Genomic DNA, 904,626 nt, shown 5'->3' on the forward strand with positions numbered 1-904,626 from the left:
GAATACCATGACAACACCACAGCAATTCCAAAGCTCGGACAGGCGTATCGATCTGGACTGGGTGCGGATTTTAGCCTTCGGGCTCCTGATCTTCTACCACGTCGGCATGCTCTATGTGTCCTGGGGATTTCACATCAAGAGCGTGCACCGGCTCACCTGGCTGGAACCGGTGATGCTGTTCCTCAACCCATGGCGGCTGTCGCTGCTGTTCCTGGTATCAGGGGTTGCCACCCGCTTCATGCTCGGCAAGTCCAGCCTCGCCTCGCTTGCCGGTGCGCGATCGGCGCGGCTCCTGATCCCACTGGTTTTCGGCATGCTCGTGATCGTGCCGCCGCAGGCCTATCTCCAGATCGTCGAAAGCCTCGGCTATCCCGCCGGCTTCTTCGATTTCTACACCAGGCACTACTTTGCCTTCGGCGCGCAGTTCTGTCCGAAGCCTTGCATCGTATTGCCGACGTGGAACCATCTCTGGTTCGTGGTCTATCTGTGGATCTACACGATGGCGCTGATCGGCGTGCTCGCGCTGTGGCCGGCCGGCACCGACCGGCTTGGCCGGAAGCTGGCTGACATGCTTGCCGGGCCCCGGCTCCTGATCGTGCCCTGCCTGCTGTATGCGGCCTGGCGCCTGGTGCTGTTCCCGGCTTTCCCCTCGACGCACGCGCTGTTCGGCGACTGGTACAACCACGCGGACCACGCGACGGCCTTCCTGATCGGTTTTCTCCTGGCGAAGCAGGAGGGGATCTGGCGCGATGTCGAGCGCCAGCGCTGGTTGGCCCTGCTGGCGGCAGCCGCCTGCTTCTTTGCCTTCATCCTGGTTCGCGCCGGCCTGTTCACGCCGTCGCCCGCGCTGAAGTGGGCCGCAGCCTCAGCCTATGGCTGTTACCAATGGCTCGCGATCGCCGCCGTGCTGGGCTTTGCGCGACGCAGCTTCACGGCCGACGGCCCCGCGCGGCGCTATCTGACTGACGCGATCTTCCCGTACTACATCGTGCACCAGACTGCGATCATCGTGATCGCGCATCAATTACATGGCAGCGGTCTGTCGGCCGGGATCGAAGCGTCCATTGTCATCGTTGGGACCGCGCTCACATGTGTGGCGACCTATGAGATCGTCCGGCGCGTTGCCTGGGTGCGGCCGCTGTTCGGATTGCGGGCGGCGCCGCGAACCCTGCGAAGGGTGGAGCAGCAGCCGGCCTGACGAGCGCACGCCCTCCGATTGGCCGGCCGACAAAAGGTGCTAAGAGGGCCCCTATGCCGAACCGTGTCTATCTCGATTGGAACGCGACCACGCCGCTGCGCCCCGAGGCGCGGACGGCGATTGTCGCGGCCTATGACCGCGTCGGCAATCCGTCATCGGTCCATGCCGAGGGGCGGGAGGCGCGACGGCTGGTCGAGGAGGCCCGCGCCACGCTGGCAGCTGCGGTCGGCGCGCAGCCGCGTAACGTCGTCTTCACCTCCGCTGGAACCGAGGCCAATGCGCTGGCGCTCTCGCCGGGTTTGCGGGGGCCGTCCGGCGGCCCTGTCGAGCGGCTGCTGGTCTCCGCGGTCGAGCATGCTTCGGTGCTGGCTGGCGGCCGGTTCCCGGCAGACAGGATCGGCCTGATCCAGGTCACGCGCTCCGGCGCGGTCGACCTTGAGGACCTGAAGGTTCGGCTCAAGGACGGCCGGTCAGCCCTGGTATCGATCATGGCTGCCAACAACGAGACCGGCGCGCTCCAGCCCGTCGCCGAGGCCGCAAGCGTCGTCCACGAAGCCGGCGGCCTCCTACATGTCGACGCGATCCAGGCGCTTGGTAAAATCCCTTTTGACATCAGGAGGGTAGGCGCCGACCTTGCCACCTTTTCTGCACATAAGATCGGCGGCCCCAAGGGGGTCGGCGCACTGGTGATGACGGAGGGGATAACCGGTCTGGAGCCGGTGCTGCGCGGCGGCGGGCAGGAGCTCAACCGTCGGGCCGGAACCGAGAACGTCGCTGGGATCGCCGGCTTCGGGGCCGCGGTGAAGGCCGCGCTTCAGGCTCTGCCGGAGGATGTGAAGCGCATGGCAACTCTGAGAGATCGTTTGGAAAATGGCCTTCGCGGCGTTGCCAGGGCGACGGTCTTCTCGGACGACGTGGAACGCCTGCCGAACACCGTGCTCTTCACCGCGCCAGGCCTGAAGGCCGAAACCGCCGTGATCGGCTTCGATCTGGAGGGCATCGCGGTCTCCTCCGGCTCCGCCTGTTCCTCGGGAAAGGTCCAGCCGTCCCACGTCCTGTCGGCGATGGGGTACGATCCGGTCGTGGCCCAGGGAGCGGTGCGCCTCAGTCTGGGCTGGTCCACGGGACCAGAGGACATCAATAGGGCGTTAGAGGCTTGGCGAAAGCTTGGTAATACCCTACTTAAGAGCTAAGCGATGAAACACGGCTCGAACGGTTCTAAGCCCGTGCTTTCCGCAGAGAAATATCGTAATACTCGACCGAGTTTGATCCACCGCGGTCCTTGAAACCGCGAGCGGAGGATGGAATGCCAGCCGTACAAGAGACGGTCGAGCGCGTGAAGCGCATCGACGTCGACCAGTATCGTTATGGGTTTGAGACCCTGATCGAGTCCGACAAGGCCCCCAAAGGTCTGTCGGAAGAAACCGTCAAGTTTATCTCCGAGAAGAAGAACGAGCCCGCCTGGATGCTCCAGTGGCGGCTCGAGGCCTATCGGCGCTGGCTGACCATGACGGAGCCGACCTGGGCCCGGGTCGATTATCCCAAGATCGACTTCCAGGACCTCTATTATTACGCGGCGCCGAAGCCGAAGAAGACGGTGTCCTCGCTCGACGAGATCGATCCGGAGATCCTGAAGACCTACGAGAAGCTCGGCATCCCCTTGCGGGAGGTCGCGATGCTCGAAGGCGTCGAGCCCAAGGTCGGCGAGGAAGATCCGGCGCGCCGCAAGATCGCGGTCGATGCCGTCTTCGATTCGGTCTCGGTCGCGACCACCTTCAAGGCGGAGTTGAAGAAGGCCGGCGTGATCTTCATGCCGATCTCGGAGGCGATCCGCGAGCATCCCGAGCTGGTGCAGAAATATCTGGGATCGGTGGTTCCGACCTCGGACAATTTCTACGCGACCTTGAACTCGGCGGTGTTTTCCGACGGCTCGTTCGTCTACGTGCCGCCCGGCGTGCGCTGCCCGATGGAGCTGTCGACCTATTTCCGCATCAACGAGCGCAACACCGGCCAGTTCGAGCGCACGCTGATCATCGCCGACAAGGGCTCCTACGTTTCCTATCTCGAAGGCTGCACCGCGCCGCAGCGCGACGAGAACCAGCTGCACGCCGCCGTGGTCGAGCTCGTCGCGCTCGACGACGCCGAGATCAAGTATTCGACGGTGCAGAACTGGTATCCCGGCAATTCGGAAGGCAAGGGCGGCATCTACAATTTCGTCACCAAGCGTGGTGACTGCCGCGGCGCCAATTCCAAGATCTCCTGGACCCAGGTCGAGACGGGATCGGCGATCACCTGGAAATATCCGAGCTGCATCCTGCGCGGCGACAATTCCCGCGGCGAGTTCTACTCGATCGCGATCTCGAACGGCTTCCAGCAGGTCGATAGCGGCACCAAGATGATCCATCTCGGCAAGAACACGTCGAGCCGGATCATCTCCAAGGGCATTGCCGCCGGCAAGTCGCAGAACACCTATCGCGGCCTCGTCACCGCGCACCGCAAGGCGACCGGGGCGCGCAACTTCACGGCCTGCGACTCCCTGCTGATCGGCGACAAATGCGGCGCGCACACCGTGCCGTATATCGAAGCCAAGAACTCCTCGGCAACGTTCGAGCACGAGGCAACGACGTCGAAGATCTCCGAAGACGTGCTGTTCTACTGCATCCAGCGCGGGCTCAGCCAGGAAGAGGCGGTCGGCCTCGTCGTCAACGGCTTCGTCAAGGACGTGCTGCAGCAGCTGCCGATGGAATTCGCAGTCGAAGCGCAGAAGCTGATCTCGATTTCGCTCGAAGGGTCGGTCGGCTGACCGCCGACCCTCGAGGCGCGCACCTCGCGCTCCAACATCAATTGAATAGACTGGATACCAAGATGGCTTTGCTTGAAGTGAAAGACCTCAAGGTTCGTGTCGAGGAGCGTGAGATCCTCCATGGGCTGACGCTGACCGTGAACGAGGGCGAGGTGCACGCGATCATGGGGCCGAACGGCTCCGGCAAGTCGACGCTCTCGCACGTCATCGCCGGCAAGCCCGGCTACGAGGTCACCGACGGTCAGATATTGTTCAAGGGCGAGGATCTCCTGGAGATGGAGCCGGACGAGCGCGCCGCGAAGGGCGTGTTCCTGGCGTTCCAGTATCCGGTCGAGATTCCCGGCGTTGCCACCATGAACTTCCTGCGCACCGCGCTCAACGCGCAGCGCAAGGCGCGCGGCGAGAGCGAATATTCGACGCCTGACTTCCTCAAGAAGGTCCGCGAAGTCTCGAAGTCGCTGAACATTCCGCAGGACATGCTCAAGCGAGGCGTCAATGTCGGATTCTCCGGCGGCGAGAAGAAGCGCAACGAGGTGCTGCAGATGGCGCTGTTCGAGCCGAGCCTGTGCATCCTCGACGAGATGGATTCCGGCCTCGACATCGACGCGCTGCGCATCGCGGCCGACGGCGTCAACGCGCTGCGTTCGCCCAAGCGTGCGATGGTCGTCATCACCCATTATCAGCGGCTGCTGAACTACATCGTGCCCGACGTCGTGCACGTGATGTCGAGAGGCCGCGTCGTGAAGAGCGGTGGCAAGGAGCTGGCGCTGGAGCTGGAAGCGTCCGGCTACGCCCAGTTCGAGGCCGCGTAAGGATTGGTTGCAATGAACGTTGCTGTGGCAAAGACCGGAAGCGGCCGCGCGGTGAGCGATCTCTTCGCCAGCGCAGAAGGCCGTTTGCCGGGATCGCCCGATGTGATCGCGGCGCGCCGCGAGGCGTTCGAGAGCTATGAGCGTCTCGGCCTGCCGCATCGCCGGATCGAGGAATGGAAATATACCGACCTGCGTGCGCTCGTGGGCGAAGTGCTGCCGCTGGCAGCCGCCCCCGATGCCGCCGCGTCGAAGCGCGCGGCGGAGGCGGTGAAGGCGCATGCGATCGCGGGCGCCTGCAAGCTGGTGCTGGTCGACGGCGTGTTCGCGGCCGACCTGTCCGACGTGAAGGCGCTGGTCGCCGAGGCAAGCTTCAAGACGCTGCGTGAGACGCTGGAGAAAGATGCCGGTCTGCTGAAGACCGCGAGCACCGATGCGGTGATCGCGCTGAACGCCGCCCTGGCGACCGACGGCGTCGTGCTGTCGATTGCGGATGGCGCGCAACTGTCCGCGCCGATTCAGATCATCCACGTCGCGACCGCCGCGTCGACCTCGGCGTACACCCGTTCGCAGGTTGTGGTCGGGAAGGGCGCTCGCGTCAACATCGTCGAGACTTTTGTCGCGGCGGAAGCCGAGGCCTACCAGGTCAACGACGCCGTCATCGTCTCGGTCGGCGACAACGCCGATGTTGCGCATGTCCGCCTGATGGATGACGCGCCCGACGCAGTGAACATCACCTCGCAGTTCGTCACCATCGGCGCCAACGTGAAGTTCAACTTCTTCAACATGACCACGGGCGCCGCGGTGAGCCGCCTGCAAGGCTTCATCACGCTGGCGGGCGAGGGCAGCGAGCTCTCGGTCAACGGCGTGAACCTCCTCAAGAAGACCGAGCATGGCGACACCACGCTGGTGGTCGACCATGCCGTGCCGAACTGCGTCAGCCGCGAGATCTTCCGCGCCGTGATCGACGACCGCGCTCATTCGGTGTTTCAGGGCCGCATCATCGTCCGTCCCGACGCGCAGAAGACCGACGGCAAGATGATGACCCGCGCGCTGCTGCTCTCGGACGAGGCCGAGGCGGACAACAAGCCCGAGCTCGAGATCTTTGCCGACGACGTCTCCTGCGGCCACGGCGCCACCGCCGGCGCGCTGGACGACAGCCTGCTGTTCTATCTCAAGGCGCGCGGCCTGCCGGAAAAGCAGGCCCAGGCACTGCTGATCCAGGCCTTCGTGGGCGAGGCGATCGAGCAGATCGCCGACGACAGTTTGCGCGAGCATGTGATCGGCATCGCCGAGCGCTGGCTGGAGCGGCGGTCATGAGCACGCATCCAGCAGTCAAGAACGGCGCCTATGACGTCGCGCGCGTGCGCCAGGATTTCCCGGCGCTCGCGATGCAGGTCTACGGCAAGAAGCTGGTCTATCTCGACAACGCCGCGTCCGCGCAGAAGCCGCAGTCGGTGCTCGACCGCATGACGCAGGCCTATACATCCGAATACGCCAACGTGCATCGCGGCCTGCACTACCTCGCCAATGCGGCGACCGAAGCCTACGAGGGCGGCCGCACCAAGGTCGCGCAGTTCATCAACGCTGGGCGACCTGAAGAAGTGATCTTCACCCGCAACGCGACCGAGGCGATCAACCTGGTCGCGTCGTCCTGGGGTGGTCCGAACATCAAAGAAGGCGACGAGATCGTCCTCTCGATCATGGAGCACCACTCCAACATCGTGCCGTGGCACTTCCTCAGGGAACGCCAGGGTGCCGTGATCAAATGGGCGCCGGTCGACGACGAGGGCAATTTCCTCGTCGACGAGTTCGAGAAGCTGCTGACGGCCAAGACCAAGCTGGTCGCGATCACGCAGATGTCGAACGCGCTCGGCACCATCGTGCCGGTCAAGGAGGTCGTGAGGATCGCGCATGCGCGCGGCATTCCGGTGCTGGTCGACGGCAGCCAGGGCGCGGTGCATCTGCCGGTCGACGTCCAGGATCTCGGCTGCGACTTCTACGTCTTCACCGGCCACAAGGTCTATGGCCCCACCGGCATCGGCGTGCTCTGGGCCAAGTACGACCACCTCGTCGCGATGCGCCCCTACAACGGCGGCGGCGAGATGATCCGTGAAGTTTCGCGCGACATCGTCACCTACGGCGACCCGCCGCACAAGTTCGAGGCGGGCACCCCACCCATCGTCGAGGCCGTCGGCCTTGGTGCCGCGATCGACTATGTCAATTCGATCGGCAAGGAGCGCATCGCCGCGCACGAGCACGATCTCACCACCTATGCGCAGGAACGTCTGCGCGAGATCAACTCGCTGCGGCTGATCGGCACGGCGCGGGGCAAGGGCCCGGTGATCTCCTTCGAGCTCAAGGGCGCGCACGCCCATGACGTCGCCACCGTGATCGACCGCCAGGGCATCGCGGTGCGCGCCGGCACCCATTGCGTCATGCCTCTTTTAGAGCGGTTCAACGTCACGGCCACCTGCCGCGCCTCGTTCGGCATGTATAATACGCGGGAAGAAGTCGATCATCTGGCACAGGCGCTGCTGAAGGCGCGGGATTTGTTCGCATGAGTGACACGGCCGAAATCAAAACCAATCCGATGGAGACCCATTCGGCATTGCCGCCGGAGGAGACCGAGCGGCTGACCCGCGAGATCATCGCTGGGCTCAAGACCGTGTTCGACCCGGAAATCCCGGCCGACATCTACGAGCTCGGCCTGATCTACAAGGTCGAGATCAAGGACGATCGCTCCGTGGACGTGCAGATGACGCTGACGACGCCGAACTGTCCGGCCGCCGGCGAGCTGCCGACCATGGTCGAGAACGCGGTCGCCAGCGTGCCAGGCGTCGGCGTCGTCGACGTCAAGGTCGTCTGGGAGCCGCCGTGGTCGCCGGAACGCATGAGCGACGAGGCGCGTCTCGTGCTCAACATGTGGTGACGCTACCATCGGCATTGAATTCGCTCCGCAACGGACCACATAAATAACATGACCCATGCGATACCAGCATCCTCCACTCCGAAGCCGCGGCGGCCGCGCCCGCAGGTGATGCGGCTGACGGATGCCGCTGCCCAGCGTATCACCGAGCTGACCCAGCGCGCCGATTCGGAGATCGTGGGCCTGCGCGTCGGTGTGAAGAACGGCGGCTGCGCCGGCCAGTCCTACACGGTTGAATACGCCCACGAGATCCGGCCGACCGACGAGGTGGTCGAGGACAAGGGCGTCAAGATCCTGGTCGATCCCAAGGCCGTGCTGTTCCTGCTCGGTACCGAGATGGACTACAAGGCCGACAAGATGCAGGCCCAGTTCGTCTTCAACAATCCCAACCAGATCTCCGCCTGCGGCTGCGGCGAATCGGTCGAGCTGCGGCCGGCCAAGATCGACGGGTAATTTCGGCCTACGCCCTCATGTCCCGGACGCGCTGCAGCGCGTTTGCGCTGCTGCGCAGAGCAGGGACCCACGCTATAGTCACCGGTGCAAGACGGCTGGGCCCCGGCTCTGCGGCGCACCGCTACGCGCTTCGCTGCGTCCGGGGCACGAGAGAGCGTGTGCATGGACCGCGAATTCCTGATCGATCTGTTCGCCGATTTCGGCCCCGTCACCATCCGCAAGATGTTCTCGGGCTACGGCATCTCCGCCGACGGCGTCAATTTTGCGCTCTCCTTGCGCGCAGGTTTGTTCTTCCGCGCCGACGAGACGACGATCCCGGACTTCGAAGCGGAAGGCTCAAGGCCGTTCCAGTACCAGACGCGCGCCAAGACCGTGATGGTCAACTCCTACTGGGAGCTTCCCGCGCGCCTGTTCGACGATTCCACGGAGCTTGCACAATGGGCGAGGGCCGCGCTCGCCGCCGCCCAGCGCGCCAAGGTGAAGAAGCGGCCGAAGGCGAAGAAGGCGGCGGCGAAGAAGACGAAGCCGGAGAAGCCCGTTGCGAAGAAGCGACCGGCCAGGAAGACCGCCAAGAAGGCGTTTGGCGCGGTGGGCAAAGCAAAGCGTGCCCGCCGTTCAAGATAGAGATGGTGGGCACGGCACTTTGCCCGCCCTACAAAGAGCCGGTGAAAACCTACGCCACCCGGCTGTGCGTCTCGACCGCGTATTCCGGATCGGCTTCGCAGATGACGCGGTTGCGACCGTTGCGCTTGGCGGCGTAGAGGCAGGCATCCGCACGCTCGATCAGCGAGTCGGTGTCGTCGCCCTCCTTGAGCATGGAGACGCCGACGGAGATGGTGACGCGGCCGAGGATCTCGCCGGTCGATTTCTTCTTCAATTCCTTCGCCATCACGGCGCGGCGGATGTGGTCGGCTACCGTGAGAGCCTGGCGCAGCGCGGTGTTGGGCAGTACGACCGCGAATTCCTCCCCGCCATAGCGGGCGGTGATATCCTGGCCCTTGATGGTCTGCTTCATCGAAAGGCCGACGAGCCGCAGCACCTGGTCGCCGGTGAGATGGCCGTAGGAATCGTTGAACGACTTGAAATGATCGATGTCGAACAGCAGCAGCGACAACGGCTCGCCCGAGGCGAGGGCGCTCTGCACGGCCATGCCGATCATGCGGTCGAAATATTTGCGGTTGCCGAGGCCGGTGAGCGGATCGGTCAGGCTCTCGGCGCGGATCGCTTCCAGGCTCTGCTGGAGATTGCTGATCTCGTTCTTGGACAGCGTGAGCCGGTCTTCCAGCGCCTTGTTGGTCTCGCGCATCTCGCTGGTCGAGCGCAGCAGGGCTTCGACTATCGCCTTGATCTGGTCGCGGTCCTTGGCCGACGACAGTTGCTCGGTCGCGCCCGACAGGCTGGCATCGTAGGCGCTGGTCATGCCGAGCGCGTCGCCCAAGACGTTCATCACGTCGTCGATCTCGCCGATGACGCGCGCGCCAACCTTGTCGATGCGGTCGGTGGTCTTGATGTGGGAGAGATAGGTCTCGTAGATCTGCTCGAGATCGGCTTCAGTCAGCTTGCCGCTGCGCGCCAGCGTCTCGTTGATGATCTTGTTGAGCGGTGCGTTGTAGCCGGTGGCGTAGACGTACCAGATCTCGTAATTGCGGGGAATGGCCGTCTGTCTGAGCGATCGGATCTGACCGAGCGCCACCTCGGCGAACGCCAGCGTGCGTTCGTGTTCGTCGAGTACCTTGATCACTGAACATCCCCACAACGGCCGACGCGCCATCGACCGCAGCAATCCTTAAATTATGTTCGTAGGCTAACGGACGATCGTGAACGCCCCGTAAATATACGTTCATGGGGGGGCATCCAAAAAATTGCAGATCGAGGGTTTTCAACCGAAATCTGGAGCGCCGGCGCGCTTCAGGCCCCGGCGGGGGAGCGCACCGGCCGCAGCAGAAACGCCGGCAGATGCGAGTGATCGCCCGGCTCGCTGTCGATCTCGCGCTGGCGGCGCGGCTCGGGACGGCCGATCGAGGGCACATGCGACGAATTCGCTTGCGGGCGCGCACCATGGCGCGGCTCGGATGATTGCCTGGCTTCGCGCGGAGGCCGTGCCTCGCGGGCGGGCCTTGCCTCGGGAGCCGGCCGCGCCTCGCGCGGCTCGTGGCCACGTTCCCGGTCATGACCGCGCCGCTCGCCGCGCTGCGGCTTGCCGCGTCCTCCGCGTGAACGTTCACGGCCGCGCTGCTCGCGCGGACGCTCGCTCGCATCGATAGCCTCGGCCGAGACTTCGAAATCGCCTTCGGCGCGCGGAATGCTCTGGCCGATCAGCTTTTCGATCGCTGCCATCGACTTCTGGTCGAGTGGTGTCACGATCGAGATCGCGGTCCCGGTGCGGCCGGCGCGGCCGGTGCGGCCGATACGATGAACGTAGTCGTCGGCGTGATGGGGAACGTCGAAATTGAAGACGTGGCTGACCTCGGGGATATCAAGGCCGCGGGCGGCGACGTCGGAGGCGACGAGCAGCGGCAGCTCACCCTTGCGGAACTGTTCGAGCGCCGCCGTGCGGGCCGACTGGTCCATGTCGCCGTGCAGCGCACCGACGCTGAAGCCGTGCTTCTGAAGCGACTTGTGAACGATGGCGACCTCGCGCTTGCGATTGCAGAAGATGATCGCGTTCTTGAGGTCCTTGGCCTCGCGCAGCAGGCGGCGAAGCAGCTCGCGCTTCTCGTGCGCCTCGCGTCCGGCAGGCACCTGGGCTTGCGTGACGGTGACCGCGGTGGTGGCGGGCCTGGAGACCTCGACCTTCTGCGGATTGTGCAGGAAGGCTTCGGTGATGCGCCGGATTTCCGGCGGCATGGTCGCGGTGAAGAACAGGGTTTGCCGCGTGAACGGGACGAGCTTGCAGATGCGCTCGATGTCGGGAATGAAGCCCATATCCAGCATGCGGTCGGCTTCGTCGATGACGAGCAATTCGACACCGGTGAGCAGCAGGCCGCCGCGCTCGGTGTGGTCGAGCAGGCGACCGGGGGTTGCGATCAGCACGTCGACGCCGCGCATCAGCTTGGCATCCTGGTCGCCGAAGGAGACGCCGCCGATCAGCAGGGCGACGTTCAGCTTCTGGCCGGCGCCGTAGCGGTCGAAGTTTTCCTTCACCTGGGCCGCGAGCTCTCTGGTCGGCTCGAGGATCAGCGTGCGCGGCATGCGCGCCCGGGCTCTGCCCTTCTCGAGGATGGTGAGCATCGGCAGCACGAAGGCTGCCGTCTTGCCGGTGCCGGTCTGGGCGATGCCGAGCACGTCCTTGCGTGCGAGGACGTGAGGGATCGCCTGTTCCTGGATGGGGGTGGGGTTGGTGTAACCGGTAGCCGCCACTGCGGCGAGGACTTTTTCGGACAGTCCGAGATTTGAAAAGGACATTGAGCCTCTGGTCGAAACCGCCGTTCGGAATCGAGGGTAATAAGGCTGTCGCGTTCCACCCCGAAACGGCGCGCTCTCGAAGAAGCTGGGGGTGCTGACTCACGCGAACAAAGCGCAAGGCTCAGGAATCGCTCGTCGATCTGAGCCGCGTCGCCTCGGAACATAGGGGGGAATTGGCCAAAGTCAATGGAGCGGGCGCGGGAAGGCCCTAAAAAACCAGAGCTTTTTGCCCAAATCGCGGGCGTGACTCGGATTTTTCGCCCAGCCCGTCAGCACGGCCGGATCCGCCAATAGGTCGGCTAACGCCCATCCACCCCCTTGGCCCGGAAGTCGCCCGGCGCCATCCCATAAGCCGCGTTGAAGACCCGGTAATAGGTCGCAAGGCTCTCGAAACCGCAGGAGGTCGCGATGTCGGCGATCAGCAGATCCGGCGCTTCGCGCATCAGGCGGCGGCTCCGTTTCAGCCGCTCGTCCGTCACGGTCTGCGAGAAGCTCCTCTCTGCCGTCTCAAACAGCATGTGCAGGTGACGCACGGACACGCCGAGCAGGTCGGCCACCATGGTCGGCGCCAGATCGGGGTTTTGCAGGTGGCGGGCGATCAGGCGGCGGGCCTGCGAAAGGCGGGCGGTTCGCAGCGCGGCCTGGCCGCGCCGGCTGCCGCGCTCGATCAGCGCCAGATGGGCCAAAGCTTGAACCAAGGAGGTCTGGACGACAGGGGGTGAATCGGCGGCATCATCCGCGGCGGCCTCGCCGAGATCGGCAAAGCAGGCAGCGAGCAGGGGCGCCAGGGCCGGATCGTCGAACGTCCGGGGCGCAAGCTCGCGCACGCGTCTGTCCTGCGTCGGGATGTTGCTCACGGGAATCTTCAGGATCCGCAGATGGAAGCCCCCGGCGCCCAGCGGTGCGGTGCGGTAAGGCAGGTCGGTATGGCTGGTGGCGAAGCTGCCATTGGCAATCGAGAAGTCGCTTGCGCGCATGCCGCCGAACCAGCCACCGCCGCCGAGCTGCTGATAGACGCAGATTGCGTCACCCGGGGCGTCGGCGATGTCGGACGTGCTGCGCTCGACCGCGTAGGCCGAGGCCCTCAGCTCGACGAGGCCAGCGCCGCCAAGCTGGCGCAGCGAGAATTCGCCGAAGAAGTCCGTTCGGCGCTCGCGCTCGAGCTCGGCAGTAACGCCGAACAATCCCTTGGCGCGCACTTCGCGCCAATACTCGAAGCGGTCGTGTGGCTCCACCTCGTCCGTACACCAGCGAAACACGGCCGCCCCTCGTTTCCGGCGAAATCGTTCAAGAAGAAGCAGATTCCAATGCAATCTGCCATAGCCCAGATCGTGGATTCGGAGCCCCTTGAACCGTCGTTGCCGCTGGGCCGACTATCACACAGCGGCGGGGGATCCCATGAACTGCTAGGAACCGGCGTAGGGCCGTTCTGCAACGGGATATTTTGCGATGAGGCGTCGGCTTTTCGGAATTCTGGCGGCCCTTGGCCTCGCGGCGAGCCTGAGCGGCTTCGCAGCGCCCGCCCAGGCCGAGAAGCGCGTCGCGCTCGTCGTCGGCAATAACGATTACAGGAACGTCCCGAAACTGCTCAAGGCGGTCAACGACGCTCGCACCATGGGGGACACGCTCAAGCAGCTCGGCTTCTCTGTCATGGTTGCCGAGAACCAGAGCCGGCAGCAATTCTCCGAGACGCTGCTCGCCTTCGACAAGGCGATCGAGCCCGGCGACACCGCGTTTTTCTTCTATGCCGGCCACGGTTTCGAGATCGCAGGTCAGAACTATCTGCTGCCGACCGACGTGCCGGCCGCGACGGAAGGCCAGGAAGAGCTGGTGCGTGACGCCTCGATTCTCGCCGACCGCATCGTCGAGCGCCTGCAGAACAAGAAGGCGCGCACCTCGATCCTGGTGTTCGACGCTTGCCGCAACAATCCGTTCGAGCGCAAGGGCACGCGCGCAGTCGCCGGGGGCGGCGGGCTCGCGCCGATGACGCAGCTGCCCGAAGGCGTGTTCTCGGTGTTCTCGGCGGGGCCCCGGCAGACCGCGCTCGATCGCCTGTCTAACGACGATAGCAATCCCAATTCGGTGTTCACGCGCACCTTCGCCAAGGAGCTGCTCAAGCCCGGCGAGAACCTCGTGCAGGTGGCGCAGCGCACCCGCCGTGCCGTCAGCGAGCTGGCTGACACCGTGAAGCACAGGCAGGTCCCGGTTTACTTCGACCAGATGGTGGACGACGTCTTCCTCAGCGGCCTCGCCAAGGATGCCGTCGCGCGTTCCGACGACCCGCCGCCGCAGAAGCTCGCGGCGCTGCCGCCGGTCGCAGTGCCGCAGATCCCCAAGGAGGAGACCCTCAACGCGCCGATCGCAAGCTTCTCGCGGCACAATGGCGGCTGGAGCGTGACGTTCTCTTTCGCCGACCCGACGCTCGGCATTTCCTGGCGCGTGGCCGGCAAGAGCGATTTCCGCGAGACCGGATTCATCGACACGCTCGATCCGCGCACGCGCAAGCGGATGCCGAACCCGTCGATCGAGCTGCCGCCTGACGCGCAGGCCGGCACCATCGAGGTCCGCTATGTCGATCAGTCCGGCGAGATGCAGGGGCCGTTCCCGATCAGGTTCGATCCCGAGGCCGCGCTGATCCGCGACCAGCGCAAGATCCTCGACATGACCGCGACGAGTTGGCTGTCGTTTCGCGAGTTCAACGGGCTGCTGGTCTATTACACGCATCTCGTGTCCTACCGCTGCGCCATCCGCGAGGTGCGCATCGGCATCGACACCGCCGTGCCGAACCAGGTGCTGAAGATGCCACCTTGCGACATGCGCGACCCCAGCGCGATCACCGCCGGCATGCCGCTCTATATGAAGCTCGCGCCCAGCACGCAGTCCGTCTCGGTGGAACTGACCTATCGCGACGGCAGCGTCTCGGAGATCAAGAGTTTTCGCAGCGCGAACCGCAGCGATCATTGATGCGCCGTTCAGCCGCCGGATCGACGGGATCGGCTGACGGAGCAGACGGCTTAAATCGGGACAGGCAAAGGTGGAAGTGCTAGAGCCGGGGATGACAAAATTCATCATCGTCGTGCTCCTTACGACGCTTCCGGTTCTGGCCCAAACGACGCCTGTTCCCACGGCGCCGCCACTCACTGACCGCGAACGCGTCCAGGCGGACCGCGCGAGGGCCGCCGAGGACGAGAAGGTCGCTCCGATCTCGCGCCCCTGGGATCGCGACGCCGACGGCAAGCGCCCATGGGAACGGAAATCGTCGAAGCCCTGAGGCAAGCGAACGTCGATTCCCGCGCAAGGAACAACCTGTTGGTCACCTGGATTGTCTGTCAAACCAGGGAGACGATCCATGATCCGCAAGTCCATTATCGTAACGATCGCTTGTGCTGCACTGTCGACGGCCGGCTTTGCGCAAGGGGGAGGTGGTGGTGGAGGCGGCGGTGGTTCGGGTGGCGGTGCCGGCGGCGCCAGCGCGGGATCTGCGGCCAGCTCGGGCGCTGGAACGGGCACGTCATCCAGCAGCGCCAATTCGGGACCGTCGGCTCCCTCCGGAATGGGGACGCATGGCACCACGACGGGAGCGAACGTCAATACCAACAACCGCCTGAACAATCCGAACGTTCAGCCTCCGACCGCGAACGGTAAGACCCCCGCGGCGGCGCAAGCCGAGCGAAACTCGGGCGTCGGTCATGCGCCCAATGGGTTGCCGATCGGCAGTCCGGGCACCGGGACCAGCAACGAGGACCAGAAATAGTCATCCCTTTTTCGGGCAAAGGCCCGCGCTCTGCGGGCCTTCTGGTCGGGGATTTGGCGCTGCTGCGAACCAGCCGCGGCGGCTATGGCTGCAAATTGAACTGCGTTCGGCCTGAATCGCGCTAGTATCGTCAGGGATATGTTGATCGATACTCGCATCGCGGATCGCAGCGGCAATGACATCCGACAAACAGCCAAACCAGACCATGAAGGTCCGCTGCTGCATCGTCGGCGGCGGGCCGGCGGGCATGATGCTCGGCTATCTGCTGGGGCGGGCCGGCCTTGACGTGGTCGTGCTGGAGAAGCATGCGGATTTCTTCCGCGACTTCCGCGGCGACACCGTGCATCCCTCGACGCTTCAGGTGATGGACGAGCTCGGCCTGATCGATGGCTTCCTGAAGCTGCCGCATCAGCGCCTGCAGAAGATGGACGGGCTGTTCGGCGGCACACCGGTGCGCATTGCCGATCTCAGCCGGCTCCACACCAAATACCCCTTCATCGCCTTCATGCCGCAATGGGACTTCCTGAATTTCCTGCGCGTGGCCGGCCGGCGCTTCACCTCGCTCAAGGTGATGATGAGCACGGAGGCGGTTGATCTGATCCGCCGCGGCGAGACGGTCGCCGGGGTGCGGGCGAAGACGCCTGACGGCATCATCGACATCGAGGCCGATCTCACCATTGCCTGCGACGGCCGGCATTCGACGGTGCGCGAGCGCGCCGGACTCGAGGTCGAGGAGATCGGCGCGCCGATGGACGTGCTCTGGTTCCGCGCCGGCCGCAGACCCGACGAGACCGAGAACGTGTTCGCGCGGGTCGAGCCCGGCAAGATGATGATCACCTTCGACCGCGGCGACTATTGGCAGTGCGCCTATGTCATCGCCAAGGGACAGCACGAAGCGGTGAAGGCGAGGGGATTGCAGGCGTTGCTTGACGACGTCACGCGCATGGCGCCGATCCTTAGATCCGGCATCACTGATGTGAAGAGCTTTGACGATATCAAGCTGCTCACGGTCGCGATCAACCGGCTCGAGCGCTGGACGCAGCCGGGCCTGCTGTGCATCGGCGACGCCGCGCATGCGATGTCGCCGGTCGGCGGCGTCGGCGTCAATCTCGCCGTGCAGGACGCAGTCGCGACCGCCAATCTGTTGACGGACAAGCTTCAGCGCGGCTGCCCGTCCGAGAACGAGCTCGATGCTGTCAGGCGCCGACGCGAGTTTCCGGTGAAGATGACGCAAGCAATGCAGGTGATCGTGCAGAACAACATCATCAGCGGCGCCTTGCAGGGCGGCGATCGGCCGCTCAAAGTGCCGCTGGTCGTGCGTCTCGTCACCGCGCTGCCGTGGCTTCAGGGCATTCCGGCGCGCCTGCTTGCGCTCGGCGTGCGGCCCGAGCACGTGCATTCGAGGGCCGCACCGGGATACTAGCGTAGGACTTGGTAGGGATAAGACCGTGCTGAATCGCGCGCGGCGCGTTGCACGTCTGCAACAGCGCCGACGCATTCTCGTGCCGATGCGAGCAGGTCCGCCACGTTAACCGTGTTGATTTCATTTTTAGTAAGAGCCGTCTGTGACCGTGCGTCCATCAAAGGACACGGGGTGTACCATGCGTAACAAATTGATTGCCGCCTTCGCCTGCACGACAGCTCTGGTTTCGACCGGCGCGGCTTCCGCCGCCGATCTCGGTGCGCGCTACACGAAGGCGCCCGCCTATGTCGAGCCGCTGTTCAACTGGACCGGCTTCTATGTTGGTGGTCACATCGGCGGCGCATGGACCAACGAGCAGTTCACCAACAACGGGACCGGCGCAGCGTTCGGCGATCTTTCGCCGGGCGATAGCTTCCGTCAGAGCAACTCGGGCGTCATGGGCGGCGCGCAGATCGGCTACAACTGGCAGGCCAACAACTACGTGTTCGGCATTGAAGGGACGATCTCCGGCCTCGACAACAAGGGCACGGTCGTCAACAACGTGTTTGGCGCCGCCGACGACGTGTTCTCCTGGCGCGCCAACGTGCTCGCGACCGTCGTCGGTCGCGCCGGCTTCGCCGTGCAGAACAACCTGTTCTACTTCAAGGGCGGCTATGCCGGCGTGAACAACCGTCTCTCGGTGACCGACACCGCCGGTGTGGCGACGGGTTCGGGCGAACAGACACACTGGGCCAACGGCTGGACCGTCGGCGCCGGCTGGGAATACGGCGTCACCCGCAACTGGATCGTCGGCCTCGAATACAACTATGCGGCCTTCGGCAGCCAGACCTATCAGCTCGGCGGCACCTCGGGTAACTACACCTTCGATGCCAAGCCGCGCGACATCCAATGGGCCGTCGTGCGCGCGAGCTACAAGTTCGACGCGCCGACCATCGGCCGCTACTGAGCACGTCGACGCAACGCGACCAACGATCAAGAAAAGCACTGCAAATTTCAAAAGCCCCGGCATGGTCCGGGGCTTCTTTTTTGCGTCGTTTGATTGCGGGCGCGCGCGGCTTCAGGCCATCACCGAGAAGCCGCCGTCGACGGGGATCGCGGTGCCCGTGACGAAGTTCGACGCGGGCGAAGCGAGGAACACGGCGATGCCGGCGAAGTCGTCGATGTCGCCCCAACGCCCTGCAGGCGTGCGCGCAAGCACGCGCTCGTGCAGCCCCGAGACCTGCTGCCGGGCGCCGCGGGTGAGATCGGTGTCGATCCAGCCCGGCAGGATGGCGTTGACCTGGATGTTGTCGGGCGCCCAAGCGTTGGCGCAGGCGCGGGTGTACTGCACGATGCCGCCCTTGCTCGCCGCATAGGCCGTCGCGAAGCTCGCGCCGAAGATCGACATCATCGAGCCGATATTGATCACCTTGCCATTGCCGGACGCCTTCAGCGCCGGATAGGCCAGCTTCGAGCACACGAAGGCGCTGGTGAGGTTGGTGTCGATCACCTTGTTCCACTCGTCGAGCTCGAGCTCGTGCGGCGGCTTGCGGATGCTCATGCCGGCATTGTTGATGAGCACGTCGATGCGGCCGAGTTCTCCGACGACGCGCTCGACCATTGCCGCAACCGCCGCTTTGTCGGTCACGTCGGTTGTGACGGCGATCGCTTTCACGCCGCGCTGTTTGAGATCGGCGACGGCTGCGGCGGACTTGGTCTCGTTGCGTCCGACCACGGCGATGTCGGCGCCGGCGTCGGCAAGGCCGCGCGCCATGCCGAGGCCGATGCCGCCATTGCCTCCCGTGACGATCGCCACCTTGCCGCGAAGATCGAACCGGCTGGATGTCATGCTGTCATTCCCTGGTTTCTTTTATTGGTTGCTCTGCCAGATCAGCACCAGCCCGAATCCGGCCATGGCTGCGCCATAGCCGGCCCATTGCAACTGGTTGACCATGAAGCTCGATCGCGGCCACGGAACGCTGCCCGTGCCCTGTCCGATCCAGAGCAGCCCGATGGCAGTCGCAAGCAGGCCTGCGGCCAGCAGAAATCTGCGCATGGATTCCTCCCATCGGTCCGCTTCTGTCAGCGGCGCGGCGACGAAGGATCGCCGCCGCCGCGAAAGCTTGAGCGCACACTAACCGTAGCTTCGGTTCGGATACAATGGCGGCACCGGCGCAAGCTGCCGGCGGGGAGGGAGCGTGTTCCCTGAAAAGGCAACGCGCCGCCGGGCGATCGGCAGTTCCGATGATCGGCGGCGGAGCCCGGCTCGCCGTACAGGTCATTCCTGGCGAGTGTCGGTCGTCTGGCCCAAAACGAAAAAGCCCCGGCGATGCCGGGGCTTTGACGTTTGATCGTGAGATCGGATCAGTACTTCGCGACGACCGGACCGGTCCAATTGAAGCGATAGACCAGCGAGGTCGAGATCGTCTGGTTCCAGCTGTTGGCGCGGATGCTGTTGCCGACCGGAAGGTTGGTGCCGTCGAACAATTCGTCCTGAGTCTTGGCATTGTAGAAAGCCGAACGATACTCGGTCTTCATGAACCAGCCGGGCGAGGTGATGCCGAAGATGTTCAGGCTGTTCTCCACGCCGCCACCCACGAACCAGCCATGCCGATCATAGCTGCTGAGATGGACACCCACGGGCGTGCCGCCCAGCGTCGTGAAGTTGGTCTGGCCGAAATGAGCGCCGGAGTAACCACCGTTGACGTAGGACAAAACGTTCGGAGCGACCAGCCAACCGAGGCGAACACCCGCGGCCCAGGAGGTTTCCAGCTTCTGGTTGCCGGTGATGCCGAGGGTCGGATCCTGGATGGTGGCGCGGATGCTGCCGAACTGACCGTCGGCGAACACACCAGCGACCCAAGTGCCGCTGAACTGCCAGTCGTAGCCGGCGCCGACGGTGCCGAACCAGCCCGAGCCGCCCTGGCGCTGGGTGATCGTCAGCGGGGTGCCCGTGGCGGTGTCGACAACGCTCTGGTCGGCATTCGAGAGGCCGCCGCCGCCACCGCCGAACACGTAGAAGCCGGTCCAGTTGGCAACGGGCGCCGGCATCGGGGCCTTCACGTAGGGACGGGCGCCAAGGTCTGCCGCCGAGGCCGAACCGGTCATTGCCGCAACCGCGGTCAGAGCGAGCAAAGTCTTCTTCATGTTAAAATCCCCAACCTTGGTCTGTCGTACCAGGCGCGAGCGCGCTGAAGTTCGTGTCATCTGATGGTCGGACTATAGACGGTTCTGACCGAAAAGCTGTTGCCGGGCAGGCACAGTCGCCGGAAAACGCCGGTGTCGGAGTATTTCAGGTTGCATCACTCGCATCTAAAATAAACCAGAAGATTCAATAAGTTGATGCGAATTTCAGAGCTTCGATTTCGGGTAATGTGTCGTTAGCAAAGTCAGCTTTGTCCGAAATGGAGGCCATCCTGCCTCGGCTTTGCGCCTGCGAGTCGCCAGGCGAATCGCCATGCGACGATTTCGGGAATCAACGGAAACACGGGGTTCTTCCCGGCAACGCTGCCGGACAATGCGGTCGTCCCTCAAACGAGACAGCCCCGGCCTTGGCCGGGGCTGTCTCGGAATACGGGCGACGCGTTTGAGGCCTCAGACGTCCAGCAGCTCTTCGCTGGCAAATTCGGCCTTGTCCGAGATGAAGGCGAAGCGCGCCTCGGCCTTGGTGCCCATCAGCCGCTCCACCGAATCCGCGGTGGTGTCGCGGTCGTCGGCGAGCAGGACCACTTTGAGCAGCGTCCGCTTGCTCGGATCCATGGTGGTTTCCTTGAGCTGCGCCGGCATCATCTCTCCGAGGCCTTTGAAGCGGTTCACCTCGACCTTGGCGTTGGCGTTGAACGCGGTCTTGATCAACTCGTCCTTGTGCTTGTCGTCGCGGGCGTAGACCGATTTGGTGCCGTGCGTGAGCTTATAGAGCGGCGGCACCGCGAGGAAGAGGTGACCCTCGTCGATCAGCCGCGGCATCTGCCGATAGAAGAAGGTGATCAGGAGCGAAGCGATGTGCGCGCCGTCGACGTCGGCGTCGGTCATGATGATGATGCGCTGGTAGCGCAGATCCTCCTCGCGATACTGCGCCAGCGTTCCGCATCCGATCGCCTGCACGAGGTCGGAGAGCTGGGCGTTCGCCGTCAGCTTGTCCTTGCCGGCGGAGGCGACGTTGAGGATCTTGCCGCGCAGCGGCAGCACGGCCTGGGTCTTGCGGTCGCGCGCCTGCTTGGCGCTGCCGCCGGCCGAGTCGCCCTCGACGATGAACAGCTCCGAGCCATCGGTGCCGGCGTCGGTGCAGTCGGCGAGCTTGCCGGGCAGGCGCAGCTTCTTGCCCGCGGTTTTTCGCGCGGTCTCTTTCTCTTGCCTCCGCCGCAGCCGTTCCTCGGCGCGGTCGATCACGAAGTCGAGCAGCCGATTGGCCATGTTCGGATTGCCCGACAGCCAATGGTCGAACGGATCCTTCATCGCCTGCTCGACGATGCGCTGCGCTTCCGCGGTGGCGAGACGGTCCTTGGTCTGGCCCTGGAATTCCGGCTCGCGCACGAACACCGACAGCATCACGGCGGCGCCGACCATCACGTCTTCGGAGGTGACGGAGGCTGCACGCTTGCCCTGACCGACGCGCTCGGCGTGATCCTTCAGGCCGCGCAGCAGTGCGCTGCGCAGGCCGGATTCGTGCGTGCCGCCATCCGGCGTCGGCACGGTGTTGGTGTAGGAGGAGAGGAAGCCGTCGGCATCCGCGGTCCAGGCCACGGCCCATTCACAGGCGCCATGCGCGCCGTTGCGGCCCGACTTGCCGGAGAAGATGTCGGGATGCACCAGCGTATCGGCGTGGATCGCCGCGGCGAGATAATCCTTGAGGCCGCCGGGGAAGTGGAACGTCGCTTCGGCCGGCACGTCCTCGATGCCCTTGAGCAGCTCGGGCGCGCAGTTCCAGCGGATCTCGACGCCGCCGAACAGATAGGCTTTCGAGCGCGTCATCTTGAACAGGCGCTGCGGCTTGAACGCGGCCTTGGCGCCGAAGATATCGGTGTCGGGCTTGAAGCGCACGCGCGTGCCGCGGCGGTTGTTGACCTTGCCGAGGTCCTCGAGCTTGCCCTTCGGGTGGCCGCGCTCGAACGTCATGCGGTAGAGTTTCTGGCTGCGCGCGACCTCGACCTCGAGACGCGAGGAGAGGGCGTTCACCACGGAGATGCCGACGCCGTGCAGGCCGCCCGAGGTCTCATAGACCTTGCTGTCGAACTTTCCGCCCGAATGCAGCGTGCACATGATGACTTCGAGTGCCGACTTCTTCGGGAATTTCGGGTGAGGATCGATCGGGATGCCGCGGCCGTTGTCGGTCACGGTCAGGAACCCGTCAGCGCTCAACTCGACTTCGATGAAGGTCGCGTGCCCGGCCAGCGCCTCGTCCATCGAGTTGTCGATGACTTCGGCGAACAGGTGATGCAGCGCCTTCTCGTCGGTGCCGCCGATATACATGCCGGGCCGGCGCCGCACCGGCTCCAGGCCTTCGAGCACCTCGATGTCGGCCGCCGTGTAGTCGGCTTCCCCGCCGCTTCCGCGCAGCGCCGCCCTGGCGGCGCGGGGTTTCGGCTCGTCGCCGCCGAAAAAGTCGTCTTTTGCTTTGGGCTTCAACTGCTTGGACATATATCTTGATGTGTTTTGAGGGCCGCATAAGCGGCGAATCGGTTAGGCCGACTATGCCACTTCTGCCTTGGAAAGGTTACCGCAGACGGGGCTGGCGGTGTGGGTTGGGAGCCAAACCCGGCGATTTTACGCCGCAGGACCACAAGTTCCCGGCAATTTGACGGTTCGCTCGCGTGATGTCGGGTTTTGTGACTTGATGTCACACAAGTCCTTGGCTTACCAGTCCTTTTCATCGAGCAGCACCTTGAGACGGGGCGGGAAGGCTATTTTTGATGGAGCAATTTGCGCACGCCCTGGCTGATTTCGTGCGCGTTCACCAGGCTTGGGCGGCACCGATCGTGTTTCTGCTCGCCTTCGGGGAGTCGCTTGCGTTCATCTCGTTGCTGGTTCCGGCCTGGGGCGCGCTGGTGGCTATCGGCGCGCTGATCGGGGTCAGCGGCATCAGTTTCTTTCCGGTCTGGATTGCCGGCGGCCTCGGCGCGGCGCTGGGCGACTGGGTCTCCTACTGGTTCGGCTACCGCTACAAGGAGAGGGTTGCCCAGATGTGGCCGCTCTCGCGTTATCCGGACCTGCTGCCGAGAGGCGAGGCTTTCGTGCGCAGCTGGGGCATACCCAGCATCTTCATCGGGCGCTTCTTCGGCCCCTTGCGCGCCTCCGTGCCGCTCGCGGCCGGCATCTTCGAGATGCCCTATTGGAGCTTCCAGGCCGCCAATTTCGTCTCGGCCCTGATCTGGTCGGCCGTGCTCCTGCTGTTCGGCGACGTGCTTGCCAAGCTCATGGAATGGATCTGGCGCGTGATCTGACCGGGCAACCGGGCCGCCCGGTCAGGTGTCAGGCGAAGCCTACAGCGACGCGTTCCAGATCGCGGGGATCCAGCGATAGCCGGAGCCGTCCTTTTCCTTCTCGACCCGGACGAGACCGGGGAAGGCGGCGTGGAAGGCCTGGATCGGCATCTTCTCGGCAATCGCCATGTCGTAGAGCTTGCGGCGCGTCTGCTGGGCCAGCGGTTTGTCGACGTCGGATGCGATGTTCCATTCGGGATGCTTCACGAACAGGAACGCCGCGCCCGCGGTGATGTCCACCTGCACCAGCACCTTCTCGGCGCCGGAGGCGACTATGAAGGAATTGTGGCCCGGCGTGTGGCCGGGGCTCGCCACCGAGGTGATACCGGGCGCGACTTCCTTGCCGGCCTCGTATTGCGTGACCTTGCGGCCCAGGGCATCGAACACGCGGCGGATGTTCTTGAAATTGTTCTCGAGGATCGGGTTGCCCATCCCCTTGCTCATCTCGCCGTCGTCCATCCAGAACTTCCATTCCACCGCCGGCACCATGATCTCGGCATTGGGAAAGGCGGGCTTGTTCTCGGCCGCCAGCAGGCCGTTGATGTGGTCGCCATGGAAGTGGGACATGATGACGGTATCGACCGCCGCGCGGTCGATACCGGCGGCGGCGAGATTGTTTTGGAATTGGCCGACCTTGCCCTTCGTCTGCGTGAACTGGTCGGGACCGAGACCGGTATCGATGACGACGAGCTTCGGTCCGGTGTTGACCACGACCGGGTTGAATGTGTGGGTGACCTTGTCGGCCGGCAGGTGGTGCTCGGCGAACACTTTGTTGATGTCATCCTTGCTGGCGCCGGCGGCGTAATTGTCCGTCAGATTGACGGTCGCAACGCCGTCGCAGACCACCGTGACCTGGTGGGTGCCGACGTTGTAGCGATAGAAGCTCGCATTCTGCTTGTCGGCCAGCGGCGCGGCTGCGCTCGCGGGCGAAATCTTCACGAAAGGCAGGAGCGCCGATGCGGCGGCGCCGGCTAGCGTTGCGCGACGAGTAATCTCGGTCATGGTGATGTCCTGAGGCTGGGTGCGAACGGCTCGGGGCCGGCGAAGAGATTGTGTCCCGCCGGTCGTTCTCGAAAACCCCTATTGCTGGTCGAAATTCCACGGCGGCCCGATGACATCTGTGCGCATCCTGCCGTCGCGCGTGCGGCATCCTGCCGTCCCACTGAACCGATTTGCTCTTGACCATGGAACCTGCTGGCATTATAGGCGCGCGCCATGATCAACGCCGCGACCATTCTGTTCGCCCGTCGCCGCCGCCGCAGCTTAGCGGTTTGGGCGGTCGATCGCGTTTGAGATCATCGTCTTTGCCGCTGGACCCGATCCGCGGCATTCTCTCTCCTGTCAGCGCGATCTGATCCGGCGGCTCCCCCAGGGAGGCCCAGCAGGAGACCACGATGTACACACCGCCCTTTTTCAAGCAGGACCGCGCCGCGAGCCTGAAGTTTGCCGACAAGCGCGGCTTCGGCACGATGTGCGCCTTCGATGGCAAGCGGCCGATCGCCTCGCCGTTGCCGTTCTATTTGACCTATGCCGCGGACGGCACGCCGCAGGCTGCCTTTCATCTCGCCCGTCACAATCCGCTGCTAAAGCTGGCGGGCGGCGAGGCGTCGTGGCTGCTCGCGGTCAACGGCCCGGATGCCTATGTATCGCCGGACTGGTACGTCTCGCCGGATCAGGTTCCGACCTGGCTCTACCAGTCGGTGCATCTGAGCGGGCCGGTTCGGCTGTTGTCGGATGACGAACTGGCGGTGCAGCTCGACACGCTCAGCGCCAAGTTCGAGAGCTGGCTGTTGCCGAAGCAGCCATGGACCTCGGGCAAGATGACCGCCGGGCGGTTCGAGGCGATGAAGAAGGCGATCGTGGGTCTGGTGATGACGGTTGAAGAGGTCGAGGGCAGCTTCAAGCTGAACCAGCACAAGTCGGATGCCGACTATGCGGCGATCGCCAATACACTCGGCGCGCAAACGGATGCGGACTCGCGCACGATCGCAGCCCTGATGCGCGAAGCAAGATCGTTGGCCTTCGCAACAGACACGGTACAAGCGCAGCAAGCGATGACGCCTGAAGGGGGCGTGTGATGAGCAGGAAGAAGATCGGCATTCTTGGTGCGTCCGGCTACACCGGAGCCGACGCGGTGCGCCTTCTGACGCGGCATCCGAACGCCGAGATCACGGCACTCACCGCCAACACCCATGCAGGCAAGGCCATGAGCGAGGTGTTTCCGCACTTCTTCATGCTCGACCTGCCGGAACTCGTGGAGTGGGAAAAGGTCGACTGGACCAAGCTCGACGCGGTGCTGTGCGGGCTGCCGCACGGCACCACGCAGGAGATCATCGCGGCCGTGCTCAAGGTCAATCCCAAGATCAAGATCCTCGACATGTCCGCGGATTTCCGGCTGCGCAACAAGGACACCTATGCGCAGTGGTACGGCCATGAGCATCGCGCGCTCGAACTGCAAGGCGAGGCTGTCTATGGGTTGACCGAACTCTACCGGGAGAAGATCACTTCCGCCCGGCTGGTCGCCTGTCCCGGTTGCTATCCGACCGCGGTCTTGCTGGCGCTAGTGCCGCTGGCGAAGGCCAAGCTGATCGACGTGAACGACATCATCATCGACGCGAAATCGGGCCTCACCGGCGCCGGCCGGGGGCTGAAGCAGAACACGCTGTTCAGCGAAGCGGGCGAGGGGCTGTCGCCCTATTCGGTCGGCACTCACCGGCACGCGCCCGAGATCGAGCAGGAAATCAGCCTCGCGGCTGGCGCCGCGGTGACGGTGAATTTCACGCCGCATCTGATTCCGATGGCGCGAGGCGAATTCTGCACCTCCTACGTCAAACTCAACGGTGCAACGCCCGACGATCTGCGGGCGGCGCTGCAGACTGCCTACGCCAACGAGCCGTTCGTGCATGTCGCCAAGAAGGGCGTGCTGCCGCAGACGCAGAACGTGCGCGGCTCCAACCATGTTCAGATCGGCGTCGTCGCCGACCGCATCAAGGATCGAGCGATCGTGCTTTCGACGCTCGACAATCTGGTGAAGGGCTCGGCTGGTCAGGCGATCCAGAACATGAACCTGATGTTTGGATTTCCTGAGACCGCCGGCCTGGAGCAGATCGCGCTGTTTCCATAAGGCGAGGCGCCACGACACGAACAAGCTCGAAAGGAGCGTATCATGAGCCTAACGGACACCGCCAAAGCCCCATCGACCGGCGCTGCCAAGAAGCCCGCGACCGTCTTCGTCGACGGCGGTTCCGGCACCACCGGCCTCGGCATCAACGAGCGGCTGAAGCACCAGAACGACGTCGTCGTGAAGACGCTTCCCGACGACAAGCGCAAGGACCCCGCGGCCAAGAAGGCGCTGATGGAGGAGGTGGACCTCGTCATCCTCTGCCTGCCCGACGATGCCGCCAAGGAAACCGTTGCGCTGGTCGACAGCATGGGCACGTCGGCGCCGAAGGTGCTGGACGCTTCGACGGCGTACCGGGTCGCGCCGGACTGGGCCTACGGCTTTCCCGAGTTGACCCCGGACCAGGCCGGCAAGATCAAGGCGGCGAAGAAGGTCTCCAATCCCGGCTGCTATCCGACCGGCGCGATCGCGCTGCTGCGGCCGATCGTCGATGCCGGCCTGCTGCCGCCTGACTATCCCGTCACCGTCAACGCGGTGAGCGGCTATTCCGGCGGTGGCAAGTCCATGATCGCAAGCTTCGAGGATGGCAGTGCGCCGTCCTTCGAGCTCTACGGCCTCGGCTTCGAGCACAAGCATCTACCCGAGATGCAGCTCTATTCGAACCTGACGCGGCGGCCGATCTTCATTCCCTCGGTCGGCAACTACCGGCAAGGCATGCTGGTCTCGGTGCCGCTGCAGCTCGACGCGCTGCCGGGCAAGCCTGGCGGGGCCGACCTGCAGGCGGCGATGGCAAAGCGCTACGCCGGGTCGAAATACGTCAAGGTGATGCCGCTCCAGAACGAGGCGACCAAGGCCGGCCGGCTCGAGCCGGAGGCGCTCAACGAGACCAACATGCTCGAGCTCTACGTCTTCGCCAGCGACAAGTACCATCAGGCACTACTGGTTGCCCGGCTCGACAACCTCGGCAAGGGCGCCTCCGGCGCAGCCGTGCAGAACATGCGGCTGATGCTGGGACTGCCGGAGGAGTAGGGTTCACTCCGGTGTGCCCCGGACGCAGCGCGGCACCTCTTCGGTGATGCGCTGCAGAGCCGGGGCCCATGCGTCCCGCTTGGTTTGCGGCTTTCTGGGTCGCGGCTCGCGCTTCGCGCGTCCGGGACACGAGACCTCAATGCTTCGCGATGACCGGACCGCCGAAGCGATCCTGGCCGTGACCAGGTCGACATCCTGGCCGATGCGCGAGAACGTGCCGACCGGCGCCAGCTATGCAGCGACCCATTCCAGCAGGGCGTTTTGCGCGTGGAGCAGGAAAGCCTTCGCGGCCGTGCTCTGACATGCAGGGTGGGTCATCGCGGTGGCGTTAACCTCCTTGCCTCTGGTCACGGGCGGGCAGGGCAGGAAAATGACGTCTCGACGGCAGCTGTCGAGGAGGGGCGCCGATATCTGGTATCGAAGGAATTGATCCGCCCGTCCGCCATCGGGCCAGCAATCCGTGATGATCACATCCGCATCGAGCAAGCTGTCCAGACTGGTGCTCGTGACGAAATTCGGACACGTGACATCCTTGATGTGCCAGTCTTCCGGATAGATCTGCGTCACCTGGACCGGCAGTGAGATCGAGGCTTCGACCCAAGACCGCAGAATGTTGGCGTCTGGAGCGACACCGACAACCTTCAGGCCCTCCAGCGATCCGCGCTTGTCGTTGACATAGGCGAGATCGCCGAGCGTCTCGCAGGGGTGATTGGATCGCGTTCTGGCGTTGATCACCGGGGCGGTGGCGTGCGCTGCAAGCTCGTGCAAGGTCGACAATTCCCGGGTGCGCACGATCAGGATGTCGAACCAGTTGTCCAGATACTTGGCGAGATCAGCTGTAGTCTCATGGACATTGAACCGGAGCGGAGGCTGTACCGAGATGCCTCCCATGGCTCTGACGCCGAGATCGAATGCGGTCGTATTGCGCCAGCCGCCGTCGTCGACGATGACGGCAACGCGTTTGCCGGCGAGGCTCTGCGGCATGGCGCGGTCCATCCACGCTGCCGCTAGCACCTGTGCGCGCGCAACAATCGACAGGATCGTATCAGCATCGAGATCCTGAAACCGGAGAAAGTCCCGGCTGGATTCCCTAGGCATGAACCCGCATCGGAGCGACTTCAAACCAATCCGAAGATCGCCAGCGCCAGCACGGCCTGGGCGAGGAAGCCGACCGTGAAGGCCAGCGTGCGGAATACCGGGATTCCCATCGCGTAGACAATGATGTGCGCAACGCGCGACCAGAAATAAACGGCGCAGGCGAGCACGGTCCATTTCGTGGAATAGTCGATCGCGTTCAGGATCAGCACCAGCGGCGCGAAGATCACGAGGTTCTCGACCGCGTTGTCATGCGCGAACATCAGCCGGTTCGCCCACTCCGCCTGCGGCTTGTCGCCGCGCGACGGGTTGGCCATGGCACCGTTAAGCCCGCGAACCTGGCAGCGATTGATGATGTAGGGAATCCAGAGGATCCCGGTCAGGATCACCGTCAGTGTCAGCCAGAACAATTCGCGCGTCATAGTCCGGTTCCCTCAGTCGTCACGGTGCTGCAAGCGAGCTTATACAAGCGCGGGGGATTCCGCTACGCGCGAACCCTGACATAGCTGCCGGGTGCGTCCTCGATCGGTGGAAATGCTTTGCTGCCGACTGCGCGCGCCGGGACCTCCTCGGGATCGAGCTCGCCCAGCCATTGGCGCCAGTCCGGCCACCACGAGCCCTTGTGCTCCACGGCGCCCTTCATCCACTGCGCGACGTTGAGGTCCTTGATGTTGTCGTTGGTCCAGTACTGGTACTTGTTCGAGGCGGGCGGATTGACGACGCCGGCGATGTGGCCGGAGCCGGACAGGACGTACTTCACCGGGCCGCCGAAGAATTGCGAGCCGTACAGCACCGATTCAGCTGGTGCGATGTGGTCCTCGCGGGTGGCGAGATTGTAGACGGGCACCTTCACCTTGGAGAGATCGAGCAGGGTGTTGTCGAGCACCAGCGTGCCGGTGGAGAGCCGGTTCTCCAGATAGCAATTGCGCAAGTAATAGGAATGGTTGGCCGCAGTCATCCGCGTCGCGTCAGAGTTCCAGTGCAGCAGGTCGAACGCGCTCGGCTGCTGGCCCTTCAGATAGTTGCTGACGACGTAAGACCAGATCAGGTCGTTGGAGCGCAGCATGTTGAAGGCCATCGCCATCTTCGAGCCTTCGAGCACGCCGGCGGCCCTCATGTCCTGCTCGAGCGCCGAGATCTGCTCCTCGTCGACGAACACGAGGAGATCGCCCGCATGGGTGAAGTCGATCTGGGCGGCGAAGAACGTCGCGGACGACACGCGCTGACGGCGCTTCTCGGCGAGCCAGGCCAGCGTGGTCGCGAGCATGGTGCCGCCGACGCAGTAGCCGGCGGTGTGCACCTTCATCTCGCCGGTGACCTTCTCGATCACGTCCATCGCCGTGAGCGGGCCCTCCTTCATGTAGTCTTCCCAGCTCTTGTTGCCGAGCCGCTTGTCGGGATTGACCCATGAGATCACGAACACCGTGATGCCCTGATCGACGCACCACTTGATGTAGGATTTATCCGGCTTGAGATCGAGGATGTAGAATTTGTTGATCCAGGGCGGCACGATCAGGAGCGGGGTGCGCAGCACCGTCTCCGTGGTCGGAGCGTACTGGATCAGCTGCATGATCTCGTTCTGGTAGATCACCTTGCCAGGCGTCGTTGCCATGTTGACGCCGACGACGAGATTGTCCGGATCGGACTGCCGGATCTTCAGCATGCCCTTGCCGGCCGCGATATCCTCCGCCAGCATCTTCAGGCCGCGGGCGAGGTTCTCGCCGCTGCTGGCCACCGTCTCGCGCAGCACCTCCGGATTGGTCAGCACGAAATTGGACGGCGACAATGCGTTGATGACCTGCTGGACGTAGAACTCGGCCTTGCGGCGGGTCTGCGGATCGAGCCCTTCGGCATCGCGCACCAGCTCCTGCGCCCATTTGGTCGTGAGCAGATAGAGCTGCATGACGAAGTCGAAGAACTGGTTCGACTTCCATTCCGGATCGGCAAAGCGCTTGTCGCGCGGCGAGGGCGCGATCGCGGGCTGGGCGTCCTGGCCGGCCATGCGGCGCACCGCCGAGCCCCAGAGGTCGAGATAGTCCTTGGCGAGCTTGGTCTGGAGATCGGAGGAGCGGGAGGTGTCCGACAGCCAGTATTCGGCGACCGACGTGAAGGTCCTGACGACCTCGGCAAGCTCGGCCGGCGGGCGATCCTGCACCTCGCCGCTCTCGCGCGGCTTGAGATAAGCGGCGAGCGCCTTGCCGCCGCTCTCCATCGCCCGCGCGACATTCATCGCGAAGGCTTCCGCGTCGAACTTCGTCCCGGGTTTCGGCGTGTCGGTCGTGGCCATGCTCATGAGCAGAACAGTAACGATTCATTCCGTATTCGTCACCGCGAAGCTCGCATGTTTGACGTTAAACACTCTCGAAGATGTGTTGCACTGCGACAAATTTTCTTGGTTCCGTCACAATCGGGCCGCACCGCTCGTCTTGTTGGGCAAGGGCTATTTTCTCGCTCGCTCCATTTGGGCAGCAATGGTTTGAGCTTGGGCGCGGTCTTGGGTAAGGTTGTCCGGGGGCCGTGCGTTGGGAGTAGGGGATTTCCCAAGTGTTGGCGTTATGGGACCTGCAAAAGACGCGGCCGATCTATGGCGCGCTGCTGATCACGGCGTTTGCCCTCGGCGGATGCTCGAGCCAGCTCGCGGATTTGACGCCGGCGGATGCGCAGTCGCATGTCAGGGAGCCCGGCACTTATCTGCCGGTGCACGACCTGCCGCCGGATCGCGATGAGGCGATCATCCCGCCGGAGCAGCGCGCCAAGATAGAGGCCGAGCTCGCTGCTGCACGCGAGCGCCAGGCGGTGGCTGCCAAGGACGCCAAATAAGGCGCTGCAAGGTAATCGCTGGCGCCTCCGCCTTGCCGTGCTAAAAGATCTCGGTTCAGCCAAGAGTCAGGGCGAACGACTTCAGTCCTGGTCGCCGATGATTGCTCTAAGCATTTGATTTTGAGCGATTTTCGCGAAGAAATAAGCGCCTTTTGGAATGGGCCCTCGTGGCCTGTCGATTCTATCCCGACCGGTTGCCCGGAGCCCTAGAGAGCCATGGAAGAATTTTACCGCATCCGCCGCCTGCCGCCCTACGTGTTCGAACAGGTCAACCGGGCCAAGGCGGCCGCGCGGAATGCCGGCGCCGACATCATCGACCTCGGCATGGGCAATCCGGATCTGCCGGCGCCACCGCACGTGCTGGAGAAGCTGAAGGAGACGCTGGGCAAGCCGCGCACCGACCGCTACTCGGCCTCACGCGGAATCCCCGGGCTGCGCCGGGCCCAGGCCGCCTATTACGCCCGCCGCTTCGGCGTGAAGCTGAATCCCGACACGCAGGTGGTGGCGACGCTCGGCTCGAAGGAAGGTTTTGCCAACGTGGCGCAGGCGATCACCGCGCCCGGCGACGTCATCCTTTGTCCGAACCCGAGCTACCCGATTCATGCCTTCGGCTTCTTGATGGCGGGCGGCGTGATCCGCTCGGTGCCATCGGAGCCGACGCCGCAATTCTTCGAGGCGGCGGAGCGGGCGATCGTGCATTCGATCCCCAAGCCGCTCGCGCTCGTCGTCTGCTATCCCTCGAACCCGACCGCCTATGTCGCGAGCCTCGATTTCTACAAGGACCTCGTCGCCTTCGCGAAGAAGCACGAGATCCTGATCCTGTCGGATCTCGCTTATGCCGAGGTCTATTTCGACGAGAACAACCCGCCGCCCTCGGTGCTCCAGGTGCCCGGCGCGATGGATGTCACCGTCGAATTCACCTCGATGTCGAAGACGTATTCGATGGCCGGCTGGCGCATGGGCTTTGCGGTCGGCAATGAGCGCGTGATCGCGGCGCTCGCCCGCGTCAAATCATACCTCGACTACGGCGCCTTCACGCCGGTCCAGGTCGCGGCGACCGCTGCGCTGAACGGGCCGGACGATTGCATCAAGGAGATGCGCGACACCTACCGCAAGCGCCGCGACGCGCTGGTGGAATCGTTCGGGCGCGCCGGCTGGGAGATCCCGGCGCCGGAGGCCTCGATGTTCGCCTGGGTGCCGCTGCCGGAAGCCTTTCGCAGCGTCGGCAGCATGCAGTTCGCGACCCTGTTGGTGGAGAAATCGGGCGTTGCGGTCTCGCCCGGCGTCGGCTTCGGCGAGCATGGTGAAGGATATGTCCGCATCGCCATGGTGGAAAACGAGCAACGGATCAGGCAGGCCGCGCGCGGCGTGCGCCGCTTCCTTGAAACCGGCATCGAAACGTTGCACAACGTCGTTCCGCTCGCCAATCGGCGTTGAGTTCTCTTCGGCAGGTTTTCTAAGACATCATGGTTGCACCCCTGAAAGTGGGCATAGCGGGGCTCGGCACCGTGGGCGCCGACGTTATCCGTTTGATCGAAACGCAGGCGCGCGTGCTCGCGGGCCGCAGCGGCCGCGGCATTCGCGTCGTCGCCGTCACTGCGCGCTCGAAGACGAAGAAGCGCGGCATCGACCTGCGCGGCGTCGAATGGGCCAGGGATCCGATGGCGCTGGCCACCCATCCCGACGTTGACTGTTTCGTCGAGTTGATAGGCGGCGCCGGCGATCCGGCGCTGTCGGCGGTGGAAGCCGCGCTGAGCGCCGGCAAGTCGGTGGTCACCGCCAACAAGGCGTTGCTGGCAAGGCACGGCCTCAAGCTCGCCAAGGCGGCTGAAAAGCACGGCGGCGCGCTGAATTTCGAGGCAGCGGTCGGCGCGGCGATTCCTGTCATCAAGACGTTACGCGAGGGGCTCGCCGGAACCGGCATCAACCGCGTCTACGGCATCCTCAACGGTACCTGCAACTACATCCTGACCCGGATGGAGCAGGAGGGCTTGTCTTTCGCCGAATGCCTCAAGGATGCGCAGCGGCTCGGCTATGCCGAGGCCGATCCGTCCTTCGACGTCGACGGCCACGACACCGCACAGAAGCTTGCCATTCTCGCCAGCCTCGCCTTCGGCACGAAAGTTGCTCAAAGCGCCGTGTATGTCGAAGGCATCTCGTCCATCGCGCCCGAAGATCTGCGGGCGGCCGCCGATCTCGGCTACCGCGTCAAGCTGCTCGGCGTTGCGGTCCGCACCGCCAAGGGTATCGAGCAGCGCGTGCATCCGACCATGGTGCCGAAATCATCCTCGATCGCACAGGTGATGGGCGTCACCAATGCGGTCACGATCGACGGCGACGGCATTCCGCCCATCACGCTGGTCGGCCCCGGCGCCGGGGGCGCAGCCACTGCGTCCGCCGTGGTCGCCGACATCGCCGACGTTGCGCGCGGCATCCGCGCCAATCCGTTCGGCCGGCCGATCGCGCAGCTCCGCGACACCAAGAAGGCGCCGATGGAGCGGCACGAGGGCGGCTACTACATCCGCCTTCTGGCGCGTGACTTCCCCGGTACTGCGGCCGCGATCGCGACGCGACTGGCCGAGCAGAAGATTTCGATCGAGTCGATCGTGCAGCGTCATCCCAATGGAGGCGCTGCGCCGGTCGACGGAAAGGCGGTCCCCGTGCCCGTCATCCTGATCACATATGCCACGCATGAGGACGCCGTGCGCCGCGCGCTCGCCGCCGTGCAGAAGGACAAGGTGATCAGCGGACGGCCGCAGGTGATCCGGATCGAGAAGAACTGAGGCGGTTCGTTCGAACGAACCGTGGGCGTTGCGAGTTAAAGCGGACGGAGATTTCCGTCCCAAACTGTTTCGAAGGAGTTAGCCGATGTCGACCCATATTTCAGTCCCGCCGCAAGCGCTGCTCGAGCGCATCCTCACGCTGGAGATCGTGCGCGTGACGGAGCGGGCGGCGGTGTCGTCGGCGCGCTTGCGCGGGCACGGTAACGAGAAGGCGGCCGATCAGGCCGCGGTGGATGCCATGCGCCGCGAGCTCAACAAGCTCCCGATCGAGGGTACCATCGTGATCGGCGAGGGCGAGCGCGACGAGGCGCCGATGCTCTTCATCGGCGAGAAAGTCGGCCTGAACGCAGGCCCGCAGGTCGACATCGCGGTCGATCCGCTCGAAGGCACCACACTGTGCGCCAAGAACATGCCGGGCTCGATTGCCACGATGGCGATGGCCGACGGCGGCACGCTGCTGCACGCCCCCGACGTCTACATGCAGAAGCTCGCGATCGGCCCCGGTTACGACAAGGGCGTCGTCGATCTCGATGCAACGCCGGCCGACAATGTCCGCCGCCTCGCCAAGGCCAAGGGTGTCCAGCCGGATGGTATCACCGTTCTGGTGCTCGATCGTCCGCGCCATGCCAGCATCATCGAGAGCGTGCGCTCGACCGGCGCCGCGGTGCGCCTGATCACCGACGGCGACGTCGCCGGCGTGATCCACTGCGCCGACCCTGATAACACCGGCGTCGACATGTATCTCGGCACGGGCGGTGCGCCGGAAGGCGTGCTCGCGGCCGTGGCGCTGCGCTGCATCGGCGGCCAGATGCAGTGCCGCCTCATTCTCGATTCCGACGAGAAGCGCGAGCGCGCCGCCAAGATGGGCGTCGACGATCCCAAGATGATCTACGGCATCGAGGACATGGCGCGCGGCGATTGCCTGTTCGCGGCCACCGGCGTCACCACGGGCTCGCTGCTCTCGGGCGTTAAGTTCCGCAAGGACGGCGTGATCGAGACCGAGACGGTGGTGATGCGCTCCGTCACCGGCACCGTGCGCTACATCAAGGCCGAGCACCGTGAGCTGGCCAAGTTCCATCTGGACTGATCCAGGCAACCCCAACTGCCGTCATTCCGGGGCGACGGGATCGCGCGAAACGCGCGGCCCGGAGAGCGCGGAATCCATAGCCACGATCGGGAGTATGGATTCCGGGCCTGCGCCTTATGGCGCATCCCGGAATGACCAAGAACAAGTAATATAGAGGAAAGCGCACATGTCCGATCTCTCCACTGTCAAAGCCCTGGTCTTCGACGTGTTCGGCACCGTGGTCGACTGGCGCACCAGCCTGATCGCCGACTTCATGTGGTGGAGCAAGCAGCGAGGCATCAGCGCCGACTGGACCGCGCTGGTCGATGGCTGGCGCGGCATGTACATGGCCTCGATGGACGAGGTGCGCCAGCATCCCGAGCGCGGCTATGTGATGCTGGATGATCTGCATCGCCGTTCGCTGGAGAAGCTGGTCAAGAAGTTCGCGATTCCGGGCCTCACGGACGCCGATCTCGATTACCTCACCAAGGGCTGGCATCGCCTGCATGCCTGGCCCGACAGTGTCGGGAGTCTGACGCGGCTCAAGACGAAATTCGTGATCGCGCCACTCTCGAACGGCAATGTCGCGCTGCTCACCAACATGGCGAAGTTCGCCGGGCTGCCGTGGGACCTCATCCTGTCGGCGGAGCTGTTCGAGCACTACAAGCCCGATCCGGAAACCTATCTCGGCGCCGCGCGCCTGCTTTGCCTCAAGCCGGAGGAAGTGATGATGGTCGCTGCCCACAACGGCGATCTCGCCGCCGCGCAGAAGAACGGATTGAGGACCGCGTTCGTGGCGCGGCCGACCGAATATGGGCCGTTGCAGAAGGTCGACTTCGAGGCGACCGGCAACTGGGACATCGTCGCGAAGGATTTTGGCGGGATCGCCGACAGGCTGGGGTGCTAGGCAGCGCTTCGTCACAATGCGCTGTGGCCTGGGCGGCGAGGCGACTGAAAGCCTGGAAGACCATGAGCAAGCCGGTCCCCGAGCGGTATCGACACCTCCGGACATTTGCATTCGGGGACAATTCGGCGCTGGCGGACCAATTGGTCGAACTCGTCGTCAAGGGCATCAAGACCGCGACATGCAGTACCGAAGACGAGCCGAGCACCTCCACACCCGGTGAGCGCTGGGTGGTGCTCGACGGGCGAGCGGAGCCGCGCTGCGTCATCGAAACCATCGACGTGACGTATCGGCGCTTCAACGAGGTCGACGCAGCCTTTGCGCATGAGGAGGGAGAAGGTGACCGGAGCCTGGCCTTTTGGCGCCGCGCCCATCAAGACTATTTCGGCAGGCTCGGACGATACAGCGACGACATGATGCTGATGTGCGAGCGCTTTCGCCTGGTCGAGGTCCTCTGCGATGACCAGCTGGATCGGTAGCTACGAAGCTGCGATCGGCAGTTCGGAATTGCTCGGGGAGCTGAGTGGATTCGATCCGCGTGTGGTTGGGACGCTGCCCTTGGGAATTTCGACGCCGACAAGCGACATCGATGTCGTGTGTCAGGTAAGCGACGCGGCCGCCTTCGCGGAGCTCGTGTGGCGACGGTACGGCGCCTGTGACGGATTTGCTCTCTACCAGTGGCGCTCCAGCCGGCGGCCGGTGATTGCCCGCTTCGAATGGGGCGGCTGGCCCTTCGAGCTGTTCGGAGATCCGAGACCGGTCGATCAGCAGGAGGGATGGCAGCACTTCGAGATCGAGCGGAGATTGCTGGCTCTCGACGATGGACGCCTGCGGAAGGCGGTGGTGGGGCACAGGGGGCGCGGAATGAAGACGGAGCCTGCGTTTGCTGCCGTGCTCGGCATAGCAGGAAATCCCTATTCTGGATTGCTTGCATTGGGCCGTGAGAGTGACGCCCAGCTGCGATCGCGCCTCGACCGCTTATAAAAATTGCTTCGCCCTGCGAGGGGGCGGTCCGGACGGTGAGCGCCGTCCGGACCTGATCTGACGAGAGTTACAACGTCATCTTCATCGGCTCAGGATAGTAGTGGAAGCCTTCGCCCGCCTTGGCGACGTGGCCATAGCCCGGCCAGGCGAAGTGATACGACATCACCGGGGTCTTGTTGGCTGCCAGCATGGTCAGCAGCTTGACGCGCGATTCGGCTGCCTGCTTGGGATCGGTGTCGTATGAGAATTCCATCCGCGGCCGCTCCAGCAGCAGCACCGAATGGTGCGAGAGGTCGCCGAGGAAGGCGAAGGATTTCCCCGCCGAGGTGACCATGAAGATGGTGTGGCCGACGGTGTGGCCGGGCGCCGCGATCGCCTGCACGCCGGGCAGGAATTCCTGGCCGTCCTTGAAGAACACGATGCGGTCGCGCACCGGCAGCAGGTTCTTGCGGGCGTGAACGACGAAGTCCTTGGCCGCGCTGCCGAGCTTGCCCTCGTCCGTCCAGAAGTCGAAATCGCTCTGGGCAATGTAGATCTGCGCGTTCGGAAACAGCGGCTTGCCGCCTTCGTCGACGATGCCGCCGATATGGTCGATATGGGCATGCGAGCACACGACGGCGTCGATGTCGCCCGGCTTGATGCCGGCCTCGGTCATGCTCTTCTGCTGCCGGCCGGTGCTGGCGCCGAACATCTTCGATGAGCCCATGCCGGTATCGAACAGGATGAGCTTGTCGCCGGTGTTCACGATCGGCGAATTCTGCTCCAGTACGACATTGTCCGGCGACAGGAAGTTGTCGGCGAGCATCTTCTTGACCTCTTCCTTGGGAACGCCGGTGAAGGTCCCCGAGGGATCGCCGAGCGGCAGCGGCCCGTCGGAGACGACCGTGACCTCGGCGTCGCCAAGAACGAAGCGGTGCCAGTAGGGCGTCTGTGTGCCGAGCTTGGGAGCCCGCGCCAGCGCGCTGCTGCCGAGCATGGCGCTGGCACCGAGGCCCGCCCCGAGCGCGAGCAGGGACCGACGAGAGACATCGATTGTCATGCGTTTCCTCCGCTTTTGTCTTTTGTATTACGTATCTTGCGCAATTGTTCGCGCGTTGCGACCGGCCTGATCAGCCATGCGGCCGGAGGTCGGCAGAAGCCATGCTGCGCCGGTTACGACAAGCTAGCAAGTAGAATTGGTCCGCGGATGCATGTGACCGCCGAATTGCGCGTTACGCAATTTTCAGCGTGAGGTCATGGCCTTCCGTCTCGGCAAAGCCCGCCTGCAGAACCTCTTCGCGCTTGTGACGAAGATGCGCCCGCAGGATGTGGGCGAGGCCGACGCCATCGCGCCGCTGGAGCGCGTTGAGGATGGCCTCGTGCTCCTTGACGGCGAGCGCCCAGCGTTGCGGCGTCATCGGCGTGACATAGCGCGCCCGGCGGATGCGCGCGGTCACCGAGGTGTAGAGCCCCGCCAGCACGGGGTTTCCGGCCGCGGCGACGATAGCTTCGTGAATGGCGCGGTTGCCACGGTAGTACTGGATCAGGTCGCGCTCGCGATAATGCTGCACCATCTCCGCATGCGCGGCGGCAATCTCGTCGATCTCGGCGTCCGTGATGCGCTCGCAGGCGAGCTCGCCGGCGAGTGCCTCCAGCCCCTGGCAGACCTCGAACAGGTCGCGCATGTCCTTGTCCGTCAGCTTCGCCGCGCGTGAGCCGCGATGGGGCAGCAACTGCACCAGGCCTTCGGCGGCGAGCACCTTGAGCGCCTCGCGCAGCGGCGTGCGCGAGATCTCCAGCCGCTCGCACAACTCGCGTTCGGGAATCCGCGCGCCCGGCGGGATTTCACCGTCGAGCAGGATGGCGCGGATGCGGCCAACGACTTCTTCGTGAAGCATGGGTCTGAGCTCGATTTGAATGCAAAAATCAGCTTACAGGCAGATATTTCCAAGTTCCAGCTTGAAAATCCAAAATTTTGCATTCAAAAATGCGCAAAACAGAAAGGTATGAGGAAATGGACCGGCAGGTGGAGGCAGAAGACCTCGTCTTCGAGCGTGAGGACGGCATCGGGCGGATCACCTTCAACCGCCCGCAGGCCCGCAATGCCTTCACGTTCGCCATGTACGAGCGGCTTGCCGCGATCTGCGAGGAGGCCAACCGCGACCATGCGGTCAAGGTGCTGGTGCTGCGCGGGGCCGGCGACAAGGCCTTTGCATCGGGCACCGACATCAACCAGTTCCGCGAATTCAAAACGCCCCAGGACGCGATCGACTACGAGAACCGCATCGATCGAGTGCTGACCACGCTGGAGCAGTGCCGGGTGCCGACGCTCGCGGCGATCAACGGGTTCTGCACCGGGGGCGGGGCTGGCATTGCCGCGGCCTGCGATCTCCGCATCGGCACGAAGAGCACCAAAATTGGATTTCCGATCGCCCGCACGCTCGGCAATTGCCTGTCGATGTCCAATGTCGGCCGTCTCATCGCGCTTATCGGCGCCGCGCGCGTCAAGGACATCATCTTCACCGCGCGCCTCGTCGACGCCACAGAGGCCGCGAGTGTCGGGCTGCTCGGCGAGGTCGTCGATGACATCGCAGCTCTCGACCGGCGCGCCGACGAGGTGGCCCGCCTCGTCGCCAGCCATGCGCCGCTGACGCTGAATGCGACCAAGCAGGCCGTGGCTCGCCTGCAAAAGCGGCTGACGCGGGACGAGGGCGAAGACCTCATCCTGATGTGCTACACGAGCCGGGATTTTCGCGAAGGGCTCGATGCTTTCCTCAACAAGCGCGCGCCGCAATGGCGCGGCGAATAGGGCGCCCCGATGCATAGCGATCGATCGCAATCCGCCTCCCGCCGCTCGGGACCGCTGGCCGGCCTCAAGGTCGTCGACCTCACCCATGTCATGGCGGGACCGACTTGCACCCTGATGCTGGCCGACATGGGGGCCGACGTCATCAAGATCGAGAAATGGCCGAACGGCGATGACACCCGTCATTCGGTGCCGCCGAAGATCGGGGACGAGGCGGCCTCCTTCCTGATGATGAACCGCAACAAGCGCGGCATCGTGCTGGACCTGAAGACCGACGGCGGCAAGCAGGTGCTGCGGCGGCTGATCGCCAGCGCCGACGTGCTGGTCGAGAACTTTGCACCGGGCGCGATGGAGCGCCTCGGCTTCGGCTACGAGGCGCTGCACGCGGAATTCCCGGCGCTGATCTATTGCTCGCTGTCGGGCTTCGGCCGCACCGGCCCGTACAAGCACCGCAGGGGTTTCGATCTCGTCGCACAAGCCATGAGCGGCATCATGAGCTTCACCGGCGAGCGGCCCGACGGTCCTCCGGTCAAGTGCGGACCGCCGCTGTCCGACATCACCGCCGGCCTGCTCGCGAGCATGGGCATCCTGGCCGCCTACACGCATCGCCTCAAGACGGGCGAAGGGCAGTGGGTCGAGACCTCGCTCTATGAGGCCGCGCTGGTGCAGACCTATTGGCAGTCGACGATCGCGCTTGCCGCGGGCACTGCGCCGCGCGCCATGGGCTCGGCGCACCCGCTCAACGCGCCGTATCAGGCGTTCGAAGCCTCGGACGGCTGGCTCGTCGTCGGCGGCGCCAACAAGAAGCATTGGCTCTTGATGCTGGAAGCGCTCGGCGCGAGCGAGCTTGCCTCCGATCCGCGCTTCGTCAACGGAGCCGACCGCATGGCCAATCTGAAGGAGCTCGAAGCCGTCCTGAGCGAGCGGTTCCGCACAAAGTCCCGGGCACACTGGCTCGCAGTGCTGGAGGAGAAGGGCGTTCCATGCGGACCCGTGCACGACATGCTGGAGGCTCTGAGCGATCCGCAGACGCTGGCGCGCGAGATGGTCGTCGAGGTCGAGCACTCCACGCTCGGCCCCGTCAAGACGATTGGGCTTCCCATCAAGTTTTCGGAGACCCCAGGCAAAGTGCGATCAGGCGCACCTGTTTATGGTGAGCACACGAGCGAGGTGCTGACCGAGCACGGGTTCGACCAGAAGCAGATCGAAGCGCTCGAAACAGAAGGCGCGATCGTGCTGGCATCAGGAAGACGCGAGGAACGCATCGCCTGAGCGGACGTCGAGACGACAAGAGCAAGAAGACAAGATCAGCTGGAGGAAATCATGGGTCGGACGTCAACATTTCTGCTCTCCGCGGCCATGCTCGCCGGCACGATGCCGGCGAGTGCCGCCTGGCAACCGCAGAAGCCGATCGAGTTCGTGGCTACCGCCGGGCCCGGCGGCGGGACCGACAATCTCGCGCGCGCGGTGCAGAACATCATCACCAAGCACAAGCTGACGGAGCAGCCGATCATCGTTGTCAACAAGGGCGGCGGCAGCGGTGCGGAGGGTTACGTCTACGCCAAGGCTTCCGCCGGCGATCCCTACAAGGTGATCTTCGGCACCTCGAACGCCTGGCAGCAGCCGCTCGTCTCCAAGGTCGCCTTCAACTACACCGATCTCACCCCGGTCGCGGCGATGGCGCAGGACGAGTTCCTGCTCTGGGTCAAGCAGGACTCACCTTACAAGTCGGCGGGCGATTATCTGAAGGCCGCCGCATCGGGCGAATTCAAGATGGGCGGCGCGCAGTCGAAGGACACCGACGAGGTGCTGACGCGCATGATCGAGAAGGCCGGCAAGGTCAAGCTGACCTATATCCCCTTCAAGAGCGGCGCCGAGACCGCCGTGCAGCTCGCCGGCGGACATCTCGACTCCCACGTCAACAACCCCAGCGAAAGTCTCGGCCAATGGCGGGGCGGCACGCAGCGGCCACTTTGCGTGTTCAGCCCGAAGCGTCTGCCGCAGGGACCCAAGGTCACCGCGAGCGAGGGCTGGAGCGATGTTCCGACCTGCGTCGAGCAGGGCCTCGACATCAAGCAGTATGAGCAGCCGCGCACTGTGTGGCTGCCCGGCAAGGTCACGCCGGAGCAGGCCGCGTTCTATGTCGACCTCATGAAGAAGGTGCAGGCGACGCCCGAGTGGAAGGACTACATCGAGAAGACCTCCCAGGTCGACACCTTCCTGACCGGTGCCGAGTTCGACAAATTCATCAAGGAGGACCTCGAGCACGTCAGGCAGGTCGCGGGCGAGCAGGGCTGGCTCGTCAAGTGAGGCGGGGCTGTTGCACCAGCTTCGATGTGAGCAGGCTTTTTCGCGACGTCTTGACCATCGTGCCACCAGCTCCGCTGTCGTCCCTGCGAATGCAGGGACCCATACCGCGTGATCTATCGAGGAGCGTTGGTGGTATCAACTTCCAGTTTTCGTCAAACTCCTGCCCGGGGTTATGGGTCCCTGCGTTCGCAGGGACGACACCGAACGTTGGGGCAAGATACGTGCCCTGCACCACCACCGTACGTGGCCTGATCGGAGCCTCCCATGATCTCCCGCCGCGCGCTTGAACTTGCGACCGCCGTCCTCACCGGAAGCTTCGGCGTGGCCGTCGTCGTCTCCAGCCTCGACAACGGCATCGGCTGGTCGAGCGCGGGCGTCGATGCGGGCACGTTTCCGTTCCTGACCGGGATCGTCATCGTGGTCGGGAGCCTCGTCAATCTGGTCCGGGGTGTGTTGCCGGCCGTGACGCTCGCAAGCGTTCCCACGGCCATCACGTCCATCGAGCTGCGCCGGCTCGCCGGCCTGTTGGTGCCGGCTGCGATCTTCGTTGCCGCGATCCCGCTCGCCGGGATGTACGTCGCCTCGGCCCTGTATGTCCTCGCAGTGCTGGCGATCCCGAGGCACCAATCGGTGCCGCGCGCGCTCGTCATGGCCGGAGCAACGGCGCTCGCGCTCTATGTCGTGTTCGAGCGCATGTTCCAGGTGAGCCTGCCGCACGGCGCGCTCGCCGCCGCCTTGGGCTTCTGACGGAGCGGCCGATGGATAATCTCGCAGACCTCCTGCATGGCTTCTCCATCGCGGTCACCATGCCGCATCTGGCCCTGATGTCGGTCGGAGTGCTGCTCGGCATTCTCGTCGGCGTGCTGCCGGGCCTCGGTGCGCCGAACGGCGTGTCGCTGCTCTTGCCGCTGACCTTCGGCATGCAGCCGGTGTCGGCGATCATCCTGCTCTCCAGCATGTATTGGGGCGCGCTGTTCGGCGGCTCCGTGACCTCGATCCTGTTCAACATTCCCGGTGAGCCGTCGTCGGTCGCGACCACCTTCGACGGCTATCCGATGGCACGCGACGGCCGGCCGACAACGGCACTTGCCACCGCCTTCGGCTCGGCGGCGTTCGGTGCGCTGATCGGCGTCATCCTGATCACCTTCCTGGCGTCCTGGGTTGCCCAGGTCGCGCTCGCCTTCGGACCGCCGGAGTATTTCGCGGTCTATTTCCTCGCCTTTGCAAGCTTCGTCGGCATGGGTGGGGCGGCACCGATCAAGACGGTCGTGGCGTTGGCGATCGGCTTTGCCATCGCCGCCATCGGTATCGACACGGTCTCCGGCAGCGTGCGCCTCACCATGGGCGTGGATGAGCTGGTCAAAGGCGTGAGCTTCGTCGTTGCGGTGATGGGCCTGTTCGGCATCGGCGAGCTGCTGGTCGCCGTCGAGGAGGAATTTCACGCCCGCGCGGTTTCCTCGAAGATCGACTGGCGTGAGGTGTTCCGCGCCGTCGGCCGCTTGCCGCGGCATGGCGTTGCCCTGCTGCGCAGCGCCGCCATCGGATGCTGGATGGGGATCACGCCGGGCGGACCGACCGCGGCCTCCTTCATGAGCTACGGCATCGCCCGCCGCTTCTCGCGCCGCGGCCGCCTTTTCGGCACCGGCGAGATCGAAGGCATCATATCGCCGGAGACAGCCGATCATGCCGCCGGGACAAGTGCGCTGCTGCCGATGCTCTCGCTCGGCATTCCCGGCTCGGCAACCGCAGCCGTCATGATGGGCGGGCTGATGATCTGGGGCCTCAATCCCGGACCCATGCTGTTCGTCGACCAGAAGGATTTCGTCTGGGGCCTGATCGCCTCGATGTATGTCGGCAACATCGTCGCCGTCGCGCTGGTGCTGTTGACCGTTCCCGTCTTCGCGGCCTTGATGCGGATTCCCTTCGTGGTAATCGCGCCGCTGATCGTGATCATCTGCGTCGTCGGCGCCTATTCGGTGTCGAACTCCTATCTCGACGTAGTGATGATGCTCGGCTTCGGTGTCGTAGGCTATCTCTTCAAGAAGCTGTTCTATCCGCTGGCGCCGCTCGTGCTCGCGATCGTCATCGGCGACAAGGCCGAGGATGCGTTCCGACAGTCGATGCTGCTGTCCAAGGGATCACTGGGCATCTTCTTCGCCAACAAGCTGGTGACGTGCCTGATCGTGGGCGGGATCGCGCTGCTCTTGCTGCCGCTGGTGTTGCAGCTTGCGCGGCTCTGGCGCAAACCCGCGTCGCCCGCGATCGACACGCCAGCCCAGGAGAAGGTGATCATATGACCGCAAAGCCGCTGATCGCACTGGCAATGGGAGATCCCGCCGGCATCAGCCCGGAGCTGACGGCGAATCTCGTGGCGCAGGACGAGATCCGCGCCCGCTGCCGGCTCGTCGTCATCGGCGACCGCCGCATCTTCGACCAGGGCGCGCGCATTGCCGGGGTCGAGCCGGAACTGAGGGCGGTGGAGCAGGGGGCCGACCTTCGCGCGGCAAGAGGCGATGCATTGCTTGTCGATCTCCGCCACCTTGATCCCAGAGAGGTCGAGCCGAAGACTGCGACGCTTGCCGGCGGCAGATTCGCGCTGGCCAATTACAGGCATGCGCTCGAACTCGGCCGCGACGGCCATGTCGACGCGGTCTGTTTCACCCCCTTCAACAAGCAGGCGATGCGCCTTGCCCATGCCGGGTACGACGACGAGATCGCGTTCTCGGCCGAGGTCGTCGGTCTGAAGACGCCGGCAAGCGAATTCAACGTGCTGGACCGGCTCTGGAACGCACGGGTCACCTCTCATATTCCGCTCAAGGATGTTGCTGCAAAGCTGTCCAGCGAACGCATCCACCGTGCACTCAGGCTGACCGATTCCTGCATGCGCAATGCCGGCTTCGCGCGACCGCGAATCGCAGTCGCAGGCCTCAATCCCCATGCCGGCGACGGCGGTAATTTCGGCCGCGAGGAGATCGACCTGATTGCGCCGGTGGTCGTGGCCGGCCAGCGCGAGGGCATTGCCGCCGAGGGGCCGTTTCCCGCCGACACCGTGTTTCTGCGCGCCAAGGCGGGCGCCTTCGACGCGGTTCTGACGATGTATCACGACCAGGGCCAGATCGCGATGAAGCTGATGGGCTTCGATCGCGGCGTGACTTTGCTCGGCGGCTTTCCGTTCCCGATCTGCACGCCGGCCCACGGCACTGCCTACGACATCGCGGGGCAAGGCATCGCATCGGTTGGCGCTAGCCGCACTGCTCTGCTGCTCGCGGCGGAGATGGCGGCGCGTCGCCCCATCTGATTTTGCACGCAGCAAGGGAGCGAGCGCTGACTGCGCTCGCTTCGCGCGCAGGCCTTGATTGCTCGGGAAAAATTGGAAACTTCCGTCGTCGCGACGAGTTGGCGTCCCATTCGCATCTCCACATTGGGAGCTGGAACATGGTCGACGACGGCCCGCTACGAGCAGCGGTGGACATCGCTTGGTGCGTGTACCGTACCCGGCATCGCGACATCGATGCTGCGGATGGTCGTCGCTGCCTGCTCGAGCGTCATCTGCAAGGGAGGCGGGAAGCGCGCGAGAGTAACGGTGACGCCCAGGAACTCGCAGCATTCGGGCTCGCCTATCTCGAGCGGCTTTCCGATGACGAATGCTGAGGCTCATCGAAAGCCTCGCATGTCGCCTGGCGAGCGCAAGCGCGAGGCCGGATTGGACCCTGCTCGCCATTTCGAACCTTCTATCCGGAGCTATCGTGCTGATCGTGCGGTCGGCGATATAGCGAGTTCCGGGCGCGGTGCTCGGGGTGTTCCTGCGACGTCGCGATATTGCCCGCGGTCGTGGAGAGGGGCGGGATAGCGCCAGTCCTCCGCGATAGCGTGGCGCCGCCTGTTGGCCCCGTGCTACTTCGCGATCGGCGTCGTCAACTCCTTGTCGGTCGTGTTGACCACGAACACGGCCAGCAGCTTCGCAGGCTCGGTATCGCTGGCATTGGCGCTGACGGAGTGGCGGTCGCCGGGCCTTTCAAAGAAGTTCTCCCCCTTGTGAAAGACTTTTGCGGGACCGTCATTGAGCTGGCTGCGGATCGCGCCTTCGAGGACCGTGGCATAGATGAAGGCGGAGGGCGCGTGGATGTGGGCCGGTGAGGAGCCTCCGGGACCGTACTCCACCAGCACGCCCTTCATGCTCTTGCCCGGGACGTTCGGCAGCGCCTGGTCGAAGACGACCGTGACCCTGGTCAAGGGGGCTGCGGTCTCGGCTGCGTGGGCCGCCAGGCAAGATGCGGCATAGACCGCGGTTGCGATTAGCAATCTGCGCATGGGATTCCCCTTCTTTGCCATTTCCATCGTGGTTGATTCTACCGGAGCCTCAGAGGCTCGCGAGCCATGTTGCGAGCGGCGTTGTCCCGAGCCGCGCCTCGCCGAGCGGGTTCAGCGACGTGTCGTTGATGGGGGCGCCGAAATACAGCGCCTTCGGATCTCCGATCACGGGACGTGTGTCGCCGGACGCCTTCAGGCGCCGCGCGATGAATTCGTTGAAGGGGGCCATCTCGGGGCCTGCGATATCGATCGTGCCGTTGAGCGGCTTGCCTGTTGCGACCTCCGCGAGGCGAGCGACGACGTCGTCGGCGGCGATCGGCTGAAACTGGGCGGTGGGAACGACGATCTTGCCGTCGATCACGCCTGTTTCGGCGATGGCTCCGAGGAATTCGAAGAACTGGGTGGCGCGCACGATCGAGTAGGGGACCGAGGCGGACTTGACGATGGTTTCCTGCGCCAGCTTGGCACGGAAATAGGCGTTGTCGGGCGAGCGGTCGGTGCCGACGATCGAGAGCGCAACGTGATGCTTCACGTTTGCTGCGGCCTCTGCCGCGCCGAGATTCTGGCTCGAACGCTGGAAGAACTCGAGCACCGCGGCGGGCTCCCAGGACGGCGCGTTGGCGACATCGACGACCACATCCGTACCCGCCAGCGCCGCAGCAAGGCCTTCGCCGGTCACCGCGTTCACGCCTGATTTCGGCGAGGCCGCCACCGCCTCGTGGCCCTGCTGTTTGAGCTTCGCGACGAGCCTTGATCCGATCAAGCCGGTTCCGCCGATCACGACGATCTTCATGGCGTGTCTCCTCGTTATTTCCGAGCGCGAGACGAACCAAGGAGCTCGCGCTGTCACGTCGATCAACGTGATGCGAAGCGACTCTATCCGAGCCGCGGCGCAGGCTCTTGCCTGTAACGGGCGAGCCTTGCCGGAAAACGCTTCAGAAGCCGGGCTGTGGTGTCAGAAGATCGGATCGCAAGGGATCATTCCCTCATGCCGTGAACGCAACCTGCGATGATCACAGATTGCCAGTGTTTTGCCCGACGTGTCAAAGCGCTTCGACGGATGCAAGTCGGCAGGGAAGCCCTTGAAAAACACCAATGAAAACAACCGTCCGGCTACTGTGCATGGGGTTGTTTTCCAGGGTTCGGATCGGGCAGGCGATAACGATCCGGTCTCGCGAGGCGGCCGCTGCTCGCCTCACGCTCCGCAGACGATCACGCCATACCAGCCGAGGCCCCGATAGGTCTCGTAGCCGGGCGTGGCGTGGAAGGCGACCATCGTCCCTGAGCGGTCCTGATAGAAGCCGGACCGCTGGCCGTCCAGCGACAGCGAGATGCGCTCGCTGAGGATGCCCTGGCCATCGGAGGCAGCGATCACGCGAAAATTCGAATCGACCAGCAGCACGCGGGCCTTGTCGCTGTCGCCGACACGGACTCCTTGCACGATAGCGCGGGCCTGCGGTTCCCAGTCGAAATGGATGGCGAGCACGCCGATCGGCGAGCCACTGGCCTGACCGCCGTCGCGGACGCTGGCGCAATAGGTCGCGACCTGCGCGTTGCCGAGCAGCGGCTGGTTCTCGACGTCGCCGGCGACATAGTCGTCGCCGGAGCGCAACGACCGCGCCTCGCGAAACCATCTGGTGTGGGCGACGTTCTGGCCGACGACGCGAAAGCGGTCGGCGCGGCCGTTGGCGATGACGTTGCCGTCGAGATCGCAGAGCCAGAGGTCGAGATAGACGGTGTAGGCCCCGAGGATCACGCCCAGGCGCTGCGAGGCATGGGAGACGGCGGCGGTGCTCGGCGAAGCCGCGCAATCGACCACGGCGGAATCGGTCGCCCACCAGCGCACGTCGCAGGTCCGTTCGTAGAGATTGCGGTCGATCAGCTCGATCGCGTTGAGGGACAGGTCGGTCATGCGCTCGCCTCGGGAGCGCTGGCTCATGCGCTCGATCGAGGAGACGAGGTCGCCGGTGCGTTTCGTCAATTGGGTCTCGAGCTCGCGGGCGATGGTCTCGACCTGCTGGCCGACGCCGCGCACCTCCTGCGCCACCACCGCAAAGCCGGCACCTTGCGCGCCTGCGCGCGAGCTCTCGATCAGCGCGTTGAGCGCCAGCATCTTCATCTGATTGGTGATCTGCTGGATCGACTTGGTCTTGTCGATCGCGATCTGGTTGACCTCGGCAGTGAGGCGGTTGATCAGCGCGGAGATGTCGGAATCATCGTCCGTAGCTTCGGCGGCAATCGGCTTGGCTTTCAGACCCAGCGCAGCAGACATCGGGGAGCTTCCCTTGGCAATGAGGCCTGATCTGCAATGAACGGGGAACAACGACTTACAGATCGAATACGATTCTTTTTCGAAGATTCCGCCTAACGCCTGCTTAATTTGCTGTTTGACGGAATGCCTAAATGGTAGTCAGCCCGTCCGGCCGAGCGGCCATCCACCGGTTTGTGTGGTGGAGCCGTTGCAAATCCCGCCCGATTGCCGGCCAATCCTCCCGAAAGCCAATGACCGTGCGTCCGCCTGATCGCCTGGACCTTCCAGTTCCCTATAACCTGCCTCCCGTCATGACGCTGCCCGCCACCGCCTTGCCCGTCGAAGCGCCCCAGGCTTTCCTGGGCGTGGCGCGCTCGCTCACCGACAAGCTCTGGCGCGACCGGCTGGACGCCCGCGGGGCGGCGCAGGCGCTCGCCATCGTGCAGAGGCACCAATTGCCCGAACTGCTCGCGCGGGTGCTGGCCGGCCGCGGGGTCGACATAGACGCCGTGCCCGACTTTCTCGATCCGACCATCCGAAAGCTGCTGCCGGACCCGTTCACCGTGACGGAGATGGAAGCCGCTGCGAAGCGAATCGCCGATGCGGCGGCGAGGGGCGAGAAGGTTGCGATCTTCGGCGACTACGACGTCGACGGCGCCACCTCGGCGGGGCTGCTCGCCTGGCACCTGCGTCATTGCGGGCTCGATCCCCTGATCCATATTCCCGACCGGATATTCGAAGGCTACGGCCCAAATACCGAGGCGGTGCGGGCGCTCGCCGCGAGGGGCGCGACGCTGCTCGTGACCGTCGATTGCGGCACCACCAGCATCGAGCCGCTCGCTGAAGCAAAACGTCTCGGCATGTCCGTGGTCGTGATCGACCACCATCAATGCGGACTCGATCTTCCCGAAGTCGATGCGCTGGTCAATCCGAACCGCCCTGACGATCTCTCCGGCCTCGGTCATCTCGCCGCCGTCGGCCTCGTGCTGGTGACGCTGGTCGCCGTCAACCGCGAGCTGCGCCAGCGCGGCTTCTGGACCTCCGGGATGCCGGAGCCGGATCTGCTCGGCATGCTGCATCACGTCGCGCTCGGCACGGTCGCCGACGTGGCGCCGCTGATCGGCCTGAACCGCGCCTTCGTGGCCAAGGGCCTGATCGCGATGCGACGTCGCGACCATGTCGGGCATACCGCGCTGATGGACGTGGCCCGCCTCAACGGCCCGCCGGAGGCCTGGCATCTCGGCTTCATGCTGGGGCCGCGCGTCAATGCCGGCGGCCGCATCGGCCGCGCCGATCTCGGCGTGCGGCTGCTGCTGGAGGGCGACAGCGTCGAGGCTGCGCGGATCGCCGCGGAGCTCGACCGGCTCAACAGCGAGCGCCGCGTCATCGAGCAGGCCGCGGAAGCGCAGGCTGAAGCCGAGGCGCTGGCCTCGATCGGGCTGGAGGACAAGCTCGCCGTGATCGTCACGGCCTCGGAAGGCTGGCATCCCGGCGTGGTCGGCCTCGTCGCCTCCCGCCTGAAGGAGAAGTTCTCGCGGCCTGCTTTTGCCATTGCGCTGGAGCCTGGCGGCATCGGCACCGGCTCGGGTCGTTCGATCGCCGGCGTCGATCTCGGCAAGGCGGTGCGGCAGGCGGTTGCCGACGGTATCTTGCTCAAGGGTGGCGGCCATGCGATGGCCGCCGGCGTCACGCTGCGAAAAGAGAAGCTGGCCGAATTCCGCGCCTATCTCGAAAACGCGCTGGCCCGGGACGTCGCGGAGGCGCGCCACGTCAACGAGCTCTATATCGACGGCGCGGTCTCCGCACGTGCGGTGACGCCGGAGCTGGCGACGACGCTCAACCGCGCTGGTCCCTTCGGCAGCGGAAATCCGGAGCCCGTGTTGGCACTGCCGGCGCACCAACTCGTGTTTGCCGACGAGGTCGGGCAGGCGCATCTGCGCCTGCGCTTCAAGTCGGGCGACGGCGCCATGGTCAACGGCATCGCGTTCCGTTCGGTTGGCCAGAAGCTCGGCAATGCGCTGCTCGCCAACCGCGGCCAGCAGCTGCATGTCGCGGGCTCGCTCTCGGTCGATCGCTACCAGGGCGCCGAGCGCGTGCAATTCCGCGTCGTCGACGTCGCGCTACCGGACCAGGGGCCATCCGTGATTAGATAGCTCATGATCCGGAAAAGTGCGAAGCGGTTTTCCGACAAAGATCATGCGCCAAATATAACGGCCTCGAACAACAAAAAAAGAAAGGGAGTGAATATGGCAGGGCAGGTTGAGGGCAAGGTCGCGCTGGTGACGGGCGGCGCCTCGGGTATTGGCGAGGCCATCGTCGAGCTGTTCGTGCGCGAAGGCGCCACGGTCATCGCAACCGACATCGATGAGCTGAGAGGCCTCGAGCTTGCCAGGCGCATCACCAAGGCCGGCGGCAAGGCGGTCTTCCTGGAGCAGGATGTCACTAGCGAGGAGCGCTGGATCGAGGTCGTCGCTGAGGTCGGCAAGCGCTACGACCGGCTCGACGTGCTCGTCTCCAACGCCGGCATCGGCATCTCCGTGCCCTCGATCGTCGACATGACGCTCGCTGACTGGCGCAAGCAGAATGCGATCAATCTCGATGGTGTTTTTCTTTCGGTCAAGCATTGCCTGCCGTTGATGCGCAAGACCGGCGGCGGCTCGATTGTCATGATGTCATCGCTGGCGGGCTTGCGCGGCTCGCCCGGGCTGTCGGCCTATTCGGCGACCAAGGGCGGCGTCCGGCTGTTCGCCAAATCCATCGCGATGGAGTGCGCGGCCGCGGGCGATGGCATCCGCGTCAACTCGGTTCACCCCGGCATCATCGATACCCCGATCTGGGGCAAGATCCCGACCGGGGCGACCGGCGCCGGTCAGAACGCACCGATCGATCCGGAGGAGCGCGCCAAGGTCGTCACGCCCCTCGGCCGTGCCGGCCATGCCGCGGAGATCGCCTCCGGCGTGCTGTATCTGGCGTCCGATGCCTCGCGCTATGTTACCGGCAGCGAGCTCGTCATCGACGGCGGCATGAATGCCGGAGGCGTGCCGCGGCGCGCATAGGCCACGCAGGGCAGGGCGGCGCGCGCAAGGGGCTGACGTGCAAGCGCCAGCCCTGTACAAGGCGGGGAGCTTACCGACAGAGGTGTCCTTCGCCATGGCGCACAGCCTTCACGCTTCCTCGCCCGCGCCCGCTCCATTCCGCTCCAACCGGCCGGACCTCGCGACCGACGCGATCCGCACCGCGCGCGAGGATTTGGCCGCCTGCTTCCGCATGGCGGCGCGCAACGGCTTCGAGGAGGGCATCTGCAATCATTTCTCGGCCGTCGTGCCCGGCCATGACGATCTGTTCCTCGTCAATCCCTATGGATACGCCTTCCGCGAGCTGACTGCGTCGAAGCTCCTGATCTGCGATTTCCACGGCAACGTGCTCGACGGCGAGGGTGTGCCGGAGGCGACCGCCTTCTACATCCATGCCGAGATGCACAAGCGCCTGCCGCGCGCAAAGGTCGCCTTCCACACCCACATGCCCTATGCCACGGCGCTGTCGATGACCGAGGGCGATCCCCTGATCTGGGCCGGCCAGACCGCGCTGAAGTTCTACGGCCGCACGGCGGTCGACCGCGACTACAACGGCCTTGCGCTCGACAATCGTGAAGGGGCACGCATAGCCTCCGCCGTGGGCGATGCCGACATCGTCTTCATGAAGCATCACGGCGTGATGGTGCTGGCGCCGACCATCGCGGAGGCCTGGGACGATCTCTACTACCTCGAACGCGCTGCCGAGGTGCAGGTGCTGGCGATGTCGACGGGACGAAAGGTGTTGCCGGTCGATCCCGCGATTGCGGACGCGACCTACAAGCAGATGCGCGAGGGCGATACCGAATCCGCGCGGCTGCATCTTGCCGCCATCCGCCGCCAGCTCGACGCAGAAGAGCCGCAGTACCGGCATTGATCACGGTGTCATTCCGGGGCGAGGCGAAGCGCGAGCCCGGAATCCAGAGGCCGTGGTGCGACATATCGGGTTCTCGCTACGCGAGCCCCGGAATGACGGGGTACACTACGACCCCTGCCGCAGCTTCGCCAGCACCTTCAGTCCGCCATAGCCGTCCGCCGGCGTGATGCCGGCGCGCTGCTGAAAATCCTTCACCGCCTTCATCGTGTCGTTGCCGACGCGCCCGTCGGTGCCGCCGGTATCGAAGCCGGCCTTGGTCAGGCGCGTCTGCATCTCCTGCACCTCGGCCAGCGTCAGCGCCCGCTCGGAGCCGGGGAAGGGCTGGATGAAGGGCGGCGCTCCCAGGCAGCGGTCGCCGAGATGGCAGATTGCGAGCGCATAGTTCATGGAAGGGTTGTAGCTCTTCACCGAATAGAAATTCGGTCCCAGCAGGAACGTCGGCCCGCCCGCAACCGGCGTCCACATCTGCGCGGATGCGTTGGGCTGCGGGAAGGCCTGGCCGTCGGCGCGGGTGACGCCGGCCGCCTGCCACGCCGCATAGCTGCGGCTGCCGCTCATATTGCCTGCCGCGCGCACCTCGTAGCCCCAATGCTCGCCGCGATGCCATTTGCCGCGGTTGACGAGGTATTTCGCGGTCGAGCCCAGCGCGTCGTCGGGCTTGCCGAATGGCGAGACCTTGCCGTCGCCGTCATAGTCGATGCCGACATTGAGCCAGACTTCCGGCATCCATTGCGAGTGCCCCATCGCGCCGGCCCAGGATCCCCGCATTTCTTCCGGGGTGCTCCAGCCCTTGTCGACGATCCGCAGCGCGTTGATCAACTCGGTCTCCCAATAGGCCTTGCGGCGCGGCTCGTTCCAGGCGAGCGCGGCAAGCGAGGGAAACACCGGCCTCATGTGGTTCTGCTGCACCAGAGGATCGCCATAGGCGGACTCGACGCCCCACAGCGCCAGCAGCGTGCCTCGCTCGACGCCGAAATCGCGCTCGATGCGGGCGAGCAACGCCTCGTTGTTCTTCAGCGCGATCTTGCCGTTGATGATGCGCCAGTCCGAGACGCGGCGGTTGATGTATTGCCAGACCTGCTCGTGGAATTCGGGCTGGTTGCGCATCTGCTTGAACACGCTCATGTCCGGCTCGACCCGTCCCATCGCGCGCTGCCATGTCGCGGCGGAAATACCTTTCGCCATCGCGCGTGCGCGAAAGCTCTCGCGCCATTCGTCGAAGCCGGCAGGCGCGGCGAGAGCGCGTGTCGGGCCGGCGAGCAAGGCGGCTGCACCGAACGCCGATTGGAGCAGGGCGCGGCGGGTTGGATGAGGCGAGGAATCAGCGTGCGTCATGGGCGCATTCTAGCCGGAAACATGGCACGTGTGAGTCGGTTCCTGGAACGGCAGCGATGGGTGAATTCTGCCTGATCGCGTCGGCTGTTCCCACCGGAACAAGTGTCGCGCTCCCGCATTCCCTCCACACACCGGGAAGGAGGAGAAGATGAGAAAATATCTGCTTGCCGCAGCCATGGTTACGACCGTTGCGGCGCCTGTGCTCGCCGATGAGGTCGGCGTTCACGTCGGCCCAGTCGGTGCAGGCGTAACGGTCGGACAGTCCCACGAATATCGTGAGCGCGACCGCGATCACGACCGCACCACGGTCATTAGGGAACGCGAGCCCGCCGACCGCACCACGGTGATCAAGAAGGAAGATGAATTCGGCAACCGCAGCAAGACCGAAATTCATCACGACAACGACTGACGGAGCAGGGTCCCGGTTCGACGCCGGGGCCTTCCTTCGCACGATCGGCAGATCGAATCGGGGTGGAATGAAGATACGCACGCATGCGGAAAGCCATGTCGTCGAGCTCGACGACGGATCGCAATGGCAGATCTTTCCCGGCGACCTCGCGACCACGCTGAGCTGGAAGCCCGAAACCGATTTGCGTCTCGAGCAGAGCGGCGACCGGATGAGTTCGCACGTGCTGGTGAATGCCGCCGACCAAAGCCGCGTGCGGGTGATCGCGGCGGGCGAGACCTGGCCCGACGGCGAGGTCAAGAAGGTGTTGAAAGGCGGCTAACCGCGCTGCCGCCGCTGCAGAGGCGGCAATCAGCGACTGCGAATGTCGGTCGCCCTTAGTCCTCCTGCAGATCAGCCGCGATGCCGGCAAGCCAGCGCCGTATCGTGGTTTCCGCTTTCGAATCCAAATCCCGAGCGAGGCGCTTCTCCAGTTCGAGCACACGCTGCCGGCACGCCTTCAACAGCGTCGCGCCGCGCGGCGTCAGCGTCCATTGTTGGATGCGGCCATGGACGGGATGAGGTGTCATCACGATCGCGCCGTCGCGTTCGAGGTTGCGGACGATGACGCCGACGGTCTGAGGCGTGAGGAAGGTGAGGCGGGCGACATCGGCCCCCGACAAGCCCGGATAGGCGTTGAGCATCGTCAACACCGCGAATTGCGGCGACGTCACGCCGAGATCGGCGAGAGTCCGTTCCATCGTGAGGCGAACCGCGGCATGGGCCTGACGCAGGAGATAGCCGAGATAGCCTTGCTCACCGCGCTTGCCTTCGCCGGGAGCGGGCACGCGCACGTCGCCGGCAGGCGCGGGTGCCTTGCGCACCGTTTTCGGTCTTGTGATGGCAGCAGTCTTGTGTAGCATATCAGAGCTCTTATAAGTTATAAGTGCACTTATAACAAGATGAGGTGAACAGCAATGTCACACGCCCGCAGCGAATATGAGGATTTCAAGAGGATCGCGCCGGACGCGTATGATGTGGTGCTTGCGCTCGGCCAGCTTGCGGCCAAGGCCGGTCTCGACAAGCAGCTGCTCGAGCTCGTCAAGTTGCGCGCCTCGCAGATCAATGGCTGCGCCTTCTGCCTGCAGCACCACGTCCTTCTGTCGGAACGGCTCGGAGTTCCCGCCGACAAGCTGCATCTGGTCGCGGTCTGGCGCGAGGCGCCAATCTTCTCTGCGCGCGAGCGCGCGGCGCTGGCTTGGGCGGAGGCCTTGACGCTGCTGCCCGGCGGGGTCAGCGAGGAGGTCTATTCGGAGGCAACGCGCGAGTTCTCCGAAACCGAGCTGACCTATCTGACCTCGGCGGTCGCTTCGATCAACGTTTGGAATCGGTTTGGTGCAGCGTATCGCTGGACACCGGCCAAGCGGCCGGTCAGGGCGAACGCTGCGGCGTCATGATTGCAGGACTGGGAGATCGGCATGACAGCAATGAGTTTGGCCGCCGCGCAGCGCCTGATGCCGTCGCGTTCGATGGCGATCGCCGTCATTGGCGGCCTCGCCTGCGCGCTTGTGATCGGCAAGGTGCTGCCGGTGACGATCGACAGTGTATCGGGAGCGTTGGCGCCGCTCTGCGCCACCGCGGCCGAGAGCTCGCCGCTCGACAAGGTCGAGCCGATCGGCTCCTACGCGCTTCCGAACGTCCCGGGCAAGCGCGTCACCATCGTGCGTGTGTCCTACGGTCCAGGCGGGTTTTCGCGGCCGCATCGTCACGCGGGTTCGGTGACGGCCTACATCACCAAGGGCGAGATCCGCTCGCAGCTCGGCGGTGGCCCCGTCGAGACATTCGGCGTCGGCCAGTCCTTTTTCGAGCCGCCCGGCTCGACGCATCTGGTCTCGGCCAATGCCAGCATGACGGAGCCGGCAGAGTTGATCGCGGTGTTCGTCGCGGATGAGGGCGCGCAGCTGACGACGTTCTTGGAATAACCGCCATTCGTCGGCCCCGACTGCGTATTCAAGCCGGCTATGATCGCCTCAACAGCTTCCATGCCGGTGAGAGGCCGTATTCGACAACCGGAATAGCAATCGCGCCGACAAGCAGTCCAACGACGCCCGAGATAGCCGCCTCGACCGACCATTCGATGATGCCGGCGACGGAGGGAAGAAGGTGTGCGGCAGCCTCGGTTGCAGCATGGACCGTGTGACCAACCGCGGGCGGACCGTATTTCTCGATGCCGTGCAGGATGATGCCGCCGCCGACCCAGATCATGGCGGCGGTGCCGATCGTGCTCAGCACCGCCAGGAAGGTGGGCATGCCGCGGACGAGCGCGCGTCCAAGCAAGCGGATTCCGCCGCCGATGATCGAAGCGCTGTCATAGCCGGCAAGAGCGACGCCGACATCGTCCGCCTTCACGATCAGAGCCACCACGCCGTAGACTCCGACGGTGATGCAGAAGCCGACCAGCGCCAGCACCAGCGCCTGCGTCCAGATGCCGCCCGCCGGGAGGGCCGCCAGCGTGATCGCCATGATCTCCGCCGACAGGATGAAATCCGTCTTGATGGCGCTCGCGACCTTCTCGTCCTCGACCGAGCGGGCATTCAACGCAATCGGCTGGAGCTGAGCTTCGTGGTGGTGCGCATGATGCGGCAGCACGGCTTCGAGCACCTTTTCGGCGCCCTCGTAGCAGAGAAAGGCTCCGCCCAGCATGAGCAGCGGCGTGACCGCGGCGGGAAGGAAATAGCCAAGCAGCAGGGCAATGGGGAGCAGAATCAGCAACTTGTTGCGCAGCGATCCGACCGCAATCTTGCCGACGATCGGCAGTTCGCGCTTCGAGGCAAAGCCGATGACGTAGTTCGGCGTGACGGCCGCGTCATCGATGACCACGCCTGCCGCCTTCGTGCCCGCTTTGGCGGCCTGGCTCGCTACATCGTCGAGCGAGGCTGCTGCCAGCTTTGCGATCGCCGCGACATCGTCGAGAAGACCGATCAGTCCGACACTCATGAACCGTGTTCCTTCTTCGTTCGAGCCTGCGGGTGCGCGCGACGACACGCTCTTGCACCGCGCGGCATCGGAACGGGCAAAACCGTCAATTGTCGTCGCCGCCCGATCCCTCGCGCAGGTCCGGCTTGATCACGTCCTCCGGCAGCGCATGGGCGACCGGCTGCGCCGTGTTTGCGATCTCCGGGCCGACTTCGCGGCCGCGGGCGCGGATCAGGCGTTCGTATGCCGAGACCAACGTGATGTAGGGGCTGACCCAGATCCAGCCGTCGCGGGTGAACACCTGCACGTCGAAATGCAGGTGCATCGACGTGCCGGCGGGATGGTCGAGATAGTTCGAGATCACGCCGATCTTCTCGCCTTCGGTGACGATGCGGCCATTGAGCACGCCATCGGCGTTCAACGCGTGCGGGTTCATATGCATGTAGCGGAAACGGATGTGCTCGGTGCGACTATTGACTTGAAGCGTCGCGGCCTGGTCCCTGGCTCCACGGATGACGATCGCGTCACGTACGGCGACGACGGCGCGCTGCTTGGGATCGCAGGGCTCCCGGCCTTCGCCGGACGGCGGGCAGGCGGCGGCGCGGATGTCCTCGCCCTGGTGGCCGTAGCCTCCGGCACATTGCCACACCTCGAAACTGCGCGACTCGCAGAAATTGTCGCGCCAGGGATAGGCGGTCGGACCTTCGCTCTTGTCGCGCTTGCCGTAGGATTGGGAGCGTACGAAGGCGGGCGCCTTATCGAGCGGAAAGCGGATCTGGGCATAGGCCATCATGTCGGGATGGCCGCTTTGCTTGCGGTAGCCGGTGTTCGGGATGATGTCGCCGCTCGGCCGGTAGCTGAAGTCCGGTGAACGCTCCGCCGGACGCTCGAGCACGTTGGAGGCAATGTCCATCAACGGCCGCGTGCGCTGGCCGCCGGCGACACGCAGAGCCTTCAAGAAGCGCTCGGCGACCGGATAAGCTTCCTTACAGGCGAGCCGCCGCGGCTTGGCGGCGCTGTCGAGGCACTGGATCGACACCACATAGGCGACACCGAAGCGGGTGAAGGCGTAGCGCACATAGCCTTCCCGGATGAGTTTGCGCAGGTCCGGGTAGGTTGCCGCGAGCGGCTTGACTGGCTCGCCCTTGCCGCCGGCTGGATCGGCGATGTCGTAGACGAGCGCCGAGCCCGTGATCTGCACCTCGACCGGCCTTGCGAACACCCGGCTCGGCATACCCTCGCCGGCGCCGGGCTCGAACGAGAAGGTTGCGCTGTAGCCGGCGGGACCGGCATCGAACATGTCGACGGGATTGAAATCGGCCTGGTAGCGCGACAGCGTGAGCGGCGCGCCGCTGTGCTGCGCCTCGAGGTACGCGGCAGCGTCGAACGGCAGCAGCACGGGCACGGGACTGCGGGTAATGCCGGTGAAGAAGCGCGAGGAGATCGCGTTGAGCTGCACCAGCGCGGGCACCGCGCGCGGATCGTAGCGCGGCACCGAACGTCGGGGTGCGAAGATGAAGTCGCCCGCAATCTGCGGGTGGCCCTTGATCTCGACACGGAGCTGGTCGAGCGCTGCGCGCCAATCGACGCGCAGGGCCGTGAGTGAGGGGCCGCGGAATTCATCCGCAGCGATTGGCGCAGCGAGGAGGAGCGACATCAACGCCAGGAGAAACGAGACGAAGCGGAAACTGTTCCTGCCCACTGCCTCGCCCCCCGGCGGTACCTGTTCCGATCCTCGATTGGTCGCTTAGTCCTTGGCGCGCTCGGCGTAGGAGCCGTCTTCGGTCATCACCACCACGCGGGTTCCGACCGTGATGTGCGGCGGCACGGTGGTGCGCACGCCGTTGGAGAGAACCGCGGGCTTATAGGAGGACGAGGCGGTCTGCCCCTTGGTCACCGGCTCGGTCTCAACCACCTCCAGCGTTACGCGCTGCGGCAAGGCGATCGACACCGGGTTGGTGTCGTGCATGGACAGCTTGACCGTCATGCTCTCCTGGAGATACGCGGCGGCGGAGCCGACGACGTCCTTGGAGACCTGAACCTGGTCGTAGGTCTCGGGGTTCATGAAGTGATAGCCGTCGCCATCCTCATAGAGATAGGTGTAGTTGCGTTCTTCGATCGTGGCCTTTTCGACCTGGTCGGTGGTCTTGTAGCGTTCGGAGATCTTTACCCCGTCCGAGATTCGGCGCATTTCGATCTGGCTGACCGGCGTGCCCTTGCCGGGATGGATGTTCTCGGCGCTCACGACGACATAAAGCTTGCCGTCTTGTTCGATCACGTTGCCCTTGCGAATAGAACTGGCGATGACTCTCAAAGCTGTATTTCCTGCTTGCTTGGCCCGGCTGGGGCCAGGACGTGGTCAAATTGATGGGGGACTTGGGGCCTCAAATCGGACCTCGGCGCCCGTTTCGGGCCGCAACATACTGATTTTGCCGTTGGATGCCAGCACTTTGCTGCTGGCTGGAGCGGTCGGTTGATGGCTGGGGACAAGCCGATGTCGCCGTTCTGGTCGCCCGGCAGGCACCTCGACCGGCGGCCGTTCCTCCAGGCCAGGGGCGAGGTGATCGGAGCTTTACGGGGCTTTTTTGCCGAACAGGGCTTCATGGAGGTCGAAACCACGGTCCTTCAGGTCTCCCCGGGCAACGAGACGCATCTGCACGCCCCCCGGACCGAGATCATGCGGCCCGACGGCAGCCGGGCACGCCGATACCTGCGGACCTCGCCCGAATTCGCCTGCAAGAAGCTGCTGGCGGCGGGCGAGACTCGGATTTTCGAGTTCGCCCGGGTGTTCCGGGACCGCGAGCGCGGTGACCTGCATCTGCCCGAATTCACCATGCTTGAGTGGTACCGGGCGGGCGCCCCCTATGACGCCATCATGGCCGATTGCGTCGTTGTCATCGCCCGTGCGGCGCAGGCGACGGGCATCGGGACCTTCTCCTTCCGCGGCCGGACCGCCGATCCCTTCGCCGAGCCGGAACTCCTGACCGTTGCGGGCGCCTTTAAGCGCTTCGCCGGCATCGACCTGCTGTCGACAATCTCGGGCGGCGAGGGTAACCGCGCCGCGCTCGCCGCGGCGGCCCGCGGCAAGGTCCGTGTGGCCGAGGACGACACATGGTCCGACATCTTCAGCAAGGTCCTGGTCGAGCATGTCGAGCCGCATCTCGGGCAGGGGCGTTTGACCATCCTGTTTGAATACCCATCTCCAGAGGCGGCGCTGGCGCGGGTGAAGGCGGACGACCCAAGGGTCGCCGAGCGATTCGAGGTCTATGCGTGCGGCGTCGAGCTCGCCAACGGCTTTGGCGAATTGACCGATGCCGACGAGCAGCGAAAACGCTTCACGGAATCGATGACGGAGAAGCAGCGCCGCTACGGCGAAGCCTATCCGCTCGACGAGGACTTTCTGGCTGCAGTCGCGGTAATGCCGGAGGCGAGCGGCGTCGCACTCGGCTTCGACCGGCTCGTCATGCTGGCGAGCGGCGCAACACGAATTGATCAGGTGGTGTGGACACCGCCCGCGGATGAGAGATGACGAAGACGAATCTTGCGCGCACTCTGCGCGAACCTGCCGAGCTCGTTGCCGAGGGTTTGGCCCCCGCAGCGGCGCTGCCGGCGCTCGAACGCGTTGCCGCGCGCTATGCCGTGGCGATCACGCCGGCGCTGGTCGATCTGATCGACACAACCGATCCCGACGATCCCATCGCGCGACAATTCGTTCCCAGCGCAGCCGAGCTGGACCTGAAGCCGGGCGAGAACGCCGATCCGATCGGCGATCACGCGCATTCGCCAACTCCCGGGATCGTGCACCGCTATCCCGACCGCGTGTTGTTCAAGCTCGTTCACGTCTGCGCAGTCTATTGCCGCTTCTGCTTCCGTCGCGAGATGGTCGGGCCCGGCAAGGAGAATGCTCTGTCGGACAGCGCTTATCGCGCGGCGATCGACTACATCCGAGCACACGACGAGATCTGGGAAGTGATTCTGACCGGCGGCGATCCCCTGATGCTGTCGCCGCGGCGCATGAGCGAGATCATGGCCGATCTGGCCGCAATCGATCACGTCAAGATCATCCGTCTTCACACCCGCGTACCGGTGGCCGAACCCGCGCGCGTCAGCGAGGAGATGGTTGCGGCATTGAAGGTCGCAGGCGCGACCACCTGGCTGGCGGTGCACGCCAACCACGCGCGCGAACTGGCAGGGCCCGCGCGCGCCGCCTGCGCGCGTCTCGTCGACGCCGGCATTCCCTTGGTGAGCCAGTCCGTGCTGTTGCGCGGCGTCAATGACAACATCGCCGCTCTGTCGGATTTGATGCGAGCTTTCGTCGAATGCCGGATCAAGCCCTATTACCTGCATCACGGTGATCTCGCGCCCGGTACCGTGCATTTGCGAACGACGCTGGCCGAGGGGCAGGATTTGATGCGGCAGTTGCGCGGGCGGGTGTCGGGGCTGTGTCAGCCTGACTACGTCATCGACATTCCAGGCGGCGCCGGCAAATCGCCCGTGGGGCCAGGTTACGTGTTGGCGCCGCAAAATACCGCACCCGATGCGGATGATGCGGGAGCCGAAACGCGCTATCGTATCTTGGATTATTGCGGCGACGTTCATCTTTACCCGCCCGAAATCTGAGCGGGTTAGAGAGGGCGCCGTTTTGAGAATGGAGCACTGAAAATGAAGAAGATCATGGTGGCAGCATCGCTCGTGGTCTTGCTTGGTGGCGGGGCGGTTGCGCAGCCCAACGGCTCGAAGGGATCGACCTCCGGCGGCGCAAGCCGTGGAACGGCGTGGCCGGCGCCTGTTGGTCACCGCCAGCCGCGTGCGGCTGACGTGCCGAGTGAGAAGAATCTGAGCGATCCGAACACCCCCGCGAACAGGGAAGATGCGGAGCTCGATCGCAAGATCAAGAGCATCTGCCGCGGCTGCTGATTGCTTCACCTCTCCCGAAGGGAGAGGTCGGATCGCATCAATGATGCGATTCGGGTGAGGGTTACACTCTCACCCAACGATGCGGCTGCTCACCCCGATTGCTGCACAATCCGACCTCTCCCGTCCGGGAGAGGTGAGAAGCGAGCCAACCCAGCGGAGTCATTTCTCAGGCCGACCGTTCGTGCCGTCCTGCCCGCAGGGTGTTGCGGCGGATCTCGACGGCGTCGGCGAGCTGCTCGAGCGCGCTCACCGTGGTCGGCCAGTCAATGCAGCCGTCGGTGATGCTCTGGCCGTAGGTGAGCGGCTTGCCCGGCACCACGTCCTGGCGACCGGCGACGATGTTGCTCTCGATCATTGCGCCCATGATGCGGCTCTCGCCGCCCGAGATCTGACTGGCGATGTCGGCCATCACCAGCGGCTGGTTCTCAGGCTTCTTGCTCGAATTGGCGTGGCTTGCATCGACCATCACGAGCGGCGCGACGCCGGATCTGGTCAATTCGTTGCAGGCGGCCGCAACGCTTGCTGCGTCGTAGTTGGGCTTGCTGCCGCCGCGCAGGATGATGTGGCAGTCCTCGTTGCCCGCGGTCGAAGCGATCGCCGACCGGCCGAGCTTCGTCACCGCCATGAAATGATGCGGATGCGAGGCCGACTTCACCGCGTCCGCCGCGATCCGCACATTGCCGTCGGTGCCATTCTTGAAGCCGACCGGACACGACAGGCCCGAGGCCAGCTCGCGATGGATCTGGCTCTCGGTCGTGCGTGCGCCGATTGCGGCCCAGGAGACGAGGTCGGCGATGTATTGCGGCGTCGTCATGTCCAGGAATTCGGTGCCGGCGGGCAGGCCGAGATTGTTCACGGCGGACAGCACGTTACGCGCCAGCCGCAGGCCCCTGTTGATGGCGAAGCTGCCGTCGAGATTGGGGTCGTTGATGAGGCCCTTCCAGCCGACGGTGGTCCGCGGCTTCTCGAAATAGACCCGCATCACGATCTCGAGCTGATCGGCAAGGTCCTCGCGCAAGCGTGCAAGGCGCTCGGCGTAGTCGAGCGCGGCCTCGGGATCATGCACAGAGCAGGGGCCGACCACGACCAGCAGGCGGTCGTCCTGGCCGCCCAGAATGGCGTGGATGGCGTTACGGGCGGCCATCACCACGCGCGTCGCAGTGAGCGTGCGCGGGACCTCCCGCATCACCTCTTCCGGCGTGCTCAGTTCTTTCAGTTCGCGGATACGAAGATCGTCGGTCGTGCTCAGCACGGCGGGCTCCTGTCTGTTTTAGAACCTGCCGGCCAACAAAAAAGCCGCCAGGTCTGGCGGCTTGTTCGGACGTTTGCTGCAATGTGTCAGATTGAGCGCGATCCTCCCGCCGCCAGCGAGCTGTCGTAGCTAAAGTACCAAAAATAGCTGGTGGCGACGGTGATCATGGCAGGCCATATAGCGTGCCGCTGGCGGGTTGTCACCCCCCCAATCGGCGCGTACGCGGAGCCTCAGGTCTTGCTGTTGCGCGCCGCCATTGCCATGCCGATCAAGGTGGCGCCGCCGAACAGCAGGTTGATACCGACGAGGACGCCGATCGCCCAGTCCGCCGAGCTCGGCAGTCCCGTGATCACCATGAATGAGATCGCGATGTCGACGAGGCCGGAGACGAGGAGCCACGACCAGCGGCCGCTCAGCTCGCGCCGGTGCTCCAGCGCGTACATAATGGTGGCGACGCCCTCGGCGAGGAAATAGGCGCCGAGCACGATGGTCAGCGTCAGCACCGCCTGCATCGGCCGGGCGAGCAGCAGCATACCGGTGAGCACGGCCAATGCGGCCGAGATCAGCGACCACCAGAAGCCCGGCGTGCTGCGCGCCCAATAGGTCGCGATCAGTCCGCCGATACCGCTGATCAGGAGCATCCAGCCGAGGAAGATCGCGGTCGCAAGACTCGCGAGCGGCGGAAGGACCAATGCGGCAATGCCGAGAACCACAAGCAGGATGCCCTCGAACAGGAAGGCCTTCCAATGTGCCTTGACCGCCTGGTTCATTGCGGATTGCAGCCGTGAAAATTCCTCAGGCGATGTCATGAAGTCCTCGATCTCGTCAGCAGCCCATGCAGCTCAATCTACTATGTGTGCACCGCGCTTGCCATCGCGCGCCTCAGCCGCCGCCGGGCGCCGAGGAAAAACCGTCCGCGCTGGTGCGCATGCGGTTGCGGCCGAGAACGTAGATCGCCGTCGTGACAATCAAAAGCGCCAGGCCGAGCAGGATCGAGACGAAACCAATCGGGATCAGTGCCAGCGTCAGGTTGCGCTCGGGGTCGATCAGCCAGTGATGGATCGAGGTCAGCACGAAGGCGAGCCCCAGAAACCCGAGGCCGCCGCCGGCCAGCAGCAGAGCCCACATCCGGCGGAGCTGGCTGAGACGCTCGCGCGCGACATCGGTCCGCGGCGCATGGTGGCGCGCGACGCGCCGGACCAGGCGGATGGCGAAAGCAATCGAGCCGAAGCCGACCAGGAGGCTCGCGGCGCCCAGCCACATCCGGAGCGTCGGATCGAGATCGGGCATGCGCTGGAGCGCCAGCAGCGGGAAGTCGAAGGCCGAATGCAGCGCGAGCGGGGCGGCGAAGATCAGTAGCCGGCTGGAGAGGCGGGCCCAGTCGCGATGGCGGCGGTTCGCGCCCAGTGCCGTGCCTGCACGTGCGATCGTCAGGTAGGCGCCCGCGATGATGCCGAGCGCGCCGTGGAAGGGCACGGTCAGCACGCTGCGCAGGGCGGCCAGCGAGCGCCACATCTCCGCGTGCTGGACCAGATAGGCGAGGTTCTCGTAGGCGGCGAAGCCGAGGCCGACCGCGGCGCCATAGACCACGGTGTCCATCGGATTGGAGAAGGTCCGCCGCTTGGTGGACGAAATCAGCACGATGGCGATCACCTTGACGGCCTCCTCAGGCAGCGCGACGCCGAAGATCGAATGCATGGCCAGCGCCGCCCAGGGGTCGTCGGGGGCCGCGACCATCTTGGCGAAGGGAGCGCGGGCAAGGCCTAGCAGCGAGATGCTGGCCGCGCCGAGCAGGAAGGCAGTCCAGACCTGGGCCGGCGGGCCGGGGCGCTCTTCGGCGGCGATGACAAGCCACAGCATCAGCAGCGCCGGGGCGATGGCGGCAGTTCCAATGACAGTGGGGAGCGCTTCAATCAGGTACATCGGCGCCGAAAATAGGTTCCCGTGATCCGCTTATCTACGTCAGCCGATGCGACCATGTGTCATGTGCCTGCTGTCGGTTCGCTTAACGAGCGCGACAGCTGCCGTTCATCCCCCGTCGCTTGCGAAGACGTAGAATACATTCGCAATCAATTGCATGACAAAAAATGCTCGTCATCCATGGCAACAACCGCGCATTCGATGTCGCGTCGAGATTGGCGAGCCGGATCAAGGTAATGCGCAGGTTTCTTCAATTCACCGCGCACCTGTCCCGGCCGCGGATTCGCAGGCGGGATGGCCTCTTTCTACGGGGCAGGCGCGACGGTTGGCGGCTTGGTCCCGCTCTTGTACGCCCGCGGGGCGGGACTGCGACCCGGCGTAACCGGAACGCCGCTTGCGCAGCAGCGGCTCGGCGGCCCCCGAATCCGTTCTCAATGCGTTGGGAGCGGGGACGGCGCGGCGGGAGCGACATCAAAGGCGCCGAGATGGAATTCTTCGCCGATCGATGCGTCCGGATCGGCCGGTTGCGCCAGCAGGGTGAACGCAGCCTGGGGGTATCGCTTCCAGATCTCGATATCGCCGGCGGTGATGGTGAGCCAGCCGAACGTATACATGTAGCGTCCGGGCTCGGTGACCCGGCCGACCCTGTCCCAAGTGATCTTATCGACGGTAATTTTATCAGCTGTGATCTTGTCGACTGTCATTCGGTCCCCCGAGCGCAAGTCTGCACATGATGTCCGGCCCGAGGCACAGACCTGCATAAGCTGATATCGCATTGGGGCCGCGATAGGGCAGCGATGCCGTGGATCAGGCCGGCTGCGATGAACGCACGATCAGGCGGACGAGATCGTCACGGGGCTGCTTCTCGGCGAATTTGACCGCAAAGCCGTGCGCGAATTTGCGGATCACCCGTCCGACGCAGGCGCCGACCGCGAGCGGGGTTCCGACCGGCGGATCGTACTCGGAGGACACCGCGACGCCGGCCGTCGAGACGTCGATAATGAAGCACGAATGGATGCTGCCGTCCGCGAGGGTCAGGACGGTGTGCGAGACCTGTGGAACAAAGCGCGCATCTCGCCGCAGGTCGAGAACGCTGCCATCCTTCTGCTTCTTCTCGAGCCAGGTCAGCTTCTCCGACATCCAGGCGCGCCGCGCCCGCGTCATGTCGAGCTCCATCAGGAAGCCCGCCTTCAGTGTCGCGCTGATGGTGCACTGGAATTCGCCGAAATCCTGGAAGTAGGAGGTCACGCGCTCGCCGACCTTGCCGACGACAGGGACGTCCACGATCATGCGGAAGGGTGAGACGCGCTTGGTCCGGCAGGCGAAGCTGCGGAGCTTGCCCTCGCAATCGTACCAGCGGGGCAGCGAGTAGCTGCCGCTCACGGCGACGTCCACCGCTCGCTGTCTGAGGAACTCTGCGACGGACATGAGCGCCGATCTGTTTTGGATGATTCCCGTAGTTCCACGCGTAGCGGGCAAACTCTAAGCAATTGACACCGGCGCTCATGAGCAGGGGTAAATTTCCGGTAAATGCAGGGGCGGGCATCGCGCGATCGTTCGCGGCGTAAGGTCACAGCGTTGCCCTCGCGCGATCCGGGCGGTGCCGTTCAGGCCAGCCCGGCCAGCGCCAATGCGCCGGCGAGAAGACGAACTTGATCGTCGTCCAGGTCAGGCTGTCCGGCCCGACCGCCAATCCGAGCCACGGGCCCGCGCGCCGGATCGTCAACGCTGCGAGTGCATCGAAAGCAGCGAGCATGCGGCGGGCTGGATTTGTCGCCTTTGGCGGGCCAGGCGCAGCTGGCGCTCCCTAGCGGAATCGAACCGCTCTCTCCACCGTGAAAGGGTGGCGTCCTAACCGATAGACGAAGGGAGCAAACGCAGGGCCCCGCCGCTTTCCGCGGCACGGCCGCTGGCCGGCCGAACAGGGCCCGGCGGCTTGCAGCGGGCGAACGTATAGTGGCCTTTGCGCTCCCGGGCAAGCCGTTCGGGAACGGACTTTTGGCAGCCGTGGACAGCGCCGGCCCCGGGATTGTCAGGAGGCGGTTTCAACGGTTTCTTAGGGTTCCCGGGGTAGCGCTGGAGCGGGAGATTTTCCAATGCCGCCGCCAAAAAAGCGCGCAGCCCGCAAGCTGCTGTCGCAGCACGCCTGGATCACGCTCGACGGCGGATTCGCCGCGCGGCATTGCCTGGTCCAGGACATTTCGGACTCGGGCGCGAAGATCACGATGGACGAGGACGCGAGTCAGCTTCCGGGCGTGATCCGGATGGCGTTCGCACGCGATGCGCGCACCGGGCGGAGCTGTCAGGTGGTCTGGCGCCGCGGCAAGTCGGCCGGCGTCAAGTTCATCTGATCGCGGACGCGGCGATGGCGCGCGGCACCTGTCCGGGTTAGAACGCCGCCATGCGCACGCCGCTCCTCCTGATCCTGATCGCGTTCGCGGCAACATCTGTTGCCGCCGCGGACGCCGTTCGCCTGCCGCCCGCCGAGCGGCCGCAAGCGGGCAGGGAGACCGTCAGGGCACTGCCGCTGAAGGGCGCCGCCGGCAAGACCAGTGCGGGCTCCTGCGCCTCCTATGGCCCGCGCTTCGTCATGGTCGAGGGCACCGGGACCTGCGTGAAGATCGGCGGCTCGATCAGCATCGACACCACCGTCAGGCGCTGAGACCCATGCCGGCGGATCTGGTGCGGCTCGACCTCATCGTTCCCGTGCTGATGTATTGCGCGCTGCTGTGGTGGGTCGGCCGCGGCCTGAGCTGGACGGCCCGGCTGGCGACCGCGGTGGTGACGCTGGTGTTGATCATCTGCGTGCTGCTGGTCGAGCGCGGCTGGCGCTAGGGCCACGACAAAAACTGCGAAAACAACCCCATGCACAGTAGCCGTCAAGTGCTGCCGCGCCGCCGGACGGTTGCGCCGGCGCAGCGATTCCTCGCGCGCTCACCGCAGCTTATCCGGCGCCACCGGCTCACGACATCGGCGGTGCGACGAATTGTGCAAATCCGGGCCGTTTGCCGAGCTCGGCAAGCCAGCGGGTGAGGTGCGGCTGCGCGGGCCGGCTGATGCCTTCGACCCCGAGCCAGCGCCGCGCATAGGACCCGATCGCGATGTCGGCCAGCGTGAACGCATCACCCTCGATGAAGCGGCGCGATGAGAGCAGGCGATCGGCGATGGCCCAAACCTCAGCGGCGGCATCGGCATCACGCTGCACCTGGATCATGTCGCGCTCGGCGGGCGCCGTGCGCACGATGCCCCAGAACACCGGGCGGTCGACCGGCTGCACGGTCGACAGCGTCCAGTCGAGCCAGCGGTCGACCGACGCGCGCTGCTTCGGCGCCTCCGGGTAGATCGGCGTGCCGCGTCCATGCGCGAGGCAGAGATAGCGCATGATCGAATTGGACTCCCACAGCACGAAGTCGCCCTCGACCAGAGTCGGGATCCGCGCATTGGGGTTCATCGCGAGATAGTCGGCCTCGCGCGTCCTGCCGTAACTCATGCCGGCATCGATGCGCTCGTAAGCCAGGCCGAGCTCGGTGCAGCACCACAGCACCTTCTGCACGTTGACCGAATTGGCGCGGCCCCAGATCGTCAGCTTGGTATCAGGCATGATGCGTCTCCCCGCAGCGTTGTTCGGTGTCGTAGCCCGGATGGAGCGAAGCGCAATCCGGGGTGCTTCGATTGTGGCAGTCCCGGATTACGCTTGCGCTCCATCCGGGCTACAAATCCAGCTTGCTGCGGGTGATAGCGGAATTCGCCGCGTCGAGCGATGCGCGATTGCGGCGCGCCCTCATGCAAAAAGCTCCGCACGCGGCGGAGCTTTCGTTGCAAAGTTCAACCTGACGGTCAGCGGCCGAAGAACAGCCACAACAGAATGATCACGGGGATCGGCACGCCGATCATCCACAGCAACAGCCCTCTCGCCATCGCATCCTCCTCCAATTGCATCACTGGAGGGTGAACGCGGGCCGTGCCCGCTTGTTCCCGCGCGCAGACCTACCAGTGGCCGGTGTTGGGCATCGAGGCCCAGGGCTCCTGCGGCGGCTTCGGGTCGCCCTTCTGCAACAGCTCGATGGAGTGCAGGTCCGGCGAGCGGACGAAGGCCATGTTGCCGTCGCGCGGGGGACGGTTGATGGTGACGCCGGCCTTCATCAGCTTCTCGCAGGTGGCGTAGATGTCGTCGACCTCGTAGGCGAGATGGCCGAAGAAGCGATCCTCGCCGTACTTTTCTTCGTCCCAATTCCAGGTGAGCTCGACCAGCGGCGCCCCGCGCGTCGGCGGCTGCTTCTTCAGCGCCTCGAGATCGTCTGCCGAGCACAGGAAGACCAGCGTGAAACGCCCCTTGTCGTTCTCGATCCGCCGCACCTCCTTCAGCCCGAAAGCATCAACATAGAATTTCAGCGCGACATCGAGATTGCGCACGCGCAGCATGGTGTGGAGGTATCGCATGGTTGTTGCTCCCTGGAACGGACGGAGGGTTTTGTCTGGGGCCGGGACGGCGAGGTAGGAAATAGCAGGAAAAGGAGAGGAGGGGCAGGGGGCCGAGGCACATGTGCGTGAAGGGTGCCGGTTCGACTCGGACTGCATCACGTTCGAAGCAGTGCCGCCATCTCCTTCCAATGATAGATTCGCACCTTCTCCGTTTGATGCCGCGCGGCCTTGGCGATGGCGTGCGCGATGTCGTTCCCGGCGAGCCCGCGATAGCGGTCGACCGGGCCAACGAGCAGCGGATTGAGCACACCCCATATCGCGATGATGAGGCGTTCACCCGGGCGGTCCTCGTCGCGCGCGCCGAGGATCATCGACGGGCGGAAAATATGCGTGTGCTCGAAGTCGAGCGAGAGAATGTCCCGCTCCACCTCGCCCTTGGTCCTGAGATAGAACACACCGGAGCCGGCGTGGGCGCCAACGGCCGTAACCAGAAACACCGATTGCGCGCCGTTCGCCTTCGCGATCTCGGCCGCCAACACCGGATAATCATGATCGATCTTGTAGTACTCGGCCTCGTCAGGGGTGTGCTTGCGCGTCGTCCCGAGTGCGATGAATATCTCGTCCGCAACCAGTTGCGGCTTGAGTGCGGGCAGGGAAGGGAGATCGCCGATCAGCACCGTGAGCTTCGGATCGCTCACCGCCAGCGGCTTGCGGGCCACCGCCACAACCCGCGTATAGTCGGGACTGTCCAAGAGGTCGCGCAGCAAATGCGAGCCGATGAAGCCGGTTGCGCCGAAGACAAGTGCGGTTTTCATTCAAGCCACCGTTTTGCGTTGATTACATGATCGCTTGTTGAAAGTCAGGGGAGGTGGTGCCCGAGAGTCGTGCAGGCTGCGCAATATCCGGATCGGGGTTTCCGTTACAGTGCAGCCCGCGACATGGCGTGCCGACAGTGCACTCAACTGGCAGTGTCTGCGGCCCGCCCGAATCCGGACAACACCTTTGGGCGCTAGTGCACTGTTAGCGCAATCACAGCGGCTCAAAATTATCAATGGAGAGTTGTGCCATGTCCGACCATAAACTCGAGATCAGCTTTTGGGGTATCAAGATCAGCGCTCCAGGTCTGGCCGGCATCAGTGCCGCCGTCCTCGCCGTGTGTCTTTTGCTGTACCGATACTGAAAGCGAAAAATTTCAGGCTAGGAGCCTTCTGGACCGTCTCGTGCACCGATATGGATGACTGACGGCGGTAAAGATTCCCGCATAACGCATCGGAATTCGCCTGTCAGATCAATCACTAACTCACATAGCGAGCCACGGCGCTTTAAATACATGTGCGATGTTGCAGTCTAACTATCTGGAATCGCTCGATTACCACTTTATCTGTGCCAGCCTTTTTGCGCAGATTTGGCGGGATGTGCCTAAGTAGAAGAGTCCCCTGAACGATTCGCTCTTCAAGTTTTTCAAATGGAGAGCTGCGTCATGTCGGACAAACTTCTGGTCAATCTATGGGGCGCGAGCATCAGCGCTGACGGCGTCTGGGCGATCGGGGCCGCTGTTCTGATCGTGGTGGTCATCGCCGTAGCGAGGCGAGCTTGACTAGGAGATGAGCCACGGCACCCTCCATGAAAAGCAGGCGAGGCTTTTCCACCCGCCATCCACCGTTTCGTGTTTTGGGTGGAGGGCTGAGCGGCAACTGGCAGAAGACTCTTGCCAACGCTGCAAATCAGGGCGCAACAGATTATACCCCCAGAAAGAAAATGATTCGGGTCTCACGATCTCAATGGAGACCTGTGTCATGTCCGATCATCAGCTACGCTTCAAAGGCCCTTTCTTCGAATTTGATGCGAAGGGCTGGATGGCGATCCTCGCTGCCATCGTCATTGTTTCCCTTGTTCTATGGCTGGCACGGTAGCTCCACGGGCTTAGCTTACGGTGACAGTGCACTAAGTCTAGCAGTGCGGGGCGGCGAACACTGCCGATTTAGTGCACTGTCACCGAAAGAAGACCCAGGAGCCGTTTCCCAGACGATGACTGACCATCATTCCTCACCGCGGGCCTGCTGGAGTGCTAGTCTAGCTGTCGCGCGCGGTCGGAAATAACTTGTCTGTCGGGTAGAGTACTGATGTGCTTTCGGACAAAGCGGACCGCGCTGTCGTCGAGCGCCCATACGTATTGGCGGGCCTGAGACACAACCTGCTTGTTAATCTGCAAGACCATCTTTGTGTGATCGCCCCGGGCCAGTGCCTGCAAAGCGGAGGGGTTCTCAGCGGCCGTAAAGGCGATATGGGGCGAGATGGGCAGAACGACCGCGACAGAAGTGTTCTGGAAATGCATGGGAAGGCACTGCGGCCGGTCGGAGGTTAGCAGGGCATGACGCGATCTCCATAGGTGCAGTCGCCCCCATGACATCCGTGCTAGCCGGTTCGCGATGCCTTCAAGGTTCATCAATTGTTGGAGAAAGTTCGAAGCGGCAATAGCGCCAGCATTTGGGTCGGTCTGCGCGTCGAATTCCTCAAGAGTGGGCGGGAAATCGGGCGGCCTAAGTTCGTCATAGTTTTCACGAAGCCTTTGAACGCTCTCCCTATAGAGCGTGAGTACCTGGCCTGTGATCTCTGCGACCGCTTCAGGATTTCGGAAAAGCAACGAGAGCAAGAACCTGATCCAGGCATCCCGATCCGTTACTGGGAGGTCTATATTCCCGCCAATGAAGCTTCGCATGGCCTTGGCGGCACCAGAGTCGACCATGTGCATGAACACGCGTTCGAAGTGCTGGGTAAATTCCGGCGCGACACCCTCGACCTTATACAAATCCTTCTTCCAGCCGGTGCCGTCGGGAGATTTCGAGTGCACGACGATCTTCCCCCGGATATTCCGCATCTCACACAGAAAGCCGTTCGTCGCCCACTGCCGCAGATAAAACGCCGGGATGTAATGATGTCTGCTCGGATCACTCATGGCCAACAAAAAGCCCCTGAGGGGCTTTGAGGGGCGCCGAGGGGGGTAGGCGCCGACCCTCAGTATATCGCAAACGTTCGCCTTCCAAGCACCTCAACACGCGACAATCTTTTGGGATTACGGTGACAGTGCACTTAATTGACGCCGGCAGCTTTCACGGCCATGATGCAGGATGGCTCGTCTCGCTCGCGTCGTCATCCCCGGTCACCCCCACCATGTCACCCAGCGCGGCAATGGCCGGGGGCGCACGTTCTTCGAGGACGGCGATTATGCGCTGTATCGCGACCTGCTTGCGGCGAATTGCAGGGACGCTGGGGTCGAGGTGTGGGCCTGGTGCCTGATGCCGAACCACGTCCACTTGATCCTGGTGCCGTCCGATCCCGACGGGCTGCGGCGTGCGCTCTCGCGCGTGCACCGCAGCTACGCCGGGATCATCCATGCGCGACGTAAGCGCACCGGGCATTTCTGGCAGGGCCGGTTCGGCGCTGTTGCCATGGACGAAGAACATCTCGCGGTGGCGCTGCGCTACGTGTCGCTCAATCCGGTGCGGGCGCGCCTGGTGCCGCGGGCACAGGACTGGCGCTGGTCGAGCACGCGCGCGCATTTGCGCGGCAGGGACGATGGCGTGACCGCGCTGGCGCCGATCCGCGAGCGTTTTCCGGAGTTCGCCGATCTGCTGGCGACCGAACCGGAAGACGATCGGTTCGACGCCCTGCGTTCATCCGAGAGCATCGGCCGGCCGCTCGGAGACAACCGCTTTCTCAGCCGTCTCGAACGTCAGACCGGGCGTGTCCTCAAGCCTGCCAAGCGCGGGCCGAAGCCGTCGGTGGAGGAGGGTATTTAGTGCACTGTCACCGTAATAACGATGTGGGTGAAGATGCCGTCGCGGTCCGACAGCGCGAAGTCGGACCAGACGAGCTTCACGACTCTAGTTCGTCCGCCCTGCGCCGGGCCGCCGCGCGCCGCTCTGCGAAATGCGCTTCAGCCTGTTCGTCGGAGACATCAGGCCGGGCATCGTTCAACGCCTCCAGAACCTTCGCGCGGAACCAAGCATCATGAGCCTTGCTGTTCGTGAGGAGTTCGAGCGGTAGCGCGCCTTCATTGGCGGTCCGGGTCAGCAGGATGCGTACCGCGTCCGATACCGTTAGCCCCATCTCCTCAAGTACGGCGGAGGCGCGATCACGGATATCGGCGTCGATGCGGGTCTGGACAAGGGCATTTGCGGCCATGTTCGCCATCCTCGGATGCGATGTGATATGTAATTCAATTGAATGACGATCGCAAGGGCGGCCGGTGACCACGGCGCCATTCGGTACCGATCCCGACCCCGATTACGCAATTCTGGAGAAGCCGAGCCGCCGAAACCGCTGCCAAAGGCCCCTCTGCGGAAGAGTATCGTCGTAGATCTTACGCGCCCATCGAAAGGGATAAGCGGAATTGGCCATCCAATGCGTCGCGAAGGAAAGGGCGGTTGGCCATCTCGGTCATCCTCGGCATACACGCGCCAATCCTTCACGCCGCCTTCTCGCCCCCCTTCGCGATGATCTCGACTTCGAAATAGCCCATGTCGCGGAGCTCGGCGGCCTTCTTCTCGGCCGCTTCCCTGGTGTCTCGCTTCAAAATGATCCGGCCCGCACCGTCGCGGGCACAAACGAAATAAGGCATTTTGGATTCCCAATTTCGTTTGCATACACACGGCGCCGGATTCCCGCAATTCTACGGGTCACTCCTCCAGCCCGGCCTTTTGCCGCATCCTGTCGATCAGCTCCGAGGCCTCGGCCTTGGTCAGCTCTTCCGCGGGCGGGTCCTGATGCGCCTGCTCGGCGAGGGTCTTGAGGTAGGATTCCTGGGCTCCCGTCATCGGGTCGTCGCCGGAAACCCAGTCCTTCGGTTCCTTCCGGGTGTTGTCGGCCATCGCAAATCTCCTTTTCCGTCCAACGTCGGACTCGACTCTTCGTTCCTTTTTTGTTCTCTTTGGCCATATTCAAAATCGCGAGGCTGGACATGCCGGACCTGGACTTTGTCAGGCGGGAGATCGAACGGATGCGCATCCAAATCGGCAAGCAGAGGAAGGAGATCCTGCAGCTGCAGCGGGCGGGCGTCGGCACCGCCTCGGCCGAAGCGCTGCTGTCTCGGATGGAGGCGAAGGTTGAAAGTCTCTGTGCCCAGCGTGACGCGCTGAGGAGCGCAGAGCCGCATCACAACAAGGGCAGGGTGCTCGGCGGGAGGACATGGTGAGCAGGCGCTGGTTCGACGACGAGAGAGAGCTGTCGCCCTTCCTGACCGCGCTCGAGGACGTTCGCCGAAAGGCAACGCGGGAAGGATGGTGCTATGCCCACGTCCAGGCCATCATCGTGGCCATCGACCAGTACGCGGAGGCTGCGACGGGCAACCGCGAATATTTCCTGAACAAGCCGGTTTCAATCGGCGACAACCGCAAGGCCGCGGATATTCCGTGAGGGGCTGTGCGCTCGTGTCGTTGCTCGTGCATCGCATCGGGGCACGTCGCTGGTGTCAACACGCGCGGTCGAGAAGCGACGTGTCCGTCCATTCGTACGGTTCGAAATTGCAGTGACGGCGCTCCCAATTGCAGCTGTGCGCCAAACGCGGCCGCCAGCCGGAAAGATGGCGATGGCCGCCGGCGCGCAGGCCTGCCGTCATTGCACCGTCTCCTGCGCTCCCGTTAGGAAAGGCAACAAGGCGAAGACGTGCGCGCTCGTCGTTGCGCCGATCAGCGTGATGAGACCGAGGAGGAGGGCGCTGACCTGGTCCGACCGGGCGAAGCAACCTTCCTCGGCGGAGAAGTCCGTCGCATTTTACCGGACTTCGGACGCGCTTCGGGGGTGATCCCGTTCTGCTCGTCGAATTGCTTCAGCCAGGCCTGGATATATCTGGGATCATCGGGACAAAGCCGTTCCAGCAAACGAAGGTTCTTCGCTCTGAATTCCACAAGGGTTTTCGGCATAACTCCTCCTCAAAAGCCTGCCCGCCGAAAAGGTGCTTCGGGAGGGCAGCCGGGTCAACGGCAAAAGAGGCTTGAAATTCCGGACGAGCCGATGCAGCGCGCAAAAGCGAAAACCCCGCCTGGGGGAAGCGGGGTTCTCTGTCGGGGGTGAAGCTTAGGGACGCTTCAACTGTAAGACGCGCGAGCCGGTCGAAAGTTCAAAAGAAAATCTACGGCGCCGGACTTGCCGAGAATGGCCGAGGGTGAACCTCGGCGAGATCGGCCGTGACCAACTGGCATGCTTCAGGGCCAGCTCAGCGCGATCGTGGAAACGCTCCTCAGCGTCGTACGGGACGCGATCATCAAATTCTTCCGCGTGGAGAATGCGGTCGAATTCGCCACCGCCATTGTCGGTCTCTCCTGCATCGTGATCGGCTCGGCGGCCATTCTGCTGGATCACTGAAGCGGAAACGTCGGAAAATGTTCTCTGCTCGCGGCTCGGCCGAACGCAGAGGTGAACCGATGCGCATAGCGCCGGGCGATGACAGATCCCTCCGTTCAGTTGAAAGGCAGCTGTCGGGAGCGGGATGAGTTCTGATTCAAGCGATGTGCGCAAAGAGTTTGATTCACCCGTCGGGGAGAGGTGAACACGCGCCGCTCTGTTGCGGAGCGGCGCGGCCGAACAGCAAGCCTCGCAGGTAACTGTGTTACTTCATGTTGCTGCGCGTTCTGGTGCCGCCCTGGTCGCTGCCCGCGCCCGAACCGCCCTGACCGGATGCGTCCGGCCTCACCATTCCGCCCTTGCTCATGCCGTCATTGCTCATCCCGGTCGTGCTGTGATTCATCGAGCCCTTGTCCGTGCTGTTCATGCCGGGCTTCTGCATGTTGTTGGACTGCGGGGCCGGGCCAGTCTGGTTCTGCGCAAAGGCGGAACCGCACATGAGACCGAGGGCGGCGGCGGCGATCATGATCGTCTTCATCGCAAACTCCTGGTTGGTTGCCTGCAGCCAACGGGAGTGCGGAATTCATGTTCCTAAGAACTGGATGGAAAAGAAATCCTGCGACGTGGGAGCGCCGCGGCCCGCGCTTCGTTCGAGCAAACGCGGGTTCTTGCATGCGGCAAGCTGCGTCGCGGCAGGCACATTCGCATCAGCGACTCAAGCGCGAGCGATGAGGATGAATCGTCATCGCGCTTTAGGTCGTTGTTCAAGCATGATCTTTTCGGAAAACCGCTGCGCACTTTTCCGGATCATGCTTTAGGCTGCGATCCGTTGATCGACAGGTGTCGTCAGGAACTTGAGCGCTTCTGCATGTGCGAGGTCGGGAACCGCGATCGCCGTGTGGCTGTACATCGCATGTGTCCGCGACTTTGCGATCCCGTCCAGGATCTCGCGGCCCTTGATGACGTGGAGGCCCATGCCCTCTTCAGTGGGGAAGATCGCCAGCACCACGTCGTAAGCGGCGATGACGGCCCTGAGCGCTTCGGCCTTGTCTTCGGCGACGTCGACGAAAATACGAACATCAGCCGCGAGTTCACGCAGCTCGTTAAAATCCAGCACTGTGGGGATACTCCAACGCAACGAACCTGATGGGAGCTTGGCCGCGTTAGGTTACTGAAGCGTCAACAATGCGGGCCGAGCCACAGGTTTCACGTGGAGGTGACATGGCGGTCGCGATCAACAGGAGCCACAACAGCGAAAACCCTGCCCTGAGGAGGCGGGGCGCTCTGGTGGGGTGAGGCTTGGGAATCTCAATCATAGGACGCGTCGGCCGCCGAATGGTTCAAAAGAAGGGTGGGTATCGTTCACAGGAGTCAGGGAGCGCCTGAGAACCCATGCTTGCGTTTTCGGCCTCGATGGGTTCTAAGCCCGATGACTTCTGGCATGAACCAGCAGCGCGCCCCCGCGGTCCGGCCGCGTCCTCTCCGGGAATTGCTCGCGCCCCCCATTCAAAGGAATTCAGACATGGCGAAGATGACGAAGACCCAATTGATCGATGCAATTGCCGAGGGCACGCAGCTTTCGAAGAACGATGTGAAGTCGGTGATCGAGTACATGGCGACGGTCGGCTACAAGGAGCTCAACGAGTCCGGCGAGTTCGTCATTCCCGGCTTCGTGAAGATGTCGGTCGTGAACAAGCCGGCGACCGAAGCCCGCATGGGCGTCAATCCCTTCACCAAGGAGCCGATGCAGTTTGCGGCAAAGCCCGCAAGCAAATCGGTCAAGGCCTCGCCGCTGAAAGTCGCCAAGGATGCCGTCTGAGGCGCCGGAGATGTCGTTGCGGCGGGTCCTTTCGTAAGGCGATTTCGTTCCCGCAGAACTCGCAGATCATCGGCGCCTCGATGACGAAGCTCGCGATGCTGGCTTCCGAGGCCCGCGCGGCTGGGCCGCGCCGTCGCCGGCCCGCTGAATTTCGGCCGGTCGATGCGCAAGAGCGAGGCATCGTTTCGATAGCGTGCAATCCGCGCGCCTCGCCAAGTCACCAGCTTCGAAGAAAAACCCCGCGCTTTCGCGCGGGGCTCTCTTGGCTGACGGCGTTGGGATTTCAGCGCCTGGCCGCCAACCGTGTCCCAAACTTAAAGTTGAAAATTTAAAAAGCAACAGCGCCGCGGTGACGGAATATGTTCGTCAGGCGGCGCTGCCGTGTGACTGGGCGCTGAAATCCCCAGCTTTCGTGAGTCTTTGCCGCTCCGAAAAGGTTCAACGCGACAGCCTGGAAATTTGTCCTGAGGGCTGGACTTTTTGTTCTCATTTTGTTCTAGTGTGGGCCGCCTTGGAAGACTTTTAGAGGTGACTCATGACTGTCGAAAAACAGCGCGAAGTGATCAGGCTCTGGAACGAGCTCAGAAAGCTCGAGGGACCTGCTGCAGAAGAGCTCCGCATCCAGATCCTCGAATGCTTCTCGAGAGAGAAGGCCAAGCGGGCGGCTTGATCAGTATCGGCGACACGCGGCAACCTGCGAGCGCGATCGCGTTCTGCCCCCTTCGCGCTCGATCGGTCGCCGATGAGTTTGCCGGCAAAGCCTCCCCGCGGCCGAATGTGTAAGGGCGCGCGCTTTCATCGATCGATCGCTCCGCACTGATTTTCGGGATTCCGATTCGTTCTTCGAGAACGAAATGGAGTCGGATGCAGAACGGGTTGCGCCCGGCGGCGGCAATGGCGACCGTGCGTATCGCAACGAGGAGGCATGATACTTGGTACAGTCCCGCCCGTGTCTCTCCAGAACCAGTGAAGCGGGCTGGTTTGATCGCGTCGCAAAAGTGTTTGTTAAGAACTGCGTCGTGCGGAATTCTGCGATTCCGATTCGTTCTTCGAGAGCGAAATAGAGTCGAAGCCGGAACAAACTCGGTCGGTCCTTCGCCAGCGGCAGAGGCGCCTTCCCTGAGGCTCCTAACGATAGCTTGCGCGGATGCCGATAACGCTATTCGGTTAGGTTAAAAGCTCAATCGCGTTGCGCTTGCGGCGGGGTGGGGTAGGTGTCTGGCAAGAAGCAAGAAGCGACTTTGCCAAGAAGCGATTTTGTCATGACACCTTTTTCAGAGCCCTCCTTTTACCAAGGCGATCGGCAGACCCGCCGGCGCGTCGCCGTCGTCGGTACGCTCTTCTGTCTCGCTTTCGTAGTGATCAGCTTCTCGCTGCGGCCGCAGGCCGAGGACACGCGCGTGGCGGTCAAGGCCGACCGGCTGGTCCGCACGGCGGGCCAAGCCTCGCACGCCAATTAGCGTTCGTCGCCGCAGATGCGATCGTCGGCCGGCGCCTGCGGGCAGGCGGCGCCGCGCGAGGCGAGCGCCACGAAGCCGGCATAGCCGGACAGGTTGAGTAGGACTTCGAGCCACGCGGGCATGTCGGGCCTCTTTCTCCTTCCGCTCAGCGTGAGGAAGAATTCAACGTCCGCGCGCAATCCTCGTTCCCTGCTCCCGAAAAGAAACTCAAAACCCGTGAGGTGGGGTCGAGCCGGCGGCCGAGGGCCGCGACGGATTCGCTCGACGGCCGCTCCTTCAGGAACTCGGCGATCGCCCGCGCCAGTTCGCCGTCGGTCATCGGCGTCGGCGGCGGGCGCAGCGTGCCGACACCGAAGCTGCGGACGATTTCGTCGTAATGCTGATCGTCGGATCTGGGAACCAATTTGCGGATGCGGGCCAGCAAAGCGGATAATGGCAAATCTTCCTCCTCGATCGTCCGCCTCGCTGGCAGCAATTGTGGTCTGCTGCCATTGGCTCCCGCTAAACTGAAAAACCCCGCCAGCATCGCGGAGATGCTGACGGGGTCTTCGTGCTGTTGCCTCAACCCGGATGGCGGAGGCTCCCGCACTTAGGAGGTCAATCGGCGCCCGGCGATTTCGTTCCCGCTGCATCGACATTTTTTGATCGCGCCGGAGTTCCGTGGATCGCGCAACCATCGCAGGCGGCCGCGGTTATCGTCCATGACGCCAAGCGGTATCTTCACGACGCGAAGGAGAAGAGCATGAAGAAGACATTGGCAGTTCTGGCCACCGTCGCGGCCGTCGGCGTGACCGCCGTCGCGGCGCCCGCGCCGGCCGAGGCGCGCGGTCGCGGCATCGGCCCGGGCCTTGCGTTCGGCCTTGCCGCCGGCGCCATCACCGCGGGTGCGGTCGCAGCCTCGCGGCCGTATGATTATTACGGACCCGGCTACGGCTATTATGGCGGCCCGAGCTATTATTACGGACCGGGTCCTTACGCCTATTACGGCGGCGGGCCCTACTACCGCCATCACCACTGGCGCCATTGGTAGTCGCCAATAGCGAAAAGCCCGGAGCGTCGCTCCGGGCTTTTTTCATTCGCCTGTCGCCGCGTTTGCCTGCGCGACATCCTAGGGCCAGAGCGATGGCCGCTCGACCTTGCGAGCGTTCTCCAGCGTCGACACGAAAAATTCTTCGCGCTCGCGCTTGAACTTCTCTTGCGTAGCACGGAAGGCGGCGACACGGGCGGCGATCTCATCGCGCTCACGCGCTTTGCGTTCTTCGTCTTCGGTCATGTCAAATCCCCTCTACACCTGAGTACGTGCGCATCTGAACTCAAGCGCTGCCGCCGCAATCACGTTGAGTCGCGTCAACACATCCATTGGCGCTCCTGAATGGGGCGTCAATGGGGAGGAGGCATTGCAGGAATGTGATAAGCGAAAGGCCGGAAGAAATTGCCGAGCGAACGGCGTTCGCGCTTGATAAGTACGTCAACGATGTTGTCGCTTGTGCATGCTGCTGTCAGGCAGAACGAGTCGGGAGGCGCAATTGATCGCATCGGATCTTCAGAGCGGGGTCGAACTGCTCGGCGACATGATCGCCGAGGCCAAGGTCATCGTGCCGTTCACCGGAGCTGGCATCTCGACCGAATGCGGCATCCCCGACTTCCGCTCGCCGGGCGGAATTTGGACGCGTAACAGTCCGATTCCGTTCGACGAATTCGTCGCGAGCCGGGAGGCGCGCAACGAGGCCTGGCGCCGCCGCTTCGCGATGGAGGAGGTGTTTGCCGCGGCGAAGCCCGGTCGCGGCCATCGCGCGCTGGCCGCGCTCTATCGCGCCGGCAAGGTTCCCGCCGTCATCACCCAGAACATCGACAATCTGCACCAGGCCTCGGGCTTTGCCACCGAACATGTGGTTGAACTTCATGGAAATACTACTTTCGCGCGATGCGTCGGATGTGGGCAGGTCTATCCGCTGGACTGGGTGAGGCGCCGTTTCGACGGCGATGGCGCGGCGCCAAACTGCACGGCGTGCGACGAGCCGGTGAAGACCGCCACGATCTCCTTCGGTCAGATGATGCCGGATGACGAAATGCAGCGCGCAACCGCGCTGTCGCAATCCTGCGACCTCTTCATCGCGATCGGTTCCTCGCTGGTGGTCTGGCCGGCCGCGGGCTTTCCGATCATGGCCAAGCGCGCCGGTGCACGTCTGGTCATCATCAACCGCGAGCCGACCGAGCAGGACGATATTGCCGACCTCGTCATCCATCAGGATATCGGCGAAACGCTCGGTCCCTTCGTCGGCAATTGAGACGAATCGATTTGATTCGCCGCAATGCAAGCTGTTCATAGGTTCCGGCGAATCTCTTTTTTGTCTATGCCTCGCAACCGGGAGTGTTATCTTTTGAGTCGAAAGATTCGCGTCGCGTCGAGTTGAGAAGTTTTTCATAAGACGCGTGATTCGAGCGCCGCCAATGTGGCGGGCCGCAATGGCAGTGTGGGGTCCGGGGTTATGGGGTCGTCGGACGGATTTGAGTCCAAGAAGCTCGGAGTTCCCGGGCAGGGAGTATCGCCCGGGCGGATGACGCCGGGCGAACATGGCGGTGTCGGTCGCGATAGCGCACTCAGTCCCTTCAGCGGACTCGGTGAGACCAGCGCCAATCTCGTCGAGGTCCATGGCGTCATCAAATGGTTCGACGCCTCCAAGGGCTATGGCTTCATCGTTCCTGACAATGGCTGGCCCGACGTGCTCCTGCACGTGACCGTGCTCAGGCGCGACGGCTTCCAGACCGCTTATGAGGGCGCCCGCATCGTCGTCGAGTGCATTCAGCGCGCCAAGGGTTACCAGGCCTTCCGCGTGGTTTCGATGGACGAGTCGACCGCGATCCATCCGGCGCAGATGTTGCCGCCGCGCACCCATGTCACGGTCACTCCGACCAGCGGGCTGGAGCGGGCCCAGGTCAAATGGTTCAACCGGCTGCGCGGCTTCGGATTCCTGACCTGCGGCGAGGGCACGCCCGACATTTTCGTGCACATGGAGACACTGCGCCGGTTCGGCATGACTGAACTCAGGCCGGGCCAGTATGTCCTGGTTCGCTTCGGGCCGGGCTCCAAGGGCATGATGGCGGCGGAGATCCATCCCGAGACCGGATCGCCGGGATTGCAGTCGCACTAAAGAGCACCAATTCTCGCAATCGTGAGCAGAGGCGTGCCGGCTGGCCGGCGCGCCTCTTCCTTTTCCGCTGGCCGCCGCGTAGGACTGACCCAGTCCCCACGCCTCGAGAGCCCCATGAATTTTGATCGAAAGGCCGTCTGGTCCGTTGCAAAGGGCTGGCTTGCCGCCATCCTCCTCATCATTGGCTGTGTCGTCGCCAGCGCGCCCGCGGGCGCCGCCAGCTTCCAGCCGCTCGAGATCGTCACCAAGAATGGTGTGCAGGTGTTCTCGGTGGAAATGGCAACGACCGAGGAAGAGAAGCAGACCGGCCTGATGTATCGCAAGGAACTGCCTGACGGCAAAGGCATGCTGTTCGACTTCAATCCCGAGCAGGAAGTGTCGATGTGGATGAAGAACACCTATGTCTCGCTCGACATGATCTTCATCCGCGCCGACGGCCGCATCCTGCGTATCGCCGAGAACACCGAGCCGCTGTCGACCAAGATCATCTCGTCCCGGGGGCCGGCCAGGGCCGTGTTGGAGGTGGTGGCGGGAACGGCACAGAAGTACGGCATCCGCCCCGGCGACCGCGTCGGCCATCCCCTGTTCGGCAGCAAATAGGGCGGGAAAGTCCGGCGATTGCCGGCCGCGCTGCTGGCTTTGGAGCTTTGTTGGCAGCTTGCTGACGTCTCGGGAAGCGTGTATCGACGGGGCTCGCTGGACAGTCGGGGTATAGCGCAGCCTGGTAGCGCGGCAGTTTTGGGTACTGCAGGTCGTTGGTTCGAATCCAGCTGCCCCGACCAGTCCCGAGAAGGCTCGCAGCGTCGTGGGATCGCAGAGCTGCGACCCCAACTCCGCTCAGAACAGCAGCCAGTCAACAAGCCGCCAGGCGCCCCAGGCGAGGGCGCAGATCCAGCCCAGCCTTGCAATCCCGGCCACGCCAAGTCCGCAGAGCGGCAGCAGCGAGCTTCCGGTCTCCGGGACGTCGGATAGTTTCTCGGTCGTATCGATCTGGCTCACTGCTCCCCCTCGGCCATGCGGCCTGCTCCTCATTGGTCTCCGCTCGCTCACGGAAATTCACCGGCCGCGCTGCTGCTCACACGGACGTGAGACGAGATGACTGTGCGTCCATGGCGGGGGCGCGCGCTGATCGTTGACATTCACGGACGCCTCGCGATCGCTGGGAAAAACCTGCAACGCACGGCGCTGCGTTTGGTTGCCCGGCCGAGCTCGTAAAATGCTTTCCGGGCTTCCAGCCCCAGCGCCACGTCCCAGTCGGCTTGGTGGCCGAAGCAGGGCAGGCGGCATATTGCGGGTGAGCCGTTTGCGCGAGGTCTGTCCCAGCCCTTTGAAGCCTTGGCGCTCATAGCCTGCGCCACACGACTTCTGCGCGATTTTTCAAGGCGTTGATGAAGGCCCGCGTGGCGCAGAATTGCCAAAGATTCATCGAACCTTTGGCTGTTGCCACAGACATATGTGTGTTGGGGATTTCAGCGCCCAATGCCTAACGGACGCCGCCAAGCGATGATATTCCGCTTGCGCGGCGTTGCGCTTTTTCGGCCCGGGCTGGTTAGTTCTGGAAAAGTGCCCAAGACGGCATTCGTTCTCAATCATGGGCCTTCCGGAAAACCCGGCCGCGGCTTTCAAACGATCGTGCCGCTCCATCCCAAGTAAGGTTGATCGGTTAGGTTAAAGGCGAGCGGTTGTTGCGGCCGCTTGGGTGGCTGTGATCAGGTCGGTCCCGGCTCGCGATGGGCTGCCTTCAATTCCGAGCGCCACAGGTCACGGTTCGTCGCGGCGTGCCTACCAGTTGAGTTCTGCGCCAGCGAGTTCTGCCACATGTCTTTTGATCGCAACCTCAAGACCGTTGTTCCGCAGTCGAGCTGGACGCACATCTGGCACCTCTGGACAGTGATCGTGCCGCGCCGCTCCATCAATGGGCAGTTCGTGGTCGGCAAGGTCTGGCGCCGCTACGACGGTCGGAACTGGATCTACAAGAAATTCACCGAGTTCGACGGCGAAGAGGCGGCCTGAAGCGCGGTGAGATCGTGATGAACCATCATCGCACCATCATCGCGCCTTGCGTTATCGTCGAGGTCGTACGGTCCTAACCCGAGTGCCGCTCGCCTATTGCTGATCCCGGCGTTTGCACGCGCGGCAGCGGCATCTTGAAGTGGCGCTTCGCGTAGGCGACGATCTCGGCGTCCGAGGGATGATCGGCCGCCTCCACCGCGACAATCCGCGTGGCCAGATCAGGGGCGCTCGCGTGAATGTGGCCGGCAAGCTCCGTCTTCGCGCTCGCCGGACCGATGATGAGGATCTCGCCGGCATCGGCGATGGCTTTGGTCACCTCGGTGTAAAATGCCTTGTCGGGGGCAGCATGGCCGCTGCCGATCACATTGGCCTTGTGATGAAGATGACGAGTCGGCAGTTGCGGATGCAGCGTGACTTCGTCCGAGCCGCTCAGGCCGAGATGGAAGATCCGGGCCTGTGAATGGTCGATCCATACCACGGCGTGGAAATGAGAGGGCATGTGTTTGGGCCTTGTGCCAGAGGAGGGTTGCTGACGACGGAGCGGCGGCTCAGGTCGTGGCAACACTATGCGGGCCGGCGCCGCCGCCTCTGTTGACTCATGTCAATGCGATCTTCGGCTCGGAAAGCGGCAAGCGGACGTCGCGCTCCGAAGGGCGTCTCCGGCTCAGGCCGCCGCTGCCGCCGGCTTGGGCGGTGGCGGCTTCAGCGGCTTGTCCTGCTTCTTCGACCACGAGATGTAGTAGGCGACCGTCGTCATGATCGCGATGCCGGCGACACTGACGAAGATCTGCGCAAGCAGCGAGCCCGAGCTCATCGACAGTTCGAAATGGCCGACGAAGGACAGGAACACGCCGACGCAGAACACGGCGAGCGACTGCTGGCCGCAGACGATCAGGGGATCGAACACCCTCCACTCCAGCCCAGGCCACTCCTTCGGCACGAAGCGGATCACCAGGATCACGATCACCACGAAATGGAGGAAGCGGTACGGCGCAAGGTTGGTCTTGTCATTGGGGTTGAAGGCCGAGAACAGCCATTCCGGGAACATGCCGCCGAAGGTGGGGAAGCGGCCGGCCATGGTCATAACCAGCGCGAACAGGAGATATCCGAGGCATACCCACAGGGTGATCGGCGAATTGATCAGCGTCATCGAGCGCCGAGCCCCGCCCATCGCGCACCAGGCGCCGAACACGAACAGCACCTGCCAGCAATACGGATTGAAGTACCACTGGCCGGCCGGATAGGCCGTCAGGTTCAGGCCGTAATGGCGCGCGGCGAGCCACAGCACGATCGACAGCGCCATCGTCAAATCGGGCTTGCGCAACATGAACCACAGCACCGGCGGAAACAGGCCCATCAGCACGATGTACAGCGGCAGCACGTCGAGATTGAGCGGCTTGAAGCGCAGGAACAGGCCCTGGCGCAGCGTCTCGGTCGCGTTGTCGACGAGGCCGGCGACGTTGAACTCGTTGATCATCTCGGAATCGCCGAAGCGCAGCGCCAGATAGCTGATCGAGGCGATGTAGATCACGAACAGGATGATGTGGGCGACATACAGCTGCCAGACCCGCTTGGTCAGCCGCGTGGCGCCGACGATGAAACCGCGCTCCAGCATCATCCGCGCATAGACGAAGGAGGCGGTATAGCCGGAGATGAAGACGAACAGGTCGGCCGCGTCGGAAAAGCCGTAATTGCGGGTCGTGATCCAGTTCACGACGTTGTCGGGGATATGGTCGAGAAAGATCGCCCAGTTCGCGACACCGCGAAACAGGTCGAGCCGGAGATCGCGGCCCTTGTCGGGAAGCGTTGCACTGATGTTCAGGAAGGCCATGCGACGGGAGCTCTCGAAGAGATCGGATAGGCTGATGCGGCAGTGCCGCCGGGCGGGATCCCGGCGCGGAAGGCGGGTACGGAATTGTCACGGTGCAGCATAATGACTATACCGTTGGCGAGGGGGCCGGGGGCCGGAATCACCGATCAAGTCCCGATCGGTTTCTCTATACTATCCCCGAGGTTTCCACCAACTGCCACCGTGACGCATCGAAATCGAACGAAAAGACGAAGAGGCCCGGACCAGCCATGACCGCACGCATTTTCAAGCCTGCCAAGAACGCGATGCAATCCGGCCGGTCCAAGACCAAGGAATGGCAGCTCGACTACGAGCCGGAGCAGCCGCGCTCGGTCGAGCCGCTGATGGGCTGGACCTCCTCCGGCGACATGAAGCAGCAGATCACGCTGCATTTCCACAGCAAGGAAGAGGCGGTCGCCTATTGCGAGCGCAAGGGCATCGCCTACCAGGTCATCGAGCCGCAGGAATCGATTCGCCGGCCGGTCGCCTATGCGGATAATTTCTCGTTCCGCCGCGGCGAGCCCTGGACGCATTGAGTCTCGGCAAGCTCTATCGGCACGTCGTGCCCGGACTTGTCCCGGGCATCCACGTTTTCGCCGCATGAGCTCGGCCTGCATGGCTCGAGACGCCCGCCTTGGCGGGCTCCTCACCATGAGGTCTGATATCGTGCCGCGAAGCGTTACCTCATCCTGAGGGCCCGCCGGAGGCGGGCGTCTCGAAGGATGGGCCGCAGGCAAGCTTCGCGCCACGCTTTTCCAGCCTGGGGGACGGTTAAGGTGGTTGGCACCAATTCCGCCACATGCTTCGCTGCCTCGCATGATGGGCTCATGGCGAGGTGGGGTATGGCGGGGCGTGACCAGCTCGACGGCGTTGATCTGAAGATACTGTCCGAGCTGCAGCAGGACGGGCGGGTGCGCAACAACGAGCTGGCGCTGCGCGTCGGCGTGTCCGCGCCCAACTGCCTGCGGCGGCTGAAATCGCTGTTCAGCCGCGGCGTGATCCGGGCGGTGCGCGCCGTCATCGACGAGCGGCGGCTCGGCTTTGAAGTGGTGTCGTTCGTCTCGATCCAGCTCGGCAGCCAGGCCCAGCCGGTGCTGGAGGCGTTCGAGAGCTCGATATCAGCGATTCCGCGCATCCAGCAGTGCTGGCGGATTTCGGGCGACACCGACTATTTGCTGAAATGCGTGGCGCCGAGCGTCGAGAGCATGCGCCAGCAGCTCCTGCATTTCGCGGCGATGCCTGATGTGAAGAACGTCCGCAGCTTCCCCGTGCTCGGTGTCGCCAAGGATGTCCCGCTGCCGTTGCAGGAGGTCTCCGTGGTGGCGCCGGCAGGATAGGATCGGAACTGCTCCCGTGCAGCCAAGTAAGAATTTCACGCAGTCCGAATTAAATACATGAGTCACTCACCTAACTATGACATGTGATTTGCGAAGCCCTGCAATGCACTGAGCCGTGATTGCCGGTTCCGCGGCGCCGCCTAAATGCGAAGTGCGAACCCTCAGCGTGTTGGCATGCCGAGGCCTCTTTTGTGAGACTCTGAAGCAGGAAAAGACACCATGACATCGAATTCGAAGACGTTCGTCGCATCCGCTGCGACGCTGTTTGCATCCGCGTTTCTCATGATGACCGCACCGGCTGCCAAGGCCGATGACTTCTGCATCACCAACGGCGCGCAGGCCGCTCACGGCTGCGGCTATCCGACGATGGAGGCCTGCCGCCAGGCCGCCGGCGGCATCGGCGGCACCTGCTCGCAGAGCGGCGGTGCGAAGACCTCGAATGACGCGTTCGCCCAGCAGCCGAAGCAGACTCACTCGCGCAAGCTCCGGCCGGGTGGCCAGACCAACTCGAACTGACGCTGCAATCGAGACCGGTTCAGAGATGTTACGGCCTCCGAGATCCATCTCGGGGGCCGCAATTCATGATGACCACGCAGCGGACGCGCTCGCTCACCGGTACCGGCCGCGAAACTCGCGCGGGGAGGCCCCTGTCCAGCTGCGGAAGGCGCGCGAAAAGCTCTTCTCGTTGCGGAAGCCGGCGATCTCCGCGATGCGCTTGATCGGGGTGCGGCCGCGCATCAGCTCCTGCTTGGCGAGCTCGAATTTTGCCTCTTCCTTGAGATCGCGTAGCGAGGTGGCCTCCTCGCGCAGGCGGCGGTGCATGGTGCGGGTGGACAGCGCCAACTCGCTCGCGACGTCCTCGGCGCCGAGAAGGCGGCCGCGCGCATTGCGGAGCACGCGGCGCACGCGCTCGACCAGCAGCCGGTCGCGCCGGTACGGCAGCACGGTCAGCCGCAACGCGCCCTCGAGCATGTTGTCGAGATCGGCCGCGCTGCGCGTGAGCGGCAGCGAGAGATAGTGCTTGTCGAAGACGATGCCGGCGCGGTCCGCATCGAAGCGGACGGCCCGGCAGAAGATGGTCGGATAGACCGAAACATGTTCGGGCTGCGGGTAGGGGAATTCAGCTGCACGGAGCGCGATCCGGGAATCGACGGCCCAACACGAGAAGCCGAGCACGTAGCGGAACAAGGTGACCAGGCAGAACTCGCGGCAGGGCCCGAGGTCGCGTCGCTCATTGATCGACACGACGGCGGTCTCTTCGCCAACCTCGAGATCGAGCAGCACATCCTCGGTGACCAGACGGTGGTGCCGGCACCAGCGCTTGAGCGCGACCTCCAGCGTCGGCGCGGTGATCGAGGCGCGGCACAGCATGCCATAGGTGCCCCAGGGCAGTCGCCGCGAGAACCAGCCGAGCGCCTCGTCGTCGAGCTCGCGCATGGCATGGCCCGCCAGCGCCTCGAATTGGGCGGCAGTGACCCGCCCATCCGGAGCGTTCAGAAGCTCCGGCGCGACCTGGCCGCGGCTCAAGGCCTCGGCGGGATCCCGGCCGTACCGCTCATAAGCGGCCACCACGCCGCGGACGAAGGCGGCGGGCGTGACGGCGCGGCGCGGAAGGGCCGTGGCGGCTTGAAAAGGCATCGGATCTCCTCAGGAAATCCTCGCGAAGTTTGGCGGAAAATGCAACCTTTTCGACTGCAAGAAGGCCGGGACCGGGCTAGGTTCGGAGCCCAAAATAGGGAGGAATCGCCGTGAACATCCCGAGTATCGATTTCGATCTGGGCGAAGACATCGGCATGCTGCGCGACACGCTTCGCGCCTTCGTCGAGGCAGAGATCACCCCGCGTGCGGCCGATATCGAGGAGGCCAATCTGTTCCCGGCGGACCTGTGGAAGCGCTTCGGCGATCTCGGCCTGCTCGGCATGACCGCGCCGGAGCAATATGGCGGCTCCAACATGGGCTATCTCGCCCACATCGTCGCGATGGAAGAGATTTCGCGCGGCTCCGCGGCCGTGGGGCTGTCCTATGGCGCCCATTCCAACCTCTGCGTCAACCAGATCCGCCGCAACGGCAACGACGCGCAGCGGCAGCGCTATCTGCCAAAGCTGATTTCCGGCGAGCATGTCGGCGCGCTCGCGATGTCCGAGCCCGGCGCCGGATCCGACGTCGTCTCGATGAAGCTGCGCGCCGACAAGCGCGGCGACCGTTACGTGCTCAACGGCTCCAAGATGTGGATCACCAATGGCGGCGATGCCGATGTGCTGGTCGTCTACGCCAAGACCGATCCGGACGCCGGCCCGCGCGGCATGACGGCCTTCCTGATCGAGAAGGGTTTCAAGGGCTTCACCCACGGCCAGCATCTCGACAAGCTGGGCATGCGCGGCTCCAACACCTATCCCTTGTTCTTCGACGAGTGCGAGGTGCCGGAGGAGAACGTGCTCGGCAAGGTGGGCGAGGGCGTCAAGGTGCTGATGTCCGGCCTCGATTATGAGCGCGCGGTGCTCTCGGGCGGTCCGCTCGGGATCATGGCGGCCTGCATGGACGCCGTCGTGCCCTACATGCACGAGCGCAAGCAGTTCGGGCAGCCGATCGGCGATTTCCAGCTGATGCAGGGCAAGCTCGCCGACATGTATTCGACCTGGCAGGCCACGCGTGCCTATGTCTATGCGGTGGGGCGCGCCTGTGATCGCGCCGATCATGCGCGCAGCTTACGCAAGGACGCCGCCGCGGCGATCCTTTATTCCGCGGAGAAGGCGACGTGGATGGCGGGCGAGGCGATCCAGGCGCTGGGCGGGGTCGGCTACACGTCCGAATTCCCGGTCGGGCGCCTGTGGCGTGATGCAAAGCTCTACGAGATCGGGGCCGGCACCTCGGAGGTTCGACGCATGCTGATCGGCCGCGAGCTGATGGCCGAGACGGCTTAAACGTTCACCTCATTGGAATCATCATGCCGCTCCATTCCAGCATCGATCCGTCTTCATCCGACTTTGCGCGCAATTCCGAGGCCATGCGCGGCCTCGTCGCGGACTTGCGCGAAAAGCTCAGCCAGGTCGCCGGCGGCGGCGGCGAGGTATCGCGCAACCGCCACACCGCGCGCGGCAAGATGCTGGCGCGCCAGCGCGTCGATCTGCTGGTCGATCCCGGCACCTCGTTCCTGGAGCTGTCGCCGCTGGCAGCCTATGGCCTCTATGGCGGCGACGTGCACTCGGCGAGCGTCATCACGGGGGTCGGGCGCATTTCAGGGCGCGAATGCGTGATCGTCGCCAATGACGCCACCATCAAGGGCGGCACCTATTATCCGATGACTGTGAAGAAGCATCTGCGGGCGCAGGACGTCGCGCGGCAGAACAATCTGCCTTGTGTCTACATGGTCGATTCCGGAGGCGCCTTCCTGCCGCTGCAGGACGAGATCTTTCCGGACGAGCGGCATTTCGGCCGCATCTTCTTCAACCAGGCGCAGATGTCCTCACAAGGAATCCCGCAGATTGCGATCGTGATGGGTTCCTGCACCGCCGGCGGCGCCTATGTGCCGGCGATGTCGGACGAGAGCATCATCGTGCGCAATCAGGGCACCATCTTCCTCGGCGGTCCGCCGCTGGTGAAGGCCGCGACCGGCGAGGTGGTGAGCGCGGAGGAACTCGGCGGCGCCGACGTGCACTCGCGCCAGTCCGGCGTGACCGATCACTACGCCCAGAACGATGCGCATGCGATCGGCATCGCCCGGCGTATCGTCGGCACGCTGAAGCCGTCGGCGCGGCCGCACCTGAACATGCATCCGCCGCGCGAGCCGCTGTTTGCGGCGGAGGAGATTTATGGCGTGGTGCCTGTCGACGGCCGCAAGCCGTTCGACGTGCGCGACATCATCGCGCGCATCGTCGACGGCTCGGAATTCGACGAGTTCAAGAAACTCTACGGCACGACGCTGGTGTGCGGCTTCGCCCATATCTGGGGCTATCCGGTCGGCATCATCGCCAACAACGGCATCCTGTTCAGCGAGAGCTCGCTGAAGGGCGCGCATTTCATCGAGCTGTGCTGCCAGCGCGGCATTCCCCTGGTGTTCCTGCAGAACATCACCGGCTTCATGGTCGGCAAGAAATACGAGGCCGGCGGCATCGCGCGCGACGGCGCCAAGTTGGTGACGGCGGTCGCGACCGCCTCGGTGCCGAAGTTCACCGTTGTGATCGGCGGCTCCTACGGCGCCGGCAATTACGGCATGTGCGGCCGCGCCTACTCGCCGCGTTTCCTCTGGATGTGGCCGAACGCGCGCATCTCGGTGATGGGCGGCGAGCAGGCCTCGATGGTGCTGAGCCAGGTGCGCCGCGACAATATCGAGGCCAAGGGCGACAGCTGGTCCAGGGAAGAGGAAGACAAGTTCCGCGAGCCCATTCGCGCGCAATATGAGAGCCAGGGGCACCCCTATTACGCGACCGCGCGGCTCTGGGACGACGGGGTGATCGACCCCGCCGACACGCGGCTCGTGCTCGGGCTCGGGCTCTCGGCGGCGTCGAATGCGCCGATCGAGCCGACGAAATTCGGCCTGTTCAGGATGTGATGCGATGGACCGCTCAAAGCTCTACCGCCGTTTTCGCACCCTCCTGATCGCCAACCGCGGCGAGATCGCCTGCCGTGTCATCCGCACCGCCCGCGCCATGGGCTTGCGCACGGTCGCCGTCTATTCCGAGGCCGACCGCGACGCGATGCATGTCGCGCTCGCCGATGAAGCCGTGCTGCTCGGGCCGGCGCGGGCCCGCGACAGCTATCTCAATGTCGAGCGGCTGATCGAGGCCGCACGGAAGACGGGGGCGGAGGCCGTGCATCCCGGCTACGGCTTCCTGTCGGAAAATGCCGAGTTTGCGCGGGCCTGCTTCGACGCCGGGCTGGTGTTCGTCGGCCCGACTGCCGGGATGATGACGGCGATGGGCTCGAAATCCGGCTCGAAAGAGTTGATGGAGAAGGCCGGCGTGCCGCTGGTGCCCGGCTATCACGGCGAGGCCCAGGACGAGACGACGCTTGCGAAGGCGGCGGACAAGATCGGATTCCCCATCCTGGTGAAAGCGTCAGCCGGCGGCGGTGGCCGCGGCATGCGCATCGTGCGTTCGGCGGCCGAGCTTGGGCCCGCCATCGTCAGCGCCAAGCGCGAAGCTCTGGCGGCGTTCGGCGATGATCGCATGCTGATCGAAAAATATGTCGACAATCCCCGGCACATCGAGGTGCAGGTGATCGGCGACAGCCACGGCAATCTGCTCTCGCTGTTCGAGCGCGAATGCACGCTGCAGCGCCGGCACCAGAAGGTGATCGAGGAGGCGCCGTCGCCGACCCTCAATGCCGCGCAGCGCGAGACGGTCTGCGCCGCCGCGCGAAAGGCCGCCGGAGCGGTGAACTATGTCGGGGCCGGCACGATCGAATTCGTCTCCGACGGCAAGGACGTGTTCTTCATCGAGATGAACACGCGTCTCCAGGTCGAGCATCCCGTGACCGAGCTGATATCGGGCATCGACCTCGTCGAGTGGCAGCTGCGCGTCGCCTTCGGCGAGGCGTTGCCGCTGAAGCAGGACGAGATCCGGCTCAACGGCCATGCCGTCGAGGCGCGCGTCTATGCGGAGAATCCCACCAAGAACTTCATGCCGTCGGTGGGCCGGATCTCCACCTGGCGGTTGCCGGCAGAAGCCGGAGGCTTACGCATCGACGCCGGATATCGCGAGGGCGACAGCGTGTCGCCGTACTACGACGCCATGCTGGCCAAGATGATCGCCTGGGCGCCGACGCGGGACGTCGCGATCGAGCGGCTCAATCGGGGACTGGAAGAGTCCGACGTCCGCGGCATCGTGACGAACATCCCATTCCTGTCGGCGCTGATGACGCATCCCAAGGTGCGCACGAATGCGATCGACACCGGCTTCATCGAGCGCGAGCTGGCGGTCCTCACACAGGCTGCACCGGCACCCGGGGAGCTCGAGCTTTGTGCCGCGGTGGCCGCGATCCTCGATGACGAGCAAAAGGCCGCCCGTGTGCAGGCGGGTTCGCCCTGGCAGACGTTCGGCTGGCAACCGGTCAGCCGCCGCCAGCGCAGCTTTGTCTTCCGCGTCGGGCACGGGCCGGAGCAGAAGATCACGCTGAACTACGGGAGTGGCCCCGCGACGCTGGTGATCGGCGACCGCGAGCTGGCGTTCACGACCGCGGCGAAGGAAGGCGGCTTCGACTTGACGCTCGACGGCGTCAAATCGGCAGTCGCGGCCGTGATCGATGGCCATGAGCTCTACTTGCGCACGCGCAATGGCCGCTTCGACCTGCACTGGGTCGATCCGTTCGGCGGCGAAAGCGAGGAGCAGGCCGGCGAGGACAAGATCGCGGCGCCCCTGCCGGGCACCGTCGTCGCCGTGCTCGCCGAGGAGGGGGCGAAGCTCGAGAAGGGCGCGCCGATCCTGACCCTGGAAGTGATGAAGATGGAGCAGACGCTGCGCGCGCCCTTTGCCGGCGTGCTGCAGTCGATCAAGTGCAAGGTCGGCGACATCGTCCAGGAGGGCGTCGAGCTCGCCGTGGTCGAGCCTTCCGGAGAGTGACATGAGCGATCCCGTCCGCATCATCGAAATGGGGCCGCGCGACGGTCTCCAGAACGAGAAGACGCCCGTCAGCGTCGAGGCCCGCATTGCCTTCGTCGAGGCGCTGGTCGCTGCCGGCCTCAAGACGGTCGAGGTCGGCGCCTTCGTGTCGCCCAAGGCGATCCCGCAGATGGCGAGTTCGGATGCCGTTTTGCGAGGCGTCGCTCATGTGAAGGGCGCCGAATTCCACGTGCTGGTGCCGAACGAGAAAGGCTACGACGCCGCGCGTGCCGCGGGCGCCAAAGTGGTCTCGGTGTTTGCGGCGGCTTCCGAAGGTTTTTCGCGGGCGAACATCAACTGCACGGTCGCGGAGTCCATCGAGCGGTTCAAGCCGGTGCTGGCGCGCGCGAAGGCCGACGGTGTGCCCGTGCGCGGCTATATCTCCTGCGTGCTCGGTTGCCCCTTCGACGGCGAGATCAAGCCGAAGGCGGTGGCTGATCTTGCGCGCACGCTGTTCGAGCTCGGCTGCTACGAGATATCGCTCGGCGACACCATCGGAGTCGGCACGCCCGACAAGGCGAAGGAGATGTTGCGCGCGGTCAGTGCGAACGTCCCGCCCGCCAGACTCGCGATGCATTTCCATGACACCTATGGCCAGGCGCTGGCCAACCTCTATGCGGGGATGGAGCAGGGCGTCCGCGTCATTGACGCCGCCGCGGGCGGCCTCGGCGGCTGTCCTTACGCGCCGGGCGCGACTGGGAACGTCGCGACCGAGGATGTCGTCTACATGCTCGAAGGCATGGGCGTGAAGACGGGCGTGGATATGGAGAAGCTGCTCGCGGCCACCAACGCGATGAGCGGCGTGCTTGGCAAGCCGCCCGTCAGCCGCGTGGCGTCCGCGCTGAACGCGAAGAAGAAGCGAGTCGTTTCCTAATTTTCCGTCATTGCGAGCGAAGCGAAGCAATCCAGAGTCCCTCCGTTGAGACGGTCTGGATTTGCTTCGTCGAAGGCTCCTCGCAATGACGACTGAGAGAGTCTTCAAGCCGCCTTCAGGCCGACATCAGGCAGGCGCGGCCGGTTCTTCAGCGCCTTGGCCATCATGGCTTCGACCTCGGCCTTTTCCTGCGGCAGCAGCGCAAGGCGCGGCGGGCGGGTCAGGGCGGTGCCGCGGCCCATGATGTGCTCGCACAGCTTGATGCACTGAACGAGGTCCGGGCGTGCATCGAGGTGCAACAGCGGCATGAACCATTCGTAGAGCGGCATCGCCTCGGCGAAGCGTCCAGCCTTGGCGAGGCGAAACAGCGTCTCGCCCTCGCGCGGGAAGGCGTTCGACATGCCGGAGACCCAGCCCACGGCGCCCATGGCAACGCTCTCGACGATGACGTCGTCGAGCCCTGCGAACAGGACGAAGCGGTCGCCGACCATGTTCCTGGTGTCGATGAAGCGGCGGGTGTCGCCGGAGGAATCCTTGAAGCAGACGACGGTCTCGACATCGGCGAGCGAGACCAGAATGTCCGGCGTGACGTCGTTCTTGTAGATCGGCGGATTGTTGTAGAGCATCACGGGCAGGTCGGTGGCGCTGGCGACGGCGCGGAAATGCGCGGCGGTCTCGTGCGGCTTGGAGGAATAGACCAGCGCCGGCATCACCATCACGCCGTCGATGCCGATGCGCGCGGCTTCCCTGGCGGTCTCGACCGCAAAGGCCGTGGTGAATTCGGCGATGCCGCACAGCACTGGCACGCGGCCGGCCGCGACCGACTTCGCGGCCTCCATGATCGCGACCTTTTCCTTGCGCTCGAGCGACGTGTTCTCGCCGACCGAGCCGCAGACGATCAGGCCGGAAACGCCGTCGCGGATCAACCCGTCCATGACCTTGGCGGTCGCGTCGATATTGAGCGACAGGTCGTCGTTGAATTGCGTGGTGACGGCCGGGAAGACGCCTTCCCAGGAGATGCGTGGGGTCATTGTTTGGCTCCGATTGGAATTGTGCCGGCGGATCGTTCGATCCGCCGGGCGTTGACGTGACGGCGATGGGTGGGATCAGAGGGTCGCGCCGACCTTGCGCAACTCGGCGAGGACGGGGGCTTTCGGCAGCCAGACCTTGTCGAACTCCGCGATGACGGCCTCGGTGTCCTTGGCGTCGACCTGGCGGATCGGGATCGGGGCGTTCTTGAAGTTCTCGATCAGCGCGGGCTCGTTGCCGGCGAGCTCGTCGATCTGCGCGTCCAGCGTCGTCTTGATCGTCTTGGTGATCAGCTCGCGATCGGCTGCGGAGAGAGATTGCCAGACCCGGCCGGAGACGACCGCCGCCATCGGCATGAAGACGGCGTTCATCTGCAGGATGACCTTGGACACCTTGTCGAAGCGCTGGTTCCATGAGAATTCGAGGTCGGCTTCGAGCCCGTCGACCTGGCCGTTGGCCATGGCGTCGAACACCTGCGGCGTCGGGATCGGCGTCGGTGCCGCGCCCAGCGAGGAATAGAAATCGCGATAGACCGGGGTCGGGTTGATGCGCAGCTTCATGCCCTTGATGTCGGCGAGCGAGTGCAGATCCTTGGACGAGAACACGGCGCGCATCCCGGTGATGCCCCAGCCGAGTCCGATCGTTCCGGTTTCCTGCGGCAGCACGTCGAACAGTTTCACCGCCGCTGGATGACGCACGAATTTCGCCACCGAAGGCGTCGAGCCGACGATGTAGGGCGCGTTGATCGCGGCGATGTGCGGCACGCGTGAGCCGAGCTCGGCGGCCTGGATGAAGCCCATGTCGAGCGCGCCGGACTGCAATTGCTGCATCATCGCGGTCTCGTTGCCGAGCTGGCCGGAATGGAACACGGTCAATGTCAGGCGGCCGTTGGTCGCGGATTTGAGATCCTCGCCGAATTTGAGCGCGGCCTTGTTCCAGGAATGGCCATTAGGCGTGATCAGGCCGAGGCGGAATTCCTTGGCCTGGGCGAGCGCCAGCGCCGGTGCGAACACCGAGGCGGCGGCGCTGGCGGCGAGAAAGCGGCGGCGTGTAAGCGACATGATCGGGCTCCTATTGGATGGCCTATTTGACGAGGATCAGCGAGAGCGAGGGATAGAGCGAGAGCAGCACCAGGAGGACGCAGGAGATGACGAAGAAGGGCAGCGTCACCATGAACATCTTGCCGGGCTTGGCGCCGGTGACGGCGGCCGCGACGAAGAAGCAGAGTCCGACCGGCGGCGACAAAAGGCCAAGCACGAGGTTGATCACCACCACGACGCCGAACTGCCGGGGGTCGATGTGATAGATTTCGGTTGCCACCGGCAGCAGGATCGGCACGGTCATGATCAGGCCGGGAATGCCGTCGATCACCGTGCCGATCACCAGCAGGATCGCGTTGCAGATCAGCATGAAGCTGACGGGATCCTTGGCGACGGTCTGGATCCAGGCGGCGGTCTCCTGCGGCACCTTTCCGAAGATCAGGACCCAGGAGAACACGGCGGCGGCTGCGACCAGGAACAGCACGATCGCCGAGTAGATCGCGCTGCGCAGCATCATCTGCGGCAGCTGGGAGAACTTGAACTCCCTGGTCCAGTATTTTCCGACCAATGCCGCAGCGACCGCGCCGACCGCCGCCGATTCCGTGGCCTTGGCGAGCCCGCCGAGAATGGTGCCGACGATGACGATCGGGATCAGCAGCGTCGGCGAGGTCCGCAGGATCGTCATGATGCGCTGGCGCGGCGTCTGGTACTCCGCGCGGGGATAGTTGTAGACGTATCCCATCAGCGCGATGACGAGGCAGAACATCACGGTGAGAATGACGCCCGGCACGATGCCGGCGATCAGCATGTCGCTGACCGACACCTGAGCGAGCACGCTGTAGACCACGAACATCACGGAAGGAGGGATGATCGGGCCAAGCATGCCGCCATAGGCGGTGAGGCCTGCGGCGAAGGTCTTGTCGTAGCCCTTCTTCTCCATCTCCGGGACCATGATCTGGGCCATTATCGCGACCTGCGCGGTCGCGGATCCCAGGATGGAGGAGATGAACATATTGGCGAGGATGTTGACGTAGGCGAGCCCACCCTTGAGCGAGCCGACGAAGGCCATCGCCATGTCGACGATGCGCCGCGTGATGCCGCCGCCATTCATGATCTCGCCAATCAAGATGAAGAGCGGGATGGCGATCAGGCCGTAGCTGTCGACGCCGCCGAACAGCTGGAGCGGATAGGACTGGAACAGCACCGGATTGCCGGATGCCGCGATGTAGACGAGGCCGGCGAGGCACAGGCAGAGGCCGATCGGCACGCCGACCAGCATGAACGCCATGAAGGCTGCCGATGTGATCATCAGTTGACCCCGTCCAGCTCGGAGAGCTGAAAGCCTTTCGGTGCGGTGCGCGGAACCAGCTCGAGATCTTCGAGCAGATTGGCGAGACCGTGAATGGTCATCGTCACCGCGAAGATCGGCAGCGTCAGATAGAGCACCCAGGTTGGCCAGTTCAGCGTCTGGGTGCGCTCGGTGTAGAGGAAATTGAATGTCTCGGCGGCGAGCTTGCGCCCGTCGAAGCCGGCGCGGGCGAGACCAACCGGGTCCATCCAGAGCACACAGGTGACGATCAGGGCGACACCGAACATGACGACGAGGCCGGTCGAGATCACTTTTGCACATTTCTGGTGCTGAGCGGAAAGTCGCTCCGTCAGCATGGTCACCGCGAAGTCGAGCCGCAGCCGCGTCATCGCGGACGCCCCGATGAAGGTCAGCCAGACCACGCAATAAACGGCGGATTCATCGATCCAGTAGATCGGGAAGTGCGAGTAGCGGGTGACGACGTTCACCAGGATCAGGCCGGTAAGCAGGTACATCAGCCCCATCAGCGCGAGCCGCTCGCAGGCGAGCAGGGCGCTCGACATCCGGACGATCATGCGTCGGAGGCTGAGCGCGCGCGTGGCCGGCATGGTCTGCTCGATCATGAAAGAGGCCCCAACTCCCGAAGAATTGTCGTGCGATTACCAAATGTATAATTTATACATTTTGGGAGTCAAACGAAGTTTGCGGTCATTTCTGCGGCAGGGCGCGCCTTTGCTGGGCACTTTGCTTTGGAGCGCCCGGCTTTTGCCGGGCACCTCGACATGCAAGACAGGGACCGCGTCGGCCGAACGAGTCGGGAAGGACAACAGAAGGTCAGATGAAACAGCCTCTGAAGCATCGCACCCTTTCGGCTGCGATCGTCGACCAGCTCCGCCAGGCGATCCTCGACGGCACGTATCCGGCCGGATCGCAACTGCGCCAGGACGCGCTCGGAGATGCTTACGGCGTCAGCCGCATCCCGGTGCGCGAGGCGCTGTTTCAGCTCGAGGCCGAAGGCCTGGTGCGGATCGTGCCGCAGAAAGGCGCCATCGTCTCCGAGCTGTCACTGGATGAGATCAACGACGTCTTCGACCTGCGCCGCATCCTGGAGCCGCGATTGCTGGCGCAGTCGGCGCCTCGCTTCACGCCAGACGATTTCGACGGGCTCGACGACATCCACCGGAGCTTCGAGAAGGCGATCAAGGCGAGGAACGTCAGTGAATGGGGCCAGCTCAACGCCGACTTCCATATGGCGCTCTACGTGCACGCGCCGCAGCCGCGCACCCGCGCGATCGTGCTGTCGCTGCTCCAGACCAGCGACCGCTATACGCGTCTGCAGCTCTCTAACACCAAGGCGATGGGCATTGCGGAGAAGGAACACGCCCATCTGATCGCACTCTGCCGCGCGCAGAAGGTGGAGGAGGCCTGCCGCTTCCTGGAGCGGCACATCGAAGCCGTGCGCAAGGATCTGCTGCAGGTCGTGGCGAACGCGCCGAAGGGGCGTCGGAAGGACAATTCGTAGCTCGTAGGTGGGTTAGCCGAAAGCGTAACCCACCGCTGTTTGTCTCCGCAGCGGCAGAAGAGGTGGATTACGCCTTCGGCTAATCCACCCTACAGCACCGGTGACAGCTTCTACCTGCTCCCGTCCGGCCCCATCACGAGGTCCGGCAGCCAGGTCGAGATCCCCGGCACGAAGCACAGCAGCAGCACCGCGAGCATCATCAGCAGCACGAACGGCAGGGTGCCCCAGATCACCTCGCGCAAGGGAATATCCGGCGCGACGTTGCGGATGACGAAGATGTTGAGGCCGACGGGCGGATGGATCAGCCCCATCTCCATCACGATGGTCATGACCACGCCGAACCAGATGATGTCGAAATTCGCGGCGCGCAGGGGCGGCAGGATGATCGGCGCGGTCATGAGAATGATCGACACCGGCGGCAGGAAGAAGCCGAGCACGACCACCATGACGAGGATCGCGAACAGCAGCTCCCAGCGCGGCAGGTGCATCGCGACGATGGATTCGGCGACCGATTGCGAGATGTGCAGATAGCTCATCACATAGGAATAGAGCAGCGACATGCCGATGATCATCATCAGCATGGTCGATTCCCGGATCGTCGATTTCATGATGGGGGCAAGGTCGCTCGGCCGCCACACGCTGTAGATCACGGCGATCAGCGCCAGCGCGAGGAGGCCGCCGAGGCCCGCCGTCTCCGACGGCGTGGCGTAGCCGCCATAGAGGGCGATCATGACGCCGGTGAGCAGCAGCACGAACGGGATCACCCGCGGCAGCACGCTGAAGCGCTCGGCCAGCGTGTACTCGTCGCGGGTCAGGATCGCGGCCTCGGGGCCACCATTCTTGTAGACCGCCTCGGCCGCGGCATATTCCTGCCGGAAGCGGATCACGGCGTAGGCGCCGAACAGCGTGACCAGCAGCAGGCCAGGCCCGATGCCGGCCAGGAACAGCCGCCCCAACGACTTTTCGGCGGCGACCGCGAACAGGATCATGGTGATCGACGGCGGCAGCAGGATGCCGAGCGTGCCGCCGGCGGCAATGATCCCTGCGGCAAAGCCGCCGGAATAGCCGCGCTTGCGCATCTCGGGGATGCCGGCCGAGCCGATCGCCGAGCAGGTCGCGGGCGAGGAGCCCGCCATTGCCGCAAACAGCGCGCAGGCGAACACGTTGGCGACGCCGAGGCCGCCGGGCACCCGATGCAGCCAGGCGTGCAGCGCCGAATAGAGATCCTGGCCGGCGCGCGACTTGCCGATCGCCGCGCCCTTCAGGATGAAGAGGGGGATCGACAACAGCGTGATCGAGGCCATTTCCTCGTAGACGTTCTGCGTGACCGTATCGAGCGAGGCCGAGGGCATGTAGATGCCCATGAACACGACCGCGACCGCGCCGAGCGCGAACGCGATCGGCATCCCTGAGAACATCACCAGCAGCGTCGCGATGCCGTAGGCGAGGCCAATGCCGAAAACGCTCATGGCCGCTTGGCTCCGGTAAAGGGCAGCAGCGCAAGCTGCACGAGGATCTGGAGGCAGAGCAGGCTCATCCCGAGCGCCATCAGCGAGTAGGGGATGGCGAGCGGCGGCGACCACATCGAATTGGAGACCTGGCCGTCGACATAGGCCTCATGGGCCAGTGTCCAGGATTTCCAGGTGAAGAAGGCGCAGAACAGGAAGGTAGCTGCGTCGACCAGCCAGAGCCTGATCCGGTTCGCCAGCGGTGACAGCAGGCCGACGAAGGCTTCGATGCCGATGTGACCGCGGTTCTGCTGAACATAGGCGGCCGTCATGAAGGTCGCGCCAACCAGCAGGAACACGGCCGCCTCGTCCTGCCAGTAATTGGCAGCCTTGTACAGCGCGCGGCTGAGCACGCTGTAACTCAGGATGGCGCAGGCCGCGACCAGTGCGATCGCGGCGAACACGACGATGATGCTGTTGAGGATGGCAAGACCGCGATCGATCGCCGCCGCAGGGCCTGTGCCTGCGGCAGCGATTGCATGGTCGTCACGATCCGGAAGCGGACCGTGGCTCATGCTGCGACGTCGATGGCGAGCTTGAGCAGGTTTGCGGCGGTCGCGGTCTTGGCGCTGTAGTCCTTCCAAGCGGTGTCACGGGCGATGTCGCGCCACTTGCCGACCGTGGCGGCATCGAGCACCGAGACCTTGGCGCCGGCCTTCTCGTAGACCTTGGCGACCTCGACGTCGTCATCCTGTGCGCCCTTGCGTCCGAAGGCTTCGAGCTCGGTGCCGACCGCGAGCAGGATATCCTGATGGTTCTTCGGCAGCTTGTCGAAGATCGCCTTCGACATCATCAGCGGCTCGAGCATGAACCAGTAGGAGGCGCCCGCGCCCGAGGTCAGCGACTTCGCGACCTCTTCCAGGCGGAACGAGATCAGGCTCGTCGAGGAGGTGATGCCGGCATCGCAGGCGCCGGTCTGCATCGCCGCGTAGATTTCGTTGGAGGGGACCGACAGCACCGAGGCCCCGGCGGTCTGAAGCACCATGTCCATCTCGCGCGAGCCGCCGCGCACCTTCATGCCCTTGGCATCTTCAGGCGCGACGATTGGCTTGGAGCGGCTGGCAACGCCGCCGGCCTGCCAGACCCAGGTGAGCAGGATGATGCCCTTGTCGGCGAGGAAATCGGTCAGCGCCTTGCCGACCGGCTCCTTCTTCCAGCGCAGGCCCTGGTCGTAGGTGGTCACGAGGCCCGGCATCAGGCCGATATTGGTTTCCGGCACCTCGCCGCCGGCATAGGGCATCGGATAGAGGCTGATGTCGAGCGCGCCCTTGCGCATCGCGGAGAACTGCGCGTTGGTCTTGATCAGCGAGGAGTTTGGATAGATCTCGGCGGCGATGTCGCCATTGCTGCGCTTACTGACTTCGGCGGCGAACATGCGGCAGAGCCGGTCGCGGAAATCGCCCTTGTCGATGGTGCCGCCCGGGAACTGGTGCGAGATCTTCAGCGTGGTGGCGGCCTGCGCCGTACCGGTGCCGAAGCGGAGGATGGCGGGCGCGGCGACGGCGGTCGCGAGCAGATGGCGGCGCGTGAGCATGGTTATGGTTTCCTTGGACGATTCTTGTTTGTGCGATTTGGACTTAGTCCTTGAGACCGGCACGTGGGCCCATCCTAGCCGGTCTTTCACCCGATATTCTTTCATCTGATAGTTCGAGACCGAATGTCCGGGCAAGTGCCGGCCGTGCTGCGCTGCACACTCCCATCCCTGTTGCGAGCGGGACCACGCCGAACGCCGGATAGCACCAGGCTCGTCAAAATTTACCGGCGGGGGCGTAACAACGCCGGCTGGCGATCCGTCGAGATTGGATAGCGGCGTCCGTCGCTGACAAACACCATCTCGAAGGGAAGTTGAACCATGACCATTCGCACCCGCATCGTGCTCGGCGTCTCGGCTGCCGCTCTCTCGCTTGGCCTCGCGTTTGCCCCGGCCGCCTTCGCTCAGGACAAGATGGGCAAGGATGACGGCATGATGAAGAAAGACACGATGTCCAAGGACGGCATGATGAAGAAGGACACCATGTCCAAGGACGGAATGATGAAGAAGGATCACATGTCGAAGGACGGCATGAAGAAAGACGACGGGATGATGAAGAAGAATTGATCACCGGCGTCATCGCGCAGCGCCTGCCTTGGGCGGGCAGCGCACTCTCGAATCTCGGAGGCGGCATTTGGGACCGCCTCCGGAACTATGCTTTAGTTCAGGTTCAATAGGACGTTACGAGCGCACCTTACTTGCGCTTCGCCTTGCGGGCGGCGTAGCGCGCGTCGCGCTTGGCCTTTTGCTCGGCTTCGAGCGCAGCCTTTCTCTCGGTGGCTTCCTGAGCCTCGCGCGCGATCCGTGCGGCTTCGGCAGCCTTGGCTTCTTCCTCGAGGCGCTTCTGCTCGGCCTTCTCCGCCTCGCGCGCAGCCTTCGCCTCGGCGCGCTTGGCCGCGAGTGCCTCGCGTTCAGCACGGCGCGCCAGCACCGCCGGATCGTCGGGTCCCGGTTGCGACTTGAATTTGTTCAAAAGATTTTTGCGGGCTTCCTGCGCCGCCCTTTGCCGGTCTGTGAAGCCGGGTTCCCTGAATCCACTCATCTACGAGCCTTGTCTTCCTCGCTTTCGATCCTACATCGGTGCCTGTTGGTACGTCGGCTGGGCATAGCAGGCGCCACGCGACGCTGTAGCGTGTACATCGGCGCGCGTCGCGAAGCCACCCATAATCGCAGCCGATCAGGTCAACGAAAAATCGCCTCCCCGACGATCTCTCGTAGCCCGGAAAAACTGCTGAATTGTGATGTCCCTCATAAGGGAGCACGAGCGCGACGCCTAGCGTCCGCCCGGAACGAGACGGAGCACGGGCATGATGACCTTCCGACCGAGCCTGAAGGCGCTCGCAATCGCCTTCGTCCTGGCAAGCGTGGCCGGTGCCGCCGTGCTCGTCGCGCGCCCGCAGCCGGTCGACAGTGCCGTGCTGGGCGCGGGCTGGGAATGCAGCCAGACCGCATTCGTGCTAACGACCTGCGCACCGCGGGTCCAGCGGGCGATCCCGGCGGTCGAAACCTCGCGCAAGGACGCGACAGCGCCGCCCCGAGGCTGAATGGGGCAGGCTGATCGGGATGTGACGCGACGCCGCAGAGGTGATAAAGCCGGTTTGCCAGCGCGATCAGGCGGCCATGTCCAAGCCCAAATCCGAACCCGGCGAGAATCCTAGTCCGCGACGAGACCGTAGATCCGAGCGCCAGCCCGGTGACGACCGTCGCGGCGCCATCGCTGGATTGATCATCGCGATCGTGATTCTTGGCGTCGGCTGGTGGCTTGCCCGGGATCTCACCGCAGCCAGCAAGATGCAGGATTGCCTGATGTCCGGGCGAAGCAATTGCAACGTGATCGAGCCGGCTCGCTAGAGGCGCTTCAACGTGGCCCGCCGGAAGCCGTTGCGGCCAAAAATTGCCGTGATCTTAATCATTTGTAACGGGACTTAGCCGATCAAGCAGGTCAGTTATGTCGGCCGGTATCAACCCGGTGCGCGGCGAATCGTCTATCGCGCCGGGCACGACGGCCATCGAGAGAGTAGGGGGCGAGCACGCATGAGTGCGTCCAAACGCATGAAGATCGTTATTCCGCTGGTTTCGGCCATGTCGTTGCTGGCGGTTTCGGCGCAAGCTCAGGACGCAAGGCCGTCGAGGGATGCCGCTCCGCCGCCAGGCCGCCAGGGCGTGGGCGCGCCACCCCCGCCCAATCAGAACATGCGCCAAAGTCCTCCGCAGCAGGCGGCCCGGCCCGCTGACCAGCCCCATGCGGGTCCCGGTCGGCACAATGCCGGCGGGCCGCCGCCGGGACGTCACATCGCTCGCGGGCCCGCTCCGGAACGTGACTGGGGCGGACACACCTATCGCGGCAATCGCGCCTGGGAAGGCGGCCGCTGGCGTCATGAGGTCCGCAACGGCCGTTCCGGCTGGTGGTGGGACGTTGGTGGCGTCTGGTATTATTATCCGCAACGGGTGGCTGGCCCGCCTGCCTACATCTCCGAGGACTATATCGATGACGTGCCGGTGGCCTATGCCCCGCCCCCCGTCGCCTACGCGCCGCCACCTCCGCCTCCGCCTCCGGCTGATCCCGGTGCCAGCGCGCTTGGCGGCGCGATCGTCGGCGGCGTGCTGGGCGGCCTGATCTCGGGCAACGCAACGGGGGCCGCCGCGGGCGCGGTTCTCGGCGGTGCGACGGGCGCAATCGCCGGTGCCACCGCTGCATCCCAGCCCGGATACTATTGGGCGCAGGGCACCTGCTACTATCGCTATCCGAACGGCCAATACGTGCAGGCTGATCCCCGCGCGTGCTACTGAGTTTTCCAAGCGGATTTGGAGCGCGGAGGCGGGCCCAGGCCCGCCTCTTTTTTTGGGCGCAGGCTCAAATGAGTGCTGGCGCCGGTGGCGGCCCCGCGCAAATTTCAAAAGAAAAATGTCGGATGATTCGGGGGATGTGGGACATGCTGGATGCCATCCAGATCAGCGTGGCGCTCTGGGCCATGATCGTTTGCGGCGGGATCAAACTCTCTCAGGCGCTGCCTTGCCTGTTCTAAAGCGCAATGAGCTCAGGATGAAACAGACGCTTTAGGTTATTGTTTGAGCATGATCTCCGCGCAAACGCGTTCCGCGCGTCGCGAGGGAAAACCGCTGCACAATTGTCCGGATCGTGTCGTAGCACGCAACCGGCGTCCGCAACCTTTATGGGCGAAAGCGATAGTCAATCGCCTCGGACATCAGGACACGAGCCAGCCGAAGAATGCGATCGTGGCCCAGACCAGGCTGCCGATCCAGGCCAGCATGACGACGCCGATGGTGCCGAGATACGCGATGCCGAGCAGGTTCGAGCCATGTCGCTGCCTCTGGACGATGACTTCCGTGGCTGCTTTGCGTGTCATGACCCGACCTCACCCAAGAAGCGTCCAGGCAACGTTTAGCGGAGATGCCGGCAACAGGCTGTGACGTAGTTCACAGATCTGTCCATGAGGCCCGAAGACACCACCCCGCAATCATACGGACGAAACGGTCACGCGCTCGTCCAGATGGCCGGCTAGGGTCGGCCCCATGTACACCGGGTATGATCCACAGCACGAAGCCGAGGCCGCGATGAAGCGGGCCGCGGAGGCCGAAGGCGCCGACCGGCAACGGCTTATCCGGCTGGCCCTGGCGTGGCATCAACTCGCCCGCGATCCGCAGGATGAGCATTCTTCAGCCGGGCGCATCTCTCGGATTGGATAGGCGGCCGACATGAGAAAAACCCCGTGCTCGGGGGACAAGCACGGGGTTCTTCAAAGCCGACCGGGGTTGGCAGGTCGGCACCACTCAAGTCGGTCGTTCAACGCTCTGATCACGTGTTCGTTCCGCGTCGATCCGCGGGCGTTGAACTCCTGTACGGCTCGCGCGCTTGGCGCGCAGGAACATTCGTTCCGCGGCAGCGTTGTGCGGCTATGACCGATCCCGAGTTACGCGCACAGTCCTTCGAGATCGCCTGGCGATATCTCGACCAGTCCGGCCTGCTCACGGGCGAGACCAAGGATTCCGCCCGCTTCATCTTGAACCGGATCGACCGCATGATGTTGCGTGGAGAGCGACGCAGGCTGCTGCTGTCGAATGCCGCCATCGATGCTTATCGGTTGCGGCCTATGTTAGTGAGTGCAGGATCGATCTGATTGAACCAGTCGTTAACGAATCCTCGGCTCCGCAAAATGTGATCGCGATTCGTGCTTTGCGAACGAAGGGGAGTCGGATCGTGAACAAACAAAAAGCCCCCGAAGGGGCTCAGTGTTTCAGGCGGCTTCCGTCTTCGGTACGGCGTCGGCATTCACCGACAGTTTGACGATATCGCCTTCGACGGCACCGACATATTTCCTGTCGATGTAGTGATGATGATCCTTGTGACCTTCCGGGCTGTCCCTGCGCGTCAGCTTGATGCGATTGCCCTCGACGCGATCGACGGTGCCGACATGTGCGCCGTCCTTGCCGATGATCTTCATGTGCTCTCTGATGTCGGTCATGCTGTTCTCCTTTGCATGGATTCAACTGCAAAGACGCGTGTTCGTTGCAGCGGGCGCGTTGGACCCAGGGCGTTTTCCAGACGTTGACGCCCCATCGGATCTGTCAAGAAGCTCATGGAGACCGTTCGAGCCTATCTGGAGCGAAAGCACGAGGAACTCGGGCTGTTGAATGACTGCCTGAGAAGCCGGCTCGATTTGGCGTGTCCGCGTTCCGTCGACGAGGTGGTCAGGTCCAAATTCCAGATCGCTGCGGCGCTGAGGGCGGAGCACGAATTGCATGAATGGAAGGCGACGGAGACAGCCTGGTCGCATACGGCCGCTCCCGCCAGCGGGCCGTTCGAGTTCAGTTACGACTACCAGCGGGCCGATCTTACGGTGCGCGGTCCTTCGTTCTATGAGTTCGACTGCGGCTGCAGGAGCACTGCGATCTATACCGCCTCAGGCATGGCCGCGATCTCCGCCGTGCTGCTCGCCTCCGCGCAAATCGTCGAGAAGGCTGATGTTCTGGTGCTTCCAGGCTCCTATGGAGAGACGCTGGAGCTGATCCGGGGCTTCGTCCCGCATATGCGGCTCGAAGCCTTGAAGCTGCCCCTGGGCGATGCGTTTGCTCCGGCGAACGCGCCGCGGATACTTCTGTTGGATTCCTGCTCCTTCGCCGGCGCTTTCGAGGCGGCGCTGCGCTGTGACGGCTCGGGTCTCGATCTCCTGGTTTTCGACACGACATGCTTCGCCGGCAGGTCAGGCCGTATCAGGCGTGTCCTGAGATGGGCCCGGCGATACGGAGTTCCGCTGGTGCTGGTGCGAAGCCACAACAAGCTCGATTCGCTCGGAGCGGAATATGGCCGCCTCGGCTCAGCCGTTTTCGAGCAAGGGAGCGAGCATCAGCAGCGGGCAGGGGGCGTCGAATGGGCACGCCTTGCGTCCGAAACGCGAAGCGCGGTGCGGCTGCTCGGCGGCGCGGCGTTGCCGGCGCATTTCCCGCCCTTTGCAGGCAGTGCGGCGTACTGGGCCCTCACGAAGAGGCGTGTCGCGGCGATCTTGCGCAACGGCCGCAGCACGGCTCGATATTTCGCCGCGAAGCTCCCGGCGCTCTCGGCCGAGCTTCATTTCACCCACGGTCTGTACGTGACCCTCCGGGGAAAGCGCGTGCTCGACGAGGCGGCAGCGCGGCAGGCGGCCGAAAAGATGAGCAGCGAATTGCGCGGGGAGGGGTTCCCCATTCGCCACGCCGGCAGCTTCGGCTTCGATTTCGCGGCGACCGAATGGTTTCACGATGCGACCACGGACCAGTATAGCGTCCGGGTGGCGGTCCCCGATCTTCCGACGGAGCTTTGGAATGATCTGGCCACCGCAATTGCGCGGTGGTGGCTGGCGCATCAGGCGTGAGGTGAGGGATGAATGGCGTGGCCACGTCAAGAGCCGCGCGAGGGCGCGCCTCGTATCAATCGATCGCCAGGCACTGCTCCAGCGCCGGCTTCTCGTGGCTGCGACGCGCCCACTCTTGAACCGCGAAGGCCAGGTGATGCTGCCCCACCGCGGCGCCGACGATCGATGCCTGCGCCATCTCGATGGGCTTCTTGACCACGTTGAGACTCACGACGCCTGCGTCAATGGCCAAATACGACATCGCGACGATCGCCACCGCGGATGCGATCGCCATTCTCGTCCACTCCGATTGACGCATCGGGATCCTTTTCGGGTGCAGTTCGCCCGGCCGATAGATAGGGCTGATGTGCTCGGTTCAAAGGCCGGAGCGGAGTTACCCACGCATTCGTGAAGAACTGGACGGCGTCAGCAGGAAGCTGCGGGTTCGGAATTACGCCCGACGCATGCGGCGTTTGGCGTCCGCCAAGAAGCCATCGATCTCGGATTTCACTATCCGTCATTTCCTGAAGCACCAGCCTGGCCGAGTTGCAGTCACCGCTAATGGCGACAGGAAAAGAACGGCCGGCGCGCAGAGGCGCCGGCATGTGGTCAGAAACGACTCATTGGCGCGCGATGACGATGCCGTCGGACGAGCAGAACCAGCACGGCGGCGAGGATGCCGCATGCCCCTGCCATGAACGGAGTCACGTAATAGGCGTATCGATTGAAACCATAGACCAGAAACGCTGGAAACGCTGCATTGATGAAAGCCAGCATGAGCATCAATATGCCAGCTGCGGCCAGATTGCGTGTCAGCCGCGCGTTCCGTTCCGGTCGATCAAAAATCCTGCATGCAAGCAGCAGTGCGGCAAGCAGCAAGGTGCCCGCCGACAACCAGCGAATAGGCCCCGGCAGAAAATCGTATTCGCTGGAGATCGATAATCCGCAACAGAGCGGTGCCCGATCGTAGCGAGGTGCATAGCCGAGGCTGAACAGCTTGTGCAGGAACGCCTGCAGCCCATCGGCCGACGGCAGTAGCCGCGACAATACCGCAGGCGGGTCATAGTGGTCACGAATCAGAGTTCCGCTCTTCAGCCCGGTAGGGCTGTGGAAGATCTCAAACACATCGCGTTTGACGAAGTACTCGTAATCGTCGGGCCTAGAGGCCCGACTCGCCGGATAATTGCCGTCGAACAGGAGGAAGAACATTTCGCGCGTGAAATGTTGGCTGACGTGTCTCCACAGGGTCGAGGGCGTGGTCACCGTTTCAACGAAGATGTCCCGCACGATACGTTCAAAATCAGCCTTGCTGTCGCCAGGCCGGCGCATGCGCTCGATCGCATAGAGCGGCCATTGATACTGCTCGATGTCAGCCCAGCCTTGCGGACCGTCAGCGCCGCGCATCGCGGTGACAAACTGCCTCGCCTGCGCCTTGCGCTCCAGATGGACTCCGTGGTCGAAATCGCCGGAATAACCGATCACAAAAGCCATCACGCTTACGACGTCAGTTGCCGGCCGCTTTTCGACAATCGCGTTGATGGCGATGGGAATTGCATACACGGCCAGGCCGAAGCCGGTCGCGACGGCCAACACGGCGAGCCGGCGAACCAGACGCATGTCGAGCGCCAATAATAGCCACAGCAGGATCGCGAATCCCGCGCCCACGGCGGCGGACCGGCAAAGCATCACGGCCCCGATGCTGAGTCCGATTCCCGCTGCGGCGCGAAACGGCGACCAGTTCCGGAACACTATGCCAGCCGCCATGAACGCAGCCAGACTCATTAGGAAGACCGACGTAGTCTCGGCGCCGATCGTATTGTCGTAGTGGATTGTTCGCGCATAGAGCGTCGCCAGCAGGAAGGCGAGCAGCGAAAATGTTCGGGGCGCTCCTGCGAAGCGGACGATCGCTGCGATCAGTAACCCCGTCGCAACCGACATTACATGCTGGGCTGCCACGAAGAGGCGGATATCTGGCGCGAAAAGCTTGGATAGCATGAAAAAGAAGAAAGCCAGCCCGTAGGGGCGGCCGTTCATGTCCTCCGCGTAATGGCCCGTCAGAATGGCGCGGGTCTCGTCAAGATATGCCGCGCTGTCTTCGTGAATGAAGTTGTCGGGCCATGCCACGAAGAAAGCAAGATGAACCAGCGCCGCCAGAGCAACGGCCGCTAACCAGATGGCGGGCCAAAAGATATGATCTGCAAGCCACGAAATCCGCGAGGTTTTTACGCGTGAGCCGGTCTGCGAGCCCGTTTGCTCCTGGCCATTCCTCATTTCGTCCCGCACACGGTCCAGGAATAGCCGTGCCGATGATGCAGCCTTACGTTCTTGAAGCCCGCATCCCGCAGCAACGCTTCAGCCTCCTCGCGCTTGTAGAATTTTGCCCAGCGGGGATTGATCTGGTCGACGATGACGAGCCGCCGCTCGGCCGGCGGGAAACGCATGAAGACATTTGCCAGATAGTTCGACAACGGCAGTCCGGGCCAGCGGCCGGCGAGTGCCGCATAAGCGAGAACAACGGGATAGAGTAGCCAGGCGAGCGTTTCGTTCACGACGACGGGCAGGTTCCTGGTGACGAAGCGGATCGGCACGAAGATGCTCTGGTAAGTGCGGCTGCCCTCATGGCCGTAAAGCCAGACCAGCATCTTTCCGCCCGGACGAAGCGCTTCGTACGCTGCTTTCACCACAGGCCGCGGCTCCGGAATATGATGAAGCACGCCGATTGACAGGATAAGGTCGAAATCATCCTTGGGAAGTGCTTCTCCCGTCACATTGAGGCTGCGCACGCGGTCAGCGGCTTTTGCCGTGTTGCGCACGAGAACGTCGTAGGCCCGGCTGGGCTCGACGGCAGTCACCGACGCGGCGCCGGCCGCGAGCATCATCAGGACGATCCGCCCGGTGCCCGACCCGATGTCGGCGCATCTGCGGTCTTTGATATCTTCGAGTGTCAGAAACGGCGCGATGATGTCGGCGAACAGTTCAACGCTGCCGTAATAGTCCGGGTTCTCCGTGTGGCGCGTCCATTGCTCTCCGAAGTCGTGGATGGTCTGATCGCGATCGCTGTTTCTTGCCGCCCGATCGTGCTGCATTATACTGGTACGTCCCTTTTCGTCGTCACGTCCCGAAGTCGAGCATCTTCAGATCAGCGGAGGCCGCCGGGGTGGACACCACACTGCGCGACAATGTTCTGGAGATCCCGAAATGCAGAATCGGCCAAATCGCATAGGAATGATCGCGTCGATGCTCGGCATGTTCCCGCCAAAGCAGCCGCGCCTCGTCCGCTACGATGAAGGGGGCGAGGGCGTCGGCTTCGCGTTCAAAAATTCGCTCGGCGGTCGACCGCAGCTCGTGGCGCAGCAGGCCGGCCAGTGGCGCATTGAAGCCATGCTTGGCTCCCTCGGTGACTGCGCTGGGAGCTTTCAGCCGGCGGGCGAGGCGCCGCAACAGGGCCTTCTTTTCGCCCTGCCGTGAAAGCAGCAGATCGGCATGGCAGCGCCCTGCGAAGTCCATGATCCGCCGGTCGAGAAACGGGACCCTCAGCTCGAGCGAGTGAGCCATGCTCATGGCGTCAGACTTCAGCAGAAGTCCAGCCGGCAGGTGCCAGCGCTGATCGGCAACCAGACAACGATCGATGAGATCGCCTTCCGCGTTTGCAATCTCCGCCTTGTAGCCGCGGAACGGATCCTCCCCGAGGAGAGGGCGCAACGCGCTGCCGTAAAGTTTGGAAAGCATGAATTGCGGGACGTAGCGGCGCCAGCAGGCATGCGCTTCGTTCGGACCAGCGGCCATGCCGAAGGCAAAGCGGAATGCGATGGCTGACAATGGAAGCCGTTTTTGTCCTGCCCCTCCGAACCCGTAGAAGAACTGGCCAATCTGGTTCCAGGCGCCTGACGGTAAAAGCGGGCCGAGACGGGCCGCCCATTTCGATGCGGTGTATGTTGGATAGCCGGCAAAAAACTCATCGCCGCCGTCACCCGTGAGCGCCACTGTCACGTTCTTTCTCACTTCCTGCGAAAGCAGGAGCAGCGCCAGCGAAGCCTCGTCGCAGGACTGGCCATCATAGTGATGGACAACCGTCGCCAAAAGGTCGTCGAGGTCGGTGCGCATCTCGACCTGGACGGAGCGAAGCTTTGCCCCGATCGTATCGGCCACCATTCGAGCGAGCGGCGTCTCGTCGAAATCCTGGTTGGCGAAGCTCGCTGTGAACATCGGCAGCCTGCCGTCGGATCGGTCGGCGCCCAAAGCAACAAGCGTACTGTCGATGCCGCCGCTGAGCAGCACGCCGACGGGGACATCACTCACCAGCTGGTCGGAAACGACCTTGCTCCACAACTGTTCAAGCTCGACTGTCGCGTCGTCGATGCTGGTGATCTCAGCAGTTCTGGTCGGTCGCCAAAATCGCCGTTCGGTCCGCTTGCCCTCACAGTAGGTGACAACGGTTCCCGGCGCGATCTGGTGCACCCCTTCGAATGTGGTGTCCTGCGGTCCGACGTAACCCATCGCGAAGAAAGCATGAAGCCCCGCCGCCGAGGCCTGGCGGGGCTGAGCTGGATCAGCAAAGATGCCCTTAATTTCGCTCGCGAAGCGAACGACGCCGCGGTCTTCTGCGTAATAGAGCGGCTTAATGCCGATGCCGTCCCGCGCCAGGATCAGACGCCGCTCATCCCGATCCCAGAGCGCGACGGCGAACATGCCCTCCAATCGATCGAATATCCGATCGCCCCATGCGAGGTAGCCCAGCGGAATGATCTCGGTGTCGCAACTGGTTCGAAACGTGAATCCGAAGTCGCGCGCCAATTCAGTCCGGATTTCCCGGTCGTTGTAGATCTCGCCGTTGTAGCTGACGATTATCCGACCGGAGGGATCGGTGAAAGGCTGCCGCCCATCGATGCTGAGATCGCGGATCGCCAGCCTCGCATGGCCGAGTGCTACTCCCGGAGCGATCAAGATGCTGCTGTCGTCCGGGCCGCGATGGTGTAGAGCGGCGACCATGGCGCGCACCGATCCCTCGCAGGCGAGCCTGCGATCGCTGGAATAGATGCCCGCAATGCCGCACATGATTGCCTCAGACGCGCGTCATGCGGTTCTCGCGAAGCGGTGGCGCTTCGTCGTGGGCGACGGGCTCGTAATTCTCCCGCTCGATTCGCGATGACTTGACCATAATCTGGCGGAGCAACACCGCCAGTAATCCGAGCGAGAAGATGATGACAGACGAAATGATGCCGCCGACGCCGACGAAGAAGAATACGTTGAGCTTCGCGATCAGCGCGAGAGCAAAGCTGACAAAGGAGGATACCAGCACGATGCACGCCATCAGCGCGAACATTTTCAGCGGATTGTAGTAGATCGCCGCTTCCACGATGTACTGAAGTGTCTTCATCGAGTCGCGTAACAGCCTGACCTTCGATTTTCCCACCCGCTTGTGATATTCGATCGGGATATACGCCACGAACTTCCCGGTCATCATGTACGCCAGCGTCATCGACGTGGTGAAACTAAAGGTGTCGCAGAGATGGTCGAAGTACTCCAGCGCGCTCGATCGCTGGAACACGCGAAGACCGGAGTTTATGTCCGGGATGGAGCGTCCCGCGGTGAATTCGACGAGGAAGCGCAGCACCCGCCGCAACGGCATTTTGATCAGCGATTCGCGGTAGTGCTTGCCACTGCGCGCGCCCACGACCATGTCGTAGCCTTGGCCGTACCGCTCAAGCAGATCCGGAATGGCTTCGACCGGGTAGGTCCCATCGGCATCGTTGATGATGATCGTGTCGTAGCGGGCGGCCCGAATCCCGTCCTTCAGCGATCGGCCATAGCCGACGTTGTGAGGATGACGCAGCACCCGCGCTCCGGCAGCCTCGGCCCGAGCCGCAGTCTCGTCGCAAGAGCCGTCATCGACCACCACGATTTCGTAAGCGCCGATTGCACCCTTGGACAGTACCTGTCGCAGGCGGGCGATGGTCCTGCCGATCTCATCCTGTTCGTTGAGGGCAGGTATGACGATCGAGATCATCGCTTGCGGCCCACCGCAATGACCGACTGTCCAAAGACCTTCCTCGTTGCGGGGTCGGCGAGGCGTGAGAGCGGAACCAGCCATTTGTCGAACAGGCGTATCTGCGAATTGACTGCCTTGTCATTCAGCGAGCCGTGGCGAAGCGCGCGATTGGCGAGCCAGCCAAGTCCGCCTATCGAATTGAAGTAGTCGCAGCGAACGATCTCGAGCCCCGCATCGGTAAGCCGCGATCGCATTTCGGCGCGGCTATAGCGGCGGTGATGGCCCGCCATGCGGTCCAGATCGTTGAAAAGGAGTTCCAGAGCCGGAACGATCACGAGGAGATGGCCGCCGGGCTGAAGGGCCCGGGCGAGATTGGTGACCGCCTTGCCATCGTCCTCGATGTGCTCGATCACGTTCAGGCACACAATCGTTTTCACCTTGCGCTCATTGGCAAGCGCCACAAATTCAGGACGCGTGATGTCTGAAACGCGCAGATCGAGACCGGGAAACCGCTGGCGTCCTTCCTCCACCGAAGCAGGATCGATATCGATACCGATATAGTCGCCGTAGTCGCGCAGCACACTGGCATAGCTACCGTGTCCAACGCCGATTTCGAGCACCGGTGCGGCAAGGTATTCCGAGAACGAGGCGAGAATCCACGAGATATAGTTCTTCGCGTCAGCCATCGCGGACGAATATGTCTCCGCACCCTTAAGGGCAGGTACGGACGCTAGCCGGGCCTCACTCATTCTCGCATCCTGGACGTGTGGTGATTTTCTAACGCATACTATATGGGGCCAAGCCCGTCGAGCCTGGCCGCTGACCTTAGGTCAGACGCATAAACCTCACCCTTCACAAGGAGGCAACCCGGCCGCCCGGCTTCAACTGCCTGCAGCAGCAGGATCGCTTCGACAGCTCACGAGTTCAATCAAAAAAGTGGCTGGCGATCCCGGCAGGACTCGAACCTGCAACCCGCGGAGTAGAAATCCGCTACTCTATCCAGTTGAGCTACGGGACCGTCTTGAGCGGGCCGGTCTGGGCGGCCGGCCGTTCATCTAACATGCCAATATGAAAAATCTCGTGTTTCGCCAAGCCTGAACCGAACCGTTTTCCTCAATGCGGCGACAAAGCGGAACGGTGAGGTGTCAGGGTGCCGGGTTGGGCGGCAGCGGACTGGACGATGGATCACATCGCCGGGACCGCTGAAGAGCTTCCGTGACACGGCCGCCGGTCGACCGGCTGGGTGTTGCCGCGCCATCAGGGCGGCGTGCGGGGCGATGCTTGTCGGTCTGTTTGGGCTTGTCATGGCGCAATGCTGGTTTTTGCACTTCTGGTTCCATGGCCTTGAGTCCGTCACCTTTCCGCGCATTTCATCTGACCGCGGCGTTCGCTGCGATATCCGGGAGTCTATCATGATCGGTCTGGTTCGCGCCGTCACACTCTGCGCCACGCTGGCGTTCGGCCTTGCCGCCGCGCAGGCTGCGGACAAGGCGTTCAAACGCGACGATCTCGCCGATTCCGCCATCAAGCTCGAGGCCCAGATCAAGAGCGAGGCGGGGCCGGTCGCCAAGAGCGGCGCGACGCTGCGCACGGACGCCGACGCCGCCTTCCGGCGCAACGATGTCCGCACCGGCCTCTCGGTGCTCGGCCAGATCGCGGCCACCGCGCCGGACGACGCCGGCAACTGGCTGCGGCTTGCCAAGGTCATCTTCCAGATCTCGCCGAAGAGCTCGAGCGAGCAGACCTTCCTGCTCGAGCGCGCCTCGACCGCCGCCTATATCGCCTATCAGCGCGCCGGAAACCCGGGCGAGGAGGCCGACGCGCTCGCCGTGCTCGGCAAGTCGCTGGCCGAACGAAAACTGTGGCGGCCGGCGCTGGATGCATTGCGGCTGTCGCTCGACATGCGTGAGGTCGCCGACGTCCGCGGCCAGTATGAGAAGATGCGCGACGAGCACGGCTTCCGGCTGCTCGACTATACCGTGGACTCGGATTCGGCCAGCCCGCGCGCCTGCTTCCAGTTCTCGGAAGAGCTTGCCAAACGGACCGACTTCGCGCCGTTCCTGGCGCTGGCGGGGCAGGACAAGCCGGCGCTGTCGGCAGAAGGCAAGCAGCTCTGCGTCGACGGGCTGAAGCACGGCGAGCGCTACAACATCAATCTGCGCGCCGGCCTGCCGTCCACGGTGAAGGAGGGCCTGCCGAAATCGGCCGAGTTCAACGTCTATGTCCGCGACCGCAAACCCTTCGTGCGCTTCACCAGCCGCGCCTATGTGCTGCCGCGGACCGGCCAGCGCGGCATTCCCGTGGTCAGCGTCAACACGCCCGCAGTCAACATCAACGTCTTCCGGATCGGCGACCGCAATCTGATCAACACGGTGGTCGACAGCGACTTCCAGAGGACGCTATCGACATACCAGCTCTCCGAGCTCGGCGACCAGCGCGGCGTCAAGGTCTGGTCCGGCGAGCTCGCGACCGCGATGACGCTGAACCAGGATGTCACCACCGCATTCCCGGTGGACCAGGCGCTCGGCGAGCTCCAGCCCGGCGTCTACGTAATGACGGCCGCGGCCAAGGGCCCCGGCTCGGACGACGAGTACCAGCTCGCGACGCAATGGTTCATCGTCTCCGACCTCGGCGTCTCCGCTTATTCAGGCAATGACGGCATCCATGTCTTCGTCAACTCGCTGGCCTCGACCGATCCGGTCGGCAAGGCCGAGGTGCGGCTGGTCGCCCGCAACAACGAGATTTTGGCCACCCGCAGGACCGACGACAGCGGCCACGTGCTGTTCGAGGCCGGCCTCGCGCGCGGCGAGGGTGGGCTGTCGCCGGCAATGCTCACCGTCACCGGCGAGAAGGCCGACTATGCCTTCCTCAACCTCAAATCCTCCGCCTTCGATCTGTCCGACCGTGGCGTTTCGGGTCGTGCGGTGCCGGCCGGCGCCGACGCGTTCGTTTATGCCGAGCGCGGCGTCTACCGCTCCAGCGAGACCGTCTATCTGACCGCACTGTTGCGCGACGGCCAGGGCAATGCCGTCACCGGCGGGCCGATGACGCTGGTGATCGAGCGTCCTGACGGCGTCGAATTCCGCCGCGCCGTGCTGGCCGACCAGGGCGCCGGCGGCCGAACGCTGGCCGTACCCCTCAACTCGGCCGTCCCCACCGGTACGTGGCGGGTTCGCGCCTTCACCGATCCGAAGGGATCGTCCGTCGGCGAGACCACCTTCATGGTCGAGGATTACGTCCCCGACCGGATCGAATTTGACTTGTCTGCCAATGACAAGCTGATCAAAGCTAATGCTCCAGTGGAGCTCAAGGCGAACGGCCATTTTCTCTATGGCGCGCCGGCCTCCGGCCTCCAGCTCGAAGGCGACATGCTGGTGGCGCCTGCGAGCGAACGCCCCGGCTTCGCCGGCTATCAGTTCGGCGTCAATGACGAGGAGACCACCTCGAACGAGCGCACGCCGCTGGAGAACCTGCCCGAGGCCGATGCCAATGGCGTCGCGACCTTCCCGGTGACGCTGGACAAGCAGCCGGCCTCGACGCGGCCGCAGGAGGCGCAGATCTTCGTCCGCATGGTCGAGACCGGCGGCCGCGCCGTCGAACGCAAGATCGTGCTGCCGGTCGCGCCCGCGGCGGCGCAAATCGGCATCAAGCCCCTGTTCGGTGACAAGAACGTCGCCGAGGGCGACAAGGCCGAGTTCGAAATCGTGTTCGTCTCCCCCGAGGGCAAGACGCTGCCCCGCGACGGCCTGCGCTACGAACTCCTGAAGATGGAGTCGCGCTACCAGTGGTACCGCCAGAACAATTATTGGGAGTACGAGCCGGTCAAGTCGACCTCGCGCATCGCCGACGGTGACGTCACGATCGCGGCCGACAAGCCGTCGCGCATCTCGCTCAGCCCCCAGCCCGGCCGTTACAGGCTCGACGTCAAGTCCAACGACGCCGACGGCCCGGCGACCTCGGTGCAGTTCGACGTCGGCTGGTATTCCGACGGCAGCGCGGACACGCCGGACCTGTTGGAGACCTCGATCGACAAGCCGCAATACGCCTCCGGTGACACCATGACGGTGTCGGTCAACGTCCGTAGCGCGGGCAAGCTGACCATCAACGTGCTCGGTGACCGCCTGCTGACGACCCAGACGATCGACGTCAAGGAAGGCACCGCGCAGGTGAAGCTCCCGGTCGGCAAGGACTGGGGCACCGGCGCCTATGTGGTGGCGACGCTGCGCCGTCCGCTCGATGCAGCTGCCCAGCGCATGCCGGGACGGGCGATCGGGCTGAAATGGTTCGGCATCGACAAGCAGGCCCGCACGCTGCAAGTGAAGCTGACGCCGCCGGCGCTGATCCGACCGAATTCGTCGCTGAAGATTCCGGTCAAGCTCGACGGGCTCAATCCGGGCGAGGACGCCAAGGTCGTCATCGCTGCGGTGGATGTCGGCATTCTCAACCTCACCAATTACAAGCCGCCGGCACCGGACGATTATTATCTCGGTCAGCGGCGCCTGAGCGCAGAGATCCGCGACCTTTACGGCCAGCTGATCGACGGCATGTCGGGCACGCGTGGCCAGATCAAGTCCGGCGGCGACGCCGGTGCAGGTGAGCTCCAGGGCTCGCCGCCCACGCAAAAGCCGCTGGCCCTGTATTCGAGCATCGTCACGGTCGCCGCTGACGGCACGGCCGAAGTGAGCTTCGACATCCCGGAGTTCGCCGGCACCGCGCGCGTGATGGCCGTGGCGTGGACCGCCACGAAGCTCGGCCGCGCCAACACCGACGTCGTGATCCGCGATCCCGTGGTGCTGACCACGACCCTGCCGAGGTTCCTGCTCAATGGCGACCACGGCACGGTCAATCTCGAGATCGACAATGTCGAGGGCGAGGCTGGCGACTACGTCATCAACGTGAAGACGGACGGCCCGGTGAAGATGACCGGCAATCCCGCGACCACCGTGAAGCTCGCCGCCAAGCAGCGCAACGCGTTCTCGCTCGCGCTCGATGCGACTGCGGCGGGGCAGGCGACCCTCGACGTCGACATCAAGGGGCCGAATGGCCTCGCGCTGGCGCGCCACTACGCCTTCGGCGTCAAGCCGGCGACGCAGGTGCTGGCACGGCGCTCGATCCGTACGCTAGCGAAAGGCGAGAGCCTGACGCTGACCTCGGACATGTTCTCCGATCTCGTGCCGGGCACCGGCAGCGTCTCGGTCTCGGCCAGCCTGTCCACTGCGCTCGATGCTGCGACGATCCTCAAAGCGCTCGATCGCTATCCCTATGGCTGCTCGGAGCAGATCACGAGCCGGGCCATGCCGCTGCTCTATGTCAACGATCTCGCCGCCGGCGCGCATCTCGCGATGGACACCGAGGTCGACCAGCGCATCCGCGACGCGATCGAGCGGTTGCTGGCCCGCCAGGGCTCGAACGGCTCGTTCGGCCTGTGGTCGGCGGGCGGCGACGATGCCTGGCTCGATGCTTACGTGACGGACTTCCTCACCCGCGCCCGCGAAAAGGGCTTTGTGGTGCCGGACGTGCTGTTCAAGAACGCGCTTGATCGCATCCGCAACTCCGTGGTCAATGCCAACGAGCCCGAGAAGGACGGCGGCCGCGATCTCGCCTATGGCCTCTACGTGCTCGCACGCAATGGCGCGGCGCCGATCGGTGACCTCCGTTATCTCGCCGACACCAAGCTGAACAACCTCGCGACACCGATTGCGAAGTCGCAGCTTGCGGCAGCGCTGGCGCTGGTCGGCGACCGCAACCGCGCCGAGCGGGTGTATGGTGCCGCGCTCGACAGCCTCGCGCCCAAGCCGGTGTTGGAGTTCGGCCGCACCGATTACGGCTCGCAGCTCCGCGATGCCGCAGCGCTGGTCTCGCTCGCCAGCGAAGGCAACGCGCCGAAGGCGACGTTGACGCAGGCAGTGTCGCGGGTCGAGACCGCGCGCGGCCTGACGCCCTACACCTCCACGCAGGAGAACGCGTGGCTGGTGCTGGCGGCGCGGGCGCTCGCCAAGGAGAACCTCTCGATCGAGGTGGACGGCCAGCCGGTCAAGACCGCGCTCTATCGCAGCTACGAGGCTGCGACGCTGGACGGCAAGCCGCTGAAGATCACGAACACCGGCGATGCGCCGATACAGGCGGTGGTCTCGGTGTCGGGCTCGCCGGTAACGCCGGAGCCGGCGGCGTCCAACGGCTTCAAGATCGAGCGCGGTTACTACACGCTCGACGGCAAGCCCGCCGATATCAGCAAGGTCAAGCAGAACCAGCGCTTTGCGGTGGTGCTGAAGATCACCGAGGCCAAGCCTGAGTACGGCCACATCATGGTGTCGGACTATCTGCCGGCCGGTCTCGAGATCGACAATCCAAAGCTGGTCTCGTCGGGCGACAGCGGCACGCTGGACTGGATCGAGGATGGCGAGGAGCCGGAGGATACCGAGTTCCGTGACGACCGGTTCACCGCGGCGATCGACCGCGCTTCGGATTCCAAATCGGTCTTCACCGTCGCCTATGTCGTGCGTGCGGTCTCGCCCGGCAAATATGTGCTGCCGCAAGCCTATGTCGAGGATATGTATAATCCCTCGCGCTATGGGCGGACCGGCACGGGAAGCGTCGAGGTGCGGACGGCGAAGTGAGGTGGTGGGTTCGAACGTAAGCGGGATTGTATGAGCGACGTGGCGTCACATTCTCAGTCGTCAGACCCGGGCTTGTCCCGGGCATCCATGGACTTGGGCGCCGCTGGCAAAAACGCGGTTGGCCGGGACAAGCCCGGCCATGACGGAGTGCGGGGCAGGGGCCTTCGTGCCCTCTCAGCCGTCGCACTCGCCTTCATCCTCGCCGTCATCGGTTTCGTCGGCTGGGTCTACTCGCTCGGTCCTCTCCCGCTCGACGAGGCTCGGCAAATCTCCACGACCATCGTCGACCGCAACGGCAAGCTGCTGCGCGCCTATGCCATGGCGGACGGACGCTGGCGGCTGCCGATCGAGACAAAGGCAAATGTCGATCCGACTTATCTGAAACTGCTGTTCGCCTACGAGGACCAGCGCTTCTACGCCCACAATGGCCTCGACCCGCTGGCGCTGGGGCGCGCCGCGTTGCAGCTCGGAACGCGCGGCCACATCGTCTCGGGCGGCTCGACCATCACCATGCAGCTCGCGCGGCTGATGGAGCCGCGGCGGCAGCGCTCGCTTCATGCGAAGCTGCGGCAGATCGTGCGCGCGATCGAGCTGGAGCGGACGCTGAGCAAGGAGGAGATCCTCGATCTCTATCTCTCGCTCGCCCCTTACGGCGGCAATCTCGAAGGCATCCGTGCGGCCTCCATCGCCTATCTCGGCAAGGAGCCGAAGCGGCTGTCGCTGGCGGAGGCCGCGCTGCTGGTCGCGTTGCCGCAATCGCCCGAAACCCGCCGGCTCGACCGCTATCCGGACGCGGCGCGCAAGGCGCGCGACCGCGTGCTCGACCGCATGGTCGAGGAGCACGTGGTCAGCGCTGAGGACGCAACCCAGGCCAAGGCCGTGCCGGTACCGAAGCTGCGCAAGCCGATGCCGATCCTGGCCCCGCATGCCTCCGATAGCGCGCTTTCGACGGTCAAGAACACGCCGGTCATCAAGCTGACGCTCGATGCGAGCTTGCAGAAGGTGCTGGAGCCGCTGGCGCGCGACCGCGCCATCGCGCTCGGGCCGAACATCTCGGTCGGGATTATCGTCGTCGACAACGAAAGCGGCGACGTGCTCGCGCGCGTCGGCTCGGCGGATTATTTCGACGAGAGCCGGGCAGGGCAGGTCGATATGACCCACGCGATCCGGTCGCCGGGCTCGACACTCAAGCCGTTCATCTACGGGCTCGCCTTCGAGGACGGCTTTGTCCATCCCGACAGCCTGATCGACGACCGGCCGGTCCGCTTCGGCTCCTATGCGCCGGAGAATTTCGACATGACCTTCCAGGGCACGGTACCGGTGAGGAAGGCGCTGCAATTGTCGCTGAACGTGCCGGCCATCGCGCTGCTCGACCGCGTCGGCTCCAGTCGGTTGGCGTCGCGGCTGCGTCAGGCAGGCGGCAACCTGATTCTGCCCAGGGACGAGGCGCCAGGACTCGCCATGGGGCTCGGCGGGGTCGGCGTGACACTCCAGGATCTCGCCCAGCTCTATGCGGGCTTCGCCCGCCTCGGCACCACCAAGCCACTGCGCGAGGTCGTGACTGATCGGGACGATCGCGAGCCGCTTCGGCTGCTCGATCAGGTCGCGGCCTGGCAGGTCGGCAACGTGCTGCTGGGAACGCCGCCGCCGGAAAACGCTGCCCACAACCGGATCGCGTTCAAGACCGGGACGTCCTACGGCTATCGCGACGCCTGGTCGGTCGGCTTCGATGGCCGCATGACCATCGGCGTCTGGGTCGGCCGGCCCGACGGCGCCCCGGTTCCCGGGCTGATCGGGCGCGTCGCTGCCGCGCCGATATTGTTCGACGCCTTTGCCAGGACCGGCAAGACGCTCGCCCCGTTGCCGAAGGCGCCCAGGGGAACCCTGGTGGCAGGCAACACCAAGCTGCCGGTGCCCCTGAAGCGGTTCCGCCCGGTCGGGGAACTGGTGCGGACCGGCAGCGATCAGGCGCTGCACATTCAGTTTCCGCTGAACGGCTCGCGGATCGATGTCGATCGATCAGGCAGCCGGGAGAACGCAGCCGTGCCGGTCAAGGTCGCCGGCGGCGTACTGCCCATGACCGTCATGGTTAACGGCACCGCGCTAGGCGAGATCGACGGCCGCCGTCAGCGGCTGATCGATCCGCCCGGACCGGGCTTCGCCCGGGTCACCGTGATCGACGCCACTGGCGCGGCGGACACAGTCGTCATTCGAATTCAATGACCCTGCCTCAAGCGGTTGTGGCGATGGCGGTTTCAGCGTAAGCGGAACCAATGGCCGAGACCTACCCAAGCCCCCGTTTTGGAGCACCCCGCGAGTCGAAATCACCCGCAAATCCGGGCAGTGGACTCGTGCGCATGCTCGACATCGTCACGGCCAGCCATGCGCGCGCGGTCGGCTTCCTGGTGCTGTGCGCGCTGCTGCTGTTTCTGCCGGGATTCTTCACCATCCCGCCGATCGATCGCGACGAAGCGCGGTTCGCCCAGGCCACCAAGCAGATGGTCGAGAGCGGCGACTACGTCGATATCCGCTTCCAGGAGGACGTCCGCTACAAGAAGCCGGTCGGCATCTACTGGTTGCAATCGGCGACCGTCGAAGCCGCGTCGATGCTCAAGCTGCCGAAGGCCGAATTGCGCATCTGGGTCTACCGGCTGCCGTCGCTGATGGGCGCGATCGGGGCCGTCCTCATGACCTATTGGGCCGCGCTCGGCTTCGTCACGCGGCGCGCCGCGGTGCTGGCGGCGCTGATGATGTGCGCCTCCGTGCTGCTCGGCGTCGAGGCGCGGCTGGCAAAGACCGATGCCATGCTGCTGTTCTGCGTCGTCGCCGCGATGGGCGCGATGGCGCGGGCCTATCTGTCCTGGCAGCGCGCCGAGGACGAGACGCGTCCGCCCTGGAGCTGGCCCGCGATCTTCTGGACCGCGCTCGCTGTCGGCATCCTGATCAAGGGCCCGCTGATCCTGATGTTCGCAGGCCTCACCATCGTCGTGCTTGCGATCCAGGATCGCGATGCCTCCTGGCTGTGGAAGCTGCGGCCGCTCTGGGGGCTGATGTGGATGCTGGTGTTGGTGCTGCCCTGGTTCGTCGCGATCTTCTGGCGAGCGGGCGATACCTTCTTCGCCGATTCCGTCGGCGGCGACATGCTGAGCAAGTTGGGGGCCCAGGAATCCCATGGCGCGCCGCCCGGACTGTACCTCGCGTTGTTCTGGATCACGTTCTGGCCCGGCGCGCCGCTTGCGGCGATGGCGGCGCCCGCGGTGTGGCGGGCGCGGCGTGAGCCCGGCGCGCAGTTCCTGCTCGCCTGGCTGATTCCGTCCTGGATCGTGTTCGAGGCGGTGCTGACCAAGCTGCCGCATTACGTGCTGCCGCTCTATCCGGCGATCGCGATCCTCACCGCAGGCGCGGTGGAGCGGCGTGTGCTGTCGCGTTCCTGGTTGATGCGCGGTTCGGCCTGGTGGTTCGCGATCCCCGCAGCCGCCTCGATCACCGCAGTCGTCGGCGCGGTGATGCTGACGCGGCAGCCGGCCTTCGTGGCCTGGCCGTTCATCGCGGCCTCGCTGATCTTCGGCCTGTTCGCCTGGTGGCTCTACGACAACAATCGCGCCGAGCGCTCGCTGCTCAACGCGCTGGTCGCAGCCCTCATGCTGGCGGTGACGGTCTACGGCATCGTGCTGCCGTCGCTGACGCCGCTGTTTCCCAGCATCGAGATCGCACGCGCGCTTCGCAACGTCACCTGCGTCGGACCGAAGGCGGCTGCGGCCGGCTATCACGAGCCGAGCCTCGTCTTCCTGGTCGGCACCAAGACCTTGCTCACCGACGGCTCCGGTGCAGCGGATTTCCTGCGGCAGGGGAGTTGCCGCTTCGCGCTGATCGAGCAGCGCTCGGAGCGCAGCTTCGTGCAGCGCGCCGAGGCGATCGGGCTGCGCTACAAGGTGGGTACGCGCATCGACGGCTACAACTTCTCGCAAGGGCGCGCGATCTCGATCTCGATCTTCCGCTCGGAAGGCACCGAATAGGATGCGGGCGCCGACCGACATTGCGCCGCGTGCCGGCTATCCCGCGCAATTGCTCGCCGTGTCCCGGGGCGCGCTGGCGCAACTCGTGCGGTCGCCCTCGCATTCGCGCCGGGCCGAGGCGGCCCGAAAGCTGGCGCGGCACTCGCTCTGGCTCAGCATAGCGGGCGCAGCGCTGGTCATCGTGCTGATGGTCGGGTTCGATCAGGCCGAGATCGAGTTGATGCCGCCGCGCGGCACACCAAGCCTGTGGCCGATCCGCATCCTCACCGACTTCGGCAAGGACGAGTACCTGCTGATCGTGCTAGGGGCTGCGCTGGTGGCCGTGGCGTTCGTTGCGGCAGGGTTGCACGGGACTCGCCGCGCACTGCTGCTCGGCTTCGGCACGCGGCTTCAATACATATTTCTGTCCGTTGCCGTGTCGGCGTTCGTTGCCGAGATCCTGAAATATCTCATCGGCCGCGGACGTCCGTTCGTCGGCGGCAAGGCCAATCCGTTCAACTTCATACCGTTCGAGGGGACCGGGGCCCATGCCAGCCTGCCGTCGGGACATGCAGTGGCAGCGTTCGCCCTGGCGTTTGCCGTGTCGGCATTGTGGCCGCGCCTGCGCGTGTTCATGTTCACTTACGCGATCGTGATCCTGCTGACACGGCTGGTGCTGCTCGCCCATCACCCGAGCGACGTGGTGGCCGGCGCCCTGGTCGGGATGGTCGGCGCCATGGCGGTCCGCTACTGGTTCGCGGCCCGACGGCTCGGCTTTGCGGTCCGCGCCGACGGCACCATCGTGCCTCTTCCGGGAGCGGCCTGGGGCCGCCTCAAAAGGGTTGCCCACGGGGCATCCGCCCCATAAAAGCGGCTGCCTGCCGGGACCGCCGGTTCCCCAAGGCGCAGGCCAAATCCAACCACGAGCCTCCTTTGTCGACGTCCCAACCTTCGGTTTCCATCGTCGTTCCCGTGCGCAACGAAGCCGATAATATTGCGCCGCTGATCGCGGAGATCGGTGCGGCGCTCGATGGACGCTGGGCCTATGAGATCATCTACGTCAATGACGGCTCCACCGATGCGACCGGCGAGCGGCTTGCCGCCATCATGAAGCAGCGGAGCAATCTGCGTCAGCTCCGCCATGCGCGGTCGGGAGGCCAATCGGCGGCCGTGCGCAGTGGTGTGCGTGCGGCGCGCGCGGACATCGTGGCGACGCTCGACGGCGACGGCCAGAACAATCCCGCCTTCCTGCCGGACCTGATCGCGGCGGTCGAGAAAAGCCCGCGCGTCGGGCTCGCCGCCGGCCAGCGGGTCGGACGCAAGGACACCGGCTTCAAGAAGTTCCAGTCGCGCGTGGCGAACGGCGTTCGCAACGCCATCCTGAAGGACGGCACGCGCGACACCGGCTGCGGACTGAAGGCGTTTCGGCGTGACGTCTTCCTGATGCTGCCTTATTTCGACGGGCTGCATCGCTTCCTGCCGGCGCTGGTGCGCCGAGAGGGCTACGAGATCGCCTATGTCGACGTGATCGACCGACCGCGCCACTCCGGAGTTTCGAACTACGGCTTTTTCGACCGGCTATGGATCGGGATCATGGATCTCGCCGGCGTGTGGTGGCTGATCCGCCGCAAGAAGCCGACACCAGACGTGACTGAGGTGAAGGCATGATCATTCAATACGGCCAGGCGGTCAGCAACTATTTCTACGACGTCTTCGTCGCCAAGTTCGACTTCTGGCTCGCATTCGGCCTGGTCGCGCAACTCTTCTTCACGGCCCGATTCCTGGTGCAGTGGATCGCGAGCGAGCGGGCCGGCAACAGCGTGGTGCCGATGGCATTCTGGTTCTGCTCGATGGGCGGCGGCGTGATGACCCTGATCTACGGCATCGTGAAGCGGGAGCCCATCATCATCCTGGGCCAGATGTTCGCGACCATCATCTATCTTCGCAACATCATGCTGATCTGGAAGAATCACGGCACCGCGTCGAAGACGCTGGATCGCTGATCCCCAAACCGGACTCCGAATTCCCCCTGAAAATCGCGTGAATGTGACCCAATCGACTCTTGCCATTTCAAGACCGATCGGTTCATATATTTCCATGCGTCGCCCCGCCCCAGTCCAGCTGCCCCGTGGCCGCCCCCGGAGTTTCGACACGGAAGCCGCCGTCGAACGCGCGATGAACGTATTCTGGTCGCGCGGCTATCACGCCACGGCGCTGCCGGACCTGCTTCGTGCGACGAAGCTCTCGCGTGGCAGCCTTTACGCTGCTTTTGGTGACAAGCACTCGCTGTTCTTGCGCGCGCTCGATCGCTACATTGCTATTGCCTTGACGCGGATGGATACCGAACTCGACCACCGCAGCGAGCCGGTCGACGGCCTGAGGGCCTATCTTGCCGGCTACGTTGAGCGCAACAGCGGTGCCAATGGTCGGCGTGGATGCCTGCTGGTCGCCACAGCCATGGAACTGGCCGGACGTGACGTCGAGGTCGATCGTCGCATCGGGAACTTCTTCAAAGCCATGGAGGCTCGGGTGGCTGAAGCATTTTCCCGTGCGAAGGCAGCGGGCCAACTCGCCGATGGCGTCGAGCCTTCGAGCGCCGCCCGAATTCTCGTCTGTTTTGTCGAAGGACTGCGGGTGGTCGGTAAGACGGCGCCGACCCGGATCATTTCGCAAGCCACCGTCGACGCTCTTCTCGACCGCTTCATCAGGTAGACGAACCATGGACCCTTCCGCCGTTCGCAGGCCAATATCTGGACCGAATGGTCTTGAAAAGAGCGATGCCATGTCCGCCATCCAGGTTGTCTGCGCGGTGGTCGTTCCCTTGCTCTGGGGTTATCAATTCGTGGTCATCAAAGTGGGCGTGGGGGAGTTTCCGCCTCTCTTCTTCCTCGCACTTCGCTTCCTGGCCATCGCGCTGCTGCTCGTTCCGTTCGTCGAAAGGCCGAAGCGTCGGCAACTCGGGCCTGTCGCAGCCATTTCGCTTTTCCTTGGTGGATTGAACTTCGGCCTGTTCTACGTTGGTCTCGGCCTCGGCTCGGGAAGCATGTCTGCCGTCGCCTATCAACTTGCCCCGCCCTTCACCGTTCTGTTGGCATGGCCGCTGCTCGCGGAGAGGCCGTCTCTAACCACGTCCGCCGGCGTGGGACTAGCGTTCGTCGGCGTGATCGTGCTGGCGGCGGGGCCTGGCCTGTCGGCAAACGCGTTTCCGCTGCTGCTTGTAGTCGGGGCAGCTTTCGCATTTGCTGTGTCCAACGTCTTGACGAAACGCTACGGCCCTTTTGATCCCCTGATGTTGATGGGCTGGTCGTCGCTGTTCACGGTGCCGCAGGTCATGCTGATGTCGTTGCTGCTCGAATCCGGACAAATGGCGAGCCTTGTCACGGCAGACGAGCGTGGCTGGCTGGCGCTCGCCTATACGATCTTCATCGGCGGAATTGTCGGGTTTGGCCTTTGGTTCTGGCTGATCGCCCGTTGCTCGATGGTGCGCGTCGCGCCTTTCGGCCTGCTGCTTCCGGTGTTCGCATTGACTTGCAGCGTTGTCTTCCTCGGCGAACGCATAAGCCCAAAGTTGATCCTCGGCGGGCTGCTCGCGATCTCAGGCGTCGCCATAACGCAGATGCGCCCACGCGTCCAACCAGCCTGATCGTCGAGCCTCGAGTCGTGCAGACGTCAGTCGGCGCAGGGCCGCCTATCGCGGCAGCGCCGACGCCGCGCCTGACGCGGGCAGGGCGGCCGTATCCGCCTCGGTTCTACGGTAGGGCTCGCCGGCTGCGTCGAGCACGGGATAGGCGACCGAGCAGATATGCGAGTGGATGCGGCGCAGGTCGCGTAGCACGTCCAGATGCAGCGACGTCGTTTCGATGGTTTCGGGGCGGCCCTCGCGGAGGCGGTCGAGATGCCGCTCGACCGCGGCAAGCTCGGTGTTGCGCAGCGCAGTTTTCTCCACCAGCAGCTTGCGCGCCTCGTTGGCGTCGCCCGACATGAAGACGCCGAACGCGATACGCAGCGAGTCCATCGTGCGCTTGTGGAAGGCCGCGAGCTCGTCGGCCCCTTCCGCCGAGAACTGAAAACGCCGCTTGATCTTCTTGGTGGCGAGCTCGCTCAGACTCTTGTCGATGATGTCGCCGATATGTTCGAGGTTGATGGCGAAGGAGATGATCTCCATCGCGCGGCGTCCTTCGCTCTCGTCGAGGCTTCCCCGCATGAGCTTGGTCACGTAGAGCTTGATGGCCTCGTCGAGACCGTCGACGAGATTGTCCATCTTGGAGACCTGGTCGACCAGCGCCCGGTCGCCGGTCATCATGGCGGCCATCACCTTGCGCAGCATCACCTCGACGAGATCGCCCATGCGCAGCGTCTCGCGGGCGGCGTCGGCGAGCGCCAGGGACGGTGTCTCCAGCGCGGTCTCGTCGAGATAGCGCGGCCGGGCCGGGTCGGCCTCCTGCACGCGATCCGGCAGAAGGCGGGTGAGCAGGCGCGACATGGTGTCGAGCAGGCCGATGAAGACGATGGCCGTGCCGACGTTGAAGGCGATGTGGAAAGCCGCCGTCATCTTGGCGAGGTCGGGCTGCCAGGCGTGCATGTGCTCGGCGATCACGCTCAAGAAGGGCAGGACGAGGGCGATCCCGACCACGCGGTTGACGAGATTGCCGACCGGCAGGCGATAGCTCGCCGGATCGTCACGCCTGGCCCCCTCGAACACGGGATTGATGGCGCTGCCGAGATTGGCCCCCAGCACCAGCGCCAGCGCCGCATCGGGCGAGATGAACTGCGAATAGGCCAGCGACATGATCAACAGCACGCTGGCGACGCTCGAATGCACCGCCCAGGTGACGAGGGCGGCGACGACGATGCACAAAATGGGATCGCTCGTGATGGCCGACATCACGACGCGGACCCCGGGGGCGTTCTCCGCCGGCGCCAGCGTGTCGAGGAGGATGTGCAGCGAGAGCAGCATCAGGCCAAGGCCGATGCAGACGCGGCCGATGTCCTTGATCCGTGAGCGCGGGCCTGAGCGGAAGGCGACGAGCCCGAGCACGAACAGGACCGGCGCGACGGCTGCGATGTTGAACGACAGCACCTGCACGATCAGCGTCGTGCCGACATTGGCTCCCAACATGATGGCGAGCGCAGCCGCGAGGCTGACGAGGCCCTCGGCGGCGAACGAAGAGGTGATCAGCGCCGTCGCCGTGCTGCTCTGGAGCAGCGCGGTGAGTCCGAGACCGGCGGCGAAGGCGCTTGCGCGGTTGCTCAGCGCCTTGCCGAGCAGGCGCCGCAGGTCGGGACCGAAGGCACGTAAAATGCCGCTGTGGACCATGTGCAGGCCCCACAACAACAGTGCAACGCCGCCCATGAGATCGAGCAGAACCAACGTTCCCATGCTCCGTATCCGGATTGGAGTCGATTGGTGAGGCTAGCGCCAAACGGCAGCCGATCAAACCCTTTGTCGGCGCATCGGCGTTAACGTTTACGGCAGCGGCGCGTTCCAACGGCGCGCGATTGCGCGGCCGCCGGAGCGCGATTGCCGTGTCCCGAGGCACGCTGCCTTGCGAGCAGGCTCACATTGCCGCTTCCAGGGCAGCGAAGCCCCGATCGAGATCGGCCTTGAGGTCGTCGACGCTCTCCAGCCCGATGTGCAGACGCAGCGTCGGGCCGCCGGGCGCCCATTTGGTCGCGGTGCGATAGGCATCGCAATCGAAGGGAATCACGAGGCTCTCGAAGCCGCCCCAGGAGAAGCCCATGCCGAACAGCTTCAGCGTATCGAGCATGGTGTCGACCGCCTTCTGCGGTGCCGGCTTCAGCACGATGCTGAACAGGCCTGACGCACCGGTGAAGTCGCGCTTCCAGATCGCATGGCCGGGATCGGTTTCGAGCCCCGGATGCAGCACGCGCGCGACCTCGGGCCTGGCAGCGAGCCAGCGCGCCATGTCGAGCCCGGAGCGATGATGCTGCGCCAATCGCACCGACAGCGTACGCAGTCCGCGCAGCGCCAGGAAGACGTCGTCGGGGCCGGCGCAGACGCCGAGCAGGCGGATGCCCTCGTTGATCTGTGGCCAAGCCTTGGCATTGGCAGAGATCGTGCCGAACATGATGTCGGAATGGCCGCCGATATATTTGGTGGCTGCCTGCATGCTGATGTCGACACCCTGCTCGAGTGAGCGGTGATAGAGCGGGGTCGCCCAGGTGTTGTCGTCGATGACGAGCGCGCCGCGGGCATGGGCGACCTCGGCGATGGCGCGGATGTCTGGCATCTCGAACGACTGCGAGCCCGGCGCCTCGACCAGCACCGCACGCGTGTTGGGCCTGAACAGCTTGTCGATGCCCGCGCCGATCAGCGGATCGAAATAGGTGGTCTCGACGCCATAGCGGGCGAGCATGCCATTGCAGAAATTGCGTGAAGGCCGATAGACGTTGTCGACGACCAGAATATGGTCGCCGGTCTTCAGCACCGAGAGGAGGGCGGTGGAGATCGCCGAAAGTCCGGACGGCACGATGCCGACGCCGGCGCATTGCGGCCCCTCCAGCGCCATCAGCGTGTCCTGGAACGCTCTGGTCGTCGGGGTGCCGTGGCGGCCATAGGTGAACTCGCCGCGATGGGCGTGCAGGTCCTCGGCGGTCGGATAGAGCACGGTCGAGCCGTGGAACACCGGCGGATTGACGAACCCCTTCTGCGCCTTGGTGTCGCGGCCGGAGGTGACCAGCCGGGTCTCGGCGTGCTGCTCTTGGGGGGGCGAGGAATCCATGCGCCTGCTTTCAAAATCGCGTTTCCACCGGGCGCGCTGCGCCCGGGGGCTAGCCGAAAGGCCGTCGTCGTTAATAACAGAACACAGAAGAGTCTCGTCAACCCCTTGACCCGGCAGGCCAGTCGTTCTGTGATGCGCAGGTGCTATTCAGTCGCCGCATGTTGGGGGCCTGCCGCGACCTTCGATCCAATGTCCGACCGGACCCTTGCGCCGCAGCTGCAATGGCGGGCGCCTGCGATGGGGATTAAGGTATGGCCTCTCGGGATCGGCGGGTGTTCGGCAGGGTTTTCCAGCATGACTCTTGCAGGGCTAGCCTTGCTACGATTAGCCCTGGCAGAGATGACCCCAAAGACAACATTCCTGACCTTGAGACGACCTTGAAAGGCCCAAAGCCCATGAAACGCGTAACCCTGGCTCTCACCCTTGCTCTCGCCGCCGGCCTCTCTGCCGAAGCTGCCGATGCGCAAACGCTCAAGACCGTCAAGGACCGGGGCATGCTGTCCTGCGGCGTCAGTCAGGGCTTGCCCGGCTTCTCCTCGCCCGATGACAAGGGCAACTGGACCGGCATCGACGTCGACGTCTGCCGCGCCATTGCCGGCGCGATCTTCAACGATCCGACCAAGGTCAAGTACGTGCCGCTGTCCGCCAAGGACCGGTTCACGGCGCTGCAATCCGGCGAGATCGACGTGCTCTCGCGCAACACCACCTGGACCATCTCGCGCGACACCTCGCTCGGCGCCAACTTCACCGGCGTGACCTATTATGACGGGCAGGGCTTCATGGTGAAGAAGTCGCTGAAGGTGAATTCGGCGCTCGAGCTCAACAGCGCGTCGGTCTGCGTGCAGACCGGCACCACCACCGAGCAGAATCTCGCCGACTACTTCAAGGCCAACAACATGAAGTACGAGGTGATCGCGTTCGCCACCAACGACGAAACCGTCAAGGCTTATGAAGCCGGCCGCTGCGACGTCTTCACCACCGACCAGTCGGGCCTGTACGCCAATCGTCTGAAGCTTGCCAAGCCCAACGACCACATGGTGCTGCCCGAGATCATCTCGAAGGAGCCGCTCGGTCCGATGGTGCGCCACGGCGACGACCAGTGGTTCGACATCGTGAAATGGACGCTGTTTGCGATGATCACCGCTGAAGAGCTCGGCGTGACCTCGAAGAACGTCGACGAGAAGGCGAAGCTGGAAAATCCTGAGCTGAAGCGCGTGCTCGGCAGCGACGGCAATTTCGGCGAACAGCTCGGCCTGACCAAGGATTGGGTGGTGCGGATCGTGAAGGCAGTCGGCAATTACGGCGAGGTGTTCGATCGCAACGTCGGCGCGAGCTCGCCGCTCGCCATCAATCGCGGACTCAACAATCTCTGGAACAAGGGCGGTCTTCAGTACGCGCCGCCGATCCGCTGATCGCCCCGGCCGGCAACGGCATGAGCACCGAGGCCCGAAAACCGCCGCCCCAGATCGCGCTGAAGATCCGGCGCATTCTGGGCGGCAAGGCAGGCTGGAACGGCGTTGCCGTCCAGTTTGCCTTCGCGGCGATCCTGGGCTGGATGGGCTATGAGATCGTCTCCAATGCTCGCGCCAACCTCGAGAACCAGCACATCGCCGCCGGCTTCGGCTTCCTCAGGAACAATGCCGGTTTCGACGTCAACCAGACCCTGATTCCCTATACCGGCTCGGACACGTTCCTGCGCGTGTTCGTGGTCGGCTTGCTGAACACGCTCGTGGTCTCCGTGGTGGGCATCGTCTTCGCCACCGTGATCGGCTTCATCGTCGCGCTGTGCCGGCTGTCGCCCAATTGGCTGTTGTCGCGCGTCGGCGAGATCTATGTCGAGGTCATCCGCAACCTTCCGCTCCTGTTCCAGATCCTGTTCTGGTACCTTGCGGTGCTCGCGGCCCTGCCCAATCCGCGGCAGAGCATTTCGCTGCTCGGCATCACCTTCATCAGCAATCGCGGTCTGGTGATTCCGCGGCCGGTCGGCGAGAGCGGCCTCGAGCCTTTCCTGGCGATGCTGGCGCTCGGCATCGTGGCGTCACTGGCTCTGCGCTTCTATGCGCGGCGCGCGCTGTTTCGGCAGGGGCGGATGGTCCGGATCTGGCCTTATGTCCTGGGCCTGCTGTTCGGACTGCCGCTCGTCACCATGCTGGTATCGGGTCTGCCGCTGAGCTTCGAGATGCCACAGCTCAAGGGATTCAACTTTGCCGGTGGCTCGCGCATCATCCCGGAGTTCGTGGCGCTGACGGTCGCGCTGTCGACCTACACCGCCGCCTTCATCGCCGAGATCGTGCGCGCCGGCATCCTGTCCGTTCACAAGGGGCAGATGGAGGCGGGATCCTCGCTCGGTCTCAGCCGCGGCGCCACCCTCCGCCTGATCGTCGTGCCGCAGGCCATGCGCGTCATCGTGCCGCCGCTGACCAACCAGTACCTCAATCTCACCAAGAACTCGTCGCTGGCGGTCGCGATCGGCTATCCTGACCTGGTGTCCGTGTTCGCCGGCACGTCGCTGAGCCAGACCGGGCAGGCGATCGAGATCATCGCGATGACGATGGGCATCTATCTCCTGATCTCGCTCCTCACCAGCGCCCTCATGAGCGTCTACGGTTGGCGCGTCAGCCGGAGTCTCGGCGCATGACCGACATCACCTCAAGCAGCTTCGTCCGCCAGGACCTGCTCGCCGAGCGTCCCGCGCCGGTCAAGACCACGGGCTTCATCGGCCTGATGCGCACGCGCCTGTTCAACTCGCCGACCAATATCCTGCTCACGATCCTGGGCGCCCTGCTGCTCTGGTTCACCATCGTTCCTTCCGTCAAGTTCCTGATGGTCGATGCGGTCTGGAGCGGCCAGGACCGCACCGCCTGCCTGACCGAAAACGCCGGCTTTGCGGTCGGCGCCTGCTGGCCCTACATCCAGGCGAAACTCCCGCAACTGATCTACGGCTTCTACCCCGAGGCCGAGCGCTGGCGCGTGAATCTGACATTTTTGCTCGCGCTCGTCCTGCTGTTGCCGCTGCTCACGCCGCGGCTGCCGGCGAAGGGCCTGAACGCCAGCCTGTTCTTCGTCGCCTTTCCGGTGGTCGCATTCTTCCTGCTGCACGGCGGCGGCATCAAGGGCTTCGGCCTGAGCTGGATTGCCGGCCTGCTGCAATTGTTCGAGGAGAGCATCATCGGTGCCGGGCAGGCGCTGCTCAATCTCAGCAAGACGTCCGCCGTCGCACCGTTGCTGTGGGTTGTCGGCAGCCTCATCGTGCTGATCGGCACGGCGATCTCCTGGCTGATCTTTCCGCTCACCTGGCTGCGCGATTACGTCCAGACGATGGGCCAGCCGGTCTGGGCCGATTTCGCCATCACCGCCGCGATTGTCTGTCTCATCGCCTTTGTGCTTGGCGGCGGCGTTCGTACCGGCGGGCGGGCTCTGGCAGCCAGCATCGCCACGTTCATTGCCGTCGCGATCGTCATCCAGCTGATGGGGCTCGACCGTGGGGGATTGCCGGTCGTAACGACGAATCTGTGGGGCGGCCTTTTGGTGACGCTGGTAGTCTCCGTCACCGGCATCGTCACCTCGCTGCCGATCGGGATCGCGCTGGCGCTGGGCCGCCGCTCCACCATTCCCTTGATCCGGATCTTCTCGATCGCCTTCATCGAGTTCTGGCGCGGCGTGCCGCTGATCACGGTGCTGTTCTTCGCCACCTACATGCTGCCCCTGTTCCTGCCCGGCAATTTCACCGTCGACGGCCTGGTCCGGGCGCTGATTGGCATCGCGCTGTTCACCGGCGCCTATCAGGCCGAGAACGTCCGCGGCGGGCTCGCCGCGATCCCGCGCGGGCAGGGCGAGGCCGCCGCGGCTCTCGGCCTGTCCTGGTGGAAAACGACCTCGCTGATCGTGCTGCCGCAGGCGCTCCGTCACGTCATTCCGAACCTCGTCAACAGCTTCATCTCGCTGTTCAAGGATACCTCGCTGGTCTCGATCGTGGCACTGTTCGACCTCCTGGGCTCGCTTCGCGCCTCGTTCTCGGATCCGAAATGGTCGACGCCGTCGACCGCGTTCACCGGCTTCGCCTTCGCCGGGATCATCTACTTCATCTTCTGCTTTGGCATGTCGCGCTACTCGCTGTTCGTCGAGCACCGCCTCAACGCCCACCGGCGCAACTGATCGAGGTCACCATGTCCGGCCCCATCGTCAAGATCTCCGGCCTGAACAAATGGTACGGCGAATTCCACGTGCTGCGTGACATCGATCTGGCGGTCAATAAGGGTGAGCGCATCGTGATCTGCGGGCCCTCGGGCTCGGGCAAGTCGACCTTGATCCGCTGCATCAATGCGCTGGAGGAGTTCCAGGAGGGCGAGATCGTCGTCGACGGCATCGAGCTCGGTCCCAACCTCAAGCACGTGGACGCCGTGCGCCGCGAAGTCGGCATGGTGTTCCAGAGCTTCAATCTGTTTCCGCATCTGACCGTGCTCGACAATTGCACGCTGGCGCCGATCTGGGTCCGCAACATCCCAAAGAAGGATGCCGAGGCGGCCGCGATGAAATTCCTCGAGCGGGTCAAGATCCCGCACCAAGCCAACAAGTTTCCGGGGCAGATGTCCGGCGGCCAGCAGCAGCGCGTCGCGATCGCCCGTGCGCTGACCATGAACCCGAAGGTGATGCTGTTCGACGAGCCGACCTCGGCGCTCGACCCCGAGATGGTCAAGGAGGTCCTCGACACCATGGTCGACCTCGCCGAGGAGGGCATGACCATGCTGGTCGTCACTCACGAGATGGGATTTGCCCGCGAGGTCGCCAACCGCGTGGTGTTCATGGACGCCGGCCAGATCATCGAGGCGAACACGCCGAGGGAGTTCTTCGCCGCCCCGCAGCATGCCCGCACGAAACTGTTCCTCAGCCAGATCCTGCGGTGAGCACACGCAATCCGGTGGCCTCGCCGGTCTGACTGCCCGCGCAAGCTTGGCACCATGCGAATCAGCTCGTCTCTTTCCGAACCATCCTCCGGAGAGAAACTTTGCAGAGCAGTCTCGGCGCGCGCGCATACCAGAACGCGCGATTGCAGAAGAAGTTGAGGAAGCAGGCGGACGCCGTCATGTCCTTCGCGATCGAGGCACTCGGGCAGGGCCGACTTGCCGAGGCCGAGGAACTCTGCCGCGAGATTTTGAAGGAGGTTCCGGATCATTTCCACGCCACGCACCTGCTCGGCTTGCGCGCGTTCGACGGCGGCCGGCTCGATGAGGCGGAATTTCTGCTCGAACGTGCGGTTGCGCTAGAGCCGCGTTCGCCCGATGCCCATGGCAATCTCGGGGCCGTGTATTTCGCGGTCGAGAAATTTCAGGACGCCCGCGCATGCCAGGAGAAAGCCATTGCGCTGAAGCCGAATTGTCCCATCACCCTGACCAATCTCGGCAATACGCTGCTGCACATCGGCCTTGGCGAAGACGCGATCGGGCTGCACGAACGCGCACTCAGGCTGAAGCCGGACTATGCCGACGCATTTTGCAACCGCGGCATGGCGGAGCTAATGACCGGCAAGTTCGAACGCGCCAAAGAGAGCTTCGATCGCGCCCTGTCGTTACAGCCGCGTCATGCCGAGGCAATCGCCGGCAAGGGCATGGTGAGCCTCGAACTCAGGCACTTCGAGGAGGCGGCCGCCGCCTTCGACGCAGCGCTAGCGATCAAGCCGGGGTCATCGAGGATTCTGCTGCAGCGCGGACGGCTCAATTTAAGCCGGTCTCGGCTGGAGCAGGCGGCCGCGGACCTCGATGCCGCGCTGGCACAATCGCCACGTCTCGAGCTCGCGCTGTGCTGGAGGGCGCAAATCGACATCCTGGTGGGGAACACGGCGCGGGCGATGGTGGGCGTCAAGACGCTGCTGGAGGTCAATCCGCGATCCGAGATGGGATTGGCGCTCCTTGCGGCTTGCCATGTGAACCAGGGAGACATCGCGACTGCGCTCGAGCATCTCGATGCGGCGCTGGAGATCGCGCCGGACTTTCCGGAGGCGATCGGATACAAGATCTTCGTGCTGGATTATCTGCCGCAGGCCGACTTCGTAGCCCAGCAGGCGGCGCGACGATACTGGTGGGATGCGATCGGCGCCAAGCTTCCGCGAAGGACGCCGGCGCTGCGCAATCTCGATCCGGACCGGCGGATCGTGATCGGCTATGTCGCGTCCGAATTCAGGCGCCACTCGGCAGCGTACTCCCTGTTGCCGGTGCTGCGCCATCACGATCACGCCAGGTTCAAGATCGTCTGCTATTCCTGCTGGCCGTCGCAGGACGAGATGACCGAACGGTTCAAGCCTTTGGCGGACGTCTGGGTCGATGCCGCGCAGCTTTCGGACGACGAACTGGCCGATCGCATCCAGGCCGATGGCATCGATATTCTGATCGACGTGTCGGGGCATACGACCGGCAGCAGGCTCCACGTCTTTGCCCGCAAGCCTGCGCCCATCCAGGTCACGGGTTTCGGGCATGCCACCGGGACCGGCCTTCGGACCATGGACTACGTGCTCGCGGATCCGATCTTCATTCCGCCATCCGCGCGCCATCTGCTGGCTGAGAAGGTTCACGATCTGCCGTGCCTGATCACGATCGATCCCATCCTGGATGCGCAGCCTTCGGAGCTCCCCATGCTCCGCAACGGCCACGTGACCTTCGGCGTATTCAACCGCATCTTCAAGATCTCGGACGAGGCCATCGGTGTGTGGTCGAAGGTGATGCGCACGGTGACCGGATCGAAGATCATCATCAAGAACGGACTGCTGGACGATCCCATGCTGCGCGACCGCCTGATTGCGCGGTTCGTCGAACAGGGTATCGCCGAAGACAACGTCGTCTGCATGGGCTCGACCCCGCGCGAGGAGCATCTGCGGGCTTTTGCTGATGTCGACATTTCGCTGGATACCTTCCCGCAAAACGGCGGCATCAGCACCTGGGAATCGCTCTATGCCGGCGTTCCCGTCGTCGCCAAGCTCGGGAGCGGCGCCTCGTCGCGCGCCGGCGGGTCGATCCTTTCTGCCGTGGGTCTTGGCGACTGGGTCGCCGAGGATGACGACGGCTATGCCGCACTCGCCTGCAAATATGCGGCGCAGCCCGCCCATCTGGCGAAGCTGCGCGCAGAATTGCCGGCCCGGATCGCAGCCTCGCCTGCCGGCAATGTCGAGACCTACACGCGCAAGGTCGAGGCGGGGTATCGCCAGTTCTGGCGGGACTATTGCGTCGCGGCCCCGGAAGGCGGGGACGTAGCGTAGGCCGGGGCGAGTCTTGCCCCGAGCACCGGGAAACCCCGGGGCTTCGCTGCTCCAGCCGACCGGGCGGCCTTCGCGGCGAATCAGCTAGACTCTCCATGCGGCCATCCTTCGGAGAGCAACCTTGCAGAGCAGCGGCGCCGGCGCCCGCGCATTCCAGAACGCGCGATTGCAGAAGAAACTGGTTAAGCAGGCGGATGCCGTCATCTCCGCCGCGGCGAGCGCCTATGGCCAGGGCCGATATGCGGAGACCGAGGCGCTTTGCCGCGGGATCCTGAAGGCGCTTCCGGATCATTTCGATGCCACGCATTTGCTCGGCCTGTGCGCCCATGACGGCCGTCGCCTGGCCGAGGCGCAGCAGCTGCTCGAGCGTGCGATTGCGCTCGATCCGCGTTCGCACGAAGCCCACAGCAACCTCGCGACCGTGTACTTCGACCTGAAGAGATTCGAGGATGCGCGCAGGTGCCAGGAGAGGGCGATCGCGCTGAAGCCGAACTTTCCGCTCGCGCTGACCAATCTCGGCAATACCCTGCTGCACATGAAGCTCGCCGAGCAGGCCATCGAACTGCACGATCGCGCCATCAAGCTGAAGCCGGACTATGCCGATGCGTTCTGCAATCGGGGCATGGCCGAACTGATGATGGGCCAGTTCGACCGCGCCAGGGAGAGTTTCGACCGCGCCCTGTTGTTTCAGCCGCGTCATGGCGAAGCGATCGCCGGCAAGGGGATGCTGAGCGTCGAGCTCCGGCACTTCGACGAGGCCGAAGCCGCGCTCGCGGCGGGACTGGCGATCAAGCCCAATTCGGCGAGGATGCTGGCCCAGCGCGGACGGCTCAACTTCGATCTGTCGCGGCTGCCGCAGGCCGCCGCGGACTTCGATGCCGCGCTGGCGCAATCGCCCACGCTCGAGCTGGCGCTGCGCGGGAAGGCGCAAGTCAACATTCTCCTGGGGAATACGGCGAAGGCGATTTCGGCCGTGAAGACCTTGCTCGAGGAAAATCCGCGCTCCGAGATCGGCATGGCACTGCTGGCGTCGTGTCATGCGAGCCAGGGAGACATCGCGACGGCGCTCGAGCATCTCGACAAGGCGCTGGAGCTCAGGCCGGACTATGCGGACGCCATCGAGCGCAAGATTTTCCTGCTGGACTACCTTTCGGAGGCCGGTTTCGCGGTCCAGCAGGCGGCGCGAAAATCCTGGTGGGATGCGGTCGGCGCCAATTTGCCGCGAAGGACGCTCGCGCCGCGGGAGCTCGATCCGGACAAGCGGATCGTGGTCGGATATGTCGCGTCTGAATTCAGGAACCACTCGGCCGCGCTCACCTTGTTGCCGGTGCTGCGCCATCATGATCACGCCAGATTCGAGATCATCTGCTATTCCTGCTTTCCGTTGCCGGATGAGATGACCGAACGCTTCAAGCCTTTGGCGGACGTCTGGGTCGACGCCGGACAGCTCTCGGACGACGAGCTGGCCGATCGTATTCAGGCCGACAAGGTCGATGTGCTGATCGACGTATCAGGCCACACGACCGGCAACAGGCTCCATGTGTTTGCCCGGAAGCCCGCGCCCATCCAGGTCACGGGTTTCGGACATGCGACGGGAACCGGCCTTCAGACCATGGACTACGTGCTCGCCGATCCGGTCTTCATTCCGCATTCGGCGCGCTATCTGCTGGCCGAGAAGGTTCACGATCTGCCATGCCTGATCACGATCGAGCCCGTGCTGGACGTGCCGATGTCGGAACTGCCCATGCTCCGCAACGGCCATGTGACCTTCGGCGTGTTCAACCGCATCTACAAGATCTCGGACGAGGCCATCCTTGTGTGGTCGAAGGTGATGCGCGAGGTGCCCGGATCGAAGATCATCATCAAGCACGGACTGCTTGACGATCCCTTGCTGCGCGACAGCCTGGTCGCGCGGTTCGTGGCGCACGGCATCGCCGCAGAGAATATCACCTGCATGGGCTCGACCTCGCGCCACGAGCATCTGCTGGCCTTCGCGCAGGTCGACATCTCGCTCGATACCTTCCCGCAGAACGGCGGCATCAGCACGTGGGAATCGCTCTATGCGGGCGTTCCGGTCGTCGCCAAGCTCGGCCATGGCGCATCCTCGCGCGCCGGCGGCTCCATCGTGGCGGCCGTGGGTCTCGAGGACTGGGTCGCCGAGGACGACGAGGGTTACGCCGCGATCGCGTGCAGATATGCGGCGCAGCCGGTTCATCTGGCGAAGCTGCGGGCGGAACTGCCGGCTAGAATCGCGGCCTCGGCCGCCGGCAATGTCGAGATCTACACGCGCAAGGTCGAGGCGGGCTATCGGCAGTTCTGGCGCGACTATTGTGCCGCGGCCTCGGAACGCGGCGAAGTCGCATAAGCGTACCGAGCTGGGGATGCCTTGCGGCGCGCCTCGCCGACGTAGGATTGCTGCGATGATTAGACGAAGGGCGGCTTGATGTTGCTGCGCTTCTCCAACCACTCAGGCACCGGCAGGTTCTTGGCCCGCATGAAGTCCGCGTTGAACAGCTTCGACAGGTAGCGGCTGCCGGAATCGCACAGCACGGTGACGATCGTCTTGCCAGGCCCGAGCTGCTTGGCAAGGCGCATCGCGCCGACGACGTTGATGCCGGTCGAGCCGCCGAGGCACAAGCCTTCATGCTGCAGCAGCTCGTAGATCGCGCTGACGGCTTCGGCATCGGGAATGAGATGAGTATCGTCGACCTTGGCTGTCTCGACGATCGCCGTGGCGCGGTTGAGGCCGATGCCCTCGGTGATCGAGCCGCCGGGCGTCGCCTTGGCCTCACCGGTCCTGAAATATTCGTACATGCCGGCGCCGTGCGGATCGGCGCAGGCGATGCGGATGTTCTTGTTCTTCTCTTTCAGATAGCGGCTGACGCCGGCCAGCGTGCCGCCGCTACCGACCGAGCAGACGAAGCCGTCGACCTTGCCGCCGGTCTGCTCCCAGATCTCGGGGCCGGTGGATTCGTAATGCGCCTTGGCATTGTCCAGATTGTTCCACTGATCGGCAAACAGTACGCCGTTCGGCTCGGTCTTGCGCAGCTCGTCGGCGAGCCGCCGGCCGACATGCTGGTAGTTGTTGGGATTGGCATAGGGCAGGGCCGGCACCTCGATCAGCTCGGCGCCGCACAGCTTCAGAAAGTCCTTCTTTTCCTGGCTCTGCGTCTCCGGGATCACGATCAGGGTGCGGTAGCCGCGCGCGCTCGCCACGACCGCGAGCCCGATGCCGGTATTGCCGGCGGTCGCTTCCACCACGAGACCGCCGGGCTGGAGCTCGCCGCGCTTCTCCGCCTCCAGGATCATCCATTTGCCGGCGCGGTCCTTGACCGACTGGCCCGGATTCATGAACTCGGCCTTGCCGAGAATGGTGCATCCGGTCAGTTCCGAGGCGCGCTTCAGCTTGATCAGTGGGGTGTTGCCGATGGCTTCGACAACGTCATTTCGAATGGTCATGTCAGGGGAAATCACTACAAGGGGTTGATCAGCTTTGGCCAGAACCTAGTGCCTGGGAGCCCAAAGGGGAAGGCTTTTGCGCTGCGGCGAACCGGACCGAAACGCCCGCCCAGACGGTGATATTCCGAGAGGCGAGTCCGGCGATGATGCGCTCGGGCACGAGGCCGGATATCGATAGGAGGAAATGACCGAACTCCGTCAGAGCACGAAACGATGACGCTCGTCATGAGCGGTCTTGCGAGCAATTTTTGCCGTGGGCGAGACGGGTCGAGTTCGCAGCATGGGCAGCGTGTGGAAAGCCGACGAAATATCGGCACGATGGACGGCTTGGCTTTCCGCAAATTGACGATCTTGTGAGGTGACCAGAGGACGCGACCGGGCCGAAGCCGCGTGGTGCAGTCGGATTGAGGGGCTCAGCACCGGGGTGTGGCAGCAATATCACATGAAATCTTGGTAAGCTTGATCAGGCTTCCCGACGTTTCGTATTGAGAAAAATCACTGCGAGACAAGCACATTTTGTACCCTTGTTAGTTCGCTGCCCGCTCATTGGCACGGGCATCTCGCAACTGCGGCACTGTCCCCCTGTTCCGCGTCCGGCTAGTATGAAGCTCAAGGTTCCGCAGAAAGCATCGCCTGTGAACGAGTTGCCAAAAGCCCCCCGACCGTCCTGCCGCGAATCGGCTAATCCGGCTGCGCGGTGGCGGCTCGATCTGCCCGGCGGGGGGTGGATGTGACACAGCATGTTCCGGCGATCGCCGTACGGCGGTCTCTAGGGTCTGCATTTCGGGCGCGTTGGCTTGCGGTACTGTGCCTCACCATCGGCTCGGGTGGTTGTGTGCTGACCCAGGATCTTCCCGATCCCGCGCTCGACGTTCCCACGCAGTACAAATATGCGGGCAAGCGTGATGCGCCGCCGTCGCTGGATTGGTGGCGGGGCTTCCGTTCAACCGAGCTGACGCAGCTGATGGAAGAGGCGCAGACCGTCAACCTCGACATCGCCGCCGCCGTTTCGCGCATCGTCCAAGCCGATGCCCAGGCGCGGCAGGCGGGCGCGGCGCTGCTGCCGAGCCTGTCCACAGCCGGCTCGGAAACCTATTCGCGCACCTCGGGTTCGAGCGCTTCCGGTCTGTCCATCGGCGGGCGCGAGGTCGTCAATTATTCGGCCTCGCTCAGCGCGAGCTATCAGCTCGACTTCTGGGGTCAGAACCGCGACGCGCTGCAGACGGCGGAGGAGACCGCGAATGCCAACCGCTTCGATCGCGACACTGTCGCACTGACGACGCTCGCAGCGGTCGCCAACGCCTATTTCCAGGTGCTGGCCTCGCAGGATCGCATCAGGACCTCACAGCGCAACATCGCGAGCGCGCAGCGCATTCTCGATGCGGTCAGGGAGCGCCGCAAGGCCGGTACCGGCACTGATCTCGATGTCGCCCAGCAAGAGAGCGTGCTTGCGAACCAGAAGGCCCTGGTGCCGCCACTGCGCCAGACGCTCGACCAGAACATCAACGCGCTCGCGGTGCTGGTCTCGCGCCCGCCGGAGAGCGTGCGCGTGCTCGGCGGCTCGCTGGACCGGATCGCGATCCCACGCGTGACGCCCGGCCTGCCGTCCGAGCTGCTGACGCAGCGCCCCGACATTCGCCGGCAGGAGGCCCAGCTCGCCTCGGCCACCGCGAATATCGGCAATGCCCGCGCGCAGTTCTTTCCGACCATCCAGCTCACCGGTAATGGCGGCTATCAGAGCTCGGCGCTTGTCTCGCTGTTCCAGCCGCACGCGGCCTTCTTCCAGCTCGTCGGCAGCGCCACGCAGCCGATCTTCGACGGCGGCAGGATCCTCGGCAATTTCGAATTTGCCAAGGCGCGGCAGGACGAGCTGCTCCAGACCTACCGCAAGACCATCGTCCAGGCCTTTGCCGACGTCGACAATGCGCTTTTCTCGATCAAGCAGACCACGATCCGGCTGCAATTGCAGCGCGATGTCGTTGCGGCCTCGCGCCGCGCCTTCGACCTGTCGGAGCAGCAATTGCGCGCCGGCACTGCCGACATCGTGACCGTGCTCAACACCCAACTGACCCTGTTCCAGGCGGAAGACGTGCTGTCGCAGGCCCAACTCGCACGGCTTCTCGCCATCGTCAGCCTGTACCAGGCGCTCGGCGGCGGTTGGGAGCCGCGAATGGAGAAACCGGTCAATGCTCTTTAAGCCGGATACGAAGCAGGGCGCGGAAGAGGGGACGGCGAACAAATCGCGCGGCCGCGGCTTCGTCATGACCCTGATCACGCTCGCGATCCTGGGCGGCCTTGGCTATCTCGGCTGGATCGTCACGCATCAGCAGCAAGCCAACAACCGCAATCAGCGCCCCGATCTGCCGGTGCCCGTGCTGGCCGCAACGCCGCGCATCCAGGACGTGCCGGTCTATCTCGACGGCGTCGGAGCGATCCGCGCGCTCAACACCGTGACCGTGCGCTCGCAGGTCGACGGCAAGCTGATCGCGGTCAACTTCAAGGAGGGCCAGGACGTCAAGAAGGGTGACGTGCTCGGCGAGATCGATCCGGCTATCTATCAGGCGCAGTACGACCAGGCGGTGGCCAAGAAGGCGCAGGACCAGGCCCAGCTTGCCAATCAGCGCATCGATCTCGCCCGCTACGAGCAGCTCGCCGCCTCCAATGCCGGCTCCAAGCAGCAGGCCGATACCCAGCGCGCGCTGGTGGCGCAGACCGAGGCGCTGGTGAAAGCCGACCAGGCCGCGATCGACAACGCGGCCGCGACGCTGAGCTACACCAAGATCGTGGCGCCGATCTCGGGCCGGGTCGGCCTGCGCCAGGTCGACCAGGGCAACATCGTCCACGCCTCCGACACCACCGGCCTCGTGGTGATCACGCAATTGCAGCCGATCGCGGTGTGGTTCAGCCTGCCGCAGCAGCAGATCATGCGCGTCAACGCGGCTGCCGCAAAGGGCCCGCTCGCGGTCGACGTGTTCGGCAATGACGGCATCGCCGTGATCGACACCGGCAAGCTCACCGGCATCGACAACCAGGTCGACCAGACTACCGGCACGCTCAAGCTCAAGGCCGAATTTCCCAACGCCAATTACCAGCTCTGGCCGGGCCAGTTCGTCAATGTCCGCCTCAAGGTCGAGACCTTGACGCAGGCGTTGGTGGTGCCGACCTCTGCGGTGCAGCGCGGTCCGATCGGGACCTTCAGCTACGTCATCGGCGAGGACAACATCGTCTCGGCCAAGCCCGTGACGGTGACCCAGCAGAACGAGCATGACGCCGTGGTCGCCAGCGGCCTGTCGGCGAGCGACAAGGTCGTGACCACGGGCTTTGCCAATCTGTCCGATGGATCCAAGGTGATGGTGGGCCGCGACGACCAGACCCCCTCGGCGGATCTCGCTCCGCGCAAGCGCTCGCGCGGGCCTGACGCCCAGAAGAAGGATGGTGCCAAAGAAGGCCAGAAGGATTCGCAAGGCAAGGACGGCGAGTTCCGTGCCAAGCGGAAGAGCAGCGAAGGCGACCAGAAGGGACAGACCGGGCCGGCACCGCGGCCGGGGGCATCGGGAAGCGGAGCCAAGCAGCCATGATCCCGACAACAGCCGCTTGAAGCGGCAGGCAGATCCCATGGGTGTCTCCGAACCCTTCATCCGACGGCCGATCGCGACCTCGCTGCTCGGCATTGCGCTCATGATCGGTGGGCTGCTGGGCTATTTCGCGCTGCCGGTCTCGGCGCTGCCCCAGGTCGATTTCCCGACCGTGCAGGTGACGACGCAGCTTCCGGGCGCCAGCCCCGACGTCATCGCCTCACTGATCACCGCGCCGCTGGAGCGGCAGCTCGGCCAGATCCCGTCGCTGTCGGCGATGAACTCGACCAGCTCGTTCGGCGTCAGCCAGATCTCGCTCCAGTTCGACCTCAACCGCGATATCGACGGCGCGACCCAGGACGTGCAGGCCGCGATCAACGCGGCGGCCGGCGTGCTGCCCAAGACGCTGCCCTATCCGCCGACCTACGCCAAGGTGAACCCGGCGGATGCGCCGGTGATGACGCTGGCGCTGCGCTCCGACACGATCTCGTCGCGCGTGATGAGCGACATCGCCGACACCATTCTGGCGCAACGCTTGAGCCAGATATCCGGCGTCGGGCGCGTGTCGGTGCTCGGCGGGCTGAAGCCGGCCGTACGCATCCAGGCGGATCTCGCGCGCCTTGCCGCCTACGGCATCGCCATGGAGGATCTGCGCACAGCGATCGCCAATGCCAACGTATCAGGGCCGAAGGGCTCGCTCGACGGCGCGCAGCAATCCTATATCATCGCCGCCAACGACCAGATCGCCGCCGCAGACGCTTACAAGCCGGTGATCATTGCCTATCGCAACGGCTCGCCCGTCACCATTGGCGACGTCGCCCAGATCGTCGACGGCCTCGAGAACGACCGCACCGGCGGCTGGTACCAGGGCACGCCGGCCGTCATCATCGACATCCAGCGCCAGCCCGGCGCCAACGTCATCGACGTCGTCAGCCAGATCCGCGCGGAAATCCCGAAAGTGCAGCGCGCGATTCCGGCCGGCGTGAACCTCACGATCGTCTCCGACCGCACCGTCACCATCCGCGCCTCGGTGCGCGACGTGCAGTTCACGCTGGTGCTTGCCGTCGTGCTGGTGACGCTGGTGGTGCTGCTGTTCCTGCGCTCGCTGCGCGCCACGCTCATTGCAGGCGTCGCGCTGCCGCTGTCGCTGATCACGAGCTTCGGCATCATGTATTTTGCCGGCTTCAGCCTCGACAATCTCTCGCTGATGGCGCTCACGATCGGCACCGGATTCGTCGTCGACGACGCCATCGTCATGATCGAGAACATCGTCCGCCACATGGAGAACGGCGACAGCGCGATGGAGGCCTCGCTGAAAGGCGCCAGCGAGATCGGCTTCACCGTGATCTCGCTGACGGTGTCGCTGATCGCGGTGTTCATTCCGCTCTTGTTCATGTCGGGTCTCGTCGGGCGCATGTTCCGCGAATTCGCGCTGACCTTGACCATCGCGGTCGTGACGTCGGCGGTGGTCTCGCTGACGCTGACGCCGATGATGTGCTCCCGTTTACTCAAGCATGCCCATCAGGAGCTGGCGGTGCCGGGATTGGCGGCGATCAGCCGTTTCATCGACCGCACGGTCGACGCCTATCACAGATCGCTTTTGTGGGTCCTGGAGCGCCAGCGCGCCACGCTCGTCGTGACCTTCGCCACGCTAATCGCCACCCTGGTGCTCTATGTCGTCGCGCCGAAGGGGTTCCTCCCGCTGCAGGATACCGCCTCGATCACGGCGGTGACGGAGGCCGGACCCGACGTCTCGTTTGCGGAGATGAAGAAACGACAGGCCGAGGCGGCCGACGCCATCAGGGCCGACCCTGATGTGGTCGGCGTGGTCTCGGTGATCGGCGCGGGCTCGGTCAACCCGACCACCAATGTCGGCCGGCTCGTCATGAGCTTGAGGCCGCGCGGCGAGCGGCGCGAGGACGTCACAGGCGTCGTCGCCCGGCTGAAGGAGCGGGTATCAGCCATCCCCGGCATGACCGTCTATTTCCAGCCGGTGCAGGACGTGCAGATCTCGACCCAGTCGAGCCGTTCGCAATACCAGTACACGCTGACCGGCACCGATGCGACGCTGGTCTCGGAATGGGCGCGCAAGCTGGTTGCGGAGATGCGGCGCGATCCCTTGTTCCGGGACGTCTCCTCCGAGGCGCAGGAAGGGGGCTTGCGGGCCCAGCTCGATGTCGACCGCACCCGCGCCGGTCAGCTCGGCGTCAGCCTCCAGGCCATCACCGACACGCTGAACGACGCCTTCGCGCAGCGACAAATCTCGACCATTTACGGGCAGGCCAACCAGTACCGCGTGGTGCTGGAGGCGTTGCCGATGTACCAGCGTGATCCCTCGATCCTGTCAAAACTCTATCTGCCGGGGGCCGCCAGCAGCACCGTCGGCGCGCCCAGTGCCCAGGTGCCGCTCTCGGCCGTGGCGACGCTGAAGCGGACCACGGCGCCGCTGGCGATCTCGCATCAGGCGCAGTTCCCGTCCGTGTCGCTCAGCTTCAACCTCGCACCGGGCGCGGCGCTCGGCGACGCCGTCGAGGCGGTCAAGGCCATCGAGACCCGGATCGGCATGCCCAACAGTATCGTCGGCGTCTATGCCGGCGATGCCGCCGAGTTCGCCAGGGCGCTTGCCGGACAGCCCTGGCTGCTGCTCGCCGCCGTCATCACCATCTACATCGTGCTGGGTGTGCTCTATGAGAGCTACATCCATCCGATCACGATCCTTTCGACGCTGCCCTCGGCCGGCGTCGGTGCGATCCTGGCGCTGATGCTGTTCGGTCAGGACCTCTCGGTGATCGGCCTGATCGGCATCATCCTCTTGATGGGCATCGTCAAGAAGAACGCGATCATGATGATCGACTTCGCGCTGGAGGCCGAGCGCGGGCAGGGGATGTCACCCAACGAGGCGATCGTGCAGGCCTGCCTGCTGCGCTTCCGTCCCATCATGATGACGACGCTGGCGGCGCTGTTCGGCGCGCTGCCGCTCGCGATCGAGAGCGGCACCGGCGCCGAGCTGCGCTTTCCGCTCGGCATCTCCATCATCGGCGGCCTGCTACTGAGCCAGCTGCTGACGCTCTACACCACGCCGGTGATCTACCTCGCGCTCGACCGCATCAACCGCCGCCTCGAGCAGGCGCTGCCGCCGGCCGAATCCGGGGGACCGCCGGTCGCAGGCGCGACCGAGGGGATGCAGTGATGGCATCGATCTCGGAGCCCTTCATCCGCCGGCCGGTCGCGACCACGCTGCTGTCGATCGGGCTGTTCCTGCTGGGTGTCGTCGCCTACCATTTCTTGCCCGTCGCCTCGGTCCCGAACGTCGATTTCCCCGCCATCTTCGTCTCGGCCAGCCGGCCCGGCGCCGACCCGTCGGTGATGGCGGCCACGGTGGCTTCGCCACTCGAGCGGCGGCTAGGCGAGATCGCCGGGATCAACCAGATCACCTCGACCTCGACCCTCGGCACGACCAGCATCCAGCTCCAGTTCGACATCGGCCGCAACATCGACAAGGCCGCACGCGACGTCCAGGCGGCGATCAACGCCGCGATGGTCGACCTGCCAAGCGACCTGCCGACGTTGCCGCGCTTCCGCAAGGCGAATACGGCCGGCGCGCCGGTTTTCGTGCTGGCGCTGACCTCGAAGACGCTGTCGGCGAGCGCGATCTACGACGTCGCCGACACCGTGCTGGCGCAGCGCATCTCGCAAGTGCCGGGCGTCGGTGACGTCACCGTGTCCGGCGCCGACCAGCCGGCCGTGCGGGTGCAGCTCAACCCCGTGGCGCTGTCGAACGCCGGGATCGCCACCGACGACGTCCGGACCGCGATCATCAACGCCAACCCGCTCGGTCCCGTCGGCATTTTCGAAGGCGAGCGTCAGAGCGAGACGCTGGCGCTCAATCGGCAGATGCGCACCGCGAAGGAGTTCCGCGACATCCTCATCAAGAGCTCCAACGGCAATTTCGTGCGGCTCTCGGACGTCGCCGACATCGAGGATTCCGTCCGCAACGCCCGCTCGATCGCCTGGTTCAACAAGCAGCCGGCAGTCCTGATCCAGATCACCAAGCAGGGTGATGCCAACGTCATCGACACCGTCGACAGGGTGAAGGCGCTGATCCCCGCGCTGAAGCAGTGGATCCCGGCCGGCGTCGAGATCTCCACTTTGGTCGACCGCACCGGCACGATTCGCGCCAGCGTGCTGGACATGCAGTGGACCCTGCTTGCGACCGCGTTCCTGGTGATGGCCGTGGTGTTCGTGTTCCTGCGGCGGCTGACCCCGACGATCGCGGCCGGCATCTCGGTGCCGCTGGCGCTGGCCGGCACCTGCGCCGGCATGTGGGTCGCGGGCTTCTCGATCGACAATCTGTCGCTGATGGCGCTGGCGATTTCCGTCGGCTTCGTGGTCGACGATGCCATCGTCATGATCGAGAACATGTATCGCAATCTCGAGCAGGGCATGCGGCCGTTCCGGGCGGCGCAGGAGGGCGCGAAGCAGATCGGATTCACGGTGGTCTCGATCAGCCTATCGCTGATCGCCGCCTTCACGCCGTTGATCTTCATGGACGGCATCGTCGGCCGCCTGCTGCGCGAGTTCTCGCTGACGCTGACCTTCGCGATCCTGGTCTCGACGCTCGTGTCGCTCACGGTCACGCCGATGATCTGCGCCCACTACATCCGGCAGACCACGTCCAGCACCGCGACCCTGTTCGACCGCCTCATCGAGGGGTCGCTGACGCGCATCGTCGCCTTTTACGCCAAAACCCTGCGCGCCGTGCTGGACTACCCGCTGGCGACGCTGCTGGTGTTCTTCGCCACCATCGGCCTCACCGTGACGCTCTACATCAAGGTCCCCAAAGGCTATTTCCCGACCGACGATTCCGGCTTCGTCATCGGGGCGACGCGGGCCTCGGCCGACATCTCGTTCCAGTCGATGCTGGGCCTCCAGCAGCGGCTCGCCGACATCGTGATGAAGGATCCCGCCGTGGCCGGCATCGGCTCGACCGTCGGCGCCGGCGGTGGGCCGGGGGGAGCGACATCGAACCGCGGCATCATGTATATCAGCCTCAAGCCGCCGGAGGAGCGCGACCACGTCTCGACGGAGGTTGTGATCGACCGTCTGAGACGCGCGCTGTATCCTGTGCCCGGCATCCGCCTCTTCATGTTCGCCGCCCAGGACGTCCGTGCCGGCGGCCGGCAGAGTGATTCCAACTACCAGTACACTCTGACCAGCACCGACCTTGGTCTGCTGCAGAAGTGGGCGCCGATCGTCGCCAAGCGCATGGAGAGCGTCGAGGGCATCACCGACATCTCCAGCGACCGCGATCCCGGCGGGCTTCAGTTGACCCTGAGCATCGATCGACAAAAGGCCTCGGCGCTCGGCGTCAGGGTGCAGGACATCGACAACGCGCTGAACAACGCCTTCTCGCAGCGGCAGATCTCGATCATCTATACCCAGCGCAACCAGTACATGACCGTGCTCGAGATCGATCCGAAATTCCAGGTCGACCCATCCAACCTCGATCGTATCTATGTCGCGGGCGCCGGCGACGCGCAGGTGCCGCTGTCGGCCGTGGTGCACGCGAGCCGCGGGCTCGCCGCGCTCGCGGTCTATCACTCGCAGTCGTTCCCCTCGACCACGGTGTCGTTCAATCTGCTGCCGAGCGTGCAGCTGCAAGCGGCGACCCAGAACATCCAGCGTGCGGTGGAAGAGTTGCATATGCCCGAAGGCATTCGCGGCAGTTTTGACGGCAATGCCGGGGATTTTGCCAAGACCAGCGGCCGGCAGCCGCTTCTGATCCTCGGTGCGTTGGTGGCGATGTACATCGTGCTGGGGGTGCTCTATGAGAGCCTCGCCCATCCGCTCACAATCATCTCGACGCTGCCCTCGGCGGGGCTCGGCGCGCTGCTCGCGCTTCAGCTCACCAATACGCCGCTGACCGTGATCGCCTTCGTCGGCATCATCTTGTTGATCGGCATCGTCAAGAAGAACGGCATCATGATGGTGGATTTCGCGCTTGACGCCGAACGCCAGCGCGGCCTGTCCTCGGCGGAGGCGATCTTCGAGGCCTGCCAGACGCGCTTCCGGCCGATCCTGATGACGACCATGGCGGCGCTGTTCGCCGGCATTCCGCTCGTGGTCGCGACCGGCCCCGGCACGGAGCTGCGCCGCCCGCTCGGCATCACCATCATCGGCGGCCTGTTCGTCTCTCAGATCCTGACGCTCTACACCACGCCCGTGATCTACCTGTTGATCGACCGCCTGCGGCGGCGGTCCGAGCCGCGTCCGCTGGCGGCACCGGCGGAATAGGTTGTTCAAGCGCCGCACGAAGCGTATAGCGCGCCCATGTCGAACCCAGCAGATACGGCCGCTGCCGATCCCATTCCCGAATGCCCGCACTGCCAGAAGCCGATGCCGCTCTGCATCTGCGACAGCGTCACACCGATCGAAAACCGGCTGTCGCTCCTGATCCTCCAGCATCCGCAGGAGCAGGACAGGGCGCTCGGCACCGCGCGGCTGCTTGCCAGGCATTTCGCCGATGCCACAGTGCGGGTCGGCCTGTCCTGGCCGAGCCTGTCCAAGGCGCTGGGGCGGCCGGTCGAGAACGCCTCGCACTGGGCCGTACTCTATCTCGGCTCGGCGCGCGCGGCAGATCTCGAGGCCAAAGGCGAGATCGTCGCGCTCAACCGCAAGGGTGAGGTCGCGGAGAACCAGCGCGCAATCCTCGGCAAGCTCGAAGGCGTGGTGCTGCTCGACGGTACCTGGAGCCAGGCCAAGGCGCTATGGTGGCGCAATCCGTGGATGCTCAAGTGTCAGCGCGTGATCCTCAACCCGGCGCACCCCTCGCGCTATGGGCCTCTGCGCAAGGAGCCGCGCAGCGACGGGCTCTCGACCATTGAGGCCGCGGCGACGATCCTTGCCGGACTAGAGCGGCGTCCTGACATCGCCGACACGCTGCATGCGAGTTTTGACCGGCTGTTGACACGATATCGCGAGGTCCAGGCCGAGATGCCGGAATTGGCGCCCAAACCGGCCCCGAAGGGCCGCCGGCGCGACTTCCGGCGTCGCAAACGCGCCTGACTTCGATCCACATCGGAAACAGCCGCGTCGCCGCCAGAGTCGGACGAAGGCGGTTGCCTAAACGCTTCATCCCCTATATTGCTCCGCCCTTACGGGGCCACGTGGCGGAGTGGTTACGCAACGGTCTGCAAAACCGTGTACACCAGTTCAATTCTGGTCGTGGCCTCCATCATAAAAACTTGAATTTACTTGCTAAATCTCCTCCTTGTCTGTTCGGCCAATTCCGGCCTGCTAGCGGATTGCTAGGCCTTCGCCTCCCGAGGTTGCTCACGTGGCCGTGCCTTGCAAGGGAACCGGAACTCATCCATGATTGTTCCGAAATTAGTCCGAGTTGCGTTAAGTGAAGCACATTGCACCCGACGAGCTTCAGCGTCGTCCCGTTTTCGTCAAGTTTGACAAGATCGCGCTCGCAATCGTCGGGGCTGTGGCCGCGTTAGCGGTCTTCTGGGGGGCGACGAATCGAGGGCCCGAGGCGGCAAAGGGCGCGCCTGCGAAGGCGGATCCGCCCGCATGCTATTCGATCGGCACGTCGGTATCCTCCGGGTGTGCCGAAAGAGCCAAGTGACCCGACGAAACAGCCCGTGGCATTTGCCTTCCGCCAGTTCGACACAGGACGGGCTATGATAGCCGTCGGGATTGCCGGGTGGATATTCTGGCGATCGTCATCATCATTCCTCTGAGCGCGAGCAAGAGCCCGCCAGCGTAAGCCCGCAAGGTGCAGGCGGGGCCACACCGGATTTGTCCGGCCCCCCGCGCCAACCGCCGATTCAGGCCCGCTGGCATGGAGTTCGCATCGATCGGGCGAAATATCCGATCAATCGAGCGCTGGAGAAGCCGTGGGCGAGATCGTCCGATTTGTCCCGAAATCCGAGCTGGAGCGGGCTCGCCTCATTCGCGAGGCGCGCGCGATCTATGACAGCATCTTTCCACCGGCCGCACCCGACCGGGCGCCGCAGGACAGCGAGGAACGCGTCAAGAATTGATAGTTGCGCGGAGACCTGGTCGCCAAACCGCCCGTCAGGCGGGCGCATCCGTTCACGATGAAGCCAGCCTCAGCTGGCCGCGTACCAGCCGTCGGGAAAGGGCAGGAGGGGCCAGGCGCCCTCGTTGTCATTGGCGGCCTTTGGAGTCGTCCTGGGCGTCGCGTCGAGGCTCCACGAGCGGGACACGAATTCCTCCTCCGGCGCGGGAGCCCGGTCCTCGAGGACCATGACGTCCCGGACGGCATCCAGCAGCAAGTTGAATTCGGCTTCGCTCATCACACCCTCCGGAACGCGGATGACGCAATGTCGCAAAGCCGGTTTGTGTTCGGATTGACCCGATCGCTCGCATTTTAACGATCCGGCGATCGCGACCCGATTGGTTAACGACCCCTGAAGAATTCCGGGCAACCTTACGTGCCTCCACGGCTTCGCGGAGTGAGAGAGATCACATTCCCAGCGACTTATTTCTCCTAGCTAGGTCTTCGCACCAAATTGGCCGGCGCCGGCCGGGCAGATCGGGAGACCTGGTCATGAAGGCAAGGTTCTTGCGGTTTGCGGGCGTGAAGAGCCAGGCGCGCGGCGCCTCGACGGTCGGACTGTTCCTGGCGCTGTTCGCCTCCACCGCTCATGCCCATGGCACAGCGCAACCGGTCCAGCCTGAGCGAGGGCTGTCGCGCGGTGTTCGATCAGGCTGCGGCTGAGCCACGCGGCCTGTGGATTTGTGCGCAGCAAGTATCTCGCACGGGCTGGCGAATTCGGCGTGGTGAGCCTGTGGATATGCTGCGGACAGGCTGTGGAGGGCCGGTTGATTTGCTGCGGATGGGCCGCATCTTCATCGGCAAACGTCATATCTCTGTCAAATCGCTTCACCGAATGATTCTCCGGTCGGACAGATTGCCGCGTCAGCCGAGATCATTTGGTTCTGCCGAATTCGAAAATCCAGCACCCACTCCGCTTCGTGGTCTGCGAACAGTTTTTATGCAGCCGTTTGCCCAAATGCCGGGCGCACTCCATCCAATTTTTTGTACGCCCGCGGACAAGCTTTTCGCGGCGCACTCCCGCAGGCTTCCGCCCCGATCACTGGACCATGGCAGGCGCCATGGCATTTCGGAGGAGCTGGCGAGATGGAGAAATCGGTTTGGCCCCAGGCGCGGGGGGAGATGGCGCGCGCATCATTGCCACGGCGCAAGCTCATGCTCGGCGCCGCCATTGCTTTCGGTCTCGTCGTCGCCGCACCGATCAGCGCGCAGGCTGCAGCTCCCGCCGCCTGCGCCGCGCTCCAGGAGAAATACCCGGACTGGAAGGGCAAGACGCTCGTCAACGCCATCAACCCGCACACGCCGGGCTATGAGACCATCGATCCCAAGGATCCCAGCAAGTACATCGGTTTCGATATCGATCTCGGCGAAGCCATCGGCGAATGTCTGGGCTTCAAGCTGACCTACAAGCCGGTGACGTTCGCAGCGCTCCTGACCACGCTGGCCGCGGGGCAGGCCGACATCGTGATCTCCGACATCTACGCCACCAAGGAGCGCGCCAAGGCTGCCGATTTCATCACCTACTCGAAGGTGTTCGACGGCGTGCTGGTCGCCAAAGGTAATCCGAAGGGCATCAACGGCATCAACATGTCACTGTGCGGTGCCGCTGCCGCCGAGAACACCGGCTATGTCGAGGTGCCCCTGATTCAGGCGTTGATCCCGGAGTGCAAGAAGGCCGGCAAGCCCGAACCGACCATCCAGCTCTACGACAACAACGCCAACTGCATTCAGGCGATCCTCGCCGGCCGTGCCGACACCTACATCAACGACGTCAACACCGTCGACAGCGCCGTAAAGGCCTATCCGGACAAGCTGGAGAAGGCGATCGCGGTGACGATCCCGTATTCCGTCGGCATCGCCGTGCCCAAGAACAAGCCCAAATTCCGCGACGCCGTGCTCGCTGCGCTGATCGAGGTGCAGAAGGCCGGCACGCACATGGAGCTTCTGAAGAAGCACGGGCTCGATGTGAACAACTTCATGGAGCCGGAAATTCTCACGGCCGACTGATGTCGCTGTTCCTTCACTACCTGAGCATGCCGTATCTGCTCGCGGGCATCGAGCTCACCCTCGAGGTGACCGCCCTCGGGCTCGGCGGCGGGTTGATCCTCGGATTGATCCTCGCCGGCATGCAGCTCTCCCGCTTCTGGCCCCTGGCGGCAATCGCCAGGGCCTATACCGTGATCTTCCGCGGCACGCCGCTGATCCTGCAGATGGTGTTCGCATACGACGCGCTGCCGCATATCGGCATCAAGCTGCCGGCCGTGCTGGCTGCCGGTCTCGCACTCGCCTGCAACGAGGCGCCGTTCATCGCGGAGATGCTGCGTGCCGGGGTGCTCGGCGTCGACCGCGGGCAGCTGACGGCCGGCCAGGCGCTGGGCATGACACCGTCAGTGCTGATGCGCAGGATCATCGCGCCGCAAGCCATCCGCACGATGATCCCGGCCTTCGGCAACGAGGCGGTGAGCGCGCTGAAGAATTCCTCGCTCGCCTCCGTCGTCGCGGTGCAGGAGCTGACCTTGCGCTCGACGCAGCTCGCGTCCTCGACCTTCGACTTCTTTTCGATCTTCTTCGCCTCGGGTCTGCTCTATCTCGTGCTGACCGCGACCATCAGCGCGATCCAGCTCTTCGTCGAATGGTGGCTCGATCTCGACCGCACCACGCGCCGCGAGCGCAAGCTCGCCGATTATCTGCCCTGGCGCCGGGTCGATCTGGTCTCCAAAGTCGAACTCGCAGCTGCGACCGTCGCCGATCCCGAGCCCGCACCAGCAGAGCTCGCGGCCACCCCGTCGCCGAGCCTGACGCGCGAGGAGCGCGCCCGCCGCGCCGCGACGATTGCGCGCAACAATATCGCGGTCGAAGTGAAGGATCTCGCCAAGAGCTACGGCCCGCAGAAGGTGCTCGGCGGCCTCGACCTCACGGTGCGCGTCGGCGAGGTGGTCGCGCTGCTCGGGCCCAGCGGCTCCGGCAAGAGCACATTGCTTCGCTGCATCAACCACCTTGAGAATTGGGATGCCGGCACCGTGCGCGTCGGCGGCCGGCGCCTCGGCTTTGGCGAGAATGGCAGGCCGCTGCCGCCGCGGGCGATTGCCAATGAGCGCGCCAGTGTCGGCGTCGGCATGGTGTTCCAGCAGTTCAATCTGTTCGCGCATCTGTCGGCGAAGGAGAACATCGCCGGTCCCCTGCGCTGGGTACACGGCATGACCCGGATCGACGCCGATCGCCGCGCCGCCGAGCTGCTCGACCGCGTCGGGCTCGCGCATCGCGCCCATGCGCTGCCGCGGCATCTCTCCGGTGGCCAGCAGCAGCGCGTCGCCATTGCCCGCGCGCTGGCGCCGAACCCGAGCGTGCTGCTGCTGGACGAACCGACCTCCGCGCTGGATCCCGAATTGGTCAGCGAGGTGCTGGAGGTGATCCGCCGTCTCGCCATCGATGATGGCCTCACCATGATCATCTCGACACATCAGATCCGCTTCGCCGACGAAGTCGCGGACCGCGTCGCCTTCCTGAGCGGCGGCGCGATCATCGAGGAGGGGCCCGCGCACGAGGTGCTCTCCAATCCCCGCAATCCGCTGACCGCGCGATTCCTCAGTGTCATGGAAGCCGACAAGGCTCCGGAGGCCGTGCGATGAGCGGCGCATCCGCAAGGTTCGAGACTCCCGAAGAGGCCATCTGATGAAGCATGTCACGCTGCCGGTTTCGCCGAAAACCGTCCACTGGGGCTATTTCTCCAAGACAGTCACGCCGGCCCTGACGCTGCGCTCCGGGGATCGCGCCACGATCGAGACACTGACCCATCACGCCAACGACGATTACGAGCGCATGATTCAGGGCGATCCGGGCGCCGAGAGCGTGTTTCAGTGGACGCGCGAGCACAAGGCGGTCGCGCGTCGCGGCTCTGGCCCGACAGAGGGCCCGTTCATCCGCGGCGCAGGCGAGGGGATCGGCGTTCATCTCCTCACCGGACCGGTCGCGATCGAGGGCGCCGAGCCCGGCGATATCCTGGAGGTGCGCATCCTCGACGTCCGGCCGCGGCCGAGCTGCAGTGCCTGTCATGCCGGCCGCTGCTTCGGCTCCAATGTCGCGGCGAACTGGGGTTTCCACTATCACGACCTGATCGAGGAGCCGAAGCCGCGCGAGGTCGTCACCATCTTCGAGCTCGACATCTCCGGCGAGCCCTATGCGAAGGCGGTCTACAACTATGTCTGGACGCCGCAGACCGACCCCGACGGCATCGTGCATCCGACCATCGACTATCCCGGCGTCCGCGTCGATCACGCCACCATCAGGAAGCGCGAGAACATCCTCTCCAGCGTGAAGGTGCCGGCGCGGCTGCATTTCGGCACCATGGGCCTTGCCCCATCGGAAGCCGATTTCGTCAGCTCGATCCCGCCGAGCTATACCGGGGGCAACATCGACGACTGGCGCATCGGCAAGGGCGCGCGGATGTTCTATCCGGTCGCGGTCCCCGGCGCCTATTTCTCGGTCGGCGATCCCCACGCCGCGCAGGGCGACAGCGAGCTCGGCGGCACCGCGATCGAGACCTCGCTGACCGGAGATTTCGAGTTCATCCTGCACAAGAAGGCCGACCTCGCCGGCACCAGCCTCGAGGGCCTCGACCATCCCATGCTCGAGACCGACCACGCCTGGTCATTCTACGGCTTCACCTATCCGAACTATCTGGCCACGCTCGGCGCCGGTGCACAAACCGAGATTGCCAATCACTCCAGTCTCGACCGTGCGATGCGCGATGCGTTCAGAAAACTCCGCCGTTTCCTGATGACCGTACATCGCCTCAGCGAGGACGAGGCGATCTCGCTGATGTCGGTCGGGGCCGATTTCGGTGTCACCCAGGTCGTCGACGCCAATTGGGGCGTCCACGGCACGATCCGCAAGAACATCTTCCGGTGCGAGTGAATCTCTCCACGTCGTCATGCCCTAACGCTTTGAAGGGCAGCCCATTTTTCAGGATGGGATGGTGACCGACGAACCTCATCTTCGGCCCGTCGCGGCGACGGACGACCGTGTGCGTCTGGCACAGAGGTTGCTTCGATCGACTGCAACCTGGGTCGATCCGATGAGCTTCCGCCCGTTCACGAGCGAGTCCTACGCGCAAGACGACCGCCCCGAAGCCTGGCGGGACGTGCTGGCTGCGGTCGGCCTGCAACCGGCGGGTGGTCACAGCATATTCGACGGACACGCGACCGCATCGCACCGGAACGCCGCAGGCGTCGCGCTGACGCGCATGGCTGCGGGCGCGCAGAGCGTCGGCCCGCTCTCACGAGCAAGCGAAGACCTTCCCATCGCGCTGATGCCTGTCGAGGACGGCATGGTGCTGAAGAGCGCCGGCAGTCATCGTATCGTTCCCGTCGGTCATCTCGTGCTGCTGCCGCGCAGCGGCGACTGGAGCATCGTGTTCCAGCGCGATATGCGCGCCATCGTGCTGTCGGTGACATCGGAGGCGCTGCACGGGCGCCTCTCGGGCAAGCCGCGCCTTGGCGGGCCCCGCGTCGTTCCACCCAGCGGCTTTGCCGACGTATTCTCCCGCCTGCTCGATGCCACTGCACGGACCCTCGACACCCTGAGCGATCCCGAATGGAATTCGATCGTGCAATCCCTCGTCGATCTGCTGCTGACGCTCGCGCATCAGCTGGCGGCATCGAACTCCGATGCTGGATCGAGCGCGACGCAGGCTGCGCTGCTGCACCGGATCTGCCAGACCATCGAGCGCCGTCTCGACGATCCCGATCTGGTGCCGGCGCGCGTCGCGCAGGCCGAGGGGATCTCCGAACGCTACCTGCAAAAGCTGTTCGAGGCCGTCGGGGACAATTTCACCCACTATGTTCGCGAGCGCCGCCTCCAGCGCGCCTGGGCGGATCTCTCCAACCCAACCGAGGCTCATCGCTCGATCTCGGAGATCGCCTACGCCTATGGTTTTGGCGACTCCGCGCATTTCAGCCGCGCCTTCCGACATCGCTTCGGCCTGTCACCGCGCGAGTTTCGCCAGCAGGAGGCGGAGCGCGCGACTGCACAGCACGGCGTCGCCGGCCAGCGCGGCTGGCCGCAGGTGGCACTGGCGCAGCTTCGCGCCCATCAGAACGTAGAGACGCGCAGCAGTGTCGCCTGTGCCGGCGCCGCGGCGCGGACGACGGCCGAACGCCGTCATCACCATCTCCCGGTCGAGGCCAGCCGCGTCCATTGGGGCTATTTCAGCCGTTCGCTGCCGCCGCAGATCGAGATTTCCTCGGGCGACACCATCACCATCGAGACGCTGACCCAGCATGCCTCCGACGATCCGGAGTTGATGATCGCCGGCGATGCCGCCGCCGAAAGCGTGTTCGGCTGGACGCGCGACAAGAAGAACGTCGACCGCCGCGGCGCAGGGCCCATGGATGCCAGTGTGTTCGGCCGCGGTGCCGGCGAGGGGTTTGGCGTGCACATCTGCACCGGGCCCGTCGCGGTGAAGGACGCCCAGCCCGGCGATGTGCTGGAGGTGCGCATCCTCGACATCGTGCCGCGAGCGAGCCGCGATCCGAACCATGCGGGCCGTGTGTTCGGCTCCTCGGTCGCAGCGTGGTGGGGTTATCACTACAGCGAGTTTCTCGGCGGTCCCAAGCCGCGCGAAGCGGTTACCATCTATGAAATCTTCGACGACGCCGAGGTGCCGCATGCCCGCGCCCTCTATTCCTACCGCTGGGAGCCGCAGACCGATCCGTTTGGCGTCGTGCACACCACCTACGACTACCCCGGCGTTCCCGTCGCACCTGCCACGATCAAGCGCCGCCATGGCGTACTCGACGGCATCAGGATTCCCCTGCGTCCGCATTTCGGCGTGATCGCGGTGGCGCCGCGCGAGGTCGATTTCGTCGACTCCGTGCCGCCGTCCTATTTCGGCGGCAATCTCGACAATTGGCGGCTGGGGAAGGGGGCGACCGTGTATCTTCCGGTCTCGGTTCCCGGTGCGCTGCTGTCGGTCGGCGATCCCCATGCCGCGCAGGGCGACGGCGAACTCAGCGGCACCGCAATCGAGTGCTCGATGACCGGCACCTTCGAGGTGATCCTGCACAAGAAGGCCGATCTCGCCGGCCAGCCCTTCGCCGATCTCTCTTACCCCCTGATCGAGACCGCGACCGATTGGGTGCTGACCGGCTTCAGCCACCCGAACTATCTCGCGGAGTTCGGCGCCCAAGGGCAGAGCGAGGTCTACGCCAAGTCCTCGCTCGACCTCGCGATGAAGGATGCGTTCCGCAAGATGCGGCGCTTCCTGATGAACGTCAAAGGCCTCAGCGAGGACGAGGCGATCGCGCTGATGTCCGCCGCCGTCGATTTCGGCGTCACGCAGGTCGTCGACGGCAATTGGGGCGTGCACGCCATCCTCAGCAAGCGCCTGTTTCAGGACGCATCTTAACAAGGACACTCAAGTGAAATTCCATATGATCAGCGGCGGACCGAAACCGGTCGCGCCTTTCAGCCATGCGGTGGAAACCGACGGATTTGTCTTCGTCACGGGCCAGATGCCGGACACGCCGCAGGCGCCGGGCGTGCTGCCCAAGGGCATCGTCGCGCAGACCCGCGCCGTGATGGAGAACCTGAAGGTGGTGCTCGCCGGCCTCGATCTCGGCCTCGAGCATGTCGTGATGACGCGCGTGTATCTCACCCGCTTCAAGGAGGACTATGCCGCGATGAACGAGACCTACCGCACATTCTTCGCGCCGGATCGCCTGCCGGCCCGCACCTGTGTCGGCGTCACCGGGCTTGCCTACGATGCGTTGATCGAGATCGATCTGGTGTGCCGGCGGCCGTGATCGTTCGCAGCCTGGATGGAGCCAACAGGGCTACAAGACCTTGCGCTGCCTGTCGGGCAAAACACCCGGCCGGCAGGTCAATCCGCGCCCGCGAAAATATTCCATTTTACCGAAATTCGGCTTTCGCGTATTCCTGCGCCACCTCATCCCGGTCAGAGGGCGTATCGCGATCGTCACGACACGCGGGGTGAGCTGCGGTGGACGCTAGTCACATCGGCGCGAGAGACATCGCAGGGCGGGCAACCGTGAGCGACAGGTCTTCGCGCACACGACCGGTGTGATCTGCGTACGGCAAAACCGTGTCGTCCTGGCGCCCGGGTCTGTGCGCCAAGTCTTGCGGTGATGTGGCGGCCCGACCGGGCGCGCGCATCAGCCATCCGCAAGGCGACGGGGGCAATAGTGCATCGCTCCCCGGGGAGAACTCGGCATCAAACCACTGCGCAGGGAAGGCCGGATGTTTGGCTTCACCTGTATGCCGCTGTGCAGCTTCTCGTAGCGCAACCTTCGCACAGTGGACCGTGGGTGCCCGGCCGGCACCCGGTCTTCCCTGCGCCCCCTGACAAAGGGGGTGTCGAGATGGAGCAAAGCTCGGGCGAGACAAGCCGCGAGGATGTGCACGTGTGTCTGCGACAGAGATTTGCGTCGGTGGGGAGGCGTTCCGCCCAGCTTCCGTCATTGCAGGTTTGGCCCCGGCCGATGGCGGCCTTGCCCTTGAAGGCCAGGCCCTCCTCGGGACGCCTTGCGGATGATGACGAATTCGTCCTTTGCAAGCGCAAGCGGCTTTGTTATACGCAGCCGCGCGCGAACGAACGGTTCGCCTTTTCCTCGGTAGCTCAGCGGTAGAGCATCCGACTGTTAATCGGATGGTCGCTGGTTCGAATCCAGCCCGGGGAGCCATTGGCCTTCACATGAGGCCATTTTGGCTCACTTTCAGTAACTCCCAGACACAAATAAACCCTTTGTGATCAGCAACTTAGTGTGCCTGAGAGATGCGCTGGGTGCGGCCATGTCGCGCCGTGTCGCTGGCGCCAAATTTGTCCCAAACCTGCCCTTGGCCCTACAGTTCGGATCTGGCCCCCAGCCGGCAAGCCGGGGGCCAGAAACTGCAGGTTTTTCCACCAACAGTGCGGAACTGGTCCCCGGAGCCTAACCAGCGACCATCCGCGAGAGGGACACTACCATGAATATCGAGCTGCTCGACCCCGCCAAGCTGCACACCCTCGCCAAGGGCAAGGAGCACAATGACGGCGGCGGGCTCTACCTGTCGGTCAACGCCAACGGTTCCGCGAGCTGGAAATTCCGCAAGGATTTCCGGGGCGAGCCGCTCCGCATGGGGCTGGGCTCCCTGACCGTCCGCAGCATCGACGAGGCCCGGGATCTGGCGGCCAAGTACCGCCGCATGATTCGCGACGACATCGACCCCCGGCTGGAGGAGGTCACCGAGGGCAAGGGGGCCGGCGGCCGGAAGACCTCGCCGCTGTTCGAGGATCTCTACAAGGCCACCATGGCCACCGCGATGGAGCGCGGCACCGAGGGCAAGCAGGCGCACGAGAAGGCTGTGGAAAAGTGGCAGCGCGACATCGACACCTATTCGAAGCCGCTGCACGGCAAGCAGGTCCACACCATCACCGTGGACGACGCCATCGGCGTGCTGAAGCCACTGTGGCTGACCATCCCGACCACCGCCACCGAGTTCAGGGGCCGGCTGGAGCGCGTGTTCAAGCGCTGGATCGCCGCCGAGCGCGCCAAGGGCAACACCGCCGTCATCATCAACCCGGCCGCCAAGGATCTGGTGCTGCCGTTCCTACCGACCCAGACCAACACCACCAGGCGCCGGCCCTCGCTGCCCTACAAGCTGCTGCCGGCCTTCTTCGCCGAGCTGGTCCAGATCAACACGGTCGCCGCCAAGTGCCTGCAGGCGGTGATCCTGACCTGCGCCCGCACCAACGAGGGTTTCCAGATGTGCGACGGCCAGCTCGTGCCGGCCGAGGACGGCGGCATGAAGTGGGTGATCCCGGGCAAGGTGATGAAGAACGGCGTGCAGGCCGACGTGCCGCTGACCGACACCGTGATCAAGTTGATCGAGGAGGTGCGCGACGAGCGCGCCAGCGGCGAGACGCTCTGCTTCCCCGGCAACAGCGGCGAGGACGGCACGCTGTCGGAGAACACGCTGCTCGCCGTCGTGCAGAAGCAGCTCGGCTACAACGGCACCAAGGGCAAGCCGCGCGCCTCGACCCACGGCTTCCGCTCGACCTTCCGCTCGTGGGGCATGAACGAGACGGGCCACCAGCGCGAGACGCTGGAGTTCTGCCTGCACCACATCGAGGGCTCGGACGCCGAGCTGGCCTACGCGCAGGGCGACATGTTCGAGAAGCGCCGCAAGGCGCTGGAGGACTGGGAGGCCTTCGTGACCAGCCTCGGAAAAAAATCTCGCCTCAGGCTGGTGGCGTAATCGCCCCCAAGTAGCCTCGGCTGCTCTGGAGTTAGACCCGGCCAAAGTGGCCGGGTTTACTTTTGGTGGCGCCTGGAGGAGTCCCACCCACAAACATCGGCATTGGACCTTGGTCGTTATCCAATCCTTGATACTTCTTTTGGATAAGACAGAGCGTTATCCAAAAATAGCAAACAGAATCCTTGACCGACTGGATAGGAACGCATAAGAGAGGGTGCCGAGACGCCGCCAAGCAGGCTTCGGCCTTTCTCCAAACCGGATTGGAGCCGTTAGATGTCGGGTGACAACGTGACCAAGGTTGCGGAAGCTGTGCAGGATGAGGGCGATGGACGCCAGCGATCGAGCATTGGCTTTCCCTATAATAATCTGGGCGATGCCGTCGAAGTGGCGCAGGCCATCCACGACCATGTGGGGACCGGCGATTGCGATGACTCCCAGCTGTCTGCCTGGATGAATGTGAGTCCCAAAAGCAGTGGCTATCGCATCCAGATTTCGGCCGCTCGCATGTTTTGCCTCGTCGAAACTACCAGCGGAAACCACAAGCTCACGCCGCTGGGGCGAGCAATTGTAGATCCGCAACAGGAGCGCGCTGCGCGCGCCAATGCCTTCTTGAGTGTGCCGCTCTACAAGGCGATCTTCGACAAATACAAAGGTGGCGTTCTGCCGCCACCCGCAGCACTGGAGCGCGATATCGTCGGACTGGGTGTTGCGGAAAAACAGACTGGCCGCGCACGCCAAGTGTTCGAGCGCTCGGCAGAGCAAGCTAATTTTTTCGAGCATGGCAAGACCCGACTCGTAATGCCTGCTGTGGCTGTGCGTGAAGTCCCGCCTGAAATTCTTGAGGACAGAAACAAGAATGGTGGTGGCGGTGGCGGTGGCGACGTCGGCCTAACTGAGCTGGGGCTCGACCCGCTACTGATCGCGCTGTTGAAAAAGATACCAACGTCGGGGGAGTGGCCCGCCGCCCAGCGTGTCCGCTGGTTCCGGACGTTCGCGATGAACGTGTCTCAGATCTACGATCTGGATGACGAGCCGGTGGAGATGAAAATCGAGTTGGATAAGGCAGGCAATTAAGTCGGCCTTACTCCCTAACGAAACGTTAACGCATTAAGTCGATCTTTACCTTTCAGTAGTGCAATAGGCAGAAGTCAACCTGAGCGAGTCCGCACCGTGGAATGGAAGCCCAAAAAGATTGCGGGCACGCTTTATGATCTGAGCCACCTCCATCCGTTTAGATTGGAGGTGACGCCCAAAGGGCAAGACACGCCGACCTACGTCGTTCGCGTGACGTTTGGACTGCATTGTTTCACTCGCGACCTCAAGGAGGAAGACACCCCCGATCTGCACATTGTCCATGATGGTGAGAGGCGCTGTTTCTGCTTTGATCGCTATGATCTCTCGAAGGAATTAGTGGATGCCATCAAGTATGCTGCCGGCGGTCGCGCCTATTTCACTCAGCGAGCGAACTTCCTGATTCTCGAAAGTCTGTCTCAGCACAATGCGCCGTACGCAATTTTTTTCGATGTCGAGAAGGCCAAGAAGGCTGACGGGTATGACGCCGCAATGTTCGTAACGAGCGCTCACCTTCGGCCTGACTTGCCGGAAAAACTTCCGCCTGTGACATTCGCTACGATCGTGGACTATCGAGTCCAGGGGAAGAAGCTGAAGCGGCCCGAGCCGCGTCGTATCATCGTCCAAAAAAGAAAATAGCCCCCGCAGGGGCTACTTCCGAGGGAGGGAAATTCGTTTGCTAAAAGTCCCTCTGTGCGAAGACTCACCTTGCGTCTACGATCCGTAGAGCCCTTTTTAGGGGGCGGAGTTGCTGTCTTTCATCGCGATCAGCAAGGGCATAACTAGCACCCATCGGTGAAGGTTTCAATAAGATCGTTGGAGGGGGAACCTTCAGCCCTCGAAAATTATCCTTCTTTTTCAATAGTATACGAGATGTCCATACGTGCCATTACATAAAGGTAAAGGGAATTTTTCCCCCAAAGTGACTTTTTTACACTCCCAGACGCCCGTTCCGGAACGGCCCAGATTTGCAGGTTCCTGCAATGAAACTGGCTGCTATTCGAGCGTCCGGGCATAGGCGGGGTGCTTGCGGTTCTTCACCTTGACCCAATGCGGGCAGCGGCCGGCCCGATAGGGACGCTCGCGATGCTTCGACACCAGCCCCTCCAGCCCCATGCGGCAGGCGGCCTCGAATAGGTCGGGGCCGATCTCACCTTGCTCGAATGGCGCGACGAAGATGCCCTCGGGGCGGCCCCGCAGCAGCCGGGCCAGGTTGGTCTTACGCAAGCCGAGCGGCAGCCTACGCATATCCTCGCCGTCGCCCGCCAGCATGTCGAAGGCGTAGAGCTGGACCTCGTCATTGTGCCGGCCCGAATGCAGCGCGTCGAAGTCGGCGCTGCCATCGAGGTTGAGCACCACGGCTTCGCCGTCCAGGACGAAATGCTCCTGCCGGACCTTCAGCGCGGTCTCGACGATCCACGGGTAGCGCTTGGTGTAGTCGTGGCCTCCCTTGGTCTTCAGGCGCACGACCTTGCCCTGCCGGATGACCTGCAGGCGGTAGCCGTCCAACTTGATCTCGTGGAACCAGTCGCGCCCGGCGGGCACGACCTTGGCCATAACTGGCAGCGCTAACTCAAACATCGACGGTGATCTAAGCATCAAATCGCCGGGCTCAAGCCGGCCGGATAGGTCCGCATCCCCGAGGAGCACAAAGAAAAACCCGGCGCTAGGGCCGGGGCTCGATGAACATGGTGGGGTCGGTCAGGAGCCTGATCAGCTCGCCGTGGGCAAGTTCGAGATTGTCGAGCGCCTCCTTGATCGCCCTGACCTTGGTCTCCAGCTTCACCTCGCGCAGGTGACGCATCGCCTCCAGCCGCTCGGTGTCGCGTTCCAGCACGGGGGCGAGCAGCGCGACGGCATCGGCAATCAGGCCCTGCGCCTGCTCGACGGGATTGGGTTCGGGCGGCTTGGTCATTTCTTCTTCCGATCTGGCACGCCGTGCCGTTCGTACATGTCGAGCAGCAGCTCGACCACCTTGGGCACCTCGCTCTCGCCCGAGGCGTACTTGAAGCAGGAGCTGCGGCCGACGCCGAGCAGCTCGTGCGCGTTGTGCGGGGTGTAGCCGAGCTTCTTCAGTTTGCGGACGAACGCTTCAGGGGTCATCGCTCGTCCATCTTGATGCCGTGGTTGTAGCCGGCGGGGCTGCGGTAGGCAGCGTCGGCGGCTCGCAGCGCTTGCTGCAGGCGCCGTGCTTCGGCCTCGTCACGGGCTTTCGCCTCGCGCCGAACCCGTTCTTGCGGGTCGGTTCCGAAGCTGAAGAGCCAGCCCACCAAGTCAAGGCCGGCGCCGATGATGACGAGCGAAACCACGACCCAGAGAACGATCCAGAACACCGATGAAAAATCTGCCATTGCTTGTCCTCCCTCACTGCACTTTCATAGTCTCGATCTGGACTAGTCTCAATAGAGACTAGAGTGCGGGTTTTACGGGTTCTTGACGGCGGCGGGGAGGAGGCCGATGTTCACGGCGTTGGTGGATCTACCGAGTGGATCTGTTCAACACCCCATAACGGCACGCATTGCCCCCGGCGCCGCCCCCAGGCCCGGGGGCTTTCTTTTGCTTAGCGAAGTTCGAAATTTGAAAAAATTTTGGGGCGACCTACCAGCCGCCCATGTTGCCACCGCCGAAGAAGTCGAAGCCGGAGAAGCCGGTGTCGAAGCTGCCGCCCCAGCCGCGGCCCGTGTCGAAGCCGGCCTGCGGACCCCAACCCCAGCCGCCCATCCAGTCCCACGGGATCGGCGACAGATTGCCCTGGCCGAAGGGCTGCGTGTTGAGCCCGAGCTGCGACTGCTGGAGTTGCGGCGGCGGCTCCCAGCTCGTCTGTACCTGCGGCACTGCGCTGAGCTGCGGCGGGATCTGTCCGGTGGTCGCGGCGTCGATGAACTGCTGCGGCGCGTTGCCCTGCGGCAGCGTCGGTTGCGCCTGTGCCGCCTGGGGCGTCTCATCAGCGCCTTGCGCCAGCACAGGCGGGGCCGGTGCAGTGGCTGGAGCCGGGAGGTCGGGCTTCAGCGCAGGCACCGGCAACCGGTCGGTGCGCGTCGCGCTCCACAGCGCGCTGCGCAAGCTGTCGCTGCGCTTCGGCGCGCTCGGCTGCGTCGCGCTGATCGCGGCCTGACCGATCTGCGGCGTCATCTGCGGCGCCTGCGCCGGCTGCTGCGGCGACGGCGCGGCCTCGGCGGCTTTCTCGTCCAGCCGGTTCAGCCCGTGCGTCAGCAGCGCTTCTTTCGACAGCGGTTGATCGACCGAGCCGATATTGCCGGGCGGCAGACCCTTCTCGGTGGCGTAGTTCGAGACGGTGTCCTTGAGCCATTGCGGCGGCCCGCCAGAGGCCTGCGCGGCCGGCGGCGTCTCTGCAGCGGCCGGAGCCGGCGGACTCACGGGCGGCTGCGCGGCGGCTTGGGTGCCCGGCTTTGGCGCGGCTGCAGGCTCGGGCTTCTCATCCACCATCGCCGACGATGTGTTGGCGTGCCAATCTTGGGTCTGGCGCACCGCGAGCGGGCCGTGGACGTCGGGCCGCACATCCTTGCGAAACCAGCGCTCGCCGTTGGCGGTGGTGTGGGTGTGGGTCTGGTTCGTCATCGAGTTGGCGGCGACTTGGCCGGAGGCGTTGTCGGTCGCCAGCTTGGAGACGTTGCTGCCGCCGGTCGCGCGGGCGAGATCCGCCGCGACCTCGGCGCGCAGCCTCGGGTCGGTCCTGATCCGCTGCAGCGCCTTCTCGTAATTGCCCGAGCCATCGTGCATCGGCTGGTAGTAGCGGGGATCGAGCACCTGATCGATTGAGTTGATGTTGCGCGAGGCGCCGCGATTGTAGGCGCTCTCGGCGAGCGCCGTGCGGGCGTCGCGGTCGCCGCCTTCCTCGGCGAGCATCAGCGCCATCATTTTCTCTTTCACCGCCGGGTTGGCGTCCATCTGCGCGGCGTAGGGTGCGCGCTGCCGGGCGAGGATGCCCGACTGCCCCGGCGACGGCTCGGCCGAGACTGCGGCCGGCGACGGCGTCTGCCGGGTCGAGGAGGCGTCGCCGGGCTGCGGTGGACGGCGGCCGACGACAGCATCGCGCGTGGTGGCTGGCTTGCCGGGCGTGCCTGCGGTGCGCGGCGATGGCAGATCATGGCCCCGCACGACGTTCGGCGTCGGCACCGCGCGCTGATCGCGCATCGCCTGCATGCGTGCCAGCATCTGCTGCAGACCGCCACCGGAGCCAATGCCGCCGAGCGCAGCAGCGAGGCTGTTGTCCTGCGGCGGCGTATACTGGGTGACCTGCGGGCCGCCACCCTGCGGCATCTGCACCTGCAGCGGCGGCGTCTCGGTCTGCCGGATCTTGCCGGGCCTGCCGCCCACAGCGCTCGCCAGATCGGCGACGGGTTCGAGGCCCTGCAGCATGCGCTGCTGGTTGATCGAGCGCAGCAGCGCCTGTTCGCCGAGATAGCCCATGCGGCGCTGCTGAACCATCCGTTCGAGGTCAGGGTCGAGCTGCTGCGTCAGCGCCATGGCTCACTCCGAGGGCAGCATGTTGAGCGATGCGCGCGGCACGCCGAAGCCGCCCGCGTTGATGCTATCGACCAGCCACGGCGGGAGGCCGTTCTGCAGCACGTAGGGCCGCACCACGCGGTCGTTGAGCATCTTGGCGCCGGCCGCGAGGTACGGCACGGCAGCGACGGCGCCTTGCACCAGCGGCCCGCCGCCGAGCTGCGAGGCGAGATAGGCCGAGCCGGCCGCTGCCGGCGTGGCGCCGACGCCATAGCGCTTCATCTCCTGCGCGATGGTTCGCGCCGAGCCGGCATGCGCCATGCTGTCCACGGCGCCGACCCGGCCGGCGACGGTCTGCAGGTCGTTGACCTGCGCGGCGAGCTGCGTGCCCGGCGGGAACAGCAGGTCACGGGTGGCTTGCGGCAGGTCGGCCAGACGCCGCGCCACACCGCTCGGCACGCCGCCGGCATCGTTCTGGATCTTGGCGAGCACGCCGGCCCCGAGCTGGCGACGATCACCGGGCGACAGGTTCTGCAGAATGAGGTCGAGCTGGTTGAGCCGGGTGCCGCCGCCGGACAGCGTCGCTGCGTTGTGTGCGAGGTTGACGAGCTGCTCGGGCTGGCGATTGCGGATCGCGCCCGCGATGGTGTCGCGGAGCTGCGCCAGCTCAGCCTGCTGCGCGGTGCCTTGCTCGAACATCGCTCGGCCCTGCGGACCTGCGGCGGCCTCGACGATGTTGGGGCGGTCGGTGCCCTGCACGGCGGCGTAGAGCCGCGCCTGATCGGCGCGCGGCAGCTCGCGCGGCACAATGTCGGGCCTGCCGATGTCCTGCCCCAGCTCGGTGGTGTAGCGCGACAGACCGCGCCACGTCGGGCCGCTGGGCTCGGTGGCGATGCTCATGGTCTGGCCCATGCCGGCCTCGGGATTGAGGTGGCCAGCAGCGCCGCGCTCGCCGATGATGTCGGTCATGGTCTGGCGCAGTTGCGGCGTGTCGGCGCGGTGACCAGGCGGCAGCAGGTTCTCGATGTCGCGCGACACCTGCGCGATGCGCTGGTTGGCGCCCTCGACCGCGTTCTCCATGCCGCCTTGCACAGCCTGGCCGACCGTGTAGGGCGCGGTCTCGCGCGGCGCGCCGGTCACGTTGCGCACGATGTTGGAGCCGGCTTCGTCGGTGCCTTCGCGTGCGGCGATCCATGCGGTGGCGAGATTGGAGCCGGGCCGCTCCTGCGCGGTCTGCCGCCCCATCGCCTGCACCTTCGGGTTCTCGGATCTGGCGAAGTAGGGCAGGGGCACGTTGAGATTGCTGGCGGCCTGATCGACCTCGGGCGTGACGTTGGCGCGGCTCCAGCGGCTGGTGTAGGCATTGGCGAGCGCGCCGAGCACGGCGCTGCTGACGCCGCCGATGCCGGCACCCCATGCGGCATCGCTCGTCCGGCTCTCCGGCGTGGTGCCTTCGCCGGCTCCCTGCACGCCGCCAATCACGGTGCCAATGGCGGTGTTCGCGAGCCACGGCAAGGCGGTCGCGCCGCGCACGATGGTCATCGGCGCCGACAGCACGCCACCCGCCACGTTGCCTGCCACGTTGGTCCACGGGTTGCGGCTGGCCCAGTCGCGGTCGCGCGCCCGCTGATAGGCGAGCACCTCGTCGGGGTTCGAGCTGGTCGCCGCCGTCAGCTCGTCGAGCCACGTGCCGCCGGGAATGCCGCGCGCCACTGAGCGCACCACGTTGTCGGCGGTGCGGCCCCAGCCGGCGTCCTTGTTCTCGCGCGCGACGTAGGCGTCGGCCCACGCGTTCATCGCCCGCGTGCGCTGCTGCTCGTCGGGAATCGCGGCGATCTGGCTGCGCACCTGCTCGTCGGGCTGGTTGAAGTCGATGCCGAAATTCGGCGTCACGCTCGGTGGCGTCATGTCGATGCCGGAGATCGGCGGCGCCGGCTGCGGCTGCGCGCTCATCTGGCGGTAGGCGTTCGACATAGTGACGTAGTCGGGCGAGCCGGCCTTGTCCTGATTGTTGAGCAGCCACTGGCCGATCTGGTCGAGGTTCGGGTCTGCCATCACTGCATCCCCAGCAATTGCCGCACGCGGTTATGATCGACACCCGATGGCGCGGGTGCGGCACCCTGCGCCGGATCGGTGACCGGATTGTTGAGTGTGCCGCGCTCGGTGGCGATAGTGCGGATGCGTTCGATGGTCGCCATGGTGCGCGGGTCGCCGCTCTGCTGCGCCGCGCGCTGCATCATGGCGAGGGCCTCGTTGGCGGTCGAGGCGTTGCCGGTCGCGGTTTCCCATTGCCGCATCGACAGCAGCTTCTGCGAGATCACCTGCGGCGGGTCGCCGACCTCTGGCACGAACATGCGGAAGTAGCTGCCATACTCCTCGGGCCTGATCGCGGCGCCCGAGGCGATGCGCAGCACCGGCTCGATCCAGCGCTGCGCGGAGGCGAAGTACTGCTCGGCGACCGGGTCGAGCTTCTTGATGGCGTAGCGGCCGAGCACGCTCTCGTTGGCGCCCTGATTGAGCATCGACGGAGCGAGGCCCGGCACGTAAGGCGCGGTGCGCTGCTGCCCGGTGGCGGGATCTTTCAGGATGATCTCTTCGAGCTGCTGGCGCGCCTGCGAGGCCTGCGCGACGCGCGTCGCCATCTGCTGCTGGCTCTGCGTGCTTGGTGCCTGGGTCTGGAAGCCCGGCGGCGTTCCGGTCTGCGCCACTGCGCCCGGCGGCACGAGGGGAGGCGCCGCTGCAGCAGGTTGAGCAGGAGGGACTGCTGCTGCAGCGGGCCCCGACGGGCCTGCGAAAGGCACAGGCGCCGTCGTCGGTGCGCCCATGCTGGCGGACGGATAGAGCTGCTGGTTGAGCTGGTTCACCAGCGGCTGCAGCACGGGCGGGATCAGCTTGCCGTCGAACGCGCCGGGGAAATGATTGCCGGCGGCATCGGTAATGACCTTCTGCGACTGCGGATATTCGAGACCGATGGCGAGCGCGACGTCGCGCGGGTTCGCAATCGGCTTGCCGGTGGCCTGATCGTTCACCGCCTGACTGATGGTATTGAGTCGCGCCTTCTGATCGCCAACCGGGCCGGCGGCCTCGGCGGTGATCGGCGAGCCGATCTGCAGGGTCTGGCCGGGCTGCACGAGATCGCGCACGGGCCGGCTGGTCTGCACGTCGTTGATCCCGGCCATCGTGCCCTGACCGACGATCTTGCCGGTGGCGTCCTTGATGTACCAGTTCTGCAGATGCGGCTTGCCCTCGTCGGGGAATTTGTCGGTGGTCGCGAACTGCAGCGCCTCGCGCTGCGCCTGATCGGCCGGCACGCCGTTCATCAGCACGTTGCTCTGCGCCATCAGCGCCGGCATCTTGGCGATGTCGCCCGTGGTCTTGCCGACCAGCGCACCTTGCCGGAAGAGCTGCAGCGCGAGGTCGCGCTTGTTCGTGAACTGCTGCGCGCCGGCCGGGTCGGTCCACGTCTGCGGGATCTCGAACGACTGCGGCGCGGTTGACCACTGGCCGCTGTCATCGACGCTCGGCAGCGCCGTCGTCAGCTCGGTGGTCGGGCCGTACTGCGGCAGCGTCTTCTCGTAGGCGGCGGTGAGGTCGCGCATGCCGCGCAGCCGCGCGTTCTGCTCCTCCAGAGCCTGCTCCTCGGCCGCACGCTTGGCACGCAGCAGCTTGACCTGCTCGGCGGCTAGCACCGCCTTCGGGCTGGTGCCGCCGGAGAAGTCGAGGTTTGACGCGTTGATCGCGTCGGCGAGCCAGTAGTCGTTCTGGAATGTGATCCCGGCCATCTGTCACCACCTAAACGCTGAACATGCCTGCAGCCATCTGCGAGCCAAGGCCGCCGCCGACCTTGCCGGCGAGGGCGCCTGCGGCGCCGCCCCACGGGCTCGGCGTCATCTGGTACGTGATCGGCTGCACCGCCTTCTCGACGCCGTAGGCCGCGAGCGAGCCCTGCCGCTCGTCGCCGGCCAGACGGATGTCCTGGCCCGACGCGTTGAAGATGGCGTTAGCGCGGTTGGTCAGGCCGAATTGCGAGCCGCCATAGGACTGCACGGCGGCGAGGGCGTTGATCCGCTTGCGCGCCTCCTGCGCGGCGCTGGCGATGCTGCCGGCGATGTTGCCCTTGACGTCGGCCGCCATGGTCTGCTGGCCGGAGAGCAGCTTGTCGTTGATCGATTGCGTCTTGCCGGCGGCGAGGTTGGCGAGATCCTCCGGCGTCAGCACCTGCTCCAGCCGGGCCTGCTCGTTCTCCTGCGCCTTGGTCTGCTTCTCCGGCGTCAGCTCGGAGAGCGAACCCTGCCGCGCCGCCTCGGCGTTCCGGCGCAGCTCCTCCTGCCGCATCGTCTCGGCGTTGGACTGCCGGCGCTGGTAGGCGACCCATGCATCATTGGCGGCCTGCTGCTTCGCTGCCATCTCCTGCTGCGCGCTGTACTGCATCGCCGCCATGCCGATGGAGAGGCCGATACCAATGATGCTCATCGGGTCGCACATAACGCGTCACCTCACGACGTGAACTGATAGTTGCCCGAGCCGGTCGGCGATTTGGAGTTGAGGTTCTTGTAGAAGCCGCCGGTGTCGATGGCGCTGTTGACGCCGCTCACGGCACCAATCACCAGCGGCTTGAACAGGTCTCCGAGCGGCGAGATGTTCGGCTGCTGGATCGAGGCATTCGCCACCATTTGCGTCGCAGTGTTGGCGGCGACATCAGGGTCTTCGGTGGCGTAGAGCTGATTGTAGGCCTGCTGCTGCTGGCTGGCTATGGACTGCCGCAGGCTGGCGGTGTCGGTGTCGGCCTTGGCGCGCAGCGCCGCCTCATTCACCGCGTTCTCGTTCTCCAGATAGCCCTGCGCCTCGCCGGCAGCGGTCGAGCGCAGCGTGCCGGCCCGCGCGAGGTCGTAGGTCATGTCGCGCTTGGCCTTCTCATACTGCGTCTGGAGCTGCGGCAGCGAGTAGTCGAGCGAGGCCTTGTTGTACTTGTTGTAGAAGGCATCGCCGAAATTATCGGCGCCGAAAAGCTTATCGATGGCCGTCTTGCCGACGTTGAGACGCGCCTGACGGTCGGCTTCCTTCTGCCGCGCCTCCTGCGCCTGCTCCATCTCGAACTGCACCATCTGGCTGTTCGACGGCGATGATTTGCCACCCATCACACACTCCCGCCGGTCTTGGTCGTCTTCATGCTGCCGCTCTTCTTCGGGATCGGCTTCGGTCCCAACGTCGAGATCGGCTGGTTGAACCAGTAGCTTGGCGCCGCCAGCGTCTGCGCGGCGACGCTGCCGGTGTCGGTCTTGGTGCCGGTGCCATTCGGATCTCCAACCGGCGGCGGCGACGAGCCGTCACCGCCCGGGGTCTTGGCATCGTCACCCATGGTCGGCCTGTCGGTCGGCGGCTCCAGCGGCGGCACGACCACCTCCGGCGGGATGTCGGCCGTCGAGGTCGGCTGATCAACGCCGGGCGTCATCCGGCCGATCACCGGGCCGCTATTCGCTGCAGCGTTCGAGACCACGCTGTCTCCACCTTTACCGCCCATCACACGCTCCCGGGGTTGTCGTTGATCGTCATGCTGCCGCCCTTCTTGGAGAGCGGCCTTGCCTGCAGCGTCGAGACCGGCCGGTTGAACCAGTAGGTCGGCGGCGCCAGCACGGTGTTGGCCATGGTGTCGCCGGGTGTCTTCGCATCGTCGCCCTGCGTCGGCGTGTCGGTCGGCGGCTGCGGATCTTTGGCGGTGGCGTCGGCCGCCGCCTTCTTGGCGTTGATGTATTCCTGCTTCGCGGTGAGATCGATGGGATCGGCGTGGCCGACCACCTCCTGCTGCTGCTGATACATCATCGGTGCGCTGTCGCCGCCGCCCTTGCCACCCATCACAGCACCTTTCTCAGTAGGAGCCCCATCGGCTCGCAGCCGAAGCGCTTCACCAGCATGTTGATCAGCGAGCGCTGCTCGTACATTCCCGAGGCGACCGGGAAGTTCATCACCTTGCAGCCTTCGCCCTTGGCGAGATGCAGCGCGAGGTGAACGAGTCGCGCGCCGAGATCGGAGCGGCGCAGCTCCGCCAGCACATAGGTCTCGTCCATCACGCCGACCGGATCGGTGAAGACGTTGTAGAGGTGATAGCTGCACAGACCAACGAGCCGCCCGCCATCGAGCGCGAGAATGTAGACCGCGTAGCCCGACGGGATCGCGCGCTCCAGATAACTCGCGGCGCGCTCGGAATGAAAGGCCAGGTTCTCGGCCCAGCGTGAGCGCGCGAAGAACAGCGCTAGGAACGGCACGATCTGCGCGATGTCGTCCTTCGTTGCCAGCCGCAGCTCAATGTGCGGCGTGCTGCTCTTCAGCGTGCGTGCTGCGATGTTCATCTGCAAGCCACCTGTACGAAATGAAGTCTTCACCGTGGACGCCGTAGCCGCGCAGCACCGCCTCGGGCTGCGCGCCGATCAGCGTCATGAAACGCGCCACGTCATTGCGATGTGCCATCGCCAGTGCCTCGACGCGGTGGAAGCCGTTCTCCAAGAGATACGGGATCACGAAGTGCCGGATGTTGCGGACGATCACCGAGGAGGCGCGGCCCCAGTGCTCGGTGCCGAAGGCGAAGCCGGCGCCGACGTTGGTGCGCCGCTGCAGCATACCCCAGATCGTGACCGGGCCGTCGTTGAAGTCGTAGGCGCAGAACGCGAATACTCGAGCCCGCATGATCTGGTCGGGGAGGCGTGCGAAGTCGGCATCGCAAGCCGACAGCTCGGCGACGTCGGCCGCGCGGAGATGGTCGATCACGAAGCGGATCATGCCGCGATCTGCAGGAGCGACATCGATCATCCGGTCTCTCCCAGCGCGTAATGCACGATCATATTCGAAAGGTTCGCCGGCCCATCGGAAAAGCACCTCAGACGCAGCGACATGTGCGTCGAGTGCCCGACCATCGGGAAGCGACCCTGCAGGAACGTCGGGCCGTCGATCAGGCCGAGATAGTCCTCGGCGTCCTCGTCGGCCGGATTGTAGGCGGCCGAGACCTCCCACTGGCCGGTCGCCGCCGCGTCGATGCCGCTGAACGTCTTGAACGTCGCCGGCTGATCGCCCGCGTGAAAAGGGAAGACGATCTCCACCGGGCAGTCGTCGTAGGTCAGGCCGTCGGTGCCGCCATAGGCGTAGATGTTGTTGGCGTCGTCGCGGACGACGACCTTATGCTGGTAGACCGTGGCGGCGGTGATGTTGAAGCCGGGCTCGTACTGCGACCACGCCGTGATCTTCGGCCCTGGGAAGGCCGACAGGATGTAGATACGGTCGGGCAGGATCACCCAGAACCGCCCGGTGACCGGCTGCAGCAGGCTGATGGTGCCGCTCATCCAGTCCTCGCCGAGCGAGCGGAAGAGCTGCTGGATGATCGGATCGAGCGGTGAGCCGATGTCCGACACGGCGGCTGCGAGCGAAGCGTTGCGGGCACGCAGGGAGCGGATGCCGGAGGGCGCGAGATACATGACGTCGCCGGAGCCGTATTGCAGCACGCTGCGCCACGCCACGGTGCCGGCATCGCGCAGCGTCTGCACATACTGGTTCTTTAGCGGGTCGGGATCGATTTGCCAGAGCTGCGTCGCCGTCTTCGACAGCACCGCGAGCTTGTCGTAGTAGACCTCCAGCGCCGTACAGTCGGTCATGTCGCTGTCCTCCAGCGACAGGTCAATCGAGCCCGAGCCGGTGCCGGTCCAGTCCGCCGGATTGCCGATGGCCGAGAAGTACAGCACCGAGCCGCCAACCGAGTACATCTTGGTCTTGTAGGTGCGGACATAGAAGCCGTTGGCGGCCGGCACGTCGGCGCCGTCGTAGAAGCGCTTGGTGTTGCCGACGGCGTCGGTCCACGCCACGGTGAACACTTTGTTGTCGAACAGGTCGTAATCGATGATCTCGAACAGCGTCGGCGTCTGCAGTTTCAGCGTGCCGACATCCCACGTGTCGGTCGGCTCGATCTTGCCAGGGCCGCCGGGACCAAAGACGTAGAGCTTCTGGTTGACCGAGACGAGGCCCTTGGTGCTCGGATCAACCGTCTTGATCTTCTGGAACGCCATGCGCTTCTCGATCTCGCCGCCGGGAGTGATGTGCGCATTGCGCAACGAGCGCAGCGTGCCCGCCGGCGCCGTCAGCGAAGCGCGCCGGAGATCGAGGCCTGCAGCGAAGTCGGTGATCGTGAAGTATGGCACGGCCGCACCTCACGGGATGTAGTCGAGGTAGGGGACGTAGCGGCGGCTCTTGTCGGGATCGATGCCGAAGCGCTGCGAGCCACCCATGTTGAAATTGAAGCGCTTGTCGGCGCCCTGATCCTGCAGCAGCCGGCGCAGATGGTTCTGTGCCTTCTGCAACTTCATCGCTGCGGCCTCGCTCTTCTGGGCAGCGAGCAGCTCGGCGGCGGCGAACAGCACGATAACCTTGCTGTCGATGACGCACTTGTCGGTGTCGGCGGTGAGGGGGCGCAGCGGCGCCTGACCCTCGATGCGCATGATCATGCCGGCCGCGCTCGGCGTCGGCGTGATCGCGAGCTTGCCGACCGGATCGGTGAGCGGCGTCGCGCCCGAGGTATCGACGGTGACCTGATTGGCCCACCGGGTTGGCGTGCCCTTGTTCGGGCCCAGCGGGCCGATCATGTCGGCCTTGATGCCGTAGTCGAGCCGCTGCCATTTCGATGACGAGTTGGTCGCGACGTAGATGTTCAGGATCTGGTCGAACGGCATCGCCGCCGGGTAGGCGTAGATGTACTGGTTCTGCGACAGCGGCACATCGACGTAGAACCGCAGGTGCGGCCAATTGTAGGCGTCCCACAGCTCGCGCTGCTGCCGGTCGAGGACGAGGTCGAGCGACTGCTGCGCCTGCACGCCCTGCGCCGGGTTGAGCGAGGTGCCCGTCTCGGCGCGCAGGTCACGTCGCAGATCACTGAGCTGCACGCCGACCGGCATCAGGCCTCCTTCGCCGCCTCATGCTTGCGGCTGCGACCGGGTGAGAAGGCGGCCGGCTGCGCGGCGAGCACAGCGACCTCGGCGTCACTGACCTGGTCGCGCGCCTCCTCGACATGCGGCAGCGCGTCGTCGTCGGTCATCATGAGCTGCATGCGGAAGGCGCGGCCGGGATAGCATTGCTCGACGATGCGGGCGCCGTACTTGGCGGCCAACCGCTCCTTCTCGGCGGACGGCGAGACGTCATCGATCATCACCGGCATCACGTTCATAACGTTCTCTTCGCCGTGCAGCGCCATCAGCACCTGCACCTCGGGCCACGTCAGCGTGTTGAACTGGTCGAAATGCACGATGTGCAGGTTCTGTCCCGACAGGTTGATGCGGCAGGTGCAGTGGTGGATCTTGGCCATGGTGACTCCTCTCGCGTTGGGGTCGCCGGGACGGAACGCGAGCACCGCCCCGGCGTGTCTCCGATCAGGTGATGTCGATCACGACAGCGCTGTTGAGGCGCCGCGCGCACAACTGCCCGGTCGAAGTGAGGCCCCGGTAGAGGACGTACTTATCCGGCGGCCTCTCGGGGGAATGCTGGTGCCGCCACTCGTCCTGCATCGCGACGAGATAGATGTCGCGACTGTCGTACCAGTAGCAGCGCTTGTTCTTGCCCAGCGCATCGAGCGTCGGGTCGTATTCGAAGTCGGTGCCCATGTAGGAGATCTTGCCGACCGACACGTCCTTGCCGCCGGCAAAGCCCTGCATGGAGTAGTTGCCGTTGGCGCGCAGCTCGTTCTCCAGAGCACCGAGCCAATCGGAGCCGCAGAACGCCGTGTTCGGCTTGCCGCCGTAGCGCGTGAGCTGCCGGTACTCCTTCTGCAGCAGCGTGATCAGCGTGCCGCCGCCGGTCGGGTTCGACGCAATCGGCGCGCCGCCCCATGCCGCGAGCGCGGGCGTGCCGGTGACGGCGGTGCCCATCGCGGTCGTGTAGGCGCGATTGCGCCACCACGTCTTGGTCGCACGGTCGATGCCGGCCACCGTGCCCGTCGTCGGGTTGTCGGTGATCAGCGCGGCCATGCCGGCCAGTGCCTTCGGATCGGCCGTGCCGTTCGTCCACAGCAGGTTGTTCATGCCGCGTGCGTACTGCTCGGAGAGATCCTCCAGTGCGTCGTTGAGGATGCCGACGAGCACCGTGTCGTCACGACCGGAATGCTCGCTGGTCTCGCTCGACGAGGAACTATCGACCACGCTGATGCCGTCGGATTTCAGCTCCGAATGCGTCAGCATCAGACCGATGTGATGCTCCTTCCACGGATAGACCGCCTGCTTCAGGTTGGCAGGCGTGTAGTAGGTCACGGCGTCGTCGAGTTGGTAGCCGACGAGCTGGTCGCTGGTGCCGGGAGCTGCGGTGTTGCCGTAGTCGCCCTTGACCGAGATGATGATGTTGCCCTTGCCACCGGGAAAAGTTTTCTTCTTGCCCTCCATCGCGGCGAGCAGGGGCTTCTCCTGAATGGCCTGCTTGAACGCTGTGCCCTTGTTCATCCACCAGTCGAGCGCAGCGGTAGTGATGTGGTCCAGCAACGGCTGGGTATAGGTTGGCATTGAACGCCCCTAAAAGGATCAGAGGCGCGCCGTCTCGCGTGCGACCTTGACTGCATCGGCCAAGGTCTTCGGCTCCGGCGTCGCACCTGTGGTTCTTCCGGTGCTGCTCGGGGCTCTCGATGTCGGGCGGCGCTGGGGCGCCCAAGAGCGGTAACGCTCGTTCACACGCCGCAAGGCCTCCTCGGCGATCTTGACGGCATGATCAGCCGACTGCGGCACGCCTCGTTCGCGCACCACAGCCCACATCGTGTCCTGCACAGCGGCTCGCTTCGCCGCGTAATCAGGATCGGACTGCATGACCTTCGCTTCCCACGCGTTGACGGTGTCACGCACTTGGTTGGCGAGGATCGTGCGCTGCGTCTGCTGCTGCTGGGCCGTGAACTGCTCGGTGCTCTGCCGATGCTGTTGCTGCGTGCGCATGTAGTTGTTCTGCGCCATCGCACGGTCCATCCGCTCACGCGAGAACTGGTGAGCGGCTTGGGTCGTCATGTGACCCTGTCGGACCTGTTCCTGCAGATCCGGCGGCAGCGACACGCCGAGATACTCTTCCGCCAGCTTCACGTAGGGCTGGACGCCCGCATAGAAGGTTCGGAAGTCACCTCGACGCATGGCAGCGGCCAGCTCCAGCGTCAGCAGGAAATCTTCGCGGCTGATGTCGTTGTCGCGGAGATACTTGGTGACGCTGTCGGCGGCCTGCGCGGACGGTTCGAGCCCCTTCAGCCGCGCGTTCTCGGCGCGCAGGTCGCGCCTCTGATCAAGCAGCTTGGTGACGCGCTTGTTCGCGCTCTGCGAATATCTCGCCAGCTCCTCGGGCGTTGGATCGTCGGGGAGGTCGGCGTCTTGCGTTGATGCTGATTGCGCAACTTGAGCTGGCGAGGCTCCAGACCCGCGATCATCCTGTGACTGTGAGGTGCGCAGCTCGGGGACTGCCTGCTGCACAGCTTCGAGGAGTGCTTCGTGGGTTTCGCCGGAAGGTTGGTCGGCCGCGCTGGACGAGAGCGCAGATGCGTCCGGTGCATCTGGCGAGGATGCGGTCTGATCGCCGGGGATCTGTGACGTCGCTTCGTCAGGCGACAACGTGGGTTCGTCAGCCATCGGCTAACTCCCAGCGTCACATCCCTTCGGGCGCGATTTGTAGACCTGATCAGGTCACGTTGTAAATTTCACTTTAAGTTAGCGATTATTATGCGCCAGGGCGCGCTATAACCGAGCCCGATGATCGCGGACGACGGCGCTTCGAATTGGGCCATTCATCCCACGTGCGGCCATCGAGCGCGCGCCCGGCTTTTTTCTTATTCTTTCCACCCCACTGTTTGAAATGGAATGCGACGTCAGCGGCGACGCACTGGTCGCGTATAGAACGCACCCATTCCTTGGGCATTGGCCGCGCGCCAGGACCGCTTTCGCCCCCGGCAATCGCCCAGTCGATGCCTCTCAGGTCCATTTTCTCCAGAGGCCCCAGGAGCGGCTCTAGGCTCAAGAACTTCGTCTTCGCCTTCGTCCGCCGAAGATGACCGATCCTGTATAAGTAGTCGGCGCTCTCGATTGATACGCCCATCCAAACATTGTCTGGCCAACGGAGCTTTGTCGATAGCTCCTCAAGACGTTCCGCGCGCTTCGTCAGCACCTGATAGGTGTGCTGGGGCGTCTCCTCCATGACTTTGAAGACCTTCTGGATGAAAGCCAAAGGCACGCCGTCGTGGAATAGATCAGACATCGAATTGACGAAAATCAACCGACCTCGCTTCCACCTGCGCGGTATATCCAGAGACGACGGGTCTATCTTCACGACGCCGTTCCACTTCGCCCGGCCGCCGGACTGCCGCGTCGTGCCGGCGTACTTTTCTTGGCCCATCACGGCTAGGCGCGCTGCGAGCCGCATCGCGTAGCAATTGGTGCAGCCAGGAGAAAGGATGGTGCATCCCGCGACCGGGTTCCATGTCGCCTCGGTCCATTCGATCTTCGAATTCGTGGCCATTACTTCTTTTCCTTCCGTGGGAACGTCACCACGATGTCGTCGGCGAACGTGCCTTTGGATCGGCCCGGTCTGTTAGTCACAATCTTGTTCGCGGCATCAAGCATGTTCAGCGCGTCTTTGTAGTTCTTCTTGATGAACGGATTTATACCAATGGCCTTCTGATGTTCCCGGTGAATCGCCTCCATCGTCAGTGTCCTACCGGCAAAGAACTCAAGGAGTTCGTCGCAGAGGTCGTCGAGAGGCCGGTTCAGGAGGCTGAGCAGGGGTGTCTTGTCAGCTTGCGAGCGCACATACCCGAAGCGCGCAATTCCCTGGTTCTTGTCTGCGCTGGCCTTGTACATGATGTCTTTCATGATGTTGTAGCCCAGCGGGTGCTTGGTCACAAAAATTAGATAGTGCGACGTGCGATCTCGCTGCTCGTATTCGAACACGTAGGGGATGATGTATGTATAGCCGCGCTCCCGGAGCGCCTCGGCGAACTCTTCGATGATGAGCGCTTCGCGGTTTTCCGGATGCATGCCCGAGGTCAGCTCGCGGAGCCGATCAGCTCGTTCCTTACCAAACAACCCGTCCACATGCTTGGTCACCTTTGGATTGGTCAGAGCCGCGTTGATACGGTCGAACGGGAAGAACAGGACCATGTCCGAGCCCCAGCCCTTCATCAGCGCCTCAAGTAGCTCAAGGGTGACGCCCTTGTAGCCGAACGGGTCGATGAAGCTGAACGCCGGCACCATGTTGATGCTGGCGAACTCGTGCACGAGCCCGTCATCAACCTCCCCGGTACGAATCATGGGCGAATGCTTCAATGTCGCGACGCCTGGAAGCGCCCGAACATTGTCGCTGAGTTCCGCCGTCCGTTCCTTTTCGGCGTCGTTGAAGACTGCAATCACCTTGTCGCGCAGCTCTGGCGAGGCGATGACGTGCTCCAGGATCAAGAGGGGGGTCGAGACCGCCCCATCCTCATACTTTCCCGGTCCGCAGAAGAGGTCGATATAGGCCAAACGTGGGTCCGCCTCGCCCTGCACTACGCCGGCCATTATCTTCGCCCACGCTTTGAAGTATTTGACAACTATGGTGGATTTGACCCGCGACTGGGCCTTTTGATCCTCAAAAAACTCCGGCTTGTTGGCCACGAATGTCCTCCCCAAGGGCGCACAACCGAATCAAATGCAACCCACAGTAGGCCGGAGGGCTGGGAAAGTCATCGTTCTCTTTTTGTTCGTTGTGCGGCTTAACCAGGCATCGGCGGCCCGGCTGGCGACGGATGCGGACGCGGCGGCGCGGTGCCGGTGAGCTGGCCGGTCTGATCGGGCGGCCCGCCGGGCGCTGGACCTGCGGGCGTCGCAGCGTTCATCGCGCCCTGCGGCCCGGCACTAGCTCCCGGGCCCATGCCGGCGCCCGGCGCAGTCGGCCGGGACGCTGCGCCGTTCATCGCGACAATCGACGGCATCGACGACTTGAACGCCTCGGTGAGATCGAGGCGGTCGTCCAGACGCCGCAAGAGATCCTTCGCGAGGAACTCCGGGTCGATGCCCGGGAGCTGGATCAGCAGCGGATAGATGCGCTGGGCGTTCGCCACCTCCTGCGCGGCGTTGGGGCGGCCCATCGAGCCGGCCTCGATCTCCAGCAGCACCTCGTTGGCAATGTCCTGCGCGGCGCCGTTGGACGGCCACACCGCGCCGACGCCGACGATCTTCTTGACGCGGTCCTGGCTCATCTCGCGCAACAGGATCTGCCCGCCGTTGCGCGCCAGCTCGGTGAGCAGGTCGTTGAGGTCGTCGATGTTCGAACCCATCGAGGTCATGCGCGAGCCTTCGGCGATCTGCGCCTGCGTTGCGGTCGCATTCGAGGTGCCGCCGAGATTGGCTTCCTGAATGCCGGTGGTGCGCAGGATGTCCTCGTAGACCGGATTGACCTCGTACAGGTTCGGGTCGATGCCGGGGCCGGCGTAGGCCTGCAGCAGGTTCTTGATGTCCTGATTGGGCTGCAGCGCGTTCAGCTCGACCACGTCGTTGGCGGCCCGCTCGGTCAGCTTCGTCAGGTCTTCTTCGTCGAGGCTGCCGCTGACCACGGCGGTGAACGGCCGCGCGGCGATGCGCTGCTCCTTCAGGCCCTCGCGGCAGCGATTGTATTCGAGCTGCATGTCGCGCATCAGCCGCACGTCGGACGGCGGGAACAGCTCGCGCTCGTCGTCGCACTCGTTGAACACCAGCGCGTACCACGGATAGAACCGCTCGTTGAAGATCTCGGGGCCAGCCGGCTCGCGCAGGAAATCGACGAAGCCGTCGCACACCACGTAGACCAGGCCATCGCGCCGGCAGTAGATCTCCCACACCACCGCGCGCTTCTCCTTTTGGTCGAGCGAGTTGCCGTCGCGCGCATCGCCGGCCGACCACGACCGCGCCAGCGCCACCGGGTCGGGGCCGTTGAGGTCGCTGTGGTTGTACTCCTGACAATGGCCGCGCACATCGACGCCGTAGATCTCCTCGATCTCGTCGCACGACAGCAGAAACTCCTCGGCGACCCAGTCGGCGGCGGTCCAGTGCTTCAGCTCGATGCACTTGGTGTCGGGGATGATGTTGAACGACAGCGGGTAGTCGTAGGTCAGGCCCTCGCGCACGAAGATGTTCTTCTGCTGCATCAGATCCTGCAGCAGCAGCCGGAGCTGCTCGGCCTCGGCGTCGTCCTCGTCGGTCAGCTCGTCGGCCTGATCGGCCGACAGCCGCTCCAGCGTCGCCAGCCGCTCGGAGGTGTCGGCGATGCCTTTCTCCAGATCGGGCCGCTCCTCCATCACGCGCTCGAACCCGAGCTTGACGTAGCCGACGCCGGTCGTGATGGCGCGCCGCACCGTCATCTTCATCATCGCCTTGAACGGGTGCGGCTGGTTGTCGACCTCGTAGCCGTAGAGGAGCTGCAGCGTGCGCGCCAGCTTGTCGATCATGATGTTCTCGTTCTTGACGCGCGCGGCGTCCATCATGATGTCGATGCCGCTGCCGACCGCCTGCGCCATCAGCGGATTGACTCCGGGGAGCTGCCCGGCGACCGCGCCGCCCATCGCCGCACCCATCTGATCGCCGAGACCGCCGCTGCCCATGCTGCCGGGGATCGGGCCGGCGCCCATGCCGGGCATGGTGACGCCGCCCATCTGCGCGCCGATGGCGCCGGAGATCTCGTTGATCGATGCCGGGCTGCTGCCGGCGAACAGCGTGTCGATGTTCGGCGCCGGGCCGCCAGCGGGCATGCCGCCGGTTGCCATCGGCATCATGCCGCTCATCGCGCCCTGCGCCATCTGCAGCATGCCGCCCTGATCCATCGGCGGTGCGCCCGGCATCATCTGCTGCGCCTGCACCTGTTGCATCATCATCGCAGCCGACTGCATGAGCTGGTTCAGCGTGCCTTGGCTCTCGTCCCAGCTCGTCGCGATCATGCGCTCGCGCTTCTTCGCCACCGCCTTGGGGTTCTTGGCGTACAGGAAGGCGGTCTTCTGCGCGACGAGGCGCAGCGTCAAATTGGCGACGTAGCGGCTGTCCTGCTGCTTCGACCACTGCTTGCCGAAGGCGAACTCCTGATCCTCCTTCATGCGGTCGAAGGCCGGCTTCCAGTGCGACTTCGCGCTCTTGACGCGCTCGACCCATGCCGTGACCAGCCGCTTGCGCCGCTCCTCGATCTCGGGCTCGTCGCGCGGGATCACATCCTTGCGCTCGCCGTTGGTCGTAAGCTGATCGACAGGCGGCAGGCCTGTGCCCGGGTCCATCGTGCCGGTGATGTCTACAGCCATCCTTGCAAGCTCCTCTTGACGCGCTCCTTTCCTTCCTTCCGGCGAGTGTTTGCCCACATCTCACGAAACGTGCCGCTGACCACCTCGGGCTCCGGCGCCTTGATGCGCGTGCGACCGTGCATCTTCGCGAGGCCCTGACCGATCAGGCTCATGGTATCGACGAGGTCGTCATTCGAGCCGTGCGGAAATTTGAGGATCTGATCCTGGCCCTCGGCCCACCAGCGCGCGAACACCGGGAAATGCACCATGCGCATCGCGCAGCGCGCTTGCATCGGTTGCGCGCGTTGCTGCTTGTCCACGGCCGGCGTGATCGGATCGAGCGCGCAGAACGCCTGCTTCTCGACCATGCGCTTGCGCAGGAACGGGCCGATGCTCTTCTCGATCGCGCCGCGCTCGGCCCACCAGAACAGCGGCTTGTACTTCTTCATCAGCACGACCATGCTCTCGACCGCCTGCGCGGTGTCGAGACGCGTCCACACGAGATCGGGCATGATCCAGATGTGATCCCGCTCATCGACGCCGACTACCATCAGGCAGGTTTTGTCGGCCTTCTGGTCGACCGCGACAGCGTGGTCGCTCGCAGCGTAGAAGCGCAGCTTGTGAAATGCCGGCACGTCGTCCATGCGGGTGTAGGGCACGAGATCGACGGCCTTGTAGAACGCGCCTTCCTTCGGCGCGGGGCGGCCCTGATAGAGCGCATTGAAGCCACGGGGATCGGCGTTGCGGATCTGCTCCAGATACTCCTTGGAGAAGCGCTCGGGCCACAGCGGCTCGCCCTCGGCACGGCCAAGCACGTCGCCTTCCTCGGCCAGCGCCGGGAAATCGATCTTACGCCAGAGCTTGGCCTCGTCCTCGTTGTAGTAGGCGTTGAGCGGATCGATCAGCCGGCCGACGAGGTCGTCCTCGGTCCAGCGCGTCTGGATCAGCGCGATGGTGCCGGTGTCGTCCATCAGACGAGACTTCAGCACTTGGTTCCACCACGTCCACAGCTTCTCGCGCACGGTCGGGCTGTCGGCCTCGGTGCGGTCCTTGATCGGATCGTCGAGCAGGATGCAGTGGCCACCACGGCCGGTGATCGAGGAGCCGCGACCGACCGCGAACACCACGCCGCCAAGCGTGGTCTCGATGCGGTTGACGGCGCAGGCGCCGATCTTGATGCGCACCTCGGGGAAGACCTGCGCATATTGCGGCGTCACCATGATGTCGCGCACGCGCCGGCCAAGATCCCACGAATAGTGCTCGTTGTAGGTCGCGATGATGATCGAGCGGTCGGGATGCCGGCCGATGTACCACGCCGGAAACATCGCGCTCGCCAGCGTGGTCTTACCGAAGCGCGGCCCGACGTTCATGATCAGGCGCGGATACTCGCCGCGCTCGACTTCTTCCAGTGCCGCCGCGATCACGCGATGGAAGCGCTGCGGGTCATAGAGAGAGAACACCGGATCTTCATCGTGCTTCGGGTCCGGCATCATCAGGCGCGTGAACGTGATCAGATCGGTGCGCGCCTGCATGATGGCGCGCTTCCGCCGCAACAGCGTCAGATACCGATCTGAGCTCACGTCATGCATCGTTGCGGTTCTTCGGCCTTCCCACCGGGTTGGGGTGCTTGGTCACGTGCGCCGGCACATCGGGCATGGTCTTGATGCGAGCGCGCGGCGCCGACGTCTCCGGGTTCATCTCGGGAGGGCCAGGTTGAGGACCTGACACTGGCGAGGTGTGGTGCGTGTAGTTGTCCTGCGTGCGCGAGACAGGCGGCGCCTTACTGCCGCTCGGCATCTTCACGCCGCGCAGGGGCGGGGCTTTCGAGGCCATCAGGTGCCTCCTTCATTTTGCGTGCTGAGCAGGTACGGGACAGCGGCAGCGCCGCCGACGGACAGCAGCGGTGCCTTGCCCCTGATCATTTGCGAGAGCGCCTCGGCCGGCGTGATGCCGCGCGCCTGCGCGGTCTTCACCGCGCGGTCTTCGACGAAATCGACGAAGGCCTTGCTGCTGTCGGATGCGAGCCCGGTGACGGGACCACCACCAACCCACGCGGCGGCCTGCGTCTGCGCAGGCGTCATGCCGAGGTCGGCGCCGAGCGATTTGTAGTACTGCTCCAGCGCCGCATATTCGTTTTCCTTGGGCTGACTCTGCCAGAAGGCGGGCGTCTCTAGCGCGTCGGCGAGCGAGGTCTGGCCGCCCTTCAGCTCGGCCTGAATGTTGCGCGGTGTCGCGCCTTTTCCGGTGATGTAGCGGGTCTCAAGGAAGCGCGGGTCTTCCGCGAGCATCGCCGGCAGACGGAAGGCGTGGGTGTCCACCGTGACCGGCATCTGGTTGCCGGCGAGGTTCTCGACGAAGGAGGCGGGCTTCGGGTTCTGCAGTGGGTTCCAGCCGGCGCCGACGACATTGCCGGCGTTCTGCTGGTGCAGCCGCTGCGCCATGTGGCCGTAGGGCTGCGGGTTCGGCGTGCCGATGGCCGGTATCGGCTGACCCTGTCGCGCCAGCGTGTAATAGTAGGACGCGTTGCGCACGTTGGTGCCGACGTCGGAGCGGGGCGACGTCGCGGCGACCATGTCCATGTACTGGCGGAAGGCTTCGTCGCCGCCTTTGCCCAGCTCGGCGTTGAAGGCCTCGCGCAACGGCTCGGCGTTGTACCATTTGGCGCCGCCCATCTCCTGACCGCGCTTGATGGTGTCGAGCATCTTGGCGCGCACATCGGCGTTCTCGATCAGCTCCTGCGTGCGCGCCGGCACGCCGCGCGCCGGCTGATAGCGCGGCAGGTCGAACTGCTTGACGTTGGGCACCTCCGACAGGCGCGAGGTGTCGAACAGGCGCGAGGCCTCGGCGGCGACATCGCCAGCGGTGCGGGCGCCGGCCTTCGCGGCCTTGGACGCGACCTTGCCGGCGCCGGGGATGGCGCCGACGGCTGCGATGGCCGCGTTCGCATTGTCGCCTGTGTCCCTGTAGTGGGCGTAGTCGGCAGCGCTGAGCGGCACGCCGAGCGGCGAGATCTGCACGATGTTTGTTAGGATGTCGGCGAGCTTGCCGGCATTGTAGGGATTGGCGCCGATCCCAATCAGCGCGTCCTGCGCGGCGCTGCGCACCCGCTCGCTCGGCGATGGATGATAGGCGCGCAGCTCGGCCGTCGGCTGAGCATCCGGCGGCAGCACGCTGGTGCGAACGAGCGGGACGGCTCGCGCTAGGTCATCAGCAATCTCAGCCATGTGGCGTCTCCAAGACGAAGACGCGACGGGCCATCACCGATCAGAGAAAGCAGAAGCAGGACAACAATCAAAACACCAACCACAATGATCGCGACGCGCGCGACGCGGTGGAAAGGTTCGGGGATCGGGATCTGATCGATCAACCAGAGCAGCAGGCCGACGATCAGGCCGAGCACCACGATGTAGAGCACGAGATAGACAAGCGACTGGATCATGTCATCCTCCATTCTCCTTCCTCGGGGCCAGCAGGCACCGATCTGCGAGCTGCGTGAGCAGGGCGTCCTTGCGCTCGACCGCCTGCACGATCTCGCGCAGGCCGTAGAGGCCGGCGAGCAGGAACAGCGCGTTGATGATGACCAGCGACAGCGCCAGCGGCTCCTCGCGTAGTGCCTCGACCAGTGTGCGGGAGAGCTGCCTGACCATCACACCCTCGCATCGAACAGCATGACGCCGTTGCCGTTGAACGCCCACGCGAAGCCGCCTTGCCCGGCGGTGTACGGCGCGGTGGTGTCGGTGAAGCGCCCGTGCGAGACCAGCGGGCCGGGATTGTCGAGCGACGGCGCCGTGTTGATCGGGTTATTGGCGCCGACGCGATAGACGCCGAAGTCGGAGGTCGCGCCCTTGACGATCAGGCCGGGCGTGGTGCGTTTCGGCACTCGGTGATGGTAGAGCCAGAAGAAGACCTGGGCGTTGTAGAAATAGCCTTCGGCAATCGCGCCCGGCGCCTGCGTTGCCTCCAGATAGCGCATGCAGGTCACCAGCTCCGCATCGTAAGTACGCTGCACGAACGGTGAGCGCGCCTGCGACGGCAGCTCAAGGCCCGGCAGCATGATGAGACCGGTGATCTGGAATGTGTCGGTGGCGGCCTGCGCGCCGTTGATCGTGCCGGTTGGGCCGATCACGTTGCCGGCGAACCACGCATTGGCCGGCGCCTGCAAGGTCGCGCCGTTCGCCATCACGAACCACAGGGTCATCGAGGCGGCGTTGCCCGTGATCCACGTGCCAGTGGTGTCCCCGGGGATGGTGATGGTCTTGTACTCCCACGTGTCGGCGACATTGACCGCGAACGAGAACGGATAGCTGCGGTTCTGCGCTGCATTTTGCAGCGCGCCGCCATAGGTACCGGGCCGGTGCGACTTCGCCCAAAACGCAAACGAAATCGGCTGCGCAGTCGCGGTGCCAAACTGGCAGCGCGCGACGCGCAGCCCCTCGATGGTCTGCCGGAGGTAGACGTAGTCCGACGGCGCGGGCGAGGCGTTGCCGGCGGTGATGGTGGCTTTGATCGAATAGGTGAAGCCGGGTGGCCCATCGACGACCTGCTGGCCGTTGAGCGTCCAGGTGCCATTGCGACCGATCACCCACTGGTCGGCAATATAGTGGCCTGTGGTGATGACCGTGGCGGCGCCGTTGCTGACTTGATCGATGGCGCAGCCGCCGTTGACTTGCATGCCGTAATAGCCGAGCGCATCGAACGGCGCGGCGTAGATGTTCTGACGGCCCTGTTGCTGCTGCGTCGCGGTCAGTGAGGATTGCGCGCTGTCGTAGCGCACGCTGCCGGCCGGCGGCGCGATGCCATCGACGTAGCTCTTCGCCGCCGCATCGTTCGCCGCGACCGGCGGCGCGATCAGCTTGAGCTGCGCGCTCATCGGGATCGAGCCGTCGTCGTAGATCGGCTGCTTCGACACGAGCGATTGCAGCGACCACTTCTCGCCGTCCCAGCGATAGACCGGCACGCCGGCAATGGCAGGCTGCGGACACAGCGTGCCGACCGACGGCGAGGTCGGGAAGTTGAGACCCATGTCAGCCTCCCTTCATCATTTTGCGAAAGCCGCCGATGTCGATGGGCGGCCGACCTTCCAGCTCGCGGATGCGGTTCTCGTGGTTGAACAGCACGACATCCTCGGCGGGCGGCGGCGCCGGCTCCGGCGGAACGTAGGGATCGGGCACGCCACCATCGGCAAGCCACGCCTGATATTCCCGCCAGTCGCGATTGCCCGGGTCGGCGGGGATGCTGGCGCTGTCGGCCGTGCGCAGCACCGGGCCTTCGGGATCGGGACTGTGGAGCTGATAATCGGCCATCGTCACATCCTCGCGTCGGCAACGAAGTGGTAGAGGATCGGCTGCGTCGCGATGCCGAAGCTGTTGATGACCGAGAACCCGCTCTCGCCGATGTTCGATGCTGCCATTGGTCGGTCAATGTTGTCGGCGCCATTCCCGGTCGCACCGGTTGCGGGCGAATAGATCGTGACGGTCGGTGCGACCCGTTTGCGCACCATCCAGCCGGGGCTGTAGGACGATGGCCCTTGGTTTTGCAGCGAGCCCCTGGCGCCGACATTGGTGATCGATCCCGGCGGCGAGCTGTAGGGATAGCTCTTCTCCCAATAACGCATGCACAGCGCCAGCTCCTGATCGAACGGGCGCTGCACGAACGGCAGGCGCAGCGAACTCGGCCCATCGTTACCGGGGACAATGTGCAGGCCCGTCATGAAGATGGTGTTGCCGGCGGCGGCGAAGAAAGTCTGCGAGGTGTTCGCCGTCGCCATAGCGCTGCTCGCGTTCCAGCCTTCGACGCCGGTCCAATTCGAGCCGGCGCCGAAGCAAAGCTGGAAGACCAGACCGGCACTGGTGTCGGTGGCCCACGTGCCGGTGGTGTCGCCGGGGACGGTGAACTGGTAGAAGGTCCAGCCGAGAGCGCTGCTGACCGCGAGGTCTTTGAGGTACGAGCGGGTCGCGGCGCTGTTGCGGAGCTGCGCCGTGAAGGTGCCGCTGACATTCTGCGACCAGAGCCAGAAGCTGACCACAATCGGCTGCGCACTCGCGGTGCCCCAGCCCAACCGCCGGCACCGCGTGCCCTCGATGCGCTGCTGCATCAGCACGTAGTTCGATGCGGCAAACCCTGCCGGCAAAGCGGTCGCCGCTTGCAGCGCCAACGAATAAGGGATGCCGGGAACACCGACGGCATATTGCGCGCCGTTCATGGTGCTGCCGACCCGCTCAAAGCCGACCAGCCACTGGTCGGTGAGATAGGTGCCGCCGCCGAGCGCGACCCAGTTGCCCACGTTCTGCTGGCTGACATCCATCGCGCCGTTGATCTGTAGGCCATTGAACGCCATCGCATCGAACGCGGCGGCGTTGACGTTCTGCCGCGCCTGCAATTGCTGCGCGGCGGTGAGGCCCTGCGCGGCGTCGTAGCGCACCGCGCGAGCGTTGATCAGGTTGCCGGCAGATGTGAGCGTCGCAGCGTCGCCCGCATCGACATACTGCTTCGGCGCGGCATGCAGCACCGCCGTGGGATCGCCGGACAGCACGAGCGGCCCCGTCATGGTGTCGCCGGCCTTTTGAACGAACTGCGAGACGTCAGGCATCGGCATCGCCAGCACCCACTGCGTGCTGTCGCCGTCGTTGTAGCGCACGAACAGCAAGCCGGTGTCGCTCTCCCACCAAAGGGAATTATCGGGCACGCCGGGCGGCGGTGTGTCGCTGATGAAGACGGCGGCTTTCGCCGCGACTGCGGCATCGACGTAGCTCTTGGTCGCAGCCATCGCGGGCGCCGAAGGATCACCCGCCAGCGTGAGGTTGCCGGTCATGGTGCCGCCGGCCTTCGCCAGCTTGGTGTCGCTGTACTGCTTCGTCACCGCGTGCATCGCTGCCGTCGGATCTCCCGACAGTGTCAGCAGGCCGGTCATGGTGTCGCCGGCCTTCTGCACGTAATTCGGATTGATGGTGCCGCTGATCGCTTCCCACTGCGCTGGCGTGAAGGTGCCGGGCGCGACATCGACCAGCGCGCGGTAGATGATGCCGGAGCGCACCATCAGCTCGCCGGTCGCATATTGAGCGCGCGTGTCGTACAGGCGGATGCCAAGCAGAATGATCGGCTGGCCAATCGTTGCGCCGTTGGCGTCGCCGACCGCGAGCTGCCGGTTGGAAGTGTTGACCGCGATCTCGCCCGGCTCGAGCCCCGGGAAGGCCTGTGCCGGATCAGAGGTGCGGCGGTGCCGATATTGCGAACCCATGCTCAATCATCCATCAGCCAGTCTGTCTTCGCCGTCGTCATCGAGTCCTGTCGTGATGATCGTCGGCGCGGGCGCCGGGATCTCGTCGTAGGCTTGCTTGGTTTTGGACGCCTCGACCGCGCCCTGCGCGGCGCCCTGCAGCGCGATCAGCACATTGAGCGGCCCGTCGAACGGCTGCTTCGGCGAGGCGAGCTGTGCGCCGCCAAGGTTGGTGCGCAGCGGCGGCTTCGGCGGATCGACGACAGGCCATCTCGACATCAGCTTGCCCTCGGCGGTTTGTAGTCGGGGTGATCTTCCGGCAGGCGCTCGCCAGTCGGTGTCGTGTTGGAATCACCGGTCTGATCGCCGCCGGGCGCTGATGGCGGGTTCGGCAGCGTCGAATGCTCCGGTGTCGCCATCGGGTCTTCGGTCGGTGCCTGCTCGAACGGCCGGTTCTCCGGGCCAGGATTTGCCATCGTGGTCTGGCTCGGCTGCGTCGAGCCGATCTCACCCTCGCGATAGGCGCCTTCGCCCTTGGTATCGCGTTTCTCGTGCGCCTTGCCGACGCGGTCGTCGTCGTCGTGCTTCTTCCCCGTCATCCTCGTCTTTCCTTTCTTCTTCGGCTTGCTGGTCTTCCTCTCGGTGCGCTTTGCTGCCGAGCGGCGAGCCGCCTGTGCGGCCTTGCGCGGCTTGCTGCTCGACGGCTTGGCGACCGCCTTGCCACCCGAGCCGGGCTTCGATGCGCCTTTGCTCTGCTGCGCGCGGGCGGGTCTCGCGTTCTTTCTCGGCATGGTCACCTCCTTGATGTTGCGCCCCCAGAAGCCGTGAAGCTGAATGTCTGATCGGCCGAGTAGAGCGGCCCGTTGCGCACGCTCACCGGCACGTCGATGGCCGCGCTCACCAGCGACGGCTTCACCGTGGTCTTGATCTCGGTGTCGCTGAGGAAGTCAGTCGCCTCGTCGCCGCCGTTGAAGACGATCTTGCTATCAGGCGTGAAGCCGCTTCCGGTGCAGACCATCTCGACATCGACGTCACCAACCACGGCAGTGCTTGGCGTGATGCTGTTGAGCACGGGTGTATCCGGCTGCTCGCCGCGCGCCGAGATCACCGGCTCCTCGTAGCTGGCGCCGACGGTGACGGTGGCCGGGCCATTGAGCGCGAACACCTGACCAGCAGGCACGGAATAGGTGATAGCCATCAGAACGTCCCTCCATCGATGATCGGTGGCATGAAGCCGGAGTCGAGCAGCCCATTGCTGTCGGTCTTCACAAGGCGGTTGCTGTCATTGGCCGGCGTGCCGGAGCGCACGGCGATGGCGACGGGATCGGCGAACGAGGCGTCGGGAATTGCGAACAGGCGCGTCAGCTCGATGCGGTAGGTCGAGGGCGACACCGCCTTCAGCGTCTCGGTGCCGGCTTCCATGTCGGCGTCATCCGCCCATGACACGCCGCCGCCAGATCCCGGGATCTCAAACTTGGTTGCCAGCACGTCGTTGGGGCCGGGCGGCGAGGTGGTGACGATGCCTTCGCCGACACTGTCGGGGACGATGGTTGGCACCCAGCGGGCGACGCGCGCGTTCTGGCTCATGGCGTCACCGCCGGTCGATGCCAGACTGCCCACAGCTTCGCGTCGCTGCGCGGCGCGGTGATGAGGTGAAGGTTGGAGCCGCTCGCGGTGAAGTCGGGGCCGGGCTCCTGCGTGATGCCGTCGAGCACGACGACGAGCTGCGCGTTGTCGGTGACGTCGGCGAGCGCCGGGATGCCGCTCAGCGGGTCGGTGTACTGCAGCTCGAAATCGCGCGTGCTGCCGTCAGGCGTCAGCGGGTGGATCTTGAACGAGAACACCGCGCCCGGCGCCAGCTTCTCGCCCGGGATCAGCACGTCCCACTGCACCATCGAGCCGGCCGCGACCGCATCGGTCAGCGTCAGCACATTGCCGCTGATGGTGAAGTCATCGTTCGGGATCTGGCGCACGCCATTGACGTGAACGTCGCTGGGCGATGTTCCTATGTCGGGGACGGCACCGTTGTCGTCGGCGCCGGAGAACAACGTCTGGCCGGCTGTGGCGGTGTAGACGAGCTGCTGCACGAAGCCCGGCGCCAGCGCCATCGGTGTCGTCCACGTCGAGCCGTTCCAGACGTAGAGCTGGTTCTCGTCGAGATCGTAGTAGGTCGAGCCCGGCGCAATCGGGTTCGGCACCTTGATGCCGGTGTTCGGGTTGGTCTCACCCGGCATCGGCGCATCGTGCCAGCCGCCGAGGTAGTAGTAGCCCCACGGGCCGACGAGCTGCGCGGCGTAGATCGCCCACCACTTCGCGCTCCACAGCCCGCCCATCCCGCCGTAGCCCTCAACCGGCTGGTAGTAGAGCCCGTGCGGGAATGGCGAGGCCTCGATGTAAGCCGGCGCATCGTCGGCATTGACGACAGGACCGGCAAGATATTCGGCCCACTGCAGCGCCTCGTCCTTGGCCTTGATCGCGTTGTCGGCCTGCGCCTTGGCGTAGTCGGCCCAATTCTCGGTCTCGACCGCATCGACATCGACAGAGGTGGCCAACTTGGCCACTCTGTCTTCCGATTGCTCGACGAGCTGGTGCGCGGTGTTGACCGCCGACAAAAACTGACTGGCGGAAATGGCCGCTGCTTCGGCATCGCGCGCGTAGAGCGACAGATTTCTTTCGGCCACTTTGGCCACATCGGCGGAGTGCTGCGCTTTCGCCACATTCAGCGCAGTGCGTCGCACGACCGCAGCGCCGAGCGCGTCGGCCAGCGATGGCTCCAAAGTCTCGGCAAAAACGCTGGCGTTATGCAAACGCCCGTCATCGCGACGGATCTCGGCGAGCGCCTGCTGTGTCGAAAAGATGGCATCGATCAGCACATCGATCTGCGCGTCGAGCCGATCACCCGGCGGCGGCTCGCGCGTATGCAGTTTGTGCCAATCGGTGAAGCTGAAGAGTCGGCGTGGCCGCTCGATGCTCGTCACAGCGTGCTGCGATGCGCTTCGATTTCTGGCCAGAAGCTAGGCCGGGCCTGCCGGGGCCGTTACGAGCGGTGCGATTTATTGCACTTCGGGAGAAAATGGAAAAGAGGCTGGATTTTTTTCAGCAGGTTGCTTTAGGTTAGCTCCGGGGAAGAAAAGGCGCAGGCCCGCGACCACAACGGGAGACAACAAACGTTATGGGAAAACAACAACCCGAAACGGTCGAGTACTTCAACGTGCTAGTGCGGCGGATACCGAAGGAGATGCTCGGCGATGTGCTGGGCGATCTCGCAAAGCGTGGGCTCACAGAAGTGTTGCCGGAGCTGGTGACGGACGTGCTCGCTTACAAGAACCGTCAGCAGCACGACACCAAGGCGACGGACTTCCTCGCCGAGTGGGTCAAGGACAACGCGACGTTCTCATTGAAGGACGTCACCGCTCACTTCAAGGTCAACGGTCGCACCAGTGCAGCGGCCTATTACGCGATCAAGCAGCTCAACGAAGCGCGGGTGATCAAGAAGCTGGACGACAACGGCAACTACACGCGCGCTGACGTCAAACAGATCGAGGCGCCGGCAAAGGGCAAGGCGGCGAAGCCGAAGAAGGCGAAGCGCGTCGTCCACGACGTCGATCACCGCGAGTTCATCCTTCGCTACGCACGCGCGCACAACGGCCGGTGTTCAGCCACGAAGCTGAAGGCCTACTTCGAACAGCACGACCGCAATCCTAACTCCGTCGGCGGCGCGCTCAATTATCTTGTCGAGAACAAGATGCTGAAGCTGCTCGGTGATGGCGAGTATCAGTTGCTCGCGAAAGGCGGCGCCAGGAAGCCGACCGCAACAGCGAAGCCGCCGAAGCTGAACGGCGCGGCTGCGCACGTTGAGGTGCCTGCGGAGGTGACCGCAAATGGCTAAGGGCAGCAACGGACATTCGTGGCTCACCCGCTCGTACAACTTCCTCGACAAAGATCCGGAGTGCGACACTTTCCGCACGATGTATCAGAAGCAGCGCATCAGGGAGAGCGACCTCGCTGTGCTCGCGGGTCTGTCGGTGAGCACCGTCAAGAAACTTTTTGGCGGTGACACCCGTCAGCCGCGCCACAGCACATTCGCAAAAATGGCCGGCGCGATGGGCTGCGAGTACGGGCTGAAGCAGATCGAAACACCCGATTACGAGAAGGAGATCCCGAAGGCGCGCGAGGAGTTCAAGGCCCACAAGGAGGCCCTCCGCAAGAAGCGCGAACGGGAAGCCCGTCGCAGCAGATAGGCCTTACGCAGTATCGTGCGGATCTGCGTGAGCGGAGCCGCGTCGCGTCGTCCTTGGAAGGGTCGCGCGGCGCGGCCCGTGCCTGCGCGCCATTTTGGAGAGAACAATGACCGAGAACGACGGGATGCCCGCGCTCGGCGCGGCTGAACAAATCATCCATCACCTGCGTATGGACCGCTGTCCTGCGTGCCAGCAGCACACGCTGAGACCTGGCCCTCGGGGCGGGGCCTCGCAGAACCTGATCTGCGATTGCGGAGCGAAGTGGAATGTCGCGCCGCCGCGCTACATCCTGTTTGCCCAGCGGGTCGGATGACGTGGGCCGGCCGACATTGCACGACTGGCCGATCTGGTTACTGATCGGCGCAGTGGTCGTGCTCGACATGGTGCTGTTCGCGACCATCGTGATAGGGATGTGGTGATGAGCATCACCGAGATCCTCGCCCAGATCCGCGCGCCCGACTTCACCGCCGGCATCGTCCTGTTCGACGACGTCGTAGTCGAGACCGCACCCATCGTCCGCTACATGCGGCGCTGGTCGCGCGAGAGGGTGCGCGAGGAGTGCCGCAAGCGCGGCTGGTCCGTCACCGTGGTCTGGCAAATGGAGCGCGAGGACGTCACGGCGCCGCAGATCAAGTCAGGGATCACCCAGCACGAGGAGAGTTTCGAGGCGGTGCGCCCGACCGGCGAGACCGAATTTTTCTACTTCGATGAGAACGCGAACCGGCGCGCCATCAATGGTCGACTGAGCAAGGAGCGCGCGTTCGAGCTGGCACAGGCCTTCCTCACTCGCAAGGCATAGGGTTCCATATTGACTCGTCCCGGTCGTGCCAGCTTGGATGCGCCGTCAGTCGTGGAGTTGCGTATGCGTCACGCGCCGTCCATCGTCCCCGGTACCGAGCAGGACATCTACCTCGTTCTCGACCAGTTCGGCCGGCATGGCCGGGCGTGGGTCGAGACCGACGAGGAGCGAACCGACCGCGACACGCTGCTGCGCGACCTAATCGAGGGGCAGTATCGCGACCCGCAGCGCATCGTCGCCTTCAACACCAGCGAGGGCTGGTCGCGCGACGTCAGCGAGGAGATCGCCGAGGCGCTGTCGCAGCTCTGCGCCGACCGCGACGAAGTGCCCCCATCGCTGGAAGACTTTCTGCAGCGGCACGGGCATAATCCCGAGCTGCAGCTCTCGCTGCTCTAGCCCGACAGCTTGATCCGGGGCTCGACCTTGTCGAGGTAGGCCTGCACGATCCGCCGCACCATCTCCGAGCGCGTGACGTTGTTGAGGCGCGCCAGCAGCGCAATCTGGTCGTAGTCGTGCTGGCTGTAGGCAGTGTTGATCGATGGCATCAGCTCTGGCCGTTTTCGTCCGTCACGCGGAGCTGCTCGGGCGCATAGATGTGCAGCGCGCCCTCGACGCCGCGCGCAGTGCATTCGACCACTATGCGCTCCTCGCCAGCGATGTTGTGGAAGACCGCGACCACGACACCGGGCCAGCGATAGCCGTGCTTCTTCTCGACGGGTTCACCGAGCTGCATCGTCTCCTCCATCAGGTCAGCATCACGATGAGAATGCCAATCAGCACCAGCACCACAGCCATGAAGCAGAGCGCGATTTTCAGTTCATGGCTCATGTTTAAATCCGAAAAATTTTGGCGGGGGGTATTGCGAACTTTTTGGCTGGGGCGATTGGGGGCGGGCAGGGGGCGGGCCGGCGGGCAGCGAGCGAGGAGGGGCGCCCACAACGCGCGCGTGCAGATCTGGACTAGTCCAGAGCTGGACTGCTGCCCTCGATCTGTCCTCGTCGCGCGAGCTGGTCCGATAACGGACTGATGCTCCTGCGCTTTCAGCGCCAGTTCGGATCTTGGGATAGGAGCTGCGGCGCCGCCGGCCAGCGTGAAGGAAGGATGAGACGCTGCGCTGATGTGGGCATGCAGCTTTGCCGGCCAGCGGCGGGCGCACAATGCGCTGATCATTTTGCCCTCGTCAATCGCGCGATCTCCGCGTCCAGCTCATCAGCGGTCATTTCTGAGGCTCTGCGACCGCTTCCTGCGCTGTCCTCGTCGTCGAAGTATTCCATCAGGGTGCGGGCCGCACTCGCTTTCGCGGCGGCCGAGGCAGACGGTGATGCGAGCACCGCTCGCAGCGCTTCACGCACCTCGTCCCGCAGAGCTACCTTTTGTCCGTCGCTTTCTTTTGATGAGCCCATACTTCGCTTCCCTGTTGCGCTGGATCACCTGCAAGCCTCGGCCACCGTGCTTGATGCAGACCGACACTCCCCGCATCGCCACGTTCCCGCACTGCTGCCCGGTACACTTCGCGGTCGCCTGACACTTCCGCAACCCGACCCTGCCTGGCTTGAACTGGTGCGCCACCATGGCCGCTCGCCATGCCGCGTTCCCAGCTCCCGTTGGCCTCCTGCCTTCCATCGCTCCTACCTCTGCTGTTCGTTGGAATTTGCACGGTGCATCCCAACCCCCTTACAGGGGGGGTTGGAACACACACCAAGCCACCCAGTTGATGGAAGCCCGTTGGAAGCGCGTTGGAAGGGCGTTGGAAGCATCATCTCAGCACCAGCCTCGAACGCTGCCTTGATGGCGGTCCGGTGACCTCGATGCGCACCCGGCCGCTCTCCATCAGACGGTCCATCGCCGCCTTCAGCCGCACGCCGTTCACGTGCGCGGCCTTCGCTTCCTTCTCGCCAGCGAATTGCGATGGCGCGTAGCTGCGCCCGGGATTGGCGCTCACAGCTCTATTTTGTGAAACGAACCGTGCCAGCACCGTGGCGAACACCTCGTCGTCCCGCTGGTCCTGCGCAGCCTGCTGCATGGCGCTGCGCTTGCGCTCGGGCAGGAACAGCCCATCCTGCCAACGCAGCGTCAGCCGCTCGGCGCGCGGGCCGTAGTTGTTTTTCATGAACTCGATCTCGCGCAGGTCGTTGTCAGGCTCGGCGCCGTCGGCCTCGTTCTGCTTCTTGACCCCGTGCAGGAAAAAGCGCGCCCGCACTGCGTTGTGCCACGCGGTCGAGCCGCTCACGCCTGTGCCGGTCTGGATGCCCGCGTTCGAGGGATGCGACACCAGCACCAGACTGCCATTGGCGACGATGGCGAGGCGCGTGCAGAGCCCGATGAACTGCTGCACCTCGCTGCGGTCGTTCTCGTTGCCGGCGAAGACATTGGCCGCCGATGCGAGCCCGATCATGACCGGCTTCACGTCGCCCACGAACGTCAGCAGCTCGTGGTAGAGCGGCGTCGGCTCGATCCTGCCCGACTTGCCGGTTGACTGCGCCAGCACACAATCCTCACCGACCATGGCCAGCAGCGACAGCCCGGCCGCGAGATCCGCGAACGTCACGCCGTAGTGCTTCACGATGGCCGCGAGGCGGCGATGCATCACGTCCTGATCGTCCTCCGCGTCGAGGAAGATCGCAGGGCCGGGCTCGGGCAGGGTGTGCAGCCAGTCCTTGCCGAGCACATGCGCGGCGCAGAGCTGCAGCAGCAGCGTGCTCTTGCCCATCGCGCCTTCGCCCGAGAACAGGCACGTCTGGCGCCGTGGGATGCGGTTGAACACCGTCCAGTCGGGCTCCGGCACCGCGACATGGTCCCAGCGCGCGACGCTGATCGGCCGCAGCCGCGCCGGCTTGGCGGGCTCGACCACGTCACGCAGTGGGATCACCTTGCGTTCGGCCCGGTCGAACATCTCGCGCAGTCCATCGCTCCCGGCTGACCGCAGCACATCGTTGGCGTCCATGTCATCCGGGGGCTCGCTCATCACCAGCTCCCGCGCGACGCAACAGCCTCCGCATCGACACCACGCTCACGCAGCCGCTCGACCAGCATCGAGGAGCCGCGCAGGCCCGCCTTCTTGGCATCAGCCACATCGGTGAGCACAGTACAGCAATCACAATAGGCCGGCACGCTGTCGCCCTGTGCGCCCATCAGCGACGCGCTCCCGGCCACCCACACGCCGCAGCCCGTGCTCTCGAACATCGACAGGCCTTCCTCGATGCCCTCGGTGACGATGAGTCCGAGCAGGTCGTTCATGGGGGCCAGGATTATCGGCACGCCACGCGGTGAGCCGACGATGATCTTCTCGATCTTCTGCCCATCGCGCGTCAGCTTGGTGAGATGTACGGCGACGACATCGCGCGGCCTCACCATGATCACGCCGGGCTCGATCTCCTCGACCAGCGCGAAGGCCGCGATCATCGCGCGCGGATGATCGCCACGCGGCGGCAGGTAGGCGAGGCTTGGCGGCAGCGCGCAACTGAGGCCGCGCACCTCGCGCAAATAGCGCTCGACCACGGTGCCCTCGACCGGCTCGCGCTGCGACCACAGCCAGCGCGCGATCTCGGCGCGGTCGCGCTCGGGTTTGTTACGAGGTGGCGGCAGCAGGCCGTTGTAGTCACCCACTGACCAAATCCCGCGCACCTGTAATGCCGCGATGAGATCGCGCTGGTCACAGCCGGCAAGGCAACGCACCTGCACGTTCTGGCGTCCGTCGAAGATGATCATGCTGGGCTCGCGGTCCTCGTGGGCCACGCACTTGCACTTCCACTGCCGACCAGAGCGGACGCCATCCAGTGCGCGTGCGAGCTCCTCGGCGTTCATGCGCGCTGCCCTCGCGCGTGCGTTTCACGTGAAGCTTTTTGTAACCTGAAGTCACACCGCGCACTCTGGAGCAACACGGCATCAGGCTTTGTCGCGTGTCGAGATGCATCGTGAGGCATCACAGGGCAATCACACTTCTGCCGGTATTTCCCGTGCACAAGTGAACAAAAGAAACTTCGGCTGACTCGGTGTTTGGGGTACGTGCTGCGATGTCTATCGAACCTGCGGAGCTGCTGCGCCGCAAGCAGGGCGCAATCATCTCGCGGCTCACGCTGATCATCGTTCATGCTCTGCAGGGTGCCTATGAGCGCAACGGAGGCGGCCTGTCGCCCCCGCTGGTGACCTCGCTGGCGATCCGCATCATCAATTTGCGTCGCAACACGCCGGCCTCGATTGCCCAGATCATGCAGTTTACCGGCTTCGCGCGCACCACCGTCCGCAATCACATCGCAAGACTGGTTGCGATCGGCATGGTCATCGAGGAAGCACCAAGCCGCGAGCGCTACAGCATCAACCCCGACTATCCTGGCGCGAAGATCGGCGCCCCTCACGTTCGCTACATCCTCCGCGCCATCCGCGCGGCAGCGAATATGCTGGAGCAGGACGATGAATGACGTGCGTGCCGTGTGGCCAGTTTGGCCATGGCCAATTTGGCCATTGTAATTCGGGACAATGTGGCAATAACGGAAAGGGGCGTTCCGTTTGCGCATCATCACTGCACCTCGAATGTCGAGCGTAGAATGCCGCGCGCCTTCAGCTCGGCGATGGCATCATCGACGCTGGTGGTGACGAGCAGTGAGAACCCGCACGCGACAAGATGCCCGAGCACCACCGCCTGATCGTCGTGAATGCGACCGCGACCGCGCCGCTTCAACTCCAGCCAGAACACGCGCTGACCGGGCCCGACGAAGATGAAATCGGGCCAGCCGGCATTCACGCCCATGCGCTGCAGTCGCGCGGCGGTCGCCTTGTTGCGGTGCTCACCAAAGGGAAGATGCGTGAAGCGCCATTGCGGCATGATCCAGCGACGGATCACGTCTGCGAGGAAGCAGTGGCTCTCAAATTCGAGCGGCGGTGGCGGGCTCGGGCCCCGCTGTCGTTTGCCTTTGAACAGACTGAGCTGCCGCATCGGCCACCTGTGCAGTTTGTGCCATTAGGCGGCGACCTGATGGAGGCCAACTTGGCCCCACAGCGCACAGGGCGCAGAGAAGCCACGGGCGGCCAGCTCGTCACGCATCGCAACGTAGTACTTGGAGGGAAAGCGCTGCCGCTTGGCGCGCCAGTTGCAGACCGCGCTTGCAGGATTGCCTGTCATGCGACCAACTGCAGCAGGTCCACCGAGTGCAGCAACCACCTCGTCAAAGGTCCAGAGCGGCTTGAGTTGCGGGTTCACTTCCATGGCTGCGCAACGATGCACAGTCGGGTAATTTAGGCAAATGTCGCTCCAGATCATTTAGGATCGACAGAGATTGATCGGTGATGCCAGACGTTGCTTGATGGAAGAAATGCTCGCGTCAAAAATTCGCAAAAAAACTTCTTGTCAAAACGCAACTCGGAAATCATCATCCGAATTAACTTAAGCTACCTTCTAGACGACGCGAGGCCGCTGGTTGTGGCAGCTCCCCTCGCAGGCAAGGGCGAAGTGACTGGCCAAAATGGCCAATCAACCACAGCTCCGAGACGAAGACGGCTGAAGAAACATAGCGCGCAGGTCACGCGGCGGCGAAGATCTGTCACCGGAGGATGAGACGATGGCTCTGCTATCGGCAGCGCACGCCGCCCATCGGCGTGACCGCATCACCGCGTCTGACGCACGCGAGATTATGAACGCCGCGACCGACGCCGAGCTGCTGCGTTGGTACCAGATCAAGGTCTGCGAGATCGAGCCCGACCCCGAGAATTATGCGATGCGCGCCGGCACCGCGATGGAGCCGGTGATCATCAACGAGCGCGAGCTGGAGACGCACGAGATCATCACGCGCCGGCAGGAGGTCGTCGATCATCCCACGCACAAGGGCTTCTGCTGCACGCTTGATGGCTGGGAGCGCAGCCGGCGGGCCGTGGTCGAGGTGAAGTTCGTCTCGGCGTTTATGTCGCGTGACGATATCTTTCGCCTGTACTATCCGCAGGTCGCGTTCCAGATGAGCTGCACCGATGCGGCCGAGGGCGTGCTGCTGGTCGGTCAGGGCACCAACCTGCCCATCGAGATCGAGTGTGTGCGCGACGCCCATTATGAGGGCGAGCTGCTGTCGCGTTGTGCAGCAGCCCTGATGTGCATCAAGACGCTGACGCCGCCTTGCGCGCTGCCGGTGGTCGTGCCGCCGGAGAAGTGGCGCACCATCGACCTCGACACCGACAAACCAAACTGGGGCGAAGAGCTGGTGGCCATTCTGGCCACCTACGAAAGTCTCAAGCCCTACGCCGAGCAGTGCGAGGCCGCGAGCAAGGAAGCGCGCGCGCTGATCCCCGACGATGTCGGAAAAGTGATCACGCCCGGCTTCATGATCAACCGCAACAAGCGCGGCACCCTTTCGATCTTGAGGAGAGCAGCATGAACAACCTGCCAGCCACGCAGGGCTATCAGTCGGTGATCGAGCGCGCCGCGCTCGACCCCAACTTCGACGTCGATAAGCTGGAGCGGCTCGTCGCCATGCAGGAGGCGCAGGAGCAGCGCGCTGGCGACGCACACTTCAACGAGATGTTGGCGAAGGCGCAGGCCGAAATGCTGCCGATTTCTGCCAACGCGATCAACCCGCAGGCCCGGAGCCGCTACGCCACGCACGCGAAGCTGGATAGCGAGGCCCGCCCGATCTACACCAAGTACGGGTTTGGCGTCAGCTTCAACACCGAGCCGCTCAGCGACCCCAACTGGGTGCGCGTGGTCGCCTATCTGTCGAACGGCGTGATCGTGCGCCGCTACGAGTATGACGCTGCTATCGAGACGACCGGCGCCAAGGGCACGCAGTACACGACGCGGCAATGGGCCAAGTCGGGCGCGGTGACCTACGCCAAGCGTCAGCTCCTGGCGATGATCTTCAACCTGTCGGTTGATCCTGACACCGACGGCGCGGCAGCGCGCCGGCCGCCGCCGGTCAATCAGGCGCGGAACACGCAGGCGCAGACGCAAGCGCAGCCGTTCGAGCTGACTGACCCCGAGACGGGCGAGGTCATCGACAAGCCGGCAGCGGTCGCGTTCACGGCCCAGGACGACTATGGCACGTGGGGGCAGAGGTTCCTTGGCGCGGTGCGCAACCTGTCAGCAACCATCGACGACATCGACCGTTGGGTTGAGCTGAACCACGACACGCTCTCCAAGATGGAGAAGGACAAGCCGGCCCACTTCGACGTCCTGCGCAGCAGGATCAACGAGATCAAGGAAGGGCTCGGCGATGCGGTACGTGCGTAATCGCAACGATCTGTCGCCGTTCGATGCCGAGGCGCGCCGCTTCGTCGATGCGTTGGTGTCGGGCGAGCCGGTGACGCTGGAGGTCGTCTACGAGCGCGACATGATCGAGCACCGCAGGATCATGGCGCAGATCGCGGAGATCGCGAAGGCGGTTCACGCCGACCCGCAGTGGCTGCGCACGCAGTTGCTGTACGAGACCGGCAACTTCGTCCACCTCGGCGAGCTGTACGGCAAGACCGTGGTCGCGGTGAACAGCATGTCGCGTCATCACATGAAGGACTACGAGCTGCACGCGTTCTGGGATGACGCCGTCGAGGTGCTCCGCAAGAAGGTGCTGCCACAGATCACCAACGCCGCCGAGCGCGAACGCTTGGCCGCGACGCTATCGCAGCAGGGCGCTCCTCAAGGGGTGTGAACTGCGCGCGGTCCAAAGCCCCGCCATGAGGGCCACAACCCCCATGGTGCGGGCGGCGGACGCCAATCGCTGCAGTCTCACTGCTGCAGTGGTCCGTAGCCCGGTGGGGCCTGCGCCCCCCAGCCCCCAAAAGGTCACACCGGGCAGGACGGATTTTTGAAGGGAGGATGCGATGCAAGAGATGAAGTCCATGCTGAACGGACACGACGAAGAAGCCGAGCTGGCCGCGCGTGACGCTGCGCGCATCGCTGCACGCGAGCCCGAGGTGCCGCCCGCCACGGCGGATCTGGTCGGCGTCAGTCCCGAGAGCCTCGACCACGCCGAGGCCGCATTCAACCAGCAGCAGCACGACGCCATCCTGTCGGGCCTCGACAGCTACGCCCAGTCCTACGACCACAAGGTCGAGGAGATGAACAGCAGCAACCGCCGGCTCGCCAACGACATGCTGAAGCAGGTCGCCAAGGTGAAGGGCGAGATCACCACCATGTGGCTGCTCGGCGCCGCCATCGACAGCAAGGTGAGATCCGACGCCGCCTTCGTCGAGAAGTCGGAGCGCGAACTCGAAAAGCTGGAGCATCACGCGTGACGCAGGGTGTGCATCAGGAGCCGGTGTCGTACATCGCCGAGTTCAGGCAGCTCGCGCACGAGAACGATCTCAACAAGCACCGCATCGAGATCTACATGACCGACGGCAACCGCCACTGGGTCAAGATGATCTCGGAGGAGTGGGAGGACGCCATCAGGATCGTGGCCGAGAACGACACCAAGCCGGTGATCCTGATGAAGCACACCATCCAGCAGATGGGGTTGGTGCTGCGGCCGGTGGAGCGCAAGCGCGATGGGTGAACCGAGATTGACATGCCGGCCGATGACCGATGACGAGCAGGCACTGGTGAAGTTTGCCCAGCAATGCCTCGACGGCCAGCCGCTGGCGATGGTGCTCAGCATGCTGACGCACCTGTTGGCCGACGCCTTGCTGAACATCAGCGAGGACGACGCCCAGTTCGACGCGAACCTTGACCGCGCCGTCGAGGCGATCAAGGGCAACAAGATGTTCATTCAGGCTGCGGGGGCAACGAAGCAATGAGTGAATGCCATGTCAGTCATCACCTCCGAGGCTGTGCTGCGCCTGCCCGTTCGGTACCGGCTGATCATCAACCTGTTCTGGATCGTCGGCAGGTTCTTTGGCCGCGATGAGCGGCTAACCGCATTCGTCACATTGCTCCGGCACGAGATCAACGGCGTCGCCAGCGACGACGAGAGCTATGACGCGTTCGTCGATACCATCGCCGACGCGGTGAAGATGGAGAGACGTTTCCACGGCGCAGAGTAGGGAGGTTCAGTATGGCTCGCCGTTCACGGTCGAAGGACACAATCGCGATCTACAAGGAATTGGAGAAGGTCGTCAGTAAGCAGCCCGACGGCATGTGTGTCTACAACGGCGGCGCCGACGACCGCACGGTCGCCGAGAAGCTGCAGGTCTCGCCCAACAGTGTGGCGCGCATCCGTCAGGACAACTTCGGCAAGCTGCGGCAGCAGCACGAGCCCGATCACCGGCTCGACGATCTGACGCGGCGTGTCGATGAGATGGGCGGTGCCCTGGCCCAGCTTCTCAGTGACAATGCCGACCTGCATCGGGTCAACCGCAACCTGATCACCAGCTACGACGAGCTGAAGAACAAGCACGACCGGCTGTGCGACACGCTGCAGATCAACAAGGTCGCCGACGTCCGACATCTCAAGGTGGTCACGCAGACCCACCTTCAGGCCCACACCAACGCGCAGGGCCGCGCGTAACCGACAGGTGCTTCAGTGCGTGAATTGAATGAGCGTATCAAGGTCTTCGATCTGCCCGATAAGATGCGGCGCCTGCCCATCGATGATCGCGGCTTCCCGATCCCGAAGTTCGTGCCCTATGTCAACGGCAAGCCCGAGTTCAGGGGCATGGACGGCGAGCACCTGCGCACCTGCGTGCGGTTGAAGCGCTGCTGGCTGTGCGGGGCGCCGCTCGGCGTCAACATGACCTTCGTCATCGGCCCGATGTGCATGGTCAACCGCAACTCGGCCGAGCCGCCGTGTCATCGCGCCACCTACGCCGCGCAGGCCTGTCCGTTCCTGTCGCAGCCGCGCATGCGCCGCAACGAGAAGGATCTGCCCGAGGACACGACCGTCGCTGGCATCGCCATCAAGCGCAACCCCGGCGTCACGCTGCTGTGGACCACCAAGAGCTACCGCGTGATCAACACCAAGACCGGGCCGCTGTTCACCATTGGCGAGCCGGTCGAGGTGCAGTTCTTCTGCGAGAGCCGGAAGGCGACGCGAGACGAGATCATGCTCTCCATCGAGACCGGCCTGCCGATCCTGCGCGAGATGGCGAGGAAGGACGGGCCCGAGGCCCAGGCCGAGCTAGAGGACATGATCAAGCGCGCCATGGTGCATGTGCCAGCGGAGTGAAGCCATGCTCGCAAATCTGGTCACGATGCGCCTGAAGGACATGGTCCGCGTTCACCCGCAGCAGATCACCTCGCACTGCTCGGAGTGCGGCGAGGAGGTCGGGATCTATCCGTCGGGGCAGCGCGTGCTGCGCGAGATGCCTGACATCAAGGTGGTCTGTCAGGTCTGCATGAAGCCGGCCGACGTCACGGTGCTGGCGCCGGGCGCCGAGCTGGAGCCGCTCCAGTCGCACAAGCGCGGTGAGGAGCCATGAAGGTGGAGCTGGAGCGGATCACGAGGGACGGCACCCGCTCTGTGCGGCTGGTCGCCGACGAGTATGCGCAGAATCCGGCGACGCTGCTGCAATGGATCAAGATGCTGCGGCTGGCCGAGCGCTGGCTGCGCGACGGCAAGAAGGCAAAACCGACATGAACAAAGCCGACACCCGAGCCCAAGCCGCGCTCGACAAGCTGCTGCCGCCCGAGGCGCAGAACGAGCTGAAGGATCTCACGCTGCTGGCGCTGGACCGCACTCGCGCAGCGGTGATGTCGGTCGGCCAGTTAGTCGAGAGCGACGTCCTGCGCGCGGCGATGATGACCACCATTGCGGTCGATCTCATACGCGGCGCCGGGCTGCTAATGGCGGAAGGCTTGGGCAGGACCGAGGCCGAGACGCTGCCGATCATCATGGAAGGGATCAACATCAAGCTGGGTGTGAAAAAATGAGCGCGCTCAAGGTCTACAACGTCGTCACCAGAGAGACGGCGGCGATCATGCACTCCAACGAGCGGCACCTCGCCGACAAGCTGGTCGAGACCCTGCGCCGCAATGGCAAGCAGGCCGGCGAGCACGGTGCGTTCGGCTGGACCGTGGTCGAGGTCAGCAACGACAACATGAAGGCCGAGGCGCCTGACAACGACAACGAGGAGCCTTGAGATCCGAGGCGCCCGGCCGGGCGGACCCGGGCGCTGAGGCAAACGCGAGAGCCGCCCATGGAGACGACCATGAAGCACGTCGAAGTAGCTGAGCTGGTGAGTGCCGTTCCGGTCAAGATGACCCGCGAGCAGAAGCTGATGCGCTGGGCGGATCTGATCCGCCGGCACCCGGGTCCGCTCGCCCTGTTCCACGGCATCGAATATATGAACCGGCGCGATCTGGAGGCGGTCACCATCACGTCCGCGCACCCGTTTGCGCTCAGCGTCGCGCAAGCTGACCCGGTGCTTCAGGCCGAGGGGCTGCAATCGCCGACGAGCCTCGGTGATGCGCTGCGGTTCTTCGAGATCAGCCAGCACGAGGCGCACGCCTTCTCCTGCGACTGCGGCGGCGCGATCTCCAACACCGATCAGGCGCAGCGGATCGAGCGGCTGGCCTATCGCCGCTGACCGACCATGCCGGCGGCGCTCCGGCGCCGTCGGCTCCACGAGGGATGACGATGAAGAGACCGACGACAGCCCGGTACCGCGCACTGCAGTGGTTCGCTGACCACGAACGCGACCCGCTGTCGGTGCTGATGACGGAGAGGCCTTCGACCAAGATGCGGCGCCTGATGGCTCGGGAGGGGCAGGTCTTCAGGGCTCCAATCGGACAGTTCAACTATGAGCGCTGGCTGCTCTCCGATGCCGGACGAGCGGCGCTGGCGGCAAAGAGAGGACGACATGTCAAAGCAGCCCGTGGTCGAGATCCCGATCCCGCCGCCCACCCAGCCGATCCTGACCGTCAATGAGGCCGCCGCCGTCGCGCGGCTTCACCGCAATACAATCCGCAAGCTGATCAGGACCAAGGAGCTGCCGGCGAAGCGCTCCGGCCGGCGCATTCTGATCCGTCGCATCGACCTCGATGCCTACCTCGAACCGGACGGAGAGGGCTCTTAAGAGCGCTAAGTACTGCTTTAGACGAGGCGATGCCTGTGCATTGGAAAGAAACGTCAGCTTTCTGTCAGCTTGTCTAACTATGGGCATCGTTGCGATGAGAACCAATTACTCCAATGCCTATGGGCAAAGTGTGGACCAGCAGCGCGATGCGTTGGCCGGCACTTCTGGCGCAGATACGACTGCTTTTACGGCCGCATTAGCTGCTGAAGGACCAGTCTCTTTCGGTGTTGACAAGAGGACAGGTGGGTCAGTCAGGCTGCACAGAGTAAGTAGCGATATTGGCAACGCCACCAGTATTTCCTTGTTTTCTGATGCCGGTCAACGCAACAAGGTGGGCGCTATGACCGTGGCGCCGGGGCGCGACAGTTTGCGAATTCTCACCATAGAGAATGTCGGCCGGTCGAGGTACAAGGGGATCGGGACGGCTATGATCGAAGTCGCCGATCACATTAGGGGGTCCGCGGGACTTTCCACGCTATCCCTTCTCTCTCAAGATGAGGGAGCTTCAGAATTTTTCTACAAAAAGGGATTTCGGTTTACGGACGGGAACAAGAATGTGGAAATGCGGCATCTCGTTTCCAATCCAGGCTACGTTTCGGATGAAATCCTTATGGGTGAGATGAAGCGCTAGCATACCCTGAGAGACCATCGTTAGTTAAGGCTTGTGCCGGCCGTCATGGATTGGACGGCCGGCCAAGCGCTGGCCTATACTTCAGCAAACGCGCCGATAAAGGGCGCAACGTCATCGAGCGCTGTTTCTGCCGCCTCCGGCGTGTCGCAACTCACTACGACAAGCTCGCCAGGAGCTTCTTGGCTGCCGTCCACCTCGCCGCCATCGTTGCCCATTGGATCAATTGAGTAGTTTGAGTCCATCGAGGGGAGCCACGATTTCCCTCGATCTGTCCTCGCCCGCAGATCGCGCAGCACTTTATATATAGTTTCAAGTACTTACAGATGTAGTGTGGCTCCAGCCCGGGGAGCCAAATTTCGTCGACAATTCAATAATTTGCGCTCGTGCTCTCATGCGGAGCATGACCTTCTTTGCCTGACTTTGGAAGACGATCTCCACGATTCAGCGCGCAATCGCGCTCGAACAGATGCGCGCGCGGGCGCTGTCGCGCCATGCAGGCGGCGCCAAATCGACTCAATTCGAATCGAGCATCGACCAGCCGGACAATTTACGGAGCTGATTCCCATGCCAGACATCCAGGTCGACCGTTCGCTCATGGCCCCCTCGATTCTGCCGGCCGACGTTCCCGAGCTCAGCGACGATGAATGCATCGCCTTTCTGGCGCGCGCGGTCGAGACCCCGGATCCGGCACGGCTGGACGAGGTCGCCGCCCTGATCGGCCGCCTCGCGGTGGCGATCGAGTAAGGCTAGTCGGCCCCTCGATCGGGGGAGTTGCGGAAGCCCTGTCCCTCGAGGCGAACGGCCATGTTGCGTTTTGACCGGGCATGCTCCAAAGATGCCGCGAATTTCCTCCGCGGCATCGTCCGCATTGCAGGGTCCGCAAATGTCCGGTTTTTCGACCGCGCGCCAGAAAATGGTCGATGGCCAGGTGCGCACCAGTGACGTCACTGATCGCCGTATTCTCGATGCGATGCTCACGGTTCCGCGCGAGGCCTTCGTGCCGGCCGACCGGCAGGCGCTGGCTTACCTCGATCTCGACCTCGACGTGAGCGAAGGCGCCGCCAAGCGGTTCCTGATCAAGCCGGCGCTGACCGGCAAGCTGCTTCAGGCCGCCGAAATCGGCGAGGATGATGCTGTGCTGGTCGTCGGGTGCGCCACGGGCTACCTCGCCGCGCTGACCGCCAAGCTCGCGCGGCAGGTCGCTGCGACCGAGTGCGATTCGGCCTTGGCCGCTAAGGCCAAGGACGCCTTCACCGCCCTGGGGCTTGCCAATGTCACCTGCCGGGCGGCGGCGTGCTCCGAGGGGGAACCTTCTACCGCTCCCTATGACGTCATCGTCCTCAACGGAGCGGCCGAGGTGATGCCGGAGGCCCTGCTCGGGCAGCTGAAGGAAGGGGGGCGTCTGGTGGGCGTTTCGGCCGAATCGAGGCCGCCGCGCGCCATGATCATGACCCGTACCCATGGTGAATTCGGCCATCGGGCCCTGTTCGATGCCGCAGCCCCGGTCCTTCCCGGGCTGGAACGGGCCGCCGCCTTCGTCTTCTGACGGCCTAAAACCCGCTTAAATTCCGTTCTGAATCAGAAGTGTGGCCGGGATGCTGCACGTGAAGAGTTTCCACTGAGAACCACCCTCGGGTAGTTCCGTTGCGCTTGACCGCGTCCTATGTTGCGGCGGGGCAACGACTCCACTCGTAGACGGTAACCCAGCTCGCGGGCACGAGGTGGGCGTTAGAATGAACGGAATTTCAGGGATGCATGGGGTGAAGCTCTTCACCGGAGCTGCGGTTTCGGTCCTGCTGCTGGCGCTTGCCGGGCCGACGCCTGCCTTGGCGGAGACGATGGAAGGCGCGCTTGTGCGTGCCTATCAGGACAATCCGCAGCTCAACGCGCAGCGCGCCCAGGTGCGTGTGACCGATGAAAACGTGCCTCAGGCGCTGTCCGGATATCGCCCGAGAGTTTCGCTGACTGCGAGCGCCGGCTATCAATATCAGGACACGCTGACCGCGCCCGGATCGGTCCCAATCAACGGGACCACCGTCCCCCGCAGTTCCGCCCTTACCATTCAGCAGTCTCTGTACAACGGCAATCAAACCGCCAACCGGGTTCGGGGCGCAGAGCATCAGGTCTCCGGCGCACGCGAGGGGCTGCGCAATCTCGAGCAAAGTGTTCTGTTCTTGGCGGCGCAGACGTACATGGATTATCTGCGCGATTCGGCGACGGTCGAAGTCAACAAGAGCAACGTCCGGGTGCTCGAGCAGACGTTGAAGCAGACCCGCGACCGCTTCAACGTCGGCGAAGTCACTCGCACCGACGTGGCGCAATCGGAAGCGCAGTTGGCGGCAGGGCGAACGCTGGAGCAGCAGTCCGAGGCCACGCTGACGGCGACGCGCGCGACGTATCGCCGTGTGATCGGCAACGACCCTGTCAACCTTGCGCCCGGCTCGCCGGTGGATCGTTTGCTGCCGCCGTCGCTGGCAAAAGCGGTCGAGCTTGCACTTATTGAGAACCCGACAGTCACGGCAGCGATGTTCGGCATCGATGTCGCTTATATGAACGTGAAGATCAATGAAGGCGCGCTGCTGCCGACGGTCACCTTGCAGGCGACCGCCCAGCAGCTCAACGAACAGTCCTTGATTCAAAACAGGGCGTTCAGCGCCTCCGCCGTCGCGCAAGCTTCGTGGCAGCTCTATGCGGGCGGCTCCGAATATTCCCTGATCCGGCAGTCCAAGGAGTCGCTGGCCCAGCAGCGTCTCACGCTTGATCAGACTCGTGACCAGGCCCGCGCTGACACGGCGTCTGCCTGGGGCCTGCTCCAGGCATCCAAGGCGCAGGTGACATCCGCACAGGCCCAGGTGACAGCATCCGAGATCGCGCTGAACGGTGTGCGCGAGGAGGCAAAGGCCGGGCAGCGCACCACGCTCGACGTTCTCAATGCGCAACAGGCGCTGGTCAACGCCCGCATCAATCTCGTGAACGCGCAGCATGATCGCGTTGTGAATTCCTACAGGGTCCTCAATACCATCGGTCGCCTGTCGCCGCAGGTCCTTGGTCTGCGGACCACAACCTACGACCCCAGCGTTCACTATCATCAGGTCCGCGACAGCTGGGCCGGTGTGCGCACCCCCGACGGGCGCTGATTCTCGCAGCCATCCGGTCGACCTCGCGAACAGCCGGGGTCGACCGGTGCTTTGCTTGCAATCGTCGAAATCCCTGACATAGCCTTGCCAAGAAGATGCGGGTCGATTCGCCCCGCGTTGATGTCGTGTGCGTAACGTTTGAGTGCCGGGGGCAGGGGCGCACCGCTGCACGTTGAGCCGTGATCTGGGGACAAGTCGGGCTGCCGCGACGAAAATGAGGGGCCTCCCGTCCGGAACCGGCCAATCCTGTCGTGCTTGGTGTAAAACAACGCATGCGAGGGCGTTGATGATGTGGAGTCGGAGATGACGCAGCCTGCAAAGGTCACAGAACCCTCGATGGAGGAGATTCTGGCCTCGATCCGGCGCATCATTGCCGACGATGAGGCAAAGCCCCCCGCCGGCTGATGCCGCCAAGCCCGAGAAGACTGCGGCGCCCGCAGCGACGCCGAAGCCGCAGGCAATGAACGATATTCCGCCATCCAAGGTCGCTCCCGCAAAGCCTGCGGCCGAGAAGCCCGCGCCGTCAGCTGCGAAGCCCACTCCGGCGCCGCCACCTCCAGCTCCCGCGGCCGATGCAGCCAACAGCCAGGACGATATCGACGCGCTGCTGGCGGGACTCGATGCGGCCACGCCGGCGCCCGAGGTCCGCGCTCCCGAACCTGAGCCGGAGCCAGAACCCGACGTGCTCGAACTGACTGACGAGATGGCAGTGGACCCGACACCGCCACCGCCGCCGCCGAGCTTCCGCAAGGTCGAGCCGCGCGACGATCTCGAATTCGCGGAGCCGCCGCAGGTGCGCTCCGCGCCGCCGTCGCCGTCTTATGCCCCGGTGGACTTCGACGCGCCGCCCCTGCCGCCGCAGCAGCCGATCCTTGCGCAATCGACGGTCTCCGCGGTCGAATCCGCCTTCAATTCCCTGGCGCATACGGTGCTCAGCAGCAATGCACGGACGCTGGAGGATTTGGTCAAGGAGATGCTGCGGCCGATGCTGAAGTCCTGGCTGGACGACAACCTGCCGGGCCTCGTTGAACGCATCGTGAAGGCCGAAATCGAGCGAGTCTCCCGCGGCGGCCGCTGAGAAGGGCCGTTCGGCCCCGATATAGCCGCGCTCGTACGCCATATTGGGCCGTCGATCGGACAGGAAAGCCCGTCTGCGCTGACCTTTTCGTTGACTTGGCCCCCTCGCGCGGCTTTCTAGCAGCCCCATGATCGAGAAAAATTACCAACCCGCCGATATCGAAGCCCGCATGTCCGTCGTGTGGGAGGACAGCCTTGCCTTCAAGGCTGGCCGGCCCGACCGCCGTGATGCCGTGCCCTTCACCATCGTGATCCCGCCGCCGAACGTCACGGGCTCGCTGCACATGGGCCACGCCCTCAACAATACGCTGCAGGACATCCTGTGCCGGTTCGAGCGCATGCGCGGTCGCGACGTGCTGTGGCAGCCCGGCACCGACCATGCCGGCATCGCCACACAGATGGTGGTCGAGCGGCAGTTGATGGAGCGTCAGCAGCCCAGCCGCCGCGAGATGGGCCGCGAGAAGTTTCTCGAACGGGTCTGGCAGTGGAAGGCCGAGAGTGGCGACACCATCATCAACCAGCTCAAGCGCCTCGGTGCGTCCTGCGACTGGTCGCGCGAGCGCTTCACCATGGACGAGGGCCTGTCGAAAGCCGTCGTCAAGGTGTTCGTCGAGCTGCACCGCGAGGGGCTGATCTACAAGGACAAGCGGCTGGTGAACTGGGACACCAAGCTGCTCACCGCGATTTCCGATCTCGAAGTGCAGCAGATCGAGGTCAAGGGTCACCTCTGGTATCTGCGCTACCCGATCGAGGGCAAGACGTTCAGCCCAGAGGATCCCTCGAGCTTCATCGTCGTCGCCACCACGCGCCCCGAGACCATGCTCGGCGATACCGGCGTTGCCGTCCATCCCGAGGATGAGCGCTATCAGAAGCTGATCGGTAAGAACGTCATCCTGCCGCTGGTCGGCCGCAAGATCGCGATCGTCGCCGACGAGTACTCCGATCCGGAGAAAGGCTCCGGCGCAGTGAAGGTGACGCCGGCGCACGACTTCAACGATTTCGAGGTCGGCAATCGGCACGGCCTGCGCCGGATCAGCGTGATCGACCGGGAAGGGTGTCTCGACCTCGTCGACAACGAGGACTATCTGCGCGACCTGCCCGAAGGCGCCACGCAATTCGCCGAGGAGTTCCACAAGGTCGACCGCTTCGCCGCGCGCAAGCGCATCGTCGAGCGACTGGAATCGTTCGGCTTCGTCGAACGGATCGAGCCGCACACCCACATGGTGCCGCACGGCGACCGCTCGAACAGCGTGATCGAGCCCTACCTGACCGACCAGTGGTATGTCGACGCCAAGACGCTGGCCAGGCCCGCGATCGCTGCGGTGCGCTCCGGCGAAACCACTTTCGTGCCGAAGAACTGGGAAAAGACCTATTTCGACTGGATGGAGAACATCCAGCCCTGGTGCATCTCGCGTCAGCTCTGGTGGGGTCACCAGATCCCGGCCTGGTACGGCCCCGATGGCAAGGTGTTCGTCGCCGAGACCGAGGAGGAGGCCGTCAGCCACGCGCTCGGCTACTATGTCGAGCAGGAAGTCATCACGCCGGAGCAGGGGCGCGAGATGGCGCTCGACCGCAACAGGCGCGAAGGCTTCATCACCCGTGACGAGGACGTTCTCGACACCTGGTTCTCCTCGGCGCTGTGGCCGTTCTCGACGCTCGGCTGGCCCGACGATACACCCGAGGTGCAGCGCTACTACCCGACCAATGCGCTGGTGACCGGCTTCGACATCATCTTCTTCTGGGTCGCCCGCATGATGATGATGGGCCTGCACTTCATGAAGGAGGTGCCGTTCTCGACCATCTACATCCACGCCCTCGTCCGCGACGAGAAGGGCGCCAAGATGTCGAAGTCGAAGGGCAACGTCATCGATCCCCTGCACCTGATCGACGAATACGGCGCCGACGCGCTGCGCTTCACGCTGGCCGCGATGGCGGCGCAGGGGCGCGACATCAAGCTGGCCACCAGCCGCGTCGAGGGCTATCGCAATTTCGCGACGAAGCTTTGGAACGCCTGCCGTTTCGCCGAGATGAACCATTGCGCCGTGCCTGAAGGCTTCGAGCCGGCGAAGGCGAAGGAGACGCTGAACCGCTGGATCGCGCATGAGACCGCGCACACCACGCGCGAGGTGACCGAGGCGATCGAGGCCTATCGCTTCAATGATGCCGCGGGCAGCATCTATCGCTTCGTCTGGAACGTCTATTGCGACTGGTATGTCGAGCTCGCAAAGCCCGTGCTGCTCGGCCCGGACAATCCCGCCAAGGACGAAACCCGCGCCATGGTTGCCTGGGCGCGCGACGAGATCCTCAAGCTGCTGCACCCGTTCATGCCCTTCATCACCGAAGAGCTGTGGGAGGTGACCGCCAGGCGCGACGGTCTGCTCGCGCTGGCGCCGTGGCCGCTCAAACCGGTCGAGCCGACGCCGGAGCAACTCGCGATGCTCGCGGCGACGACGGGGCCGATCGATCCGCTCGTCTCGCCGGCCTGGGTGCTGCCGATCTTCGATCATGCCGACTTCACCGATCCTGAGGCCGAGGCCGAGATTGGGTGGGTGATCGATCTCGTCACCCAGATCCGCTCGGTGCGCGCAGAGATGAACATCCCGCCGGCGACACTGACGGCGCTGGTGCTTGCGGGCGCCTCGGCCGAGACCAGGGAGCGCACGCCGCGCTGGACCGACGTCATCAAGCGCATGGCGCGGCTGTCCGACATCTCCTTCGCCGACCGCGCGCCTGATGGGGCCGTACAGCTGCTCGTGCGTGGCGAGGTCGCAGCGCTGCCGCTGAAGGGCGTGATCGACGTCGCTGCCGAGCGCACGCGCCTCGACAAGGAAATCGCCAAGGCCGACGCCGACATCAAGCGTGCCGAGTCCAAGCTGGCGAACGAGAAATTCGTTGCCAACGCGGCCGAGGAGGTCGTCGAGGAGGAGCGCGAAAAGCGCGAGGCCGCGCTGGCGCGCAAGGCCAAGCTGATCGAGGCGCTGGAGCGGCTGAAGCAGGCGTCGTGAGGTCGCGTCATTCCGGGGCGGCTCGAGGAGCCGAACCCGGAATCTCGAGATTCCCCGGGGCGCAATTGCGCATCTGGTCTGGTCCTTCGGACCATCCCGGGATGACTGTCATTTCGGAAACGGCTTGCTCAAGAACTTCGAGCCCCTGACGCCATAGCGCCAGGGCAGCTCGACCGCCTTGGTGATGCCGATCCGGATGCCCGTTGCGACCTCCACATCCTCCGTCCGCGCATGCAGCGCGATGGGCGGGCGGTCCAGCGGCAGCGCGTTGTGCGCCATGGTGATGCCGAGCGCTTCGGTCAGCTTGCCGGGGCCCGAGCAGAGCGCATGCACGTCCTGCAGATGCCGGCGTCGGCGCATCGCAGCCAAGCCATGCGTCGGCTCCAGCGCGCGGATCAGCACGGCGCTTGCCGAGCCTTCCTCCTCGCAGACGAAGTTGACGCACCAGTGGATGCCGTAGGAGCGGTAGACATAGGAAAAGCCGGGCGGCCCGAACATCACCTGGTTCCGCAGCGTCGGCCCGCGATAAGAGTGCGCGGCTGGGTCGGTATGGTGATAGGCCTCGACCTCGACGATGATTCCGCCGACGCCGTCGACGAGCATGGTAGCGCCGATCAAGTCGGGCGCGACCTCGTGGACGCTGCGGTCGAAAAAGGCGCGCTTCAAGGCTTTGCCGAGCCGGGGCGTCGAAGTCTTCGGAATTGGAGCCATTCGAGGTGAGAATCGCCAGAGAACAGAGAAGGATATTGCCCATATCTGCCATGTTCCCTGAAGTAGGGCGAGCCGGGTTGCGGCAGGCAGCCAGACCGACTAGGTAGGACCTGAACAGACCGGACACCCCATGGTCGTTATTGTCGATACCATCTCGAACCCGCTGCGCCCGCGCCACCCCGAAAAGGTGAACCGGCCCGATTCCGCTTCGCCGCCGAAGCCGGACTGGATTCGCGTGCGTGCGCCCAACACCCGCGGCTATGCAGACACCCGCAACATCGTGCGGGCGAACGGCCTGCACACGGTGTGCGAGGAGGCGGGCTGCCCGAATATCGGCGAGTGCTGGGACAAAAAGCACGCGACCTTCATGATCATGGGTGACACCTGCACCCGGGCCTGTGCCTTCTGCAACGTCAAGACCGGCCTGCCGAATGCACTGGATGGGGCCGAGCCGCAAAACGTCGCCGAGGCCACCGCCAAGCTGGGCCTTTCCCACGTCGTCATCACCTCCGTCGACCGCGACGATCTCGCGGATGGCGGCGCCCAGCATTTCGCAGAGACCATTCGCGAGATTCGAGCCGCGTGTCCTTCGACCACGATCGAGATCCTGACACCAGACTTCCTGCGCAAGGAGGGGGCACTCGAAATCGTCGTTGCGGCGAAGCCCGACGTGTTCAACCACAATCTCGAGACGGTACCGTCGTGCTATCTCACGGTGCGGCCCGGCGCGCGCTACTTCCACTCGATCCGGCTGTTGCAGCGGGTCAAGGAACTCGATCCCACCATCTTCACCAAGTCCGGCATCATGGTGGGCCTTGGTGAGGAGCGCCACGAGGTGCTCCAGGTGATGGATGATCTGCGCTCGGCCGAGGTCGATTTCCTGACCATCGGGCAATATCTCCAGCCGACCCGCAAGCACCACGCCGTGATGCGCTATGTGCCGCCGGACGAGTTTTCGTCTTACGAGAAGGTCGCCTACACCAAGGGCTTCCTGATGGTGTCGGCGAGCCCGCTGACCCGCTCCTCGCATCATGCCGGCGATGACTTCGCGAGACTGAAGGCAGCGCGGGCCGCTACTGCCCGCTGAACCGATATGCCCCGTTTTTCGAGCAAGCGCCGTGTCAATCACAGCGCATCCGAGATGTTCGATCTGGTCGCCGACGTCGAGCGCTACCCGGAATTCGTGCCGCTGTGCAGCGCGCTGAAGGTTCGTCAGCGCATGGCAAAGCCCGACGGCACAGAGGTGCTGGTTGCCGACATGACGGTGTCGTTCAAGCTGGTCAGGGAGTCCTTCACCAGCCGGGTGACGCTCGACCGCGCCAATCTGAAGATCCTGGTCGAATACCTGCAAGGTCCTTTCAGCAACCTCGAAAACCGCTGGACCTTCGAGCCCAAGGGCCAAGAGGGGGATGAAGGCGTCTGCGACGTCGCCTTCTTCCTCTCCTACGAGTTCAGGAGCCGCATGCTTGCGATGCTGATGGGCTCGATGTTCGACGCCGCGTTCGCGCGGTTCTCCACCGCTTTCGAGAAGCGGGCCGACGCGATCTACGGCCGGCCGAAGCTGGCATCGACGTAGGCTGGTAGCGCTCGTGTTCCGACGCGCAGCAATGCGAAGCATTGCTGCGCAGAGCCGGCCCAAGCCGAATTCGGTAAAGTGCGATATTTTCGCGCGCGCCCGTGTGGCGAATGTGACACCTGTCGTCCCGCCAAACGTCGAGCAACGGAACCCCCTTGCCGCGACCGGTACACATGTAAGGGGTGTATTTCATGATATGTTCAACTACAATCCGAGTCGGGCGCGGGGGCTTGGAGCTGGACTGGACAGATGGCGCGCTGGAAGCAATCGTGGACCGAGGAGGACCTCAACCGGCTCAGGGAGCTTGCAGGCACCAAGCCGATTGCGACGATCGCGAAAGAGCTCGGACGGACCACGGGGACGGTTCTCGCGAAGGCGATCGAGCAAAAGCTCCCCATCATCTATCGTATCGGGCGAGCGGCCCAATAACGGGACTCGCGGCGCACCTGGAATATTCCAGCCGGTCAGCGCCCGGGTTTCATGTCGCTTCCACCTATGCGATCCCGCGGCAAGCCCTTGACGATTGGCAAGCCCCCAAACCGGATCATTTTCCGCGACGGCGAGTTCTCAACCGATTGCCCGACGGGAGCCGTCATGACCATTAATTTCGACACGCTGAAAGCTTCGCTCGTTCTCTATGGGCTGAACGCGATCTATGCGATCCTGCTGCTCGCGGTCGGCTGGTATCTGTCCGGCGCGATGCAGCGTTTCGTCACGCGCGTCCTCAGCGTCACGCACCGCGTCGATCCGCTGGTGACGTTGTTCGTGGGTAGCCTCGCGCGCTATGGCGTGCTCGCGGTGGTCGGCATCGCCGTGCTGCAGCTCTTTGGCATCCAGACCGCAAGCCTCGTCGCCGTGCTGGGCGCGACATCTCTCGCCATTGGCCTGGCACTACAGGGCACGCTCTCCAACCTCGCCGCCGGCGTGATGCTGCTGTTGTTCCGGCCCTTTCGCATCGGCGACGACGTCGAGGTCGCCGGCAAGGCGGGCAAGGTGAGATCGCTGTCGCTGTTCATGACCGAGCTCGTCGCGGCCGACAACACGCAGATCCTGCTGCCGAACGGGCAGGTGTGGGGTGCAGCGATCGTCAACCACAGCGCCTATCCCGGCACGGGAGAGGTCAAGGTGGCGTTTCCGGTCCCGGCCGGTGCCGCTGCGGCGCTGGCCGATCGCATGCTGGAGGAGCTGCGCAATGACTCCCGCATGGACGATCAGGCTGCGCCTGCCGTCAACATCTCCAGAGTGGTCGATGTCGCCAATCCGGCGTCGCCGATCCTGGAATTGACGGTTAGTGCGAAGGCCAAGCCGTCACAGGCGGACACGGTCAGGCAGTGCGTGCTCGACCACGCCAGCGCGTTGCTCGCGGCGGCGTAGGCGTTTCGGCGGCGCTGTCGTTCAGCCTCGCGGCGCCCGCGGCGGCCTGCGCTTCACCGCATGCCGGCGCGGTGAGCGGGTCACGCGCGGTCGCAGGCGGCTGGCGGCGGTGCGCTGCGGCTTGGCCGCGACTTGCGGCCCGCGGGCGAGCTCCATCAGCATGCGCAGCGCCTCGACCACCGAGCGGGCGCGCACTGCGCTGCGGCCAATGGCGCCGAAGCGGTGCTCGCGATGGATGATGCGACCGTCGCGCGCGGCGGCGGCGAAGTGCACGAGACCGACCGGCTTGCCGGGCGTGGCGCCGCCGGGGCCGGCGATGCCGGTGATGGCGACGGCGAGATCGACATCGGCACGCTCCAGTGCGCCGATCGCCATCGCGGTCGCGGTCTCCTTGCTGACTGCGCCGAAATTCGTCAACGTGCTCGCTTCGACGCCAAGCATCGCGCGCTTGGCGTCGTTGGAATAGGTGACGAAGCCGCGGTCAATGACGTCAGACGAGCCGGGGACGTCAGTCAGTGCGCCGGCAACCAACCCGCCGGTGCAGGATTCCGCAGTCGCGATCGTCAGCTTGCGCATCCGGCATAGATCGAGCAGCGAGCGGGAGAGGGCGCGTGCATCGCTGCCGCCCATGGCCTAGACGCTCCAGGTCTTTTCGCTAAACGGAAGGCGGATGGTGGCGCTCGCGGTGGCCGCGATGCCCTCCTCACGCCCGGTGAAGCCGAGGCGCTCGCTGGTCGTTGCCTTCACCGCGACGCGCGAGATATCGACGCCGGAGATCTCGGCGATGCGCGCGCGCATGGCGTCGCGCAAGGGGCCGATCTTCGGCCGCTCGCAGATCAGCGTCACCTCGAGATTGGCGACGCGGCCGCCGCGCTGGGCGACGCGCTCGATGGCGTATTTCAGGAACTGGTCGGAGGAGGCACCCTTCCATTTCGCATCGCTTGGCGGGAAGTGCGAGCCGATGTCGCCGTCGGCGAGCGCGCCGAGAATGGCGTCGACCAGCGCATGCAGGCCAACATCGCCGTCGGAATGGGCCAGGAACCCCTTGGTGTGCGGCACGCGCACGCCGCAGATCATGACATGGTCGCCTTCACCGAAGGCGTGCACGTCATAGCCGGTGCCAGTCCTGATGTCGCCGAGCAGGGCGGCCAGGCGCGCTTCCTCGCGCACGAAATCCTCGGGAGTGGTGAGCTTCATGTTGGCAACATCGCCTTCAAAGGTTGCGACCGTCAATCCCGCCCATTCGGCAATCGCGGCATCGTCGGTGAAATCAGAGCGCCCGTCCTTCGCCGCGCGACGATGCGCCTCGAGGATGACGTCGAAACGAAAAGATTGCGGCGTCTGCGCGATTCTGAGGCGCGCCCGCTCCGGCGTGTCCTCGACATTGCCGTCCTCGCCGGTGAGCTTGATGGTGTCAGTGACGGGAACGACCGGGATCGCAGCGCCAGTGCGGCCCGCCGCTTCGATCGCGCGCGAGATTACGCCTGCCGAGACGAAGGGGCGGGCGGCATCGTGGATCAGCACGATGTCCGGCTTGTGCTTCGCCAGCGCTTCGAGGCCGGCGAGCACTGAGGCCTGACGCGTGGCGCCGCCATTGGTCGGCGGCTCGTGCCTCAGCCCTGTGACCGCTGCGGTGAACATGACGCTGTCGTCGGGGTTCACCACCGGCTGCACCGCTGATACCTCCGGGTGGCGGCTGAATGCCTCCATGGCGCGATAGATCACCGGCACGCCGCCGATCTCGCGGTATTGCTTCGGCCCGCCGGCGCCTGCACGCAATCCACGCCCGGCTGCGACGAGGACGACTGCGGTGCGCTGTGATTTCGCCATAGGACTCAATTACTCAGTTGCTCATCAAGGAGTCGGGGAGGGGATTGCCGGCATGCCTCTAGCACGGCAGGCCCGCAAAAAAAGGGGGTTTCCCCTGATTGTGGGAAACAGCATTTTGCTGCACTGCACTTGAAAGATTTGCAGAACTGTCTAAACTGTAGGCATGACGCTTGACTGCACAAGAATTGTGCGCAAGATAGATCATGGCAGGCGCGATGAGGCCCTGCCCAGTCAACGAGACTCCTGTGACCGGCTCGGCAGTATCCGGCTCTAAGCCGTTGAAAATAGGCGATATTGATATCGCCACCCCGGTCTTCCTGGCGCCGATGTCGGGTGTGACTGACTCGCCCGTCCGCCGGCTCGCAGCCGAGCTTGGAGCCGGTCTGGTCGTGTCCGAAATGACCGCGAGCGATGAACTCGCCAATGGCCACCGGATGTCCCGGTTGCGTTGCGAAGCCACCGGCATCGGTCCGCATGTGGTCCAGCTCGCAGGGTGCGAGACGCACTGGATGGCCGAAGGCGCCCGGATCGCCGAAGCGGAAGGCGCCGATATCATCGACATCAACATGGGCTGTCCGGCCCGCCACGTCACCGGGGGCCAGTCCGGTTCGGCCTTGATGCGCGACCTCGACCATGCCCTCAAACTGATCGATGCGACCATCGCAGCGGTGAAGGTGCCGGTGACGCTGAAGATGCGGCTCGGCTGGGACGATCGCACGCGCAACGCGCCGGAGCTGGCGCGGCGCGCGGAAGCCGCAGGCGTCAAGCTCGTCACGGTCCATGGTCGCACCCGCTGCCAGTTCTACAAGGGCGAGGCCGATTGGGACGCGATCCGCGCCGTGCGCGAGGCCATCTCGATCCCGCTCGTCGTCAATGGCGACATCACGTCCTACGAGAAGGCGCTCGCAGCATTGCAAGCCTCAGGCGCCGATGCCGTGATGATCGGCCGCGGCGCGCAGGGCCAGCCCTGGCTGCCCGGTCAGATCGGCCGCCGCTTGCAGGGCGGGGCCGAGGAAGCGATGCCCTCGCTCGAAACACAGCTGCATTATGTCCGCACGCTGTATGATGGCGTCTGCGCGCTTTATGGCCTGCGCGTCGGACTGAGGCATGCCCGCAAGCATCTGAGCTGGGCACTCGATGTCGCGGCGCAGGTGAGCCGTGCGCCGTCGGAGAAATTGAAATCCTGGCGACAGAAGATCCTGGTCTCGGAGGATCCGCGCCTCGTTCACAATTCACTGCAAGACGCCTTCGACGACTTCGCATGGAGCGCTGCTGCATGAGCTCAGCCGCTGAACATCGTCGGCCGCTTCAGTCCGACAGCGACGCAATCCTGGACGCCTTGCCCAACCCCGTGCTCATGATCGGGCCGGACGGCAAGATCGTCGCCGCCAATATCGCGACCGAAGCCTTCTTCGAGATCTCGACGCAGTTCCTGAAGCGGCAGTCGTTGAAGGAGCTGGTGCCGTTCGGCAGCCCCTTGCTGGCGCTGATCGACCAGGTGCGCTCGTCGAACTCGCCGGTCAACGAATACAAGGTCGATCTTGGCACGCCGCGCATGGGCGGCGACCGCCAGGTCGATCTGCACGTGGCCCCTCTCACGGAGCGGCCCGGCCACATCGTGGTGATGCTCCAGGAGCGCAGCATTGCCGACAAGATGGACCGCCAGCTCACCCATCGCAGCGCCGCTCGCTCGGTGATCGCGCTCGCAGCGATGCTGGCGCACGAGATCAAGAACCCGCTGTCCGGCATCCGCGGCGCTGCGCAGCTTCTGGAGCAGCAGGCCTCGTCCGAGGACCGCATGCTGACGCGGCTGATCTGCGACGAGGCCGACCGCATCGTGACGCTGGTCGACCGCATGGAGGTGTTCGGAGACGAGCGTCCCGTGGTGCGCGGCCCCGTCAACATCCATTCGGTGCTCGACCACGTGAAGCGGCTGGCGCAGTCCGGCTTTGCCCGCAACATCCGCTTCGTCGAGGACTACGATCCCTCGCTGCCGCCGGTGCTGGCGAACCAGGATCAGCTAATTCAGGTGTTCCTCAACCTCGTGAAGAACGCCGCCGAAGCCCTGATCGACGTGCCGGACGCCGAGATCCAGCTCACCACCGCGTTTCGCCCCGGCGTGCGCCTGTCAGTCCCCGGTCAAAAATCCAGGGTATCCCTGCCGCTGGAATTCTGCGTGAAGGACAACGGACCAGGCGTGCCGGACGATCTTCTGCCCAACCTGTTCGATCCCTTCGTGACCACCAAGCAGACCGGCTCGGGTCTCGGCCTGGCGCTGGTCGCCAAGATCGTCGGCGATCACGGGGGCATCATCGAATGCGAATCTCAGCCGCGCAAGACCACCTTCCGCGTACTGATGCCGATGTATTCCACATCGGTGAAACATGCCGATCAAAGCAGTCGCGCCGACTCTGCCGGGAAGTCGTCGCCTGCGTCACAGGGGGCAAAATGAGGATCAACGATGCCCGCAGGTAGCATTCTCGTAGCCGATGACGATACCGCCATCCGCACCGTTCTCAATCAGGCACTGTCCCGCGCCGGTTACGAAGTGCGGCTGACCGGCAATGCCGCAACGCTGTGGCGCTGGGTGAGCCAGGGCGAGGGCGATCTCGTCATCACCGACGTGGTGATGCCGGATGAAAACGCCTTCGATCTGTTGCCGCGGATCAAGAAGATGCGGCCGAATCTGCCCGTCATCGTGATGAGCGCGCAGAACACCTTTATGACGGCGATCCGCGCCTCCGAGCGCGGCGCTTACGAATATCTGCCAAAGCCCTTCGACCTGAAGGAGCTGATCGCCATCGTCGGCCGCGCGCTCGCCGAGCCGAAGGAGCGGACCTCGACGCCGGACGAAGATGCCGAGATGGAGGCGATTCCGCTGGTCGGCCGCTCGCCGGCGATGCAGGAAATCTACCGCGTGCTGGCGCGCCTGATGCAGACCGACCTCACCGTGATGATCACGGGCGAGTCCGGCACCGGCAAGGAACTGGTGGCGCGGGCGCTGCACGATTATGGCAAGCGCCGCAACGGCCCGTTCGTCGCGGTCAACATGGCGGCGATTCCGCGCGATCTCATCGAATCCGAGCTGTTCGGCCATGAGCGCGGTGCCTTCACCGGCGCCAACACCCGCGCCTCCGGGCGGTTCGAGCAGGCCGAGGGCGGCACGCTGTTCCTGGATGAGATCGGCGACATGCCGATGGAGGCGCAGACCCGCCTGCTGCGCGTGTTGCAGCAGGGCGAATACACGACGGTCGGCGGCCGCACCCCGATCAAGACCGACGTACGCATCGTCGCGGCCTCCAACAAGGATTTGCGTGTCCTGATCCAGCAGGGCCTGTTCCGGGAAGATCTGTTCTTCCGCCTCAACGTGGTTCCGCTGCGGCTGCCGCCCTTGCGCGAGCGCATCGAGGACCTGCCGGATCTCGTGCGGCACTTCTTCACACTGGCCGAGAAGGACGGGCTGCCGCCGAAGAAGCTCGACACGCTGGCGCTGGAGCGGCTGAAGCAGCACCGCTGGCCCGGCAACGTGCGCGAGCTGGAAAATCTGGCCCGGCGCCTTGCCGCGCTCTATCCGCAGGACGTGATCACGGCCTCCGTCATCGACGGCGAGCTCGCGCCGCCCTCGGTCAGCCCGGGCGCCGCGGTCCAGCAGGGCGTCGACAATCTCGGCGGCGCGGTGGAGGCATATCTGTCCTCGCACTTTCAGGGCTTTCCGAACGGCGTGCCGCCGCCCGGCCTCTATCACCGCATCCTCAAGGAGATCGAGGTGCCGCTGCTCACGGCCGCGCTGGCTGCCACCCGCGGCAACCAGATCCGCGCCGCCGACCTGCTCGGCCTCAACCGCAACACGTTGCGCAAGAAGATCCGGGATCTCGACATCCAGGTTTATCGGAGCGGGGGTTAGTCTTTCGAAGCGGACGGTGGCTCAGCTCCGCCTACCAAGGCAGAGCTGAGCCTGTCCGGATCGCGCTGGCCGTTGTGGCTGACGCGATGAGCAGAAGTCCTGACGGGACTCTGATGTTCCGCCGGCACATTCAAATTAGTCATTCGGGCTGCAACGCGGCCGTCACATCTATCTGACCAGTTCGCCGGAGGCTGGCACCACGCTCGCGACATTAAGGGGCGGCTGCTGAAGGCCGAGGCCGTTGACTAGGAGGTCGGCGGCTACGATCAGCAGCAGAACGGCGGAAACCATCGTCGCGAGGAAGATCCTATCCATGCGGATCAAGCCGGAATGGTGGGAATCCGTTCCGCCTCGGCGGCATCTGCCTGTGGATTGCACCTGCCGGCCGCGAGGTTAACGCCGCGGAATTGTCGCAATTCGGCAACAATGTGGTACGAATACATCAGTATCCGCGCGTCCGCGGACCCGTCTTCAGCATCATTGCCGGAATGACCAGCGCAGATACCTCGGCCGCACATTTTGACACGGCCCCAGCCGAAGAGCCCCGGCGTTGGTCGGTGCGGCGCTGGCTCGCACCCTTTGCCGTGGCGCTGGCGCTGCTGTCGGCCCTCCTGACCTTCCTGGTCCTGACCGGACTTACCAGGATCGAGCCGACGCCCGAGGTCGTCCGCTCGTTCTACCTGATCAACGCTGCGACGATCCTGCTCCTGGTGGGGATCATCGTCAGGGAACTCTGGCAGCTGATCCTGGCGCGGCGGCGGGGCAGAGCGGCGGCGCGCCTCCATGTCCAGATCGTCAGCCTGTTCTCGATCGTCGCGGTGCTGCCGGCAGTGCTGGTCGCCGTCGTCGCCAACGTTACCATCGAGCGCGGCCTCGACCGGCTGTTCTCCGGCCCGACCAAGGAGGTGATCCAGAATTCGCTGACGATCGCGCGGGCCTATATGCAGGACCACGCGCAGCTGATCCGCGGCGACATTCTCGGCATGGCCAACGACATCGCCCATGCGAGGCCGCTCTACGATCAGGACCGCCGCTCGTTCCGGGAGATGCTGACGGCCAGTGCCGGCTCTCGCAATTTGCCCGGCGCGATGATCATCGACAAGAACACCAACATCCTGGAGTCCGCCGACACCGGCATGCGGCTCGCCTATTCGCCACCGGCGCCGGACTTCCTCAGCAATGTCAACGAGAACGAGCCCGAGATCGCAGTGCTCCCCGACGCGAGCTTCGTTGCCGCGGTGATCCGGTTGCGTGCCTTCAACGATACCTTCCTCTATGTCGCCCGTCCGCTCGATCCGAATGTCGTCAATCAGCTCAAGCAGACCGAAGTGAGCGTCGCCGAATACGCCCAGATCGAGTCACGCCGCCTCGGCATTCAGGTCGCCTTCGCGCTGATGTTCGCAGTGATCGCGCTGACCATTTTGATGGCCTCGGTGCTGATCGGGCTCAACTTCGCCAACTCGCTGGTCTCGCCGATCCGGCGGCTGATGAACGCGGCGCAAACGGTCTCAACCGGCGACCTCCATGTCCAGGTGCCCGTGCATCAGTCGGAAGGCGATCTCGCCCAGCTGGGCGAGACCTTCAACAAGATGACGCAGGAATTGCGCAGCCAGCGCGACGAGCTCGTCAATGCCAGCGACCTGATCGACAGCCGCCGCCGCTTCATCGAGGCCGTGCTGTCCTCGGCGAGCGCCGGCATCATCGGCGTCGATACTTCCGGCAGCGTCGGCATCCTCAACCGCTCGGCCGAGAAGCTGATCGGCCACTCCGAAGCGGAGACGCTCGGCCATCCGCTCTCGGACGTGCTGCCCGAGCTCGACGACATGATGAAGACGGCGCGGGAGGGGACCCAGCGTCTGGTGCAGGGTCAGATCACGATCAACCGGGACGGTGCCGAACGCAATCTATCGGTCCGCGTCAGCGCCGAGAAGAACCAGCCGCACGACAGCTACATCATCACCCTCGACGACATCACCGAGCTGGTCTCGGCCCAGCGCACCTCGGCCTGGGGCGACGTGGCGCGCCGCATCGCTCACGAGATCAAGAACCCGCTGACGCCGATCCAGCTCTCCGCCGAGCGCATCCGCCGCAAGTTCGGCAAGTCCATCACCGAGGTCAAGGACAAGCAGATCTTCGACCAGTGCACCGACACCATCGTGCGCCAGGTCGACGACATCAGGCGCATGGTCGACGAGTTCTCACGTTTTGCGCGGATGCCTAAACCGGTGATGGAGGGCGAGGACGTCGCCGATACCGTGCGGCAGGCGGTGTTCCTGATGAAGGTCGCCCATCCCGAGATCGACATCGAAGCCGAGTTCAAGGAGGATCCGCTCCGCGCCCAGTTCGACCGGCGGCTGATCTCCCAGGCGGTCACCAACATCGTCAAGAACGCCACCGAGGCGATCGAGCAGGTCCCCCCCGAGGAGCTCGGCAAGGGCCGCATCGACGTCGTGGTGTCGCGCGAGGGCGACGACGTGCTGATCGACGTCATCGACAACGGCATCGGCCTGCCCAAGGTCGCGCGCTCGCGCCTGCTCGAGCCCTATGTCACGACGCGCGCCAAGGGCACGGGCCTGGGGCTGGCCATCGTCGGCCGCGTGCTGGAAGACCATGGCGGGCGGATCGAGCTGAAGGACGCCTCCGACTTCCGCGAAGGCCAGCGCGGCGCCTGGATGCGGATGCGCTTTGCGGTCTCGGGCCAACCTGCGAAAGCTGGGGGCGCCGAGCCAGCGCCCGCGGCCAACGAAGCAACCAAGCCGGACAACAAGGCGGCGGTCACGGAATCCGTCGAGAAATCCAGCAACGAGCTGGAAACAAAAGAGCCGGCCGCCGGAACCAAAGAGCCGGCTGAAAAGACCAATGATTCAACGAAAATCGAAGCCTCAACAGGCAGCTGACAACACAGGCGCGATCCATGGCAAGTGAAATTCTGATTGTCGATGATGAGGCCGATATTCGGGATCTCGTTGCGGGCATTCTCGAAGACGAGGGGTTCGTGACCCGGACCGCGCGCGACAGCGATACGGCACTGGCCGAGATCGCCAACCGGCGGCCGCATCTGGTGTTTCTCGACATCTGGCTGCAAGGCTCCAAGCTCGACGGCTTGCAGCTGCTGGAGCAGGTCAAGAAGGATAATGCCGATCTGCCCGTCGTGATGATCTCCGGCCACGGCAACATCGAGACCGCGGTCGCCGCGATCAAGCGCGGCGCCTACGACTTCATCGAGAAGCCGTTCAAGGCCGACCGGCTGATCCTGGTCGCGACCAGAGCGCTCGAGAACTCGCGACTCAAGCGCGAGGTCAAGGAGCTGAAGCAGCTCGCGCCGAGCGCCAGTCAGCTCGTCGGTCGTTCGCCGAGCATGAACCAGCTGCGCCAGACCATCGAGCGTGCGGCGAAGGCCAACAGCCGCATCCTGATCGTCGGCCCCGCCGGCGCCGGCAAGGAGTTGACCGCACGCACGCTGCATACGGCCTCGGGCCGTGCCGACGGTCCCTTCGTGGTGATCAACGCAGCGGCGATCACGCCCGAGCGCATGGAGCACGAGCTGTTCGGCATCGAGCAGTCCAATGGCGAGCAGCCGCGAAAGCCCGGTGCGCTCGAGGAAGCCCATGGCGGCACGCTGTTCATCGACGAAATCGCCGACATGCCGCGCGAGACCCAGAACAAGATCTTGCGCGTGCTGGTGGAGCAGTCGTTCCAGCGCGTCGGCGGTACCGCCAGGGTGCAGGTCGACGTGCGCATCATCTCCTCGACCGCGCGCAACCTGGAAGAGGAGATCGCGGCCGGCCGTTTCCGCGAGGACCTCTATCACCGGCTCTCGGTGGTGCCGATCCGCGTGCCCGCGCTGTCGGAGCGGCGCGAGGACATTCCGGAATTGATCGACTATTTCATGGAGCAGATTTCCGCCGGCAGCGGCCTCCCCAAGCGCCAGATCGGGCAGGACGCGATGGCGGTGCTGCAATCCCATGTTTGGCCCGGCAATGTGCGTCAGCTCCGCAACAACGTCGAGAGGGTCATGATTCTCGCGGCAGGCGGGCCAGAGGTCATCATCACGGCCGACATGTTGCCGCAGGACGTCGGCTCCATGGTGCCGGCGATGCCGACCAGCAACAATGGCGAGCACATCATGGGCTTGCCGCTGCGTGAGGCGCGCGAAGTGTTCGAGCGCGACTATTTAATTGCGCAGATCAGCCGTTTCTCAGGAAATATTTCCCGTACGGCAGAGTTCGTTGGCATGGAACGCTCGGCGCTGCATCGGAAGCTGAAAGCGCTCGGTGTCGGCTAGCGCGGTTTCGAGCGGAGTGGAGACCGGTTCGAGTCAAGAAAGCGCGTCAAAACAACAATCTAGCCCGCGACCTTGCGGCCAGGCGTCAGGAGTAAGCGAGTAAGATCATCGATTTCCGTAGTTTTCCGGGACAATCGGGCGTGGCCTGCCGCGTGAAGCGGCTTGCCTAATATCCCGACCTGTCCTCTAATCGAACCGCTGTTCCTTCCGAGGGGGATCTCATGAGGGACAGCAACCGGGAGAGGCCCCGAACGTCACAAGAGGGCCGCAACCGGCGCAATAAAAAGAAACTCAAAGCGAGAAAAAAACAATGGCGGCAGACCGCGCACAAAACCTACAGGACACATTCCTTAATCACGTTCGCAAAACCAAGACGCCACTGACGATCTTTCTGGTCAACGGAGTGAAGCTCCAGGGCATCGTGACCTGGTTCGACAATTTCTGTTTGCTGCTGCGGCGCGACGGTCACTCGCAGCTGGTCTACAAGCATGCGATCTCGACCATCATGCCGGGCGCACCGATCCAGTTGTTCGAAGGCGGCGAGGATCAGCCGGCTTGAGAGTGATCTGATTGGAACCCCGGAGTTTCGGCGGGGATGCCGACCGTCCGCGGTCGGCAGGGGCCAATACGGGGCGGGTGCTGGTGATCGGCCCCTATTTGCGAGTGCGTGCGGGCAGTGCCGACGCGCAATCGGAAGGTCATGTCCAACGCGACGCCGAGGCCCGGCTTGATGAAGCCACGGGCCTCGCGCGTGCGATCGATCTCGTTGTTGCCGACGCCATCATCACGCCGATCAGCCAGATCCGGCCGGCGACCTATATCGGCAAGGGTAAGGTCGAGGAGATCGCCGGGCTGGTCAAGAGCCTTGATGTCGAGCTCGTGGTGATGGATTGCGCGCTGGCGCCGATCCAGCAGCGCAATCTCGAAAAGGAGCTGCACGCCAAGGTGCTCGACCGCACCGGGCTCATTCTGGAAATCTTCGGCCGCCGTGCCAAGACCAGAGAAGGCTCGCTCCAGGTCGAGCTTGCGCACCTCAACTATCAGCGCTCGCGCCTGGTGCGCTCCTGGACCCATCTCGAACGCCAGCGCGGCGGCTTCGGCTTTATGGGCGGTCCGGGCGAGACGCAGATCGAGGCCGACCGCCGCCTGATCCAGGAGCGCATCTCCAAGCTGGAGAGCGAACTGAAGAAGGTGCAGGCGACGCGACGTCTGCATCGCGCCGGCCGCCAACGCGTGCCGTACCGCGTCGTCGCGCTGGTCGGCTACACCAATGCCGGCAAGTCGACGCTGTTCAACCGCCTGACCCGCGCGGACGTGCAGGCGGCCGACATGCTGTTTGCGACGCTCGATCCCACCTTGCGCGCGCTCAACCTGCCGCATGGCGGCAAGGCGATGCTGTCGGACACTGTCGGCTTCATCTCCAATCTGCCGACCCAGCTCGTCGCCGCCTTCCGCGCCACGCTGGAGGAGGTGCTGGAGGCCGACGTCATCCTGCATGTCCGCGACATCTCGCATGAAGACGCCGAGGCGCAGCAGAGCGACGTCGATGCCGTTCTACGTCAGCTCGGCATCAACCCCGATGACAGTGGCCGCATTATCGAAGTCTGGAACAAGATCGATCGGTACGATGCCGAGCAACGCGAAGAGCTCCTGAACATCGCCGCGCGCAGGCCGGAGGATCATCCGGCGATGCTGGTTTCAGCCGTGACAGGCGAGGGGGTCGACGCACTGCTCGCCGCGATCGAGGAACGCCTCGCCGCCAAACGCACCACGCTCGATCTCTCCATCGACGCCTCGGACGGTGCCGGCATCAGCTGGCTGCACCGCAATGCCGAGGTCCTGTCGAAGGAGCTGCACGACGGCCGCTTCGACATGACCGTACGGGTGGACGAGACCAAGCGGGACATCGTGGTGTCCAGGTTCGACGCCGTGCCGCACCACGCTACATAGCCGCTGTCGTCCCGGCGAACGCCGGGACGGCAGCGGAGCTAGCGGCGCACGTCCTTGCCTCCCTCTGAGGCCAGCTTCTCCTTACCCTTCGCCGCATTCCACAGCGCGTCCATCTCCGCCAGCGACGCCTGCTCAAGCGTCCGACCCTGCGCCTCCAGCGTCCGCTCGATATAGGCGAAGCGCCGCTCGAATTTCGCATTGGTCACGCGTAGTGCGCTTTCCGGATCGGCGCCGACATGGCGGGCGAGGTTAACGAGGGCGAACATCAGGTCGCCGGTCTCTTCCGCAATCTCCCGCTTGTCGTTGCGGTCCAATGCCGCTTCGATCTCATCGGCCTCCTCGCGGATCTTTTGCAACACTGCGCGTGGGTCGTTCCAGTCGAAGCCGACGGTGGAGGCCTTCCGCTGCAGCTCCATGGCCCGGATGAGCGCGGGCTGGCCGGCCTTCACGCCTGACAGCAGGGATTTGTGCGTCGGCGAGTCCTCCGGCGGCCGGCGCGCGGCGCGCTCGGCCTTCTCCTCGGCCTTGATGCGGTCCCAGACCTCCTTGACATGGGAGGAGGCGAGATTGCCGTCCTTATCGGCGAAGACATGGGGATGGCGGCGGATCATCTTGCGGGTGATGGCTTCGACGACGTCACCAAAATCGAACGCGTTCTGCTCCGAGGCCATCTGGGCGTGATACACGACCTGGAGCAGGAGATCGCCGAGCTCCTCGCGCAGATCGTCGAGATCGCCGCGGGCGATGGCGTCCACCACCTCATAGGCTTCCTCGACCGTATAGGGCGCGATCGTCGCAAAATCCTGCTCGAGGTCCCAAGGGCAGCCGGTCACCGGCGTGCGCAACGCCGCCATGATCTCGATCAGGCGGGAAATGTCGCGGGAAGGGGTCATTGCGGGGCGGTCTCCTAGGTCCAGAGCCTTATGCCAAAGGCGGGCCGCCGATCCCAGTGCAAGCAGGCGGAACAGGCCGATTTCCACCGATTGGCGGGCACCTCACGCAATGCTAAAGCGCGGGGTATGAGTGACGCATTTTCCTCCGAAACCGCGCTGGTGCTGTTCTCCGGCGGCCAGGATTCCACCACCTGCCTCGCCTGGGCCTTGAGCCGCTTCGCCCGCGTCGAGACACTGGGGTTCGAATACGGCCAGCGCCACGCCATCGAGCTCGCCTGCCGCGACCGCCTGCTCGACGGCATCAAGGGCCTGCGCGCGGAATGGGCCGCAAAGATTGGCGAGAGCCACACGCTATCGATCCCGACGCTTGCGGCCGTCTCCGAGACGGCGCTGACGCGCGACGTCGCGATCGCGATGGGGGCCGATGGCCTGCCCAACACTTTCGTGCCGGGCCGCAACCTCGTCTTCCTGACCTTCGCCGCGGCGCTGGCCTATCGACGCGGGATCAGCCACATTGTCGGCGGCATGTGCGAGACCGACTATTCCGGCTATCCGGATTGCCGCGACGAGACCATCCGCGCCACGCAGGCCGCGCTCTCGCTCGGCATGGCGCGCAAGTTCGAGCTGCATACGCCCTTGATGTGGATCGACAAGGCCGCGACCTGGAAGCTCGCGCGTGATCTTGGCGGCGACGGCCTCGTCGATCTCATCCGCGAGCACTCCCACACGTGCTATCTCGGCGAACGCGGCGCGCAGCACGATTGGGGCTATGGCTGCGGCGAGTGCCCGGCGTGCAGCCTGCGCGCAAAGGGATGGGCGGAGTATGTGGCAGGGCGCAAATAGCGCTCAGATCTTCGCTGTCATTCCCCGCGAAGGCGGGGAATCCAGTACGCCGCAGGTTCTCCGTATCTCACAGACGTCTCTGGAATATCACCCGCCTTCGCGGGTGATGACAGCTGTGTTTGGGGAAACGGAGCACGCACCACGCACGGAAGATTACCCCGCAAAATCCTCCGGCCGCAGCTCGATCGGCTTGCCGTGTGGCGTGCGATCGGCGGCGTGGTCCCAGGCATCGCGGTAGCGGTGCAGGGTTGCCATGGATGCGACGCCCTTGCGCGCAACCAATCCTTCGAGCGTGGCGAGCCAGTGCAGGTAGTAGGTCTCACCCGTGTCGGGATCGCCGGCTGCTTGCGCGCGCTTGATCTCGTCGGCGAGCGCGGCGGCCCATTCGGGCCAGGTGAACACGCCGCGCTCGTGCAAGGTCAGCGCCATGGCAAAGGCATGCGCCTCCCATGGCGCCCGGAACACCGGGCCATCGTCATCGCGGGGGATGCTCGGGATGGCCGCGGTGGCGGCCGCAGCAAGCGTCGTGCTCATCACGCCGGGTCCAGATAGGGCTCGAACGCGTCGATCGAGACTTTTGTGGTCGGATCGCCATCGGGACCCCAGAGTTCGCTGCCCTCGAACACCACGGTGTAGAGCCATTGTGGATGTTCGCCGAGCTCCATCGCCGCCGTGTCAGGAAACACGTGGCAGCCATGGTTCAGCTCGACGACACCGACATGGCCGCGCACATAGCGCGGCAGCCTGGTGTGTGTAGCCGGATGGATGTTCTTGGCGCGCACACGTTCGCCGATCTCGAACTTCGCAGGCTGCGGGGCAGGGCGGTCGAACTTGCCGCGCACCATCACGCGCTCGACGTTGGCAAGGTCGAACTTGCCGTGCTTGAGCGCCTTGGCCGGCTGGATCGCGCGCCCGGCGGCGACCTCCTCCCGGGTGAGGTAGCCCTTCTCGATCAGCATCTCCTCGAGCCCGAGGAACCACTTTTTGTAATAGGAGCTCGACAGATAGACGTGCGGCGGCAGGGTCTCGCGGTAGAAGCGCGACGTGTCGATGTTGAAAGCGCCGGCCGCGCCCATCGCGCGCACCATGGCAAGGACACGCGCTTCCCAATCCGCGTGGAACATCGGTTCATTGGCTTCGGGCTCGACCTTGCCGAACCCGTCCATGCCGCCCATGTCGTGCACGCCGTTCATGCCGGCTCTCCCGGCTTCCGCGGAAATCCGGTGCCGATCATGGAATCGCGGGTGACGAGCTCGGCGAGCTGCTCCTCGCTCCAGCCCTCTGTGCCCTCGGGCCGCATCGGCAGCACCAGGAAGCGCGTCTCGGCGGTCGAATCCCACACCCGGATTTCCGTGTCCTTGGGCAATGCGACGTCGAAATCGGCGAGCACGCCGCGCGGGTCCTTTACGGCGCGGGAGCGGTAGGGCGCAGCCTTGTACCAGACCGGCGGCAGTCCCAGCATTTCCCAAGGGTAGCAGGAGCACAGAGTGCACACCACCATGTTGTGCCGCTCCTTGGTGTTCTCGACCACGACGAGATGGTCGCCGACGCGGCTCACATGGCCGAGCGTGCCGATCGCCTTGCTGCCGTCCTCCAGCAGCGCCTTCTTGAACGCCGGATCAGTCCAGGCCTTGGCAACGACGCGCGCGCCGTTGTGAGGGCCGATCCTTGTCTCGTACGCCTGGATAATGGCATCGAGCGCGGCCGGCTCGACATAGCCCTTTTCGGTCAGGATCGTCTCGAGCGCGCGCACGCGCAGCTCGGTCTCCGACAGCTCGGAATGATCGTGGTGATGGTCGTGATCGTGGCTCATGGCCGTAAAGATATCCGCAATGGCCCGGACCTGTCGAGTATTCCCTGCATCGTGATCGGGTCCCGTATTCGTGACGACATTTGTGCGCTAACATCGCCGAAAGCAGCCTGGAGATGATGGTGACGGACTACGTGAAGATCGAAAAGGGCCTTGGGCCTGAGGGCCGGATTGCTGTGGTCCGCTTCGACCGCGGCGACGGCATCAACGCGCTCTCGCCGGAGGCAATGCGGCAGCTGACCGCAGCGGCGCGCAGTTTCGAGGATGACGCCGCGACGTCGGTCGTGGTCTTGACCGGCAGCTCGGGCGCGTTCAGCGCCGGCTTCGACCTCAAGGATGCGGAGGGAGGTTCGCGCAAGGAGATGGATCTCGGCACGCTCCGGCGGCATCTCAAGCTCGGGCCGCGCCTGACGCGCGCCTGGCAGGAGATGGAGCAAATCACGATCGCGGCGATCGAGGGCTTTTGCGTCGGCGGCGGCGTGGCCCTCGCCGTCGCGCTCGACTTCCGCATCATGGGCCGCAACGCGCATTTGCGCGTACCGGAAATCGGGCTCGGCATGAACATGAGCTGGCAGAGCATCCCGCGCATGCTGCATCTGATCGGGCCGGCACGCACCAAGCAGGCGGTCATCTTGGCTGACCAGCGCATCAGCGCGGACGAGGCCTATGAATGGGGCTTGGTGGAGCAGGTGACCGACCCAGGCCATGCGTTCGATGCAGCCATGGAGCTTGCCCGGAAGGTCGCCGCGCAGCCGCCGCTCTCGGTGGCCATGACAAAGCTGACCGTCAACCGGCTTGCGTACGCGCTGGATGATCTCGCGAGCCACATGGATGTCGATCAGTTCGCGCTTGCAAGCCTGACCGAGGACCATAAGGAGGGCGTCGAGGCCTTCCTGGCCCGCCGCAAGCCACGCTTCAGGGGGCGGTAGATCAGGCGCGGCAGGAGGATGATCCCGTTGGGAGATGAATCTTCTTCGCACGTGACGGATTGGGAAAACTTCGTCCAACTCCTCGCAAATATCTGAAATTGCAAGAAAGACTGGAAACAGCGATTGTGCATGCTGCGGCGCAGTGCGCTTCACCCGGCCGGCATCGCAATTTCACCTCCGTCGCTCCATGCGACCTGATTCCCGTACGCCCGCGAGCGGCGCGGGCCAGCGAACCATTGTGCATGAAGGTCGTCTCCATGAACGCCCACCAATCGCTCGCGATCGGACAGCCGATCGAAACGTTTGACGCGATTTCACCTCCTGTGACTGAGCCGGACGCGATGGTCCGTTTCGAAGGCATCTCGAAAACCTATCCGGCCTATCGCGGCAAGCCCGGCGTCAACGCGCTGCACAATATCGACTTTGCAATTCCGCGCGGTTCCGTTGCCGGCGTGATCGGCCGCTCCGGCGCGGGCAAGTCCAGCCTGGTTCGGCTGATCAACGGGCTGGAGAAACCGACCACGGGCCGCGTGATTGTCGACGGCCGCGACATCTCGGCGCTGACTGGCCGAGCGCTGCGGTTGGCGCAGCGCTCGATCGGCATGATCTTCCAGCACTTCAACCTGTTGTCGTCGCGCACCGCTGCCGACAACATCGCGCTGCCGCTCGAGATCGCGGGCTGGGCCAAGGCCGACATCAAGGCCCGCGTCACTGAGCTGCTCGCGCTCGTCGGCATCGCGGACAAGCACGACCGCTATCCTTCGGAACTCTCCGGCGGCCAGAAACAGCGCGTCGGAATTGCCCGCGCGCTGGCGACGCGGCCGAGCGTGCTGCTGTCGGACGAGGCGACCTCCGCGCTCGACCCGCAGACCACGCGTGCGATCCTCGATCTGCTCGCGAACATCAACCGCGAGCTCGGCGTGACCATCGTGCTGATCACCCACGAAATGTCCGTGGTGCGCCAACTCGCCAAGGAGGTCGTCGTGCTCGACGCCGGACACGTGGTCGAGAGCGGCCATGTCGCCGACATCTTCACCCACCCGAAGCATCCCATCACACAGTCGTTCCTGGCGGAGGTCATCGGCGACAGCCTGCCAGTGTCGCTGGCGAGCCGGATCGTGCCTGGGCCATCGGCCGGCGGCCACGCCGTGATCCGCATCGAGGTGCGTGGGGCAGGGGCCGGCGAGACGCTGGTGGCGCGGCTCGCGCGCGAACTCGGCCGCGACGTGTCGCTGCTGTCGGCGCGCATCGACGAGATCGGCGGCCAGCATGTCGGCTCGCTCGTTCTCGGCATTCCTCTCGGTGTTTCCAGCGCCGCGGACGCGGTGACGCGGACGCTGGCCTTTCTCTCTCAACATCAATTCTCGGCGGAGCATCTCGGCTATGTCGCCTGAACTCGTCAACCTGATCATCCAGGCGACCTTCGAGAGTCTGTACATGGTCGGAATCGCCGCGCTGCTCGGCACCGCCTTCGGCCTGCCGCTCGGCGTCTTCCTCGCGACCAGCCGCAAAGGCGAGTTGTTCGCGGCCCCCATCGTCAATCGCGTGCTCGGCATCGTCGTCAACGCGACGCGTTCCACGCCGTTCATCATCCTCGTCGTCGCCATCATCCCGTTCACGCGCCTGATTGCCGGCACCTCGATTGGATCGACCGCAGCGATCGTGCCACTGACGATTGCATCGACGCCGTTCATCGCGCGCCTGGTCGAAGCTGCGATCCGCGAGGTCGATGGCGGTCTGATCGAGACCGCATCCTCGTTCGGCGCTTCGCCGCTTCAGATCGTGCTCAAGGTGCTGATCCCCGAGGCGCTGCCTGGCCTGTTGCTGGCGCTGACGCTCGCCGTCGTGAGCTTGCTCGGTTACTCGGCCATGGTCGGCGCGGTCGGCGGCGGAGGGCTTGGCGATCTCGGCATCCGCTACGGCTACCAGCGCTTCATGCCGGAGATGATGCTCGCCGTCGTGGTCGTGCTGATCGCGCTGGTGCAGCTCGTCCAGAGCGCCGGGGATTTTCTGGCGCGCCGGGTCAACCGCCGCCTGCGGCATCGCTGAACCGGATCACGCGGCACGCCTCGCCCGCCGCAGCGTCTCCGAGGGCAGCTCGGCGAAGTGGCGCTTGTAGTCGAGCGAGAACTGGCTGAAGTGCCAGAATCCGTGCTGCACGGCGACGTCGTAAATGGATGTGCCAGCGCCGCCGGCGCGTTTCAGATCGCGCCGTACCCGGTTCAGCCGCATCGCCCGCCAATAGTGCATCGGGCTCGTGCCCAAAACAGCCTGGAAGCAATAGCCGAGCTTGCGCGGACTGGCGCCGGCCGCCTTGCAGACCTCCAGCAGCGACAGCGAATGGTCACCGTTGCCGTGCATCAGCTCGCGGGCGCGATCGACGGTACGCTTGCGCGCGTCCGCGCTGCGGCCGGCATCGATGGGGCGTGCGGTCGGCAGCATGTCCATGATCTCGACGAGGAGGGCGTCTTCGAGCGCCTGCCGGAGGGCCGGGTCTTCGAACCGTTCGGGCGCGGTCGCGATGGCCTCGTGAATGGCCTCAAGATGGGCTCGCAATCGTGCGACCGGCGCCTGCGCCATCTCGATCACCCGCAATTGGTGCCAGACCGTGCGCGGCAGATCGATCTCGAGCCGGGCGGCGAGATCCCGGATCAGCGCTGCACTGGCGACGACACCGCGCAGCTCGAATGACTTCGGCGTGCACATATCGACCTCGGCGTCGACGCAGGCAATGACCCGGGCGCCTGCAACGCTGGCGCCGTTGCAATTGACCTCGCTGTCACCGCGCCAGGGGAGACCGATGCCAAAGCTGTCGGCGCCAAGCTGACCGTATTGGCGGACCTGCTGGCTGGTGATTTCGCGGAACACCTCGACACGGGGCAGAGAGAGCTGGGTGAAGCTGCCTCGAAACGCGCCGGCGCTGATCTGGTCGTAACGCAGCCGCCAGCGGCCGAGCGCGGCACAGTGCTCGTCAACGTCCGTACTGCTCGCCTCAAGCAGGCCGGCAACCGAGTCCTGTACTGGAGGAGTTGCGCTCAAGACCATGATAATGCGTCGGAATTGTTTCGCCAAAGCAAGCAATAAGTGCGCCAAGCCTGGCACGGCCCACGACGGAGTCCAGCAAAATATTGCCGGATCTCGATAACGGCCGATAGCGCCGCGGTGCAGGCTTGCTTCCAGCCGTTCCGGCATCGCAGTCGGGATGGCCCTTGCGGAGGATCGAGTGCGACCGACCGACGTCATGCGCGGCAGTCCACCCGCGCCCGAGGCCCAGGTGACGCGCGCCAATTGGCGCAGCTATCCCGCGATACGCTGGGGCTTTACCCACACCCGGGAAGTGCTGCCGACCGCAGAGGTCCGCCGCTCGGCGCATCCGACGCCGATGCAAAAGGCGCCGCGCGAATTGTCTCAGCTCGGCTTCAAGGGGCCGGACGGCCAGCCGACGACGATCTCGGCCACGCTGCGTGAGACCTTTGGCGATGCACTGCTGGTCATGCATCGGGGCACGCTGATCCACGAATGGTATGGCGACGGCATGAGCGCGACAACGCCGCATCTGATCTGCTCGATCAGCAAGTCGATTGCCGGCACGCTCGGCGGCGTGCTGTCCGCGCGCGGGCTGCTCGATCCGGAGGCGAGGGTGGTGCGTTACGTGCCGGAGTTGGAGAATTCCGTCTACGGCAGCTGCACGGTCCGCAACGTGCTCGACATGGCCGTCGCCATCAAGTTCGATGAAGATTACGAGGACCCTGCCGGCGACGTCGCGCGCTACCGCTTCTCCTCGGGCTGGGATGTGCCGCCCCCAGGCGTCGAGCCGAGCCATCAGCGCGCCTATCTCGCCACGCTGCGCGGCACCGGCAAGCCGCACGGCAAGGTGTTCCACTATGTCTCGACCAACACGGAAGTTCTCGGCTGGGTGTATGAGCGCGCCTGTGGCATGCCTTACCCACGCATCCTCTCCGAATATCTCTGGCAGCCGATGGGCGCGGAGGAGGACGGTTCCCTGACGCTCGACAGCCACGGCATGGGCCGCATCGCTGGCGGTCTGTCCGTCACTGCCTGCGATCTCATCCGCTTCGGCGAGATGATCCGCTGCCGCGGCGTGGTCGAGGGACGGCAGGTGGTGCCGGGCTGGTGGATCGACGACATCCACGAGAATGGCGATGCCAAGGCCTGGGCCGAGGGCGACCTCGCCGATATCTTCCCGGGCGCGCGCTACCGCAGCAAATGGTACACGATCGATCCCTCGCGGTACGATCTCGCCGCAATCGGCATCCACGGCCAGTGGCTCTACATCGACGCGGCTTCCGACACCGTGATCGTCAAGCTCGCGACGCAGCCGAAGGCGATGGACGTTCCGCTTGACCATCGCTGGCTCGCCGCCTTCCGCGCCATCACCGCACATCTCGCCCCGCACTGACTTCTGGACATCATCATGCTCGACCACGCCAAAGCCCGATCGCCCGCCCAGGCCGCCAACGCGCATGCGCTCGATCCTCTGACGACTGAAGAGATCACGGCGGCCAGCACGCTGGTACGTGCGGCCGCAACCTCGCCGGAGAACTGCCGCTTCCCGACGGTACGGCTGGAAGAGCCGACCAAGCAGGAGCTGGCCGCGGGCGGAGCAGGGCGCCGTGCCTTCGTGCTGACACTTGACATCACCACCGGCGAGGCCATCGAGCACGTCGTCGATCTTGGCCGCGCCGAGATCGTCGATCGGAAGCTTCTCCCCAACCGCGACATGCCTTATGGGCAGCCGCCGGTGATGCTGGAAGAGTTCTTCAAGTGCGAGGCGGTGGTGAAGGCCGATCCCGGCTGGCGCGCTGCGATGCATCGGCGCGGGCTTACCGACAAGGACATAGAGCTGGTCCAGGTCGATCCGTTCTCCTCGGGCTTCTTCGACATGGAATTCGAACGCGGCGCGCGCATCGTACGGGCCGTCAGCTTTTTCCGCGAGCATCTGCAGGACAACGGTTATGCGCACCCGATCGAGGGCGTCGTCGCCGTCGTCGATCTGATCGGCGGCAAGGTCATCGATCTCACGGATGCAGATCCGATCGTACCGATCCCGCGCAAGAAGCGAAATTACGGCGCTCACGAGGTCACCAACCCGCGCACCGACATCAAGCCGCTGCATATCGAGCAGCCGGAGGGCGCGAGCTTCAAGGTCGATGGCTGGAAGGTCGACTGGCAGAAATGGAGCTTTCGCGTCGGCTTTACGCCGCGCGAGGGTCTGGTGCTGCATCAACTCGCCTACCAGGATGGCGCGCGCAAACGCTCGCTGATCCACCGCGCCAGCGTCACTGAGATGGTCGTGCCTTACGCCGATCCGACCGAAAACCATTTCTGGAAATCGGCGTTCGATGCCGGCGAATATGGCCTCGGCATGCTCGCGAACGCACTCGAACTTGGTTGCGACTGCCTCGGCAACATCCATTATTTTGACGTGCCGGCGGCCGACAACAAGGGCGAGCCCTTCGTCATGCAGAACGCCATCTGCATGCATGAAGAAGATTACGGAATCGCCTGGAAACACTATGAATTTCGCAACGGCCTGTTCGAGGTCCGCCGCTCGCGGCGCCTCGTGATCTCGTTCTTCGCGACGGTCGGCAATTACGACTACGGCTTCTATTGGTATCTCTACCAGGACGGTACGATCCAGCTAGAGACCAAGCTCACGGGCATCATCCAGACCGCTGCCGTGCCCTCAGGCGAAACCTACAAATGGGGTGGCATGGTCGACGACAATCTGGGCGGGCCGACGCACCAGCACTTCTTCAATGTGCGCCTGCACATGGATCTCGATGGCGGTGGCAACACCGTCACCGAGCACGAGTTCGTGCCGCGGCCATGGGGGCACGACAATCCCCATGGCAACGCTTTCACCACCACGACGCGCGTGCTGTCACGCGAGCGCGACGCGGCGGCGATCGCCAATGGCGAGACCGGCCGGTTCTGGAAGATCAGCAATCCGAATGAATCCAATTCGGTCGGTAGCGCGCCGGCCTACAAGCTCGTGGTCAATCCAAGCCCGCTGATGCTGGCGCAGGAGGGGAGCTATGTGCGCAAGCGCGGCGGCTTTGCCACCAGGCATGTCTGGGTGACTGCGTTCGATGCCGACGAGAAATACGCCAGCGGCGACTATCCCAACGTTCACGCCGGCGGCGACGGCCTGCCGCGCTACGTCGCGCAGAACCGCAACATCGAGAATGCCGACATCGTGGTCTGGCACTCCTTCGGCCATACCCATATCTGCAAACCTGAGGACTTTCCGATCATGCCGGTCGAATATGCTGGCTTCATGCTCAAGCCGACCGGATTCTTCGCGGCCAATGCCGCCGGAGATATTCCACCGGACCGCAACAGCCGCAGCGTGCTGGCGGGCGAGAAGAGCGCCGCCGCAACCTGTTGTCATGCGGACCCGGGATAACGTTCGGCGGCTTATGCCTTCGGCTTCGGCTCGCCGCGCTGATCGCGCGATGCAGCCATCGCATGAGTCGCATTCCGAGCGGAGCGCCGAGTTCAGTCTAGAAATATTCCAATTCTAAAGAAGCGACGTTGGGCGCATTGGTCGCAGAGTCTATTCCCCAGTCTCGATAAATTCTAACAGCGCATCGCTCGCACTCCGGACCGGCCTGCGTTAGGGCGGGACATCAAAAATGATACCGGCGGAGCCGGCGGTGCGTGGGGTCTCAAGAGACGTGACTGACTTCCAACTCTCATCGCGTGACAACACGCGTCGTCTGCAGATTAAGTTGTTTTTCCTCGGGGCAGTCAGCACATTGTCCCTCGTCGTTCCCTTCGGTTCCGTGGAGGCGCAGACGCAAATTCCCGCAGTCACCGTGGAAGCGCCGGCGGAACGCGCCCGTCCGGCCGCGATTGCTTCGTCGCGAAGGGCGGCGGCAACTCGCACCGCACGCGCCAATCGTCGCACTCCCGCGCAGCAGGCCACCCCGACTCAGTCGGCATCGTCGAACGGCGCCACGGGCGAACGCGCCAATGGACCCGTGCGCGGTTTCGTCGCGACAAGGAGCGGCACCGCCACCAAGACCGATACGCCCTTGATCGAGACGCCACAGTCGGTATCCGTCATCACGACCGATCAGATCAGGAACCAGGGCGCAGTCTCGATCGGCGAGGCCCTGCGCTACACCGCCGGCGTGAGCGGCGACGTCAATGGGGGCTCGGACACCCGCTTCGGCGGACTTCCAGATCCGCGGCTTCGACATGACCATGCCGGGCCTCTACATCGACGGCTTGCGGATTCCCTCCAGCAACTACGTCCATTTCAACGGCCTCGATCCCTATGGCGCCGAGCGCATCGAGGTGCTCAAGGGACCGTCCTCCGCGATGTATGGCGGCAGCGGCACCGGCGGCATCCTCAACTACGTGACCAAGCTGCCGACCGCACAGCAGTTCGGCGAGGTCTCGATTTCCGGCGGCAGTTTCAACCGCTATCAGGGCCAGTTCGACATGGGCGGCCCCGCCAACAAGGAAGGCACCGTGCTGTGGCGTCTCACCGGCGTGGTTCGCGACGGCGAGACGCAGGTCGACTTCAGCAAGGATAATCGCGTCTTCATCGCGCCCGCCGTCACCTTCAAGCCGAACGAGGACACCACCATCACCTTGCTCGCCAACTACCAGCGCGATCGAGCAGGGTGGGGTCTCCAGTTCCTGCCGGCCTCGGGTACGGTGTGGCCGAACAACGGCCGCACCATTCCGGTCTCGTTCTTCGCGGGCGTGCCGAGCTTCGATGCCTTCAACACCGAGATCGCGACCGCCGGCTACCAGCTGGCGCACAATTTCACCGACAACATCACATTCCGCCAGAACCTGCGCTACGCCTATCAGCACAACGAGGAGAAAGTGTTTTACGGCGGTGGCTATACCAACGAGGCCGCGGGACAGCTCGCACGTTATGGCAGCTACAGCAACTCCTACATCAACTCCTTCGCGGTGGACAATCAGCTCCAGGGCAAGTTCACCACGGGCTTTCTCGGCCACACCACTCTGGTCGGGATCGACTACCGCAACACCACGTTCCGCGATACCGCGTATAGCGTCACGACGTCAGCCCCCGAGATCAACGTCTTCAATCCGGTCTACAGCTACGACTGGACCATCGGCGCCATGAGCGACAACACCGGGGTCAAGCAGTCGCAGGTCGGGCTTTACGCGCAGGATCAGATCAAGCTCGGCCGGCTCTCGTTCCAGCTTGGCGGCCGCCAGGATTTCGTGACGACGCAAGTCGATAACGGTCTCTCCAACACCTCGGTCGCGAAGGACGCGTCGGCCTTCACCGGCCGGGCCGCCGTGATGTACAATTTCGACAACGGCATCGCGCCCTATTTCAGCTATTCGGAATCCTTCCTGCCGTTGCTCGCGACCGGATTCGGCGGACGAATGCTCAATCCCGAGACCGGCGTCCAGTACGAGGTCGGCGTCAAGTACCAGCCGATCGGCTGGAACGCGCTGTTCACCTTCGCCGCCTTCGACCTGACGCGCGACAACCTTGCGGTGTACGTGCCTGCAGCCACCTTTTACGAACAAATCGGACAGGTGAAATCACGCGGCATTGAGCTCGAAGGCACGATGTCGCTTGCCGACGGCTGGAACCTGCGCGCGGCCTATGCCTATGTCGACGCCATGGTCACGCAGGATCCCGTGAACGTCGGCAAGGCGCCGGTCACCGTGCCGCTCAACCGCGCCTCGCTGTGGAGCGACTATACGCTCCAGAACGGCCCACTGGCGGGCTTGCAGTTCGGCGGCGGCATCCGTTATGTCGGCGCAACCTGGGGCGACGACGCCAACACGTTCAAGGTGGGAGCCTCGACCGTGCTGGATGCGTTGCTCGCTTACACCAAGGACAATTGGCGCCTGTCGCTGAACGTCACCAATCTGGCCGACACGCGCTATGTCGCTGCGTGCTACAGCCTGTCGGGCTGCTTCTATGCGGAAGGGCGCAAGGCCATCGGCAAGCTGACCTACCGTTGGTGAATTCGAACGCGAGACGGTCCGGCTCCGAGGCCGGACCGCTGGATGAGAGTGGAAGGCGATGAGAGCGGTATTCGGCAGGTTGCATCGTTGGGCGGGACTGCTCACGGCTGGGTTCCTGTTCTTCTCCGGCATTACCGGCGCGATCATCTCGTGGGATCACGAGCTCGACGACGTCCTGAACAGCCATCTGTTCGACGTCAGCAGCAAGGGCCCGGCCATTCCATCGATCGAACTGGCCAAGATGATCGAACAGCGCGATCCCCGTGCACGCGTCGTTTACCTCTTCATGACACCGGAAGAGGACCACTCGCTGTGGTTCTTCGTCATGCCGCGGATCGACCCCGCGACCGGCAAGCGTTACCCGCTCGACTATAACCAGGTCTTCCTCGATCCCAACACCGGTGCCGAGCTTGGCCGCCGCTATTGGGGCGCGGTCTGGCCTGTCACGCGTGAGAACTTCGTCTCGTTCCTCTACAAGCTGCACTACACGATGCACATCCCGGAGTTCTGGGGCAGCGACCGCTGGGGCATGCGCGTGCTCGGCGTGATCGCCATCATCTGGACCATCGATTGCTTCGTCGGTTTCTACCTGACGCTGCCCTCACGCCGGCGCGCCAAGGCGGCGCGGGCGCCTGAGGTCGCGCGACAGCTCGAGCGCGGCTTCTGGGCGCGCTGGGCGCCGGCCTGGACCATCAAGACCTCGGGCAGCGCCTACCGGATCAATTTCGACATCCATCGTGCCTTCAGCCTGTGGACCTGGGGCGTGCTCTTTGTCATCGCCTTCACTGCGTTTTCGCTGAATCTCTATTTCGAGGTATTCTCGCCGCTGATGAAGATGGTGTCGAACTATACGCCGACGCCATATGAGCAACGGCCCTATCGCGATCTCGACAATCCCATCGAGCCCAAAGTCACCTTCGCCGATATCGCTGCGCGCGCGGCGGCGGACGGTAAGGCGCGCGGCTGGACGATCCCGGTCGGCTCGATCAATTACGGTCCGGCCCATGGCGTCTATGCCGCCGCCTTCTTCCATCCCGGGGACGACCACGGCGCCGGCGGCGTCGGCCCGGCGCAGCTCTATTACGACAGCGAGGACGGCCGCCCCATCGGCGAGCGGCTGCCCTGGGTCGGCACTGCCGCCGACATCTTCGTGCAGGCGCAGTTTCCGCTGCATTCGGGCCGTATCGTCGGGCTGTTCGGCCGTATTCTGATCTCGGTCATGGGGCTGGTGGTGGCGGCGCTCTCGGTGACCGGCGTCGTGATCTGGTGGCGCAAGCGCCGCGCCCGTGTTCGCGTGCGCGAGACCGCTGCGATGCGCCTGACCCGGCAGCAACTCACGCCGGCAGAGTAGGACTTCCGCATTCCACCGAGGGATGAACCTTCCCGCCCGGCATCGGCACAAAGATGGGAGATCGCTCTCCAGTCTTTCCGGAACTGCAATGAGATTGCTCGCCTTGCTCTGCCTGCTCGTCCTGGCCACGCCTGCCCGTGCTGCCGCGCCGGAGCAGAACTATCTCGGTCTGCGCGATCGCTACATCGCAAAGTTCTCGAAAGCCAGGGAGAGCGACGAGATCTACAAGCAGCACGATGCGGCCCTGAAGGAGCTGGCCGGCGTGCTGCGCGGCCTGGTCGGTCCGGTCGCGATCAAGGGGCTCCGGGCCGAGGGCAGGTCGAACGTCGATACGTTGTTCAAGAGCGACATTGGCTTCGGCCATCTCGACGGGCTCGCTTTCGCGTCCGAAGACGGCAAGACGCGGGCCGTGGTGACGACCACGGCCTTGCTCAAGCACTGGCTGCGCGAGCACCGCGATGACGGCGTGCCGCAGGAGAGCGGCGCGGCGATCAAGGCGGACCGCTTTTACTACCATGCGATCGAGGACGCCGCCTTCGCCAAATATGCCGAGCTGCCGGTCACAAAACCCGCACCCGCCGGCGCGGCAGCCGCCGTGCTCGGCCTGCGCGGCAATGGCGATCTCAAGGGCCCGCCGGACGAGATCGACGTCGTCGCCATAAAGGACGACAAGGTCTATTTCATCGTCACATCTGACGCCGTGAAGACGGCCGAGATCCCGGCCTGCCAGAAGGTCTGGAAGCAGATGATGGCCAGGAAGACCCCGCAGGACGCCATGGCCCGTGAAGATCAGGCGATGGACGCCTACACGAAGTGCTTCGCCAAGGAAGCACCAAGCCAGAGCTGGTACACGGCCGCCGTCAAGAAGGCGCAGAGCCAGCTGGATCTGCTGCCATTGCGCTAGGCGCCGCAGCCCGAGCGTCTGGCGAATCCTCCGCCTGGACCTTCACAGGCAAGGCGGCCGGCTCAGCCGCTGTGGGCGAGCCGGGCTGGCCCGGAACAATAGCTCGATGCTGCGCATCGCCCCGAAATGACTGTTGAGGGCCTCACACCTCGCCTTTGAACTTTCCCGACCGCTCGCGTCACTACTAGTCATAGCCGTGGTGGGAACCGAGGCTCCCTCCAGTGCTCGGCTTTGCGCAGGACACGCCAGTAACGGGAGAAATGGCCATGGGACGCGCGCCGCAACCACTGCCGCAATACACGCCGCCGGGCCCGGTGGAACAGATGCCGAATATGGCGATGCAACCGCAGTGCTCGCCGCTTGCCAAGGTTCACAGCGCCGCCGTCTTTCCCTACGTGGCCAATGAAGTCGCAACGTCCCGCACCGAGGTCGGCCATCTCGGTGTGGACGTCAGTCTGGTCCCGCCGACCGGCATCTGCCAGTATCTCATCATCTGGGATTTCGGCGTCGACTGGCGGCATCTCAAGAACATTGCCAAGCGCGATGCGCTGTTGGCAGCGCAGCTCGTCCGCTTCGAGACCGACAAGTCGTTGCAGTTTCAGATCATCGGATACAGCGACAGCGCCGGGGGCGAACGGAACAACGTCTTCCTGCGCACGGGCCGGGCCAGGAACGTCTTTCACCTGTTCGGCCCAAGCGCCCGCTCGCGCGTCTTCTCCGTCAAGCCCGCTTCACACTACGAGTATCTGAAGGACAACACGACCGTGATGAACAGGGCCGCCAATCGCGCCGTGGTCGTCGAAATCTTCGCCGGCGGCGGGACGATCTAGCCACTTCCTACAGGACGGAGGCTCTCATTTTCGGGCTCGAGTTTCCCGTTGTCGGACCGGACGAGGACAGGAGAACTAGACATGGCCGCCTTTCAAGAGGTCTTCCGCCGCTCCGGCGTCGATGAGCGCCGCAGCCCGCCGGGCATGGTTGTGCCGTTCGGAGGCTCCAACATCGTGGCGCTGATCGACCCCGGAAGAAAGCTCAAAGTCGATCCCAATCCCCATGCCCTCGGGATCAAGGAGATCGATGGCGCCGATACCCTTAGACGCATAGTGCAAGCCAGAGACACCTTCTCCGGACCCGATATCGATCCGCAGCTCAGGGCGGCGTCACTTCCTGCCACCTTCAACGGCGATGCACGGTTCTTCGAAATCAATGGCCGGATCAAGCCGATTGGCTTTCCCGGCCTGGAGGTGGTGGCTCGGTCGGCTGGCCGGAAGATCGAAGCCAGGCTCCATGTGGCCGTGCTGCCGGAAATCAAGATCAAGGTGGCGTTCCGCAACGTCATGGTTCCGGGGATCGGCGCTCCGGCGTTTCACGCCAAGAAGCCCTGCAACGAGCAAGATGAATTGCAGACGATGAACAGTATATGGAGGCCACAGGCCAACATCCGTTTCGAGCGAGTGCCAAGCGACTGGCTGGTCATCGACGACTCGCAGGCTGCCGTCAAACGGGAGCTCGCCAATGCCACTGGCATGAAGGATGCGAGCCTGGCAGCTTTTCCCGATGTGATCGAGGTCGAGAAACTGAAGAGCTTCTTCGTCCAACACAAAGTAAAGGGCGCCCATCTAACCATTTTCTGCGTCGATAAGCTTCGATCCAATGGCTCGTTCCCCAATGGATCGTTTGCTCGATCGTTAGACCTTGCCTTCATCAGCTCACAACGCGGGCCCAACACGTCTGCCCATGAAGCCGGGCATTTTCTCGGCTACTACTCGAAGAGCGCGAGCAAACCTTGGGACAGCCAAGGCCACACGTTGGAGACCGATCCGAAAACCAGAAAAGAAAACAGGGCGGAAGACATCAAGATGCTGATGCGCGCGGGAGGCGCCGGCTGGAAAATTCCGTTCAATCTCGTCAAGGAGTTCCGCGACTTCCCCGGCTAACACTCGGAAGATCGCATGGAAGCTGCAGGGTCCTCTCGCGATTGCAGACGGTACCGAACGGCTTCGCTACGACATCGCGATGAAGCCAGCGCCGCGTACGCTCATTCCGCTCAAAACCACGGAGTGTCCTATGGCTTCGCCTTCACCTACCTCGACGGCGTCGATGGCACCTCCAAGTACCCGACGGGATATCTGAGGGCGACGATGAACCGCCAAAACGTCCGGAGCGACCCATTAATTGATAGGCGGATCTTTCAATCTGAGTTCTACCCGTTCGCAGTCGGTCTCTCCGTTGGGAGATAAACAACATGGCATCACCCGGGAAAATCCAGGAGTACGGATCTCAGGCATCGGATACGATTGCGGCGAAGTTGTTCAACTTTGACGTCGGCAAGTTCGCCATAAAGCCGGAACATTCCAATTGGCTGAATAATGTCGTCGCTCCGAAATTAAGGGACGGAGGAAGCCTTACAATCATAGGACTTGCAAGTCGTACCGGTAGCGACGAGTTCAACATGCTATTGTCGCATAACAGGTTACGGGCCGTAGTTGATTTGCTTCGCAAGCAAGTGCCCAACAATTTCAAAGTCGCGTTCGAGGTGGCGAAAGGGGAACGCGCGGCCATGTATGCAGGTGAAATGGATGGGGTGGAAAACGAGACCTGGCGTGGTGTCATCATCTCAGTTTGGAATAAGCCAAACCCACCGCCGCCACCGCCGCCACCGCCGCCTCAAACGAGACCTCAATACTATCCGGCGGAACGCAAATTCTTCAAGCGTTGGCTCGGCTTCGGCGTCAAGTCTGGTGGGCAGTTGTTGATCGGCGGCGTCGAGAGCACGACCGCGTACGTCGTGAACTTGGGAGATCTGGAGACCTTTGATCTCCAGATTGTTAGCAGTCGGTGGGGACTGGGTCTTGGAGGCAGCGGAGGGGCCGTTGCTGTCATCGGCTTTGGGTTCAGGGTTCCATATGAGTTGGACCATGAATCCTTGAATGACTGGGGCGTCAATGTCGCATTTACCGAAAAGCTGATCTCGAAATCGGCACTGCAATCCATCCATCACAGCAAGTACTTCATCGATGGCTTGAAGAACGGTAAATACGTCGCGCCCACGCTAAATGCGCGAAACGCCTTTACGGCTGTTGGAATACTTCAGAACGTGAGAAATGCACTTCACACGCTGTACGGAGGACTCGAGGCAGCCAAGGGCTCGGGCGTCATTGTGCTTGACTTGCCGCTTTTGGGTGTTGGACTTGAATTGTCCGCTTTCGTGACGCGAGGAAAGATGTACGTCTCGAATCCTTCCCATTGGACTGGACCGAGTTGAAGGCTCGGGCAGCATGCGATGCTGTTCATGTCGCAGGTTTGGTCAGAGGCGGGAAAGGTACGGTAGAATGGGAAGTCGTCGCGATCGCCGCCGTATCCTTTGAACCTCATAAGCCCCGATGAGACCCATCGGAAAACGCGGAGATCATCGGACGGAGCGGACCATGGTGATCAACCTGAAACCCGTCAACTTGGTCGGCTTCTCCATCGCGGAATCCGTTGGCTTGAAGGGTTCGAACCAGCCGGACGATATCTTCGTGATCAAGACGCTGTTGAACGGCATCGCGCCCCAGGATGGCGGGGCCGACGGAACGCTCGATATCAACGATCTGACCAACACGCCGGACGCCATGGAGCCGGTGATCGACGCGATACTCGTGTTTCAGAATGCCCAAACGGGCCTGCTGCACGACGGTCGCGTCGACCCTGAAAAGAATACGATCAAGCGCATGCGTCTGATGTTCAACCGTCGCAAGGGCGGCGGGCTCGACGTGAACGTGACGATCACGCCGGACGGTCCGATATTCGGACCATGCGATGCGCGCGGCTTCAGCGCCGCAAGGCTCAGACTGGTCGGCGGCGAATGGTCGGCATTCGACGGCCTTGCGCCGGTTCGCCAGATGGTTCCGATCGGCAAGACGCGGAAGCTGAAGTTGAAAGGGACAAATGGCGCCGCGGTGGGATTTGCCCTCGAGAGTCCTAAGGTGGAAATCCTCGAACGAACGAGCGACACCGTCACGGTCATCGGACGTCTGGAGGGTGATGCCGACTTGAGCGTCATCGTCGAAGGCCAGAGGGGTCCGATCCCGGTTCGCCTCCAGGTGCGCAAGGCGTCTTCGATTCCGATCGACGTGGTCCATCTCGGTCGGGCGACGCTCGCCAACGGTCTCATGATCGCTACGCAGCGCGCCGTTACCGCCGTCGTCAGTCGGATCTACGACAATCAGGCAAACCTGACGTTCACATCTGGCACAAGCCGAATCGTCGATGCCGTGACCGCCGAAGGCCGGGTAGTGCCGATCGATCCGAACAAGAAGCTCAGCATCCGTTCCGGCTTCGGCCCACTGACCACGGCACAGGATTTCCGATTTGACGATCTCAAGTCGCTCGTCACTAATCGTGCGGCGATCACCATGTTCATCTCAACACAAATCATCGATGACGAGGACTCGAACGTTGCCGGGCGCGGCGATCCCGGCAATCGGATGCTATGGTTCAATCCCGCAACTCCCGGAAGCGTGAACACCAATATTGTGCCCGCGCACGAGATCGGGCATGCCCTCGGTCTGGGCCACATCACGACAAAGAACAACACGGGCTTCCTGATGAACCCGACCGTGCAGTTGAACAACATAATCATCCCATGCGAGACGCTGGTCCAGCTCCCGTCGTGACAACGCACGCCTACCTTTGATGTAGCAATAGCAAAATTCCAAGCTCGGAAGGTCAGGCGCGTATCTCGTCGTCCCCGGCGGTGGTCTGGCGCCGTCGTCTTGAGTTGGATCGCTATCGCATCACGCGACCAGCAAGCCCAGCTTGCCAACCATCGCGAGCGAGCGTTCGACGCTCTCTCGGGTTGACAGCAACAGCGGTTCGGCCGGATTTCCGTCCTTGTCCTTTTGTTCGACCCGGACGGTCGACCCGAATGCTGCGGCCATTTCGGCCGTGATCTGGTCGATGGTACGAGCGCCATCGAGCAGTTGCAGGAAATGCCGCGTACGGTCGTCCTCCAGCTGTACCGTTTGATGGAGCAGGTTGGTGACCAGCGGACCTGTCTGCGACTGCTTGCGGGCCAGCAAGCTCGCCTGCGGGCGGTCGGTAACCTCCTTCAAGAGGAAGGGCGGCGAGACCAGGAAGGAGACCTCGCCGCTGCAGGCCAGGATGTACATCGCATCCGTCAGTACCCGTTCGTCATCATCGGCTCGGCGGCCGTCCAGCAGCGCGCGCGCACCATCCAGCAACTCGCTGAATGACAGCGCCCGCGGCCAGGCCCGTCCGAGGCACAAATGCGCGGCCTTCAGAATCGGATTGGTCACCGTAATCCTGCTGCCATCGTGGTTCTCGAACTCCATCGGGGAATCGTCGGTCAGGCACGCCTGGGGATCGAGCGGGCTGGTCGTGCTCAGGAGGTGATATCGCTTGACGAAATCCACGTCGATCTGCCGGTTGAGGGAAACGTCGTCGTGGCAGAACAAGGTACGACGGAAGCCGTTGCCGTCGACAAAGTCCTGATACTGGTCGCGCGCCATGAACTCGCTCTCCGGGAAGCGCTGCAGCGTGGCGCGGACCTCCTCGGAATGGCCGGCGAGATAGCGGCGCGCGAAATGGGAATCGCCGAGATACTGCAGGCCGTGGCGGGCGGCATCCTCGGCGACCTCGTGCAGCAGGAAGGCGGTTGCGTCGTCGTCGAGGTCGTCGTGAAACAACAATTCGTCCGGAGCCTTGAGGACACGATTGTACTGGTCCCGCATGATCGCACCATGCACCGTGTCGGCCTTGGAGCCCTCGCTCAGGAACTTCAGGATCGCGCGGGCCTGTCCGACCTTCTCCTTCATGCCGGTGAGGCGGCGGGTGTGATACCGCATCATGTCGCGGACCATGTCGCGAAGATGGGAGAATGGGTGCGCATTGTAGCTGACATAGCAGACCCCGCGCGGCGCCAGATTCTGCTTGAAGATCGCCATGATCTTCTCGCGCACGTGGGGCGGTACCCAGGAGTAAACGCCGTGCGCAATGATGTAGTCGAACTTCCCGAAGCTTGCGTCGACATTCATGATGTCGCAGTGCAGAAGCTTGATGTTGTTCAGACCCAAGGTCGCGATATTCTGCTGGCCGCGCTCGATCGTCACGCCGCTCAGGTCGACGCCGACGAATTCACTGTCCGGGTATTGAAAGGCCATCGGCAACAGGTTGCCGCCAACGCCGCAGCCGAGCTCCAGTACCCGACAATGCTCGACCGGAGCAGGCTGCATGCCGTAAACGGTGGCGATCGTTGCGAGATGATTGGGGTGGGTGAGCCCGTAGACGTGGCCCGGGTAGTAGACCTCATCATACGGTGTGGGGCCGGTAACCGGATGGCGATGCTGCGACTGAATGTTCATCGCGCTCAGCTCCACGAATATGCGAACTTGTCGTCCGCGATCGAGACGCGTGTCTGCCTGATCTCTTCCTTGGCAAGCGATTTGCTGAGAAATTCGCGCGACAGCTCCGGCAGCAGGGTATTGGTGATGATGTTGTCGATCATGCGTCCGCCGGAGTCCGGATCGTTGCAGCGTGACACGATGTGCTCCACGACTGCATCGTCGTAGCTGAAGGCCGCGTTGTGATTGTCGCGCAGTCGCCGTCCGATGCGGTCGAGCTGCAGCCGGGCGATGCCGGCGAGCATCTCGTCCGAGAGTGGGAAGTAGGGGATCGAAACGATGCGCCCGAGCAGTGCGGCAGGAAATACCTTGAGCAATTCCGGCCTCAGCATCCTGGCGAGTTCTTCCGGCTCACTACGATACTTCGGATCGCGCGAAAGCCCCATGATCAGATCGGTGCCGACGTTGGTGGTCAGGATGATCAAGGTGTTCTTGAAGTCGATCCGTCGCCCGTTGCCGTCCTCCATGACTCCTTTGTCGAACACCTGGAAGAAGATCTCGTGGACGTCGGGATGGGCCTTCTCCACTTCGTCGAGCAGGATGACACTGTAGGGCTTGCGCCGGACAGCCTCCGTGAGGCGACCGCCTTCGCCATACCCGACATAGCCGGGAGGCGCTCCCTTGAGGGTCGAGACCGTATGCGCCTCCTGGAACTCCGACATGTTGATCGTAATCATGTTCTGCTCGCCGCCGTAGAGGGTTTCGGCGAGCGCCAGGGCGGTTTCGGTTTTGCCAACCCCGGACGGTCCGGCCAGCATGAACACGCCGATCGGTTTCGACGGGTTGTCCAGCTTGGCACGGCTGGTCTCAACTCGCTTGGCGATCATCGTCAAGCCGTGGGACTGGCCGACCACGCGGCGGTTGAGGATCTCCGGCAGCTTCAGCACGGTTTCGATCTCGTCCCGCATCATCCGGCCGACCGGGATGCCGGTCCAGTCGGACACCACGGACGCCACCGACTGCTGGTCCACATGGGCGTAGACCATCCGTTTTTCCGGATTGATGCCCTCCAGCGTCTCGAACTTGCCGCGCAGCTCAGCGCGCTTGGCGGCCGGATCCTGATCTTCCTTGGGTTCGGACAGGATGTCACGAATGCTGCGGATGTCCTTGACTAGCTCCTGCTCCTTGGCCCAGTCGGCCTCGAGATTCGTCAACTTGTCCTTCAGTGCTGCGATATCGCTGTCGATCGCGGCAGCGCGCTCGTTGTCCTCGATGCCCAGGTCGCTGTCGTTGACCAGCGCCGATTTCTCAGCTTCGCGAGCGGTGATCGCGACGCGCGTATCCTCGATCAAGGCCGGTGTCGCGCTCTGGCTGATCGCCACGCGGGCCGAAGCGGTGTCGAGCAGGCTGACGGCCTTGTCCGGTAGCTGTCTCGAGGGAATGTAGCGGTGCGAGAGGTTGACGGCTGCAACGATTGCAGCATCGGAAATGCGAACACCGTGGTGCTTTTCCATCGGGCCGAGAAGACCCCGTAGCATCACGCAGCAGGTCTCGACGTCAGGTTCGTCGATCTGGATCGGCTGGAAGCGCCGCGTGAGCGCGGGATCCTTCTCGATGTACTGGCGATACTCAGCCCACGTGGTGGCGGCGATCGTGCGCAGCGTGCCACGGGCGAGGGGAGGCTTCAGGAGGTTGGCTGCATCACCGGTGCCGGCCGCGCCGCCGGCGCCGATCAGTGTGTGAGCTTCATCGATGAACAGGATGATAGGGGTCGGTGAACTCTGCACCTCATCGATCACCGAACGCAGCCGCTGCTCGAATTCGCCCTTCATCGAGGCGCCGGCCTGCATCAGGCCGATGTCGAGCGCGCAGAGCCTGACACCGCGTAGCGGTGGCGGCACGTCGCCGGCGGCAATTCGTTGGGCGAATCCCTCGACCACGGCCGTCTTGCCGACGCCGGCTTCGCCCGTGAGGATCGGATTGTTCTGCCGCCGCCGCATCAGAACGTCGATCAGCTGGCGGATCTCTTCGTCCCGACCCAGGATCGGGTCCATCTCGCCCGACTTGGCCTTGGCTGTGAGATCCTGCGAGAACCGGTCGAGCGGCGTCGTGCCCTTGGGGCTTGCCTGATCCGCACCCTCCGCGCCGGCGCCGACCAGCCCCGAGCCGTCCATCGGACGCATGGATTCCTCGTCGGAGCCGGCCCAGATGGCGCGGCGCTCCGCGGCCAATGCGTCGACGTTCACCTTTGCAAATTCCTGGGAGAGGTTGTTCAGCGTGCGACGGATGTCATTCGACTTGAGCCCGGCCACCAGCAGATGGCCGGTGCGGATCTGGGTTTCGCCGAAGAAGAGCGTGGCGTAGTGCCAGCCGCGATCGAGAAGATCGATGACCGGATTGGCGACGCCCGGCATATCGGTTTCGTTCTTGCGGAAGCCGTTGATCACGCCAGCAAGGTCCGACAGCAACCGTGACCGGTCGAGCTTGTAGTGGTCGACCGAGAGGCTGAGGTCGGTGCGGTCTTGCTGCAGGATATGAAAGAGCCAGTGCGCAAGCTCGACGTTGCGGTTGCCAGCGCTCTTGGCGTGGCGGAGGGCCTGTATGAAGGCGTCATAGCCAGCCCGGTTCAGCTTGCCGGTTACCGCTTCAAGGCTGATGTCGGTCACGGCGGCCCTCCTGCTCAATTGCTCCGCGGATGCCTCGCACCTGGCGGAATTGCCTCGAATCCCATGATGTTAGGACAACAGGTGCGGCCGATAGGTTCAAATCGCCGCTGCATCCGCTGCGCTGCTCCGACGGGCTCTCAAGCGCTCGCCAAGCTGAAAGCGGGCATCGCGGCGATATTCTTCCGTGGACGTCCAGTTCGGCGAGACCCAGGTGGTCCATCCAAGTCGTCCGCTCTGGCCGAGTCTGACCGGGACGACCTCTCCCGCTGGAATGGCGAGTTCAACCTCCCATTCCAGTTCGTCGCCGATATAAAAGAAGACGGCGTCCGCCAGCGGCTCCGACAAGTTGCGGCTTTCGGTCGGCAGGAACTGCTCGTATTGAGCAAAATTCTTGACGAAGACCCGAACCCTGATCTTGTCCTCGACGCTGAACACCCGTGAGCCGAGAAGAGCGTCTCGACCGAGGCTGGCATGGGCCTGTCCGATCCGGCTGCAGTGACTTGGGTCGAACGCGAGCCAGGTCCCGACAAACTCGTCGATCTCGACTTTGACATCGAACAGCCCCTGCAGGAACCGCGTCAGCCGTGACGCGCATTTCGCCCTTGGGGCGATAAGCCCGGCGAAGCCGAGCTTCGCCATGTCCGGTACCGTGTCCCGATTGGCGAAGACGTCGGAGCCTAGGCCCGCGAAGGAGCCGACATAGGCGATGAAGCGATCCTCTGCCGGCCGATCGTGCTGCGCGATCGGCCGCGCATCGGCCCAGGCGCGAAAGAACAGCTGCAGGAACCGCCCGTTGAGCAGGTCGAGAAATCGCGGGAAAGCATCATCCCGCATCAGCCACCAGCTGAGACTTTCATCGGTGCTGGCAAGCGGCAGCGCACCCTGCGGCCCGAGCAGACCCAGAAACTTGACGAGTATCCTGAGCCGGCCGTTCTGGTCGTCGACCACTGCAAGATTGGAGGCGGGGAACTCCAGATAGGGGACTTGACCGAGGTCGACATACTCCTCGCGGCGAGCGGCGCTGTCACCGATCCGCGGTCGATCCCGGTTGGCTCGCTCCAGCTGGCGCAGCGTATTGAAGAAATCGAACCGCCAGGGTTCGGACTTCATCTGGTCGATCAGCGTCACAACGGTCTCCGCGTGCCCATGCGCGGTTGCCACCGCATGATCTCGCCGCGCTCCGGCGTTGAGATGACTGTCTGGGTGAACGTGTTGAAGCCCGAATAATCGGCGAAGAAACGCTCCAGTACCGCTCCGAGCAAGAACACGCCGCTCCCCTCGAAAGCCTTCTCGTCCAGTACGACGCTGATCTCCAGCCCGCGCGCTGCGCCGCTCCCCGTGCGCTCTCGCACCCGCCGCACCACCGGCCGGCTTTCGATCGTGCGCACGCCGCGGATCTTACGTTCCGTGGCGTCGTCGTACTGGTCGGCGAACAAAGACAGCATTTCGCGCAGCGCTCCGGCGTTCTTGCCGCCACCACGCTCGACAAGGCCGAGGTAGTTCAGGCTCAGCATGTTGATCAGCCGCCAACTGACAACTCCGCTATTGGCGATCTCGCTGCGGCTGCGCAACTGAGCCACCACCGGCTCCCGTGGACGTGTGGGACCGGCGACGCACACCAGATCGAGGGACGTATCATCCAGCAGGCGGAAGTCGGCGCCGCCGTGGCCAACCGGCAGGTGCTCCGTGAGGTGCCGATTGGAGCACAGCGCCCGGACGCTGAGTTCGGCAACCGGGTTTTCTCCTTTCAGCTCACCGGGCTCGAGCAGTGACAGGAACATGTCGGTCCCGGTGTAGTCGGACGATGAGCCATACGTCTTCTCCTCCATCGTGCGGCGTCGAGGCAGGCGGCGGACGGTGAAATAGAGACCCTCGACCGATCCGCTGGCCGGGTTGACGGCAGCCGAATACAGCGGGCGCACCAGCCGCTTGTCCTTCTCCGCCGGAAGGTGCGCGTAGACTTCGATCACCTGGTGCGGTTCGTATTCGAGATAGCGACTACGATCGGCCACCACGTGGTATTCGTGGGTATTCGATTTGACGGGGATGCGATCGCTCGTCTTCTCGAACAGATTGATCGCCGGCGCAGTATAGAGCTTGAAGCTGTCGGGACGCACCGCGGCGGCAAGCCGCGAATTGTGTTCATCGAAAGCGAAGACGATGTCGATCGACTTGCTGCGCAGCCGCGGCATCACGCTCCGAAGTCCGGTGAGGTTCACCCCAAGGAACTTGCGTGGAAATACGAAATATTCCCGCAGCAGCTCCGAGCCTCGGAAGATCCGATTGTCGTTGGGAAACAGCGACTCGTTCTCATCGAAGCCGATCTGCTGAACGCAGTCGGGCGGCGCACGCGTCACCACGGGATCGCCGAAGTCGTCGAGATGGCGGAAGTAGACACCCCTGCAATTCGAGATCAATTGCTCGTAAAGCGCGATGGAATCTGACTCCGCGCCGGTGAGGTAGATCGGGAGCTCGCCCACGCGGCAGCCTGCAAACCAGGTTTCCGGTTTGGTCCGGGCTTCGGTGTCGGGCGGTTCCTCATCGAGCCGGGCCGCGGTACGGTGGGTCAACGACAGTCTCAGTCCCGCTATGACATCGCCGCCGACCGGTATCCCGAGTGCCTGCAGTGCGCCGGCTGTCGAAAAGTATTCGGCACCGCCGAGGTCGAACGGCCAAAGCACGATGTCGCGGCAAAGTCGAAATCGGCAGGCGAGGCTTCGTTCTCTCTCGCGGTACGTGGCGTCGAAATACGCGCCGCGCGCGATCTTCTTGCCGTCGCGCAGCGCCGGATCCGCATAGGGGGGCTGCGCCGCGACCAGCATGGCCGACGGAGTCGGGGCAAGATAGTTAGGAACCAGCTGTTCGAGCAGGTTTGTAGTGAATTCCGGAAATTCGTGCTTGAGCTTCAGCTGGACGCGGGCGGCGAGAAACGCGGCGCCCTCCAGCAGGCCGGTGATCATCGGATCCGAGCGATCCCGGATCAGGCCGCCGAGGCGTTCCGCGATTCCGGGGAATTCTTCGGCGAAGTCTCCCGCCTGCTCGTATAGCAGCGACAGTTCACGATTGTAGAAGTCCAGGAATTCGCGGTTCATGCTAAAGTCGGTTGATCTGAATATCGCCGCTGTCGAGCTCGACGTCGGCGACGAATTCCACGGGAACGTTGAGCGGTTCGGCTTTCATGTCGGCGTGAACGATGAAGCGCAGCTTGAGCTGCTCGGGGCCGACCGAGCCGTCGCGGCGGACGCGGATTGTCTTGCGATCGAGCCTCGGCTCGAAAGTCGTCAGGGTCTCGCGCAGCGCGTCGCTGAGTTCATCGTCCGTGACCTCGTCGATCGAGCGATGGGCAATATCGGGGAAGCCGTAGTTCAGGATCGACTTTCGCACGCAATCCCGGCCGGTCATGTCCAGCGTCGATTCCAGAGCGATCGTATTCAGGAGCGTTTCGAGGTCATGGGAGACCTCGCGCCTCAGCAATGTTTCCGAGATCGGATGGCGTCCCGTGCTGCGCCGGCCTGCGATGATCCGTTCACCGGACTGGTCGCGCAGATTGAGCTCCTTGCGCGCATCACGTGCCTCGTGAGCCGCGCGAAAGGCCAGCATGAGCGGTGGAGAAAGCCGATCTTTTTTGGGCGTAAGCGTCATTTCGGTCCCCATGTCGGCCAGCGCTTATGCAGCTTCGGGGGCGGCAATTGGCGTCCGGCGTGACCTGCCGTGATCAAGCGTCCAGCCCGAAAGCCGGGATAGCCCTAAAGGTGCGGGCGGGATCGCGTCGTATGGCACCGGTTTCCGCTATCGGTAACCGGCGCCAGACGATGACCCGTAGATCAAGCCCATTCCTTGTTGGCAGGAACGTCCCAGCCGAATGTCGGCGACGCGCCGGCGGCGCCCTTCTCCGTCTGGGTCTTGTAGGTCATCTTGACCTTCGCAAAGTTCAGACTCACGTTCTCGGTGAGACGATCTTCGCCGTGCGACCCGCCGGTCGACACGCTGGTGACCAGAACCTGCTTCATCTCGATCTTGAGATATTCCAGCGGGTTCTCGCCGGCCTTGCGAACGGTGAGGATCGCGGTGTCAATGTGCTTGCCATTCGCGCAGACCTTGAACAGTTCCGGCGTGGCCTTGTCGACGAAGTGCGTGAAGTGGAGATCCTGGACGCTGACCTTGCCGGCGCCGCCGCCGGATCCGCTGTGGAATGTACCGGTCTGGCTTTCGCCGAAAGACCAGCTCAAGACATCGATTTCGTCGGGGTGTTTGTCGTCCTTCGATTCGCCCTTGATCGGATCGAGTTTCAAGAAAATATCGACAGCCATAGCATAGTCCTCTCAAAAATCTTGATATTGAAGGTCGTGATGGCGTGACGTCAGGAGCTCGGGCCCGGCAGGCGCGAGACGAGGCTGAGGCCGACGTCCATCGCTTCAAGTTGAAAGTGGGGACGGAGAAAGAAGCGTGCGTTGTAGTATCCCGGGTTCTCCTCGTTTGCTATGACCTCAACCTTCGCAGCGGCCAGCGGCTTGCGCGCTTTCTGAGCTTCTGACGAGAGGGCTGGATTGGCATCAACGTATTCGTTGATCCAGGTCTGCAGCCAGACCGTCAGCTCATCCTTCTCCTTCATGGATCCGATCTTGTCGCGAACCATGCACTTCAGATAGTGCGCAAAGCGAGACACTGCGAACATGTAGGGCAGACGTGACGATAGGTTGTCGGACGCGGTTGCATCCACGCCTTTCTCGCCGAAATACTTTTTCGGCTTGTAGAGCGACTGCGCACCGATGAAGGCCGCCTTGTCGGTGTTCTTGCGATGGATCAGCGGGATGAGGCCCGCCTTTGCAAGTTCGTGCTCGCGACGATCGCTAATGGCGATCTCGGTCGGGCATTTCAGGTCGACGCCGCCGTCGTCGGTCGGGAACGTGTGCGTCGGCAGGTTGATGACCTCGCCGCCGGACTGCACACCGCGGATGCGCGTACACCAGCCGAACTCCTTGAAGGCGCGGTTGATATTGACTGCCATCGCGTAGGCGGCGTTGATCCAGCCGTATTTGTCGCCGGTATGCCCGTCGGTTTCTTCCTCGAAGGCGAACTCCTCCACAGGCTCAGACTTGGCGCCGTAGGGGAGGCGACCCAGTACCCGCGGCATGCAGAGACCGAGATAGCGTGAGTCATCCTGGTCGCGCAGACCCTTCCATGCCGCATATTCCGGCGTGTCAAACACCTTGCCGATATCGCGCGGATTGGACAGTTCGGTCCACGAATCCATTCCCATCAGCGTGGGTTCGGCCCCGGCGAAGAAGGGGGCGTGGGCCGCGCCGGCAATCTTGCTGAGATCGCGCATCAACTGCACGTCGGTGGGCAGATGGCTGAAGTAGTAGTCTCCGATGAGGCAGCCGAACGGCTCGCCACCGAGCTGGCCGAACTCGTACTCGTAGACCTGCTTGAACAGCGGGCTCTGATCCCAGCGGGCGTCCGGGTAAAGCCGGAGGTTGCGATAGAGCTCACTCTTGGAGACGTTCATCACGCGAATCTTGAGATTGGCGTCCGTCTCGGAATTGAAGACGAGGTAATGCAGACCGCGCCAGGCGCTTTCGATCGCCTGGAACTCCGGTGCGTGGAGGATCTCATTCATCTGCGCGGTGAGCTTCTGGTCGATCCGCGCGATCATCTCCTCGATCGTGTCGAGGACGTCGGATTTGATGACGCTGGTGTCCTTCAACGCCTCCTGGACGAGCGTTGATACCGCGTTCTCGACTTCGGTCGCCGCGCGTTCAGTGCGAGGCTTGAAGCTTTGCTTCAGCAGGGTCGCGAACTCGTCAGCCTCGACGGTCCCGAGCTGAGTAACGGTTGCTTTCTGAGCTTCTTTTGCCATGGTCCCCAGTCCTTCCCTTATTTCTCAACGTCGGGTTCGGTCGGCTGGCTGGCTGCGCGCTCCTGCAGCGCGGCCATCAGTTGCGGATCGCTGAGAAGCTTCTTCAACTGATCCTCGGCGGCCACCTTGCCGTCCATGTAGCGCAGCAGGTTGGCGAGCTGTTCGCGTGCCTCCAGCAGCTTGGCCGTGGCTGGAACTTGCCGAGCGATTGCCACCGGTGAGAAGTCGGCCATCTTGTTGAAGCGCAGGGCAACGGAAATCTTCTCGTCGGGCGCATCGCCCAGACGATTAGCCACGCGTGTCGTCACGCCGGGCTGAATTGCCGCCATGCGGTTGTCGAAATTGTCCATGTCGAACTCGAGGAATTTGCGCTCCTCGACCTTGGACTTCTCGACGCCGGCGTTGTTGCCGGAAAGGTCGGAGAGGACGCCCATGACAAACGGCAGCTCGATCAGCCGCTCGGCGTCGTAGGGATCTTCGTAGGTGATGTGCACGCGCGGTGCGCGGTTTCGCCGAATGAATTTTTGACCGCTGTCCGTAGCCATTGGCTGCCCTCTCTACAAAATCGCTTTGGAAACCGACTTGCGCGACGCAGGCTGATAAGGCGGCTCAACTCGCGGTCGACAAGCTTCCTTATGTCCTGTTAGTGCCGTCGAGCGAAAAGCGGGTTCAATGCGATTTGTCGATTGTCTTGAGCGCCCCCTCGGGCAGGACGTCATTCAAGAGGCTGAGGAAGTCTCGCTGCGCGAGATCGCGCGCGCGATCGACCAAAAAAGGGATCGGGCTGGACGGCTCTGCGGCTCGGAAAAATGCCGCCACCTTTGCCAGCAGGCCCAGAGCTTGAGTTCTGTTTTCTACACAAAAAACAATATCTTGAGATGCGTTCTCGACCGTGGATGAGGGTGTTATGGCGAGCTCCGCCATCCGCTCGATCGGCAGGTCGAAAACCTTGTCGCGTCCGATGTTGATCGCAGCGCTCTCCACGTGGCTGGGCACCAGCATCCGCATCACCTCGATGAATGACTTGCCGACCATTTCCTGCGCCTGGCGCACCAGCAACAGCGCCGGGTTGGACGGTTCCATTCGGGAGAAATAGTCCGCCGCGGCCGCAAGTGCTGCGGTGGCCTGCGCTGACGAAGCCAGCGCGCCGGTCGTTTCCAGTGGCGCTTGCGCGTCGGCCGGTGCGGCATCGTCCGATAGCGCGGCCACTGCGGCCGGATCACGCTCCGTGACAAGACCCGCAAGCCACGCGGCCATACCGTTTACGACTCCGGAGACTCGATCGAGGCTGATGGATTGACCCGTGTTCAACTTTTCGTGCCAGATCGCCTTGAGGCTCGAAATTTCAGCCGCGACCGCCGAGCACCGGGCACTCACGGCCTTGAGGGTGTCGAGATCGGTATCGCCGATGATGCGCTCGATGGTCGCTAGATCGGGGCCGCCCGCGTCGGCATCGCCGGGGGCAACTTCGCCTTTGGCGACCTGATAGGCCCGGTAATTGAGGCTGCCATGCCTGCGGTTCTCGATCAGCGGAAGGAATTGGAGGGGATTGATCACGGTTGGAAACACATCGATCGCCTCGACCGTGACGGCCCGAAGCGCATAGTCGCCGTCTTGGGCCCTGGGATGCACCGCTTCCCACTGATCCCTGAGCAGCGTGGTGGTCGCCTTCAGGCAATTCAGAAAGCCGTCGAGATCCCGGTTGAGGATGGAGAACTTGGCCAGCAGCATGTTCAGGCGCAGATCGCGGGTGCGCGCCAGAAGGGGCCGTACGGCCTCAAACTGGCCCGCGATATCGACGGCCTTCGGATCGAAGCGTCCGCGCTCTCCGTTGGCGTTGACGACCTCGAAATACGACATCGGCAGCAGGGATTCCGCACCTGCGAAAAAATTGAGGTACTGGATGTCGCCGGCGGCGTCGAGGTCCGGCCCGCAGGGATCATCGGCCGCTATGGCCTGGGTGAGGGATGCGACGTCGAGCATGCGAGGATCGTCCGTCTCCTAAGCCATCCGCCCCTCTGCCGAAGCCCGTGTCGTCCAGCGGATCGGGCAGGGGAGGATCATGATCTGATTGCCTTGGTAGGTCAGATCCATGATGGCGCTGGTTCATTCCCCAAACGATCATGACAGTTTCGCGTGAACCGGCAAGCTCTTGGAGGCGACTATACTTGAGGGGCGAGGTGGTTCTTTGGACGGCTGCCGTGGCGCGTCAGAAGGCCCACCCACCCTCTGGGCGGACTTGCCGGCCCTGTCAGCGGCAGAAGGGATTTCCGTGGTTCTTGCATGACGCCTGATCCGCACTTCTGCCGATCACGCGGACGAAGAGGGAGTTAACGCCCACATGGGCCAGCTTACCCAGGATACCCGCCTCTGCGAACTCAAGACGCCTCTCGGCAAAGACGTTCTGGTTTTCGTCGGGTACGAGGCTTCGGAAGGACTTAGCGAACTCTTCGAATATCGCATCGAGTGTCTCAGCGAGGATGCCGATCTCGACTTCGACCGCGCGATCGGTCAGCAATGTACGCTGACCATCAAGCTGCACGAAAAGGAACGCGAGTTCAGCGGCATTCTCACGGAAGCCCAATGGCTGGGGGTGAAGAACGACTACTTCAGTTATCGGATCGTACTGAGGCCTTGGCTATGGCTGTTGTCGCGAACCACCGATTGCCGGATCTGGCAGGACAAGAAGGCGCCCGACATCATCAAGGAGGTCTTCAACGATCGCGGCTTCACCGATTATGAATCCAAGCTGACCGAAGAGGGCTCCTGTCCGAAGCTCGAATATTGTGTTCAGTACCGGGAGACCGATCTGAATTTCGTTTGCCGGCTGATGGAACAGCACGGCATCTACTACTATTTCAAGCATGAGGGCGGCAAGCACACGCTGGTGTTGGCGGACTCCAAATCGTCGCACAGCCCGATCAACGGTCTTGCCACGATACCCTATATTCCGCTGACGGGAGCCGATCGGCGCGGCGAGCAACACATCTACGAATGGGTCTCGGAGCGTCGGTTTCGGACCGGCAAGGTCGAGCTCAACGACTACAACTACCAGAAGCCCAACGCGCAGATGATCAGCGACGCCAAGGGTAACGAGCACTACACGCGGTCAGAGATGGAATTCTACGACTATCCAGGCAAGTTCAAGGAGAAATCCGACGGCGAGCGTTACGCGAAGATACAGCTCCAGTCCGAACAGGCCATGGACCGGCGGCGGCGGGGCAACGGCGACGCGGTCAGCCTGTTCCCCGGCGGACTGACCAAGCTCGAAAAGCACCACAAGGACTCGCAGAACATCGAATATCTCGTGGTGCGAGCCACCCATTCGTTCTCGATCGAATCCTATCGCACTGGCGGCCCGAGCGATGCCGGCCAGCACGTTTATTTCGGCAGCTACGAGTTTCTGCCGAGCGATCGGCCGTTCCGCGCGCCGATGCTGACGCCGAAGCCGAGGATCAACGGTGTCCAGACCGCCAAGGTGGTGACCAAGGACGACAATTCAAGCGAGGAAATCGACGTCGAAAATCTCGGCGAAATCTATGTCCGTTTCTTCTGGGACCGGAAGAAAAAGCGGTCATGCCGGTTGCGCGTCGCCCAGGTCTGGTCCGGCAAGAAATGGGGCGGTCAGATCATTCCGCGCGTAGGGCAGGAGGTGGTCGTGGAATTCCTGGAAGGAGATCCGGACCGGCCGCTGGTGATCGGGACGGTGTATAACGACGAATACAAGCTGCCCTACGATCTGCCGTCCAAGAAGACCATCGCGGGATTGAAATCGGACTCCACCAAGGGGGGCGGCGGCTACAACGAGTGGCACTTCGAGGACAAGAAGGGCTCCGAGAAGATCACGGTGCACGCCGAGAAGGACCACGACGTGACGGTCCGCGACACCGAGACGCGGACCATCGGCGAAGCCGCGCTCGGTGGCGACACCCGCAAGACCACCCTCGTCAACGGCAATGACAAGCTCGACATCGCGCTGGGAGGTCAACATGTCACCATGACGATGGATCAGTCCGTCACCGCGGGCCTGACCATCACGCTCATGGCGAACGTCAACATCACCCTGCAGGTTGGCCCCAGCCAGATCATCCTGACCCCTGCGGGTATCGTCATCAACGCGCCGACTATCGCGATGACCGCGCAGGGCGCCATGGCACTAGCAGCCGGGGGACCGCTGGGCGCCCACGGCCTTCCAACTCTTGTCGGCTGACCACTATGAGCCAGGCTCGGTTTGCTACGGTGCAGGATCTGTTTCAGGCCTATCCCATGGCGCGCCACGACGTCGGAAAGGCCGAGGTCGACAAGCCTTCGCTGGACTTCCTTCAGGACGCCACCGATGCGCGCAATTGGCACGGAGCCGTATCTTTCTGCGCCTATCTGCTGCCCAGGCGCGTGGCGGTTGCCTGGGGATGCCGCTCGCTGCGACGGATGTTCGACCAGTTCGATGCCAACGACAGCAGGTCGCTGAATTTCGTGGAGACCTGGGTCCGGCAGCCGGACGAGCAATCCCGGAACAAGGCGCTCGCGGTCGGCAATGCCAACGATCCCGAGCAGCCGGCGACGTGGCTGGCGCTGGCGGCCGGATGGTCCGGCGGAAGCGTGGTTCCGGCAGAATTTGCGCCGGTCGAGGCCAAGCCCGACCAAGCCGCGCGCGCGGTGCGGGCGGCCTTGCTGATCGCCCTTTGCCGACTGCCCCGCGAGTCCAGGGACCGGATAATGACGGCATGCCTGGAGGATGGTATTCAATTGGCACGCGGCGAACCGCGCCCTCCGCGCTGACGAGACGATGAGATGGTGCTTCGCTTCAATATCGAGAACGAACCGAATCTTCCGGACGGCGGCCCTGTATCGTTTTCGGTCACGGGCAGGCGGTCGGTCGATATTGGCCGGGACCGTCACCTCGACTGGACGTTGCCCGATCCGACGCGGATGATTTCCGGAAAGCATTGCGAGGTGCATTTTCGCGACGGCGCGTATTGGCTGCATGACGTCTCGACCAATGGCACTTTTCTCAATGGCGCCGACCAGCGCATCCGGGGGCCACACCGGTTGCGCGATGGCGATCGACTTACCATTGGCCACTACATCATCGGCGTTTCACTGGAGGACGAGGCGGGCGGGCGCGCCCCGGACCGCGAGGCGCAACCGCGCGCTTCTCCCGTCCAGCAGCATGCCGGGTACCAGGAGCTTTGGGCGGCCGACCGCGACGTGCCGCCGCCGATCGATCCACAGCAGCTGAAGAACCCACGCGAGGCGGCGCGGCCGATCAATCCGGAGTTTCTGGATTGGGCCGCGAGCGTCCCGGCGCCGGGAGTGGATCCGTTTCGACGTCCATCGCCGACGCCTGCGCACCAGCCCGATGCGCAGGACGACATGAGCTGGGCCGCCGGCCCGGTCGCGACGCCGAGAGCACTGGTCGAGGCAACACCCGCCATGCCGACACCGCGCCGGCCATCGGTGTGGACCGATGATGAAACAGCGCCCGTCCAGCCGCCGCCATCGCCGGCCCGGCCACCCGTTGAGCAGTCCCGCCCGGCACAAGTGGTGGGCGAAGGGCCAGCCGCGGCCAAGCCGGTCGGCGATACCGAGTTCGCGCGGCTGGTGGCACGTGCTGCGGGGTTGCCGGACAATTTCTTTGCCAACAAGACCGACGCGGAGCTCGCCGAACAGCTCGGCACGATCTTGCGCATGACCGTAGACAATCTGATGGCGCTGCTGCAGGCGCGAACTCAGGCCAAGCAGCTGACCCGCAGCACCAGCCAGACGACTGTCCAGGCCGTGGAGAACAACCCGCTGAAATTCTCGCCGACGTCGGAAGAGGCCATGCGCATATTGTTCGGGCCGCGGACGCGCAGCTATCTCGACGCGCAACGAGCCTTCGCGCAGGGCTTCGGCGACCTCAAATCGCATCAGTTGAAGACGTACATGGCGATGCAGCACGCCGTCCACGAGCTCATCGCCGGCATCGATCCGACTCTCATGGCGCGCGAGCTCGAGCTTCAGCGCGGCGCAAACTCCTGGTTCGGCTCGAACAAGGGCAAACTCTGGGACGAATTCCTGACGCGTTGGAAGGCGCATCTCGGCCGCGACAATAGCGCGCCGATCGATACTTTCATGTTGCATTTTTCGGACTATTACGACCGCGCCGACAAGGGCGGCTCAAAGTGACTATCGGCGACCACGCGGTCGCCAAACGCTGCTGAGTGGATGTAGGAATGTCTTGGTACAGCAAGGTTTTCTGGTCAGAAGGACTGTTTCTGCGGCCGCACCATCTGCAGCAGAACGATCGCTATCTCGAACATTTGCTGGAAAAGCGCGTTCGCTACACAACGCCATACCCCTGGGGATTTGCCCAGCTCGAAATCGACAAGGACCTCACCGAACAGAGCAAGTTCGCGGTACGCAACGCGTCCGGCGTCATGCCGGACGGAACGCCGTTCGACATCCCCGCGGACAGCCCGATTCCGGAAGCGATCGAGGTGCCGGATTCTGCCGCCGGCCAGATCGTCTGGCTGATGATGCCGATCGCCGCGCCAAACACCCGCGAGGTTGATGAGGATCGCACCGACAGCGCCAGTCGCTATGTTCGTACGTCCGAGACCTTCATCGATTCGACCTCGGCGCTGCGCATCGAGGAAGAGATCGACATCGCTTATCCGCGGTTGTCGTTCGAACTGCGCAAGACCAGCAAGCCGGGATACATGGGACTCGGCATCGCGCGCATTCTGGAAGTGCGCGACAAGAACATCCTATTCGACGACAAGTTCGTGCCGCCGATGCTGGTCTGCGCCGCACATCCCATCATCGACGGCTGGCTCAATCGCATCATCGGCTGGGTCGAGACCAAGCTCGACGAGCTGGCACGTTACGCGGTCGATCCGTCGTCCGGGGGCGGGTTGCAGAGCGTCGACTATCTGGTGCTGCAGGTGCTGAACCGGACCATTCCCGTGCTGACCCATTTCCAGCGTTCGGGCAGCGTTCATCCGGAGCGACTGTACGAGGAGCTGCTGAGGTTTGCCGGCGAGCTTGCGACGTTTGCCACACCAGAACGCCGTGCTCGCAACTATCCGGCGTACGATCACGACGATCTCGAGAATATCTTCACACCCCTGGTGAGCGACATCCAGGACTTCCTGAGCGCGCGGCTGGGCCGGCGGGCGATCCGCCTGGAGATCATCGAGCGTGCCCAGAATGCGTTCGTGTCGCCGATCCGTGATCGGGCGCTGTTCCGGAATGCGACCCTTGTGCTGGAGGTCGCCGCACGGCGGCCGCTCGTGGAGATCCAGAACGACTTCCCGCATTTGTTCAAGGTCGGCCCGAACACCAAGATGAACGAGATCGTGCACGCCAACTTGCCAGGGTTGACGCTGGTGCACCTGCCGACCCCGCCGCCGCACATCCGGGCCATCACCGATCACGTCTATTTCTATCTCGATCGCAAGTCGCCGCTATGGCCGGAGTTCAGCACGGCGGCCTCGATCGGGATGCATTTCTCCGGCGACTGGCCGGAGCTCGAGCTGTACCTTTGGGCCATCCTGGAAGACAGGCCATGAGCGACAGGGACAAGCCGGTCAATCCTTTCGGTCGGGGCGAGCGGACGATCATTCGTCCCAATCCCGGCGGGAGGTTGCCGCCGGCGCCCGCGGCTCAGCCTCCCGCGGGCGAGGGACCCGCAGCCCGTCCAAGCTATTCGCCGTCACCTGTGCCGTCTCCCGGCGCGCCCGCGCCTTCCTCGCCGTCATCCTCTTCTCCCATTCCGCAGCGCCCGAACTACGCCTCTGCGCCGACCAGCCAGCCGTCCGAGGAATGGATATCGACACCCGCGCAGGCACCGGTGCAGCAGGGGATGCTGCCGCCCGGACCGCCGTTGCGAGTCGACGATTTGGTGGCGCCAAACGCCAATCCGGTGATGCGCGCGGCCGGCCCTTTGCTGCAACTGCTTGGCCGGTTGCGCGTGGCGCTCATGCGTGCCTCATTCGCAAGTCTGATGGAGCAGGTCGCCGACGCGATCAAATTCTTCGAGAAGGATATCCGTTCGGCGGGCATCTCCGAGCATCAGGCCAACACGGCGAAATACATCCTATGCGCCACCGCCGACGATATCGTGCAGCACATCCCGACCGATGAGCGCCACGTCTGGACGCAATATTCCATGCTGAGCCGATTCTTCGGCGAGCGTGTGGGCGGTGTCCGTTTCTTCGAGATCCTCGACCATTTGAAGGTTGATCCGCTGATCAACTATCCAGTGCTCGAACTGCAGCATGCCTGTCTCGCGCTCGGCTTCCAGGGCATCCACCGTACGTCGGCAGGCGGGCTTGCGAACCTGCAGGTGATCCAGCGCAACCTCTACGAATTGTTGCGCCGGGTCCGTCCCAAGACGGTGAGTGACCTGTCGCCCAACTGGAGGGGGCAGGCGCTGGCCGGTCGCCGGCAGCGTCTCCGCGTTCCGGTCTGGCTGGTGGCAGCCGTGGCCGCCGCGCTATTGACCGGGTCCTATTTCGTCCTGCGGACGCTGCTGGCCGGCCGGGCGGAGAACGCTGCCGAAGTCGCTCTGGCGCTGCATCCCAGCGATCCGATCGAGCTCAAGCGCAAGGTCATTGCACCGCCGCCTCCGCCACCTCCGCCGCCACCGCCGGACCGTATCACCCAGCTGCAGCGCATCCGCAATGCGCTCGCCAAGGAGAACACCGCCTGTGCCATGACCGCGGACCAGACCGCGAGCTTTATCGTGATCAGGGTCTGTGACCTCGCGTTGTTCTCGTCAGGCCAGGCCACCATCCTCGACGGCTTCAAGCCGGTTGCGGCCCGCGTCGCAGCAACCCTCGACAAGGAGCCGGGACGAATCCGGGTCGTCGGTCACACCGATAGCTCGCCGATCCGCACAGTGCGCTTCCCTTCGAACTTCGAGCTGTCGGTCGAGCGCGCCAAGGCGGTTGCCGCCGCGCTGAAGCCCGGCCTGACCGATGGTTCGCGCGTGGACGTCGAAGGCAAGGGAGCGGACGCGCCGATCGCACCCAATTCGACGCCTGACGGACGCGCCAAGAACCGGCGTGTCGAGATCTTCATCGAACGCAGTGAATAAGCAGGCTCCACGGCTCACGCGGTTTGCGACAGGTACCGATCAATGCTTGCCAAGGATATCATCCGCATCATTCTCTACGGAGTTGGGCTCAGCTCGCTCGGCGCCGTGATCTATTTCGCAGGTCCCTTCATTGCATTCGGCGACTGGCATCCGCTCGAGAACCACATCATCCGCCAGATCGCGATTCTGCTGCTGATCACGGCCGTGGCGGGCGTCGCCGGCTTCAGTTTCTTCAAGCGGCGCAAGAATGCCAAGGAGATCGCCGACGGGATCAGTGCGGCCGATCAGCCCGTCAGCGACGAGCCGGTTCTCAAGGAGCGCATGAAGGATGCGCTCGCCACGCTGAAGACCGCCAGCGGCAACAAATCGAGCTATCTCTACGATCTACCCTGGTACGTCATCATCGGTCCGCCCGGCGCCGGCAAGACCACTGCGCTGGTCAATTCCGGGCTCAAATTTCCGCTCGCGCGCGGGGCGACGCCGGCTGCGGTCGCGGGCGTCGGCGGTACCCGCTATTGCGATTGGTGGTTTACCGAGGAGGCCGTGCTGATCGATACGGCCGGCCGCTATACCACTCAGGATTCCAACGCCAAGGCCGACAAGGAAAGCTGGCTGGCTTTCCTCGACATCCTCAAGAAGAGCCGGTCGCGCCAGCCGATCAACGGCGTCCTGGTCGCCATCAGCATCGAGGACGTGCTGACGCTGCCGAAGCAGGAGCTCGCGCTTCACGCCGATGCCATCAGAATGCGCCTGCTCGAGCTGCATCAGAAGCTCAAGGTCAGCTTCCCCGTCTACGCGCTTTTTACCAAGGCCGATCTCGTTGCCGGCTTCACCGAATATTTCGCCTATCTTGGCGAGGCCGGCCGTCGCCAGGTCTGGGGTGCGACGTTCCAAACCGCTGACAAGACCCAGAATCTGGTGGGACAGATACCGGTCGAATTCGACCGTCTGCTGGAGCGCCTGAGCGAGGAAACACTCGACCGCCTGCAGGACGAGCCGACGCCGCAGCACCGCGTGCAACTGTTCGGCTTCCCGGCACAGATGGCGCGGCTCAAGCCCCAGATCCACGACTTCCTCAATCAGATCTTCGAGCCAACGCGCTACCACGTGAACGCGAACCTGCGCGGATTCTACTTCACCTCGGGTACGCAGCAAGGGACGCCCATCGACCAACTGATCGGGTCGCTGGCGCGCACGTTCGGCGCGGAGGAGGTCGGTTCCGGATCCTATTCAGGGACGGGCAAGAGCTATTTCCTCGCCGATCTCATTTCCAAGGTCATCATCGGAGAGGCCGACTGGGTTTCGACCGACCGTGCGGCGGTGCGCCGCGCACTGATTCTGAAAACCGCAGCGTTTTCCTTGATCGGTCTGGTCTCGATCGGGCTGATCGCAGGATGGCTGACCAGCTACAAGCGCAATTCCGACTTGATCGCGCAGAGTGTGCAGGCGGACAACGAATATGCAGCCGCCGGAGCGCCTCTCATCAAGCAGACGCTGATCGACGATCATGACCTCGACAAGGTGTTGCCACTGCTCTATCGGCTGCGCAATGCCCCGGCGGGCTACGGATCGCGCAACGAATCGGTGCCCCTGTCGGCCCGTTACGGGCTCAGCCAGCACGCCCGGCTGATGTCGCCCTCCAAGGCGGCCTATCATGCGGCGCTCGAGCGCATGTTCAGGCCACGCCTGCTGTATCGTTTGGAGGAGCAGCTCAACGCGCGCATCAACGAACCTGCTTTCGTTTACGAGGCGCTGAAGGTCTATCTGATGCTCGGCGGCCTGCAGTCGCCGGACCGCGAACTGATCCGCTCCTGGATGCAGCGCGACTGGCAGGACAACCTCTATCCCGGCGCAACCAACGCAGAAGGACGGCGCCTGCTCGATGATAACCTCACGGCGATGTTCGACCTCGAGACGGAGCAGCCCCCGCTTGTCGAGCTGGACGGCCGGCTGATCAAGCAGGCGCAGAATTCGCTCGCGCGCCTGAGCGTGTCGCAGCGCGCCTACGAATTCCTGAAATCCGAGGCTCGCTCATCGACCGCAGGTGACTGGATCGCCGCCCGCCGCGGCGGTCCTGACATGGCGGTCGTGTTCGAAACCACGACGGGGCAGCCCCTGGACGCTGTGCGGGTGCCCCAGTTCTTCACGTATAACGGCTTCCAGCAGAACTTCGTCGCCCGGCTGCCGGGTTTGTCGGAGCGCATGAAGAAGGAACGCTGGGTTCTGGGCGATGCCGGCCAGCAGTCGGCCATCGACCAGCAGTACGACAACCTCGCCGGCGACCTCTTGAACATCTATTCCAACGAGTTTGTCACGACTTGGCGAACCGCGCTGGGCAGCTTGCGTCTGAAGAAACTGCTCGCCGACAAGCCGAAATACGAGGTGCTAAGGGCGGTTTCCGCGCCGACCTCACCGATGCGGCAAATCCTGGAATCGGTGCGCGACGAGACGACGCTGACCAAGGAACGGCCGAAGCCGGCGAATGCTGCCACGAACCCGGCCACGCCTGCTGCGGCCGCGCCGCCACTGTTCACCAACGCCCAGGATGGACCGCCCGGGACGACGATCGAAGCGCAGTTCAAACCATATCATGCGGTGCTGGAAGGCGACAGCACCCGCCGGCCGATCGACTCGACCATCGCCAACTTGAACGACATCGCGCAGAATCTGACGCTGATCATCGAGAACCCGCAACTGACCGCGCAGGCGACCGCTTCGCTTCAGAGCCAGGTTGCGGCCCTGCGCAACAATGCCTCGCGCATGCCGCCGCCGTTCTCCGACATGCTGCGCGCGGCCGCCGCGGAGTTCGAGGGCAGCATTGCCGCCTCGACTGCCGGACAGATCCTGCAGGCGCTGCGCGATCAGGTCACGCCGGTTTGCCAGCAGACGGTGGCCAACCGGTATCCGTTCGTCCGCGGCAGCAATCAGGAGGTGCCACTCGCCGACTTCGCCAAGCTTTTCAGTCCGAACGGCGTCATGGACAAATTCTTCACCCAGTTCCTGGCATCCTACGCCGACACTTCGCGATCAGATTGGACGTGGCGGAAGGAGAGTCCCGTCGGCCGATCGTTTTCGCCCGACACGCTGAAGCAGTTCCAGAATGCGGCCTACGTCCGCGACGCCTTCTTCCAGACCGGCGGTGGCGTGCCCGCGGTGTCGTTCGCGATCCGGCCGCCCGGGGCATCCGGGCCGGGCGTGACGGTCAAGACCGAGATTGGCGGTACGACGATCACCAGCCCGGTCACGCCGGGCCCGCCAACGGCTTCGTCCATGTTCGGCGGGCCGCAACCTCCGCCACCACCGCCGCAGCCTCAGAGCAACGCACCGACCACCGTTCTCTGGCCGGGTCCGTCGCCGCGGACGGCAATTTCGGTCAGCAACGATATCGGGCCGCCATCCGTGCTCGAGCGCATCGGTCCCTGGTCGTTGTTCCGGATGCTGGAGGCTGGATCCTTGGTGGTGAAGGCGGAAACCGCCAGCGCGACTTTCATCGTCGCCGGGCGCGAGCTCAACTATCAGATTTCGACCGGGTCGTTGCGCAATCCTCTCAACCTGTCGGTGCTCCGCGAGTTTCGTTGCCCGACCGGAATATGACCATGCGTTGTGGGCTATTCGGCAAGATCGGCGCTAAGCGTGATTTCATCGCGATCGCCACCCCGCGCAGCTTCCTGGAAGCCTGGGAGCCATGGGTGCAGTCTGCGCTGTCGGCCAGTCGTCATCAGCTTGGCCCGGGCTGGCAGCAGGCGTTCCTGACCGCACCGGTCTGGCGATTCTGGCTTGGCGCCGCCATCTGCGGCACGACGGTGGCGGGGGCAATGATGCCGTCGCTCGACGGGGTAGGGCGGTATTACCCATTGACGCTGCATGCGGTGTCGGACGAAAGCGCCTTACTGCCGCCGCCGAGCGTCGATCCTCAGGATGAATGGTACGGGCAGGCGGAGGCGTTCCTGCTTTCGACCCTGGATCAAACTTCAACCTTTGAGCAGATATCGGATGCCCTGGATCGCCTCGCGGTGCCGCGACCGCAGGCGCCGATCGCCGACGAATCACAAATGATCGCACTGGGCGCAACAACCGTCGGGGCGGTTTCCGCGGATGGCGCATTCACCCAGACCTTTGCCGCGCTTTCCGCTGCCAGTCCGCAGATCTATGCTGCGGCAAGTTTCTGGTGGACCGCGGGTGGCGAAGGCTTTCCATCAATCGCGCTCGCTTGCCGCGGATTGCCGGATCCATTTCACTATTCCACACTGCTGACCGGCGATCTCGGCCGTACAGCATCCGGGACGGGGTGACGCGCGATGGTGCATGTCCCTTCCTTGTTCGATGTCGGTAGCGTCACTCATGCCGGACGGGTGCGGACGCGAAACGAAGATTCGTGCCTAGTCCGGACCGATGTCGGCCTGTGGGCCGTCGCCGACGGTATGGGCGGTCACGAGGCCGGCGATCTCGCCAGCCGCATCGTGGTGCAGTCGCTTAACACGATCGGCTTGCCGGACTCGGCCGCCGACTTGCTGGCGCAGTGCGAGGAGCGGTTGTTCCACGCGAACCGGCAGATCCTGTCGCTCAGCAAGGAGCGGCAGGGTGCCACCGTCGGCACCACGGCGGCGGTTCTGCTCGTGCGCGACGGCTATTATGCCTGCATATGGGCGGGCGACAGCCGGGTCTACCTGGTCAACCGGGGCAGCATCAATCAGGTATCGCATGATCACAGCGAGCTGGAGGAACTGATTGCCGGCGGCGCGGTGTCGCGCGAGGACGTCAAGGACTGGCCGAGCAATGCCATTACCCGGGCCGTTGGCGTCGCCGACGATCCGGAGTTCGAGGTCGTGACAGGACCTGCCGAGCCGGAAGACGTCTTCGTGATCTGCAGCGACGGCTTGACCAAGCATGTGCGAGACGACGAGATCCTGCGGCACGCGATCACGCGGCACTCCCAGGCGGCTTGCGATGACATGCTCGCTTTGGCCCTTGATCGGGGAGGGCTCGACAACGTGACGATCGTGGTTGTGCGGCTGCTGGTGCCGCGATCCTCAGAACCGACAAGATCGCCGCTGGATCGGGAGCCGCAACCATGACCGTCAACGATCCATTCCCGTCGGGCTACCGCGGTGTGCCGCCCGGCACCCGCCTCAACGGCATCTACGAGATCGAAGCGGTGATCGGCGCGGGCGGCATGGGTGAGGTCTACAAGTGCCGTGAGATCCAAACCGGATCGCCGGTTGCGGTGAAAATGCTGCTGCCGGACATGGTCGACAACGAGGCCGCGCTCGCGCTGTTCCGGCGGGAGGCAGCGGCGCTTCACAATCTCCCGCACGACGCGATTGTTCGCTACTTCCTGTTCACCGTGGAGCCCGTGCTGCAGCGACCGTATCTCGCGATGGAGTTCGTGAACGGCCGTTCGCTCTCGAACATGCTCGACGAAGGGCCGTTGACATTCGAGGCGCTGGTCAGGCTGATGCAGCGCGTTGCATCGGGACTGGAGGCCGCCCACGAGCACGGCATCATCCATCGCGACGTTTCCCCGGACAACATCATCGTGCCGCTCGACGATGTGAGACGCGCCAAGATCATCGATTTCGGTATCGCCCGATCGACCCAGATGGGCGACAAGACCATCATCGGTTCGGGCTTCGCCGGCAAGGACAACTACGCGTCTCCGGAGCAGGTCGGCCTGTACGGCAACGAGATCACGGCGAAGTCCGACGTCTACAGCTTCGGCCTCGTGCTGTTCCATGCGCTGACCGGACAGAAGCTCGACATGGGCGGAAGCCAGTTTCAACTGGTGGAGAAGCGCCGCCGTGTGCCCGATCTCGGTGCGGTAGACATGCGCATCAGGCCTTTGCTGGAGCGCATGCTGCAGCCCGATCCGGCGTTGCGTGCGACCATGGCAGAGGTCGCCAGATGGACGCCGACAGGTCCGCCTCAGACATCCACCGCGCCGCTGTCCGGCTTCGATCCGCTGGCACCGCCGGAAAGCGCGGCGCCGGCCTGGCAGGGCAGGGCGCCCTCAACCGCGCAGAAGAGGCCGCGCGGTCTCTGGCTCTATGCGAGCGCAGCCGCGGTGCTGCTCATGTTGGGCGGGGGTGGATATGCCTTCTACAAGCTGGTCTGGTCGGCGCCTGGCGTGGCGGGCTTGCCGCCGCCTCCGAAACTCGCGGGGACAATGTCGCCGCCGAAAGTCGAGCCCTCTGCACCACAGCCCGGGCGTCGGGAGCCGGTGAAGCTCTCACCACCGCCGACGGTAACGCCCACTCCGCCAGCCGACGGGCAGGGACGAGCCGAGCGCATCCGCAAATATGTAACTCAATATTCCGGCGGCGATTGCTTCTTCATCTTGCCGGTCGCAGTCAGTCAAACCGCCGCCGTGATCGAAGGCTTCGGCGCCTCGACGGCCCCGTTCGATACGTTCGACAAGGCGTTTCGGCGGGACCAGGGATTTGAGGCTTCGGTCGGCGTCAGGCAGGTGACCCAGGCCCAGTGCCCGGCCGTCAAGTTCTTGAGCCAGGTGGGAAGCGATCAGGTGCGAGTGCCGCGCGTCACCCTGTCAGCGACGGAACTGAAGGCTGGCGAAACCCTCAACGGCACCATCGAGAACTTCGCCAATCGGGTGGTGGAATTGCTCGTGGTATCGGATCGCGGTGAGGTGCAAAGCCTGTCTTACCTTCTGAAGCCGGGTATTGACTCGCTGTCGTTTTCGCTCCCGGTGCCGCGCGCGAGCGGTCCGCAACTGATCTTGGCCGTAGCGACTCCGCAGGTTCTGGACTCGTTGCGCCAGCCGCGACCGACCGCTGCCGACACGTTCTTCCTGCAAGCGCTGAGTGACGCCCAGCGCAACCACGTGACGATCACCGCGGCCGCGCGCTACGTCATGCTTACGAACTGATCGGCGCTCAGAATTTTCCAATCATCAGGATCTTCAGGTCGGCATCCGGCTTGAAATCACTTGCCGTATATTCAAGCGTGATTCCGGTCGGGGACGCCTTGAGCCGGCCCTGGCAGAAGCTGACCAAGCGGTCGCTGCCACCGGGGTCGATGGTCAGCTTGAACGCCCGGATCGGCCCGGCCCAATTCGCGCCGGTCTTGAGCACATATGAAATGCGCCGCTCCTGCAGCTTAGCAGTGTTGGCCGTGCCGTCGCCGGCGCGCTTGTCGAGCTCGGCAAGGAACTCGTCCGTGACGCAATAATCCTTCCGGTAACGCGCAACTTCCGGGCCGAGTGCGTTGCTGCGGCGCAGGCCCGGGCGCAGTATCGTGTCAGCACTGGAGCCGACGCTCGGCCGATACTGGTGTTCGACGACAACGGCGCGCGAGGGCGGAAACACCTGCTGGCGCACGGCAGACGTCCTGGTGACCCAGCCTGGAGCATATTGCTGACGGCCGTTGTCGCTCATTCCGGCAGGCATCAATAGCCCTTCGTCCACAAGCCGGGTTCGGGTTGCCGCCGGGAGGTCGGCCACGCGGATCTCGCGGCTGCCGATGGGCAACAGCGGCAGCTTGAGCTGGCGGAGCAGTGCGCTGACATCCTTGTCGCCAATCATGGCGCGCTGATCAATCGTCAGCGGCGCTGGGCTGCCGTCGATCCGGGTCTCGAAGTCTACGAAGTTCACCGGGTCGTTCGACGGCAGCGCAATGTTATCGGCCTCCGACAGGTCGATGTCGGGCAGCGGAAAGGCCACAGTCAGCGTCACCGGCTTGTTGGTGACGTTGGCGAACTGATAGCGAACGATGATCCTGTCGAGTGCGATACGCAGATCCTCGCTCTCCATGGCCACTTCGCGGGTGCGAACGAACTGGAGCCCTCCGATCGACAATTCGGCGGCCGAGTCGTTGGCCCGTGCCGGCCAGCTGGTCGCAACCAACAACGCGACCATCATGGCTCGGACCCGCAACGGCGCGCGGGGCAGCGGTCCGTTCAGCATGCTCGTCTCCATACGGCGTCGCAACATGTGCCGGTCTGCCCGGCCATGAGTCAGTCGAGGGCGTGGTAAAGATCGCCCCATTCGGGCTTCCAGACGCCGTCCGGATCGCACACCACGATCGCGAGCTTCACGTCATTGGCCAGCCGGATCGCGCCGCGAAAGGCGTCCTGGGCCGGCAAGGGGGCGCTGACCTGGTCATTGGACAGCCGTCCGCCGCTGCTGGCAGCCGGCATCACGACCGATCCGGTGGCGCCGTCAATGTCGCGTTTCAGGATCAGCGTAATGGCGTCGGGCTGGATCTCGTTGACCTGCTCAAATCTATTCTTGGCCATGGTTTTTGCACCGCAAGCTGAAGACATTCGGACTATCACCGTCCGGTGATAGAATTGAACGCGATTGAGATTGCTCACCACTAATTGACGCGCCGCATCAACGGCATCTCGGATTAGTCGATCTGGCGCGACAATCGGTTCGGGCACATTGAGGCGAACATGTTTCGTCCAACGAGTTGGATCTGGGTCTTCATCGTCGGTGCGAGCATTTTCGCCACCGGGACGCATGCCGAGGACACCGTCGTGCGGAGCTTTTCGGGCGGCTCGGCTGCCTCCATGGTCGGCATCGTCCCGGCCGGCGAGGACGTGGAACTGGCTGGTCCCCAGGCGCTCAGTGCCGACGGGCAGGGCAACCTGTTCGTACTCGATCAGGTCAACGGACGCATTCTCCAGTTCGATCCCAAGCGACCGGATTCCGATCCTGACGTCCTCAAGATGCCGAGGGATGTACAGCCGACCGATCTCGTCGTTCATAACGGCGACATCATGGTTTGGGACGGCGGCGTCCGCACATTGAAGGCGGCGCCAGACCAGTCCACGCGCGGGCTCGGTGGCGACGAAATCCAACTTGAGGAAGTCTCGAGCCGCGCCACGGACGACCAGGTCGCCATCTCCGCCTTCGCCCAGATGGGATCGCAGCCACCCGGCAGCGCGACCGAGCTGCTCGACCAGAACACCCGCGCGGCCGTCGTCAAAACGGGCCGGCAGCCCGACCGGCAGTACGTCGCGTCCCGCAGCAAGGGCTCGGTCATTGCCGATATCATCCCGGACAAGGGCAATTCCAGCGTGCGGATCGAGATCCAGACCATGGTTACCAATGAGACCATTGGCGCGCTCGGCCTGCGCGTGCGTGACCAGCTCGGTACGGTCGAGTTCCTCGATATCGACAATAGCGATCGCTTCTATGTGTTGGCCGAAGACATTCCGCCGTCGGGAAAGAACGCATCCACTTTCGTCGTACGCTATGCCGCCAACGGCCGGATCGAGGGAATCTACGAGTTGCCTCTGGAAAACACCCCGCTGACGAGGCGGTTCGTCACGATCTCGGGTGACGGCGACGTCTACTTCCTGCGAACCAAGCCAACCGGTGTCGATGTGGTTGGCGTCGGCTTCCGCCCCCTGCGCAACGCGTCGGTGATCGACGCGCGGCCGTCGCGGACGGCAACCGCGCAGCCTTCCAACAATGGCAAGTTCAATGCGACAGCGGCGGTGCGGCCGTCAAATCGCCAGCAGGCGATCGAGACCGCGTTTGCGTTCGAGGGCGTGCAGTGGAAGCTAACGCCGGCGAACTATGGCAACGATCCGGACAGCCAGTGCAGCGGATTCAATCGCATTCGCCGCCCATGGTATCTTCAGGGCAAGGTAAACCAGGAGGTGCGCGGCGTACCTTATTGCTGGGGCTGTCACGGCTCGCTGGCAAACTTCCGGCAGCGCATCGAGAGCGGCACGTTGGCCGGAAATGTCTGCACCCGCAACGCGCCGCGGCCGGATGTGGCGGGCGTCGACTGCTCGGCGTTCGTCAGCGCCACGTGGGGACTCTCGGTCCACTACACGACCGCCGCCATTCCCGCGATCGCTGCGCCCGTGACGAACCCCTGGGAGTTGAAGCCCGGCGATGCACTCAACAAACCCGGCTCCCATGTGATGTTGTTCCTGCGGTTCACGCCGGATCGCAAGGCGGAGGTGATGGAGTCCTCGACCGGCGGCTGCAACGGACGCGTTTGCCGCAACATCTATCCGTTGGCGAGCCTGCTTGCGCGTGGCTACACTCCGGTTCGCTTCCGTGCCTTCGCCGATGACCAGACAACCGTTTCGGCTGACGCCTACCAGGACTCCGATGCGCCGACGGGCCGCAAATCGGCGGCTACGAAAACCGCGACCAAGAGGCGCTGAACCATGTGTGTCACTGGCGCTACAGATGGATAGCGAATGCTGTTCGCAGGCTGAATCCGGGACGCTCGGGCGAGGTGTCGCCGCCACGTCCGACCGGCCCGGTTCGGGAACCGGCTTGCATGACATCGAGGTGCATCACGATGCGAAGGCCCAGAGGATTTGAGTACGGGATCTGCTGCGCTGCCGCCATTGCGCTTGCTGCGGTGATCGGTCTGCCGCTGCAGCGCGCCCAGGCAGCGGAAGCACTGGCGATCAGCAATCCGGATGGGGCGGCCGTGCGCGCGCTCGTGATCGGAATCGACGATTACCAGCACGTCCGCAAACTGAAGGGCGCAGTCGCTGACGCTGGAGATCTCGTGTCCAGCCTGAAGACGATGGGGGTCAGCGATGTCGTCGAGTTGACCAATGCCCAAGCGGACAGGGCGAGCGTCTTGCGTGAAATCAGTGCATTGGTGACGCGCACAAAGACCAACGACCTCGTCTTCCTGTCGATCGCCGGCCACGGCACGCAAGAGCCTGAGCGCGTCAAGGGCTCGGAGCCCGATGGGATGGAGAACGTGTTCCTGCTGCCCGGCTTCGAAACCACGCCGAAGGGGTCCGTCGAGCGCATTCTGGGGAGCGAGTTCAACCACTTCATCCGGCAGTTCGAGCTGCGCGGCGCGAAGGTGATCTTCGTGGCGGATACCTGCCATGGCGGCGGAATGGTGCGCGATATCGACCCGCGGGCTGCGGAGATGAGCTTCCGGCAGGTGCCGCGCTACACGTTGCTTGTCGATGAATTGAAACCGGTATCGGACAGCAACGGTCCGAAGTCCGAGCTCGATCTCGACCACACGGCTTTCCTCGCCGCTGTTGATCGCTACACCAAGGCGCCCGAAGTACGGATTCCCGGGATCGATGGGCTGCGCGGGGCTCTCAGCTACGCGGTGGCGCGGGCAGTGGAGGGCAGCGCGGACATCAATCGCGATGGCAAGGTGACGCTCAAGGAGCTCTTCGCCAATGTCCGGCAGGTGGTCTATCAGCTCTCGGACCAGCGCCAGAACATCGTGACGATATCGTCACCGGCGCAGGCGCCGGAGACGGCCGTCGCCTTCGAGCTGACGCGCGGCGTGGTGCTGATTCAGGGGCCGGCCGCGAGGACGGCCTCCAGTCAGGCTGCTGATGGACAGGCGGCTGCCCCGCCGGCTGCGACGACCAAGGCTCCGGCGCTGCCGACGCTGGCCGCTGGACCCAATACGGTTGCGCCCGTCGCCGCTCCGACTGCTGCAGCCCCGACCGTCGCTGCACCGGCGCCCCTCCGTCTCACGGCACCGATCCGTCTGGCGGCGCTCGACGGCAAAATGAACTATTTCACCGGCGTGACGCCGAAGGACGCCACCGTGCAGGCCGTTCAGCCGACGGACAATCCCGACCTGATCTGGGACCCGGTCTCTCATGACGTGATCGCCTGGGGCGATGTCGTCGCCTATGGGATGGACGTAGCCAATTTGCCGACGGTCGTGGATCGCACTGCAGCAATGCGCGAGCTCAAGCGCATGGCGACCCGATCGCCGCAGATCATGCGTATTTGGCCGGATGATCGACAGCAGCGCGCTGGTCAGACCGTCGAAGTCGAACTGTCCGACGTGGCCTCAAGGGCATTGCTGCTGTTCAATGTATCCGGCGATGGTACCATCCAGATGTTGTACCCGGTGGGTACAGATGCGGCGGTGGCCAAATCGTCGAACTTGCGGCTGCCACTCCGGGTGGGTGAGCCGTTCGGTGCCGAGCAGATCGTTGCTGTAACCTCGCAGCGGCGCATGGTCGATCTCGAGACTGTCCTGATTCAGCTCAATCGGCGACGCGCCTCAGGGCAGTTAATCAAGAACCTCGAGCGCTACCTGCCTGCGGACGCGCGGATCGCCTCGATCGGCTTCTTCAGCGCTCCCTGACATCTGTTTGGGGGAGCCATGTGGCGATCGGAGCTGATCCGCCGTAAACGAGTATGCTTCGCATTCGCCCTGCTGCTGGCGGGAAGCGGGGCCGCGCCCGCGGCGCCGCTGCGGCCGGAATCTCTCCATGCGAGCCTGGCGAGCGCACCATGGTTTTGGCGCATCCAGGCGACGCGCGGACAGTCCAGCGCCGCACAGAGCAATGCTGCAAGTGTGTCCCTTGAGATCCTGCCCAGCCTGACCGTCAACGTTGGCGGCAAGGTGTCATTCGGCGTGACTGCGAAGAAGGCAGGCTATCTCATTCTGGTGGATGTCGATGCGGACGGACGGATGTCCCAGATCTTTCCGACTCCCGAATTGTTGGAGCAGTCGGACGGCCGCGACATCAATCTCGTCAAGCCCGGCGTGCAATTTGTTGTGCCGACCCCGGCAGGACGGCAACGTGGCTTTGAATATGTCGTCGCACCGCCGACCGGCTCGGCAATCATGGTTGCGATCCTGAGTGAACGGCGCGTGCAATTGCTCGATTTGCCGGACCTCCCGCGCAAACTACAGGATCAGGCCGATACGTTGAGCTATTTGTCGGCGTGGACCAGGGAGCTGCGTGTGCCGGACGGCGGCAGCGGAAAACTGGTGCCGAGCAATTGGTCGTTCGACGTCAAATCCTATTCCATCAAGTGAGCCGTGGCTGTCGGCTGTCTCAGAATTTGAACCCGAGCGTGAGCGTGCCGGCTGCTTCCATCTTGCCGTCGGCCGAGCAGCTCCCGTTGAGCGCAATCTTGACTCGCCCGAACTTCGCGATGTCGACGCTGACTCCAACGCGGGAAAAGTCGTTTGGCGAGCTCGGGATGATGAAGTTGACGTTGTCGAGCGCCCAGAAGGGTAGTTTGCCCTGCAGGTTGGTCTTCCAGAGCAATTCGACGAAGATGTGCCGCAGCGCGTCAGGGTCGACGATGATGGTGCCTTTGCTGTCCGTGACCACGAAGCCCATCTCGTCGATATGGACGTTGCAGATCCGCTTCGACACGGCACAGTGCACCGACGTGAGATCCGGCAGGTTCGGTGAATCGCCGAACCGCCCCGAAGCCTTGGGATCCATCGCCGGTCCGGTACGCGGATCTGGTGTTGCGATCGGTCTTTCCTCCGGAAATGTTTGCCAGATTTGCCGAAAACCGATGCCGTCGGTGGCCAGGAATGAGGCCATGCCAAAGAAATGACCGCGGCCGGATCTCTCTCCGCGAAAAAAGACATTGTTGCCGGCGGGATATTTCAGGTTCGTTAGCGCATCGAGAAGACGGTTGTGATCCTTGGCCACGAAATTGATGCCATCGAGCACGAGCCGCCCCGCCTCCAGGTGCGAGCCGATGTGATCGTCGAGATCGATGCCGAGACCCTCCACCCGCCGGTGGATCTTCCTGAATACGTCGGTATCTCTCGCGGTGACCACCCGGGCCCGTCGCAGGGCGTCGAGACGTCGCTCCTCGTCTTTCTCCAGGATGTAAATCCGACAGAGCCCGGGCCGATCGATCGCAATGTCGAGATGCACGTGCGGAGCCTTGCCGGTCTGCGTGAAGCCGACGCTCTTGACGCCCGCCTGCAGCCACGGATCGTAGCCCGGCATGTTGATCTGGTCGGAGCCTAGCCGCGGTGCCTTGCCGGCGGCATCGAGCAGTTGCCGCCAGTTGTCGCACATGAAATCGAAGCCAAGCGGATTCCAGTACGGCACGAGGTCGTGAATCTTGTAGAATCCGTAAAGCTGAATGCCGGCTTCGCGCAGCTTCAGCGCGACCTTGTTCATGTCCGCCCGCATGGCGGCGCGGTCCTGAGCCGAGTTGCCGGCTCTCGGCGCGGTGTTCGGATCGAAGGGTGGTTCCGTCATGTCCTGCGTGTCTCCTTGCATCGTTACAGTCAAGGTTAAGCAGCGAGCCGGTGACTGGCGTATTCGTGCCCGCCGGAGGGGCCTTTGCGACGCTACAGCCTACTCAGGCGGCTGTAGAAACCGCCGCGGGCAATCATGTAGTGAATGTCCTTCGGAAAGGGGAAAGCGCCGCGAACGTTGGCAATCGCCTGTTTGAGGAATTCTCCATTGCGTGACGCCGGCTTCTGGCCCAGTGGAGGTTTGTCGGCGACCTGCGGAATCATGAAGCGGTCGACGAAGGCCGGATCCAGATCATTGACCCTGACCATCTGCCCAAAGGCCGGAAATGCATCATAGTGACCCACGCTCACAGTGAGGTTCTTGAGAGCAGGGCGCTGTGACGGAGGGCGATTGCCGTCGAGCGTTGCGAGTCCGCGTCCGACCAGGTCCAGCTTCACCGATTGCGAAAGGGTGGTCGGGCCATAGACAATTTCGAGCGCGCAGGTGCTCTGGCCCGACAGCCATTGGTACCAGAACGTGGCGTCGTCCGGTTGCGCTTTGACGCCGTAGAGGCAATCAAATCCCCAGCAGGCCGACAGGTTCGGCTGATACTTTCCCAGGCTTCCGACCAGGTTGCGCATGCCGCTTCCGCCGCCGGAATGGCAGGCGATGATGAGCTTGCCGACCTGGAGCTGGGGTATGCTCCGGGTGCCGTTGACGGTGCTGGTAACAGGCGCCACGAACTTGGCAAGAGCCCCGAGGATCTCGTCCAGATAGCGTTCGCCCCATTTGGCAGAAGCCAGATCCTTCACGCTGTAGTTCCCGGCAAAGGTGTCACCGACAGCATATTCGTAGCCCAGGAATGGCGCGACAAGCACGACATCCTTCCCCGAGTCCCGGACCTGTTCGCGCAGACGCGCAGGATCGTTCCGGAACAGGTATTCATGATCCCTGACATAGAAACCGTGTAGCCAGATTACGACATCGAACTGGGTGGCGGCGGTTGCGTGCTTCGGTGGAAGATAGACCGCCGTCGGCCTCATGCCGGGCGCCTGCCGTTTCGTGAAGAGCGTCACACCCGGAAAGGTGCCGACATCTTTCTGCTCCAGCTCGCAGGTTGTCACTCAGGTCACTCCTTCGGACACCTCTTTTTTGCTTGGCGCTAGTTGCAGACCTCGACATTTCCAGTGTTGCCGCCGGGACCTCCACCGCCGCGGTATTCGAGGCGGCAGCCACGATTGACCTGACGGCAAAGATGCTGATCACAATAGATGCTGCCACTGCTTCCCTTGGCGGTCGCCTGTCGCCGTGGCGCGGGGGCCTCCGCAGCCGGCGCGAACCTCTCGCGGGCCGGGCGATCCGCGCGCTCGCCCGTATTGCGGTTTGCAACAGGCTTCTTGCCGCGCCGCTTCTCGCATTCGTTGTCGTCATTGAGGAACGAGCCCTCGGCGCAGGTGATCTTGCTGCACTGGTCGCCATTAGCCCTGTAGCCGCGTTCACAGACCAGCGGACAGACCCGCGACGATTTGAGCTTGATTGCGTCAAGTGCATCGAGACTCGCAAGCTTCGCGTCGAACTTGGTTCCCGCGTGGCGGTTGAAGAGCGAGAGCGAGCGCTGCGAAGCGGCATTCCATTCGCCATTGACGGTACTGGTGAAGCATCCGACGCGGCTCAATTCGCCCTGTACCAGCCTGGCGAGATCGGCCTGAGGGATATCGGCCCTGGCCGGATCGGCCTGCTGCGGCCCGGCGCTCAGAGCGGCGACCTTCGTGTCTGTGTCACTCTGAGCGGCCACAGCGGCTGGAGGCGGACTCACCGTGGTGGAATTCTCGACGGCGGCCTTGTTCCGAGTGAGCGCGGCGCTGAGCGATCCCTCGGATGTGGTCCGATTCCGCTCGGCATCGGCCGCTTGCTGTTGCGCCGCTAGGTTTGTTCTTTCGGCCGCAATACGGGCGTCCTCCGCAGCGTTCAGATCAGCGGCCGCCTTTTCCTGCTCTGCGCGCAGGGCGCCTTCGGAGGCAAGCCGGGCTTGCTGCTGTTGGGCTTGGCGCGCCTTTTCGGTCGCCGCAACCCGAGCCTCCTCCGCCTCGATCTGGTTGAGCTGAAGCTTGGCGAGGCTTGCGTAATATCCGTCTGGATGCTGGCTCAGGAATACGCCCAGAGCGGCTTTATTGTTGAGCTGCAGCGCCAGTTCGTAGTCACGGCGAACCTCCGACTGGGGGTTGGCCGCCGCGGGCGCGGGCTCCACGGCCTTTGGAGCAGGCACGAGCGCAACGTCCTCGCCGCCCAACGAGCCGTAGACGTAAGGCTCCTGCCGATTGCCCGTGGCTTGCAAGACGTCGTCGCGGACGAACCCAAAGGCCCTGCGCAGGTCGAGGCCCGGCTTTGCGATATACTTGACCAGTGCGGCCGCGTACGGGCTGTTCTGGCTGTTGCCGTCGAGCGCCGTCAACCCGGCCTTCGCGGCGAAGGCGATCAACGTATTGGAGACCGTTGGCTCGACCCTGGCGAGCCCGCGGCTGATCGATCGCGAGGCGACCGTTCGCTTCATCGTGTCGGCAAAAGGATTGTTGCGGCACGCGTCGACGATCACGACCCGTAGCTGCCTTGCAGGCTCGATCGCCAACAAGACACGGTCGAGCGAGAACGCCTCGTCGTAGATGTCCGTATCACGTTCAAGCCTGGCGTCGGTTGGGATCAGATAGTTCGTGCCATCGATCTCGATGCCGTGGCCTGCGTAGTAGACGAGTGCGATGTCGGCGTCGCGCGCCTGATCTGCAAAATCCCTCAGGGCTCGCTTCATGTCCGTCGCTGCGAGGTTGAGCCTCGAGTCGACCACGTCAAACCCCGCGGCTCTCAACGTCGCAGCGATGGCGCCGGCGTCGTTGGCCGGATTGGGAAGCAGGGGAGCGTTTTGATATGTGGAATTGCCAAGCACCAGGGCCACGCGCTTTGTCGCGAAAGCCGGCTGAGCAGTCAGGAACAGCGAGACAGCGAGTAGAAGAGCGTACAACTTGATCTGCGTGTAATTGCTCATGGCGCGACGTCCAACATCAGCCGAAGAATGGTAGCGTCAACGAAGTTGGCATGGCCGCGCAGAATGCTGACTAAACTCATAGCTCCTGGCGACCGCCTGGCTCGTGCAAGGAACAGTCTCGAGCCCGATCCATTCCTGATGTTGGTCGCGTATTCCAGTGAACGCGTTCAAGGGCCTCGGACGATTGTTGGGGCCGGCGAGCGGTCCCGCCGGCGCTCTTCGCACTCCGGTTCCTTGAGGTAAATTGTTGATATGTCTACTTTTACTGATCGGCTGGATCGTTTGCCTGAAGCGCTGAAGAAGGCCGAAAGTCGGTTCGGATCGAACTCCGCCGGTTACAGATCGAGCGGATGTGAAGCTGGTGTCAGACGTGCGGATCGATCGCCTTGGCCGGTGCCTGGCCCCGGCCTATCGTCCGGCACGTGGGGATCAGGAAAGGAGTTGTCGTGCGGTAGGCGGCATATTCGGGAAATGCCCGCCTCAGGATCCGCTCTTCGTTGATCATCCGCCGGCATTGGATCATCACAATCACGATGGCGACGAGGACGGCAAGCGGTGAAAGGACCTGGAGTGTCACGCCGACCAGGGCAATCCCCTCGCAGAGATAGAGAGGATGCCGGACGATCCGATAGGGCCCTTCCGTCACAAGACGCCTGGCCTCCGCTTGAATGCTGAAGGATCTGCCGAGCCAGCGGAGCACCACGATGCAGAGCGAGGTACCCACCAAGACCAACGTCGAGGACACAGCCGACCAGACGAGCCCGAGCTCTGCCTTCGGAAGAAATGCCAGGACGATGCTCAAAAAAGTACCCAGCAAGGCTGAGACCCGCGTCTCGATGCCCTGCGATTTCATGATCGGCACCAGCCGGGTGATGGTTGTCAGCGCGACGAGGCCGAGGAACAGGATGTTTGCAATTCTGGCCGCAAGCGCAAGCCCGTCGCGGAGATTGTCCGGCGGAAGCAGGTGAGGGACGCTGGCGGCGCCCATCAGAGCAGACCCGCCATAGATGATCACGACAACTGCCCTGGCGCTCCAATCCAACAAGGCATTACCCCCGCGCCCGGCAATCTCCTTCCGCGCTGTTCCCGCCTGATCGAGCTTCGCGCCAGTCACGGGAGTGATCTCGCCTGTTCGAAACCTGCCTCATTAGACGGCAGGCTTGCGGTGAGGTCAATTGGACCGGCCAGCCAGCGCGGTCATGCCATCCCCTGAGGGTTCCACAGCCGGATCATGAGATCGCATTGAACCGGCTTCTGTCGTGACGACACAAATGATGGAAGAAGATCAAAAAGTAGTACTGCCATGCATTTGCACCGATCTGTGGCATTGCGCCGTACCCTGTTTCTTCTCGCTGCGCTGATCGTCTGTCAGCCGGCATGGGCTGCGAACCGTGTCGCGCTCGTTATCGGCAACTCGGCCTATAAGAACGCCGCAGCGCTTGCCAACCCAGCCAATGATGCTGCGATCGTTGAGGAGACGCTGAAGAGAGCGGGATTCAGCGTCGTCCAGACCCGCACGGATCTCCAGGCATCTGAGATGCGGCGTGCCCTGCGTGATTTTGCCGATGTGGCGCGCGACTCGGATGTCGCCGTCGTCTACTACGCGGGCCACGGAATCGAGCTCGAAGGTACGAACTACCTGATCCCCACGGATGCGACGCTTGAGCGCGATACGGATGTGTACGACGAGGCCTTTTCGCTCGAGCGAGTGCTGCTGGCGATCGAGCCGGCCCGGCAGCTGCGGCTCGTGATTCTCGATGCTTGCCGCAACAATCCTTTCGCCGACAAGATGAAGCGGACGGTCGGCTCGCGAGCTGTCAGCCGGGGCCTCGCCAGGATCGAGCCGGCGACCTCGAATACGCTGGTTGCTTTCGCTGCCAAGGCTGGCTCGACGGCGTCCGACGGTGGCAGCAGGAACAGTCCCTATGCCTCGGCACTGGTGAAATACATCGCTACTCCGGGCATGGACCTGCGCAGGGTGTTCGGCTTCGTCCGTGACGACGTCATGAAGGCGACCGGCAACAAGCAGGAGCCCTATGTGTACGGTACGCTCGGTGGCGATGATGTGCCGCTCGTGCCGGCACCGGCCAAGGAAGCGGTCGCCACAGCGCCTCAACCGGCACCGCCGCCGCTGCCTGCAACTCCACCGGGCTCGGCGCGTGCAGAAATCCGGCACGATTACGAGCTCGCGCTGCAGATCGGCAACAAGGATGCGCTGAACTACTTCCTTGCCCAGTATCCGGACGGCTACTACGCAAATCTGGCCAAGCTGCAGCTCGCCAAGATCGATGCGGAAGATAGGCGCGCGGCCGCAGCGGAAAAGGCGCGCCAGGCCGAGCAGGAGCAAGCGCGGCTCGTCAACCAGGGGGCCCAGCAGACACAACTGGCCAAAGCCGCCTCGGACTTGAAAGCAGCGCAGGACGCTCGTGCCGAGGCCGAGAAGGCCAGAGAAACCGCGCAGCAATTGGCCGCGCAGGCCGAGCAGCGTCGCCGGGAAGCTGAAATAGCCGTCGCGAGAATTGGCGCTCAGGCTGGGTCCGACCCGCAAGAGGCCCCCCCGAACTCGGATGCGAAAGTAGCCGCGCTGCCGCCTCCACAGACGTCCGCGCCGGCACCGCCATCCAAGGCCGAGCTTGCAAAATCGGTGCAAGCCGAGTTGCGCCGGGTCGGTTGCTTTAGCGGACCGGCCGATGGCGACTGGGATGCGGCCTCACGGCGTTCGCTCGAGTTGTACAACAAGAATGCCGGCACCACGTTCGATGCCAAGGCTGCGAGCCCTGAGGCGCTCGACGCGATCAAGCTCAAATCGGCGCGGGTTTGCCCGATAATTTGCGGATCCGGCCAGAAACGCGATGGAGATCGATGTGTCAAGATCACCTGCGCCGCGGGCTACTTCCTGAACAATGACGATGAGTGCGAGAAGCGCAGGGCCCGTCCGACACCATCCGCAAAGCTCGAGCGCAGGAACAGGGATCCCGAAGAAGCTCCGGCACGGCCTGCAAGGCAGCCGAAGCCCGAGGCTAACGCGGGCGGAGGCGGAGGAGGCGGCGGCGGCGGAATCGGCTTCATACCGTTCTTCCTGCCCTAAGACTGCTCGGTAGCACGGCGCATGTCCATTCCGCTTAGACTTTATGTCACCCCATTCGCCAACAGGGGCGTCCTCGAACCTGCGCAATGGGACTGCGACACAGCGAAGAAGGCGCTCGATGTCGTCAATACGATCTGGTCGAAGGCGAAGATCGCCTTCGTGATCAGCGATTGCATAATGGACAAGCCGCTCGACATGGCCCCGAGCAGGCGCAGCAGCGATGAGGTCCTGCTGGGCGTTCTCGCTTCCCGGCACGCCGCGGACAATGCGGTCCACATCTTCCTGGTCAATTCGATCGCAAGTCTGAACGCCGGCGGAGGTTCATACCCGAATGGCTCTCCCGAGCCCGCGAGCTTCGTCCAGTGGTATGGCAATGACCACGCCAATGGACGCGCCTGGGCGCACGAACTCGGCCATCTCATGGAGCTCGATCACGTCGAGATCGACTATTCCAACGAGAAGCAGGCGGCGCAGCGCGTCAAGAACCTCATGGTGAAGGGATTGAGCGCGGGAAGCGACTTGACCAGCCAGCAGATCAGCACGGCCAAGGGCTCAAAGCTCGTCAAGAGATTTGGCGGTTAGGCGCCATCGGATTTGACCATCCTTGCTGCGAGCCATGATGTTCCCAAAGGGCAGGAGCGCTCGATCCCACGCAAGTGACTCTTCGACAACTCGGAGAAGGGCGATTCCCGCCCTTTACCCTCAGAGCACTCGCCGTACGAATTCGTCGTAAGGGCGCCGTTCTCCATTTTCATGTAAAGGCAGCCGCTTAGGGCAGGGCAGTGATTGGCCTCCGCCGCGAGGGCCAGGATCACGTGCACTGCCGGTCGTGCGCATTTGTTAGACGGCCGGATCTTCTCGCTGGCGGATACGCGAGCGACCCGTTACGCAGCGCCTGCTTCGGGGCGCCATCAACGCTCACGCTCAAGGTTCGCTCGACCAGTCATGGTTGGTATCGATAGCGCGCCATCAGGATGCCGTGCTCGGCTCGCAGTAGCTCGACGCAGTCGGCTCTACGCCAAGGAAGCCCTCGAGCCGGAGCTGGTTCGCGGCGGCCATGAAGAAAGCGCAGAGCCAGCTCGATCTGCTGCCGCTACGTTGAATTGGAGCGCGGGAGGTGGGCAGCCTAAGCGACCAACTCGACCGACGTGCCGGCGTCGTCGATCAGATGCACGCGATCGATGTCAACACGCGGCAGCAACGATCGAATCTCGTCTTCCGACATCAGGCTGAATGCCGTGGACAATGCATCCGCCGCGGTCGCGCTGCGGGACACGGTCGTCACGCTGCGATAGCGCAGCGCGCAGCCGCCCGACCGCGGATCGAACAGATGGTTGAAGCGCGCCTGGCGATCGAACCGGCAGCCATAGCCGCCCGAGGTGGATACGGCGCGGTCGATGATCGGCAGCACCGTCCTGGTCCGGCCGACGATGTCGGGATCGGCGATGCCAATATCCCAGGGCTTTCCGTCCGGACGTGAGCCGATCGCGCGGGCTTCGCCCATGTCGACCAGGCTGTGCGCGACGCCATGCGCCCGCAGCAGGTCGACCAACTTGTCCGTGATGTAGCCTTGCGCGATCCCGTTCAGCGTCACGGTCATGCCCTTCGGCATCACGATCCGGTCTCGGCTGATCGACAGCCGGCTGCTGCCGATGCGCGCCAGCGCGGCCTCGATCGCAGCCGGCGAGGGACCGGCGGGATCGGCATCATCTCGCGCGAAATGACCGGCATAAAGCTCCCACAGCGGCTGCACCGTGACATCGAACACACCGCCCGTCAGCGCAGCATAGCGCTGCGAGGCCGACAACAGCTCGACCATCTCGGCGGCGGGATCGATCAGAACCCCCGTCCGGTTCAGCGCGACCAGGGCAGAGGCGTCGAGATAGAGGCTGAACAGCCGTTCGAGCCGGCGCGCCTCGGCGCAGGCGAGCGCGATCAGCCGCTCGGCCCGGCGGCGGTCTTCGTCGTGGATCTCCAGCGTCGCGACCGCGCCCAGCATCGTGCCGCGCCAGGTGACCGGCGCGACCTCGGCACGAACGTGACGTGCGACGGACAGCGCGCCGAGCCCCGCGGCAGCGGCGCTGATGCGGATGAATCGTCGGCGGGACAGCATTGACGTCATGGCGTCCTCCTTGATCGGTCGCCCGGCGGGCCTTCGGTCGCTTCGTTGGACGCAGCCCCGGCAGCGACATTCCCCGACGCCAGGACATAGTCACGGGGCACCTCGTCGAAGCCGACGATTCTGCCTCCGTTTTCACCCGCGAACTTCTCCGCCGCCGCGCGATCCGAGAACGGAACGGCCTCGTCTCCGCCCATGCCGCTCTTGACCCGGCTCTCGATCACGAACAACGCCTTGCGCGCTTCGACCCAATTGTCGGCGCCAGGCTGGTCCCAGTTCGGGGCCTTGCCCATGTCTGACACGTAGATCGCCTGGATGTCCTTGGGCTCGTCCGGCAGCACGGTGAAGGCGAGGGTGTCGCGCACCGACGAGAACCAGACGGGCTGGATCAGGCTCGCGGCGAAGATGTGACCCTTGGGTCCGGGATGCTCGAGCAGGTTCATGCCGCAGTAGTGACCGATGTCCTCCGCGGTCATCCGATGCGGCGGCGGAATCTTGGCAGCCTGCTTGTCGTTGCAGCCCGCGAGCGCGAGCGGCAGCAGCAGGGCGAGCAGCAGCGTTCGGACTGTCATAGCTCCCTCCGCGAGAAGGCGAGCGCGGCCAGTCCCAGCGGCAGCAGCGTCCAGCAGAGCAGGGCGGTGAGAAGGACCGGTACCGTCAGGGAGATGTTTTGAGCAAGGCCGGCCATGCCGGCGAAGGTGCTGACATTGGCGAACCCGGTCAGGTTGATCAGCCGGTAGGCGTCGGTGGGGTTCGACAGGAGCAGGGCGTTGAGCACGGTCGCTGAGATGCTGCGTCCCTGGTCGAGCGCAAGCACGCCCAGCAGCGCCATGTCGTAGATCAGCACCAGCAGCAGCCACAGCCCGATGCAGATGCCGGCCGCCGTTCCGCGATCGCGCACCAGCGCGCTGACCAGATAGCCAATGGCGACGAACGCAGCGCCGAGCAGCACCGAGGAGCCCACCATCGCGGCAAATGCCAGGAGACTATCGCTGTCGATGTCACTGCCCGTCGCCGCCAGCGCTCCGGCGGCCGCGCCGTAACCGAGGCAGGTCGCAAAGCCGAGTACGGCGAGGTGGCCCAGGAATTTGCCGAGCAGCACCTGCCATCGCGCGACTGGATAGCTCAGCAGCAACAGCATCGTCCCTCGTTCCATTTCGCCGACGACGGCGTCATGGGATATCAGAAGCGCAATCAGCGGAACGAGAAAGATCGTTAGGCTCGACAGGCTGACGATGACCACGTCGAGGGCCCGGACGCCCACGTTCCCGGTCGGCGCGCTGCCGAGAAAGGTCAGCGAGAGGGCAAGCCCGGCGAGCAGGAGCGTCGCCGCGAGCACCCAGCGATTGCGGATGGCCTGGTGGATTTCCTTGGCGGCGATGATCAAGACGTTCATGGTGCCTGCTCCGATTGCCGGAGAAAGTGAGCGTAGAGCTCGTCGAGGGTCGGCGGGACCACGTCGACGTCCTCGACGGAATTTCCGGCGGCCGTCGCGCGATGCAGAAGCTCGATCTTCCGCTCCGGCGCAGCGTCGATCTCGACGATGTGGCCGTTCAAGCGCCGGCAGGTCGCGTCCTTGGGGGCCCAGCCCGGCAGCTCGCTCGGAGCGAGGCCCGCCACCCTCAGGCGAATCCTGGTGGGCAGCCGGGCGAGGCGACGCAGCTCCTCGATCGATCCGTCCGCAACCTTGATGCCGCGGTTCATGATGATGACCCGGCCGGCGCGCTCCTCCAGCTCGGTGAGCGCATGCGACGACAGGAGCACGGTCGCGCCGCCAGCTGCAAGCCGCGCGATGATGTCGTAGAAGGTCTGCCGCAGCTCGGGATCGAGGCCGGTGGTCGGCTCATCCAGCAACAGCACGCGCGGATGCCCTAGCAGCGCCTGCGCAAGGCCGAGCCGCTGGCGCATGCCTTTCGAGTAGGTGTTCACCCTGCGGCGGCTGGCTGCGCCCAGGCCCACGGCATCGAGCAGCTCCAGGGCTTTTGCAACCGGCTCCCGCTTCAGCCTGGCGTAGAAGGCCTGCGTCTCGCGGCCGGTCAGGGCAGGGTCGAAGGAGACGTTTTCGGGCAAATAGCCGAGCTGCCGTCGGCCCGCGAATTCACCGGCGGCGGGATTGTCTCCGAGCACCTCGATGGAGCCGCTTGTCGGCCGGATCAGCCCGAGCATGAGCTTCATGAGCGTGGTCTTGCCGGCGCCGTTGTGACCGATCAAGGCGACCAGCTCGCCTTGGCCAAGCGTGAACGAGGCTTCGCGCACGGCCGTGACCCGGCCGTACGTCTTGGTGACCTCGCTGACGCGTACCGTGCCGGTCATCGCGTTTCCTTCGGTGTGTTCGACGGCGATACCAGCGGATGGCTGTCGACGACGCCACCCGGCAGCAGCGCCGGAAACTGTGCCTGCGCCCAGCGGATCACCTGGACGGCGGGGCTGTTGATGAGGACCTTGGCAGCGGGCGCAGTCCACAGCACGCGGTCGATCAGATCGTTCGGCCGGTACGCCGTGTCCGCGATTCCATCGCCGTTCAGGTCGAATGCCGGGTTGTCGCTCCAATAATTGCCGCGCCCGCCGATCGACCAGTCGAGATGCCGGGTGCCGACATATTTCACCTGGTTGGCATTGCTGACGAAGGCATTGCCGGTGATTTCATTGCCTTCGGAGCCGGCCGTGAAGTGCACGCCGATGGCGCAGCGCTCGAACCAGTTGTTGCGGAACTTGTTGCGATTGGTGTTGTAGATGAAAACGCATTTCTCCGGGCCGGTCCTGAGAGAGCTCTCCCGTTTCGGCTGCGGAAGCATGCCTCGCTCCTCGTCCGGAGCATCCTCAGTCTTCTGCATGACCGAATTCAGCGGGCCGCCGGTGACACGATTGTTCTCGATCTGCGCATAGTTCGCGTAATTGAAAAGTAGCCCATAGTCGCGATCGCGATCGGAGGAATTGCCGCGGATCACCAGGCGGTTCGAATACATGATGGCGTAACCGACATGGTTGCCGATCGAAACGTTGCCGCTGACTTCGCTGTCGTTGGTGTACATGTAGTGGACCGCGAAGCGAACCTGCTCGAAGCGGTTGTCGATGAAGCGGTCCCTGCTGCTGGAGATCGAGAAGATGCCGTCGCGGCCGTAGCGGAACGTGTTGTTCGCGATGGTGACGTCGGGTGCATTCCACAGCGAGACCCCGTTGCCCGCCTCGCTGAGGCGCCCGCCGCGCAGCCCCTCGATCTCGTTGCGAACGACGCGGGAGCCCTTGGCGCCATGCACGTAGACGCCAAACAGGTTTCCGACCAGGCGGTTGTCCTCGATCTCCGCGCGCTCGGCCGTCTTCTTCAGGAAGATCCCGGAATCCATCGCCTGCAGGTCGCGGCCGGACCCGCGAATGGTTACGCCACGGACGATGACGTCGGGCGCGCTGACGGTGATCACATTGCCCGAGCCATCGCCGTCCAGCACCACGCCTTCCGTCCCAACCAGCTCCAGGGGATGATCGATCCGGATCGAGCCGTGATAGTCCCCCGGGGCAAGCTTGACGACGTCGCCTGCGCGCGCGCGATCCAGCACCGCTTGCAGCGGCTGGCCGGGCGCAGCCGTCAAGGTCTCCGCTTCAGCGAAGCTCGACATTCCGGCGGCGACCAGCACCGCCGGAAACATGCGTGACAGGAGACGCACCAGGTCGCTCCGATCAGACCGACTTCGGTTCGACGAACATCCGGCCCTTCATCTCCATATGCATGGCATGGCAGAACCAGGAGCAGTAGTACCAATAGACGCCTGGCTTATCGGCTGTGAAGGTCACCGACGAGGTGGCCATCGGCCCGATCTCCATGTTGATGCCGTAGTTGACGATGCAGAAGCCGTGCGTCAGGTCTTCGACCGCATCGATATTGGTGATGAAGACGGTGACCTCGTCGCCCTGCCTGACCTGGAACTGATCGAGGCCATAGGCCGGCGCGGTCGACGTCATGTAGACCCGCACCTTGTTGCCGTCGCGAATGACCTTCGAATCCGCCTCGAGGTTGATGCCGTCGGCCTTGGCCTGCTTCACCGCATCCGCGAACATGGGATCCGCACGATCCCAGATCGAGATCGGATTGATCTTGGAACGATGGACGATGGTCGCGTCGTGCGGCTCGGCGAAGCTTGGGCCGTCATGCACCAGCTTCATCTGATCGTCTGAGATGTCAATCAGCTGATCGTTCTCCGGCTTGAGCGGCCCGACGTTCAGGAAGCGATCCTTCGAGAACTTGTTCAGCGAGATGAGCCATTTTCCATCGGCCTCCTTGGTCTGGCCCATCGAGGTATGGTTGTGGCCGGGCTGATAGTGCACGTCGAGCTTCTGGAGGATGGGATTGACCTTCTCACCCTTGAAAGCCCGCTTGGCGAGGTCGATGTTCCATTTGCAGACCTGGCTGTCGAGGAACAGGGTCGTGTAGGCATTGCCCTTGCCGTCGTAGGCAGTGTGTAGCGGCCCGAGGCCAAGCTCGGGTTCCGCGACGACCACGTCGCGCGGCTTGATCTTGTCGTCGAACAGCTGGTCGAACAGGCGCACATCCATCACGGTCACGGTGGGCGAGAGCTTTCCGGCTGCGACGACATGGATGCCGTCGGGAGCCGTGTTCATGCCGTGCGGGTTGTTCGAGACCGGGACGTAACGCGTGTAGGCCGATCCCTTGCGGCCATCGATGACGGGCACGCCGTTCATTTCCTTGAAGTCGCCCTTCTTCACGGCCTCCTCGATCCGCTTGATGTTAAAGATGACGACCCAGTCCTGCTCGGCGGCAGTCATCTCCGCCAGAGTGACGCCTTCTTCGCCGTTGTAGCAGGTCGCGAAGCAATATTTGCCCTGATAGTCGGCATCGACATTGTCGAGGTTGCCGCTGACGATCACCTGCCAGGCGACCTTCATCGTGTCGCCGTCGATCGCACTGAAGATGGAACGATACTGTTTGGGATCGTCGAGGATCTTGCCGTCGTTGGGCAGGGGCACCCCATCCTCACCATTGGCGAACACGTAGCCGGTGCGCGGATATTTCTGCAAGCGCAGGCCGTGGACCGTGTGCTGGTTCGGAAGTTCGATGATCTTGTCGCACTTCATGACGTCGAGCCGCACGCGCGCGACGCGGCTATTGGCCTTGTCGTTCATGAAGGCATAGCGCCCGTCATAGGTGCCGTCGGTAAAGGAGATGTGCGGGTGGTGGAGGTCGCCGTTCAGGTAGGTGCCGCCGCGGCTCTTGAGGAATTCGCGCGTTGCCGGCTGCATACCTTCTGTCAGGACCTTGATGCTCTCGTTGGTTTGCCCCCAGCCGGTCGCGCTGCAGCGATTGAAAACCGGAACACGCATCAGTTCGCGCATCGACGGAAGGCCGACGACCCGCATCTCGCCGGACTGGCCGCTCGAGAAGAACACGTAGTATTCGTCGAGCTCACCGGGCGCCACTTCGGCCTTCTGCACCGCCGGTCGCGCGGCCGGCGCCTTTGGTGCCGTTGTCTTGGTCTGAGCATCGGCGGACGAGACAAAGCCGCTGCCGCCGTTGATCGCCACTCCGCCGGCCAGGCCTACGCCCGCTGCGGCCGCCGTCGCTCCCAGCACGGCTCGTCGGCTGACGCCTTTGGTCTTTTCGTTCTCGCTCATGATTGCCTCCTGGGCTTCCGGTTCAGTTTGGTGGTGGAGAGATGACGGCTGAAGCGCCGACGGGCTTGCCGCCGGCGGTGATGACGGTCGCCGGACCCTTGCCGCCCGAGCGCATCGAGGGCGAGGACATGGCCGCGAACTTCTCACGCTTGAGCCGCACCTGGATCATGTGCGGACAGCGATGGTCGTCGTAATAGAGTTCCTGGCAATGCATGCAGTAGATGCACTCATTGACGTTGATGTGACCCTCGGGATGGATCGACTGCACCGGGCATTCCTTGGCACAGCGCTGACAGGGCGAGCCGCATTCCTGCCAGCGGCGCAACCACTCGAACGTCCGCATGCGCCCGGGGATCGCGAGCGCGGCGCCCAGCGGGCAAAGATAGCGGCAGAAGAAGCGCTCGATGAAGAGGCCGATGACCAGCAGGGCGACTGCATAGGCGACGAACGGCCAGCTTCGTGAGAACTTCAGGATAATCGCAGTCTTGAAGGGTTCGACCTCGGCAAATCGCTCGGCCATGTCGACGGAGTAAAGAGATAGCCCGAACAGTCCGAGAAAGATGATGTACTTGATCGGCCATAGCCGTTCATGCAGTCCCCACGGCACCGTTATTTGCGGCACCTTCAACCATTTCGCAGCCGTGTTGGTCAGCTCCTGCAGTGCGCCGAAGGGACAGAGCCAGCCGCAGAACGGCCCGCGTCCCCAGAACAGGAGCCCGCCGGCCGTCGCGGCCCACAGGATGAAGATCAGCGGAGCGGCCAGGAAGAATTCCCAGCGGAAGCCGGTCACCAGCGCATTGGTGAAGGTGACGACGTTGACGACGGAGAGCTGCGCGTTCGCGTACCAGCCGAGCCAGACCAGAACGAAGGCGAGATAGCCTCGCCGAACCCAGTTGTACAACACAGGCCGGCGCACAAGCAGATTCTGGAAGAAGAAGATTCCGGTGAGGCCGGCCAGCATGAACGCAGTAATGGCAATCGACACCGTGCTCGATCGCCAGATCCGCATCCACAGCGGCTCGTCTGCCTCTGGGGGCAGTGCGGTCGCGGCGGTCGCTTGCGAGGGCGGAGGCGCCGCGGTCTCCGGCACCGTCACCGTACGCTGCTCGCGGCGTATGTAGGCATCGGGCAGGGTGTAGCCCAGGTCAAAGGTCAGAAACGCCTTGTCGCGGCCGCCGAGGCTGCGCTGCACCAGCAGCTGAAGCTGCCACGGCTGCGTCGGATCCAGGGTGAATTCGGGAGGCGTGACGAACAGGCCGATTTCCCTGAACTCGGGCGCACCGACTGCATCCACTGCGCCGAGGCGGGTATGGTTGCGATCGCGGAAGCGGGTGCTGTTACCTTCCTGCAGGATCTCGATGCGATCGAAGATGCCGCCGCGGACATAGGCCGAGCCCTTGAACGAGTAAGGGCCGTTTCCTAAGACGACGATCGCCTGCTGCCCGGGCTTCAGATTGTCCTTCAACCGTCGATAGCCGTCTTCGCCGAGCAGGCTGCGGCCGATCGTGGGCGCGCTCGCGAGCGCGACGTAGAGGTCGATGAAGGTGTCGCTGGCCTCACCTGGTTCGGGATACTGGGCGGCCGCCGCGCTGCCGGACTTTGCAAAGGCTTCGTTGATGTCACCGATGCCGAGGTGAAGCCGGCGGATCGAACCGTCGCCGACGAGGCTTTCCCAATCGCGCACCTCGCTGCGCTCGAGATCGAGCGTCTTGATGACGGGGGGCAGGGCTGCCGAAGCCGCCGCGCCGTCGCCGCCGGCAACGCGACCGCTTCGAATGAGCTTGGACGCCGCGCGGACGACACTGTCGCCCATCACCAGCACGGTGACGGTTGCGCCGCTCACGATGTCGACCTGCGGCGGCTTCTCGGCACCACTTGCGACAGGCTTCATGTCCTTCCCGATCAGGGAATTCACGGCGGCGATGATGCGCGCTTCCGGAATGCCGACCAGCACGATCGGCTCCTTGTGATCGACGAGTTTGATGCCGGTGATGACACCCTTCGGGTCGATCCCAGCCAGCAAGTGAATCGGTTTGCCGGAGTAGCCGACAGAATTTGCGAAATCGGAGTTGAGGAAGACAAACCCCTGCAGCTGGTCGCCGCGGTAGACTGGTACGACAGGCGGATCGCCTTGGGACGGGCCGAAACGATCCGCGCCGGGGAAGAAGTCCGCAGGCGTGATCTTCGGCAGGTAGGTCGGCAAATCACCGGCGGCGCATGCGGGTGAAATGGAAATATATGTCAGACTCAACAGCAGCAAGCCGGCGAGCGCTAACGCTGCACGCCTTGCAAGGGCGATATCGTCAACCGGTCGCTTCGACATGTCGATCCAAATGCCATCTGCGCGACCAACCGGACCGCGCATGCTTTGTGATTCTTCTTCGATGATTTGTCGCCGCTGACGTGCAACACTCATCGCGCACGTCGATATCTGTCAAGCTGAACCAAAACATTTGTACTCTCGCGGAACCAAATCACACATCTGCATCGGGAACTTTCGCCATGCCGCTCTTGCGCACGTCATTGCTTGTTGCTGAGCCCGCCGGTGTATTGGAGTCGCTCGACGAACTCTTTGCGCTAGCGCATGCAATGGAGCAGGAAGCGGCCAACAAGTACGATTCTCTTGCCGAAGAGATGCGCGGGCAGGGCAAGGATGACCTGGCGGAGGTGTTCACGCGGCTTGCCGCCGCCGAGCGCGAGCACGTAGACAGTGTGTCGCAGTGGTCGCAGTCGCGCCGCGGCAAACGCCCGGATCCCGCCATGGTGCGCTGGGAGGCGCCGGCAGCACTTCCTCCGGACGCGGCCGCCGAGGTGAAGACATCTCGTCTGATGACGCCGTACCGTGCGCTCGCGATGGCGGTCCGCAACGAGGAGCGCGCCTTCGCCTTCTGGTCCTATCTGGCGGCCTACTCGCACGATTCCGAGGTCAAGAAGGCCTCCGAGGCGATGGCCAAGGAGGAGCTCGGCCATGTCGCCACGCTGCGGAAGGAGAGGCGGCGCGCTTATCATCACGAACACGAACGGAGCAGTGCCGAGACGTCGGCGGTGCCTCGACCGCCGCAAATCGACGCGCAGCGACTCGAGCTCCGCCTAGCTGCCCAACTTGCCGATATGGAACAACGCTTGAGCGGGCCAGCTGCGGTCCGGATAAGGGACATTCGCCAACAGGCGATCGAGATGGCCGACGCCGCCGTGGGCCTCGGCAGCTTTCCGGCGCCCATGGAACGCAAAGGCCCATTGGAGATCGCCGAAGCACTCGTCGACGGTTACCTCGATGGCGCCGAGCGATCGAGCGACGCAGCCCACCTCGAACGCCTGCAGCAGCTCGCCGAACGCGCGATCTCGCGACTGGCCTGGCTGCGATCGCTCTCCACAGCCTGACACGCTTGCAGAAACCTTTAGAACTGCCGAGCCGGCATGTCGCGCGGCGGCTCTGCTGGGGTGCGACCGGCCGACAGCGGAGCAGACCCAAGGAGTGCGCCAGCGGCTCAGTCCTGGCAAGATCAATTGGCAGGTCCCAGCCGACACGGCCTAATCCATAATTCGCATAAGGTATATTATGGAATATTTTTATATACAATCGGATCAAATCTTTAGCCGAAATTCCTGATGCAGCACCTTCGCTTGACCGGCCGTTCTCTCTGGCGTCTCAATCGGCGCCTCAGCTCTTGACGGCTACTGTGCATGGGGTTGTTTTTCAGATTTTGAAATCGGCCCCGTGTCCCGAAAGCGGATATTGCCGTGACCTTGTCCGGCTGCAATAAGCGAGGCCTCGCGAGATCGCAGATGACCTTAAGGCCGACCGTCCGTATAGGTTTGCATCTCAGAACAACAACAAACCTTCCGAGGAAGCAGACCGATGAGTTTTTCCCGACGCACGCTTCTCAAGGCCTCCGCCGCGACCGCGGTCCTGGGCGGCCTCGGTGCGCCCCATGTGGCCCACGCGCAGAGCGCCGAGTTCACCTACAAATATGCCAATAATCTGCCCGACACCCATCCGATGAACGTGCGCGCCAAGGAGATGGCGGCGGCGATCAAGAGCGAGACCGGCGGCAAGTTCGACCTCCAGATCTTCCCGAACAACCAGCTCGGGTCCGACACCGACATGCTGAGCCAGATCCGCTCCGGCGGCGTCGAGTTCTTCACGCTGTCGGGACTGATCCTGTCGACCCTTGTTCCGGCGGCTTCCATCAACGGCATCGGTTTCGCGTTCCCGGACTACGCCACGGTCTGGAAAGCCATGGACGGCGATCTCGGCGCCCATGTCCGCGGCGAGATCAAGAAGGCCGGCCTCGAGGTCATGGACAACATCTGGGACAACGGCTTCCGCCAGACCACGTCGTCGACCAAGCCGATCACCGGTCCTGACGACCTCAAGGGCTTCAAGATCCGCGTGCCGGTGTCGCCGCTGTGGACCTCGATGTTCAAGGCGTTCGATGCGGCGCCCGCCTCGATCAATTTCAGCGAGGTCTATTCGGCGCTCCAGACCAAGATCGTCGAGGGCCAGGAGAACCCGCTGGCGATCATCTCGACCGCAAAACTCTACGAGGTGCAGAAGTACTGCTCTCTGACCAACCACATGTGGGACGGCTTCTGGTTCCTGGCCAACCGCAGAGCTTGGGAAAAGCTGCCGCAGGACGTGCGCACCGTCGTCGCCAAGAACATCAATGCCGCGGCCGTGAAGGAGCGCGAGGATACAGCCAAGCTCAATGCCAACCTCCAGCAGGAACTCGCGACCAAGGGCCTGACCTTCAACCAGCCGGCCGTGGCGCCATTCCGCGAAAAGCTGCGGACTGCCGGCTTCTATGCCGAGTGGAAAGGCAAGTACGGCGATCAGGCCTGGGACCTCCTGGAGAAGGCCGTCGGCAAGCTGTCGTAACGCGTCGGGGCCGTCATGGCTCATATCGAGATTGAGGTGACCGAAGTAACGGGCGAGGTGGCTGTGCAGTCCCCTCGCCGACCTTCGTTGCTGGGCTCAATGGAACGCGTGCTCGGCCTCCTCGTCGAGGTCCCGGCGGCGATTCTCGTCGTCGCCGAAATCGTGATCCTGTTCGCCGGGGTGGTCGCGCGCTACGGCCTGCACCGGCCGCTGATCTGGTCCGACGAGCTCGCCTCGATCCTGTTCCTGTGGCTGGCCATGCTGGGCGCGGCGGTCGCATTCCGCCGCTCCGAGCACATGCGCATGACCGCGATCGTCGCGAGCGCCAAGCCTGCGATGCGGGCCTATCTCGATTTGGTCGCGACCTGCGCGGCGCTCGCGTTTCTGGCGCTGATCGTCTGGCCGTCCTGCGACTATGCCTATGAAGAGAGCTACATCACCACTCCGGCGCTCCAGATCTCGAATATGTGGCGCGCCGCTGCGCTACCGGTCGGGACCGGCCTGATGGCGGCCTTTGCCTTGCTGCGGCTGCTGCGCGCGGCCGACTACCGAATGGTCGCAGCCGCCGTGCTGTCGGTTGCGGTCGTGATCGGCCTGTTCTGGCTGGCCGAGCCGCTCCTGCGGCCGCTAGGCAATCTCAACCTCATCGTCTTCTTCGTCGGCGTTGCCGGCTTTTGCGTCTTTGCCGGGGTTCCCATTGCCTTCGGCTTTGGCCTGGCGATCTTCGGTTATCTCGCGCTGACCACGCGGACGCCCGTCATGGTCCTGGTCGGGCGGATGGACGAGGGCATGAGCCACCTCATCCTGCTCTCCGTGCCCTTGTTCGTATTCCTGGGGCTCCTGATCGAGATGACCGGCATGGCGCGGGCCATGGTGGCGTTCCTGGCAAGCCTGCTCGGCCATATCAGGGGCGGCCTGCACTACGTGCTTGTCGGCGCCATGTACCTGGTCTCCGGCATTTCCGGGGCGAAGGCCGCCGACATGGCCGCAGTTGCGCCCGTGCTGTTTCCCGAGATGAAAGAGCGGGGGGCCAAGCCTGGGGACCTCGTCGCGCTTCTTGCGGCGACGGGCGCCCAGACCGAGACCATTCCGCCCAGTCTCGTGCTGATCACGATCGGCTCGGTCACCGGCGTCTCCATCGCGGCGCTGTTCACTGGCGGCCTCTTGCCCGGCGTCGTGCTCGCGGTAACGCTCTGCATGTTGGTGTGGTGGCGCTACCGCCACGAGGACATGAGCCATGTCCGCCGTGCCACGGCATCCGAGATCGGCAGGACCTTCATCATCGCCCTGCCCGCACTCGCGCTGCCGTTCGTGATCCGCTACGCCGTCGTCGAGGGCATCGCGACCGCGACCGAGGTCTCCACCATCGGCATCGTCTATGGCGCCCTCGTCGGCCTCCTCGTCTACCGCCGCTTCGACTGGCGGCGGCTGTTTCCGATGCTGGTCGAAACCGCAGCACTGTCGGGCGCGATTCTCTTGATTATCGGCACGGCGACCGGCATGGCCTGGGGCCTGACCCAATCCGGATTCTCGCGCTCGCTGGCCGCCGCCATGACGGGATTGCCGGGCGGGGCCGCGACCTTCATTGCCGTGTCGATCCTGGCCTTCACCATCCTCGGCAGTGTACTGGAGGGTATTCCGGCCATCGTGCTGTTCGGGCCGCTGCTGTTTCCGATCGCCCGCGCCGTCGGCGTCCACGAGGTGCACTATGCCATGGTGATCATTCTCGCCATGGGTATCGGGCTATTCGCCCCGCCATTCGGCGTCGGCTATTATGCCGCCTGCGCCATCGGACGCGTCGATCCGGCTGAAGGCATCAGGCCGATCTGGGGCTATCTTTTGGCGCTGCTGGTGGGATTGATCATCGTCGCGATCTTCCCCTGGATCTCGATCGGATTTCTTTGACGCGATTTAAGGAGTGTGTCGATGAGTGAGCGGCAGAACCCGTACAATATCGGCCTCGAAAAGACTCCCGCCAACTACGTGCCGCTGAGCCCGCTGAGCTTCCTCGCGCGCAGCGCCACAGTCTATCCCGATCACGTCAGCACCGTTTATGAGGGCCGCAGCTTCACCTGGGCGCAGACCTATGAGCGCTGCCGCCGCTTTGCCTCTTATCTCGCGGGCAAGGGCATCGGCGTCGGCGACACCGTTGCGGCCATGCTGCCGAACATTCCGGCGATGAACGAAGCGCATTTCGCCGTGCCCATGACCGGCGCCGTGCTCAACGCTCTCAACATCCGTCTCGATGCGCCCTCGATCGCGTTCCAGCTCGAACATGGCGGCGCCAAGATCATCCTGGTCGATCCCGAGTTTTCGGGCGTCATCAGCGAGGCACTCGCGCGGATGGCAGGGCCCAAGCCGCTGGTGATCGACGTCGACGACGCCGCGTTCAAGGGCGGCATGCGCATCGGCGAGATCGAATATGAGGCGGCGGTCGCGCACGGCGATCCCGCATTCACCGCCGTCCTGCCGCAGGATGAGTGGGATGCCATCGCGCTGAGCTACACCTCGGGCACGACGGGCAATCCCAAGGGCGTCGTCACCCATCATCGCGGCGCGTACCTGAACGCCGTCAGCAACATCCTTGCCGGCAATCTCGGCCAGCATCCGGTCTATCTCTGGACGCTGCCGATGTTCCACTGCAACGGCTGGTGCTTCCCGTGGACAATTGCGGCCGCCACCGGCATCAATGTCTGCCTGCGCAAGGTCGAGCCGACCAGGATCTTCCAGCTGATCAAGCAGCACGGCGTCACCCACATGTGCGGCGCGCCGATCGTCTACAACACGCTGATCAACGCCCCCGATGCGCCCAAGGAAACGTCAACCGGCAATGCTGCCCGCCGCGTCGTCGGCCTGATCGCAGGCGCTGCGCCGCCGGTCGCGGTGCTGGAAGGCGCCGAAAGCATCGGCATCAAGCTGACGCATGTGTACGGCCTGACCGAGGTCTACGGCCCCGCCTCGGTCTGCGCCGAGCAGCCCGGCTGGGACGACCTTCCGCCTGCGGAACGCGCGCGCATGAAGCGCCGGCAGGGCGTGCCGTACCCGCTCCAGGAAAGAGTCACTGTGATCAATCCGCAGACCATGCAGGAAGTCCCGCGCGACGGCGAGACCATTGGCGAGGTCATGTTCCGCGGCAACATCGTGATGAAGGGCTATCTCAAGAACGAGAAAGCAACCAAGGAAGCCTTCGAGGGTGGCTGGTTTCACACCGGCGATCTCGGCGTGCTCGACGAGCACGGCTACGTCATCATCAAGGACCGCTCCAAGGACATCATCATTTCCGGCGGCGAGAACATCTCCTCCGTCGAGGTCGAGGACATCCTCTACAAGCATCCGGCCATACTGTTCGCAGCCGTGGTCGCCAAGCCTGATCCGAAATGGGGTGAAGTGCCCTGCGCCTTCGTCGAGCTGAAGGACGGCGCCAGCGCCAGCGAGGCCGACATCATCGCTTTCTGCCGTTCGCACATGAGCGGCTTCAAGACACCGAAGGCGGTCGTGTTCGGACCGATCCCGAAGACCTCGACCGGCAAGATCCAGAAATTCCTGCTGCGAAACGAAGTCGGCTCAGTGAAGGCGATCTCTGCCTGAACAGCGTCTGGAGAGCCTTCCGCCCGCCCGAACACGGCGAGCGGAAGCTCTCTCCGTCCTCACATCTTCTTGTAGGCGTCGACCACCGCCTGGCCGTCGGCGCCGGCCTTCTTGAGCCAGTCGGCCGTGAGCTGTTCACCGATCTTCTGGAAGCCGGCCTTGAGTGCCGGGCTCGGCGGCTCGACCGTCATGCCTTTCGCCTTGAGCTGGTCGATATACCAGGTGCTCTTGTCCTGCCAGGCCTTCCAGCCGCGGGTTTCCGCGGTCGCGGCGGCCTTGAGGATGGCCTCCTGGGTCGGCTTGTCGAGCGCCTCGAACGCGGCCTTGTTGACGAAGGTGTAGTCCTTCGGAATCCAGGCCTGCACGTCATAGAAATATTTGAGCGACTCCCAGGCCTTGGCGTCGTAGCCGGTGCCACCCGACGACATGAAGGAGTTCACCACGCCCGTCGCCAGTGCCTGCGGCAGTTCCGCCGCCTGGATCGTGACCGACTGGGCGCCGACCAGTTCGCCGATGCGCGCGGTCCCGACATTGTAGGCCCGCCACTTCAAGCCCTTCATGTCTTCGATCGAGGCCAGCGGCTTGTTGACATAGACGCCCTGCGGCGCCCACGGCACCACGAACAGCAGCTTGAGCCCCTGCGCATCGAGTTTCTTCACGATCGCAGGCTTGGAGGCTTGATACAGCTTCATCGCGTCCGGGAAGCTGGTGGCCAGGAACGGCACGACGTCGACGCCGAACAGCGGATCCTCGTTCTCGTGGATCGAGAGCAGCACCTCGCCCATCTGCGCCTGCCCGGTCACCACCGCGCGCTTGATGTCGGGTGCCTTGAACAGCGAGGCGCCCGGATGAACCGTGATCTGGAGCTTGCCGGAGGTGGCGGCTTCGACGTCCTTGGCGAAAGCGACCAGGTTTTCGGAGTGCGGATTGTCCGCAGGATACGCTGCCGGCAGATTCCATTTGGTCTGGGCCAACGCCGGTGTCGCAGCCATCACGGCTCCGGCGATCAAGGATGCGCGGACTAAACGAGACATCATTGGACTTCTCCTCACAGTAAACTTGAAAACCGGATGCGGTCAGTCTGGGAAGGCGAGCTTGGGCAGAAACATCACGATCTGCGGATACTCCGTGATGATGAACACGGAAGCGAGCAGCAGGACGAAGAACGGAAACGCTGCCCGCGCAACGGTGAACGTATCACGACCGCTCATGTTCTGGAGCACGAACAGATTGAATCCAACCGGCGGCGTGATCTGCGCCATTTCCACATGAATGATGAGATAGACGCCGAACCAGACCAGGTCGAACCCGGCCTGCCTGACCATCGGCAGCACGATAACGGCCGTCAGAACGATCATCGAGATGCCGTCGATCAGGCATCCCAGGATGATGTACATGATGCTCAGATACAGCGCGAGCATGCTCGGCGTGAGCTGCTGCCCCTGGACCCAGGTGGCGAGCGCGGCCGGAATGCCCGTATAGGCCATCGCAGCCGTGGTGTAGGCCGCACCTGCCAGGATCAGCATGATCATGCAGGTTAGGCGCGTCGCGCTCATGATGCTCTCGAGGAAATTCTTCCGCGTCAGCGTGCCGCTCCACCACGCCAGCAGCAGCGCGCCCGTAACGCCCCATGCAGCGCATTCCGTGGCGGTCGCGAAGCCCAACACGAGTGAGAGAAACACGGCCAGAATCAGAAGCAGGCAGGGTGCGAGCTTCGCCGACTCCCGCAGCTTCTGCCGGAACGGCATCGGCGGGTCGCGCGGCGGAACCTTCTTGGGATTGAGCAGCGACCAGATGATGATGTAGCCCGAATAGAGCACCATCACGAGCACGCCCGGCAAGAACCCGCCGAGAAACACCTGAAGCACGGAGACGTTCGCCGTGACCGCGTAGACCACCATCGGGATCGAGGGCGGAATCAGGAGGCCGAGCGTGCCCGCGCCTGCGAGCGATCCGAGACTCAGGCTCTTGTCGTAGCCGCGCTTGTCGAGCTCAGGCAGCGCGATTTTTCCGATCGTCGCGCAGGTCGCCGCCGAGGAGCCCGACACCGCCGCAAAGATGCCGCAGCCGATCACGTTGACATGGGTCAGGCGACCCGGCAGCCACTGAACCCAGGGCGACAGCCCCCGAAACATCTCTTCCGACAATTTGGTGCGGAAGAGGATCTCGCCCATCCAGATGAACAGGGGCAGGGCCGCCAGCGTCCATGAGGAGCTGGCGCTCCAGGTGGTGGTGGCGAGCACGGCGCCGAGCGGCAGGCTCGTTGTCAGCGCCATCGCCACGAAGCCGACAAGTCCAAGCGAGACCGCAATCCACACGCCGCTTCCCAGCAGCAGGATCATGACGCCGAGCAGGACGAACGACAGCTCGATCATGCCGAGATTGGCCATGGTCAACCTCCGCCGCCCTGCGAGATGCGCTCGATGAACTCGTCCGGCGTCTCATCCGGCGAGCCCCGCTCGTAGCTCGGCCGGTTGCCGCCGACGACGCTGACCATTTCATCGACGAGCGCGATCGACAGGATCGCAAGACCCCCGGCAAAGCCGAGCTGCGGAATCCAGAGCGGTAGCGCGACGACGCCCTGCGCCACATCGTTGAAGCGCCAGGAATCGTAGGTCATCTGCACGGCATAGCGGGTGAAATAGAGAATGAAGGCGGTGGCAATACCGAGCGCCGTGATCTCGGCGATCTGCTTGGTCCGCCCGTGCAGACGCTCCAGCAGCAGGCCGACGCGGATCATCTCTCCGCGCTTGAAGGTGTGTGCGAGACCGAGGAAAGCCATCGCGGCCATGCACCAGGACGCGAAATCGTCGCCGGCGGGAATGTTGATCGCAAACTGGCGCCCGACCGACATGACCATCATGATTGCGAAGATCGCGACCAGGAAGACGCCCGCGGCGTAGCCCGCGCCGAGATAAAGCAGGTCCAGAGCGCGTCGCACTGGTCCCCGAGCCGCTACATCGTCCCCTGCCAAGGCAATCCCCATCCTCGCACAAGGCGATCCAATCGACCTGTGCGGTCGTGCCTGAATTTCGCCCTGTCCAACGCCTGTCTTTCAGACGTTAGATCAACATGATGGGGCCGGCGCAAGCAAGGAGTATGCCGGCTGACGCCGGAATTTCTACCCCAGGTTCAGTGCGTCTCCAGCCGCAGCCCGTCATAGGCCGGCACCACGCCTGCCGGCAGCGACTGACGGATGACCTCGTAGTCGACGTCGGCGGTCATATTGGTGATGACCGCGCGCTTCGGCTTGAACCGCTCGATCCAGGACAGGGCGTCGTTGATGCTGAAATGGCTGACATGGCTGGTGTAGCGCAGGCCGTCGACGATCCAGAGGTCCAGATTTTCCAGTGCGCCCCAGCTCTCGCGCGGGATGTCGTTGAGGTCGGGCGTGTAGGCGGCATCCCCGATCCGATAGCCGAGCGCGGGAATGTTGCCGTGCTGCACCAGGAAGGCTGTCATCGTCACGGCGCCGCCCTTCCCCAGAACGGTTTGGCTTTCGCCCGCCTCGATCGAATGCCGAGTCAGGATCGGCGGGTAGTCGCTGCCCTCGGGCGAGATGAAGCAATAGGAGAACCGCGACAGGATGTCCTTGGCGGTCGACTGATTGAAGTAGGTCGGGATACGACGACGCATGTGCATGACGACCGAGCGTAGATCGTCCATGCCGTGGGTCTGGTCGGCGTGCTCGTGCGTCAGGAACACTGCGTCGATGTGGTCGACATTGGTCGAGAGCAGCTGCTCGCGTAGATCCGGCGAGGTGTCGATCACAATGCGTGTCGTGCCGTGCTCGGACGTCCGTTCGACCAGCAGCGAGCAGCGGCGACGGCGGTTCTTGGGATTGTTGGGATCGCAGGCGCCCCAGCCGAGCGCCGGGCGCGGCACGCCGGCGGAGGAGCCGCAACCCAGGATCGTCAGCGTCAGCGTCATGCGGCTCCAGTCCTAAGCTTTCACCTTGGAGAACAGGCGGAAGAAGTTTTCGGTGGTCTGGCGTGAGATTTCGTCAAGCGACACGCCGCGCGTCTGAGCGAGCACTTTTGCGACCTCGACCACATAGGCGGGCTCGTTGCGTTTGCCCCGGAACTTGCCCGGCGCAAGATAGGGCGAGTCCGTTTCAACCAGGATACGGTCGGAGGGCAATTCGGCGGCGAGTTCGCGCAAGGCTTCCGATTTCTTGAAGGTCAGGATTCCCGTGAAGCCGATATGGAGCCCGAGCGATACTGCCTTCAGGGCCAGCTCGCGCCCGCCCGTGTAACAATGCAGCACGGCGCGAAACGATCCCTTTGCCGCCTCGTCTTCCAGAATGCGTGCGCAGTCCTCGTCGGCTTCCCGGGTGTGGATCACCAGCGGCAGGCCGGTGGCGCGGGCGGCGGCGATGTGGGCGCGAAAGCCCCTCGCCTGCGCCTCCGGCGAGCCGTTGTCGTAGAAATAGTCGAGCCCGGCCTCGCCGAGCGCGACGACCTTGGGGTGCTGCGTCAGGACAACGAGCTCGTCCGGCGCGATGCCGTCCTCTTCGTCCGCGTTGTGCGGATGAGTGCCGACCGAGCAATAGACGTCGTCGTAACGTTCGGCGATGGCCAGAAGCTGATTCAGCTTTCGCACCCGTGTAGAGATAGTGATCATGCGGCCAATACCGGCCGCTCGCGCCCGCGATACGATCCCGTCGAGATCATCCGCAAAGTCCGGAAAATCCAGATGGCAGTGGCTGTCGACCAGCATCGCTCGGCGCCCCTAGGCCGCAGGCTCGATGTAGCGCGGGAACGCCGGCGTCGGCGCCGGCAACGTCGAGCCGGGCGCGATGCGCCTGGCGGCGCCGAGCATGGCGAAGTTGCGCTCGGTATCGGGGATGCCGAGGCTGTCGAGCAACTTCCCTGAGGCCGTCGGCATCGCGGGCTGAGCCAGGATCGCGATCTGGCGCACGACATCGGCGGTGACGTACAGCACCGTTTTCTGTCTGGCAGGATCGGTCTTGGCGAGCGCCCATGGCGCCTCCCCGGCGAAATAGCGGTTGGCTTCCGCGACCACGGCCCAGACCGTGTTGAGCCATTGATGGATCTGCTGCGTCGCCATGGCCTCGCGTGACGCTGCGACCATGCCATCGGCCATCGCCAAAATCGCCTTGTCGTTGTCGCTGAACTCGCCGGGCTCGGGCAGCACGCCGCCGAACTGCTTGGCGATCATCGACAGCGAACGTTGCGCGAGGTTGCCGAGATCGTTGGCGAGATCGGCGTTGATGCGCGCCACGATGGCCTCGTGATTGTAATTGCCGTCCTGGCCGAACGGCACTTCGCGCAGGAAGAAATAGCGCATCTGGTCGACGCCGTACTGGTCGGCGAGATTGAAGGGATCGACGACGTTGCCGACCGATTTCGACATCTTCTCGCCCCTGTTGAACAGGAAGCCGTGGGCATAGACCCGCTTCGGCAGCGAGATGCCCGCTGACAGAAGGAAGGCCGGCCAATACACGGCATGGAAACGGATGATGTCCTTGCCGATGATGTGCACGTCGGCCGGCCAGTAGCGCCAGTTCCTGTCGCTCTCATCGGGAAAGCCGACGCCGGTGATGTAGTTGGTCAGTGCATCGACCCAGACATACATCACGTGCTCTTCGTCGCCAGGCACCTTCACGCCCCAATCGAAAGTGGTACGCGAGATCGAGAGATCGCGCAGGCCGCCCTTGACGAAGCTGACCACTTCGTTCTTGCGGGAGTCCGGTCCGATGAAATCAGGGTGATCCGCGTAGAGCTTGAGCAGCTTGTCCTGATACGCCGACAGGCGGAAGAAATAGCTCTTCTCCTCGACCCATTCGACCGGCGTACCCTGTGGCCCCAAGCGCACGCCGTCGTCGTTCAGGCGCGTCTCGTCCTCGGCGTAATAGGCCTCGTCGCGGACCGAGTACCAGCCCGAATAGCTGTCAGCATAGATGTCGCCGTTCGCTTCCATGCGCCGCCAGATCTCCTGGCTGGAGCGGTGATGCTGCTCCTCGGTGGTGCGGATGAAGCGGTCGAACGACACGTTCAGACGCTCGTCCATCTCCTTGAAGCGGCCGGCATTGCGGGTCGCGAGCGCGGCGGCGGACATGCCTTCCCCGGCCGCGGTCTGAACCATTTTCTGACCGTGCTCGTCGGTGCCGGTCAGGAAGAACACGTCCTTGCCGTCGAGCCGCGCAAAGCGCGCCAGCGCGTCGGTCGCGATTGCCTCATAGGCGTGACCGATATGCGGGCTGCCATTGGGATAGGCGATCGCGGTCGTGATGTAGAAGACGTTGTCGCGCGCCGGGGCGGCAACGGGCGCGGCAGCCTTTGATGCAGCGACCGGCTTCGGCGCACGCGAGGTCTTGGGTTTCGACACCTTGGGTTTTGATACCTTGGGCGTCACGGCCTTCGGCGACATGACGACAGGAGCCGGCGCGGCGATCACGGCAGACGCAACCCCCTTCTTCGCGACCTTCTTCGCCGGAGTTTTGGCCGGCTTTTTGGCAGTTGCATTCGTCGAAGCCTTCCCGGCGACGACCCGCCCTTTCGCGGCCTTCTTTGTCGTCCTCGCAGCGCTCTTCGTCACGCCCTTCTTGGCCGCAGCCTTCTTGGTCCTCTTGACGGCTTTGGTCGCGCGCGCCTTCACGGCCTTCCCGGCGGCTTTCTTCACGGCCTTCTTGGCAGCCTTCTTGCTGCGCTTGCCTTTGACGGTCTTCTTAGCTCGCGTTGCCACCACGAATTCCTTTTACCGGCTTGTCCGAAATTTGGAAACGAACCTGCGTTAGGTTGTTGTTTTGCGCATGATCTTTTCGGAAAACCGCTCCGCACTTTTCCGGATCATGCTCTAGCGCGTTGCGTCCGCCAGCCAGCCGAACACCGAGAAGACCAAGGGCTTGCGCTCCAGATTGTAGGTTTCGGTGTCGCGCGCGGCGCGGACGATCTTTTCCCATACCTCAGCTAGGCGCGCAAGGCGCGGCAGGTTCTGGTTGGCATTGGCCTCATCCGCATGCAGGCGCTCCGCGATCCAGCGGTCAATGCCGTCGATGAAGGCGGCAAGCGCGACACGGTCGCTGGTGCCGAGCGAATCGCCGAGCGTGTGCAATTCGCGCGGATCGACCCGCGGCAGGCGCGCAAGCAGCGCCGCCGTGCGCTGCTGAAGTTTCAGGGCGTCGCCGCCGAGCAGCGTCAGCGCCCGTGCGACGCTTCCCTCGGAGGCCTCGGCCGCTTCGCGCAGCGCGGGATCGTTCGGCTCGAGCCCGGCCGCCGAAGCTGCGGCCGCGATAACGTCATCCGTGGCGAGCGGCCGCAGGCGCAGCTTGCGGCAGCGTGACTGGATCGTGGCGAGCACGCGCGCGGGCGCGTGGCTCACCAGAAGGAATAGCGACTGCTGAGGTGGCTCCTCGAGGATCTTCAGAAGCGCATTGGCCGCGTTTGGATTGAGCTCGTCGACGGTGTCGACGATGCAGACGCGCCATCCTTCGGCTGCCGCGGTCGAGCCAAAGAACGCTATTGTCTCGCGCGTCTCGTCTACGGTGATCACGGTGCGCATCACGCCACGATCATTGGCGGTTCGCTCCAGCGCCAGCAGGCCGCCGTGCGAGCCGGCTGCCACCTGCCGCGCGACGGCGTCGTCAGGATCGATCGCAAGATCTTCGGCGCGCTGCACGGCGGGTGCCAGCGGCTGAGAATGAGCGAGCACGAAGCGCGCCATGCGGTAGGCCAGCGTCGCCTTGCCGATTCCTTGCGGCCCGCCGATCAGCCAGGCATGAGGAATGCGCCCGCTGCGATAGGCCGCCAGCAGCGCGGCCTCGGCCTCTCGATGGCCGAACAGCCGCGACGTCTCACGCGGATGGGGAACGGCGGTTTCACGCTCGGCCTGACGTGGGCTCATGCCGAAATCACCGAAGCCGGTGTGGGAAGAAGACGATCGCGCAGCGCCGTCCAGACTCGGGCCGCGACCGTGTCAGGATCGGAATTGGCATCGATCAGCACACAGCGCGCGGGCTCGTCGGCGGCGATCTTGCGATAGGCTTCGCGGAGGCCCTCGTGGAAGCTGAGCTTCTCGGACTCGAACCTGTCAGGCGTACTGCTGCCGCGGCGCGCGGCGGCGCGTTGCAGGCCAATCTCGACGGGCAAATCGAGGATGATGGTGAGATCCGGCTTGAGATCGCCGATCGTGACCCTCTGCATCGCATTGATCAGTCCCTCGGGAACGCGGCCGAGGCTGCCCTGATAGGCCCGCGTCGAGTCGGCGAAGCGGTCGCACAGCACCCAGGTGCCCTGGTTGAGCGCAGGCAGGATCACGGTGCGGACATGGTCATCGCGCGCGGCGGCAAAAAGCAGCGTCTCCGCCTCGGGGCCGAGCAGCTTGCCCATGCCTGACAGCACAAGGTGACGCATGATCTCGGCGCCCGGCGAGCCGCCCGGCTCCCGCGTCACCCGGATGCGCAGCTTCGCCGCCTTGAGGCGGTCGGCGAGCTTCTTGATCTGGGTCGACTTGCCCGCGCCCTCGCCCCCTTCAAAGGTGATGAAGCGTCCGCGTCCGGACGGCCGCTGTGCCGCGCTCTCACTCATGATCAGAGCTTCTCGGCGCCTGCGCGGAACATGCCGATCACGAGCTCGCTGGCGCCGTCGATCGCGCGGCGCATGGTCGAGCCGGTGCTGATCGCTTCGGCCGCATAGACCGGCGTCTCGACCGCGATGTTGCCGCTGCGCCAGACTCTGACCACGCCAACCCGCTGGCCGGCCTCGATCGGCGCGCGCACCGGGCCGCTATAGACGAGGCGCGCAATCAGCTTGTCGCTGCCGTTCTTGTGCACCATCACCTTCACTGGCGTCTTCGCGACGAGCTTGACCGAGCGGCTCTCGCCGCCGAACACCTTGGCGTAACCGACGGGCTGCTCGGCCGCGAACAGGATGCGGGTCTCGAAATTGCGGAAGCCCCATTCCAGCATCTTCTTGGCTTCCGTGGCGCGATCCTCGGGGTCTTCGAGTCCATTGACGACGACGATCAGCCGCGTGCCGTTCTGCACGGCCGAGCCCACCATGCCGTAGCCGCCTTCCTTGGTGTAGCCGGTCTTGAGACCGTCAGCGCCTTCCATCGAATTGAGCAGCGGATTGCGGTTGAACTGGCGGATCTTGTTCCAGGTGAACTCCTTCTCGCCGAACAGTTTGTAGAAGTCGGGAAAGTCGAGAATGATATGCCGGGCGAGCGTGCCGAGCTCGCGGACCGTCATCTTGTTGCCGGGGTCGGGCAAGCCGTTGGAATTGGCGAAAGTCGATTTGGTGAGACCGAGTTCGCGCGCGCGCTTGGTCATGAAATCGGCCGCAAAGATCCGCTCATTGCCCGCCATGGCTTCGGCAAGCGCGATGCAGGCGTCGTTGCCGCTCTGGATGATCGCGCCGTGGAGGAGATCGTCGACCGAGACCTTGCTGTTGATGGCCGCGAACATGGTCGAGCCGCCCGAGGGCGCGCCGCCCCGGCGCCAGGCATTCTCGCTGATCCGGTACTCGTCCGTCAGCTTGATGTCGCCCTTCTTGATCGCATTGAAGACCACCTCCGCGGTCATCAGCTTCATCATGCTCGAGGGCGCGCGCAGTTCGTCGGCGTTCTTCTCGAACAGCACGCTGCCGCTGGAGGCTTCGATCAGGATCGCAGTCGGGGCATCGCCATCGAAGCCGGCCTCTTCTGCTTTCTTGGCGCCCTGGACGCTCTGGTTGGCGGCATAGAGCGTCCCGCCCCAGCCGATCCCCGCCACCAGAACCGCAGCGATCAGCCCGCGCGCCAGCGTTCCGGCGATGAGCCGGTTGCAACGAAGCGAAGGAAGACGAAATGCCATGGCGAAGCCCTGAGACAGGCGTTCTAACAGTTGGAACAGATGCGAACAACACGCGGTTGGACGCTTGCCCTGAGATTGCACGATTCTCCTCGCGCCCCTATCGTGGCATCTCATATTTCCCGACCAAACCCCTGAAACAAGGCGGAAAAGCGAATGTCCTCAAGCCGCACGATCAAGGCCAACGGGGTCGAGCTGTTCGTCCGCGAAGCCGGCCAGGGTCCGCTGGTGGTTCTATGCCATGGGTGGCCGGAACTGTCCTACTCCTGGCGCCACCAGATCCCCGCGCTCGCCGAAGCCGGGTTTCGCGTCGTCGCGCCCGATATGCGCGGCTACGGCAGAAGCGCAGCGCCGCCTGACGTTGCGGCCTACTCGATCTTCGATACGGTCGGTGACGTGGTCGGCCTCGTCCAGGCGCTCGGCGAGACCAAGGCGATGGTGGTCGGCCACGATTGGGGCGCGCCCGTCGCCTGGCACGCGGCGCTGTTCCGGCCCGACATCTTCACGGCCGTCGCGGGCCTGAGCGTGCCGCCGCCGTTCCGCGGCCGCGGCAAGCCGCTCGAGCTGTTGCGTCAGGGCGGTATCACCAATTTCTACTGGCAGTATTTCCAGACGCCCGGCGTCGCCGAGGCTGAACTCGAGCGAGACGTTGGCCGCACCATGCGCATCGTGCTCGGCGGACGCGGCCTCGCCGATCCCACCGCGGCCATGTTCGTGCAGGAGGGCAAGGGCTTTCTCGGCCATGCGGGCGCCGAGGAGGCGCTGCCCGCCTGGCTCAGCGAGGCCGATCTGGCCTATTTCACCGAAGCTTTCCGCAAGTCCGGCTTCCGCGGCGGACTGAACTGGTACCGCAACATCGACCGCAACTGGGAGCTGACCGCGCCCTGGCAGGACGCCCAGATCCACCAGCCTTCCCTCTTCATCGCAGGCTCAAAAGACGCTGTGATCACCGGCCTGATCGGGGCCAAGCGCGTCAACGAGCTCGAGCGAGTGCTGCCCAATCTCAAGGGCAAGCTGATCCTCGAGGGCGCCGGCCATTGGGTGCAGCAGGAGCGGCCCGACGAGGTGAACGCGGCGCTGGTGAAATTCCTGACGGCGAGCGCGGCTCAGTAGAGCCCGCGTCCGCTCAGGATGTTGCGAGCCTCGGCGGCGCCGTCCGATGAGGGCGCGCTCTCGGCGAGGTAGCGGCGGTCCTCATCATAGGACACGGCGCGGGCGTTCTGGAGCGCCCGGCCCCGGCTGCGGCTCGAGGCCGACATTTCCGAGGTCGCATTGAGCGATGCCATGTCGGCGGAGGTATTGCCGAGACTATAGGGGCGCCCTTCCGGCATCGGGATCTCACCGCGAACGGCGCCGCGGCCCGAGGACGGCAGCTCCGGCACAAACGGCTTTGCCGAGGCGACACGAACCATCGAGGGCGACGGCGCCGGAACGCCGGTGCGCAAGGTGGCCATCAGCTGGCGGTCGTCGGAGCCCTCAAGCGGCGCCCGGCCGACATATTCGACGCGGACCTTGGCGACACCATTGCCTTTGAATTCAAGGAGTTCGGCGGCCTTGTTCGAGACGTCGATGAGGCGGTTGCCGTGATAGGGCCCACGATCGTTGACACGGACGATCAGCGACTTGCCGTTCGAGACGTTGGTGACCCGCGCGTAGGACGGCATCGGCAGGGTCGGATGCGCCGCGGTGAGCGAGGTCATGTCGAACACTTCGCCATTGGCGGTCAGGCGGCCGTGGAAATCATCACCGTACCAGGACGCCATGCCCTCGGCGCGGTAATTGACGTCCTCCTCCGGCACGTAGGTCTTGCCCGCCACGACATAGGGCTTGCCGACGCGGTAGGTGCCGCCGCCCTTCGGGACCGGTTCGCCCCACGCCACCACCCGGGGGCTCGAGGACACGCCGTATTTCGGATCGACGCGGCTGGCGAACTTGTTGGAGGAGGCGCAATTGGCGAGCACAACGCAGGTCGCGACCGCCGCAACACCGCGCGCGGCCCGCAAAACCGAATCTGACCGTCGGATCCCCATGCGCCCCAAATACCACTTTGCCGGAGGCGTACCCTACCCGCTTTGGCTACGGGGAGCGCTGTCCGGTCGTTCTGATTCCGAGACGGCCCACCACCGCGTCGGAAGTGGTAAGGATAACGCAACCCGAACACGGCGGAAATGGGGAGCCCGCAGCGATCACGCCGGCATGGTAAACGAGAGGTTCGCTTCCTCCCGTTGATCTACGGAGCCTGGGCGCCCTGCTCTGTGCCACGGCAGGACAAGCTGTTGCGCCAAATCCTCACTCCACCCCCATTGTCGCGGCGCTCACCGAAATTCTTTTGACTGTGCAAGGCCGCGCGCGTTTTCTCGGCTCGCAGGGGCGGATTGGAATTTAACGATGATCGAGACGGTTTCGGCACTGATGGGCCTGGTAAGCGCGGGGATCTTCCTGGCCCATGCCTTCGAAGGTTACCGCACGAGGGCCTAAAGGCACTCGCGCGGGCGGCAAGCATCACCTCTTTCAAGGCATCGCGGTCGGACAATTTGATGGATCCGATCGCGCATCGAAAACGAGAGCGGCAGGTGTCCCATGCGCAACCATGACCTCGTATCCGATGGTTTCCTGGCATTGACTGCGGGCGGCTTGGTGCTGCTCTGTTCGAGCCTCGTGGCCTTGGCATTTGCCTGAGGCCCCTGCTCCCCATCTCCCAACATAGCTCCATCGCGGCGCAGCAAGCGCGACTGTCCTGCTCCCATTCAGTTGATTGAATTTCTGCGTTCGGCACCTCGACCAATTGCGAGAGGCCATCACCAACGAGGGTGACGCAGATGCTTGCCGAGAAATTCTTCCTGGTCCTGGGATCCCTGATCCGCGGCGACCTCACCTATCCGGATGGAAGTCCCCGGGTCGTCAGCACATCCCCGCACGTGTCGGTCAAGCTGTCGGCGCAGAAATAGCCGGCGCGTTCGGACAATTTTGATGAATCCGATCCAGCATCGGAGACGAGAGCAGCTGGTGTCCCATGCGCAACCATGACTTCGTATCCGATGGCTTCCTGGCATTGACCGCGAGCGGCTTGGTGCTGCTCTGCTCGAGCCTCGTGGCCCTGGCATTTGCCTGAGGCCCCTCTCAAGATAGCTCCATCGCGGCGCAGCAAGAGCCGGCGCGTTCGCAAGTCCGGACCCCGTGCCGCTCAGCGCAGACCCAACAGTGAACGGCGGTAGAAATTGCCACGGGCCTCGCTCAGGCAGACGAAGCTGCCGTCAAATCCCTCGCCATACCGCTTCTGACCTTTGCGGTAATAGAGGCCCTTCCTGAAGTCGAGCCAGACCACCCTGTCATGCGGGCAATGACGCTGCGCCTGCGCCTCGTAGCGATACGGCGTCAGCGGTGTCGCCCGGACTTCGTCGCCGCCTACACCGACCAGCATGGCGCCAGCGCATGCGATTGCGCCGGACCACTTGCCAAGGCCGCTCCGAGACACTCCCCACCTCCGGCTTGCGGCCGCGCGCGACGGCCGGTCGGCACCGTAGCATGAAACGGCGCTGCCCATGGAATGCGGCGAGCGCGTCGCGTCTTCCGCCGGCCATCTTGTCGCGGTACATGACGGCGAGATCGACCCGATGCGAGGATGCAGCCTGAATGTCGGTTGAGCCTGCCCCCGGAACTGGCCCCCGTCCGCCTTCGCCGCAGCTCGGCCTGCTGCCGATGATCATCTTCGGCTCGCGCTGGCTGCAACTGCCGCTCTATCTCGGGCTGATCGTGGCGCAATGCGTCTACATCGCGCTGTTCCTCAAGGAGCTCTGGCACCTCTTCGCCATGGCTATCATCGGCATCTCCTCGATCGCGCTGCTCCGCACCTTCATCGAGGCCGGCAATCTCGGGTCCGACCGCGCCGGCTTCACCGAAACCGCAGTGATGTGGCAGGTGCTGATCCACCTCACCTTCGTCGTGTCGGCGATCGGCATTGCCTATGTCGACAAGCTCAGCGAGTCCGGGATGCGCAAGCACGCCGAATGAAGCGCTGCGGCCGGTCTCATTGCTTGTCCGCTTCGAGCTGCGCCAGCGCCTGGTGCAGACACTCCTGAAGCTTCTGCGCGACCTGCTCGCGCGGGACGCCTTTGTCTGCGAGATCGCCTGCCACCTTGCCGACGACATCGTCCATCGTCCGGCTCGCCAGGTGGTCCGTCACCAGTGCGGTCGCGTAGCTTGCCCCGGCATCGCCGCTGAGCCCGAGCTGGCTTGCGGCCCAGAGCCCGAGCAGCTTGTTCGACCGGGCGGTGGCCTTGAACATGAATTCCTCGTCATGGGCGAATTTGGCTTCAAAGCCCTGCTCGCGCTTGTCGAACGTGGTCATGGTCAGCTCCATTCTCGTTTCACTGATGAGGATCGGACTTGCTGGGAGCGAACGTCTCCGTGCTTCACGTCAGTTGAGGATGGTTTGAAGCTTCCTCCCGGAAGCCGAAGGCCGTCAAGCCTGACCGTTCGCCGGCCGGCGACATATGGCATTCGTCATGCAGGCCCGGCGCCGCGTGACGCCGGGCATCGAGAGCTGACGCATGAACGGAGAGTTGCGGGAGAACGGGGCCGCCTGAGTGGCCGCCCTCTCTGCGAGACTGGCCTTGAATGTAAACGGGATCGACAAGTGGCAACCGGCCACGGCCGGGAGAAGCGATTTTAGCGATTGGGCAGCGAGCGCGTTCGCTCAGCCCTTCGGCGCCGCCGCTTCACGCGCCAGCCGCTCGGCCCTTAGCCGTTCCTTGTTGGCGTAAAACGCCTTCTGCGCTGCTTCATGATCGCGCATGGCCTTCTCGGCCTCGATCCGGCGCGCCGCATCGCGCGCCTGGCGTTGTTCGGGGGTCAGGGGTTTGCGTCGGAAGGAAAGGTCTTCAGTCATGCCAAGTCAACGCTGCTTCGAGGAAAGAGTTCCGCATGGTCGCGTTGAGGGGCATGGACCCGGCGACGAGGAGTTGCGAAAACAACCCATGCACAGTAGCTAAGCCCCTCTGCCACAACACTTTTCTCGAGGCGCAAGAGCAGGTCACCCGTCCGGGCAAGACATCGGCATTCGGCGAGCTTCGGAAGCTCGTCTGATCGGGCGCCTCCGTCTCAAAGCGTTACGGCGAGAGGTGAGTGAGGTGATCCCGCCGGGCAAGTATCAGATCTCGATGTCCGCAATCACGGGCAAATGGTCCGAATACGCCCTTGCCTCTTCGTCGGTCCAGACTTTCCCGAACCGGCTATCGCGCGTTGCATAGATCCGGTCGAGCCGCAGCAAGGGTAAACGCGCCGGGAAGGTTCGAAGCCGCGTTCGGTTTGGGCAGACCTGCGCGAGCACGCGCCGCACCGATTTCACCCAGAACCAATCGTTGAAGTCGCCGAGAACGACGGTCCTTCCAGGCTTCACCAGGCTCACAAGGGCCTGAGCCTGCGCATACCGCTCGTGGATACTCAGGCCGAGATGAGTGGCGACCACGCGGACGTCGCCGGAGGGCGTCAGCAATCCGGTGGCAATCGCTCTGCGCGGCTCCCGCTCCCGGTACGACACGTCGACGATCTCGGGCACGCCGGAGAACGGAAATCTGCTCAGGAGCATCTGACCGAAATCACCGTCCTCCGTGACGATCGATTTGGCGTGAACGCGGTGATCGCCGACGAGACTCGCCAGCTTCGCAAACGGGTCGTCTGACCGCGACCGGGAATCCACCTCTTGAAGCGCGACGACATCCGGCGACCATTTGCGAATGATGGAGCAAACACCTTCCAGATCGAATTTCGGATTGAGATTGAACGTGCCGTGCACATTCCACGTCATGAAGCGCATCGGCGCCATCAGCGCCTCCCGGCGAGCCACGTCGCAAGGAATTGCGCGCCCGCGCAGAACCCGAGCCAGCCCAGAAACGCCAGTGCGAGCAGTAACACGTTGCTCCAGGACGCATTCCTGGCCAGATCCGCGATCTGAGCTCCCAGAACGGCCATGGCGAGAATCCCGGGTGTAATGCCCAGCACCGTTCCAACCATGAAGTCACGAAGCGGCAGCGTGCTCGCACCAGCCACGACATTCACCACCGAGTACGGTGCGACGGGAATCATCCTGATGACGACGACGGCCAGAATGCCCTTGCCTACAATGCGTTCCTGGATGCGCGCTGCGCGTCGTCCAAGCAGACGCTGGAGGCGTTCTCGACCGAGTACCCGTCCGATCGAAAAAAGGACAAGGGCGCTGAGCAAGGCGCCAGCCATTGCAGTGAAGAAACCCAGCCATGGCCCGAGTGCAGCAGCAGTTGCCGCAATGAGGACGAGAATCGGAAACACGACCAGCCCGCCGACGACAAAAGCTGCGATCGCGAAGAATGGCCCCCAGATGGATTGCGAATAGACAGACAGGAACGTCGAAATGCGGCCTGCGTCGGCGAAATCGCTCAAGGATGTGTAGGACCAGACCAGCGCCAGCCCAAGAAGCGCCACGGCGATCGATACGATCCCGATTATCGTCTTCGTGCTCCACATCCGAGATGCCGCCCGCTCCAAATGAAGAGGCCTCTCAGGGTCCGCCACCGGCTGAACCATCGTGGCCAGGGTACTGGTCAAACCCGAGGACTCTACTTTCCGCAGCGTCTTCGTCCCATCACCTCTCGACACGTCGTCGAGGAGAGCAAAAAGACGATCCTCATTTTGCGCGAGGGTCTGTTCTTCGAGACCGCAGAAATGGGCGATCAAGCGTTGGCGAACCGAGGCGATGAAATCCCGATGCTCCTCGGACGCGGCCTCAAAAACGAGGTCACATTCACTATCGGCGCCCATCGACCGATTGTTAAGGTTAGCCGAGCCGATTCTCAATATCCGATCGTCGACGATCATGAGCTTGCTGTGCACCATCACGGCAGCTTCCATGTCTCCGCTGCGCGAGACCGGATAGAGGAAGCGAATACGATCTGCGACCCCAGCCGCACTGAAGCAGTCGATGAAGGCGCCGCGGCCGTTCTGCATGGCCTGGGATTCCAGCCACGAGGAATGCAGTTTTGGAGCGACGACCAGAACCCGAAGCGACGGCACCCGGAGCATCTGCTCCACCAATTCACGCGCGATCTTGATGGCGCTGGTGAACTGATTTTCGATGTAGATGAAGCTCGTCGCGGACCGGATCGCGGCAATCAAGGAATGCTCGACCTCCCTGATGGTCGAGCCCGCAGGACAGACCACCTCGGTCCTGGCGATACCGACCGGCAAGTGCTCAGCCTCGACCGGCACATTGGCTGGCCACCGAACGCTCTTCGGCGTGCGCCGATCATGACGCTGTTGGCCTGCCGCACGCCAGCGCTCGTCCGCAAGCTCGAACAGCCATGCCGCAGCATCCCCGTCGACCATGCACTGAACGTCATGAAACGGCGGGTATGGCTTCCCCTGGGGGTCGCAGCGCGATGGGTGATCGGCGCGATGATCACTCGTGTCCCAGCGCCTGATCGTCAGATCGAGCCCGCCGACGAACGCCAGTGAACCGTCGACGCAGACGATCTTCTGGTGTTGGGCCGAGCCAAACGGAAGCGTGGAATCCAGTTGAAACCGGACGCGGCCGTCTGTCTCAGCGGTGAACTTCGTCGCGGAATTCCACTCCCTTTCAGAGGCATAAAGCGAGACGAAGTCCCAGACGAGAATGTTGATCCGCAAGGCGGGCCGGCGTTGAACCAGCGCGCGCAGGAGCGGACCAAGCTGCTCCGGCAGGCCATCATCGGCGCGTCCGGACGTTCCGACCAGCCGGGTTTCACTATGGATGTCCCATCCAATGATGTAGACGAGGTCTTGCGCCTGCAGCAGCGCTTCCCGAAGGGCTGCGAAATAAGCCGCAGCATCGTTCAGAACCGCCACACGCCGCGCTTCGCACCGCCGCCAGACGGTGTCGCCGGGAATCAGGGGCGATGAACTCTGAAGCAGGTGGACCTCGCAATTCGCATTCGCGTCTAAACGCGTTGGATGCTCAAGGGGTTCCCGCGAGCCCCGCCCGGACCGCAGATGCCGCTATTTGGGTGCGAACAGTCTTTGCGCCGGCGCTCCTCAACGCATCTGCAATCTTCTCAGGCGCATCGCCGTGGAAATCCACGGAAACTTCGATCAGACCTTCCAGCCTCTGCCGTCCCCCCGGCGCGGGCGCAGCCTTGGCATCGGCACCAGCCGGATGTGTCCCCACCGTGTTCGCATCGCCGGCGGGCTGGACGAAGACGTCGCTTCGCGACACACCGCATTCCTGCACGACATGCTCAACCGCGAGCTCAGCACCGCGACGCGTGTCGAATTCTCCGATGATGGTACTTTCCAAGGCTGCTCTCCGTGTGGCGAGAGTGCGAACAACTGTCCAGCCGGGGCCAGGTTCCTCAAGCTGAGCGAACGACATCTCAAAGGCGGAGATGCTGGATTGGGACCTGCGCGGTGAAGATCAAAACCGAAGTATCCCGAACAGGAAGAGCAGCGCGACAGTGATCAAGCCGGAGATCAGCAGCGAGCCGAGACACCCCAGCCGGTTCGAGAAAAAGAAGAACATGCGTTGTCCGCCGTGAAGCTTCCTGTCGCGCTCTAATCTCTCGAATTCGATAGCGTTCCTGACGCACTTTTTTCCCTTTGCGGCCTGAAGAGGCACATCACCGTTCGCCAACGCTTCAGACCGCAAGGTCATTGAGACAGGTCAATACGAGCAAGCCCGAACTCTGGAATTCTGATCTTGGCAAGCAAACGGAGGCGGCCATGTCACAGCAGAGCAGCATGCATTTTTACCTCAACTGGGCCAAGGAGCGGATCGACGAAATGGATGCCGCATTGGCCTCCTTCGAGGTCAAGGCCGGCCAGGCCAAGGCTGAGTCCAAGGTCAAGATTGATCAATTCCTGTCCGACCTGAAGAAGCGTCGTGATGAGTTTCAGGCCCAGCTCAAGACCCAGGCCGAGGCGGGCGAAACCGCTTGGGCTAGCGCCAAGATAGACCTCGACAAGCAATGGGCTGGATTCGAAGCCCAAATGAAGACCTTCTTCGAAGACGCCGGCAAACAGCTCGAGCAGCAGCAGGCCACGTTCAAGGACGTTGCGGCGGCACAGGCCAAGGCCTGGCGCGAAGCGGCGGACAAATTCCGCGAGGCAGCGGGCAAAGTGACTACGGCGCGCACCGCCGACGTCGATGCCGCGCTCAAGCAGATGAAATCCGATGCGTCGGAAGCGGAAGCACGTCTGCAGAAGCTGAAGCAGGCCGGCAGCGAATCCTGGTCAGTCCTGAGCGCCGCGCTTGCCGAATCCCGGAAGGCGTTCGATCAAGCAAACCAGGCCGCGTGGAATGCGCTGAAGCGCGCCGATACGAAGAGCTGAAGTCGAGCCCCGCCAGTTCACCGCTGGTGCGGCTTCTCAATAATAATAGCGGCGTCTGGGGCGGCGTTCATAGTCGTCGTAGCCGTAGTACCCCTGTCGACCCTGCTGAAACTGCGGCGGGACCGTACCGTTGGGGTAGCATTGACCGTCTCGAACATCGACGTCTGCGCCGTGACCACAGGGAACACGATACCTGCCGTAACCTCCACCGCCGCGATAGTAGTACTGCCGCGCAGCCTGTTCCTGAGGAGGAAGGTACCCGTTTGGATAGCACATGCCGTCACGGGCGCTCACATCCCAACCGTGGCCGCACGGAGGCGGCCTCACGGGGACATGGTATTGGACAGTCTGAATCTCGGGTGAAATGTCCTGTGCCACCGAGGTCCCGAGGTGAAGGGCGAGCGCAGCCGCGGCAACGCTAATGATCATGATCCGTCTCCTTCGCACAACGTATGACGGAGGCGCTGAATACCCGATGAACGGCATCTTGCGCGTCTCGAGACGCGCATGCTGGTCGGTGGTCACCTTGATGGTGGGCCATGAAGCGGGCTCGTTTGCCAGCACCACCACCGGCAGAAGCCATCCGACGAAACCGACCGCTGTTACGGCCTTACCGAAACGATTGTACGTTCGGTTGTGCTCCGCAGGTAGAGCTCAGCTCAAATACCTGATCTTATTGATCTTTTTGCGGAAGAGGTGTCTTGTCAACTCTATTGATTGGACACGCTTTTCTGCGCAGGTGCGAATAAATACTACGGTGTTTGCAACGGTCGAGTCAGCACTACCGAAACCGTAGTTTTCGTCGCAGCAGGTGGGCCCCCTTCCCTGGCCAAAACGGGTGAGGTGCAATTTTGCTGTCTCTACGGCAAAGTGCGTAAGGGGGCGGACTGCTCAGCCTTGCGAGCCCTCTCAAGTGCCGCCGGTTCACGCGGCGGGCGTGCTGCACGCGACTGTGATGACTGTTGAAAAACGCCGTGTGAAGTAATTCACAAGAGGGAGGTATCTCTGCGCATAGCATGCGCACTTCCACTGGAGGGAAACGCAATGAAGTGGAACTTGGCAACCTATCGAACGCTCGCGCTGACCATCGCTGTTCTAGTGGCAGCTGGTACTACTATGGCCATCGGTACCCCTCGTGGAGTCGATCAACCAATGTTGGGATCCGATTGGCAATGCAGCCGGACCATGCTGCTCGTGACCACATGCGCACTGAAGCATTGAGCAGAATAGCCACAGCCGCGCGCTCGGTAAAGCTAAGCGGGCGCTCGTTCACACATTTCGGCGCTAATAAATGTGGGCCTAACAATCGGTTACAGGAGAACTTATAGCATGTTCCGCCGTTGACCTGCATCCCGTCACCGCATGACGGGTTGGTCCAGGACGGGGCCGATACCATGGCGGACCTCAGGGAAAGACTGGACAAACTCCGTGCCGACGCCGCGGATTTGGCCCTTATGAGCAGGCGAACGAGCGACCCGCAAAAGCGCGCCCTTTTCGAACGCTTGGCAGATGAGCTCGCCATAGAGGCTCTCGAACTCGAGCAGGTGGTGAAGCTGCAAAGCCCGCGCTCAGGTCACAGCGACGTGGACAAAGTCGTGCCCCTCCAGGCGCGTCCAGATCGTCGCTGACACAGCCCCCCTCAACTCCCGGCCTTTCGTTCACAGCCGGCGAGCCTTCATGTGCAACGGCTGACGGTCTCTGAGCTGGTCTACAAACTCCTCCGGCTCCCAGGCCGGCGGGTTTTTCAATGGATTAGTCGTCCTGACAGGTGATGCCGAGGCTGTCGCAGGTGAGTGCAAATAGCTCTTTTGATTTAGAATCTTCAAAGCAAAATCTGGTGCCGATCTCCGCTCGGTCGGTCCACCAGCCGGCATTAGCTCCCTTGGCGATGCGGGCAGCTTCGCCTCGCAACAGGTCCAGTCGTTTCCCGGCGGCACGAACAATCAGGCAATTCTCCTTGGGCATAAACGTCCTCCAACGGCAATTTGGACTCCGCAAATTGTCGGTACAGCAAACGCAGAACTTGCGGGAGGGAACAAAGCTTGTTGGTGATTAAAAGCAGCCGGTCTGCACGAAGGCCGCAGCGAAGTTCTCGCTGCGATCCGTGCATGGTCGAGAGACACCGGGTGAAAAGATCTAAGTGAATATGCAACCAGCCCCGGTGGAATGATCCTATTGCGACATTTCCGGCTCGCAATATGATCCATTTCACAAACGGCCGCACTATGCATCAAGGGCCACCGCAAATGGTTTGCTAGGGCGCGCTACTCAAGAATTCGCCTTGCAATTGTGCCCGTCCACTGTCGTAATGCTGTGATTGTTGAGATCAGTCCAGTTGTGTTGAGGTCGTCATGAATATTTTCAATCGAACTTTCGACGCCGCTTTTGCTCTGCACCGACGTATCGTATTTATCGAACGTCAAATGGCTGAATTAGGTGTCCTGCGAGACCGATTAGCGAAAGCTCAGTTGCGCCGTTCGCGGTCAAGGTCGAGCCGTTCAGCTTCCAAGAAACTAGGTCGGCGCTGTAAGTGTGGGTAACGGCTATGGGCAATTCATGAATCGGGAGGGATTCGTGAACGGCAGCCGTTTGAGAGCAAGTCTCTCGAACGAAATTCGCGAGTCGGTTCTGCAAACTCACACGCAGGTGACGGTGTGCTGACGTTCAACCCGCCGGCCGCCGGTCCCAGTTCGTAACGGTGATGGTGCACCTATTTCGTGGGTTCGAACCCACGAAAGCCGCCAAGGATCATTGAGTGCACTTGCCGGCGGCGTCGCGTCCCTCGAACACGAGAATGACGCGTAGCCCCTTCAGCTTGACCCAGTCCTGCAGATAGCAGAGTTCGACCTGAAGTTTGTGCAGCGCCTTCTCGTAGTCCTTCCGTTTCATCTTGACGGGCTCATCGACCTTGCTGCCCTTCTCTGCCATCAACATCCTCCCCGAACGAATGCCCAGTCCAGTCACCTCCACACCGCTCGTCTCTCGCCTGACCGCTTCTCAAAGCCCATTCAACTTCCGAAGATGACCCGCCGGAAGCGGCTCAAGGCGAAGGCGAAATAGACACTCCCGATCACGAACATCGCCAGCAGCGGCTGCCAGACGAGCGAAATATCGGCGCCGCGAAACAGCACTGCCTGTGCGAAGGAGACGAAATGCGGCGTGGGGCTGACCGTCTGAATGACGTACTGCAGCCAGACCGGCATGCTTTCCATCGGCGTGCTGCTGCCGGACAGGAGTTGCGTCACCATCAGGACCGGCATCGCGAGCAGACCGAACTGACCCATAGTGGTCGCGAGCGTGCCGAGCAGGATGCCGAGCGCGGCGACGACCAGGGCGTACTCCGCCGCGCCGAGCAGAAACAAAAGCCGCGACCCCGCGATCGGCGAACCGATCCACCAGTGGACGACGAACTGCAGTGACAGCATTGCCGCGATCAGGATGACGAGCCCATTGGCAAACATCTTGGCGAGCATAATCTCGGCGGGCTGCACCGGCATCACGAGCAGATGCTCTACCGTACCCTGTTCACGTTCGCGAATGAGCGCGGCTCCGGTCAGAATGACCGTGAGGAGCGTGATCTGATTGATCACCTGCGTCATGGCCGAGAACCACGCGGTGACGAGATTAGGATTGAATTCGGCGCGTACGACCAGATTGATCGGGGCCACTTTGGGGTCGGTGCCCCCGCTGAGAAAGCTCTGGATCTCGTTGCTGATCGCCGTTTTCAGGTAGTTGGCTCCGTTGCCGGCCTGAGCGACCACTGTTGCGTCGATGTTGATCTGCAGCGATGTCTTGCGCTGCGCGCGGAGGTCAGCCTCGAAATTCGGAGGGATCTCCACAACGAACAGGAGCTCCCCGCGATCCATCTTAGCGTCGATTTCGCTGGCGCGGATCTGGACCGCCGGCTGAAACGTCGGGGGCAACAGTGCCTCCGCGATCTGGCGCGACAGCGAAGAGCCGTCCTCGTCGACGATGCCGACGGACAGGTTCGTGGCATCCGTCACAGCGCCGGTCGCGACAGTGTTCACGGATATGCTGAACGCATAGACCACGAGCACGAGCATGGTCGGATCGGCGCGAATGCTCCTCAGCTCTTTAACGACCAGCTTGATGGTGTTGACGATGTGATCCAGCAGTGTGAGCGGTTTGGCCTTGACGAGGGGCGATACAATCCTGTCGGGAGCCGGGGCCATGTCTCACGCCTCCTGCTTGCGAAGAAACAGCAGCGAAAGCAGCAGGAACGCTGCCGCTGTCGCGGTAATCGCAGCGATATCGGGCCACAGAACGGCTATCCCGAGATCCTTGGCGAAGACGCCGACCGCGACCGGCTGGTACCATGCGGACGGGAATGTCAGGGCCATCACCTTCGCCGTTCCCGACAGGGACGACACCGGAGCGAGAAGGCCAGACAGGTTGATGGCCGGTACCATCGACAGGATCGCCGTCGCGAAGACGGCTGCGACTTGGGTCTGCGTGAATGAGGACACCAGCTGCCCGAACCCGGTGGTCGCGATGACGTAAATGACCGTGCTGAGCAGCAGGATGACGAACGGGCCTTTGGGAGGCACCCGAAAGACGAAAACGGCCAGCAGCATCAACGTTGCGAAGCTCACCAGCGAAATGGCCGCGTAAGGGAGCTGCTTACCCAGCAGGAACTCGAGCCTGGTGATGGGTGTCGAGCGGAAGTTCGCGATCGATCCGGTCTCTTTTTCGCGCACCACAGCGATCGCCGACATGATGGCGGGGATCAGACAGAGCAACAGCATCAGGACGCCCGGCACCATCGCATTGACGCTGAGGAATGCCTGATTGTAGCGGAAGCGCAATTCGATGTTGTCAGCGCTCCAGGCCATGCTCGCGGCGGTGCGCCTCGAGGTGAGCTCGTCACCTTCCTTCCGGATAACGCCATTGACGTAGTTGATCGCCGTTTGGCCGCGAAACGTCATCGCACCGTCGATGCGGGCATCGACCTCGGGCCGGTTGCCGGCCAATAGATCGCGTCCGAAGCCTGCGGGCACCTCGATCACGATCTGGGTGTTGCCGCTGCGCAGCCTCTGGTCGGATTCCTGGGCGGACCGCACCGGCGGTTGAACCGAGAAGTAGCGGGAGCCGCTGAACCCATCGAGGAGCTGGTGGCTCTGCGCCGTGTCATCCTGATCGAACGCCGCCATCTGCAGGTTCTCAATGTCGAACGAGATGCCATAGCCGAATGCTAGCATGAGAAGGATAGGTCCCAGCACTGCGAACGCCAGCCGGATCGGATCCCGCAGCAGTTCGAGTGTCTCGCGGCGCGCATAGGCCCAGAGCCGGGCGGGATTGAAGGCACGCGTTGTCGCGGCCGGCTTGGCTTCGGCGACTGTAGCGGCCTGCGCCGGGGGCGGCACCCTCTTGGAGCGGTCGATGCCCGCCGCGTCGGCCAGGTAGCCGACAAACGCGTCCTCGATCGAACTGCTGCCGCGGGCTTCGACCAGCTCCTTTGGGGTGCCAACCGCCAACACCTTGCCCGCATGCATGAGCGAGATGCGGTCGCAGCGCTCCGCCTCGTTCGCGAAATGCGTCGACAGGAAAATGGTCACGCCCTCGTCGCGCGACAGGTCGATGAGCGTGCGCCAGAAGGCGTCGCGCGCGATCGGATCGACGCCCGAGGTCGGCTCGTCGAGGATGAGGAGTGGCGGCGCGTGCAGCACGGCGACCGCGAGCTGCAGCCGCTGCTTGATGCCGAGGGGCAGGCTGTCGGGCCGATTGTGGGTAACGCCGCGAAGATCGTAGCGATCCAGCAACTGCTCGATCCGCGCTGCGCCCTTCTCCGGCGGCAAGTGATAGAGTTGCGCGTGCAGTTCGAGATTTTGCCGGACGGTGAGTTCGCCATAGAGCGAGAATGCCTGCGACATGTAGCCGACATTGCGTCGCATCTCCACGTCGCCGGCGCTCATCGGGCTGCCGAACAAGGTGGCGTGGCCTTCCGACGCCGGCAACAGGCCGGTCAGCATCTTCATTGTGGTTGACTTGCCACATCCGTTCGAGCCCAGAAACCCAAAGATCTCGCCGCGGCCAATGCGGAAGTCGACGTGATCGACCGCGACGAACTTGCCAAACCGCCGTGTCAGTCCTTTGGCCTCGATCGCGGGTGTCTCGTCCAGCGGCGCAATGCGCGGGCGCACGATGACCTTCTGGTGCCCGATGCGCTTGGCTTCCGGCAGCAGATGGATGAAGGCCTCATCGAGGTTGGTCTCGCCGGTTTTGGCGAGCAACTGCTTGGGTGTACCCTCCGCAATGATCCTGCCACCGTCCATCGCGATCAGCCAATCGAAGCCCTGGGCCTCGTCCATGTAGGCGGTAGCCACGATGACGCTCATCTGCGGTCGGCGCGCGCGGATGCTGTTGATGAGATCCCAGAACTGTCCGCGCGACAGCGGATCGACGCCTGTGGTCGGCTCGTCGAGAATGAGGAGGTCGGGATCGTTGACGAGGGCGCAGCAGAGGCTGAGCTTCTGCTTCATCCCGCCGGACAGCTTGCCAGCGGGGCGGTCCTCGAACGGGCTCATGCCGGTGGCGCCGAGCAGCTCGGTGATGCGCGCCCGTCGCTCTGAGGTCCCCTGTCCAAACAGGCGTGCGAAGAAATCGATGTTCTCGAAGACGCTGAGCGTAGGATACAGATTGCGGCCGAGCCCTTGCGGCATGTAGGCGATACGTTGCCGCACGCCCCTGAGATGCCGCGGGTCGGCCATGTCATCGTCGAACACCGACACCTTTCCCGCCTGAATCGTGCGTACGCCTGCGATCAGTGCGAGCAGCGTTGATTTGCCGACGCCGTCGGGACCGATCAGCCCGACCATCGTTTGCCTGGGAATCTCGACGGTGACGTCATTGACAACCACCAAGGCACCGTATCGGTGCGAGACACTGCCGAGTCTGGCGATTGCCTCGGTCATTTGGGCAGCGTGACCTGAAGGTCTTCCGGCCAGGGCGTCTCGGCTTTGGTGCGCACGATCCCCATGCCGCGCACGCCCGTCTTGACCTTGCTGAAATGCTCCAGCAACAACTTCTGGTCGATCTTCAGCTTGACGCGGAACATGAGTTTTTCCCGCTGGTCCTTGGTCTCGACTGTTTTGGGGGTGAACTGCGCGTCGGCGGCAACGAAGCTCACCGTCGCGGGGATGACATACTGCGGAGCAGCGTCCAGGATGATGCGGGCTTCGCTGCCAATGTCGAGTTTGGCCACGTCCGCGGCCGGCAGGAAGATCGTCATATAGACGTCCGTCAGATCGAGCACGGTCAGAACCGGTGCTCCGGCAGCAGCCATTTCGCCGCTATGCAGCAGCAGGTACTGAACCCGTCCGGTTCGCGGCGAGACGAGCACCAGATCCTGCAGGATCGACTGGATGCGCTCGACCTCGGCCTGCGCCTTGCTGATGGAAGATTGGGCCTGGTCCCGCTGGGCGGTCATCGCCTTGAGTGCCGCATCGGAGGATTCGTAGTTGCGGCGGCGCTGATCCTGATCCTTCTGAGTGATGGCGCCGGTCTTGATCAACTCAGAACCGCGCTCGAACTCGGACTTGGCAAACGCGAGTTCACTCTGGCGCGAGGCGATTTCGGCTTCGGCCTGGGTCAATGTCTGCTTTGTCCGATCCACGTCGGATTGCGCCGCCTTCAGCTCGGCTTCATATTCCGGCGAGCTGACGCGCCCGACGACTTGTCCCACCTTCACGGTAGAGCCTTCCTCGACGGAAACGTCCGCCAGTCGCCCCGCATATTTGGCCGAAACGTCGACTTGGGTCGCCTCGATACGGCCGTTGGTCTTGACGATGCCGGCGGGCATCTTCTTGGCTCGTAGCCGTGCGATCATGTCGCGCACGGGCTGAGCATGCGCGGCACCGGGAGCGAGCCAGCTTTCACTCGAGCAACAGTTGCCGGATTGGCCAAGCGTCAGGATAGAGGCGCTCAGGAGAGCGGCCAAGAATACTGTACTGCACAAACGAGAACGCATGTGGGCCCCTCGAAATGCTAATGGGCGCGGAACAATGAAATTGGATTATCGAAGCTATTGACCCCGGCGTCTTGCGCTGGATCAAAGCCCAGGCCGGCTCGCGTTTCGACATGGTCGGCTTCGCGATAAGGTGCGCGATCGGTGCGGAATTGACGTTGGGATGCTGGTCGACGTTGATGGCGGTTGACGAGGCGCTATTTGGTTTTTTGTGCGAGAAAGCCGCAGAGTTTACTACACCAGCGGAGTGCCTTAGCCAAAGCAGGTGTGGAGCTGTAGGTTGCGGACTGCAGAGGTGAGAACGAGCGACGAAACGAAGCGCTTCGAATGCGGTGACCTCGCAGCGGGCGATTCAAAATCCAAGAACAAACCCATTGTTAGCGCCCCCGAATGCAAAAATCGCGCTGCGCTGGTCCGGCGAAGCACGGGCGCTCAGTCCGCGATATTTCGCGAAGTACGAATGCATAGCGCCGAGGTTCTCGGTAACGGTCGACCCGTCATAGTCGATGCGATGCATGTCGAGCCAGATGATCGGCTTCGCCAGATGGTGATTGCCCCGCCTGATGTTCCGCAGAAGCACGCAGTGGTCGGCCGGCTGCGAAGTCGCGGAAATCAGCTTCTTGAAAGAACAAGAGGTCCCGCCCTTGCGCGCCATCGCGCCCCCTAGCGCTTGTAATCAAGCTGTCGATCAATGTCGGAAAGAGTGGAACTCCCTTCCACGAAGCCGTGATGCGCGAAAACCGCCGAAAACAAGGATTCTCGAAAAGCCCGTCTGAATTTGTGACCACCGCCGTGTGTACCACCGATAAGGCCTGCCGGGCCGTCAATCTCGACCTATTTCGAGGTGTTTGGGCTAACACCAGGCGGTGCGTGTTCGGCTGCGCCGCGCCGGCTTCGCACCGACCGAAACTCGGAATCTTTCGGCAATCCGGCAAGGATTCGCGGATCTAGTGTCGCGATCTGGCAGCGCCCGGTCCAGCTTTCAGCTATGATCCCGCGACCGCACGCAGGATGCCGCCGAGCGCGCTGGTCGCAAACACTATCAACGGCGGCGCGTACCAGGAGAACCGGTGCTAAGAGTCTTAGTCCTGGGCTGTTGAATCCCGAGAAGCTCGTTCTGCTCCCGCAACATCGCAAAGATCTGCTCGTTCTGCCCCTTGTAGTTTCGGCAAGCGGCGGCGCACTTTCGGGAAGGCTCGCCATCACCGCCCCATGTGACCGATCATTTTCCCGCTCGTCCAGTCTCCGACGGCGGGCTCATGCGATCGTTTACCACGGCTTCAGTTCAGCCAACACGAAATCGGCTTCTTCTGAGCAAGCCTGCACTGTCAACAGATCGGCTGTTCGTTTTGGCCCAACAACCCTTTGACAAGGCTGCATTGGATATCCTTTGACGATCAAATCCGAGCCGGGGGACGGTCCGTGCCGCTCCGTCCGAGAGCGGTGAGTGGTCCCGTTCATTCTCACGGCGTGAGCGGTTCGCGCGGAAGAGCAACTGCCTTGGCGTACGCAGTTATCGCGACGCATACATGAGAGACTTGAGGACGAACATGCCATTCGGCCTGCAATATTGACCGCTAAGCCGGGGGATCGGCGTCCAAAATTGACCCTGAGCCGTCCAATCGCGCAACAATTCGAGCGGCGGCTGTCTCAGATAGACACCGGAAGTGGCAATGCACGGACACGAGAGCAGAGTTTGACCCGAAGCCGGCATGGCGTTTTGCGGCAGCGATAAGGCCGGCTACGATCCTGTATGGCCTGGATCCGGTCGAGGTGAGGTGAACCTTTACCGGCCCACCGGTGCGGCTCTGATTCGCAGAGCAGTTCGGTTCAAAGCGCTAGGAATTACTTGGGCAAGTGGCGTCCGTTGTGAAGGTTGCCGGCGCATCAGTCCTGGAGCTCCGATCTGATGGGATATTTGGATGAGTTCCCTTTGCTCCTGGTTTTTGGAGCCAGCTTCGTTGCCGTGCTGTTCGCCAGCGAGATTGGGCGATGGCTTGGCGCGCTCGCGAGGGGGCGGGGCGAAGAAGGTGTTGCGAGCCTGGAAGGCGCGATGTTCGGACTGCTGGCACTGATGCTGGGTTTCACCTTCGCGATGGCACTATCTCGCTTCGAAGAGCGGCGCCACGCGGTTCTGGATGAAGCCAACGCAAGCAGCACAACGGAATTGAATGCGCGCCTCCTGCCCTCTCCGCACAACACAGAAGCGTTGAAATTGCTGCACGAGTACGCACAACTGCGATTTACGGTGTCCCAGCATGTCTCCACTTTGAAGGAGATCGACATGACCGTTTCCAGGTCAAATGAACTTCAGGAGCAGCTTTGGCAGAATGCCTTGGTCGGGGTTCCGAAGGCAGACGCATCGGTACCGGCGTGGCTTGTCTTCGAATCCCTGAACCGGATGTTCGATGCTCAGCGAAAACGGGTAGCAATGCTCGGCAACCAAGTGCCAAACGAGGTCCTTCTAGTACTCTATTGCATTACCGCACTGGCAATCGCGTTTGCTGGCTGTGCACAAGGTCTCAGAAAGCAACCCTCGCGCATTCCGGTCTACCTCATGGGATTTCTGGCTTGTACCGTGATAATCCTCATCGAGGACATCGAAACCCCATACACCGGGTTCATTTCAGTGAGCGAGCAGCCGTTGATTGATGCTTCCGCAAGACTGGACGATCATTAGCTGAGAAATAATAGGCGGTTGCTCCTTCCGTCCGCCGCGTACCGCGTCGAGTGCAGCCCCTCGCAAGTGCGTGCTGTGTCCGCTAAAGTCCAACAGCGGCGCAAAAGCTGACATTTCACAACTGCCGCTTCGGGCCATGAGCCGAAGTAGCTTATCTCTCAATCACCTGGTAGCCTGTGCTTTTTTGATGGGGTTGGCTATGGCCGATAGCAATCCGAACGGACCTCCGCCACACATCCAATTAATTCAAATGGGTCGGGCCACGTCATCGCTAGCACTGTCTATGCGGCAGCCGTGCTAGGGGTGTCTTGTCAACTCTATTGATTGGACACACTTTTCTGCGCAGGTGCGAATAAATATTACGTACCGTTGTTTTTGTAGCAGGAGGTGGGCCCCTTGCTCTCCCTGCTCAATCCTGGCTCCGAGCAGTCTTGTCTTCTCGGGTGAGAAAGCCAAGCCGCCGCTCGAGTTCTTTCTTCTTGGCTATGAGCCTCACTGCAAGAACGTCGTTCAGGAGCGCGTGGAGTTGCCAAAGCTCTTCAATCGACATGCTATCAAACGAACTTCGTTCCATGAATCCCCCCGACTCACGAGATTCTTTAGCATGGGGTTACAAGGGGAATCTGGCAACTAATGGTCGGTTGAGCGCGGTAGCTTATCCACTCTGCCGGCGTGTGCTCGTGTTTGCGCAAGTTCGGCGACTCGGCGTTGACCGCTGACGGCGCAACTCTGCTTGCGCCAATCAAGTTCGCAAGACGCCCAATTCTGCGATTTGACACTCTGGAAATGCGATACGTTGATGCAAAGTTTGAAGAATCTGGTGTCTCCATTGGATAAGTCGAATCTAAGTCCGATACGGCTGCTGCATTTTGTGGCTCTTGCAATTGTGGCACCGCGATTCATTCCTCAGAATTGGGGAGCGCTATCAACGCCCGCGCTGAGCTGCGCAAGGTGGTGTGACGAGAATTCGCTGCTGTTTTATTGTCTCGGCGTCCTTCTAGCGCTCGCTAGCCACCTTACGCTGCTCGGCCTCTCCGAGGGGCTTGCGATGCAGATCGTGGTCAGTTTTGCTGGAGCCCTGATGATAATCGTCATCGCGCGGCTACTGAACGCTATCAGCCTTAAGCGCGACCGGAAGTCAGCGTGGACGCAGTCGATCGAGAAAGTTCCGCCGGTTCGCTAAGCTGTAGGCCAGACTAGTAGATTGGCGGCGAGCAGCTCTTGGCCCATTTGAGACCCTCCACAGCACGCCATTGTAGCGCTCGTCGGCCTTGGTGCTAATCAGAGTGACGACGCGATCTATCCGTTCAACGTCGCCGATGCGGATGGCACAAACCGGTCCTTAGCGGAAAGCTCACGATGACCGGCCGCATCGAAGGCGTTCAGCCGAGTATTGTCATTTGACGCATTGCGAAGTGCCCTGCTCTTTGGGCGCGGTGGTCGCGGCAGCCGGAAAATTCGTAACTTCTCACCGTGGCTACTCACGCGAATCTTAGGCCGCCTGCCGAAAAACTGCAGACTAGCCAACGCCTTCGCCGCTCCCGTTTGGGGGAGTGGATATCCTCGCCGCGGCGAGAACCAGGGACCAGTAGCTCGCCCCCTTCCGCGAAAGCGCTCTGCGTTTTTTCCGCGCGGAGCTTGCCACTTCTACGGTTCGAGCCACGTTGAGACATTAGATCGCTGGAGCCGCTAGGCTCAGTCGCGCTTGACCGAAGTGAGGTGTGGGCCTCCCGGCTGCGGCTAGCCTCACAAGCCACCTGCGGAATCCTCCGCGAAAAGTGTGGAGAGGTAGTCTTGAGCGGCCGGATTGTGGGCGCGATGATCCATGCGCAAGGAGTCCGCGAGAGCGCACAAGAGGCCGATCGAGAAGCGGACCGGGCGGAGGCGGAAGCCTGGTCCGTCCGCATCGAATGCTACGGGCCCTGCGCAGCCCTGCCCGACGATCGATCAATGCTTAGGTGGTGGACTCGCCTGACTGGAGGTTGAGTGCGCCCGCTGCAAGACACGCGAGCGCGCTCGGCTTCGACCCTGTCGGACCCGGTTCGGATCGAGGCTCGTCACATGGTTCATGTCGAATTTTCCGTCGCTTCAATTTCGAAAACCCGAACCACACCAGCCTGAGCGACGAGCCTCATGCCGGTTGGATCCGGCTGCAGGCCGAAAGCCGTCAAACGGTGAAACCCCTGTCTTGGAGGCCGGCCTCCCCGGCTCTGCGATGGAGGCGTCGTCACGCGCGGCCGCGATTGCGAAAGGGCGCCCTGATCCGATGTTGACGGCGACCGTAGCGGACAAGGAATTTCCGGCTTTCACCCTGCCCGACGACTGGGACGTCGTAGTACAAGACGGTGGCGCGATAATGCGGACCGATCTCGTCATGAGACTGATGCGCTCACGCGCTGGCGAGCGCGTGATTCCGGAACGCGCGAGCTTTTGCGCGCCGAACCGGGCGAGCGCTACGCCCGGACCCGCCTTTCGATTTCACCGCGCTCGATCGTCAGCGTCACGTCGGCGAAGGTCTCGAGCAGCTTCGGGTTCGACTCCGTGATCAGAAGGGTAATGTCCGGGTCCTGCGAACGAAGCCGACGCAGCGCCTCGGCGTACCTCTGCGCCAGCACGGGGGCGAGGCCCTGGAACGGCTCGTCCAGAATGACGAGTCGGATGCCCAGCATCAGGGCGCGCCCGAGCGCGACCATCTTGCCTTGGCCGCCCGAGACGGAGCCCGCCGGGCGACTCGCCAGTTCCTTGAGCTCCGGCAGGACGGAGTAGGCTCGCTCCAGCCGCCGGCGCGTCTCGTCCGCGCCAAGTTTCGCGACGCGACCGGGCAACAGAATGTTTTCTTCCACCGTAAAGGCCGAGAAGAGACGACGGTCCTCGGGGGCGTAGCCGATGCCCAGGAAGGGCCGGCGGTGCGGAGGCACATGTGTGAGGTCCTGACCGCCCAGGCGCACGGTGCCGCTCGCCTTCGTGAAGCCCATGATGGTCCGTACCGTCGTGGTCTTGCCGGCGCCGTTTCGCCCGATGAGCGCGGCGGTCGCGCCCGGCGGCAGCGAGAAGCTGACGCTGCGCAGCACCGGCGCATCGGCGATCGCGACGTTGACGTTCTCGAAGTCCAGCATCGCCGTCATATGCCGATCACCTGTTCGCGGACCTTGGGATCGGCCAGAACCTCCGCCGGCGTGCCGACCTTTTGGATCTTCCCAACGTTCCACACCGCGACCCGGTGGGCATAACGCTCCACCATGTCCATGTCGTGCTCGACGAAGACCGAAGTCACCTTCTCCTTGGCGAGCGCGGACGTCAGGATGTCCATGATCTCCAGCTTTTCGGCGGAGGCGACGCCCGAGGTGGGCTCGTCCATCAGCAGCAGTCTGGGCTTCAGCGCGAGCGCCAGGGCGATATCGACCAGCTTGCGTTGTCCCTCGGGAAGCTCCCTCGCCTTGCGAGACGCGTACGCCTTGACGCCGACGAGATCAAGCAGGCGCTCCATTTCAGGCAGTTCGGGCAGGGTGGAAAGGGCCGCAAAGCCGGAAGGGCTTCCCAGCCGCGAGGCCGCGGCGATCAGCATGTTCTCCATCACGGTCTGATCAAGAAAAAGCTGCGGTATCTGAAAGGCCCGCGCGATGCCGAGCTTGGTGATCGTGCGGGGGAGCTGCGCCGTGATTTCCTGGCCCAGGAAGGTGATGCTTCCGGCCTGCGGCCGCAGATAACCCGTCGAGATGTTGAGGAAGGTGGTCTTTCCGGCGCCGTTCGGTCCGATGATCGCGAGGTTCTCGCCTTCGAGCACGTCCAGGTCGATACCGTCGGCGGCGACGACGCCGCCGAACCGGATCTTGATGCCCTTCGCGGACAGGAGGACGTTGGCCATCAATGTCCTCCCTGCTTCGCCTGACCGTAGCGCTGCCTGAGACCTATCAGTCCGTTGGGCGCATAGAGAATGATGACGATCAAGACCACGCCGAGGATCAGCTGCCAGGTGTCGGCCAAGTGGGCCGCCGCATAGAAGCGCACGCACTCGAACATCGCCGCGCCGGCGAACGCTCCGAAGGCGTGGGCGCTGCCGCCGAGGATCGCGATAAAGACGAACTCGCCCGACTTCGTCCAGAACCCGAACTCGGGCGTGGCGATCTGCTGGATGATCGCCACCAGCGTGCCGCCGATGCCGCCGAGAAAAGCCGAGATCACGTAGCCTATCAGCAGCACGCGCCGCGCGGACGTCCCGAGGTACTCGAGCCGGGTCTCGTTCGACTTGATGGCACGCAGCATGTGTCCGAGCGGGCTATCGAGATAGCGTTGCACGCCGTAGAAGGCGACGACCGCGGCCAAGAGGCTCACGTAAAGAATGACGTACTGGAAGGTTTCGGGCGTAAACGACAGCCCCAACAGCGCCGGACGAGGGACCCGGATGCCGTCGGCGCCGTTGGTGTAACGAAACATCTTCTCCAGCAGCGACCACAACACCATCGAAAACGCCAGATTCAGCATTCCGAAAAAGATCTCCCGGTAGCGCACGACGAAGAGCCCGACGACGAGGCCGAAGACGGCGGAGGTTATGCCGCCCAGCGCGATGAAGAGCACGATGTCGCCGCCACCGACGTACTTGCCCCAGAACGCCGCGGTATACGCCCCGGTCGCGAAGAACATTGCATGTCCGAACGACACCTGCCCCGCCTGCAGCAGAAGAATGATACCGAGAACGACGATGCCCTTCGCGAGGATCAACGCGAACAGGGTTGCCCAGCTCGACACGAAAAGGGGCGCGACGGCGCTGACCAGAAAGAAGATGATCGCGACCGTGGTGACGGGCTTGATGCGACCGCTCATCATATTTTCCTTACCTGCACGGCGCCGAACAGGCCGAACGGACGCACCAGAAGCACCAGCACCATCAGCAGATAGGGAACGAGAACTTCGAATTCCGGCTGGAGATAGATCACGAAGGCACGTGTCAGGCCGATCATCAGCGCGGTGAGCGCGGTGCCCTCGATCTGGCCGAGACCCGCGGTCGCAGCGACGGCAAAGGAAAGCACGATCATATCGGCGCCCATACCGGGGACCAGCGAGGTGGTCGGCGAGGCCAGCGCGCCTCCCAACGCGGCCAGACTCGCGCCGATGACGAAGGTGACGAAATATACGCGCTTTGCGTCGACCCCGATGGCCGTCGAAGCTTCGCGGTCCTCCGTGACCGCCAGGATCACCGCTCCCGACAGCGTCCTGCGCAGGAAGTAGCGGAGCCCGAACAGCGTCGCCAAGGCGACGCCGGGCAGGAGAATGACCTGGTACGACGTGTAGCTGACGCCGAACGCGGTGACGTTGGGAAGTAGTCTCAACGGCTCCGCGGCGAAGATGGGCTGTACGCCCCAGATCAGACGCTGCAGGTTGTCCATGATCATGAAGGCGGCAAAAGTGATCAGAAGCTGGAGGACGTCTTCCTGTCCGGAGAGCGGTCGCAGCAGAAACCGTTCGATGAAACCGCCGCATACGACGCCGATCACGATGGAGGCGGCCAACAGCGCGGGATAGGTGAGCCAAGGCGATATCGGCGCGACTGCAAGGCTGAACGTCGCAGCCAGGTAGGCGCCGAACGCGTACAGCGACCCGTGCGCGACGTTGACCACGCGCAGCACGCCGAAAATCAGGCTGAGCCCGACCGAGACCAAGAACACCAGTGCGGCGTAGCTGATCCCGTCGAGGATAGCCAGGATAGCGAGTGTCGAGTTCATGATGGCCTTTGGAAAAGGTCCGTCCTCCGGGACGAGGCTCGGAGGACGGGGATCAAACGTCGAGTGTGCCGTTACTGAGCTTTGAAGCTCGGCACGTCCATCTTGACGAAGTCCGGCTTGAGCGTCTTGAGCCACTCGACCGACCGTACGCCCGCGGGATTGGTGATCGTCTTCGGATCGAAGATCATCATGTTGTCGAGCAGCTTGAAATCGTACCCCGGAACGGACTTGGTGACGCCGACCAGCTGAGCCTCGAGGCCCTGGTTGTCCTCGGGCCGCAGCGTAATCGGACGGCCGAAGCCGGTGGCGAACTCGATGCCCGCCGTCGCGTCGACGACCTGCTCGCGCGTGGGCCAGTTGCCGCCGTTGGACTTGATCGCCTTGTCATAGGCCGTCTGCAGGGCCTTGAACGCCTGCGCCATGTGATAGACCGGGTAGATCGGCCATGCACCGGTCTTCGCCTTGAAGGCTTCATTGAACGCCTTGAAGGCCGCGTCGTCCTTTTTCTCGGGATGCAGGAACCAGTGGTCTCCGCGCGCGCCGACGATCAGGCCTTCGGGCAAGTCCTTGCCCAGCCGCTGGATCGATGATTCGCCGATTCCGAGCACGAAGGTCGACTGCTGCAACAGCCCGCGCTGACCGGCCTGGCGGACCAGCGTGTCGAGATCTCCGCCCCAGGACGTGGTCAGAACCACTTCCGGCCGCAGCGCCAACAGACGGGAGATTTCAGTGGAGTAGTCCGGCGCGCCGAACTTCGGGAAGAGCTCCGCGACGACTTGCACGTCCGGCTTCATCGCCTTGAGCGCGGTCGAAAAGATTTCCCAGCTCTCCCGACCCCATGCATAATCCTGATTGACCACTGCGATCGTCTTAAAGTCGGGTTTGGTCTTGAGCAGGTAAAGGAGCACGGCCAGCATTTCCGGCGTGCCGTTCGCCTGAGTCCGGAAATTGTAGCGGTACTTCTTGGTTTCGAGGATGGAGGCCGCACCGCAGTCCCACATGAAATTCATGACTTTGAGGTCTTCGGCGACCGGCACCAACTGGGTGCAGCTGCCCGAGGAGATCGAAGCAAACGTGGCATCAACCTTTTCGTCCTGCACCACGCGTCGGTAGTTCGAGACGAGCGCTTCGCCTCCCGCGCCTTCGTCGATGAAGGAGAGCTTGACCGGCACGCCGCCAATGCCACCCTTCTTGTTGAGATCCTCCGCGATCATCTCCGCCGCGGCTTTCGCCGGCACACCGAAGACTGACGCAGGGCCCGACAGGAACGTCGTGATGCCAATTTTGAGCTCCGACGGCTTGCTCTGCGCAAGCGAGGTGCCTGGAAAGGCCGCAACTACAAGCCCGGCCACAACCGCAGCCTTGAGAAATCGCATCGAAAGTCCTCCCTTTTTTATGAGTCGCGCCCGGCTTCAGCCGCCGTGCTTCTTATTGCAACAACGCTACTATAATTGGCACGTGTTGCCAGCCCTCTTCGCCGCTATCCGCGAGCCGACGAAAGCCGGTTCGACGCCGCCGCCCATTTTGTCGGCTGCGAATGGATTAGAACGGACAAGGTCCCCGGAATGATCGATGCCTCCAATCCCACGACGGGATAAAAGCTCCGGCCAGAGCCCTTGCGCGCCATTCGTGCCTGCTCTTCCGCATCATCTCCGCCTGGACCTTCTGCGCTTCCGCAAGCTTCGCACGGTTGGTGGCGAGCATCTGCTGCATCCGCAAGTTGGCGGTCGCGCTGGCCGAGGTCGTCGGCGAGCGCAAGACGTGCCTTTCCTAGCGGTGGTTTCGGCGGGCGGTCCGCAACTTGGGAGCACTTTTTGCGCGTGCGAAGTGACGTCCCTGTAGATTGGCTAACGGATGGGACGCTTCGCAGCACCGTCGGGTGAACCGGGACACTGTCCAGAATTATTGACAGGTCTAGTGCGGCGTGTTGAACTTAAGTGCATCCTGCCGGCGCCTCTGCGGCTTTGCACAGGAGCGAAACATAACAAAATTCGCGACGAGGGAGGCAAAGAATGACCCGCAAATATTTAACGGCAGTGGTCGCTCTTCTCGGGAGCGTATTGTCGAGCACGGCACTAAGCGCCCAAGACCTTAAGCTCTACGCATTCAGTTCCGGCGCGTTGACTCTCGGCAAAGGGTTTTTGGTGAACGGCGCACCTATGGAGCCGGCGATCCAGGTTCCCGTCGGTTTTTACGTGATCAAACATCCGAAAGGGAATGTTCTCTTCGATACGGGTAACAACGACAAGATTATCACCGACCCAAGCTACTGGGGTGCCGCGTTCACCGGATTGAAGCCGGTCAATACGCCAGAGGTCGCGATCGATACGCAGCTGAAGAAAATCGATCTCACGCCCGACGATATCACCTACGTCGTGGTGAGCCACCTTCACCTAGACCACGGCGGCAACGTCGCCAAATTCCCGAAGTCGACGCTGGTCGTGCAAAAGAGTGAGCTTCAGAACTTCTTCTGGCCGGAGCCCGGCACTGGCTCAAATTACGTTCTCGGCGACGTCCTGCCGCTGCGCGGCAACATGACACCAAGCGCAAACGCGGTGAAGATGTTGCAGCTCGAAGGCGATCAGGACCTGTTTGGAGATGGCACGCTCGTCGTGAAGCGCTGGGTTGCCCACACGCCGGGCAGCCAGATGATGACGGTACGGCTGAAGAACACCGGCCTCATCATCCTCACCGGGGACAACGTCTATTTCCGCGAGAACGTCGAGCAGAATATACCGCCGAGCACCCCGTTGGTCTATTCGACATCGGGATTCTACTCGGCCTTCGAGTGGATCAGGCGGGAGATGGCGACGCAGAAGGCAAATTTCTTCACTGCCCACGACCCGGACGCGTTCAAGGCGATGAAGAAGGCGCCGGAATTCTACGATTGACCGGCCCGACGCCGCCACTGGACCTGCGCCTGACCGATCAACCGCGCCGAGTCCCGGCGGGGCTCGGCATCGCGCCGGCTGAAAGCTCGCGGCACGGCATCGCCGTCGCCTCTGTCGAACGGCTGGGCAAACGTTATGGCCTCCGCCAGGCAGTGGACGGCGTCTCGTTCGAGGTGAACGAGCGAGAAGTAGTGGGCCTGCTTGGTCCCAACGGCTCGGGTAAGACCACCATCTTGCGCGTCATCACCGGTTATCTGCGGCCGAGCGAAGGGACCGTCCGCATCGACGGCTTCGACGTGGTCCGCGACGGACACCAGGCGCGCGCGCGGATCGGCTACGTGCCGGAGAACGCCCCGCTCTACGGCCATATGCGGGTGGACGAATTTCTCCACTTCATGGGCCGGTTGCGGGGCTTGCAGGGAGGTGCGTTGCGCCGAGGCATCGAGTCCGCCCGTGCGCGGCTCGCGCTCGAGCCGGTCGGCGACGCCGTGATTGGCCGGCTGTCGCGCGGCTATCGGCAGCGCGTCTCAATCGCCCAGGCCGTGCTGAACGAACCCAAGTTGTTGGTGCTCGACGAGCCGACCAACGGCCTTGACCCGCGTCAGGTCATCGAGCTGCGCGGCCTGCTGCGGACGCTGGCTCGCGACAGCGCGGTCCTTGTAACCTCGCACGTCCTAGCCGAGATGGAACGCGTCGCCGATCGGGTTGCTATTCTGCTCGACGGGCGGCTGCTCACCGTTCACCACCTGGCCGGCGCCAGGCGCGGCGCCTCGCTCCGGGTCCGCGCCCGGCCGGACCGGGCGGACGAGGTCGCGGCGGCCTTGTCGGGTCTGGCGGGGATCGTCAGCGTGACCCGCGAGCAGCAGCCTGATAGGGACTTGGCCGGCTGGCGGGTGGAGGTGTCGGAGCCCGGGGCAGCGCCGCACGTCGCCGCGACCCTTTGCCTCGCCGGCATCGCGAGCGTCGAGACGGTCGAGACGGCTTCAGACCTGGAGGAGCTATTCCTCCGGCTAACGGCGAGCCGAGCGCTCCAATGACGGCATTTCTCGCCCTGGTTGCCAAGGAGTTGCGCGCGCTGTTCGTCTCCCCGATCGCTTACGCCGTCATCGCCGTCTTCCTTGTGCTCAACGGCTACGGCTTCGCCGTCACGCTCATCGCCACCAAACAGGCGACTCTGGTGAACGTCTTCTTTCAGGCGGCCGTGCAGCTCGTCTTGTTCGTGCCGCTCGTTACCATGCGGCAGTTCGCCGAGGAACGCCGGGGCGGCACCCTCGAGCTGCTGCTCACGGCACCGGTGCGCGAGGGCGACATCGTACTCGCCAAGTTCGCGGCCTCAATGGGCATGCTGCTCGCGATGGTCGCGCTCACTTTGGTGTATTCAGGGATATTGGCGCGGTTCAGCACTCCCGATTGGGGCCCGATCTACAGCGGCTACCTCGGCCTCACCCTGCTCGCTGGCGCCCTGGTCTCCATCGGTCTTGCCGTTTCCGCGCTCACCGCCAACCAGGTCGTGGCCGCGGTCGTTTCGCTCGGCGTGTTCGGGATGCTGTGGGCGATTGACGCCTGGGCCGCGTTGCTGCCGCCGCCGATCGACAATTGGGTGCTCGGGCTGTCGCTGCTGGCGCGCTTCCAGCCTTTTGCCCTCGGCGCCATGTACGCCTCGGATTTCGGCTTCTTCCTCGCGGTGACCCTGCTCGGGTTGTTCCTTGCCGTACGCGGGCTGGCGCGGCGCTAACGCCATGGAGCACTCCGAGCTCGACTGGAACGCGTTGCTCTGGGCTGGTGGCTGGCTCGGCGCCGTCCTGGTGCTGTTCGCGACCGGGCTGAGACTACCGCTGCAGACCACCCTCGCTGGCTGGCGGGGACGTGCCTATTCGGCCGGCGTAATCGTGATCGCGGCCGGCGCCGCGGTGCTGGCCAATGTCGCGCTGCATCTGCATGACGTGCATTTCGATCTGACTCGCGAGAAGGTCTATACGCCCTCGGGCGCGGCCATGCGGGCGATTGACGAGGTCTCCCGCGAGGTAAGCGTCACCTACTTTTATCGCTCGCAGGATCCCGCGGCGCGGCGCGCGCGGGACCTCCTTGCAATCATGGCCCGGCGCAACCCGCTGCTCAACGTCGTCGCGGTCGATCCCGACCGGGACCCGAGACTCGCGCGCGAGAAGGCAATCCAGATCTACAATGCCGCGGTCGTGGAGGCGGAGGGACGCCGGGTGCTGGTGCAAGGCACGGACGAGACGGAGATCGCGATAGGTATCCAGCGCGTATTGCGCGGGCGCGCGGTTACCGCCTGCTTCCTCGAGGGCCATGGCGAGCTGCCGATGGACAATTTCGAGTACCACACGCACCTGGAAAGCGGCGCGGGCCACAGCCACGACGACGCCAGCTCGCAGGTGGTCGAGATGCCGGGCCACGGCGCGGGGAGGTTGCGGCGCGCGCTCGAAGCGCAGGGGTATGAGGCGCGGAAGCTCGTCCTCGCCACCGAGGGCGACGTGCCTGCCGCGTGCACGCTCCTCATCGCGGCCAATCCGCGGACCACGTTCCTGCCGGCTGAGAGCGCGGCCTTGCGCGCCTATCTCAGGCGCGGCGGGTCGGCCCTTCTCCTGCTGGACCTGGGTTTCGTCCTCGAACCCGGGCTCGCCCGGCTCGTCGCCGAGCTCGGCGTCCGTCCGGAGCAGGAGGTCGTCGTCGATCCCTTGAGCCACTACTCGACCAACCCCGAGATCGTGGCGGTCACGGGCTACGACCCCCATCCGGTTACGCGTTCGATCTCGCTCACCTTCTACCCCGGCGTCCGTCCGATCACGCTGTTGCCGCCGGCGGGCGACCTCCGCGTCACCCCGCTGCTGCTCAGCAGCCGGGACAGCTACACGCGCCCGGTCAAACCGGTGGGGTCACACGCGTTCGAGCCTGACGCGACGGGTGAGAAGGACGCGGCGGCGCCCCCGGTCCCCGGCCCGCGCGTGTTGGGCGTCGCCGTGGAAGGGCGCCTCGACGGCAACTCCGAACCCATGCGCGCCATCGTCGTCGGCGACAGCGATTTCGCCAGCAACTCGTTCTTTCCTTATATGGCAAATAGCGACCTTCTGCTCTCGGTAGCCCGCTGGCTGGCACGTGAGGAGCGCACGACGGCCGTCGCTGCGCGTGTCCCCGTGCCTCCGCTGATCGCGTTGACCGGGCGGCAGTCGAACGCGGTGTTCTTCATGGTCGTGGTCGCAATGCCGCTGCTGGTGATCGCGCTCGGCTGCATTGTTTGGTGGCGGCGGCGATGAGGCGGCATGTCCTGCATCCCGTCCTCGCGGCGCTCGCGCTGCTCTACCTCGCGGCGATGGTGGTGAGCGGCGCTATGCCGGTGCAGCGCCAGCTCGTGCGGTTCGAAGCCAAGGGCGTGCTCAAGCGCGCGCCGGAAGAGATCACGCGGGTTGAGTTGAGCCGCGGCACGCGGCTCGTTACCCTGGTCCGTGCGGGCGAGACGGCGTGGGCGACGCCTGACGGCGTCAACATCGGCACCGCCGGGCTCCGGGTCAGCAAGGCCGTCCAGATCATGCACAATTCCGGGCCTGTCCGCGAGATCGAGGCGGCAGAGCTCGTGGGGAGCGATCCAGCGCCGTTCGGCCTCGACCCGCCGCGGCTCTCCGTGAAGCTCTACGGAGGGGACGGCGAGCCGGTGCTCAGCGCCCGCTTCGGCGAGTTCAACCCTGAGGGGTACCTCCAGTACATGCGCATCGATGGCAATCCGCGGCTCTACCTGATGTCCCGTTTCGTCGGCGGCGAATGGGCCGAGGTAATGACTGAAGTGGCCGCGCGATGATGCCTCCTGCCTGTCTCCGCCGCGCGGCGCCGTGGGCGGCTCTCACGCTGCTGCTACTGCTCGGACCAGCGCAAGGGCACATCGCAGGCTCGATGGGCTATGCCACCGTGACCCTGCACGGCGGAACTGTCCGGTACAGCCTCACCCTCGGCCCAGATGCGCTCGCGGCGGCCGGGGGCGCGATTGACGGGGTACGGCTGGCGCCCCGTGGCGACGACGGCACGCTGGCCGATTTGGTCGCGCGCAAAGTCGGCATTTCCGCGAATGGGGTGCGATGCGAGCCGGTGCCCGGAACGGTCACGCCGCCCACGCCCGACCGCGCCAATGCCGTAGTGATCATTGACTACGCCTGTCCTGGTACGCCGCGCGAACTTGTGCTGCGCGACGACCTGTCTGACGTCCTCGGCAACGACTACCACGCGCTTGTCCGCGTCGAAGCCCTGGGGAGCGTGCAGCAATACACCCTCGAACGCGACCAGCGCGAGGCTCGCCTCGCCGTCGCGGCACCGAGCGGGAGCCCGGCGCCCGAGGTTACCGCCGGGAGCGGCGTCTTCGCCTTTTTTCGGCTGGGCATCGAGCACATCCTGACGGGAGTTGACCACCTCCTGTTCGTGCTGGCTCTCGTCCTGGGCGGCGGAGGAATCGGATCCTTGTTCGCCGTCATCACCGCCTTCACGGTGGCGCACAGCATCACCTTGGCCGTGGCGGTACTGGGCGCGGCGTCGCCGCCCAGTTGGATCGTCGAGCCGGTGATCGCGCTGTCGATCGTCTACGTCGCGGCCGAAAACATTTTCCTGAGACGCACGGCGTCGTGGCGCTGGGCCGTGGGCTTTGCGTTTGGCCTCGTGCATGGCTTCGGGTTTGCCGGCGCGTTGCTCGATCTCGATCTGCCCCCGGCCGCCCTGGCCGGCGCGCTCGTGTCGTTCAACCTCGGCGTTGAATCCGCCCAGGCAGCGGTGATCGCCGCTTTCCTGCCGGTCCTCCTTTGGTTTCGGCGCGCCGCGTTGGAGCGGCGGGCGGTGACGACGCTCTCCGCGCTCGTATTGGTCGCTGGGCTCGCCTTCCTCGTCGATCGCGTTCTGGTCGCCGCGAACTGGTGAGATTCCGCCAAGTCGGGCGATGCCTCGGTATGTTGACCTCCTCAACTGGTGCGGCTGGTCATCTTCAAGTCGGAGGGCTTTCGCTGAGCGATAGTAAAAATTGGCTTGCCGATATTCGTACATCGCTTGTCTGTTTGATTGCTATTGCGCTCCTTCCCGCTCACCATGGCGATATACAGCACCAGGGCCAACAGGATGGCAACCAGCGCGTTCGACACCCAGTACAACGGCGAGCGTCCAGTTCCAGTTGCAGCAAGTTCAGCCGCTCGTTCCCGTGCTTTGGCTGCGCGACACCAACAAAAGCCGAAGAATGCAAAAGCAGCGATCCAGATCATTCCAATCCGTTCGCATAGAAACCTGCAAGCACTCTCAAATAACTCGAATTATCAGCATCCCGCGCTTTGACAAAGGATCCCCACTTCACCTTCTGACCCGTGGTTGACCTTAGCCTGAAGCGCAAGTGTGTCCGCTTCCGACAGGTGACCCGACCAAGTTCATGCTGGCCAACGAGGGCTGCCTTTGGACCCATAGCGGAAGTAAGTGGGGGCATTTCGCTGCCACTCGCCATGCTGTGGGCGAGCGCCCTGCTTGGATGATATTTCGTGACTGCCGTCACATACGGACGAGAAGGTTGATCGGTCAAATGACCCCGCCCAAATGTTCAACAGATTTTGCAGCAATTGGCCGGGCAGCAGTAAGCGCACCGCGTGCAGGGCAACCCGGGGGCAGATACTTGGGGGGCAGTGATGCTTGCGAGGCCCGTGGCTGAGCTCAGCCTAGGGGGCGGGGATGTCCGCTTCTGCTGAGGCCGGACGAAGGTCATGCTGTGTACCGAGGCCAGCCCTTGACCCTCACCTGACATGGCCCTAGCCCAAGCCCAATGCCCGTGCTTTGATAGCTGGAACGGAATCTACCCATCTCGGGAGGCCGTTTTGACCGACAATCGCGTGGAACGGCGGCTTGCGGCAATTCTGGCAGCGGATGTTGCCGGATACAGCCGCCTGATGGGTGCGGACGAAGAAGCGACCCTGCGTACCCTGGGCGCTTACCGTCGTACCATATCCGATCTCATATCCGAACATGCAGGACGCATTTTTGGATCTGCCGGAGACAGCGTGATTGCGGAATTCAGCAGCGCCGTGCAGGCCGTGCGCGCTGTAGTTGCGATCCAGCGCGCGCTCGCTCGCCATAATGCCGATCTTCCCGGCGATCGGAGGATGGAATACCGGATCGGAGTCAATCTCGGCGACGTGATGGTGGAGAGCGACAATCTGTTCGGCGACGGCGTAAACGTTGCTGCGCGGCTGGAAGGCGTTGCGGAGCCGGGCGGAATTTGTATCTCCGGTGCTGTCCGCGATCAGATCGAAGGCAAGCTAAACTTTCCGCTTATTCCGATTGGACAACGATCGCTTAGGAATATCAGTCGTCCGATTTTGATCTACTCCGTGAATTGGCGACCTGAGCATCCGTTAGCTACAGGTGTGTTGGGCGGTGAACTCTCGCTGCCGGACAAACCGTCGATTGCGGTGCTCCCTTTCTCTAACATGAGCGGCGATCCCGAGCAGGAGTATTTCGCAGATGGCATCACAGAAGACATCACCACCGCCTTATCTCATCACCGATGGTTTTTCGTCATCGCGCGAAATTCGACGTTTGTCTACAAGGGACGAGCCGTCGATGTTAAGCAGGTCGCTCGCGAACTCGGCGTGCGATACATCCTCGAAGGAAGCGTAAGAAGGGCCGGTCAGCGGGTGCGGATCACAGGCCAGCTGATCGAGGCGGAAACCGGCAATCACTTATGGGCCGAGCGGTTCGACCGCGATATGGCCGACATTTTTGCCATCCAGGACGAGATCACCCAGAGCGTGGTCGGGGCGATCGAGCCCGAAATGCTGCTCATCGAAGGAAGACGGGCCTTTCGCAAAAGCATCGGCAACCTGGGCGCTTTCGATTGCTGCATGCGTGCCATGTGGCTTTTTGCACAAATGACTCCCGAGAATCAGGATCAGGCAGTCGCTCTGCTGCGGCATGCGATCAGTCTTGATTCGACTCTCGCCCAGGCACACATGTGCCTTGCACGCACGCTGAATAGCCGGATCTGGCACGGCTGGACTAGCGAAATCGCCAGCGACGCGTCCGAAGCTCACGCGGCTGCGGTGCGCTCGGTTGCGATCGATGATCGCGACCCCTACTGCCACTACGCGTTGTCTTGGACGAGCTTAGTTATGCGAATGCATGCGCAGGCGCTTGCCGAGGCGCAGCGTTCGATCGACCTCAACCCGAACTTTGCGCTCGGGTTTGTCGCCCTTGGCCTGGTCCGGATCTATATCGGACACTTTAGAGAGGGTCTCGACGCTCTGCTGAGTTGTCTTCGCCTCAACCCTAACGATCCTCAAGCCGGCGCTTTTCTCAGTTTCATCGCGCTCGCCCACTATCATCAGGAGAACTACGAGGAGGCGGTCCATTATGGTCAGCTTGCGATCCGCACGCACCGTATGCACGTGGGGCTTAGGATCCTGCTCGCGAGTTTTGGTCAACTCGGACGCGTTGAGGAAGCCCGACCATTACTCCATGATTTCATCTGTCGGCCTGCGGATCCGCAGCAGCTGTTCGATATCACGACCCCCTATCTTGACGTGAAGTACCGGGAGCACCTCGCAGACGGCCTGTGTCGTGCAGGCGTAACCAACCTGCGCGGTTAGGCATTTAGTAAAACGCGGAGCTTCTTGAGGCAATGGCTCTCTGCCACAGGGCAAAGCAGACGTTCCGAAAACTTAACTTTGCCTCATGGCCGGTACTTGGCGTGTCCGCTTTTGGCCCCTAGCTGACCATTTGCGAAGCGCTTTGCTAGGTCGGCTTCTTGGTGCTGACCGGACGCCTTACGCTGTTCTCCGGTCAACCAATTGGGCCACGCTGGCGCCGCTCAGGAATGCGGCCCAATCTTTCATTAGCGCCCGACGCTTCTCCAATTTCTGGCCACGCTGATAGGCTGCGGTGGTCTCACTTTTGTACTTGTGAGCCAGTGCGGCCTCGCGCACACCATCCGGGTAGTCGGTGCATTCCTCAGCCCAGGTCGCGAACGTCGACCGAAATCCGTGTACCGTTACGTGTCCATAGCCGAGCCGATGAAGGACCGCGAGCATCGCGTTTTCGGAGAATGCCCCGCCATCGGGGTTGGTGAAGATCAATTCGCCTTGGCGACCATCGCGCATCTCGTCGAGGATCGCCAGCGCGGGATCCGTCAACGGAACGGTCCTGGTCCATCTTCATTCGCTCGCCGGGGATTTTCCAGGTCGAGCCCGGCCGGTCGATCTCAGACCAATGCCCTTCGACCGCCTCGTTTGTGCGACAAGCCGTGAGGATTAGGAAGCGAAGCATCGCGGCGGCAGTTCCGGGCGCGCCCGCAAGGAGGTTCATGAAGGCCGGCGCTTCGGAATAAGGCAACGCCGGATGATGTCGAACCACCCGCTTGGCTCGTTTTGGCAGCTTCTCGCGCAACTGCCTTGTGAGCTCGGCCGGATTACGGAAGTCGGGATCGTCGATGTCGACGTTCTTCGCAATGATCGTTTCGATCCGGCCGCGGACGCGGTTCGCAGTCTCACGCTTCTCCACCCAGATCGGCTGCAACAGATCGTGGATGTGGCTTGGCTTGATCTCGGGGATCGTCAGCTTGCCGATAATGGGATAGGCGTAACGCTTGAGAGAGGCTGGCCACTGATCGCGATGCTTCTCGCTCCACATCGACCAGTTCGTCCGAATGTAGGCTTCCGCACATTCCTCGAACGTCGACAATACCATTTTAGCTTCGGCGACTTTCGTCTCCTCCCGCTCCTTTCGCCTCTCCTGAACAATGTCAACGCCGGCCGTGCTGCGGTCGCCTTTCACGCGCAGCCGGGCTGCGTCGCGAGCGAGCCGCGCATCCTTTAGCGATACATCCTTGAAAGAGCCGAGCCCGTGCCGGCGCTCCTTGCCGTCTTTCCAATATCGGTAGGACCAGCTCTTCGATGTCGGTCCTTGGACGATCAAGTAGAGACCTTCGCCGTCCGCATATTTGCCGGGCTTGTTTTGGCGCTCTACGTCAAATGGTTTCAACCTTCCAGCCATTGTTCCTCCGAGAAAACCGTCCTCCGAACCCACGGTCTAAAGCTACGGTCAGCATCCCAATTAGGGAGAACACCGACGAACTGCGAAGTACAGGTCCTCGGCGCAAGTTACTGATTTTACTGTGGACTTCGAACGACTGCGAACAGTGGAGAACAATATACTGGCGGAAGGGGTGGGATTCGAACCCACGGTACCCTTGCGGGCACGCCGGTTTTCAAGACCGGTGCCTTAAACCACTCGGCCACCCTTCCCTCTCAGCGGGCTCCAGCACTTAGCCAATGGTGGCGTTGAACGCAAGGCGAACGAACAATCTGGTTCCGAACTGCGCACGCCGGTCCGACTTGTTTGCGGAAACCGATGATGCCGATCCAATGTGCACCGCATGAGCGGTCCCTCGTCGTCTTCGCGGCTGTGCAAGGCGCTGAAGTCGGAGAGTCCGTCCACGCCCAGCACGACAGCTCCTCTTGCGCATTTAGGGCGAAGACGAGCGAAACGATGCACAAAGATTCCCGATGTGAGGCCGAGACCTGCCACCGGACGGCAGCCGCAACTGACGAGGTCGGCAGGGAGGCACTGCGGCGCCTCGGAGCCGATTGGATCAGTTGCCGAGCAAGCCGAGGCGAGGCAATCCCGTTCTTGAACACGTCGTCTCAGCATTGAAGGTAGATCAACATCCGTCCGTCGCCGGCGGCCGAGGGAAACAGTGCCTAGATCCCCCAAATACGGGAGCTCCCACGAACAACCGTCAATTCGCAGCGGGTTGGCGGCTCGATGGCTGTCCCAGGCTGGCACATGAATCTTGGCACGCGCCATGCAGAACTATCTTCAACCGGGGATTTTGCATTTCCCTCCCTGGGGCTGGAGCAACGCCGCCTGCCATCATTTCAAGCAGGCGGCGTTGCTGTTTCCGCAGCCCGCAGATCGGCCCCCGGTATCAGCGATCATGAATCCTGTTGCGCTGGCGATGACGGAAGTTCTGCCTGTTCGCGCTCCGAAATAGCACCGGAAAAGAAAGCGGCGCCCCCCGAGGGGAGCGCCGCGTGATGCTCTTCCGTGTCGGCTCAGTAGCCGCAGGACGCGCAGCCCATCTGAACCGGGGCATAGTAGGAATAGCCGGGCGAGACCATCTCGACGCGCTGGCGCGTGGCGTATTGCGGGGGAATGCGCTCGTACTGGACGCCCGGGGGAGCGACCATCACGGTCTGCGGCACCATCACGGTACGGTACTGCGCGGGTGTGCGGTGCGCGACCACGGCGCCCGGCGACACCATCACGGTCTCGTCGACGGTGCGGTACTGCGGCGGCGCGTATTGCTGCTGATAGCAGGTCGTGCACGGCGGCGGCGCGTAGCAATTGTAGCAGCCGGCGGAGGCCGCGCCCGTCATGGAAATCGCCGCAACGGCCGTTGAGAAAACGACAGCAAGAGTACGAGACATTGTGGTGGCGCCCCAGTTGCCCGACATGGATTTGCGAAGGTGCCGCAGTATACGCCGCAAAATTCTCGGCTGCCGAACTTCGTCGAGGCATCCTTAATGCGAACGGCCGGCTTTCGCCGGCCGTTCAGAACTCGTTGACCATCTGCGTACCGCGCAAACGCGGCGTGCGCTCAGTTCGAGCGGCGCTTGACCTCGCGCACCGCGCCGCGCGCGGCGCTGGTGGTGAGCGCGGCGTAAGCCTGCAGCGCGGTCGAGACGTTGCGCTTGCGGTTGGTCGGCAGCCAGGCGGCATCGCCCTTCGCTTCTTCCGCCGCGCGGCGCTCGGCAAGCTCCTCGTCGGAGACCTCGAGGCTGATGCTGCGGTTCGGGATGTCGATCGCGATGCGGTCGCCGTCACGCACGAGGCCGATGTTGCCGCCTTCGGCGGCTTCCGGCGAGAGGTGCCCGATCGACAGGCCCGAGGAGCCGCCGGAGAAACGGCCGTCGGTGACGAGCGCGCAGGCTTTGCCGAGGCCCATCGATTTCAGATAGCTCGTCGGATAGAGCATCTCCTGCATGCCGGGGCCGCCGCGCGGGCCTTCATAGCGCACGACGACGACTTCGCCGGCCACGACCTTGCCGCCGAGAATGCCCTCGACCGCGGCGTCCTGGCTTTCGAACACGCGCGCGGGGCCGGAGAATTTCAGGATCGAGGCATCGACGCCGGCGGTCTTCACGATGCAGCCGTCCTGCGCGAGGTTGCCGTAGAGCACGGCGAGACCGCCATCCTTGCTGAAGGCGTGTTCGAGATCGCGCACCACCCCCTTCTCGCGGTCGGCATCGAGCTCGTCGTAACGGCGCTCCTGGCTGAAGGCGACCTGGGTCGGGATGCCGCCGGGCGAGGCGCGATAGAAGGTGCGCACGGTCTCGCTCTTGGTGCGCTTGATGTCCCACCGCTCCAGCGCATCGTTCATGGTCGGTGCGTGCACGGTCGAGACCGAAGTGTCGATCAGCCCGGCACGGTCGAGCTCGCCCAGGATGCCCATGATGCCGCCGGCGCGGTGCACGTCCTCGACATGCACGTCGGCAACCGACGGCGCGACCTTGCAGAGCACGGGTACGCGGCGCGAGAGGCGGTCGATGTCGCGCATGGTGAACTCCACCTGCCCTTCGTGCGCGGCGGCAAGCAGATGCAGCACGGTGTTGGTCGAGCCGCCCATCGCGATGTCGAGCGTCATCGCGTTCTCGAACGCCTTGAAGTTCGCGATGTTGCGCGGAAGGACCGAGGCGTCGTCCTGCTCGTAATAGCGGCGGACGAGATCGACGATGGTGTGTCCGGCCTCGACGAACAGGCGCTTGCGGTCGGCATGGGTCGCGACCACCGAGCCGTTGCCGGGCAGCGCGAGGCCCAGCGCCTCGGTCAGGCAGTTCATGGAGTTGGCGGTGAACATGCCGGAGCACGAGCCGCAGGTCGGGCACGCCGAGCGCTCGATCACCTTGACGTCGTCGTCGCTGACCTTGGAGTCAGCCGCGGCGACCATGGCGTCGATGAGATCGACGGCCTTGGTCTTGCCCTGCAGCTTGACCTTGCCGGCCTCCATCGGGCCGCCCGAGACAAATACGGCGGGGATGTTGAGGCGCAGCGCCGCCATCAGCATGCCGGGCGTGATCTTGTCGCAATTGGAGATGCAGACGAGGCCGTCGGCACAGTGGGCGTTGGCCATGTATTCAACGCTGTCGGCGATCAGCTCGCGCGACGGCAGGCTGTAGAGCATGCCGTCATGGCCCATGGCGATGCCGTCGTCGACGGCGATGGTGTTGAACTCCTTGGCGACGCCGCCGGCCTGCTCGATCTCGCGGGCCACCAGCTGGCCGAGGTCCTTGAGGTGGACGTGACCGGGCACGAACTGGGTGAAGGAGTTGACCACCGCAATGATCGGCTTGCCGAAATCGGCGTCCTTCATGCCCGTCGCACGCCAGAGGCCGCGGGCGCCCGCCATGTTGCGGCCGTGGGTGGTGGTGCGGGAGCGATAGGCTGGCATGGCGGTTTCCGTCCTCGGGTTTGGGGACCGGGCGGGAAAATGTGGAGCCGCCTCAGGCCTTTCCGGCCGGATAGCGCACGGACCGGCGAGGCGCAACGGGAACTTGGTCCGGACAGGGCTCCCCTGCTCCCGGCGCGGGGGCTCTCACGTGCCCGGACGCAGCGCAGCGTGAAACGGTGCGCTGCAGAACCAGGGTCCAGACTTGGGGCGACATGGGTCCCTGTGTCTGGGAAGTCTGGCATGATGATGGTGGGCGGGAAGCCGTTGGGTCCTTGGCGCTTGACGCCGTGAGCCGGCTCGGTCTCCCGCCCGTTCCATCTATCAACCTGAACAGTTGCACGAGGCTGCGTCAACAGACCTCGCATCACAGGGACAGGCACCGTGATCATATCCTCTCGTTGCGTCGGGATCGACATCTCCAAACATCACCTTGATATTTTCGATGAGGCCATCGGCGTAGCGGAACGCATCGCCAACGCGCCACAGGCCATCACACAGCTGGTGGCGCGTTGGCGATGTGATGCGCTGATCGTCTTCGAGGCTACGGGGGTCTATGACCTCGAGCTTCGGGAGGCCCTGCATCGGGCCGGCATCCGCTTTGCCCGGATCAATCCGGCCCGTGCCCGCGACTTTGCCCGCGCCAGCGGCCAGCTCGCCAAGACCGATCCGATCGATGCGCGGATGCTGGCGGCCTTTGCCCGCGCCATGAAGCCCGCCACCGAGCAGGCCGCGACGCCTGCTCGCAACACTTTGGCAAGGCTTGCAAAACGGCGGGACCAACTGGTTGCCATGAGGGCCCAGGAAAAGAACCGCCGCAGCGAAGCCGAGGACCGCGCCATGGTGGAACGCATCGCTCGCCTCATCGAGGTCCTCAATGATGAGATCGCCGAAATCGACACTGAGATTCATGCGCTCGTCAAAGCCGAACCGGAGCTTGCCAATGATGCACAGTTGATGCGCTCGGTGCCCGGCGTGGGACCCGTCGCTTGCATGCAACTCCTCACCCAGATGCCCGAACTTGGGCGTCTCGGGCCAAAGGAGGTGGCCGCTCTTGCCGGCCTGGCTCCCTTCAATGTCGATAGCGGGGCTTATCGTGGCAAGCGCAAGATCGGCGGCGGACGAAAGCGCGTCCGCGACGCCCTCTACATGGCTGCTCTCAACGCCGTTCGTCGCGCCGATCACTTCAAAATCTTCTATGACCGGCTCCGTCTGGCCGGCAAACCAGCAAAGCTCGCCCTCATTGCTGTCGCAAGGAAGCTGCTGACCATCCTCAACGCAATGCTGCGCGACCGAAAACCCTATAAAATCGCACCATCAACATAACAGTTGCCGGCTCGCGCTTTGCGCGTCCGGGACACGAGACCCCTACCCTTATTGCAGCGTCGGATCCAGCCGGTCGCGCAGCCAGTCGCCGATCACGGAGACGGCCAGCGTGGTGACGACGATCGTGGCGGCCGGCGCCAGCATGATCCATGGTGCCCGCGTCAGGTATTCCCGGCCGTAGCCGACCATGTTGCCGAGGCTGGTCATCGGCGGTTGCACGCCGAGGCCAAGGAAGGACAGGCCGGATTCCATCAGGATCACCTCGGGGAAGACCAGCGTGGTCGAGACGATCAGGGTCGAGGCGATGTTGGGCAGGATATGACGGAGGTAAATCCGTGACGGCGTCGCCCCCAACTGGCGGACGGCCGCCGCATAGCCTTGTGCATTGGCGGAGATGGCAAGGCCCCGCGCGATGCGAGCATAGCGCTCCCAGCCGAACAGGCCCATCAGGCCAGTCAGCAACGGCAGCGAATTGCCGAAGAAGGCGAGCACGGCCAGCGCCATGATCAGGAAGGGCATGCTGGCCTGGAAGTCGGTCAGCATCAGCACGAGTTGCTCCACGGCGCCGCGGAAATGCGCGGCGAGGAAGCCCAGCGTGGTGCCGACGATCGCCGAGATCGCGGTGGCGCCGAACGCGATCAGCAGCGAGATGCGGATGGAGACGAGAAGCCGCGACAGCACGTCCCGGCCAAGCTCATCGGTGCCCAGCCAGTGCGCGGCATTGCCGGGCGCCGCGAGGCGGTTGCGCAGGTCGAGCTGGGTGAAGCCGTAAGGCGCGATGTTCTCCGCGAATGCCGCGATCAGCAGCATCGCGACGATCCAACTGATCGCCAGCGCGACCGAGACCGGAATTGCCGGCAGGCTGATGCGGCGGCGGATAGAGGTATCCTTCAGCGTCGCGTCGGTCATGCGTGGGCTCCTTTCGCGCGCAGGCGCGGGTCGAGGAAGCCGTAGAGGAAGTCGACGATCAGGTTGGACGTCACCATGGTCATCGCGACCAGCAACAGGATGCACTGCACGACCGCGAGATCGCGATTGGCGACGGCGACGACGAGGAGCCGCCCTACCCCTGGCCAGGCGAACACGCTTTCCACCACGACCGCGCCCGCGATCAGGGTGCCGACCATGAAGCCCAAAATGGTGACGGTCGGGATCGCCGCGTTCGGCAGCGCGTGCGACGTCACCAACTTGCGCCACGGCACCCCCTTGGCCGAGGCGGTTCGGATATAGGGCTGCCCGAGCACCTCCAGCATCGCGCTGCGGGTGAAGCGCGCCAGCACCGCAGCGCCGCCGAGGCTGAGGGTTGCGATCGGCAGGATGGCGTGGCGCCAGCTGTCCTGTCCGCCAGACGGCAGCCAGCCGAGCTGCACGGCAAAGACGAGCACCAGCAGCAGCGCCAGCACGAAGCTTGGCACCGTGAATCCGGCCACCGCCGTCATCATCACGGCGCGGTCGATCGCGGAGCCGCGATGCAGCGCGGCGTAGATGCCGGCGGGAATGCCGAGCGCGACCTTGAAGGCGAAGGCCGGCAGCGTCAGCGCCAGCGTCGCCCGGATGCGCTCCAGCACGAGCTCGATCGCGGGTCGTCCGTCGCGCATCGAACGGCCAAGCTCGCCCTTGGCGATGGCGCCGAAATAATCGAAATATTGAGCCCAGATCGGATCATCGAGACCCCACGCCTTCCGGAATGCGGCGAGCACCTCCGGCGGCGCCTCCGGTCCCAGGATCATCAGCGCGGGATCGCCCGACAGCCGCAGCACGATGAAGGCGAAGGTGACGACGAGCACAATCGTCAGGGCCGCGCGCCCGATCCGAATGGCGAAATAGCGTCCCATCAGGCTGCGTCCCGTGTCGCGGCGCCCGTGACGAGATGACAGGCGACCTGCCGATTGCCGCCGACGGCCGCGAGCGTCGGCACCTCGCTCGCACAGCGCGCGATCGCGCGCGGACAGCGCGGGTGGAAGGCGCAGCCGTTCGGCCGTGCCGCCGGGTTCGGCGGATCGCCTGATAGCACGATGCGGCCGGCGCTGCGGCGGCCGGGCGCGGGCGATGCAGAGACCAGCGCCTGGGTGTAGGGATGCTCGGACCGCGCGAACAGGTCGTCGGCGCTGCCGATCTCGACGATGCGGCCGAGATACATCACGGCCACGACATTGCTGATCTGCCTGACGACGCGCAGATCGTGGCTGATGAACAGCAGCGTCAGCGACAGCCGGGCCTGAAGATCGGCGAGCAGGTTCACCACCTGCGCCTGGATCGAGACGTCGAGCGCGCTGACCGGCTCGTCGCAGACCAGGAAATCAGGCTTGGTGGCGAGCGCGCGCGCCAGCACGATGCGTTGGCGCTGGCCGCCGGACAGTGCGCCCGGGTAGCGCCCGCCATGCGCCGGCGTCAGCTCGACGGCGCGAAACAACTCGCGAACGCGCTCCTCGCGCTCCGCGGGCGTGCCGAGGCCGTGGATGTCCAGCGGCTCGCGGATTTGTGTCGCCACCGGCAGGCGCCGGTCCAGCGCGCCGAGCGGATCCTGGAAGATCATCTGCATGCGCGCACGCTGCGCGCGCCAGGCGGCCGTCCCGGCAGCAGCCATCGGCTTGCCCTGGAAGCGCACTTCGCCTCTATCGGGCGGCTCGAGGCCGAGCACGATGCGCCCCGTGGTCGACTTGCCCGAGCCGGACTCGCCGACGAGACCCAGCGTTTCGCCCTTGGCAATCGCGAGCGACACGCCATCGACGGCATGAACGGCCGCGCTGCGGCCGAACGTTCCGGAACGCATGGCGTAGCTGCGCGAGATCGCGGACACCTCGACGAGCGGTGGACTCATTCGGCCGCGATCCCAAGCAGCGCGCGGCGCGAGGCCTCGGCGCGGATGCAGGCGACGCTGCGGTCATCCGCGATCGGCGCCAGGCTCGGAGCGGCAAGGCCGCACGGTTCGGCCGCCAGCGTGCAGCGCGGCGCGAAGGCGCAGCCGCTTGGCATGTGCGCCGGATCAGGCACCGTCCCGGGAATAGCGGTGAGACGCCGGCGCGGACCGTCGAGCGGCGGCAGCGCACCGATCAGCCCTTGCGCATAGGGATGCACGGGATCGGCGAACAGCTGGTTGCTGGGCGCCTGCTCGACGATGCGTCCGGCATACATCACCGCGACGCGTTCGCAGATCTCGGCGACGACGCCGAGATCGTGGCTGATCAGCACCATCGCCATGCCGAGCTCGCGGCGGACCGTGGAGAGCAGCTCCAGGATCTGGGCCTGGATGGTGGCATCTAACGCCGTGGTCGGCTCATCCGCGATCAGGAGATCGGGATTTCCGGCCAGCGCCATCGCGATCATGATGCGCTGGACTTGGCCGCCGGAGAATTCGTGCGGATAGGCCTCTAACCGCCGCGCCGCGTCGGGAATGCCGACGAGATCGAGCAGCCGTCGCGCTTCCGCCTTCACGGCGTTGCCTTGGAGATCACGATGCAGGGCCAGTGCTTCGCAGAGTTGCTTGCGGATGGTCAGCACCGGGTTGAGCGCGCTCGCCGGATCCTGGAAGATCATGGCAATCCGTCCGCCCCGCACGCGATCAAGCGCAGTGGCGGGCGCGCCGAAGATCTCGCGTCCCTCGAGCCGCACCGAGCCGGAGACCTGCGCATGGCGCGGCAAGAGGCCCAGCGCGGCGAGCCATGTGACCGACTTGCCCGACCCGGACTCGCCGACGAGGCCAAGGGCCTCGCCCTTCTGCAAGGCAAGATCGACGCCGCGCAGGACCGGCACGCCGCTGAAGGCGACGCTCAGGCCTGCAATGCTGACCAACGGCACCACGTCAGGCCTCGAAATTGCCGGCACGGAAATCCATCGCGAAGGCGGGGGATGCCTTCCACTTGATCGATTTCGGCTTGGCCGTGAAGGTCGCGTTCTGGTGCAGCACCGTGTAGGCGGGGTCTTCGCGCTCGGCGATCTCCAGCATCCGGCGGAACGCCTTCTTGCGGGCGGCGCGGTCGGTCGAGGTTTCCAGGAACTCCGACAGCTTGTTCAGCTCGACATTGGTCCATTCGCCAATCTGCTGCTGCTGGCCGTTCGGCCCGTGCTGGGCGACCAGCGAGGACACGGGATCGTTGAACGCGGCCGAGTTCGACCAGTCGCGCACAGCGCGCGCGGGCCCCCGCTCCATGACCTGCGACCAGTTCTCCTTGGTCTCGATCTGCACGTTGAGGCCGACCGACTTCCACATCTCGACCAGGATCTGCGCCGTCGCGACCTGGTTGGTGTAATAGTTGTTGAGCAGGCGATAGGGAATCGGATCGCCCTTGTAATTGGCCTGCTTGAGCAGATCCTGCGCAAGCTTCGGATCATACGCGGGCACGCTCCAGTCGGCGTTGAACATGTCGCCGTAGAATTCCCACTGCAGGCCTTTCGGCACGCGGGTGCGGCCGGCCCACAGGCTATCGACGATGGCCTGGCGGTCGATCGCATGAGTGAACGCGCGCCTCACCAGCGGATTGGCGAGCTGGGCGTGGTTCTTGTCGAACACCGTCAGGCGATGATTGAGGATGGTGCCGCCCTGCACTTCGAACGCGGCGTTCTTCTCGATGCCGGCGATCTGGTCCGGCGGGATGTCGCAGGCGAACTGGTATTCGCCCGACAACAGACCGTTGATGCGGCTCGCGACTTCAGGCACTTCGAGGAAGCGGATGCGCTTGAGCGGCGGACGGCCACCCCAATATTCGTCGTGGGCTTCGAGCGCGAGCGAGACGTCGGGCTTGAGCTCGACGACCTTGTAGGGGCCGGTGGTGATCGGCTTGCGTGCCCAGTCGAGATAGCTCGCGGACTCATCCCAGGCGCGGCGGTTCATGATGTCGGAGCCGTAGCGCGACAGCCGACCCTCGATGGTGACGTCCGGCGTCGCGTTGTAGAAGCGCACGGTGTACTTGTCGACGGCATCGACGCGCACGAGGTCCGGCCAGATGCGGCGGGCGACGGCCGGCACATCCGGCGGCAGCTCCTTGCCCGGCCGCGGCGTCGGGATCTTCTCGAACGCCTTGATGGTGGAGCGGTTCTTGGCCTCGGTCTCGCCGAACATGCGTTCACGGCTGAAGGTGAAGACGACGTCGTCCGCCGTCAGCTCGTCGCCATTGTGGAACTTGACGCCCTGGCGCAGCTTCACCTCGACGGTCTGATCGTCGATGCGGCGCCATTCGGTGGCAAGGCCAGGCACGGCTTCGAGATTGCCACGCCAGTTCTTGGAGATCAGGCCTTCCCAGATCGAGGAGAAGAATACACGCTCGCCGACGTTGGACTGCTCGCGCAGCACGTCGAGCACGTTCGAATTGGTGACCTTCTGCACGGCGATCGTGACCGACGGACGGTTGTCGTCTTGCGCGATCGCAAAACGCGGGAGCAGCAGCGTGCTCGCGGCAATGCCGCCGGATTTCAGGATGGTGCGACGGGTGAGCTTGCTCATGATGATGACCCTGCCCTTTATGATGACGGTTATTCGGCGAGGCCGAGCGCGGCGAGATGGGCGGCGCCGGCGCGGACATCATCGTGGTTGCGGAGCTCGAGGATCAGCCGCGGATTTGAAGTCAGCCGGCCAAGGGCGCGGAATACGGCGACCCACGGGATATTGCCTTCGCCCGGCGCCCAGTGCCGGTCGGCGAAGCCGTCGGTGTCCTGAAGGTGCACATGCGTCAGCATGTCGCCGGCGGTCTCGACATAGTAGTCGACCGGCGGCGCTCCGGTGGAGACATGCGCGTAGTTGGCGTGCCCGGTGTCGAGCGAGACGCGGACCTTGCTGCTCTCGAGCGCCTTGGCGAGGCGCACGCGGTCGCGCGGATCCTTGTCCTCGATGTTCTCGATGACGATCTCGCAGCCGATGGTTTCAGCGCGCGCGATCACCTCGGCGAGCGTCGCCTTGACGCGTTCGACGATATTGCCGCGGTTATCCGGATAGAGATCGAGATTGTTGTGGTCCCAGGTCGTGAACGGCGAGTGAATCACCATCTGCGTCGCGCCGAGGAACTCGGCGGCATCCAGCCCCTGAAGCAGACGCTTGGTCACCGCCTGACGGATCATCGGATCGTGGCTGTCGATCTTGAACCCCCAGAACGGGCCGTGGATGCCGAGCCGGCCGCTATGGCCGGAAAGCATCTGCTTGGTCTCGCTTGCCGTGCTCCGCCAATCGCTGTCGAGCAGATCGGCGCGGAAAAAATCCTGGATCTCGAGATCGCGCTGCCGTTCGAGAAGCCAGTCGCGATGCGCGGGAATCGATTTGATGGACAATGCGGCGCCCAGCACCGGCTTCGACATAGCTTGCTCCTTCACCGTCAGCGATGACGGGAGCAGCGCTAGACCAGTTCAATGACAGGCCCGTGAATGTGTCTTCGCCGGCGCCGACGAGATGTGGACATCCTGCGCATTGCAAGCAACATGTTGAGCAGCGGTGCTGCCGTCAATGCAGGCATCTGCAGATTCCCGCAGCAGGAAGTTCAATCGTGTCCGTAGTGATCCGGATTTGAATCCTATTCAGATCTCGCGTAAATCGCGCGACATCGATCGGCGGCACTTCAAGAGGCATCACCTTCTGATCGCGCACCACGGGGCTGGGGGCAACCACATGGGGCGGGGGATCTAAGGCTGGGGCAAGGTGACGAGGTCCGGACTCCTAGGCACTCCGGACCTCGAAACTTTCGACATCGAACGCAATCGCGCCGCCCGGCTGGTTTCTGCCGGGCGGCGCGTTGTCGTTTCAGCGTCGTTGCAGTCAGCGCCTCTGCGGCTCGATCGTCACCGTGCAGTCGCCCTGCCCTTGCGTTGCGACCACGATGTTGCCCGCGGGAGCACCGAGCGCGATCGGCGCGGACGAGCCGCCGTCGGGCATCTGGACCGTCACGCTCAAGGAATCGGTGCGTGCAGTCGAGCCAACGGTTGAGGGTTCCGCTTGGGCGACATTGCCCGAGGCGTCACGCCGCATGATCTGGCAGTTCACATTGCTCCCGCCGGCCGCCGCCATGCTCGACGTGGCGCTGCCGCCCATTTGAGCACGGGCCCGCGACGGATCGCGGGGCACCTGGCTGACGATGCGATGCGTCCGCGGCTCGACAATAACGACCTCGTCCTCCGTCGCGAAATATTCGTAGTCTCGATATGCGGGCTCGATCGAGACGATCTCGGGCGGAAGCCTATGGAGACGCACGCGCGAGGGAATTGTCTCGCCGACCCGGATCGAGATGTTCAGATTGCGCTCCGGCTGCGCCAGCCGCGCGCGGCTCACCGTTTCGGAGATCCGCACCTGCTTCTCCGACGTCACCTGGGCCTGCTGATTGACCTGCGTGTTTGTCTGCGTGGTCTGATTGGCTTGGTTGGTCTGCGTGGCCGAGGTGCCGGGTGCGCTCTGCGCATTGCTGGCCGGAGCCGTCCGGTTCGTATCGCTCGCGGTGGCCGGCCGGTTGGTCTGTTGCGCCGGCTGCTGTTGCTCGGCCGCATTGCGCGGCGGCTGGGCCTGGTTGCGCTCGTTCTGGTTGGCCGCAGCTCCCGTGCGCTCGTTCTGCTGGCCAGTTGGGGCGGTCCTGGACTTCTCGGACTCGGCCGTTGATTTCTGCGGCGCAGACTTGTCCTGCTTCGTCTCCGCGCTGCTCTTGCCGCTGTCGCGTCCCGGCTTCGCGCTCTCAGCCTCGCGGTTGCGATCGCGCGAAGGCTCTCGGGATTCTTGTATCTGATCCCTCGTCTTCGGTTGGTTGCGCTCGGCAGAACTGGCTGGCTGCCGCTTGTCGTCGTTCGCCTCCTGCTTGGCAGCACCGCCCTTCTGTTCGCGGCCCGCACCCTGCAGCCGCTCCTGAGCGCCCTGCGCGCGCTCTTGAACGCGCTCTTGAGCCGGACCGCCGCGCTGTGGCGCAGCGCCTTTTGCCGGTTCCTCCGTTCGTTTCGGCTCGTCCCTTCGCTCACCGGGCGCCTGAGCGTAGGCGAAGCCGGATGCGAGCATGAGTCCGATGGCCGCAGTCGATAACATCAGGTGTTTACGCATGGTCCCTCTCCTCGAAAATTCTCAACGACAGACGCGAACGTTCTGTCCTTGCGAAGGTTCCTGAGCGGGAACGTAACGGTCAGTGAGCGGATCGGGTCACGTTCACATCGCATCCTTGAGCGTTAGTCGCGCCATGAACGTCACGCTGGTCTTGCCGACCAGCGCCATGCCTTCGACCTCCGCACCGCCGGAAGAATAGTCGCCGGAGAAGCCGCAGGTGACCTCCCTGCCGCCGAATGCAAGCGTCCTGCCGATCGACTCGGTGTGCTGGTTGACGACCAAGTCGCCACGCCACTTGCCGTTCCGGAAGGTGTAGCTGCCGGTGTAGTAGAAATAGCTGTCGCCCCCCATGATGCGGCCGTCGCAGAGCACGACCACGCCTCTCGCCTGCCCGCGCTTGCCGTCGCGCATCTCGATATCGAAGATGTAGAGGCCGTTTACGACCTTGCTTTCCCCACCTGCCTCTGACGCGCCGGCATCCGACATCAGATCCTCTCCCGATACTCCCGATTGGCGACGCCGATCAGTTCGGCACGTTCCTTTCCAGATCCTCGAGCCAGGCGGCCGCGCTCGAATCCGACGGCGCGCGCCAGTCACCGCGCGGCGACAGGGAGCCGCCGGCCGAGACCTTCGGCCCATTCGGCATGGCCGAGCGCTTGAACTGGCTGAAGGCGAAGAAGCGGCGCAGGAACACTTCCAGCCAGCGGCGGATCTCCGGCAGATCATAGGCCCTGCGCCGATCGTTCGGGAATGCTGGCGGCCACTCGCCCTTGGCGACCTCCTTCCACGCGTGGAAAGCCATGAAGGCGATCTTGGAGGGCCGCATGCCGAACCGCAGCGTGTAGAACAGGTTGAAATCCTGCAGCTCGTAAGGCCCGACGGACGCTTCCGTGCTCTGCGGTTTGTCGCCGGGCTGCACCGGCACCAGTTCGGGCGAGATTTCAGCGGCCAGAATCGCGCCAAGCGTCCGGTTGACGTCGTCGCTGAACTGCCTGGATGAGATCACCCATCGGATCAGGTGCTGGATCAGCGTCTTCGGCACGCCTGCATTGACGTTGTAATGCGCCATCTGGTCGCCGACACCATAGGTGCACCAGCCCAGCGCGAGCTCGGAGAGATCGCCGGTTCCAATGACGATGCCGCCGTGATGGTTGGCGAGCCGAAACAGATAATCCGTGCGAAGGCCCGCCTGCACGTTCTCGAAGGTGACGTCGTAGACCTTCTCGCCCTTGCCGAAGGGATGGCCGATGTCCTTCAGCATCTGGGTTGCAGTGGTGCGGATGTCGAGCTCCTGCCAGCTTGTCCGCAACGCCTGCATCAGCGCCAGCGCATGGGACTTGCTCTCGCTGCCGGTGGCAAAGCCCGGCATGGTGTAGGCCAGGATGTTTTCGCGCGGCAGACCGAGCAGGTCGACCGCCTTGGCGGCGACGATCAATGCATGGGTGGAATCGAGGCCACCGGACACGCCGATCACGACGCGCTTGGTGCCGGTCGCGCGCATGCGCTGCACGAGCCCGGCGACCTGGATGTTGTAGGCCTCGTAGCAATCCTGCTCGAGCAGGCTCTCGTCGCTCGGCACGAACGGAAAGCGCTCGACCTTGCGCAGGAAACCGATGTCAGCGGCCGGCGGCTTCAGCGCGAATGTCACTTTGCGGTAAAAGGCCTCGCGCTGCCGCCGGTTGTCGTCGAACGTTCCCATCAGCGCGCGTTCCTGCCTGAGCAGGTCGAGGTCGACATCGGCCAGCGTGATCTGGCCGCCCTGGCGAAACCGCTCGCCCTCGGCCAGCAGCACCCCGTCCTCGTAGATCGAGGTCTGGCCGTCCCAGGCGAGATCGGTGGTCGATTCCCCTGCGCCGGCGGCCGCATAGACGTAAGCCGCAAGACAGCGCGCCGACGTCGATTGGCACAGCAGCGCGCGCGAGCGTGCCCGGCCGATCGTGATCGGGCTCCCCGAAAGATTGATCAGAACACTCGCACCCGCGAGCGCGAGCTCCGAAGCCGGCGTCACCGGAATCCACATGTCCTCGCAGATCTCGACGCCGATGGTGAGGCCCGGAACGTCCTCGGCGGCGAACAGGAGATCCATGCCGAACGGCGCGTGCAGGCCGCCGAAGGCGATCGTCTCGCCGACGATGCCGGCGCCGGAGGCGAAATGGCGTCCCTCATAGAACTCGCGATAGGTCGGCAGATAGGATTTCGGCACCACGCCGAGGACGTTGCCGCGATGAATGACGACGGCGCAGTTGTAGATGCGATGACCAAAGCGCAGCGGCGCCCCGACGATCAGGACCGTCATCAGCCCCGCGGAGGCCTCGACGATCGCGGCCAGCCCGCGCTCGACTGCATCGAGCAGCGGATCCTGCTTAACCAAGTCTTCGATCGCATAGCCGGACAGGCACAGCTCGGGAAAGACGGCGACCGCCGCCGACTGCTCGTGGCAGGCCTCGGCCGCCGCCAGGACAGCCTTCACGTTGGCCGTGGGATCGGCGACATGAGAGGTAGTGACACAGGCCGCCACCCGCGCAAATCCGTGAGCGTAAATCGAGTGGAAAGTCATCGAGCGCAGTACCCTTAAGTCTCTTCCCGGCGGACACCGACCGTCGGGTCAGATTCATATGTAACCCATCGGTCTGGCCCCGTGCAGGCCATCCGCCGTCATGCATAACGGATTTGCGCCCCGGCCGGTCCAGAGCCGGCGACCTCAGGCGCTGCGGGCCAGCACGCCGGGCAGATCGCCGCGCAGCCACTCGGCAACCCGCGGCCAGGCATGCGCGTGGGTGCGCGCCCCCATGAACAGGCCGAGATGATTGCTGGGCTCGGATGCCGCCGCAATGAAGGCTGGCGGCGTGCCGACGAGATTGGCCGTGGCGAGCGCTTGCGTTGCCGGCACCACGCCGTCGTCGAGCCCGGCCAGCAGGAAGATCGGCGCCTTGACGTCCTTCAGATCGATCGGCCGGCCGAGCGCGACGAAGCTGCCCCCGGCAATCCGGTTCTCCCGGAAAATCCCGTTGACGATCTCGAGATAATAGGCGCCCGGCAGATTGAGCGTCTCGGCGTTCCATCGGTCGAAGCGCGCGAGCAGCGCCGTGCCCTGCTCGTCCGAGAGATCCCGCTGCAACGCCGCAACGATATCGTCGCGGTTCGGCGCTCGGGACCACAAGCGCAGCATCTCCTCGCCGCTGACATTGCCGCCGCCGCGCGCGACGGGCTGCTCATAGACCAGCTCGGGCGCGTTGCGGGCGAGCCTGGATAGCGAGGAATCAATCGACAAGTCCACGGGAGCACCGACCAGGACCAGCCGCCGCACCTTGGCCGGAAAGCGCGCCGCGTAGAGCAGCGACAGCCATCCGCCCTGGCAAAGGCCGACGAGATCGACCGGCGCGCCAATCTCGTCGATGGCGACGTTCAGATCACCGAGATAGCTGTCGATCGAGAGATAGCGCATGCCGGGGGTGGCCGACCGCCAGTCGGTGACATAGACCCGGTCGACACCGCCCTCTTGCAGTGACTGTACCACGCTATGGCCCGGCGCGAAATCGGCGATCAGGGCCCGATGCAGCGCATAGGGGGCGCAGACCAGCGCCGGCTGGCCGGACCGGGTCCGCGAGCAATCGCGCAGCTGCATCGTTGCGAGCTCCAGGGCAACGCGGTTGGGCGTCGTCCATGCCAGGCTGCTCTCTCCCTGCTTCGCGGGTCCGCGCTCCAGCCACCAGAAGCAGGCATCCATGGCGAGCTGCGCCGCCGCAAACGGCCACAGCCGTGGATCGTCAGGAGCAAGCCCTGGTCCACGTGGCTGTCTGGGGGCCTTCTCCACCATGGCTACCTCGATATCCTCACAGGAACGCCTCGAGGCTGACGACAGCGATGCCGCGGTCCCTGAAACTTTGATGGGTGGCGGCCACCGAGCCGTCGAGATCGATGCCACGGCAGGCATCCTCGATGACGGCCACCTCCAGCCCCGCCTGACGCGCGTCCTCCGCCGAGAAGCGGACGCAGAAGTCCAGCGCCAGACCGGCGACGAAGACGGTCTTCAGTTCGCGTTCGCGCAGATAGCCAAGCAGTCCTGTCGGCGTCCGATGGTCGTTTTCGAACAGCGCCGAATAGGAATCGATGCCACGGCGAAAGCCCTTGCGCACCACGAGGCTCGCCCGCGTCATGTCGAGATCGCGATGAAATTCAGCGCCCGCCGTGCCTTGCACGCAATGCACCGGCCATAGCACCTGCGTGCCGTAGTCGAGCTCGATGGCCTGGAACGGCTCCTTGCCCGCATGGTTCGACGCGAACGAGACGTGATCGCTCGGATGCCAGTCCTGGGTCAGCACCACATTGTCAAATTTTTGGGCGATCCGGTTGATGGCGGGGACGACCTTCTCGCCACTGGGAACGGCGAGCGCCCCGCCGGTGCAGAAGTCGTTCTGTACGTCGATCACCAGCAGCACGTCGCGGTCGGAAATCTTCATATCAGGCCCCAATCCATCCGCCCGGCGTCAGGCGCCGGATGCTTCCTCCCAATGTCGATCTTCCGGCGCCGCTTAGCAACCACCGACCGCGTGCGGCGATACCGCGCTGACGGCTAGGATTTGTCCAGAATGCAACGGTTCGACCCTATCCGTGTTGACTAGGAACAACCAAGCGAGGATTCTCAGACCGTCCGCGCTTGCGGATCGATCAGGAACGGAGGCAAAGGTTCCCGAGGGCCGGCAAGGCCGCGGAAGCCGCAGGGCCATGGGCATCGGCAAGACAGGAACAATTCTTCTCGCCGATATCGGCGGCACCAATGCGCGCTTCGCGCTGAGCCGGAATGGTCAGACCGGACCGATCGATTACGTGAAGGTCGCCGACTTCCCGACCATACGGGAAGCCATCGCGGATGTGCTGGCGCGCCGGTCAGGCGGCGAGCAGCTCCAAAGAGCGGTGCTTGCCGTGGCGGGTCCTGTCACCAACAACCGCTGCGTCATGACCAACAGCCCCTGGGTCATCGACGGCAACGAGCTGCAGCCCGCGCTTTGCTTCGACAGCGTCCATGTGCTGAACGACTTCGAGGTGGTGGCCTGGTCCCTGCCCGCCTTGCAGCCTGCCGATCTGATCCCGCTCGGCGGCGGCGATGGCTTGCCCGGAGAGCCGTTGCTGGTCGTCGGGCCCGGAACTGGTTTTGGTGTCTCCTGTCTGATCGAACGCCATGGTTCGCGGCTGGCCGTCGTCACCGAGGCCGGACACGCGACCCTGCCAGCGGAGAACGAGCGCGAGGAACGCGTGATTGCCTGCTTGCGCCGGCGCCTCGGCCATGTCTCCATCGAGCGCGGCGCACTCTCGGGTTCCGGACTGCAGAACCTCTATGAAGCGTTGGCCGAGATCGACGGCGTACAGGTGCCGCACCGCGATGCCGCCGCCATCACCAAGGCTGCGCTGGACGGCAGCTGTCCTGTCAGCCGCGCGACGCTGGAGATGTTTTGCGCCACCCTCGGCTCGGTTGCCGGCAATCTCGCGGTGACCTTCGGCGCCCGGGGCGGCGTCTATATCGCCGGCGGAATCGTGCCGCGCTTTCGCGAGTTCCTAGCGGCCTCGGCGTTCCGCGCACGCTTTGAAGCGAAGGGACGCTTCCAGGACTATCTTCGCAACATCCCGACCAGGCTCGTGATCAAGCCCGATGCGAGCTTCGTCGGCCTGAAGATGTTTGCCGACCACACTGCGGACTGAGGATGAGTGTTCTCCGCCGCCCGCGGTTCAGTAATTCACAGATGATTCAGCACCCGCCCGGTTCCAGGGGGAACGTGCTTGCGTGCATGTTTCAGATAAGAAACAATTCAAGCATGCGCGGCGTAGTTGCGGGGGCGTGGCATGCGTAAGCAGGATTTGGGTTTCGACTATCACCGCTATCACCGTCTGCTGAGCGAAGCGGACAACGAAGACAAGCGTTTGGCCCTGATCGAGCTCCTGATCGAGGAAAAGGCGCGTGACCGGCTGGCTGCCCAGCGCGCGTCGGACCGCGCAGCCATGACAGCCCACACCATTGCCAGGGTTTTGAGGAATGGTCGCAACTGAGCCGACTGGATCGCTCTCTGGCGCGCGCCTTGGGCGTGATCGGTCAGCCCGGAATTTTGGCTGACGGCTCGGGAAACATCGAATCGATCATCGCCTTGAGCTGATCCATTGCGATCGGCTTGCGCAGGATCGGCCTGCGCCGAAGCAAGGACGGCAGCAGTTCCGGCCCGTAGCCTGTGGCGAAGAAAAACGGTTTTCCGCGACGTTCGATCAGGTCGGCGACGGGATCGACGTAGACGCCCATGAGGTTGATATCGAGGATGGCCATATCGTACTGCGCGGTCATAGCAAACGCGCTGGCGTCGCGCACATTGTCCGCTTCCGCGACGACGTGGTGGCCGAGTTCCTCCACCATGTCGGCGATCATCATCCGGATCAACGCCTCGTCTTCGACCAGGAAAACGGAGAGTCCGTCCGCCATATCACCCCCGCAGTCAGCCTTACGAAGCTAACCATACCCGAATTGCGGAGAGGATTCACGAATTCGTGGCGGACGCCGTTAATTCAGACGCGAGCGAGCCGATTCAACTTGATCAATCCAATCCGCGCTCGTGGCTGAGGCGCACCATCTCCTGAATGAAGACCTGCTTCTGCTTGTCGTCGAGGCTCGAATAGAGCGGTTCGGCGGCGTCGGCCACGTTGCGCTGGTCGGCGGCGCGATCGATCAGGAACTGGGCCTCGTTTCGCATCTGCTCGATGATGTCGTCGGGCGGATCCCGCTTGGCGCGCGCAACCCGGAGGTTGAGCCGCTCTGCACCATTATGCCCGAGATAGTGCATCGCGCTCGAGAAGCCGTACCAGTGCTTCTCCTGATCCGGCGTGAGATTCAGCTGACTCTTGATTCGCTCGATGTAGGAATCGCTGTTGGCGACGATCTGCTCGGCGGTGAGCTGCGGGGCGCCGGTCTGGGTGAGGACCGTGACATCCTTATTGTCTTTGGTGCCCTTGTTGTCCTGCGGCGCGTTCTTCGCCTCCTTGCTCGCCTTGGCACCCTTGCCCGCCTTGGTGCTCTTGGCATCCTTGTCCTTGGCCGCGCCCTGCTGCTTGGCGTCCCTGGCGACTTCCTTGGCGGCTGGCGGCTGATTGCCGCCGTTGTTGCTGCCGACACCGAGCACGCCGGTGAAGACGCCGACCACGCCGCCGATCGCGCCGCCGAGCACGCCACCGACCGGACCGGCCGCCTTGTTCCCGGCCGCCGCGCCTTCCTGAACGCCCTTGACCAAACCTTGAGCATTCGCCGCCGCGGCGGCACCGAGCAACAGCACGAGCACGGATCCCAGCGCTAACCATCGCTGCACGCAAAGCCGCGCTGGCTGTGCCGGATTGATCATCCTCGTCTCCATCGTCGATCTGCCTAGCCTATCGTGCGGAAGCCCGCCGGCTTCAACTCTATCGTTTTCGCCGCTTCGAGGTCCAGACGCAGCCGATTGCTGTCCACGCCGGAAAAGTCTTTCACGCGAAGCGGTTATGCAGGCTTATTCGAAACTGCGGCGTAAATGCGTAACCGACCGTTCCAGACGGCTTGCCGCGAAGTGTGCATCGCAAAAACGACGAGCCCTGCGCCTGCGACGCGTCGCCTCGACATGCGTCACGACGTTTTCCGGACACAACGTTAGTTTTAGACTCGGAGCCGTTCGGCTTCCTCGACAGATGCGATCAATCATGCTCTGATCGCGCTACCAACTTGCTGCGGCTTGCGTGAATTGCTCACGCGGCCGACGGCACCAACAAGAAAAGCCAACAGCAAGAAACTCAATAAAGAAGTCTGTCTGAGGAAACTCCAACAACAACACCCAAGCGAGGAAACGAGATGTCACGCAAGACACTGACGCGACGTCAATTTGTGGCTGCCACTGCAATGTCCTCCGCGGCGCTGATCACCGCGCCCTATGTCCGGGGCGCTTACGCCGCCGGAAAGCTCTCGATCGGCTTCTGGGACCATTGGGTGCCGGGCGCCAACAAGGCCTCGACGGACCTGGTCAACGAATGGGCCGCGAAGGAGAAGGTCGAAGTCTCCATCGACTATATCACCAGCAACAACAAGAAGCTCGAACTGACGGTCGCCGCCGAAGCGCAGGCGAAATCCGGTCACGATATTCTCCAGATGCCGACCTGGTGGCCGCACGCCTATGCCGACCAGCTCGAGCCGGTCAATGACATCATGGAGCCGATCATCAAGCAGAACGGCGACGTCAACGGCACCGTCAAATATCTGGGCCAGGCCGGCGGCAAATGGCTCGCCGTGCCCGCGACCGTCGGCAGCCAGATCAAGGGGCCCTGCTCCCGCATTGACTTGATGAAGCAGCATGCGGGTATCGACGTGCAGGAGATGTATCCGGCCGGCGCCGCGCCCAAGGCGGACAACTGGACCATGGAGACCTTCCTGAAGGCGGCGGAGGCCTGTCAGAAGGCCGGCTTTGCGTTCGGGATCGGTCTCGGCGAGACCACCGACAGCGTCGATACAGCCGGCGCGATCTTCCAGTCGTTCGGCGCCGAGCTCGTCAATGCCAAGGGCGATGTCACGGTGAAGACGGACGCGGTCCGACAGGCGCTCGAGTTCTACAAGAAGTTGATCGCCGTCCTGCCGCCCGACGCAGCATCCTGGGACGATGCGTCCAACAACAAATGGCTGATCTCGGGCCGTGGTGCGCTCATCCTGAATCCGCCGAGCGCCTGGGCGGTGGCCAAGCGCGATGCCCCGCAGGTTGCCGAGCAATGCTGGACCCACAGCATGCCGGCCGGTCCGAAGGGCCGCTTCGCACCCTTCCTGCCGTACTTCTGGGGCGTCTGGGCGTTCGGCAAGAACAAGCAAGCCGCCAAGAGCCTGCTCGCCCACCTTTCGCAGCCGTCTTCGATTGAGAAATTCGTCGCTGCGAGCGGCGGCTATGACCTTCCCTCTTTCGCGAACCTGACGAAGCTGAAGACCTGGGCCGAGGAAGGCCCGCCGAAGGGCACGCTCTATCACTATCCGGATCCGCACCACAGCCAGACAATGTCGATTGCGGCATCGCCGGCGCCGCCGAAGATCGCGCAGCAGATCTACTCCCAGGCGACGTTGACCAAATTGGCGCTGCGTTATGCGAGGGGCGAGACGATGGAGCAGGCGCTCGCCTGGGCCGAGGGCGAGTGCGAAGGCTTCATGCGGAGCTGACGCCGGGTGCTCATGGCGGTTCACGCGTTCACGGGTGAGCCGCCGACGATTCCGCCCGTCCCCTTGTCGGGGGAAGCCGACCGATGCGGCCGGCTTCCCCGTTAAACCTTCCGTAAGAAAGTTTGACCATGGCCGATGTCGTCGTTGAGCAGGGTCGCTCCGTCCGCGCCGCGAGCCCGCGCAAACGCACCAGCTTACACAACGCGCTCAGGCGGAAGTCGACGGTGGCGTTCTTCCTGACGCTACCGCTGATTCTCCTGATCGCGCTGCTCGTGCTCTATCCAGCCTTCTACTCCGCGCATCTCGCGATGCTGAACAAGTCGATGCAGAAGTTCGTCGGCCTGAGCAACTTCACTTTCCTGTTCAAGCGCGACACGTTCTGGATGGTCGTGAGGCAGTCCTGCATTTTCGCCATCACAGCGGTGTTCTTCAAGGCGTTGCTGGGCTTCATCGTCGCTCATTTCGTCCACAACCTGCCGGCCAAGGGCCAGCGCAAATGGCGCGGCATGCTGCTGGTGCCGTGGGTGATCCCGCCCGCCATGAGCACGCTGGCCTGGCTGTGGCTGTTCGACCCCTCCTATAGCGCCTTCAACTACACGCTGTCCTTCTTCGGCATCGGCCCGATCCCCTGGCTTGGCGACACCTTCTGGGCGCGTTTCTCCGTGATCCTCGTCAACGTCTGGTACGGCGCACCGTTCTTCATGATCATGTATCTGGCGGCGCTGAAATCGGTGCCGGACCAGCTCTACGAGGCAGCCGCCATCGACGGCGCCAATTGGTGGCAGCGGATCTGGTACGTGACGCTGCCGATGATGCGCAACATCATCGCCATCACGACGCTGTTCTCGTTGATCGTGACCTTCGCCAATTTCGATATCGTGCGCATCCTGACCTCGGGCGGCCCGTTGGATTCCACGCATATATTCGCCACCTGGGCATTCCAGGTCGGAATCCAGAGCAGCGACATTCCGCTCGGCGCCTGCGTCTCGCTGTTCATGGTGCCGATCCTCGCAGTCGCGGCGATCTTCATTCTGCGCGATGTCAGCAAACGTGGGAACGAAGCCTGATGAGCACGCTCGCAATCGACAAAGGCGGTCCCACGCGCAAGGTCAAATACCGGAGCATGAGCCGGGATCGTACCTGGGCTCTGGGCTGGTCCTACTTCTTCCTGGTGCTGTTCGCGATATTCTCGCTCACTCCGCCGATCTACATGCTGATCACCTCGCTCAAAAGCAGCGCGGAGATTTCGGCGGCGACCAATCCCTGGTGGGTGTTTCATCCCACCCTGTCGAACTACGTCGAGCTTCTGACCTCGAACCAGTTCCTGCGCTTCTTCTGGAATTCCGCTATCGTCTCCATCGTGGTCGTGATGGTCACCATGCTGATCAGCATTCCCGCGGCGTTTGCGCTGGCGAGGATGAAGTTCTGGGGCTCGACGACGCTCGCGACCGGGGTGTTTCTCACCTATCTGATCCCCGACAGCCTGCTGTTCATTCCGCTGTTCAAGATGCTCGCGGTGGTCCAGGACCTGACCGGCATCACGCTGCTGAACCGATGGTATGTGCTGCTGTTCATCTATCCGACGCTGACCGTGCCGTTCTGCACCTGGATCATGATCGGTTATTTCGCCTCCATCCCGAAGGAACTCGACGAGGCCGCCCTCATCGACGGCGCCTCCTGGCTGCAGACCCTGACGCGGATCTTCATCCCCGTCGCGCTGCCCGGGCTGATCGCCGCGACCATTTTCGCCTTCACGGTGTCCTGGGCGCAGTTCCTCTATCCGCTGGTGTTCACGACGTCGGTGGACCAGCTCGTGCTGCCGGTCGGCATCACCACCACGCTGATCAAGGGCGACGTGTTCAACTGGGGGCAGATAATGACCGGCGCGCTGCTCGGCGCCGCGCCGCCGCTGATCATCTACGCATTCCTGATGGACTACTACATTGCCGGCCTGACCGCCGGCGCGACAAAGGGTTGATGACGAGGAGCAGAAGTTCGATGGCTGACGTTGCTTTGCGGAAGGTAGTCAAGCGTTACGACGATGTCGAAGCCGTGCGCGGCATCGACCTCGACATCGCCGACCACGAGTTCATCGTGCTGGTCGGCCCCTCCGGCTGCGGCAAGTCGACGACGCTGCGCATGATCGCAGGCCTCGAGGACATCAGCGACGGCGACATCATGATCGGCGGCGACGTCGTCAACGACGTGCCGCCAAAGGACCGCGACATCGCGATGGTGTTCCAGAACTACGCGCTCTATCCGCACATGACTGTCGCCGAGAACATGTCGTTCGGGCTGCGCCTGAAGCACTACCCCAAGGCCGAGATCAAGGCCCGGGTGACGGAGGCCGCCCGCCTCCTCGACATCACGGACCTGATCGACCGCAAGCCGAAGCAGCTCTCCGGCGGTCAGCGCCAGCGCGTCGCCATGGGCCGCGCCATCGTGCGCAATCCCAAGGTCTTCCTGTTCGACGAACCACTGTCCAACCTCGACGCCAAGCTTCGCGTGCAGATGCGGATAGAGATCAAGAAGGTGCACCAGAAGGTGCGCACCACCACCGTCTACGTCACCCATGACCAGGTCGAGGCGATGACGCTGGCCGACCGTGTCGTGGTCATGAACAAGGGCCGGATCGAGCAGATCGGCACACCGAACGAGCTCTATCACAAGCCGGCGACGCGCTTCGTCGCAGGCTTCATCGGCTCGCCGGCGATGAACTTCATCCCGTGCCGGCTCGAGGATGTCGGCGGCACGCTCCAGCTCCGCCTCACCGACCGCATCGCCTTCCCGCTGCCGCCGGCCCGCGCGGCGCGTTACAACGCGCTGCCGCGCACGGACAAGCTGCTGCTCGGCATCCGGCCTGAGCATCTCACCGAGTCGCACGCGCATCTGGAGCCTGGCGTCGAGACCTTCGACACCGTGCTCGACGTCACCGAACCGATGGGGATGGAGACGCTGGTCTATTTCGGGCTCGACGGCACGCCGATCTGCGGCCGCGTCAATCCCAATGCCGGCGCCAAGGACGGGGCACCCATGCGTTTGGCGATGGACCTCAACAATATGCACCTGCTAAACGAGGCGACCGGCGTCGTATTGTGACGGCCGGACAAGAAACTCGCGCAGGCAGGGGACGATGGCGACCAACAAGAAGAAGATTTTCGTTACACAAACTTTGTCGCAAGGGGCACGCGCCCTCCTCACCCAGCGGGACGATATCGAGCTCGTCGAGTTTGCGAACCTGATCTCGGCGAAGGATTTCGAGGCCTTGTTGAAGAGCCATGCCCCCGTCCACGGTGTGGCGCTCGGCGCCACCGCCTTCGGCGAGACCGAGCTCGAAGCAGCCAGGGACATGAAGGTGGTGACCCGGATCGGCGTCGGCTACGACGCCGTCGACGTGGCCGCCCTCTCCCGCCGCAAGGTGCCGCTGATGGTCGCCGGCAGCGCGAACTCGCCCTCGGTCGCGGAAGCGGCGCTGTTCATGATGCTGACGCTGGCCAAGCGCGCGCAGGAGATGCACACCTGTGTCAGGGACGGCAAATGGGCCGACCGGCTCGGCATGCTGCCTTTCGATCTCTACGGCAAGACTGTGCTGATCGTCGGCTTCGGCCGCATCGGCAGTCGCACCGCCAAGCGCTGCCTGGCGATGGAAATGAAGGTGCAGGTCTACGATCCCTTCAAGGCAGCCGCCGAGATCAAGGCCGCCGGCTGCGAACCCGTCACCGACCTCGACGCCGCGCTGCCCAACGCCGATTTCGTCACGATCCATTGCCCGAAGACGCCGGAGACGGTCGGCCTGTTCGACGCTGACCGGATCGGGCGGATGAAGCCAAAATCCTACCTCATCAACACCGCGCGCGGCGGCATCGTGAAGGAAGCAGCGCTCTACGACGCCCTGGTCTCCGGCAAGCTCGCCGGCGCCGGCATCGACGTCTTCGAGGTGGAGCCGCCGCCGGTCAGCAACGCGCTGTTCGCGCTCCCCAACGTCATCGTCGCCCCGCATGTCGCCGGGGTTACGGTCGAAGCCGTCCAACGCATGAGCGAGCAGACCGCGCGCAACATCCTGAGTGTGCTGGACGGCGATCCCATCCGGCAGAACGTCATCAATCATGAGATCCTAGACCCATAGCGGCGATCTCGAATTGCCGTTCAGCTCCAACTATTTGCTGGCATTTCGAGCAATTTTCCCTTACATTTCAAGCGATTGACGAAGGGCGGCTGATGCCACATCTGCGGGCATCGGAACGGCATCCGCGGGCACGTTAGGCCCGCACCACTTTGCGTATGCTTAATTGCATGCAGCCCCTGCATGATGCTGCGGCCGTCCTCTGAGCCGAGTGGCGGCCTCGGCCGCAAGTGATACGAGCGAACCGGCCCGCGTGCTCACTAGCGCACATTCATCGCCCTTGGATAATCTACAGTCGGCTTGCTCGCCCAAGAATTTCATAGGGATCAAGCAAAACTCACCAGCCCTGGCAGGAGCCCGGCTGCTAGAGCGTTAGCCGATCAGGTTGCAAATAGCCGGCGGCGGCGAAGTAGTTTTTGGATTCAGTGGGCGTGTAGGTGTCGACGATGCGCCCGATCGCGTCCCAAAGGCCGCCGACGGTACGTTCGGCGGCCTTTCGCAAGTGCGCCTTGAGCTTGGCGAAGGCGTTCTCGATGGGATTGAGGTCGGGGCTGTACGGCGGGAGATAGAGGAGCGTGGCGCCGGCCGCCTCGATCATCTCGCGTATGCGTGGCCCTTTGTGGCTGGACAGATTGTCCATGATGACGATGGCGTGCTCGGGCAGCTCGGGGACGAGCACTTTTTCGACATAGGTCTCAAAGGCGTCGCGGTTGATGGGACCGTCGAGCACCCAGGGAGCGATGATGCCGTGCGTGGTGAGAGCAGCTACGCAGGTTGTCGTTTTCCAATGGCCGTGCGGAATGGCGGCGCGCAGGCGTTCGCCGCGCCGGCAGCGGCCATGTGTCCGCGCCATGTTGGTCGATGCCCAGGTCTCGTCAATGAAGACGAGGCGATCCCGGTCGAGCTTGTCCTGACGCTCGCGCCAAGCCTCGCGCCCCTTCAAGACATCCGGACGGTCCTGCTCTGCGGCATGGGCAGTCTTTTTTTGCGCGTGATCTTGTGACGCGCGAAGAAGCGGCGGATCGTGCCATAGCCGAAGGATAGGCCTTGTTTGCTCAAGCTATGCCGCAATTCCTCGATGGTAATATCGGGCGAAGCCTCGAGCAGAGCCATGATCGTCGCCTGATGGGCATCAATGCGGTGAGACTTGCGATCGCCCCCTTGAGCCCTCGGCAGGGCATCGCCTTGCTTGCGCTCACGCGTTCGCCAGCGGCTTACGCTCGCCGGACTGACGCCAAATCGCTCGGCAGCCTGCCGGCCTGAAACGCCCCCTTCAATACAGCCGAGAACGCGTTCACGAAGATCCATCGACAACGGTTTCGCCATGCCCGCCGGCCTCCAGTCCCCGGCAGACAGTTTGAATCATTAAACCGCTGATTTGGGAATCCCAAACGATTCAGTCAGGTAGGCTACCGCTCTAGTAAAAACAACTTTCATTATGCCTTCCTCGGAAAATGGAGGACATAAGAATGCGATTCGACGGGGAGCTCTAGACCTTCTTTGTTTGATACGCGTCAGCGGCGGAGAAAAGGCCGCAGCAGGTGACTGCTGCGGCTCCGCGCATAATAAAAATAAACCAGTAAAACGCATTTTAAGACAATTAATGAGCCGGGCGCCGGAACAAATATTCAATGCATTTATTATTGTCTGCGACGCAGCTTCTTGTCGCAGGCGAAGTGCCTCACGTCATTAACCCGGATTAACATATGCATGTGCGGGAACCGCCCCGCATGGTATTTAATTAACGGAATTCAATACTCTAATTAACTGGCTTTGCTTCAGCAGGGGTACACAGGAGGCATCGGTGAAGTTCACTTCAGGCGTTCTCAGCGCAGCAGCATTTGCGTTTTCGCTGGCGATAACCGTGCCAGCTGCGTTGGCTTGCAACGGCAAAGGTAATTGCGAGAATGCGCCGGGGCAGAATAAGCCGGGCCAGGTCAGTGGAGCCCCCGGACCGATTGCAGGTGCCGGCCTTCCTATTCTCGCGATCGGATACGGCGTGTACTGGCTGATGAGACGCCGGCGTACTCGATAGCTGCGCGCAGGTATCCGCGCTCGCTGATCGCCAGTGTTTTCTCCCGTCTGCCTGCAGCCGCCAGTGGAGCCCATCTACGGCGTCGGCTGACACAATGCCAGCTGGGGCTGTTGTCCAAAAGTCCGCCGCAAGCCGACTTCAGGCCTCTCGGAGGCACGTTTTGAGGGGCGTGCTGCGCCGGAATCGAACGTACTGCGGGCTCTGATTCTCCGCAATCACCCTGCGCCGGGCTGAAGATCGGCACTGGGATCAAGGTTGCCGGAAAGGGCGTCCCGGTGTGCGAAGCCGAGCGGAGTTAGCTTTGCGGCCGGGTCCTAATTTATCATCAATTTTGAATCGCGTTTTGCGGAGCTCGGGAATGATAGCAACCCGACACGATCAAACAAGATCTTTCTTTAGTTCAATCGAAGGACTGCGCGGCTGGCTCGCTGTTCTCGTGATGATCAACCACATTGGTTATGCTTCGAATCTTCGGCCATCGACCTTGGGCTACTTGACGTCGCTTGGTGGCGCCAATGCTGTCCGCGTCTTCATGATCATTTCGGGCTTTGTCATCTTTCATCTACTGATCGAAAAGCCAGAACCGTATCCGGCTTATCTGATCCGCCGATTCATGCGTTTGTTTCCACTATTTGCGATCAGCTGCATCGGAGGATATTTCGCCAACCTTGCAACGGTTCCAGCCCATGTGATTGGAGCCGACACGCCATTCTATGTTGAAGCACGCGACATCGCAGGGGCGACCGAACAATGGTTAGAGGCGCACGTTCTCGCGCACGCCACGATGCTGCATGGGATTATTAGCCACGATTTCCTGCCGTGGTCGGAATACGCCTTTAACGTGCCGGGGTGGAGCATCTCGTTAGAGTGGCAGTTCTACCTTGTCGCTCCACTGATGCTGCTCGCCTTACGTTCCCCATCGGTGGCCATCCCACTGATCATAGGCATCATCGTCGCTCATCACGCAACCCAACAGGTCTGGGTCTATCATCAGCAATCAATGCTTCTTGATCCGATCATTTATTTCAGTGTCGGCATCGTCAGCCGGTTGATTTATCCGTGGCTGAAAAATGGTGTGCGACAAACTACTGTCCCGCTCACCGCGATCGGACTTGCCGCGATATTTATACGAGGGCCATTTGTTGTTTGGGGTCTGCTCTATCTTGGTTTGATCATCCATCGTGACATCAGCAATGGATTCACGAAGCTCTACCGTTTGTTGCTTGAAAGTCGCTTGGCCGGTTATCTCGGCTCGCGATCCTATTCGGTCTATCTTTGCCACTATCCTATCATGTTGAGCTACTCCGCATTGTGGGCGAGTTGGACTAATCAGATCGGCACCTTAACGATGATGGCATTTGCGGTAATCCCTTCGACGTTGATAGTCGCGGAAGTGCTTTATCGCGGCATTGAACTTCCTGCTATCAGGCTCGGAGGACATCTTGCGCGAATGTTTTCGCCCACTCGAATGACACTGACAAAAAGTGTCGCATCTTGATGACCCGGCACCGGACTCATCCGGCGGGGGTTAGAGTCTCAGGGTTTTGTAGGCAAGTGGAGCAACGGACGCTCGGCGGAATTGGTCAGTTGAGTTCGAGCGCAAGGTGGGACTAGTTCAACCGGATGTCCATCAAAACCGGCAGCAGCTCAATCGCCTTCTTGCTGATGCTGCCAAGCTTGTCCTTGCCTCAGCGGAGACACCCGATCCGGTGCACAGGAATTCGCCCGCGCGCTGATCAGCCCTTTCATGACTGATTATCGTGGACTCTCAAATAATATTCCGGCTCGGCCTTGGTAAAGAAAAGAGGCCCCAGCTCGCGGGCTTATTTGGTGATATTGAGCTGGGGCCATTCGGGTCACCCTTGGGGAATGGAATCGGGAAAACTTGGCAATCACGGGAATGTTCCTGTCCTAATTTTGAATGTCCAATGTCCTAAGTCAGCCGACTCCAGCCCACTACAATCCAATGGGACGTCACGTCCTCTCTCAGAAAATGACACCTTCGACCGGTTTGTTGTCTTGAAGTACCTGCCGCGCCTGCTCAGTGACCTCGTGCAACGTGAACCTTGGCTTGTTTCTTCATTCCATTTGAAGCTCGGAGAATGCGGTACAGCGGGTTCGGGCCACTAGCCATCACACGATCCCTCGATCATCCGGTCGGCCTGTGCAAGCCGCCATAGCTCGTCGGTGCGGTTCACGACGGTGTCCTCAGGCGCTCTTCGCCTCTTGCTAATTCAACCTGCTTTGCGAAGGCGCAGGCCGAAATGGCACTCGCGGACGGGAGGGAGCGGTTTCGGCGGTGATCGGTGCGCTCCGCTCCGCCTCAAGCACGCGGGCGCGAAGACTTTCCAATTCAGACAATTGAGACGTAAGCTGTTCTAGACGCTCATGCAGCAGCACAGCGGCGTCAACCGCTAGACCATGATATTCACGCATGACGTGTAACCCCAACCAAGCTCTCGAACAGACTTGGACCACGGCCCGGCGTTGACCAATCGGGAAAATGATGCAATCGCAACTGAAATTCGCCGACGTTGTTCCAGCATCTACATATGTGAATCGTATATTGCTTTAGTCGAAAGTTAATTCGGCAGAGAGTGCACCAGACGCAGCGAAGCCTGCGGCCGAAGTGTCTGGGATGAACGCCGCCCCGGCGGCGAGGCGCAGTTCGCAGAGACGTCACTCTTGCCTAGACCGGGTTATAAGGGGCACTAAGTTGTCCGGCCCAATAGAGTCTGAATCCGCGCTCTGCCGCTTGATCACTAGTTCAAGCTCAAGAGTCTCAATTGCGAGTTCCTCTGCCAAGCGTCCGAACGATTCTCGCTTTCCCGAGTCACTCGTTCGTCTTCTCATGAGGGCGAGCTCCGCAGCATCGGCGCGGAGCTTCTGAGGTCCTTCATGGCGTTTGGCCTTCAGGTTCCTTCCCCACCTCCCCGGCGGTTAGCCAGAACAACGACAAGAATGCCCACAGGCTCATCGTTCATCGTCACTCTGACGGCCCATGCCGAGATGAATCACACGAGCGGGCGGGCCTAAGTAGAGGCCAACGTTGGTCAGGAGCTGCCTGACGTCGCTATAGAAAAGTCCGTCTACAGGCCTATAATGGCAGGCGACGGATGCGCCCGCCTCCGGGACGCCAGAAAGCGTCCCATTTTGGTGCAGATCGAGCCCCAACTCAGCCTTAATCAACCGCGTGTAATAAGCTCGGCCGCGGCGGCAGTGGGACAGACTGGCCGGCCGCATCGAGCTGGAGGATGAACCCTTGTCAGAGATCGACCCGACCGACCACGCGCTGGCGACCATCGCCAGCATCTTGGAGCACCCCGAGCCCGTCCTCGTCATTCGCGAGACCGAGACCATCCGGGAGACCGAGATGGTGGTCGTCGGTGAGGAGCCGTCCGCCGAAGAACATCATGCGGTCGACGAGCATCCAATGGTCGATGAGCAGCCGCTGGTGCCGGAGCACACCGATGCGGATGGCTACAGCAAGGTTGGCCCCGGCCCGATGGTCGCGATCCGCCTCAAATGGACGGTCCATCGCGGCGATGATGGCCAGTTCTACGTCCACGAGACCATCGGCGAGCAATCCGCCCCTGTGGTCAGCGGCCCGATGACGAGCGAGGCCGCCGTGCGCTTCGTTGACGAGCGGGAGGACGAGTCACATCGTCGCTTCGAAGAGCTGCGCAGCGAGATCGCCGGCCGAAGCTCGCTCGCCGACTACGAGCGCAAGGGCGAAGCGTAAAGCAGCACCGGAGGTCGCCGTGCACCTCTCCCGTAGGGAGAGGTGTACACCGAGCCCGCCAACTACTTCCTCCCGAGATAATCCTTCTTCACCAGCTCGACGCCGGCGTGCCGCAACAGGTCGTAGGCCGTGGTCACGTGAAAGAAGAACTGCGGGACGCTAAACGTCAGCAGCAGCGTCCGTCCGGTGAAGGGCAGCTCGGTCCCGTTCTTCAACCTGAAGACAACATTCCGTTCCGCAGCCGCATCGATCTCCATGCCCGACAGGCTTTCGACGAACTCGATGGACGTTGCGATGCGCGCCTGAAGACCGGCCATGTCGTGTTCCAGTGCCGGCAGCGCCACTGGCTCGCACTGCGCCAGCAAGGCCGGCGCAACCGTGGCATGGCGGCAGGCTTCGCCGACCTGCTGCGCCAGATCGTACATGTTCGGCGCAAGGCGCATGCCGAGCAGAACCGTCGGATTGAACTTACGGGCCTCCGCATGGGCGACGCCCTTGTCGAGCAGCGCTGACAGGTTACGCAAATAAGGCACGAAGAGGCCGACTGAGGCCTCGTACATCGAGATCGTCACCTCTGGATCCCCTTCAATTCTGCCTCGCCACCGACGGGCATCTGGTCTAAATCGACCGCTCAAGGGCTGCACAATGACAGCTCGGGCATGGGTGGAAAAGAGATGATCGTTCGGTTGTGGACGGCTTTGGCCGTGGCGTTGCTGGTGAATGTCCCGGCGCTGGCGCAGCAGGCCGCGCCCTCGCGTCTCGACGAGATCGTCAAGCGCGGCAGCTTGCGCGTCGGCATGACCGGCGACTACAGGCCCTTCACCTATCTGGACAAGATCACGCAGCAGTTCAGCGGCTTCGATGTCGACATGGCGCAGGCCCTCGGCAAGGCGCTCGGCGTCAAGGTCGAGTTCGTGCCGACGGCGTGGCCCAAGCTGATGAAGGATTTCGAGGCCGACCAGTTCGACATCGCCATGGGCGGGGTCTCGGTGACGCTCGACCGGCAGAAGAAAGGCTTCTTCTCCACACCGATCATGCGCGAGGGCAAGACGCCGATCGCGCGCTGCGCCGATGTCGGCAAATACCAGACGCTTCCGGACATCGACAAGAAGGGCACCCGAATCATCGTCAATCCCGGCGGCACCAACGAGCGCTTCGCCCGTGCCAACATCAGGGATGCCGAGATCACCGTCTTCGCAGACAACACCGTGATCTTCGATGAAATAGCCAAGGGCAACGCCGACCTGATGATGACCGACGCGTCCGAAACCCGCTACCAGCAGAAGCAGCATGCCGGCGTGCTCTGCGCGGTGCATCCCGAAAAGCCGTTCGACTTCTCCGAGAAGGCCTATTGGCTCCAGCGCGACATGGCGCTGAAAGCCTTCGTCGACCAATGGCTGCACATTTCCATGGAGGATGGCAGCTACAAGAAGATCTACGCCGCCTGGTTCGACTAGCTAGCTGATGCCCTCGCGACGTGCGCCCGTCGCTACTCCAGGTGCGCGCGGAAAAAGGCGATGGCCGCGGCATTGAACTCGTTGTGAAATGCGGTGCGATCGAATCCTGGCGGATCGGTACACAGGATCGGCGCCATCTCTGCGAGTTTAGGCGAACATGGAGTAATGAAGGAGAAGTGTGCGGAGTTCGGCACGGTCCGATAGTCGGGCCGTACGGGTAGCAGCGGTACCAGCAAATCGACTGCTTCGGGCGCGACGCCGTCGCCACCGAGCGCGGAACGCCACAGCAGCAGTGGGATCGTCACGGTGGTAAGGCGCTCGCGACTGAAGAGGCCCTCAAAGAGGGGCGGATCCGCCAATATCGCGGCTCTCACGCGAGGATCGTGGACCGCCGCCGCGGTCGGCAGGCGGCCCTCGCGAATGTCCCGACATTTCGGTGTTGTAGCCCCCTCGCAGAGCGCAGCCAGAGCGCCGAAATCGGGATTGCCGCCGATTACCACGAGACCCGTATAGGCACCGCGTGAAAATCCAAACAGGCCGACCTGCTGCGGGTCCAGTACCGCAGCTTGCTTCCAGGCACCGAGCATGAAATTCGTGAGGCGCTTCATGTCGGCCGGGCGTTCGACCAACACAGAGAATTCATCAGTCCGGCTACTGTCCCTAGCGGTGTCGCCCGGATGGTTGACGGTGGCAACTACGAAGCCGGCGTCGGCCAACGCAGCCGCGGTGTCACTATGCGACAAAAACGAGCCTCGCCGCCCGTGCGAGATGACAATCAGCGGCAGCCATTGCCCGAAACCGGACAATCCCTGACGCCTGGAACCACGACCCCGCCCCCCAGCGCGACCTCAGCCGGCGGCGCCGCGCACGGTGTCCACACCATCCCCGTGAGCGCCGGCCCACGGGCATCGGCCGGCACTTCGAGGAAGCTCAACCCAGCCGCTTGCGCCAGCGTCGCGACGAGGCAGCAGACTGCGGCCAAAACTCCTCTGCCAAGCCTCGGTGGTGACATCAACGTGTGCTTCTATAATTGCTCAACCATAACGGTTATACTCGTCTATTCCCCGCCCCGTCTAGGGGTGACGCCGCGGGCGTCCAATTCTGGGCTGACTTTGCTGTCATTGAACCCGGAACTATCGGGGAACGACTTACACCAACGACAGTGATCTAGATCACTTTTTGCGAGCGAACCGGCGCGTAAGCGTCGGTCCGGGGACCACCTGTTCAGGAGACGGAAATGAGGAAGCTGTTGGCCACGGCCGCATTCCTTTTGGCGAGCACCGCCGCACAGGCGCAGTACACTTTCGAGTATGGCGGGCGCACCATCCGCATCGATCCGGACCGCGGCACGGTGCAGATCCCCGGCGTCTATGACAACACCGGCCAGAGCAAGCCCAAGAAGGCCAAGAAGAACGAGACGGCCCCGAGCCAGCAAGCGCCGCAGCAGGCCACGGTCGAGCCGCAAACGCCGGCCGCTCCCGCCCCCGCTCCGGTCGCCCCACCGCCCGCGGCGGCGCAAGCGCCTGTGCCTGCTGCACCCGCTGCCGCAACAGCACCGCCTGCTCCACCTCCGGCGGCAACCGCCAGCAACACGCCGGCCGAGACTGCCGTGCTGCCGCCGCCCGCGCCGCCTTCGGCGCCTGCACCGGCCACGCAGCAGGCAGCTCCCGCCGTGACACCCCCACTGGTCCAGGCCGTGACTGCGGCTCCTCCGGCGCCGCCCGCTCCGCCCCCGGCAACCGCGCCAGTTCAGGCGGCTGCCGTCGCGCCGCCTGCTCCTGCAGCGGCGCCCACGCGCGATCTCAATTCGCCGCTCGGCATCTGGCTTACCGAGGAGAAGGAAGGCAAGGTCCGCATCGAGCAATGCGGCAGCAATCTCTGCGGCTATTCGGTCGACAGCAAGTCGAACCAGAACGGCGAGCAGGTTCTGATCAACATGAAGCCCGGCAAGGACCAGAAATGGTCCGGCCGGATCCTCGATCCGAACTCCGGCTCGACCTACGATTCCACGATCGCGATGAAAGGCACCGACCGGCTGCGCGTGCAGGGCTGCGCCTTCGGCGGCATGTTCTGCGGCGGCCAGACCTGGACGCGCGTGAATTGAGCCTCTCGAACTTTTCTGTACCGAGTCATTCCGGGGCACGCGAAGCGTGAACCCGGAATGACGGCGAAAAACGCGTGCGACGCATCGCCTTGGGCGATGCGTCTTGTCCGGGACACGAGAACGTCAGCCGATAGCGGCACCGTACTCCGCGTCGGTGACCGGCTCCAGCCAGGTCGAGTAGACGCCGTCGAGCGCTTCCTGCATGGCGATGTGGCACATGGCGTTGGTCGGCGATGCGCCGTGCCAGTGCACTTCACCTGGCGGAATCCAGACGGTGTCGCCGGGACGGATTTCCTGGACCGGGCCGCCCTTGGTCTGAACGCGGCCGACGCCCGAGATCACGTAGAGCGTCTGCCCGAGCGGATGGTGGTGCCAGTTGGTGCGTGCGCCCGGCTCGAATGCGACGCGCGAGACGTTCAGCCGCGCAGGCGCAGGGGCCATGTTGATGGGGTCCTGCCATACGGTGCCGGTGAAATGTTCCTTCGGCGCGCGGCGGGTCGGCCGCGTGCCGGCGAGCGTGATGTCCATGAGGTACCTCGTTCCTTTTCCGTTACTTCTTGCTGGCGGCGTAGCGCGCCTTGGTTTCGGCGTTCATGGGGTAGAGGCCGGGCAGCACAGCGCCATTGTTCACCTCGTTGACGATCCAGGCTTCCATCCGCTCCTGCTCGACACCCTCGGCCAGCACGTGGTCGAGCATCGCCTGCGGGATCAAGACGCAGCCGTCCTGATCGGCGACCACGATGTCGTTCGGGAATACCGCAACGCCGCCGCAGCCGATCGGTTCGCCCCAGCCGACGAAGGTCAGGCCCGCAACGGAAGGCGGCGCGGCATAGCCGTCGCACCACACCGGCAGGTTGGTGCCGAGCACGCCTTCGACGTCACGCACGACGCCGTCGGTGACCAGCGCGGTGACGCCGCGCTTGACCATGCGCGCGCACAGGATGTCGCCGAAGATGCCGGCATCGGTGATGCCCATGGCATCGACCACGGCGATGCAGCCTTCCGGCATCGCCTCGATCGCGGTGCGGGTCGAGATCGGCGACGACCAGGATTCGGGCGTCGCCAGATCCTCACGCGCCGGCACGAAGCGCAGGGTGAAGGCCGGACCCACCAGGCGCGGCAGGCCCGGGCGGAGCGGACGGGCGCCGCGCATCCACACATTGCGCAGCCCCTTCTTCAGCAGGACCGTGGTGATCGTGGCGGTGGTGATGCCGGCGAGGGTCTTGCGGGCTTCGGGGGACAGCGACATGGACGAGAACGAGCTCCGGATAGGCGGGACAGAACGCGCGCATCTTGCGAGCCGCAGCCCTTGCGTCAAGGGCCAAGAGGGTCCCAATTACGCAGGGCCGCTGAGCTGTTATGCGACGCGATAACAAGGCTTTATCGGCTCCCCTTGCATTAATTTATTGGACTTGCGGGCCCATTTACGCGAAGCAGTGTGACGCGGAACTCAACGTCGAGCCCGCGCACTTCCAAAAGTCCGATTTCGACAGCTCTTCGACAGCTCAATGGCCGCGACGCTCCCCCCGCCCCGCCTTCTGCCCAGTGGCGACAGCGCCGTCACGGTCGAGTTCAGCCGCACCATCGACGACGACGCCAACCAGCGCGTGCTGGCGCTGGACAAGGCGCTCGCAGCGAGCCCCATCGACGGCATCACCGAGACGGTGCCGACCTATCGCTCGCTGCTGGTGCACTACGACCCCGAAAAGATCGGTTTCGACGCGCTCGGCGAGAAGATCCTCCCGATCGCCACCCGGCCGCTGCCGCCGGTCACCAAGGCGCGCCGCTGGCGCATTCCCGTCGCCTATGGCGGCGAGCATGGCATCGACCTCGAGGATGTCGCGAAGGCGCTCAACACCACGCCCGACGACATCGTCGCCCGGCATGCGGGCGGCGACTACAAGGTCGCCATGATCGGTTTCACGCCGGGCTGGTCGTATCTCAGCGGCCTCGACAAATCCCTGCACATGTCGCGGCGGCAGTCGCCGCGGTTGCTGACGCCGGCCGGCACGATCTCGATCGGCGGCATCCAGGCCGGGATCCAGTGCCTGGCCGCGCCGAGCGGCTGGCACCTTTTGGGTCGCACCCCGGTCAGAACCTATCAGCTCCATCGCAATCCGACCTTCCTCACCGAACCCGGTGATCGCGTGACGTTCTTCGCCATCGACCACAAGTCGTTCGCGGAACTGGACCGCGCGGCGGAAGCCGGAGAGCTCATCGCCGAGCAGGTGGCCGCATGAGCCGGCTCGTCGTCGCCAGCATCGGGCCTGCGAGCTCGGTCCAGGATGGCGGCCGCCTCGGCGCACAGCGCTATGGCTTGACGGTCAGCGGAGCGATGGATCGCCTGTCGCTCGCGGCGGCGAACACGCTGGTCGGCAACGACCCTTTTGCGGCCGCTGTCGAGATCGGCCCGTTCGGCGCCTCCTTCACCGCCCGCGACGGCGCGGTCCGCATCGCGATATCTGGCGCGCCGCGCAACGCGGACATTGCAGGCAACCCGGTCGCGATGGACACATCGGTGACGCTGAAGGACGGCGAGACGCTGACGCTGGGCTTTGCCCGCGGCGGCGCCTTCACCTATCTCGCGATCGAGGGGGCCATCAAAGGCGAGCCGATGTTCGGCAGCCTCGCGGTCAATGCCCGCGCCGGCCTCGGCAGCCCCTACCCGCGCCCGCTTCAGGCCGGCGACGAGTTCACCGTCGATGCTGCGAGCGGTGCGCCGGAGCTGCGCATCGAATTGCCCAAGCCTGCGACAGGTCCGATCCGGGTCCTGCTGGGTCCGCAGGATGACGAGTTCGACGAGGCCAACAAGGGGCTGTTCCTGGACAGCGAGTGGAAGATCTCGGCAACCTCCGACCGCATGGGCTACCGGCTCGAAGGTCCCGCCATCAAGCATCTGCACGGCCACAACATCGTCTCCGACGGCACCGTCAACGGCAGCATCCAGGTGCCCGGCAACGGCGCGCCGATCGCGCTGATGATGGATCGCGGCACTTCCGGCGGCTATCCGAAGATCGCGACCGTGATTACGGCCGATGTCGGCCGCCTCGCCCAGACCTCCGCGGGAACCGCGTTCCGCTTCAAGGCGGTCAGCATGGCCGAAGCGCAGGACGAGGCGCGCAAGTTCGCACAGTTGATCCGCAGCCTGCCCGATCGCCTGCGCTCCTCCGACACCGTCGCGCTCAACATCGCGGCGCTCAGCGATGCTAACGTGGCGGGCTATGCGGTCAGCGCGGTCGATGCCGGGACCTGGCAGGTCACGGCCGAGCCGGAAGCGACAACAAGACCAGAGGCGGAGAGCACCCCATGAAGACAGTCGATCTCAATTGCGACCTCGGCGAGGGTTTTGGCGCGTGGGAGATGGGCAACGACGCCGCGATGATCGAGCTCGCAAGCTCGGTCAACGTCGCCTGCGGCTTCCACGCCGGCGACCCCGACATCATGCGCCGGACGGTGGAGCTGGCGAAGGCGCGCGGCGTCTCGGTCGGCGCGCATCCCGGCTATCGCGATCTGCACGGCTTCGGCCGGCACCCGATCGCAGGGCTGAAGGCCTCCGAGATCGAGAATCTCGTCGCCTACCAGATCGGCGCGCTGCAGGCGATCGCAACCGCCGCCGGCCACAAGGTGACGCATGTGAAGGCGCATGGCGCGCTCTCCAATGTCGCCTGCGAGGACGACATGACCGCGAAGGCGATCGCCTCCGGCATCAAGGCGGTCGATCCCAGCCTGATCTTCGTCGTGCTCGCCAATTCGAAGCTGGTGAAAGCGGGGGAAGCAGCCAATCTGCCGATGGTGCACGAGGTGTTCGCCGACCGCGCCTATGAGGACGACGGCAACCTCGTCTCGCGCAAGAAGCCCGGCGCGGTGCTGCACGATGCCAAGGCGATCGCCGACCGCGTGGTGCGCATGGTGCAGGACGGCGCGGTGGTGTCAGTGACCGGTAAGGTGATCAAGATGCGCACGGATACCGTCTGCATTCACGGCGACACGCCGGGCGCGGTGGAGATTGCGCGCGGTGTGCGCGAGGCGTTGAAGGTTGCAGGGATCGAGGTGGCACCTTTCAAGCGCGAGTGAGGCCTTCCGTCATTCCAGGATGATGCGAAGCATCAGACTATGGTGCGCAATTGCGCACCTGATAATCTCGAGGTTCCGGGTTCGACTTCGCCGCCCCGGAACGACGATTCAGAACGGATGCACCGAGAGCGTTCCGAACACGATCGCCGCGATGACCGCAAACGCGCTGTAGAGCGCCAGATGATGGGCGTTTGCCCGGGTCTGCCGCGAGAGCGAGCGCGCGTAGAAGTGCAGCCTGGCTTCCGCCGAAAGTTCGCGCATGGTCGATCTCCAACGCCCCATTTGCGGGAGTATGAGGGATCAAACCGGGCGGGAGGCAAGATGGCGGCGGAAATAGCGATGCGCCTCCTGCGAGGCGGCCGTCTCGCAGACGTAAATTCTCTTAGGGCCGAGGTTCCGAGAATCTTATTCGTTCAAATCCGAGCCAGTCGGAACCGGCTCGGATAATGGTGAGCGGTGGCGGTCAGTACACATCCGCCTGGAAGCGGCCGGTCTTCTTGAGCTCGGCGACGAACCTGACGGCCTCATCCGTCGAGCGTGCCCCGAACTGGGCGACGATGTCGACCAGCGCGCGCTCGACGTCCTTGGCCATGCGCTTGGCATCGCCGCAGATGTACAGATGCGCGCCTTCGGCGAGCCAGGTCCACAATTCGCGGCCGACTTCGCGCATGCGGTCTTGCACGTAGAACTTCTTCTCGCCGTCGCGCGACCAGGCCAGCGACAGGCGCGTCAAGAGCCCCGAGGTCTTCATCGCGTTGAGCTCGTCCTGGTAGAAGAAGTCGCAATCGCTGCGCTGATGGCCGAAGAACAGCCAGTTCTTGCCGGGCGCACCGGTGGCCTTGCGGTCGAGCAGGAAGGCGCGGAACGGCGCGATGCCGGTGCCGGGACCGATCATGATGATGGGCGTCTTCGGATCCTGCGGCAGGCCGAACCCGTGCGCTTTCTGCACGTAGACCCTGAGCTTGTCGCCCTCATTGATGCGCTCGCCAAGGAAGGTCGAGGCGACGCCGAGCCGCCTACGCTTGCCGATGACGTAGCGTACGGAGTCCACCGTCAGCGACAGCCTTCCAGGCGTCGCATTGTGCGAGGACGAGATCGAATAGAGCCGGGGCTGGAGCGGCTCCAGCGCCTCGACGAAGGCCTCTGGATGCGGCCGCGTGCCGGAAAACTTCTGCAGCCCCGCCATCACGTCGAGGGTGGCGGCATCGCCATCGGGATCCTCGCCCTGCGCCAGTGCCCGCGCCTTCTCGCGGGTCGCGCCGCCGGTGATGAAGGAGATCAGCTCGAACAGCGAGTCGGGTGCCGGCGACAGCGAGACGTCGTCGATCAGCACCTCGCGCAGCGTCTTGCCATTGACTTTCGTGGTGTGGGAGGCGCCGAGCAGCGCGATGATCTGGTCGACGAGTCCGACATCGTTGCGTGCGAACACGCCGAAGGAATCGCCGACGACGTAGTCGAGCTTGCTCTCGGAGAGATCGAACTCGACGTGATAGGTTTCCTTCTCCGACTTCCCCTTGTTGAGAAGGCGGCGCGACAGGAAGGTTGCGGTGACGGGGTTGTCGCGCGAGCGGCCTGGCTCTGCGATCGTCACAGTGACGGCCGGCGCCGCCGGCTCCGGCTTGTCGGCTGGTTTGGCCACCGGGGCCTTGTCGAGCTCCTCGTACAGCGACTTCAGCATCCGCGCGGTTTCCTTGCCGCCGGGGACACAGAGATTGAGTCGTGCTTCGCTGCGGCTCGCGATCGCCTCCGAATAATCGTGGCAATTGTAGCCGCACTGGCCGCAGTCCTGCTGCGCCATCGCCGCCATCATCTTGCGGCGCAGGGGCCGTCCCTCGGCGAGCTTCATCCGCTCGGCGATCGGCATGGTCTGATCGTGCCACGGCGCTTCGCCGTCGTCGCCGTCACCGGCGGCGCCCTGCATGACGGCCGCGCCCTGCTCCGCCGACAGCGGCGCGGCGACGTCGGGCGACAGCAGCCCGGCGAAGAAGCCGTTCAGCCAGGAGCGCTGCGCATCCGAGAACGGTGCGCTGGCGGGAATGATATCGAGCTTGGGCGGAGGGGTGAACTGGTTCATGCGGACACCTGTGCGTCGGCCAGCTTGCGCAGCGTCTCGCCGTCATGGCGGCGCGCAAAAGACAGGAACGTTTCTTCGGGAGACGAGCGATGGACGATGTAGGCCTTGAGCAATGCTTCGACCGTCTTCGGCGCGTCCTCGGCCTTGAGGTCGTGATAGACCTCCTGCCCGACATCGGCATCGGGACCGAATCCGCCGCCGATGAAGAGGTGATAGCCCTCGACGGTGTCCTCCTCATTGATCGGCACGCGCGCGCCGATCAGGCCGATGTCGCTGATGTAGTGCTGCGCGCAGGAATGGTGGCAGCCGGTGACATGGATGTTGACTGGCTTGTCCATCGCAACGCGCGGCTCGCACCAGTCGCCGATCTCTTCGGCATGGCGCTTGGTGTTCGCCGCTGCGAAGCGGCAGCCGGCATTGCCGGTGCAGGCGATCAGGCCGGCGCGGATGTGCGAGGCCTCGACCGCGAGCCCAATCTGCTTGATCGCGGCAGTGGCGAGCTCGACATTCTCCTCGCGCACGCCCGAGATCAAAAGGTTCTGCCAGACGGTCAGGCGGATCTCGCCGTCACCGAGGTCGCGAGCGACCTTGGCGAGGCCCCACATCTGATCGGAGGTGAGCTTGCCGAGCGTCAGCGATACGCCGATCCAGTTGAGGCCATCCTGCTTCTGCTTGTGCACGCCGATATGCGCCATGCGGTCCGCCGCAGGGCGCGGGAGAAACGCCTCTTCCGGCACGCGCGTGAACGGCGTCTTCAACCGCTCCTCGACCAGCTTGAGGAAGCCGTCATGGCCCATGGAGTCGAGCACGTATTTCAGCCGCGCCTTGTTGCGGTTGGTGCGATCGCCATGCTCGATGAACACGCGCACGATGGCGTCGGCGACGCCGGTGGCCTGCTCCGGCTTGATGATGATGCCGGAATATTTCGCGAAATCCTTGTGGCCGGTGATGCCGCCGAGGCCGAGGCGGAACCAGACGCCGGGCTCGACGCCGAACCCGTCCTTCACCTCGTATGCGGTGAACGCGATGTCGTTGGTCTCCTCGAGCACCGCGATCCTGCCGGCACCGTCGAAGGCGACGTTGAATTTGCGCGGCAGGCCGTAGAGCGAGCGGTCGTTGAGGATGTGGTAGTGCCACTCGCGCGCATAGGGCCGCGTGTCGATCAACTCCTGCGGATCGATGCCGGCCGTCGGCGTTCCCGTCACGTTGCGGATGTTGTCGGCGCCGGAGCCGCGCGAGCACAGGCCGAGGTCCTGGATGCCCTCGATCAGCTTCACGGCATTCTTCGGCGGAATCTCGCGAAGCTGGAGGTTGGCGCGCGTCGTGACGTGGCTGTACGGCCCGCAGAGTTCGTCGGCGAGATCGGCAAGGCCCGACAGCTGCCAGTGCTTCATGATGCCGTTCGGAATGCGCAGGCGGCACATGTAGGAATCCTGCGTCGGCGCGACGTAGAAGATGCCGTAATAGCGCCAGCGGAAATTGTCCGCCGGGCTTGGCGGGGTGTTGTCGAGCGCCTGCTGGCGCAACCGCGGATACGCATCGAACGGATGCTCGTCGCGCTTGATCTTCTCCTGGTCGGCGAGCTTCTTGCCCGACGCGACCACCTTGTCCTGCGCCTTGATGTGCACGGCATCGGGGCCAACAGGCTCGGCATTCGCCTTGCCGGCACCCGCGCCGAGACCGCGGCCGACCCGGCTGATCTGCAAGCCGGTCGTGAAGCCTTCGAGATAGCGTTTCTGCTCGTCGGTGAAATCGACTGAGAGCGTTTCGATTTTCATGGTCGGTAACGAAGCTCCTGCGGCCACCAAAGTGGCGTCGACGGAAATTGTGCGACCCGCGGGGAACTCGGCCGGCTCAAGAGCCCGCTTCGCAGCCCGACGGTCCATTCAGCTTCGTTGCTGTGGGACTTGGCTCAGCAGGCACCTATGACAAGCTGGCCGCACTGCAACATTCAAGTTGCGTGCCAGCTTGATCGAAATAAAAAGCTTCGTAATATCAGGTGATTAGGAAACGCCCCCGGGGAATGCCGGGCTGAGAACGCTCCCGAAATTCGAGCAATCAGCCCAAACATTAGCCAACGAACTTACGTGCTCGAAAACGAAGCAGATCCGAATCAGGCCTTCCAGCGTCCGACCTCGAAAGCCTCGAGATGCCCACGGATGTTGCCGGAATCGAAGGCAGGCCCGGCGAAGGCGCCGAACGCTGCTGGAGCTTCAAGAGGCGCCGTGCTGCCCAGGGCTGCGTCGTAAAGGTCGGGCCTGAACACCGCCATCGCCGTCTTGACGCCATCAGGGGTCAGGGCCGTTTGCCCCCAGCGCACCATCTGGGCATAGAGCCAGGCGGCCTGGACCGGGTCGGGGCGCCCTGCCCCTTCGCGCCCAACGAGGAGGTAGCGGCCGCTTTCGCGGAAGATGCCATCCGGCGAGATCTTGAGGCGTCCGGTGAGGGTGCGCTGGATGACCTCGGCATCGACGCCGATCCGCTCCGGCTGGGCCAGGATCTGCGCCGCCTCGATGCGGTTCTCGGGATGCTCGATGAACTCGGCGGCTTTCACGGCCGCACGCACCAGTGCTGCGACCACGTCCGGATTCTTGTCGGCCCAGGCCTGGCGGACGGCCAGCACCTTCTCGGCCGCACGGACCAGGATGTCGGAGACGAAATGCAGGATGTGACCGATGCCGAGATCGACCGCGATCGAATTCCAGGGCGCGCCGACGCAGAACGCATCGACATGGCCGTTCTTGAGGCTGTCGACCATGAAGGGCGGCGGCAGCACCACGAGGCGCACGTCCTCGTCGGGATCGACGCCTGCCGCGGCCATCCAGAACCGCAATTGATAATTGTGGGTGGAGAACGGGAAGGTCATGCCGAAGGTCAGCGGCTCGGCCCCTGTCTTGCGCCTGATGGCAACCACCTTCGCCAGCGCCTTCGCGGTCGCCATCGGGTCGAACCGATCGCCATCGATCTCCTCCATCAGTGCGGCATGGAGCGCCGGCGACACCGTGATGGCATTGCCGTTGATGCCGAGATTGAAGGGCGCGGCGATCGGCACCTTGACGTGGCCGAGACCCAGCGAGGACGCGATCGCCACGGGCGCCAAAAGATGCGCGGCGTCGAACAGGCCGATGTTCAGCTTGTCGCGGACGTTGGACCAGGACACCTCGCGCACCAGCTCGACGTCGAGCCCTTCGGCTGCGGCAAATCCCTTGTCGACGGCGACGATCAGCGCCGCAGCATCGACCAGCGGAATGAACCCGATGCGGAGGGGAACGGTCATTTCAGCATCTCCGACGCGGTGATGATCGACTGTGCGATCTCGCCGATTTTCTTCTTCTCGCGCATCGCGGTGGAGCGCAGCAGCACATAGGCCTCGTCCTCGGTCAGGCCCTTCACCTTCATCAGGATGCCCTTGGCGCGTTCGATGATCTTGCGGTCCTCGAGCTGCGACTTGGTCCGCTCCAGTTCCTCCTGGAGCTTGGCGAAGGCGTTGAAGCGGGACACGCAGAGGTCGAGGATAGGCTTGATACGCTCCTTCTTCAGGCCGTCCACGATATAGGCGGACACCCCCGCCTCGACCGAGGCCTGGATCGAGGCTGAATCGCTCTGGTCCACGAACATGGCGATCGGCCGCTTCACGGCGCGGCTGACCTGGAACATCGCTTCCAGCACGTCGCGGCTGGGGTTCTCCAGGTCGATCAGGATGATGTCGGGATCGACCGCATAAATACGGGCGAGCAGGCTCTGCATCTCGCTGATATGGACCACCTGCGTGAATCCGGCCTCGCGCAATCCCTCCTCCAGGATCGCAGCCCGGATCGGGCTTTCGTCGACGATCACGATTTTGGGTGACTGTTCGGCGCTCATGGCTCACTCGCGGCGGGTGATTCATCCATAGCACGCCGGTACGCCCTGCAAAGGGTTGTAATTATGGGCAATTGGGACTAGCTCAGGCCGGTCAATCAGGCAGTTCAGATATGGATCAGACGGCTGCGCCCAAGGTCAGCTTCGTGTCGCTCGGGTGTCCCAAGGCATTGGTGGATTCCGAGCGCATCATCACGCGCCTGCGGGCGGAGGGTTACGAGCTCGCCCGCAAGCATGACGGGGCCGACATCGTCATCGTCAACACCTGCGGCTTCCTCGACAGCGCCAAGCAGGAATCGCTCTCGGCGATCGGCGAGGCCATGGCCGAGAACGGCAAGGTGATCGTGACCGGCTGCATGGGCGCGGAACCGGAAGCGATCGAGCAGGCCTATCCGGGCGTGCTCTCGATCACCGGCCCGCAGCAATATGAGAGCGTGCTCGATGCCGTGCATCGCGCGCTGCCGCCGGCGCACAATCCGCATGTCGATCTGGTGCCCCCGCAGGGCATCAAGCTGACGCCGCGGCATTACGCCTATTTGAAGATCTCCGAGGGCTGCAACAACCGCTGCACCTTCTGCATCATCCCGAAGCTGCGCGGCGACCTCGTCTCGCGTCCGGCCAATGACGTGCTGCGCGAGGCCGAGCGGCTGGTCGGCGCCGGCGTCAAGGAACTGTTGGTGATCTCGCAAGACACCTCGGCCTATGGCGTCGATCTGAAATATGCCGAGAGCCCGTGGAAGGACCGCCAGGTCCGCGCCAAATTCCTCGATCTCGCGCGCGAGCTCGGCGAGTTCGGCGCCTGGGTCCGGCTGCAATATGTCTACCCCTACCCGCATGTCGACGAGGTCATCGCGTTGATGAACGAGGGCAAGGTGCTGCCCTATCTCGACATCCCGTTCCAGCATGCGAGCCCCGAGGTGCTGAAGGCGATGAAGCGGCCGGCGGCGCAGGACAAGACGCTGGCGCGGATCAAGCGCTGGCGCGAGGAATGTCCCGATCTCGCCCTGCGCTCGACCTTCATCGTCGGCTTCCCCGGCGAGACCGATGCCGATTTCGCCTATCTGCTCGACTGGCTGGATGAAGCCGAGATCGATCGCGTCGGCTGCTTCAAATACGAGCCGGTCGCCGGCGCCACGTCGAACACGATCGAGAATCCGGTGCCGGAAGAGGTCAAGCAGGAGCGCTACAACGCACTGATGGCCCGCCAGCAGAAGATCTCGGCACGCCGGCTGAAGCGCAAGGTCGGCACGCGCCAGCAGGTCATCATCGACGAGGTCGGCCCGACCGTCGCCAAGGGCCGCTCCAAGGCCGATGCGCCGGAGATCGACGGCGCGGTGTACCTGTCGAGCCGCCGCCCCCTGCGTGTCGGCGAGATCGTCACGGCGAAGATCGAGCGCGCCGACGCATACGATCTGTACGGCAGCGTCGCGGGGTTCTGACGGCGTTTCGCGCGCACTGACCGCGTCATGGCCGGGCTCGTCCCGGCCATCCACGCCTTGACGCGCGATACGAACGCATGACGACCTTGTATTAATGGCCGTATGCGATAGCGCAGTCGCTAACGTCGCTGGACCCTCATGCCGCTTCTCCCGACGCCTGTCGTACGTGATGCGCGGCGAACACCTCCTTGGCTGCGAACAGCCCGTTCAGCGCGGCCGGGAAGCCCGCATAGACAGCCATCTGCATGATGATCTCCACGATCTCGTCGCGAGACAGCCCGACGTTCAGACCCGCCTCGAGATGCACCTTGAGCTGAGGCGCGGCATTTCCGAGCGCCGTCAGCGCGGCGATCGTCGCGATCTCCCGATCGCGGAGGCCGAGGCCCGGGCGGCAGTAGATGTCACCGAAGGGAAACTCGATCACGTATCGCGCGAAATCCGGAGCTATGTCGGCGAGTGAAGCGACGACCTTTTCGCCGGCACTGCCGTCAATGCGTGACAGGGCCCGCTGGCCGCGATCGAAGCGGCTTTCGGCTTGTGTTTGGGCGTGCGTCATTTTCCTTCGTCCTCTGTTGGTCGCCGGCATAGCCGGCGATCTTGGTATCAAGGACGAGCAGGCATTCCTGGAGTTCGGCAATCTGCGTGCGAACCTGCTCCCGGTGGATTTCCAGCATCTGCCGCCGGGCGGGCCCGGTGGCGTCGCCTTCGTCACGAAGCGCCGCGTAACGCAACATGTCCCGGATCGGCATTCCGGTGGTCTTGAGTCGACCAAGGAATGCGATCCATGTGAGGATCGATGCGTCAAAATCACGCCGGCCGGAGCGATCCCGGTCAGCGTATGGCAGCAGCCCGATGCGCTCATAGTAGCGGAGCGTGTGGGTCGACAAGCCGGTTCGTTTTGCGAGGTCGCCGATCTTCATGTGTGCCCGTTCTCGTACTGACGCACGTACAGATACCCCTTCGAGCGCGCTCTAAGTCAAGGGGGATCGAAGGTGCCAGTCCTGTGACGTCAAGATGGCACGACAGCAGAAGATTTTGGCGCGCCGACTGGACGGCAGCATCGCGGGATTCCGAGCTTCAGGATGCCGCCAGCCATTTCGGCACCCAGCGCTCCGGCCTTGGCGCGCGAGCGAGATCGGCCTGGGCCTCGGACAATTCTGCCGGTTCGCCGTCGATGGTTGGGCGCACATCGTACTCGAAGCTCGGCATGATGCGGCCGTCGGCATAGAGGCCGAACTTCATCACGTACCACAGCCCAAGCTCTGGCTGCGCGCGGCGCATCTCCTCGCGCAGATCGCGCAGCAGGGACTCGATCGCGCCTGCTTCCTCGAACGGCTGCGGCCCGCGCGAAAGCACGCGCGCCTCATACTGCCTGCCGACGATCGCGACCTCGAAGCGCGTCTGGTCCCAGGGGTTCTTGCCCTTCGGCAGATGCGCAGCGAGCCGCCAGCCGAGCTCGGCCATCAGGCGGTGATTAGCCCAGTAGTCCTCGCGATCCCGGCTCCATTTTTCCACGAAGCCGCGGAAGTCGGGCAGCTCCGGCGCACCTTCTTCAGATGTCGACTTGTCGCCAGCCGCCTGCCCGGCGAGCCACTGCGCAAGCTCGACCGTCTGACACGGGACATCCTCGTGCGGCCGCAGATCGCTCCAGGCGCTGTCGAACTGCCGCGACGTCAGCCTGGCGAGCAAAGCATCGAGGCTTGGCGCCAGCAATTCGTAATCGCCCTCCGACCCCAGTCCCACGATCGGCGGATTGTCGCGGTCGAGACCGGCGCCATACCAGCCGCCGACGGCAGAGCCGTCCGGCAATCGCATGAACAGCGAGAACCTGTCGCGCAACGGACTGCCGTCGACGATCGGCGCATGATCTGCGAACTGGCCTTGCAGAGCGAAGCAGCCGACGCTGCCCCAGGGACGTCCCTCGAGCCAGCCGGCAAAGTCGACCAGCAGCCGCGGCGCGTCGATGCCCGGTGGAAATGCGCCGCGAATGCTGTCGAGGTCGATCGGATAAGGCGTGTCGGACAAGGCTGCAAACTGTCTGTTGGTCCCGCCCTCTTGGTCCGAGCCGCCGTGCGTCCGGTTCGAACCAAGTCGCGTATCTCGATCACAAACGCGCCAGCGATGCGATGGTTTCTGCGGGGCGGACAATGAAATGGCGAGCGGTCGCCGGTATCGGGATCGGACGATGCGCGCGCCGGTGACCGCATCGCTTCGCCCGCACGCTTCGTCGTCTCGACTGCCGCAGCGCCATGCGGGAGACTGTCTGCGGAACCTATTGTGACACTATAGTGCATTCACGCAGAGGTCACGGACTCGGCCTAACTCTGCCCGCGCTTTTCAACGCGAGCGAGGAACGAGGATGAGCCTCTCGGGTATGCTGCGCACACAGCGCTTCGACGATTACCGCTTCTACCACCAGAGCACCGTCAACCAGACGCTGCATCTCTTCAGCGCCGTGATCTTCCTGTTCTGCTACGCGCTGCTGTTCATAGACCCGGCGCTCGCCGGCATCGTCGGCTGGCTTGCGATGCTGACGCGGCAGACCGGGCATTTCTTCTTCGAGCCGAACGGCTATGACGCCGTCAACGGCGTCAGCAACGAGTACAAGGAAGCGGTCAAGGTCGGCTACAACCAGACCCGCAAGACCATCTTGCTCTTCGTCTGGGGCAGCGCCCCGATCGCGCTGTATTTCCATCCGACGCTGTTCGGGCTTTTCGATGCGCCGGCCGGGCGTCTCGACTTCATCCGGCATGTCGGCACGCTCTGGCTCGCGATCGGCATCGGCGGCGGACTTGCGCGCATGCTCCAGCTCTTCGTCACGCGCGACCTCACGACCGGCCTGGTATGGGCGTTCAAGGTGCTGACGGACCCGTTCCACAACATTGCGCTGTACTGGAATTCGCCGCTCAAGCTGATGCGCGGCGAACTGATCGACACTGCGATTGCGGACGCGGATTGGGGCGACGAAGACGCCGAGGAAGCCGCCCACCTGACCTGACCGATGCACGCCAAGCGGGTGCTCGGCTGAACGCCCGCTTGACAAGCCCCGGCATTCGCATGTATTGCCCCGCCCCATGATCAACCGGACCAACCAGCGCACCGCAATGCTCCGTCGTCGCTCCCGCGACGATGAGAGGGTGCGCCATGTCCGACGACGCCGCTGAACCACTAGAATTCAGCCAGGTTTTCGAGAAGGCCGCACCCGCAAGGTGCGGCCTTTCTGCTTTTTGCGCCCTTTTTCCACCCGCCTCCAGAGGAGTTCGACATGACGACGCATCCGTATGACGCGCTGATGGACATCACCGCACGGCCCAAGGCCGTGTTCGTCCGCGGCGCCGGCTCCTACCTCTGGGACGACAGCCGCAAGCGCTATCTCGATTTCGTGCAGGGCTGGGCCGTGAACTGCCTCGGCCACTCCCCGCCCGCGGTCGCCGACGCGCTTGGCGCGCAAGCCAGGCGGCTGCTGACGCCGAGCCCGGCGTTCTACAACGAGCCGACTCTCAAACTCGCGCAGACACTCGTCGAGAACAGTGCTTTCGATCAGGTGTTCTTCGCCAATTCCGGCGCGGAGGCCAATGAAGGCGCGATCAAGCTCGCGCGGAAATATGGCAGCGTGCACAAGGGCGGCGCGTTCGAGATCATCAGCTTCGAAGGCGGCTTCCATGGCCGGACGCTCGCGACGATGTCGGCTTCGGGCAAGAAGGCATTCGAGCCGCTGTTCGAGCCGAAGGTCGCGGGCTTCAAGAAGGCAAAGCTCAACGACATCGCCTCGGTGGAGAAGCTGATCAACGACAATACCGTCGCCGTGATGCTCGAGCCGATCCAGGGTGAATCCGGCGTGTGGCCCGCGACCGACCAGTTCCTGCAGCAGTTGCGCGCACTCACCGAGGCGCACGGCCTGCTGCTCATTTTCGACGAGATCCAGACCGGCATGGGTCGGACCGGCAAGCTCTTCCACTATGAGCACACCGGGATTGCGCCCGACATCATGACGCTCGGCAAGGGCATCGGCGGCGGCGTGCCGCTCGCCGCGCTGCTGGCGACCGAGCGCGCGTCCTGCTTCGAGCACGGCGACCAGGGCGGCACGTTCAACGGCAACCCGATCATGTGCGCGGCGGGGCTTGCGGTGCTCGAGGAAGTCGGCAAGCCGGACTTCCTGAAGGTGGTCAGCGAGACAGGCCTCTTGCTCGAAAGCGAGTTGCAGAAAGTCTCGGCCCGGCACGGGCTCGGCGGCGTACGCGGACGTGGGCTGTTGCTCGCGCTCGATCTCAAGCTGCCGATCGCGCCGGGCATCGTCGCGCAGGCGTTCGAAGCCGGCGTGCTCCTCAACGCGCCGCAGGTCGACACGCTGCGCTTCATGCCGGCACTGAACGTCACGAAGGCAGAGATCGCCGAGATGATCGATTGTCTCGACGGGATTCTGACCAAGGCCGGCGCTGCACGGCGCGTGGCGTAGACGTGGTGGTCTCGTGCCCCGGACGCAGCGCAGCGCCTCTTCGGCGGTGCGCTGCAGAGCCGGCGCCCATCTCTCCGCAGTGCGTGTTGCATCTGGGTCCCGGCTTGCGCCGCTCCGCGCGTTGCAGCTTGTCCGGGACACGAGAGTGGATCTCACGGAAAGACTACGGCTTCAGGATCGAGGCGCCCGTGGTCTTGCGGCTTTCGAGATCGATGTGCGCCTTGGCGGCGTCCTTGAGCGCATAGGCGTGGTTGATCGGCACGTGCAGCTTGCCATTGATGACGGCGGCGAACAGCGTGTCGGCACCCTCCAGCAGCTCCTTGCGTGTGCCGACATAGTCATTGAGCTTCGGCCGGGTCGCGAACAGCGAGCCGTGATTGTTGAGCTCGGCGATCGCGAACGGCGGCACCGGACCTGAGGCATTGCCGAAGGAGACGAACATGCCGCGCGGCTTCAGGCAGGACAGCGAGCCCGGGAAGGTCGCCTTGCCGACACCGTCATAGACGACGTCGCAGCCCTCGTTGCGGCTGATCTGCTTCACGCGGGCGACGAAATCCTCCTCGTTGTAGAGGATGACGTGATCGCAGCCATTGGCTTCCGCAAGCTCGGCCTTCTCGCGCGAGCCGACCGTGCCGATGACATGCGCGCCGAGTGCCCTCGCCCATTGGCAGGCAAGCAAGCCGATGCCGCCGGCGGCGGCATGAATCAGCACGCGGTGATGCGGCTCGACCTTGAACGTCTTGTGCAGGAGGTACCAGACGGTCAGCCCCTTCAGCATCAGCACGGCACCCTGCTCGTAGGTGATGTGGTCGGGCAGCTTAACCAGCTTCTCCCAGGGGATGTTGCGCTCGCCGGTATAGGCGCCGAGATTGTGATAATAGGCGACGCGATCGCCGGGATGAAAATTCGTGACGCCAGGCCCGACCGCGACAACTTCGCCCGCAGCCTCGTTGCCCGCGATGAAGGGCAGCCCCGGCGCCTTGTAGAGGCCGGTGCGGTAATAGACGTCGATGAAGTTGAGGCCGACCGCATGCTGGCGGATACGCACCTCGCCCGGCCCGGGCGCCGGCACGTCGACGCTCTCATAGACCAGGGCCTCGGGGCCTCCGACCTTGTGCACGCGGATGGCTTTGGTCATCATTTGACCTCCTCTTCTCGCGACTGAGCGAAAGCCATCGCGCCAGCCTTGTCAACTCGGGGCCGGCCGCGACGATCAAGCAGACGACTTGCCGGCTTTCCTGCGGTTGCGCCTGGCCAGCACGTTGAAGAATTCCACCGCCGCCGAAAACGCAATCGCGAAATAGATGTAGCCGCGTGGAATGTGAAACGCCAATCCGTCCGCGACCAGCGCGACGCCGATCAGCACCAGGAAGGCCAGCGCCAGCATCTTCGTAGTCGGATGCTCCGCGACGAATCGCGACACCGGGCCTGACGAAATGTACATGATCAGGCACGCGATCACGACGGCAGCCACCATGATCTCTATGTCCTGCGCCATGCCGATCGCGGTGATGATCGAATCCAGCGAGAACACGATATCGATGACGATGATCTGGACGATCACCCAGAAGAAGGCGCTCCCGCCGGACCTGCGGTCGCCCTCGCCCTGATCGGCCTCGACCTCGGCGTGAATTTCGTGCGTCGCCTTGGCGATCAGGAACAAGCCGCCGCCGATCAGGATGAGGTCGCGCCAGGAGAAGTCGTAACCTGCAAAAGAGAACACCGGCGCGGTCAGGCCGATCAGCCAGACCAGCACGCTGAGCAGGATGATGCGGAACACCAGCGCCAGCGCAAGCCCGATCTGGCGCGCGCGATGCGCCTGCTGCTCCGGGATGCGGGAGACGATCACCGAGATGAAGATGACGTTGTCGATGCCGAGCACGATCTCGAGCGCCGTCAAGGTCAGCAGCGCCGCCCAGGCTTCGGGGCTGGCAAGGAGCTCCATCATGCGAATGATTTCCCGAGCCGGATCAAGGCGTCGCTGAGGCTGATCCAGAGCGCGATGGCGCAGAGCACGAGCGTCACGCCGGTTCCGACGCGGAAATCCATCGCCAGCACGTAGAGGGCGAGCACGGCCCAGATCGCCATCAGCGACATGGTCAGCCAGCGCAGCCGTACGACGCGGACCGGATGCAGCACATGGAACGGCACGAAGGTCAGCACGACGAGTGCGGCCACCAGCAGCGTCGACCAAAGCGGCGGCCAGTGCAGCAGGAACAGATAGAACGCCGCCGCATTCCACAGCGCGGGGAAGCCGCGAAAATGATTGTCGTCGGCCTTCATGCGAAGGTCGGCGAAATATAACGCGCTGGTGACGATGATGGCGATGCCGAGCAAGGGCGCTGCGACCGGCAGCAGCAGGCCGCTGGCCACGATCGCATAGGCGGGGACGAAGACATAGGTGACGAAATCGACCACCAAATCGAGCACGTCACCCGACCAGTTCGGCTGCACGTTCTTGACGTCGAGCCGGCGCGCGATCGGTCCGTCGATCGCATCGATGACGAGGGCAATGCCGAGCCATTGAAACATCGCCGCCCAATGCTCGCGGACGGCCTCCAGCATGGCCAAGAGCGCGATCGCCGCACCGAACGCGGTGAAGATGTGCACCGAGAGTGCCGCGGCACGGACCACGGCGGTCGGCTTCAGGGAATCCTCTTGGCTGTCCATGGCTTCTGCTATCAGAATGGGGCCGATTTGCACATCCGCCATTGCGGCGCGCCGTCGCACAAGTCCCCGCCGCTCCGGAAAAATAGGTGGGCTTGAATTTGCCGTGGGTCGTGTCAAATGTCGTTCCATGGCAGACGCATCGACACTCCACGACGCGGCCGTGATCGGCGGCGGACCAGCGGGACTTGCAGCGGCGATCGCATTGGCGCAGTCCGGTGCCCGGACCGCGCTGGTGGCTCGGCGCGTGCCCTATGCCGACAATCGCACCACCGCGCTGCTCGGAGCCTCCGTCGATCTCCTGGAAGGCCTCGACGTCTGGCCGCGCTGCAAGGACAAGGCGGCCGCGCTGGAGATCATGCGCCTCGTCGACGACACCGGCCGGCTGTTCCGCGCGCCGGAGGTGCGGTTCTCCTGTCACGAAATCAGCCTCGATGCGTTCGGCTACAACATCGACAACCGTTCGCTGATGCTGGCGCTGGAACAGCGCGCGGCCGAGCTGGCCAACCTCGTCCGCTTCGATGACGAGGCCGAAAGCGTCGTCATCGAAGCCGACGACGTCGCGCTGCGCACAGCCTCCGGTCAGTTTCTCTCGGCCCGCCTTGTGGTCGGTGCCGACGGCCGGCACTCGCTGTGCCGCGAGGCCGCCGGCATCGAGGTGACGCGGCGCGAGCTGAACCAGACCGCGCTGACCTTCAACGTCGGCCACGCACGGCCGCATCGCAATGTCTCGACCGAGTTCCACACGCCGCATGGGCCTTGCGTGTTCGTGCCCCTGCCCGGCGATCGCTCCAGCATCGTCTGGGTTTCGGCGCCCGCGGAAGCCGAGCGGCTTCGCGGCTTGAGCGACGAGGAGCTGTCCGCCGCGATCGAGAAGCAGTCGCATTCGATCCTGGGACGCATGACGGTGGAGCCCGGGCGCAACCTGTTCCCGCTCGCGATCGAACGTCCAAAGTCCTTCGGCCGCGACCGCATCGCGCTGGTCGGCGAAGCCGCCCATGTGGTTCCGCCGATCGGTGCCCAGGGCCTCAATCTCGGCCTGCGCGACGCCGCCGACATTGCGCGGCTCGCGAACGACGCCATCGCCTCGGGGCAGGACCCCGGCGCGGACGAGATCCTCAGGCGCTACGACCGCGCGCGGAGGCCTGATATTTTGAGCCGCACCTTTGCGATCGACATCGCCAACCGCTCTTTGCTCAACGATTTCCTGCCGCTCCAGCCGGTCCGCGCCGTCGGCATGCACCTGCTCGGCGCCATCGGCCCGCTCCGGCGCTTTGCGATGCGCGAAGGGTTGACGCCGACCTGGCGGCGGTGACGGCAAGCTGGCCCGGCCGGCCCTTACGGGAACGCCAGCCGTCCGGTCTGGAGCAGCCACATCACACTGGTCAGCGTGACCACCGAGGCGAAGGTGCCGAGCAGCACTGCCACGGAGGCGGATTCGATCCAGGCGTCATTTTGCCGGGCGATCACGAACACGTTCAGCGCCGGCGGCAGCGAGGCCATCAGCACGGCGGTGGCCGCCCAGGGCTGTGCGAACGGACCGAACGCCAGCATCAGCCCGAACGCTGCGAGCGGATGAATCAGGAGCTTGACCGCGATCACGCCCGGCACCTCCCACGGCACCCGATCGAACGGGCGCAGCGCCACGGTCACACCGAGCACGAACAGCGCGGTCGGAGCGGCTGCGTTCTGGAGGAAGATGATGGTGCGGTCGAGCGCGACCGGCAGCTCGATATGGAGGGCGGCGACCGCGGCGCCGAAGCAGGCGGACATGATCAGCGGATTGAGCACGATCTGCTTCAGCACGACGCCGAAGGCGTGGACGAGCGAGGGATGGTCGCGGTCGGAAAGCTCGATCAAGAGCGGCACGATCGTGAACAGGAAGATGCTGTCGCAGCAGAAGATCAGCGCCGTCGGCGCCGACGCCTTCGGCCCCAGCACCGCGAGCGCCAGACCCGGCCCCATGTAGCCGATATTGCCGTAGCCGCCGGACAGACCCGCGAGCGTCGCCTCGCGCAGCGTCAGCCGGCCCAAGACCTTGCCAACGACCAGCGCCAGCGTGAACGCGGCAACCGTCGACAGCGTCGTCGCCACCAGGAATGGCGGGTTGTTCAATTCCGAAAACGGCGTCTTCGACATGATCGCGAACAGCAGCGCCGGCAGCGATACGTAGAGCAGGAAGAAGTTCATCCAGGCGAGGCCCGATTCCGGGAGGGATTTGACCTTGCCGCAGGCGAAGCCGACGAAGATCAAGCCAAAATAAGGCAACGCCAGATTGAGGATATCGACCATTGATGAAGTGTTTTCTGAAGGCTTGGGCGCTATCCGCCCCGGAAACGAAGGTTAATTCCAGACGAGGGCACTAGCATCGGCCACAATCCTGGTCTATCGACGGGGAATGATTAAAACGCGGACCGCGAAATTCCAGATCGGACAGGTCGTTCGCCACCGGATCTTCTCGTTCCGGGGGGTGATCTTCGACATCGATCCGGAATTCAACAACACCGAGGAGTGGTGGCTGTCGATCCCCGAGGAGGTGCGGCCCAACAAGGACCAGCCGTTCTATCACCTGCTCGCGGAGAACGCGGAATCGGAATATGTCGCCTACGTCTCCGAGCAGAACCTCTTGCCCGACGATTCCGGCGAGCCGGTCCGGCATTCCCAGGTCGCCGAGATCTTCATCAAGGACAAGGCCGGTGGCTATCGCCCGCGCAACTCGTCACTGAACTGATCGTCGCCGGAGGGCGGCAAGCAAAAAAGGCGCTCGAAACGAGCGCCTTTTTCATATCGGAATCTGGCCTGATTACTTCTGCGCGGTCGGAGGTGACCCGGGCGCGCCACCCTGCTGCTCGAGCTTCTTGCGCTGCTCGTCGGCCTTCTTCTGAAGCTCTTCCTGGAGCTTCTTCTGGGTTTCCTCGAACACCTTCGGGTCGGTCGGCGGACCATCATAGGCCTTCTGGAATTCGCCGGCGAGTGGCAGCGGCAGGGTCAGCGGCGCGCCGTTGGCGTTGATCGCCTGGACAATGAGATTCTGCCCCTTCTTCATGTTGTTGATGAGCTCGGGCGTGGCCTCGTAATCCGACATGCAGCCGTTCTGGAAGCAGATCACGTAGGGCTGCTGCAGCGGCGGGTTGTTGTCCACGATGATGCGGGTGCCGTGCACGAGCTGCATGCCGAGCGGCAGCGTCACGCGCAGGATCTTCTTGGGCTCTCCTTCCGGCTCGATGATGACGGCCGCGATGACCGGTTGTCCCGATTCGATGCGGCCATCCTTGCCGGTGAAGCAGACCTGCTTGGCGTTGGCATCCTGGCCCTTGAGACAGAACTTGGTCCAGGGGGCGTAGATCAGCTGGATCTGCTGGTCGGCGGGCTGGGCCGCGCCCTGCTGCCCGGGAGCGCCCTGGGCGGGAGCCTGCTGGGCTTGCGGAGACGCTGCCGGTGCCGGAGCCTTGGGGGCAGCCTTGGGAGCCGCTTTCGGGGCCGGGGCCGCTTTGGGTGCGCCCGGGGCTGGCGCAGGGGTCTGGGCCTCGGCGGCAAACGGAATGGCCAACGCCGTCGCCGTCAACAGGGCGAGAAGTCGCCCGCGCGGCCGGACGGACGCGGCCAAATAACGGAAATTCATTGCGGAAAACCCTTTCTGAACGGGAAGTGCCCGAACCGCTCCGAAGCGCCGAACCTGGCCGCCTTGGGCGCGGCTCTCTCCCCGTCAATTGAGGCGGATAGGTGACGGGCTCGACGCTCTTGCGCGATTGCCCGCCTTTTAACGTGGCCGACGAAAAGATCAATGCCGACAACCGCCTTTGGCCGGCTTGGCGCCAACGCCCCACCAAATTCCCTGTGATAGGATTCAGGCCCGCCGGTCGTCGAATCACCGTGTGCCGATGTTCATGTTCCAGTGCCTTCTCGAAGGCTGCGGCGTCCGCCTCTGCGTCCTCGCCCTCGCTGTGGTCACCGGACTTTCGGCACGCGCCGCCCGGGCGGAGGAGGCTCACGCCATCGCCATGCACGGCAAGCCGGCAATGCCGGTCGACTTCACCCACATGCCCTACGCCAACCCCGATGCCCCCAAGGGCGGCCGCTTGACCTGGGGTGTTCTCGGAACCTTCGACAGCCTCAATCCCTTCATCGTGAGAGGGTTGCCCGTACAGCAGATGCGGGGCTACGTGGTCGAGAGCCTGCTGGCACGCGGCAATGACGAGCCGTTCACGCTCTACGGCCTGCTCGCCAGGACGGTCGAAACCGACGACGAGCGGAGCTTCGTCACCTTCCGCCTCGATCCGCGCGCCCGCTTCTCCGACGGCAGGCAGGTCGCGGCCGAGGACGTGCTGTTCTCCTGGCAGCTGCTGCGCGACCACGGCCGCCCCAACCTCCGGCAGTATTACGCCAAAGTTGTCAAGGCCGCGGCGCTCGATCCCCTCACCGTCCGCTTCGATCTCGCAGGTGCCAACGACCGCGAGCTGCCGTTGATTCTCGGCCTGATGCCGATCCTGCCGAAGCACGGAATCGACGTCGCGACCTTCGAGGAGACCACGCTGACGGCGCCGGTCGGCTCGGGCCCTTATCGGGTCACGGCCGTGAAGCCCGGAGCCAGCGTGACGCTCACCCGCAATCCCGACTATTGGGGCCGCGACCTCGCCATCAACCGAGGGCTCTACAATTTCGACGAGATCCGGCTCGATTATTTTCGCGAGGCCAACGGCCAGTTCGAAGCGTTCAAACGCGGCCTCTACGATTTCCGCATCGAGCACGAGCCGCTGCGCTGGCACGACGGCTACGATTTTCCAGCCGCGCGAAGCGGCGAAGTGATCCGCGACACCGTCAAGCCCGGGGTGCCGCAACCTTCCGAATTCCTGGTGTTCAACACCCGCCGTCCGATCTTCGCCGACATCCGGGTGCGCCAGGCCCTGACGCTGCTGTTCGATTTCGAGCTGGTCAACCGCAACTACTTCTTTGGCCTCTACTCGCGCGTCGCCGGCTATTTCGCCGGCTCGGACCTGTCGGCCTATGGCCGCCCGGCGGATGCACGCGAACGCGAGCTGCTCAAGCCGTTCGCCGCACGGATTCCGCCCGATATCATGGATGGCAGTTATCGCCTGCCGGTCACCGACGGGTCGGGCCGCGACCGCACCACGCTGCGCGCCGCGCTAAAGCTGTTGTCGGAGGCCGGCTACGAGCTCAACGGCAACGTGCTGCGCAACCGCGCGACCAAGGCGCCCTTCACCTTCGAGATCATGGTCACGACCCGCGATCAGGAGCGCATCGCGCTCGCCTTCCAGCGTGACCTCAAGCGCGCCGGCATCGAGCCGACCGTTCGCTCGGTCGATCCCGTGCAGTTCGACCAGCGCCGGCTCGCTTACGAGTTCGACATGATCCAGAACCGCTGGGACCAGTCGCTCTCGCCCGGCAACGAGCAATATTTCTATTGGGGCAGTGCTGCCGCGGACAATCCCGGCACCCGCAATTACATGGGCGCCAGGGATCCCGCGGTGGATGCCATGATCGCCGCCCTGCTGGAGGCCCGTGAACGTACGGATTTCGTCCCGGCGGTGCGGGCGCTCGACCGCGCTCTGATCGCGCGCTTCTACACAATCCCGCTGTTTAACGTCTCCGAGCAATGGATCGCGCGCTGGAATCGGATAGAACGGCCCAAGGTCACCTCGCTCTCGGGCTATTTGCCGGAGACCTGGTGGTCGAAGAGGCAGCCGCAAGCTCATCAAGCAAAGTGACGCCGTGAATCAGCCAGCAATTTCGCCGACGCTCGACACACTATTTCAGCGCACGCTGATGCGGCAGCCGCACGCGCTTGCTCTGCTCGATCCCCTCAACAAGGCGCGCGTGACCGGGCACCAGCCGCGGCGGATGACCTATGCCGAGGCCGATACGGCCATCGAGGCGCTGTCGGCGCATTTCGTCGAATCGGGCCTGCCGGCCAATTCCGTGATCGCGATCCAGCTGCCGAATACGATCGAGTTCGTGCTCACCGTGCTCGCCGCCCATCGCGCCGGCCTCGTCGTCGCGGTGCTGCCGCTGCTCTGGCGACACGCGGAACTGACCGCCGCGCTGAACCGCACCGCGGCGCGCGCCATCGTCACCATGAGCACGGTCGACGGCGTCAGCTATGCCGACCTCGCGATGCATGCCGCAGCCGAAGCCTTCTCCATCCGTCACGTTTGCGGCTTCGGCGCCGATCTCCCGGAAGGCATGGCGTCGCTCGACGATGTCCTCGCCCGCCCGCCCGGCCTCACGCGCGCCGTGATTCAGGACGGCCGCAAGGCGGCGATGATCTCCTTCGACGTCACCGCCGAAGGCTTCCGTCCCGTGCCGCGGCCGCATTTCAGCATGATCGCCGGGGGACTCGCCATGTCGCTGGAAGCCGACATCAGGCAGGGTGCGACCGTGATGGCGGCATTCGCCCCGATGTCGTTCGCGGGCCTCGCCTCCTCGCTCGCGGTATGGCTGCTCTCGGGCGGCACGCTGGCGCTGCATCACCCGTTCGAGAACGAGGTGCTGGAGCAGCAGGTCAACGAGCACGAATGCGAGGTGCTGATCGCGCCGGGGCAGCTCGCGTTGCGGCTCGGTGCTGCCGACCTCGCGGCACGGATGCCCTCGTTGCGCAACGTCATCGGCCTGTGGCGCGCGCCCGAGCAGGTTGCGGCGAGCGATGCCTGGATCGCGCCGCATGCGCCGCTGACCGACGTCTATCTGTTCGGCGAGGCCGGACTGTTCGGAGCCCGCCGCGGCGAGGACGGCATGCCGGTACCGGTCATGCCGGGGCCGCACGGCGCCCCGCGCGAGCAGTCGGGCTCCTCCATTGCCGGCGAAATCCTGCTGACACCCAAGGGCACGCTCGGCCTGCGCGGCGCGATGGTGCCGATCGCGGCCTACGCCCCGCCGCAGCCGGTCGGCGAGACGCTGACCGCGCAGCCGCCGCGCGACTATGTCGACACCGGCTACGCCGCGCGGCTCGACCGTCCGAGCGGCGCGATCTGCATCACTGCGCCGCCCTCCGGCATCATGGCCGTCGGCGGCTACCGCTTCCTCTCCAACGATCTCCAGGAATGGGCGCGCCGGCTCGGCCAGGGCGCCCTGCTCACGGCGCTGCCCGACCGCCTCTCGGGTCACCGGCTGGCCGGACGCGCCCAGGACAATGCCCGCGCCCGCGAGGCGCTCAACGAGCTCGGGCTTAACCCCCTGATGGTCGAGGCCTTTCGCGACCGCTCCGGGCCGGTCTAGGCATAGTTTTGCGCGTTCCGTTGACGCTGCATTAAGGCGGCCAAACTAGATTGCGCGACATCTGTTGCTTGATCAGAGTTTGTGGATGTCTCAGGCGGGCCCGATCCTGTTTGTGTCCGATACCGAGCGCCCCGCCTTCGCGGCAGCGCTGGACGAAGCCCGGCTCTTTCCCGTCGTCGACACCGATTGGACGAGTGCGGCGCGCGCGGTCGATGAGGTGCAGCCGGCCGCGGTTCTCGCTGCGCTGCATGCCGGACACGAGCCGCATGTGGCCGCGCTCGCAAAGAAGATCGCCGACCAATCGCCTTACGTTCCCTTCGTGACGCTGGATGTGGCGGGCACGCTGCCGCACAACGCCCTGCCCTTCTCCTCGCGCGGCGGCAATCCCGAGCGCCTGATCGCGCGGCTCCGTGCCGCGCTACGCGTGCGCACACTGCATGCAACGGTTCTGCGCCGGCTGCCGGAAGCGAAGGTCGCGCTGCCGGACGGCGATCCCGCACGCGATGCCACCGTGCTCCTGATCGGTCGTGGCGCGGCCTATCCCGCGCTCTCCGTCGCGCTCGGCGAGCGCGTCGGCGTGGTCGGCGCGCTCTCGATCGAAGCCGCCGCCAAACACCTCAACACCCGCGACCTCGACGGCGTCGTGCTCGCCGAAGGTTTTACCCCGCGCGTGACCGATGCCTTCCTCACGGTGCTCGCGGAGGACACCCGCTTCCGCAGCCTGCCGGTGGTCCTCACCGCTCATCAGCTGACGCAGACTTATGATTTGCCCAATCTCGAGCTGATTGCGGGCGAGCCGGCGAAGGTCGCCGCCAATGCGCTGCCCTTGATCCGCCAGCACGCGATGGAAGCACAGCTGAGCCGCACGCTGCGCTCGATCGATGCCGGCGGCTGGCTCGATCCGCGCAGCGGCCTGCTCACGGTCGAGGCCTTTGCCCGCGATTTCGCCAAGGCGGTCGAGCAGGCGCTCGCCCGCGGCGGCGGCCTCTCGGTCGCCCGCTTCGCTTTCGATCCCGGCAATTCCCGGGCCCAGCTCGATGCCGCGCGCATCCTCAGCCGCCTGATGCGGCAGATGGATTTTGGCGCGGCGCAGAAGGACGGTTCGGTGATTGTCGCGTTCGCGGAGACCGACTTCCGCACGGCGCACATGATCGCCCGCCGTCTGTCGGCGGTGATGCGGCACACCTCGAACGGCAAGCACGAGATGCGCAGCGATCCCGTGGTCAGCGTGGATTCGCTGTCCCCGTCGGATACAGCGCGGTCGCTGCTGGCGCGGTTGTCCGCCGACGCGTCGCGGGCGGCATCCTAGCCGTTTGAAGCATCTCCTGACTTGACGGGTTCGTTGACGCCTGCCGCTACGTCTGCGCTAGACTAAACGCCACCATTCGCCGTCGATTTCGCGTGGACCGGCTGGGCGGGAGTGACCAGGAGAAAGCTAACGGAGTCGCTCAGGAGTTCGTGGGCGCGATCGACAATGTCCTCCAGAGAGATCGTCTTCGCGAACATGCGCTGCGCTTCGGCCAGCAGCTGGTCGCGAGTCGGCACGCTGGGCAAACGCAAGTCGGCACGCTGCTGCAACAGAAGGAGCGCGTCCCGCAGCGACAATTCGGTTTCATGAATCGATGTCTTGATCGCCGACGCGATGTGTTCGGGATTGAAGCGGCCGGCAAGCTGCTCGGCCGCTTGCCTTATCGCGCGCGATCCCAGCCGATGCTCGTTGCGCAGAACCTGCACGGGTGGCGTCTTCAGATCCCAGACAATTCCGAGCCAGGACATCACCACCAGAACATAATAGGTCAGATCGATTTCATACCAGTAGAAGCCCTGCCGGGCGCTGGCCTGATAGGCGTGGTGGTTGTTGTGCCACCCCTCCCCCATCGTCAGCAATGCGAGCAGCCAGTTGTTTCGAGAGTCATCGCCCGTCACATACCGTTTGCGTCCATGAACATGTGCGAGCGAGTTGATGCAGAACGTAGCGTGATACAGAACCACGGTGCTCCAGAGGAATCCGACCACGAGTCCCGACCACCCGCCGATGAGGAAGCAGAGCCCCGCGAGCACGACCGCCGGCAAAAGCTCCAGTCTGTGCAGCCACATCAACTCGGGATACGACGCCAGATCCGACACTTTCACCAGGTCGGTCCCGTCGTGCTGCCGATAGAATATCCAACCGACATGGCTGTACAAGAAGCCCTTGTGCCGGGGTGAATGCACATCCTGCGCCGTATCCGAGTGCAGGTGATGATGGCGATGCTTGGCAGCCCACCACAGAACGCTTTTCTGAGCGCTGCTCTGGGCAAGGAAGGCAAGGACGAATTGAAACACCCGGCTCGTCGCGTAGGCCCGATGCGAAAAGTACCGGTGATATCCGGCCGTGATCGCAAACATGCGCAGCCAATACAGAACGATGCAGATTGCGACGGCTTGCCACGAAATGCCGGACCAGACCGCCGCGGCGCATCCTGCGTGGATCAACAGAAATGGCAGCACCTGCGGATACATGACATCATCATGTTCGCGGCCTTGCTCGATATTCACGGACACGCTCGAACCTCAGCTGTTTCGGTGGGCAGACCACCGCGCATGCGGTGCAAAAAACCCGCGGCCGGTAAACCAGTCGCGGGTCGCAAGAACCTGAAGCTCTGCCAATACATCCATGGTCAAAGCGACAAGCGCCGGCTGCGGCAGCTTATGCGGCGCGCAGATTGTCCGCAGCAGACTTGCCGGTCCGGCGGTCTGCAACGACGTCGAAGGAAACCTTCTGACCCTCGTCGAGGGAGCTCATGCCCGCACGTTCAACCGCGCTGATATGAACGAAAACGTCCTGGCCTCCTTGGTCCGGCTGAATGAAACCGAAGCCCTTTTGGCTGTTGAACCACTTCACAGTTCCCGTCGTCATGGGGAGTGTCCTTTAGATAGATAAGTCTTTAGAGCCGCACAGGAGTGCGGTCAGTGAATTCGAGATCTGGAGGGAGGGTCATCAGTCAGGCGCGCAAATAGCGGCGAGGCCAAGTCGTTCGGCCGAAACTCGAAGATCCGAACATGGCTATTTATTAGTCATTCCGCAAGTGACGATATGTCGCCCCCTTCGGGCCCAAGTGCGGTGCGCTGTTCGCGCTGTCCACACTTGGCTGAAGTAGCCGCTTACGCCGCCTTCTTGCTCTCGGCGAGCTGCGCCAGCTGCCGCATGATCTCCGTGGTGCCGGCAAGACGCTCTTCCGGGGTCTCCCAGTCCTGCAGGAACACAACCTTCATGTCGGGCCGCACCTTGGCGGCCTGGCCGTGGCTGCGGATGAAGGTCACGAGGCGGTCGGGATAGGCGAAGGAATTGTCGCGGAAGGCGATGACGGCGCCCTTTGGACCGGCATCGATCTTCTCGACATTGGCTCTGCGGCAGAACGCCTTGATCGCGGCGACCTTGAAGAGATAACGCACCTCGTCCGGCAGCACGCCGAACCGGTCGCGCATCTCCGCGCCGAAATTCTCGATCTCCTCCTCGGTATCGAGATCGGCAAGGCGCCGGTACAGCGACAGCCGCACCGAGAGATCGCTGACATAGTCTTCGGGAATCAGCACGGGCATGCCGATGGTGATCTGCGGCGACCAGCGGTCGGCTGCAGGCTCGGAGACGCCGGCCTTGAGGTTGACGATCGCCTCCTCCAGCATCGATTGATAGAGCTCGAAGCCGACCTCCTTGATGTGGCCGGACTGCTCCTCGCCCAGGAGATTGCCTGCGCCGCGAATGTCGAGATCGTGGGAAGCGAGCTGGAAGCCTGCGCCCAGCGTCTCCAGCGATTGCAGCACCGTGAGGCGGCGTTCGGCCTGCGCCGTGATCTTCTGCTGCGCCGGGAGCGTGAACAGCGCATAGGCCCGCAGCTTGGAGCGGCCGACGCGGCCGCGCAGCTGATAGAGCTGGGCCAGGCCGAACATGTCGGCGCGGTGCACGATCAGCGTGTTGGCGTTGGGGATGTCGAGGCCGGACTCGACGATCGTGGTCGACAGCAGAATGTCGAACTTGCCGTCGTAGAACGCGGTCATGATGTCCTCGATCACGGCGGGCGGCATCTGGCCGTGCGCGACCGCGACCTTCATCTCCGGCACGTTCTTGTCGATGAAGTCCTTGACCTCGGCGAGATCGTCGATGCGCGGCACCACGTAGAACGCCTGACCGCCGCGATAGCGCTCGCGCAAGAGCGCTTCGCGGATCATCAGGGGATCATGCGGGGCGACGAAGGTACGCACTGCCAAGCGATCCACCGGAGGCGAGGCGATGATCGAGAGCTCGCGCACGCCGGTGAGCGCCAGCTGCAGCGTCCGCGGGATCGGCGTCGCCGACAGCGTCAGCACGTGCACCTCGGCACGGAGCGCCTTCAGCCGCTCCTTGTGGCTGACGCCGAAATGCTGCTCCTCGTCGACGATGAGCAGGCCAAGGTCGCGGAACTTGATCGCCTTGCCGAGCAGCGCATGGGTGCCGACGACGATGTCGACGGAGCCGTCGGCGAGGCCCTTCTTGACCTGGTTCAGCTCCTTGGTCGGGATCAGCCGCGAGGCCTGGGCGACGTTCACCGGAAAGCCCTTGAAGCGCTCGGTGAAGGTCCTGTGGTGCTGGCGGGCGAGCAGCGTGGTCGGCACCACCACCGCGACCTGCTTGCCGTCGAGCGCGACCGCAAAGGCGGCGCGCAGCGCGACTTCCGTCTTGCCGAAGCCGACGTCGCCGCAGATCAGCCGGTCCATGGGCCGGCCCTTTTCGAGGTCCTTCAGCGTGGACTCGATGGCGCCGAGCTGGTCCTCGGTCTCGTCATAGGGGAAGCGCGCGCAGAACTCGTCATAGAGGCCCTGCTGCACGGGCAATTTGGGCGCCTCGTGCAGCATGCGCTCGGCGGCGATCTTGATCAGCTCGCCCGCGATCTCGCGGATGCGATTTTTCAGCTTCGCCTTGCGGGTCTGCCATCCCGAGCCACCGAGGCGGTCGAGCTCGACCGTGGTCTGGTCGGAGCCGTAACGGGACAGCAGCTCGATGTTCTCGACCGGGAGAAACAGCTTGGTCTCGGCGGCATAGTGCAGCTCGAGGCAGTCATGCGGCGCGCCGGCGACATCCAGGGTTTGCAGGCCGATGAAGCGGCCGATGCCGTGCTCGACGTGGACGACGATGTCGCCGGCAGCAAGGCTCGTTACCTCCGAGATGAAATTGTCGAGCTTGCGGCTGGCCTTGCGCGGCCGCACTAGGCGGTCGCCGAGAATGTCCTGCTCGCTGATGAGGGCGATCTCGTCGGTCTCGAAACCGCTTTCGAGGCCGAGCACGGCGAGCATGGTCTCGTTGCGCGGCGTCGCCTGCACCGTCCGCCAGCTGTTGACGCTGGTGGTGTGGGCGAGCTTGTGATCGCGCAACATCGACGTCATGCGATCGCGCGAGCCTTCGGTCCAGAGCGCGATCACGACCTTCTTGCGCTGAGCTTGCAAGGCCATCACGTGCGCGACGACGGATTCGAACACGTTGACGGCGGTGTCGTTGCGCTCCGGGGCGAAGTCGCGGCCCTTGCGCGCGCCGGCATCGACGACACTCGTTCCGTCAGTCGGCACGGAGAACGGCGTCAGCCGCGCCAACGGGATATCGCCGAGGCGCTTGCCCCATTCCTCGTCGGTCAGGTAGAGCCGATCGGGCGGCAGCGGCTTGTAGATCGCGCCGCCGCCGGGATGCTCCATCGCCTCGCGCCGGGCCTGGTAGTAGTCGAGGATCTGCTTGAAGCGCTCGCGGACGGCATCCTCGGCCTGCGGCTCGATCGCAACAGTCGCGCCCTGCAGATAGTCGAACAGCGTGTCCATCCGGTCCTGGAACAGCGGCAGCCAGTGCTCCATGCCGGGATGGCGGCGGCCTTCGCTGACCGCTTCATACAGCGCATCGTCGCGCTCGGGCGCGCCGAACTCGGCGACATAGCCCATGCGGAAACGGCGGATGGTATCGGTGACGAGCTGGAATTCCGAGACCGGCACGAGGTCGAGCGAGCGCATGTCGAGCAGCGTGCGCTGGGTCTCGGCGTCGAAGCTGCGGATCGATTCCAGGCTGTCGCCGAAGAAGTCGAAACGGACCGGCTGTTCGAGGCCGGCCGGAAACAGATCGAGGATGCCGCCGCGCACGGCGTATTCGCCGGGCTCGCGCACGGTCGAGGAACGGTTGTAGCCGTTGTGCTCGAGCCAGGCGACGACGTTGTCCATCGGCACCACATTGCCCGGCGCGACCGACAGCGCCTGCGCCGCGACGAGTTCGCGCGCGGGCACGCGCTGCACCACCGCGTTCACCGTGGTCAGCACGATCAGCGGCTTGTCGCTGCCGGTGAGCGAGGCGAGTCGCGCCAGCGTGGTCAGGCGCTGCGCCAGGATGCCGCCATGCGGCGAGACGCGGTCATAGGGCTGGCAGTCCCAGGCCGGAAAGGTCAGCACCGGCAGATCCGGCGCGAAGAATCTCAGCGCGCGTTCGAGCTGCTGCATGCGCCCGCCGTCGCGGCACACGACCGCAAGGCTGACGGCCGGCTTCTTCGGCCGCGCCGCGATGGCGCGGGCGAGATCGGAGACGACGAGACCTTCGGCGCCCTCGGCGACATTGGCAAGCGTCAGCGCGCGGCCGGGCGTGAGCAGCTCAGCCGGCGACTTCATCCCCTGCTTCATAGATTGCCGTCCGTGATCGGAAACGCCTTGATGCGGGCGAACAGCGCACCGGTGACATCGGCCGGCAGCACCTTGTCGCCGGTGATGGCGGCATAGAGATCGGGATCGTTGACCTCGAGCAAGGTCTCGAGCTGGCTCAGCTCGTCATCGGACAAGTTGCCGATCTCGGCATCCGCGAAACGGCCGAGGATCAGGTCCATCTCACGCGTGCCGCGGTGCCAGCAGCGGAACAGAAGCCGCTTGCGGCGGTCGTCCAGCCCGTCGCTCGATCGTGTCGTTCCCGTCATGTCTCAAATCCAGCCAAACGCAGAAAGCCCGGACGTGCCGGGCCGGGGTGATATAGCCACTCGAGGCGGCCGTGTCAGCCCTTTGTTGTTGCAATTGTTTACGGTCGTCATTGCCGGGCTTGCCGTCTTCGCAAAGCTTCGCCGGCCTGCTATCGGGAGCCCGGCGAAGCCCCTTGCGGAGCCGGGACCCGGCAATCCATCCTCGTGAATAGATGGATGCGCGGGTCGAGCCCGCGCATGACGATTGTTGCACGAATGCGCCCCAGCCTGCTCAATCCGCTGTTTGCTCCCGTGACCAGCCTGCCCGGCGTCGGTCCGAAGCAGGACAAGCTGTTGCAGTACCTGCTCAGCCGCAGCGAGACGCCCCGGCTGGTCGACCTGCTGCTGCATCTGCCGAGCCAGGTCATCGACCGTCGGGCCCGGCCGAAGATCCGCGACGCAGCCGTTGGAACCATGGTGACGCTGGAAGTTACCGTTGATCGCCACCGCCCGCCCCCGCCGCGCAATGCGCGCGCGCCGTATCTCGTCTACGCCAGCGACGACACCGGCGATGTCGTGCTCACGTTCTTCCGCGCCAAGCCGGGCTATGTCGAAAAACTGCTGCCGGTCGGCGAGAAGCGCTACGTCTCCGGCACGCTGCAGATGTACGACGGCATCCCGCAGATCGTCCATCCGGACCGCGTGCTCGACGAGGAGGCGATCTCGAAACTGTCGGGCATCGATCCGGTCTATCCGCTGACCGAAGGCCTCGCGCTCGGCTCGCTCCGCCGCGCGATCGCGCAGGCGCTGCTGAAGCTTCCTGCCTTGCCGGAGTGGATCAGCCCCGAGGTGCTGCGACGCTGCCACTTCCCGCCGGTCGCGGAAGCGCTCACCCGCGTGCACCAGCCGGTCGAGCTGACCGACATATTGCCGGACCAGCCGTTCTGGTCGCGCCTCGCCTTCGACGAGCTCCTGGCCGGCCAGCTCGCGCTGGCCCTGATCCGCGCACAGCTGCGCCGCCCCGCCGGCGTCCGCAATGCCGGCGACGGGCACCTGCGCAACAAGATCATCGACGCCCTTCCTTACGCGCTCACCCCCTCCCAGCGCAGCGCTGCGGCCGCCATCGCCGAGGATCTGAAGCAGCCCGTCCGCATGCTGCGGCTGCTCCAGGGCGACGTCGGGTCCGGCAAGACCGTGGTGGCGCTGCTCGCAGCCGCCGCCGTCGCCGAAGTCGGCAAGCAGGCCGCGCTGATGGCGCCGACGGAAATTCTGGCGCGTCAGCACATCAAGACCATCGCCCCGCTCGCCGAGCGGGCCGGAATGCGTGTCGCCATCCTCACCGGCCGCGAGAAAGGCAAGGAACGGCGTGAGATCATCGCCCGGCTCGCCGCAGGCGAGATCGATCTCCTCGTCGGCACCCATGCGCTGATCCAGGACGATGTGATCTTCCATGATCTCGCGCTCGCCGTCGTCGACGAGCAGCATCGGTTCGGCGTGCGCGAACGGCTTGCGCTGACGTCCAAGGGCGAGGCGGTCGACGTGCTGGTGCTGAGCGCGACGCCGATTCCGCGTACGCTGGTGCTGACCTATTTCGGCGACATGGACATCTCCGAGCTGCGCGAAAAGCCCGCCGGCCGCCAGCCGATCGACACCCGCGCGGTGCCGATGAGCCGGATCAGCGAGGTCATGGAGGGGGTCGGCCGCGCGCTCGAAGCCGGCAAGCTGGTCTACTGGATCTGTCCGCTGGTCGAAGAACCCGAGGCCGAAGGCACCGAGCATCTCACCAACGCGACCAAGCGTTTCGAGACCCTGCAAAAACGTTTCGGCGACCGTGTCGGCCTCGTCCACGGCCAGATGAAAGGCACCGAGAAGGATCGCGTCATGGGCCAGTTCGCCGCCCATGAGATCGGGCTCCTTGTCGCGACCACCGTTGTCGAGGTCGGCGTCGACGTGCCCGCCGCGACCATCATGGTGATCGAGAACGCCGAGCGTTTCGGCCTTGCCCAGCTGCACCAGCTCCGCGGCCGCATCGGACGCGGCTCCGAAGCCTCGACCTGCATTCTGCTCTATGGCGAGCCACTCGGCGAGATGTCGAAGGCGCGGCTGAAAGTGATCCGCGAGACCACCGACGGCTTCCGCATCGCCGAGGAGGACCTGAAGCTACGCGGCGAAGGCGACGTGCTGGGCGTGCGCCAGAGCGGCCTGCCCGGCTATCGCATCGCGCGCCCGGAGGTGCACGGCCAGCTGATCGCCCAGGCGAGAGACGAGGCGCTGCGGATCCTTGAAGAGGATCCGAAGCTGAAAGGCGAGCGCGGCGAGGCGCTGCGCTGCCTGCTGTATCTGTACGAGCGGGACGAGGCGATCCCGCTGATCGGGGCGGGTTAGCCGGCCGCTCTTCGTCGCCCAACCTCGTAGGCCGCCACATGCGCGCGGGCGAGATCCAGCAGCGGCGTGTCGATGCCGAGCGCACGGGCGCGATTGGCCATATCGCCCAGGATGTGCTCTGCCTCGGTGATCGAGCCGCGCTCGATGTCGCGCAGCATCGAGGCCTTGAGCGGCGAGTCCAGGGTCGTAAACAGCTTTCGGTCGAACTCGATGAACGGATCGCGCGGCGCAAAACCGGAGGCCGTCGCAATGGCGCAGCATTCGGCGAACAGGCGGAAGATGGACTGCTCCCCGTTGGGGACGGCCAGGATGTCTCCGATGCTCGCGCGCATCAGGCAGGTGATGGCGGCGAGCGTCGAGAGCTGAACGAACTTCTCCCACATGTCCTGCATGATCGCTTCGCTGGCGCGCACGTCGATCCCGGGGATCTGGAGCAGCTTTTCCAGGGCGAGCGCACGTTCGCTCAGTGCGCCCGCGATCTCGCCGAAGACGATGGTCTGATTGGCCATGAAGTGAACGACCCGGCCCTCCGCATCGAGCCCGGCGCTGACATTCGCGAGCCCGCCGAGGACACGAGCCGCGCCGAACCTGGCGGTGAGAGTGTCGAGATGTTTTAACCCGTTCAGGATCGGCAGGATCATCGTGTCAGGACCGACGGCGGGCGCAAACTGGCTCATCGCGTCATCCAGCGAATAGGCCTTCACGCCGACGAGCATGACGTCGAACGGCTCCTTGAGTTCACCGGCCGCAAGAAGCTTCGGTTGCACCGCGAAGTCGCCGTGCGGGCTCACGACCTGCAATCCATTCCGCCGCAATTGCTCGGCCCGCTTCTCGCGCACCAGGAAGGTCACGTCGCGGCCTGCCCGGACGAGGCAAGCGCCGTAATACCCGCCAAGCGCGCCCGCGCCGATCACCAGCACTCTCATTCGAACTCCGATGCGCCTGCTTCCGCAGAATAGTAACAGATGGGCCTGGCGCCGTCTCCTCCCCGTCATTGCGAGCGAAGCGAGCAATCCAGAGTCCCTCCGCGGAAAGATTCTGGATTGCCTCGCTTCGCTCGCAATGGCGATGTGGGTGGAGTTCGGCACACGTTTTACGCTTGAAACGCGACCGGGACGTCCAAGGCTTTCTGGAGTCGTTTTCGGCAGTCCCTGACGACTAGGTCTTCTTCTGCGCGATGCTCGCAGCGAATGCCTTCATCAGCTCCGCATCCACCGCCTCACCTGTCGCATCCGCCGCGAGATGCTCGAACCAGCGCGCAAAGCCCTCGTAGATCTGGCCAGCCGGATGGTCGGGACCAAGGAAGCCGGAAATCTCCCGCATCTCCGCGACCCAGCGATAGGCTTTCGGAATCATGTCGGGCAGCGCCACTTTGAGCCGCGCCAGGATCGCCGGCTGGCTGAGCGCGAGTTCGTCGCGCAGCGCATCGGCCGCGCCGGCCTTCGTGGCCGCGATCACCATGGCCGAGCCGATGCCGGCGAGGCCCTTGACGATGCCGGCATAGGACATTTTCAGAGCGGATGCCGCGCCCACCGGGCCTTCGACGATTCGCACGTCGAGGCCGAGGTCCTTCAGCACGGCGACCTCGCTGGCGAACTCGCCGGACATGTAGAAGGCCGGGCTCTTGCCGCCCGGCTGCGGCGGGAAGCCGATGATACCGGCATCGACGAATGGGGCCTGGGCCGAGCCGATGATCTCCTCGATCCGTTGCACTGTGTCGACGTTGACCGCGTTGCAATCGACCACGACTGGCTTCTTCTCGCGCCTGACGATCAGCGCGGCCAGCCGCTCAGCCAGCTTGACGGCTTCGCCTGGCGGCACGATCGAGAGGATGATGTCGGCCTCGGCGATCGCCTCGTCCTCGGCGCCGACCATGCCGGCGTCCGCCGCGCGTTTCAGCGTCGCCTCGCTGCGTCCCCTCAAGGAGGTCAGCACGCGCGCGCCATGTACGGCGCTGCCCATGGCACCGGGCGCGAGGATCGCAATGGTCTTGGACATCGTGCACTCCAAATCCTTCCGAGCGAGGCGCCCGGTCAATCGGAGAGTAGCAGATGACGAAAACGCCTGCGTGAACGCGGCCATCCCGCGGGGGAATGGCCCTACTCCGCCTTCGCAGGCTCGGGCTGGAGCTTGGAGGCATTGGCGATGCGCGCGGCATTGGCCACTCCGGCAAGCGCCGCCGCCTTCTTCGGATCGGGGGCCGAGCCCGGCTGCACCACGCCGGCCGACATGATCAGCGTCGCGGCATCCTCGGCGGTGAGATCGACCTCGATGATCTTGCTCTTCGGGACATAGAAGAAGAAGCCGGTCGTCGGGTTCGGCGAGCACGGCAGGAACACCGAGACGTGCTCCTCCTGGCCCGGCAGGTTGCGCGCGATGTCCTCGTTCGGCGATTGCGAGATCAGCACGATCGACCACATGCCCGGCGAGGGAAACTCGACCAAGCCCACTTTCCGGAAGCTCGAGCCCTTGCCCGAGAACAGCGTCTCGAACACCTGCTTCAGGCCGCGATAGATGGCACGCACGGCCGGGATCCGGCCGAGGAAGGTCTCGCCGACGTCGACCAGCGTCCGGCCGATCAGATTGGCCGCCAGGAAGCCGACCAGCGTCAGCGTGAAGAATGCGACGACCAGTCCCCAGCCGGGAATGACGTAAGGCAGATAGGTTTCGGGTCGGTAGGCCAGCGGCACAAATGGCCGCACCACGCCGTCGACCCAGGTGACGAACCACCAGACTAGATAGAGGGTGATCGCGATCGGTCCCGTCACTACGAGGCCGGTCAGGAAATAATTGCGGAAACGGCCCATCAGGCCGGTATGCGGTTCCGGAACAGGCTCAAGAGGCGCAGGCGCGTCGTCGCGGGGGGTCATACGGGTTCCAGGTCGGTCGCTGCAAACAAGCTAGGGTCTTCTAGCAGGTTTTGGAAGACCACGACCGACCGATATCCCGTCCGGCTATTCCACGGTCACCGACTTGGCGAGGTTGCGAGGCTGGTCGACGTCGGTACCCATGACGACAGCCGTGTGATAGGCGAGCAGCTGCACGGGGACGGCATAGACCATCGGCGTGAAGGCCGCCGCCATGTCGGGCATGACGATGGTGACGAGGGACTCGACGGTCGCCTCCGCGGCGCCCTTGGCATCCGTCATCAGGATGATGTTGCCGCCGCGCGCGGCGACCTCCTGCATATTGGAGACAGTCTTTTCGAACACCCGGTCATGGGGCGCGATGACGACGACCGGCATGGTCTCGTCAATCAGCGCGATCGGCCCGTGCTTCAGCTCGCCGGCGGCATAGCCTTCGGCGTGGATGTAGGAGATCTCCTTCAGCTTCAGCGCGCCTTCGAGCGCCAGCGGGAAGCTGGTGCCGCGGCCGAGATAGAGCACGTCGCGCGACTTGGCGATCCTGTGCGCGAGCTTTTCGATCTGGGGCTCGCTGGTGAGCGCATCCGCCATCAGGCGCGGGACCTCGACGAGGCCATGGACCAGCCTGGTCTCGTCCTCGTCGGACAATTCGCCTCTCGCCTTGCCGGCCGCGATCGCAAGGTTTGCCAGCACCATGAGCTGGCAGGTGAAAGCCTTGGTCGAGGCGACGCCGATCTCCGGTCCCGCGAGCGTTTGCAGCACGGTCTCGCTCTCGCGCGCGATCGTGGAGGTCGGCACGTTGACGACGGAGACCGTGTGCACGCCTTGCGCCTTGGCGTAGCGCAGCGCGGCCAGGGTGTCGGCGGTCTCGCCGGACTGCGAGATGAAGATGGCGAGATCGCCCTTGCGCAAGGGAGCCTCGCGGTAGCGGAATTCGGAGGCGACATCGACCTCGACCGGCACGCGCGCAAAGCGCTCGAACCAGTACTTCGCGACGAAGCCGGCATAGCTCGCGGTACCGCACGCCGTGATGTTGATGCGCTGGATGGTCTTGAAGTCGAACGGGAGCTTGACCGGCAGCGCGACGCGCTCGGTCGCCATGTCGACGTAGCGCGCCAGCGTGTGGCCGACCACTTCCGGCTGCTCGTGGATCTCCTTCGCCATGAAGTGGCGGTAATTGGCCTTGTCGACCAGCGAGGTCGAGGCGGCGTGCCTGATCTTGTCGCGCTGGACGGTGTAGCCGTCCTTGTCGAAGATCGTCGCGCTCTTGCGGGTCAGCACGACCCAGTCGCCGTCTTCGAGATAGCTGATCGTGTCGGTGAACGGGCCGAGCGCGATGGCGTCGGAGCCGAGATACATCTCACCGTCGCCGTAGCCGATCGCCAGCGGCGGTCCGTTGCGAGCCCCGATCATGAGGTCGTTGTCGCCGGAGAAGATGAAACCGAGCGCGAAGGCGCCGCGCAGCCGCGCCAGCGTCAGCTTGACGGCTTCGACCGGCTTGTTGCCGCGCGCGAGCAAATCGTCGACGAGATGCAGCACGATCTCGGTGTCGGTCTCGGTGTGGAACACCGTGCCGTTCTTCTCGAGCTCCTCGCGCAGCTCGCGGAAATTCTCGATGATGCCGTTGTGAACGACAGCGACGCGCTCGGTCGCGTGCGGATGAGCATTGTTGACCGTCGGCTTGCCGTGAGTGGCCCAGCGCGTGTGGCCGATCCCGGTCGTGCCCTTCAGAGGCTCGGCCTCGAGCCGCTTCTCCAGATTCTTCAGCTTGCCCTCGGCGCGGCGGCGCTCGAGGTGCGCACCTTCGAGCGTGGCGACGCCCGCGGAATCATAGCCGCGATATTCAAGACGTTTGAGCGAATCCACCAATTGCTCTGCAACCGGCTCGCGCCCGAGAATGCCGACAATCCCGCACATGCGGATCACTATCCCCCAAATCGTCGAAAAATCGCCTAAACGACGCGCTCAGTTTTTAGCGAAAATCGCAGGGAACCAGATACTCAATAATTATTGCTGATTGTCATACCCGCGCACCGATCGGCCTTCGGCCAACAATCTTCCACTTCCAATGGCATGGGCAGCCGGTATCCTTAGATAGCAGAAAGCCTCTCCAAAAACATACCCAAACTCGTATTTGTACCATTTAGCGCCGACAACCTCTTGCGCTTAATCTTGCCTGCGATGCGCTTGTAGTGGGCTGCCTCCTTAACCAGCGGCGACTTATTTTGCCTAGTCAATTCTCGATTAAGGCGTGAGAGGCTGTTTTTCGGCTCGTTGCGATCTAGAAAATACAGGAGTAACCAACTCTCCATTGTGTGGACCGAAATTGCAAATAGCAGACGGTCCACGTGGGCGGCGTATACCTGTCCACCAACGCGCGCTGCAATAATCTTTATCGCGTCAGCGACTAGCTCGTCATATGGTCGGTCGCCCCCCTGACATATCAAGTGTAGCCCAAAATTTGGATGATCCCCCTGATCCGTGTCCAAATGAATTACGACATAGTCATTCGCCGACAGGGCATCCATTACGCGCTCTTCACAGAATTCAAGCACAAGTTCCCACCCCCCGTGAGGAGCCGCGATGGCCGTATCGGTTGCATCACGCAGTGGCTGAAGAGGATTGATATCCAGATCGTTATCGAAGCGATCCGCGAGGAACTGATGGATTATCTGCTCCAAAATGATCTGGTCGGTGATCCCCTCGGAAACAAGCGCAAATGTCGGCATCAAAACCCCTTGGGAAGTCCGCCAAGAACGCCGCTCAAGAAGAGCTCGGACAGCCGCCTAGGTTTCGCACTCGACGGTTTAGTCTCAAAGAATCGAACGCGAGTTTGCCCGTTTGGGCTGCGAGACACAATAAAAAGGCGCTGCTCTCGATCACCAAGATTGAGACCATCAAGCAATGCAGGATTGTGAGTTGTCAAAATAACTTGCTTCTCGTGCTCTTTCGCAAGCTCAACTAAGCGGCGCATCAATGCTTCGCAAAGCTTTGGATTAAGAGAAGCATCGACGTTATCTACCGCAAAGAAACTCGGCGTGAGCTTGCTTGTGAACAGTGCGAGATAGAACGTTAGAAAGAGAAATCCTTCGTTAGCGCTCCTTTGGTCGAAACTAGACAGCTTAGCATCTAGGAAGCGATCTCGGACTCATGTTCTCAGGAACTTCGACCTTGAGGGTTATCCTTCCATTTGCATCTGGCTCGGCTTTGGAGAACAAGTTTTTGGCAAGCGTCTTGCGAGCCTCGTCGTCAGGAAGAGCAGCAAAGACTTGCGCTATCCAGTTTCCGATTGGCTCGATATTTCCTCGTGGGGTATGACCTACGGCAACGTGCCAAGCGGAATACGGTTTGTTGTCATTACTCAATTCATAGCTAAACTCGGCTCCAGTCTCCAAGACGACCGATATTTTAATCGGTTCACTCGTACTGCGTGCCTTGAAAGCTGATCGCATTAACTGCGGCGCGGTGACGCGAATGCCACGAGACGCCAGAAACTCATTATCGAGCTTGTCAGCTTGCGCAGCCCCAGCAAGCGCAATGGCTTCCAAGATATTGCTCTTTCCCGCACCATTCTCGCCGATGAAAATGTTGATCCTCCCAAGAAGCAGACTCAGCTTCTCGATGGACTTGTAGTTTTGGACTTCGATTGTTCTAAGCACGTGAATAGCCTATCCGCGCGGATCCCGCTGACGCTCCCTACCATCGCTTGTGGTCGTCAAACAAGCGCTGTAGAGATTTCGAGAGCAAATTCAATTACTAAGTAGATCAACGTTTGCAGTTTTCCGCCTCCCTCGCGCGCGAGCCTAACCGCTTCGGATTGGACTTTCAGACTGTTCTGCTCAGATTTGGGGGAGACTTTTCACGTCCCCATCAAGAACCGTTGCTCGGCCTGCGTCGAATTGGCCGGCCTTAAACCGCGCACGTTAACTCATTGTCAATACATTTGACCAACGATTCCGGCCAGGAGAACAAGGCCATGAAAGGCTCATCCGACCGCAAGGGTCTGTCGTCGATGTATCTGCGCGCCAACGAGACCACGGGCACGCACCTTGCGCATTGGCCGCCGCCCATGCGCGGCAAGGAAAGCAAGCCCGTCTTCGTCAAGCATGCCGAAGGCGAGCCGGTGAAGCGCGCCAAGCCGCGCGGCTGGCGCCTGACCCGCGCCATCTTCTCCGAATTCGCTGACGACGAATAGCGCCGCTTACTTCTCCGGCTTCTTGCCGCCCCTCTTCATCTCGCGATGTCGCGCCGCGCCGCCTTCCCTGATGACCTGGTGGGTGCGCTCCAGCGCCATCGCATCGTCGGGTACATCCTTCGTGATCACCGAGCCGGAGCCGATATAGGCGCCCTTTCCGATTGTCACCGGGGCGACCAGCGAAGAGTTGGTGCCGACAAACGCGCCCTGCCCGATTACCGTTCTGTGCTTCTTGAAGCCGTCGTAGTTGCAGCTGATGGTGCCGGCGCCGATGTTGGAGTTGGCGCCGACCGTGGCATCGCCGATATAGGAGAGATGATTGACCTTGACGCCGGCCTCGAGCGTCGCCGCCTTGGTCTCGACGAAATTGCCGATGCGCGCGCCGTCGCCGAGCGAGGTGCCGGGACGAAGCCGCGCATAGGGACCGATCGAGACGTTCTTGCCGAGCGTGGTCTCGACGATGTGCGAGAATGAATGGATCACGGTGCCGTCCGCGATCGACACACCGGGGCCGATCACCACGAACGGCTCGATGGTCACGTCCTTGCCGAACACGGTGTCCGCGGAGAGATAAACTGTCTCCGGCGCGATCAGAGTGACGCCGGCCTCCATCGCCGCCTTGCGCAAGCGCGCCTGTATCACGCCTTCCGCTTCGGCGAGCTGCGCCTTGGTGTTGATGCCGCGCACCTCGTCCTCGCTGGTCTCGATCACCACGGACTCCCATCCCTTTTCGCGGACGATCTCGACTGCGTCCGTCAGATAATATTCGCCCTTGGAATTCGCATTGCCGATTTGCCCAAGGATGTCGAGTGCGCGGCGGCCGTCGATCGCCATCACGCCGGCGTTGCACAGATCGATCTTGCGCTCGTCCGCATTGGCGTCGGCTTGTTCGCGGATCGCGACCAGGCGGTCGCCCTCGACGATGAAGCGGCCGTAGCCGGTCGGATCGGCGGCGCGAAAGCCGAGCGCGGCAATCGCTGCGCCGCTGGCGAGCGGCGCGCGCAGCCGCGCAAAGGTCTCGGCCGAGATCAGCGGCGTGTCGCCGAATGCGATGAGGAGATCATCCGCACCGCGCGCGATCGCCTCGCGCGCCGCCAAGACTGCGTGCGCGGTGCCGAGGCGTTCGCTCTGCACGAAGGTGAGCGTGTCGGGGCGGATGCGCTTCGCCTCATCCGCGACCGCCTGGTGGTCGGGGCCGATCACCACCGCCAGCGAGGTGCCGGCTCCCTTGGGTGCGGCGGCGAGCACATGCGCGAGCAGCGTCTGGGACGCCACTTGATGCAGCACTTTCGGCAGGCTCGATCGCATGCGCGTACCTTCGCCGGCGGCGAGCACGATCGTGAGGCTGGAACGGGCGGTCATCGAAATCCTGGCGGACATAGCCGAATCAATTGGCGTGACGGGCAGCGAGCCCCCTCGGAAGCTATGGCCTTGCTACCCCCGCAAACGCCCGGAATTCAAGTGCGAGGCGCTTTTCCTGTTAATGTTCCCTGATTGATTCGGGGAAGCCCGGACCGGGGCTGGGCACTAAACGTACATGGCAAAGGATTCCGACCGACTGGCGAATGCCTTCGGCACCAAGGAGACCGGCGGGCTGTTCTCCGGACTTTTGGCGGAGGAAAGCGCGTTCGACCGGCGCATGATGTGGCGGCTGGGCTCGTGGGCCGTAGCGGCCGTGGGCGCAGTGGTCGTCGCGGTGATGGCCAACCAGGCCCAGCTCGGCTGGCGGCGCGACCAGGCTGCCGCCGCCGATCTCGCGCGCCAGGCCGACCGGCTCCAGATGCTGACCAAGGAGAGCCAGAACGAGGCCCGCCGGCTCGCCGCCGCCATCGAGACGCTGAACTCGGACCGCGACCGGCTCTATTCGCGCGTCACCGTGCTGGAGCAAGGGCTCGATTCCGTCACCGGTGCCATTGCAAAGCAAACCGCCACGCCGCAGCAGGGCGCGAAGCCGCAGGACCCGGCACCCGCAGCTCCCAGCGTCGCGCCGGTCGCCTCTAGTCCAACTCCGCCAAGCGAGAAGCCGCGCACCGAGGCCGCCAGGGATTCTCAGAAGGATATTCCGAAGGAATCGCTGAAGGAGGCCCCGAGCCCACCGCCGCAGACCGCAGCCGCCGCCTCGCTCGTGCAGCAGACTCCGGCAATGAATTCGGCGCTGCCGGCCATTCCGCTGGTGCCGTCGAAGTCGCTCATGGCGCCGCCGGATTCATCCGCACCGAAACTGGCTCAACCGGAGGCCGCTGAGAAGGCTGCCGAGAAGAAGGCCGAGCCGGCGCCCGCCGCCGCCGAGGTCGTCGCGGCAGCAACCAAGCCCCCCGAAGCAGCCGAGAACGAATCCCCAGCGATCGCGGTTCAGCAGACGCGTTTTGCGATCGATCTCGGCGGCGCCAACTCGATCGACGGCCTGCGCGCGCTCTGGCGCGGCCTGACCAAGTCCCATCCGGAGATCGCGGCGCTGCGGCCGATCATCATGATCAAGGAAGGCACCACCGGCCTCGGCATGCAGCTTCGCTTAGGAGCCGGCCCACTGCTGAACGCCGCCGTCGCCGCAAAATTCTGCGCGAGCCTCGCCGAGAACGACCGTCACTGCGAGACCACCGTATTCGATGGTCAGCGCCTATCGATGCGTGGCGGCCAGGAGAAGGGGCAGGAGAAGGGCCAAGAAAAGAGCCAGGAAAAAGCGCAAGAGAAAACTCAAGACAGAGTTCAAGAGAAGAGCTCGGAGAAGAATCAGGACGCGGCGCCGCAAGCCGAAACTGCGCCGAGCGCAAAGCCCGAGAAGCCGCAGCGCCGCCGCAACTACTCATCGAAACGATCGAAGCGCGAGGAGCCTGCGCCCGCTCCCGCGGCGCAGCCCGCGCCGGCGCCGGCGAAACCGGAGGCAGCATCTCCGTCTGCGGGATCGACGCTGTCGTCGTTCTTCAGACGCTAGCGAGCACGATCCGGAAAAGTGCGCAGCGGCTTTCCCTCGCGACAAGCGCGGAACGCGTTTGCGCGGAGATCATGCTGAAACATCAACCTAAAGGGCGATGACGAGTCGTCCTGATCGCATCTCGCCTTAGGGAATGGACTCCGCTTCACCTGAACGCGCGGTGAATGACGGCATCTCATCGCGCACGCAGCCGGACTCATTTTTCAGCCCGTCTTCGAAACCAGCCGCCCGCTGCCAAGTTATCCCGGTCACGAACCGGAGCGGCCGACAGGCAGAAGCACTCGTGCCCGCCTCCATGACCAAGGGAGACACAGGTGAAGACACTCATCATCGCAACGGCCGCTGTTCTCGCCGCATCCTCGGCGCTTGCGCAAACGACAAAATCGCCGGGCGCTTCGAGCAACGCACCGGGCCAACAGATGCAGAACACGACGAAGAAATCGACAGGTCCCGGCGCCTCCGAATACGCGCCGGGCCATCAGACCAACACCACCGCTGGGCCGGGCCACTCGGAAAGTGCACCCGGGCAGAAGATGCAGAGCACCACGGGTTCGAGCACCAAGAGGAAGTGACGACGTAAGGCAAGTCGTCAACTCCGCCAGACGGCGCCGACCTTCCCGGCCGGCGCCGTCGCGCTGTCAGAGCTCGCCGCACCGCACGATCCCGATGATCGCTCGACCGTGCATGCGACCAACGGACGCTTGGACCTGAGCCGCTCTTTCGCAGCAAGCTTGCAGTCGTTTCCGGCGCAATCCAAATGTCGCTCTTTTTCCGAACTCGTGGGTTTTTATGAACGAGCTGGATGATGTCCTCAGGCTTCTCGTCGCGGCCGGAACGGGGCTGCTGATCGGCATCGATCGCGACATGAACGACAAGCCGGTGGGAATGCGAACCCTGGCACTGGTGGCTCTCGGCTCCGCGCTGGTCTCGATCTCCGTGATCGAGTTCCAGAACCTGCGCGACCATCCGGATGCGATCTCCCGGGTCATTCAGGGCGTCGTTGCCGGCGTGTTGACCGGCGTCGGCTTCATCGGGGCCGGCGTCATCCTGCACGACGCCAAGGCGAAGACGGTTCACGGCCTCACCACGGCCGCAACGGTCTGGATCGCGGCCGGCCTCGGCATCGCCTGCGCATTGGGAGCCTGGCTGCTCGTCGGAGCAGCCATCGCGGTGACGTTGCTCGTGCTGTTCGTGCTGGGCTGGGTCGAGCGCCGGCTGGGGTTGAAATGACCTTGGCGTCGGGCACCAGGGAGCAGGGTCAGCTCTGATGGCTTCTCGCGCGAACCTACTCCATGCGCGCCTTTTCCTTCAGATCCCGTATGCGCATCTCCGCTTCGTCCTTTGACTGGACGATTTCCGACCAATCGTCGACCCGCGCCTCCTTGCTCAGCCTCTTGAGTTCGCTCAGCTGCTTCTGCGTTGGCTTGTCCATGCTCACTCCTCGACCGCAACATGCGTTGGGTGTCACATTGTTCAGAACCAGCTCGATCCTTGCATGTTCCTGGACGTCGCCCGGGCGAGCCGGATCAGCGGAAACATCGCCTGCCCTGTTGCCTGTCCGCCCCATCCCGACCATATTGCGCCCATGACAAAAAAGCCCTTCCGCCTCACGCCCTACCAGGTGCAGTTCCTGATCGTCGTCGGCTTCCTCTCCGTCGGCTATGCCAGTTACCTGCGGTATCTCGGCATCGAGCTCTCGACAGTCGCACTTGCCTGCGACGCCGGCCTGCAGACTGCGATCTGCAAGGCGCGTTCGGTGGCGACCGTCCTGTTCAAGAATTCGGTGTTCGGCATCGTCGCGCTGGTGGTGGCAACGCTGAACCTGATGCGGCCGTCGATCGTGCTGCTCACCGTCGGCATCGTCGCCGCCGGCCTCGGCATCGTGCTCTACAATGTCGTGCTGTCGGGCCTTGCGATCGGCCTGTTCATTCTCGGATTTGCTCGGCCCGCGCCCGCCACAGCGTGAGGGCGAACAGGAGATAAATCGCGCAGGTCCACAGCGACTGCCAGTTGTCGCGGCCTTCGTTGACCAGCACATAGGCGGCCGACAGCGCCAGCACGCCCGCGAACACCGCTTCCGCGATCGGACGCTGGCCGATCTGCGGCCGGTTCAGCGTCAGCAGCGCGAACGGCACCACCGCCATCGTCAGCGCGGCGTAGGGAAAATCCTTGTAGCGCGGGTCGAACACGAAGCCGAGCGCAGTCGCGGCCGCGATCACCGCGGTCACCGCGAGCGTCAGGCCGAGCACGGCGGTCAGCTTCGACCATTTCCGGCCCTCGCGCGGGCCGAGCAGATCGAGGAAGGTCGGCAGGCTGCGGCCGATCACCATCGCCTGGGCGCAGAAGATCGGCGACAGGATGCCGGCGAGCAGCAGCGCGCCCCACAGCAGCCAGCCACCGATGCCGTAGCTCTCATAGTACATCTTGTCGATGCCGATTCCGAGCAGGATACCCGCCGTCGTCGCCGAGATGCCGACGCCGAGCCAGGCCGGGAAGCGCGGCGTCCAGGGCCGCCGGCGCAGCGTGATCAGCGCGACCGCGAACACCAGCACGCTGAGGCCCATGCCCGCGCCCATGTACCATTTCCAGTACGGGAAATTGCTGATCGGCTCGCCCGGCGGATATTTCAGGCTCCGGCGCACCGAGTCATACAGGCCCCAATAGCCGCCGACGGTGCCTTCCAGCTTGCGCTTCCACGGCTGGTCGTAGGACTCGATCAGATTGACGCGAAACTTGTGCGCCTTCGCAAGGCTCAGGATTTCCGAGACGACCCGCGCCTGGTTGGTGCGCGACGGCAGCGCGCCGTCGCGCATGCGGCCCTCGCTCGGCCAGCCGGTTTCGCCGATCAGGATCTCCTTGCCGGGAAACGCCACCGCCATGCGCTCGCGGATCTGTTCGACATGGGCGGAGGCGAATTTCGCCCTCACGGGAAAATCCTCCCAATACGGCAGGATGTGGATCGTGACGAAGTCGACGGCGTCATAGACCTCGCGGTTCTTCAGCCAGTACTCCCAGACATCGGCATAGGTGACGGGCACGCTGACCTGCGCCTTCACCGAGCGGATGATCGAGATGAGGTCCGCCGTCGTCATCTCGCCGCGCAGCAGCACCTCGTTGCCGACGATCACCGTGGAGATGACGTCGGGGAATTCCTTGGTGAGGCGCACGGCGAGCGTGGCCTGCTCGAAGTTCTTGGCGCGGTTGCTGGAGAGCCAGATGCCCTGCAGCACTTTCAGCCCGCCGACCTTGGCGGCGATCGCCGGCACCTGGTCGAGCCCGTTCTCCATCGAATAGGTGCGGACGCAGTCGGTGATTTGCTTGAGCTGGCGCAGGTCCTGCTCGATCTGGTCGGCCTCGATATGGGTCCATGCGTCCAGCGGCGACTGCTCGCCGCGGAACGGTGCGTAGGAGACGCACTGGACCTTGTCGGCGGGATCGATCGGGGCGCGCGCGAGCGTGATCGGTGTGGCAAGCCACCACCACACGGCGGCGATCGCACCCAGTGAAACGAGCAGAAGCGCCAGTGGCGTACGAAGAGAAATCGGTTCCGTCCTCCGCGAAGGGTCCGTCGATTACCTGCTCACACGCCTTCTGCCAAGGGGTAACAGGCGACCGACCCGCTCCCCACCCTGCCGAATTTCGCTGCGGCCGTTCGGCCGTGGTCTAGGATCGTGACTTTGCTGGACAAAATTCGAAATACAGGTCATGGGATTCGACGGGAATTTTCCGCCGCATTGGAGACCCATTTGGACGCCATCAGCTAGCGCGTCCGCGAGGTCTCGGCGCGGACGGTCAGCGGATATATTGGGGAATTCATGCGGCAACGGGTGTTCGAGTTACGAAATGCGGTCCTGCGGCAGTTCGCCGCCACCTTGGCCGTCTCCTCCTTGCTCGTTCTGATCGGTGTCGGCGGAGCCACCGCCCAGAGCGGCACACCGGCCCCTGACCAGGGCAAGGCCGCCACCCAGCCGGCCGACGCTGCCGCCAAGGATGCCGCCCAGAACCAGCGCCGTACCGACGAATTCGCGGAAGCTGCCCAGGTCATCAACGGTCCGGCCGGCAACCCCGAATGCGTCTGGCTCGGCCGGCGTGTGGTGCGGCTGATGTGGCGCGACGACCTCGACACTGCGTTCCGCCATCTCGACCTCTACGACCGCTTCGGCTGTCCCGGCGGCCACATCCAGGCCGCCTTCCGCTGCCTGACCCGGTTCGGCGCCCAGATTGATCCCAAGGTGGCCGAGACCCTGGACAGCCGTGTGCACGCATGCTGGATCAACCCGGCCGCCCAGCCGCAGCAGGCGGCTGCCGCGGCCCCTCAGCCGGCTGCACCGGCGGCGGCTAATTCGCCGGCGCCGCAGCCGGCCGCGAGCCCCTCGCCTGCGGCAAGCCCGTCCCCGGCGCCCCCGAAATAGCCGCGATCGTTTCAGCTGTCGTTCAGGAACGATCGGCCATAGACGCGGTTGGCACCGCCGCGCGTCGTTCGAAAAAGGCCATGCCCTCATAAGGACATGAGGCCATGACAGTTGTGAAACCGCGCGGCGGAGATATGCTCCCTTTGCCGCGGACTCGGTCGGATCTCGGGGTCGGATCCGCTTCCCTGCCACCTCAGCCCCTTTTGGTTTAGCCGCGATGCGCGTTGTCGCCGCCGTTCTGTTGCTCGTGTCTGCACTCCACGCAGGGCTATGGGGGGTCTTGCGCGACAAGGAACCCGCGCCTGATTTCAAGGGCCTCCTGCCCAGCGTCTCCTACGCGCCGTTCGAAGGCTCGGCGCACCCCGACATCGACAACATCCCGACCGTCGAGAAAATCCGCGCCGACCTGAAGACGCTGTCGACCATGACGCGCGCGATCCGTCTCTATTCGTCCACGGGCGGCGTGGAACTGGTGCCGCCGATCGCCGCCGAGTTCGGCCTCAAGGTCACCGTCGGCGCCTGGATCGACAAGGACAAGGATCGCAACGAGCGCGAGATCAAGGCCGCCATCGACCTCGCCCGCAAGAACAGCAATGTCGTCGGCGTCGTCGTCGGCAACGAGGTGATCTACCGCGGCGAGCAGAAGGTCGAAGACCTCATCGACATGATCAAGAAAGTGAAGGGCGCGGTCCGCGTGCCCGTCACCACCGGCGAGATCTGGAACATCTGGCGCGACAATCCCGACCTTGCCTCCAGCGTCGATTTCATCGCCGCCCACGTGCTGCCCTACTGGGAAAACTTCCGCTCCGACCAGGCGGTCGACCAGGCCGTCGACCGCTACAACCTGCTGCGCAACCTGTTCCCCGGCAAGCGCATCGTGATCGCCGAGTTCGGCTGGCCGAGCCAGGGCTACAACCTGCGCAATGCCGATCCCGGCCCGTTCCAGCAGGCGCTGATCCTGCGCGACTTCGTCACCCGCGCTGAAGCACTCGGCATGGACTACAACATCGTCGAAGCGATCGATCAGCCCTGGAAATTCTTCGAAGGCGGCGTCGGTCCCTACTGGGGCATCCTCAACGCCAGCCGCGAGCCGAAATTCGCCTGGACCGGCCCGGTGGAGAACCCCGACTATTGGAAGCTGATGGGCATCGCGCTGCTGGTCGGCGTCCTGCTGTCGCTGCCGATTCTGCGGATCCAGAAAGCCACCGCGAAGCAGGCCTTCCTGCTGTCAGCGACCGCCAACGGCGTCGGCGCCTGGGCCGCGACCGTGTTCGCGTTCTGGAACAGCCACTACTTCATCTTCGGCTCGGCCTTCGCGCTGACGCTCGGCATGATCCTTCTTGTTCCCCTCGTTCTCATTGCGATGGCGCGCATCGACGAGATCGCCGCGGTCGCGTTTGGCCGGCCGCCGCAGCGGCTGCTCAGCAAGGGCAAGCCGGTCGCGAACGTGCCCGAGAACTACTATCCGAAGGTCTCGATCCACATCCCCGCTTATTTCGAGCCGGTCGACATGCTCAAGCAGACGCTGGATGCGCTGTCGATGCTGAACTATCCGAACTACGAATGCGTGGTCATCATCAACAACACGCCGGATCCCGCCTTCTGGCAGCCGATCCAGGACCATTGCCGCGCCCTCGGTGAACGCTTCAAATTCATCAACGCCGAGAAAGTGCAGGGCTTCAAGGCCGGCGCGCTGCGCATTGCCATGGACCGCACCGCCGCCGATGCCGAGATCATCGGCATCCTCGATGCCGACTATGTCGTCGAGCCCGACTGGCTGAAGGACCTCGTGCCTGCTTTCGCCGACCCGCGCGTCGGCCTCGTGCAGGCGCCGCAGGAGCATCGCGACGGCGATCTGTCGATCATGCACTACATCATGAACGGCGAATATGCCGGCTTCTTCGACATCGGCATGGTCCAGCGCAACGAGGCCAACGCCATCATCGTGCACGGCACGATGTGCCTGATCCGCCGCGCCGCGATGGACATGGCCGGCGGCTGGTCGAGCGACACGATCTGCGAGGACTCGGATCTCGGCCTTGCGATCCAGGAGCTCGGCTGGGTCACGCATTACACCAACACCCGATACGGCGCGGGCCTGTTGCCCGACACCTACGAGGCCTTCAAGAAGCAGCGGCACCGCTGGGCCTATGGCGGCCTCCAGATCGTCAAGAAGCACTGGCGCCGCTTCCTGCCGGGTGCGAGCCGGCTGACGCCCGACCAGAAGCGCGAATACGGCCTCGGCTGGCTGAACTGGCTCGGCGCCGAAAGCCTCGGCGTGGTCGTGGCGCTGCTCAACCTCGTCTGGGTGCCGATCGTCGCCTTCGCCGACATTGCCATTCCCGACAAGATCCTGACGCTGCCGATCATCGGCGCCTTCGTCGTCTCGCTGGCGCACTTCCTGTCGATGTACCGCGCCCGCGTCGCGATCAAGCCGGGCCAGATGCTGGGCGCGATGATCGCGGCGATGAGCGTGCAGTGGACGGTGTCGCGCGCGGTCGCGCAGGGCCTGATCACCGAGCACATCGCCTTCGCCCGCACCTCCAAGGGCGGTCTCAGCCGGATGTCGATCGAGTTCCAGGCGTTCTGGGAAGCCGTGATCGGCTCCCTGCTCTTGATCGGCGCCGGCGTGCTGGTCGCCTCCAACAGCTTCCGGCAGATCACCGAGATCTACATCTTCGCCGGCGTGCTGGTGCTGCAGAGCCTGCCGTTCCTGGCCGCGGTCGCCATCGCCATCCTCGAGCTCAGCCGCATCAACTCGTTCCAGTTCTGGCGCGACAGCGCGATCCGCACCGCCGAGCTGATCGGCCTCCGCCCGGTCGCCCTGCCCCCCGTCGGCGCGCCGCAAACTGTGCCGAGCGAGGTGCGGCGGGAGACGAACTGACGGGCAGGAGGCCATCCTCGCTGTTGGGCGTGGATGGCGGCCGGCCAATCAGGTTGAGATTCCCGGCCTAACCAGCGGAAGCAGCGAGCGAATCCCCGCTCCTGCCATGAACTTCGGCAACCACCCGCACTATTGACCTCCGCAGCCACTCCCCCTACACAGCGCGGGCCGAGAGTATGATCCGGAAACGGCCGGTTTTTCCCCGCGACGCAAGCATAAGAAGCGCAGCGGCAAGACATGCTTCTCGAATGTCCGACCACGATGGCGATCTCATTCGAAGCCATCAGCGGCCATGGGAGCGCGTAGCTCAGCCGGTAGAGCACGTGACTTTTAATCACGGGGTCCTGGGTTCGAGCCCCAGCGCGCTCACCAAATTAGCTAACAAATTCAAACAGATACCGAATCACTCCGATCTGCTACTCGATTGCTACACAACTCTTGTAGCACCTGTGTAGCAGTGGCCGTCACCCGATCACCCGATAGCTCTTGGCCCGCTTCCGCCTCGCCCCCCGGCGCGGCCTTGCCCCGGTTCAGCGCCCGCATGATCCCGATGCGTGCGAACAAGATCGGCCAGTTCGGGCCGAGGTTCTTAAACTATCTTTGCGCTGGCGCAAAAAGTCAGCTGATACGATCAGGCAAGGTGCCCCAGGGCAAAATCCTTCTTTGGAAGGCCTCGATGCCGGGCTACCGACTTTATATTCTGGATGAGAGCGGGCACATCGTGGACCGTCTCGATCTGAGCTGTCCAAACGACGAGGCGGCGAAGTTTCGCGGCGGGCAGCTGGCGAAATGTCAAAGCGCTGAGCTTTGGCTGCTTGGTAGACGGGTGGCAAGCTTCAAGGTTCGCTGCCAACCGTATCAGGGCGACGGCGTAGGGCCGTGAGGAAACGGCTGGCATTGCTGCTGGCGTGTGTCCGCTGTGGGACACCGTAGTTCTCCTAAGTCAGAACAGGCCTCGAACAAAACGAGTATCTACCGCCTCGGACGACCCTCCCTCGGCTCTCCAACCCTCCCGACGATGGGGCGATCAATGAAGGACATGCGGACCCAAGCGGAGAAGCTACGCACCGATGCGGCCGAATGCGCTCTGATCCGCGATCTCGCGACGGACACAAAGAAGCGCGACCTGTTCACGCGGTTGGCCGACCATCTCAACGCATTGGCGGCGGAGGTTGAACGGGCAATAGAACAGTCGGAAGGTAGAGACCCTGCCACGCAATGATCCAGCGCCGGGTTAAGGATCGGCGCCGGATCAGAGCTTGCCAGTAAGGGTTATCCGGGTGTGCGAGGCCGGACATTACATCTTTAGTTAAGGCCTCTTAAGCAAGCTTTACCCAATCTCCGCACGGCCGCGAGCCGCACTGGGAAATTTCCCAATAGGAAGGGGACGGCGCCGTCGGCTTTGATCCGTCACTTCTTTTGTTAAGCTCTTGGAAAACGACATGCTCCGCCTTCGCGCGCTCGACCCTGACGATTACATCGTGTTTGAAGACGGTCAGATGATCGGCCGCATCCGGCTTGCTCGCGAGCGGTCACCAGAGCTCTGGCTGTGGACCGTGGTCGTTTCCGTGCCGGGTGCACGGTCTGGCAATGCCGAGAATATGGAGCAAGCCAAGTCGAAGTTTGAGACCGCCTGGGAAGCGCTCAAGAGCGAGCACGGATCGGAGCAGATCGCAAGGGCGTTCGAGCAGATGAATGTGGTCAACCGGATGGGACGGTTTGAGCGATGATCAGCGCGGCGCGGAGGTGCGGCCGGATTTTTCGAACACGCCAAGGTCATCCGACATGATCGAAACTTCGACCCACGTTGCATTGGGATGCTTAATCGTCGTGACCTTGTATGGACCTCAAGCCTAGCTCTTATCCGTCCCGCTCACCGCCGCTCATCTCTTTCGTTGGGCAACTCCGGAACGTCATCAAACATTGCTACGGTGCGCTCCATTTCCGCAATGCAGGTTGCGAGCGCAACGCGATAAGGCTCAAGGCTCCTGCTATCCTTGACCCAATCGGCTGCCTGCAATTGCTTCAGAGTTCTGATCGGATCGATCAAGGTTTCATGGACGGCTTCGCCATAGGTGGCGGCATCGGCCCAACGCCCTGAGATTGGCCATGCAAGTGCTGGCGGGAATGCTGGCAGCGATGGCAGCGTTGATGCTCTATCTCAATTGGAAGACGCCCAGCAGAGAAGTGCGTCGCCCTCTTGTATTCGGGTTTGGATTTTCTTTCTGCTAGTGGCTTCTTTCATGTATGGCGTGGACGAAGCCCGATCTGTAATTGCCGGACCAATCGTCAATGTCTACAAGCTTCAGCTGAAGAGCGGTGAAACAAGACAGGCTGCGATCTTTCGGACTTTCGAAAAGGCGTCTTGATTTGGAGGAGCGATATCAAAACTGCTGAGCTACTCCGCTGGGAGCAGTTAGATTCAATGAGCCGCGTTGTGGCTTTTGATCGCGTGCCACTGATTTGTCGGCACCTCCAGCTATTCTGCGAGCAGCGCACCGACCCCTAACAAGCGGCTTTGCTTCCCTCTTACTCTTCATCAAGGTGCATTGCTGCCCACGGCAGACCGCCGTCACCGCGAACAACAGCCATGGTTTTGAATCCGGAAAGCGTTCGGCCGTGGTGAACGCCCCCGACGCCCAGAAGTCCATCAGCTCGTCGCTGTGGGCTTCCCAGTCCTCCAATGGGAAAAGCCGCAGCGTGGTTCCAGCCCCCACTGCGGCCATTCCCGACAAAAATAGAATCTGGTACTTAAATCGCGCCGGTGTTCTCTTCATAGAACACCCCGTTCCGAAAATGGATTCCGTATAACTACCGGAGTGCGATGTTCTACGCATTGCCGCCCGGATGCGAATGTGGCACGGCTCGGCTTCCAGCCCCCAAATGCTCCCGGCTGCCGATTCAATTGCGGATCAGAGCGCCGGGAGTGCCGGGACGGGCGAGATGAGGTGGCGGTCTAGAGTCCCGTCTCGCAAAAAAGAGAAATCTGCCGACGCTGCAAGTCAACGGGTCCGTTGTCGCCGCTCAAGTCGCGTGCGCGCCAGGCTGCGCGCGCCTACTTTCGCGCAACGCCAGCGATGCACAAGGCGCCATCAGCTGAAGCCGCGCTGACAATCCGGCAGAAACGCGGCTCGCGTGTCATCGGAATTCGATTCTGACTCTCAGCGCTTCGGCTGGCTTACCGCCATCGCCTCGCATCTGCGGCTGTTCCAACGGTCCTCCCCCAAAAGCCAGGAGACAACCCGCCGGAAACGTGTAGCATTCAGGAAAACCGGAGGGACATCATGTTTGAAATCAACGGTTTCGACACGGCGGGCGTCGTCAGTCTCAAGCGGCTGTCACTCGCCGCCGCCCTCAAGAAGGCCAAGGAGCTTGTTCAGGACGGCTGCCGGGACGTTCGGGTCGTTGATCCCAGCGGCCGCGTCTATACTTCGTTCGACGAGCAGGCCGCCTAAAGCGCGATGCGATCAGGATGAATCGTCATCGCGCTTTAGGTTGTCGTTTAAGCACGATCTCCGCGCAAACGGGTTCCGCGTTTGTCGCGAAGGAAAACCGCTGCGCACTTTTCCGGATCATGCTTTAGTTCCGAGCGATCGCCGGCGCCTGTCGCCGCTATCCGCCTCGGCCGACGTTCGACGAGGCATTGTCGAGCCAGCGCCGTGTTGCTTCGTCACTCCAGCCCGGGACCGCGAAGCGCGCCGGCGGTGTCGTATTCGTGCGTGGCCGGTCCACCGCAAGTGGGCGTGCGCGCGGGCGATGCACTGTTGCTGCGTCTGCGGCGGTGCACAGCACCAGCAACAGAGCCACGAGACCCAAGGCAAAAAGAGAGCGCATCGCGTCAGCTCCCATCGTGCAAGCGTTCCGTCATGTGTTGCACCTGTCGGTTCACCACAATCGACCGCGCCTTCACAAGCAGGCGAGACGAGCGCGGGGGGCTCTTGCGGCGGCGCCGGCAATCGTCAACGCGCGCACGCGATGCCATTGCCAGTCTGTTCGTTTGGGCGCAGGCTCTTTCCAGGCGCTTCAGACGCCGCACGGGAGAGACACATGAAGGAACCGGGCCTGGATGGTCGCCATCGCGACAAGGACGGTCAGATCAGCAAGAAGCACGGCAACGCGCTGGTCGGCACATTGCGCAAGATCTACGGAAAGGGTTTTGCGGCCGGCTATCCCGATGCGGCGCAGCTCAGCGAGGTCCTGGCCCACCTGAACGAGACATCGCTGAGCCAGCTGCGTCGCGATCACGACACCGGGCATCTGGGGCACAAGATCGATCACGCCTTGAAGTGAGGCCTCGCGGTCAGAGCAGCCCTCGAAGGCGCGCATCCAGCACCAGTTACTGGCGTTCCTCGTACTTGTTGCAGCGGCCATCGCCCTGTTGGACCCGGCTGAGCTCCTGAAACGGCGGATCACAACGCAGGAGCGTGTACACCCTGTAAGAGGGCGGCGGGACGCGCCAGCAGAGATTCTGACCCGCTGGGATCTTGTACGTGTCCCCGTTCGCCAGCGTATAGCTGCACGAGGCGTCCGGGCCGCTCACCTTCCCCTCGGCGTGGGCCTGGGTCAGCGAAGCCAACGCGAGGAACATCACCAACACTCTGCGCATCTTGTCCTCCGCACTTCTGATCGCACACCAGTCGAACTGGGATGCGGACATCGCTTGAGCAAGACACAGATTCCTGAAAAGCACGTCGGGCAGTCAAGCCTCACCCAGCACGCTTTAAATCAGGAAACCAGGCCGGGCGCGGAGATGAACGATCTTCCGATCTTCAGCTTTCCGGCGCTGAAACCGTCGCCGGCACACTCAGCGGCGCCCCTCCCACCGAAACCGGCCCCAGGGGCTTCGACGGCCGCACCAGCCGTTTGCGCATCGCTGCAGATAGTCCGTAGCGGGCATTCGCGCGCCGGATGGAGGAGGTGACGTCCGACATCATCACATTCTGCAGCGAGTCGACCTTCGCGATCAGCGTGGACAGCTGCGAAGATATCTTCTTCACATCGACCCGTTCGTCCGTGATGCTCTGCCGCAGCGACAGCAGCACCAGCGAGTCCTGCTGCAGCAGGGCTGCATTTTGCTGCAAGGCGTGGTTGTTCGCCTGCAGCGAATCCGTGTGTTGCTGCTGGGCGGATTGAATGTCCTTCAAGGCAGCGACGACCGGATCCGGTTCTGGCGCAGGCGCTTCCCGGCGCGGGAGCAGCTCAGCCAGGCTGCCGACATTCAGCGACGGCAAACCGGACGACGACGTATAGACGGCCGCCGCGCCGTTGATGGCGAGGGCACACACCGCCAGCAGCAGGAGCGGTTTCCGGCCGGACCGCTTGATCGGCACCGGAGCTTCCGGGGCTGCGGGGTCGTGCGCGGCTGCGGCTGCAAGCGCGACCGCGTCGAGTTCTTCGGCGAAGCTTGGCGTTTCCAAGGACGTGGTCATCTGCATTGACCCCAATGAGCGAGCAACAGGACGCCGTCGCCGGAACGTCCTCGTGACGGCTCCTGTACGCAGCACCCATCTCCAACTGTCTAAAATTGTGGGCTTTTTGGATTAATTCCACGTTAGCGGCCTGGCCTGCTGACGGGCCCCGACATCCCCGACAGATTGCGGAGTCTGCGCTACGCAGTCACTCCGGACCGCCGAACAGGCGGGTCCGCAGCAGGAGCTTCCCTCTCGCGGATTTTCCGAAGTTGGCATCATGCCACTGTTTTGCCCGACAGGTCAAACGGGCTTTTTGCGCCTGATTGCAGAAGACATTGCGGCAGAAGCACTTAGCTACTGTGCATGGGGTTGTTTTCGCGTTTCTTGCAGCTCACCCCTCATCCAGCACCTCGAACAGCTCCTCCACCCGCTCGAACGGCGCGGCGCGCATCGGACTGTGATGGACCACCCGATCGCCGTCGCGTTGCAGCGACTTGCCTCTCGATTTCCGCAATCGGCCCGGCAGGAATGTCGCTGCCACCGCCTCGGGACCGACGTCGAGGCGGATGATGCCTCTGCGCTTGCACTCGATCCTGAGCTTCGCTGCGGCGAAGAAATCGCGCGCCACCTTCGGCAGGGGTCCGAAGCGGCGGGAGGTCTCCTCCTCGAGGTCGTCGAGATCGTCCTCGCTGCTGCATCGTGCGGCGCGCGCATAGAGTTCGAGCCGCACCGGCTCGGATTGCACGTAGGTCTCGGGGAGCATGTCTCCGACCGGGAGGTTGAGGTCGGGCACCCACACCGCGGCGCGCTCGTCGGCCTTCTCCGAGGCCATCTTCAGGAGATGGCTGTAGAGCACCGGCCCGAACACCTGGACGTGACCGGACTGCTGCTCCGAGAACAAATCGCCCGCGCCCCTGAGATCGAGATCGCGCTCGCTGATGGCAAAACCTGCGCCGGGCCGGCTGAACTCCTCGAGCGCCGCCAGCCGCTTGGCGGACTGCCCGGATTCCGTCTCGGTCAACAGATGGGCGAAGGCGCGGATGCCGCTGCGGCCGACGCGTCCGCGCAGCTGATGCAGTTGGGCAAGGCCGAACTTTTCCGGCCAGCACACCACGATGGTGTTGGCGCGGGGAATGTCGAGGCCGCTCTCGACGATGTTGGTCGCGAGCAGGACGTCGGCCCCGCCCTCGACGAAGCTCATCATGCGGTCGTCGATCTCGTCGGCAGGCAGTTTGCCGTGCAGACAGACGATGCGCAGATCCGGCGCCACCGCCTGCACCCGCGCCAGCATCGGATCGAGATCATGGATGCGCGGACAGATCAAAAAACTCTGCCCATGGCGACGCTGCTCGCGCAGCAGCGCGGAGGCGATGGCGGCATCCGACAGCGGCGCGATCCTGGTCGCGACCGGAAGCCGGTGCACCGGCGGCGAGGCGATCACGCTGAGGTCGCGGAAGCCGGCAAGCCCGGCGGCCAGCGTCCGCGGGATCGGTGTCGCGCTCATCATCAGCACGTGGACGTTCTTGGCGAGGCCGGCGAGCTTGGCCTTCTCGGCCGCGCCAAAATGCTGCTCCTCGTCGATGATGACGAGGCCGAGATCGTCGAACTTGACGTCCTTGCCCGTGAGCGCCTGGGTGCCGACCACGACCTTGATCCGGCCGCTGCGCAGGCCCTCCCTGGTCTCTCGCAGCTCCGCGCCGGCCGTGGCCCGCGACAGGTTTCCCACCTCGATGTCGAACGGCGCAAAGCGCTTCTGGAACGTTGCCACGTGCTGCCGGGCCAGCACCGTCGTCGGCACCGCGATCGCCACCTGCTTGCCTGACAGCACCACTGCCGCGGCTGCCCGCAGCGCAACCTCGGTCTTGCCGAAGCCGACATCGCCGCAAATCACCCGGTCCATCGGATGACCGGATGCAAGATCATCCAGCACGTCGCTGATCGCCTGGGCCTGGCCGATCGTCGTGAAGTAGGGGAAACGCGCGACGAACTTCTCGTAGGCCGATCCCGGCGGCACCAGCTTTTCGGCGCGCCGCCGCCGGCGCTGGCTGATGTGCTTGGCGAGCACCTTGCCGGCAAGCTGGATCTCGCGCTCGGCCTCGCCGCGGCGGGCCCACCATGTGCTGCCGTCCGCCTTGTCGAGCGCGAGCTTGCCGAGCTCGGCTGCATAGGGCCACATCAAGGCGAGATCGGGCGGCGGCACCAGAACCGCATTGTCGCCCGCGAACTTGAGGCGGATCATCTCGCGCATGGCGCCGCCGCCGGTGTTGACGGTCTGCAGGCCGTCGAGCACGGCAAGGCCGCGCTGGAGGTGGACGACCACCGTGCCCTGCTCGGGCACATCGGCATGCTCGAAGGCCGCGCTCCAGGCGCGCGCCATCGGCTGCGGATGATGCGCGCGGCTGCCGAGCACGTCGGACGCCGTCACCACGACCAGGGGCTTCTTCCCCGGCACGACGAAGCCGGCATCGAGATCGGCCAGCAGCGCCGCCTCGCCGCCCCGCCCGCGCACCGCCTCCTCCCAGTCGTCGCAGCGCTCCGTCTTGACGCCGCTCATCCGCTCCATCACGCGCAGATCGTCCTCGTGCGCGGCGACGAGGATTAGTCGCGATCCGCCGCGGCGTGTCTCCTCGACAAAGCCACGCAGCGCCTTCCTGGAGGACGTCAGCTTCGAAAACTCCGGGATGTGCGGGAAGGGCGCCGTCCGCGGCAGCACCTTCATGCCCTTGGAGAGCTGCTTCCAGTCGCGCCGTGCGAGATATTCACGCTCCCGCTCCGCCCGGCCAGCGGCCTCCTCGATCGTGTCCAGCCAGGCGTCGGCATGCAACGGGACGCCGGCATCCGCGATCCATTTGGCGCCCCCGCAATAGTCGAACAGGCTCGCGCGCTTGCCGCGTTTGCCGGCAAGGCCGAGCCGCTCCGACATGGGATCGACGAGCAGCTCGTTGGTCTCGAAGATGATCCTGTGCTCGTTCGGATCGAACGCCACGATCCGTTTGATCGCATGGTCCGAATGCTCGATCCGGAACGGCCCCAGCGCGCCTGCGGGAAATATCTCGAAGGTCTGCCCGTGGAATAGCGCCCCGCCCGGAAAGTCCGGCTCGTCGTCGAGATCGTATCCCAGGGCTTGAAGGAGGCTCTCGAGGTCCCGCTCGGAGAACGTGCCGCCCACCTTCAAGCTCAGGCTCAGGCGCGACAGGCTCGCTGGCGGCGGCAGGCGCTCCATCACCGCTTCCGCGGTCGAGACGAGAAACGGCGGCTTCTTGGATTTTGCAAGGCGCCTCAGCACCGAGGCTCTGCGCCCTGCGAGCTCGTGCGACGGCTCGAGCTGATCGAACGGCAAGGTGTTCAATCGCGGAAACACCAGCACCTCGCAGGACGGGTCGAACGCGTGAATGACGCTGCCCAGCCGCTCCGCCCTGTTCTCGCTCTCGGCGAGAAAGACGATCCCACTGCGCCCGGACTGCTTCCATTGTGCAAGCAGATGAAGAGCCATCATGCCGACAGGCGACGAAGACGAGATCGTGGCGCGCTGCGATCCTTTGCTCTTCTTCGACGCCTTCTTGGCGACCCTCGCCTTCTTGGAAAGCCTCACTTGAACCCGCTTCTGGTCTTAGACTGTAGCCAACTGAATGCGAGCCGCCCTCATGTCGAATCGGCAACTCGCCGCCATGCATATGGGATTTGCCCTGCGAACGCACCCCTCATGGCAACGTTCAAGGCGGCGCCGCGATCCCGATAATCTTGCTGTTGGTCGGCCTGCAGCGCGGAACTCATGCGGCCCGAGATCAGCATCGCTCGATGCAAGCGTTGCGGCGATTGAAGACGTCGTGCGCGCATGGAGCCACGAAAAAGCCCCAGCGCTTGGAGCCACACTGGGGCGTTTCGTTCGACATGAATAGGTTAAGCAATGACGCCTTCATAGCAGCGGTTTCGCCGCGCGCTTGTGAACTGGTTCACACACTAGCAAACGACCTCAGCGCGAGAGGCCCTGAGGTCGCCAACCTTTGTGGGTAAGGTTTTCTCGCGGCCCGAGGGCTTTGGGGCTTGGGGATGGGCCGTGAGCCAGGATTCGACGCGCGCCGTGCAGAGTCGTTCCAAAGCCGGCCGATCGGAGGACCAATGTACGGCGGCGCTCCAACCAGGCCGGAACGGGGTACCTCATCGCCGGGTTTGAGCGCGCACGCGCCGCGCGTTAGGATGCCCGCTTTGACGGAGGCTCATTTGAAGTCATTCATTTTCATCGGCGCCATCGCACTGCTTGCGACGGCCGCCCACGCACAGACGCTGGTCGATCCCAACAAGGTTGCTCCCGAATACCGCGAGGCAGCCGAGAAGCGCCGCGCCGAGCAGTTGCGCCAGCGTGAATGCGCGCTGAAGGCCGATCTCGAGAAGGTGCTGCCCAGGGATCGCACCGCTTTTCTCAACCATTGCTTGGAGACGATGGCGGCCAAGCAGTAACGGCAGCCGGCGTCTTGGCGCGATGCGCGCAAGGTCCGCGGTCATTTGCCGGGCATGCGATCAGCGGGACGAGAAGACTGGCTCAGCTGCGCCGCCGCTTCCTTGGAAACAGGCGGTCGCGGATGTAGCGCGAGGTCGGCGTCAGGCGGATGCCGCGGGGCTTCTGCCAGGCAGCGCGGTCGATCTCCTTCTTGTCGCCGATCGCCAGCCTGCCCTTAGCGGACTTGGCAATGAAGATCGCATCGCTCATCTTGCGGCCGGAGCGCTTGTTCCTGGCCTTCACTTCCTTCCAGAGGCTGATCCTGCCGAGCTTGAGCTTGGGCAGCTCCTCCTTGATCTCCCGCCGCAGGCAGTCCTTCTCCGACTCGCGCGCACGTTTGCGGCCGCCCGGGAACATCCAGAGGCCATCTGACCGGCGTCTGACCAACAATACCTTGCCGCGCCTAGCGGCAACCAGCTTGGAAGACTTCGCCATTGCTGCCGTAATCGAAAAACAGAATCGGGCCGATCGTAACTTGTCTAGTCGAACAGACAAGTTCGCCGCGCGTTTTGATCACAGGCCGCGAGCCATCGAGTCCTGCCGCGGCACGGCCGGCAGAGATCAGCCCTTGCCCGCCTCCGCGCGGTCCTCGGTCTTGATCCAGGCCACCATCATTTCCCAGGCTACCGACAGGATGATCGGCCCGATGAATAGACCGACGATGCCGTGGGCCAGCGTGCCGCCGATCACGCCGACGAAGATCACGATGGTCGGGGTGGTCAGGCCCCGCCCCATGACGAGCGGCTTCAACATGGTGTCGATGAAGCCGACGAGGACGAAAAACACGGTGAGCAGCAACGCCGTGGTGACGTCCTTGGCGGTCCATATCCAGATGATCACCGGCAGCAGCACGAGGAAGGCACCGATCTGCACGATCGAGAGCAGCAGCACGATGAAGGCGAGAAGGCCCGCGCTCGGCACCGAAGCGAGCTTGAAGCCGATGCCGGCGAGCAGCGCCTGCACGATCGCGACGCCGATCACCCCCTGCGCCACGGCGCGGATGGTCGCGCCCGCAAGCCCCAGGAAATGCTCGCTCTGCTCCGGCACGACGCGAAACAGGAAGCCGCGGCCGGCCGCAACCAGCCTCGGCCCGTGCGGAAACAGGAAGCCGGCCACGAACACGGAGACGAGAAATTGGAGCGTGCCGACACCGGCATCTCCGGCAAGCGAGAGCAGCGGGCCCGCCAGCGGCTGGAGATACGGAGCCACCTCGCGTACCACCGCCCGGACGTTGTTGTAGGCCTGGTCCCATAGCTCGAAGAGCCAGGGGCCGACGAGCGGCCACGATTTGAGCTGCTCCGGCGCCGACTGGAGCACGAGGTCGCCGGTGCCGAGCTGGTGCGCCAGTTCGCGCACGCCATCCACCGCGCTGATGCCGAGCCAGGTCGCCGGGCCGATGACGATACCCAGCGTGATCAGGGTCAGGATTACTGCTGCGGTTTTGGGCCGGCCGCCCAGAATCTTGGCGACCCAGCTGAACGCCGGATAGAACGCGACCGCCAGCACGCCGCTCCAGGCCAGGATCGGCACGAACGGACGAATGATCAGGAAAGTCCAGATGATCAGCAGGCCAAGCAGGCCGAGCCGGATCACGAGCTGGATGATGTCCTCTCCCGTCAGCAACTGACGGAGGCTTTTCACGGGCACAGCTTTCCTTGCGGCATGAACGCAACTTCCGGCGCTTGCACGGCCCGGCCGTTATTGCCAGCAACGCATCCGGCGTCAAGACGACTGGAACTGACCACGCCCGCGCTCAGGAACCTTCGGGCCATTGCTCGTTCCGAGACGATGACGCCCCGTCCTGGCCTGCGCCCCAGCCCGGCTTTGCTAACGCCCGTTAACCGGATTTTCCAGCGCCGGTTTACGCAGCTGCAAACGGTGGTGACTACCGTGGCTCGAGGTCACCGAAACACCTTCTGTGCAATGGCCAACAGCATCTGGACGATCGAAGAGTTCACCTGTGCGGGTTGCGCATGAACTACACCGCGACCAGAGAGGAGCACAGCGAGGCACACACCGGCAGTTTCAAATGCGGCATCTGCAGCGGTGTCGTGCACGCCTGGTCGGGCAAGCATCATTTCTTCGGCTGGCAAGCCGTGAAGACGAGGCCGCCGGTGTTCGGGAAGCGCTGGTCGGGCGTCGAGTGGTAGGCCGCCCGCGGCATCGCAGGATCGGCCGAATTGCACCGGCGCCGTTTGCACTCCGTTCACCGGTCGCCGCTAGATCAGGTTGGATTCTCCGCGCCGAACCCCAATTATGGCCGACCTCAACGCTGTCCTGACCAGGCTCAACGACCGTCTGCTCCGCCTCGAGGGCGAGCTGTTCGTGCTGCGCTCGCTGGCGCGCGCGACGCTGACGGCCGGCGACGACCATGCGGCCCGCATGCGCAAGCTGGTCGAGGCTGCGAAGGTCGCGCTCGACGACGAGGCCAAGCGCCCTCTCGACAAGCCGACGCGCAAATATGTCGATGCGGCAACCGCACTGGTGGAGGAGCTGCTGGTCGAGCCGACCCCTGCGCGGCCGCTGTTCACGGTCATCGACGGCGGCCGTCGCGACTGAGCGACAGGCGCGCTCCCCCGGCGAACGGTCAGCGCCCATACATGCCGCGACCATGCGCGACGCAGACCTCTAGATCGCCCTGGAATTCTCGGCCTTGAGCCGGCTGAGCCCCGCCTCGATGATCGCGATCTCCTCGTTGATCTGACCGATCGGCAGGCTGAAATCATAGCCGGCCCTGCTCTTCAGATCGACCGCGAGCCGCTGCCTGTGCATCATCAGCTCGTCGAGTCCGCGGCGGTTTTTCAGACGCACATAGGCGTCGACAATCTGCTCGATTGCGCTCGGCATGAAATCTGTCCCGTCGAAAAGGCCCGGCTGCGCGCCCATGCCGGCAGACGTTTTCAGTGTCGCGGTACGCAATACAAATCCGCGACGGATTCGTCGATACGCCAAGCTGGTTGAGATCGTGTTACCGCCGGACGATTTCGTGATGCGTGGCCTGAAAAGGCCGCCGGCGATCACGCCGACGGCCTAGGCCGGGTTCGAAAATGGATGCGGGTTGAAATGTAGCCAGCCCCGGTCGGGGCACATTATCAGCCGACCGAGGATATCTTTGTTAAAATCGAAACACAGGAACCGCTTGTCGGCCACTTATCGTCCGACCGTGGCGGCGCGGCAACGCTAGTCCGTGACGCAAAAATGAGTGCGCCGACGGCTCGCGCCCGGCGCATTGTTGATAACCCACGCAAACGCGGCGCGGGTGGTGACAGGGCGTGCGGACGTGTTATCGGGGGATAACGCAGTTGCGAAACGGATCGGACACCCATGCGCATTACCCTCGTCGGCTCCCGCCATTTCGGCGTGACCACCCTGAACATGCTCCGGGAGCACAGCGTCTCGGTCGTCCGGGTGGTGGTCGCCGATGCCGAGGATCGCCTCGCCGCGACCGCCAGGGCCGCCGGCATCGAGGTCGTGGTCCAGGCCAATCCGAAGCTGGTGGTGGCGTCCGAGATTGCCCCCGACACCGATCTGATCATCACCGCGCACAGCCACGCCCGGATCGGCAGGGACGCGCTCGCCGCCGCCAAGCTCGGCGGGATCGGTTATCACCCCTCGTTGCTGCCGCGCCATCGCGGCAAGGCCGCCGTGGAATGGACCATCAAGGAAGGCGATCCGATCGCCGGCGGCACGATCTATCATCTCGCCGATCGCATGGACGCTGGCGCCATCGCCGCCCAGGATTGGTGCTTCGTGAAGAAGGGCGAAACCGCACGGGAGCTTTGGGAGCGCGCGCTGGCGCCGCTCGGGCTCAAGCTGCTGGCCGATGTGATCGACTACGCCAAGGTTCACAAGGCGCTGCCCGCCAAAGCGCAGGACGAGCAGTTCGCGACCTCCGCGCCGAGTCTCTCCTGACGTTTACCCTTAACGTGAACCCGCGTTGATTCTGCTTCGAAAACCGGAGTCGGAATCCCAAATAAACCATTGTGCCAACAGGAACAATTTTCGATTTGGCAACGCAACAAATTTCCGTCACATTTCGCCCGAATAAGCGTCAGCATATCAGACAAATTCAAGGACGGAATTTATGCGTTTCGGTCGCATCGCGGTGTTCTGTGCCGCTTCAGTTTTCGCTGGTACCCTCGCCGCCCCTGCCTTTGCCCAGAGCCCCTATGACGGCAATTGGCAGGTCACCATCGTGACCAAGAGCGGCTCGTGCGAGCCGACCGCGAGTTCCATGCTGACGGTTGCCGACGGCAAGATCACTGCGCCCGGCGCTAACGTTTCCGGCACCATCGGCCGCGAGGGACTTGTGAAAGTTTCGATCAATGGTGCATATGCCAACGGTCAACTCAACGGCAACGCCGGATCGGGGAAGTGGAATGGAGCATCAGCAGGCATACCGTGCAGCGGGCGCTGGGAAGCATCGCGCCTTTAAACCAACGCAGGTTCGTGCCCGGAACCGGCGGCTGCTGATCGCAGCCGCCGTATTGTTTGCGGCCGCAGTCGCCAATTCCGAAAGCAATGCGCAGTCCGGGCCGTTTGCTCCGATGGCGGGAAGCTGGAGCGGCGGCGGCACCGTCAGCCTCGAGGACGGATCGACAGAACGCATCCGCTGCCGGGCCAAATACGCTCCGGTCGGCCCCACAATGGAAATGACGCTGACCTGCGCCAGCGATGCCTACAAGTTCATCCTCTCCGCCAACGTTCAGTCGGCGGGTGGTGCCATTTCGGGAAGCTGGAGCGAGGCCAGCCGCAACATCTCTGGCTCGCTCCAGGGCCGCGGTGGCGGCGGAAACTTCGAGGTGGTCGCCTCTGCCGCCGGCTTCAACGCCAACATCGCGCTGAGGACGCACGGCAACAAGCAGACCGTCACGATGCGCGCGGACAGCCAGTTCCGCGGCGCCAACATCTCGATGTCGCGCTAAGGCGGACCACAATTATCACAATCGGCCCGGCGGACTCGCCGGGTCTTTTTTTATGCGCTCGGCACGAACGCCGTGACCTCGATCTCGACCTTGGCCCGGTCGTCCACGAGGCCGCCGATATACAGCAACGTCGAGGGCGGGAAATTGCGTCCGAGCGTTTCCTTCCAGGCCGCACCGATGCCGGCACCGGCCGCTTCATATTCGCTGCGGCTGGTCAGGTACCAGGTCAGGCGGACGATGTGCTCGGGGCCGGCGCCGGCCTCGCCCAGGAGCTTGACGATCCGCTTCAGCGCCGTCGCGACCTGCGTTGCCATGTCGGGCGCGTAATTGCCGGCCTCGTCGCCGCCGGTCTGGCCGGCCAGAACCACCCAGCGTCCGGGACCGTCGACCACGACGCCATGGGAAAAGCCGCGCGGTTTTTTCCACTCGGCCGGCTGCAAGATATGCATGAGCGACACTCTCCCTATCTTCTCGTTGCTTGAGATGCCTAGCACGACCCCCTGCATCGCTGCATCCGCAGATTTGGCCGTTGCAAACGCCGGCGATGTCGCCGATACCGACCGTCCTTCCGGTTTCCATCCCCAGCATCCTGCCCCGATGAGCACGACACCGTCCAAAACGATGGCTGCACTGTGGATGGCCGGCTGGCTATCGCTGATGCTGGTCATGGCGGTTGCCGGGCGCGAGACCACGCGCGAGCTGAACGTCTTTCAAATCATGGAAGTGAGATCGCTGGTCGGCTTCTTATTGCTCTCGCCGATCATCTACCGCGCCGGTGGCTTGAAGGTGTTCAAGACATCGCGCCTGCCGCAGCATGTCGGCCGCAACCTGGTGCACTATGTCGCCCAGCTCGGCTGGTTCTTCGCGCTGACGCTGATTCCGATCGGCCAAGTGGTGGCAATCGAGTTCACAATGCCGATCTGGACGGCAATCCTCGCGGCCAGCTTCCTGTCCGAGCGGATGACGCCATGGAAGATCGCCGCCATCGCGCTCGGACTCGTCGGGGTGATCGTCATCGTCCGACCGGCGACGGGGGAGATCAATCCGGGCCAGCTCATCGCGCTCGGGGCCGCCATGGGATTTGGCGTCTCGATGGCACTGGTCAAATCGCTGACCCGCACTGAAAGCGCGCTCTCGATCCTGTTCTGGATGCTGGTGGTGCAATCCGCCGCAGGCTTCATTCCGACGCTGTTCGTCTGGACCTGGCCGTCGGTCTATGTCTGGGCCTGGGTCGGCGTGATCGCTGTCTGCGGCACATTTTCACATTATTGCCTCGCCAGCGCGATGCGCTACGCCGACGCGACGATCGTGGTCCCGATGGACTTCCTGCGGGTTCCACTGACCGCGGCCGCCGGCTGGCTACTGTATTCCGAGCGGCTCGACGCCTGGACCGTGCTCGGCGCGGCGCTGATCCTGGTCGGCAATCTCCTGAATCTGAAGCCCGCCTCGCCCGTTGCCGCTCGCGCGCAGTGAACCTCTCGCCGCCTCGCGCGACAAAACGAAGTAGCCGTGTGATCTGGATCACGTTGGAGGGGCTCTCCATCGTGCACATTCGGCCACACAGCAGCGGGTTGAACGCAACGGACTGCCCTTTTGGTGGCACGAAGTCGGGCACTTCGTGTAGGTTCTTTGCCAATTTGTTGCTGCCTGCAATTCGATTCTGGGGATTTCAGAATGCGCTATCTCACCCTCCTCGCTTCGCTGATGTGCATGGCGCTGTCGGTCAGTGCCGCCAAGGCTGACCGCCGCGTCGCCTTCGTCGTCGGCAACGGCTCCTACAAGAACGTCGCGCAATTGCCGAACCCGCCGATCGACGCCAAGGCGATGGCAGCCACGCTGCGCAATGTCGGCTTCGAGGTCATCGAGGGCTCCAATCTCAGCCGCGACCAGATGACCGAGAAGCTGCTCGATTTCGGCCGCAAGGCGCAGGGCTCCGACATCGCGCTGTTCTATTATGCGGGCCACGGCATCGCCGTCGGCGGTACCAACTACCTGCTGCCCGTCGATGCCGACATCAAGACGGAGATGGACGTCAAGCTGGGCGCGGCCATCAACATCGACCTGACGCTCGAACAGACCATGGGTGATGCCAAGGTCAAGCTCGTCTTCCTGGATGCCTGCCGCGACAATCCGTTCGCCGCCAAGATCAAGTCGAACTCGGCGACCCGCAGCGTCAACGTGCAGAGCGGCCTTGCAGAGATGAAGTCCGGTGAAGGCACGCTGATCGCCTTCGCCACCGGTCCCGGCCAGACCGCGCTCGACGGCCAGGAGGGCAACAACAGCCCATTCACCCGTGCGCTGATCGACAACATCACGAGGCCCGGCGTCGAGATCCAACAGGCGATGACGTCCGTGCGCGCCCAGGTGAATGAAGAGACCCACAAGGGCCAGCTGCCCTGGGGCCATACCAACCTGATCGGCGCCGTTTATCTTAACCAGGCTCCGACGACCCAGGTCGCCAATGCGGCGCCGACCGCGTCCGGCATCGTGCCGGCGGCGGCCGGGGATGGTGTCGAGCTCGAATACTGGCGCTCGGTCAAGGAGTCCAACAAGCCCGAGGAGCTCAACGCCTACCTCACCGCCTACCCGAACGGCCAGTTCAAAGCGCTGGCGCTGGCGCGCCTCGCGGCGATCAAGAGCGGCGCCTCGACCGCGACCCGCACGCTCAACGCGGGCGTCGATCCCGCAACCTTCACGGATGAGGCCAGCCAAGTCACCGAGGACCAGATCGGCCTCGACAAGACCAAGCGCCGCGACGTGCAGCGTCGACTGACGGCGCTAGGGTTCGACACCAAGCAGACCGGCGTATTCAACGACGAGACGCGGTCCGTGCTCAAGCGCTGGCAGACCGCGCGGGGCTATCCCTCGTCGGGTTATCTCAACAAGAACCAGCACAAGGCCCTGCTCGCGGAGATGGTCGCTGCCCCGGCGACCGCGACCGACGCCAGCCAGAAGCCGGCCCGCCGCGCCAGCGCTCCGCCTCCCAGCAGCGCGCCGGCGCCGCAACAACGCAGCAGCCCCGGCGACGCCGCCGGCGCGGCCTTCGTCGGCGGTGTCGTCGGCGGAATGATGGGCGGCATGTTCCGCCGCTGAGGCAAAGCCATCGGCAACGCAAAAGCCCGGCTCACGCCGGGCTTTTCTATTTGCGACGGCGCTGCCGCGCACTCGTCATTGCGCTCGCCATGACGGAGCTGCCTACTTCCCCGCAGCTTTCCGTAGCGCCTCGTTGATGCGGTCCTGCCAGCCGGGACCGCCCTCCTGGAAGAACTCCAGCACGTCCTGATCGATGCGCAGGGTGACCTGCTCCTTGATGCCGGGAACGGCGTTCGGTTTGGGCGGCACCGGGGCGACCTTCGCCGTCACCTTCTTGAACGCCGCCTCGGCTTCCGTCCTGGCATCGCCCAGCGTACGCGGCCGTCTCGGTTGATCCGCCATGGCCTAGATTCCCTCGAACAACGCCGTGGAAAGATACCGCTCGGAGAACGACGGTACGATCGCCAGGATGGTTTTGCCGGCAGCTTCCGGCCGCCTGCCGATCTCGAGCGCGGCCGCAATCGCCGCGCCCGAGGAGATGCCGCCCGGAATGCCTTCATGCCGGGCCAGCGCGCGCGAGGTCTCAATCGCCGTCGTCGAGCTGACCTTCACGATCTCGTCGATCACGGCACGGTCGAGGATGTCAGGGATGAAGCCGGCACCGATGCCCTGGATCTTGTGCGGGGTATGCTGCCCCCCCGACAGCACCGGGCTCTCTTCCGGTTCGACCGCAACCACACGCAGCGAGGTCTTGCGTGGCTTGAGCACTTGGCCGACGCCGGTGATGGTGCCGCCGGTGCCGACGCCGGCCACGAAGAAATCAATGTTGCCGCCAGTGTCGTTCCAGATCTCCTCTGCGGTGGTACGGCGGTGCACCTCGGGATTGGCGAGGTTCTTGAACTGCTGTGGCATCACCGCGTTCGGGGTCGTCTTCACCAGTTCCTCGGCGGCGGCGATCGCGCCCTTCATGCCTTGCGCCGCTGGCGTCAGCACCAGTTCGGCGCCGAGAAAAGCCAGCATCTTGCGTCGTTCGATCGACATCGACTCCGGCATCACCAGCTTGAGCCGGTAGCCGCGGGAAGCCGCGACGAAGGCGAGCGCAATACCGGTATTGCCGGAGGTCGGCTCGATCAGCACGGTGTCGGGCTTGACGATGCCCGCCTTCTCCATCGCGATGATCATGGCCGCGCCGATGCGGTCCTTCACGCTCGCTGCAGGATTGAAATATTCCAGTTTTGCCAAAATGGTCGCATTTGCGCCGTGCATGCCGGGCAGCCGGCGCAAGCGCACGATGGGCGTGTTGCCGAAGGCGTCGACGATCGAGTCATAGATCCGGCCCCGGCCGGCTTGGTGCGCTGCACCCGTGGTGGACGATGCGTCCATGATGAACTCCCTGCGGCGACGATCTGCAGTTCTGTCGCGATCATTGCGCAGTTACAGACAGCTTGCGGCGACACGCAAGCGACAATGCGACACATGTTAAATACGCTGCATCGCAAAATCGCGTGAGCGGAAAAAAACAGAAAACCTACGCATTTGTGTTGCGACCTCGTCAACCGCTTCTGCTTATGTTAGGCTTAAGTCTCAAGCAGAGAGGTCACCACGATGTCAGCAATTGCTGAAGTGTTGTCGACCGTCGCGCCGAACCGCGATCCTCGTTGCAGCGAGCTGCCGACCTGTCCTGTCTGCGCCGACTCCATGGTCGCCGCCGAAGCATCCGCCTACATCTCGGATCACGTGATCAGCTATCTCTGGACCTGCGACAATTGCGGCTATGGCTTCGTAACCAAGCACGCCCTGAAGCAACGCTTCACCTGCAACTGATCTAGATTTGCAACTGATCTAGCGCGGGGCGATGTCGCCCCTCGCCCAGTCCTCGCGCGTGCGCTGATAGAACTCATCGAATTTTCCCTGCGCGATCGCACCTCTGATGCCCTGCATCAGGAACTGGTAGTAAGCGATATTGATCTCGGACAGCAGCATCGCGCCGAGCGTCTCGCCCGCCTTGACGAGATGGTGCAGATAGGCGCGCGCGTAGTTGCGCGCCGCAGGCCATGAGCTCCCTTCGTCGAGCGGACGCGGATCGTCGGCATGGCGCGCATTGCGCAAATTCACCTGGCCGAAGCGCGTGAAAGCCACGCCGTGCCGGCCATTGCGCGTCGGCATCACGCAATCAAACATGTCGATGCCGCGCTTCACGGCTTCGAGAATGTCGTCAGGCGTGCCGACGCCCATCAGGTAGCGCGGGCGCTCTCGCGGCAGCAATGGTGCGGTCTCGTCGATCATCGCCAGCATCACCGCCTGCGGTTCGCCAACCGCAAGACCGCCGATCGCATAGCCATGGAAGCCGATCGCAACGAGACCTTCGGCGCTCGCATGACGCAGTTGGGGAATGTCGCCGCCCTGCACGATACCGAACAGCATGTAGCCGTCGGGGGCGCTCTCGAAGGCGCGCTTGCTTCTCTCGGCCCAGCGCAGCGACAATTGCATCGCGCGCTCGATGTCGGCGCGCTCGGCCGGTAGCCGCACGCATTCGTCCATCTGCATGGCAATGTCCGAGCCGAGCAAACGCTGCACCTCGATCGAGCGCTCCGGCGACAGCTCAACCTTGGCACCATCGATATGCGAGCGGAAGGTGACGGCGTTCTCGCTGACCTTGCGTAAATCCGCCAGCGACATCACCTGGAAGCCGCCGGAATCCGTCAGCATCGGTCCGTTCCAGCCGGTGAACCGCTGCAAGCCGCCGAGCGCGGCGATCCGCTCGGCGCTCGGACGCAGCATCAGATGATAGGTGTTGCCGAGCACGATGTCGGCACCGGCATCGCGCACCTCGCGCCAGTGCATCCCCTTCATGGCACCGGCGGTGCCGACCGGCATGAAGGCCGGCGTCCGCACCACGCCATGCGGCGTATTCAGCCGCCCGGTTCGCGCGGCGCCATCGGCGGCGAGCACTTCAAAGTGATTGGGAAGATCATTGTCGGGATTCATGGCCGTGCTTATTGCGTGTCGGAGCAGGCCGATCAACCCGCCAGGCCGGGCTCCGGCCGACTTCTGCTCCAGACTGCGACACCAACCAGTCCGAGGATAGGTGGCGCCCATCCTTGCCAAATAAAACGATACAGTGTAGTTTTATCCTTAGGGCTGGACGAGACGCCGCGGCGAATTTGCCGGCGGCAGTAAATGCATGATCGCCAGCCACCGACAATGCCCACCCCTTCATATTCGACCGACGCATCCGTCTCCTCGTGTGACCGGATCGGGCAGACAATCGTCCGCCTGATCGGATCGCTGGTCCTGATGTGCAGCCTGGCGCTCGGCGCCTGCACCTCCCTGCCGCGTACGCCCTATACGGCCTCCGAAGCCGGCACATCGCGCGTGCTCGATATCGAGGGCCTCCGGCGCTACGCGGACGATCCCGTCACGAAATTCAGCTTCGAGAAGGACAGCAGCATCGCGACCAAGACCTATCTGGCGCTATCCGGCGGCGGTGCTGACGGCGCCTACGGCGTCGGCGTGCTCAACGGCTGGACCGCGGCCAGAAACCGCCCCACCTTCTCGGTCGTCTCGGGTGTGAGCACCGGCGGCCTGATCGCGCCCTTCGCCTTCCTCGGCTCGCAATATGACGGCACGCTGAAGGAGGTCTACACCAGTGGCATCGCCGAGAGCCTCTTGAACGATCCCAGCATCGTGCGCGTGCTGTTCGGATCCGGCCTGTTCGGCAACACCCGCCTGCGCGAGCTGGTCGCGCGCTATGTCGGACCCGAGATCATGGCCCAGGTCGCGCGCGAACATGCCAAGGGCCGGACCTTGCTGGTTGTGACGACCGACCTCGATACCCAGCGCACCGTGATCTGGGACATGGGCAAGATCGCCGCGGTCGGAACGCCCGAAGCCCTGAAGCTGTTTCGCGACGTGATGGCGGCCTCGGCCAGCATTCCCCTGGTGTTTCCGCCGATCATGATCGACGCCGAAGGCCAGGGCCGCAAATTTCAGGAGATGCATGTCGACGGCGGCGTGACGGCCCCGGTGCTGACATTGCCGGAGGCCCTGCTGTTCCAGAGCGGACGCCTGCCCGGCAGTGCGAAGATGGACATCTACATCCTCGTCAACAAGAAGATCGAACGCAACTTCGAGCTCGTCTCCAATGGCACCATCGACGTTGCCTCACGCAGCCTGTCGGCGATCACCCAGTCGCAGACGCGCTCGATCATCCTCTCGACTTACGATTTCGCCAAGCGCAACCGACTGGGCTTCCATCTCTCCTACATCGCGCGCGATTACCCCGCCCCGCCCTCGGAAAGGTTCGATACCACCTATATGCGGGCGCTGTATCAGTACGGATACGAGAAGGCCGCATCCGGCCAGGCCTGGACCTCGACACTTCCGTGAACCGGCGCGAAGGAACGAGGCCGGATCGAGACCGTTGACGATGCGGCCATTTCGGCCAGATTCGCGATGACGCCCCGGCTGCTGCGCGTTATAGAGCTAAAGACGACTGTCAGAAACGCGCAGGAATCATTGGGCATGGGATTGACTGCGACCAGGACAAGACCGGCAGCGCCACGGCACGAGATGCCTAAATCCCGCGGCGGCCGGCCGACGAAAACTGCTGCGATCGAGCGCGACCAGCGGCTGATCGAGGTCGCCACCCGGCTTTTCCTGGATCGGGGTTTCGAGGCGACTTCGCTCGACGCGGTCGCGGAAGCGGCCCGGGTGAGCAAGCCCACGGTCTATTCGCGCTATGGCGACAAGCGCGGGCTATTCGCGGCCGTGCTGAGGCGGGAAATCGCGCGCTGGCTCGCGCCGCTGTCGGCCGCGGCAGAGACCCAGCTGAGCAGCGCCGCGGACATCCCGGTCGAGCAGCAACTGGTCGAGATCGGACGCGAGATGCTGACCTTCACCTGCGGCCCCGATGCCGTCGCCTTCAGCCGCATGATGACGGCACAGGCCATCAACTTCCCCGACGTCGCCAAGCTCGGCAAGGAGGAAGGCTGGCTCAAGGCCGTCGCCACCACGGCGCGCTTCTTCGATCTTCTGGTGGCGCAAGGTGCGCTCGATGTCGAAGACACCACCATCGCAGCCGAGGTGTTCCTCGACGTCGTCGTCGGTCACACCCACCGCATGGCGACGTTCGGAACGGCGCTGGAGCTGAAGGCCGCGGAAAAGCGCATGCGCGCGGCGATCAGGCTGTTCCTGGCGGGCGCTCTGGGGCCTGCCGACCGCGTCCAGAACGCCGCCAAAGTCGCGCCGCGGCGCCGCTCCTCCCGCTGACAATTCCGTGAGATTGCGATCTTTCCCCAAGAGGGCCGGCGCAGAGTCATTGACCAAAATAAAACGATACGGTATGGTTTAATTGTAAGTTGGTACGGCCGCTTTTTCACCAGCCCCAAAGAGGTCCGGACCGCTTCGATCGTCACGGCAGGTGCAGCCCGCCGCGGCGCTCCGCGGCCGGCCTTTGCCCAAGGCCGGCCGCGAATTCTTTACGATCATCCGGCACACTCGCAGGCCGAAGGTTTCGAGCATGACGGCAGCCAGACGATGGACCTTACAACTGCTTGCGATCGCCTTGCCTGCGCTGCTCCTCGCCGCACCGGCGCAGGCGGTCGTGAGCGCGGACACGCCGACCGCGCTCCACAACGACACAGATGGTGATGCCGAAGCAGACCGCCAGGCAGTCGGCCGCGAAATCGAACGCTTCCGCAGCTCATCGATCACGATCAGTCAGGCCATGGCGATCGCCGAAGCCCGCCATGCCGGCGCCACCACCGCCGATGTGAGTTTCGACGGCGCTTCGGACGTGCCGGTCTACCGGGTGAAGACCCTGCACAACGACCGGATCTGGCGCCACACCATCAATGCCGCGACCGGCGAGCTCGTCGGTGGCGAGGCCGCCCTGCCCCTCAGCGAGCTCGACCACGAGGACCGCAGCAACCTCGCAGCGCTCGGTGCGATCAGGCACCGCCTTGCCGATGCCGTGCGCGTCGCCGAGCGCGCAGCCTCGGGCAAGGCCATCAGCGGTGGCCTCGTGCGCGAACGTGGCCGGCTCAATTTTGCGATCGTCGTGATCAGCGGCGACGACCTCACGGAGGTCATCCTGGAGCCGCCGGGCGCTCGAGCCAGATAGTGGCAGGTTCTCCCCCGGTGCCGACCGGGGCGAAAAGCCATTGACGGCCGCAAGACTCTCCCCCATAAGTCGCCGCCATGTTCACGACCACCAAACGCACGACCAAAACCACCACGGCCTCAGGGGCCCGGGGAGGCGTGCGCGCGTAGTCGTCGACGAAAACGCATCAGCTCTACCGAAGCCCCGCCCTCGATGGTCGGGGCTTTTTTGTTGTCTGGATTTCAAAAGCAATGGAGGACAAAGTGAGTAACGATCCCGTCGTCGCGATTGTCGGCGTCACCGGTGCGGTGGGCGCCGAATTCATCGCCACCATGGACAAGCGCGGCTTTCGCATCAGTAAGCTCAAGGCGCTCGCCAGCGCGCGCTCGGCCGGCAAGACGGTGTCATTCCGCGGCCAGAACGTCGTCATCGAGGAACTGACCGAGCGCGCCTTCGAGGGCGTCGACATTGCCCTGTTCTCCGCCGGCGGCAGCATCTCCAGGAAGTTCGCGCCGATCGCGGTCAAGGCCGGAGCGGTCGTGGTCGACAACTCCTCCGCCTTCCGCATGGACCCGAACGTGCCGCTGGTGATTCCCGAGATCAACGCCAGCCGCATCCGCGACCACAAGGGCATCATCGCCAATCCCAACTGCGCGGCGATCACCGCGCTGGTGCCGCTGTGGCCGATCCACCAGAAGAACCGCATCAAGCGCGTCATCATCTCGACCTATCAAGCCGCGTCCGGCGCCGGCGCAGCGGCGATGGAGGAGCTGGTCGAATCCACCCGCGCCAATCTCAACGGGCAGGTCTATACGCCCAGGGTGATGCCGCATCCCTACGCCTTCAACCTCTTCAACCACAACACGGCGATCGACCCCGACACCGGCTACAACGACGAGGAGACCAAGGTCATCAAGGAAACCCGCAAGATCTTCGAGGACGACAGCATCGCGGTCGGCGTCACCTGCGTCCGCGTGCCGGTGCTCCGCGCCCATTGCGAGGCCATCACCTTCGAGTGCGAGAGGCCGATTACCGAGGACCAAGTCCGCGCCATCATGGCGCAGGCACCGGGCGTGAAGGTCGTGGACGATCGCGCCAGGAACTACTTCCCGATGCCGATCGACGCCTCGGGCCAGGACGACGTGCTGGTCGGCCGCATCCGCAAGGACCTCAGCGATCCCTCGGGTCATTCGATCTCGATGTTCGTCGCGGCCGATCAACTGCTCAAGGGCGCGGCGCTGAACGCGGTGCAGATCGCGGAGCTCCTGCCGCAGCGGGTGATGGCATAACGCGCAAAATCTCGACCCGTCATCCCCGCGCAATGGCGAAGCCATTGTCGCTGGAGGTGCGAGCCGTGCAGCGCAAGGCGCTGCACGGGAGCCTTCGAAGGATGCACGGCCGAGATGTCGCAGCGGGGCGTCGCTCTTCGAGGCTCGCCGAAGAGGCGAGCACCTCAGGGTGACCGTGATAGATTTGCTCTACGCCCGAAACAGCAGGCATGCATCGCCGTACGAATAGAACCGGTATCCGCTCGCGATCGCATGCGCGTAGGCCTGCTTCATCGTCTCGAGCCCCGCGAAGGCCGAGACCAGCATGAACAGCGTCGACTTCGGTAGATGAAAATTGGTCATCAGGACATCGACCGCGCGGAAGCGATAGCCGGGCGTGATGAAGATCGAGGTTTCCGCTGCGAAGGGCCGGATCGTGCCGTCCTCGCTCGCTGCGCTCTCCAGCAGCCGCAATGACGTCGTGCCGACCGCAACGATGCGGCCGCCGTTCTTTCGCGCCGCGTTGAGCCGCTCCGCCGTTTCGGACGAGATCGTGCCCCACTCAGCGTGCATCTTGTGGCCTTCGGTGTCGTCGACCTTGACCGGCAGGAACGTCCCTGCCCCCACATGCAGCGTGATGCGGTTGAGGCCGACTTCGCGCGCGCGCAGCGCCTGCTCCAGCGCGGGCGTGAAATGCAGGCCTGCGGTCGGGGCCGCGACCGCACCTTCGGTCGCCGCGAACATGGTCTGGTAGTCCGCAAAATCCTGATCGTCGGGCTTGCGCTTCGCGGCGATGTAGGGCGGCAGCGGCGGGCTGCCGAGGTCGGCGATCGCCTGGTCGAGCGCCGGGCCGTGGAACGAGAACGACAGCGTCACCTCGCCCTCGCTGCCTTTGGCCTCGACCTCGGCATCGAGATGGCCGAGCAGGCAGACCTTGCCCTCATTGCCAAAGCGGATGCGGTCACCGGCCGTGAGCTTCTTCGCCGGCTTCACCAGCGCCTGCCAGCGCGAGCCGTCGAGCCGCTTGATCAGCGTCGCCTCGATCTTCGGCTCGGTCTCGCGGCCGATGCGGCGACCCTTCAGTTGCGCCGCGATCACCTTGGTATCGTTGACGACGAGCTGGTCGCCGGGCTTCAGCCATTGCGGCAGGTCGGAAATGACCTGATCGCGCAGCGCGCCGTTCTCGACGACCAGCATCTTCGCGGAGTCGCGCGGGCTCGCCGGACGCAACGCGATGCGCTCGGGCGGCAGGTCGAAATCGAAGAGATCGGTGCGCATGTTTCACTAGCACCGTCATTCCGGACGCCGCGCCTCAAGCGCGGCGATCCGGAATCCCGAGATTGTGCCACGAAATTCCGGGTTCGCGCCCAGGCGCGCCCCGGAATGACAGGTGACTATTCCTTGTCGGCCGCCATGCGCGCCTTGACGATCTTGTCCGGATTCATCACGGGCTCGCCGCGCTTGATCTTGTCGACGTTCTCCATGCCCTCGGTAACTTTGCCCCAGACCGTATACTGGTTGTCGAGGAAGCGGGCGTCGTCGAAGCAGATGAAGAACTGGCTGTCGCCGGAATCGGGGTTGGCGGCGCGGGCCATCGAGGCGGTGCCGCGCACATGCGGCTCCTTGTTGAACTCGGCCTTCAGCTTCTTGCCGGAGCCGCCGGTGCCGGTGCCGTGCGGGCAGCCGGTCTGCGCCATGAAGCCCTCGATCACGCGGTGGAACACGATGCCGTCATAGAAGCCCTCGCGCACGAGCTCCTTGATGCGCGCGACGTGGCCGGGCGCGAGATCTGGCCGCATCTCGATGGTGACGGGGCCCTGCGTGGTCTCGAGGATCAGGGTGTTTTCGGTGACGCTCATGCTCGTCTCTCTTGTGTTGGGGGTGAAGTCTTCCGGTTGCGGAACTGGATCGCGAATGGACGTCCCGCGGCGGCGCCGGCCATTGCATCGGTAAATGGCATCGGCGTGCAACGTTGCAACGCCTCCATCACCGCGATCCGGTATTGCAGCCGGTCGTTGTCGGAAGCCTCCGCGGATTCATAGGTAATCCTCGGATGGCCCAGGATGTTTCCAGCCCGGTTAAAGCTCACCACGACGGTGATGTCGAGGGGGCGAGCCTTGGCCGGCGACGGCGGTCTCCAGCAGGTGCTCAGGTGCCGGAAGATGTCCTGGATGGTGTTGACCTGCGCGTCCTGCGCGGCCGTGCTGGAGACGCCGAGCAGCAGCATCGCAGCAACCAGCAGGAGCTTGCCACCGCGGCGCGCCATGGCCGCTGCTATTTGATGTCGGAGGCGACCTGAACCTTAACCATCTTGTCGGGATCGGTGACGCTGCCGCCGGGCGAGCCCGCGGGCGCCTTCTTCAGCTTGTCGACGACGTCCATGCCCTGCACCACCTCGCCGATCACGGTGTACTGGCCATCGAGGCTGCCGCCATCGGCGAACATGATGAAGAACTGCGAGTTGGCGCTATCGACGCTGTCGCCGCGCCGGGCCATGCCGACGATGCCGCGGGCAAAATGCACCTTGGAGAATTCCTGCTTCAGGTTCGGGTATTTCGAGCCGCCGGTGCCGTTGAAGTTCTGGCCGTCGCCCGTCTGCGCCATGAAGCCGTCCATCACGCGGTGGAACGGCACGTTGTTGTAGAAGCCCTCGCGCGCGAGCTGCTTGATGCGCTCGGCATGTTGCGGCGCGATGTCGGTCCTGAGCTTGATGACGATGCGGCCCTTGGTGCTGTCGATGACGATGGCGTTGGCCTTGTCGAGATTTGCCGGCAATTGCTGCGCCACCGCCGGCACCGCGAACAGAAGCGCGGCAAGAACTGCGAGAATTCGGATCATGACAACTCCGGTCAGGATGAGAAAGGAAGCGGGCCGTTATCCGGCGAATTTGGCCTTGAGCTGTGCCGCGACCTGCGGCGGGACAAAGGCCGAGACATCCCCGCCCATGCCCGCGATCTGGCGCACCAAAGTGGCGGTGATCGGGCGGACCATGGGAGAGGCGGGCAGGAAGACGGTATGCACCTCCGGCGCCATCGCCTCGTTCATGCCGGCGAGCTGCATCTCGTAATCGAGGTCGGTGCCGTCGCGCAGGCCCCGGATCATGATCGTCGCGCCGTGCTTGCGCGCCGAGGTGACCGACAGATCGTCGAAGGTCACGGCCTCGAGCACACAGCCGGCCTGGGCTGCCACGGGCCCGCAAACGTCATGGAGCATCTTCAGCCGCTCCTCGGTGGAGAACAGCGGCTTCTTGCCCGGGTGCACCCCGATCGCGACCACGAGCCTGTCGCACAGCGAAGCGCCGTGCCGGACCACGTCCAGGTGGCCGTTGGTGATGGGATCGAAGGAACCGGGATAGAAGGCAATGCGCGGCATGGCTTCCTCCTACCGCGCCCGGCCCGGCCCGGCAAGCCGGACGGGTTCCTTGCCCGCTTCCTGGTACGTCACCCGGAAATGTCTCGCCGGACGTGTCGGTCATGGCTGGTTTGTTTCGTCCCCGGGCAGCCACGAAACAAAACGGAGCGAGAACGAAACCATTTCCCGCATCGGCGAAGACGTCCGGAAACTGGCCATGGTTACTCATCCGGTCAACGAATGACGGGCCGCACACCGCGCGTGAGCGGCCGCATCACAGGGGACCGTCAATGATCAAGACCCTTTCAGCGATCGCACTCTCTGCATGTGTTGCCGCAGCCCTCACTCTCCTGCCCGGCTTTGCCCCCACCGTCGAAGCCAGCGTGCCGCAGCCGTTGGCCAAGAGCGACCGGCTCGACATCCGCAACATCGGAAAGGACTGCTCGCAGCAGGCTTGGCCGAACTTCGAGGCCTCCTGCCTGCGCACCGCCGGCACGAAGACCAATGTCCGTGAGGCGCGCCTCGTCACCGCCGACCGCACCCCGTAGCCGCGGCCTGACGATTTCGTGCCAGCTAGGCGGTTCGTAGCCCGGATCGAGCGCTGCGCATTCGGCGCTACGTGCCTGAACGTTACTCCCCGTTCGTCCCGTTGCCGCTCTCGGCCTCTTCCGTGATGTGCTCGACCGACACCACGTGCTCGTCCTCGGCGGTGTCGAACACGATCACGCCTTGCGTCGAGCGGCCGGCAATGCGGATGCCCTCGACGGGGCAGCGGATCAGCTGGCCCTTGTCGGTCACCAGCATGATCTGGTCGGCGTCCTCTACCGGGAACGACGCCACGAGGTTGCCGTTGCGGTTATTGACGCTCATGGCGACGATGCCTTTGCCGCCGCGGCCCGTCGTCCGGTACTCGTAGGACGAGGTCCGCTTGCCGTAACCGTTGACGGAGACGGTCAGCACGACCTGCTCCTGCGCCGACATCTCGGCATAGCGCTCCTGCGACAGCTGGAAGCTCCCGGAGGTCTCCTCGGCCTCGGCATCGGCCGGAGCCTCTTCCGCCGCGGCTTCGCCGGCCACCGCTCGGCGCATCTTCAGGTACGCCGAGCGCTCGTCGGACGCGGTCTCGACATGGCGCAGGATCGCCAGCGAGATCACCTTGTCGCCCTCGGCAAGCGCGATGCCACGCACGCCCATCGAGGTGCGTCCGGTGAACACGCGCACGTCGGTGACGGGGAAGCGGATGCACTGGCCGCCGGCAGCCGTCAGCAGCACGTCGTCGCGCTCGGTGCAGATCTGCACGTCGACGATTGCTTCGGTGTCGTCGAGCTTCATCGCGATGATGCCGGAGCGGCGGACATCGACGAAGTCGGACAGCTTGTTGCGCCGGACGTTGCCGCCGGTGGTGGCGAACATCACGTCGAGCTCGCCCCAGGTCGATTCGTCCTCCGGCAGCGGCATGATGGTGGTGATGCGCTCGCCCTGCTCGAGAGGGAGGATGTTGATCAGCGCCTTGCCGCGCGCGTTCGGCGCGGCCATCGGCAGCCGCCAGACCTTCTCCTTGTAGACCTGGCCGCGCGAGGAGAAGAACAGCACCGGAGTATGGGTCGAGGCGACAAAGAGCCGGCTGACGAAATCCTCGTCGCGGGTCTGCATGCCGGAGCGGCCCTTGCCGCCGCGGCGCTGCGCCCGGTAGGCCGACAGCGGCACGCGCTTGACGTAACCGGCGTGCGAAACGGTGACGACCATGTCCTCGCGCTGGATCAGGTCCTCGTCCTCGACCTCGCCTTCCTGCTCCATGATCACGGTGCGGCGCGGTGTGGCGAACTCCGCCTTCACCTCGGCAAGCTCGGTCTTGATGATATCAAGCACGCGCTCGCGCGAGCGCAGGATGTCGAGATAATCGGCGATCTCACCGGCGAGCTTGTCGAGTTCGTCGCGGATTTCGTCACGGCCGAGTGCGGTCAGGCGCTGAAGACGCAGATCGAGAATAGCCCTCGCTTGTTCCATCGACAGCCGGATCGTGCCACCCTCACTCATGCGGTGACGCGGATCGTCGATCAGCGTCAGCATGTCCTCGACGTCCCGGGCCGGCCAGTCGCGCGACATCAGAGTGTCGCGGGCGGTGGTCGGGTCGGGCGAGCTCCGGATGACGCGGATCATCTCGTCGATATTGGCGACCGCGATCGCGAGACCGACCAGGATATGCGCCCGATCCCGCGCCTTGGCGAGCAGGTACTTGGTGCGCCGCGTGACGACTCGCTCACGGAAGTCGACGAAGATCGTCAGCAGCTCCTTCAGATGCATGATCCGCGGACGGCCGCTGTCGAGCGCCACCATGTTGACGCCGAAGCTCGTCTGCAGCGGCGTGAATCTGTACAGCTGGTTCAGCACCACATCCGGCACAGCGTCGCGCTTCAACTCGACGACGACGCGGTAGCCTTCGCGGTCGGATTCATCGCGCAGATCGGCGATGCCCTCGATCTTCTTTTCCTTCACCAGTTCGGCGATGCGCTCGACCATCGTCGCCTTGTTCACCTGGTACGGAATCTCGGTGATGATGAGTGCCTCGCGCTCCTTGCGGATGGTCTCGATCGCGACCTTGCCGCGCATGACGACCGAGCCGCGGCCGAGGTGATAGGCGGCGCGGATGCCCGCGCGGCCGAGAATGACGCCGCCGGTCGGGAAGTCAGGTCCCGGCACGATGTTGATGAGTTCGTCGATGGTGAGCGCAGGGTTGTCGATCAGAGCGACGCAGGCGTCGACGACCTCGCCGAGGTTGTGCGGCGGGATGTTGGTCGCCATGCCGACCGCGATGCCGCCCGCGCCGTTGACCAGAAGGTTCGGGAACTTTGCCGGCAAGACCGACGGCTCGGTCTCGTTGTTGTCGTAGTTCGGCTGGAAGTCGACGGTGTCCTTGTCGATGTCGGCCAGCAGAGCCAACGCCGCCTTCGTCAGGCGCGCTTCGGTGTAACGATAGGCGGCCGCCGGATCGCCGTCGACCGAGCCGAAATTGCCCTGGCCGTCGATCAGCGGCACGCGCATCGAGAAGTCCTGCGCCATGCGAACCATGGCGTCGTAGATCGATTGGTCGCCGTGCGGGTGATATTTACCGATGACGTCGCCGACCACGCGAGCGGACTTGACGTACTTCTTGTCGGGTGTGTGCCCCTGCTCGTTCATCGAGTACAGGATGCGGCGGTGCACCGGCTTCAGACCGTCGCGCGCATCGGGCAGCGCCCGCGCCACGATCACGCTCATGGCATAATCGAGATAGGACTTCTTCATCTCCTCGAAGATGGAGACGGGGCGAATGTCCGTGGGATGCGCCGGCTGGTCGCCGGGCTTGTTGTCGTCGTCAGCCAAGGGGAAATCCGGTGAGGTTTATCTAGGAATCATATAGCGTATCGAGGCTCGGATAACCACCCTCGCGGGGTGTCGATAAGCGCTTTTTCCGCTTATTCTTCCAGATACTTACGGCTCCGGGCAGGGCATCTCCGATACCCCTGGCAATGGCTTCGTGGAACCACGTCGAGCACTTCGAAAACCGCGCTGCCCGGCGCGCCCACCAGCCCGTTCGCAGCGGTCAAGAGCTGCGGTGCGCCATCGCCTCAATGCCGGACGAGTCTAAATTCAAGCCGAACATGAAGCGGGCCCGGAAAACCCGAGCCCGTCCCTAGGCAGAATTGCTGACATGACACGCCAAGCTCCGTTCGCTCGGCGCGTCTCCGTAGCGCGATCCGCGTCCTCAGAAGTGTAGAATCCCGAACGGAATGTAACTGTGTGTGTTAGTCGTTGATTCGGCTGCGAAAGTCGGTTTGCCGGGCAACAGTTTGTCAACAAACACGTCACGTTTCGAACCTAGCTCCCATCAAGTATCCGAGAAAGAGCGGTCTGGCGGTTCTCCACATGAGACTCGCGTTCCAGCACTTGACGCAACATTTTCCCGTCCCCGATCAGAACAGCCGAATCCTTGGCGCGCGTGATCGCGGTGTAGACCAGGGACCGGTCCAGCAGCCGGGTTTTCTGGATCGGGATGACGACGTTCCGGAAGCTCGACCCCTGGGCCTTGTGGACCGTGATGGCGTAGGCCAGCGCGAGATCATCGAGCCCGTAGCCGCTCAGTTCGACCTCGGTGCCGTCGAAGTCGGCGGTCACCTTGCTGTCCTCGATGGCGGTGATGCGGCCGAGACTGCCGTTGCGCAGGCCCGCCTGGTAGTCGTTCTTGAGGAACATGACCGGCTCGCCCACGGCGAGGCGCCTGGTCGGATGCCGGCGCCTGCCGACCGCGAAGATGTCGTGGAAGCGCGCGTTGAGCGCCTCGGTGCCGGCCGGCCCCGCCTTCACGGCGCAGACGATCCGAAGGTCCTCGGAGAAGCCGCCGAGGTCGGCGACCACGTCAACGATCTGGTCGGTGGTGACCTCGGCCGCCGCGATCAGGGCGACCCCGCCGCTGGTGGCGTCGACGTTGCTCGGCAGGTCGGGTAGCCGCCCGGACCGGATGGCGCCCGCGACCGCGGGAATGCCGGTCGCCTCCGTCTGACGGTAGACGCGGGTGAGCTCGACGGAGCGGATCTCGGGCCTCTCGACCAGCGCGTGCAGCACCAGGCCGAACTGGATGGGTGGAAGCTGGGCGGGGTCGCCGACCAGCAGCAGCCGGCAGCCGTCCGGCAAGGCGCGCAGGATCCGGTACATGGTCGGCAGGTCCAGCATCGAGTCCTCGTCGACCACGACCAGCGACTCAGGGCCGAGCGCGATCTGCCTCGCCTCGACGCCCTTCAAGAAGGCGGCGATGGTCGAGGCCGGGAAGCCGGTAGTCTCGCCGATCCGGACGGCGGCACGGCCCGCCAAGGCCATCATGTGGGTGGAGCGGCCGAAGGCGGCGCAGGCCCGGGCGACGGCCTTCAGGACCGTGGTCTTGCCGACGCCGGCGCCGCCGCGGACGATGCCGAACCGCTCCCGGATCGCGACCCGGACCGCGGCCCGCTGCTCGTCGTCGAGCGCGACGCCCAGGTCCTGCCGTTCGAGCCAGGCGGCGAGCTCCTCGTCGGAGACCTCGCGGGCGATCAGGTCGCCCATGGCCGGCTCGGACAGCATCTCGCGGATCCGATCGGCGACGTAGCGCTCCATCATATGGGCGCCGGCGGCCTGAAAGCCGCCCGCGATCGGGATCGCCGCCCGTTGCGCCACGGCGGCCGAGATCGCCTCCCCGGACTGCGCGGGCGCGCACTTCAGGAGCTTGCCGACCGCTGCGACGAGCTCGGGGTGGCCGATCCATGTGTGGTGCTGATCTAGTCGGGTGTAGAGCACGGCTTCGACCGCGGCGACGAGGCGCCTGGGATCGTCGGCGACGATTCCCATCCGGCCGCCGGCGGCGTCGACCACCGGCCAGTCGGCGAGCGCCATCATCGCGTAGGGCTGCTCGCGCAGCTTGGCTGCGGCGTCCGCGCCCCAAAGGCGGACGATCTTCTTGGCCAGCCGGGCATCGAAGCCGTGCTCGTCGAGCCAGACCACGACGTCGCCCTCGGCGAGCTTCTCCTTCCACGCCAGCACCAGCCGCTCGGCGCGGTCCTCGCTCAGGACGTCCCTCAGGCGTCCTACGTCGCCGTTGCCGAGCAGCGCGTAGAGCTCGGCGCCGAAGGCCTTCCACAGCTTCGCCGCGGTGGCGTAGCCGATGCCCTCGAACGCGGGATCCTCGGCGAGGTGGCGCACGATGGTGTCGCCGGACTTGGCGCGGCGGCCGAGATGCTCAAGCATGACGCCTCGCTTCCGCCTGCGAAACAGCGTACCGCCGTGCTCGCTCCGGCAAGGGGCAGCCCGCGCCAAGAGCCCGCTGCGCGGGCCCGTGTCGCCCCTTGCCCTCCGCTGCGACGCGGCGGTCCTGCTGATCGCAGGTCGGCTCCGAGGGACGGTCGAAGGCTTCCGGTCTCTCCGAGGGACGGGGCGTCAGAGTCACGATACCCTGCGCCCGGTGGTGATCATGATGTCCTCGACCTGCTCCAGGCGGCGCAGTTTTTCGCGCAGGCCGGCGTTCTCCGCTCGGAGAGCCGCGTTCTGCTGCTCGAGCGACAGGATGCGCCGGTCGCGCCGATCGGACTTCGTCTCCGGCTTGGCCTCCTCCTCGCCGGCGGCGGCGGCCGGCAGCTTCGCTCTTGCCGCGGCCAGTAACGCTGCGGCAGCCGGATTCTTGTAGAGCACCTGGCGGTTGAACCCGCAGGCGAGCGCGATCGCCGAAACATTGGGCTCGCCGGCGTGCATGGGCAGCGGCCGGCCTTCCCGTTCAAGGGCCTCGAGGTAGTTCTTCAGGATCTCGGCGTTCTCGGCGCCGAGCACGCTCCCCGACTTTGATTCCGTCACCTGGTCCTCCCGCTTGCCGGTCGGAGGTTCAACGTTTTCGATCCTTGTCAGTCTGTCCGCGATCGGGCTTTTCGGGCTTTTCATCGAGCTTCTTGATCGACCATCCGTTCAGATAGGCGTTCGTCTTCCACCGGACGTACCTTTCCTCGTGCTTCGCGACGAGCGCGCGGAGCCTCTGGTTGTCTTCGCGAAGGTCCTGCATCTGCCTCCGCAGAACCTCGAAGGTGCCGTCGCCCTCTCTCCTCTTCCGCTTCGCCTTCCCCGGATCGGCTTGCAGGGCCGCCTCGCGCAGCTCCTTCTTCTTGAGGGTGTAGGCCTTCTGAATCTTCGGGTGCTTGGCGAGCGCGACGCGCGTCCAAGTGCCCTTGAACTCGACATTCACGACCTGGACGAGGGCCTCCCACGTGATGGTCGGCTCCGGCCATTTCTCGATGATCTCCAGGATGCGCTTCTCGGTTCCCCTCTCCTTGTCCTTGACGAACAGGCGCTTCTTGCCCGCCGGGGCCGAGCGCCAGCCGTTGCGGACCGGCCGATTCCGGCCGCGCGGTTCGATCTTGTCCCAGCCCTTCGGCGCCTTCGTCATCGTGTCCTCGGATGAAGGACTCGATGAGTAGGCCGATTCTACCGGAGCAGGGAAATACGCCCCAAGAACACTCGACACACGCGACCCCTACGACACACGAAAAGACTTCGGCCCTGCGGCCCAACAGCAGTAAAAAACGCGGAATCCTACATCCTCGGCGGCGGCAGAAACTCCTCTCCCTCGAGGGCGTCGCCGAGCGGCCCGAAGCCGTAGATCTGCTCCTCCGCGAACGGCTCAGGCCAGCGGTCGTGGATCATCCTGGCGGTCGCCGAAACGAGCTCGGTCGAAGTCTCGCGGCGTCCCGCCGACATCTCTTCCATGTCGAGCAGGACGCAGCGCAGGATCGCCCAAGCCCGCGGCTCCAGCACGGAGATCGAGGCCGCCCGTCCGGAGCGGTCGATCACCACCGAGCGGATCGGGGGCTGCTCCGAAGCCCAGCGCCGCGCGTGGGCGGCCGCATCGCTTTCGTAGTCGTCGACCAGGCGCTCGATCGAGGAGGACGTGAGCAGCCGTATCTTCAGGTTGTCGTCGGTCCGCAGCTCGGCGACGTCGCCCTTGGCGCGCTTGCGTGTCACAGGGATCTTGGCCCGGCGCAGCACGGCAACGAGTTCGTCGAGGAGGTCGGCGGACGCGAGATCGGCAACGAGAAGGTCGAGACCGTCGTCCGGCAGCACGTCGCGCGGCAGAAACGAGGTCATCTCGTTTTCGTAGGCGTAGACGGATGCCTCCCCGACCAGCGTCACGCGATCGAGCAGATCCGAGGTCCCGATTGCCCGGAGAACGCCACCAACCTCGCTGGGCGCCCGGGACAGCCTCAGCGCCTTGGCCATACGGGCCTGCTCGGCCATCGCCGGCCTCAGTTCGGCTATGCGGGCGTCGAGTTCGCCGCGCTCCTTCATGAACGCGTCGTAGATCTTCTCGGTCTCGGGGGTGCGCCGGCCGAGCGAACCCGCCTTCTTGTCGCCGGTGAGGGGGTCCTGGCGGTACCGCGTCAGATACTGGTTGCCCTTCGCAGTGAGCCATTGCATGCCGCCGGCGTACGCATCGCGAGCCCGCAGCACGTCGCCATAGTCGGCGACCGTCGAGCGCATGATCTCGACCAGGCGGCGCTGTTCTTGGCTCATCGGCGTGGTCAATGGTTTTACCGCCATTCAATTATCTACTCTGATAGTATAAACCACTCCACCGCGATTGCAAGAAGATTCTCCTTTTGTTCTTTCGAGGGGCGGGCGCGCCAGGGACTTGCCGACGCCGCCGATAATGAAGGGAATGGAGCCTCTCGAGCCGCTAGGCCGCACCGCGAGAGGCTAAAAGCACGCTCAATCAGGCTGAACTATAGTCCCGTCGGCGATGGCGGGGTCCTGATGGACGGCAAGTGCCTTTCTCAGGCCTGCGACCATCCTCTCGTTGTGCTCGACCCAGGGCCCCGCCCCCAACGCCCCTTCGGCAGCCGCCTGGCGGGCCTGCTCGAGCATGGCTTCGTGCTCGGTCAGAAGCTGCTGGGCCCGCTGCAGGTGCTTCGGGTTGCCCTTGACGAGCATGTGGTCGCCGCAGCCGGCCGCGCACGCCCCGTGAGACGCGCAGGGAGCCAAACTCCAATCCGAGACGCACATGCCGATATCGGTGGTGTGGGAGGTCGCGAACCGAGCCTTGAGGAAGTCCTCCCTGTCGGCCGGCCTGATCTTTCGCACGGTCGCAGCGATCCGTCCCTGTACGGACTTCGACTTGACCATACCGCGTATCACTCGGCCGAGCGGGGCCCCGCCGGTGTAGTCGTAGGCCGAGTTCTGGGAAATTTCCTTGCGACCCGACCATCGCGCGATGTCGAGCTCGGAGACGAGCCCCTCGTTGGCGAGGTTGTTCAGGTAGCGGCGCGGCCCGTGCGACGGCAGCTTGAAAGGCTGACCTTTCGAGTCGAGTATCTTCAACCGCCTGAAGATCGAGCCGGCACTGATGCTTTCGTCCTTTTCGGCGTCGTCACCGACCAAAAAATCGCGCATCTGAGCCTGACTCAAGAACGTCGGGACCGACGGGATGATCGCCCTGCTCCGGTGAAAATAGTTGGCCGGGAAGAGGAAGAGGTACTCGGACAGCAGGCGGCCCTTCGGAACGTCTTTCATGACCTTCGCGACGTCCGACAGGATCGCCGCCTCGAGATCACCCTGCCGGAACGTCATTTGATGCTTCAGCACCCGTCCGGCGTACCCGTGCGTTTTCATCCAAAGCGTCGCAGCGCCTCGATGGGAGAAACCCATTGTCTCTGCGACGTCGGTCGCGGTGACGAGGGTATTCTGGTCGCGCAGACGCCACGGTTCCGGCAGCCAAGCGCGGCCGGGATGCGCCTCCATCCAGCGGGCGACCTCGCGGGAGGTTTCCGTGAGCCGCAGCAGATCCTTCACGGCGCGTTCCGCGATCGGCTTCATCTTGGTCGGAATCCATTTGACGTCGTCGGGCGCCTCCTTGGAGCCTTCGTAGACTATCCCGAACCTGACCGCCCCGTCGGGACGCTCGTCCCAACGCTCGCAGTCGGCGCGCAGGTTGAGCAACTCGTTGATCCTCCACGGCGCACTCAGGAGAATTTCGAGAACGGACATGCGGGCCAGATCGGGATCGGCCCCGCCATTTCGGACCTGGATGCTCGCTTCGATGACGGCTGCGATGCTCTGGTCGGTCGGGAGCTTCTTCGCCCTCGCTTCCTTCGCCTCGTCGTCCACCCGGTACGCATTGTCGTCGACCCGCTCGATCGGATTGACGAACCTGATGGGCACCTTACAGAGCTGGTGCTTGTCGACGAATCTGCCTATGCGTTCCAGCTCCTCCCCACAGCTGTACGTGCTGCTTCCCGTGTAGACCTTTCGGATGGCCGCCACGGCCTCCATGAAATCCTTCGGACGCGCATCGACGATGTCGTGACCGCACTTGGCCAGTGCCTCGTACAGCAGGCGGCCTACCATGAGGCTGCGCTGGTGGACGCCGAAGGACGTCGGAGAGGCGAACTGCCTCATGACGATCATCGCCTTCAGGAACGAGGCGAACGGATCGGTCAGGTCGGTGCGCCCCTCGATCTTGCGGGACGGCTTTTCCTGACGGGCCGTGAAGTACAGGACGGCGCTGGAGAAGGCTTTCCCGGGCTTGCGTTCGAAGCAGTGCGAGAGATCCCACACCGACGCGTCAAAATCGACGCTCGGGCCGAACACCTGCAGAGAGCGGGCCTTGGCCACCATGGCAGCCAGGTTCTCCCGGGCGCCGATCGCGAGGCGGTCGGGAAACGCGATGACGTTCATTCGGCGCCCCCTTCGCATGCGGCGACGACCTCGCCGATCGCCAGGATCGTCGCGTCGTGCAGTCCGACGATCTGAGGGTCAAGACCGGCGGCCTTCTTGCGTTCGCGCTCGTCGCATAGTTGCTCCAAAAACTCGCGATGAGGCCCGTCCCGCCACGGCTGGAATTTCCGGCACGTGTAGCAACTGATAGGCGCGAACTGCGCGCAGGCTCCCGCTCCGCAGGTACCCAGGTTGCCGGCCCGCTCGGGCTGCTGGCCGGCAGCGCGACGGAAGAACGGGATGCGCTTGGTGGGGTCGGCGCCGTTGGCGGCTTCCGTCTCGTCGGCCACCACTTTGCCCATGAAGGCGTCCGCCAACGGCCCCAGCTTGACGGCCAAGGCCGCGTCCAGCCGATCAACGATGCTGGAGGTGGTTTCGTAGTAAACCTTGAGGTTCTGCAGATCGCTGTGATCCACCATCACGGCGAGCTCGGCCGGCGGCACGTTCTCCTCGACGGCCCGCGTCACGAACGTGCGACGAAAGCGCATCGCGGTCACGTTGATCGGCAGCCCCGTCCGGTGCGAGATCACGTTCAGCTTCTCGACCGCCGCCTTCAGGGCCGCGGTGATCTCCTTGGTGCTGCAGTGCATGGCGTATTCGGGCATCGGGCCGTCGAGCACCCTTGCCCGCGGCTCGGCGCGGCGAAACAGCGGAAAGGCGCATCCTTCGGGCCACCCGCACCTTCGGCGGAATTCGATGTTTTCCTCGATCAGCGCGGCGATCTGCTCACCGATCAGACCGTCCGGCCGCTTGGTGTGGAAGTCCTTTCGCAAGGACGCGCTGCGCTTCTTGATGCGCGGGATCTTCAGAACGTGGTGGACCACATTGCTTCCGTCCTCCCGCACTATCCGATAGTCCTCTTCGCGCAGAAGCGAGAACGCCTTCGGATTGGAGCCGAATGCGAGCGCGAGCCACACCAGGGTCCTCTCGAACGCGGTCAGCAGGATCGGTCCGAGCTCCCTAAGCTTGGTGACGATCGCGATGGTCTCGAGCTGGTCGAACGCGCCCTGCTCCGGATCCCGCGTCCGCACGGCGACGCCCTTGGGATTTCCGCCGATCCTGATATCCGCCATCTCGGCGGCCACCTCGCCGGCGAACTGCGGAAAATTCCGCTTCGCGCACCACTGGTACCACGCGCGGACGTAGCAGAGCCGCCAGGCGGCGAAGTTCTCAACGAGACGAAGCTGCGCAATCAACCGCAGATCGATGCGACCGCCGGTGGCGGCGCACGTCCGGAAGTGCTCGACAGACTGCAGGAAACGAAGCGCATCGAAGGTGTTGCGCACGTCATCGACCGACCTGGTGGTCACCCGGTCCGCGATGTATTTGACGACGGCCAGCAAGAGGTCGGGAGAGTCGATTTCCAGCTTTCGGAAGTCCAGCCGCGTTGCGGACACGTCGTTGAGCGTCCAGACCCATCCGGTGGCGTCGACGGGAAGCTTGGCGCGGTCGTAGATCGTGCCCTGTCCGGGAAAACCGGCCGGCAAAGCGATTTCGTGGAGAGCCTTCATCGTGCGTCCTTCCCCCGGATCAACCTCTCCTGCATGCCCGCCTGCATCTCGGCGGCGCGCTTGCGGATGCCCCGGCGGCCGTACCTGACGCCCTGCTCCGAAGTCCGCGTCCATCCCATGGCAAGGTTGCGAGCCTGCTTCTCGACCTCCGGCGGAACGCCCTGCTCCTCCGCCGCCTCGCTGATCTTGTCGTTCCAGGTCCGGCGATTGACGTGCGTCGAGAAGTCCTCGGGCAGTCCCGGGACCTTCCGGAGCTCGAGGCACATGGCGTCGACGGCGCCAATGGACAGCGGCTTGCCCTGCTGGGAGAGGAAGAGGAAGGGCGAGGTCTTCGCGTTCTTGTAGGTCCGCCTGGCACCGACGATGTAGCTATCCATCGCATCGTGGAGCCGATCGGTGAATTCAACCGGATGCGACTTGGTCTTGACGGACGGCGGCTGGGCGCGCGTCTCGTCCGGGTCGTCCGCGTTGCGGTGGACGGTCAGACCAGGGTCGTCGCCGCCCAGCCGCACGTGCCTGGTCTTGATGCCGAGCGGTTCGGATCGTCGCAGGCCGGCGTCGATGTACAGGAGCCAGAGCACCATGTTGCGGAACTGGTGCCTCGGCTCGAAGGGGTTGCTCGGATCGCCCGCCGTGATCGCCCGCACCAGGATTTCGCGCTGTTCCTCGGTCAGTCCTTCCAACAGGTCGTTCTCGTAGACCTTGATGTCGCCGACGACCAGGTCGTGTATCTGTTCCAGCACGAGGCGGGCTTCGACCCGCCGCGGGTCTGCGGTCTTCAAGCGGAAGACGATATCCAAGATGCGCCAATAGAGGTAGTCCGCACACGCTTGAAGGCGGTTGCGCCAATGACCGTTCTCGACGACGTCCTTGAGCTTCTTGCTCTTATCGCCGTTCGCGCGCTTGCGGGCCGTGCGGAGATCGACCCGCATCGCCCTCCTCAGTCCCTCGATCTCCGACAGCGAAAGGAAGTCGAGCGACTCGATCCGCTCGTCCAGTGCGATGCCGTGCTTCGAAGACCAATTGAGCAGAAGGCAGATGGCGTCCATCTCCTTCCGCATCGTCGAGAGCATCAGGCCGCGGTTACGCAACTCCACCGCCGCGTACACGACCGGCCAATCGACCGGCATGTCGTCGCTATCGACCGCCATGACGAAGCGCTCGCCTGACTCGAAGCAAGTGGTTTTCGTCCTGAACGGTGCCTTACCGAGATCCAATCTACAGCCCCCTGCAAAATCCGAGGCCGTGAGATGGTCAGAAAAGTTTCATGTCAGGAGTGACACAAGCTGGCGGGCGGCGATCCGCCTAAACGGTTGATTGTCAAAGAGATTATCCGCTGAAGTTACAAAACGGGGAAACAGTACGCGATTTCTAATAGCTGGTTACAAAGAACAAAACGGAATCTGCGCCAAGTCATTGTTCTAGCTACAGATTCCGCTTTTCAGTTACACTTCGGGAAAACCCAATTCTAGAACGGGATATCGTCGTCCATGTCGCTGTTGCGGCCGCCGCCGGCGGCAACGGGACGGCGCGGCGCACTGCTGACGGGACCGGAGGAGCCGAAATCGCCGCCCGGCTCGTCGCCGAAGCTGCCGCCTCCCCCGCCGCCGCCGCGGCCGTCGAGCATTGTCAGCGTCGAGTTGAAGCCCTGGAGCACGACCTCGGTCGAGTACTTCTCGACGCCGCTCTGGTCGGTCCATTTGCGGGTCTGCAGGGCGCCCTCAATGTAAACCTTCGCGCCCTTCTTCAGGTACTGTTCGGCAACCTTGCAGAGCCCTTCATTGAAGATCACGACACGATGCCACTCGGTCTTTTCCTTGCGCTCGCCGGTCGCCTTGTCACGCCATGTCTCCGAGGTGGCGATGCTCAAATTCGCGATTGGTCGCCCGTCCTGGGTGCGGCGGATTTCAGGATCCTTGCCGAGATTTCCAACCAGAATGACCTTGTTGACGCTTCCCGCCATCGCCGCTCTCCACTCCGAATGCACTAGATTTCAAAAGGGCGAATCCCGCTGCCCGCGTTCCTCCGCGCCCTGTTGAGGCGACCCTATACGCTTGCGGGCACCGATCAGCCCGCCGCCCCCCAGGTTATCCCCACATATAGCATTCCGCTCGGCTCCGTTCCAGATTTGTTCTTCGCGCCGAAACCACAGGGACGGCAGCTGGGCCACACGGCGGCTGAAAAGGGAACCTGGATGGAACTTTTTCGGGTTCCCGGGAAGGGCGAAAACCGCTTAACGTTCATTAAGTTGCAGCCAATTCAATCGGTCGGCGACTGTGGCATTTCGGAGACGGATTTTGCCCGTTTCTTTGGCTATGATTGCCTTGGAATTAGTTCATATGGGCGTCGCGCCTGATCTGCCCGCTTCGGGGACTTCGAGAAGCGGGCGAAACTGGGGAGACTGCAATGAATAAGATTCATTTTACTGCAATCAGTGCAATGGCGTTGGGGCTGGCGGCTCCCGCAAGCGCGGCGGATCTTGCCGCCCGTCCGTACACCAAGGCTCCGGCGCCTATTGCCGCCATTTACGACTGGAGCGGCTTCTATATCGGCATTAACGGCGGTGGTGGCACAAGCCGCAAGTGCTGGGATTTCGTGACCCCGGCGACCGGCGTTCTGGTCGGCGAGGGCTGTCACAATGCGACCGGCGGCACCGTCGGTGGCCAGGTCGGCTACCGCTGGCAGTCGACGAACTGGGTGTTCGGCTTCGAAGGCCAAGGCAACTGGGCCGACTTTACCGGCGACAACATCAGCGCGGTGTCCGGCCTTCGCAACCAGTCCAGGATCGACTCTTTCGGTCTGATCACCGGGCAGATCGGTTACGCCTGGAACAACGTGTTGCTCTATGTGAAGGGCGGCGCCGCCGTCGTCGGTGATCGCTATCGGACCTACGATGTGGCGACCGGCCTCGAGTTTGACCGGGCCAACGAGACCCGTTGGGGCGGCACGGTGGGCGTGGGCGTCGAGTTCGGATTCGCGCCGAACTGGTCGGTCGGCTTCGAGTACGATCACATCTTCCTCGGCCACCGCACAATCGACTTCACCGGATCCGGCAATTTCGCCGGGGCTCCGCTCGGTGCTTTCACTGCCTCCAATCGCATCGGCCAGGACGTCGATATCGGTCTCATCCGGGTGAACTATCGCTGGGGTGGCCCGTTGATCGCAAGGTACTGATATCTCGCGATATTGTTGGAGATCAAAGGCCGGCCTCGCGCCGGCCTTTCTGTTTTTGGGCGCGAACTGGTCGCCGGGAAACGAGTCAGTAACCATTACGTTTTGCGCCGTTGTGGCTTTTCGGAGACACAACTTGCGGCTTTGTTGGTGTAAGCACAGCCTCAGTTGGGCCGTTGAGTCCGCTGCCTTCCGGTCACGGAAGGCAACAACAGAAACTGGGACTGGGATTTATTAAAGATGAAGAAGGTTTTGTTGGCTTCGGCCTGTTTGTTCGCTCTCGCCGCTCCGGCCTCGGCCGCCGATCTTGCGGCCCGCCCTTACACCAAGGCTCCGATCGCTCCGGCCGCTGTTTACAACTGGACCGGCTTCTATCTCGGTGTCGTCGGCGGCGGCGCTTGGGAAGAATCCTCGACCGATCCGAAGATGCAGGGCGGCTTCGTCGGCGGTACCGCTGGCTACAACTGGCAGACCGGCAACGTCGTGTTCGGCCTCGAGGCCGACGGCGCCTGGGCTGACGTCAGCGCTTCGGTTACCGGCGCGACCGTTGTCCCCGGCTTCGGCGTTGCCACCGCGACGCTGAGTTCGAAGACCGACGCCATGGGCACCGTGCGCGGCCGCATCGGCTGGGCCGTCAACAACGTCTTGCTGTACGGCACCGGTGGTTACGCCTGGATCGACAACAAGGTCACCGTCAGCGCGCTGGGCGTGAGCGTCTCCGACAGCAAGTGGCACTCCGGCTGGACCGTCGGCGCCGGCGTCGAAGCGTTCTTCGCGCCGCAGTGGTCGGTCAAGGGCGAGTACCTCTATCGCAGCTTCGGCAGCGAGAACTACTTCTCCAACCTCGGCGTTCCGCTGGCGTCTGGCACGATCAACTTCCACACCGTCCAGGTCGGCGTGAACTATCATTTCGGCGCCCCGGTCGTTGCCAAGTACTGATCTGAAGTACTGATCGCGACCGACGTCACATCGTCACGAAAGGCCGGCGCCCACGCCGGCCTTTTTGTTTGACGGCTCGCTCTGCGCAGTTCCGCCCGCTCCCTCTGCTGCCAGATGCCGCCAGTGCGCCAACAATCCGTTGACGATTCGCAAGTCCCACTGGAAATCCGCCGCCGTTCTTCCTACGTTCGCTGCCATACCCATCGGCGCCGATCCCGGTTCCGGGCGAAGCGCGCCTTCAACATTGGCGCGATCGCGCGTCTTTGGATTCCTTGAGGACCAGCGGGATGGACGAAGTGATCAAGGCGAAACGCCAACAACAGAACGCGGGCTCCAGCCTGCGCGCAATTACGATCCGTGGCGCGCGCGAGCACAACCTCAAGAACATCGACGTCGAGATTCCCCGCGACAAGCTCGTGGTGTTCACGGGCCTATCCGGCTCCGGCAAATCCTCGCTCGCCTTCGACACCATTTACGCCGAAGGCCAGCGTCGCTACGTCGAATCGCTGTCGGCCTATGCCCGCCAATTCCTGGAGATGATGCAAAAGCCCGACGTCGACCAGATCGACGGGCTGTCGCCGGCGATCTCGATCGAGCAAAAGACGACCTCGAAGAACCCGCGCTCTACCGTGGGCACCGTCACCGAGATCTACGACTATATGCGCCTGCTCTGGGCCCGCGTCGGCGTGCCCTATTCGCCGGCCACGGGCCTGCCGATCGAGAGCCAGACCGTCTCGCAGATGGTCGACCGCGTGCTGGCGCTGCCCGAAGGCACCCGTCTCTATCTGCTCGCGCCGGTCGTGCGCGGCCGCAAGGGCGAGTATCGGAAGGAGCTCGCCGAATGGCTCAAGAAGGGCTTTCAGCGCGTCAAGATCGACGGCACCTTCCATGAACTCAGCGAGGCGCCGACGCTCGACAAGAAATTCCCGCACGACATCGACGTCGTGGTCGACCGCATCGTGGTGCGCGCCGATATCGGCCAGCGCCTCGCCGAGAGCTTCGAGACCGCGCTGAAGCTCGCCGAGGGCCTCGCCGTCGTCGAGTTCGCCGACGCGCCGGCGGGCGCGCCTGCGGAAGAGAAAGAGAAAAAGAAGACCGCGAAAATCCACGACAAGAGCGGCCCCGAGCGCATCCTGTTCTCGGAAAAGTTCGCCTGCCCGGTCTCTGGCTTTACCATCCCCGAGATCGAGCCGCGCCTGTTCTCCTTCAACAATCCCTATGGCGCCTGCCCCGCCTGCGGCGGCCTCGGCGTCGAGCAGCATGTCGACGAGGATCTCGTCATCCCCGAGAAGGATCTGACGCTGCGCAAGGGCGCGATCGCGCCCTGGGCCAAGTCGTCATCGCCCTATTACGTGCAGACGCTGACCGCGCTCGGCAAGCACTATAAGTTCACGCTCGACACCAAGTGGAAGGATCTGCCGAAGAAGACGCGAGACGCGATCCTCTACGGGTCCGGCGACGATGAGATCAAGTTCTCCTACGAGGACGGGGTCCGCTCCTACGACACCAAGAAACCGTTCGAGGGCGTCATCACCAACATCAACCGCCGCTATCGCGAGACCGAGAGCGAGTGGGCCCGCGAGGAGCTGGCGAAATATTTCCACGACGTGCCCTGCGAGGGCTGCAAGGGGTTTCGGCTCAAGCCCGAGGCGCTCTGCGTCAAGGTCGGCGGCAAGCATATCGGCGAGATCTCGGAGCTGTCGGTCAGAAAGGCCGGCGAATGGTTCGCGGGCGTGCCTGAGACGCTGAATACGCAGCAGAACGAGATCGCCGGCCGCATCCTGAAAGAGATCCGCGAGCGCCTGACCTTCCTGCTCGACGTCGGCCTCAACTATCTCACGCTGTCCCGCTCCTCCGGCACGCTGTCCGGCGGCGAGAGCCAGCGCATCCGCCTCGCCTCGCAGATCGGCTCGGGCCTGACGGGCGTGCTCTACGTGCTGGACGAGCCCTCGATCGGCCTGCACCAGCGCGACAATGCCCGCCTGCTCGACACGCTCAAGCGGCTTCGCGACCTCGGGAACACCGTGGTCGTGGTCGAGCATGACGAGGATGCCATCCGCCTCGCCGACTACGTCCTCGACATCGGCCCCGGCGCCGGCATGCATGGCGGTCACATCGTCGCCGAAGGCACGCCCGCCGAGATCATGCGCAACCCGAAATCGCTGACCGGCAAGTACCTCACCGGCGAGCTCGAGGTCGAGGTGCCGGAACGGCGTCCGCCGAACCATCGCCGCACCATCAAGGTTGTCAACGCGCGCGGCAATAACCTCAAGAACGTCACGGCGGAGATTCCGCTCGGCCTGTTCACCTGCGTCACCGGCGTCTCCGGCGGCGGCAAGTCGACGCTCTTGATCGACACGCTCTACCGCGCCATCGCGCGCAAGCTGAACAATGCCAGCGAGGGCGCCGCCCCGCACGACCGCATCGAGGGCCTCGAGCACATCGACAAGATCATCGACATCGACCAGTCGCCGATCGGCCGCACCCCGCGCTCCAATCCGGCGACCTATACCGGCGCCTTCACGCCGATCCGCGAATGGTTTGCGGGCCTGCCCGAGGCGAAGGCGCGCGGCTACGAGCCGGGCCGCTTCTCCTTCAACGTCAAGGGCGGCCGCTGCGAGGCGTGCCAGGGCGACGGCGTCATCAAGATCGAGATGCACTTCCTGCCCGACGTCTACGTCACCTGCGACGTCTGCAAGGGCAAGCGCTACAACCGCGAGACGCTCGAAGTCCTGTTCAAGGGCAAGAGCATCGCCGACGTGCTCGACATGACCGTCGAGGAGGCCGCCGAATTCTTCAAGGCGGTGCCGCGCGTGCGCGAGACCTTCCAGACCCTGCACCGCGTCGGGCTCGACTACATCCATGTCGGCCAGCAGGCGACGACGCTCTCGGGCGGCGAAGCCCAGCGCGTCAAGCTCGCCAAGGAGCTGTCGAAGCGCGCCACCGGCCGCACGCTTTACATCCTGGACGAGCCCACCACCGGCCTGCACTTCCACGACGTCAAGAAGCTCCTGGAGGTGCTGCACGAGCTGGTCGCGCAGGGCAACACGGTCGTCGTGATCGAGCACAATCTCGAAGTCATCAAGACCGCCGACTGGGTCATCGATCTAGGCCCCGAAGGCGGCGACGGCGGCGGCGAGATCGTGGCGTGGGGACCGCCCGAGGACATCGCGAAGGCGCCGCGGAGCTTTACGGGCAAGTTCCTGGCTCCGGTGCTGGAGAAGGCGCGAAAGCCGAAGCGGAGGCGGACGGCGAGCGAGGCGGCGGAGTAGATTGCGCTGCATCGAAGCCACAGCGCTGCAGGGCGGATTAGCGGAGCGTAATCGGCCACGATTCGATCGGGAAAGAACCGACATGTCCGCTGGACTCGTCCAAACCTACCGCGCCTTCGCCCACAACAACGCTTGGGCGAACCATCGCCTGCTCGCCGCCTGCGCTGCGCTATCCCAGTCTGAATTCGAAGCCCACCGCACCGGCTTCTTTCCAAGCCTGCAGCGTACGCTGAACCACATCTACATCATCGACTTCTTCTACATCGATGCGCTTGAAGGGGGCTGGCTCGGACCGGCAGCCTGGAAGAACGAGGTGCCGTACCCCTCGTTAGCCCAGCTCAAAGCTGCCCAGGCCGCAATGGACAACCGCCTGATTGCGATCTGCGATGCGCTGACAATTGAACGGCTCGACGCCTTCGTCCGGATCAACCGCGATACGAGCGTTCAAACCGAGCGCTGCGACCGGCTGCTCATGCATCTGTTTCAGCACCAGATCCATCATCGCGGGCAGGCGCATGCCATGCTGTCCGAAACAAGGGTCGTACCGCCACAGCTTGACGAGTTCTTCGCGGAAGGCGAAGCGCCGCTGCGAGCCGCCGAATTCGCCGAACTCGGCTGGACCGAGGAGACCGTTTGGAAATCCTAACGGAGTAACGTCTTCGACCTCGACGAGACCTGCATATTTCGACGCGCGCAATCCTCAGCCGACTCGATCTGGTCTAGGCGCGTCACGCCGCATGCTCACACCTGGACCAGCCGACGATCGGCCGCGCTTTCACGACGTCAAAAAGCGCCCAGAGGTGCTGCATGAGTTGGTCGCTCAGGGCAACTGCGGTCGTGAGCACAATCTCGAAGGCATGAAGACCGCCGACTAAGTCATCGACCTCGGCCTCGAAGCGGAGGACATCGCGAAATGGCCGCCAAGCGGGCAAATTTGGAAGCGGTGCTGAAGAAGGCAGGAAACCGAAGCGGGCGAGCACGACTCAGGCGGCGGAGTGACGCGCGGGACCAGCGGCCACCTCATGAGTATTGCCAATCGGGGGGTATGATGGCATGATGGTGTAGCGTCGGCCAGGAGCAACCCATGAGCGCCAGAACGCAAGTCACGCTGGATCCCGAAACTCGGCGGCGAGCACAAGCCAAGGCCGCTGAGCAAAAGATATCGTTCGCCGAATATGTGAGGCGGCTTGTAATCAACGATCTCGGCGAAGCGGAAAGGAAGCTGGATATCTCTACGGTTTTCGATCTTGCAGACGACGGTGAAGAAACGGACATAGCAAGTCGTAAAGACGAAATGATCGCAGAAGCGATATTAGATACGCATTCGTCTGGACGAGGGCGAAAGACCACAAAGCTCAAACTCAAGTCTCGACGGCGTTGAGTGTCTTTGTCGACACTTCTGTTTGGTTTGCAGCCGTCGCGAAGCGCGATCGTAATAACGCTGTAGCCAAGGCAATCCTCCAAAGCTTTCCCGATCCGGTGATGACCGATCATGTTCTCGCCGAGACTTGGCTTTTGCTTAGGAGCCGATTTGACCGAAATGTTGCCGAGACGTTCTGGGATCGTATTCGCAACAGCGCCGTGCGCCTAGAGCCGGTCATTAGCGCCGATTTGGAGGCGGCTTGGGCCATCGGAGTTTCGTTCCGAGATCAGGATTTTTCACTAGTAGACCGAACAAGCTTCGCTGTGATGGAGCGACTTGGGATTACACGAGCAGCGAGCTTCGACGAAGATTTCTCCATCTACCGTTACGGCCGGGCCCGTGACAGGGCCTTCGAGATCGTTCGATCGAGCCACAGCGCAGCCTACGAGACGCTCGCGCAAGCGATATTGAGGCGCCTGCCCGTTTCTCTGAACTACAATGGCGTTCGTCGCGAGGTGTGTCCTCACATCCTCGGGCATACCAATGGACAGGAAAGGGCACTGGTCTTTCAGTTTGGCGGCGCAAGCCGATCTAAGTTGCCGGCCGGCGGTGAATGGCGCTGCCTGACGGTGGCGCAGGTTAGCGATGTTGTAGTTCGCGAAGGAGAATGGCGCGGCGGGAGCTATCATCGTGCCGTACAGCGCTGCGTCGACAACGTCTATCTGGACGTCAATGAGGCCGTGCCAAATCAACCCGGCCGTCGAATGAACTATGACTAGGTGTAGGCGCGTAGCACATCCTGCTCCAGTCGGCTCGAGAGCCCTACCCTACGCCCTCGTCATCTTCGATCTGGACGGCACGCTGGCCGACAGCTTTCCCTGGTTCCTGCGCACCATCAACGATGTCGCCGACCGCTTTGATTTTCGTCGCGTCGCGGATGGGGAGATTGAAGAGCTGCGGCACGCCTCGAGCCGCGAGATCCTCGCCCGGCTCGAGGTGCCTTTGTGGAAGCTGCCGGTGATAACGCGGCATGCACGGCGGTTGAAGGCGGAGGCGGCAGCCGAGATTCCGCTGTTCGCGGGCGTCGAGACGATGCTGCGGACGATGGCCGAGAACGGCGTCCAGCTGGCGCTGGTGACCTCCGACAGCGAGGCCAATGCGCGCGAGAAGCTTGGGCCTTCCGCGGCGTTGTTCGCGCATTTCGATTGCTCTGCGTCGCTGTTCGGCAAGGCCGCGAAATTCCGCCGAGTCATCTGGCGCGCGGGTCTCGAGCCCGGCAAGGTCATTTCGATCGGCGACGAGGTCCGCGACATCGAGGCGGCGCGGGCTGTTGGAATCGCCTGCGGCGCGGTGTGCTGGGGCTATGCGGCGCCGGCGGCACTGCGTGCGCTGGGGCCCGATCATGTGTTCGAGAGGATGGACGAGATTGCGTCGATGTTTTCGCCGGTGCCATAGCCCGGATGGAGCGCCAGCGTAATCCGGGAAAGCATCCCCGCTACGGCCCTACTCCCCCCTGCGCAAGAACGCCCCGAACGCGCGCGGGCCATCGCCGGTCTTGATCTCGCCAATCACTTTGAGCTCGGCCGCGTCGATGATACCGAGCGTGTTGCTCTCCCAGCAGGCGACGATGACGCGCTTGCCGTCGGCGGTCGCCGCGATACCCTCGGGATAATCGCCGACATGGATGCGCTTGATCGGCTTCAGGCTCGCCAGGTCGAACACGCTGACGGTGCCAGCATATTGGTCCGTAACAAAGCCGCGCCCTTGCGTCAGCGCCACGGCATAGGGGCGCATGCCGACCGGCACGCGGCCGATCTCGCGGCCGTCTGCAATATCGATCACCGAGACGTCGTCGGACCCGACATTGGCGGTGTAGGCGCGTTTGCCATCGGCATCGATGGTGACGCCGAACGGTCGCGTGCCGACCTTGATGATCGCCCTGCGCTGGCGCGTCGCGGTGTCCACTACCGAGACACTGTCGTCGTCGCGGTCGGCCGAGAGCAGCAGCTTGCCGTCGGGCGTCACCGCAAGACCCGATGGCGAGGCGCCGACCGCGATGCTGGCGACAACGCTGCGCAAGGCCGGATCGATCACCCGCACCGCGGCGGCGTACCAGTCGGCGACAAAGACCGTCTTGCCGTCCGGCGTCACGGCAATGCCGAGCGGCCCGCCGCCGACCTCGACACGGCCGGCGACCTGCCGCGTGGCTGCGTCCACCACGGTCACCGCCTTGGCATCGGGGCTCGTGACATAGGCAAAGCGCCCGTCGGCGCTGACGGCGATGCCGGCCGGCTTACCGCCGATCGGGATGGTCGCAACGCTGCGCGCGCCAGCGAGGTCCACCACCGTCAGATCGTCGCTGAGCTGGTTGGTGACGAACGCCTCCTCGCCGGCTGCGCTGCCGAGGCTCGCATGACAAAGGCTGGCGGCGAGCGCCGCCAGGACCAGCGCCCGCACGATCAGCTACCGCTCTCGATCTTCTTCTTGAGCGCCTCGAGCCCGGCCTTGTACAGCCCGCTCACCGCAGTCCTGGCGGCCTCGTCGCTCAGTTCCGGCGGCGGATCGTTATTGGGATAGCCGCGATAGAACGCGCCGGCCCATTCCAGCTTCGCCTTGCCGTCCGGCGCGGGCGACACCGTCAACGTCGAGGAATAATTGGTAACCGGCAGCACCTTCACGTCGACCTTGGTGATCCGGTACGAATAGCTCTGCATGTCGGGCTCGTATTTGTAGAGCTCCTCCTCGACCGTCGCGCCGCCCGTCAGGGTCAGCGTCCGCGTCGCGCCGATCTCGTTGCCCTTATCGCCCGTGGTCTTGGTGACGGGTGGAAGCCAGCTCATGTCCTGGAAATTGCCGATCGCCGCCCATACTTTGGCCGGCGCAGCGTTGATCTCGATGGATTCCCGCACTTTCTGCCGCGTCGGCCCGTGAGCCCAGACCGGCTCAAAGGCGGCCGTCAGAGCCATCCCCGCCATCGCCAGCGCTGCCACCCCGGCGATCGCCCGTCCCATCGTCATCCTCATGTCGTTTCCTCAGTTGATCCTGCGCGACTTGAAGCGCGCTGGGAGCATCGTAGCGCATTTTTGGACGGTGGGGAGACCGGTTCGTGGCGCGGCTGTGGCGGCGCGCTCCCCACCTTCACACCATCTGTTGCGCTGCCCGACGAGGCTGAGCAAGAATTGGTTCGTTGGCGGTCCTAGGCCGTAGCGGATGGGGTGATTGCCAGCGGGGACTGAAATATTCGCCAGAAGGTCGCTAGAGCAACCTTTATGCCCTGCAGGAGGGCTGCGAGGGTGCATCGGCAAGGAGCAAGCGTCTTTGCGAGTGCGGCCAGAAACGTGTCGAACCCAAGGATGTTGAGCACGCGAGTGAAGTTGTAGCAAAGCGCCATCAGGCTCCACTCGCCGCGGACCTTGTCGAAGCCGCGGACCAGGAAATGACGATAGCCGGCACGGCATTTGAGCGTGCCAAACGGATGCTCGACGATGCCAGAGCGACGGCGCATCAGTTCGCCTGCGCCTTGCATCCGCGCGCGATGGCGTTCAAGAACGTCTTCATGCTCCCAGCGACCGATCGTCCGGTAGGCTGCGTTTGAGCCGAGGCAGCGGACCTTGAGCGGGCAGGTCCTGCAGATCACTCCACGCGCCGCGTAGCGGATCTCGATGCGGCCACTGGTGTTCTTTTGCCTGCTCTTCATCGGATGTAGCAGTTGGCCGGCGGGACAACGGTAGGTGTCGGATGCACCGTCATAGTCGAAATCCTTGAGGGCAAAGCGGCCTTCCTTCTCGAGCCGAGCGTTGCCCTCCGGCACCGGCACATAGGCCGTGATGCCATCGTCCTCGCAGGCCTTCAGCTCGAGACTGCTGTAATACCCCTCATCAGCCAGCGCCTGGAGGGACTTGACCTCAAGGGCCTTTTTTGCCGCGATGGCCATCGCATGCAGCTGGCCGACATCGCTGCTGTCGTTGACCACCTCGCTGGCGACAATGAGCTTGTGCTTGTCGTCGACGGCGGTCTGCACATTGTAGCCTGCGACCCCCTGGCCGCTCTTGACCAGAAGCCGGGCATCCGGATCGGTCAGGCACAGCTGCGTCTGGCCGCTCTCTTCCAGTCGAGCAAGATCAGCTTGTGCGCGCGAGCGCTTGGCCATCAGCGCCGCGACCTTCGCGCCGATGTCGCCGCTATCTCCGCCGCCGCCGTCGGGCCCATCCTTGCCCGGCTTCCTGGCTTCTGCGGCATCATTGTCCTCAAGGGACTTGCCGTAAGCCTCGATCTCCTGGTCAAGCTTTGCGATCTGATCGGCAAGCCTCTTGCGTGTAAAGACGCTGGCCTTGCTGGCGTCGCCATGGAAAAACGAGCCGTCAATCGCAACAACGCTGCCGCCGACGAGACCGAGTTCGCGCATCAGCAGCACGAAGCTGCGGTTGGCCTCCTTCAGAGCCGCCCAGTTCTCCTTGCGGAAGTTGGCGATCGTTCGATAACCCGGCTTCAATCCCTTCAGCAGCCAGATCAGTTCCAGATTGCGGCCAGCTTCCCGTTCCAACCGACGCGACGACCGGATTTGGTTGATGTAGCCGTAAAGGTACAGCTTCAGCAGATCGGCCGGATCGTACGGCGGCTGGCCGACCCCTTCGGCCTTGCGATCAGCGTGGCGAAAGCCGAGCTTGGCAAGGTCGAGGACGCCAACGAAGCTCTCGATCGCCCGGACCGGGTTGTCCGCCCCGACATAGTCCTCAACCCGCGCAGGAAGCAGACTGAGTTGTTCTCGGCTCTCGCCCGTCTTGAATGTGCGATTCGTCATGAACAGAATCGTACATCAACTCCCCAAAATGCCGAGTTCTTGCTCAGACTCGACGAGCAAAACACGCCAGACCACGGTCAAGCCCTGCTGGCGAAAATAATTCGCTTTACTGGAATTCGGAATTAGCGCATGTTCAGGCCATCCCGACCCGGGCCGAGGGGCGGATCGCGATCGTCACGAACGCGGGATGGGAATGTGGTGGACGCGGGCGGCATCGCGCGCAGGCGGTTTGCAGGGCGGGTCACTCCGTGAGCGAACGCCCACGCGCACACGACGGGTGCAGCTTGCGTACGGCAAAATCGTGTGGTCCTGGCGCCTGGGGTCTGTGCGCCAAGCCTTGCGATGACGTTGCGGCCCGACCGGGTTCGCATCGTCAGTCATCCGCAAGGCGACGGGGGCAATAGTGCATCGCTCCCCGGGGAGAGCGCGACATAAGCCGTAAACCCACTGCGCAGGGAAGGCCGGATGTTTGGCTTCACCTGTATGCCGCTGTGCATCACTTCCCAGCGCATTACGCGCACAGCGGACCGCGGGTGCCAGCCGGCACCCGGCCTTCCCTGCGCCCTCGGCACTTTTGAGGGCGGGCAATCGAAGCAAAGCTCGGGCACGGTGTGCCGCGAGAATGCGAGGCCGCGCCTATGATGCGGGTAGCAACGCTAGACGAATTCGGGCTCTCGTGCCCCCAACGCAGCGCAGCGCCCCTTCGGCGGTGCGCTGCTGAGCCGGGGCCCATGCAGCAGCCGACGCGCGGACTCCTGGGGTTCCGGCTCTACGCCGCAACGCTCACGCGTCGCAGCTTGTCCGGGACACTGGAGTTGGCGCACTGCTGCTCCACACTCCGTCATTGCCCATAGCGAGAGAGCTAGTGTTAGGGGATCCCCTCACCTACTCCGCCAGCGTCGCCTCCACGAACCCGCGTGGATCAGCACAAAACTCCCGCATCACCCGGTAATGATCGGTCTGCTCCACCGTCGTCGGCTCCAGCCCGTATTTCCCGAGCCGCAGCAGCCGCGCGTCTGGATAGGCCATCAGCACCGGCGAATGCGTTGCCATGATCACCTGGCAGATGCGGGACTCTTCCATGCGGCGCAGCAGCTTCAGGAATTCGATCTGGCGCGCCGGCGACAGCGCCGATTCCGGCTCGTCGAAGATGAAGATGCCCTGGCGTTGGCAGCGTTCTTCGAAGAAGCGCAGGAAGCCTTCACCGTGGGAGTGCGAGAGGAAATCGGGACCGGAGTGGCCGGCGTCCCGTGCGGCCTTGTCCAGATATCGCGCGACCGAGAAAAAACTCTCCGCACGGAAGAACCAGCCATTGGTGATCTTCGGCAGCCAGCTTGCGCGCAACGCCTTGGAGAGCTGGCCGCCCATCTTCTCGCGCGCTTCGGAATGATCGACCGGCATGTAGCCCTTGCCGCCACCGGCATCGTCATAGCCGGCGAGCGCTGCGATGCCCTCGAGGATCGTCGACTTCCCGGTGCCGTTCTCTCCAACGATGATCGTGATGGCCGCGTCGAAACTGAGCTCGAAATCATCGGGGAAGATGGGCAGACAGAACGGATAGGCCTCGCGATCGTGAACTTGCGACGGATCGAGCCAGACCCGCTTCAGGTAAGGCGCCGGCAGGTTGATCGTTCGACCGCTTCTTCGGCTCATGCTCGCTCCCAACCCCATTCCTATCCATCTTTCGATCCGAACATACCGGGAACACCATCTTCGCGTAAGCTGTATTTGAGAAACGTATGGAAACAAATGGCCCGTCAAACACGGGATGCGTTATCTTCATCAGAAATGAAATCTTAGATTGCGGTGCAAAGCCGACCTAAGACGCAGCTGTGAGACCGCCGCTGGCATGAGGCCAGCCCCCACCTCGCGACCCCGCAATGATTGACGGACGTCCGGGACCGTAAGAGCCGCGAGGAATGCGCGATGGTATCAACGTATTTCAGTTACAATTACATTTCGCGCCATCTCAAGCAGTCCCTGACCCGGGTCGAACAGCAGACCGACGTCGCGCGAGAGGCCGCCTATTACAAGGCCAACATCGGCAAGGTGAAGACCATTGACGATCTCATGAATGATTATCGCCTCTATCATTATGCGATGAAGGCATATGGCCTGGAAGACATGGCGTATGCCAAAGCTTTCATGAAAAAGGTGCTGGAGAGCGACCTCTCCGATGCAAAGAGCTTCGTCAACAAGCTGGTCGACAAGCGTTACCGGGAGTTTGCCGCTGCATTCTCCTTCACGGGCGGTACAAAGCCCGTTGCGCAATCGGAGGACCAGATCGACGAGATGATCGGTCTGTACACAGCGACCAAGAAGAGTCAGGTCGATGCACTTGCGGACGATACGAAATACTACAACGCCCAGATCGGCAGCATCAGCAGTGCAGACCAGCTGCTGAACAACGATCGTCTCCGCAACTACGTCTATTCGGCATTCGGGATCGACCAGAACAAGTGGCCGCGCGACACGATAAGTCAGGTCCTGCGCAGCGACCCATCCGATCCAAACAGCTACGTCAACACGACCCTCGCGTCTCAGTTGACCGGCCTCAACGCCCAGCTCGCTCAAGCCAAATCGGACGTGAGCGCCACCAACACGAAGATCGCCGACTACACGGCCCAACTCTTGCAACCTGGCGCCGACGTGAACCAGTTGAAGGTCCAGATCCTGGTCGAAAAATATCACCTGGAATCATACACGAAGAGCGTAGCCAGCCTCAGCGACCAGATCGCGACGATAGGTGACCTGGTAGATCTGGCTGGCGCGTTCGAGTTTTCGCCTGACGGGTCACTTCCGCCAGGAGTGTCCGCGCAGACTGCTGCGAACGTCACTCTCACGGCAAAGCGGTTCGACGATAGCAAGTCCGCCGTCTATGCGGCGGCAAGCCCGCTGAACGAAGTTCTGGCAATCAGGCAGTTCAGAAACGCCATCCTCAACATCAAGTCAGTCCAGGCGTTGGTATCGACTCCAGCCGTATATGATTTTGCGCTGGGCGCCGTCGGCCTCGATCCCCAAGCGGTCTCGCCGGACACTGTCAAGGCTGTCCTCGAAAGCGATCTCAGCAATCCCAAGAGCTTCGTCTATACGCTCAAGGACAATCGGTACGTCGAGCTCGCACGCGCCTTCAACTTCGACGCCAAAGGCAATCTGACGACCCCCTTAGTGGCTCAGGACCCAGCAAAAGTCCTCCAGATCGCAAAAAACTACGTCATTGCAGTGCTGAAAGAGACAAGCCCTGAGCAGCAGAAAGCAGTTCGGGAACAGGCCCAGAAAGACGCGACGTCCTATAAGGAAGCCATCGCAGGCATAGACAGCGTTTCCGGCCTGCTTGCAAACCGGAAGACGGTCGATTTCATTCTCGTCGCCAAGGGTTTGGACCCCAATAAGGTCAGCACCGACTATCTGAAGAAGATCTTCGCGTCCGATCTGAACAATCCCAAGAGCTTCGCCAACACCGAGAGCGATCCGCGCTTTGCCGAAATCGTGGAGTCGTTCAATTTCGACAGCAAGGGCAATGTCGCGCGCCTTGCGATGATTGGTTCTCAGAAGCAAGATCAATTGCGGGAAGTACAGGCGAACTATCTCCAGCAGAGCCTGGAGCAGCAGCAGGGAGATACGAATCCCGGCGTGCGCCTGGCGCTCTATTTCCAGCGAAAGGCGGGGGAAATCACGTCCGCATACGATATCCTTGCCGACAAGGCTCTTTCGGAGGTGTTCAGGACCACCTTCAATTTGCCTGACTCGATGGCGGCGATGCCGATCGATCAGCAGGCTAAGTTCGTGGACAAATTCATGAAGATCAAGGATCTCTCGGATCCCGCGAAGGTTGAAAAGCTGCTGGGCCGTTTCTCCGCCATATATGACGTCAAGAACAGCCAGAGCATCGGTCAGGGACAATCCCCCTTGCTCAGCCTCTTTCAGGGATCCAGCTCAGGGGTCAGTGAATCCACATTCCTGGCCATTGCCAAGCTACGTTCTCGCCCCTGACGATCGCTCGCCGCTACTAGCCCAATACCTCGAGCACCAACTCCATCGTCATCAGAACGGGGTTGTCGCCACGGACCATTCGTCCCTCCGCGATGCCACCGGTGTAGTCGACCAGCGCAACGTCAAGCGCCGCTTCGAGTGCGCCCGAAGAGCCAGCCGCAATTGTCCCGGCCGTGATCGCCAGCTCGGTGGCAAACGGTTCGGTGGCGCCGCCATGGGTGAAACGCGCGCCGATGGTCGAGCCGACGCCGCCGTGAATTTTCGCACGCGCAATGCCGTGTGCACGGCAGAAGTCCTCGATACCGCCGGCAAAATCCTGATTGGGCCGCAGCCGCAATGCGAAGCTGCGGCTCGTCGTGCGCGCGCCGGTGCTCGCGGAGGCCACCGGCCCGAACAGCTTGAAATTGGTCTCCGGATCGGGCTCGGCGGTGAACATCGCGCCATCAATACCGAACGCCTCGACCTCGAAAGGCTCGGCAACGACGGTCTCGTCCGGCAGCATGTGGCCGCCGCTGGCCTTGCCGTCCGCCTCCGTCCACAGCCCGTGGCAATGAAAGAACGGCGCGCCATCGCGCATGCCGAGCGTCATGCTGCCAAGCTTCGTGCGCGTGACGCCTTCGGGCCGGTGCGTGTCGCTGTAGAACGCGGCGTTCTCGCCGGTCTTCGACAGCGCCGGCATGACATAGGCGAACGGCCCGAGCGCGCCGCGCCGGAAACTCAGCACGCCGCCGCCAAATCCCTCTGCCGCAAATCCGCGACGTGCAGCTTCCAGCAGCGGCAGACCTGCCAGAAGCGTGAAGGAAAAGGCGCGCCCCCTCCCCTCCACCCATTGGATGCGTTCTGCGACTGGCGCGCCCGGCTGCTTGATACTTCGCATCACTCGCGCTCAGCCTGCCTTGGTCTTGTCGAGATCGAGCAGCCCGCGCGCCTCGAGCTCGTCACGCACCATCCGCTTCGGCACCTTGCCGTAGCCCGATTTGGGCAGCGCCTCCCAGAAGAAGAACCGCTTCGGCATCTTGTAGCGCGGCACCTTCGGGCCGAGAAACGCGGCCATCTCGGCCTCGCTCACGGCCTTCGCACCTTCGCGCGCGACGCAGACGGCAACGCCGACCTCGCCCCAGGTCGCATCGGGCACGCCGAGCACGGCGACCTCGCCGATCGCGGGATGGGTCAAAATCTTCTCTTCGATCTCGCGCGGATAGATGTTGGAGCCGCCGGAGATGTACATGTCGGAAGCGCGGCCCGTGATGTAGACGAAGCCCTCCTCATCCATGTGGCCGAGGTCACCGGTGCGGAACCAGCCGTTGCGGAATGCCTTAGCGTTAGCTTCGGGGTTGTCGTAATAGCCGGCGAGCACGGCCGGCCCGATCACGCAGATCTCGCCGCTCTGGTTGGCCGCGAGCTCGCGCCCCTCGTCGTCCTGGATCGAGACCTGCATGCCGGTGCGCTCGAAGCCGCAGGTGCCGATCTTCGCATGCGGGCTGTCCTCTGGATCGTGCAGCGCCGCTGGAAGCACGGTGATGTTGCCGGTGACCTCGCCGAGGCCAAAATATTGCACGATGACCTTGCCGAGCTTCCTCAGCGCAGTCTTCTGATCCTCACGATACATCGGCGCGCCCGCATAGATCACGTGCCGCAGCGAGGAGTGATCGTATTTGTCGACGGCGGGGTGCTCGACCATCATCTTGAGGATCGTCGGCACGGTGAAGAGATTGGCGACCTGATGCTTTTCGATCAGGCGGAACGCCTCGTTGATGTCGAATTTTTCAGTCGGCAGCAAGACGGTGCACACGCCGCGCGCTGTCTGCACCAGTTGATGCACGCCGGCGCCATGCGACAGCGGGGCCACCACCAGCGAGGCGTCGTTCTCCGTGACGCCAGGCGTCAGATCGGCGAGATGGTTGGTGACGACAAAGCCCATCTGGCCATGGGTCAGCACCGCGGCCTTGGAGCGTCCGGTGGTTCCCGACGTGAAGAAGAACCAGCAGGGATCGTCGTGCTCGACGGCCGCATTCTCGACCACCGCTCCGGCGCGCGAGGCGATGGCCTCCGCAACCGAGGTCTCGCCGAACGCGCCTCTGCCGTCGACGCTCCAGGTGAACTCCAGCGCGCCGCCCTTCACGGCCGCCGCGTGCTCGAGGAAATCGACGTGACACAGAAACGCCTTCGCGCCGGAAGCTTGTGCGAGATAGGTCACCTCATCCGGCATCAGGCGAAAATTGGTGGGGACCCAGACCGCGCCAAGCCGGAAGGCGGCGAACATCGAGAAGAACATCTCGTCGCCATTCTTGGAATGGACCAGGATGCGGTCGCCCTTGGCGATGCCGCGCGCGGCGAGCGCGGCCGCCAGCGCCGAGACCTGCGCATCGATCTCACGCCAGGTCCAGGATTTGTCACCCCAGACGAAGCCGGGGCGCGATCCATGCCGCCGCGCATTCTGGGTGAGCATGTAGGCGAGATTCATGACGCGGCGGGACATGCGCAGGGGCTGCATCGGGCTTCCTCTTCGACGACGGACAGCGCGCAAGCTGCCCGCTCATTGCCGCCCATTTATCGCCATCGCCGGCGCCCCTGCAAGGCCGGCTGCCGCGGACCTGCCCTACGGCAGCCTAAACGCAAACGCAGTCGCCGCAATGGCCTTCGCCCGCCAGCAGGCCTGCACCCCGAAGCCGCAGCAGCTGCTGCCGTGCAGATCGAAACGGATGGCACGCGCGCTGGTTACGAGCGAGGTGAGCAGGAGGATCAGAGATCGCATCAGCGTTGATCGCAGTCACAACCGCAATTGTTCAGTGAATTTTAAACATGATCGGCGCACCCTTAATCCGTCTTCGCGTACAGAGTGCATTGCATGATCAAAGCGTCCGCCGTCCTCCTGCTCACGCTGGCGCTCGCCGGATGTGCCGTTGCGCCGCAGGCGCATCTGGCTTCCGATCCCGCCTTCAAGCCTGCGCGTTATGCCTGGGATGGCGCTGGCGAGGATCCCAACCGGCCGCGCGCTGCTTCACAATCAACGCGCACCGCTGCCCACTCCGAGCGCAACACGTCGCAAGCCGGCGTTCAGCCCTATTCGAAGGAATGGTGGCAGGCGCAGGACGGCGTCGAGGCCGAGCAGGACGCCAAGGTCAACCGCTCACTGGTCATCTGCCAGGGTTGCCTCCGCCCGCCGCAGCCCGAAGATTCCAGGCTGGCCAGAGCGACCGATTGAACAGAACGACCTCAACATTGAAAAATCGGCCGACCCGACCGCGCGTAGCGGCATGGTGCGCGAGGCTGGTAGCTGGAAGGGACGACATGGGCGACGTCATCAACAACAAGGCCCAACACCGCTACGAGCTCGCGGTGGAAGGCCATCTTGCGACCGAGCATTACAAGCTCGATGGCAACGTGATCACGTTCGAGCATACCGACGTGCCGAAGGCGCTCGGGGGCAAGGGGGTCGGATCGAAGCTGGTACAAGGCGCGCTCGACCAGGTCCGCGCCGCCGGATTGAAGCTGATCCCACAATGCCCGTTCGTGAGGGCGTGGATCGACAAGCACCCGGACTATGCAGATCTCGTGACAAGATGAGTGCACAGGCCCGCCGCCCGTGGCCGGCGGGCCTGCCGACATCTACGGCTATTGCCCATGCTTGAGCATGTCCTGGTCAGTCTGATCCCAGTCCTGCCACAGCTGGAGTATGCCGAGCAGCACCACCACCGCACCGAGTGCCGTGTGATAGATGCGGAGGAAGCCGTCAGCGGAGTAGCCGATCACGTAAGGCGAGGCGATGAGCCACAGTCCAACTAGGATCGTGGTCACCTCTTGCCACCGCTGCAAGGCGACGTATTCGAGCTGGCTGAGGCCAAACACGATCAGACCGATCGCGACGGTATTGAGGATGGCCGTCTGGTGCCCGGTGATCCCCTGATCCTGGACGGGAAACCACGGCGAAGCCACGATCGCCGCGCCAAGCAGCATCCCGCACCAGTCTTCCCATGTTCGATGAGTGTTCAAGAAACCAGAATCCGACATCGTACCCTCCTGCAAAAGAGGCATACGTCTGCGGCTGGCGATCACGACACGCCGAATGTCTGGCGACCTGCCGGCCGCATTCGGGCGTATGTCCTCTCCAGGACGTGGGAACCGAAGTTCGGCCTGCAAGAGCCGTATCGAGGATTATTTGCGGTCGCTGCATCATGCTCGCAGAGCACGATTTCCATACTGCACTGCGGTCACGGCGGCACCCATTTGCGGATATCTCCTCTGCGCCAATCTGCATTGGCTGCATCTTGGCAGGGGCGGAGCAAGCCTCCTAGATCAGGAGGCATCTGCATTTCGGAAGGATACCTCATGGCGGCATTGGTACGCGACAACAAGGACAGGAGCCGCTTCGAGCTCGATGTCGGCAGCGACATCGCCTTCGCCAATTACCGGCTGACGCCGTCCGCGGTCATCATCACCCATACCGAGACGCCGCGCGCGCTGCGCGGCCGCGGCATTGGCTCCGAGCTGGTCAAGGGCGCGCTGGACTTGATCCGGCGCGACGGCAGGAAGGTGATCGCCGGCTGCAGCTTCGTCGTCGACTATCTCGACAGGCATCCGGAGGATGCGGATCTGGTCGCCTGAAGGCAAAAGGGCCCGCGAGATCGCGGGCCCTTGCGGCACGGCCCGGGCGGGTCAGTGCTTGATCTCCGGCGGCAGCTTGCCGCCGTTGGCGGCGAGCTTGGACATCACCTGCTTGTGCAGCCAGACGTTCATGCTAGCCGAGTCGTTCATGTCGCCGCTGTAGCCCAGCTCCTTGGCGAGATCCTTGCGTGCAGCGAGGCTGGAATCGATGTCGAGCGCCTTCATGAGGTCGACGATCGAGGTGCGCCATTCCAGCTTCTCGCCCTTGTGTGCGGCCGCCGCCTTGTCGACGATCGCCGCTACGTCAACGGCAGCCATGGGCGCGGCGGTCGGCGCCGAAGCGCCTGGCGCCCCTGCGGGCGCGCCGGGCGAAGCTGCGCCACCGGCGGGCGCGGCGGAGGCCGGCTGGCTGCCGAAGATCGCGCTCATGATTTTCCCGAAAATGCTCATGTCTGCTCCCCGAAAAGGAATCCGTTGGAAGGGCCTTGAGTGGCACTTATAGACGAAGTTACCGCGCTGCGCCCGCGAAGTTCCGCAAGCTACCAGCAGCATCAGCTTATCTGCGGCGAAATGACGACAGAATGACGTCGTTGTGGTTGCGCCGCGCCATCGAATTTCACCCAAGCGTGAGGGACAGGACTCGGACTTGGGAGTATGGTTGGCGTTCAGCTCGCGATGCCAGCCGGAATTCGCGTGTGGTCGGGATCGCGAGATTTCAGAGAATGGCGGCCGCTTGCGCCGTTTGCCGGCGCTGGGTTCGGCCGCCTGGCAAGGGAGCTAGCGACCATGGCCACACTCTACCAGGGCAATGTTCCTACGATGGCCCAGCCCGAGGATGCGGCTGGACCGGTGATCCGAACCATCCGACTGTCCGATCTGCAGGACGCGCTCAGGCGCGGCTGGGAAGACTTCAAAGCCGTTCCGAGCCACGCCATCATCCTGTGCGTGATCTATCCTGTGCTCGGCCTCGTGCTCGCCCGCGTGGTGATGGGGTATTCGGTGCTGCCGCTGCTGTTTCCGCTGGCTGCCGGATTCGCATTGATCGGGCCCTTCGCCGCGCTGGGACTCTACGAGCTCTCCAGCCGGCGCGAGCGTTATGAACCGGCGAGCGCCTGGGATGCCATGGAAGTGCTGCGCTCGCCTTCGTTCGGTGCGATGCTCGGCCTCGGGACGTTGCTGCTCGCCCTGTTCGTCACTTGGGTTGCGACCGCGCAGGCGATCTATGTCGCAGCCTTCGGCTACCAGGGCGTGACCGGACTCTCGGACTTCATGACGCGCGTGCTGACGACGCAGCAAGGCTGGTGGCTGATTGCGGTTGGCTGCGGCACCGGCTTCCTGTTCGCGCTCGCCGCGCTCTGCATCAGCGTCGTGTCGTTCCCCTTGATGCTCGACCGTCATGCCGGCGCGCTCGAGTCGATGGTAACTTCGCTGCGTGTCGTCGCAAGAAACCCGGTACCGATGGCGGCGTGGGGCTTGATTGTGGCGGTGCTGCTCGCGCTCGGCACAATACCGGCCTTCCTCGGGCTCGCCGTGGTGATCCCGCTGCTCGGCCATGCCACGTGGCACCTCTACCGCAAAGTGATCATTTCGGAGCCCGGAGCACATCCGGTGCCGCCCCCCCCGCATCGTCCGCGTAAGCCGGCCGCCGACTTCCCGGCCAACCTCTTCCCCTGGCGGAATCGGACGGACGCCTGACGACATCGTGACATGCGATCCTGCCCCGGCTCGGGCAGGATCGCACCCTGTTGTGCGCCTTGCTTTGGCCGCGGTTCCGACCGAGATTGCGCCCACTGGTCAGATCGCTTCACGGAATTCATTTACTCGAATGACCCCGACGATTTCTCGTCTCGCTCTCGCAGCCCTGGTCCTCTCCGCGTCAATTTCAGCAGTCCAGCCAGCGCTTGCCGCTGTTGCCTGCGGCTCGGGCAATTTCGACGCCTGGCTTGCGGATGTCAAAACCGATGCCGCAGCGAAAGGCATCTCGCAGCAGGCCATCAACGCCGGGCTCGCCGGCGTGACGCTCGATCAGAGCGTGCTCAACCGCGACCGCTCGCAAAAAGTCTTCAGCCAGACGTTCGAGGAGTTTTCCGGCCGCATGGTGCCGCCACGCATGCAGCGCGGCTCCAACATGATGAAGCAATACGGCTCGGTGCTGTCGCGCATCGAGCAGGCCTATGGCGTGCCCGGCGAGATCCTGGTTGCGATCTGGGGTCTGGAGACCGATTTCGGCGTCAACACCGGCAAGTTCGCAACGATCCGCTCGCTGGCAACGCTTGCCTACGACTGCCGCCGCTCCGAGCAGTTTCGCGCCGAGTTGATGGACGCGCTGCGCATCGTCCAGCGCGGCGATCTCGCCCCAGCCGACATGAAAGGCGCCTGGGCCGGTGAGCTCGGCCAGACCCAGTTCATGCCGTCATCCTGGATGAAATATGCCGTCGATTTCGACGGCAATGGCAAGCGCGATCTCCTGCACAATGCGCCCGACGTGCTCGCCTCCACCGCCAATTACCTCGCCGGCTATGGCTGGCAACGAGGCAAGGATTGGCAGCCGGGTAGTCCCAACTTCGCTGTGCTCCAGCAATGGAACAAGAGCGAGGTCTATTCCAAGACCGTCGCCTATTTCGCCACCCAGCTGGCGCGCGCTCCTTGAGCCCTCGCATAAGCAAGTGAGAGCCGATCGCTCGGCGATCGGCCCTCTCCCTAGAGCGCGGACTTCTATTTGGCCATGGTCGCCTGCATCGCCTTGTTCAGATGCGCACCGCACACACCCATCTTGCCGTTGAGCAGCGCGTCCTGCGCAGCCGCGATCTCCTTCTGCGCGGCGAACTTGCTGTCGCCGTCGGCCATGTTCTCGATCGCGGTCTCCGTTTTCTCCAGATTGGCCCCGCTGCAGCCGCCCGCTGCGTGCTTGGCGGCCTCAGCCGGCGCGCCGGCGAACGCAACGGCAGCGATTGCGATTACCCCGAGTAACTTCGACATGACGTTACCTTCCTTCTTGTCCTTGCACAGACCAGCGACATTGCCGGATTCTGCGGCACGACTTTCCTTCGGGCGCGTCAACTTGCCGCAATAAATTCTTCGCGAGAATTGCGTGATGCTGCGCATCACGCAGAGCGGCATGCAGAAATACTGCTTTTTATAAACGCAGGCGACCCAGCCGAAGTTGTGAGTGAATATAAATTCATATCTTGTCTTCGGAACACATGCGAATCGCGCATGTGCGACTTGGGTTTAGTAGCTGGTTCGAGCCCTTGGCGGACCCGGGAAACCTAACATATCCGCTTGACGCATCCGGGTCACGCAAGTGCGATAAGTCCGTGAATTCACGGGCATTTATTGCTCTCTTTGTGACGCCCCGCCCGTTGCTGGGGCGAGAGCGCCGCTAGGTTAATCGTCCGTTAGCGGCGCTATGCAATCAACGCTTAGCTGCATCGCAACATAGGAACTTTCGCACTGCACTACGCTCATCTATATTCACTTCAACGATGAAGCCCGGGCAAGGGCTGAATCAAACTACAGGAGACTACCAATGCTGCTCTCGCTCATCCGCATGATCCAGGCCTTCCGGGACTATCAGCGCAATGTTGCCGAGCTGTCCCAGCTCAGTGATCGCGAACTGGCCGATATCGGTCTCGATCGCTCGGACATTCCGCGCGTTGCCGCCGGTCAGTATCAGGGCTGATAATTTCAGCCCCTAACCGGACGACCCGATAGCGCCCGCCTTGTGCGGGCGTTGTCGTCTCTGGTTGCAGAAAACTCGATCTCGGCGATTCCACTCTTCGCCGAAAAGCGCTACCTGTCCGCCCCATGACAGGATCCCAATCCAACATCGTTCACGTGATCGGCGCCGGTCTCGCTGGTTCCGAGGCTGCCTGGCAAGTGGCGAAATCCGGCGTCCCCGTGGTGCTGCACGAAATGCGGCCGGCTCGCATGACCGAGGCGCACCGCACCGATGGGCTCGCCGAGCTCGTCTGCTCTAACTCGTTCCGCTCAGACGACCCCGCCAACAACGCCGTCGGCCTCTTGCACGCGGAGATGCGCCGGCTCGACTCGCTGATCATGCGCGCGGCCGATGCCAACCAGGTGCCCGCCGGCGGCGCACTCGCGGTCGACCGCGACGGTTTCTCGGCGGCGGTCACCAAGGCGCTGAACGATCATCCCCTGATTGAGATCGCCCGTGGCGAGGTGGCAGGCCTGCCGCCGGCCGACTGGAGCAACGTCATCGTCGCCACCGGCCCCCTCACCTCTGCGCCGCTGGCCGACGCCATCCGCGACCTGACCGACGAGAACGCGCTCGCTTTCTTCGACGCCATCGCGCCCATCGTGCACCGCGAGTCCATCAACATGTCGGTGGCCTGGTTCCAGTCGCGCTACGACAAGGTCGGCCCCGGCGGCAACGGCGCCGACTACATCAACTGCCCGATGACCAAGGAGCAGTATGACGGCTTCGTCGCCGCGCTGATCGCCGGCGAGAAGACCGAATTCAAGGAATGGGAGACCAACACGCCCTATTTCGATGGCTGCCTACCGATCGAAGTGATGGCGGAGCGCGGTCCCGAGACGCTGCGCCACGGTCCCATGAAGCCCGTCGGCCTCACCAATCCGCACGATCCCGCCACGAAAGCTTATGCGATCGTGCAGCTCCGTCAGGACAACAAGCTCGGCACGCTCTACAACATCGTCGGCTTCCAGACGAAATTGAAGTACGGCGAGCAGCAGCGCATCTTCCGCACCATTCCCGGGCTGGAGAAGGCCGAGTTCGCCCGACTCGGCGGCCTGCATCGCAACACCTTCCTGAATTCGCCAAAGCTGCTCGACGGCCGGTTGCGGCTGCGCGCACAGCCGCGGCTGCGCTTTGCCGGCCAGATGACAGGCTGCGAGGGCTATGTGGAATCCGCCAGCGTCGGCTTGATCGCCGGCCTTTATGCAGCAGCGGACGCGCGCGGCGAGACACTTGTCGGTCCGCCGGGCACGACCGCGCTCGGTTCGCTACTCGGCCACATCACCGGCGGCCATATCGAGACCATCGAACCGGGCACACGGTCGTTCCAGCCGATGAACATCAATTTCGGCCTGTTCCCGCCGCTTGCGACGGCGCCGACCAAAAAGGCTGACGGCACGCGGCTGCGCGGCAACGAGAAGACGGTGGCCAAGAAGCAGGCGCTGAGTGCACGGGCGCTCGCTGATCTCGATCGCTGGATCGCCGATCACCTGCGCATTGCCGCCGCCGCGTGAGCTTTCGATGAGCCTCCCCAAAGACGACGCCGCAGAGCTGTCGGTGCGCTGGACCGAAGGCGTGTTGCTCAAGCGCGACGTGTTCTCGACCGTCGAGCGCGGCCGCTTCCGCACCGAGAACGGCGAGTCCGACGCGGTGCTGCGCCGGCTCGACCAGGTGCCATGGTGGTCGTTTCTGCTGGCACGCCATCTGTTCGCCCGCGAGAAGCACGCGTTGGTGCGCGCCAAAGGCCTCGAGGTCGGTCCCGAGCTGCTATGGGCCGGACGCCGCGCGCTGGTGCGCGGCTTCGTTGACGGTGTCGCGCTGCATCTGGCAAAGCCGCATGGCGATCTCGCCTACTTCCGCTCGGCCAAGGCCGCGCTTCGCCGGCTGCGCCGCGCCGGTATCTGCCACAACGATCTCGCCAAGGAACAGAACTGGCTGGTCGGCCGCGACGGTCGCGCCTATGTGACCGACTTCCAGCTTGCGGCTTGCTTTGCGCGGCGCGGCCGGCTCTATCGCATCCTCGCCTATGAAGACCTGCGGCATCTGCTGAAGCACAAACGCTCCTACGCGCCGGAGGCGCTGACGCCACGGGAGCGGAAGATCCTGGCAAAGAAGTCGTTCGCCGCGAGCCTGTGGCTCGCCACCGGCAAGAAGATCTATCGCGCCATCACCCGCGGCCTGTTCAACTTTACCGACCGCGAGGGCGGCGGCCGGCGGCTCGTCAATGACGCGCCGGTGCTGGCTGAGCTGATCCGCCGGAATCCCGCCGTACGCGACGCCGCCATCGTCGCCTTTGCCGACCGCCGCTCCGGCGTCGGGCTCTATGCCTTCGTCGAAGCCGACCAGACAGCGCTCGAAGGCGAGCTCCGCAGCGAGCTCGCAGCGGCAAAGGGACCGAAGCCGCCCGAGCACATCCAGATCGTGCACGCCTTGCCGCGCAACACCAGTGGCAAGCCGCGCACCGAGGTCCTGCAGCTGGTCGCAATGAACCAGCTCGACCTGATCGAGCCCATGATGAAGAACGAGCAGGACCGTGCCTTTCTCAAGGACATCCTGGAGCAGCGCAAGAACCTGCGCGACCGCTTCAATTTCGAGGCGAACCTACCGGCGAGTTGACATTGCGGCGTGCCTTGAAGCGTCCACATTGGCGATAGAGAAACTGTCGACTAACGCGGGGCCGGCAAGGATTATGGGCGCTCGGGGGACGATGATGCAACGTGTGGCTGGCGGGATGATCGCAGGCCTTCTGCTGCTGGCGGCCACGCCCGCGGTGGCCGACTCACCGGCCGAGCTGATCTCGGGCTTCCGTCTCAAGCATGGGGAGGCACGCGTCGTCCGCGATGCCACCCTCGATCGCATCGCCATGGATCAGGCCCGCGCGATGGCGGCGAAGGACGACCTCAGTCACGACGCGCTCGGGCCCTTCAACCGCCGCGTCGCGCCGGCGGGCGCGGGCCGCGCCGCCGAGAACATCGCCTACGGTTACGACAATTTCGAGAAGACGCTGGGCCAGTGGATCGACTCCTCCGGGCATCGCAAGAACCTCCTGCTGCACAACGCCTCCCGCGTCGGCATTGCCAGCGCCAGGAATGCCAGCGGCAAGCGAACCTATTGGGCCATGGTCATCGCCGGCGATTACGAGCCGAAGAGCAAGGGTAAGGGCAAGAAGGACAAGGAGCCGCTGGTTGCCGTGAAGCGCGAGGCTGCTCCGGCAAGCAAGCCCAAATCCAGCAACTGCCACATCAAGCTACTCAGCCTCTGCATCTGAGACGAGCTCCGCGCTCTCGTGCCATCTTGATAGCCGACATTCCGGCAGGCCTGCCCAGCAGTCCGCCGGAAGGCGTGCAGAGCCTGTCGGCGCAACTTGCAATAGGGCTGGTCGAACGCGTTCCGAAGTGAAATAATCCAGTCGAAACTGCCGCATATTTTGGCCCGATGCTGCAACGCATCCGGCGATATGGATTTGGTTTCCGATGCCCGCGCTCTCCCCGGACGTGGTGGCAGATCTGAAGCAGGAGAACGCTCGGCTCTTGGCCGAGTTGCGCGCCGCGCACGATCGGGAGAACGCGACTGCCGACGTCCTGAAAGTGATCGCGACCTCGTCCTCCGACGTGCAGCCGGTGTTCGACGCAATCGCTACCAGCGCCAACCGGTTGATCGGGGGCTTTTCCACCACAGTATTCCGTTTCGTCGGCGGAATTGCGCACCTTGCCGCGTTCACCCGCACCAATGCTGTCGCAGATGCGCATCTCACGCAGATGTTTCCGCGGCCCATTGCGGACTTTCCAAGCTTTCAACTCGCCTCGTTCGGAAAGGTCGTCCCCGTCCCCGATACCGAGGCCACCTCCGAACTGCAGATCCGAGACGTCGCCCGGTTACGCGGCTTCCGCGCGATGCTGTTCGCACCGATCATGAAGGGCGGAACTGCAATCGGCATGATCAGCGTCACGCGTCCCCAGCCGGGCAACTTTGCCGAGCACGACAAGCAGCTGCTGCGGACCTTTGCGGAGCAGGCCGTCATCGCCATAGATAATGCGAAGCTGTTCGGCGATGTACAGCAGCGTACAAACGACTTGACTGAATCGCTTCAGCAGCAAACCGCGGTCGGAGACGTTCTCAAAACGATCAGCCGCTCGACCTTCGATCTGCAGCCGGTGCTCGATACGCTCGTTCAGACCGCAGCGCGCCTGTGCAACGCCGAGATGGCTTTCATCATGCGGCGCGAAGGCGATCTCTACCGCGCCGGAGCAGCGGTCGGTTACACCGCAGAGTACATCGAGTTCATCAAGAACCACCCCATCGCCCCGGGACGCGGCACGATCACGGGGCGGGCGGTGACGGAAAAGCGTCCGGTCCAGATCTTCGATGTCGCCTCCGACCCAGAATACACGCTGCAGGAGGCGACGACCCTCGGCGGCCAGCATACAGCGCTTTGTGTACCGCTGCTGCGTCAGAACGAACCAATCGGGACGATTGTGCTCGCGCGCCAACGCACGGAGCCCTTCACCGAGAAGCAAGTCGAGCTCGTCACCACCTTCGCCGACCAGGCCGTCATCGCGATCGAAAATGTGCGCCTGTTTGATGAGCTTCGGCAACGGACCAATGACCTGAGCGAGTCATTGCAGCAGCAGACGGCGACTGCAGACGTGCTGAAAGTCATCAGCCGTTCCGCCTTCGACCTTCAGAAGGTGCTTGATACGCTGACGGAATCCGCAGCGCGCCTATGCAATGCGGATATGGCCGCCATTGCGCGCAAGGACGAGCGCGGTTTCTATCATGCCACCGGCTATAATTTTCGCGTGGATTGGGTCAAGGTCGCCGACGTCCACCGGCTTCAGGCCGGCAGAGGCAGCTTGATCGGGCGGGTTCTGCTCGAACAGCGGTCCGTTCAAATCCTCGATGTGCTGGCTGATCCCGAATATGCCTACCCGGACATGCAGAAGGCCGCAGGCTATCGCACGCTGCTCGGCGTGCCGATGATGCGCGAAGGCGAGCCGATCGGAGTGTTATTTCTGGGCCGCACAACCGTTCAATCCTTTTCCGAGAAACAGGTCGAGCTGGTTTCGACGTTTGCCGATCAGGCGGTCATTGCCATCGAGAACGTGCGTCTCTTCGAGGAAGTGCAAGCCACGAGCCGTGACCTGCAGGACGCACTGACATACCAAACCGGCAGCGCCAGTATTTTGAAAGTCATAGCGTCGTCGCCGACCGAGATCGATCCGGTCTTGAATGCGATTGTCGAAAGCGCCTGTGAGCTCTGCGAAAGCTCAGATGCGGTACTTCGCCTGAGAAGGGACAATCATCTTCAGCTGGTTGCACATCACGGCCCGATAGTGCCCTCCCGCGCAACGTGGCCCATCAATCGCAAATGGACAGCCGGCCGCTCAATTCTCGACCGGTCTCCAGTCCAAGTGGGGGACATCACCTCGCCGGAAGGCGATGAATTTCCCGATGGAAGAGAACTCAGGCGCGATGACGGCGTGCGGACCATCCTCAGTGTACCGCTCTTGCGCGAAGGGGAAGGAATTGGCGCCATCACCCTTCGACGCACCGAGGTCAATCCGTTCAACGCCAAGCAGATTGCTCTACTTCAGACCTTCGCCGATCAGGCCGTGATCGCGATCGGCAATGTCCGGCTGTTCGAAGAGGTACGGGAGCGCACGCGCGAACTTACGGAATCCCTCGAGCAGCAGATCGCGACTGCGGAAGTCTTGGCGACGATCAGCTCGTCCGCCGGCGAGTTGGAGCCGGTCTTCGACAAGATGCTTGAGAAAGCGACCCGCGTCTGCGGGGCTCGATTTGGCACCATGAACCTCTATGAGGAAGGCGGCTTCCGCACGGTTGCACTCTACAACGCGCCGCAGGCCTATGTAGCTACCCGCCTGTACCAGAGCATTCGCCCGCATCCCGGCAGCGGTCTCGGCACCGTGGAGAAGACACATCAGCCCGTCCACATCGAGGACATCCGGAGCCAGCCGCCTTACATTGAAGGAAATCCCAACGTCCGCGCGCTCGCCAACCTTGCCGGAGCAAGAACCCTCGTCATCGTGCCCATGCTTAGGGAAGACGAGCTTATCGGGACGATCACGATTTTCCGCCAGGAGGTGAAGCCATTCACTTCGAAGCAAATCGCGTTGGTTGCCAATTTCGCGAATCAGGCCGTCATCGCGATCGAGAACGCTCGTCTGTTGAATGAACTGCGCAAACGCACAAAGGAGCTCTCGCAGTCTCTCGAAGAGCTGCGCGCGACACAGGATCGTCTGATCCAGACTGAAAAGCTCGCCTCACTTGGCCAGCTAACCGCAGGCATCGCGCATGAGATCAAGAACCCGCTCAATTTCGTCAACAACTTCTCATCGCTCTCGTCGGAATTGATCGGCGAGCTGAACGAGAAGCTGCGCGCGACCGAGCTGGACGAGGCGGTCAGGCAGGAGATCGACGAACTCACGCAGGTGCTTCAGGCCAACCTCGCAAGAATCGTGCAGCACGGCGCACGCGCCGATTCCATCGTGAAGAACATGCTGCTGCATTCGCGACAGGGTTCTGGCGAGCGCCGCGCCGCCGACATCAACGGAATCGTCGAGGAAGGCCTCAATCTGGCCTATCACGGCGCGCGCGCGGAAAGGCCGGATTTTCACATTACGCTCGAGCGAAAGCTCGATCCCTCTGCGGGGATTGTCGGCGTGTACCCGCAGGAAATCACGCGGGTCTTCCTCAATCTGATCTCAAACGGCTTCTATGCCGCCATGAAACGCAAGGAAATCGCCGGCGATGGGTTCGAGCCCGTTCTTAGCGCGACAACAAAGGGTCTCGACCGTGCCGTGGAAATCCGCATTCGCGACAATGGCACCGGAATTCCTGCCGAGGTGAGGGAGAAGATATTCAGTCCGTTCTTCACAACCAAGCCGGTCGGCGAAGGAACCGGGCTCGGCCTGTCGATATGTCACGACATTATCGTGAAACAACATGGCGGCAGCATCGATTTCGAGACCGAGCCAGGCGCCTTTACGGAGTTCATCATCACGCTGCCACGCACCGCGGCCAGCCCTATGCAGTCCGGAGACAAGGGGTGAGCGTGTACATTTTGGTGGTTGACGACGAGCCGGACGTCGAAGTGCTGTTTCGCCAGCAATTCCGACGCGATCTGCGCGCCGGCCGCTTTCTGATGGAATTTGCATCGTCGGCGCCGATGGCGCTACAGCGCGCCATGGAGTTCCGCGATGCAACACTCATTCTAATCCTTTCAGACATCAATATGCCCGGCATGAGCGGGCTCGAGATGTTGCCGATTGTACGTGCGGCCCGGCCCGAGGTCCCCGTGATCATGATTACGGCTTACGGTGATACCGAAACCAAACGCAAAGCGCTGGACAGCGGCGCGACTGATCTGTTGACCAAACCAATTGACTTTGCGGCGCTGCGCCGGGAGATCGAGGCGAGGCTCGGTCGCACCGCATGATCGTCATGCGGGCGCAGCTCTGTGCGCCTGCAGGCCCACGTCAGCTCTTGCCCGCTATTGCTCGCATGCGTCATTGTGTCTAACTCTGGGAACCCGATGGCAGAGGTTCTCACGTGATCGACATCGACCAAATACGAGCCGACACACCGGCCGCCGCCCGGCTCGCCTACCTCCATAACGCCGGCGCAGCTCTCATGCCAACGGCCGTTGCCGCGGCGATGAAACAGCATATCGACCTCGAAAGCGAAATTGGCGGCTATGCCGCTGCCGATCGCGAGTCCGATCGGCTCGATGCGGTGTATGGCTCTGTGGCGCGCCTGCTCAATGCGGCACCTGACGAGATCGCCCTGGTTGAGAACGCGACGGTTGCCTGGCAGATGGCGTTCTACGCGCTGCCGTTCCACAAAGGGGACCGTATCCTGACAGCCGAGGCGGAATACGCTGCCAATTACGTCGCCTTTCTTCAGATCGCGAAACGAACCGGCGCGACGATCGATGTCGTGCCGAGCGATGCCCGCGGCGAGCTCGACGTGCACGCGCTCGAGCGCATGGTCGATGAGCGCACAAGGCTCATCGCCATCACCTGGGTTCCCACCAATGGCGGGCTGGTCAATCCCGCCGCGGCGGTCGGCAAGATCGCGCGGGCGCACGGCATTCCCTACCTGCTGGACGCGTGCCAAGCGGTCGGGCAGATGGCGGTCGACGTCGAAGCGATCGGCTGTGACATGCTGTCCGCCACGGGTCGCAAATTCCTGCGCGGCCCGCGCGGCACCGGTTTTCTCTACGTCCGCCGCGCGCTGCTGCAACAGCTCGAGCCGCCGATGATCGACCATTTCGCAGCGCCCTGGGTCGCACGCGATGAATATCGGCTCCGCGACGATGCGCGCCGTTTCGAGACCTGGGAGAACAATTATGCGGCCCGGCTGGGGCTCGGCGCTGCCGTCGATTATGCGCTCGACATCGGCATGGACCTGATCGAGCAGCGCTGTCGCCTGCTCGCGGGCCGCCTTCGTGATGGTCTCGGCTCCATCCGCGGCATCACCATTCGCGACCTCGGACGCGCGCCGGGCGCCATCGTCAGCTTCACGATGGACGGGTATGAGGCGGACGCCATTGTGAGGAGCGCCGCGGCCGCCGGCATCACGATCGGCGCGTCAGATCCGTCGAGCACTCGCATCGATGCCGAACTCCGCTCGCTGCCGCCGCTCGTGCGGGCCTCCCCGCATTACTACAACACCGAAGCCGAGATCGATCGGCTGATCGGTCACCTCGCGGCTCTGGCGTCGCGATAGCGGCATCGCCGCGCACCGCTCAGGTGCAGCGCGCGCTCAGTCCGGATGCGCTGAGCCTTGCTATCACCTCGTCGAGATGCGCGCTGTCACGGGTCTCGATGACCAGCTGCAGCAGCGTCGCCTTGGCCGGAAGGTCGGAGAAGGTCCGCTGGTGCGAGACCTCGATGATGTTGGCGCCGGCTTCGGCCAGAAGCGCGGCCACGGCGGCCAGCTGCCCGGGCCGATCGGGAATATCGAGGGACAGTTGCGTCAGCCGCCCCTCGCGGGCCAGCTCGCGGGTGAGGACGGAGGCGATCAGCCGCGTGTCGATATTGCCTCCGCTCAGTACGAGGCCAACCTTCTGGCCGGCGAAGCGGGACGGATCGGACATCAGGGCGGCGAGGCCGGCGGCGCCGGCGCCCTCGACCACCGTCTTCTCGATCGAGATCAGGGTTGCGACCGCACGCTCGAGCTCGGCTTCATTGACCAAGGCGATGTCATCAACGAGACGACGGACGATTTCCGTGGTGATCTTGCCCGGCGATTTCACCGCGATGCCTTCGGCCAGCGTGTCGCCCCGCGCCGGCAGGTTGCCGTCATGGATCGCATTGTACATCGACGGGTAGAGCCAGGCCTCGACGCCCAATATCCGCAGCGACGGCTTGATCGATTTCGCGGCGATGGCGATACCGCTGATCAACCCGCCGCCACCTATCGGAACGACCAGCGTGTCGAGATCCGGTACCGCCTTGAGCATTTCCAGCCCGATCGTGCCCTGCCCCGCGATGACAAGCGGATCGTCATAGGGGTGGACGAAGATCATGCCGCGCGCCTCACCATGGCTGCGCGCAAAGGCGGCCGCCTCCTCCAGCGTCGCGCCCGTGACCACCACCGCGGCGCCGTGATGCCTTGTGTTCTCGATCTTCACCATGGGCGTGCCGATCGGCATGACGATGGTGGCGGGAATGCCGAGCCGCTTGGCGTGGTAGGCAACGCCTTGGGCGTGGTTGCCCGCGGACATTGCAATCACGCCCCGCGCACGCTCTTCCGGCGTCAGCGCAGTGAGCCGGTTGAGCGCGCCGCGCTCCTTGAACGAGGAGGTGAACTGGAGGTTCTCGAATTTCAGCCAGATGTCGCAGCCGCAGATACTGCTCAGTGTCCGGCTATGGCTGCAGGGCGTCTCGACCACGGCGCCACGGATGGTCTCGGCGGCGGCAAGAATGTCGCTGGGTGCGACCGGAAAGCCGCTGAGATCGGACGCGCTTCGGGACAAGTCAGCCATAGGACAACATAGAGCATTTGCCCGGCTCAGGGACAAGCCAGGGGCTATTTGGTAAATTCACGCGATCGCGAGGCGCGCCACAGCGTCCAGAGCGTGCGCAGCCGCGACGACGGCTGCAGCGTAAACGGGTTGCGTTCCGGACGCGACAGGCGCTTGAGATCGGCCTGCGCCTGGCTCAACGGCAGAAACGCCGGCCGCATGGACGGTGCCACCTGTGCCAGCAGCGACGAAGCCGTCGTCAGATGCTGCCGGGCTTCACCCGCAAGCTGCTCCAGCACCGCATGCAGATTGGGTGTCTCCTTGCCGGCGAAGACATCCTCGATGCTGCAATTGTGCTTCTCCATCAGCTGCTGCGGCAGGAACAATTGCCGGTGCGCGGCGTCGCGCGGCAAATTGGCGATGACCTGCACGATGCCCTGCGCCAGCCCGGCATGGCGGGCGAGATGCTCGACCGCCTCCGACGGCGGTCCCAAGACCTGCGCCGCCAGACCGAACAGCGCCGACGAGGTCGCGGCCAGATAGCCCTCCAGCGCGGCCATGGTCGGCATCGGCTCGTTGTAGAGATCGAACTGGTGCTCGTCGGCCAGCTGCGACAGCGGCTCGACCGGCAGGTTGAAATCACGGATCGCGCTGAGCAGCTCGGCTGCCACGGGATTGCCCTCGGCGCCGCCGTGGACATGGCCCGACAGCATGTCTGTCCACCATTGCAGGCGGATCTCGCCGGGCAAAGGCTGGCTCACCTGGTCACGGACGCGGACGATCTCGACGTTGAAGGCATACAGGGCCAGCAACGCACGGCGCTCGGCGACCGGCGCGAACAGGGTCGCGGCGTAACGCGGAAAGTCATGGCTTCGCACCAGATCGGCGCAGAAGGCAACGGAGTCGGGCGGCGGCGCAGGGCTGCTCATGGCACGGCGATCAGCGCAGCAGCAACGCGCCGCCGTTCGCCAATCATGATGTTGTAGGTGCGCACGGCGGGTCCGGTCTGCATTGTGTCCAGCACCACCCTCACCGCCTTAAGGGCCTGACGCAGCTCCGGCGGCGGCAGCCACAGCCCGGTTCCGGTGCCGACCAGGAGCGTGTCGATGCTGTTGGCGGCCGTGAAGATCCGATCCAGCGAATAGCGATCGATCTTCGCGGGGTCCGTCACGTCCCAGGCCCAGATCGCGTCCGGCAGGCAGAGCAGCGACCCCCGATGCGACATGCCGGCAAAGGCGAAGCCGCCCTTGCCATAGGCATCGATTGGCGCCGAGCGCGGGAAATGCGGAGCATTGGGATCGCCGGCCATGAGCTTCGTCCGAATGGGGCTTACTGCTCTCGCAAACTCCTGCGAGGGCATGAGGTTCGGATCATGCCTTGCTTTTCTTTGCCGGCGCAGCCGTATCGGGCGCATCTTCGCGATGCTCGCCGACGCCGAGGTAGATCAGGATCGGGGCCGCAATGAAGATGGAGGTATAGGTGCCGACCAGCACCACGCCGAACATCATCACTGCGGTAAAGCTGTGGATCGCGTGCCCGCCGAACAACAGCAGCGCGAGCAGCGCCAGCGTCACCGTGAAGTGAGTGATGATCGAACGCGAGAGTGTCGAGTTGATGGACTCGTTGAGAAGCTGCGGCATTGGCATCTTCTTGTAGCGCCGCAGCATTTCACGGATACGATCGTAGATGACGACGGTATCGTTGAGCGAATAGCCCAAGATCGTCAGCAGTGCTGCGATGCTGGTCAGGTCGAAATCGACCTGGCTGATCGACATGAAGCCGATGGTCAGCACGATGTCGTGCACGTTCGCGATCATGGCGCCGAGCGCGAACTGCCATTCGAAGCGGAACCAGAGATAGACCAAGATGCCGACGATCGCGAGCATCAGGCCGAGCATGCCGTAAGCCAGCAATTCGCCTGAGACGCGCGGGCCGACCACCTCGACGCGGCGATATTCGACAGAGTCGCCGAGCGCGGCGCGAACCTTCTGCACGGCCTCCTGCTGGGCGGCATCGCCGCCCGGCTGCTCCGCGACGCGGATCAAGACGTTCTCGGGTCCGCCAAACTGCTGGAGCTGGACCTCGCCGAGACGCAGAGCATCCAATGTCGTGCGCATCGCCGCGATGTCGGCGGCGCCCGACTTCGCCTTGACCTCCAGCAGCGTGCCGCCGCGGAAGTCGATGCCGAAATTCAGGCCATGGGTGAAGAACAACACGATCGCGAGGATCGACAGCGCGGCCGAGATCGGGAAGCTAATGCGGCGGAAGCGTGTGAAGTCGAAATGCGTATCGTCAGGGACGATGCGGAGCGACGGCAGCCAGCCGAACACCGAGACCACGGTGAGAATGGCAATGAGGACGCCGAGCCCGATGAGAACGGTGTGAGTCAAGATCAGGCTCCTAGATCGGCACGCTCTGCGGCCGCTTCCACCGCACCCACCAGGCGACGATCAGCCGGGTCATGGTGAAGGCGGTGAACACCGTGGTGATGATGCCGATGCCGAGCGTCACGGCAAAGCCGCGCACGGGGCCGGTGCCGATGTAGAACAGCACCGCGGCAGCAATGAAGGTGGTGATGTTGGAATCGAGGATGGTCGCAAGCGCCCGCTTGAAGCCGGCGTCGATGGCCGAGATCGCGTTGCGACCGCCGCGCAGCTCCTCGCGGATACGCTCGTAGATCAGCACGTTGGAGTCCACCGCGATACCGACGGTGAGCACGATGCCGGCGATGCCGGGCAACGTCAGCGTCGCATTGAGCAGCGACAGCAGCCCGAAGATCATCGCGACGTTGATGGCCACTGCGATGTTGGCGAACACCCCGAACAGACGGTACGTCAGCAGCATGAAGACGATGACGAGGATCGAGCCGACATAGGCCGCCAACTCGCCCTTCTCGATCGAATCCTGACCGAGGCCCGGACCGACGGTGCGTTCCTCGACCACCGTGAGCGGTGCCGGCAGCGCGCCGGCACGCAGCAGGATCGCGAGATCGTTGGCCGATTGCACCGTGAAATTGCCGGAGATCTGACCCTGACCGCCGGTGATCGGCTCGCGGATCACGGGCGCCGAGATCACCTTGTTGTCGAGCACGATCGCAAAGGGCAGTCCGACGTTCTCCGTCGTGGCCTGCGAGAACTTGCGCGCGCCCGAGGTGTTGAACTTGAAGCTGACGACCGGCTCGCCCGTACGCTGGTCGAAGCTCGCCTGGGCGTCGGTCAGGTCGCCGCCCGCGACCAGCACCTGCTTCTTGACCACGTAGGGCGTGGGCGGCGGCGATGCGCTCATCAACAGCTCGGATTCCGGCGGCAACCGCCCCTGCTGCGCCTGATCCGGCGGCACGGAGGTGTCGACCATGCGGAATTCCATCTTCGCGGTCTTGCCCAGCAGTTCCTTCAGGCGCGTCGGGTCCTGAAGACCCGGGACCTGCACCAGGATGCGGTCATTGCCCTGGCGCTGGATCACGGGCTCGACGGTGCCGAGCTCGTTGACGCGGCGTTCGACGATTTGGATCGACTGCTCGATGGTCTTGCGCATGCGGTCGAGCATGGCAGCCTGCGGGATGCTCAGGCGGATTACACCACCGCCGGCATCTGCCACCTCAAGGTCGCGCTGACCGCTGGATCCCATGAGGCCGCCCAACGGCTGGGACAGCTCCCGCAGCTTGACGAGTGCGGCCGGCGCATCGGATTCCTTGGTGACACGAACCTCGACCGCGTCGTTACGCACGGTAACGCCACCCGTGAAGCCGATCTTGGCATCGCGCAGCGTCCGGCGAACGTCGTCGCGGACCTGGTCGAGCCGCTCCTTCTTCACGTAGTTGGAATCGACCTCGAGCAGCAGGTAGGAGCCGCCCTGGAGGTCGAGGCCGAGCACGAGCCGCCGCTGCGCCCAGGCGGGCCAAGTCTTGACCTGCGCCTCGGGGAAGAAGTTGGGGACCGCGCAGAGGCACACGATCAGCGCCGTCAGGATAATCCCCAGCGCCCTCCACCGCGTGAAATACAACATCGACTGGACCTGTCAGATCAGGAGACTTGAGCGACTCGCGCGGGCGCTCACTTTGCCGCTGTGTCGTCCTTGGCGCTTTCCTTAGAGCTTTCCTTGGCCGGCTCGCCCTTGGCTCGCACGCCCGAGATCATCTGGCGCATCTGCCGCACGCGCACGCCATCGGAAATCTCGAACTCGATCTGGTCGTCGTCGACGACCTTGGTGACCTTGCCGACGAGGCCTCCCGAGGTCACGATGGTGTCGCCGCGGCGGATGTTCTTCACGAGCTCGGCGTGGTCGCGGACCTTCTTTTGCTGCGGACGCAGAATCAGGAAGTACATGATCACGAAGATCAGCGCGAACGGCAGCAGCGACATCAACATGCTGTTGGTGTCGCCGGCGCCCGCGGCCTGGGCATACGCAGGGGTAATCAGCATTCGGACGATCCTCGTGAGAACGGGGGAAAGCCGGTCAGGCCCTCAAAGGCGACCGGTTCGGTCAAATTCGCGCGGACTATAGCGGTCATTGCCCCAATTGCAACGCTGCCAGACTGCCCTTTTGGGCCACCTTGCGGCGCGCCGTCAGGCCCGATATGGCTGCGTTCTCAGGAACTTCGGACATGCCCAAAAAACCAAACAAAAGCCCGGCCGGCAAAGCCCCCCTCACCCCTGCCAGGAAGCCCGCCCACGTCGCGGCAAAACGCCCCACGGCAGCCTCCAAAGCCATCGCCACAGCCCCAGACCTCTCCCAGGAGCGCATCGTCCGCGCGCTGGAGACGATCGCGGCGCACCTCTCCGCCCAGAGCAAGCCAGCCGTCGAGCGCGAATCGTTCGAACGGGCGGATGCCTATGTCTGGCATCCGGACGGGCGCCTTGCGGCCGTGCTGCGGGTCAGCCGCGTCGAGCTGTTCCTGCTGAAGGGTGTCGACCGGATGCGCGACATCCTGATGGAGAACACCGAGCGCTTCGCCAACGGCCTGCCGGCCAATAACGCCCTGCTTTGGGGCGCACGCGGCATGGGCAAGTCGTCGCTGGTGAAGGCGGCGCATGCCAGCATCAACGCGGAACGCAAACCGGCCGACAAGCTGAAGCTGATCGAGATCCATCGCGAGGACATCGAGAGCCTGCCCGCGCTGATGGAGCAGCTGCGGGCCTCGTCCTTCCGCTTCATCGTGTTCTGCGATGACCTCTCCTTCGACGGCAATGATGCCTCCTACAAATCGCTCAAGGCCGTGCTCGAAGGCGGCATCGAAGGCCGGCCCGAGAACGTCATCCTCTACGCCACCTCCAACCGCCGCCATCTGCTGGCGCGCGAGATGATTGAGAACGAGCGCTCGACCGCGATCAATCCGGGCGAAGCGGTCGAGGAGAAGGTGTCACTGTCGGATCGCTTCGGCCTCTGGCTCGGCTTTCACCGCTGCAGCCAGGACGAATATCTCGCCATGGTACGCGGCTATTGTAGCCATTTCGCCATCAAGATCGGCGACGAGGCGCTGGAGCGCGAGGCGCTGGAATGGTCCACGACACGCGGCTCGCGCTCGGGCCGCGTCGCGTGGCAGTTCGTGCAGGAGCTGGCGGGACGGCTCGGCGTGAAGCTGACGGCGAAGTAAGGCTCGCCGTCACCTCACTCACGACTGTCATCGTCCGCCTTGTGCGCAAGTGCGCACAAGGCGGACGATGACAGCGTGTTTTTGGCGAGGGTGTGCCCGACCGAAGGTGCGCCTCACGCCCCATTCAGGAATTGAAGCGGGTCAACCGGGCTTGATCCCTTGCGGATCTCGAAGTGGAGCTGCGGCGACGCCACCTCCCCGGATTGACCCGACTTGGCAATGACCTGACCGCGCTTGATGGTATCGCCGCGCTTCACCAACAGCTCACTCGCATGGGCATATGCGGTGACGTAGCCGTTGGAGTGCCGAATCAGGACCAGATTGCCGTACCCTTTCAGCTCGTTGCCGGAATAGGCGACGACGCCGTCTTCGGCCGCCTTGACCGGCGTCCCCTCGGGCACTGCGAGATTGATTCCATCATTGGCCTTGCCATTGGTCTTGGCGCCGTAGCTCGTGACCACCTTGCCGCGGACCGGCCAGCGGAAGGTCGGCAGCGCACCGGTGGCCTCCGCGGCCTTCGCCGGGGTCTCGGCGGGCTTCTCTTCGACATTGGCCGTCGCCTGAGCGAGGCGCGCACTCTGCACCGGCGCGGCAGCAGCGGCCATCTTGGTGGCGGGCGCCGGAGCAGCCGCTACGGGCTGGAGCGTCCCGGCCACCGGAGCAGCCCCGACCGGCGCCGCAGCAACCGGTGCCGCGACGGCCGCGGTCTTCGCGCCGGGCACGGTCAGCTTGGCGCCGAGCTTGAGTTTGGCAGACGGATCGAGGCCGTTTGCACGGGCGAGTTCAGCCGCCGAGATACGATTCTTCCGCGCAATGCTGGCGAGCGTATCGCCGCGATTGACGAAATGGGTGCTCGACGGCGCAGCCATGGCCGCAACCGGCTTGGCAGCGGGCGCCGCCGCAACGGGCGCCACCGCAGGCGCCGGCGCAGCGGCGGTCGCCGGATGCGGGATGATAAGCTGCTGCCCCGGCGAGAGCGCGCGCGGGCCCTTGTAGCCGTTGGCGGCAAGGATAGCCTGCGGCGTGACGCGATAGCGCTTGGCGAGCACGTCGAGCGTATCGCTGGTGCCGACGATGATCTTGGTCCCGCCGGCCGGCTGGGCGGCCGCGACCGAGCGCGGCGGCACGGTGGCCGTGGTCTCGAGATGCGGCTGCGCCGGAGGCGCGTAGGAGCTGACGCCGCGCCCTCCCCCGGAGACTCCCCCACCGGACGCAGCGGGGTAGGATTGCGGCGCGGACACGGCCGGCGGCGGCAAGGGCTGCGACTGATAATGACCGGGCTGCGTCTGCGGCCGCGCATATTGCGGCAGCTCACGCTGCGGCGGGGGTGCCTGCTGCACCGACCCCGTGGCTTCCGAGGCGAAGGGGTTGGAGAAATTCGTCTGGGACAGCCGCGACGACATGTCGGCGCTGCACCCTGCGAAGCTGAAGGAGATCAGCGCCAGCACCGCGACCTGCGGCACGCGGCGCGAGTAAAGCAACTCGGCGACAGCGAACATGGTTACTCACTCGTACGCAACAGAACTGGTGTTTTAAGTAAACACGCGTCGAGTAAATAACGCCTTAACCCTCCCAATAAGGTGTTGGCGGCGCAGCCGATCCGGGATTCTACAGCTCCCGCGCTACGCCGGGCAGTGCCGGCACGAAGCGGACCTCGACGAGTTCCCTGCGGTCGATCCCGGTTTCGCTGCGGGTCAAGCGGGTCAGCGTCTGTACGCCCTGATGCGGGCCGACGGGAGCGATCAGGATGCCTCCGACCTCCAGCCGCTCGACCAGGTTCGCCGGAATCTGCTCCATCGCGGCGGTGACGATGATGCGGTCGAACGGACCGATATTGGGAGGCAGATTGAGACCGTCGCCGAGCATCACCTCGACATTGTGACAATCGAGCTTTTCGAGCCGGGCGCGTGCCGTGTCGGCGAGCTTGCGATAGCGCTCGACTGTCAGCACCTGGCCAGAAAGGCGCGACAATACGGCCGCCTGATAGCCAGAGCCGGTGCCGATTTCGAGGACCCGGTGCTGCTTCTGGAGCTGGAGCTGCTCGGTCATGTAGGCGACCACAAAGGGCTGGCTGATGGTCTGCCCGCAGGCGATCGGCAGTGCGCTGTCGAGATAGGCGCCGTCGCGATCGGACTCGTCGACGAAAAGCTCGCGCGGCACCGCCTCCATGGTCCTAAGCACGGCCTGATCGCTAATGCCCCGACGCCTCAGCGTCAGCTGAAACATCATCTTTTCCGGCGGGTGCTGATCGGACGTCATAGCTGCTGTTGCTCATCTCGTCTGGTGGATCGCGTACTGCACCGCAAGAACCCGAGACGAGAATCTTGTTCCGGCTCAGGAACTCATGGTAGCCTTTCGGCGCAGCATTGGACCACAATCGGGCTTTCAATCGCTAAGCCATTTGCGGGTTTGCGCTCGCCGAAACGCGCATTGCGTCCCCTATCGTTATCTGCGAACGTTTACGAGAATGGGCAAGGACTCACCTATGACTGCGACAGGGCTTTCGGGCCGCTCTGTTTTCCTCGTCGAGGACGAGGTCATGATCAGAATGATGGTCGCGGATATGCTGGAGGAGCTCGGCTACAAGGTTGCCGCCGAAGCGGGCGACATCACCGAGGCCATGCGGCTTGCGCAATCAACCGAGTTCGACCTGGCCATTCTGGACGTCAACGTCAATGGCAAGGTCATCTCGCCGGTGGCCGATGTCATCATGGCGAAGGGCTGCCCGTTCATCTTCGCCACCGGTTACGGCTCTTCCGGCCTGCCCGAACAATACCGCGACCGGCCGGCACTCCAGAAGCCGTTTCAGCTCGATGCACTCGGCAAGACCATCGAAGCCGCGCTTCGCGGCGGCTAGCCCTATTTCAGCGTCCGGCTCAGCTCTTCCGAAAACGCTTCATTGGTGCGATCGAGCCTGAGCGGCGTGACGGAAACGTAGCGCTCGCGCAGCGCCGCGAGATCGGTACCGGCCGCGGGCGTATCCATCATCGCGGTGCGCTCGAAGCCGATCCAGAAATAGGGATTGCCGCGGCCATCGCTGCGCTCGTCGATCTTGAGGAAGCCGAGATTGCGCTTGCCTTGGCGCGTCACGCGGACGCCCAGCACATCCTCCGGCGCACAGGACGGAAAGTTGACGTTGATGACGGTGTCTTTGGGAACGCCGGCAGCGATCACCTTGCGCAGGATGTCGGGCCCGAATTTGCGCGCGGTGTCCCACGGCGGCCGTTCGCGGGTCTCGACGCTGAACTCCTGCGACAGCGCGAATGACGGCAACCCTAAGATGGTGCCCTCCAACGCGCCGGCGATGGTGCCGGAATAGACCACGTCCTCGGCGACATTGCGGCCCTTGTTGACGCCGGACAGCACGACATCAGGCAGCTTCGCCCCCAGGATATGACGGGCCCCCATGATGACGCAGTCCGTCGGCGTGCCGCGCACCGCAAAGTGCCGCGGGCCGACCTCGCGCAGGCGCAAGGGATCGTTCAACGACAGCGAATGCGACACGCCGGACTGGTCGAGTTCGGGCGCCACCACCCAGACGTCGTCCGACAAGGCGCGCGCGATCTCCTCCACGACCTTGAGGCCGGGAGCGTGGATGCCGTCGTCATTGGTGCAGAGAATGCGCATGCGCGAGTTCGATTCCGAAAAGCCGTTTGACCTGTCATATCCGGCCGCGGCCCATCAGGCAAACCGGCTGATCAGGGCCCCGGCACCAGGTTCCCGGCCTGGTCCCGCTAGCGGCGAATGCGCCATTGCGGCAGGAAGCGCGCGAGCCGGCCCTCCGCACGCAATTGCATCGCCGGTACAACGGGATTCACGACGGGAGCCTCGGTCACCCCGAGCTCCTTCAGATGCGCGACGAACGGGTCAGGTGTCGGCGCCTGCGGAAACCGTTCGCGTGCTACCGTCAGCGCCTTGTCGAAATCCGCAGCATTGACTCCGGGCTTGGCGCGTCGGCTCTGCACGAGATCCTCGTCCCAGAGCCGCGCGATCGCGATGTCCAGGACGCCGCGGAGGCGCTGATCGACGGCCTGAATGCCGGAACCTGTCACCGCCCATTGTCTGCCGATCCAGAAGATGTCGCGGTGCAAGGGCATGAACGGTGGGGTCGCGTTGAGGGGCCGGCAGGATAGCCGGCCGCCCGATCTTCGCAACGCGATTCTCGTCATGCCGCGTTTTCGGACGCGAACCGGTGCCCACTTCGCGGGAAAACGCTTTAGTCGCGCGCGATCACCTTCAGCCCGCCCATATAGGGCTGGAGCACGCTGGGGACCGCGATCGAGCCGTCTTCCTGCTGGTAAGTCTCCATCACCGCGATCAGCGCGCGGCCGACCGCGGTGCCGGAGCCGTTCAGCGTGTGCACGAAGCGCGGCTTGCCATCCGGTCCGCGCGAGCGCGCATCCATGCGGCGTGCCTGGAAGTCGCCGCAGACCGAGCAGCTCGATATCTCGCGGAACATGCCGCCGTCACCCTGCCCGGGCATCCAGACCTCGATGTCATAGGTTTTTTGCGACGAAAAACCCATATCTCCCGCGCACAGCGTCATGACACGATAATGCAGGTCGAGCTTCTGCAACACCTGCTCGGCGCAGGACAGCATCCGCTCCAACTCGTCCTTGCTGGCCTCGGGCGTCGTGATCGAGACCAGCTCGACCTTGGTGAACTGGTGCTGGCGGATCATGCCGCGCGTGTCGCGCCCTGCCGCGCCCGCCTCGGCACGGAAGCACGGCGTCAGCGCGGTGAGCCGCATCGGCAATTGCTTCTCGTCGAGAATGGACTCGCGCGCGAGATTGGTGAGCGACACCTCGGCGGTGGGGATCAGGCCGAGGCGCTCGGTCTTCAATCGCTCATGGTCAGGCGAGGCGAGCAGCTCGCCCTTGATCGCCCAGAACTGGTCGTCCTCGAATTTCGGCAGTTGCCCGGTGCCGAACATCACCTCGTTGCGCACCAAGAGCGGCGGATTGATCTCGGTATAGCCGTGCTCGGTCGTATGAAGATCGAGCATGAACTGGCCGATGGCGCGTTCGAGCCGCGCCAGCCCCTTCTTCAGCACGACGAAGCGCGCGCCGGAGAGTTTGGCCGCCACCTCGAAATCCATATAGCCGAGCGCGGTGCCGAGATCGTCATGCAGTTTTGGCGCGAAGCCATAGTTGCGCTTGCTGCCGAACACGTGGTGCTGGACATTGCCGTGCTCGTCGACGCCATCAGGCACTTCGTCGAACGGAATGTTCGGGATCGCCGACAGCTCGTTCGTCAGTTCCTCGTCGGCAGCCTTGGCGGCAGCTTCGAGCTGCGGCATCGTGGTCTTGAGCTCGGCGACCTCGGCCATCAGCTTGGCGGCGCGCGCCTCGTCCTTGGCCTTCTTGGCATCGCCGATCTCCTTCGAAGCCGCATTGCGCCGCGCCTGCGCCTGCTCGGAGGCGAGGATCGCCGTGCGCCGTCTCTCGTCGATCGCCAGCAGCGAGGCCGACATCGGCTTCAAACCGCGCCGTGCGAGGCCGGCGTCGAAGGCTTGCGGATTGTCGCGGATCGATTTGATGTCGTGCATGGCTGTTTTCCCGTCATGGCCGGGTTCATCCCGGCCATCCACGTGTCTGCCGCCTTAGATCAAGTCGTGGATGCCCGGGTCAAGCCCGGGCATGACGAATCATGGGCTGAGCAGTGCGATGATAAAGCGAAAGTGGCCTACTCCGCCGGATTGGCCGGCGTCGACACGTCGTTACTGGTCGTGGCCTGCGCGGCCGCCACCCTCTTCTCCACCATCGCCACCGCGATGATCGAGCCCTCATAGAGCGCCATCAAGGGAATCGCGAGCGAACACTGGCTCAGCACGTCCGGCGGCGTCAGCACGGCCGCGATGACGAAGGCAATCACGATGAAATAGCGACGCTTCTCGCGCAGCATTTTGGAGGTCACGATGCCGATGCGGCCGAGCAGCGTCAGGATCACCGGAAGCTGAAAGGCGATGCCGAAGGCGAAGATCAGCGACATCATCAGCGAGAGATATTCGCCGACCTTGGGCAGCAATTGGATCTGCGCGGTCTCGTCGCTGCCGGCCTGCTGCATGCCGAGCGAGAAGCGGACCAGCATCGGCAGCACGACGAAATAGACCAGCGCCGCGCCGAGCACGAAGAAGAACGGAAAGGAGTGGCGACCAGATACGGCAAGAAGGCCTGCTTCTCGTGCTTGTAGAGCCCGGGCGCGACGAACTTGTAGATCTGCGTCGCAACGATCGGGAACGAGATGAAGCCGGCGCCGAACAGTGCGAGCTTCAGCTGTGTGATGAAATATTCCAGCAGCGCCGTGTAGATGAATTTGGAGTTCTCGGGCCCTGCGACCCACACGAACGGCCAGACCAGCACGTTGTAGATCTGCTTGGCGAAGAAGAAGCAGAAGATGAAGGCCACGCCAAAGCCGAGCAGCGCCTTGATCAGCCGCGAGCGCAGCTCGATCAAATGGTCCATCAGCGGGGCTTTGCTGGCCTCGATATCGGCGTCCGTCATGACGCTTTGGCGTCCTTGATCGCCTCGGATGGCGCGGTGTCCTGCGCAACCGCTGGGGGTTCGACCTCACGGGTGATCGCGAGCGGCTCGTTCGCAGCCGCATGCGCCTCGGCTTCCGCGAAGGTCTCCGGCGTCGGGGCTGCCGGGGTGGTCGGAGTGGCCGGCGGTTCAACAGACGTGGCGCTCGACGTCTCTGCCGGCTTGTCCAGCGCATCGACGCGCAGCGCGTCGCTGACATCCTTCTGCAGCGAGGTCAGCGGATTGTTGCTGGCAAAGCCGGTGGCGGCTTCCTTGACCTCGTCAAAGCTCTTCTTGAGGTCGGCCATCTCGGCCTCGCGCATCGCTTCCTGAAACTGGCCCTGGAACTCCGCGGCCATCTTGCGGGCCTTGCCCATCCATTGCCCGACCATGCGCAGCACGCCCGGAAGCTCTTTCGGGCCGATGGCTATCAGGGCGACGACCCCGATCAGGACCAGTTCACTCCACCCGATATCGAACATGAGGTCTTCCGTTCACGCCAGCCGGAGCCGGCCCAATCCTCGCGCGCAGGATCGGGGCCGCTGCCCGTGTCTCGCGTGCTCTCTGGCTCAGACGGCCTTGCTGCCGACGTCGGACCGTGCGGCGGTCGGAGCACCGTTGTGCTCGATCGACTTGGCCGGCTCGGGCTTCTCGGCGGGCTTGTCGTCGTCCTGCATGCCCTTCTTGAACGCCTTGATGCCCTGCGCCACGTCGCCCATCAGATCCGAAATCTTGCCGCGGCCGAACAGCAGCAGGACCACTGCGATCACCAAGATCCAGTGCCAAATGCTGAGTGAACCCATCCTGCAACCCTCCAACGCGCATGGCCGGGACCCGGCCGATCTTCACCGAAACCTAGGCGTGGCGGGTCTCAAAAACAAGGACCAAGGCGGCGCCAATTCGCTGTCGGCACTACGCAATCTTGCTAGTGTTAACCGGTCGCAGGGCCCGTAAATGGACGGGCGTCACTCCTCGGTGCCGCCTTCGCTGCCGCCCTCATTGCCGCCTTCCGGCATCTCGGCCTCGACCGCAGGCGCCAGCGCAAGATCGAGGTCCTCGCCCGGTTCCAGCGGATCCTCGTCCTCGCGCAGAGCCGGGTCATCGGATGGAGTCGGTACGCTAAATCCGGTTGGCAGCCGCGAATCCAGCAGGCCCGTTCCCTTCAGCTCTTCGAGACCCGGCAGGTCACCCAGTTGTTCCAGGGTGAACTGCGACAGGAATTCCTCGGTGGTTCCGAAGGTCAAGGGACGGCCGGGCGTCTTGCGGCGACCACGCGGCTTGATCCAGCCGGTCTCCAGCAGCACGTCGAGCGTGCCCTTTGAGGTCACGACACCGCGGATCTCCTCGATCTCGGCACGTGTCACAGGCTGGTGATAGGCGATGATCGCCAGCACCTCGATCGCCGCACGCGACAGACGGCGAGTCTCGGTGCTCTCCCGCGTCATCAGCCAGGCGAGATCGCCTGCGGTGCGGAAGGTCCATTTGTTGGCGACGCGGACGAGGTTGACGCCGCGCGAGGCATAATCGGCCTGAAGCTGCTGAAGCGCGGCCTTCACGTCCACGCCCTCGGGCATGCGCTTGGCCAGCGTTGCGGTATCCAGCGGTTCACTCGATGCGAACAGCAGCGCTTCCAGCAGCCGCAATTCCTCGGGTCGTGCCTGGGATTCGTTGTCCATCGGCTCGGCCTCTTCTACCCGCACTTCAGCCAGGCTTGCCATGGGAGATTCTCCTTCTTGCACTTAAGCGACCGGCGCATCAGGCGCAGGAGCTGCGTCCGGGACCGGCTTTGGACGCCCCTTCCGGAAATAGATCGGCGCGAACGCCTCTTTCTGGTTCAATTCGAGCTGACCTTCGCGCACCAATTCGAGCGCGGCGGCAAAGCTCGAGGCGAACACCGTTGTCCGCTGCGTCGGATCGGCGACATGCCGGATCAGAAAATCGTCGAGCACGCCCCAGTCATCCTGTTCGTTGAGGCTGCCGACCAGTCGCTCCAGCGTGGCGCGCGCTTCCGCAAGCGACCACACCGTGCGCTTGGCCAGATGCACGCTCGCGAGCACGCGCGACTGGCGCTGCGCGGCGTAGGCCGTGAGCAGATCGTACAGCGTCGCGGTGTATTTCGGATGCTTGATCTCGGCGATCTGCTCCGGCTCCCCGCGGGGGAAGATGTCGCGCTGCAATTGCGGCCTGTTCATCAGCCGATTGGCGGCTTCGCGAATGGCTTCCAGCCGGCGCAGGCGATTGGCCAGCGCCGTCGCCATCTGCTCCGCGCTCGGGCCTTCCGCACTCGGCGGCTCCGGAAGCAGCAGGCGTGACTTCAGGAAGGCGAGCCACGCAGCCATGACCAGGTAGTCGGCGGCAAGCTCGAGCCGGATCTTCCGCGCGGCCTCGATGAAGTGGAGGTACTGGTCGGCCAGCGCCAGGATTGAAATCTTGGCGAGATCGACCTTCTGCTGCCGCGCCAATGCGAGCAGGAGGTCGAGCGGGCCCTCGTAGCCCTCGACGTCCACCACCAACGCCGGCTCACCCTCGGCGAGCTCTGCGGGCCGCCCGGTTTCGAACGATAGGATTTCTGCGGTCATGCCGATGCCGTGTTTGCCCGTGCGATCAATGCGTCAAGTTCCGCGCGCGCGGCCGTCCGATCGAATGGCTGCGGCGGCTTGCGTGCGGCGAGCGCGGCTTTCGCCCGCTCCAATCCCCTGCCCGACAATTCAGGTGTCTGGCCGGCGACGTCGCGCATCTCCTCGATGTTGCCGTTACAATGCAGGGCCACGTCGCAGCCGGCGGCGAAGATGGCGCGGGTCCGCTCGGCGATATTCCCCGACAGCGCGTTCATCGACACGTCATCACTCATTAACAAACCCTGGAACCCGATTGCGCCGCGAATCACGTCAGCAATCATTGTCGCAGATGTCGTCGCCGGATGGGCGGGGTCGACGGCGCTAAACACAACATGTGCAGTCATGGCCATCGGCAGATCCGCGAGTGACTTGAACGCGGCGAAATCGGTCCGTTCCAGCTCGTCCCGGGGTGTGTCGACCGTCGGCAGCCTGAAATGGGTGTCGGCAGTGGCCCGGCCATGACCGGGAATGTGCTTGAGAACCGGCAGGACGCCGCCCTGCTCCAGGCCCTCGGTGACCGCTCGGGCGATCGTCGCGACCTTGCCCGGCTCAGTGCCATAGGCCCGGTTCCCGATGACGGCATCGGCGCCCGGCACGGGCACATCGGCCAGCGGCAGGCAATCGACGGTGATGCCGAGATCAGCGAGATCGGCTGCGATCAGGCGGGCGCTGAGGCGCGCCGCGGTGAGCCCGAGCGCCGAATCAGTGTCGTATAAGGTCGCGAACACAGCGCCCGGCGGATAGACCGGCCAGTGCGGCGGGCCTAGCCGCTGCACCCGTCCGCCCTCCTGATCGATCAGGACCGGAGCATCGGGAGCATTGGCCACCGCCCGCAATTCCGCAACTAATGCAGTAACTTGTGGTGGAGTCGCGACGTTGCGCTTGAAGAGGATGAAGCCCCATGGGCGTTCGGCACGGATAAACTCCCGCTCGGCGGCGGTCAGTTCCGTTCCGGATACGCCGGTAATGAAGGCCCGCGTGCTCATAACGGCCGATTAACCCTGCCCCGCGAGGGGGTCAAGGAAACGGCCGTTAATTCCTCTGGACGAAGCAGGCTGACAGGCCTGCGGACTTCAGGCTGTTGCAAGCCTGCGTCGCCTCCTCGGCCGAAGCGTAGGGACCCGCGAAGGCGCGGTAGACGATTCCCTTGCCCTTGTCGGTCAGATCGACCCGCTTGATCACCGGCGAACGGCCGCCGAGCACGCTGCCGTACTTGCTCTGAAGCACTCGGTAGGACGCGGCGGCGCTGTCCTCGCTCTGCTGCGAGGACACCTGCACGATGTAGCCGCCGCCGCTGCTGGTTGGCGCGAGTTGCGTCGGATTGGTCGCGGCCATCCGCTGCGGCGGCTCGGCCGACGATCCCGGCTGCGGCGCAAGCGACAGCGGCTGATTGGCGCTGGCATGTGCCGAGGTCGGCGGATTGCGCGGCGCGGCGGGCGCAGCAACGGGCTTCGGCACGGCTACAGCCGATTGCGGCGTGGTGCTATCGGTCTGGTCGCCCTTCACGGTGACGGTCCGGATCGGACGCGGCGAATTGCTCGACAACGTCCCGTTGCTCGGGATCGGGCCAGTGCTCGGCGACGGAACCGCCGATGGCGAGACGCTCGCTACCGACGGAGGATTTGCATTCTGGTTCAGCGGCGGGAACACGACCCGGGGACCGCCCACCTTGGCGTTGACGTCGACCGGCGCCTCCTCGCGCGGCACGATCTTTTCAGTGCCATCACTGACCATGCGATCCGGCACCTTGGCCGAGGAGTCCGTCGTCGCCGGCACGATCTTGGTCGGCGTGTTGTCGGCCTTGATGACCGGCGGCTCGCCGCTGCGGGGCGAGCCGATATAGGTCTTGTAGGCGAAGGCCGCACCGGTGCCGACCACGGCTAGCGCCAGGATCACCGCGACCGTCATCATGCCGCCGCGTTGCTTCTTCGGCTCTTCCAGTTCGGCGTCGTCGGGGTAGTCGTTTTGGAAGGCGTAAGGGTCGTCCGGATAGGCGGGATCGCGCTGATAGTCCTGCTCGCCTGTCTCCAGCCGGCCGTAGAGCGCATCGTCGTAGCGCGACGCATCGGGCTGCGCGTACGGCTCCTGATAGGCCTGATCCTGGTAAGCCTGGCCGTGCTGCTGGTCGGCCTGATCTTGATATGCTTGAGCCTGATAAGAGCGATCCTGATAGGCCTGCGGCTGATGAGGATCAGGCTCGGGCACGGCGGGCTTGGCCGGATAGCGATGCAACGGATGAACCGGGCTGACGGAGACGGGATAGTCAGGCTCCGGCGCGGGTGCCGGCTGCACGTTGGCGCGACGCATCCATGAGGGCGGCCCGGGTGGCGGCGGGGCCTGCTCGGCGTGATCCTGCTGATCATCGTGCTGTCGATAATCGTCTTCATGATAGCTCTGGGCAGGCGCTGCCGGCGGTCGCACGGTCGGCCGTCCCTGCGCTGCAAACGGATCGGTTTGTCCGATCAGACGGGCGAGCTCGGCCAAGGGATCATTTTCCGGCTTCTCATGCTGATCGCCACCGCGAGCATAGCCACCGGAAGGAAACTGTCTGTCCTGATATCGTTCGGCCATCGTGATGATGCGTCCCTTCGGGAAAGCCGCGCGCCCCTCGACCAAGGCGCGGCTTTCCCCACAAGGCTGTCAACCAAGTCTAAGCGATCCGGCTTCTGCCGGTTACCCCCGAATTCCCCTTAGGTAGCTCGCCCCAAACTACCGCATCTCGTCCGGGGCATGGACGCCGAGGATGGCGAGGCCCGATGCCAGGACCGAGACGACGCCCTGGACCATGGCCAGTCGCGCCTTTGTAAGATCTGCATCATTATTGATAATGAAGCGTAAATAGGGCAAATCGCGCCCTTTCGTCCAAAGTGCGTGAAATTCGCTGGCTAAATCATAGAGATAAAAGGCAATTCGGTGCGGCTCGTGGGCCGCGGCGGCGGCCTCGAGCATGCGCGGAAATATTGCAAGGCGCTTGAGGAGATCGAGTTCGACGGGGGCCGACAGTCGCTCGACGGCCGACTCACTGAGCCAGGCGATCCGCTTGCCGGTATCCTCCGGCAGTTCAGGGAACACCTCGGCCCGCGCGTTGCGGAAAATCGAGTGGCCGCGGGCGTGACCGTACTGGACGTAGAACACCGGATTATCGCGCGACTGTTCCATGACCTTGGCGAGATCGAAATCGAGCACCGCGTCGTTCTTCCGGTAGAGCATCATGAAGCGGACAGCGTCCTGGCCGACCTCATCCACTACCTCACGCAAGGTGACGAAGTCCCCGCTCCGCTTCGACATTTTGACCGGCTCGCCGTTGCGCAGGAGCTTCACGAGCTGGACGATCTTGACATCGAGCGCACCCTTGCCGGAGGTGGTCGCCTTCACCGCCGCCTGCATGCGCTTGATATAGCCGCCATGATCGGCACCCCAGACGTCGATCATCTCGGCGAAGCCGCGGTCGAACTTGTTCTTGTGGTAGGCGATGTCGGAGGCAAAGTAGGTGTAGGAATTGTCCGACTTGATCAGCGGACGATCGACGTCGTCGCCGTAAGCGGTCGCCTTGAACAGCAGCTGCTCGCGATCTTCCCAATCCTCGACCGGTGCGCCCTTCGGCGGCGGCAGGCGACCTTCGTAGATGTCGCCCTTGGCTCGCAGGAAGTCGATGGTCTCGGCGACCTTGTTGTTGCCCTCCTCGATCAGCGAGCGCTCGGAGAAGAACACGTCGTGACGGATGTTGAGGGCGGCGAGATCGTCCTTGATCTCGTCCATCATCATCGCGATCGCCTTGGCGCGCACGGTCGGCAGCCATGCGGCCTCGCTCATCGAGAGTAGCTTGTCGCCGTGCTCCTTCGCCAGCGCCTCGCCGACCGGCTTCAGGTAGTCGCCGGGATAGAGTCCTTCGGGAATGGCACCGATGTCCTCGCCGAGCGCTTCGCGATACCTCAGGAACGCGGAACGTGCGAGCACGTCGACCTGAGCGCCGGCATCGTTGATGTAGTACTCGCGCGTAACGTCGTGGCCGGCGAACTGGAGCAAGCTCGCCAATGCGTCGCCGAACACGGCACCACGGCAATGGCCGACATGCATCGGCCCGGTCGGATTGGCCGAGACGTATTCGACATTGACCTTGGAGCCGCCGAGGATGCGGCCGTAATCGGCGCCTTCGCGCAGCACGGTCCGCAGCGCCTCGGCCCAGGCGGCCGGCTTCAGTGTCAGGTTGATGAAGCCGGGGCCGGCGACATCGACCTTGGCGATCAGCGCGTCCGCACGGAGCCGCTCGGCGATCTGCTCGGCGAGGTCGCGCGGCTTTGCCTTTGCCTCTTTCGCAAGCACCATGGCAGCGTTGGTCGCCATGTCGCCATGGGAGGCATCGCGCGGCGGCTCGACCACCACGCGCGAGAAATCGATGCCCTCCGGCCAGCTGGCGTCAGCCGCGAGCGCGCGGCAGGCAGCGTGCACGCGCGCGAGCACGTCGGCGAACAGATGCAGGGATGAGGATGTCTCGGGCATGGCCGCCGCCTAACGCAAATCCGGGGTCGAGTCAAAGAGCCGCTGGTGCTCGGTCAGTGCGAAACGATCCGTCATTCCGGCAATGAAATTGCCGATCCGCCGGGCCCGGTCGCCCTCGTCGTCCGCCTCCGCCCCCAGCAGCCATTCCGGCGGCAGCTCGCCGGGGGATTTCAGGTATTTTGCGAACAGGTCGAACAGGATCTGCTCCGCCTCACCCATCACCCGCATCACCCGCTTGTGGCGGTACATGTGCTGGTACAGGAAGGCCTTGATGGCAGCCTCTTCCTCCGCGACCTCGGCGGGGAAAGCGATCAGCGCCCGGCCCAGCCGGCGCACGTCCTGGGCCGATTGCGGGTTGGTGGAGGCGAGGTTCTTCTGCGCCTCCGCAAACACCGCCCCGATCAGGTGCGAGATCAGCTCGCGCACCAGCTCGGCGCCGCGCCGGACGTCCTCGAGATCGAGATAATGACCGGCGATCCCGGCGATGATCTCCGCGGTGAGCGGCATCACCTTGAGATCGTCGAGGTGAAACAGGCCGGCGCGCAGGCCGTCGTCGATGTCGTGGGCGTCATAGGCGATGTCGTCGGCGATCGCGGCGACCTGCGCCTCCAGCGAGGCGAAGCTCCACAATTCGAGGTCGTAGGTCTTGATGTAGTCGGCGATGCCGACGGGAATGCCGTGCTCGCGATACCGCCCGACCGGGGCGCCGCTGCGGTCGGTCAGCGGCCCGTTGTGCTTGACGATGCCCTCCAGCGATTCCCAGGTCAGGTTGAGGCCGTCGAACTCGGGATAGCGATGCTCGAGCGATGCGACCACGCGGAGCGTCTGGGCGTTGTGGTCGAAGCCGCCAAATTCCTTCAGGCAGGCGTCCAGGGCCCGCTCGCCGGCATGCCCGAACGGCGGATGACCGAGATCGTGCGCCAGCGCGAGGGTTTCGGTGAGGTCTTCGTCCAGCCCGAGCTGCCGGGCCAGCGCCCGGGCGATCTGCGCCACCTCCAGCGAATGGGTCAGCCGGGTGCGGTAGTGGTCACCCTCATGGAACACGAACACCTGGGTCTTGTACTTCAACCGGCGGAACGCGGTGGAATGGATCACCCGGTCGCAATCCCGCCGGAACGGGCTTCGGGTCCGGCTCGGGGGTTCGGCGACCAGCCGGCCGCGGCTGCGATCGGGATCGCAGGCATAGGGCGCGCGAGGGGCTGCCATTCCGACGGACACGGCGAATTTAGTCCCTATCCATTTGATTCTGCGTATGGTGGCACTTAACTATGTCGGGCGCGGGATACCAAATGAATTGGGCAAGATCCTTTTGTGACTGCGGGACTATCGGAGACGAACGATGACGACTGCCGTGACCATCAGCGACCGGGCCGCACGCCGGATTGGGGAGATCCTCAAGGGCGAAGGTTCCGGCGCGATGCTGCGCATCTCCGTCGAGGGCGGCGGCTGCTCCGGCTTCCAGTACAAGTTCGATATCGACCGTGCCCGCACCGACGACGATCTCGTGATCGAGCGGGACAATGCGGTGGTGCTGGTCGATTCCGCCTCCCAGCCGTTCCTGGCAGGCTCGCAGGTCGATTTCGTCGACGACCTGATCGGCGCCTCGTTCCGCGTCAACAACCCCAACGCGACCGCGTCCTGCGGCTGCGGGACGAGCTTCTCGGTCTGACCGGCTACGCGCCCGTCATCTGCCTTTCCTCCTCCGTCCACTCCACCTCGACCGGCGTCAGCCCCGGCTGCAGCGGCGCGTCCTCTGACATGACGTGGCCGTCCAGCGCGCGCAGGAGTGCCGCGACCAGCGCCGGCTTGCGCAGCGGCTTGGCCAGGAAGTCCGACATGCCCGCCTCACGGCAAATCTTGATGTCCTCTGGGAAGGCGTTGGCGGTGAGCGCGATGATCGGCAAGGCTTCGAGGCGCCCGCCTTGCGCGCGGATCGCGCGGGTGGCGGCAAGCCCGTCCATGTCGGGCATGCGCACGTCCATCAGCACGACGTCGTAATTGCCCTCGGATGCCGCCGCGACGGCTTCGGCGCCATCGGCAACGACGCGCAGCTCGACGTCGAAGGATCCCAGCATCTTGCTCACGACCATGCGGTTGACCGCATCGTCCTCCGCGACCAGCACCTTCAGCGGCCGGTCGAGGCCGGCGATCCGGGCCTTGAGCTCGTCGGCTTCGTCGCGGCCGTCTGCCTGATCGGACGCCGGCGCCTGGCTCCAGGGCAGCACCAGCGTGAAGCGGAAGGTCGAGCCCTCGCCCGGCGTCGAGGTGACGCCGATGGTGCCGCCCATCTGCTCGATGATGCGCCGGGAGATCGCAAGGCCGAGGCCGGTGCCGCCGAAGCGACGGCTGATCGAGGCATCCGCTTGCGCGAAGTCGCTGAAGAGCTGGCCGAGCTTTTCGGGGGCGATGCCGATGCCGCTGTCGGTCACCGTCCATTCGACGGTCGCCAGCAGGTCGCGTCGCGCCTGGCAGGTGACCGAAATCGTCACCTCGCCTTGGTCGGTGAACTTCACCGCATTGGACGCGAGGTTGAGCAGCACCTGGCGGATGCGCGCGACGTCGCCGCGCAGGGTCGGCGGCAGGTTCGGATCGAGTTCGACCTTGACCGTCAGCCCCCTGTTCTTGGCGCTCGCGCGAATGACAGTCGCGACAGCCTCGACCAATGCCTGCGGGGCGAAGTCGATCACCTCGAAGGTGAAGCGCCCGGCCTCGAGCTTGGACAAGTCCAGAATGTCGTTGAGGATGCGCTGGAGATTGTCGCCGGAGTCGCGGATCGTGGCGACGGCTTCGCGCTGCTCCGGATCGAGCTTGGTTTCGAGCAGCATGCTGGCGAGCCCGAGCACACCGTTCATCGGCGTACGGATCTCGTGGCTCATCACCGCGAGGAAGTCCGACTTGGCGCGGCTCTCGGCCTCGGCCTTTTCCGCGCGCCAACGCTCGGTCACGTCGCGCCCGAAGCCGCGATAGCCGAGGAAATGTCCCTCGCGGTCATAGGCGGGCTTTGCCGTCAGCGACCACAGGCGCGCCTCGCCGCCGGCAACGACCTTGAGGTTCATCTCGTGCAACGGCTCGTTCTGCTCCATCAGGCCGACAACGTTGTAGGCTGCGCTCTTGTCCTCCGGGCAGAGCATGTCAAGCACGTCGGCGAAATGCGATCCCTTCAGTAGCGGAAGCGGCAGCTGCGCGACGTCCGCGAAGCGTTGGGGCACGTCGATCAGATGCCCGTCGGCGTCGGTCTGCCACAACCAGTCGCTGGCGTTCTCCTGAAAATCCTTCAGCAGCAGCGAGATGATCTCGGTCTGGCGCTCGAGCTCGAGCTGGGCCTTGAGATTGCCGAGGAACAGATTGCCCTGCGAGACGATGTTGCGCGCCATGAAGAATGCGAACAGCAGCAGGAACACCGAGGTCACGAGATAGGGCCCGGTGCCGCACAGCAGCAGAGCGCCGGCGCAGGCGATGGTCATGGTGGCGAGATAGACGAGGCCCGCGCGCGGGAAGGTCGAGAGCGTGAAGGCGCCGCCCGACATCATGCCGACCATCAGGCAGGCCAGGATGAGCTGGCTGGTCGGCTCGACGCGGCCGAACAACGCGAGCGGCAGCGTGCTCCAGATTGCGGCGAGGAAGAATGCCTGCCGCAGCATCCGCCGCGCCGCGCGGGGCGAGGCCTCTTGCGGCAGGTTCTGATGCGACCGCGGCCACGAGCGCACCGCGAGCGAGGCGGTAGCGGCGAGCGTCAGGCCCCAGATCGCGAGAAAGTCGTTCCAGCCCCTGCCCCAGAACAGGATCAGCACGACGGCGACGTTCAGCATCGTCACCGCCATCGTCACCGGGATCAGCCGCCTCACGGCATCGATCTGCTTGGCGCGAATGCGGCGGATCTCGCGCTCGCTGAGATCGGCCGTCAGGCCGTCCTCGATCTCGAAGCCGCCGAGCCAATACAGGAATGCGCCGATCAGGCCGTCACGCGGTTCAGTTCGCTTCATCGACTTTGTCCGGCCAACCCATCCGCGGCACCTTTTGACGATCAATGGCCCACCGCCTGCTTAGGCCGGGTTAATTTTGTGGGAGATCCTGCGGCATCCTTGACGGGCGCGTTTGCAGTTTGTTCTAACCATGGCCCCCGCCCGGAGCCCTCCCTATGTCCATCAGAGTAGCCACCTGGAACGTGAACTCGGTCCGGCAGCGGATCGATCTCCTGCTGACCTGGCTGAAGGAGTGCCAGCCCGACATCGTCTGCCTCCAGGAGATCAAATGCGTCGACGAGGCCTTTCCGCGGCTGGAGATCGAGGCGCTGGGCTACAACGTCGTCACCCATGGGCAGAAGACGTTCAACGGCGTCGCCCTGCTCTCGAAGCTACGGTTCGACGAGACCAAGTCGGGGCTCGCCGGCGACGACGAGGACACGCATGCCCGCTTCGTGGAAGGCGTGGTGACGCTCAAGCGCGGAGTGCTGCGCATCGCCTGCCTTTACCTGCCCAATGGCAACCCGGTCGGGAGCGACAAATATCCCTACAAGCTCAAATGGATGTCCCGGCTTCTTGAATATTCGAAGGAGCGCCTCAAGGCCGAGGAGCCGCTGATCCTCGCGGGCGACTTCAACGTCATCCCGCATGCCCGCGACGTGCACAATCCGGCCGCCTGGACCGAGGACGCCCTGTTCAAGACGGAGACGCGCGAGAGCTTTCAGTCCCTGCTCGGCCTCGGCCTGACCGACGCCCTGCGCGCCGTCACCGACGAGCCGGGGCTTTACACCTTCTGGGACTACCAGGCCGGGGCCTGGCAGAAGAATCAGGGCCTGCGGATCGACCACCTGCTGCTATCGCCAGAAGCCAGCGACCGCCTCGCCAATGTCGGCATCGACAGCTATGTGCGTAGCTGGGAGAAGCCGTCCGACCACGTGCCGGTGTGGGCGGATCTGGATTTCGACGCGGCATAGCCATCAGCGACGTCATTCCGGGAGGGCTCGAAGAGCCGAACCTCAAGTGCGCAATTGCGCACCGGGGAATCTCGAGATTCCGGGGGTTCAATGCTTCGCATCGTCCTGGAACGACGGCGTGTCGCGATTATTCCCGGCGGCCCTGCACCCACTGCTCCAGCATTTGCAGGCACATGGCGCGGTCGTCGTCGGAGGCCTTGGCGAAGGCGCGGTTGTAGCTTTCCTTGATCCAGGTCTCTTCGGCGCCGGCGCTGTCGCGCGCCAGGGTCAGCCACATCAGGCCGCGCGCGGCCTGCCGCGGCAGGCGGTCGCCGTTGAACAGCATCTGGCCGAGCAGCGCCTGCGCCTGGTGCTGGCCCTTCTGCGCGGCGAGGCCGAGCCAGCGCGCGCCATAGCGGAAATCCTCGCGCGAGGCGTCCGGCGTCTTCAGGTACAACCGCGCAAGATCATATTGCGCGTCTGCATTGCCGAAATAGGAAGCCGCATAGGAGAACATCTCCCGCGCCCGCTCCGGGTCCGACTTGATCTTCGAGTTAGGGATGCCGCTGAGGTAATAGCGGCCGAGCGCGACGAAGGCGTTGGCCACGATCTGCGCCTGCGGCGCCGACGGGCTGTCCTCGGCATGCGCGTTGGCGATCCGGCTGAAATATTCGAAGGCACGCAAATCGTCCTGGGCGACGCCATCGCCGTTGGCGTACATGCGGCCGAGCTTCCATTGCGCGATGGGGTGGCCACCCTCGGCGGCATATTGCAGCGCGCTGAGCGAGGTTTCCTGGCTCGCGACGGCCGGCGGAACCTTGGTGCGCACTGCACCCGCGGCGCCCGGCAAGGTGGTCACGACAGGGATGGTCGCGTCCTTGGGATTAACCGGCGCACCGTCGAAGGCGAGCGCCGGCGCGGCCAGCGCAGCCGCCCCTAACACAAACGCAACTATGGCACGCCTAGATGTCCGCATAGCACTGTTTCTCGTGCGCGCCGCCCGGATGGGTTACCGCCCCACCGACCGCTGGTCCGACCTGCTGAGCATATTTCCAGAGCGCACCCGACGTATGGTTAGTCGCGCGAGCGCTCCATTTGGTCTTGCGCTGGGCGAGCTCGGCATCGCTCAATTTTACGTTAAGGGTACCGGCGACCGCGTCGATCTCGATGACGTCACCGTCCTCGAGCAGCCCAATCGGGCCGCCGACCGCCGCCTCCGGCCCGACATGGCCGATGCAGAAGCCGCGGGTGGCGCCGGAGAAGCGGCCGTCGGTGATGAGCGCGATCTTGCCGCCCATGCCCTGGCCGGTCAGCGCCGCTGTGGTCTGGAGCATTTCCCGCATGCCGGGACCGCCCTTCGGCCCCTCGTAGCGGATCACGATGACTTCGCCTTCGCGGTAGGTGCGGTTCTGGACCGCCTCGAAAGCATCCTCCTCACGGTCGAAGCACCTGGCCGGACCGGTAAACCTGAGGTTGGACATTCCCGCGACTTTCACGATCGCACCTTCTGGCGCCAAATTGCCCTTCAGACCGACCACACCGCCTGTCACGGTGATGGGCTTGTCTGCCGGGTGCACCACGTCCTGGTGCGGATTCCACTTCACGCTCTTGAGGTTTTCGGCGATCGTGCGGCCCGTGACGGTAAGGCAATCACCGTGCAGGAAGCCGTTGTCGAGCAGCGTCTTCATCAGAAGCGGTATGCCACCTACTTCAAACATGTCTTTGGCGACATAACGGCCGCCTGGCTTCAAATCCGCGACATAAGGTGTCTTTTTGAAGATTTCGGCGACGTCGAACAGGTCGAACTTGATGCCGGCCTCGTGCGCGATCGCCGGTAGGTGCAGCGCAGCATTGGTCGAGCCGCCGGAGGCCGCGACCACGGCAGCCGCATTCTCCAGCGCCTTGAGCGTGACGATGTCGCGCGGCCGGATGTTTTGGGCGATCAGGTCCATCACCTTCTCGCCCGCGGTCATGCAGAAGGCATCGCGGATTTCGTAGGGGGCCGGCGCACCGGCGGAGTATGGCAGCGCGAGGCCGATGGCCTCGGAGACGGTCGCCATGGTGTTGGCGGTGAACTGCGCGCCGCAGGCGCCCGCCGAGGGGCAAGCCACACGCTCGATCTCGTCGAGGTCCTCGTCCGACATGGCGCCGACCGAGTGCTTGCCGACCGCCTCGAACATGTCCTGCACGGTGACCTGCTGCCCGCGGAAATTGCCGGGCAGGATCGAGCCCCCATAAATGAAGATCGAGGGTACGTTGAGGCGGACCATCGCCATCATCATGCCCGGCAGCGACTTGTCGCAGCCGGCAAGGCCGACCAGCGCGTCATAGGCATGACCGCGCACGGTCAGCTCGACCGAGTCGGCGATGCATTCGCGCGACGGCAACGACGAGCGCATGCCGTCATGGCCCATGGCGATGCCGTCGGTCACCGTGATGGTGCAGAATTCGCGCGGCGTACCGCCGGCCGACGCCACGCCCTTCTTCACCGCCTGGGCCTGGCGCATCAGCGCGATGTTGCAGGGAGCAGCCTCGTTCCAGCAGGAGGCGACGCCGACGAAGGGCTGGTGGATCTGATCGGTGGTCAGCCCCATGGCGTAGAAGTAGGACCGATGGGGCGCACGCGCAGGGCCTTCCGTCACGTGACGGCTCGGCAGCTTCTGCTTGTCAATCTTCGCGACCATCGCAACCAGTTTCCCCGGCCAACCCTTTCAGACCCGAAAAATCAGAGCCAAGATTTGAATCGACCTTGGGATTTTCTCGTCGCCTTCGAAGACCGCCAACTGCCTTAAAACATTAGAGTGATTTTATTCATGTTCGGGTGTGGCCAAAAAGCGGCGACGATGCCAACCGCCGGTGGTGAGGGCTAAATCCGGGCCGACTGTTGCACCGATGGCACAATCGTGGCTCAGAAGTCACGAGCGGGCCTACCGCGATACCTCGCGAAGACGGCAATCCACAATCTCAGATTTCTCTGCACAAGGATTGCATCCACTTCAGCTCCGCGATCTCGCGTACGAACGTGAGTCGGAGTGACGGAGCAAGGTGAGCCGACGTCGTTTCAAGGTCGCACTGACCAGACACGCCTTCGCATCCTCGCGGCTGATTTCGCCCGAGTTTTGCTTCGTCGCTCACCCTCTTGAGCCAAGAGGGCACAGGGAAGGCCGGGTGCCGACAGGCACCCGCGGTCCGCTGCGCAAAAGGTGCACGCAGAAAACCGCACAGCAGCATACAGGTGGTGCCGATCACTCGGCCTTCCCTGCGCGATGGTCGGACGGCTTATGCCGTGCTCTTACGACAAATCCGAATTTCGGTAAAGCGGAATATTTTCGAGGCAGCGGATTGACACCGACAGCTTTGAAACGACCAGGTGTTTTGCCTGTCGGGCGATATCCCGCTGCCGGATTGCGCCAGGCTCCGTCAGGCCGACATCGCTCCCTCGCGCCCGAACGGACCGAACAAGCGCACGACCTCGCAGACGGCGACGAGGCCGGCGAGCCAGGCAGCGCTGGTCAGCCCAATGCGCGTCACGATGGCGGCGGTGAAGGCGCCCTCTCCGCCCAGGAACGGCGTCGCGGCGAGCAGCGCGAGCTCATAAGCCGCATAGGCGGCAAACAGCGCAATCGCGAGCATCAGCGGCGCGCGTCCCTGCGGCAGCATGCGGAGCACGCCCGATGCCACCACAGTCGCCAGGAGCGCCGCCGCGCCGATCACAAAACCCCAGGCGATGCTGCTGCCATCGATAGGATAGTGCAGCGCGCTGAAGCCGATTGTCTGGTTCACGAGCCAGGCGCCGGTGACGACGAGCAGCGCCGGACGCAGCGGCAGCATCGCAGCCGCGACGACGGCGAAAGCCGCGAAGGGCGTCGCGCAGGCAAACGCAAAACTCGCGAGCGCGCACGATACCGTCAGCAGCGCGAAGCCGAACATCGGCGCGAGACGCGGCGCCACCGGATGGAGGCGGAAACCGTCGCCGTCGGACGACAGGATATTGAGAGCCATAAGTGATCTCCTTCTCTTCGAGTTTTAGTCCATTTGGGCGCCTGTGACAGCCCCATCGAAATCAAAACGCGGCGCCGGCCCTGAGCAGAAAGGTGCGACCGGGTAGCGGATAGGCGCTGAAGCGACCGTCCGTGAAGGTGCTTGCGATGGCGTAGTCGTAGTAGAGCGCGTTCAGCACATTGTTGACGCCGAGCGACCAAAAGTAGCGCTCAAATTGGCCGCTGAGCTTGAGGTCGATGGTGCCGTTGGCGGGAATCGGCTTCTGGGTTCCGGCTTGGTCGTTGTCCATGCGGCGCTCGCTCCAGAACCGCGCGGTGGCGTCCAGCACCAGATAGTTCTGCCAGATGTTCCAGGTGAGGCCCGCACTCGCGGTGTAGCGCGACACCAGCGGCACGTCGTTGCCCGCCCAGGCGCCTTCGCGGAAGACGGCCCGTGTATAGGCCATGCCGGAACGCACCAGCAAGGCGTCGTTGATGCGATAGGAGACACTGGTCTCCGAGCCGTAACGGCGGGTCGGATCCAAGTTGGTGTTGTAGAACAGGATCGGATTGAAATGGATCTCGTTGGCGAGGTCCATCAGGTAGAGACTGCTCTGCATCTGCAGTCCGCCTCCTCTGATGCGCAGCCCGCCTTCGATGTCCTGCGAGGTCTGGGTCTTGAGCCGGAACGTTTGCGGGAGCGGATTGAAGAACGGGTCGAATGAAGGGCCTGACGACACCCGCTCGTCGACATCAGGCGTGCGGAAGGCGCGCGCAGCCCGGCCGAACAGCGCGACGGTTTCACTGAGGCGATGCTCGGCACCGAGGTGCAGCGCATATTGCGTCTCGTCGCTCCCGAGCGGGAGCGCGCCGATGTCGGCGTTGAACGGAGCCGCCGCATCAAAATCGTCACGTGCCGAAAGGCCGATGTTCTGCACCCGGGCGCCGTAGGAGATGTCGGTCGCGGCCGTCACGGCCAGGGTGTGCTGGACATAGCCGGCAACCGTCTGCTGCCTGAGGACGTAGTTGTGCCAGGGGGCGAGACCCTGGCCGGCGCCGCGGTTCTGCTGAAAGCTCGCATCGTAATAGTCGACGCCAGTCAGCAACTGCGACGGCATTCCGAAGAGCAGGCTCTTCACGCTGAGCCGCGGCGTGATCGACCACGTCGTCAGATCGGCGTCGACATAGGTCGACGTGAAGAAAGCCGGAACCGGCGTCGGGCTCGAGAAGAACGCACTCTGCTGCTTCTTGTCGCGCAGGCCGCCGTCGACGATGAGATCGACGCCGTTGACCAGGGTTTTCGTGAAGCCCGCGGTCGCGCTAAAACCCTGCTGATTGGCGTAGTTGAAAGGCGTGCTGGCCCCTCGCCGGTTGCTCGCGAGCTCGTCGAGACCGATCGACGGATCCACGGTGCGGCCGCCCGGCAGTCGCAGCTCCTGATTGTCACCGGCGACGGTCAGGAAGGCGGTCAGGCCAGGCATCGTGTAGTTCAGATTGCCGACGCCGTTCTCCTGGGAATAGCGATTGTTGTCGCGGTAGCCGTCGGTCCTGACGGCATTGCCGTGGAACGAGGTCGACCACGGACCGGAATTGAGCGCGGTCGAGACGTTGCCGAGCCCAGTGTTGAACGAGCCGAAACCGGCCTCGATGCGCGCTGTCGCGGGCGGGCCGTCGACGCCGTTCTTGGTGACGATGTTGATGACGCCGCCAACCGCATTGTCACCATACAGCACCGCACCGGAATTGCCGCGCGTGACCTCGATACGCTCGATGGCATTGAGCGGGATCGTGGAGAGGTCCACCTGCGCCATGTCGATGTCGTTCAGCCGCCGTCCGTTGACCAGCACCAGCGTATTGGCCGTGGCGAGGGCACCGAAGCCGCGCAGATCGACACTGGTCTTGGCACCGATCTGGCCGCCGTAGAACGTCGTGATCTGGGCGCCCGGAACTTGCGTCGCGATGATCTCGGCCAGGATTTGCGACGGCGCATGGGCGATGTCCGCAGCCGTGATGACGGTCGTGGCCGCGCCGACGATGCCGTCATTGCCGGCGGCGGCTCCACTGCCCGAGCCGGACGAGCCGGTCCCGCTCGGCGCACCATTTGGCCTCGCCCGGCGCCTCCCCGCATCGCCGTCGCCGGCCGCCCTGGCCCGCGTACGGCTCTGATCGTCAGGCTGGGTCACTTCGAGTGGCGGCAGCTGCTCGGCACCGGCCTGCTGTGCGTGGGCGATGGAGGGATCGAGCGAATAGAAGAAAGCGGCCGCAACGATGCCGGCGCAGCAGCGCCGGCAGGCAGTGACAAAACGGGACAAAATCATAACCTCGGCATGACGTCAGTGGCACGTCACAGCGAACGAGGCTTTACGGCGGAGCGATCGATTGCTCCGGTGAAGCTGATGTCTGTACTCCCCGACCGACATCTTCGCGTGTGACCACGGCTGACGGCAGGTCTCCTGGCTCGCGGGTCGTTACCTCTACGTCGCCTTCCCAGGACCGAGATTCCCAGTGGCACAGGACGAGAGATTCACCGCTTACAGTTGCGGGGGCAGCCATGGCATTGAGAAGATCCCCGCGCCGGGGCATCTCGCACCACGTTCCCTTTTGATCTCCGTAAGGAGAACCGTCACCGGCCAATCTAGGGGGCGCCCAGGCCGGGAGTCAATCGACTGCTGGCATCTCGGCCGCAAGCGCGATCGGCCGGCTCCCAGACGGATCGGGCAATGCCCCGCGCCTATGTTCGTCCCCGCGGGCGCTGGGCCTGAGCCCAGGCGACAGCGACATCGCGCGGCGGAACGTCGAGGCGCTTGATCGGGGTCAGCTCGCCGGAGGCCGAGACGATCGCGGTCTCTTCGCGCCGGCAGCGCGTGCAGACGAAACGGACCTCATGCGGGGATGCCGACCAGTTTGAACGTTTCACGTTGGCGGCCATCGGCCAGGCATCGCAATGCGAGCACGACACCAGGAACCGGCCGGGATCGAGCATACCCATTCCATCGGACTCCGCGTCCTTCCCACTGCTTCCAATGACTATCCTATGTGAATCGTTCCGGTGCCTCGGCACCGTCAGCGCAAACTCCGCTGAAAGCCTGCGAGCTGCTCATGTTCCTACAAGACCTCGGGGGTTTCGTCGGCAATGGCATTGCGCAAGCAGCCGACCTTGTCGATCTCGACCTCGACGACGACGCCGGCCTTCATCCAATTGAGATTGGCATAGCGATACCTTGGCAAGGCCGCCGACCTCGGCGACGGTGTCGCCCTCGAGCTCAAGTCGAGACGGCGGGAACGATGGAGGCTTGGGATGGCGCGGTTACGATCCCTGCGACGCAGAAGGCAATCCGCTCAGCGAGCCCCCTTGAGGGTGCAGGAGGTCGTGCACGTGACCGTTGTGCCGCGATCGCACGATCTGCAGGCGTTGACGCACTGGCTCATGTCGCGTGGATTGTAGCTGTAGTTTCGCATCGGACAGCTCGACGTCGTCGAGCCGGTGATATCCCGCTCCTGGTCGCAGGCCGCCGTCATGAGCGCGAATATGATCACCGCAACGAGGCGCATGGGACTTGCCCTGTCAGGCACAGCACGACGACACTCGCGAGGTGCGCTGCATTGCAACGAACCCCGACCTTCCCACCACGAGCCACCGCCAATCAGCGATGCGCGTGCTGCGAGAATGCGTGCTAAATGTTAAGAACGGATTTCAGCCGGCCTCAGGCCGCAGCCGTGGTCGCGATCGCCTGCCGAATATCCACCGCCAGCTGGCGATACTGTTCCCCGAGCCTCAGATAGAACTCGCGCTTGGTGCCGTCGGTGGCGAGCTTGGCGATCAGCTCGCATTCGGCGCTGAGCGTCTCGAACCGTTCCAACCTGTCCTGAAGTTCTGTCATCGGCGTGTCCCCGTCAAACGCCACAAGGACAGCTAACCTAAATCCGGGAAATACGTCACGGCGAACATCGTTATGGGGTAGCATCAATTATTCCGCGGCAGCCTATTTCTGCTCGAGCCGCCAGGCACCATCCCAATTGGCATCCGGCGGATTGGCCGCGAACTGCGCGATGCGGCCGAGCATCGCGCGCGAGGGACCGTCGCCGGGGACCGCCTCGAGCGCCGCGTTGAAGGCGGCATGGGCGTCGTCGAAACGCCCGGCGCGATAGGCGGCGAGACCTTCGACATAGTGCGTGCGCAAACTGACTTGCGCATCGGAGAGTGCGCCCGGTCTCGCCATCACTTCGAAGATCGTCTGCGGCGCGCTTTGGCCCGCGACCGCAAGCCGGTCGATCTCGCGCAATTCGAGGCGAGATCCAATCGCGTCCGCAGTCGCCTGCGAGACCAGGATGCGGGTGCCGTAGACCTTGTTGACGGCCTCCAGGCGCGAGGCGAGGTTCACGGCGTCGCCCATCACGGTAAAGCTCATCATCAGCTCGGAGCCGATGCTGCCGGTCAGGACCTCGCCGGTGGCGATGCCGATCCGCAGATCGCACGGCGCGGGCATAGCGCGAATACCGAGCAGATCGGGCAGCTGCTTCTGCAGTGCGGGCACCTGGTCGGCCATTTCGACGGCGGCAAGCCCGGCGAGCAGGGCCTGCTCGTCCTCTTCGACGAAAGGCGGTCCCCAATAGGACATGATGGCGTCACCGATATACTTGTCGATGACGCCGCGATTGCTCCTGATGGGGCCGGACATCATGGTGAAATAGTGATTCATCACCTTGACGAGGCCGCGCGGGGTCATGCCCTCGCTCATCGAGGTGAAGCCGCTCATGTCGCAGAACATGATGGTCATGACCCGGCGCTCGCCGTCGATTGCGACCTCCGGCCGCTCGATCAGTCCCTGCACCACCTTGGGGTCGATGTAGCGGCCAAAGGTCTCCCGGATGCGCTCGTTCTGCCGCAACTGCTCGATCATGCGGTTGAAGGCCGCGGCGAGCTCGCCGATCTCGTCCTGCGTCGAGACTGCGATGGGCTTGTCGAACCGGCCCGCCTCGACCTCGCGCGTGCCGGCCAGCAGCAGCCGCACCGGACGCGTGATGCCGCCTGACACCAGCAGCGCGAAGGCAAATCCGACGATCGCCGCGAGCAATGTCACGAGTCCCGAAACGATGATCGTCTGATGCTGGCGGCTGATCACCTGCGACGTCGAGAAGTAGACCTGCGCCAGCATATCGCCGCGGATCGTATCGATCTTCCGGTTGAACTGTTCACGCGCCACGTCGATGTGTTCCAGCGTGCCGCGCACCTCGGCCATCTGCTTGGCGTCGACCTGCTTGAGGAGCTTCGCATGGTCCTCGCTCAGGTCACGCCGCAGCTCGGTAACGGCGGTGTCGATGCGGAGATCGATTCGCGCCAGCGCCGCATTGTCGGAAAACGTTCTGGGGTCCTCGATGATCGCGTTGATCAGCTTGCGCGCAGCCTCAGCCTCCTCCTCGATCTTGCGGTCCGATTGCTCGAAGTCGCGAAGGCGCGCCGTATAGGCCTCCTCATCCGACGGCGCCTCCATCCGGGTCATGACCATCCGCCGCAGCGCCAGCCCCCGCTCCAGCGAGCGACTGCTGGCGCGCGCCAGATGGCTATAGGCCGGGATGTAACGGTTGGTCAGTTCATCGAGCAGGACGCCGACCTGGCTGGACATCACCATCGACAGGATCGAGGTGACCAGCATCAGGACGATCAGTCCGAGGGCGATGCCGACGATCTTGCGCCGGATCGACTGGTTGAAAATCGGCATGGGTGCGGAAGGCAAAGGCCAAAAGAACGGAATGAGGGAACTCCATACACCGGACTGGCTGCGGGAACACGCGCAATCTTGGTCCTCCTGGCGTCCCGTACCATGCAACCGCCGGGCGAGCCCGACCTTAACGACGGGTTAACAGGCCCTGGCCTTTTCTCCTTTGCGGCAGTTCCCGCAACGCATCCGTTTTTTGCCGCATTGTTGCGACAGCGTTAGAAATGCGGAACGATGCCCCGGCATCGTTCGATATTTCGATTCTCAAGCCGCATGTCGTCGCGGACCTTGGTTTGTAGTGGTTTCGCAGGGGGACCATCGAATGAACCAGTGCCTACGCTCGCTCGCGTGTTTCGTTGCCGTGGCCGCAATCGCCCTCCTTCCCACGGAACTGGTCGCGAAAAGCAGCCAGAAAACGGCCGCGCCGAAGAAGACGCATGAGGCGAAAGCCGGCAAGCACCGCCACGCCTCCGCCGGGAAAGCGCGACATGGCAAGCACGCCGAGGCCAAGCGCAAGTCGAAGAAGACGGTCGACGAGCCCGCGGCCAAGCCGGCCGCGCCGCCGCTGACCGGCGACCTCGCCGCGCTGAAGGACGCCATCGATCTCGCGCGCAAGGGCAAGACGGATGACGCGAGCGCGGCGCGCGACCGCATCGCCGATCCCGCCGGACAGAAACTCGCCGACTGGTTCATGCTGCGCCATTCCGAGAGCACGGCCAATTTCAAGCGCTATGCCGCCTTCCTCGCCGCCAATCCGGAGTGGCCGAGCAGCGCCCTGCTCCGCCGCCGTGCCGAGGCGCGGTTGTGGCAGGAGAAGGCCGACGCCGCCACCGTGCACAAGTTCACGATGGACCGGCCGACCAGCGCCAAGGGCAAGTTTGCGCTCGCCCGCGTATTGCGCGCCGAAGGCGATACCGACAGGGCCGCCCGGTTCGTACGCGAAGCCTGGCGCGTCGACGAATTGTCCGAGCGCAGCGAGGAGGATTCCTACGAAGCGTTTTGCGATCTTCTGTCCGCTGACGACCACCGCGCGCGCATGGACAAGCGGCTCGGCGCCAAGGATTACGCAAGCGCGAGGCGCGCCGCCAAACGGCTCGGCGAGGATGATCTCGCGATCGTCAAGGCCTGTGCCGCGGTCACCGGCAAGGAGAGCAAGGCCAAGGACTATCTCGAGGACGTGCCGGCCGGCGCGCGCCGCGATCTCGGCTATGTGCTGTGCCGCGCCCAGTGGCATCTTCAGAACGACCGCATCGACGACGCGGCCGAGGTGATCCTGGCCGCTGCACCCGACATGATGTCCGCCCAGGACACCGATGCCTGGTGGCGCGAGCGCCGCATGCTCGCGCGCAAGCTGCTCGATCAGGGCAAGTCCAGGACCGCCTACGATGTGGTGCGCACGGCGGCCATACCAGAAAAGGAAGTATACCGCGTCGACTATCACTTCATGTGCGGCTGGATCGCGCTGCGCTTTCTCGATGATCCCACGACGGCGATGATGCACTTTGCCGCCATCGACGCGGGCTCGTCCAATCCGATCGCGCTGTCGCGCGCCCATTACTGGCGCGGCCGCGCCGCCGAAGCCATGGGCGCCACGGCCGATGCGCGCATGAGCTATCGGGCGGCGGCACGCTATCAAACCGCCTATTACGGCCAGCTCGCCCGCGCAAAGCTCGGCCTCGACCAGATCGAGCTGCGTCCGCCCTCGCCTGTGCTGGCCTCGGCCGACACGCCCCCCATGGACGAGCGCGTGCGCGCCGCCGATATGCTCTACGGGATCGGCGAGCGCGATATGGTGTTCTATTACGCCGAGGATTTCGCCAAGGAGAGCAGCGACGTCGCAGCACTCGAAGCCCTCGGCGAGCTTGCCCGCCGGCGCAACGATGCGCGCGTGATGCTGGAGGTCGGCAAGACGGCGCTGGCGCGCGGGCTCGCGCTTGACCATTACGCCTTCCCCACCATCGGCATCCCCGAGCACAAGCAGGTCGCGCCCGCGATCGAGACCAGCGTGATCTATTCGGTGGCGCGCACCGAAAGCTCGTTCGACCAGCGCGACAAGTCCCATGCCAATGCGGTCGGGCTGATGCAGGTGACGCCGGAAGCGGGGCGCGATACCGCCAAGCGGTTCGGCCTGACCTATGACTGGGGCAAGATGGTTTCCGATCCCGTCTACAACACGCAGATGGGCGCGGCCGAGCTCAGTGCGCTCTTTTCGGAATATCGCGGCAACCAGATCATGACCTTCGCCGGCTACAATGCCGGGCGCGGCCGGGTGCGCGAATGGGTGCAGACGCGCGGCGATCCCAGGGATCCCAATGTCGATCCGGTCGACTGGGTCGAGCGCATCCCGCTGTCGGAGACCCGCAACTACGTCCAGCGCGTGATGGAGAACGTGCTGGTCTACCGCACGAGGTTCGAGGAAGGCGGCACGATCGCCGGCAAGAGCGATCGGCGCATCGTCACGCAGGAGGCCGGCGCAACGGCACCCGTGGCGGCCGCAGCGCCCGCTCCCTAGGCGACGTCGCCGGGGCTGGACACGGCGCCTGCCAGGTTGCGTCGCTGCGGCTTCCACGCGAGTGCCGTCGCGTAGCTAGGTGTCACCTCCTTCCATCGTGGTCGGATCGCGACCGTCCGAATATGCGCCGGTCAAGATTCTTGCGAAGGCGAAGGCGTGCATCGTGCAGCTCCAGCACAAGACGGCGCCCAGGACCGTGAACATCTCGATCGCGTTGCGAGCGGCGACCTCGACGTTCCCGGAGGCCGGCCCGTTGTGCCCAGGCACCGACCAATGCGTCAGCAGCGTCACGAGTTCGCCGCGCCGGTAGCAATCGTAGTCGCAGTAGCGCCGCTGCGTCCGCACATGCCGGACATAGCCGGACCGGATCGACCGCGAGCAGGTGCTGCACGTGGACGCGCACAACGGGGGCTCGTGATTGACCACCATGAATTTCATGAAGCCGCCCTCATGCGATCTTTCGCAAGCGCCTCGCAGAACAGCGCGTAGCACTGATGATTGCAGTAAGGCAGACGGGTCGCGATCTCGCGGAGATAGCTGTCGCTGAGCGGCTCGCAGCACTGCATACACCAGGCCTGCCGGAACGGGGTCCGGCCGTTCACCAGCACGAACGCGAATCTCATGTGGCACCTCCCAAAGCGAAGCAGTAAACGCTATCCAGCGGTGACAGTGCGGGCGGCGGAGCGCAAAGGTGGTTTCGGCCGTCCGGATTATCCCTGTTTCGCTCCACCTTTTGCGGTGGAATCAGGATGTATCTGCCGTCCTCCCGGCGCCGGGCATAGATCTGGTCGTCGATGTATTTGATGTCGGTCGGATAGCAGTCAGCACTGTTGCAGCAGCTGACGCTCGGATTGTCCGGCATGTGCCAGGTCGAATAGAATTTCTCGTGCAGCGCCTGGTCCTGGGGTGGGTGCCGGCGATGTACGGCATCATGTCCCACCTCCTGTGCCCGGACCGTCGCAGTGGAGGCGAGGAGAACCATCGAGCACAACAGCTTGCATGAACGGTTCAACGTACGCTCCCGGATCAGCTCCTTGGACGATGTTCAGCTCTCTAATTCGACCTCACGCGGCCTTAACCCGGAACAACCACCGGTGATCGCGCTCGCGGCGCGTTCGGAAGCGATCGACACACTTCTTGGAGCAGAGCGCGGTGCGCCAGGAGTAGTAGCGGATCAGGCCAAACTTGCCGCCACACACCGCACAGCCCTTGACTGAAGAGCAACATTCGGACTCGGATCGGCCACGCTCAGGAAGCACCGATGTCGCGCACATTGTCATCTTCCTCCCTTGCTCGCGCTTTGCCAGTTCGTTTCCCTCGACTTCACGCGGGTGGTCGCTTGCCGCAAATTGCAGCGACATCGTCCTTGGTCTTCGCCTGCCGGTAAGACGCCTCCGTCGCAAGCTTCGGACCGGTTCTCGTGCGCTCGCTGCGACACTCCCGATGGGTCATGAGGCTATTCCCAGGGGACGAGACGCTCAATTGTACGGAGGTAAACGACCGATATGACTAGGAATGGAGGAGCTATACCTAGGTTTGTCCCTACCCGCCCGGAGGGCTTCCCCGCCGGCTCATCTGCAACGAGACGGCGCACGATGCTCCGGCCACACGGCCACCGTGAAAAGCATGCCGGCATGGCGTACGTGATGCGCCGCACTGAACAGATCGGCCGCCGTCAAGTCACAGGCGAACGGCAAAGCTGCCCAATCCGACCTTGGCGGGAATTGCTCGTCTCGCTGCAACGTGCTCTACTTGTATTCACGCAGAGAACGCCGGGAGCGTCTGCGATGAAGCCTGGCCGAGCAGCGACATTCGGGAAGTCAGCAGCGCAATTCCTCGTCGGCTGCGTAAGGCAAACCGTAACCCCTAAGCCGCGCAGCGAGCCCGATGGTGACGACCTGCTCGAGGCGGTCAAGCAATGGCAGCAAGTCTTCGAGCACACCCCGGTCATGTACTTCATGGTCGATCCAGCCGGAACCGTGATCAACGTGAACACGTTCGGCGCCGCGCAATTGGGCTATGCCGCCGCGGAACTGATCGGCCGATCGGTGCTGAATGTCTTCTTCGAGGAGGATCGCGACTTCGTCCGCGCGTGCGTCACGCTGTGCCTTGAGACCGTCGATCAGTCCCACACCTGGGAGATCCGGAAGATACGCAAGGACGGCTCGGTGCTATGGGTGCGCGAGAATGCCAAGACCATGCTGCGGGGCGATGGCGGACCAATCGTCCTGATCGCCTGCGAGAACATCACCGAGCGCAAGGAAGCCGAGAATGCGCTGCGACAGAGCGAGGCCTATCTCGCCCAGGCGCAGGAATTGAGCCACACCGGCAGTTTCGGATGGAAGGCCGCAACCCGCGAGATCACCTGGTCCAAGGAGACCTATCGCATCTTCCAGTGCGACGAGGGAAGCAAGCCGAAGATCCCGTTCATGCTCCAGCGGATCCATCCGGACGACCGGCTCGCGGTGCAACAGACTACGGCTCGGGCCGCGCGAGAGGGAAAGGATTACGACCACGAATACCGGCTCGTGATGCCCGACGGCTCCATCAAGTACGTCCGAGCGGTCGCTCGCGCGATGCGAGATTCGAACGGGTGCGTGGAGTTCGTGGGATCGGTGACCGACATCACGGCGACCAAAGAGGCAGAGCGCAGACTGCGCGCGAGCGAGCAGCGCTTCCGCGACTATGCTGAAACCGCCTCCGACTGGTTCTGGGAAACAGGGCCAGACCATCGCGTCACCCAGATATCGGAGCACTCCGATACCATGACCGCTCCCGCCGGCCTGATCGGACTCACGCGTTGGGATATCGCTCCTGACGCCGATCTCGAGCCGGAGAAGTGGCAACAACACCGGGCGGCGCTCGATGCCCACGTCCCCTTCCGCGACCTGGTGTATCGGAGCAAGGATCGCAGCGGGCAGCCGATCTACGTCAGGACCAGCGGCAAGCCGTTCTTCGACGCCGACGGCGCTTTTCTGGGCTATCGTGGCGTCTGCACTGACGTAACCGCAGCCATCCGGGCCAATCAGGCCGAAGACGCGCTGCGCAAGGCCCAGGCCGAGCTCGCCCATGTGACGCGTGTCACCACACTGGGTGAGCTGACCGCTTCCATTGCCCACGAAATCAATCAGCCGCTCGCCGCTGTGATCGCAAACGCCGACGCCTGCCTCGCCTGGCTGCAGCGCAGTCCGCCGGATCTCAAAGCGGCCCGCCGCTCCGTCGAGTGGATCGTCGAGGATGGCACGCGTGCCAGCGACGTGATCCGTCGCGTTCGGGCGCTCGCTAAGCGCTCCGACATCGACATGGCTCCGCTCGACGCCAATGTCGTCGTACGGGAGTCGGTGGCGCTCGTTCAGCGTGAGATGGCCAGCCACTCCGTATCGGTGCGAATGGAGCTGTCGTCGGCGCTGCCGAAAATATTCGGCGACCGGATCCAATTGCAACAGGTCCTGATCAATCTGATCATGAACGGGATCGAGGCCATGGAAGAGGTCCACGATCGCCCGCGCGAGTTGGCGATCCGTTCGGCGGCGAGCGGCGATGGCGCGGCGCTGGTGAGCGTTTCCGACTGCGGCGTCGGCATCAGTGAACAGGCCATTGACCGCCTGTTCACGCCGTTCTTTACGACGAAGTCCACCGGCATGGGCATGGGGTTGTCGATCTGTCGATCCATCATCGAGGCGCATGGTGGACGGCTTTTCGCCGCACCCAACCAGGAGCACGGCGCGACTTTTCAGATCACCTTGCCCCTCCATCGAGAGGAAACTTCGTGACCCAGCGCGGGGAACCTCCGTCGCCGCAGGAGGACGACGGCGATCAGCCAATTGTCTTTATCGTCGACGACGACGCGTCCATGCGCCGTGCGCTCACCAATTTATTCGAGTCGGTCGGCCTCAAGGTCGAAGCATTCGGCTCGGCACCACAACTCCTCCACGCCAAGCCGCCGGAAGTCCCCAGTTGCCTCGTGCTCGACATCCGCCTTCCCGGAGCCAGCGGCCTTGATCTTCAATCCGATCTCGCCAAGGCGAATATCCACACGCCTATCATCTTCATCACCGGTCACGGTGATATTCCCATGACGGTTCGGGCCATGAAGAGCGGCGCGATCGACTTCTTGACAAAGCCGGTCCGCGACCAGGACATCCTGGATGCAGTCCAGGCCGCGATCGAGAGAGACCGCAAGCGCCGCGACCTCAACAGGACGGTCTCGACCGTGAGATCCCGCTTCGAGTCACTGTCCTCGCGGGAGCGAGATGTATTGTCGCTGGTAACAGCCGGCCTGATGAACAAGCAAGTGGCTGCCCAGCTCGGATTGGCGGAAATCACCGTCAAAATCTATCGCGGCCAGATCATGCGGAAAATGGGCGCGAAGTCCCTGGCCGATCTGGTGAGAATGAGCGAGGCGCTCGGGATAGGGTCCAACAAGCCGGACACACAAACCTAAGTATGAGTTTCCAATCGTGACTGGCAGGTCCACCTTACCGGCCTATGTGCAGCCGTGGCGGCGGCAAGCGTGATGCCGGGTGAGGAGCGGACGTCTTGTCAGCGGCTTCGGTCATTTCGGTGCTTGACGACGACCCTTACGTGCGGGCCGCGATCAATAATCTCCTGGAATCGCGCGGGTACGTCGTCCATACATTCGCCTCAGCCGAGGAGTTTTTGAAGTCGCCTGATTCGAATGACACCTCGTGTGTGATCGCCGACGTGCAGATGCCGCTGATGACCGGAATCGATCTGTTGATGCAGATGCGCACGCATGGTTCGGCGACGCCGTTCATCTTCATCACAGCCTTCCCGGATGAGGGCGTACGGGCGCGTGCCCTCAAAGCCGGCGCAATCTGTTTTCTCGGCAAGCCGTTCGCCGCCTCGGATCTGATGCAGTGCCTGGACCGTGCGCTGGCGGCAGGTCACGAAACCCTGCAGTGAGCGCCCGGCGGCCAGCAGGCGCGACGGTGACGGCGATCAGGATCAATCCCGCTGCTCGCGAGGGCTTCCCCCGAGATGGCCGCGCGCTCGCAGAACCTCACGACATACCGCGAGGTGTGGGTTGCCCGCTTCAATCCACCTTGATGTTCGCCGCCTTGATCATGGGCCACCATTTTGCGATCTCGGCCTTCTGGCGGGCGCCGAGCGCTTCAGGCGTGAGCTGATCCTTGGGGGGCATCTCCAGACCCTGGCTTTCGAGCTGCTTCCTCACTCCGGGATCGTTCAGCGCTTCCACGGCGGCCGCATTGAGCTTGGTCACGATCTCTTTCGGCGTACCCTTCGGAACCCACATGCCCGACCACAGCGTCATGTTGAAGCCTTTCAGGCCCGCCTCCTCCGCAGTCGGAATGTCGGGCGCCGAAGGCAGGCGCTTGTCGTCGGTGATGGCATAGGCGCGGATGGTGCCGGCGCGGACCTGGTTGATGGAGTTGGAGGTCTGGTCGACGATGAGATCGATCTGGCCGGCGATGAGATCGTTCAGTGCCGGCGCAGTGCCGCGATACGGCACGTATTGCAGCTTGATGCCGGAGACGTTCTCGAGATAGACGCCGGCGATATGGCTACCGGAGCCCGCGCCGGCGGTGCCTGCGGTCGGCGGCGACGGCCGCGATTTCAGCCAGTCCAGCAGCTCCTTGAGCGAAGTCGCAGGCACCGCATTCTTGCTGACGACGATCATCGGATTGCTCGGCAACAGCACCACCGGCTCGAGATCGGCGACGAGATCGTATTTGAGCTTGTAGACGGCACCGTTGGCGACGTGGGTGCCGAGGTGGCCGAACGAGATGGTGTATCCGTCCGGCGGCGATTGCACGGCGCGAGCGACGCCGATCGAACCGCCCGCGCCGGTGACGTTCTCGATCACCACGGGCTGCCCCAACGTCACCCGCATCCGGTCAGCGAGGACTCGCGCCATCGCATCCGACGGTCCGCCGGCGGCGAAGGGCACGATGACGGTGATGGGACGTGACGGATAGTCGTCGGCGCGCGCGGCGCCGGTCACAGCGAGAACAGCAATCAGCGCAGCCCAAGCGGCCTTCTTCATTGTCTTCTCCCCAGCGATGTCGTTGTTTTTTTTGGCCCTCTGCCCGCGTACGGGAAGAGGGATCATTCGTAGCCCATTGTCGCGCTAGAACTGCGCGTAGTCGATCGGCTTGTGACGGTCGAGCGTGCGGGTGACCGGCGGCAGCGGGTACTTCAGACCGGTCGCGCAGTTGAACAGCATCACGCGGTCGATCTTGCTGACGCGGCCGTCGGCGAGGCTCTGCTTGTAGGCGGCGTAGGTGGCGGCGCCCTCGGGACACAGCAGCAGCCCCTCCTCGCGCGCAACCTCGTTCAGCGCCGACGAGATCTTGTCGTCGTCAACGGCGATCGCGAAGCCCTTGCTGTCGCGCACCGCGCGCAGGATCAGAAAATCGCCGATCGCCTGCGGCACGCGGATGCCGGACGCAATGGTGTGGGCGTCCTCCCAGCGCGTGGCGTGCTCGGTCCCGGCTTCGTAGGCGCGCACCATCGGCGCGCAGCCCGACGCCTGCACCGCAACCATGCGCGGGCGCTTGCTTCCGATGAAGCCGATCTTCTCGAGCTCGTCGAAAGCCTTCCACATGCCGATCAGCCCGGTGCCGCCACCGGTCGGATAGAAGATCACGTCGGGCACGTCCCAGCCGAGCTGCTCGGCGAGCTCGATGCCCATGGTCTTCTTGCCCTCGATGCGGTACGGCTCCTTCAGCGTCGAGGTGTCGAACCAGCCGACTTTTGCCTTTCCTTCACCGACGATCTTGCCGCAATCATCGATATAGCCATTGACGCGGTAGACGGTCGCCCCCTGCAGCTCGATCTCGCTGACATTCACCTCCGGCGTGTCGGCCGGACAGAAGATCGTGGTCTTGATGCCGCAGGACGTCGCATAGGCCGCCAGCGCCGCGCCGGCGTTGCCGTTGGTCGGCATCGCCATATGCTTGATGCCGAGCGCCTTGCCCATCGACACCGCCATCACGAGACCGCGCGCCTTGAACGAGCCGGTCGGCAGCCGTCCCTCGTCCTTGACGATGATCTCGCCGCCGCCGAGCTTCGCACCCAGCTTCGGCAGCCGGATCAGGGGCGTCGTCACCTCGCCGAGCGAGACGATGTCCTTGCATTTGCGCACGGGCAAGAGCTCGCGGTAGCGCCACATGTCGCCGGGACGCTGGGCGAGCGCGTCCTTGGTCAGCGCCTTCTTCACGCCGGCGAGGTCATAGCGCACCAAGAGCGGCTTGCCGGCCTTGGAGAGGTTGTGGACCTGGTCGGCGGCGTAATGATCGCCCTCCATCGCGCATTCGAGATGGGTGACGAAAGTCGGGCGTTCGATGGTGAGGTTGTCGTTGTCGTGCATGGGTTGATTTCCTTCTTATTCTGCAATCGGTTCTCTCTGCTCGTCATTGCGAGCGCAGCGAAGCAATCCAGAGGTCTTTCCGCAGCGGCAGTCTGGATTGCTTCGCTGCGCTCGCAATGACGGCGGCGGGCGACGCGCTCGTCCGTCAAATATTCAACACCCGTCCATACGCATCCAGCACGGCTTCCTTCATCATCTCCGACAGCGTCGGATGCGGGAACACCGTGTGCATGAGCTCTTCTTCCGTGGTCTCCAGGTTCATGGCGACGACGTAACCCTGGATCAGCTCGGTGACCTCCGCGCCAACCATGTGGGCGCCGAGGAGCTGACCGGTCTTCTTGTCGAAGATCACCTTGACCAGGCCCTGGTCCTCGCCGAGCGCGATCGCCTTGCCGTTGCCGATGAAGGGGAAGCGACCGACGCGGATCTCGCGGCCGCTCTCCTTGGCCTTGGCTTCGGTGAGACCGACGGAGGCGACCTGCGGCTGGCAATAGGTGCAGCCCGGGATCAGGTTCTTGTCCATAGGATGCGGATTGAGACCCTTGATCGCCTCGACGCAGATCACGCCCTCATGCTCGGCCTTGTGAGCCAGCATGGGCGGGCCGGCAACGTCTCCGATGGCGTAGATGCCGGGAATGTTGGTCTTGCCGTGGCCGTCGACGACGATGATGCCGCGGTCGGTTTTGACGCCGAGTTTCTCCAGGCCCAGATTTTCGATGTTGCCGACGACGCCGACCGCCGAGATCACGCGCTCGAATTCGGTCGTGACGGGCTTGCCCTTGCCGTCGTCGATGGTGGCAACGACGCTGTCGGCCTTCTTCTCCAGCTTGGTCACCTTGGTCGACGTCATGATCTTGATGCCCTGCTTCTCCAGCCGCTTGCGCGCAAGACCTGCGATCTCGGCATCCTCGACGGGCAGGATCTGCGGCAGCACCTCGACCACGGTGACGTCGGAGCCCATGGTGTGGAAGAAGGAGGCGAACTCGATGCCGATCGCGCCCGAGCCGACCACCAGCAGCGATTTCGGCATCCGCTCCGGCACCATCGCCTCGAAATAGGTCCACACCAGCTTCTTGTCGGGCTCGAGCCCCGGCAGCGCGCGCGGCCGTGCGCCGGTCGCGACGATGATGTGCTTGGCCTGATAGGTCCCCTCGCCCAGCGCGCCCTTCGGGCCCTCGACGTCGGACTTCTTCACGATGACCTTGCCGGGTGTGTCGATCGAGGCGGCGCCCCAGATCACGCTCACCTTGTTCTTCTTCATCAGGAAGCCCACGCCGTCGTTGAGGCGCTTGGAGACGCCGCGCGAGCGCTGCACCACCGCTTTCGGATCGAACGAGACCTTCTCCGCCGACAGGCCGTAATCCCCCGCGTGCTGCATGTAGTGGTAGATCTCGGCCGAGCGCAGCAGCGCCTTGGTCGGAATGCAGCCCCAGTTCAGGCAGATGCCGCCGAGATAGGATTTTTCGACGATCGCCGTCTTGAAGCCGAGCTGCGCGGCACGGATCGCGGTGACGTAGCCGCCGGGACCGGAGCCGATGATGATGACGTCGAAGGATGTGTCGGCCATGGCGGCTCCGTTCAACTCAAGAGGCGCCGCGGGCGCGGCGCTTGACCAAAAGAGACCTCACCAGCCATTCGAGCACCACCACCAGGACCATCACGGCCAGTGCGGCGAGCACGATCGGCTGGGCGATGTTCCGTGCCAGTTGCTCGCCGGCAAAGAACGCTGAGTGAAGAAAATCGAGCCCGATCGGGCTGAGCGCGACGACGGCCCCGAGCAGCAGCGATATCCATGGCCAGCGGGTCCGGACATGCAAGGTTGCCCCCTCTGCCGCCGCTTCAGACCATCATCATGACGGGGTTTTCGATCAACTGCTTGAACGCGCCGATCAGCTCGGCTCCGAGCGCGCCGTCGATGGCACGGTGATCGCAGGACAAGGTCACGCTCATCATGTGCGCGATCTCGATCTTGCCGCCGCGCACCACGGGCCGCTCCTCGCTGGTGCCGACCGCGAGGATCGTCGCATGCGGCGGGTTGATCACGGCGGTGAAGTGGCTGATGCCGTACATGCCGAGATTGGAGACGGCCGTGGTACCGCCCTGGTAATCCTCCGGCTTGAGCTTGCGCGAGCGGGCGCGCGCGGCAAAATCCTTCATCTCGTTGGAGATGGTCGAGAGCGTCTTGGTCTCGGCCTTGCGGATGATCGGCGTGATCAGGCCGCCGGGCATCGCGACGGCAACGCCGACGTCGGAGTGGTGATGCTTGACCATGCCGCTTTCGGTCCAGCTGACGTTGCAGTTCGGGATCTTCTGCAGCGCCACCGCCATCGCCTTGATGACGAAGTCGTTGACCGAGATCTTGTAGAGCGGCTTCTTCTCCTTGTCCTTCGGCGCGGCGGCGTTGATCTCCTCGCGGGCAGTGAGCAGCTTGCCGATGTCGCAGTCGATGGTGAGGTAGAAGTGCGGAACGTTCTGGATCGAGGCGGTCAGGCGCTGCGCAATGGTGCGGCGCATGCCGTCATGCGGGACGATGTCGTAGGAGCCGGGCTCGAACAGCGACAGGATCTGCTTGTCCGACATGGTCGGCGCGATCGCGGGCGCGCCTGACGGTGCCGCGGCGGGCGCCTTCAGACCCTTGCCGGACTCGGCCTGCTCGACGTCGCGGGCGACCACGCGGCCGTGCGGACCGGTGCCGGCGACCATGGCGACATCGATGCCGGCTTCCTTGGCGAGACGCCGCGCCAGCGGCGACGAGAATACACGGCCGCCATGACCATTGGCTTGCGCTGCCGGAGCTGCAGCCTGCTGCGCGGGTGCCGCGGCGGGCGCAGCAGCTTTCGGTGCGGCGGGCGCAGGCGCGGGAGCCGGCGCAGCAGGAGCCTCAGCGGCCTTTGGCGGCGCGGCCGAGGCGCTGGGCTTGGCGCTACCCGCAGCCTTCACGTCCTCGCCCTCGCCGGCGAGCACGGCGATCACGTCGTTGACCGGGACATCCTGCGTACCCTCGGGCACCAGGATCTTGGCGATCGTGCCTTCATCGATCGCCTCGACCTCCATGGTCGCCTTGTCGGTCTCGATCTCGGCGATGACGTCGCCGGATTTGACCTTGTCGCCTTCCTTCTTCAGCCACTTGGCGAGGTTGCCCTTCTCCATCGTCGGCGACAGAGCGGGCATCAGGATGTTGATGGGCATGCTGACCTCACGAAGAACTTCTCAAAAACGTCGTCCTCGATGTGAAGACGAACAAACCAGGTTTAGTTGCCGATGTCGCCCTGCCACAGGCGTTCATTGGCTGGGATGGAACGCCAATTCTTCATCATGGTGATGGAGCGGTCGTCGGCGAGGTCGATCCAAGGAATCCCGAACTTGTCGAGGATGTCCTTGGAGCCTTCGAAGGTGACGGATTCCCCGATCACCACCAGCTTGACCTTGAACAGCGCGAGTGCGCCGGCACACATCGAGCATGGCGACAGCGTGGTGTACATGACGGTGTCGTGGAACTTGATCGCGCCGGCTTCGCGCAGGCAGCTCATCTCGCCGTGCAGGATCACGTTGTTCTCCTGCACGCGGTTGTTATGGCCGCGGGCGATGATCTTGTTGTCGCGCGTCAGCACGGCACCGATCGGCAGACCGCCTTGCGCGATCGAGGTCTCAGCCTCGCGGATCGCCTCGAGCATGAAATCGAAGTGATAGGATTCGATCGCCATGGTCAGTGCCCCTTACCGCGCGGCGTCGTGGTGCCGGTGTCGGTGGGACGCTCGATCTCGGCCTGGAACATGTCGAGGATCCGGTTCAACGCGTCCTCCTCGGTGTATTCGCTTTCGCGCGCATAGGCGCGCGCGGCATGGCGGGCGAGATCGACGAGCAGGAGGCCCCACATGTCGGGCTCCTCGAAAGCGCGCTGGAACGCCATCGACAGCCCGCCGTCCAGCACGAACACGCGCAGGATCTCGACCGCGTCCTCGCGGTCCATGACGTCGGGTGGCAGTGGCTGCTCCTTGGGGCCCGCCATGATCTACCTGTAGCAGACGGCTTTGGCGGCCTCGACGACTTCCGCCGCCGAGGGCAGCGCGAGCTTCTCCAGATTCGCGGCATAGGGCATCGGGACGTCCTTGCCGGAGACGCGCGCGACCGGCGCATCCAGATAATCGAAGGCGTTTTCCATGATGCGCGCCGCGATCTCGGCGCCGACGCCGCTCTGGGCCCAGCCCTCTTCCACCGTGACCGCACGGCCGGTCTTCTTGACGGAGCTGATGATGGTTTCGGTGTCCATCGGGCGCAGCGTGCGCAGGTCGATCACTTCGGCCTCGATGCCGTCCTTGGCGAGTTCGTCGGCGGCCTTGAGCGCATAGGTCATGCCGTTCGACCAGGAGATGATGGTGACATGGCTGCCGGAACGCACGATACGCGCCTTGCCGATCGGGATGATGAAATCGTCGAGCTTGGGCACCTCGCCGGTGTGACCGTAGAGCACCTCGTTCTCGAGGAAGATCACCGGATTGGGATCGCGGATCGCGGCCTTGAGCAGGCCCTTGGCGTCTGCTGCCGAATACGGCGCGACCACCTTCAAGCCCGGAATGTGCGAGTACCAGGACGAGTAATCCTGGCTGTGCTGGGCGGCAACGCGCGCGGCAGCACCGTTGGGTCCGCGGAACACGATCGAGCAACCCATCTGGCCGCCGGACATGTACAGCGTCTTGGCCGCGGAGTTGATGATCTGGTCGATCGCCTGCATGGCGAAGTTGAAGGTCATGAACTCGACGATCGGCTTCAGGCCGGTCATCGCGGCGCCGACGCCGACGCCGGCAAACCCGTGCTCGGTGATCGGGGTGTCGATGACGCGCTTGGCGCCGAACTCCTGGAGCAGGCCCTGGGTCACCTTGTAGGCACCCTGATATTCGGCGACCTCTTCGCCCATCACGAAGACATCCGCGTCGCGGCGCATCTCTTCGGCCATGGCGTCGCGCAGCGCTTCGCGGATGGTCTGCGTCACCGTCTCGGTGCCGGCGGGCACCTCCGGATCCGGCTCGGCAACGGCCTGCGGGGCGGCAGGCGCGGCCTTCGGCTGCGGCGCCTCGGCCTTGGCGGCGGCAGGCGGCGCCGACTCGGCAGCTCTCTCCTGCTTGGCCGGCGCGGACGCCTTGCCGAGATCGGCGGCGCTCTCACCGTCGGCGAGAATGGTGGCGATCGGCGTGTTCACCGCAACGTCGGCGGTGCCCTCGGGGATCAGTATCTTGCCGAGCGTGCCTTCGTCGGTCGCCTCGACCTCCATGGTGGCCTTATCGGTCTCGATCTCGGCGATGACGTCGCCGGACTTGATCGTCTCGCCCTCTTTCTTCAGCCATTTGGCGAGGTTGCCCTTCTCCATCGTGGGCGACAACGCGGGCATCAGCACTTGAATTGGCATATCGACTCCAAAGAAAGCTTGCGCGCGTTCAGCGGTAAACGTCGGTCCAGAGCTCGGCGGCATCCGGCTCGGGATCGTGCTGGGCGAAATCAGCGGACGCGTTGACGATGTCGCGCACCTCGGCGTCGATCGCCTTCAGGTCCTGCTCGCTGAGCTTGGCCGCGAGTAAGCGGTTGCGCACCTGCTCGATCGGATCCTGGTCGTGGCGGACCTTCTCGACCTCCTCGCGTGTGCGATATTTTGCAGGGTCGGACATCGAATGACCGCGATAGCGGTAGGTCTGCATCTCCAGGATGAAGGGACCCTTGCCGGCGCGGCACCAAGCCGCCGCCTCCTCGCCCGCAGCCTTCACGGCGCGGACATCCATGCCGTCGACCTGCTTGCCCGGGATGTTGAAGGACGCGCCGCGCTTGGAGAAATCCTGCTGCGCCGAGGCGCGCGAGACCGAGGTGCCCATGGCGTAGCGGTTGTTCTCGATGACGTAGATCACCGGCAGCTTCCAGAGCTCCGCCATGTTGAAGCTCTCGTAGACTTGGCCCTGGTTGGCCGCGCCATCGCCGAAATAGGTGACGCTGACATTATCGTTGCCGCGATAGTGATTGGCGAAGGCGAGACCGGTGCCGAGCGAGACCTGGGCGCCGACGATACCGTGGCCGCCATAAAAGTGCTTCTCCTTGCTGAACATGTGCATGGAGCCGCCCTTGCCCTTGGAGTAGCCGCCTCGGCGGCCCGTGAGCTCGGCCATGACGCCGTTGGCATCCATGCCGGTGGCAAGCATGTGGCCGTGATCGCGATAGCCGGTGATGACCTGGTCGCCCTCTTTCAGCGCCATCTGCATGCCGACCACCACGGCTTCCTGGCCGATATAGAGGTGACAGAAGCCGCCGATCGCGCCCATGCCGTAGAGCTGGCCGGCCTTTTCCTCGAACCTGCGGATCAGGAGCATGTCGCGGAGCGCTTTGAGCTCCTGCTCCCTGGTGAATTCCGGAGGCGAACCGCCGTTGGTCTTGTCCTGTGGAGGGCTTGCGGCGGCTTTCTTGGGGGCGGCCATGGGAATTCCGGGTCAGAGAAAACTTTCGCCCTCTCTAACCCAAGTCAAACGCCCTTGGAAAGCACCGCGGCGGCATGGCACGACTTTCATTATGCCGCACTGCAGCGTGATCGAAATATTGCAAAATCTTTGGCGCTGATCGGGCAACAAATCTATGCGCGCCATTGGCGCGCGCGGATTCGTGAGCGGATCGAGAACGGTTGGGCCCACGTGGCCGCCGGCTTTCAGAACGGACGACGCCGAAACGGCGCCGCCCGCTCCGGAAACCCGATCAGAAGAAGCCGAGCTTCTTCGGGCTGTAGCTGACCAGGAGGTTCTTGGTCTGCTGGTAGTGGTCGAGCATCATCTTGTGGGTCTCGCGCCCGACGCCCGACTGCTTGTAGCCGCCGAAGGCCGCATGCGCGGGATAGGCATGGTAGCAGTTGGTCCAGACCCGGCCGGCCTGGATCTCCCGGCCGAAGCGGTAGCAGCGATTGGCATCGCGACTCCAGACGCCGGCACCCAAGCCGTAGAGCGTGTCATTGGCGATCGCGAGCGCTTCCTCGTCGGTCCTGAAGGTCGTGACCGAGACGACGGGACCGAAAATCTCCTCCTGGAAGATTCGCATCCTGTTGTGGCCCTCGAACACGGTCGGCTGGACGTAGAAGCCGCCGGCGAGATCGCCCGCGAGCTCGGCACGGCCGCCGCCGGCCAGCACCTTGGCGCCCTCCTGCTTGCCGATGTCGATGTAGGAGAGGATCTTGGACAGCTGCTCGCTGGATGCCTGAGCGCCGATCATGGTCGTGGGATCGCGCGGATCGCCCTGCTTGATCGCGGCGACGCGCTTCAGCGCCCGCTCCATGAAGCGGTCATAGATATCCGCGTGGACCAGCGCCCGGCTCGGACAGGTGCAGACCTCGCCCTGGTTCAGCGCGAACATGACGAAGCCTTCGATCGCTTTGTCGAAGAAGTCGTCGTCTTCGGCGATGACATCCTTGAAGAAGATGTTCGGCGACTTGCCGCCGAGCTCCAGCGTGACCGGAATGAGGTTTTGGCTAGCGTACTGCATGATCAGCCGGCCCGTCGAGGTCTCACCGGTGAAGGCGATCTTGGCGATGCGCGGGCTGGACGCCAGCGGCTTGCCAGCCTCGAGGCCAAAGCCGTTGACGATGTTGAGGACACCGGGCGGCAGGATGTCGGCAATGATCTCGGCCCAGACCATGATCGAGGCGGGAGTCTGCTCGGCGGGCTTGAGCACGACGCAATTGCCGGCGGCAAGCGCCGGGGCGAGTTTCCAGCAAGCCATCAGCAGCGGGAAGTTCCAGGGAATGATCTGGCCGACCACGCCGAGCGGCTCGTGGAAATGATAGGCGATGGTGTCGTGGTCGATCTCGCCGATCGAGCCTTCCTGGGCGCGGACGACACCGGCGAAATAGCGGAAGTGATCGATCGCCAGCGGCAGGTCGGCGGCACGGGTCTCGCGGATCGGCTTGCCGTTGTCCCAGGTCTCGGCAATCGCAAGGCGCTCGAGATTGTCTTCCATGCGATCCGCGATCCGGTTCAGGAGCGCGGCACGCTCGGCGACGCTGGTGCGGCCCCAGGCGGCCTTTGCGGCGTGGGCCGCGTCGAGCGCCGCCTCGACGTCCTGCGCGTCGGACCGCGCAATCTTGCAGACGATCTGGCCGGTCACCGGCGAGGCATTGTCGAAATACTTGCCGGAGATCGGCGCCACGAACTTGCCGCCGATGAAATTGTCGTAGCGTTCGGCAAAGGGAACTTTGGTGACGCTGAGGAATTCCACCTTGTTCATTGATCACTCCCGATGTTGCTGTTTGCGCTTGTCGTCGCCTGTTCGCGACTTGCGCCGACGATGATGCGGGAGGTGTTTTCTGTCAGCCCGGGCGGAAGCGATGGCCGGGCGGACCTGTCGCACTTCTGCGACAGTCGTGGACCGGCCCGTCATTGCGAGTGACGAAACGGCTGAGCTCAGTGGTTCAGCTCGAACCGCTTCAGCTTCCGGTGCAGCGTGGCGCGGCTGACGCCGAGGGCCTTGGCGGCCGCCGAGACATTGCCGCCGGCGCGGAGCAGCGCGCGCTGCAACACCGCCCGCTGGCCGCCGGCAAGGTGATCGCGCTCGGCATCGCCACCGAGAAGGTCGGCGGCAGGCACCGGCTGCAAGGCCCGGCCGGGCGCGATTCCGAGCGCCACCCGGGCGGAGCGGGTCGCGCCGATCACGAGATCGTCCGCATCGACCGCAACGAGGCCGCTGCAACTTCCGTCCGCAGCTTGCGTCAGCACGATGCGGGCATCGGCAAAAGCCTTTCGAAACAGGTCGGCCTCGATACGCTTGGCCGCCTCGCCCGTCGCGAGCGCGATCAGGCTGGCGAAGGCGTCGGTGCGGTCGGCGCGGCAGGAGGAGACGTCGAGCACACCCGCGAGCGCCGCCTCGTGATCGTAGATCGGAACGGCGGTGCAGCTCAGAAGCGTATTGCGGGCAAAGAAATGCTGGTCGCGATCGATGGTCAGCGGACGCTGCTCCACGAGACAGGTGCCGATGCCGTTGGTGCCCTCGTGCTCCTCGCTCCAGATCGCACCCGTCCACAGGCCCCAGGACTGAAACGTCGCATCGTCCGCCACCGTGCCGCGGCGATCGACCGGCACGCCCTCGCGATCGGCGAGCAGCACGCAGCAGCCCGCGGCGCCGACGGCCTGATACAGCCGATCCATCGCGCCTTGCGCCGCGGCCAGGAGCGGCGCGATACGTTCGCGCGCCTGGTGGAGCTCGGCTTCGGTCAGCCGCATCGGCGCGGCGCGGCCGCCGGGATCGAGACGATGCAATCTGGAGGAACGACGCCACGAGGCCACGAGCGCGGACCGAGCCGCCTGGCCTGACGCGATGGCGGCCTCGACACGGGCCGCGTGATGCCGGGGCATTGACCCATTCATCACGGTTTCCTCCGGATGGCAGTCTAAAGACTACCGGTGCTGCCCGGTTGATCTGCGTCAACCAGGGACGGCAGAAGCCATGCGCCCGTTGCGGCACGGCCGTCAAGGCGGCCGTCCGGGTTCCAGGCCTACGACTTTCGCTGCAATTGAGACGCGCATGTCGGATTTCGGCAGCGGCTTTCGATGCCGCTTTCGAAAGCTGCGGATGCGCTACTTTGCCGGGATCATGCGAACGAGGTCTCGCGGATTGACATAGTCGAGCTGGAAGCGCGCCCGCTCGTCCAGCATGTCGGGGTCGATCTTCTCGGACCGCAGCAGCGACACCCGCTGTTCGCTCCTGGCACGCTCACGTTTGAGCTGGGCCAGCTCGCTGGTCAGCGCGATGATCTCCTGATCGAGCTCCTGGCGCGCGTTGAGGCCGTACTTGCCGGTATAGGCGTTGACGCCGAAATAGCCGACGATGGCCGCCGCCATCGCATAGAGGGCAAGGCCAGTCAGGATCGATTTCAGGCGGGCGCGGGAGACCATCGTGGCAGGATGGGACAGGTTGGTTAAGGGAGTGCTAACTCGCCCCCCACCGCCAGTCGTCATGCCCGGGCTTGTCCCGGGCATGAGGGAGAGAATGAGGCCTTAGCCTTGGTTCTTCGCGACGTGCGCGGCGAAGGCGTCGATGTACTGCTGCAGCACAGTCTTCAGGGAGTCCTTGGTCAGGTTGCCCTCGGCATCGAAGCCATCGCCGACGCCACTGAGGTAGATTTCCGGCTGCTGGAGGACGGGACCGGAAATGCCCGGCAGAATGTTCTGCAGATGCTTGGCCGCGCTGACACCGCCGAGCAGCCCCGGCGAGTTGGAGATGATGCCGACCGGCTTGCCGAGGAACGAGCTCTTGCCGTAGGGCCGCGAGGCAACGTCGATGGCGTTCTTGAGGACGCCCGGGATCGAGCGGTTGTATTCGGGCGTGACGAACAGGACGCCGTTCGACTTCTGGAGCTTCTCTCGGAAGGCGAGCCAGTCCGCGGGCGGCGCGCCCTCGAGGTCCAGGTTGAAGAACGAGATGCCTGCCGGCGTGACGACCTCGAGCTTGAGCGAGCCAGGCGCCAGTTTGGCGAGCGCATTGGCGATCTTGAGCGAGAAGCTGTCCTTGCGCAGGCTGCCGGCGATCGTGACGATGTTGTAGGCCATGAAATGTCCTTGAGGGCTTGAGCGGGAGTGCCCGGACGGCACTTAAGCCATCCGGATCGATGGATGCAAGTGCATGAACTGGTTCGATTTGGAAACGCTGCGTTTCGCGAATGCGGCCCAAACAAATCGGGCCGCCAAGCGGCGGCCCGATGGTTGGCGCAAACACCGCGTGCAGATCAGATCGTCGGATTCCACGCCGACGGAATCAGGCGATATTTGGCGCCGTCCTTCTCGACATGGCCGACCGAGGGAAAGGCGAAGTGAAAGCCGATCACGGTTGCCTTTTCCGCTGCCGCCATGTCGTAGAACTTGTGGCGCGTCGCCTGCGCCATCGCGGCGTCGCTGTCGAACACCACGTGCCAGTCCGGATTGCGCAGGAAGAATTCCGGAATGTTGGTGACGTCGGACTGGATCAGCACCTTGGCGTCGCCCGAGGCGACTGCGAAGGAGGTGTGCCCCGGCGTGTGGCCGGGCGTCGCGATGGAGGTGATGCCGGGCGCGACCTCCTTGCCCCACTCATACTTCGTCACCTTGGATTCGAGGCCGGCGAAGGTTTTCTTCACGTTGGCGAAGTAGTTCTTCATCATGGGATTGGACTCGGCCTTGGCGGCGTTGTCCTCGCTGGTCCAGAACTCCCAGTCCTTGCCCGGCACCATGATCTCCGCATTCGGGAAGGCCAGCGCGCCGTCGGCCAGACGGATGCCGTTGGTATGGTCGGGGTGCAGATGCGACAACAGCACGACGTCGACATTCTTGACGTCGACGCCGGCGGCCTGAAGGTTTTGCAGCGTGCGGCCGACCGCGCCCTTGCTGGCCTCGAAATTCGCAATGCCATTGCCGGTGTCGATCAGGACCAGCTTGGAGCCGGTGTTGATGAGCTGCGGATTGAACGGCACGGTGACCATGCCCTTCGGCATGTAGGCCGCCTCGCCGGCCGCCAGCGCCTCCTCCTTCGGAATGTTGACGACGAACTTGTCCGGCATCGGGAAGGTGCGCGCGCCGTCGTTGATCGAGGTACACTCGAAGCTGCCGACCTTGTAGCGATAGAAGCCCGGCGCCTGTGTCCCGGCTTGCGGGGCTGAGGCATTCGCGGCGATGGGCCCGAGCCCGGTGACGGCCGCCGCGCCCATGGCGGCGGCGCCTGCGAGCAGGTGACGGCGATTGAGATCGGTCATGGGATGTCCCTTCTGAGCGCCTTGCGGTTCTTCCGCTTGAAACGGCGGCGGAATAATCCCCCGCGTCGCTCAGAAGGCAAGACCCTCTTTCGGTGACGTGCCCTCGCAGATCACGATTATTTATTCGGGACGATGGGGAATTTTTCGCCAGTGGCCTGTCTAAGCCAGTATTGCTTCGGTGCATGGCCGTAGATTCGTTTGAACGCATGCCCGAAGGCGCTCTCCGACGAATATCCCAGCTGCGCGGCGGTTGCCGAGACGGTCGCACCGCGTCGCAGCTGATCGCGCGCAAGCCGCATTCGCCACCGAAGGAGGTAGTCGAGCGGCGCCAGCCCCACCAGGGACTTGAACCGCTTCGAAAATGCGGATCGCGACATTGCGATCGCGTCGGCCAATGCGTCCAGGGTCCAGGGATGAGCAGCGTCTTCGTGCATCAACCTGATTGCCTTGCCGATCCTGGCATCGACCAGCGCGTTGATCCATCCAAGTCCCTCGCCGGCACCCTGATCCAGCGCCGCGCGGAGCACCTGGACGAGCAGGACGTCGGCCAGCCTGTCGGTGAGTACGGCCGTTCCGATTCCCGTCCCCCTGATTTCAAGGTCGAGAATGTGGAGCGTGGAATGAATGACGGCTGCCGACGGACTGCGCGATGGTATGAGCAGAAAGCGAGGCAGCGCATCGAGCAGCAACTCGGCGTCCGATGCCTCGAAACCAAAACTGCCGGCAAGCAGAACGGTATCGCTCCCCGCGCCACGCGCGACATCCGACTGCGCCCAATCGAACGCCGCTATTCCGTCTTCGGGAGCGAGGCGTCCATCGTTGGCCAGAACGTAGGCTGGGGCATTGGCGAGAAGAAAACAGTCGCCAGTGGCAAGCCGATGATGGGCTTCGTCGCCAAAATCGATCCAGCAATCGCCTCGGATGACCGCGCCGAACTTCAGGGCGGCTTTTGCCGGGAACTGATACGACCAATGCCCGCCCGCCTCGAACCTGGTGCAACGCGCGGCGCGAACGTCCAAGAGTGAGAAGGCCTGGGACAGAGGGTCCAAGGTCTTGCCCAACTGTTTGCCCAAGTGCCTGTCGAAGTGCCTGTCGAAGTGCTTGTCCGAAAGTTTGTCCAAGGCTTGATCCGATCTCGACGATTTTCGAGCATTTCAAACATAGATCATCCTCGCTACCGATGCGAATTTCATCGCGCAACGAATTGGATGGAACGCCCATGACAGGCATCGCAGGCAAGGTCATCGCCATTACGGGCGCCAGCAGCGGAATTGGCGAAGCCACTGCCCGGCATCTCGCAGAACGTGGCGCCATCGTGATCCTCGCCGCACGCCGTTCCGAGAGGCTGGAGATGCTGACCGCGAGCATCACCTCGAAGGGCGGAAAGGCGTCGTATCTCGTCACCGACGTCAGGCAGCGCGAGGATGTCACAAAGCTCGTCGGTCTCGCGACGGACCGATGCGGAAAGCTGGACGTCATGATCAACAATGCCGGGATTGCACCGATTTCCCGTCTTGATGATCTGAGGATCGACGATTGGGACGATATGATCGACGTGAACGTGAAAGGCGTGCTCTACGGGATCGCTGCTGCCCTCCCCGTCTTCCGTCGTCAGGGCTTTGGCCACTTCGTCAACACCCTGTCGACCGCCGGCATCAAGATCGTTCCGACAATGGCCGTCTACGCGGGATCGAAGAACGCCGTCAGGGCGATTTCCGAAGGGCTTCGTCAGGAGGCCGGCCCGTCGCTTCGGGTGACGACCATCTCCCCCGGTTATGTCGACACCGAGCTGCCATCCTCCATGACGGATTCCGTGCTACGGGCGGAGGGGCTGGCCAGCATGAAGGCACTGGCCATTCCGGCGAGCGCGATCGCGGAAGCCATCGCCTTCGCGATAGCGCAACCGGATAGCGTGGATGTCGGCGAGATCGTCGTTCGCCCGACTGCTCAGGCATGAACGTGTCGATCAAGCCAGGATAGGCCGGCGCGGCCGGCCCCTGCCCCGGGTCACGCGCCGTCGCAGGTCACGGTTATTTATTCGGGTTGATGAGGAATTTTTCGCCGGTGGCGCGTTTGGCGTAAATCGCGATGTTGGCGGGATCGAGCGCCTCGGCAAGCGACACCACCTTGGTGTAATGACTGGCGAAGGTGGTCTTCAGCTCGGACGCCACGCGCTGGCGCAGGCGGCCGATCTCGGCCGGGCCGATCTTCTGAAGGAACGGCGTCAGCAGCCAGCCGCCGACGCCCCAGCTCAGCCCGAACGAGCGGTTCAGCTCGGTCGGGCGCGTGTCGAGGCTGCCATAGATGTAGACCTGCTTGTACACGTTGGAGCCGTAGCGGCTGTATTCCTTCGCGGTCTTGTTGGCTGCGATTTCCATGGCGGTCAGAATCTGGCTCGCCAGCTTGCCGCCGCCGATCGCGTCGAAGGCGATCGTGGCGCCGGTTTCGACCAGCGCGTTGGTGAGGTCATCCATGAAATCAGGCGCGCTGGAATCCACGACGTATTTGCCGCCGATCTTGTGCAGGATGTCGGCCTGCTCCTTGTTCCTGACGATGTTGACGAGGCCAATGCCATCCTTGATGCAGATCTTGTTGAGCATCTGGCCGAGATTGGAGGCGGCAGCCGTGTGCACGAGCGCCTTGTGGTTCTCCCGCCGCATCGTCTCGGTCATGCCGAGCGCCGTCAGCGGATTGACGAACCAGGAAGCGCCGTCCGCGGCCGTGGTGCCCGCCGGCAGCTCCATGACGTCGCGGACCTTGAGCACGCGGTACTGCGTGTACATCGCACCACCAATCATCGACACCGTCTTGCCCATCAGCGCCTTCGCCGCGTCCGACGATCCGGTCCCGATCACCGTGCCGGCCCCCTCGTTGCCGACCGGCAGCGACTGATCGAACCTGGCCGCCATCATCCGCATCGCCGCCTCCGGCATCGTGGCGGTGATGACCGGCATCTCCCTGGTGCCGGAGGCCTTGGCGGCCGACATGTCGGCCGCCCCGATCAGAAGCCCGAGGTCGGAGGGGTTAATCGGCGTCGCCTCGACGCGGACCACGACCTCGTCGTCGGCCGGCTCCGGCGTCGGGACGTTCACGAGCGACAGTTCAAGCTCGCCGCTCTTCTTCAGCAGCGAACGCAGTTGCAGTCCGGTCTTGCCGTCGCTCATGTCGATCCTCCCCTGTCCGTCTTTGCGCGGCGCCGGCTTATGCCAGCGCCTTCAGTGCCGCCTTGCCGCCGTAGAGCGCCTGCTTGCCGAGCTGCTGCTCGATGCGCAGGAGCTGGTTGTATTTGCGCGGTGCGGTCGGACCGGGCAAGGGAGCCGGTCTTGATCTGACCACAATTGGTGGCGACCGCGAGGTCGGCGATGGTGGAATCCTCGGTCTCGCCGGAGCGGTGCGACATCACCGAGGTGTATCCCGCCTTGTGCGCCATCTCGACGGCGGCCAGCGTCTCGGTCAGCGTGCCGATCTGGTTGACCTTGATCAGGATCGAGTTGGCGCGGCCCGCCTTGATGCCTTCGGCGAGGCGCTTGACGTTGGTGACGAAGAGGTCGTCGCCGACCAGCTGGCACTTCTTGCCGATGAGATCGGTGAGCTCCTTCCAGCCGTCCATGTCGTCTTCCGACATGCCGTCCTCGATGGTCACGATCGGATAGCGCGAGACCAGGTCGGCAAGATACTTCGCCTGCTCGGAGATCGAGCGGGTCTTGCCCTCGCCTTCATAGACGTATTTGCCGTCCTTGAAGAACTCGGTCGAGGCGCAGTCGAGGCCGAGCACGATGTCGGCGCCCGCCTTGAAGCCGGCCTTGCCGATCGCGTTCATCACGAAGTCGAGCGCGGCGTCCGCGGACGGCAGATTCGGCGCAAAGCCGCCTTCGTCGCCGACATTGGTGTTGTGGCCGGCTTTCTTGAGCTCCGACTTCAGTGTGTGGAACACCTCTGCGCCGTAGCGCAGACCCTCGGCAAAGCTCGGCGCCCCGACCGGGAGGATCATGAACTCCTGGAAGTCAATCGGGTTGTCGGCATGCACGCCGCCATTGATGATGTTCATCATCGGCACCGGCAACAGGCGCGCGGAGGTGCCGCCGACGTAACGGTAGAGCGGCATGTCGAGTGAGTTCGCGGCAGCCTTGGCGCAGGCCAGCGAGACGCCGAGAATGGCGTTGGCGCCGAGCCGGCTCTTGTTCGGCGTGCCGTCGAGGTCGATCATGATCTGGTCGATCTGGGCCTGCTGCTCGACGTCGAGGCCGCTCAGGGCCTCGAAGATCTCACCGTTGACGGCGCCGACCGCCTTGGAGACGCCCTTGCCGAGATAGCGGGCCTTGTCGCCGTCGCGCAGTTCCACCGCCTCATGCGCGCCGGTCGAGGCGCCCGACGGCACCGCGGCACGGCCGAGCGCGCCGTCCTCCAGCACGACATCGACCTCGACGGTGGGATTGCCCCGGCTATCGAGGATTTCGCGGCCGATGATGTCGATGATGGCGGTCATGATGTCCACTTCCGTTCGTTAGGGCTGATCGGTGCCGCGGGTCTTACACGGGCCGCAAGCAAATGTGAACGCTTGGAAGAGCCGCTTCGACTGACGCGTGAAGCGCCTCAGATTATGCTCGACCGCATCTGGTCCGCGTGCCCAACCTCAATCTGAAACAGTCGGGGTAACGCCATGAATCGCCGCCAGTTTCTTGCTTCGGGTGCCGCGCTGCTCGCCGTCCAACCGGGTTTTGCACAGGAAGTCCCGTTTCGGACAAAATACTATCCCATCAGCCCGGGCCTCGGCCTGCATGATCTCACGCCCGCGCCTGACGGCGCGGTTTGGTTCACGGCGCAGGGCAAGGGCCTGCTCGGCAGGCTCGATCCCCGGGATGGCAGTTTCAAGACGGTCAGCCTCGGTCAGCGCGCAGCGCCGCATGGCGTGACCGTCGGCCCCGATGGAGCGCCCTGGATCACCGAGGGCGGCCAGAACGCGATCGCGCGGGTCGATCCCGGCGATCTCAAGGTGACGCTATTCCGCCTGCCGGAAAAGTTCGCCTACGCCAACCTCAACACCGGCGTGTTCGACAAGGAAGGCACCTACTGGTTCACCGGCCAGTCCGGCTATTACGGCCGGCTCGCGCCGAGGACCGGCGAAATGAATGTGTTCAAGGCGCCGAAGGGCATTGGTCCCTACGGCATCACGGTCACGCCCAAAGGCGAGGTCTGGTACGCCTCCCTCGCCGGCAGCCACATCGCGAAGATCGACCTCGCGAGCGGCAATGCGACCGTGGTCGAGCCGCCGACGCCGAACCAGGGTTCGCGGCGCGTCTGGTCGGATTCGAAAGGGCGGATTTGGGTCAGCGAGTGGAACAGCGGCCACGTCTCGGTGCACGATCCCGCCAATGGCTCCTGGAAGACGTGGAAGCTGCCGGGCGAACGCCCCCGCGCCTACGCCGTCTTCGTCGACGACAAGGACAAGGTCTGGCTCACGGACTTTTCGGCAAACGCCCTCGTGCGCTTCGATCCCGCCAGCGAGAAGTTCAACGTGTTCGCCAGCGACAAGGCCAACGCCAATGTGCGCCAGCTCGATGGCAGGCCGGGTGAGCTCTGGGGCTGCGAGTCCGGCAACGACCGGATCATCATGATCCAGACGATCGCGAGCGGTTGACGGCAGCGGCATTTGCGTCCATCCCGGCACCCGAAACAGGATGTGACGACGATGGCGAAGAAATCCCTCCAACTCGGCCGGGCCGTCGAGTGGCCGCACAGACCGGAAGAAGCCCAGCTCGACCGCGTGCCCAATCCGCAAAAGGGCACCGATTATCTGGTGCGCTTTACCGTGCCGGAATTCACCTCGCTCTGCCCGGTCACGGGCCAGCCCGACTTCGCGCATCTGATGATCGACTACGCGCCGGGCGCGTGGCTGCTGGAGTCGAAGTCCCTCAAGCTCTACATCGCGAGCTTCCGCAACCACGGAGCCTTCCACGAGGACTGCACCGTGATGATCGGCAAGCGTATCGCCAGCGAGATCAAGCCGAAATGGCTGCGCATCGGAGGCTACTGGTATCCGCGCGGCGGCATCCCGATCGACGTGTTCTGGCAGACCGGCCGCGTGCCGAAGGGCCTGTGGGTGCCCGAGCAAGGCGTCTCGCCCTATCGCGGGCGGGGCTAGGGCATAGCTCGGTCACGTGTGACGATCGAGAGAGAACGGCCTCGGTCGACAGCGACGAGGCCGCTCTCGCATCATGGTCCTAGCTCGCCAAGCGCTGCCTGAGGCTCTGGTAGAATCCCGTCTCGAAGTTCATATAGCCGATGAACGATGTCGGATCGCCGAAGGGCAGAATCTGGGTGGCCCAGAACCCGCCGACGTTGTTCTGCCGATCGATCCAGTAGAACAGGTTGGCGAGCCCGGCCCAGCCCAACGCGCCGGCGGGACGTCCCGTCGGGGCTTCCTCATCGTTGACCATGAAGCTCAGCGCCCAGGATTTGGATTGGCCCGGAAAGAATTCCGCGTCGTTGCACAGCGACGGGATGACACCCGTGATCGGCGTTACCTTCCTGTCGCCCAGATGGTTCTTTTCCGCCATCCGCACGGTTTCGGCTTTCAGCACGCGGCCGTGCTCGCCAGCTCCGTCATTCAGCCACATGCGGATGAAACGCATGTAGTCGCCGACCGTGCCGTACAGGCCGTGGCCGCCCATATGGACTTCGGGCTTTGCCGGAAGCTCGAAATCCATCGGCGTCAGCGACCCGTCGGCATTCCGCGCGTGGATGCCGGCCAGTTTCTGGCGCATCGCATCGGTCAGCTCGAAGGTCATGTCCTCGATCCCGAGCGGTTCGAAGATGCGCGTCTTGAAGACTTCACCGAGTCGCTTGCCCGTGATCGCCTCGACGATCTGGCCGCACCAGTCGAGATTTGTCCCATAGTCCCAGCGCTCGCCGGGATCGAACAGCAGCGGGGTCATCAAGCAGGCCTTGGTCGCTGTGATCACGCTGGGCTGCCCCTTCTCCTGGGCCAGTCGGTTATAGGTGTGGTTGATGAAATCGTAGCTCAGGCCCGCTGTGTGGGTCATCAGCATGCGCGTGGTGATATCGCGCTTCGGGGCACGCAGGATCGGCTCGCCCGCTGCATCGAAGCCCTCGATCACCTGCAGCTTTCCGATCTCGTTCGCGTAGCGCTTCGCGGGCGCATCGAGATCGAGCTTGCCTTCTTCGACGAGTTGCAGAACGGCCGTTCCGGTAATCGCCTTGGTGGTGGAGAAAAGGGCAAAGACGCTGTCGGTAGTCATGTCCGCCGGCCGATCGAGACGGCGTTTGCCGGCTGCGCCTTCATAGATGTTGCGCCGGCGGTCCGTCACCATCGCGACAACGCCGGGCACGCGCGGCGTGGATGTGACGACGCCGTCGAGAACAGCATCTGCCGTCGCGCCAAAATTCATGATCATGATCGTCCTCCCGTGCTGGATTGATTGATGTGGTCGACGCTCGCGTCGCGAGCGCTCATTGCATCGCGAAGCCCTCGTAACCGTTCACCGCGACCTCGTCGCACTTCTGTCGATACGCGCCGACGCCGCCGCAGTACGACAGGACACGGCGCGGCTTGCCTTCGACGTTCGAGCCCAGGTACCAGGAATTGGTTTTCGCGATCAGCGTCGCGTTTGCGATCTCGTCGTGATGGGCCACCCAGCTGTCCTGGGCGTCCTTTGTCGGCTCGACCACCTTCAGATCCTTGCTGCGCATGTACTTGATGCAGTCATCGATCCATTCGACCTGCTGCTGCAGGCACGTGGTCATGTTGCACAGCGCGGCCGACGGAGCGAGCGGAACGGCGGTCGTGAACAGGTTGGGATAGCCGTGAACCTGCAGGCCCATCGTGGTGCGGATGTCCCTGCTCCAGTCCTCCCTCAGCGATCGACCGTCGCGGCCCCTGATATCGATGCGCGTCAAGGCACCGGTGCCGGCGTCGAAGCCGGTTGCCAGGATAATGACATCCAGCTCGTGGACCGTACCGTCAGCGGTCTGAATACCCGTGGGCGTGACGCGATCGATCGGATTGCTCTTGACGCTGACGATCTCGACGTTGGGACGATGGAAGGCCTCGAGGAAGTTCTGCTCGAGCGGCACACGGTGCGTTCCGAAGCCATAATCGGCAGGAATCAACGCATCGCACAGTTTCGGATCCCCGAGCCGCTCGCGCATCTTCCCGCGCACGAATTCGGAGATCTCGGCATTGACCTCCGGGTCGAAGAACAGCTCGGCGAACGAGGATATCCATAGCTTCAGGGAACCGTCATTCCAGCAGGCTTCGATCACCGCGCGGCGGCGCTCCGGCGTGAGGTCTGCCCAGACGTGCTCGAAGTCGTATTCAAAGCCGGTGAATGTGCGCGGCAGGCGTTCGGTGAGCGACTTGAATCTCGACTTGTAGTCCTCGACCTCCGCGGCCCCAAATTTCGGATTCTTCATCGGGATGATGTATTGCGGCGTGCGGATGAACACCTTGAGATGGCCGACATCGCCGGCGATCGTCTGGATGACCTGGATGCCGGTCGCACCGTTGCCGATGACTCCGACGCGCTTGCCTGCGAGGTCGACAGGCTGCTCCGGCCAGCGCGCCGTATGGAACAACTGTCCCTTGAAAGTCTCCTGCCCCGGAAAGGATACGTAGGGAGCCGACAGCATGCCGCAGCAGGTGACTAGAAACTGGGTGTCGATCAAATCGCCCCGGTCGGTCGTGACCAGCCAGCGCTGCGTGGCCTCGTTGAAGTGCGCGCTCTTGACCGTCGTGCTGAACTGGATGTCCTTGCGCAGATCGAGACGGTCGGCGACGTAGTTCATCCAGCGTTCGATTTCGGGCTGGCCCGGAAACTTCTCGCTCCAGCTCCAACCCTTGTAGAGCTCCTCGGAGAAAAGATACTGATAGATGTAGGCCTCGGAGTCGAAGCGCGCGCCGGGATATCGATTCCAATACCACGTGCCGCCTACGCCTGACGCGGCGTCGATCCCCCTGACGCTCAATCCCTGCTCGCGCAGACGATAGAGTTGATAGAGCCCGGCGACGCCGGCTCCGACAACCACGGCATCGAACTTCGCTGTTCCGTGCGAACCGTTGCTTCCATTGGATTTGGTCAGGGCTTCCGCCATTTATTCCTCCTCGGTGATTTTTGAGTGCGTACGATCTTCCCCATCCGTCATGCGATCGGATGGTGGTGCAGCGCGTCATTGTTGATCCCGTCGGTACGGGACGGCGAAAAGCTATGAGTATTCCGGCGGCTGGAGCTTGAACAAATCGGACAATTCTTTGAACGAAGCCGCGCGCTCCTTGCCGGTTCTGCAGTTCGGCAACACGGCTCGCTTGGCAAATGGCAAAACCGGCTTATGCTCGTCTCCGCCGTTCGGCCAATGAGAAGCAGAAGCGGTCAACCGCGCCTTAGAATTCAGGGAAGGAGTCTCGCGCGATGGGCCAATTCATCACGGTCGAGGAGTTGCCACGCTACGCTCCCGGCCAATTGATGCTGGACAGTTCCGCGGTGGGCAAGACTGACTTTCGGCTGCGCGTCTTCCGCTATGCGCCGTCCGACATCTTGGTGCCGCCGTCGGAGAATTTCCTGATCGTCGTCTATCGCGAAGGCACAACGTCGATGAATCGCCGTGTGACCGGCGCCTGGAAGCAGGATCACGTCGGACGTGGCGTCACAACCCTGCTGACACGTGCGGAGCCTTCGCACTGGCGCTGGAGCAATGACCTCGAAGTCAGCCATTTCTACATCTCGCCGAGCCTGATGACGAAGACCGCGAGCGAGGCATTCGACCGCGACTCAGGAAGCGTCGAACTCCACGATCTGCTCAGGATCGAAGACCCGGTGCTGACCTGGATCGGCGACCGGATGGTGCAGGAAGTGTCCGAAGGCGGTCCGGGCGGCCGGCTCTGCTACGATGCGCTGGCACTTCAGGCGAGCGTGCACATCTTGCGAAAATATGCCTCGGTGGAATTCAAGCTGCCCTGTCCGCAGGGGCGCTTCAGGCCGGCGCATGCAAGGCTGATCGAGGACTATGTCGAGCAGAACATCTCCAGGAACATCACGCTCGACGAGCTAGCCAACATCTGCAACTGCTCGCCGGTGCAGTTCGCGCGCAAGTTCCAGGTGCACTATGGCATGCGGCCGCATGCCTACGTCCTGAGCCGCAAGGTGGAGCGCGCCCGCCAACATCTGCGCAAGGATCGGCTCGCCCTGAAGGAAATTGCGCTCTTGAGCGGATTTTCCGATCAAAGTCATCTCAATCGGATTTTCCGCAGACACATGAACGTCACGCCGGCCGAATATCGCAAGAACTGCGTGAGCTAGCCTCCTCCACCGAGCCCCGCGATCAAACCGGACATGCATCGTGTCGCCGTCCGTCAGGCCAGTGCGTCGGACGGTGCCCGCTGCCTGAGCAGGCGGGCGCAGACCAGGCCCAGCACCACCATGATTGCGGCGCTCACAAGCAGCGTCGGAACCTTGCCGCCATGCTGGAGACCGAGGCCATAGGCGATTGGGCCGACGGTCTGGCCCATGAAGAAGAAGAACGAATGCAGCGACATCGCCGTTGCCCGCGCCCCGATCGACAGCTCGCTGGCGAACACCTGAAGACAGCCATGGGCAATATAGAACCCCCAGCCCATGACGACGAGGTTCAGCGCCTGAACCTCCCAGCGCGGACCGAAGGCCACGGCGACGAGTTGCGAGGCCACCAGCGTCATGCCCGCGATCATCATGCCCTTCACGCCGAGCCAAGGCAGCAGGCGCGACACCGTCAGCGTATAGAACAGGCCACCGACGGCAAAGCCGGCGATAACGATGCCGGCGATCGACAGCGAAGTCTGGCCGAGCTCGAACAGGAACGAAGCGATGTAGGGAAACAGCCCGAGCACGCAGCAGCCTTCGATGAACACCGCAGAGTAGCAGACATAGGCGTTCGGGTTGGTGAAGATGGTGCGATAGCCGGCCTTCAGCGCCGACAGGCTCGTCTTCGGCGGATGCTTGACCTTGGCGCCATGGAAGCCGGCGGCAACGGCGATCGAGGCGACGATTACGAGCGCGCCGAGCACCGCCAGGACGCCGCGCCAGCCAAGGAAATCGCCGATCAGGCCGGAAGCCGAGGCGCCGAGCAGATTGCCGGTCATCGCACCGGCGAGCGTGCGGCTGATCGCGACCTGGCGTTTGTCGGGACCGACGAGATCGCTGGTGAGGCTCAGCGCCACGGGAAACACGCCGCCGGAGCCGATGCCGGCGAGGATACGGGTCGCGAACAAGACCGAGAACGAGGACGATAGCGCGCCCAGGATGTTGGCAAGGCCGAGCAGCGCGAGGCAGCCGATCATCAGCCGCGTCTTGCCGAACAGGTCGGCGGCGGCGCCGATAATCGGCTGGATGATCGAGAAGGTGAAAGCGAACACCGCGGCGAAGCCCGCGGCCGTGGCGATGCTGACGCCAAAATCCTCGGCGACGTGCGGCAGCACCGGATCGAGCGCGCGTGCCGAGAGTGCAGCGGCGAAGCTCGCCCCTGATATGACGTAGAGCGCCGTCGGCAAGCCATGATCGGGCGGCCGCGCCTCGCCTTCCTGCATCAGTGCGGATTCTTTGCGAGCGCGTCGAATGCCATCAGTCTGGCGATCAGCGATTCGAACTCGCGCAGGGGCACCATGTTGGGTCCGTCCGAGGGCGCGTGGTCGGGATCAGGATGGGTCTCGATGAAGACGCCGGCAACGCCGACCGCAACGGCCGCGCGTGCGAGCACCGGCACGAATTCGCGCTCGCCGCCCGAGGAGGTCCCCTTCCCGCCCGGCTGCTGCACCGAGTGGGTGGCGTCGAAGATGACGGGCGCGCCGGTGGTGCGCGCCAGGATCGGCAGCGCGCGCATGTCGGAGACGAGCGTGTTGTAGCCGAAGGACACGCCGCGCTCGGTGACGAGCACGTTGGGATTGTCGGCGCCGGTGATCTTGCTCACGACATTGGCCATGTCCCAGGGCGCCAGGAACTGGCCCTTCTTGACGTTGACGACCTTGCCTGTCGCGGCGGCGGCCAGAAGGAGATCCGTCTGGCGGCACAGGAACGCGGGGATCTGCAAGATGTCCACGGCCTGCGCCACCTCGGCACATTGTGTGGCCTCGTGCACGTCGGTCAGCACCGGCAGCCCGAGCGAGGATCGGATCTCAGCGAAGATCGGCAGCGACTGAGCGAGGCCAAGCCCGCGCGCCGCCGACGCGCTGGTGCGGTTGGCCTTGTCGAAGGAGGTCTTGTAGACGAGGCCGATGTTCAGCCGCGCGGCGATCTCCTTCAGCGCGGACGCGACCTCCAACGCGTGCTGGCGACTTTCGAGCTGGCAGGGTCCAGCAATGATCGAGATCGGCAAATCATTGCCGAACTTGACCGTGCCAATGGTGACGACCGGCGCCGCTGACGTCGAAGAGCTCAAGACAAATCCCTCGTTTCGGCGCGACCATAGCCGCCACGAAGGTCGGATCAACCCTATTCGGTCCGGGCGGCCCGAATATCAGGGTTGCGCCGGGGCCGCCGGCGCCGCCCTTGCATCGGCAGGTTCCTACTTCACGACCGAGAAGGCAGTCGGCGTCAGGAGCTGGCTGACGATATTGCCGACGATCTGGCCGTCGGCTTCACTCTCGGCGCGCGCTTTCATCCAGTCCGGGTCGGTCATGAACGCGCCCCACTTCTTCTCGCGCTCGGCGAGCGACTCCCAGGCCAGGAAATAGGTCAGCTCCTGGTTGGATTCTCCGATCAGCGTGGTGAAGAACCCGGCTTGGCGGATGCCATGCTTCTCCCACAGCTTCAGCGTGACGGTCTCGAACCGCCTCAACAGCGCCGGCAGGCGGCCGGGCACGCAGCGATAGACGCGCATTTCGTAGATCATTCATGTTCCTCCCTGAACAGGCCCGGCGGTTATAGCGGCTGGCCCCGACGGTGTCTTGAGCGCGGCCCGGCCGCCCCTGTGGCGTTCTGCGCATGGCTTTGAGCTTCCGGCGCTGCACAGACTCCCGCAATGCTGCCGCAATGATCGGGCCGCTAGAAAGGCTCAGTTGGGGTTCAGGTGCCTATTACATGCGGATTTTGCTTGTCGAGGATGAAGCGGAGATGGCCTGCGCGCTGGCCTCGGCGCTGAAGCGCTACGACATGGTGGTGGACCATGCCCCGACGCTCGCCGAGGCGGAGGAGGCCATTTCCGCCGACGTCCATGCCGCCGTCCTGCTCGACCGCCAGCTTCCCGACGGCGATGGCCTTGCCCTCATCCCAAAGCTCCGCGCGCGCGCCGACGGCGTACCGATCATCGTCCTGACTGCGCGCGGGGAGCTCGCCGACCGCATCGCCGGGCTCGACGGCGGCGCCGACGACTATCTGGCAAAACCGTTTGCAGTCGAGGAGCTGCTGGCCCGGCTCCGCGCAGTGCTGCGGCGGCCCGCCGGCCTCTCCCCCGAAATCATTCGCGCGGGCCGCCTCGCCTTCGACATCGGCCATCGCGAGGCCAGCATCGACGGCCAGCCGTTCGAGCTGCCGCGCCGCGAGCTCCTGGTGCTGGAAGCCCTGGTTCGTCGCATGGGCCGAACCGTGCTGCGCTCGGCGCTGGAAGAGGCGGTCTACAATTTCGACGACGAGATCCAGTCGAACGCGCTCGACACGCATGTCTCGAGGCTGCGGCGAAAGCTCGCGGAAGCCGATGCGGGTATCGAGATCCACGGCATTCGCGGCGTTGGTTATCTGCTCAAGAAATTGCCATGAGCAAACACGACGATCCCTATTGCCTGCGCTCGCGGCTGAGCTGGCGCCTGCTCTCGCTTCAGGCCGCGATCCTGGTCGCGCTGGTTGCGATCGTCCTCGCCGGGCTTTGCGCCTCCGGTTTCGTGCTGGCCGAGAGGGACGAGGACCGCGTCATCGATGTCGTCCAGCGCGCGCTCACGCGCGAGGCGCAAGGCGAACTGGCCTTGCGGCCGACGGCCGATCTGCAGCAATTGCGCAATGAGACGCCGGACCTCTGGTTCCTGGTGCGCGACCGGCAGGGTCGCGTCCTCAGCGAAGGCTCCGTGCCGGCCGAATTCACCGCGATCGGCGGCGGTCTCGACCAGATCAGCCAGGCGCGGCTCGGCTGGCAGCTGTTCGAGGACGATCCGCGCAAGCCGGCGGCGCGGCTGAAGCGGGTCGATACCGACGCCGGCAACGTGCAGGTCATCACCGCAACGCAGGGACGTCTCACCGGCGCCAAGGCGCTGTTCATGACCTCACTCGCGTTTCTCGGCATTGCCCTGCCCGGCCTGCTGCTGATGGGAACGGCGACGTTCATCGCAACGCCGATGATGGTGCGGAGCGCGTTCAGGGGGCTCGATTCCGCAGCGGACGAGGCACGGCGCATCGATATTCATCAGCGCGGCGCGCGGCTCCCGGTGGAGCGGATTCCGCTGGAGGTGCTGCCGCTCGTGACCGCGATCAACGACGCGCTGGCGCGGCTCGACGAGGGCTATGCCCGCCACAAGCGCTTCGTCGCGGACGCCGCACACGAGCTGCGCACGCCGATCGCAATCCTGAACACGCGCCTGGAGTCACTTGCCCCTGGGCCGGACAAGAATCGCCTGCTGCAGGATGCCGCTCGGCTGACGACCCTTGCCGAGCAATTGCTCGATATCCAGCGGCTCGACCGCTGCGACCAGCCTTTCACGCGCGTCAATCTCGCCGCCGTTGCCCAAAGCGTCGCCGCCGACCTTGCGCCGCTGGCGATTGCCGCAGGTTACGAGCTGGCGCTTGATGCGCCGGCGACACCGGTCGAAACGACCGGCGATGCGGCAGCCCTGGAGCGCGCACTGACCAATCTCGTGCAGAATGCGATCCAACACGGTCCTCGCCGGGGCGCGATCGGGATTCGCGTCAGCAGGCCCGCGACTATCGAGGTTACCGATGAAGGCCCCGGAATTCCTGCCGGTCAGCGCGAACAGATCTTCGAGCCGTTCTATCGGCTGACGCCGCTCGATCGCGGCGCCGGCCTCGGCCTCAACATGGTGCGCGAGATCGTGCAGCTGCATGGCGGCCAGGTCTCCGTAGCGGACGGGCCGGAGGGCGGAGCCTGTTTTCGGATGACGCTGCCGCCGGTCCGACAGAGTTGATTCAATCCGCATTCGCCGCTGAAGCGCAATGCAGTCGCAATGCACCTCCGCAACATTGCATCCGTCTCACCTCTGATCTTTCGAGGTGCAAACCAAGATGCCGGAGTGCGCATGCCCAACGATTTCCTTTCCTTCTTCCTGTCCTGGATGTCGTCCCCGCGTCGGGTCGGGGCAGTCGCGCCGTCAGGTGCGGCGCTCGCCGATCTCATCACGCGCGAGATCAGCGCATCGACTGGGCCGATTCTCGAGCTCGGGCCCGGCACCGGCGCGTTCACCTACAAGCTGCTCAAACGCGGCGTCCGGCCGCAGGATCTCACGCTGATCGAATGCGGCTCCGACTTCATGAAGCTCCTGCAAGTGCGCTTTCCCGGGGCGCGCGTGCTGTGGATGGACGCAGGCCGGCTTACGACCGAGCCCCTCTATGACGGCGCCCCCGTCGGCGCGGTCGTGAGCGGGCTGCCGCTGCTCAACATGTCCAGGCGCAAGGTCATCTCGATCCTCAGCGGTGCGTTCAGTTATCTCCGTCCCGGTGGCGCCTTCTACCAGTTCACCTACGGCATGAGCTGCCCGGTGCCGCGGCCCGTGCTCGACCGGCTGGGCCTGCGCGCAAAGCTCGTGGATCGCGCCTTGCTGAACGTGCCACCGGCCTCCGTCTACAGGCTGACGCGGCGACCTCAGATGAAGTTGATCACGGGATCGTTTGCGCCTCAACCATCAGCGCGGGTCGCGCCGGCGCATCACGCGCGCGACCACGCCGCCACGCGCTGAGCCACTAGACGAGCCGGCTCTGCTTCGCCGCCGCCTCGATGAACGAGGCGAACAGCGGATGCGGCTCGAACGGCCGCGACTTCAGCTCGGGATGGAACTGAACGCCGATGAACCAGGGATGATCCTCGTATTCGACGATTTCGGGCAGCACGCCGTCGGGCGAAAGTCCTGAGAATTTCAAGCCGTGCTGCTCGAGGCGATCCTTGTAGGCGGTGTTGACCTCGTAGCGATGGCGGTGGCGCTCGGAGATCTCGGTGGCGCCGCCATAGACCTCAGAGACGCGGCTGCCGCGGTTGAGCGCGGCGGGATAAGCGCCAAGGCGCATCGTGCCGCCGAGATCGCCGGCCTGCGAGCGCTTCTCGAGCTCGTTGCCGCGCAGCCATTCCGTCATCAGGCCGACCAGCGGCTCCTTGGTCGGGCCGAACTCGGTGGAATTGGCGTCCTCAATACCGACGAGGTTTCGCGCCGCCTCGATCACCGCCATCTGCATGCCGAAGCAGATGCCGAAATAGGGAACGTCGCGCTCGCGCGCGAACTGCGCCGCCTTGATCTTTCCTTCCGCGCCGCGCTGGCCGAAACCGCCGGGCACCAGGATGCCGTTGACGTGCTCGAGGAACGGCGCCGGATCTTCCTTCTCGAAGATCTCGCTCTCGATCCAGTCGAGATTGACCTTCACCTTGTTGGCGATGCCGCCATGCGAGAGCGCCTCGATCAGCGACTTATACGCATCCTTCATGCCGGTGTACTTGCCGACGATGGCGATGGTGACGTTGCCTTCGGGGTTGCGGATGCGCTCGTTGATCTCTTGCCAGCTGCGCAGCTCCGGCGGAATACGCGAGGCAATGCCGAACGCGGCGAGCACTTCGTCGTCGAGACCCGCATTGTGATAGGCCTCGGGCACGGCATAGATGTTGTCGACGTCGCGCGCCTCGATCACGGCGCTTTCGCGCACGTTGCAGAACAGCCCGAGCTTGCGCCGCTCTTCCTTCGGGATCTCGCGGTCGGTGCGGCAGAGCAGGATGTCCGGCTGGATGCCGATCGAGCGCAGCTCCTTCACCGAGTGCTGCGTCGGCTTGGTCTTCAGCTCGCCGGCGCTCGGGATATAGGGCAGCAGCGTGAGGTGGATATAGACCGCGTGATCGCGCGGCAGCTCGTTCTTGAGCTGGCGGATCGCCTCGAAGAACGGCAGCCCCTCGATGTCGCCGACGGTGCCGCCGATCTCGACCAGCACGAAGTCGTAATCGTCATTGCCGTCGAGGACGAATTCCTTGATCGCGTTGGTGACGTGCGGAACCACCTGGATGGTCGCGCCGAGATAGTCGCCCCGGCGCTCCTTGGAGATGATGTCCTGGTAGATGCGCCCCGTGGTGATGTTGTCGGCCTTGGTCGCCGGCCTGCCGGTGAAGCGCTCGTAGTGACCGAGATCGAGATCGGTCTCCGCGCCGTCATCGGTCACGAACACTTCGCCGTGCTGGTACGGCGACATCGTTCCGGGATCGAGGTTGAGATAGGGGTCGAGCTTGCGGAGGCGGACCTTGTAGCCCCGGGCCTGCAACAGGGCACCGAGTGCCGCCGAAGCCAGACCCTTGCCGAGCGAGGAAACCACGCCGCCGGTGATGAATATGTACCGCGCCATGGGACTTAACCTCTAATCCCCAAAATTCGATTCGCCAAAGCGATTCGTATTCCGCCCCAAAGATTTTGCGGGCCTATGGGTGAGCCAGAACTAAGAGTGGTGACAGTGTCTTGATGGGGATTGTTGATGCAGGACGGTAGCAGCCGGCCTGCATGGCCCCCCTGCTTTATTGCGAGCGCGGTACCTGCGGACCTGATGGCGCCTGGTTTTGCTGCTGCTCGTCGGCCTTCTTCAGCGAGTCCAGGATGCCGCCCGAAGTCGGCGGCGCGATGGGCGATCCGCCGGCCGGCTGGGTCTGCGACGGCTGGCCGATGATCGATGACGGCTTGCGGTCGTAGCCGGCGTACCAGGACAGGAACAGGCTGGTGAGGAAGAAGCCGACGGCCAGGATCGCGGTGGTACGAGTCAGAAGATTCGCAGTGCCGCGGCTCGACATGAAGCCGGCGCCTCCGCCCATGCCGAGCCCGCCGCCTTCCGACTTCTGGAGCAGGACGGTGCCGATCATGACGGCAACGATCATGAGGTGGATGACGATGACAACGGTCTGCATAGTATCCTTCACAAGCGGACGGCGCCTGACGGCGGCCGATCGCGCTTCGCGGGTTTTCCTGAAGTTGCGCGGTGTTACACGATCGGGAGGGGTATTGCCACCCCCGATCAGATCCTAACCAACGGTTTGGGTTAGCTAGAGGCAGCCCTTGGCAATAGCAAGGAAATCGGCCGCTTTCAGGCTGGCGCCGCCGACCAGCGCGCCGTCGACGTTTTTCACGGCCATCAGCTCGGCCGCGTTCGAGGGCTTGACCGAGCCGCCGTAGAGGATGCGCATTCTGGCACCTTCGTCTTTGAACCGGGAGAGCAGGAGTTCCCGGATAAAGCCATGAATCTGCTCAACATCCTTGGCTGTCGGCGTCAGCCCGGTACCGATCGCCCAGACCGGCTCGTAGGCCACGACCAGATTGGCTGCAGTGGAGCCGTCTGGCAGTGAGCCGTCGAGCTGGCCACGCAGGACGTCCAGGGTTTGGCCGGCGTCGCGCTGGGCCTGCGTCTCGCCGATGCAGACGATCGCCGTCGCCCCGGCGCGCCAGGCGGCCTCGGCCTTCTGCCGGATCAGCGCGTCGCCCTCGCCGTGGTCGGCGCGGCGCTCGGAATGGCCGACGATGATGGCGGCTGCCCCCGCATCCACCAGCATTTCGGCGGCGACATCGCCGGTATGGGCACCGGAGGCCTTGGGATGGCAGTCCTGGGCCCCTACGGCAACCTTCTTGCCACGCGCCTTCTCGGCGAACGCCGCAATCAGTGTCGCCGGCGGGCAGACCAGCAGGTCGGCCTTGCCGGCCACATCTGCCGCGCCGTTGAGCATGGCGTCGAATTCGGCAGCCTGGGCCTTCAGGCCGTTCATCTTCCAATTGCCGGCGATCAGCGGTCGGATGGCGTCGGTCATGTCAAATTCCAGCGATATGAGGTTTGTTCATGCGCTAGCAGAGGTGCTCCTGCAGTTCCAGAGACCAGGGGCTTTTAACCGCAGCTTCTCGCCGTCGCATGAGGCGAGGTTGCGGGGGGAAAGCCACCACTTTATGATGATTGATCAATTTGGTGACGCGCTTTTGCGGAATCTGCATTAAGACGCGCTCCGTTCCCCTCCTGACCAAACAAGTTGGACCAAATGCTTCGAGGAATGCGCAAGGCCTCATCAAACTGGCTCGGCAAGACCATAATGGCCGTGGTGATGGGCGTGTTGATCGTCAGTTTCGGCATTTGGGGCATCGCCGACATCTTCAAGGGCTTTGGACAGTCCACGGTGGCCAAGGTCGGCAGCACCGAGATTTCGCTCAACGAGTTCCGCCAGATCTACACCGACCGCCTGCAGCAGATCAGCCGCCAGTTCGGCCGTCCGTTGACGCCCGACCAGGCCCGCGCCTTCGGCCTCGATCGCCAGGTGCTCCAGCAGACCATCGCCGAAGCCGCCCTCGACGAAGAGGCGCGCCGGCTCGGGCTCGGCCAGACCGACGACCAGATCCGCCAGGTCATCATGAACGATCCCAACTTCAAGGGCGTCGGCGGCAATTTCGATGCGAACCGCTTCCAGGCCGTGATCCGCAATTTCGGCTATACCGAGCAGCGCTATGTCGCCGAGCAGCGCAAGGTGTCGCTGCGCCGCCAGATCACCGGCACGATCGGCGCTGGCATCGAGCCGCCGAAGACCATGATCGACGTGCTGACGCGCTACCAGAACGAGCAGCGCGCCATTGAATTCGTCAAGCTCGACGCAGCTCAGGCCGGCCAGATCGACGCGCCCTCTCCCGAAGCCCTCGCCACCTATTTCGAGGATCACAAGGTCCAGTTCCGCGCGCCCGAATACCGCAAGATCGCCTTCGTCGTGGTCTCGCCGGAAGAGATCGGCAAGTGGACCGAGGTCTCCGACGAGGACGCCAAGAAGGTGTTCGAGCAGCGCAAGGACCGGCTCGGCACTCCGGAGAAGCGCCAGATCCACCAGATCGTATTCCCGAATGCCGCCGAGGCGCAGGCCGCGCGCGAGCGGCTCGCCGGCGGGCTGTCGTTCGAGGATCTCGGCAAGGAGCGCGGGCTGAGTGCCTCCGACGTCGACCTTGGCCTCGTGACCAAGTCTTCGCTCGATCCCGCGGTCGGCGACGCCGCCTTCGCACTTCCCGTCGGTGAGATCAGCCAGCCGATCCAGGGCGCTCTCGGCACCTCCATCGTCAGGGTCGACAAGATCGAGCCGGGCAAAGAGGCGGACTACGGCAGCCTTGCCGGCGACATCAAGCGCGAGATCGCGACCGAGCGTGCGCGCGTCAAGGTCGCCGATCTCCGCGACAAGATGGAAGACGAGCGCGGCGGCGGCTCCAGCGTGATCGACGCGGCGCAGAAGCTCGGCCTCACCGCCGTGACCATCGACGCCGTCGACCGGTCCGGCCGCGCCCCGAACGGCCAGCCGGTCGCCAATATCCCGCAGGGCCTCGACGTGGTGTCGCAGGCCTTCAACACCGATGTCGGCGTCGACACCGACGCAATCTCGTTCAAGGGCGGCTATGTCTGGTACGACGTGCTAGCCATCACGCCCTCGCGCGACCGCAATCTCGACGAGGTCCGCGACCAGGTCGAGGCGCGCTGGCGCCAGGACCAGATCGCGGCCAAGCTGAAGGCCAAGGCGACCGAGATGGTGCAGAAGCTCGAAGCAGGCGGCAAGCTCGCCGACGAGGCCGCCGCCGTCGGCGCCAAGGTGGAGACCGCAGCCGGCTTCAAGCGCGACGACTCGCCCGCCGGCGTGCCTGCCACCGTCGTGTCGACCGCCTTCCGCACCGCCAAGGACGGCGTCGGACAGACAGCCGTGAGCGGCGGCAGCGAGGTCATCGTCTTCCGCGTCACCGACATCGTGGATCCCGCGGTCGACTTCGCCTCCGACGCGGTCAAGCAGCTGAAGGAGAGCCTCGACCGGGCCCAGACCGAGGAGCAGGTCGCCTCCTACGTCAACAAGCTTGAAACCGACATCGGGACCACCATTAATCAGGCCGCCTTCGCGCAGGTGACCGGCGCGAACCAGTGAGTTGAAAGCACGCGATGGACGACCTGAAATCGATCATTGGAAAAGTGGCGACCGGCGCCAGCCTGTCGCGTGATGAAGCCGCTTCCGCCTTCGACGCCATGATGTCGGGCGAGGCGACGCCCTCGCAGATGGGCGGACTGTTGATGGCGCTGCGCGTGCGCGGTGAGACCGTGGACGAGATCACTGGCGCCGTTTCCGCGATGCGCTCGAAGATGCTGACCGTGACCGCGCCGCCCGACGCCGTGGACATCGTCGGCACCGGCGGCGACGGCTCCGGCTCGGTCAACGTCTCGACCTGCGCGTCCTTCATCGTCTCGGGCGCCGGTGTGCCGGTCGCCAAGCACGGCAACCGCGCACTGTCGTCGCGCTCGGGCGCCGCCGACGTGCTGGCCTCGCTCGGGGTGAAGATCGACCTGAAGCCGGAGCAGGTCGGGCGCTGCGTGCGCGAATGCGGCATCGGCTTCATGTTCGCCCCCGCCCACCATCCCGCCATGAAGAACGTCGGCCCGACCCGAGTCGAGCTTGCCACGCGCACGATCTTCAACCTGCTCGGCCCCCTGTCCAACCCGGCCGGCGTGAAGCGGCAGATGGTCGGCGTGTTCTCGAGGCAATGGGTCCAGCCGCTCGCGCAGGTGCTGAAGAACCTCGGCTCGGAATCCGCATGGGTCGTGCACGGCTCCGACGGCCTCGACGAGATCACCCTCACCGGCCCGACCTTCGTCTCCGCGCTCCACAATGGCGAGATCCGGAATTTCGAGGTGACGCCCGAGGAGGCCGGACTGTCGCTTTGCGAGGCCGGTGCGCTCCGGGGCGGCGACGCCGACGCCAATGCGATCGCGCTGCAAAGCGTGCTCGACGGCAAGCCGAGTCCCTATCGTGACGTGGCGCTGATCAACGCCGCCGCCGCGCTGGTCGTGGCCGGCCGCGCCAAGGACCTCAAGGAAGGCGTCGCGATCGGCGCCCGCTCTATCGACAGCGGCGCGGCCAACGCGAAGCTGAAGCACCTGGTCACGGTCTCCAACAGCTGAATTGCGCATGTCCGACATTCTGACCAAGATCGAAACCTATAAGCGCGAGGAGATCGCGGCGGCAAAGCGGGCGCAGCCGTTGTCGGCGGTGGAGGCGCAAGCCAAGGCCGCTTCCGCGCCCCGTGGTTTCCTGCGTGCGATCAAGAGCAAGCTTGCCAATGGCGACTACGCGCTGATCGCCGAGATCAAGAAGGCCTCGCCCTCCAAGGGTCTCATCCGCGCCGATTTCGACCCGCCGGCCCTCGCAAAAGCCTATGAGGCGGGCGGTGCGGCCTGTCTGTCGGTGCTGACGGACACGCCCTCGTTCCAGGGTCATCTCGACTTCCTGGTGGCGGCGCGCGCGGCAGTGTCGCGGCCGGTGCTGCGCAAGGATTTCATGTTCGACACGTATCAGGTGATCGAGGCGCGCGCGCACGGCGCCGACTGCATCCTGATCATCATGGCGGCGCTCGATGATGCCGCCGCGAGGGATATCGAAGACGCTGCCATCGCCTACGGCATGGACGTGCTGATCGAGATCCATGACCGCGCCGAGCTCGAACGGGCGCTGAAGCTGCGGTCGCCGATGATCGGTGTCAACAACCGCAACCTGCGCACCTTCGAGACGACGCTTGCGACCAGCGACGCGCTGGCGCCGCTGATCCCTCGGGACCGGCTGATGGTCGGCGAGAGCGGCATCTTCACGCCAGAAGATCTCGCCCGGCTCGAGCGCGCCGGCATATCGACGTTCCTCGTCGGCGAAAGCCTGATGCGACAGGCCGACGTCACTGCGGCGACGCGCGCGCTGCTCGCGCGCAACACGACAGGCGCGCGCTGATATGGCGCGCAAGCCAGCCAAGACCAAGCCAGCCAAGACGAAGCCGGCCAAGACGAAGCCGGCCAAATCCAAGACCGGCTCCGCCCTCACCCATATCGGAGCTTCCGGCGAGGCGCGGATGGTCGACGTCTCGGACAAGCCCGCGACCGAGCGGCTTGCTGTCGCGGAAGGCCGCGTCATCATGACCAAAGCGACGCTCGACCTGATCGTGTCCGGCAACGCCAAGAAGGGCGACGTGCTCGGCACCGCGCGCATCGCCGGCATCATGGCCGCCAAGCGCACATCGGAGCTGATCCCGCTCTGCCATCCGCTCGCGCTGTCGAAGGTGACGGTCGACATCGAGCCTGACGCGAACTTGCCGGGCTGCCTCGTTCGGGCCAGCGTGAAGGTGACGGGCCCGACCGGCGTCGAGATGGAGGCCCTCACGGCGGTCTCGGTCACCTGCCTCACCATCTACGACATGATCAAGGCGGTCGAGCGCGGCGTGCGCATCGAAGGCATCCACCTGATCGAGAAGCTCGGCGGCAAGTCCGGCCACTACCGCGCCTGACACGCGCTTGATTCGGCGAACCGCCTCTCGCGCGGCGCGCTTCGATTGCATTTGTGCGCCGCCCTTCATGTTGCGTTAACCGCGCTTCCTAACTTTGCCTCCACACCGTTCCCGTAAACCAACGGGTGTTTCCAGGGCCAAGCATTGATCCTGAGGTGTGCCCGGCAATGATCCAGCATGATGACGAAATTCGGCAGTCGCCTCTTTGAACAGGCATTCGTGCGCGGCGGACCGGTCCGCTGGCTGGTGATGGGCGGCACGCTGCTGATCGTGGCCATCGCCATCGGCTCGGTCCTGATGGCGCAGAACTTCCGTGAGCGGGCGCTGCGCAACTCCGGCCGCGAGCTGGAAAATACCGTCCTGCTGCTCGCGCATCATTTCGATCAGCAATTGCAGGATTTCGCGGTCATCCAGAAGGATTTCGTCGACCATGTCCGCACCGCCGGAATCACGACCGGCAGGGAATACCGCAAGCACCTCTCAGGCGAGGATGTCCACCGGATGCTGCGATCGAAGATCGAGGCGCTGCCCTACATGGGCGGCGTCAACATCATCGATGCCGAAGGCAATCTGATCAACTCGTCGACGGCATGGCCGGCTCCAAAGGTGAACGTTGCCGATCGCGCCTACTTCCGCACCTTCAAATACGATCCCTATTCACCTGACGTCCTGATCGAGCCGCTGCACAGCCGCATCTCCGGCGCATGGACCATTCTGGTGGCCCGGAGGATCGTCGCACCAAGCGGCGAGTTCCTCGGTGTCGTCGGACGCGGGATCGAGCCCGCCAACTTCGAGAAATTCTTCGCCTCCGTCGTGCTCGGCGAAGGCGCGACGATCTCGATGCTGCATCGCGACGGCACGCTGCTCGCCCGTTACCCCCATTCCAGCGAATTGATGGGACGTAATTTCAAGATCGGCTCGTTCGCCAATCAGAGGGTGTTCGGGCTCGATCATTTCGCCGGCCGCTTCAACAGCCCCGTCGACGGCGAGGACCGGCTGATCTCCTCCCGTGCCCTGCCCCACTTCCCGATCCTGATGATGGCCACCACGACGCGCGCGGCGGCTCTGGCGGACTGGCGCGAGCAGATCGGCATTCTGATCTCGATCGCCGTCTCTTCCGCGCTCGCCATCGCAGGCGTGCTGATAGCGATCGTGCGCAAGCTGCTGGAGCAGCACCGCCTTTCCCGGGAACGGCTGACTCTGGAGAAGCAGCGGCTCGACCGCGCCGTCAACAACATGACGCAGGGCCTCTTGCTGTTCGACGCCGAGCAGCGCCTCGTGGTCTGCAACCAGCGCTACATCGAGATGTACGGATTGTCGGCCGAGGTCGTGAAGCCCGGCTCCAGCTTCCACGACATCATCACCCACCGCAAGGCAACCGGCTCGTTCACCGGCGACGTCGACGCTTACGTCGGGCTCGTGCTGAAGGACATCCATGTGCGCAATTCCATGGTGGTCGATACCTCCGACGGGCGCTCGATCCACATCCTCAACGAACCGCTCGCGGATGGCGGCTGGGTCGCGACCCATGAGGACATCACGGAGCGCCGTCGCATCGAGGAGCGCATCACCCACCTCGCCCATTACGATGCGCTGACGGATCTGCCCAACCGCACCATGTTCCACGACCATCTGCGCGAAGCGCTGGCAGCGGTCCGCGACGGCAAACAGATCGCGGTGCATTACATCGACATCGACGAGTTCAAGGGCGTCAACGACGCGCTCGGCCATCTCGTCGGCGACGAGCTGCTGAAGTCGGTAGCGGCGAGCCTCCAGCGCTGTGCAGGCCCGGCGGACTTCGTGGCGCGACTTGGCGGCGACGAATTCGCCATCGTACAGAGCGCGGTGACGTCGCCGGACCAGGTCAATAAGCTCGTCGCGCGGGTCTTCGAAGCCATCCGCACGCCGTTCGATTGCATGGGCCATCATCTCACCACCGATGCCAGCATCGGCATCGCGCTCGCACCGGAACACGGCACGGTGCTGGACCAGATCCTCAAGAACGCGGACATGGCGATGTACGCGGCGAAATCCGCCGGACGCCGCACCTACCGCTTCTTCGAGCCGGAGATGGACGCCAGGGTCCGCGAGCGTCGCCAGCTCGAGAGCGACCTGCGCCACGCCATCGCCCAAGGCGGTTTCGAAGGAGGGCTCGAGGTCTATTACCAGCCTTGCCTTAGCCTGAAGGACGACCGCATCACCGGCTGCGAGGCATTGGTGCGCTGGCGCCATCCCGAGCGCGGCATGGTCTCGCCGGCCGAGTTCATCCCGATCGCCGAAGACACCGGCCTCATCAACGAGATCGGCGAATGGGTGCTGGCCACCGCCTGCCGGGACGCAGCCGCCTGGCCCGACGACATCCGCCTCGCGGTCAACGTCTCGCCGGTGCAGTTCAAGAGCGGCACGCTGGCGCTGAAGATCATGGCGGCGCTCGCCGCGTCGAACCTGCCGGCGAGCCGGCTCGAGCTCGAGATCACCGAGGCGGTCCTGATCCGCGACGACGATGCCGCGCTTGCGATCCTGCACCAGCTCCGCGCCATCGGCGTGCGCATCGCGCTCGACGATTTCGGCACCGGCTACTCATCCCTGAGCTATCTGCACCGTTTCCCCTTCGACAAGATCAAGATCGACCGCTGTTTCGTCGACGACATCGCCCGCCCCGACGGCTCCGCCAGCATCGTTCAGGCCGTCGTCAATCTGGCGGCCTCCCGCCGCATGACCACCACGGCCGAGGGCGTCGAGACCGAGGAGCAGCAGCGCCTGCTTCGCGCGCTCGGCTGTTCCGAGATGCAGGGTTATCTGTTCAGTGCCGCCAGGCCGGCCGACAAGATGCCGGAGTTGTTTGCACTGCATCGCAGCCGGCTCGCCCGGCGCGAAGGCTACGAGAGGCGCCGCCGCGAGGCCGGTTAGGCCTTCGCCGCGAGGGAGGGGATGACTCCGAGGGCGTCCCTAAAAACATTCGCCCGGAAGCGGTCATCCACTCCCGGGCGATTCATACCTGGAGATCGCAAGGTCTAGTTCGGAACCGCCGCCTTCGACGCGGGCTTCGAGGCGACGGCATTCGCGGTCACGCCGTGGAGGAAGTCGTAGGCCGCATGCAGGGCCTTGTCGTCCTTCTCTTCCGGCGGGACATAAGACTGCGATCCGGTCTGCTCGGTGCCGTCGGAAGCCGACAGATGGCCGCGCATCTGGGATTCCGCCATGGTGTCCATCCGGCCCTTCAGCTCGGGCGGCACGTCCTGGAGGATCTCGATGTCGGGCGCGATGCCCTGAGCCTGGATCGAGCGGCCCGACGGCGTGTAGTAGCGCGCCGTGGTCAGCGCCAGCGCGCCGTTGCCGGAGCCGAGCGGAATGATGGTCTGCACCGAGCCCTTGCCGAACGAACGCGTGCCGATCAGCGTCGCCCGCTTGTGGTCGTGCAGCGCGCCGGCCACGATTTCCGAGGCCGAGGCCGATCCGCCATTGATCAGGACCACGAGCGGTTTGCCCTTGGTGAGGTCGCCGCCATGCGCGGTGAAACGCTGAGTCTCGTCCGGATTGCGGCCGCGTGTCGAGACGACCTCGCCGCGCTGCAGGAAGGCGCTCGACACCGACACGGCCTGATCGAGCAGTCCGCCCGGATTGTTGCGCAGATCCATCACGTAACCTGCGAGCTTCTCCGCCGGGACCTGCTTGGAGATCGACGCGATCGCCTTCTTCAGGCCGTCGGTGGTCTGCTCGTTGAAGGAGGTGACGCGGATATAGCCGATGTCGCCGTTCTCGACGTGGAAGCGCACCGGACGCACATGGATGATTTCGCGCGTGATCGAAACGTCGAGCGGCGCATCGGCGCCCTTGCGCACGATGGTAAGCTTGGTCTTGGTATCGACGGGACCCTTCATCTTGTTGACGGCCTGTTCGAGCGTCATCCCCTGCACGGCCTCGCCGTCGATCTTGCTGATGAGGTCGCCCGACATGATGCCGGCCTTCGAGGCCGGCGTGTCGTCGATCGGCGAGACCACCTTGACGAGGCCATCCTCCATGGTGACCTCGATGCCGAGCCCGCCGAACTCGCCGGAGGTGGTCTCCTGCATCTCGGTCCAGGCCTTGGCGTTCATGTAGCGCGAGTGCGGATCGAGTGAGGTCACCATGCCGGTGATCGCGCCCTCGATCAGCTTGGCGTTGTCGGGCTTCTCGACATAGCTGGCCTTGACCCGCTCGAACACCGCGCCGAACAAATTGAGCTGGGAGTAGGCATCGTCCGCGGTCGCTGCTGCCCGTGCCGCCCATACGCCGCTGTGCGGGCCGGCTACCAGAAGGGTCAGACACGCTCCGGTGAGCGCGCCAAGGGGGAACAGCAGGGTTTTCCGCATGGATGAGGTAGCCTTTTGCTTGGCGGTTCTCTTGGGGTTGGGAGCGCCCTGGAAATGGCGATCCAGCCCACTTCTCACAATACCATTCCGGTTTCTTCAAGGCCGGGATGCCACGCTGGCGGGTATACGAAGAAATCCCTTCGCCTTGGCCTAAACTTTTGGCAACGTTCCGAAACTGTTTCGCGCGAAGCGCAAACCGGTCGGGCCGCCCACGCCTCGCAGCTATGCGATTTTAGGATGGTTTTGGAGGGCCGGACGCGATAGGCGATGACGATAAGAGTTCAAATTCTCGGGAGGACAACAATGAACGAAGCGCCCCGCATCCGGCCTGAAAGGAACGTCGAGCTCGGCGCCAGCAACGAGCCGTTCCAGAACCTCCACGAGTTCATCCGGAAAGCGCGCGCCAACCTGAACCAGAACGCCTGGGACTACATCGTCGGCGCGGCCGAGACCGAGACCACCATGCGCCGCAACCGGATGGCGCTGGACGAGATCGCCTTCCGCCCGCGCGTGCTGCGCGATGTCCGCAAGGTCGACGCAGGGGTCGATCAATTCGGCCGCAGGATGCGTCTGCCGGTGGTGCTCGCCCCGGTCGGCGCCCTCGAGATCTTCGATCCGGATGGGGCGGCAAGCGTGGCACGCGCCGCCGGTACTTTCGGTGCCGCGCACATGCTGAGCTCGGTCTCCGAGCCTGGCCTCGAGAAGACCGCCGAAGCCGCGCCCGATGCGCTGCGGCTCTATCAGCTCTATGTCCGCGGCGACGACGCCTTCGTCGCCGATGTCGTCAGCCGGGCCGAGAAGAACGCCTATGCCGCTTTCTGCCTGACCGTCGACACCGCCCATTACAGCCGTCGTGAGCGCGACATCGCCAAGCGCTACGTTCGCGAGAGCCGCCTGCGCGCCACCGGCGGCGATTTCCAGAAGGGCCTGGAGTGGCGGACCGTGAAGATGATCAAGGACAAGTTCAAAATACCGCTGATCCTCAAGGGCATTGCCACGGCAGAAGATGCGCTGATCGCGCTCGATCACGGCGTCGAGTGGATCTACGTCTCCAACCATGGCGGCCGCCAGCTCGACCACGGCCGCGGCGCCATGCACGTGCTGCCCGAGATTGTCGATGCCGTGAAGGGCCGCGCCAAGATCATGGTCGACGGCGGCTTCGGCCGCGGCACCGATATCGTCAAGGCGATCGCGGCGGGTGCAGACCTCGTCGGCATCGGCAGGCTGCAATGCTGGGCGCTGGCGGCTGCAGGCGAGGCCGGAGTCACACGGATGCTGGAGCTGCTGGAGGACGAGGTGCTGCGCTGCCTTGGCCTCCTGGGCGCCACCTCGTTCGCCGAGGTCGACAAATCCTGCCTGCATCCGGCGACCGCCACCAATGCGCCCAGCGTGTTCAGCGCGTTCCCGCTGTTCGACCACGAGCCCTATCGCTACTGACTTGCCGATACTGAAGTGAAAAGGACGCAATGACATCGCTCTTTCCCGGCAGCGCGGATGCGCTTCTGTTCGATCTCGGGCGCGTGGTGCTCGACATCGACTTCTCCAAGGCGATCGCCTGCTGGGCGGGACATGCCGGCTGTCAGCCCGAGGCCATCGTCGCGCGCTATGTGCGTGACGAGGCCTACCGGCTGCACGAGATGGGCAAGATCAGCGACGAGGACTATTTCGATTCGCTGCGTGCTTCACTCGGAATCGGCATTTCGGATGCGCAGTTCCTGGAAGGCTGGAACGCGATCTTCGCCGGCGAGATGCCAGATATCGCCGAGCTGTTGCCGCGCGCGGCGAAGCAGATGCCGCTCTACGCCTTCTCCAACACCAATCGGCCGCATGTGGACTATTTCTCGAAGGAGTATGCCGGCGTGCTCGGCCATTTCCGCGAGCTGTATCTGTCGTCCAGCATCGGCCTGCGCAAACCGGATGCGGAGGCGTTCGACCACGTCGTCGCCGCGATCGGAGTGCCGGCCGGTCGTATCGTGTTCTTCGACGACCTCGCCAAGAACATCGAGGGCGCGCGGGCGCGAGGTTTGAACGCCGTGCACGTGACGTCGCCTGGCGACGTCGGGAACGCATTGAGGGCGCTTGGCATCTGACGCCAACCGGGTGGCGCGAGAGGTCCGCCGAGCCCCTCGGTTCCGGAACTCAATTTGCTGAAGATGAGGAACCCAATGCCTCTGTGCATTTTTGTACGGAGTTCCGGGAACGGAATACCACCCTTCGGACTCATGAGTCGGTTGGGATTTCTACATCGGACGGATCGACGTGCTGGGCAAAACCTATCTCACCAAGCAAGCCTCTCTCCTGCTTGAATTCGCCAGAACCACCTCGGACTCGGATCTTTCCGCCAAGCTGATCAGCAAGGCGGCCGACCTGAAGTCCATGGCCGATCCGCTGCCCGACAAGGATCAGGATCCCAGAGCTCCCGACATCGCACCGGACGTCGGTCCAAGCGATCCGGCAGAACGTTGACCGATGTTGGCGGTGGCGCTCGTCATTCTCGTCCTCGCCATGGCTATCCTCGTACCGGTCTGTCTCGCCTTCCGGATCATGCCGCGGCGGACTTGAGCTCCCTGCTCCACGACAGAAATCGCGCCGGATAAATCATCCTGCGTGCTGCTTTGCCTCGCGCCTGCACTCGGCTAGAACTCTCGCCATCCATTTGCAGGAGTTTCCGCCCGTGGCCCTCATGCCGGTTTCTGACGCGCTTGCCGCGGTGCTGGCGGGTGCAGAGCCGCTGCCTGAAGAGATGGCTTCCCTCGATGAGGCCTACCATCGCGTGCTCGCCCGCGACGTCGCGGCGCGGCGCACGCAGCCGCCGCAGGCGATGTCGGCGATGGACGGCTATGCCGTGCGCGCCGCCGATGCGGCAACGGTCGATTCCCGGCTCGCGGTCGCCGGCGAGGTCGCGGCGGGTCGACCGTTCGCGGGAAGGGTTGGGCCCGGCGAAGCCGTGCGGATCTTCACCGGGGGCGTCGTTCCCGACGGCGCCGATGCGGTCGTGATCCAGGAGGACACCGTCGCGGAAGGCAAGCTCATCACGATCAAGGAAGCGGCGATTCCCGGTCGGCACATCCGCCCCGCCGGCATCGACTTCCGCGAGGGAGATGTGCTGCTCCGCAAGGGAAGCCGTCTCACGGAGCGCGATCTCGCGCTGGCCGCCGGGATGAACCACCCGCATCTCCCCGTCTGCCGCCGTCCGAGGGTCGCGATCCTCGCCACCGGCGACGAATTGGTGATGCCGGGCACCACGCCCGGTCACGGCCAGATCGTCTATTCCAACGGCTATGCCCTGCACGCGCTCGCCCGCAGCGAGGGCGCCGAGACCATCGACCTCGGCGTTGCCGCCGATACCTTGGAGGCCACTTCCGCCGGCATCCGTCGCGCCCGGGAGAGCGGTGCCGACATCCTGATCACGACCGGTGGCGCGTCGGTCGGCGACCACGATCTGATCCAGCAGGCGCTCAAGGACGAAGGCATCTCGATGGCCTTCTGGAAGATCGCGATTCGGCCCGGCAAGCCGATGATGCACGGACGACTCGGCGCAATGCGCGTGATCGGCCTGCCCGGCAATCCCGTATCCTCTTATGTGTGCGCCTTCCTGTTCATGGTGCCGCTGATTCGCGCCCTGTCGGGCCGATCAGTGATTCATCATCGCCGCGAGCTCGCCGTGCTGGGCCGCGATCTCGGTGCCAACGACCAGCGCGAGGATTATCTGCGTGCGCGCCTGGAACAGCGTGACGACGGTACGCTCGTCGCTCTTCCCGTGGGCCATCAGGACTCCTCTCTGCTTGCGAATCTGGCTGCAGCACAGGTACTTCTCGTGCGCGCACCGTTCGCGCCGAGGGCCGAGGCCGGCACGCCTTGCGAGGTGCTGCGCCTGCCCGCCTGAGCTGCACGGCCACACGCATCGCGCGAGCTTCGCTCTGTTCACCGTAAATTAAGCAGTTGCGGAACACATATCGAACATATAGTGTCCGTTCATGATTTGTTTCGAGGATGTAGCGGTTTATCGCCCGGCTTCCTCGTCTCGGAATTGAACGACATCAACCGGGGGACTTTGGTCGAGATGTTGACGCGCAAACAATACGAGCTTCTGCGGTTCATCAGTGAACGTCTGAAGGAGAGCGGCGTGCCGCCGTCCTTCGACGAGATGAAGGATGCGCTCGATCTGCGCTCGAAGTCAGGCATCCATCGCCTGATCACTGCGCTCGAGGAGCGCGGCTTCATCCGCCGCCTGCCCAACCGCGCCCGTGCCATCGAGGTCATTAAGCTGCCCGAGCTGCAGGCCGCCGCCGGCAGCCGCCGCGGCTTCACGCCGAGCGTCATCGAGGGCAATCTCGGCAAGGTGCGCGCGACCTCCAGCCCGCCTGTGGACGAGGGCGAGCGTCCCGTCGCGGTGCCCGTGATGGGCCGCATCGCGGCCGGCACGCCGATCGAGGCGTTGCAGACGCGCAGTCACACCATCAGCGTGCCGCCTGACATGCTCGGCTCGGGCGAGCACTACGCACTCGAAGTGCGCGGCGATTCGATGGTCGAGGCCGGCATCCTCGACGGCGACATGGCGCTGATCCAGCGCAACGAGAGCGCCGACACCGGCGACATCGTGGTGGCGCTGATCGACGACGAGGAGGCCACGCTCAAGCGCTTCCGCCGCCGCGGCGCCTCAATCGCGCTCGAGCCCGCCAACGCCGCCTACGAAGTCCGCATTCTTCCGCCGAACCGCGTGAAGATTCAGGGCAAGCTGATCGGGCTGTACCGGAAGTACTGAGCGGTCCTGCGCTCGTTACACTGATTGGAGCGGGTCATTCTCCGCTCCGGCTGGATGGTCTTTCCGGTTCTGCTCAGACTATCCGGCCCCCTCCTCCGGCGCGACATCCTCGACACGCCGCGCGCAGCAGCATCGCTTCGCGACCCGGGAGTTCGAGGAGACGTCATGCGCCAGCGCTGACCGCAACACCAGCGCGCCGCAAGCCGTTGCCACACAATCGCACCGCCAAATGCGAACGGAATTGGGCTAGCGAGCCGCAAGTGCGAAATGCAATCGCACAGCCTCTGCAATCGAGCCGGCAATTCACGTTGGTTGGCAGCCGCGGGGCGCTGACGCACGCGCCTTCCGAACACGCATGCATCGTCTTTGTTCCTATCGAATCCGGGAAAGATAATGTGATCGCGGCTTGCGGACGCAGCCGCAGATTTGCCTACAACAGAGCAGAGCGTTGCGTGCTTCCACCCTGATAGAGGCCTGCGCCTCCAAAGGAGGTGCGGGTCGCTATCTTCGCATGAGGAGCACCCGATGTGTGACTACAGCCTGCATGCCGTCGCGACACGCCCCGCCGAAGTCGGCGAGACGATCGTCACAACAACGTTCCGCGGCACCTCGACGCGCGGCTTCGCCTCCGAAGCCGATCTCTCGGTTGCGGTCTGCCTGCTGCCGGGAACGGAGCTCGCGTTCGCCGACAACGTCCGTTACGACAATCGCTGGATCTGGACGCGTACCGTCAATTCCCGCGTCGGCAAGTTCGGCAAGATCGATCCGCACATTCCCGATCGCCATCATGACGCGATCGAATTCCCCGACGGCAAATACGTGCTGGTGACACAGCTCGTCGAAGGCCAGCGCGCGACCGTGCTGCAACTGCCGGTGACCCAGCCGGTTGCCGAACGCGAGCACAAGCCGCAGATCGCTGCCGACACGCGGTCCACGATCACGCGCCTGCCGATCGGCTGACGTCGTCGCCCCCGGCCGATGGTCGTGGGCCAGGAATGAAATGCCATCGCCGGCCGAGGCCGGCGAGATGGTATGGTTTGCGTCCTGCGGATCCCGTCCGATCGACCTCCCCCGCATCGCTCCTCAATCGTCCGCCCGCAAGTCCGTCTCCGATGGCGTCGCGTCCCGGTTGCGGGGCACGGCCGTCTTCGGCGCAAGGCTGCCGTCGAAATCGCCCTCGCCGGCGCCGGCCGGCAGCCAGGGGCGGCTTGTGCCTCTCGCCCTCACTGCCTGAACCGAGAAACCGTCACCGCTCTGCGTCAGAGCCAGCGCGCCCTGACTGGCGAGCCGCGGCCGATCGACAACCATCGCCGCGCAATCAGGCGGCGCGGGCAGCGCCGTCACCACCAGCGCGGCGCGGCTGCAATCGTCGGCCAGTGCGTCGATGCGGAGCGCCAACGCGACCAGCCGACCGTCCGCGAGCGGCGTCACGCAGCCGGCCTCGTCACACGACACACCGTTGGCCAGCGAGGCGTTGCCGGCATCGCGCGCATCGGCATCGGCAGCTAACCATTCCCTCAGCAGGAAGCCATCCTTGCTCGCACGGATCACATGCAGCTGCCCGTCCCTGCCCCGCACGGCGACACTCGCGCCATCCCCGGCAATCAGGATATCGGGTTGCCGCACCGACAGCCCCCAGAGGATCGCTGCCAGCAGCACCAGGGCACCGGACCAGCGCAGGGGCGTGCGCAGCAGCCCCATCACGATGATCCCGAGGCTCGCCACGATCAGCGGCGCGATCCCGAACGCGGGAATGCGGCCGACCGCTCCCGGCAGTGCCGCTACCCAGCGCGAGACCGCGACCATCCAGTCGATGCCGATTCCCATCAGCCACCAGAACACGCCGTCGAGTCCGAACGGGGCTGCGAGCAACCCCAACAGCCCCGCCGGCATCACCAGCGCCGAGACCACCGGCATCGCGCCGAGATTGGCGAGCACGCCGTACGGCGTCACACGGTGGAAGTGGAAGGCGGCATAGGGCGTGGTCGCAAGCCCCGCGATCAACGAGGCCAGGAACAGCATCGCGATCTCGCGGCCGCCCCACAGCGCGATCCGCGCCGTTGTGGAATGATCGGGCGATGCGAGCAGGTTCGGCATGCCGATCTGCACCAGCGCCACCAGCCCGAGCGTTGCCGCAAAGGACATCTGAAAACTCGGATGAACCAGCGCCTCGGGAGCGACCGCGAGCACGATCAGCGCGGCCACCGCCAGCGTCCGGAACGTGATGGCGCGGCGGTCCACCATCACGGCGATCAATACCACCGCCGTCATGAAGAACGACCTTTGCGTCGCGACCTCCGCGCCGGACAGCAGCAGATAGAACGCAGCCGCAACAAGCGCCGCGGCTGCCGACCACTTCTTGATGGCAAAGCCGGCCGCCAGCCCCGGGATCAGAGCGAGGAGCGCGCGAACAGCGAAGAACACGACACCGGCGACGACCGCCATGTGATAGCCGGAGATCGACAGCACATGGCCGAGCCCGGAGACGAACATCGCGTCGTTGACGGGCGCGGTGATCGCGTCGCGCCGCCCCGTCAGCAGCGCGGTCGCGATCGCGCGATTGTCGCCTTCGAGCGTCGCACGGATGCGGGCATCGATCGCATCGCGCAGGCCCTGCATGAAAGCCGCGTAGCGGAGCCGCAAGCCGACGGCATCCGGCGGCGGCGCGGCCGTGATCGCGCCCATCACGAAGCCGGAGGCGCCAATGCCCTGGAAGAACATGTCGCGCGAGAAATCGTAGCTGCCGGGGCGCACCGGCGAGATCGGCGGCAGCAGCCGCGCCTTCAATTGCACGAAGCTGCCGACCTCCGGTGCCGTTCCCTTGCGCACGGACAGACGCACGCGGTCGAGCTTGACGTCGCTGCGCTGCGCCTCCATCGCGCTGACGCGCAGCACGAAACGATCGGTGCGCTCGCGGATGTCGCGCGCCTCCACGAACCCCGACAGCGACACCGAATAGAGCGGCTTGGCCAGCACGGCATGGGCGATGCGCGCCGTCTTCCAGGTCGCAACGGCAAAACCTGCCGCGACCGCCGCGATCATGATCACGGGAGCAAACAGCCGGCGCCGGCGCAGCAGCACCGCACCCAGCATGAGCGCGACAGCCGTTGCGACAACGACCCACAGCACCGGCTCGTGATCGGCGGCGAAATACAGCGCGATGCCCGCGCCGAAAGCGACGGGCACCCATGGCAACAACCTCCCGGCGCCGGCCTCGGCGCGAGCCCATTCGCGCAGCGTTTCGACGATTGGCGGCCAGACACCAAAGCCCGCCGGCGCAAAGCCGCCCGCCGGTTCGGCGCGGCCGACCGGCCACGTCCCCGCAACTCCCTGGGAGCGCACTGGCCGGCCCGGCTCCGCCATTCCCCTGCACCTACGATACGCGACGGGAACGGAGGCTACCGGAACGTGTGACTGCGCGAATAGCGGTACAAATCAGGAACAGGCGGCGGAGCGCCCTACTTTTCCTCGTCCATCGTCACCGCGACCGAGGCCTTGGCCGACAGCCGGACCTTGTTGCCTTCGACATCGGCAACGAGGCCCTTGTCGATGAAATGATGGTGCCCCTTGTGGCTGCCCTCGCCGCTGTCCTTCTTGGTCAGCTTGATGCGGTTGCCCTCGACACGATCGACGGTGCCGACATGGACGCCGTCGGCGCCGATCACTTCCATATGCTCTGCGATGTTCTGCATGGCGGGATCCTTGTTTGGATCCCAGCCAACGCACCAGTCCCACGTTCGTTTCCACCGCCCGATGACGATGCTGTGTGCGGCTAAAGCGCGATGCGATTAGGATGAATCGTCATCGCGCTTTTGGTGGCTGTTCAAGCATGGCCTTTTCGGAAGACCGCTGCGCACTTTTCCGGATCATGCTCAGGCGCGTCAGATCAGCGGCGCCTGCGACGAAGCGTGATGATTGACGATCTTCCACTCGCCGTCCTCGCGGATGAGCACCCAGCTCATCTTGACGACGAGATCGGGGCGCTCGCCGGCGAGATCGAACGCGATGATCGCGGCCATGTTGATCAGATCGGGGCTGGCCTGCACCGCGTTCACCTCGGAGAAGGTCGCGCTGGGTTCGCGCCAGCGCGGCAACCCATTGAAATAGTCAGCGACGCCGCCCTGCCGCGATAGAGTTTCGGATTGGAGCCGAAGAAGAACGCATTCTTCGCATAGAGCGACGACAGCGCGGCCGCGTCGAGCTTGGCAAAGCCGGCGCACCATTTCGCGATGACGGCGGAAACGATGGCGTCGGCTTCGCTGCTCATGGGCGCATCAACCTTTCGCGACTTCCTTCGCGAACGTGTCGCGGAGGCCGATGGTGCGCGAGAACACCGGCTTGCCCGGGGTCGAATCCTTGTCGCGGACGAAGTAGCCCTGGCGCTCGAACTGCATCGGCTCGGTCGAATTGCTCTCCGCAACGGAAGCCTCGACCCGCGCCTCGGAGAGGATCTCCAGCGAATTCGGATTGAGATCCGCCGCAAAGTTCGAGGCATCCGGACTCGGCTTGGCGAACAGCTGGTTGTAGATGCGGATCTCCGCCGGCTTCGAGGCCGCCGCCGGCAGCCAGTGCATGGTCGCCTTGACCTTGCGGCCGTCGGGCGCGTTGCCGCCCCTGGTCGCGGGATCGTAGGTGCAGCGCAGCTCCACCACCTCGCCCTTGTCGTTCTTGATCACGCCGGTGCACTTGACGAAATAGGCGTAGCGCAGCCGCACCTCGCTGCCCGGCGAGAGGCGGAAGAACTTCTTCGGCGGGTTCTCCATGAAGTCGTCCTGCTCGATATAGAGCTCGCGGCCGAACGTGATCTTGCGCGTGCCGGCGCTCGCGTCGTCGGGATGGTTGATCGCCTCGAGCTCCTCGGTCTGCCCTTCCGGATAGTTCTCGATCACGACCTTGAGCGGTCTCAAGACCGCCATGCGTCGCTGCGCCGTGCGGTTCAGCTCCTCGCGGATGCAGAATTCGAGCATGCCGACGTCAACCACGCTGTTGGCTTTCGCAACGCCGATGCGCTTGACGAATTCGCGCAAGGCCGCCGGCGGCACGCCGCGGCGACGCATGCCCGCCATGGTCGGCATCCGCGGATCGTCCCAGCCCGCGACATGGCCGTCGCGGACGAGCTGGGTCAGCACGCGCTTGGACAGCAGCGTGTAGGTCAGGTTCAGCCGCGCGAATTCGTACTGGTGCGGTTTCGACGGCACCGGCAGCTTCTCGATGAACCAGTCATAGAGCGGCCGGTGGTCCTCGAACTCCAGCGTGCAGATCGAATGCGTGATGCCCTCGATCGCGTCCGACTGACCATGCGCGTAATCGTAGCTCGGATAGATGCTCCACTTCGTGCCGGTGCGCGGATGATGCGCATGCAGGATGCGGTACAGCACGGGGTCACGCAGGTTGATGTTGCCCGCGGCCATGTCGATCTTGGCCCGCAGCACGCGCGCGCCGTTCGGGAATTCGCCGGCCTTCATGCGGCGGAACAGGTCGAGGTTCTCGTCCACGCTGCGGTCGCGGAACGGCGAGTTCTTGCCGGGCTCGGTCAGCGTGCCGCGCGAGAGGCGGATCTCCTCCTGGGTCTGGTCATCGACATAGGCGAGCCCGTCGCGGATCAGCTGCTCCGCCCATTCATACAGGCGGTCGAAATAGTCCGAGGCGAAGAACAGGTTCTTGCCCCATTCGAAGCCGAGCCAGCGCACGTCGGCCTGGATGGAATCGATATATTCCTGCTCTTCCTTGACCGGGTTGGTATCGTCGAAGCGCAGATGGCAGCGGCCCGGAAACTCCTGGGCGATACCGAAGTTGAGTGCGATCGACTTGGCGTGGCCGATATGCAAATAGCCGTTCGGCTCCGGCGGGAACCGGGTCACGATCTCCTTGTACTTGCCCTGATCGAGGTCGGCCTGAATGATGTCACGAATGAAATCGCGTCCAGCCTCAGCTGCCACCGGTTCTGTCATTACGAAAATCCTGTAGGGAAATCAGCGGTCCTTCTGCCAAATTCGCGCGGCCACGCCAAGAGCTTAAGCAAGGGCCGCCGGGTCCGCCGTCGGGCTTTAGTTATGTCCCGTTCCTGCTATACACCACCGCCTCAAATGCATAGGCCCTGCCAAGAATGTCCGATTCCGTCGTCACGCGCTTCGCTCCCTCGCCGACCGGCTTCCTCCATATCGGGGGTGCGCGCACGGCGCTGTTCAACTGGCTCTATGCGAAGAAGCACGGCGGCAAGATGCTGCTCCGGATCGAGGATACCGACCGGGAGCGTTCCACGGAGGCAGCCATCGCAGCCATCCTCGACGGCCTGAGATGGCTGGAGCTCGGCTGGGACGGCGAGGTCATCTACCAGTTCGCCCGCGCTGCGCGCCATCGCGAGGTGGCCGAGCAGCTGCTGGCCGACGGCAAGGCCTACCGCTGCTACGCCACGGCGGAGGAGCTCGCCGCCATGCGCGAGAAAGCGCGCGCGGAGGGGCGCACGCGCCTCTATGACGGCATGTGGCGCGACCGCGATCCCGCGACCGCTCCGAGCGACGTCAAGCCCACCATCCGCCTGCGCGCGCCGCAGACCGGCGAGACCGTGATCGAGGACCAGGTTCAGGGCCGCGTAGTCTGGCAGAACGAGAACCTCGACGATCTCGTCCTGCTGCGCGGCGACGGCAACCCGACCTATATGCTCGCCGTGGTGGTCGATGACCACGACATGGGCGTCACCCATGTGATCCGCGGCGACGACCATCTGATCAACGCCGCGCGCCAGAAGCAGATCTACGATGCGATGGGCTGGGCGCTGCCGAGCATGTCCCACATCCCGCTGATCCATGGCCCGGACGGCTCGAAACTGTCCAAGCGGCACGGCGCGCTGGGCGTCGATGCCTACCGCGCCATGGGTTACCTGCCGGCCGCGCTGCGCAACTACCTCGTCCGGCTCGGCTGGAGCCATGGCGACCAGGAGATCTTCTCGACCGAGGAGATGATCGCGGCGTTCGACCTTGCCAGCGTCGGCCGCGCCGCCGCCCGCTTCGACTTCGCCAAGCTGGAGAACCTCAACGGTCACTACATCCGCCACACCGACGATCAATCGCTCGTGAAGATGTTCGAGGACGTGCTCGACCACGTGCCCGGATGCAACGAGCTTAAGGTCAAGTTAAACGACACCACGCGCGCGCAGCTCCTCAAGGCCATGCCGGCCCTGAAGGAGCGCGCCAAGACGCTGATCGAGCTGATCGACGCCGCCCATTTCATCTTCGCCGACAGGCCACTGGAGCTCGATCCCAAGGCGCAGGCGCTGTTGACACAAGAGAACCGCAAGCTGATCGGCCAGCTTCATTCCGCGCTGGAGAAAGTCGAGACGTGGAGCGGCACCGCCACCGAAGCCGCGCTGCGCGCCTTTGCCGAGGAAAATAGTCTCAAGCTCGGCGCGGTTGCCCAGCCACTGAGGGCGGCGCTCACCGGACGGACGACGTCGCCTGGTATATTTGAGGTTTTGGACGTTCTGGGGCGCCAGGAAACCCTGGGCCGGCTTGAGGACCAGTCTACGACGTAAGTCGACCATGCGTGCGGCGATCTTGCAGCGCACATAGCAATAATATACCCATCTCCCCCGTACATTCTGGAACATCCGGCCTGCCCCATGATCTGCCTAGGGGCCTCCGGCTTCGGCCCGTTTCACCACACATCGGGGACTACGATGGACGCAAAACCAAGCAATAAGACCGCCACGCTGACGGTAGGAAACAAGAATTACGAGCTTCCGATCCTCAGCGGCAGCGTCGGGCCCGATGTCGTCGATATCGGCAAGCTCTACGGCCAGTCCGGCCTGTTCACCTACGATCCGGGCTTCACGTCGACCGCGAGCTGCCAGTCCAAGATCACCTATATCGACGGCGACGCGGGCGTGCTGGAATACCGCGGCTACCCGATCGAACAGCTCGCCGAGCATGGTGACTTCCTGGAGACCTGCTATCTCCTGCTCTACGGGAACCTGCCGACCGCCTCGCAGAAGAAGGATTTCGACCACCGCGTGACCCATCACACGATGGTGCACGAGCAGATGGCCCGCTTCTTCCAGGGCTTCCGCCGTGATGCCCATCCGATGGCGATCATGGTTGCGGCCGTCGGCGCGCTCGCCGCGTTCTATCACGACTCGACCGACATCAACGATCCGAAGCAGCGCATGATCGCTTCCATGCGCATGATCGCCAAGATCCCGACGCTGGCGGCGATGGCCTACAAGTACACCGTCGGCCAGCCCTTCATCTATCCGAAGAACTCGCTGGGCTTTGCCGAGAACTTCCTCAACATGTGCTTCGCGGTGCCCTGCGAGGATTACAAGGTGAGCCCCGTGCTCGCCGATGCGCTCGAGAAGATCTTCATCCTGCACGCCGACCACGAGCAGAATGCCTCGACCTCGACGGTGCGCATCGCTGGCTCCTCGGGCGCCAACCCGTTCGCCTGCATCGCGGCGGGCATCGCCTGCCTCTGGGGTCCCGCGCATGGCGGCGCCAACGAAGCCGCGCTCAACATGCTCTACGACATCGGCACGGTCGACAAGATCCCCGAGTTCATCGCCAAGGTGAAGGACAAGAACTCCGAAGTCCGCCTGATGGGCTTCGGTCACCGCGTCTACAAGAACTACGATCCGCGCGCCAAGATCATGCAGAAGATGTGTCACGCCGTGCTCAAGGAGACCGGCCATGGCGACGATCCGATGCTGAAGGTGGCGATGGAGCTCGAGAAGATCGCGCTCAGCGACCAGTACTTCATCGATCGCAAGCTCTACCCGAATGTCGACTTCTATTCGGGCATCACGCTGAAGGCGATGGGCTTCCCGGTCTCGATGTTCACCGTGCTGTTCGCGGTCGCCCGCACCGTCGGCTGGATCAGCCAGTGGAGCGAGATGATCGAGGATCCGCAGCAGAAGATCGGCCGTCCGCGCCAGCTCTACACCGGCGTGACCAAGCGCGATTACGTGCCGATCGGCGATCGCAAGTAAGTTCGGCCGTCACGGCTTTCGAAACGGCGCCATCTCACGATGGCGCCGTTTTCGTTTGCGGGTTTACCGCCGACCCTCGCGCATCGTCGCCAGCACGATATCGGCGGCGAGCACGCTCGGCGACTTGTTGCCGGTCGACATGATCTGATCGAGCTGGGCGAATGCCTCGACCTGCTGCCGGCGGAGCGGCGAATCCGTCAGCAGCTCGGCGAGCGCTGATACCAGCTTCTCCGGCGTGCAGTCCTCCTGCAAATACTCGGGAATGACATCCCTGCCGATCACGAGATTGGCAAGGATCACCGAGGAGACGCGGATCGCGCGGCGCAGGATGAAGGCCTCGATCGCGCCGACGCGATACGCCGTCACCATCGGAATGCCCGAGAGTGCGAGCTCGAGCGTCACCGTGCCGGATTTGGCCAGCGCAGCGTGGGCGATACGGAAGGCGGCACGCTTCTCGTTCTCGCCGATCACGATCTGCGGCTTGACCGGCCAGTTCGCGACGCCCTCGCGGATGGTGGCTTCGAGATGCGGCATGGTCGGCAGCATCAGTTCGAACGCACAGCCCTCACCCTTTAAGCGGCCGAGCGTTGCGCCGAACACGTCGAGATGATGCCTGACCTCGCTGCGGCGGCTGCCGGGCAGCACCAGCAGCACCGGCGGCTCACTGTCGCGGCGCGTCTGCTCCTCCGCACTCGGCCGCAGCGAGCCCAATTGCTCGATCAGGGGATGGCCGACATAGCTGCAGGGCGGCCCGCCGAGCTTGCGGTATTCCTCGGGCTCGAACGGCAGCAGGCCGAGCACGTGGTCGACATAGCCGAGCATGGTCCGCGCCCGTCCTGGCCGCCATGCCCAGAGCTGCGGCGAGACGTAGTCGACGATCGGGATCGCGGGATTGCGCACGCGCACGCGGCGGGCGACGCGATGGGTGAAGTCGGGGCTGTCGATGATGACGAGGGCGTCGGGCGCGGCCTCGGCCACCGCGTCAGCGGTGTCGCGGATCAGCCGCAGGATCTTCGGCAGTTGCTGCACCACCGCGGCAAAGCCGACGATCGACAACTCCTCGATCGAAAACAGCGATTCGAGCCCCTCGCGCGCCATGGTGCGGCCGCCGACGCCCAGGAACTGTACACCGTCGCCGAGGCGCTGGCGCAGCACCTTCATCAAGGCGCTGCCGAGCCGGTCGCCGGATTCTTCCGTGGCGATCAGGAAGATCTTGCGCATGGGATCGCGCCCCTGCATCACGCGGGCAGGCCGATGATGAAGAGATATTTTGCGTCGGCAAGCGCGATCATCGCTTGCGGCTCCGCGGCGATGGTGTTGCCGGCGATGACGGCGATGCCCGCAAGGCCGGCGGCCGCGACGCCCTCGATCGTGCGCGGGCCGATCGTCGGCAGGTCGAAGCGTAGATCCTGGCCGCTCTTCGGCGCCTTCACCAGCACGCCGCGACCCGTGGCGGCGCGGATACGGCCCTCCTCGCGCAGCCGCGCGACGCGGGCGAGCAGCGCGTCGGTGCCCTCGATGTCCTCGACCGCCACGACATGGCCGTCGATCACCACCGCGGCCTGGCCGATGTCGAACGGACCGAGCGCGGTCAGCACCGCGCGCCCGCGCTCGATGTCGGCCTTGCTGGTGTCGCTGGGCCAGGCGCGACTGATGCAGCCCTCGGGCATCAGCAGATCCGGTGCGACGTCCTTGATGCCGATCATGCGAAAGCCGTCCTGCTCGAGCATGCGGCCGACACCGGACAACAGATGATCGTCGCCGCCGCGAAAGGCGCGGATGACATTGCCGAGCAGGCGGAGCGTCTTGACGTCGAAACGGATCTCCGACAGCGAGGGCCGCACCAGGGTGCCGATGAAGATCAGGTCGCGGCAGCCCTCCTCGCGAAACAGCCGCATCGCGCGGCCGAGCTGGCCGACCGAGATCCAGCGATGGCGGAATTTCTCCACCCGCACGGGATCGCAGGCCCCACGCAGCGGAAACAGCACCGGCGTGATGCCGTGCGCGGCGAGCGACTCGGCGACTGCGAACGGCATGGCGCCGCCGCCGGCGACGATGCCGACCGGTGACGAAACCTGCGAAGCCGCCGATGTCATGCCCGCGGCCATCCCGGACTCACTTCGCGATGGCGGGAAGACAGAGCGGGCGCTTGCCCTTGCCGATGAAATCGAGGATTTCGGCGATCGCGGGATCTTCGCCTGCCAGCGGCCGCGCCGCCTCCAGGCGCTCGGCGAAGGTCCCGGGGCCATGGAAGAGCTTCTGGTAGAATGCGCGCACGGTCGCGAGCCGCTGCTTGGTGAACTTGCGACGCTTCATGCCGATCAGGTTGAGGCTTTCCAGCACCGCATATTGGCCGTTGACCAGCCCATACGGGATCACGTCGTCGCGCACGCCGCACACACCTCCGACCATGACATAGGGGCCGATGCGCGTGAACTGATGCACCGCCGACAGGCCGCCGATGTAAACGGCATCGCCGATCTCGCAGTGACCGCCGAGCGTCGCTGACGTCGCGAAGATCACGTTGTCGCCGACCATGCAGTCATGGCCGACATGGCTGTTGTTCATGAAATAGCCGCCGTTGCCGACGCGCGTCAGCCCACCACCCTTGATCGTGCCGACATTCATCGTCGCACCTTCCCGGATGGTGCAGCCAGAGCCAATCTCAAGCCGGGTCGGCTCCCCCTTGTAACTGAGATCCTGCGGGGCACCGCCGAGCACGACGAACGGCGAGATCACGCAACCATCGCCGAGCGAGGTGTGGCCGATGACGGTGACATGCCCGATCAGCCTGCAATTCGCGCCGATCACGACATTCGGGCCGATGATGCAATAGGGCCCGATCTCGGTGCCCTCGCCGATCACGGCGCCGTCCGCGATCCGCGCGGTGGGATCAATCTTGCTCATCAAGCCAATCTTACTCGTCAAGAAGGTCTGGTTATGTGTTGAAGTCGCTTGGTTTTCCGGTGGTTAGCGCGACTATGCCCGATCTGTCCAGTGACGTATCATCTCGGCGTATTTCAAGTGCCGGATGAAGCGGTCCTGCCGGCCCATCAACACGTTCATACGGAGCTTCAGCTATCGTGGTCAGGGCCCTGGTCCTTTTGCTTGCGCAGCTCGCCGGTACACCGATCGTGTCCGAGACGGTCGAGACCGGTGAACGCACGCTCATCAATCTCGGCACGTTCGAGTGCCGCGACATCACCAGGAGCACGGTGCTTCAGCGGGTCTGTTACGATCGCGCGCGGCAGGATCTCGTCGTCGCAGCTGACGGAGCCTATGACCGCTATTGCGGCGTGACGGCTGACACGGTCGAACGCCTCCTGGGCGCGCCGTCCATGGGCCAGTTCTTCAACCGAAATATCAGGCGCGAGACGGCTGGCAGCCGTTACGATTGTCCCGCGTGAGGCCCCTGCGGCAACGCTTGTCCGCTCAGTCCGTCAGCATGGCGCCGACGTCAGCCTCCGCGACGACCTGCCCGCTGACCTTGGCGTCGCCGTGAAACCACCACATGGCCTTGCGGCGCCCGAGCGAGCGCATGTGATATTCGATGGTGTCGCCGGGCAGCACCGGCTTGCGGAACTTGCACTTGTCGATGGTGAGGAAATAGACCGCCCGCGGCTTCTCGGTGCCTTCGACCGACTTGATGCCGATCACGCCCGCGGTTTGCGCCATCGCCTCGATCATCATGACGCCGGGATAGACCGGGCGCTCGGGGAAATGCCCCTGGAAGGCCGGTTCGTTGAAGGTGACGTTCTTGATGCCGATGCCGCTGTAATCGGCCCGGATGTTGATCACGCGATCGATGAGCAGCATCGGAAAACGGTGCGGCAGGGTCTGGAGGATGGCGTTGATATCCACCAGCTCGAACTTAACAGGTGATTCCGCCGTCATTCCCGTCCCTCGTCCTTCGGCTCGGCCTTGCTGTCGCGTACCAGGCGCTCCACCGCGATGATCTCCTTGAACCATTGTTTGGTCGGCTTGGCGAAGTGTCCGCCCCAGCGGCCACCCGGCGGAATGTCGTCCTTGACCGCGCTCATGGCGGTGACCTGAGCCCCGTCGCCGATCTTGAGGTGATTGTTGATGCCAACCTTTGCTCCGAGCGCCACGTTATCGCCGATGGTCAGGCTGCCGGCGAGGCCGATCTGGGCCGCCAGCAGGCAGTGCCGACCGATCGTCACATTGTGGCCGATCTGGACCTGATTGTCGATTTTAGTCCCCTCGCCGATCACGGTGTCCCGCAGGGACCCGCGGTCGATCGTGGTGTTGGCGCCGACCTCGACGTCGTTCTGGATCAGCACCCGTCCGGTCTGCGGCACCTTCAGATGGCCCTCGGGGCCGAAGAAGATGAAGCCGTAGCCGTCCTGGCCGATCGAGCAGCCAGGATGGATCAGCACGTTGTTGCCGATCAGGGCGCACTGGATCGCCGTGCGGGCGCCGACATTGCAGTCCCGACCGATCTTGACGCCGGGGCCGATCACCGCTCCGACGCCGATCACGGTGCCGCTGCCGATCTCGACGTCCGGGCCGATCACGGCCAGGGGATCGACGATCACGCCGTCCTCGAGCCGGGCCGAGGGATCGATGATCGCCGAGGGCGCGATACCGTCATTGCCGACCCAGGATTGCGGCCGCAGCGCGTCCCCATGCCATTCCCGCGCGATCCTGACGAAGGCGCGGAACGGCTGCGCCACCCGCAGCACGGCCACATGGGCGGGCACTTCGGCCTCGAAGCGCGGACTGACCAGACAGGCGCCCGCCTTGGTCGCCCTGAGCTGGTCGGCGTATTTGAGGTTGTCGAAGAATGCCAGATGCATCGGGCCGGCTTCGTCGAGCGAAGCCAGGCCCGTGATGACATGGCCGCCCCTGTCGGGGTCGACCAGTTGCGCCTTGGTCAACGTGGCAATATCGGCCAACGCTGTGGCAGGCGGCTTTGTGAAGAAGATCGGCTGCGCCATTCCACCCCGTCGCGGTCCGGCTTCGGCATGAAGCGGTCGGGCCGCATCATGCCTCATGTCTTGGATTGGCGCGATCCCTTCGGAAACCGGCTCCAGTGATCCGGATCGTGCCGTGCTGATCGAACTAGAACGTGGTGCCGCCGCCGAACCGGAACTCCTGCGTGCGGTCGTACTTGCCCTTGGTGAGCGGCACGGCGTAGTCGAAGCGCAGCGGGCCGAACGGCGACTGCCAGATCAGGCCGACACCGACCGACGTGCGGACCACCTTGCTGTCGTCAAACACGAGACCGGTACAGGTACCCGCACTCGACGGATTGATGGTCGACGGGATACAGCCGGGCGCATTGACTTCGTTGGTCGCGGTCCAGCTCGTCGGTCCCTTGTAATCGTAGAGGCCGCCGGCATCGGCATAGACCGCACCCTTCAGGCCGACTTCCTTGGGCAGGAACCAGAACGGCATCTGCAATTCGAGCGAAGCGCCCCAGTACTTGGTGCCGCCCAGTGCGTCCTGCGTACCGAACGGATTCAGGTCGCGCGGGCCGATGCCGTTCGGGGCAAAGCCACGGACGAGGTTCGGGCCCATCTGGAAGTGGTCGAGCATGCGCAGGTCGCTGCCGATCTTGTTCAGCATGCCGCCCTGCAGGCGCACGAGACCGACGATGTCGGACACCAGCGGAGTGTAATACTTCGCATCGACCACCGACTTCAGATAGGAGACGTCGCCGCCGACGCCCGCGAAATCCTGCCGGAAGTCGACCAGCAGACCGTCGGTGGGGTTCTTGTTGTTGTCCAGCGTGTTGTAGGTGAGCGTGTAGCCGAGCGCCGAGGTCAGGGTCTTGCCGTTGGCGAGCTCCTTGCGCACCGGCAGCGAGGCTTCGCCGTCGTTGTAACAGCCTAGGCCGTTGGTCGACGCAAGGCTGATGCCGTTGGCATTGGCAAATGCCGGGCTCGGATTGAACAACGGATTCGCACTGCCATCGGGCAGGAACTGCACGTTGTTGCAGTTCGCCAGGTAGCTCGGCAGCGTGATTTCCTGCTGGTAGATCGAATAGCGCAGCTGGAGCGCCAGATCTTCACGCAGAGAGAAGCCGAGGCGCGGCGAGAAGCCGAGCGTCTTGGTGCCGTAGGAGATGTAGCTGTTGGCCAGCTGCTGGCGCTGATAGAGGTCGAGGCCGAGCGCGACGCGGTAGTCGAGCAGATACGGCTCGACGAACGACAGCGAGTAGCCGCGGGCGTACTGACCATAGGTCACCGACGCCTTGGCGAACAGGCCGCGGCCGAGCAGATTGCGCTCGGAGACCGACACTTCGGCCAGCGCGCCGTCGGTGGTCGAGTAACCGCCCGAGATCGAGAAGTCGCCGGTCGATTTCTCTTCCATGTCGACGTTCAGGATGACGCGATCGCTCGACGAGCCCGGCTCGGTCGTGATCTTGACGCTCTTGAAATAGTCGAGGTTCTTCAGACGCCGCTCGGCACGATCGACCAGCGCGCGGTTGTAGGCATCTCCTTCCGAGATGTCGAACTCGCGGCGGATCACGTAATCACGCGTGCGGGTGTTGCCGCGCAGGTTGATGCGCTCGATATAGGTGCGCGGGCCCTCGTCGATGTTGAAAACGACGGACACGGTGTGCGCTTCGAAATTGCGGTCGCCGCCGGGCCGGACCACGGCGAAGGCATAGCCGCGGCGCGAGGCCTCGATCTGCATCTCCTCGACCGACTTCTCGACCGATTCGACGTTGTAGAGCGAGCCGACATTGACGCGCGAATAGGCGCGCATCGAGGACGGATCGAAGTTCGGAATGCTCGAGCGGAAGTCGACCGCGCCGACGCGGTACTGCGCGCCTTCCTCGATCTTGAAGGTGACGTTGAAGCCCTTCTTCTCCGGGTCGTATTCGGTGAGCGCGGCCACGACCTGGACGTCGGCGAAGCCGTTCTTGAGGTAGAAGCGGCGGATCAGGTCGCGGTCAGCTTCGACGCGGTCGGGATCATAGATGTCGCCGCTGGCGAGGAAGCTCAGCAGGTTCGATTCGCGCGTCTTGATGACGTCCCTGAGGCGGTAGGACGAGAACGCGTTGTTGCCGACGAACTCGATGGACTTGACGCCGGTCTTGGCGCCCTCCTCGATTGTGAAGATCAGGTCGACGCGATTGTTCGGCTGCTCGATGACCTCGGGCGTGACGCGCACGTCGTAGCGGCCGGACCGGCGATAGATTTCGGCGATTCGCAGCGTGTCGGACTGCACCATGGCGCGGGAGAAGGTGCCGCGCGCCTTGGACTGGACTTCGGCGGAGAGCTGCTCGTCCTTGATCTTCTTGTTGCCCTCGAAGGCGAGGCGCCCGATCACCGGATTTTCCACCACGGAGACGATGATCTGGCCGCCGGCGCCGCGGTTGATCCTGACGTCCTGAAACAGGCCGGTCTCGATCAGCGCCTTGAGGCCGTCGTCGATGGCGGCCTGATCCAGGCGGCCGCCCGGACCCGGCTTGAAATAGGAGCGGATCGTCTCGACCTCGACCCGGCGATTTCCCTCGACGGAAATCGACTGGACGGTCTGAGCGAATGCAGACGAAGACACGAAAACAGCCCCAACCGGGGCAATCACCGGCGCGCCGAACATGATCAGGGTTGCGAGCAAGCCCCCCCGGAGTCGCAGTCCAAACTTCATCGCGCAACGCGCCCTTATCATTCCCTGCCAGACCCAACCCCAACGCCGGTCTGGAGATTCCCCAAGTTCAGGCCGCTTGTAGCCAATTTCACCGACGGCGCAAACGGCCGAAAGCGCCGTGATTTCAATTTCATTCGGGACGTTGCTGAACAGCAACGCCACAAAAATGCCTCCATCAGGAGGCGGCCATCCGCAGGATGTCGTTGTAGGTCGCAAACACCATCAACATCAGCACCAAGCCCAACCCGATTCGGAACCCCATTTCCTGGGTTCGCTCGGACAAGGGCCGGCCACGGACCACCTCGGCCGCATAGAACATCAGGTGGCCACCATCGAGCAGCGGGATCGGGAACAGGTTCAGCAGGCCGATCGAGACCGACAGCACCGCGCAGAGATTGATGACGAACTGGAACCCGGCGCTGGCCGCCTGCCCCGACATCTTGGCGATGCCGAGGACGCCGCTGACCTCGTTCGGATTGCCCTGTCCGACGAACAGCGAGCCCAGGAACTTGAATGTGCTGGTGATGATGAACCAGACCTGCTCCACCCCGATCTTGAGCGCTTCCCCGACGCCGACCGGCGCGGTCGAGGCCTCACCGGCCTGCGACTTGTGCTCGATACCGAGCACCCCGAGACGATGGCTGTTCCCGAACGGATCCTTGCGCTCGAGCAGCGCCGGCGTCGCGTTCAGCGAGACGACGGCACCGTCGCGCTTCACCTGGAACACAAGCGTCGAACCCGCGTTCATCGCAACGATTCGCTGCATGTCGGCAAAGCTCTCGATCGGCTTGCCGTCGATCTGGATGACGACGTCCCCAACCTTGAAGCCGGCCGCGGCCGCCGCACCATCGGCAACCACACCGTCGACACGCGCGATTGTGCTCGGCTTGCCGTAGTAGAGGGCCATGCCGGCGAAGATCAGCGCGCCCAGGATGAAATTGGCGATCGGTCCGGCCGCGACGATGGCCGCGCGCGGGCCGACCTTCTTGTGGTGGAAACTGCCGGCGCGCTCCTCGGCCGTCATCGCCGCGAGCGTCTGGGCCGACGGTGTCGAGGCCTCGCTCTCGTCGCCGAAGAATTTGACGTAGCCACCGAGGGGGATCGCCGAGATCTTCCAGCGGGTGCCATGGCGGTCATTGAAGCCAACCAGCTCAGGTCCGAAACCGAGTGAGAAGGTCAGCACGCGAACACCCGCCCAGCGCGCGACCAGGAAATGGCCAAGCTCGTGGAAGAACACGACGATGGTCAGGACGAACAGGAAGGGAACCGCGTAGCCGAGGAGCCCATGGCTCAACGTATTGAAACTATGGACGAAAAAGTCGATCATCGATTTCCCTCATCCAGCGCCGCAAGGCCCTGGCACCGAACCAACTAGGATGCCTTTAAGGCAATTTGAGGCAATAGGGCGGCAGCCCTATTTCGCGCAACATGGTCAACGGAAATTGCATCGTCGGCGGATGTCAGGGGCGCCTGGTTCCCGCCCTTGATCCAGTCGTCGAGGGTCGCCTCGACCAGCCGGGCAATCGCGCCGAACCGGATCTTGCCCGCGATGAAGGCGGCGACCGCGACCTCGTTGGCGGCGTTGTAGACCGTGGTCGCCCCTTTCCCCGTCCGGAGCGAATCGTAAGCCAACCGAAGCCCGGGGAAGCGCTCGAAGTCCGGCGCTTCGAAAGTCAGCTGGCCGATCTTGGCGAGGTCCAGCTTGGCCGCCGGCCCCTTGATGCGATCGGGCCAGCCGAGGCAATGCGCGATCGGCGTCCGCATGTCGGGCGCCCCGAGCTGGGCCACGACGGAGCAGTCGGAGAACTCGACCATGCCGTGGATGATCGACTGCGGATGAACGAGCACGTCGATCTCGTCGGGCGCGAGCGCGAACAGATAGGACGCCTCGATCACTTCGAGCCCCTTGTTCATCATCGAGGCGGAATCGATCGTGATCTTCTGGCCCATGCTCCAGTTCGGATGCTTCAGCGCCTGCTCGAGCGTGGCCTGCTCGATGTCGGCGGGCTTCCAGGTCCGGAACGGACCTCCCGAGGCCGTGATGATGACGCGGACGAGTTCGTCGCGATTGCCTGAGCTCAGCGCCTGGAACAGCGCATTGTGCTCCGAATCGGCCGGCAGGATGCAGGCGCCCGCCTTTGCCGCGCGCTGCATGAAGAAATCGCCGGCGCAGACCAGACACTCCTTGTTGGCGAGCGCGACATGGGCACCGCGATCGACCGCCGCCAGCGCCGGCTTCAGACCGGCCGCGCCGCTTACGGCCGCCATGACCCAGTCGGCCGGACGCGCGCCGGCCTCGATCACCGCGCTTTCGCCGGCGCCGCATTCGGTGCCGGTGCCCGCAAGAGCGGCCTTGAGCTCGGCGAGCTTGGAGGTGTCGGCGATCGCGACATAGCGCGCGGAGAACTCCCTGGCGAGCTTGGCCAGCGCCGCGACATTGCCGTTTGCCGTCAGAGCCTCGACGCGGTAGCGCTCGGGCGAGGCGCGCAGCAGATCCATCGTGCTGTCGCCGATCGAGCCGGTGGCGCCGAGAACCGTGACGCTGCGGACGTCGGACGCCGCAAGCCTGTTGTTACGCAATGGGACCGCGCTCATATCCTCACCAAACCATAAGACCGCTTCCGGCGCTATGCACACCGTGGCGGAGAAAGCCGATAATCCATGCCGCCAGGATGGCGGCGACGAAACCGTCCAGGCGGTCCATAAGCCCACCATGGCCGGGAATTAAGTGACTGGAATCCTTGACACCGAAGCGCCGCTTCACTGCGGATTCGAAGAGATCGCCGAGTTGCGATACCACCGACAGGACGGCGCTGACGAGCAGCAGTGGAACCGCCTTTCCGATCCCACCGGCGGCAAAGCCGGCCGCAACCGCAAGACTCGCCGCAAAGCCGCCGAGCGCTCCGGACCAGGTCTTTTTCGGGCTCACGCGCGGCCACAGCTTCGGCCCGCCGATGCTGCGGCCGGCAAAATAGCCCCCGATGTCGGTCGCCCACACCACGAGCAGCACGAATATCAGCGCAGCGAAACCGTTGACGAGATCCTGCCGCACCAGGATCGAGGCCAGCAGCGCCGCCGATGCATAGGCAAACCCGGTCGCCGCCCAGATGAACTTCTTCCGCGCAATCAGCGTCACGATCGCGCCACCGATGAAGCCGCTGATGACTGCGGTCTTCAGGGCGCCGAAGGTCACGCAGAACCCCATGATGGCGATGACGATCGTCCCCGCCCCTGTCAGCGCGACAGAGCTCGCGCCCACGACCATCAGCCATTCGGCGAACAGTCCGATCGAGACCAGGGTGACGAGAAGTGCCCAGAGCCAGCCGCCGGCGTAGGCGAGCGCAATGGCGAGCGGCGCCAGCACCAGCGCTGCGAGGACTCGCAGCACGAGGTTGCTCTGGGCAGGCTGAGAGCCCGCCGGTGCGGCGTTGGGCTCGCTCACGAGGCGGTTTTCGCGACCAGGCCGCCGAAACGGCGCTCGCGCCTGGCAAATTCGGCAATCGCGCTTTCCAGCGCCGCCTTGTCGAAGTCGGGCCAGTGGATCGGCACGAACACCAGCTCGCTATAGGCGGCCTGCCACATCAGGAAGTTGGACAGGCGCTGCTCGCCGCTGGTGCGGATGATGAGATCGGGATCTGGAATGTCGGGCGCATCGAGATGCGCCCCGAGCGTCTCGGCGTCGATCGTGGCGGGATCCCGCTTGCCCTCCGCGACCTCGCGGGCCAGCTTCTGCGCCGCCTTCGCGATCTCCTGCCGCGACCCGTAGTTGAACGCGACGACGAGCGTCAGGCGCGTGTTGTCGCGTGTGAGCTCCTCGGCCTCGTTGAGAAGCGTGCAGATATCGCTATCGAGCCCCTCGCGCTCGCCGATGATGCGAACCTTGACGCCGTCACGATGCAGGCTCGCCAGATCGTTGCGGATGAAGCGCCGCAGCAGGCCGAACAGATCGCCGATCTCGCTCGCCGGGCGCGACCAGTTCTCCGAAGAGAACGAGAAGATGGTGAGATAGCGAATGCCCAGCTCGTGCGAGGCGCGTACCACGCGGCGCAGCGCGTCCACGCCGCGGCGATGCCCTTCCGCACGCGGCAAGCCGCGCGCGGCCGCCCAACGCCCGTTGCCATCCATGATGATGGCGACATGCGCTGGCGCCTCGGACCGGTCGGGTCCTTCCGTTGCTGGCGCGGCGGCGTTGGACATTATGGCGGCCTCAAAGCATGATCCGGAAAAGTGCGAAGCGGTTTTCCGAAAAGATCATGCGCAAACAATAACCTAAAGCGCTATGACCATTCATCGTGCTTTAGACGGTGAGGATTTCTTTTTCCTTGGCGGCCAGCAACTGGTCGATCTCGGCGATGGTACCGTCGGTCGCCTTCTGCACCTCGTCGGCATGACGCTTCTGATCGTCCTCCGACATCTCGTGATTCTTCTCGAGCTTCTTGAGCACGTCGAGGCCGTCGCGACGGACATGGCGCGCGGCGACCTTGGCGGCTTCGGCGTATTTGTGCGCGACCTTCACCAGCTCCTTGCGCCGCTCCTCGTTGAGCTCGGGGATGCGCAGGCGCAGCACCTGGCCCTCGGTCGCGGGCGACAGACCGAGATTGGAATCGACGATCGCCTTCTCCACCGCCTTGACCATCGACTTGTCCCAGACCTGCACCGAGATCAGCCGCGGCTCCGGGACGCTGACGGTGGCGAGCTGGTTCAGCGGCATGTGGCTGCCATAGGCCTCGACCTGAACCGGATCGAGCATCGAGGCGGAGGCGCGGCCGGTGCGCAGGCCGCCGAGTTCGTGCTTGAGGGACTGGACGGCGCCCTGCATGCGGCGCTTCACTTCGTTGAGGTCGAAATTACCCGTGGCCATCACGTTTCTCCTTCAAAATCCCGGCGACCGCTCCGCGCCCTTCCCTCGGGGCGCGCAAGACGAGCCGTCAGCCGGCGACGATGGTTCCGTGGCCGACGCCACGCAGAATCGCGCCGATCGACCCCGGCTCCGCGATCGAGAATACGATGATAGGCAGCGATGTCTCGCGGGCAAGCGCGAAGGCGGTCGCATCCATCACCTTGTAGCCGCCCTCGATCGCCTGCGAATGCGTCAGGCGGTCGAACCGGGTGGCGGTCGGATCCGTCTTCGGGTCGGCCGAGTAGACGCCGTCGACATTGGTCGCCTTCAGGACCGCCTGCGCCCCGATCTCGGCGGCTCGCAGCACCGCGGTCGTGTCGGTGGTGAAGAACGGATTGCCCGTCCCGCCGCCAAGCAGCACGATCCGGCCCTCGGCCAGGTATTTGTGTGCCGCAGTGCGGGTAAACAGCTCGGAAATCTCCGGCATGACGAAGGCCGACAGCGTCCGCGCCGGCGTGCCCTTGCGCTCGATCGCCGCTTCCAGCGCGAGGCAGTTCATCATGGTGGCGAGCATGCCCATGGTGTCGCCGGTCGTGCGCGACACCCCGCGGGAGGAGACCTCGACGCCGCGGACCATGTTGCCGCCGCCGATCACGACCGCGACCTCGGTGCCGAGATGGCGGGCCGCGATCAGGTCGTCCACAACCCGGTCGACGGTCGGCTGATCGATGCCAAAGCCTTGCTGTCCCGCGAGATATTCGCCGGACAGCTTGATCACGACGCGACGATAGACCGGATCAGTCATGAGCACTTTCCTTGTCCGGGCGCCGCTTCCGGCGGCACGCCGGAAGGAACGTTCCGGCGCTTACTTCTTGCCGCTGGCGGCGGCGACCTCGGCCGCGAAGTCGCTTTCCTGCTTCTCGATTCCCTCGCCGAGAGCATAGCGCACAAAGCCCGCGATCTTCACAGCGCCGCCGACCTTGCCCTCGGCCTCCTTCACCGCCTGCGCCACCGACTTGCCGGTGTCGTGGATGAAGGCCTGCTCGAGCAGGCAGACTTCCTTGTAGTAGGTCTTGAGGCCGGACTCGACGATCTTCTCGATCACATTCTCAGGCTTGCCCTGCTGACGGTACTTGTCGGCGAGCACGTCCTTCTCGCGCTTGACCACGGCCGGATCGAGCCCGGACGGATCGAGCGCCAGCGGGTTGGCGGCCGCGACATGCATCGCGATCTGACGGCCAAGCGCGGCGAGCTCGTCGGCCTTGCCCGGCGATTCCAGCGCCACGATCACGCCCATCTTGCCGGCGCCTTCGATGACGGCGCCGTGGACGTAGTGCGACACCACGCCCTGGCTGACTTCGAGCTGGGCGGCACGGCGCAGCGTCATGTTCTCGCCGATGGTGGCGATCGCATCGTTGATTGCGGTTTCGATCGTGACGTCGCCGACCTTGGCGGCCTTGATCTTCTCGACGTCGGCGCCGACGTCGAATGCGACCTGGGCGATCATCTTGACCAGACCCTGGAACTGGCCGTTGCGCGCGACGAAGTCGGTCTCGGAATTGACCTCGACCACGACACCCTTGGTGCCTTTGGTGAGCGCGCCGATCAGGCCCTCGGCCGCGACCCGGCCCGACTTCTTGGCGGCTTTGGACAGACCCTTCTTGCGCAACCAGTCCTGCGCCGCTTCCATGTTGCCGTCGTTCTCGGTCAGCGCGGCCTTGCAGTCCATCATGCCCGCGCCAGTCGACTCGCGCAGATCCTTGACCATCGCAGCTGTGATCGTTGCCATCGTTGAAATCCCTTGTGCCTGCCGGTTTGCCGCAGCGTGGCATCGTAGCGCCCCGCCGCGTTCCATCTCAGCAATTCGCGTCAACTGAAATGGTGGCCGGATTCCTATCCGGCCAACCCATCGTTCTTTTTGACTATTCCGCTTCCGCGGTCAGCGCCTTGGCCTTGGCGACCCAGGCATCCGCGCGGCTCGGAAGACCGACCTCTTCGCCGATCGTGTGGGCGGTGTCGTGGTCGAGCTCGGCGAGCTGCCAATAGTGGAAGATGCCGAGGTCGTTGAACTTCTTCTCGATCGCACCCGACACGCCCGGAAGCTTCTTGAGGTCGTCGGCGGTGCCGCGCGGACCCGCAAGGCCCTGGAAACCGCTCGAAGACGCCGCCGGCAGCTCTTCGGCGAGCGGACGGGTCGAAGCGCCGATGTCGATGCCCGAATCACCCTGGGCGCGCGAGATGCCGTCGATCGCCGCACGCGCGATGAGATCGCAGTACAGCGAAATGGCGCGGCCGGCATCGTCATTGCCCGGCACCACATAGGTGATGCCCTTCGGGTCCGAATTGGTGTCGACGATCGCGGCGACGGGGATGTTGAGGCGCTGGGCCTCCTGGATCGCGATGTCTTCCTTGTTGGTGTCGATCACGAAGATCAGGTCGGGCAGACCGCCCATGTCCTTGATGCCGCCGAGCGAACGGTCGAGCTTGTCGCGCTCGCGCTGAAGCGTCAGGCGCTCCTTCTTCGTGTAGGAATTGGCTTCGCCGCCCGAGAGCACGTCGTCGAGGTGACGCAGGCGCTTGATCGAGGCCGAGATCGTCTTCCAGTTGGTCAGCGTGCCGCCGAGCCAGCGCGAATTGACGAAGTACTGCGCGCAGCGCTTGGCCGCGTCCGCAACACCGTCCTGCGCCTGGCGCTTGGTGCCGACGAACAGGATGCGGCCGCCCTTGGCAACCGTGTCGCTGACGGCCTGGAGGGCCTGGTGCAGCATCGGCACGGTCTGGGCGAGGTCGACGATGTGGATGTTGTTGCGGGTGCCGAAAATGAACGGAGCCATTTTCGGATTCCAGCGGTGAGACTGGTGACCAAAGTGCACGCCAGCTTCGAGCAGCTGACGCATGGTGAAATCGGGTAGCGCCATCGTTCTAATTCTCCGGTTGGTTCCTCCGGAAACGTGTGAGCAAGACGGAGCGTTCTCGCCCCGGTTGCCACCGGACGGCCTTGCGAGCCATGTTTCCGTGTGAGATGGCGCGCTATATAGCGCCATTTCGGCCAGAAGCAAGGAAATAAGGGGCCTTTGGGGACGCCTCTAGGCTGCCGTCGCATCCTAGCGTCCCCTGCCCCTTGAGCCTCCTAACACTTTGGCTGGCCCGGCGGGCAGCTCTTCGGTGGCGGGCCAGCCGGCCGCGGGGGCGCATGCGGCGCCGGATGCGGCGCGGCGGCCATCGGCGGCGGCGCCGGTCGGGCGACCGGAGGTGGTGGCGGCGGCGCTGGCCGTGCAACCGGCGGCGGAGGTGGTGCCGGCCGCGCCATCGCTGGCGGAGGCGGCGCCGGCCGGGCAACAGGTGGCGGTGGCGCCGGCCGCGCCACGGCCACGGGCGGAGGCGCCACTCGTGGCGGCGGAGGTGGCGCAACGCGCGGCGGAGGCGGCGGCGTCGGCCTTGCCAGAGCCTGGGGATGCGGCGGCGCAGCGGCGGGCCTGGCGGCCTGCGGCGGCGGTGGCGCGGGCCGATGATCCTGAACTCCGGACGGGGTCCGCGCCGCTACGGGCGGCGGCGGAGGTGTCGCGGGTTTGACCGCCGTCGGGGCGGCGGGCTTGCCGGCGGCCGCGCTCGGCGGCGGCAAAGCGCCCGGCTGGGGCCCGGCCGGCCTGCCGCGCAGGTCGGGCACAGGCGGGGTCGTCGTCCCCGGCGGCCTGGGCAGGGCCGCCGACGGGGTCGCCGCGTTTCCGGAAGCTGGCGGCTGATTGGGTGTTGTTGCCGCCTTTGGCTGCGCCGGCGGGACGTTGCCGCTCGGTGCCGTCGCGGTCGCGGCGGGCTTGCCAGGGGACGGGACAGTTCCGGGCGCAGCCCTTGCCCCGGCCGGCGGCGGCCCGCCGGGGGTGCCGGGCACCGGCAGCGTATTGGCCGGCGACGGCTTGGTCGGGGCCAGCGCTTGCGAGGTTGCTGCAGCGCTGCCGGCGGGAGCGTTCGCGGCCGGACTGGGCGTGCCGCCGGGCGTCCTCGTCGCGGGCAGCGCTCCGGCCGGCGGGCTGCCGGGAGCTCCCGGCGCCGGCGCGATACTGGCCTGCGGCGGCTTGGCGCCTGCGGGCGGCGGCGCTGTCGTGCCAGGCGCGACATTGGCCGGAGCCGGTGTCGCGACACCCGGCCGCGCCGTCGGCTGGACGGTCGCGCTCGGCGGCATCGGCGCCTTGCCTTGCTGGATCAGCGCGGCGCGCTGCACGACTGCCTGCGGCACGGCGGGACCTGCCGGCGTGGCGCGGCCGGCCACCGCCGGCGCCAGATTGCCCGGACCGGGCGCTGGCCCCGCGGCCGGCGGCGGCGCCGGCGGGCGGTTGATCACCGTGTTGATGACGGTCGTGTTGTGGATGTTCTGGTAGATGATGTTGTTCGGCGGCGGCGCGACATAGACCGGCGGCCTGACGAACACCGGGATCGGCACGAACACCGGCTGCGGCAGCACGAACAGGCCGACCACCGGGAGCGGCGGCGGCAGCACGACGAAATCCGGCGGCGGCGGCGGCAGATAATAGACCGGCGGCGGCGGTGGCGGCACGAAGCCGAAATCGGGATCGCTGAAATACAGCACCGGACGGTCGACATAGATCACCTCCTCCGGCGGCGGTGGCGGCACGTCGTAGTCCAGCATCGCGAAAGTCGGCGGCGGCTCGAGCGGCGCAGTCAGGATCGCGAGCCTGCGCCGGGCATCCCCCGCATGCGGCCCGCGCGGGTAGCGGCGCAGATACGACCAATAGGCGTCCGGCGTGTCGGCGCGATAGGTCCGCCGCCAGGTGATCGCTTCGCGGCGCGCCGCCACGATGGCCATCACACGCTTTGCGAGCGGGTCGTTCGGATAGGCCGCGAGAAATTCCTCATAGGCCGCCAGCGTGTCGCGCTCGAGCGCGGCGGCATAGGCATCCTGCACGCCGAGATCGCGGATCGGCTTGTTGCGGATCGCGGCGACCTGGTCGGGCGCAGCCTCCGGCGGCGGCGCGTCGGGCCCACGCTCGAAGAACGAGAATTGCGCCGATATCTTCTGCTCGTTCCAGGGCACCTGTGCGCCCTTGGAGGCCTCGTTGACGCGCAAGCGCACGCGGTCGAACACCTCGGGCAGCGGCAGACCGCCGGTGCGGATCATCTCGGCGAGCGACTGTGCGTAGATGCCGTACGGCCCCGGCTCCTCCGGCGCCACCGTGCCGGGCGCGGCGTTGAAGGCGATCAGCATGTTCGCCTCGGGCTCGACCAGCGCCAGACCGCTCGCGATCGGCTGGCCGCCCTCGATGAAGGGTTGCGCGCGCGCCGCGTCGAGCACGACGATGCTGGCCTTGAGCGGAATGGACGCGAGCTGGCGCGCGTAGTCGCTGATGCGCAGGGCCTCGGTCGGTATGTCGGTGTCGCGGGTGATGTTGGAATCGACCGGGATGAAATAGTTCTCGCCGGCAAGCTGCACGCCGTAGCCGGCGAGATAGATCATCGCGACGGTGCCCGGTCCCGACGCCTGGGCCTTCTGGATGAAATCGCGCAAGCTCTTGCGCAGCGTGTCGCCGTCGAGATCGCGCGCGCCGACCACGTCGAAGCCGGCCGCCTGGAGCGTCTGCGCGATCAGGCCGGCATCGTTGGCCGTCGTCGCCAGCGGGGATTTGGCGTAGGCGCCGTTGCCGACCACGAGCGCGAGGCGCTTTTCCGGCTGCTGCGCGGTCGCGGGGTGAGCCGCCGCAAGCAACAGCATCGGCAGCAGCGCGAAAATGAAGAATCGGTGAGTCCCACGCATGGCTTGTCCGCCGCTGTTTTGAAGCCCCTACCGTACACTAGGCGCGTGGCAGCCTGAACGGAATTTGAACGAAAAGCATTTGAATTGCGGCAGCGGATGGCCTGGCCGAACGCCTGTTCTGCAGGCCACCTCACGCGAAGGTGGGAGGCGCACGACACGGCGAGCCGGAGCTGTGCGACGCTCGTCCGCACCACCGCTCCTGCCCCGCCTTCGGCGATCCGATTTATTGCATTGCGGTCGCGTGGTCCGGCCCACGCCGCTCCGTTTGACAGCCGCACAGCGCCGCGGCCGCGACGTGCAGTGTAACCCACGCATCATCCAAGCGCCTGCCTGTCCGAGCGTGAGGCCAGCGCGAAGCAAGCCTCTGATTGCATCAGAGTCAGCATCGTTGCCCTGTGCCGAAATCCGCCGGCCTCTGAAGGAAAAAGAGGCGGGACCGCCAGGCCGCGATGCTTCGGGTGGGCTCAGCCCTGGGCAAGCAGCTCGACGCTTCCCGTGCTCAGCCGATAGATACCGCCGACAACCTTGAGCTTGCCCTGCTCGGCCGCTGCGTTGAGGATCGGGGCGGCCGATTTCAGCTTGGCGACGTTGTCGAGGACATTCTGGCGAATGGCGTTGTCGAGCGCGTTCCCGCTCTGCTGGGCCGCCGTCTTCACCGCCGGCGCGATCGCGGCGACGAGCGAGGGGATGTGCCCCGGCAACGGCTTGTCGTCCTTCAGTGACTTGATGGTCGCATCGACGGCGCCGCAATTGTCATGGCCGAGCACTAGGATCAAGGGCGTGCCGAGCACCGCGACGGTGTATTCCATGCTGGCGACGGTTTCCTCGCCCGCAAAGTTTCCGGCGACGCGGCACACGAACAGGTCTCCGCGTCCACTGTCGAAGGCATATTCGGGCGCGATGCGCGAATCGGCACAGCTTAATACGGCCGCGTAGGGATTTTGACCGCCGACCAGTGCCTCGCGCTCGTGCTTGAAGTCGTGGCGGCGCGACACGCCCGACACATAGCGCGCATTGCCTTCCATCAGCCGCTTCAGCGCCGCATCGGGCGACAACACGTTCTGCGGCTTCGGCGGCGCCTTCGCCTCCTTGGCCAGCGCGGACCCGCCAAAGGCCGCGGACGCAAATGCCGAACCGGCCAGCAGCATCATCGCGCGCCGGGAGGGAGTAACGGGGTGATGCAGGTTGTCAGAGCATTGGTCGCACATGATTGTTGTTTTCCCTGGTTTCCCGCCCGAACGAGATTGTCGAGACGACAACTGATAGCTGCGCTCGCTCAAGCTTGAAACCACGTGCGAGGCAAATAGTTAAGCTTTGGTTTGCAGCGATACGGCAATGTCAGAGCTGCTGCACGTCCACCACGCCCGCGACCGCCTTGATCGCGCCCGCGATCTGGGGCGAGACCTTGAAACGGCCGGGCAGCTTCATCTCCACTTCCGTCTCGAGGTCGAGCATCATCACGAGCGAGATCTCGCCGTCGCCGTTGGATCGCGGTGCGATACCGGGACTGCCGACCTTCGGCGCACCGCCGTTGGAGCCCGCCATGTCGGGTCCGGCGAGACGCTTGGCGATCGAGTCCAGCGGCTTGGTGTCGCGCAGGAAGATGCGCAGGCCCTTCTGCGTCTTGGCCGCGGCGTCATCGAGCGGCTCGGCATGCAGCACGCGGGCGCGCACGTCCTCGCCCTGAAGCTCGGCCCCCAGCTGCAGCAGCACGGCCGCGCCCGGCTCCAGCACGTCGCGATATTGCGCGAGCCCTTCGGAGAACAGCACCGCCTCAAAGTGGCCCGTGGGATCAGAGAGCCCCATGATGCCCATCTTGTTGCCGGTCTTGGTGCGCCGCTCCATGCGCGAGACCACGGTGGCGGCGACCTTGCCGGCGGTCGCGCCGGTCTTCACCGCGCGCGAGAACTCGGCCCAGCTCTGCACCCGCAGCCGCTTCAGCACGGTGGCGTAATCGTCGAGCGGATGGCCGGACAGGAAGAAGCCGACGGCGTCATATTCGCGGCGGAGCTTTTCGGCCGGCAGCCACGGCTCGACCTGCGGCAGCATGATGGTCGGCGCATCCGCCGACATGCCGAACATGTCGTTCTGGCCGATGGTCGCGGCCTCATGCGCGCGCTGGCACGCGGCGAGGATCGAATCAGCACCGGCAAAGACGCGCGCCCGGTTCGGCTCCAGCGTATCGAAGGCGCCCGCGGCAGCGAGACTTTCGATGATGCGCTTGTTGATCGCGCGCGGCGAGACCCGCGCGGCGAAATCGGCGAGCGAGGTGAACAGGCCGCCTCTGGTCCGCTCCGCGATGATCTGCTCGATCGCCTGAATCCCGACGCCCTTGAGCGCTGCGAGCGCGTAGTAGATCGTCTTCTCGCCGACGTCGAAGGTCGCGCCCGACCGGTTGATGTTGGGCGGCTCGACCTTGATGCCGAGCCGCTGCGCCTCGGAGCGGAATTCGGAGAGCTTATCGGTGTTGTTGAGATCGAGCGTCATCGACGCCGCGATGAACTCCACGGGATAGTGCGCCTTCATGTAGGCGGTGTGGTAGGACACCAGCGCGTAAGCCGCCGCGTGGCTTTTGTTGAAGCCGTAGTCGGCAAACTTCGCCAGGAGTTCGAAGATGGTCTCGGCCTGCCCCTTCGGCACGCCGTTCTTCACCGCGCCCGCGACGAAGATGTCGCGCTGCTTGTCCATCTCGGCGCGGATCTTCTTGCCCATGGCGCGGCGCAGGAGGTCGGCGTCCCCGAGCGAGTAGCCCGACATCACCTGCGCGATCTGCATCACCTGTTCCTGGTAGATGATGACGCCGAAGGTCTCCTTGAGGATCGGCTCCAACACCGGATGCAGATATTCCGGCTCCTCGTCGCCGTGCTTGCGCGCGCAGTAGGTCGGGATGTTCGCCATCGGGCCCGGGCGATAGAGCGCGACCAGTGCGATGATGTCCTCGAAACGGTCCGGACGCATGTCGATCAGCGCCCGCCGCATGCCCTGGCTTTCAACCTGGAACACGCCAACGACGTCGCCGCGCGCCAGCATCTGGTAGCTCTCGGCATCGTCGATCGGCAGCGTGGCGAGATCGACATGGATGCCGCGCGGCTCGAGCAGTTTGACTGCGACGTCGAGGACTGTGAGCGTTTTCAAGCCGAGGAAGTCGAACTTCACGAGCCCGGCGGGCTCGACCCATTTCATGTTGAACTGGGTCACCGGCATGTCGGATTTGGGATCGCGGTAGAGCGGCACGAGCTCGCTCAACGGGCGATCGCCGATCACGATGCCGGCCGCATGGGTCGAAGCGTGGCGCGTCAGGCCTTCGAGGCGCTGGGCGATGTCGAAGGCGCGCGCCACCACCGGGTCTTCGTCGCGAAACGCCTGGAGCTTCGGCTCGCTCTCGATCGCGGCGGCCAGCGTCACCGGTGCAGCAGGATTTTGCGGCACCAGTTTCGTGAGCTTGTCGACCTGGCCATAGGGCATCTGGAGGACGCGCCCGACGTCGCGCAGCACGCCGCGCGCCTGCAGCGTACCGAAGGTGATGATCTGCGCGACCTGGTCGCGGCCGTAGCGCTGCTGCACGTAACTGATGACCTCGCCGCGGCGGTCCTGGCAGAAGTCGATGTCGAAGTCCGGCATCGAGACGCGTTCGGGATTGAGGAAGCGCTCGAACAGCAGGCCGAACTTGATCGGATCGAGGTCGGTGATGGTCAGCGCCCAGGCGACCAGCGAGCCGGCGCCGGAGCCGCGGCCCGGCCCCACCGGAATCCCTTGCGACTTCGCCCATTTGATGAAGTCGGACACGATCAGGAAGTAGCCCGCGTATTTCATGCGGGTGATGACGTCGAGCTCGAAGGCGAGCCGCTTGGCGTAGGTCTCTTCCGTCGTGCCCTGCGACAGGCCATGCACGCGCAGGCGGTTGGCGAGCCCCTCCTTCGCCTGGCGCTTCAATTCAGCCGCCTCGACTGCAGCGGCGTCCGAGCTCGACGCGGCGCCCACGGTGAAGAACGGCAGGATCGGCTTGCGCGTCATCGGCCGGAACGAGCAGCGCTCGGCGATCTCCACCGTCGAGGCCAGCGCCTCCGGGATGTCGGCGAACAGCACCGCCATCTCGGCGCGCGTCTTGAAGCGATGATCCGGCGTGAGCTGCTCGCGCTCGGTCTCGGCGATCAGTCGCCCGCCGGCGATGCAGAGCAGCGCGTCATGGGCTTCGTAATCATCGGTCGCGGCGAAATACGGCTCGTTGGTCGCAACCAGCGGCAGTCCCTTGGCGTAGGCAATGTCGATCAGGCCGCTTTCGACGCGCCGCTCCTTCTCGGTGTTATGGCGCTGCAATTCGACGTAGAGGCGGTCGCCGAACAGGCCGGCCAGACGCTCGCAGCGCGCGCCGGCGAGCTCGGCGTGACCGCCCGCGAGCGCCAACGAGATCGGCCCGTCCGGTCCGCCCGTCAGTGCGATCAGGCCTTCGGTCTCGCCCTCGAGCCAATCGAACTTGATGAACGGAGCATGGCTGTCCGGCGATTCCAGGAACGCGCGCGAGTTCAGCCGCATCAGGCTGCGATAGCCGCACTCCTGCGCTCCCAGCAGCACCACGCGCGACGGCCCCATCGCGTTGCGCGCATTCGGATCCTGATCGCCGAAATCGATGGCCAGCTCGCAGCCGACGATCGGCTGGATGCCGGAACTCGCCATCTTGTCCGAGAACTCCAGCGCACCGAACAAATTGTCGGTGTCGGTCAGCGCCAGCGCAGGCTGGTGATCCTTCTTCGCAAGCTCGGCGAGCTTGGCGATCTTGATCGAGCCCTTGAGCAGCGAATAGGCCGAGTGAACGTGAAGGTGAACGAATCCGGCGCTCGGCATGGTCGCGTGACGGCCTCTTGCAGATGAAATGGAGCGGTCGCCAGCGCCGGGAGATGTCAGGCAGATCAAAGAGGATCCCGCATCGCCCGGCCGACTCGCCTCACAATGGTGGGGCGTCACTGCTCCAGAGTCCACGCCGGACCGGCGGATCGGCCAAGTCGTCCCGCTTTTCCCCAAGCGCAAGCGGCACGCTCACCGGCCTAGAGCTGCGGAATCACCTGCGCCCAGATCGCGATCATCCCGACGAACAGCGTGATGGACGCCAATGCGGCGGCTTCTTCCACGAAAACCCTGAACATGGCCTGCTCCCTTGTTGGAACGTATGAAGAACATTGTTCTCATTTTGTTCAGGGGAGTCAAGCGATCCGAGAGCGCGCGAAACGCGATGGTTAACTCGCTGAATGCAAACAACAAAAAAGCCCCGGCCGAAGCCGGGGCTTTCGTCAGCCGCTCGCGTTGAGCGAGCTGTCTTAGTAGCGAGCCATCAGCGGGCCGCCGAACTTGTAGTTCAGGCGGACGAGGCCCATGTCGACGTCCTGCTTGATGCGGTCGACCGCACCACTGGCGAACGTGACATTCTGGTCGCCGAGGAAGATGTGGTTGTACTCGACACCGACCGTCCAGTTCGGAGCGAAACCGAACTCCAGGCCTGCGCCGACCGTGCCGCCCCAGCGGGTCTCGTCCGCGTTATCGAGGTTTGCACCCGTGGCAACGCTGTAGACGTCGTACTTGTTGCTGACGACAGCCGCACCGCCCTTCACGTAGAGCAGGACGTTGTTCCAGGCATAGCCAACCTGACCGGTGATGAGCCCAAATGCGTCCATCCTGGTCCGGTTACGATTGCCGGGGGCGATCAGACTGATGTTGTCGCCCGAGAAGTCGGCCCAGTTGCCCTGGCCTTCCACACCGAAAACGAACTGGCCAGTCTGCCAGCGATAGCCGATCTGGCCACCGACCGTCCCGCCGGTCGAGTTGTGCGAACCTTCCGGACCGAAGTTGACGAGGTCCCACGACGTATCCGCCGAACCGCCGCCACCGTTGACGCCGATGTAGAAGCCGCTCCAGTCGTACACAGCTGCGATCGCCGCCGGCGGAGCTTTGGTGTAGGGCCGCGCCGCGAGGTCAGCAGCCATCGCCGGTGCAGCCGCGCTGAGCGCAACGAGGCTGACAGCGGCAAGCAACAAACTCTTCTTCATTTGATTCCCGTTCCAGTTTCTTCAGTAGGCCCCCGGGCCGTGCGCAATGTCTTAGCAGTGGACGACGGAATTGCTGTAACCGCGACGCAACAGTTAGGTCCAAAGGACCTCGCTGATTGACGAATGTTTATCAGCAGGTGTGCGGAAACCCTATGAAACAAGGGTTTCCATGAGTTCCAATGTCGACTAGAGGACATAAACTGCACGTGCGCGTACCGGCATCGCGCGCACATTCGCGTGATTGGAGAATCGAAATGCGCGGTCGAGTTCCGTTGCCCATTGTCGCCACATTTTCGCTCACATTCGTCACATTTGCGTTCGCATCAGGTGCAAGCACACCGGCGCACGCATTCGGCAAAAATCATCCATTCTGCCTCACCGGTGATGAATGGCCGGGACTCAGCAATTGTAGGTTCGACACCTACGCGCAATGTCAGGAGAGCGCATCCGGTCGCGCGCTGACCTGCATCGCCAATCCGTATTTCGTCGGACAAAGCGACGATCCATACGCGTATCAGAATCGTCCGCGCGCGCAGACGCCCGGCTATTTCCTGCCACGCTGAGATGCGCCGGGCCCGCCTCGCGCTCATCGCGATCGCCCAGCTCTTGGCCGGCGGACTTGCGCATGCACAGACCTACGATCCGAGCTATCCGGTCTGCATGCAGATCTACGGGCCCGTCGGCTATTTCGACTGCCGCTACGCATCGCTCGCGCAGTGCCGCTATCTCGCCGTCGGGCGCTCCGCGAGTTGCGTGGTGAATCCATATTTTCAGTCAAGCAAACCGGCGCCCCCTCACCGCCCGAGACGCCCGGCCGGATGATCAACCGTTCGGCTGATGCCGAGCATCCCGTGACGGGGCGGCTGCGTCGCCTCAACTTTGCCAGGGCGTGTTGCGGATGCGTGTGCACGCGTTCGGCTTGCGGAAGCTCGGATCGTGATCTTCGATGTAATCGAAATTGACCGTCCCGAACGTCGTCTGCGGCTTTTTCAGCGCCGAGCAGGTCTGCACCTTCAGGAACTCGTTCTTGAAGTCGCCGCGCGGGTACGCGGAGATCACCTGGTCGCGCTGCTCCGGCGTGTACTCGTCATATCCAATGCCCACGACGTCCACCAGGACGCCTGCGTTGGTGAGCGCGATTTCCGGTCTCATATATTGTGGAATGCCGGGGGTGGTGTGTAGCGCGATTGCTTCCCACACCAGGTCGGACTGCGGCTCGGCAATGCCGCGCGCCCGCAGAAAGTCGCGCGCGGCGTCGGCGCCATCGACCTCAAATCGCTTGGTCTCGGTGTGGTAGTGATCGACGAGACCGAGGTCGTGAAACAGCGCCGCGACATACAGCAGCTCGGGATCGAACTTCAGCTTCTGACGCAGCCCCTTGATCGCGCCGAACATGTAGACGCGAACCGAATGGTTGAACAACATCTCGTCTTCGTAGCTGCGCACCAGTTCGGCAGCCTCGCGCGCCAATTGACTGTCGGGAATTTTGACGCCGGAGATCACGCTCGTCATTTTCAGGCTCCTGCTTTCTGTTTCGGCTGATGTCATTCGTCGTCAGGCGGCACTTGCGAGCACGGCCTGCGGCTTTTTCCGGAAGCTGATCGACATGCGATTGTATGCATTCATCAGGCTGATCGCGATCGTGAGATCGACGAGCTCGCGCTCATTGAAGACCTTGCGGGCGGCTCGATAGGCATCATCCGGAACGCTGGTCTCGGCGACGCGGGTGACCGTCTCGGCCCATGCAAGGGCGGCGCGCTCGCGCTCGTCGAAGAGATCGCCTGCCTCCGCCCACGCCTGCACCAGCGCCAGCTTTTCGATCTTCACGCCACCCTTGAGCAGGTCGCGCGTATGCATGTCGAGGCAATAGGCGCAGTTGTTGATCTGCGACACACGGAGATAGACCAGGGTGACCAGCGTCGCGGGAAGCCCGCTCTGCATGACGTAGCCGTAGACACCGCCCAGCGCCTTCGCGCCTGCAGGTGCAACGTGGTTGTAGTCGAGACGTTCACTCATCTGCTTGCTCCTTCACGATCGGAGGGTCGAACACTCCCCGTTGCCCCTTAGGTGCCCCTGCTCTGGTTCACGAAAAAGCACCAAAAATGCACAAAAATCGTGTACCAAGCAGGCATGACCAAGCCGCTGCGCCTGGAGCTGGATCGATCTGCGAAGACGCCGTTGGCCGAGCAGATCCACAGGGGAATCAGGGCCGCCATCGAGAGCGGCGTGCTCGCCCCGGGCGCGCGCCTGCCTTCCTGGCAGGATCTGGCCGCTCAGCTCGGCGTCGCGCGCGGCACCGTGCGCGTCGCATACGAAAAGCTCTCAGCCGCCCAACTGATCGTCGCAAGCCGCGCGACTGGAACACATGTCGCGGACCGGCCGCGCCTTCCGGTGCGGCGGGACAATTCTCCGGCCCCAGGCTCGTTCATGGAGATGTACCAGGAGCTTACGGCTGGCCCGGCGATCTTCCAGATGGGCGTGCCTGCGCAGGAGACGCTTCCTGCGACGTTGCTGGCGCGGATACGCGCCCGGGCGGTCCGTATCGAGACGAGCGCACCGGCGATCTATCCTGATCCGCGCGGCGAGCCGGCATTGCGGCGCGAGATCGCGGCCTACCTCGCGCTGGCGCGCGGAATCGAATGCGCGCCCTTCCAGATCATCATCACCGGCGGTTTCAGCGGCGGCCTTGGCCTGACGCTCCGCGTCCTCGGCCTCGAGCAGAAGAAGGCCTGGATGGAGGACCCGGGCTTTCCCTTCACCCGGCACGGCCTCACGCTTGCGCGATCATCGATCGTGCCGATCCCCGTGGACGTCGACGGCATCGATGTCGATTTCGGCCTGAAGCATGCTCCTGATGCCGCACTGGTGGTCGTGACGCCAGGGCAGCAGGCGCCGCTCGGAGCGACATTGTCGCTGGCAAGACGCTCACGTCTGCTCGACTGGGCCAGGCAAAGCAAGGCGTGGGTGATCGAGGATGACTATCTGAGCGAGCTTCAGCTCGAGGGCCGGGCGACACCGGCGCTTGCCTCGCTCGACCGCGCCGGTCGCGTCATTCACATAGGCACTTTCAGCAAGACCGTGACTCCGGCCCTGCGACTGGGCTTTGTGGTTGCACCCGCCGCTCTGGCGTCGCGATTTGCGGAAGTCGCGGCGTGCCTCGCGCCGGCGCCTGGACGGGCGGTGCAGCTTGCGCTGGCTGATTTCATGAGCGACGGCCATTATATCCGGCATCTTCGGCGCACCAAACGGGTCTACGCAACGCAAGCCGATGGTTTGCTGAAGTACCTGCGCCCGCGCACTGCAAACGTTGCGATTGCCGGATTGGCTGCGATCCTGCGCTTGCCGGAGGGAGCACCCGATCTGGCCATCGCCAGGGAAGCGGCACCGCTTGGCCTCGCGCCTACGCCGCTATCGCTCTGGTCTGCGACGCATGCTTCTGCGCGCCCAGGATTGTTGCTCGGCGTCGCAATGTCTCCTCTCAAGAAGATCGAGGCGTCCTGCGATCGGCTCCTTCAGATCATCGATCGACTGACGTGATCAATACGCGTCGGCATATTCCTCAAAGGTCTTCTGGCGAAAGCCGGGACAGCGCCCTCTGAAGGCGACATGCAACGGGAGATATCTATCCGAAGATCGTCTGGTACGAGCTTCACCGCCGGACCGACATCGCCGTAAAGCGTAATGGGATGAAGCTCGATTGCCCGCGGCGATCGATTCAACCTGAAGCCATTCGCTTTGGAAGCTGGCGTGCTTCGAATCGAAGGGCGTCTGACGCGACGCTCTCAACTCTCGTCGAGCAGATTGCGAATTTTGGCGGCCAGGTCTTCGATCGCGAAGGGCTTGGACAGCAGATGCTTGCCGGCGTCGAGCACGCCGTTGTGGACGATCGCATTGCGCGTGTAGCCGGTGGTAAACAACACCTTCAAACCCGGATGTCGTTTCGACAGCTTTGCCGCGAGTTCAGCCCCGGTCATTTCGGGCATGACGACATCCGTGAACAGCAGATCCGGAACGGTGCCGTTTTCGATCGTCCTGATCGCCTCTCTGGCGCTCGCAGCTTCGATGACGCTATAGCCGAGCTCGCGCAGGCTTTCGGATGAGATGCTGCGGACACGCTCGTCATCTTCCACGACGAGAATCGTCTCGTTCTGATGGCTTGCGCCTGGATGTATGACTCCGCGCGTGGAGTCCGCGATTGCCTCCTCGCCGATGATACGGGGAAGGTAGATCTTCACGGTCGTGCCGACGTCGACTTCCGAGTAGATTTTGACATGGCCGCCCGACTGCCGCACGAAGCCGTAGACCTGACTTAGTCCGAGGCCGGTGCCCTTCCCCACGACCTTGGTCGTGAAGAACGGATCGAAGACCTTTCCCAGCATCTCGGCCGGAATTCCCGTGCCGTTGTCCGTCACGGCAATCAGAACGTATTGCCCGGGTGCCAGGGCGTATTCGCGGGCATATTTTCGATCTATCGAAGCGTTGCTGGTTTCGATTGTCAGCCTGCCGCCCTTCGGCATGGCATCACGCGCATTCACCGCAAGATTGATGACCGCGCTTTCCAGCTGGGCGGGGTCGGCTTTGACGCGCCAGAGACCCGCAGCGAGGACCGTTTCGAGGTGGACCAGCTCGCCAAGCGATCGCTCGAGCAACTCACTCATCCCGCCGACCATCCTGTTGACGTCCAGGACTTCCGGCGCAAGAGGCTGCTGACGCGAGAACGCGAGCAGCCTTTGCGTCAAAGTGGCTGCGCGGTTTGCGCCCTCAATGGCACCCTCGATGAAGCGCTCAACACTGACCTCTCCTTTGCTGAGCCGCCGCTTTGCAAGATTCAGGCTTCCCAGTATCACAGCGAGCATATTGTTGAAGTCGTGGGCGATGCCTCCCGTCAATTGCCCGACGGCTTCCATCTTCTGCGATTGCCGCAATTGCTCCTCGGCCTTCATGCGCTCGCCGATCTCGTCGGCGACGCGTTGCTCCAGCTCGGCATTGAGCGCCTCGAGCTTGGTCAAGAGCCGAGCGTTGTCGATGGCCGTCGCGGCATGACCGGCAATGCCGAGCAATGCCGCCTCATGCTCTTCGTGGAACTTACCTACCTCCGCGTGGCCGAAGAAAAGCCCACCGAGCACTTCGCCGCTTCGCGAGACCACGGGGACCGCCAGGTAGGAGCGGACCGGAAGATGGCCCTCGGGCATGCCTTTGCGCGGCGCATTCCTGCCATAGCGCGGGTCCTGCAGAATGTCGTCCGACCTCACCACGCCCGTGCCCTTGAACGTCGGCTCGAACACGGCGGTGTTGCGCGGCATTGGGAAGTTTTCGAAAGCGGATCGGGGTGCGCCGGACAGCGAGTACAGCATGTAGCTGCCGCCGTCCGCTGCCAGGACGTTGTAGAAGAAGGCTCCGAATTGAGCAGCCGTCAGCTCGACGCCGGCGTCTGTCACGATCTGAACGATCTTCTCGAGATCGCGCTCGCGGGCAACCGATGTCCCCGTATCGTTGAGGATCCTGAGATGACGTTCGGTTTTCTTTTGTGCGGAGATATCCAGCACCGTCCCAATGAAGCGAGTAGCCTGGCCTTCGGAGAAAATTGCGCGACCAGTGGCGGCGATCCAGCGCTCGACGCCGTCCTCAATACCAACAGTTCGGTATTCGATGTTGTAGCTCGCCGGAGAATGGGGCTTCAGGGCTGCCGATACGGCCTCATGGGCGCGCTGCCTGTCGTCGGGATGAATGCCCTTCAGGAACGACGCTTCATAGCTGACGTCGGCATCCGGAGGGAGACCGAACACCTCCTTGCAGCGGCTATCCCATCGGAGAACGTCGTTGAGCGGATCGTAGTCCCAGGTGCCGATGCCCGCCGCCCTGTTCGCGAGGACCAGCCGTTCGGCCGCTTCCCGGGCTGCCTGCTCCGACCGGACGCGCTCGATGTGCGCCCATGATCGCTCCGTCACCTCGGTGAGCAAAGCAAGCTCCCGTGGCGTCCAGAGATGCGGGCCCCGGTGATGTATCGCCATCAAGGCAGTCAGTCGCCCCTCCTTCACCAGGGGCATGCAAATCGTCGAACCTATGCCGATGCGCTGGAAAGCCGCGGCTTCCTCCGGCGCGATCTCCTTCAGATTGTCGTTGATGACGAGGGGCCTGCCGACGCTCAGCTCTCGCACCGCCTTCTCACCGAAGTCAGCAAGGCTATAGTGCCCCAGGATGTGCATCGCACCGGGAGCTGCCCAGTCTCCCCGTATGGTGAAGCCGTCCTGATCAGGATCCATGTCGGCATAGGCGCAGTTCGAGACGCCGAGATGCTCACCGACCATTCTCGTCGTCACCGCCATCACGCCGTCGGCATCGCGGATCTTGGCCGTCTCCTTGTTGAGGGCGTCAAGGAAGAGCAGCCGGGCTTCGTTCTCGCGCACGGCCGTTTCCGCACGGCGGCGTTCGACCGCGGTGCGCGTGCGCTCGGCAACATCGCGGATGAGCTCCAGCTCTTCAGGGCTCCATTCGCGCGGCGCGGCATTGTTGAGGTACAACAGCGCCACGACCCCGTCGGGCTCGGAGATCGGCATGTTGACGAGCGCGCGTGCAGAGATCGCCTCGAGAGCTCGGGCGCGGTCCCCGATGCGAGGGTCTTTTTCGGCATCGGCGCAGACGACCGTTTCGCCCCGCTTCAAATCCTCGATATAGCTGCCGTAGTCGCGAAAGCGCAGCACGCCGGCCAGGCTCGAGATCCCGGGAGCGTTCCAGTCGCGAACGATAGTGATCGTTTCGGCGGAGGTATCAACGGTGCCGTAACCTGCCCGGCTGACATTGAGGCTGCGGCCAAGCAGCTCAGCCGCGGCATAGGCGAGATCGTCGGGGTTGCCGATTTCTCGAATGTAGTCGCCGAGGGTGGCTAAGACGGCATTGCGGTCGGCCGAGCGCAGCCCGGTCGCTGTCGTCATCGGTCTTCCCCGGACACTTCCCTGCCTCCATTCAATAGACTGATGAAACTGTATTCCGCGTTGCGCAGTTCACTTCGATTCGGGGCAGGCCGACCTGACGTCGATGTCGACTGGCCGACCAATTAACCGCTGGGTGACACCTGGGTTCCCTGGCCCTTGGGATCCGGCTGAAGGCGCTTCACGTTCGAAATTGTGCTCGGAACGAGATCTGCACCGGTCGTATTCGAAGGCCGGATTGGCTTCGAAGCGAGACGCTCTATTGAATCAGTCTCCGTCCTACACCGGCGTATAGATCACGAGCTTCAGCGCGGGATCGTCGTTGGCCTGGAAGCTGGTGTGCTCGAAGTGCAGCACGCCTTTGGCCGGATGGTTCATGGTCTTGCGGCCCGAGATGGTGCTGCGGATGTCGTGCGCCTCCCACCATTTGACGAATTCCGGACTGCCCTCGCGCAGTCGCGTGAGCAATTCCGTGAAGGCGGGATCGCCGGCCCAGATGTCGTGGGTTGCGCGAAACATCGCCACCATGGCCTTGGCGACGTCCGCCCAGCCGGCGCCGTAGGATTTTCGCGTCTGCTTGTTGGTCATCATGAGGAGCAGCGTGTTGCGATCCTGCTCGGGCAATCGCCCGAAGGCGAAGACGTCCTCGGCCGCGTCGTTCCAGGCCAGCACGTCCCAGCGCCGGCCGGTGACGTAGGCCGGCTGGTGCAGGCTCTCGATCATCCGCTGGATCGGCGGCGGCACGATTTCGCGCGTGAACGCGCGCTTGTCGCCGTCGCGCGCCAGCGCCTTCAGGTGCGTATGCTCGGTCTTGCTGAGACGCAGCGCGCGGGCCAGTGCGTCGATCGTGGTGACGGACGGGCTGACGGTGCGGCCCTGCTCGAGGCGGATGTACCAGTCGACGCCGATGCCGGCGAGCTGCGCGACCTCCTCGCGACGCAGCCCCGCGGTGCGCCGGCGCCGGCTCATCGGAAGCCCGACGGTCTTCGGCGACAGCTTTTCGCGGCGGGACCTCAGGAAGTCGCCGAATTCAACCCGGCGTGGATCGGCCATGACGAGCGTCCTGCAATGGAGGGCCTGTGGAATACTAGGATAATACCAGGCCTTCCTGTCCCTTCCAAGGCGGCGCATAGGGCTTCACCCGACCTTGAGGTGAACATCATGAAAGCTGCCGTGCTCAAATCCTTTGGATCGCCGCTGGTGATCGAAGACGTTCCGGACCCAGCCATCGGCACCGGCGAGGTGATCGTCGACGTCGTCGCCACGCGCGTGCTGTCCTACATGAACGAGGTCCTCGACGGGACGCGCAATTATGCGCTCGACCTGCCGATCGTGCCGGGCCCCGGCGGCATCGGCCGGGTCCGCGCGATCGGTCCGGACGCGACCAGGCTTGCCATTGGCGACTGGGTGTTCTGCGACCCGACTGTGCGCTCGCGCGATGACTCCGTTGCGCCCGATATCGCTCTGCAGGGGCTGACCGCCGCCGGGCCCGGCGGCATGCTTCTGCAAAAGCACTTTCGCCATGGCTCCTTCGCCGAGCAGATGCGCCTGCCGACCGAGAACGTCAAACGCCTCGGCGCGATCACGTCGGAGGAAGCGACGCGTTGGTGCGCGCTGGGGACGCTGCTGGTGCCTTATGGCGGCTTCCTCGCTGCAAATCTTCAGGCCGGCGAGACCGTGCTGGTGAGCGGCGCCACCGGCAATTTCGGCAGCGCGGCAGTATCCGTTGCGCTGGCGATGGGCGCAGCCTGCGTGGTGGCGCCGGGCCGCAACGAAAAGATCCTCGCCGACCTCGTCCGTCGCTTCGGCGACCGCGTGAAGCCGGTCAGGCTCACCGGTAACGAGGACGACGACCGCGAGAGCATGAAGCGCGCCGCACCGGGCCCGATCGACTGCGTGTTCGACATCATGCCGCCTTCGGTGAGCCCGACCGTCGTGCGCGCGGCGGTCATGACGGTGCGCGCTTATGGCCGTGTCGTGCTGATGGGCGGCGTCGGCATGGCGGGCGGCGCGGGCCTAGAGCTGCCCTACCCCTGGATCATGCGCAACTGCATCAGCATCCACGGCGTCTGGATGTACCCGCCGGATGCGGCGAGCCGCCTGATTGCGCTGGTCCGCGCGGGGCTGCTGCGGCTCGACGCGTACGAGACCACGGCCTTCGACCTCGACCATGCCAACGCGGCGGTCGAGCACGCCGCCGCCAATGGCGGGCCGTTCAAATTGACCGTGATCAGGCCATGAGCCCTCAGGCGGCGGCCGAGCGCCGTCGCCGATTTTTCTGTCAGTCCCGCCAAGCACTTGGCTACTGTGCATGGGGTTGTTTTCGCAATTCTGCTAGTCGAGTTCGACCACCTGGCCGTTCGAGAGCGAGACGCGCCGGTCCATGCGGCCGGCGAGCTCCATGTTGTGGGTCGCGATCAGCATCGACACCCGAGTCGCCTTGACCAGCTGCATCAGAGCCTGAAACACGTGATCCGCCGTGTGCGGGTCGAGATTGCCGGTCGGCTCGTCCGCAAACAGCACGCGCGGCGCGTTGGCGACCGCACGCGCGATCGCAACACGCTGCTGCTCGCCGCCGGACAGCTCAGCCGGGCGGTGGGTGATGCGGTCGCCGAGGCCGAGATAGCCCAGGATCTCCTTGGCGCGCTTGACGCTCTCGGACTTCTTCAGGCCGCGGATCATCTGCGGCAGCATGACGTTCTCGAGCGCCGAGAACTCCGGCAGCAGCCGGTGCGACTGGTAGACGAAGCCGATGTCGGTGCGGCGAAGCTGCGTGCGCTCGATGTCGGGCAGCTGCGAGGTCGGCACGCCCGAGACATAGACCTCGCCGGAATCGGGCGCTTCGAGCAGCCCCGCGATATGCAGCAGCGTCGACTTGCCCGAGCCCGACGGCGCCACCAGCGCGACGGATTGGCCTGCCCACAGCGCCAGATTGGCTCCGTCGAGGATCGTCAGCGGCACCTCGCCCTGCAGGTACTGCCGCTTTATCTCGTGGAGATAAATGACCGGTACATCTTCCGCCCCCTGCTGCTGCTCCATCAGCCCCTCACTCGTACCGCAGCGCTTCGACGGGATCGAGGCGCGCGGCGCGCCACGACGGATAGAGCGTCGCCAGGAACGACAGCGTCAGCGCCATGATGACGACGGCCGTGGTCTCGCCCACGTCGATCTCGGCGGGCAGTTTCGACAGGAAATAGAGTTCCGGCGAGAACAATTCGGTGCTGGTCAACCAGGACAGGAATTGCCGGATCGATTCGATGTTGAGGCAGATCACCAGGCCTACGAAGAAGCCGACCAGCGTGCCGACCACGCCGATCGAGGCGCCCGTGATCAGGAAGATCCGCATGATCGATCCCTGCGAGGCGCCCATCGTGCGCAAGATCGCGATGTCGCTGCCCTTGTCCTTCACCAGCATGATCAGGCCGGAGACGATGTTGAGCGCGGCGACCAGCACGATCATCGTCAGGATCAGGAACATCACGTTGCGCTCGACCTGGAGCGCATTGAAGAAGGTCGAATTGCGCTGCCGCCAGTCGACCAGGAACACCGGCCGACCCGCCGCCTCCGTCACCGCCTTGCGAAAGGCATCGATCTTGTCGGGGTTGGTGGTGAACACCTCGATCGAGGTCACGTCGTTGCTGCGGTTGAAATAGGCCTGCGCTTCAGCCAGCGGCATGAACACGAAGCCGAGATCATATTCGGACATGCCGATCTCGAACACGGCGACGATCTTGTACGGCTTGATCCGCGGGGTCGTGCCCATCGGTGTGACCGCGCCCTTCGGCGCCACCAGCGTCACGCTGTCGCCGGCATGCAGCGACAGCTGGTCGGCGAGACGGCGGCCGATCGCGACGCCCTGCCCGTCGTCAAAGCCTTCGAGCGAGCCCTGCTTGATGTTCTTGGCGATCGAGGTGAGGTTGTTTAGATCGTCGGAGCGGATGCCCCGCACCAGGACGCCCGAGGCGTTCCATGGGGACGACGCCAGCGCCTGACCGTCCACGACGGGCGCCGCGAGGCGGATGCCCTCGACCTGACTGATGCGCTCGGCTACGTCCTTCCAGTCGGTCAGCGGCGATTCCAGTGGCTGGACCAGGATGTGGCCGTTGAGCCCCAGGATCTTGTCGAGCAGCTCTTTGCGGAAGCCGTTCATCACGGCCATGACGATGATCAGCGTCGCAACGCCAAGCATGATGCCGAGAAAGGAGAACCCGGCGATGACCGAGATGAATCCCTCCTTGCGCCGCGCCCGCAGATAGCGCGCCGACAGCATCCACTCGAATGGCGCAAAAGGCGCAGTTTGCACGGTTTCGGTCATGGTCTCATCCATCGCTCGATAATCCCATGATTCGGGGTCAATTGTGGCCGGATTGGCGGCCGCGATCTCGGGCGATGAACAATATTCAGCCGACCAGCCGGGCAATCGCGTCGGCAGGCGACATGGTCTCGCGCGCGCCGTCGCTGCGTCGCTTCATCTCGACCTTGCCGTCGGCTAGCCCCTTCGGCCCGATCATGATCTGCCAGGGGATGCCGATCAGGTCGGCCGCGGCGAATTTGGCGCCAGCGCGCTGATCGGTGTCGTCGTAGAGCACGTCGACGCCCTTGGCCGCGAGTTCGGCGTAGAGCTTCTCGCAGGCCGCGTCGACGGCCGCATCGCCTTGCTTGAGGTTGAGAATCGACACGCGGAACGGCGCGACGGCCTCCGGCCATTTGATCCCGGCATCGTCATGGCAGGCCTCGATGATGGCGCCGAGTAGGCGCGAGACGCCGACGCCATAGGAGCCGCCATGGATCGGCACGTCGACACCGTCGGGGCCCGCCACCAGAGCCTTCATCGGCTCGGAGTATTTGGTGCCGAAATAGAAGATCTGCCCGACCTCGATGCCGCGGGTGTTGACCCGCTTGTCCGCGGGCACCTCCCGCTCGAAGCGCGCGGCGTCGTGGACGTCCTCCGTCGCCGCATAGAGCGAGGTCCATTGCTTGATGATCGGCGTCAGGTCGCCCTCATAATCGACATCCTCGCCCGGCACCGGCAGGTCCAGCACGTCGCGATTGATGAAGACGCCGGATTCGCCGGTTTCGGCAAGCACGATGAACTCGTGGCTGAGATCGCCGCCGATCGGGCCGGTCTCGGCGCGCATCGGGATCGCCTTCAGCCCCATCCGCGCAAAGGTGCGCAAATAGGCGACGAACATCTTGTTGTAGGCAACCCGCGCCGCGGCCTCGTTGAGGTCGAAGGAATAGGCATCCTTCATCAGGAACTCGCGGCCGCGCATCACGCCGAAGCGCGGACGCTGCTCGTCGCGGAATTTCCATTGGATATGATAGAGATTCAACGGAAGGTTCTTGTAGGACTTGACGTAGGCGCGGAAGATCTCGGTGATCATTTCCTCGTTGGTCGGCCCGTACAGCAGCTCGCGCTTGTGGCGGTCGGCGATGCGCAGCATCTCCGGGCCATAGGCATCGTAACGGCCGCTCTCGCGCCAGAGATCGGCGAGCTGCAAGGTCGGCATCAATACCTCGATCGCGCCGGACCGGTCCTGCTCCTCGCGCACGATCTGCTCGATCTTCTTCAGCACGCGGAAACCGAGCGGCAGCCAGGCATAGATGCCGGCGGCCTCCTGCCGGATCATGCCGGCGCGCAGCATCAGTCGATGCGAGACGATCTCCGCCTCTTTCGGATTTTCCTTCAGGATGGGCAGAAAGAACCGCGACAACCGCATGGTAATACTCTGGGAATCAGTGATCGTCCGCAGTGAAACCGGATTGAGAGCGAAAATACAAGGCCGGGAATGAGGAAAAGCCGCTAACGCAGCGAAATTCCTTGTCATTTTTCCGTCGGCTTCAGATTCAGCTTGAGGCGTTGCTTGCGAAGGCGGCGTTCCAGGGAGCGACCGTCACGAAAACCGGCAGCGGCGCCCGGCAAGATCGCGGCCTCCAAGGAATGAGCGCCACATGCGCACCGCTCGCGAAGCTGGCAATGAAGAGCAGCGTCGCGAGCGCAGCGGACACATCAGTCTTCTGACAGGAGATTCACGCCAGGCGCGGACGCCTTGACCTCACGCGAATGCCCTGCCCCCTCAGGCGGGATTTCGATCCAGCGGCTGACGCCGGTCTCGCATTGCTTCGGCTCCCGGGGAGCCCGGATCCGTCTCATTTCATCTTCATTCCCGAGTGATCCGGCATTTTCTTCATGTCCATGTGACCCGAGTGCCCCGCATCGCCGGGCGCCTGCGCGCCGACGCTCTGGACGTCGAGAGAAACGGCGACCTTGCCGGCTTTCTCGAATTGCAGCGTCACGGGCACCTTGTCGCCCTGCTTGAACGGGCCCTTCAGCTCCTGGAGCATCAGGTGATAGCCTCCAGGCGCGAACTTCACCGTCTTGCCGGGATCGATCGCAAGCCCCTTGTCGAGCGGGCGCATCTTCATCACGCCGTTGTCCATCGCCATCTCATGGATCTCGGCCTTCCCAGCGATATCGGCGGAGACGCCGATCAGCCTGTCCGCCGCCGCGCCCTTGTTCTCGATGATGAGATAGCCGCCGGCGACCTTGGCGCCGCCCGGCGTCGCACGGCTCCACGCCTGCGAGATGACGAGATCGCCCGCCTTGACGTCGTCGGCGATCGCCGGTGCTGCGCAGAGTGCAAGAGCGAACGCAGCGAGCAGCACATCTTTCAACCTTGTCTTCATATCGGTATTCCCTTTGCAGACTGAACTTCAGTGTTTCGAGAGTTGCTGTGCCGACCATTGTTCCAGATCGGAAGTTTCGGCGGAGCCCTCGATGGTCGTGATGATTCCGTCGCGAGAGATGAGCATCGTCCTGGGGATGTCGCCCTGCCAGGCAGGATCGATCTCGAACCGCAAGCGCTCGACAAAGCCGTCGTTGAAGATGAAGTTCTCGGTCGACGACAGCCCCGCCTTGTCGAGCATCGATTGCGTCGCGGCCGGCAGGTTCGGCACGAGGTCCGCGCTGACGGTGACGACATCGATTTCGGGATGGTACTTCGCAAATTTCCCGAGCAACGGCAGCTCGACCTTGCAGGGCCCGCAGGTCACACCCCAGAAATGCACGAGCGTCGGACGACCTGCATGCCCCCTCAGCACGCCTTGCCAGGTGCCGCGTTCGAACGGTTTGAGGCCAGGAGGCGATCCCAGGGCAGACGCCGATGCGACCAGGATACCCAGACCTAGAATAGCTGCAAATCGACGTCTCATGGTTGGTCCTCGATCGCTGTGAGGCGGTAGCCATCCGCTTTCGTCATCCATGACAGGTAGACCTGTCCGCCATTGGAGACGAGCAAGGGATGGTCGGAAGTGTCGGTCGTGCTCGATATCGCCTTCGGCGACGACCAGGTCTCGCCATCGTCCTGAGAGATCGTCATCTGGACCGTTGTCTTTTCGCCATCGAACTCCTTCCACACCATCACCGTCTCCGCCGGGCCCGCGAGCACGAAGGGACGCGTCGGATTGCGGTCCGGCCGCCCCAACGCCATCGGCGCAGAGAACGTGTGACCTTCGTCGCGCGAGTGGGCGTAGAACAATCCCTTACGTGCCTTTCCGTTCGTGTACCAGGCGACGTGGTAGGCTCCGTTCGGCGTAACGGTGAGGCTCGGGCCGTGGTGCGGGCAGGCATTGATCTGCCAGTCGTCGTTGCTGACCCTATGGATTTTCCCTGGCGTCGAGACGTCGATGAACGTCATGATCGCGTGGTCGCGTACGCCCCCGTCGAATATGTTTCTGAAGATCACGGCCGGCCGCCCGGGCGCCGCGAACGTCAGCCCCAATCGGCAGCATTCGCAGGTGCCGTCACGTGCGAGACTGGCGTCGGCGTAGGTGGCGCCGCCATCGCGGGATGACGAAAAGAACAGCGCTGCTCCCTCATATTTCCGTCCCGCCTCTCTTGCGGGAACACGATTGCGCTTGTCGAGCCAGGCTGCGAAAACCGTTCCATCCTGATCGAGCGCCAGCGCTTCGAAACGCTGGCTCTCATTGCTTGCGGTGATGGGCTTCAGCTCCGCGAAGCTCTTTCCGCCATCGGTCGAACGCGTGTAGAGCACCTGGCCGTTGAAGGCTTCGTCCCTGAAGATCGAGAACGCAACGACAATGCCGCCCTTGCGATCGACCACGATCTTCGGCCGCGCATCCGGTCCCCAATCGAGGTTCAGCCGCTTCGTCGTGACCTGGACGGGGACCGAAAAATTGCGGCCCGCATCCTGCGAGCTCGCGACCGAGACCTGCCCTCCCGCCATCCAGACCAGCCACAGCGTTCCGTCCGGAGCAAATGCGGGCGTCGCCTTGGTTGCACAGCGCAGCGTCGGCTCCTCACACGCCGCTTCGGACGCATGCGGAGCCCGCATCTGTCCGAGCGCAGCACCTTGCAAGAATGCGAGTGCGACGATCCCGAGCAAGCCAGTTCGGATCATGGCCCTACTCCCTTCAAGAGCCCGGATCATTTGAACGCCACCTTCATACCTGCAACAAAGGTGCGCGGCGAGCCCGCATAGATCGATCCCGTGGTGTTTGCGAGCACACTCGCAGGATTTTGAAGGCCAGCCGCCGTCACCGTGTTGGCGATGTTGTTTGCCGAAGCGATGTAGGTGCGGTCGAATACGTTCCTGACCTCGAGAAAAAGATTTAGCGATCTGAAGGTGTCCGACACCAGATCGGCCTTGTAGTGAACGTTCAAATTGACCAGCTCATAGCCGGGCGCCTTCAGCAGATTCGCATTGTCCATGTAGAAGGAGTCCTTCCACTGGAGTTCGACAAAACCTCCGAGGCCCGCAAGCGGCCCGGCGAACTCGTCGTAGCCAATTCGAGCCGTCAGCTCGTTGGGGGAGATGCCAGGAATCTTGTTGCCTGCCCGGTTGAAGCTGAACACGGCGCCATTGGTGATGTTCTCGACATATTCGGTGTAGACCTCGTCGAGATAGGTATACGCCGCCATGAACCGCCAGCCTGGATAGAACTTCCAGTCGGCGGCCAGCTCTATGCCGCGGTGCTCCGACCGTGGCGCGTTGAACGTATAGGATATGCCGGAGATCGGTGTCGCCTGACTGACGATCTCGTTGCGGAAGAACTCGTAGAATCCGGTCGCGCTGAGCTTGAGCGTGTTGTTCGGAGTCCAATCGAAACCAAGGTCGTAGCCTAGATTCTTCTGAGTTTGGAGCTGCGTATTGTTGCCCGACAAACCCGTCGGAAGGACGAAGAGGTTCGAAACCTGCGGAGTGCCGTATCCCGTGGCAACTCGTCCGCGGAAGAGCCATTCGTTGTTGAGATTGTACAGAAGCGCCAACTCTGGCGCAGCATTTTGAAACTGCCGGTCCGCGGTCGTCAGGGTTGTCGTGGTGATGCCGGTCGGACCCGCGTATGCATACGCGGTGTTTGTCCCCTTCAGTAGGGTGGTCTCCCAACCAATGCCGGCGACCGCCGTCAGCGAGGTCGTCAGCCTGAGTTCCTCCCTGGCACGCACACCATAGTTGGTCGTTTCGCTGAAGAGATTGCTCGAGAGCCTGCCGAGGGTGGCATTGCCCCCCGGCATCACATTTCGCGTATCACTCGACGCCGTCAGGGTATTGTAGAAGGCGCCGAAGAACGCGGTCGACTCCATTCCGAGAATCTCGCCGCGCTTGGTGAGATCGCTCATGTAGTTGTACGACGGAAAATCTCCGATTGAGCTGGTCTGTCCGGTCGGCTGGCTGATGTTCCTGTCGTCGAACACGAACTGGTTGCGCCAGGTCATCGTGTTGTCGAAATCGTGCTCCCATCGACCGCCAACGATGGTGCGGCGATCGTTGCGGCCGAGCCCGGCCTGCAGGGCCGTCTCCGTGTCGGTTCCGGCAGTTGCGTTGAAGCCGTTGTTGAACAGCCTGACCGTACCGCATCCCGGCGCGGCGGTGGCACATCCCTGCTGGAACGGGTTGAGGTCGTACTGGTTCAGCGACTGCCGGATCGGCAACCGCGTGCTGAGATCATTGTTGATGATTTTGACCGTGAAACGATCGTCGGGCGTCGCCTTCAGCGTGCCGAGGAAGTTGACCGTCTGCGTATTGAACCAGCTGTTGCCGATGTAGCCGTCGCCCCGCACGTCGCTTGCGAACAGCGAGCCCTCGAAATTCCCGACCTTCTTGCCGGCCGCCATATAGTTGTTGAGGTAGCCGTAACTGCCGCCGTCGACGCCATACTCGACGCCATCGATCGTGCCGCCGGGCCGTGTCCGAAAATTGAGCGCGCCGCCGGTCGCGTAGTTGCCGTAGAGCGCCGACGACGGGCCGCGGATCACGTCGATTGCGCCATAGGCGTGGGGATCGGTGAGGTCGCTCCGCGACAGGCCGTCCGGCTGCGTCACCGGGAAGCCGTCCTCGAAGATCACGAGATTGCGGATGGCGAAGCCGTTGCGGGCATTGGAGCCACGAATCGAGATTCCGAAATCACGGGGACCATTCCCCTGCTTGATTGAAATGCCCGGGCTGTCGCGCAAGACGTCACTGACCGAAAACGCCGGGCGATTGTCGAACTGGCTGCGATCGATGGTCGTCGCGGTCTGGCCGGCCGGCGACTGATTGAGACCAGCCCGCGCTGCGCCGGTAGACGCGGCCAGGTTTTGGGCCGGCGCGCCGGCGGTCGCGTTCTGCGCAACGCGTCTGGCTGCGCGTCCCGCCGAAGCTGAGCGCAGTCGCGACGGCCGGGTGATTGGTTTGGGACGCGAAGGCTGCGCCGCCTCAACGGTCACCGCGGGAAGCGCTTCCGAGGCACCCTGGGCCAGCGCGTCTGAGCCGATCGAGGACACCAGCCCGCAAAGCACGGGCAAGCTCGCGCGGCTGATCGCACGAATGCGTAACATCTCTTGAATTCCTGACATCCGGCACGTCGGCCGGTCCATTGAGCACGCCATCGGCACGGCAACGGCGCGCGCCAATGGTTCGGTTTGTCGCTACGTCAGGAAAATTGAGGAGGTGCGCGAGCCTGGGCGCTCGAGCCCTTGTAAGCGGCGATGGCGGACACATTCGCCGCGAGCCACACCATACGTTCGGCGTGACGGAAGGGAGTGGCGAGAGCAACCTGCGGCGGCGAATCGAGCGTCGCGTTGGCCTGAGCCAGGCAACAGAGGGCGCATGCGCCGGCATGCGCGGTCGGATCGTTCGGACCGCCGCCCTGCTCGCTCGCGCTGTGGCAGATGACGGCGGCGGAAAACGGATCGGCCATAGCCTGGCCGGCCGCCCAGCACGCGGCAATCGGCGCCAGCACCTGCATCACCAGGGCGAGCAGGACGATGGGTAGGAATTTCTGTAGCCGAGCGCGCATCCGCCGAACCATTCGTTCGTCAGTCAACTAAACACTGCGATCAGGGCCGAGTCGAGGTCAGTTCCGCCGCCTGCTTGGCCCAGCGCAAATTTCTCGAAGACTGTGGTCGGCGCGCTCCACCGCCGCCGGTTCGCGATTTGAGGCAGGGAGACCCATCCTGCCTGTCCACAAATTTCTTAAATTTGTCATATATTTAGGTAGCCTGAAGCTCGATCGTTTCTTCAATTGCTCGAATTTTGAACATTCGTTGCCGAAAATGATGACAAGTGAGAAAAGTTGATCTAGCATCCCCCTTGCTCAGGCTCGCCGCGAGGTCGGAGTCTGGTGGTCCAAGTCTCGGGAGGAGCCCCTGGCGCGCAAAACGCAGCGTCGCCCCGTCAATCAAGAGCAAATCTTAGAATCGGGGATAATAGGGTCGACACAATTTTCGAGCGGGGCCAGGGCCCCGCTCTTTTTTTACCCGCGCGGCTGAACTGCCGATGAACGTGGCCTCTCATCCAATCCTGGACACCGCGCGGCGATCACACCCCGCCCGCTTACCAACGTCTGTTCGAGCCGCATGCGCAAGCGCAGGCGATGTTCCGCTCGAAGCCAGCGAGTTGGCGAGGGATCGATGCTCGCATTGACGATCGAAGCGATCTTCGACTTCGCCGGTGAGCGCCGCGGGCATTTCTGGCCGATCGCCTGCGAGGTCGCCTTGCATGATGCTTACGGCGCGCCGCGCAGCTGTTCATCGCGTTCTTCGCCGTCGTCAGGGATACGCTCCGCGATCTGCTTGACCATGAATGGACGCCCGAAATCGCGCGGGCCTGGGATAGAGTGCTCGCGGATATCGACGCGTTCGCCGCCGCTCCGGCCTGACGCTTTGCGCTGCACCAACCCTGGCTTGCTGCGATCTCGCGCTTGATTGCAGATTGAGTGCCAACAACTCTTGTGAGAGACTTTCGGAGATCGGTCGCGCAAGCAATGACGCGCCGACGACAAGATACATGGGAGCGAGCGATGTCCGGGACGAAAGATTTCTCGACGACGAGGCGCGATCTTCTTCAGGCGGCAGCGACCGCCGGCGCCGCAACTGCCATGCTCGGCAGCATGGGCATAACCCCCGCACTTGCAGCCGCAGTCGGACGCAGCGAAAAGCCGCTGAAGGCGGCGTTCTCCAATGCAGGCCTCCAGGCCACCTGGTGCGCGCAGGGAAAGCAGGCCGCGGAGTTCTGGGGCAAGCTGTTCAACGTCGAGGTCACCTGGTTCGACGGCCAGCTTGATGCGGTGAAGCAGCGCGCGGCGATCGACAACATGGCCTCGCAGAAATGGGACTTCGTCGCGATCCAGGCCTTCGGCATCGGCACTCTCACCCAGCCCGTGCAAAAGATGATCGACGCCGGCACGCCCGTGATCGACATGGACACGCTGATCGCGCCGCTCGACCAGATCAACGTCCACTCCTTCCTCGCCCCCGACAACGAGTTCATGGGCGCCTCGGTGACGCAGGCGCTGTGCAACGCCATGGGCGGCAAGGGCAAGATCATCATGACGCAGGGCGCGCTCGGCCACACCGGCGCGCAAGGACGGGCCAAGGGCTTCAACTCGGTGGTCAAGCAATTCCCCGGCATCGAGGTGCTCGACACCCAGCCGGCCGACTGGGACGTCTCCAAGACCGCCCGCCTCTGGGAAACCTACCTGACGAAATACCCGCAGATCGACGCGGCGTTCTTCCACAATGACGACATGGCGCTCGCCGCCGCCAACATCATGAAGGCGCGGGGCCGCACCAACATCCTGATCGGCGGCGTCGATGCCATGCCGCCGGCGATCCAGGCGGTGAGCGAAGGCCGCATGTTCGCAACCGTGCGCAATCCGTCCTGCCGCATCCATGGCGGCGCCATCATCGCAGGCGTGTCGGCCGTGGTCGGCGGCGAGAAGAGCGGACAGGGCATCCCGAAGAATGTCGTCACCGACGGCCCGGTCGTGACCAAGGCCAACGCCGCCGGGATGCAGTGGATGCAGGATCACTTCCTGATCTGAGCCTCCAAGATCTGAACTTTCATGCCTGAGGGACAACAGCCCATCCTGGAACTTCAAGGCATCACGAAGAGCTTCGGCGGAGTCGAAGCGCTTCGTGGTGTCGACTTCGCGCTCTATTCCGGCGAGATCCACGGTCTCGTCGGCGAGAACGGCGCCGGCAAGAGCACGCTGATGAAGATCATCGCCGGCGTGCATACCGAATTCTCCGGGCACTTCCTGGTCGATGGCCAGGAGAGACATTTCCACTCGGCCCGCGATGCGCACGCGGCCGGCATCGCCATGGTGCATCAGGAGCTCAGCGTCGCGCCCGACCTGACCGTCGCCGAGAACGTCTTTCTCGGCAACCAGCCGATCAACCGGTTCGGGCTTGTGCAATGGCGGCGGATGGCGCGCGAGGCGGGCGAGCAACTCGCCCGCTTCGGCATCGATGTCGATCCGATGGCGCGTCTCGGCGACCTCCCGATCGGGCTGCAGCAGCTGATCGAGATCGCCCGCGTGCTGTTCTCCGGCGCCCGCATCGTCATCCTGGACGAGCCGACCTCCGCCCTCTCCCCGCCCGAGGTCGAGCGGCTGTTCGCCACGCTCAAGCGGCTGCGGGAGGGTGGTACTGCCATCGTCTTCATCTCGCATTTCATCGAGGACATCCTGCGCGTCTCCGATACCGTGACCGTGTTCCGCAACGGGCGGAAGGTCGCGGAGACCGCGAGCGCGGCAACCAGCAAAGGCGCGCTGATCGAGGCCATGATCGGCCGCGGCGGCGAGGCGCTCGAGCACAGCTACACCGACGACCTGATGCTGCCGCAGCCGAGCGACAGCACGGTCGTTCTCAAGGTAGATCAGCTGTCGCTGTCCCGCAGCCTGAAGGACGTCTCCTTCGAGGCGCGCGCCGGCGAGGTGCTCGGCATCTACGGCTTTATGGGTTGCGGCCAGCAGGAGCTGTCGCGCATCCTGTTCGGCAAGCTGAAGCCGGACGGTGGCACGCTTGCGGTCGAGGGCACGCCGAAGTCCTTCGCCAGCACGGCAGCCGCGCGGCGCGCCGGCGTGGCGCTGGTGCCGGAGAGCCGGCGCGACATGCTGTTTCACCAGGAGCCGGTCTACAAGAACATCTCGATCAGCATTCTGGACCGCATCTCGTCCCTGCTGCTCAAGCCGGCGCGGGAGCGCGACATCGCCAAGCGCCAGGTCGAGCAGCTGCAGATCCGGCCGCCGGTGGTCGGTCTCGATCTCGGCATGCTCTCGGGCGGCAACCAGCAGAAGGTCGCCCTGGCGAAATGGCTGACCTATCCACCGAAACTCCTGGTGCTGTGCGAGCCGACCCGCGGCATGGATGTCGGCGCCAAGAACGACGTCATCAACATCGTCCGCAACCTCCGCGCCAGGGGGCTCGCCATCATTGTGCTGTCGACCGAGCCGGAAACGGTGCTGTCGCTGGCCGACCGCATCCTCGTGCTCAAGCGCGGCGCATTGGTGCGGGAGTTCAAGAACGAGCCGGTCAGCAAGGACCGCCTGCTGGAAGCGGCGTGACGGAGAAGCACATGAGCAGCGAGACCGCTTTGGCGACAGGACGGAGGGCGCGGGGCCTTGCGCCCTTCCTGCGCTCGCAGATGCGCAACATCGCCCCTTTCCTGACGCTGATCTTCCTGACCGCCTTCTTCGCCTTCGCCAGCCCCTCCTTCGCGACACTCGACAATCTCGGCAACATCCTAACGCAGGTGTCGGTCACAGGCATCATCGCGGTCGGCCTCACCTTCGTGATCCTCTGCGCCGAGATCGACCTCTCCATCGCCAGCATCGCCAACGTCACGGGCATCGCGGTCGCCTACTTCACGCTGCAGGAATCCTACGTCAACATCGCCAACGTCCCCCTGCCCGGCGCCGTCGCCATCATCCTGTCGATCCTGCTCTGCGCCCTGCTCGGCCTCGTCAATGCGCTCGGCCTGACCGTGATCGGCATCCCCTCCTTCATCATGACGCTGGCAATGATGCAGATCGCCGCCGGCATCTCCGCGCTGCTGGTGCGCGGCCAGATTGCCTACAAGGTGCCGAGCCTGATCACGACCCTCGGCTCCGGCTCGATCGGGGGCATCCCCTGGATCGTCATCGTCGCCGCGCTGATGCTGCTCGGCGGCCACCTGGTGCTGACCTACACGCGGTTCGGCCGCTACGTCTACATGGTCGGGGGCAATCGCGAGGCGGCCGAATATTCCGGCCTCAACGTCAAGCTCATCCTCGGCGCGGTCATGGTGATCTCGGCAGTCTGCTCCGGCATCGGCGGGATGCTCGGCGTCGCGCATTTCGGCAGCGCGCAGCAGAACGAGTTCGACACCTACCTGCTCGATTCCATCGCGGCCGTCGTGGTCGGCGGCACCAGCCTGTTCGGCGGCCGCGGCGGCATCGGCAACACCATCGTCGGGCTGTTCGTGCTCGGCGTCCTCAACAACGGGCTCGACCACGTCAACATCGACAGTTTTTTGAAGATCCTGATCCGCGGCCTGATCCTCTTGGCCGCATTGGTCATCAACGTCTATGCGCAGCGCTTGAGGGAAAAGGCGGCGGAGTAGACGACGCTCAAAACAAAAAACCGCGAAAACAACCCCATGCACAGTAGCCGGCGCCAGTGGAATCAATGGCTTGCCCGCCACGTCGAGGGATTGCTGATTTTACGAAGTAAATTTTGACACGTCGGGCAAAACAGGGGTATGCTGTCATCATGCCGGCGGCTTCGATGAGCCATAGCTTGCCTCGTCATTGCGAGCGCAGCGAAGCAATCCAGAGTCTTTCGGCGGCGGCAGTCTGGATTGCTTCGCTGCGCTCGCAATGACAACGATGGCTCTCAGCGATCTTGGAGCTTCTCCGGGAGCCTTGAGTCATTTCCGGGCCGCACATCATGCGGTTGCGTTCACGAGATGGTCCGATACCGTCGAGATGAACGCGCGAAGACGCTCGAGACGCCGCAGGTCCCGGTGGTATCCCATCCAAATGTCTCGCGCTGGCGGCGGCGTCGGCAGTTTCAGTCTGCGGATACCCGGGATCTGATTGCCGACCACGCGGGGCAGGACAGCGATGCCGACCCCTTGCCTGCACATGCGCCCCTGGACGTTGCGGTTGTTCGATCGCAGGACCAGTCTGGCGTTGGGGAAACTCTCGATGAGCCACGCGATGTCAGGGAAATTCCCCGTGGATGTGTCATGGGTGATCAGCCGGAAACCGGCTCCATCGCCATATTTGGGATCAGCCGCCTCCTCGGCGATGTAGACGCCGTACTCGAGCCTGAAGAGCCGCCGCTGAACGACATCGGCAGTGTCGAACGGAACGATACGAAAAGCGACGTCGGCCTCCCGTTGGGCAAGGTTGAACCGGCGCGTGCCGGTCAGGATCTCGACATCGACATTGGGGTAGGCTTTCGAGAAATCCGCCAGGACAGGTGGGAGGACATAGGCCCCAAACCAGTCCGCTGACGAAATGCGCAGACTGCCTTTGAGATTCTGCTCCTGCCCCGCAAGCCGGCGCTCCATGGCCAGCGCGCCTTCTTCCATCTGCTCGGCCAGTGCGACGATCCCGTGGCCCTCTTCGGTCAGAACGAGACCGTCCGCTGTGCGCTGGAAGAGCGTGTGACCGATCGCCTCCTCAAGTGCGCGAAGACGCCTGCCGACGGTCGGATGGCTTGTCTGAAGAGAACGCGCGGCGCCGCCGAGCGTGCCGGATCGCGCAATCGCAAGAAAGATTCTGACGTCACTCCATTCCATCGCGACCACCCACACAAAACTGAACGCCGAGAGTACAATTATGTCACTCAAAGAACAAATCTAAGCACCTAGATCCCTGCCATCGCCTGGAGGTGCGTTCTTCTGTGGAATTCCCCCGACCCATGAGGGCCGCCGCTTGGGTGACACTGGCTGTGAACGTGCACTTCCCGCTGTGCGGGAAGCTAGGGACCTTATGGGCTGGTCAGCGGCCGCGGGTTCTTTCCGCAAGGTGATGGCGCCGGGCTAATCGCGGTTGGTCGTCTGAAAACAACTCGGAGAAGAAGCAATGAAAACTTGGCTCATCACAGGCTGCTCAAGCGGCTTCGGCCAGCGGCTCGCGCTTGCTGCCGCACAGCGCGGCGATCGGGTCATCGCGACGGCCCGCAATGTCAAGACGATCGCGGAAATGGCCGAGCCTTTCGGCGGCCGCATGATCACCTTGCCACTCGACGTGACCGATGCGGCGGCAGCCAAGGCAGCGGTCGCAAAGGCGGTCGAGACCTTTGGCGGGTTTGACGTGCTCGTGAACAATGCCGGCTACGGCCTGTTCGGCGCGATCGAGGAAGGCACGCCCGAGGAATATCGGCCGATGTTCGAGGTGAACGTCTTCGGTCTGATCGAAACCACTAGAGCCGCCCTGCCCGTCCTGCGACGTGCGGGCGGAACGATCGTCAACATGTCGTCCGGCGCGGGCATCGCGGGCGGCAGCGGCGGAGGTTATTACAATGCCGCCAAGTTCGCCGTGGAGGGGATTTCCGAAGCTCTCGCCGGCGAGCTGGAGCCGTTCGGCATCCGCGTGCTGCTCGTCGAACCCGGGCCGTTTCGCACCGATTTCCTTGGCCGTTCGATCACGATGGCGACCAACGAGATGCCGGAATACGCCGCGACCTCACGCAAGCACTATCGCGAAACGAACGACGGCAATCAGGCGGGCGATCCCGACAAGGCGATCGCGGTGATCCTGCAGGCAGTGGACGCCGATGACGCCCCGCTTCATCTGCCGCTCGGCCCGATCGCGCACGCGATCGCCGAGCGAAAGCTGGCCGCCTTCCGCAGCGATATCGACGCCTGGCGCGATATCTCGATCGCCACGGATTTCGACCAGCGCTGAGCGCTGGTCGCGAGCTCTGTTTGAACGTCGACATCTGACCGGAAAGCGATCATGATCGCAACTTTGAAGGGGTTTACCCAGCAGCTGGTGCCGGTGAATGGCATCAAGATCAACGCCGTCACGGGAGGCTCAGGCCCGCCGATTCTTCTGCTTCACGGCTGGCCGGAAACTTGGTGGGAATGGCACCATGTGATGCCGCTGCTGGCCGAGCATTTCAGCGTGGTGGCCATGGATCTGCGCGGCGCCGGCTTTTCCGACTGCCCGCTCGACGGCTATGACAAGGCGACGATGGCGCGCGACGCGCATGAAGTGATGGTTGCCCTTGGGCATGAACGCTACGCCGTGTGCGGACATGACATCGGCGGAATGGTCGCCTTGCCGCAGGCCGCTCTCTATCGGGAGGCTGTTACCCACCTGGCCGTCCTCGACGTTCCGCTTCCCGGCTGGACCGGATGGGAGGCGACGACCGCAAGGCTCTGGCACTTCAGCTTCCATATGAACCGAGACCTACCAGAGCGCCTGATTCATGGCCGTGAATATGACTATGTTTCGACCTTCATGGCAGAGCGGTTCTACGATCACAGCACCTTCAATCCGGCGGACATCGAGATCTACGCCAAGGCGATGGCGCTTCCTGGCCGCACGCGCGGCGGCATGGAATGGTACCGCACCCTCGCCGCCGATCATGCGACTGCGCTCGAGTACAAGAAGCAACCGCTCGATATACCGGTGCTTGGCCTGGGTGGGGACCAGCGGTTCGGTGCGCAGATGGTGCCGATGCTCAAGGAGTTCGCCACCAATGTGAGGGGCGGCTCGATCGCCCGGTGCAGCCACTATGTCGCCGACGAGCGGCCGGATGAAGTCGCAACCGCCCTGATCGAGTTCATCAAGGCCAACTGAAACTCGGCGCCCGCGCCGTCGTGGGCCGGGCGGATCGCGAGGCTGCGGGGAAATTGCGCTGCAGAAACGCGATGGATCGAATCAACAGCAAAGGAGACTGTCATGACCGCACCCGTCATTCGCGGCGTCAATCATATCGGCATCACGGTGCCCGACATCGAAGCAGCAAAATCGTTCCTGGTCGAAGCGTTCGGCGGCCAGGTGATCTACCAGTCCTTCGGACCGCAGGATCCGCCGCGGCAGGGACCCGACTTCGAGCGGGCCGTTGGCGCTTTTCCGGGAACGGTCGTGCGTGCGCAGGCAATGGTCAAAATCGGAACCGGACCCGATATCGAGCTCTTCGAAATGCACGGTCCCGAGCAAGCCAAGCCGATCCGGGCGAGCGACTTCGGCATCACGCACTTCGCTCTCTATACCGACGACATCGACGCATCGGTCGAGCGCTTCGAGAAGGCGGGAGGCACCCTCCTCACCGCGCCACGCGCTATTCCCTATGCAACCGAGAAAGGTCCTGGAAACAAGGTCTGCTACTGCCGCATGCCGTGGGGCACGACGATGGAATTCATCACAACGCCGGACCGCATGGCCTATCATGACCAGACGGATCTGCGCAGGTGGCAGGACGAGGACTGAGCAGGGCGCGAACAGGGACCCGCATCAGTTAGTCGCGGCGATGCTGACGCTGTCGGACGGTTCGGCGAGTGCGCAGCCGCGACGGCTGTCGTGACGGATCGACCGCGCCGGCGGTCAGCCCATCCGGGTGAGCCTGACCGTCTTCAGCGCCTGTCTCATGCCGCTATGCGCTGCGAGCGGCGAAGTTCGTACGACTTCAGCTCGCAACCACCATCGCCTTCTGGCTGTGAATGAGTCCGAGCCCTAGCTCCCGATCTCCCGGTCCGGCGGCAGCCGCGAGAAGCGGAAATTGCAGTGGCTGGCCCCTCCTGCCAAGGTCTGCGTCCTTTCCAGACGGATGCCTCGCGTGGCGTAGGCGTCGAAGTCGAGGCCGCAGATGTTGGGCAAGATCTCGGTCTCGCCATGTCGCGCCGCGAGCTTGCAGAAGCCGCAGGCCCTGTAGTTGATGCCGAACTCGAATTCATCGCCGGGACCCGGCTCGACGAAATCGTAGACGAAGTCCTCCGGAAACTCCTTTTGATGGCTCTCCGTGGTGCTCCGCGCGGCCTGCTCACGCAGCAACACCTGGTTCTCCGACGACATGAACTGACGTCCCAAGGCAAGGCGTTCCGCTTCCGGCTCGGTGAGCAATTGCGCCTTGTAGGTCTCCCGCTCGATCTCACCGATCACAGGCACCGGCACGCCGTGGCGCCGGAGCACCCGACTGATGGCCATGAAACCGGTCAGGCGCATGAAGAAATCGCTCATGCGGCTGGCTGCACCACCGACATAGGGCATCTGCGTGAGGACGATCCCGAATTCGTCCATTACTTCCTGCCTGATCCCATGGACATCGGAGAGGTGCGCGCGCTCGCGCAGCATCGGCTCGGCAATGTCGAGGCGGCCACGCATGGCGGCCTCCATTGCTTCCCGATGCGTCTGGTAGAAGGGATGGATCTCGGCCATTGGACACCTGATATGATTGGCTCTGCGACGCCGGCGGCGCCGGCTTCATTCCGCGGCGATCGCCTCGATCTCCAGCAGCCATTTGCTGTCGACGGTTTGCGCAATGATGACCGTGAGCGCGGGTTCGTGTCCCGCCAGCATCTTGCGCCGAACGGCACGATTGGGCACGACCTGACTGAGGTCGGTCAGGAAAGTGGTGACCTTGACCAGATGCTTGACGCCAAGGCCGGCGGCGGCGAGCACCTCGATGACATTGCACCAGGCCTGCTCGCATTGCGCTTCGAAACCTTCGGGCACGCTGCCGCCGGATGTCTCCGGCACCTGGCCGCTGATGAACAGCAGCCGTCGATGCTGACTGAGTTCAAGTCCCATGCTGTAACCACCGGCGGGAGCATGGACCGTTGCGGGATTGTGGCTGACGATGTGAGCTGGGGACATAGGGTCTCTCGGGATTGCGGCTTGACCGTATCCGGCGGCAGCGCCGCAGCGCAAAGCATCATTCCTGCGTTTCAGCGCAAGAAAATCTATTGCAAGAGCTCGGTTCATCAGTGTCAAACTGCGTTGCGATGACCTACGCCCTTCCCCCGCTCAACGCGCTCCGCGCCTTCGAGGCCGCCGCCCGGCATCTCAGCTTCAAGCTCGCCGCGCACGAGCTGCACGTGACCCCAGCCGCCGTGGGGCAGCAGGTGAAGGCGCTGGAGGCCCGCCTCGGCGTCCAGTTGTTCGAGCGGCTGCATAAGCAGCTCATCCTCACCGCCGCGGGCCGGTCCTATCTGCCCGGAATATCCGAGGGTTTTCGCCACATTGCGGAGGCGACCTCGCAATTGAAACCGCCAGGTGCGGTGCAACTGCACCTGGGAGTCCACGGCGGCATCGACCTGCGCCGCCTGGGGCTGGCGGAGTTTCGCAGCGCATATCCGGACATCGGCCTGCGGGTGCTGCAACCCGCGGGCTTGCACGAACTCGTCGAGGGCAAGGTCGATCTGTTGATCGGCCGCGGTCTCAGCCACCATCCCGGTTATCGCTGCGACCGGATCGATGGGGGATCGGGCCTCGGTGATTGGCTGGTTGCACCCGAAGGTACCGCGGATTGCCCGGAGATCGTCAGCTTCCGCGAATGGCTGCGCCCTCTGCTGGCCGACGTGCCGCTGCCGAGCCAGCGTCGTCCTCGCCTCGTCGACGTCAACAGGCGTTGAACTCTCAGCCAGACAGCTCCGGCATCCAGTCCCGCAGTTTTCGCGCAGCGCCGGTGACGTCAGCAATCGTCGGAAACGCCGCCGTTTCCACCATCATCGCCCGCGCCAGGCGCACTGCCCGGGCCTCACAGGTCGCGCGCGCCTGCGGGTCTTCGATCAGCTCGAAATCGATATTGTGAGCAAGACCGAAGATGCGGCGGATGATCTTGGCCGCGGCGAAGCCGACCGTGTCGGCGAACAGACGCCGCATGTAGGCCTGCCGTTCGGCTTCCAGCCGTGCTGCCCCCTTCTCGCCCGCGAAGAGCGAGACGGGATAGCCATCGCCTTCCGCGCCGGCGCGCCAGAGGTCGAGGAATTTGCGGGCGAATTCGTTCCAGACCTGCTCGACGGTCTCCAGCAGCCACGTCTCGAACGCGCGGCGATCGCCCGGCGCGCGCTCGTGGCCGCTTGATGCAAAGTAGGCCATCAGCAGGTTCGCCAGCACAGCGCCGACATCGAAGCCCATCGGACCGTAGAACGCAAATTCAGGGTCGATCACCCTCGTCTCGTTCTCCGTCACCATGATGGAGCCGGTGTGGAGGTCGCCGTGAAGCAGCGCTTCCGGGCTTGCCATGAACTTCAGCTTCAGGCGGGAGATCGCAATGTGCAGATCCATGTCTTCGCGCAGCTCAGCGGCCAAGCCGTCGAGATAGGGCGAAGTCCAGCGGTTCTGCTCGGCGATGCGGTACGGATCGGTGAAGATCAGATCCTCCGTGATCTTGCACAGCGCGTGGTTGCCGGCAAAGGCGGCGATGCCCTGCTTCTTCTCGGCTGCGGACAGCGCGAGGTCGGAGGTGAAGAACAAGGTTTGCGCCATGAAGGTGGTGATGTCGTCCACGAAACGGGGATATCGCGTCGCCGCAACCAGCCCCTTGCGCATGATGATGTGCGGCTCGAGCAGCTCCATCACGGTCAGCGCCAAGGCTTCGTTGTGATGCAGCAGCGCCGGCACGAGGCCGGGCGCGAGCTCGGCCTGCCGGGACAGAGCGAGATATTCGTAGTGGGCCCGCGACAGCGGCAGCGGCCAGCTTTCGCCGACCAGCCGGACATAAGGCAGCGCCTGCTTCACGGCGATGCCGCCGCGCGCGCCCTTGACGATGAAGACGAGGTTGAGATTGCCGTCGCCGACCTCGGTGATCTCCCAGGAGGACGGCTCGTCGCCGAGCAGCGCCTTGAGCTCCGAAACCCCTGCGAGATAATCCCGCAGGTCGGCTTCATGTAGAATCCGATAATCCCCTGCCCGGTCCCCGGTCATGACGATCCCATCCCACGTATCGACCGTATCGTTACTCCCGACGCTGGGAAGCTCGAGCCGATCCCGGCCATTCTTTTGATCGGATCGTATTCGCAATCAACGCGGTCTGCCACCCGCCTGTCGCTGTCGCACTCCCGGCGCAGCCACCATCCCGGCCCGCCCCCGGATCGGCCCGGCAACGGCTCCGTGCAGCGACCCATCGACGGTCAGCACTCTGGACGAGCTGGGACGCTTGGTCGCGAGCGTGCCGATCTAAGGAACACAATCGGGCCAAGACAGTTTTGCGTGTCTGACCTTTTGAAGGAGCTGCCAGATGCGCCGCGGAATGCCCTCCATGACTGCCCTTCTGGCAATGCTGGCCATTGCCGGATATCAGAACCGCGACAAATTGGCCGAGCTGCTGAAAGGCGCAGGGAGCGGCTCGTCCGCGGGCGGTCAGCAACCGCTTGGGGGCGTGCTCGGCAATCTCGGCGGCATGCTCGGCGCGGGCGGAATCGGAGGCCTGCTCAATGGCGGAATTGGCGAGCTCCTGGAGCGGTTCAACCAGAGTGGGCAGGGTGACATTGCCGATTCATGGGTAAAACCCGGTCCCAACAAGGAGATCGCCTCGCCGGAGCTCAAACAAGCCATCGGCACTGACGTCCTGGATAAGCTCGCGCAGCAGACCGGGCTCTCTCAGGACGAGATCGTCTCACGGCTATCCCGCGAGCTTCCTTCCGCAATCGACAAATACACGCCGGATGGGCGCCTGCCCGAGGCATAGAAGCGGCCGCTCAACTCAGAAGAGGTGTACACATGAGCCTTCTTTGGACCATCATCATTGGTTTTCTCGCCGGCGTGATCGCCAAGTTCATCATGCCCGGCGACAATGAACCTTCCGGCTTCATCCTGACGACCATCCTCGGCATCGTCGGCGCGTTCGTTGCCTCCTATCTCGGGCAAGCGCTGGGTTGGTATCGTCCAGGCGAAGGGGCCGGCCTGATCGGTGCGGTGGTCGGCGCCATCATCGTGCTGTTTGTTTACGGTCTCTTCGCCGGCCGGCAACGCCGAGCGATCTAGTTTAGGACTGGCGAGAGCTGCTGGCAGGCCCGCTCTCAGCGGAATGCCTGCCGGATTGCTTGCTTCACGGCGATGCCGTTGCTGCCGCGACTTGGCGCGCCTCTCAAATGCGCTGGGCCAGCCAGATGGTGTGACCACCGCAATCGGGGTCCTCGACCACGTGCGACACCGTGCGGAATCCCTTGCGGTCGAGCAGCGATCGATACTCGGCCGGATCCAGGCTGGCATGATACAGCGGCTCGCCGCCGAGCACGCCGATCGCCTCGCCCTCAGCCGGGCCGCTCGTGAACATCAGCGCCGCCTCAGGCTTCGCATGATCCCGGAAGATCGGGAACATGCGGCGCTGGTCGTCGAAACAGAGGTGAAAGAAGCTATCCCAGGCAAGGATGCCGCAAAATCGCCGGCCCATCGCAAGCCGGCGCATATCGGCGACGATCCATTCCTGCTCCGGGAAACGTTGTCGGGACGCATCAATCATGGCCGGCGAGGAATCCACTCCCGTCACGCGATGATCAAGCCCGATCAGGTATCTCGCCATCGGCTCTGCCGAGCCGCAGCCGAGATCGAGGACGGAGCCGGCCGGCGGCAGCAGCGCACGGAAACGGCCGAGCCAAGCCTGTTCGAACAGACAGCTCCGTGCACGGCTGTCGATCCAGTCCGATGCCTTGCGCTGATAGAGATCGATGATGTGGTCGGCGGATTGCGATGCCATTCGAGAGCTCACACGCTGCGCTCGCGACTAGCTAAAGCGCGATGCTATGAGGATGAAATTGTCATCGCGCTTTAGGTCGTTGTTTGAGCATGATCTTTTCGGAAAACCGGTGCGCACTTTTCCGGATCATGCTTTAGAAGGTCTCCCGCTCGAGGAAGCTGGAGCCGATATCGGCCTTCCTCTTGATCGGATCGAAATCACAATAGACGCCGTCCGCCACCAGCGTGTAACTGGCGCTGACGGTGTATTTGTCTGTTTTGACCGAGTTCAGCCCGATCACCGACGTGCTCTTGCCTCCGTTCCACCTGAACGGCGTCGAGCTCTTGGCCTGCTCGCAGGCCATCACCGCCTCGTTGAAGACAGAGCCCTCGACGAACGCCTTCAGGGTGCGGACCTGCACGGCCGTCTTCCATTCGAAATAGCCGATGGCACCGAGCCCCGCGACGATCAGCACCAGAAGCGCGACGACGATACGCTGAAAAGTCATTGGTTTCCCCTCAACCTCAATATGCAAACTATCTCCGGCGTCATTACGAGCGCAGCGAAGCATTCCAGAGTCTTTCGGCGGAGGAATCCTGGATTGCTTCGCTGCGCTCGCAATGACGAGCCTGACGAGAGCTGTAGTCTAACGCGGGTCGACGCGCTCGGCAGGAGCCTTAGAACGGCATTCCCATCAATTTCGACAGGCGCTCGATCGAGAGATAGCCGGCCCGATAGGCCGCTACGCCGATGCCGTAGACCACCGCCGAGATGATCGTGGTCCAGATCAGCTTGCGGCCCATCCGCGTCAGGATCGGCGCGCCGGGATCGGTGCCGGGCGCGCCGACGCCATCCTCGTGCTGGCTGCGCACGCCGAACGGCAGCGTCAGGAACAGCGCGACCCACCAGATGACGAAGTAGATCGCAAGCGCGGTCGATATCTGAATGGCCATGGGGCGGCCTTACGCCTGCTCGATCTCGACCAGCGCGCCGGAAAAGTCCTTCGGGTGCAGGAACAGCACCGGCTTGCCGTGGGCGCCGATCTTCGGCGTGCCGTCGCCCAGCACCCGCGCGCCTTCCTTCACCAGCGTGTCGCGCGAGGCGATGATGTCGACGACCTCGTAGCAAACATGGTGGATGCCGCCGTCGGCGTTGCGTTCGAGGAACTTCGCGATCGGCGAGGCCTCGCCAAGCGGCTCGATGAACTCGATCTTGGTGTTGGGCAAGGTCGCGAACACGGTCGTGACGCCGTGCTCGGGCAGCGGAACGGCTTCCGAGATCTGAGCGCCGAACGCCGCACCGTATATCTTTGCGGCCTTGACGGCATCCTTGGTCGCGATCGCGACATGGTTGAGGCGACCCAGCATGGTTCTTCTCCCTCAGCGCGTGATCCCGAGATCACGCCTAATCTACACTGTCAGTACGTGTACCAGACAGGGGGGCTTTTTGCCCCAATGTTCGTTGATCACGGCCCGGACGGCGCGTCGCACCGACTCGGCCAGGGCGTCGGGATCGCGGCGGCGCGCCTTCGGCAGGCCCTCGATGGTGGACATCACGGCGTCGAAGACGATGTCGTCGAAGAGCTCGCCGGCCCTGTTCTTCTCGGGGATGCCGACGAGATCGACCTCCGGATCGTCGGCGAGCTCGCCTTGCGCCGTCATGGCGATGGCGACGAAGGCGCAGCCGGAAAAGGCCATGCGGCGACGCTCGATCACCGCGCGGGACTTGGAGTCCTCCAGAATCGTCCCGTCCTTGTAGAGACGGCCGAAAGGCACCTCCCCGACGATGCCGGGATCGCCGGGGCCGAGCTTGACGAGGTCGCCGTCGCGGCAGACCAGCACGCGCGGCACGCCGGCGGCGCGCGCCAGTTTTGCGTGCTCGTGCAGATGCAGGGCCTCGCCATGGACGGGGATCAGGAGTTGCGGCTTCACCCAGGAAATCAGGTCGCGCAGCTCGTCGCGGCGGGGATGGCCGGAGACGTGGACCAGAGCGTCGCGGTCGGTGATGATCTCGATGCCCTGGAGCACGAGATTGTTGACGATCGAGCTGACAGCCTTCTCGTTGCCTGGAATGGTGCGCGAGGAGAAGATGACGCAGTCGCCCCGGTTGAGCGTGATCTCGGGATGGTCGTCGTTGGCGATGCGCGCCAGCGCCGCACGCGACTCGCCCTGGCTGCCGGTGCACAGGGCCAGCACCTTGTCCTGCGGCAGGTGGCCGTAGACCTCGGGCGAACGGAAATTCTGCACGCCGTCGAGATAGCCGGTCTCGCGGGCAACCTGCACCACGCGCTCCATGGCGCGGCCGACCACGACGACCTCGCGGTCGGCAGCCTTCGCCGCCTCGGCCACCGCCTTGATGCGGGCGACGTTGGAGGCGAAGGTCGTCACCGCGACGCGGCCCTTGGCTGACTTGACGAGCTCGATGATGGTCCGGGCGACCTCGGCTTCCGACGGCGAGCGGCCGTCGCGCACGGCGTTGGTGGAATCGCCGATCAAGGCCAGCACGCCCTGCTCGCCGAGTTCGCGCAGCCGCTTCTCGTCGGTCGGCGCTCCAAGGGTCGGAGTCGGGTCGATCTTCCAGTCGCCGGTATGCAGCACGATGCCGGCTTCGGTGTGGATCGCCAGCGCGTGCGCTTCCGGAATCGAATGCGCGACGGGAATGAACTCGACGTTGAACGGGCCGATATCGACGCGGCCGCCGGAGGGGACCACCGTAACAGGAATCTCGGGCGCATTGCGCTCGGCTGCGCATTTGGCCTCGAACAACGCCGCGCTGAACCTGGTGGCGTAGATCGGGCATTTCAGTTTCGGCCAGAGATCGATGATGGCGCCGAAATGGTCCTCATGGGCGTGGGTCAGCACGAGGCCCATCAGGTTCTTGCGCTCCTTCTCCAGGAAGCTGATGTCGGGCATGATCAGGTCAATGCCCGGCAGATGCTCCTCGTCGCCGAAGGACACGCCGAGATCGACCGCCAGCCAGGCGCGCTGGTGGCGGTTGCCGAGGCCATAGATCGACAGGTTCATGCCGATCTCGCCGACGCCGCCGAGGGGTGCAAACACGAGTTCGTCGGGCCTTGCCATCACGCAGCTCCCACGGAGGCAACGGGGCCGAAGAACACTTCGCCCGCAGCCACGGGCACGAGGCGGCCCTCCGCGGTGCGGACGATCAGGCAGCCGGCGTCGTCGATGGTGTCAAAAATGCCTTCCAGCGTCATCGCTCCCGTGTGGATCGCGACCTTCTCCCCGAGGCCGGCAGCGCGCTCGAGCCAGAGCTTGCGGATCTCGGCAAAGCCGCGGCCATTGTCCCAGATCCCGCGGAACTCGACCCAGGCATCCGAGAGGGCCGAGAACAGCTCCTCCGCGCTGATCTGGACGCCGAGGGCGGCCAGCGACACCGCGGGCGTCGGGGTGCCCTCGGGCGCTGCGACCACATTTGTGCCGATGCCGACGACGACAGCGAGGCCGCCACTGACGGCTTCGGCCTCGAGGCCAATGCCGACCAGCTTCTGGCCGCCGGCCAGCACATCGTTCGGCCATTTCAACGCGTAGCGGGGGCGGCCCTCGCCGAGGCGCAGAGCGGCCTCGAGGCTGACCTTCTCCAGTGCCGCCTCCTCCGCCAGTCCGGCGGCAAAGCCGAGCGTGGCGGCGACGGCCGGGGCAACGTCCATCACTTCGAGGATGCTGGCGGCGAGATTGCCGCGCGGCGCGATCCAGGCGCGCTGGCGGCGACCGCGGCCGGCGGTCTGCTCCGACGTGACGAACCACATCGGGCCACGCTCGCCGGCCCTGGCGCGCTCGATCGCCTCGGTATTGGTCGAGCCGGTCCGCTCGAAAGCTGCGAGCTTGTAGCCCGCCGACAGTGCGCGAGGACCGAGCGCGAAAGCCATCCTAGAACAGCGACTTTGCCGCGGCGGAGGCGACGCTCACCACCGGACCTGCGAACAGCGCGAACAGGATGTTGAACAGGCCCGCCACCGCCAGCACCGTCCGCACTTCGATGCGCACCGGATCGACCTGGCCGGCCGGCTCGTCGAAGTACATCGTCTTGACGATGGCGAGGTAGTAATAGGCACCCACCACGCTGGTCAGCACGCCGATGACGGCGAGCGTGAACAGGTTCGCCTTGATGGCAGCGACGAAGACGTACCATTTGGCGAAGAAGCCGGCGAGCGGCGGGATGCCGGCGAGCGAGAACAGCAGCATCGCGAACATGAAGGCGAGCAGCGGATTGGTCCGCGACAGGCCTGCGAAATCGCTGATCTGCTCCACCGCCTGGCCGTTGCGCTTCATGGCGAGGATGATCGAGAACGAGCCGAGCGTCATCGCGACGTAGATCACGATGTACATCAGGACGCCCTGCGCGCCCTCGACCGTGCCGGAGGCAAGGCCGACCAGCGCGAAGCCCATGTGGCCGATCGACGAATAGGCCATCAGGCGCTTGATGTTGGTCTGGCCGATCGCGGCGAAGGAGCCGAGCGCCATGGAGGCGATCGCCACGAACACCAGGATCTGCTGCCACTGCGAGACGATGCCGGGGAATGCCGTCAGCGTCACGCGGGTGAAGACGGCGAGCGCGGCCACCTTCGGCGCGGACGCGAAGAAGGCGGTGACCGGGGTCGGCGCGCCCTCATAGACGTCGGGGGTCCACATGTGGAACGGCACCGCCGAGACCTTGAAGCAGAGGCCGGCGAGCAGGAAGACGAGGCCGAAGACCAGCCCGACATTCGAGACCGTGGCCGCCGCGGCGATGCCGGTGAAGCTCACCGTTCCGGTGAAGCCGTAGACCAGCGAGGAGCCGTAGAGCAGCATGCCCGAGGACAGCGCGCCGAGCACGAAATACTTCAGGCCGGCTTCGGTCGACTTGGCATTGTCGCGGTTCGAGGCGGCGACGACGTAGAGCGCCAGCGACATCAGTTCCAGGCCGAGATAGAGCGAGATCAGGTCGCCGGCCGAGATCAGCACCATCATGCCGAGCGTCGAGAGCAGCACCAGGATCGCATATTCGAAGATGCGGCGCGACGGGTCAGACAGGAACTCGGCCGACAGGACCAGGGTCACCGCCGAGCCGATCAGGGCCAGGATCTTCATGAAGCGGGCGAAGTCGTCGACGATGAAGCTGCCGCCGAAGGTCACCTGCTTGCCCGCAGGCTGCATGTAGACGAGCGCGCCGACCACGATCAGGAGCACCACCGCCAGCGACGTGACCGTCCTGGTCGTCTCCTGCCCGCGATAGGCTCCGAGCATCAGAAGCGCCATCGCGCCGACCGCGAGCACGAGCTCGGGCAGCACCGGCGCCAGTTGATAACCTGCAGACTCAAAGCTCATGGCGATATCCTGACCTGCCCGATCACTGGAGCAGTGCGGCGGCCTTCATGGCCGTCACAGCGGTGTTGTAGTTGTTGACGAGTTGCTGGACCGAGGCGGCCGACATGTCGAGCACCGGCTTCGGCCAGACGCCGAACAGGATCGTCAGCGCGATCATCGGGAACAGCGTCAGGCATTCCCGGAAGGTGAGATCCTTCATGCTCATCAGCGACGGCTTGACCAGGGCCCCGAACACGACCTTGCGGTAGAGCCACAGCGCATAGGCCGCCGACAGGATCACGCCGAAGCTGGCGAAGAACGCGGTCGGGATCGAGACCTTGAAGGTGCCGAGCAGCGTCATGAACTCGCCGACGAAGCCGCTCGTTCCGGGCAGGCCGACATTGGCCATGGTGAAGACCATGAAGGTCATCGCGTAGAGCGGCATCCGGTTGACGAGGCCGCCATAGGCCGCGATCTCGCGGGTGTGCAGGCGGTCGTAGACGATGCCGACGCAGAGGAACAGCGCGCCGGAGACGATGCCGTGCGAGATCATCTGGAACACGCCGCCGGCGACACCCTGCATGGTGCCGGCGAAGATGCCCATGGTGACGAAGCCCATATGTGCCACCGACGAGTACGCGATCAGCTTCTTCATGTCCTCCTGCATCAGCGCCACCAGCGAGGTGTAGATGATGGCGATGGCCGAGAGCGTGAAGATCAGCGGCGCGAAGTCGTGCGAGGCCAGCGGGAACATCGGCAGCGAGAAGCGCAGGAAGCCGTAGCCGCCCATCTTCAGGAGGATCGCGGCGAGGACCACCGAGCCCGCAGTCGGCGCCTCGACGTGCGCGTCGGGAAGCCAGGTGTGCACCGGCCACATCGGCATCTTCACCGCAAAGGAGGCGAAGAAGGCGAGCCACGCCCAGGTCTGCAGGGACCGCGGCACGGCCGTGTGCATCAGGGTCGGGATGTCGGTGGTGCCGCCGTTCCAGTACAGCGCCATGATGGCGAGCAGCATCAGGACCGAGCCGAGCAGCGTGTAGAGGAAGAACTTGAACGAGGCATAGACCCGGCGCGGACCGCCCCAGACGCCGATGATCAGGAACATCGGGATCAGACCGCCCTCGAAGAACAGGTAGAACAGCACGAGATCGAGCGCCGAGAAGGTGCCGATCATCAGCGTCTCCAGGATCAGGAACGCCATCATGTATTCGCGGACGCGGCTCGTGATCGCCTTCCAGCTCGCGATGATGCAGAACGGCATCACGGCGGTGGTGAGGATCACCAGCGGCAGCGAGATGCCGTCGACGCCCATATGATAGGTGATGCCGGTGGCGAGCCAGTTCGCCTTCTCGACGAACTGGAAGTCGGGATTGGACGGGTCGAAGCGCATGACCAGGATCACCGACACCGCGAAGGTGATCAGCGTGGTCCACAGCGCGATCCAGCGCGAGTTGCGCTTGGCCGCCTCGTCATCCCCGCGGCTGAGATAGACGATCAGCGCGCCGACCAGCGGCAGGAACGTCGTGACCGAAAGAATGGGCCAGGTTGTCATTTACTGGCCTCCAAAGCCGAACATGAACCAGGTGATCAGGCCGGCGGCGCCGATCAGCATGGCGAATGCGTAGTGATAGAGATAGCCGGTCTGGATCTTGACGACGTTGCGGGTGACGTCCAGCACGCGGGCCGAGACGCCGTCGGGGCCGAAGCCGTCGATGATGAAGCCGTCGCCCTTCTTCCAGAGCTGATAGCCGATCCACTTCGCCGGACGGACGAAGATGAGGTCGTAGAGCTCGTCGAAGTACCATTTGTTGAGCAGGAACTGGTACAGCATCGGCTGCGTCTTCGCGAGCTCGACCGGCAGATAAGGCCGGCGGATGTAGAACAGGTACGACACCAGGAAGCCCAGCACCATCATCACCGTCGGCAGGAAGGCGATGGTCTGCGGGATGTGGTGCATCTCCTCGATGATGTGCGGGTTCATCTTCACGGATTCGCGGAAGAATTCTTCGATGCCGTGACCGGCGAACAGCTCCTTGAACGGAAGGCCTGCGACGAACGAGCCGACCGCGAGCACGCCGATCGGGGTCAGAATCCAGAGCGGAGCCTCATGGGCTGCCTCGTAGTGATGCTCGTCATGCGGCTCGCCGTGGAAGGTCTTGAAGATCAGGCGCCAGGAGTAGAACGAGGTCAGGCCGGCGGCGACGATCGTCATCAGGAAGCCGTACACCGCAAACGGATTGTGCGAGGCATAGGCGGACTCGATGATCGCGTCCTTGGAGAAGTAGCCGGCGGTGAGCGGAAAGCCGGTGAGCGCCAGCGTGCCGACCACCATCACCGCATAGGTGTAGGGGATCTTCTTCCAGAGGCCGCCCATGTTGCGGATGTCCTGCTCGTGGTGCATCGCGTAGATCACCGAGCCGGAACCTAAGAACAGCAGCGCCTTGAAAAAGGCGTGCGTGAACAGGTGGAACATGCCGACCGAATAGGCCCCTGCCCCCATCGCCACGAACATATAGCCGAGCTGCGAACAGGTCGAATAGGCGACGATGCGCTTGATGTCGTTCTGGACGAGACCGATGGTCGCCGCGAAGAACGCGGTGGTCGCGCCGAAGAACATCACGACGGCCTGTGCGTTCGGGGCGAGCTCGAACAGCGGCGACAGGCGCGCCACCATGAAGACGCCGGCTGTGACCATCGTCGCGGCATGGATCAGCGCCGAGACCGGGGTCGGGCCTTCCATCGCGTCCGGCAACCAGGTGTGCAGCAGGAACTGCGCCGACTTGCCCATCGCGCCCATGAACAGGAGCAGACAGGTCAGGGTCAGCGCATCGGCGTGCCAGCCGAGGAAGTTGACGGTCTTGCCGGTGAGACCGGGCGCCGCGTGGAAGATGGTCTCGAAATCGGTCGAGCCGACCAGCATGAAGATGGCGAAGATGCCGAGCGCGAAGCCGAAATCGCCGACGCGGTTGACCACGAAGGCCTTTATCGCGGCCGCGTTCGCCGACGGCTTCTGGTACCAGAAGCCGATCAGCAGGTAGCTGGCCAGACCCACGCCTTCCCAGCCGAAGAACAACTGCACGAGATTGTCCGCGGTCACCAGCATCAGCATGGCGAAGGTGAACAGGCTGAGATAGCCGAAGAAGCGCGGCCGGTTCGGATCCTCGTCCATGTAGCCGATGGAATAGAGGTGCACGAGCGAGGACACGGTCGTCACCACCACCAGCATCACGGCGGTGAGCGTGTCGACGCGCAGCGTCCACCAGACCTGGAGGTCGCCGGAGAAGATCCAGGGCAGCAGCTGGATCCTGTAGTCGTGGTGCATGAATCCGACATCGACCAGCGTCATCCAGGACAACGCCGCCGAGACGAACAGCAGCGCCGTGGTGATCAGCTCGGCGCCGCGCGAGCCCGCCGCTGGCGGCTCGACCGGACCATGGCCGTGATCGTCGTGCCCGTCGCCGGGCTCATGGTGCGTCGCGTGGATGACCGAGGCGTCCTCGTTGATCGTATCGGACGCATGAGCGTGCGCGTGACCATGGTCGCCGTGATGCTCGAGCTCGTCGCCCGAGGGATTGCGAGCATGCGCGCCCACAAGCGCGATCAGGCCGGCCAGAATGGCGCCCAGCAGAGGCAGGAAAACGATTGCCTGAACCATTTGAGAGCTCAGCCCTTCATCAGATTGACGTCCTCAACCGCGATCGAGCCGCGGTTGCGGAAATAGACCACCAGGATGGCGAGACCGATCGCGGCCTCAGCAGCCGCAACCGTCAGCACCAGCAGCGCGAAGACCTGGCCGACGATGTCGCCGAGGAAGGTCGAGAATGCCACGAGGTTGATGTTGACCGAGAGCAGGATCAGCTCGATCGACATCAGGATGACGATGATGTTCTTGCGGTTCAGGAAGATGCCGAGGATGCCGAGCGTGAACAGGATCGCTCCGACCGCCAGATAATGTCCGAGCCCGATCGTCATTTCACCCACTCCGCCGCATCGGCGTCCGAGAGCCCCTGCCCCGGCGCCACCTTGCGCATCGCCATTGCCATCTCGGGCGTGCGCGCGTTCTGAACGTTGATGTCCTGCCGCTTCACGCTGGCCTTGTGGCGCAGCGTCAGCACGATGGCGCCGATCATGGCGACCAGCAGCACCATGCCCGAGAGCTGGAAGTAGTGGATGTACTTCGTATAGAGCACGAGGCCGAGCGCCTCGGTGTTGCTGACATTGGCCGGGATCGCCGCCGTGATCGTCTTGGAGACGCCGGGATTGATGACCCAGAAGCCGACGGTGAGCAGCAGCTCGAACAGGAAGATGCCGCCGATCACGAGACCGACCGGCAGGTACTCGATGAAGCCCTCGCGCAGCTCGAGGAAGTCGACATCGAGCATCATGATCACGAACAGGAACAGCACCGCGACCGCGCCGACATAGACGACGATCAGCATCATGCCGAGGAACTCGGCCCCCATCAGCACGAACAGGCCGGAGGCGTTGACGAAGGCCAGGATCAGGTACAGCACGGAGTGCACGGGATTGCGCGAGACAATCACCATGACGGCCGAGGCGACGCAGACGCCGGCGAAGAGATAGAAGAACAGCGCGGGAAGGATCATCAGGCATTCCCCGTCATTCCGGGGCGTGGGCAAAGCCCGCGAACCCGAAATCTGGAGGTTGTGGCGCGAGATTCCGGGTTCGCGCTTGGCGCGCCCCGGAATGACGAGGATATGGCGGGAAGGATCATGCTCTCATCTCACCGGTACGGCGCGTCGAGCTCGATCGCTTTCGCGATCTCGCGTTCCCAGCGGTCGCCATTGGCGAGCAGCTTGGCCTTGTCATAATAGAGCTCCTCGCGGGTCTCGGTCGCAAACTCGAAGTTCGGGCCTTCGACGATGGCATCGACCGGACAGGCCTCCTGGCAGAGGCCGCAATAGATGCACTTCACCATGTCGATGTCGTAGCGGACGGTGCGGCGGGTGCCGTCGTTGCGGCGCGGGCCGGCCTCGATGGTGATGGCCTGCGCCGGGCAGACCGCCTCGCACAGCTTGCAGGCGATGCAGCGCTCTTCGCCGTTCGGATAGCGGCGCAGCGCGTGCTCGCCGCGGAAGCGCGGCGAGATCGGGCCCTTCTCGAACGGATAGTTCAGCGTCGGCTTCGGCTGGAAGAAATAGCGCATGGCGAGGAAGAACGCCGAGACGAATTCCGACAGCAGAAGCGAGCGTGCAGTGGCGTTGATATTGATACCCATGACGGCCCTCACTTCGGCGCGATGCCGGCGAAATGCAGCACGCCGGCCACCACGATCACCATCACGAGCGACAGCGGCAGGAACACCTTCCAGCCGAGGCGCATCAGTTGATCGTAGCGGTAGCGGGGCACGATCGCCTTCGCCATCGCGAACAGGAAGAACATGAAGAACAGCTTGAGCGAGAACCAGATGATCCCCGGCACCCAGTTGAAGGGCGGCAGGTCGACCGGCGGCAGCCAGCCTCCGAGGAACAGGATCGTCGCCAGCGCGCACATCGTGACGATCGCGACATACTCGCCGAGCATGAACAAGAGGTACGGCGTCGAGCCGTACTCGACCATGAAGCCGGCCACGAGCTCGGATTCCGCTTCGACGAGGTCGAAGGGCGGACGGTTGGTTTCCGCCAGCGCCGACACGTAGAACACCACGAACATCGGGAACAGCGGCCAGACGTACCAGTTCAGGATCGTGAGCTGCGGCAACCCGATCAGGCTGGCGAAACCGCGCGCGTGCTGGGCCTCGACCACCGCCGTCAGGTTCAGCGTGCCGGCGCAGAGCAGCACCGTGATGATGACGAAGCCGATCGAGACTTCGTACGACACCATCTGCGCCGCCGAGCGCAGCGCCGCCAGGAACGGGTACTTCGAGTTGGACGACCAGCCGGCCATGATGATGCCGTAGATCGACAGCGACGAGATCGCGAAGATGAAGAGGACACCGACATTGATGTCGGCGATCACCCAGCCGAGATTGGTCGGGATCACGGCCCAGGCGGCGAGCGCGAGCACGCACGAGACCAGCGGCGCCAGCAGGAACACGCCCTTGTTGGCGCCCGCAGGAATGATCGGCTCCTTCAGCACGAACTTCAAGAGGTCGGCAAAGGACTGCAGCAGCCCCCACGGGCCGACCACGTTCGGGCCGCGACGGATCTGCACCGCCGCCCAGATCTTGCGGTCGGCAAGCAGGATATAGGCGATCGCGACCAGCAGGACGACCAGCACGAGGACACTCTGCGCGATCATGATGATCAGCGGCCAGAGGAATCCGGTCCAGAATGCGCTTTCGAAGAATTCCATCAGATCACGCTCACTCCGCTGCGGTCAGCATGTGCCCGGAGGCGAGGCGCGAGCATTCCGCCATCACGGCGGATGCACGCGCGATTGGGTTGGTCAAATAGAAGTCCTCGACCAGGGGCTTGAAGGGCGCCTTTTCGGGCGAGCCGCCCTTCCCCGCCAGCTTCTTGATCTGGTCGGCAGAGGCGGCCTCGATCTGGCCGAGACGGATCAGATGCGGCACCGCTTTGAAGATCGCCTGGCGCAGCGCTGCGAGCGAGTCGTAGCCGAGCTTCTTGCCGAGCGCTTCGGACAACGCGCGGATGATCGCCCAGTCCTCGCGGGCTTCGCCCGGTGGAAATGCGGCGCGGCCGGTCATCTGCACGCGGCCTTCGGTGTTGACGTAGATCGCGGACTTCTCGGTGTAGGCTGCGGCCGGCAGGATCACGTCGGCGCGATGCGCGCCGCGGTCACCATGGGTGCCGATATAGACGACGAAGGTGCCGTCCGGCGCCTTGATCTCGTCGGCTCCTAGCAGGAACAGCAAGTCGAGCGTGCCGAACGTCGTCATCTGCGCAGCGTTGAGCCCGCCACCCGTGGCGGAGAAGCCGATGTCGAGCGCACCGACGCGCGAGGCGGTCTCGTGCAGCACGCCGAAACCGTTCCAGCCGTCCTTCACAGCGCCGACGTCGAGCGCGAGCTTGGCGGCGGCGGCAAGGATGGCCGCGCCGTCGTGACGTGCGGCCGCGCCCGCACCGACCAGGATGATCGGTTTCTCAGCGTTCTTCAGCACGTCCGTGAAGGAGTGCTTGCCGGCCGCGACGTCGGCGAGCGTCTCGGCGCCTGCGCCGAGATGGTCATAGTCGTAAGTGAGATCGGCCTTGGGGCCGATCACGCCGACCTTGAAGCCACCGGCACGCCAACGCTTGCGGATGCGGGCGTTGAACACGGCCGCCTCTTTCCGCGGATTGGCGCCGATGACGAGCAGCGCGTCGGCCTGCTCGACGCCCGCGAGCGTCGGGTTGAAAATATAGGAGCCGCGGCCAAGCGCCGGATCGAAGGCATCGCCGCCCTGCACCGCCAGGTTGGCAGAGCCATATCTGGCGAGCAAATCCTTCAGCGCGAACATCTCCTCGACACCGGCGAGATCGCCCGCGATCGCGCCGATGCGCTTGCCGTCGGTGCGCGCCGCCTTGGCGGCGATCGCGGCAAAGGCCTCGGGCCAGGTTGCCGCGCGCAGCTTGCCGGCCTCGCGGATATAGGGCCGGTCGAGCCGCTGAGTGCGCAGGCCATCGACGACGTGGCGGGTCTTGTCGGAGATCCACTCCTCGTTCACGGCCTCGTTGATGCGCGGCAGGATACGCATCACCTCACGGCCGCGGGTATCGACGCGGATCGCAGATCCCAGGCCGTCCATGACGTCGATCGACTGGGTCTTGCCGAGCTCCCACGGGCGCGCCGCGAACGCATAGGGCTTCGAAGTCAGCGCACCGACCGGGCAGATGTCGACGAGGTTGCCCTGCAGTTCCGACGTCAGCGCGTGCTCGAGATAGGTGGTGATCTCCATGTCCTCGCCGCGGCCGGTGGCGCCCATCTCGGGGGCGCCGGCGACTTCGGCCGAGAAGCGGACGCACCGCGTGCACTGGATGCAGCGGTTCATCGAGGTCTTGACCAGCGCGCCGAGATATTTGTCCTCGACCGCACGCTTGTTCTCGGCGAAACGGCTGGTGTCGACACCATACCCCATCGCCTGGTCCTGAAGGTCGCACTCGCCGCCCTGGTCGCAGATCGGGCAATCCAGCGGATGGTTGATGAGAAGGAATTCCATCACGCCTTCGCGCGCCTTCTTCACCATCGGCGAACGGGTCGAGATCTCCGGCGGCTCGCCCTTGGGACCCGGACGGCAATCGCGCACGCCCCAGGCGCAGCTCGCGACCGGCTTCGGGCCGCCCTTCACCTCGACGAGGCACATCCGGCAATTGCCGGCGATCGACAGCCGCTCATGATAGCAGAAAGCGCGGAATCTCGGCGCCGGCCGCCTCACACGCCTGGAGCAGCGTGTATTCGGCGGGGACGTCGATCTCTTTGCCGTCGATGATGAGCTTGGTCATGTCTCTTACTCCGCCGCGACCATGTTCACGGGATCGCGGACGCCGATATCGTCGATGTCGGCCTTGTGCGAATACTGGTCGATGCGCGCTTCGATCTCGTGACGGAAATGCGCGATCAGGCCCTGGATCGGCCATGCCGCCGCGTCGCCGAGCGCGCAGATGGTGTGGCCCTCGACCTGCTTGGTCACCTCCAGCAGCATGTCGATCTCGCGCTTGTGGGCGCGGCCCTCGGCCATGCGGGTCAGGACCCGCCACATCCAGCCGGTGCCCTCGCGGCACGGCGTGCACTGGCCGCAGCTCTCGTGCTTGTAGAAATAGGAGATGCGGGCGATGGCGCGGATCAAATCGGTGGACTTGTCCATCACGATCACGGCCGCGGTGCCGAGGCCCGAGCGCAGCTTGCTCAAGGAATCGAAATCCATCGGCGTGTCGATGATCTGCTCGGCCGGGACCATGCGTACCGACGAGCCGCCGGGGATCACGGCCTTGAGGTTGTCCCAGCCGCCGCGAATGCCGCCGCAATGCTTCTCGATCAGCTCACGGAACGGAATGCCCATGGCTTCTTCGACGTTGCAAGGCCGCTCGATATGGCCGGAAATGCAGAAGAGCTTGGTGCCGACGTTGTTCGGGCGGCCGATGCCGGCGAACCAGGCCGCGCCGCGGCGCAGGATGTCCGGCGCAACCGCGATGGACTCGACGTTGTTGACGGTGGTCGGGCAGCCGAACAGACCAACATTCGCCGGGAACGGCGGCTTCAGCCGCGGCTGGCCCTTCTTGCCTTCGAGGCTTTCGAGCAGCGCGGTCTCCTCGCCGCAGATATAGGCGCCGGCGCCGTGGGCGACGTAGATGTCGAACGGCCAGCCGTTGACGTTGTCCTTGCCGACGAGCTTGGCCTCGTAGGCCTGGTCGATCGCGGCCTGGAGGTGCTCACGCTCGCGGATGAACTCGCCGCGGACATAGATGTAACAGGCGTGCGCGTTCATCGCGCAGCTGGCGATCAGGCAGCCCTCGATCAGGAGATGCGGATCGTGCCGCATGATCTCGCGATCCTTGCAGGTGCCGGGCTCGGATTCGTCGGCGTTGACGACCAGATAGCTCGGCCGGCCGTCGGTCGATTCCTTCGGCATGAACGACCATTTCAAACCGGTCGGGAAGCCGGCGCCGCCGCGGCCGCGGAGCCCCGAGGCCTTCATCTCGTTGATGATCCAGTCGCGGCCCTTGTCGATGATGTTCTTCGTGCCATCCCAGGCGCCGCGACGCCGCGCGCCCTCGAGCCCCCAATCGTGGAGGCCGTAGAGGTTCTTGAAGATGCGGTCCTTGTCCTCGAGCATATCAGTGCTTTCCGATCAACGATTGGACTGCTTGTAGGCAAGTCCGGCGGCGCAGATGCCAAACGTCAGCGCCCAGAGCAGACTGGATTCCAGCGGCGCGTTCAGGCCGAAGCGCTGAAGCAGGAAAATGAAGGCGGCCGCCACGACGGCGTGCATCGCGATGAAGCCCCACTTCTTCATGGCACCGCTCCCCTGCATTGCCGGCGACGAGAGATCACGCATCAGGTGATCTCCTTCAGCGTGGTCGGCCCGGTGATCGGCGCCGAGAACTGGCGGCCGTTCTGCGGACCCGGCTTGGGCGGATTGCCCGACGCAAAGCCATCGAGCACCTTGCCGAAGCTTTCCTTGGTCAGGTCCTCATAGGTGTCCTTGCCGATCAGCACCATCGGCGCATTCACGCAGGCGCCCAGGCACTCCACCTCTTCCCAGCTGAAATTGCCGTCCTTGGAGAGATGGAAGGGCTCGTGATGGATGCGATGCTCGCAGACGTGGATCAGATCCTCGGCGCCGCGCAGGCGGCAGGGCGTGGTGCCGCAGACCTGGACATGGGCTTTCTTGCCGACGGGGGCGAGCTGGAACATGGTGTAGAAGGTCGCGACCTCCAGCACGCGGATATAGGGCATATCGAGCATGTCGGCGATGACGCGGATCGCGGCCTCCGACACCCAGCCCTCGTTCTGCTCCTGCGCCCGCCACAGGATGGCGATGACGGCGGAGGCCTGGCGGCCGGCCGGGTACTTCGCGATCTGCTGCCTGGCGAATGCGAGGTTCTCCTCCGTGAACGCAAAGCTCGCGGGCTGGACTTCCTTCGGTGCTAATCGGCGAACGGACATCTCTTCAATCTCTCACTGCATACGGCGCGCGGTTTTAGCATTCAGGGCATCGATCCTGTCCTGCCAGAATGCGCTTGCGGTGCCGAAAACGTTGTAGCCGACGTGGGTCGAGACCTTGATGCGGTCGAGGATCGACAACTCGGTCACCGTCTCCATCCGGTTGTTGCGCGGATCGAACACGATCAGCTTCAGCGGGGTCTGTTCGAGGATGAAGCGCGACACGGCATGAGAGCGGTCGCTGCCGTGCTCCTCGCACATGATGACGCTGTCGGCCTCGAGCAACCGGGCGCCGCCCTTGATCGCCTCGATCTCGACGCCCTCGACGTCGAGCTTGATCAGGTATTTGCCGGCGGGCGCGATCTTGCCGTCGTCGATGAGGTTGTCGAGCGCGATCACGGTCACTTCTTCGCCGCCCGCCGACGGATTGCCGGCGATGCTGAAGGCCTCGTGCTTGGTGCCGGACAGCCGCGCGGTGCCGCGGGTCGCGCCGATGGCGCATTTCATGGTCTCGAAGCGGTTGCCGTTGACGCGGGCGTTGTTGGCGAGCTTCGGATAATTCTGCCCCGACGGCTCGATCGCGATCGCCTTGTGCGAACCAAAGGGCTTGCTCGACACCAGCACCGACCAGTAGCCGTAATTGGCGCCGCAATCGAGCAGCGTGTAGTCGACGTCGATGGAGTCGGCGAACAGCAGCTCGAGCTCGTCCTCGTAGTTGTAGGAGCGGTTGAGCAGCTTGCTCCAATAGCCGTCGCCGTAGGGGAATTCGAACACGGCGTCGGGATTGAGCCTGATCGCGATGTTGCGCTCCGGCAGCGTCTTGCGCAGCAGATTGGCGCAGGCGATGTAGCCCATGTGCGAGAAGTGCGACGAGATCTTCGATCCCGTCACCAGCGCCAAGGCAGCCGTCCGCTCCCACAGGTTGGCCCCTTCAAGGGCCCCCGAGGCGCGGTCAAACTGGATTGGCGCCTGCGCCATCACCGATCGACCTCTCCGAACACGATGTCGAGCGAACCCAGGATCGCCGAGACGTCGGCCAGCAGATGGCCGCGGCAGATGTGATCCATCGCCTGCAGATGCGCAAAGCCCGGCGCGCGGATCTTGCACTTGTAGGGCTTGTTGGTGCCGTCGGAGACGAGATAGACGCCGAACTCGCCCTTGGGCGCCTCGACCGCGGCATAGACTTCGCCGGCCGGCACGTGGACGCCCTCGGTATAGAGCTTGAAGTGGTGGATCAGCGCTTCCATGGAGCGCTTCATCTCGCCACGGCGCGGCGGAGCGACCTTGTTGTCCTCGACGACGACGGCGCCCTTGCCGTCAGGCGCGTTCAGCTTCTGGATGCACTGCTTCATGATGCGCACGGACTGGCGCATCTCTTCCATGCGGACCAGATAGCGGTCGTAGCAGTCCCCGTTCTTGCCGATCGGAATGTCGAAATCCATCTCGGCGTAGCACTCATAGGGCTGCGACTTGCGCAGGTCCCAGGCCGCGCCCGAGCCGCGCACCATCACACCCGAGAAGCCCCACTCCCACGCTTCCTTGAGCGGCACCACGCCGATGTCGACGTTGCGCTGCTTGAAGATGCGGTTGGCGGTGAGCAGGCGGTCGAGGTCGTCCACGACCTTCAGGAACGGGTCGCACCAGGCCTCGATGTCGTCGACCAGCTTCTGCGGCAGATCCTGATGCACGCCGCCGACGCGGAAGAAGGCTGCGTGCATGCGGCTGCCCGAGGCACGCTCGTAGAACACCATCAGCTTCTCGCGCTCTTCGAAGCCCCACAGCGGTGGGGTCAGCGCGCCGACGTCCATCGCCTGCGTGGTGACGTTGAGCAGATGCGAGAGGATGCGGCCGATCTCGCAATAGAGCACGCGGATCAGCTGGCCGCGGCGCGGCACCTCGATGCCGAGCAGCTTTTCAGCGGCGAGGCAGAAGGCGTGCTCCTGGTTCATCGGCGCGACGTAGTCGAGCCGGTCGAAATACGGGATCGCCTGAAGGTAGGTCTTCTGCTCGATCAGCTTCTCGGTGCCGCGATGAAGCAGGCCGATATGGGGATCGACGCGCGCGACGATCTCGCCGTCCAATTCGAGCACGAGACGCAACACACCGTGGGCTGCAGGATGCTGCGGTCCAAAGTTGATGGTGAAGTTACGGAGATTTTCAGGTTGCTCGTTCATGATCAGACCTTCGGCCCCGCCTTCTCGTCACCGGGCAGCGGATAGTCCGCTCCTTCCCACGGCGAGAGGAAATCGAACTTGCGGAATTCCTGGTTGAGCCGCACGGGCTCGTACACCACCCGCTTCTCCTGGTCGTCGTAGCGGACCTCGACGAAACCGGTGAGCGGGAAATCCTTGCGCAGCGGATGCCCCTCGAAGCCGTAGTCCGTGAGGATGCGGCGCATGTCGGGATGGCCGACGAAGAACACGCCGTAGAGGTCGTAGGCTTCGCGCTCGAACCAGTCCGCGCCCGGGAACAATTCGATGAGCGATGGCACCTGCGTGGTCTCGTCCGCCTGGGCCCGGAGCCGGATCCGCGTGTTCAGCGTCGGTGACAGGAAGTGATAGATCACGTCGAAACGCTTCTCGCGATCGGGATAGTCCACCCCCGTGATGTCGGTGATATTGACGAAACGGCAGTTCGGATCGTCGCGGAGGTACTTGACCACCTCGACAATCCTGGCGGCCTCGATATCAACCGTGAGCTGGTTGAAGGCCACCGAATGACCGGTGGCGGCGCCCGGAAGCGCGCTAACGATCGTCTGCCCCAGGGCGTCGAGCTTGGCGTCGTCCATGACGTAAAACCTTAGCGTTCGATGGTGCCGGTGCGCCGGATCTTCTTCTGCAGCAGCAGCACGCCGTAGAGCAGCGCTTCCGCCGTGGGCGGGCAGCCCGGCACGTAGATGTCGATCGGCACGATGCGGTCGCAGCCGCGCACGACCGAGTAGGAATAGTGATAGTAGCCGCCGCCATTGGCGCAGGAGCCCATCGAGATGACGTAGCGCGGCTCAGGCATCTGGTCGTAGACCTTGCGCAGCGCCGGCGCCATCTTGTTGGTCAGGGTTCCCGCGACGATCATCACGTCGGACTGGCGCGGCGAGGCGCGCGGGGCGAAGCCGAAGCGCTCGACGTCGTAGCGCGGCATCGACACCTGCATCATCTCGACCGCGCAGCAGGCGAGGCCGAAGGTCATCCACATCAACGAGCCAGTGCGCGCCCAGGTGATGAGATCGTCGGTCGCGGCCACGAAGAAGCCCTTGTCGGACAGCTCGTGGTTGACCTCGAGGAAGAACGGATCGTTGGCGCCGACCGGCCTGCCGGTCGACGGATCCAGAATGCCCTTCGGGGCCGGCGCAATGACCGGACCGGCGGACGGTGCAGGGTTCAATCCCATTCCAGTGCTCCCTTCTTCCACTCATAGGCGAACCCGACCGTCAGCACGGCGAGGAACACCACCATGGACCAGAAGCCTGTCGCGCCAAGCTTGCCGAACGCCACCGCCCAGGGAAACAGGAACGCCACCTCGAGGTCGAAGATGATGAAGAGGATGGCGACCAGATAGAAGCGGACGTCAAACTTCATGCGGGCATCGTCGAACGCGTTGAAACCGCACTCATAGGCCGACAGCTTTTCCGGGTCCGGCTGCTGGAACGCCACGATGAAGGGCGCGATCAGCAGCACCAGGCCAATGAGGCCCGCTACCCCTATAAAGACCACGAGTGGAAGATAGTTCTGAAGAATGCCGCTCATTGACGAGCCCTTTTTCCCGCAGCCTCGGGACAGCCACGGATTCGTCCGATTTGGAATTATTCTGAGCCTTAGCGCAGTGCACCAATGGGCGCAAGACACGCTCTTTTCAGGCCCTTTGCCGCTCCCAGAACGGTGAAAATCCCGGAATCACCCCGCGGCTGGTATGGAGCAGATCGCCAGACCCAGCAAGGGCAGTCACGGCTTCCCAGGTCAGCAGTTCTGAGATTGCGGCGCAGGGCACAAGGCAGCTATCGGCTGCGCCTTGACCGCGCAAATGTACGGTTTTCCCGGTGCGGCGGAGCGCCCAAACCCCGGCAACGACCGGCGCAGGCACCCTCCGCTGCCTCGTGACATAATTGCCGAGAGCCCTTTTGCCAGGGGTCCACAGAGCAGTGCAGCCAAGGAGCCATTGAGGGCGCTGCCGCGATCAGGCCAGGCACAACAAGGCGCACCTATCCACAGCTGCAAACGATCACAGAGCCATGCGCCACGAAGGGGCCGGGGTTCGTCTGGCGAATGCGTCGGCGGTCAATTCCAAACCGGCCGGCGAGCGCGGCGGCGGCGACTTGCTGGTTGGTCGCTCGCGCCGCGCTCGGATGAGCTTCGGGCGGGGGGCATAACCCATGAGCTCATCGATCTCCTGAAGGAAGATCAGTGGAGGTCCGGCCAGGCAAAGCAGATGATCGTCGCAATCGGCCGGCCCCAGAGCCGGCCCGGCACGACGGCCCTGCCCTCGCCCGTTCTCACCATTTGTAGGAGACGCTCGCGGTGATGCGGCGACGGTCGCCGTAGTAGCATGAGGTTACGACCGCGCAGCTCGCGACGTAGATCTTGTCCGTCACGTTCGCGACGTTGAGTGCAGCGCGCCAGTGGTTGTCCCATTCGTAGTGCACGGCGAGATCGCCCAGCACGAAGGACGGAACGAGCGCGGTGTTCGCGGTGTCGGCAAAGGACGAGCCGACGTAGCGCACGCCGCCGCCAAGGCCGAAGCCCCGCAGCGGGCCGTCGCTGAATGTATAGTCCGTCCAGACCGCGGCGAACTCCCGAGGAGTATTGGGCGGAACGGTGCCGATCAGCGCGGAATCGAGGTCCTGGCTCACGAACAGATCGTAATTGGTGTAGCTCGCCACCAGCTTGAAGTCCGGCGTGATGTTCGCCACCGCCTCGAGTTCCACGCCACGCGAAGTGACCTCGCCGTTCTGGGTCTGGAACAGCGGATTGTTCGGATCGGTGGTCAGCGCATTCTTGCGCTTCAGATCGAACCACGCGACGCTGAACCGGGCGTTGAGCCCGACCGGCTCGTACTTCACGCCGACCTCGGTCTGCTCCGATGTCTCCGGCAATTGCAGCCGTCCGGCCGCATTGACGCCGATGATCGGATTGTAGCCCGTCATGTAGGAGACATAGGGCGCGACGCCAAAGTCGAGATTGTAGATCGCGCCGACGCGGCCGGAGAACTTGCTGTCTTCGCGGCTTTGATCTGGGCCGAGCCGGTTGTGGTTGACGAGATCAACCCAGTCCTGACGGCCGGACAGCACCACCGTCAGCCGATCGAGCTTGACCTGATCCTGGAGATAGACCGCGGCCATGCCCTGAGTGAGATAGGCGTCCTGATACAGCGCTCCGTTGAACGGCGCGTTGACGCCGTAGACCGGATTGAGCACGTTAAGATTGGTGCCCGCGCCAAAGCCCTGCCGGTCGTCGAGGGCGTAATGCTTGAGGTCGACGCCGAGCAGCGTCGTGTGTTGCAGCGCGCCGGTGGCGAAGCGGTACTCGAGCTGGTTGTCGAGGTTTAGCTGGTTGGCGACGCCGCGGGCGTAGAAATTGCCGCGCATGATGTCGGCGGCCGCCGGCGTCGTCGCGTAGCCCAGCCCGTAGAGACCGGTGTAGAATACGTCGACATGCCCGAAGCGCGCATTCTGGCGGAAGTCGAGACTGTCCGTGATGTTCTTCGCGAACTGGTAGCCGAGCGTCTCCTGCTCGCGGCGAAACTGGTCGGCGCGGGGGTCGCCGGCGAACAGGCTGGTGGGAATGCGGCCGAACGGCGCGTTGGTAACAGTGCCGACATAAGGCAGGAAGTTCTCCGCCCTGGTGTTGTTGTGCGCAGCCGTGGCGTAGACGGTGAGCTTGGTGTCGGCGTCCGGCCGCCAGGTCACCGACGGAGCGAAGAAGAAGTTGTTGTCGTAAATATAGTCGGTCTGAGTGCCGCCGCCCTGCACCTGGCCGACAAACCTGTACAACATTTGCCCGTTGCCGGACTGCGGGACCACGCCGCCGATGTCGAACGCCGTGTAGGCGTTGCCATAGTTGTTGATGCCGACCTCGAGATAGCGCACCGGCTCGGCGAGCGGCAGCTTGCTCACCGCGTTGACGAGACCGCCCGGCGCCGAGCCGCCGTAGAGGATGCCGGCCGGCCCGCGCAGCACCTCGACGCGCTCGAGGTTGAATGGTTGCAGCTTCCAGCTCGCATACGAGGTGTAGAAGAGCTGCAGGCCGTCGAGGAACAGTGACTCGTTCTGCGCGGGGAAGCCGCGGATCAAGAACCAATCGTTGCGGAAATCGGCGCCGTAGGTGCCGCCGATCACGCCGGGCGTGTAACGCAGTACCTCGTCGAACTTGCTGACGATCTTCTGGTCGCGGATCTGCTCGGCGCCGATCACGGACACCGACTGCGGCGTCTCCATGATCGGCGTATTGGTCTTGGTGCCCGAGGAGCTGCGGCCGGCGACGTAGCCGTTCACCGGGCCACGCGGCGTCTCGACGAAGCCGACATTGCGTTGCGGCTGCGGTCTGTTCCTGTTGGCGGTCTGCACAGACGATCGAGGCGCGCGGCGCTGAGGGGTCGCAGCCGCGCGGCGCCGCACTTCCCGCACGGTGACCGTCACCGACGGCAGGTTCTGCGCGTCACTCTGCGCGGAAGACTGTGCGAGCGATGGCTGCGGCATCAAGACCCAAGCGGATGCGGTCGCCAACACGGCCGACCGCAGCATTCCAAAACTGTTCAACGCGCCCCCCAAAGCTGCATGTTCGATGCATCATGCCGCCTGTCCCGGAACGGCATGTGCGTGACGGCGACGCTTATGTGAGGGCGCGCGAATCCCCTAATTGAAAGCCTCTTAGAAAGACTCTTAGAAGCGCTCCAACGTTTCCGCTGTTGCAGCGAGATCGGCGCACATTCTTCTCGCTCTCGAGCATCTCGGCGTCGCTCGCCGTGAGCTGACCGACCTGCCTCTGCACGGAATTCGTCTGCGCTGAGGCCCGCCGCTTCCGTCTCCGGACGAAACCGGCCAGGCGGAGAGATGAAACCATTTTACGGAACCCGCGAAACCATCCGGAAACAGATCGCCCTTAAGACAAAGCCATAGACGGCGGCAAAGCCCGTCGGGAGGCTCAGATGAATCACTCATTTCACTCTGCTGATCGTGCGACCCACCTGAAAATCGTGGTGGTGGCGCTGGTTGCCGCCATCGTCGTGGCCGGCTTCGGGATCGCGGCCCGCACCAATGCCGACTACAGCCAGACGGCCCAGTCGACGCCCGTAATCAAGGCCGGCAAGCCGGTGGCGGTGACGAGTGCGGCGAGGTCAGAGATTCGCTGATAAGTCCGGGCTGACCAATGGCCGCCCACGGGCGGCCTTTTTCGTTTTCCAGTGCAATGCTTAGCCGAGACAGACCGGTAAAGCGCAACGTCCTTGACTTCACCATGTCCCCCCTTTAAGTCCCCCCTCGTTCCGCGCGCTTCGAGCGAACCACGCGGGAGTAGCTCAGTTGGTTAGAGCGCCGGCCTGTCACGCCGGAGGTCGCGGGTTCGAGCCCCGTCTCTCGCGCCATTTTGGCAATCCCTTCATAGCGTTAGCCCGAGTTTCTCGACTTCTTTCGCATCTGCGCCAATGATGGCCGACGTCCGGCGGGAACTCCGGGCATAGTCAGCCCAGGCCCGAATCGTCTACGCCTTCCGAGACTTAGAAGGATCCCGACACTTTTCCGGGCTTTCCTGTCAGTGGAATCGAGGAGGCCAGTTATGGCTAAGAAGGATTCGGCGAAGAAGGCAGCCGCTCCCGCGACCATCACGCTCAAGCACCTCGCTGCGGACATCGCGGAGCGCCAGGACCTCTCGAAAAAGCACGCCGAAGCCGTCCTGACCGACATGGTCGACCTGATCACCAAGCACCTCAAGAAAGGCGACCGTGTCCGCATCGTGGGGCTCGGCATCCTCCAGGTCCGCAAGCGCGCCGCCCGCACCGGCCGCAATCCCGGCACCGGCGAAGCGATCCACATCAAGGCCAGCCGGAAGGTCGCGTTCCGCCCGGTGAAGGAACTGAAAGAGGCGATCTAGCGCTTACGGTTCACTAGCCCTGATCGGAGTTCGTTCGGGCCGCATCGTGGCCGGCTTTTCTGATATACCGCCTGCTTCCCTCAATCTCGGCGGTTCGACCAGAAATGTCCTCCCTCACCTTTTCGCATACCGTGACCGAGCGCTTCCTGCGCTATGTCACCATCGACACCCAGTCCGATCCGGAATCCCCCAGCTCCCCCTCGACCGAGAAGCAGAAGGATCTCGGCCGCGTGCTCGCCGCCGAGTTGAAGGCCATGGGCGTCGAGGACGCGCATCTCGACGATTATGGCTACGTCTATGGAACGATCCCGGCCAACACCGAAAAGAAGGTGCCGGTGATCTGCTTCTGCTCGCACATGGACACGTCTCCCGACGTCACCGGCAAGGACGTCAAGCCGCAAATGGTGAAGAACTATCGCGGCGGCGACATCGTGCTGCCCGGCGACACCAGCCAGGTGATCCGCTTTGCCGAGCACCCGGCGCTGAAGAACCAGATCGGCAACGACATCATCACCACCGACGGCACCACGCTGCTCGGGGCCGACAACAAGGCCGGTGTCGCCGAGATCATGGATGCCGCGCATTTCTTCATCAACAATCCCGATGTGAAGCACGGAACCGTCAAGATCCTGTTCACGCCGGACGAGGAGATCGGCCGCGGCGTCGACAATGTCGACCTGAAGAAGCTTGGCGCCGATTTCGGCTACACCATGGACGGCGAAAGCGCCGGCTGCGTCGAGGACGAGACCTTCTCGGCCGACGGCGCCACCATCACCATCAACGGCGTCAGCGCCCATCCCGGCTACGCCAAGGGCAAGATGGAGCACGCGATCAAGATCGCCGCGGCCATCGTCGAGCGTCTGCCGAAGGAAGGCTGCTCGCCGGAGACGACCACGGGCAAGCAGGGCTTTCTGCATCCGATCGGCATCGAGGGAGCCCTGGAACAGGCGACGCTCTCCTTCATCGTCCGCGACTTCACCGAGGAAGGGCTGAAGGAGAAAGAGGTTCAGCTCGAGACCATCGTCAAGGACGTGATGAAGGACTATCCGCGCTCGACCTACAAGTTCGAGGTCAAGGAGCAGTACCGCAACATGAAGCAGGTGATCGATCGGCACCCGCATGTCGTCGAATACGCCGTCGAAGCCATCCGCCGCGCCGGCCTGCGCCCGATGCGCACCGCCATCCGGGGCGGCACCGACGGCTCCCGCCTGTCCTTCATGGGCCTGCCCTGCCCCAACATCTTCGCCGGCGAGCACGCGTTCCATTCGCGGCTCGAATGGGTCAGCCGGCAGGACATGGAAAAGGCAGTTCAGACCATCGTGCATCTGGCGATGGTCTGGGAGGAGAAGGCCTGAGGCTTCTCGACGGCGTCCGTTATGGCCGGGCTTGCGCCCGGCCATTTGTTTTCGAGCTTACGGCACCGGCATCGCGCGCGGACTGCGATGGAAGCGATTTGAGCTCGCCATCCAGTTCGGCAACGGTTCTCCGTCGCGATGCCGGCCGCCGGCGACGGCCGCAGCCCACGCCACCGCCGCGCCAATCAGGGTCGCGGCGGCGATCGAGAACGCCACGATGATCGAGTTGCGCCGCGCCCGGTTGATGGCCGTCCTGGACTCCGCGATCAGCGCGTCGACCCGTTTTTCGGAATCGGGCGCCGCCAGACCTGTGAGCGCGGCCACCTGCTGCACGAGATAGGTCCTGTCGTCGGTGGTGACGCCACTGTGGCTGGACGACGTCATCAGGATGCGTCCCGCCTCAGCCCGTGCTTCCCTCAGATCGACATTTGGCGCGCGGCGCGGCGCGCGGAACAGCTTGTCGAGCTCATAGCTGAGCAGAGGCTCGGCCGCGGACGAATTGCTGGCCGAGCTGCGCATCGGCGATCGGTCAACCGCAGATGCCCCGAGCAGCGCGAGCAGAGCCGCGCCGGCCAGTACGGCCAGGGCCCAGGACGTCAGCCCATGCAGGCCGTCCCGCCGCTCGCCATCGTCTTCGATCGTCGCCAGCGCGGGCGCCGGACGCGTCGTCCGGCCGGCGATGTAACCGCCGAAGCCGAAGCTGATGATCGCCTGAATGATCAGATATAGCCCGGAGAGCAGCGCCAGGGCTGCCGAAGCATCGCGCCATGTCGGCGAGGCCGAACTGACGCCGAGACCGATGGCCACGCCAAAGCCGATCAAGATGAACGACATTGCGCCGGCGGCGAGAGCGCCGGCGAACACCGAACTCCACTGGATGGTCCGGCGGTCGTCGGCAGTCGCCGCGCCGCCCTCCATCACGTCTTCCCGTATGAGAGTTTCCATTGTCGTTCTCTCAGCGCAGGCCGAAGAACGACAGGATCGCCATGATCACGACGATCAAGCCGATCAGATAAATCAGTCCGTCCATTGTCCGTCCTCCTCAGTTTCTTCTGGTCGCTAATCGCGACGTATGAGGAACGTTCCAAATTCAGCGATGCGCGGGAACCAACCGGCGAGATGCGAATTATCTGCGGGAGTCCCGAGGATGAAGATTGTGAGCACAAAGGGCCTCAGCCGGTCATCCCGGCTGGGGCCCTTCCGCATTTGCTCAGACCTGATCGCTCCCCAACTTCTGTCCTATGTTAACGACGCCGGCTTCGGGATCATCAAAGATGCCATCAGGGCGGGACCTCCAGATCGGGAGAGGCGCGTGGATCGCAGAACGGCGTGCCTGCATCAAGCCGACGCATTCCGGGAGAAGGCCCTCGCCGATCCCGAGCACCACGACCAGTGGATCGATGAAGCCATCAAATGGCTGGAACGGGCGATGGAAGCGAGCTGCCGCGCTGTCATTACCGTGTCGGCAGACGGCAACGACGTTCCGGAGCCGGCCCCCACGACCGCCATCGAAGCCATGGCCTCGCACCGGCGGGTCATTACCAGCCAGTGAGAGGCGCTGGCGATGCAGGCGCCGCTGCGGCAATTGTTCCAGCGACGTAACAATGTTGCGGGTCGACACTGTTCCCGCGCCCATGCTAGGCCGGGCATAGACCGCAACCAGAGTGACGTCGTGCTCGCAAACCGCCAGCCCTCAGGATCTTGCCGCCCGCGCAACTGGCGCGGGTTGCTGTCTGTGCTGATCGCGGCGGTCTATCTGCTCGCGAGCGCGTTGCACGGCTCGCACGACATCGACGTCACCACGCCCGGCGGCGGCTCGGAGATCGCGGCGGCCCTGCATAGCCCCGCAGGCCATAGCGACCACAAGGTCATTGGCAGCCATCATTGTCATGGCTGTTTTTCGCTGACGGTCACACAGCCGGCGCCGTCGACCGCATCGGTCGCGCTTGTTTCCGCAACGAGCCCGCAACATGCGCCCCGGCTCGCCGGAATTGTCCTCGACACCGACTCCCCGCCTCCCAAACATATTGCCTGAACGGATTGGTCGGGCGTCCCGCGCCCATTGGGTTCATCCTTTACAGGTCGGCTTCATGTTCTTCAGAGGAATGGCCGCGCGCTTGGCGTGCGCGGCGGCGTGTCTGATTGCCGGACTCGCGATTGCGCCGTCTCACGCCCAGACTTTGACGATGCGGAGCGCGTTGTCGCGCGCGCTGGCCGCAAGTCCGCGGCTGACGGCAGCCGAGCGCGACGTCGGCATCGCCACCGGCCAGCGCATCCAGGCGGGCGCCCTCCTCAACCCGGAACTGTCCTACGAACAGGATGATTCGTTCGGCTCGGGCAAATATCGCGGGACGCGATCGGCCGAGACCACGCTGCAGATCAGCCAGGCCTTCGAGCTGTTCGGCAAGCGCGATGCGCGGATTGCTGCAGGCGTCGCTGCCGTCGAAGTCGCCGCGATCCAGCGCAAGGCCGTCAGGCTGGAGGTGCTGTCGGAGACCGCGATCGCCTTCCTCAGCGTGCTCGGCGCACAGCGGCGCATTCAGATCCTCGACGAGCAGATTGCCGCCATCGACCGCTTGACGCCGCTCCTGCGCCGCCGCGTGGAGGCCGGCGCCTCCTCGCCCGCCGAGACCGGCCGCGCGGAGGTCGCCTCCGCCCTGGTGAAAGCCGACCGCGAGCGCTTCAAGGCGACGCTGGCCAGCGCCCGGCGCGAGCTTGCGGTGCTGATGGGCGATCCAGCCGCGAAATTCGGCGAGGTTTCCGGCCGGCTCGACACCACCGGACGGCCGCCCGCCTTCCAGGCGGTTGTCGCCGCCATCGATGCCAATCCGCAACTGGTGCGCTGGACCGCCGTTTACGCCCAGCGCAACGCCGAGCTGCTGCTGGCACGACTCAAACCTTATCCCGACGTGCGTATCGCCGCCGGCTGGCGCCACTTCAACGAAACGGGCGACGATGCGGCGCGCCTGACCGTCTCCGTGCCGATCCCCGTGTTCGACCAGAACCAGGGCAACATCCTCTCGGCGCAGGAAAGCCTCGCCAAGACCAGGGCCGAGCGCGAGGCCAACCGCAACACGCTGATCGTGATTGCCGGCCGCGCCTATGACTCGGTCCAGGGCTCGCTGCGCGAGCTCGCCGTGCTGCGTGAGACCGCGATCCCCAAGGCCGTCGAAGCGTCCGAGGCGATATCTCAAGGTTACGGCCAGGGCCGCTTCACCCTGCTCGAGGTGCTCGACGCGCAGGCGAGCGTCACCCAGGCGCGGTTGCGCGAGCAGGAGGCGCTGCAGAATTTCCACGCCGGCGTTGCGATCATCGAGGGCCTCGTCGGCAATCCCTTCACGCTGGCGCGGGAGAGCGCACGATGAAAACCTTCTCCACCCTCCTCGTCGCCATTGTTGCCGCCGCGCTCGGCGCTTACGGCTATTCCCTGCTCGCCCCGGCCAAGCTCGCACACACCGAGCACGCCGAACATTCCGAACAGAAGAAGCCGAACGACCATGTCGAGCAGGACGAGCACGGCGCCGACCGCATCCGCATCTCCGACGTGAAGCTGGCGGCTGCGGGGGTAACCCTGGCGGAGGCCGCGAGCGCAACGCTGACCGACACGTTGTCCTTCAACGGCATCCTGCGCGCCAACCAGGAAGCCGTGGTGCAGGTGACGCCGCGCTTTCCGGGTGTCGTCAAATCCATTCTGAAGCGCATCGGCGACAAGGTCGCCAAGGACGATCTGCTCGCCGCGATCGAGAGCAACCAGAGTCTCACCGTCTACGAGCTCAAGGCGCCGATTGCCGGCACCATCATCGAGCGGCAGATCTCGCTCGGCGAATACGCCACCGAGCAGAAGCCGGCCTTCGTCGTCGCCGATCTCACCACCATCTGGGTCGATCTGTCGATCTACCGGCAGGACTTGAGGCGCGTCCGTCTCGACGACGAGGTGCTGATCGATCCCGACGACGGCCGCGGCGAGATCAAGGGAACGATCTCCTACATGGCGCCGATCGGCAGTAGCGAGACCCAGACCGCGCTGGCGCGCGTGGTGCTGCCAAATCCGGACGGACGCTTGCGTCCCGGCCTGTTCGTCACGGCGCGGCTGATTCTCGCCGCGCGCAACGTCGCCGTTGCCGTGCGCCGCAGCGCGATCCAGACATTGGAAAACAGAACCATCGTGTTCGTGCGCGAGGACGGCGACAAGATCGAGGCGCGCCCGGTCGAGCTTGGGGATTCCGATCCGAGGTTCGTCGAGATCAAGGCCGGTCTTGCGGCCGGCGAGCACTACGTCGCGGAGAACAGCTTCGTCGTGAAGGCGGAGATGGGCAAGGGCGAGGCCGAGCATGATTGAGCGCATCCTCGCCTTCTCGCTCCGCCAGCGCTGGCTGGTCCTGCTGCTCGCGCTCGGCGCCGTCGCTTTCGGAGCCTGGAATTTCCAACGCCTGCCGATCGACGCGGTGCCCGACATCACCAACATCCAGGTCCAGATCAACACCCGCGCGCCCGGCTATTCGCCGCTCGAGACCGAACAGCGCATCACTTTCCCCGTCGAGACCGCGATGGGAGGCCTGCCCAAGCTCGACTACACCCGCTCGCTGTCGCGCTACGGCCTCAGCCAGGTGACGGTCGTCTTCAAGGACGGCACCGACATCTATTTCGCCCGCCAGCTCGTCGGCGAACGCATCCAGCAGGTGAAGGACCAGCTCCCGGCAGGCGTCGAGGTCGCGATGGGGCCGGTCTCGACCGGGCTCGGCGAAATCTTCATGTACACGGTCGAGGCCAAGGCGGGCGCCAAGACGCAAGGCGGCCACGACTATTCGCTGACCGATCTGCGCACCGTGCAGGACTGGATCATCAGGCCGCAGCTTCGCAACGTGCCGGGCGTGGTCGAGGTCAATACCATTGGCGGCTTCGAGCGGCAATTTCACGTGCTGCCGGACCCGGGCAAGTTGATGGCCTACCGGCTCGGCTTTCGCGACGTCATGACGGCGCTGGCCGCCAACAACGCCAATGTCGGCGCGGGCTATATCGAGCGCAACGGAGAGCAATACCTTGTCCGCTCGCCCGGCCAGGTCGGCAACGTCAACGAAATCCGGGACATCGTGATCGGCTCACGCGGCGGCAATCCGGTCAGGATCAGGGACGTCGCGACCGTCATGGAGGGCCGCGATCTGCGCACGGGCGCAGCGACGCGGGACGGCGAGGAAACCGTGCTCGGCACAGCGATGCTGCTGATCGGCGAGAACAGCCGCAGCGTCGCCCGACGGGTCGCAGCCCGCATCGAGGACATCGCCAAATCGCTGCCCGAAGGCGTCGTGACGCGGACCGTCTACGACCGCACCGACCTCGTCGAGGCCACCATCCGCACGGTCAGGAACAATCTGCTGGAGGGCGCGGCGCTGGTCGTGGCCGTGCTGTTCCTGATCCTCGGAAACGTCCGCGCCTCGCTGGTGACGGCCTGCGTCATTCCCCTGTCCATGGCCATGACGATCACCGGCATGGTCGAGACCAAGGTCAGCGCGAACCTGATGAGCCTGGGTGCGATCGACTTCGGCATCATCGTCGACGGCGCCGTCATCATCGTCGAGAATTGCCTGCGCATGCTGGCCGAGGCCCAGCGCGAGAAAGGCCGCCTGCTCACGCTTTCGGAGCGACTGCGGGCGATCCAGCACGGGTCGAGCGAGGTCATCAAGCCGAGCCTGTTCGGGACGCTGATCATCGCCGTGGTCTACCTGCCCGTGCTGACGCTGACCGGCGTCGAAGGCAAGATGTTCACGCCGATGGCGCTGACGGTGCTGATGGCGCTCGGGGCGGCCGTGCTGTTCTCCATCACCTTCGTACCGGCGGCCGTTGCCATCTTCGTCACCGGCAAGGTGTCCGAACACGAAAACCTGTTCATGCGGGCCGCCAAGCGCGCTTATCTCCCCCTGCTCCGCTTTGCCATCGACAACCGGGCCGCAGTCGCCGTCATCGCTGTCGTCATCGTGATCGCAAGCGGCATCGCCGCCACACGCATGGGCGGCGAGTTCATTCCGAGCCTGGACGAAGGCGACGTCGCGCTGGCGTCGATCCGGATTCCCGGCACCAGCCTCACCCAATCGCTGGACCTTCAGAAGGCGCTCGAGAAGCGCCTCATGCAAATCCCGGAAGTCAAGGAATTCTTCACCCGCATCGGCACTGCAGAGATCGCGACCGACCCGATGTCGCCGGCACAGACCGACGGCTACGTCATGCTGAAGCCCCGCAGCGAATGGCCTGATCCGGACAAGCCGAAATCGGAGGTGATCGAGGCGATCGACCATGCGGCGGACGAGATTCCCGGCAGCGCCTATGAAATCTCCCAGCCGATCCAGTTCCGTGTCAACGAGCTGATCTCGGGCGTGCGCACCGACGTCGGGGTTAAGATCTTCGGCGACGACCTCGACATCCTGCAAGGCGCTGCCAGGCAGGTCGAGGCTGCGATCCGGGGGATCCGCGGCGCCAGCGATGTCAAGATCGAGCAGGTCGCGGGGCTGCCGATCCTCACGGTGCGGCTCGACCGCCAGGCGCTCGCCCGCTACGGCCTCAGCGTCGCCGAGGTGCAGGGCATCGTCGAGATCGCCATCGGCGGCAAGTCGGCCGGGAAGCTGTTCGAGGGCGACCGCCGCTTCGATATCGTGGTTCGCCTGCCGGAGCATTTGCGCGGCAATCTCGAGGCGATCCGGGCGATCCCGATCCCGCTCCCGCCCGGTGACGAGGCCACGGCCAACATGCCGCTCCGAACGGCACTATCCGCCTCTCCCCTCGCCCAGATGCGCTACGTGCCGCTGTCGTCGGTCGCAACCGTCGATGCGACGCCCGGACCCAACCAGATCAGCCGCGAGAACGGCAAGCGGCGGATCGTCGTCACCGCCAATGTCCGCGCGCGCGATCTCGGCTCCTTCGTGGCCGAGGCCGAGGCGGCCGTGGCCGAGAAGGTCAAGCTGCCGCCGGGTTACTGGATCGGCTGGGGCGGCCAGTTCGAGCAGCTGGTCTCGGCCACGAAGCGGCTCACCATCGTGGTGCCGGTGGCACTGCTCCTGGTGTTCCTGCTGCTGTTCATGGGCATGGGATCGGTGGCCGATGCGGCTCTCGTCTTCTCCGGGGTGCCGCTGGCGCTGACCGGCGGCGTTGCGGCACTGCTGCTGCGCGACATTCCCCTGTCCATCAGCGCCGGCGTCGGCTTCATCGCGCTGTCGGGCGTTGCCGTGCTCAACGGGCTCGTGATCATCGCCTTCATCGAGCGTCTGCGCAGTGAGGGACGATCCGTTGCGGAGGCCGTGCGCAAAGGCGCCCTGACGCGGCTACGGCCGGTGCTGATGACGGCCCTCGTCGCCTCCCTCGGCTTCGTGCCGATGGCACTCGCCACCGGCGCGGGCGCCGAGGTGCAGCGGCCGCTCGCGACCGTGGTGATCGGCGGCATCATCTCGTCCACGGTGCTGACGCTCTTGGTGCTGCCGGCGCTCTATGTCCTGTTCCGTCGTGACGTCGCGCGGGAAGCGCCTACAATGGCGCCGGACTTGGCAGCTTCCGGGGAGCGCTAGAGGTGGGAAGCCACGACCATCACGGTCATCACCACCATGACCATGCCGGCGACGCCCATGATCATGGCCATGGTCACGGCCATGCCCATGTCCATGCGCCCGCCAGTTTCGGCATGGCATTCGCGATCGGCATTTCGCTCAATATCGCGCTGGTCGTGGCCGAGGCGATCTACGGCTATGTCGGCAACTCCACTGCCCTGCTGGCGGACGCAGGTCACAATCTTTCCGACGTACTCGGCCTGGTCGTGGCCTGGGGGGCCTCGATCGCAGCGCGCCGCGCGCCGAGCGGCCGCTTCACTTACGGCCTGCGCGCCTCCACCATCCTCGCGGCACTTGCGAACGCGGTGTTCCTGCTGGTCGCAACCGGTGCGATCGGCTGGGAGGCGATCCTGCGCCTGCAGCAGCCCGAGCCCGTCGCAGGCGTAACGGTGATGGTGGTCGCCGGCATCGGCATCCTCATCAACGGGTTTACCGCCATGCTGTTCGCGCGCGGGCGCAAGGACGACATCAACATCGAGGGCGCGTACCTGCACATGGCGGCCGACGCCGCGGTCTCGCTCGGCGTCGTGGTCTCGGCGGCGCTGATCATCTGGACCGGCTGGCTCTGGCTCGATCCCGTCACCAGCCTCGTCATCTGCGCTACCATTCTCTGGAGCACGACCAGCCTGCTGCGCGGGTCCATCGACATGTCGATGGCGGCGGCGCCCAAAGGCACCGACCTTGCCGCGATCAGGGCGTTCTTGCTGGCGCGGCCGGGCGTGTCCGCAATCCACGATCTCCACGTCTGGTCGATCTCCACCACCGAGACGGCACTGACTTGCCACCTGGTCATGCCCGCAGGCAGCGGCGACGCATTCCTGATGGAGACGGCGCAGCTGCTGAAGACGTCATTCCGCATCGGCCACACCACGCTTCAGGTCGAGACGCATCCCGACAACGGCTGCGCGCTGGCGCCGGATGATGTGGTGTGACGGGGCCTGCGCGGAGAGAGCGGCGCTTACGCCGCCTTCGCCGTCACGATCCAGATCGCGCCTTGCAACTCGACGGTCTGTCCCTTGAGGAACGGCGCGAGCGCTTCGCGGATCGAGGCTTTTGCGGCCTCATAGGTCTCCGGCGGATGGCCCTGAAGCGCGCGGCTGGCCGGGCCGATCTGGAGCGAGCCGTCGACGGCGGCATCGAGACCACCGCCGATCGCGATATCCATCGCGAGATTGTGCGGCTCCATCGCCATATCGACGAAGCCCGCGCCTTTGAGGATGCGCGTCACGCGCTCCTCCGATGCGAAGGCGAACGGGCCCGGCTCCTCTGGCCCGACCGGCGGCATCTTCGGCACGTGCTTGTAGACCGCCATCAGCGGCGCCATCATCCAGGGATTTTCCTTCGGCTCGCGCCAGCAGACGAAAGCAAGCCGCCCTGACGGCTTCAGCGCGCGGCGCAAATTGATGAAGGACGCAATGGGGTCGGCGAAGAACATCACGCCGAAGCGCGACGCGAGCAGATCAAAGCTCGCCGGCTCGAACGGATGGACGGTTGCATCCGCCAGCACGAAATCGAGCGGCAGCCCCTTCGGCGCCGACGCACGCGCCTGCGACAGCATCGGCTCGGACACATCGAGCCCGAGCGCAAAGCCATCCGGCGCCACCGCCTTTGCGATCGCCACCGTCGTCGCACCGGAGCCGCAGCCGACGTCGATCACGCGCTCGCCCGGCTTCAAGCGGGCACGGTTGATCAGGAGATCGGCAATGGGCCCGAGCAGCTTCTCCTGCACCCCGTGGCGCTCGGCCCAGCGCTGCCCGCTCGGGCCGTTCCAATAGGCGATCTGGTCGGCGTTGAGTTCGTGTCCGCTCGGCTGTTCCATCCGGTCTTTGATCCCTAGCATTGTCGATCCGCCGTTCCCGCAATTGCGGGGTTCACCCCTGCGTCGGGTCCCTGGCCGGATCGTAACGCAGTTTTCTGCGAGGACCACAGCCGCTGCTGCCGAGAATGGCTGCGGTTCCGGCGGGAGAAGCTCGCATTGTGGCCGCATAGCTTACACTGAATGGCCGCATCCGAAGCAGACGACAACCAGATTTCGTGGATAGCATTTTCAGGTTGCTCACCTTGGAAAGGCATGACCATGCGCAGCATCGTGGCACCCCTCATTATCGCAACCCTCTCCTTCGGGACGCCGACTTTCGTGCAGGCGCAGGGAACATCGTCGCAGCCGGGAGCAGAATCGCCGCCCGCTCAGAGCACCGTCATCCGCCAGATCCAGGTTGTCGACATCAAGGACTTGCAGCCAGCGGTGCGCTCCAAGGTCGATGACATCGTCGCACAGACGAGCGATGACGATATTCAATCGCTCCGGAAGACGATTGACGCGACTCCCCAGGCGGCATCCGCGCTCAAGGCGAAGGGTCTGACCTCGTCGCAGGTCGTTGCGATCAACATCGCCGAAGGCGTCCTGACACTATTCACCAAGACGGCCTGATACGTCCATCAGGAATGACGACGCGCCACTGTGGGGCAGGTGACCGCTCCACGGTGACTGTCGGCATGCCCGGTCGCGGGTTGCAGGGTCGGGTGGCAGGGTGATGTGCCCTTCGAACGAACCAGCCAGCTCCGACCGAATGGAGGCTTTGCGCTGATGCCATTGGTCTCCCAGGCATGGCAGCCTGCTTGGCCCGGCAAATCGAAAAGTGGTGGGCGGTCACGGATTCGAACCGCGGACCCTCTCGGTGTAAACGAGATGCTCTAACCAGCTGAGCTAACCGCCCTCGCCGCCTCTTTAGCCCTACGGGCCCCGAACCGGCAAGACCCCAACCCCAGCGAGTTGGACCTCAATCTTGCGGCCTGCCCGGCAGCAACGGTACGGCGTCGATCCACACCGCCGCCGACTGGCACCAGATCTGCCGCACCGGTCGCAATTGGTCGCGTTGCCGGATGCTGCCCCAGCGGATGCCCCAATCGTCGGCCTGGTCGCCCTCGCCGCTGGTGAACAGCGGGGAACCGCAGTCGGCGCAGAAGTGCTGGAAGCGCATCCGGCCGTTGTCGCCGCGCTTGCCGTAGATTTTGGGCGTGCCGGCGGTCAGGCGGACATCCGCCGCGGAACAGATCGCGGTGACCCGGAACGGCGAGCCCGTCAGCGTCTGACAGTCCCGGCAATGGCAGACCGAGACGGCCTCGGCGTCGATCTCGGCTTCAAAGGTGATCTGCCCGCAATGGCATTGCCCGTCGATGTGCATTGCCTCCTCCCCTTCCCCCCAAAACAAAAACGGCGCCCGAAGGCGCCGTTTTATCATCTTTTGCAAAATCTCAGTGAGCGGTCAGGCCGCCGGCGGCCTCGTCGCCATCCGGCTTCACCGTCACCTTGGTGTCCTCTTCCCAGACGATCGGCACAGGCTTCCTCACCAGCGCCTTGGCGACGACGTCGTCGAGGCGCGAGACCGGGATGATCTCCATGCCGCCCTTGATCGCATCGGAAATCTCCGTGAGATCCTTGGCGTTGTCCTCGGGGATCAGCACCGTCTTGATGCCGCCGCGGGCGGCAGCCAACAGCTTCTCCTTCAGGCCGCCGATCGGCAGCACGCGACCGCGCAACGTGATCTCGCCGGTCATCGCGACATCGTGGCGGACCGGAATGCCGGTCATGACCGAGATGATCGCGGTGGCCATGGCGACACCGGCGGACGGGCCGTCCTTCGGCGTCGCGCCTTCCGGCACGTGCACGTGGATGTCGCGCCGGTCGAACAGCGGCGGCTCGACGCCGTAGTTGATCGCGCGCGAGCGGACATAGGACGCCGCCGCCGAGATCGACTCCTTCATGACGTCGCGCAGATTGCCCGTGACCGTCATCTTGCCCTTGCCGGGCATCATGACGCCCTCGATCGTCAGCAACTCGCCGCCGACATCGGTCCAGGCGAGGCCCGTGACGATGCCGACCTGCGGCTCGCTCTCGATCTCGCCGAAGCGGTACTTCGGCACGCCGAGCAGCTCTTCCAGAGTCTTCTCGGTGACCTTGACCGACTTTTTCTTGGAGATCATCAGCTCCTTCACCGCCTTGCGGGCGAGTGTCGAGAGCTCACGCTCCAGATTGCGCACGCCCGCTTCGCGGGTGTAGCGGCGGATCAAAAGCAGCAACGCATCGTCGTCGATCGAGAACTCCTTGGTGTCCAGGCCGTGCTTGGACACCGCGTTCGGGATCAGGTGCTTGCGCGAGATCTCGACCTTCTCGTTCTCGGTGTAGCCCGCGATCCGGATGATCTCCATGCGGTCCATCAGCGGCCCGGGAATATTGAGCGTATTCGCGGTCGTGATGAACATCACGTTGGAGAGATCGTAGTCGACCTCGAGATAGTGGTCGTTGAAGGTCGCGTTCTGCTCGGGGTCGAGGACCTCAAGCAGCGCCGAGGACGGATCGCCGCGGAAGTCGGCGCCCATCTTGTCGATCTCGTCCAGCAGGAACAGCGGATTGGACGACTTCGCCTTGCGCATCGACTGGATGATCTTGCCGGGCATCGAGCCGATATAGGTGCGGCGGTGACCGCGAATCTCGGCCTCGTCACGCACGCCGCCGAGCGAGACGCGCACGAATTCGCGTCCCGTCGCCTTCGCGATCGACTTGCCGAGCGAGGTCTTGCCGACGCCGGGAGGTCCGACGAGGCACAGGATCGGCCCGGTCAGCTTGTTGGCGCGCGACTGCACGGCAAGATACTCGACGATGCGTTCCTTGACCTTCTCCAGCCCATAGTGATCGGAGTCCAGGATGGCCTGCGCGGCCTCCAGATCCTTCTTCACCTTGGACTTCTTGTTCCACGGGATCGACAGCAGCCAGTCCAGATAGTTGCGCACGACGGTCGCTTCCGCGGACATCGGCGACATCTGGCGCAGCTTCTTCAATTCATGCTGCGCCTTCTCGCGCGCTTCCTTGGACAGCTTGGTCTTGGAGATCTTCTCTTCGAGGTCGGCGAGCTCGTCGCGACCGTCATCGTCGCCGAGTTCCTTCTGGATCGCCTTCATCTGCTCGTTGAGATAATACTCGCGCTGGGTCTTCTCCATTTGTCGTTTGACACGAGAACGAATCCGCTTCTCGACCTGCAGCACCGAGATCTCGCTTTCCATCAGGCCCAGCACCTTCTCCAGGCGCGTGGTGACGGACAGCGTCTCCAGGATGCCCTGGCGATCCGCGATCTTGACGGCGAGATGCGAAGCAACCGTGTCGGCGAGCTTGGCGAAATCGGTGATCGCCTGCACGACGCCGACGACCTCGGCCGAGATCTTCTTGTTGAGCTTCACATAGCTCTCGAAGTCGGACACGACCGAGCGCGCCAGCGCCTCCGCCTCGACCGACTTGGCATCGGTGTCGGCGAGCGCAACGGCAGTCGCCTCGTAATAGTCGGCGCGATCGGTGTATTTTGCCACGCGCGCACGCTCGAGCCCTTCGACCAGCACCTTCACGGTGCCGTCCGGAAGCTTCAAGAGCTGGAGCACGCTGGCAAGCGTCCCGGTCTCGTAGATGGCATCGGGCGCCGGATCATCGTCGGACGCGTTCTTCTGCGTCGCGAGCATGATCAGCGCATCGTTCTTCATCACCTCTTCGAGCGCGCGGATCGACTTCTCGCGGCCGACGAAGAGCGGAACGATCATGTGCGGGAAGACGACGATGTCGCGCAGCGGCAGCACGGGATAGGCGTGCGTTTCGCCATGGACGATGGTTGGCCGGGGTTTGGGATTGGTCATGGCCTTTTCCTTTTGCTTTGCCCCCTTGCACGCAGCCCGCTGATGATGCGCAACCGCCACAAGGTGCCGAGGTGATCCGCAGAACCGATCGGTCCTCTACAGGTTGGACCGGCTCGCCGGATGGAACTGAGGCGAATCTTGAAGAGAATTTTCGCTCGCCGCCGACATTAGGTGGCTATCGACCCGGGGGGTGTCAAGTCATTGAAAAACGCGCGCCATCAGGCGCTTACGCACGCAAATAAGCGACGCAACATCGGCTGCGGAGATACAGCTCCGCAGCCCATCTGAAGGAGACGATTGGATCGATCCAGTGCCGCCGGATCAGGCGCTGGCGTTCTCGACGGCGCGATCGGACCGATCGGCATAGATGTAGAGCGGACGCGCCGTTCCTTCCACCACTTCCCGGGAAATCACGACTTCTTCCACACCTTCCAGGCCCGGCAGGTCGAACATGGTCTCGAGCAGAATCGCCTCGAGGATCGAGCGCAACCCGCGCGCGCCGGTCTTGCGCTCGATCGCCTTGCGGGCGACCGCGCCAAGCGCCTCGTCGGCGAAGGTCAGCTCGATGTTCTCCATCTCGAACAGCCGCTGGTACTGTTTCACCAGCGCGTTCTTCGGCTCCGTGAGGATCTTCTTCAGCGAGGTCTCATCGAGGTCCTCGAGCGTCGCCACGACCGGCAGACGGCCGACGAATTCGGGGATGAGGCCGTACTTCAGGAGGTCCTCAGGCTCGACGTGACGGAAGATCTCGCCGGTACGGCGGTCCTCCGGGGCGAGCACCTGGGCGCCGAAGCCGATCGAAGTCGACCGTCCGCGTGCCGAGATGATCTTCTCGAGGCCGGCGAAAGCGCCGCCGCAGATGAAGAGGATGTTGGTGGTATCCACTTGCAGGAACTCCTGCTGCGGATGCTTGCGGCCGCCCTGCGGCGGGACCGAAGCCACCGTGCCCTCCATGATCTTGAGCAGCGCCTGCTGCACGCCCTCACCGGACACATCGCGCGTGATCGAGGGGTTGTCGGACTTACGACTGATCTTGTCGATTTCGTCGATATAGACGATGCCGCGCTGGGCGCGCTCGACATTGTAATCGGCGGCCTGGAGCAGCTTCAGGATGATGTTCTCGACGTCCTCGCCGACATAGCCGGCCTCGGTCAGCGTGGTCGCATCCGCCATCGTGAACGGCACGTCCAGGATGCGGGCCAGCGTCTGCGCGAGCAGCGTCTTGCCCGAGCCGGTTGGACCGATCAGCAGGATGTTCGACTTCGCGAGCTCGACGTCGTTGTGCTTGGTCTGATGGTTGAGGCGCTTGTAGTGGTTGTGCACCGCCACCGACAGGACCTTCTTCGCATGGCTTTGGCCGATCACGTAATCGTCCAGCACCTTGCAGATTTCCTTCGGCGTCGGAATCCCGTCGCGCGACTTGACCAGCGAGGACTTGTTCTCCTCGCGGATGATGTCCATGCAGAGCTCGACGCACTCGTCGCAGATGAAGACCGTGGGACCCGCGATCAGTTTGCGGACTTCGTGCTGGCTCTTGCCGCAGAACGAGCAATATAGCGTGTTCTTGGAGTCGCTCGTGCCGACCTTACTCATTCCTGTCTCCGTCCGCGGTTCGATCCCGTTCCGCTCGATCGCTCCATTCCGACACGATGGCCGGCATGAAGCTTAAGTAGAGCAAATTCCGTACCAAAAAAGACCCTACGCATTACATCCCGTGCGAATCACGGTCACTCGATTCTCCCGCGATCATAGCCGATCAATCGTAGCCAACCATGCTGTCACCCGACTATCAAGAATTCGCTAATCGGACGCCGCCGGCTACCCGTGACAATACCGTGATTTCCGGTCTTGGCACGGACGAAGTGATCGAAATCACCCCGGCGTTGCTGGATTGCCACGAAAAGAGCACGAAAGCGGAACTTTCTGCTTGTCGCAGCGCGCAAAACCGCGTTTTGCGACGCGCGCACCCGCACCTAACGTGGACGCACCCCGACAGGTCCACGGCGATCTGAGGGACCGCCGTGACGACCCCGTAGTGCTACGGAGTCTTCGCTTGCGCCGGCTCCTCGGCACGCTTGTCGATGACCTTGTCGACCAGGCCGAACTCCTTGGCGTCGTTCGCGGTCAGGAACTTGTCGCGTTCCAGCGCATCCTCGATCGACTTGTAGGTCTGGCCGGTGTGCTTGACGTAGATCTCGTTGAGCCGCTTCTTCAGGTTCAGGATTTCCTGGGCGTGCAGCATGATGTCGGTGGCCTGGCCCTGGAAGCCGCCGGAGGGCTGATGCACCATGATGCGCGCGTTCGGCAGCGAGAAGCGCATGTCCTTCTCGCCGGCCGCGAGCAGCAGCGAACCCATCGAGGCCGCCTGCCCCGTGCACAGCGTCGACACCGGCGGGCGGATGAACTGCATGGTGTCGTAGATCGCAAGGCCCGACGTCACCACGCCGCCCGGCGAGTTGATGTACATCGAGATTTCCTTCTTCGGATTTTCCGCCTCGAGGAACAAGAGCTGCGCGACGATCAGCGTCGACATGCCGTCCTCGACCGGGCCGGTCACGAAGATGATGCGCTCCTTCAACAGGCGCGAGAAAATGTCGTAGGCGCGCTCGCCACGGTTGGTCTGCTCGACCACCATGGGCACGAGGTTCATGTAGGTTTCAACCGGATCGCGCATGAGTCACCTAGGGTTTTCGAAGACGGACATCGCCGGGGCTGCCAGTTTGGCTGGAGGCGCCCGAAGGGCGGATGGACGTCCCGTGATGCAGGAACTTGGGTAAGAGGTAGAAGGCGTACCGACAGATATAGCCCAATTCGCGCCTGACAAGTGCGGAGCGCATTAAGGCTTAATCCGCCGGGGAGTTGAAGCTGATTCGCGCAAAGAGGCCCAGCCGGCCATCTGGCTAGCTGGGCCCCTTCGCTGATCATCCTTAATGGAAGACTGCTTCAAATCACTCAGGCGGCGGTCTTTTCCGCCTCGTCGTCCTTGTACAGATCCTCGCGCGAGACCTTCTTCTCGGTCACGTTGGCAAGCTCGAGGATGAAGTCGACGACCTTGTCCTCGTAGATCGGTGCACGAAGCTGGGCCAGCGCCTGGGCGTTGTTGCGGTAATAGTCCCAGACCTCCTTCTCGCGACCGGGCATCGAGCGCGCGCGCTCGATCACGGCACGGCCGACTTCGTCGTCGGTCACGGTGATCTTGTTCTTCTCGCCGATCTCGGAGAGCACGAGGCCAAGCCGCACGCGGCGATCGGCGATCTTGCGATACTCTTCCTTGGCGGCGTCCTCGGTGGTGTCCTCGTCGGCGAAGGTCTTGCCGGCGGAATCCATCTCGGCCTTGACCGAGTTCCACATCAGATTGAACTCCTCGTCGATCAACGAGGGCGGCGCCTCGAAGCGATGCGCCTCGTCGAGGCGGTCGAGCAGCGCGCGCTTGACGCGCTGGCGCGTCGCGGTCGCGAACTCGGCGGAAAGGCGCTCGCGCGCGGCTTCCTTGAGCTTGTCCAGCGATTCCAGGCCGAGCGATTTGGCGAACTCGTCGTCGATCGCAAGGTCCTGCGGCGCCTCGATCAGGGTCGCGATGGTCTCGAACTCGGCGGGCTGGCCGGCGAGCTTGTCGTTCATGTAGTTCTTGGGGAACGACACTTTCAGTGTGCGGGTCTCGTTCGCGCCGATACCGATCAGTTGCTCCTCGAAGCCCGGGATAAAGGTGTTCGAGCCGATCACGACCTGGATGCCTTCGCCCGTGCCGCCCTCGAAGACTTCGCCGTTGATGCTGCCCTTGAAGTTGATGGTGACGCGGTCGCCCGACTCGGCCTTCGCGCCCTCGCCCTTGGCGGCATAGGTGCGGTTGGAATCGGCGATGCGCTTGATCGCCTCGTCGACATCGCTGTCGGTGACATCGGCAACGGGCTTCTCGACCTGGAAGGTCTTGAAGTCGGCGAGCGCGATCGCCGGCACCACCTCGATCGCGACCGTATAGGTCAGATCAGACTTGCCGCTCAGCAGTTCCTCGACGTCCTTCTGCTCCGTCGGCATGGTGATCTTCGGCTCGGTCGCGAGGCGGAAGCCGCGTTCGGAGAACAGCTGCGTGTTGGTGTCGCGAATGGTCTGGTCGATGGTTTCGGCCATCACCGAGCGGCCATAGACCTTCTTCAGGTGCGCGACCGGCACCTTGCCCGGACGGAAGCCGTTGATGCGGACCTTGTCCTTGAGGTCGACCAGCTTGGCGCCGGCCTTGGCATCGAGATCAGACGCGGGAACGCTGATCTTGAACTCGTGCTTCAAACCTTCCGAGAGGGTTTCTGTGACCTGCATGGCGTCCAATCTTCTTCTCGTTCGGTCCCGGCACATCGCGCGTCGGGACGCTCTCATTAATCGATCCGGCGCGAGGCAAACGCCTCGACACCGGTGGTTCATCGGACCGGCTCCGGACGGACGATCATCCGCGAGGAGCAGGTCTCGTAATCCGTGCAAACGCGAAAAGCGCTTGGTGCGGGCGGAGGGACTCGAACCCCCACAACTTTCGTCACTGGAACCTAAATCCAGCGCGTCTACCAGTTCCGCCACGCCCGCGTGAATTTGCATCAAGACCGGCCGCGATGCCGCGGGCGGCCGGGCTTATAGCATGTGCCTGACTGTTCGCAGCAAAAAAATGGCCGGTTGGAGGCATGCTTCAAGTAGGCACGATGGCTGGACTTATCCAGCACGGCATGGTCCGGATCACGTCATGAAACCGCGGATTCTTGACTCGACGCGACGTGAGGTTTTGACCGGTCTAGGGGCCTCGGCGGCCGGGTTGATGACCGGCGGCGCAGGGCCGCTCGTGACCGCCCAGCTCGCGCTTCAGGCGAGGCCGGCAACCCTGGCTTTGAAGGCGGGGCAACCAGCTACAGCAATCTGCGAGCTGGCCGCCGTAAGCCATCTCGGGACCGTCCGTCTCAAGCGCGCCGACCGCTGCGAGGTGGTGTTTCGCAACGACCTGCCTGTGCCACTTGCGCCGGTCTGGTACGGCCTCAATGCCGCGACCGCCGCAGACCCGCTGCGAGGGCGCGCGCCCGCCGCGCCGGACACGACCGAAACGTCAATCATTTCAATACCAAGCGCCGGTACCCTGCTGGCTGACTTCCGTCTCTTCGAAGGCGGTCTGAAGCAGCCCGCGCGCCCGCTCGCGATCACCGCGGCCGAGACCAGCCCGGTCGGCGTCGATCGCGACGAGGTCCTGTTGATCGAGGAATGGCGCCTGCGACCGGACGGCACCGCGGTCCCGCCGGGCCAGGACCCGAAGGACGCGACACGGCTCTACACGGTCAATGGCAAGACTTCATTCGAACTCTCAGCCGCGGCCAATGAGCGGCTGCGACTGCGCTTCATCAACGGCTCCCAACGTACTGTTCTGGCACTCAAATTTGGAAGCCACGAGGTCCGCGTGATGGCCCTGGACGGACAACCGGCCGAGCCGTTCCCCGCGCGCAACGGGGCCCTGGTGCTGGCCCCCGGCGGACGTGCCGACGTGTTTGTGGATACAGCCACCTCGGCCGCATTCCTGCTGCATGACGGCAAGGAGACGTACCAGGTGGGCAGCCTCAAGGTATCGGGCCAATCGGAGCGGCGCGCGCCGCTGTTGCCGCCACAGCCGCTGCCGTCGAATGATCTCCCCGAGAAGCTCGATCTGAAAGGCGCCGTGCGGTTCGATGTCGCGCTCGGCGCGGCCGATGCCGGCTGGGCACGGCCCGCAAGCTTCTCCACGGCCTCAGCCCCCGCCTTCCGGGCCAAGACCGGCCGCACCGTTGTTCTGGCCCTGAAGAACCCCGCCCCCGTCACCACGGTCTTCCACCTGCACGGCCATCCGTTCCGCCTGCTCGACAAGCTGGACGACGGCTGGAAGCCCTACTGGCTCGATACACTCGCGATCGAGCCCGGCCAGACCCAGCGCGTCGCGTTCGCGGCGATCTCACCCGGACGCTGGCTGATCGAATCCGTCGTGACCGACTGGGCCGCGCCGCGCCTGGTGCGCTGGTATGGGGTGGAGTGAACGCCTACCGGCGCGTCCAGAGGTAGCGGACGTCGGGCTCCCGCTCCTCGTTCCTCGCTCCATCGGTCTCCTCAATCACCACGAACCCGCGCATCTCATAGAAGCGTCGCGCCGGCGCGTTGCGCTGGAAGGTCCAGAGTTCCAGCCGATCGCAAGCGTCTTTGGCGATGTCGAGGAGTTCGGTGCCGACGCCACGGCCTTGGGCGGAGGGAAGCACGTAGAGCTGTTCGACCCAGCCGTCACGGAATGCGATGATCCCGCTCAGCACATCGTCGTCGAACCTTCCCCAGGCGCGACACGTCGGAAAGACGCGCTTCCGGTAGAACCAACAGTCCTCGTCGGGCGTATGCAGCCCGACGAGCCACGGCATCGCCTCGTCGAACGCAATCCGATGGATCTGCGCCGCCGCATCCATATCGGCGAAGGCAAGCTGCCTGAGCACCAGACTAGTACTCCACCCCGAGCGCATCATAAATCCGCCGGTGCACGGCCGGCAGCGTCTCGGTCAGGTCTTCCGCGATCAGGCCCGGCCCAGCTTCGCTCGCCGCCTCGCCGTGCATCCAGACGCCGATGCTGGCGGCTTCGAAGGCCGGCACGCCCTGCGCCACGAGCCCGGCAATGATGCCGGAGAGCACGTCGCCGGCACCCGCCGTGGCGAGCCAGGGCGGCGCGTTGGCGGCGATCGTGGCGCGGCCGTCGGGGGCGGCAACGGTGGTGTCCGGCCCCTTCAGGAGCACGACCGCGCCGGAGCGCTCGGCGGCAGCGCGGACGCGCTCGAGCTTGGAGCGGCCGGGATGCTTGTTGCTGAGGTCGGAGAACAGGCGCGGAAACTCGCCCTCATGCGGGGTCAGCACCACCGCATTGTCGTGCGATACCTTGATCGATTCAAACAGGTGCTCGGGGGTTGCGGCAAAGCTCGTCAGCGCGTCCGCGTCCAGCACCAGATGTCGTTCTGCGGCAAGCGCAGTGTGGACCATGTCGCAGGTGCGTTCGCCGATGCCCGCGCCGGGGCCGATGATGCAGGTATTATAGCGCTTGTCGCCGAGCAGCTCGCCGAACTCAATAGCGGTGTCGACGGGGCGGACCATCACCGCAGTCAGTGCGCCCGCATTGATCGCGAGCGCATCGCGCGGGCTCGCCAGCGTCACGAGGCCGGCACCGGCGCGCAGCGCGCCGCGCGCAGCGAGCCGCGCGGCGCCTGTCGCGGCCGCATCGCCGGAGATCGCAAGCACATGGCCGCGCGCGTATTTGTGGCCGTCGATGCGGGGCACCGGAAAGGCGGCGCCCCAGAGGTCCGGATCATTCTCGAAGGTCCGCGGCGCGATCTCGTCCAGCACCTGCGCATCGATGCCGATGTCGGCGACCCGCACCCGGCCGCAATGCATCCGTCCGGGCAGAAGCAGATGCGCCGGCTTCTTGCGGAAGAAGGTGACGGTCTCGGTGGCGTTCACCGCCGCGCCCATCACGGCCGCGCTGGTGCCGTTGATGCCGCTCGGCAGGTCGACCGCGAGCACCGGGGCACCGTTGGCGTTGATCGCCTCGATCATTTCGCGCGCCTCGCCGTCGACGGGACGGCTGAGACCGGCGCCGAACAGCGCATCGACGATCAGCGCAGGCCTTCCGATTGCCTGGGGATTGAACGGAAGCACCGGATGCTTCCAGCCGCGCGCCGCGGAGGCCGCATCGCCCTGGAGCTGGTCGCGCTCGCACATCGGGATCACCGAGACCTCCCGCCCCTGGGCGGCGAGTTCGGCGGCTGCGACAAAACCGTCGCCGCCATTGTTGCCGGGGCCGGCGACGATCAGGATCGGCCCCTCCTCCACCAGCGCATGGGCGGCCTCGGCGACCGCCTGGCCAGCGCTCAGCATGAGCTTGAAACCGGGCGTGCCGGCCGCAATGGCGAGCTGGTCGGCGCGCTGCATCTCGGCGTTGGTCAGAACTTCCATGCCACTTCCTAGTACAAACGCCTCTTCAACAGGCATCTTCCTTGCCGATCCGGCGGCCGGGACATCGATCTGCACATATATTGAACCGTTTGCCTATTTCGTAGCCTTCGGTATTTTGTGCAGATCGGGCCACCACCCAGAGATGCTCGTTAAAAGGCTGATAACGCTCCAATAACCAGGGCATTTGCAACTTGGCATAGACCCTGCTTTCGAGGAAGCCGCTTCGGTCGTCGTGCTCACTGGCATCTACAGGTGTGGCCGGCCGTTGTTGCCGGACTTGTCAGGGATCCCGGCACAGAGAAGACAAGATCGTGCGTTGAGAAATGCGCATCCTGACGAAGACGTTGCTATTTGATCGAAAGGCCGGGAGTCGCGCAGTGAAGAAAATCGAAGCCATCATCAAGCCATTCAAGCTCGACGAGGTGAAGGAAGCGCTTCAGGAGGTAGGTCTTCAGGGCATCACCGTCACCGAAGCCAAGGGCTTCGGCCGGCAGAAGGGTCACGCCGAACTTTACCGCGGCGCAGAATACATCGTCGACTTCCTGCCGAAGGTAAAAATCGAGATCGTGATCGGTGACGATCTGGTCGAGCGCGCCATCGACGCGATCCGCCGCGCCGCGCAGACCGGCCGCATCGGCGACGGCAAAATTTTCGTCTCCAACATCGAAGAGGCGATCCGCATCCGAACCGGCGAATCCGGGCTGGACGCTATCTGAGCCGGGTGCTATCCCGCATTTTGCGACACTCCGACAAGAAATAAGGCTGCTTCGGCGGCCTGATTTCGTTTGTGCGGTCGCGCGCGAACTCGCCAAAAGCGAGAAGAATCCTGCTCACCTGGAAACCGACCCGCAGAGCCATAAGGGGTATGCATGAAGACCGCCAAAGACGTCCTGAAATCGATCAAGGACAATGACGTCAAGTACGTCGACCTGCGCTTCACCGATCCGCGCGGCAAGTGGCAGCACGTCACGTTCGACGTCAGCATGATCGATGAAGACATCTTCGCCGAAGGGACGATGTTCGACGGCTCCTCGATCGCCGGCTGGAAGGCGATCAACGAGTCCGACATGTGCCTGATGCCCGATCCGGTGACCGCGACGATCGACCCGTTCTTCGCCGAGACCACCATGGTCATCACCTGCGACGTGCTCGAGCCGACCACCGGCGAGCCCTACAACCGCGACCCCCGCGGCATCGCCAAGAAGGCCGAGGCCATGGTGAAGTCGATGGGCGTGGGCGACACCGTGTTCGTCGGCCCCGAGGCCGAGTTCTTCGTGTTCGACGACGTGCGCTTCTCGTCCACCCCCTACAACACCGGCTTCCGCCTCGACTCCTCGGAGCTGCCGACCAACTCCGACACCGAATATGAAGGCGGCAATCTCGGCCACCGCGTCCGCACCAAGGGCGGCTATTTTCCGGTTCCGCCGCAGGACTCCGTGCAGGACATGCGCTCGGAGATGCTGGGGGCCATGGCCAAGATGGGCGTCAAGGTCGAGAAGCATCACCACGAGGTCGCTTCCGCCCAGCACGAGCTCGGCATGAAGTTCGACACGCTGACGCTGATGGCCGACCACATCCAGATCTACAAATACTGCATCCACCAGGTCGCGCACATCTACGGCAAGACCGCCACCTTCATGCCGAAGCCGGTCTACGGCGACAACGGCTCGGGCATGCACGTGCACCAGTCGATCTGGAAGGACGGCAAGCCGGTGTTCGCCGGCAACAAATATGCCGACCTGTCGGAGACCTGCCTCCACTACATCGGCGGCATCATCAAGCACGCCAAGGCCATCAACGCCTTCACCAATCCGTCGACCAACTCCTACAAGCGTCTGGTCCCGGGCTATGAGGCTCCCGTGCTGCTCGCCTATTCCGCGCGCAACCGCTCGGCCTCCTGCCGCATCCCCTACACCGCTTCGCCGAAGGCCAAGCGCGTCGAGGTGCGCTTCCCCGATCCGCTCGCCAATCCCTATCTCGGCTTCGCCGCGATGCTGATGGCGGGCCTCGACGGCATCAAGAACAAGATCGATCCGGGTCCGGCGATGGACAAGGATCTCTACGACCTGCCGAAGGAAGAGCTGAAGCAGATCCCGACGGTGTGCGGCAGCTTGCGCGAGGCGCTCGAGAACCTCGACAAGGACCGCGCCTTCCTGAAGGCCGGCGGCGTGTTCGACGACGACTTCATCGACGCCTATATCGAGCTGAAGATGACCGAGGTCGAGCGCTTCGAGATGACCCCGCACCCGATCGAGTTCGACATGTACTATTCGGGCTGATCGTCCCGAACAGACCACGACAGGCAAAAGGCGCTTCCGGAAGGAGGCGCCTTTTCGTTTGCGCTGCTGCTTTCCGCTACGGGTTGTTGGGTCGCAGCATCAAATGGTCGAGCAGGCCGGTGGGGAGCGGAAACACCACGGTCGACGAGCGTTCACCGGCGATGTCGTGCAGAGCCGCGAAGTAACGCAGCTGCATTGCCTGGGGCTCCTGCGCCAGGATCCGGCCGGCTTCAACGAGCTTTTCGGCGGCCTGCTGCTCGCCCATCGCATTGATCACCTTGGCTCGCCGCAGGCGCTCCGCCTCAGCCTGTTTGGCAATCGCGCGAACCATGGTTTCATTGATATCGACGTCCTTGATCTCTATGCCGGTGACCTTGATGCCCCAGACGTCAGTCTGCTTGTCGAGGATCTCCTGGATATCGGCGTTCAACCTGTCGCGCTCCGCAAGCATCTCGTCGAGCTCATGCTTGCCGAGCACCGAACGCAACGTGGTCTGCGCGAGCTGGCTGGTCGCCGCCATGTAGTCGCCGACCTTGATGATGGCGCGCTCGGGGTCGACGATGCGGAAGTACAGGACGGCATTGACCTTGACGGAGACGTTGTCCCGCGAGATCACGTCCTGCGGCGGCACCACCTGCACCATCACCCGCAGATCGACCTTGACGAGTTGCTGCACGATCGGGATGAGGAGTATCAGGCCCGGGCCCTTCACACCGGTAAAGCGGCCGAGCGTGAAGACGACGCCGCGCTCGTATTCGCGCAGGATTCGAATAGCCTGGGATAGAAACACGATGACAAGCAGCGCAAGCGCCGCATACGTCAGATATTCCAGCATCATGATGTACCTCCCTCGCCTGTCCGGGCGGGTGTGCGGCGTATCAGCAGCGTCAAGTCGACGACATTGGCGACCTCCACCGTCTCTCCGGGCTTGAAGGTTTCGGCGCCGCGCGCCTGCCAGCGCTCACCGTGGGCGAAGACATGGCCTTCGTTCCCGTTCCAGTCGAGAACCTCGGCGGGCAAGCCGCGCATGGCCTGTGCGCCGACCAGCGCAGGAGCTTTGCGGACGCGCCGAAGCGAGCCAAGCACGATCAGAGCAAAGCCGCTGAACACGACCGCGGTAGTGCCGATCACCCACCACGACAGTTGGTACCCAGGCGCCTCGCTCCTGAAGAGCATCATTGCTCCCAGCACGAAAGCGACGATCCCTCCGAAGCCGACCACCACGGTCGGGTTGAAGGCTTCGACGGTGAGAAGCACGAGTCCGATCAGCATCAGGGCGAGGCCGGCATAGCTGATCGGCAGCAAATTGAGCGCATAGAGGCCGATCAGCAGGCAGATCGCGCCGACGACTCCAGGAGCGACGGCTCCGGGAGACATGAACTCGAAGATCAGGCCGTAGATTCCGACCATCAGGAGAATGAACGCCACATTCGGGTTGGTGATGACCGCCAGGAACCGGGATATCCGTCCGGGCTCGATGGCTTCGACGACAGCATCCTTTGTTGCCAGGCGTTGCGTCTTGCCGCCTGCGAGCTCCACCACACGGCCATCAACCTGCTGCAGCAATTCAGCCTGATCGCGCGCGACGAGATCGATGGCATGTGCCTCCAGCGCGCCGTTGGCAGAGAGCGTTGCGGCCTCGCGGACCGCCTTCTCCGCCCACTCCGCATTGCGGTTGCGCAGCTCGGCGAGGCTGCGGATGAGGGCGACGGCATCGTTCGTGGCCTTCGCCGTCATCGCGTCCTTCGGATCATCCTTCTTGTCTTTGCCATCCTTGTCGGGTGTGCCGCTCGGCAGGCCCGGAAGCGGCCCGCCAATCTGGACCGGCGTCGCCGCACCGATGTTGGTGCCTGGTGCCATCGCCGCGATGTGGGTCGCATAGAGAATATAGGTCCCCGCACTCGCCGCGTGGGCGCCGGAAGGAGCGACGTAGCCGATGACAGGGATGGGCGAGGCGAGCACATCCGCGATGATCTCGCGCATGCTGGAATTGAGCCCGCCGGGCGTGTTCATCCTCAGAACCACGACCTCGGCGCGCCGTTCGCTCGCCGTGGCCAAAGCCTCCCGCACGTAGCTGGCTGACGCCGGGCCAATCGCACCATCGATCGAAACAACGAAGGCTGCACGGCCGCCCTCCTCCGCTGAGCTGGGAAGGAGGCAGCAGGTCAAAGCCACGACGGTGATCGCCGCAACGAGGGCCGCCTTCATGGTCTGCACGGCAAGGGCTCCCTTGCAGGGCATATGGTATTGTTCTCATGAACCTCAATGCTGCGCGTGGAGATCAACGTTGCGATTGTGCAACGCAATGGGAATGCCCATGCAGGATGGCGATGTGATCGGCTGAGCAGAGGTAGTGGCGGAGCATGCCGACGCCTGATCCTCCCTGCGCCAGGCGCTGCTACCGCCTTACCCTCGCGCCGTCCGCTCCGATTGCGCCGAACGTGCTCGCGATGATCTCGCTCGTCGGCTGCATGATGTCACGCAGGCCTATCGCACGCGACGGATGGAGCGGGCGGCGTGAGGCGTGAGCGCGTCTCCGATTCGACCGCACTGGTGCGATGAACCTTGCGCCGCGGAGCCTTCAGCTTTCGTTCTGCATCTGACTCCAGTTCGTTCTCAAAGAACAAATCAGAGCCGCGAAAATCGGGACGGAGCAATTCCTACTGATTGGTTTATCCAGCACAACTCGAAAGGATCGGGGAGGCTGCGAAATTCCATCCGCGGTGCAGGCCTTGATCTGGAGTTATCGGTGGATCTCATTGCGAGCCACCGGGTCCGCGCAAAGCGCGGCCCGATGACAGGCTCCGCGAAACAATCCAGAACCCCGCCGCGGAAAGACTCCGGATTGCCTCGCTGCGCTCGCAATGACGGCGTAGCGAGATCATACCCCCACAGCGTCCCGCAGCGCTTGCCGCCTACGCCGCCGCCTTCTGCCTTGCCACCAGCGCTTCGCCAAAGGCCTCGAACAGCTTGCGGTTGATCGGGTTATGCTGCGGATCGTATTCGGCATGCCATTGCACGCCGAGCGCAAAGGCCGGGGCTTCAGCGATCCGGATTGCCTCGATGGTGCCGTCCTCGGCGACACCCTCGATCAGAATGCGCTTGCCGGGTTCGAGAATGCCCTGGCCGTGCAGCGAATTGACCCTGATCTTCTCACAGCCGAGGATTTTCGCGAACGCCCCGCCCGGCGTCAGGTCGACGTCATGGCGGTCGGCGAACACCACCGTCGGATCGGGATGGATCTCGCCGTTCTCGAGCCGGGGCATGCGGTGGTTCATGCGGCCCGGGATCTCGCGTATCTCCGGATGCAGCGAGCCGCCGAAGGCAACGTTCATCTCCTGGAGGCCGCGGCAGATGCCGAACAGCGGGATGCCACGGGAGACGCAAGCGACGGAGAGCGCCAGCGCCACCTCATCGCGGTGGATGTCGTAAGGCTCGTGCTTCTCGCAAGGATCGACGTTGAAACGGGTCGGATGCACGTTGGCCCGCGCACCGGTGAGGATGATGCCGTCCACGGTATCGAGCAGCGCCGGGATATCGGTGATGTCAGGGGAGCCCGCGAACATCAGCGGCAAGCCGCCGGAGACTTCGGCCACCGCGCGCAGATTTCGCTCGCCGACCATCTGGACCTGAAATCGATTTTCGACGCGATGGCAATTCCCGATCACGCCGACGACCGGCTTTCTCATCTGTCGTTCCGAGCCTCCCGGTAAGAAGATTCTGCAAACATGCCCCTCCGATGGAACAAATTCAACAGAAGGGATCGCGGGACGGCAATGCTATTTTCGCGCAAATGCCCGGCCTGGAGCGTCGTGGCAGGCCGGGCGGCGGCGTGTCCGATCGCTCGGAGGGACCTGCAGGTCCGCAAAGACGACGAACGCGCCAAACCGGCGCGTGTCCCGCTTGATCCCCGCCAGGATTTCGCGAAAGAGTGCGCTGGCGCCGCCTCCCTCGAAAAGGATCCAACGTGACGATTCCCAGAGATGAACGCTCCCGGACCCGCAGCGACCTGGCGCGGGACCAGGCCTGGGCGATTTCGGTCGGAGGCATCGGCGTCGTGCTGTTCACCGCACTGCTCGCCTTCACATGGTATTTTGCGGCCACCCTGCTGCTGATCTTCACCGGCATGCTGCTCGGCCTCGGCCTCAACGCGCTGGTCCATGCGCTCGGCCGCCGGGTTCACCTGCCTCATACGGTCCGACTTGCGATCGTCTGCGTCGCGCTCGCCCTGCTTCTCGCGGGCATCGCCTATCTGGGCGGCGCCACCATTGCCGAACAGGCGTCGCTGCTGAGCAAGACCATCAAGTCGCAGATCGTGAATGTCAGATCCTTCCTGGAAACCCACGGCGTCGACACCAGCTTCTTCGATCTCGGCAACGGTGCGTCGGACGCCTCGGCCACGACGTCGCCGGACGCGGCTCCCGCACCAGCGGCGCCCTCGCGCGGTCCCTTGCCCGGTGCCGGCGCGCTCGCCTCCAGCGGCGGGGCGATCGTGAGCCAGACCTTCAAGCTGCTGCTCGGCACCATTCACGGCGTGGGCAACATCTTCATCGTGCTGTTCCTGGGCCTTGCCTTCGCCGCCCAGCCCACCGTCTATCATGACGGCCTGCTGTTCCTGGCACCGGCGAGGCACCGCACGCGTGTCGCCCTCGTCATCGACCGTACAGCCGAGACGCTGGAGCGCTGGCTGATCGCCCAGATCGTCGTCATGATCGCGGTCGGTGTCGTGACCTGGATCGGGCTTGCGATCATCGGCATCCCCGGCGCGTTCATCTTAGGGATCCAGGCGGGCCTGCTCGCCTTCATCCCCACCGTCGGAGCCATCATCGCCGGCGTCATCGTGGTGCTGGCAAGCCTCGCCTCGGGCTGGATTCCCGCTCTGTCGGCCTTTCTCCTCTTCATGGGTGTGCACGCCATGGAGAGCTACGTGCTGACCCCGATCCTGCAGCGGCAGGCACTCGACATCCCGCCGGCCACGCTGTTCGCGTTCCAGATCCTACTCGGCGTCGTGTTCGGCATCTGGGGCCTCGCGCTGGCGCTGCCGCTAGTCGCCATCGCCAAGGTCGTGATCGACCATTTCAAGACGTATGAGGCGCCGCCGCTCGCCGAGGCAGCCTGACGTCGCTCAGGCCGTCAGGTCGTCAGCACGGTCTCGGTGTGCTCGACCTCGGGGGGCGAGGCAAAATACTGGCCGACGAGGCCGCGCCATTCGGTGAAATTCTCCGAACCGCGGAAGTCGACGGTGTGGTTCTCCAGCGTCGCCCATTTCACCATCAGCCTGTAGCGCTGCGGCTTCTCGATTGATTTGTGCAACTCGAAGCCGTGAAACCCCTTTGAACGGCCGAAGGCGGCCTTGGCCTTGGCGACGGCCGCCTCGAAATCCTTCTCGCTACCCGGCTTGACGTCGATTTGCGCGATTTCGGTGATCATCGGTTTCCACCCTTTTCTCGTTCGATCGGCGTGTCTACCCCAGACGGCGACAAAGAAAAAGGCGCCGAAACGGCGCCTGGCTCGCTGGAATGTGCAGGTCTCTTGAATGCAGGCCCGGTCAGGCGAGCAGCAACACGGTGCCCGCCACGATGAACACGCAACCGACGAACATTGCGAACGGCCAATAGCTGCGGTGCTGGCCGTAGCGCCCCTGCGCGCGACGCTCGGCGATCAGCGCCGTCTCGTATTCGTGGGCGGTCGAGAACAGACAGCCGAAGCCGCCGCGTGCGGAGGCGGCGGCTGCTTCGAGCGACATCAGGGTGATTTGCGGATTCTGTCGACGGATCGATTCCATGACCGCAATGGTAGGAATCGAACGGTAAACAGAGGATTACCGCAAGGCCCCTGCGGCTCAGGCGGTGGCCGGACGCGCCTGCGGCGCGCCGATCCGTGCCGCGCTCTGGCGACGCCAGTTCTCCAGCGACAGTGGCAGCTCCTCGGCCGCCTCCACGCGGTTACGGCCGCCGCGCTTGGCCTGGTAGAGCGCGGTGTCGGCCGAGGCCAGCAGCACTTCGAGTTCGGTGCCGGCCGGACCGCCGGCAACGCCGATGCTGACGGTGGTGTCGACCGGGCCCTCATCGACCACCACGCCGGAGGTCTCGAACGCTTCGCGCACCCGCTCGGCGACCAGCACGCCCTCCTCCAGCGAACACGGCAACAGCGCGGCGAACTCCTCACCGCCGATGCGGCCCGAGAGATCGGAGATGCGCAAGTTGCTGACGACGACGGTGGAGAACAGCTTCAGCATCTCGTCGCCGGCGGGATGGCCGAAGCGGTCGTTGATCGACTTGAAGTGGTCGATGTCGAAGATCATCACGGTCACGGGCCGCCCGGCCTTGGCCTCGCGCTCGATCACGCGCGCGCAGGCTTCCGAGAAGCCGCGGCGGTTGAGCATGCCGGTCAAAGGATCGGTCGACGCGGCGGTCCGGTGCGCGGTGACGGTGCGCTCCGACACCAGCATGAAGATCACAAAGACCGTGCCGACGGCATAGAGCACGAGCTCGACCGCGAACACGGTGACCCAGATGCTCGAGGAGAAGTCTGCATCGTGCGGACGCAGGAAGCTGCCGACCAGCATCGGCAGCATCAACACGCCGCCATGCAGTACCGGCACCACGAAGGCGGGCCAGCGCCGTTGCAGGCTCTTGCGCCGCTCGACCCAGAGCTCGCTCGCGGTCAGCGCCGCATAGATCGAGACGATACCTGCACCGACGAGCATGCGCAGCATGGACGCGGCGGAATCGAGCAGCGTCGCAGCAGTGACCCAGGCGAGCGCACCAAGCACGAGGCCGGGCCAGTTCGGCTTGCGGCCGTGGAAGACGCGCGCCGCATTCCACACCATGCCGCAGGCGACGAAACCGGCGGCGTTCAGCGCAAGGTGAATATGCGGGCCCAGCCTGTCGCCCGCCGCGGTCCACAGCGCGACCGAGGCCGCACCGAGGAGATAGGCGGCGCCCCACCATTTCAGCGCGGGGCTGTTCTCCTGCTTGCCGAAAAACACCATCATGGCGCCGAGCAGTGCGGCGACCATGGTGGCGACCAAATAGAGCGTGATGCTATCGAGCGACATCATGTCGGCCCCCTCTAGAACATAGCAGTTACGCGATCGGCACATCCGATTTGCGCGCCCTTCCGAATGCGACGCTATGTCCGGCGGGTTCCATTCAGGTTTTCGCGGATCCCAAAGTTTTCGGGAAACACGCCGTCAATTTGCATACAAACGAACAGCAAAAAGGGCGCTGAATTCAGCGCCCTTTTGCATCTCTTTGAAGCCGCTTTCGCGGCGAATGCGACAAAAGCGATTAACGCTTCGAGAACTGGAAGGACCGGCGGGCCTTGGCCTTGCCGTACTTCTTGCGCTCGACCACGCGGGAGTCGCGGGTGAGGAAGCCGCCCTTCTTGAGCACGCCGCGCAGCTCCGGCTCGAAATAGGTGAGCGCCTTGGAGATGCCGTGACGGACCGCGCCGGCCTGGCCGGAGAGGCCGCCGCCGGCGACGGTGCAGATCACGTCGTACTGGCCGGAACGCTGGGCCACCGAGAACGGCTGCTCGATCATCATGCGCAGCACGGGACGGGCGAAATAAACCTCGACCTCGCGCGAGTTGACCGTGACCTTGCCGGCGCCCGGCTTGATCCAGACGCGGGCGACCGCGTCCTTGCGCTTGCCGGTGGCATAGGCGCGGTTGAACTTGTCGACCTTCTTCTCGTGCTTGGGCGCCTCGGGCGCGGCCGCCGTCTTGAGCTGCGAGAGCTGGTCGAGCGACTGGATGGATTCGGCCATGTTATGCGGCCCTCGTGTTCTTGCGGTTCAACTTGGCGATATCGATCTTCTCGGGCTGCTGCGCCTCGTGCGGATGATCGGCCCCGCCGTAGACGCGGAGGTTGCCCATCTGCACGCGACCGAGCGGGCCACGCGGGATCATGCGCTCGACGGCCTTCTCGAGCACGCGCTCGGGATGCTTGCCCTCGAGGATCTGGCGCGCGGTGCGCTCCTTGACGTGGCCGACATAGCCGGTGTGCTTGTAGTAGGTCTTCTGCTCGCGCTTGCGACCGGTGAGAACCGCATGCTGCGCGTTGATGATGATGACGTTGTCGCCGCAGTCGACGTGCGGGGTGTAGGTCGGGAGGTGCTTGCCGCGGAGCCGCATGGCGACGATGGTGGCGAGACGGCCCACGACCAGACCCTTGGCGTCGATCAGCACCCACTTCTTCGTCACCTCGGCCGGCTTTGCCGAAAAGGTTTTCATGTCAGAATTTCCGTGAGGGAGACATCGGCGCGAACACCGCACCGGACTGCGCGAGTTTCTAGAGAAGAGACGCGCAACGGTCAATGCCCACGTACATAAATTACATTAGCAAAATCAATGCTTTAGAATTATGGTGCTATATTACCTGCAAAAAGCTCAAACATTTGGAATGGAATAGGTGGATGTGACATGGGCAATCGGGTCGGGTGAGGTCCCCGACAGCAGGTTCACTTCCCCGACCGCGAGGCGCTTGCCGAGCTTGAGCAGCCGCGCCTCCGCCAGCACGTCCTGCCCGGGCTGGCCCTTGCGCAGGAAATTGATGTTGAGATTGGTGGTGACTGCTAGCCCGATGGGCCCGATCGCCGACAAGAGCACCACGTACATCGCGAAATCGGCGAGCGCCATCAGCGTCGGGCCGGACACGGTTCCGCCCGGCCGCAGCATTCGTTCGCTGTAGCGCTGGCGCAGGAGGCAGGTTTGGCCGTCCGCGCTCTCGATGGTGATGTCGTCGCCGCTGAAGGCCTGGGGAAATTCGTCGCGGAGGAACTGCTCGAGCTCCGCCACGCTCATTTTCGCTAACGCCATGCCGTTCCCCACCCTCGCTTCGCTTGTGCTGTTACATTAAGTTATCTGTGTCATCCAATTGCAATCATTTAGCGGAAATCGCGTCAATGTCCGTCCAGGCCGCCCGCGCCCCCTCCCCGCAACAACAGATCCTGCTGCGCGAGATCGTCGGCAGCGTCGCCGTGCTCACGCTGAACCGACCAGCCGCGCGCAACAGCCTTTCGGAGGCGATGATCGGACAGCTGCATGCGAGCCTCAATGCGATCGCCGAAGACAAGCACATCCGTGCGGCCGTCATCGCAGCCAACGGCCCCGCATTTTCCGCCGGCCACGACATCAAGGAACTGACTGCGCGCCGCACCGATCCGGATCGCGGCCGGGCTTATTTTGCGCACATCATGACGGCGTGCAGCGCCATGATGCAGGCGATCGTGCGCCTGCCCAAGCCCGTGGTCGCTGCCGTCCAGGGCATCGCGACGGCGGCCGGTTGCCAGCTCGTGGCGAGCTGCGATCTCGCGATCGCCTCCGAGGCGGCGAGCTTTGCGACGCCCGGCGTCGACATCGGCCTGTTCTGCTCGACGCCCATGGTGGCGCTGTCGCGCAACGTGCCGCGCAAGCAGGCGATGGAGATGCTGCTGACGGGCGAGCCGGTTCCGGCCGCGCGTGCCTGCGAGATCGGGCTCGTCAATCGCGTCGTCCACGCCGGCACCGAGCGCGATGCCGCGATTGCGTTGGCTCAGAAGGTCGCGTTGAAATCCGCCTACACGATCAAGCTCGGCAAGGAGGCGTTCTACCGCCAGGCCGAGATGAGCCTCGCGGACGCTTATCGCTATGCGGCAGAGGTGATGACCGAGAACATGATGGCGCGCGACGCCGAGGAAGGCATCGGCGCCTTCATCGAGAAGCGCACGCCGACATGGCGGGATGAATGACAACAAGAAAAGACAAGTGATGAGCCACGACGCCTATCCCGACAACTACATCCGCGGCATCCTCAACAGCGTGAAATCGATCGCGATGGTCGGCGCCTCGCCGGTCAACGTGCGGCCGAGCTATTTCGCGTTCAAATATCTGGCGCAGCGCGGTTACGACATGATCCCGATCAACCCCGGCCATGTCGGCAAGGAGCTGCTCGGAAAGCCGTTCGTCGCCTCGCTCTCCGACCTCGGGCGCCCCGTTGACATGATCGACATCTTTCGCAATTCCAGCCACATCATGCCTGTCATCGAAGAGGCGCTCACGCTCGATCCGCGGCCGAAGGTGATCTGGATGCAGCTCGGCGCGCGCGACGATGCGGCCGCGGCGAAGGCGGAAGCGGTGGGCATCAAGGTCGTCATGAACCGCTGCCCCAAGATCGAGTATGGCCGGCTGTCGTCCGAAATCTCCTGGATGGGCGTCAATTCGCGCACGCTCAGCTCCAAGCGGGCGCCGGCACCGACACAAGGCATGCGGCTATCCCTCAATCGGATGAGCGTCGGCGGCGGGGATACCGCAGCATCGGATCGCGCCGCGAAAAACAAGAGCGAGCAGAGCTGACGCAATTGCGAAGATTTCTTTCGCGAACGCTACAATGCGTAGCACGATCATTCCGATGTGAAGCCGCGCCTTGACGCGGAACGCGACGCCCATCAGCATGCCGCGCGATTTTCAGGCCACAAGAACAGGACACCCTCAATGAGCGATCGCCTTCCGGGATTTTCAACCCTCGCCGTGCATGCCGGTGCACAGCCCGACCCCACCACCGGCGCGCGCGCGACTCCGATTTATCAAACGACCTCTTTCGTCTTCAACGATGCCGACCACGCCGCCTCGCTGTTCGGCCTGCAGGCGTTCGGCAACATCTATACCCGCATCGGTAACCCCACCAATGCTGTGCTCGAAGAGCGCGTCGCCGCGCTTGAAGGCGGCACGGCCGCGCTTGCGGTTGCCTCGGGCCATGCCGCGCAGGTCGTGGTGCTGCAACAATTGCTGCAGCCCGGCGACGAGTTCATTGCCGCGCGAAAGCTCTATGGCGGCTCGATCAACCAGTTCACGCATGCGTTCAAGAGTTTTGGCTGGAACGTGGTGTGGGCCGATCCCGACGACATAGCAAGCTTCGAGCGCGCGGTGACGCCGCGCACGAAAGCCATCTTCATCGAGTCCATCGCCAACCCGGCCGGCAGCATCACCGACATCGAGGCGATCTCGACGGTGGCACGCAAGGCGGGCGCGCCGCTGATCGTCGACAACACGCTGGCCTCGCCCTACCTGATCCGCCCGATCGACCACGGCGCCGACATCGTCGTGCACTCGCTGACGAAATTCCTGGGCGGCCACGGCAACTCCCTCGGCGGCATTATCGTCGACGCCGGCACCTTCGACTGGTCCACGGGCGGCAAATATCCGATGCTGTCGGAGCCGCGCCCCGAATATCACGGCATCCGCCTGCAGGAGACGTTCGGCAATTTCGCCTTCGCGATCGCCTGCCGCGTGCTCGGCCTGCGCGACCTCGGCCCGGCGCTGTCGCCCTTCAATGCCTTCATGATCCTCACGGGAATCGAGACGCTGCCGCTGCGCATGCAGAAGCACTGCGACAACGCCAAGGCTGTCGCCGAATACCTCGCGGGACATCCGGCGGTGGCCTCGGTCAGCTATGCCGGCCTGCCGAGCGACAAATACAACCAGCTCGCGCGCAAATACGCGCCAAAGGGCGCAGGCGCGGTGTTCACCTTCAGCCTGAAGGGTGGTTACGACGCCGGCGTGAACCTGGTGTCGAAGCTGCAGCTGTTCTCGCATCTGGCGAACGTCGGCGATACCCGCTCGCTCGTGATCCATCCCGCCTCGACCACGCACAGCCAGCTCGACGACGCCGCCAAGATCAAGTCCGGTGCCGGCCCCGACGTGGTGCGGCTCTCGGTCGGCATCGAGGACAAGGAAGACCTGATTGCCGATCTGGAGCAGGCGCTGGGGGCGTAGTCTTTTCCTGTCGTTCCGGGGCGCGCAGGGCGCGAACCTCGGGTGCGCAATTGCGCACCGGGGAACCTCGATCTTGCCTGATCCAGCTCGAGATTCCGGGTTCGGTGCTTCGCACCGCCCCGGAATGACGGCGGCCGTTTTTGGCCGCCGTCAGTTAACAGTCATTAACCACATCTGCCCCATACATCGTCCTTGGATCGCCCCTTTTGATTCGGAGCCGACGATGCTGCGCTGGATGGTGCCTGCCCTGGCCGTGATGCTGACGGTTTCCAGCACGCTCGCCGCCGATCTGCCGGCGACGCCGAAGCGGCGCGCGGCTGTGCCGCCGCAGGATCCGCCGCAGGTCTATGTCGAAACCGATCCGGATGCGCTGATCTCGCCGGCCTATGGCGTCGGCAGCTACATAAGCAACCTGCCGGGCACGCCGCTGCTGCCGGGCTCCCACGCGCTGCCGGGGTATTACGGCCGCCCCTGGAGCTACGATTATCAGGGCGCGTATTACGGCGGGAAACAGGTCGACTATTTCTGGCGCCTGCCCTACGCGTGCGGCGTTTACGGTTATTGCTGATCCGATCAGCCGGGCTCGTGATCAGCCGGGCTGGCTGACCGGAACCGCGCGCGGCTGGGCTTCCGCAGATTGTCGCGAAGCCAGCCGTTCGACCTGCATCACCGCAAGCGTCAACACTACGATCGCGACTGCCTGGTGGGCGAGCGCCAGATCGATCGGCACCTGGTTGAGCAGCGTGAGGATGCCGAGCACCGCCTGCAGGCTCACCGCCGCAAACAGCCAAAGGGCGCCGCTCGCTGCCGACCCTGCGCGCGAGCGCACCGCGTCGATCGCATGCAGCGCCGCCAGCGCGAACAGCAGGTAGGCGGTCATGCGGTGCTCGAACTGCACCGTCAGCACATTGTCGAACATGTTGCGCCACCATGGCGTCTCGAACCACAGCCGCTCCGCCGACGGGATGAACGCCCCGTCGATCTGCGGCCAGGTGTTGTAGGCGCGCCCGGCGCGCAGGCCCGCGACCAGCGCGCCGAAATAGATCTGCACGAAGGTCACGGCGAGAAGCACCGCGCTCGTGAGCCGCAGCCGTGCCGGCGCCGAGATCTGCGGCCGCTCCTTGAGCCGCCGCACCGTCCAGACGATCCCGGCGAAGATCAGAAGAGCCAGCACCAGATGTGTCGCCAGCCGATATTGCGAGACCTCGACCCGCTCGGTCAGGCCCGAGGCCACCATCCACCAACCGACCGCACCCTGCAGACCGCCGAGCGCGAACAGCAGCCACAGCCGCCGCTTGAGCTCGCCCGACAGGCCGCCGCGCCAGAGGAAGAACAGGAACGGCAAGAGATAAGCGACACCGATGAAACGTCCGAGCAGCCGGTGGCTCCACTCCCACCAGAAGATCTCCTTGAACTCGGACAGACTCATCCCCGCGTTGAGCTCGCGATATTGCGGAATCTTCTTGTAGGCCTCGAATGCTTCGGTCCACTGCGCCTCGGAGAGCGGCGGAACACTGCCCGTGACCGGCTTCCATTCGACGATCGAGAGGCCGGATTCCGTCAGCCTGGTCGCGCCGCCGACCAGCACCATCAGTGCGATCAGTGCGGCCACTGCGATCAGCCACCAGCGCACGGCGCGATGCGGCTCGGACGGGGTGGACATCGTCGTCATTCGGGACAAAAACCAGGCTTGAACCGGACTGCGTGCCCCTTATAGTCCCCCGCTCCCTCAGTGCAAGTTACGCGAAAGCAGCAAGCTCCCGCCCATGACGATCCGCACCCGCAAGTTCCTCGGCGCCATCCTGCTCCTGGTGCTGGCCACCGTCTGGGCCCTGCTCGGCATGGCGGCGGCGCAGATGCCGTGGATCGCCGAGTCCGGCTGGCGGCAGGCGATCTACTACGTCGTGGTCGGCATGGGTTGGGTGCTGCCCGCGATGCCGATCGTCAGCTGGATGCAGCGGCCCGACCGCGTCAAGACCACTCGCTAAGTCCGGCTCATCGCGCTGCCCGTCGGCTTCACCGGCGCAAAGGCGACACCCGACACCAGCACGCGCATCATCCGCAGCGAACACACCCGTCCGTCCCAGGAAATCCGTGGCAGCGCGCGCAGATTGGTGCGTCCCTCCGCGTCCACGATGCCCGGGATCGTCGACACAGCGCTGGCAAATCCGGCCTCCTCCGCCATGACGACGTGGCTGCGCCGAAACGAAGAGCGTTTGCCGAACGGGAAAGCGAAATGCTTGATCTCGCGGCGGAAAGCCGCTTCCGCGACGGCCTTGCCCATCGTCATCTCGCGCAGCGCGGCGGCATCCTTCATGTTGGCGAGAACGGGATAGTTGACGGTGGCGCTGCCGATCGTCACGAGCGGATCGGCGGACAGCTTCGCAAGGTCCTCCCAATCCATCGACGCCTCGCGCGAGAGCGCGGCGAGATCGATCCTGTAGCGCGTGCAGAGATCGGCGATCGCAGCCGACAGCTCCGCGGGCGGCAACGAGCGCAGCCAGCTCTCGAGATACGAAAACAGCGCCTGCTTCCCGGCCTTGTCGGTGACGGTGAAACGCTGCTCCTTGTCGCCCATCATCAGGCTGATCCGGCTCTCGCGCGCGATCACCTGTTCGAGACCGAGCCACCAGGCTTCGCCGATACCGTCGGGAAAGGCGGTGGGCACATAGATCGTGAAGGGTACGGCGTGGCGCGTCAGCACCGGATAGGCGAAGTCGATGAAATCCTTGGGCGCGCCATCGAAGGTCAGCGCCACGAAACGGCGCTTCTCCGGCAGCGTCACCGCGCGACGGCAGACCTCGTCCATGCCGAGGAAATCGTACTTCCACCGCTCCAGCGCGCGAATCGCGCGGTCAAGAAATTGCGGCGTGATCTCGTTCGCGCGCATCGGCTGAAATCCGCGCCGCCGCGGCCGCACGTGCTGGAAGCGCAGGATGGCGCCGGCGCCGCGACTGCGCAACACGGCCTGGCCGGTGAACCAGGCCAGCTCGAGACGCAGCCGTTCCAGCCATCTGTCGTCGGATGCCAAAATCCCATCCTTCGCGCCCGCCGGCGCCCGTTCCCTCTCCCATCGTCATTACCCTTTGTTGACCTTTGTTTGCAAAGGTCGGCCACAAGCCGAAATACATATTTTCGATTTCTCGACAGGTTCCGCGAATGACCATGGCTGCGGCGATGCAAAGCCGGACGGCAGAAGCGCCAGCGCGGTCGGAAGCGAGCCGTATCGCGCAGGTCGATGTCGTCACCGATCTCGCCGAGGCCGAGGCGGTCTGGCGTGCCTTCGAGGCGAACGGCCATCTCTTCAACCCCTACCAGCGCTTCGACCTGCTCAGCCCGTGGCAACGCCTGGTCGGCGCCCACGAAGGCGCCCGGCCGTTCATCGTGATCGCCCGCGACGCCGAGCGAGCGCCGCTGCTTCTGCTGCCGCTCTCGCAACGCCAAAGCCACGGCGTGCGCACGGCCTGCTTCATGGGCGGCAAGCATACAACCTTCAACATGGGCCTGTGGAATGCGGAGTTCGCCGCGCGGGCCGCCAGCGCCGATCTCGACGCACTGCTTGCGTCGCTGCGTGAGCATGTCGACGTGCTCGTGCTGACGCAGCAGCCGCGGCGCTGGCGCGGCCAGCAGAACCCGTTTGCCCTGCTGCCGCGACAGAGCGCGATCAACGGCTGTCCGCGACTGGTGATGGAGCCGGGCGGCACGCCGGCATCGCGGATCAGCAATTCGCTCCGGCGCCGCCTCAAGAGCAAGGAAAAGAAGCTTCAGTCGCTCGCCGGCTATCGCTATCACCTGGCCACGTCGGATGCAGACATCACCCGACTGCTCGATTGGTTCTTCCGCGTCAAGCCGGCGCGGATGGCAGAACAGAAGCTCCCGAACGTCTTCGCCGAGCCCGGCGTCGAACAGTTCGTCCGCAGCGCCTGCCTCGCACCGCGCAGCGAAGGCCGCGTCATCGACATCCACGCGCTGGAATGCGACGACGAGGTGATCGCGATCTTCGCCGGCGTCGCCGACGGCGAGCGTTTCTCGATGATGTTCAACACCTACACGATGTCCGACCACGCCCGCTACAGCCCGGGCCTGATCCTGATGCGCTATATCATCGATCGCTGTGCGGAGCTCGGCTACCGCTCGCTCGACCTTGGCATCGGTTCGGACGACTACAAGCGAATGTTCTGCAAGGACGACGAGGACATTTTCGACAGCTTCGTGCCCCTGACCTCCCGCGGCAAGCTCGCGGCGATGGCAATGTCCTCGCTCAGCCACGGCAAGCGGCTGGTGAAGCAGAACCAGGTGCTGTTCGACATGGCCCGCCGGCTGCGGCAGGCGTTCGGGTAGCTCTCTTCCCTTCTCCCCTTGTGGCCACAAGAGACAGGGTAAAATCTACTACGCCGCAACCACGCGCGGCGTCTCCATTGCATCCGAAGCCTGCACCGGCTTGCTCAGCATCGTCACCTCGCTGAAGCCGACCGCCCTCAGCTGATCGCACATCAGCGTGCGGGCATCAGGTGCCATCGACGCATCGGGCACCACGACGGCGCGGGCATGCGCCGTCAGCAGTTCGGCCGGGAGATCGGAGGCGCTGCCGGCGTCGATCAGCACGTGATCGTAGGCGCGCAGCAGCGCGTCGATCGCGAGCGCCACGCGCGGCGATTGCAGCAGGCTGCGGTCGAAGCCGGGACGGCCCGCCATGACCAGATGCAGCCGCGAGAGTTTGTCGCGGGTGATGATCTGGGTGAACGAGGCCTCGCCCTGCATCAATTCGGCAAGGCCCGGAGCCGACGCATCGACGGATACCGCGGCAATGGTCGGCGAGGATGCGGCGAGATCGACGACGACGACGCGGGCATCGCGCGCCAGGTGCCGGGCGAGCGTCAGGGTCGACAGCGTGATGGCTTCGCCGGGCGCGGTACCGAGCACCGTGACCTTCTTCGCCGCCGTGCCCGCGGCACGCAGGCGGTCGGCGAGATGCTCGATCTCGGCGAACTCCGTCGCATCGGCATCGGCCGTCATCTCCGGCTGAAGCGGCGCCGGCTCTTCCATGATGGGCTCGACGACGGGCTCCACCACCACTTCTTGCCGAGCCACCGCCGGCTCCCGCCGAACCGCCGGCGGCGTGAACACAGCCGCCGCACGCGGCGCGGTCTGACGCAACAGCTCACCGGTGACGACGACACCGGACGACAGCAGCAGCGTCGCGATGGTCGCGATCAGCACGATCGGCAGCTTCTTCGGATAGGCCGGCGTGTTCGACACGATGGCGCGCGAGATGATGCGGCCGTCCGTCGGCGCGGTGTCGATGGTCTCGCGGGTGTTGGCTTCGCGGTACTTGGCCAGATAAGTCTCGAGCAGGTCGCGCTGCGCCTTGGCTTCGCGCTCGAGGGCACGGAGCTGGACATCCTGACCGTTGGTCGAGGCCGCCTGCTTCTTGAGCTGCTCGAGGCTCACGGTCAGGCCGTCGACCCGGCCGCTGGCGATCCGGGCGTCGTTCTCGAGCGAGCGCGAGATCTTGGCCGCTTCGTCGCGGATCTGATTGTCGAGATCGCCAAGCTGCGCCTTCAGCTCCTTGATCCGCGGGTGATTGCCGAGCAGCGTGGATGACTGTTCGGCGAGCTGCGCGCGCAGCGTCACCCTCTGCTCCGACAACCGGCGCATCAATTCGGAGTTCACGACCTCGGATGCCTCGATCGGCTTGCCGCTCTGGAGCATATCCTTGATCAGCCGCGCCTTGGATTCCGCATCCGCCTTCATCGAGCGCGCATTGTTGAGCTGGGTGTTCACCTCGCCCATCTGCTGGTTCGACAGCGTGGTGTTGTTGGTCCCGACGAACAGGCTCGACTTGGAGCGGAAGTCCTCGACCCTGGCCTCGGCCTCCGAGACCTTCTTGCGCAAGCTCTCGATCTCGCCGGCCAGCCACTGGCTGGCGTTCTTGGCCTGCTCCTGGCGCACGCTCTGCTGGAGCACGAGATAGCCGTCGGCGATCGAATTGGCGACGCGGGCGGCAAGCTCGGGATCGGCGGACTGGAATTCGATCACGATCACGCGTGACTTGTCGACCGCATAGGCCTGAAGGCGCTCGTAGTAAGCATCGAGCACGCGCTCTTCCGGCGTCATCGAGAACGGATCGCGGCCGATGCCGATGAGCGCGGCAAGCGACTTCAGCGGCGAGATTCCTTGCAGCACGGGGTCGAATTCGGGGCGTTCCGCGAGCTTGTTCTTCTTGATGATCTCCCGCGCGAGATCACGCGACAACACCAGCTGCACCTGGCTGGTGACGGCCTCGGCGTCGAGCGCCTGCCGCTCCTCGGTCCGGTCGCTGTTCGGGCGCAGGAACACGTTCTCGCGGCCGTCGATCAGGATGCGGGCTTCGGACTTGTAACGCGGCGTGACGAGATTGACGGCAGCGAGGGACGCAACGAGCGCCAGCACCGTCGGCACGATGATCCAGCTGCGCTTGCGCGCCAGTGCCGTTCCAAGCGCGCGCAGGTCGATATCGCCGGATTCGACTTGGGCCTGCTTCGTGACAACCGGCGCAGCGCCTGCTTCAGCCTTTGCTTCGAGCTTGGCCTCGACCTTGGCGTCGATCTTTGGCGCAGGCTTGGGTCGGGACTTCGAGACAGCCCGCTCGATCACCGCCTTGGCCTTGCCGGCACGCCAGAACGCTAAACGCATCGAACACTCCCGCAGGGCAATGCTGCGACTCTACCTCAACCGGGGCGATTACACTCCATTAAGGTTGCCGCGCGGTTAATCGCGACCGCCGGCGGCCGGCCGACGCGCGTCCGTCATCGTTTGTTAACCACGACGGCCCTTAATTCCTCGCGATAATTTCGTGAGAATTGTTCGGCAGTCGCCGTCGAGCTGGTTTTGATCATGCCCCCCTCTCCCGACCGGCCGCTTCGCATCCTGCACGCCGTGCGTGCTCCGGTCGGCGGCATCTTCCGCCACATCCTCGACGTCGCCAACGGCCAGGTCGACCGCGGCCATCATGTCGGCATTCTCGCCGACAGCCTCACCGGCGGGGAGCGCGCCGACAAGGCTCTCGCCGAGCTCGCGCCTCGGCTGAAGCTCGGCGTGCACCGGCTCGCGATTCGCCGCGAGCCGTCGCCCGACGATGTCCTGGTATGGCTTCGCATGCGCCGCCTGATCGCCACGCTCAAGCCCGACGTGCTGCACGGCCACGGCGCCAAGGCCGGCGCCTTCATCCGCATGCGACGGCGCTCGGACGAGACCATCCGCATCTACACCCCGCATGGCGGTTCGCTGCATTATCCCCTCAACACCCTCAAGGGCGAGTTCTACGCGCGGCTCGAGCGCGCGCTGATGGATTCGACCGACCTGTTCCTGTTCGAGAGCGCATTTGCCCGCGACACCTATCAACGCATCGTCGGCACGCCAAAGGGCGTCGTGCGTTGCGTCTTCAATGGCGTCACTCCCGAGGAGTTCGAGCCTGTCGTGACGGCCGACGATGCCACCGACCTCGCCTATGTCGGCGAGTTCAGGCACATCAAGGGCGCGGATCTGCTCGTCGATGCCGTGGCGCAGCTGCATGCGGTCGGCAAGAAGGTCACGCTGACGCTCGGCGGCGACGGCGAGGAGACCGCGGCGCTGAAAGCGCAGGTCGAGAGGCTCGGCCTGTCCGACGCGATCCGCTTCATCGGCCACGTCAAGGCGCGCTACGGCTTCTCCAAGGGGCGGCTGCTGGTCGTTCCCTCGCGCGGCGATTCCATGCCCTATGTCGTGATCGAGGCGGGTGCCGCCGGCATTCCGATGATCGCGTCCCGCATCGGCGGCATTCCCGAGATATTCGGCTCCGACAGCCCCGCTCTGTTCGCTCCGAGCAATCCCGAGGCCATGGCCGAGGCAATTGCGGCTGCCCTCGATGATCCGCAAACGACGGCGCAGCGCGCGCGCTCCTTGCGCGAGCGCATTTCCGCACACTTTTCTCAACGGGCCATGGTCGACGGCGTACTCGCCGGCTATCACGACGCATTTGCCAATCGTTAACCATCCTTAAGCTCGCTTTAGAAAATCTTCCGATTTGTTCGATAATCGGAGCGCCAGGGGATGCTTGCCCGGGGCGCGCAAGACCGTGCCGCGGGATTTGGAATGGACGTGGACGCCCGTGGAACCGCTCAACGCACGCTCGATGCTCGATGCCGCGACCAGCGCTGCGGCAAAGCCCGCTGACCAGCCCTTCGTGGAGCGCCGTCGCCGGCTCTCGTCCGCCGCGCTCGAAGTGGTCAACCAGAAGGTCGCTCGCGCCTACTCCCCGATCGTGATCGCCGGGTTCGTCCGCCTGGCTGATTTCGCGCTGCTGAGCCTCGTCGGCATTGCGCTCTACGTCGGCTATGTCATGCCGCTCTCCGGCGCCTTCAGCTGGATCTATCCGGCCGAGGTCGTCGCCGTCGCGGTCGCCGCGGTGGTCTGCTTCCAGGCCGCCGACATCTACCAGGTGCAGCTGTTCCGTGGTCAGCTCCGGCAGATGACGCGGATGATCTCGTCCTGGTCCTTCGTCTTCCTGCTGTTCATCGGCATCTCCTTTTTCGCCAAGTACGGCAGCGAAATCTCGCGGCTGTGGCTCGCCGCCTTCTACTTCCTCGGGCTCGCCGCGCTGATTGCCGAGCGTCTGGTGCTGCGCGCGCTGGTGCGCGGTTGGGCGCGCCAGGGTCGGCTCGACCGCCGGACCATCATCGTCGGCTCCGACAGCAGCGGCGAGCAGCTGGTCGAGGCGTTGAAGGCGCAAGAAGATTCCGACATTCACGTGCTCGGCGTGTTCGACGACCGCAACGACAGCCGCTCGCTCGACACCTGCGCCGGCGTGCGCAAGCTCGGCAAGGTCGACGACATCGTCGAGTTCGCCCGCCGCACCCGCGTCGACCTCGTGCTGTTCGCGCTGCCGATCTCGGCGGAAACGCGCATCCTGGAAATGCTGAAGAAGCTCTGGGTGCTGCCGGTCGACATTCGCCTCTCCGCGCATACCAACAAGCTGCGCTTCCGTCCCCGCTCCTATTCCTATCTCGGCGAGGTGCCGACGCTGGACGTGTTCGAGGCGCCGATCACCGACTGGGATCTGGTGATGAAGTGGCTGTTCGACCGCGTCGTGGGAAGCCTCGCGCTGCTAGCAGCGCTGCCGGTGATGGGACTGGTGGCGCTGGCGGTGAAGCTCGACAGCTCCGGCCCGGTGCTGTTCCGCCAGAAGCGCTTCGGCTTCAACAACGAGCGCATCGACGTCTATAAATTCCGCTCGATGTACCACCATCAGGCCGACCCGACCGCATCGAAGGTCGTGACCAAAAACGATCCGCGCGTCACCCGCGTCGGCCGCTTCATCCGCAAAACCAGCCTCGACGAGCTGCCGCAGCTCTTCAACGTGGTTTTTGCCGGCAACCTCTCCCTGGTCGGCCCGCGGCCGCATGCGGTGCAGGGCAAGCTCCAGAGCCGCCTGTTCGACGAAGCCGTCGACGGCTATTTCGCCCGCCACCGCGTCAAGCCTGGCATCACCGGCTGGGCCCAGATCAACGGCTGGCGCGGCGAGATCGACAACGAAGAGAAGATCCAGAAGCGCGTCGAGTTCGATCTCTATTACATCGAGAACTGGTCGGTGCTGTTCGACCTCGTCATTCTCCTGAAGACGCCGATCTCGCTGCTGACAAAGAACGAGAACGCGTATTGAGTTTCCGTCATGCCCCGCCTTGTGCGCAGTTGCGCACTGGGGCGGGCATCCAGTACGCCGCAGCGCCAGCCGTTTCCAGCAACGCGCGCCGCAGAGTACTGGATCGCCGGTCAAGCCGGACGATGACAGCCTTGTTTGTGGCGTACGAGTAGCGTGAGCGTAATGGCGTATGCGGCGACAGCCGGTGGACCGAACGTAGCTGCGCCCGGCGTGCTGGCGCTGCAGCGCGCGCTGGTGTGGCTGGTCGGCGCCTCCGGCGCGATCGTATTCATCGAGCCGAGCCCGTACGAGATCGCGACGCTGCTCGCGACCGTTACTTTCTTCGCCACCGGCCTGCGGCTGAAGCTCGCGCTGATGCCGCTGGTAGCGCTGCTGGTCCTGCTCAATGTGGGCTACACCATCAGCGCGATCCCGCTATTCGATAAGCCCGAGGTGGTAAGCTGGATCGCGACCTCCTGGTACATGGCTGTGACGGTGGTGTTTTTCGCGATGGTCATTTCGGAAGACACGGCGGCCCGGCTCGACATGCTGCGCCGCGGGCTCGTGGTCGGCGCGATGATCGCCTCGCTCCTGGCGGTCGCCGGCTATTTCCACCTCGCGCCCGGCGGCAACGATCTCCTGACGCTCTACGGACGCGCGCGCGGCACGTTCAAGGACCCGAACGTGCTCGGCGCCTTCCTGATCCTGCCGGCACTGTTCGCGCTCCAGAGCGTGGTCTCAGACAAGTTCGGCAAGGCGTTCCGCAACGTCATCGCCTTCGGCATCATGTCGCTTGCGATCCTGCTCGCCTTCTCACGCGCCGCCTGGGGCGGCTTGGTGCTGACCTCCGCCTTCATGCTGGCCTTGATGGTGCTGACCAGCCGCACCAACGCGCAGCGCTCGCGCATCATCGTCATGGCGATCGTCGCCGCGGTGCTGGGCCTTGCGCTGATCGCGGTGCTGTTGTCGTTCGACGCCACCGCCGAGATGTTCAAGCAGCGCGCCAGCTTCGACCAGAGCTATGACGAAGGTCGCTTCGGCCGGTTCGGCCGGCATATCCTCGGTGCGGAGATGGCGCTCGACCTGCCGTTCGGCATTGGTCCCCTGCAATTCCACCGCTTCTTCCCTGAGGACACCCACAACTCATATCTGAACGCGTTCATGTCCGGAGGCTGGCTTTCGGGCGTATGCTATCCCGCGCTGGTCTTCACCACGGTGATCATGGGCTTCCGCCACATCCTCGTCCGTGTGCCCTGGCAGCGTGCCTATCTCGTGATCTTCTCCGCCTTCCTCGGTACCGTCGGCGAAAGCCTCGTGATCGACACCGACCACTGGCGCCACTTCTGGATGATGCTGGGCGCGATGTGGGGCATGATCGCGGCCGCGCAGGTCTACAAAGCTAACGCTGGCGAGGACGCGTCTTCAGCTTGAGTTCAGGCCGCTTCTCCGGCGGCGTGTCGAGCAGGCCCTTCAAGGCCTCTGTTGCCGCGAGCACCTCCTTGTAGGCCTCGTTGGCGAACCGCAGCAGCAGCCGCAATTCCTCATCGGAATAGCCGTTGCAGACCTTCTCCATCGCCTGCTGCATTGGCACATAGTATTGGCCGAGGCCGGCGATTGCCTCCGGCACGACCGCGATGAAGACCTTGCGGCGGTCCTTCTCGTCGCGCTCGCGGCGCACCAGGCCTGCCTTTTCGAGCCGGTCGACCACCCCCGTGATGGCACCGGTCGTGAGGCCCGTGACCTCGGCGAGCCTCCCTGCGGTGACGCGGCCTTCGAGATACAGGATGTCCATGCATTCGAGGTCGGAATTGGCAATTCCGGCAACGTTGGCAACGGTTTGCCCATAGAGCACGCCCTGCGCGGACGATCTGCGCATGGCGTCCTCGAGCTCCTGCAGCAGCGCAGTGCGCGCCTTCTTCCTTGACAAGGCCGACCTCATCTCTTAGGCGATATATATCTTAGTCACTAAGAGATTTAGTGACCGTAATTTCTCCTAGCACCACGGAAACGTCGGGAGCAAGCCATGTCATATCGTCCCCGCAAGGCCCTGATCATCGGCGCCGGCATCGCCGGGCCCGTCGCCGGGGTGTTGCTCCGCCGCGCCGGCATCGAGTCCGCGATCTACGAGGCCTGGCCTTATTCGAAGGGCATCGGCGGCGGCCTTCAGATTGCACCGAACGGCATGCATGTGATGGACGAGATCGGGCTGGCGAAGGAGCTGATCTCCCGCGGCTCGGTCGCGGAATCCTTCGACTTCTATTCCCAGCGCGGCGCCAAGCTCGGTTCGATCAACCGCGAGATGGAACGGCGTTTCGGCCAGCCCGCGGTGAACGTATGCCGCGCCACGCTGAACGAGATGCTGATCGACAAGGCCTGGTGCGCTTGCGTCTCGCTGTATTTCGAGAAACGCTTGATCAAGGTCGAGGATCGCGGCGACCAGCCGATCATCGCCTATTTCGCCGACGGCACCACGGCCGAAGGCGACTTCCTGATCGGTGCCGACGGCGTCCATTCGGTCACGCGCCGCCAGGTGGTGCCTGATGGCCCGCAACCCTTCAACACCGGCCTGATCGGCTTCGGCGGCTTCGTGCCGCACGCCGTCCTCGCCGGAAGATCGATCGGCCGGCGTGTCGAGACCACCTTCGGCCGGTGCGGCTTCTTCGGCTACGGCTATTGCAGTCCGGATCCGGGCGACGGCGTGATGTGGTGGAGCACGCAGCCCGCACGCGGCATGGACGCGGCGACGTTTCGCGCGCTCGATCCGGCGACGCTGAAGCAGCATCTGCGCGGCTTGCACCGCGGCTGGCACGATCCGATCCCTGCCATCATCGAAGCGGCCGAGAACATCGTCGTCACCGACACGCTCGACGTCGCGACACTGCCGACCTGGTCGCGCAAGCGCTCGCTGCTGATCGGCGACGCCGCGCACGCAACCAGCCCTCACGCCGGCCAGGGCGCTTCGCTGGCGCTCGAAGATGCGATGCGGCTCGCGCGGCTGATGCAGGAGGGCCAGGAGCTCGGCGCCACCTTTCAGGCCTTCGAGGCCGAGCGTCGTCCGCGCACCGAGAGGATCGTCGCGATGGCGCGTCGCAACGGCAACAGCAAGCGCGAGTTCAGCGCCATCGGCGCGTGGATGCGCAATCAGATGCTGAAATGGCTGCTGCCGCTGGGCGCGAAGAACATGGACTTCATGTACGCGTACGATGCCAGGGCGGTGTGACAGAGACGGTGCCGTAGGATGGGCAAGGCGCAGCGTGCCCACCACTCAGAGATGGTGCGGCACGGCGCGCTGGGCCTTTGCCGATCCTACGGGAGCCGACCTAGCTCTCCACCTTGAACGTCAGCCCCGCATTGTCCTGCAGCCGCTTGATGAGCTTGTCCTGCATCGCGGCTCCCGGCGTCCAGAAGCCGCCCGGAACGTCCGCCGCGTCGCGCAACAGGCAGATCGCGCATTCGGAGATCATCTTGGAGGTCGAGCCGTAGCCGGGGTCGCGGTCGCCGGTGACGCCGGCGCGCACCATGCGGCCATCGGGCGCGATGGCGACATAGAGCAGATCGAATAGGCCGTTTTCGCGCTCCTCCTTCGAGGGCCCCTCGCCCGGCTTCGGCGCGTTCGGACCGGTCTTCTCGGCGTTGGCCGCCATCACGCGCTTGGCATTAGCCTCGCCCTTCTCGCCGGGACCGGTCAGGACCATCTCGTCGTAGACAAACTCGCGGCCGTAGGGAAAGCCCATCAGCATGTTGGAGCGGTGGACGTTGCGGGTGTTGATCAGCGCCATCATGAACGGCGCCGCCCAGGATTGCAGATCCTCCTCGTAAACCGCCCTATTGCCCTTCGGTTGCTTCGGGCCGGTGAAGCCGGGCGTCAGCGCGAAATGATCGTTGAGAATGGCGACCAGGCTGAGGTCCTTGGCAACCGCATCGAAGGTCGCCTTCGCGCTCGCCGCTGTGCCACCCGACAGCGTGCCGCGCATGTCGCGCACACGGCCCTTCACGCGCGCGGCCGGCGCGCCGAACACGCGCCCCGCCTCTTCCTGCACGAACAACGTGCCGAGCTCGAACGGCACGGAATCATAGCCGCAGGAGAACACGATGCGCGCGCCGCTCGTTTTCGCCGCAGCCTCGTACTTGTCGATCATCTGCCGCATCCACACCGGCTCGCCGCAGAGATCGAAATAATCCACACCCGCCGCGACGCAGGCAGCGAGCAGATCCTCGCCGTAGAACTGGTACGGCCCCACGGTCGTGATCACCGACCTGGTCTGCGCCACCATCGTCTTCAGCGACGCCGCATCCGACGCATCCGCCACGATCAGCGGCGTGTCCGCCGGCGCGCCGATCGCGTCGCGCACCGATCTCAGCTTGTCGAGGCTGCGGCCCGCCATCGCCCATTTCAGCGCCTTGTCGTCCTTGTACCGCGTTGCCAGATACTCGGCGACGAGCTGGCCGGTGAAACCGGTCGCGCCGTAGACGACGATGTCGAATTTCGCAGAGCTCATGGTCGGCCTTTACTTCTTCGCGTAGCTCACGCCCATGCCGGCACGGACGTCGCTTTGAATGCCATAGGGCGGAATCGGATAGCGCAGGCCGTTCCTGGCCAGCGCCTTCATGCCTTCAACTGCCTTGGCGAGATGCGACGGCTGCAAGGCCATCAGCATCTCCTCGTCCGGCACGCCGCCATAGCGCCGTTCGGCATAGCATGGCAAGGACAGGCTGGGCTCCCCCGTCTTGAGCGCCCGCCCCCAGGAATCGGCGCAGGCGGTCTCGCCGACCACGCCCCATTCGAACTTCTTGTAGCCGGTATATTGCAGTCCGTTGATCAAGATGATCATCTGCCCCGGCGTCGCATAGACGAGGCAGATGTCGGGCGGATCGAGCCGGCCGCTCGCCAGCGGACTGACGGCGAGCGCCTGATGTTGCCCGAACGGAACCACATCCAGGGCCTGCTGGCGCTTGCGCGCATCCTCTGCGGTACCGTGCCAGACCCCGACATAGTTTTCGCCGGCGAGCCATTTCTCGTCCTGCGGCGCAAGGCCGATCACCGCGCGGCATTGCGCGCCGACGAGGTCGTCGGCGGTGATGCCGACGGTCCATCCCAGGCGCGCGGCCATGCTGACGATCTGGTCGGTGGTGTGAATTGCGTTCGGACGCCGGATCTTCGGGATCGCCTCCATCTCCGCGGCCGTTGCGAACAACTTCATGCCGATCACCGTCGTCTTCAGCCGCAGCAAGCTGTTGAGGTCGGCGACGACGCCTGCAAGATCGATCCTGTCTGCGCTCTGCTGTTGCATGGTGCTTCTCCCGGCCGGCGATCGCGCGCCGTGTGTTCTTGTTTTGCAGCCCTTGGTTCTAGTCCTTGCCCGGTCCCGGAAGCAACTCGCCGATCCTGCCCATCAGACGGTAGGCCACGAGGCCGATCCACTCGCGCACGGCCACATCAGTTCGGCGGAGCCCATCCGCGCCGATATTGGTGAAGGAAAAAAGATCGTCGCGTCCCCCCATCCGCCAGTCCACGGGATAGGCCTCGACGTCAAATCCGGCCGTGCGGAAGATCCCCATCGAGCGCGGCATGTGGAAGGCCGACGTCACCAGGAGCCACCGTTCGCCCGGCTTTGGATCCACCATTTGCTTTGTGAAGATCGCGTTCTCCCAGGTGTTGCGGGAATTGCGCTCGAGGATCAGGCGCTGCTTCGGTATGCCGAGATTCTCCAGGATCGGTGCGGAGTAGTCAGCCTCCCTCGCCTCGGTCGAAACCAGGTTCGCTGAGCCTCCGGTGAAGACGATGCGCGCATTCGGATAGCGCCGCGCGAGCTCGGCCGGCGCAAACAGACGATCGGCCGCGTGCGCGACGACGGGCGTGCGGTGTGCAGCCGACAGATCGGTGTCGACCGAGCCGCCGAGCACGATGATGCCGTCGGGCGCGCCGCGCGACGGATCCCAGGCAGGAAAGCGCGACTCCAGCGGATAGATCAGGAAGTTGCCGAGCGGCGAGAAAGCAGCGAGCCCCAGCACCACCAGCGTGACCACCGCGAGTCTGCGGCCGAGCGCGGCAAAGCGCGTCGCCATCAGCACGACCGACAGGATGCCGAGCTCGACCAGGAGATTGATCGGCAGCAGCGCGACGCCGAGGGTCTTGGAAAGAACAAAAAACAGGGGAGCCTCGCTGAAATCATCGTGCCTGCCTGTGCGGGGCTTGACCGGCCCCGCCATCTTCAGAAATCTTCTTGAAAGAGGATCGATCGCCGGGTCAAGCCCGCGGCCGATGAAACCAACCGGACGCGGCAAATGAACCATCACCACCTGCATTCCAGCTCCGAAACCTGCCATTGGGGTTTCTTCGAAGCTGCGCTTCAGCCCGTCCTCACCATTGCCAGCGGCGACGAGGTAACGGTCGATACCATCAGCGGCGGACCGGATATGCTGCCCGACCGCGACAGGTTTCATATTCCGCCTGAGATGCACGATGTTCACGCCAAGAACGAGCGCATGTTGCCCGGCCACATCCTCACCGGTCCGATCGCGGTCGAAGGGTCCGAGCCCGGCGACGTGCTGGCGGTCGAGATCCTCGATGTCCAGCTCCGGCAGGATTGGGGCTGGAACATGATCAAGCCGCTGTCCGGGACCCTGCCCGACGATTTCCATGAGACACGCATCCTGAATATCCCGCTCGACCGGTCACGGATGACCGGCCGCATGCCGTGGGGCCTCGACCTGCCTCTCAAGCCGTTCTTCGGCGTGATGGGCGTTTCGCCGCCGCCGGCCTGGGGCCGCATCTCCTCGCTGATCCCGCGCGCGATGGGCGGCAATCTCGACAACAAGGAGCTCGGCGCCGGCGCGACGCTGTATCTGCCGGTGTTCGTCCCGGGCGCGATGTTCTCCTGCGGCGACGGCCACGGCGTGCAGGGCGACGGCGAGGTCTGCGTCACCGCGATCGAGACCGCGCTCCAGGGCCGCTTCCGCCTGACGCTGCGCAAGGACCTCAGGCTCGACTATCCCCGCGCCGAGACGGCGACGCACTACATGACCATGGCGATGGACCCCGACCTCGACCAGTGCGTGGTGCGCGCGCTGCGCGACATGATCGCGCTGCTCGGCGAGACGCGAAACCTGTCGCGCGAGGACGCCTACACGCTGTGCAGCCTGGCCGCCGATTTGCGGGTGACCCAGACCGTCAATGGCGCCAAGGGCATCCATTGCATGATCGAAAAGGCGATCGTGCACGGCTGAGCCCGCCGGGCCCATCCCCGACCTGCCGACACCAAGCCGCCGCCCGGTTTTCCCTGCGGCGCGCCGCGCTATGTGCGATTCTCAAGCGATTCCAACGAGGTGAGCTGCTGCCCCAGCGCCGATTTGACTTCCACCCCCGGACCTAAATAGAGTCTTAATCGTTACTTTTATGTACCCGAGTAAGAGGCTAGCGTTCGGCCATGGCCACCGAAAAAGCCGAGACTGACCGCATTCCCGTTACCTTGGCGCTCTCGACCATCGCCTATCTGGAGAAGCTGGTGAGACAGGGCACCCACGGCACCAGCGTTCCCGGCGTCGCACGGACATTGATCGAGGAAGGCATCCGTCTCGCCATCAAGGACGGGCTTCTGTCGATCCGCGACAATGGCAGGACGTGAGCACGCGCCGGACGTGAGGCGGGCGGATCTCGAGACAGCGGATGGCCGACATCTGCAACCTGGGACCGTTACACATGCCTGTTCTCTCACCGAATTCTTCACCAACCTGGACCGACGACCGTATTGAACTGTTGAAGCGGCACTTCGAGGCCGGCCTCTCCTGCCGCGAGATCGCCGCCGACATCGGCGTCAGCCGCAACGCGGTGATCGGCAAGCTGTCCCGGCTGAATCTGACGCGCGGCCGGGCGGTCGACGACCGCAAGGCCCAGGACAGAGGCTTTGCGCCGGCGCGCACGCGGAGGGCCATGCCGCGGCTGCAATATGAGATGCTCGCCACGATCTATGGCGAGACCGACGTCCCGGCGGTCGCCGGCCCCATCGACGAGGCCAATCGCTGCTCGCTGCTGGAGCTTGCCGAGAACCGCTGCCGATGGCCGATCTCGACGCCGGGCGAGGACGATTTCTGCTTCTGCGGCAACACGGCTCCCGACGGCCAGCCCTATTGCGCCGGCCACAGCCGCCTCGCCTACCGGCCAAACGGGCGCGCTCGCGTGATGCGCGGCTGATGCTGCGCCATGCTCCAGAAAACAAAAAACCTCCGGCGGGGCATCACCGGAGGTCTCTGGAGGCTTAGCGTGAAGCTAAGAGCCGCAACTTTCGTATTTGGCTGGGAGTTGTATAGCTTAGTAACTCAGGTAAGTAAATAAGTTTGAAGCACGCCAAGCGCATGGCTCGTCTTCGTCCTTTGCGCAGGCCGCCGGGCTTTTCCGAATGCCCTCCTCCCTTGCAAAAAAAGCCCCGGCGGTTTCCCGCCGGGGCTTCATCAAGTCCGAAACCTCGAGCTTACCAGTTGCGCTGGGCGCGCAGCAGGAGGCTGTAGGTGTCCTGGTCCTTCAGCTCGTAGGTCGCCGCCGGCTTGGCGACGCTCGTCAGCGCCGGGGTCGTGATCACGCCCGAATACTTCTGGTCGAGATGGCTGTAGACGAAGTCGGCCGAGAAGGTCAGATTCTTCACCGGCGTCCAGCGGGTGATGACGCCCACCTGGCCGATGTTGAAGTCCGGATTGCAGGTCCCGGTCAGGGTCGCGAACGCGGCGCTGCCGCAGATCAGGCCCTTCGCCGTGCCGTTGTAGTTGACCGCGGCCCACGCACCGTAGAGCGCCGTATTCCAGTACGGGCTCCAGTTGTGGGTGTAGGCACCACGGAAGCCGTAGGTCTTGGTCAGCTCGAGCTGGCCGCCCGGGCCGAACACCGCGTCAGAGACGCCGGCGAAGCCGATGCTCTGGTAGGCGGCGTTCGAGCTGCCGAACATCGAGTAGCTGGTCGCGGCCAGCTCCTGGAAGTTGTAGCGGCTCGCGCCTTCGGTGTAGACGCCCGAGACGTTGATCACGTCGCCGGCGCCGGTCGGAATGTTCTTGATCGAGAGAGCGAGCTGAACCGCCCAGCCCCACTTGTCCTCGGGATGACCGGTAACTTCGGTCGCACCGTAATAGCCGGTATGGTTGTCGTGCGCAGCGACCGACGCCTGGAACAGGCCCCAGGCCTGGTCGACACGGACCGCGCCGACGATGTCGGGGGACCGGGTGCCGCCGAAATCGCTGGAGCCGTAGGCGCCGCCGAGGACGCCCGAGGTCGTCATGCCCGCGGTGTTCCAGATGTTGGTCTGGAAGATCTGCGTCTGATCCTGCGCCGAGATGGTCGCCGTCACGCCTTGGCCGAAATCGGCCGTGTAGCTGATCTGCGGGACGCCGTTGGTGGTGCCGCTGCCGCCGACGAGCTGGTCGAAGTTGTTGCCGGGATAGTTGATCCAGGGCGCGTCGAACTGCGACACCGACTTGCCGAGAGTGAAGCCGGCGAACTGGATGAAGGCGTAGTAGACGCCGAGCGAGCCGCCCGAGATGCCGCCGTCAGTCGGGTTGAGGTTGGACGTGCCGGCCGTCGTGGCACTGTAGGCGGTGGCGCCCGTGCCAGAGCCGGTGCCGACATAACTGCCGGTCGTCCAGGTGAAGACCGCGTCGAAATAGGTGCGGACGACGCCATACTCGGTCGCAGTGCGCGTGTCGATGTTGAGATCCTCACGAGCGCGCATCGAGTAGTAGTTGGTCAGGCGGTTGTTGGCCGCGAACACGCCGTTGTACTGGGCGCTGTAGTTGCCGCCGGCGTTCAGCGCCACTTCGGCACGCAGGTAGCCGCCGAGCTTGATGCAGGTGTCGCTGCCCGGGATGTAGTAGAAGCCGGCGCCGTACAGTGTGCAGATCTTGACGTACTCGACCGCCTTGGCCTTGACCGGAAGATCGGCCGCCTGGGCTCCACCGACGGCGATCAGACCCGCCGCAGTGCCGAGCAAAAGGCTCTTCACCACTTTCATTTAAAACCTCCAAGTTGCTCATTTTACGGAGACTGGACCGTGAGGCCCCCCAGATCCCCGTCTCTCTCAAATCCGCTCGGCCGCTTTGCGCTTTCGGACACACCCGCTTTCGACGCGAGGGACGTGAGCGAACCACCTGCAACGGGACGATCGAGTACCCCCCACCGTCGCGGATCAATATGCCTGCGCTGTTCCGCTAATCAAAATAGTTTATTAGCTCAGGTTATCGGTTTCGCTAAACCTGTACCCCGCGCGCAACACCCGGGCCGGACGAATCTGCTGAGCTGGTCATCTTTGTGGTTTTAGTGACAAAATTACCCTGCTCTGCACTTGCGTCAGAGCAGGCTTGCGTGGACTATGACGTTCCACGAACACCGACCTGAACAAATCGGTTCACGGAGTGACGCTGTGTCCGCGACGAGGAAAGAGGGAGCGCGCCTGCGCACCATCGGCAATCTGGATATCATCAGGCGCTTCACCTGGGAGATATCGTCGATCAACATGTATCTCGAGGAGCTGCGTCAGTTCTGGGCGAGGACGCTCGGCATCAGCGGGCCGCAATGGTTGATCCTGATGGCCATCTCCGACCTCGACAAGGACGACGGCATCCCGGTCAACGTCGTGTCCAAGCTCCTCCACGTCGACCCGTCCTTCGTCACCACCCAATCCAAGCTGCTCGAAAAGAAGGGCCTGTTGCGCCGCCGCCCCTCGCCGACCGATGCCAGGGTGGTCCGGCTGTCCCTGACCGAGAAGACGCAGAAGCACCTGGCGAGCCTCAACGAGCAGTACAAGACGATCAGGGAATTCGTCTTCCAGGAATTCGACGAAGCCGAGCTGACCGAATTCACCACCAAGCTCGCGACGCTGAAGTCCCGCCTCGAGAAGGCCTGTGTCCGTCTGAGCCTCGACTTCTGACGCTCCGTCCGGCCGTGCCGCGCCGCTAGATGCGCCCGGCGGCACCGAGCCGTGATTCCAGCCAGTCGAAGATGTATTCGTTGGCAAGGCTCGGATTGTCCGCATGGGACTGTGCCGCGCCGGTCTCGGCCGCAGTGAATACCTTCAGCATGACGTCCGAGCTGCCGAGCCTGGAGTTCTGCACGATCTGGCGCGCCCGATCGGCCTTGAGCCAGCCGTCCTCGCCGAGCGTGATCAGCACCGGGCACTCGGCGCTGGAGGCCATCAGCGGCGCATGCGGCACCGGGACGATGCTGACGTCGCTCATCGCGAATCGGCTGGCAAAGAAGGCCCGCTCGTGCAGGTCCCACAGGCCGCCGTCGCAGACGGCCGCGGCAAGCCGCGGCTCCTGCAACACCGCGCGCGAGACGAAGGACGAGCCCCAGCCATCGGCGATGATCCCGACGCGCGCGAAGTCGACGTCACCGCGGGTCTCCAGATAGTCCATGACGCCGGGGATCGCGCTCTCGAGATCCCGGCGCCGCAACAGCGTGTCGAGAAAATCGTCGCGCTGTTCGCCGAAGAGGTCGAGGGCCAGCATCGAGAAGCCGCGCTCGCGCGCATGCGGCACGAGCTTGAACAGGAACTCTTCCTTGCGGTGGCCGGGCTCGCCGATGCAGATCACGGTCGGAGCCCGCCCGCCGGCTGGCGGCGCTGGAACGAAATAGCCCTGCAGGGAGTGCCCGTCGAGCCAGGGTATCGTCACGACCTCGCCCGCCGGGCTGCGCGCGGCGAGGTAGCGGCGGGCGCAGTCCTGCATCGCCAGCACCGCGACCCAGCGGCGCTCGTCCGCCGGGTCGAGCGGCATCGCCGCGGCACCATAGTAGTTCATCGCGCGCAGCCAATTGCGTTGCGCGCTCGCCAGATGGCCTTCCGCGAACGCGGCCTCGGCACGCTGCCGGTTGGTCTGCGCCAGCTTCTTCCACTCGCGATGCCAGGACCGGTCGTCGCCGCGCTTCAGCTGCCGCGCGATCATGAGGCATTCCGCGATCGTGGCGCCGCCCTCCTGGGCCGCAGTGAGCAGCCGTGTGAACTCAGCGGAGATGTCCTCTCGGTCCGGGCAAAGGGTCCAGTCGTCGGAGAGACATGCGGGTATCATCGGCAGCTACGCTCTATCGTCGCGTTACTCGGATTGACTAAACTATTTCAGTCCGTCAACCAAGCGGCCGTGCGCCCGATGAGAGGCGTTTCAGATCACCATCGCTTGAACATCGTCATGTCGCATGCGTGACATTCCGATGGGGCATGGAGCGGGCGAACACTGCAAGCGAACATTGGCAAGAGGTGGCACGCTAAATTGCTGACGCATCTCTTGCCATGATGAACATCATACCCATATTCGCGCCGCCCGGAGGCCGCCTCAGCCAAGCCGCCAGCCGACCTCCTGCGTGAAGCTTTCGTAGAAGGCACGGTCGTAGGCCTGCTCCGGCGTGGCGCGCACGCGCTCGTCGAGGCGCTTGGCGTCCTCGCCGAGGATGCGCCACCGCTCCGCCTTGACGCCATCGAGAATGATCCTCGCCGCCTGCGCGGCCGTCGTCGGCGCATCCTCGAGGAAGCTGCGGGCGCGCTCGGCGAACGCCGCCTGGATGTCCTCGTCCGACATCTTGTCCGCATCCGGCACGCCGGCCGCGACCATGCGCTTGCGGGTCAGCGCCACCTCGTCGGCGTTGAGCCGTTCCGAGCCATCGGCGCTCTGCACCTTGCGCGAATTGGAGACGATCGAGGTGCCGATGTGGCCGGGCATCACCACCGAGCATTTGACGTGCGGCGCGTGCAGGCGAAGGTCGTTGATCAGCGCTTCGGTAAATCCCTTCACGGCGAACTTGGCCGAGCTGTAGGCGGTGTGCGCCTGGTTCATGCCGATCGAGGCCCAGAAGCCGTTGACGCTCGCGGTGTTGACGATGTGGGCCTCGTCGGCCGCGACCAGCATCGGCAGGAAGGTGCGCACGCCGAGATAGACGCCGCCCCAGCAGATGTTGAAGGTGCGCTCCCACTGCTCGCGCGTGTTGGTGAACAGGCTGCCGCCGCCGCCGATGCCGGCATTGTTGAACAGCAGATGGATATTGTCCGTCTTCTGCTGCTCGGCAAGCTCGTCGCGAAAACGCTTCAGATGATCCTCGATCGCGACGTCGGCGACATGCGTCGTGACGCGCAGGCCCTGCGGCAGCTTCTCGGCCTCGCAAAGCCGCTTGGTCTCGGCCATCGCGGCCTCGGAGACGTCGCACATGGCGACATTGCAGCCTTCGGCGACGAGCTGCCGCGCGAGCTCGCGCCCCATTCCCGTGCCGCCGCCGGTGATGACCGCGATCTTTCCAGCAAAATCTTTCATGGGACTTCGGTCCCTCCCCTTGTCGGTATGTTTCTTCGTCACAGCGCCGCTCAGCGGGGCGCGCGCAAAACTGTAGCAGCGCCGCATCCGGAAATGAAAGCGGATCGGCGACGCAATCTTCGGCGTTATTTCGGCGCGCGGATTATCGTGCGCTTCAGTTCGGTCGCCATGCCGTCCAGACATGTGAGGCAGCAGCGTCCGCGGCACATCCTTCGAGACGCCCGCCGTTGGCGGCCCTCAGGATGAGGACCGGAGTGCATTGCGCTAGTTTGACGAGCACCGCTGCCACAGAGCCTCATCCTGGGGAGACCTGCGAAGCGGCCGCCTCGAAGGACGAGGCGCTCGCTCCGTCGTCGCCGGAAAGCACATTCGATCTCGCTGCCGTGATCGGCCCGTGAAACACCGACGGCGCCGCGCCGAGCTTTGCTGTGCTCCCGTATTTGTCCGGCTTCGGGTTAAGAGCATTTCTTTTGCGATCCGAATCATCGGATCGGGAGGACGCTGGGTTGAGTCGGCCATGCCAGCGTGTCGTTTGCGTGCAATAGGCTCTGGCACTCCGCTTGCATCCTCGTCGTGGTCAGAAACAACCGATGAGGTGACAGGAATGTTCGTGACCGTCGTTGCCGTACTTTGCCGGCTTGGCGCAGCCAGCTCAGGCAGTTGCGTCGAGGAAATCGTGACCGACAGCAACATGACGCCCGAGATTTCGATGATGCAGTGCGCGGTCGGCGCACAGGCACCACTCGCGAAATGGATGGGCGAGCATCCGATCTATCACGCCAACTGGCGCCTCGAGCGCTACAAATGCGTGCCGGGTCATTACGAGATCAAGGGCCACGCCTGAAGGCCCCGCAAAACTACTGATCCAAGACTACCAATACGAGGAAACGCCCGGGGGCGCCTTTTCCCTGCGGCTTGCAGCGCCAGCCCCATTTCGGCCGCGCTCTGTGACAACGGTCACACCTTTCCTTCAAGCCACCTCTCGCAAGATGATCGCACGCGCCCGCCGCCCTTCCGGCGTCGGCATCAGCGCGAAGTTGTGCGGTTGCTCCCGCAAAAGATGCAGCTCAACCGGCACGCCGACCGCCCTCGCCTTTTCGGCGAGATCGACGCTGTCGGGATAGAGAAGATCGCGCGTCCCCGCGAAGATCGTCATCGGCGCGAGGGCGCGGAAGCCGCCGTTGAGCGGGCTGACGAAGGGATGGCCGATATCGAGCTCGCCGGCATAGAGGCGTCCCGCCTCGACGATCCCCGGAATGTCCTGGATCGGATCGCGCGCCGCGATCGCGACCTGCTCCGGACGGCTGACCGAGGCATCGGCCGCCGGCGAGATCAGCACCATCCGGCTCGGCTGCCGATGACCGTGATCACGCAGCCACTGACACGCAGCGAGCGCGAGCCCCGCGCCGGCGGAATTGCCAACTACCGTGACCTTTGCAGGCCCGGCGTCCTCGAGCAGCATGCGCAACAGCTCCGCCGTCGCCGGCACGACGTCCTTGGCGGTCGCGCGCGGCGCCAGCGGGTAGATCGGCACGACGCAACACACACGCGCCTTCCGCGTCATCTCGCCGACAAAGCGCCAATGCGCCGGCACGATCTCGTTGATGAACCCGCCGCCATGCAGGAACATGACGTAGTTGCAGCCTTCATGACCCGACGACGGCGCGGTGTAGTAGACCGGCCATCCGCCCATCTTCGTCAGCGTTGCCTCGACGCCGCGGCCGAGCCCCGTCGGCTCGAACGATGCCGGCGCCAATGCGAGCTTCTGTACATGCGCCTGCACCGCCTCGACTGATGCCAGCTGCTTCTTGATCGGCAGCAGCCGCAGCAGCATGTTGAGGGCGCGGCTTTGCAGGCTTGGCGCGGTATCGCGCCGGGCCGGCGGGCCGAACACGCAGCCGCCAGGACAAAACTGCAAGGCCGACACGATCCTGGCAACGCTCATGGCCACATCCCCATCTGGCGCGTTCGCGACGGCGACAAGGAGGCTTGCCGACCCGCCAATATGTTCGGCTATAATGCGAGCATTCACTCGCTTTTCCTACTCGCATTCAGATCACAAGACCGTGGCTCGCAAACCGCCCACAAAACCCCGGAAAAATGCCTCGCAGCAGCGATCCCGCGCCACCGTCGACGCGCTGGTCGAGGCAACTGCTCGCATTCTGGTCAAGGAAGGCTTTGAGAAAGCCAGCACCAACCGCATCGCCGAGACCGCCGGCGTCAGCGTCGGCTCGCTGTATCAATACTTTCCGAGCAAGGAGGCGCTCGTCGCGGCCGTGATCGATCGCCACAACGAGGAAATCATGGCCATCGTTCGCACAGCGCTGACCGAGGTTGCCGACCTGCCGATCGAGAAAGGCGTGCGAAAACTCGTCACCGTCGCGATCGAAGCCCACCGCATCAACCCGAAACTGCATCGCGTCCTCGCCGAGCAGATCCCGCGCACCGGCCAGCTCAAAGACGTCGAAGCCTTCAACCGCGAAGTCCAGACCCTGGTGCGCACCTATCTCGAAAGCCGCCGCAAGGAGATGCGCAAGATGGACCTCGATGTCGCGACCTTCATCTGCGTCAGTACGATCGAGTCGGTCGCGCACAACACGGTGCTGCACGGCGCCGAGATGCTGTCGGAGAAGATGGTGCGGAGTCTGGTGGACGAGACGACGAGGATGGTGGTGGGGTATTTCAGGTAGGAGGCGTCAATCCACAGCACGTGCGCTTTGCCGTGTGCTTGCCATTGCCTCTCCAGCGACACAACAGCGCCGGAAATAGATGATGGTCGCTTACGACAGCAAAACTGCTTCGGGTTCCTTCGATCGACTGGCTGCGTCTGCGCAAGTGATGCCCGCCTTGCCGGCGGACGATCTGGCGGACGGTAGTTGCGTGGCGGTCATCCAACAGGATGGCACAAAACATCCTAACCCGCGGCGGATCGAATTACTTCGGAGCGTCATGCTGTAAATGGATTCCCTACCGTGGACGGGGTTGCAGGCGCCACGCCGACGGTCGATCCACCCGACAGATGCTTTGAAAAAATGGTCGGAGCGAGAGGATTTGAACCTCCGACCCCTAGTCTCCCAGGCGAGCGTTGATCATTGTTTTTACTCGCTGTTTTTGCAAACCCCCGGATTTCTTCCCATTGAATACGCTGCGCTTTTGACCTTGACTGCAAACACCGGCGACACGCATTAGGTAATATTGTAGGGTTGTTCGCGCAATAATATTGCGCAATAATATTGCCCGTTCGGATAACTCCAGAACACAGCACATCGTTTGAGAAGCACGGAAAGCCCGCAGTCGCGCCACTGCGAAGGTATTCTGTTGTCTCTCACGTTCCGCCTCAAATCGCTTCTCGGTATCGAAACCAAGGCCGCGCCCAGCCTCGCTGACGGCGGCGGCTTCTATTTCGATTTGTTCGGCGCGAACCCCACCCTGGCCGGCGTAACGGTCACGCCCCACACCGCCATGACTTGCGCGCCCGTAGCGTGCGCAGTGCGCTCCATCTCCGAGGCGGCCGGCTCGCTCCCCCTTCACGTTTACAAGCGGCTCCCGGACGGCGGCAAGGAGAAGGCCACCGACCATCATCTCTACAAAATCCTTCACGATGCGCCGAATAGCTTCACGCCGGCCGCGCTGTTTCGCACCCAGCTTATGGCGGATGCGCTGCTCCAGCCCTGGGGCGGCTTTGCCCAGGTCGTCCGCGTGGACGGCGACAAGCCCGCTGAACTGATCCGGCTCGACCCCAGGACCGCACCCGTAGCCGTAGACGACGGAGACCTTGAACCGACTTACAAGGTGGACGGCCGCAAGATCGCTAGCGCGGACCTCATCCATCTCCCGACGCCGGCTTACGACCAGCGCAAAGGCCTGGTTGGCGAGGGCAGAGAAATCATCGCGCTGGCGCTTGTGCTTGAGCGCCATGGTTCGCGCCTGTTCGGCAATGGTGCTAGGCCTTCCGGCGTTCTCAGCTTGAAGGGCACCATTACGCCCGACGCGCTTGGCAAGGCCAAGGCCGCGTGGCAGGCCGCTCACAGCGGAAGCAACTCCGGCGGCACCGCAGTCTTGCCGAGCGATGCGTCCTGGCAACCCCTCACGTTCAATTCCGTCGACAGTCAATTTCTGGAGATGCGGACGTATGCCGTGGCGGAGATCGCGCGGCTGTTTCGCGTGCCGCTCCACATGCTGATGCAGGTCGATCGCGCTCAGCCGCGCTCGATTGAATCAATCGGCCAAGAATTCCTCTCGCAGGCTCTTCTGCCCCGGCTGAAGTCATTCGAGCAAGAGCTTGAATTGAAGCTTCTGACGCCGGAAGAGCGCGATCAGTTCACCATCGAATTCAACATCGACGGCTTCGCCCGCGCCGACTTGCTTGCGCGTGCCCAAGCCCTGAGCGCGACGGTGTCGGCGCGCATCCTCAACCCGAATGAAGCTCGCCAGATCGGCTTCGGCTTGCCGGCCTATGAGGGCGGCGACGTGTTCGAAAACTTCAACACTTCGTCCGCGCATGCCGGCGGCAAGCTCAACAGCAACACCAACGATCAAGAGGCTGCCTAATGCTCAGGACCGTTCACCTTCACGGCAGGCTCGGCAAAGAACTTGGTCGATCCCATCGCTTTGACGTTGCGACGGCCGGCGAAGCATTGCGCGCGCTCAAACGTGCTTTCCCTGGCCGCTTCGCCGACTCAATTGAGACCGCCTTTGGGGACGCCGGCTGATGGCTGATCTTTCCTTCACTGCGTTTTTTGGCGACGGCGAGCACACGTTCAAGCTCACGCCGGCCCTGATCCGCGAGCTTGAGACCAGGTGCGGCTCTGGCGTCGGCATGATCAGCAATCGGCTGTTCTCGCGCAACTTCGCCCAAACCGACATCAGCGAAACCATCCGGCTCGCACTGATCGGCGGTGGCACCACACCCAAGCGCGCCCATGAGCTGATCGTTGCCTATGTCGACGGCCGGCCGCTGGCGGAAACCTACGAGCTCGCCGCGAAGATTCTTGAGCGGACGTTGTTCGGCACCCCTCATGGAGAATCAAATGCAAGTTAATCTAACGGCAAACGGCGCTACCACCCCAATCCCTTGGTCGGGCGGAATCGGCGAACGGTTGCTGCCTGGGGCACTTTTGGCGGCGGCACTCTCGCGCTGGAGATGTCCCCTGACAACGGCGCCACATGGATTGCAGTCGATCGCAGTGGTGACACCTACGTCACTTTCACAGAAGACGGCGACGGCGGCTTTCAGCTCGGTCTCTGCCTGCTCCGATTCAACCTCACTGGTGCAACGGCACCCTCAGTGTGGTGCTCGCTGTGAGCGCATTCGGCACTCTAACAGCAAACGGCGTTTCCGAACCAATGCGTTGGGCTGGTGGATCCGGCATGTTCATCTTTTGGGGCACGTTCGGCGGCGGTTCGATGTTCATGCAGTCGTCTGCGGACAACGGTGCGTCTTGGACCGATGACATCGGATGGGGCAGCGCCGCCTTCGAGGAGCGCCGTTTCACGACCGGGTTTTTCCTCCCACCGTGTTTGCTGCGGGCCAAATTGGTGGCTGCGAAAACGTCCGCTTCTGTGTCGTTCAAGATCGTTCGACAATCTAACGGCTCTGCGTCGTTCAGGGTCGCTCGCACAACGAGGGGCTGAGAGCGATGGATAGACTTGAAATCAAGGCAACGCTGAGTGTCAGCGATGAAGGTGAAATCACCGGCATTGCGTGGCCGTTCAATGCCGGCCCGGACAGCTACGGCGACCTGATCCAGAAAGGCGCCTTCAACATCGCTGTGACCGATATGCCGATCCTCTTCAATCACGACCCCAGCGACCTCATTGGCACCTGGACGGAAGTGAAAGAGACGGACGAAGGCCTGATGGTCAAAGGCAAGCTGCACATGGACCGGCCGCGCGCCCGTTCTGTGCTCGCTATGATCCGGGGCCAACTCGCCAGCGGTCTCAGCATCGGCTTCCGCACCAAGGCCGCCATCAAGCAAGGCACCCGACGCCTCATCACCGCGCTCGACGTGTTCGAGACGTCGATTGTGCGAAACCCCGCCCATCCTCGCGCCCGGGTAACCGGCGCCAAATCCGACGACGCGGCGCGTGCCGTGGCCGATCTCATCAAGCGTTTCACGGCGACGCTGAAATCCTAATAGGAGCTATGGAACACCCAATGAAGAACGTCACTGCCCTGGAATTCAAGGACACCGGCGAAGCCGATGATCCGATTGCTTCAGTCGCAAAGGAACTGGCGGACCTGAAGGCAACCCTCGAAACGAAGGCGGCAAACGATAACGCCAAGCTTACCGAGCGCCTGGACCGTATCGAGGCCAAGGTCAATCGTCCCGCTAATCGGGCGGCAAACGACAATGAGCCCAAGATCGAAACCAAGGCTTTCGAATCGTTCCTTCGCGGCGGCGCCGACAAGATGGACGATCTCGAAAAGAAGTCGCTGGTCGTCAGCAATAACACCGCAATCGCGCCGCCGGAATTCGGCAACGAGATCCTGAAGCTCCTGCGCCAGTTTTCACCCATCCGCCAGTATGCCAACGTCCGCACCATCGGCGCCGGTCAAGTGAAGTATCCCCGGCGCACCGGCAGCCCGGCCGCTGTGATCGTCGGCGAAACCGACGACCGCACCGGGAGCGAACCTTCCTATGAGCAGATCGGCATCACCCCGTATGAGTATGCGACCTATACGGACATTTCGAACTGGCTCCTGGAAGACAACGCCTACGGCCTCGAAGGCGAGTTGCACGAAGAATTCGGCGAGAGCTTCGGCATTGCCGAGGGCGCCCATTTCGTGAAGGGCAACGGCACCACCCAGCCGATGGGCCTGCTCAACGCGACCAGCATCGCCACCGTGATCACGGGCAACGCCTCCAACTTCCCGTCATCCAATCCGGCTGACGTGCTGATCGGCATGTTCCACAAGCTTCCGGGTGTGCATGCCCAGAATGGCGTGTGGCTCATGAACCGCAACACGCTGGGCGCCATTCGCACCTGGAAAGACGGCATGGGCCGTTACCTCGTGCTCGATCCGATCTCGGAAGGTGCACCGACAACGTTGCTGGGCCGGCCGATCGTTGAAGCGGTCGACATGCCCGACATCGCCGCCAACGCTATCCCGGTGATGTTCGGCGACCTCAAGGGTTACCGCATCGTCGATCGCGTCGGCATTTCGATCCTTCGCGACCCCTACACGCTGGCGACGAAGGGCCAAGTCCGCTTCCACGCGCGCAAGCGCGTCGGTGCCGACGTGACCCATCCGGATCGCTTCGTGAAGCTCAAGGTCTCCGCGACCTAAAGGACAAGAAAATGCGGCTCGCAGCGAATACCTTTGCCCTCCAGCTCGGCGACAAGTCTTTCGACTTGAAGCCGTCGCTGCGAGCCGCATTCATCCTATACGAACGTTACGACGGCTTCCATAATCTCTCGCGCCACCTTGCCGATGGAAGCCTGACCGCCGCCCTCGATATCATCAGCGCCACCATCGTCGACGCCAAGGCCTGGGGCCAATACGCTCTGCCAGTCAATGGTGCCGTCGTGCGCGACCTCATGACCGCGACCGGCGATCTGATCGAATTCGTCATGTTGCTCGCCGGTGCCGACGACAAGTCCAGCGGCAAGGCCGATACAGGCAAGCCAATTCCGTTCGATGAATACTTCACCCAGCTTTTCCAGATCGGCACCGGCTGGCTGGGCTGGACGCCTGATGACACCTGGGAAGCGACAGCTGCCGAGATCATCAACGCGCAGAAGGGCCGCATGGAAATGCTCAAGGCCCTGTTCGGCAGCAAGGAACAACCCGCCGACGTAGCCGACGTGTCTAGCATCAGGGATGACCTCAACGCGATCGGCGATCTCACCAACCATGTGAGGCCGCGCTGATGGCCTGGAAACCGCGCCGCGTATGTCGCTGCGGCAAGATCATTGCGGCAACCGATCTTTGTGAATGCCAGATCAGGCGCAAGGCTGAGGCCGACCAGCGCAGACCGAACGCCACCGATCGCGGCTATGACAGCAAATGGCGCCGCGAGAGCAAGGAATTTCTAACCCTTCCGCAGAACCGCTTCTGTGCATGCGGCTGCGGTCGCACTGCCGATTGTGTTGACCACAAGATCCCTCATCGCTGCGACATGAAGCTGTTTTGGGACCGGAACAACTGGCAGCCGCTGGCAAGCTCGCCTTGCCATGCCAGCCGCAAACAACGCACGGAGCGCGGGCAATGAGCGACAAGGCCCTTTGGCGCGCCGTGATCCAGCAAGCGATCACGGATGCAACTCAACCGCTCTCGACTAAGCGGCGAGCCGTTCGCCTCGACCAGATGCGCACCCGCGAATGGCTCACCACCCCGAATAGCGACTTTGAGGACGTTTGCAGCCTCGCAGAGCTGGACCCGATCAAGGTGCGTAAGCACGTGCTGCCCCTGATCGCAGAGGCAACGAAAAACGATCAGCCGATGCCTGAACGCACGCCGCAGCGTCGCGTCCGCATCTCAGCGAGGCACACCCCGGGGGTGGCTCAAAACATCTCAAACGACCGCCGCGACCGGTGCCCCCGGGTCGCGCAAGAGAGCGCCTAATTGGAGTTTTTTCGACCATGCCTGCTATCACTCTCGCCCAAGCCAAGGCCCACCTAAACGTCACCCTCCACGCCGACGACGCGCTGCTTACCGACAAGCTGGCGGCGGCGAAGGCCTGGGTTGGCGCCTATACGGCCTCGAATGTGGACGCGGACGGCACACCGGCGCCCGTGAATGAAGCCGTGCTGCAAATGACAGCGCACCTCTACCAGAACCGGGAAGCGAGCTTGGTTGGCGTCACCGCCCAGGAATTGCCGTTCGGCTTCCTGGATTTGCTGGCACCTTACCGCGCTTTTTGCTTCTGAAATGGCCGTTTCCGACCCATCTCTCACCGTCCAAAAGGCCATCCGAGCGCGCCTAATCGCGAGCCCGGAACTGATGGCGTTGGTCCAGGCTGACCACGTTCTAGACGCTAACGGACGTCCGGAGATCATGCCGGCCGTCTACATCGGCGAGGGCCAGACCATCTTCCGGCGCTGGGACGCTACCACGCACGCCACGCTGCACGTCTGGTTCGCTGAGCCGGGCTTGGTCCAGTGCAAAGAGGCGGTCTCCGCCATTGTTGCGGCGCTGCGGATCGACGTCCAGGCAAATGGCGTGCTGTTGATCGACGCCTTCACCGTCCATGACATGCAGGCCACGCAAACGCGCTACCTCCGAGATCCTCACGGCCCGTTCAGTCACGGCATCGTCTCGGTCGCCGCGATCGTCAAGGCGAGTGCGGCATGAGGGCCGGCAATCTCGACCGCATCATTGAAATCCAGCGCCGCACCACCGGCCTGGATCTCTACGGCACTCCCGTAGAGACATGGAGCACGTTCGCCACGATGCGGGCGCAACTGCTCAAGAATGCCACCGACGACCGGGAAGGCGGGCGCGGGCACACCACCGACGCGGTGTTGACCTTCCGTATGTATTACTCCGCCGGCTTCAGCCTCAATGACCGGCTGCTCTATGAGGGGCAGCAACACGAGATCACCGGCATCACGGAGATCGGGCGCCGCGTTGGGATGGAAGTCACCTGCCAGAGGGTGGGACCGTGACGGACACTATTCACGCGTCAATTTTGAATCTTTTCTCGCCGGTCAATTTCAGCTTTGGCGGCATCGCGATACCCTCGGATTTCTTCTACGACAGCGCGCACACTGGCATTGTATTCCTTACGGTCGCCTGCCCCTCTGGTGCTCGGATCGGGAAAATGGCCCTGCCACGTCACCACAGCGTTATTTACTTGAAAGATACGCTGCCACGCCGTCTGCGAAACACCAGAAAATTCTTGAGGCAGGTTGCCGGAAAAACTCACGAGTTTCCCGCGACGCTGAACCTCAGTCAGGGCGTTCAAATGCGAAACATCGTCGTCGGGGAGCGACTGGAAAGGTTCGAGCAAGTTGTCATACCAAAGCACCAAGTCCTTGAGACCGTGCAACTCTCTTTCAGCCTGCAACTTGGCAAACTTCGCCTGATTTTGCTCAGCTTTTGCTTGGGCTTGTTCGGCTTGGGCAGCAGCGTCTTTAGCCAATCTGATTTGCTCGTTCGTTGCCATCAACACCATATAGCCAGCGAAAATAGTTCCCGCCGCGCCGATCAACGCGCCAAGGAAGCCCGGATCGACTTCTGGTTTCGCAAAGACAAAGGTCTTGGAAATCCAGGTCGTCAACCAAATCAATCCGACCAGAACGATAAAAAGGATGAGCAAAGAAAGCATTTTTTGCCTCATCCTTTCACATTGCCCCCCGCTCTCCGATTCGTCGAGAGGGTTGCGGCATGAAGGGACGAAAACCACAGCTTGCCGCCAGCTCCAACGCAATCACCGAGGCCAAGCCGCCCTCCTGGTTGAGCAAGCACGCGAAGGCCGAATGGCGCCGCGTTATGCCGGAGCTTGCCAAGCGCCGCATTCTCACGCCGGCCGATCTGGGCTGCCTGGAGAGCTACTGCATCGCGATCGGCCGCATCCGCGAGCTGGAGATCCTCCTACGCGCCGGCATCGATCCCAAACTTTGCCGGATGCAAGACAAGGCGATGGTCACGGCCCGCCAGCTTGCCGCTGAGCTGGGACTTACCCCGGTTTCGCGCTCACGACCGGCCGTGCGCGATAATGACAACGAAGGCGACGATGACAATCCGCTCGCCCTCTAAGGATAGCTATCCGCACTGGATTTATGACAACTCGCCCATTCCCGACCCGCTGGGTTGCGGAGCGCGCGCGGTCGAATTCTTGCGGCGCCTGAAGCATCCCAAGTCGACGCTGCCCCGGCGGCAATTCCAGCTCGACCCCTGGCAGGAACGTATCGTGCGCGCGATCTATGGGCCGCGCGATGAAGCCGGCAACCGCATCGTGTCGACGGTCGTGATCCTGGTCCCGCGCGGCAACCGCAAGACTTCGCTTTCGGCTGCCCTGGCGCTGTTGCACACCATCGGCCCGGAACGCGCGTCCGGCGGCGAAGTGATCTTTGCGGCCTGCGACCGAAAGCAAGCGGGTATCGCCTTCAAAGAGGCCCGTGGGGTTGTCCAGGCGGATAAGCGTCTGGTCAATGCGACCAGGGTTTATGACGCGCACAACAGCGCAAAGAAGATCGCCTATCCGGACGATGGGACCGAGCTAGAGGTTATCTCCTCCGACGCGCCGTCGAAAGAGGGCATGACGCCATCGTTCGTTCTCGCCGACGAACTGCACGTGTGGCGCGGAACAGATCTTTGGAAGGTGCTGACAAACGGCCTGGACAAGATCGACAACAGCTTGCTTGTGGTCGCGACCACCGCCGGCCGTGGGCAAGACAACGTAGCGCATGAGGTAATCGAGCGCGCTCGCAAGATCGCCCGGGGCGAGATCGTCGACCCGACATGGCTGCCTGTGCTGTTCGAGTCGCCGGCTGACGTTGACTATACCAGCGAGGACGCTTGGCGCCGGGTGAACCCAGGCAGCGCCCACGGGTATCCGTCGATCGCCGGCTTCCGGAGGCACGTGGCCCGGGCCAAGGACAGCCCGACCGAGCGCGACAGCCTCTTGCAATACAAGCTCAACGTCTGGCTTGACCACTCGACCTCGCCCTTTGTCGACATGGCGACCTATGACCAGGGCGCCACACCTGTCGACTATGAGGCCTTGCGCAGCGCGCCGTGCTGGGTTGGCGTCGACATGAGCAAGACCACCGACCTTTCGGCCGTGGTCGCATGCTTCCGAGACGACGACACCTACACCGTGTTGCCGCACTTCTTTTGCCCTGAGGCCGATATCCGCAAGCGCGGCGACCTGGACGGTGTCAACTACGCCTCATGGGCAAGGGACGGCTTCATTACGGCCACGCCCGGCAACGTCATCGATAACGCCGCCGTCGCGGACTACATCCGATCACTCGCGGAGCGTTTCCAGGTCCAGGAGATCGGTTTTGACGTGGCGTTCGCCCAAGGCGTCATGGCTCCCCTGGTCGACGAAGGTTACCCGGTCGTCGCTATTCGCCAAGGCTGGGTGACGCAATCGCCGGCCCTCAACGTCCTGGAGCGCGCGATCATCAGCGGCAACTTCCGCCATGGGGGCCATCCCGTGTTGCGGTGGAACTTCGCCAATGTCGCAATCCACAAGGACGCGAACGACAACCGGATCATTCACAAGAGCAAGTCGACCGATCGCATTGACGGCGCGGCGGCGACTTGGATGGCCGTGTCGCGCGCGGCGGCCGGCGAAAGCACGCGCTCGCTTTACGATCTCCCCAACGCTGTTGAACTTCTTTCGTGGTGACGCATGGCCGATAACGACGATCTCGACGCATACCTAGAGGCGTTGCGGGACAAGATCACCGAGCAATTGGGCGACGTTCTGCGCGAGCAGGCCTTCCGCCTTTCCGATGCACAGCGCGCCGCGTTGCGATCACTTGAGCAATCGCCCGAGACCGGCGCGCTCGAAGCGTCCTGCACCGTGGCCCAGGGCAAGAGCGAACTTGAATACCTAGTGCAGGCCGGCGGTGACATGACGACGAAGGAAGTCCGCGAGGGCAGCGCCGAGCCCTATGACTACGCGCTCGGTTTTGAATTCGGGACAAGCCACCAGCCCGCGCGCTCATTCTTCTACTCCACCTACAACGCCATGCGCGACGACATGCAGCAGGCGATCGACGAAGCTGTAAACGAGGTTCTAAATGACTGACACTTCCCGCGAGATCACCTGGGCCGGCGGCACCCATAAATTCGACCTGGGGCATCCCTGGGTCCGGCGCGTCATGAGCTATCGAGGCCCGGTGCCCGCTGCCCTGATGGTGCGGTTGGAAGCCCGCACCTACAGCGCAGAGGAAATTGAGCGCTTGATCGAACTAGGTTTGATCGGCGGGGGCATGCCCGAGCGCGACGTTGATGCGCTGCTCGATGCGCATGTGCGCGGGAAACCTCTGGCGCCGAACGTCATGCTCGCGAGCGCCGTTCTGTCCGCACTGTTTGTGGGTGCCGACAATGGCTAGTCTCACGATCCCGGTTAGGCTCAACCTCGACCAGTTGAAGGAACAGCTGCGGCAAACGTCGTCGCTCACTGGCAACGCTATGCGCCAGATCGCGAAGCAGTTCCTGGACATGAACAAAGACCTCGCCAAGGACGCGATCTTTGCGACCATGGCGCGCGGCGCCGTTGATCTCGCCGGCAAGGTCGCGCTCGCGGTTGGCGCCTACAAGCTCATGACGGCGGCGATCAGCGGCGCCCACGAGCAGATGCAACAGATGATCGATATCGCCGACAAGGCCCAAAGCCTTGGCATCTCGCCCGCATTCTTGCAGGCCTTTACCAGCGAAGCGAGCAAGCTGAAGGTTGAGGCCGGCGAGCTCGAATCCGCCCTGGATCACGCCTTCCAGGCGACTAAGGACCGCTCGCCGATCGACGTTGGCGAGTGGAGCGTCGGCGAGGAAAAGATCACCGCCGTTGAAAAGGCCTTGCGCGTCTACAATGAGACGCTCGTGAAGGATGCCGGCCAACAGCTTCAAGGTCTGGTCCTGTTCCGGGATGCTCAGACGCAAGAGGAAAAGATCAAGGCCGTGCTCGCGGCCATGATCCAGCTCGACCAGATCGGCCAGCATGCCGCCAGCCTGGACCTTGGCGAACGCATGTTTGGCACCCAGATCGTCGACCGCATGCGACAGGGTAAAACCAGCGCCGAAAGCATGTTGCAGACGATCAAAGATGCCAGCGCGAATGCAGACGGCATTTTCAGCAACGCCTTGGTTGAGCGCGCGAAAGAAGTCGACGACCAGCTCAAGCTTGCCCATCAACGTCTCTCGACCGCCCTGAAGCCGTCCTGGGATGACCTCGCCAGCGTTATGATGGATATCAAGAGCGCCTGGGCCGACGTGATCGGCGACATCGCCAAGGCCGTGGAGCTATCAAACAAGATTCCGCGCATCCCCGGCATGCCTGCCAGCTCGACCGACCTGGAGACCAAGCGGGACGCGCTCGCCCAGGTTCAGGCCCGATTGAACGGGACCGGTAGCGGTCTCTTTGGCAGCGTCAACCTTCCGCCTTTGTCGATCCCCGGCATCGGGCAGGTTTACGCCGGCACGACGGCGGACCTGGAGGCCCACCGCGACCGCCTGCAAAAGGAGATCGCCGCGTTGACGGCCGGTCAGGATCAGTCTGGCCCGACCGCGCCCAGCCAGACGCGCGGCACCGGCCCTGCGCCGACGAAGATCACCGCCGGCAGCGTGGACAAGCTCGGCAGCGCCGCTGACAGCGTTGAGAAGCGCATTGCCGCGTTGCAGGCGGAGGCAGCCGGCCTCGACCTGACCACCGCCGCACGCGAGCGCGCCAAGGTGGCCGCTCAACTCGAAACGGTGGCCATGCAGGCCAATGCCGCCGCTGGGAAGGGCGAAGGCGTGGTTACGGCTGAGCAGCGCGCGCGGATCGACGAAGTCGCTACCGCCTACGAACAAGCTGCCCAAGCCATCGAAAAGGCGACTGTCGCTCAGTCGATCCGGCGCGGCGGGCAGACGGCTTTGCTAGATCCCCAGGACGTGCAGATTGCCGAACAGCTTAGGGGCCTTTATCCCGACGTTGCAACCGCGCTCAATAGCGTGGAAGCATCGGCCATGCGGACCAATGAGGCCATGCGGTCGATCGGCAGCACCATGAGCAGCAGCCTCACGACCGGCCTTGCGGACATCCTGGACGGCACCAAGAGCGTGTCGGCGGGCTTTGCCGATATGGCAAGGTCGATCGTCCGCGCGCTCGAAGAGGCCATGATCAAAATGCTGATCGTGCAGCCGATCATGCGGACCCTATCCGGCGGTCTTGGCTTTGCCGATGGCGGGCTGGTCGGCGGCGCCGCACCGGTTGCTAAGGCGGACGGCGGCTACATCAGCGGACCAGGGACCGGAACGTCCGACAGCATCCCGGCGCGGCTCAGCAATGGCGAATTCGTGGTGCGCGCCTCCGCCGTGGCGAAGCACCGCGCCGTGCTGGAGGCGATCAACGCCGACAAAATCCCAACATTCGCCGATGGCGGGCTTGTCGGCAGTGCCGGCAGCACCGGGGCGCCCATGATCGCACCATCGAATGTCATCGCGCCGCAAATCGCCGTCACCGTCCAGGGCACCCCCGGCATGTCGGACCAGGACCATCAGCGCACCGGGGAGAACATCGCTCGGTCTCTGGAGCATCACGTTCGCACCATGATCGCCCAGGAGCTACGGACCCAAATGCGGCCCGGCGGCGTGCTGCGCTGACAAACCAGGCGAAGGTCCGTTCGCGAACGCTATAGAGCACCCGAAAAACGAAAACCCCCGCCGGCGAGCGAGGGTTTTCAAAGGAGTGTCCAGTTAGTCGGAGTCACCACTGACCGGACGGTCCAGACCGAAGGTTCCAAGGCCCATGTCTGAACGATCTAATTATAGCACTTCACCTCACGTTCTCGCAGTCGATTTCAGAGAAAGTTTGAACGCGACGAACGCGCCCATCCACGAAGTCGTCAGGACCTTCATTCCCGACTACGCCGCTATGATCCGCGAGCACGATGCGGAGAAGAAAAAGCGGCGTGCGCGCAACCGGCAGCGGCGGCACCGCGCGCGACCGCGCGAAACGAGTATCGCCAAGCTTGCGAGCACACTTCGCAAAGCGACAGACAAGCCGCGCGGCAACAAACAGCTCGAGCAATTCCGGCATCGTGTGGGGGAGCTTGCGAGCTTCCGCTTTCTCTCTCGGATCATCATTGCGCGGCACGGCCCCATGTCCGACGCCAATCTCGCACGGCATCTTGGCGACGGCTTCACTCGAAAGAAGGCGTGGCAGTTGCGCCAAATCGTTGCTGACCTCGAAGCTGAAGGCGGGCCGTGGCACTCGATCTAGCCTGCAATTTCGGAATTTCGGCCGTAACGCTCGTAGAAAAGCGCAGTGACTTGAAGGGCTTGCAACGGCAGGGTGGAACGCAATTTTAGGGAGGGTGGAACAGATTCAAAGCGTTCTGTTCCACCCTGTTTTCACAAACCCTATAAAACAAGGGGTTTTCGAAAACTCGACCTGTCACGCTTGCTAGAAGTGGTTAGTATTTTGGTTGTTTAGGATAGTGGGGAGCGTTAGCTCCCCTATTCTTAGGAAGCGTGACAGCGAAACTCGCGGTCTCCCTCGCTCCGCTCGGTCGCTTCGCTCCCGGGGGCTGCCGCCCCCGAACCCCCGCCGGCCTGCGGCCGGCTCTTGAACTTATCTCCGGAGATGGGACGCTTCCGGCTAGGAGAACCTTCCGGTCTTGACGGGACTGCCTCCGGCCATGCTCGCCGCCTGCGGCGGCTCACTACGGGCCATGGGCGCAACGGAGGCGTTCCGATCCAGCGCTATGATCTCAATACCAATTCGCTTGCGAGCCCGAGTCGATCTCGTGCATGTGGTGCATCGATTCCTTTAGAAGGCGATCCATATCACCTTCGGGATGGCGCATGGCGAGCCCAACTTTTTCGGCAGCCATATCGCAAAGGTGGCGAGCCCGAAGAGAAAGGAGCGCAAGGAAGCTAAGTATCTTTTGGTCGAGTTCGTCGTTCTCGACAAAGTCGCTAGCATCGGCAATGTAACGTTCGGCTCTAGTCTTAGTTACCTCCAGCTTGATCGCACGCTCCGTGATGCGGGGGCCTAGGCGCGCAGCCGCGGAGTGGATTGCTGACGGGAAGTCGATGCCATAGACAGTTTCGTCAGCGCCTGCATGGCCGCCACTCGATATGTAAAGGGAGAGATCTATCTTCTTCTTATCGCAGTCGAGAGCAAATTTTAGGAGTAGTGGCACCAACTCCGCAGCGGCAGCTCGCTCATCGTCCTCCGTCTTCTTTTGAAATTGTTTTCGAGTCTCGGCCGTTCCCCAGCGGGCGGATAAGAATGAAGCGAGAATGGTAACCGCAAATCCCACGATCTGTGGGAGAGGTATGCTCCAAACTGTCGCAGCGGTTACTGGTTCTGTCATCAAGAACTCGTTGTAAGCGGGCACTGACCGCAAAATAAAAATCAATTCATCAACCCATTGATACGATTCACCCGGTTGTGTCAGCAATAGCTTATTTTTCTCTTTTAGCGAATTTCGGCGCCTTGCCCGGGACACGCAAATAGCGCATCTCCATTCCCGTGCATCACAAACATAGGCCGACAGATGACCACCGACCTAGGGACGTTCATTCCGACCTCGACCTACAACGATCTCGTCACCGCGCTGACTGATATCGATCACCGCAACCCTTTTAGCGAGGGCAGCCGGGCCGCCCGCGACTGGCGCGAGAACGAGATCAAGCTTGTGCTCGGCACGACTGGAGATATCTGGCCGCTTGAGATCCGGGGCGACCTGATCATTGACGCGCTCGAAGGTGGACAAACTGTCGCACTAACAAATCCGCGAGATCCCATATCGCCCTGACTACAGGCTCAACGCGAAAGGCACTCACAGTCGGGGCCGTTCGCTCCTCCATGTCGATACCAGCCGGCGCACCCCGCCGGCTGGTTTCTTCTCAGGGGATCATTCCGACTGATGACATGGAGAGTAATGAGATGCCTACCGTAGTGCTTCCCGAGGTCACCATTGTTAATGCCGCGGAGCGCGTCGTCGCCATCGGTCTAAAAGTATGGGACCAAGAATGCAAAGTAATGATCGAAAGCGACGACGCCATGCGCTTCGTCGAACGTGTCCGAGGCCTACGGAAGCGATCGATGGTGCGGCTAACCTATTTGGACACCCACGATGACGACGTGAAGGCTTATGTCGAGGTTAAGCACTCGAGCAGTGGTTACATCTTTTGCGTCGACCTCATCCGCGCTGAGATCGCGGGCAACGAGGTGATTGGGGACAAAGCGCAGCGATCAATGCTTCTCTCTGATGAGCAGATGTTCGAGTTCCTCGCTGATCTCGAATTCGCCGGAGGAGTAACGGCGGCGTCGGTATCGACCGCAAGCTTTAATGCCAAGACGACCAAGCCATTGCGTGCCGCGACTGCGTCGGACCGATCGGAAACGCTCAAACAATCGGTGGAATTGTTCCGCAGCAACTGATCTCCAGCCCTTGCCCAAAATCGTCCCTCGCGCTTAGATTGCGCGGGGGATTTTTCATGACCGTTGAACCGCAAGCGCTTGTTACCTGGCCGTGCCTCGACTACATCATGCGCGTATCCGAAGTTAACGATTTCGCTTCATTTTTTTTTGGAGTGATTGAAGCAAGAGGCGCGATTGCTGCCAGCATGACTGAGCAGAGCGCGGAACTCTTTGCAATTGAGGCAGAAAAATATGCTCCGGACTCAATCTCACTTGAGAGACAGATGGTGCAAGAAATTCTGCTCTCGCGGATAGTCGAGTCATTCAATCACTATGTTTCGGCGATACTGAGCGAAGTATTCCTCAGAAGGCCCGAGATGTTGTCCGCTGAAGGCCAAATCAAGGTCGCCAAGATTTTGGAACTACGCACATTCGATGAAATAGTGCGTCACTTGGTAGACAAGAAACTACACGAGCTTTCTTACTCATCGCTCTCTGATGTGCGAGCGTTCATAAAAGAGCGCACCAAGATCGATTTGTATCGGTCCGAAGATCAGTTCAAGCTCGTGCAACTCGCATCAGAGGTGCGCAACTTGATCGCTCATAACGATTGCAAGATAAATGACGTATTTCTGCGGAGAACCGGCGCCACAACCGCAGACCTGCCGCTACGTGAATCTGGCAAATACATCATAAGAGATGACTGGCTCCATAGTGTCATCGACTGTTTGGGCGAGATCGTGTTTTCTTTTGACAACGCGGTTGCTGGAAAGTTCGACCTCGATCGCAGAAATCGCTTCGGCATCTTTTCTATCCGTCATTAGGCGCGTATTCCCGCGAGAAAGACAGCGCATCCCAACGATCGGCCGCTATATCTACCGTAGATCGGTGATAGGGAACGGCACACGTGCACAAGCGGTGTTTAACAAAGCAGGAGGCAGCCCAATATTGCGGCTGCAATACCCTCGCCGCGTTTGACCGCTGGGTTCAGAAGGGACTTATCCCCAGGGCAATGCCCGGGACCAACCGCTGGGACCTCAAGGCCCTTGACGCCGCCCTGGACCGGGCATCCGGCCTTGTGACAGAATCTGCTGCCGAACTGACCCCCTACCAGCGTTGGAAAGCTGAGAATGCGCGCAAGACCGAAGCCGCTTAAGCTCAAGGGCATCAACCGCGTTCCCAAACGACAGGCTGATGGCACGGTCAAGGTCTACTACTACCACCGCGCCACCGGCATTCGCCTAGATCCCGACCGCCTCGCTGAGACCTACGCGGAAGCAGCGAAGCGCACTCGCCGGAAGAGCGAAAAGACGCTCATCGATCTCATTCGCCTGTTCGATACGTCCAGCACCTATGCCGCGCTCAGTGAGGAGTCGCGCAAGCAGTATCCTTGGAAGCTCAAGCGCATTGAACAGAAGTGGGGCACTGTCCCGGAGGACACGTTCAACAACGCCGACGACGCCGACGCATTCGCGGCGGACGCTCTCGCGTGGCACCAAGAGCTAGGCAAGACCTCGCGGCGATCGGCCGATAACCTCATGTCTGCGCTTTGCCGCGTGCTTTCGTTCGCGAAAGAGCAGCGCCGAATCAAACACCACCCGATCCCAACCTTCCATCGACTCTACAAGAGTGACCGGGCCGATAAGACGTGGTCGGAGGAGCTACAGCAGCGATTCATCAACACCGCACGGCCTGCAATGGCGACAGCCATGATCCTGGTCCGAAACACGGCAATGCGTGCCAGCGACGTGCGCAAATTTGCCTGGACTCGCTACGATGGGCAGCACGTCCAAATCCGATCCAGCAAGACCGGAAAGATGCTTTGGATCCCAGCAACGCGAGAGCTTAAGGTGCACCTCGACGCCCTGCGCCGCGCCGGCGCGCTGGTCATTCTGACGCCGACCGGGAAGGCTTACACCAAGCGTTATTTCAACGATCACTGGCGGGAAGACTCGGACGCAGTCGGAGCCGGCGACCTGAACTTCCATGACAACCGTGGCACGGCTGCCACGTTGCTTGCTGAGGCTGGCGCTACGGCGCCGGAGATCGCTGAGGCGCTGACTTGGACCGTCGACAAGGCCCAGCGCGTCATCGACGCCTATTTGGCCCGACGTGGCGTTCTAGCAGCGAATGCCATCAAAAAACTTGAAGACTACAGGGATAGAAGCACGGAGACCGGGAGCTAAAGGCGCCACGGCAGCAGCAGCCGAATAGTGTCCAGCTTCGCGAAGTCAGTTTTGTCTTTTATCTTCGGCCTCCCATTCCTTAATGAAATCGAACCGGTCGAGTCCGATTAGCATGGGAGCAGCATCCGATTGCTCCGGGTCGATGATGAAATAATAGCTCTGCGGTGGAGCATCGTCGCATCTGACTATTATGCGCCCGCGGTGCCAACTTCGCGCGACGAAGGTGGTTTTTGCGTCCGTCTGCTCTGCGGCCGGCCCCCAGCGCCACTGAATTCTTCCGTCAATCTCGAATGGTGTGAGAACCGCAACGGTGAGCGATTGACCTTCCACAAACTCTTCAATCCGTGGAAGTTCAATTAGGGGACGTGACGTCCATTCACCACGCCCGATCCCCCGCGCATAATAGCGGTGATCGATGAACAACCGGCACCTTTTGCCAGCGCGGACAAATCTAGCTTCAAACCGCGGATTTAGAACTGGTGGCGAGAGTGATCCACCGTAGAAGTGAACATCTTTCAAATAAGACGCGCTTTGCTGTTTGTTCGTCGGCTCCTCGGTTTGGGTGTCAGGCTGCTTAGGTTTTGCCGCCCGTAACCCGAGGCCAAACGCCATCGCGCCAATAGCTACGATCCCGACTACCGCCCACAATCCTATAAACCACCAGGAATCCACGCCGCGCTCACCCCAAGAAACTCGCCCACTTTGTCGAACGATACCGAATATCCCGGCAGCAAGCATGCTGAGTGTAAGCGCGGGCAAGATGTTGTCACTCGTAGCGAAGTTGGTCGCCGCATTGACCAACAGATTTACGAGCCACATGCCGAATCCCATTGCTGCTTCCGCTAGGATGTCCGAGAACGGGAAAAGAACGAAAATTGCAAACTAATTGCAAACGGGCGGTGGTTGCAAACCGACCGCCCGAAGATAATGCTGAAATGGTTGGATAATTTGGTCGGAGCGAGAGGATTTGAACCTCCGACCCCTAGTCTCCCAGACGAAGGCGATACAATAACGAAGCGTAACGAGACTGAACGATCAAGTAAGCTGTAAACACCTTATTGAACTAGCTAATTTTGATCCGTCGTGGCATGTTACGAACGCGGGGTAACAGCCACTAACGGGCATGAGACGTTACCCTCCAGCACCTTGGGGTAACGGTATGGGCAAGACTAGGGCGCTATCCCACCTGGCGATCGAACAGCTTAAGCCCCGCGCGGTCCGTTATGAGAGGTCCGACGGCGGCGCCGCCGGCCTATTTCTGGTCGTCCACCCATCCGGCGTGAAGTCTTGGGTCTTCCGCTTCCGGTCCCCCGTGGAGCGCGCCGCCGGCCAACGCGCACCCAAGAAACTGACACTCGGGCCGCTCGCGCACACGCCCTCCCCGGCCAAGCCGCAGATCGGCCATCCTCTAACCCCCAGCCAAGCCCGAATGCTGGCCACGGCCGCCGCGGAGGACGTGCGGCGAGGGATCGACCCCACCCATGTCCGGCGCCAGGAAAAGGCCGAAGCCAAGCGCGAGGCCGTCCGCGACAATACGATCGACGCGGCCATGATCGAGTTTTTGAAGCGCTACAAAGGCCGCAAGCGCCAAGGGCTGCGGGAATCGACCCGCCTGCTCACAGCCCACTATTTCGGCCTGAAGCCGGATCCTGAGACCCCCGGGGAATGGAAAAAGACCGGGAACGGCGTGCTCGAAAAATGGTCCGGCCGCATTCTGACCTCCATTACGAAACACGAGGCAATCGTGTTGCTCGACGCTTTGGTCGATTCCGGTCGCGGCGTGACGGCGAATCGGACCTTGACCACCCTCAAGACCTTCTTCGATTGGTGCGTCGACCGTGACATGCGGGAAGCCTCTCCCGTCGCTTCGCTTGACGCCTTCGCCCGTGAAACCGAACGAGAGCGCAAGCTCTCCGCCGCCGAGCTGGTTGCCGCCTGGAAGGTCGCCGATCGTGAAGGCTACCCCTTCGGCCGGCTCGTGCAATCCTTGATCCTGCTTGGACAACGGCGCGACGAGTTGCGAGAGCTGCCACGGTCCGAACTGGACCTGCACGGGACACCTATCGTGCTCGACGACGGCAGCCGTTGGAATGAGCCGCTGTGGACGACCCCGAAAGAGCGAACGAAGAACGGTCGTGAACATCTTGTGCCGCTCAGCCCGCAGGCTGTGGCGCTGTTGAAGTCGCTTCCCACTATCAAGGGAAAAGGACTCTTATTCACGACAACCGGTGAAACGCCCGTCAGCGGCCTGTCCAAAGCGAAGAAGCGTTTCGATGAAGCCATGCTAGCCGAGCTGCGCAAGGGTGATCCGAACGCGCAATTGGAGCCATGGACGCTGCACGACCTGCGCCGGACGTTCTATACCGGCCTGCAGGCGCTTGGGTTCTCCATCGAGATCGCCGAGGCATGTGTGAATCACTCATCGGGCGCGATCCGCGGCGTTGCCAGAGTATACGCTCGGCACAAATACCTCCGCGAAAAGATGCAGGCTTTCACCGCGTGGGCGCGATACGTCGATGACCTGGTGAATAATCGTCCTGCCAGCAACGTGTTTCCGTTCCAGAGGGAGCAGGCATGACCAAAAACGGGTACAAGACCGCTCTCTTCGTGGCCGGTAAACGTATGGGCGCTGTCGAAAGAGCGCTTCGTCTCGCTAATCATGACGTCACAATCCCCGCCCCTGCCGACGATTTCTTCGGTTCTATTGTCAAAGCCATCCAAGCGTTCAACGGTGCAAAACTGCGAACGGCGTGCGCGGATGGCGGTCCAACTGCGGACCTAATTTTGTATCTGCTGTCGGAACGTCCCCTAAGCAGCGGGGACCGACGCTCTCTGGCGCACTTGCTTGCCGGCGAACTCAATTCTGCCGGCCGCCCTCGTGACAAAGTGGCAGACGTTCGTGCTTACGTTGAGTTGCTCGATGAAGCGAAGCGTAAATTTCCGGGCAAGGCCGCTGCAGAGCGCGCGGCGAAATGGGCCGCACGGGATCCGCGCGCTCGCAATAAGTCGCCCTCAACTATTGAGCGCGACTTGGATCGAAAGCGTTCCTATTGGACTGTCTGATCCACCGGTAGAAATTCCGCTTTCTTTTCGCCGCTAGATGGGGCGCGTCGCTTCGTGATGTTCTGTGCGAACAAGGCAGGACAACACGTCAAATGACAATCACCAGTGATCACGATCCACTCATCCCCACTTCGCAGCTCCGCGCCCGCTATGGCGGCGTGAGTCACATGTGGGTCGAGCGCCGTCTCAAAGACGATCCCGACTTCCCTCGCCCGCTCTACATCGCGAAGCGTCGCTTTTGGCGTCTCGGTGAACTCGCCGCATGGGAGCGCGACGTCGCAGCCCGCCGCCAGCCCGTTGCTGCCTGACGTTGACAATCAACATTCGATGCGAACGAGCAACATTCCCCGCGCGACGCCACCGCTTAAGCCACTCCTAGATCACTCTACCGAGACCAAGACATGCCGCTAAGAATCGTCGAACCGAACCTCGAGAATGTGAAACCGGAGTTGCACGGTTTGTACGTCAAGGATGCGACGTCGGGGCACTATCATCTCGAACTCTCAGACCTGAAAACCTACGTTGAAACACACGTATCTCCGGTCGAAAATGAGCTTAAGCTTGCTCGCGAGAATGAGCGAAGATTAGCGCTTAGCGCAGCGCTGCGAAATGCAAACGTGTTGCAGGATGTCGACGACCTACTAGTTCAACGTTTCGAACATCGGATCGCACTCGACAGTGAAAACGGACAGCGGGTCATCTCGATCCTGGCTGAGGACGGGACGTTCTTGACCGGAAAGGACTCGAGCGGACGCGCCACGATCGACGACCTTGTCAAAGAGATCACTGCGAAGTTTCCCTCGATGTTCAATGGAGGCGGGACGCCCCTGACGGACATCGAGGACCCATCCAGGACGCCCAGCAAATCCGATTTCAAATCGGAGAAAGAGCGGGCTGCTTGGGTCGAGAAACATGGCCTCGCAGCATATCAAGCGCTTCCGACAGTCGCGGCCAAGCAGTCGATCGCGCGGAAATCAGATTTCAGAACCGAGAAAGATCGCGCCGCTTTCGTCAATACAAAGGGGCTCTCCGCCTACAACGCGCTGCCCGACTGATACCCGGGCAGGCGAATATTGGGCCACTACTGACTTTGACGAGACCATCGCATGACCTTGGTAAGCTTGAAACAGATCGCCCTAGATTTCGAAACCGATCTGCTCGATGGCGTCCGCAGCGGTGTAGACGAAACCGGTTTGACCAAGATCCGCGACGAGGCATTCGAGCGGCTGCGCGCCGTCAAGGAAGGTCCGTCGGCGCCGCCCCTTGAAACCATCTTCGACGCCGCGTTCGAGATGGGGGCCAAACTCAACATGGCGCTGGAAACAATTAAGTGATGACCGCCACAAACATCGTCATCAGCCCTAAGCATCAGGCGATCCACGTTGTCACCGACGCGGCAAGTTACGATCGCAACGGTGTTCTGGCTGGCTTCGTACCGAAATTCTACACCGTACCCGGCTGGCCCGGCGGAATTGCAGTTCGAGGCATGACGATTGCCACGCCAGTCCTCGGCTACGAGTTGACTAACGCGTTCGCAACGTTCGATGACATTGTCGAGTGCATCGAGGTCGTGCTGCCTTCGATGGTCAACCGCTGGCAGCTCAACAACCATATTGAATTGCTTCTGGTTGGTTTTTCCGAATCGCGCGGAGGCCCCGAAGCATACGTCATCGAAACGACCGATCAGACACCGATCGGCGTGCCGGAAGGCACGAAGGGCGATTATTTGCCTGAACCGTTCGTGCTTCAGCGATTGCCGAATGTCATCGTCGGCCCGGTGATACCCGGCGAAATCGTCATGGAGGCTTGGTTCGAAGGTCTATCCGAGGACGACGAGCCGGCGGTTCTGAAGAACAAGCTCTGCAAGGTCATCGAGATGCAACGTCATGCGCTCTTTGACGACGGAATTCACTGGATTGGTGGCTACGCGCAGCACAGCACCATCACTCGCGAAGGAATCACCCAATGTCTACTGCAGGACTGGCGCTCGCAAGATCAAATCGGGCAAATGATCAAGCCGGCGCCCATCGATTGGCCGCGGTGGAACGTCGCCCATGGATTTTCGCCAGGCTGCCGGCTCGCGGGCGGATAGGCTCCTACGGCGCGGTCTCTCAGCGGATTGCGCTTCTCGGTCAACTGGCAACCGTCGAGGATCAGGTCAAGGCGAAGGAACTCGAACTCGACGCAGCGTTTATCCAAACCGGAGTCGGTGTCGGCAAGATGCGCGACGCCGTGCTCAACGCTGTTCGTGCGCAGGCGGAAATGTCGCGTGTGCAGGATCAGGCTAGCATCGGCGTTTTCAGTTTCAAGGACGCCAGCAAGGCTGCCGCCGACACGCTGCAGAGTTGGGTCGACCGGGGTTTGATCGATCCGACCAATCTCGAACAGTTTAGCAGTGCCTCAAACCTTGCCGCGAAATCCGTCGAAGCGCTCGCGGACCAAGCTAAGGTCGCCGGCTCCGCGCTACCTATGTTCCAGCAAGCCTTGAACGACGCTGGCAACGCGCGAAAGCAACTCGACGGACTCATGGTTGAGGGAATGAACGTCAACCGCGGGTTCTTCGTCGAGATCGGACAGCAGATCCGGAATGGCGCGAGCGCCTGGGATGCGTTCGAGGATGCCGGCCTCAACGCTCTCGGCAAGCTCAGCGACAAGCTGATGCAGATGGCGGCCGATAATCTGTTCGCGTCTGCATTCGGCGGATCGTCGTCGGGCGGTGGAATTGCCGGTGCGATCGGTTCGTTGTTCGGCATTGGTGGAGGCGGCGGCGGAGGGTTCGTCGGAAGCTACGGCCAGGCATCAAACGCTACCGGCCTGGGTGCAGGCACTGGCGGGATTTCTTTCCCCATGTTCGCAGCCGCCAACGGCGGCACGTTCGGCCCGGGCTGGGGCGTGGTTGGCGAGCGCGGCCCCGAGCTAATCAATGTCCACAAGGGCGGCGTTACCGTCGTCCCGAACCACATCTCCAAGCCGTTCCTGCCCGGCTTCGCCGACGGCGGCACGATGTCTCCGAATGGCATGGTCTCGCGCCTGGCGGCGGCCGGCGGCAGCTCCGGCCCATCCGTGGTCATGCAGGACAACCGGCAGATCAACATCGGCCAAGGCGCGTCCGCTGAGACCGTGTCGCAGCTCCGCGAGGAGTTGGCCCGCGATCGCGCCGCCCGCTACGCGGACACGGTGCGGATCGTGCAGAGCGCGAAGAAAAGGCGGGATCTATGACGCCGAAGCAAAAACGGCAAAACGGTCGGCCGCGGGAGCAGTCGCCACCATTGCCACCTGGCGAAATGCTCGATCCCGATTTTGATGATCTCCACGAGGCTAACGCCGAATGGTGTGCTTGGCGCTGGCCGACACGTGAACGAAGGGAGTGAGCCCGATGGATAGCAACAACAAGGGGAAAGCATAATGCCAATCTTTACAGCCATCGCGGCCACGGCTCTCGCCACCGTCGGCATCACGAGTACCTTCATCGACGAAGTTGAAATCGTGGAAGTCGACGAACGGTCGGACGACGACGGAGACGACCAATGACCGCGATCTCTGCTTTCAAATCTTCAGGGGCAATCCACGTCTTCTCCGATGGTGCCTGGCATGATCCGGCATCCGGCAAGCTTGCGGGCATCGGTACTAAGGTTTCGATCTTACCCGAGCACAATGCTGTGTTTGGAGTCACGGGCATGTCGACCGTGCCAGTTCTGCTCTTGGCGCTCCTCATCGAAACCCCGTTCGCCGATTTTCCCGCGCTCGTCCAGGCAATGCCGGAATTGCTGAGAACTTGTTGCGCACGGGCGAAGACGGTCGGTCTCAGCATGACAGGCCGTTGCGACGTCGTGCTGGCTGGCTGGTCCGATACTGACGGCCCGTCGATCTTCGTAACGGAATGCTATTTCGACCACAGCATTTTCAAAGGACGCAAAGTCGAACTCTATATCCGGCCCAGCATAGACGAATCCTCGCAGATGCAGTTTCCCCGCGACGGATTGCTGTTGCTTGAGAAGCAGTGTGCCGCAAAGTTTCACCGAACGACCGAAGGCACATTTGGCGGAGACACGGTTGGCGGGCTTGTCGGCGGCTTCGCGCAACACACGCGGGTCGATGCTGACGGTATCTCGATCAAAGTTCTGAAACGCTGGTCGAATCGGATCGATCATCAATGAAAATGGAAATTAACAACCTGCCACCCGAACTCAGCGAACCTCCGCCCGATGCCCAAGGGTGGATCGCCTTTCAACCCGCAACGGGCAAAGTCTGGCGGAAGGTCGCTGGAAAATGGCTGCCGATCGCTGAAGCAAGGAAATCTCGATGACCGCACTCGCCAGCTATTCCACCGGGACCGTCACGGTTTCAGCCGGCGGAACGACCGTTACAGCGGCCGGCGCCATTTGGTCCGGCGTGAACGCACGCCCTGGTGACATTCTGCAAATTGGCAATTTCCAGACGATCATTTCCGACGTCGTGGACACCGACGAATTGACCATCCCCCCGTGGGGCGGCGGTGCTCAAACTGCGGTCGCGTACAAGATTTGGCAGGTCTCGCCGCAGCGATTTGCCGGTGCGCAGGCGATGGCGGATGTTTCGACACTGGTCGCGGCGATGAACACGACCGGCTTTTTCGTGTTCGTCGGCACTACCCTTACCGAGCCTGACCCATCGCTCGGCAATGAAGGGCAGTATGCGTTCCAGCCGACGATAGGCAAGACGTGGGTCAAAAGCGGCGGCGTCTGGGCATATCTCGGAATTTACAAGGCGTTCCAACTCAAGGGAGCGTGGGACAGCGGCACAGATTACGCGGTCGGCGACGTTGTCGCGTTGAGCGGGGCGAGCTACGTTTGCGTGCTCGACCACACCAACCATACGCCGCCAAATGTCACCTATTGGCAACTTCTCGCCGCCAGAGGTACGGACGGCGACGCCGCGACTGTATCGGTCGGCACGGTCACGACCGGCGCCGGAGGCAGCGCCGCTGCCGTCACCAATTCCGGCACGTCGAGCGCTGCCGTTCTCGATTTCACGATCCCAGCCGGTAAGACCTACGGCGGCACGTCGACGACGTCCGTTGCGGTTGGTACGGGTTCCAAGGCCTTTGCCACGCAAACCGGTCTCGCTTATCTGGACGGCGCACGCGTGCGAGCGAGTTATGCAGCCGATCCATCGAACTATTGGATGGAAGGCGTCGCGACCTACAGCAGCACGACGCTGACAATCAACGTCGACAAAACCAACGGCAGCGGCACGCTGGCGGATTGGAATTTCAACATCGTCGGTCAGCCAGGCGCGGGCGATCTTTCAAGCGTTAACCGCCTTTCCGAATTGTCGTCGGCGGCTGCGGCCGCCGAGTCGCGCCGCAATCTCGGGATCCCCGGTAAGAATTACCTGTTTAATCCGTCCGGAGAGATCGACCAGGAGGTCATCGGCGGAGGCGCCTCGCGCGCGGACGGGGCCTACGATTTCGACCAGTGGCTTACACTGACGCAATCCAACCCGGTGACGGTCAGCTCGGTCGCAGATGCTGAGAACGGAACGCCGTTCATGATGCGCAGCCTGCAGGCCAACGCCAGTGCGCAGCGGTTCGGCCGCATCCAGTGGCTCGAATCGCGATTCTGCAAGGATCTGCGCGGCAAGGACGTGGTGCTGTCGGCGCGCGTGCGCATGTCGGCGGCGACGACCTTGCGCTATGCCATCGTGGAGTGGACCGGGACGGCCGACGCGATCACGAAAGACGTCGTCGCGGACTGGACCAATGGCACGTTCACGGCCGGCAACTTCTTTACCTCGACGTCGACGACGATCGTAGCAGTCGGCTCGGTCGCGCTCGCCGCAAACACGCTGACGGATATCACGGTGCTGTCCGGGACCGTGTCGGGATCGATGAACAATCTCGCCGTGCTGTTCTGGACCAACGCTGCGCAGGCGCAGAACGTGACGCTCGATATCGGCAAGGTGAAGATCGAGCAGGGCAACGCGGCAAGCCCGTTCGTTGCGCCGAGTTTTGAGGGAGAGTTACGCCGATGCATGCGCTGGTACGAAAAATGCGGGTTCGTCTTTTCGACGGTCTCAGGCGTGCAAGTCAATCGCGCGTTCTCCGCTACGCAGCCATTCAAGGTCCAAAAACGAGTGACGCCAACCTGCTCCATCTCTGGCCTGTCTCAGCTGCGCGCGACAGGAACAGTCGTGAGCAGTCCTTCTGTCGACAAGCTAAATGTCAGCTGGAGCAACACCAATGCTGATGGTGACGACATGAACGTGTCTGGCACTTGGACAGCCAACGCTCGCTTGTGAGCGGCGCCTTGCGTCGACGCAGCCGGTCCCAAATCCCCGCCCGCCCACTAACCGAAGTAGCGGGCGGACTCGTGGCGGCCAATGCGCGTGGTTCAATCACCGCTGATGTCCAATCCGATCCCAAACAGGATGGCCTTCTGACGGAGCGGGCCGATTTCGATAATAGGTGAAGCTAAAAGGAGTTAAGTCCGACACCTACGATGATGAGGTCCGGAACTTCCTTCTCCGTGTCCTTCGCCCAAACGCGAGGGAAATTTGCCGTCGATTCCAAGGCGGCCTTCACTGCGACCGCGCGCGAACTCCATCCGACAACGATGCCGTCGCCAAGTCCTCCACCAGGACCTAACTGCGCCTCTTCCCAGCCTGCCTGTTTGAATGCTTCGAATATGTTCTTTGCTAGTTCTTTGCCGAGTGCATTTTCGTACATGACGTTAACGCGACTCTTTTGGATATCCTTTAACTAACACGTGGGGTGTCTTTATAGCGAACGTCTCTGGAACAGAGAGGCGACTCTATGTGCCAGCCGTGTCACACGGAGTATTTCGGAACAGTAAGTAAGCGACTCCGGAACGGATGGTAAGGCTTGTAAATACTACACTTTTTTCGGACCCGCGCGGAAAGTCCCGCGGCACACGGAATCGGTCGAAAACTGAACGCGAAAATTCAAGAAATCCTCGTCTCACAGGCACACCTTGATGGAGCGAGCGAAGGGAATCGAACTTCATATGCAGCTTGGAAGGCTTGTGAAAAAGCCGAAATTCGGTAACGAAATCAAAGATGCACCGAGATCATGCGCCGCTGGTGTGCCCAAGGCTCATTCTCTAGAGCTTCACGTTTTCTGCCGCGACTGCGTTCTGCTTGAGCCTGAAGTCGAACAATGAGATCGGATGGCGCCTGCAGGCGGTCCGCAAAGTGTTGTCTTAAGTCAGGCCGACTCAGCACGGAAATGCAAAGAGAAAGCCAATCAATGCCGGCCTGCAACTCTGTGAAGGCACGTATCCGGTTGCCAATCTCGGCTTGATCGACCGGCTTTTGCGCAGTTTTCGGTTGCAGCTTTTGCTCAATCGGATTGATGCCACGGCCCAAGCGGGTATTCTCGCGGCTGATATGGGACCAGCTGCAGCTCGAATAGCGCTTATTGTCGGTGCAACTCGGTTCGAATCCGAGCTGATCGGTCACCGTCGTGACATCGGCCATCATCACGTGCAGCAAGATCGTCTGAAGCCGGCCGCCTCGGAAGTTTCGGCTGCCAAGCGCCGACAATCCTCGCTCGAGCGACAGGCCGGTCATTCCCCCTACCGTACCCATCCACAGTCGATCCCAAGGCGCTCGACATAAGCCGCTACGCGATCTCGCAACGATTGATGGCAGGTGTGAACTAGTTCACAGATCGGGAACGAAAAGCTCACTACCGTGGAGGAGCCCGGGGGCGAATACTACGCTCCTGCGATGGATTGGTATGTCAGTCACAGGAAGACGACGATGATGATTGACGACCAATTGGCCCGTGCGCATCGCAACAATATTCAACGCTATCGTTTCTTGTTGCAAACCTCTCTGACAGAGTTCGAGCGGCAGTTTGTCGAAAGGCGCCTGAGCGAGGAGCAATCAAAATTGGACATGTTAGCCGGCCCGCGGTCAAGCGACGCGTCCTGCACCAAAGACAACCGCGACCCAGCTCACCTGAACCTGGCCCTTTGGTGGAGAGCCGAGGAGTCGCGCTCCCGAAGGAGCGACGCTTTTCAAGACCGCAGGCAGACCATCTCGTCTGGACTCTCCAAACTAATCAGCCTGGCGGCACGTGAGGACACCGGCACGCCGAGGGCCAGATATGCCAATCTCTTCATTTCGCGACGACCGCGGGTGACGGTGTCCAAGATCAGGCCCGCAGAAACCGACAGCATGGCCATGATCATCAGTCCCATTGACAATACCGCCGTGGGGAGCCGCGGCACCAATCCGGTTTCCAGGAACGTGATGATGATCGGTACGGCAAAGCCAATAGACATTGTTGCGAGTCCTGCGGCGATGCAGGTGAAAAAATGAAGGGGCCTCTCCGACCGGTATAGCTTCAGCATCGTGGCAACGATACGGAGCCCATCTCTCCAGGTGTTGAGCTTAGAACGCGACCCGACAGGCCTCGCAAAATAGAGCGTATCGAACTCGCCAACTGGCAGCGACAATTCCAACGCATGCACGGCCAACTCGGTCTCGATCTCGAATCCGTTCGATAGCGCTGGAAAGGACTTCACGAACCGACGTGAAAAGACGCGATAGCCTGATAGGATATCTTTGAAGGCTCGCCCGAAGATCAGCGATAGAAGGCCTGTCAGCATCCGGTTCCCAGTCCGATGGCCGCGCCGATACGCTGCCTCGGATTGATCCACGCGAACGCCAACAACCATATCTAGCTGTTCGGCGATGAGCTTATGAATGAGGTACGGTGCGCTGTGTGCGTCATAGGTAGCATCGCCATCGACAAGGATGTAGATTTCGGCCTCAATGTCGGCGAACATCCGCCGGACCACATGTCCCCTTCCCCTGGGCGCGCTCACTGCGCACCACCGCCCCGCTCTCCCCCGCCATCGCCGCAGTGCGATCAGCACAGTTGTTCTCGTAGACGTAGACTTCGGCACCGGGTAAGGCGTTACGGAAATCTCTCACGACCGTGCCGACGGTCGCCTCTTCATTGTGGCATGGCACCAGGACGGCGATCTTGAACTGCGAGAGGCTCATTAAATCTCGCGCGTTCGAAAGCCGTCTCGCGACGACCATCGGCGCGCCGCTACGAAGATCTGCCTGGCGTCCGTCACGCGGTCCGCCATAAGGGCCGCGGCCGCTACAACGCCGATCGCCGCTGCTGCGCTTCTCGATACAAAAAAAGCATGGATCTGACTGTGATTGCTCAAAATCTCAAACCACACGATAGGAATCAGAGCCGGCCAAGCCAATGCCAGTGGAGGTCGCCGCAGTGGTAAACGGAAGATCAATAGTACCGGCAGAAGTATTAGCATCCCCCAACTCAAAAATGCGTTGGTGAAGACCTTAGTCGTCGCCGCAAGCGGGAAATGCCACACCTTGACGTTGTCCCCATTGATCCTGAACAGGGCGGTATCGATGACGTCAGTCTTAATATCGAACGATGGCTCGACGATAAAGGCTGCTCCCCATTTTGCTGCCCAGGTAGCGCCATAGGCCGAAAACCAGGTAGCGACGCAAATCAAAGCGATCGGAGCGCCGCGACCAGCGGCGACAAGAAAGAACGCCAATAGCATCGGCATCCACGGCGGGTTGACCAAGAAGTCGACGAAATTGAAAAGCGTGCCGAAGGTGGCCGCCATCAGAATCAAGACTAGGTCAGACGCCCGCTTCCTGATCCCTGCGGCGAAGATGGCGGCGCCGCCAAGGATGACGGCCGTACTAACGGCATGTGGCGTGATTTGCCAGATGCGCACGAAGTCCGACATGAATAGCACCGGTGCACATAGCCCAATCGTCGCGGCCACACCGATCAACTTGGCCGCTTCAGAACAGAAGAAGACAGCCAAAACCACCAGAACCAGCAGATTTAGAAGCTTGAGCACCAGGATCGGAAGAGCCGACGCCAGCGGTGCACCGTAGAGCCTGTAGCCATGCCAATAGCGAGAGTACCGTTGCCATGCGACGGACGTTGGCTCAGCAGCGGCCTCCTTCAGATCATCACAGGAATGCCGCTCAGAAACAGGTCTGGAGGCCGTGATTCCAGCGGTGGCAGCGTCGACATCCGGCTGGAGCCCGATCCCGAGCGAATAGCAGTCCGTGAAGCGGTCCCCGCCGGTGATCCAGAAATTCTTGGAATGAAAACTCGTCTCAAGAACGCCCGAATCGAAAGCATGCCGAATGTGTTCCCATGTCCTGTCATGGGAGATCACCCGGTCCAAGTTCGACATCAGCAAACAGTAAACTGGTTGCAACGCAGCAACCAAAAGTCCGGCCAGGAGTATGGCCGGAAAATAGCGTTTCAAAATCGCCCCCTTGCCCAGAAAGCGGGCGACGCTACCACTACAACCAACGATGGCGCAAGATGCTGGTCACTCTTGCGGACCTCGACCGCGCCCCCTACGGTGGGGCCCGACCGACATACTATCGATGTTTCGCAGAGCAGAGCCGGAGCCTGAACGGGTGAATCGCATGAGGCAGCGGGCGACCGCTTGTTCCTTGGATTGCATGGTACGTTCTCTACAGATATCTGCGGTTGTCGCCGCTTTCCTTGTGAGTGCATGCCCCCCTGGAGTTGCCGCGTGCGGTGATAACGGCGGCCCCGGATATAGGAACCACTCTGGAAAGTGCGTAGGATGGGAGGCGCTTGCGCGTCAGTGCGGCAATCCACCTTCGACACATTGTACGCCCGAGAACGTTGCCACGGGGTCGGAGAATGCTGCGGTGAAGGGGGCAGCTATCCGATCATTGATGGATCGCTCGCATGCTGCCAAAGATACCGCGAGTCGATAGGAGCCGCTGGCGGGAGTTCTTCGTTAACTCAGGTATCGGCGTAGTCGCGCTCATCGTCGGACTAGTGACGCTCAACGTCCCTACTCGTGCCACCATCAATCCGGCGACGGCGCCCATCTATGGAGCGCAAGCAGCGGGAGATCTCGATCGATGGCAACGGATCGATTTCCGGTCAGAGCGGCTCTCCGACCGAACGGCGCCGCAGATCAAAGTCGCCATCCGCACCAAGGGCCCCAGTGTGCAGGGCCTGATCCGGATTCCCGGCGCGCCCGCCTCCAACTTTGATACCGGCCGAGGTCTAACGGTGGTTGACCTCGTTAATGTCGGCGACGAACCGGGAGGTTATGCGGAGATAGTCGCGTTGGAGATTGCGTTTACGCAGACGACCCGGGGGCAATACTACCAAGTCTTTGCGGTCGAGTAGAGGAAAACTAGGCGCACTGAGCTGTGATTGTAACTGAAGCCCAAGACCAAGCGATTGCCGCACGAATGGCGCTGATCGTCGGTGCAGATCGCTTCGATCGGCTCTTCCGAGCTGTCCGGTTCGACGAAGTGGATGGCGATATTCTGTACGTCTACGCGCGGGACGAAGATGCGGCGGCAGAGATGGAGGACGAGTTCGCGCTGCACATTTCGATCGTCGCCTCGAAAATCCTCGACCGCCGGATCAGTGTGGTGCTCGTGCTTCCGCGGCAGCTCATGAAGCCTAAAATATAACTGAACGCGTCATCTGACCGAACGAAATGGCCGAGCAAACATTGAAAGATCTGGAGGATCGGCCATGACAACACGCAATCCATCGCGCAATAGGTCCGGTGCAAAATCCAGCACCGACCTCAAAGGCGCATCTCAAGAGTCGATCATCGAGGATTCCGAAGAGTTGAAGGAAGGAAGTCGCGACCTCGTGCACGGCGAAGGCGGCACCATCGACCTCCCCACCAAACCCGGCGATTTGTCTAGGGATGATTAGCCTGGCTTGGAACACACCTGGCGAGAAGCGCGTTGATTTTCGTGGTTGAAGGAACGTTCGCGAGATGAGCGAAACTGTTCTGGTTGTTGATGATGAGCTGGCAGTCCTTGATGCGATCGGGGACATGCTTGAGGGTCTCGGTTGCCACGTCATCCGCGCCCAAAGCGGCGCGGACGCACTCGACCGGCTTAAGCAGAACGAATACATCTCCATTCTCATCACCGATATCAACATGCCCGGCATGGACGGTCATGAGCTGGCCGAATTAGCCAGACGCGTCCGTCCTAAGCTGAAGGTGCTGCAACTGTCCGGCCGCGAGCCCCGGCGCGGTGGCCTCCCGATGATCAGGAAGCCGTTCTCGTTCGAGGAACTCGCCCACGTGATGCAGCGAACCACTGGGATCAGCTGAACGCAGGCAAAAGACAACTGCCAAAAGAAAAACCCGCAGCGGATGTTCCCGCGCGAGCTGACCGAACTCTTTCGATAATGCCATTATGCCGGTGTTCTGCCCGACGTGTCGACGCGGCGAACGCGGAAGAAGGCGCCCTTCCTCCCAGTTTGATATGTGGTGCGCAACGGGCTTGCTTCAAGCCCCTGTTCCTGCCGTAGAACCCGTGACCCAGCCAATGACATTGAGGGGGTCACATGCCCGTATTGCTTCCAACGTCGCGTTCGAACCACGAGGCGCATCGCACCAGTGCGCGCGCGCCGGCGAGCGCCGATCATGCCGTCCTCATCGCCGGCGGCGGCCCCACCGGATTGATGCTGGCCGCCGAGCTTGCGCTCACCAAAATCGACGTCGCCGTGATCGAGCGGCGCGCTGATCAAGCGTTGGTCGAGACCCGCGCTGGCGGACTGCATGCCCGCACGCTCGAGATCCTCGATCAGCGCGGCATCGCCGATCGCTTCCTGCGCGAGGGCCAGATCACCCAGCTCGCAGGTTTCGCCTGGACCAGGCTCGACATCAGCGACCTTCCCACGCGGCATCCTTACGGGCTGGCGCTGCGGCAGGCCCACATCGAGCGCATCCTGGCCGATTGGGCCACCGAGCTCGGAGTCGCGGTCTATCGCGACATCGAGGTATCAGGTTTTGCGCAAGACGAGGCCGGCGTCCACGTCACGCTCTCTGGCGGCAAGGTGCTGCGCGCAAACTATCTCGTCGGTTGCGACGGCGGCCGCAGCGTGGTGCGCAAGGCGGCCGGCATCGACTTCGCCGGTTTCGAGCCGACGCTGAGCAATCTCATGGCCGAGGTCGAGATGCGCGAGGCCCCTAGGTTCGGCCTGCGCCACGACGCGCTCGGCTTCCATGGACTCAGCAAGACCGAGCGCGGGCGCGTGCTGGTCCTCGTGACGGAAGCAACGCTCGCGCGCAGCGGCGAGCCGGGCTTGCGCGATCTCAGCGGAGCCCTCAATGCAGTCTATGGCACCGATTTCGGCCTGCAGAACCCCGCCTGGATCTCCCGCTTCACCGATGCCGCACGGCAGGCGACGTCCTATCGCAAGGGCCGCGTGCTGCTCGCCGGCGATGCCGCGCATATCCATCACTCCGTCGGCGGACAGGGCCTCAACCTCGGTGTGCAGGACGCCGTCAATCTCGGTTGGAAGCTGGCGCAGGTGGTGCGCGGCCTCTCGCCGGACAGCCTGCTCGACACCTATCACGACGAGCGCCATCCCGTGGCCGCGCGCGTGCTGAAACACACCATGGCGCAGATCGCCCTGCTCCGCCGCGGCGACGACGGCCGCAAGGCCGCGCGCGAGGTGATCGCCGAGCTGCTCGCCATGGACGAGCCGCGACAGCGCCTTGGCGCGATGATGAGCGGGCTCGACATCCGCTATGATCTCGGCGAAGGCCACGCGCTGCTCGGACGCCGCATGCCTGATCTCGATCTTATGGTCGACGGGCGGCCGCTAAAATTGTTCACGCTGCTGCACGACGCGCGCGGCGTGCTGCTCAATTTCGGACAGCGCAGCAGCGTCAGGGCAACGCCCTGGGCCGATCGCATCGCTGTTGTCGACGGCGACTATGACGGCCCATGGCGGCTTCCGGCCATCGGCGATGTCGCCGCGCCCGCCGCCGTGCTAGTGCGGCCGGACGGCCATGTGGCCTGGGTAGGAGATGGGAGCGAACGTGGACTTGCGGAGGCGTTGACTACCTGGTTCGGACCGACCACTATTGCGTAGTGTCTGTGGACCTACCCAGATCAGATGGCACCGGCTTGGTTAGAAAAACTAGGTTGCTTAAGCGTCGTTTGATCGTTTCCATTATTCCGACGACAGTCCCATATCGTCGCAACCCAAAACGCTCCTGGTTTCTCTCACTGAAGCGCAACTCGCGACCAACCAATTGAGAGGCAGGCATCAGGAGATAGTCCTTTATCTCTCGATTACCTTCATTCAACCTGACCACGACCACCAGGCCGGGAGGAAGATGCCGGCCACGTATAATGACCCAACTCGGATGTGTCGCACCATGAGAAAGCCGGCTGCGTGCCACGCGAAAGGATATTGCGACGGCGTGAATCTTGAGTATCTGATGAGCTTGATTGAGCCTGACATCCTCGCCAGATTTTGCAAGCCACGCCGCAATCTTTCGGGCCAGCGTCTTGACCATATCGCGGCGAACGGCTCGCGATTCGACGTGTTCGTAATTCCGCTTCGGACTGTAGCCGATCAGGCGATAGGCGGCTCTTAGACTGCCAAAACGGCTTAGGTACGCTAGCGAGCCGGGTATACCCTCAGTTTCATTGATAATGTCTCTGCTCAGCCGCCCTCGTCGGTGAAGTAGTATTCTCAATCGCTTGAGCATTTCCTCGTCTGACAATCCTCTGCATTGTCGCCGAAAATCAAACATCTCCTGCGCCTTTGCAAAGATTTCCTTGTCCACTACTGGTTCGAACGCGCACTCCTTCTTGATCCAATCCGATGGAGGATTTCGTTTCCGAGCGGTTCGCAGCCTTTGTGTGTGGCGATTGTAGCGATTGGTGCCAATGTAATTATCGTTCTGGAGTAAATAGTGGACCGTGGAAAAGGTCCATGGTCGCCCCTGATTGAGAACCCCGCCAAGATTCAGTTCTCGCGCGATCTTCGTCTCCGTAAGATGATCTTTTACGAACCGATCGAACACTCGTCTCACCGTCTCTATTTCGTGTTGCGGTCCTGGACGTAGGATGACCCGGTCTGATTGAAGGCACTTCCACTGTCCGCTTTCCAATATTCCTCGGGACCGGCCGCTTTCATCATACAGTTCTCTGCGAAGTCCGAAGCAGGGATGGCCTCCTTGTCGAAAGCCAAGGCGAGAAAGATGGCACGCGCCGGTGTGCACCTTGATCCCAAGCTCCCGACTAAATTCGGCTGCCATCACCCGCTTGATATTCTTGATGATGCCTGAAATGACACTTCCATCATTCTCAAATTGCTCTGCACAATAGCAAACCGTCATGCCAGCTTCCCTGCAGATAAATTCGTAGTGAGCACTTTCATCAATGTCTTGAAAACGCCCCCAGCGGCTGACGTCGTAAATAAGGATGTGATCGAAGTTCACGCGGCCTTGACGGACGTCCGCAATCAATCCGGTCAAACCTGGTCTGTTTCTGATCCCGAGACCACTTTCGCCGTCGTCGCGATAAGTTCGCACGATCTCTAATCCGCGCGCTTGCGCGTAGGTCGCAATTGCCGCAGCTTGATTTTCGATCGAGTAGCGTTGGTGGTCCGTCGACATCCGAACGTACTGCGCAGCACAAAGGGCCCGCTGTGTTTTCGGCAAGCAAATTTCACGTGGAACTAGCGGATTGATCATCGGAGGGCGCCTCAGCACCTCGCGCCTGAGCAGTTTACGACGTCCAGGAACGGTCGTGAAGTTTGCTTAGCTACGATCGGCCGCTCCAGGAGCACACGAGCTTCGCCGCCCAGGTCAGAATGACTGTCGCAACGGCCACTATCAATCCGCCCCAACTCGATGTACGGCGAGCCGCACGGATCGATCGCAGATACAGGAACGCGCCCACTAACGTGCCGTAGTTCCTCCGGAAGTCTCCATTGAGCTGGGCGATCTTATACAGTTCGTTCGGAGCTTCGATCTCATCAGCCATTGCGCTGGTCCTACCTTGATTGGAGCCAGCGCCCTATAAACTCCTGTTTTGCCCGACGGAGCAAGCGAAATTTCGGCATTTCAAAATTCAATTGAAGTTCGACCTGGTAATTTTCGGCTCAAGCGAGACCGAACCGCCACGGTCTTTGCTGCTCAGCAAAATGGCCCCCTTGACGTGCAGCGTTGCCCGGGAACTTTGGAGGGCACAAGTGTCGGGAGATCAGAGGACTGCATAACTACGTTCGTTCGAGCCGGAGTCGCACTGTCAATGGCCATTGCCGTCGTACGCGCGCTATCCAATTGAGCGCGACAGTTTACGTAGGCATCAGTGCCCGGCCGAGCCCGTAGCCCTGACACTTCTGATCGTCTTTGGCATCGCGTTCCGCAATAAGTTGCTCGTTAGTGAGGCATAACGCGCATTAAGATTCCCCGAGCCAGAATATCGCTCGCATACAATCGCACCGCACAGCGAAGTCAACATGCCGCACCGATCAAATATGGTAGGACCGCAGCGCGAACCAGCCGACATCCCGTACGATAGTTGTAGCGGATAGGCTCAGTGTCGCGCTTGACCGAGTTGAGGTGTGCGGCCTCGGCTGCGTCGCAAAATCTAGCGGCTTGCCTCTTGGGCCTCTCCGCGGAATCTATCTCGCATGAGCACCAAGTCGCGAGTGGTCATTTGGGGCGGTCGGATCATGGGCGCGAAGATCCACGCTCAGGGAGCCCGTGAGCGCGCTCAGCAGGCCATCCGCGAGGCCGACTGGGCGGAGGCGGAAGCCTGGTCCGTCCGAATGGAGGGATATGGCGGCCCTGCCCAACCCTCCCCGACATCGGTCAATGCTTGAACGGCGGGCTTGGCTGGCCGGAGGTCGAGTGCGGCCGCTGCAAGACACGTGCGAGCCTGCCCCTCGACGCGATCCGCCGACCTAAAGAAACGCCGCTCTGGAAGCTGGAGGCCTCCCTGAAGTGTCGATCGTGCCGCACACCGCGATATGCGCCGCCCGCCCGCATGATTAAGCTAACCGAGACGCGGCAGACCACACCTTACAAGTGGGTTCATCCAACTGAAGAGCGCTAGGTTCTGCGGATAATCAGGTTAGTCGGGTGCTATGTGCAATCTTTATTCGATCACCACCAACCAAGCGGCCATCCTGGCGCTGTTCCGTGTCGTGAACCAGTACGTCGGCAATTTGGCGGCAATGCCGTCTGTCTTTCCCGACTACCCGGCGCCGGTCGTGCGCAACGCCGCCGCTGATCAACGCGAGTTGATTATGATGCGCTGGGGCATGCCACCGCCGCCGCGGGTCGGCGGGCTTCCGGTGACCAATGTGCGAAATACCAGTTCGCCGCACTGGCGCGCATGGCTGAAGCCGGAGAACCGCTGCCTGGTGCCGGCGAACAGCTTCTCGGAATACGCTCCGGAGCCGAATCCCGCGACCGGGAAGAAAGACGTCGTGTGGTTTGCTCTGGCCGACGAGCGGCCCCTGTTTTCCTTCGCGGGCATTTGGACGACGTTCAACGGTGACCGCGGCACGAAGTCGAAGCCGATTCCAGGGCCGCATCAGGTCTACGGATTCCTCACTACGGCGCCAAATGCAGTTGTCGAGCCGATCCATCCCAAGGCCATGCCGGTAATTCTGACCACTGATGAGGAGCGCGATGTCTGGATGCGCGCTCCTTGGGATGAAGCCAAGGCTCTTCAACGGCCCCTTCCCGACGACGCCCTTAAGATCGTCGCCCGCGGCGACTTGAAGGAAGATCCAGTCGTATGAAACACGTCGAAGGTCGCCCCTGCGCCGGCCCGGAAGCCGCGGCGCGGCAGCTCGTCCAGCTCGCGGCCAGCATCGAACCGACCCAAGACGGCCGCATTCACGTCGAGAAGATCAGCGCAGCGTTTCTTTATGCCCTAAGGGGCAGTGGCAGTGAGTTCGGCGCGGGCCTGGCCTGTGCGGTGGAGAAAGGCTGGCTGATGCTCCACGAGAGCGGCACTTATGTGAAGCTGCTGCCTCCAGGCGAGGATCTACTAGCCAATCGATAGGAACCACGCGACACGCCGTCGCTTTTGCCTTGGTCCCTCCTGCCTAGCCGGCGCCAGCTTCTCGGGACGGAATGCTCCATGAAATGCACGAACTGCGAAGACAGCGGCTGGGTTTGCGAGAACCATCGCGACCGGCCCTTGGGAAGTTGCGCACGGCGTGCACCTGCGGTGGTGCGGGCGCTCCTTGCCTCCAATGCAATTTTCCAAACTCTGGCGAGACGCCTCGCACGCCGCCGGGCTTCATTGCCGAGGCCGACGATAAGACTAAGCTGCAATGATGCAGTTAACGGCGTGCACTCATAATACCGGCTCCCCAACGTAAGGCGGAAGTCACCTACCTTGAGCGTGATCTGCAACTTGTGACCCGAAGCCGACCCTAGGCTGCCGGGAGGATGCTCCAGGAATGCTCCCCCCGGCTTTTTTATGGGCTCAATTTTTCGACGCGTTTCGCGCCCACTCCAGAGAACCTGCGCCTGTGGCAGCCGCTTCCCTCACATCAATGACGGGAATTACCTCGGCATCATTCCAGTAGGAAAACTTAGAAACGAAAGAGACGATGATTGTTGGATCGTTCGTCTCAACCAACACGTATCCGCCGTCTCCCATCAAGTTAGAGACGAAGGCTTGGATTGTCAGTCCGTCCTCTGGTTTCCATTTACCGAATGCTGTGAGGAGAGCCTCGGCTGCTCCGAAATTCTGCTCGTAATGTTGCCCGTGACGAACCTTGTATTCAATCATGTACTTCATCGGACGCTCCCAATCATATGATTTTCAATATGCTTGTCCGCTGGCGCCGCATCCGGCGTTGCGGTCGCCCATCAGACACCAACGAACAGTAATCAGCAACGGGGAGCCGATCCGGTGCTATGCCATCATTCCAGTTGAGCAGGACTACGCCTTCGTCTCGCAGGTCCGGAAATGGCCCTTAGCCGAACCACGCCGATCCTCGTTGTGATGTCGCCCATCGTCGGTACAGCGAACGCGAGGCCGCGCTCGCTTCGACCGCCGCTTGTGACCCAGAGCAGAAGCCGCGAGAGGCTCAATGAGCCGCAAAGCGCTTTTCTGCGTCATGGGGCCGCAGTCCATTCACGCAGAACGTTGCTTCAACGCAAACTCCTGATCATCCCCGTGCTCCTATCTGCAAGAAATGAGATCAGATCGGAGAAACGTCCATGAATCTTCTGTCCAAGTCGCTCCTTCTCACAGTCGTCGTGCTTGGATTTGGCGGAGGTCTGCCTACCCTTGCTGCTGAGCCGCAGGCCCATGCAGGAGCGGCTGTCGCAATTCAGCTCCCGCTAGACCACGGCAATAAATGGCAGACAGATGACATCCTGCGGCGCGGCATGAGCGAAATCGGCCTGGCCATGGCGGAGTCGCTGCACCCCATTCACAACGACTCATTCACGCCTGCGCAATATGAAGCACTGGCGGGGCGTGTCGAGGCGCAGGTCGATTATGTGGTCGGAAACTGCACGCTGTCCGAGCGAGCCGACCAGCAACTCCACTTCGTCCTCGAGCAGATCATCGACGGCAGTGCTGCCATGAAGGCTGGGACCGGCCGCAATCAAGGTGCTGTGAAAATCGTGCAGGCGCTCGCCAAATATGGCGAATATTTCGACCACGCTGGCTGGCAGCCGCTCGAACCTTGAACTCCATTATTGGCAACTGAACTCGCTTGCAGATCAACCCAGAGCGGGGTGATAGCGCCAATTCCCGCGTCTCAGTTCGGGCTGCTGCCGAGCCGGCCTGACGTGTGCGCGAGAGTTGGCGAGACTTGTGCAAATCGAGTTGCAAGGGCTGCGCGGTTTTGCTGGCGTCTGCTTCTGGCCATTGCTGGCCTCCGCTCGCGGCCTCGCACTGCCCGCTTCCGAAAGCTGAGCGGAATAGCGTCATGGAGCTGCCGAGCGCAGCCTTTGACCCATAGCGTGCTTCCCACCACCGTAATGTTGCGACCGAATTATATTTCTTCCCTCGGTTTCGGTGGTATCATGGGATGCAGGTTAGCGTAGAGGGGAGTAGCGTCATGCACCGGTATGTCGCTCGGGCCAATGTTGATCATTACATCCAGCTGTTAAACGGCAGTGATCTCGCGCCTCACGACCGCAGCACGGTAACCAAGATGCTGATCACCGAGGAGGACAAACTCAGCCACGATTTGGAGCACCTGGAGTTTGCCGAACATAGAGCTGCGAACGGACGCGCACGGGTAAATCACGTCAGAAGCTTGCGCGAGGGTTTTTCTTTCGGCACATCAGAACGCGAGCAAGCAGACAGGCTCCTCGTAAACATCGAAAACCTCCAGACCTTGCTGGAGGATTTTTGTCATCGCTTGCGCGAGAGGATCAACTCGCGTGGGCTTTAGGACGCCGAACGTGCGTCTGTGCTTGTTGCGGGTTGTTGTCTGCCCATGCTGAAATATCGGCAATTGTCGAGACAATTCAGCCGTGTACGAGGGCCCGATTGAAGGACGTTGGCTAAAGCAATGACGTGCATCAATGTCGTCATGCTTCCGCCGCGCATACTATTTTCGGTCGCGATAACGGGGCTGAAGCCGCCCTTCATACTCATGCCGCGACAAGGTTCACTTCATACTGAGTGAACCGGGAGGCCGTCATGTTGGCGGCCTCTTCGGTTTTGGGAAGTCTGATCCCGATACCCCAAGAGGCATGATCGGATTCGTCAGTCAACTTCCGCACATGGCCCGTTGCCGACCTGCGCTCGAAGAGCCGAAACGTCGGCTTGCAGGACACGAGCCGACCAAGGTGAAGCAGCCTGCCAAGGGCAGCGTTGACCCAAAGCGGCCCTAGACGCCGTCAAGTTCGTCACGCAGGTCTGGATCGTGGTAGTCTCTGGTTCCCAACAGGCGTGGTCTTTGAAGGAGGACACATGCGACGGCGGGATTTCATCGGAGGTTTCGGCGTCATTGGCGCGGCCGCATCAACACAGTTTGGTCGAGGCTCATACGCGCAGTCTGCGCAGAAACGGCCGATCATCGCGTGGGCGGGAGCTCCGCCCGCGGGTGCGCCCGCGGGCGCAAACGTACCTCAGTTCATATTGGAGTTGACGTTCGGCAATTTTGTTAAGGGTCTCGCGGAGCTCGGTTACGTGCAAGGTCGGAATGTTGACGTCATCAAGCGATTTGACATGTTTAGTGACCGAGTAGCAACCATGGAAGAGCTGGTAGCTCTGGTCAAACCCGATATCATCGCCGCGCCTGCGACGTTGCAAGCCGTCGAGGCCCGAAAGGCGACATCGACGATACCGATTGTCTGTGGCGCGCTCGCAGACGCGGTTCATCTAGGATTGATTGCCAGCGAAGCTCGACCAGGAGGAAACGTAACGGGCATCGAGCCCTACATCTCGGGATTGCCGACCAAGCAAATTGAACTCGCGCGAGAAATCGCGCCGACGGCAGGGTGCATTGGACTGCTCACGAACATGAACGATCCCAAGGGCCCGCCTCAGGTCGGGGACTTGAAGGCAGCTTGCCAAGCTATAGGCCTCAGCGTCGTCGAAGCGGATGCTAACATGCCCAACGATATTCCGGGCGCGCTCGCTGCGCTTGCGAACGACAAGGCCGATGTCATCGTTGTCCTACAGACGAATCTGCTCCTTGTCCGTAGCGAGCAAATCGGCGCCACTGCTCTTTCAATGCGACTTCCGACCGTCTTCGGATATCGCGAGCATGTCATCCATGGCGGCCTGGTCAGCTACGGAGTCGATTTGCGCTGGTGTTATCGTCGTCTCGGCTATTTTGTGGACAAAATCCTCAGGGGTGCTCGACCGGGTGACCTACCTGTCGAATTTCCAACCGCATTTTGGTTGGCAGCCAATCTCAAGACAGCAAAGGCGCTCGGCGTGATCGTCCCGACGGGCCTTCTAAGCCGAGCCGACGAGCTAATTGAGTAAGACTCTGTATGCTGCGGTCCATGAGTCCGCTCATGGCCCCATTGGAGAAGTTGCGCCTCGGCGCTCGGAAGTCCGCTAGTTGAGCCAGAGCGGACAGATTTGCTCAACCTGAGTTCTTCGTATTTTGACGCTAAGCTGCCTGCCGCTGCTGCGTTCGAAGGCGTCAGCCTCGTGTGAGGCAATGACCCTGACGTGTTGAAAGCCGATTTTTGGCCGTGGTAGATTACCACTTTATCCCGTTTGCATTGAAGCCGTCCTAGTAGTGCTTTTCTGTTTTGTGGAGGACATTTATGCGAAGCTCTCGCGCAATGCTTTATCTGCAACGACTTGGCGAGCTTGCCTCTCAGCTCTCAGAATTGGAAGATCTTCGAAGTCTAGTCGAAGATGCAGAACGCCTCGCCCGCGGTGCGCCTGCATTGCACTCGAGACGCCATGCTTCGCGCCACCTTCGAGGTCGCGATCTCGGCGCCCTGTCTGTCCGTCGCCACACGCCACCAAGCAGAAATGCAGGAGGTCTCCGGCCCCCTCAGGACGACAACCAAATCGATTGGACGTTGCTTGAGCCATTTCCCGACAGTTGGTGGGCATCCCCCTAAATGCTCTTCAACGGCTGCTAGTGAAATCAAGTTTTGTCGTCTGCTTGTGGCCCGAAGGCGCCCAGTTCGAAGCTCGTCGAGACGTCGGCTGACGAGTGTAGATCGGAAGGCGCTTGCAGTGGCCCAAACGCCGGTTTTGACCCCAAGCAGACATGACGTCCGCCTTCACGGGCTGCTGCGGCGCGGCACGGCGGCCTTGCTGTACCTTTCACGCCGAGGTGACCAAGAAATATATTTCCTGATACCCGGTCCGGTAACATAATGGGACACCGTAGGGCGTGGGTCAGGGGGACTCCAATGCACCGGTTTGTTTCCAAGGCCAACGTAGATCATTTTATCAACCTACTAAACGGCAGCGATCTCACGGCCGACCAGCGAGCGAACATCACCAAGCTATTGATCGATGAGCTCGATAAGCTCGCGCATGATCTTGAGCACCTCGAATTTGCCGAGAGAAAAGTGGCAGACGGGCGTGACCAGGTGAACCGTGTCAGAGACAAGCGAAATAGTCATCCCTTCGGCACTACGGAGCGCGAACAGGCCGAACGGCTCCTCGCAAGCTGCGAAAACTTGCAAACGACGCTTGAAGATTTTTGTCATCGCCTGCGCACAAAGGTCTACAACTCGCCGGGCAAAACTATTTCTACAGCTCCGCGACGAACCTGATATATTGGTTTGATCACTGGCCAGGCTCTGCCCGTAGGCGTCAGTGGCAGAGAGACCAATCGCGCTCCCGCCTGCAAAGAAGGGGAGCGTGCCATGTGGCAATCCGCAACAACGGCACCGTTTGATCGTGATCTGCAATTAGCGGTCATCGACAGCATCGGTGAACACGCGCTCGTCTTCCCCTGTCGGAGAGTGCTTCGTGGTTGGATAAACTCGCAGACAGGTTCACCGGTCCATGTATTCCCGACACATTGGCGCGAGTGGGATGGCCGTATAGAGGAAGCACCGATTGGCGAGCCAGAGCAGGAACGGTTAGCCATTGTCGAAGAGTACGCGGACGATCAGCGAGCGATCATCAAGAAGGATCGTGATGGTTTCAATTAGCCCCAGCTCCGCCCCGTGAGAATGCGCAGACCGCAAAAAAAATTGCGGCACGCCAAGTTCTACCGTCTGGACTAGCCGTGAGTTCTGCTCGTGGCCCGTGGCTGACCTCCGCCTCGCACCTTCCGCTTCCAAGGGCTGAGCGGAAAGCCTTACGGAGACGCCGAGGGCAGCCTTTGACCCAGAACCGCTTCTTTAGGGCGCCTGACGATCCCATTACCGTAGCGATCACACGAAAGTTCGGCTTCACGGGTCACGATGTCCAACATGAATGAAGTGCACCAGTTCCGCACGCTCGTCGAACTCAATTGACCCAAGCACGGTCATCACGGCTTGAACGCCATTGTCCGCCTCTGTCACCGTGGTGATGTCTCTGGACGTATCCTGATCCCATGCAATTCCGGGCCTGCGAAAGCAGACGCTGACCGTAAACCGCGGCATTCTCATTTCCTCGGTCTTCAGCTCTTGGGCACGAGTTTGATCGGACATTCGCGCGTTCTTCAAGCTGAGCCTGAACCAATCCGCTATACTACAACCTTCGGTTTCGTGCGACTTTTGCACCTTTGGTGCCCGCCCAGGGCGGACAAATGTGGGCTATTTTCATAAAAGTGCACTGAGATGGCGAGGAGTGCCCGGGAGCGGACGGCCACCACACAACGGATAAAGTTGGTGCGATGATGAGCTCAACCCAAAAGGGATCCACAATGTACACCAATATTCTGTTGAGCACGGACGGTTCGGATGTCGCGGCCAAAGGCGTGAAGCACGGCATTCTCCTGGCGAAGGCCCTCGGCGCCAAGGTCACCATCATCACCGTCACCGAAGAGATGTATATCGACTATGGGAGCGGGCACGCGGGAGCGATTATCCCCTCTCAGGACGAGATGGATCGATTTGTGGCCGCCAACGAGGAGCAGGCCAGGAAGGTCCTCGACGCAGCTCGCGCAATGGCAACGCAACTCGCAGTTCCCGCAGAGCTCTTGCATATTGCAGATTCGCACCCGGCTACCGCGATCATCAACACCGCAGAATCTCGCGGTTGCGATTTGATCGTCATGTCCTCTCACGGTCGCCGCGGCCTCAGAAAGCTGTTCTTGGGCAGCCAGACATCTGAGGTCTTGGCCAGTGGAAGCGTGCCAGTGCTAGTCGTGCCGTAGCCTGAGAGGAGCGGCGAGTGAACGTCGGCCTCTGGCCCTCAGCCGACCTTTGAGACCTCGCCCTCCGAGGATAGCTTTTGACCCTGAGCGGACCTTTGACCGGTCTCATTCCGTGCTGGGTCAGCGTTTGTTCCCATTCGACGGATGGCGCTGGCCTGTTTCTGACCCGGTGGCCTAGACTAGTTGAATTGCTTAGTGGCCTGTTTCGTTTTTCTGGCGCATAACGATGCATGCCAAAATCTCATCATCGATCCTGTCAATGCGGCGCTGTTTACAGCCGCACCGAGGCGATGGCCCCTTCGCGGGAAATCGCCAGCTTCGACTGCTCGGTTTGCGGCGCAACCATGGAATCGTGGAACACCGCTTGGGTGCCCACATATCGCTTGATAGCTGGCCCCGTTCGTTTGCCTGACACCAGCAACTAGCGACAGGCTGAGGCATTATCGAGCGATGGCGGAGTCGTTCGGCAATTCGTTCACGATCGTTGAGGTGGCCTCGGACGAGGTGCCATCCACAAAGCAGTTGTGGCTCGCCTTTGCCAAGCCTAGCCAGGCGTTGACATTGGTCCTCGCCGCCTCTCCCGAAGGCTATACGGCGGAAGTTGTGCCAGCAATCCTTACGGAAAAGCAGCAAAAGATGTTCGAGGAATTAAAACTCGGCCCGGGCGACGTCTATAGGATCGATTCAGAATAAGGCCGCCTCGGTTAGCGGCCTCTTCCATTTCGGTCCACGTTGACTTCAGCTTGTGGCCCATCTGCGACTTCGGAGGCCAGCTGCTCTTCGACCGATGTTGGCAGCAAACCGGAAGTCCAGGGACGGTTCACTAATGAGAACACGCCTTAGTTCCTTATTCGGAACAACAATTTACGCGTCGACGACATACTCCTGAAACAAACCGCTGCTTTCATTCCCTTTCCGGGCGCGATGTTTGTATCCTTAGATGTTTTATCCCGGGGCTGGCTTTGTGGACCTAATCTTTTGACTGGCGGATAGACTTTCCGACAGGGCCGCCGCGAACGCGGCTCTCTTTTTGACCACTAGTGTCGACACCTGCGAGGCTTGCCCGCTAGATGGTCCTCCGTCGGAACAATTCATCTTCGAGGGACTCGAATCCACGTGTTTGTTGCGTGGAGTTGGTCAGTGGCGTTGCAGCGTCGGAAGCGGAAGGCGATCGGGACGAAGGCGCCCTTCCCCGGCTTCATCGAGCCCGTTCTCGCCGAGCAGGTCGAGCGCGTGCCTCATGGCGAGCGCTGGATCCACGAAATCAAATTCGACGGCTACCGCGGCCAGCTCCACATCGCCAACCATGAGGTCAGGATCTACACCCGCCGCGGCCTGGACTGGACCCGCCGTTTCCGCAAAATGGCGCACGATGCCGACCTGATCAATGCCGGATCCGCCATCATCGACGGAGAGATCGTGGTGCCCGGCGAAGGCGGCAAGACCGACTTCGCGACCCTGCAGAAGAGCCTCACCGGCAACGCCGACAACCTCGTCATGGTGGCATTCGACCTGCTCTATCTCGACGGCCGCGACTTCGGCAGTTGCCGCTGCTCGAGCGGAAGACCGCCCTCAAGGCGCTGCTCACCGGCACGCCTATCGAATACAGCGACAGTTTCGACCTGGACGGAGCCGAGCTCTATCGGCGCGTCTGCGCCGGCGAGCTTGAGGGCGTGGTCTCCAAGATCGCGGACTCCCCCTATGGGGGCCTGCGCGGCGATTACTGGGTCAAGACCATCTGCGCCCTTCGCGAGACGCTGGCCATCGCCGGCTTCAAGATCAAGGACAACCGGTTCGACGGCATCTATGTAGGCCGGCAGCACGGCGACGAGCTGGTCTATGCCGGCAAGGTCGAGCACGGTTTCGAGGACACGGCAGTGAAGGATCTGCAGCGCAGGCTGAGCAAGCTGGTGCGCAAGACCCAGCCGTTCGCCAAGCGCATCCCCAACCGTGGGATCTGGGTCGAGCCGCGCCTCAACGCCGAGGTCGAGTACCGCGCCAAGTCAGCGAATGGCCACCTGCGGCATCCGTTTTTCAAAGGCCTGCGTGAGGATCTCTAGGCCATGGCACAGTTGACCCACGCCGAGCAGATCGAACAGAGCTATGACCTCGCCATGATGGCGCTGGCCGATTACCTCACGCACGAACGCGATGCCGTCGCCACGGTCGATGCCCTGATCCGCATCCTCGATTGCGATGCCTTGCGCGATGCCATCACAGAGGTCCTGGTGGACTCGCGCGTGCATCCTAGGCCCAAGGCGAACATTCCGACAGGCTGATCGGGCTGGGATGCCGGAGGTAGACGCTACAGCCTATTGCCCTTCATTTGTCCGCGATCCGGTCCAGCGGATTCATGGCGTTTTCCACGTCCGGCAGATTGTGAACGCCGCCTCGAAACGCAACCGATCCCAAACCACCTGGCCGTCGATTTTCTTCGGCTTGGGCATGCGGCCGTCGGCGAGCATCTCGTCGAATTTTGTCGTGCCGACGCCGAGGTAGCGCGCCGCTTCGTCGCGGGACATGCCGCGAGGCAGGTAAGCGATTGGATCAAGCCGGAACGCCACGACTACGTCGCCGGCTTTGCGGGCTTGCGAGCGGCAGCAACCGGGGCGGCCGGTGGCGGTGCAGGCGTTTCCATGCTAATCTTAAGCTCATCGAGCGTCTGTTGCGTCCGCACGGCGCCTTCACCACCGTTGACCGGAGTAATGCGCTCGAAGGCCGAACCGGGATTGGTAACGAACATGCCGGCCGCGACAACACGAGTCGTGTCACCGATCGGGGCAAATGTGAACACGATCCGCTCGGCAGGGATCCCGTCATATTTGGAGCCGAGCAACAGGGCAGCCCCAAAGTTTTCGGATGGCTTTTCGACCTGCAGCAGATACTCGGTATCCTTGGTCACGTTGAAGCGCTTGTCTAATGCGAGAGACAATAGCCTCGCCTTGATCGCGGCAGTCGTGGCGCGGATGGTGACTTCCGGCTTTCCGCTCGCGGTATTCGGCGCCTGCGCGGCTGTCTGACATCCGGCGAGAACGACCGCCAAAACGGCCGCCATTGTGCAATTGCGAATAAACATGAATGGCCCCCAAAATCGGGGCATTGAAACGCAACTGCGGACGAGATGCAACTAGCAATTTCTGTGCAGAAAATTGCTATTGTAAATTGTCAACATTAGATGCGCTGCGCCCATGCTAACGATCGCGCATGACGGATTGGACTGACGAAACACTCAGGCCGCTCGACGAACTGGCGCGCATCGCGTTTCCAGAGGACAGCGGAGTGACCGCGGACACGCTCAAGCGTCTCGCACGCGCGGGAAAACTCGTCGTCTATCGACCGGGGAAGCAGTACCTGTCGACGCTCGCCAATGTGTGGCAAACGGTCCAGGCTTCGCGGGTCAAACGAAAACCGGCCACGCCGCCAACCTCTTCCAAGGACGTTCCCAACGGTTTGGGGTTGACGGAGGCTGAGTTGGCAACGGGGCGCGCTTTTAACGCATTGAACAAGGTACGACGTGAAGTCGTCGAACGAGCCCGCTCTGATCGAGCGCAGCGGCGCAAATGACCACCCCTACGCCGCGCCTCATGAGCGGAACGGACGTGGCAAACTACTGCGGCATAACGCTGGCCACGCTGAGCAAATGGGTCACACAAGGGCGTCTTCCGCCGCCTTTGCCGGGCACCCGGCGTTGGGATCGCAAGGCGCTCGATTTGGCTCTCGACAAGTTGTCAGGGATCCAGGCGCCGCCCATGGTCTCTGACGACCAGGAAATAACGCTCGCCGAATGGAAGGCGCAGAATGAGTCGCGCAAAAGTGCTGCCAGGGCTGGCAACTCTGAAGAGCGTTATCATTGGGAAGACGAGTTCGATGCAGCTTGGACCGAATGGCTGGTCGAACACGAGACTTGGAAGGCGACGCAGCAGCCGTCAAGGCAGAGTTCGCCCGCTGAAGTTGAACATGCGCGACAGAGTCTGTGGAGAGTTTGGAAAGATCTGAACGGAACAAGGCTCGCTATCGAACCACACTTGGGTATGAAAAAGCGCGCGGTCCGCCTCTCCAAACGGCGAACTCGCGCGCAGAGAACTGGCGAACGGGATGGGAGTTAATGCGTTCGCCGCGAGCGCGTCGCCGCGCAGTTGTCCAAAGCGAACAGGCTTGTATCGCGACGGCCGCGGCGGGCCGCATGCCATCGGATTTCCGAGTCGTCATAGCCGAGCGCAGCAAGGCTCTCGCGCAACCGCGTCAACCGCCGCCTCGCGCGCCGCGGCCGCGGTCACCTTGAAACCGTAGCGCCGCGCCGCTGCGATCGATGCGCGGATGCCGGCCCGGCTCGATTCTTTGGCGAACGCCTCGATGGCGACCTCGTACTGGCGCCGCTCCGGCGCAAATTCCATAAGGGCGCCAGGGCGGGAAAAGAACGCGCGGGGGAAATTGTGGGCAGTGGTGCAGTGGGCAAGGTTAATCATGTTGGCGGCTCCTCGTCGGGTTTGTTGATGCTGAAAGCCTAAAGATTCGCTCCGTAATAGTCAACTAAAATCGTTGACTATAGCCGAGCGGACCGTTTATGTTGATTGTCAACATCAACTTCGGAGCAATGGAAAATGCCGATCACCGGGGCCCAAATCCGAGCGGCAAGGGCTTTTCTCAGCTGGACAGCCGCCGACTTGGCAAAAGAGGCTGGGATCGGAATTTCAACCGTCCAAGAAATCGAGAAGATAGACGGCGAGCCGCGGATCCAGTCTAGCCTGCAATGGCGATCGGCCGCGCGCGATGAGGCGATAGCGAAAATTGAACGCGCTTTGGTGGCGGCCGGAATCACCTTTCTGCAAGCGAACGCTCAGGGCGTGGGAATTCGGGGAACGCTCAGATGACCTTGAACCGCCCCGCCGTTAACTAATTGTAAATTCGCAATCCAGTATTATAGCTGACATGAGATCCGGCCAGCTAACCCGAGAACTGTCCTACATCAGCACCGTCCCCCCCGGGACGGCTGCCGATTGTATTGCGGAAATGCAAGCCGCCGGTATGTGCCTGAAGGGTACGCGCGGTCGCGGCGGCGGCGTTGAGCTGTCCACAACTTGCAAGATCAATGGGCTTCTCTCCACTGCCTTATCGCACCCACGAGGTATTTCTCTCGCCGATAGCGTACGCGAGATCCGATCCCTCCCCGTAGGCGCCGCTCGACGCACGCACCGCTTGAGCGAGAACACGGAGGATGGCGTACGCGGTGTCTTCGAGTTCATGTGTGGACTTTCGATAAGACCACTTCACGACTTAGGACAAGTGCTGGACGCAGTCTTGCATGACCTGGAGAGCGGCCGCTTCAAGGCATGGGCTGCCGGCGATCGCATCTGGTTGACCCTCCAATTCAGCAACCACAATCGATCGGCAATGTTCGTCCTTGAGCGCGCTGATAAGAAAGAAGGAATATATCTCTCATTCGGCGAAGACGAGGCTTTCAACGAAGATCGCGGGTGGGTTACTCGCCACACGCAAATTCAGCTGAAAGTATTCGAGCGTTTGGCTTCTGCATAGAAACAAAATCGGCCCGGCTCGTAGGACGAGCGCAGGCCGGGAATGTCGTAGATAACTGCTTGGCAGCGTTGTCTCTAGCACATTTCCGGCAATTTTCAAGCGCGTCTGCGGGTTGGGCTTCTTTAAAGTGAAGGAGTACCCGGAAGATGCCTAGAGAGTTCGACGAATGGCCGTACGGCCTGTACGAGAGTCGAAATTCCGTTGTCTTCTTCAATCGTCGTTATGAGCCGATCGTTCGGCTGGAATATCCAGAGCACCCGGTTTTCGACGGATCGCAGAACGGCGCGGGTTCGCTCCATATCGGCGCCCCCACCGTAACTCCAGTCGACAGGAAGACGCGAGTTATCTTCTCAGGTCAGCGTTGGTTTTACAGTGACGCCAACCCTCCGCGCCGCAACCGACAGACACGCGCACGCATCGAAGCTCTCATCGACCAGATTCCCGAACTCCTCGAAGAGATTAAGCGTCGTGAAAGTGCGGTGTTCGCGTGAGCAATGTCGACTTCGAAGTCCCCTCGTCTGTCGGCTCATTCCTCGACTACGCAGAGCGGAATAGCCTTGCGCTCTTTCCACTCCGCGCCGACACCAAGACGCCAGCTTGCGAAAACGGCTTCTATGACGCCACCACGGCCACGACCGACTGGCACGCCTGGCGCACGCAAGGCCATCAGTTGGGCATTTCAGCTTGCCTGTCGGGTCTTGTTCTCATCGATGTCGACGCCCATGGCGATCGCGACGAGGCCTGGCTACACTTCACGCGCTGGTGCGGTGAGATCGGCATAGACGTTCCCACGCCTTACGGTCATTCGCCGAACGGCGGGTGGCATTTTGCTTTCCGCTGTCCCGTCGACTTCGATCCACACAAACATCGTGGACACGAGTCCGTTAAGGTTTCTCACTTCCGCCGCTTGGCGCCTGGCGAGCCAGATCGGGAGCGCATCTCTGTCCGCAATCGCGCTTACAACGTTGCTCCTGGCTCGGCGTTCGGCGGACGTCCGTATCTTCTTGCCACCAATCCGCCGCCGCCGATCCCTTATAGCGAAAAGACAGCGCCGCTGTTCGCTCTCCTTAAACGGCCTGAGGCGGCCACCGTTACCGGTCCAGTGCCCGATGCAGTTGGGGGCGTGTCTCACGATGGCATTCGCTATGATCAACTCTGTTGGTGGATTGGTAAGAAGTTGGAGCGCTGGGACAGCGGTCTCGAAACCCTGAGCAACGATGATTGGATTTCGATCGGCAAGCGGATCAAATTGAGCTTCCCCGGGGAAGACGGCTTGAAAGCATTCCTCGCAATGACCTGGGAGGACAAACACGACATGATCACGCGTCGTTGGTGGAATCCCGCGGACTTCAAGACCGAGGGCGAGAACCTTGAAACGCTGCAGGCTCTGCTGAAACGCGACATAACATGGATCTTCGGAAGTGTGATCGGATGCCCGCAGCCTCCGGTTTGCCCTGTTCCACTTCCGGTTCAGATCCCCGCGGAAATCCTCGAACAGTACCGACGCGAACGCGAGCAGTACCAAGCGGCGATGCTAGGGCCGCTGCCGGATCATCCAGAGCTTCCGATTGATCAGGCGCACGCGCTCAACGACTATTGGGCGCATCTACCCTCCGGGAAGATGATCTACGAACGCACCGGAGAATTATTCAATCCGGGAAGCGTCGACAAGCACATCGGCCGCGTCAAAGATGTCATGAAAACGGAGGGACCGGGCACGCTGGCGACAACCTGGTTGTCGCAACATCGTTTTGTAAAATCGATGGGTTGGGCTCCCGGCGAGCCCAAAATCATTGATGGGAGGGTATTAACCAACGACGGCTGGATCCGCAGTTCTGGCGACAAAACGTTCAATCGGTATGTTCCGCCCCACGTCGAGCACATCGAAGGCGACGTTTCGAAATGGCTGAATCACATCAGATTCATTTATCCTAGTGAATCCGAGCACATCGTCATGTGGCTGGCGCACCGAGTACAGCGCCCCGGCGACAAAGTGAACCATGCCCTCGTATTCATAGGCTCACAGGGCATCGGCAAGGACACGATCCTCAAACCTGCGATCTCGGCTATCGGCACGCACAATTTCAAGCAGATCACTGCGAAGACATTCTTCAACTCGGAATGGAACGACTATCTCCAATCGGTCATCCTCCGAATTAACGAGATTCACGATTTAGGCGGAGAGTCTCGGTACGGCTTTTACGACGCGACCAAAGACGTGATTACCAATCCGCCAGAGGCGCACCGGATCAACACGAAGCACGTTCCGCAGTACGCAGCAGTGAACGTTTGCGGCGTGATCATGACGTCGAACCATCTCGACGCGCTGTACCTCGCCCCCGATGATCGCCGACATTTTGTTTGTGTCTCGACAAAGACGCAGGATGATTTCGCGCCGGCATATTGGGACGACATCAACGCATGGTTCGATAACGGTGGAAACGAGGCCGTTGCTTACTACCTGGCGAACCTCGATCTCGCTGCTTTCAACGCCAAGGCTCCGCCCCCGAAAACAGCCGCATGGCATATGGTGGTTGCCGCCGGCGTGGCCCCGGAAAGCGGCGATCTCGCGGACGTCATTGAAAGTCTAGGCAAGCCCGATGCACTGACGCTGCAGATGGTCAAAGCAAAAACGCCGGGCGACAGCCAGCTTAGGATGCTCTTCGAGGACGCGAAGCTTCGCCGGGCAGTTCCCAAGCGCCTTGCCGAATGCGGCTATGTCGCCATCGCCAATCCTGACGCACGGGAGAGCGGAGGCCGATGGCGCGTTCCCGGAGGCAAAACGACAATCTACGCGCGGCAGGAACTCAGTGAGGACGGTCGCTTGGCCGCGGCACGCTCCCTCAGCGCGACAGCATCACCATCGGTGCCGCCGATACCATCGAGGCACTAGCCCGGGCACGTCGGGCGAGGTGGGCACGGTTTTTCATGTTGTCAGATGTTGAGTTCACTAATGTGTAGACAGAGAGAAAATGGGAGAACAGGTAAGAATAATGAGCACAAGAGAAACCGTGCCCATAGTGCCCAGCCCGCCCAAGTGGCGGCGACGATGGTGAGCGCAAATACATTCGTTTGCAGCCGCGGAAAAAAATTCGGACGCGGCGCGGAAATCAACGAAGATCGGCACTCTAGTTCCGCTGACTAGCGCTCCGTTATGCTGCGTTACTGTATTTGCATCACATTTCGCGCTTTACCGATCGTTGGGCGCGCAGGGGTAAATATTAGGGTATCAAACGCAGTGTGATTGAAATGCCAGCAGATCCTCGACCGATAGCCTCCCCTCTTCCGTTGACTAACGGGAAGGTACGCCTCCTAACACTAGGCGATCTCGATGGCCGCACGCTTGCGGCCAAAGCTGCGCGCGCGTTGATCGCCGACCTGGAAAGCGACCTAGGCGGCGCCGATCGCCTCTCTGCAGGCCAGCGCGCCCTTGTGATGCGCGCCGCGGTCACGGGTGCCATGGTCGAGCATCTGGAAGCCACCTGGCTATCGGGTGGCGACTACGACGTAATGGCGTACACCGCACTGATCAAGCTCCAGCTGCGCCTTTTGACGGCCCTAGGGCTGGAGCGCAGGATGAACGCTGTGGAGAGCCTGACGCCGAAGATGATCACAGTCGTGCGTACGATCGTTGACCCGCAGGCTCCGGGTGAAGAACAGTCGAAGGTGGAGGATCAGGTAGTCATTCGCCCAACCGCCAACGCAAAGCCGGCGTCGATGGTACCGCCCTGCCCTGTCGGTCTGCCTAGCGGATTGAGGTCTTGAGGTTGATGGCCTGACGGCGCCCGTTGGCCGGCGGACGCCGCGACTGAGCTAATTTACATTCGAGGCTCGGTCGGCAACTACTTCAGCCAACACAACTTTCCGCCGTGGGACCGGACCGCTCTCCACCTGCCGGCAAGGTGGACTTGGACCCCGATGAGTCCGGGCCGCCGCCGAGCTGCATCTGCTTGGAATGCGGACCTCCCTTACCTGTCTGACAGTGGCCTTGGTATGGCTGAGTGCGGCGCGGAGAACGTCAGCGCTTGGTGCGCGTTGGAGGGCGAACGATGAAAATCCCACCCGTGGGATGGGCCTTTTTCGGCCTCTCATCGGATCGGAGGCTCGCTTCAAGGAACGGACTGTTCAAGAAGGGAGTAGCTACTACTCGTACGAATGCCGCTACCTCTAGTTGAGCTGGGTTCGAACAATGTTTGGCGGCGGCGGCGGCAAGACCGAAGAGGAAGCTACAAGCGACGGCTTCTATCCTACTTTCGGGCCCGCTTGATATTCCGGAATCCGATAAGAGCCATTAACGGACTGCAACTACACGCTCGGCTGCCGGGCCGCTCGAAAATGGCGCCAAAGGTTTCTCTCAATGGGATAAGGCCACCGTCGAGATCATGGTCTAAGCTTCGGCTTAGCCACGTCAATCCGCCTACAAAAAAGCGAGGCCAAACAGAGATACTCAAAGGCGTTCTGCTGCTCTTCGGGCTTGCCATGACTATGGGCCAGTGGATTTCTGACCCCCTTCGCGAAGGCAGCCAACATTTCCATAAAGCCGATTTGCTCATTTCGCTTGGTTTCGTCGGACAGGTCGCTGAACGAGAGCATTGGCCTATTGACGCTGAAAGCTGTCTGCGCGAGCGATGCGCCGTCAATCTTCAATCCGGTGGCTTCGCGCAGATACTGAAAGACAGCCTTTGCGGATTCTTCGACGGCTTGTGCATAGTGCTCGTCGGCGAAGAGCTTAGAGCATCCAGCAGCGATGTATGGATGCAGGTGATTTAGATATGCTAGCATTAGACGGTCAGGGCCCAGACCAGACCGCAGTGGAATTCTATGGTCGGCTGATATACTATCGCTTGGGTCGAGCGCTTCGAGCCTGCCAGCAATTGTGTTCAGCTTCTCAACTACAGCACCGAGTGAAGGGCCCTTCATCGGAGCGACCGCCGTTAGGCCAGCCGCAGCATCAAGCGCATCCCACTGCACGCCGGCTCGGCTCATTATCCAGGCAGAGTCAAATCTTTCAATATATGGCCGCAATGCGCCGAGACGACGAGTAAGCCACTGCGACTGCGCCTCAAGCGCATCGCGATTCCTTACCGGATAATCGGGAATTGGACTACCGAGCGATTCCCCCCAAAGCTCTCTGTGCTCAACGAGTTTAATTCGGAAGTCGTCAAGAGCTGCAAGCAGCTCCGATACGCGCATCGATTCCATCTTCGGCCTCCAAGTTCCCAAGGTCTACAACTTTTACTTTTCTAGAGCGACGTCGCGTCGAGATGGGCCCGCAACGAAGCCATCAGGTCGACCAGGGCGCGATCGGAACCATGCATTTCTTATGCATTTCCTTGGGTCAAAATAAGTGTGGAGCCCTTGCTCCGCAACTTTGAGCAACACGCGAATCGTCTATCGATGGAGGCTCAGGAGGACAGCTCGATGTATGAAACAAAGCCGATCCCACAGTCTGAGATTGTTCGATTCATGCAGGCCAAGACGCCGCATGCCAAGTGCAGCGGCTGCGGGCAATCCAGTTTCGCGCTTGTCAACGAAGAGAATATCAATGGGGCCGGGCTGGAGGCTCGAATGGCGCTAACCGGCTATCCATTTCCGGGTTACGATATCTTTAAGGCTAGGACGACTGACGTCGTCGTCTTCATGTGCAACAACTGCGGAACAGTCTGGCAGTTGAGCCGGAAGCCTGTCTGCGATTGGCTGTCAGTCCAACTCTGAGGTCAGCTAAGGCCGCTTATCAGAAGCCCGCGTGACTGGCGGGTGCCGAGGAAACGGTCACGCAGTTGCAGGAAGCGGGAGATCGGCGACTAGGACGCGCCACGAGCTTGAAGTTGAATTGACCGAGCTTGCCGCTGGACGGCGACCGCATCTTGACGGCGGACACGAACTGCGTGATGTCACGCATCGTTGGATCGCTTGTCTGGGGCGGTGGCTGCGCAAGCTGACGACCAGCCACTGATCACGTCGTCGCCTTAGTGAGCGCCAGACCGAGGCGCAACTGGCCCGCATGAGGCGCTCTCCCTCGGGCTCCTCACATTGAAGCTGAACGTGCCATCGACATGCTCGTTGACCGAGACGAACTCCGGATAGTGCGAGTTTGGCGCGGTGCGCGCGAACACGTTCTTGGCGATCGACGTGAGTTTCATCCGAGAGAGCTCCCAATCTGTCCCCGGGTATATTCGCCGGGCGCGCGCCCACTCCGCCGGTGCGCCGCCCTACTCCGCTTCCGCGGCTCTCGATCCCATAACAGCTACAGCCCGTCAGTCCGGCCGTGATCATGGTGTCACGCTGCCCAGGAAGGGAACATAGACCGCCTCGCCCTGCAGCGTATAGTGCAGGATCGGCCGGCGCATGCACTCGACCGGCTTTTGGGCGGCCTGGGTGGTGTCGCTGCGCCCGGTGCGGAAGCTGCCAGACGGTGGTTTGCTTGCGGTCACTCTGCCAATTGTCCGTCTTCTTGCGCACCGCATACCAGCAGGCCTCTGGCCGCCACTGAGATGTCGCGCTGGTCGCAACGTGCACCGATGGATTGGCCGACATTTGATCATCGCGATCGCCGGCCAGGGTTTAAGGCGCGACCGAATGAACTTTGCGATGCCTTCAGGTCTGCGAAGCTTCTGCTTAGGGCTGCACAACCTGCTAGACGCGCCGAGCGGTCCAGTTTTAGGTATCGCAATTCAAGCAACCCACGCACGACCTACGCGGCGCGCGTCGGCGCTCACGACGACTTGGTTCTCTCGGTCGCCATCACGCTATGGATAGCGACGCAGGGGCCGGAGACGAGTGTCAGTGAGTTGCGGATTTAGGCAAAAGCGCCATCAAATCGACAGCGGAACGAGCGCCGTCTCAGCCTCGTGATCCGAATCATCGAATGGATTGAAACCGGGCTTTACCGCAGACTCAAACCTGCATAGCAGCCTGAACTGTAAAGGAGCGTCGAAATTATTCCTGAGAACTTTGAAGCTTGCTGTAGAAGCGAGCACCGGATCGCTTAGAATGATTTTCATATCAGGTGCATAGAAGCGCGGAACGTAGCCGATTACGATCGTACCCTCATCGGCACGGAGCGCGATACAATTGCCGTCGAATTGATTCTGAACGTCCAACATCGGGAGCAATTGATCGCCTTCGCTCACAGACTCGCACCACTTAAGAACATCACCATGCAAATGGCGATCTTCTAAGCCTCCGTGCACATGACGGATTCCGTGAACAAAGAACTCGACAGAATAGTGCGCATCCGAAATGAGCGGCTCGGAGTACACAAGTAGTCCGTCGGAACCTGGGATAAGACCGAACTTACCAAGCATGTCAAACTCGGATTCATCGCCGCGAAGATTAAGCCAATGGGCCAGCTTGTGGAAATCCGAGCGACTTCTAGGAGGAATTTTGTTTTTAAAAAGAGAAATGAGTTCAGTAGAAACATAGTGCTCGGTCAACCTGGAATTGAACAAGCCCTGCACTACTTTCGCGACCTTTTCCGCGCCACGCGTGAAGCTGAATTCATACTCGCCCCCCACACGGGTGAGCCGGGCGATCGTATGCCATTGACGAGTGGCAGGTTCCTGCCAAGCGACGTAAACCCTACGTAGCCCGCCTGATTGTAGCGGCATTGGCATTGAGCATCCTCAGAGCGAATTCGATCGCTTCACCGGTGATAAGTCTAGGGTCGATTCTTGCGAAAATGTCCTCAAATACTTTCGAGGGAATTGACGAAAGAATCGTTGCCCAATGTCTGGTCGCCTGAGGCGCCACTCGAATCAGGGCCTCTAGAACTTCAGTTTGCCGCAGCACCTGGTCATGAGACGGGTGACCGTAGAACGCCGACCGTGCGCGTGCAGCATACGCCTCTACAGTGTCTCGCGCATCCCGCGTGTTTAAGCGACGCTTCCGCGCCGCATCCGATTCGTTTCGCCCCAAGGACGATGCGTGATCGAATGTGGGAGCCAAACTGTAAGTCGGATTGTACTGATCGGAATAGTCGACGACCACCCCCCAGTTTTCATGGTGGCGATCTGTATTGCTCACCAGAACATCGAAAACGAGATAGCCGATGAACATGTCGGCGGCCGTAAGTTCGGCGAACTTCTGCGGCGTCCAAAGCGGCGGCGAAATCAATCGACTTCGGATCAGATTTAAGCACGTCGTGATCTGATAACGACGCTGCCGAAACCTCAGTTGACCATCATAACCGACAACTGCCGCTTCAAGCATCATGTTCGCAGGAATAAAGCGTCCGTTCACTGGCACAAATTGTCGCGAGACCACTCCGGTGTGAGCGCCGAAAGTCGCGAATTCGTAACTGGCACATGGGATGTCGGCATACCGAAGTATTTCGCAGCAAAACTTCTCAGCCCAATTTTCTCCGGTGTTCGGACGACCGATTTTGAAAAGGTAACCGGCGATCGTCAGTCCTGTGTCTGGGTGAGGGAGGAGCCAAAACTTCTCCTTAGTACCCAACGCTTCCGGTCGATCGGTTGTCGAACCGGTCGTGTCATAGATCGGGTAAAACGACATTCGAGCCTGGACGCTCCCGTTACCCTAACCGTTACCCTGCCTGAAATCCGGACGCCCTGAAATCCGGCTAAGTATTGGTCGGAGCGAGAGGATTTGAACCTCCGACCCCTAGTCTCCCAGACTAGTGCGCTAACCGGGCTGCGCCACGCTCCGAACGTCGTTCCATTAGCTAGGATCGCCGCTTTGCGCAAGGCGAGGCCGCAGCATTTTGGTGTAGCCGCTCAATGCGCCCGGAACCCACCGCCCCTACCCGTCCTTCAGCGCCTGATCCAGCATCTCACGGCAGGCGACGAGGTCGGCGAGCGCCCGGCCGAGGCGCTCCCGGTCCAGCGCGCTGGGGCCGGCGGGCGCAGCAGCGGCGCCGCCCTTGCGGAAGGTGGTGAGGATCTCCTCGTCGTCGATCTCGCTGAAGCGGAAGTCGATGCCTTCCTCTTCGTCCCCTTGGAAGTCGTCATCGTCGGTGTCGGTGGCGCCCTTGATGGGCGCCTCGTCCTCGGGCTCCATCAGGCTCGCGCCGATGGCGTCCTCGATGGCGCCGAACGAGACCGCGGCCGCGCTGTCGGCGAGGCCCTGCACCGATTTGACGCCGTGCTCCTTCAGGATCCGCTGCACCCCGCGGATGGTGTAGCCCTCCCCGTAGAGCAGCCGGCGGATGCCCTTGAGCAGGTCGACGTCGTCGGGGCGGTAATAGCGGCGGCCGCCGCTGCGCTTCATCGGCTTGATCTGGGAGAACCGGGTCTCCCAGAACCGCAGCACGTGCTGCGGAATGTCGAGTTCCTGCGCTACTTCGCTGATGGTTCGGAACGCATCCGGCGCCTTGTCCAAATGCCAAATCCTTTGCGGAAGGGTTACGCCTCTTGTTGAGCCTTGCTGGTGGCGTCGCCATTGGCGCGGTGCTGGCCGTTGATCCGCTGCTTCAGGATCGCCGACGGCTTGAACACCATGACCCGGCGCGGCGAGATCGGCACCTCGGTACCGGTCTTCGGATTACGGCCGATGCGCTGACCCTTCTTGCGCACCATGAAGGACCCGAACGAGGACAATTTCACCGTCTCGCCCTTTTCGAGGCAGTCGGTGATCTCCTTCAGCACGAGTTCCACGAAAGCGGACGATTCCGTGCGCGACAGCCCTACCTTCTGGTAGACGGCTTCGCAGAGATCGACACGCGTTACGGTTTTACTTTGATCGGTCATCGCCCTGCCCCACATCACGGCGAACAATTGTTGTCTGAAATTATGAGGTTACGAGACGGCGGTCAACAGCGCTCATCAATGCGGACGCATCGATAATCGGCACTGATTCCGGCAAAATTTTATCGACTGTGGCTTACCAGCGCACCAGCGCGGAGCCCCAGGTGAAGCCGCCGCCCATCGCCTCCAGGAGAACGAGGTCACCCTTCTTGATGCGGCCGTCCTTGCGCGCCTCGGACAGCGCCAGCGGGATCGAGGCCGCGGAGGTGTTGCCGTGGCGGTCCACCGTCAGCACCACCTTCTCCGGCGCGATGTGCAGCTTGTGGGCAGAGGCGTCGATGATTCGCTTGTTGGCCTGGTGCGGCACGAACCAGTCGATGCTGTCGGCATTGAGCCCGGTCGCCGTGAAGGCATCGACGATGACGTCGGTGATCATGCCGACCGCATGCTTGAAGACCTCGCGGCCTTCCATCCGGAGATGGCCGACGGTCTGGGTCGAGGACGGTCCGCCGTCGACGAACAGCTTTGCCTTGTGGCGGCCGTCGGATCGCAGATGCGTGGTCACGATGCCGCGGTCGGTCGCGGCATTGCCGGGCTGCTCCTGCGCCTCCAGCACCACGGCGCCGGCGCCGTCGCCGAACAGCACGCAGGTGCCGCGGTCGTTCCAGTCGAGGATGCGCGAGAAGGTCTCGGCGCCGATCACCAGCGCGCGCTTGAAGGCACCGGTGCGCAGGAAATTGTCGGCGGTGGCAAGCGCGAACACGAAGCCCGAGCATACCGCCTGGAGGTCGAAGGCAGCGCCATGGTTGATGCCGAGCCCGTGCTGCACGGCGACAGCCGTCGCGGGGAAGGTGTTGTCCGGGGTCGAGGTCGCCAGCACGATCAGGTCGATCGACTGCGCGTCCATGCCGGCATCGCTGAGTGCGGCCTGCGCCGCCTTGATTGCCAGGTGCGAGGTGAACTCGCCCTCGGCCGCGATGTGCCGCTCGCGAATGCCCGTGCGCTGAACGATCCACTCGTCGGAGGTGTCGATACGGGCCGCCAATTGGGCGTTGGTCACCACCTGCTCCGGCAGATATGAGCCGCAGCCGAGCACGACCGAACGAATTTGAGTCACGAAACATCCTCCGGCGCGGGCTGCACGAAACTGAGTGCACCACCCTCGCGGTTGAGCATCTGATTGATCTTGTTCAGGAGATCGTAGTGAGCCATCTCATAGCCAACATCGATCGCATAGGCAAAGCCTTCGGCGTTGGTTCCGCCATGGCTTTTGACCACCACCCCCCTCAGTCCCAGCAGCACGCCGCCATTGGACTTGTTGGGGTCCATCTTGTCGCGCAGGGCCTGGAAGGCGCTGCGGGCGAAGACATAGCCGAGCTTGGAGAGCCAGCTCCGCTGCATCTCGTTACGGAGCAATTCCGCCATCTGGCGGGCGGTTCCCTCGGCGGCCTTGAGCGCGATGTTGCCGCTGAAGCCCTCGGTCACGATGACGTCGGCCAGCCCCTTGCCGATGCCGTCGCCCTCGACGAAGCCGATATAATCGAGCTCCGGCAGGTTCCTCGCCCGCAGGATCTCGCTGGCTTCGCGGATCTCCTCGTGGCCCTTGATCTCTTCGGCGCCGATGTTGAGCAGTCCGACCGTCGGCCGCTTCTTGTTGAACAGCACGCTCGCCTTGGCTGCGCCCATCACCGCCATCGACACCAAATGGTGGGCATCGCCGCCGAGGGTGGCCCCGAGGTCGAGCACGACGGATTCGCCGCGCATGGTGGGCCATATCGCGGAGATGGCGGGGCGGTCGATGCCCGGCAGCGTCCGCAGGTGGAAGCGCGCCATCGCCATCAGCGCGCCGGTATTGCCGGCGGAGATTGCGACGTCCGCCTCGCCCTTCTTGACCGCATCGATCGCGAGCCACATCGAGGAGGTCTTGCGGCCGCGCCGAAGTGCCTGGCTGGGCTTGTCCTCCATGCTGACAGCAACGTCGGTATGGACGATCCTGGAGGCGGCTTTGAGCTTCGGGTGCTTGCCGAGTTCGGGCTCGATCCTTGCGCGGTCGCCAACCAGCAGGAACTCGGTATCGCGATGCCTGCCAAGCGAGATCGCGGCGCCCGGAATGACCACGGCGGGGCCGACATCGCCTCCCATGGCGTCCAGCGCGATGCGAACCTTGCTTGGCATAGAAGTCCTGGAAACCTGGTCTGGTGCGGTCTTGGATCAGCGGGGCCGCAAAATGAATTCGCCACGGACATGGCGATCGGCCGAGCGCCACGCTGTACCCGGGCCGGGGCGCGACAATAGCGTTTTGTCACCCCGAAACAACCTCTTGCCCCCAGCCTTTTGTATTTGGCGCGATGCGGCCACGAGCCCCGGATGTAGCAGGAACGGCATTGAAATCAGGAGGATAAACGCTTCTTTCAAACCATCAAGGAAAATGCCTCGCGTCCCCTCGCAAGACGGCCACAAGCGGACAATGCCCGCCTATTGGCCCTTCTTCCTGTCCTGAAGCGCCTTCAGTGCCGCGAAGGGATGGTCCTCGGGATCGGGGGCGGCGACCTCCGCCTCGAACACGGCCCCCTCCTTGCGCGGATAGGGATCGATCGCCAGGAACAGCGCGTCGGTGGCGAGCCGGCCGAGGTCGATGATGCCACCGGCGATCGGCTCGGGAGGGTCGGCGACCGCAGGCGGCCCTTCATCGTCCTGTCCCTCCTCGATCAGATCGGCCAGGCGCCGTGCCTCGGCCTCGGGGGCGAACATCAGGTCGACCTCCTCCTCGATCTCGCTCTCGATCGGATCCAGCGTGACGACGCAGGTCTGGCCGATCCGGCCGCGGACAAGCCCCGTGACCTGGACCCGGCCACCGCTTTTCGGCACGACATCGAAGCTGGCATGCGCGGACAGGATCTCCCGCACGCCCGCGAGCTCCGCCATGGCCTTCCGCTCGGCCGCCGAGGCCTCGAGCTCGCGATGCAGGCCTGCGTCGGGGATCTGCGCAACGATGACTGGCGCCCGCCAGGGATCGGGCTCGGATCCGGCATTCGGTCGGCTCATGGCGTGACATCCTCAGGGAGTGCTGGAGGAAACTTGAAGGAGGCGCGCAGCAGCGCGGCCTCGTCGGCCCGGCCGAGCTCGGCCTCACTGGCCCGGGCATAGGCCGCGAGCTGCTGCGCCTGGCCAAAGCCGGTCCCATTCAAGATATTCTTGCAGATCGCCGATGCCAGCGCCTCGCCGCCGCCTTCCATGGCCTGATCATAGGCCTGGACGCGGCCGTAGAACGCCTCGCCGAAGGCCCGCATCCGCTTCGGCACGGTCTGGTCGCCAACCCCCATTTCGCGCAGATTGTCGTCCATGTCCTCGCAGAAGCGGTCGAACAGCGCCTGGGACAGCTCCGTGGCGCCTCCAGTGCCGCCTTGGACCGTGCGCAGGCGGCGCAGCAGCAGCCAGAGATGCAGCAGCAACAGGTCGAAACGCCCGTTAACCGTATCGGGCACGCCCAAGTCACGGTAAAATATGGGTTCTCGCGCCTGCGTCACGATCATGCCATAGATGGCTTCAATGGTGCCCGGCGGGGTTGATCGGGGTTTCCTGAAGTGATTGAACGGCCAAAGCATTGTGGTTTCCGCAAGCGGGCGCGCGCGTGTTGCATTCAGAGCCTCCGCCCGGTACTTCAGCGCCTCGCGCGACGCAAGGGGACGGAATCAGTTCCGCTATGACGACAACGAACAAGACCAGCCTGCGCGCGAACCAGCGGCGAGGCCTTCACGCATGCTGGCGCGGCTTGCGCATGCTCGCTGCCGCGACCGTCGTCGGCGCGGCACTTGCGGGCTGCACGGGCGAGCAGTTCCAGAAGGGTTACATCCTGCCGCCCGGCGCGCTCGAGCAGATTCCGATCGGCGCAAGCCAGGACCAGGTGCTGATCGTGATGGGCACCCCCTCCACGGTCGCGACCCTCGACGGCGAGGTGTTCTATTACATCTCGCAACGCTCGGAGCGCCTGGTCGCTTTCATGAACCAGAAGGTGGTCGACCAGCGCGTCATCGCGATCTATTTCGACAAGAACCGGCGCGTGCGCCGGCTTGCGAATTACGGTCTACAGGACGGCAAGATCTTCGACTTCATCAGCCGTACGACGCCGACGTCGGGCCAGGAGATGAGCTACCTCACGCCGCTATTCAAGCTGCTCAGCTTCAACTGAGGCTTAAGAGGGCTTTCGCGCGGAGTCGATAACGGCTCGCGTAAGGGAAAACGCGTCCAGCACGAATCCTGGACCCTTCCAATTCCGCGGGAAGGTAAATGGCGCGAAGCTGCGTCGTCGTGCCGCTCTGCGCGCAGCACTTGTCGTCGCACGCGACTTGCGGTCGCACGAGCTGTTCCCTACGGTCCCTGCAAAGTAAGAAGCAGGGAGTGGATTCGTGCCTAAGCCTTTGTTGTCCCGCCGTCGCGTGCTCACCGGCGCTGCCGGCCTTTCAGCCGCAGCCATACTGCCGCGATCGAGCCTCGCCGACTGGAAGCCCACCGAAAACGTTCGCCTCGTCGTGCCGGCTGCGGCCGGCGGCTCGACCGACGTGATGGGCCGACTCCTTGCGGCGCATCTGCAAACCGCCTGGGGCCAGTCGGCGGTCGTGGAAAACCGCTCGGGCGGCGGCGGCACCATCGGGACTGCCGAGGTGGTTCGCGCCAAGCCGGATGGCCACACCATCCTGGTCGGCAATCCCGGTCCGAACGCGATCGCCTACAGCATCTTCAAGAATCTCACCTACAAGCCCGACCAGCTTCAGCCGGTCTCGAACATGATCCGGATCCCGAACATCGTCTCGGCGCATCCGAAGACCGGCATCAAGTCGATCCCCGAGCTGATCGCCTATCTCAAGGCCAATCCGGACAAGCTCAGCTACGCTTCCTCGGGCGTCGGCCAGAGCCCTCACCTCACCGGCGCCTGGTTTCTCCAGCTCACCGGCCTGAAGATGACGCACATCCCGTTCCGCGGCGCCGGACCCGCGCTTCAGGCGGCCCTAGCCGGCGACATCCAGATCCTGTTCGACAACCTCTATCCGAGCCTGCCTCAGGTGCAGAACGGCACGCTCAACGGTCTGTGCGTCACCACGACCGAGCGCAGCGACCTCGCGCCGAACCTTCCGACGATGCGGGAGAGCGCGCCGGAGCTGGCCAATTTCGACATATCGTCCTGGTTCTCGGTGTTCCTGCCGAAGGGCGTCTCACCCGAGGTGCTCAACGCGCTCAATCTCCAGGTCAAGGCGATGCTGGAGCGCGAGGACATCAAGAAGCAGATCGCCGCCATGGGCGCTCGCGCCGACTACGGCACCCCGCAGCAATTTGCCGCCTTCGTGGAGGCCGAGACGAAGAAGTTCGCCGGCATCATCCAGAAGGAAGGGCTGCAGATGGACGTGCAGTAGTATCTCATGTCCCGGATGCCGCCTGCGGCATCCGGGACTTGAGCAACTGCTATCCGGTCGTGACCCCGTCGATCGGACTGATATCTCCGACGAAGCGTAAGAGATCGCTCATCAGGAACGTGCCCGGAGTCTTCGCCGGCAGCGTCGGCTTCCAGCTCCGCTGGCTGAGATAGGATTGGTTATCGCCGGCGACGATGCCGATGAACACCTCGGCCACGATACGCGCGCCGACCGGACCGAGCCGAAGACCGCCGCTCTTCACCTGGGCCTCTTTGAGGATGTAGTACCAGAGCGGCGTCTTTCGATCGAAGCCATGCGCGGCCGCAGCCGCGCCGTCAGTGCCGGTTGCGATCTCCGCCGGCTTGAGCACTGGTATCCCCATCGCACGAGCCACGTCTTGACCAGACGGCAATCCGAGATTGACTCCGCGCTGCAGGTTGCGGAGCGGCAGGCTACCGCCGCCGCCTGGAAGATCGTGCAATTTCGGAATCAGGAACGGATCGATCTTGCGCGAATGATTGAACAGGAAGTTTGGCGTCGGCGCGATCGCCGGATCGAATTCGTAGAAGCGGCTCCAGTCGATGATCCAGTCCGTGGGCAAGGTGCTGACGTTGGGTGGGGAATTGGGCGCATTGGGAGTAGTGCCGGCAATTTCGCCCAGGATGCGACCGGAGAGCCCGGAGAAGAAGAACTCGAGATTGAGGCTCGCCGCAGCAAAGCCGCCGGGCGTGAACACATGGTTGTGGCTGTAGGTCTCGCGAACCATGCTGTGTCCCAGCCGGTAAGCTGCCGCCGAGAACTCGACCGGCATATAGGGCACCTTCTGGAATCGATAGAACTTCCGGCCCTCGTGCAGAATCTTGGCGACGATGCCCTTCTCCGTTAAGCGCTCGACGAAATCGTGCAGCACCATCCATTGATAGTGCCAAGTCACCAGCTTTCGTGCTTCAGAGAAGAGCTTCTCGGGCGCCGGCGCGTTGGGGCCGGCCGCGAGCATGTCGACGACCTTGTTGTGGAATTTCAGAAACGCAAGGTGCGTCTGCGCGACCAGCAGATTCTCGTCATTGCGATGGTCGCCGATCAGGGCTCGCCCTTCCGAATTCCGCGTCAGATCATTCGGAAAGACGCCGGCCGCGCGCGGCGTGGGCTCTGTCTTGCCGAGCAGGAATCTCGGCCCGGGCTGTGTGACATTGTTGGAGTCGCGCGCGTAGAGTTGAGGGCTGCCATCCGGTCCCAGACCGTAGATGCTGTCCAGATCGAGCCTCGGCGTGCGGAAGTTTGTGGTCGCGTTGGGATCCTCCTGCTTCTCGGCAAGCGAAGTGAGATCAAGCGTAATGTCATGATCGACGAATTGGCCGAGATAGGTGAAGCCCGACGGAATGTTGGAGTTGTCACCGGTCACATCGTCCGGAGCGGCGTCCTTCATCGCGGCGGCAAGCGCCTGCAGCGCAGCCTCCGGCGCCGTAAAGGCCGGCAAGTCGAACATCCTGCCGAACAAGCCGGGGTCTGCATTGGCGCTGGGCGGTTTCAGACCGGCCCTGGTCGGCTGGCGTCCGGCTTTCCCGTGTCGTGGATTCAGGTTTACAGCTTGCGTCATTCTTCCCTCCAGTGGGTGAGACAGCACCTGCAGGGTAGCCCTCCGAGGGAAGACACTTTGTAATTGATCTCACAGTTCCGCTGCGACAATGCAGCTGCGAAGGAACGATATCGTGAACCAAAAACCCCCGCGGCTCGCACCGCGGGGGTTTGTCGTGCCAATTTGTGACGCGGCTCAGTGCGCCAGGATCGCCAGCAGCAGCAGGGCCACGATGTTGGTGATCTTGATCATCGGATTCACAGCGGGGCCGGCCGTGTCCTTGTAGGGATCGCCGACGGTGTCACCGGTGACGGCCGACTTGTGGGCGTCAGAGCCCTTGCCGCCGAAATGACCGTCCTCGATGTACTTCTTGGCGTTGTCCCAGGCGCCGCCACCCGAGGTCATCGAGATCGCGACGAACAGGCCCGTCACGATCACGCCGAGCAGCATTGCGCCCACGGCCGAGAACGCCGCCGACTTGCCGGCCGCGCCGCCGCCCGCGATCGCGTAGATCACGAAGTAGACGAAGATCGGTGACAGCACGGGCAGCAGCGAGGGGATGATCATCTCCTTGATCGCCGCCTTGGTCAGCAGGTCGACCGCCTTGCCATAGTCAGGCTTGTCGGTGCCCTGCATGATGCCCGGCTTCTCGCGGAACTGACGTCGCACCTCCTCGACGATCGCGCTCGCCGCGCGGCCCACGGCCGTCATGCCCATCGCGCCGAACAGATACGGCAAGAGGCCGCCGAACAGCAGGCCCACCACCACGTAGGGGTTGTTGAGCGAGAAGTCCGGATTGACGCCGGCGAAGTAGGAATGCTGCGCGGAGCCGGCAACGAAGAACTTGAGGTCCTGGTTGTAGGCCGCGAACAGCACCAGGGCGCCGAGACCGGCGGAGCCGATCGCGTAGCCCTTGGTCACCGCCTTGGTGGTGTTGCCGACCGCGTCGAGCGCGTCGGTCGATTTGCGCACCTCCTTCGGCAGGCCCGCCATCTCGGCGATGCCGCCGGCGTTGTCGGTGACGGGGCCGAAGGCGTCGAGCGCGACGATCATGCCGGCCAGCGCCAGCATGGTGGCGGTCGCGATCGCGATGCCGAACAGGCCGGCGAGGCTGTAGGTGACCAGGATGCCGGCGATGATCACGATCGCGGGCAGCGCGGTCGCTTCCATCGAGACGGCAAGGCCCTGGATCACGTTGGTGCCGTGACCGGTCACCGAGGCCTGGGCGATCGACTTCACCGGACGGTAGTCGGTGCCCGTGTAATATTCGGTGATCCAGATGATCAGCGCGGTGACGACGAGGCCGACCACGCCGCATTCGAACAGCGCCATGCCGGTGTAGTCGACGCCCTCGAGCTTGCCGAAACCGATCAGGTAGTAGATCACCAGCGCGATGCCGATCAGGGACAGGATGCCGGTCGCGATCAGGCCCTTGTAGAGCGCGCCCATGATCGATTGGCTCGGCCCGAGCTTGACGAAGAAGGTGCCGATGATCGAGGTGATGATGCAGATGCCGCCGATCGCGAGCGGCAGCGTCATCATGTTGGCGATGATCGGCGTCTTGGCGAAGAAGATCGCCGCCAGGACCATGGTGGCGACCGCGGTCACCGCATAGGTCTCGAACAGGTCGGCAGCCATGCCGGCGCAGTCGCCGACATTGTCACCGACGTTGTCGGCGATGGTCGCCGGGTTGCGCGGATCGTCCTCGGGAATGCCGGCCTCGACCTTGCCGACGAGGTCGCCGCCGACATCCGCACCCTTGGTGAAGATGCCGCCGCCGAGACGGGCGAAGATCGAGATCAGGGAGGCGCCGAAGCCGAGCGCCACCAGGGCATCGACCACGACGCGGCTATTGGGCGCGAGCTTCAGCGAGTGGACCAAAAAGCCGAAGTAGAGGGTCACACCCAGCAGCGCGAGACCCGCCACCAGCATTCCGGTAATCGCTCCCGCCTTGAAGGCGAGCTCGAGCCCGCCGGCAAGCGACTTCGTCGCGGCCTGAGCGGTACGCACATTGGCGCGAACCGAGACGTTCATGCCGATGAAGCCGGCAGCGCCGGACAGGATCGCGCCGATGGCAAAACCGATCGCGACATAGAGCCCGAGGAAATAGACAAGCAGCACGAAGATGACGATGCCGACGAGACCAATCGTGGTGTACTGGCGCCGCAGGTAGGCCTGTGCGCCTTCGCGCACGGCTCCTGCGATCTCCTGCATGCGCGGCGACCCCGCATCCGCGCTCAACACCGAAGACGTCGCCCAAATCGCGTAGACGACGGAAAGCACTCCGCAGAGCACTATCAACCATAATGCTGTCATGTGATTTTTGCCTCAGATCCTTGATGTACCCCCGGCGCCTTTTGTTGTCCGTCGTGCGGTGCGGCGCCTTGATTTCGAACAAGGCCGCCCCTTGCCCAAAAGGGGCGGCCTCAGTCGGTTGCGAGCTTGCCAAAATCAAATAGAGGGTGCAACGCCGGATAAGGCCGAAAGCGCCGATCTCGGCAGGTATTTAGGACCAAGTGCTGAGAACCAAGATGCCGGTCTGGAGCAATTCCTAGAAGTGGCTGTAGGACAGCCGCGTCAAGAGCAGTTCCTGGCCCTGCCGGTCCAGGAAGCGCGGCCGCTCACGACCCTGCACGATCCTGCCGATCACGGTCACCGCAACGCCCCTGGCCCGCCCAGCGGCCATCAGCGCGTCGCTTTGCGCCGGCGGAACGGTGCACAGCACCTCGTAGTCATCGCCCCCCGCAAGCAGCGTCTCGACGCAAACGACGTTGCTTGCGAGCAGGCCGGCCGCCGCCGCCGAGAGCGGCACGCTTGTCACGTCGACCGAAGCCGAAACCCCGGACGCTGCACAGAGTTTGGCCAGATCGCCAGCGAGACCATCGGAGACGTCCATTGCTGCGGTCGCATGGTCGCGCACCGCCCGCGCCAGCACGTTGCGCGGCTGCGGCACCCGATAGCGCGAGACCAGGGCTTCCCTCGCGGCAGGATCGGACGCGAGCGCTGCGGCAGCGGCACCGCCGGTGAGCACGTCGAGACCGAGCGCAGCATCGCCGATCGTTCCCGTCACGAGGATGCAATCCCCTGGCTTTGCACCGGTGCGCCCGACCATCCGCCCCTGCGGCACGCGGCCAAAGGCAGTGATCGAGATCATCTGAGGCCCTGGCGTCGACACGGTATCGCCGCCGAGCAGCGGGCATGCGAATGTCCTGGCGTCCTCGCCCAGCGCGTCCGCAAAGGGATGGAGCCAGGCATCCTCTCGGCTGCGCAGCGCCAGCGTCAGCACGAAGCCGGCCGGCACCGCGCCCTTGGCGGCGAGATCGGACAGGTTCACCCGCAGCGCCTTGCGCGCGATGGTCCCGGGCGGATCGTCGGCAAGATAATGCACGCCCTCGACGACGGCGTCGGTGGTGACGACGATGTCCTCGCCGGATGACGACAGGACTGCGGCGTCATCGACGAGCCCGAATGCGCCGGGATCGGTCGCCAGCGGCTTGAAATAGCGCGCGATGAGGGAGTCTTCGGCAGAAGCCTGGCTGTTGTCCTGTTTCACGATAGCAGACCCGTCATCCTGAGGTGCGAGCCCTTTCGAGCCTCGAAGGATGCACGGCCAAGGTGCGTCCTCAGCGCGGCACGCCGCCGCCCTTCGAGGCCTCCGCTTCGCTCCGGCACCTCAGGGTGACGGCAACGGCGGAAGTCGTCTCAATTACCCCCGCCCGAACTCGTCGCCACGGAACTGGCGGCCGATCTGGTCGAGCACTGCGTTGACCATGCCGGTCTCCTCGCGGTCGACGAAGGCATTGGCGACGTCGACATATTCCGAAACCACCACCCGGCCCGGCACGTCCTTGCGCTGCTGGAGCTCATAGGCCCCGGCCCGCAGCACCGCGCGCAGGATGGCCTCGATCCGCTTCAAGGGCCAGCCCTTCGACAACGCCTCGTCGATCAGCGGATCGAGCTTCTTCTGGTCCCGCACCACACCCGAAACGACGTCGCGGAAGAACGCCGCCTCGGCCGGCAGGTAAGTGTCGCCCTCGACCTCGTTGCCGAGCCAGTGGCTCTCGAACTCGGCGAAGATGTCGTTGATACCGGCACCGGCGATATCCATCTGGTACAGCGCCTGCACGGCTGCGAGCCGCGCCGCACCGCGCCGGTTCGCCTTCTTCTCCGGAGTGCCTGCCGGCTTCTTGCTGTTGTCGGCCATGGCTTCAGGCCTGCGCCAGGCGGCGTTTGATGCGCAGCATCGCCAGCGCGGCGCGCGCGGCATCGCCGCCCTTGTTGAGCTCGCTGGCGCGCGCCCGCGCCCAGGCCTGCGCCTCGGTGTTGACGGTGAGAATGCCGTTGCCGAGCGGCAGTTTTCGCGCCACCGCGAGCTCCATCAGCGCCCGCGAGGATTCCTGCGACACGATCTCGAAATGAATGGTGTCGCCACGGATCACGCAACCGAGCGCGATCACCGCATCGTAGGGCTTGCCGTTCGCCGCCGCGGCATCGACCGCGATGGCGACAGCCGCCGGGATTTCCAGCGCACCGGGAACCGTGATGACGTCATGGGTCAGACCGGCCGCCTTCAGTTCAGTCACCGCGCCATCCAGAAGCGCGTCCTGGAGATCGTCATAGAACCGCGCCTCGACAACCAGCGCGCGCGCGCCGGAAATGTCGGTCTGGTCCTTCAGGGGTGCGCGCCGCGCGTCTGCCATTCGTTCAATCCGTTTCGAAAGAGGTCGGCGCTATGTAGTCGCCACAAACGGGTAAGCCAAGTTCTAAAGACACTGTCATTCCGGGGCAGCTCGAAGAGCCGAACCCGGAATCTCGAGATTCCGGGTTCGATGCTAACGCATCGCCCCGGAATGACCGGCTTCGCCGGTCACTTCATCTCCGTCAGCCGCGCCGCGTAGCGGGCCATCAGGTCGACCTCGATATTGACCTCGTCCCCCGCCTTCCAGGTGCCGATCGTCGTGACCGACAGCGTGTGCGGGATGATCAGCACCGAAAAGCTCACGTCCTTGACCGTATTGACCGTGAGCGACACGCCGTCGAGCGTGATCGAGCCCTTGGTGGCGATGAAACGCGCCAGCCCCCGCGTGGTGGAGAGCTCGAACCGCGCCATGTCGGGCAGATCCTCGCGGCTGAGAAGCGTCGCGATGCCGTCGGCATGGCCGGCGACGATATGTCCGCCAAGCTCATCGCCGATCTTCAGCGCGCGCTCCAGGTTGAGCTTCGTCCCCACCCTCCAGTGCTTGGCGGTCGTCAGCGCCAGCGTCTCGGCGGCGGTATCGACGTCGAACCAGGTCCTTTGAGCAGAGCCCCTGCCGCCTTCCACGCCCGAGGCAACCACCGTCAGGCAGACGCCGTTGCAGGCAATTGAGGCGCCGTCGGCAATCGTGCTCTGATCGTAGCGGCAGGCGATGCGCAGGCGATGCAGCTGCCCCTGCGCCGTGGGCGTGAAGCTGACGATCTCGCCGATGTCGGTGACAATGCCGGTGAACATTAGGCGCGCTCGTAGATGGTGAGAGTATCCTTGCCGAAGGTCTCGCTAGCATGAACCTTGTAGGCCGGCGACTGCGTGATTTTCGACAGGGGCAATGCATCGAGCGCATCGACGCCGCCACTGCCCACCGCTTCCGCCCCCCGGAACAGCCAGATCTCGTCGACGAGATCGGCCGCGACGAAGGACGCGGCGACACGGCTGCCGCCCTCGACCATCAGCCGCGTGATCCCTTTCTCGGCCAGCGCGTGCAGCGCGGCCGCAAGATCGAGCCCGGACGCGCCCTTCGGCGACACGCGAATGATCTGCGCACCGGCCGCACCAAGCCGCATGGCGGCAGCAGCCTCGGCGAGCTCGGACCCTACCACCCAGAGCGGCGTCTCGCGCGCGGATCGCACGAGCTGGCTCGATGCGGAAATGCGCAGGCTCTGGTCGAGCACCACGCGCACCGGCGAGCGCGCCATCATGCCCGGCAGGCGGCAGGTGAGAAGCGGATCGTCCGCCAGCACCGTTCCGATGCCGACCAGGATCGCATCGCTGTGCGCGCGGAGGAGATGCACGCGGTCGCGCGCGGCTTCGCCCGTGATCGCGAGCGGATTGCCGCCGGCCGCGCCGATCTTGCCGTCGGGCGAAACCGCGAGCTTGAGGATCACGTGAGGGCGGTGATCCCTGATGCGGCGGAAATGGCCGGCATGGTCGAAGGCAGCCTCCGCCGCGCAAAGACCCACATCCACATTGATGCCGGCAGCGCGCAGACGCGCATGCCCCTGGCCCGCGACCTCAGGATTTGGATCCTCGATCGCCGCCACCACCCGCTTGATGCCCGCAGCGATCACCGCATCGGCGCAGGGCGGCGACTTGCCGAAATGCGAGCATGGCTCCAAGGTGACATAGAGCGTGGCGCCACGCGCCGCCTCGCCCGCGCGCCGCAAGGCCTCGGGCTCACCATGCGGTCGCCCTCCAGGCTGCGTCCAGCCGCGGCCGACGATGACGCCGTCCTTGACGATGACGGCGCCCACGGCCGGATTGGGCCAGGTCCGCCCCTGCCCGCGCTTGCCCAACGAGAGCGCCAGCTCCATGAAGCGGCGATCGGCGTCCTTGGCCTCGCGGGCCTTCTGCGCGAACTGGTCTTCCAGGATGCGGAAGATCATTTGCGGATCGCGGCGAGCCGCGCTTCCTCCTCACCGGAGAGCTCGCCGAGCACGTCGGCGAAATCCTTGGCTTCGCGGAAATTGCGGTAGACGGAGGCAAAGCGCACGTAGGCCACGTCGTCCAGCGTGCGCAGATGCTCCATCACGGTCTCGCCGATCACCTCCGAGGAGATCTCGGCCTCGCCCCCGGTCTCGAGCTCGCGCACGATGGTAGAGACCATCTTCTCCACCCGCTCCGGCTCGACCTGCCGCTTGCGCAACGAGATCTGTACCGAGCGCATCAGCTTGTCGCGATCGAACGGCACGCGCCGGCCGTTGCGCTTGATCACCGTGAGCTCGCGCAGCTGCACGCGCTCGAAGGTGGTGAAGCGGAAATTGCAGGCGACGCACACGCGCCGCCTGCGGATCACGGACGAGTCCTCGGTCGGACGCGAGTCCTTTACCTGCGTATCCAGACTGTTGCAGTTCGGGCAGCGCATCCGTGTGACCTTTATTTTCGCATGATCTTTTCGGAAAACCGGCGCCCACTTTTGCGGATCATGCGGCGCCTTACTGGTAGATCGGGAACCGGTCGGTGAGCGCCTTGACCCGTTCCTTGATCGCAGCTTCCACCAGCGGCGCCTTGCCGTCGGAGGATTGCGCGATCGCGTTGAGGACCTCGGCGATCATGCCGCCGACCTGCTGGAATTCGGCCACCCCGAACCCGCGGCTGGTCGCCGCCGGCGTGCCGAGCCGGATCCCCGAAGTGACGAAGGGCGATTCCGGGTCGAAGGGAATGCCGTTCTTGTTGCAGGTGATGGCCGCGCGGACCAGTGCCTTCTCCGAGACGTTGCCCTTCAGGCCCTTCGGCCGGAGATCGACCAGCATCAGATGATTGTCGGTGCCGCCGGAGACGATATCGAGACCATGGCCCTTCAAGGTCTCTGCCAGGGCCTTGGCGTTCTCGACGACGTTCTTGGCGTAGACCTTGAAGTCCGGACGCAGCGCCTCGCCGAAGGCCACCGCCTTCGCCGCGATCACGTGCATCAGGGGACCACCCTGCAGGCCCGGGAAGATCGCCGAGTTGAGCTTCTTGGTCAGCGTCTCCTCATTCCACAGCATGAGGCCGCCGCGCGGACCGCGCAGCGATTTGTGCGTCGTCGTCGTGGTGACGTGCGCGTACGGCACTGGCGAAGCGTGCACGCCGCCGGCGACGAGCCCGGCGAAATGCGCCATGTCGACCAGGAGATACGCCCCGACGCTGTCCGCAATCTCGCGGAAACGCTTGAAGTCCCAGGCGCGCGAATAGGCCGAGCCGCCCGCGATGATCAGCTTCGGCTTGACCTCTTCGGCCTGCTTGGCCACCGCATCCATGTCGATGATCTGGTCCTCGCGGCGCACAGTGTAGTGCGCGGCCTTGAACCACTTGCCGCTCATGTTGACGGGCGAGCCATGGGTGAGATGGCCGCCGGCGGCGAGATCGAGCCCCATGAAGGTGTCGCCGGGCTGCAGCAGCGCCAGGAACACCGCCTGGTTCATCTGGCTGCCGGAGTTCGGCTGCACATTGGCGAAGTTGGCGCCGAACAGCTTCTTGGCGCGATCGATCGCAAGATTCTCGGCGACGTCGACCCATTCACAACCGCCGTAATAGCGCGCACCCGGATAACCTTCCGCGTATTTGTTGGTCATCACCGAACCCTGCGCTTCCAGCACGGCCCGGCTGACGATGTTCTCGGAGGCGATCAGCTCGACTTCATGGCGCTGCCGGCCGAGCTCGCCTTTGATGGCGGCGGCGATTTCCGGGTCGGCCTGCTCGAGCGAGGCGGTGAAAAACGAATCGGGCGCGGAGGCGGTTTTGGGTGCGGTCATCTTGCGAATATCTCCACCGCCGCAGCTTTTGGCGGGCTACGGGCGGGTCTGGTGTGGCGATCGGAAGCGGCGAGCGCGATCTACCACATCGCCCGCAACAGGCCAAGTGGTTGCGGGTCGGACCTGATATTTATGCAAGATGTGGTGGGATTGGAGGTCTTCAGCGCGGGAGCGGTTCTATGGAACCACCCCTCTGCAATATCTCGACAGGGCCGCTGTGGGCCTCATCTCGCGCCAAGAGTCACCGGCCGGACCCGGTGCCGTCTCACAGCCCCGTATACCCCGCCTTCACTGGATCCACGCTGCCGTCGAGCTGGCGCAGATAGGTCAGGCCGCAAACCGTCAACCTGTGAGGGTCCTTCTCGCCGGCTTCCATCAACGTATTGAGGTAGTTCGTGACCTTGGCCCGGGCCTCCTCGCTGGCCGCGGCGGTGCGGTTGGCGAGCAGGTCATAGGTCTTCATGATGCGGTCGATGGCGGCTTCCATGGCATCCTCTGGTTCTTCGCAATTCTGGGGGTTTGGATCAGGCAACCGCTCTGGCCTCGATCAGCGCCTGGAACCGGGCGATCGCCTTGTTGGCCAGCCTGATCCTGTTGAATTCGCCGTGCTGGATCAGCTTGACGATAATCCCGAGCAGGCGCTCGTCGGTGACCAGCGAGTCGGGGATCGCGCCGGAGCGGCGAAGGTAATTCGCGGCGATGCCGTAGGCCTCGCTTACGAGTTCCACGTTCATTGCCTGAAGCCCTCGCTCGACCAGCATCGGCATCCCTCCGATCTGACGGAGATAACCGCCGGGCCCGGAACTGGTTCCTCAAGGCCGGCTCTTTTTTTCGCAGGTGCGAAGACATGAGGAGCACCGGTCCGGAAAATCCGGGCCGGCGCGCTTGGGGAGGTCAGGCACGTTCGGGAGGGCTGCCGGTCTTGTTCCGGGCCGGCTTGGCCTTGATCCCTTCAGAAAACTCAGAGGCGATAGAGGATCTGGTCGGTCCAGAACCGCTCGAGACGGTGGAGCGACTTGTTGAGGGTCGCGAACTCGTCGCCGGAGATGCCGCCGACCTGCTCCACCGTCTTGACGTGCTTCTGGTAAAGCGCATCGACGATGCGGCGGATTTCCTGGCCCTGCGGGGTCAGGCGGATGCGCACCGAGCGGCGATCAACGCGCGAGCGCTGATGATCGAGGAAGCCGAGTTCGACGAGCTTCTTCAGATTGTAGGAGACGTTGGAGCCGAGATAGTAACCGCGCGTGCGCAGCTCGCCCGCGGTCAGCTCCTTGTCGCCGATGTTGTAGAGCAAGAGCGCCTGGACCGAGTTGATGTCCGCACGGCCGCGGCGATCGAATTCATCCTTGATCACGTCGAGGAGCCGGCGATGCAGCCGCTCCACCAGAGTCAAGGCTTCCAGATAGAGCGACTGCACCGAACCCTGCTGGCCGGAGACGCGCTCTGCGGTATCTGCCGCAGTTGCGACGGCTTTCATCATGACACTTCCCCTGTTGTCGTTTTTATCGACACTTATTCGACGAAACTTGTGTCCCGCCTGATAGGTGCAACTTAAGGGGGCCGTTTGAAGATCGGCTTAAATAAGAGAATAAAGAGATCATGAATTTAAGACAGTGAATTGCGGATTAAGCCTGTGCCACAAGGGCTTTTCGAAAGCCTCTGTTGACCTTCGCAAGGTCCTGTTCACCCTCCGTCCGCCCCTGTTGTCGCATTCCAGAACAGCCCCGCTCCGTTTCGAAACGCGCGCGTAAGAGCTGTGGCGAAAGCGGCTGGTTAGCGAAAACTTACGTCGAATTTTACGCAACCAACGGTCAACCAAGAGCGCACAACTCCGCAAGCGCCGCTGCCGTGTCCCGGACGAGCGAAGCGAAGATCCGGGACTCACAAAGCCACAAGCGAGATCGCGGAGAGATGGGCCCCGGCTCTGCAGCGCATCACTGCGTGCTGCGCAGCGTCCGGGGCACGGCAGAGTGAGCGTTGAATAATCGTCGGCTATGGCGGCCGTTCGCGCGCGGCCATCCAGGCGAGCGCAAGATAGGCGGCAAGCATGAAGACCTCGACGCCGACCACGACGAGGCTGCCGCCGTAGATGCCGGGGAACATCAGCTCGATCACGGCCATCGACACCACGGTCGTGAGCCACACCACCGCGCCCCAGGGCGTCGCGAGCCAGAGGCCGACGGCGGCCACGAGCTCGATCACGGCGAAGTAGACGGTCGCGGCCTGCCAGGCCATCGACTGGTTCTCGAACGCCTCGTCCTCGCCGCCGACGAAACCCGTCACCTGCGCCCAGTGATAGAGGCCTTTTAGGATCGAGAGCAGCGCCATCACCCGCAGGAACAGCACCAGTCGGCGCGTCCAGACATTGTCATCGGACTGGGTGCGCTCCGACGAAATCGCCGCCACCGACAATGCGCTGTCCCTGGCATTGGCGCCGTCGCGGGCCGCATCGCGGGTGGAGATCTCGGACATAGCCCCTTCTGGCTGCTTCGCCCCGCAAAATCAATCGGCTGCCATCCCTTGCGACAGGTCAAGCCGCGGTGACGGGAACCATGCGAGCTGGTATAAGAATAATTCCAGCCGGAGGAAGAGTGATGGCGATCAAATACGGACGTCCGATCGAATTGCGCGAGGTTTCGCGCCGGGATAGCACGGCGGTGCCCCATGCCCTCGATCTGACCGTCCGTCCGCGCCGCAACCGCAAGGCCGAGTGGGCCCGGCGCATGGTGCGCGAGAACGTCCTCACCACCGACGATCTGATCTGGCCGCTGTTCCTGATTGACGGCCACAACAGGCGCGAGCAGGTCGCCTCGATGCCGGGTGTCGACCGCCTTAGCGTCGACCAGGCCGTGCGCGAGGCCGAGCGCGCGATGAAGCTGACCATCCCCTGCATCGCGCTGTTTCCCTACACCGACCCGTCCTTACGCGACGAGGAAGGCTCGGAAGCCACCAACCCCGACAACCTGGTCTGCCAGGCGGTGCGCGCGATCAAGAAGGAGTTTCCGGAGATCGGCATCCTCTGCGACGTCGCGCTCGATCCCTTCACCAGCCACGGCCACGACGGCTTGATTTCCGACGGCAAGATCCTGAACGACGAGACGGTGGCCGTGCTGGTGCGCCAGGCGCTGGTGCAGGCCGAGGCCGGCTGCGACATCATCGCCCCCTCCGACATGATGGACGGCCGCGTCGCCGCGATCCGCGAGGGGCTGGATCGCTCAGGTCTGCTCGATGTGCAGATCATGGCCTATGCAGCCAAATATGCCTCCGCCTTCTACGGCCCGTTCCGCGACGCCATCGGCTCGGCCAAGGCGCTGACCGGCGACAAGCGCACCTATCAGATGGACAGCGCCAACACCGACGAGGCGCTGCGCGAGGTTGAGCTCGATATCGCCGAAGGTGCCGACATGGTGATGGTCAAGCCCGGCATGCCCTATCTCGACGTGGTCCGCCGCGTGAAGGATACATTTGCGATGCCGACCTTCGCCTACCAGGTCTCCGGCGAATACGCGATGATCGTGGCCGCCGCGAACAACGGCTGGCTCGACGGCGAACGAGCCATGATGGAGAGCCTGCTCGCCTTCAAGCGCGCCGGCGCCGACGGCGTGCTGAGCTATTTCGCGCCGAAGGCAGCGGAGAAGTTGCGGACGCAGGGGTAAGCTCAAGCTCCATCTTTGGGGGCGTCCCTGCGAACGCAGGGACCCACCGCGTGATCCATCTATGATACACGCTAGTCGTACAAATGTCGGCCCCCGACCATCAGGTCTCCCCCGCCCCCGAATCGCCGGAATATTTCGGCTTGTTATTGCCCGCGCGCCCTTGGCATCGGGATGGCCTGTTCCCATGTCGTGCACCGAGGGTTTTCATGTGCTTCCTCTCGGGAGGACGGACCAATGTCGTATGATACGGGCGGTTCAGGCGTCTGGCGCAATGACGGCGGGGTGCAGCCGCACGCCTACGATCCCTACCTGCACCCGGAACTGTTCCGCGGCGTGGCGACGCGGCGGGTGTTCGCGTTCCTGATCGACATGGTCGTGATCTCGGTGCCCGTGATCCTCGGCTACGTCTTCATCGCATTGTTCGGCGTGGTCACCCTGGGCATCGGCTGGGCCCTGTTCTGGATCGCCTGGCCGGCCTCCGTCATCTGGGCCATCGTCTATTACGGCGCCTGCATCGGCGGTCCGTCGTCCGCGACGATCGGCATGCGGGTCATGGACCTGGAATTGCGCACTTGGTACGGCGCGCCCGGTTATTTCGTGCTCGGCGCCACCCACGCCGTGCTGTTCTGGGTCACGGTCTCGTTCCTGTCGCCCCTGGTGGTGCTGGTCGGCCTGTTCAACGGCCGCCGTCGCCTGCTGCACGATTTCGTGCTGGGCACGGTCGTGATCAACAATTCCGTGCGCGCCCCCGTGCCTCACGCGGCAAGGCCGTACTGATCAAGAACCTATCAATCGGGACCGACTAAGCTGAGTGATCCGACCCGCCGAGCAGACCGATTGACCCGGGGCTTCCGTAGCGCGATGCTGATGCTCAGTTCGGAGGCCCACGACGTCCCTTGACCCAGCACTCGCGCGACACCCCCCAATTTTACCTCACGGCGCCCTCGCCATGCCCCTATTTGCCCGGCCGGCATGAGCGCAAGGTGTTCACGCACCTCGTCGGCGACCGCGCCGGCGACCTCAACGACCTCTTGACCCATGGCGGCTTCCGCCGCAGCCAGTCCATCGCGTACCGGCCGGCCTGCGACCAGTGCCGCGCCTGCGTCTCGGTCCGTGTGATCGCCAACGAGTTTCGGCCCTCCCGCAGCTTCCGGAAGGTGATGGCGCGCAACGCCGATATCATCGGCGAGCAGCGCAGCGCGGTGCCCACCTCCGAGCAATATTCGGTGTTCCGCGCCTATCTCGACGCCCGCCACCGCCACGGCGGCATGGCCGACATGACCGTGCTCGACTATGCCATGATGGTCGAGGACAGCCATGTCGAGACCCGCATCATCGAGTACCGCAAGCGCGGCCCCGACAGCGGCATCACCGGCCGCGGCGAGGAGTTGATCGCGGTCGCCCTGACCGACGTGCTCAGCGACGGCCTGTCGATGGTCTATTCATTCTTCGAGCCGAGCCAGGTCGGCCGCTCAATGGGCACCTTCATGATCCTCGATCACATCGCGCGCGCCCGCCGGCAAGGCCTGCCTTACGTCTATCTCGGCTACTGGATCGAAGGCTCCAAGAAGATGGACTACAAGGCCCGCTTCCTGCCGCAGCAGCGCCTCGCGCCCTCAGGCTGGCTGCGCATCGACGCGCAGGGCGACGTCGCATCCGAGCCGCAGGATTGAAGGAGCGAATGGTGAGTAGCGAATAGCGAATAAGTCACCACTCACCCGAACAGCGTATCCGCCAGCAGCTTCACGTTCAAAACCACGATGACGCCCGCGACGATCCACGCGATCGCCGCGACCGATCTAGGTATCGCGAACTTGCCCATCTTGCGGCGGTCGGAGACGAAGCGGACCAGCGGGATCACCGCGAAAGGCAGCTGCATCGACAGCACCACCTGGCTGAACACCAGCAAATCCGCCGTGCCGCGCTCGCCATAGATCGCCGTGACGATGATCACGGGGATGATGGCGATGCCGCGCGTCAGCAGGCGGCGCGCCCAGCTCGGCAGGCGCAGGTCGAGGAAGCCTTCCATCACGATCTGGCCGGCGAGCGTTGCCGTCACCGTCGAGTTCAGGCCGGAGGCAAGCAGCGCCACCGCGAACAGCGTCGAGGCGATGCCGAGGCCGAGCAGCGGCGACAAGAGTTCGAAGGCCTGGCCGATCTCGGCGACATCGGAATGACCGCTCTTGTGGAAGGTCGCCGCGGCCACGACGAGGATCGCGGCGTTGATGAACAGCGCCAGCATCAGGGCGATGGTGGAATCCGTCGTCGCCCATTTGATCGCCTCGCGCCGGCCGGTGTCGTTGCGTTCGTAGGCACGCGTCTGCACGATCGAGGAGTGCAGGTACAGATTATGCGGCATCACGGTCGCGCCGATGATGCCGATCGCGATGTAGAGCATGTCGGAGTTGGTGAAGATCTCGGTCTTCGGCACGAAGCCGCGCAGAACCTCGGCCACCGGGGGCGCCGCAGCCACGATCTGGATCGCGAAGCAGACCGCGATCACCGCCAGCAGCCCGATGACGAAGGCTTCCAGGAAACGGAATCCGCGATTCATGAGGAGCAGCAGCAGGAAGGCGTCGAGCGCGGCGAGCAAGGCGCCGCCGATCAGGGGAATGCCGAACAGGAGTTTCAGCGCGATCGCGGTGCCGATCACCTCGGCGAGATCGCAGGCGATGATCGCCGCCTCGCAGGCAACCCAGAGCAGGAAGTTCACCGCCGGTGAATAGGTGGCGCGGCAGGCCTGGGCGAGGTCGCGGTCAGTGACGATCCCGAGCCGCGCGGCGAGCGACTGGAGCAGGATCGCCATCAAATTCGAGAGCAGGATGACGGAGAGCAGCGTGTAGCCGAACTTCGACCCGCCGGCGAGATCGGTCGCCCAATTGCCGGGGTCCATGTAGCCGACCGAGACGAGATAGCCCGGACCGACAAACGCGAGCAGCCGCCGCGACCAATGGCCGGCTCGCGGGACCGCGACCGTTGCATTGACCTCGGCGAGGCTCTTGGTGGTGGGCGCGTCGGCACGCCAGCCGGCGGAATCGGGGGTTAGTTGAGGCGATCGGGCATCCATGCCGACACAATACCCAAGTTCGTTCTTATTGCAACTCATTTGCAACTGCATCTAGCCGCGCCGTTCAGGCTCAAGCCTGGGCGACCCCGCCTGTTGTCGGGAAGCGGGTGGGCCTGGTGGCCGCCGGGGGCGAACATTGGCGCCAATTCGCCTTTGCAGGATATGAGCCATGTCAACGCCCCCTCGCCTCCCAGACACCTTCAATCGCCTCGCCTGGTCGAATCTCGCGGCGCAATCGGCCGAGCAGATCGCGCTCGCCGCCGCGCCCATCGTTGCCGTGCTGACGTTGGGGGTGGCCGAAGGTCGGACCGGCCTGCTCCAGACTGCGCTCACCCTGCCCTTCGTTCTGTTCGCCATTCCCGCCGGCGTGCTCGCGGACCGCATTTCCCGGCGCCGGCTGATGGCGGGCGCCGAGGCGTTGCGGGCCGCCGCGCTCGCCGCCATCTTGCTTCTGCTGGTGCTGGGGGCACTCGACTTGCCGCTGCTGGCGCTGCTCGGCTTCGCTGCCGTGTGCGGCACCGTCGTCTACAGCGTCGCCGCGCCGGCGCTGGTGCCCTCGCTCGTGGGCTCGGAGCTGTTGCCGGCGGCGAATGCCCGCATCGAGCTTGCGCGCACCATCGCCTTCGCCAGCGGCCCTGCGCTCGGCGGCGCGCTGGTGGGATGGTGGGGCGCAGGCCCGGCGTTCGGCTTTGCCGCGGCGCTCTCGGCTATCGCGGTGGTGCTGCTCTCCGGCATCTACGAGCCCGCGCGCGCACCTTCGCCGCAGCGACATCCCTTTCAGGAGATCCGCGAAGGCGCGGCCTTCGTGTTTCACCATCCACTGCTGCGGCCGGTGTTCATCACCCAGTTCATCTTCAACACCGGCTGGTTCCTGCAGATCGCCGTGTTTGTGCCCTACGCCGTACGACATCTCGGCTTGACGGCCGCCGGCGTCGGCACGGTGCTGACGATGTACGGCGTCGGCATGGTGATCGGCGCGCTCCTCGCCACACGTGTGATGAAGCGCGTGGCCTTCGGCACGGTCGTCGGACTCGGCCCCGTCACCGGCTTCGTCGCCGCACTGGTGATGGCGCTGACGGTGTTGCTCCCCTCGCCCTGGCTCGCCGGCCTCAGCTTCTTCCTGCTCGGCGTCGGTCCGATCCTGTGGGTCATCTCGACCACGACTCTGCGCCAATCGGTGACACCGCCGCGCCTTCTTGGACGCGTCTCCGCCATCAACATCATGAGCTACGGCGCCCGTCCGATCGGCTCGGCCCTGGGCGCGCTCGTCGGCGGCCTCTGGAGCGCGGAAGCGTGCCTCTATCTGGCGGCGGCAGTGTTCGGCGTGCAGGCCCTGGTGATCCTGCTGTCACCGGCCGTGGGGCTGGACCGGCAGCCGGACATGGTGGGAGATGAAGCTGCAGCGCGATGCTAACTAGATCGTCGCCGCGAGTTCAATTCGCCAGGTAGCGCTCATAGCTCCCCGTCACGGGCTCGCTCGCGTCGACCTCCGGATCCAGCGTATAGAGATCCTGCGCGCGGCCGATGCCGCGCAGCGCATAGCGGCCGGTGGAGACGAGATAGCGGCGGCCGGCGGCATCGAGGCCACCATAGAACTCGGATGAGGCCAGCAGCTCGCGGTCGACCGAGCGGCTCATCGAGGCGATGCGGCTGACCTCGTTGACGGTCGGGCCGACCACGGTGAAATCGAGCCGGTCCTCGCTGCCGATATTGCCGTAGAAGACCTCGCCGACATGCAGGCCGACATAGGCCGACGTGGTCGGACGGCCCTCCGCCGCCCGCCGCTTGTTCAGCGCAGCGACATTCTTGCGGAACAGGTGCTCGGCCCGCAGCGCGGCCCTCCGCGCATCCGCCATATCCTCGCCCCAGAACATCGCCAGCACGCCGTCGCCGATCAGCTTCAGCACGTCGCCGCCGGCGTGGTGGATCGCGTCGATCACGGTCTGCGCATAGTCGTTGAGGAACGGAATGATCTCGTCGGGGCCGATGCTCTCGCTGATCCCGGTCGAGCCGCGCAGGTCCGAATACCACAGCACCGCGTTGATGCGCTCGGTGACGCCGCGGGAAATGCGCCCGCGCAGCACCTGCTCGGAGGCATCGCGGCCGAGATAGACCCGGCCGAGCGTGCGCACGATGTCGACCTGCTGTGCCGACTTGATCGCGAGACCCAGCACCGGCACGAGATCGCGCAGCGCCTCCAGCTCCAGTCCGGAGAAACCGCTCTCGCGGCGGGTGGTCCAGCACGAATAGAGGCAATCCATCAGGCCGAGCGCACCATTCTCGCCGAACCGATGCACGAAAGCGAGATAGTGCTTGTGGCCCTTTTCGGCGAGTTCGCCGATTTGCGAGAAATCCATCGACGGCGCATCGGCGAGATCGATCACCATCTCGTCGTGGCCATTCTCGAGCATGTGGAAGAACACCGAGCGGCGCCAGCTCTTTGCCGCATCGCCGTCGGCGGTCGAGCCATATTCGAACGCATCGCTCTCGTTGCTGGGCCGGTCGCTCCAGCGAAAGCCCCGGCCCTCATAGATCGGATGCAGCGTGTCGATGACGACGAGCCCGCGCGACAGTTCCAGCCCCTCGGCGCAGCAGCGCTCGCAGAAGCCGCGGAGCAGCTCGTTTTCGGGCAGGCCAGTCAGCCCCTGGCCGGTCAGCCAGTTCATCAGCGCAAGGCGCGAGGTCAATTGCATGCGCCATTATGGCGTGCATTCGTGACGAGCGAAAGGCGCAGGCCCGACGTGTGCACCAGGCTCCCGTCCCCTGCAGGTCGAATATGTCGCAGCGCCGGTTGACGCCCTCGCCGCGCGAACGGCAAATGTCGGCGATGATGACTTCGTCGGCCGAAATCGGAAGCCCGTGCGGATGACCCAGCGCCAGCTTCCGATCATCCTGGCGCTCGGCACCACGCAGACCCTGGCCTGGGCCTCGAGCTATTATGTGCCGGCGCTGCTCGCCGATCCCATGGCGCACGACCTCGGCGTCTCCTCCAATTGGATCTTCGGCGCGTTTTCGGCTGCGCTGGTGATCTCGGCCATGCTCGGCCCGCGCATCGGGCGGCAGATCGATCTCGTCGGTGGCCGTCAGGTGCTGTCGGCCTCGAACCTGATCATTGCCGCCGGCCTCGTGCTCCTCGGGCTCTCGCAATCGATCGCGGTGATGGCGATCGCCTGGCTCGTGCTCGGCGTCGGCATGGCGATGGGGCTCTACGACGCCGCCTTCGCAGCTTTGGGGCGCATCTACGGCACCGAGGCACGCCGGCCCATCACCGGCATCACGCTGATGGCGGGCTTCGCCTCCACCGTCGGCTGGCCGCTCACCGCCTGGGGCATCGCCCATATCGGCTGGCGCGACACCTGTTTTGCGTGGGCCGCCGCCAACGTCCTGATCGGACTGCCGCTCAATTTGTTGATGCTGCCGGCGATCAAGGGCGTGAAGCAGGCCGCGGCCACGGCCGAGAAACCGCATTTGCCGCTCGACCGCACCATGATCCTGCTGGGCTTCATCTTCGCGGCGGTCTGGACCGTCACCGGCGCGATGGCCGCGCATTTCCCGCGCATCCTGGAGGCGACGGGGGCCACGCCTGCCGAGGCCATCGCGGCCGGTGCACTGATCGGCCCGGCGCAAGTCGGGGCGCGCATGCTCGAAGCCGGCTTCCTCAGCCGCTTCCATCCGCTGTGGTCGACGCGGCTCGCCTGCCTCACCCACCCCGTAGGAGCGGTGATCGTTGCGATCTTCGGCGGCGCTGCGGCGAGCGCGTTCGCGCTGTTCCACGGCTCCGGCAACGGAATTTTGACGATCGCACGCCGGCACGCTGCCGCTGTCGATCTTCGGCCCGAAGGATTTCGGCTACCGCCTCGGCATCATCGGCGCCCCGGCGCGAATGGCGCAGGCGGTGGCGCCACTCGCCTTCGGCCTGCTGATCGACCTCATGGGCGCCAAGGTGCTGATCGTCTCATCCGCACTCAGCCTCTCGGCGCTGGCGGCGCTGTTCCTGATCCGCCCGGAGCGGCGGCCGGATTGACGGAGCAGCCGCTTTCGCGCACAAGCGAGCCATGAGCGACGACGCTGGCCCGCCCCGCACATTCAAGAGCCTCCTGCGCTGGGCGACTACGCCGCCGCAGGCATGGGGCGTCTATCTCCTCGCCGTCCTCCTGGTATGGCTGCTCTCGTTCTATGCCGGGACGCTGAAGCCGAAGAAGTCCCCGGACGCGAGCCAGCCGACGGCGACCGCGCCGCGGAGCTAGGCCGCCTTTACCTCGCTGGTCGCAATCCAGATGCCGGCGAACACCGCGACCAGCCCGATCAGAAGATTTCCCGTGATCGGCTCGCCGATCAGCAGCGCCGCCAGCAGAGCCGCGGCGATCGGATTGACCGTCATCGTATTGGCGACCCGGGTCGGCGTCGTCCGCGCCAGCGCCATGACCGAGAGGATGAAAGCGAGCGCGCCACCGCCAATGCCCAGATAGACGCCGGCAATCCACTGCGCCGCCGTGAAGTGCTCGAGCGCCGCAAAGCTACCTTTAGTCAGCCCCACCAGCACAAGCGCAATGGCGCCCGCGCCCATGCCGACGGTGAGAAAACCGAGCGCGCTGGAGCGCTGCATCAGCGGACGCGACAGCACGTTGTAGAACGCCATGCAGAACACGGCGCCGGTCATGATCAACTCGCCGCGCCAGGCGCCGGGCGGGCTCTGCGCGAGCCCCGCGGCAAGCGCCGCCGCCACGCCGAGCACGGCGATGCCGACGCCCGTGACCTTGCGCGCGGACAGGGGCTCCACGCCGAGCAGCGCGCCGACCATCATGGTGTGGAGCGGCAACGTCGCCAGCGCGAGACTGGCGCGCGCGGCGGTCGTGTAGGAGACCGCGATGTTATAGAGGATGAAGAACAGGCCGAAGAAGCAGATGCCAAGCAGCATCACCACAGGCCAGTCGGGCCGTTGCGGCCACCGCACGCCCAGCAGAAGCGCGCAAGGCAACAAGCAGAGAAAGCCGATCCCCCAGCGCAGGATCGCGAGCAGGACGGGGTCGGCGCCGTCGACAAGATAGCGCGTAATGGCCGCAGCGGTTCCGCCGAAGCTGCTCGACGCCAGCGCGATCGCAACCCCGGCCCACTCGCCCACCACCATCTCCCGTCACGGAGTTCCTCCGGGCGTTAGCACGTTGCTGCTGCCAGCATGGTGGCAGCAGCACAACGGCGGGTCCGTTCGCGCGGCCCGTCAATGCTGGCAGGTCTCGACCTCGACCGTGACGTGGCTGAGGCCCTTCAATCCCGCGAGCCGCCGCTTGTACACGGCCGGCTGCTTCGGCTTGTCCGACACCACCGAGAGCAGCACGGCGCAATGGCCGGGGCCGACCTGCCAGAGATGGAGGTCGGTCACGCGATCGTCGCCGACCTCCATGCGGGCCCGGATCACCCGCTCCAGCTTCTCGTCGGCGCGCACGTCGAGCAGCACCGCACCCGATGACCTGATCAGGCCGTACGCCCAGCTCGCGATCACGACGCTGCCGATCAGGCCCACCGCCGGATCGGCCCAGACCCAGCCTGAATACATGGCGACGGCGAGTGCTGCGATCGCCAGCACAGAGGTCGCGGCATCGGTCATGACATGGACATAGGCCGCGCGAAGGTTGTTGTCGTGGTGATGGTGATGATGATGGCCGTGATGATCGTGGTCGCGGTCGTGATCGTCGTGGTCATCATGCGCATGGCCATGGCCGTGACCGTGATGGTGATGATCGTGGCTATCGCGCAGCAGCCACACGCTGGCGAGATTGACGCACAGGCCGAGGGCAGCCACGGCCATGGCTTCGCCATAGACGATCGGTACCGGCGTGATCAGCCGCAGCACGCTCTCATAGGCGATCTCGACCGCAATCAGGCCGAGGATGATCGCGCTGGCGAAGGCGGCAAGATCCCCGAACTTGCCGGTGCCGAAGGTAAAGTGCGCATTCCCCAGGTGCCGGCGCGCGAAACGATAGGCGAAGGCGGCAATGCCGAGCGCGGCCGCATGCGTGCCCATGTGCCAGCCGTCGGCCAGCAGCGCCATCGAACCGAACAGCGAGCCTGCCACGATCTCGCCAACCATCATGACCAGCGTCAGGACGACAACGAGCCAGGTGCGGCGCTCGTTCTCGTCGTGCTTCTCGCCGAGGAAGGCGTGGTCATGGGTCCATTGTTCGATGGAATGGGAATGCATCGAATTCTCCCGAAGATTCAGGTCTGCCGGCGCGCAATATAGACGGCAGGCACCAATTTTCTAAGGTCCAATCGTCCCGCGGATTGACAGTGCTACTTAGTTTCGCTGTAATCTGCGCCATGGGGATTTGAGCGATCTCCCCACGAGGCGACAGGCCCAAGCATCGCGTCCCGTTCGTTTCTTGCGAGGACGCATCATGTCTACATTCACGACCATTTCGTCTGACAAAATGGCACGGCTGATCGGCACGGCGAACGCGCCTGTCCTGATCGATGTGCGCACCGAGGAGGATTTTGCCGCCGATCGGCGGCTGATCCCCGGCTCCATCAAGCTCAGCCACGACAATGTGACGGACTGGGGCGGCGCTTTCGCCGGCCGCCGCGCCGTCGTCTCCTGCTTCCGCGGTGAGAAGCTCGCGCAAGGCACCGCGGCCTGGCTGCGCCAGCTCGGGGTGCAAGCGGAGACGCTGGAGGGCGGCTTCGAGGGCTGGAAGGCGGCCAAGCTGCCGCTGCTCGACGCCCGAAAGCTGCCTCCACGCGATGCCGAGGGTCGCACCGTCTGGGTCACGCGAGCGCGACCGAAGGTCGATCGCATCGCCTGCCCGTGGCTGATCCGCCGCTTCGTCGATCCCAGCGCGGTGTTCCTGTACGTCGCGCCGTCGGAAGTGGTGGGAGTCGGCGAGCGCTTTGGTGCCGCCCCATTCGACATCGAGAACGTGTTCTGGAGCCACCGTGGCGAGCTCTGCACCTTCGACGTGATGATCGAGGAATTCGGGATCGCAACGCCGGCCCTGCTTCGCCTCGCGACGCTGGTGCGCGGCGCCGACACCGCGCGGCCGGACCTCGCGCCGGAGGCACCGGGCCTGCTCGCGGCCTCGCTCGGGCTGTCCCGGATGTACGACGAGGACCTCGAACAGCTCGAGGCCGGCATGACGCTCTACGATGCCTTCTACCGTTGGTGCCGCGACGCCACCACCGAGACGCACAACTGGCCGACCAACAAGGTGAAGGCGTAAATGGACATCCGTAACGTTCAGGCAGGAGCTGACGCCGGTCACGGCGTCAGCTTCAATGGGGCCTTTCGCGTCTGGCTCCGTGTCGCCTGCCTCAGCTTTGGCGGGCCCGCGGGCCAAATCGCGGTGATGCACCGCATCCTGGTCGAGGAGAAAAAATGGATCTCGGAAGGCCGGTTCCTGCATGCGCTGAATTACTGCATGCTGCTGCCGGGACCCGAGGCGCAGCAGCTCGCGACCTATGTCGGCTGGCTGATGCACCGCACCGCCGGCGGGCTGATGGCGGGCGGGCTGTTCATCCTGCCCGGCATCATCGCCATCATGGGCCTCAGCTACGTCTATGCCGCGTTCGGCAATGTCAGCTTCGTCGAGGCGCTGTTCTTCGGCCTCAAGGCTGCCGTGCTCGCCGTCGTCGTCGAGGCGGTGGCGCGCGTCGGCAAGCGCGCGCTGAAGAACCGCATCATGTTCGCGCTCGCGGCCGCGGCCTTCGTCGCGATCTTCTTCTTCGCGGTCCCCTTCCCGATCATCATCATCGCCGCCGGCATCATCGGCTATGCCGGCGCCCGAAGCGGCCGTCCGGAATTCGCGCCGGCCGGTCACGGCCATGGCGGCAGCGGTGCCGCGATCGACAGCATGCTCGGCGAGGCCGTGCCCGATCATGTCCGTCCCAACGCGGCACGGGCGATCCGCGTCGGCGCAATGTGGCTGGCACTCTGGCTTGTTCCGGTGATTGCGCTGCTGTCAGTCCTCGGACAGGCCAATGTGTTCAGCCAGATCGCCCTGTTCTTCTCGAAGATGGCACTGGTCACCTTCGGCGGCGCCTACGCGGTGCTGGCCTACGTGGCCCAGCAGGCGGTCGAGCACTATCACTGGCTGAAACCGCACGAGATGCTCGACGGCCTCGGCATGGCCGAGACGACGCCGGGGCCCCTGATCATGGTGCTCCAGTTCGTGGGCTTCATGGCCGCCTTCCGCGATCCCGGCGGCCTGTCGCCGATGCTTGCGGCGACGCTCGGCGGCCTGCTCGCGACCTGGGTCACCTTCACGCCCTGCTTCCTCTGGATCTTCGTCGGCGCGCCTTATATCGAGCGCCTGCGCGGCAACACGGGCCTCGCCGGTGCGCTCAGCGCGATTACCGCCGCGGTCGTCGGCGTGATCCTCAACCTCTCGATCTGGTTCGCGCTGCACGCGCTATTCCGCGAGACCGTGCCGGTGCACGCGTTTCCGCTGGATTTCGACAGGCCGGTGCTGACGAGCGTTGATATCCCCGCGTTGCTGCTGGCCATCGCGGCGGCGACGGCGATCTTCCGATTCAAGCTGGGGATGCTGACGGTGCTGGCTGGCAGCTGTGCCGCGGGCGTGGCGCTAAGATTGGCGGGAATGATCTAGGAGAGCCGCTACGCTGTCCGGCCTTGCATGTCCCGGGTGGTCGATGATCCGGCTTAGCATCAGGCTGCGGTGTCCAGTTGACCGAGCGCGGCCTTGATATCCTTGGCCGGCGGCAGCCCGAACATGCGCCCATACTCTCTCGTGAATTGGGAGACGCTTTCGTAGCCTACTCCGAAGGCCGCGCTGCTCACGTCCGAGCCCTCGGACAGCATCATCCTGCGCGCCTCGATGAGCCGCAGCTGCTTCTGAAATTGCAAGGGAGTGAGTGATGTAATCGCGCGGAAGTGCTGGTGAAACGAGGAAGGACTCATGGCAGCCGCTTCCGCCAGGCGCTCGATCCGCAGCGGCTTTGCGTATTCGGATCGAATGATCGCGACGGCGCGCGCAATGCGTTGCGCATGACTGTCCGCGACGCCGAGAGCCCTTATCGCCGCGCCGTGGCGCCCCGCCAGCAGCCAATAGTGGATTTCGCGAATGAATTGAGATCGCAGAACCGGCAAGGAGGACGGACGCTCGAGCAGCCGCATCAAGCGGAGCGCGGCATCGGCAACCTCCGTTTCGGTCGGATCGACGCGCACGGGAATGCCTTGCTGCTCGGGAGCAAGGTTCATCTCCACGATCAGGCTCGCGATCACCGCCGGGTCGAGCTCAACGACCAGGGAATAATATGGGAGCTGCGCACTGGCACGGGTAATCTGGCTCACCGTTGGCACGTCCGCCGAGATCAGGAGCGACTCTCCTGCCCCGAAGTCGAAGGTGTGGGCTCCCATCGTCACGCGTTTTCGACCCTGCAGGACGAGCGCGACAAGCGGTCGGTTGATTGCGTATTGGAGCTGGCCCGGCGTCAGCGCCCGTATGGCCGTAAGGCCCGGAATCGGCGTCCTGGCCGTGCCGTTTTGGTCGGAGTGCGAGTCCGCATAGCGGCGAACCGTTTCAAGCAAGGTCGTCGTCATTGCGCGAATTTACACCAGCCGCGGGCTCCGGCAACCGACATGGCCGGACTGCTTCAACTTTGGGCACGTGAATTGATCGTTCGACGCAGCGACGGCCGGGCCTGAGGGACGCTCGCGGTCATTTGGAGGAATAGGCAAGAAGGTTCAAGGATCCGGCAACTCGAATGCCGCGGTGTCTGCCACCCTCGCCGTGTCAAACGAAGGAGACATCACATGGCAAAAATTGCAATCGTCACCGGCGCGAGCCGCGGCCTTGGCCGCAACATGGCCGTCAACATCGCGCGCAAGGGCAGCGATGTCATCATCACATACCGGAGCCGTGCGGACCTCGCGGAGAGCGCCGTTTCCGAGATCAAGGCGATGGGACGCCGGGCCGTGGCCTTTCAGCTGGACAGCGCCGACGTCGCCAACTTTCCCTCCTTCGCGCAAAGACTGGGCTTGACGCTGAAGGAGACATTTGGTCGCGAGAGCTTCGACCACCTCGTGCACAATGCCGGCGACGGCCTCTTCGCTCCGCTCGGGGAGACCACCGAAGCTCAGTTCGACCAGCAGATGAACCTGCATGTCAAAGGCGTATTCTTCCTCACCCAGGCCTTGTTGCCGCTGATGGCAGACGGTGGCTCGATCGTCACCATCGGCAGTGGCTTGACGCGTGTCACTTATCCGGGCTTCGCCGTCTACACCATGGCGAAAGCCGCCGCTGACATGATGGCGGTCTGCATGGCCAGAGAACTTGGGCCGCGTGGCATCCGCGTCAATAGCGTTGCGCCCGGCGCGATCGAAACCGACTTTGGCGGTGGCCTCGTCCGTGACAATCCCGACGTGAACAGGCAATTCGCCGGCATGACCGCGCTGGGCCGCGTTGGTGTCCCGGACGATATCGGCCCGATGGTCGCGAGCCTGCTCAGTGAGGACAATCGATGGGTGACCGGGCAACGGATCGAGGTATCAGGCGGTCAGACGATCTGAACGCCCCCACACTCGGTGTCATCGCCCGGCTTGATGTGCAGACCGGGCGATCCAGTACTCCGAGGCGGCCGAGATTGAGAAGAGAGGCCGCGGCGTACGGATGCCCAAATTCGCGGGGCATGACACCGTCGTCGCGGCACTACCGCATCATCATCCGCGCGATCGCCTCGCCGATCACCACCGTCGTGAAATGCGTGTTGGCCCGGCAGTCGGACGGCATGATCGAAGCGTCGGCGACGCGCAGGCCCGCGATGCCTTTCACCGTGCCATCGGGGTTGACCACGCCGTCTGAATCTCCAGCGCCGCTCATGCGGCAACTGCCGGCGGCGTGCTGGATGTCGCCGGTCTCACGGCGCAGCACCGCATCGAGCTCGTGATCCGGCAGGCTGGCGGCTTGCGGCAATGTCAGATCGGTGTCGGCGAGCCGGATCCAGTCGGAAATCCCAGATAGCGCCGGCTGCGAGGTGATCACCGCAAGGCGCCTCACCGCATCCATCATCCGCAGCATGTCGCGGGGATCGGCCAGCATGTTCTCCTCGACGATGGGATCGATCGCGGGATCGGTCGAGGCGAGCTTGAGCGTGCCGCGGGAGTACGCGTTGAACAGCCCGGCACCGATCGCGCCTGGCACGCCGACGCCGCGGTGATTGAAGGCGATCAGGATCATGTCGCGCTTGCCGCCATTGGCGAGGCCCGAAGAGTAGGTCACGCAGCAATTGGTGTGGCGGGTATCGGGATCGGTGGGACGAAGTTCCTCCCGGAGCTGGATGGTGGCACGAAAGAGCGGGTGGTCAAAGAAATGACGGCCGACCGGCAGATCGCGCGCGACCGCGATCCCCATCGCCCGCAACTCCTCGGCCGGTCCGATGCCCGAGCGCAGCAGGATCGCCGGACTGTGAATGGCGCCGGCGCACAGCACGATATGGTGCGCCGCGATCTCGCTCGTGCCCTGTCCTTCGATGTGAACGCGGACGCCGGTCGCCCGGCCGTCGCTGATCAGCACGCGATCGACCAGCGCATGCCCGCGGATCTCCAGATTGGCGCGGCCGCGTGCGGGCTCCAGATAGCCCTCATTGGTGGTGATGCGGCGGCTGTCGCGGCTGTTGATGGGATAGCAGGCGACGCCCTCGCCATCAGGACCGTTGACATCGGAACACCAGGGGTATCCGCTCGCCAGCGCAGCGTCGCGCAAACCGCGATCGATCGGGCCCCATGTCTCCGGCGGCGCGCGATAGACCGGCAACGGCCCACCGCGGCCGTGGCCCTCGGCATCGCCGAATTCCAGATCGTCCTCGATCACGGAGAACAGCGGCATCACCTCCTTCGCCGACCAGCCGATGCAGCCATTGGCCGCCCATTCGTCGAAGGCGTCCGCAACGCCGCGGATCGCGATCTGGCCGTTCATCATCGATGAGCCGCCGAGCCCCTTGCCGCGCCAGTAGAAGCGCGGCTCCTGCCCCGCCACCCGGCGCGTCAAGAGGTCAGGCCATTGCCATTTCTCCTGGTATTCGCGCTTGTGAATGATCGGGATCGGATTGGGCGTCCGCACCTCCCAGGGCGCCTCGTCGGCGCGCCAGTCGCGTCCCGCTTCGAGCAGCAGGACGCGCCGCGAGGGATCCTCGGACAGCCGTGCCGCAACGGCGGCGCCGGCTGAGCCACCGCCGACAACAACGACATCGTACATCGCGTTACTTCTCAACGTTCCAGAACACCGGGATGGCGGACGGTATCAGACCGCGCAAGGTCGCGCGATAGGCGGCCGGTTGAGCGAACTGGCCCCACGGAATTGCGGGTGCCTGATCGTACATGACGGCCTGGATCTCGCCCGCGACCTTTTTGCGGTCCTCCTCGGCCGGTGCCTTGGCGAAGGCCTCCATCAAGGGCGTGATGCGCGCATCGCAATGCCAGCCGGTGAAGTCGGCGCAGTTGAAGGCAACCATGACATTGGTCAGCGGGGAGCCCAGATCGAAACCGCCGGCGTGAACGCCGTAGACGCTCCAGCCGTCCTTCTTGGCGCGGCGCGCCAGCACGCTCGCCCAGTCCATGACCTGCAGATCGACGTTGAAGCCGGCAGCCTTCAGCCGCTCGGCGAGCACCTGCGCCGAGACGCGCGGGGCTTCGAGATCGTTGGCCTCCATGACGACGACAGGCTCGCCGGCATATTTGGTCGCCTTCAGCGCGGCCTTCGCCGCTTCGATCGACGGCTTCGCCGCCGCTTCGGTGCCGGCCGTGCTCTCATAGGTGGTGCCGCAGGTGAAGTAGGTCGCGCAGGGCGTGGCGTATTTGGCGTCGAGTCCGAGCGCATCCAACACTTCGCGCTGATCGACCAGCTTCCACAGCACGCGCCGGATCGCGGGATCGTCGAACGGTTTCGACGCGGCGTTGAGGCGGTAGGCGCCCGCGAACATGTTGCCGCCGGTGAAGTTGACGAGCTTGATGCGGGAGTTCTTCTCCAACTGAGGCAACAGATCGAACGGGGCGTATTGCATGAAGTCGATCTCGCCGGCCTGGAGTGCGGAGGCTGCGGTCGCACCGTCGGGAATGACGCGGATCTCCAGCGTGTCGACATTGACGCGCTTGCCGCCGGCGAGGAAGTCGGCGGGCTCGGGGCGCGGCACATAATCGGCGAATTTCTTCAGGACCATGCGATCGCCGGTGCGGTGATCGGCCTTGCTGTAGACAAAGGGACCCGAGCCGATGATCTCGGTGATGCGCTGGTCGCCCGGCGTCTTGGCGATGCGCTCGGGCATCATGAAGGCGACGGGGCTGACGGGATTGCCGAGCGCGTCGATGACGAGACCCGACGGCTCCTTCAGCGTCAGCACGAAGGTCCTGGCGTCGGTCGGCTCGAGCGATGCGGTGATCGCGAAGATGCGGCGGCCGAGCGCGCTGCGGGTGCCCCAGCGGCGCAGCGAGGCCACGCAATCGGCTGCTGTGACCGGCTGGCCGTCATGCCATTTCAAGCCGTCGCGCAGGGTGAAGCTGTAGGTCAGACCGTCGGACGAGACTTTCCAGTCCTGCACCATCTGCGGTTTGATGTCTCCCTTGGAGTCCTTCGCAAACAGCGTATCGAACACCATGTAGCCGAACGTGCGCGAAATATAGGCCGTGGAGAAATGCGGATCGAGGGTGACGATTTCCGCCTCGAGCACCGCGACGAGATTGCCCGCCGCATGCGCCGGCGCCGCCACCAGCGCGAGGCCGAACAGCGCCGGAATGAAAGCCTTCAGTTTGAACATGGATGTGGTTTTGCCTTTTGACTGAAACGTCCGCAGTCGCCAGCAAAAAGCAATGTTCGTGCCCGTACTTATGCGATCGTGGGTATCTGCCACGCGTTTGCGGGGTACTCAATGTCAGTTGGAGAGCAGCGCAATCTCCTCCGCGTCATTGCGAGCGCAGCGAAGCAATCCAGAGTCTTTCCGCGGCGGGATTCTGGATTGCTTCGCTACGCTCGCAATGACGATGTGGGGACAGATGCGCGCCACATCCTCGTGCCCCGGACGCGGCGCAGCGCTTCTTCAGCGGTGCGCCGCAGAGCCGGGGCCCATGTCCCCGAGCAATCCGCGCAGCGTGGGTCCCGGCTCTGCGCAGCAACGCGAAGGGCGGTGCAGCGCGTCCGGGACACGAGAGCCGCCCTACCCGATCCCCCGGCCGAACTTGTTCGACTTCGGGAAGCCCTTCGGCGGCAGGCGGCCGGCATCGGCGCGGGTGCCTTGCCACTCCGCGAGCTCCTTCATGGTCGCGGAGAATTCGCGACCGGCGGAGTCCTTCCAGGTCAGGCCGGCCTTGGCGTCGAACACGGCAATATCCGAAAGGCCGCCATCCTTGTACTTCTGCAAGCGAACGCCACGGCCGCGCGCCATCTCCGGCACCTGGTCGAGCGGGAAGACCAGCATCTTGCGGTTGTCGCCGATGACCGCGACGGTGTCGCCGAGCACCTCGGTGATCGCGCGCGCCTCGTTCGGCATGTCCACGTTGAGGACCTGCTTGCCCTTCTTGGTGGTGCCGACGCAATCGTCCTCGTGGACGACGAAGCCCTGGCCCTCGTGGCTCGCGACCAGGAATTTGCGTCCCCCCTTGTGCACGAACAGCGCGACGGGCGCGGCTTCCTGCTCGAGGTCGATGAACAGCCGGATCGGCTCGCCGTGACCGCGGCCGCCCGGCAGCTTCGCGACGTCGAGCGAGTAGAACTTGCCGTTGGTCGCGAACAGCAGCAGCTTCGAGGTCGTCTCCGCGAAGAAGGCGAAGCCGAGCTTGTCGTCCTGCTTGAAGGCAAGGCCCGAGAGATCCTCGACATGGCCCTTCATGGTGCGGATCCAGCCCTTGTCGGAGACGACGACCGTCACCGGCTCGCGCTCGACGAAGGCCTCCTCGATCGCGGCGAGATCGTGCTCGGGCGCGTCCGCAAAAGTGGTACGGCGCTTGCCGAGCGGCGTCTTCGGTCCGAACATGTCGCGGACCTTGCCGACCTGCTCGCTGACCTTCTTCCACTGTTCGGCTGCGGAGGCGAGCACCGCATTGATGCCCTTGAGCTCGCCGCGGAGGTTCTTGTCCTCGGTGCGGATCTCCATCTCCTCGAGCTTGCGCAAGGACCGCAGGCGCATGTTGAGGATGGCTTCGGCCTGAACCTCGGTGAGCTTGAAGGCCTTCATCAGCTCGGGCTTCGGCTCATCCTCGGTGCGGATGATCTTGATCACCTTGTCGATGTTCAGGTAGGCGATCAGGAATCCGCCGAGGACTTCCAGCCGGTGCTCGATCTGCGCCTTGCGATAATTGCTGCGCCGGATCAGCACGTCGCGCAGATGGTCGAGCCATTCGCGCAAGCACTCGGCCAGGCCGACCACCTTGGGCACCTTGCCCTTGATCAGCACGTTGAGGTTCAGCGGGATCTTGCTTTCCAGCTCGGTGAGCCGGAACAGCGATTCCATCATCAGCGCCGGATCGACGTTCTTCGATTTCGGCTCGATCACGATGCGGACGTCTTCGGCCGACTCGTCCCTGATGTCGCCGACCAGCGGCAGCTTCTTCTGGTCCAGCAGCTCGGCGACCTTCTCGATCAGGCGCGACTTCTGCACGAGGAAGGGTATCTCAGTGACGACGACGACCCAACTGCCGCGGGCGCCTTCTTCCTGCTCCCATCTCGCACGGACACGGAACGAGCCGCGGCCGGTCGTGTAGGCTTCCGCAATCGCCTGCTTGGAATCGACGATGATGCCGCCGGTCGGGAAATCCGGTCCCTTCACCCATTTCAGCAGCGCCCTGGATTTCGCATCGGGCTTCTCGATCAGATGCAGCGCGGCATCGCAAAGCTCGGCGGCGTTGTGCGGCGGGATCGAGGTGGCCATGCCGACCGCAATGCCCTGCGCGCCGTTGGCGAGCAGGTTCGGGAAGCCGCCGGGCAGCACGACGGGCTCTTTCGACTGACCGTCGTAATTGGCGCGAAACTCGACGCCGTCCTCGTCGATGCCCTCGAGCAGAAGCCGCGCGACGTCGGTCATGCGCGCTTCGGTATAGCGGTAGGCGGCGGGGTTATCGCCGTCGATGTTGCCGAAATTGCCCTGGCCGTCGACCAGCGGATAGCGCGAGGAGAAATCCTGCGCGAGGCGAACCATGGCGTCGTAGATCGCCTGGTCGCCATGCGGATGGAACGAGCCCATCACGTCGCCGACGATCTTTGCGGATTTCTTGAAGGCCGTGCCGGGGTCGAGCCGCAGCAGCCGCATGCCGTAGAGGATGCGCCGGTGCACCGGCTTCAGGCCATCGCGTGCGTCCGGCAGCGCGCGGTGCATGATGGTCGAGAGCGCGTAGGCGAGATAGCGCTCTTCCAGCGCCTCGCGCAGCGGCACGTCGTGGATTTCGGCCGGTTCTTCCGGCGGAACGATTCGTTTTCCCATGCCGCCCGGTTAAACCGTGGAAGCGAATCGGGCAAGGATCGAATGGTTCCCCTGGAGGCGGCCTACTGGCCTGCCCAGCCGGCGGTGAATGTCTGGGTTTTGGCTTGACCAGGCGTTTGGGCGGGTGTCGGCGCATTGCTCACGCAACGGCGGGCGGCTTCGATCTCGGCCTCGGTCGCGCCATGGGCCCGCGCCCATGTCTCTGCGGCGGCAGCGGAATATTTCGCCACATAATACCGGACGACCGTGCAGGATGCCCGGCGAAACAAGCCAGGTTGCGGCTCCCCGGCCGTGGCATCGGGCACGAACGTAAGCAGCGCCGCGGACAAGGCGAATCCCCTGATCAACATTTAGGCTGCCCCCATTTGTGGAACCTGAAGGCGGACTCGACCGACCCGATTTCGTTCCTGGGAACTCCATGCGAAGGGCAATGCAGAGCCCCGACGTGCTCATGGCGCTGGGATCGCCACCCTCGCCTGCTGCCGTATCAGGGCATTGATGAAGCCGGCCCGGGCATCGGAATGGCCCTGCCCGCGCGGCTCCAGCACGTGACGCAGCAGGAACAGGCCGGTGAGCCGAAAGCCGTCCTGGAGATCCTGCTCGGTGAGATCGCTCGCTGTTTCGCCATGGCGCAGAAAAGGCGGCAGCCGCAACAGCCGGTCGCGCCACGGCTCGCCCGCGCCGCGCGACACCGCGCCACCGGATTTCGGCGAAACATAGATCAGGTCCGTGGTCTCGCCGGTCACCGCGCAATTGTCCAGCGCAAGGCCGAAACCCAGCTCCGCGAGCATCGCCATCTCGAAATGGATCAGGTGCACGGCGGCGCTGCCGATATCGTCGAAATTGTCGAGCGAATGTTCGAGCAATGCAAAGATGTCTTCGTGCGGATCGCGCTCCGGCAAGAGCCGCGCAACCGAGGCGAGATGAGTGACGCCATAGACCCCGTGGGACGATGCCAGCAGCGTCGCCGCGCGCAGCTTCAATCCCTCGATCGCATAGGTCCCGAGATGCTCGTCGAGGCGCGCCCGCCACACCGCGCTGACGCTGTTGCCGGGCTGCAAGAGCGGCCGCATCCGCGAGCTGGCACCGCCGCGGACGAGGCCGAGATGACGGCCATGCGCGCGCGTCAGGAGCTCGACGATGGCGCTGCTTTCGCCATGCCGCCGCACACCCAGCACGATGCCCTCGTCGGTCCATTCCATGGGAGAAGCTTACAGGATTTCGATCAGGAGCGCAGCGCCATCCCTATCATTCCGGGGCGCCTCGAAGAGGCGAACCCGGAATCTCGAGACCTCACGCGTTGAACCAGCCCTGCGCATCGCCGGTGAAGGAGAAATAAAGGCCCATCGTGGTCAGCGCGCAAGAGACGATCTCGATGGCACTGTCGAGCTCCAGGCCCTTCTCCCCGATGATCTGGCCGAGCGAGATCACCGACAGCGCGAGCGCTGCCGCCAGCACCCAGCGCGGCCAGTTCTTGCGCCGATACGCAGCCAGCCAGACGAAATAAACCAGCAGCAGGATCATGCCGCCGGCGAGCAAGGTCGCCGTCATGATCATCTGCTCGGTCATCTCGGCGTTGGGCGTGCGGTCCTGCACCGCGACCGAGAGGGCATCCAGCATCAACGATGCATAGAGCAGCGCTTCGAAGCGCCGGACGTTACTGGGCACGCTCATCGGTGACCTGTCTTTTCTTGGTTATTCCCTGGGGAAGTCCAGGCCCATCTCGCGGTAGCGATCGGGATCGTCGCCCCAGTTCTCGCGCACCTTGACGAACAGGAACAGATGCACCGGCACGTCCAGGATCTGCATCAGTTCCTTCCGCGAATCCGCGCCGATCGACTTGATTGTGGCGCCGCCCTTGCCGAGCACGATCTTGCGCTGGCTTTCGCGCTCGACGAAGATCGTCTGCTCGATCCGCACCGACTTGTCCTTGCGCTCCTCCCATTTGTCGGTCTCGACCGTGGACTGGTAGGGCAATTCCTGGTGCAGCTTCTGATAGATCTTTTCGCGCGTGATCTCGGCCGCGAGCTGCCGCATCGGCGCGTCCGACATCTGGTCCTCGGGATAGAGGAACGGGCCCGGCGGCACCATGTCCGCGAGCGTCTTGCGGACGTCGTCGACCCCGTCGCCGGAGATCGCCGAGATCATGAATGTCCTCGCGAACTTCATGCGCTCGTTGGCGGCTTGCGCCAGCGCCAGCAGCTTCTCGCGCTGGACCAGATCGACCTTGTTGATCACCAGGATCTTCTCGTGATTGACGCTGGCGGCCTTGGCGAGAATCGCCTCCGCTTCCTCGTCGATCCCCGTCTTGGCATCCAGCAGCACGCAGACGAGATCGGCGTCATGCGCCCCGCTCCAGGCGGTCGAGACCATGGCGCGGTCGAGCCGGCGCTTGGGCGAGAAGATGCCGGGCGTGTCAACCAGGATGATCTGCGCGTTGTTCTCGATGACGATGCCGCGGATCAACGCGCGCGTGGTCTGCACCTTGCGCGAGACGATCGTGACCTTGGCACCGACCAGCGCGTTGACCAGCGTGGACTTGCCGACATTCGGAGCACCGATCAGCGCCACGAAGCCGCAGCGCGTCGCAGTGGGCGCCTCGCCGCTTGCTTCAGCCATCATTGCCGCCGCCAACGCCTTCACGCTCGATCATCACTGACGCTGCCACCTTCTCTGCCGCGCGCTTGCTACCGCCGATACCTTCGGCCGGCGCCAGCCCCGGCAGATCGACCGCGACACGGAACTGCGGATCGTGATGCGGGCCGGTGCGCTCGACCTCGCGGTAAACAGGCGTCGGCAGTCCCTTGCCTTGCGCCCATTCCTGCAGCACGGTCTTGGGATCGCGCAAGGGACGGCGCGGCTTGTGCATGCGCTCGGTCCAGTTGCGCTTGACGAATTCGGCGGCCGCGGCATGGCCGCCGTCGAGGTAGATGGCGCCGATCACGGCCTCGCAGATGTCGCCGAGGATGGATTTGCGCAGGCGGGCGTCGGCGCTGGAGCCGACCGAGCCGAGCTTGATGTCGTCGACGAGACCGAGCGACTTGGCGACGTCCGCGCAGCTCTCCTTGCGCACGAGTTCGGCGAGCCGCTTGGACAGCTCGCCCTCGTCGGCGTTCGGGAAGGCGTGATAGAGCATGTCGGAGACGACGAGCCCGAGCACGTGATCGCCGAGGAACTCCAGCCGCTGATAGCTATCACCGCGCTTGCGCCCGGACTTCAGCGCCGACACATGCGTGATCGCCTGCATCAACAGGTTCGGGTCGGCGAAGCGGTGCCCGATGCGCGCCTCGACCGCCGCGTTGGCATCCGCGCCCTTGGCCTTGCTGCTTCGCGCCCGCTTCTTCTTGGCAGGCGTCTTCGGTGCGGCTTCGCTCTCGGGAGCGGCTTGCGCCTCGGTCGGTTGGATCGCGATGTCCTTGGCTTCGTCTTTCATCGGACGATTTTGAAGAAACGATTCCAGCGTACCGCCCACGGCCAGCGCCAGAACATCCAGGCATGCTCGCCCTCGGCGATGGAGAAGAAGATCATCTGAGCGCGGCCGATCAGATTTTCCTGCGGCACGTAGCCGACCTGGCCGAGGAAGCGGCTGTCGGTGGAGTTGTCGCGATTGTCGCCCATCATGAAGAAGTGACCGGGCGGCACCGTGTAGACGTTGGTGTTGTCCATGTAGCCGTTGTCGGCGCAGTCCAGCGTCTCATAGGACACGCCGTTCGGCAGCGTTTCCTTCCAGCGCTTCACCCGGGAGATGCCGCCGCCTTCCGAGCCGCAGGGGTCCTCGCCGACATATTCGCTCATGCGCTGCCGCTCGACGGGCGTGTCGTTGATGTAGAGCAGACCGTCCCGCATCTGGACGCGGTCGCCCGGAAGCCCGATCACGCGCTTGATGTAGTCGGGTGGAATCGTCCTTCGGCAGGCGGAACACGACGATGTCGCCGCGGTTCGGATCCGAGCCCCAGATGCGCCCCGAGAACAGCGGCGGCGAGAACGGAATCGAATAGTGGCTATAGCCGTAGGAATATTTCGAGACGAACAGATAGTCGCCGACCAGCAACGTCGCCTTCATCGAGCCGGACGGGATGTTGAAAGGCTGAAACAGGAAGGTGCGGATCACCAGCGCGATCAGGAGAGCATGAATGACGACCCGGATCGTTTCACCGACGCCGCTCTCAGTTTTCGTTCCTGAAGTCACGCTCATTGCTCTCTCAATTCCGGCCGGCGGTCACAGAGCGCCCTCCTTGGCGCGAACAGCCCATTGCTTCGCGGGCCATGGAGATTGTCCTGATTCTGATAGTGAGGGCCAATTCCGGCGTAAAGCCGAATTCGCCCAGGCTGATTTGCGTCGGCGGACTTTTAGACGGTTGTCGGAGGCCACGCAATCAAGGATCGCATCAAAACTGAGTAAGACTTTGATTTCAAACGCGAATTATAAAATCGAGCGGAGCGCTTCAGGGCTTCGCCAGCGGCACGGCGGAAATGATGACAAAGGCCTGCGCCAGCGGCCAGTCATCGGTGATCGAAACATCGATCCGGGCTTCGAAGCCCTCCGGCGTCAGGGCCTGGAGCCGGGCCAGGGCGCCGCCGGTCAGCTGCATGGTCGGCCGCCCTCCCGGCAGGTTGACCACCCCCATGTCGCGCCACCAGACGCCGCGCCTGATGCCGGTGCCGAGCGCCTTGGAGCAGGCCTCCTTGGCGGCGAAGCGCTTGGCGTAGGTCGCCACCACCATCTTCTCGTTCTTGGCGCGCCGCTCCGCCTTGGCCCGCTCGGCCGCGGTGAAGATGCGGTCGAGGAAGCGCTCGCCATGCCGTTCGATCACCTTGGCCACGCGGGTGATGTCGATCAGGTCGGAGCCGATGCCGATGATCATGCCCGGCCCCGGCCACGGTCCATCGCCGCGCGCATGTTGCGCACGGTCTCGGCCAGACCCACGAACAGCGCCTCGCCGATCATGTAGTAGCCGATATTGAGCTCCATGATCTCAGGCAGGGCCGCGATCGTCTCCGCCGTGGCATAGTCGAGCCCGTGCCCGGCATGGACCTCGAGCCCCGCATCCTTGGCCAGCTTCGCCCCCGCCACGATCCGCCGCCATTCGGCCGCGGCCTTGTCGGCGTGGCCGTCGACGACGGCGTCGCACCAGGCGCCGGTGTGGATCTCGATCACGGGCGCGCGCAGTCGTGCCGCCATTTCGATCTGGGCGGGATCGGCGGCGATGAACAGCGAGACCCGGATGCCGGCATCGTTCAGCCGCGCGATATAGGGCGCGAGCGCGTTGTGCTGGCCGACCACATCCAGCCCGCCCTCGGTCGTTACCTCCTGGCGCCGCTCCGGAACAAGGCACACCGCATGCGGCTTGGTGGCGAGCGAGATGCGCAGCATGTCGTCAGTCGCCGCCATCTCGAAATTGAGCGGTTTGGAGATCTCCGCCTTCAGCCGCGCCATGTCCTCGTCGCGGATGTGCCGGCGATCCTCGCGCAGATGCGCGGTGATGCCGTCGGCGCCGGCCTCGATCGCGAGCAGCGCCGCGCGCACCGGATCCGGATTGCGGCCACCGCGCGCGTTACGCAGAGTCGCGACATGGTCGACATTGACGCCGAGGCGGAGCGGAGTTGCGGGCATTTCAGGACTCGCGAATTGACATTTCCCAACTTGTCATGCGCGGGCTCGACCCGCGCATCCATCTTTTTTGAAGAGATGGGTTGCCGGGGCAAGCCCGGCAACGACAAGCATCATCCATTAACACGTTCGACTTTGGCGACTACCGCCTTCGCGCGCAACTGAGCCAGGATCGCGCTCAGGTGCTTCAGATCGTAGACTTCGAGATCGATCGTCGTCTCCGTGAAGTCGGGCGAGCGGCGCTGCATGCTGATGTTGTCGATGTTGCCGTCGTGCTCGGCGATCACGGTCGCGATCTGCGCCAAGGCGCCAGGCTCGTTGACGTTCTCCACCTTGATGCGGGCCGGGAAGCGCTGCGGCGCGGAATCCTCGATGTCCCAGCGGACATCGAGCCAGCGCTCCGGCTCCTCCTCGAAATCCTTCAGGGCGGGCGCCTGGATCGGATAGATCGTGATGCCCTCGCCCGGCGTGACGATGCCGACGATGCGATCCCCGGGCACGGCGCCGCCATTGGGCGCGAACTTGATCGGCAAGTCGGAGTTGATGCCGCGGATCGGAATCGCGACCGGGCTGCGCGGCGGCTCCGAGGCGCCCTTTTCCTTGAGCTTGGCCGCAAGCCCCTTCTTGACGCCGTAGCGCGCGATCCGTTCCTCCTTGTAGTCCGGATACATCGCTCGCGCGACGTGGGACGCCTTGATCTCGCCGCGGCCCACCGCCGCCATGACGTCCTCGATCGACGTGCGCGCGAGCCGCGGCAGCGCGCCCTTGAGCTTGTCGTCGGCATATTCGATCTTGGCGCGCTCGAACAGGCGCTCGACGATGCGCCGGCCGAGTCCGACATATTGATCCCGCACGGCGGTGCGCGTGGCGCGGCGGATCGCGGCGCGTGCCTTGCCGGTGACCGCGAGCGTCTCCCAGGCCGACGGCGGCGCCGATTGCGCTTCCGATGTCAGCACCTCGACCTCGTCACCGTTCTGGAGTTCCGAGGAGAGCGGCGCGAACTTGCCGTTGATCTTGCAGCCCACCGCGCTGTTGCCGACGTCGGTGTGCACCGCATAGGCGAAGTCGATCACGTTGGCGTGGCGCGGCAGCGCGATCAGCTTGCCCTTCGGGGTGAAGCAGAACACCTGGTCGTGGAACAGTTCGAGCTTGGTATGCTCGAGGAATTCCTCGGGATTGGCGCTCTCGGAGAGGATTCCGATGGTGTGGCGCAGCCAGGCGAACGCGTTGGACTCGCGCTTGAGGTATTCGGTCGGCGAGCCTACGCCTTCCTTGTAGAAGACATGCGCGGCGATGCCGCGCTCGGCAATCTGGTCCATCGCCTCGGTGCGGATCTGGAGCTCGACGCGCTGGTTGCCGGGACCGATCACGGTGGTGTGGATCGAGCGGTAGTCGTTCTGCTTCGGCGTCGAAATGTAGTCCTTGAAGCGCCCCGGCACGACCGGCCAGGTGGTATGGACGATCCCGAGCGCGCGATAGCAGGCCTCGATATCGTTAACGACGAGGCGGAAGCCGAAGATGTCGGACAATTGCTCGAAGCCGACCGACTTGCGCTCCATCTTGGTCCAGATCGAGAACGGCTTCTTGCGGCGGCCATAGACCCGCGCGCCGAGACCCCTGTGGCGCAGATTGTTGGAGAGCTGATCCTCGATCTCGCCGATTAAATTGCGGTTGCGCTCGGCGAGCGCGTCGAGCCGCTGCATCACCACCGAATAGGCTTCCGGATCGAGGGTGCGGAAGGACAGATCCTCCAGCTCCTCACGCATTTCCTGCATGCCCATGCGCCCCGCCAGCGGCGCGTAGATGTCGAGCGTCTCCTCGGCGATGCGCCGGCGCGATTCCGTCGGCACGAAATCCAGCGTTCGCATGTTGTGCAGTCGGTCGGCGAGCTTGACCAGAAGCACGCGGACATCGTCGGCAATGGCCAGCAACAATTTGCGCAGGTTCTCGGCCTGCTTGGCCTCGCGCGACACCAGCTCGAGCCGCTTCAGCTTGGTCAAGCCGTCGACCAGCGCGCCAATCTCCGGCCCGAAGATCTGGTCGATCTCGGCCCGCGTCGCCTCGGTATCCTCGATCGTATCGTGCAGCAGCGCGGCCACGATGGTGGCGTCGTCGAGCTTCAGGTCGGTGAGAATCGCTGCCACTTCGAGCGGGTGCGAGAAATACGGATCGCCCGAGGCGCGGGTCTGCGAACCATGCGCCTTCATGGCATAGACATAGGCACGGTTCAGCAGGTCTTCGTTGGTGTTGGGATTGTACGATCGGACGCGCTCGACGAGGTCGTATTGACGCATCATGCGCGCGCGGGGCCTAGCCGGGCGCGCGACCGGCGCAGTCGGGGCCACGGCAACCGATTCGGTTGCGGCCTGCATCTGCGTGGATCTGCGGCGCCGATATACCATTCCGTCCTGCCTTCAAACGGGCCCTGAGCCGGCCCGTTGTATACATCCTAGCTCCGATCGCGCTTGTGTCCGATCAATTCAGTGACAGGGCGCAGCGCCAACGGGCAACGTTATGGTAACCACGAAAACGTCAACAAAAGCAAAGGCCCGAACAAGGGTTCGGGCCTTTGATCAGATCACAAGGAGTCGATGGATCGCGACGGAGAAATCACTCGTCTTCCTCGGGCTGCTCCTCGGGAGGCGCGAGGCCTTCCAGACCCTTCAGGAGCTCCTCTTCGGTCATGCGCTCCACGGCGACTTCGGTGTCGTCCGCGTCGACGCTCGCCCCTGCGGAACCGATCAGCGGCACCGTATCCGGCTCGGGCTCGTCCACCTCGACGAACTTCTGGAGCGAGTGCACCAGCTCCTCGCGGAGGTCCTCCGGCGAGATCGTCGTCTCGGCGATTTCACGCAAAGACACAACAGGGTTCTTGTCGTTATCGCGGTCAACCGTTAGTTGTGAACCTGACGAAATCATGCGGGCACGGTGGGCGGCCAGCAGGACCAGGTCAAACCGGTTGTCGACCTTGTCGATACAATCTTCTACGGTGACGCGAGCCATGGACTGTCGCTCCGCTGTGGGTGGGACGAAATATGTGGATGATTGGGGCTAGTTATAGGGGCCGCGACGATTTCGCAAGGCCAATTTGTGATTTGGCCTCGCCAAACGGCTCTGCTAACGCCACATTGGGGCTGGGACGGGTGGTTTTCCGGGCTGCCATCGAGGGCAGCCCCGGGTCTATGCAAGTCCGCCATAACTATACCTTGATTGCCACCACTTCTCCGGACTTGCGGTTTCGACGGGTCTCAGCGGCACTCTAGAACTGCGCGGCTTGCTGGTAGCCGCGCCAACAAAAAACGATCAATCACGAACGCTACGCGAGCAAACTGAATGTCACCTTCTCCTACCAACAAGATCGCGCTCTTCATCGATGGGGCCAATCTCTACGCGACCGCGAAGACTCTGGGCTTCGACATCGATTACAAGCGCCTGCTGAAGGAGTTTCAGAGCCGCGGGACGTTGTTGCGGGCGTTCTATTACACCGCCATCATCGAAGACCAGGAATACTCCTCGATCCGCCCGTTGATCGACTGGCTGGACTACAACGGCTACACCGTCGTCACCAAGGCGACCAAGGAATTCATCGACGCCTCCGGCCGCCGCAAGGTCAAGGGCAACATGGATATCGAGCTCGCGGTGGACGCCATGGAGCTGGCCGAACACATCGACCAGATGGTGTTGTTCTCGGGTGACGGCGACTTCCGCTCCCTGGTCGAGGCCGTGCAGCGCCGCGGCGTGCGGGTCACGGTGATCTCCACCATCGCCAGCCAGCCGCCGATGATCGCCGACGAGCTGCGCCGCCAGGCTGACGTTTTCACCGACCTGGTCGAGCTGCAATCCAAGCTCGGCCGCGATCCGTCCGAGCGCCCCGCCCCGCGTGACCGCGGCGAGCGTGGCGAACGACACCACGCCCCGCAATTCCTCCAGCGCGCAACCACGATTTCGCCGAGGGGCGGCGATGAAGACTTCGAGGAGTGAGGCGGCCCGGTCAAGCCGCCAGCCTCTCGCCGTCGTTCCCGACCGTGACTGTCCGCTCTGTCCGCGCCTGGTCGCCTTTCGCGAGGCGAACCGCACACGCGAGCCATCGTGGCACAATGCGCCGGTTGCGCCGTTCGGCGACCTCGAGGCGCGCCTTCTGATCGTGGGCCTCGCGCCGGGAATGCAGGGCGCAAATCGCACGGGACGGCCGTTCACCGGCGATTATGCCGGCGACCTGCTCTACGCCACGCTGATCGAATACGGCTTTGCCAGGGGGACCTATCAGGCGCGTCCCGATGACGGCCTGAAACTGGTCGACTGCCGGATCGCCAATGCGGTGCATTGCGTGCCGCCGCAGAACAAGCCGCTGCCGGTCGAGATCAATACCTGCCGCCAGTTTCTCGTGGCGAATCTGGCGTCGATGCCGAATCTGCGCGCGATCGTCGCGCTCGGGCGGATTGCGCACGACAGCGTGCTCAAGCCGCTGAATCTGAAGGGTTCGCAGGCCCCCTTCGGCCACGGCGCGGTGCATCAGGCTGGCCGGTTCAAGCTCTACGACAGCTATCATTGCTCGCGCTACAACACGAACACCGGCGTGCTGAAGCCAGACATGTTCCGGAGCGTTTTCGCGAGGATCAAGGCGGACCTCGACTAGATCTGATGCAATGGGGCCGGCTGGTCGTGGCTCTCCTCTCCCCAGCGGGGAGAGGTGCACACTCGGCTCACATCAACCAAAACTCATCCGACCTTAGCGGGCGATCCTTTGGCCGGATTCGCCTTCAGCCAGTCGAGCACGTCGCCCGCGTTCCGGTCGGGTGGAAATACCGGATAGAACACATGGGTGATCCTGGCGTCGTCGACGATCAGCGCGAGGCGCTTGATCAGCGTCAGGCCAGCGACCTCCATGGTCGGCAGGTTCAAGGCGTGCGTGAGCGCCAGCTTCTCGTCCGAGAGCACCGGGAACGGCAGATGCAGGCGCGAGGCCATCTCGGTCTGGTACGTGTTGCTCTGGGTCGAGAGGCCGAACACGTGTGAGGCGCCGGCAGCTTTCAGCTCGGCGAACAGATCGCGAAATGCGCACGTCTGAGGCGTGCAACCGCGCGCGCCCGGGATCATGTCCCAATCGTCGACCAGCGCGATCTTGCCGGGCTCGCCGGTGCGGGGATAGGCGAACACGACGGTGCGGCCACGCAGCGCCGACAGCGTGACCGATGTATCGTCGGTCGCGAGCAGGCTGATCGGTGGCAACGTCATGCCCTCGAGATGCGCGGCGCCGCCGTCGTCGAAGGGCGCGGGAATCTGGCTCCAATCGACCTCGAGCAGGTTCCGTTGATTCATCACGTCACCCCCTCGCCCGCATCAGCCGGCCCTTCTCCCGACTCCAGTCGCGCTTCTTCTCGGACTCGCGCTTGTCGTGCAGCTTCTTGCCTTTTGCAACCGCCAGCTGCAATTTGGCGCGCCCGCGCTCGTTGAAATAGAGCTTGAGCGGGATCAGCGTCATGCCCTCGCGGTCGACCGCGCCCATCAGCTTGTTGATCTGACGGCGGTGGAGAAGCAGTTTGCGCGGCCGCTTGGGCTCGTGATTGAAGCGGTTGCCCTGGAGATATTCGGGAATGGTGGCGTTGATCAGCCAGATCTCGCCGTCCTTGGAATCGGCGTAGGATTCCGCGATCGTGCTCTTGCCGCTGCGGATCGATTTGACCTCGGTGCCGGTCAGCGCAATGCCCGCCTCGATCGTATCCTCGATCGCATAGTTGAAGCGGGCCTTGCGATTTTCCGCCATGACCTTGATTGGACGTTCGTTTTTATCGGCCATGAGAGGCAAACCCGATCGAGATGCGCAGCAAAGCTAACAGTTCGGATGAAGTGCGCGCGTCACTTCTTGAGGAGGTCGCGGATCTCGGTCAGCAGCTCGACCTCCGCTGAGGGCTTGGCCGGCGCGGCGGGCGCCGCCTCCTCCTTGCGCTTCAACGTGTTCATGGCGCGGATCACCAAGAACAGCACTAAGGCGACGATGATGAAGTTGATCGTCAGCGTCAGGAAGCTGCCGTAAGCAAGTACGGCGCCTTGCTTTTTCGCATCCGCTAAGTTGGTGGCTGTGACCGCCTTCGACAAGGGGACGAAGTAGTTCGAGAAGTCGAGGCCGCCGGTGACGGCGCCGATGATCGGCATGATGATGTCACCGACCAGCGACGTCACGATGGCGCCGAAGGCCGCACCGATGATGACGCCGACGGCGAGATCGACGACGTTGCCTTTCATGGCGAACTCACGGAACTCCGTGAGCATCTTCCTGCCCTTCTCGTCGACGCTCATGAACGGCTCCCCCGCAATGCTCGCCTCAGTTGATCAAGCCAGCGTGCACCATGGCGCTGCGGACCGCAACACGGGTCGGCTCGGAAACAGGCACCATTGGCAAGCGCAGGGTCTCGTCCAGCTTGCCGAGCAGCGACATCGCATACTTGATCGGCGCCGGATTGCTCTCGATGAAGAGGTTGTTGTGCAGCGGCATCAGCTTGTCGTGGATCGCGAGCGCCGCCTTGGTGTCGCCCTTCTGCCAGGCGGCGTGGAAATCCGAGCACAGGCGCGGCGCAACGTTCGAGGTCACCGAGATGCAGCCATGGCCGCCATGGGCCATGTAGCCGATGATGGTGGCGTCCTCGCCCGAAAGCTGGTTGAAGTCCTCGCCCATCGCCGCGCGCTGCTGCGACACGCGCACCATGCTTGCGGTGGCGTCCTTGACGCCGGCGATGTTCTTCAGCTCCCACAGCCGCTTCATGGTGTCGACCGACATGTCGATCACCGAGCGCGGCGGGATGTTGTAGATGATGATCGGAATCCCGATCGCGTCGTTGATCGCCTTGAAGTGCTGGTACATCCCTTCCTGGGTCGGCTTGTTGTAGTAGGGCGTGACGATCAACACGGCGTCCGCGCCGGCCTTTTCGGCATGCTGGGAGAGCTCGATCGCCTCCTTGGTCGAGTTGGAGCCGGCCCCCGCGATGACCGGCACGCGCCCCTTGGCTTCAGCGATGCACCATTCGACGACCTTCTTGTGCTCGTCATGGCTGAGCGTGGGGCTCTCGCCGGTAGTGCCGACCGGGACCAGGCCGTTGGTCCCCTCGGAAATCTGCCAGTTGACCAGGGAGCGGAACGCCGCCTCGTCCAGCGAGCCGTTCTTGAACGGCGTGACCAAGGCGGTGAACGCCCCCCGGAATTTCGTCTTGGCTGCCATGGACTTCCTCCGTACGCGGCTATCTCTTGAGCAAGGCCCATTCATATCGGGTCTATCCTGCCGGTAAAAGGCCCGCTTCTGGGCGAGGGCAACGTTTAGGCCGCGATTTTGCCGCGGTGATGGTGCAAATCGGCCCGAGGTAAGCGGCTGTTGGTATTTTGTCCGCATATTCAATCAAACTTAGCTAGGTCTTGAGCCACTTCACTGATTCGGGGCGACGAAACTCCGTGACCTCCTTTACTCGTGCCGCATGGCGATCCACCGGTCTGGTTGTGTGCCTGACGGCAGCGCTGTCGCTGGGTTGCGCCGCCCTCGCCAAGTCCAATGAGACGGCCGCGGAGACAGGCAAGGATACCGCGAAGCCAGCGGCCAAGGATGCCGCGAAGGGACCGGTCAAGGGCTCGACCAAGGAACCCGCGAAGGAAACGGCCAAAGGTACGGTCAAGGGGGCCGGCAAGGAGCCGGCGAAAGGCGCGAGCAAGGGTACGGCTGGCGCCCCCGCCAAGGAAGCGGCGAAGACGCCAGCAAAGGATGCTACCGGTCGGGAACCCGAGAAGGACAAGCCGAAACCCGCAGCAGCAGCGCCCTCGCCAAAATCACACCCGACGAGCAACGGGTCGCCCGCCAAAACCGCACCCGTGCCGGCCGCGACGGCCACCGTCAAGCCCACCGCCCCGGCCGCCGCCAGGCCGCTCGCCGCTCCCGTGCTGGCCCCCGCGACCCGCCAGCATGCAACGCCACGCAAGCCCGCCATCCCCTCCGCGGTCGCGGCGACATCGTCGACGTCGCAAGCCGACAAGGACACGCTGGAGAGCGTCATCGAGCTCGTACGCAAGCGCAAGGCCGGCGATGCCACCGATGCCGCGGCCGGCATTTCGGATCCGGTCGCGCGAAAGCTCGCCGAATGGATCATCCTGCGCAGCGAGGACAACGGCGCGACCGTGGAACGCTACCGGGCCTTCCTCTTCGCCAATCCGAGCTGGCCATCGCAGACCTTCCTGCGCCGGCGCCTCGAGGCCGCGATGTGGGACGACAGGCGCGACGATTCGGTCGCGTGGTCGTGGTTCGAGAACGAGTCTCCGATCTCCGCCAAGGGCCGCTTCACGCTCGCCAAGGCGATGCTGGCGCGCGGCGACCGCGCCAATGCCGAGCGGCTGGTGCGCGAGGCCTGGCGCGGCGATCCGATGTCGGAGGACACCGAGAACAATGCGCTCGACCAGTTCGGTGCCCTGCTGACGGCGGGCGACCAGAAAGCGCGGATGGATACCCTGCTTTACGGCAGCGAGACCGAGGCGGCGCTCCGCGCCGCAAAGCGCCTCGGCGCCGGCTATGTCGCGCTCGCCAAGGCCCGCATCGCCGCAGTCAAGAAAGCGCCCAACGCACGGGCGCTGCTCGACGCGGTACCGCGCGAGCTGCACAATGACCCCGGTTTCATCTTCAGCAAGATCCAGATCCTGCGCCGCGAGGAGAAGTTCACTGAAGCCGCGCAGCTGATGCTGTCGGCGCCGAAGGATCCGGGCCGCCTCCACAATCTCGACGAATGGTGGATCGAGCGGCGCCTGCTGGCGCGCAAGATGATCGACACCGAGGAATTCCGCACGGCCTATCTGATCGCGCGCGACGCCGCCCTGCCCTCGCGCGACATCTACAAGACCGAGCAGGAGTTCACCGCCGGGTGGATCGCGCTGCGATTCCTCAACGACCCCTCCACCGCCGCCCAGCACTTCGCCCGCATCGGCGTCGGCAGCGTCAATCCGACCGCGCTGGCGCGGGCCGGCTACTGGCAGGGCCGCGCCGCGGAAGCTTTGGGCCGCCAGCAAGAGGCGCGCAACGCCTATGCCCGCGCGGCCGAGCAGTCGACCAGCTATTACGGCCAGCTCGCCCGCGCCAAACTCGGCCTGCCGCAGATCGAGCTCAACAGCCAGCCGCGCGGGCGCGGCGCCGAGCGGCTGGAGATCGTGCGCGCTGCGCAACTGCTCTACGAGCTCGACGAGCGCGAGCTCGCGGTGCCTATGCTCGCCGACATGGGCGAGAACGGCGATCCCGAAGCGCTTGCCGGCCTTGGCGAGCTCGCCCAGCGCCATAGCGACGCGCGCGGCATGCTGCTGCTCGGCAAAGCCGCGCTCAATCGCGGCCTGCCGTTCGACTTCTATGCCTACCCGGTCAACGGCATTCCGCAGTTCACGCCGATTGGCCCCGAGGTCGAGCGCAGCATCGTCTATGCGATCGCGCGACAGGAGAGCGCGTTCAATCCGCGTGTGGTTTCACCGGCGCAGGCCTATGGACTGATGCAGGTGACGCCGGACGCCGCCCGCTACGTCTGCAAACGCCACGGCGCGACCTACGACCTGGGGCGGCTGAAGAACGATTCGGTCTACAACGCCGCGCTCGGCTCGGCCGAGCTCGGCGGATTGCTCGAGGATTATCGCGGCTCCTACATCATGACCTTCGCCGCCTACAATGCGGGCCGCGGCAGCGTGAGGAAGTGGGTTGAGCGTTACGGCGATCCGCGCGACCCGAAGGTCGACGCCGTCGACTGGGTCGAGCTGATTCCGTTCTCCGAGACGCGCAACTACGTGCAGCGGATCATGGAGAACCTTCAGGTCTACCGCGCCCGCTTCGGCGGCGGCACGCGCTTGCAGATCGAAGCCGATCTGCGCCGCGGCGCCGGAAGCATCGAGTGACGCTGCCCCGTTCCGATTCGCGGCCGAGCACGGGGGCGAGCGACGCCCTCGTCGGGATCTGAATCGCCGAGGCATGGCCGGCCCGACCGGCAATGATCCTCAGCGAGCTCTTCGGACGCGCCCCTTGAGCGCTGCGACCGTTGCGGCCCGATCGGCCGCACTCGCCGGATCGCCGGCTGGCTGATGAACCGGTGCCCTCACAGATGAAGGCGTGGGTCGCTCCTGCTGCGGAGCCAGATCGTCGGGCGTTTGTACGGTTGGGCCGGCCATCGACGGCTTCTCTGCGTCCCCGGTCGGAGACGGCTTGCAGCGCATCGGTCCACAGTGACTTCCATCAGGCCGCAACTAAGATCGCGAAATCAACAGAGAGTGGCGGCACCAGGTCGGACCTGCCCTAAGCGAAGCAGCATGCGACCGCCAAAAGAAAAGCCCCGGCGGTTGCCCGCCGGGGTTCTCTGTCAGGTCGTTAGACCGAACTTACCAGTTGCGCTGAGCGCGGAGGAGCAGGGTGAACGAGTCCTGATCCTTGAGCTCATACACCGCGGTCGGCTTGGCAACGGTAGCAGCCGGAGTGATGAGGGCCGTGCCGGCATACTTCTGATCCAGACGGGTCCAGTTGAAATCTGCCGAGAAGGTCAGATTCTTCACAGGAGTCCAGCGGGTGATCACACCCACCTGGCCGATGTTGAAGTCGGGGTTACAGCTGGTGACACCGGCCACCGCCATCACACCGACGAAACCGCCGCCGCCGCAGATGGCGTTCTTAGCCAGCGAGCCGAACTGGGCCGATGCATAGGCACCATAGATCGCCGTGTTCCAGTAGGGATCCCAGTTGTGGGTGTAAGCACCGCGGAAGCCCCAGGTCTTGACGCTCTCCTGACCGCCGCCGGTCACGAACACCGTGTCCGGAGCATTGGCGAAACCGATGCTCTGGTAAGCGCCGAGGACGCCCGTGCCGCTGTACATCGAGTACGAGCTACCCGCCAGGTTCTGGAAGTTGTAGCGGGTCGCACCGTCCGTGTAGACGCCCTGGATGTTGATCGTGTCACCCGCGCCGGTCGGGATGTTCTTGATCGACAGAGCGAGCTGAACCGCCCAACCCCACTTGTCGTCGGGGTGGCCAGTGGTCTCGGTCGCGCCGTAATAGGCGACGTGGTTGTCATGCGCGGCAACCGACGCCTGGAACAGACCCCAAGCCTGGTCGACGCGGACCATGGCAACCAGGTTCGGCGAACGCGAGCCACCGATGGCGTTGGAGCCGTACGAACCGCCAGCGATGCCAGCAACCGTGGCGCCCGTCAGGTTCAGATTGCCTGCCTGATAGTAGGCGGTCGCATCTTCGGCCGAGAACGACGCCGTGATGCCCTGACCGAAGTCAGCGGTGTAGGTGAACTGGTTGACACCAGTGACCGTGCCGCTGCCGCCGACGAGGCTGTCGATGTTGTTGCCGGGATAGTTGGTCCAGGGCGCGTCGAACTGCGACACGGCCTTACCCATGGTGAAGCCGGCGAACTGGATGAAGGCGTAGTACACGCCGAGCGAGCCGCCCGAGGTGCCGCCATCGGTCGGATTGATGGTGGCGGTACCAGCAGTGGTGGCGGTGTAGCCCGTCACGCCAGTGGGCGAACCCGTGCCGACGTAGCCACCGGTGGTCCAGGAGAACGTCGCATCGAAGAACGTGCGGACGACGCCGTATTCGGTCGCGGTGCGCGTGTCGATGTTGAGATCTTCACGAGCGCGCATCGTGTAGTAGTTGCTCAGGCGATTGTGAGCGCCGGCGGGTGCGCCGTTCTGAATGCCGTAGATGCTGTTCGTGTTCAGACCGACTTCAGCGCGCAGATAACCGCCCAGCTTGATGCAGGTGTCGGTGCCCGGGATATAGTAGAATCCAGCACCATACAGGGAGCAGATCTTCACGTACTCGACCGCCTTGGCCTTCACGGGGAGATCGGCTGCCTGCGCTCCGCCCACGGCGATCAGACCCGCCGCTGAGCCGAGCAAAAGGCTCTTAACCAACTTCATGTTAAACCTCCAAGTTGCTCTTCAGGGAAGGTCACTGACCGGACGGCCAATTCCCAAACCCCCTCTAAATCACCGCTTCGAGTCCCTTCGCGCCTTCGGACACACCCGCATGAACGCGAGGGACTTAAGCGAAAGACCTAAACGGGACGACCTCGGGATGCCCCCCTCCGTCGCTCAGCCACAATTACCGAACGCCTTTGCACACACAACAAGAGAACGCTCCGAAACGGGCCGATGAAGCGTGTTTTCCAACGGGTGTTGCACAAATAACACGCAGATGTGATCAAACCGCCCTCGCAACGCATTGTTTATATTAGCGTTTTTTCGACGGTTCCATTCGCCATCAAAGTTCCCCACATAAGGCGCACAGCCGAGACGTCGGACGGGAAGGGCTTTCGACGAGTTCGAATCGTGGAATCAGAGGGGAGACTCAATGAGGGGCATCAACCGCCTCCGCAGCCGCCAGTTTGATGCAGGCAGGTCCACTGCTACGCCTGATGTAGCCGGCAAACACTCTTTATAGAGGCGGGATTTTGTTCCAGCCGCGCGTCCGTTCTCCCGGCGCCACACTCTCGCCCCGAGAACAAGGCCCGCCTGGCCTCGAAAATCGCTGGGAATATTCGAGCGAAAACACCCGCTTCCAAATTGACCGGCCCAAGCAATTAGAGGCATAAGGCTCGCACCGGAGAGGTGGCCGAGTGGCTGAAGGCAACGCTTTGCTAAAGCGTCATACGGTCTCAAGCTGTATCGAGGGTTCGAATCCCTCCCTCTCCGCCACCCAGCAGCAAGAATCAATCAAGGTCTCTGCGTTCTTTCAGCTGAAAGCGATCGCGAAGCCGGCACAAGAGCCTGGCGCCAGGATGAGCACAGCGAGGTCAGCCCGATTCGCGTGCTCCTTATATATGTGCGCGCGCACCTAGATACCGGACCGCCATATTCGCCAATGCGAGGGCGATATCAGCACAGCCTCGCCGGCCCAGACATTGAACCAGACGCCGCCCTTGCGCCGGCACGGAAAGGACCACGGCCGAATTCCCGTCTTGTGAAGACATCCGAGTTCCAGGTCGCACTCGTCGGGAGCGATCTGAATCGGAAGCCATCGTCCCTTCGTGTTTTGGTCGCCCATGCCGTTGGATTTTATCCGCGGCCCGGCGGAGACATTTGCTCCAGCGCAACCGGCCTATCCGTGCAAACACGGATCGGAGGCGGTTCTCATCTCAGTGCGAGGAGACCCAGGCCCTCGCCTCGCGCTGGGCGGCGGAGATCTCGGCATCCGACATCTGTCCGGCGACTTCCTGGCGCAGTGCCACCGCGTCCTTGCGGCCCTTCAACGCCGCGAGGTTGAACCATTTGTGCGCGGCGACGAGATCGACGATCCCGGAGCGGCCGCTCGCCCAATAGATTCCGCGCTCGAACAGCACGTCCGACAGCGCGCTCGCGTCGATCGGCGTCGCCGTCTCCAGATCGAAGGTACCCTGAAACATCACGCATCCCCTTTATTCTTGTGCCGTCTCGCTCCACCGAGCGCGGCTCCCGTCCAAACAACTGCTCAACTCTTCCCCGAGTCTTCTTGCCCATGCCGTTTGCCGGCTTGTTGGAGGCGATGATGGCGGGCAAATTTGAATGGCAGTTTAAGTATCGCGATGAAGCAGACGTAAACGCGAGCGCGCGAGGCGTGTACGGGAAATTCAAAAAGTCCCTGATTTGCAGACACTTCTGCAATTCCTCAGATTCGGTTTACCCTGAGATATTGGGACATCGATAACCATCGCGCGCGGTGGCGCGTCTCACGTGCCGCCCCACCCGCCGTCGTCACCTGCGACCCGGCTACGCCAAGGCCTCGCCGGGGGCATGCGGTCTCGGAGCGCCGAACTTCCGCGAAGGCGGCAGGCGGACGCCCCTATCCCGGAGGCAGCAGTTATCCGCCGAGAAGCTGCGGCGCACCGGATCGTCAGGTCGAGGCCGGGCGATGACACCACGCGCGTGGAACGCCCCGCGGCTGCGGCAGGCACCCGAGGACATGCGCACAACCCTCGCCTACACCAAGGCAGCGCGGCCGCGTCGCGGTCAGATCAGCAATGTCGGGGGAAAGGAATGCCGGCAATACCCCGGCCTCATGAGAACGAGGGCGTCGGCGAACACGTCAGGACCAGATTCCACTTCGGCCCGAAGGCCTCTCGTGAAATTGCGGAGCCCTTTCCGGAGAACCGCACCGAACGAAGAAAACTCGTTTCTTCTGCCGGACCGCGAAGAAAACGGTCCGACCGTTGACCTGATGTCTCGCCGACACCCTCTATCGTCGACCAGAACCCTCTAGGAGGCGCTGATGACGTGCCGGCTATCTGGAGCCGGCAACTTCAGAAGCGAAGTTACTTCTTCTTCTTCGCGACCTTGCGGGTCTTCTTCGCAGTCTTCTTCACTGCGCTCTTCGCCTTCTTCGCCTTCGCCTTCTTCGCTTTCTTGGCCATGTTGCCCTCCGATGTGTGAGATGGCTTTAATCGCTGCGTGCACTCGGGGATCGAATGCACTTCATCCCGAATACACCAACACGAAGAAAAAAACAGCGTCTCGCTTAAAGAAGTGTTGACGGCGCAACGCGCCTGCGCTTGGCGAGCGCAACGCAAACGCACCGCACGAGGTGCACCTGCGATCGCGGAGAACACGCGTAGCGCCGACGTTCACGACTGATGCGATTGCAGAAAAACACTATGCAGCAAGTATTTTTCTGCACGCGCACATCGCGCGCGATCGAGGCGACGATGTGCATCGCCATTCCTCCGATCACCTCGCACAGGCGCTTCGCGGACTCTGAGTCGCGACTTTTGGCAACGAAAAAATTTTCTTCGTTAACGGCGCGAACGCTCGTCGGAGCGCGTGCAAGTCACCGTTTTGCGCGAATCGCGCACCGGCGATTCGGTGGCCGCGGCACTGTCGATCAGGATGAAGTTTGCTGCCGAGGATGCGCGCGAGCGTCGCAGCAACAACCGAAAGCGAGGCGGCGAAGCATGTCCGCCACCTCGTTCGAACGTGCGAGGCTAGAGGCCGAGCTTGGACTTGAGCAGGTCGTTGACGCTCTGCGGGTTGGCCTTGCCGCCGGACGCCTTCATCACCTGGCCGACGAACCAGCCGAGCGACTGCGGCTTGTCCTTCACCTGCGCGGCCTTGTCGGGATTGGCCGCGATGATGTCGTCGACAACCTTTTCGATCGCCGAAAGATCCGTCACCTGCTTCATGCCGCGGCTTTCGACCAGCGCGCGGGGATCGCCGCCTTCCTGCCAGACGATCTCGAACAGATCCTTGGCGATCTTGCCGGAGATCGTGCCCTCGCCGATCAGGTCGACGATCGCTGCCAGCTGCTCCGCATTGATCGGAGAGCCCGTAATGTCCCGACCTTCCTTGTTGAGGCGGCCGAACAGCTCGTTGATCACCCAGTTCGCCGCCATCTTGCCGTCGCGGGCGCGATTGGCGAGCTTGTCGAGCACCGTCTCGTAGAACACCGCGCTCTCGCGCTCGGCGACCAGCACGCTCGCGTCGTAAGCCGACAGGCCGAAATCGGCGACGAAGCGCGACTTCTTCTGGTCCGGCAGCTCCGGCAGCTCCGCCTTCAGCGCGTCGACGAACTCCTGGCCAAACTCCAGCGGCAGCAGGTCCGGATCGGGGAAGTAGCGGTAGTCGTGCGCCTCTTCCTTGGACCGCATCGAACGCGTCTCGCCCTTGTTGGGGTCATAGAGCCGCGTTTCCTGGTCGATCTGGCCGCCGTCCTCGAGGATCTCGATCTGCCGCCGCGCCTCGTACTCGATCGCCTGGCCGATGAAATTGATGGAGTTCATGTTCTTGATCTCGCAGCGGGTGCCGAGCGGCCCGCCGGGCTTGCGCACCGAGACGTTGACGTCTGCGCGCAAGGATCCCTTCTCCATGTCACCGTCGCAGGTGCCGAGATAGCGCAGGATCGAGCGCAGCTTGGCCACATAGGCCTTGGCCTGCTCGGCGTCGCGGATGTCCGGCTTTGACACGATTTCCATCAGCGCCACGCCGCAGCGGTTGAGATCGACATTGGACATAGTCGGCGACCGGTCGTGCAGCAACTTGCCGGCGTCCTGCTCCAGATGCAGCCGCTCGATGCCGACGGTGACGCTGCGACCGCCGTCGAGTTCGACCAGCACCTCGCCTTCGCCGACGACCGGCGATTTGTACTGGCTGATCTGGTAGCCCTGCGGCGAGTCCGGATAGAAATAGTTTTTCCGGTCGAACACCGAACGCAGATTGATCCTGGCGTTCAGACCGAGCCCCGTTCGGACAGCCTGCCTGACGCACTCCTCGTTGATGACGGGCAGCATGCCCGGCATCGCCGCATCGACCAGCGACACGTGCGTGTTCGGCTCGCCGCCGAATGCCGTCGAGGCACCCGAGAACAGCTTCGAGTTCGAGGTCACCTGGGCATGGATCTCCATGCCGATGACCATCTCCCAGTCACCGGTTGCGCCCTTGAGAAGCTTGTGCGTGGCCGTGCTCATGTCCTGCTCCCGAGCAGCGTGGCAGCGATCCGCTCCCACTCCGCCTGTAATGAATCCTCTGCCGCCGGCTGGCCGGCCTGGCGATACCAGTAGCCCGCATTGCCGAGATCGCCTTCGACGCGGTGCAGATAGGCATGCACCCAGGCCGCATCACGGCTGCTCTCGTCCTGAACGATCTTGTGGGCGCGGTCCCAATCCCCCTTCGCCGCCCACCAGAGGCCGGCGAGCGGCGCGGTCAGGTCCGGCGCCGGCGCCGCGCCGTCGAGGCTGGCGATGAAGGCCGCGACATTCACCACCACCTCGCGGGCGTGAAGCGGCCGGCGGCCTGCTCGATCACCTCGCCGAGCGAGAACAGCGTCTCCTCGTCAAACGGGCGGCCGATCAATTGCAGGCCGAGCGGCAGGCCCTGCGCGTCCTTGCCGGCGGGCACGGCGATGCCCGGAAGGCCCGCCATGTTTACCGTCACCGTGAAGATGTCGTTGAGATACATCTCGACGGGATCGGCGCCGCCCTTCTCGCCGATGCCGAAGGCCGCCGACGGCGTCGCGGGAGTGAGGATCGCGTCGACGCCTTTCGCGAAGCAATCCTCGAAATCCTTCTTGATCAGCGTCCGCACTTTTTGCGCACGCAGATAATAGGCGTCGTAATAACCCGCCGAGAGCACATAGGTGCCGATCATGACGCGGCGCTTCACCTCGGCGCCAAAGCCTTCGGCGCGGGTGTTCTCGTAGAGCTCGATGATGTTCTTGGCCGGCTCGCGCAGGCCGTAGCGCACGCCGTCATAGCGCGCGAGATTGGAGGAAGCCTCCGCCGGCGCCACGATGTAATAGGCCGGCAGCGCATATTTGGTGTGCGGCAGCGAGACCTCGACGAGCTCGGCGCCGGCGCTCTTGAGCCAGTCCGCGCCCGCTTGCCACAGCTTCTCGATCTCGGCGGGCATGCCGTCGAGCCGATACTCCCTGGGGATGCCGATCTTCATGCCCTTCACGGACTTGCCGATCGCGGCCTCGTAATCGGGCACGGGAATGTCGACCGAAGTCGTGTCCTTGGGGTCATGCCCCGCCATCGAGCGCAGCAGCATCGCGGCATCGCGGACGCTGCGTGCGATCGGACCGGCCTGGTCGAGCGAGGAGGCAAAGGCAACGATGCCCCAGCGCGAGCAGCGGCCATAGGTCGGCTTGATGCCGACGGTCGCGGTGAACGCCGCCGGCTGGCGGATCGAGCCGCCGGTGTCGGTCGCGGTCGCGCCCATGCACAGCAGCGCCGCCACGGCCGAGGCCGAGCCGCCGGACGAGCCGCCCGGCACCAGCGTGGTGTTGCTGCCGTCGCGCCGCCAGGGATTGCCGACGGGCCCGAAGCAGGAGGTCTCGTTCGATGAGCCCATCGCGAACTCGTCGTTGTTGAGCTTGCCGAGCATCACGGCGCCGTCGCGCCAGAGCTGTGAGGTGACGGTGGACTCGTAGGTCGGCACGAAATTGCCGAGAATCTTCGAGCACGCCGTGGTGCGCACGCCCCTCGTCGCAAACAGGTCCTTGATGCCGAGCGGAATGCCGGCAAGCGGGCCGGCATCGCCCTTGGCGATCCTGCTGTCCGCCTCGCGCGCCATTGCGCGCGCCTGGTCGGGCGTCGCCATCACGAAGGCATTGAGCACGCGCGCGGCCTCGATCGCGGTCAGATGCGCGTCGGTCAGCTCGAGCGACGTGAAAGTCTTGTCGGCGAGACCCTTGCGGGCCTCGGCGAGCGTCAGCGATGTCAAATCGGTCATTTATTGATCGGGCTGCAGAAGAACGGAGACAGGGTCTTGTCGTTGGCCGGGTCGTCTTTTTTGGCGGCGGCTTTCGCAGCGGCCTCGATCTCGTCGAGCACGGCATTGACGGCGACATTGGGGTCGGCAGCCTTGCCCTGCCGCTCCATCTTGTCGAGGTAATTCATGTAGGCCTGGTAGGCCTTCTCATCGTCGCAAAGCAGACACATCGGACCACGTCCTAAGACTCTTTGATTTGACGCGTCGTCTTCGCGCGAACCGCTTCCGCTTCGCTCGAAAACGCCATTCTATTCGACGACCTTGGGAACCAGGAAGAAATGGCCTTCGGTCGCGGGCGCGTTGGCAACGATATCGTCGGCGATCTCGCCGTCATTGACCACGTCCTGCCGCTTCTTCATCTGCATCGGGGTGACCGAGGTCATGGGCTCCACGCCCTCGACATTGACCTCCGAGAGCTGCTCGACGAAAGCGAGCATGGCGTTGAGCTCGCCCTGCAGATGCGGAACCTCGTCCTCGGAAACCGCAATGCGCGCCAGATGCGCGATGCGGCGGACGGTAGCGGCGTCGACGGACATTATATAAGGCCTCTCACGGCAAAACCCATGTGCCGTATAGCAGAGGCCGCTTTTGCGCCGCAACCGGCGCTGGCGCATGATCCGGAAAAGTGTGAAGCGGTTTTCCGAAAAGATCATGCGCAAACAAGAACCTGGAGGCTTATCCGGCCAGCGCTTTCAGGCGAGCCAAGGCCGATTTGGCGAGATCCCGGGTCAACTCGGCGGCGGGGACCTCGCGGCCGAGTGCAATGGCCTGTCCTGCCCAGAGATTGGTGAAATCCACCCCGCCTTGCTTTTCGGCAGCGGCCTTCAGCGGCCCCAGCGCGGTCGCGGCATGGGGAAACGGCGGCGCCTCCGGCGAGACCGGGCCGGCCTCGCGCATCAGACGGTTCTGGACGCCGCGCGCCGGCCGGCCGGTCATGACATTGGTGATGACGGTGGAATCGTCCCGCGCCTCGGCGAGCGCTTGGCGGCCGCCCGCGCTGACCTTGGATTCCGGGCAGCGCAGATAGGCGCTGCCGATCTGCACACCGGAGGCACCGAGCGCGAAGGCCGCGGCAATGCCGCGCCCGTCGGCGATACCGCCCGCCGCGATAACCGGCACCTTCACGGCGTCGACGACCTGCGGCACCAGCGCGAAAGTGCCGGGCTGCTCGGCGATCTTGTCGGTCAGGAACATGCCGCGATGGCCGCCCGCTTCCGCACCTTGCGCGATGACGGCGTCGACGCCGCGTTCTTCCAGCCAGACCGCTTCCTTCACCGTCGTCGCGGACGAGATGACGCGGCAACCCGCCGCCTTGACGCGCTTGAGCAGCGCCTGCTCCGGCAGACCGAAATGGAAGCTGACGACCTCCGGCTTCAGCTCCTCGACAACCTCGCAGAACGCCGCGTCGAACGGCGCGCGGTTCGCCGCAGCGATCGGCGCCGCCGGATCGAGACCATGCTCGGTGTAATAGCTCGCGAGCCGCTGCTTCCAGCGCCTTTCGGCCTCGGCCGTCAGCTCGACCGGCGTGTGACAGAAGAAGTTCATGTTGACCGGCGCCTTCACGCGCTGGCGGATGAGACCAACCTGCTCGCGCGCTTTCTCGGCCGAGATCATCGCGCAAGGCAGCGAGCCAAGTGCCCCGCCTTGCGCGGCCGCAATCACCATTTCCGCATCCATCGCCCCCGCCATCGGCGCCAGCACGATCGGGAATTCGGTCTTGAACAGATCGATCAATCGACGGTCAGGCCACATGGTTGTCCTCTCTCGTTCTTTCTTACCCTCCCTGGAGGGTAAAGAATTCTACGCCGCGACCACCGAGTTTCTCCGCCCAGCAAGAAGCTGCTCCGCCTCGGCCGCAATTCGCTCGACGATCTCGGCCGCCGGTGGAATATCATGGATCAGTCCGACCGCCTCGCCGGCGATCACCGCGGCGACGTCGAAATCGCCAGCGGCCTTTGCCGCGGCATAGTCGGCCGCGACTGCGGCGACATTCTGCATCAGCTCGACCTCGCGCCCGACCCAGCGCCTGGCATGGTCGTTGACCAGACACCGTCCCGTGAACGGTGCCGGCCAGACATTGTTGCGGGAGAGATCGAAGATGATGCCGCGCACGGTCGAGCCGCTGTTCGCCGCACAGATGCGCCGCTTCGCCTCCTCCGCGCCATCCGCCTCCCGGCTCGCATAGAAGCGCGTGCCGAGCAGCACACCGCTTGCGCCCAGCATCATCATGGCGGCGAGCCCGCGCCCGTCGGCGATGCCGCCGGACGCCACCACGGGAACGCGCCCAGCGGCGAGATCGACGATGGCAGGTACGAGATCGACGGTGGTGCGCGAAGCGCCATGACCGCCCGCCTCCGTGCCTTGCGCGATCAGGATGTCGGCGCCGGCATCGAGCGCCTGCTGCGCCATCGCTTCGTCCTGAACCTGGCAGATCAGGCGCGCGCCGGCGGACTTGATCCTGGGCGCGAACGGCGCGGGATCGCCGAACGACAGCATGATCGCCGATGGCTTTGCGCCGAGTGCGATGTCGAGAAGCTCGGGCCGCTTGGCGAGGCTCCAGGTGATGAAGCCGATCCCGAACGGCGCACGCAGTTCGGCGAGCTTCGCCGTCTCCTGCTCCAGCCAGACCCGCTCGCCATAGCCGCCGCCAAGAATGCCGAACCCGCCGGCGCGGCTCACCGCCGCGACCAAACGGCTGCCGGCGACGACATCCATCGGCGCCAGCAAAATCGGATGCTCGATCTCCAACAGCGTGGTCAGCGACGTCGTCAGCGGCATGGCTCCTCCCCGATCTGGACAGCGAGACTAGGCGCGTCTAACATTCTCTAAAAATGAATTGTTGCGAACGCTATCATCTCAAAAGCGAAACGAAGCCATGGAACTCAGCGATTTCCAGACCTTCGCGGCCGTGGCCCGCACGGGCGGCATCACACGCGCCGCCGAAGAGCTCAACACCGTGCAGTCGAACGTCACCCAGCGCGTGAAGGCGCTGGAGGCGGAGATCGGCACGGCGCTGTTCGAGCGCCACAGGCGCGGCATGACGCTGACCGGCGCCGGCAAGCGCCTGCTCCCCTACGCGCAAAAGATGGCGGCACTGTCGCGCGAAGCCTTGCTCGCCGCACGTGACGATGGCGAGCCGAAAGGACCGCTCGCGATCGGATCGATGGAGACGACGGCGGCCGTGCGCCTGCCGCCACTGCTCGCCGATTTTCACCGCCGCTTCCCCGCCGTGCGGCTTTCCTTGCGCACCGCGCCGACGGCCGACCTCGTCACCGCCGTGCTTGAAGGCTCGCTCGACGGCGCCTTCGTCGCGGGTCCCGTCACGCATGCCGATCTCATCGCGGCGAGCGCCTTCCGCGAGGAGCTGGTGCTGGTCAGCGCGCGGCGCTGGACCTCGCTTGCCGAGTTGCGCGCCGGCACGCCGGAGTCCGGGCCGACCGCGCTGGTGTTCCGCACCGGCTGCACCTACCGCCAGCGGCTCGAACAAGTGTTCGTCGAACTCGGCTGGCCGTCGGCCGCACGCTTCGAGCTGGGTACGCTCGACGGCATGATCGGCTGCGTCGCCGCCGACATGGGCGTCACGTTGCTGCCGCGCGCGGTCGTCGAGCGCAGCGCGATGAACGGCAGCATCGCGATCCACGCGCTGAGCCCGGCGCACGCGCGCGTCGAGACACTGTTCATCCACCGCCGCGCGGGCCATCAAACCAGCGCGCTGAGCGGTTTTGCCGACTGCCTGAAGAAGGACGAGGACGTCATCGCGGCCTGACGCGACACTGCGTTCCACTCCACGAAATTCGTCACAAATCCCCGCGGCCCGCGTTGCGTTCTGCCGCGGCAACGCAGCACATCAAAAAACTTTGAAGCCCGCGATCATTCTACGTTAGGATGACTGACTGGCCAGCGCAAAACCATAACGAAGCCAAAACATCGGCAAGAACATCGGGAGGACTAACGATGCGCAATACGCTCGTGTTGTGCTGTGTCGCTGCGTTGTCGGCGATATCAGGAACTGCAAGCGCACAGGACTGGACCAAGTCTAAATGGGGGCCGAACGACGAGATCGGCGCCGCCAACTACATGACGCCCGAGATCGTGGTGAAGGCGGCGTCGCTGGTGAAGACCGGCAAGACCTACGCCCTTGGCATTCCCGTCACGTCGCAGACGCCCGCCTATCCGCCCCGCACCTTCAAGATCACGGTGGTGCAGCCGGGACAGGCCGGCAGCGCCGGGCTTGGTCCGAACAAGGCCACCTACAACGATGACATACTCGACACCTGGGTCGGCATCGGCAGCCAGCTCGACGGGCTCGGCCATCTAGGCATCGAACATGTCTATTACAACGGCAACAAGCTCGCCGATTTCGCCGATCCGACCGGACTGAAGAAGCTCGGGATCGAAAAGGTGCCGCCGATGGTCACCCGCGGCGTCCTGCTCGACATGGCCGCCTATTTCAAGACCGACGTGGTGAAGGAAGGCACCGCATTCAACGTCAAGGAGATCGAGGAAGCCGCCAAGCAGCAGAACGTCGAGATCCGCCAGGGCGACGTCGTCATCTTCCACACCGGCTGGCTCAGTCTGCTCGGCAAGGACGACAAGCGCTATTCGGCCGCCGAGCCCGGGCTCGGCGTCGAGGGTGCAAAATATCTGACTGGCAAGGGCGTCGTCGCCGTTGGCGCCGACACCTGGGGACTGGAGGTACTGCCGTTCGAATCCAAGAACGTGTTCGAGGTGCACCAGATCCTGCTCGCGATGAACGGGACCTACATCCTGGAAAATATGGACACGGCCGCGCTCGCCAGAGACAAGGGCTATGAATTCCTGTTCGTGCTGGGACAGCCGCGCTGGACCGGCGGCGTGCAGGCGATGATCAACCCCATCGCGATCCGCTGACGCGCGGCCCGCGTCGCAAGCCCCGGGTGAGGGCCATCGGTGTCTCGACAGAGCACACCGCCCCTCACCCGAAAGCCGCGTCGGTCCCCACTCCAAGAACCTGGGTTCCTAGATTCGGATGTCCTCATAGGACTCGATCCGCCGCGGGCCGACCGAGGTCGCCTCGTGCGAGTCCGCGTCGGCAAGATTGCCGAAGTCGAGCTTGGTCAATTTCGCGAGGTCCGCGATCGAGACCTGGAAGACGCTGACATCCTCCTCCGACATCCGCTCGAGCAGCTCCGCCTCCTGGATTCGGTCGATCTCCATAACCTGCTTTCGCTGGCTCATCAGGAACGCCGCCGCCTTCAGAGCGTCGTCATCGTCGTTGCGGCGGATCAGAATCTTCCAGAAATACTTCGGAATTTGAACGCCGCCGAAGCTCGGATCCCTGTGCGGCCGGCCGGCCGGATTGGGCAGATCGGATCCTTCGGCATCCGGCCCATCGAACACCGGGCCGTTCATGACGATGCCCTTCTCCTCGCCTTCGAGCAGGACATCGCGCGTGTAGTCCTCCAGTCCAGCCCAGAGCTGCTTGCCCTGGTTGAACGAGAAGAACTGCGGCGAGCAATTGGTGAAATGGAAGGAATCGTCGCCATGCTGCTTGGCCGCGGCGACGGTGTCGCCCCAGGTCGCATCCAGTCTGCGCACCAGATGACCGCGGTCGAACGGATTCTTGCTGCGGTCGGCCTCGAAAGTAGCCTGCTTGCCGTAGAACTCGTCGCCGATCTGGGCATCCTCGTCGATGCGCGGATCGCGCAGCCAGGAATCACCTTCGCGCTTGCCGACATCCTGCTGCTTGCTGCCGTCGATATTGACACAGCTGAAGAAGGCGAGCCTGCGCTCCTTGTTCATGACGACGCTGTAGTTGAAATATTTCAGCTCGGACTGCCTGGAGCGGCCCTTGAGCATCGCGATCCTGGACTTGAGCGCGGCCGGAATCTTCGGCAAGGGAACCGAGAATTTGCCAGTGCCCAGAAAATTCGCCTTGTATCCTGGACGCGATTTCAGCGTGCTCTGATCGATATGCACGGCCTCCATCGGCAGGCCGTTCCTCGCACTGATGTGCGGCGACAGGCCGGTCGGCGGCGCAATCAATGGTATGCCGCCGTTGCGCTCGCCGCCGTGCGTGCCGCCGTTCGGCGTCCGGCCATTGCCATGCCCCCCCGCCGGGCTCGGCAGCGGCGCCGTTGGAGCGAAAGGAATCTCCTTCTTGAACATCGGCAGCGGAACGCGGATCGGGACCACCAGAGACGTGCCGTCGACGGATTGCTCGACCCAGACACTGGCGCCGTACGGCATTGCGGCAACCGGCGACGGCGAGGCTCTCTCGATTTCGGGCCGGCCTGGCGGGTCCATCTCGTCCAGCACCGGCCTGATCAGAGGGTGAGAGCCGACGGCCACCTTGAGATCGGCGACGATCGCGCTGATCCGGATGCCTTCGTTGGCAATCCAGTCGATCGAGGATTCGTCCATCGACGGCTTCCACACCTTGCCGTCCTTGGTCAGGGTGCGACCCTGCGCATTCTTCCGGGGAACACCGCTGTGGTGCAGCGCGACCACCTGCCAGAAGCGGTTGAACGCGGGCGAGCCCGACGATCCCGCCGTCGTGTCGGTGTTGTACCAGAGGAAGTCGCCGACATATTTGAGCAGCTTGTTCTCGCGGACGCAGACCTGCTTCATCTGCCCGCTGGGATGCTGGATGATGGTGAGGTACTCGCCGGGATCTGCCTTGCCGGGCGCACCGCTGAGCGGCAACCACCCGAAATCCTCGAGCTCCTCTCCTCCCGACAGCGAGGTCGGCGCCACCGCGACAATCGAAAAATCCAGCCTGTCGTTGGTGTAGAAGAATCTTCCCGGTTCGAATCCGAACCTCACCGGCACACGCTCCTGTCCCGAAGCGTCCAATTCGTAGTTGAAATCGGCGATCGAATTGGCTGCGTCGGCCGGCCGACCGAAGACATGATGGTTCGTCAGCAGCAGGCCGGGCCCGATCAGAAAGCCGGAGCCATAGCCGAGCAGATTCGACTTGGTATCCCTGAGCTGAATACGGCAGACCGAGCGCGAGGCGGCGGTCCCCTTGGCGAGATAGTTGATGCTGTCGAGATCATTGCCCTGGATGATCCGCTCCAGGCCGATCTCGGCCTTCTCCACATCCTGCGTCTCGGCCAGCAGCTGGCGCTGGCGCAGGCGCATCTTTTCGACGGTCATCTCGATCGGACCGTCGCCCAATTTTCGGTTCAAGGCCTCGGGTGAGAACTCGGCTTGCTTGAATCGCCTTTCTGAGCCCGCGATCAGGCTTGGCTTGATGCGCATCGTGACCTCTCAAATGGCTGGGCGAATATTGGACGTGGTCGGCGCCCAAAGAAATTGACGCCAAGTTGCAACGCGGGCCGGACTGCCGGTCGCCGCCGATCGTTCCGGAAATCGGGGGCATGCACCCGACACTACTTTAGACCTGTATATCTACTGCCGCGCAACCACGCGGCATCATGCCATGGTCTGCAACCTCACCAGTGTGAGATTTCCCACAATTGATCGATACAGCTGGGCATCACGATTTCGCGCGGCTTGCGGCCGCCGGACGATCTACCGCTTCAGGTACCACCGTCGCAGCGCCACGACGGCCCAGATCGCTTCGACCACACCGAGCGGCCAGGCGCCCTGCAGAAAACCGTAGACCGAGCCGAGCGCGCAGGATGCGGCGAACAGCAGCACGAACCAGTGGCTGCGGTCCTCCAGGGCGTAGGTGACCAGCATCGCCGTCACGGCGAACAGGCCGAATAATGTCAGCGCATCCATCTTCCGGGTTCACTCCGCTGCGTGACGCGTGATATGCGCTAACGCCATGCCGGCTCTTATCCTGCCCCTCGTCGATGCTGCAACCCACTGGCCCGCGCGCGGCGCGCTGGTCGGGCTGGATCTCGGCACCAAGACCATCGGCGTTGCCGTCTCCGACCCCGATCGTCGGCTTGCGACCGGCGTCGAGACCATCGCCCGCAAGGCGTTCAAGCAGGACGCTGCCCGGCTGCTCGCGGTCGCGGCCGAGCGCAAGGTGGTCGGCTTCGTGCTCGGCCTGCCCATCAACATGGACGGCAGCGAGGGCCCGCGCGCGCAATCCACCCGCGCCTTCGCCCGCAATCTCGCCGGACTGACCCAGCTCCCCATCGGCCTCTGGGACGAGCGTCTCTCGACCGCGGCGGTCGAGCGCGAGCTGATCGGCATGGACGTCAGCCGCGCCAAGCGCGCCGAGGTGATCGACGAGCACGCGGCGATCTTCATCCTGCAAGGCGCGCTCGACCGTCTGGCAAATCTGCGCGCGGCGCCGGGGACGGACTGATTCATGCCGGTCGTGATTGCGGCGCTGCTGCCGGTCTTTATCCTCATCGTGCTCGGCGTCGTGCTGAGGCACAGCCTGATGCGTCTCGACACGCAATGGCACGGGCTGGAGCAGCTGACCTATTTCGTGCTGTTTCCGATGCTGCTGATCCAGACCCTGGTCAAGGCGGACCTCTCCAGGGTGCCCGTCGCCGGCGTCGGCGGCGCGCTGCTGCTGTCGGCGCTCGCGATGTCGCTGCTCTGTCTCGCGCTGCGGCCGGCGCTGTCGCGGCTGAGCATCGACGGTCCCGCCTTCACCTCGATCTTCCAGGGCGCAACGCGCTGGCAAACCTTCGTGGCTCTGTCGATCGCCGCCAACATGTTCGGCGATCTCGGACTGGCGCTGGCCTCAGTGGCGATGGTCGCGATCATCCCGCTGGTCAACGTGTTCAGCGTCGCCGTGCTCGCTCATTACGCCGCAAAAGAGAAGCGATCCCCGCGCGTCATCGCCATGACGGTGATCCGCAATCCCCTGATCTGGGCCTGCGTGATCGGCCTAGCCGTCAATCTGATGCACCTGCCGCTGCCTAGGATCTGGCACGAGGTGGCGGACGCGCTGAGCCGGTCCTCGCTTGCCATCGGCCTCCTCGTCACCGGCGCGGGCCTGCATCTGAAGGGCCTGTTGCGCCCCAGCCTGGGCGCAGCCATCGGCGTCGGCCTGAAGCTGGTGCTGATGCCTGCGCTCGCGCTGGGGCTCGCGGCCTGGTTCGGCATCACCGGCAGCAGCCTCGCGATCGTCGCGATCTGCGCGGCCGTGCCGACTTCGCCCAGCGCCTATGTGCTGGCCCGCCAGATGGGCGGCGATGCGCCGTTGCTGGCGCAGATCATCACGCTGCAAACGATCCTGGCGGCCATCACGATGCCGATCGCGATCGGGCTGGCGGCCTAGCTCCCCAGCCACATCGTCAGCACCACCGCGGTCAGATTGTTCAGCGAGTGGAGCACGATGGTGACCCATAGCGAGTCGGAGCGATAGCGCATGTAGCCGAACCACAGGCCGATGGCGAAGACCTCGGCGAGGAAGTATATGTCGTATTGCAGGTGCACGACCGTCCAGATCAGCGACGACAGCAGGATCGCACCTGATACGCGCAGGAAGCTCGCCGACCAGCCGCGATAGAGAAAGCCTCGCGCCAGAACCTCTTCCGACATGGGCGCGGCGACGCTGAAGGCGAACAGGAGCAACAGCGCAGCGCCCTTGTCGCGCCCCGATTTCAGCAGATCGGTCATGAAGCCCGGCGTCGCCTCCCGCCCCAGCGCGCGCGACATCGTCTCCCACACCAGCACGATCAGGATGAGCCCGACGGCGCCGAAAAGCAGCTGCTTCCACGACGGCCAGTGCAGCGCGAGATAATCGACGAAGGACGCCTTCTTGATGCGAATGGCGAGCCAAACCGCGGCCAGCGTCGCCGGCAGGCCCGTGATGACCGAGAGCGCGAGCGCCTGCGGCTCACGGCCGACGACCTGGAGTGAGGCGAGGTCCATGGGAAGACCACGCTCCACCGCCAGCAGAACGACGGCGCCGATCTGTCCGACGAACATCGCCACGAAGATGAAGAGACCCCACAGCGCCGAGCCCCAGAACTTCCAGACGCGTGGCGGCGCCGGCGTCTCGGTCAGCGGCGCATGATCGGGGTTGAGGGAGTCCATCAGGAGGCTTTCGCTAGAAATTCACCGTCATTCCGGGGCGATGCACAGCATCGAACTAGGGTGCGGGCTCCCGCACCCGAGAATCTCGAGATTCTCAGGTGCGCAATTGCGCACCATAGTTCGGTTCGGACCGCCCCGGAATGACGGGATCAACAATCACGGCAGCGCCCTCGCCAGCAGTTCATGCACATCGGGGCCGCCCAACTCCACCGCGCCATACATGCTGGCGTGATTGGCGGCTAGACGCGTGCTCGCGAACAATTCGGCATTGCGCGGCGATACGCCGTTGAGCGCAGCCGTCGCGGCAAGCAGCGCCAGCTTCTCGACGGCAAGGCGCGCAACGCGTTCGCCATCGGCGCGGCGGAAGGTCTTGCCGATGAAGGTCACCGCCTCGCCTGCCCCCGGTAGGCTCTTCGTCTCGACCGCCAGCGATTGCAGCACCGCCATTGCCGCCTCCGGCTCGCGCGAGAGCGCGCGGAGCACGTCGAGGCACATGACGTTGCCCGACCCCTCCCAGATCGCGTTGACCGGCGACTCCCGGTAATGGCGCGCCAGAATGCCGTCCTCGACATAGCCGTTGCCGCCGAGGCACTCCATCGCCTCGTAGAGGAACGGCGGCGCGCTCTTGCAGGTCCAGTATTTGATCGCGGGCGTCAACAACCGCATATAGGCGGCTTCCGCCGCATCCTGCGGCATGCGGTCGAAGGCGCGGCAGAGCCGCATCACCAGCGCCGTGCTCGCCTCCACATGCAGCGCCATGTCCGACAGCACGGCCTGCATCAGGGGCTGGTCGGCAAGATGCTTCTGGAACACGCTACGGTGCCGCGCATGGTGCAGCGCATGCGCGAGCCCAGAGCGCATCAGCCCGACGGAGGCGATCGCACAATCCTGCCGCGTCAGCTGCACCATCTGGATGATGGTGCGGATGCCCTTGCCCTCCTCGCCGACCGCTTGCGCATACGCGCCGACGAACTCGACCTCGGACGAGGCATTGGAGCGGTTGCCGAGCTTGTCCTTCAGCCGCTGGAACTGGATGGCGTTGACCGAACCGTCCGGCGCGAAGCGCGGCATGAAGAAGCAGGTCAACCCGCCCTCCGCCTGCGCCAGCACCAGGAACGCATCGCACATCGGCGCCGACATGAACCATTTATGACCGGTGATGCGATAGCCGTCCCCGTCGCGCACGGCGCGCGTCATGTTGGCGCGAACGTCGGTGCCGCCCTGTTTCTCGGTCATGCCCATGCCAAGCGTCATGCCGCGCTTCTGCCACCAGGGCGCAAAGCTGGGATCATAGCTCTTCGTCGACAGCACCGGCATCACGCGCGCCAGCAAGTCAGGCTGCATCGCCAGCGCGCCGACGGAGGCGCGTGTCATCGTGATCGGGCAGAGATGGCCGGTCTCGACCTGCGCGGCGATATAGAATTTCGCGGCACGAATGACCTCGGCGGCATCGCCAGCAGGTCTTCCATCTGCCGTCCAGGTCGAATTGTGCACGCCCGCATGCGCACTGTGCGCCATCAGCTCGTGATAGGCGGGATGAAACTCGACCTGGTCGCGGCGATTGCCCTTGGCATCGAAGGTGCGCAGCTTCGGCGTGTTCTCGTTCGCGAGGCGGCCGCGATCTGCCATCGCCGCCGAGCCCCATTGCTTGCCGAACTCCGACAGCTCGCGCTCCGCCGCCGCGCCGCCATTGGCCCTCACCGCTTCGACCAGCGGCCGGTCCGCAGCGAACAGGTCGACGTCCTCGAATGGCGGCGACTGGTTAAAGACCTCGTGGGTCGCAAAGCTCGGCTGGGTCATGGTACTTCCATCGATGTCATCTCGGCTCGGGCAGCGCCACCTCTCCCGACGGCAGAGGCAACCCCGCTTGCGGCTGCTTTCGTTTCAATCGAACTCTACCTCGTCCGCGGCTGGCTCGGGAAATCATAGGCTGCCCCGCCCGCCCCCGGCAGGGAAAAATGCCACCACTCCTTCGAATAGTTCACAAAGCCTTGCCTGGCCATCGCAGCGACCAGCCGCTTGCGCCAAATGCGTTGCTCCGGATTGATCGACGTTACGGCGGTATGCCCCTTCGCGTCGGTACAGTCGTAGCCCGTGCCCATGTCGACGCTGCCTTCGGGCGCGCGCAACGCGACCGGCGCAGTGCAGTCGGCATAGGTCGTCGACGGATCGTATTTGGCGGAATTGTCGGCCTTGAGATCGACCAGCGTGAGATCGAGCGCTGCACCCGTGGAATGCTGCGAGCGGCTCGCAATGTAGCCGAGGCGGAACAGCTCGGTCTTCGGGATGTTCGGATTGTAGCGCCGCTCGGCCGCCGTCTCATGACCGTTCTGCGACCACTTCACCATGTCGCGCGAGGCCCGCGCCGGGCGGTAGCAGTCGAACATTTTCAGCGACAGGTTCTGTGCGGCCAGTTCCTGCTGGACCGCCTTCAGGCGCAGCCCGACCTCGCGCTTCACCACGCATTCGCCGGCGCCGTAGCCGGCGAGCGGACGGCCGACGAAATTGTTCGACGTCGCGTAGCGGATGTCCTGGATGATGCTGGGATCGATGTCGCGGAGGTAAACGAAGCCGCCGGGGAGAGGTTGGGCGTGGGCGGATGAGATTATGGTTATGGCAACGCTCGCAATCAGAAATGATTTGAGGAGAGACATACGCATTTTTTCTCCGTCATTCCGGGATAGTCCGAAGGACCAGACCCGGAATCTCGAGATTCTCGGGTGCGGGAGCCCACACCCTAGTTCGATGCTTCGCATCGCCCCGGAATGACGACAAGGAGACAGATCAGGGGATAACTCACATCCTGGCCTTTGCCCCTTGCTCCCCCCGCCGTCCGCCCCTATAGCTCTGCTTTTAATGACATCGAAATCGACCTTCGTCCTCGGCCACCGGCATTTGCTGGGCATCGAGGGCCTTTCCGCGGCCGACATCTCCGGCCTCCTCGACCTGTCCGAAGAATACGTCGAGGTCAACCGCCAGGTTGACAAGAAGCGCACCGTCCTGCGTGGACGGACGCAGGTGAACCTCTTCTTCGAGGCCTCCACCCGGACCCAGTCCTCGTTCGAACTCGCCGGCAAGCGGCTCGGCGCCGACGTCATGAACATGTCGGTGTCCTCCTCCTCGATCCGCAAGGGCGAGACCCTGATCGACACCGCCGTGACGCTGAACGCGATGCACCCCGATATCCTGGTGGTGCGCCATCATGCCTCCGGCGCGGTGGAACTGCTGGCGCGCAAGGTTGACGGTTCCGTGATCAATGCCGGCGACGGCGCGCACGAGCATCCGACGCAGGCGCTGCTCGACGCCCTCACCATACGCCGCAACAAGGGCCGGATCGAGGGCCTCGTGGTCGCGATCTGCGGCGACGTGCTGCATTCGCGCGTCGCCCGCTCCAACATCATCCTGCTCAACACCATGGGCGCCCGCGTCCGCGTCGTCGGCCCCTCCACGCTGCTGCCGCCGGGCATCGAGCGGATGGGCGTCGAGGTCGCACGCGACATGCGCGAGGGCCTGGAGGGCGCCGACATCGTCATGATGCTGCGGCTGCAGCGCGAGCGCATGAACGGCTCCTTCGTGCCCTCGTCATCGGAATATTTCCATTATTTCGGGCTCGACCAGAAGAAACTCGCCTACGCCAAGCCGGACGCTCTCGTGATGCATCCAGGTCCCATGAACCGTGGCGTGGAGATCGACTCGATCGTGGCCGACGGCGCCCAGTCCCTGATCCGCGAACAGGTGGAAATGGGCGTCGCCGTGCGCATGGCCGTGCTGGAAGCGCTCGCCCGCAACCTGCCCAACGCGTGATGCCGATGCTGACCGATCGCCGCCCCATCCTGCTCGCCAACGCCCGCGTCGTCGATCCCTCCAGGGATTTCGACGGCATCGGCGACGTTCTCATTGCCGATGGCACCATCCGCGAGACCCGCCGCGGCATCGGCGCGGCCGGCGTCCCCGAGGGTACCGACATCGTCAACTGCTCCGGCAAGATCGTGGCGCCGGGCCTGATCGACATGCGCGCCTTCGTCGGCGAGCCCGGCCTCAGCCATCGCGAGACCTTTGCCTCGGCGAGCCAGGCCGCCGCGACGGGCGGCATCACCACCATCATCTGCCAGCCGGACACCTCGCCCGTCATCGACAATTCGGCGACGGTCGACTTCGTGATGCGCCGGGCCCGCGACACCGCGATCGTCAACATCCAGCCCATGGCGGCGTTGACCAAGGGCATGCACGGCGAGGAAATGACCGAGTTCGGCCTGTTGAAGGCGGCCGGCGCAGTCGCTTTCAGCGACGGCGACAAGAGCGTGACCAACGCGCAGGTCATGCGCCGCGCGCTGACCTACGCCCGCGACTTCGACGCGCTGATCGTGCATCACACCGAGGACCCTGATCTCGTCGGCGAAGGCGTGATGAACGAGGGCGAGTTCGCGACCCGGCTCGGCCTGATGGGGATCCCGAACGCCGCCGAGGCCGTGATGCTGGAGCGCGACCTGCGCTTGGTCGCGCTCACCGGCGGCCGGTACCATGCGGCCTCGCTCACCTGCATCGATTCCCTCGACATCCTCCAGCGCGCCCGCGACGCCGGGCTCGCCGTCAGCGCCTCGGTCTCGATCAATCATCTGGCGCTGAACGAGAACGACATCGGCCCTTACCGCTCGTTCCTGAAGCTGTCGCCGCCACTGCGGACCGAGGACGACCGCCGGGCGCTGGTGGCGGCGATCGCCTCCGGTCTCCTCGACGTGATCATGTCCGACCACAATCCGCAGGACGTCGAGGTCAAGCGCCTGCCGTTCGCGGAAGCCGCGCCCGGCGCCGTCGGGCTCGAGACCATGCTGCCAGCCGGCTTGCGGCTGGTGCATAATGGCGAACTGGAACTGAAGACGCTGATCCGGGCGATGTCGACCCGGCCAGCCGAACTGCTCGGGCTGCCGGGTGGAACCCTGCGCGCCGGCAGCCCCGCCGACGTCATCGTGATCGATCCCGATACGCCCTGGGTGGTCGATCCGGCCGACCTCAAATCGCCTTGCAAGAACACCCCGTTCGACGAGGCCCGCTTTACAGGCCGCGTGGTGCGCACCATTGTCGGCGGCCGGACGGTCTACGAGCATGTCTGACATACGCGATCGTTCGACACGCGAATCCTGCCTTTGGAGCTGCCGTCATGGGGCTTGAAGCATTCTTGCCGGTGGCTTTCGTCATCGGCTATCTCCTCGGCTCGATTCCATTCGGACTGATCCTGACCAAGCTCGCGGGCACGCAGGATATCCGCTCGATCGGCTCCGGCAGCATCGGCGCCACCAATGTGCTGCGCACGGGACGCAAGAGCCTCGCGGCGGGCACCCTGCTGTTCGACGCGCTCAAGGGCACCGTGGCCGTGGTGATCGCCGGCTACATCGCGGGGCCCAATGCCGCGATGGCAGCCGGGCTCGGCGCCTTCCTCGGTCACCTCTTCCCCGTCTGGCTCAAGTTCAAGGGCGGCAAGGGCGTCGCCGTCTATATCGGCGTCCTGCTTGGCCTGTTCTGGCCTGGCGCCGTCGTTTTCTGCGTGCTCTGGCTGGCGACCGCCTTCACCACCCGCTATTCCTCGCTCTCCGCGCTGGTGGCGGCGTTCATCACGCCGATGTTCCTGTGGTGGTTCGGCCACCTCGCATTGTCCGCCCTGACAGCGGTGCTGACGCTGCTCTTGTTCTACGCGCATCGCGAGAACATCAGGCGCCTGCAAACCGGCAAGGAAAGCCGGATCGGCGAGAAGGCCTGAAGCATGATCCGGAAAAGTGCGAAGCGGTTTTCCGGAAAGATCATGCGTGAACAACAACCTAAAGCGCGATGACGATTGATCGAGATATCGCGCTTTAGAGCGAAGTGGATGCCGGTTCGCGTCAAGAAAACGCGTCAAACAACAATCTGAAGCCGGAAAAAGTACGGATATCGCCGCACACCTTCCGCATTGTATGCCAAATTCTGTTCGCAACTTCGCACCGCTCGGTGCAGGCAGTAGCGAACGGGTTCCATGCCTGTCATCCTGACACAGGAAACGGCGTTACGCGGTTGCTCAGAATGAGCGAGATGATTGTCGACGCGCATGACAGGGTTGGTTCGCTCGGTGCTTCCGGCAGCGCAGCAAGCCGGCTGCTTTCGGCGACCAATATCTGGTCCGATGCGCCACCGCCCGCGCACGTTTCATCGCAAGTGCCGCAGCCTGCGCCCGTCGCGCAGGCCGACGCTCCGCGAGACGTCGGGGTCACCAAGGCTGCAGCGGTCGCGCTCCCGCAGGCGCGTTCCGGCCAATGGCCGCCGCGAAAACTCTCGCTGGCGCTCCAGGGCGGCGGCACCTTTGCCGCCTTCACCTGGGGCGTGCTGGAGCGGCTGCTGGAAGAGCCCGACATCGCGATCGACACCGTCAGCGGCGCCAGCGCCGGCGCCATCAATGCGCTGCTGCTCGCCTGCGGCCTTGCCGAAGGCGGCCGCGAAGGCGCCCGCAGCCGGCTGAACCGGTTCTGGGTCCGCCTGATGCACGAGGCCTCGTTCCGCTCGCTGATGCTGGTCGGCGGCTTTTCGCCGGCGGGAAGCTCCGTCGCGTTCGGCCCGACGCTGCGCTCCGGGCAGTTCGATCCGTTCGATCTCGATCCGCTGCGGCAGGCGCTGTCGCGCGACATCAACTTTTCCATCTTGCGCGACGCAGGGTGCCCGAAGCTGCTGATCGCGGCGACGCGGATCCGCGACGGGCAGCAGCAGATCTTCGCCAACGACGCCATCACCGCGGACGTCGCGCTGGCCTCGACCTGTCCGCCGCTGGTTCACTGCGCCGTCGAGATCGACGGCGAGGCCTATTGGGACGGCGGCTTCGGCGGCAATCCGCCGCTGCTGCGGCTGGTCCGGGAAACCGCGGCGACGGATCTGCTGCTCGTCCAGGTCACGCCGACGCGCGACAGCTATGTGCCGATCACGCTCGCCGCGATCGACCGCAGGCTCGACCAGATCGCGGCCAACGCCGCGCTCAATGCCGAGATCGCGGCGATCGAATGGGCACAGTCGTACGCCACAGCGCCGCTGCGCCTCACCAGGATCGCGGCAGAAGACTCCTTTGACGGCTTGGCGCAGCGCTCATCGACCGATCTCGGCCGCGGCTTCATTCGCCTGCTGCACCGGAGCGGTCGCGAGGCCGCCGCGCGCTGGCTCGGGCAAGGTACGGGTGCGACGCAGGGAGCCGCCCCCGCGGCGGCCGAGCCGGAACTGGTCTGATCCCTCGCCTCACACGGCAAGGCCTGACCTGGCCGGCGCCTCACGCAACGGCTCGATCGCCAACCGATAGCCGGCAAGGCGCGCCATCGGCGCAAGCACGGCGAACAGCAGCTTTTGTAGCCAGATCGGCACGCCAGCCAGATACATGTGATTGCGATAGGCGTGTAGCACCAGTGCGATCAGCAGGAGGTTCGGATCGCCGGCGCTGGAGAACCATTTGGGCTGCTTCACCGTGAGCGTGACGAAATTGGCGAAGAAGCGCAGATGCTGCTGCGCCGGCGTGAACGAGACCTCGAGCTCGGCGTTACCGTCGCCGGCATTGGCGAAATAATGCGGTCTGCCACGCGGCACGGGTCACGCTGCCGCCTGCGTCCACCAGCTGCTCACGCCCGTCGACGACAAACTTGATGCGTCCACTCCTCACTGCAAAGTGCTCGTCCGCGCCGGGATGCACGTGCATAAGCGCGTTGCCGCCGCCCGAGCCGCCCTTTTCGAGGATCACACCGAAACGTGCGACGTCACCTTCGTCGAGCAGTCCGGAGAAGACAAACGTCTCCTTGTTGAAGGCATTGCGCAGCCGAGCGCCGCGGGCGAACTCTGTCGACATGTTTGCGTCTCCTTGCGAAGTCTGAAGACGCGCTGGTAGCCGCCTAAGTGAGAAACGTATTGTAAAAATCCGACGACGCGAGTTCGTCATTCCACCTCTGTACCCTGTCGGTCGCGACACGCCGGCAGAACACGTCCGGCGAGCTTCCCGCGAAAGTACGGAAGTCGCGGATCAGATGCGCCTGGTCGGTGAATCCGCCCGCATGCGCGACATCCGCCCAATCGGCGCCGGAGCGGCGCGCCGCGATCGCCTGCAGCATCCGCTCGATCCGTGCGAACCGCTTCGCACTCGCTCCGATCTCGGTCTTGAAGCGGCGCTGCAGGCTGCGTTCGCCGATGTCGAGGCGATCGGCGAGGGCACGCATCGAGATCGCCGGGCTCCGCCTGATCGCCCGCATCGCGCGTGCAACCAGCGGATCGAGGCGTGACGGCCGCCGCCTCTGCTCGAGAAAGCCCTGCATGTAAGTCACGCGCGCAGCCGCGCTGCCGGCCCCGGCGAGCCGTCCTTCAAACCGTGCGGCCGCGTGGTCACCGAAGATGTCGCAGATTTCGACGCTGGCATCGAGCAGGTCGGCAGGCCTGACCCCGAGCACGCGATCGGCCGCATCAGGCTTCAACCGCACCAGCACGACACCGACCGGGCCGCTCGGCTTCAGCGCCGCCGCGCGCGTGTGCATGCCGTTGACGGCGTGCTTGTAGACTCCGCGTTGTGAGGCCATTGGCGATCGATAGTGCACGATCAGCACCGGCGACGTCGTCGGCAGCACCTTGATCGTTCGCGCGCAGGCGGTCGCGGCATCCGCGAGATCGACGTCACAAAATGCCTCGACAATCTCGCCGAGACTTTCACTCGCGGCGAAGAACTGCGGGCCGCGCGGGCCCTGTCGGTGCGGAAGTGTCATGAGCTCAATTGGTCGGCCGGGCGCCGGTGCAGGTGCCTCCGCCGCGTTCACATAAGATTGAGGCGCACATTCACGCCCGGGCCAGCGCGTCCTCGAGAAACCAGGCCGCCGCAAGCGCGAGCGGATCGTTGCCGAAGCGGGCGATCACCTGCACGCCGATCGGCAGGCCGCCGACCTTCAGGACAGGCACGTTGACGCAAGGATTGCCCATCAGCGTCCAGAGCCGGTTGTAGCGGGGATCGCCAGTGCTCGCGAGTTCCTTGGCCGGCGCCGTGCCTGGCGCCGAATAGGTCAAAAGCACGTCGACACCTTCGAAGAGCTCGCCGAGCTCGCGCCGGCCGCGACGGCTGATCCGGCGCGCCTCGTCATATTCCTTTGGCGTCAGCCCGACGGTCGCATCGAGACTGGCGCGCAGCATCGGCGCGATCTCGTCATGCCGCTCGGAGAACTCCCAGGCCAGCGCGCGATGCGCCTCGAAATCCTGGATGATCGGATGGATGCGCCAGGCTTCCTGCACCGCCTCGGGCAGATCGACGGCCTTCACGCTGGCACCGGCGCGCTCGGCCGCCTTGATCGCGGCCAGCAGCCCCTCTTCGGCCGCCGGCTCGACGGCGCCGGCAAACTCCTGCCGGACCACCCCGATGCGGGGCGACTTCGCCGGAGCAATGCCCGAAAATTCGGTGCGGCCCGTCATCGCGAGCAGCCCGCGCGCGAGATCCTCCGCGCGCGCGCCGAACAAGCCGACCGTGTCGAGCGCCCACGAGTAGCACTTCACACCGACCGTCGGCAGCATCCGGAACGACGGCTTGATCGCGGCCGTCCCGCAATAGGCGGCGGGCCGGATCACCGAGCCGCCCGTCTGGGTGCCCAGCGCCAGCGGGATCATGCCGGCGCCGACGGCCGCCGCCGAGCCGGAGGAGGAGCCGCCCGGCGAATGACCCGTATTGTGGGGATTGCGCGTCGGGGTCGGATCGCGCGAGGCAAACGCGGTCGTGGTGGTCTTGCCGATGATGGTGGCCCCTGCCCGCTTCAGCATCATCACCACAGGTGCGTCGGCGCGCGGCTGCCAGCCGCGATAGATCTCCGAGCCCATCTCGGTCGGCATGTTGGCGGTGTCGATGATGTCCTTGATGCCGACCGCGATGCCGCGCAGCGGCCCGGAGCCTTGCGCCCTCGCCGACTTGTCGTGGCGAACGAAGGCGTGGACGTCCTTCTCTTTGGCTTCGATCGCCGCGTGCGATTGCGCGATGGCGGCGTCAGTCGAAAGCTCGCCCGCTTCGATGCGGCGCTGAAGGTCGGCAAGTGAGATCATGGCAAAATCCTTCTTATTGGGATCGCTTTTAGCATCGCAGCAAGGTCGCGCAAGCGCAGGTCCCTGTTGCGCAACGCCCTCAGGTTGTTCCATGCTGTCCCTGCAAGGAGACACCGTGGACGCCATCAATCCAAGCGTGGAGCTGACCGAGGCTGAGCGGATCGACCGCCTGCGGCTGATCCGTTCCGACAATGTCGGGCCGCGCACCTTCCGTTCGCTGGTCGATCATTTCGGCACCGCGCGGCTGGCGCTGGAGCGCCTGCCTGATCTGGCGCGCCGCGGCGGTGCGCAGCGGACGGGCCGTATCTGTAGCGCCGATGAGGCGAAGGCCGAGCTCGCCGCAAGCCGCAAGTTCGGCATCGCCTGGCTAGCCCCCGGCGAGGACGGCTATCCGGCGCGGCTGGCGATGATCGACGACGCACCGCCGCTGCTCGCCGTACGCGGCGACACGAAAACCCTGATGCGGCCGATGATCGCCATCGTCGGCTCGCGCA

Annotated in this window: 870 protein-coding genes, 12 tRNA genes, 15 pseudogenes and 1 riboswitch (1 of these 898 running past the window's edge); of the genes and pseudogenes, 417 read left to right on the plus strand and 480 right to left on the minus strand. The window is 63.8% G+C overall.

What is annotated here, in order from left to right:
* The first annotated feature begins 7 nt into the window (after positions 1-7).
* From ABIG06_RS29675 to ABIG06_RS29715, 9 genes are all read left to right on the plus strand, one after another.
* Positions 8-1,198, plus strand: coding sequence for an acyltransferase family protein (locus tag ABIG06_RS29675; protein ID WP_424578458.1), 1,191 nt, complete (start codon positions 8-10; stop codon positions 1,196-1,198).
* Positions 1,199-1,251: 53 nt separating this feature from the next.
* Positions 1,252-2,391 carry a cysteine desulfurase family protein gene (locus ABIG06_RS29680; protein ID WP_370139575.1) on the plus strand — a complete coding sequence of 380 codons (1,140 nt, stop codon included), beginning with the start codon at positions 1,252-1,254 and terminating at the stop codon, positions 2,389-2,391.
* 113 nt (positions 2,392-2,504) lie between these two features.
* Complete coding sequence (gene sufB, locus ABIG06_RS29685) at positions 2,505-4,001, plus strand: Fe-S cluster assembly protein SufB (protein WP_124162644.1); 1,497 nt, start codon at positions 2,505-2,507, stop codon at positions 3,999-4,001.
* 62 nt (positions 4,002-4,063) lie between these two features.
* A complete protein-coding gene (gene sufC, locus ABIG06_RS29690) occupies positions 4,064-4,813 on the plus strand; it encodes a Fe-S cluster assembly ATPase SufC (RefSeq protein ID WP_124162645.1) in 750 nt (249 codons plus the stop codon).
* A 12-nt stretch (positions 4,814-4,825) separates the two neighbouring features.
* Positions 4,826-6,130: a Fe-S cluster assembly protein SufD gene (sufD, locus tag ABIG06_RS29695; protein ID WP_370139576.1), complete on the plus strand. Its 1,305-nt coding sequence runs from the start codon at positions 4,826-4,828 to the stop codon at positions 6,128-6,130.
* Positions 6,127-7,374 carry a cysteine desulfurase gene (locus ABIG06_RS29700; protein WP_124162647.1) on the plus strand — a complete coding sequence of 416 codons (1,248 nt, stop codon included), beginning with the start codon at positions 6,127-6,129 and terminating at the stop codon, positions 7,372-7,374. The genes sufD and ABIG06_RS29700 overlap by 4 nt, the downstream gene beginning before the upstream one ends.
* Complete coding sequence (locus tag ABIG06_RS29705) at positions 7,371-7,742, plus strand: SUF system Fe-S cluster assembly protein (protein WP_124162648.1); 372 nt, start codon at positions 7,371-7,373, stop codon at positions 7,740-7,742. Before ABIG06_RS29700 ends, ABIG06_RS29705 begins: the two co-directional genes overlap by 4 nt.
* 108 nt (positions 7,743-7,850) lie before the next feature.
* Positions 7,851-8,192: a HesB/IscA family protein gene (locus ABIG06_RS29710; RefSeq protein ID WP_025036042.1), complete on the plus strand. Its 342-nt coding sequence runs from the start codon at positions 7,851-7,853 to the stop codon at positions 8,190-8,192.
* 162 nt (positions 8,193-8,354) lie between these two features.
* Positions 8,355-8,816, plus strand: coding sequence for a TfoX/Sxy family protein (locus tag ABIG06_RS29715; RefSeq protein WP_370139577.1), 462 nt, complete (start codon positions 8,355-8,357; stop codon positions 8,814-8,816).
* Between the two features lie 49 nt (positions 8,817-8,865).
* On the opposite strand, the gene ABIG06_RS29720 is transcribed toward ABIG06_RS29715, so the two are convergent.
* The 3 genes from ABIG06_RS29720 to ABIG06_RS29730 form a co-directional block, all read right to left on the minus strand.
* Complete coding sequence (locus ABIG06_RS29720; RefSeq protein WP_124162650.1) at positions 8,866-9,933, minus strand: GGDEF domain-containing protein; 1,068 nt, start codon at positions 9,931-9,933, stop codon at positions 8,866-8,868.
* A gap of 167 nt (positions 9,934-10,100) precedes the next feature.
* Positions 10,101-11,597, minus strand: coding sequence for a DEAD/DEAH box helicase (locus tag ABIG06_RS29725; RefSeq protein ID WP_424578459.1), 1,497 nt, complete (start codon positions 11,595-11,597; stop codon positions 10,101-10,103).
* 299 nt (positions 11,598-11,896) lie between these two features.
* Positions 11,897-12,856: an AraC family transcriptional regulator gene (locus tag ABIG06_RS29730; protein WP_370139578.1), complete on the minus strand. Its 960-nt coding sequence runs from the start codon at positions 12,854-12,856 to the stop codon at positions 11,897-11,899.
* Positions 12,857-13,046: 190 nt separating this feature from the next.
* Between ABIG06_RS29730 and ABIG06_RS29735 the strand changes: the two genes are divergently transcribed.
* From ABIG06_RS29735 to ABIG06_RS29755, 5 genes are all read left to right on the plus strand, one after another.
* Complete coding sequence (locus ABIG06_RS29735) at positions 13,047-14,561, plus strand: caspase family protein (RefSeq protein WP_370139579.1); 1,515 nt, start codon at positions 13,047-13,049, stop codon at positions 14,559-14,561.
* Positions 14,562-14,652: 91 nt separating this feature from the next.
* Positions 14,653-14,868 carry a hypothetical protein gene (locus ABIG06_RS29740; RefSeq protein WP_124162653.1) on the plus strand — a complete coding sequence of 72 codons (216 nt, stop codon included), beginning with the start codon at positions 14,653-14,655 and terminating at the stop codon, positions 14,866-14,868.
* Positions 14,869-14,946: 78 nt separating this feature from the next.
* Positions 14,947-15,351, plus strand: coding sequence for a hypothetical protein (locus tag ABIG06_RS29745; RefSeq protein WP_370139580.1), 405 nt, complete (start codon positions 14,947-14,949; stop codon positions 15,349-15,351).
* Between the two features lie 175 nt (positions 15,352-15,526).
* Positions 15,527-16,774, plus strand: a complete 1,248-nt coding sequence (locus ABIG06_RS29750) for an FAD-dependent oxidoreductase (protein WP_370139581.1) — start codon at positions 15,527-15,529, stop codon at positions 16,772-16,774.
* A 178-nt stretch (positions 16,775-16,952) separates the two neighbouring features.
* On the plus strand, positions 16,953-17,720 hold the full coding sequence (locus tag ABIG06_RS29755; RefSeq protein ID WP_370139582.1) for an outer membrane protein: 768 nt from the start codon (positions 16,953-16,955) through the stop codon (positions 17,718-17,720).
* A gap of 111 nt (positions 17,721-17,831) precedes the next feature.
* Here the strand turns inward: ABIG06_RS29755 and ABIG06_RS29760 are convergent, their stop codons facing one another.
* The 4 genes from ABIG06_RS29760 to parE all read right to left on the minus strand — a co-directional run bounded on the left by ABIG06_RS29760 (position 17,832) and on the right by parE (position 22,390).
* Complete coding sequence (locus ABIG06_RS29760) at positions 17,832-18,602, minus strand: SDR family NAD(P)-dependent oxidoreductase (RefSeq protein ID WP_124162656.1); 771 nt, start codon at positions 18,600-18,602, stop codon at positions 17,832-17,834.
* 21 nt (positions 18,603-18,623) lie between these two features.
* A complete protein-coding gene (locus tag ABIG06_RS29765) occupies positions 18,624-18,809 on the minus strand; it encodes a hypothetical protein (RefSeq protein WP_124162657.1) in 186 nt (61 codons plus the stop codon).
* Between the two features lie 308 nt (positions 18,810-19,117).
* Entirely contained in the window at positions 19,118-19,900 is a 783-nt protein-coding gene (locus ABIG06_RS29770) for an outer membrane protein (RefSeq protein ID WP_370139583.1), read from the minus strand.
* 447 nt (positions 19,901-20,347) lie between these two features.
* Positions 20,348-22,390, minus strand: a complete 2,043-nt coding sequence (gene parE / locus ABIG06_RS29775) for a DNA topoisomerase IV subunit B (protein ID WP_124162659.1) — start codon at positions 22,388-22,390, stop codon at positions 20,348-20,350.
* Positions 22,391-22,662: 272 nt separating this feature from the next.
* On the opposite strand from parE, the gene ABIG06_RS29780 reads away from it, so the two are divergent.
* Positions 22,663-23,193 carry a DedA family protein gene (locus ABIG06_RS29780; RefSeq protein WP_124162660.1) on the plus strand — a complete coding sequence of 177 codons (531 nt, stop codon included), beginning with the start codon at positions 22,663-22,665 and terminating at the stop codon, positions 23,191-23,193.
* A gap of 39 nt (positions 23,194-23,232) precedes the next feature.
* On the opposite strand, the gene ABIG06_RS29785 is transcribed toward ABIG06_RS29780, so the two are convergent.
* Entirely contained in the window at positions 23,233-24,234 is a 1,002-nt protein-coding gene (locus ABIG06_RS29785) for an MBL fold metallo-hydrolase (RefSeq protein ID WP_370139584.1), read from the minus strand.
* Between the two features lie 392 nt (positions 24,235-24,626).
* Between ABIG06_RS29785 and ABIG06_RS29790 the strand changes: the two genes are divergently transcribed.
* From ABIG06_RS29790 to argC (ABIG06_RS29800), 3 genes are read left to right on the plus strand one after another with little or no spacing between them, the layout of a single operon-like run.
* Positions 24,627-25,310: an FMN-binding negative transcriptional regulator gene (locus ABIG06_RS29790; protein ID WP_370139585.1), complete on the plus strand. Its 684-nt coding sequence runs from the start codon at positions 24,627-24,629 to the stop codon at positions 25,308-25,310.
* Positions 25,310-26,356, plus strand: coding sequence for an N-acetyl-gamma-glutamyl-phosphate reductase (gene argC / locus ABIG06_RS29795; protein ID WP_370139586.1), 1,047 nt, complete (start codon positions 25,310-25,312; stop codon positions 26,354-26,356). Before ABIG06_RS29790 ends, argC (ABIG06_RS29795) begins: the two co-directional genes overlap by 1 nt.
* Before the next feature lie 42 nt (positions 26,357-26,398).
* Positions 26,399-27,382 (plus strand): N-acetyl-gamma-glutamyl-phosphate reductase, encoded by a 984-nt coding sequence (argC, locus tag ABIG06_RS29800; protein ID WP_370139587.1) that lies wholly within the window; start codon positions 26,399-26,401, stop codon positions 27,380-27,382.
* Positions 27,383-27,613: 231 nt separating this feature from the next.
* On the opposite strand, the gene ABIG06_RS29805 is transcribed toward argC (ABIG06_RS29800), so the two are convergent.
* The 3 genes from ABIG06_RS29805 to ABIG06_RS29815 all read right to left on the minus strand — a co-directional run bounded on the left by ABIG06_RS29805 (position 27,614) and on the right by ABIG06_RS29815 (position 30,770).
* On the minus strand, positions 27,614-28,480 hold the full coding sequence (locus ABIG06_RS29805; RefSeq protein WP_370139588.1) for an ornithine carbamoyltransferase: 867 nt from the start codon (positions 28,478-28,480) through the stop codon (positions 27,614-27,616).
* 20 nt (positions 28,481-28,500) lie between these two features.
* On the minus strand, positions 28,501-28,899 hold the full coding sequence (locus ABIG06_RS29810; protein ID WP_370139589.1) for an MAPEG family protein: 399 nt from the start codon (positions 28,897-28,899) through the stop codon (positions 28,501-28,503).
* 62 nt (positions 28,900-28,961) lie between these two features.
* The gene (locus ABIG06_RS29815) at positions 28,962-30,770 is read right to left on the minus strand and encodes a PHA/PHB synthase family protein (RefSeq protein WP_370139590.1); all 1,809 of its coding nucleotides are present in this window, start codon (positions 30,768-30,770) and stop codon (positions 28,962-28,964) included.
* 251 nt (positions 30,771-31,021) lie between these two features.
* On the opposite strand from ABIG06_RS29815, the gene ABIG06_RS29820 reads away from it, so the two are divergent.
* The 7 genes from ABIG06_RS29820 to ABIG06_RS29850 all read left to right on the plus strand — a co-directional run bounded on the left by ABIG06_RS29820 (position 31,022) and on the right by ABIG06_RS29850 (position 37,034).
* Positions 31,022-31,297: a hypothetical protein gene (locus ABIG06_RS29820; protein ID WP_370139591.1), complete on the plus strand. Its 276-nt coding sequence runs from the start codon at positions 31,022-31,024 to the stop codon at positions 31,295-31,297.
* Positions 31,298-31,513: 216 nt separating this feature from the next.
* Positions 31,514-32,734, plus strand: a complete 1,221-nt coding sequence (locus ABIG06_RS29825; protein ID WP_124162668.1) for an LL-diaminopimelate aminotransferase — start codon at positions 31,514-31,516, stop codon at positions 32,732-32,734.
* 29 nt (positions 32,735-32,763) lie between these two features.
* The gene (locus tag ABIG06_RS29830) at positions 32,764-34,080 is read left to right on the plus strand and encodes a homoserine dehydrogenase (RefSeq protein WP_370139592.1); all 1,317 of its coding nucleotides are present in this window, start codon (positions 32,764-32,766) and stop codon (positions 34,078-34,080) included.
* An 85-nt stretch (positions 34,081-34,165) separates the two neighbouring features.
* The gene (gene glpX, locus ABIG06_RS29835; protein WP_124162670.1) at positions 34,166-35,167 is read left to right on the plus strand and encodes a class II fructose-bisphosphatase; all 1,002 of its coding nucleotides are present in this window, start codon (positions 34,166-34,168) and stop codon (positions 35,165-35,167) included.
* A 166-nt stretch (positions 35,168-35,333) separates the two neighbouring features.
* Positions 35,334-36,053 carry a haloacid dehalogenase type II gene (locus tag ABIG06_RS29840; protein WP_370139593.1) on the plus strand — a complete coding sequence of 240 codons (720 nt, stop codon included), beginning with the start codon at positions 35,334-35,336 and terminating at the stop codon, positions 36,051-36,053.
* A gap of 62 nt (positions 36,054-36,115) precedes the next feature.
* Positions 36,116-36,529, plus strand: a complete 414-nt coding sequence (locus tag ABIG06_RS29845; protein WP_124162672.1) for an ASCH domain-containing protein — start codon at positions 36,116-36,118, stop codon at positions 36,527-36,529.
* Positions 36,510-37,034 (plus strand): DUF4269 domain-containing protein, encoded by a 525-nt coding sequence (locus tag ABIG06_RS29850; protein ID WP_370139594.1) that lies wholly within the window; start codon positions 36,510-36,512, stop codon positions 37,032-37,034. The genes ABIG06_RS29845 and ABIG06_RS29850 overlap by 20 nt, the downstream gene beginning before the upstream one ends.
* Before the next feature lie 67 nt (positions 37,035-37,101).
* Here ABIG06_RS29850 and ABIG06_RS29855 read toward each other — a convergent pair whose 3' ends face one another.
* Positions 37,102-38,073 (minus strand): MBL fold metallo-hydrolase, encoded by a 972-nt coding sequence (locus tag ABIG06_RS29855; RefSeq protein ID WP_370139595.1) that lies wholly within the window; start codon positions 38,071-38,073, stop codon positions 37,102-37,104.
* 172 nt (positions 38,074-38,245) lie between these two features.
* Entirely contained in the window at positions 38,246-38,911 is a 666-nt protein-coding gene (locus ABIG06_RS29860; RefSeq protein ID WP_124162675.1) for a GntR family transcriptional regulator, read from the minus strand.
* A 116-nt stretch (positions 38,912-39,027) separates the two neighbouring features.
* Here ABIG06_RS29860 and ABIG06_RS29865 point away from each other — a divergent pair, with 116 nt between their 5' ends.
* The 7 genes from ABIG06_RS29865 (at position 39,028) to ABIG06_RS29895 (ending at position 45,780) form a co-directional block, all read left to right on the plus strand.
* Positions 39,028-39,822 carry an enoyl-CoA hydratase/isomerase family protein gene (locus ABIG06_RS29865; RefSeq protein WP_370139596.1) on the plus strand — a complete coding sequence of 265 codons (795 nt, stop codon included), beginning with the start codon at positions 39,028-39,030 and terminating at the stop codon, positions 39,820-39,822.
* Positions 39,823-39,831: 9 nt separating this feature from the next.
* Positions 39,832-41,091, plus strand: coding sequence for a CaiB/BaiF CoA transferase family protein (locus ABIG06_RS29870; RefSeq protein ID WP_370139597.1), 1,260 nt, complete (start codon positions 39,832-39,834; stop codon positions 41,089-41,091).
* Positions 41,092-41,142: 51 nt separating this feature from the next.
* Positions 41,143-42,129, plus strand: coding sequence for a Bug family tripartite tricarboxylate transporter substrate binding protein (locus ABIG06_RS29875; protein WP_124162678.1), 987 nt, complete (start codon positions 41,143-41,145; stop codon positions 42,127-42,129).
* Positions 42,130-42,393: 264 nt separating this feature from the next.
* The gene (locus ABIG06_RS29880) at positions 42,394-42,876 is read left to right on the plus strand and encodes a tripartite tricarboxylate transporter TctB family protein (RefSeq protein ID WP_124162679.1); all 483 of its coding nucleotides are present in this window, start codon (positions 42,394-42,396) and stop codon (positions 42,874-42,876) included.
* A gap of 11 nt (positions 42,877-42,887) precedes the next feature.
* Positions 42,888-44,426 carry a tripartite tricarboxylate transporter permease gene (locus ABIG06_RS29885; protein ID WP_370139598.1) on the plus strand — a complete coding sequence of 513 codons (1,539 nt, stop codon included), beginning with the start codon at positions 42,888-42,890 and terminating at the stop codon, positions 44,424-44,426.
* Positions 44,423-45,427: a 4-hydroxythreonine-4-phosphate dehydrogenase PdxA gene (locus ABIG06_RS29890; protein WP_370139599.1), complete on the plus strand. Its 1,005-nt coding sequence runs from the start codon at positions 44,423-44,425 to the stop codon at positions 45,425-45,427. Before ABIG06_RS29885 ends, ABIG06_RS29890 begins: the two co-directional genes overlap by 4 nt.
* A 137-nt stretch (positions 45,428-45,564) precedes the next feature.
* On the plus strand, positions 45,565-45,780 hold the full coding sequence (locus ABIG06_RS29895) for a hypothetical protein (protein WP_370139600.1): 216 nt from the start codon (positions 45,565-45,567) through the stop codon (positions 45,778-45,780).
* Positions 45,781-46,023: 243 nt separating this feature from the next.
* Here the strand turns inward: ABIG06_RS29895 and ABIG06_RS29900 are convergent, their stop codons facing one another.
* The 3 genes from ABIG06_RS29900 to ABIG06_RS29910 form a co-directional block, all read right to left on the minus strand.
* On the minus strand, positions 46,024-46,440 hold the full coding sequence (locus tag ABIG06_RS29900) for a cupin domain-containing protein (RefSeq protein ID WP_424578460.1): 417 nt from the start codon (positions 46,438-46,440) through the stop codon (positions 46,024-46,026).
* Between the two features lie 49 nt (positions 46,441-46,489).
* Positions 46,490-47,233 carry an SDR family oxidoreductase gene (locus tag ABIG06_RS29905; protein WP_124162684.1) on the minus strand — a complete coding sequence of 248 codons (744 nt, stop codon included), beginning with the start codon at positions 47,231-47,233 and terminating at the stop codon, positions 46,490-46,492.
* A gap of 402 nt (positions 47,234-47,635) precedes the next feature.
* Entirely contained in the window at positions 47,636-48,712 is a 1,077-nt protein-coding gene (locus ABIG06_RS29910; protein ID WP_370139602.1) for a methyl-accepting chemotaxis protein, read from the minus strand.
* Positions 48,713-49,002: 290 nt separating this feature from the next.
* Here ABIG06_RS29910 and recJ point away from each other — a divergent pair, with 290 nt between their 5' ends.
* The 3 genes from recJ to ABIG06_RS29925 all read left to right on the plus strand — a co-directional run bounded on the left by recJ (position 49,003) and on the right by ABIG06_RS29925 (position 52,639).
* Entirely contained in the window at positions 49,003-50,844 is a 1,842-nt protein-coding gene (gene recJ / locus ABIG06_RS29915; RefSeq protein WP_370140942.1) for a single-stranded-DNA-specific exonuclease RecJ, read from the plus strand.
* 93 nt (positions 50,845-50,937) lie between these two features.
* The gene (locus ABIG06_RS29920; protein ID WP_370139603.1) at positions 50,938-51,747 is read left to right on the plus strand and encodes an SDR family NAD(P)-dependent oxidoreductase; all 810 of its coding nucleotides are present in this window, start codon (positions 50,938-50,940) and stop codon (positions 51,745-51,747) included.
* 94 nt (positions 51,748-51,841) lie between these two features.
* Complete coding sequence (locus ABIG06_RS29925) at positions 51,842-52,639, plus strand: aldolase (protein WP_370139604.1); 798 nt, start codon at positions 51,842-51,844, stop codon at positions 52,637-52,639.
* A 105-nt stretch (positions 52,640-52,744) separates the two neighbouring features.
* On the opposite strand, the gene ABIG06_RS29930 is transcribed toward ABIG06_RS29925, so the two are convergent.
* Entirely contained in the window at positions 52,745-53,974 is a 1,230-nt protein-coding gene (locus tag ABIG06_RS29930; RefSeq protein WP_370139605.1) for a lytic murein transglycosylase, read from the minus strand.
* Between the two features lie 148 nt (positions 53,975-54,122).
* Here ABIG06_RS29930 and ABIG06_RS29935 point away from each other — a divergent pair, with 148 nt between their 5' ends.
* Entirely contained in the window at positions 54,123-54,383 is a 261-nt protein-coding gene (locus ABIG06_RS29935; RefSeq protein WP_370139606.1) for a hypothetical protein, read from the plus strand.
* A 67-nt stretch (positions 54,384-54,450) separates the two neighbouring features.
* Positions 54,451-54,702, plus strand: coding sequence for a hypothetical protein (locus tag ABIG06_RS29940; RefSeq protein WP_124162691.1), 252 nt, complete (start codon positions 54,451-54,453; stop codon positions 54,700-54,702).
* A gap of 55 nt (positions 54,703-54,757) precedes the next feature.
* On the opposite strand, the gene ABIG06_RS29945 is transcribed toward ABIG06_RS29940, so the two are convergent.
* Positions 54,758-55,282, minus strand: coding sequence for a MarR family winged helix-turn-helix transcriptional regulator (locus ABIG06_RS29945; protein ID WP_370139607.1), 525 nt, complete (start codon positions 55,280-55,282; stop codon positions 54,758-54,760).
* Positions 55,283-55,336: 54 nt separating this feature from the next.
* Here ABIG06_RS29945 and ABIG06_RS29950 point away from each other — a divergent pair, with 54 nt between their 5' ends.
* Both ABIG06_RS29950 and ABIG06_RS29955 read left to right on the plus strand, forming a co-directional pair.
* The gene (locus ABIG06_RS29950; protein ID WP_370139608.1) at positions 55,337-55,816 is read left to right on the plus strand and encodes a carboxymuconolactone decarboxylase family protein; all 480 of its coding nucleotides are present in this window, start codon (positions 55,337-55,339) and stop codon (positions 55,814-55,816) included.
* A 21-nt stretch (positions 55,817-55,837) separates the two neighbouring features.
* The gene (locus ABIG06_RS29955; protein WP_370139609.1) at positions 55,838-56,341 is read left to right on the plus strand and encodes a cupin domain-containing protein; all 504 of its coding nucleotides are present in this window, start codon (positions 55,838-55,840) and stop codon (positions 56,339-56,341) included.
* Positions 56,342-56,378: 37 nt separating this feature from the next.
* Here the strand turns inward: ABIG06_RS29955 and ABIG06_RS29960 are convergent, their stop codons facing one another.
* The 3 genes from ABIG06_RS29960 to efp all read right to left on the minus strand — a co-directional run bounded on the left by ABIG06_RS29960 (position 56,379) and on the right by efp (position 59,649).
* Entirely contained in the window at positions 56,379-57,356 is a 978-nt protein-coding gene (locus tag ABIG06_RS29960; protein ID WP_424578461.1) for a DUF808 domain-containing protein, read from the minus strand.
* 85 nt (positions 57,357-57,441) lie between these two features.
* On the minus strand, positions 57,442-58,992 hold the full coding sequence (locus ABIG06_RS29965; RefSeq protein WP_370140943.1) for a M23 family peptidase: 1,551 nt from the start codon (positions 58,990-58,992) through the stop codon (positions 57,442-57,444).
* Between the two features lie 90 nt (positions 58,993-59,082).
* Positions 59,083-59,649, minus strand: coding sequence for an elongation factor P (efp, locus tag ABIG06_RS29970; RefSeq protein ID WP_124162696.1), 567 nt, complete (start codon positions 59,647-59,649; stop codon positions 59,083-59,085).
* A gap of 162 nt (positions 59,650-59,811) precedes the next feature.
* On the opposite strand from efp, the gene epmA reads away from it, so the two are divergent.
* From epmA to ABIG06_RS29985, 3 genes are read left to right on the plus strand one after another with little or no spacing between them, the layout of a single operon-like run.
* Positions 59,812-60,864, plus strand: coding sequence for an EF-P lysine aminoacylase EpmA (gene epmA, locus ABIG06_RS29975; protein ID WP_370139610.1), 1,053 nt, complete (start codon positions 59,812-59,814; stop codon positions 60,862-60,864).
* Entirely contained in the window at positions 60,861-61,955 is a 1,095-nt protein-coding gene (locus tag ABIG06_RS29980; protein WP_370139611.1) for a lysine-2,3-aminomutase-like protein, read from the plus strand. Before epmA ends, ABIG06_RS29980 begins: the two co-directional genes overlap by 4 nt.
* A 42-nt stretch (positions 61,956-61,997) precedes the next feature.
* Positions 61,998-62,252: a hypothetical protein gene (locus ABIG06_RS29985; protein WP_124162699.1), complete on the plus strand. Its 255-nt coding sequence runs from the start codon at positions 61,998-62,000 to the stop codon at positions 62,250-62,252.
* Positions 62,253-62,418: 166 nt separating this feature from the next.
* Here ABIG06_RS29985 and ABIG06_RS29990 read toward each other — a convergent pair whose 3' ends face one another.
* The 7 genes from ABIG06_RS29990 to ABIG06_RS30020 all read right to left on the minus strand — a co-directional run bounded on the left by ABIG06_RS29990 (position 62,419) and on the right by ABIG06_RS30020 (position 67,297).
* Positions 62,419-63,504 carry a 3-deoxy-7-phosphoheptulonate synthase gene (locus ABIG06_RS29990; protein ID WP_424578462.1) on the minus strand — a complete coding sequence of 362 codons (1,086 nt, stop codon included), beginning with the start codon at positions 63,502-63,504 and terminating at the stop codon, positions 62,419-62,421.
* Between the two features lie 230 nt (positions 63,505-63,734).
* Positions 63,735-64,313, minus strand: coding sequence for an HdeD family acid-resistance protein (locus ABIG06_RS29995; protein ID WP_319336712.1), 579 nt, complete (start codon positions 64,311-64,313; stop codon positions 63,735-63,737).
* A 73-nt stretch (positions 64,314-64,386) separates the two neighbouring features.
* On the minus strand, positions 64,387-65,427 hold the full coding sequence (locus tag ABIG06_RS30000; RefSeq protein ID WP_124162702.1) for a PrsW family intramembrane metalloprotease: 1,041 nt from the start codon (positions 65,425-65,427) through the stop codon (positions 64,387-64,389).
* A 428-nt stretch (positions 65,428-65,855) separates the two neighbouring features.
* Positions 65,856-66,128 (minus strand): hypothetical protein, encoded by a 273-nt coding sequence (locus ABIG06_RS30005; protein ID WP_245454609.1) that lies wholly within the window; start codon positions 66,126-66,128, stop codon positions 65,856-65,858.
* A gap of 103 nt (positions 66,129-66,231) precedes the next feature.
* Complete coding sequence (locus ABIG06_RS30010) at positions 66,232-66,852, minus strand: PilZ domain-containing protein (RefSeq protein ID WP_370139613.1); 621 nt, start codon at positions 66,850-66,852, stop codon at positions 66,232-66,234.
* 142 nt (positions 66,853-66,994) lie between these two features.
* Positions 66,995-67,180 (minus strand): hypothetical protein, encoded by a 186-nt coding sequence (locus ABIG06_RS30015; protein WP_370139614.1) that lies wholly within the window; start codon positions 67,178-67,180, stop codon positions 66,995-66,997.
* 42 nt (positions 67,181-67,222) lie between these two features.
* Positions 67,223-67,297, minus strand: a tRNA-Glu gene (locus ABIG06_RS30020).
* Between the two features lie 223 nt (positions 67,298-67,520).
* Between ABIG06_RS30020 and ABIG06_RS30025 the strand changes: the two genes are divergently transcribed.
* Genes ABIG06_RS30025 through ABIG06_RS30035 form a run of 3 tightly spaced genes read left to right on the plus strand, consistent with a single transcriptional unit; the run spans position 67,521 to position 68,259 of the window.
* Positions 67,521-67,775 carry a PilZ domain-containing protein gene (locus ABIG06_RS30025; protein ID WP_124160837.1) on the plus strand — a complete coding sequence of 85 codons (255 nt, stop codon included), beginning with the start codon at positions 67,521-67,523 and terminating at the stop codon, positions 67,773-67,775.
* Between the two features lie 50 nt (positions 67,776-67,825).
* A complete protein-coding gene (locus ABIG06_RS30030) occupies positions 67,826-68,086 on the plus strand; it encodes a hypothetical protein (protein WP_370139637.1) in 261 nt (86 codons plus the stop codon).
* Between the two features lie 5 nt (positions 68,087-68,091).
* Positions 68,092-68,259, plus strand: a complete 168-nt coding sequence (locus tag ABIG06_RS30035) for a hypothetical protein (protein ID WP_370139638.1) — start codon at positions 68,092-68,094, stop codon at positions 68,257-68,259.
* Between the two features lie 127 nt (positions 68,260-68,386).
* On the opposite strand, the gene ABIG06_RS30040 is transcribed toward ABIG06_RS30035, so the two are convergent.
* From ABIG06_RS30040 to ABIG06_RS30055, 4 genes are all read right to left on the minus strand, one after another.
* The gene (locus tag ABIG06_RS30040) at positions 68,387-69,025 is read right to left on the minus strand and encodes a glutathione S-transferase family protein (protein WP_370139639.1); all 639 of its coding nucleotides are present in this window, start codon (positions 69,023-69,025) and stop codon (positions 68,387-68,389) included.
* Positions 69,026-69,411: 386 nt separating this feature from the next.
* Positions 69,412-69,864, minus strand: coding sequence for a VOC family protein (locus tag ABIG06_RS30045; protein WP_025036157.1), 453 nt, complete (start codon positions 69,862-69,864; stop codon positions 69,412-69,414).
* Positions 69,865-70,001: 137 nt separating this feature from the next.
* Positions 70,002-70,661 carry an oxidoreductase gene (locus ABIG06_RS30050; protein ID WP_370139640.1) on the minus strand — a complete coding sequence of 220 codons (660 nt, stop codon included), beginning with the start codon at positions 70,659-70,661 and terminating at the stop codon, positions 70,002-70,004.
* Between the two features lie 1,253 nt (positions 70,662-71,914).
* Positions 71,915-72,802 carry a DUF4238 domain-containing protein gene (locus ABIG06_RS30055; RefSeq protein ID WP_370139641.1) on the minus strand — a complete coding sequence of 296 codons (888 nt, stop codon included), beginning with the start codon at positions 72,800-72,802 and terminating at the stop codon, positions 71,915-71,917.
* 172 nt (positions 72,803-72,974) lie between these two features.
* On the opposite strand from ABIG06_RS30055, the gene ABIG06_RS30060 reads away from it, so the two are divergent.
* Complete coding sequence (locus ABIG06_RS30060; protein WP_370139642.1) at positions 72,975-73,646, plus strand: transposase; 672 nt, start codon at positions 72,975-72,977, stop codon at positions 73,644-73,646.
* Positions 73,647-73,722: 76 nt separating this feature from the next.
* On the opposite strand, the gene ABIG06_RS30065 is transcribed toward ABIG06_RS30060, so the two are convergent.
* The 3 genes from ABIG06_RS30065 to ABIG06_RS30075 all read right to left on the minus strand — a co-directional run bounded on the left by ABIG06_RS30065 (position 73,723) and on the right by ABIG06_RS30075 (position 74,717).
* Positions 73,723-74,031 (minus strand): type II toxin-antitoxin system RelB/DinJ family antitoxin, encoded by a 309-nt coding sequence (locus tag ABIG06_RS30065; RefSeq protein WP_370139644.1) that lies wholly within the window; start codon positions 74,029-74,031, stop codon positions 73,723-73,725.
* 283 nt (positions 74,032-74,314) lie between these two features.
* Entirely contained in the window at positions 74,315-74,467 is a 153-nt protein-coding gene (locus ABIG06_RS30070) for a hypothetical protein (RefSeq protein WP_370139645.1), read from the minus strand.
* 58 nt (positions 74,468-74,525) lie between these two features.
* Positions 74,526-74,717, minus strand: coding sequence for a DUF3072 domain-containing protein (locus ABIG06_RS30075; protein ID WP_370139646.1), 192 nt, complete (start codon positions 74,715-74,717; stop codon positions 74,526-74,528).
* An 89-nt stretch (positions 74,718-74,806) separates the two neighbouring features.
* Here ABIG06_RS30075 and ABIG06_RS30080 point away from each other — a divergent pair, with 89 nt between their 5' ends.
* From ABIG06_RS30080 to ABIG06_RS30090, 3 genes are all read left to right on the plus strand, one after another.
* A complete protein-coding gene (locus ABIG06_RS30080) occupies positions 74,807-75,040 on the plus strand; it encodes a hypothetical protein (protein WP_370139647.1) in 234 nt (77 codons plus the stop codon).
* Positions 75,034-75,261, plus strand: coding sequence for a hypothetical protein (locus tag ABIG06_RS30085; RefSeq protein ID WP_124160848.1), 228 nt, complete (start codon positions 75,034-75,036; stop codon positions 75,259-75,261). The genes ABIG06_RS30080 and ABIG06_RS30085 overlap by 7 nt, the downstream gene beginning before the upstream one ends.
* A gap of 783 nt (positions 75,262-76,044) precedes the next feature.
* Positions 76,045-76,209 (plus strand): hypothetical protein, encoded by a 165-nt coding sequence (locus ABIG06_RS30090; protein ID WP_158626745.1) that lies wholly within the window; start codon positions 76,045-76,047, stop codon positions 76,207-76,209.
* A gap of 244 nt (positions 76,210-76,453) precedes the next feature.
* Here ABIG06_RS30090 and ABIG06_RS30095 read toward each other — a convergent pair whose 3' ends face one another.
* Both ABIG06_RS30095 and ABIG06_RS30100 read right to left on the minus strand, forming a co-directional pair.
* Complete coding sequence (locus tag ABIG06_RS30095) at positions 76,454-76,726, minus strand: hypothetical protein (RefSeq protein ID WP_370139648.1); 273 nt, start codon at positions 76,724-76,726, stop codon at positions 76,454-76,456.
* A gap of 276 nt (positions 76,727-77,002) precedes the next feature.
* Complete coding sequence (locus ABIG06_RS30100) at positions 77,003-77,305, minus strand: hypothetical protein (RefSeq protein WP_124160850.1); 303 nt, start codon at positions 77,303-77,305, stop codon at positions 77,003-77,005.
* A 405-nt stretch (positions 77,306-77,710) separates the two neighbouring features.
* Here ABIG06_RS30100 and ABIG06_RS30105 point away from each other — a divergent pair, with 405 nt between their 5' ends.
* From ABIG06_RS30105 to ABIG06_RS30120, 4 genes are all read left to right on the plus strand, one after another.
* Positions 77,711-78,007, plus strand: a complete 297-nt coding sequence (locus ABIG06_RS30105) for an HU family DNA-binding protein (protein WP_018323108.1) — start codon at positions 77,711-77,713, stop codon at positions 78,005-78,007.
* Positions 78,008-78,269: 262 nt separating this feature from the next.
* Entirely contained in the window at positions 78,270-78,533 is a 264-nt protein-coding gene (locus ABIG06_RS30110; RefSeq protein ID WP_370139649.1) for a hypothetical protein, read from the plus strand.
* A gap of 9 nt (positions 78,534-78,542) precedes the next feature.
* The gene (locus ABIG06_RS30115) at positions 78,543-78,677 is read left to right on the plus strand and encodes a hypothetical protein (protein ID WP_370139650.1); all 135 of its coding nucleotides are present in this window, start codon (positions 78,543-78,545) and stop codon (positions 78,675-78,677) included.
* 592 nt (positions 78,678-79,269) lie between these two features.
* The gene (locus tag ABIG06_RS30120) at positions 79,270-79,467 is read left to right on the plus strand and encodes a hypothetical protein (protein ID WP_124160852.1); all 198 of its coding nucleotides are present in this window, start codon (positions 79,270-79,272) and stop codon (positions 79,465-79,467) included.
* Here the strand turns inward: ABIG06_RS30120 and ABIG06_RS30125 are convergent.
* Together ABIG06_RS30125 and ABIG06_RS30130 are read right to left on the minus strand one after the other, a co-directional pair.
* Complete coding sequence (locus ABIG06_RS30125; RefSeq protein WP_124160853.1) at positions 79,464-79,589, minus strand: hypothetical protein; 126 nt, start codon at positions 79,587-79,589, stop codon at positions 79,464-79,466. The two genes, ABIG06_RS30120 and ABIG06_RS30125, sit on opposite strands and share 4 nt — an antisense overlap.
* 23 nt (positions 79,590-79,612) lie before the next feature.
* Positions 79,613-79,993, minus strand: coding sequence for a hypothetical protein (locus tag ABIG06_RS30130; RefSeq protein WP_424578463.1), 381 nt, complete (start codon positions 79,991-79,993; stop codon positions 79,613-79,615).
* Positions 79,994-80,209: 216 nt separating this feature from the next.
* Here ABIG06_RS30130 and ABIG06_RS30135 point away from each other — a divergent pair, with 216 nt between their 5' ends.
* Entirely contained in the window at positions 80,210-80,497 is a 288-nt protein-coding gene (locus ABIG06_RS30135) for a hypothetical protein (RefSeq protein WP_370139653.1), read from the plus strand.
* Positions 80,498-80,575: 78 nt separating this feature from the next.
* Here ABIG06_RS30135 and ABIG06_RS30140 read toward each other — a convergent pair whose 3' ends face one another.
* Positions 80,576-80,740 (minus strand): hypothetical protein, encoded by a 165-nt coding sequence (locus tag ABIG06_RS30140; protein ID WP_370139654.1) that lies wholly within the window; start codon positions 80,738-80,740, stop codon positions 80,576-80,578.
* 253 nt (positions 80,741-80,993) lie between these two features.
* On the opposite strand from ABIG06_RS30140, the gene ABIG06_RS30145 reads away from it, so the two are divergent.
* From ABIG06_RS30145 to ABIG06_RS30160, 4 genes are all read left to right on the plus strand, one after another.
* Positions 80,994-81,755, plus strand: a complete 762-nt coding sequence (locus ABIG06_RS30145) for an SIR2 family NAD-dependent protein deacylase (protein ID WP_370139655.1) — start codon at positions 80,994-80,996, stop codon at positions 81,753-81,755.
* A 201-nt stretch (positions 81,756-81,956) separates the two neighbouring features.
* Positions 81,957-82,619, plus strand: coding sequence for a cold-shock protein (locus ABIG06_RS30150; RefSeq protein WP_199751547.1), 663 nt, complete (start codon positions 81,957-81,959; stop codon positions 82,617-82,619).
* A gap of 114 nt (positions 82,620-82,733) precedes the next feature.
* Positions 82,734-83,219, plus strand: coding sequence for a DUF192 domain-containing protein (locus ABIG06_RS30155; RefSeq protein ID WP_124160857.1), 486 nt, complete (start codon positions 82,734-82,736; stop codon positions 83,217-83,219).
* Positions 83,220-83,324: 105 nt separating this feature from the next.
* Positions 83,325-83,401, plus strand: a tRNA-Pro gene (locus ABIG06_RS30160).
* A gap of 55 nt (positions 83,402-83,456) precedes the next feature.
* On the opposite strand, the gene ABIG06_RS30165 is transcribed toward ABIG06_RS30160, so the two are convergent.
* The gene (locus ABIG06_RS30165) at positions 83,457-83,618 is read right to left on the minus strand and encodes an RNA-binding protein (protein ID WP_370139656.1); all 162 of its coding nucleotides are present in this window, start codon (positions 83,616-83,618) and stop codon (positions 83,457-83,459) included.
* An 819-nt stretch (positions 83,619-84,437) separates the two neighbouring features.
* On the opposite strand from ABIG06_RS30165, the gene ABIG06_RS30170 reads away from it, so the two are divergent.
* Positions 84,438-84,632, plus strand: coding sequence for a hypothetical protein (locus ABIG06_RS30170; RefSeq protein ID WP_370139657.1), 195 nt, complete (start codon positions 84,438-84,440; stop codon positions 84,630-84,632).
* Between the two features lie 73 nt (positions 84,633-84,705).
* On the opposite strand, the gene ABIG06_RS30175 is transcribed toward ABIG06_RS30170, so the two are convergent.
* Together ABIG06_RS30175 and ABIG06_RS30180 are read right to left on the minus strand one after the other, a co-directional pair.
* Positions 84,706-85,131 (minus strand): translational machinery protein, encoded by a 426-nt coding sequence (locus ABIG06_RS30175; RefSeq protein WP_124160859.1) that lies wholly within the window; start codon positions 85,129-85,131, stop codon positions 84,706-84,708.
* 165 nt (positions 85,132-85,296) lie between these two features.
* Positions 85,297-86,463 (minus strand): OpgC domain-containing protein, encoded by a 1,167-nt coding sequence (locus tag ABIG06_RS30180; protein ID WP_124160860.1) that lies wholly within the window; start codon positions 86,461-86,463, stop codon positions 85,297-85,299.
* Positions 86,464-86,711: 248 nt separating this feature from the next.
* On the opposite strand from ABIG06_RS30180, the gene ABIG06_RS30185 reads away from it, so the two are divergent.
* The 3 genes from ABIG06_RS30185 (at position 86,712) to ABIG06_RS30195 (ending at position 88,334) form a co-directional block, all read left to right on the plus strand.
* A complete protein-coding gene (locus tag ABIG06_RS30185; RefSeq protein ID WP_124160861.1) occupies positions 86,712-87,017 on the plus strand; it encodes an ETC complex I subunit in 306 nt (101 codons plus the stop codon).
* 306 nt (positions 87,018-87,323) lie between these two features.
* The gene (locus ABIG06_RS30190) at positions 87,324-87,818 is read left to right on the plus strand and encodes an Lrp/AsnC family transcriptional regulator (RefSeq protein WP_424578588.1); all 495 of its coding nucleotides are present in this window, start codon (positions 87,324-87,326) and stop codon (positions 87,816-87,818) included.
* 219 nt (positions 87,819-88,037) lie between these two features.
* The gene (locus ABIG06_RS30195) at positions 88,038-88,334 is read left to right on the plus strand and encodes a DUF3551 domain-containing protein (RefSeq protein ID WP_124160862.1); all 297 of its coding nucleotides are present in this window, start codon (positions 88,038-88,040) and stop codon (positions 88,332-88,334) included.
* 93 nt (positions 88,335-88,427) lie between these two features.
* On the opposite strand, the gene ABIG06_RS30200 is transcribed toward ABIG06_RS30195, so the two are convergent.
* Complete coding sequence (locus tag ABIG06_RS30200; RefSeq protein WP_124160863.1) at positions 88,428-89,456, minus strand: AraC family transcriptional regulator; 1,029 nt, start codon at positions 89,454-89,456, stop codon at positions 88,428-88,430.
* A gap of 155 nt (positions 89,457-89,611) precedes the next feature.
* On the opposite strand from ABIG06_RS30200, the gene ABIG06_RS30205 reads away from it, so the two are divergent.
* The 4 genes from ABIG06_RS30205 to ABIG06_RS30220 are packed head-to-tail and all read left to right on the plus strand — an operon-like array spanning position 89,612 to position 95,288.
* Positions 89,612-90,739 (plus strand): isovaleryl-CoA dehydrogenase, encoded by a 1,128-nt coding sequence (locus ABIG06_RS30205; protein WP_124161024.1) that lies wholly within the window; start codon positions 89,612-89,614, stop codon positions 90,737-90,739.
* Between the two features lie 23 nt (positions 90,740-90,762).
* On the plus strand, positions 90,763-92,367 hold the full coding sequence (locus ABIG06_RS30210; protein ID WP_370139659.1) for a carboxyl transferase domain-containing protein: 1,605 nt from the start codon (positions 90,763-90,765) through the stop codon (positions 92,365-92,367).
* Between the two features lie 4 nt (positions 92,368-92,371).
* On the plus strand, positions 92,372-94,375 hold the full coding sequence (locus ABIG06_RS30215; protein ID WP_370139660.1) for an acetyl/propionyl/methylcrotonyl-CoA carboxylase subunit alpha: 2,004 nt from the start codon (positions 92,372-92,374) through the stop codon (positions 94,373-94,375).
* A gap of 1 nt (position 94,376) precedes the next feature.
* Positions 94,377-95,288 carry a hydroxymethylglutaryl-CoA lyase gene (locus ABIG06_RS30220; RefSeq protein ID WP_370139661.1) on the plus strand — a complete coding sequence of 304 codons (912 nt, stop codon included), beginning with the start codon at positions 94,377-94,379 and terminating at the stop codon, positions 95,286-95,288.
* 104 nt (positions 95,289-95,392) lie between these two features.
* Here ABIG06_RS30220 and ABIG06_RS30225 read toward each other — a convergent pair whose 3' ends face one another.
* The 4 genes from ABIG06_RS30225 to ABIG06_RS30240 all read right to left on the minus strand — a co-directional run bounded on the left by ABIG06_RS30225 (position 95,393) and on the right by ABIG06_RS30240 (position 99,274).
* Positions 95,393-96,319, minus strand: coding sequence for a dihydrodipicolinate synthase family protein (locus tag ABIG06_RS30225; protein WP_370139662.1), 927 nt, complete (start codon positions 96,317-96,319; stop codon positions 95,393-95,395).
* A gap of 75 nt (positions 96,320-96,394) precedes the next feature.
* Positions 96,395-97,378, minus strand: a complete 984-nt coding sequence (locus tag ABIG06_RS30230) for a TRAP transporter substrate-binding protein (protein WP_370139663.1) — start codon at positions 97,376-97,378, stop codon at positions 96,395-96,397.
* 22 nt (positions 97,379-97,400) lie between these two features.
* Positions 97,401-98,666 carry a TRAP transporter large permease gene (locus ABIG06_RS30235; RefSeq protein ID WP_370139664.1) on the minus strand — a complete coding sequence of 422 codons (1,266 nt, stop codon included), beginning with the start codon at positions 98,664-98,666 and terminating at the stop codon, positions 97,401-97,403.
* On the minus strand, positions 98,666-99,274 hold the full coding sequence (locus tag ABIG06_RS30240) for a TRAP transporter small permease (RefSeq protein ID WP_370140944.1): 609 nt from the start codon (positions 99,272-99,274) through the stop codon (positions 98,666-98,668). Before ABIG06_RS30240 ends, ABIG06_RS30235 begins: the two co-directional genes overlap by 1 nt.
* 230 nt (positions 99,275-99,504) lie before the next feature.
* On the opposite strand from ABIG06_RS30240, the gene ABIG06_RS30245 reads away from it, so the two are divergent.
* Positions 99,505-100,188 carry a GntR family transcriptional regulator gene (locus ABIG06_RS30245; protein ID WP_124160870.1) on the plus strand — a complete coding sequence of 228 codons (684 nt, stop codon included), beginning with the start codon at positions 99,505-99,507 and terminating at the stop codon, positions 100,186-100,188.
* A gap of 110 nt (positions 100,189-100,298) precedes the next feature.
* Here ABIG06_RS30245 and ABIG06_RS30250 read toward each other — a convergent pair whose 3' ends face one another.
* From ABIG06_RS30250 to dctP, 3 genes are read right to left on the minus strand one after another with little or no spacing between them, the layout of a single operon-like run.
* Positions 100,299-101,657 carry a TRAP transporter large permease gene (locus tag ABIG06_RS30250; RefSeq protein WP_124160871.1) on the minus strand — a complete coding sequence of 453 codons (1,359 nt, stop codon included), beginning with the start codon at positions 101,655-101,657 and terminating at the stop codon, positions 100,299-100,301.
* Positions 101,654-102,211 (minus strand): TRAP transporter small permease, encoded by a 558-nt coding sequence (locus ABIG06_RS30255; RefSeq protein WP_424578464.1) that lies wholly within the window; start codon positions 102,209-102,211, stop codon positions 101,654-101,656. Before ABIG06_RS30255 ends, ABIG06_RS30250 begins: the two co-directional genes overlap by 4 nt.
* On the minus strand, positions 102,208-103,230 hold the full coding sequence (gene dctP, locus ABIG06_RS30260) for a TRAP transporter substrate-binding protein DctP (protein ID WP_124160873.1): 1,023 nt from the start codon (positions 103,228-103,230) through the stop codon (positions 102,208-102,210). The genes ABIG06_RS30255 and dctP overlap by 4 nt, the downstream gene beginning before the upstream one ends.
* Before the next feature lie 318 nt (positions 103,231-103,548).
* Here dctP and ABIG06_RS30265 point away from each other — a divergent pair, with 318 nt between their 5' ends.
* Positions 103,549-103,794 (plus strand): pentapeptide MXKDX repeat protein, encoded by a 246-nt coding sequence (locus ABIG06_RS30265; RefSeq protein WP_124160874.1) that lies wholly within the window; start codon positions 103,549-103,551, stop codon positions 103,792-103,794.
* Between the two features lie 127 nt (positions 103,795-103,921).
* On the opposite strand, the gene ABIG06_RS30270 is transcribed toward ABIG06_RS30265, so the two are convergent.
* A complete protein-coding gene (locus tag ABIG06_RS30270) occupies positions 103,922-104,269 on the minus strand; it encodes a DUF6481 family protein (protein WP_370139666.1) in 348 nt (115 codons plus the stop codon).
* A 265-nt stretch (positions 104,270-104,534) separates the two neighbouring features.
* Between ABIG06_RS30270 and ABIG06_RS30275 the strand changes: the two genes are divergently transcribed.
* The 4 genes from ABIG06_RS30275 (at position 104,535) to ABIG06_RS30290 (ending at position 106,253) form a co-directional block, all read left to right on the plus strand.
* On the plus strand, positions 104,535-104,771 hold the full coding sequence (locus ABIG06_RS30275; protein ID WP_124160876.1) for a hypothetical protein: 237 nt from the start codon (positions 104,535-104,537) through the stop codon (positions 104,769-104,771).
* A 76-nt stretch (positions 104,772-104,847) separates the two neighbouring features.
* Positions 104,848-105,078, plus strand: coding sequence for a hypothetical protein (locus ABIG06_RS30280; protein ID WP_424578465.1), 231 nt, complete (start codon positions 104,848-104,850; stop codon positions 105,076-105,078).
* A gap of 183 nt (positions 105,079-105,261) precedes the next feature.
* Entirely contained in the window at positions 105,262-106,017 is a 756-nt protein-coding gene (locus ABIG06_RS30285) for a hypothetical protein (protein ID WP_370139667.1), read from the plus strand.
* A 68-nt stretch (positions 106,018-106,085) separates the two neighbouring features.
* Entirely contained in the window at positions 106,086-106,253 is a 168-nt protein-coding gene (locus ABIG06_RS30290) for a hypothetical protein (RefSeq protein WP_370139668.1), read from the plus strand.
* A gap of 180 nt (positions 106,254-106,433) precedes the next feature.
* Here the strand turns inward: ABIG06_RS30290 and ABIG06_RS30295 are convergent, their stop codons facing one another.
* Positions 106,434-106,595 (minus strand): hypothetical protein, encoded by a 162-nt coding sequence (locus ABIG06_RS30295; RefSeq protein WP_199751550.1) that lies wholly within the window; start codon positions 106,593-106,595, stop codon positions 106,434-106,436.
* Positions 106,596-107,144: 549 nt separating this feature from the next.
* On the opposite strand from ABIG06_RS30295, the gene ABIG06_RS30300 reads away from it, so the two are divergent.
* Positions 107,145-107,366 carry a hypothetical protein gene (locus ABIG06_RS30300; protein ID WP_124160879.1) on the plus strand — a complete coding sequence of 74 codons (222 nt, stop codon included), beginning with the start codon at positions 107,145-107,147 and terminating at the stop codon, positions 107,364-107,366.
* 117 nt (positions 107,367-107,483) lie between these two features.
* Here ABIG06_RS30300 and ABIG06_RS30305 read toward each other — a convergent pair whose 3' ends face one another.
* A complete protein-coding gene (locus ABIG06_RS30305; RefSeq protein ID WP_124160880.1) occupies positions 107,484-107,711 on the minus strand; it encodes a DUF2171 domain-containing protein in 228 nt (75 codons plus the stop codon).
* 114 nt (positions 107,712-107,825) lie between these two features.
* Between ABIG06_RS30305 and ABIG06_RS30310 the strand changes: the two genes are divergently transcribed.
* Positions 107,826-109,097: a hypothetical protein gene (locus tag ABIG06_RS30310; protein WP_370139670.1), complete on the plus strand. Its 1,272-nt coding sequence runs from the start codon at positions 107,826-107,828 to the stop codon at positions 109,095-109,097.
* 55 nt (positions 109,098-109,152) lie between these two features.
* On the opposite strand, the gene ABIG06_RS30315 is transcribed toward ABIG06_RS30310, so the two are convergent.
* The 7 genes from ABIG06_RS30315 to ABIG06_RS30345 form a co-directional block, all read right to left on the minus strand.
* A complete protein-coding gene (locus ABIG06_RS30315) occupies positions 109,153-109,371 on the minus strand; it encodes a hypothetical protein (protein ID WP_370139671.1) in 219 nt (72 codons plus the stop codon).
* Between the two features lie 314 nt (positions 109,372-109,685).
* On the minus strand, positions 109,686-111,347 hold the full coding sequence (locus ABIG06_RS30320; RefSeq protein WP_370139672.1) for a hypothetical protein: 1,662 nt from the start codon (positions 111,345-111,347) through the stop codon (positions 109,686-109,688).
* Complete coding sequence (locus ABIG06_RS30325; protein WP_124160884.1) at positions 111,344-112,162, minus strand: class I SAM-dependent methyltransferase; 819 nt, start codon at positions 112,160-112,162, stop codon at positions 111,344-111,346. The genes ABIG06_RS30320 and ABIG06_RS30325 overlap by 4 nt, the downstream gene beginning before the upstream one ends.
* A gap of 25 nt (positions 112,163-112,187) precedes the next feature.
* Complete coding sequence (gene asnB / locus ABIG06_RS30330; RefSeq protein ID WP_424578466.1) at positions 112,188-114,131, minus strand: asparagine synthase (glutamine-hydrolyzing); 1,944 nt, start codon at positions 114,129-114,131, stop codon at positions 112,188-112,190.
* A gap of 7 nt (positions 114,132-114,138) precedes the next feature.
* Positions 114,139-115,083, minus strand: coding sequence for a glycosyltransferase family 2 protein (locus ABIG06_RS30335; protein ID WP_370139675.1), 945 nt, complete (start codon positions 115,081-115,083; stop codon positions 114,139-114,141).
* A complete protein-coding gene (locus ABIG06_RS30340) occupies positions 115,080-115,751 on the minus strand; it encodes a class I SAM-dependent methyltransferase (RefSeq protein WP_370139676.1) in 672 nt (223 codons plus the stop codon). The genes ABIG06_RS30335 and ABIG06_RS30340 overlap by 4 nt, the downstream gene beginning before the upstream one ends.
* Before the next feature lie 255 nt (positions 115,752-116,006).
* Positions 116,007-116,083 (minus strand) — tRNA-Arg (locus tag ABIG06_RS30345).
* Positions 116,084-116,477: 394 nt separating this feature from the next.
* Here ABIG06_RS30345 and ABIG06_RS30350 point away from each other — a divergent pair.
* The 8 genes from ABIG06_RS30350 to ABIG06_RS30385 all read left to right on the plus strand — a co-directional run bounded on the left by ABIG06_RS30350 (position 116,478) and on the right by ABIG06_RS30385 (position 129,320).
* The gene (locus ABIG06_RS30350; protein ID WP_370139689.1) at positions 116,478-121,682 is read left to right on the plus strand and encodes an alpha-2-macroglobulin family protein; all 5,205 of its coding nucleotides are present in this window, start codon (positions 116,478-116,480) and stop codon (positions 121,680-121,682) included.
* Between the two features lie 87 nt (positions 121,683-121,769).
* Positions 121,770-123,905 carry a penicillin-binding protein 1C gene (gene pbpC, locus ABIG06_RS30355; RefSeq protein ID WP_370139690.1) on the plus strand — a complete coding sequence of 712 codons (2,136 nt, stop codon included), beginning with the start codon at positions 121,770-121,772 and terminating at the stop codon, positions 123,903-123,905.
* Positions 123,906-123,955: 50 nt separating this feature from the next.
* Positions 123,956-125,698 carry an ArnT family glycosyltransferase gene (locus ABIG06_RS30360; RefSeq protein WP_370139691.1) on the plus strand — a complete coding sequence of 581 codons (1,743 nt, stop codon included), beginning with the start codon at positions 123,956-123,958 and terminating at the stop codon, positions 125,696-125,698.
* A gap of 1 nt (position 125,699) precedes the next feature.
* On the plus strand, positions 125,700-126,545 hold the full coding sequence (locus ABIG06_RS30365; RefSeq protein ID WP_370139692.1) for a phosphatase PAP2 family protein: 846 nt from the start codon (positions 125,700-125,702) through the stop codon (positions 126,543-126,545).
* A 65-nt stretch (positions 126,546-126,610) separates the two neighbouring features.
* A complete protein-coding gene (locus ABIG06_RS30370; protein ID WP_370139693.1) occupies positions 126,611-127,345 on the plus strand; it encodes a glycosyltransferase family 2 protein in 735 nt (244 codons plus the stop codon).
* Positions 127,342-127,680, plus strand: a complete 339-nt coding sequence (locus tag ABIG06_RS30375; protein ID WP_124160894.1) for a lipid-A-disaccharide synthase N-terminal domain-containing protein — start codon at positions 127,342-127,344, stop codon at positions 127,678-127,680. Before ABIG06_RS30370 ends, ABIG06_RS30375 begins: the two co-directional genes overlap by 4 nt.
* 172 nt (positions 127,681-127,852) lie before the next feature.
* Positions 127,853-128,389, plus strand: coding sequence for a TetR/AcrR family transcriptional regulator (locus ABIG06_RS30380; protein ID WP_245454520.1), 537 nt, complete (start codon positions 127,853-127,855; stop codon positions 128,387-128,389).
* 70 nt (positions 128,390-128,459) lie between these two features.
* Positions 128,460-129,320, plus strand: coding sequence for a DMT family transporter (locus ABIG06_RS30385; protein ID WP_370139694.1), 861 nt, complete (start codon positions 128,460-128,462; stop codon positions 129,318-129,320).
* Positions 129,321-129,365: 45 nt separating this feature from the next.
* On the opposite strand, the gene ABIG06_RS30390 is transcribed toward ABIG06_RS30385, so the two are convergent.
* Both ABIG06_RS30390 and metC read right to left on the minus strand, forming a co-directional pair.
* The gene (locus ABIG06_RS30390) at positions 129,366-131,057 is read right to left on the minus strand and encodes a Na/Pi cotransporter family protein (protein ID WP_124160897.1); all 1,692 of its coding nucleotides are present in this window, start codon (positions 131,055-131,057) and stop codon (positions 129,366-129,368) included.
* 178 nt (positions 131,058-131,235) lie between these two features.
* A complete protein-coding gene (gene metC / locus ABIG06_RS30395) occupies positions 131,236-132,420 on the minus strand; it encodes a cystathionine beta-lyase (protein ID WP_124160898.1) in 1,185 nt (394 codons plus the stop codon).
* Positions 132,421-132,815: 395 nt separating this feature from the next.
* Between metC and ABIG06_RS30400 the strand changes: the two genes are divergently transcribed.
* From ABIG06_RS30400 to ABIG06_RS30425, 6 genes are all read left to right on the plus strand, one after another.
* Positions 132,816-133,832 (plus strand): amino acid ABC transporter substrate-binding protein, encoded by a 1,017-nt coding sequence (locus ABIG06_RS30400; protein ID WP_370139695.1) that lies wholly within the window; start codon positions 132,816-132,818, stop codon positions 133,830-133,832.
* Positions 133,833-133,852: 20 nt separating this feature from the next.
* Entirely contained in the window at positions 133,853-135,058 is a 1,206-nt protein-coding gene (locus ABIG06_RS30405; protein WP_370139696.1) for an amino acid ABC transporter permease, read from the plus strand.
* A complete protein-coding gene (locus ABIG06_RS30410; RefSeq protein WP_370139697.1) occupies positions 135,055-136,575 on the plus strand; it encodes an amino acid ABC transporter permease in 1,521 nt (506 codons plus the stop codon). Before ABIG06_RS30405 ends, ABIG06_RS30410 begins: the two co-directional genes overlap by 4 nt.
* Before the next feature lie 11 nt (positions 136,576-136,586).
* Positions 136,587-137,324: an amino acid ABC transporter ATP-binding protein gene (locus tag ABIG06_RS30415; RefSeq protein ID WP_124160902.1), complete on the plus strand. Its 738-nt coding sequence runs from the start codon at positions 136,587-136,589 to the stop codon at positions 137,322-137,324.
* Positions 137,325-137,425: 101 nt separating this feature from the next.
* Positions 137,426-139,666 (plus strand): tetratricopeptide repeat protein, encoded by a 2,241-nt coding sequence (locus ABIG06_RS30420; RefSeq protein WP_370139698.1) that lies wholly within the window; start codon positions 137,426-137,428, stop codon positions 139,664-139,666.
* 121 nt (positions 139,667-139,787) lie between these two features.
* Positions 139,788-142,031 carry a tetratricopeptide repeat protein gene (locus ABIG06_RS30425; protein ID WP_424578467.1) on the plus strand — a complete coding sequence of 748 codons (2,244 nt, stop codon included), beginning with the start codon at positions 139,788-139,790 and terminating at the stop codon, positions 142,029-142,031.
* Between the two features lie 59 nt (positions 142,032-142,090).
* Here the strand turns inward: ABIG06_RS30425 and ABIG06_RS30430 are convergent, their stop codons facing one another.
* The gene (locus ABIG06_RS30430) at positions 142,091-143,125 is read right to left on the minus strand and encodes a cysteine synthase A (protein WP_370139700.1); all 1,035 of its coding nucleotides are present in this window, start codon (positions 143,123-143,125) and stop codon (positions 142,091-142,093) included.
* A 724-nt stretch (positions 143,126-143,849) separates the two neighbouring features.
* Between ABIG06_RS30430 and ABIG06_RS30435 the strand changes: the two genes are divergently transcribed.
* The 7 genes from ABIG06_RS30435 to ABIG06_RS30465 all read left to right on the plus strand — a co-directional run bounded on the left by ABIG06_RS30435 (position 143,850) and on the right by ABIG06_RS30465 (position 154,748).
* Positions 143,850-145,322 carry an efflux transporter outer membrane subunit gene (locus ABIG06_RS30435; RefSeq protein WP_370139701.1) on the plus strand — a complete coding sequence of 491 codons (1,473 nt, stop codon included), beginning with the start codon at positions 143,850-143,852 and terminating at the stop codon, positions 145,320-145,322.
* The gene (locus ABIG06_RS30440) at positions 145,312-146,703 is read left to right on the plus strand and encodes an efflux RND transporter periplasmic adaptor subunit (RefSeq protein WP_370139702.1); all 1,392 of its coding nucleotides are present in this window, start codon (positions 145,312-145,314) and stop codon (positions 146,701-146,703) included. Before ABIG06_RS30435 ends, ABIG06_RS30440 begins: the two co-directional genes overlap by 11 nt.
* A 37-nt stretch (positions 146,704-146,740) precedes the next feature.
* Complete coding sequence (locus tag ABIG06_RS30445) at positions 146,741-149,890, plus strand: efflux RND transporter permease subunit (RefSeq protein WP_370139703.1); 3,150 nt, start codon at positions 146,741-146,743, stop codon at positions 149,888-149,890.
* Positions 149,890-152,994, plus strand: a complete 3,105-nt coding sequence (locus tag ABIG06_RS30450; RefSeq protein WP_370139704.1) for an efflux RND transporter permease subunit — start codon at positions 149,890-149,892, stop codon at positions 152,992-152,994. Before ABIG06_RS30445 ends, ABIG06_RS30450 begins: the two co-directional genes overlap by 1 nt.
* A 36-nt stretch (positions 152,995-153,030) precedes the next feature.
* Positions 153,031-153,765 (plus strand): tRNA-uridine aminocarboxypropyltransferase, encoded by a 735-nt coding sequence (locus ABIG06_RS30455; protein WP_424578468.1) that lies wholly within the window; start codon positions 153,031-153,033, stop codon positions 153,763-153,765.
* Positions 153,766-153,860: 95 nt separating this feature from the next.
* A tRNA-Cys gene (locus tag ABIG06_RS30460) sits at positions 153,861-153,934 on the plus strand.
* A gap of 667 nt (positions 153,935-154,601) precedes the next feature.
* Positions 154,602-154,748 (plus strand): hypothetical protein, encoded by a 147-nt coding sequence (locus tag ABIG06_RS30465; protein WP_199751554.1) that lies wholly within the window; start codon positions 154,602-154,604, stop codon positions 154,746-154,748.
* Positions 154,749-154,817: 69 nt separating this feature from the next.
* Here the strand turns inward: ABIG06_RS30465 and ABIG06_RS30470 are convergent, their stop codons facing one another.
* Positions 154,818-155,024, minus strand: a complete 207-nt coding sequence (locus ABIG06_RS30470; protein ID WP_370139705.1) for a hypothetical protein — start codon at positions 155,022-155,024, stop codon at positions 154,818-154,820.
* Between the two features lie 254 nt (positions 155,025-155,278).
* On the opposite strand from ABIG06_RS30470, the gene ABIG06_RS30475 reads away from it, so the two are divergent.
* The 10 genes from ABIG06_RS30475 (at position 155,279) to ABIG06_RS30520 (ending at position 166,750) form a co-directional block, all read left to right on the plus strand.
* Positions 155,279-155,449 (plus strand): hypothetical protein, encoded by a 171-nt coding sequence (locus tag ABIG06_RS30475; protein WP_370139706.1) that lies wholly within the window; start codon positions 155,279-155,281, stop codon positions 155,447-155,449.
* A gap of 459 nt (positions 155,450-155,908) precedes the next feature.
* Complete coding sequence (locus tag ABIG06_RS30480) at positions 155,909-156,793, plus strand: ABC transporter substrate-binding protein (RefSeq protein WP_370140945.1); 885 nt, start codon at positions 155,909-155,911, stop codon at positions 156,791-156,793.
* The gene (locus ABIG06_RS30485) at positions 156,793-158,415 is read left to right on the plus strand and encodes an amino acid ABC transporter permease/ATP-binding protein (protein ID WP_370139707.1); all 1,623 of its coding nucleotides are present in this window, start codon (positions 156,793-156,795) and stop codon (positions 158,413-158,415) included. Before ABIG06_RS30480 ends, ABIG06_RS30485 begins: the two co-directional genes overlap by 1 nt.
* 43 nt (positions 158,416-158,458) lie before the next feature.
* On the plus strand, positions 158,459-159,700 hold the full coding sequence (locus tag ABIG06_RS30490; RefSeq protein ID WP_370139708.1) for an acetamidase/formamidase family protein: 1,242 nt from the start codon (positions 158,459-158,461) through the stop codon (positions 159,698-159,700).
* 160 nt (positions 159,701-159,860) lie between these two features.
* On the plus strand, positions 159,861-162,191 hold the full coding sequence (locus ABIG06_RS30495) for an acetamidase/formamidase family protein (protein WP_370140946.1): 2,331 nt from the start codon (positions 159,861-159,863) through the stop codon (positions 162,189-162,191).
* A 13-nt stretch (positions 162,192-162,204) separates the two neighbouring features.
* A complete protein-coding gene (locus ABIG06_RS30500; protein WP_124160914.1) occupies positions 162,205-162,588 on the plus strand; it encodes a RidA family protein in 384 nt (127 codons plus the stop codon).
* Positions 162,589-163,410: 822 nt separating this feature from the next.
* Positions 163,411-163,485 (plus strand) — tRNA-Asn (locus tag ABIG06_RS30505).
* A gap of 283 nt (positions 163,486-163,768) precedes the next feature.
* Entirely contained in the window at positions 163,769-165,040 is a 1,272-nt protein-coding gene (locus ABIG06_RS30510) for a tyrosine-type recombinase/integrase (protein ID WP_370139709.1), read from the plus strand.
* A gap of 273 nt (positions 165,041-165,313) precedes the next feature.
* Entirely contained in the window at positions 165,314-166,114 is an 801-nt protein-coding gene (locus ABIG06_RS30515) for a hypothetical protein (RefSeq protein ID WP_424578469.1), read from the plus strand.
* Between the two features lie 96 nt (positions 166,115-166,210).
* On the plus strand, positions 166,211-166,750 hold the full coding sequence (locus ABIG06_RS30520; protein WP_370139711.1) for a hypothetical protein: 540 nt from the start codon (positions 166,211-166,213) through the stop codon (positions 166,748-166,750).
* A 357-nt stretch (positions 166,751-167,107) separates the two neighbouring features.
* Here the strand turns inward: ABIG06_RS30520 and ABIG06_RS30525 are convergent, their stop codons facing one another.
* The 34 genes from ABIG06_RS30525 to ABIG06_RS30690 all read right to left on the minus strand — a co-directional run bounded on the left by ABIG06_RS30525 (position 167,108) and on the right by ABIG06_RS30690 (position 196,610).
* Positions 167,108-167,668: a DNA ligase gene (locus tag ABIG06_RS30525; RefSeq protein WP_370139712.1), complete on the minus strand. Its 561-nt coding sequence runs from the start codon at positions 167,666-167,668 to the stop codon at positions 167,108-167,110.
* Positions 167,669-167,777: 109 nt separating this feature from the next.
* Positions 167,778-168,026, minus strand: coding sequence for a hypothetical protein (locus ABIG06_RS30530; protein WP_370139713.1), 249 nt, complete (start codon positions 168,024-168,026; stop codon positions 167,778-167,780).
* Positions 168,023-168,214 (minus strand): hypothetical protein, encoded by a 192-nt coding sequence (locus ABIG06_RS30535; RefSeq protein ID WP_370139714.1) that lies wholly within the window; start codon positions 168,212-168,214, stop codon positions 168,023-168,025. Before ABIG06_RS30535 ends, ABIG06_RS30530 begins: the two co-directional genes overlap by 4 nt.
* Positions 168,211-168,462 (minus strand): hypothetical protein, encoded by a 252-nt coding sequence (locus ABIG06_RS30540; protein WP_370139715.1) that lies wholly within the window; start codon positions 168,460-168,462, stop codon positions 168,211-168,213. The genes ABIG06_RS30535 and ABIG06_RS30540 overlap by 4 nt, the downstream gene beginning before the upstream one ends.
* A 247-nt stretch (positions 168,463-168,709) precedes the next feature.
* Entirely contained in the window at positions 168,710-170,599 is a 1,890-nt protein-coding gene (locus tag ABIG06_RS30545; RefSeq protein WP_370139716.1) for a hypothetical protein, read from the minus strand.
* Positions 170,600-170,602: 3 nt separating this feature from the next.
* Positions 170,603-172,633 (minus strand): hypothetical protein, encoded by a 2,031-nt coding sequence (locus ABIG06_RS30550; protein ID WP_370139717.1) that lies wholly within the window; start codon positions 172,631-172,633, stop codon positions 170,603-170,605.
* Entirely contained in the window at positions 172,633-174,360 is a 1,728-nt protein-coding gene (locus ABIG06_RS30555) for a hypothetical protein (protein ID WP_370139718.1), read from the minus strand. The genes ABIG06_RS30550 and ABIG06_RS30555 overlap by 1 nt, the downstream gene beginning before the upstream one ends.
* Positions 174,361-174,370: 10 nt before the next feature.
* A complete protein-coding gene (locus ABIG06_RS30560) occupies positions 174,371-175,051 on the minus strand; it encodes a hypothetical protein (RefSeq protein ID WP_370139719.1) in 681 nt (226 codons plus the stop codon).
* Between the two features lie 23 nt (positions 175,052-175,074).
* The gene (locus ABIG06_RS30565; RefSeq protein ID WP_370139720.1) at positions 175,075-175,716 is read right to left on the minus strand and encodes a hypothetical protein; all 642 of its coding nucleotides are present in this window, start codon (positions 175,714-175,716) and stop codon (positions 175,075-175,077) included.
* Positions 175,716-176,099 (minus strand): hypothetical protein, encoded by a 384-nt coding sequence (locus tag ABIG06_RS30570; RefSeq protein ID WP_370139721.1) that lies wholly within the window; start codon positions 176,097-176,099, stop codon positions 175,716-175,718. The genes ABIG06_RS30565 and ABIG06_RS30570 overlap by 1 nt, the downstream gene beginning before the upstream one ends.
* Positions 176,099-176,431 (minus strand): hypothetical protein, encoded by a 333-nt coding sequence (locus ABIG06_RS30575; RefSeq protein ID WP_370139722.1) that lies wholly within the window; start codon positions 176,429-176,431, stop codon positions 176,099-176,101. Before ABIG06_RS30575 ends, ABIG06_RS30570 begins: the two co-directional genes overlap by 1 nt.
* Entirely contained in the window at positions 176,431-176,925 is a 495-nt protein-coding gene (locus tag ABIG06_RS30580) for a GNAT family N-acetyltransferase (protein WP_370139723.1), read from the minus strand. Before ABIG06_RS30580 ends, ABIG06_RS30575 begins: the two co-directional genes overlap by 1 nt.
* Positions 176,879-177,382 (minus strand): hypothetical protein, encoded by a 504-nt coding sequence (locus ABIG06_RS30585; protein ID WP_370139724.1) that lies wholly within the window; start codon positions 177,380-177,382, stop codon positions 176,879-176,881. Before ABIG06_RS30585 ends, ABIG06_RS30580 begins: the two co-directional genes overlap by 47 nt.
* A complete protein-coding gene (locus ABIG06_RS30590) occupies positions 177,379-178,758 on the minus strand; it encodes a hypothetical protein (RefSeq protein ID WP_370139725.1) in 1,380 nt (459 codons plus the stop codon). Before ABIG06_RS30590 ends, ABIG06_RS30585 begins: the two co-directional genes overlap by 4 nt.
* 9 nt (positions 178,759-178,767) lie before the next feature.
* Complete coding sequence (locus tag ABIG06_RS30595; RefSeq protein ID WP_370139726.1) at positions 178,768-179,508, minus strand: hypothetical protein; 741 nt, start codon at positions 179,506-179,508, stop codon at positions 178,768-178,770.
* Positions 179,508-179,915 (minus strand): hypothetical protein, encoded by a 408-nt coding sequence (locus tag ABIG06_RS30600; protein ID WP_370139727.1) that lies wholly within the window; start codon positions 179,913-179,915, stop codon positions 179,508-179,510. Before ABIG06_RS30600 ends, ABIG06_RS30595 begins: the two co-directional genes overlap by 1 nt.
* Before the next feature lie 64 nt (positions 179,916-179,979).
* Positions 179,980-181,098, minus strand: a complete 1,119-nt coding sequence (locus ABIG06_RS30605; RefSeq protein ID WP_370139728.1) for a phage major capsid protein — start codon at positions 181,096-181,098, stop codon at positions 179,980-179,982.
* Positions 181,099-181,116: 18 nt separating this feature from the next.
* On the minus strand, positions 181,117-182,193 hold the full coding sequence (locus ABIG06_RS30610; RefSeq protein WP_370139729.1) for a hypothetical protein: 1,077 nt from the start codon (positions 182,191-182,193) through the stop codon (positions 181,117-181,119).
* An 88-nt stretch (positions 182,194-182,281) separates the two neighbouring features.
* A complete protein-coding gene (locus ABIG06_RS30615) occupies positions 182,282-183,076 on the minus strand; it encodes a DUF5131 family protein (protein WP_370139730.1) in 795 nt (264 codons plus the stop codon).
* Positions 183,076-184,209, minus strand: coding sequence for a three-Cys-motif partner protein TcmP (locus ABIG06_RS30620; protein ID WP_370139731.1), 1,134 nt, complete (start codon positions 184,207-184,209; stop codon positions 183,076-183,078). Before ABIG06_RS30620 ends, ABIG06_RS30615 begins: the two co-directional genes overlap by 1 nt.
* Positions 184,210-184,307: 98 nt before the next feature.
* Positions 184,308-186,854, minus strand: a complete 2,547-nt coding sequence (locus ABIG06_RS30625) for a hypothetical protein (protein ID WP_370139732.1) — start codon at positions 186,852-186,854, stop codon at positions 184,308-184,310.
* Positions 186,845-188,413, minus strand: a complete 1,569-nt coding sequence (locus ABIG06_RS30630; RefSeq protein ID WP_370139733.1) for a terminase large subunit domain-containing protein — start codon at positions 188,411-188,413, stop codon at positions 186,845-186,847. Before ABIG06_RS30630 ends, ABIG06_RS30625 begins: the two co-directional genes overlap by 10 nt.
* A gap of 1 nt (position 188,414) precedes the next feature.
* Entirely contained in the window at positions 188,415-188,666 is a 252-nt protein-coding gene (locus tag ABIG06_RS30635; protein ID WP_370139734.1) for a hypothetical protein, read from the minus strand.
* On the minus strand, positions 188,666-190,057 hold the full coding sequence (locus tag ABIG06_RS30640) for a DUF7178 family protein (RefSeq protein WP_424578470.1): 1,392 nt from the start codon (positions 190,055-190,057) through the stop codon (positions 188,666-188,668). The genes ABIG06_RS30635 and ABIG06_RS30640 overlap by 1 nt, the downstream gene beginning before the upstream one ends.
* Entirely contained in the window at positions 190,033-190,272 is a 240-nt protein-coding gene (locus tag ABIG06_RS30645) for a hypothetical protein (RefSeq protein ID WP_370139736.1), read from the minus strand. Before ABIG06_RS30645 ends, ABIG06_RS30640 begins: the two co-directional genes overlap by 25 nt.
* Position 190,273: 1 nt before the next feature.
* Positions 190,274-190,480 carry a hypothetical protein gene (locus ABIG06_RS30650; protein ID WP_370139737.1) on the minus strand — a complete coding sequence of 69 codons (207 nt, stop codon included), beginning with the start codon at positions 190,478-190,480 and terminating at the stop codon, positions 190,274-190,276.
* Complete coding sequence (locus ABIG06_RS30655) at positions 190,480-191,856, minus strand: hypothetical protein (RefSeq protein WP_370139738.1); 1,377 nt, start codon at positions 191,854-191,856, stop codon at positions 190,480-190,482. Before ABIG06_RS30655 ends, ABIG06_RS30650 begins: the two co-directional genes overlap by 1 nt.
* Position 191,857: 1 nt before the next feature.
* Positions 191,858-192,136, minus strand: coding sequence for a hypothetical protein (locus ABIG06_RS30660; protein WP_370139739.1), 279 nt, complete (start codon positions 192,134-192,136; stop codon positions 191,858-191,860).
* A 2-nt stretch (positions 192,137-192,138) separates the two neighbouring features.
* Positions 192,139-194,070, minus strand: coding sequence for a hypothetical protein (locus tag ABIG06_RS30665; RefSeq protein WP_370139740.1), 1,932 nt, complete (start codon positions 194,068-194,070; stop codon positions 192,139-192,141).
* A gap of 6 nt (positions 194,071-194,076) precedes the next feature.
* Positions 194,077-194,328, minus strand: coding sequence for a hypothetical protein (locus ABIG06_RS30670; protein ID WP_370139741.1), 252 nt, complete (start codon positions 194,326-194,328; stop codon positions 194,077-194,079).
* The gene (locus tag ABIG06_RS30675; RefSeq protein ID WP_370139743.1) at positions 194,328-194,840 is read right to left on the minus strand and encodes a hypothetical protein; all 513 of its coding nucleotides are present in this window, start codon (positions 194,838-194,840) and stop codon (positions 194,328-194,330) included. Before ABIG06_RS30675 ends, ABIG06_RS30670 begins: the two co-directional genes overlap by 1 nt.
* Before the next feature lie 2 nt (positions 194,841-194,842).
* On the minus strand, positions 194,843-195,247 hold the full coding sequence (locus ABIG06_RS30680; RefSeq protein ID WP_370139745.1) for an IPT/TIG domain-containing protein: 405 nt from the start codon (positions 195,245-195,247) through the stop codon (positions 194,843-194,845).
* On the minus strand, positions 195,247-195,636 hold the full coding sequence (locus ABIG06_RS30685; protein WP_370139746.1) for a hypothetical protein: 390 nt from the start codon (positions 195,634-195,636) through the stop codon (positions 195,247-195,249). The genes ABIG06_RS30680 and ABIG06_RS30685 overlap by 1 nt, the downstream gene beginning before the upstream one ends.
* Positions 195,633-196,610, minus strand: coding sequence for a hypothetical protein (locus ABIG06_RS30690; RefSeq protein ID WP_370139747.1), 978 nt, complete (start codon positions 196,608-196,610; stop codon positions 195,633-195,635). The genes ABIG06_RS30685 and ABIG06_RS30690 overlap by 4 nt, the downstream gene beginning before the upstream one ends.
* A 12-nt stretch (positions 196,611-196,622) precedes the next feature.
* On the opposite strand from ABIG06_RS30690, the gene ABIG06_RS30695 reads away from it, so the two are divergent.
* From ABIG06_RS30695 to ABIG06_RS30720, 6 genes are all read left to right on the plus strand, one after another.
* Positions 196,623-197,162, plus strand: a complete 540-nt coding sequence (locus tag ABIG06_RS30695) for a hypothetical protein (protein WP_370139748.1) — start codon at positions 196,623-196,625, stop codon at positions 197,160-197,162.
* Between the two features lie 59 nt (positions 197,163-197,221).
* Positions 197,222-197,938 (plus strand): hypothetical protein, encoded by a 717-nt coding sequence (locus ABIG06_RS30700; protein WP_370139749.1) that lies wholly within the window; start codon positions 197,222-197,224, stop codon positions 197,936-197,938.
* Complete coding sequence (locus tag ABIG06_RS30705; protein WP_370139750.1) at positions 197,931-198,290, plus strand: helix-turn-helix domain-containing protein; 360 nt, start codon at positions 197,931-197,933, stop codon at positions 198,288-198,290. Before ABIG06_RS30700 ends, ABIG06_RS30705 begins: the two co-directional genes overlap by 8 nt.
* A 106-nt stretch (positions 198,291-198,396) precedes the next feature.
* Positions 198,397-198,603: a hypothetical protein gene (locus tag ABIG06_RS30710; protein ID WP_370139751.1), complete on the plus strand. Its 207-nt coding sequence runs from the start codon at positions 198,397-198,399 to the stop codon at positions 198,601-198,603.
* Between the two features lie 105 nt (positions 198,604-198,708).
* A complete protein-coding gene (locus tag ABIG06_RS30715; protein WP_370139752.1) occupies positions 198,709-199,089 on the plus strand; it encodes a hypothetical protein in 381 nt (126 codons plus the stop codon).
* A 63-nt stretch (positions 199,090-199,152) separates the two neighbouring features.
* Entirely contained in the window at positions 199,153-199,485 is a 333-nt protein-coding gene (locus tag ABIG06_RS30720) for a hypothetical protein (RefSeq protein WP_370139753.1), read from the plus strand.
* Here ABIG06_RS30720 and ABIG06_RS30725 read toward each other — a convergent pair.
* From ABIG06_RS30725 to ABIG06_RS30750, 6 genes are all read right to left on the minus strand, one after another.
* On the minus strand, positions 199,482-199,634 hold the full coding sequence (locus ABIG06_RS30725) for a ribbon-helix-helix protein, CopG family (RefSeq protein WP_370139754.1): 153 nt from the start codon (positions 199,632-199,634) through the stop codon (positions 199,482-199,484). The genes ABIG06_RS30720 and ABIG06_RS30725 overlap by 4 nt on opposite strands.
* Complete coding sequence (locus tag ABIG06_RS30730; RefSeq protein WP_370139755.1) at positions 199,634-199,822, minus strand: hypothetical protein; 189 nt, start codon at positions 199,820-199,822, stop codon at positions 199,634-199,636. Before ABIG06_RS30730 ends, ABIG06_RS30725 begins: the two co-directional genes overlap by 1 nt.
* A gap of 11 nt (positions 199,823-199,833) precedes the next feature.
* Positions 199,834-200,259 carry a hypothetical protein gene (locus tag ABIG06_RS30735; RefSeq protein ID WP_370139756.1) on the minus strand — a complete coding sequence of 142 codons (426 nt, stop codon included), beginning with the start codon at positions 200,257-200,259 and terminating at the stop codon, positions 199,834-199,836.
* Positions 200,256-200,492: a hypothetical protein gene (locus ABIG06_RS30740; protein ID WP_370139757.1), complete on the minus strand. Its 237-nt coding sequence runs from the start codon at positions 200,490-200,492 to the stop codon at positions 200,256-200,258. The genes ABIG06_RS30735 and ABIG06_RS30740 overlap by 4 nt, the downstream gene beginning before the upstream one ends.
* Positions 200,493-200,845: 353 nt before the next feature.
* A complete protein-coding gene (locus ABIG06_RS30745) occupies positions 200,846-202,054 on the minus strand; it encodes an AAA family ATPase (RefSeq protein WP_370139758.1) in 1,209 nt (402 codons plus the stop codon).
* A complete protein-coding gene (locus ABIG06_RS30750) occupies positions 202,054-202,797 on the minus strand; it encodes a DUF7146 domain-containing protein (RefSeq protein ID WP_370139759.1) in 744 nt (247 codons plus the stop codon). Before ABIG06_RS30750 ends, ABIG06_RS30745 begins: the two co-directional genes overlap by 1 nt.
* A 305-nt stretch (positions 202,798-203,102) precedes the next feature.
* Here ABIG06_RS30750 and ABIG06_RS30755 point away from each other — a divergent pair, with 305 nt between their 5' ends.
* Positions 203,103-203,507 carry an HTH domain-containing protein gene (locus tag ABIG06_RS30755; RefSeq protein ID WP_370139760.1) on the plus strand — a complete coding sequence of 135 codons (405 nt, stop codon included), beginning with the start codon at positions 203,103-203,105 and terminating at the stop codon, positions 203,505-203,507.
* Positions 203,508-203,605: 98 nt separating this feature from the next.
* Here ABIG06_RS30755 and ABIG06_RS30760 read toward each other — a convergent pair whose 3' ends face one another.
* Positions 203,606-204,022, minus strand: coding sequence for a hypothetical protein (locus tag ABIG06_RS30760; RefSeq protein WP_370139761.1), 417 nt, complete (start codon positions 204,020-204,022; stop codon positions 203,606-203,608).
* Positions 204,023-204,046: 24 nt separating this feature from the next.
* Positions 204,047-204,346: a hypothetical protein gene (locus tag ABIG06_RS30765; RefSeq protein ID WP_370139762.1), complete on the minus strand. Its 300-nt coding sequence runs from the start codon at positions 204,344-204,346 to the stop codon at positions 204,047-204,049.
* A 298-nt stretch (positions 204,347-204,644) separates the two neighbouring features.
* On the opposite strand from ABIG06_RS30765, the gene ABIG06_RS30770 reads away from it, so the two are divergent.
* From ABIG06_RS30770 to ABIG06_RS30875, 22 genes and pseudogenes are all read left to right on the plus strand, one after another.
* Entirely contained in the window at positions 204,645-205,448 is an 804-nt protein-coding gene (locus tag ABIG06_RS30770) for a YqaJ viral recombinase family protein (RefSeq protein WP_370139763.1), read from the plus strand.
* On the plus strand, positions 205,445-206,299 hold the full coding sequence (locus ABIG06_RS30775) for an ERF family protein (protein WP_370139764.1): 855 nt from the start codon (positions 205,445-205,447) through the stop codon (positions 206,297-206,299). The genes ABIG06_RS30770 and ABIG06_RS30775 overlap by 4 nt, the downstream gene beginning before the upstream one ends.
* Positions 206,292-206,714, plus strand: a complete 423-nt coding sequence (locus ABIG06_RS30780) for a hypothetical protein (protein ID WP_370139765.1) — start codon at positions 206,292-206,294, stop codon at positions 206,712-206,714. The genes ABIG06_RS30775 and ABIG06_RS30780 overlap by 8 nt, the downstream gene beginning before the upstream one ends.
* Before the next feature lie 172 nt (positions 206,715-206,886).
* Positions 206,887-207,300, plus strand: coding sequence for a hypothetical protein (locus tag ABIG06_RS30785; RefSeq protein WP_370139766.1), 414 nt, complete (start codon positions 206,887-206,889; stop codon positions 207,298-207,300).
* Positions 207,297-207,560, plus strand: a complete 264-nt coding sequence (locus ABIG06_RS30790) for a hypothetical protein (RefSeq protein ID WP_370139767.1) — start codon at positions 207,297-207,299, stop codon at positions 207,558-207,560. Before ABIG06_RS30785 ends, ABIG06_RS30790 begins: the two co-directional genes overlap by 4 nt.
* 22 nt (positions 207,561-207,582) lie before the next feature.
* Positions 207,583-207,801 carry a hypothetical protein gene (locus tag ABIG06_RS30795; protein WP_370139768.1) on the plus strand — a complete coding sequence of 73 codons (219 nt, stop codon included), beginning with the start codon at positions 207,583-207,585 and terminating at the stop codon, positions 207,799-207,801.
* Positions 207,802-207,810: 9 nt separating this feature from the next.
* Positions 207,811-208,047, plus strand: a complete 237-nt coding sequence (locus ABIG06_RS30800) for a hypothetical protein (protein WP_370139769.1) — start codon at positions 207,811-207,813, stop codon at positions 208,045-208,047.
* Between the two features lie 11 nt (positions 208,048-208,058).
* Positions 208,059-208,511: a hypothetical protein gene (locus ABIG06_RS30805; RefSeq protein WP_370139770.1), complete on the plus strand. Its 453-nt coding sequence runs from the start codon at positions 208,059-208,061 to the stop codon at positions 208,509-208,511.
* A gap of 15 nt (positions 208,512-208,526) precedes the next feature.
* Positions 208,527-209,168 (plus strand): hypothetical protein, encoded by a 642-nt coding sequence (locus ABIG06_RS30810; protein WP_370139771.1) that lies wholly within the window; start codon positions 208,527-208,529, stop codon positions 209,166-209,168.
* A 4-nt stretch (positions 209,169-209,172) separates the two neighbouring features.
* On the plus strand, positions 209,173-209,421 hold the full coding sequence (locus ABIG06_RS30815) for a hypothetical protein (protein ID WP_370139772.1): 249 nt from the start codon (positions 209,173-209,175) through the stop codon (positions 209,419-209,421).
* A complete protein-coding gene (locus ABIG06_RS30820; protein WP_370139773.1) occupies positions 209,418-209,579 on the plus strand; it encodes a hypothetical protein in 162 nt (53 codons plus the stop codon). Before ABIG06_RS30815 ends, ABIG06_RS30820 begins: the two co-directional genes overlap by 4 nt.
* Entirely contained in the window at positions 209,576-209,872 is a 297-nt protein-coding gene (locus tag ABIG06_RS30825; protein WP_370139774.1) for a hypothetical protein, read from the plus strand. The genes ABIG06_RS30820 and ABIG06_RS30825 overlap by 4 nt, the downstream gene beginning before the upstream one ends.
* Entirely contained in the window at positions 209,869-210,081 is a 213-nt protein-coding gene (locus ABIG06_RS30830; protein WP_370139775.1) for a hypothetical protein, read from the plus strand. The genes ABIG06_RS30825 and ABIG06_RS30830 overlap by 4 nt, the downstream gene beginning before the upstream one ends.
* Positions 210,082-210,150: 69 nt before the next feature.
* The gene (locus ABIG06_RS30835; protein WP_370139776.1) at positions 210,151-210,528 is read left to right on the plus strand and encodes a hypothetical protein; all 378 of its coding nucleotides are present in this window, start codon (positions 210,151-210,153) and stop codon (positions 210,526-210,528) included.
* A 273-nt stretch (positions 210,529-210,801) separates the two neighbouring features.
* Positions 210,802-211,017, plus strand: a complete 216-nt coding sequence (locus ABIG06_RS30840; RefSeq protein ID WP_370139777.1) for a helix-turn-helix domain-containing protein — start codon at positions 210,802-210,804, stop codon at positions 211,015-211,017.
* A gap of 94 nt (positions 211,018-211,111) precedes the next feature.
* Complete coding sequence (locus tag ABIG06_RS30845; protein ID WP_424578471.1) at positions 211,112-211,648, plus strand: GNAT family N-acetyltransferase; 537 nt, start codon at positions 211,112-211,114, stop codon at positions 211,646-211,648.
* An 80-nt stretch (positions 211,649-211,728) separates the two neighbouring features.
* A pseudogene (locus tag ABIG06_RS30850) lies at positions 211,729-211,875 on the plus strand (IS5/IS1182 family transposase); the annotation flags it as partial.
* 337 nt (positions 211,876-212,212) lie between these two features.
* Positions 212,213-212,392, plus strand: coding sequence for a hypothetical protein (locus ABIG06_RS30855; RefSeq protein ID WP_124160915.1), 180 nt, complete (start codon positions 212,213-212,215; stop codon positions 212,390-212,392).
* A 139-nt stretch (positions 212,393-212,531) separates the two neighbouring features.
* Positions 212,532-213,194: a protein-L-isoaspartate O-methyltransferase family protein gene (locus tag ABIG06_RS30860; RefSeq protein WP_370139778.1), complete on the plus strand. Its 663-nt coding sequence runs from the start codon at positions 212,532-212,534 to the stop codon at positions 213,192-213,194.
* 205 nt (positions 213,195-213,399) lie between these two features.
* On the plus strand, positions 213,400-214,785 hold the full coding sequence (locus ABIG06_RS30865) for a TolC family outer membrane protein (RefSeq protein ID WP_124161028.1): 1,386 nt from the start codon (positions 213,400-213,402) through the stop codon (positions 214,783-214,785).
* A 303-nt stretch (positions 214,786-215,088) separates the two neighbouring features.
* Positions 215,089-215,863 (plus strand): annotated as a pseudogene (locus ABIG06_RS30870) (PopZ family protein).
* A 127-nt stretch (positions 215,864-215,990) separates the two neighbouring features.
* On the plus strand, positions 215,991-218,867 hold the full coding sequence (locus ABIG06_RS30875) for a valine--tRNA ligase (RefSeq protein WP_370139780.1): 2,877 nt from the start codon (positions 215,991-215,993) through the stop codon (positions 218,865-218,867).
* Between the two features lie 108 nt (positions 218,868-218,975).
* Here ABIG06_RS30875 and ABIG06_RS30880 read toward each other — a convergent pair whose 3' ends face one another.
* Entirely contained in the window at positions 218,976-219,578 is a 603-nt protein-coding gene (locus ABIG06_RS30880; RefSeq protein WP_370139781.1) for a DNA-3-methyladenine glycosylase, read from the minus strand.
* Positions 219,579-219,708: 130 nt separating this feature from the next.
* On the opposite strand from ABIG06_RS30880, the gene lipA reads away from it, so the two are divergent.
* From lipA to ABIG06_RS30900, 4 genes are all read left to right on the plus strand, one after another.
* Complete coding sequence (gene lipA, locus ABIG06_RS30885) at positions 219,709-220,665, plus strand: lipoyl synthase (protein WP_424578472.1); 957 nt, start codon at positions 219,709-219,711, stop codon at positions 220,663-220,665.
* A 6-nt stretch (positions 220,666-220,671) separates the two neighbouring features.
* Positions 220,672-221,154, plus strand: coding sequence for a type II toxin-antitoxin system RatA family toxin (locus tag ABIG06_RS30890; protein ID WP_370139782.1), 483 nt, complete (start codon positions 220,672-220,674; stop codon positions 221,152-221,154).
* Between the two features lie 249 nt (positions 221,155-221,403).
* Positions 221,404-221,583, plus strand: a complete 180-nt coding sequence (locus ABIG06_RS30895; protein WP_124160927.1) for a hypothetical protein — start codon at positions 221,404-221,406, stop codon at positions 221,581-221,583.
* 165 nt (positions 221,584-221,748) lie between these two features.
* Entirely contained in the window at positions 221,749-222,528 is a 780-nt protein-coding gene (locus ABIG06_RS30900; RefSeq protein ID WP_370139783.1) for a mechanosensitive ion channel family protein, read from the plus strand.
* 21 nt (positions 222,529-222,549) lie between these two features.
* Here ABIG06_RS30900 and ABIG06_RS30905 read toward each other — a convergent pair whose 3' ends face one another.
* Together ABIG06_RS30905 and ABIG06_RS30910 are read right to left on the minus strand one after the other, a co-directional pair.
* Positions 222,550-223,158 carry a CinA family protein gene (locus ABIG06_RS30905; RefSeq protein ID WP_370139784.1) on the minus strand — a complete coding sequence of 203 codons (609 nt, stop codon included), beginning with the start codon at positions 223,156-223,158 and terminating at the stop codon, positions 222,550-222,552.
* A 3-nt stretch (positions 223,159-223,161) separates the two neighbouring features.
* Positions 223,162-224,358, minus strand: a complete 1,197-nt coding sequence (locus ABIG06_RS30910; RefSeq protein ID WP_370139785.1) for a bifunctional 2-C-methyl-D-erythritol 4-phosphate cytidylyltransferase/2-C-methyl-D-erythritol 2,4-cyclodiphosphate synthase — start codon at positions 224,356-224,358, stop codon at positions 223,162-223,164.
* Positions 224,359-224,636: 278 nt separating this feature from the next.
* Here ABIG06_RS30910 and dusB point away from each other — a divergent pair, with 278 nt between their 5' ends.
* Genes dusB through ntrC form a run of 3 tightly spaced genes read left to right on the plus strand, consistent with a single transcriptional unit; the run spans position 224,637 to position 228,262 of the window.
* Positions 224,637-225,638 (plus strand): tRNA dihydrouridine synthase DusB, encoded by a 1,002-nt coding sequence (gene dusB, locus ABIG06_RS30915; protein ID WP_370140947.1) that lies wholly within the window; start codon positions 224,637-224,639, stop codon positions 225,636-225,638.
* A complete protein-coding gene (locus ABIG06_RS30920) occupies positions 225,635-226,810 on the plus strand; it encodes a two-component system sensor histidine kinase NtrB (protein ID WP_028179545.1) in 1,176 nt (391 codons plus the stop codon). Before dusB ends, ABIG06_RS30920 begins: the two co-directional genes overlap by 4 nt.
* A 9-nt stretch (positions 226,811-226,819) precedes the next feature.
* A complete protein-coding gene (gene ntrC / locus ABIG06_RS30925) occupies positions 226,820-228,262 on the plus strand; it encodes a nitrogen regulation protein NR(I) (protein WP_025036261.1) in 1,443 nt (480 codons plus the stop codon).
* Positions 228,263-228,430: 168 nt separating this feature from the next.
* Here the strand turns inward: ntrC and ABIG06_RS30930 are convergent, their stop codons facing one another.
* A complete protein-coding gene (locus ABIG06_RS30930; RefSeq protein WP_199751557.1) occupies positions 228,431-228,577 on the minus strand; it encodes a hypothetical protein in 147 nt (48 codons plus the stop codon).
* Between the two features lie 173 nt (positions 228,578-228,750).
* Between ABIG06_RS30930 and ABIG06_RS30935 the strand changes: the two genes are divergently transcribed.
* The 4 genes from ABIG06_RS30935 (at position 228,751) to hflX (ending at position 234,497) form a co-directional block, all read left to right on the plus strand.
* A complete protein-coding gene (locus tag ABIG06_RS30935; RefSeq protein WP_124160931.1) occupies positions 228,751-231,159 on the plus strand; it encodes a sensor histidine kinase in 2,409 nt (802 codons plus the stop codon).
* 17 nt (positions 231,160-231,176) lie between these two features.
* On the plus strand, positions 231,177-232,547 hold the full coding sequence (locus tag ABIG06_RS30940; protein ID WP_131868639.1) for a sigma-54-dependent transcriptional regulator: 1,371 nt from the start codon (positions 231,177-231,179) through the stop codon (positions 232,545-232,547).
* 310 nt (positions 232,548-232,857) lie between these two features.
* Entirely contained in the window at positions 232,858-233,106 is a 249-nt protein-coding gene (gene hfq / locus ABIG06_RS30945) for an RNA chaperone Hfq (protein ID WP_007591126.1), read from the plus strand.
* Positions 233,107-233,117: 11 nt separating this feature from the next.
* Positions 233,118-234,497, plus strand: a complete 1,380-nt coding sequence (gene hflX, locus ABIG06_RS30950; RefSeq protein WP_370139786.1) for a GTPase HflX — start codon at positions 233,118-233,120, stop codon at positions 234,495-234,497.
* Between the two features lie 38 nt (positions 234,498-234,535).
* Here hflX and mazG read toward each other — a convergent pair whose 3' ends face one another.
* On the minus strand, positions 234,536-235,390 hold the full coding sequence (gene mazG / locus ABIG06_RS30955) for a nucleoside triphosphate pyrophosphohydrolase (RefSeq protein WP_124160933.1): 855 nt from the start codon (positions 235,388-235,390) through the stop codon (positions 234,536-234,538).
* Positions 235,391-235,516: 126 nt separating this feature from the next.
* On the opposite strand from mazG, the gene queC reads away from it, so the two are divergent.
* The gene (gene queC / locus ABIG06_RS30960) at positions 235,517-236,233 is read left to right on the plus strand and encodes a 7-cyano-7-deazaguanine synthase QueC (RefSeq protein WP_124160934.1); all 717 of its coding nucleotides are present in this window, start codon (positions 235,517-235,519) and stop codon (positions 236,231-236,233) included.
* 153 nt (positions 236,234-236,386) lie between these two features.
* On the opposite strand, the gene ABIG06_RS30965 is transcribed toward queC, so the two are convergent.
* The 3 genes from ABIG06_RS30965 to nthA are packed head-to-tail and all read right to left on the minus strand — an operon-like array spanning position 236,387 to position 238,046.
* Positions 236,387-236,767, minus strand: a complete 381-nt coding sequence (locus tag ABIG06_RS30965) for a nitrile hydratase accessory protein (RefSeq protein ID WP_199751560.1) — start codon at positions 236,765-236,767, stop codon at positions 236,387-236,389.
* On the minus strand, positions 236,767-237,426 hold the full coding sequence (gene nthB / locus ABIG06_RS30970) for a nitrile hydratase subunit beta (protein WP_124160936.1): 660 nt from the start codon (positions 237,424-237,426) through the stop codon (positions 236,767-236,769). The genes ABIG06_RS30965 and nthB overlap by 1 nt, the downstream gene beginning before the upstream one ends.
* Positions 237,423-238,046, minus strand: a complete 624-nt coding sequence (nthA, locus tag ABIG06_RS30975) for a nitrile hydratase subunit alpha (RefSeq protein ID WP_124160937.1) — start codon at positions 238,044-238,046, stop codon at positions 237,423-237,425. Before nthA ends, nthB begins: the two co-directional genes overlap by 4 nt.
* A gap of 119 nt (positions 238,047-238,165) precedes the next feature.
* Here nthA and ABIG06_RS30980 point away from each other — a divergent pair, with 119 nt between their 5' ends.
* The 3 genes from ABIG06_RS30980 to ABIG06_RS30990 all read left to right on the plus strand — a co-directional run bounded on the left by ABIG06_RS30980 (position 238,166) and on the right by ABIG06_RS30990 (position 241,021).
* A complete protein-coding gene (locus ABIG06_RS30980; RefSeq protein ID WP_124160938.1) occupies positions 238,166-238,972 on the plus strand; it encodes an enoyl-CoA hydratase/isomerase family protein in 807 nt (268 codons plus the stop codon).
* Between the two features lie 242 nt (positions 238,973-239,214).
* Entirely contained in the window at positions 239,215-240,366 is a 1,152-nt protein-coding gene (locus ABIG06_RS30985; RefSeq protein ID WP_199751562.1) for a methionine ABC transporter ATP-binding protein, read from the plus strand.
* A complete protein-coding gene (locus ABIG06_RS30990) occupies positions 240,356-241,021 on the plus strand; it encodes a methionine ABC transporter permease (protein WP_124160939.1) in 666 nt (221 codons plus the stop codon). Before ABIG06_RS30985 ends, ABIG06_RS30990 begins: the two co-directional genes overlap by 11 nt.
* 6 nt (positions 241,022-241,027) lie before the next feature.
* Here ABIG06_RS30990 and ABIG06_RS30995 read toward each other — a convergent pair whose 3' ends face one another.
* Entirely contained in the window at positions 241,028-242,017 is a 990-nt protein-coding gene (locus ABIG06_RS30995) for a helix-turn-helix domain-containing protein (protein ID WP_370140949.1), read from the minus strand.
* A gap of 178 nt (positions 242,018-242,195) precedes the next feature.
* Here ABIG06_RS30995 and ABIG06_RS31000 point away from each other — a divergent pair, with 178 nt between their 5' ends.
* Together ABIG06_RS31000 and ABIG06_RS31005 are read left to right on the plus strand one after the other, a co-directional pair.
* On the plus strand, positions 242,196-243,392 hold the full coding sequence (locus ABIG06_RS31000) for a serine hydrolase domain-containing protein (protein WP_370139787.1): 1,197 nt from the start codon (positions 242,196-242,198) through the stop codon (positions 243,390-243,392).
* Between the two features lie 15 nt (positions 243,393-243,407).
* Positions 243,408-245,402, plus strand: a complete 1,995-nt coding sequence (locus tag ABIG06_RS31005) for a primary-amine oxidase (protein ID WP_370139788.1) — start codon at positions 243,408-243,410, stop codon at positions 245,400-245,402.
* Positions 245,403-245,930: 528 nt separating this feature from the next.
* Here the strand turns inward: ABIG06_RS31005 and ABIG06_RS31010 are convergent.
* Complete coding sequence (locus tag ABIG06_RS31010; RefSeq protein WP_424578596.1) at positions 245,931-246,065, minus strand: hypothetical protein; 135 nt, start codon at positions 246,063-246,065, stop codon at positions 245,931-245,933.
* Here ABIG06_RS31010 and ABIG06_RS31015 point away from each other — a divergent pair.
* The 7 genes and pseudogenes from ABIG06_RS31015 (at position 246,034) to ABIG06_RS31045 (ending at position 254,882) form a co-directional block, all read left to right on the plus strand.
* A pseudogene (locus ABIG06_RS31015) lies at positions 246,034-247,969 on the plus strand (TonB-dependent siderophore receptor). The gene ABIG06_RS31010 and the pseudogene ABIG06_RS31015 overlap by 32 nt on opposite strands.
* A 58-nt stretch (positions 247,970-248,027) precedes the next feature.
* Positions 248,028-249,320, plus strand: a complete 1,293-nt coding sequence (gene fsrB, locus ABIG06_RS31020) for a siderophore utilization protein FsrB (RefSeq protein ID WP_370139789.1) — start codon at positions 248,028-248,030, stop codon at positions 249,318-249,320.
* 88 nt (positions 249,321-249,408) lie between these two features.
* Entirely contained in the window at positions 249,409-250,224 is an 816-nt protein-coding gene (locus ABIG06_RS31025; protein WP_370139790.1) for a hypothetical protein, read from the plus strand.
* Between the two features lie 266 nt (positions 250,225-250,490).
* On the plus strand, positions 250,491-251,054 hold the full coding sequence (locus ABIG06_RS31030; protein WP_370139791.1) for a hypothetical protein: 564 nt from the start codon (positions 250,491-250,493) through the stop codon (positions 251,052-251,054).
* Positions 251,055-251,135: 81 nt separating this feature from the next.
* On the plus strand, positions 251,136-252,161 hold the full coding sequence (locus ABIG06_RS31035; RefSeq protein ID WP_370139792.1) for a hypothetical protein: 1,026 nt from the start codon (positions 251,136-251,138) through the stop codon (positions 252,159-252,161).
* 308 nt (positions 252,162-252,469) lie between these two features.
* On the plus strand, positions 252,470-253,489 hold the full coding sequence (locus ABIG06_RS31040) for a hypothetical protein (protein ID WP_424578473.1): 1,020 nt from the start codon (positions 252,470-252,472) through the stop codon (positions 253,487-253,489).
* 163 nt (positions 253,490-253,652) lie between these two features.
* Positions 253,653-254,882 carry a matrixin family metalloprotease gene (locus tag ABIG06_RS31045; protein WP_370139794.1) on the plus strand — a complete coding sequence of 410 codons (1,230 nt, stop codon included), beginning with the start codon at positions 253,653-253,655 and terminating at the stop codon, positions 254,880-254,882.
* A 120-nt stretch (positions 254,883-255,002) separates the two neighbouring features.
* Here the strand turns inward: ABIG06_RS31045 and ABIG06_RS31050 are convergent, their stop codons facing one another.
* The 9 genes from ABIG06_RS31050 to ABIG06_RS31090 all read right to left on the minus strand — a co-directional run bounded on the left by ABIG06_RS31050 (position 255,003) and on the right by ABIG06_RS31090 (position 267,077).
* A complete protein-coding gene (locus tag ABIG06_RS31050; RefSeq protein WP_370139795.1) occupies positions 255,003-256,589 on the minus strand; it encodes a methyltransferase regulatory domain-containing protein in 1,587 nt (528 codons plus the stop codon).
* Between the two features lie 5 nt (positions 256,590-256,594).
* The gene (gene tssH / locus ABIG06_RS31055; protein WP_370139796.1) at positions 256,595-259,234 is read right to left on the minus strand and encodes a type VI secretion system ATPase TssH; all 2,640 of its coding nucleotides are present in this window, start codon (positions 259,232-259,234) and stop codon (positions 256,595-256,597) included.
* Positions 259,235-259,330: 96 nt separating this feature from the next.
* Complete coding sequence (gene tssG / locus ABIG06_RS31060; protein ID WP_124160951.1) at positions 259,331-260,395, minus strand: type VI secretion system baseplate subunit TssG; 1,065 nt, start codon at positions 260,393-260,395, stop codon at positions 259,331-259,333.
* Positions 260,359-262,326, minus strand: coding sequence for a type VI secretion system baseplate subunit TssF (gene tssF / locus ABIG06_RS31065; protein ID WP_370139797.1), 1,968 nt, complete (start codon positions 262,324-262,326; stop codon positions 260,359-260,361). Before tssF ends, tssG begins: the two co-directional genes overlap by 37 nt.
* 1 nt (position 262,327) lies before the next feature.
* Positions 262,328-262,876 carry a type VI secretion system baseplate subunit TssE gene (tssE, locus tag ABIG06_RS31070; protein ID WP_124160953.1) on the minus strand — a complete coding sequence of 183 codons (549 nt, stop codon included), beginning with the start codon at positions 262,874-262,876 and terminating at the stop codon, positions 262,328-262,330.
* Between the two features lie 182 nt (positions 262,877-263,058).
* Positions 263,059-263,544, minus strand: coding sequence for an Hcp family type VI secretion system effector (locus tag ABIG06_RS31075; protein WP_018318179.1), 486 nt, complete (start codon positions 263,542-263,544; stop codon positions 263,059-263,061).
* A 50-nt stretch (positions 263,545-263,594) separates the two neighbouring features.
* A complete protein-coding gene (gene tssC, locus ABIG06_RS31080) occupies positions 263,595-265,094 on the minus strand; it encodes a type VI secretion system contractile sheath large subunit (RefSeq protein WP_199751570.1) in 1,500 nt (499 codons plus the stop codon).
* 17 nt (positions 265,095-265,111) lie between these two features.
* Entirely contained in the window at positions 265,112-265,639 is a 528-nt protein-coding gene (gene tssB, locus ABIG06_RS31085; protein WP_370139798.1) for a type VI secretion system contractile sheath small subunit, read from the minus strand.
* A 124-nt stretch (positions 265,640-265,763) separates the two neighbouring features.
* Positions 265,764-267,077: an ImpA family type VI secretion system protein gene (locus ABIG06_RS31090; protein WP_370139799.1), complete on the minus strand. Its 1,314-nt coding sequence runs from the start codon at positions 267,075-267,077 to the stop codon at positions 265,764-265,766.
* 358 nt (positions 267,078-267,435) lie between these two features.
* Between ABIG06_RS31090 and ABIG06_RS31095 the strand changes: the two genes are divergently transcribed.
* From ABIG06_RS31095 to tssK, 4 genes are read left to right on the plus strand one after another with little or no spacing between them, the layout of a single operon-like run.
* A complete protein-coding gene (locus tag ABIG06_RS31095; protein ID WP_370139800.1) occupies positions 267,436-269,304 on the plus strand; it encodes a type VI secretion system Vgr family protein in 1,869 nt (622 codons plus the stop codon).
* Between the two features lie 56 nt (positions 269,305-269,360).
* Positions 269,361-269,873, plus strand: coding sequence for a DUF6931 family protein (locus ABIG06_RS31100; protein WP_246789685.1), 513 nt, complete (start codon positions 269,361-269,363; stop codon positions 269,871-269,873).
* A 12-nt stretch (positions 269,874-269,885) separates the two neighbouring features.
* A complete protein-coding gene (tagH, locus tag ABIG06_RS31105) occupies positions 269,886-271,262 on the plus strand; it encodes a type VI secretion system-associated FHA domain protein TagH (RefSeq protein ID WP_370139801.1) in 1,377 nt (458 codons plus the stop codon).
* 47 nt (positions 271,263-271,309) lie between these two features.
* A complete protein-coding gene (tssK, locus tag ABIG06_RS31110) occupies positions 271,310-272,647 on the plus strand; it encodes a type VI secretion system baseplate subunit TssK (RefSeq protein ID WP_370139802.1) in 1,338 nt (445 codons plus the stop codon).
* A gap of 217 nt (positions 272,648-272,864) precedes the next feature.
* On the opposite strand, the gene ABIG06_RS31115 is transcribed toward tssK, so the two are convergent.
* Complete coding sequence (locus tag ABIG06_RS31115; protein WP_370141004.1) at positions 272,865-273,059, minus strand: hypothetical protein; 195 nt, start codon at positions 273,057-273,059, stop codon at positions 272,865-272,867.
* On the opposite strand from ABIG06_RS31115, the gene tssL reads away from it, so the two are divergent.
* Genes tssL through ABIG06_RS31140 form a run of 5 tightly spaced genes read left to right on the plus strand, consistent with a single transcriptional unit; the run spans position 272,980 to position 281,059 of the window.
* The gene (gene tssL, locus ABIG06_RS31120) at positions 272,980-274,176 is read left to right on the plus strand and encodes a type VI secretion system protein TssL, long form (protein ID WP_370140951.1); all 1,197 of its coding nucleotides are present in this window, start codon (positions 272,980-272,982) and stop codon (positions 274,174-274,176) included. The two genes, ABIG06_RS31115 and tssL, sit on opposite strands and share 80 nt — an antisense overlap.
* Positions 274,177-274,218: 42 nt before the next feature.
* Positions 274,219-277,770, plus strand: a complete 3,552-nt coding sequence (tssM, locus tag ABIG06_RS31125; protein ID WP_370139803.1) for a type VI secretion system membrane subunit TssM — start codon at positions 274,219-274,221, stop codon at positions 277,768-277,770.
* On the plus strand, positions 277,767-278,468 hold the full coding sequence (tagF, locus tag ABIG06_RS31130) for a type VI secretion system-associated protein TagF (protein ID WP_370140952.1): 702 nt from the start codon (positions 277,767-277,769) through the stop codon (positions 278,466-278,468). The genes tssM and tagF overlap by 4 nt, the downstream gene beginning before the upstream one ends.
* A 6-nt stretch (positions 278,469-278,474) precedes the next feature.
* Complete coding sequence (locus tag ABIG06_RS31135) at positions 278,475-279,251, plus strand: PP2C family protein-serine/threonine phosphatase (protein ID WP_370139804.1); 777 nt, start codon at positions 278,475-278,477, stop codon at positions 279,249-279,251.
* Positions 279,248-281,059 carry a serine/threonine-protein kinase gene (locus ABIG06_RS31140; protein ID WP_370139805.1) on the plus strand — a complete coding sequence of 604 codons (1,812 nt, stop codon included), beginning with the start codon at positions 279,248-279,250 and terminating at the stop codon, positions 281,057-281,059. Before ABIG06_RS31135 ends, ABIG06_RS31140 begins: the two co-directional genes overlap by 4 nt.
* Before the next feature lie 7 nt (positions 281,060-281,066).
* Here ABIG06_RS31140 and ABIG06_RS31145 read toward each other — a convergent pair whose 3' ends face one another.
* Positions 281,067-282,047, minus strand: coding sequence for a DUF4424 domain-containing protein (locus tag ABIG06_RS31145; protein ID WP_424578589.1), 981 nt, complete (start codon positions 282,045-282,047; stop codon positions 281,067-281,069).
* A gap of 98 nt (positions 282,048-282,145) precedes the next feature.
* Positions 282,146-282,427: a hypothetical protein gene (locus tag ABIG06_RS31150; RefSeq protein ID WP_124160965.1), complete on the minus strand. Its 282-nt coding sequence runs from the start codon at positions 282,425-282,427 to the stop codon at positions 282,146-282,148.
* A 159-nt stretch (positions 282,428-282,586) separates the two neighbouring features.
* Between ABIG06_RS31150 and ABIG06_RS31155 the strand changes: the two genes are divergently transcribed.
* The 3 genes from ABIG06_RS31155 to ABIG06_RS31165 all read left to right on the plus strand — a co-directional run bounded on the left by ABIG06_RS31155 (position 282,587) and on the right by ABIG06_RS31165 (position 286,932).
* Positions 282,587-284,320: a hypothetical protein gene (locus ABIG06_RS31155; protein WP_370139806.1), complete on the plus strand. Its 1,734-nt coding sequence runs from the start codon at positions 282,587-282,589 to the stop codon at positions 284,318-284,320.
* A 140-nt stretch (positions 284,321-284,460) separates the two neighbouring features.
* Positions 284,461-286,251, plus strand: a complete 1,791-nt coding sequence (locus ABIG06_RS31160; RefSeq protein WP_370139807.1) for a caspase family protein — start codon at positions 284,461-284,463, stop codon at positions 286,249-286,251.
* An 18-nt stretch (positions 286,252-286,269) separates the two neighbouring features.
* Positions 286,270-286,932, plus strand: coding sequence for a DUF4384 domain-containing protein (locus ABIG06_RS31165; RefSeq protein ID WP_370139808.1), 663 nt, complete (start codon positions 286,270-286,272; stop codon positions 286,930-286,932).
* A 19-nt stretch (positions 286,933-286,951) separates the two neighbouring features.
* Here ABIG06_RS31165 and ABIG06_RS31170 read toward each other — a convergent pair whose 3' ends face one another.
* The 4 genes from ABIG06_RS31170 to ABIG06_RS31185 form a co-directional block, all read right to left on the minus strand.
* Positions 286,952-288,130: a hypothetical protein gene (locus tag ABIG06_RS31170; RefSeq protein WP_124160969.1), complete on the minus strand. Its 1,179-nt coding sequence runs from the start codon at positions 288,128-288,130 to the stop codon at positions 286,952-286,954.
* A gap of 92 nt (positions 288,131-288,222) precedes the next feature.
* Positions 288,223-289,233 carry a hypothetical protein gene (locus ABIG06_RS31175; RefSeq protein ID WP_370139809.1) on the minus strand — a complete coding sequence of 337 codons (1,011 nt, stop codon included), beginning with the start codon at positions 289,231-289,233 and terminating at the stop codon, positions 288,223-288,225.
* A gap of 38 nt (positions 289,234-289,271) precedes the next feature.
* On the minus strand, positions 289,272-291,146 hold the full coding sequence (locus ABIG06_RS31180; RefSeq protein ID WP_370139810.1) for a caspase family protein: 1,875 nt from the start codon (positions 291,144-291,146) through the stop codon (positions 289,272-289,274).
* A 364-nt stretch (positions 291,147-291,510) separates the two neighbouring features.
* Positions 291,511-292,260, minus strand: coding sequence for a methyltransferase family protein (locus ABIG06_RS31185; RefSeq protein ID WP_245454526.1), 750 nt, complete (start codon positions 292,258-292,260; stop codon positions 291,511-291,513).
* A 189-nt stretch (positions 292,261-292,449) separates the two neighbouring features.
* Between ABIG06_RS31185 and ABIG06_RS31190 the strand changes: the two genes are divergently transcribed.
* The gene (locus ABIG06_RS31190; protein WP_370139811.1) at positions 292,450-294,234 is read left to right on the plus strand and encodes a caspase family protein; all 1,785 of its coding nucleotides are present in this window, start codon (positions 292,450-292,452) and stop codon (positions 294,232-294,234) included.
* A 21-nt stretch (positions 294,235-294,255) separates the two neighbouring features.
* Entirely contained in the window at positions 294,256-294,816 is a 561-nt protein-coding gene (locus tag ABIG06_RS31195) for a hypothetical protein (protein WP_124160973.1), read from the plus strand.
* Between the two features lie 544 nt (positions 294,817-295,360).
* Here the strand turns inward: ABIG06_RS31195 and ABIG06_RS31200 are convergent.
* From ABIG06_RS31200 to ABIG06_RS31230, 7 genes are read right to left on the minus strand one after another with little or no spacing between them, the layout of a single operon-like run.
* Complete coding sequence (locus ABIG06_RS31200) at positions 295,361-296,356, minus strand: FAD:protein FMN transferase (protein WP_124160974.1); 996 nt, start codon at positions 296,354-296,356, stop codon at positions 295,361-295,363.
* The gene (locus tag ABIG06_RS31205) at positions 296,353-296,925 is read right to left on the minus strand and encodes a nitrous oxide reductase accessory protein NosL (RefSeq protein WP_370140954.1); all 573 of its coding nucleotides are present in this window, start codon (positions 296,923-296,925) and stop codon (positions 296,353-296,355) included. Before ABIG06_RS31205 ends, ABIG06_RS31200 begins: the two co-directional genes overlap by 4 nt.
* Positions 296,922-297,749, minus strand: a complete 828-nt coding sequence (locus tag ABIG06_RS31210) for an ABC transporter permease subunit (protein WP_124160976.1) — start codon at positions 297,747-297,749, stop codon at positions 296,922-296,924. Before ABIG06_RS31210 ends, ABIG06_RS31205 begins: the two co-directional genes overlap by 4 nt.
* Positions 297,746-298,666, minus strand: coding sequence for an ABC transporter ATP-binding protein (locus ABIG06_RS31215; protein WP_124160977.1), 921 nt, complete (start codon positions 298,664-298,666; stop codon positions 297,746-297,748). Before ABIG06_RS31215 ends, ABIG06_RS31210 begins: the two co-directional genes overlap by 4 nt.
* Positions 298,663-300,015 carry a nitrous oxide reductase family maturation protein NosD gene (locus tag ABIG06_RS31220; protein ID WP_370139812.1) on the minus strand — a complete coding sequence of 451 codons (1,353 nt, stop codon included), beginning with the start codon at positions 300,013-300,015 and terminating at the stop codon, positions 298,663-298,665. Before ABIG06_RS31220 ends, ABIG06_RS31215 begins: the two co-directional genes overlap by 4 nt.
* A 13-nt stretch (positions 300,016-300,028) precedes the next feature.
* On the minus strand, positions 300,029-301,978 hold the full coding sequence (nosZ, locus tag ABIG06_RS31225) for a TAT-dependent nitrous-oxide reductase (protein WP_370139813.1): 1,950 nt from the start codon (positions 301,976-301,978) through the stop codon (positions 300,029-300,031).
* Positions 301,979-302,000: 22 nt separating this feature from the next.
* Positions 302,001-304,301 carry a 4Fe-4S binding protein gene (locus ABIG06_RS31230; RefSeq protein ID WP_370139814.1) on the minus strand — a complete coding sequence of 767 codons (2,301 nt, stop codon included), beginning with the start codon at positions 304,299-304,301 and terminating at the stop codon, positions 302,001-302,003.
* A gap of 179 nt (positions 304,302-304,480) precedes the next feature.
* Between ABIG06_RS31230 and ABIG06_RS31235 the strand changes: the two genes are divergently transcribed.
* The 4 genes from ABIG06_RS31235 (at position 304,481) to ABIG06_RS31250 (ending at position 310,445) form a co-directional block, all read left to right on the plus strand.
* A complete protein-coding gene (locus ABIG06_RS31235) occupies positions 304,481-305,359 on the plus strand; it encodes a ferritin family protein (RefSeq protein WP_370139815.1) in 879 nt (292 codons plus the stop codon).
* Between the two features lie 478 nt (positions 305,360-305,837).
* Positions 305,838-306,857, plus strand: coding sequence for a TRAP transporter substrate-binding protein (locus ABIG06_RS31240; protein WP_370139816.1), 1,020 nt, complete (start codon positions 305,838-305,840; stop codon positions 306,855-306,857).
* Between the two features lie 15 nt (positions 306,858-306,872).
* Entirely contained in the window at positions 306,873-308,762 is a 1,890-nt protein-coding gene (locus tag ABIG06_RS31245; RefSeq protein ID WP_124160983.1) for a TRAP transporter large permease subunit, read from the plus strand.
* A gap of 21 nt (positions 308,763-308,783) precedes the next feature.
* Positions 308,784-310,445, plus strand: a complete 1,662-nt coding sequence (locus ABIG06_RS31250) for an acyl-CoA synthetase (RefSeq protein WP_370139817.1) — start codon at positions 308,784-308,786, stop codon at positions 310,443-310,445.
* 59 nt (positions 310,446-310,504) lie between these two features.
* Here ABIG06_RS31250 and ABIG06_RS31255 read toward each other — a convergent pair whose 3' ends face one another.
* The 9 genes from ABIG06_RS31255 to ABIG06_RS31295 form a co-directional block, all read right to left on the minus strand.
* Entirely contained in the window at positions 310,505-311,482 is a 978-nt protein-coding gene (locus ABIG06_RS31255) for a TRAP transporter substrate-binding protein (protein ID WP_124160985.1), read from the minus strand.
* 39 nt (positions 311,483-311,521) lie between these two features.
* Positions 311,522-312,835 carry a TRAP transporter large permease gene (locus tag ABIG06_RS31260; protein ID WP_370139818.1) on the minus strand — a complete coding sequence of 438 codons (1,314 nt, stop codon included), beginning with the start codon at positions 312,833-312,835 and terminating at the stop codon, positions 311,522-311,524.
* Positions 312,836-312,837: 2 nt separating this feature from the next.
* Positions 312,838-313,431 carry a TRAP transporter small permease gene (locus ABIG06_RS31265; RefSeq protein ID WP_370139819.1) on the minus strand — a complete coding sequence of 198 codons (594 nt, stop codon included), beginning with the start codon at positions 313,429-313,431 and terminating at the stop codon, positions 312,838-312,840.
* 146 nt (positions 313,432-313,577) lie between these two features.
* Positions 313,578-314,375: an MBL fold metallo-hydrolase gene (locus ABIG06_RS31270; protein ID WP_124160988.1), complete on the minus strand. Its 798-nt coding sequence runs from the start codon at positions 314,373-314,375 to the stop codon at positions 313,578-313,580.
* Between the two features lie 12 nt (positions 314,376-314,387).
* The gene (locus tag ABIG06_RS31275; RefSeq protein ID WP_124160989.1) at positions 314,388-315,164 is read right to left on the minus strand and encodes a TatD family hydrolase; all 777 of its coding nucleotides are present in this window, start codon (positions 315,162-315,164) and stop codon (positions 314,388-314,390) included.
* 12 nt (positions 315,165-315,176) lie between these two features.
* The gene (metG, locus tag ABIG06_RS31280; RefSeq protein WP_370139820.1) at positions 315,177-317,153 is read right to left on the minus strand and encodes a methionine--tRNA ligase; all 1,977 of its coding nucleotides are present in this window, start codon (positions 317,151-317,153) and stop codon (positions 315,177-315,179) included.
* 111 nt (positions 317,154-317,264) lie between these two features.
* Positions 317,265-318,311: a DNA polymerase III subunit delta' gene (locus tag ABIG06_RS31285; RefSeq protein WP_370139821.1), complete on the minus strand. Its 1,047-nt coding sequence runs from the start codon at positions 318,309-318,311 to the stop codon at positions 317,265-317,267.
* Complete coding sequence (gene tmk / locus ABIG06_RS31290) at positions 318,308-318,994, minus strand: dTMP kinase (RefSeq protein ID WP_424578474.1); 687 nt, start codon at positions 318,992-318,994, stop codon at positions 318,308-318,310. Before tmk ends, ABIG06_RS31285 begins: the two co-directional genes overlap by 4 nt.
* A gap of 2 nt (positions 318,995-318,996) precedes the next feature.
* Entirely contained in the window at positions 318,997-320,259 is a 1,263-nt protein-coding gene (locus ABIG06_RS31295) for a D-alanyl-D-alanine carboxypeptidase family protein (RefSeq protein WP_370139822.1), read from the minus strand.
* A 153-nt stretch (positions 320,260-320,412) separates the two neighbouring features.
* On the opposite strand from ABIG06_RS31295, the gene ABIG06_RS31300 reads away from it, so the two are divergent.
* Positions 320,413-321,369 carry an alpha/beta fold hydrolase gene (locus tag ABIG06_RS31300; protein WP_370139823.1) on the plus strand — a complete coding sequence of 319 codons (957 nt, stop codon included), beginning with the start codon at positions 320,413-320,415 and terminating at the stop codon, positions 321,367-321,369.
* Here the strand turns inward: ABIG06_RS31300 and ABIG06_RS31305 are convergent.
* A complete protein-coding gene (locus tag ABIG06_RS31305) occupies positions 321,363-322,286 on the minus strand; it encodes a septal ring lytic transglycosylase RlpA family protein (protein WP_124160995.1) in 924 nt (307 codons plus the stop codon). The genes ABIG06_RS31300 and ABIG06_RS31305 overlap by 7 nt on opposite strands.
* A gap of 789 nt (positions 322,287-323,075) precedes the next feature.
* On the opposite strand from ABIG06_RS31305, the gene ABIG06_RS31310 reads away from it, so the two are divergent.
* Positions 323,076-323,204 carry a hypothetical protein gene (locus ABIG06_RS31310; RefSeq protein WP_283811840.1) on the plus strand — a complete coding sequence of 43 codons (129 nt, stop codon included), beginning with the start codon at positions 323,076-323,078 and terminating at the stop codon, positions 323,202-323,204.
* A gap of 236 nt (positions 323,205-323,440) precedes the next feature.
* Here the strand turns inward: ABIG06_RS31310 and ABIG06_RS31315 are convergent, their stop codons facing one another.
* Complete coding sequence (locus ABIG06_RS31315; protein ID WP_370139824.1) at positions 323,441-323,677, minus strand: hypothetical protein; 237 nt, start codon at positions 323,675-323,677, stop codon at positions 323,441-323,443.
* A 212-nt stretch (positions 323,678-323,889) separates the two neighbouring features.
* Between ABIG06_RS31315 and ABIG06_RS31320 the strand changes: the two genes are divergently transcribed.
* Positions 323,890-324,267 (plus strand): YqhA family protein, encoded by a 378-nt coding sequence (locus ABIG06_RS31320; protein ID WP_370139825.1) that lies wholly within the window; start codon positions 323,890-323,892, stop codon positions 324,265-324,267.
* A gap of 16 nt (positions 324,268-324,283) precedes the next feature.
* On the opposite strand, the gene ABIG06_RS31325 is transcribed toward ABIG06_RS31320, so the two are convergent.
* The 4 genes from ABIG06_RS31325 to ABIG06_RS31340 all read right to left on the minus strand — a co-directional run bounded on the left by ABIG06_RS31325 (position 324,284) and on the right by ABIG06_RS31340 (position 328,113).
* Positions 324,284-324,604: a DUF1476 domain-containing protein gene (locus ABIG06_RS31325; protein ID WP_199751581.1), complete on the minus strand. Its 321-nt coding sequence runs from the start codon at positions 324,602-324,604 to the stop codon at positions 324,284-324,286.
* Between the two features lie 348 nt (positions 324,605-324,952).
* Positions 324,953-325,144: a hypothetical protein gene (locus tag ABIG06_RS31330; protein ID WP_061881641.1), complete on the minus strand. Its 192-nt coding sequence runs from the start codon at positions 325,142-325,144 to the stop codon at positions 324,953-324,955.
* A 261-nt stretch (positions 325,145-325,405) separates the two neighbouring features.
* The gene (locus ABIG06_RS31335) at positions 325,406-326,080 is read right to left on the minus strand and encodes an endonuclease/exonuclease/phosphatase family protein (RefSeq protein WP_370139826.1); all 675 of its coding nucleotides are present in this window, start codon (positions 326,078-326,080) and stop codon (positions 325,406-325,408) included.
* A complete protein-coding gene (locus tag ABIG06_RS31340) occupies positions 326,080-328,113 on the minus strand; it encodes a VTT domain-containing protein (RefSeq protein ID WP_124161000.1) in 2,034 nt (677 codons plus the stop codon). Before ABIG06_RS31340 ends, ABIG06_RS31335 begins: the two co-directional genes overlap by 1 nt.
* Before the next feature lie 870 nt (positions 328,114-328,983).
* Between ABIG06_RS31340 and ABIG06_RS31345 the strand changes: the two genes are divergently transcribed.
* Together ABIG06_RS31345 and ABIG06_RS31350 are read left to right on the plus strand one after the other, a co-directional pair.
* Positions 328,984-329,592: a hypothetical protein gene (locus ABIG06_RS31345; RefSeq protein ID WP_199751583.1), complete on the plus strand. Its 609-nt coding sequence runs from the start codon at positions 328,984-328,986 to the stop codon at positions 329,590-329,592.
* A 1,394-nt stretch (positions 329,593-330,986) separates the two neighbouring features.
* Positions 330,987-331,220 carry a hypothetical protein gene (locus ABIG06_RS31350; RefSeq protein WP_124161003.1) on the plus strand — a complete coding sequence of 78 codons (234 nt, stop codon included), beginning with the start codon at positions 330,987-330,989 and terminating at the stop codon, positions 331,218-331,220.
* A 124-nt stretch (positions 331,221-331,344) separates the two neighbouring features.
* On the opposite strand, the gene ABIG06_RS31355 is transcribed toward ABIG06_RS31350, so the two are convergent.
* The 6 genes and pseudogenes from ABIG06_RS31355 to ABIG06_RS31380 all read right to left on the minus strand — a co-directional run bounded on the left by ABIG06_RS31355 (position 331,345) and on the right by ABIG06_RS31380 (position 338,231).
* Positions 331,345-331,557: a hypothetical protein gene (locus ABIG06_RS31355; RefSeq protein WP_124161004.1), complete on the minus strand. Its 213-nt coding sequence runs from the start codon at positions 331,555-331,557 to the stop codon at positions 331,345-331,347.
* A 795-nt stretch (positions 331,558-332,352) separates the two neighbouring features.
* A pseudogene (locus ABIG06_RS31360) lies at positions 332,353-332,520 on the minus strand (polyphosphate kinase 2); the annotation flags it as partial.
* Between the two features lie 80 nt (positions 332,521-332,600).
* Positions 332,601-333,785 carry an ABC transporter permease gene (locus ABIG06_RS31365; protein ID WP_370139828.1) on the minus strand — a complete coding sequence of 395 codons (1,185 nt, stop codon included), beginning with the start codon at positions 333,783-333,785 and terminating at the stop codon, positions 332,601-332,603.
* A 3-nt stretch (positions 333,786-333,788) separates the two neighbouring features.
* Complete coding sequence (gene rbbA, locus ABIG06_RS31370) at positions 333,789-336,524, minus strand: ribosome-associated ATPase/putative transporter RbbA (RefSeq protein ID WP_370139829.1); 2,736 nt, start codon at positions 336,522-336,524, stop codon at positions 333,789-333,791.
* Positions 336,521-337,438, minus strand: coding sequence for an HlyD family secretion protein (locus ABIG06_RS31375; protein ID WP_370140955.1), 918 nt, complete (start codon positions 337,436-337,438; stop codon positions 336,521-336,523). The genes rbbA and ABIG06_RS31375 overlap by 4 nt, the downstream gene beginning before the upstream one ends.
* A gap of 490 nt (positions 337,439-337,928) precedes the next feature.
* Positions 337,929-338,231 (minus strand): hypothetical protein, encoded by a 303-nt coding sequence (locus ABIG06_RS31380; protein WP_370139830.1) that lies wholly within the window; start codon positions 338,229-338,231, stop codon positions 337,929-337,931.
* 1,254 nt (positions 338,232-339,485) lie between these two features.
* On the opposite strand from ABIG06_RS31380, the gene ABIG06_RS31385 reads away from it, so the two are divergent.
* Both ABIG06_RS31385 and opgC read left to right on the plus strand, forming a co-directional pair.
* Positions 339,486-340,256, plus strand: a complete 771-nt coding sequence (locus ABIG06_RS31385; protein WP_370139831.1) for a DUF4239 domain-containing protein — start codon at positions 339,486-339,488, stop codon at positions 340,254-340,256.
* 799 nt (positions 340,257-341,055) lie between these two features.
* Positions 341,056-341,439 carry an OpgC domain-containing protein gene (gene opgC, locus ABIG06_RS31390; RefSeq protein ID WP_370139832.1) on the plus strand — a complete coding sequence of 128 codons (384 nt, stop codon included), beginning with the start codon at positions 341,056-341,058 and terminating at the stop codon, positions 341,437-341,439.
* Between the two features lie 1,270 nt (positions 341,440-342,709).
* Here the strand turns inward: opgC and ABIG06_RS31395 are convergent.
* The 5 genes from ABIG06_RS31395 to ABIG06_RS31415 form a co-directional block, all read right to left on the minus strand.
* On the minus strand, positions 342,710-343,381 hold the full coding sequence (locus ABIG06_RS31395) for an ABC transporter ATP-binding protein (RefSeq protein WP_370139833.1): 672 nt from the start codon (positions 343,379-343,381) through the stop codon (positions 342,710-342,712).
* On the minus strand, positions 343,378-344,121 hold the full coding sequence (locus ABIG06_RS31400; protein WP_370139834.1) for an ABC transporter ATP-binding protein: 744 nt from the start codon (positions 344,119-344,121) through the stop codon (positions 343,378-343,380). Before ABIG06_RS31400 ends, ABIG06_RS31395 begins: the two co-directional genes overlap by 4 nt.
* On the minus strand, positions 344,121-345,077 hold the full coding sequence (locus ABIG06_RS31405; protein WP_370139835.1) for a branched-chain amino acid ABC transporter permease: 957 nt from the start codon (positions 345,075-345,077) through the stop codon (positions 344,121-344,123). Before ABIG06_RS31405 ends, ABIG06_RS31400 begins: the two co-directional genes overlap by 1 nt.
* Positions 345,077-345,976 carry a branched-chain amino acid ABC transporter permease gene (locus ABIG06_RS31410; RefSeq protein ID WP_370139836.1) on the minus strand — a complete coding sequence of 300 codons (900 nt, stop codon included), beginning with the start codon at positions 345,974-345,976 and terminating at the stop codon, positions 345,077-345,079. Before ABIG06_RS31410 ends, ABIG06_RS31405 begins: the two co-directional genes overlap by 1 nt.
* A 71-nt stretch (positions 345,977-346,047) precedes the next feature.
* The gene (locus ABIG06_RS31415) at positions 346,048-347,352 is read right to left on the minus strand and encodes an ABC transporter substrate-binding protein (protein ID WP_370139837.1); all 1,305 of its coding nucleotides are present in this window, start codon (positions 347,350-347,352) and stop codon (positions 346,048-346,050) included.
* Between the two features lie 636 nt (positions 347,353-347,988).
* Here ABIG06_RS31415 and ABIG06_RS31420 point away from each other — a divergent pair.
* From ABIG06_RS31420 to ABIG06_RS31445, 6 genes are all read left to right on the plus strand, one after another.
* On the plus strand, positions 347,989-348,867 hold the full coding sequence (locus ABIG06_RS31420; protein WP_370139838.1) for an N-acyl homoserine lactonase family protein: 879 nt from the start codon (positions 347,989-347,991) through the stop codon (positions 348,865-348,867).
* On the plus strand, positions 348,864-349,904 hold the full coding sequence (locus ABIG06_RS31425; protein WP_370139839.1) for an ABC transporter ATP-binding protein: 1,041 nt from the start codon (positions 348,864-348,866) through the stop codon (positions 349,902-349,904). The genes ABIG06_RS31420 and ABIG06_RS31425 overlap by 4 nt, the downstream gene beginning before the upstream one ends.
* The gene (locus ABIG06_RS31430) at positions 349,901-350,602 is read left to right on the plus strand and encodes an ABC transporter permease (protein WP_370139840.1); all 702 of its coding nucleotides are present in this window, start codon (positions 349,901-349,903) and stop codon (positions 350,600-350,602) included. The genes ABIG06_RS31425 and ABIG06_RS31430 overlap by 4 nt, the downstream gene beginning before the upstream one ends.
* A gap of 4 nt (positions 350,603-350,606) precedes the next feature.
* Positions 350,607-352,142 (plus strand): GldG family protein, encoded by a 1,536-nt coding sequence (locus ABIG06_RS31435; protein WP_370139841.1) that lies wholly within the window; start codon positions 350,607-350,609, stop codon positions 352,140-352,142.
* Positions 352,139-352,681, plus strand: coding sequence for a hypothetical protein (locus ABIG06_RS31440; RefSeq protein ID WP_370139842.1), 543 nt, complete (start codon positions 352,139-352,141; stop codon positions 352,679-352,681). The genes ABIG06_RS31435 and ABIG06_RS31440 overlap by 4 nt, the downstream gene beginning before the upstream one ends.
* A gap of 92 nt (positions 352,682-352,773) precedes the next feature.
* Entirely contained in the window at positions 352,774-353,781 is a 1,008-nt protein-coding gene (locus ABIG06_RS31445; protein WP_370139843.1) for a HupE/UreJ family protein, read from the plus strand.
* Between the two features lie 41 nt (positions 353,782-353,822).
* Here the strand turns inward: ABIG06_RS31445 and ABIG06_RS31450 are convergent, their stop codons facing one another.
* Positions 353,823-354,116 (minus strand): hypothetical protein, encoded by a 294-nt coding sequence (locus ABIG06_RS31450; protein ID WP_370139844.1) that lies wholly within the window; start codon positions 354,114-354,116, stop codon positions 353,823-353,825.
* A 597-nt stretch (positions 354,117-354,713) separates the two neighbouring features.
* Between ABIG06_RS31450 and ABIG06_RS31455 the strand changes: the two genes are divergently transcribed.
* Complete coding sequence (locus ABIG06_RS31455) at positions 354,714-356,483, plus strand: adenylate/guanylate cyclase domain-containing protein (protein ID WP_370139845.1); 1,770 nt, start codon at positions 354,714-354,716, stop codon at positions 356,481-356,483.
* 361 nt (positions 356,484-356,844) lie between these two features.
* Here the strand turns inward: ABIG06_RS31455 and ABIG06_RS31460 are convergent, their stop codons facing one another.
* A complete protein-coding gene (locus ABIG06_RS31460; RefSeq protein ID WP_370139846.1) occupies positions 356,845-357,885 on the minus strand; it encodes a tyrosine-type recombinase/integrase in 1,041 nt (346 codons plus the stop codon).
* A 161-nt stretch (positions 357,886-358,046) separates the two neighbouring features.
* Positions 358,047-358,136, minus strand: a tRNA-Ser gene (locus tag ABIG06_RS31465).
* Positions 358,137-358,696: 560 nt separating this feature from the next.
* Here ABIG06_RS31465 and ABIG06_RS31470 point away from each other — a divergent pair.
* Positions 358,697-358,885, plus strand: coding sequence for a hypothetical protein (locus ABIG06_RS31470; protein ID WP_124161012.1), 189 nt, complete (start codon positions 358,697-358,699; stop codon positions 358,883-358,885).
* A 61-nt stretch (positions 358,886-358,946) separates the two neighbouring features.
* On the opposite strand, the gene ABIG06_RS31475 is transcribed toward ABIG06_RS31470, so the two are convergent.
* Both ABIG06_RS31475 and ilvD (ABIG06_RS31480) read right to left on the minus strand, forming a co-directional pair.
* Entirely contained in the window at positions 358,947-359,270 is a 324-nt protein-coding gene (locus ABIG06_RS31475) for a hypothetical protein (protein WP_124161013.1), read from the minus strand.
* Between the two features lie 221 nt (positions 359,271-359,491).
* Positions 359,492-361,342, minus strand: a complete 1,851-nt coding sequence (ilvD, locus tag ABIG06_RS31480) for a dihydroxy-acid dehydratase (RefSeq protein WP_370139872.1) — start codon at positions 361,340-361,342, stop codon at positions 359,492-359,494.
* 381 nt (positions 361,343-361,723) lie between these two features.
* Between ilvD (ABIG06_RS31480) and ABIG06_RS31485 the strand changes: the two genes are divergently transcribed.
* On the plus strand, positions 361,724-362,665 hold the full coding sequence (locus ABIG06_RS31485; protein WP_370134307.1) for an IS110 family transposase: 942 nt from the start codon (positions 361,724-361,726) through the stop codon (positions 362,663-362,665).
* Between the two features lie 48 nt (positions 362,666-362,713).
* Here the strand turns inward: ABIG06_RS31485 and ABIG06_RS31490 are convergent, their stop codons facing one another.
* The 11 genes from ABIG06_RS31490 to pncA all read right to left on the minus strand — a co-directional run bounded on the left by ABIG06_RS31490 (position 362,714) and on the right by pncA (position 375,124).
* Positions 362,714-363,574, minus strand: a complete 861-nt coding sequence (locus tag ABIG06_RS31490) for an ABC transporter permease (protein ID WP_370139873.1) — start codon at positions 363,572-363,574, stop codon at positions 362,714-362,716.
* The gene (locus ABIG06_RS31495; RefSeq protein ID WP_370139874.1) at positions 363,571-364,500 is read right to left on the minus strand and encodes an ABC transporter permease; all 930 of its coding nucleotides are present in this window, start codon (positions 364,498-364,500) and stop codon (positions 363,571-363,573) included. Before ABIG06_RS31495 ends, ABIG06_RS31490 begins: the two co-directional genes overlap by 4 nt.
* Entirely contained in the window at positions 364,500-365,486 is a 987-nt protein-coding gene (locus ABIG06_RS31500; RefSeq protein WP_424578475.1) for an ABC transporter ATP-binding protein, read from the minus strand. Before ABIG06_RS31500 ends, ABIG06_RS31495 begins: the two co-directional genes overlap by 1 nt.
* The gene (locus ABIG06_RS31505) at positions 365,483-366,466 is read right to left on the minus strand and encodes an ABC transporter ATP-binding protein (RefSeq protein ID WP_424578476.1); all 984 of its coding nucleotides are present in this window, start codon (positions 366,464-366,466) and stop codon (positions 365,483-365,485) included. Before ABIG06_RS31505 ends, ABIG06_RS31500 begins: the two co-directional genes overlap by 4 nt.
* A gap of 1 nt (position 366,467) precedes the next feature.
* Positions 366,468-368,105, minus strand: a complete 1,638-nt coding sequence (locus ABIG06_RS31510; RefSeq protein ID WP_124161019.1) for an ABC transporter substrate-binding protein — start codon at positions 368,103-368,105, stop codon at positions 366,468-366,470.
* A 29-nt stretch (positions 368,106-368,134) separates the two neighbouring features.
* Complete coding sequence (locus ABIG06_RS31515; RefSeq protein WP_370139877.1) at positions 368,135-368,950, minus strand: sugar phosphate isomerase/epimerase family protein; 816 nt, start codon at positions 368,948-368,950, stop codon at positions 368,135-368,137.
* A 454-nt stretch (positions 368,951-369,404) separates the two neighbouring features.
* Positions 369,405-370,664, minus strand: coding sequence for a DUF1236 domain-containing protein (locus tag ABIG06_RS31520; RefSeq protein WP_370139878.1), 1,260 nt, complete (start codon positions 370,662-370,664; stop codon positions 369,405-369,407).
* 102 nt (positions 370,665-370,766) lie between these two features.
* Positions 370,767-371,150, minus strand: a complete 384-nt coding sequence (locus ABIG06_RS31525) for a GrlR family regulatory protein (protein WP_124158302.1) — start codon at positions 371,148-371,150, stop codon at positions 370,767-370,769.
* Positions 371,151-371,187: 37 nt separating this feature from the next.
* Positions 371,188-373,221 (minus strand): NAD(+) synthase, encoded by a 2,034-nt coding sequence (locus tag ABIG06_RS31530; RefSeq protein WP_370139879.1) that lies wholly within the window; start codon positions 373,219-373,221, stop codon positions 371,188-371,190.
* A 144-nt stretch (positions 373,222-373,365) separates the two neighbouring features.
* A complete protein-coding gene (locus tag ABIG06_RS31535; protein ID WP_370139880.1) occupies positions 373,366-374,481 on the minus strand; it encodes an alpha/beta fold hydrolase in 1,116 nt (371 codons plus the stop codon).
* Positions 374,482-374,497: 16 nt separating this feature from the next.
* Entirely contained in the window at positions 374,498-375,124 is a 627-nt protein-coding gene (gene pncA, locus ABIG06_RS31540) for a bifunctional nicotinamidase/pyrazinamidase (protein WP_370139881.1), read from the minus strand.
* 265 nt (positions 375,125-375,389) lie between these two features.
* Here pncA and glk point away from each other — a divergent pair, with 265 nt between their 5' ends.
* Both glk and ABIG06_RS31550 read left to right on the plus strand, forming a co-directional pair.
* Entirely contained in the window at positions 375,390-376,361 is a 972-nt protein-coding gene (gene glk, locus ABIG06_RS31545; protein WP_370139882.1) for a glucokinase, read from the plus strand.
* Positions 376,362-376,502: 141 nt separating this feature from the next.
* Positions 376,503-376,706, plus strand: a complete 204-nt coding sequence (locus ABIG06_RS31550; protein WP_124158297.1) for a hypothetical protein — start codon at positions 376,503-376,505, stop codon at positions 376,704-376,706.
* Positions 376,707-376,749: 43 nt separating this feature from the next.
* On the opposite strand, the gene ABIG06_RS31555 is transcribed toward ABIG06_RS31550, so the two are convergent.
* Both ABIG06_RS31555 and ABIG06_RS31560 read right to left on the minus strand, forming a co-directional pair.
* Entirely contained in the window at positions 376,750-377,127 is a 378-nt protein-coding gene (locus ABIG06_RS31555; RefSeq protein WP_370139883.1) for a response regulator, read from the minus strand.
* A gap of 112 nt (positions 377,128-377,239) precedes the next feature.
* The gene (locus ABIG06_RS31560) at positions 377,240-378,037 is read right to left on the minus strand and encodes a Spy/CpxP family protein refolding chaperone (protein ID WP_124158295.1); all 798 of its coding nucleotides are present in this window, start codon (positions 378,035-378,037) and stop codon (positions 377,240-377,242) included.
* Between the two features lie 479 nt (positions 378,038-378,516).
* On the opposite strand from ABIG06_RS31560, the gene ABIG06_RS31565 reads away from it, so the two are divergent.
* The 5 genes from ABIG06_RS31565 (at position 378,517) to ABIG06_RS31585 (ending at position 383,983) form a co-directional block, all read left to right on the plus strand.
* The gene (locus tag ABIG06_RS31565) at positions 378,517-379,857 is read left to right on the plus strand and encodes an ABC transporter substrate-binding protein (RefSeq protein ID WP_124158294.1); all 1,341 of its coding nucleotides are present in this window, start codon (positions 378,517-378,519) and stop codon (positions 379,855-379,857) included.
* Between the two features lie 128 nt (positions 379,858-379,985).
* On the plus strand, positions 379,986-380,924 hold the full coding sequence (locus ABIG06_RS31570) for a carbohydrate ABC transporter permease (RefSeq protein WP_124158293.1): 939 nt from the start codon (positions 379,986-379,988) through the stop codon (positions 380,922-380,924).
* Positions 380,924-381,835: a carbohydrate ABC transporter permease gene (locus tag ABIG06_RS31575; protein WP_424578477.1), complete on the plus strand. Its 912-nt coding sequence runs from the start codon at positions 380,924-380,926 to the stop codon at positions 381,833-381,835. Before ABIG06_RS31570 ends, ABIG06_RS31575 begins: the two co-directional genes overlap by 1 nt.
* A 20-nt stretch (positions 381,836-381,855) precedes the next feature.
* Positions 381,856-382,956 carry an ABC transporter ATP-binding protein gene (locus tag ABIG06_RS31580; RefSeq protein ID WP_124158292.1) on the plus strand — a complete coding sequence of 367 codons (1,101 nt, stop codon included), beginning with the start codon at positions 381,856-381,858 and terminating at the stop codon, positions 382,954-382,956.
* A gap of 34 nt (positions 382,957-382,990) precedes the next feature.
* Positions 382,991-383,983 carry a hydroxyacid dehydrogenase gene (locus tag ABIG06_RS31585; protein ID WP_124158291.1) on the plus strand — a complete coding sequence of 331 codons (993 nt, stop codon included), beginning with the start codon at positions 382,991-382,993 and terminating at the stop codon, positions 383,981-383,983.
* A 361-nt stretch (positions 383,984-384,344) separates the two neighbouring features.
* Here the strand turns inward: ABIG06_RS31585 and ABIG06_RS31590 are convergent.
* Positions 384,345-385,306 (minus strand): IS630 family transposase gene (locus ABIG06_RS31590; RefSeq protein WP_370134972.1). Its coding sequence is split into 2 segments (ribosomal slippage): positions 384,345-384,970 and positions 384,970-385,306, totalling 963 coding nucleotides; the frame shifts between segments, so codons are not numbered across the junction.
* A 1,067-nt stretch (positions 385,307-386,373) separates the two neighbouring features.
* Here ABIG06_RS31590 and ABIG06_RS31595 point away from each other — a divergent pair.
* Complete coding sequence (locus ABIG06_RS31595; protein ID WP_370139884.1) at positions 386,374-387,513, plus strand: acyltransferase family protein; 1,140 nt, start codon at positions 386,374-386,376, stop codon at positions 387,511-387,513.
* A gap of 1,764 nt (positions 387,514-389,277) precedes the next feature.
* A complete protein-coding gene (locus ABIG06_RS31600; RefSeq protein WP_061881682.1) occupies positions 389,278-389,757 on the plus strand; it encodes a hypothetical protein in 480 nt (159 codons plus the stop codon).
* Positions 389,758-389,819: 62 nt separating this feature from the next.
* Here the strand turns inward: ABIG06_RS31600 and ABIG06_RS31605 are convergent, their stop codons facing one another.
* Positions 389,820-390,317, minus strand: a complete 498-nt coding sequence (locus ABIG06_RS31605; RefSeq protein ID WP_370140956.1) for a DUF1993 domain-containing protein — start codon at positions 390,315-390,317, stop codon at positions 389,820-389,822.
* A 114-nt stretch (positions 390,318-390,431) separates the two neighbouring features.
* On the opposite strand from ABIG06_RS31605, the gene ABIG06_RS31610 reads away from it, so the two are divergent.
* Positions 390,432-391,214 carry a transporter substrate-binding domain-containing protein gene (locus ABIG06_RS31610; protein WP_370139885.1) on the plus strand — a complete coding sequence of 261 codons (783 nt, stop codon included), beginning with the start codon at positions 390,432-390,434 and terminating at the stop codon, positions 391,212-391,214.
* Between the two features lie 32 nt (positions 391,215-391,246).
* On the opposite strand, the gene ABIG06_RS31615 is transcribed toward ABIG06_RS31610, so the two are convergent.
* Positions 391,247-392,020: an alpha/beta hydrolase family protein gene (locus ABIG06_RS31615; RefSeq protein WP_370139886.1), complete on the minus strand. Its 774-nt coding sequence runs from the start codon at positions 392,018-392,020 to the stop codon at positions 391,247-391,249.
* Positions 392,021-392,451: 431 nt separating this feature from the next.
* Between ABIG06_RS31615 and ABIG06_RS31620 the strand changes: the two genes are divergently transcribed.
* Positions 392,452-393,318 (plus strand): DUF2147 domain-containing protein, encoded by an 867-nt coding sequence (locus ABIG06_RS31620; RefSeq protein ID WP_370139887.1) that lies wholly within the window; start codon positions 392,452-392,454, stop codon positions 393,316-393,318.
* Positions 393,319-393,441: 123 nt separating this feature from the next.
* Here ABIG06_RS31620 and ABIG06_RS31625 read toward each other — a convergent pair whose 3' ends face one another.
* A complete protein-coding gene (locus ABIG06_RS31625; RefSeq protein ID WP_124158286.1) occupies positions 393,442-393,846 on the minus strand; it encodes a (R)-mandelonitrile lyase in 405 nt (134 codons plus the stop codon).
* Positions 393,847-393,868: 22 nt separating this feature from the next.
* Positions 393,869-394,567: a ribonuclease activity regulator RraA gene (locus ABIG06_RS31630; RefSeq protein ID WP_027550912.1), complete on the minus strand. Its 699-nt coding sequence runs from the start codon at positions 394,565-394,567 to the stop codon at positions 393,869-393,871.
* A gap of 259 nt (positions 394,568-394,826) precedes the next feature.
* Here ABIG06_RS31630 and pxpB point away from each other — a divergent pair, with 259 nt between their 5' ends.
* The 3 genes from pxpB to ABIG06_RS31645 are packed head-to-tail and all read left to right on the plus strand — an operon-like array spanning position 394,827 to position 397,392.
* A complete protein-coding gene (gene pxpB, locus ABIG06_RS31635; protein ID WP_370139888.1) occupies positions 394,827-395,558 on the plus strand; it encodes a 5-oxoprolinase subunit PxpB in 732 nt (243 codons plus the stop codon).
* The gene (locus ABIG06_RS31640) at positions 395,555-396,628 is read left to right on the plus strand and encodes a biotin-dependent carboxyltransferase family protein (RefSeq protein ID WP_370139889.1); all 1,074 of its coding nucleotides are present in this window, start codon (positions 395,555-395,557) and stop codon (positions 396,626-396,628) included. Before pxpB ends, ABIG06_RS31640 begins: the two co-directional genes overlap by 4 nt.
* Entirely contained in the window at positions 396,625-397,392 is a 768-nt protein-coding gene (locus ABIG06_RS31645; protein WP_370139890.1) for a LamB/YcsF family protein, read from the plus strand. The genes ABIG06_RS31640 and ABIG06_RS31645 overlap by 4 nt, the downstream gene beginning before the upstream one ends.
* Before the next feature lie 108 nt (positions 397,393-397,500).
* Here ABIG06_RS31645 and ABIG06_RS31650 read toward each other — a convergent pair whose 3' ends face one another.
* From ABIG06_RS31650 to ABIG06_RS31670, 5 genes are all read right to left on the minus strand, one after another.
* A complete protein-coding gene (locus tag ABIG06_RS31650) occupies positions 397,501-397,653 on the minus strand; it encodes a hypothetical protein (RefSeq protein WP_035677849.1) in 153 nt (50 codons plus the stop codon).
* Between the two features lie 202 nt (positions 397,654-397,855).
* The gene (locus tag ABIG06_RS31655; RefSeq protein WP_370139891.1) at positions 397,856-399,466 is read right to left on the minus strand and encodes a sulfite reductase subunit alpha; all 1,611 of its coding nucleotides are present in this window, start codon (positions 399,464-399,466) and stop codon (positions 397,856-397,858) included.
* On the minus strand, positions 399,463-401,244 hold the full coding sequence (locus tag ABIG06_RS31660; RefSeq protein WP_370139892.1) for a NirA family protein: 1,782 nt from the start codon (positions 401,242-401,244) through the stop codon (positions 399,463-399,465). Before ABIG06_RS31660 ends, ABIG06_RS31655 begins: the two co-directional genes overlap by 4 nt.
* 335 nt (positions 401,245-401,579) lie before the next feature.
* Entirely contained in the window at positions 401,580-402,743 is a 1,164-nt protein-coding gene (locus ABIG06_RS31665; protein WP_370139893.1) for a CmpA/NrtA family ABC transporter substrate-binding protein, read from the minus strand.
* Complete coding sequence (locus ABIG06_RS31670) at positions 402,740-403,330, minus strand: ANTAR domain-containing response regulator (protein ID WP_124158279.1); 591 nt, start codon at positions 403,328-403,330, stop codon at positions 402,740-402,742. The genes ABIG06_RS31665 and ABIG06_RS31670 overlap by 4 nt, the downstream gene beginning before the upstream one ends.
* A 110-nt stretch (positions 403,331-403,440) precedes the next feature.
* Here ABIG06_RS31670 and rimO point away from each other — a divergent pair, with 110 nt between their 5' ends.
* Positions 403,441-404,766, plus strand: coding sequence for a 30S ribosomal protein S12 methylthiotransferase RimO (gene rimO / locus ABIG06_RS31675; protein ID WP_370139894.1), 1,326 nt, complete (start codon positions 403,441-403,443; stop codon positions 404,764-404,766).
* Positions 404,767-404,902: 136 nt separating this feature from the next.
* On the opposite strand, the gene ABIG06_RS31680 is transcribed toward rimO, so the two are convergent.
* The 3 genes from ABIG06_RS31680 to ABIG06_RS31690 form a co-directional block, all read right to left on the minus strand.
* Complete coding sequence (locus tag ABIG06_RS31680; protein WP_370139895.1) at positions 404,903-405,322, minus strand: carboxymuconolactone decarboxylase family protein; 420 nt, start codon at positions 405,320-405,322, stop codon at positions 404,903-404,905.
* Positions 405,255-405,686, minus strand: coding sequence for a MerR family transcriptional regulator (locus tag ABIG06_RS31685; RefSeq protein WP_370139896.1), 432 nt, complete (start codon positions 405,684-405,686; stop codon positions 405,255-405,257). Before ABIG06_RS31685 ends, ABIG06_RS31680 begins: the two co-directional genes overlap by 68 nt.
* Positions 405,687-405,843: 157 nt before the next feature.
* Positions 405,844-406,791, minus strand: coding sequence for a hypothetical protein (locus ABIG06_RS31690; RefSeq protein WP_370139897.1), 948 nt, complete (start codon positions 406,789-406,791; stop codon positions 405,844-405,846).
* 334 nt (positions 406,792-407,125) lie between these two features.
* Here ABIG06_RS31690 and ABIG06_RS31695 point away from each other — a divergent pair, with 334 nt between their 5' ends.
* Entirely contained in the window at positions 407,126-407,764 is a 639-nt protein-coding gene (locus ABIG06_RS31695) for a hypothetical protein (protein WP_370139898.1), read from the plus strand.
* A gap of 267 nt (positions 407,765-408,031) precedes the next feature.
* Positions 408,032-409,222, plus strand: coding sequence for an acetylornithine transaminase (locus tag ABIG06_RS31700; protein ID WP_370139899.1), 1,191 nt, complete (start codon positions 408,032-408,034; stop codon positions 409,220-409,222).
* 163 nt (positions 409,223-409,385) lie between these two features.
* On the opposite strand, the gene ABIG06_RS31705 is transcribed toward ABIG06_RS31700, so the two are convergent.
* The 3 genes from ABIG06_RS31705 to pcsA form a co-directional block, all read right to left on the minus strand.
* On the minus strand, positions 409,386-410,360 hold the full coding sequence (locus ABIG06_RS31705) for a quinone oxidoreductase family protein (protein WP_370140957.1): 975 nt from the start codon (positions 410,358-410,360) through the stop codon (positions 409,386-409,388).
* Between the two features lie 75 nt (positions 410,361-410,435).
* Positions 410,436-411,170: a TerC family protein gene (locus ABIG06_RS31710; protein WP_124158274.1), complete on the minus strand. Its 735-nt coding sequence runs from the start codon at positions 411,168-411,170 to the stop codon at positions 410,436-410,438.
* Positions 411,167-411,934, minus strand: coding sequence for a phosphatidylcholine synthase (pcsA, locus tag ABIG06_RS31715; RefSeq protein ID WP_370139900.1), 768 nt, complete (start codon positions 411,932-411,934; stop codon positions 411,167-411,169). Before pcsA ends, ABIG06_RS31710 begins: the two co-directional genes overlap by 4 nt.
* Before the next feature lie 85 nt (positions 411,935-412,019).
* Between pcsA and ABIG06_RS31720 the strand changes: the two genes are divergently transcribed.
* A complete protein-coding gene (locus tag ABIG06_RS31720) occupies positions 412,020-413,204 on the plus strand; it encodes a UbiH/UbiF family hydroxylase (protein ID WP_124158272.1) in 1,185 nt (394 codons plus the stop codon).
* Between the two features lie 23 nt (positions 413,205-413,227).
* On the opposite strand, the gene ABIG06_RS31725 is transcribed toward ABIG06_RS31720, so the two are convergent.
* Positions 413,228-414,181 (minus strand): AEC family transporter, encoded by a 954-nt coding sequence (locus ABIG06_RS31725; RefSeq protein WP_124158271.1) that lies wholly within the window; start codon positions 414,179-414,181, stop codon positions 413,228-413,230.
* A gap of 106 nt (positions 414,182-414,287) precedes the next feature.
* On the opposite strand from ABIG06_RS31725, the gene hspQ reads away from it, so the two are divergent.
* On the plus strand, positions 414,288-414,620 hold the full coding sequence (gene hspQ / locus ABIG06_RS31730; RefSeq protein ID WP_124158270.1) for a heat shock protein HspQ: 333 nt from the start codon (positions 414,288-414,290) through the stop codon (positions 414,618-414,620).
* Positions 414,621-414,692: 72 nt separating this feature from the next.
* Here hspQ and ABIG06_RS31735 read toward each other — a convergent pair whose 3' ends face one another.
* A complete protein-coding gene (locus tag ABIG06_RS31735) occupies positions 414,693-415,511 on the minus strand; it encodes an invasion associated locus B family protein (RefSeq protein WP_370139901.1) in 819 nt (272 codons plus the stop codon).
* A 259-nt stretch (positions 415,512-415,770) separates the two neighbouring features.
* On the opposite strand from ABIG06_RS31735, the gene ABIG06_RS31740 reads away from it, so the two are divergent.
* From ABIG06_RS31740 to ABIG06_RS31750, 3 genes are all read left to right on the plus strand, one after another.
* Positions 415,771-417,615, plus strand: a complete 1,845-nt coding sequence (locus ABIG06_RS31740) for an extracellular solute-binding protein (protein WP_370140958.1) — start codon at positions 415,771-415,773, stop codon at positions 417,613-417,615.
* A 4-nt stretch (positions 417,616-417,619) separates the two neighbouring features.
* Complete coding sequence (locus tag ABIG06_RS31745; protein WP_370139902.1) at positions 417,620-419,122, plus strand: AMP-binding protein; 1,503 nt, start codon at positions 417,620-417,622, stop codon at positions 419,120-419,122.
* Between the two features lie 85 nt (positions 419,123-419,207).
* Positions 419,208-420,431: a GGDEF domain-containing protein gene (locus ABIG06_RS31750; RefSeq protein WP_370139903.1), complete on the plus strand. Its 1,224-nt coding sequence runs from the start codon at positions 419,208-419,210 to the stop codon at positions 420,429-420,431.
* 62 nt (positions 420,432-420,493) lie between these two features.
* Here the strand turns inward: ABIG06_RS31750 and ABIG06_RS31755 are convergent, their stop codons facing one another.
* The 4 genes from ABIG06_RS31755 to ABIG06_RS31770 form a co-directional block, all read right to left on the minus strand.
* Positions 420,494-421,624, minus strand: coding sequence for an acyl-CoA desaturase (locus tag ABIG06_RS31755; RefSeq protein ID WP_370140959.1), 1,131 nt, complete (start codon positions 421,622-421,624; stop codon positions 420,494-420,496).
* A 187-nt stretch (positions 421,625-421,811) separates the two neighbouring features.
* Complete coding sequence (locus tag ABIG06_RS31760) at positions 421,812-422,021, minus strand: cold-shock protein (RefSeq protein ID WP_124158264.1); 210 nt, start codon at positions 422,019-422,021, stop codon at positions 421,812-421,814.
* Between the two features lie 245 nt (positions 422,022-422,266).
* Positions 422,267-425,785: a transcription-repair coupling factor gene (gene mfd, locus ABIG06_RS31765; protein WP_370139904.1), complete on the minus strand. Its 3,519-nt coding sequence runs from the start codon at positions 425,783-425,785 to the stop codon at positions 422,267-422,269.
* Complete coding sequence (locus ABIG06_RS31770) at positions 425,782-426,072, minus strand: succinate dehydrogenase assembly factor 2 (protein WP_124158262.1); 291 nt, start codon at positions 426,070-426,072, stop codon at positions 425,782-425,784. The genes mfd and ABIG06_RS31770 overlap by 4 nt, the downstream gene beginning before the upstream one ends.
* A gap of 255 nt (positions 426,073-426,327) precedes the next feature.
* Between ABIG06_RS31770 and recG the strand changes: the two genes are divergently transcribed.
* Positions 426,328-428,436: an ATP-dependent DNA helicase RecG gene (gene recG / locus ABIG06_RS31775; protein ID WP_370140960.1), complete on the plus strand. Its 2,109-nt coding sequence runs from the start codon at positions 426,328-426,330 to the stop codon at positions 428,434-428,436.
* On the opposite strand, the gene panE is transcribed toward recG, so the two are convergent.
* From panE to ABIG06_RS31810, 7 genes are all read right to left on the minus strand, one after another.
* The gene (gene panE / locus ABIG06_RS31780) at positions 428,433-429,362 is read right to left on the minus strand and encodes a 2-dehydropantoate 2-reductase (protein ID WP_370139905.1); all 930 of its coding nucleotides are present in this window, start codon (positions 429,360-429,362) and stop codon (positions 428,433-428,435) included. The genes recG and panE overlap by 4 nt on opposite strands.
* Before the next feature lie 232 nt (positions 429,363-429,594).
* Positions 429,595-430,434, minus strand: a complete 840-nt coding sequence (locus ABIG06_RS31785) for a DUF1932 domain-containing protein (protein ID WP_424578478.1) — start codon at positions 430,432-430,434, stop codon at positions 429,595-429,597.
* Positions 430,435-430,535: 101 nt separating this feature from the next.
* Positions 430,536-431,306 (minus strand): DUF502 domain-containing protein, encoded by a 771-nt coding sequence (locus ABIG06_RS31790; RefSeq protein WP_370139907.1) that lies wholly within the window; start codon positions 431,304-431,306, stop codon positions 430,536-430,538.
* 84 nt (positions 431,307-431,390) lie between these two features.
* A complete protein-coding gene (gene glmS / locus ABIG06_RS31795; RefSeq protein WP_370139908.1) occupies positions 431,391-433,217 on the minus strand; it encodes a glutamine--fructose-6-phosphate transaminase (isomerizing) in 1,827 nt (608 codons plus the stop codon).
* A 173-nt stretch (positions 433,218-433,390) separates the two neighbouring features.
* Positions 433,391-434,029, minus strand: coding sequence for a hypothetical protein (locus ABIG06_RS31800; RefSeq protein ID WP_370139909.1), 639 nt, complete (start codon positions 434,027-434,029; stop codon positions 433,391-433,393).
* Positions 434,029-434,421 carry an AAA family ATPase gene (locus ABIG06_RS31805; RefSeq protein ID WP_370140961.1) on the minus strand — a complete coding sequence of 131 codons (393 nt, stop codon included), beginning with the start codon at positions 434,419-434,421 and terminating at the stop codon, positions 434,029-434,031. Before ABIG06_RS31805 ends, ABIG06_RS31800 begins: the two co-directional genes overlap by 1 nt.
* Before the next feature lies 1 nt (position 434,422).
* Positions 434,423-434,959 (minus strand): AAA family ATPase, encoded by a 537-nt coding sequence (locus ABIG06_RS31810; protein ID WP_370139910.1) that lies wholly within the window; start codon positions 434,957-434,959, stop codon positions 434,423-434,425.
* A gap of 317 nt (positions 434,960-435,276) precedes the next feature.
* Between ABIG06_RS31810 and ABIG06_RS31815 the strand changes: the two genes are divergently transcribed.
* Positions 435,277-435,495, plus strand: coding sequence for a hypothetical protein (locus ABIG06_RS31815; RefSeq protein ID WP_370139911.1), 219 nt, complete (start codon positions 435,277-435,279; stop codon positions 435,493-435,495).
* A 6-nt stretch (positions 435,496-435,501) separates the two neighbouring features.
* On the opposite strand, the gene glmU is transcribed toward ABIG06_RS31815, so the two are convergent.
* Positions 435,502-436,857, minus strand: coding sequence for a bifunctional UDP-N-acetylglucosamine diphosphorylase/glucosamine-1-phosphate N-acetyltransferase GlmU (gene glmU / locus ABIG06_RS31820; RefSeq protein WP_370139912.1), 1,356 nt, complete (start codon positions 436,855-436,857; stop codon positions 435,502-435,504).
* A 175-nt stretch (positions 436,858-437,032) separates the two neighbouring features.
* Between glmU and ABIG06_RS31825 the strand changes: the two genes are divergently transcribed.
* From ABIG06_RS31825 to ABIG06_RS31835, 3 genes are all read left to right on the plus strand, one after another.
* Positions 437,033-438,427 carry a hypothetical protein gene (locus tag ABIG06_RS31825; RefSeq protein ID WP_370139913.1) on the plus strand — a complete coding sequence of 465 codons (1,395 nt, stop codon included), beginning with the start codon at positions 437,033-437,035 and terminating at the stop codon, positions 438,425-438,427.
* 314 nt (positions 438,428-438,741) lie between these two features.
* Positions 438,742-438,999, plus strand: coding sequence for a hypothetical protein (locus ABIG06_RS31830; RefSeq protein WP_370139914.1), 258 nt, complete (start codon positions 438,742-438,744; stop codon positions 438,997-438,999).
* A 217-nt stretch (positions 439,000-439,216) separates the two neighbouring features.
* Positions 439,217-439,657 (plus strand): MgtC/SapB family protein, encoded by a 441-nt coding sequence (locus tag ABIG06_RS31835; protein WP_028178747.1) that lies wholly within the window; start codon positions 439,217-439,219, stop codon positions 439,655-439,657.
* A 55-nt stretch (positions 439,658-439,712) separates the two neighbouring features.
* On the opposite strand, the gene ABIG06_RS31840 is transcribed toward ABIG06_RS31835, so the two are convergent.
* On the minus strand, positions 439,713-439,859 hold the full coding sequence (locus ABIG06_RS31840) for a hypothetical protein (RefSeq protein ID WP_158626713.1): 147 nt from the start codon (positions 439,857-439,859) through the stop codon (positions 439,713-439,715).
* A gap of 153 nt (positions 439,860-440,012) precedes the next feature.
* On the opposite strand from ABIG06_RS31840, the gene ABIG06_RS31845 reads away from it, so the two are divergent.
* Complete coding sequence (locus ABIG06_RS31845; RefSeq protein WP_124158252.1) at positions 440,013-440,393, plus strand: hypothetical protein; 381 nt, start codon at positions 440,013-440,015, stop codon at positions 440,391-440,393.
* Here the strand turns inward: ABIG06_RS31845 and ABIG06_RS31850 are convergent.
* The gene (locus ABIG06_RS31850; RefSeq protein WP_370139915.1) at positions 440,353-441,912 is read right to left on the minus strand and encodes a beta-(1-6) glucans synthase; all 1,560 of its coding nucleotides are present in this window, start codon (positions 441,910-441,912) and stop codon (positions 440,353-440,355) included. The genes ABIG06_RS31845 and ABIG06_RS31850 overlap by 41 nt on opposite strands.
* A 330-nt stretch (positions 441,913-442,242) precedes the next feature.
* On the opposite strand from ABIG06_RS31850, the gene ABIG06_RS31855 reads away from it, so the two are divergent.
* The 6 genes from ABIG06_RS31855 (at position 442,243) to ABIG06_RS31880 (ending at position 447,453) form a co-directional block, all read left to right on the plus strand.
* Positions 442,243-442,839 (plus strand): beta-1-3, beta-1-6-glucan biosynthesis protein, encoded by a 597-nt coding sequence (locus tag ABIG06_RS31855; protein WP_124158250.1) that lies wholly within the window; start codon positions 442,243-442,245, stop codon positions 442,837-442,839.
* Between the two features lie 217 nt (positions 442,840-443,056).
* Positions 443,057-445,723 carry a glycosyltransferase gene (locus ABIG06_RS31860; protein ID WP_370139916.1) on the plus strand — a complete coding sequence of 889 codons (2,667 nt, stop codon included), beginning with the start codon at positions 443,057-443,059 and terminating at the stop codon, positions 445,721-445,723.
* Between the two features lie 296 nt (positions 445,724-446,019).
* Positions 446,020-446,095, plus strand: a tRNA-Lys gene (locus tag ABIG06_RS31865).
* Positions 446,096-446,264: 169 nt separating this feature from the next.
* Positions 446,265-446,606 (plus strand): hypothetical protein, encoded by a 342-nt coding sequence (locus tag ABIG06_RS31870; protein WP_370139941.1) that lies wholly within the window; start codon positions 446,265-446,267, stop codon positions 446,604-446,606.
* 147 nt (positions 446,607-446,753) lie between these two features.
* On the plus strand, positions 446,754-446,945 hold the full coding sequence (locus ABIG06_RS31875; RefSeq protein ID WP_124158247.1) for a hypothetical protein: 192 nt from the start codon (positions 446,754-446,756) through the stop codon (positions 446,943-446,945).
* A gap of 208 nt (positions 446,946-447,153) precedes the next feature.
* Positions 447,154-447,453 (plus strand): hypothetical protein, encoded by a 300-nt coding sequence (locus tag ABIG06_RS31880; protein ID WP_370139942.1) that lies wholly within the window; start codon positions 447,154-447,156, stop codon positions 447,451-447,453.
* A 143-nt stretch (positions 447,454-447,596) separates the two neighbouring features.
* On the opposite strand, the gene ABIG06_RS31885 is transcribed toward ABIG06_RS31880, so the two are convergent.
* Positions 447,597-447,773 (minus strand): hypothetical protein, encoded by a 177-nt coding sequence (locus ABIG06_RS31885; protein ID WP_158626712.1) that lies wholly within the window; start codon positions 447,771-447,773, stop codon positions 447,597-447,599.
* A gap of 1,234 nt (positions 447,774-449,007) precedes the next feature.
* On the opposite strand from ABIG06_RS31885, the gene ABIG06_RS31890 reads away from it, so the two are divergent.
* Positions 449,008-449,178, plus strand: a complete 171-nt coding sequence (locus ABIG06_RS31890) for a hypothetical protein (protein WP_319334457.1) — start codon at positions 449,008-449,010, stop codon at positions 449,176-449,178.
* Between the two features lie 592 nt (positions 449,179-449,770).
* Positions 449,771-450,013 (plus strand): hypothetical protein, encoded by a 243-nt coding sequence (locus ABIG06_RS31895; RefSeq protein WP_124158245.1) that lies wholly within the window; start codon positions 449,771-449,773, stop codon positions 450,011-450,013.
* A 46-nt stretch (positions 450,014-450,059) separates the two neighbouring features.
* Here the strand turns inward: ABIG06_RS31895 and ABIG06_RS31900 are convergent, their stop codons facing one another.
* The 3 genes from ABIG06_RS31900 to ABIG06_RS31910 form a co-directional block, all read right to left on the minus strand.
* Positions 450,060-450,329 (minus strand): hypothetical protein, encoded by a 270-nt coding sequence (locus tag ABIG06_RS31900; RefSeq protein ID WP_370139943.1) that lies wholly within the window; start codon positions 450,327-450,329, stop codon positions 450,060-450,062.
* A 163-nt stretch (positions 450,330-450,492) separates the two neighbouring features.
* Complete coding sequence (locus ABIG06_RS31905; protein WP_199751285.1) at positions 450,493-451,158, minus strand: hypothetical protein; 666 nt, start codon at positions 451,156-451,158, stop codon at positions 450,493-450,495.
* A gap of 367 nt (positions 451,159-451,525) precedes the next feature.
* Entirely contained in the window at positions 451,526-454,630 is a 3,105-nt protein-coding gene (locus tag ABIG06_RS31910) for a DEAD/DEAH box helicase (protein WP_370140962.1), read from the minus strand.
* Between the two features lie 725 nt (positions 454,631-455,355).
* On the opposite strand from ABIG06_RS31910, the gene ABIG06_RS31915 reads away from it, so the two are divergent.
* Positions 455,356-455,592: a hypothetical protein gene (locus ABIG06_RS31915; RefSeq protein ID WP_124158243.1), complete on the plus strand. Its 237-nt coding sequence runs from the start codon at positions 455,356-455,358 to the stop codon at positions 455,590-455,592.
* Between the two features lie 82 nt (positions 455,593-455,674).
* Here ABIG06_RS31915 and ABIG06_RS31920 read toward each other — a convergent pair whose 3' ends face one another.
* Positions 455,675-456,067, minus strand: a complete 393-nt coding sequence (locus ABIG06_RS31920; RefSeq protein ID WP_124158242.1) for an NUDIX hydrolase — start codon at positions 456,065-456,067, stop codon at positions 455,675-455,677.
* A 126-nt stretch (positions 456,068-456,193) separates the two neighbouring features.
* Positions 456,194-457,273, minus strand: a complete 1,080-nt coding sequence (locus ABIG06_RS31925; RefSeq protein WP_370139944.1) for an AI-2E family transporter — start codon at positions 457,271-457,273, stop codon at positions 456,194-456,196.
* 282 nt (positions 457,274-457,555) lie between these two features.
* Between ABIG06_RS31925 and ABIG06_RS31930 the strand changes: the two are divergent.
* Together ABIG06_RS31930 and ABIG06_RS31935 are read left to right on the plus strand one after the other, a co-directional pair.
* Positions 457,556-457,782 (plus strand): annotated as a pseudogene (locus ABIG06_RS31930) (hypothetical protein).
* Between the two features lie 106 nt (positions 457,783-457,888).
* The gene (locus tag ABIG06_RS31935) at positions 457,889-458,191 is read left to right on the plus strand and encodes a hypothetical protein (RefSeq protein WP_027575377.1); all 303 of its coding nucleotides are present in this window, start codon (positions 457,889-457,891) and stop codon (positions 458,189-458,191) included.
* 69 nt (positions 458,192-458,260) lie between these two features.
* On the opposite strand, the gene ABIG06_RS31940 is transcribed toward ABIG06_RS31935, so the two are convergent.
* Complete coding sequence (locus ABIG06_RS31940; RefSeq protein WP_124158348.1) at positions 458,261-458,479, minus strand: hypothetical protein; 219 nt, start codon at positions 458,477-458,479, stop codon at positions 458,261-458,263.
* 477 nt (positions 458,480-458,956) lie between these two features.
* On the opposite strand from ABIG06_RS31940, the gene ABIG06_RS31945 reads away from it, so the two are divergent.
* The 3 genes from ABIG06_RS31945 to ABIG06_RS31955 all read left to right on the plus strand — a co-directional run bounded on the left by ABIG06_RS31945 (position 458,957) and on the right by ABIG06_RS31955 (position 460,557).
* On the plus strand, positions 458,957-459,544 hold the full coding sequence (locus ABIG06_RS31945) for a formyltransferase family protein (RefSeq protein ID WP_124158239.1): 588 nt from the start codon (positions 458,957-458,959) through the stop codon (positions 459,542-459,544).
* A gap of 172 nt (positions 459,545-459,716) precedes the next feature.
* A complete protein-coding gene (locus ABIG06_RS31950) occupies positions 459,717-460,067 on the plus strand; it encodes a hypothetical protein (protein WP_124158238.1) in 351 nt (116 codons plus the stop codon).
* On the plus strand, positions 460,012-460,557 hold the full coding sequence (locus ABIG06_RS31955) for a hypothetical protein (protein WP_199751284.1): 546 nt from the start codon (positions 460,012-460,014) through the stop codon (positions 460,555-460,557). The genes ABIG06_RS31950 and ABIG06_RS31955 overlap by 56 nt, the downstream gene beginning before the upstream one ends.
* 50 nt (positions 460,558-460,607) lie before the next feature.
* On the opposite strand, the gene ABIG06_RS31960 is transcribed toward ABIG06_RS31955, so the two are convergent.
* Positions 460,608-461,006 carry a RidA family protein gene (locus tag ABIG06_RS31960; RefSeq protein ID WP_370139945.1) on the minus strand — a complete coding sequence of 133 codons (399 nt, stop codon included), beginning with the start codon at positions 461,004-461,006 and terminating at the stop codon, positions 460,608-460,610.
* A gap of 148 nt (positions 461,007-461,154) precedes the next feature.
* On the opposite strand from ABIG06_RS31960, the gene ABIG06_RS31965 reads away from it, so the two are divergent.
* A complete protein-coding gene (locus ABIG06_RS31965; RefSeq protein WP_370139946.1) occupies positions 461,155-462,030 on the plus strand; it encodes a DMT family transporter in 876 nt (291 codons plus the stop codon).
* Between the two features lie 201 nt (positions 462,031-462,231).
* Positions 462,232-463,650 (plus strand): caspase family protein, encoded by a 1,419-nt coding sequence (locus tag ABIG06_RS31970; protein ID WP_370139947.1) that lies wholly within the window; start codon positions 462,232-462,234, stop codon positions 463,648-463,650.
* Positions 463,651-463,752: 102 nt separating this feature from the next.
* Here ABIG06_RS31970 and ABIG06_RS31975 read toward each other — a convergent pair whose 3' ends face one another.
* Positions 463,753-463,992, minus strand: coding sequence for a BrnA antitoxin family protein (locus ABIG06_RS31975; RefSeq protein WP_124158233.1), 240 nt, complete (start codon positions 463,990-463,992; stop codon positions 463,753-463,755).
* 3 nt (positions 463,993-463,995) lie between these two features.
* Positions 463,996-464,973, minus strand: a complete 978-nt coding sequence (gene cysK / locus ABIG06_RS31980) for a cysteine synthase A (protein ID WP_370139948.1) — start codon at positions 464,971-464,973, stop codon at positions 463,996-463,998.
* A 222-nt stretch (positions 464,974-465,195) separates the two neighbouring features.
* Here cysK and ABIG06_RS31985 point away from each other — a divergent pair, with 222 nt between their 5' ends.
* Positions 465,196-465,414, plus strand: coding sequence for a hypothetical protein (locus ABIG06_RS31985; protein WP_124158231.1), 219 nt, complete (start codon positions 465,196-465,198; stop codon positions 465,412-465,414).
* Positions 465,415-465,432: 18 nt separating this feature from the next.
* On the opposite strand, the gene tgt is transcribed toward ABIG06_RS31985, so the two are convergent.
* Positions 465,433-466,578 carry a tRNA guanosine(34) transglycosylase Tgt gene (gene tgt / locus ABIG06_RS31990; RefSeq protein ID WP_124158230.1) on the minus strand — a complete coding sequence of 382 codons (1,146 nt, stop codon included), beginning with the start codon at positions 466,576-466,578 and terminating at the stop codon, positions 465,433-465,435.
* A gap of 216 nt (positions 466,579-466,794) precedes the next feature.
* Between tgt and ABIG06_RS31995 the strand changes: the two genes are divergently transcribed.
* From ABIG06_RS31995 to ABIG06_RS32010, 4 genes are all read left to right on the plus strand, one after another.
* A complete protein-coding gene (locus ABIG06_RS31995) occupies positions 466,795-467,979 on the plus strand; it encodes a patatin-like phospholipase family protein (protein ID WP_370139950.1) in 1,185 nt (394 codons plus the stop codon).
* Positions 467,980-468,114: 135 nt separating this feature from the next.
* Positions 468,115-468,861: a TetR/AcrR family transcriptional regulator gene (locus ABIG06_RS32000; RefSeq protein ID WP_370139951.1), complete on the plus strand. Its 747-nt coding sequence runs from the start codon at positions 468,115-468,117 to the stop codon at positions 468,859-468,861.
* A 250-nt stretch (positions 468,862-469,111) separates the two neighbouring features.
* Positions 469,112-469,714: a PepSY domain-containing protein gene (locus ABIG06_RS32005; RefSeq protein ID WP_370140963.1), complete on the plus strand. Its 603-nt coding sequence runs from the start codon at positions 469,112-469,114 to the stop codon at positions 469,712-469,714.
* A gap of 230 nt (positions 469,715-469,944) precedes the next feature.
* The gene (locus ABIG06_RS32010) at positions 469,945-470,982 is read left to right on the plus strand and encodes an aspartate-semialdehyde dehydrogenase (protein WP_370139952.1); all 1,038 of its coding nucleotides are present in this window, start codon (positions 469,945-469,947) and stop codon (positions 470,980-470,982) included.
* Between the two features lie 189 nt (positions 470,983-471,171).
* Here ABIG06_RS32010 and queA read toward each other — a convergent pair whose 3' ends face one another.
* The 5 genes from queA to coaD form a co-directional block, all read right to left on the minus strand.
* Complete coding sequence (gene queA / locus ABIG06_RS32015) at positions 471,172-472,239, minus strand: tRNA preQ1(34) S-adenosylmethionine ribosyltransferase-isomerase QueA (protein ID WP_124158225.1); 1,068 nt, start codon at positions 472,237-472,239, stop codon at positions 471,172-471,174.
* Between the two features lie 116 nt (positions 472,240-472,355).
* Positions 472,356-472,820 carry a peptidylprolyl isomerase gene (locus ABIG06_RS32020; protein WP_028180549.1) on the minus strand — a complete coding sequence of 155 codons (465 nt, stop codon included), beginning with the start codon at positions 472,818-472,820 and terminating at the stop codon, positions 472,356-472,358.
* Positions 472,817-473,227, minus strand: coding sequence for a hypothetical protein (locus ABIG06_RS32025; RefSeq protein ID WP_370139953.1), 411 nt, complete (start codon positions 473,225-473,227; stop codon positions 472,817-472,819). The genes ABIG06_RS32020 and ABIG06_RS32025 overlap by 4 nt, the downstream gene beginning before the upstream one ends.
* An 8-nt stretch (positions 473,228-473,235) precedes the next feature.
* On the minus strand, positions 473,236-473,799 hold the full coding sequence (locus ABIG06_RS32030; RefSeq protein ID WP_124158223.1) for a peptidylprolyl isomerase: 564 nt from the start codon (positions 473,797-473,799) through the stop codon (positions 473,236-473,238).
* 36 nt (positions 473,800-473,835) lie between these two features.
* On the minus strand, positions 473,836-474,333 hold the full coding sequence (coaD, locus tag ABIG06_RS32035; RefSeq protein WP_124158222.1) for a pantetheine-phosphate adenylyltransferase: 498 nt from the start codon (positions 474,331-474,333) through the stop codon (positions 473,836-473,838).
* On the opposite strand from coaD, the gene ABIG06_RS32040 reads away from it, so the two are divergent.
* Positions 474,323-474,556: a hypothetical protein gene (locus ABIG06_RS32040; RefSeq protein WP_370139954.1), complete on the plus strand. Its 234-nt coding sequence runs from the start codon at positions 474,323-474,325 to the stop codon at positions 474,554-474,556. The two genes, coaD and ABIG06_RS32040, sit on opposite strands and share 11 nt — an antisense overlap.
* 46 nt (positions 474,557-474,602) lie before the next feature.
* The gene (locus tag ABIG06_RS32045; protein ID WP_124158220.1) at positions 474,603-474,860 is read left to right on the plus strand and encodes a hypothetical protein; all 258 of its coding nucleotides are present in this window, start codon (positions 474,603-474,605) and stop codon (positions 474,858-474,860) included.
* Positions 474,861-474,942: 82 nt separating this feature from the next.
* On the opposite strand, the gene gyrA is transcribed toward ABIG06_RS32045, so the two are convergent.
* The 9 genes from gyrA to ABIG06_RS32090 form a co-directional block, all read right to left on the minus strand.
* Positions 474,943-477,675: a DNA gyrase subunit A gene (gene gyrA, locus ABIG06_RS32050; protein ID WP_370139955.1), complete on the minus strand. Its 2,733-nt coding sequence runs from the start codon at positions 477,673-477,675 to the stop codon at positions 474,943-474,945.
* Between the two features lie 495 nt (positions 477,676-478,170).
* Positions 478,171-480,066 (minus strand): AAA family ATPase, encoded by a 1,896-nt coding sequence (locus ABIG06_RS32055; RefSeq protein ID WP_370139956.1) that lies wholly within the window; start codon positions 480,064-480,066, stop codon positions 478,171-478,173.
* A gap of 195 nt (positions 480,067-480,261) precedes the next feature.
* Complete coding sequence (locus tag ABIG06_RS32060; RefSeq protein WP_370139957.1) at positions 480,262-480,666, minus strand: hypothetical protein; 405 nt, start codon at positions 480,664-480,666, stop codon at positions 480,262-480,264.
* Positions 480,667-480,694: 28 nt separating this feature from the next.
* A complete protein-coding gene (locus ABIG06_RS32065) occupies positions 480,695-481,249 on the minus strand; it encodes a hypothetical protein (protein ID WP_370139958.1) in 555 nt (184 codons plus the stop codon).
* Between the two features lie 146 nt (positions 481,250-481,395).
* The gene (locus ABIG06_RS32070) at positions 481,396-482,373 is read right to left on the minus strand and encodes a GSU2403 family nucleotidyltransferase fold protein (RefSeq protein WP_370139959.1); all 978 of its coding nucleotides are present in this window, start codon (positions 482,371-482,373) and stop codon (positions 481,396-481,398) included.
* A gap of 195 nt (positions 482,374-482,568) precedes the next feature.
* A complete protein-coding gene (locus ABIG06_RS32075; RefSeq protein WP_370139960.1) occupies positions 482,569-484,533 on the minus strand; it encodes a hypothetical protein in 1,965 nt (654 codons plus the stop codon).
* Positions 484,530-486,083, minus strand: a complete 1,554-nt coding sequence (locus ABIG06_RS32080; protein WP_370139961.1) for a hypothetical protein — start codon at positions 486,081-486,083, stop codon at positions 484,530-484,532. The genes ABIG06_RS32075 and ABIG06_RS32080 overlap by 4 nt, the downstream gene beginning before the upstream one ends.
* On the minus strand, positions 486,080-487,234 hold the full coding sequence (locus tag ABIG06_RS32085) for a tyrosine-type recombinase/integrase (RefSeq protein ID WP_370139962.1): 1,155 nt from the start codon (positions 487,232-487,234) through the stop codon (positions 486,080-486,082). Before ABIG06_RS32085 ends, ABIG06_RS32080 begins: the two co-directional genes overlap by 4 nt.
* Before the next feature lie 317 nt (positions 487,235-487,551).
* Positions 487,552-488,046 (minus strand): single-stranded DNA-binding protein, encoded by a 495-nt coding sequence (locus tag ABIG06_RS32090; RefSeq protein WP_061881761.1) that lies wholly within the window; start codon positions 488,044-488,046, stop codon positions 487,552-487,554.
* 443 nt (positions 488,047-488,489) lie between these two features.
* Between ABIG06_RS32090 and ABIG06_RS32095 the strand changes: the two genes are divergently transcribed.
* The 8 genes and pseudogenes from ABIG06_RS32095 (at position 488,490) to ABIG06_RS32130 (ending at position 496,283) form a co-directional block, all read left to right on the plus strand.
* Positions 488,490-489,257, plus strand: a complete 768-nt coding sequence (locus tag ABIG06_RS32095) for an outer membrane protein (protein WP_370139963.1) — start codon at positions 488,490-488,492, stop codon at positions 489,255-489,257.
* Positions 489,258-489,494: 237 nt separating this feature from the next.
* Positions 489,495-490,193, plus strand: a complete 699-nt coding sequence (locus tag ABIG06_RS32100) for an outer membrane protein (RefSeq protein ID WP_124158217.1) — start codon at positions 489,495-489,497, stop codon at positions 490,191-490,193.
* 287 nt (positions 490,194-490,480) lie between these two features.
* Positions 490,481-493,465 (plus strand): excinuclease ABC subunit UvrA, encoded by a 2,985-nt coding sequence (gene uvrA, locus ABIG06_RS32105; RefSeq protein WP_370139964.1) that lies wholly within the window; start codon positions 490,481-490,483, stop codon positions 493,463-493,465.
* Positions 493,466-493,547: 82 nt separating this feature from the next.
* Positions 493,548-494,111 carry a DinB family protein gene (locus tag ABIG06_RS32110; protein ID WP_124158347.1) on the plus strand — a complete coding sequence of 188 codons (564 nt, stop codon included), beginning with the start codon at positions 493,548-493,550 and terminating at the stop codon, positions 494,109-494,111.
* A gap of 101 nt (positions 494,112-494,212) precedes the next feature.
* A pseudogene (locus ABIG06_RS32115) lies at positions 494,213-494,406 on the plus strand (hypothetical protein); the annotation flags it as partial.
* Positions 494,407-494,549: 143 nt separating this feature from the next.
* Complete coding sequence (locus ABIG06_RS32120) at positions 494,550-494,846, plus strand: hypothetical protein (protein ID WP_124158215.1); 297 nt, start codon at positions 494,550-494,552, stop codon at positions 494,844-494,846.
* The gene (locus tag ABIG06_RS32125) at positions 494,843-495,607 is read left to right on the plus strand and encodes a type II toxin-antitoxin system VapC family toxin (protein WP_124158214.1); all 765 of its coding nucleotides are present in this window, start codon (positions 494,843-494,845) and stop codon (positions 495,605-495,607) included. Before ABIG06_RS32120 ends, ABIG06_RS32125 begins: the two co-directional genes overlap by 4 nt.
* The gene (locus tag ABIG06_RS32130; protein WP_124158213.1) at positions 495,600-496,283 is read left to right on the plus strand and encodes an HAD-IA family hydrolase; all 684 of its coding nucleotides are present in this window, start codon (positions 495,600-495,602) and stop codon (positions 496,281-496,283) included. The genes ABIG06_RS32125 and ABIG06_RS32130 overlap by 8 nt, the downstream gene beginning before the upstream one ends.
* A 48-nt stretch (positions 496,284-496,331) precedes the next feature.
* On the opposite strand, the gene ABIG06_RS32135 is transcribed toward ABIG06_RS32130, so the two are convergent.
* The 4 genes from ABIG06_RS32135 to ABIG06_RS32150 all read right to left on the minus strand — a co-directional run bounded on the left by ABIG06_RS32135 (position 496,332) and on the right by ABIG06_RS32150 (position 501,282).
* Positions 496,332-497,285 carry a cytochrome D1 domain-containing protein gene (locus ABIG06_RS32135; protein ID WP_124158212.1) on the minus strand — a complete coding sequence of 318 codons (954 nt, stop codon included), beginning with the start codon at positions 497,283-497,285 and terminating at the stop codon, positions 496,332-496,334.
* A 2-nt stretch (positions 497,286-497,287) separates the two neighbouring features.
* Positions 497,288-497,851, minus strand: a complete 564-nt coding sequence (locus ABIG06_RS32140) for an SRPBCC family protein (RefSeq protein ID WP_370139966.1) — start codon at positions 497,849-497,851, stop codon at positions 497,288-497,290.
* 173 nt (positions 497,852-498,024) lie between these two features.
* Positions 498,025-499,629 carry an IS1182 family transposase gene (locus ABIG06_RS32145; RefSeq protein WP_370134232.1) on the minus strand — a complete coding sequence of 535 codons (1,605 nt, stop codon included), beginning with the start codon at positions 499,627-499,629 and terminating at the stop codon, positions 498,025-498,027.
* An 885-nt stretch (positions 499,630-500,514) separates the two neighbouring features.
* Positions 500,515-501,282 (minus strand): AAA family ATPase, encoded by a 768-nt coding sequence (locus ABIG06_RS32150; RefSeq protein WP_370139967.1) that lies wholly within the window; start codon positions 501,280-501,282, stop codon positions 500,515-500,517.
* Between the two features lie 273 nt (positions 501,283-501,555).
* Here ABIG06_RS32150 and ABIG06_RS32155 point away from each other — a divergent pair, with 273 nt between their 5' ends.
* Positions 501,556-503,622: a DUF1217 domain-containing protein gene (locus tag ABIG06_RS32155; protein WP_370139968.1), complete on the plus strand. Its 2,067-nt coding sequence runs from the start codon at positions 501,556-501,558 to the stop codon at positions 503,620-503,622.
* Between the two features lie 16 nt (positions 503,623-503,638).
* Here ABIG06_RS32155 and ABIG06_RS32160 read toward each other — a convergent pair whose 3' ends face one another.
* Both ABIG06_RS32160 and ABIG06_RS32165 read right to left on the minus strand, forming a co-directional pair.
* Positions 503,639-504,499, minus strand: a complete 861-nt coding sequence (locus ABIG06_RS32160; RefSeq protein ID WP_370139969.1) for a PCC domain-containing protein — start codon at positions 504,497-504,499, stop codon at positions 503,639-503,641.
* A 9-nt stretch (positions 504,500-504,508) separates the two neighbouring features.
* Positions 504,509-506,116, minus strand: a complete 1,608-nt coding sequence (locus ABIG06_RS32165; RefSeq protein ID WP_124158207.1) for an acyl-CoA synthetase — start codon at positions 506,114-506,116, stop codon at positions 504,509-504,511.
* Between the two features lie 354 nt (positions 506,117-506,470).
* On the opposite strand from ABIG06_RS32165, the gene ABIG06_RS32170 reads away from it, so the two are divergent.
* Positions 506,471-506,827 carry a hypothetical protein gene (locus ABIG06_RS32170; protein ID WP_370139971.1) on the plus strand — a complete coding sequence of 119 codons (357 nt, stop codon included), beginning with the start codon at positions 506,471-506,473 and terminating at the stop codon, positions 506,825-506,827.
* A gap of 86 nt (positions 506,828-506,913) precedes the next feature.
* Complete coding sequence (locus ABIG06_RS32175) at positions 506,914-507,189, plus strand: GNAT family N-acetyltransferase (protein ID WP_370139972.1); 276 nt, start codon at positions 506,914-506,916, stop codon at positions 507,187-507,189.
* A gap of 48 nt (positions 507,190-507,237) precedes the next feature.
* Here ABIG06_RS32175 and ABIG06_RS32180 read toward each other — a convergent pair whose 3' ends face one another.
* Positions 507,238-507,633 (minus strand): SPW repeat protein, encoded by a 396-nt coding sequence (locus ABIG06_RS32180; protein WP_424578479.1) that lies wholly within the window; start codon positions 507,631-507,633, stop codon positions 507,238-507,240.
* Positions 507,634-507,951: 318 nt separating this feature from the next.
* Between ABIG06_RS32180 and ABIG06_RS32185 the strand changes: the two genes are divergently transcribed.
* Complete coding sequence (locus ABIG06_RS32185) at positions 507,952-508,227, plus strand: GNAT family N-acetyltransferase (protein ID WP_370139974.1); 276 nt, start codon at positions 507,952-507,954, stop codon at positions 508,225-508,227.
* A 51-nt stretch (positions 508,228-508,278) separates the two neighbouring features.
* Here ABIG06_RS32185 and ABIG06_RS32190 read toward each other — a convergent pair whose 3' ends face one another.
* Positions 508,279-508,677 carry a DUF3597 domain-containing protein gene (locus ABIG06_RS32190; RefSeq protein WP_370139975.1) on the minus strand — a complete coding sequence of 133 codons (399 nt, stop codon included), beginning with the start codon at positions 508,675-508,677 and terminating at the stop codon, positions 508,279-508,281.
* Positions 508,678-509,013: 336 nt separating this feature from the next.
* Here ABIG06_RS32190 and ABIG06_RS32195 point away from each other — a divergent pair, with 336 nt between their 5' ends.
* Positions 509,014-509,922 carry a DUF2189 domain-containing protein gene (locus ABIG06_RS32195; RefSeq protein ID WP_370139976.1) on the plus strand — a complete coding sequence of 303 codons (909 nt, stop codon included), beginning with the start codon at positions 509,014-509,016 and terminating at the stop codon, positions 509,920-509,922.
* 130 nt (positions 509,923-510,052) lie between these two features.
* Positions 510,053-510,877, plus strand: coding sequence for a lytic murein transglycosylase (locus ABIG06_RS32200; RefSeq protein ID WP_124158200.1), 825 nt, complete (start codon positions 510,053-510,055; stop codon positions 510,875-510,877).
* Positions 510,878-510,942: 65 nt separating this feature from the next.
* Here the strand turns inward: ABIG06_RS32200 and ABIG06_RS32205 are convergent, their stop codons facing one another.
* Positions 510,943-511,206 carry a hypothetical protein gene (locus ABIG06_RS32205; RefSeq protein ID WP_124158199.1) on the minus strand — a complete coding sequence of 88 codons (264 nt, stop codon included), beginning with the start codon at positions 511,204-511,206 and terminating at the stop codon, positions 510,943-510,945.
* A gap of 550 nt (positions 511,207-511,756) precedes the next feature.
* Between ABIG06_RS32205 and ABIG06_RS32210 the strand changes: the two genes are divergently transcribed.
* The 7 genes from ABIG06_RS32210 (at position 511,757) to ABIG06_RS32240 (ending at position 520,699) form a co-directional block, all read left to right on the plus strand.
* On the plus strand, positions 511,757-511,909 hold the full coding sequence (locus tag ABIG06_RS32210; protein ID WP_007590701.1) for a DUF1127 domain-containing protein: 153 nt from the start codon (positions 511,757-511,759) through the stop codon (positions 511,907-511,909).
* Positions 511,910-512,034: 125 nt separating this feature from the next.
* Entirely contained in the window at positions 512,035-513,462 is a 1,428-nt protein-coding gene (gene trmFO, locus ABIG06_RS32215) for a methylenetetrahydrofolate--tRNA-(uracil(54)-C(5))-methyltransferase (FADH(2)-oxidizing) TrmFO (protein ID WP_370139977.1), read from the plus strand.
* Positions 513,463-513,469: 7 nt separating this feature from the next.
* Positions 513,470-514,564 (plus strand): AMP-binding enzyme, encoded by a 1,095-nt coding sequence (locus tag ABIG06_RS32220; protein ID WP_199751282.1) that lies wholly within the window; start codon positions 513,470-513,472, stop codon positions 514,562-514,564.
* 94 nt (positions 514,565-514,658) lie between these two features.
* Entirely contained in the window at positions 514,659-515,216 is a 558-nt protein-coding gene (locus tag ABIG06_RS32225; protein WP_370139978.1) for a CAP domain-containing protein, read from the plus strand.
* Between the two features lie 205 nt (positions 515,217-515,421).
* On the plus strand, positions 515,422-519,021 hold the full coding sequence (locus ABIG06_RS32230; protein WP_370139979.1) for a GAF domain-containing protein: 3,600 nt from the start codon (positions 515,422-515,424) through the stop codon (positions 519,019-519,021).
* A complete protein-coding gene (locus ABIG06_RS32235) occupies positions 519,018-519,407 on the plus strand; it encodes a response regulator (protein WP_370139980.1) in 390 nt (129 codons plus the stop codon). Before ABIG06_RS32230 ends, ABIG06_RS32235 begins: the two co-directional genes overlap by 4 nt.
* A gap of 113 nt (positions 519,408-519,520) precedes the next feature.
* The gene (locus ABIG06_RS32240) at positions 519,521-520,699 is read left to right on the plus strand and encodes an aminotransferase class V-fold PLP-dependent enzyme (RefSeq protein ID WP_370139981.1); all 1,179 of its coding nucleotides are present in this window, start codon (positions 519,521-519,523) and stop codon (positions 520,697-520,699) included.
* 19 nt (positions 520,700-520,718) lie between these two features.
* Here ABIG06_RS32240 and ABIG06_RS32245 read toward each other — a convergent pair whose 3' ends face one another.
* The 6 genes from ABIG06_RS32245 to yajC form a co-directional block, all read right to left on the minus strand.
* A complete protein-coding gene (locus tag ABIG06_RS32245; RefSeq protein WP_370139982.1) occupies positions 520,719-521,960 on the minus strand; it encodes a threonine ammonia-lyase in 1,242 nt (413 codons plus the stop codon).
* 44 nt (positions 521,961-522,004) lie between these two features.
* The gene (locus tag ABIG06_RS32250; protein WP_370139983.1) at positions 522,005-522,868 is read right to left on the minus strand and encodes a phytoene/squalene synthase family protein; all 864 of its coding nucleotides are present in this window, start codon (positions 522,866-522,868) and stop codon (positions 522,005-522,007) included.
* Entirely contained in the window at positions 522,865-523,248 is a 384-nt protein-coding gene (locus ABIG06_RS32255) for an Mth938-like domain-containing protein (RefSeq protein ID WP_370139984.1), read from the minus strand. Before ABIG06_RS32255 ends, ABIG06_RS32250 begins: the two co-directional genes overlap by 4 nt.
* 61 nt (positions 523,249-523,309) lie before the next feature.
* Positions 523,310-524,329 carry a protein translocase subunit SecF gene (gene secF / locus ABIG06_RS32260; protein ID WP_124158189.1) on the minus strand — a complete coding sequence of 340 codons (1,020 nt, stop codon included), beginning with the start codon at positions 524,327-524,329 and terminating at the stop codon, positions 523,310-523,312.
* A 10-nt stretch (positions 524,330-524,339) separates the two neighbouring features.
* The gene (gene secD, locus ABIG06_RS32265) at positions 524,340-525,944 is read right to left on the minus strand and encodes a protein translocase subunit SecD (protein WP_370139985.1); all 1,605 of its coding nucleotides are present in this window, start codon (positions 525,942-525,944) and stop codon (positions 524,340-524,342) included.
* Between the two features lie 47 nt (positions 525,945-525,991).
* On the minus strand, positions 525,992-526,360 hold the full coding sequence (yajC, locus tag ABIG06_RS32270) for a preprotein translocase subunit YajC (protein ID WP_124158187.1): 369 nt from the start codon (positions 526,358-526,360) through the stop codon (positions 525,992-525,994).
* Between the two features lie 182 nt (positions 526,361-526,542).
* On the opposite strand from yajC, the gene ABIG06_RS32275 reads away from it, so the two are divergent.
* A complete protein-coding gene (locus tag ABIG06_RS32275) occupies positions 526,543-527,532 on the plus strand; it encodes an ATP-binding protein (protein WP_370139986.1) in 990 nt (329 codons plus the stop codon).
* Positions 527,533-527,645: 113 nt separating this feature from the next.
* Here ABIG06_RS32275 and ABIG06_RS32280 read toward each other — a convergent pair whose 3' ends face one another.
* Together ABIG06_RS32280 and ABIG06_RS32285 are read right to left on the minus strand one after the other, a co-directional pair.
* Positions 527,646-529,031, minus strand: a complete 1,386-nt coding sequence (locus ABIG06_RS32280; RefSeq protein WP_370139987.1) for a peptidoglycan DD-metalloendopeptidase family protein — start codon at positions 529,029-529,031, stop codon at positions 527,646-527,648.
* Positions 529,032-529,140: 109 nt separating this feature from the next.
* Positions 529,141-529,791 carry a protein-L-isoaspartate(D-aspartate) O-methyltransferase gene (locus tag ABIG06_RS32285; protein WP_124158184.1) on the minus strand — a complete coding sequence of 217 codons (651 nt, stop codon included), beginning with the start codon at positions 529,789-529,791 and terminating at the stop codon, positions 529,141-529,143.
* Between the two features lie 226 nt (positions 529,792-530,017).
* Here ABIG06_RS32285 and ABIG06_RS32290 point away from each other — a divergent pair, with 226 nt between their 5' ends.
* The gene (locus ABIG06_RS32290; protein WP_027576223.1) at positions 530,018-530,389 is read left to right on the plus strand and encodes a response regulator; all 372 of its coding nucleotides are present in this window, start codon (positions 530,018-530,020) and stop codon (positions 530,387-530,389) included.
* Positions 530,390-530,391: 2 nt separating this feature from the next.
* Here ABIG06_RS32290 and surE read toward each other — a convergent pair whose 3' ends face one another.
* The 12 genes and pseudogenes from surE to ABIG06_RS32350 all read right to left on the minus strand — a co-directional run bounded on the left by surE (position 530,392) and on the right by ABIG06_RS32350 (position 542,389).
* Positions 530,392-531,159: a 5'/3'-nucleotidase SurE gene (gene surE / locus ABIG06_RS32295; protein ID WP_424578480.1), complete on the minus strand. Its 768-nt coding sequence runs from the start codon at positions 531,157-531,159 to the stop codon at positions 530,392-530,394.
* A 107-nt stretch (positions 531,160-531,266) separates the two neighbouring features.
* Positions 531,267-531,629 carry a hypothetical protein gene (locus tag ABIG06_RS32300; protein WP_370140964.1) on the minus strand — a complete coding sequence of 121 codons (363 nt, stop codon included), beginning with the start codon at positions 531,627-531,629 and terminating at the stop codon, positions 531,267-531,269.
* 119 nt (positions 531,630-531,748) lie between these two features.
* Positions 531,749-533,080 carry a serine--tRNA ligase gene (gene serS / locus ABIG06_RS32305; RefSeq protein ID WP_370139989.1) on the minus strand — a complete coding sequence of 444 codons (1,332 nt, stop codon included), beginning with the start codon at positions 533,078-533,080 and terminating at the stop codon, positions 531,749-531,751.
* Positions 533,081-533,217: 137 nt separating this feature from the next.
* Positions 533,218-534,035, minus strand: a pseudogene (gene tatC / locus ABIG06_RS32310) (twin-arginine translocase subunit TatC).
* Positions 534,032-534,535, minus strand: coding sequence for a Sec-independent protein translocase protein TatB (gene tatB / locus ABIG06_RS32315; protein WP_370139991.1), 504 nt, complete (start codon positions 534,533-534,535; stop codon positions 534,032-534,034). Before tatB ends, tatC begins: the two are co-directional and overlap by 4 nt.
* An 87-nt stretch (positions 534,536-534,622) precedes the next feature.
* Entirely contained in the window at positions 534,623-534,856 is a 234-nt protein-coding gene (locus tag ABIG06_RS32320) for a twin-arginine translocase TatA/TatE family subunit (protein WP_018317874.1), read from the minus strand.
* Positions 534,857-535,018: 162 nt separating this feature from the next.
* Entirely contained in the window at positions 535,019-535,771 is a 753-nt protein-coding gene (gene scpB, locus ABIG06_RS32325; protein ID WP_370139992.1) for an SMC-Scp complex subunit ScpB, read from the minus strand.
* Between the two features lie 21 nt (positions 535,772-535,792).
* Complete coding sequence (locus ABIG06_RS32330) at positions 535,793-536,632, minus strand: segregation and condensation protein A (protein ID WP_370139993.1); 840 nt, start codon at positions 536,630-536,632, stop codon at positions 535,793-535,795.
* Complete coding sequence (gene nagZ, locus ABIG06_RS32335) at positions 536,629-537,657, minus strand: beta-N-acetylhexosaminidase (protein WP_370139994.1); 1,029 nt, start codon at positions 537,655-537,657, stop codon at positions 536,629-536,631. Before nagZ ends, ABIG06_RS32330 begins: the two co-directional genes overlap by 4 nt.
* Positions 537,658-537,703: 46 nt before the next feature.
* On the minus strand, positions 537,704-539,242 hold the full coding sequence (locus ABIG06_RS32340) for an SPOR domain-containing protein (protein ID WP_370140965.1): 1,539 nt from the start codon (positions 539,240-539,242) through the stop codon (positions 537,704-537,706).
* 138 nt (positions 539,243-539,380) lie between these two features.
* Entirely contained in the window at positions 539,381-541,171 is a 1,791-nt protein-coding gene (gene argS / locus ABIG06_RS32345; RefSeq protein WP_424578481.1) for an arginine--tRNA ligase, read from the minus strand.
* Positions 541,172-541,180: 9 nt separating this feature from the next.
* Positions 541,181-542,389 carry a deoxyguanosinetriphosphate triphosphohydrolase gene (locus ABIG06_RS32350; RefSeq protein WP_370139996.1) on the minus strand — a complete coding sequence of 403 codons (1,209 nt, stop codon included), beginning with the start codon at positions 542,387-542,389 and terminating at the stop codon, positions 541,181-541,183.
* Positions 542,390-542,510: 121 nt separating this feature from the next.
* Between ABIG06_RS32350 and erpA the strand changes: the two genes are divergently transcribed.
* Positions 542,511-542,840 (plus strand): iron-sulfur cluster insertion protein ErpA, encoded by a 330-nt coding sequence (gene erpA / locus ABIG06_RS32355; RefSeq protein WP_370139997.1) that lies wholly within the window; start codon positions 542,511-542,513, stop codon positions 542,838-542,840.
* Between the two features lie 4 nt (positions 542,841-542,844).
* Here the strand turns inward: erpA and ABIG06_RS32360 are convergent, their stop codons facing one another.
* Entirely contained in the window at positions 542,845-545,154 is a 2,310-nt protein-coding gene (locus ABIG06_RS32360; RefSeq protein WP_370139998.1) for a hybrid sensor histidine kinase/response regulator, read from the minus strand.
* A 155-nt stretch (positions 545,155-545,309) separates the two neighbouring features.
* Between ABIG06_RS32360 and xth the strand changes: the two genes are divergently transcribed.
* Complete coding sequence (gene xth, locus ABIG06_RS32365) at positions 545,310-546,107, plus strand: exodeoxyribonuclease III (RefSeq protein ID WP_424578482.1); 798 nt, start codon at positions 545,310-545,312, stop codon at positions 546,105-546,107.
* A 127-nt stretch (positions 546,108-546,234) separates the two neighbouring features.
* On the opposite strand, the gene ABIG06_RS32370 is transcribed toward xth, so the two are convergent.
* The 8 genes from ABIG06_RS32370 to ABIG06_RS32405 all read right to left on the minus strand — a co-directional run bounded on the left by ABIG06_RS32370 (position 546,235) and on the right by ABIG06_RS32405 (position 555,786).
* On the minus strand, positions 546,235-547,062 hold the full coding sequence (locus ABIG06_RS32370; RefSeq protein WP_124158171.1) for a tetratricopeptide repeat protein: 828 nt from the start codon (positions 547,060-547,062) through the stop codon (positions 546,235-546,237).
* Positions 547,049-548,770 (minus strand): dihydroxy-acid dehydratase, encoded by a 1,722-nt coding sequence (ilvD, locus tag ABIG06_RS32375; protein ID WP_124158170.1) that lies wholly within the window; start codon positions 548,768-548,770, stop codon positions 547,049-547,051. The genes ABIG06_RS32370 and ilvD (ABIG06_RS32375) overlap by 14 nt, the downstream gene beginning before the upstream one ends.
* A gap of 736 nt (positions 548,771-549,506) precedes the next feature.
* Positions 549,507-550,088, minus strand: coding sequence for a hypothetical protein (locus ABIG06_RS32380; RefSeq protein ID WP_370140000.1), 582 nt, complete (start codon positions 550,086-550,088; stop codon positions 549,507-549,509).
* A gap of 61 nt (positions 550,089-550,149) precedes the next feature.
* The gene (locus ABIG06_RS32385) at positions 550,150-552,378 is read right to left on the minus strand and encodes a TonB-dependent receptor (protein WP_370140001.1); all 2,229 of its coding nucleotides are present in this window, start codon (positions 552,376-552,378) and stop codon (positions 550,150-550,152) included.
* A 114-nt stretch (positions 552,379-552,492) separates the two neighbouring features.
* Positions 552,493-552,706: riboswitch (cobalamin riboswitch) on the minus strand.
* 91 nt (positions 552,707-552,797) lie between these two features.
* Complete coding sequence (locus ABIG06_RS32390; protein ID WP_370140002.1) at positions 552,798-553,055, minus strand: hypothetical protein; 258 nt, start codon at positions 553,053-553,055, stop codon at positions 552,798-552,800.
* Positions 553,056-553,171: 116 nt separating this feature from the next.
* Positions 553,172-553,294 (minus strand): hypothetical protein, encoded by a 123-nt coding sequence (locus tag ABIG06_RS32395; RefSeq protein WP_370140003.1) that lies wholly within the window; start codon positions 553,292-553,294, stop codon positions 553,172-553,174.
* A gap of 476 nt (positions 553,295-553,770) precedes the next feature.
* Positions 553,771-553,947, minus strand: a complete 177-nt coding sequence (locus tag ABIG06_RS32400; protein ID WP_199751279.1) for a hypothetical protein — start codon at positions 553,945-553,947, stop codon at positions 553,771-553,773.
* A 102-nt stretch (positions 553,948-554,049) separates the two neighbouring features.
* Positions 554,050-555,786: an adenylate/guanylate cyclase domain-containing protein gene (locus tag ABIG06_RS32405; RefSeq protein ID WP_370140004.1), complete on the minus strand. Its 1,737-nt coding sequence runs from the start codon at positions 555,784-555,786 to the stop codon at positions 554,050-554,052.
* Positions 555,787-556,105: 319 nt separating this feature from the next.
* Here ABIG06_RS32405 and ABIG06_RS32410 point away from each other — a divergent pair, with 319 nt between their 5' ends.
* Positions 556,106-558,295, plus strand: coding sequence for a transglycosylase SLT domain-containing protein (locus tag ABIG06_RS32410; RefSeq protein WP_424578483.1), 2,190 nt, complete (start codon positions 556,106-556,108; stop codon positions 558,293-558,295).
* 75 nt (positions 558,296-558,370) lie between these two features.
* Here ABIG06_RS32410 and ABIG06_RS32415 read toward each other — a convergent pair whose 3' ends face one another.
* The 3 genes from ABIG06_RS32415 to ABIG06_RS32425 all read right to left on the minus strand — a co-directional run bounded on the left by ABIG06_RS32415 (position 558,371) and on the right by ABIG06_RS32425 (position 559,656).
* Positions 558,371-558,733 carry a hypothetical protein gene (locus ABIG06_RS32415; protein ID WP_370140006.1) on the minus strand — a complete coding sequence of 121 codons (363 nt, stop codon included), beginning with the start codon at positions 558,731-558,733 and terminating at the stop codon, positions 558,371-558,373.
* Positions 558,730-558,918: a hypothetical protein gene (locus ABIG06_RS32420; RefSeq protein WP_370140007.1), complete on the minus strand. Its 189-nt coding sequence runs from the start codon at positions 558,916-558,918 to the stop codon at positions 558,730-558,732. The genes ABIG06_RS32415 and ABIG06_RS32420 overlap by 4 nt, the downstream gene beginning before the upstream one ends.
* A 441-nt stretch (positions 558,919-559,359) precedes the next feature.
* Positions 559,360-559,656: a hypothetical protein gene (locus ABIG06_RS32425; RefSeq protein ID WP_370140008.1), complete on the minus strand. Its 297-nt coding sequence runs from the start codon at positions 559,654-559,656 to the stop codon at positions 559,360-559,362.
* A 426-nt stretch (positions 559,657-560,082) separates the two neighbouring features.
* On the opposite strand from ABIG06_RS32425, the gene ABIG06_RS32430 reads away from it, so the two are divergent.
* The 3 genes from ABIG06_RS32430 (at position 560,083) to ABIG06_RS32440 (ending at position 563,221) form a co-directional block, all read left to right on the plus strand.
* A complete protein-coding gene (locus ABIG06_RS32430; protein WP_370140966.1) occupies positions 560,083-562,068 on the plus strand; it encodes a PAS domain S-box protein in 1,986 nt (661 codons plus the stop codon).
* Positions 562,065-562,739, plus strand: coding sequence for a response regulator transcription factor (locus ABIG06_RS32435; protein WP_245454378.1), 675 nt, complete (start codon positions 562,065-562,067; stop codon positions 562,737-562,739). Before ABIG06_RS32430 ends, ABIG06_RS32435 begins: the two co-directional genes overlap by 4 nt.
* 95 nt (positions 562,740-562,834) lie before the next feature.
* Complete coding sequence (locus tag ABIG06_RS32440) at positions 562,835-563,221, plus strand: response regulator transcription factor (RefSeq protein WP_370140009.1); 387 nt, start codon at positions 562,835-562,837, stop codon at positions 563,219-563,221.
* A 130-nt stretch (positions 563,222-563,351) separates the two neighbouring features.
* Here ABIG06_RS32440 and ABIG06_RS32445 read toward each other — a convergent pair whose 3' ends face one another.
* The 15 genes from ABIG06_RS32445 to ABIG06_RS32515 all read right to left on the minus strand — a co-directional run bounded on the left by ABIG06_RS32445 (position 563,352) and on the right by ABIG06_RS32515 (position 578,459).
* Positions 563,352-564,323 (minus strand): tripartite tricarboxylate transporter substrate binding protein BugD, encoded by a 972-nt coding sequence (locus tag ABIG06_RS32445; protein WP_124158158.1) that lies wholly within the window; start codon positions 564,321-564,323, stop codon positions 563,352-563,354.
* A gap of 84 nt (positions 564,324-564,407) precedes the next feature.
* Positions 564,408-565,649, minus strand: coding sequence for a threonine synthase (locus ABIG06_RS32450; RefSeq protein ID WP_370140010.1), 1,242 nt, complete (start codon positions 565,647-565,649; stop codon positions 564,408-564,410).
* A gap of 145 nt (positions 565,650-565,794) precedes the next feature.
* Positions 565,795-567,216, minus strand: a complete 1,422-nt coding sequence (gene lpdA / locus ABIG06_RS32455) for a dihydrolipoyl dehydrogenase (protein ID WP_370140011.1) — start codon at positions 567,214-567,216, stop codon at positions 565,795-565,797.
* A 16-nt stretch (positions 567,217-567,232) separates the two neighbouring features.
* The gene (locus ABIG06_RS32460) at positions 567,233-567,466 is read right to left on the minus strand and encodes a hypothetical protein (protein ID WP_124158155.1); all 234 of its coding nucleotides are present in this window, start codon (positions 567,464-567,466) and stop codon (positions 567,233-567,235) included.
* A 22-nt stretch (positions 567,467-567,488) separates the two neighbouring features.
* Positions 567,489-568,838, minus strand: coding sequence for a pyruvate dehydrogenase complex dihydrolipoamide acetyltransferase (locus ABIG06_RS32465; protein WP_370140012.1), 1,350 nt, complete (start codon positions 568,836-568,838; stop codon positions 567,489-567,491).
* A 62-nt stretch (positions 568,839-568,900) separates the two neighbouring features.
* Positions 568,901-569,353: a nucleoside deaminase gene (locus tag ABIG06_RS32470; RefSeq protein WP_124158153.1), complete on the minus strand. Its 453-nt coding sequence runs from the start codon at positions 569,351-569,353 to the stop codon at positions 568,901-568,903.
* A 2-nt stretch (positions 569,354-569,355) separates the two neighbouring features.
* Positions 569,356-569,658, minus strand: a complete 303-nt coding sequence (locus tag ABIG06_RS32475; protein ID WP_061881819.1) for a DUF5076 domain-containing protein — start codon at positions 569,656-569,658, stop codon at positions 569,356-569,358.
* A 3-nt stretch (positions 569,659-569,661) separates the two neighbouring features.
* Positions 569,662-571,053 carry a pyruvate dehydrogenase complex E1 component subunit beta gene (locus tag ABIG06_RS32480; protein ID WP_370140013.1) on the minus strand — a complete coding sequence of 464 codons (1,392 nt, stop codon included), beginning with the start codon at positions 571,051-571,053 and terminating at the stop codon, positions 569,662-569,664.
* A gap of 28 nt (positions 571,054-571,081) precedes the next feature.
* The gene (pdhA, locus tag ABIG06_RS32485) at positions 571,082-572,104 is read right to left on the minus strand and encodes a pyruvate dehydrogenase (acetyl-transferring) E1 component subunit alpha (protein ID WP_370140014.1); all 1,023 of its coding nucleotides are present in this window, start codon (positions 572,102-572,104) and stop codon (positions 571,082-571,084) included.
* A gap of 271 nt (positions 572,105-572,375) precedes the next feature.
* Positions 572,376-573,893: an aldehyde dehydrogenase gene (gene adh / locus ABIG06_RS32490; protein ID WP_370140015.1), complete on the minus strand. Its 1,518-nt coding sequence runs from the start codon at positions 573,891-573,893 to the stop codon at positions 572,376-572,378.
* A 176-nt stretch (positions 573,894-574,069) separates the two neighbouring features.
* Positions 574,070-575,029, minus strand: coding sequence for a GAF domain-containing protein (locus ABIG06_RS32495; RefSeq protein WP_370140016.1), 960 nt, complete (start codon positions 575,027-575,029; stop codon positions 574,070-574,072).
* A gap of 210 nt (positions 575,030-575,239) precedes the next feature.
* Positions 575,240-575,557, minus strand: coding sequence for an FtsB family cell division protein (locus ABIG06_RS32500; RefSeq protein WP_028177591.1), 318 nt, complete (start codon positions 575,555-575,557; stop codon positions 575,240-575,242).
* 102 nt (positions 575,558-575,659) lie between these two features.
* Positions 575,660-576,211 carry an NADPH-dependent FMN reductase gene (locus ABIG06_RS32505; protein WP_370140017.1) on the minus strand — a complete coding sequence of 184 codons (552 nt, stop codon included), beginning with the start codon at positions 576,209-576,211 and terminating at the stop codon, positions 575,660-575,662.
* Between the two features lie 176 nt (positions 576,212-576,387).
* Positions 576,388-577,386 carry an MBL fold metallo-hydrolase gene (locus tag ABIG06_RS32510; protein WP_370140018.1) on the minus strand — a complete coding sequence of 333 codons (999 nt, stop codon included), beginning with the start codon at positions 577,384-577,386 and terminating at the stop codon, positions 576,388-576,390.
* 116 nt (positions 577,387-577,502) lie between these two features.
* Complete coding sequence (locus ABIG06_RS32515) at positions 577,503-578,459, minus strand: AraC family transcriptional regulator (protein ID WP_370140967.1); 957 nt, start codon at positions 578,457-578,459, stop codon at positions 577,503-577,505.
* Positions 578,460-578,605: 146 nt separating this feature from the next.
* Here ABIG06_RS32515 and ABIG06_RS32520 point away from each other — a divergent pair, with 146 nt between their 5' ends.
* Positions 578,606-579,343, plus strand: a complete 738-nt coding sequence (locus tag ABIG06_RS32520; protein ID WP_370140019.1) for an SDR family oxidoreductase — start codon at positions 578,606-578,608, stop codon at positions 579,341-579,343.
* 73 nt (positions 579,344-579,416) lie between these two features.
* On the opposite strand, the gene ABIG06_RS32525 is transcribed toward ABIG06_RS32520, so the two are convergent.
* Both ABIG06_RS32525 and eno read right to left on the minus strand, forming a co-directional pair.
* Positions 579,417-580,550 (minus strand): zinc-binding dehydrogenase, encoded by a 1,134-nt coding sequence (locus tag ABIG06_RS32525; protein ID WP_424578484.1) that lies wholly within the window; start codon positions 580,548-580,550, stop codon positions 579,417-579,419.
* Positions 580,551-580,587: 37 nt separating this feature from the next.
* Positions 580,588-581,872, minus strand: a pseudogene (eno, locus tag ABIG06_RS32530) (phosphopyruvate hydratase).
* A gap of 174 nt (positions 581,873-582,046) precedes the next feature.
* On the opposite strand from eno, the gene ABIG06_RS32535 reads away from it, so the two are divergent.
* Together ABIG06_RS32535 and queF are read left to right on the plus strand one after the other, a co-directional pair.
* A complete protein-coding gene (locus tag ABIG06_RS32535) occupies positions 582,047-583,024 on the plus strand; it encodes a virginiamycin B lyase family protein (protein WP_370140021.1) in 978 nt (325 codons plus the stop codon).
* Positions 583,025-583,075: 51 nt separating this feature from the next.
* Entirely contained in the window at positions 583,076-583,528 is a 453-nt protein-coding gene (queF, locus tag ABIG06_RS32540) for a preQ(1) synthase (RefSeq protein WP_370140022.1), read from the plus strand.
* Positions 583,529-583,607: 79 nt separating this feature from the next.
* Here the strand turns inward: queF and ABIG06_RS32545 are convergent, their stop codons facing one another.
* A complete protein-coding gene (locus ABIG06_RS32545) occupies positions 583,608-584,801 on the minus strand; it encodes a serine hydrolase domain-containing protein (protein ID WP_370140023.1) in 1,194 nt (397 codons plus the stop codon).
* Between the two features lie 55 nt (positions 584,802-584,856).
* A complete protein-coding gene (locus ABIG06_RS32550; RefSeq protein ID WP_370140024.1) occupies positions 584,857-586,497 on the minus strand; it encodes a flavin-containing monooxygenase in 1,641 nt (546 codons plus the stop codon).
* A gap of 314 nt (positions 586,498-586,811) precedes the next feature.
* On the opposite strand from ABIG06_RS32550, the gene ABIG06_RS32555 reads away from it, so the two are divergent.
* Complete coding sequence (locus ABIG06_RS32555) at positions 586,812-587,699, plus strand: helix-turn-helix domain-containing protein (RefSeq protein ID WP_370140025.1); 888 nt, start codon at positions 586,812-586,814, stop codon at positions 587,697-587,699.
* 53 nt (positions 587,700-587,752) lie between these two features.
* Here the strand turns inward: ABIG06_RS32555 and ABIG06_RS32560 are convergent, their stop codons facing one another.
* From ABIG06_RS32560 to ABIG06_RS32570, 3 genes are all read right to left on the minus strand, one after another.
* Positions 587,753-588,961 carry an MFS transporter gene (locus ABIG06_RS32560; protein ID WP_124158138.1) on the minus strand — a complete coding sequence of 403 codons (1,209 nt, stop codon included), beginning with the start codon at positions 588,959-588,961 and terminating at the stop codon, positions 587,753-587,755.
* On the minus strand, positions 588,961-589,809 hold the full coding sequence (gene kdsA, locus ABIG06_RS32565) for a 3-deoxy-8-phosphooctulonate synthase (protein WP_370140026.1): 849 nt from the start codon (positions 589,807-589,809) through the stop codon (positions 588,961-588,963). The genes ABIG06_RS32560 and kdsA overlap by 1 nt, the downstream gene beginning before the upstream one ends.
* A 126-nt stretch (positions 589,810-589,935) precedes the next feature.
* Positions 589,936-590,262 (minus strand): NIPSNAP family protein, encoded by a 327-nt coding sequence (locus tag ABIG06_RS32570; RefSeq protein ID WP_124158136.1) that lies wholly within the window; start codon positions 590,260-590,262, stop codon positions 589,936-589,938.
* A gap of 188 nt (positions 590,263-590,450) precedes the next feature.
* On the opposite strand from ABIG06_RS32570, the gene ABIG06_RS32575 reads away from it, so the two are divergent.
* From ABIG06_RS32575 to ABIG06_RS32585, 3 genes are all read left to right on the plus strand, one after another.
* Positions 590,451-591,125 carry a response regulator gene (locus ABIG06_RS32575; RefSeq protein ID WP_124158135.1) on the plus strand — a complete coding sequence of 225 codons (675 nt, stop codon included), beginning with the start codon at positions 590,451-590,453 and terminating at the stop codon, positions 591,123-591,125.
* Positions 591,122-592,498, plus strand: coding sequence for a sensor histidine kinase (locus ABIG06_RS32580; protein WP_370140027.1), 1,377 nt, complete (start codon positions 591,122-591,124; stop codon positions 592,496-592,498). Before ABIG06_RS32575 ends, ABIG06_RS32580 begins: the two co-directional genes overlap by 4 nt.
* A gap of 111 nt (positions 592,499-592,609) precedes the next feature.
* Positions 592,610-593,266 (plus strand): class I SAM-dependent methyltransferase, encoded by a 657-nt coding sequence (locus ABIG06_RS32585; protein ID WP_370140028.1) that lies wholly within the window; start codon positions 592,610-592,612, stop codon positions 593,264-593,266.
* A 4-nt stretch (positions 593,267-593,270) separates the two neighbouring features.
* Here ABIG06_RS32585 and ABIG06_RS32590 read toward each other — a convergent pair whose 3' ends face one another.
* The 3 genes from ABIG06_RS32590 to tpiA form a co-directional block, all read right to left on the minus strand.
* Positions 593,271-594,902 carry a CTP synthase gene (locus ABIG06_RS32590; RefSeq protein WP_124158132.1) on the minus strand — a complete coding sequence of 544 codons (1,632 nt, stop codon included), beginning with the start codon at positions 594,900-594,902 and terminating at the stop codon, positions 593,271-593,273.
* A 166-nt stretch (positions 594,903-595,068) separates the two neighbouring features.
* The gene (gene secG / locus ABIG06_RS32595) at positions 595,069-595,452 is read right to left on the minus strand and encodes a preprotein translocase subunit SecG (RefSeq protein WP_124158131.1); all 384 of its coding nucleotides are present in this window, start codon (positions 595,450-595,452) and stop codon (positions 595,069-595,071) included.
* Between the two features lie 135 nt (positions 595,453-595,587).
* Positions 595,588-596,343 carry a triose-phosphate isomerase gene (tpiA, locus tag ABIG06_RS32600; RefSeq protein ID WP_124158130.1) on the minus strand — a complete coding sequence of 252 codons (756 nt, stop codon included), beginning with the start codon at positions 596,341-596,343 and terminating at the stop codon, positions 595,588-595,590.
* A gap of 222 nt (positions 596,344-596,565) precedes the next feature.
* Here tpiA and ABIG06_RS32605 point away from each other — a divergent pair, with 222 nt between their 5' ends.
* The 5 genes from ABIG06_RS32605 (at position 596,566) to ABIG06_RS32625 (ending at position 603,769) form a co-directional block, all read left to right on the plus strand.
* Positions 596,566-598,464, plus strand: coding sequence for a peptidylprolyl isomerase (locus ABIG06_RS32605; RefSeq protein ID WP_124158129.1), 1,899 nt, complete (start codon positions 596,566-596,568; stop codon positions 598,462-598,464).
* Positions 598,465-598,478: 14 nt separating this feature from the next.
* Positions 598,479-599,492, plus strand: a complete 1,014-nt coding sequence (gene trpD / locus ABIG06_RS32610) for an anthranilate phosphoribosyltransferase (RefSeq protein ID WP_124158128.1) — start codon at positions 598,479-598,481, stop codon at positions 599,490-599,492.
* Between the two features lie 7 nt (positions 599,493-599,499).
* Positions 599,500-600,309, plus strand: a complete 810-nt coding sequence (gene trpC, locus ABIG06_RS32615; RefSeq protein ID WP_124158127.1) for an indole-3-glycerol phosphate synthase TrpC — start codon at positions 599,500-599,502, stop codon at positions 600,307-600,309.
* 1 nt (position 600,310) lies between these two features.
* Complete coding sequence (gene moaC / locus ABIG06_RS32620; RefSeq protein ID WP_124158126.1) at positions 600,311-600,859, plus strand: cyclic pyranopterin monophosphate synthase MoaC; 549 nt, start codon at positions 600,311-600,313, stop codon at positions 600,857-600,859.
* Positions 600,860-601,036: 177 nt separating this feature from the next.
* Complete coding sequence (locus tag ABIG06_RS32625) at positions 601,037-603,769, plus strand: bifunctional diguanylate cyclase/phosphodiesterase (protein ID WP_370140029.1); 2,733 nt, start codon at positions 601,037-601,039, stop codon at positions 603,767-603,769.
* Between the two features lie 104 nt (positions 603,770-603,873).
* Here the strand turns inward: ABIG06_RS32625 and ABIG06_RS32630 are convergent, their stop codons facing one another.
* Positions 603,874-605,211, minus strand: coding sequence for a S41 family peptidase (locus tag ABIG06_RS32630; protein ID WP_370140030.1), 1,338 nt, complete (start codon positions 605,209-605,211; stop codon positions 603,874-603,876).
* A gap of 303 nt (positions 605,212-605,514) precedes the next feature.
* Between ABIG06_RS32630 and ABIG06_RS32635 the strand changes: the two genes are divergently transcribed.
* From ABIG06_RS32635 to ABIG06_RS32660, 6 genes are all read left to right on the plus strand, one after another.
* Positions 605,515-606,648 (plus strand): alpha-hydroxy acid oxidase, encoded by a 1,134-nt coding sequence (locus tag ABIG06_RS32635; protein WP_370140031.1) that lies wholly within the window; start codon positions 605,515-605,517, stop codon positions 606,646-606,648.
* 29 nt (positions 606,649-606,677) lie between these two features.
* Entirely contained in the window at positions 606,678-607,301 is a 624-nt protein-coding gene (locus ABIG06_RS32640; RefSeq protein WP_370140032.1) for an HAD-IA family hydrolase, read from the plus strand.
* A gap of 169 nt (positions 607,302-607,470) precedes the next feature.
* Positions 607,471-607,677 carry a hypothetical protein gene (locus ABIG06_RS32645; RefSeq protein WP_424578485.1) on the plus strand — a complete coding sequence of 69 codons (207 nt, stop codon included), beginning with the start codon at positions 607,471-607,473 and terminating at the stop codon, positions 607,675-607,677.
* Positions 607,678-607,885: 208 nt separating this feature from the next.
* Positions 607,886-609,097 carry a gephyrin-like molybdotransferase Glp gene (gene glp / locus ABIG06_RS32650; protein ID WP_370140034.1) on the plus strand — a complete coding sequence of 404 codons (1,212 nt, stop codon included), beginning with the start codon at positions 607,886-607,888 and terminating at the stop codon, positions 609,095-609,097.
* Between the two features lie 177 nt (positions 609,098-609,274).
* On the plus strand, positions 609,275-609,976 hold the full coding sequence (lexA, locus tag ABIG06_RS32655) for a transcriptional repressor LexA (protein WP_028177622.1): 702 nt from the start codon (positions 609,275-609,277) through the stop codon (positions 609,974-609,976).
* A gap of 525 nt (positions 609,977-610,501) precedes the next feature.
* Positions 610,502-610,936, plus strand: a complete 435-nt coding sequence (locus ABIG06_RS32660; RefSeq protein WP_199751275.1) for a hypothetical protein — start codon at positions 610,502-610,504, stop codon at positions 610,934-610,936.
* A gap of 123 nt (positions 610,937-611,059) precedes the next feature.
* Here the strand turns inward: ABIG06_RS32660 and ABIG06_RS32665 are convergent, their stop codons facing one another.
* From ABIG06_RS32665 to ABIG06_RS32680, 4 genes and pseudogenes are all read right to left on the minus strand, one after another.
* The gene (locus tag ABIG06_RS32665) at positions 611,060-613,339 is read right to left on the minus strand and encodes a ComEC/Rec2 family competence protein (RefSeq protein WP_370140035.1); all 2,280 of its coding nucleotides are present in this window, start codon (positions 613,337-613,339) and stop codon (positions 611,060-611,062) included.
* Positions 613,340-613,434: 95 nt separating this feature from the next.
* On the minus strand, positions 613,435-613,668 hold the full coding sequence (locus ABIG06_RS32670) for a DUF2171 domain-containing protein (RefSeq protein ID WP_370140036.1): 234 nt from the start codon (positions 613,666-613,668) through the stop codon (positions 613,435-613,437).
* A 189-nt stretch (positions 613,669-613,857) separates the two neighbouring features.
* Positions 613,858-614,243 (minus strand): annotated as a pseudogene (locus tag ABIG06_RS32675) (YybH family protein).
* Positions 614,244-614,250: 7 nt separating this feature from the next.
* Positions 614,251-615,927, minus strand: a complete 1,677-nt coding sequence (locus tag ABIG06_RS32680; RefSeq protein WP_424578486.1) for a glutamine--tRNA ligase/YqeY domain fusion protein — start codon at positions 615,925-615,927, stop codon at positions 614,251-614,253.
* A 155-nt stretch (positions 615,928-616,082) separates the two neighbouring features.
* Here ABIG06_RS32680 and gltX point away from each other — a divergent pair, with 155 nt between their 5' ends.
* Positions 616,083-617,507, plus strand: coding sequence for a glutamate--tRNA ligase (gene gltX / locus ABIG06_RS32685; protein WP_370140037.1), 1,425 nt, complete (start codon positions 616,083-616,085; stop codon positions 617,505-617,507).
* A gap of 144 nt (positions 617,508-617,651) precedes the next feature.
* The gene (gltA, locus tag ABIG06_RS32690) at positions 617,652-618,956 is read left to right on the plus strand and encodes a citrate synthase (RefSeq protein ID WP_124158115.1); all 1,305 of its coding nucleotides are present in this window, start codon (positions 617,652-617,654) and stop codon (positions 618,954-618,956) included.
* A gap of 63 nt (positions 618,957-619,019) precedes the next feature.
* Here the strand turns inward: gltA and lpxB are convergent, their stop codons facing one another.
* From lpxB to lpxA, 3 genes are read right to left on the minus strand one after another with little or no spacing between them, the layout of a single operon-like run.
* Positions 619,020-620,198: a lipid-A-disaccharide synthase gene (gene lpxB / locus ABIG06_RS32695; protein WP_370140039.1), complete on the minus strand. Its 1,179-nt coding sequence runs from the start codon at positions 620,196-620,198 to the stop codon at positions 619,020-619,022.
* Positions 620,195-621,052 carry an LpxI family protein gene (locus tag ABIG06_RS32700; protein WP_370140040.1) on the minus strand — a complete coding sequence of 286 codons (858 nt, stop codon included), beginning with the start codon at positions 621,050-621,052 and terminating at the stop codon, positions 620,195-620,197. The genes lpxB and ABIG06_RS32700 overlap by 4 nt, the downstream gene beginning before the upstream one ends.
* Positions 621,053-621,071: 19 nt before the next feature.
* Complete coding sequence (lpxA, locus tag ABIG06_RS32705) at positions 621,072-621,863, minus strand: acyl-ACP--UDP-N-acetylglucosamine O-acyltransferase (protein WP_370140041.1); 792 nt, start codon at positions 621,861-621,863, stop codon at positions 621,072-621,074.
* A gap of 176 nt (positions 621,864-622,039) precedes the next feature.
* Between lpxA and ABIG06_RS32710 the strand changes: the two genes are divergently transcribed.
* Positions 622,040-622,363, plus strand: coding sequence for a KTSC domain-containing protein (locus ABIG06_RS32710; RefSeq protein WP_370140042.1), 324 nt, complete (start codon positions 622,040-622,042; stop codon positions 622,361-622,363).
* 25 nt (positions 622,364-622,388) lie between these two features.
* Here the strand turns inward: ABIG06_RS32710 and fabZ are convergent, their stop codons facing one another.
* The 15 genes from fabZ to ABIG06_RS32785 form a co-directional block, all read right to left on the minus strand.
* Complete coding sequence (gene fabZ, locus ABIG06_RS32715) at positions 622,389-622,850, minus strand: 3-hydroxyacyl-ACP dehydratase FabZ (protein ID WP_370140043.1); 462 nt, start codon at positions 622,848-622,850, stop codon at positions 622,389-622,391.
* The gene (gene lpxD, locus ABIG06_RS32720) at positions 622,847-623,914 is read right to left on the minus strand and encodes a UDP-3-O-(3-hydroxymyristoyl)glucosamine N-acyltransferase (protein WP_124158110.1); all 1,068 of its coding nucleotides are present in this window, start codon (positions 623,912-623,914) and stop codon (positions 622,847-622,849) included. The genes fabZ and lpxD overlap by 4 nt, the downstream gene beginning before the upstream one ends.
* A gap of 124 nt (positions 623,915-624,038) precedes the next feature.
* Positions 624,039-626,579: an outer membrane protein assembly factor BamA gene (gene bamA, locus ABIG06_RS32725; RefSeq protein WP_124158109.1), complete on the minus strand. Its 2,541-nt coding sequence runs from the start codon at positions 626,577-626,579 to the stop codon at positions 624,039-624,041.
* Between the two features lie 175 nt (positions 626,580-626,754).
* On the minus strand, positions 626,755-627,906 hold the full coding sequence (rseP, locus tag ABIG06_RS32730) for an RIP metalloprotease RseP (protein ID WP_124158108.1): 1,152 nt from the start codon (positions 627,904-627,906) through the stop codon (positions 626,755-626,757).
* 44 nt (positions 627,907-627,950) lie between these two features.
* Positions 627,951-629,174, minus strand: a complete 1,224-nt coding sequence (gene dxr, locus ABIG06_RS32735) for a 1-deoxy-D-xylulose-5-phosphate reductoisomerase (protein WP_124158107.1) — start codon at positions 629,172-629,174, stop codon at positions 627,951-627,953.
* Positions 629,175-629,178: 4 nt separating this feature from the next.
* Positions 629,179-630,021 carry a phosphatidate cytidylyltransferase gene (locus ABIG06_RS32740; protein WP_370140044.1) on the minus strand — a complete coding sequence of 281 codons (843 nt, stop codon included), beginning with the start codon at positions 630,019-630,021 and terminating at the stop codon, positions 629,179-629,181.
* Positions 630,018-630,776, minus strand: coding sequence for an isoprenyl transferase (locus ABIG06_RS32745; protein WP_124158105.1), 759 nt, complete (start codon positions 630,774-630,776; stop codon positions 630,018-630,020). The genes ABIG06_RS32740 and ABIG06_RS32745 overlap by 4 nt, the downstream gene beginning before the upstream one ends.
* Positions 630,777-630,876: 100 nt before the next feature.
* Entirely contained in the window at positions 630,877-631,440 is a 564-nt protein-coding gene (gene frr, locus ABIG06_RS32750) for a ribosome recycling factor (RefSeq protein ID WP_027575609.1), read from the minus strand.
* A 67-nt stretch (positions 631,441-631,507) separates the two neighbouring features.
* Positions 631,508-632,224: a UMP kinase gene (pyrH, locus tag ABIG06_RS32755; protein WP_061879549.1), complete on the minus strand. Its 717-nt coding sequence runs from the start codon at positions 632,222-632,224 to the stop codon at positions 631,508-631,510.
* A gap of 60 nt (positions 632,225-632,284) precedes the next feature.
* Positions 632,285-633,208, minus strand: a complete 924-nt coding sequence (gene tsf, locus ABIG06_RS32760; protein ID WP_124158103.1) for a translation elongation factor Ts — start codon at positions 633,206-633,208, stop codon at positions 632,285-632,287.
* 133 nt (positions 633,209-633,341) lie between these two features.
* Positions 633,342-634,337, minus strand: a complete 996-nt coding sequence (locus ABIG06_RS32765; protein WP_124158102.1) for a 30S ribosomal protein S2 — start codon at positions 634,335-634,337, stop codon at positions 633,342-633,344.
* A 212-nt stretch (positions 634,338-634,549) separates the two neighbouring features.
* Positions 634,550-637,186: a caspase family protein gene (locus tag ABIG06_RS32770; protein WP_370140045.1), complete on the minus strand. Its 2,637-nt coding sequence runs from the start codon at positions 637,184-637,186 to the stop codon at positions 634,550-634,552.
* A 464-nt stretch (positions 637,187-637,650) separates the two neighbouring features.
* Positions 637,651-638,394, minus strand: coding sequence for a carbonic anhydrase (locus tag ABIG06_RS32775; protein ID WP_124158100.1), 744 nt, complete (start codon positions 638,392-638,394; stop codon positions 637,651-637,653).
* Positions 638,395-638,524: 130 nt separating this feature from the next.
* On the minus strand, positions 638,525-642,028 hold the full coding sequence (gene dnaE, locus ABIG06_RS32780) for a DNA polymerase III subunit alpha (RefSeq protein ID WP_370140046.1): 3,504 nt from the start codon (positions 642,026-642,028) through the stop codon (positions 638,525-638,527).
* 470 nt (positions 642,029-642,498) lie between these two features.
* Complete coding sequence (locus ABIG06_RS32785; RefSeq protein ID WP_370140047.1) at positions 642,499-643,224, minus strand: outer membrane protein; 726 nt, start codon at positions 643,222-643,224, stop codon at positions 642,499-642,501.
* A 254-nt stretch (positions 643,225-643,478) separates the two neighbouring features.
* Between ABIG06_RS32785 and ABIG06_RS32790 the strand changes: the two genes are divergently transcribed.
* Together ABIG06_RS32790 and ABIG06_RS32795 are read left to right on the plus strand one after the other, a co-directional pair.
* Positions 643,479-643,787 (plus strand): DUF3551 domain-containing protein, encoded by a 309-nt coding sequence (locus tag ABIG06_RS32790; protein WP_370140048.1) that lies wholly within the window; start codon positions 643,479-643,481, stop codon positions 643,785-643,787.
* A 1-nt stretch (position 643,788) separates the two neighbouring features.
* A complete protein-coding gene (locus tag ABIG06_RS32795) occupies positions 643,789-644,046 on the plus strand; it encodes a DUF3551 domain-containing protein (RefSeq protein WP_370140049.1) in 258 nt (85 codons plus the stop codon).
* A gap of 51 nt (positions 644,047-644,097) precedes the next feature.
* Here the strand turns inward: ABIG06_RS32795 and ABIG06_RS32800 are convergent, their stop codons facing one another.
* Both ABIG06_RS32800 and ABIG06_RS32805 read right to left on the minus strand, forming a co-directional pair.
* A complete protein-coding gene (locus ABIG06_RS32800; protein ID WP_370140050.1) occupies positions 644,098-644,736 on the minus strand; it encodes an HD domain-containing protein in 639 nt (212 codons plus the stop codon).
* Positions 644,737-644,778: 42 nt separating this feature from the next.
* Positions 644,779-645,240, minus strand: coding sequence for a carboxymuconolactone decarboxylase family protein (locus tag ABIG06_RS32805; RefSeq protein WP_370140051.1), 462 nt, complete (start codon positions 645,238-645,240; stop codon positions 644,779-644,781).
* Between the two features lie 114 nt (positions 645,241-645,354).
* On the opposite strand from ABIG06_RS32805, the gene ABIG06_RS32810 reads away from it, so the two are divergent.
* Positions 645,355-646,761, plus strand: a complete 1,407-nt coding sequence (locus ABIG06_RS32810; RefSeq protein ID WP_370140052.1) for a PLP-dependent aminotransferase family protein — start codon at positions 645,355-645,357, stop codon at positions 646,759-646,761.
* Between the two features lie 245 nt (positions 646,762-647,006).
* Here the strand turns inward: ABIG06_RS32810 and ABIG06_RS32815 are convergent, their stop codons facing one another.
* A complete protein-coding gene (locus ABIG06_RS32815) occupies positions 647,007-650,156 on the minus strand; it encodes a GAF domain-containing protein (protein ID WP_370140053.1) in 3,150 nt (1,049 codons plus the stop codon).
* A 276-nt stretch (positions 650,157-650,432) separates the two neighbouring features.
* Positions 650,433-651,206 (minus strand): helix-turn-helix transcriptional regulator, encoded by a 774-nt coding sequence (locus ABIG06_RS32820; RefSeq protein WP_370140054.1) that lies wholly within the window; start codon positions 651,204-651,206, stop codon positions 650,433-650,435.
* 108 nt (positions 651,207-651,314) lie between these two features.
* Between ABIG06_RS32820 and ABIG06_RS32825 the strand changes: the two genes are divergently transcribed.
* Positions 651,315-652,394, plus strand: a complete 1,080-nt coding sequence (locus tag ABIG06_RS32825; protein ID WP_370140055.1) for a zinc-binding dehydrogenase — start codon at positions 651,315-651,317, stop codon at positions 652,392-652,394.
* A gap of 93 nt (positions 652,395-652,487) precedes the next feature.
* Here ABIG06_RS32825 and ABIG06_RS32830 read toward each other — a convergent pair whose 3' ends face one another.
* The 9 genes from ABIG06_RS32830 to ABIG06_RS32870 form a co-directional block, all read right to left on the minus strand.
* Positions 652,488-653,192: an ABC transporter ATP-binding protein gene (locus tag ABIG06_RS32830; RefSeq protein ID WP_370140056.1), complete on the minus strand. Its 705-nt coding sequence runs from the start codon at positions 653,190-653,192 to the stop codon at positions 652,488-652,490.
* Positions 653,193-653,199: 7 nt separating this feature from the next.
* On the minus strand, positions 653,200-654,480 hold the full coding sequence (locus tag ABIG06_RS32835) for a lipoprotein-releasing ABC transporter permease subunit (RefSeq protein ID WP_319337217.1): 1,281 nt from the start codon (positions 654,478-654,480) through the stop codon (positions 653,200-653,202).
* Between the two features lie 73 nt (positions 654,481-654,553).
* A complete protein-coding gene (gene proS, locus ABIG06_RS32840; protein WP_370140057.1) occupies positions 654,554-655,873 on the minus strand; it encodes a proline--tRNA ligase in 1,320 nt (439 codons plus the stop codon).
* A 430-nt stretch (positions 655,874-656,303) separates the two neighbouring features.
* Positions 656,304-656,840 carry a copper chaperone PCu(A)C gene (locus ABIG06_RS32845; RefSeq protein WP_370140058.1) on the minus strand — a complete coding sequence of 179 codons (537 nt, stop codon included), beginning with the start codon at positions 656,838-656,840 and terminating at the stop codon, positions 656,304-656,306.
* A gap of 27 nt (positions 656,841-656,867) precedes the next feature.
* Positions 656,868-657,365 (minus strand): TlpA family protein disulfide reductase, encoded by a 498-nt coding sequence (locus ABIG06_RS32850; RefSeq protein ID WP_370140059.1) that lies wholly within the window; start codon positions 657,363-657,365, stop codon positions 656,868-656,870.
* Entirely contained in the window at positions 657,362-658,573 is a 1,212-nt protein-coding gene (locus tag ABIG06_RS32855) for a sialidase family protein (protein ID WP_370140060.1), read from the minus strand. The genes ABIG06_RS32850 and ABIG06_RS32855 overlap by 4 nt, the downstream gene beginning before the upstream one ends.
* A 26-nt stretch (positions 658,574-658,599) precedes the next feature.
* A complete protein-coding gene (locus tag ABIG06_RS32860) occupies positions 658,600-660,990 on the minus strand; it encodes a TonB-dependent receptor family protein (RefSeq protein WP_370140061.1) in 2,391 nt (796 codons plus the stop codon).
* Between the two features lie 95 nt (positions 660,991-661,085).
* Positions 661,086-661,451, minus strand: a complete 366-nt coding sequence (locus ABIG06_RS32865) for a DUF2946 family protein (RefSeq protein WP_370140968.1) — start codon at positions 661,449-661,451, stop codon at positions 661,086-661,088.
* 708 nt (positions 661,452-662,159) lie between these two features.
* Positions 662,160-662,330, minus strand: a complete 171-nt coding sequence (locus ABIG06_RS32870) for a hypothetical protein (RefSeq protein ID WP_370140062.1) — start codon at positions 662,328-662,330, stop codon at positions 662,160-662,162.
* Positions 662,331-662,453: 123 nt separating this feature from the next.
* On the opposite strand from ABIG06_RS32870, the gene ABIG06_RS32875 reads away from it, so the two are divergent.
* Genes ABIG06_RS32875 through ABIG06_RS32885 form a run of 3 tightly spaced genes read left to right on the plus strand, consistent with a single transcriptional unit; the run spans position 662,454 to position 666,037 of the window.
* Positions 662,454-663,476 (plus strand): sugar ABC transporter substrate-binding protein, encoded by a 1,023-nt coding sequence (locus ABIG06_RS32875; protein WP_199751272.1) that lies wholly within the window; start codon positions 662,454-662,456, stop codon positions 663,474-663,476.
* Positions 663,477-663,497: 21 nt separating this feature from the next.
* Positions 663,498-665,000 (plus strand): sugar ABC transporter ATP-binding protein, encoded by a 1,503-nt coding sequence (locus tag ABIG06_RS32880; protein ID WP_370140063.1) that lies wholly within the window; start codon positions 663,498-663,500, stop codon positions 664,998-665,000.
* Between the two features lie 11 nt (positions 665,001-665,011).
* Positions 665,012-666,037, plus strand: coding sequence for an ABC transporter permease (locus ABIG06_RS32885; protein ID WP_370112553.1), 1,026 nt, complete (start codon positions 665,012-665,014; stop codon positions 666,035-666,037).
* A 324-nt stretch (positions 666,038-666,361) separates the two neighbouring features.
* On the opposite strand, the gene ABIG06_RS32890 is transcribed toward ABIG06_RS32885, so the two are convergent.
* Positions 666,362-667,222, minus strand: a complete 861-nt coding sequence (locus ABIG06_RS32890; RefSeq protein WP_124158079.1) for a LysR family transcriptional regulator — start codon at positions 667,220-667,222, stop codon at positions 666,362-666,364.
* Between the two features lie 286 nt (positions 667,223-667,508).
* Here ABIG06_RS32890 and ABIG06_RS32895 point away from each other — a divergent pair, with 286 nt between their 5' ends.
* The 3 genes from ABIG06_RS32895 (at position 667,509) to ABIG06_RS32905 (ending at position 669,866) form a co-directional block, all read left to right on the plus strand.
* Positions 667,509-668,333: an oxidoreductase gene (locus tag ABIG06_RS32895; RefSeq protein ID WP_370140064.1), complete on the plus strand. Its 825-nt coding sequence runs from the start codon at positions 667,509-667,511 to the stop codon at positions 668,331-668,333.
* A 51-nt stretch (positions 668,334-668,384) separates the two neighbouring features.
* The gene (locus ABIG06_RS32900) at positions 668,385-669,233 is read left to right on the plus strand and encodes an alpha/beta fold hydrolase (protein ID WP_370140065.1); all 849 of its coding nucleotides are present in this window, start codon (positions 668,385-668,387) and stop codon (positions 669,231-669,233) included.
* A 102-nt stretch (positions 669,234-669,335) separates the two neighbouring features.
* Positions 669,336-669,866, plus strand: a complete 531-nt coding sequence (locus tag ABIG06_RS32905) for a VOC family protein (RefSeq protein ID WP_370140066.1) — start codon at positions 669,336-669,338, stop codon at positions 669,864-669,866.
* Positions 669,867-670,109: 243 nt separating this feature from the next.
* Here ABIG06_RS32905 and ABIG06_RS32910 read toward each other — a convergent pair whose 3' ends face one another.
* Together ABIG06_RS32910 and ABIG06_RS32915 are read right to left on the minus strand one after the other, a co-directional pair.
* The gene (locus tag ABIG06_RS32910; protein ID WP_370140067.1) at positions 670,110-670,811 is read right to left on the minus strand and encodes an L-2-amino-thiazoline-4-carboxylic acid hydrolase; all 702 of its coding nucleotides are present in this window, start codon (positions 670,809-670,811) and stop codon (positions 670,110-670,112) included.
* A gap of 45 nt (positions 670,812-670,856) precedes the next feature.
* A complete protein-coding gene (locus ABIG06_RS32915; protein WP_370140068.1) occupies positions 670,857-671,249 on the minus strand; it encodes a RidA family protein in 393 nt (130 codons plus the stop codon).
* A gap of 128 nt (positions 671,250-671,377) precedes the next feature.
* Between ABIG06_RS32915 and ABIG06_RS32920 the strand changes: the two genes are divergently transcribed.
* The gene (locus ABIG06_RS32920) at positions 671,378-672,007 is read left to right on the plus strand and encodes a LysR family transcriptional regulator (RefSeq protein WP_370140069.1); all 630 of its coding nucleotides are present in this window, start codon (positions 671,378-671,380) and stop codon (positions 672,005-672,007) included.
* 4 nt (positions 672,008-672,011) lie between these two features.
* Here ABIG06_RS32920 and mtnK read toward each other — a convergent pair whose 3' ends face one another.
* Positions 672,012-673,301, minus strand: coding sequence for an S-methyl-5-thioribose kinase (mtnK, locus tag ABIG06_RS32925; protein ID WP_370140070.1), 1,290 nt, complete (start codon positions 673,299-673,301; stop codon positions 672,012-672,014).
* A 313-nt stretch (positions 673,302-673,614) separates the two neighbouring features.
* Here mtnK and ABIG06_RS32930 point away from each other — a divergent pair, with 313 nt between their 5' ends.
* Together ABIG06_RS32930 and ABIG06_RS32935 are read left to right on the plus strand one after the other, a co-directional pair.
* Complete coding sequence (locus ABIG06_RS32930; protein WP_370140071.1) at positions 673,615-674,064, plus strand: YidB family protein; 450 nt, start codon at positions 673,615-673,617, stop codon at positions 674,062-674,064.
* Between the two features lie 32 nt (positions 674,065-674,096).
* Positions 674,097-674,360, plus strand: a complete 264-nt coding sequence (locus ABIG06_RS32935; RefSeq protein WP_036010147.1) for a GlsB/YeaQ/YmgE family stress response membrane protein — start codon at positions 674,097-674,099, stop codon at positions 674,358-674,360.
* Positions 674,361-674,463: 103 nt separating this feature from the next.
* Here the strand turns inward: ABIG06_RS32935 and ABIG06_RS32940 are convergent, their stop codons facing one another.
* The 23 genes and pseudogenes from ABIG06_RS32940 to ABIG06_RS33050 form a co-directional block, all read right to left on the minus strand.
* Positions 674,464-675,072, minus strand: coding sequence for a class I SAM-dependent methyltransferase (locus ABIG06_RS32940; RefSeq protein WP_370140072.1), 609 nt, complete (start codon positions 675,070-675,072; stop codon positions 674,464-674,466).
* Between the two features lie 133 nt (positions 675,073-675,205).
* Entirely contained in the window at positions 675,206-675,559 is a 354-nt protein-coding gene (locus tag ABIG06_RS32945; protein ID WP_370140073.1) for a hypothetical protein, read from the minus strand.
* 169 nt (positions 675,560-675,728) lie between these two features.
* Positions 675,729-676,004 carry a DUF1467 family protein gene (locus tag ABIG06_RS32950; protein WP_370140074.1) on the minus strand — a complete coding sequence of 92 codons (276 nt, stop codon included), beginning with the start codon at positions 676,002-676,004 and terminating at the stop codon, positions 675,729-675,731.
* A 9-nt stretch (positions 676,005-676,013) separates the two neighbouring features.
* Positions 676,014-676,418: a methylmalonyl-CoA epimerase gene (gene mce, locus ABIG06_RS32955; RefSeq protein WP_370140075.1), complete on the minus strand. Its 405-nt coding sequence runs from the start codon at positions 676,416-676,418 to the stop codon at positions 676,014-676,016.
* Positions 676,419-676,460: 42 nt separating this feature from the next.
* Positions 676,461-678,131 (minus strand): ribonuclease J, encoded by a 1,671-nt coding sequence (locus ABIG06_RS32960; RefSeq protein WP_370140076.1) that lies wholly within the window; start codon positions 678,129-678,131, stop codon positions 676,461-676,463.
* Entirely contained in the window at positions 678,131-678,937 is an 807-nt protein-coding gene (locus ABIG06_RS32965; protein ID WP_124158065.1) for a biotin--[acetyl-CoA-carboxylase] ligase, read from the minus strand. The genes ABIG06_RS32960 and ABIG06_RS32965 overlap by 1 nt, the downstream gene beginning before the upstream one ends.
* Before the next feature lies 1 nt (position 678,938).
* Entirely contained in the window at positions 678,939-680,375 is a 1,437-nt protein-coding gene (nuoN, locus tag ABIG06_RS32970) for an NADH-quinone oxidoreductase subunit NuoN (RefSeq protein ID WP_124158064.1), read from the minus strand.
* Positions 680,376-680,397: 22 nt separating this feature from the next.
* The gene (locus tag ABIG06_RS32975) at positions 680,398-681,906 is read right to left on the minus strand and encodes an NADH-quinone oxidoreductase subunit M (RefSeq protein WP_124158063.1); all 1,509 of its coding nucleotides are present in this window, start codon (positions 681,904-681,906) and stop codon (positions 680,398-680,400) included.
* Positions 681,907-684,009 (minus strand): NADH-quinone oxidoreductase subunit L, encoded by a 2,103-nt coding sequence (nuoL, locus tag ABIG06_RS32980; protein WP_370140077.1) that lies wholly within the window; start codon positions 684,007-684,009, stop codon positions 681,907-681,909.
* Positions 684,010-684,017: 8 nt separating this feature from the next.
* Entirely contained in the window at positions 684,018-684,326 is a 309-nt protein-coding gene (nuoK, locus tag ABIG06_RS32985; protein WP_008547737.1) for an NADH-quinone oxidoreductase subunit NuoK, read from the minus strand.
* Positions 684,323-684,961: an NADH-quinone oxidoreductase subunit J gene (locus tag ABIG06_RS32990; protein WP_061027048.1), complete on the minus strand. Its 639-nt coding sequence runs from the start codon at positions 684,959-684,961 to the stop codon at positions 684,323-684,325. Before ABIG06_RS32990 ends, nuoK begins: the two co-directional genes overlap by 4 nt.
* A gap of 137 nt (positions 684,962-685,098) precedes the next feature.
* Positions 685,099-685,587: an NADH-quinone oxidoreductase subunit NuoI gene (gene nuoI, locus ABIG06_RS32995; protein WP_024341235.1), complete on the minus strand. Its 489-nt coding sequence runs from the start codon at positions 685,585-685,587 to the stop codon at positions 685,099-685,101.
* 14 nt (positions 685,588-685,601) lie between these two features.
* Positions 685,602-686,669 (minus strand): NADH-quinone oxidoreductase subunit NuoH, encoded by a 1,068-nt coding sequence (gene nuoH, locus ABIG06_RS33000; protein ID WP_124158061.1) that lies wholly within the window; start codon positions 686,667-686,669, stop codon positions 685,602-685,604.
* 10 nt (positions 686,670-686,679) lie between these two features.
* Positions 686,680-688,756 (minus strand): annotated as a pseudogene (gene nuoG / locus ABIG06_RS33005) (NADH-quinone oxidoreductase subunit NuoG).
* A gap of 5 nt (positions 688,757-688,761) precedes the next feature.
* The gene (gene nuoF / locus ABIG06_RS33010; protein ID WP_124158059.1) at positions 688,762-690,087 is read right to left on the minus strand and encodes an NADH-quinone oxidoreductase subunit NuoF; all 1,326 of its coding nucleotides are present in this window, start codon (positions 690,085-690,087) and stop codon (positions 688,762-688,764) included.
* A 15-nt stretch (positions 690,088-690,102) separates the two neighbouring features.
* Positions 690,103-690,309, minus strand: a complete 207-nt coding sequence (locus ABIG06_RS33015; RefSeq protein ID WP_370140079.1) for a hypothetical protein — start codon at positions 690,307-690,309, stop codon at positions 690,103-690,105.
* Positions 690,309-690,920 carry an NADH-quinone oxidoreductase subunit NuoE gene (nuoE, locus tag ABIG06_RS33020; protein WP_091885987.1) on the minus strand — a complete coding sequence of 204 codons (612 nt, stop codon included), beginning with the start codon at positions 690,918-690,920 and terminating at the stop codon, positions 690,309-690,311. The genes ABIG06_RS33015 and nuoE overlap by 1 nt, the downstream gene beginning before the upstream one ends.
* A 12-nt stretch (positions 690,921-690,932) precedes the next feature.
* Positions 690,933-691,895 carry an FkbM family methyltransferase gene (locus ABIG06_RS33025; protein WP_370140080.1) on the minus strand — a complete coding sequence of 321 codons (963 nt, stop codon included), beginning with the start codon at positions 691,893-691,895 and terminating at the stop codon, positions 690,933-690,935.
* The gene (locus tag ABIG06_RS33030) at positions 691,895-693,091 is read right to left on the minus strand and encodes an NADH-quinone oxidoreductase subunit D (RefSeq protein ID WP_370140081.1); all 1,197 of its coding nucleotides are present in this window, start codon (positions 693,089-693,091) and stop codon (positions 691,895-691,897) included. Before ABIG06_RS33030 ends, ABIG06_RS33025 begins: the two co-directional genes overlap by 1 nt.
* 2 nt (positions 693,092-693,093) lie before the next feature.
* The gene (locus ABIG06_RS33035; RefSeq protein WP_370140082.1) at positions 693,094-693,705 is read right to left on the minus strand and encodes an NADH-quinone oxidoreductase subunit C; all 612 of its coding nucleotides are present in this window, start codon (positions 693,703-693,705) and stop codon (positions 693,094-693,096) included.
* A gap of 11 nt (positions 693,706-693,716) precedes the next feature.
* Positions 693,717-694,298 carry a NuoB/complex I 20 kDa subunit family protein gene (locus ABIG06_RS33040; RefSeq protein WP_370140969.1) on the minus strand — a complete coding sequence of 194 codons (582 nt, stop codon included), beginning with the start codon at positions 694,296-694,298 and terminating at the stop codon, positions 693,717-693,719.
* Positions 694,295-694,660: an NADH-quinone oxidoreductase subunit A gene (locus ABIG06_RS33045; protein WP_008136158.1), complete on the minus strand. Its 366-nt coding sequence runs from the start codon at positions 694,658-694,660 to the stop codon at positions 694,295-694,297. The genes ABIG06_RS33040 and ABIG06_RS33045 overlap by 4 nt, the downstream gene beginning before the upstream one ends.
* 743 nt (positions 694,661-695,403) lie before the next feature.
* Positions 695,404-697,650, minus strand: a complete 2,247-nt coding sequence (locus tag ABIG06_RS33050; RefSeq protein WP_370140970.1) for a TonB-dependent siderophore receptor — start codon at positions 697,648-697,650, stop codon at positions 695,404-695,406.
* 404 nt (positions 697,651-698,054) lie between these two features.
* Between ABIG06_RS33050 and ABIG06_RS33055 the strand changes: the two genes are divergently transcribed.
* The 4 genes from ABIG06_RS33055 to pepT all read left to right on the plus strand — a co-directional run bounded on the left by ABIG06_RS33055 (position 698,055) and on the right by pepT (position 700,350).
* Entirely contained in the window at positions 698,055-698,258 is a 204-nt protein-coding gene (locus tag ABIG06_RS33055; RefSeq protein WP_124158052.1) for a hypothetical protein, read from the plus strand.
* 154 nt (positions 698,259-698,412) lie between these two features.
* Positions 698,413-698,489, plus strand: a tRNA-Asp gene (locus tag ABIG06_RS33060).
* A gap of 191 nt (positions 698,490-698,680) precedes the next feature.
* Complete coding sequence (locus tag ABIG06_RS33065) at positions 698,681-698,995, plus strand: HU family DNA-binding protein (RefSeq protein ID WP_370140084.1); 315 nt, start codon at positions 698,681-698,683, stop codon at positions 698,993-698,995.
* A gap of 104 nt (positions 698,996-699,099) precedes the next feature.
* The gene (pepT, locus tag ABIG06_RS33070; RefSeq protein ID WP_370140085.1) at positions 699,100-700,350 is read left to right on the plus strand and encodes a peptidase T; all 1,251 of its coding nucleotides are present in this window, start codon (positions 699,100-699,102) and stop codon (positions 700,348-700,350) included.
* A gap of 57 nt (positions 700,351-700,407) precedes the next feature.
* Here pepT and ABIG06_RS33075 read toward each other — a convergent pair whose 3' ends face one another.
* Positions 700,408-701,295, minus strand: a complete 888-nt coding sequence (locus ABIG06_RS33075; RefSeq protein WP_370140086.1) for a hypothetical protein — start codon at positions 701,293-701,295, stop codon at positions 700,408-700,410.
* A gap of 202 nt (positions 701,296-701,497) precedes the next feature.
* Between ABIG06_RS33075 and ABIG06_RS33080 the strand changes: the two genes are divergently transcribed.
* Genes ABIG06_RS33080 through ABIG06_RS33105 form a run of 6 tightly spaced genes read left to right on the plus strand, consistent with a single transcriptional unit; the run spans position 701,498 to position 708,871 of the window.
* Positions 701,498-701,902 carry a hypothetical protein gene (locus ABIG06_RS33080; protein ID WP_370140087.1) on the plus strand — a complete coding sequence of 135 codons (405 nt, stop codon included), beginning with the start codon at positions 701,498-701,500 and terminating at the stop codon, positions 701,900-701,902.
* A gap of 12 nt (positions 701,903-701,914) precedes the next feature.
* Positions 701,915-702,385 carry a hypothetical protein gene (locus tag ABIG06_RS33085; RefSeq protein ID WP_370140088.1) on the plus strand — a complete coding sequence of 157 codons (471 nt, stop codon included), beginning with the start codon at positions 701,915-701,917 and terminating at the stop codon, positions 702,383-702,385.
* Positions 702,386-702,440: 55 nt separating this feature from the next.
* Positions 702,441-703,715 carry a divalent metal ion exporter subunit IhpA gene (gene ihpA, locus ABIG06_RS33090; RefSeq protein ID WP_370140089.1) on the plus strand — a complete coding sequence of 425 codons (1,275 nt, stop codon included), beginning with the start codon at positions 702,441-702,443 and terminating at the stop codon, positions 703,713-703,715.
* Positions 703,712-704,689 (plus strand): divalent metal ion exporter adaptor subunit IhpB, encoded by a 978-nt coding sequence (gene ihpB, locus ABIG06_RS33095; RefSeq protein ID WP_124158045.1) that lies wholly within the window; start codon positions 703,712-703,714, stop codon positions 704,687-704,689. Before ihpA ends, ihpB begins: the two co-directional genes overlap by 4 nt.
* Positions 704,682-707,900, plus strand: a complete 3,219-nt coding sequence (locus ABIG06_RS33100; RefSeq protein WP_370140090.1) for an efflux RND transporter permease subunit — start codon at positions 704,682-704,684, stop codon at positions 707,898-707,900. The genes ihpB and ABIG06_RS33100 overlap by 8 nt, the downstream gene beginning before the upstream one ends.
* Positions 707,901-707,902: 2 nt before the next feature.
* On the plus strand, positions 707,903-708,871 hold the full coding sequence (locus tag ABIG06_RS33105; protein ID WP_424578487.1) for a cation diffusion facilitator family transporter: 969 nt from the start codon (positions 707,903-707,905) through the stop codon (positions 708,869-708,871).
* Between the two features lie 26 nt (positions 708,872-708,897).
* On the opposite strand, the gene ABIG06_RS33110 is transcribed toward ABIG06_RS33105, so the two are convergent.
* The gene (locus ABIG06_RS33110) at positions 708,898-709,758 is read right to left on the minus strand and encodes a class I SAM-dependent methyltransferase (protein ID WP_370140971.1); all 861 of its coding nucleotides are present in this window, start codon (positions 709,756-709,758) and stop codon (positions 708,898-708,900) included.
* A gap of 252 nt (positions 709,759-710,010) precedes the next feature.
* Between ABIG06_RS33110 and ABIG06_RS33115 the strand changes: the two genes are divergently transcribed.
* Positions 710,011-710,370 (plus strand): hypothetical protein, encoded by a 360-nt coding sequence (locus ABIG06_RS33115; protein WP_370140092.1) that lies wholly within the window; start codon positions 710,011-710,013, stop codon positions 710,368-710,370.
* Positions 710,371-710,579: 209 nt separating this feature from the next.
* Here the strand turns inward: ABIG06_RS33115 and ABIG06_RS33120 are convergent.
* The 4 genes from ABIG06_RS33120 to clpX form a co-directional block, all read right to left on the minus strand.
* A tRNA-Val gene (locus ABIG06_RS33120) sits at positions 710,580-710,656 on the minus strand.
* A gap of 63 nt (positions 710,657-710,719) precedes the next feature.
* A complete protein-coding gene (locus tag ABIG06_RS33125) occupies positions 710,720-711,124 on the minus strand; it encodes a GFA family protein (RefSeq protein WP_370140093.1) in 405 nt (134 codons plus the stop codon).
* Positions 711,125-711,194: 70 nt separating this feature from the next.
* Complete coding sequence (lon, locus tag ABIG06_RS33130) at positions 711,195-713,618, minus strand: endopeptidase La (protein ID WP_370140094.1); 2,424 nt, start codon at positions 713,616-713,618, stop codon at positions 711,195-711,197.
* A gap of 321 nt (positions 713,619-713,939) precedes the next feature.
* Positions 713,940-715,211, minus strand: coding sequence for an ATP-dependent Clp protease ATP-binding subunit ClpX (gene clpX / locus ABIG06_RS33135; protein WP_008547851.1), 1,272 nt, complete (start codon positions 715,209-715,211; stop codon positions 713,940-713,942).
* A 179-nt stretch (positions 715,212-715,390) separates the two neighbouring features.
* Between clpX and ABIG06_RS33140 the strand changes: the two genes are divergently transcribed.
* Positions 715,391-715,630 (plus strand): hypothetical protein, encoded by a 240-nt coding sequence (locus ABIG06_RS33140; RefSeq protein WP_124158040.1) that lies wholly within the window; start codon positions 715,391-715,393, stop codon positions 715,628-715,630.
* Between the two features lie 26 nt (positions 715,631-715,656).
* Here ABIG06_RS33140 and ABIG06_RS33145 read toward each other — a convergent pair whose 3' ends face one another.
* From ABIG06_RS33145 to ABIG06_RS33155, 3 genes are all read right to left on the minus strand, one after another.
* Positions 715,657-716,292, minus strand: coding sequence for an ATP-dependent Clp protease proteolytic subunit (locus ABIG06_RS33145; protein ID WP_124158039.1), 636 nt, complete (start codon positions 716,290-716,292; stop codon positions 715,657-715,659).
* Positions 716,293-716,570: 278 nt separating this feature from the next.
* Positions 716,571-717,932 carry a trigger factor gene (tig, locus tag ABIG06_RS33150; RefSeq protein WP_370140095.1) on the minus strand — a complete coding sequence of 454 codons (1,362 nt, stop codon included), beginning with the start codon at positions 717,930-717,932 and terminating at the stop codon, positions 716,571-716,573.
* A 173-nt stretch (positions 717,933-718,105) separates the two neighbouring features.
* Positions 718,106-718,190, minus strand: a tRNA-Leu gene (locus ABIG06_RS33155).
* A 154-nt stretch (positions 718,191-718,344) separates the two neighbouring features.
* Between ABIG06_RS33155 and ABIG06_RS33160 the strand changes: the two genes are divergently transcribed.
* Positions 718,345-719,649, plus strand: a complete 1,305-nt coding sequence (locus tag ABIG06_RS33160; protein WP_370140096.1) for a multicopper oxidase family protein — start codon at positions 718,345-718,347, stop codon at positions 719,647-719,649.
* Positions 719,650-719,653: 4 nt separating this feature from the next.
* Here ABIG06_RS33160 and ABIG06_RS33165 read toward each other — a convergent pair whose 3' ends face one another.
* Positions 719,654-720,091, minus strand: a complete 438-nt coding sequence (locus ABIG06_RS33165) for a GNAT family N-acetyltransferase (protein ID WP_370140097.1) — start codon at positions 720,089-720,091, stop codon at positions 719,654-719,656.
* A 4-nt stretch (positions 720,092-720,095) separates the two neighbouring features.
* Positions 720,096-721,595 (minus strand): NAD(P)H-hydrate dehydratase, encoded by a 1,500-nt coding sequence (locus ABIG06_RS33170; protein WP_370140098.1) that lies wholly within the window; start codon positions 721,593-721,595, stop codon positions 720,096-720,098.
* A gap of 377 nt (positions 721,596-721,972) precedes the next feature.
* Between ABIG06_RS33170 and ABIG06_RS33175 the strand changes: the two genes are divergently transcribed.
* Positions 721,973-722,311, plus strand: a complete 339-nt coding sequence (locus ABIG06_RS33175) for a P-II family nitrogen regulator (protein WP_007603495.1) — start codon at positions 721,973-721,975, stop codon at positions 722,309-722,311.
* A gap of 153 nt (positions 722,312-722,464) precedes the next feature.
* Positions 722,465-723,874 carry a type I glutamate--ammonia ligase gene (gene glnA, locus ABIG06_RS33180; protein ID WP_028182123.1) on the plus strand — a complete coding sequence of 470 codons (1,410 nt, stop codon included), beginning with the start codon at positions 722,465-722,467 and terminating at the stop codon, positions 723,872-723,874.
* Positions 723,875-723,950: 76 nt separating this feature from the next.
* Here glnA and ABIG06_RS33185 read toward each other — a convergent pair whose 3' ends face one another.
* The 3 genes from ABIG06_RS33185 to ABIG06_RS33195 form a co-directional block, all read right to left on the minus strand.
* Entirely contained in the window at positions 723,951-724,712 is a 762-nt protein-coding gene (locus ABIG06_RS33185; protein WP_370140099.1) for a slipin family protein, read from the minus strand.
* Positions 724,709-726,091 (minus strand): NfeD family protein, encoded by a 1,383-nt coding sequence (locus ABIG06_RS33190; protein WP_370140100.1) that lies wholly within the window; start codon positions 726,089-726,091, stop codon positions 724,709-724,711. Before ABIG06_RS33190 ends, ABIG06_RS33185 begins: the two co-directional genes overlap by 4 nt.
* A gap of 698 nt (positions 726,092-726,789) precedes the next feature.
* Positions 726,790-727,563 (minus strand): gamma-glutamyl-gamma-aminobutyrate hydrolase family protein, encoded by a 774-nt coding sequence (locus ABIG06_RS33195; protein ID WP_370140101.1) that lies wholly within the window; start codon positions 727,561-727,563, stop codon positions 726,790-726,792.
* Between the two features lie 278 nt (positions 727,564-727,841).
* On the opposite strand from ABIG06_RS33195, the gene ABIG06_RS33200 reads away from it, so the two are divergent.
* Positions 727,842-728,993 carry an AI-2E family transporter gene (locus ABIG06_RS33200; RefSeq protein ID WP_124158030.1) on the plus strand — a complete coding sequence of 384 codons (1,152 nt, stop codon included), beginning with the start codon at positions 727,842-727,844 and terminating at the stop codon, positions 728,991-728,993.
* A gap of 14 nt (positions 728,994-729,007) precedes the next feature.
* Here ABIG06_RS33200 and ABIG06_RS33205 read toward each other — a convergent pair whose 3' ends face one another.
* The 6 genes from ABIG06_RS33205 to ABIG06_RS33230 all read right to left on the minus strand — a co-directional run bounded on the left by ABIG06_RS33205 (position 729,008) and on the right by ABIG06_RS33230 (position 732,697).
* Complete coding sequence (locus tag ABIG06_RS33205) at positions 729,008-729,304, minus strand: antibiotic biosynthesis monooxygenase family protein (RefSeq protein ID WP_035673823.1); 297 nt, start codon at positions 729,302-729,304, stop codon at positions 729,008-729,010.
* A gap of 118 nt (positions 729,305-729,422) precedes the next feature.
* On the minus strand, positions 729,423-729,659 hold the full coding sequence (locus ABIG06_RS33210) for a hypothetical protein (RefSeq protein ID WP_370140102.1): 237 nt from the start codon (positions 729,657-729,659) through the stop codon (positions 729,423-729,425).
* 57 nt (positions 729,660-729,716) lie between these two features.
* Positions 729,717-730,937 (minus strand): GGDEF domain-containing protein, encoded by a 1,221-nt coding sequence (locus ABIG06_RS33215; protein ID WP_370140103.1) that lies wholly within the window; start codon positions 730,935-730,937, stop codon positions 729,717-729,719.
* A 229-nt stretch (positions 730,938-731,166) separates the two neighbouring features.
* The gene (gene rpsI / locus ABIG06_RS33220; protein WP_028178828.1) at positions 731,167-731,646 is read right to left on the minus strand and encodes a 30S ribosomal protein S9; all 480 of its coding nucleotides are present in this window, start codon (positions 731,644-731,646) and stop codon (positions 731,167-731,169) included.
* A 1-nt stretch (position 731,647) separates the two neighbouring features.
* Positions 731,648-732,112 (minus strand): 50S ribosomal protein L13, encoded by a 465-nt coding sequence (rplM, locus tag ABIG06_RS33225; protein WP_011087726.1) that lies wholly within the window; start codon positions 732,110-732,112, stop codon positions 731,648-731,650.
* Positions 732,113-732,268: 156 nt separating this feature from the next.
* Positions 732,269-732,697: a PaaI family thioesterase gene (locus ABIG06_RS33230; RefSeq protein ID WP_124158028.1), complete on the minus strand. Its 429-nt coding sequence runs from the start codon at positions 732,695-732,697 to the stop codon at positions 732,269-732,271.
* Between the two features lie 86 nt (positions 732,698-732,783).
* On the opposite strand from ABIG06_RS33230, the gene ABIG06_RS33235 reads away from it, so the two are divergent.
* From ABIG06_RS33235 to ABIG06_RS33250, 4 genes are all read left to right on the plus strand, one after another.
* On the plus strand, positions 732,784-733,608 hold the full coding sequence (locus ABIG06_RS33235) for an enoyl-CoA hydratase (protein ID WP_370140104.1): 825 nt from the start codon (positions 732,784-732,786) through the stop codon (positions 733,606-733,608).
* Between the two features lie 19 nt (positions 733,609-733,627).
* On the plus strand, positions 733,628-734,212 hold the full coding sequence (locus ABIG06_RS33240) for a CoA-binding protein (RefSeq protein ID WP_370140105.1): 585 nt from the start codon (positions 733,628-733,630) through the stop codon (positions 734,210-734,212).
* A 138-nt stretch (positions 734,213-734,350) separates the two neighbouring features.
* On the plus strand, positions 734,351-735,631 hold the full coding sequence (locus ABIG06_RS33245; protein WP_370140106.1) for an O-acetylhomoserine aminocarboxypropyltransferase: 1,281 nt from the start codon (positions 734,351-734,353) through the stop codon (positions 735,629-735,631).
* A gap of 223 nt (positions 735,632-735,854) precedes the next feature.
* Positions 735,855-736,199 (plus strand): hypothetical protein, encoded by a 345-nt coding sequence (locus ABIG06_RS33250; protein ID WP_124158025.1) that lies wholly within the window; start codon positions 735,855-735,857, stop codon positions 736,197-736,199.
* Between the two features lie 21 nt (positions 736,200-736,220).
* Here ABIG06_RS33250 and ABIG06_RS33255 read toward each other — a convergent pair whose 3' ends face one another.
* A complete protein-coding gene (locus ABIG06_RS33255; protein ID WP_124158024.1) occupies positions 736,221-737,303 on the minus strand; it encodes a COX15/CtaA family protein in 1,083 nt (360 codons plus the stop codon).
* Between the two features lie 94 nt (positions 737,304-737,397).
* Here ABIG06_RS33255 and ABIG06_RS33260 point away from each other — a divergent pair, with 94 nt between their 5' ends.
* Positions 737,398-737,619, plus strand: coding sequence for a DUF2842 domain-containing protein (locus tag ABIG06_RS33260; RefSeq protein WP_124158023.1), 222 nt, complete (start codon positions 737,398-737,400; stop codon positions 737,617-737,619).
* On the opposite strand, the gene ABIG06_RS33265 is transcribed toward ABIG06_RS33260, so the two are convergent.
* Positions 737,616-738,662 (minus strand): polysaccharide deacetylase family protein, encoded by a 1,047-nt coding sequence (locus ABIG06_RS33265; protein WP_370140107.1) that lies wholly within the window; start codon positions 738,660-738,662, stop codon positions 737,616-737,618. The genes ABIG06_RS33260 and ABIG06_RS33265 overlap by 4 nt on opposite strands.
* Positions 738,663-738,790: 128 nt before the next feature.
* Between ABIG06_RS33265 and ABIG06_RS33270 the strand changes: the two genes are divergently transcribed.
* Positions 738,791-739,972, plus strand: coding sequence for a GNAT family N-acetyltransferase (locus ABIG06_RS33270; RefSeq protein WP_424578488.1), 1,182 nt, complete (start codon positions 738,791-738,793; stop codon positions 739,970-739,972).
* Between the two features lie 48 nt (positions 739,973-740,020).
* Here ABIG06_RS33270 and ABIG06_RS33275 read toward each other — a convergent pair whose 3' ends face one another.
* Positions 740,021-742,306 carry a GumC family protein gene (locus ABIG06_RS33275; RefSeq protein WP_370140109.1) on the minus strand — a complete coding sequence of 762 codons (2,286 nt, stop codon included), beginning with the start codon at positions 742,304-742,306 and terminating at the stop codon, positions 740,021-740,023.
* A 201-nt stretch (positions 742,307-742,507) separates the two neighbouring features.
* Here ABIG06_RS33275 and ABIG06_RS33280 point away from each other — a divergent pair, with 201 nt between their 5' ends.
* The 3 genes from ABIG06_RS33280 to ABIG06_RS33290 all read left to right on the plus strand — a co-directional run bounded on the left by ABIG06_RS33280 (position 742,508) and on the right by ABIG06_RS33290 (position 746,720).
* Complete coding sequence (locus ABIG06_RS33280) at positions 742,508-743,641, plus strand: glycosyltransferase family 4 protein (protein WP_370140110.1); 1,134 nt, start codon at positions 742,508-742,510, stop codon at positions 743,639-743,641.
* A 118-nt stretch (positions 743,642-743,759) separates the two neighbouring features.
* Positions 743,760-745,310: an undecaprenyl-phosphate glucose phosphotransferase gene (locus tag ABIG06_RS33285; RefSeq protein ID WP_370140111.1), complete on the plus strand. Its 1,551-nt coding sequence runs from the start codon at positions 743,760-743,762 to the stop codon at positions 745,308-745,310.
* Between the two features lie 162 nt (positions 745,311-745,472).
* Positions 745,473-746,720, plus strand: coding sequence for an O-antigen ligase family protein (locus ABIG06_RS33290; RefSeq protein ID WP_370140972.1), 1,248 nt, complete (start codon positions 745,473-745,475; stop codon positions 746,718-746,720).
* Here ABIG06_RS33290 and ABIG06_RS33295 read toward each other — a convergent pair.
* Positions 746,689-747,165, minus strand: a complete 477-nt coding sequence (locus tag ABIG06_RS33295) for a MarR family winged helix-turn-helix transcriptional regulator (RefSeq protein ID WP_370140973.1) — start codon at positions 747,163-747,165, stop codon at positions 746,689-746,691. The two genes, ABIG06_RS33290 and ABIG06_RS33295, sit on opposite strands and share 32 nt — an antisense overlap.
* A gap of 147 nt (positions 747,166-747,312) precedes the next feature.
* On the opposite strand from ABIG06_RS33295, the gene ABIG06_RS33300 reads away from it, so the two are divergent.
* Positions 747,313-748,509 carry an FAD-dependent monooxygenase gene (locus tag ABIG06_RS33300; RefSeq protein ID WP_370140112.1) on the plus strand — a complete coding sequence of 399 codons (1,197 nt, stop codon included), beginning with the start codon at positions 747,313-747,315 and terminating at the stop codon, positions 748,507-748,509.
* 100 nt (positions 748,510-748,609) lie between these two features.
* Here the strand turns inward: ABIG06_RS33300 and ABIG06_RS33305 are convergent, their stop codons facing one another.
* From ABIG06_RS33305 to ABIG06_RS33315, 3 genes are read right to left on the minus strand one after another with little or no spacing between them, the layout of a single operon-like run.
* Entirely contained in the window at positions 748,610-749,788 is a 1,179-nt protein-coding gene (locus tag ABIG06_RS33305) for a saccharopine dehydrogenase family protein (RefSeq protein WP_370140114.1), read from the minus strand.
* Between the two features lie 9 nt (positions 749,789-749,797).
* Complete coding sequence (locus ABIG06_RS33310; RefSeq protein ID WP_370140116.1) at positions 749,798-750,580, minus strand: DUF169 domain-containing protein; 783 nt, start codon at positions 750,578-750,580, stop codon at positions 749,798-749,800.
* Positions 750,581-750,638: 58 nt separating this feature from the next.
* Positions 750,639-751,406: a YdcF family protein gene (locus ABIG06_RS33315; RefSeq protein ID WP_424578590.1), complete on the minus strand. Its 768-nt coding sequence runs from the start codon at positions 751,404-751,406 to the stop codon at positions 750,639-750,641.
* A 168-nt stretch (positions 751,407-751,574) separates the two neighbouring features.
* Between ABIG06_RS33315 and ABIG06_RS33320 the strand changes: the two genes are divergently transcribed.
* The 3 genes from ABIG06_RS33320 (at position 751,575) to ABIG06_RS33330 (ending at position 753,480) form a co-directional block, all read left to right on the plus strand.
* Positions 751,575-752,516, plus strand: coding sequence for an acetamidase/formamidase family protein (locus ABIG06_RS33320; protein ID WP_370140117.1), 942 nt, complete (start codon positions 751,575-751,577; stop codon positions 752,514-752,516).
* A 200-nt stretch (positions 752,517-752,716) separates the two neighbouring features.
* Positions 752,717-752,914 (plus strand): hypothetical protein, encoded by a 198-nt coding sequence (locus tag ABIG06_RS33325; protein ID WP_024341172.1) that lies wholly within the window; start codon positions 752,717-752,719, stop codon positions 752,912-752,914.
* 74 nt (positions 752,915-752,988) lie between these two features.
* Positions 752,989-753,480 carry a GcrA family cell cycle regulator gene (locus tag ABIG06_RS33330; protein ID WP_199751266.1) on the plus strand — a complete coding sequence of 164 codons (492 nt, stop codon included), beginning with the start codon at positions 752,989-752,991 and terminating at the stop codon, positions 753,478-753,480.
* Positions 753,481-753,757: 277 nt separating this feature from the next.
* Here ABIG06_RS33330 and ABIG06_RS33335 read toward each other — a convergent pair whose 3' ends face one another.
* The gene (locus tag ABIG06_RS33335; protein WP_124158011.1) at positions 753,758-755,281 is read right to left on the minus strand and encodes a porin; all 1,524 of its coding nucleotides are present in this window, start codon (positions 755,279-755,281) and stop codon (positions 753,758-753,760) included.
* A gap of 408 nt (positions 755,282-755,689) precedes the next feature.
* Here ABIG06_RS33335 and ABIG06_RS33340 point away from each other — a divergent pair, with 408 nt between their 5' ends.
* A complete protein-coding gene (locus ABIG06_RS33340; protein ID WP_199751265.1) occupies positions 755,690-756,196 on the plus strand; it encodes a MarR family winged helix-turn-helix transcriptional regulator in 507 nt (168 codons plus the stop codon).
* Between the two features lie 25 nt (positions 756,197-756,221).
* Here the strand turns inward: ABIG06_RS33340 and ABIG06_RS33345 are convergent, their stop codons facing one another.
* Positions 756,222-757,334: an alpha/beta hydrolase family protein gene (locus ABIG06_RS33345; protein WP_124158009.1), complete on the minus strand. Its 1,113-nt coding sequence runs from the start codon at positions 757,332-757,334 to the stop codon at positions 756,222-756,224.
* Between the two features lie 261 nt (positions 757,335-757,595).
* On the minus strand, positions 757,596-758,564 hold the full coding sequence (locus tag ABIG06_RS33350; RefSeq protein WP_424578489.1) for an SDR family NAD(P)-dependent oxidoreductase: 969 nt from the start codon (positions 758,562-758,564) through the stop codon (positions 757,596-757,598).
* Positions 758,565-759,168: 604 nt separating this feature from the next.
* Here ABIG06_RS33350 and ABIG06_RS33355 point away from each other — a divergent pair.
* A complete protein-coding gene (locus ABIG06_RS33355; protein ID WP_028178804.1) occupies positions 759,169-759,408 on the plus strand; it encodes a hypothetical protein in 240 nt (79 codons plus the stop codon).
* Between the two features lie 126 nt (positions 759,409-759,534).
* Here the strand turns inward: ABIG06_RS33355 and ABIG06_RS33360 are convergent, their stop codons facing one another.
* Complete coding sequence (locus ABIG06_RS33360) at positions 759,535-760,509, minus strand: alpha/beta fold hydrolase (protein WP_124158007.1); 975 nt, start codon at positions 760,507-760,509, stop codon at positions 759,535-759,537.
* Between ABIG06_RS33360 and ABIG06_RS33365 the strand changes: the two genes are divergently transcribed.
* The 3 genes from ABIG06_RS33365 (at position 760,508) to ABIG06_RS33375 (ending at position 763,605) form a co-directional block, all read left to right on the plus strand.
* On the plus strand, positions 760,508-761,254 hold the full coding sequence (locus ABIG06_RS33365; RefSeq protein WP_370140120.1) for a TetR/AcrR family transcriptional regulator: 747 nt from the start codon (positions 760,508-760,510) through the stop codon (positions 761,252-761,254). The two genes, ABIG06_RS33360 and ABIG06_RS33365, sit on opposite strands and share 2 nt — an antisense overlap.
* A 628-nt stretch (positions 761,255-761,882) precedes the next feature.
* Positions 761,883-763,115 carry a phage portal protein gene (locus ABIG06_RS33370; RefSeq protein WP_370140121.1) on the plus strand — a complete coding sequence of 411 codons (1,233 nt, stop codon included), beginning with the start codon at positions 761,883-761,885 and terminating at the stop codon, positions 763,113-763,115.
* Between the two features lie 160 nt (positions 763,116-763,275).
* Positions 763,276-763,605 carry a gene transfer agent family protein gene (locus ABIG06_RS33375; RefSeq protein WP_370140122.1) on the plus strand — a complete coding sequence of 110 codons (330 nt, stop codon included), beginning with the start codon at positions 763,276-763,278 and terminating at the stop codon, positions 763,603-763,605.
* A 223-nt stretch (positions 763,606-763,828) separates the two neighbouring features.
* On the opposite strand, the gene ABIG06_RS33380 is transcribed toward ABIG06_RS33375, so the two are convergent.
* A complete protein-coding gene (locus ABIG06_RS33380) occupies positions 763,829-764,137 on the minus strand; it encodes a hypothetical protein (protein ID WP_424578490.1) in 309 nt (102 codons plus the stop codon).
* Positions 764,138-764,203: 66 nt separating this feature from the next.
* Between ABIG06_RS33380 and ABIG06_RS33385 the strand changes: the two genes are divergently transcribed.
* From ABIG06_RS33385 to ABIG06_RS33420, 8 genes are read left to right on the plus strand one after another with little or no spacing between them, the layout of a single operon-like run.
* Entirely contained in the window at positions 764,204-764,701 is a 498-nt protein-coding gene (locus ABIG06_RS33385; RefSeq protein ID WP_370140124.1) for an HK97 family phage prohead protease, read from the plus strand.
* 20 nt (positions 764,702-764,721) lie between these two features.
* Positions 764,722-765,855: a phage major capsid protein gene (locus ABIG06_RS33390; protein WP_370140125.1), complete on the plus strand. Its 1,134-nt coding sequence runs from the start codon at positions 764,722-764,724 to the stop codon at positions 765,853-765,855.
* An 11-nt stretch (positions 765,856-765,866) separates the two neighbouring features.
* On the plus strand, positions 765,867-766,439 hold the full coding sequence (locus tag ABIG06_RS33395) for a hypothetical protein (RefSeq protein ID WP_370140126.1): 573 nt from the start codon (positions 765,867-765,869) through the stop codon (positions 766,437-766,439).
* Complete coding sequence (locus ABIG06_RS33400; protein ID WP_370140127.1) at positions 766,439-766,780, plus strand: HNH endonuclease; 342 nt, start codon at positions 766,439-766,441, stop codon at positions 766,778-766,780. Before ABIG06_RS33395 ends, ABIG06_RS33400 begins: the two co-directional genes overlap by 1 nt.
* Positions 766,777-767,133, plus strand: a complete 357-nt coding sequence (locus ABIG06_RS33405) for a hypothetical protein (RefSeq protein WP_370140128.1) — start codon at positions 766,777-766,779, stop codon at positions 767,131-767,133. Before ABIG06_RS33400 ends, ABIG06_RS33405 begins: the two co-directional genes overlap by 4 nt.
* A 17-nt stretch (positions 767,134-767,150) precedes the next feature.
* Positions 767,151-767,438: a head-tail connector protein gene (locus ABIG06_RS33410; RefSeq protein WP_370140129.1), complete on the plus strand. Its 288-nt coding sequence runs from the start codon at positions 767,151-767,153 to the stop codon at positions 767,436-767,438.
* 1 nt (position 767,439) lies between these two features.
* Positions 767,440-767,862, plus strand: coding sequence for a DUF3168 domain-containing protein (locus ABIG06_RS33415; protein WP_370140130.1), 423 nt, complete (start codon positions 767,440-767,442; stop codon positions 767,860-767,862).
* Positions 767,859-768,176 (plus strand): head-tail adaptor protein, encoded by a 318-nt coding sequence (locus ABIG06_RS33420; protein ID WP_370140131.1) that lies wholly within the window; start codon positions 767,859-767,861, stop codon positions 768,174-768,176. The genes ABIG06_RS33415 and ABIG06_RS33420 overlap by 4 nt, the downstream gene beginning before the upstream one ends.
* Before the next feature lie 17 nt (positions 768,177-768,193).
* Here the strand turns inward: ABIG06_RS33420 and ABIG06_RS33425 are convergent, their stop codons facing one another.
* The gene (locus tag ABIG06_RS33425) at positions 768,194-768,838 is read right to left on the minus strand and encodes a hypothetical protein (RefSeq protein ID WP_370140132.1); all 645 of its coding nucleotides are present in this window, start codon (positions 768,836-768,838) and stop codon (positions 768,194-768,196) included.
* 164 nt (positions 768,839-769,002) lie between these two features.
* Between ABIG06_RS33425 and ABIG06_RS33430 the strand changes: the two genes are divergently transcribed.
* The 6 genes from ABIG06_RS33430 to ABIG06_RS33455 all read left to right on the plus strand — a co-directional run bounded on the left by ABIG06_RS33430 (position 769,003) and on the right by ABIG06_RS33455 (position 774,448).
* A complete protein-coding gene (locus ABIG06_RS33430) occupies positions 769,003-769,269 on the plus strand; it encodes a P27 family phage terminase small subunit (protein ID WP_370140133.1) in 267 nt (88 codons plus the stop codon).
* A complete protein-coding gene (locus tag ABIG06_RS33435) occupies positions 769,247-770,869 on the plus strand; it encodes a terminase large subunit (RefSeq protein ID WP_370140134.1) in 1,623 nt (540 codons plus the stop codon). Before ABIG06_RS33430 ends, ABIG06_RS33435 begins: the two co-directional genes overlap by 23 nt.
* Positions 770,870-770,872: 3 nt before the next feature.
* Positions 770,873-771,274, plus strand: coding sequence for a hypothetical protein (locus ABIG06_RS33440; protein WP_370140135.1), 402 nt, complete (start codon positions 770,873-770,875; stop codon positions 771,272-771,274).
* Positions 771,267-771,581, plus strand: coding sequence for a gene transfer agent family protein (locus ABIG06_RS33445; protein ID WP_370140136.1), 315 nt, complete (start codon positions 771,267-771,269; stop codon positions 771,579-771,581). The genes ABIG06_RS33440 and ABIG06_RS33445 overlap by 8 nt, the downstream gene beginning before the upstream one ends.
* Complete coding sequence (locus ABIG06_RS33450; protein WP_424578491.1) at positions 771,574-773,829, plus strand: hypothetical protein; 2,256 nt, start codon at positions 771,574-771,576, stop codon at positions 773,827-773,829. The genes ABIG06_RS33445 and ABIG06_RS33450 overlap by 8 nt, the downstream gene beginning before the upstream one ends.
* A gap of 208 nt (positions 773,830-774,037) precedes the next feature.
* A complete protein-coding gene (locus ABIG06_RS33455) occupies positions 774,038-774,448 on the plus strand; it encodes a hypothetical protein (protein WP_370140138.1) in 411 nt (136 codons plus the stop codon).
* 490 nt (positions 774,449-774,938) lie between these two features.
* Here ABIG06_RS33455 and ABIG06_RS33460 read toward each other — a convergent pair whose 3' ends face one another.
* A complete protein-coding gene (locus ABIG06_RS33460; RefSeq protein ID WP_370140139.1) occupies positions 774,939-775,682 on the minus strand; it encodes a hypothetical protein in 744 nt (247 codons plus the stop codon).
* 48 nt (positions 775,683-775,730) lie between these two features.
* On the opposite strand from ABIG06_RS33460, the gene ABIG06_RS33465 reads away from it, so the two are divergent.
* The 4 genes from ABIG06_RS33465 to ABIG06_RS33480 all read left to right on the plus strand — a co-directional run bounded on the left by ABIG06_RS33465 (position 775,731) and on the right by ABIG06_RS33480 (position 778,785).
* The gene (locus ABIG06_RS33465) at positions 775,731-775,991 is read left to right on the plus strand and encodes a hypothetical protein (protein ID WP_370140140.1); all 261 of its coding nucleotides are present in this window, start codon (positions 775,731-775,733) and stop codon (positions 775,989-775,991) included.
* A 131-nt stretch (positions 775,992-776,122) separates the two neighbouring features.
* On the plus strand, positions 776,123-776,620 hold the full coding sequence (locus ABIG06_RS33470; RefSeq protein ID WP_370140141.1) for a hypothetical protein: 498 nt from the start codon (positions 776,123-776,125) through the stop codon (positions 776,618-776,620).
* 56 nt (positions 776,621-776,676) lie between these two features.
* A complete protein-coding gene (locus tag ABIG06_RS33475) occupies positions 776,677-777,423 on the plus strand; it encodes a hypothetical protein (RefSeq protein ID WP_370140142.1) in 747 nt (248 codons plus the stop codon).
* A gap of 306 nt (positions 777,424-777,729) precedes the next feature.
* Positions 777,730-778,785 (plus strand): tyrosine-type recombinase/integrase, encoded by a 1,056-nt coding sequence (locus ABIG06_RS33480; RefSeq protein ID WP_370140143.1) that lies wholly within the window; start codon positions 777,730-777,732, stop codon positions 778,783-778,785.
* 45 nt (positions 778,786-778,830) lie between these two features.
* On the opposite strand, the gene ABIG06_RS33485 is transcribed toward ABIG06_RS33480, so the two are convergent.
* Positions 778,831-779,616: a hypothetical protein gene (locus tag ABIG06_RS33485; protein WP_370140144.1), complete on the minus strand. Its 786-nt coding sequence runs from the start codon at positions 779,614-779,616 to the stop codon at positions 778,831-778,833.
* 328 nt (positions 779,617-779,944) lie between these two features.
* Here ABIG06_RS33485 and ABIG06_RS33490 point away from each other — a divergent pair, with 328 nt between their 5' ends.
* From ABIG06_RS33490 to ABIG06_RS33535, 10 genes are all read left to right on the plus strand, one after another.
* Positions 779,945-781,363: a tyrosine-type recombinase/integrase gene (locus tag ABIG06_RS33490; protein WP_424578492.1), complete on the plus strand. Its 1,419-nt coding sequence runs from the start codon at positions 779,945-779,947 to the stop codon at positions 781,361-781,363.
* Complete coding sequence (locus ABIG06_RS33495) at positions 781,360-781,848, plus strand: hypothetical protein (protein ID WP_424578493.1); 489 nt, start codon at positions 781,360-781,362, stop codon at positions 781,846-781,848. The genes ABIG06_RS33490 and ABIG06_RS33495 overlap by 4 nt, the downstream gene beginning before the upstream one ends.
* A gap of 92 nt (positions 781,849-781,940) precedes the next feature.
* On the plus strand, positions 781,941-782,156 hold the full coding sequence (locus ABIG06_RS33500) for a hypothetical protein (RefSeq protein WP_424578494.1): 216 nt from the start codon (positions 781,941-781,943) through the stop codon (positions 782,154-782,156).
* Between the two features lie 93 nt (positions 782,157-782,249).
* The gene (locus ABIG06_RS33505; protein ID WP_424578495.1) at positions 782,250-782,903 is read left to right on the plus strand and encodes a hypothetical protein; all 654 of its coding nucleotides are present in this window, start codon (positions 782,250-782,252) and stop codon (positions 782,901-782,903) included.
* 51 nt (positions 782,904-782,954) lie between these two features.
* On the plus strand, positions 782,955-783,182 hold the full coding sequence (locus ABIG06_RS33510) for a hypothetical protein (protein WP_424578496.1): 228 nt from the start codon (positions 782,955-782,957) through the stop codon (positions 783,180-783,182).
* Entirely contained in the window at positions 783,182-783,940 is a 759-nt protein-coding gene (locus ABIG06_RS33515; protein WP_424578497.1) for a hypothetical protein, read from the plus strand. Before ABIG06_RS33510 ends, ABIG06_RS33515 begins: the two co-directional genes overlap by 1 nt.
* Positions 783,880-785,067: a hypothetical protein gene (locus ABIG06_RS33520; RefSeq protein WP_424578498.1), complete on the plus strand. Its 1,188-nt coding sequence runs from the start codon at positions 783,880-783,882 to the stop codon at positions 785,065-785,067. Before ABIG06_RS33515 ends, ABIG06_RS33520 begins: the two co-directional genes overlap by 61 nt.
* Before the next feature lie 186 nt (positions 785,068-785,253).
* On the plus strand, positions 785,254-785,379 hold the full coding sequence (locus ABIG06_RS33525; protein WP_338302660.1) for a hypothetical protein: 126 nt from the start codon (positions 785,254-785,256) through the stop codon (positions 785,377-785,379).
* Positions 785,376-786,005: a hypothetical protein gene (locus ABIG06_RS33530; RefSeq protein ID WP_424578499.1), complete on the plus strand. Its 630-nt coding sequence runs from the start codon at positions 785,376-785,378 to the stop codon at positions 786,003-786,005. The genes ABIG06_RS33525 and ABIG06_RS33530 overlap by 4 nt, the downstream gene beginning before the upstream one ends.
* A gap of 145 nt (positions 786,006-786,150) precedes the next feature.
* Entirely contained in the window at positions 786,151-788,127 is a 1,977-nt protein-coding gene (locus tag ABIG06_RS33535) for a hypothetical protein (protein WP_424578500.1), read from the plus strand.
* Between the two features lie 172 nt (positions 788,128-788,299).
* Here the strand turns inward: ABIG06_RS33535 and ABIG06_RS33540 are convergent, their stop codons facing one another.
* From ABIG06_RS33540 to ABIG06_RS33555, 4 genes and pseudogenes are all read right to left on the minus strand, one after another.
* Positions 788,300-788,554: a hypothetical protein gene (locus ABIG06_RS33540; RefSeq protein ID WP_424578501.1), complete on the minus strand. Its 255-nt coding sequence runs from the start codon at positions 788,552-788,554 to the stop codon at positions 788,300-788,302.
* Positions 788,555-788,898: 344 nt separating this feature from the next.
* Positions 788,899-789,417 carry a hypothetical protein gene (locus tag ABIG06_RS33545; RefSeq protein ID WP_424578502.1) on the minus strand — a complete coding sequence of 173 codons (519 nt, stop codon included), beginning with the start codon at positions 789,415-789,417 and terminating at the stop codon, positions 788,899-788,901.
* Positions 789,418-789,869: 452 nt separating this feature from the next.
* Positions 789,870-790,863: pseudogene (locus ABIG06_RS33550) on the minus strand (glycosyltransferase family 2 protein).
* A complete protein-coding gene (locus ABIG06_RS33555; RefSeq protein ID WP_424578503.1) occupies positions 790,863-792,131 on the minus strand; it encodes a hypothetical protein in 1,269 nt (422 codons plus the stop codon). Before ABIG06_RS33555 ends, ABIG06_RS33550 begins: the two are co-directional and overlap by 1 nt.
* 458 nt (positions 792,132-792,589) lie before the next feature.
* On the opposite strand from ABIG06_RS33555, the gene ABIG06_RS33560 reads away from it, so the two are divergent.
* The 5 genes from ABIG06_RS33560 to ABIG06_RS33580 all read left to right on the plus strand — a co-directional run bounded on the left by ABIG06_RS33560 (position 792,590) and on the right by ABIG06_RS33580 (position 795,769).
* Complete coding sequence (locus ABIG06_RS33560) at positions 792,590-793,042, plus strand: hypothetical protein (RefSeq protein WP_424578504.1); 453 nt, start codon at positions 792,590-792,592, stop codon at positions 793,040-793,042.
* A gap of 65 nt (positions 793,043-793,107) precedes the next feature.
* A complete protein-coding gene (locus ABIG06_RS33565) occupies positions 793,108-793,335 on the plus strand; it encodes a hypothetical protein (RefSeq protein WP_424578505.1) in 228 nt (75 codons plus the stop codon).
* Between the two features lie 64 nt (positions 793,336-793,399).
* Positions 793,400-793,588 (plus strand): hypothetical protein, encoded by a 189-nt coding sequence (locus tag ABIG06_RS33570; RefSeq protein WP_424578506.1) that lies wholly within the window; start codon positions 793,400-793,402, stop codon positions 793,586-793,588.
* 64 nt (positions 793,589-793,652) lie between these two features.
* Complete coding sequence (locus ABIG06_RS33575; protein ID WP_424578507.1) at positions 793,653-793,997, plus strand: response regulator; 345 nt, start codon at positions 793,653-793,655, stop codon at positions 793,995-793,997.
* A gap of 236 nt (positions 793,998-794,233) precedes the next feature.
* Complete coding sequence (locus ABIG06_RS33580; RefSeq protein WP_424578508.1) at positions 794,234-795,769, plus strand: FAD-dependent monooxygenase; 1,536 nt, start codon at positions 794,234-794,236, stop codon at positions 795,767-795,769.
* Here ABIG06_RS33580 and ABIG06_RS33585 read toward each other — a convergent pair.
* Positions 795,759-797,384: a recombinase family protein gene (locus ABIG06_RS33585; protein ID WP_424578509.1), complete on the minus strand. Its 1,626-nt coding sequence runs from the start codon at positions 797,382-797,384 to the stop codon at positions 795,759-795,761. The genes ABIG06_RS33580 and ABIG06_RS33585 overlap by 11 nt on opposite strands.
* A gap of 70 nt (positions 797,385-797,454) precedes the next feature.
* The gene (locus ABIG06_RS33590) at positions 797,455-797,676 is read right to left on the minus strand and encodes a hypothetical protein (RefSeq protein WP_424578510.1); all 222 of its coding nucleotides are present in this window, start codon (positions 797,674-797,676) and stop codon (positions 797,455-797,457) included.
* A 652-nt stretch (positions 797,677-798,328) separates the two neighbouring features.
* Here ABIG06_RS33590 and ABIG06_RS33595 point away from each other — a divergent pair.
* The 3 genes and pseudogenes from ABIG06_RS33595 (at position 798,329) to ABIG06_RS33605 (ending at position 799,713) form a co-directional block, all read left to right on the plus strand.
* Positions 798,329-798,753: pseudogene (locus tag ABIG06_RS33595) on the plus strand (hypothetical protein).
* Positions 798,754-798,784: 31 nt separating this feature from the next.
* The gene (locus tag ABIG06_RS33600; protein ID WP_424578511.1) at positions 798,785-799,447 is read left to right on the plus strand and encodes an SOS response-associated peptidase; all 663 of its coding nucleotides are present in this window, start codon (positions 798,785-798,787) and stop codon (positions 799,445-799,447) included.
* Positions 799,444-799,713 carry a hypothetical protein gene (locus tag ABIG06_RS33605; RefSeq protein WP_424578512.1) on the plus strand — a complete coding sequence of 90 codons (270 nt, stop codon included), beginning with the start codon at positions 799,444-799,446 and terminating at the stop codon, positions 799,711-799,713. Before ABIG06_RS33600 ends, ABIG06_RS33605 begins: the two co-directional genes overlap by 4 nt.
* 429 nt (positions 799,714-800,142) lie before the next feature.
* Here the strand turns inward: ABIG06_RS33605 and ABIG06_RS33610 are convergent, their stop codons facing one another.
* On the minus strand, positions 800,143-800,460 hold the full coding sequence (locus ABIG06_RS33610) for a DUF3303 domain-containing protein (protein ID WP_424578513.1): 318 nt from the start codon (positions 800,458-800,460) through the stop codon (positions 800,143-800,145).
* A 425-nt stretch (positions 800,461-800,885) separates the two neighbouring features.
* Here ABIG06_RS33610 and ABIG06_RS33615 point away from each other — a divergent pair, with 425 nt between their 5' ends.
* The 5 genes from ABIG06_RS33615 to ABIG06_RS33635 all read left to right on the plus strand — a co-directional run bounded on the left by ABIG06_RS33615 (position 800,886) and on the right by ABIG06_RS33635 (position 805,268).
* Positions 800,886-801,362 carry a hypothetical protein gene (locus tag ABIG06_RS33615; RefSeq protein WP_424578514.1) on the plus strand — a complete coding sequence of 159 codons (477 nt, stop codon included), beginning with the start codon at positions 800,886-800,888 and terminating at the stop codon, positions 801,360-801,362.
* Positions 801,363-801,736: 374 nt separating this feature from the next.
* A complete protein-coding gene (locus ABIG06_RS33620; RefSeq protein ID WP_424578515.1) occupies positions 801,737-802,075 on the plus strand; it encodes a hypothetical protein in 339 nt (112 codons plus the stop codon).
* A 524-nt stretch (positions 802,076-802,599) separates the two neighbouring features.
* Positions 802,600-803,622 (plus strand): ABC transporter substrate-binding protein, encoded by a 1,023-nt coding sequence (locus tag ABIG06_RS33625; RefSeq protein ID WP_424578516.1) that lies wholly within the window; start codon positions 802,600-802,602, stop codon positions 803,620-803,622.
* Between the two features lie 893 nt (positions 803,623-804,515).
* Positions 804,516-804,884 carry a hypothetical protein gene (locus ABIG06_RS33630; protein ID WP_424578517.1) on the plus strand — a complete coding sequence of 123 codons (369 nt, stop codon included), beginning with the start codon at positions 804,516-804,518 and terminating at the stop codon, positions 804,882-804,884.
* Positions 804,885-804,977: 93 nt separating this feature from the next.
* Entirely contained in the window at positions 804,978-805,268 is a 291-nt protein-coding gene (locus tag ABIG06_RS33635; protein WP_424578518.1) for a hypothetical protein, read from the plus strand.
* Positions 805,269-805,511: 243 nt separating this feature from the next.
* Here ABIG06_RS33635 and ABIG06_RS33640 read toward each other — a convergent pair whose 3' ends face one another.
* Positions 805,512-805,754, minus strand: coding sequence for a hypothetical protein (locus ABIG06_RS33640; RefSeq protein WP_424578519.1), 243 nt, complete (start codon positions 805,752-805,754; stop codon positions 805,512-805,514).
* 215 nt (positions 805,755-805,969) lie between these two features.
* Here ABIG06_RS33640 and ABIG06_RS33645 point away from each other — a divergent pair, with 215 nt between their 5' ends.
* The 4 genes and pseudogenes from ABIG06_RS33645 to ABIG06_RS33660 all read left to right on the plus strand — a co-directional run bounded on the left by ABIG06_RS33645 (position 805,970) and on the right by ABIG06_RS33660 (position 808,701).
* A complete protein-coding gene (locus ABIG06_RS33645) occupies positions 805,970-806,422 on the plus strand; it encodes a universal stress protein (RefSeq protein ID WP_124157568.1) in 453 nt (150 codons plus the stop codon).
* Between the two features lie 450 nt (positions 806,423-806,872).
* Entirely contained in the window at positions 806,873-807,115 is a 243-nt protein-coding gene (locus tag ABIG06_RS33650) for a hypothetical protein (RefSeq protein ID WP_424578520.1), read from the plus strand.
* 447 nt (positions 807,116-807,562) lie between these two features.
* Positions 807,563-808,482 (plus strand): annotated as a pseudogene (ligD, locus tag ABIG06_RS33655) (non-homologous end-joining DNA ligase).
* A 3-nt stretch (positions 808,483-808,485) separates the two neighbouring features.
* Complete coding sequence (locus ABIG06_RS33660; protein WP_424578521.1) at positions 808,486-808,701, plus strand: hypothetical protein; 216 nt, start codon at positions 808,486-808,488, stop codon at positions 808,699-808,701.
* Positions 808,702-808,773: 72 nt separating this feature from the next.
* Here ABIG06_RS33660 and ABIG06_RS33665 read toward each other — a convergent pair whose 3' ends face one another.
* Both ABIG06_RS33665 and ABIG06_RS33670 read right to left on the minus strand, forming a co-directional pair.
* Positions 808,774-808,986: a helix-turn-helix transcriptional regulator gene (locus ABIG06_RS33665; protein ID WP_424578522.1), complete on the minus strand. Its 213-nt coding sequence runs from the start codon at positions 808,984-808,986 to the stop codon at positions 808,774-808,776.
* A 2-nt stretch (positions 808,987-808,988) separates the two neighbouring features.
* Positions 808,989-809,498: a hypothetical protein gene (locus ABIG06_RS33670; RefSeq protein ID WP_424578523.1), complete on the minus strand. Its 510-nt coding sequence runs from the start codon at positions 809,496-809,498 to the stop codon at positions 808,989-808,991.
* A 128-nt stretch (positions 809,499-809,626) separates the two neighbouring features.
* Here ABIG06_RS33670 and ABIG06_RS33675 point away from each other — a divergent pair, with 128 nt between their 5' ends.
* Both ABIG06_RS33675 and ABIG06_RS33680 read left to right on the plus strand, forming a co-directional pair.
* Positions 809,627-809,986, plus strand: coding sequence for a hypothetical protein (locus ABIG06_RS33675; protein WP_424578524.1), 360 nt, complete (start codon positions 809,627-809,629; stop codon positions 809,984-809,986).
* Positions 809,983-810,528: a helix-turn-helix transcriptional regulator gene (locus tag ABIG06_RS33680; RefSeq protein WP_424578525.1), complete on the plus strand. Its 546-nt coding sequence runs from the start codon at positions 809,983-809,985 to the stop codon at positions 810,526-810,528. The genes ABIG06_RS33675 and ABIG06_RS33680 overlap by 4 nt, the downstream gene beginning before the upstream one ends.
* A 99-nt stretch (positions 810,529-810,627) precedes the next feature.
* On the opposite strand, the gene ABIG06_RS33685 is transcribed toward ABIG06_RS33680, so the two are convergent.
* Positions 810,628-810,888, minus strand: a complete 261-nt coding sequence (locus ABIG06_RS33685) for a hypothetical protein (RefSeq protein ID WP_424578526.1) — start codon at positions 810,886-810,888, stop codon at positions 810,628-810,630.
* 135 nt (positions 810,889-811,023) lie between these two features.
* Between ABIG06_RS33685 and ABIG06_RS33690 the strand changes: the two genes are divergently transcribed.
* The 5 genes from ABIG06_RS33690 to ABIG06_RS33710 all read left to right on the plus strand — a co-directional run bounded on the left by ABIG06_RS33690 (position 811,024) and on the right by ABIG06_RS33710 (position 815,722).
* Positions 811,024-811,293 carry a transcriptional regulator gene (locus ABIG06_RS33690; RefSeq protein ID WP_424578527.1) on the plus strand — a complete coding sequence of 90 codons (270 nt, stop codon included), beginning with the start codon at positions 811,024-811,026 and terminating at the stop codon, positions 811,291-811,293.
* Positions 811,294-811,720: 427 nt separating this feature from the next.
* Entirely contained in the window at positions 811,721-811,957 is a 237-nt protein-coding gene (locus tag ABIG06_RS33695; RefSeq protein ID WP_424578528.1) for a hypothetical protein, read from the plus strand.
* A gap of 146 nt (positions 811,958-812,103) precedes the next feature.
* A complete protein-coding gene (locus ABIG06_RS33700; RefSeq protein ID WP_424578529.1) occupies positions 812,104-812,448 on the plus strand; it encodes a hypothetical protein in 345 nt (114 codons plus the stop codon).
* Positions 812,445-814,850: a bifunctional DNA primase/polymerase gene (locus tag ABIG06_RS33705; RefSeq protein ID WP_424578530.1), complete on the plus strand. Its 2,406-nt coding sequence runs from the start codon at positions 812,445-812,447 to the stop codon at positions 814,848-814,850. The genes ABIG06_RS33700 and ABIG06_RS33705 overlap by 4 nt, the downstream gene beginning before the upstream one ends.
* 473 nt (positions 814,851-815,323) lie before the next feature.
* Complete coding sequence (locus tag ABIG06_RS33710; RefSeq protein WP_424578531.1) at positions 815,324-815,722, plus strand: hypothetical protein; 399 nt, start codon at positions 815,324-815,326, stop codon at positions 815,720-815,722.
* A 615-nt stretch (positions 815,723-816,337) separates the two neighbouring features.
* Here the strand turns inward: ABIG06_RS33710 and ABIG06_RS33715 are convergent.
* A complete protein-coding gene (locus ABIG06_RS33715) occupies positions 816,338-817,159 on the minus strand; it encodes a TIGR02391 family protein (RefSeq protein WP_424578532.1) in 822 nt (273 codons plus the stop codon).
* A gap of 219 nt (positions 817,160-817,378) precedes the next feature.
* Between ABIG06_RS33715 and ABIG06_RS33720 the strand changes: the two genes are divergently transcribed.
* Positions 817,379-817,672: a hypothetical protein gene (locus ABIG06_RS33720; protein ID WP_424578533.1), complete on the plus strand. Its 294-nt coding sequence runs from the start codon at positions 817,379-817,381 to the stop codon at positions 817,670-817,672.
* 557 nt (positions 817,673-818,229) lie between these two features.
* Here the strand turns inward: ABIG06_RS33720 and ABIG06_RS33725 are convergent.
* From ABIG06_RS33725 to ABIG06_RS33770, 10 genes are all read right to left on the minus strand, one after another.
* Positions 818,230-818,391 (minus strand): hypothetical protein, encoded by a 162-nt coding sequence (locus ABIG06_RS33725; RefSeq protein ID WP_424578534.1) that lies wholly within the window; start codon positions 818,389-818,391, stop codon positions 818,230-818,232.
* 381 nt (positions 818,392-818,772) lie between these two features.
* Entirely contained in the window at positions 818,773-819,573 is an 801-nt protein-coding gene (locus tag ABIG06_RS33730) for a hypothetical protein (protein ID WP_424578535.1), read from the minus strand.
* The gene (locus tag ABIG06_RS33735) at positions 819,539-820,471 is read right to left on the minus strand and encodes a HipA domain-containing protein (RefSeq protein WP_424578536.1); all 933 of its coding nucleotides are present in this window, start codon (positions 820,469-820,471) and stop codon (positions 819,539-819,541) included. Before ABIG06_RS33735 ends, ABIG06_RS33730 begins: the two co-directional genes overlap by 35 nt.
* A gap of 75 nt (positions 820,472-820,546) precedes the next feature.
* Positions 820,547-820,624: transfer RNA gene (locus tag ABIG06_RS33740), tRNA-Pro, on the minus strand.
* 93 nt (positions 820,625-820,717) lie between these two features.
* Positions 820,718-821,296, minus strand: coding sequence for a MerR family transcriptional regulator (locus ABIG06_RS33745; protein ID WP_124158005.1), 579 nt, complete (start codon positions 821,294-821,296; stop codon positions 820,718-820,720).
* Between the two features lie 23 nt (positions 821,297-821,319).
* Entirely contained in the window at positions 821,320-821,664 is a 345-nt protein-coding gene (locus ABIG06_RS33750; protein WP_028136003.1) for an integration host factor subunit alpha, read from the minus strand.
* Between the two features lie 133 nt (positions 821,665-821,797).
* Positions 821,798-822,778 (minus strand): beta-ketoacyl-ACP synthase III, encoded by a 981-nt coding sequence (locus ABIG06_RS33755; protein ID WP_124158004.1) that lies wholly within the window; start codon positions 822,776-822,778, stop codon positions 821,798-821,800.
* Positions 822,775-823,836 (minus strand): phosphate acyltransferase PlsX, encoded by a 1,062-nt coding sequence (plsX, locus tag ABIG06_RS33760; RefSeq protein ID WP_124158003.1) that lies wholly within the window; start codon positions 823,834-823,836, stop codon positions 822,775-822,777. The genes ABIG06_RS33755 and plsX overlap by 4 nt, the downstream gene beginning before the upstream one ends.
* 300 nt (positions 823,837-824,136) lie before the next feature.
* Positions 824,137-824,706 (minus strand): YceD family protein, encoded by a 570-nt coding sequence (locus ABIG06_RS33765; RefSeq protein WP_124158002.1) that lies wholly within the window; start codon positions 824,704-824,706, stop codon positions 824,137-824,139.
* Complete coding sequence (locus ABIG06_RS33770) at positions 824,703-825,266, minus strand: ubiquinol-cytochrome C chaperone family protein (protein WP_124158001.1); 564 nt, start codon at positions 825,264-825,266, stop codon at positions 824,703-824,705. Before ABIG06_RS33770 ends, ABIG06_RS33765 begins: the two co-directional genes overlap by 4 nt.
* A 98-nt stretch (positions 825,267-825,364) precedes the next feature.
* Between ABIG06_RS33770 and ABIG06_RS33775 the strand changes: the two genes are divergently transcribed.
* Positions 825,365-825,850, plus strand: coding sequence for an outer membrane protein assembly factor BamE (locus tag ABIG06_RS33775; RefSeq protein ID WP_370140145.1), 486 nt, complete (start codon positions 825,365-825,367; stop codon positions 825,848-825,850).
* 217 nt (positions 825,851-826,067) lie between these two features.
* Positions 826,068-827,069 carry a Bug family tripartite tricarboxylate transporter substrate binding protein gene (locus ABIG06_RS33780; protein WP_124157999.1) on the plus strand — a complete coding sequence of 334 codons (1,002 nt, stop codon included), beginning with the start codon at positions 826,068-826,070 and terminating at the stop codon, positions 827,067-827,069.
* Positions 827,070-827,118: 49 nt separating this feature from the next.
* On the opposite strand, the gene ABIG06_RS33785 is transcribed toward ABIG06_RS33780, so the two are convergent.
* From ABIG06_RS33785 to ABIG06_RS33845, 13 genes are all read right to left on the minus strand, one after another.
* A complete protein-coding gene (locus tag ABIG06_RS33785) occupies positions 827,119-828,666 on the minus strand; it encodes a peroxidase family protein (protein WP_370140146.1) in 1,548 nt (515 codons plus the stop codon).
* Positions 828,667-828,840: 174 nt separating this feature from the next.
* Complete coding sequence (locus ABIG06_RS33790; RefSeq protein ID WP_370140147.1) at positions 828,841-830,961, minus strand: sodium-translocating pyrophosphatase; 2,121 nt, start codon at positions 830,959-830,961, stop codon at positions 828,841-828,843.
* A gap of 235 nt (positions 830,962-831,196) precedes the next feature.
* Positions 831,197-832,198, minus strand: coding sequence for a thiamine-phosphate kinase (thiL, locus tag ABIG06_RS33795; RefSeq protein ID WP_370140148.1), 1,002 nt, complete (start codon positions 832,196-832,198; stop codon positions 831,197-831,199).
* Between the two features lie 153 nt (positions 832,199-832,351).
* Positions 832,352-832,849 carry a transcription antitermination factor NusB gene (gene nusB, locus ABIG06_RS33800; protein ID WP_124157995.1) on the minus strand — a complete coding sequence of 166 codons (498 nt, stop codon included), beginning with the start codon at positions 832,847-832,849 and terminating at the stop codon, positions 832,352-832,354.
* Positions 832,850-832,853: 4 nt separating this feature from the next.
* Positions 832,854-833,345: a 6,7-dimethyl-8-ribityllumazine synthase gene (gene ribH / locus ABIG06_RS33805; protein ID WP_370140149.1), complete on the minus strand. Its 492-nt coding sequence runs from the start codon at positions 833,343-833,345 to the stop codon at positions 832,854-832,856.
* A 167-nt stretch (positions 833,346-833,512) separates the two neighbouring features.
* Complete coding sequence (locus ABIG06_RS33810) at positions 833,513-834,136, minus strand: riboflavin synthase (RefSeq protein ID WP_424578537.1); 624 nt, start codon at positions 834,134-834,136, stop codon at positions 833,513-833,515.
* Positions 834,136-835,284, minus strand: a complete 1,149-nt coding sequence (gene ribD, locus ABIG06_RS33815) for a bifunctional diaminohydroxyphosphoribosylaminopyrimidine deaminase/5-amino-6-(5-phosphoribosylamino)uracil reductase RibD (protein ID WP_370140150.1) — start codon at positions 835,282-835,284, stop codon at positions 834,136-834,138. Before ribD ends, ABIG06_RS33810 begins: the two co-directional genes overlap by 1 nt.
* A complete protein-coding gene (gene nrdR / locus ABIG06_RS33820; RefSeq protein ID WP_011087793.1) occupies positions 835,281-835,763 on the minus strand; it encodes a transcriptional regulator NrdR in 483 nt (160 codons plus the stop codon). Before nrdR ends, ribD begins: the two co-directional genes overlap by 4 nt.
* A gap of 70 nt (positions 835,764-835,833) precedes the next feature.
* Entirely contained in the window at positions 835,834-837,132 is a 1,299-nt protein-coding gene (gene glyA, locus ABIG06_RS33825; RefSeq protein WP_124157991.1) for a serine hydroxymethyltransferase, read from the minus strand.
* 265 nt (positions 837,133-837,397) lie between these two features.
* Complete coding sequence (locus ABIG06_RS33830; RefSeq protein ID WP_124157990.1) at positions 837,398-837,619, minus strand: hypothetical protein; 222 nt, start codon at positions 837,617-837,619, stop codon at positions 837,398-837,400.
* Between the two features lie 37 nt (positions 837,620-837,656).
* Positions 837,657-837,893 (minus strand): hypothetical protein, encoded by a 237-nt coding sequence (locus ABIG06_RS33835; protein WP_370140975.1) that lies wholly within the window; start codon positions 837,891-837,893, stop codon positions 837,657-837,659.
* Positions 837,894-838,093: 200 nt separating this feature from the next.
* A complete protein-coding gene (ldtR, locus tag ABIG06_RS33840; RefSeq protein ID WP_124157989.1) occupies positions 838,094-838,612 on the minus strand; it encodes a transcriptional regulator LdtR in 519 nt (172 codons plus the stop codon).
* 512 nt (positions 838,613-839,124) lie between these two features.
* Positions 839,125-839,604: a DUF6163 family protein gene (locus ABIG06_RS33845; protein ID WP_424578538.1), complete on the minus strand. Its 480-nt coding sequence runs from the start codon at positions 839,602-839,604 to the stop codon at positions 839,125-839,127.
* A 122-nt stretch (positions 839,605-839,726) separates the two neighbouring features.
* Between ABIG06_RS33845 and hemB the strand changes: the two genes are divergently transcribed.
* The 3 genes from hemB (at position 839,727) to ABIG06_RS33860 (ending at position 842,461) form a co-directional block, all read left to right on the plus strand.
* Entirely contained in the window at positions 839,727-840,788 is a 1,062-nt protein-coding gene (gene hemB, locus ABIG06_RS33850) for a porphobilinogen synthase (RefSeq protein ID WP_124157987.1), read from the plus strand.
* Between the two features lie 234 nt (positions 840,789-841,022).
* Positions 841,023-841,565, plus strand: coding sequence for an RDD family protein (locus ABIG06_RS33855; RefSeq protein WP_124157986.1), 543 nt, complete (start codon positions 841,023-841,025; stop codon positions 841,563-841,565).
* Between the two features lie 119 nt (positions 841,566-841,684).
* The gene (locus ABIG06_RS33860; RefSeq protein WP_124157985.1) at positions 841,685-842,461 is read left to right on the plus strand and encodes an arginyltransferase; all 777 of its coding nucleotides are present in this window, start codon (positions 841,685-841,687) and stop codon (positions 842,459-842,461) included.
* A gap of 41 nt (positions 842,462-842,502) precedes the next feature.
* Here the strand turns inward: ABIG06_RS33860 and ABIG06_RS33865 are convergent, their stop codons facing one another.
* Positions 842,503-843,855 carry an Nramp family divalent metal transporter gene (locus tag ABIG06_RS33865; protein ID WP_370140151.1) on the minus strand — a complete coding sequence of 451 codons (1,353 nt, stop codon included), beginning with the start codon at positions 843,853-843,855 and terminating at the stop codon, positions 842,503-842,505.
* Positions 843,856-844,024: 169 nt separating this feature from the next.
* Between ABIG06_RS33865 and ABIG06_RS33870 the strand changes: the two genes are divergently transcribed.
* Positions 844,025-845,269, plus strand: a complete 1,245-nt coding sequence (locus ABIG06_RS33870) for an MFS transporter (RefSeq protein ID WP_370140152.1) — start codon at positions 844,025-844,027, stop codon at positions 845,267-845,269.
* 19 nt (positions 845,270-845,288) lie between these two features.
* Here the strand turns inward: ABIG06_RS33870 and ABIG06_RS33875 are convergent, their stop codons facing one another.
* Positions 845,289-846,548 (minus strand): adenylate/guanylate cyclase domain-containing protein, encoded by a 1,260-nt coding sequence (locus ABIG06_RS33875; RefSeq protein WP_370140153.1) that lies wholly within the window; start codon positions 846,546-846,548, stop codon positions 845,289-845,291.
* 172 nt (positions 846,549-846,720) lie between these two features.
* On the opposite strand from ABIG06_RS33875, the pseudogene ABIG06_RS33880 reads away from it, so the two are divergent.
* Both ABIG06_RS33880 and ABIG06_RS33885 read left to right on the plus strand, forming a co-directional pair.
* A pseudogene (locus tag ABIG06_RS33880) lies at positions 846,721-847,879 on the plus strand (MFS transporter).
* Between the two features lie 31 nt (positions 847,880-847,910).
* Positions 847,911-848,102 (plus strand): hypothetical protein, encoded by a 192-nt coding sequence (locus ABIG06_RS33885; RefSeq protein WP_370140155.1) that lies wholly within the window; start codon positions 847,911-847,913, stop codon positions 848,100-848,102.
* On the opposite strand, the gene ABIG06_RS33890 is transcribed toward ABIG06_RS33885, so the two are convergent.
* Together ABIG06_RS33890 and dmeF are read right to left on the minus strand one after the other, a co-directional pair.
* Positions 848,099-848,977 carry a DMT family transporter gene (locus tag ABIG06_RS33890; protein WP_370140156.1) on the minus strand — a complete coding sequence of 293 codons (879 nt, stop codon included), beginning with the start codon at positions 848,975-848,977 and terminating at the stop codon, positions 848,099-848,101. The genes ABIG06_RS33885 and ABIG06_RS33890 overlap by 4 nt on opposite strands.
* A 96-nt stretch (positions 848,978-849,073) precedes the next feature.
* Positions 849,074-850,054: a CDF family Co(II)/Ni(II) efflux transporter DmeF gene (dmeF, locus tag ABIG06_RS33895; RefSeq protein ID WP_370140157.1), complete on the minus strand. Its 981-nt coding sequence runs from the start codon at positions 850,052-850,054 to the stop codon at positions 849,074-849,076.
* 196 nt (positions 850,055-850,250) lie between these two features.
* Between dmeF and ABIG06_RS33900 the strand changes: the two genes are divergently transcribed.
* On the plus strand, positions 850,251-851,069 hold the full coding sequence (locus ABIG06_RS33900) for a chromate resistance protein ChrB domain-containing protein (RefSeq protein WP_370140158.1): 819 nt from the start codon (positions 850,251-850,253) through the stop codon (positions 851,067-851,069).
* Positions 851,070-852,455, plus strand: a complete 1,386-nt coding sequence (gene chrA, locus ABIG06_RS33905; protein ID WP_370140159.1) for a chromate efflux transporter — start codon at positions 851,070-851,072, stop codon at positions 852,453-852,455.
* Positions 852,456-852,514: 59 nt separating this feature from the next.
* On the opposite strand, the gene ABIG06_RS33910 is transcribed toward chrA, so the two are convergent.
* Positions 852,515-853,408 (minus strand): AraC family transcriptional regulator, encoded by an 894-nt coding sequence (locus ABIG06_RS33910; protein ID WP_370140160.1) that lies wholly within the window; start codon positions 853,406-853,408, stop codon positions 852,515-852,517.
* 213 nt (positions 853,409-853,621) lie between these two features.
* Here ABIG06_RS33910 and ABIG06_RS33915 point away from each other — a divergent pair, with 213 nt between their 5' ends.
* Positions 853,622-854,377, plus strand: coding sequence for an SDR family NAD(P)-dependent oxidoreductase (locus tag ABIG06_RS33915; RefSeq protein ID WP_370140161.1), 756 nt, complete (start codon positions 853,622-853,624; stop codon positions 854,375-854,377).
* Between the two features lie 139 nt (positions 854,378-854,516).
* On the opposite strand, the gene ABIG06_RS33920 is transcribed toward ABIG06_RS33915, so the two are convergent.
* From ABIG06_RS33920 to rpoZ, 13 genes and pseudogenes are all read right to left on the minus strand, one after another.
* A complete protein-coding gene (locus ABIG06_RS33920) occupies positions 854,517-856,061 on the minus strand; it encodes a GMC family oxidoreductase (protein WP_370140162.1) in 1,545 nt (514 codons plus the stop codon).
* A 4-nt stretch (positions 856,062-856,065) separates the two neighbouring features.
* Positions 856,066-857,616, minus strand: a complete 1,551-nt coding sequence (locus ABIG06_RS33925; protein WP_370140163.1) for an ABC transporter substrate-binding protein — start codon at positions 857,614-857,616, stop codon at positions 856,066-856,068.
* A 396-nt stretch (positions 857,617-858,012) separates the two neighbouring features.
* Complete coding sequence (gene parC, locus ABIG06_RS33930; RefSeq protein WP_370140164.1) at positions 858,013-860,271, minus strand: DNA topoisomerase IV subunit A; 2,259 nt, start codon at positions 860,269-860,271, stop codon at positions 858,013-858,015.
* Positions 860,272-860,333: 62 nt separating this feature from the next.
* A complete protein-coding gene (locus ABIG06_RS33935) occupies positions 860,334-860,621 on the minus strand; it encodes a hypothetical protein (protein ID WP_124157970.1) in 288 nt (95 codons plus the stop codon).
* A 99-nt stretch (positions 860,622-860,720) separates the two neighbouring features.
* On the minus strand, positions 860,721-861,473 hold the full coding sequence (gene recO, locus ABIG06_RS33940; RefSeq protein WP_370140165.1) for a DNA repair protein RecO: 753 nt from the start codon (positions 861,471-861,473) through the stop codon (positions 860,721-860,723).
* A gap of 91 nt (positions 861,474-861,564) precedes the next feature.
* Entirely contained in the window at positions 861,565-861,945 is a 381-nt protein-coding gene (locus ABIG06_RS33945; RefSeq protein ID WP_124157968.1) for a hypothetical protein, read from the minus strand.
* 21 nt (positions 861,946-861,966) lie between these two features.
* Positions 861,967-862,893, minus strand: a complete 927-nt coding sequence (era, locus tag ABIG06_RS33950; protein ID WP_370140166.1) for a GTPase Era — start codon at positions 862,891-862,893, stop codon at positions 861,967-861,969.
* Positions 862,883-863,704, minus strand: coding sequence for a ribonuclease III (gene rnc, locus ABIG06_RS33955; protein WP_124157966.1), 822 nt, complete (start codon positions 863,702-863,704; stop codon positions 862,883-862,885). The genes era and rnc overlap by 11 nt, the downstream gene beginning before the upstream one ends.
* Positions 863,701-864,466: pseudogene (gene lepB, locus ABIG06_RS33960) on the minus strand (signal peptidase I). The gene rnc and the pseudogene lepB overlap by 4 nt, the downstream one beginning before the upstream one ends.
* A 250-nt stretch (positions 864,467-864,716) precedes the next feature.
* The gene (acpS, locus tag ABIG06_RS33965; protein ID WP_124157965.1) at positions 864,717-865,136 is read right to left on the minus strand and encodes a holo-ACP synthase; all 420 of its coding nucleotides are present in this window, start codon (positions 865,134-865,136) and stop codon (positions 864,717-864,719) included.
* Positions 865,133-865,885: a pyridoxine 5'-phosphate synthase gene (locus ABIG06_RS33970; RefSeq protein WP_370140167.1), complete on the minus strand. Its 753-nt coding sequence runs from the start codon at positions 865,883-865,885 to the stop codon at positions 865,133-865,135. The genes acpS and ABIG06_RS33970 overlap by 4 nt, the downstream gene beginning before the upstream one ends.
* A 110-nt stretch (positions 865,886-865,995) precedes the next feature.
* Positions 865,996-868,284, minus strand: a complete 2,289-nt coding sequence (locus tag ABIG06_RS33975) for a RelA/SpoT family protein (RefSeq protein WP_370140168.1) — start codon at positions 868,282-868,284, stop codon at positions 865,996-865,998.
* Positions 868,285-868,492: 208 nt separating this feature from the next.
* Positions 868,493-868,885, minus strand: a complete 393-nt coding sequence (rpoZ, locus tag ABIG06_RS33980) for a DNA-directed RNA polymerase subunit omega (RefSeq protein WP_007603391.1) — start codon at positions 868,883-868,885, stop codon at positions 868,493-868,495.
* Positions 868,886-869,215: 330 nt separating this feature from the next.
* On the opposite strand from rpoZ, the gene ABIG06_RS33985 reads away from it, so the two are divergent.
* Positions 869,216-869,863: an NYN domain-containing protein gene (locus tag ABIG06_RS33985; protein ID WP_124157962.1), complete on the plus strand. Its 648-nt coding sequence runs from the start codon at positions 869,216-869,218 to the stop codon at positions 869,861-869,863.
* A complete protein-coding gene (locus ABIG06_RS33990; RefSeq protein ID WP_370140169.1) occupies positions 869,844-870,518 on the plus strand; it encodes a uracil-DNA glycosylase in 675 nt (224 codons plus the stop codon). The genes ABIG06_RS33985 and ABIG06_RS33990 overlap by 20 nt, the downstream gene beginning before the upstream one ends.
* An 83-nt stretch (positions 870,519-870,601) precedes the next feature.
* Here ABIG06_RS33990 and ABIG06_RS33995 read toward each other — a convergent pair whose 3' ends face one another.
* The 4 genes from ABIG06_RS33995 to dapA are packed head-to-tail and all read right to left on the minus strand — an operon-like array spanning position 870,602 to position 873,095.
* Entirely contained in the window at positions 870,602-871,201 is a 600-nt protein-coding gene (locus tag ABIG06_RS33995) for a peroxiredoxin (RefSeq protein WP_370140170.1), read from the minus strand.
* A gap of 4 nt (positions 871,202-871,205) precedes the next feature.
* Positions 871,206-871,679, minus strand: coding sequence for an SsrA-binding protein SmpB (gene smpB / locus ABIG06_RS34000; protein ID WP_124157959.1), 474 nt, complete (start codon positions 871,677-871,679; stop codon positions 871,206-871,208).
* Between the two features lie 59 nt (positions 871,680-871,738).
* A complete protein-coding gene (gene mscL, locus ABIG06_RS34005) occupies positions 871,739-872,152 on the minus strand; it encodes a large conductance mechanosensitive channel protein MscL (RefSeq protein ID WP_124158335.1) in 414 nt (137 codons plus the stop codon).
* Positions 872,153-872,204: 52 nt separating this feature from the next.
* Positions 872,205-873,095 (minus strand): 4-hydroxy-tetrahydrodipicolinate synthase, encoded by an 891-nt coding sequence (dapA, locus tag ABIG06_RS34010; RefSeq protein WP_370140171.1) that lies wholly within the window; start codon positions 873,093-873,095, stop codon positions 872,205-872,207.
* A gap of 227 nt (positions 873,096-873,322) precedes the next feature.
* On the opposite strand from dapA, the gene ABIG06_RS34015 reads away from it, so the two are divergent.
* The gene (locus ABIG06_RS34015; protein WP_370140172.1) at positions 873,323-875,779 is read left to right on the plus strand and encodes a transglycosylase SLT domain-containing protein; all 2,457 of its coding nucleotides are present in this window, start codon (positions 873,323-873,325) and stop codon (positions 875,777-875,779) included.
* Positions 875,780-876,256: 477 nt separating this feature from the next.
* Here ABIG06_RS34015 and ABIG06_RS34020 read toward each other — a convergent pair whose 3' ends face one another.
* The gene (locus ABIG06_RS34020) at positions 876,257-877,801 is read right to left on the minus strand and encodes a porin (protein WP_370140173.1); all 1,545 of its coding nucleotides are present in this window, start codon (positions 877,799-877,801) and stop codon (positions 876,257-876,259) included.
* A 684-nt stretch (positions 877,802-878,485) separates the two neighbouring features.
* Between ABIG06_RS34020 and ABIG06_RS34025 the strand changes: the two genes are divergently transcribed.
* Positions 878,486-878,578, plus strand: a tRNA-Ser gene (locus tag ABIG06_RS34025).
* A 440-nt stretch (positions 878,579-879,018) separates the two neighbouring features.
* On the opposite strand, the gene ABIG06_RS34030 is transcribed toward ABIG06_RS34025, so the two are convergent.
* From ABIG06_RS34030 to ABIG06_RS34065, 8 genes are all read right to left on the minus strand, one after another.
* Positions 879,019-879,285: a hypothetical protein gene (locus tag ABIG06_RS34030; protein ID WP_124157954.1), complete on the minus strand. Its 267-nt coding sequence runs from the start codon at positions 879,283-879,285 to the stop codon at positions 879,019-879,021.
* Positions 879,286-880,836: 1,551 nt separating this feature from the next.
* Positions 880,837-882,315, minus strand: a complete 1,479-nt coding sequence (gene gatB / locus ABIG06_RS34035) for an Asp-tRNA(Asn)/Glu-tRNA(Gln) amidotransferase subunit GatB (RefSeq protein WP_370140174.1) — start codon at positions 882,313-882,315, stop codon at positions 880,837-880,839.
* Positions 882,312-882,614 (minus strand): hypothetical protein, encoded by a 303-nt coding sequence (locus tag ABIG06_RS34040; RefSeq protein ID WP_370140175.1) that lies wholly within the window; start codon positions 882,612-882,614, stop codon positions 882,312-882,314. Before ABIG06_RS34040 ends, gatB begins: the two co-directional genes overlap by 4 nt.
* Positions 882,605-884,080 carry an Asp-tRNA(Asn)/Glu-tRNA(Gln) amidotransferase subunit GatA gene (gene gatA / locus ABIG06_RS34045; RefSeq protein WP_370140176.1) on the minus strand — a complete coding sequence of 492 codons (1,476 nt, stop codon included), beginning with the start codon at positions 884,078-884,080 and terminating at the stop codon, positions 882,605-882,607. The genes ABIG06_RS34040 and gatA overlap by 10 nt, the downstream gene beginning before the upstream one ends.
* On the minus strand, positions 884,077-884,289 hold the full coding sequence (locus tag ABIG06_RS34050) for a hypothetical protein (RefSeq protein ID WP_027547180.1): 213 nt from the start codon (positions 884,287-884,289) through the stop codon (positions 884,077-884,079). Before ABIG06_RS34050 ends, gatA begins: the two co-directional genes overlap by 4 nt.
* A gap of 78 nt (positions 884,290-884,367) precedes the next feature.
* A complete protein-coding gene (gatC, locus tag ABIG06_RS34055; RefSeq protein WP_008548395.1) occupies positions 884,368-884,655 on the minus strand; it encodes an Asp-tRNA(Asn)/Glu-tRNA(Gln) amidotransferase subunit GatC in 288 nt (95 codons plus the stop codon).
* Between the two features lie 139 nt (positions 884,656-884,794).
* On the minus strand, positions 884,795-885,871 hold the full coding sequence (locus ABIG06_RS34060; protein ID WP_370140177.1) for an NAD(P)H-dependent flavin oxidoreductase: 1,077 nt from the start codon (positions 885,869-885,871) through the stop codon (positions 884,795-884,797).
* Positions 885,872-885,919: 48 nt separating this feature from the next.
* Positions 885,920-886,897, minus strand: a complete 978-nt coding sequence (locus ABIG06_RS34065) for an NAD(P)H-dependent flavin oxidoreductase (RefSeq protein ID WP_370140178.1) — start codon at positions 886,895-886,897, stop codon at positions 885,920-885,922.
* Between the two features lie 97 nt (positions 886,898-886,994).
* On the opposite strand from ABIG06_RS34065, the gene ABIG06_RS34070 reads away from it, so the two are divergent.
* On the plus strand, positions 886,995-887,885 hold the full coding sequence (locus ABIG06_RS34070; protein WP_370140179.1) for a LysR family transcriptional regulator: 891 nt from the start codon (positions 886,995-886,997) through the stop codon (positions 887,883-887,885).
* Positions 887,886-888,073: 188 nt separating this feature from the next.
* Positions 888,074-889,009 (plus strand): cyclase family protein, encoded by a 936-nt coding sequence (locus tag ABIG06_RS34075; RefSeq protein ID WP_370140180.1) that lies wholly within the window; start codon positions 888,074-888,076, stop codon positions 889,007-889,009.
* A gap of 108 nt (positions 889,010-889,117) precedes the next feature.
* Here ABIG06_RS34075 and ABIG06_RS34080 read toward each other — a convergent pair whose 3' ends face one another.
* Together ABIG06_RS34080 and ABIG06_RS34085 are read right to left on the minus strand one after the other, a co-directional pair.
* Complete coding sequence (locus ABIG06_RS34080) at positions 889,118-891,361, minus strand: DNA/RNA non-specific endonuclease (RefSeq protein WP_370140181.1); 2,244 nt, start codon at positions 891,359-891,361, stop codon at positions 889,118-889,120.
* Between the two features lie 273 nt (positions 891,362-891,634).
* Positions 891,635-891,847, minus strand: a complete 213-nt coding sequence (locus ABIG06_RS34085; RefSeq protein ID WP_370140182.1) for a hypothetical protein — start codon at positions 891,845-891,847, stop codon at positions 891,635-891,637.
* A gap of 46 nt (positions 891,848-891,893) precedes the next feature.
* Here ABIG06_RS34085 and ruvX point away from each other — a divergent pair, with 46 nt between their 5' ends.
* Together ruvX and ABIG06_RS34095 are read left to right on the plus strand one after the other, a co-directional pair.
* A complete protein-coding gene (gene ruvX / locus ABIG06_RS34090; RefSeq protein ID WP_370140183.1) occupies positions 891,894-892,385 on the plus strand; it encodes a Holliday junction resolvase RuvX in 492 nt (163 codons plus the stop codon).
* A gap of 3 nt (positions 892,386-892,388) precedes the next feature.
* Positions 892,389-893,312 (plus strand): AEC family transporter, encoded by a 924-nt coding sequence (locus ABIG06_RS34095; protein WP_370140184.1) that lies wholly within the window; start codon positions 892,389-892,391, stop codon positions 893,310-893,312.
* On the opposite strand, the gene ABIG06_RS34100 is transcribed toward ABIG06_RS34095, so the two are convergent.
* The 3 genes from ABIG06_RS34100 to ABIG06_RS34110 form a co-directional block, all read right to left on the minus strand.
* Entirely contained in the window at positions 893,309-894,073 is a 765-nt protein-coding gene (locus tag ABIG06_RS34100) for a CPBP family intramembrane glutamic endopeptidase (protein ID WP_370140185.1), read from the minus strand. The genes ABIG06_RS34095 and ABIG06_RS34100 overlap by 4 nt on opposite strands.
* 156 nt (positions 894,074-894,229) lie before the next feature.
* Positions 894,230-895,873 (minus strand): isovaleryl-CoA dehydrogenase, encoded by a 1,644-nt coding sequence (locus ABIG06_RS34105; protein ID WP_370140186.1) that lies wholly within the window; start codon positions 895,871-895,873, stop codon positions 894,230-894,232.
* A 95-nt stretch (positions 895,874-895,968) separates the two neighbouring features.
* Complete coding sequence (locus ABIG06_RS34110) at positions 895,969-896,727, minus strand: M15 family metallopeptidase (RefSeq protein ID WP_370140976.1); 759 nt, start codon at positions 896,725-896,727, stop codon at positions 895,969-895,971.
* A gap of 202 nt (positions 896,728-896,929) precedes the next feature.
* Between ABIG06_RS34110 and ABIG06_RS34115 the strand changes: the two genes are divergently transcribed.
* From ABIG06_RS34115 to ABIG06_RS34130, 4 genes are all read left to right on the plus strand, one after another.
* Positions 896,930-897,877, plus strand: a complete 948-nt coding sequence (locus tag ABIG06_RS34115) for an aspartate carbamoyltransferase catalytic subunit (protein ID WP_124157940.1) — start codon at positions 896,930-896,932, stop codon at positions 897,875-897,877.
* Positions 897,878-897,882: 5 nt separating this feature from the next.
* Positions 897,883-899,184: a dihydroorotase gene (locus ABIG06_RS34120; protein WP_370140187.1), complete on the plus strand. Its 1,302-nt coding sequence runs from the start codon at positions 897,883-897,885 to the stop codon at positions 899,182-899,184.
* Between the two features lie 47 nt (positions 899,185-899,231).
* Positions 899,232-899,828 carry a glycerol-3-phosphate 1-O-acyltransferase PlsY gene (plsY, locus tag ABIG06_RS34125; protein WP_124157938.1) on the plus strand — a complete coding sequence of 199 codons (597 nt, stop codon included), beginning with the start codon at positions 899,232-899,234 and terminating at the stop codon, positions 899,826-899,828.
* A 299-nt stretch (positions 899,829-900,127) separates the two neighbouring features.
* On the plus strand, positions 900,128-901,312 hold the full coding sequence (locus ABIG06_RS34130; protein ID WP_199751260.1) for a patatin-like phospholipase family protein: 1,185 nt from the start codon (positions 900,128-900,130) through the stop codon (positions 901,310-901,312).
* Between the two features lie 9 nt (positions 901,313-901,321).
* Here the strand turns inward: ABIG06_RS34130 and ABIG06_RS34135 are convergent, their stop codons facing one another.
* The 4 genes from ABIG06_RS34135 to ABIG06_RS34150 all read right to left on the minus strand — a co-directional run bounded on the left by ABIG06_RS34135 (position 901,322) and on the right by ABIG06_RS34150 (position 904,132).
* Positions 901,322-901,663, minus strand: a complete 342-nt coding sequence (locus tag ABIG06_RS34135) for a hypothetical protein (RefSeq protein WP_424578539.1) — start codon at positions 901,661-901,663, stop codon at positions 901,322-901,324.
* A complete protein-coding gene (locus tag ABIG06_RS34140) occupies positions 901,617-901,919 on the minus strand; it encodes a cupin domain-containing protein (RefSeq protein WP_424578540.1) in 303 nt (100 codons plus the stop codon). Before ABIG06_RS34140 ends, ABIG06_RS34135 begins: the two co-directional genes overlap by 47 nt.
* A gap of 43 nt (positions 901,920-901,962) precedes the next feature.
* On the minus strand, positions 901,963-902,820 hold the full coding sequence (locus tag ABIG06_RS34145) for an AraC family transcriptional regulator (RefSeq protein WP_370140189.1): 858 nt from the start codon (positions 902,818-902,820) through the stop codon (positions 901,963-901,965).
* Positions 902,821-902,890: 70 nt separating this feature from the next.
* Positions 902,891-904,132, minus strand: a complete 1,242-nt coding sequence (locus ABIG06_RS34150) for an amidase (RefSeq protein WP_124157934.1) — start codon at positions 904,130-904,132, stop codon at positions 902,891-902,893.
* A 91-nt stretch (positions 904,133-904,223) separates the two neighbouring features.
* Here ABIG06_RS34150 and dprA point away from each other — a divergent pair, with 91 nt between their 5' ends.
* Positions 904,224-904,626: the 5' portion of a DNA-processing protein DprA gene (gene dprA, locus ABIG06_RS34155; RefSeq protein WP_370140190.1), read on the plus strand. It continues 740 nt past the right edge of the window; only the first 403 of its 1,143 coding nucleotides appear in the window; its start codon is at positions 904,224-904,226; the stop codon falls past the right edge of the window.

The organism is Bradyrhizobium sp. USDA 326 (genome assembly GCF_049739485.1).
GTDB lineage: Bacteria > Pseudomonadota > Alphaproteobacteria > Rhizobiales > Xanthobacteraceae > Bradyrhizobium.

Coding starts and splice junctions, on each gene's coding strand:
- ABIG06_RS32535 (WP_370140021.1), top strand. CDS start 582,047: ATGAATCGCCGCCAGTTTCTTGCTTCGGGTGCCGCGCTGCTCGCCGTC.
- ilvD (WP_370139872.1), bottom strand. CDS start 361,342: ATGCCAGCCTATCGCTCCCGCACCACCACCCACGGCCGCAACATGGCG.
- ABIG06_RS32210 (WP_007590701.1), top strand. CDS start 511,757: ATGCTGCTCTCGCTCATCCGCATGATCCAGGCCTTCCGGGACTATCAG.
- ABIG06_RS31685 (WP_370139896.1), bottom strand. CDS start 405,686: ATGAAGATCGGCGACCTCGCAAAACGAACCGGCTTGTCGACCCACACG.
- secD (WP_370139985.1), bottom strand. CDS start 525,944: ATGTTGTATTTCACGCGGTGGAGGGCGCTGGGGATTATCCTGACGGCG.
- ABIG06_RS29760 (WP_124162656.1), bottom strand. CDS start 18,602: ATGACATCCAGCCGGTTCGATCTTCGCGGCAAGGTGGCGATCGTCACG.
- ABIG06_RS29735 (WP_370139579.1), top strand. CDS start 13,047: ATGAGGCGTCGGCTTTTCGGAATTCTGGCGGCCCTTGGCCTCGCGGCG.
- ABIG06_RS30985 (WP_199751562.1), top strand. CDS start 239,215: ATGAAGGTCGTCTCCATGAACGCCCACCAATCGCTCGCGATCGGACAG.
- ABIG06_RS30225 (WP_370139662.1), bottom strand. CDS start 96,319: ATGACCCCACGCATCTCCTGGGAAGGCGTCTTCCCGGCCGTCACCACG.
- chrA (WP_370140159.1), top strand. CDS start 851,070: ATGGACATCCGTAACGTTCAGGCAGGAGCTGACGCCGGTCACGGCGTC.
- ABIG06_RS33195 (WP_370140101.1), bottom strand. CDS start 727,563: ATGAGAAAGCCGGTCGTCGGCGTGATCGGGAATTGCCATCGCGTCGAA.
- ABIG06_RS29770 (WP_370139583.1), bottom strand. CDS start 19,900: ATGAAGAAGACTTTGCTCGCTCTGACCGCGGTTGCGGCAATGACCGGT.
- ABIG06_RS30745 (WP_370139758.1), bottom strand. CDS start 202,054: ATGAGCGAGCCCCCGGATGACATGGACGCCAACGATGTGCTGCGGTCA.
- ABIG06_RS32630 (WP_370140030.1), bottom strand. CDS start 605,211: ATGCGGAAAACCCTGCTGTTCCCCCTTGGCGCGCTCACCGGAGCGTGT.
- ABIG06_RS33580 (WP_424578508.1), top strand. CDS start 794,234: ATGCCCGTATTGCTTCCAACGTCGCGTTCGAACCACGAGGCGCATCGC.
- ABIG06_RS34140 (WP_424578540.1), bottom strand. CDS start 901,919: ATGTCGACAGAGTTCGCCCGCGGCGCTCGGCTGCGCAATGCCTTCAAC.
- ABIG06_RS32480 (WP_370140013.1), bottom strand. CDS start 571,053: ATGCCAATTCAAGTGCTGATGCCCGCGTTGTCGCCCACGATGGAGAAG.
- ABIG06_RS30825 (WP_370139774.1), top strand. CDS start 209,576: ATGAACAAAGCCGACACCCGAGCCCAAGCCGCGCTCGACAAGCTGCTG.
- ABIG06_RS33295 (WP_370140973.1), bottom strand. CDS start 747,165: ATGCGCAGATCGTCCGCGCAGGGCGTGCTCTATGGGCAAACCGTTGCC.
- ABIG06_RS32445 (WP_124158158.1), bottom strand. CDS start 564,323: ATGAAGAAGGCCGCTTGGGCTGCGCTGATTGCTGTTCTCGCTGTGACC.
- ABIG06_RS31860 (WP_370139916.1), top strand. CDS start 443,057: ATGCGCGTTGTCGCCGCCGTTCTGTTGCTCGTGTCTGCACTCCACGCA.
- ABIG06_RS33125 (WP_370140093.1), bottom strand. CDS start 711,124: ATGCACATCGACGGGCAATGCCATTGCGGGCAGATCACCTTTGAAGCC.
- ABIG06_RS31005 (WP_370139788.1), top strand. CDS start 243,408: ATGCTCGACCACGCCAAAGCCCGATCGCCCGCCCAGGCCGCCAACGCG.
- plsX (WP_124158003.1), bottom strand. CDS start 823,836: ATGCCAAGCAAGGTTCGCATCGCGCTGGACGCCATGGGAGGCGATGTC.
- ABIG06_RS30440 (WP_370139702.1), top strand. CDS start 145,312: ATGCTCTTTAAGCCGGATACGAAGCAGGGCGCGGAAGAGGGGACGGCG.
- tssK (WP_370139802.1), top strand. CDS start 271,310: ATGTCTTGGTACAGCAAGGTTTTCTGGTCAGAAGGACTGTTTCTGCGG.
- ABIG06_RS31045 (WP_370139794.1), top strand. CDS start 253,653: ATGGTGATCAACCTGAAACCCGTCAACTTGGTCGGCTTCTCCATCGCG.
- ABIG06_RS33115 (WP_370140092.1), top strand. CDS start 710,011: ATGACCATGCGCAGCATCGTGGCACCCCTCATTATCGCAACCCTCTCC.
- ABIG06_RS32140 (WP_370139966.1), bottom strand. CDS start 497,851: ATGAGGATGACGATGGGACGGGCGATCGCCGGGGTGGCAGCGCTGGCG.
- ABIG06_RS33635 (WP_424578518.1), top strand. CDS start 804,978: ATGTGGCAATCCGCAACAACGGCACCGTTTGATCGTGATCTGCAATTA.
- ABIG06_RS32795 (WP_370140049.1), top strand. CDS start 643,789: ATGCGCCGGGCCCGCCTCGCGCTCATCGCGATCGCCCAGCTCTTGGCC.
- ABIG06_RS33765 (WP_124158002.1), bottom strand. CDS start 824,706: ATGAGCCGACCGAATGCCGGATCCGAGCCCGATCCCTGGCGGGCGCCA.
- ABIG06_RS33670 (WP_424578523.1), bottom strand. CDS start 809,498: ATGTTTATTCGCAATTGCACAATGGCGGCCGTTTTGGCGGTCGTTCTC.
- ABIG06_RS30285 (WP_370139667.1), top strand. CDS start 105,262: ATGAGTGCGTCCAAACGCATGAAGATCGTTATTCCGCTGGTTTCGGCC.
- fsrB (WP_370139789.1), top strand. CDS start 248,028: ATGAGAGCGGTATTCGGCAGGTTGCATCGTTGGGCGGGACTGCTCACG.
- ABIG06_RS30400 (WP_370139695.1), top strand. CDS start 132,816: ATGAAACGCGTAACCCTGGCTCTCACCCTTGCTCTCGCCGCCGGCCTC.
- ABIG06_RS33235 (WP_370140104.1), top strand. CDS start 732,784: ATGTCCGTCCAGGCCGCCCGCGCCCCCTCCCCGCAACAACAGATCCTG.
- ABIG06_RS33530 (WP_424578499.1), top strand. CDS start 785,376: ATGACCGCGATCTCTGCTTTCAAATCTTCAGGGGCAATCCACGTCTTC.
- ABIG06_RS29750 (WP_370139581.1), top strand. CDS start 15,527: ATGACATCCGACAAACAGCCAAACCAGACCATGAAGGTCCGCTGCTGC.
- ABIG06_RS31890 (WP_319334457.1), top strand. CDS start 449,008: ATGTTTGAAATCAACGGTTTCGACACGGCGGGCGTCGTCAGTCTCAAG.
- ABIG06_RS33685 (WP_424578526.1), bottom strand. CDS start 810,888: ATGATTAACCTTGCCCACTGCACCACTGCCCACAATTTCCCCCGCGCG.
- ABIG06_RS30255 (WP_424578464.1), bottom strand. CDS start 102,211: ATGAGCCACGGTCCGCTTCCGGATCGTGACGACCATGCAATCGCTGCC.
- ABIG06_RS32100 (WP_124158217.1), top strand. CDS start 489,495: ATGAAGAAGGTTTTGTTGGCTTCGGCCTGTTTGTTCGCTCTCGCCGCT.
- ABIG06_RS30510 (WP_370139709.1), top strand. CDS start 163,769: ATGAATATCGAGCTGCTCGACCCCGCCAAGCTGCACACCCTCGCCAAG.
- ABIG06_RS34060 (WP_370140177.1), bottom strand. CDS start 885,871: ATGTGGCCTGACCGTCGATTGATCGATCTGTTCAAGACCGAATTCCCG.
- ABIG06_RS30080 (WP_370139647.1), top strand. CDS start 74,807: ATGCCGGACCTGGACTTTGTCAGGCGGGAGATCGAACGGATGCGCATC.
- secG (WP_124158131.1), bottom strand. CDS start 595,452: ATGCAGACCGTTGTCATCGTCATCCACCTCATGATCGTTGCCGTCATG.
- ABIG06_RS33590 (WP_424578510.1), bottom strand. CDS start 797,676: ATGGCTGATGAGATCGAAGCTCCGAACGAACTGTATAAGATCGCCCAG.
- ABIG06_RS30270 (WP_370139666.1), bottom strand. CDS start 104,269: ATGAGTGGATTCAGGGAACCCGGCTTCACAGACCGGCAAAGGGCGGCG.
- ABIG06_RS32940 (WP_370140072.1), bottom strand. CDS start 675,072: ATGGCATCGCAATCCGCCGACCACATCATCGATCTCTATCAGCGCAAG.
- ABIG06_RS33465 (WP_370140140.1), top strand. CDS start 775,731: ATGACCACCGACCTAGGGACGTTCATTCCGACCTCGACCTACAACGAT.
- ABIG06_RS34050 (WP_027547180.1), bottom strand. CDS start 884,289: ATGTGTCTGCTTTGCGACGATGAGAAGGCCTACCAGGCCTACATGAAT.
- rnc (WP_124157966.1), bottom strand. CDS start 863,704: ATGAAAGACGAAGCCAAGGACATCGCGATCCAACCGACCGAGGCGCAA.
- ABIG06_RS30635 (WP_370139734.1), bottom strand. CDS start 188,666: ATGGCCTCGAAAGCCCCGCCCCTGCGCGGCGTGAAGATGCCGAGCGGC.
- ABIG06_RS32875 (WP_199751272.1), top strand. CDS start 662,454: ATGTCCGGGACGAAAGATTTCTCGACGACGAGGCGCGATCTTCTTCAG.
- ABIG06_RS29910 (WP_370139602.1), bottom strand. CDS start 48,712: ATGTCTGCTGCGCTGGGTCTGAAAGCCAAGCCGATTGCCGCCGAAGCT.
- ABIG06_RS32195 (WP_370139976.1), top strand. CDS start 509,014: ATGGCCACACTCTACCAGGGCAATGTTCCTACGATGGCCCAGCCCGAG.
- ABIG06_RS31035 (WP_370139792.1), top strand. CDS start 251,136: ATGGCCGCCTTTCAAGAGGTCTTCCGCCGCTCCGGCGTCGATGAGCGC.
- ABIG06_RS32900 (WP_370140065.1), top strand. CDS start 668,385: ATGATCGCAACTTTGAAGGGGTTTACCCAGCAGCTGGTGCCGGTGAAT.
- ABIG06_RS33600 (WP_424578511.1), top strand. CDS start 798,785: ATGTGCAATCTTTATTCGATCACCACCAACCAAGCGGCCATCCTGGCG.
- ABIG06_RS30350 (WP_370139689.1), top strand. CDS start 116,478: ATGATCGGTCTGGTTCGCGCCGTCACACTCTGCGCCACGCTGGCGTTC.
- ABIG06_RS33925 (WP_370140163.1), bottom strand. CDS start 857,616: ATGTTCAAACTGAAGGCTTTCATTCCGGCGCTGTTCGGCCTCGCGCTG.
- ABIG06_RS30600 (WP_370139727.1), bottom strand. CDS start 179,915: ATGGCCAAGATCCACCACTGCACCTGCCGCATCAACCTGTCGGGACAG.
- ABIG06_RS30150 (WP_199751547.1), top strand. CDS start 81,957: ATGGGGTCGTCGGACGGATTTGAGTCCAAGAAGCTCGGAGTTCCCGGG.
- ABIG06_RS31735 (WP_370139901.1), bottom strand. CDS start 415,511: ATGAATTTCCGTTATTTGGCCGCGTCCGTCCGGCCGCGCGGGCGACTT.
- ABIG06_RS32590 (WP_124158132.1), bottom strand. CDS start 594,902: ATGGCGCGGTACATATTCATCACCGGCGGCGTGGTTTCCTCGCTCGGC.
- ABIG06_RS30325 (WP_124160884.1), bottom strand. CDS start 112,162: ATGCAGCACGATCGGGCGGCAAGAAACAGCGATCGCGATCAGACCATC.
- ABIG06_RS32185 (WP_370139974.1), top strand. CDS start 507,952: ATGGCGGCATTGGTACGCGACAACAAGGACAGGAGCCGCTTCGAGCTC.
- ABIG06_RS31920 (WP_124158242.1), bottom strand. CDS start 456,067: ATGGCGAAGTCTTCCAAGCTGGTTGCCGCTAGGCGCGGCAAGGTATTG.
- ABIG06_RS31315 (WP_370139824.1), bottom strand. CDS start 323,677: ATGCTGGTCGGTGTAGGCGGCGACGAAGTCCGGGCGACACCGCTGACG.
- ABIG06_RS33680 (WP_424578525.1), top strand. CDS start 809,983: ATGACCACCCCTACGCCGCGCCTCATGAGCGGAACGGACGTGGCAAAC.
- ABIG06_RS30765 (WP_370139762.1), bottom strand. CDS start 204,346: ATGATCTGGAGCGACATTTGCCTAAATTACCCGACTGTGCATCGTTGC.
- ABIG06_RS31705 (WP_370140957.1), bottom strand. CDS start 410,360: ATGACCAAAGCCATCCGCGTGCACAAGGTCGGAGGCCCCGAGGCCCTG.
- ABIG06_RS33440 (WP_370140135.1), top strand. CDS start 770,873: ATGGCCGATAACGACGATCTCGACGCATACCTAGAGGCGTTGCGGGAC.
- ABIG06_RS29930 (WP_370139605.1), bottom strand. CDS start 53,974: ATGACGCACGCTGATTCCTCGCCTCATCCAACCCGCCGCGCCCTGCTC.
- ABIG06_RS31195 (WP_124160973.1), top strand. CDS start 294,256: ATGTCCATTCCGCTTAGACTTTATGTCACCCCATTCGCCAACAGGGGC.
- ABIG06_RS32040 (WP_370139954.1), top strand. CDS start 474,323: ATGCGCGGCATGGCTTCCTCCTACCGCGCCCGGCCCGGCCCGGCAAGC.
- glyA (WP_124157991.1), bottom strand. CDS start 837,132: ATGACCGCACCCAAAACCGCCTCCGCGCCCGATTCGTTTTTCACCGCC.
- tssC (WP_199751570.1), bottom strand. CDS start 265,094: ATGGCAAAAGAAGCTCAGAAAGCAACCGTTACTCAGCTCGGGACCGTC.
- trpC (WP_124158127.1), top strand. CDS start 599,500: ATGTCCGACATTCTGACCAAGATCGAAACCTATAAGCGCGAGGAGATC.
- ABIG06_RS32770 (WP_370140045.1), bottom strand. CDS start 637,186: ATGCGTGGGACTCACCGATTCTTCATTTTCGCGCTGCTGCCGATGCTG.
- ABIG06_RS31535 (WP_370139880.1), bottom strand. CDS start 374,481: ATGGTGGAGAAGGCCCCCAGACAGCCACGTGGACCAGGGCTTGCTCCT.
- ABIG06_RS32245 (WP_370139982.1), bottom strand. CDS start 521,960: ATGGCTGACTTGTCCCGAAGCGCGTCCGATCTCAGCGGCTTTCCGGTC.
- ABIG06_RS32585 (WP_370140028.1), top strand. CDS start 592,610: ATGCCCAACGATTTCCTTTCCTTCTTCCTGTCCTGGATGTCGTCCCCG.
- ABIG06_RS33985 (WP_124157962.1), top strand. CDS start 869,216: ATGTCACCTTCTCCTACCAACAAGATCGCGCTCTTCATCGATGGGGCC.
- ABIG06_RS31345 (WP_199751583.1), top strand. CDS start 328,984: ATGTCACAGCAGAGCAGCATGCATTTTTACCTCAACTGGGCCAAGGAG.
- ABIG06_RS30015 (WP_370139614.1), bottom strand. CDS start 67,180: ATGCTCGCTGCTTTCGATGCACTCGCAGCGTTGACGATCCGGCGCGCG.
- glmU (WP_370139912.1), bottom strand. CDS start 436,857: ATGACCGCCCGTTCCAGCCTCACGATCGTGCTCGCCGCCGGCGAAGGT.
- ABIG06_RS32495 (WP_370140016.1), bottom strand. CDS start 575,029: ATGAATGGGTCAATGCCCCGGCATCACGCGGCCCGTGTCGAGGCCGCC.
- ABIG06_RS30320 (WP_370139672.1), bottom strand. CDS start 111,347: ATGAGGAATGGCCAGGAGCAAACGGGCTCGCAGACCGGCTCACGCGTA.
- ABIG06_RS33310 (WP_370140116.1), bottom strand. CDS start 750,580: ATGCAACAGCAGAGCGCAGACAGGATCGATCTTGCAGGCGTCGTCGCC.
- ABIG06_RS33420 (WP_370140131.1), top strand. CDS start 767,859: ATGAGGGCCGGCAATCTCGACCGCATCATTGAAATCCAGCGCCGCACC.
- ABIG06_RS33080 (WP_370140087.1), top strand. CDS start 701,498: ATGAAGATTGTGAGCACAAAGGGCCTCAGCCGGTCATCCCGGCTGGGG.
- ABIG06_RS33515 (WP_424578497.1), top strand. CDS start 783,182: ATGACCGCCACAAACATCGTCATCAGCCCTAAGCATCAGGCGATCCAC.
- ABIG06_RS30735 (WP_370139756.1), bottom strand. CDS start 200,259: ATGATCAGCGCATTGTGCGCCCGCCGCTGGCCGGCAAAGCTGCATGCC.
- ABIG06_RS30900 (WP_370139783.1), top strand. CDS start 221,749: ATGACCATTAATTTCGACACGCTGAAAGCTTCGCTCGTTCTCTATGGG.
- dapA (WP_370140171.1), bottom strand. CDS start 873,095: ATGGCAGCCAAGACGAAATTCCGGGGGGCGTTCACCGCCTTGGTCACG.
- ABIG06_RS30680 (WP_370139745.1), bottom strand. CDS start 195,247: ATGGCTATCACCTATTCCGTGCCTGCTGGTCAGGTGTTCGCGCTCAAT.
- trpD (WP_124158128.1), top strand. CDS start 598,479: ATGGACGACCTGAAATCGATCATTGGAAAAGTGGCGACCGGCGCCAGC.
- ABIG06_RS30515 (WP_424578469.1), top strand. CDS start 165,314: ATGTCGGGTGACAACGTGACCAAGGTTGCGGAAGCTGTGCAGGATGAG.
- ABIG06_RS31325 (WP_199751581.1), bottom strand. CDS start 324,604: ATGACCACGTTCGACAAGCGCGAGCAGGGCTTTGAAGCCAAATTCGCC.
- ABIG06_RS32640 (WP_370140032.1), top strand. CDS start 606,678: ATGACATCGCTCTTTCCCGGCAGCGCGGATGCGCTTCTGTTCGATCTC.
- ABIG06_RS31620 (WP_370139887.1), top strand. CDS start 392,452: ATGAGGAAGCTGTTGGCCACGGCCGCATTCCTTTTGGCGAGCACCGCC.
- ABIG06_RS32960 (WP_370140076.1), bottom strand. CDS start 678,131: ATGGCAAGGCCCGACGAACTCGTGTTTGCACCCCTCGGCGGCGTCGGC.
- ABIG06_RS31450 (WP_370139844.1), bottom strand. CDS start 354,116: ATGATCTGGATCGCTGCTTTTGCATTCTTCGGCTTTTGTTGGTGTCGC.
- ABIG06_RS31230 (WP_370139814.1), bottom strand. CDS start 304,301: ATGTCGAAGCGACCGGTTGACGATATCGCCCTTGCAAGGCGTGCAGCG.
- ABIG06_RS33395 (WP_370140126.1), top strand. CDS start 765,867: ATGCGGCTCGCAGCGAATACCTTTGCCCTCCAGCTCGGCGACAAGTCT.
- ABIG06_RS32895 (WP_370140064.1), top strand. CDS start 667,509: ATGAAAACTTGGCTCATCACAGGCTGCTCAAGCGGCTTCGGCCAGCGG.
- glpX (WP_124162670.1), top strand. CDS start 34,166: ATGTCGACCCATATTTCAGTCCCGCCGCAAGCGCTGCTCGAGCGCATC.
- recJ (WP_370140942.1), top strand. CDS start 49,003: ATGACGCTGCCCGCCACCGCCTTGCCCGTCGAAGCGCCCCAGGCTTTC.
- ABIG06_RS33900 (WP_370140158.1), top strand. CDS start 850,251: ATGTCTACATTCACGACCATTTCGTCTGACAAAATGGCACGGCTGATC.
- ABIG06_RS31075 (WP_018318179.1), bottom strand. CDS start 263,544: ATGGCTGTCGATATTTTCTTGAAACTCGATCCGATCAAGGGCGAATCG.
- ABIG06_RS33330 (WP_199751266.1), top strand. CDS start 752,989: ATGCCTGTTCTCTCACCGAATTCTTCACCAACCTGGACCGACGACCGT.
- tssE (WP_124160953.1), bottom strand. CDS start 262,876: ATGACGCTTACGCCCAAAAAAGATCGGCTTTCTCCACCGCTCATGCTG.
- ABIG06_RS31275 (WP_124160989.1), bottom strand. CDS start 315,164: ATGCTGGTCGACAGCCACTGCCATCTGGATTTTCCGGACTTTGCGGAT.
- ABIG06_RS30775 (WP_370139764.1), top strand. CDS start 205,445: ATGAACAACCTGCCAGCCACGCAGGGCTATCAGTCGGTGATCGAGCGC.
- pepT (WP_370140085.1), top strand. CDS start 699,100: ATGTCCTCCCTCACCTTTTCGCATACCGTGACCGAGCGCTTCCTGCGC.
- ABIG06_RS31475 (WP_124161013.1), bottom strand. CDS start 359,270: ATGACGGGCGCGGCCTCCGCCGGCTGCTACAATTGCTACGCGCCGCCG.
- ABIG06_RS32635 (WP_370140031.1), top strand. CDS start 605,515: ATGAACGAAGCGCCCCGCATCCGGCCTGAAAGGAACGTCGAGCTCGGC.
- ABIG06_RS33475 (WP_370140142.1), top strand. CDS start 776,677: ATGACCGTTGAACCGCAAGCGCTTGTTACCTGGCCGTGCCTCGACTAC.
- ABIG06_RS30540 (WP_370139715.1), bottom strand. CDS start 168,462: ATGGCAGATTTTTCATCGGTGTTCTGGATCGTTCTCTGGGTCGTGGTT.
- ABIG06_RS32320 (WP_018317874.1), bottom strand. CDS start 534,856: ATGGGTTCACTCAGCATTTGGCACTGGATCTTGGTGATCGCAGTGGTC.
- ABIG06_RS30005 (WP_245454609.1), bottom strand. CDS start 66,128: ATGACAGTCGACAAGATCACAGCTGATAAAATTACCGTCGATAAGATC.
- ntrC (WP_025036261.1), top strand. CDS start 226,820: ATGCCCGCAGGTAGCATTCTCGTAGCCGATGACGATACCGCCATCCGC.
- ABIG06_RS33410 (WP_370140129.1), top strand. CDS start 767,151: ATGCCTGCTATCACTCTCGCCCAAGCCAAGGCCCACCTAAACGTCACC.
- ihpA (WP_370140089.1), top strand. CDS start 702,441: ATGTTCTTCAGAGGAATGGCCGCGCGCTTGGCGTGCGCGGCGGCGTGT.
- ABIG06_RS33450 (WP_424578491.1), top strand. CDS start 771,574: ATGGCTAGTCTCACGATCCCGGTTAGGCTCAACCTCGACCAGTTGAAG.
- ABIG06_RS33360 (WP_124158007.1), bottom strand. CDS start 760,509: ATGAGCGTTGCCAGGATCGTGTCGGCCTTGCAGTTTTGTCCTGGCGGC.
- ABIG06_RS31550 (WP_124158297.1), top strand. CDS start 376,503: ATGCGTAAGCAGGATTTGGGTTTCGACTATCACCGCTATCACCGTCTG.
- ABIG06_RS31375 (WP_370140955.1), bottom strand. CDS start 337,438: ATGATCGCACGGCTACGAGCCAAGAAGATGCCCGCCGGCATCGTCAAG.
- pncA (WP_370139881.1), bottom strand. CDS start 375,124: ATGAAGATTTCCGACCGCGACGTGCTGCTGGTGATCGACGTACAGAAC.
- ABIG06_RS32880 (WP_370140063.1), top strand. CDS start 663,498: ATGCCTGAGGGACAACAGCCCATCCTGGAACTTCAAGGCATCACGAAG.
- ABIG06_RS29680 (WP_370139575.1), top strand. CDS start 1,252: ATGCCGAACCGTGTCTATCTCGATTGGAACGCGACCACGCCGCTGCGC.
- sufC (WP_124162645.1), top strand. CDS start 4,064: ATGGCTTTGCTTGAAGTGAAAGACCTCAAGGTTCGTGTCGAGGAGCGT.
- ABIG06_RS30275 (WP_124160876.1), top strand. CDS start 104,535: ATGATGACCTTCCGACCGAGCCTGAAGGCGCTCGCAATCGCCTTCGTC.
- ABIG06_RS32130 (WP_124158213.1), top strand. CDS start 495,600: ATGACTAGGTGTAGGCGCGTAGCACATCCTGCTCCAGTCGGCTCGAGA.
- lpdA (WP_370140011.1), bottom strand. CDS start 567,216: ATGGCCGACACATCCTTCGACGTCATCATCATCGGCTCCGGTCCCGGC.
- ABIG06_RS33490 (WP_424578492.1), top strand. CDS start 779,945: ATGGGCAAGACTAGGGCGCTATCCCACCTGGCGATCGAACAGCTTAAG.
- ABIG06_RS29955 (WP_370139609.1), top strand. CDS start 55,838: ATGACAGCAATGAGTTTGGCCGCCGCGCAGCGCCTGATGCCGTCGCGT.
- ABIG06_RS30530 (WP_370139713.1), bottom strand. CDS start 168,026: ATGACCAAGCCGCCCGAACCCAATCCCGTCGAGCAGGCGCAGGGCCTG.
- ABIG06_RS33690 (WP_424578527.1), top strand. CDS start 811,024: ATGCCGATCACCGGGGCCCAAATCCGAGCGGCAAGGGCTTTTCTCAGC.
- gltA (WP_124158115.1), top strand. CDS start 617,652: ATGGACGCAAAACCAAGCAATAAGACCGCCACGCTGACGGTAGGAAAC.
- ABIG06_RS31250 (WP_370139817.1), top strand. CDS start 308,784: ATGAGTGAGCGGCAGAACCCGTACAATATCGGCCTCGAAAAGACTCCC.
- ABIG06_RS31645 (WP_370139890.1), top strand. CDS start 396,625: ATGAAGACAGTCGATCTCAATTGCGACCTCGGCGAGGGTTTTGGCGCG.
- ABIG06_RS34150 (WP_124157934.1), bottom strand. CDS start 904,132: ATGATCTCACTTGCCGACCTTCAGCGCCGCATCGAAGCGGGCGAGCTT.
- ABIG06_RS31575 (WP_424578477.1), top strand. CDS start 380,924: ATGAGCACGCTCGCAATCGACAAAGGCGGTCCCACGCGCAAGGTCAAA.
- ABIG06_RS30835 (WP_370139776.1), top strand. CDS start 210,151: ATGAAGCACGTCGAAGTAGCTGAGCTGGTGAGTGCCGTTCCGGTCAAG.
- ABIG06_RS34115 (WP_124157940.1), top strand. CDS start 896,930: ATGACATCGAAATCGACCTTCGTCCTCGGCCACCGGCATTTGCTGGGC.
- ABIG06_RS31285 (WP_370139821.1), bottom strand. CDS start 318,311: ATGAGCCCACGTCAGGCCGAGCGTGAAACCGCCGTTCCCCATCCGCGT.
- ABIG06_RS32120 (WP_124158215.1), top strand. CDS start 494,550: ATGAGCGCCAGAACGCAAGTCACGCTGGATCCCGAAACTCGGCGGCGA.
- ABIG06_RS30820 (WP_370139773.1), top strand. CDS start 209,418: ATGAAGGTGGAGCTGGAGCGGATCACGAGGGACGGCACCCGCTCTGTG.
- nuoH (WP_124158061.1), bottom strand. CDS start 686,669: ATGGAATTCTTCGAAAGCGCATTCTGGACCGGATTCCTCTGGCCGCTG.
- ABIG06_RS34095 (WP_370140184.1), top strand. CDS start 892,389: ATGCCGGTCGTGATTGCGGCGCTGCTGCCGGTCTTTATCCTCATCGTG.
- ABIG06_RS31555 (WP_370139883.1), bottom strand. CDS start 377,127: ATGGCGGACGGACTCTCCGTTTTCCTGGTCGAAGACGAGGCGTTGATC.
- ABIG06_RS30665 (WP_370139740.1), bottom strand. CDS start 194,070: ATGGGTTCGCAATATCGGCACCGCCGCACCTCTGATCCGGCACAGGCC.
- ABIG06_RS32000 (WP_370139951.1), top strand. CDS start 468,115: ATGGGATTGACTGCGACCAGGACAAGACCGGCAGCGCCACGGCACGAG.
- ABIG06_RS31400 (WP_370139834.1), bottom strand. CDS start 344,121: ATGGCCAACGTCCTCCTGTCCGCGAAGGGCATCAAGATCCGGTTCGGC.
- ABIG06_RS32055 (WP_370139956.1), bottom strand. CDS start 480,066: ATGCTTGAGCATCTCGGCCGCCGCGCCAAGTCCGGCGACACCATCGTG.
- ABIG06_RS31030 (WP_370139791.1), top strand. CDS start 250,491: ATGGGACGCGCGCCGCAACCACTGCCGCAATACACGCCGCCGGGCCCG.
- ABIG06_RS34085 (WP_370140182.1), bottom strand. CDS start 891,847: ATGGATGCGCTGACATTATTCGGCCTGTTCGCCGTGACGGCGATGCTG.
- ABIG06_RS31580 (WP_124158292.1), top strand. CDS start 381,856: ATGGCTGACGTTGCTTTGCGGAAGGTAGTCAAGCGTTACGACGATGTC.
- nosZ (WP_370139813.1), bottom strand. CDS start 301,978: ATGAGCGAGAACGAAAAGACCAAAGGCGTCAGCCGACGAGCCGTGCTG.
- ABIG06_RS32380 (WP_370140000.1), bottom strand. CDS start 550,088: ATGGCTCTCAATATCCTGTCGTCCGACGGCGACGGTTTCCGCCTCCAT.
- ABIG06_RS33240 (WP_370140105.1), top strand. CDS start 733,628: ATGAGCCACGACGCCTATCCCGACAACTACATCCGCGGCATCCTCAAC.
- ABIG06_RS30120 (WP_124160852.1), top strand. CDS start 79,270: ATGACACCTTTTTCAGAGCCCTCCTTTTACCAAGGCGATCGGCAGACC.
- ABIG06_RS30410 (WP_370139697.1), top strand. CDS start 135,055: ATGACCGACATCACCTCAAGCAGCTTCGTCCGCCAGGACCTGCTCGCC.
- ABIG06_RS33480 (WP_370140143.1), top strand. CDS start 777,730: ATGCGCGCAAGACCGAAGCCGCTTAAGCTCAAGGGCATCAACCGCGTT.
- dxr (WP_124158107.1), bottom strand. CDS start 629,174: ATGAGCGCGGTCCCATTGCGTAACAACAGGCTTGCGGCGTCCGACGTC.
- ABIG06_RS30605 (WP_370139728.1), bottom strand. CDS start 181,098: ATGCCAACCTATACCCAGCCGTTGCTGGACCACATCACTACCGCTGCG.
- cysK (WP_370139948.1), bottom strand. CDS start 464,973: ATGGACGCATCGTCCACCACGGGTGCAGCGCACCAAGCCGGCCGGGGC.
- ABIG06_RS33510 (WP_424578496.1), top strand. CDS start 782,955: ATGACCTTGGTAAGCTTGAAACAGATCGCCCTAGATTTCGAAACCGAT.
- ABIG06_RS30290 (WP_370139668.1), top strand. CDS start 106,086: ATGAGTGCTGGCGCCGGTGGCGGCCCCGCGCAAATTTCAAAAGAAAAA.
- ABIG06_RS30860 (WP_370139778.1), top strand. CDS start 212,532: ATGTCCGGTTTTTCGACCGCGCGCCAGAAAATGGTCGATGGCCAGGTG.
- ABIG06_RS32275 (WP_370139986.1), top strand. CDS start 526,543: ATGCCCAAAAAACCAAACAAAAGCCCGGCCGGCAAAGCCCCCCTCACC.
- ABIG06_RS29725 (WP_424578459.1), bottom strand. CDS start 11,597: ATGTCCTTTTCAAATCTCGGACTGTCCGAAAAAGTCCTCGCCGCAGTG.
- ABIG06_RS31695 (WP_370139898.1), top strand. CDS start 407,126: ATGAGCCTCTCGGGTATGCTGCGCACACAGCGCTTCGACGATTACCGC.
- ABIG06_RS31565 (WP_124158294.1), top strand. CDS start 378,517: ATGTCACGCAAGACACTGACGCGACGTCAATTTGTGGCTGCCACTGCA.
- ABIG06_RS30360 (WP_370139691.1), top strand. CDS start 123,956: ATGGCCGAGACCTACCCAAGCCCCCGTTTTGGAGCACCCCGCGAGTCG.
- smpB (WP_124157959.1), bottom strand. CDS start 871,679: ATGGCCGATAAAAACGAACGTCCAATCAAGGTCATGGCGGAAAATCGC.
- ABIG06_RS29965 (WP_370140943.1), bottom strand. CDS start 58,992: ATGTCGCTCCTCCTCGCTGCGCCAATCGCTGCGGATGAATTCCGCGGC.
- ABIG06_RS30875 (WP_370139780.1), top strand. CDS start 215,991: ATGATCGAGAAAAATTACCAACCCGCCGATATCGAAGCCCGCATGTCC.
- ABIG06_RS30685 (WP_370139746.1), bottom strand. CDS start 195,636: ATGAGCCAGAACGCGCGCGTCGCCCGCTGGGTGCCAACCATCGTCCCC.
- ABIG06_RS32670 (WP_370140036.1), bottom strand. CDS start 613,668: ATGCAGAACATCGCAGAGCATATGGAAGTGATCGGCGCCGACGGCGTC.
- ABIG06_RS32340 (WP_370140965.1), bottom strand. CDS start 539,242: ATGGCCGAACGATATCAGGACAGACAGTTTCCTTCCGGTGGCTATGCT.
- ABIG06_RS33185 (WP_370140099.1), bottom strand. CDS start 724,712: ATGATGCTGGAATATCTGACGTATGCGGCGCTTGCGCTGCTTGTCATC.
- yajC (WP_124158187.1), bottom strand. CDS start 526,360: ATGCTGATTACCCCTGCGTATGCCCAGGCCGCGGGCGCCGGCGACACC.
- ABIG06_RS30365 (WP_370139692.1), top strand. CDS start 125,700: ATGCGGGCGCCGACCGACATTGCGCCGCGTGCCGGCTATCCCGCGCAA.
- ABIG06_RS30070 (WP_370139645.1), bottom strand. CDS start 74,467: ATGCCTTATTTCGTTTGTGCCCGCGACGGTGCGGGCCGGATCATTTTG.
- ABIG06_RS29995 (WP_319336712.1), bottom strand. CDS start 64,313: ATGACATCGCCTGAGGAATTTTCACGGCTGCAATCCGCAATGAACCAG.
- ABIG06_RS30805 (WP_370139770.1), top strand. CDS start 208,059: ATGGCTCGCCGTTCACGGTCGAAGGACACAATCGCGATCTACAAGGAA.
- ABIG06_RS31265 (WP_370139819.1), bottom strand. CDS start 313,431: ATGGGGATTGCCTTGGCAGGGGACGATGTAGCGGCTCGGGGACCAGTG.
- ABIG06_RS30865 (WP_124161028.1), top strand. CDS start 213,400: ATGCATGGGGTGAAGCTCTTCACCGGAGCTGCGGTTTCGGTCCTGCTG.
- ABIG06_RS31750 (WP_370139903.1), top strand. CDS start 419,208: ATGTCTCAGGCGGGCCCGATCCTGTTTGTGTCCGATACCGAGCGCCCC.
- ABIG06_RS32945 (WP_370140073.1), bottom strand. CDS start 675,559: ATGACTTTTCAGCGTATCGTCGTCGCGCTTCTGGTGCTGATCGTCGCG.
- ABIG06_RS30730 (WP_370139755.1), bottom strand. CDS start 199,822: ATGCAGCTCGGTGAACCCGTCGAGAAGAAGCACGGCTATCGCTGGCCC.
- ABIG06_RS29740 (WP_124162653.1), top strand. CDS start 14,653: ATGACAAAATTCATCATCGTCGTGCTCCTTACGACGCTTCCGGTTCTG.
- ABIG06_RS30185 (WP_124160861.1), top strand. CDS start 86,712: ATGACCGCACGCATTTTCAAGCCTGCCAAGAACGCGATGCAATCCGGC.
- ABIG06_RS33605 (WP_424578512.1), top strand. CDS start 799,444: ATGAAACACGTCGAAGGTCGCCCCTGCGCCGGCCCGGAAGCCGCGGCG.
- ABIG06_RS30650 (WP_370139737.1), bottom strand. CDS start 190,480: ATGGTCAGGCAGCTCTCCCGCACACTGGTCGAGGCACTACGCGAGGAG.
- ABIG06_RS31010 (WP_424578596.1), bottom strand. CDS start 246,065: ATGACGGATACCGACTGTGGCGTCTCGATCAAGGGCGTATCGGTCTTG.
- ABIG06_RS31350 (WP_124161003.1), top strand. CDS start 330,987: ATGGCGGACCTCAGGGAAAGACTGGACAAACTCCGTGCCGACGCCGCG.
- ABIG06_RS30210 (WP_370139659.1), top strand. CDS start 90,763: ATGCCGCTCCATTCCAGCATCGATCCGTCTTCATCCGACTTTGCGCGC.
- ABIG06_RS33770 (WP_124158001.1), bottom strand. CDS start 825,266: ATGCTTTGGCCGTTCAATCACTTCAGGAAACCCCGATCAACCCCGCCG.
- ABIG06_RS31180 (WP_370139810.1), bottom strand. CDS start 291,146: ATGAGCAATTACACGCAGATCAAGTTGTACGCTCTTCTACTCGCTGTC.
- ABIG06_RS33210 (WP_370140102.1), bottom strand. CDS start 729,659: ATGGAATCGATCCGTCGACAGAATCCGCAAATCACCCTGATGTCGCTC.
- ABIG06_RS29745 (WP_370139580.1), top strand. CDS start 14,947: ATGATCCGCAAGTCCATTATCGTAACGATCGCTTGTGCTGCACTGTCG.
- ABIG06_RS31240 (WP_370139816.1), top strand. CDS start 305,838: ATGAGTTTTTCCCGACGCACGCTTCTCAAGGCCTCCGCCGCGACCGCG.
- ABIG06_RS30375 (WP_124160894.1), top strand. CDS start 127,342: ATGATCATTCAATACGGCCAGGCGGTCAGCAACTATTTCTACGACGTC.
- ABIG06_RS30965 (WP_199751560.1), bottom strand. CDS start 236,767: ATGAGCACGACGCTTGCTGCGGCCGCCACCGCGGCCATCCCGAGCATC.
- ABIG06_RS32560 (WP_124158138.1), bottom strand. CDS start 588,961: ATGCAGGAAGGCGAGGCGCGGCCGCCCGATCATGGCTTGCCGACGGCG.
- ABIG06_RS33585 (WP_424578509.1), bottom strand. CDS start 797,384: ATGATCAATCCGCTAGTTCCACGTGAAATTTGCTTGCCGAAAACACAG.
- rimO (WP_370139894.1), top strand. CDS start 403,441: ATGGATCAGACGGCTGCGCCCAAGGTCAGCTTCGTGTCGCTCGGGTGT.
- ABIG06_RS33615 (WP_424578514.1), top strand. CDS start 800,886: ATGAATCTTCTGTCCAAGTCGCTCCTTCTCACAGTCGTCGTGCTTGGA.
- ABIG06_RS33995 (WP_370140170.1), bottom strand. CDS start 871,201: ATGAATCAACGGAACCTGCTCGAGGTCGATTGGAGCCAGATTCCCGCG.
- rplM (WP_011087726.1), bottom strand. CDS start 732,112: ATGAAAACCTTTTCGGCAAAGCCGGCCGAGGTGACGAAGAAGTGGGTG.
- ABIG06_RS31935 (WP_027575377.1), top strand. CDS start 457,889: ATGGCCGACCTCAACGCTGTCCTGACCAGGCTCAACGACCGTCTGCTC.
- ABIG06_RS32500 (WP_028177591.1), bottom strand. CDS start 575,557: ATGGTCTCCCGCGCCCGCCTGAAATCGATCCTGACTGGCCTTGCCCTC.
- ABIG06_RS30845 (WP_424578471.1), top strand. CDS start 211,112: ATGAGAACCAATTACTCCAATGCCTATGGGCAAAGTGTGGACCAGCAG.
- ABIG06_RS31160 (WP_370139807.1), top strand. CDS start 284,461: ATGCGAAGGCCCAGAGGATTTGAGTACGGGATCTGCTGCGCTGCCGCC.
- ABIG06_RS33920 (WP_370140162.1), bottom strand. CDS start 856,061: ATGTACGATGTCGTTGTTGTCGGCGGTGGCTCAGCCGGCGCCGCCGTT.
- ABIG06_RS29865 (WP_370139596.1), top strand. CDS start 39,028: ATGGACCGGCAGGTGGAGGCAGAAGACCTCGTCTTCGAGCGTGAGGAC.
- ABIG06_RS29885 (WP_370139598.1), top strand. CDS start 42,888: ATGGATAATCTCGCAGACCTCCTGCATGGCTTCTCCATCGCGGTCACC.
- ABIG06_RS33375 (WP_370140122.1), top strand. CDS start 763,276: ATGGCTGATCTTTCCTTCACTGCGTTTTTTGGCGACGGCGAGCACACG.
- ABIG06_RS34100 (WP_370140185.1), bottom strand. CDS start 894,073: ATGGACTCCCTCAACCCCGATCATGCGCCGCTGACCGAGACGCCGGCG.
- ABIG06_RS33660 (WP_424578521.1), top strand. CDS start 808,486: ATGGCACAGTTGACCCACGCCGAGCAGATCGAACAGAGCTATGACCTC.
- ABIG06_RS33435 (WP_370140134.1), top strand. CDS start 769,247: ATGACAATCCGCTCGCCCTCTAAGGATAGCTATCCGCACTGGATTTAT.
- ABIG06_RS33645 (WP_124157568.1), top strand. CDS start 805,970: ATGTACACCAATATTCTGTTGAGCACGGACGGTTCGGATGTCGCGGCC.
- ABIG06_RS30880 (WP_370139781.1), bottom strand. CDS start 219,578: ATGGCTCCAATTCCGAAGACTTCGACGCCCCGGCTCGGCAAAGCCTTG.
- ABIG06_RS33945 (WP_124157968.1), bottom strand. CDS start 861,945: ATGAGCGTGCCCAGTAACGTCCGGCGCTTCGAAGCGCTGCTCTATGCA.
- ribD (WP_370140150.1), bottom strand. CDS start 835,284: ATGATCTTCCGCATCCTGGAAGACCAGTTCGCGCAGAAGGCCCGCGAG.
- ABIG06_RS31900 (WP_370139943.1), bottom strand. CDS start 450,329: ATGCGCAGAGTGTTGGTGATGTTCCTCGCGTTGGCTTCGCTGACCCAG.
- lon (WP_370140094.1), bottom strand. CDS start 713,618: ATGACCAATCCCAAACCCCGGCCAACCATCGTCCATGGCGAAACGCAC.
- ABIG06_RS31190 (WP_370139811.1), top strand. CDS start 292,450: ATGCATTTGCACCGATCTGTGGCATTGCGCCGTACCCTGTTTCTTCTC.
- ABIG06_RS30155 (WP_124160857.1), top strand. CDS start 82,734: ATGAATTTTGATCGAAAGGCCGTCTGGTCCGTTGCAAAGGGCTGGCTT.
- ABIG06_RS29980 (WP_370139611.1), top strand. CDS start 60,861: ATGACGAAGACGAATCTTGCGCGCACTCTGCGCGAACCTGCCGAGCTC.
- ABIG06_RS32155 (WP_370139968.1), top strand. CDS start 501,556: ATGGTATCAACGTATTTCAGTTACAATTACATTTCGCGCCATCTCAAG.
- ABIG06_RS30105 (WP_018323108.1), top strand. CDS start 77,711: ATGGCGAAGATGACGAAGACCCAATTGATCGATGCAATTGCCGAGGGC.
- nuoN (WP_124158064.1), bottom strand. CDS start 680,375: ATGAGCTTTGAGTCTGCAGGTTATCAACTGGCGCCGGTGCTGCCCGAG.
- ABIG06_RS29705 (WP_124162648.1), top strand. CDS start 7,371: ATGAGTGACACGGCCGAAATCAAAACCAATCCGATGGAGACCCATTCG.
- ABIG06_RS31395 (WP_370139833.1), bottom strand. CDS start 343,381: ATGACGGCGATGCTGGACTTCGAGAACGTCAACGTCGCGATCGCCGAT.
- ABIG06_RS30895 (WP_124160927.1), top strand. CDS start 221,404: ATGGCGCGCTGGAAGCAATCGTGGACCGAGGAGGACCTCAACCGGCTC.
- ABIG06_RS30055 (WP_370139641.1), bottom strand. CDS start 72,802: ATGAGTGATCCGAGCAGACATCATTACATCCCGGCGTTTTATCTGCGG.
- ABIG06_RS32450 (WP_370140010.1), bottom strand. CDS start 565,649: ATGCACGACAACGACAACCTCACCATCGAACGCCCGACTTTCGTCACC.
- ABIG06_RS33345 (WP_124158009.1), bottom strand. CDS start 757,334: ATGATACCCGCATGTCTCTCCGACGACTGGACCCTTTGCCCGGACCGA.
- ABIG06_RS30455 (WP_424578468.1), top strand. CDS start 153,031: ATGTCGAACCCAGCAGATACGGCCGCTGCCGATCCCATTCCCGAATGC.
- ABIG06_RS33620 (WP_424578515.1), top strand. CDS start 801,737: ATGCACCGGTATGTCGCTCGGGCCAATGTTGATCATTACATCCAGCTG.
- ABIG06_RS30040 (WP_370139639.1), bottom strand. CDS start 69,025: ATGCCTGATACCAAGCTGACGATCTGGGGCCGCGCCAATTCGGTCAAC.
- tssB (WP_370139798.1), bottom strand. CDS start 265,639: ATGGCTACGGACAGCGGTCAAAAATTCATTCGGCGAAACCGCGCACCG.
- ABIG06_RS32300 (WP_370140964.1), bottom strand. CDS start 531,629: ATGCCCTTGCACCGCGACATCTTCTGGATCGGCAGACAATGGGCGGTG.
- ABIG06_RS30060 (WP_370139642.1), top strand. CDS start 72,975: ATGGCTCGTCTCGCTCGCGTCGTCATCCCCGGTCACCCCCACCATGTC.
- ABIG06_RS31630 (WP_027550912.1), bottom strand. CDS start 394,567: ATGTCGCTGTCCCCCGAAGCCCGCAAGACCCTCGCCGGCATCACCACC.
- ABIG06_RS33100 (WP_370140090.1), top strand. CDS start 704,682: ATGATTGAGCGCATCCTCGCCTTCTCGCTCCGCCAGCGCTGGCTGGTC.
- ABIG06_RS30525 (WP_370139712.1), bottom strand. CDS start 167,668: ATGGCCAAGGTCGTGCCCGCCGGGCGCGACTGGTTCCACGAGATCAAG.
- xth (WP_424578482.1), top strand. CDS start 545,310: ATGTCCATCAGAGTAGCCACCTGGAACGTGAACTCGGTCCGGCAGCGG.
- ABIG06_RS30700 (WP_370139749.1), top strand. CDS start 197,222: ATGGGAAAACAACAACCCGAAACGGTCGAGTACTTCAACGTGCTAGTG.
- pbpC (WP_370139690.1), top strand. CDS start 121,770: ATGGACTTGGGCGCCGCTGGCAAAAACGCGGTTGGCCGGGACAAGCCC.
- plsY (WP_124157938.1), top strand. CDS start 899,232: ATGGGGCTTGAAGCATTCTTGCCGGTGGCTTTCGTCATCGGCTATCTC.
- ABIG06_RS29940 (WP_124162691.1), top strand. CDS start 54,451: ATGAAGATACGCACGCATGCGGAAAGCCATGTCGTCGAGCTCGACGAC.
- ABIG06_RS31170 (WP_124160969.1), bottom strand. CDS start 288,130: ATGACGGAACCACCCTTCGATCCGAACACCGCGCCGAGAGCCGGCAAC.
- ABIG06_RS30230 (WP_370139663.1), bottom strand. CDS start 97,378: ATGTCGCTTACACGCCGCCGCTTTCTCGCCGCCAGCGCCGCCGCCTCG.
- ABIG06_RS32280 (WP_370139987.1), bottom strand. CDS start 529,031: ATGTTCGCTGTCGCCGAGTTGCTTTACTCGCGCCGCGTGCCGCAGGTC.
- tatB (WP_370139991.1), bottom strand. CDS start 534,535: ATGTTCGATATCGGGTGGAGTGAACTGGTCCTGATCGGGGTCGTCGCC.
- ABIG06_RS31950 (WP_124158238.1), top strand. CDS start 459,717: ATGCGTTTCGGTCGCATCGCGGTGTTCTGTGCCGCTTCAGTTTTCGCT.
- ABIG06_RS32200 (WP_124158200.1), top strand. CDS start 510,053: ATGACCCCGACGATTTCTCGTCTCGCTCTCGCAGCCCTGGTCCTCTCC.
- ABIG06_RS33470 (WP_370140141.1), top strand. CDS start 776,123: ATGCCTACCGTAGTGCTTCCCGAGGTCACCATTGTTAATGCCGCGGAG.
- ABIG06_RS29895 (WP_370139600.1), top strand. CDS start 45,565: ATGGTCGACGACGGCCCGCTACGAGCAGCGGTGGACATCGCTTGGTGC.
- ABIG06_RS32545 (WP_370140023.1), bottom strand. CDS start 584,801: ATGATCATGAATTTTGGCGCGACGGCAGATGCTGTTCTCGACGGCGTC.
- ABIG06_RS30555 (WP_370139718.1), bottom strand. CDS start 174,360: ATGGCCGGGATCACATTCCAGAACGACTACTGGCTCGCCGACGCGATC.
- gatA (WP_370140176.1), bottom strand. CDS start 884,080: ATGACCGATTTGACATCGCTGACGCTCGCCGAGGCCCGCAAGGGTCTC.
- ABIG06_RS31570 (WP_124158293.1), top strand. CDS start 379,986: ATGGCCGATGTCGTCGTTGAGCAGGGTCGCTCCGTCCGCGCCGCGAGC.
- ABIG06_RS33205 (WP_035673823.1), bottom strand. CDS start 729,304: ATGATCACCGAAATCGCGCAAATCGACGTCAAGCCGGGTAGCGAGAAG.
- ABIG06_RS31845 (WP_124158252.1), top strand. CDS start 440,013: ATGACAAAAAAGCCCTTCCGCCTCACGCCCTACCAGGTGCAGTTCCTG.
- ABIG06_RS31740 (WP_370140958.1), top strand. CDS start 415,771: ATGTTCATGTTCCAGTGCCTTCTCGAAGGCTGCGGCGTCCGCCTCTGC.
- ABIG06_RS32525 (WP_424578484.1), bottom strand. CDS start 580,550: ATGAGCGACGGCAAGACCGGACTGCAACTGCGTTCGCTGCTGAAGAAG.
- tagH (WP_370139801.1), top strand. CDS start 269,886: ATGGTGCTTCGCTTCAATATCGAGAACGAACCGAATCTTCCGGACGGC.
- ABIG06_RS31530 (WP_370139879.1), bottom strand. CDS start 373,221: ATGACTTTCCACTCGATTTACGCTCACGGATTTGCGCGGGTGGCGGCC.
- ABIG06_RS31495 (WP_370139874.1), bottom strand. CDS start 364,500: ATGGGACGCTATTTCGCCATTCGGATCGGGCGCGCGGCCCTGACGATT.
- ABIG06_RS30115 (WP_370139650.1), top strand. CDS start 78,543: ATGACTGTCGAAAAACAGCGCGAAGTGATCAGGCTCTGGAACGAGCTC.
- ABIG06_RS33110 (WP_370140971.1), bottom strand. CDS start 709,758: ATGGAACAGCCGAGCGGACACGAACTCAACGCCGACCAGATCGCCTAT.
- ABIG06_RS33610 (WP_424578513.1), bottom strand. CDS start 800,460: ATGAAGTACATGATTGAATACAAGGTTCGTCACGGGCAACATTACGAG.
- ABIG06_RS30245 (WP_124160870.1), top strand. CDS start 99,505: ATGAAACAGCCTCTGAAGCATCGCACCCTTTCGGCTGCGATCGTCGAC.
- ABIG06_RS32665 (WP_370140035.1), bottom strand. CDS start 613,339: ATGGCGGAGCCGGGCCGGCCAGTGCGCTCCCAGGGAGTTGCGGGGACG.
- ABIG06_RS32810 (WP_370140052.1), top strand. CDS start 645,355: ATGACCAAGCCGCTGCGCCTGGAGCTGGATCGATCTGCGAAGACGCCG.
- ABIG06_RS29880 (WP_124162679.1), top strand. CDS start 42,394: ATGATCTCCCGCCGCGCGCTTGAACTTGCGACCGCCGTCCTCACCGGA.
- gatB (WP_370140174.1), bottom strand. CDS start 882,315: ATGAGCACGGCCACGCACAAGCTTCTCAAGGGCGCAACCGGTGACTGG.
- ABIG06_RS31310 (WP_283811840.1), top strand. CDS start 323,076: ATGCTTGCCGAGAAATTCTTCCTGGTCCTGGGATCCCTGATCCGCGGC.
- ABIG06_RS31490 (WP_370139873.1), bottom strand. CDS start 363,574: ATGACCGACGCGACGCTGAAGGATACCTCTATCCGCCGCCGCATCAGC.
- ABIG06_RS32020 (WP_028180549.1), bottom strand. CDS start 472,820: ATGAGCGTCACCGAAAACACCCTGATCCTCGAGACCACGCAGGGCCCC.
- ABIG06_RS31365 (WP_370139828.1), bottom strand. CDS start 333,785: ATGGCCCCGGCTCCCGACAGGATTGTATCGCCCCTCGTCAAGGCCAAA.
- ABIG06_RS33405 (WP_370140128.1), top strand. CDS start 766,777: ATGAGCGACAAGGCCCTTTGGCGCGCCGTGATCCAGCAAGCGATCACG.
- ABIG06_RS29875 (WP_124162678.1), top strand. CDS start 41,143: ATGGGTCGGACGTCAACATTTCTGCTCTCCGCGGCCATGCTCGCCGGC.
- ABIG06_RS31255 (WP_124160985.1), bottom strand. CDS start 311,482: ATGATGTCTCGTTTAGTCCGCGCATCCTTGATCGCCGGAGCCGTGATG.
- ABIG06_RS34145 (WP_370140189.1), bottom strand. CDS start 902,820: ATGACACTTCCGCACCGACAGGGCCCGCGCGGCCCGCAGTTCTTCGCC.
- ABIG06_RS32405 (WP_370140004.1), bottom strand. CDS start 555,786: ATGCCGATTTTCAACCAGTCGATCCGGCGCAAGATCGTCGGCATCGCC.
- ABIG06_RS31855 (WP_124158250.1), top strand. CDS start 442,243: ATGCGGCAACGGGTGTTCGAGTTACGAAATGCGGTCCTGCGGCAGTTC.
- ABIG06_RS33715 (WP_424578532.1), bottom strand. CDS start 817,159: ATGGAATCGATGCGCGTATCGGAGCTGCTTGCAGCTCTTGACGACTTC.
- ABIG06_RS31515 (WP_370139877.1), bottom strand. CDS start 368,950: ATGTCGAAGCCGGTGCTGGGCGCCGCATTGTCCATCAAATCGATTCCC.
- gltX (WP_370140037.1), top strand. CDS start 616,083: ATGTCCGATTCCGTCGTCACGCGCTTCGCTCCCTCGCCGACCGGCTTC.
- recO (WP_370140165.1), bottom strand. CDS start 861,473: ATGGAATGGACCGACGAGGGCATCGTGCTGGGTGTGCGGCGGCATGGC.
- queF (WP_370140022.1), top strand. CDS start 583,076: ATGGCGAAGAAATCCCTCCAACTCGGCCGGGCCGTCGAGTGGCCGCAC.
- ABIG06_RS31445 (WP_370139843.1), top strand. CDS start 352,774: ATGGGCTATGCCACCGTGACCCTGCACGGCGGAACTGTCCGGTACAGC.
- dctP (WP_124160873.1), bottom strand. CDS start 103,230: ATGCTCACGCGCCGCCATCTGCTCGCGACCGCCGTCGCCGCGCCCGCC.
- ABIG06_RS29830 (WP_370139592.1), top strand. CDS start 32,764: ATGGTTGCACCCCTGAAAGTGGGCATAGCGGGGCTCGGCACCGTGGGC.
- ABIG06_RS33390 (WP_370140125.1), top strand. CDS start 764,722: ATGAAGAACGTCACTGCCCTGGAATTCAAGGACACCGGCGAAGCCGAT.
- mscL (WP_124158335.1), bottom strand. CDS start 872,152: ATGCTCACGGAGTTCCGTGAGTTCGCCATGAAAGGCAACGTCGTCGAT.
- ABIG06_RS32625 (WP_370140029.1), top strand. CDS start 601,037: ATGATGACGAAATTCGGCAGTCGCCTCTTTGAACAGGCATTCGTGCGC.
- ABIG06_RS32805 (WP_370140051.1), bottom strand. CDS start 645,240: ATGAGTGAACGTCTCGACTACAACCACGTTGCACCTGCAGGCGCGAAG.
- ABIG06_RS32790 (WP_370140048.1), top strand. CDS start 643,479: ATGCGCGGTCGAGTTCCGTTGCCCATTGTCGCCACATTTTCGCTCACA.
- ABIG06_RS33270 (WP_424578488.1), top strand. CDS start 738,791: ATGACCATGGCTGCGGCGATGCAAAGCCGGACGGCAGAAGCGCCAGCG.
- ABIG06_RS32045 (WP_124158220.1), top strand. CDS start 474,603: ATGATCAAGACCCTTTCAGCGATCGCACTCTCTGCATGTGTTGCCGCA.
- ABIG06_RS30855 (WP_124160915.1), top strand. CDS start 212,213: ATGCCAGACATCCAGGTCGACCGTTCGCTCATGGCCCCCTCGATTCTG.
- ABIG06_RS33720 (WP_424578533.1), top strand. CDS start 817,379: ATGTATGAAACAAAGCCGATCCCACAGTCTGAGATTGTTCGATTCATG.
- ABIG06_RS32800 (WP_370140050.1), bottom strand. CDS start 644,736: ATGACGAGCGTGATCTCCGGCGTCAAAATTCCCGACAGTCAATTGGCG.
- ABIG06_RS33355 (WP_028178804.1), top strand. CDS start 759,169: ATGTTCGTGACCGTCGTTGCCGTACTTTGCCGGCTTGGCGCAGCCAGC.
- ABIG06_RS33675 (WP_424578524.1), top strand. CDS start 809,627: ATGACGGATTGGACTGACGAAACACTCAGGCCGCTCGACGAACTGGCG.
- ABIG06_RS30815 (WP_370139772.1), top strand. CDS start 209,173: ATGCTCGCAAATCTGGTCACGATGCGCCTGAAGGACATGGTCCGCGTT.
- proS (WP_370140057.1), bottom strand. CDS start 655,873: ATGCGGTTGTCGCGGTTCTTTCTGCCCATCCTGAAGGAAAATCCGAAA.
- ABIG06_RS31155 (WP_370139806.1), top strand. CDS start 282,587: ATGTTTCGTCCAACGAGTTGGATCTGGGTCTTCATCGTCGGTGCGAGC.
- nthA (WP_124160937.1), bottom strand. CDS start 238,046: ATGAGCCACGATCACGACCATCACCACGATCATTCCGAGCTGTCGGAG.
- ABIG06_RS29960 (WP_424578461.1), bottom strand. CDS start 57,356: ATGAGTGTCGGACTGATCGGTCTTCTCGACGATGTCGCGGCGATCGCA.
- ABIG06_RS33085 (WP_370140088.1), top strand. CDS start 701,915: ATGCAGGCGCCGCTGCGGCAATTGTTCCAGCGACGTAACAATGTTGCG.
- ABIG06_RS33260 (WP_124158023.1), top strand. CDS start 737,398: ATGACGATCCGCACCCGCAAGTTCCTCGGCGCCATCCTGCTCCTGGTG.
- ABIG06_RS30295 (WP_199751550.1), bottom strand. CDS start 106,595: ATGACACGCAAAGCAGCCACGGAAGTCATCGTCCAGAGGCAGCGACAT.
- ABIG06_RS31965 (WP_370139946.1), top strand. CDS start 461,155: ATGAGCACGACACCGTCCAAAACGATGGCTGCACTGTGGATGGCCGGC.
- ABIG06_RS30030 (WP_370139637.1), top strand. CDS start 67,826: ATGCGCACGCCGCTCCTCCTGATCCTGATCGCGTTCGCGGCAACATCT.
- ABIG06_RS29870 (WP_370139597.1), top strand. CDS start 39,832: ATGCATAGCGATCGATCGCAATCCGCCTCCCGCCGCTCGGGACCGCTG.
- pcsA (WP_370139900.1), bottom strand. CDS start 411,934: ATGGCGGATGTGCAAATCGGCCCCATTCTGATAGCAGAAGCCATGGAC.
- mazG (WP_124160933.1), bottom strand. CDS start 235,390: ATGACCCCTTCCCGCGACATTTCCCGCCTGATCGAGATCATGGCGGCG.
- ABIG06_RS32660 (WP_199751275.1), top strand. CDS start 610,502: ATGTGTGACTACAGCCTGCATGCCGTCGCGACACGCCCCGCCGAAGTC.
- parE (WP_124162659.1), bottom strand. CDS start 22,390: ATGTCCAAGCAGTTGAAGCCCAAAGCAAAAGACGACTTTTTCGGCGGC.
- ABIG06_RS33445 (WP_370140136.1), top strand. CDS start 771,267: ATGACTGACACTTCCCGCGAGATCACCTGGGCCGGCGGCACCCATAAA.
- ABIG06_RS30305 (WP_124160880.1), bottom strand. CDS start 107,711: ATGACCGACATCAGAGAGCACATGAAGATCATCGGCAAGGACGGCGCA.
- ABIG06_RS32150 (WP_370139967.1), bottom strand. CDS start 501,282: ATGAGCCGAAGAAGCGGTCGAACGATCAACCTGCCGGCGCCTTACCTG.
- ABIG06_RS29855 (WP_370139595.1), bottom strand. CDS start 38,073: ATGACAATCGATGTCTCTCGTCGGTCCCTGCTCGCGCTCGGGGCGGGC.
- ABIG06_RS32865 (WP_370140968.1), bottom strand. CDS start 661,451: ATGCGCGCTCGGCTACAGAAATTCCTACCCATCGTCCTGCTCGCCCTG.
- ABIG06_RS32145 (WP_370134232.1), bottom strand. CDS start 499,629: ATGACGAATCGCACATTCAAGACGGGCGAGAGCCGAGAACAACTCAGT.
- ABIG06_RS29715 (WP_370139577.1), top strand. CDS start 8,355: ATGGACCGCGAATTCCTGATCGATCTGTTCGCCGATTTCGGCCCCGTC.
- ABIG06_RS33400 (WP_370140127.1), top strand. CDS start 766,439: ATGGCCTGGAAACCGCGCCGCGTATGTCGCTGCGGCAAGATCATTGCG.
- ABIG06_RS32510 (WP_370140018.1), bottom strand. CDS start 577,386: ATGACCGATCTCAATCGCCGTCACCTGCTCGCAGGCGCCGCCGCCATG.
- ABIG06_RS30535 (WP_370139714.1), bottom strand. CDS start 168,214: ATGACCCCTGAAGCGTTCGTCCGCAAACTGAAGAAGCTCGGCTACACC.
- ABIG06_RS30595 (WP_370139726.1), bottom strand. CDS start 179,508: ATGCCGGTCGGCGTGCAGCTCAGTGATCTGCGACGTGACCTGCGCGCC.
- rpsI (WP_028178828.1), bottom strand. CDS start 731,646: ATGGCCGAATCCATCCAGTCGCTCGACCAGCTCTCGCAGCTCAAGACG.
- ABIG06_RS33735 (WP_424578536.1), bottom strand. CDS start 820,471: ATGTCGTTTTACCCGATCTATGACACGACCGGTTCGACAACCGATCGA.
- ABIG06_RS33320 (WP_370140117.1), top strand. CDS start 751,575: ATGAACCATCACCACCTGCATTCCAGCTCCGAAACCTGCCATTGGGGT.
- ABIG06_RS30125 (WP_124160853.1), bottom strand. CDS start 79,589: ATGCCCGCGTGGCTCGAAGTCCTACTCAACCTGTCCGGCTATGCCGGC.
- ABIG06_RS32205 (WP_124158199.1), bottom strand. CDS start 511,206: ATGTCGAAGTTACTCGGGGTAATCGCAATCGCTGCCGTTGCGTTCGCC.
- ABIG06_RS31660 (WP_370139892.1), bottom strand. CDS start 401,244: ATGAAAATCGAAACGCTCTCAGTCGATTTCACCGACGAGCAGAAACGC.
- ABIG06_RS33485 (WP_370140144.1), bottom strand. CDS start 779,616: ATGGGATTCGGCATGTGGCTCGTAAATCTGTTGGTCAATGCGGCGACC.
- ABIG06_RS31585 (WP_124158291.1), top strand. CDS start 382,991: ATGGCGACCAACAAGAAGAAGATTTTCGTTACACAAACTTTGTCGCAA.
- ABIG06_RS30625 (WP_370139732.1), bottom strand. CDS start 186,854: ATGGCTGTAGACATCACCGGCACGATGGACCCGGGCACAGGCCTGCCG.
- ABIG06_RS33015 (WP_370140079.1), bottom strand. CDS start 690,309: ATGCGTGATCTCTCGTCGCCGGCAATGCAGGGGAGCGGTGCCATGAAG.
- ABIG06_RS33810 (WP_424578537.1), bottom strand. CDS start 834,136: ATGTTCACCGGCATTGTCACCGACATCGGCGAGATCGTCAGCTTCACG.
- ABIG06_RS34120 (WP_370140187.1), top strand. CDS start 897,883: ATGCTGACCGATCGCCGCCCCATCCTGCTCGCCAACGCCCGCGTCGTC.
- tagF (WP_370140952.1), top strand. CDS start 277,767: ATGACCATGCGTTGTGGGCTATTCGGCAAGATCGGCGCTAAGCGTGAT.
- ABIG06_RS30215 (WP_370139660.1), top strand. CDS start 92,372: ATGGACCGCTCAAAGCTCTACCGCCGTTTTCGCACCCTCCTGATCGCC.
- ABIG06_RS32905 (WP_370140066.1), top strand. CDS start 669,336: ATGACCGCACCCGTCATTCGCGGCGTCAATCATATCGGCATCACGGTG.
- ABIG06_RS31610 (WP_370139885.1), top strand. CDS start 390,432: ATGATCGTTCGGTTGTGGACGGCTTTGGCCGTGGCGTTGCTGGTGAAT.
- ABIG06_RS31415 (WP_370139837.1), bottom strand. CDS start 347,352: ATGCGATTTCTCAAGGCTGCGGTTGTGGCCGGGCTTGTAGTTGCGGCC.
- ribH (WP_370140149.1), bottom strand. CDS start 833,345: ATGGCAGACGCGCGGCGCGCACCCCTGAAGGACCAGACCGACATTTCC.
- ABIG06_RS31300 (WP_370139823.1), top strand. CDS start 320,413: ATGTCCTCAAGCCGCACGATCAAGGCCAACGGGGTCGAGCTGTTCGTC.
- ABIG06_RS31790 (WP_370139907.1), bottom strand. CDS start 431,306: ATGACCCCCCGCGACGACGCGCCTGCGCCTCTTGAGCCTGTTCCGGAA.
- asnB (WP_424578466.1), bottom strand. CDS start 114,131: ATGTGCGGCATTGCGGGCATCTATTCCAGCGATCGCAGGCTCGCCTGC.
- ABIG06_RS32815 (WP_370140053.1), bottom strand. CDS start 650,156: ATGACGACAGCGACCGGGCTGCGCTCGGCCGACCGCAATGCCGTCTTA.
- serS (WP_370139989.1), bottom strand. CDS start 533,080: ATGCACGACATCAAATCGATCCGCGACAATCCGCAAGCCTTCGACGCC.
- coaD (WP_124158222.1), bottom strand. CDS start 474,333: ATGCCGCGCATTGCCTTCTATCCCGGTTCCTTCGATCCCATCACCAAC.
- ABIG06_RS30785 (WP_370139766.1), top strand. CDS start 206,887: ATGCAAGAGATGAAGTCCATGCTGAACGGACACGACGAAGAAGCCGAG.
- ABIG06_RS29790 (WP_370139585.1), top strand. CDS start 24,627: ATGTACACACCGCCCTTTTTCAAGCAGGACCGCGCCGCGAGCCTGAAG.
- ABIG06_RS31910 (WP_370140962.1), bottom strand. CDS start 454,630: ATGATGGCTCTTCATCTGCTTGCACAATGGAAGCAGTCCGGGCGCAGT.
- ABIG06_RS32075 (WP_370139960.1), bottom strand. CDS start 484,533: ATGAACGTCATCGCGTTTCCCGACCGCCTCGCGATCGGCGCCCGGGAG.
- ABIG06_RS32090 (WP_061881761.1), bottom strand. CDS start 488,046: ATGGCGGGAAGCGTCAACAAGGTCATTCTGGTTGGAAATCTCGGCAAG.
- ABIG06_RS33430 (WP_370140133.1), top strand. CDS start 769,003: ATGCCGGAGCTTGCCAAGCGCCGCATTCTCACGCCGGCCGATCTGGGC.
- ABIG06_RS30565 (WP_370139720.1), bottom strand. CDS start 175,716: ATGGGTGGCAAATCATCGCCGTCGAACAGCCAGATGGTGCAGTTCGAG.
- ABIG06_RS33035 (WP_370140082.1), bottom strand. CDS start 693,705: ATGGACGACGCCAAGCTCGACGCCCTGGGGCAGACGATCGTTAGCGCG.
- ABIG06_RS33915 (WP_370140161.1), top strand. CDS start 853,622: ATGGCAAAAATTGCAATCGTCACCGGCGCGAGCCGCGGCCTTGGCCGC.
- ABIG06_RS33045 (WP_008136158.1), bottom strand. CDS start 694,660: ATGAGCGGCATTCTTCAGAACTATCTTCCACTCGTGGTCTTTATAGGG.
- ABIG06_RS32820 (WP_370140054.1), bottom strand. CDS start 651,206: ATGGCCGATCCACGCCGGGTTGAATTCGGCGACTTCCTGAGGTCCCGC.
- ABIG06_RS29815 (WP_370139590.1), bottom strand. CDS start 30,770: ATGAGCATGGCCACGACCGACACGCCGAAACCCGGGACGAAGTTCGAC.
- ABIG06_RS31760 (WP_124158264.1), bottom strand. CDS start 422,021: ATGACGACGGGAACTGTGAAGTGGTTCAACAGCCAAAAGGGCTTCGGT.
- ABIG06_RS30335 (WP_370139675.1), bottom strand. CDS start 115,083: ATGATCTCGATCGTCATACCTGCCCTCAACGAACAGGATGAGATCGGC.
- ABIG06_RS31140 (WP_370139805.1), top strand. CDS start 279,248: ATGACCGTCAACGATCCATTCCCGTCGGGCTACCGCGGTGTGCCGCCC.
- ABIG06_RS31870 (WP_370139941.1), top strand. CDS start 446,265: ATGATCCCGATGCGTGCGAACAAGATCGGCCAGTTCGGGCCGAGGTTC.
- ABIG06_RS33215 (WP_370140103.1), bottom strand. CDS start 730,937: ATGATGTCGCTCGATAGCATCACGCTCTATTTGGTCGCCACCATGGTC.
- ABIG06_RS31755 (WP_370140959.1), bottom strand. CDS start 421,624: ATGTATCCGCAGGTGCTGCCATTTCTGTTGATCCACGCAGGATGCGCC.
- tig (WP_370140095.1), bottom strand. CDS start 717,932: ATGCAGGTCACAGAAACCCTCTCGGAAGGTTTGAAGCACGAGTTCAAG.
- ihpB (WP_124158045.1), top strand. CDS start 703,712: ATGAAAACCTTCTCCACCCTCCTCGTCGCCATTGTTGCCGCCGCGCTC.
- ABIG06_RS33250 (WP_124158025.1), top strand. CDS start 735,855: ATGCTGCGCTGGATGGTGCCTGCCCTGGCCGTGATGCTGACGGTTTCC.
- ABIG06_RS30705 (WP_370139750.1), top strand. CDS start 197,931: ATGGCTAAGGGCAGCAACGGACATTCGTGGCTCACCCGCTCGTACAAC.
- sufD (WP_370139576.1), top strand. CDS start 4,826: ATGAACGTTGCTGTGGCAAAGACCGGAAGCGGCCGCGCGGTGAGCGAT.
- ABIG06_RS32860 (WP_370140061.1), bottom strand. CDS start 660,990: ATGTTACGCATTCGTGCGATCAGCCGCGCGAGCTTGCCCGTGCTTTGC.
- ABIG06_RS30715 (WP_370139752.1), top strand. CDS start 198,709: ATGAGCATCACCGAGATCCTCGCCCAGATCCGCGCGCCCGACTTCACC.
- ABIG06_RS33300 (WP_370140112.1), top strand. CDS start 747,313: ATGTCATATCGTCCCCGCAAGGCCCTGATCATCGGCGCCGGCATCGCC.
- ABIG06_RS31605 (WP_370140956.1), bottom strand. CDS start 390,317: ATGTACGAGGCCTCAGTCGGCCTCTTCGTGCCTTATTTGCGTAACCTG.
- rbbA (WP_370139829.1), bottom strand. CDS start 336,524: ATGACCGAGGCAATCGCCAGACTCGGCAGTGTCTCGCACCGATACGGT.
- tsf (WP_124158103.1), bottom strand. CDS start 633,208: ATGGCAACGATCACAGCTGCGATGGTCAAGGATCTGCGCGAGTCGACT.
- ABIG06_RS32415 (WP_370140006.1), bottom strand. CDS start 558,733: ATGAAATTCATGGTGGTCAATCACGAGCCCCCGTTGTGCGCGTCCACG.
- ABIG06_RS29710 (WP_025036042.1), top strand. CDS start 7,851: ATGCGGCTGACGGATGCCGCTGCCCAGCGTATCACCGAGCTGACCCAG.
- ABIG06_RS31640 (WP_370139889.1), top strand. CDS start 395,555: ATGAGCCGGCTCGTCGTCGCCAGCATCGGGCCTGCGAGCTCGGTCCAG.
- dnaE (WP_370140046.1), bottom strand. CDS start 642,028: ATGCCGAGCGCCGGATTCGTTCACCTTCACGTTCACTCGGCCTATTCG.
- ABIG06_RS32890 (WP_124158079.1), bottom strand. CDS start 667,222: ATGGAATGGAGTGACGTCAGAATCTTTCTTGCGATTGCGCGATCCGGC.
- erpA (WP_370139997.1), top strand. CDS start 542,511: ATGACGACTGCCGTGACCATCAGCGACCGGGCCGCACGCCGGATTGGG.
- ABIG06_RS32775 (WP_124158100.1), bottom strand. CDS start 638,394: ATGTGCGACCAATGCTCTGACAACCTGCATCACCCCGTTACTCCCTCC.
- mfd (WP_370139904.1), bottom strand. CDS start 425,785: ATGAAGCAGGGGATGAAGTCGCCGGCTGAGCTGCTCACGCCCGGCCGC.
- ABIG06_RS29845 (WP_124162672.1), top strand. CDS start 36,116: ATGAGCAAGCCGGTCCCCGAGCGGTATCGACACCTCCGGACATTTGCA.
- nuoE (WP_091885987.1), bottom strand. CDS start 690,920: ATGTCCGTTCGCCGATTAGCACCGAAGGAAGTCCAGCCCGCGAGCTTT.
- ABIG06_RS31840 (WP_158626713.1), bottom strand. CDS start 439,859: ATGGACAAGCCAACGCAGAAGCAGCTGAGCGAACTCAAGAGGCTGAGC.
- ABIG06_RS31435 (WP_370139841.1), top strand. CDS start 350,607: ATGGAGCACTCCGAGCTCGACTGGAACGCGTTGCTCTGGGCTGGTGGC.
- ABIG06_RS33290 (WP_370140972.1), top strand. CDS start 745,473: ATGGCGTATGCGGCGACAGCCGGTGGACCGAACGTAGCTGCGCCCGGC.
- ABIG06_RS30995 (WP_370140949.1), bottom strand. CDS start 242,017: ATGGTCTTGAGCGCAACTCCTCCAGTACAGGACTCGGTTGCCGGCCTG.
- ABIG06_RS32160 (WP_370139969.1), bottom strand. CDS start 504,499: ATGCGAAGTATCAAGCAGCCGGGCGCGCCAGTCGCAGAACGCATCCAA.
- ABIG06_RS32465 (WP_370140012.1), bottom strand. CDS start 568,838: ATGCCCATCAACATCCTGATGCCCGCTCTGTCGCCGACGATGGAGAAG.
- ABIG06_RS33540 (WP_424578501.1), bottom strand. CDS start 788,554: ATGTACGAAAATGCACTCGGCAAAGAACTAGCAAAGAACATATTCGAA.
- ABIG06_RS33885 (WP_370140155.1), top strand. CDS start 847,911: ATGAGCGACGACGCTGGCCCGCCCCGCACATTCAAGAGCCTCCTGCGC.
- ABIG06_RS31150 (WP_124160965.1), bottom strand. CDS start 282,427: ATGGCCAAGAATAGATTTGAGCAGGTCAACGAGATCCAGCCCGACGCC.
- ABIG06_RS30025 (WP_124160837.1), top strand. CDS start 67,521: ATGCCGCCGCCAAAAAAGCGCGCAGCCCGCAAGCTGCTGTCGCAGCAC.
- ABIG06_RS32330 (WP_370139993.1), bottom strand. CDS start 536,632: ATGACCGCAGAAATCCTATCGTTCGAAACCGGGCGGCCCGCAGAGCTC.
- ABIG06_RS31025 (WP_370139790.1), top strand. CDS start 249,409: ATGAGATTGCTCGCCTTGCTCTGCCTGCTCGTCCTGGCCACGCCTGCC.
- hfq (WP_007591126.1), top strand. CDS start 232,858: ATGGCGGCAGACCGCGCACAAAACCTACAGGACACATTCCTTAATCAC.
- glk (WP_370139882.1), top strand. CDS start 375,390: ATGGGCATCGGCAAGACAGGAACAATTCTTCTCGCCGATATCGGCGGC.
- ABIG06_RS32855 (WP_370140060.1), bottom strand. CDS start 658,573: ATGATCCGAACTGGCTTGCTCGGGATCGTCGCACTCGCATTCTTGCAA.
- ABIG06_RS34130 (WP_199751260.1), top strand. CDS start 900,128: ATGAGCGAGATGATTGTCGACGCGCATGACAGGGTTGGTTCGCTCGGT.
- ABIG06_RS34065 (WP_370140178.1), bottom strand. CDS start 886,897: ATGCCGCTGACGACGTCGCTGACCACGCTGTTGGAGATCGAGCATCCG.
- ABIG06_RS31595 (WP_370139884.1), top strand. CDS start 386,374: ATGATAGCAACCCGACACGATCAAACAAGATCTTTCTTTAGTTCAATC.
- ABIG06_RS31560 (WP_124158295.1), bottom strand. CDS start 378,037: ATGATCAATCCGGCACAGCCAGCGCGGCTTTGCGTGCAGCGATGGTTA.
- ABIG06_RS32030 (WP_124158223.1), bottom strand. CDS start 473,799: ATGATCCGAATTCTCGCAGTTCTTGCCGCGCTTCTGTTCGCGGTGCCG.
- ABIG06_RS33280 (WP_370140110.1), top strand. CDS start 742,508: ATGCCCCCCTCTCCCGACCGGCCGCTTCGCATCCTGCACGCCGTGCGT.
- ABIG06_RS33030 (WP_370140081.1), bottom strand. CDS start 693,091: ATGAACGAGCAACCTGAAAATCTCCGTAACTTCACCATCAACTTTGGA.
- ABIG06_RS31295 (WP_370139822.1), bottom strand. CDS start 320,259: ATGGCATTTCGTCTTCCTTCGCTTCGTTGCAACCGGCTCATCGCCGGA.
- ABIG06_RS33750 (WP_028136003.1), bottom strand. CDS start 821,664: ATGACCGATCAAAGTAAAACCGTAACGCGTGTCGATCTCTGCGAAGCC.
- ABIG06_RS31135 (WP_370139804.1), top strand. CDS start 278,475: ATGGTGCATGTCCCTTCCTTGTTCGATGTCGGTAGCGTCACTCATGCC.
- ABIG06_RS32845 (WP_370140058.1), bottom strand. CDS start 656,840: ATGAAGACAAGGTTGAAAGATGTGCTGCTCGCTGCGTTCGCTCTTGCA.
- ABIG06_RS32555 (WP_370140025.1), top strand. CDS start 586,812: ATGGGCCAATTCATCACGGTCGAGGAGTTGCCACGCTACGCTCCCGGC.
- ABIG06_RS31440 (WP_370139842.1), top strand. CDS start 352,139: ATGAGGCGGCATGTCCTGCATCCCGTCCTCGCGGCGCTCGCGCTGCTC.
- ABIG06_RS30645 (WP_370139736.1), bottom strand. CDS start 190,272: ATGATCCAGTCGCTTGTCTATCTCGTGCTCTACATCGTGGTGCTCGGC.
- ABIG06_RS32410 (WP_424578483.1), top strand. CDS start 556,106: ATGAACCAGTGCCTACGCTCGCTCGCGTGTTTCGTTGCCGTGGCCGCA.
- ABIG06_RS30430 (WP_370139700.1), bottom strand. CDS start 143,125: ATGACCATTCGAAATGACGTTGTCGAAGCCATCGGCAACACCCCACTG.
- argC (WP_370139586.1), top strand. CDS start 25,310: ATGAGCAGGAAGAAGATCGGCATTCTTGGTGCGTCCGGCTACACCGGA.
- ABIG06_RS33385 (WP_370140124.1), top strand. CDS start 764,204: ATGGATAGACTTGAAATCAAGGCAACGCTGAGTGTCAGCGATGAAGGT.
- ABIG06_RS29805 (WP_370139588.1), bottom strand. CDS start 28,480: ATGCCTAGGGAATCCAGCCGGGACTTTCTCCGGTTTCAGGATCTCGAT.
- ABIG06_RS31380 (WP_370139830.1), bottom strand. CDS start 338,231: ATGGCGCGCAAGGGCGGGACCTCTTGTTCTTTCAAGAAGCTGATTTCC.
- ABIG06_RS30475 (WP_370139706.1), top strand. CDS start 155,279: ATGAAGGCAAGGTTCTTGCGGTTTGCGGGCGTGAAGAGCCAGGCGCGC.
- ABIG06_RS30710 (WP_370139751.1), top strand. CDS start 198,397: ATGACCGAGAACGACGGGATGCCCGCGCTCGGCGCGGCTGAACAAATC.
- ABIG06_RS30310 (WP_370139670.1), top strand. CDS start 107,826: ATGGAGACCGTTCGAGCCTATCTGGAGCGAAAGCACGAGGAACTCGGG.
- ABIG06_RS33565 (WP_424578505.1), top strand. CDS start 793,108: ATGGCGCTGATCGTCGGTGCAGATCGCTTCGATCGGCTCTTCCGAGCT.
- ABIG06_RS32290 (WP_027576223.1), top strand. CDS start 530,018: ATGACTGCGACAGGGCTTTCGGGCCGCTCTGTTTTCCTCGTCGAGGAC.
- ABIG06_RS33505 (WP_424578495.1), top strand. CDS start 782,250: ATGCCGCTAAGAATCGTCGAACCGAACCTCGAGAATGTGAAACCGGAG.
- ABIG06_RS30340 (WP_370139676.1), bottom strand. CDS start 115,751: ATGGCTGACGCGAAGAACTATATCTCGTGGATTCTCGCCTCGTTCTCG.
- ABIG06_RS31985 (WP_124158231.1), top strand. CDS start 465,196: ATGTCAGCAATTGCTGAAGTGTTGTCGACCGTCGCGCCGAACCGCGAT.
- ABIG06_RS31460 (WP_370139846.1), bottom strand. CDS start 357,885: ATGGCTGGAAGGTTGAAACCATTTGACGTAGAGCGCCAAAACAAGCCC.
- ABIG06_RS30200 (WP_124160863.1), bottom strand. CDS start 89,456: ATGCCTTTTCAAGCCGCCACGGCCCTTCCGCGCCGCGCCGTCACGCCC.
- ABIG06_RS30755 (WP_370139760.1), top strand. CDS start 203,103: ATGTCTATCGAACCTGCGGAGCTGCTGCGCCGCAAGCAGGGCGCAATC.
- ABIG06_RS31470 (WP_124161012.1), top strand. CDS start 358,697: ATGCAGAACTATCTTCAACCGGGGATTTTGCATTTCCCTCCCTGGGGC.
- ABIG06_RS30660 (WP_370139739.1), bottom strand. CDS start 192,136: ATGGCCGATTATCAGCTCCACAGTCCCGATCCCGAAGGCCCGGTGCTG.
- ABIG06_RS30585 (WP_370139724.1), bottom strand. CDS start 177,382: ATGATCGATGTCGCTCCTGCAGATCGCGGCATGATCCGCTTCGTGATC.
- ABIG06_RS32975 (WP_124158063.1), bottom strand. CDS start 681,906: ATGACAACCTGGCCCATTCTTTCGGTCACGACGTTCCTGCCGCTGGTC.
- ABIG06_RS32910 (WP_370140067.1), bottom strand. CDS start 670,811: ATGGCCGAGATCCATCCCTTCTACCAGACGCATCGGGAAGCAATGGAG.
- ABIG06_RS29850 (WP_370139594.1), top strand. CDS start 36,510: ATGACCAGCTGGATCGGTAGCTACGAAGCTGCGATCGGCAGTTCGGAA.
- ABIG06_RS33255 (WP_124158024.1), bottom strand. CDS start 737,303: ATGACGACGATGTCCACCCCGTCCGAGCCGCATCGCGCCGTGCGCTGG.
- ABIG06_RS32070 (WP_370139959.1), bottom strand. CDS start 482,373: ATGAGCCAAGAACAGCGCCGCCTGGTCGAGATCATGCGCTCGACGGTC.
- ABIG06_RS29825 (WP_124162668.1), top strand. CDS start 31,514: ATGGAAGAATTTTACCGCATCCGCCGCCTGCCGCCCTACGTGTTCGAA.
- ABIG06_RS30930 (WP_199751557.1), bottom strand. CDS start 228,577: ATGGATAGGATCTTCCTCGCGACGATGGTTTCCGCCGTTCTGCTGCTG.
- ABIG06_RS30940 (WP_131868639.1), top strand. CDS start 231,177: ATGGCAAGTGAAATTCTGATTGTCGATGATGAGGCCGATATTCGGGAT.
- ABIG06_RS32180 (WP_424578479.1), bottom strand. CDS start 507,633: ATGTCGGATTCTGGTTTCTTGAACACTCATCGAACATGGGAAGACTGG.
- ABIG06_RS30445 (WP_370139703.1), top strand. CDS start 146,741: ATGGGTGTCTCCGAACCCTTCATCCGACGGCCGATCGCGACCTCGCTG.
- ABIG06_RS33970 (WP_370140167.1), bottom strand. CDS start 865,885: ATGCCCGCAACTCCGCTCCGCCTCGGCGTCAATGTCGACCATGTCGCG.
- ABIG06_RS31970 (WP_370139947.1), top strand. CDS start 462,232: ATGCGCTATCTCACCCTCCTCGCTTCGCTGATGTGCATGGCGCTGTCG.
- ABIG06_RS30910 (WP_370139785.1), bottom strand. CDS start 224,358: ATGGCGAAATCACAGCGCACCGCAGTCGTCCTCGTCGCAGCCGGGCGT.
- ABIG06_RS31875 (WP_124158247.1), top strand. CDS start 446,754: ATGAAGGACATGCGGACCCAAGCGGAGAAGCTACGCACCGATGCGGCC.
- ABIG06_RS30140 (WP_370139654.1), bottom strand. CDS start 80,740: ATGACCGAAGACGAAGAACGCAAAGCGCGTGAGCGCGATGAGATCGCC.
- ABIG06_RS31355 (WP_124161004.1), bottom strand. CDS start 331,557: ATGCCCAAGGAGAATTGCCTGATTGTTCGTGCCGCCGGGAAACGACTG.
- ABIG06_RS29675 (WP_424578458.1), top strand. CDS start 8: ATGACAACACCACAGCAATTCCAAAGCTCGGACAGGCGTATCGATCTG.
- ABIG06_RS31100 (WP_246789685.1), top strand. CDS start 269,361: ATGGCGCGCCACGACGTCGGAAAGGCCGAGGTCGACAAGCCTTCGCTG.
- ABIG06_RS30770 (WP_370139763.1), top strand. CDS start 204,645: ATGGCTCTGCTATCGGCAGCGCACGCCGCCCATCGGCGTGACCGCATC.
- ABIG06_RS33415 (WP_370140130.1), top strand. CDS start 767,440: ATGGCCGTTTCCGACCCATCTCTCACCGTCCAAAAGGCCATCCGAGCG.
- ABIG06_RS29785 (WP_370139584.1), bottom strand. CDS start 24,234: ATGACCGAGATTACTCGTCGCGCAACGCTAGCCGGCGCCGCCGCATCG.
- nagZ (WP_370139994.1), bottom strand. CDS start 537,657: ATGAGCACGCGGGCCTTCATTACCGGCGTATCCGGAACGGAACTGACC.
- ABIG06_RS33975 (WP_370140168.1), bottom strand. CDS start 868,284: ATGGTATATCGGCGCCGCAGATCCACGCAGATGCAGGCCGCAACCGAA.
- argC (WP_370139587.1), top strand. CDS start 26,399: ATGAGCCTAACGGACACCGCCAAAGCCCCATCGACCGGCGCTGCCAAG.
- ABIG06_RS32475 (WP_061881819.1), bottom strand. CDS start 569,658: ATGGCGGGCCCCAAGGAGCAGCCACTGCCACCCGACGTCATGGACCGC.
- ABIG06_RS29840 (WP_370139593.1), top strand. CDS start 35,334: ATGTCCGATCTCTCCACTGTCAAAGCCCTGGTCTTCGACGTGTTCGGC.
- ABIG06_RS33865 (WP_370140151.1), bottom strand. CDS start 843,855: ATGGATGCCCGATCGCCTCAACTAACCCCCGATTCCGCCGGCTGGCGT.
- ABIG06_RS29860 (WP_124162675.1), bottom strand. CDS start 38,911: ATGCTTCACGAAGAAGTCGTTGGCCGCATCCGCGCCATCCTGCTCGAC.
- ABIG06_RS31335 (WP_370139826.1), bottom strand. CDS start 326,080: ATGGCGCCGATGCGCTTCATGACGTGGAATGTGCACGGCACGTTCAAT.
- ABIG06_RS31815 (WP_370139911.1), top strand. CDS start 435,277: ATGAAAGGCTCATCCGACCGCAAGGGTCTGTCGTCGATGTATCTGCGC.
- ABIG06_RS32255 (WP_370139984.1), bottom strand. CDS start 523,248: ATGGCCGGCGATCCCAATGCTCCGCATTTCCCGCGCTCGGCGCCAATC.
- ABIG06_RS33245 (WP_370140106.1), top strand. CDS start 734,351: ATGAGCGATCGCCTTCCGGGATTTTCAACCCTCGCCGTGCATGCCGGT.
- ABIG06_RS30490 (WP_370139708.1), top strand. CDS start 158,459: ATGAAGCATGTCACGCTGCCGGTTTCGCCGAAAACCGTCCACTGGGGC.
- tssF (WP_370139797.1), bottom strand. CDS start 262,326: ATGAACCGCGAATTCCTGGACTTCTACAATCGTGAACTGTCGCTGCTA.
- gatC (WP_008548395.1), bottom strand. CDS start 884,655: ATGTCCGTCGACGCCGCTACCGTCCGCCGCATCGCGCATCTGGCGCGC.
- ABIG06_RS30640 (WP_424578470.1), bottom strand. CDS start 190,057: ATGGCTGAGATTGCTGATGACCTAGCGCGAGCCGTCCCGCTCGTTCGC.
- ABIG06_RS30615 (WP_370139730.1), bottom strand. CDS start 183,076: ATGGCCACGAATTCGAAGATCGAATGGACCGAGGCGACATGGAACCCG.
- ABIG06_RS33170 (WP_370140098.1), bottom strand. CDS start 721,595: ATGGAAGTTCTGACCAACGCCGAGATGCAGCGCGCCGACCAGCTCGCC.
- ABIG06_RS34105 (WP_370140186.1), bottom strand. CDS start 895,873: ATGACCCAGCCGAGCTTTGCGACCCACGAGGTCTTTAACCAGTCGCCG.
- ABIG06_RS29765 (WP_124162657.1), bottom strand. CDS start 18,809: ATGCGCAGATTTCTGCTGGCCGCAGGCCTGCTTGCGACTGCCATCGGG.
- ABIG06_RS31095 (WP_370139800.1), top strand. CDS start 267,436: ATGGGCCAGCTTACCCAGGATACCCGCCTCTGCGAACTCAAGACGCCT.
- ABIG06_RS31500 (WP_424578475.1), bottom strand. CDS start 365,486: ATGAGTCCACCGCTCGTCGAGGTGTCCGCGATCTCGCGCAGCTACGCC.
- ABIG06_RS29935 (WP_370139606.1), top strand. CDS start 54,123: ATGAGAAAATATCTGCTTGCCGCAGCCATGGTTACGACCGTTGCGGCG.
- ABIG06_RS32430 (WP_370140966.1), top strand. CDS start 560,083: ATGAAGCCTGGCCGAGCAGCGACATTCGGGAAGTCAGCAGCGCAATTC.
- ABIG06_RS33910 (WP_370140160.1), bottom strand. CDS start 853,408: ATGACGACGACCTTGCTTGAAACGGTTCGCCGCTATGCGGACTCGCAC.
- ABIG06_RS31975 (WP_124158233.1), bottom strand. CDS start 463,992: ATGGCGGATCAACCGAGACGGCCGCGTACGCTGGGCGATGCCAGGACG.
- ABIG06_RS30095 (WP_370139648.1), bottom strand. CDS start 76,726: ATGAAGACGATCATGATCGCCGCCGCCGCCCTCGGTCTCATGTGCGGT.
- ABIG06_RS30180 (WP_124160860.1), bottom strand. CDS start 86,463: ATGGCCTTCCTGAACATCAGTGCAACGCTTCCCGACAAGGGCCGCGAT.
- ABIG06_RS30090 (WP_158626745.1), top strand. CDS start 76,045: ATGCTTCAGGGCCAGCTCAGCGCGATCGTGGAAACGCTCCTCAGCGTC.
- nrdR (WP_011087793.1), bottom strand. CDS start 835,763: ATGCGCTGCCCGAACTGCAACAGTCTGGATACGCAGGTAAAGGACTCG.
- ABIG06_RS31200 (WP_124160974.1), bottom strand. CDS start 296,356: ATGACGTCAATGCTGTCCCGCCGACGATTCATCCGCATCAGCGCCGCT.
- ABIG06_RS30920 (WP_028179545.1), top strand. CDS start 225,635: ATGAGCTCAGCCGCTGAACATCGTCGGCCGCTTCAGTCCGACAGCGAC.
- ABIG06_RS32170 (WP_370139971.1), top strand. CDS start 506,471: ATGATCAAAGCGTCCGCCGTCCTCCTGCTCACGCTGGCGCTCGCCGGA.
- ABIG06_RS31800 (WP_370139909.1), bottom strand. CDS start 434,029: ATGCCGACATTTGCGCTTGTTTCCGAGGGGATCACCGACCAGATCATT.
- rpoZ (WP_007603391.1), bottom strand. CDS start 868,885: ATGGCTCGCGTCACCGTAGAAGATTGTATCGACAAGGTCGACAACCGG.
- ABIG06_RS31235 (WP_370139815.1), top strand. CDS start 304,481: ATGCCGCTCTTGCGCACGTCATTGCTTGTTGCTGAGCCCGCCGGTGTA.
- ABIG06_RS31420 (WP_370139838.1), top strand. CDS start 347,989: ATGACCCGCAAATATTTAACGGCAGTGGTCGCTCTTCTCGGGAGCGTA.
- ABIG06_RS31835 (WP_028178747.1), top strand. CDS start 439,217: ATGAACGAGCTGGATGATGTCCTCAGGCTTCTCGTCGCGGCCGGAACG.
- ABIG06_RS33870 (WP_370140152.1), top strand. CDS start 844,025: ATGTCAACGCCCCCTCGCCTCCCAGACACCTTCAATCGCCTCGCCTGG.
- ABIG06_RS33575 (WP_424578507.1), top strand. CDS start 793,653: ATGAGCGAAACTGTTCTGGTTGTTGATGATGAGCTGGCAGTCCTTGAT.
- ABIG06_RS30175 (WP_124160859.1), bottom strand. CDS start 85,131: ATGCCCTCTCATTTCCACGCCGTGGTATGGATCGACCATTCACAGGCC.
- ABIG06_RS30675 (WP_370139743.1), bottom strand. CDS start 194,840: ATGCCGAGAAAGAACGCGAGACCCGCCCGCGCGCAGCAGAGCAAAGGC.
- ABIG06_RS33145 (WP_124158039.1), bottom strand. CDS start 716,292: ATGCGCGATCCGGTTGAAACCTACATGAACCTCGTGCCCATGGTGGTC.
- opgC (WP_370139832.1), top strand. CDS start 341,056: ATGCAAAGTTTGAAGAATCTGGTGTCTCCATTGGATAAGTCGAATCTA.
- ABIG06_RS32370 (WP_124158171.1), bottom strand. CDS start 547,062: ATGCGGACATCTAGGCGTGCCATAGTTGCGTTTGTGTTAGGGGCGGCT.
- ABIG06_RS33065 (WP_370140084.1), top strand. CDS start 698,681: ATGGCTAAGAAGGATTCGGCGAAGAAGGCAGCCGCTCCCGCGACCATC.
- ABIG06_RS32570 (WP_124158136.1), bottom strand. CDS start 590,262: ATGATCTACGAAATGCGCGTCTATCGCTGCGTGCCCGGCCGCCTGCCG.
- ABIG06_RS31205 (WP_370140954.1), bottom strand. CDS start 296,925: ATGACAGTCCGAACGCTGCTGCTCGCCCTGCTGCTGCCGCTCGCGCTC.
- ABIG06_RS30655 (WP_370139738.1), bottom strand. CDS start 191,856: ATGGGTCTCAACTTCCCGACCTCGCCGTCGGTCGGCACGCTGTGTCCG.
- ABIG06_RS30800 (WP_370139769.1), top strand. CDS start 207,811: ATGTCAGTCATCACCTCCGAGGCTGTGCTGCGCCTGCCCGTTCGGTAC.
- ABIG06_RS31040 (WP_424578473.1), top strand. CDS start 252,470: ATGGCATCACCCGGGAAAATCCAGGAGTACGGATCTCAGGCATCGGAT.
- ABIG06_RS33545 (WP_424578502.1), bottom strand. CDS start 789,417: ATGACCGGCCTGTCGCTCGAGCGAGGATTGTCGGCGCTTGGCAGCCGA.
- uvrA (WP_370139964.1), top strand. CDS start 490,481: ATGGACGAAGTGATCAAGGCGAAACGCCAACAACAGAACGCGGGCTCC.
- ABIG06_RS30550 (WP_370139717.1), bottom strand. CDS start 172,633: ATGGCAGACCCGAACCTCGACCAGATCGGCCAGTGGCTGCTCAACAAT.
- parC (WP_370140164.1), bottom strand. CDS start 860,271: ATGGGAAAACGAATCGTTCCGCCGGAAGAACCGGCCGAAATCCACGAC.
- ABIG06_RS30075 (WP_370139646.1), bottom strand. CDS start 74,717: ATGGCCGACAACACCCGGAAGGAACCGAAGGACTGGGTTTCCGGCGAC.
- ABIG06_RS29900 (WP_424578460.1), bottom strand. CDS start 46,440: ATGCGCAGATTGCTAATCGCAACCGCGGTCTATGCCGCATCTTGCCTG.
- ABIG06_RS33325 (WP_024341172.1), top strand. CDS start 752,717: ATGGCCACCGAAAAAGCCGAGACTGACCGCATTCCCGTTACCTTGGCG.
- hspQ (WP_124158270.1), top strand. CDS start 414,288: ATGATTAAAACGCGGACCGCGAAATTCCAGATCGGACAGGTCGTTCGC.
- ABIG06_RS33990 (WP_370140169.1), top strand. CDS start 869,844: ATGAAGACTTCGAGGAGTGAGGCGGCCCGGTCAAGCCGCCAGCCTCTC.
- ABIG06_RS32400 (WP_199751279.1), bottom strand. CDS start 553,947: ATGACAGAACTTCAGGACAGGTTGGAACGGTTCGAGACGCTCAGCGCC.
- ABIG06_RS31700 (WP_370139899.1), top strand. CDS start 408,032: ATGACGACGCATCCGTATGACGCGCTGATGGACATCACCGCACGGCCC.
- ABIG06_RS33140 (WP_124158040.1), top strand. CDS start 715,391: ATGCTGTCACCCGACTATCAAGAATTCGCTAATCGGACGCCGCCGGCT.
- ABIG06_RS31940 (WP_124158348.1), bottom strand. CDS start 458,479: ATGCCGAGCGCAATCGAGCAGATTGTCGACGCCTATGTGCGTCTGAAA.
- ABIG06_RS30195 (WP_124160862.1), top strand. CDS start 88,038: ATGACATCGAATTCGAAGACGTTCGTCGCATCCGCTGCGACGCTGTTT.
- ABIG06_RS31785 (WP_424578478.1), bottom strand. CDS start 430,434: ATGTCCAAGACCATTGCGATCCTCGCGCCCGGTGCCATGGGCAGCGCC.
- glmS (WP_370139908.1), bottom strand. CDS start 433,217: ATGTGCGGGATTGTCGGCATTCTCGGGCGCGAGCCGGTTGCAGAGCAA.
- ABIG06_RS29920 (WP_370139603.1), top strand. CDS start 50,938: ATGGCAGGGCAGGTTGAGGGCAAGGTCGCGCTGGTGACGGGCGGCGCC.
- ABIG06_RS32470 (WP_124158153.1), bottom strand. CDS start 569,353: ATGGCGATCGAATCCTATCACTTCGATTTCATGCTCGAGGCGATCCGC.
- ABIG06_RS32085 (WP_370139962.1), bottom strand. CDS start 487,234: ATGGCGGTCGATAGCGACGACATGCCGGTCGATTGGCCGGTCGTGTAC.
- ABIG06_RS30450 (WP_370139704.1), top strand. CDS start 149,890: ATGGCATCGATCTCGGAGCCCTTCATCCGCCGGCCGGTCGCGACCACG.
- ABIG06_RS34075 (WP_370140180.1), top strand. CDS start 888,074: ATGCGCAATACGCTCGTGTTGTGCTGTGTCGCTGCGTTGTCGGCGATA.
- ABIG06_RS31510 (WP_124161019.1), bottom strand. CDS start 368,105: ATGAGCAAGCTCACCCGTCGCACCATCCTGAAATCCGGCGGCATTGCC.
- ABIG06_RS30750 (WP_370139759.1), bottom strand. CDS start 202,797: ATGATCATCTTCGACGGACGCCAGAACGTGCAGGTGCGTTGCCTTGCC.
- ABIG06_RS33050 (WP_370140970.1), bottom strand. CDS start 697,650: ATGCTGCGGTCGGCCGTGTTGGCGACCGCATCCGCTTGGGTCTTGATG.
- ABIG06_RS31720 (WP_124158272.1), top strand. CDS start 412,020: ATGGCAGACGCATCGACACTCCACGACGCGGCCGTGATCGGCGGCGGA.
- ABIG06_RS31670 (WP_124158279.1), bottom strand. CDS start 403,330: ATGAGCGCCGAACAGTCACCCAAAATCGTGATCGTCGACGAAAGCCCG.
- ABIG06_RS31145 (WP_424578589.1), bottom strand. CDS start 282,047: ATGGTCGCGTTGTTGGTTGCGACCAGCTGGCCGGCACGGGCCAACGAC.
- ABIG06_RS32285 (WP_124158184.1), bottom strand. CDS start 529,791: ATGACGTCCGATCAGCACCCGCCGGAAAAGATGATGTTTCAGCTGACG.
- ABIG06_RS32950 (WP_370140074.1), bottom strand. CDS start 676,004: ATGGCCATTCAGATATCGACCGCGCTTGCGATCTACTTCGTCATCTGG.
- ABIG06_RS32990 (WP_061027048.1), bottom strand. CDS start 684,961: ATGATCCTTCCCGCGCTGTTCTTCTATCTCTTCGCCGGCGTCTGCGTC.
- ruvX (WP_370140183.1), top strand. CDS start 891,894: ATGCCGGCTCTTATCCTGCCCCTCGTCGATGCTGCAACCCACTGGCCC.
- ABIG06_RS30905 (WP_370139784.1), bottom strand. CDS start 223,158: ATGGGCGGCAGCGATGCACGCGCCCTCTCCCGCTCGCTGCTCGATCTA.
- ABIG06_RS32575 (WP_124158135.1), top strand. CDS start 590,451: ATGCGGATTTTGCTTGTCGAGGATGAAGCGGAGATGGCCTGCGCGCTG.
- ABIG06_RS32885 (WP_370112553.1), top strand. CDS start 665,012: ATGAGCAGCGAGACCGCTTTGGCGACAGGACGGAGGGCGCGGGGCCTT.
- tpiA (WP_124158130.1), bottom strand. CDS start 596,343: ATGACCGACGCCATCCGACCGCTGATCGCCGGCAATTGGAAGATGAAC.
- nuoF (WP_124158059.1), bottom strand. CDS start 690,087: ATGCTCGAGGACAAGGACCGCATCTTCAAGAACCTCTACGGCCTCCAC.
- ABIG06_RS30190 (WP_424578588.1), top strand. CDS start 87,324: ATGGCGGGGCGTGACCAGCTCGACGGCGTTGATCTGAAGATACTGTCC.
- ABIG06_RS33160 (WP_370140096.1), top strand. CDS start 718,345: ATGAAACCGCGGATTCTTGACTCGACGCGACGTGAGGTTTTGACCGGT.
- ABIG06_RS30570 (WP_370139721.1), bottom strand. CDS start 176,099: ATGGGCGGTAAAGGTGGAGACAGCGTGGTCTCGAACGCTGCAGCGAAT.
- ABIG06_RS32520 (WP_370140019.1), top strand. CDS start 578,606: ATGACAGGCATCGCAGGCAAGGTCATCGCCATTACGGGCGCCAGCAGC.
- ABIG06_RS33835 (WP_370140975.1), bottom strand. CDS start 837,893: ATGCTGGTCGAGCGAGGGCTTCAGGCAATGAACGTGGAACTCGTAAGC.
- ABIG06_RS29890 (WP_370139599.1), top strand. CDS start 44,423: ATGACCGCAAAGCCGCTGATCGCACTGGCAATGGGAGATCCCGCCGGC.
- ABIG06_RS31260 (WP_370139818.1), bottom strand. CDS start 312,835: ATGGCCAATCTCGGCATGATCGAGCTGTCGTTCGTCCTGCTCGGCGTC.
- ABIG06_RS32250 (WP_370139983.1), bottom strand. CDS start 522,868: ATGAGCAGCCCTGCGCCGCCGCCCGACTCCGTTGCCTTCTGCGCCGAT.
- ABIG06_RS30890 (WP_370139782.1), top strand. CDS start 220,672: ATGCCCCGTTTTTCGAGCAAGCGCCGTGTCAATCACAGCGCATCCGAG.
- ABIG06_RS29700 (WP_124162647.1), top strand. CDS start 6,127: ATGAGCACGCATCCAGCAGTCAAGAACGGCGCCTATGACGTCGCGCGC.
- ABIG06_RS32605 (WP_124158129.1), top strand. CDS start 596,566: ATGCTTCGAGGAATGCGCAAGGCCTCATCAAACTGGCTCGGCAAGACC.
- ABIG06_RS30485 (WP_370139707.1), top strand. CDS start 156,793: ATGTCGCTGTTCCTTCACTACCTGAGCATGCCGTATCTGCTCGCGGGC.
- ABIG06_RS31430 (WP_370139840.1), top strand. CDS start 349,901: ATGACGGCATTTCTCGCCCTGGTTGCCAAGGAGTTGCGCGCGCTGTTC.
- panE (WP_370139905.1), bottom strand. CDS start 429,362: ATGAGAGTGCTGGTGATCGGCGCGGGCGCGCTTGGCGGGTATTACGGC.
- ABIG06_RS33650 (WP_424578520.1), top strand. CDS start 806,873: ATGGCGGAGTCGTTCGGCAATTCGTTCACGATCGTTGAGGTGGCCTCG.
- ABIG06_RS32700 (WP_370140040.1), bottom strand. CDS start 621,052: ATGACATCGGCGGCTTCGCAGGTTTCGTCACCGGTCGGCATCGTCGCC.
- ABIG06_RS30065 (WP_370139644.1), bottom strand. CDS start 74,031: ATGGCCGCAAATGCCCTTGTCCAGACCCGCATCGACGCCGATATCCGT.
- ABIG06_RS30580 (WP_370139723.1), bottom strand. CDS start 176,925: ATGAACATCGCAGCACGCACGCTGAAGAGCAGCACGCCGCACATTGAG.
- ABIG06_RS32165 (WP_124158207.1), bottom strand. CDS start 506,116: ATGCAGCCCCTGCGCATGTCCCGCCGCGTCATGAATCTCGCCTACATG.
- ABIG06_RS32080 (WP_370139961.1), bottom strand. CDS start 486,083: ATGAAGGCTCTCCACGAAATCGCTTTGCCGGCCGGTTTTCCCGGACAG.
- ABIG06_RS31305 (WP_124160995.1), bottom strand. CDS start 322,286: ATGGGGATCCGACGGTCAGATTCGGTTTTGCGGGCCGCGCGCGGTGTT.
- ABIG06_RS30840 (WP_370139777.1), top strand. CDS start 210,802: ATGTCAAAGCAGCCCGTGGTCGAGATCCCGATCCCGCCGCCCACCCAG.
- ABIG06_RS31210 (WP_124160976.1), bottom strand. CDS start 297,749: ATGAACGTCTTGATCATCGCCGCCAAGGAAATCCACCAGGCCATCCGC.
- bamA (WP_124158109.1), bottom strand. CDS start 626,579: ATGAAGTTTGGACTGCGACTCCGGGGGGGCTTGCTCGCAACCCTGATC.
- ABIG06_RS31960 (WP_370139945.1), bottom strand. CDS start 461,006: ATGCATATCTTGCAGCCGGCCGAGTGGAAAAAACCGCGCGGCTTTTCC.
- ABIG06_RS30280 (WP_424578465.1), top strand. CDS start 104,848: ATGTCCAAGCCCAAATCCGAACCCGGCGAGAATCCTAGTCCGCGACGA.
- ABIG06_RS32965 (WP_124158065.1), bottom strand. CDS start 678,937: ATGGCTTTCGCGCTCGGTCCTCGCGCACTGTCGGCGGGCTACAAGCTC.
- moaC (WP_124158126.1), top strand. CDS start 600,311: ATGGCGCGCAAGCCAGCCAAGACCAAGCCAGCCAAGACGAAGCCGGCC.
- tgt (WP_124158230.1), bottom strand. CDS start 466,578: ATGAATCCCGACAATGATCTTCCCAATCACTTTGAAGTGCTCGCCGCC.
- queA (WP_124158225.1), bottom strand. CDS start 472,239: ATGCGCACCGATCTCTTCGATTTCGACCTGCCGCCCGAGCGCATCGCG.
- ABIG06_RS32420 (WP_370140007.1), bottom strand. CDS start 558,918: ATGAGATTCGCGTTCGTGCTGGTGAACGGCCGGACCCCGTTCCGGCAG.
- ABIG06_RS32190 (WP_370139975.1), bottom strand. CDS start 508,677: ATGAGCATTTTCGGGAAAATCATGAGCGCGATCTTCGGCAGCCAGCCG.
- ABIG06_RS31520 (WP_370139878.1), bottom strand. CDS start 370,664: ATGCGTAAACACCTGATGTTATCGACTGCGGCCATCGGACTCATGCTC.
- nuoL (WP_370140077.1), bottom strand. CDS start 684,009: ATGGTTCAGGCAATCGTTTTCCTGCCTCTGCTGGGCGCCATTCTGGCC.
- ABIG06_RS31905 (WP_199751285.1), bottom strand. CDS start 451,158: ATGCAGATGACCACGTCCTTGGAAACGCCAAGCTTCGCCGAAGAACTC.
- ABIG06_RS32935 (WP_036010147.1), top strand. CDS start 674,097: ATGAGCCTTCTTTGGACCATCATCATTGGTTTTCTCGCCGGCGTGATC.
- frr (WP_027575609.1), bottom strand. CDS start 631,440: ATGGCCACGGGTAATTTCGACCTCAACGAAGTGAAGCGCCGCATGCAG.
- ABIG06_RS32110 (WP_124158347.1), top strand. CDS start 493,548: ATGTCCGCTGGACTCGTCCAAACCTACCGCGCCTTCGCCCACAACAAC.
- ABIG06_RS33055 (WP_124158052.1), top strand. CDS start 698,055: ATGAATCACTCATTTCACTCTGCTGATCGTGCGACCCACCTGAAAATC.
- ABIG06_RS31710 (WP_124158274.1), bottom strand. CDS start 411,170: ATGATGGAGCTCCTTGCCAGCCCCGAAGCCTGGGCGGCGCTGCTGACC.
- ABIG06_RS29780 (WP_124162660.1), top strand. CDS start 22,663: ATGGAGCAATTTGCGCACGCCCTGGCTGATTTCGTGCGCGTTCACCAG.
- ABIG06_RS33365 (WP_370140120.1), top strand. CDS start 760,508: ATGGCCACATCCCCATCTGGCGCGTTCGCGACGGCGACAAGGAGGCTT.
- mtnK (WP_370140070.1), bottom strand. CDS start 673,301: ATGACCGGGGACCGGGCAGGGGATTATCGGATTCTACATGAAGCCGAC.
- nusB (WP_124157995.1), bottom strand. CDS start 832,849: ATGGCCGACAACAGCAAGAAGCCGGCAGGCACTCCGGAGAAGAAGGCG.
- ABIG06_RS31895 (WP_124158245.1), top strand. CDS start 449,771: ATGAAGGAACCGGGCCTGGATGGTCGCCATCGCGACAAGGACGGTCAG.
- ABIG06_RS29925 (WP_370139604.1), top strand. CDS start 51,842: ATGGCGCACAGCCTTCACGCTTCCTCGCCCGCGCCCGCTCCATTCCGC.
- ABIG06_RS30415 (WP_124160902.1), top strand. CDS start 136,587: ATGTCCGGCCCCATCGTCAAGATCTCCGGCCTGAACAAATGGTACGGC.
- ABIG06_RS32425 (WP_370140008.1), bottom strand. CDS start 559,656: ATGTCGCTGCAATTTGCGGCAAGCGACCACCCGCGTGAAGTCGAGGGA.
- ABIG06_RS32830 (WP_370140056.1), bottom strand. CDS start 653,192: ATGGAGCAGCAGCAGGGGGCGGAAGATGTACCGGTCATTTATCTCCAC.
- ABIG06_RS30495 (WP_370140946.1), top strand. CDS start 159,861: ATGAGCTTCCGCCCGTTCACGAGCGAGTCCTACGCGCAAGACGACCGC.
- lexA (WP_028177622.1), top strand. CDS start 609,275: ATGTTGACGCGCAAACAATACGAGCTTCTGCGGTTCATCAGTGAACGT.
- ABIG06_RS33025 (WP_370140080.1), bottom strand. CDS start 691,895: ATGGCGCAGGCGCCAATCCAGTTTGACCGCGCCTCGGGGGCCCTTGAA.
- ABIG06_RS32010 (WP_370139952.1), top strand. CDS start 469,945: ATGGAGGACAAAGTGAGTAACGATCCCGTCGTCGCGATTGTCGGCGTC.
- era (WP_370140166.1), bottom strand. CDS start 862,893: ATGATGGCTGAAGCAAGCGGCGAGGCGCCCACTGCGACGCGCTGCGGC.
- tssM (WP_370139803.1), top strand. CDS start 274,219: ATGCTTGCCAAGGATATCATCCGCATCATTCTCTACGGAGTTGGGCTC.
- ABIG06_RS32550 (WP_370140024.1), bottom strand. CDS start 586,497: ATGGCGGAAGCCCTGACCAAATCCAATGGAAGCAACGGTTCGCACGGA.
- ABIG06_RS33350 (WP_424578489.1), bottom strand. CDS start 758,564: ATGAAAGATTTTGCTGGAAAGATCGCGGTCATCACCGGCGGCGGCACG.
- ABIG06_RS31115 (WP_370141004.1), bottom strand. CDS start 273,059: ATGAGCGCCACGCGCAACCGGCCAAGCAGTTGCAGCAAAGGGCCGGCC.
- ABIG06_RS30035 (WP_370139638.1), top strand. CDS start 68,092: ATGCCGGCGGATCTGGTGCGGCTCGACCTCATCGTTCCCGTGCTGATG.
- sufB (WP_124162644.1), top strand. CDS start 2,505: ATGCCAGCCGTACAAGAGACGGTCGAGCGCGTGAAGCGCATCGACGTC.
- ABIG06_RS33500 (WP_424578494.1), top strand. CDS start 781,941: ATGACAATCACCAGTGATCACGATCCACTCATCCCCACTTCGCAGCTC.
- ABIG06_RS30390 (WP_124160897.1), bottom strand. CDS start 131,057: ATGGGAACGTTGGTTCTGCTCGATCTCATGGGCGGCGTTGCACTGTTG.
- ABIG06_RS33730 (WP_424578535.1), bottom strand. CDS start 819,573: ATGCCAATGCCGCTACAATCAGGCGGGCTACGTAGGGTTTACGTCGCT.
- ABIG06_RS33495 (WP_424578493.1), top strand. CDS start 781,360: ATGACCAAAAACGGGTACAAGACCGCTCTCTTCGTGGCCGGTAAACGT.
- ABIG06_RS34030 (WP_124157954.1), bottom strand. CDS start 879,285: ATGTTTCAGGGTACCTTCGATCTGGAGACGGCGACGCCGATCGACGCG.
- ABIG06_RS33625 (WP_424578516.1), top strand. CDS start 802,600: ATGCGACGGCGGGATTTCATCGGAGGTTTCGGCGTCATTGGCGCGGCC.
- ABIG06_RS31665 (WP_370139893.1), bottom strand. CDS start 402,743: ATGACCGTTCCCCTCCGCATCGGGTTCATTCCGCTGGTCGATGCTGCG.
- ABIG06_RS34080 (WP_370140181.1), bottom strand. CDS start 891,361: ATGCGCATCAAGCCAAGCCTGATCGCGGGCTCAGAAAGGCGATTCAAG.
- ABIG06_RS31330 (WP_061881641.1), bottom strand. CDS start 325,144: ATGACTGAAGACCTTTCCTTCCGACGCAAACCCCTGACCCCCGAACAA.
- ABIG06_RS31245 (WP_124160983.1), top strand. CDS start 306,873: ATGGCTCATATCGAGATTGAGGTGACCGAAGTAACGGGCGAGGTGGCT.
- ABIG06_RS32025 (WP_370139953.1), bottom strand. CDS start 473,227: ATGGCGCGCCGCGGTGGCAAGCTCCTGCTGGTTGCTGCGATGCTGCTG.
- ABIG06_RS31270 (WP_124160988.1), bottom strand. CDS start 314,375: ATGACGCTGACGCTGACGATCCTGGGTTGCGGCTCCTCCGCCGGCGTG.
- ABIG06_RS30220 (WP_370139661.1), top strand. CDS start 94,377: ATGAGCGATCCCGTCCGCATCATCGAAATGGGGCCGCGCGACGGTCTC.
- ABIG06_RS30240 (WP_370140944.1), bottom strand. CDS start 99,274: ATGCCGGCCACGCGCGCGCTCAGCCTCCGACGCATGATCGTCCGGATG.
- ABIG06_RS31945 (WP_124158239.1), top strand. CDS start 458,957: ATGCGCATTACCCTCGTCGGCTCCCGCCATTTCGGCGTGACCACCCTG.
- ABIG06_RS33275 (WP_370140109.1), bottom strand. CDS start 742,306: ATGCGTTTAGCGTTCTGGCGTGCCGGCAAGGCCAAGGCGGTGATCGAG.
- ABIG06_RS31410 (WP_370139836.1), bottom strand. CDS start 345,976: ATGAACTCGACACTCGCTATCCTGGCTATCCTCGACGGGATCAGCTAC.
- ABIG06_RS31405 (WP_370139835.1), bottom strand. CDS start 345,077: ATGAGCGGTCGCATCAAGCCCGTCACCACGGTCGCGATCATCTTCTTT.
- ABIG06_RS30795 (WP_370139768.1), top strand. CDS start 207,583: ATGACCGATGACGAGCAGGCACTGGTGAAGTTTGCCCAGCAATGCCTC.
- queC (WP_124160934.1), top strand. CDS start 235,517: ATGAGTGACGCATTTTCCTCCGAAACCGCGCTGGTGCTGTTCTCCGGC.
- ABIG06_RS30380 (WP_245454520.1), top strand. CDS start 127,853: ATGAACGTATTCTGGTCGCGCGGCTATCACGCCACGGCGCTGCCGGAC.
- ABIG06_RS32230 (WP_370139979.1), top strand. CDS start 515,422: ATGCCCGCGCTCTCCCCGGACGTGGTGGCAGATCTGAAGCAGGAGAAC.
- ABIG06_RS30300 (WP_124160879.1), top strand. CDS start 107,145: ATGACCGATCCCGAGTTACGCGCACAGTCCTTCGAGATCGCCTGGCGA.
- ABIG06_RS34020 (WP_370140173.1), bottom strand. CDS start 877,801: ATGAAGTTGGTTAAGAGCCTTTTGCTCGGCTCAGCGGCGGGTCTGATC.
- ABIG06_RS31165 (WP_370139808.1), top strand. CDS start 286,270: ATGTGGCGATCGGAGCTGATCCGCCGTAAACGAGTATGCTTCGCATTC.
- ABIG06_RS33935 (WP_124157970.1), bottom strand. CDS start 860,621: ATGTTGATCAGGGGATTCGCCTTGTCCGCGGCGCTGCTTACGTTCGTG.
- ABIG06_RS33425 (WP_370140132.1), bottom strand. CDS start 768,838: ATGCTTTCTTTGCTCATCCTTTTTATCGTTCTGGTCGGATTGATTTGG.
- ABIG06_RS32920 (WP_370140069.1), top strand. CDS start 671,378: ATGACCTACGCCCTTCCCCCGCTCAACGCGCTCCGCGCCTTCGAGGCC.
- ABIG06_RS33785 (WP_370140146.1), bottom strand. CDS start 828,666: ATGACGCAAGCTGTAAACCTGAATCCACGACACGGGAAAGCCGGACGC.
- ABIG06_RS31655 (WP_370139891.1), bottom strand. CDS start 399,466: ATGAACCAGTTCACCCCTCCGCCCAAGCTCGATATCATTCCCGCCAGC.
- nuoK (WP_008547737.1), bottom strand. CDS start 684,326: ATGACGATCGGGCTCGGACATTATCTGGCGGTCGGAGCGATCCTGTTC.
- epmA (WP_370139610.1), top strand. CDS start 59,812: ATGGCTGGGGACAAGCCGATGTCGCCGTTCTGGTCGCCCGGCAGGCAC.
- ABIG06_RS29950 (WP_370139608.1), top strand. CDS start 55,337: ATGTCACACGCCCGCAGCGAATATGAGGATTTCAAGAGGATCGCGCCG.
- mce (WP_370140075.1), bottom strand. CDS start 676,418: ATGCTGGGTCGCCTCAACCATGTCGCGATCGCGACCAAGGATGCCGTC.
- ABIG06_RS30670 (WP_370139741.1), bottom strand. CDS start 194,328: ATGTCGAGATGGCCTGTCGTCGATCCGCCGAAGCCGCCGCTGCGCACC.
- fabZ (WP_370140043.1), bottom strand. CDS start 622,850: ATGACGGCGGAATCACCTGTTAAGTTCGAGCTGGTGGATATCAACGCC.
- ABIG06_RS32175 (WP_370139972.1), top strand. CDS start 506,914: ATGGGCGACGTCATCAACAACAAGGCCCAACACCGCTACGAGCTCGCG.
- ABIG06_RS31625 (WP_124158286.1), bottom strand. CDS start 393,846: ATGGACATCACGCTCGCCGGCACGCGGCCGACCCGCCGCGCGCCGAAG.
- ABIG06_RS30000 (WP_124162702.1), bottom strand. CDS start 65,427: ATGTACCTGATTGAAGCGCTCCCCACTGTCATTGGAACTGCCGCCATC.
- ABIG06_RS30010 (WP_370139613.1), bottom strand. CDS start 66,852: ATGTCCGTCGCAGAGTTCCTCAGACAGCGAGCGGTGGACGTCGCCGTG.
- ABIG06_RS32390 (WP_370140002.1), bottom strand. CDS start 553,055: ATGGGTATGCTCGATCCCGGCCGGTTCCTGGTGTCGTGCTCGCATTGC.
- adh (WP_370140015.1), bottom strand. CDS start 573,893: ATGAACAAGGTGGAATTCCTCAGCGTCACCAAAGTTCCCTTTGCCGAA.
- ABIG06_RS33775 (WP_370140145.1), top strand. CDS start 825,365: ATGACGACAACGAACAAGACCAGCCTGCGCGCGAACCAGCGGCGAGGC.
- trmFO (WP_370139977.1), top strand. CDS start 512,035: ATGACAGGATCCCAATCCAACATCGTTCACGTGATCGGCGCCGGTCTC.
- tmk (WP_424578474.1), bottom strand. CDS start 318,994: ATGAGTGAGAGCGCGGCACAGCGGCCGTCCGGACGCGGACGCTTCATC.
- ABIG06_RS32765 (WP_124158102.1), bottom strand. CDS start 634,337: ATGGCGCTACCCGATTTCACCATGCGTCAGCTGCTCGAAGCTGGCGTG.
- ABIG06_RS33700 (WP_424578529.1), top strand. CDS start 812,104: ATGCCTAGAGAGTTCGACGAATGGCCGTACGGCCTGTACGAGAGTCGA.
- ABIG06_RS30740 (WP_370139757.1), bottom strand. CDS start 200,492: ATGGGCTCATCAAAAGAAAGCGACGGACAAAAGGTAGCTCTGCGGGAC.
- ABIG06_RS33845 (WP_424578538.1), bottom strand. CDS start 839,604: ATGTCCGAGATCTCCACCCGCGATGCGGCCCGCGACGGCGCCAATGCC.
- ABIG06_RS30610 (WP_370139729.1), bottom strand. CDS start 182,193: ATGGCTGACGAACCCACGTTGTCGCCTGACGAAGCGACGTCACAGATC.
- ilvD (WP_124158170.1), bottom strand. CDS start 548,770: ATGGTCGCGAAGATTGACAAGCAGAAGCTGCCGAGCCGTCACGTGACG.
- ABIG06_RS33230 (WP_124158028.1), bottom strand. CDS start 732,697: ATGGCGTTAGCGAAAATGAGCGTGGCGGAGCTCGAGCAGTTCCTCCGC.
- ABIG06_RS29810 (WP_370139589.1), bottom strand. CDS start 28,899: ATGACGCGCGAATTGTTCTGGCTGACACTGACGGTGATCCTGACCGGG.
- ABIG06_RS31215 (WP_124160977.1), bottom strand. CDS start 298,666: ATGACCGGCACGGTACGCGTCAGCGAGGTCACCAAGACGTACGGCCGG.
- scpB (WP_370139992.1), bottom strand. CDS start 535,771: ATGGCAAGCCTGGCTGAAGTGCGGGTAGAAGAGGCCGAGCCGATGGAC.
- ABIG06_RS30085 (WP_124160848.1), top strand. CDS start 75,034: ATGGTGAGCAGGCGCTGGTTCGACGACGAGAGAGAGCTGTCGCCCTTC.
- ABIG06_RS33855 (WP_124157986.1), top strand. CDS start 841,023: ATGTCGTATGATACGGGCGGTTCAGGCGTCTGGCGCAATGACGGCGGG.
- argS (WP_424578481.1), bottom strand. CDS start 541,171: ATGCCCGAGACATCCTCATCCCTGCATCTGTTCGCCGACGTGCTCGCG.
- ABIG06_RS30170 (WP_370139657.1), top strand. CDS start 84,438: ATGTCTTTTGATCGCAACCTCAAGACCGTTGTTCCGCAGTCGAGCTGG.
- ABIG06_RS32580 (WP_370140027.1), top strand. CDS start 591,122: ATGAGCAAACACGACGATCCCTATTGCCTGCGCTCGCGGCTGAGCTGG.
- ABIG06_RS32095 (WP_370139963.1), top strand. CDS start 488,490: ATGAATAAGATTCATTTTACTGCAATCAGTGCAATGGCGTTGGGGCTG.
- ABIG06_RS32850 (WP_370140059.1), bottom strand. CDS start 657,365: ATGAGACGTCGATTTGCAGCTATTCTAGGTCTGGGTATCCTGGTCGCA.
- lipA (WP_424578472.1), top strand. CDS start 219,709: ATGGTCGTTATTGTCGATACCATCTCGAACCCGCTGCGCCCGCGCCAC.
- ABIG06_RS30265 (WP_124160874.1), top strand. CDS start 103,549: ATGACCATTCGCACCCGCATCGTGCTCGGCGTCTCGGCTGCCGCTCTC.
- ABIG06_RS33075 (WP_370140086.1), bottom strand. CDS start 701,295: ATGGAAACTCTCATACGGGAAGACGTGATGGAGGGCGGCGCGGCGACT.
- ABIG06_RS31525 (WP_124158302.1), bottom strand. CDS start 371,150: ATGTCGGATGCCGGCGCGTCAGAGGCAGGTGGGGAAAGCAAGGTCGTA.
- ABIG06_RS30130 (WP_424578463.1), bottom strand. CDS start 79,993: ATGCTGGCGGGGTTTTTCAGTTTAGCGGGAGCCAATGGCAGCAGACCA.
- ABIG06_RS32930 (WP_370140071.1), top strand. CDS start 673,615: ATGCGCCGCGGAATGCCCTCCATGACTGCCCTTCTGGCAATGCTGGCC.
- ABIG06_RS30045 (WP_025036157.1), bottom strand. CDS start 69,864: ATGCGATACCTCCACACCATGCTGCGCGTGCGCAATCTCGATGTCGCG.
- ABIG06_RS30760 (WP_370139761.1), bottom strand. CDS start 204,022: ATGCGGCAGCTCAGTCTGTTCAAAGGCAAACGACAGCGGGGCCCGAGC.
- ABIG06_RS33830 (WP_124157990.1), bottom strand. CDS start 837,619: ATGGAAGCCGCCATCGACCGCATCATGAAGACCTATGACCTGCTCGCC.
- pdhA (WP_370140014.1), bottom strand. CDS start 572,104: ATGGCCGCCCCCAAGAAAGCCGCCGCAAGCCCTCCACAGGACAAGACC.
- ABIG06_RS32225 (WP_370139978.1), top strand. CDS start 514,659: ATGCAACGTGTGGCTGGCGGGATGATCGCAGGCCTTCTGCTGCTGGCG.
- ABIG06_RS33335 (WP_124158011.1), bottom strand. CDS start 755,281: ATGAAAGTGGTGAAGAGCCTTTTGCTCGGCACTGCGGCGGGTCTGATC.
- ABIG06_RS33525 (WP_338302660.1), top strand. CDS start 785,254: ATGCCAATCTTTACAGCCATCGCGGCCACGGCTCTCGCCACCGTCGGC.
- acpS (WP_124157965.1), bottom strand. CDS start 865,136: ATGATCATCGGCATCGGCTCCGACCTGATCGACATCACCCGCGTGGCC.
- ABIG06_RS31955 (WP_199751284.1), top strand. CDS start 460,012: ATGGAGCATCAGCAGGCATACCGTGCAGCGGGCGCTGGGAAGCATCGC.
- ABIG06_RS32220 (WP_199751282.1), top strand. CDS start 513,470: ATGAGCCTCCCCAAAGACGACGCCGCAGAGCTGTCGGTGCGCTGGACC.
- glnA (WP_028182123.1), top strand. CDS start 722,465: ATGAAGACCGCCAAAGACGTCCTGAAATCGATCAAGGACAATGACGTC.
- metC (WP_124160898.1), bottom strand. CDS start 132,420: ATGGATTCCTCGCCCCCCCAAGAGCAGCACGCCGAGACCCGGCTGGTC.
- hemB (WP_124157987.1), top strand. CDS start 839,727: ATGGCGATCAAATACGGACGTCCGATCGAATTGCGCGAGGTTTCGCGC.
- ABIG06_RS30205 (WP_124161024.1), top strand. CDS start 89,612: ATGCTGCGCGACACGCTTCGCGCCTTCGTCGAGGCAGAGATCACCCCG.
- ABIG06_RS30560 (WP_370139719.1), bottom strand. CDS start 175,051: ATGAGCATCATTGGTATCGGCCTCTCCATCGGCATGGCGGCGATGCAG.
- ABIG06_RS30405 (WP_370139696.1), top strand. CDS start 133,853: ATGAGCACCGAGGCCCGAAAACCGCCGCCCCAGATCGCGCTGAAGATC.
- ABIG06_RS33560 (WP_424578504.1), top strand. CDS start 792,590: ATGCTGCCAAAGATACCGCGAGTCGATAGGAGCCGCTGGCGGGAGTTC.
- ABIG06_RS32065 (WP_370139958.1), bottom strand. CDS start 481,249: ATGACGAAGGCGCCGAAGGGCTGGGACAAGATCGAACCGCGCGGCCGG.
- ABIG06_RS30720 (WP_370139753.1), top strand. CDS start 199,153: ATGCGTCACGCGCCGTCCATCGTCCCCGGTACCGAGCAGGACATCTAC.
- ABIG06_RS30830 (WP_370139775.1), top strand. CDS start 209,869: ATGAGCGCGCTCAAGGTCTACAACGTCGTCACCAGAGAGACGGCGGCG.
- ABIG06_RS32360 (WP_370139998.1), bottom strand. CDS start 545,154: ATGAAGCGAACTGAACCGCGTGACGGCCTGATCGGCGCATTCCTGTAT.
- ABIG06_RS31725 (WP_124158271.1), bottom strand. CDS start 414,181: ATGGTCGATATCCTCAATCTGGCGTTGCCTTATTTTGGCTTGATCTTC.
- ABIG06_RS29945 (WP_370139607.1), bottom strand. CDS start 55,282: ATGCTACACAAGACTGCTGCCATCACAAGACCGAAAACGGTGCGCAAG.
- dmeF (WP_370140157.1), bottom strand. CDS start 850,054: ATGCATTCCCATTCCATCGAACAATGGACCCATGACCACGCCTTCCTC.
- ABIG06_RS30725 (WP_370139754.1), bottom strand. CDS start 199,634: ATGCCATCGATCAACACTGCCTACAGCCAGCACGACTACGACCAGATT.
- ABIG06_RS30235 (WP_370139664.1), bottom strand. CDS start 98,666: ATGATCACATCGGCAGCCTTCATGGCGTTCATGCTGGTCGGCGTGCCG.
- ABIG06_RS33875 (WP_370140153.1), bottom strand. CDS start 846,548: ATGCAATTGACCTCGCGCCTTGCGCTGATGAACTGGCTGACCGGCCAG.
- ABIG06_RS29905 (WP_124162684.1), bottom strand. CDS start 47,233: ATGAAGATCGTCGTGATCGGCGGAACCGGCTTGATCGGATCAAGGCTC.
- ABIG06_RS30480 (WP_370140945.1), top strand. CDS start 155,909: ATGGCGCGCGCATCATTGCCACGGCGCAAGCTCATGCTCGGCGCCGCC.
- ABIG06_RS30315 (WP_370139671.1), bottom strand. CDS start 109,371: ATGGCGATCGCATCCGCGGTGGCGATCGTCGCGATGTCGTATTTGGCC.
- ABIG06_RS30990 (WP_124160939.1), top strand. CDS start 240,356: ATGTCGCCTGAACTCGTCAACCTGATCATCCAGGCGACCTTCGAGAGT.
- ABIG06_RS32915 (WP_370140068.1), bottom strand. CDS start 671,249: ATGTCCCCAGCTCACATCGTCAGCCACAATCCCGCAACGGTCCATGCT.
- ABIG06_RS30135 (WP_370139653.1), top strand. CDS start 80,210: ATGAAGAAGACATTGGCAGTTCTGGCCACCGTCGCGGCCGTCGGCGTG.
- ABIG06_RS32835 (WP_319337217.1), bottom strand. CDS start 654,480: ATGGATGAGACCATGACCGAAACCGTGCAAACTGCGCCTTTTGCGCCA.
- ABIG06_RS33305 (WP_370140114.1), bottom strand. CDS start 749,788: ATGAGCTCTGCGAAATTCGACATCGTCGTCTACGGCGCGACCGGTTTC.
- ABIG06_RS31050 (WP_370139795.1), bottom strand. CDS start 256,589: ATGAACATTCAGTCGCAGCATCGCCATCCGGTTACCGGCCCCACACCG.
- ABIG06_RS29755 (WP_370139582.1), top strand. CDS start 16,953: ATGCGTAACAAATTGATTGCCGCCTTCGCCTGCACGACAGCTCTGGTT.
- ABIG06_RS31090 (WP_370139799.1), bottom strand. CDS start 267,077: ATGCTCGACGTCGCATCCCTCACCCAGGCCATAGCGGCCGATGATCCC.
- surE (WP_424578480.1), bottom strand. CDS start 531,159: ATGCGCATTCTCTGCACCAATGACGACGGCATCCACGCTCCCGGCCTC.
- ABIG06_RS31385 (WP_370139831.1), top strand. CDS start 339,486: ATGGGATATTTGGATGAGTTCCCTTTGCTCCTGGTTTTTGGAGCCAGC.
- ABIG06_RS32680 (WP_424578486.1), bottom strand. CDS start 615,927: ATGACAGAACCGGTGGCAGCTGAGGCTGGACGCGATTTCATTCGTGAC.
- ABIG06_RS30385 (WP_370139694.1), top strand. CDS start 128,460: ATGTCCGCCATCCAGGTTGTCTGCGCGGTGGTCGTTCCCTTGCTCTGG.
- lpxD (WP_124158110.1), bottom strand. CDS start 623,914: ATGGCGCAGCCGATCTTCTTCACAAAGCCGCCTGCCACAGCGTTGGCC.
- ABIG06_RS31770 (WP_124158262.1), bottom strand. CDS start 426,072: ATGACGGGAACGACACGATCGAGCGACGGGCTGGACGACCGCCGCAAG.
- ABIG06_RS30250 (WP_124160871.1), bottom strand. CDS start 101,657: ATGAGCGTTTTCGGCATTGGCCTCGCCTACGGCATCGCGACGCTGCTG.
- ABIG06_RS33535 (WP_424578500.1), top strand. CDS start 786,151: ATGACCGCACTCGCCAGCTATTCCACCGGGACCGTCACGGTTTCAGCC.
- ABIG06_RS32825 (WP_370140055.1), top strand. CDS start 651,315: ATGAAAGCTGCCGTGCTCAAATCCTTTGGATCGCCGCTGGTGATCGAA.
- ABIG06_RS30470 (WP_370139705.1), bottom strand. CDS start 155,024: ATGAGCGAAGCCGAATTCAACTTGCTGCTGGATGCCGTCCGGGACGTC.
- ABIG06_RS34110 (WP_370140976.1), bottom strand. CDS start 896,727: ATGTCTCTCCTCAAATCATTTCTGATTGCGAGCGTTGCCATAACCATA.
- ABIG06_RS30935 (WP_124160931.1), top strand. CDS start 228,751: ATGACCAGCGCAGATACCTCGGCCGCACATTTTGACACGGCCCCAGCC.
- ABIG06_RS31650 (WP_035677849.1), bottom strand. CDS start 397,653: ATGCGCGAACTTTCGGCGGAAGCCAGGCTGCACTTCTACGCGCGCTCG.
- ABIG06_RS33630 (WP_424578517.1), top strand. CDS start 804,516: ATGCACCGGTTTGTTTCCAAGGCCAACGTAGATCATTTTATCAACCTA.
- ABIG06_RS30050 (WP_370139640.1), bottom strand. CDS start 70,661: ATGAAAACCGCACTTGTCTTCGGCGCAACCGGCTTCATCGGCTCGCAT.
- ABIG06_RS31680 (WP_370139895.1), bottom strand. CDS start 405,322: ATGACGCACGCCCAAACACAAGCCGAAAGCCGCTTCGATCGCGGCCAG.
- ABIG06_RS34070 (WP_370140179.1), top strand. CDS start 886,995: ATGGAACTCAGCGATTTCCAGACCTTCGCGGCCGTGGCCCGCACGGGC.
- lpxA (WP_370140041.1), bottom strand. CDS start 621,863: ATGAGCAAGATTGATCCCACCGCGCGGATCGCGGACGGCGCCGTGATC.
- ABIG06_RS31320 (WP_370139825.1), top strand. CDS start 323,890: ATGTCGGTTGAGCCTGCCCCCGGAACTGGCCCCCGTCCGCCTTCGCCG.
- ABIG06_RS30575 (WP_370139722.1), bottom strand. CDS start 176,431: ATGGGTGGCAAGGGCGGCGGCGACAGCGCACCGATGATGTATCAGCAG.
- nthB (WP_124160936.1), bottom strand. CDS start 237,426: ATGAACGGCGTGCACGACATGGGCGGCATGGACGGGTTCGGCAAGGTC.
- rseP (WP_124158108.1), bottom strand. CDS start 627,906: ATGATCGACTTTTTCGTCCATAGTTTCAATACGTTGAGCCATGGGCTC.
- ABIG06_RS32785 (WP_370140047.1), bottom strand. CDS start 643,224: ATGAAGAAGAGTTTGTTGCTTGCCGCTGTCAGCCTCGTTGCGCTCAGC.
- recG (WP_370140960.1), top strand. CDS start 426,328: ATGCGCCCCAGCCTGCTCAATCCGCTGTTTGCTCCCGTGACCAGCCTG.
- ABIG06_RS29985 (WP_124162699.1), top strand. CDS start 61,998: ATGAAGAAGATCATGGTGGCAGCATCGCTCGTGGTCTTGCTTGGTGGC.
- ABIG06_RS31825 (WP_370139913.1), top strand. CDS start 437,033: ATGGCAAAGGATTCCGACCGACTGGCGAATGCCTTCGGCACCAAGGAG.
- ABIG06_RS32745 (WP_124158105.1), bottom strand. CDS start 630,776: ATGTCCAACGCCGCCGCGCCAGCAACGGAAGGACCCGACCGGTCCGAG.
- pyrH (WP_061879549.1), bottom strand. CDS start 632,224: ATGACTGATCCGGTCTATCGTCGCGTCGTGATCAAGCTGTCCGGCGAA.
- ABIG06_RS33790 (WP_370140147.1), bottom strand. CDS start 830,961: ATGACAGCATTATGGTTGATAGTGCTCTGCGGAGTGCTTTCCGTCGTC.
- clpX (WP_008547851.1), bottom strand. CDS start 715,211: ATGAGTAAGGTCGGCACGAGCGACTCCAAGAACACGCTATATTGCTCG.
- pxpB (WP_370139888.1), top strand. CDS start 394,827: ATGGCCGCGACGCTCCCCCCGCCCCGCCTTCTGCCCAGTGGCGACAGC.
- ABIG06_RS32005 (WP_370140963.1), top strand. CDS start 469,112: ATGACGGCAGCCAGACGATGGACCTTACAACTGCTTGCGATCGCCTTG.
- ABIG06_RS32505 (WP_370140017.1), bottom strand. CDS start 576,211: ATGGCCTACAACATCGTCACGATCGCCGGCAGCCTGCGCAAGGACAGC.
- ABIG06_RS33570 (WP_424578506.1), top strand. CDS start 793,400: ATGACAACACGCAATCCATCGCGCAATAGGTCCGGTGCAAAATCCAGC.
- ABIG06_RS33640 (WP_424578519.1), bottom strand. CDS start 805,754: ATGTCCGATCAAACTCGTGCCCAAGAGCTGAAGACCGAGGAAATGAGA.
- ABIG06_RS30545 (WP_370139716.1), bottom strand. CDS start 170,599: ATGGCGCTGACGCAGCAGCTCGACCCTGACCTCGAACGGATGGTTCAG.
- ABIG06_RS31995 (WP_370139950.1), top strand. CDS start 466,795: ATGCCCACCCCTTCATATTCGACCGACGCATCCGTCTCCTCGTGTGAC.
- ldtR (WP_124157989.1), bottom strand. CDS start 838,612: ATGATGAAAGCCGTCGCAACTGCGGCAGATACCGCAGAGCGCGTCTCC.